The sequence below is a fragment of the Mesonia aquimarina genome, from assembly GCF_003667275.1.
Taxonomy (GTDB): Bacteria; Bacteroidota; Bacteroidia; order Flavobacteriales; family Flavobacteriaceae; genus Mesonia; species Mesonia aquimarina.
In genome coordinates this window covers 1-697,673 of the sequence record NZ_RCNV01000001.1, presented here as the reverse complement: position 1 = coordinate 697,673, position 697,673 = coordinate 1, and the positions used below count along the sequence as shown (strand labels likewise).

Annotated in this window: 678 protein-coding genes, 7 tRNA genes, 1 other RNA gene and 2 pseudogenes; 353 read left to right on the top strand and 335 right to left on the bottom strand. The window is 33.0% G+C overall.

Features of this window, described 5'->3' with window-relative positions; translation table 11 throughout:
• Positions 1–73: 73 nt before the first annotated feature.
• The 3 genes from D9R05_RS03410 to D9R05_RS03400 form a co-directional block, all read right to left on the bottom strand.
• Positions 74–343 (bottom strand): hypothetical protein, encoded by a 270-nt coding sequence (locus tag D9R05_RS03410; protein WP_121665798.1) that lies wholly within the window; start codon positions 341–343, stop codon positions 74–76.
• Positions 344–664: 321 nt separating this feature from the next.
• Complete coding sequence (locus D9R05_RS15720; protein ID WP_317124591.1) at positions 665–1,054, bottom strand: SAM-dependent methyltransferase; 390 nt, start codon at positions 1,052–1,054, stop codon at positions 665–667.
• A 30-nt stretch (positions 1,055–1,084) separates the two neighbouring features.
• Positions 1,085–2,155, bottom strand: a complete 1,071-nt coding sequence (locus D9R05_RS03400) for a DinB family protein (protein ID WP_121665797.1) — start codon at positions 2,153–2,155, stop codon at positions 1,085–1,087.
• Between the two features lie 74 nt (positions 2,156–2,229).
• Here D9R05_RS03400 and D9R05_RS03395 point away from each other — a divergent pair, with 74 nt between their 5' ends.
• A complete protein-coding gene (locus D9R05_RS03395; RefSeq protein WP_121665796.1) occupies positions 2,230–2,766 on the top strand; it encodes a DUF1697 domain-containing protein in 537 nt (178 codons plus the stop codon).
• Positions 2,767–2,768: 2 nt separating this feature from the next.
• Here the strand turns inward: D9R05_RS03395 and D9R05_RS03390 are convergent, their stop codons facing one another.
• Both D9R05_RS03390 and D9R05_RS03385 read right to left on the bottom strand, forming a co-directional pair.
• Positions 2,769–3,581: a sulfite exporter TauE/SafE family protein gene (locus D9R05_RS03390; RefSeq protein WP_121665795.1), complete on the bottom strand. Its 813-nt coding sequence runs from the start codon at positions 3,579–3,581 to the stop codon at positions 2,769–2,771.
• A 57-nt stretch (positions 3,582–3,638) separates the two neighbouring features.
• On the bottom strand, positions 3,639–4,271 hold the full coding sequence (locus D9R05_RS03385; protein ID WP_121665794.1) for a Crp/Fnr family transcriptional regulator: 633 nt from the start codon (positions 4,269–4,271) through the stop codon (positions 3,639–3,641).
• A 155-nt stretch (positions 4,272–4,426) separates the two neighbouring features.
• On the opposite strand from D9R05_RS03385, the gene D9R05_RS03380 reads away from it, so the two are divergent.
• From D9R05_RS03380 to D9R05_RS03335, 10 genes are all read left to right on the top strand, one after another.
• Positions 4,427–5,332, top strand: a complete 906-nt coding sequence (locus tag D9R05_RS03380) for a sterol desaturase family protein (protein WP_121665793.1) — start codon at positions 4,427–4,429, stop codon at positions 5,330–5,332.
• Positions 5,333–5,336: 4 nt separating this feature from the next.
• Positions 5,337–6,671 (top strand): MBL fold metallo-hydrolase, encoded by a 1,335-nt coding sequence (locus tag D9R05_RS03375; protein ID WP_121665792.1) that lies wholly within the window; start codon positions 5,337–5,339, stop codon positions 6,669–6,671.
• Between the two features lie 129 nt (positions 6,672–6,800).
• Positions 6,801–7,352, top strand: coding sequence for a YeeE/YedE family protein (locus D9R05_RS03370; protein ID WP_121665791.1), 552 nt, complete (start codon positions 6,801–6,803; stop codon positions 7,350–7,352).
• A gap of 10 nt (positions 7,353–7,362) precedes the next feature.
• A complete protein-coding gene (locus D9R05_RS03365) occupies positions 7,363–7,776 on the top strand; it encodes a DUF6691 family protein (RefSeq protein WP_121665790.1) in 414 nt (137 codons plus the stop codon).
• A gap of 94 nt (positions 7,777–7,870) precedes the next feature.
• On the top strand, positions 7,871–8,881 hold the full coding sequence (locus tag D9R05_RS03360) for an NADP-dependent oxidoreductase (RefSeq protein WP_121665789.1): 1,011 nt from the start codon (positions 7,871–7,873) through the stop codon (positions 8,879–8,881).
• A gap of 213 nt (positions 8,882–9,094) precedes the next feature.
• On the top strand, positions 9,095–9,580 hold the full coding sequence (locus D9R05_RS03355; RefSeq protein ID WP_121665788.1) for an acetyl-CoA carboxylase biotin carboxyl carrier protein subunit: 486 nt from the start codon (positions 9,095–9,097) through the stop codon (positions 9,578–9,580).
• Positions 9,581–9,614: 34 nt separating this feature from the next.
• The gene (gene accC / locus D9R05_RS03350; protein WP_121665787.1) at positions 9,615–11,060 is read left to right on the top strand and encodes an acetyl-CoA carboxylase biotin carboxylase subunit; all 1,446 of its coding nucleotides are present in this window, start codon (positions 9,615–9,617) and stop codon (positions 11,058–11,060) included.
• 14 nt (positions 11,061–11,074) lie between these two features.
• Positions 11,075–12,616: an acyl-CoA carboxylase subunit beta gene (locus tag D9R05_RS03345; RefSeq protein ID WP_121665786.1), complete on the top strand. Its 1,542-nt coding sequence runs from the start codon at positions 11,075–11,077 to the stop codon at positions 12,614–12,616.
• Positions 12,617–12,781: 165 nt separating this feature from the next.
• A complete protein-coding gene (locus D9R05_RS03340; RefSeq protein WP_121665785.1) occupies positions 12,782–13,675 on the top strand; it encodes an NAD(P)-dependent oxidoreductase in 894 nt (297 codons plus the stop codon).
• 154 nt (positions 13,676–13,829) lie between these two features.
• Entirely contained in the window at positions 13,830–14,324 is a 495-nt protein-coding gene (locus D9R05_RS03335; protein ID WP_121665784.1) for a DUF4168 domain-containing protein, read from the top strand.
• A 66-nt stretch (positions 14,325–14,390) separates the two neighbouring features.
• On the opposite strand, the gene D9R05_RS03330 is transcribed toward D9R05_RS03335, so the two are convergent.
• The 6 genes from D9R05_RS03330 to D9R05_RS03305 form a co-directional block, all read right to left on the bottom strand.
• Positions 14,391–14,606, bottom strand: a complete 216-nt coding sequence (locus D9R05_RS03330; protein WP_121665783.1) for a PLDc N-terminal domain-containing protein — start codon at positions 14,604–14,606, stop codon at positions 14,391–14,393.
• Between the two features lie 107 nt (positions 14,607–14,713).
• On the bottom strand, positions 14,714–15,340 hold the full coding sequence (locus tag D9R05_RS03325) for an N-acetylmuramoyl-L-alanine amidase family protein (protein WP_121665782.1): 627 nt from the start codon (positions 15,338–15,340) through the stop codon (positions 14,714–14,716).
• A 105-nt stretch (positions 15,341–15,445) separates the two neighbouring features.
• On the bottom strand, positions 15,446–15,694 hold the full coding sequence (locus D9R05_RS03320) for a hypothetical protein (protein WP_121665781.1): 249 nt from the start codon (positions 15,692–15,694) through the stop codon (positions 15,446–15,448).
• A gap of 67 nt (positions 15,695–15,761) precedes the next feature.
• Positions 15,762–16,493 (bottom strand): head GIN domain-containing protein, encoded by a 732-nt coding sequence (locus D9R05_RS03315; protein WP_121665780.1) that lies wholly within the window; start codon positions 16,491–16,493, stop codon positions 15,762–15,764.
• A gap of 23 nt (positions 16,494–16,516) precedes the next feature.
• Positions 16,517–18,250 carry a PspC domain-containing protein gene (locus D9R05_RS03310; protein ID WP_121665779.1) on the bottom strand — a complete coding sequence of 578 codons (1,734 nt, stop codon included), beginning with the start codon at positions 18,248–18,250 and terminating at the stop codon, positions 16,517–16,519.
• Positions 18,243–18,587: a PadR family transcriptional regulator gene (locus D9R05_RS03305; protein ID WP_121665778.1), complete on the bottom strand. Its 345-nt coding sequence runs from the start codon at positions 18,585–18,587 to the stop codon at positions 18,243–18,245. Before D9R05_RS03305 ends, D9R05_RS03310 begins: the two co-directional genes overlap by 8 nt.
• Positions 18,588–18,757: 170 nt before the next feature.
• On the opposite strand from D9R05_RS03305, the gene D9R05_RS03300 reads away from it, so the two are divergent.
• Complete coding sequence (locus D9R05_RS03300; protein ID WP_121665777.1) at positions 18,758–19,216, top strand: DUF4442 domain-containing protein; 459 nt, start codon at positions 18,758–18,760, stop codon at positions 19,214–19,216.
• A gap of 176 nt (positions 19,217–19,392) precedes the next feature.
• Entirely contained in the window at positions 19,393–19,590 is a 198-nt protein-coding gene (locus tag D9R05_RS03295; RefSeq protein WP_121665776.1) for a hypothetical protein, read from the top strand.
• A gap of 41 nt (positions 19,591–19,631) precedes the next feature.
• On the opposite strand, the gene D9R05_RS03290 is transcribed toward D9R05_RS03295, so the two are convergent.
• From D9R05_RS03290 to D9R05_RS03255, 8 genes are all read right to left on the bottom strand, one after another.
• A complete protein-coding gene (locus D9R05_RS03290) occupies positions 19,632–20,576 on the bottom strand; it encodes a hydrogen peroxide-inducible genes activator (RefSeq protein ID WP_121665775.1) in 945 nt (314 codons plus the stop codon).
• A gap of 87 nt (positions 20,577–20,663) precedes the next feature.
• Positions 20,664–21,074 (bottom strand): DUF2141 domain-containing protein, encoded by a 411-nt coding sequence (locus D9R05_RS03285; protein ID WP_121665774.1) that lies wholly within the window; start codon positions 21,072–21,074, stop codon positions 20,664–20,666.
• A gap of 112 nt (positions 21,075–21,186) precedes the next feature.
• The gene (locus tag D9R05_RS03280) at positions 21,187–22,518 is read right to left on the bottom strand and encodes a DUF58 domain-containing protein (RefSeq protein ID WP_121665773.1); all 1,332 of its coding nucleotides are present in this window, start codon (positions 22,516–22,518) and stop codon (positions 21,187–21,189) included.
• A 1-nt stretch (position 22,519) separates the two neighbouring features.
• Positions 22,520–23,530, bottom strand: a complete 1,011-nt coding sequence (locus D9R05_RS03275; protein ID WP_121665772.1) for an AAA family ATPase — start codon at positions 23,528–23,530, stop codon at positions 22,520–22,522.
• Positions 23,530–24,732, bottom strand: coding sequence for a DUF4350 domain-containing protein (locus tag D9R05_RS03270; RefSeq protein WP_121665771.1), 1,203 nt, complete (start codon positions 24,730–24,732; stop codon positions 23,530–23,532). The genes D9R05_RS03275 and D9R05_RS03270 overlap by 1 nt, the downstream gene beginning before the upstream one ends.
• A complete protein-coding gene (locus tag D9R05_RS03265; RefSeq protein WP_121665770.1) occupies positions 24,725–25,486 on the bottom strand; it encodes a DUF4129 domain-containing protein in 762 nt (253 codons plus the stop codon). Before D9R05_RS03265 ends, D9R05_RS03270 begins: the two co-directional genes overlap by 8 nt.
• Positions 25,487–26,383: a hypothetical protein gene (locus D9R05_RS03260; RefSeq protein ID WP_121665769.1), complete on the bottom strand. Its 897-nt coding sequence runs from the start codon at positions 26,381–26,383 to the stop codon at positions 25,487–25,489.
• Complete coding sequence (locus tag D9R05_RS03255; protein ID WP_121665838.1) at positions 26,376–27,344, bottom strand: stage II sporulation protein M; 969 nt, start codon at positions 27,342–27,344, stop codon at positions 26,376–26,378. The genes D9R05_RS03260 and D9R05_RS03255 overlap by 8 nt, the downstream gene beginning before the upstream one ends.
• Before the next feature lie 40 nt (positions 27,345–27,384).
• Here D9R05_RS03255 and D9R05_RS03250 point away from each other — a divergent pair, with 40 nt between their 5' ends.
• Complete coding sequence (locus D9R05_RS03250; protein ID WP_121665768.1) at positions 27,385–28,101, top strand: RDD family protein; 717 nt, start codon at positions 27,385–27,387, stop codon at positions 28,099–28,101.
• The gene (locus D9R05_RS03245) at positions 28,101–28,721 is read left to right on the top strand and encodes a trimeric intracellular cation channel family protein (RefSeq protein WP_121665767.1); all 621 of its coding nucleotides are present in this window, start codon (positions 28,101–28,103) and stop codon (positions 28,719–28,721) included. The genes D9R05_RS03250 and D9R05_RS03245 overlap by 1 nt, the downstream gene beginning before the upstream one ends.
• On the opposite strand, the gene D9R05_RS03240 is transcribed toward D9R05_RS03245, so the two are convergent.
• A complete protein-coding gene (locus tag D9R05_RS03240; RefSeq protein WP_121665766.1) occupies positions 28,711–29,457 on the bottom strand; it encodes a peptidylprolyl isomerase in 747 nt (248 codons plus the stop codon). The two genes, D9R05_RS03245 and D9R05_RS03240, sit on opposite strands and share 11 nt — an antisense overlap.
• Here D9R05_RS03240 and D9R05_RS03235 point away from each other — a divergent pair.
• Genes D9R05_RS03235 through D9R05_RS03225 form a run of 3 tightly spaced genes read left to right on the top strand, consistent with a single transcriptional unit; the run spans position 29,451 to position 31,999 of the window.
• A complete protein-coding gene (locus tag D9R05_RS03235; protein ID WP_121665765.1) occupies positions 29,451–30,092 on the top strand; it encodes an NUDIX hydrolase in 642 nt (213 codons plus the stop codon). The genes D9R05_RS03240 and D9R05_RS03235 overlap by 7 nt on opposite strands.
• Positions 30,093–30,139: 47 nt before the next feature.
• Complete coding sequence (locus D9R05_RS03230; RefSeq protein WP_121665764.1) at positions 30,140–30,949, top strand: lysophospholipid acyltransferase family protein; 810 nt, start codon at positions 30,140–30,142, stop codon at positions 30,947–30,949.
• Positions 30,950–31,006: 57 nt separating this feature from the next.
• Entirely contained in the window at positions 31,007–31,999 is a 993-nt protein-coding gene (locus D9R05_RS03225) for a hypothetical protein (RefSeq protein WP_121665763.1), read from the top strand.
• 55 nt (positions 32,000–32,054) lie between these two features.
• On the opposite strand, the gene D9R05_RS03220 is transcribed toward D9R05_RS03225, so the two are convergent.
• Together D9R05_RS03220 and D9R05_RS03215 are read right to left on the bottom strand one after the other, a co-directional pair.
• Positions 32,055–32,681, bottom strand: a complete 627-nt coding sequence (locus D9R05_RS03220; RefSeq protein ID WP_121665762.1) for a hypothetical protein — start codon at positions 32,679–32,681, stop codon at positions 32,055–32,057.
• A gap of 3 nt (positions 32,682–32,684) precedes the next feature.
• Positions 32,685–33,179 carry an RNA polymerase sigma factor gene (locus D9R05_RS03215; RefSeq protein ID WP_121665761.1) on the bottom strand — a complete coding sequence of 165 codons (495 nt, stop codon included), beginning with the start codon at positions 33,177–33,179 and terminating at the stop codon, positions 32,685–32,687.
• Between the two features lie 126 nt (positions 33,180–33,305).
• On the opposite strand from D9R05_RS03215, the gene D9R05_RS03210 reads away from it, so the two are divergent.
• Positions 33,306–34,610: an NAD(P)/FAD-dependent oxidoreductase gene (locus tag D9R05_RS03210; RefSeq protein WP_121665760.1), complete on the top strand. Its 1,305-nt coding sequence runs from the start codon at positions 33,306–33,308 to the stop codon at positions 34,608–34,610.
• Here D9R05_RS03210 and D9R05_RS03205 read toward each other — a convergent pair.
• From D9R05_RS03205 to D9R05_RS03195, 3 genes are all read right to left on the bottom strand, one after another.
• A complete protein-coding gene (locus tag D9R05_RS03205; protein ID WP_121665759.1) occupies positions 34,607–35,020 on the bottom strand; it encodes a hypothetical protein in 414 nt (137 codons plus the stop codon). The two genes, D9R05_RS03210 and D9R05_RS03205, sit on opposite strands and share 4 nt — an antisense overlap.
• On the bottom strand, positions 35,011–35,499 hold the full coding sequence (locus D9R05_RS03200; protein WP_121665758.1) for a hypothetical protein: 489 nt from the start codon (positions 35,497–35,499) through the stop codon (positions 35,011–35,013). The genes D9R05_RS03205 and D9R05_RS03200 overlap by 10 nt, the downstream gene beginning before the upstream one ends.
• Positions 35,500–35,730: 231 nt before the next feature.
• On the bottom strand, positions 35,731–37,956 hold the full coding sequence (locus D9R05_RS03195; RefSeq protein ID WP_121665757.1) for a choice-of-anchor I family protein: 2,226 nt from the start codon (positions 37,954–37,956) through the stop codon (positions 35,731–35,733).
• A gap of 286 nt (positions 37,957–38,242) precedes the next feature.
• Here D9R05_RS03195 and D9R05_RS03190 point away from each other — a divergent pair, with 286 nt between their 5' ends.
• The 3 genes and pseudogenes from D9R05_RS03190 to D9R05_RS03180 all read left to right on the top strand — a co-directional run bounded on the left by D9R05_RS03190 (position 38,243) and on the right by D9R05_RS03180 (position 40,664).
• Positions 38,243–39,592, top strand: coding sequence for a 2TM domain-containing protein (locus D9R05_RS03190; RefSeq protein WP_121665756.1), 1,350 nt, complete (start codon positions 38,243–38,245; stop codon positions 39,590–39,592).
• 2 nt (positions 39,593–39,594) lie between these two features.
• Positions 39,595–39,903, top strand: coding sequence for a 2TM domain-containing protein (locus D9R05_RS03185; RefSeq protein ID WP_121665755.1), 309 nt, complete (start codon positions 39,595–39,597; stop codon positions 39,901–39,903).
• A gap of 3 nt (positions 39,904–39,906) precedes the next feature.
• A pseudogene (locus tag D9R05_RS03180) lies at positions 39,907–40,664 on the top strand (LytR/AlgR family response regulator transcription factor).
• Here D9R05_RS03180 and D9R05_RS03175 read toward each other — a convergent pair.
• The 5 genes from D9R05_RS03175 to D9R05_RS03155 all read right to left on the bottom strand — a co-directional run bounded on the left by D9R05_RS03175 (position 40,661) and on the right by D9R05_RS03155 (position 45,294).
• Positions 40,661–41,857: an LETM1-related biofilm-associated protein gene (locus tag D9R05_RS03175; RefSeq protein WP_121665754.1), complete on the bottom strand. Its 1,197-nt coding sequence runs from the start codon at positions 41,855–41,857 to the stop codon at positions 40,661–40,663. The pseudogene D9R05_RS03180 and the gene D9R05_RS03175 overlap by 4 nt on opposite strands.
• A 213-nt stretch (positions 41,858–42,070) precedes the next feature.
• The gene (locus D9R05_RS03170; RefSeq protein WP_121665753.1) at positions 42,071–42,874 is read right to left on the bottom strand and encodes an anti-sigma factor; all 804 of its coding nucleotides are present in this window, start codon (positions 42,872–42,874) and stop codon (positions 42,071–42,073) included.
• Entirely contained in the window at positions 42,871–43,401 is a 531-nt protein-coding gene (locus tag D9R05_RS03165; RefSeq protein WP_121665752.1) for an RNA polymerase sigma factor, read from the bottom strand. Before D9R05_RS03165 ends, D9R05_RS03170 begins: the two co-directional genes overlap by 4 nt.
• 104 nt (positions 43,402–43,505) lie before the next feature.
• Positions 43,506–44,339 carry a hypothetical protein gene (locus D9R05_RS03160; protein WP_121665751.1) on the bottom strand — a complete coding sequence of 278 codons (834 nt, stop codon included), beginning with the start codon at positions 44,337–44,339 and terminating at the stop codon, positions 43,506–43,508.
• Between the two features lie 94 nt (positions 44,340–44,433).
• Positions 44,434–45,294: a diacylglycerol/lipid kinase family protein gene (locus D9R05_RS03155; RefSeq protein ID WP_121665750.1), complete on the bottom strand. Its 861-nt coding sequence runs from the start codon at positions 45,292–45,294 to the stop codon at positions 44,434–44,436.
• A gap of 78 nt (positions 45,295–45,372) precedes the next feature.
• On the opposite strand from D9R05_RS03155, the gene D9R05_RS03150 reads away from it, so the two are divergent.
• Positions 45,373–46,335, top strand: coding sequence for an App1 family protein (locus D9R05_RS03150; RefSeq protein ID WP_121665749.1), 963 nt, complete (start codon positions 45,373–45,375; stop codon positions 46,333–46,335).
• Positions 46,336–46,338: 3 nt separating this feature from the next.
• Here D9R05_RS03150 and D9R05_RS03145 read toward each other — a convergent pair whose 3' ends face one another.
• Together D9R05_RS03145 and D9R05_RS03140 are read right to left on the bottom strand one after the other, a co-directional pair.
• Positions 46,339–47,691 carry a M28 family peptidase gene (locus D9R05_RS03145; protein ID WP_121665748.1) on the bottom strand — a complete coding sequence of 451 codons (1,353 nt, stop codon included), beginning with the start codon at positions 47,689–47,691 and terminating at the stop codon, positions 46,339–46,341.
• 3 nt (positions 47,692–47,694) lie between these two features.
• Entirely contained in the window at positions 47,695–49,482 is a 1,788-nt protein-coding gene (locus tag D9R05_RS03140; RefSeq protein ID WP_121665747.1) for a mechanosensitive ion channel family protein, read from the bottom strand.
• Positions 49,483–49,624: 142 nt separating this feature from the next.
• On the opposite strand from D9R05_RS03140, the gene D9R05_RS03135 reads away from it, so the two are divergent.
• On the top strand, positions 49,625–50,140 hold the full coding sequence (locus D9R05_RS03135) for a hypothetical protein (protein ID WP_121665746.1): 516 nt from the start codon (positions 49,625–49,627) through the stop codon (positions 50,138–50,140).
• A 4-nt stretch (positions 50,141–50,144) separates the two neighbouring features.
• Positions 50,145–50,891, top strand: coding sequence for an LVIVD repeat-containing protein (locus D9R05_RS03130; protein ID WP_121665745.1), 747 nt, complete (start codon positions 50,145–50,147; stop codon positions 50,889–50,891).
• Positions 50,892–50,968: 77 nt separating this feature from the next.
• Here the strand turns inward: D9R05_RS03130 and D9R05_RS03125 are convergent, their stop codons facing one another.
• From D9R05_RS03125 to D9R05_RS03105, 5 genes are all read right to left on the bottom strand, one after another.
• Positions 50,969–52,774 (bottom strand): acyl-CoA dehydrogenase family protein, encoded by a 1,806-nt coding sequence (locus D9R05_RS03125; RefSeq protein ID WP_121665744.1) that lies wholly within the window; start codon positions 52,772–52,774, stop codon positions 50,969–50,971.
• 51 nt (positions 52,775–52,825) lie between these two features.
• A complete protein-coding gene (locus D9R05_RS03120; RefSeq protein WP_317124590.1) occupies positions 52,826–53,098 on the bottom strand; it encodes a four helix bundle protein in 273 nt (90 codons plus the stop codon).
• Positions 53,099–53,256: 158 nt separating this feature from the next.
• Positions 53,257–54,444, bottom strand: coding sequence for an acetyl-CoA C-acyltransferase (locus tag D9R05_RS03115; RefSeq protein WP_121665743.1), 1,188 nt, complete (start codon positions 54,442–54,444; stop codon positions 53,257–53,259).
• A 64-nt stretch (positions 54,445–54,508) separates the two neighbouring features.
• The gene (locus D9R05_RS03110) at positions 54,509–56,914 is read right to left on the bottom strand and encodes a 3-hydroxyacyl-CoA dehydrogenase/enoyl-CoA hydratase family protein (RefSeq protein WP_121665742.1); all 2,406 of its coding nucleotides are present in this window, start codon (positions 56,912–56,914) and stop codon (positions 54,509–54,511) included.
• A 1-nt stretch (position 56,915) separates the two neighbouring features.
• Positions 56,916–57,368 (bottom strand): MarR family winged helix-turn-helix transcriptional regulator, encoded by a 453-nt coding sequence (locus D9R05_RS03105; protein WP_121665741.1) that lies wholly within the window; start codon positions 57,366–57,368, stop codon positions 56,916–56,918.
• Between the two features lie 467 nt (positions 57,369–57,835).
• Between D9R05_RS03105 and D9R05_RS03100 the strand changes: the two genes are divergently transcribed.
• Both D9R05_RS03100 and D9R05_RS03095 read left to right on the top strand, forming a co-directional pair.
• The gene (locus D9R05_RS03100; RefSeq protein ID WP_121665740.1) at positions 57,836–59,740 is read left to right on the top strand and encodes a transglutaminase-like domain-containing protein; all 1,905 of its coding nucleotides are present in this window, start codon (positions 57,836–57,838) and stop codon (positions 59,738–59,740) included.
• A complete protein-coding gene (locus tag D9R05_RS03095; RefSeq protein WP_205589265.1) occupies positions 59,740–61,896 on the top strand; it encodes a hypothetical protein in 2,157 nt (718 codons plus the stop codon). Before D9R05_RS03100 ends, D9R05_RS03095 begins: the two co-directional genes overlap by 1 nt.
• Positions 61,897–62,024: 128 nt before the next feature.
• Here D9R05_RS03095 and D9R05_RS03090 read toward each other — a convergent pair whose 3' ends face one another.
• From D9R05_RS03090 to D9R05_RS03070, 5 genes are all read right to left on the bottom strand, one after another.
• The gene (locus D9R05_RS03090) at positions 62,025–63,809 is read right to left on the bottom strand and encodes an AMP-dependent synthetase/ligase (protein WP_121665738.1); all 1,785 of its coding nucleotides are present in this window, start codon (positions 63,807–63,809) and stop codon (positions 62,025–62,027) included.
• A gap of 137 nt (positions 63,810–63,946) precedes the next feature.
• Positions 63,947–65,353 carry a glycosyltransferase gene (locus tag D9R05_RS03085; protein WP_121665737.1) on the bottom strand — a complete coding sequence of 469 codons (1,407 nt, stop codon included), beginning with the start codon at positions 65,351–65,353 and terminating at the stop codon, positions 63,947–63,949.
• A gap of 173 nt (positions 65,354–65,526) precedes the next feature.
• On the bottom strand, positions 65,527–65,715 hold the full coding sequence (locus D9R05_RS03080) for a hypothetical protein (RefSeq protein ID WP_121665736.1): 189 nt from the start codon (positions 65,713–65,715) through the stop codon (positions 65,527–65,529).
• Between the two features lie 97 nt (positions 65,716–65,812).
• On the bottom strand, positions 65,813–69,472 hold the full coding sequence (purL, locus tag D9R05_RS03075; RefSeq protein ID WP_121665735.1) for a phosphoribosylformylglycinamidine synthase: 3,660 nt from the start codon (positions 69,470–69,472) through the stop codon (positions 65,813–65,815).
• A gap of 279 nt (positions 69,473–69,751) precedes the next feature.
• A complete protein-coding gene (locus D9R05_RS03070; RefSeq protein WP_121665734.1) occupies positions 69,752–70,966 on the bottom strand; it encodes an RsmB/NOP family class I SAM-dependent RNA methyltransferase in 1,215 nt (404 codons plus the stop codon).
• A gap of 118 nt (positions 70,967–71,084) precedes the next feature.
• Here D9R05_RS03070 and D9R05_RS03065 point away from each other — a divergent pair, with 118 nt between their 5' ends.
• A complete protein-coding gene (locus D9R05_RS03065; protein ID WP_240462905.1) occupies positions 71,085–72,113 on the top strand; it encodes a WD40/YVTN/BNR-like repeat-containing protein in 1,029 nt (342 codons plus the stop codon).
• 43 nt (positions 72,114–72,156) lie between these two features.
• Here the strand turns inward: D9R05_RS03065 and D9R05_RS03060 are convergent, their stop codons facing one another.
• From D9R05_RS03060 to D9R05_RS03030, 7 genes are read right to left on the bottom strand one after another with little or no spacing between them, the layout of a single operon-like run.
• Complete coding sequence (locus D9R05_RS03060; protein WP_121665732.1) at positions 72,157–72,585, bottom strand: hypothetical protein; 429 nt, start codon at positions 72,583–72,585, stop codon at positions 72,157–72,159.
• A 6-nt stretch (positions 72,586–72,591) separates the two neighbouring features.
• Complete coding sequence (locus tag D9R05_RS03055) at positions 72,592–73,098, bottom strand: hypothetical protein (protein ID WP_121665731.1); 507 nt, start codon at positions 73,096–73,098, stop codon at positions 72,592–72,594.
• A gap of 17 nt (positions 73,099–73,115) precedes the next feature.
• Positions 73,116–73,679 carry an RNA polymerase sigma factor gene (locus tag D9R05_RS03050; RefSeq protein WP_121665730.1) on the bottom strand — a complete coding sequence of 188 codons (564 nt, stop codon included), beginning with the start codon at positions 73,677–73,679 and terminating at the stop codon, positions 73,116–73,118.
• A gap of 24 nt (positions 73,680–73,703) precedes the next feature.
• The gene (locus tag D9R05_RS03045; RefSeq protein WP_121665729.1) at positions 73,704–75,533 is read right to left on the bottom strand and encodes an ABC transporter ATP-binding protein; all 1,830 of its coding nucleotides are present in this window, start codon (positions 75,531–75,533) and stop codon (positions 73,704–73,706) included.
• 9 nt (positions 75,534–75,542) lie between these two features.
• Positions 75,543–77,258 carry a phospho-sugar mutase gene (locus tag D9R05_RS03040; RefSeq protein WP_121665728.1) on the bottom strand — a complete coding sequence of 572 codons (1,716 nt, stop codon included), beginning with the start codon at positions 77,256–77,258 and terminating at the stop codon, positions 75,543–75,545.
• A gap of 53 nt (positions 77,259–77,311) precedes the next feature.
• The gene (locus D9R05_RS03035; RefSeq protein ID WP_121665727.1) at positions 77,312–78,268 is read right to left on the bottom strand and encodes a glycosyltransferase family 2 protein; all 957 of its coding nucleotides are present in this window, start codon (positions 78,266–78,268) and stop codon (positions 77,312–77,314) included.
• A 15-nt stretch (positions 78,269–78,283) separates the two neighbouring features.
• Positions 78,284–78,808: a DUF4199 domain-containing protein gene (locus D9R05_RS03030; RefSeq protein ID WP_121665726.1), complete on the bottom strand. Its 525-nt coding sequence runs from the start codon at positions 78,806–78,808 to the stop codon at positions 78,284–78,286.
• 235 nt (positions 78,809–79,043) lie between these two features.
• Here D9R05_RS03030 and D9R05_RS03025 point away from each other — a divergent pair, with 235 nt between their 5' ends.
• Positions 79,044–79,298 carry a type B 50S ribosomal protein L31 gene (locus tag D9R05_RS03025; protein ID WP_121665725.1) on the top strand — a complete coding sequence of 85 codons (255 nt, stop codon included), beginning with the start codon at positions 79,044–79,046 and terminating at the stop codon, positions 79,296–79,298.
• A 130-nt stretch (positions 79,299–79,428) separates the two neighbouring features.
• Here the strand turns inward: D9R05_RS03025 and D9R05_RS03020 are convergent, their stop codons facing one another.
• The 6 genes from D9R05_RS03020 to D9R05_RS02995 form a co-directional block, all read right to left on the bottom strand.
• Positions 79,429–81,651: an NADP-dependent isocitrate dehydrogenase gene (locus D9R05_RS03020; protein WP_121665724.1), complete on the bottom strand. Its 2,223-nt coding sequence runs from the start codon at positions 81,649–81,651 to the stop codon at positions 79,429–79,431.
• Positions 81,652–82,201: 550 nt separating this feature from the next.
• Positions 82,202–82,555 (bottom strand): 50S ribosomal protein L19, encoded by a 354-nt coding sequence (rplS, locus tag D9R05_RS03015; RefSeq protein WP_121665723.1) that lies wholly within the window; start codon positions 82,553–82,555, stop codon positions 82,202–82,204.
• Between the two features lie 111 nt (positions 82,556–82,666).
• Positions 82,667–83,344, bottom strand: a complete 678-nt coding sequence (trmD, locus tag D9R05_RS03010; RefSeq protein WP_121665722.1) for a tRNA (guanosine(37)-N1)-methyltransferase TrmD — start codon at positions 83,342–83,344, stop codon at positions 82,667–82,669.
• A gap of 3 nt (positions 83,345–83,347) precedes the next feature.
• A complete protein-coding gene (locus tag D9R05_RS03005) occupies positions 83,348–83,959 on the bottom strand; it encodes a coiled-coil domain-containing protein (RefSeq protein ID WP_121665721.1) in 612 nt (203 codons plus the stop codon).
• 131 nt (positions 83,960–84,090) lie between these two features.
• Entirely contained in the window at positions 84,091–85,539 is a 1,449-nt protein-coding gene (locus D9R05_RS03000; protein ID WP_121665720.1) for a glyceraldehyde-3-phosphate dehydrogenase, read from the bottom strand.
• 131 nt (positions 85,540–85,670) lie between these two features.
• A complete protein-coding gene (locus D9R05_RS02995; protein WP_121665719.1) occupies positions 85,671–87,071 on the bottom strand; it encodes a trypsin-like peptidase domain-containing protein in 1,401 nt (466 codons plus the stop codon).
• Between the two features lie 112 nt (positions 87,072–87,183).
• On the opposite strand from D9R05_RS02995, the gene dapF reads away from it, so the two are divergent.
• The 4 genes from dapF to D9R05_RS02975 are packed head-to-tail and all read left to right on the top strand — an operon-like array spanning position 87,184 to position 89,958.
• Positions 87,184–87,963 carry a diaminopimelate epimerase gene (dapF, locus tag D9R05_RS02990; RefSeq protein WP_121665718.1) on the top strand — a complete coding sequence of 260 codons (780 nt, stop codon included), beginning with the start codon at positions 87,184–87,186 and terminating at the stop codon, positions 87,961–87,963.
• Entirely contained in the window at positions 87,957–88,487 is a 531-nt protein-coding gene (locus tag D9R05_RS02985; RefSeq protein ID WP_121665717.1) for a GNAT family N-acetyltransferase, read from the top strand. The genes dapF and D9R05_RS02985 overlap by 7 nt, the downstream gene beginning before the upstream one ends.
• Positions 88,477–89,520 (top strand): endolytic transglycosylase MltG, encoded by a 1,044-nt coding sequence (gene mltG / locus D9R05_RS02980; protein WP_121665716.1) that lies wholly within the window; start codon positions 88,477–88,479, stop codon positions 89,518–89,520. Before D9R05_RS02985 ends, mltG begins: the two co-directional genes overlap by 11 nt.
• 9 nt (positions 89,521–89,529) lie before the next feature.
• On the top strand, positions 89,530–89,958 hold the full coding sequence (locus tag D9R05_RS02975; protein WP_162984880.1) for a DUF5991 domain-containing protein: 429 nt from the start codon (positions 89,530–89,532) through the stop codon (positions 89,956–89,958).
• Here D9R05_RS02975 and D9R05_RS02970 read toward each other — a convergent pair.
• Positions 89,955–91,571, bottom strand: coding sequence for an ABC transporter substrate-binding protein (locus D9R05_RS02970; RefSeq protein ID WP_394340552.1), 1,617 nt, complete (start codon positions 91,569–91,571; stop codon positions 89,955–89,957). The two genes, D9R05_RS02975 and D9R05_RS02970, sit on opposite strands and share 4 nt — an antisense overlap.
• A gap of 121 nt (positions 91,572–91,692) precedes the next feature.
• Between D9R05_RS02970 and mtaB the strand changes: the two genes are divergently transcribed.
• Positions 91,693–93,036 carry a tRNA (N(6)-L-threonylcarbamoyladenosine(37)-C(2))-methylthiotransferase MtaB gene (gene mtaB / locus D9R05_RS02965; RefSeq protein WP_121665714.1) on the top strand — a complete coding sequence of 448 codons (1,344 nt, stop codon included), beginning with the start codon at positions 91,693–91,695 and terminating at the stop codon, positions 93,034–93,036.
• Here the strand turns inward: mtaB and D9R05_RS02960 are convergent.
• Together D9R05_RS02960 and D9R05_RS02955 are read right to left on the bottom strand one after the other, a co-directional pair.
• A complete protein-coding gene (locus D9R05_RS02960; protein ID WP_121665713.1) occupies positions 93,033–93,338 on the bottom strand; it encodes an N-acetyltransferase in 306 nt (101 codons plus the stop codon). The two genes, mtaB and D9R05_RS02960, sit on opposite strands and share 4 nt — an antisense overlap.
• A gap of 10 nt (positions 93,339–93,348) precedes the next feature.
• The gene (locus tag D9R05_RS02955) at positions 93,349–94,065 is read right to left on the bottom strand and encodes a pirin family protein (RefSeq protein ID WP_121665712.1); all 717 of its coding nucleotides are present in this window, start codon (positions 94,063–94,065) and stop codon (positions 93,349–93,351) included.
• A gap of 101 nt (positions 94,066–94,166) precedes the next feature.
• On the opposite strand from D9R05_RS02955, the gene D9R05_RS02950 reads away from it, so the two are divergent.
• From D9R05_RS02950 to cls, 3 genes are read left to right on the top strand one after another with little or no spacing between them, the layout of a single operon-like run.
• Positions 94,167–94,850 (top strand): alpha/beta hydrolase, encoded by a 684-nt coding sequence (locus D9R05_RS02950; protein WP_121665711.1) that lies wholly within the window; start codon positions 94,167–94,169, stop codon positions 94,848–94,850.
• Positions 94,851–94,887: 37 nt separating this feature from the next.
• Positions 94,888–95,850 carry a lytic transglycosylase domain-containing protein gene (locus D9R05_RS02945; RefSeq protein WP_121665710.1) on the top strand — a complete coding sequence of 321 codons (963 nt, stop codon included), beginning with the start codon at positions 94,888–94,890 and terminating at the stop codon, positions 95,848–95,850.
• A complete protein-coding gene (gene cls / locus D9R05_RS02940) occupies positions 95,850–97,304 on the top strand; it encodes a cardiolipin synthase (RefSeq protein ID WP_121665709.1) in 1,455 nt (484 codons plus the stop codon). The genes D9R05_RS02945 and cls overlap by 1 nt, the downstream gene beginning before the upstream one ends.
• 2 nt (positions 97,305–97,306) lie before the next feature.
• Here the strand turns inward: cls and D9R05_RS02935 are convergent, their stop codons facing one another.
• The gene (locus tag D9R05_RS02935; protein WP_121665708.1) at positions 97,307–98,011 is read right to left on the bottom strand and encodes a TlpA family protein disulfide reductase; all 705 of its coding nucleotides are present in this window, start codon (positions 98,009–98,011) and stop codon (positions 97,307–97,309) included.
• A 64-nt stretch (positions 98,012–98,075) separates the two neighbouring features.
• Complete coding sequence (locus tag D9R05_RS02930) at positions 98,076–98,591, bottom strand: DUF2892 domain-containing protein (protein ID WP_121665707.1); 516 nt, start codon at positions 98,589–98,591, stop codon at positions 98,076–98,078.
• Between the two features lie 164 nt (positions 98,592–98,755).
• On the opposite strand from D9R05_RS02930, the gene rpmH reads away from it, so the two are divergent.
• Positions 98,756–98,914 carry a 50S ribosomal protein L34 gene (gene rpmH / locus D9R05_RS02925; protein WP_121665706.1) on the top strand — a complete coding sequence of 53 codons (159 nt, stop codon included), beginning with the start codon at positions 98,756–98,758 and terminating at the stop codon, positions 98,912–98,914.
• Between the two features lie 90 nt (positions 98,915–99,004).
• Positions 99,005–101,860 carry a carbamoyl-phosphate synthase large subunit gene (gene carB / locus D9R05_RS02920; protein ID WP_121665705.1) on the top strand — a complete coding sequence of 952 codons (2,856 nt, stop codon included), beginning with the start codon at positions 99,005–99,007 and terminating at the stop codon, positions 101,858–101,860.
• Positions 101,861–101,991: 131 nt separating this feature from the next.
• Here carB and dnaN read toward each other — a convergent pair whose 3' ends face one another.
• Positions 101,992–103,110: a DNA polymerase III subunit beta gene (gene dnaN / locus D9R05_RS02915; protein ID WP_121665704.1), complete on the bottom strand. Its 1,119-nt coding sequence runs from the start codon at positions 103,108–103,110 to the stop codon at positions 101,992–101,994.
• A gap of 180 nt (positions 103,111–103,290) precedes the next feature.
• Here dnaN and D9R05_RS02910 point away from each other — a divergent pair, with 180 nt between their 5' ends.
• On the top strand, positions 103,291–103,842 hold the full coding sequence (locus tag D9R05_RS02910; RefSeq protein WP_121665703.1) for a ferritin: 552 nt from the start codon (positions 103,291–103,293) through the stop codon (positions 103,840–103,842).
• Between the two features lie 43 nt (positions 103,843–103,885).
• Here D9R05_RS02910 and D9R05_RS02905 read toward each other — a convergent pair whose 3' ends face one another.
• Positions 103,886–105,916: a M3 family metallopeptidase gene (locus D9R05_RS02905; RefSeq protein ID WP_121665702.1), complete on the bottom strand. Its 2,031-nt coding sequence runs from the start codon at positions 105,914–105,916 to the stop codon at positions 103,886–103,888.
• 130 nt (positions 105,917–106,046) lie between these two features.
• Here D9R05_RS02905 and D9R05_RS02900 point away from each other — a divergent pair, with 130 nt between their 5' ends.
• A complete protein-coding gene (locus D9R05_RS02900) occupies positions 106,047–107,009 on the top strand; it encodes a lipid A deacylase LpxR family protein (protein ID WP_121665701.1) in 963 nt (320 codons plus the stop codon).
• 2 nt (positions 107,010–107,011) lie between these two features.
• Here the strand turns inward: D9R05_RS02900 and D9R05_RS02895 are convergent, their stop codons facing one another.
• The 4 genes from D9R05_RS02895 to D9R05_RS02880 form a co-directional block, all read right to left on the bottom strand.
• Positions 107,012–108,340 carry a carboxypeptidase-like regulatory domain-containing protein gene (locus D9R05_RS02895; RefSeq protein WP_121665700.1) on the bottom strand — a complete coding sequence of 443 codons (1,329 nt, stop codon included), beginning with the start codon at positions 108,338–108,340 and terminating at the stop codon, positions 107,012–107,014.
• Between the two features lie 65 nt (positions 108,341–108,405).
• Positions 108,406–109,482: a hypothetical protein gene (locus tag D9R05_RS02890; protein WP_121665699.1), complete on the bottom strand. Its 1,077-nt coding sequence runs from the start codon at positions 109,480–109,482 to the stop codon at positions 108,406–108,408.
• Between the two features lie 287 nt (positions 109,483–109,769).
• Complete coding sequence (gene purE, locus D9R05_RS02885) at positions 109,770–110,258, bottom strand: 5-(carboxyamino)imidazole ribonucleotide mutase (RefSeq protein WP_121665698.1); 489 nt, start codon at positions 110,256–110,258, stop codon at positions 109,770–109,772.
• A gap of 171 nt (positions 110,259–110,429) precedes the next feature.
• Positions 110,430–111,590 (bottom strand): 5-(carboxyamino)imidazole ribonucleotide synthase, encoded by a 1,161-nt coding sequence (locus D9R05_RS02880; protein ID WP_121665697.1) that lies wholly within the window; start codon positions 111,588–111,590, stop codon positions 110,430–110,432.
• A 513-nt stretch (positions 111,591–112,103) separates the two neighbouring features.
• Here D9R05_RS02880 and D9R05_RS15715 point away from each other — a divergent pair.
• The 4 genes from D9R05_RS15715 to D9R05_RS02860 all read left to right on the top strand — a co-directional run bounded on the left by D9R05_RS15715 (position 112,104) and on the right by D9R05_RS02860 (position 114,934).
• Positions 112,104–112,634: a phosphoribosyltransferase gene (locus D9R05_RS15715; protein WP_121665696.1), complete on the top strand. Its 531-nt coding sequence runs from the start codon at positions 112,104–112,106 to the stop codon at positions 112,632–112,634.
• Between the two features lie 5 nt (positions 112,635–112,639).
• Positions 112,640–113,212: an adenylate kinase gene (locus D9R05_RS15710; protein WP_121665695.1), complete on the top strand. Its 573-nt coding sequence runs from the start codon at positions 112,640–112,642 to the stop codon at positions 113,210–113,212.
• A gap of 101 nt (positions 113,213–113,313) precedes the next feature.
• Positions 113,314–114,333, top strand: a complete 1,020-nt coding sequence (gene obgE, locus D9R05_RS02865; protein ID WP_121665694.1) for a GTPase ObgE — start codon at positions 113,314–113,316, stop codon at positions 114,331–114,333.
• 73 nt (positions 114,334–114,406) lie between these two features.
• Positions 114,407–114,934, top strand: a complete 528-nt coding sequence (locus tag D9R05_RS02860; RefSeq protein WP_121665693.1) for a DUF4136 domain-containing protein — start codon at positions 114,407–114,409, stop codon at positions 114,932–114,934.
• A 2-nt stretch (positions 114,935–114,936) separates the two neighbouring features.
• On the opposite strand, the gene D9R05_RS02855 is transcribed toward D9R05_RS02860, so the two are convergent.
• Together D9R05_RS02855 and D9R05_RS02850 are read right to left on the bottom strand one after the other, a co-directional pair.
• Positions 114,937–115,536 carry a hypothetical protein gene (locus D9R05_RS02855; RefSeq protein WP_121665692.1) on the bottom strand — a complete coding sequence of 200 codons (600 nt, stop codon included), beginning with the start codon at positions 115,534–115,536 and terminating at the stop codon, positions 114,937–114,939.
• Positions 115,537–115,585: 49 nt separating this feature from the next.
• Positions 115,586–122,026 (bottom strand): alpha-2-macroglobulin family protein, encoded by a 6,441-nt coding sequence (locus D9R05_RS02850; RefSeq protein WP_121665691.1) that lies wholly within the window; start codon positions 122,024–122,026, stop codon positions 115,586–115,588.
• A gap of 101 nt (positions 122,027–122,127) precedes the next feature.
• Between D9R05_RS02850 and D9R05_RS02845 the strand changes: the two genes are divergently transcribed.
• The 6 genes from D9R05_RS02845 to D9R05_RS02820 are packed head-to-tail and all read left to right on the top strand — an operon-like array spanning position 122,128 to position 127,973.
• Positions 122,128–123,075 carry a tetratricopeptide repeat protein gene (locus D9R05_RS02845; RefSeq protein ID WP_121665690.1) on the top strand — a complete coding sequence of 316 codons (948 nt, stop codon included), beginning with the start codon at positions 122,128–122,130 and terminating at the stop codon, positions 123,073–123,075.
• 24 nt (positions 123,076–123,099) lie between these two features.
• Positions 123,100–124,455: a UDP-N-acetylmuramate--L-alanine ligase gene (locus D9R05_RS02840; RefSeq protein WP_121665689.1), complete on the top strand. Its 1,356-nt coding sequence runs from the start codon at positions 123,100–123,102 to the stop codon at positions 124,453–124,455.
• Positions 124,456–124,503: 48 nt separating this feature from the next.
• Positions 124,504–125,202, top strand: a complete 699-nt coding sequence (gene radC / locus D9R05_RS02835) for a RadC family protein (protein WP_121665688.1) — start codon at positions 124,504–124,506, stop codon at positions 125,200–125,202.
• Positions 125,203–125,213: 11 nt separating this feature from the next.
• Positions 125,214–126,503 (top strand): polysaccharide deacetylase family protein, encoded by a 1,290-nt coding sequence (locus D9R05_RS02830; RefSeq protein ID WP_121665687.1) that lies wholly within the window; start codon positions 125,214–125,216, stop codon positions 126,501–126,503.
• Positions 126,496–127,176, top strand: coding sequence for a YjjG family noncanonical pyrimidine nucleotidase (locus D9R05_RS02825; RefSeq protein ID WP_121665686.1), 681 nt, complete (start codon positions 126,496–126,498; stop codon positions 127,174–127,176). Before D9R05_RS02830 ends, D9R05_RS02825 begins: the two co-directional genes overlap by 8 nt.
• 14 nt (positions 127,177–127,190) lie before the next feature.
• On the top strand, positions 127,191–127,973 hold the full coding sequence (locus tag D9R05_RS02820) for a hypothetical protein (protein WP_121665685.1): 783 nt from the start codon (positions 127,191–127,193) through the stop codon (positions 127,971–127,973).
• A 2-nt stretch (positions 127,974–127,975) separates the two neighbouring features.
• Here the strand turns inward: D9R05_RS02820 and D9R05_RS02815 are convergent, their stop codons facing one another.
• Positions 127,976–129,043 carry a formylglycine-generating enzyme family protein gene (locus D9R05_RS02815; protein ID WP_121665684.1) on the bottom strand — a complete coding sequence of 356 codons (1,068 nt, stop codon included), beginning with the start codon at positions 129,041–129,043 and terminating at the stop codon, positions 127,976–127,978.
• 276 nt (positions 129,044–129,319) lie between these two features.
• On the opposite strand from D9R05_RS02815, the gene D9R05_RS02810 reads away from it, so the two are divergent.
• Entirely contained in the window at positions 129,320–132,772 is a 3,453-nt protein-coding gene (locus tag D9R05_RS02810) for a pyruvate carboxylase (RefSeq protein ID WP_121665683.1), read from the top strand.
• A 131-nt stretch (positions 132,773–132,903) separates the two neighbouring features.
• Positions 132,904–133,563 carry a uracil-DNA glycosylase family protein gene (locus tag D9R05_RS02805; protein ID WP_121665836.1) on the top strand — a complete coding sequence of 220 codons (660 nt, stop codon included), beginning with the start codon at positions 132,904–132,906 and terminating at the stop codon, positions 133,561–133,563.
• 55 nt (positions 133,564–133,618) lie between these two features.
• Here the strand turns inward: D9R05_RS02805 and D9R05_RS02800 are convergent, their stop codons facing one another.
• The 3 genes from D9R05_RS02800 to D9R05_RS02790 form a co-directional block, all read right to left on the bottom strand.
• Complete coding sequence (locus D9R05_RS02800; protein WP_121665682.1) at positions 133,619–134,488, bottom strand: OmpA/MotB family protein; 870 nt, start codon at positions 134,486–134,488, stop codon at positions 133,619–133,621.
• 95 nt (positions 134,489–134,583) lie between these two features.
• The gene (locus tag D9R05_RS02795; RefSeq protein ID WP_121665681.1) at positions 134,584–135,576 is read right to left on the bottom strand and encodes a glycosyltransferase family 2 protein; all 993 of its coding nucleotides are present in this window, start codon (positions 135,574–135,576) and stop codon (positions 134,584–134,586) included.
• A gap of 10 nt (positions 135,577–135,586) precedes the next feature.
• On the bottom strand, positions 135,587–136,033 hold the full coding sequence (locus D9R05_RS02790) for a type I restriction enzyme HsdR N-terminal domain-containing protein (RefSeq protein ID WP_121665680.1): 447 nt from the start codon (positions 136,031–136,033) through the stop codon (positions 135,587–135,589).
• Between the two features lie 31 nt (positions 136,034–136,064).
• On the opposite strand from D9R05_RS02790, the gene holA reads away from it, so the two are divergent.
• Entirely contained in the window at positions 136,065–137,069 is a 1,005-nt protein-coding gene (gene holA / locus D9R05_RS02785) for a DNA polymerase III subunit delta (protein ID WP_121665679.1), read from the top strand.
• Between the two features lie 3 nt (positions 137,070–137,072).
• The gene (gene menA, locus D9R05_RS02780; protein WP_121665678.1) at positions 137,073–137,975 is read left to right on the top strand and encodes a 1,4-dihydroxy-2-naphthoate octaprenyltransferase; all 903 of its coding nucleotides are present in this window, start codon (positions 137,073–137,075) and stop codon (positions 137,973–137,975) included.
• A gap of 7 nt (positions 137,976–137,982) precedes the next feature.
• Here menA and D9R05_RS02775 read toward each other — a convergent pair whose 3' ends face one another.
• The 3 genes from D9R05_RS02775 to D9R05_RS02765 form a co-directional block, all read right to left on the bottom strand.
• A complete protein-coding gene (locus D9R05_RS02775) occupies positions 137,983–139,299 on the bottom strand; it encodes an Omp28-related outer membrane protein (protein WP_121665677.1) in 1,317 nt (438 codons plus the stop codon).
• Positions 139,300–139,380: 81 nt separating this feature from the next.
• Positions 139,381–140,103, bottom strand: a complete 723-nt coding sequence (locus D9R05_RS02770; protein ID WP_121665676.1) for a T9SS type A sorting domain-containing protein — start codon at positions 140,101–140,103, stop codon at positions 139,381–139,383.
• 16 nt (positions 140,104–140,119) lie between these two features.
• Positions 140,120–140,953, bottom strand: a complete 834-nt coding sequence (locus D9R05_RS02765; RefSeq protein WP_121665675.1) for a T9SS type A sorting domain-containing protein — start codon at positions 140,951–140,953, stop codon at positions 140,120–140,122.
• Positions 140,954–141,079: 126 nt separating this feature from the next.
• On the opposite strand from D9R05_RS02765, the pseudogene D9R05_RS02760 reads away from it, so the two are divergent.
• Together D9R05_RS02760 and D9R05_RS02755 are read left to right on the top strand one after the other, a co-directional pair.
• Positions 141,080–141,388, top strand: a pseudogene (locus D9R05_RS02760) (TlpA family protein disulfide reductase); the annotation flags it as partial.
• Between the two features lie 15 nt (positions 141,389–141,403).
• A complete protein-coding gene (locus tag D9R05_RS02755; RefSeq protein WP_121665673.1) occupies positions 141,404–143,056 on the top strand; it encodes a DUF6029 family protein in 1,653 nt (550 codons plus the stop codon).
• Between the two features lie 42 nt (positions 143,057–143,098).
• On the opposite strand, the gene D9R05_RS02750 is transcribed toward D9R05_RS02755, so the two are convergent.
• The gene (locus D9R05_RS02750; protein ID WP_121665672.1) at positions 143,099–143,557 is read right to left on the bottom strand and encodes a hypothetical protein; all 459 of its coding nucleotides are present in this window, start codon (positions 143,555–143,557) and stop codon (positions 143,099–143,101) included.
• 202 nt (positions 143,558–143,759) lie between these two features.
• On the opposite strand from D9R05_RS02750, the gene D9R05_RS02745 reads away from it, so the two are divergent.
• Genes D9R05_RS02745 through D9R05_RS02730 form a run of 4 tightly spaced genes read left to right on the top strand, consistent with a single transcriptional unit; the run spans position 143,760 to position 147,594 of the window.
• Positions 143,760–144,440, top strand: coding sequence for a metal-dependent hydrolase (locus D9R05_RS02745; protein WP_121665671.1), 681 nt, complete (start codon positions 143,760–143,762; stop codon positions 144,438–144,440).
• Entirely contained in the window at positions 144,440–145,480 is a 1,041-nt protein-coding gene (locus D9R05_RS02740; protein ID WP_121665670.1) for an o-succinylbenzoate synthase, read from the top strand. The genes D9R05_RS02745 and D9R05_RS02740 overlap by 1 nt, the downstream gene beginning before the upstream one ends.
• A gap of 4 nt (positions 145,481–145,484) precedes the next feature.
• Entirely contained in the window at positions 145,485–146,432 is a 948-nt protein-coding gene (locus D9R05_RS02735) for a CPBP family intramembrane glutamic endopeptidase (RefSeq protein ID WP_121665669.1), read from the top strand.
• 55 nt (positions 146,433–146,487) lie between these two features.
• Entirely contained in the window at positions 146,488–147,594 is a 1,107-nt protein-coding gene (locus tag D9R05_RS02730) for an AMP-binding protein (protein ID WP_121665668.1), read from the top strand.
• 116 nt (positions 147,595–147,710) lie between these two features.
• Here D9R05_RS02730 and D9R05_RS02725 read toward each other — a convergent pair whose 3' ends face one another.
• Positions 147,711–148,175 (bottom strand): hypothetical protein, encoded by a 465-nt coding sequence (locus D9R05_RS02725; RefSeq protein WP_121665667.1) that lies wholly within the window; start codon positions 148,173–148,175, stop codon positions 147,711–147,713.
• Entirely contained in the window at positions 148,175–149,809 is a 1,635-nt protein-coding gene (locus D9R05_RS02720) for a M1 family metallopeptidase (protein WP_121665666.1), read from the bottom strand. Before D9R05_RS02720 ends, D9R05_RS02725 begins: the two co-directional genes overlap by 1 nt.
• A 186-nt stretch (positions 149,810–149,995) precedes the next feature.
• Here D9R05_RS02720 and D9R05_RS02715 point away from each other — a divergent pair, with 186 nt between their 5' ends.
• The 3 genes from D9R05_RS02715 to D9R05_RS02705 all read left to right on the top strand — a co-directional run bounded on the left by D9R05_RS02715 (position 149,996) and on the right by D9R05_RS02705 (position 152,543).
• Positions 149,996–150,841 carry a transketolase gene (locus D9R05_RS02715; protein WP_121665835.1) on the top strand — a complete coding sequence of 282 codons (846 nt, stop codon included), beginning with the start codon at positions 149,996–149,998 and terminating at the stop codon, positions 150,839–150,841.
• 30 nt (positions 150,842–150,871) lie between these two features.
• Positions 150,872–151,825: a transketolase family protein gene (locus D9R05_RS02710; RefSeq protein WP_121665665.1), complete on the top strand. Its 954-nt coding sequence runs from the start codon at positions 150,872–150,874 to the stop codon at positions 151,823–151,825.
• Between the two features lie 133 nt (positions 151,826–151,958).
• Complete coding sequence (locus D9R05_RS02705; protein ID WP_121665664.1) at positions 151,959–152,543, top strand: DUF502 domain-containing protein; 585 nt, start codon at positions 151,959–151,961, stop codon at positions 152,541–152,543.
• A 349-nt stretch (positions 152,544–152,892) separates the two neighbouring features.
• On the opposite strand, the gene D9R05_RS02700 is transcribed toward D9R05_RS02705, so the two are convergent.
• The 6 genes from D9R05_RS02700 to D9R05_RS02675 all read right to left on the bottom strand — a co-directional run bounded on the left by D9R05_RS02700 (position 152,893) and on the right by D9R05_RS02675 (position 159,058).
• Positions 152,893–153,615: a hypothetical protein gene (locus D9R05_RS02700; protein WP_205589264.1), complete on the bottom strand. Its 723-nt coding sequence runs from the start codon at positions 153,613–153,615 to the stop codon at positions 152,893–152,895.
• Positions 153,612–154,340, bottom strand: coding sequence for a porin family protein (locus tag D9R05_RS02695; RefSeq protein WP_121665663.1), 729 nt, complete (start codon positions 154,338–154,340; stop codon positions 153,612–153,614). The genes D9R05_RS02700 and D9R05_RS02695 overlap by 4 nt, the downstream gene beginning before the upstream one ends.
• 126 nt (positions 154,341–154,466) lie before the next feature.
• Positions 154,467–155,267, bottom strand: coding sequence for a TIGR00266 family protein (locus D9R05_RS02690; RefSeq protein ID WP_121665662.1), 801 nt, complete (start codon positions 155,265–155,267; stop codon positions 154,467–154,469).
• 20 nt (positions 155,268–155,287) lie between these two features.
• Complete coding sequence (locus tag D9R05_RS02685; protein WP_121665661.1) at positions 155,288–155,827, bottom strand: alpha-ketoglutarate decarboxylase; 540 nt, start codon at positions 155,825–155,827, stop codon at positions 155,288–155,290.
• A 102-nt stretch (positions 155,828–155,929) separates the two neighbouring features.
• Entirely contained in the window at positions 155,930–157,285 is a 1,356-nt protein-coding gene (locus tag D9R05_RS02680; RefSeq protein WP_121665660.1) for a T9SS type A sorting domain-containing protein, read from the bottom strand.
• Positions 157,286–157,414: 129 nt separating this feature from the next.
• Entirely contained in the window at positions 157,415–159,058 is a 1,644-nt protein-coding gene (locus tag D9R05_RS02675; RefSeq protein ID WP_121665659.1) for an acyl-CoA carboxylase subunit beta, read from the bottom strand.
• A gap of 258 nt (positions 159,059–159,316) precedes the next feature.
• On the opposite strand from D9R05_RS02675, the gene D9R05_RS02670 reads away from it, so the two are divergent.
• The 4 genes from D9R05_RS02670 (at position 159,317) to ettA (ending at position 162,427) form a co-directional block, all read left to right on the top strand.
• Positions 159,317–159,493: a CAL67264 family membrane protein gene (locus D9R05_RS02670; RefSeq protein WP_162984879.1), complete on the top strand. Its 177-nt coding sequence runs from the start codon at positions 159,317–159,319 to the stop codon at positions 159,491–159,493.
• The gene (locus tag D9R05_RS02665) at positions 159,493–159,957 is read left to right on the top strand and encodes a DinB family protein (RefSeq protein WP_121665657.1); all 465 of its coding nucleotides are present in this window, start codon (positions 159,493–159,495) and stop codon (positions 159,955–159,957) included. The genes D9R05_RS02670 and D9R05_RS02665 overlap by 1 nt, the downstream gene beginning before the upstream one ends.
• A 6-nt stretch (positions 159,958–159,963) precedes the next feature.
• Positions 159,964–160,641: a DUF4377 domain-containing protein gene (locus tag D9R05_RS02660; protein ID WP_121665656.1), complete on the top strand. Its 678-nt coding sequence runs from the start codon at positions 159,964–159,966 to the stop codon at positions 160,639–160,641.
• Between the two features lie 94 nt (positions 160,642–160,735).
• Positions 160,736–162,427 (top strand): energy-dependent translational throttle protein EttA, encoded by a 1,692-nt coding sequence (gene ettA / locus D9R05_RS02655; protein ID WP_121665655.1) that lies wholly within the window; start codon positions 160,736–160,738, stop codon positions 162,425–162,427.
• A 98-nt stretch (positions 162,428–162,525) separates the two neighbouring features.
• On the opposite strand, the gene rho is transcribed toward ettA, so the two are convergent.
• The gene (gene rho / locus D9R05_RS02650) at positions 162,526–164,175 is read right to left on the bottom strand and encodes a transcription termination factor Rho (protein ID WP_121665654.1); all 1,650 of its coding nucleotides are present in this window, start codon (positions 164,173–164,175) and stop codon (positions 162,526–162,528) included.
• A gap of 206 nt (positions 164,176–164,381) precedes the next feature.
• Here rho and D9R05_RS02645 point away from each other — a divergent pair, with 206 nt between their 5' ends.
• Together D9R05_RS02645 and D9R05_RS02640 are read left to right on the top strand one after the other, a co-directional pair.
• Complete coding sequence (locus D9R05_RS02645) at positions 164,382–164,792, top strand: DUF4293 domain-containing protein (RefSeq protein WP_121665653.1); 411 nt, start codon at positions 164,382–164,384, stop codon at positions 164,790–164,792.
• 133 nt (positions 164,793–164,925) lie between these two features.
• A complete protein-coding gene (locus D9R05_RS02640; RefSeq protein ID WP_121665652.1) occupies positions 164,926–165,993 on the top strand; it encodes a BamA/TamA family outer membrane protein in 1,068 nt (355 codons plus the stop codon).
• Between the two features lies 1 nt (position 165,994).
• Here D9R05_RS02640 and D9R05_RS02635 read toward each other — a convergent pair whose 3' ends face one another.
• On the bottom strand, positions 165,995–166,489 hold the full coding sequence (locus D9R05_RS02635; protein WP_121665651.1) for a metallophosphoesterase family protein: 495 nt from the start codon (positions 166,487–166,489) through the stop codon (positions 165,995–165,997).
• 77 nt (positions 166,490–166,566) lie between these two features.
• Between D9R05_RS02635 and truA the strand changes: the two genes are divergently transcribed.
• Both truA and D9R05_RS02625 read left to right on the top strand, forming a co-directional pair.
• Positions 166,567–167,316, top strand: a complete 750-nt coding sequence (truA, locus tag D9R05_RS02630) for a tRNA pseudouridine(38-40) synthase TruA (RefSeq protein ID WP_121665650.1) — start codon at positions 166,567–166,569, stop codon at positions 167,314–167,316.
• On the top strand, positions 167,317–169,089 hold the full coding sequence (locus tag D9R05_RS02625) for an ABC transporter ATP-binding protein (protein WP_121665649.1): 1,773 nt from the start codon (positions 167,317–167,319) through the stop codon (positions 169,087–169,089). It abuts the gene before it with no gap.
• On the opposite strand, the gene D9R05_RS02620 is transcribed toward D9R05_RS02625, so the two are convergent.
• Genes D9R05_RS02620 through folP form a run of 4 tightly spaced genes read right to left on the bottom strand, consistent with a single transcriptional unit; the run spans position 169,086 to position 171,523 of the window.
• The gene (locus D9R05_RS02620; RefSeq protein ID WP_162984878.1) at positions 169,086–169,487 is read right to left on the bottom strand and encodes a hypothetical protein; all 402 of its coding nucleotides are present in this window, start codon (positions 169,485–169,487) and stop codon (positions 169,086–169,088) included. The two genes, D9R05_RS02625 and D9R05_RS02620, sit on opposite strands and share 4 nt — an antisense overlap.
• 10 nt (positions 169,488–169,497) lie before the next feature.
• Entirely contained in the window at positions 169,498–169,869 is a 372-nt protein-coding gene (locus tag D9R05_RS02615) for a DUF3667 domain-containing protein (RefSeq protein ID WP_121665647.1), read from the bottom strand.
• Between the two features lie 15 nt (positions 169,870–169,884).
• Positions 169,885–170,670, bottom strand: a complete 786-nt coding sequence (gene cdaA, locus D9R05_RS02610; protein WP_121665834.1) for a diadenylate cyclase CdaA — start codon at positions 170,668–170,670, stop codon at positions 169,885–169,887.
• 28 nt (positions 170,671–170,698) lie between these two features.
• Positions 170,699–171,523 carry a dihydropteroate synthase gene (folP, locus tag D9R05_RS02605; protein ID WP_121665833.1) on the bottom strand — a complete coding sequence of 275 codons (825 nt, stop codon included), beginning with the start codon at positions 171,521–171,523 and terminating at the stop codon, positions 170,699–170,701.
• A 66-nt stretch (positions 171,524–171,589) separates the two neighbouring features.
• On the opposite strand from folP, the gene D9R05_RS02600 reads away from it, so the two are divergent.
• The 7 genes from D9R05_RS02600 to D9R05_RS02570 all read left to right on the top strand — a co-directional run bounded on the left by D9R05_RS02600 (position 171,590) and on the right by D9R05_RS02570 (position 176,566).
• Complete coding sequence (locus D9R05_RS02600; protein WP_121665646.1) at positions 171,590–172,132, top strand: DUF1599 domain-containing protein; 543 nt, start codon at positions 171,590–171,592, stop codon at positions 172,130–172,132.
• A gap of 15 nt (positions 172,133–172,147) precedes the next feature.
• A complete protein-coding gene (locus tag D9R05_RS02595) occupies positions 172,148–173,116 on the top strand; it encodes a BT_3928 family protein (protein ID WP_121665645.1) in 969 nt (322 codons plus the stop codon).
• Positions 173,117–173,181: 65 nt separating this feature from the next.
• Entirely contained in the window at positions 173,182–173,352 is a 171-nt protein-coding gene (locus tag D9R05_RS02590; RefSeq protein WP_162984877.1) for a hypothetical protein, read from the top strand.
• A 12-nt stretch (positions 173,353–173,364) separates the two neighbouring features.
• Positions 173,365–174,441 carry an ABC transporter permease gene (locus tag D9R05_RS02585; protein ID WP_121665643.1) on the top strand — a complete coding sequence of 359 codons (1,077 nt, stop codon included), beginning with the start codon at positions 173,365–173,367 and terminating at the stop codon, positions 174,439–174,441.
• A gap of 17 nt (positions 174,442–174,458) precedes the next feature.
• Entirely contained in the window at positions 174,459–175,214 is a 756-nt protein-coding gene (gene tpiA / locus D9R05_RS02580; protein WP_121665642.1) for a triose-phosphate isomerase, read from the top strand.
• A 192-nt stretch (positions 175,215–175,406) separates the two neighbouring features.
• The gene (gene prmA, locus D9R05_RS02575; protein ID WP_121665641.1) at positions 175,407–176,240 is read left to right on the top strand and encodes a 50S ribosomal protein L11 methyltransferase; all 834 of its coding nucleotides are present in this window, start codon (positions 175,407–175,409) and stop codon (positions 176,238–176,240) included.
• A 50-nt stretch (positions 176,241–176,290) separates the two neighbouring features.
• On the top strand, positions 176,291–176,566 hold the full coding sequence (locus tag D9R05_RS02570; RefSeq protein WP_121665640.1) for an ATP-dependent Clp protease adaptor ClpS: 276 nt from the start codon (positions 176,291–176,293) through the stop codon (positions 176,564–176,566).
• A 19-nt stretch (positions 176,567–176,585) separates the two neighbouring features.
• Here the strand turns inward: D9R05_RS02570 and D9R05_RS02565 are convergent, their stop codons facing one another.
• The 4 genes from D9R05_RS02565 to D9R05_RS02555 all read right to left on the bottom strand — a co-directional run bounded on the left by D9R05_RS02565 (position 176,586) and on the right by D9R05_RS02555 (position 179,809).
• Positions 176,586–177,323: a class I SAM-dependent methyltransferase gene (locus tag D9R05_RS02565; RefSeq protein WP_121665832.1), complete on the bottom strand. Its 738-nt coding sequence runs from the start codon at positions 177,321–177,323 to the stop codon at positions 176,586–176,588.
• Positions 177,324–177,393: 70 nt separating this feature from the next.
• A complete protein-coding gene (locus D9R05_RS15670; protein ID WP_262696553.1) occupies positions 177,394–177,528 on the bottom strand; it encodes a hypothetical protein in 135 nt (44 codons plus the stop codon).
• A gap of 124 nt (positions 177,529–177,652) precedes the next feature.
• A complete protein-coding gene (locus D9R05_RS02560) occupies positions 177,653–178,408 on the bottom strand; it encodes a TIGR03915 family putative DNA repair protein (RefSeq protein ID WP_121665639.1) in 756 nt (251 codons plus the stop codon).
• Between the two features lie 117 nt (positions 178,409–178,525).
• Positions 178,526–179,809, bottom strand: a complete 1,284-nt coding sequence (locus tag D9R05_RS02555; protein ID WP_121665638.1) for a putative DNA modification/repair radical SAM protein — start codon at positions 179,807–179,809, stop codon at positions 178,526–178,528.
• Positions 179,810–179,913: 104 nt separating this feature from the next.
• Here D9R05_RS02555 and D9R05_RS02550 point away from each other — a divergent pair, with 104 nt between their 5' ends.
• Positions 179,914–180,675, top strand: coding sequence for an XRE family transcriptional regulator (locus D9R05_RS02550; protein WP_121665637.1), 762 nt, complete (start codon positions 179,914–179,916; stop codon positions 180,673–180,675).
• 64 nt (positions 180,676–180,739) lie between these two features.
• Here the strand turns inward: D9R05_RS02550 and D9R05_RS02545 are convergent, their stop codons facing one another.
• Both D9R05_RS02545 and D9R05_RS02540 read right to left on the bottom strand, forming a co-directional pair.
• Positions 180,740–181,123, bottom strand: a complete 384-nt coding sequence (locus D9R05_RS02545) for a PUR family DNA/RNA-binding protein (protein WP_121665636.1) — start codon at positions 181,121–181,123, stop codon at positions 180,740–180,742.
• 71 nt (positions 181,124–181,194) lie between these two features.
• Complete coding sequence (locus D9R05_RS02540; RefSeq protein ID WP_121665635.1) at positions 181,195–182,952, bottom strand: ABC transporter ATP-binding protein; 1,758 nt, start codon at positions 182,950–182,952, stop codon at positions 181,195–181,197.
• Between the two features lie 127 nt (positions 182,953–183,079).
• On the opposite strand from D9R05_RS02540, the gene D9R05_RS02535 reads away from it, so the two are divergent.
• The 4 genes from D9R05_RS02535 to yajC all read left to right on the top strand — a co-directional run bounded on the left by D9R05_RS02535 (position 183,080) and on the right by yajC (position 186,062).
• Positions 183,080–184,180 (top strand): Glu/Leu/Phe/Val family dehydrogenase, encoded by a 1,101-nt coding sequence (locus D9R05_RS02535; protein WP_121665634.1) that lies wholly within the window; start codon positions 183,080–183,082, stop codon positions 184,178–184,180.
• Between the two features lie 92 nt (positions 184,181–184,272).
• Complete coding sequence (nusB, locus tag D9R05_RS02530) at positions 184,273–185,214, top strand: transcription antitermination factor NusB (protein WP_121665633.1); 942 nt, start codon at positions 184,273–184,275, stop codon at positions 185,212–185,214.
• Positions 185,215–185,276: 62 nt separating this feature from the next.
• Positions 185,277–185,756 carry a DUF1573 domain-containing protein gene (locus tag D9R05_RS02525; protein WP_121665632.1) on the top strand — a complete coding sequence of 160 codons (480 nt, stop codon included), beginning with the start codon at positions 185,277–185,279 and terminating at the stop codon, positions 185,754–185,756.
• A gap of 3 nt (positions 185,757–185,759) precedes the next feature.
• Positions 185,760–186,062, top strand: a complete 303-nt coding sequence (gene yajC / locus D9R05_RS02520) for a preprotein translocase subunit YajC (RefSeq protein WP_162984876.1) — start codon at positions 185,760–185,762, stop codon at positions 186,060–186,062.
• A 52-nt stretch (positions 186,063–186,114) separates the two neighbouring features.
• Here yajC and D9R05_RS02515 read toward each other — a convergent pair whose 3' ends face one another.
• Positions 186,115–186,708, bottom strand: coding sequence for a YdeI/OmpD-associated family protein (locus D9R05_RS02515; protein ID WP_121665631.1), 594 nt, complete (start codon positions 186,706–186,708; stop codon positions 186,115–186,117).
• A 94-nt stretch (positions 186,709–186,802) separates the two neighbouring features.
• Here D9R05_RS02515 and D9R05_RS02510 point away from each other — a divergent pair, with 94 nt between their 5' ends.
• From D9R05_RS02510 to D9R05_RS02490, 5 genes are all read left to right on the top strand, one after another.
• Positions 186,803–187,141 carry a PKD domain-containing protein gene (locus tag D9R05_RS02510; protein WP_162984875.1) on the top strand — a complete coding sequence of 113 codons (339 nt, stop codon included), beginning with the start codon at positions 186,803–186,805 and terminating at the stop codon, positions 187,139–187,141.
• A 21-nt stretch (positions 187,142–187,162) separates the two neighbouring features.
• Positions 187,163–187,747 (top strand): BspA family leucine-rich repeat surface protein, encoded by a 585-nt coding sequence (locus tag D9R05_RS02505; RefSeq protein WP_121665629.1) that lies wholly within the window; start codon positions 187,163–187,165, stop codon positions 187,745–187,747.
• 30 nt (positions 187,748–187,777) lie between these two features.
• Positions 187,778–189,178 (top strand): T9SS type A sorting domain-containing protein, encoded by a 1,401-nt coding sequence (locus tag D9R05_RS02500; RefSeq protein WP_121665628.1) that lies wholly within the window; start codon positions 187,778–187,780, stop codon positions 189,176–189,178.
• Positions 189,179–189,418: 240 nt separating this feature from the next.
• Complete coding sequence (locus D9R05_RS02495; RefSeq protein ID WP_121665627.1) at positions 189,419–190,513, top strand: hypothetical protein; 1,095 nt, start codon at positions 189,419–189,421, stop codon at positions 190,511–190,513.
• Positions 190,514–190,535: 22 nt separating this feature from the next.
• Complete coding sequence (locus tag D9R05_RS02490; RefSeq protein ID WP_121665626.1) at positions 190,536–192,539, top strand: FG-GAP-like repeat-containing protein; 2,004 nt, start codon at positions 190,536–190,538, stop codon at positions 192,537–192,539.
• Positions 192,540–192,594: 55 nt separating this feature from the next.
• Here D9R05_RS02490 and pepT read toward each other — a convergent pair whose 3' ends face one another.
• Complete coding sequence (gene pepT / locus D9R05_RS02485; RefSeq protein WP_121665625.1) at positions 192,595–193,839, bottom strand: peptidase T; 1,245 nt, start codon at positions 193,837–193,839, stop codon at positions 192,595–192,597.
• A gap of 110 nt (positions 193,840–193,949) precedes the next feature.
• Between pepT and D9R05_RS02480 the strand changes: the two genes are divergently transcribed.
• From D9R05_RS02480 to D9R05_RS02470, 3 genes are read left to right on the top strand one after another with little or no spacing between them, the layout of a single operon-like run.
• Entirely contained in the window at positions 193,950–194,969 is a 1,020-nt protein-coding gene (locus tag D9R05_RS02480) for a quinone-dependent dihydroorotate dehydrogenase (protein ID WP_121665624.1), read from the top strand.
• 2 nt (positions 194,970–194,971) lie between these two features.
• On the top strand, positions 194,972–195,589 hold the full coding sequence (locus tag D9R05_RS02475) for a LysE family translocator (protein ID WP_121665623.1): 618 nt from the start codon (positions 194,972–194,974) through the stop codon (positions 195,587–195,589).
• Positions 195,590–195,631: 42 nt separating this feature from the next.
• Positions 195,632–196,498, top strand: coding sequence for a hydroxymethylglutaryl-CoA lyase (locus tag D9R05_RS02470; RefSeq protein ID WP_121665830.1), 867 nt, complete (start codon positions 195,632–195,634; stop codon positions 196,496–196,498).
• Here D9R05_RS02470 and D9R05_RS02465 read toward each other — a convergent pair whose 3' ends face one another.
• From D9R05_RS02465 to D9R05_RS02450, 4 genes are all read right to left on the bottom strand, one after another.
• Complete coding sequence (locus tag D9R05_RS02465; RefSeq protein WP_121665622.1) at positions 196,499–196,741, bottom strand: hypothetical protein; 243 nt, start codon at positions 196,739–196,741, stop codon at positions 196,499–196,501.
• 130 nt (positions 196,742–196,871) lie between these two features.
• Positions 196,872–198,107: a T9SS type A sorting domain-containing protein gene (locus D9R05_RS02460; RefSeq protein WP_121665621.1), complete on the bottom strand. Its 1,236-nt coding sequence runs from the start codon at positions 198,105–198,107 to the stop codon at positions 196,872–196,874.
• A gap of 25 nt (positions 198,108–198,132) precedes the next feature.
• Positions 198,133–199,539 carry an HmuY family protein gene (locus D9R05_RS02455; protein ID WP_121665620.1) on the bottom strand — a complete coding sequence of 469 codons (1,407 nt, stop codon included), beginning with the start codon at positions 199,537–199,539 and terminating at the stop codon, positions 198,133–198,135.
• A gap of 4 nt (positions 199,540–199,543) precedes the next feature.
• Positions 199,544–201,700: a TonB-dependent receptor plug domain-containing protein gene (locus D9R05_RS02450; RefSeq protein ID WP_240462901.1), complete on the bottom strand. Its 2,157-nt coding sequence runs from the start codon at positions 201,698–201,700 to the stop codon at positions 199,544–199,546.
• 112 nt (positions 201,701–201,812) lie between these two features.
• On the opposite strand from D9R05_RS02450, the gene D9R05_RS02445 reads away from it, so the two are divergent.
• The 4 genes from D9R05_RS02445 (at position 201,813) to guaB (ending at position 205,269) form a co-directional block, all read left to right on the top strand.
• Entirely contained in the window at positions 201,813–202,709 is an 897-nt protein-coding gene (locus tag D9R05_RS02445; protein WP_121665619.1) for a DUF6607 family protein, read from the top strand.
• Positions 202,710–203,240: an FMN-binding protein gene (locus D9R05_RS02440; protein WP_121665618.1), complete on the top strand. Its 531-nt coding sequence runs from the start codon at positions 202,710–202,712 to the stop codon at positions 203,238–203,240.
• Position 203,241: 1 nt separating this feature from the next.
• Positions 203,242–203,727, top strand: coding sequence for a hypothetical protein (locus D9R05_RS02435; protein WP_121665617.1), 486 nt, complete (start codon positions 203,242–203,244; stop codon positions 203,725–203,727).
• A 69-nt stretch (positions 203,728–203,796) separates the two neighbouring features.
• Complete coding sequence (guaB, locus tag D9R05_RS02430) at positions 203,797–205,269, top strand: IMP dehydrogenase (RefSeq protein ID WP_121665828.1); 1,473 nt, start codon at positions 203,797–203,799, stop codon at positions 205,267–205,269.
• A gap of 61 nt (positions 205,270–205,330) precedes the next feature.
• On the opposite strand, the gene D9R05_RS02425 is transcribed toward guaB, so the two are convergent.
• Genes D9R05_RS02425 through D9R05_RS02415 form a run of 3 tightly spaced genes read right to left on the bottom strand, consistent with a single transcriptional unit; the run spans position 205,331 to position 207,163 of the window.
• On the bottom strand, positions 205,331–205,759 hold the full coding sequence (locus D9R05_RS02425) for a DUF4268 domain-containing protein (protein ID WP_121665616.1): 429 nt from the start codon (positions 205,757–205,759) through the stop codon (positions 205,331–205,333).
• A 3-nt stretch (positions 205,760–205,762) separates the two neighbouring features.
• On the bottom strand, positions 205,763–206,428 hold the full coding sequence (locus D9R05_RS02420; RefSeq protein WP_121665615.1) for a ZIP family metal transporter: 666 nt from the start codon (positions 206,426–206,428) through the stop codon (positions 205,763–205,765).
• A 3-nt stretch (positions 206,429–206,431) separates the two neighbouring features.
• Positions 206,432–207,163, bottom strand: a complete 732-nt coding sequence (locus D9R05_RS02415) for a class I SAM-dependent methyltransferase (RefSeq protein WP_121665614.1) — start codon at positions 207,161–207,163, stop codon at positions 206,432–206,434.
• Positions 207,164–207,208: 45 nt separating this feature from the next.
• Here D9R05_RS02415 and D9R05_RS02410 point away from each other — a divergent pair, with 45 nt between their 5' ends.
• Positions 207,209–208,369: a THUMP domain-containing class I SAM-dependent RNA methyltransferase gene (locus D9R05_RS02410; RefSeq protein WP_121665613.1), complete on the top strand. Its 1,161-nt coding sequence runs from the start codon at positions 207,209–207,211 to the stop codon at positions 208,367–208,369.
• Positions 208,370–208,374: 5 nt separating this feature from the next.
• On the opposite strand, the gene D9R05_RS02405 is transcribed toward D9R05_RS02410, so the two are convergent.
• From D9R05_RS02405 to rlmD, 4 genes are read right to left on the bottom strand one after another with little or no spacing between them, the layout of a single operon-like run.
• Positions 208,375–209,130, bottom strand: a complete 756-nt coding sequence (locus D9R05_RS02405) for a DUF6048 family protein (RefSeq protein ID WP_121665612.1) — start codon at positions 209,128–209,130, stop codon at positions 208,375–208,377.
• Positions 209,096–209,602 carry a DUF6452 family protein gene (locus tag D9R05_RS02400; protein ID WP_162984873.1) on the bottom strand — a complete coding sequence of 169 codons (507 nt, stop codon included), beginning with the start codon at positions 209,600–209,602 and terminating at the stop codon, positions 209,096–209,098. The genes D9R05_RS02405 and D9R05_RS02400 overlap by 35 nt, the downstream gene beginning before the upstream one ends.
• A gap of 29 nt (positions 209,603–209,631) precedes the next feature.
• Positions 209,632–210,084: a DUF4468 domain-containing protein gene (locus D9R05_RS02395; protein ID WP_121665610.1), complete on the bottom strand. Its 453-nt coding sequence runs from the start codon at positions 210,082–210,084 to the stop codon at positions 209,632–209,634.
• Positions 210,085–210,136: 52 nt separating this feature from the next.
• On the bottom strand, positions 210,137–211,552 hold the full coding sequence (rlmD, locus tag D9R05_RS02390; protein WP_121665827.1) for a 23S rRNA (uracil(1939)-C(5))-methyltransferase RlmD: 1,416 nt from the start codon (positions 211,550–211,552) through the stop codon (positions 210,137–210,139).
• A gap of 140 nt (positions 211,553–211,692) precedes the next feature.
• Between rlmD and rocD the strand changes: the two genes are divergently transcribed.
• On the top strand, positions 211,693–212,943 hold the full coding sequence (gene rocD, locus D9R05_RS02385; protein WP_121665609.1) for an ornithine--oxo-acid transaminase: 1,251 nt from the start codon (positions 211,693–211,695) through the stop codon (positions 212,941–212,943).
• A 144-nt stretch (positions 212,944–213,087) separates the two neighbouring features.
• Here the strand turns inward: rocD and D9R05_RS02380 are convergent, their stop codons facing one another.
• From D9R05_RS02380 to D9R05_RS02360, 5 genes are all read right to left on the bottom strand, one after another.
• Positions 213,088–213,384 (bottom strand): type II toxin-antitoxin system RelE/ParE family toxin, encoded by a 297-nt coding sequence (locus D9R05_RS02380; protein WP_121665608.1) that lies wholly within the window; start codon positions 213,382–213,384, stop codon positions 213,088–213,090.
• Positions 213,377–213,625, bottom strand: coding sequence for a hypothetical protein (locus D9R05_RS02375; RefSeq protein WP_121665607.1), 249 nt, complete (start codon positions 213,623–213,625; stop codon positions 213,377–213,379). The genes D9R05_RS02380 and D9R05_RS02375 overlap by 8 nt, the downstream gene beginning before the upstream one ends.
• Before the next feature lie 263 nt (positions 213,626–213,888).
• A complete protein-coding gene (locus D9R05_RS02370; RefSeq protein WP_121665606.1) occupies positions 213,889–214,440 on the bottom strand; it encodes a hypothetical protein in 552 nt (183 codons plus the stop codon).
• A gap of 123 nt (positions 214,441–214,563) precedes the next feature.
• Complete coding sequence (locus D9R05_RS02365; RefSeq protein ID WP_121665605.1) at positions 214,564–216,105, bottom strand: hypothetical protein; 1,542 nt, start codon at positions 216,103–216,105, stop codon at positions 214,564–214,566.
• A 10-nt stretch (positions 216,106–216,115) separates the two neighbouring features.
• On the bottom strand, positions 216,116–217,180 hold the full coding sequence (locus D9R05_RS02360) for a glutaminyl-peptide cyclotransferase (protein ID WP_121665604.1): 1,065 nt from the start codon (positions 217,178–217,180) through the stop codon (positions 216,116–216,118).
• A gap of 86 nt (positions 217,181–217,266) precedes the next feature.
• Between D9R05_RS02360 and ffs the strand changes: the two genes are divergently transcribed.
• The 3 genes from ffs (at position 217,267) to fsa (ending at position 218,936) form a co-directional block, all read left to right on the top strand.
• Positions 217,267–217,365: signal recognition particle sRNA small type (gene ffs / locus D9R05_RS02355), an RNA gene on the top strand.
• A 78-nt stretch (positions 217,366–217,443) separates the two neighbouring features.
• Positions 217,444–218,247, top strand: coding sequence for an SDR family oxidoreductase (locus D9R05_RS02350; RefSeq protein WP_121665603.1), 804 nt, complete (start codon positions 217,444–217,446; stop codon positions 218,245–218,247).
• A 32-nt stretch (positions 218,248–218,279) separates the two neighbouring features.
• A complete protein-coding gene (gene fsa / locus D9R05_RS02345; protein ID WP_121665602.1) occupies positions 218,280–218,936 on the top strand; it encodes a fructose-6-phosphate aldolase in 657 nt (218 codons plus the stop codon).
• Between the two features lie 54 nt (positions 218,937–218,990).
• On the opposite strand, the gene D9R05_RS02340 is transcribed toward fsa, so the two are convergent.
• A complete protein-coding gene (locus tag D9R05_RS02340) occupies positions 218,991–220,421 on the bottom strand; it encodes a TlpA family protein disulfide reductase (RefSeq protein ID WP_121665601.1) in 1,431 nt (476 codons plus the stop codon).
• 151 nt (positions 220,422–220,572) lie between these two features.
• Here D9R05_RS02340 and D9R05_RS02335 point away from each other — a divergent pair, with 151 nt between their 5' ends.
• The 3 genes from D9R05_RS02335 (at position 220,573) to D9R05_RS02325 (ending at position 224,938) form a co-directional block, all read left to right on the top strand.
• On the top strand, positions 220,573–222,198 hold the full coding sequence (locus tag D9R05_RS02335; protein WP_121665600.1) for an ABC-F family ATP-binding cassette domain-containing protein: 1,626 nt from the start codon (positions 220,573–220,575) through the stop codon (positions 222,196–222,198).
• 81 nt (positions 222,199–222,279) lie between these two features.
• Complete coding sequence (locus D9R05_RS02330) at positions 222,280–223,599, top strand: MFS transporter (RefSeq protein ID WP_121665599.1); 1,320 nt, start codon at positions 222,280–222,282, stop codon at positions 223,597–223,599.
• A gap of 46 nt (positions 223,600–223,645) precedes the next feature.
• The gene (locus D9R05_RS02325; protein WP_121665598.1) at positions 223,646–224,938 is read left to right on the top strand and encodes a DUF6252 family protein; all 1,293 of its coding nucleotides are present in this window, start codon (positions 223,646–223,648) and stop codon (positions 224,936–224,938) included.
• Positions 224,939–224,994: 56 nt separating this feature from the next.
• Here the strand turns inward: D9R05_RS02325 and D9R05_RS02320 are convergent, their stop codons facing one another.
• Genes D9R05_RS02320 through D9R05_RS02305 form a run of 4 tightly spaced genes read right to left on the bottom strand, consistent with a single transcriptional unit; the run spans position 224,995 to position 229,229 of the window.
• Positions 224,995–225,219, bottom strand: coding sequence for a DUF6095 family protein (locus tag D9R05_RS02320; RefSeq protein ID WP_121665597.1), 225 nt, complete (start codon positions 225,217–225,219; stop codon positions 224,995–224,997).
• A complete protein-coding gene (murQ, locus tag D9R05_RS02315; protein ID WP_121665596.1) occupies positions 225,206–226,033 on the bottom strand; it encodes an N-acetylmuramic acid 6-phosphate etherase in 828 nt (275 codons plus the stop codon). Before murQ ends, D9R05_RS02320 begins: the two co-directional genes overlap by 14 nt.
• Position 226,034: 1 nt before the next feature.
• Complete coding sequence (locus D9R05_RS02310) at positions 226,035–226,847, bottom strand: DUF4249 domain-containing protein (RefSeq protein ID WP_121665595.1); 813 nt, start codon at positions 226,845–226,847, stop codon at positions 226,035–226,037.
• A gap of 3 nt (positions 226,848–226,850) precedes the next feature.
• Complete coding sequence (locus D9R05_RS02305; RefSeq protein ID WP_121665594.1) at positions 226,851–229,229, bottom strand: TonB-dependent receptor; 2,379 nt, start codon at positions 229,227–229,229, stop codon at positions 226,851–226,853.
• A 281-nt stretch (positions 229,230–229,510) separates the two neighbouring features.
• On the opposite strand from D9R05_RS02305, the gene D9R05_RS02300 reads away from it, so the two are divergent.
• Complete coding sequence (locus tag D9R05_RS02300) at positions 229,511–230,182, top strand: peptidoglycan-binding protein LysM (RefSeq protein WP_121665826.1); 672 nt, start codon at positions 229,511–229,513, stop codon at positions 230,180–230,182.
• 4 nt (positions 230,183–230,186) lie between these two features.
• On the opposite strand, the gene D9R05_RS02295 is transcribed toward D9R05_RS02300, so the two are convergent.
• From D9R05_RS02295 to dnaA, 4 genes are read right to left on the bottom strand one after another with little or no spacing between them, the layout of a single operon-like run.
• Entirely contained in the window at positions 230,187–230,924 is a 738-nt protein-coding gene (locus D9R05_RS02295; RefSeq protein WP_121665593.1) for an SAM-dependent methyltransferase, read from the bottom strand.
• A gap of 6 nt (positions 230,925–230,930) precedes the next feature.
• The gene (locus tag D9R05_RS02290) at positions 230,931–232,301 is read right to left on the bottom strand and encodes a PQQ-dependent sugar dehydrogenase (RefSeq protein ID WP_121665592.1); all 1,371 of its coding nucleotides are present in this window, start codon (positions 232,299–232,301) and stop codon (positions 230,931–230,933) included.
• A gap of 49 nt (positions 232,302–232,350) precedes the next feature.
• Positions 232,351–232,806, bottom strand: a complete 456-nt coding sequence (locus D9R05_RS02285; RefSeq protein WP_121665591.1) for a low molecular weight protein-tyrosine-phosphatase — start codon at positions 232,804–232,806, stop codon at positions 232,351–232,353.
• A gap of 1 nt (position 232,807) precedes the next feature.
• Positions 232,808–234,235 (bottom strand): chromosomal replication initiator protein DnaA, encoded by a 1,428-nt coding sequence (dnaA, locus tag D9R05_RS02280; RefSeq protein ID WP_121665590.1) that lies wholly within the window; start codon positions 234,233–234,235, stop codon positions 232,808–232,810.
• Positions 234,236–234,448: 213 nt separating this feature from the next.
• Between dnaA and D9R05_RS02275 the strand changes: the two genes are divergently transcribed.
• On the top strand, positions 234,449–234,847 hold the full coding sequence (locus tag D9R05_RS02275; RefSeq protein WP_121665589.1) for an acyl-CoA thioesterase: 399 nt from the start codon (positions 234,449–234,451) through the stop codon (positions 234,845–234,847).
• 1 nt (position 234,848) lies between these two features.
• On the opposite strand, the gene D9R05_RS02270 is transcribed toward D9R05_RS02275, so the two are convergent.
• Genes D9R05_RS02270 through ribD form a run of 4 tightly spaced genes read right to left on the bottom strand, consistent with a single transcriptional unit; the run spans position 234,849 to position 237,967 of the window.
• Positions 234,849–235,457 carry an IMPACT family protein gene (locus D9R05_RS02270; protein ID WP_121665588.1) on the bottom strand — a complete coding sequence of 203 codons (609 nt, stop codon included), beginning with the start codon at positions 235,455–235,457 and terminating at the stop codon, positions 234,849–234,851.
• Between the two features lie 2 nt (positions 235,458–235,459).
• Positions 235,460–236,329 (bottom strand): EamA family transporter, encoded by an 870-nt coding sequence (locus D9R05_RS02265; RefSeq protein WP_121665587.1) that lies wholly within the window; start codon positions 236,327–236,329, stop codon positions 235,460–235,462.
• Positions 236,326–236,934: an HAD family hydrolase gene (locus D9R05_RS02260; RefSeq protein WP_121665586.1), complete on the bottom strand. Its 609-nt coding sequence runs from the start codon at positions 236,932–236,934 to the stop codon at positions 236,326–236,328. Before D9R05_RS02260 ends, D9R05_RS02265 begins: the two co-directional genes overlap by 4 nt.
• The gene (gene ribD / locus D9R05_RS02255) at positions 236,927–237,967 is read right to left on the bottom strand and encodes a bifunctional diaminohydroxyphosphoribosylaminopyrimidine deaminase/5-amino-6-(5-phosphoribosylamino)uracil reductase RibD (protein ID WP_121665825.1); all 1,041 of its coding nucleotides are present in this window, start codon (positions 237,965–237,967) and stop codon (positions 236,927–236,929) included. Before ribD ends, D9R05_RS02260 begins: the two co-directional genes overlap by 8 nt.
• 52 nt (positions 237,968–238,019) lie before the next feature.
• Between ribD and D9R05_RS02250 the strand changes: the two genes are divergently transcribed.
• From D9R05_RS02250 to D9R05_RS02155, 20 genes are all read left to right on the top strand, one after another.
• On the top strand, positions 238,020–238,505 hold the full coding sequence (locus D9R05_RS02250) for a GNAT family N-acetyltransferase (protein ID WP_121665585.1): 486 nt from the start codon (positions 238,020–238,022) through the stop codon (positions 238,503–238,505).
• A gap of 1 nt (position 238,506) precedes the next feature.
• Positions 238,507–239,364, top strand: a complete 858-nt coding sequence (gene prmC / locus D9R05_RS02245) for a peptide chain release factor N(5)-glutamine methyltransferase (protein WP_121665584.1) — start codon at positions 238,507–238,509, stop codon at positions 239,362–239,364.
• 25 nt (positions 239,365–239,389) lie between these two features.
• Complete coding sequence (locus tag D9R05_RS02240) at positions 239,390–239,998, top strand: LOG family protein (protein WP_121665583.1); 609 nt, start codon at positions 239,390–239,392, stop codon at positions 239,996–239,998.
• 173 nt (positions 239,999–240,171) lie between these two features.
• Positions 240,172–240,852, top strand: coding sequence for a VOC family protein (locus tag D9R05_RS02235; RefSeq protein WP_121665582.1), 681 nt, complete (start codon positions 240,172–240,174; stop codon positions 240,850–240,852).
• Between the two features lie 12 nt (positions 240,853–240,864).
• Positions 240,865–242,859, top strand: coding sequence for an NAD-dependent DNA ligase LigA (ligA, locus tag D9R05_RS02230; RefSeq protein WP_121665581.1), 1,995 nt, complete (start codon positions 240,865–240,867; stop codon positions 242,857–242,859).
• Positions 242,860–242,999: 140 nt separating this feature from the next.
• On the top strand, positions 243,000–244,871 hold the full coding sequence (locus D9R05_RS02225; protein WP_121665580.1) for a M61 family metallopeptidase: 1,872 nt from the start codon (positions 243,000–243,002) through the stop codon (positions 244,869–244,871).
• A gap of 234 nt (positions 244,872–245,105) precedes the next feature.
• On the top strand, positions 245,106–245,615 hold the full coding sequence (locus D9R05_RS02220) for a DUF6913 domain-containing protein (protein WP_121665579.1): 510 nt from the start codon (positions 245,106–245,108) through the stop codon (positions 245,613–245,615).
• A gap of 4 nt (positions 245,616–245,619) precedes the next feature.
• The gene (gene dapA, locus D9R05_RS02215) at positions 245,620–246,501 is read left to right on the top strand and encodes a 4-hydroxy-tetrahydrodipicolinate synthase (protein WP_121665578.1); all 882 of its coding nucleotides are present in this window, start codon (positions 245,620–245,622) and stop codon (positions 246,499–246,501) included.
• 111 nt (positions 246,502–246,612) lie between these two features.
• Positions 246,613–247,425 (top strand): outer membrane protein assembly factor BamD, encoded by an 813-nt coding sequence (locus D9R05_RS02210; RefSeq protein ID WP_240462899.1) that lies wholly within the window; start codon positions 246,613–246,615, stop codon positions 247,423–247,425.
• 12 nt (positions 247,426–247,437) lie between these two features.
• Complete coding sequence (locus tag D9R05_RS02205; RefSeq protein ID WP_121665576.1) at positions 247,438–247,764, top strand: DNA-directed RNA polymerase subunit omega; 327 nt, start codon at positions 247,438–247,440, stop codon at positions 247,762–247,764.
• Between the two features lie 2 nt (positions 247,765–247,766).
• Complete coding sequence (coaBC, locus tag D9R05_RS02200) at positions 247,767–248,963, top strand: bifunctional phosphopantothenoylcysteine decarboxylase/phosphopantothenate--cysteine ligase CoaBC (protein ID WP_121665575.1); 1,197 nt, start codon at positions 247,767–247,769, stop codon at positions 248,961–248,963.
• A gap of 24 nt (positions 248,964–248,987) precedes the next feature.
• On the top strand, positions 248,988–249,878 hold the full coding sequence (porD, locus tag D9R05_RS02195) for a type IX secretion system protein PorD (RefSeq protein ID WP_121665574.1): 891 nt from the start codon (positions 248,988–248,990) through the stop codon (positions 249,876–249,878).
• A 68-nt stretch (positions 249,879–249,946) separates the two neighbouring features.
• Positions 249,947–251,599, top strand: a complete 1,653-nt coding sequence (recN, locus tag D9R05_RS02190) for a DNA repair protein RecN (RefSeq protein WP_121665573.1) — start codon at positions 249,947–249,949, stop codon at positions 251,597–251,599.
• A 48-nt stretch (positions 251,600–251,647) separates the two neighbouring features.
• Entirely contained in the window at positions 251,648–252,466 is an 819-nt protein-coding gene (locus D9R05_RS02185; protein ID WP_121665572.1) for an enoyl-ACP reductase FabI, read from the top strand.
• Between the two features lie 154 nt (positions 252,467–252,620).
• Entirely contained in the window at positions 252,621–257,132 is a 4,512-nt protein-coding gene (locus tag D9R05_RS02180) for a T9SS-dependent choice-of-anchor J family protein (protein ID WP_121665571.1), read from the top strand.
• 74 nt (positions 257,133–257,206) lie between these two features.
• Complete coding sequence (locus tag D9R05_RS02175; RefSeq protein ID WP_121665570.1) at positions 257,207–258,208, top strand: glycosyltransferase; 1,002 nt, start codon at positions 257,207–257,209, stop codon at positions 258,206–258,208.
• Between the two features lie 23 nt (positions 258,209–258,231).
• Positions 258,232–259,170 carry a YbbR-like domain-containing protein gene (locus D9R05_RS02170; RefSeq protein ID WP_205589263.1) on the top strand — a complete coding sequence of 313 codons (939 nt, stop codon included), beginning with the start codon at positions 258,232–258,234 and terminating at the stop codon, positions 259,168–259,170.
• Complete coding sequence (gene coaE / locus D9R05_RS02165; protein ID WP_121665568.1) at positions 259,167–259,751, top strand: dephospho-CoA kinase; 585 nt, start codon at positions 259,167–259,169, stop codon at positions 259,749–259,751. Before D9R05_RS02170 ends, coaE begins: the two co-directional genes overlap by 4 nt.
• Before the next feature lie 58 nt (positions 259,752–259,809).
• On the top strand, positions 259,810–261,381 hold the full coding sequence (locus D9R05_RS02160; protein ID WP_121665567.1) for a sensor histidine kinase: 1,572 nt from the start codon (positions 259,810–259,812) through the stop codon (positions 261,379–261,381).
• Positions 261,382–261,385: 4 nt separating this feature from the next.
• The gene (locus D9R05_RS02155; RefSeq protein ID WP_121665566.1) at positions 261,386–262,105 is read left to right on the top strand and encodes a response regulator transcription factor; all 720 of its coding nucleotides are present in this window, start codon (positions 261,386–261,388) and stop codon (positions 262,103–262,105) included.
• 44 nt (positions 262,106–262,149) lie between these two features.
• Here D9R05_RS02155 and miaA read toward each other — a convergent pair whose 3' ends face one another.
• From miaA to D9R05_RS02120, 7 genes are read right to left on the bottom strand one after another with little or no spacing between them, the layout of a single operon-like run.
• Positions 262,150–263,064 (bottom strand): tRNA (adenosine(37)-N6)-dimethylallyltransferase MiaA, encoded by a 915-nt coding sequence (gene miaA, locus D9R05_RS02150; protein ID WP_121665565.1) that lies wholly within the window; start codon positions 263,062–263,064, stop codon positions 262,150–262,152.
• Complete coding sequence (locus tag D9R05_RS02145) at positions 263,064–263,897, bottom strand: ion transporter (protein WP_121665564.1); 834 nt, start codon at positions 263,895–263,897, stop codon at positions 263,064–263,066. The genes miaA and D9R05_RS02145 overlap by 1 nt, the downstream gene beginning before the upstream one ends.
• Before the next feature lie 39 nt (positions 263,898–263,936).
• Complete coding sequence (locus tag D9R05_RS02140) at positions 263,937–265,298, bottom strand: exonuclease domain-containing protein (RefSeq protein WP_121665563.1); 1,362 nt, start codon at positions 265,296–265,298, stop codon at positions 263,937–263,939.
• A gap of 9 nt (positions 265,299–265,307) precedes the next feature.
• Entirely contained in the window at positions 265,308–265,961 is a 654-nt protein-coding gene (locus D9R05_RS02135) for a YggS family pyridoxal phosphate-dependent enzyme (RefSeq protein WP_121665562.1), read from the bottom strand.
• Between the two features lie 10 nt (positions 265,962–265,971).
• Positions 265,972–267,210, bottom strand: coding sequence for a DUF1015 domain-containing protein (locus tag D9R05_RS02130; protein ID WP_121665561.1), 1,239 nt, complete (start codon positions 267,208–267,210; stop codon positions 265,972–265,974).
• Between the two features lie 9 nt (positions 267,211–267,219).
• Complete coding sequence (locus tag D9R05_RS02125) at positions 267,220–268,107, bottom strand: 3-hydroxyacyl-CoA dehydrogenase family protein (RefSeq protein ID WP_121665560.1); 888 nt, start codon at positions 268,105–268,107, stop codon at positions 267,220–267,222.
• A gap of 18 nt (positions 268,108–268,125) precedes the next feature.
• Positions 268,126–269,091, bottom strand: a complete 966-nt coding sequence (locus D9R05_RS02120; protein WP_121665559.1) for a Gfo/Idh/MocA family protein — start codon at positions 269,089–269,091, stop codon at positions 268,126–268,128.
• 242 nt (positions 269,092–269,333) lie between these two features.
• On the opposite strand from D9R05_RS02120, the gene D9R05_RS02115 reads away from it, so the two are divergent.
• Both D9R05_RS02115 and D9R05_RS02110 read left to right on the top strand, forming a co-directional pair.
• Positions 269,334–269,975, top strand: coding sequence for a protein-L-isoaspartate(D-aspartate) O-methyltransferase (locus D9R05_RS02115; protein WP_121665824.1), 642 nt, complete (start codon positions 269,334–269,336; stop codon positions 269,973–269,975).
• Between the two features lie 51 nt (positions 269,976–270,026).
• Positions 270,027–270,569 carry a porin family protein gene (locus D9R05_RS02110; RefSeq protein WP_121665558.1) on the top strand — a complete coding sequence of 181 codons (543 nt, stop codon included), beginning with the start codon at positions 270,027–270,029 and terminating at the stop codon, positions 270,567–270,569.
• On the opposite strand, the gene D9R05_RS02105 is transcribed toward D9R05_RS02110, so the two are convergent.
• Positions 270,564–273,023 (bottom strand): DUF5686 and carboxypeptidase regulatory-like domain-containing protein, encoded by a 2,460-nt coding sequence (locus tag D9R05_RS02105; protein WP_121665557.1) that lies wholly within the window; start codon positions 273,021–273,023, stop codon positions 270,564–270,566. The two genes, D9R05_RS02110 and D9R05_RS02105, sit on opposite strands and share 6 nt — an antisense overlap.
• Positions 273,024–273,029: 6 nt before the next feature.
• Positions 273,030–273,491 (bottom strand): SsrA-binding protein SmpB, encoded by a 462-nt coding sequence (smpB, locus tag D9R05_RS02100; RefSeq protein WP_121665556.1) that lies wholly within the window; start codon positions 273,489–273,491, stop codon positions 273,030–273,032.
• A 211-nt stretch (positions 273,492–273,702) separates the two neighbouring features.
• Between smpB and D9R05_RS02095 the strand changes: the two genes are divergently transcribed.
• Positions 273,703–274,482, top strand: coding sequence for a DUF6503 family protein (locus tag D9R05_RS02095; RefSeq protein WP_121665555.1), 780 nt, complete (start codon positions 273,703–273,705; stop codon positions 274,480–274,482).
• Here the strand turns inward: D9R05_RS02095 and D9R05_RS02090 are convergent.
• Together D9R05_RS02090 and D9R05_RS02085 are read right to left on the bottom strand one after the other, a co-directional pair.
• Positions 274,479–275,009 (bottom strand): SixA phosphatase family protein, encoded by a 531-nt coding sequence (locus D9R05_RS02090; protein ID WP_121665554.1) that lies wholly within the window; start codon positions 275,007–275,009, stop codon positions 274,479–274,481. The genes D9R05_RS02095 and D9R05_RS02090 overlap by 4 nt on opposite strands.
• A 22-nt stretch (positions 275,010–275,031) precedes the next feature.
• Entirely contained in the window at positions 275,032–276,147 is a 1,116-nt protein-coding gene (locus D9R05_RS02085) for an esterase-like activity of phytase family protein (protein WP_240462897.1), read from the bottom strand.
• Positions 276,148–276,237: 90 nt separating this feature from the next.
• Here D9R05_RS02085 and D9R05_RS02080 point away from each other — a divergent pair, with 90 nt between their 5' ends.
• The gene (locus tag D9R05_RS02080; protein ID WP_121665553.1) at positions 276,238–276,423 is read left to right on the top strand and encodes a CsbD family protein; all 186 of its coding nucleotides are present in this window, start codon (positions 276,238–276,240) and stop codon (positions 276,421–276,423) included.
• Positions 276,424–276,502: 79 nt separating this feature from the next.
• Here D9R05_RS02080 and D9R05_RS02075 read toward each other — a convergent pair whose 3' ends face one another.
• From D9R05_RS02075 to D9R05_RS02065, 3 genes are read right to left on the bottom strand one after another with little or no spacing between them, the layout of a single operon-like run.
• On the bottom strand, positions 276,503–277,549 hold the full coding sequence (locus tag D9R05_RS02075; protein ID WP_121665552.1) for a peptidylprolyl isomerase: 1,047 nt from the start codon (positions 277,547–277,549) through the stop codon (positions 276,503–276,505).
• Between the two features lie 4 nt (positions 277,550–277,553).
• Positions 277,554–278,120: a gliding motility-associated peptidyl-prolyl isomerase GldI gene (gene gldI, locus D9R05_RS02070; RefSeq protein ID WP_121665551.1), complete on the bottom strand. Its 567-nt coding sequence runs from the start codon at positions 278,118–278,120 to the stop codon at positions 277,554–277,556.
• Complete coding sequence (locus tag D9R05_RS02065) at positions 278,117–279,133, bottom strand: DHH family phosphoesterase (RefSeq protein ID WP_121665550.1); 1,017 nt, start codon at positions 279,131–279,133, stop codon at positions 278,117–278,119. Before D9R05_RS02065 ends, gldI begins: the two co-directional genes overlap by 4 nt.
• 128 nt (positions 279,134–279,261) lie before the next feature.
• Here D9R05_RS02065 and D9R05_RS02060 point away from each other — a divergent pair, with 128 nt between their 5' ends.
• Positions 279,262–279,681 (top strand): nucleoside-diphosphate kinase, encoded by a 420-nt coding sequence (locus D9R05_RS02060; protein WP_121665549.1) that lies wholly within the window; start codon positions 279,262–279,264, stop codon positions 279,679–279,681.
• A gap of 77 nt (positions 279,682–279,758) precedes the next feature.
• On the opposite strand, the gene D9R05_RS02055 is transcribed toward D9R05_RS02060, so the two are convergent.
• From D9R05_RS02055 to recF, 3 genes are read right to left on the bottom strand one after another with little or no spacing between them, the layout of a single operon-like run.
• Complete coding sequence (locus tag D9R05_RS02055; protein WP_121665548.1) at positions 279,759–280,052, bottom strand: DUF721 domain-containing protein; 294 nt, start codon at positions 280,050–280,052, stop codon at positions 279,759–279,761.
• On the bottom strand, positions 280,039–280,479 hold the full coding sequence (locus D9R05_RS02050; protein ID WP_121665547.1) for a hypothetical protein: 441 nt from the start codon (positions 280,477–280,479) through the stop codon (positions 280,039–280,041). Before D9R05_RS02050 ends, D9R05_RS02055 begins: the two co-directional genes overlap by 14 nt.
• 58 nt (positions 280,480–280,537) lie before the next feature.
• On the bottom strand, positions 280,538–281,617 hold the full coding sequence (gene recF / locus D9R05_RS02045) for a DNA replication/repair protein RecF (protein WP_121665546.1): 1,080 nt from the start codon (positions 281,615–281,617) through the stop codon (positions 280,538–280,540).
• A 148-nt stretch (positions 281,618–281,765) separates the two neighbouring features.
• Between recF and D9R05_RS02040 the strand changes: the two genes are divergently transcribed.
• The 7 genes from D9R05_RS02040 (at position 281,766) to D9R05_RS02010 (ending at position 288,043) form a co-directional block, all read left to right on the top strand.
• Positions 281,766–282,536 (top strand): tetratricopeptide repeat protein, encoded by a 771-nt coding sequence (locus D9R05_RS02040; RefSeq protein WP_121665545.1) that lies wholly within the window; start codon positions 281,766–281,768, stop codon positions 282,534–282,536.
• A gap of 6 nt (positions 282,537–282,542) precedes the next feature.
• Positions 282,543–283,049 (top strand): 6,7-dimethyl-8-ribityllumazine synthase, encoded by a 507-nt coding sequence (gene ribH, locus D9R05_RS02035; RefSeq protein WP_121665544.1) that lies wholly within the window; start codon positions 282,543–282,545, stop codon positions 283,047–283,049.
• Between the two features lie 117 nt (positions 283,050–283,166).
• The gene (locus tag D9R05_RS02030; RefSeq protein WP_121665543.1) at positions 283,167–283,454 is read left to right on the top strand and encodes a riboflavin synthase subunit beta; all 288 of its coding nucleotides are present in this window, start codon (positions 283,167–283,169) and stop codon (positions 283,452–283,454) included.
• On the top strand, positions 283,454–285,310 hold the full coding sequence (mutL, locus tag D9R05_RS02025; RefSeq protein ID WP_121665542.1) for a DNA mismatch repair endonuclease MutL: 1,857 nt from the start codon (positions 283,454–283,456) through the stop codon (positions 285,308–285,310). Before D9R05_RS02030 ends, mutL begins: the two co-directional genes overlap by 1 nt.
• On the top strand, positions 285,311–286,078 hold the full coding sequence (locus tag D9R05_RS02020; protein WP_121665541.1) for a rhomboid family intramembrane serine protease: 768 nt from the start codon (positions 285,311–285,313) through the stop codon (positions 286,076–286,078).
• Entirely contained in the window at positions 286,078–286,974 is an 897-nt protein-coding gene (locus D9R05_RS02015; protein ID WP_121665540.1) for a rhomboid family intramembrane serine protease, read from the top strand. Before D9R05_RS02020 ends, D9R05_RS02015 begins: the two co-directional genes overlap by 1 nt.
• A 7-nt stretch (positions 286,975–286,981) precedes the next feature.
• Positions 286,982–288,043 carry an endonuclease/exonuclease/phosphatase family protein gene (locus tag D9R05_RS02010; protein ID WP_121665539.1) on the top strand — a complete coding sequence of 354 codons (1,062 nt, stop codon included), beginning with the start codon at positions 286,982–286,984 and terminating at the stop codon, positions 288,041–288,043.
• Positions 288,044–288,055: 12 nt separating this feature from the next.
• Here D9R05_RS02010 and D9R05_RS02005 read toward each other — a convergent pair whose 3' ends face one another.
• The 7 genes from D9R05_RS02005 to D9R05_RS01975 all read right to left on the bottom strand — a co-directional run bounded on the left by D9R05_RS02005 (position 288,056) and on the right by D9R05_RS01975 (position 294,278).
• Positions 288,056–288,688 (bottom strand): WbqC family protein, encoded by a 633-nt coding sequence (locus D9R05_RS02005; protein WP_121665538.1) that lies wholly within the window; start codon positions 288,686–288,688, stop codon positions 288,056–288,058.
• Between the two features lie 16 nt (positions 288,689–288,704).
• Positions 288,705–290,279 carry a signal peptidase I gene (gene lepB, locus D9R05_RS02000; RefSeq protein ID WP_121665537.1) on the bottom strand — a complete coding sequence of 525 codons (1,575 nt, stop codon included), beginning with the start codon at positions 290,277–290,279 and terminating at the stop codon, positions 288,705–288,707.
• 50 nt (positions 290,280–290,329) lie between these two features.
• Positions 290,330–291,040, bottom strand: a complete 711-nt coding sequence (dapB, locus tag D9R05_RS01995) for a 4-hydroxy-tetrahydrodipicolinate reductase (RefSeq protein WP_121665536.1) — start codon at positions 291,038–291,040, stop codon at positions 290,330–290,332.
• Between the two features lie 12 nt (positions 291,041–291,052).
• Positions 291,053–291,637 carry a DUF5683 domain-containing protein gene (locus tag D9R05_RS01990; RefSeq protein WP_121665822.1) on the bottom strand — a complete coding sequence of 195 codons (585 nt, stop codon included), beginning with the start codon at positions 291,635–291,637 and terminating at the stop codon, positions 291,053–291,055.
• Positions 291,627–292,532, bottom strand: a complete 906-nt coding sequence (locus D9R05_RS01985) for a ParB/RepB/Spo0J family partition protein (protein WP_121665535.1) — start codon at positions 292,530–292,532, stop codon at positions 291,627–291,629. Before D9R05_RS01985 ends, D9R05_RS01990 begins: the two co-directional genes overlap by 11 nt.
• A gap of 6 nt (positions 292,533–292,538) precedes the next feature.
• Complete coding sequence (locus D9R05_RS01980; protein ID WP_121665534.1) at positions 292,539–293,303, bottom strand: ParA family protein; 765 nt, start codon at positions 293,301–293,303, stop codon at positions 292,539–292,541.
• Between the two features lie 87 nt (positions 293,304–293,390).
• Positions 293,391–294,278, bottom strand: a complete 888-nt coding sequence (locus tag D9R05_RS01975) for an SDR family oxidoreductase (protein WP_121665533.1) — start codon at positions 294,276–294,278, stop codon at positions 293,391–293,393.
• Between the two features lie 454 nt (positions 294,279–294,732).
• Between D9R05_RS01975 and D9R05_RS01970 the strand changes: the two genes are divergently transcribed.
• The 9 genes from D9R05_RS01970 (at position 294,733) to D9R05_RS01930 (ending at position 304,586) form a co-directional block, all read left to right on the top strand.
• Positions 294,733–296,142 carry an arylsulfatase gene (locus tag D9R05_RS01970; RefSeq protein ID WP_262696557.1) on the top strand — a complete coding sequence of 470 codons (1,410 nt, stop codon included), beginning with the start codon at positions 294,733–294,735 and terminating at the stop codon, positions 296,140–296,142.
• Between the two features lie 225 nt (positions 296,143–296,367).
• Complete coding sequence (locus D9R05_RS01965; RefSeq protein ID WP_121665532.1) at positions 296,368–297,069, top strand: hypothetical protein; 702 nt, start codon at positions 296,368–296,370, stop codon at positions 297,067–297,069.
• 10 nt (positions 297,070–297,079) lie between these two features.
• Positions 297,080–298,123, top strand: a complete 1,044-nt coding sequence (locus D9R05_RS01960) for an HAD family hydrolase (protein WP_121665531.1) — start codon at positions 297,080–297,082, stop codon at positions 298,121–298,123.
• Between the two features lie 24 nt (positions 298,124–298,147).
• Positions 298,148–299,113 (top strand): AAA family ATPase, encoded by a 966-nt coding sequence (locus tag D9R05_RS01955; protein ID WP_121665530.1) that lies wholly within the window; start codon positions 298,148–298,150, stop codon positions 299,111–299,113.
• Between the two features lie 35 nt (positions 299,114–299,148).
• A complete protein-coding gene (locus D9R05_RS01950) occupies positions 299,149–300,090 on the top strand; it encodes a DUF58 domain-containing protein (RefSeq protein ID WP_121665529.1) in 942 nt (313 codons plus the stop codon).
• Complete coding sequence (locus tag D9R05_RS01945; RefSeq protein WP_121665528.1) at positions 300,090–300,575, top strand: DUF4381 domain-containing protein; 486 nt, start codon at positions 300,090–300,092, stop codon at positions 300,573–300,575. The genes D9R05_RS01950 and D9R05_RS01945 overlap by 1 nt, the downstream gene beginning before the upstream one ends.
• Positions 300,565–301,572, top strand: coding sequence for a VWA domain-containing protein (locus D9R05_RS01940; protein ID WP_121665527.1), 1,008 nt, complete (start codon positions 300,565–300,567; stop codon positions 301,570–301,572). The genes D9R05_RS01945 and D9R05_RS01940 overlap by 11 nt, the downstream gene beginning before the upstream one ends.
• Positions 301,565–303,289, top strand: coding sequence for a vWA domain-containing protein (locus tag D9R05_RS01935; RefSeq protein WP_121665526.1), 1,725 nt, complete (start codon positions 301,565–301,567; stop codon positions 303,287–303,289). The genes D9R05_RS01940 and D9R05_RS01935 overlap by 8 nt, the downstream gene beginning before the upstream one ends.
• Positions 303,273–304,586 carry a BatD family protein gene (locus D9R05_RS01930; protein ID WP_121665525.1) on the top strand — a complete coding sequence of 438 codons (1,314 nt, stop codon included), beginning with the start codon at positions 303,273–303,275 and terminating at the stop codon, positions 304,584–304,586. The genes D9R05_RS01935 and D9R05_RS01930 overlap by 17 nt, the downstream gene beginning before the upstream one ends.
• Before the next feature lie 79 nt (positions 304,587–304,665).
• Here the strand turns inward: D9R05_RS01930 and D9R05_RS01925 are convergent, their stop codons facing one another.
• From D9R05_RS01925 to D9R05_RS01830, 20 genes are all read right to left on the bottom strand, one after another.
• Positions 304,666–305,565: a hypothetical protein gene (locus tag D9R05_RS01925; protein ID WP_121665524.1), complete on the bottom strand. Its 900-nt coding sequence runs from the start codon at positions 305,563–305,565 to the stop codon at positions 304,666–304,668.
• Positions 305,566–305,663: 98 nt separating this feature from the next.
• On the bottom strand, positions 305,664–306,350 hold the full coding sequence (locus tag D9R05_RS01920; RefSeq protein WP_162984872.1) for a hypothetical protein: 687 nt from the start codon (positions 306,348–306,350) through the stop codon (positions 305,664–305,666).
• Positions 306,351–306,355: 5 nt separating this feature from the next.
• Entirely contained in the window at positions 306,356–308,512 is a 2,157-nt protein-coding gene (gene scpA / locus D9R05_RS01915; RefSeq protein ID WP_262696556.1) for a methylmalonyl-CoA mutase, read from the bottom strand.
• Between the two features lie 164 nt (positions 308,513–308,676).
• Positions 308,677–308,955: a GIY-YIG nuclease family protein gene (locus D9R05_RS01910; RefSeq protein ID WP_121665521.1), complete on the bottom strand. Its 279-nt coding sequence runs from the start codon at positions 308,953–308,955 to the stop codon at positions 308,677–308,679.
• A 71-nt stretch (positions 308,956–309,026) separates the two neighbouring features.
• Positions 309,027–310,403 (bottom strand): methylmalonyl-CoA mutase subunit beta, encoded by a 1,377-nt coding sequence (locus D9R05_RS01905; protein ID WP_121665821.1) that lies wholly within the window; start codon positions 310,401–310,403, stop codon positions 309,027–309,029.
• A gap of 1 nt (position 310,404) precedes the next feature.
• Complete coding sequence (locus D9R05_RS01900) at positions 310,405–310,728, bottom strand: FtsB family cell division protein (RefSeq protein WP_121665520.1); 324 nt, start codon at positions 310,726–310,728, stop codon at positions 310,405–310,407.
• A gap of 18 nt (positions 310,729–310,746) precedes the next feature.
• Positions 310,747–311,415 (bottom strand): uridine kinase, encoded by a 669-nt coding sequence (udk, locus tag D9R05_RS01895; protein WP_262696555.1) that lies wholly within the window; start codon positions 311,413–311,415, stop codon positions 310,747–310,749.
• The gene (locus D9R05_RS01890) at positions 311,382–312,611 is read right to left on the bottom strand and encodes an efflux RND transporter periplasmic adaptor subunit (protein ID WP_121665518.1); all 1,230 of its coding nucleotides are present in this window, start codon (positions 312,609–312,611) and stop codon (positions 311,382–311,384) included. The genes udk and D9R05_RS01890 overlap by 34 nt, the downstream gene beginning before the upstream one ends.
• Positions 312,612–312,613: 2 nt before the next feature.
• Positions 312,614–316,936 (bottom strand): CusA/CzcA family heavy metal efflux RND transporter, encoded by a 4,323-nt coding sequence (locus tag D9R05_RS01885; RefSeq protein ID WP_121665517.1) that lies wholly within the window; start codon positions 316,934–316,936, stop codon positions 312,614–312,616.
• Positions 316,937–317,032: 96 nt separating this feature from the next.
• On the bottom strand, positions 317,033–317,350 hold the full coding sequence (locus tag D9R05_RS01880; RefSeq protein WP_121665516.1) for a DUF6660 family protein: 318 nt from the start codon (positions 317,348–317,350) through the stop codon (positions 317,033–317,035).
• A 42-nt stretch (positions 317,351–317,392) separates the two neighbouring features.
• Complete coding sequence (locus D9R05_RS01875; protein ID WP_121665515.1) at positions 317,393–319,069, bottom strand: efflux RND transporter periplasmic adaptor subunit; 1,677 nt, start codon at positions 319,067–319,069, stop codon at positions 317,393–317,395.
• Positions 319,070–319,086: 17 nt separating this feature from the next.
• Positions 319,087–321,807 carry a heavy metal translocating P-type ATPase gene (locus D9R05_RS01870; protein ID WP_121665514.1) on the bottom strand — a complete coding sequence of 907 codons (2,721 nt, stop codon included), beginning with the start codon at positions 321,805–321,807 and terminating at the stop codon, positions 319,087–319,089.
• Positions 321,808–321,876: 69 nt separating this feature from the next.
• The gene (locus D9R05_RS01865) at positions 321,877–322,437 is read right to left on the bottom strand and encodes a helix-turn-helix domain-containing protein (RefSeq protein ID WP_121665513.1); all 561 of its coding nucleotides are present in this window, start codon (positions 322,435–322,437) and stop codon (positions 321,877–321,879) included.
• A gap of 62 nt (positions 322,438–322,499) precedes the next feature.
• Positions 322,500–322,820, bottom strand: coding sequence for a four-helix bundle copper-binding protein (locus D9R05_RS01860; RefSeq protein ID WP_121665512.1), 321 nt, complete (start codon positions 322,818–322,820; stop codon positions 322,500–322,502).
• 94 nt (positions 322,821–322,914) lie between these two features.
• Positions 322,915–324,138, bottom strand: coding sequence for a permease (locus tag D9R05_RS01855; protein ID WP_121665511.1), 1,224 nt, complete (start codon positions 324,136–324,138; stop codon positions 322,915–322,917).
• An 8-nt stretch (positions 324,139–324,146) separates the two neighbouring features.
• A complete protein-coding gene (locus tag D9R05_RS01850; protein WP_121665510.1) occupies positions 324,147–324,689 on the bottom strand; it encodes a DUF3347 domain-containing protein in 543 nt (180 codons plus the stop codon).
• Positions 324,690–324,700: 11 nt separating this feature from the next.
• The gene (locus D9R05_RS01845; RefSeq protein WP_121665509.1) at positions 324,701–326,011 is read right to left on the bottom strand and encodes a TolC family protein; all 1,311 of its coding nucleotides are present in this window, start codon (positions 326,009–326,011) and stop codon (positions 324,701–324,703) included.
• A complete protein-coding gene (locus D9R05_RS01840) occupies positions 326,001–326,369 on the bottom strand; it encodes a four helix bundle protein (protein WP_121665508.1) in 369 nt (122 codons plus the stop codon). The genes D9R05_RS01845 and D9R05_RS01840 overlap by 11 nt, the downstream gene beginning before the upstream one ends.
• A 36-nt stretch (positions 326,370–326,405) precedes the next feature.
• Positions 326,406–330,143 carry an efflux RND transporter permease subunit gene (locus D9R05_RS01835; protein WP_121665507.1) on the bottom strand — a complete coding sequence of 1,246 codons (3,738 nt, stop codon included), beginning with the start codon at positions 330,141–330,143 and terminating at the stop codon, positions 326,406–326,408.
• 198 nt (positions 330,144–330,341) lie between these two features.
• A complete protein-coding gene (locus tag D9R05_RS01830; RefSeq protein WP_240462893.1) occupies positions 330,342–330,752 on the bottom strand; it encodes an HYC_CC_PP family protein in 411 nt (136 codons plus the stop codon).
• Positions 330,753–330,835: 83 nt separating this feature from the next.
• Between D9R05_RS01830 and D9R05_RS01825 the strand changes: the two genes are divergently transcribed.
• Positions 330,836–331,216: a S24 family peptidase gene (locus D9R05_RS01825; protein WP_121665506.1), complete on the top strand. Its 381-nt coding sequence runs from the start codon at positions 330,836–330,838 to the stop codon at positions 331,214–331,216.
• The gene (locus tag D9R05_RS01820) at positions 331,213–332,475 is read left to right on the top strand and encodes a Y-family DNA polymerase (RefSeq protein WP_121665505.1); all 1,263 of its coding nucleotides are present in this window, start codon (positions 331,213–331,215) and stop codon (positions 332,473–332,475) included. The genes D9R05_RS01825 and D9R05_RS01820 overlap by 4 nt, the downstream gene beginning before the upstream one ends.
• Position 332,476: 1 nt before the next feature.
• Here D9R05_RS01820 and D9R05_RS01815 read toward each other — a convergent pair whose 3' ends face one another.
• The 4 genes from D9R05_RS01815 to D9R05_RS01800 are packed head-to-tail and all read right to left on the bottom strand — an operon-like array spanning position 332,477 to position 339,501.
• A complete protein-coding gene (locus D9R05_RS01815) occupies positions 332,477–333,055 on the bottom strand; it encodes a biliverdin-producing heme oxygenase (protein ID WP_240462891.1) in 579 nt (192 codons plus the stop codon).
• Positions 333,055–333,609 (bottom strand): response regulator, encoded by a 555-nt coding sequence (locus D9R05_RS01810; RefSeq protein WP_121665504.1) that lies wholly within the window; start codon positions 333,607–333,609, stop codon positions 333,055–333,057. The genes D9R05_RS01815 and D9R05_RS01810 overlap by 1 nt, the downstream gene beginning before the upstream one ends.
• A 13-nt stretch (positions 333,610–333,622) precedes the next feature.
• Complete coding sequence (locus D9R05_RS01805; RefSeq protein ID WP_121665503.1) at positions 333,623–335,851, bottom strand: ATP-binding protein; 2,229 nt, start codon at positions 335,849–335,851, stop codon at positions 333,623–333,625.
• Between the two features lie 2 nt (positions 335,852–335,853).
• Positions 335,854–339,501 carry a CheR family methyltransferase gene (locus D9R05_RS01800; RefSeq protein ID WP_121665502.1) on the bottom strand — a complete coding sequence of 1,216 codons (3,648 nt, stop codon included), beginning with the start codon at positions 339,499–339,501 and terminating at the stop codon, positions 335,854–335,856.
• Positions 339,502–339,695: 194 nt separating this feature from the next.
• Between D9R05_RS01800 and D9R05_RS01795 the strand changes: the two genes are divergently transcribed.
• From D9R05_RS01795 to D9R05_RS01780, 3 genes are all read left to right on the top strand, one after another.
• Positions 339,696–339,878 (top strand): SDR family NAD(P)-dependent oxidoreductase, encoded by a 183-nt coding sequence (locus tag D9R05_RS01795; RefSeq protein WP_121665501.1) that lies wholly within the window; start codon positions 339,696–339,698, stop codon positions 339,876–339,878.
• 352 nt (positions 339,879–340,230) lie between these two features.
• The gene (locus tag D9R05_RS01785) at positions 340,231–340,980 is read left to right on the top strand and encodes a hypothetical protein (RefSeq protein WP_121665499.1); all 750 of its coding nucleotides are present in this window, start codon (positions 340,231–340,233) and stop codon (positions 340,978–340,980) included.
• A 383-nt stretch (positions 340,981–341,363) separates the two neighbouring features.
• Positions 341,364–342,449 (top strand): Fic family protein, encoded by a 1,086-nt coding sequence (locus D9R05_RS01780; RefSeq protein WP_121665498.1) that lies wholly within the window; start codon positions 341,364–341,366, stop codon positions 342,447–342,449.
• 372 nt (positions 342,450–342,821) lie between these two features.
• Here D9R05_RS01780 and D9R05_RS01775 read toward each other — a convergent pair.
• Positions 342,822–342,906: transfer RNA gene (locus D9R05_RS01775), tRNA-Ser, on the bottom strand.
• Positions 342,907–343,063: 157 nt separating this feature from the next.
• Here D9R05_RS01775 and D9R05_RS01770 point away from each other — a divergent pair.
• Positions 343,064–344,074, top strand: coding sequence for a M28 family metallopeptidase (locus tag D9R05_RS01770; RefSeq protein ID WP_121665497.1), 1,011 nt, complete (start codon positions 343,064–343,066; stop codon positions 344,072–344,074).
• A 196-nt stretch (positions 344,075–344,270) separates the two neighbouring features.
• Here the strand turns inward: D9R05_RS01770 and D9R05_RS01765 are convergent.
• The 4 genes from D9R05_RS01765 to D9R05_RS01750 all read right to left on the bottom strand — a co-directional run bounded on the left by D9R05_RS01765 (position 344,271) and on the right by D9R05_RS01750 (position 348,037).
• Positions 344,271–344,344, bottom strand: a tRNA-His gene (locus tag D9R05_RS01765).
• Positions 344,345–344,435: 91 nt separating this feature from the next.
• The gene (gene bshB1 / locus D9R05_RS01760) at positions 344,436–345,152 is read right to left on the bottom strand and encodes a bacillithiol biosynthesis deacetylase BshB1 (protein WP_121665496.1); all 717 of its coding nucleotides are present in this window, start codon (positions 345,150–345,152) and stop codon (positions 344,436–344,438) included.
• Positions 345,153–345,159: 7 nt separating this feature from the next.
• Positions 345,160–346,641: a Na+/H+ antiporter NhaC gene (gene nhaC, locus D9R05_RS01755; RefSeq protein ID WP_121665495.1), complete on the bottom strand. Its 1,482-nt coding sequence runs from the start codon at positions 346,639–346,641 to the stop codon at positions 345,160–345,162.
• A gap of 181 nt (positions 346,642–346,822) precedes the next feature.
• The gene (locus D9R05_RS01750; RefSeq protein WP_121665494.1) at positions 346,823–348,037 is read right to left on the bottom strand and encodes an aminotransferase class I/II-fold pyridoxal phosphate-dependent enzyme; all 1,215 of its coding nucleotides are present in this window, start codon (positions 348,035–348,037) and stop codon (positions 346,823–346,825) included.
• A gap of 167 nt (positions 348,038–348,204) precedes the next feature.
• Here D9R05_RS01750 and D9R05_RS01745 point away from each other — a divergent pair, with 167 nt between their 5' ends.
• The 17 genes from D9R05_RS01745 (at position 348,205) to D9R05_RS01665 (ending at position 369,276) form a co-directional block, all read left to right on the top strand.
• Positions 348,205–348,663 carry an Lrp/AsnC family transcriptional regulator gene (locus D9R05_RS01745; protein WP_121665493.1) on the top strand — a complete coding sequence of 153 codons (459 nt, stop codon included), beginning with the start codon at positions 348,205–348,207 and terminating at the stop codon, positions 348,661–348,663.
• 108 nt (positions 348,664–348,771) lie between these two features.
• Positions 348,772–350,178 (top strand): dihydrolipoyl dehydrogenase, encoded by a 1,407-nt coding sequence (lpdA, locus tag D9R05_RS01740; protein WP_121665492.1) that lies wholly within the window; start codon positions 348,772–348,774, stop codon positions 350,176–350,178.
• Between the two features lie 96 nt (positions 350,179–350,274).
• Complete coding sequence (locus D9R05_RS01735; protein WP_121665491.1) at positions 350,275–350,817, top strand: NADPH-dependent FMN reductase; 543 nt, start codon at positions 350,275–350,277, stop codon at positions 350,815–350,817.
• A 156-nt stretch (positions 350,818–350,973) separates the two neighbouring features.
• Positions 350,974–352,269 carry an anthranilate synthase component I family protein gene (locus D9R05_RS01730; RefSeq protein ID WP_121665490.1) on the top strand — a complete coding sequence of 432 codons (1,296 nt, stop codon included), beginning with the start codon at positions 350,974–350,976 and terminating at the stop codon, positions 352,267–352,269.
• Between the two features lie 58 nt (positions 352,270–352,327).
• Positions 352,328–353,638 carry a tRNA lysidine(34) synthetase TilS gene (gene tilS, locus D9R05_RS01725; RefSeq protein WP_121665489.1) on the top strand — a complete coding sequence of 437 codons (1,311 nt, stop codon included), beginning with the start codon at positions 352,328–352,330 and terminating at the stop codon, positions 353,636–353,638.
• Positions 353,635–355,677 (top strand): protein-disulfide reductase DsbD family protein, encoded by a 2,043-nt coding sequence (locus tag D9R05_RS01720; protein ID WP_121665488.1) that lies wholly within the window; start codon positions 353,635–353,637, stop codon positions 355,675–355,677. The genes tilS and D9R05_RS01720 overlap by 4 nt, the downstream gene beginning before the upstream one ends.
• Before the next feature lie 106 nt (positions 355,678–355,783).
• The gene (locus D9R05_RS01715) at positions 355,784–357,643 is read left to right on the top strand and encodes a CocE/NonD family hydrolase (RefSeq protein ID WP_121665487.1); all 1,860 of its coding nucleotides are present in this window, start codon (positions 355,784–355,786) and stop codon (positions 357,641–357,643) included.
• Between the two features lie 10 nt (positions 357,644–357,653).
• Positions 357,654–359,474: a DUF885 domain-containing protein gene (locus tag D9R05_RS01710; RefSeq protein ID WP_121665818.1), complete on the top strand. Its 1,821-nt coding sequence runs from the start codon at positions 357,654–357,656 to the stop codon at positions 359,472–359,474.
• Entirely contained in the window at positions 359,471–360,454 is a 984-nt protein-coding gene (pfkA, locus tag D9R05_RS01705) for a 6-phosphofructokinase (RefSeq protein WP_121665486.1), read from the top strand. The genes D9R05_RS01710 and pfkA overlap by 4 nt, the downstream gene beginning before the upstream one ends.
• 11 nt (positions 360,455–360,465) lie before the next feature.
• A complete protein-coding gene (gene gap / locus D9R05_RS01700; protein WP_121665485.1) occupies positions 360,466–361,467 on the top strand; it encodes a type I glyceraldehyde-3-phosphate dehydrogenase in 1,002 nt (333 codons plus the stop codon).
• Positions 361,468–361,741: 274 nt separating this feature from the next.
• The gene (locus tag D9R05_RS01695; protein WP_121665484.1) at positions 361,742–362,587 is read left to right on the top strand and encodes an N-acetylglucosamine kinase; all 846 of its coding nucleotides are present in this window, start codon (positions 361,742–361,744) and stop codon (positions 362,585–362,587) included.
• A 6-nt stretch (positions 362,588–362,593) separates the two neighbouring features.
• Complete coding sequence (gene pgi / locus D9R05_RS01690) at positions 362,594–364,195, top strand: glucose-6-phosphate isomerase (protein WP_121665483.1); 1,602 nt, start codon at positions 362,594–362,596, stop codon at positions 364,193–364,195.
• A gap of 68 nt (positions 364,196–364,263) precedes the next feature.
• On the top strand, positions 364,264–365,802 hold the full coding sequence (locus D9R05_RS01685) for a YifB family Mg chelatase-like AAA ATPase (RefSeq protein ID WP_121665482.1): 1,539 nt from the start codon (positions 364,264–364,266) through the stop codon (positions 365,800–365,802).
• 5 nt (positions 365,803–365,807) lie between these two features.
• Positions 365,808–366,962: a DUF2891 domain-containing protein gene (locus D9R05_RS01680; protein ID WP_121665481.1), complete on the top strand. Its 1,155-nt coding sequence runs from the start codon at positions 365,808–365,810 to the stop codon at positions 366,960–366,962.
• Positions 366,963–366,968: 6 nt separating this feature from the next.
• Entirely contained in the window at positions 366,969–367,697 is a 729-nt protein-coding gene (pxpA, locus tag D9R05_RS01675) for a 5-oxoprolinase subunit PxpA (RefSeq protein ID WP_121665480.1), read from the top strand.
• Positions 367,698–367,700: 3 nt separating this feature from the next.
• Positions 367,701–368,435, top strand: a complete 735-nt coding sequence (pxpB, locus tag D9R05_RS01670; protein WP_121665479.1) for a 5-oxoprolinase subunit PxpB — start codon at positions 367,701–367,703, stop codon at positions 368,433–368,435.
• Positions 368,425–369,276: a 5-oxoprolinase subunit C family protein gene (locus D9R05_RS01665; protein ID WP_121665478.1), complete on the top strand. Its 852-nt coding sequence runs from the start codon at positions 368,425–368,427 to the stop codon at positions 369,274–369,276. The genes pxpB and D9R05_RS01665 overlap by 11 nt, the downstream gene beginning before the upstream one ends.
• Here the strand turns inward: D9R05_RS01665 and D9R05_RS01660 are convergent.
• Genes D9R05_RS01660 through panB form a run of 3 tightly spaced genes read right to left on the bottom strand, consistent with a single transcriptional unit; the run spans position 369,266 to position 371,152 of the window.
• The gene (locus D9R05_RS01660; protein ID WP_121665477.1) at positions 369,266–369,970 is read right to left on the bottom strand and encodes an RluA family pseudouridine synthase; all 705 of its coding nucleotides are present in this window, start codon (positions 369,968–369,970) and stop codon (positions 369,266–369,268) included. The two genes, D9R05_RS01665 and D9R05_RS01660, sit on opposite strands and share 11 nt — an antisense overlap.
• A gap of 8 nt (positions 369,971–369,978) precedes the next feature.
• Positions 369,979–370,323, bottom strand: coding sequence for an SdpI family protein (locus D9R05_RS01655; RefSeq protein ID WP_121665476.1), 345 nt, complete (start codon positions 370,321–370,323; stop codon positions 369,979–369,981).
• Positions 370,324–370,333: 10 nt separating this feature from the next.
• On the bottom strand, positions 370,334–371,152 hold the full coding sequence (gene panB, locus D9R05_RS01650) for a 3-methyl-2-oxobutanoate hydroxymethyltransferase (protein WP_121665475.1): 819 nt from the start codon (positions 371,150–371,152) through the stop codon (positions 370,334–370,336).
• A 64-nt stretch (positions 371,153–371,216) separates the two neighbouring features.
• Between panB and D9R05_RS01645 the strand changes: the two genes are divergently transcribed.
• From D9R05_RS01645 to D9R05_RS01635, 3 genes are all read left to right on the top strand, one after another.
• The gene (locus D9R05_RS01645) at positions 371,217–371,672 is read left to right on the top strand and encodes a nuclear transport factor 2 family protein (protein WP_121665474.1); all 456 of its coding nucleotides are present in this window, start codon (positions 371,217–371,219) and stop codon (positions 371,670–371,672) included.
• A gap of 79 nt (positions 371,673–371,751) precedes the next feature.
• Entirely contained in the window at positions 371,752–372,924 is a 1,173-nt protein-coding gene (locus D9R05_RS01640) for a GlmU family protein (protein ID WP_121665473.1), read from the top strand.
• 208 nt (positions 372,925–373,132) lie between these two features.
• Positions 373,133–373,429 carry a hypothetical protein gene (locus D9R05_RS01635; protein WP_121665472.1) on the top strand — a complete coding sequence of 99 codons (297 nt, stop codon included), beginning with the start codon at positions 373,133–373,135 and terminating at the stop codon, positions 373,427–373,429.
• Positions 373,430–373,746: 317 nt separating this feature from the next.
• On the opposite strand, the gene purB is transcribed toward D9R05_RS01635, so the two are convergent.
• Positions 373,747–375,081, bottom strand: coding sequence for an adenylosuccinate lyase (gene purB, locus D9R05_RS01630; protein WP_121665471.1), 1,335 nt, complete (start codon positions 375,079–375,081; stop codon positions 373,747–373,749).
• 174 nt (positions 375,082–375,255) lie between these two features.
• On the opposite strand from purB, the gene D9R05_RS01625 reads away from it, so the two are divergent.
• Positions 375,256–375,441: a hypothetical protein gene (locus D9R05_RS01625; RefSeq protein WP_121665470.1), complete on the top strand. Its 186-nt coding sequence runs from the start codon at positions 375,256–375,258 to the stop codon at positions 375,439–375,441.
• On the opposite strand, the gene D9R05_RS01620 is transcribed toward D9R05_RS01625, so the two are convergent.
• Positions 375,431–375,988, bottom strand: a complete 558-nt coding sequence (locus D9R05_RS01620) for a hypothetical protein (RefSeq protein ID WP_121665469.1) — start codon at positions 375,986–375,988, stop codon at positions 375,431–375,433. The two genes, D9R05_RS01625 and D9R05_RS01620, sit on opposite strands and share 11 nt — an antisense overlap.
• Positions 375,985–376,668 carry an SIR2 family NAD-dependent protein deacylase gene (locus D9R05_RS01615; protein ID WP_121665468.1) on the bottom strand — a complete coding sequence of 228 codons (684 nt, stop codon included), beginning with the start codon at positions 376,666–376,668 and terminating at the stop codon, positions 375,985–375,987. Before D9R05_RS01615 ends, D9R05_RS01620 begins: the two co-directional genes overlap by 4 nt.
• 63 nt (positions 376,669–376,731) lie before the next feature.
• On the opposite strand from D9R05_RS01615, the gene D9R05_RS01610 reads away from it, so the two are divergent.
• Positions 376,732–377,397, top strand: a complete 666-nt coding sequence (locus D9R05_RS01610) for a TrmH family RNA methyltransferase (protein WP_121665467.1) — start codon at positions 376,732–376,734, stop codon at positions 377,395–377,397.
• Here the strand turns inward: D9R05_RS01610 and D9R05_RS01605 are convergent.
• The 5 genes from D9R05_RS01605 to rlmH form a co-directional block, all read right to left on the bottom strand.
• Positions 377,370–378,230, bottom strand: a complete 861-nt coding sequence (locus D9R05_RS01605) for a hypothetical protein (RefSeq protein ID WP_121665466.1) — start codon at positions 378,228–378,230, stop codon at positions 377,370–377,372. The genes D9R05_RS01610 and D9R05_RS01605 overlap by 28 nt on opposite strands.
• 40 nt (positions 378,231–378,270) lie before the next feature.
• Positions 378,271–379,068 carry a carboxypeptidase-like regulatory domain-containing protein gene (locus D9R05_RS01600; protein ID WP_121665465.1) on the bottom strand — a complete coding sequence of 266 codons (798 nt, stop codon included), beginning with the start codon at positions 379,066–379,068 and terminating at the stop codon, positions 378,271–378,273.
• Between the two features lie 85 nt (positions 379,069–379,153).
• Positions 379,154–380,947: a DEAD/DEAH box helicase gene (locus tag D9R05_RS01595; RefSeq protein ID WP_121665817.1), complete on the bottom strand. Its 1,794-nt coding sequence runs from the start codon at positions 380,945–380,947 to the stop codon at positions 379,154–379,156.
• A 71-nt stretch (positions 380,948–381,018) separates the two neighbouring features.
• Positions 381,019–381,591: a non-canonical purine NTP diphosphatase gene (locus tag D9R05_RS01590; RefSeq protein WP_121665816.1), complete on the bottom strand. Its 573-nt coding sequence runs from the start codon at positions 381,589–381,591 to the stop codon at positions 381,019–381,021.
• A 31-nt stretch (positions 381,592–381,622) separates the two neighbouring features.
• Positions 381,623–382,096, bottom strand: coding sequence for a 23S rRNA (pseudouridine(1915)-N(3))-methyltransferase RlmH (rlmH, locus tag D9R05_RS01585; RefSeq protein ID WP_121665464.1), 474 nt, complete (start codon positions 382,094–382,096; stop codon positions 381,623–381,625).
• A 50-nt stretch (positions 382,097–382,146) separates the two neighbouring features.
• Here rlmH and nadC point away from each other — a divergent pair, with 50 nt between their 5' ends.
• The 4 genes from nadC (at position 382,147) to priA (ending at position 387,081) form a co-directional block, all read left to right on the top strand.
• On the top strand, positions 382,147–383,004 hold the full coding sequence (nadC, locus tag D9R05_RS01580; protein ID WP_121665463.1) for a carboxylating nicotinate-nucleotide diphosphorylase: 858 nt from the start codon (positions 382,147–382,149) through the stop codon (positions 383,002–383,004).
• Positions 383,005–383,007: 3 nt separating this feature from the next.
• Positions 383,008–383,928, top strand: a complete 921-nt coding sequence (locus D9R05_RS01575) for a YihY/virulence factor BrkB family protein (RefSeq protein WP_121665462.1) — start codon at positions 383,008–383,010, stop codon at positions 383,926–383,928.
• Positions 383,929–383,954: 26 nt separating this feature from the next.
• A complete protein-coding gene (locus D9R05_RS01570) occupies positions 383,955–384,515 on the top strand; it encodes a chalcone isomerase family protein (protein ID WP_121665461.1) in 561 nt (186 codons plus the stop codon).
• A 112-nt stretch (positions 384,516–384,627) separates the two neighbouring features.
• Positions 384,628–387,081 carry a replication restart helicase PriA gene (priA, locus tag D9R05_RS01565; protein ID WP_394340547.1) on the top strand — a complete coding sequence of 818 codons (2,454 nt, stop codon included), beginning with the start codon at positions 384,628–384,630 and terminating at the stop codon, positions 387,079–387,081.
• Positions 387,082–387,083: 2 nt separating this feature from the next.
• Here the strand turns inward: priA and D9R05_RS01560 are convergent, their stop codons facing one another.
• Positions 387,084–387,806, bottom strand: coding sequence for a LytR/AlgR family response regulator transcription factor (locus tag D9R05_RS01560; protein WP_205589262.1), 723 nt, complete (start codon positions 387,804–387,806; stop codon positions 387,084–387,086).
• A 157-nt stretch (positions 387,807–387,963) separates the two neighbouring features.
• Between D9R05_RS01560 and rpsF the strand changes: the two genes are divergently transcribed.
• The 4 genes from rpsF (at position 387,964) to D9R05_RS01540 (ending at position 389,615) form a co-directional block, all read left to right on the top strand.
• Positions 387,964–388,302, top strand: coding sequence for a 30S ribosomal protein S6 (gene rpsF / locus D9R05_RS01555; protein WP_121665459.1), 339 nt, complete (start codon positions 387,964–387,966; stop codon positions 388,300–388,302).
• Between the two features lie 3 nt (positions 388,303–388,305).
• Positions 388,306–388,602 (top strand): 30S ribosomal protein S18, encoded by a 297-nt coding sequence (rpsR, locus tag D9R05_RS01550; RefSeq protein WP_121665458.1) that lies wholly within the window; start codon positions 388,306–388,308, stop codon positions 388,600–388,602.
• A gap of 13 nt (positions 388,603–388,615) precedes the next feature.
• Positions 388,616–389,065, top strand: a complete 450-nt coding sequence (gene rplI, locus D9R05_RS01545) for a 50S ribosomal protein L9 (protein ID WP_121665457.1) — start codon at positions 388,616–388,618, stop codon at positions 389,063–389,065.
• A 76-nt stretch (positions 389,066–389,141) separates the two neighbouring features.
• Positions 389,142–389,615, top strand: a complete 474-nt coding sequence (locus D9R05_RS01540) for a DUF6495 family protein (protein WP_121665456.1) — start codon at positions 389,142–389,144, stop codon at positions 389,613–389,615.
• Between the two features lie 7 nt (positions 389,616–389,622).
• Here the strand turns inward: D9R05_RS01540 and D9R05_RS01535 are convergent, their stop codons facing one another.
• The gene (locus D9R05_RS01535; protein WP_121665455.1) at positions 389,623–390,864 is read right to left on the bottom strand and encodes an ABC transporter permease; all 1,242 of its coding nucleotides are present in this window, start codon (positions 390,862–390,864) and stop codon (positions 389,623–389,625) included.
• 98 nt (positions 390,865–390,962) lie between these two features.
• Here D9R05_RS01535 and hisS point away from each other — a divergent pair, with 98 nt between their 5' ends.
• On the top strand, positions 390,963–392,333 hold the full coding sequence (gene hisS / locus D9R05_RS01530) for a histidine--tRNA ligase (RefSeq protein ID WP_121665454.1): 1,371 nt from the start codon (positions 390,963–390,965) through the stop codon (positions 392,331–392,333).
• 63 nt (positions 392,334–392,396) lie between these two features.
• Here the strand turns inward: hisS and D9R05_RS01525 are convergent, their stop codons facing one another.
• The 3 genes from D9R05_RS01525 to D9R05_RS01515 form a co-directional block, all read right to left on the bottom strand.
• The gene (locus D9R05_RS01525) at positions 392,397–392,819 is read right to left on the bottom strand and encodes a VOC family protein (RefSeq protein WP_121665453.1); all 423 of its coding nucleotides are present in this window, start codon (positions 392,817–392,819) and stop codon (positions 392,397–392,399) included.
• A 59-nt stretch (positions 392,820–392,878) separates the two neighbouring features.
• Positions 392,879–393,319: a hypothetical protein gene (locus tag D9R05_RS01520; RefSeq protein ID WP_121665452.1), complete on the bottom strand. Its 441-nt coding sequence runs from the start codon at positions 393,317–393,319 to the stop codon at positions 392,879–392,881.
• A gap of 99 nt (positions 393,320–393,418) precedes the next feature.
• Positions 393,419–393,492: transfer RNA gene (locus tag D9R05_RS01515), tRNA-Met, on the bottom strand.
• Between the two features lie 126 nt (positions 393,493–393,618).
• On the opposite strand from D9R05_RS01515, the gene D9R05_RS01510 reads away from it, so the two are divergent.
• Positions 393,619–394,008, top strand: a complete 390-nt coding sequence (locus tag D9R05_RS01510; protein WP_121665451.1) for an START-like domain-containing protein — start codon at positions 393,619–393,621, stop codon at positions 394,006–394,008.
• Between the two features lie 60 nt (positions 394,009–394,068).
• The gene (locus D9R05_RS01505) at positions 394,069–394,914 is read left to right on the top strand and encodes an aminotransferase class IV (RefSeq protein ID WP_121665450.1); all 846 of its coding nucleotides are present in this window, start codon (positions 394,069–394,071) and stop codon (positions 394,912–394,914) included.
• Here the strand turns inward: D9R05_RS01505 and D9R05_RS01500 are convergent.
• The 5 genes from D9R05_RS01500 to D9R05_RS01480 form a co-directional block, all read right to left on the bottom strand.
• The gene (locus D9R05_RS01500) at positions 394,911–395,471 is read right to left on the bottom strand and encodes a YqgE/AlgH family protein (protein ID WP_121665449.1); all 561 of its coding nucleotides are present in this window, start codon (positions 395,469–395,471) and stop codon (positions 394,911–394,913) included. The genes D9R05_RS01505 and D9R05_RS01500 overlap by 4 nt on opposite strands.
• Positions 395,472–395,605: 134 nt before the next feature.
• On the bottom strand, positions 395,606–395,878 hold the full coding sequence (locus tag D9R05_RS01495; RefSeq protein WP_027884093.1) for an HU family DNA-binding protein: 273 nt from the start codon (positions 395,876–395,878) through the stop codon (positions 395,606–395,608).
• A gap of 184 nt (positions 395,879–396,062) precedes the next feature.
• Entirely contained in the window at positions 396,063–397,010 is a 948-nt protein-coding gene (gene fmt, locus D9R05_RS01490) for a methionyl-tRNA formyltransferase (RefSeq protein WP_121665448.1), read from the bottom strand.
• Entirely contained in the window at positions 397,007–398,914 is a 1,908-nt protein-coding gene (locus tag D9R05_RS01485) for a RecQ family ATP-dependent DNA helicase (protein WP_121665447.1), read from the bottom strand. The genes fmt and D9R05_RS01485 overlap by 4 nt, the downstream gene beginning before the upstream one ends.
• Entirely contained in the window at positions 398,914–399,456 is a 543-nt protein-coding gene (locus tag D9R05_RS01480; protein WP_121665446.1) for an AAA family ATPase, read from the bottom strand. The genes D9R05_RS01485 and D9R05_RS01480 overlap by 1 nt, the downstream gene beginning before the upstream one ends.
• Positions 399,457–399,541: 85 nt before the next feature.
• Between D9R05_RS01480 and D9R05_RS01475 the strand changes: the two genes are divergently transcribed.
• The 5 genes from D9R05_RS01475 to murA all read left to right on the top strand — a co-directional run bounded on the left by D9R05_RS01475 (position 399,542) and on the right by murA (position 403,334).
• On the top strand, positions 399,542–399,835 hold the full coding sequence (locus tag D9R05_RS01475) for a YbeD family protein (RefSeq protein ID WP_121665814.1): 294 nt from the start codon (positions 399,542–399,544) through the stop codon (positions 399,833–399,835).
• Positions 399,836–399,847: 12 nt separating this feature from the next.
• Positions 399,848–400,741 carry an ExbD/TolR family protein gene (locus tag D9R05_RS01470; protein ID WP_162984870.1) on the top strand — a complete coding sequence of 298 codons (894 nt, stop codon included), beginning with the start codon at positions 399,848–399,850 and terminating at the stop codon, positions 400,739–400,741.
• Positions 400,742–400,750: 9 nt separating this feature from the next.
• Complete coding sequence (locus D9R05_RS01465) at positions 400,751–401,224, top strand: hypothetical protein (RefSeq protein WP_121665444.1); 474 nt, start codon at positions 400,751–400,753, stop codon at positions 401,222–401,224.
• A 142-nt stretch (positions 401,225–401,366) separates the two neighbouring features.
• Positions 401,367–402,011: a DUF4290 domain-containing protein gene (locus tag D9R05_RS01460; RefSeq protein WP_121665443.1), complete on the top strand. Its 645-nt coding sequence runs from the start codon at positions 401,367–401,369 to the stop codon at positions 402,009–402,011.
• 12 nt (positions 402,012–402,023) lie between these two features.
• Positions 402,024–403,334, top strand: coding sequence for a UDP-N-acetylglucosamine 1-carboxyvinyltransferase (murA, locus tag D9R05_RS01455; RefSeq protein WP_121665442.1), 1,311 nt, complete (start codon positions 402,024–402,026; stop codon positions 403,332–403,334).
• A gap of 5 nt (positions 403,335–403,339) precedes the next feature.
• On the opposite strand, the gene D9R05_RS01450 is transcribed toward murA, so the two are convergent.
• A complete protein-coding gene (locus tag D9R05_RS01450) occupies positions 403,340–403,894 on the bottom strand; it encodes a DUF1287 domain-containing protein (protein ID WP_121665441.1) in 555 nt (184 codons plus the stop codon).
• A 38-nt stretch (positions 403,895–403,932) separates the two neighbouring features.
• Positions 403,933–405,393, bottom strand: coding sequence for a TonB-dependent receptor (locus D9R05_RS01445; RefSeq protein ID WP_121665440.1), 1,461 nt, complete (start codon positions 405,391–405,393; stop codon positions 403,933–403,935).
• Positions 405,394–405,493: 100 nt separating this feature from the next.
• On the opposite strand from D9R05_RS01445, the gene D9R05_RS01440 reads away from it, so the two are divergent.
• Both D9R05_RS01440 and D9R05_RS01435 read left to right on the top strand, forming a co-directional pair.
• Positions 405,494–406,255 (top strand): MBL fold metallo-hydrolase, encoded by a 762-nt coding sequence (locus D9R05_RS01440; RefSeq protein WP_121665439.1) that lies wholly within the window; start codon positions 405,494–405,496, stop codon positions 406,253–406,255.
• Positions 406,255–406,758 (top strand): hypothetical protein, encoded by a 504-nt coding sequence (locus D9R05_RS01435; protein ID WP_121665438.1) that lies wholly within the window; start codon positions 406,255–406,257, stop codon positions 406,756–406,758. The genes D9R05_RS01440 and D9R05_RS01435 overlap by 1 nt, the downstream gene beginning before the upstream one ends.
• Here the strand turns inward: D9R05_RS01435 and D9R05_RS01430 are convergent.
• The 7 genes from D9R05_RS01430 to D9R05_RS01400 form a co-directional block, all read right to left on the bottom strand.
• A complete protein-coding gene (locus D9R05_RS01430; protein ID WP_121665437.1) occupies positions 406,748–407,401 on the bottom strand; it encodes an alpha/beta hydrolase in 654 nt (217 codons plus the stop codon). The two genes, D9R05_RS01435 and D9R05_RS01430, sit on opposite strands and share 11 nt — an antisense overlap.
• Complete coding sequence (locus D9R05_RS01425) at positions 407,401–407,739, bottom strand: hypothetical protein (protein ID WP_240462887.1); 339 nt, start codon at positions 407,737–407,739, stop codon at positions 407,401–407,403. The genes D9R05_RS01430 and D9R05_RS01425 overlap by 1 nt, the downstream gene beginning before the upstream one ends.
• Before the next feature lie 2 nt (positions 407,740–407,741).
• Positions 407,742–408,992: a dihydroorotase gene (locus D9R05_RS01420; RefSeq protein ID WP_121665436.1), complete on the bottom strand. Its 1,251-nt coding sequence runs from the start codon at positions 408,990–408,992 to the stop codon at positions 407,742–407,744.
• 8 nt (positions 408,993–409,000) lie between these two features.
• Positions 409,001–410,938, bottom strand: coding sequence for a BatA domain-containing protein (locus D9R05_RS01415; protein WP_121665435.1), 1,938 nt, complete (start codon positions 410,936–410,938; stop codon positions 409,001–409,003).
• 65 nt (positions 410,939–411,003) lie between these two features.
• A complete protein-coding gene (locus tag D9R05_RS01410) occupies positions 411,004–412,233 on the bottom strand; it encodes a sensor histidine kinase (RefSeq protein WP_121665434.1) in 1,230 nt (409 codons plus the stop codon).
• A gap of 92 nt (positions 412,234–412,325) precedes the next feature.
• Positions 412,326–413,090, bottom strand: coding sequence for a TIGR02757 family protein (locus D9R05_RS01405; RefSeq protein WP_121665433.1), 765 nt, complete (start codon positions 413,088–413,090; stop codon positions 412,326–412,328).
• 7 nt (positions 413,091–413,097) lie between these two features.
• Positions 413,098–413,757, bottom strand: coding sequence for an ABC transporter ATP-binding protein (locus D9R05_RS01400; protein ID WP_121665812.1), 660 nt, complete (start codon positions 413,755–413,757; stop codon positions 413,098–413,100).
• A 142-nt stretch (positions 413,758–413,899) separates the two neighbouring features.
• Between D9R05_RS01400 and msrA the strand changes: the two genes are divergently transcribed.
• The gene (gene msrA / locus D9R05_RS01395) at positions 413,900–414,448 is read left to right on the top strand and encodes a peptide-methionine (S)-S-oxide reductase MsrA (RefSeq protein ID WP_121665432.1); all 549 of its coding nucleotides are present in this window, start codon (positions 413,900–413,902) and stop codon (positions 414,446–414,448) included.
• A gap of 53 nt (positions 414,449–414,501) precedes the next feature.
• Positions 414,502–414,795: a hypothetical protein gene (locus D9R05_RS01390; protein ID WP_121665431.1), complete on the top strand. Its 294-nt coding sequence runs from the start codon at positions 414,502–414,504 to the stop codon at positions 414,793–414,795.
• Between the two features lie 14 nt (positions 414,796–414,809).
• Here the strand turns inward: D9R05_RS01390 and D9R05_RS01385 are convergent, their stop codons facing one another.
• The 6 genes from D9R05_RS01385 to porX all read right to left on the bottom strand — a co-directional run bounded on the left by D9R05_RS01385 (position 414,810) and on the right by porX (position 419,588).
• Positions 414,810–415,103 (bottom strand): hypothetical protein, encoded by a 294-nt coding sequence (locus D9R05_RS01385; RefSeq protein ID WP_121665430.1) that lies wholly within the window; start codon positions 415,101–415,103, stop codon positions 414,810–414,812.
• Positions 415,104–415,184: 81 nt separating this feature from the next.
• Positions 415,185–415,559: a hypothetical protein gene (locus D9R05_RS01380; protein ID WP_121665429.1), complete on the bottom strand. Its 375-nt coding sequence runs from the start codon at positions 415,557–415,559 to the stop codon at positions 415,185–415,187.
• Between the two features lie 2 nt (positions 415,560–415,561).
• The gene (locus D9R05_RS01375) at positions 415,562–416,758 is read right to left on the bottom strand and encodes an alanine dehydrogenase (RefSeq protein WP_121665428.1); all 1,197 of its coding nucleotides are present in this window, start codon (positions 416,756–416,758) and stop codon (positions 415,562–415,564) included.
• 62 nt (positions 416,759–416,820) lie between these two features.
• Positions 416,821–417,345 (bottom strand): hypothetical protein, encoded by a 525-nt coding sequence (locus D9R05_RS01370; RefSeq protein WP_121665427.1) that lies wholly within the window; start codon positions 417,343–417,345, stop codon positions 416,821–416,823.
• 273 nt (positions 417,346–417,618) lie between these two features.
• Positions 417,619–418,023, bottom strand: a complete 405-nt coding sequence (gene tsaE / locus D9R05_RS01365) for a tRNA (adenosine(37)-N6)-threonylcarbamoyltransferase complex ATPase subunit type 1 TsaE (protein ID WP_121665426.1) — start codon at positions 418,021–418,023, stop codon at positions 417,619–417,621.
• A gap of 14 nt (positions 418,024–418,037) precedes the next feature.
• A complete protein-coding gene (porX, locus tag D9R05_RS01360; RefSeq protein WP_121665425.1) occupies positions 418,038–419,588 on the bottom strand; it encodes a T9SS response regulator signal transducer PorX in 1,551 nt (516 codons plus the stop codon).
• A 35-nt stretch (positions 419,589–419,623) separates the two neighbouring features.
• Here porX and D9R05_RS01355 point away from each other — a divergent pair, with 35 nt between their 5' ends.
• The 17 genes from D9R05_RS01355 to D9R05_RS01280 all read left to right on the top strand — a co-directional run bounded on the left by D9R05_RS01355 (position 419,624) and on the right by D9R05_RS01280 (position 437,113).
• Positions 419,624–420,853, top strand: a complete 1,230-nt coding sequence (locus D9R05_RS01355; protein ID WP_121665424.1) for an HD domain-containing protein — start codon at positions 419,624–419,626, stop codon at positions 420,851–420,853.
• A gap of 23 nt (positions 420,854–420,876) precedes the next feature.
• Entirely contained in the window at positions 420,877–421,905 is a 1,029-nt protein-coding gene (lpxD, locus tag D9R05_RS01350; RefSeq protein WP_121665423.1) for a UDP-3-O-(3-hydroxymyristoyl)glucosamine N-acyltransferase, read from the top strand.
• The gene (locus D9R05_RS01345) at positions 421,898–423,304 is read left to right on the top strand and encodes a bifunctional UDP-3-O-[3-hydroxymyristoyl] N-acetylglucosamine deacetylase/3-hydroxyacyl-ACP dehydratase (RefSeq protein WP_121665422.1); all 1,407 of its coding nucleotides are present in this window, start codon (positions 421,898–421,900) and stop codon (positions 423,302–423,304) included. Before lpxD ends, D9R05_RS01345 begins: the two co-directional genes overlap by 8 nt.
• 5 nt (positions 423,305–423,309) lie before the next feature.
• On the top strand, positions 423,310–424,092 hold the full coding sequence (lpxA, locus tag D9R05_RS01340; RefSeq protein WP_121665421.1) for an acyl-ACP--UDP-N-acetylglucosamine O-acyltransferase: 783 nt from the start codon (positions 423,310–423,312) through the stop codon (positions 424,090–424,092).
• A gap of 14 nt (positions 424,093–424,106) precedes the next feature.
• Positions 424,107–424,673 (top strand): elongation factor P, encoded by a 567-nt coding sequence (gene efp, locus D9R05_RS01335; RefSeq protein WP_121665420.1) that lies wholly within the window; start codon positions 424,107–424,109, stop codon positions 424,671–424,673.
• Positions 424,674–424,680: 7 nt separating this feature from the next.
• Positions 424,681–425,283: a porin family protein gene (locus D9R05_RS01330; protein ID WP_121665419.1), complete on the top strand. Its 603-nt coding sequence runs from the start codon at positions 424,681–424,683 to the stop codon at positions 425,281–425,283.
• Positions 425,284–425,293: 10 nt separating this feature from the next.
• Complete coding sequence (locus D9R05_RS01325) at positions 425,294–426,220, top strand: UDP-3-O-(3-hydroxymyristoyl)glucosamine N-acyltransferase (protein ID WP_121665418.1); 927 nt, start codon at positions 425,294–425,296, stop codon at positions 426,218–426,220.
• Between the two features lie 7 nt (positions 426,221–426,227).
• Positions 426,228–426,635, top strand: a complete 408-nt coding sequence (locus D9R05_RS01320; protein ID WP_240462885.1) for a nuclear transport factor 2-like protein — start codon at positions 426,228–426,230, stop codon at positions 426,633–426,635.
• 60 nt (positions 426,636–426,695) lie between these two features.
• Positions 426,696–427,568, top strand: a complete 873-nt coding sequence (sucD, locus tag D9R05_RS01315; RefSeq protein ID WP_121665416.1) for a succinate--CoA ligase subunit alpha — start codon at positions 426,696–426,698, stop codon at positions 427,566–427,568.
• A 100-nt stretch (positions 427,569–427,668) separates the two neighbouring features.
• Complete coding sequence (locus D9R05_RS01310; protein WP_121665415.1) at positions 427,669–430,653, top strand: M16 family metallopeptidase; 2,985 nt, start codon at positions 427,669–427,671, stop codon at positions 430,651–430,653.
• A 110-nt stretch (positions 430,654–430,763) separates the two neighbouring features.
• Positions 430,764–431,510 (top strand): 3-oxoacyl-[acyl-carrier-protein] reductase, encoded by a 747-nt coding sequence (gene fabG, locus D9R05_RS01305; RefSeq protein ID WP_121665414.1) that lies wholly within the window; start codon positions 430,764–430,766, stop codon positions 431,508–431,510.
• 22 nt (positions 431,511–431,532) lie between these two features.
• Positions 431,533–433,557, top strand: coding sequence for a VWA domain-containing protein (locus tag D9R05_RS01300; RefSeq protein ID WP_121665413.1), 2,025 nt, complete (start codon positions 431,533–431,535; stop codon positions 433,555–433,557).
• Positions 433,558–433,574: 17 nt separating this feature from the next.
• Positions 433,575–434,390, top strand: a complete 816-nt coding sequence (locus D9R05_RS01295; RefSeq protein WP_121665412.1) for a prohibitin family protein — start codon at positions 433,575–433,577, stop codon at positions 434,388–434,390.
• A gap of 11 nt (positions 434,391–434,401) precedes the next feature.
• Positions 434,402–435,082: a DUF2461 domain-containing protein gene (locus D9R05_RS15550; protein WP_205589261.1), complete on the top strand. Its 681-nt coding sequence runs from the start codon at positions 434,402–434,404 to the stop codon at positions 435,080–435,082.
• Positions 435,083–435,088: 6 nt separating this feature from the next.
• Positions 435,089–435,877 carry a tRNA pseudouridine synthase A gene (locus tag D9R05_RS15545; protein ID WP_205589260.1) on the top strand — a complete coding sequence of 263 codons (789 nt, stop codon included), beginning with the start codon at positions 435,089–435,091 and terminating at the stop codon, positions 435,875–435,877.
• An 11-nt stretch (positions 435,878–435,888) separates the two neighbouring features.
• Complete coding sequence (locus D9R05_RS01285) at positions 435,889–436,581, top strand: TVP38/TMEM64 family protein (protein ID WP_121665411.1); 693 nt, start codon at positions 435,889–435,891, stop codon at positions 436,579–436,581.
• A 46-nt stretch (positions 436,582–436,627) separates the two neighbouring features.
• On the top strand, positions 436,628–437,113 hold the full coding sequence (locus D9R05_RS01280; RefSeq protein WP_162984869.1) for a hypothetical protein: 486 nt from the start codon (positions 436,628–436,630) through the stop codon (positions 437,111–437,113).
• 49 nt (positions 437,114–437,162) lie between these two features.
• Here the strand turns inward: D9R05_RS01280 and corA are convergent, their stop codons facing one another.
• Together corA and D9R05_RS01270 are read right to left on the bottom strand one after the other, a co-directional pair.
• A complete protein-coding gene (gene corA / locus D9R05_RS01275; protein WP_121665410.1) occupies positions 437,163–438,245 on the bottom strand; it encodes a magnesium/cobalt transporter CorA in 1,083 nt (360 codons plus the stop codon).
• Between the two features lie 15 nt (positions 438,246–438,260).
• Positions 438,261–438,668, bottom strand: coding sequence for a glyoxalase (locus tag D9R05_RS01270; protein ID WP_121665409.1), 408 nt, complete (start codon positions 438,666–438,668; stop codon positions 438,261–438,263).
• 162 nt (positions 438,669–438,830) lie between these two features.
• Between D9R05_RS01270 and D9R05_RS01265 the strand changes: the two genes are divergently transcribed.
• The 5 genes from D9R05_RS01265 to D9R05_RS01245 all read left to right on the top strand — a co-directional run bounded on the left by D9R05_RS01265 (position 438,831) and on the right by D9R05_RS01245 (position 442,490).
• Positions 438,831–440,189: an NAD-dependent succinate-semialdehyde dehydrogenase gene (locus D9R05_RS01265; RefSeq protein ID WP_121665810.1), complete on the top strand. Its 1,359-nt coding sequence runs from the start codon at positions 438,831–438,833 to the stop codon at positions 440,187–440,189.
• Between the two features lie 127 nt (positions 440,190–440,316).
• Positions 440,317–440,390 (top strand) — tRNA-Arg (locus tag D9R05_RS01260).
• Positions 440,391–440,684: 294 nt separating this feature from the next.
• Positions 440,685–441,260 carry a carboxymuconolactone decarboxylase family protein gene (locus D9R05_RS01255; protein WP_121665408.1) on the top strand — a complete coding sequence of 192 codons (576 nt, stop codon included), beginning with the start codon at positions 440,685–440,687 and terminating at the stop codon, positions 441,258–441,260.
• A 2-nt stretch (positions 441,261–441,262) separates the two neighbouring features.
• Positions 441,263–442,123 (top strand): phytochrome family protein, encoded by an 861-nt coding sequence (locus D9R05_RS01250; RefSeq protein WP_121665407.1) that lies wholly within the window; start codon positions 441,263–441,265, stop codon positions 442,121–442,123.
• On the top strand, positions 442,080–442,490 hold the full coding sequence (locus D9R05_RS01245) for a response regulator (RefSeq protein WP_121665406.1): 411 nt from the start codon (positions 442,080–442,082) through the stop codon (positions 442,488–442,490). The genes D9R05_RS01250 and D9R05_RS01245 overlap by 44 nt, the downstream gene beginning before the upstream one ends.
• Before the next feature lie 77 nt (positions 442,491–442,567).
• Here D9R05_RS01245 and D9R05_RS01240 read toward each other — a convergent pair whose 3' ends face one another.
• Positions 442,568–446,158, bottom strand: a complete 3,591-nt coding sequence (locus D9R05_RS01240) for a ShlB/FhaC/HecB family hemolysin secretion/activation protein (protein WP_121665405.1) — start codon at positions 446,156–446,158, stop codon at positions 442,568–442,570.
• Between the two features lie 426 nt (positions 446,159–446,584).
• On the opposite strand from D9R05_RS01240, the gene D9R05_RS01235 reads away from it, so the two are divergent.
• From D9R05_RS01235 to D9R05_RS01225, 3 genes are all read left to right on the top strand, one after another.
• The gene (locus D9R05_RS01235; protein WP_121665404.1) at positions 446,585–451,678 is read left to right on the top strand and encodes a translocation/assembly module TamB domain-containing protein; all 5,094 of its coding nucleotides are present in this window, start codon (positions 446,585–446,587) and stop codon (positions 451,676–451,678) included.
• A 4-nt stretch (positions 451,679–451,682) separates the two neighbouring features.
• Entirely contained in the window at positions 451,683–453,956 is a 2,274-nt protein-coding gene (tamL, locus tag D9R05_RS01230) for a translocation and assembly module lipoprotein TamL (RefSeq protein ID WP_121665403.1), read from the top strand.
• 89 nt (positions 453,957–454,045) lie between these two features.
• Positions 454,046–454,789, top strand: coding sequence for a DUF2490 domain-containing protein (locus tag D9R05_RS01225; protein ID WP_121665402.1), 744 nt, complete (start codon positions 454,046–454,048; stop codon positions 454,787–454,789).
• Position 454,790: 1 nt separating this feature from the next.
• Here D9R05_RS01225 and D9R05_RS01220 read toward each other — a convergent pair whose 3' ends face one another.
• The 5 genes from D9R05_RS01220 to D9R05_RS01200 all read right to left on the bottom strand — a co-directional run bounded on the left by D9R05_RS01220 (position 454,791) and on the right by D9R05_RS01200 (position 458,333).
• Complete coding sequence (locus tag D9R05_RS01220; protein ID WP_121665401.1) at positions 454,791–455,453, bottom strand: hypothetical protein; 663 nt, start codon at positions 455,451–455,453, stop codon at positions 454,791–454,793.
• 179 nt (positions 455,454–455,632) lie between these two features.
• Positions 455,633–456,079 (bottom strand): hypothetical protein, encoded by a 447-nt coding sequence (locus D9R05_RS01215; RefSeq protein WP_121665400.1) that lies wholly within the window; start codon positions 456,077–456,079, stop codon positions 455,633–455,635.
• Positions 456,080–456,095: 16 nt separating this feature from the next.
• Positions 456,096–456,605 (bottom strand): DUF4251 domain-containing protein, encoded by a 510-nt coding sequence (locus D9R05_RS01210; RefSeq protein ID WP_205589259.1) that lies wholly within the window; start codon positions 456,603–456,605, stop codon positions 456,096–456,098.
• A gap of 162 nt (positions 456,606–456,767) precedes the next feature.
• Entirely contained in the window at positions 456,768–457,661 is an 894-nt protein-coding gene (locus tag D9R05_RS01205) for a formate/nitrite transporter family protein (RefSeq protein WP_121665398.1), read from the bottom strand.
• A 6-nt stretch (positions 457,662–457,667) separates the two neighbouring features.
• Positions 457,668–458,333 (bottom strand): hypothetical protein, encoded by a 666-nt coding sequence (locus D9R05_RS01200; protein ID WP_121665397.1) that lies wholly within the window; start codon positions 458,331–458,333, stop codon positions 457,668–457,670.
• Positions 458,334–458,509: 176 nt separating this feature from the next.
• On the opposite strand from D9R05_RS01200, the gene D9R05_RS01195 reads away from it, so the two are divergent.
• Complete coding sequence (locus D9R05_RS01195; RefSeq protein WP_121665396.1) at positions 458,510–459,343, top strand: OmpA/MotB family protein; 834 nt, start codon at positions 458,510–458,512, stop codon at positions 459,341–459,343.
• A gap of 224 nt (positions 459,344–459,567) precedes the next feature.
• Here the strand turns inward: D9R05_RS01195 and D9R05_RS15440 are convergent, their stop codons facing one another.
• On the bottom strand, positions 459,568–459,720 hold the full coding sequence (locus D9R05_RS15440; protein WP_162984868.1) for a hypothetical protein: 153 nt from the start codon (positions 459,718–459,720) through the stop codon (positions 459,568–459,570).
• Between the two features lie 240 nt (positions 459,721–459,960).
• Between D9R05_RS15440 and D9R05_RS01190 the strand changes: the two genes are divergently transcribed.
• Together D9R05_RS01190 and D9R05_RS01185 are read left to right on the top strand one after the other, a co-directional pair.
• Complete coding sequence (locus D9R05_RS01190; protein WP_121665395.1) at positions 459,961–460,389, top strand: FKBP-type peptidyl-prolyl cis-trans isomerase; 429 nt, start codon at positions 459,961–459,963, stop codon at positions 460,387–460,389.
• 158 nt (positions 460,390–460,547) lie between these two features.
• Positions 460,548–461,414: a sigma-70 family RNA polymerase sigma factor gene (locus D9R05_RS01185; RefSeq protein ID WP_121665394.1), complete on the top strand. Its 867-nt coding sequence runs from the start codon at positions 460,548–460,550 to the stop codon at positions 461,412–461,414.
• Positions 461,415–461,444: 30 nt separating this feature from the next.
• Here D9R05_RS01185 and D9R05_RS01180 read toward each other — a convergent pair whose 3' ends face one another.
• Positions 461,445–462,398: an aldo/keto reductase gene (locus D9R05_RS01180; protein WP_121665393.1), complete on the bottom strand. Its 954-nt coding sequence runs from the start codon at positions 462,396–462,398 to the stop codon at positions 461,445–461,447.
• A gap of 2 nt (positions 462,399–462,400) precedes the next feature.
• Positions 462,401–463,129, bottom strand: a complete 729-nt coding sequence (locus D9R05_RS01175) for an SDR family oxidoreductase (RefSeq protein WP_121665392.1) — start codon at positions 463,127–463,129, stop codon at positions 462,401–462,403.
• 159 nt (positions 463,130–463,288) lie between these two features.
• Here D9R05_RS01175 and D9R05_RS01170 point away from each other — a divergent pair, with 159 nt between their 5' ends.
• Both D9R05_RS01170 and D9R05_RS01165 read left to right on the top strand, forming a co-directional pair.
• The gene (locus D9R05_RS01170; RefSeq protein ID WP_121665391.1) at positions 463,289–464,068 is read left to right on the top strand and encodes a DUF1206 domain-containing protein; all 780 of its coding nucleotides are present in this window, start codon (positions 463,289–463,291) and stop codon (positions 464,066–464,068) included.
• 58 nt (positions 464,069–464,126) lie between these two features.
• Positions 464,127–466,418 carry a transglycosylase domain-containing protein gene (locus D9R05_RS01165; RefSeq protein ID WP_121665390.1) on the top strand — a complete coding sequence of 764 codons (2,292 nt, stop codon included), beginning with the start codon at positions 464,127–464,129 and terminating at the stop codon, positions 466,416–466,418.
• Positions 466,419–466,856: 438 nt separating this feature from the next.
• On the opposite strand, the gene D9R05_RS01155 is transcribed toward D9R05_RS01165, so the two are convergent.
• Positions 466,857–467,744 carry an SdiA-regulated domain-containing protein gene (locus tag D9R05_RS01155; protein WP_121665388.1) on the bottom strand — a complete coding sequence of 296 codons (888 nt, stop codon included), beginning with the start codon at positions 467,742–467,744 and terminating at the stop codon, positions 466,857–466,859.
• 7 nt (positions 467,745–467,751) lie between these two features.
• Positions 467,752–469,974 carry an FUSC family protein gene (locus D9R05_RS01150; protein ID WP_121665387.1) on the bottom strand — a complete coding sequence of 741 codons (2,223 nt, stop codon included), beginning with the start codon at positions 469,972–469,974 and terminating at the stop codon, positions 467,752–467,754.
• A gap of 138 nt (positions 469,975–470,112) precedes the next feature.
• On the opposite strand from D9R05_RS01150, the gene D9R05_RS01145 reads away from it, so the two are divergent.
• From D9R05_RS01145 to D9R05_RS01130, 4 genes are all read left to right on the top strand, one after another.
• The gene (locus D9R05_RS01145) at positions 470,113–471,411 is read left to right on the top strand and encodes a mechanosensitive ion channel family protein (RefSeq protein WP_121665386.1); all 1,299 of its coding nucleotides are present in this window, start codon (positions 470,113–470,115) and stop codon (positions 471,409–471,411) included.
• Positions 471,412–471,493: 82 nt separating this feature from the next.
• On the top strand, positions 471,494–472,117 hold the full coding sequence (locus tag D9R05_RS01140; protein WP_121665385.1) for a YqaA family protein: 624 nt from the start codon (positions 471,494–471,496) through the stop codon (positions 472,115–472,117).
• A gap of 18 nt (positions 472,118–472,135) precedes the next feature.
• Positions 472,136–472,528, top strand: coding sequence for a hypothetical protein (locus D9R05_RS01135; protein WP_121665384.1), 393 nt, complete (start codon positions 472,136–472,138; stop codon positions 472,526–472,528).
• A gap of 46 nt (positions 472,529–472,574) precedes the next feature.
• Positions 472,575–473,390, top strand: a complete 816-nt coding sequence (locus D9R05_RS01130) for an HAEPLYID family protein (protein WP_121665383.1) — start codon at positions 472,575–472,577, stop codon at positions 473,388–473,390.
• Positions 473,391–473,536: 146 nt separating this feature from the next.
• On the opposite strand, the gene D9R05_RS01125 is transcribed toward D9R05_RS01130, so the two are convergent.
• The gene (locus D9R05_RS01125) at positions 473,537–475,036 is read right to left on the bottom strand and encodes a DEAD/DEAH box helicase (RefSeq protein ID WP_121665382.1); all 1,500 of its coding nucleotides are present in this window, start codon (positions 475,034–475,036) and stop codon (positions 473,537–473,539) included.
• A 267-nt stretch (positions 475,037–475,303) separates the two neighbouring features.
• Here D9R05_RS01125 and D9R05_RS01120 point away from each other — a divergent pair, with 267 nt between their 5' ends.
• Together D9R05_RS01120 and D9R05_RS01115 are read left to right on the top strand one after the other, a co-directional pair.
• Entirely contained in the window at positions 475,304–475,681 is a 378-nt protein-coding gene (locus tag D9R05_RS01120; RefSeq protein WP_121665381.1) for a hypothetical protein, read from the top strand.
• Positions 475,682–475,797: 116 nt separating this feature from the next.
• Positions 475,798–475,953: a YqaE/Pmp3 family membrane protein gene (locus D9R05_RS01115; RefSeq protein ID WP_121665380.1), complete on the top strand. Its 156-nt coding sequence runs from the start codon at positions 475,798–475,800 to the stop codon at positions 475,951–475,953.
• A gap of 3 nt (positions 475,954–475,956) precedes the next feature.
• Here D9R05_RS01115 and galE read toward each other — a convergent pair whose 3' ends face one another.
• A complete protein-coding gene (gene galE, locus D9R05_RS01110) occupies positions 475,957–476,970 on the bottom strand; it encodes a UDP-glucose 4-epimerase GalE (RefSeq protein WP_121665379.1) in 1,014 nt (337 codons plus the stop codon).
• 139 nt (positions 476,971–477,109) lie between these two features.
• On the opposite strand from galE, the gene D9R05_RS01105 reads away from it, so the two are divergent.
• A complete protein-coding gene (locus D9R05_RS01105) occupies positions 477,110–477,394 on the top strand; it encodes a DUF3817 domain-containing protein (protein WP_121665378.1) in 285 nt (94 codons plus the stop codon).
• Positions 477,391–478,443, top strand: a complete 1,053-nt coding sequence (locus tag D9R05_RS01100) for an endonuclease/exonuclease/phosphatase family protein (protein ID WP_121665377.1) — start codon at positions 477,391–477,393, stop codon at positions 478,441–478,443. The genes D9R05_RS01105 and D9R05_RS01100 overlap by 4 nt, the downstream gene beginning before the upstream one ends.
• On the opposite strand, the gene D9R05_RS01095 is transcribed toward D9R05_RS01100, so the two are convergent.
• The 4 genes from D9R05_RS01095 to D9R05_RS01080 are packed head-to-tail and all read right to left on the bottom strand — an operon-like array spanning position 478,444 to position 482,259.
• Positions 478,444–478,833 carry an acyl-CoA thioesterase gene (locus D9R05_RS01095; protein WP_121665376.1) on the bottom strand — a complete coding sequence of 130 codons (390 nt, stop codon included), beginning with the start codon at positions 478,831–478,833 and terminating at the stop codon, positions 478,444–478,446. It lies immediately after the preceding gene.
• 59 nt (positions 478,834–478,892) lie between these two features.
• Positions 478,893–479,321: an NUDIX domain-containing protein gene (locus D9R05_RS01090; protein WP_121665375.1), complete on the bottom strand. Its 429-nt coding sequence runs from the start codon at positions 479,319–479,321 to the stop codon at positions 478,893–478,895.
• Positions 479,318–480,193, bottom strand: a complete 876-nt coding sequence (locus tag D9R05_RS01085) for a DUF72 domain-containing protein (protein WP_121665374.1) — start codon at positions 480,191–480,193, stop codon at positions 479,318–479,320. The genes D9R05_RS01090 and D9R05_RS01085 overlap by 4 nt, the downstream gene beginning before the upstream one ends.
• Positions 480,194–480,201: 8 nt before the next feature.
• Complete coding sequence (locus D9R05_RS01080; RefSeq protein ID WP_121665373.1) at positions 480,202–482,259, bottom strand: HD family phosphohydrolase; 2,058 nt, start codon at positions 482,257–482,259, stop codon at positions 480,202–480,204.
• Positions 482,260–482,368: 109 nt separating this feature from the next.
• Between D9R05_RS01080 and D9R05_RS01075 the strand changes: the two genes are divergently transcribed.
• Both D9R05_RS01075 and D9R05_RS01070 read left to right on the top strand, forming a co-directional pair.
• The gene (locus tag D9R05_RS01075; RefSeq protein WP_121665372.1) at positions 482,369–483,547 is read left to right on the top strand and encodes an acetyl-CoA C-acyltransferase; all 1,179 of its coding nucleotides are present in this window, start codon (positions 482,369–482,371) and stop codon (positions 483,545–483,547) included.
• Positions 483,548–483,573: 26 nt separating this feature from the next.
• Positions 483,574–484,326, top strand: a complete 753-nt coding sequence (locus D9R05_RS01070) for a C40 family peptidase (RefSeq protein ID WP_121665371.1) — start codon at positions 483,574–483,576, stop codon at positions 484,324–484,326.
• A 72-nt stretch (positions 484,327–484,398) separates the two neighbouring features.
• Here the strand turns inward: D9R05_RS01070 and D9R05_RS01065 are convergent, their stop codons facing one another.
• Complete coding sequence (locus tag D9R05_RS01065; RefSeq protein WP_121665370.1) at positions 484,399–485,646, bottom strand: tetratricopeptide repeat protein; 1,248 nt, start codon at positions 485,644–485,646, stop codon at positions 484,399–484,401.
• A 20-nt stretch (positions 485,647–485,666) separates the two neighbouring features.
• Positions 485,667–488,177 (bottom strand): DNA gyrase subunit A, encoded by a 2,511-nt coding sequence (gene gyrA, locus D9R05_RS01060; protein ID WP_121665369.1) that lies wholly within the window; start codon positions 488,175–488,177, stop codon positions 485,667–485,669.
• 244 nt (positions 488,178–488,421) lie between these two features.
• On the opposite strand from gyrA, the gene D9R05_RS01055 reads away from it, so the two are divergent.
• Positions 488,422–490,983, top strand: coding sequence for an ATP-dependent Clp protease ATP-binding subunit (locus D9R05_RS01055; RefSeq protein WP_121665368.1), 2,562 nt, complete (start codon positions 488,422–488,424; stop codon positions 490,981–490,983).
• 82 nt (positions 490,984–491,065) lie between these two features.
• A complete protein-coding gene (locus tag D9R05_RS01050; RefSeq protein WP_121665367.1) occupies positions 491,066–491,398 on the top strand; it encodes a hypothetical protein in 333 nt (110 codons plus the stop codon).
• Positions 491,399–491,499: 101 nt separating this feature from the next.
• Here the strand turns inward: D9R05_RS01050 and hutH are convergent, their stop codons facing one another.
• Entirely contained in the window at positions 491,500–493,014 is a 1,515-nt protein-coding gene (hutH, locus tag D9R05_RS01045; protein WP_121665366.1) for a histidine ammonia-lyase, read from the bottom strand.
• Between the two features lie 69 nt (positions 493,015–493,083).
• The gene (locus D9R05_RS01040; protein ID WP_121665365.1) at positions 493,084–494,601 is read right to left on the bottom strand and encodes an NAD(P)H-hydrate dehydratase; all 1,518 of its coding nucleotides are present in this window, start codon (positions 494,599–494,601) and stop codon (positions 493,084–493,086) included.
• Positions 494,602–494,734: 133 nt separating this feature from the next.
• On the opposite strand from D9R05_RS01040, the gene gcvT reads away from it, so the two are divergent.
• From gcvT to D9R05_RS01010, 6 genes are all read left to right on the top strand, one after another.
• On the top strand, positions 494,735–495,817 hold the full coding sequence (gcvT, locus tag D9R05_RS01035; protein ID WP_121665364.1) for a glycine cleavage system aminomethyltransferase GcvT: 1,083 nt from the start codon (positions 494,735–494,737) through the stop codon (positions 495,815–495,817).
• 178 nt (positions 495,818–495,995) lie between these two features.
• Entirely contained in the window at positions 495,996–496,799 is an 804-nt protein-coding gene (locus D9R05_RS01030) for a sugar nucleotide-binding protein (RefSeq protein WP_240462883.1), read from the top strand.
• Between the two features lie 48 nt (positions 496,800–496,847).
• Complete coding sequence (locus tag D9R05_RS01025; protein WP_121665362.1) at positions 496,848–497,135, top strand: 4a-hydroxytetrahydrobiopterin dehydratase; 288 nt, start codon at positions 496,848–496,850, stop codon at positions 497,133–497,135.
• 212 nt (positions 497,136–497,347) lie between these two features.
• Positions 497,348–499,414 carry a S41 family peptidase gene (locus D9R05_RS01020; RefSeq protein ID WP_121665361.1) on the top strand — a complete coding sequence of 689 codons (2,067 nt, stop codon included), beginning with the start codon at positions 497,348–497,350 and terminating at the stop codon, positions 499,412–499,414.
• Position 499,415: 1 nt separating this feature from the next.
• Complete coding sequence (locus D9R05_RS01015) at positions 499,416–500,450, top strand: LIC11966 family surface protein (protein ID WP_121665360.1); 1,035 nt, start codon at positions 499,416–499,418, stop codon at positions 500,448–500,450.
• A gap of 41 nt (positions 500,451–500,491) precedes the next feature.
• Complete coding sequence (locus D9R05_RS01010) at positions 500,492–501,202, top strand: YebC/PmpR family DNA-binding transcriptional regulator (protein WP_121665359.1); 711 nt, start codon at positions 500,492–500,494, stop codon at positions 501,200–501,202.
• 76 nt (positions 501,203–501,278) lie between these two features.
• Here the strand turns inward: D9R05_RS01010 and D9R05_RS01005 are convergent, their stop codons facing one another.
• Both D9R05_RS01005 and D9R05_RS01000 read right to left on the bottom strand, forming a co-directional pair.
• Positions 501,279–501,758, bottom strand: a complete 480-nt coding sequence (locus D9R05_RS01005; protein ID WP_121665358.1) for an Lrp/AsnC family transcriptional regulator — start codon at positions 501,756–501,758, stop codon at positions 501,279–501,281.
• 81 nt (positions 501,759–501,839) lie between these two features.
• Entirely contained in the window at positions 501,840–503,003 is a 1,164-nt protein-coding gene (locus D9R05_RS01000; protein ID WP_121665357.1) for a DUF2817 domain-containing protein, read from the bottom strand.
• A 279-nt stretch (positions 503,004–503,282) separates the two neighbouring features.
• On the opposite strand from D9R05_RS01000, the gene D9R05_RS00995 reads away from it, so the two are divergent.
• From D9R05_RS00995 to D9R05_RS00985, 3 genes are all read left to right on the top strand, one after another.
• Positions 503,283–503,687: a helix-turn-helix domain-containing protein gene (locus D9R05_RS00995; protein WP_121665356.1), complete on the top strand. Its 405-nt coding sequence runs from the start codon at positions 503,283–503,285 to the stop codon at positions 503,685–503,687.
• Positions 503,688–503,698: 11 nt separating this feature from the next.
• On the top strand, positions 503,699–504,073 hold the full coding sequence (locus D9R05_RS00990) for a DNA topoisomerase IV (protein ID WP_121665355.1): 375 nt from the start codon (positions 503,699–503,701) through the stop codon (positions 504,071–504,073).
• Between the two features lie 240 nt (positions 504,074–504,313).
• The gene (locus D9R05_RS00985; protein ID WP_162984867.1) at positions 504,314–504,751 is read left to right on the top strand and encodes a hypothetical protein; all 438 of its coding nucleotides are present in this window, start codon (positions 504,314–504,316) and stop codon (positions 504,749–504,751) included.
• A 30-nt stretch (positions 504,752–504,781) separates the two neighbouring features.
• On the opposite strand, the gene mscL is transcribed toward D9R05_RS00985, so the two are convergent.
• From mscL to D9R05_RS00950, 7 genes are all read right to left on the bottom strand, one after another.
• Positions 504,782–505,228, bottom strand: a complete 447-nt coding sequence (gene mscL / locus D9R05_RS00980) for a large conductance mechanosensitive channel protein MscL (protein ID WP_121665353.1) — start codon at positions 505,226–505,228, stop codon at positions 504,782–504,784.
• 10 nt (positions 505,229–505,238) lie between these two features.
• The gene (locus tag D9R05_RS00975; RefSeq protein ID WP_121665352.1) at positions 505,239–507,851 is read right to left on the bottom strand and encodes a DNA gyrase/topoisomerase IV subunit A; all 2,613 of its coding nucleotides are present in this window, start codon (positions 507,849–507,851) and stop codon (positions 505,239–505,241) included.
• 37 nt (positions 507,852–507,888) lie between these two features.
• Complete coding sequence (locus D9R05_RS00970) at positions 507,889–509,751, bottom strand: DNA topoisomerase IV subunit B (RefSeq protein WP_121665351.1); 1,863 nt, start codon at positions 509,749–509,751, stop codon at positions 507,889–507,891.
• An 83-nt stretch (positions 509,752–509,834) separates the two neighbouring features.
• A complete protein-coding gene (locus D9R05_RS00965; RefSeq protein WP_121665350.1) occupies positions 509,835–512,015 on the bottom strand; it encodes a tetratricopeptide repeat-containing hybrid sensor histidine kinase/response regulator in 2,181 nt (726 codons plus the stop codon).
• Between the two features lie 156 nt (positions 512,016–512,171).
• On the bottom strand, positions 512,172–513,266 hold the full coding sequence (gene ychF, locus D9R05_RS00960; RefSeq protein ID WP_121665349.1) for a redox-regulated ATPase YchF: 1,095 nt from the start codon (positions 513,264–513,266) through the stop codon (positions 512,172–512,174).
• A gap of 88 nt (positions 513,267–513,354) precedes the next feature.
• On the bottom strand, positions 513,355–513,936 hold the full coding sequence (locus D9R05_RS00955) for a hypothetical protein (RefSeq protein WP_162984866.1): 582 nt from the start codon (positions 513,934–513,936) through the stop codon (positions 513,355–513,357).
• A gap of 12 nt (positions 513,937–513,948) precedes the next feature.
• Entirely contained in the window at positions 513,949–514,302 is a 354-nt protein-coding gene (locus D9R05_RS00950) for a 4Fe-4S dicluster domain-containing protein (RefSeq protein ID WP_121665347.1), read from the bottom strand.
• A gap of 66 nt (positions 514,303–514,368) precedes the next feature.
• Between D9R05_RS00950 and D9R05_RS00945 the strand changes: the two genes are divergently transcribed.
• The 6 genes from D9R05_RS00945 (at position 514,369) to D9R05_RS00920 (ending at position 519,025) form a co-directional block, all read left to right on the top strand.
• Positions 514,369–515,430 (top strand): acyl-CoA reductase, encoded by a 1,062-nt coding sequence (locus tag D9R05_RS00945; protein ID WP_121665346.1) that lies wholly within the window; start codon positions 514,369–514,371, stop codon positions 515,428–515,430.
• Positions 515,431–515,494: 64 nt separating this feature from the next.
• Positions 515,495–516,559, top strand: coding sequence for a 3-phosphoserine/phosphohydroxythreonine transaminase (gene serC / locus D9R05_RS00940; protein WP_121665345.1), 1,065 nt, complete (start codon positions 515,495–515,497; stop codon positions 516,557–516,559).
• Positions 516,560–516,566: 7 nt separating this feature from the next.
• A complete protein-coding gene (locus D9R05_RS00935; RefSeq protein ID WP_121665344.1) occupies positions 516,567–517,529 on the top strand; it encodes a D-2-hydroxyacid dehydrogenase in 963 nt (320 codons plus the stop codon).
• Between the two features lie 2 nt (positions 517,530–517,531).
• Complete coding sequence (locus tag D9R05_RS00930; RefSeq protein WP_121665343.1) at positions 517,532–518,296, top strand: septal ring lytic transglycosylase RlpA family protein; 765 nt, start codon at positions 517,532–517,534, stop codon at positions 518,294–518,296.
• Position 518,297: 1 nt separating this feature from the next.
• Positions 518,298–518,705, top strand: a complete 408-nt coding sequence (locus tag D9R05_RS00925; RefSeq protein WP_121665342.1) for a DUF6146 family protein — start codon at positions 518,298–518,300, stop codon at positions 518,703–518,705.
• Positions 518,702–519,025: a DUF6787 family protein gene (locus D9R05_RS00920; protein ID WP_121665341.1), complete on the top strand. Its 324-nt coding sequence runs from the start codon at positions 518,702–518,704 to the stop codon at positions 519,023–519,025. Before D9R05_RS00925 ends, D9R05_RS00920 begins: the two co-directional genes overlap by 4 nt.
• 60 nt (positions 519,026–519,085) lie before the next feature.
• Here D9R05_RS00920 and D9R05_RS00915 read toward each other — a convergent pair whose 3' ends face one another.
• The 5 genes from D9R05_RS00915 to D9R05_RS00895 form a co-directional block, all read right to left on the bottom strand.
• Positions 519,086–519,541 (bottom strand): cold-shock protein, encoded by a 456-nt coding sequence (locus tag D9R05_RS00915; protein WP_121665340.1) that lies wholly within the window; start codon positions 519,539–519,541, stop codon positions 519,086–519,088.
• A 269-nt stretch (positions 519,542–519,810) separates the two neighbouring features.
• Positions 519,811–520,920 (bottom strand): alkene reductase, encoded by a 1,110-nt coding sequence (locus D9R05_RS00910; protein ID WP_121665339.1) that lies wholly within the window; start codon positions 520,918–520,920, stop codon positions 519,811–519,813.
• A complete protein-coding gene (locus D9R05_RS00905; RefSeq protein ID WP_121665338.1) occupies positions 520,921–521,601 on the bottom strand; it encodes a type 1 glutamine amidotransferase domain-containing protein in 681 nt (226 codons plus the stop codon).
• Positions 521,602–521,685: 84 nt separating this feature from the next.
• Complete coding sequence (locus D9R05_RS00900; RefSeq protein ID WP_121665337.1) at positions 521,686–522,267, bottom strand: Crp/Fnr family transcriptional regulator; 582 nt, start codon at positions 522,265–522,267, stop codon at positions 521,686–521,688.
• A 2-nt stretch (positions 522,268–522,269) separates the two neighbouring features.
• Positions 522,270–523,541 (bottom strand): MFS transporter, encoded by a 1,272-nt coding sequence (locus D9R05_RS00895; protein ID WP_121665336.1) that lies wholly within the window; start codon positions 523,539–523,541, stop codon positions 522,270–522,272.
• 159 nt (positions 523,542–523,700) lie between these two features.
• On the opposite strand from D9R05_RS00895, the gene D9R05_RS00890 reads away from it, so the two are divergent.
• Positions 523,701–523,982, top strand: a complete 282-nt coding sequence (locus D9R05_RS00890) for a hypothetical protein (RefSeq protein WP_121665335.1) — start codon at positions 523,701–523,703, stop codon at positions 523,980–523,982.
• A 106-nt stretch (positions 523,983–524,088) separates the two neighbouring features.
• On the top strand, positions 524,089–526,197 hold the full coding sequence (gene recQ / locus D9R05_RS00885; protein ID WP_121665334.1) for a DNA helicase RecQ: 2,109 nt from the start codon (positions 524,089–524,091) through the stop codon (positions 526,195–526,197).
• Positions 526,198–526,409: 212 nt separating this feature from the next.
• Here the strand turns inward: recQ and D9R05_RS00880 are convergent, their stop codons facing one another.
• Positions 526,410–527,525, bottom strand: a complete 1,116-nt coding sequence (locus D9R05_RS00880) for a DEAD/DEAH box helicase (protein ID WP_121665333.1) — start codon at positions 527,523–527,525, stop codon at positions 526,410–526,412.
• A gap of 128 nt (positions 527,526–527,653) precedes the next feature.
• On the opposite strand from D9R05_RS00880, the gene pelF reads away from it, so the two are divergent.
• The 6 genes from pelF to D9R05_RS00850 all read left to right on the top strand — a co-directional run bounded on the left by pelF (position 527,654) and on the right by D9R05_RS00850 (position 538,097).
• Complete coding sequence (gene pelF / locus D9R05_RS00875; RefSeq protein ID WP_121665332.1) at positions 527,654–529,180, top strand: GT4 family glycosyltransferase PelF; 1,527 nt, start codon at positions 527,654–527,656, stop codon at positions 529,178–529,180.
• Entirely contained in the window at positions 529,173–530,783 is a 1,611-nt protein-coding gene (gene pelG, locus D9R05_RS00870) for an exopolysaccharide Pel transporter PelG (RefSeq protein ID WP_121665331.1), read from the top strand. Before pelF ends, pelG begins: the two co-directional genes overlap by 8 nt.
• A gap of 16 nt (positions 530,784–530,799) precedes the next feature.
• Positions 530,800–531,573: an endo alpha-1,4 polygalactosaminidase gene (locus tag D9R05_RS00865; protein ID WP_162984865.1), complete on the top strand. Its 774-nt coding sequence runs from the start codon at positions 530,800–530,802 to the stop codon at positions 531,571–531,573.
• Positions 531,574–531,577: 4 nt separating this feature from the next.
• Positions 531,578–533,578, top strand: a complete 2,001-nt coding sequence (locus tag D9R05_RS00860) for a hypothetical protein (protein WP_121665329.1) — start codon at positions 531,578–531,580, stop codon at positions 533,576–533,578.
• A gap of 58 nt (positions 533,579–533,636) precedes the next feature.
• On the top strand, positions 533,637–537,605 hold the full coding sequence (locus tag D9R05_RS00855; protein ID WP_162984864.1) for a DUF2194 domain-containing protein: 3,969 nt from the start codon (positions 533,637–533,639) through the stop codon (positions 537,603–537,605).
• An 87-nt stretch (positions 537,606–537,692) separates the two neighbouring features.
• Positions 537,693–538,097: an ArsC family transcriptional regulator gene (locus D9R05_RS00850; protein ID WP_121665327.1), complete on the top strand. Its 405-nt coding sequence runs from the start codon at positions 537,693–537,695 to the stop codon at positions 538,095–538,097.
• A 184-nt stretch (positions 538,098–538,281) separates the two neighbouring features.
• Here the strand turns inward: D9R05_RS00850 and D9R05_RS00845 are convergent, their stop codons facing one another.
• The gene (locus D9R05_RS00845) at positions 538,282–540,252 is read right to left on the bottom strand and encodes an aconitate hydratase (protein WP_121665326.1); all 1,971 of its coding nucleotides are present in this window, start codon (positions 540,250–540,252) and stop codon (positions 538,282–538,284) included.
• A 191-nt stretch (positions 540,253–540,443) separates the two neighbouring features.
• On the opposite strand from D9R05_RS00845, the gene hpf reads away from it, so the two are divergent.
• A complete protein-coding gene (hpf, locus tag D9R05_RS00840) occupies positions 540,444–540,749 on the top strand; it encodes a ribosome hibernation-promoting factor, HPF/YfiA family (RefSeq protein ID WP_121665325.1) in 306 nt (101 codons plus the stop codon).
• 77 nt (positions 540,750–540,826) lie between these two features.
• Here the strand turns inward: hpf and D9R05_RS00835 are convergent, their stop codons facing one another.
• From D9R05_RS00835 to D9R05_RS00825, 3 genes are all read right to left on the bottom strand, one after another.
• Complete coding sequence (locus D9R05_RS00835) at positions 540,827–541,525, bottom strand: OmpA family protein (protein WP_121665324.1); 699 nt, start codon at positions 541,523–541,525, stop codon at positions 540,827–540,829.
• Between the two features lie 9 nt (positions 541,526–541,534).
• A complete protein-coding gene (locus D9R05_RS00830; protein ID WP_240462882.1) occupies positions 541,535–542,026 on the bottom strand; it encodes a lipocalin family protein in 492 nt (163 codons plus the stop codon).
• 150 nt (positions 542,027–542,176) lie between these two features.
• On the bottom strand, positions 542,177–544,180 hold the full coding sequence (locus D9R05_RS00825; RefSeq protein ID WP_121665322.1) for an alpha-ketoacid dehydrogenase subunit alpha/beta: 2,004 nt from the start codon (positions 544,178–544,180) through the stop codon (positions 542,177–542,179).
• A 161-nt stretch (positions 544,181–544,341) separates the two neighbouring features.
• On the opposite strand from D9R05_RS00825, the gene D9R05_RS00820 reads away from it, so the two are divergent.
• From D9R05_RS00820 to ppk1, 5 genes are all read left to right on the top strand, one after another.
• A complete protein-coding gene (locus D9R05_RS00820) occupies positions 544,342–545,298 on the top strand; it encodes an isopenicillin N synthase family dioxygenase (RefSeq protein ID WP_121665321.1) in 957 nt (318 codons plus the stop codon).
• Positions 545,299–545,304: 6 nt separating this feature from the next.
• Positions 545,305–545,634 (top strand): translation initiation factor, encoded by a 330-nt coding sequence (locus D9R05_RS00815; protein ID WP_121665320.1) that lies wholly within the window; start codon positions 545,305–545,307, stop codon positions 545,632–545,634.
• Positions 545,635–545,641: 7 nt separating this feature from the next.
• Entirely contained in the window at positions 545,642–546,568 is a 927-nt protein-coding gene (locus D9R05_RS00810; RefSeq protein WP_121665809.1) for a DUF1835 domain-containing protein, read from the top strand.
• A gap of 1 nt (position 546,569) precedes the next feature.
• Positions 546,570–547,433: a nucleoside phosphorylase gene (locus tag D9R05_RS00805; RefSeq protein ID WP_121665319.1), complete on the top strand. Its 864-nt coding sequence runs from the start codon at positions 546,570–546,572 to the stop codon at positions 547,431–547,433.
• Between the two features lie 72 nt (positions 547,434–547,505).
• Positions 547,506–549,566: a polyphosphate kinase 1 gene (gene ppk1 / locus D9R05_RS00800; RefSeq protein WP_121665318.1), complete on the top strand. Its 2,061-nt coding sequence runs from the start codon at positions 547,506–547,508 to the stop codon at positions 549,564–549,566.
• 259 nt (positions 549,567–549,825) lie between these two features.
• Here the strand turns inward: ppk1 and D9R05_RS00795 are convergent, their stop codons facing one another.
• Positions 549,826–550,491 (bottom strand): uracil-DNA glycosylase, encoded by a 666-nt coding sequence (locus tag D9R05_RS00795; RefSeq protein WP_121665317.1) that lies wholly within the window; start codon positions 550,489–550,491, stop codon positions 549,826–549,828.
• Between the two features lie 46 nt (positions 550,492–550,537).
• Here D9R05_RS00795 and D9R05_RS00790 point away from each other — a divergent pair, with 46 nt between their 5' ends.
• Positions 550,538–552,721, top strand: coding sequence for an endonuclease MutS2 (locus D9R05_RS00790; RefSeq protein ID WP_121665316.1), 2,184 nt, complete (start codon positions 550,538–550,540; stop codon positions 552,719–552,721).
• Entirely contained in the window at positions 552,721–553,140 is a 420-nt protein-coding gene (locus tag D9R05_RS00785; RefSeq protein ID WP_121665808.1) for a thiol-disulfide oxidoreductase DCC family protein, read from the top strand. Before D9R05_RS00790 ends, D9R05_RS00785 begins: the two co-directional genes overlap by 1 nt.
• 9 nt (positions 553,141–553,149) lie before the next feature.
• Here the strand turns inward: D9R05_RS00785 and D9R05_RS00780 are convergent, their stop codons facing one another.
• Both D9R05_RS00780 and aroC read right to left on the bottom strand, forming a co-directional pair.
• Positions 553,150–554,454, bottom strand: a complete 1,305-nt coding sequence (locus D9R05_RS00780) for a dicarboxylate/amino acid:cation symporter (protein WP_121665315.1) — start codon at positions 554,452–554,454, stop codon at positions 553,150–553,152.
• A gap of 9 nt (positions 554,455–554,463) precedes the next feature.
• Positions 554,464–555,534 (bottom strand): chorismate synthase, encoded by a 1,071-nt coding sequence (aroC, locus tag D9R05_RS00775; RefSeq protein WP_121665314.1) that lies wholly within the window; start codon positions 555,532–555,534, stop codon positions 554,464–554,466.
• Positions 555,535–555,696: 162 nt separating this feature from the next.
• Between aroC and D9R05_RS00770 the strand changes: the two genes are divergently transcribed.
• Positions 555,697–556,530 carry a UDP-2,3-diacylglucosamine diphosphatase gene (locus D9R05_RS00770; protein WP_121665313.1) on the top strand — a complete coding sequence of 278 codons (834 nt, stop codon included), beginning with the start codon at positions 555,697–555,699 and terminating at the stop codon, positions 556,528–556,530.
• Between the two features lie 48 nt (positions 556,531–556,578).
• Entirely contained in the window at positions 556,579–557,412 is an 834-nt protein-coding gene (locus tag D9R05_RS00765; RefSeq protein WP_121665312.1) for a hypothetical protein, read from the top strand.
• A 36-nt stretch (positions 557,413–557,448) separates the two neighbouring features.
• Here the strand turns inward: D9R05_RS00765 and D9R05_RS00760 are convergent, their stop codons facing one another.
• Complete coding sequence (locus tag D9R05_RS00760) at positions 557,449–560,343, bottom strand: FAD-binding and (Fe-S)-binding domain-containing protein (protein ID WP_121665311.1); 2,895 nt, start codon at positions 560,341–560,343, stop codon at positions 557,449–557,451.
• 126 nt (positions 560,344–560,469) lie between these two features.
• Between D9R05_RS00760 and D9R05_RS00755 the strand changes: the two genes are divergently transcribed.
• Positions 560,470–560,970 carry a hypothetical protein gene (locus tag D9R05_RS00755; RefSeq protein WP_121665310.1) on the top strand — a complete coding sequence of 167 codons (501 nt, stop codon included), beginning with the start codon at positions 560,470–560,472 and terminating at the stop codon, positions 560,968–560,970.
• A 25-nt stretch (positions 560,971–560,995) separates the two neighbouring features.
• Here the strand turns inward: D9R05_RS00755 and bshA are convergent, their stop codons facing one another.
• The 8 genes from bshA to D9R05_RS00715 form a co-directional block, all read right to left on the bottom strand.
• Entirely contained in the window at positions 560,996–562,123 is a 1,128-nt protein-coding gene (gene bshA, locus D9R05_RS00750; RefSeq protein ID WP_121665309.1) for an N-acetyl-alpha-D-glucosaminyl L-malate synthase BshA, read from the bottom strand.
• A gap of 99 nt (positions 562,124–562,222) precedes the next feature.
• The gene (locus tag D9R05_RS00745) at positions 562,223–565,141 is read right to left on the bottom strand and encodes a glycoside hydrolase family 3 N-terminal domain-containing protein (RefSeq protein WP_121665308.1); all 2,919 of its coding nucleotides are present in this window, start codon (positions 565,139–565,141) and stop codon (positions 562,223–562,225) included.
• Between the two features lie 71 nt (positions 565,142–565,212).
• Entirely contained in the window at positions 565,213–565,695 is a 483-nt protein-coding gene (locus tag D9R05_RS00740; protein WP_121665307.1) for an ABC transporter ATPase, read from the bottom strand.
• Between the two features lie 28 nt (positions 565,696–565,723).
• The gene (locus D9R05_RS00735; RefSeq protein ID WP_121665306.1) at positions 565,724–566,515 is read right to left on the bottom strand and encodes a (Fe-S)-binding protein; all 792 of its coding nucleotides are present in this window, start codon (positions 566,513–566,515) and stop codon (positions 565,724–565,726) included.
• Between the two features lie 20 nt (positions 566,516–566,535).
• Positions 566,536–566,982: an LNS2 domain-containing protein gene (locus D9R05_RS00730; protein ID WP_205589258.1), complete on the bottom strand. Its 447-nt coding sequence runs from the start codon at positions 566,980–566,982 to the stop codon at positions 566,536–566,538.
• 3 nt (positions 566,983–566,985) lie between these two features.
• Positions 566,986–568,335, bottom strand: a complete 1,350-nt coding sequence (locus tag D9R05_RS00725; protein WP_121665305.1) for a (Fe-S)-binding protein — start codon at positions 568,333–568,335, stop codon at positions 566,986–566,988.
• A 6-nt stretch (positions 568,336–568,341) separates the two neighbouring features.
• On the bottom strand, positions 568,342–569,289 hold the full coding sequence (locus D9R05_RS00720; RefSeq protein ID WP_121665304.1) for an MlaD family protein: 948 nt from the start codon (positions 569,287–569,289) through the stop codon (positions 568,342–568,344).
• A gap of 54 nt (positions 569,290–569,343) precedes the next feature.
• Positions 569,344–570,432: an N-acetylmuramoyl-L-alanine amidase family protein gene (locus D9R05_RS00715; protein WP_121665303.1), complete on the bottom strand. Its 1,089-nt coding sequence runs from the start codon at positions 570,430–570,432 to the stop codon at positions 569,344–569,346.
• 134 nt (positions 570,433–570,566) lie between these two features.
• On the opposite strand from D9R05_RS00715, the gene D9R05_RS00710 reads away from it, so the two are divergent.
• The 4 genes from D9R05_RS00710 (at position 570,567) to D9R05_RS00695 (ending at position 576,085) form a co-directional block, all read left to right on the top strand.
• Entirely contained in the window at positions 570,567–573,269 is a 2,703-nt protein-coding gene (locus D9R05_RS00710) for a putative LPS assembly protein LptD (protein ID WP_121665302.1), read from the top strand.
• A 13-nt stretch (positions 573,270–573,282) separates the two neighbouring features.
• Complete coding sequence (locus tag D9R05_RS00705; RefSeq protein ID WP_121665301.1) at positions 573,283–573,663, top strand: Rid family detoxifying hydrolase; 381 nt, start codon at positions 573,283–573,285, stop codon at positions 573,661–573,663.
• Between the two features lie 114 nt (positions 573,664–573,777).
• Positions 573,778–575,505, top strand: a complete 1,728-nt coding sequence (locus D9R05_RS00700; RefSeq protein ID WP_121665300.1) for a sodium:solute symporter family protein — start codon at positions 573,778–573,780, stop codon at positions 575,503–575,505.
• Positions 575,506–575,539: 34 nt separating this feature from the next.
• Positions 575,540–576,085, top strand: a complete 546-nt coding sequence (locus tag D9R05_RS00695) for a GNAT family N-acetyltransferase (protein ID WP_121665299.1) — start codon at positions 575,540–575,542, stop codon at positions 576,083–576,085.
• Positions 576,086–576,146: 61 nt separating this feature from the next.
• Here the strand turns inward: D9R05_RS00695 and D9R05_RS00690 are convergent, their stop codons facing one another.
• The 3 genes from D9R05_RS00690 to D9R05_RS00680 form a co-directional block, all read right to left on the bottom strand.
• Positions 576,147–577,706, bottom strand: coding sequence for a carboxypeptidase-like regulatory domain-containing protein (locus D9R05_RS00690; protein ID WP_121665298.1), 1,560 nt, complete (start codon positions 577,704–577,706; stop codon positions 576,147–576,149).
• Between the two features lie 96 nt (positions 577,707–577,802).
• Positions 577,803–578,438, bottom strand: coding sequence for a hypothetical protein (locus D9R05_RS00685; protein WP_121665297.1), 636 nt, complete (start codon positions 578,436–578,438; stop codon positions 577,803–577,805).
• A 46-nt stretch (positions 578,439–578,484) separates the two neighbouring features.
• On the bottom strand, positions 578,485–582,900 hold the full coding sequence (locus D9R05_RS00680; protein ID WP_240462880.1) for a translocation/assembly module TamB domain-containing protein: 4,416 nt from the start codon (positions 582,898–582,900) through the stop codon (positions 578,485–578,487).
• Positions 582,901–583,079: 179 nt separating this feature from the next.
• On the opposite strand from D9R05_RS00680, the gene tsaD reads away from it, so the two are divergent.
• Both tsaD and D9R05_RS00670 read left to right on the top strand, forming a co-directional pair.
• Entirely contained in the window at positions 583,080–584,102 is a 1,023-nt protein-coding gene (gene tsaD, locus D9R05_RS00675; RefSeq protein ID WP_121665296.1) for a tRNA (adenosine(37)-N6)-threonylcarbamoyltransferase complex transferase subunit TsaD, read from the top strand.
• A gap of 9 nt (positions 584,103–584,111) precedes the next feature.
• Positions 584,112–584,819 carry a 16S rRNA (uracil(1498)-N(3))-methyltransferase gene (locus D9R05_RS00670; protein WP_121665295.1) on the top strand — a complete coding sequence of 236 codons (708 nt, stop codon included), beginning with the start codon at positions 584,112–584,114 and terminating at the stop codon, positions 584,817–584,819.
• A 122-nt stretch (positions 584,820–584,941) separates the two neighbouring features.
• On the opposite strand, the gene D9R05_RS00665 is transcribed toward D9R05_RS00670, so the two are convergent.
• Both D9R05_RS00665 and D9R05_RS00660 read right to left on the bottom strand, forming a co-directional pair.
• Positions 584,942–585,565, bottom strand: a complete 624-nt coding sequence (locus D9R05_RS00665; protein ID WP_121665294.1) for a T9SS type A sorting domain-containing protein — start codon at positions 585,563–585,565, stop codon at positions 584,942–584,944.
• A gap of 30 nt (positions 585,566–585,595) precedes the next feature.
• A complete protein-coding gene (locus D9R05_RS00660; RefSeq protein WP_121665293.1) occupies positions 585,596–585,823 on the bottom strand; it encodes a putative signal transducing protein in 228 nt (75 codons plus the stop codon).
• 150 nt (positions 585,824–585,973) lie between these two features.
• Here D9R05_RS00660 and D9R05_RS00655 point away from each other — a divergent pair, with 150 nt between their 5' ends.
• The 4 genes from D9R05_RS00655 to D9R05_RS00640 are packed head-to-tail and all read left to right on the top strand — an operon-like array spanning position 585,974 to position 589,440.
• Positions 585,974–586,618 carry a DUF4159 domain-containing protein gene (locus tag D9R05_RS00655; RefSeq protein WP_121665292.1) on the top strand — a complete coding sequence of 215 codons (645 nt, stop codon included), beginning with the start codon at positions 585,974–585,976 and terminating at the stop codon, positions 586,616–586,618.
• A gap of 3 nt (positions 586,619–586,621) precedes the next feature.
• On the top strand, positions 586,622–587,146 hold the full coding sequence (locus D9R05_RS00650) for a TrmH family RNA methyltransferase (RefSeq protein ID WP_240462878.1): 525 nt from the start codon (positions 586,622–586,624) through the stop codon (positions 587,144–587,146).
• A 13-nt stretch (positions 587,147–587,159) separates the two neighbouring features.
• Positions 587,160–588,251: an AI-2E family transporter gene (locus D9R05_RS00645; protein WP_121665804.1), complete on the top strand. Its 1,092-nt coding sequence runs from the start codon at positions 587,160–587,162 to the stop codon at positions 588,249–588,251.
• Between the two features lies 1 nt (position 588,252).
• Positions 588,253–589,440, top strand: coding sequence for a class I SAM-dependent methyltransferase (locus tag D9R05_RS00640; RefSeq protein ID WP_121665291.1), 1,188 nt, complete (start codon positions 588,253–588,255; stop codon positions 589,438–589,440).
• Here D9R05_RS00640 and D9R05_RS00635 read toward each other — a convergent pair.
• From D9R05_RS00635 to D9R05_RS00550, 18 genes are read right to left on the bottom strand one after another with little or no spacing between them, the layout of a single operon-like run.
• Positions 589,437–590,714, bottom strand: coding sequence for a phenylacetate--CoA ligase family protein (locus D9R05_RS00635; RefSeq protein ID WP_121665290.1), 1,278 nt, complete (start codon positions 590,712–590,714; stop codon positions 589,437–589,439). The two genes, D9R05_RS00640 and D9R05_RS00635, sit on opposite strands and share 4 nt — an antisense overlap.
• A complete protein-coding gene (locus D9R05_RS00630) occupies positions 590,715–592,385 on the bottom strand; it encodes a C45 family autoproteolytic acyltransferase/hydolase (RefSeq protein WP_121665289.1) in 1,671 nt (556 codons plus the stop codon).
• Positions 592,378–594,852: an MMPL family transporter gene (locus D9R05_RS00625; protein ID WP_121665288.1), complete on the bottom strand. Its 2,475-nt coding sequence runs from the start codon at positions 594,850–594,852 to the stop codon at positions 592,378–592,380. The genes D9R05_RS00630 and D9R05_RS00625 overlap by 8 nt, the downstream gene beginning before the upstream one ends.
• On the bottom strand, positions 594,853–596,037 hold the full coding sequence (locus tag D9R05_RS00620) for a DUF2062 domain-containing protein (protein ID WP_121665287.1): 1,185 nt from the start codon (positions 596,035–596,037) through the stop codon (positions 594,853–594,855). It lies immediately after the preceding gene.
• 24 nt (positions 596,038–596,061) lie between these two features.
• Entirely contained in the window at positions 596,062–596,424 is a 363-nt protein-coding gene (locus tag D9R05_RS00615; protein WP_121665286.1) for a hydroxymyristoyl-ACP dehydratase, read from the bottom strand.
• Positions 596,425–596,426: 2 nt separating this feature from the next.
• Positions 596,427–597,050 carry a LolA family protein gene (locus tag D9R05_RS00610; RefSeq protein WP_121665285.1) on the bottom strand — a complete coding sequence of 208 codons (624 nt, stop codon included), beginning with the start codon at positions 597,048–597,050 and terminating at the stop codon, positions 596,427–596,429.
• A complete protein-coding gene (locus tag D9R05_RS00605; RefSeq protein ID WP_121665284.1) occupies positions 597,043–597,816 on the bottom strand; it encodes a polysaccharide deacetylase family protein in 774 nt (257 codons plus the stop codon). The genes D9R05_RS00610 and D9R05_RS00605 overlap by 8 nt, the downstream gene beginning before the upstream one ends.
• Positions 597,810–598,892: a beta-ketoacyl-[acyl-carrier-protein] synthase family protein gene (locus D9R05_RS00600; RefSeq protein ID WP_121665283.1), complete on the bottom strand. Its 1,083-nt coding sequence runs from the start codon at positions 598,890–598,892 to the stop codon at positions 597,810–597,812. The genes D9R05_RS00605 and D9R05_RS00600 overlap by 7 nt, the downstream gene beginning before the upstream one ends.
• A complete protein-coding gene (locus D9R05_RS00595; RefSeq protein WP_121665282.1) occupies positions 598,889–600,082 on the bottom strand; it encodes a beta-ketoacyl-[acyl-carrier-protein] synthase family protein in 1,194 nt (397 codons plus the stop codon). The genes D9R05_RS00600 and D9R05_RS00595 overlap by 4 nt, the downstream gene beginning before the upstream one ends.
• 3 nt (positions 600,083–600,085) lie before the next feature.
• Complete coding sequence (locus D9R05_RS00590; protein WP_121665281.1) at positions 600,086–600,337, bottom strand: phosphopantetheine-binding protein; 252 nt, start codon at positions 600,335–600,337, stop codon at positions 600,086–600,088.
• Positions 600,338–600,919, bottom strand: a complete 582-nt coding sequence (locus tag D9R05_RS00585) for a hypothetical protein (protein ID WP_121665280.1) — start codon at positions 600,917–600,919, stop codon at positions 600,338–600,340.
• Complete coding sequence (locus D9R05_RS00580; protein ID WP_121665279.1) at positions 600,916–602,058, bottom strand: beta-ketoacyl synthase N-terminal-like domain-containing protein; 1,143 nt, start codon at positions 602,056–602,058, stop codon at positions 600,916–600,918. The genes D9R05_RS00585 and D9R05_RS00580 overlap by 4 nt, the downstream gene beginning before the upstream one ends.
• A 16-nt stretch (positions 602,059–602,074) precedes the next feature.
• Positions 602,075–602,374, bottom strand: coding sequence for a type II toxin-antitoxin system RelE/ParE family toxin (locus D9R05_RS00575; RefSeq protein WP_121665278.1), 300 nt, complete (start codon positions 602,372–602,374; stop codon positions 602,075–602,077).
• The gene (locus tag D9R05_RS00570) at positions 602,356–602,592 is read right to left on the bottom strand and encodes a hypothetical protein (protein ID WP_121665277.1); all 237 of its coding nucleotides are present in this window, start codon (positions 602,590–602,592) and stop codon (positions 602,356–602,358) included. The genes D9R05_RS00575 and D9R05_RS00570 overlap by 19 nt, the downstream gene beginning before the upstream one ends.
• Before the next feature lie 42 nt (positions 602,593–602,634).
• Entirely contained in the window at positions 602,635–603,078 is a 444-nt protein-coding gene (locus tag D9R05_RS00565; RefSeq protein WP_121665276.1) for a hypothetical protein, read from the bottom strand.
• Position 603,079: 1 nt separating this feature from the next.
• Complete coding sequence (locus tag D9R05_RS00560; RefSeq protein ID WP_121665275.1) at positions 603,080–603,973, bottom strand: LpxL/LpxP family acyltransferase; 894 nt, start codon at positions 603,971–603,973, stop codon at positions 603,080–603,082.
• 4 nt (positions 603,974–603,977) lie between these two features.
• Positions 603,978–604,709 carry a 3-oxoacyl-ACP reductase FabG gene (gene fabG / locus D9R05_RS00555; protein WP_121665274.1) on the bottom strand — a complete coding sequence of 244 codons (732 nt, stop codon included), beginning with the start codon at positions 604,707–604,709 and terminating at the stop codon, positions 603,978–603,980.
• A gap of 2 nt (positions 604,710–604,711) precedes the next feature.
• Complete coding sequence (locus D9R05_RS00550; protein ID WP_121665273.1) at positions 604,712–606,250, bottom strand: HAL/PAL/TAL family ammonia-lyase; 1,539 nt, start codon at positions 606,248–606,250, stop codon at positions 604,712–604,714.
• A 70-nt stretch (positions 606,251–606,320) separates the two neighbouring features.
• Here D9R05_RS00550 and D9R05_RS00545 point away from each other — a divergent pair, with 70 nt between their 5' ends.
• The 4 genes from D9R05_RS00545 (at position 606,321) to D9R05_RS00530 (ending at position 609,224) form a co-directional block, all read left to right on the top strand.
• Positions 606,321–607,565: an NAD(P)/FAD-dependent oxidoreductase gene (locus D9R05_RS00545; RefSeq protein WP_121665272.1), complete on the top strand. Its 1,245-nt coding sequence runs from the start codon at positions 606,321–606,323 to the stop codon at positions 607,563–607,565.
• Between the two features lie 117 nt (positions 607,566–607,682).
• Positions 607,683–607,767: transfer RNA gene (locus tag D9R05_RS00540), tRNA-Ser, on the top strand.
• 66 nt (positions 607,768–607,833) lie between these two features.
• A tRNA-Pro gene (locus D9R05_RS00535) sits at positions 607,834–607,908 on the top strand.
• Positions 607,909–608,033: 125 nt separating this feature from the next.
• The gene (locus D9R05_RS00530) at positions 608,034–609,224 is read left to right on the top strand and encodes a tyrosine-type recombinase/integrase (protein WP_121665271.1); all 1,191 of its coding nucleotides are present in this window, start codon (positions 608,034–608,036) and stop codon (positions 609,222–609,224) included.
• Here the strand turns inward: D9R05_RS00530 and D9R05_RS00525 are convergent.
• Both D9R05_RS00525 and D9R05_RS00520 read right to left on the bottom strand, forming a co-directional pair.
• Complete coding sequence (locus D9R05_RS00525; RefSeq protein WP_121665270.1) at positions 609,211–609,966, bottom strand: hypothetical protein; 756 nt, start codon at positions 609,964–609,966, stop codon at positions 609,211–609,213. The genes D9R05_RS00530 and D9R05_RS00525 overlap by 14 nt on opposite strands.
• 196 nt (positions 609,967–610,162) lie before the next feature.
• Positions 610,163–610,627, bottom strand: coding sequence for a hypothetical protein (locus D9R05_RS00520; RefSeq protein ID WP_121665269.1), 465 nt, complete (start codon positions 610,625–610,627; stop codon positions 610,163–610,165).
• Between the two features lie 152 nt (positions 610,628–610,779).
• Between D9R05_RS00520 and D9R05_RS00515 the strand changes: the two genes are divergently transcribed.
• The 49 genes from D9R05_RS00515 to D9R05_RS00290 all read left to right on the top strand — a co-directional run bounded on the left by D9R05_RS00515 (position 610,780) and on the right by D9R05_RS00290 (position 646,532).
• Entirely contained in the window at positions 610,780–611,037 is a 258-nt protein-coding gene (locus tag D9R05_RS00515) for a hypothetical protein (protein ID WP_121665268.1), read from the top strand.
• A 2-nt stretch (positions 611,038–611,039) separates the two neighbouring features.
• Entirely contained in the window at positions 611,040–611,201 is a 162-nt protein-coding gene (locus D9R05_RS15435; RefSeq protein ID WP_162984863.1) for a hypothetical protein, read from the top strand.
• Positions 611,202–611,537, top strand: a complete 336-nt coding sequence (locus D9R05_RS00510; protein ID WP_121665267.1) for a hypothetical protein — start codon at positions 611,202–611,204, stop codon at positions 611,535–611,537. It begins immediately after the preceding gene.
• Positions 611,525–611,707, top strand: coding sequence for a hypothetical protein (locus tag D9R05_RS00505; RefSeq protein ID WP_121665266.1), 183 nt, complete (start codon positions 611,525–611,527; stop codon positions 611,705–611,707). The genes D9R05_RS00510 and D9R05_RS00505 overlap by 13 nt, the downstream gene beginning before the upstream one ends.
• Positions 611,704–611,844: a hypothetical protein gene (locus D9R05_RS15430; RefSeq protein WP_162984862.1), complete on the top strand. Its 141-nt coding sequence runs from the start codon at positions 611,704–611,706 to the stop codon at positions 611,842–611,844. Before D9R05_RS00505 ends, D9R05_RS15430 begins: the two co-directional genes overlap by 4 nt.
• Before the next feature lie 82 nt (positions 611,845–611,926).
• On the top strand, positions 611,927–612,223 hold the full coding sequence (locus D9R05_RS00500) for a hypothetical protein (RefSeq protein WP_121665265.1): 297 nt from the start codon (positions 611,927–611,929) through the stop codon (positions 612,221–612,223).
• A gap of 25 nt (positions 612,224–612,248) precedes the next feature.
• A complete protein-coding gene (locus tag D9R05_RS00495) occupies positions 612,249–612,677 on the top strand; it encodes a hypothetical protein (RefSeq protein WP_121665264.1) in 429 nt (142 codons plus the stop codon).
• A gap of 10 nt (positions 612,678–612,687) precedes the next feature.
• A complete protein-coding gene (locus D9R05_RS00490; protein ID WP_162984861.1) occupies positions 612,688–613,428 on the top strand; it encodes a hypothetical protein in 741 nt (246 codons plus the stop codon).
• Positions 613,428–614,234 carry a hypothetical protein gene (locus D9R05_RS15540; protein WP_205589257.1) on the top strand — a complete coding sequence of 269 codons (807 nt, stop codon included), beginning with the start codon at positions 613,428–613,430 and terminating at the stop codon, positions 614,232–614,234. The genes D9R05_RS00490 and D9R05_RS15540 overlap by 1 nt, the downstream gene beginning before the upstream one ends.
• Positions 614,234–615,643 carry a replicative DNA helicase gene (locus D9R05_RS00480; RefSeq protein ID WP_121665262.1) on the top strand — a complete coding sequence of 470 codons (1,410 nt, stop codon included), beginning with the start codon at positions 614,234–614,236 and terminating at the stop codon, positions 615,641–615,643. Before D9R05_RS15540 ends, D9R05_RS00480 begins: the two co-directional genes overlap by 1 nt.
• 11 nt (positions 615,644–615,654) lie before the next feature.
• Entirely contained in the window at positions 615,655–615,993 is a 339-nt protein-coding gene (locus D9R05_RS00475; RefSeq protein WP_121665261.1) for an HNH endonuclease, read from the top strand.
• A gap of 82 nt (positions 615,994–616,075) precedes the next feature.
• On the top strand, positions 616,076–616,510 hold the full coding sequence (locus D9R05_RS00470; protein ID WP_121665260.1) for a P27 family phage terminase small subunit: 435 nt from the start codon (positions 616,076–616,078) through the stop codon (positions 616,508–616,510).
• Between the two features lie 3 nt (positions 616,511–616,513).
• A complete protein-coding gene (locus tag D9R05_RS00465) occupies positions 616,514–618,277 on the top strand; it encodes a terminase large subunit (RefSeq protein ID WP_121665259.1) in 1,764 nt (587 codons plus the stop codon).
• Between the two features lies 1 nt (position 618,278).
• Positions 618,279–618,605, top strand: coding sequence for a hypothetical protein (locus D9R05_RS00460; RefSeq protein WP_121665258.1), 327 nt, complete (start codon positions 618,279–618,281; stop codon positions 618,603–618,605).
• Positions 618,602–618,850 (top strand): hypothetical protein, encoded by a 249-nt coding sequence (locus D9R05_RS00455; protein WP_121665257.1) that lies wholly within the window; start codon positions 618,602–618,604, stop codon positions 618,848–618,850. Before D9R05_RS00460 ends, D9R05_RS00455 begins: the two co-directional genes overlap by 4 nt.
• On the top strand, positions 618,847–619,041 hold the full coding sequence (locus tag D9R05_RS00450) for a hypothetical protein (RefSeq protein WP_121665256.1): 195 nt from the start codon (positions 618,847–618,849) through the stop codon (positions 619,039–619,041). The genes D9R05_RS00455 and D9R05_RS00450 overlap by 4 nt, the downstream gene beginning before the upstream one ends.
• Positions 619,038–619,373 carry a hypothetical protein gene (locus tag D9R05_RS00445; RefSeq protein ID WP_162984860.1) on the top strand — a complete coding sequence of 112 codons (336 nt, stop codon included), beginning with the start codon at positions 619,038–619,040 and terminating at the stop codon, positions 619,371–619,373. Before D9R05_RS00450 ends, D9R05_RS00445 begins: the two co-directional genes overlap by 4 nt.
• Position 619,374: 1 nt before the next feature.
• A complete protein-coding gene (locus D9R05_RS00440; protein WP_121665254.1) occupies positions 619,375–620,169 on the top strand; it encodes an HNH endonuclease signature motif containing protein in 795 nt (264 codons plus the stop codon).
• Positions 620,169–620,570 carry a hypothetical protein gene (locus D9R05_RS00435; protein ID WP_121665253.1) on the top strand — a complete coding sequence of 134 codons (402 nt, stop codon included), beginning with the start codon at positions 620,169–620,171 and terminating at the stop codon, positions 620,568–620,570. The genes D9R05_RS00440 and D9R05_RS00435 overlap by 1 nt, the downstream gene beginning before the upstream one ends.
• 163 nt (positions 620,571–620,733) lie before the next feature.
• Positions 620,734–621,180, top strand: coding sequence for a YopX family protein (locus D9R05_RS00430; protein WP_121665252.1), 447 nt, complete (start codon positions 620,734–620,736; stop codon positions 621,178–621,180).
• 61 nt (positions 621,181–621,241) lie between these two features.
• Positions 621,242–621,571 carry a hypothetical protein gene (locus D9R05_RS00425; protein WP_162984858.1) on the top strand — a complete coding sequence of 110 codons (330 nt, stop codon included), beginning with the start codon at positions 621,242–621,244 and terminating at the stop codon, positions 621,569–621,571.
• Between the two features lie 100 nt (positions 621,572–621,671).
• Positions 621,672–621,914, top strand: a complete 243-nt coding sequence (locus D9R05_RS00420) for a hypothetical protein (RefSeq protein ID WP_121665250.1) — start codon at positions 621,672–621,674, stop codon at positions 621,912–621,914.
• Between the two features lie 190 nt (positions 621,915–622,104).
• On the top strand, positions 622,105–622,905 hold the full coding sequence (locus tag D9R05_RS00415; protein ID WP_121665249.1) for a tyrosine-type recombinase/integrase: 801 nt from the start codon (positions 622,105–622,107) through the stop codon (positions 622,903–622,905).
• A 110-nt stretch (positions 622,906–623,015) separates the two neighbouring features.
• Positions 623,016–624,224 carry a phage portal protein gene (locus tag D9R05_RS00410; protein ID WP_121665248.1) on the top strand — a complete coding sequence of 403 codons (1,209 nt, stop codon included), beginning with the start codon at positions 623,016–623,018 and terminating at the stop codon, positions 624,222–624,224.
• On the top strand, positions 624,208–624,888 hold the full coding sequence (locus tag D9R05_RS00405; protein ID WP_121665247.1) for an HK97 family phage prohead protease: 681 nt from the start codon (positions 624,208–624,210) through the stop codon (positions 624,886–624,888). The genes D9R05_RS00410 and D9R05_RS00405 overlap by 17 nt, the downstream gene beginning before the upstream one ends.
• Before the next feature lie 3 nt (positions 624,889–624,891).
• Positions 624,892–626,217 carry a phage major capsid protein gene (locus tag D9R05_RS00400; RefSeq protein WP_121665246.1) on the top strand — a complete coding sequence of 442 codons (1,326 nt, stop codon included), beginning with the start codon at positions 624,892–624,894 and terminating at the stop codon, positions 626,215–626,217.
• An 81-nt stretch (positions 626,218–626,298) separates the two neighbouring features.
• Positions 626,299–626,667, top strand: a complete 369-nt coding sequence (locus D9R05_RS00395) for a hypothetical protein (protein ID WP_121665245.1) — start codon at positions 626,299–626,301, stop codon at positions 626,665–626,667.
• Positions 626,668–626,676: 9 nt separating this feature from the next.
• Positions 626,677–627,219: a head-tail connector protein gene (locus tag D9R05_RS00390; protein WP_121665244.1), complete on the top strand. Its 543-nt coding sequence runs from the start codon at positions 626,677–626,679 to the stop codon at positions 627,217–627,219.
• A complete protein-coding gene (locus D9R05_RS00385; protein ID WP_121665243.1) occupies positions 627,219–627,569 on the top strand; it encodes a hypothetical protein in 351 nt (116 codons plus the stop codon). Before D9R05_RS00390 ends, D9R05_RS00385 begins: the two co-directional genes overlap by 1 nt.
• Positions 627,562–628,056 carry a hypothetical protein gene (locus D9R05_RS00380; protein ID WP_121665242.1) on the top strand — a complete coding sequence of 165 codons (495 nt, stop codon included), beginning with the start codon at positions 627,562–627,564 and terminating at the stop codon, positions 628,054–628,056. Before D9R05_RS00385 ends, D9R05_RS00380 begins: the two co-directional genes overlap by 8 nt.
• Entirely contained in the window at positions 628,053–628,415 is a 363-nt protein-coding gene (locus tag D9R05_RS00375) for a hypothetical protein (RefSeq protein WP_121665241.1), read from the top strand. Before D9R05_RS00380 ends, D9R05_RS00375 begins: the two co-directional genes overlap by 4 nt.
• Positions 628,416–628,435: 20 nt before the next feature.
• Positions 628,436–628,867 carry a phage tail tube protein gene (locus D9R05_RS00370; protein ID WP_121665240.1) on the top strand — a complete coding sequence of 144 codons (432 nt, stop codon included), beginning with the start codon at positions 628,436–628,438 and terminating at the stop codon, positions 628,865–628,867.
• A gap of 2 nt (positions 628,868–628,869) precedes the next feature.
• On the top strand, positions 628,870–629,256 hold the full coding sequence (locus D9R05_RS00365; protein WP_121665239.1) for a hypothetical protein: 387 nt from the start codon (positions 628,870–628,872) through the stop codon (positions 629,254–629,256).
• A gap of 152 nt (positions 629,257–629,408) precedes the next feature.
• Positions 629,409–629,591: a hypothetical protein gene (locus D9R05_RS00360; RefSeq protein ID WP_121665238.1), complete on the top strand. Its 183-nt coding sequence runs from the start codon at positions 629,409–629,411 to the stop codon at positions 629,589–629,591.
• A gap of 168 nt (positions 629,592–629,759) precedes the next feature.
• Entirely contained in the window at positions 629,760–631,907 is a 2,148-nt protein-coding gene (locus D9R05_RS00355; protein WP_121665237.1) for a phage tail tape measure protein, read from the top strand.
• Positions 631,907–634,717, top strand: coding sequence for a PKD domain-containing protein (locus D9R05_RS00350; protein ID WP_121665236.1), 2,811 nt, complete (start codon positions 631,907–631,909; stop codon positions 634,715–634,717). The genes D9R05_RS00355 and D9R05_RS00350 overlap by 1 nt, the downstream gene beginning before the upstream one ends.
• Position 634,718: 1 nt before the next feature.
• On the top strand, positions 634,719–634,865 hold the full coding sequence (locus D9R05_RS15425) for a hypothetical protein (RefSeq protein ID WP_162984857.1): 147 nt from the start codon (positions 634,719–634,721) through the stop codon (positions 634,863–634,865).
• Position 634,866: 1 nt separating this feature from the next.
• Entirely contained in the window at positions 634,867–636,084 is a 1,218-nt protein-coding gene (locus D9R05_RS00345) for a hypothetical protein (protein WP_121665235.1), read from the top strand.
• Between the two features lie 3 nt (positions 636,085–636,087).
• The gene (locus tag D9R05_RS00340) at positions 636,088–638,904 is read left to right on the top strand and encodes a sialidase family protein (protein WP_121665234.1); all 2,817 of its coding nucleotides are present in this window, start codon (positions 636,088–636,090) and stop codon (positions 638,902–638,904) included.
• A gap of 5 nt (positions 638,905–638,909) precedes the next feature.
• Entirely contained in the window at positions 638,910–639,140 is a 231-nt protein-coding gene (locus tag D9R05_RS00335; RefSeq protein ID WP_121665233.1) for a hypothetical protein, read from the top strand.
• Positions 639,137–639,421: a hypothetical protein gene (locus D9R05_RS00330; RefSeq protein WP_121665232.1), complete on the top strand. Its 285-nt coding sequence runs from the start codon at positions 639,137–639,139 to the stop codon at positions 639,419–639,421. The genes D9R05_RS00335 and D9R05_RS00330 overlap by 4 nt, the downstream gene beginning before the upstream one ends.
• A 23-nt stretch (positions 639,422–639,444) precedes the next feature.
• Complete coding sequence (locus D9R05_RS00325; protein WP_121665231.1) at positions 639,445–639,816, top strand: hypothetical protein; 372 nt, start codon at positions 639,445–639,447, stop codon at positions 639,814–639,816.
• Positions 639,806–640,351, top strand: coding sequence for a peptidoglycan recognition protein family protein (locus D9R05_RS00320; RefSeq protein ID WP_121665230.1), 546 nt, complete (start codon positions 639,806–639,808; stop codon positions 640,349–640,351). The genes D9R05_RS00325 and D9R05_RS00320 overlap by 11 nt, the downstream gene beginning before the upstream one ends.
• 2 nt (positions 640,352–640,353) lie before the next feature.
• Positions 640,354–641,082 (top strand): hypothetical protein, encoded by a 729-nt coding sequence (locus D9R05_RS00315; protein ID WP_121665229.1) that lies wholly within the window; start codon positions 640,354–640,356, stop codon positions 641,080–641,082.
• Positions 641,083–641,256: 174 nt separating this feature from the next.
• A complete protein-coding gene (locus tag D9R05_RS00310; protein WP_121665228.1) occupies positions 641,257–641,595 on the top strand; it encodes a hypothetical protein in 339 nt (112 codons plus the stop codon).
• Between the two features lie 70 nt (positions 641,596–641,665).
• Positions 641,666–641,932 carry a helix-turn-helix domain-containing protein gene (locus D9R05_RS00305; RefSeq protein ID WP_121665227.1) on the top strand — a complete coding sequence of 89 codons (267 nt, stop codon included), beginning with the start codon at positions 641,666–641,668 and terminating at the stop codon, positions 641,930–641,932.
• A gap of 559 nt (positions 641,933–642,491) precedes the next feature.
• On the top strand, positions 642,492–643,745 hold the full coding sequence (locus tag D9R05_RS00300) for a site-specific integrase (RefSeq protein WP_121665226.1): 1,254 nt from the start codon (positions 642,492–642,494) through the stop codon (positions 643,743–643,745).
• A gap of 338 nt (positions 643,746–644,083) precedes the next feature.
• Positions 644,084–645,112 carry a nucleoid-associated protein gene (locus D9R05_RS00295; protein WP_091266139.1) on the top strand — a complete coding sequence of 343 codons (1,029 nt, stop codon included), beginning with the start codon at positions 644,084–644,086 and terminating at the stop codon, positions 645,110–645,112.
• A complete protein-coding gene (locus D9R05_RS00290) occupies positions 645,105–646,532 on the top strand; it encodes a hypothetical protein (protein WP_162984856.1) in 1,428 nt (475 codons plus the stop codon). Before D9R05_RS00295 ends, D9R05_RS00290 begins: the two co-directional genes overlap by 8 nt.
• 165 nt (positions 646,533–646,697) lie before the next feature.
• Here the strand turns inward: D9R05_RS00290 and D9R05_RS00285 are convergent.
• Together D9R05_RS00285 and D9R05_RS00280 are read right to left on the bottom strand one after the other, a co-directional pair.
• Positions 646,698–646,782: transfer RNA gene (locus D9R05_RS00285), tRNA-Phe, on the bottom strand.
• Positions 646,783–646,793: 11 nt separating this feature from the next.
• Entirely contained in the window at positions 646,794–649,313 is a 2,520-nt protein-coding gene (locus D9R05_RS00280; protein WP_121665224.1) for a DEAD/DEAH box helicase, read from the bottom strand.
• 931 nt (positions 649,314–650,244) lie between these two features.
• On the opposite strand from D9R05_RS00280, the gene D9R05_RS00275 reads away from it, so the two are divergent.
• The 6 genes from D9R05_RS00275 (at position 650,245) to D9R05_RS00250 (ending at position 654,837) form a co-directional block, all read left to right on the top strand.
• Positions 650,245–650,592: a single-stranded DNA-binding protein gene (locus D9R05_RS00275; RefSeq protein ID WP_121665803.1), complete on the top strand. Its 348-nt coding sequence runs from the start codon at positions 650,245–650,247 to the stop codon at positions 650,590–650,592.
• Between the two features lie 85 nt (positions 650,593–650,677).
• On the top strand, positions 650,678–651,058 hold the full coding sequence (locus D9R05_RS00270; protein ID WP_121665223.1) for a DUF6876 family protein: 381 nt from the start codon (positions 650,678–650,680) through the stop codon (positions 651,056–651,058).
• Between the two features lie 20 nt (positions 651,059–651,078).
• Positions 651,079–651,276, top strand: a complete 198-nt coding sequence (locus tag D9R05_RS00265; RefSeq protein WP_121665222.1) for a hypothetical protein — start codon at positions 651,079–651,081, stop codon at positions 651,274–651,276.
• A gap of 544 nt (positions 651,277–651,820) precedes the next feature.
• Positions 651,821–652,201, top strand: coding sequence for a BfmA/BtgA family mobilization protein (locus tag D9R05_RS00260; protein ID WP_121665221.1), 381 nt, complete (start codon positions 651,821–651,823; stop codon positions 652,199–652,201).
• A gap of 11 nt (positions 652,202–652,212) precedes the next feature.
• The gene (gene mobB / locus D9R05_RS00255) at positions 652,213–653,244 is read left to right on the top strand and encodes a MobB family relaxase (RefSeq protein WP_121665220.1); all 1,032 of its coding nucleotides are present in this window, start codon (positions 652,213–652,215) and stop codon (positions 653,242–653,244) included.
• A 9-nt stretch (positions 653,245–653,253) separates the two neighbouring features.
• Positions 653,254–654,837 (top strand): type IV secretory system conjugative DNA transfer family protein, encoded by a 1,584-nt coding sequence (locus tag D9R05_RS00250; protein WP_121665219.1) that lies wholly within the window; start codon positions 653,254–653,256, stop codon positions 654,835–654,837.
• Positions 654,838–654,852: 15 nt separating this feature from the next.
• On the opposite strand, the gene D9R05_RS00245 is transcribed toward D9R05_RS00250, so the two are convergent.
• Positions 654,853–655,284, bottom strand: coding sequence for a DUF2147 domain-containing protein (locus tag D9R05_RS00245; RefSeq protein ID WP_121665218.1), 432 nt, complete (start codon positions 655,282–655,284; stop codon positions 654,853–654,855).
• 190 nt (positions 655,285–655,474) lie between these two features.
• On the opposite strand from D9R05_RS00245, the gene D9R05_RS00240 reads away from it, so the two are divergent.
• From D9R05_RS00240 to D9R05_RS15660, 7 genes are all read left to right on the top strand, one after another.
• Positions 655,475–655,792: a hypothetical protein gene (locus D9R05_RS00240; RefSeq protein WP_121665217.1), complete on the top strand. Its 318-nt coding sequence runs from the start codon at positions 655,475–655,477 to the stop codon at positions 655,790–655,792.
• A gap of 5 nt (positions 655,793–655,797) precedes the next feature.
• Positions 655,798–656,298: a DUF2231 domain-containing protein gene (locus D9R05_RS00235; protein ID WP_008612784.1), complete on the top strand. Its 501-nt coding sequence runs from the start codon at positions 655,798–655,800 to the stop codon at positions 656,296–656,298.
• Positions 656,299–656,310: 12 nt separating this feature from the next.
• Entirely contained in the window at positions 656,311–657,201 is an 891-nt protein-coding gene (locus D9R05_RS00230) for a cation diffusion facilitator family transporter (RefSeq protein ID WP_008612781.1), read from the top strand.
• Between the two features lie 55 nt (positions 657,202–657,256).
• On the top strand, positions 657,257–657,688 hold the full coding sequence (locus D9R05_RS00225; protein WP_040879652.1) for a hypothetical protein: 432 nt from the start codon (positions 657,257–657,259) through the stop codon (positions 657,686–657,688).
• Between the two features lie 145 nt (positions 657,689–657,833).
• Positions 657,834–658,622 (top strand): type IV toxin-antitoxin system AbiEi family antitoxin domain-containing protein, encoded by a 789-nt coding sequence (locus D9R05_RS00220; RefSeq protein WP_121665216.1) that lies wholly within the window; start codon positions 657,834–657,836, stop codon positions 658,620–658,622.
• On the top strand, positions 658,619–658,993 hold the full coding sequence (locus tag D9R05_RS15665) for a nucleotidyl transferase AbiEii/AbiGii toxin family protein (protein ID WP_262696552.1): 375 nt from the start codon (positions 658,619–658,621) through the stop codon (positions 658,991–658,993). The genes D9R05_RS00220 and D9R05_RS15665 overlap by 4 nt, the downstream gene beginning before the upstream one ends.
• Before the next feature lie 38 nt (positions 658,994–659,031).
• Positions 659,032–659,409 carry a nucleotidyl transferase AbiEii/AbiGii toxin family protein gene (locus D9R05_RS15660; RefSeq protein WP_262696551.1) on the top strand — a complete coding sequence of 126 codons (378 nt, stop codon included), beginning with the start codon at positions 659,032–659,034 and terminating at the stop codon, positions 659,407–659,409.
• A gap of 5 nt (positions 659,410–659,414) precedes the next feature.
• Here D9R05_RS15660 and D9R05_RS00210 read toward each other — a convergent pair whose 3' ends face one another.
• The 9 genes from D9R05_RS00210 to D9R05_RS00170 are packed head-to-tail and all read right to left on the bottom strand — an operon-like array spanning position 659,415 to position 666,686.
• Positions 659,415–659,780: a hypothetical protein gene (locus D9R05_RS00210; protein ID WP_008612778.1), complete on the bottom strand. Its 366-nt coding sequence runs from the start codon at positions 659,778–659,780 to the stop codon at positions 659,415–659,417.
• Between the two features lie 7 nt (positions 659,781–659,787).
• Positions 659,788–660,621 carry a DUF4138 domain-containing protein gene (locus D9R05_RS00205; RefSeq protein WP_121665215.1) on the bottom strand — a complete coding sequence of 278 codons (834 nt, stop codon included), beginning with the start codon at positions 660,619–660,621 and terminating at the stop codon, positions 659,788–659,790.
• 55 nt (positions 660,622–660,676) lie between these two features.
• The gene (gene traM, locus D9R05_RS00200) at positions 660,677–661,606 is read right to left on the bottom strand and encodes a conjugative transposon protein TraM (RefSeq protein WP_008615579.1); all 930 of its coding nucleotides are present in this window, start codon (positions 661,604–661,606) and stop codon (positions 660,677–660,679) included.
• 33 nt (positions 661,607–661,639) lie between these two features.
• Complete coding sequence (locus D9R05_RS00195; RefSeq protein ID WP_008615580.1) at positions 661,640–662,254, bottom strand: conjugal transfer protein TraK; 615 nt, start codon at positions 662,252–662,254, stop codon at positions 661,640–661,642.
• 11 nt (positions 662,255–662,265) lie between these two features.
• Positions 662,266–663,108: a hypothetical protein gene (locus tag D9R05_RS00190; RefSeq protein ID WP_121665214.1), complete on the bottom strand. Its 843-nt coding sequence runs from the start codon at positions 663,106–663,108 to the stop codon at positions 662,266–662,268.
• 2 nt (positions 663,109–663,110) lie between these two features.
• Entirely contained in the window at positions 663,111–663,680 is a 570-nt protein-coding gene (locus D9R05_RS00185) for a conjugal transfer protein (protein WP_121665213.1), read from the bottom strand.
• Between the two features lie 12 nt (positions 663,681–663,692).
• Entirely contained in the window at positions 663,693–666,089 is a 2,397-nt protein-coding gene (locus tag D9R05_RS00180; protein ID WP_121665212.1) for a TraG family conjugative transposon ATPase, read from the bottom strand.
• The gene (locus tag D9R05_RS00175; protein WP_121665211.1) at positions 666,082–666,360 is read right to left on the bottom strand and encodes a hypothetical protein; all 279 of its coding nucleotides are present in this window, start codon (positions 666,358–666,360) and stop codon (positions 666,082–666,084) included. Before D9R05_RS00175 ends, D9R05_RS00180 begins: the two co-directional genes overlap by 8 nt.
• Before the next feature lie 38 nt (positions 666,361–666,398).
• Positions 666,399–666,686 carry a hypothetical protein gene (locus D9R05_RS00170; protein WP_031428457.1) on the bottom strand — a complete coding sequence of 96 codons (288 nt, stop codon included), beginning with the start codon at positions 666,684–666,686 and terminating at the stop codon, positions 666,399–666,401.
• 189 nt (positions 666,687–666,875) lie between these two features.
• Between D9R05_RS00170 and D9R05_RS00165 the strand changes: the two genes are divergently transcribed.
• Positions 666,876–667,535, top strand: a complete 660-nt coding sequence (locus D9R05_RS00165) for an N-acetylmuramoyl-L-alanine amidase family protein (RefSeq protein ID WP_121665210.1) — start codon at positions 666,876–666,878, stop codon at positions 667,533–667,535.
• 129 nt (positions 667,536–667,664) lie between these two features.
• On the opposite strand, the gene D9R05_RS00160 is transcribed toward D9R05_RS00165, so the two are convergent.
• The gene (locus tag D9R05_RS00160; RefSeq protein ID WP_121665209.1) at positions 667,665–668,708 is read right to left on the bottom strand and encodes a PepSY-associated TM helix domain-containing protein; all 1,044 of its coding nucleotides are present in this window, start codon (positions 668,706–668,708) and stop codon (positions 667,665–667,667) included.
• A 12-nt stretch (positions 668,709–668,720) separates the two neighbouring features.
• On the bottom strand, positions 668,721–671,072 hold the full coding sequence (locus tag D9R05_RS00155; RefSeq protein WP_121665208.1) for a TonB-dependent receptor: 2,352 nt from the start codon (positions 671,070–671,072) through the stop codon (positions 668,721–668,723).
• Positions 671,073–671,257: 185 nt separating this feature from the next.
• Here D9R05_RS00155 and D9R05_RS00150 point away from each other — a divergent pair, with 185 nt between their 5' ends.
• Genes D9R05_RS00150 through D9R05_RS00130 form a run of 5 tightly spaced genes read left to right on the top strand, consistent with a single transcriptional unit; the run spans position 671,258 to position 674,126 of the window.
• The gene (locus tag D9R05_RS00150) at positions 671,258–671,632 is read left to right on the top strand and encodes an ArsR/SmtB family transcription factor (RefSeq protein WP_121665207.1); all 375 of its coding nucleotides are present in this window, start codon (positions 671,258–671,260) and stop codon (positions 671,630–671,632) included.
• Entirely contained in the window at positions 671,629–672,231 is a 603-nt protein-coding gene (gene merTP / locus D9R05_RS00145; protein ID WP_121665206.1) for a mercuric transport protein MerTP, read from the top strand. The genes D9R05_RS00150 and merTP overlap by 4 nt, the downstream gene beginning before the upstream one ends.
• A gap of 1 nt (position 672,232) precedes the next feature.
• Positions 672,233–673,579 carry a dihydrolipoyl dehydrogenase family protein gene (locus tag D9R05_RS00140; protein WP_121665205.1) on the top strand — a complete coding sequence of 449 codons (1,347 nt, stop codon included), beginning with the start codon at positions 672,233–672,235 and terminating at the stop codon, positions 673,577–673,579.
• A gap of 11 nt (positions 673,580–673,590) precedes the next feature.
• Positions 673,591–673,797 (top strand): GDCCVxC domain-containing (seleno)protein, encoded by a 207-nt coding sequence (locus tag D9R05_RS00135; protein WP_121665204.1) that lies wholly within the window; start codon positions 673,591–673,593, stop codon positions 673,795–673,797.
• Positions 673,797–674,126, top strand: coding sequence for a YnfA family protein (locus D9R05_RS00130; protein ID WP_121665203.1), 330 nt, complete (start codon positions 673,797–673,799; stop codon positions 674,124–674,126). Before D9R05_RS00135 ends, D9R05_RS00130 begins: the two co-directional genes overlap by 1 nt.
• Positions 674,127–674,177: 51 nt before the next feature.
• Here the strand turns inward: D9R05_RS00130 and D9R05_RS00125 are convergent, their stop codons facing one another.
• From D9R05_RS00125 to D9R05_RS00005, 26 genes are all read right to left on the bottom strand, one after another.
• Positions 674,178–674,840: a P-loop NTPase family protein gene (locus tag D9R05_RS00125; RefSeq protein ID WP_121665202.1), complete on the bottom strand. Its 663-nt coding sequence runs from the start codon at positions 674,838–674,840 to the stop codon at positions 674,178–674,180.
• Positions 674,824–675,576 carry a hypothetical protein gene (locus D9R05_RS00120; RefSeq protein WP_121665201.1) on the bottom strand — a complete coding sequence of 251 codons (753 nt, stop codon included), beginning with the start codon at positions 675,574–675,576 and terminating at the stop codon, positions 674,824–674,826. The genes D9R05_RS00125 and D9R05_RS00120 overlap by 17 nt, the downstream gene beginning before the upstream one ends.
• A gap of 3 nt (positions 675,577–675,579) precedes the next feature.
• Positions 675,580–675,864, bottom strand: a complete 285-nt coding sequence (locus D9R05_RS00115) for a helix-turn-helix domain-containing protein (RefSeq protein WP_008615594.1) — start codon at positions 675,862–675,864, stop codon at positions 675,580–675,582.
• A gap of 297 nt (positions 675,865–676,161) precedes the next feature.
• Positions 676,162–676,998 carry an RteC domain-containing protein gene (locus D9R05_RS00110; RefSeq protein WP_121665200.1) on the bottom strand — a complete coding sequence of 279 codons (837 nt, stop codon included), beginning with the start codon at positions 676,996–676,998 and terminating at the stop codon, positions 676,162–676,164.
• A gap of 177 nt (positions 676,999–677,175) precedes the next feature.
• The gene (locus tag D9R05_RS00105; protein ID WP_121665199.1) at positions 677,176–678,099 is read right to left on the bottom strand and encodes a helix-turn-helix domain-containing protein; all 924 of its coding nucleotides are present in this window, start codon (positions 678,097–678,099) and stop codon (positions 677,176–677,178) included.
• Positions 678,100–678,101: 2 nt separating this feature from the next.
• On the bottom strand, positions 678,102–678,596 hold the full coding sequence (locus D9R05_RS00100; RefSeq protein WP_121665198.1) for an asparaginase domain-containing protein: 495 nt from the start codon (positions 678,594–678,596) through the stop codon (positions 678,102–678,104).
• A 214-nt stretch (positions 678,597–678,810) separates the two neighbouring features.
• Positions 678,811–680,775 carry a heavy metal translocating P-type ATPase gene (locus tag D9R05_RS00095; RefSeq protein WP_121665802.1) on the bottom strand — a complete coding sequence of 655 codons (1,965 nt, stop codon included), beginning with the start codon at positions 680,773–680,775 and terminating at the stop codon, positions 678,811–678,813.
• A gap of 10 nt (positions 680,776–680,785) precedes the next feature.
• On the bottom strand, positions 680,786–681,682 hold the full coding sequence (locus D9R05_RS00090) for a cation diffusion facilitator family transporter (protein ID WP_121665197.1): 897 nt from the start codon (positions 681,680–681,682) through the stop codon (positions 680,786–680,788).
• An 11-nt stretch (positions 681,683–681,693) separates the two neighbouring features.
• The gene (locus tag D9R05_RS00085; protein ID WP_121665196.1) at positions 681,694–682,050 is read right to left on the bottom strand and encodes a SpoIIAA family protein; all 357 of its coding nucleotides are present in this window, start codon (positions 682,048–682,050) and stop codon (positions 681,694–681,696) included.
• 18 nt (positions 682,051–682,068) lie between these two features.
• Positions 682,069–682,245, bottom strand: a complete 177-nt coding sequence (locus D9R05_RS15420; RefSeq protein WP_162984854.1) for a hypothetical protein — start codon at positions 682,243–682,245, stop codon at positions 682,069–682,071.
• 157 nt (positions 682,246–682,402) lie between these two features.
• Positions 682,403–683,572 carry an APC family permease gene (locus tag D9R05_RS00080; protein WP_240462875.1) on the bottom strand — a complete coding sequence of 390 codons (1,170 nt, stop codon included), beginning with the start codon at positions 683,570–683,572 and terminating at the stop codon, positions 682,403–682,405.
• Positions 683,573–683,590: 18 nt separating this feature from the next.
• Positions 683,591–683,776 (bottom strand): hypothetical protein, encoded by a 186-nt coding sequence (locus tag D9R05_RS00075; protein ID WP_013073443.1) that lies wholly within the window; start codon positions 683,774–683,776, stop codon positions 683,591–683,593.
• 1 nt (position 683,777) lies between these two features.
• Positions 683,778–684,776: a sodium:calcium antiporter gene (locus D9R05_RS00070; RefSeq protein WP_121665195.1), complete on the bottom strand. Its 999-nt coding sequence runs from the start codon at positions 684,774–684,776 to the stop codon at positions 683,778–683,780.
• Between the two features lie 2 nt (positions 684,777–684,778).
• Complete coding sequence (locus D9R05_RS00065) at positions 684,779–685,459, bottom strand: lipoprotein signal peptidase (RefSeq protein WP_121665801.1); 681 nt, start codon at positions 685,457–685,459, stop codon at positions 684,779–684,781.
• Between the two features lie 45 nt (positions 685,460–685,504).
• Positions 685,505–686,305: a cation transporter gene (locus D9R05_RS00060; RefSeq protein ID WP_121665194.1), complete on the bottom strand. Its 801-nt coding sequence runs from the start codon at positions 686,303–686,305 to the stop codon at positions 685,505–685,507.
• 1 nt (position 686,306) lies between these two features.
• Positions 686,307–687,656, bottom strand: a complete 1,350-nt coding sequence (gene nhaA / locus D9R05_RS00055) for a Na+/H+ antiporter NhaA (RefSeq protein ID WP_121665193.1) — start codon at positions 687,654–687,656, stop codon at positions 686,307–686,309.
• Between the two features lie 97 nt (positions 687,657–687,753).
• Positions 687,754–689,157, bottom strand: a complete 1,404-nt coding sequence (gene lpdA, locus D9R05_RS00050; protein WP_121665192.1) for a dihydrolipoyl dehydrogenase — start codon at positions 689,155–689,157, stop codon at positions 687,754–687,756.
• A gap of 90 nt (positions 689,158–689,247) precedes the next feature.
• Entirely contained in the window at positions 689,248–689,676 is a 429-nt protein-coding gene (locus tag D9R05_RS00045) for a Fur family transcriptional regulator (RefSeq protein ID WP_009778862.1), read from the bottom strand.
• A 38-nt stretch (positions 689,677–689,714) separates the two neighbouring features.
• On the bottom strand, positions 689,715–692,264 hold the full coding sequence (locus D9R05_RS00040; protein WP_121665800.1) for a heavy metal translocating P-type ATPase: 2,550 nt from the start codon (positions 692,262–692,264) through the stop codon (positions 689,715–689,717).
• Positions 692,265–692,399: 135 nt separating this feature from the next.
• Positions 692,400–692,531 (bottom strand): hypothetical protein, encoded by a 132-nt coding sequence (locus tag D9R05_RS15655; protein WP_262696550.1) that lies wholly within the window; start codon positions 692,529–692,531, stop codon positions 692,400–692,402.
• A gap of 251 nt (positions 692,532–692,782) precedes the next feature.
• Complete coding sequence (locus D9R05_RS00030; RefSeq protein WP_240462873.1) at positions 692,783–693,316, bottom strand: AlbA family DNA-binding domain-containing protein; 534 nt, start codon at positions 693,314–693,316, stop codon at positions 692,783–692,785.
• A gap of 140 nt (positions 693,317–693,456) precedes the next feature.
• Entirely contained in the window at positions 693,457–693,816 is a 360-nt protein-coding gene (locus D9R05_RS00025; RefSeq protein WP_008615619.1) for a SpoIIAA family protein, read from the bottom strand.
• Positions 693,817–693,842: 26 nt separating this feature from the next.
• Positions 693,843–694,265: a Fur family transcriptional regulator gene (locus D9R05_RS00020; protein WP_008613756.1), complete on the bottom strand. Its 423-nt coding sequence runs from the start codon at positions 694,263–694,265 to the stop codon at positions 693,843–693,845.
• A 15-nt stretch (positions 694,266–694,280) separates the two neighbouring features.
• Entirely contained in the window at positions 694,281–694,619 is a 339-nt protein-coding gene (locus D9R05_RS00015; RefSeq protein ID WP_009778856.1) for a P-II family nitrogen regulator, read from the bottom strand.
• Positions 694,620–694,715: 96 nt separating this feature from the next.
• Positions 694,716–695,966 carry an efflux RND transporter periplasmic adaptor subunit gene (locus D9R05_RS00010; protein WP_240462871.1) on the bottom strand — a complete coding sequence of 417 codons (1,251 nt, stop codon included), beginning with the start codon at positions 695,964–695,966 and terminating at the stop codon, positions 694,716–694,718.
• A gap of 22 nt (positions 695,967–695,988) precedes the next feature.
• The coding region (locus D9R05_RS00005) for a TolC family protein (RefSeq protein WP_162984853.1) at positions 695,989–697,673 on the bottom strand (1,685 nt) is incomplete at its 5' end.

Below are 697,673 nucleotides of genomic sequence, written 5' to 3'. Positions count from 1 at the left end.
TAGCTCACTTTCAAGGAACTTAATTTTTCACCCAACGCTATGGAATTTAAAAATAAAAACCGCTAAAAGCGGCTTATATTGATGAAGTGTTTTTAAAATTTAGGGCTTGTGCAACGGCTACTAATGTTGGAAATAGCATAAATCTATTGTAAACTTTTGGCGAAATGTTACGATAAGCAGCTTGTGTATTTACTTGCATATCGTCATTAATTCTAGCCGAAAAATTATAATCTAACCACAATTGTCGATTGATTTTTACATCTTGATCGGTGATGCTATCTTGAGCTGAGCCAATATTTATCGTCATAAAAAACAGTAAAAGGAAAATAAATTCTGCTTTCATAAGGTGTATTTATGACGATTAAAAAACCTGAAAAAATCAATAAAGCTTCATAAAAGTAACTAATAAATTTGACAAAAATTGAATTTTTAATTTTTTGACTTTAATTTTTTTTAGCAAAAATTCTTACTACAGAACCTTTACCAATGTGCTTTTTACCTTCGTTAAGTTCTACAACTTCTTCTTGAATTTCTATAAAATCATATTCTTTGAAAGCCTTTTTTAATTCTTCTACAGAAAAAAGTAAATCGGCATTTTTAGGTCCTCCAATTTTCGGATAGATTTTTTGATATTCAGGATGATTTTCACCAAAACCTTCAAAAATTATATAGCCATTTTTTTTAAGAGTTTATCCAGTTGTTTAAAATATGCTTGTTTTTTATCCTTTTCAAAGTGAGCATAAATTAAGGCAACAGCATCAAAGCTTTGTTCTTGATATGGAATTTCAAGAAATTCTTGTAACTTATAATTAATCTCAACATTATTTTCTTGAGCAAATTTTAAGGCTTTGTTTTTTGCATTTTCGCTTAGATCAAACGCTTCAACTTGCCAGTTTTGTTTTGCTGCAAATACGGCATTTCTACCTTCGCCTTCTGCTGCAAAAAGAATTTTTCCGGGCTTGAGGTGTTTTAACTTTTCAATTAAATAATTGTTAGGTTTTTTTCCATAAATATATTCTTCGGTTTCAAACTTATCATTCCAAAAATCTTTCATTTTATAAATTAATTATAGTTTTTTATTGAATTATTTCGGAAAATTTTCATCAGCTTTTACTTCTTTAATTTGAGCAATGTGGCGCAGCGTATGACCGGAAATGAATAATGAAAATTGATAGGCATCTACATAACCAGAAGGCGATTGCAATACTTGATTTCGCAATTGCTCGCTAGTATAATTATTTATCACTTTATTGAAACTCTCTCTTTGCGCAGTAAAATCTTCAATAGCTTGTTGTGAGTTTTTATACTTGTTTTTTCCTTGGATGGCTTCAGGTGCCTTTGTTTTTTGTTGCCTGTTCGTAATAAATTTCATTAAATTTTCATCACTAACTTTAATAGAATCTCTACTAATCTTTTTGCCTTCGGTTAAACCTTTTTGTAGCATTTCGGCTAAAGCTTTTTCTGTTTTAATAATATGGTCTGCGCATTGACTTACCGACCAACTGCTGTCTGAAGGTTTAAAATTTAATTGCGTTTCACTTAAATTTTTAATAGATGATTTAAATTCTTCATTACTTTTTTCATATTGAGAAATTAAACTTTCTAATTCTTTGTCTTTTACATTTGTTTCTTGTGCTTCTAAAACTTCTTTAAGATTTTCTAGGCCTTCTTCAAAATCGTCTTCCATATCCATAAACAAAGTCATTGCATTAAAAGGATAAAGCATTTTTCCTTCATTTTGCCAAGTTACTTTGGTTTGATTTTCACCAACTGATTCTGTACTCATTTTTGCCGTCATCGGATCACCCCAATCATCTATCGTGATTTCTGTGGTTATACTTTTTCCTTCTTCAATTGCAATTATTTGTTGATTACCTTTACCAACTTTCCAGTTATCACTTTCCCAAAAAACAGTAAAACCAACAGTGCCGTCTTCCCCTTCAAATGTTTGTTTCATTTCGGGATCTATTTGATCCCAAGTGCCATATTCATTTTGATTTTTTAAGTGTTTTATATAATCAAACACTTGTTCTTGTGGCTGATTTATAACAATTTCTTCTTTGTAATTAAAGTCTTTAGGCATTACTAAACCGGCAATTAAAAAGAAACCGATAATGAGTAGAATTAGAATTCCGATAAATTTTAAAATTTTCATCGCTAGATTATTTTTTGGTTGATATTATCAAAGATCGTGATTTTCTTGGTAATTTCATCAGCTAAAATTTAGTTATGAAAACATATATTGCGTTTTTGAGAGGAATTAATGTTGGCGGAAAACACAAAGTTCCCATGAAGGATTTAAAAATTCTATTGAAGAATAATAATTACCAAAATATAATTACTTTATTAAATTCTGGTAATATAATTTTTGATTCAGTTGAAAATTCCGAAGAGAAAATTCAGGAAAATTTGAGTGAATTATTGGAAGAAAATTTTGGTTTCTCAATCCCTACGGTGGTTAAAACTAAAGGTGAAATACAAGAAATGCTAAGCGAAAATCCATTTCAATCTATAGAAATGAGTAAGGATATCCGCTTGTATGTAAGTTTTTTATATGAAGAATTTAATGAAAAAAATAGCTTAAAAAGTTTAGAAGATGAATCGTTTCATATTATTAGAATAACCAAAACCGAAATCGTTTCAGTTTTAGATCTTGCTAAAGGAAAATCTACTAAAGCAATGGAAAAAATGGATAAGTTTTTTCAAAAAAAATTGACCACAAGAAATTGGAACACCTTAGTAAAAATAGGAGCAAAGTTGACTTAAATTTACATAGTCATTTCTTTCCAAAAAATGTAGATTCCCATAATTAGGACAAACCAACCAAAGCCTTTTTTTAGTTTTTTACCGTCAATAAATTTGTTTAAATAAATTCCTAGAAAAATCCCGGCAACTGCAATTGCAGAAAAACTGAGCAAGAAAACCCAATCAATTTTAAACGTGGTAACATCGCCTAAAAAACCTAGAAGAGAATTAATAGCAATGATAAAAAGTGATGTTGCTGCTGCTTTTTTCATCGGGAGTTTTGCTAATAAAACAAGAATAGGCACAATTATAAATCCGCCACCGGCACCAACAGTACCGGTAATTAAACCGGTGAGAATTCCTAAAATAATTAAGAGTGGATAATTTATATCTTCAGCATTTTTACCGGTAGATTTTTCGGTTAAATTTTTCTTGTTATCTAAAATCATAGAAAAAGAGGCTACTAACATAAGTAACGCAAAAAAACTCATTATAGCTACTTCCCTAGTCAGGGTAAATGAAGTGGTTTCTATTAAAATTTCAGGAACAGCAGGGATAATAAATTTTCGAGTAGAAAAAACAGCAATTACTGCCGGAATGGCAAAAATTAGTGAAGATTTAAAATTCACCAACCCTTTTTGAATATTTTTAACGGCCCCAAATAATGAGGAAATACCCACAACAAAAAGTGAATATCCTGTAGCTATAACAGGATTAATTGCCAAAATATACACCAAAATAGGAACAGTAAGAATAGAACCACCACCACCGGTTAATCCTAAAACAATACCAATTAGTAAGGCGCCAAAATAACCTAAAATTTCTATCATGAGTATATACTGAAAATATGGTACAAACTTAGTTATTATGGTTTGTTTATTAAGTAATCTAGGTTACACAGCTAATAATTCTATACTGTTACGCTGTATTTTTAATTTATGTTGATTTTCTAATTTTTTTAATAATCTAGAAATCACTACACGAGAAGAATGCAAATCATTGGCAATTTCTTGATGTGTTAAATGCAGGGTTTTACTCTCTGTAATTTTTTCTTTTTCCTGAAGGTATTTTACTAATCGCTCATCTAAATTAGAAAAAGCAATGCTGTCTATAGATTGTAAGACTTCCATTAATCTATTATGGTAACTATCAAATACAAAATTTCGCCAACTCTTATATTTAGAAGACCATTCTTCCATTTTTTGTACCGGAATCATTAAAAGTTCGGTGTCCATTTCCGCTACAGCTTTTATTTCACTTTTATGATGAGCAACACAACAAGTAAGCGTCATTGCGCAGGTTTCTCCCTTCTCAAGAAAGTATAATAAAAGTTCATTTCCTTCTTCATTTCTTCTGGAAATCTTAATGACTCCGTTTAATAGAAGTGGCATGGATCTAACATAATCACCAATATTTATAAGCACATCTCCTGCTTTCACCTCTTTTTTTACAGCAATATTATCTATTTCTTCCAAAAGTTCTGGCTGAAAAACATTCCCGTACAGTCGCGTTAGTTCATTTTGCATAATGCAATTTTTTAAGACTTAAAATTAAACAAATTTATTTTTTACATTATGCTTTTTGTAATCAATTTCATCTGGCACTTTTTTTGAATCTCTGTAACAAAGGTTACCGGTCTAACAAATTCTAATGTGTATTTTTGTATTGAATTATTAGAGAAGTGGAGAAATATTTAAAAATAATACAAGATTCTTTTACCGGATATTTTAATTATTTGGTCAATGAAATTTCAAATCCGTCGTGGACAAACTATTTTTATTGGTTAATAGGTTTGTCATTATTAGTTTGGATTTTAGAAATTGTGATTCCGTGGCGAAAAAATCAGGCGATTTTCAGAAAAGGATTTTGGTTAGATAGTTTTTATATTCTTTTTAATTTTTTTTTATTCTCGTTGGTGGGATACAATGCAATTTCTAATGTAGGGGTAGAATTGTTTAATGATTTTTTAGGACTTTTTGGTATAGAAAATCTTGTGGCCATAGAAGTAAAAGACCTTCCTGCTTGGTCGCAATTATTGATTATGTTTGTAATCGCTGATTTTATTCAGTGGAACGTTCATAGACAATTACACAGAAGACCCTGGCTATGGAAATTTCATAAAATTCATCATAGCGTTAAAGAAATGGGTTTTGCCGCGCAATTTCGTTTTCATTTTATGGAAACTATTGTGTATAAAAGTGTACAATATATTCCGTTAGCGATGATTGGTTTTGGTATTCAAGAATTTTTTATCGTTCATATGTTTGCAGTATTTATAGGACATTTAAATCACGCTAATCTAGGTTGGAATTATGGAGTTTTCGGTTATTTGCTTAACAATCCAAAAATGCACATTTGGCATCACTCAAAAGCATTACCAAAGGATAGACCTTACGGAATGAATTACGGATTGAGCTTAAGCATTTGGGATTATCTATTCGGAACAGCCTATATTCCAAAAAACGGAAAAAATATAGAATTAGGTTTTGAAGGAGATGAAAATTTCCCGAAAGGTTTTACCGAACAATTAATGTATCCATTTCAACATAAACAAAATACAACACAAAAAAGCAACATTAAAAAATAGAGGAATGAAAATAAAACAATTTAATGATAAAGCCCTAGCGCATTATTCATATGCAATTGTAAGTGAAGGGAAAATGGCACTTGTAGATCCTTCTCGAAATCCAATGCCATATTATCAATTTGCTGAAGAAAACAATGCCGTAATTGTAGCTGTTTTTGAAACGCATCCGCACGCAGATTTTGTAAGCAGTCATTTACAAATTCATAAAGAAACCGGAGCAACAATTTACGCAAGTAAAGATTTAGGAGCAGATTATCCGCACCAAAGTTTTGATGATGGCGATAATTTTACGATGGGAAAAGTAAAGTTTTCAGCTATAAATACACCGGGACATTCACCAGATAGTATTTCAATTGTCGCTGAAGCAGAAAATGAAAAAGCAGTTTTTACCGGCGATACACTTTTTATCGGCAATGTAGGAAGACCAGATTTACGCGAAAAAGCTGGAAATATGCAAGCAAAACGTGAAGAGTTGGCAAAGCAGATGTACCATACTATGCAAAATAAATATAATAATTTGCCAGATGAAACCCTTGTTTATCCAGCGCACGGTGCAGGTTCTTTATGTGGAAAAAATATGAGCGATGCTTCTTCTTCAACTTTAGGTCAAGAAAGAATGAGTAACTGGGCGTTTCAAAAACAAACTGAAGAAGAGTTTATAAAAGAATTATTACAAGACCAGCCAATGATTCCTCATTATTTTGGTTTTGATGTAGATACCAATAAAAAAGGACCTGATAATTTTCTTAAAAGTATTGGCAAAGTTCCCGTTTTATTGAACGTCTCTCAAGTTGAAAAAGATACCACGATTGTTGATATTCGCTCTGCAGACGAATTTAAAGCCAATCATTTACCAGAAAGTTTCAATATCATAGGAATCCGCGAAGCGCAAAAATTAGAAACTTGGTTAGGTGCAATTGTAAAACCTGAAGAAGAATTTTATGTAGTAGTGCCTTCAGTAGAAATGATTGAAACTATCTTGAGCCGAATTGCAAAAATTGGTTACGAAAAACACATAAAAGCAATTGTTACCATTGCCGGTGATTTAGAAAAATTTGAAGAACTCAATTTAACTGATTTCAAAGAAAATCCTTCAAAATATACCATTGTAGATATTAGAAATGTTCCGGAAGTTGAAACTAAAAAACCATTTAAAGATTCTATAAACATTCCGTTACATGAATTAAGAGAACGTGCAAACGAGGTTCCAACCGAAAAACCAATTGTAGTACATTGCGCCGCAGGTTATAGAAGTGCAGCGGGAAGCAGTATTTTAGATAAGTATATTGATGAAACTTCTGTACTTGATTTAAGCGATACGATTAAAGAGTACATGTAGAAAATAATTATTTTGAAGAATAAAATCCGTTGAAAATTTCAACGGATTTTTTTTGTTTCATAGGCTTACGTAACCTTAGTTACTAAAGTCTTCTTTTAAAAAAATGATATTTGTTGAAAATTGTAGAAAATGAATTTAATTTATGAGTCTTGGCCTTGGTATATCGGCGGTCCAGCAATAGCATTTATTATGCTGTTTTTATTACTAATAGGAAAAAAATTCGGCATGTCTTCTAACTTAAGAAGTCTCTGTTCTATTGGTGGAGCCGGAAAACTTGCTGATTTTTTTCAATTTGATTGGAAATCCCAACGTTGGAATTTAACTATTATGTTAGGAGCAGCAATTGGCGGATATTTAGCAGCAAATTATTTATCTTCAAATACCGTAGAGATTAATGAAAGCTTGTTGCCGCAACTTCAGGCGTACGGAATTAACAGTGCAGGAAAAGCATATTTACCAACCGAAATTTTTTCAATGGAAAATTTAGGGTTAAAAAATATATTAATTCTTCTCGGCGGCGGACTTTTAGTTGGTTTTGGTGCTCGTTATGCCGGGGGTTGCACTTCCGGTCACGGAATTTCAGGTTTAAGTAATTTACAATTGCCCTCACTTATCGCAATTATCGGTTTTTTTATAGGTGGTTTAGTAATGGTTCATCTTTTTTATCCTTTTATTTTTTAAACGAATATTTATGAAGACAATAATCTATTTAATTACAGGAATACTTTTTGGAATTGTAATGTATAAATCTGAGGCCGCTTCTTGGTTTAGAATTTATGAAATGTTCAATTTTGCAAGTTTTCATATGTTTGGAATTATGGGTTCCGCTGTTGCCATTGGCTTTATCGGCGTACATTTTTTTAAACGGAAAAATATAAAAGCCATCGATGGTTCGGAACTTTCATTACAACCAAAAGAAAAAAGTATAGCTCGTTATTTACTCGGCGGAATAATTTTCGGTTTAGGTTGGGCGCTTGCAGGAGCTTGTCCCGGACCAATGTATACACTAGCCGGAGTGGGTTATATTTCAATTTTAATTGTCATACTTGGAGCTTTAATCGGAACTTTTCTCTACGGAATATTTAAAAATAAATTGCCGCATTAATTTTATATAATTTTTTCAAATCTTAATGTCATTTTTTATTTAGTAACTTCTTAACGGCTTTTGCAGTTACATTTTTTTACTTTTAAAATAAAAAATGAAAACGCAAAGTATTCTATTAAAAGAGCGTCCAAAAAAAACTCCTCAACCCTCTAATTTTGAATTTACAGAGGAAGAACTTAAATCACCAAAAGAAAACGAAGTGCTTTTAAAAACGATCTATGTTTCGGTAGATCCTTATTTAAGAGGAAGAATGCGCGATGAAGAATCATATATAGAACCCTTTCAAATAGGTAAGCCCATTACTTCGGCGGTTATCGCGAAAGTAGAAAAATCTAAAGACGAAAATCTTAAAGAGGGGGATTATGTTCTTGGTCACTTAGCTTGGAAAGAATATCAGATTTCAAAAGGAGAAAATCTTCATAAAGTTGATCCTAATCAGGCAAAACTTTCTGCTTATTTAGGAATTTTAGGAATGACCGGTTTAACGGCTTATTTCGGATTAACAGATATTGGTCAACCTAAAGAAGGCGAAACGGTTCTAGTTTCGGGAGCAGCAGGTTCTGTGGGAAGTGCCGTAGGACAAATTGCTAAAATTTATGGTTGTAAAACGGTAGGAATTGCCGGTTCTGATGAAAAAATTAAATTGATTAAAGATAAATTTAATTACGATGAAGGCATCAATTACAAAACTACCGACAATATGAAAGAAGCGATTTCAAAAGCAGCTTCAAATGGAGTTGATGTTTATTTTGATAATGTTGGCGGAGAAATTTTAGATGCAACTTTACAGAATATCAACAGAAATGGGAGAGTAATTAATTGCGGAGCGATCTCTCAATATAATAAAGAAGAAATTGCAACCGGACCTCGTGTTGAAGGAGTTCTCATCAAGAAAAGTGTAAAAATGCAAGGTTTTACCGTAAGAAACGATTACAAAGATAATTTTGCTGAAGGCACAAAGCAACTAGCAAAATGGCTTCAAGAAGGTAAATTGAAATATGAAGAAACGGTTCGTGAAGGTTTTGAGAATATTCCAAAAGCTTTTATCGATTTGTTTTCTGGAGAAAACAAAGGAAAAATGGTTGTAAAAGTAGCAGAAGAATAATTATAAGTAGAAGCTTTGATTTTTACAAAAGACACCTATCCCAAGATAATGATTTTATTTTGGGATTTTTTTTACTCCATTATCATTTACTAATATGCTAAGGTCAAATTTCTTTAGATTCCAAAGGTCAATAAAGTTTCAAATTATAAAAAAGCGCATAGATTTTTATATCTTTACCACACAACTAAATATTAGTTCACCTAAACAATCATTATGGATAAAAACTATCGTGTAAAGGTTAATGATGATATTGAGTTAGATTTCACTTTAGATGAAATTCAAAAACTTGATACACAAGAAATTTCCGAAAACAAATACCACGTTTTAAAAGAACATCGCTCTTTTAAATCTGAAATTATTAAAAACGATTTTTTAAATCGTCGCTATACCGTAAAAATTAACTCTAACAATTACGAAGTTGATATTGCTAACGAGCTCGATTTGCTCATAGATGAAATGGGACTTTCGTTAGGGAATGCGCAACAGGTAAATGAAATTCACGCGCCAATGCCAGGTTTAATTTTAGAAGTAAATGTAAAAGAAGGCGATGAAGTAAAAGAAGGCGACTATTTATTAGTGCTGGAAGCTATGAAAATGGAAAACGCTTTAACAGCGCCAAGAGATGCGATAATCAAATCAATTTCTATAGAAAAAGGTCAAACCGTAGAAAAAAATCAATTGCTAATCGAGATGGAATAAACTCCGGTTTATTTTAGTAAAGAATATTCCTTATATGAAAAAAATATTAGTTGCTAATCGTGGAGAAATTGCTTTACGTGTTATGAAAACCGCCCAAAAAATGGGTATTAAAACCGTAGCAGTTTATTCCACAGCAGATAGAAATGCGCCACACGTAAAATTTGCAGATGAAGCTGTTTGCGTGGGTGAAGCACCCTCAAATCAATCTTATTTATTAGGAGATAAAATTATAGAAGTAGCAAAAAAATTAAATGTAGATGGAATTCATCCTGGCTACGGATTTTTAAGTGAAAATGCAGAATTCGCTCAATCGGTTGAAAAAAATAACATTACGTGGATTGGTCCCGGTTCAAAAGCTATTGAAGTTATGGGAAGCAAATTAGCCGCGAAAGATGCGGTAAAAGCCTATGATATTCCCATGGTTCCTGGAATTGATGAAGCCATTACCGATACACAGAAAGCAAAAGAAATTGCAAAAGATATAGGCTATCCAATCTTAATAAAAGCGTCTGCAGGTGGTGGCGGAAAAGGAATGCGTGTTGTAGAAGAAGAGAAGAGTTTAGAAGATCAAATGAAACGCGCGATTAGTGAAGCAGAATCTGCCTTTGGTGATGGTTCCGTTTTCATTGAAAAATATGTTGCTTCTCCACGCCATATTGAAATTCAAATTTTAGCCGATACTCACGGAAATGTATTGCATCTTTTTGAACGTGAATGTAGTATTCAACGTCGTCATCAGAAAGTTGTAGAAGAAGCTCCTTCGGTAGTTTTAGATGAAAAACTTCGGAAAGAAATGGGCGAAGCCGCAGTTCGCGTTGCAAAATCTTGCGATTATGTTGGCGCCGGAACCGTAGAATTTTTATTCGATGAAAATAAAAATTTCTATTTTTTAGAAATGAATACGCGTTTACAAGTAGAACATCCCGTGACTGAACTGATCACAGGAATAGACTTGGTAGAACAGCAAATAAAAGTAGCTCGCGGAGAAAAATTAGCATTTACTCAAGACGATTTAACTATTAAAGGTCACGCGTTAGAATTAAGAGTTTATGCTGAAAATCCATTAGACGATTTTCTTCCGAGTGTTGGTAAATTAGAAAAATATCGTATGCCGAGTGGGGAAGGAATTCGTTTAGATAATGGTTTTGAAGAAGGAATGGACGTCCCGATTTATTACGATCCGATGTTGGCAAAATTGGTTACCTACGGAAAGAGTAGAGAAGAGGCTATTCAACTCATGATTAAAGCGATTAACGATTATGAAGTAGATGGTGTAATGACAACCTTACCTTTCGGAAAATTTGTTTGTGAACACGAAGCTTTCCGAAGTGGAAATTTTGATACACATTTTGTAAAGAAATATTACTCTGCAGAAAAGTTACATGCTGAAACAGAAGAAGAGGCTAAATTGGCGGCAATTATTGCATTACGTCAATATTTAAAAGATCAAAAAGCATTGCGTTTACCGATTACTGAATAAAAGCTGAAAAGAACATGAGTCAAAATATAGAAAAGTTAAACGAAAAAATAAAACAGGCCCATTTGGGTGGTGGTGAGAAAAGAATAGCTAAACAGCACGAAAAGAAAAAGTTAACCGCCAGAGAACGAGTTGATTATTTGTTAGATGAAGGTTCATTTGAAGAAATCGGGATTTTGGTAACTCATCGAACCACCGATTTTGGAATGGAAGATCAGCAATATTATGGCGATGGTGTGGTAACCGGTTACGGAACAATCAATGGAAGATTGGTTTACGTTTTTGCCCAAGATTTCACGGTTTTTGGTGGTGCTTTATCTGAAACACACGCTGAGAAAATCTGCAAAGTAATGGATCTGGCCGTAAAAGTAGGCGCGCCAATGATTGGTTTGAATGATTCTGGTGGAGCGCGAATTCAAGAAGGCGTAAAATCTTTAGGCGGTTATGCTGATATTTTTCATAGAAACGTAAAATCTTCAGGCGTAATTCCGCAGATTTCTGCAATTATGGGACCTTGTGCCGGTGGAGCAGTATATTCACCAGCGATGACAGATTTTACCTTAATGGTTCAAGATACCAGTTATATGTTTGTTACCGGACCAAACGTGGTAAAAACAGTAACCAATGAAGAAGTAACTTCAGAAGAATTAGGTGGTGCGAGTACGCATTCTACCAAATCAGGTGTAACGCACAGAACTGCTATTAACGATATTGCTTGTTTGGAAGATATCAAGAAACTGGTCGGTTACATGCCACAAAGTAACGAATTTACACCAGAAAAGCTTCCGTATGAATTGGGCGATGAATTACGTCCGAAGTTGGATGAATTGATTCCTGATAGTTCAAATAAACCTTATGATATGCACGAGGTGATTAATGGAATTATTGATGAAGAATCTTTTTTTGAAATTCATAAAGATTATGCCGACAATATTATTGTAGGTTTTGCGCGTTTAGGGGGAAGAAGTATTGGAATTGTAGCTAACCAACCAATGAGTTTAGCCGGTGTTTTGGATGTAGATTCTTCAAAAAAAGCAGCAAGATTTACTCGTTTTTGCGATTGTTTTAATATTCCGTTATTAGTGTTGGTTGATGTTCCAGGATTTTTACCGGGAACCGATCAAGAATGGAACGGAATTATTTTACACGGGGCTAAATTATTATATGCGCTTAGTGAAGCAACCGTACCAAAAGTTACGGTTATTACGAGAAAAGCTTACGGTGGCGCTTACGATGTAATGAATTCTAAACATATTGGTGCCGATTTGAATTTTGCGTGGCCGACGGCAGAAATTGCAGTAATGGGAGCAAAAGGAGCAAGTGAAATTATTTTCAGAAAAGAAATTCAAGCCGCAAAAGATTCGGCTGAAAAATTAGCAGAAAAAGAAGCAGAATATGCTGAATTATTTGCAAATCCTTTTGAGGCTGCAAAACGCGGTTTTATTGATGAGGTAATTATGCCACACGATACTCGACGAAAATTATTAAAAGGATTTAGCATGTTAGAACATAAAAAAGTTTTACGACCAAACAGAAAACACGGAAATATTCCGCTGTAAAACATTTATTACAAAATTTCAGAAAGCTATCTGAAGGAGAGAAAAGCGTCATTCTGAATTTATTTCAGAATCTCATTGAGTAATGATGACTATGAGAACCTGAATCAAGTTCAGGTTGACAAACATTTCTATTCAGATAGGTTTTTCTATTTTTAAGATATGCGGATGTTAAAAAAAATAGTAGTTGTAGATGAAACTAAAATGAATTTAGCTGCTTTAGAAAAACTAAAAAATTACGCTGAAGAAGTTGAGGTATCTCACGACTATCCAGATTCGGAAGAAGAAATAGTTGATCGAATAAAAGATGCAGAAGCTGTTATCGTTTCTTGGCGAACAGAAATTACTTCAGAAATTATAAATCAAGCACCAAACTTAAAATATATAGGAATGGCATGCAGTTTGTTTGATGAGGAATCTGCTAATGTTGCTGTAAAACATGCCAATGAGAAAGGAATAAAAGTCACCGGAATTTTTGATTATGGTGATCCCGGAGTAATTGAATATATAATTTCTTCACTCATTAATTTATTACACGGTTTTGGAAATCACCAATGGAAAAAAATGCCGGTAGAATTAAGTGGTAGAAAAGTCGGAATTATTGGTTTAGGCACTACTGGAAAATTATTAGCGAATGCATTATTGACTTTGGGCGCAGACGTTTATTATTTCAGTAAAACTAGAAAACCAGCTTGGGAAGAAAAAGGTGTGAAGTATTTAGCGCTACATGCATTATTGGAAAAATCTGAAATTATTTCATTGCATCTCCCTAAAAATACCACAGTACTAAAAGAAGATGAGTTTAAAAAATTAGGTTTTGGCAAGATCCTTGTAAACACTTCATTAGGATTGCCTTTTGAGGAGGATGCATTTAAAAATTGGATTCAGGAAAAAGAGAATTATGCACTTTTTGACGGAGATGCAAAGAATTCACTTTCTGAAGAAATTCAGCAACTAAAAAATATTGTTATTCAAGAAAAAAGTGCAGGCTGGTCGCAAGAAACACAAATGCGATTATCTAAAAAAGTACTTGATAATATTGAAAACTACCTTGAAAAATAGGGGGATTTTTAATTTTAACTTGTTTAATAAGTGATTGGGGTGCTCAATTTTGTTAATTAACTGTGAAATTAGCTCAATAAAAATGCAATTATTCTTTAAAACGGATATAAATCCTTAATATTGAATTTTAACTAAAATTAGAAAATACGTAATTATGATCAACGCAAGAAAAATCGCTACATTATTTGTTTTCCTATTTATAGGAACATCAACTACTATGTTAGCTCAAGTAAGTCCGCAAATGGGGCAAGAGAAGGCTGCGGAGACTGATGTTTCTGATAAAGACCTTAAAATGTTTGCTGATGCATACCAAAGTGTACAAATGGCAAATCAGCAAGCACAACAGAAAATGATGAAAATGATTCAGGACAAAGGAATGGATGTTCAACGTTTTCAAGAAATTCAGCAAGCTTCTGCAAATCCAAATCAAGAATCAGATGCAACTGCTGAGGAAATGAAAAAGCATCAGGAACTTGTTGGTGAATTTCAGAAAATGCAACCTCAATTACAGAAAGATATGGAAAAAGCTGTTGTAGCTACAGGTCTTTCAATGGAGCGTTACCAAGCAGTAGCTTCGGCTATCCAAAATAACCAAGCATTGCAACAAAAGCTTCAGAAAATTATGATGGAGCAAAATACTGAAGGATAATTTATATTTCTTAAATAATATTTATAAATAAAGCCCGAAAGTTTAAACTTTCGGGCTTTTTTATGCTTATGCTGAAGTGATTTTGTGCCTTCTTGCCATTGAAAAATTGAGAATCGCACCAATAACATTGAGAAATAATATAATTAACACCCAAATGAGTTTATTGTTTTTAGTGAAGTCATTTCTAAGAATATCTACTAATGCCCAAATAGGTATTATGATGGCAGGTAGTAAAACAACTAAAGCTATAATTAGTAATTGTAAGTTTCCGATAACTAACATAAAGTATTTTTAATATTCCTTCAAATATAAAAGAAAGGATAAGAAAAACTAACTCTTCAATATAATTTATTGTTACCGTCTAAGGTTCAATATCCCGAGATAGTTTACTACTTCATTTTTTTTAAGCTTTCTAAAATTGATTCGGCTAATTTTGTTTGTCCTTTTTTTGAAGTTATATAAGCTTTGTTTTCAAGATTAGAGATAAATCCTAATTCTAATAAAACCGCCGGAGCTTTGCTATCACGTAAAATTTTAAAATTTGCTTTTCTCATTTCTGTTTTTTGTAAAGGCGAATTATTAAATATCAACTCCGCAACTAGAGAAGAGACAAAACTTATCGTTCTTGAGTCAGAACTATTTGCTTTTGTATACGCTTCAATTCCGTTATCATTTTTATTATTGCTCGAATTAACGTGAAGAGAAATAATAAAATCTGCATTGTTTGTGTTGGCAATTTTTATGCGCTCTTCTAAAGATATAAACTCATCATTTTCTCTCGTAAATACTAACTCTAATTCTTTGGAAGTGTTTACCTCTTTTAGTTTTTGTACCAGTTGTAAGGTGATATCTTTTTCTTTTGCATCTTCATTGGTTGTACCTGAATCTTTTCCGCCGTGTCCTGCATCAATAACAACTTTTAAAGGTTTGTCTGAAGTGGTTTCAGAAGAAGTTGAAAACGCAAAAACAGCAAAAATAATAAGTGAGCTGAGCAATAAAAGACTAAATTTTTTCATCGGTTTTGTTTTTATGGTTTAAAAGATAACGTGTAAAGTGTATAGAAAATTGCAAAAAAAACGGCCTAAAAAAAATTTTAGACCGTTTTTTAAAGGAAGAAAAACTTATTCTTCGTCTTTCATATCTACTTTTTTCTTTTCGATATTTCCTTGTTCGTCTTTTTTAATTTTCACTTCTTTTTCGCTGTCTTCCATTTTTATCTTTTCACCTCCGTCTTTAACTTTAACTTCAGCATCATTTTCCATCTCAACACCTTCTACTTCTTTAGTTTCCGCTTTTTCTTCGTTTCTGCAAGAAGTAAATGTAATGGCAGCTATAAAAACAAAAGCTGCTAATTTTGTGAATTTTTTCATCGTAAATTATTTAATTGATTATTGCCGATAAAACTACAGTTTAGTTTTTAGAAAACCTATTGTTCATCTATTTATTAGTAATGTTTCCGCCCGAAGTACTTTCTTTAACATTTTCACTTGACGGGTTACCATAATAATCTATACTGCCACCTGAAGATGTTGAAGCTGTTATTTTATTTTCAACGCTCATTTCTATATCAGCCCCGGATGATGCGCTAAGATTTGCTGTTTTAGTGCGCAATTTTTTTGCTTCAATTTCAGAACCGCTACTAGCCGAACCCGAACAATTTATTACGGTTCCCGAAAGATTAATTTCTGCTCCGCTAGAGGTTTCAATTGTTGCTGAAGCAGTTTTTAATTCTAATAAAATTTCAGAACCACTGCTAGCGATTAATTCAACTTGTTCTTGTTCTATAATATTATTTGCAGTTAATTCTGTTCCGCTACTGGTTTTTATGCTTGATAAAGTTTCTGAATAATTAATGATAATTTGTTTTTTTTCAGCAGATCCAATATTCTTTTTTGATGAAACTGTTAGCGTATTATTTTCAATTTTGTAATCAAAAATATCAATCAAGTTTTGATGAGATTTTACAGTAATTTTTGGTGTAGATGATTTTTCTAAAACAACATCCCAGCCTTTTTTAGCTACAATTTTACTGAAAGGTTTTTCTATTAAAATTTCCTTAGTAGTTACTTGTCCTTCTCCTTTAACACCATTTGTAAAACTTACATTACAAGAAAATATAAGTAAACTAATGGCGGTTGTTACAACTATTTTTACGAGTGTGGTTAGCATAATATATTTATTTTAAGATTTATTTATTCGGTTTTTGTTGAATCTTGTTTTATTTTTTGAATAGTATCTCTTGGTTGAGCTTGATACCAATCGTCATCATTTTTGATTTCTTCTACGATTATTTCTTCTGATGTTTTAAGTTTTTCTTTTATGAAATTTTCATTTCTATTAGAAAAGTTTTTTTCTTCTTCATCAATACAATTAATACAGATCAAATCTTGATGAATAACTTTAAGATATTGCTCTTCCTGTCCGTTCTCTAAAATATCGTTATAATAGTCATAGCTTCTATGAAAACTATAGGTATTTTGATGAGCAAAAAATGTACTTCCTTCGGGAAGGAAAAGTGTAATTTTAACGTGTTGATCTCTAAAAGAATGATCGCTTTTAGTGGTTAAAAAGTCATTTAAATACAAGGTGTTTCCTCTAAAACTGGTTTCATAATTTATAGCGTCTGCATACTTTCTTGCATCTTGGTCACTTTTACCTTCTGCCATTTTAGTAATTTCAATTCGTGCATTTTCTTCTTTAGTAGACTTTATAATTAATCTAATGCTATTATTGTAAATTACTTTCTCACCCTCCTCGTTATGTCTTATTTGCATATCATAATCTCTACCGGTACTTTCGCCATAGAAATTACTTCCTTTCATTTTCACATATAGTGTATCTTGACTTGTTATCGGCAATGTTTCCGTCTGTATTACTTTTCCATCAAAAGCACGTTCTGTAGCTTGTCTAATTCCTAAAAAGGAAATAACAAAAATAGAGAGTAACCAAACCCCTAATAAAACTAGTTTTGCCGGAGTTCCGATGGATTTAAGTTGATTAATTAAAATCTTAAGCCCTAAAATGAATAAGAAAAATAATGGAATTCCTGCTGCCAAAAATAGCAGTAAGCAAGCCAACCAAAACGGAACACCAATATTTGCAAGCTCTACGTAATCTAACCACGGAGCATCAAAAACCCCAAAAGTACCGATGCTTAAAAAGCTAAAAAGTAAACCGATTAAACCTGCTCCAGAAAAAATAATGATAAAAACGCCAACTATTTTAGCTATAATTTTAAATACATTAAGAATAAAATTACCTAAAGATTTAAAAAATCCGCTAGCGCCGGCGTTCACTTTTTCACCGTATTTTTTATAGTCAACATCTTTAACTTTTTCAGATACATTATCAAATCCTTCACGAACCTTACGCTCTATATTACTAATATTAATAGGTTCGCCACGCATTTCTAACTTTTCAGCTGTGGTAGTGGCTTCTGGAACAAAAATCCAGAATAAAATGTAGGCTAAAATAAATCCGCCAGAACTTAAAACTGTTAGTAAAATAAATAGAATACGAACCCAAATGGCATCTATTTTAAAGAAATGACCTAATCCCGACGAAACTCCGGCTACATAAGAATGGTCTGTATCTCTATACAGTTTTTTTGATGTTTTTGAAGCATAAGAAGTTTGATCTGCTTCATCTTCAAAAATTTCATCATCAATTTTATAGTCTTCCGGTTGCCCCATGATTTCTATGACCGCTTCAACCTCTGTAACCGAAACAACATCTTGATTCTCTTTCATTTTTTCGGTAAACAATTCTGCTATTCTTGCTTCAATATCACGAATAATTTCTTCACGACCTTGAGCATCTGTAAGCGAATGTTTAATAGCGTCGAGATAACTCTTTAGTTTTAAAAAAGCATCTTCATCTATATGAAAAAATATACCTGCTAAATTTATATTAACTGTCTTATTCATTGGTTTCGTTTTTTGATTGTGTTACAACAGCTACTGCGTTTTGAAGTTCGTGCCAAGTTTGTGTGAGTTCGGTTAGAAAAACTTGTCCTGTTTCTGTTAATCCATAATATTTTCTTGGTGGTCCGCTGGTAGATTCTTCCCAGCGATAATTGAGTAATCCGGCATTTTTTAACCGTGTGAGTAAAGGATAAATTGTTCCTTCAACCACCAATAATTTTGCGTCTTTCAAGGTTTCTAGAATTTCAGCTACATATGCATCTTGATCTTTTAAAATAGATAAGATGCAATATTCTAAAACGCCTTTGCGCATCTGTGCTTTGGTGTTTTCAATCTTCATAAATGCTGGATTTTATTAAAGTTAACATGTTCATTTTTTGATGATTTAAATTGATGTTATACAAATATATATACTTTAAAAGGTATTATGCAATACAAAGTACTAAAACTTAACATAATTTTAAGAAAAAAAGCTTCAGATAAAATCTTATCTTTCAATAAAAATATCAAATGAAATTCTCTCCTTCTAAAATTAATACCTTCTTACTTTTCAAACTTCCCTCGGCTTGGCTGTGCGGTGTGAGACTTAAGAGGATAACAGATTATAAGACTCTAGTTACCGTTAAATACAGGTGGATAAATCAAAACCCTTTTAATTCTATGTACTTTGCGGTACAAGCTATGGCAGCAGAATTAAGCACAGGTGCTTTGGTTATGAAAACTATAAAAAACCAGCCGCAAAAAATTTCAATGTTAGTGGCATCAATGGAAGGAGAATTTTTAAAAAAAGCGGTTGGTAAAATTTATTTTACTTGTGAAGATGGAATTTTACTTGAAGAAACATTGAAAAATGTTTTAAAAAACTCTGAGGAAGGACAGGTTTGCAAGCTAACTTCCATCGGAAAAAATGAAGCCGGAGAAATAATAAGCAAGTTTACTTTTAATTGGACATTAAAAGTGAAAATATGATGCGTTTTTATTAACTTATTTTAACATTAGCTAAAATATTTAACCATAAAATTGTTAATTGTTAATAATTAATTGAAATTATAACTCATCAGTACCCTTTTTTTTGTTTAAATTAGTAAAGAATTTATAAAACAATTATATCGAAACAATACTACCTAACCTAAACTTATGAACCTATGGCTAGAGCTATGTTTGAGTACACTAAAATCGTACTTAAAAAAGTAAGCTTTGATGCTACACTTTTCTGTAGAGAAGTTGAAAAAGCAATATCACGTCTTCTTCCCTATGAAATTGAAGAATTGAAAGATTTTATTATGAAACTATCTAAACAAAATCCAGATTTAAACAAATCATTAATCTATTTAACCTCATAAATTAAACAATAAAAAAGGCATTAAAAATTTTAATGCCTTTTTTATTTATTGTGCATAGGACTAATAATATTTACATTCTGAAATGTTATAGCTCCTTTTATTACGCCAGAAATAACTTTATGTAAAGCGTCAATTATTTGTATTTTCAACTCGCTTTTATTGTAAATTAAGCTTACCTCTCTTGCAGGAACAGGATCTCGAAACATACGTAAATTCTCTTTTTCTGCAGATTGCTTCATATCCAAAGTTTGTAAATATGGTAAAAGCGTCATTCCTAAACCTTCATTAGAAAGTTTTATGAGTGTTTCAAAACTTCCACTTTCTAATTGAAAATTACTATCATCATAATTTTTACTAGTTTTACAAAGGTTTAAAATACCATCTTTAAAACAGTGCCCATCTTCTAACAGTAAGATATCATTAATATCAAGATCTTCTGAAACTAATTTTTCTTTACCGGCTAAACGATGTCCCGGTGGCGTATAAGCCACAAAAGGTTCGTAATATAGTGGTCTTTCTTTTAAGTTTTCTTGATCTAGCGGTGTTGCTGCAATTGCTGCATCTAAATGACCGTCTTGTAATTTTTCTATAATTGCCTCGGTATGTAATTCTTCTATTTTTAATTTTACTTTTGGAAATTTTCGCGTAAAATTAGTTAAGAACATGGGTAATAAAGTTGGCATAATTGTAGGAATAATACCAAGTTTAAATTCCCCGCCAATAAACCCTTTTTGCTGATCTACGATATCTTGAATACGATCACTTTCATTTACAATATTACGCGCCTGATGGACAATTTTCTTACCAACTTCAGTTAATTCAATTGGTTTTTTTGATCGGTCAAAAATTTGAACATCTAACTCTTCTTCCAATTTTTGAATTTGCATACTTAACGTAGGCTGAGTAACAAAAACTTTTTGTGCAGCTTTTGTGAAGTTTTGATGTTCTGCTACGGCTAACACATAGTGCAATTGAGTAATCGTCATAGATTATTTTTTTTACAAAGTTAGCTATACTATCAATATAATCTATTAAACTTTTGCTAAAACTTCATAAAAATCTATTGTTGAAGATTAAAAACGAATGCTTATTTCTTCGTTTTCTTCATCAATTTCAAATTTTGCATCATTCCATTGTGGTGGACCGTAAAGCATTGGATTGTTAGAAACCCCATATTCTTCTTTTGGCATTCCGTTAGCTTCAAAATCCATTCGCTGATTGCTGTTTTCATCATGAAAACATGAGATACCGTAAGTACCTTTAGGTATGTTTTCAAGAACAACAGTTGCGGTACGTCCTTCTATTTTTACAGACTTAGAATAGTCTGGTGCCGCTTTAAGAAAAGTTTCTTCGGTATACATACCTAAAAGAATTTCACCTTTTTCATTACTAATATTTTCAATAGTAACTGTTAATGTTGCTGTTTCTTGTGCAATAACTAATTTGGCACAAGCCATCATGAGAAGAAAAAATAAAGTTTTCATTGTGTTGATTTTTAAATTGTTATCTAAAATTACATTAAAAATCCTATATGAAACTAAATTACTTACTCAACTGTTGAATTATACGACTGAATGGGATTTTATAGAAAAATTCTTACAGTAATCCACGAGATTTTATCTCTAAATATTTATTGATGGTATTAACCGTTAAATCTTTTGGGGCGGTTAATATAGTTTGAATACCGTGTTTTTGTAACTCTTTTACCATATGCTCTTTTTCATTTTTAAATTGATGAGCAATGGTTTGTTCGTAAATTTCGGCAGTGGTTTCTGCTTTATTTTCTAGCAGTTTTTCTAACTCGGTATTTTCGAAAAATATTACAACTAACAAATGTTTTCTTGCAATTGCTTTTATATAAGGTAATTGTCTTCTTAAAGCAGAAATATGTTCAAAATTAGTGTACAACATCAGTAAACTTCGTTGTGTTATTTTTCGCTGAATATGAGCATAAAGTAAACTAAAATCGCTATCTAAAAATTTACTATCTATGTTATAAAGCGTTTCTAAAATTGAATTGAGATATGTCTTTTTTGAATTTGCTGGCAAGAAATTTTTAATCTCATGTGCGTAAGTTAGCATACCTACTTTATCATTCTTTTTAAGCGCAATATTTGAAAAAGCAAGTGTACTATTTATAGCATAATCTACAAGTTTTAAACCTTCAAATGGCATTTTCATAACGCGACTCGTATCGATAATGGAATAAATAGGTTGCGATTTTTCATCCTGATATTGGTTTACCATTAAATCGCCATGTTTTGCTGTAGCTTTCCAATTAATGGTTCGCAAATCATCGCCTTGTACATATTCTTTAATTTGCTCAAACTCCATGGTATGACCAATGCGTCTGATTTTTTTAAAGCCGTGTTGACTGATTTTATTATCGATTGCTAAAAAATCGTACTTTTTCATCTGAATAAAAGATGGATAGACTTTTACCAGTTGCTGATCTTTAAAAATATAACGCCTTTTGGCCAATTTTAATGAAGTTGAAAGATAACAATTCAGCTTTCCGAAAATATATTCGCCTCGTTTAACCGGACGCAGACCGTATTCTGAAACTTGTTTTTCAGCGGCATCTAATTCAATTTTTTTTAGAAAATCTCTTTTTTGAAATTGTACCGGAATTTCATCAATAATTTCTACATAAATTTTATTGGCATAATTATTTTCAAACTCTAATTTTACCGGATTTACATCGCTGTTAGAAAATTTATCGGGTAAAATTCTATCGGCTTTAAATGCTGTATTTTTAAAAAGAGCAATTACATCAGCTACAAAAAACAAGAAAAATATAAGCACGGCTAACCAGCAAAAACTATAGAATGGCTTATAAAAATATGACGTAAAAAAAAGTACAGCAATGCCAAAAAGCAGGTAAAAAAACCGCTGATGTAAATATAGAGATTTAAAAAACTGAATCACGTTACCTTGGAATTTCTATAGATTTGGTAATCATTTCTACAACATCTTTGGTTTTCAAGCCTTCCATTTCTCGCTCTGGCGACAAAATAATACGGTGACCTAGAACCGGATTTAATGATTTTTTTACGTCTTCTGGAATAACAAAATCTCGACCATTGATGGCAGCGTAAGCTTTTGCTGCATTCATAATGGCAATTGAAGCTCGCGGCGAACCTCCTAAAAATAAATGAGGATGATTTCTGGTTTTAGTTACAATTTGAGCAATGTAATTAATAATTTTTTCTTCAATTACAATTTCGTGAATTTGTGTTCTAAATTTATTTAATAATTCTGGCGATAAAACCGGCTCTATAATTTCTGTCGGATTTATTTCTTTACGTTCGTGGTGACTTTGTAAAATTTTTATTTCTTCATCTAAAGATGGATATTCTACATTTATTTTGAAAATAAAACGGTCTAATTGTGCTTCGGGCAAAGCGTATGTTCCTTCTTGTTCTACCGGGTTTTGGGTTGCTAAAACCATAAAAGGCGCTTCCATTTTATGCTTTGTGCCGTCAATGGTAATTTGGCGCTCTTCCATTACTTCAAAAAGAGCAGCTTGTGTTTTTGCCGGTGCACGGTTTATCTCATCAATTAAAACGATGTTAGAAAAAATTGGTCCGGGTTTAAATTCAAATTCAGAATTATTATTTAAAATAGAGGTTCCTAAAACATCACTGGGCATTAAATCTGGTGTAAACTGAATTCTGCTAAAATCTGTTTTTATAGATTTTGCAAAAAGTTTGGCTGTAATTGTTTTTGCAATTCCAGGAACACCTTCTATTAATACGTGCCCGTTTGCCAATAAGCCAACTATTAATAATTCAACAAAATCTTCTTGTCCAATAATTACTTTGGCGAGTTGAGCCTTTAATTTTTCAACCGAATTTTTTAATTCGTCTAACGGAATTCGATTATCAAAATTTAAATTTTCTGGTGTATGTTTTTCTGGATTAGATTGTTCTTGTTCCATTATGTGTTTTGTTTAAAAGTGCTGATTTTTTTATGTAGCGACAGTAATTCTTCCTTAGAAATTTTTGGTTTTTGCTGAATTTTTTCAATAAAATTAAAAAGTGCTTTAACCTCTTCTAATTTATTTTTGGTGCGTTCGGCTAAGGTTAGATAAAATTCATCATTAATTTTTCCGGTATCGGTACGTAAACCTGTTCTAATGAAATACAGTAAATATTCAATTTGTTTTTCGGCAATTGCTTTATGATCTTTTTTATCTAGATACATACCTGCAACTGTCCTAGTATAATCGTAGGTTTGATTTTTTAATGGCGGAATTATTTTAATACTTTTTTGCTTTCGTTTTCCTTCAAAAAATACAAACAAAATTGCACCAATTATCACAAAATAATATGCCCATTTTAAATAGCGATTGCTGAATAAAATATAAAGTGGCGAGGTGTGAATTACTTTTCCGGGTTTATAGTTTTTATCCCAAAAAATAGTGTTGTTTAAATTTATATACGCTAAAACATTTTCAACATATTGGTAATTATTTTTAGTAAGCATAAAATAGTTACTAAAAATTTCTGGAGAAGAGTGTAATAAAATTTCTCCTTTACCAAAAGGTGCTTTTATAAAATTTACTAAAGGTTTTTTTATAACATTGTTTTCTTCTTTAAGATTTGCAACACCTAAAACTGTCTGGTTTGCCGTATCTATTTCCCGAAAAAACATAAGGTCTTTATTATGCGTAAACTCGTATGCATCTTTACTTTTTAGTGCTGGATTTACCAAATTTACTTGCGGATGACTAGTAAGATCGTCGGTTTGTATGCGTGCGCGTTGTTCTATGTTTAGCGTATCTAAAAGATTACCTTGAAAATTATCTGCCGCTATAAAAACTTGATTTCCTTTTTCTACCCAAGCTAATAATTTATCAAGTTCGGCATCATCAATATAAATACTATTACTGATAAAAAAATAGGTTCCATTTTTTAAACTATCGCTTAAATGAATGTAAGGCGATTGAAACATTGGTTGAATATCTTGCGCCTTTTCTGAAAGATTTTCGTAAAAAATATAGGTTCCTAATGGAATTTTATCTGTTTCTGCATAAGACGGAAACCAATTTACAGGTTCTGGTTTACTAGCTTCTAAAAACACCAAAAAACCCAGCAATGCAATAAACAGCCCGATTACTATTTTATAGCTTTTATTCATTTGCCTGTTGTTTTATATTTTTTTGCATGCTCTCAAAAGCTTGCTTGGCTAGTGCATAATCTTCTTTACTGACTGAAAAATTTCCGTACCAAATAAAATCGTATAAACGTGTAATTTGATCAAAATTTTCACGTAGTTTTTCTGTACTTATTTCAACTATATATTCGTGATTGGTTTTTTGAAATTGGTAATCAATTATTTCTTTTTCCTTTAATTCTTTTAAAATCAGTAAGTAATAATACCGCACTGCCAATCGGTAATCATTGTTTTTTAAAGCCTCTTTTATAAGTGAGGGAATATTTTCTTGTGTTATTATTTTTTCTTCTTCAGATAAAATTACATCAGGAGTCTTTGCTTTTTTAGTAAGATTCATCGCCGGATTTAATTTAATAAATAACCAAACAATAAACCCTAAAATAGCGGTAATAATTACATAAGGTGCAACCTTAACCAAAAAAGCCACTAAGCCTCCCGGAGAATAATCGCCTACTAACCAAAAGATAAATCTTCGCCAAAGATTACTTAACCAATTTTTAAATCGTTGCCACCAACTAAGTTCTGTATTTTTTTCTATGTAATTAAAATCATCATCGTTTTTATAAGATGCTATTCTTTCTTCATCAAAAACAACCGGCTCTAATAAAGTTTGATCATCATATTTTACTTCTTGACCTACAATAATAGAATCTACTTCTTGTGCGTAAAAATTACTTGAAGTAAAAATAAATAAGAAAAAAAGCAGGTAAAAACGCATTTATTTGTTGTTTCCTAAAGATTCTATGGTTTCGTACGTTCCGGTTTGGTTCTTTTTTTCATTCAAATTAAAGAACATAAAAATAGTGCCAATAATAACAATTGGATACAATAGATACTTTGCTAAGCTACCAAGAATGTTAAGTGTGAGATAAATCCAATCAAACATAAAATCTGGGTCTGCTAAAGTACCAGAATCTCCTGCAACAAAGCCTTTGAATAGGCTATAAATTACAGCGGGGAGATCAAAAACAAACCCTATTAATCCGTAAATAAGTGAAATAACAAAGAAGGTAAAAAAAGTGGTCCACCAATTTCCTTTAATAAGCGAAAAACTATATGAAATAGATTCTGAAACGCCCAATTTATTAAAAACTAAAATAGAAAATAACATGCTAAACGGAACGGAGACATAAATACCGGGCAGAATACATATAAAAAATCCAATTAAAATAAGTAACCAAGATAAAAAACTAAGTCCTAAAAAACTTGCCCAATTTTGCTTTACCCCTTGTAAAACTTCATCAATATTTATAGTGCCTTCATTTTTAATATAAGATTCTATCGCGTGCTGATAAGCGCCATACATTAATGAATAATAAAACCAGCTTGCTAAAATTAACACCACAAAACCTACAAAAATACCCGAATAAAAATCAGAAAAACTCTCTAATATCATATTACTATTTGCCCCAACCATAATATTTTCACTTATATTTAGTGAAACATAAGTATAGTAAGTAATAGCTAATAACATCACTAAAAGAACTGGCCAAAGCACTTTTAAAAAGACTTCAAATAAAACTTTATAATTTTGTTTTATAAAAGCAAAGGTATCGCTAATAATTTCGCCTAGTTCTCGCTCTTTTTTAAAATTGATGTAAGTAGAATTATTCATGAGTCTGTAATGATTTTTTGTATAAATAATGAGGATAAAAAACGTAATAAAATAAAATAAACGCTAACGAAATACTGATAATAATAATTGCAAGCCAGTCTGGCATTTCGGTATGTCTAGTTACAAAACCTTCTAGAAATCCTGCAATAATAAATAAAGGAACAGTACTAATCACTATTTTTAATCCATTTTTTGTTCCTTGCACAAAAGATTGCAAACGTGTGTAAGTTCCCGGAAAAAGAATACTTTTACCAACCACTAAACCTGCGCAACCTGCTACAATAATAACCGAAATTTCTATAGTACCGTGAATCCAAATAGTTCTTGCAGATTCCCACAGCATCCCTTTTTCGTAGAAAAAATATTGGAAAGCACCTAACATGATTCCGTTTTGCATCATCATAAAAAGTGTGCCAATTCCCAACAAAACACCAAAGGTAAACGCCATTAAAGCTACTTTTACGTTGTTTATTGTTATTCCTAGAAACATGTTCATTTCTCCGGCCTCTTTATATACCGCCATCGGATCGTTATTCTCAATATTTTCTAAGGTCATATTTACATAAGCGTCGCCTAAAATAGAACGCACAAAATCTCCATCTTGAGAAGCAGAATACGCCCCAATAATGGCAAATAATAAAAACACAAAAAAAGAAAGCAATAATTGTTTTTGATATTGATAAAAACTAAGTGGAAATTCTTTTGTAAAAAAAGTAATAAAACGTTTTCTAGACTCCTTTTTGGTTTTATAAATCTTTTGGTGCGCTTTAGAAGATATGTTATTTAAATAGCGTGAAGTCTCGCTATTAGGGTAAAAAGTTTGTGCAAAACTTAAATGATCCGTCACTTCTATGTATAGCGAAGAGAGTTCGTCTGGAGAAATTTGAATTTTATTCGAAAGAACATTTTCAAATTTTAACCATTTATCCTTATTTTGCTTCACAAAAGCTGCTTCGCGCATTTTTTTACGTAAAAAATTAGTTTTCCAAAGAAACATATTAATGAATAAATTTCAAATAGAAACCGCCCAAAATATCAACATACAACAAAATGTGGCCGGTATTGGTGATCGTTTGCTCGCTTACTTTGTAGATTTTTTAGTAATAATTGCCTACGAGCTAATGATGTTATTTGTAGTAGCAACTCTTCTCACTACGATGGAAAATCAAATTTGGATGATGTTGTTAGTTTTTGGTTTACCACCTTTTTTATATCATTTATTATTTGAAATTTTTTGGAACGGTAGATCTCTAGGAAAAGCAGTAATGAGAATTCGAGTTGTAAAAATTGACGGTTCCAAACCAAGTTTTTCTGCATATCTAATCCGCTGGTTGTTAAGAATCATAGACATTAGTTTATGTAGCGGTGGTATTGCCGTAGTAACTATTTTATTAAACGGAAAAGGACAACGTATTGGCGATCTTGCGGCAAAAACTACGGTTATTTCAGAACGGGAACAAGTGTCGTTGAATCAAACTTTATTGGTAGAATTACCAGAAGATTATGAAGCTACTTATCCACAGGTAACCGTTTTTTCAGACTATGAAATGCAGCAAATAAAAACGATGTTTGTAAAAGCTAAAAGAAATTCAAATCACGGCGTTATTAATTCCTTAGCCAATCGTGTTGCAACTGTTATGGAAATTGAACCCAAAGAAAAGTCATTAGCATTTTTAAATCGCATTATTAAAGATTACAATTATTACACACAAAATTAATGGATTACGTTTTATTATTTGATATTTTAGGAGTTGTCGCCTTTTCTATTTCTGGTGTTTTAAGTTCGTTAAGAAAACGTATGGACGCTTTCGGAATATTAATTATAGCTTTTGTAACTTCAGTGGGTGGTGGTACTTTGCGCGATTTACTTATAGGAACTCCTGTAGCCTGGATGCGAAATATGACCTATGTTTACGTTATTATTGCAACCACAATTTTAGCTGTTATTTTCAGAAAAAAATTAAACTATTTTAGAAGATCTTTATTTTTGTTTGATACCATTGGGATTGGATTATACACCGTTCTTGGAGTGGAAAAAGGACTTGCTGCAGATTTATCTCCTATTGTTTGTGTTGCTCTCGGCACAACAACAGCTTGTTTTGGTGGTGTAATTCGTGATATTTTATGTAATGATATTCCGGTAATTTTTAGAAAAGAAATTTATGCAACAGCATGCATCTTAGGCGGGATAACTTATTTCATTCTATTACAATTCGGTTTTTTGGAAGGTGTAATCTTTATTGCTTCGGGAATTGTAGTGATTTTAGTACGCTTATTGGCTGTTTATTTTAAATTACAATTGCCATCAATTTATAGTAAAAAAGAGCTTAATGAATAATTTCTATGTTCATTTCAACATTTTCTTCCGGCCATTCTTTGTTATCCACTTTAACTTGAGCAATTTTATCTACTACCTCCATTCCGCTAATTACTTCTCCAAAAACTGTATGATCATCGTCTAAATGATGAGCTCCACGCTTGCTCTGAACAATAAAAAATTCAAAAGGTGAAGAAGCTTTACTTACATTTTGTTCGCTGTATTTTGCAGCAGAAAAAGCACCTCTAGTATGACGATATTTTTGATGAAATTCACTCGGAATTAAATAAGAACCCACTCGATTTCTTACTTTAGTAGTTGCCACACGATCACTATTTCCACCCTGAATAACAAAATCTTTTGCAACACGATGAAAAAAAGTAGTATCAAAATAACCCATCTTCACCAAACGAATAAAGTTAGCGCGATGTAAAGGTGTATCTTTATAGAGTTTCACTTTAATTTCTCCAAAAGAAGTAGAGATTAATACTAAATCTTCAGCATTCTTTTGACCATAATTTTTTAAAAACGGAATTAACTCTTCTTGTTCAAGATATTCTATAGAAGCAAGATCAACTTTCGTTTTTGTTCCGCCGGCAGGAATTTTAATGCTATTAATTAAACTATCGTGTTTTTTACTTTTCTCTTTATTTAGCTCCGTTTTTTTAGGATCTATTTTTTTTGTTTTAGTATCTTCACAACTGTAAAAAACAGCGGTACAAAATAACAAGCAAATAAGGTATTTAGCGAATGACATTTTCAGAGTTTAAAAAATCTGTTTCAAAAATAGAAAAAATTGATCGTATTGGAGAAAAAGCGCACCTAGAAATGGTGCCAGAATTTAGACATAAAGAATTAGAAAGAGCTCCATTGGAAAAGGCTAACCCAAAACAGGCCGCAGTCTTAGCACTTTTTTACCCTGATAAAACCGAAGAAACTCATCTTGTTTTAATTTTAAGAAAAACCTATAAAGGTGTTCATTCTGCACAAATTGGTTTTCCCGGAGGAAGAGTAGAAAAAACCGATAAGAATTTAGAAGAAACCGCCATACGCGAAACTTTTGAAGAAATTGGCGTAAGACCAGAGCAAATACAGATCTTAAAAGAATTAACTGAAATTTATATTCCGCCATCTAATTTTTGGGTACAACCCTTTTTAGGAATTTCAGAAAATACTCCAGATTTTATTCGTCAAGAAACAGAAGTAGAAGAAATTTTAGAAATAAAACTCACCGATTTTTTAGATCATTCAAACCTTATTACAAAAAAACTGTCTACATCATATGCACAAAATGTAAGTGTGCCGGCTTTTTTATTAAATAATCATGTAGTTTGGGGTGCTACAGCAATGATGCTCAGTGAAATAAAGCTTATGCTGAATAAAGTACTTTAAAAATTGAAATTTGTATATTTGACGGCTCTAAAAATCTAAAAAAACTTATGGGATTATTCAAAAAAAATCCTTTCGGACATATACTTTTTATAAAAAAATGGCTTATTAGAATTTTGGGTGCCATGACACATCGGCGCTACCGAGGTTTTAATGAACTTAAAATTGAAGGCTCAGAGATCATAAAAAGTCTACCTGATAAAAACGTTCTATTTGTTTCTAATCACCAAACTTATTTTGCCGATGTGGTAGCAATGTTTCATGTATTTAATGCTAGTTTAAGCGGAAGAGGAAATTCTATAAAGAATGTAAGTTACTTATGGAATCCTAAGTTAAATGTATATTATATAGCTGCAAAAGAAACAATGAAATCTGGTTTATTGGCTCGTATTTTGGCTTATGCTGGCTCAATTTCAGTTGAAAGAACTTGGCGAGAAAAAGGAAAAGAAGTCAATAGACAAGTAAAAATGAGTGACATTACCAGTATCGGTAAAGCCTTAGACGATGGTTGGGTGATAACTTTTCCACAAGGAACAACAAAACCTTGGAGACCACTTAGAAAAGGAACGGCACATATTATTAGGAAATATCAACCCGTTGTTGTACCTATTGTTATTGATGGTTTTAGACGCTCTTTCGATAAAAAAGGTATACGCATAAAGAAAAGAGGAATTTTACAATCTATGGTGATAAAAGAACCTCTAGAGTTTGATTATGATAATGAGTCTGTAGATAGTATCATCGAAAAATTAGAATATGCTATCGAGCAGCACCCTTCATTCTTGAAAGTTATCTCTGAGAAAGAACTAAAAATTCAAGAAGAGCTTAACGAAATGCGCCGTTGGAGTTATAAAGAGTAAAATGATGAGTAAACTGTAATTTACAAACACTACTGAAAAAAATACAGGAGAATAAAAATGAGCAATGCTGAAAAATTTCTTGAAACATATAAAGAATTAGCAGATGAAAGCTTCAAAAAATTTGGCTATTACTACCCGCCAAAAACTTGGAAAGAATTTGATGCTCACAACTATAATTTTTATAAAAATTTTTTAAAAGACAAAGAAGATGAAATAAAGAGGACAAAGGGATTTATTCGCTTAGCTAAAACAATAAATGACTTTGGATTTTATAATTTGTATCAAAACTTTGATTTTAAAAATCTTAATGATGTTCTGTTTCAAACGTCAAGACAAAAGTTATTAAACAGAAGTATTTTAGCAAGCGGAACTGATCATTGCAATGTTCTTTTCGATGCTTTTAGTTCATTTTCTTGTAACGATTTTTCTATTATAGATTATTTCTTTCCTAAAGATCTGCCTCAATCCAAAGGCAAATTTTACACAGAAGTTTCAGTAAACTTGCTAAAAGTACTTTATTACGAGCAGAAGCAATTTCAGGACGAAGCACTTGAAAAAGCAAACAAGTTCCTGTCGAAAAAAAATATAGGTTGGGAAAAATACACCATTCAATATTTTAAAGCTTTGATCAATAATGACGCCAAAGACGCTAGTAATTCCTTGCAAGGACTATGTACTTCATACCAAAAAATGGAACATTCTGTTAATAAGTTAAATAATAAGCTTGAAAAGTATTTTGCATATGAAATTAATGGAATGTATCGTTTCGCGATGATTGTGAATCAAGAGTTGTTTGAAGAAATAAAACAACCAAATCATCATTGCTTTTCAAACAAATTTGAACAATGGCAAAAAGAGAACAATTTTCCAAAAGGAAAAGTATTTTATAAATATCCAAAAGAAATGGAGTTTATAAACGCAATTTATGAAACAGAATTGCCTACAGTAGAACTTTATAACCCATATCCTGAAAGAAAAAAAATCAAACTTTTTAGAAATGTTGAGAAGTTTATCGAAGATTTAATTGAAAATGCAAATAAAAAAATATAAATAGCAATTGCTATAATTGATTCTAACAAAGAGCTAAAATAAATAAGACATTTTATCAACTTTGCATTTCCAGCTTTTTTATTTCACGGTAATTTTGTTTCAATTTTTTAAGTAAAATTCCATAGACAAGAGAATAAATACCCCAAAGAATTAACAAAAATATGGTTATCATAAAAACGCCAATGGCTATAATTTTGAACCAATTGATAGATTCAGGGTTTAATTCTATGCCTTCGGGTGGGTAAATGAAAGTAAAGATAAAAAATAATAAACCGGTAATTCCAGCAGAAATCAGAACATATAAAATGTAATGTTTTACAACTCTTCTTGTCTTTAAAATATTACGCATTAATCTAGAGGCGTTGTCTGTTGTAGAGATTGATTTAAAATTTTTATAAAACTTATAAATGAAAAAGCCTGTAATTAAATAGCTTAAACAGTATATGATAATTGTAACGGTTTTAAGATGCATATTTTCTAATTCTTTCCAGAAATTATCATCCATCATAAAGATGTTTAATATAATCCCTAAACCAAGTTCTATAATGCTAATAATAAAAATCCACTTTACGATTGAAGAAGATTTTTTCAATAACATAGGGTAAAGCTCCTTTGCTTTATAATGCGGAAGACTACTTTCTTGCTTCTTCCAATCTTTTTTTAATAATTCTAATTCATCCATTTTTTACGGATTTAAAATACTTCTCAGCTTTTTCTTAATTCTATTCATTTTCACTCTTGCGTTAACTTCGCTGACTCCTAACATTTCAGAAATTTCATTATAGTTTTTATCTTCTAGGTATAAAAAAACTAAAGCTTTATCAATATCATTTAATTCATGAAGTGCAGCATACATTACTTTAAGTTGTTGCTCTGTAGTATCGTCATATTCTTCAGCTTTTATTCTAAAAAGAACAGTGTCAAAATCTTGAGTTTTCACCCTTCTTTTTGATTTTCTATAAAGTGTAATTGCGGTATTTAGCGCAACACGATACATCCAAGTGCTAAATTTTGCCTCTCCTCTAAATTTTGGATAAGCTTTCCATAGCTGAATGGTTATTTCTTGAAACAGGTCATTGTGCGCATCTTGGCTATTTGTATAAATTCTACAGACCTTATGCACAATATTCTGGTGTTTTTCCAGCAGTTCTACAAAGCTATTTTCGAGTTCCTTTGTCACACAATTAAGTTAGTTATTAAGTAAGTAGATGTTTTATTGTATTTGTTACAATTTATATCAGAAATTATAGAAACCCTAACATAAAAATAGTCTTAAGCTCCTTAAATTTGAACTAAAATATTTCTTATGAATATTCCTAAATCAGATTTACCTCGCGTAGTAATTATTGGCGGTGGTTTTGCAGGAATAAATCTTGTGAAAAATCTAATGAAAACAAAGCGTTTTCAGGTAGTATTAATAGATAAACGGAATTACCATACTTTTCAGCCTTTACTGTATCAAGTTTCTACTTCAGGTTTAGAGCCAGATTCTATAGCTTATCCGTTACGGAAAATTATTACTAATAAAGCTAATGCTTTTTTTAGGCTAGCTGAAGTAGTTTCTGTCGATCCCGATCATAACACAATCCATACTAGTATTGGCGAGCTCACTTATGATTATTTAGTGATTGCTACAGGTTCTAAAACCAATTTCTTTGGGAATGAAAGTATTGAAAAAAACGGAATGTGGATGAAAACCATTCCGCAAGCATTAAATATTAGAAGCTTAATTTTAGAAAACCTCGAAGAAGCCACCATTACAAAAGATCAAGAAACGCGTAAAGCTTTATTAAATTTTGTAATTGCCGGAGCAGGACCAACTGGTGTAGAATTGAGTGGTGCAATTGCAGAGGTTAGGAATAATGTAGTGCCTAAAGACTATCCTGATATAGATATTAGTGAAATAAAAATTCATTTATTAGAAGGTTTAGATCGTGTTTTACCACCGATGAGTGAAAAATCATCAGCTAAAGCTTCAAATTTTTTAAAAGATTTAGGCGTAAAAATTCACCTAAATACCATGGTGGAAAATTACGATGGTACTACCGTAAAAACCAATCAAGATTTAGAATTTAAAACCAGCACCTTTATTTGGAGTGCTGGCGTAACGGGTGCGCCTGTAAATGGAATTAATGGAAGTTCATTAATTGAAAAAGCGAATCGTTATGAAGTAAATGTCTTTAATCAAATAAAAGATTACGAAACCGTATTTGCCATTGGAGATATTGCCTTGATGAAAAGTGAAGATTACCCTAAAGGTCATCCAATGGTCGCACAGCCGGCGATTCAACAAGGAGAACATTTGGCAAAAAATTTAAAGCGATTAGTTGAGAAGAAAAAACTAGAACCTTTTTCATATAGAGATAAAGGAACCATGGCTACCATTGGCAGAAACAAAGCAGTGGTCGATTTAAAACGTTCTAGTTTTGGTGGTTTTTTTGCTTGGTTTGTGTGGATGTTTGTTCATTTATGGTTCTTAGTGGGGTTTAGAAATAGAATCATTACATTTTTTAATTGGACATATAGCTATATAAATTTTGATCGTGCTGCTAGATTAATTATTAGACCATTTAAACGTGAGAAAGAAAAGGAAAAAGTTGCTGAGGATTAATTTTTTTGTTGAATTCTAAAAAAACGAGCTAAAGATTTTAATTTTTTTAGTCCAAAAACACATAATACCGAAATGCAAGCAGCTGTTCCTAATCCGCCGCCATATCCGTTAAAAAAATTGCTTGAGTTTTTATATAATAATGCAAATAGAACTCCTGCAATAGCAACATACATATATTTTTGAAGTACTTTTTTAGAAACCATACCAACAAAAGAAGCTCCAAAAAATAAGAGTGGAATATTTTTTTGAAAATGATCATCAACCAAATTAGGGAATAAATAAAAAATCATTCCTAAAATTAAAGAGGGTAATGCTGAAGCTTTTACTGCGTCTAAACTGGTATTTCTTGTTAAAAAATAGGGGAGTATAGCTCCAATAATACCCGTAATTATGTAAATTATTAATTCCATACACCTGTAAAAATAAAGGTTAAAAAAACAGCTAAAGCAACACCAACAAAGGCTAGTGTTCCTAATTTACCACCAAAACCATTTAGATTTTGCAGAGAAATACAAAACATGATCCCACTTAATATTGAAGCAAAACCAATAAAAACATAATGGTTTTCTGTTAGCGGTTGACACATTCCTATAAAAGAACCACAGTAAATAGCTGTTTGAAATTGATTTCCTTCATTTTTTTTAGGCCAATTTTTTGGTATAAAAGAACCCATAACGCCTACTGCTGCAGATCCAATTACTACTCCTAATCCTAGGTTGATGTTGAGGTAAGTGGTAAGCAAAGCCCCAATTAAAACAGCTAAAATTAATAGAGGATTGCCAAGTTTTATTTTTTTATTTTTCTGAAATAAGTATAAATACCCTATAGACATCAGTAAAGTAATAAACATTGTTAAAAGGCTGATGTAAACAGAATTCTTATCTTCCATAATTATGTGATAAGTAAACAGAAGATGTATTACATAGATCACAACTAATGGAAAAGCAGATCTTTTTTGATGTGTTTTAAAACCGATAATAGAATTGCTTTAAGTTTTTTTACAAAGATGAATTTTTTAGGAAAGAAAAACTACGGATGAATAAAAAAAACCACCGATAAAAAAATCGGTGGTTGGTTATAAAAAAGTTGGTTAAAAAGTTTTAGTTGATAATATTACGATTTATTCAACAAGTAATTTTTGAGTTTGTCCTTGTAGATTTCTTACAATATAAGTTCCAGAAGTTAAATTTGCAGTGCTTATGTAAGTTGCATTTTTTGCACTTAAAATTTTTCTTCCTTGGATATCAAAAAGGTCAAATGTTGTTGGTTGGTTAAAAAACACTTTTTCTCCTTTTACAGGATTTGGATAAAGAACAAAATTTTCAGCTTGTTTTGTAAAACGATCAGTAAAAAGTAATACATTGTCTAAAGTATAAACACTAATAGTAGCGCTAACTTCATTTGCAATTACAATTAAACCCTTATCTTCTGAATTATCTTCAGGAGCAACATAAACAATACTTTCTGGCGCTAAATCTCCTTGAATTTCATCACCTTCTTGTCCATCTACAGTACTTCTGTTGTTATAGTAACCTTCAAAAATTGGTGCATTTGGGTCAGTAATATTATAAACCATAAATCCGCCAACACGCTCTAAACCAATGAATGCATAAAATTTATTATTTATTTCTTTTACAATTACCGCTTCAGGTTCTGGTCCTTTATTATCACTACGGTTTTTCAATTCGTTTTCGTCATCTGTAGCGTTAAAAATTGCGCTATAGGTGGGGTCTTCTTCTAAGATACGTTCAAAATCAGAGCCGCTGTCAAAAACTTGTGTTCCGGTTGAAGCGTTATAAATACTGAAAGATCTTCCTCCAAAAACGTGAATTTCTTCATACTCACTATCATTGTCAGTATCACCATTTTCTGAGGTTAGGTTAATTTTTCCTAAATTTTCTTCAATTTCAAGAAAAGCTTGGTTAGGAAACATATTTGCATCTAACGTAATATCCTCTAAATTTACTTCTTCCTCAATAGCATCATATTCTCTAGCATCACCTTCGTTAGCTGTTACATAATAAGTAGTTCCATTTATCGTGTAATTGGCAATAGCATCTGGCATGTACATACCTTTGATTGGCCAAGTTGCCATAAATATAAAATCTTGCTCGTTAGAAGTATCTAAAGCATTTTCCGGTAAACTGTGATCTTTTAATCCCATTGGGAAAATATCGGTAATTTGCATAGCAGATAAATCTATTGCAGCAATTGCATTATTTTCTTGAAGGCTTACCCAAGCCATTTGAGAATCTGCAGATACCGTAATATATTCTGGCTCTAAATCTTGAGAAACACTGGCATTTGGTCCAAATAAACGGATATCTTGACTTTGCAATTGAGCCTTTTGCGAATCGAAAGCATTAAAATCTAAGGTAGTTACATTTGCTTGTGTAAGGTTAGCAATACCGCCAGTTAAATCGATTATAGATATTGTTCCTTCAGGATCTATGCTGTAGTCACTTTCTGGCTCTCCTTCATTCGCAACCAACAGTTTAGTTCCGTCTGGTGTAAAACTAATCATATCCGGCAGCGCACCCGCTTCAACTGTAGAAATCACGGTTCCATTAGTATCCATAAATACGATTGTTCCGTTTTGTCCAACAGCATCAGGTACAGCTGTTGCAGCTACAGTTCCGTTATAAAAATCTACACTTGTTCCGCTATCTCCGTAACTTGATAAATCTATTGTAGAAATGGTACTTATATTTAACGGATTACTAAAATCTAAAATTTCTATAGAAGCATTTCCGCTGTTCATCACGAATAAACGCTCTGTAGAAGGATCGTGAGCTACTATTTCTGAACCTGGATTTGCACCGGTGATAGCATAACTTGTTGCGAAATTAATTCCTAATTCATTGGTAGCTGTTGGAGCATGCATTTCATCATCTAATATGTAAACCACACTTAAATTAGTATCGCCCAAAGTAGCGTTTGTAGCATTGCTTAGTTCTAATGCCAATAAAGTATCTGGTTGCGCATCGCTGTTATTTGGAATAGAAATAGTAATACTTTTTGTTAAACTACCGCTTGTGGTAAAGCTAAGTGTTTCATTTGTGTAAGTGTAATGTTGCCCGTCTACTGCAGTACTTTCATTTAATAAAACAGAAACATCTACCGTAGCGTCATTTTGTGGTAATGCTGAAATTGAAATCGTTAAAGTAGCTGTTCCATCAGTTTCATTTACGCTGATGTAAGCATCATCAAAATTGATCTCTGGAGTGGTTTGAACGTAAGAAGTGATTTTTTTGTTAGCATCTAAAATTTCACTTGCATGAATGTTATTGGTAAATAGACCAATGCAGGTGAAAAACATAGCTAAACTAAGGTAAGTTTTTTTCATAATATTTTGCTTTAGTTTTTATGGCTTCAAAAGTAGTTTTAGGTTTTTAAAAAAGCTTCAACTGAAGATTATCTTAGTTTTATTTAATTATAAAACAGTGCCCTTTTTTGAAGTGTTTTAACCTTTAGAATATATCAAGTTATCCGAAAATTAACATAGCTGTGTTGGTGAGTACAGTTCAGCTATTAAATATAACAACTGAGTAATAATTTGTTTGTGTAATTGGCTACTTGCGCCATCTTTGTGGGAGAAACAGAACATTTTGTATCTTGTTAAGAAATAATTTATGAAACTAAAACCTATTAAAATATTAGCTCGAGTAGCCTTAATTGTCACGCTGATAATTGTATTGTTAAGTTTTGTTTTTTCAGGATTTAAAACATCTGTTTTGTTAGACTTTGAAGGGATGCTCATTAATTTTGTGTATGCTTTTGTGTTGACCGTAGTAAATTTTGTGTTCTTTTTTTGGCTCGAAAAAAAGTTAGATTGGAGCACACAAGGGAAGTTGCGTTTTATTGTTGGCGTTTTTGGTTCTGTTTTATTAACAACGTTTGCATTTGGGGTTTGTAGAGCATTTCATTTAGTTTTAATTAGAGATCGCTACAGTTTTACAGAGTTTTTAGCAGAAGAAAGTATTTCTAATTATTTTTTTCCGTTGCTTTTATCGGCAATTGTGAGTTTGTTTTTTCACGCTTTTTATTTCTACAAAAAAATTCAAGATAATAAAGTTACCGAGCAGAAAATAATTGCCGGAACCGCTTCAGCAAAATTTGATGCTTTAAAAAATCAGTTAGATCCACATTTTTTATTCAACAGCTTAAATGTTTTAAGTGCTTTAATTGATGAAAATCCGGCTGCGGCTCAAAAATTTACCGCTTCTTTATCTAAAGTTTATCGTTATGTTTTAGAGCAAAAAAATAAAGAATTGGTTAGTTTGGAGGAGGAGTTGCGATTTGCGGAAACCTATTTAAGTCTTTTAAAAACGCGTTTTGAAAATAGTATACAATGTGTTTTACCTGAGAATTTAAAGAATCCAGAAGCTAAAATAGTTCCGTTATCGCTTCAATTATTGCTTGAAAACGCGGTGAAGCATAATATTGTTTCAACCGAAAAACCTTTGGTGATAGAAATTGTTGAAGACGATGATGAATTAATTATTAAAAATAAGCTTCAAAAAAAATCAGTAATTCAAAAAGGAGCCGGCGTAGGACTGCAAAATATTCAGCAGCGTTATGAACTTTTAACAAGTAGAAAAGTTTCGATTAATTCAACCAAAAAAAGTTTCGAGATAAAATTACCGCTACTCACTAAAAAAGTAGGAGCAATTGATAAACGCTTAATAAATCAATCAAAATTAGATACTATGAATAAATATTCTATCGCTCAAAACCGTGTAAAAGAAGAAAAAGACTTCTATAGCAACTTAACGGCTTACGTCATTATTATTCCGTTTTTGTTTTTTGTGAATTATATGAGTAACGGACTCGATTTTTTATGGTTTCTTTTTCCTGCATTTGGTTGGGGATTTGGAGTGGCTTACCATTATGTAGATACGTTTGATAAGAACCCATTCTTTTCAAAAAAGTGGGAAGAGCGAAAAATAAAGGAATTTATGAATAACGATAAAAACAATTAATTATGGAACCGAACTACGAAAAACGTTATTACGAAGCGAAAGAACGCGTAAAAGAACTGAAAGATTTTTACATTCATTTAATTGTATATGTGCTGGTTATTGGTTTTTTAGCGATTGTAAATTTTGTGTTTAGCGATACAAGTTATCCTTGGTTTTTGTGGCCGGCAGCAGGTTGGGGAATTGGTATTGCTTTTCAGGCTGCAAACGTTTTTAGAATTAATCCTTTTTTTGATAAACGCTGGGAAGAGAAAAAAGTACAGCAATATTTAAAAGAAGAGGAAGAAAAAGAAATGCAACAACGTTGGGAATAAGTTATGAGAGTACTAATAATTGAAGATGAAAAGCCTTCGGCAAGACGCTTGCAACGAATGTTGTCTAAGCTTGATGTAGATGTTGAGGTTCTATTGCACTCTGTAAATCAGTCAATAGAGTGGTTTTTAGAAAATCCGGAACCCGATTTAATTTTTTAGATGTGCAATTAAGCGACGGACTTTCTTTTGAAATTTTTGATGAGGTTTCTGTAAACAGCGCAATAATTTTTACCACTGCTTACGATGAATATGCCATTAAAGCTTTTAAATTAAACAGCATTGATTATTTATTGAAACCGATAGATGAAGATGAATTAAAAAATGCAGTCGAAAAATTTAAGAAAAATAACAATTTAGATCAGCAGTTTACAGAGCAGATTTCAAACCTTCAGCAATTAATTTCTGAAAAAAATAATACACAAAATTTTAAAAAACGTTTTGTAACTAAAATAGGTTCGCACTTAAAAATGGTTCCTGTAGAAGAAATAGCCTGTTTTTTTAGCGAAAATAAAGGAACGTATTTACAAACCTTAGACAATAGAAATTATTTACTCGATACGAGTTTAGAAAGTCTGGAAAGCGAATTAAATCCTGATTTATTTTTTAGAGTAAGCCGTCAATTTTTTGTAAATATCAATTACATAGAAGACATTCTGGCTTACAGCAACAGTCGCTTAAAACTTCTATTAAAAAGCAATGAGCAAGAAATTATTGTAAGCCGAGAGCGCGTAAAAGAGTTTAAAAATTGGTTAGCAAATTAAGGCTTTTCAATTCTATTTTCATTAAAAGCAGAAGGTAATAACTGCGGAATAAATTTAATGAGAATGGGTAATAAAACGCTTCCGCCGGGTAAAATGAAAATAGCTAAAGAAGGCACCGATTTGCAAATGTCTAACAACTGATTTTTAACCTTCTGTTTTTCGGTTTCATTTAAATCGGTTTTGCTAGATTTATGTAAAAGAATAACCAACTCTCTACTTTCATTTAACTCTTGTAGTAAGCGTTTTTTGTTTCTAAGAATTAAAACACTCACCATTCGGTTGGTATTATTGTAAAAGTGTTTTACCGCGTTGCTATAACTAAAATAGGAAATTTCACCTTTATGTTTTTTCAAAAAAGCAACCATATATTTTATGCTAACTAGCAATTTGTCGTTAGGAAATAAAAGTTCTTTATTTAATTTTTTTAAAAAAAGGAACTCATTTTTTTCTAACTCTTCATCACTATAAACACTAATGCACGATAAATCTAGCAGGTAATTTTTTTCAAACTGATGTTGCAGTACCGAAAAATTTAACTCTTCAAAATCTAAATATTGTTGATCTATAGCTGTATAGCGTAAGGAATTTTGAAGCAGTTTTAAAATCAATTTTTCATATTTACTTTGAATTCCTTTTTCTTGAAAAGCTAAATAAATAGTATTGGTTAACAGCCCTTCTAATTCTTGACTGTATGAAAAAGGATTTTTTGAAGTTGATAAAAAATGCTGAAAAGCGAGTACATCTATAAATAATAGTGCATTGGTAATTATGTTACTAAAATTTTTTTGAAATACAGATTTATTAGTCTGAATTCTATGATGAAGAATTTTTTCTAATTTTTCTTCTGCTGAATTTTTAAAGAATGAAATTTTAAAAAAAGACTTATTTTGTTTCTCTAATTTTTTATAAAAATCAATTATCGTGTTTATACAATCTTCTTTAGAAGCATCAGTTTTTTCTTTCGTATATATATAGACTAAACTATCAAAAAGATTAATTTTTGTAAGCTCCTCTGTAGTCCAGTCTAGTTCAACTTGTCTATTTTTATAAGTGAATGTAGTTACACTGTTAGCATACAAAAATCCGGTTTCACGCAATTGTCCGTAAAAATTCTCCTCAGATATATGCTCTTTCGCAAAATCTATAGAAACAGGAAAATGCTTATTAATCCATCCGGAAGCTGAAGGGTTCATGAAAAAAAATTAAAAATTCTACGTGTAAAAGTACATACTTAAAACCAAATCTAGAATTGTTTCGTAAATCTTGTTGATTGGGAAGCGTTAAAAATTGCTATGAATTAGATTAACGCCGACAACAGTTTTTTAAAGTTTTTTGTTAGTTGTTAAAAAGCCTGTCCAAAGTATTTTGAACAGGCTTTTTTAATGTTTTACTTTCTTAAAGTTAATTTAAGAAACAGTACCAAGTGTATAGAGTTGTTCCATTGTTGGTGTTTTACTTCCGCCTTTAGGCTCTAATGTAATTCCAAATGCTTGAGAAGCATTGGCATTTTCTAAGATAAATATTTTATTATCATCTTCTTGAAAGTTAGATAACAATCCAATACTTGTTGGCGTAAGTGGTTTTAGGGTTAACGACCAAACTTGATATTCTTTTCCCGGTGGAGGCGTAGGTAAATCTTTGGCATCTATATAAACCTTATTAGATTTTTTATCCCAATGAACTTCGGCATAAGCTTCTGGAGCTACTTTTTGTCCTCCTAAGGGAATTTTCACGATATTTCTGTCGCGATAAACATTTAGTAGTTCTTTTGCTTTTTCGGCATCATCACGAGCATTTTCAATTTCTTGTTCAACTAATGCATTTTTAGTTTGAACTGAATTTAACGTGTCTCGAAGTTCGCGATTTTTATTTAAAACACTAAACAAACCAATTAACAATAAAATACTTGCTGCCCAACCAATGTAAAGTACAATTTTGGTTTTGCTGCTTCTTCTGTCGCGATCAATAGGAATTGTGTTTGTTGAACTGTTTATTTTCTCCTGAATTTTTTGAAGTAAAGCATCAGGATTGTATGGGGCAACAGCAGTAGATAAATGCTCTAGTGCAGTTTCTATTTCCTCAACCTCTTTCACTATTTCAGGATGTTTTTTCAGTTCAGCACTAACGGCTTTACTTTCTTCTTCAGAAAGAGCTCCGCAAATGTAAAGTTCTAAAACTCCAGAATCTATGTATTGCTGAATATTTGTCATGGTACTAAAATTTCCCTAAGCTTTTTTATACAATTTCTATTTCTTGTCTTTAAGGTTCCCAAAGGCATATCTAATTCTTTTGATGCGTCTGCCTGTGTAAATCCTTTAAAATACAGTAAATCAATAATTTTTTTACAAACCGGCTTTAAAACTTCAATATATTTTTTAATGCCGATAGCGTCGGTTTTTTTAGAAAAGTTACTTTTCTCTTCCAGAATATCTACGAAAAAATCTGCCGTTAAGTTTTTACGTTTGTTTTTATAGCTTTTAGATCGTGTTGCATCTATAGAGGCATTTCTAGCAATATTAAGAAGCCATGTGAAAAATCTTCCTTTTGATGAATCGTAGGCGTGGGCGTTGTCCCAAACTTTTATAAATACATCTTGAAGAATTTCTTCTGCAATTGTTCTTTCATTTACTATGCTGTAAATAATACCGAAAGTACTTTCTGAGTAACGCTCATAAATGCGCTCAAAAGCTTTAGGATTTTTCTGTTGCAATTCAGCAATTAGACCATCTGGTTGCATATAGATTTGTTAGTGTTAGCTTATAAATGTAGTAAAAATTATGAAGAAAAAGAAAAGATCGCTGAAGAGCGATCTTTTTTATATTATTCTAATAGAATAAAATATTACTTTTCTAGGGTAATATTTCTTTCAACTGGGTTAAATGGACTGTCAACTCTCTTTCCATCAGCATCCAATAACTCTAACATAATTTCGTTTTTACCCATTGGTAAACCTTCAATTACGTAAGGAGCCCATTCATCTATCATAAATTCTTCTCCATTAATATATACCCTTACCTTATGATTGGTTAAATCTGTATTCACCAAAAAGAAGTCTAACATAACTTTCTTGGTGTCTTCTCCTTTATAAGTTCCTTTTGGTCTACTGTAAAACATATGTGGAGCTGAAAAATCAACATCCATTTTTTGATTTTCAGTAGGATTACCTACAGACATTTTTTGAAGTACATAAGAATTTGGGTTTTTTACCGACTCGTGATAAGATCTAGATAAAAAAGCCAATACAATGTGATCCCCTTGTGTTAAATCTTTACTGAAGGAATCTTCGTAATGAGCAGAATAAGGAGCGTTATCTAATATAAAATGAACATGCTGTCCTTTGTCAGATTCAGCTAAACCTAAGTCCATATCGGTTTTAGTTTTAGCAGCTAAATCGTAATTCTCTACATCAAAAGCAAAAGTCACTTCTCCAGCAGGGACTTTCATCGTGTTAGGAAGTGTCATTTCTAGAGAAGCATCGTCAAACTTAGGAGAACCTTCTAATTTAGTAAGAGTAATAGAGGCTTTTTCCTCCATTTTTTTATCATCCATTTCTTTGCTTTCTTCCGATTTCATTTCGGTTTCAGCATCTTTGTTTTCGTCTTTTTTTGCATCATTCTTACATGATGTAACCATTATCATAGTTGATATGGCTAAAAAAAGTGTAATCTTTTTCATAGTTGATATATTTTGTTAGTGAATTGTAAAAGTACGGGCAAGTAAATAAAATGCAAATAAATTATAGAAAGCTTAACAAAATAACTGCGAACTTTTACCCAGTAACGATTGCCAATTTTTTGGGTAGAATATGAGCTTCTACTTTTTTAATTGCTTTACAATATTCACCATCAATTTGAAAATCTATCGGTTTTTTTGTTTTTACAATTACTTTTTTTACGGCAATAATTTCTACAAAATCTGATGAGAGTTTTGCGCCTTCATTTAAGGTTTTTAAAATTTCAATAACATCAAATTTTTTGAAGATTAAAATTTCAAAAATCCCGTCATCTATTTTTCCATTAGGGTTTACGGTTGCGCCGGTTCCAAACTTTTTGCTATTGGCAAAGGCAAGCATAATGGCTTTACGTTCTAGTGTTTCTTTTTCAGTTTCAATAGAAAAATCAAATGGGCCTTCATTTTGAAATAAGGTGGGAATGCTATTTAGTGCGTAGCCGAGTTTCCCTCTAAAATTGCTTCCTTCAAATTCTTTTATCAATTCGGCATTTAGTCCAAAATCACTAATATGTAAACTCAATTGCCCATTGATAGAAACCGCATCAATTTCACTAATTTTCTTGCCAAGTGCTACTTTTATAAAATCTTTCTGTTCTTCAGGTAAGTTTAAATCTTTTGCCAATCCGTTTGCAGAACCTGCCGGTAAAATACCGATACTAATTTTATGATCTTCCATAGCTTCTGCTGCTAACTTTACAGTTCCGTCACCGCCGGCAACTAAAATTCGCTCATAATTTTTATCGGCTAATTTTTTCTGAATTTTTTCAACGTCATCGTTACCACTGGTTTTATAGATTGTTAAATTATCATTTTTTTGAAGCTGTTTTTTAACGCCTCTCAATAATTCAGCTTTATTTTGATCTCCACTAACGGGATTTATAATCATAAAAATTTCCATACTCCAATAAAAATATTACTTTGCTAAAAGTATTTAATTTGCTTGAGGTAGAGCGTTATTATTTCCTTAATTTATTATATGAAATTAGCCATAAAAACGTATCGCGGTTACGCTAACGAACGAGAAATAGTAGTTATGGGGCATGTGTTTAGAAAACACGCGCCAGATGTTTTTGATCTTGATAAACGCTGGTATAAACACGCATGGGCAGTTATACGAATGTTTACTATTAAAACCTTAGGAAATAAAGAAGTGACCTTTAATTTTAACGGGAAAAAAGTAACTACAAAAACCTTAGACGATGGTCATTTTAGAATGACAATTCCTTATGAGGAAGAAATAAAAAGTGGTTGGCATAAATTTGAAGTTGAAGCAAGTGTAGATCATGAAAATGTAAAAGCTAAGGGAGAGTTCATAAAACCATTTGCCGGAGAATATGCAGTTATTTCTGATATAGATGATACTTTTTTAATATCGCATAGTGGAAATTTTTTCAAAAAAATGTATGTACTTCTAACTAAAAATATTGATAAGCGTCATGTTTTTGAAGAAGTTGTAGAACACTATCGGTTTTTAAACCAGTTAAACCGAAAAAAAGAACACGAAAGCAATGCCTTTTTTTATGTAAGTAGTAGTGAATGGAATTTGTACAATTTTATTATTCAATTTACCAAATTACATGATTTACCGAAAGCTGTTTTAAAATTGAAAGATATAAAAACAGGAGTGGCAGATTTTCTTTTTACAGGTGGAGGAGATCATAACCATAAATTCTATAAAATAAAGCATTTAGTTGAATTTTACCCTGAGCTTCGCTTCATTTTACTAGGAGACGATTCGCAAAAAGATGCGAAAATTTATGAAGAAATATGCAAGACATTTCCCGAGAATATTAGCACAGTATATATTAGACAAACAAAATCATCTAAAAAAGATCATATTATAAAAAGAATGGAAAATATTGAAAGTATGGATGTGAAAACCTGCTATTTTTCAAGTAGTAAAGAAGCTCAAGCGCACACAAAAAAATACTTGGTGTAAATTTTATCTAAAAACAGAGGATGGAAAAGTGACTACACTTTCATGACCATTTTTCCCGACAGCAGCGACACCAAAAAAGTAATTATCAATTACAATTCCTTCAAGCGTAAAATGATTAATATTCCCTACAAAACGGTAATTATCCCAAGTAGGTGAAGTGGTTTTTCGCCAATATATTTTATAGCCCGCAATATTTTTATTATCAACTTTCTCCCATTTTAATTTAGCTGAAGGCTCTACAATACCACCAATCCTTACATTTTTAGGAGCTGGTGGAGCCCAAGCAAGTGAAGCTAAATTTATAGCATTTACCGCAGTTAATTTTTTTGCATAGTCAAAATTTACGCCTTCAATTACATCGCCGTATTTTATTCCGTTTTCTTGTCGAATATCTTGATGCTGGCGATTATAATTTTCATGCGCTTCCATAATTCTAATTCCGGCAAAACCTAAATCATTAAAAGGTTTATGATGGCCGCCACGCCCAAAACGATCTAATCTGTAAATAAGCATGGGGTTCATTTCTGGCATATAGGTTTTTGTGGTTTTGTAAACATACCGCGCTAGTTGACGCGAAATTCCGTCAACTTCGCCGCCGTAATATCTTCGCATGGTCTGTTCTCTTTCACTTTCTGTGGGATCTACCGGTTCAGAAAATATTCTAAAACTTCTATTATCTATAACACCATCAACCCCCTCAATATTTCCAATCATATCATTATTAAAAACCCCGATGATATTCCAGTTGTTGTCTTTAGCATATTCGGCTAAAAACTTTCCGCCAAATAAACCTTGTTCTTCACCAGAAAGTCCCACATACACAATGCTGTTTTTAAATGAATAATTGCTTAAAACCCTAGCTGCTTCAATAGTTCCAGCCATTCCGCTAGCATTATCATTTGCTCCCGGAGCATCGGTAGTAAAATCCATTGTATTACTGGCACGAGAATCAATATCGCCACTCATCATAACGTAATTGTTAGGGTTTTCGCTTCCCCGTTGTATGGCTACTACATTTACTACATAGGCCTTTTTAGGAATTCTATCGCCATCTTCAGGTGTTACTAATTTTTTCTGATAAAAAACCTCTAGACAACCTCCACAATTTTTTGATATATTTTCAAATTCAGTTTTAATCCAACGCCTTGCAGCTCCAATTCCTCTTGTGTTTGAAAGGGTGTCGCTAAATGTATTTCTTGTTCCAAAATTGACTAAAGTTTGAATAGAGTTTTCTAGTTGATCTGCAGAAACTTCATCAATTATATCGTAAAGACGTTGATCTGTATTTTGTGCTGATAAGATTTGACAACATATTATCAGTGATAAAATAAGTAAAGCAGTATTGAGAATTCTCATAATTTATTGTTGATCTGTTGAATTTTTTTGAGGTGGAAATTCGTTATTTTGAATTTGAACACGTGATTTCGATAGATGATTTCCATCTTCTAAATCGGCAATAAAACTAACTAGTTCTTCCCGTAGTTCGCAATGTAAATCCCAAGTAGAAGAGGCATCTTTAGAGCTACATAAGCATCTTATTTTAATGGCTTTTTCTGTAGTATCTACTACTTGTACAACTGGAGGATGGTCTTCATCCCAATTATCTTTATCTTCTAAAAGTTCATTAAATTTTTCGCGTATCTTTTTTACATCAATTCTATAATCGGCATATAAAATGATAGGTCTGATTTGGTGCGCACTTGTCATTGACCAATTTTCGAAAGTATTAGAAATAATATATTTTAACGGAACAACTAATCGGCGCCAATCCCAAGTTCTTACCACCATATATGTAAACCTGATGTCTTCTACATAGCCCCAGTCTTCGTCAATTATTATGGTGTCACCAATTCTTGCGGGTTTTGTAATGGCTATTTGTATTCCGGCTATAATATTTCCTAAGGTGCTTTGCGCTGCAATACCTAAAATAACGGTTGCTACTCCGGCAGAAGCGATAAGAGAAATACCTAATTTTTCTAAAGATCTAAATTGCGAGAGAATAACTGAAGCTCCAATAATGATAACAACAAAAGTTAAAATTCTTCTTGCTACTGAAATATAGGTAAGCATTCTACGCGCTTCAGAATTCTCTTCGTCAGTAGTATCGCCAATTTTATTTTCGGCTACGTACATCATAAAATAATCGATCAATCTCATAAAAAACCAAGTGATCGATCCAATTACTACAATCAATAAAACTGCATAAAGTGCACTGGCAAAAGCGCCGGCAAAAGAAATAAGTTTGTTGAGTAAGATATAAAAACTGAGTACGCCAATTGCAATTCCGGCTGGTGCTGCCAAACGATTTGCGATATGATGCAACCACATTTTTTCTGATTTCAGGAAAAGTTTGCGTAAGATGAAAATGGTCAACTTACCAATAAAATAGCATAAAAGCATGAGAACAAAAGCACCTACAAATTTCCAAATGGGCATGCTCCAAAACTTAATTCTAGCCCAGTCAGGCATCATTCTGTCTAATTCTCGAGGACCATAGGTAGCATATAATGCATCAATATTTTCTACGGTATTAGAAGAAATCAGCCAAAAAGCACCAAATTCTTTATATTTTACACGTTGTAAACGCAAAATAACATCTCTTCCTTCTAGATCTACTGCGCCAAAAACAACACTTCTTCTAGGTTTCCCGGCTACAGCTTTGTTGGTTGTGGTGCTAATATCGATCTGTCCGTCGGGTCTATCAGATAAATCATCCCAATTAATGCGTACACGTTGATTGATAACAAAATAAAGCTTTTTAGCTAAAAGTGCCGCTTCTTTTTCTTGAATGCTATTTGGTAATAAATTCAGATTTAATGCGTAGCTAGCTTCTTTAAAATTATTATTTCGTGCGTTAATAATAAAATGTTCTAGTGTTGCTTGTGGCGATTGTAAATTAAATTCATTTGGCGGTAAACCAATAGATTTATTTAAGCGGTCTAAAACATAATAAGCTTCTTTATATTCTCGAATTGCATTTGCTCGATATTCCCCGCCTTGAATAACCGGATCTTTAGAAGGTAATTTTGTATTTGCTTTAGTATTACTAGAATCTTGCTGTTGTTGATAGGTTTCATAACCTAATACATTGTGTTGTAGGAACAAAAAGAATACTAAACTGAATATTTTATAGTAGTTTTTTTTCATAAAATTCAATTTACATTGATTTTTTTGTAGAATATATTAGTGTTTTGTTAAAAATATATTGCTGTAAAAAAATAAACTAAAAAAACATAGGATTACGCAACCTAAACCGTTAATTCTTATCTACTAAGTAAATCAACTATTTATGAAAAAATATTTCAGCTTACTTTTTCTCTGTTTATTATTTTTCAATTCTTGTTATTATGGTGGAAATGATGATGATTTCACTTCAGAACCAGCGACAAGTTCTTTTGAACCAGTAATTTCTTCTCGAGAAAATTTTGAATCAAGTATAAATTTAATTGACTCTAAACCGGTTTTATCGTCTGGAAAAATTTATGTTCAGGGAGATTATTTGTTTATCAATGAACCCAAAAGTGGTTTTCATGTTATAGATAATTCTAATCCTGAAAGTCCTAATCCCGTAGCATTTTTAAGTATTCCGCTAGCTACAGATTTAGCAATTAGAGGCAATGTAATTTACGTCCACCATGCCGTAGATTTAGTTGCACTTCAATACAATCCTGTAGCTAATGCTGTAGAGGTTTTACACCGTGAAAAAAATGTTTTTCCACAGTTAAAATCGCCAGATGGTTACAGCGCTTCTTATTTCGGAGTTCAAGAAAATGAAATAATTGTTGACTACAGCTTTAAAAACTAATCTTATGAAAAAACTGATATACTTTTTTTTAGCGATTATAATTATCGCTTGTAGCGCAGATAATTCTGATGGCGGTAACAGTCCCAATGAAATAGCGGTTGATGGACAGGGTGGAAGTCTTGCGCGTTTTACTTTAAATGGTGATTATTTGTACACGGTAGATGAAGAGTCGCTCAATATTTTTAATATTTCCGATACGCGAGAACCTGTTTATAAAGGTGACGTGCATATAGGTTTTGAAATAGAAACTTTATTTTCTTTGGAAGATAAATTATATGTAGGAAGCAGATTAGGAATGTATATTTATGATATTTCTTCAAGAGAAAATCCCTTACTTTTATCCGAAGTTCAACATTTAAGAAGTTGTGATCCTGTAGTTTCTTCCGGAGATTATACCTACGTAACTTTGCATACAAATGCTAGTTGTGAAGGAGATTTAAATCAATTAGAGATTTACAACACCGAAAATGAACTAGAACCTATTTTATTAACGACCATAGAAATGAATCGCCCTATAGGCTTGGGTTTATATGAAAATTATTTATTGGTGGCCGATGAAGGAGTTGTGCGAATTTTAGATGTTACAGAACCACAATTTCCTGATTTAATTGGTGGAATTCCTGTAGATGGATTTGATGTTATTATTCGTCAAAATCATTTATTTGTAATAGGCGAAAGCAGTATTTGGCAGTATCAGTTAAATCCTGAAGCTATTTTAGAATATACTGAATTAAGTCAATTGGAATTTTAGATATTTATTTATGAAATAATAAAAAAGCCGCATTTTATAACGCGGCTTTTTTTACTCAAAAAATAAATTAACCTAACTTAAAAACAATATTTATTTTCTGAAGTCAATTTTTCAGCAATCGTGTTTCTTAATTCAACAACGTTTGGCTGATTTTGATATTTTGTAAAACGTTTAAGTCCCATCAGCATCATGCGTTGCTCGTCGCCTGTTGCAAACGAAACAATGCCTTCTTTTGCTTTTTGGTTTACTTTATCTACCGCGTGATATAAATATAATTTTGCCATCGCGATTTGCTCTTTTTGTTGATCTTCACCAAAGCGTTTCGCATTTTTTTCAGCTCTTAAAATTCCTGATTCTGCCATATAAACTTCAATAAGAATATCGGCTGAAGCTAATAATAGCTGCTGATGTTCTTCTAAATCCGGTCCAAATTTCTGTACAGCACTTCCGGCAGTCATTAAGAATACTTTTTTCAACTTTGCCACCATTTCTTTTTCTTCAGCAAATAATTCAGAATAATCCGGTTTATCCATGGAAGGAATTCCGGTAAGTTCATCTGCTACAGCTTGCGCCGGACCTAACAAATCTACGTGCCCTTTCATGGCTTTTTTAACCAACATTCCTACCGCAAGCATTCGGTTAATTTCGTTAGTTCCTTCGTAAATTCTAGAAATACGCGCATCTCGCCAAGCCGATTCCATTGGTGTGTCAGCAGAGAATCCCATTCCACCGAAAACTTGAATTCCTTCATCGGTACAATTCTGAATATCTTCTGAACACGCTACTTTTAAGATAGAACATTCTATAGCATATTCTTCGACCCCTTTTAATTCTGCTTCTGCATGCGAACTTCCGTTATCTTGACGAATTTGAATTCGATCTTCAATATCTTTTGCCGCACGATAAGATGCTGCTTCGCCAACATACGCTGAAGTTGCCATTTCAGCTAATTTATATTTGATGGCACCAAATTTTGCAATCGGTGTATCAAATTGAACACGATCGTTCGCATATTTTACAGCACTATTAGTTACTCTACGTTGCGCATCCAGACAAGCGGCAGCTAATTTTATACGACCAACATTTAAAGCATTCATCGCAATTTTAAATCCGTTACCTCGTTCTGACAACATATTTTCTACCGGCACTTTTGTTTCATTGAAAAAAACCTGTCGAGTAGAGGAGGAGTGAATTCCTAGCTTTTTCTCTTCTTCACCAAAAGACATTCCATTCGGATTTTCTTTATCATATTCTACAATGAATCCGGTAATATTTTTATCATCCTCAATTCTTGCAAAAACGATGAAGATGTCAGCAAAACCAGCATTAGATATCCACATTTTTTGCCCACTGATGCTATAATGTTTTCCATCGTCAGAAAGTACAGCTTTTGTTTTTCCTGAATTAGCGTCACTTCCAGCTCCCGGTTCAGTTAAGCAATACGCGCCAAACCATTCGCCAGTTGCCAATTTTGGAACATATTTTTTCTTTTGTTCTTCGGTTCCGTAAAGTGTAATTGGCATTGTTCCAATTCCGGTATGCGCTCCAAACGCAGTCGCTATAGAGCCTGTAGCACCAGAAATATAATCGCAAACCAGCATTGTCGAGACAAACCCCATTCCGAGTCCGTCATATTCCTCTGGAACTGCAACACCAAGAAAGCCAAGCTCTCCGGCTTTTTCCATGATTTCTTCGGTTAATTTATAGTTCTTTTTTTCGAACTCTTCTTTATTCGGCCAAATCTCGCGATCTACAAATTCTTTAACCGAATCACGCATCATTTTTTGCTCCTCGTTAAAATCTTCTGGAGTAAATATATCTTCACACTTTGTTTGCTTCACCAAAAATTGGCCACCACGAAGTTTGTCTTTTGTATTGCTCATAATTGTTTCTTTTGCGAAAGAATAGAGAAGAAAGAATAAAGAAAATAGATTTTACAGATTATTCTGAAAACCCATTGTCATTTTTTGAAACTCCTCTATTTTAATTTCTACTTTTTTTAATGTTTTATCGTCAATATAATCTCTATGTTTTGCTACTAATAGTTGTGTGCCTAATTCGAATGAAGAACCTAGAGAAATATCTAAAAAATGTTTAAATGATTTATCAGTTCTAGCTGAACCTTCAGCAATATTACTTGGAATTGAAACTGAACATCTACTTATTTGAGAATTTAAATTATAAATTTCGTGTTTAGGAAAACTCAATAATACATCAGAAACATCATTAGCAATTTCTAATCCGAGTTTCCATATTTTAAGATTTTATAATTGTGTCTTTTTCTCATCTACATTCTCTTAAATTTTTTATCTTATCTCTAGTTTCTTGATTCTCTTCTCTATATTCTATTTTTAGCCTCTTGTTTCTAACTTAAAAACTCATAAACTCCTGCGGCACCTTGTCCGGTACCAACACACATGGTAACCATGCAGTATTTATCATTCAACTTTCTTTTACGCATTTCATCAAAAATTTGCACAGAAAGCTTTGCTCCGGTACAACCCAATGGATGTCCCATAGAAATTGCACCACCATTTACATTTACTTTTTCCTGATCTAAACCAAGTTCACGAATTACGGCAAGTGATTGTGAAGCAAAAGCTTCATTTAACTCGATCAATTCCATATCATTTTGTTTTAACCCGGCTTGTTTTAGAGCTTTAGGAATTGCATGAACAGGACCAATTCCCATGATTCTTGGTTCTACACCAACTGGCGCATAGCTAACCATTCTTGCAATTGGTTCAAGGTTTAGTTCTTTTACCATTTCTTCACTCATTACCATTGCAAATGCAGCGCCATCACTCGTTTGTGAAGAATTCCCTGCAGTTACACTTCCACCTTCAGCAAAAACAGGCTTTAATTTTCCTAATGCTTCAACAGAAGTATCGGCACGTGGCCCTTCATCTTTGGTTACGGTATATTTTTTGGTTTTCTTTTTTCCATCTTCAACAAAAGTTTGCTCAACATCAATAGGAACAATTTGCTCTTGAAAACGATCTTCGTGTTGTGCTTGTAAAGCTCTTTGATGCGACTGAAAAGCAAATTCATCTTGATCTTTTCGAGACACCTTGTATTTGTTTGCAACAGCTTCTGCAGTTAAGCCCATTCCCCAGTAATAATCCTCGTGTCCTTCTTTAGCCAATTTATAATCGGGAACCGGTTTATACCCCCCCATCGGGATGTAACTCATGCTTTCTGCACCACCGGCAATAATACAATCCGCCATCCCGCTTTGAATTTTTGCTGAAGCGATAGCAATGGTTTCCAATCCGGAAGCGCAATATCTGTTAACGGTCATTCCCGGAACATCTTCAATTTTAAGTCCCATTAAGGAAATAAGCCTTCCGACATTTAAACCTTGTTCGGCTTCCGGCATGGCGTTACCAACGATGACATCATCGATTCTTTTTTTATCGAATTCGGGCAATTTATCCATCATATATTCGATGGTTTCTGCCGCCAATTCATCCGGTCTTTTAAATCTAAAAACCCCGCGAGAAGCTTTTCCTACGGCTGTTCTGTATGCTTTTACTATATATGCTGTTTTCATTTTATTAAATTTTGAATTAGAAATTTTAAATGTTAGACTATTATAAATTCAACATTTATCATTTTTAATTACGAAGTGGTTTTCCTTTTTTCAACATATGTTGAAGTCGTTCTAGGGTTTTGCGTTCTCCGGTTAGCGATAAGAATGCTTCACGTTCTAAATCGAGTAAATATTGCTCACTTACATAAGAAGCTTCTGATAAATCGCCGCCTGCCATTACGTAGGCTAATTTGTTGGCGATTTTTTTATCGTGATCGCTAATATAATTTCCGGCATTCATTTGATCGGTTCCGACATAAAACGCTCCAAGCGCTTGTTTTCCTAAAACTTTTATATTGCTCCGCTGAATAGGTTTTGTATATCCATTTTCAGCCATTAACAAGGCATGTTTTTTAGCAATTGCTAATTGACGATCTTTATTTACAACAATAACGTCTTTCCCTTTTTGAAGAATATTGGTGTCAAACGCCTCGTAAGCAGAAGTTGAAACTTTCGCCATTCCGATCGTTAAGAAATGTTCACGAAGTCTGTTTAATTCCACATCATCTTTCTGAAAAGTTTCAGAAGCTCTAACAGTCATTTCTTTAGAACCACCGCCGCCAGGAATTACCCCAACGCCGAATTCAACTAAACCAATGTAGGTTTCAGCGTGCGCAACCACTTTATCAGCGTGAAGTGAAAGTTCACAACCACCGCCTAAAGCCATATTATGAGGTGCTGCAACGGTTGGGATGGAAGAATAACGCATGCGCATCATCGTGTCTTGAAAATACTTGATTGCCATATTTAATTCTTCATATTCTTGCTCGACAGCCATCATAAAAATCATCCCGATATTGGCGCCGACAGAAAAGTTTTTTCCGTCGTTTGCTACCACTAAACCTCGGTAGTCTTTTTCAGCAATATCAATAGCTTTATTAATTCCGTCGAGAACATCACCACCGATAGAATTCATCTTGCTTCGGAATTCTACATTTAAAATTCCGTCGCCAAGATCTTCTACAACCACACCGCTGTTTTTGAATACTTCTTTCGATTCGCGAATGTTATCAAGAATAATAAATGCATCTTGCCCCGGAACTTTTACTTGCTTTTTATCAGGAATGCTGTAATAATAAGTATTTCCTTCTTTAACGGTGTAGAAACTTTCGTTGCCACTTTCTAGCATTTCATTTACCCAAGCTGCCGGCTGGTAACCTTCAGCTTTCATCATTTCAATTCCTTTTTTTACTCCGATGGCATCCCAAATTTGAAATGGACCGTGTTCCCAGCCAAAACCGGCTTTCATACCATCGTCGATTTTATAAAGCTCGTCTGATATTTCAGGAATTCGGTTAGAAACGTAAGCAAAAAGTGCAGAGAAATTTTTTCGGTAAAAATCGCCTGCTTTATCTTTTCCTTTGATTAGCACTTCAAAACGATCTTCAACATTATCAATCGTTTTTGTTTGCTCTAAGGTGTCAAACTTTGCACTTTTTCTATCGCGATATTCTAAGGTTTCAAGGTCGAGTGATTTTATTTCGCTAGAACCGTCTTCTTTCTTAATTTTTTTATAGAACCCTTGGCCGCTTTTACTTCCTAACCATTCATTTTCCATCATGGTTTCAATAAAATCGGGAAGTTTAAAAAGCTCGTGTTGTTCATCGTCCGGGACATTTTCATATAAACCGTTCGCCACGTGAACTAAGGTGTCTAAACCAACAACATCTACCGTTCTGAATGTGGCAGATTTTTGACGCCCAATTACCGGACCGGTTAATTTATCGACTTCTTCAATAGTCATATCCATATCTTTTACGGTATGGAAAAGACTCATAATACTGAAAATTCCAATTCTATTTCCGATAAAAGCCGGCGTGTCTTTTGCGACTACAGGATTTTTACCAAGGAACTTTTCGCCATACATATGAAGAAAATCTAAGGTTTCTTCTGAAGTTTTTGGTCCCGGAATAATTTCAAATAAGCGTAAATAACGCGGTGGATTGAAAAAGTGCGTTCCGCAGAAATGTTTCTGGAAATCTTCACTTCTGCCTTCGCTCATATATTTTATAGGAATTCCAGAAGTATTGGAAGTAATTAGCGTTCCTTCTTTTCGATATTCTTCTAGATCATCAAAAACTTTTTTCTTGATATCTAGTTTTTCTACTACGACTTCAATAATCCAATCTACTTCTGAAACTTTTGAAATATCGTCTTCCAGGTTTCCAGTTTTAATTCGATTGGCGAAATCTTTATGATAGATAGGAGAGGGTTTAGACTTTAGGGAAGATTGAAGCGCATCGTTAACTAAGCGATTACGTACTTGTTTATCTTCTAAACTAAGTCCTTTTTTCTTTTCTTTTTCGTTAAGTTCTTTTGGAACAATGTCCAGCAGTAAAACCTCTACGCCAATATTGGCAAAATGACAAGCAATACCGCTTCCCATAATTCCAGAGCCGATTACCGCGACTTTATTTATTGTTCTTTTCATATTATTTTACCGTAGTTTCTGATTTATAAATTTTTTTATTATTGATCATTTCCATAATGGTATTTGCAACATCCATAAATGTTTTTAAATCTTTTTCGGGAACAGCTTCTTTAACGGCTTCATCAAAAGTTAAGACGACGCCTTTAGAAAATTCTCGCATTTCTCGTCCAAATTCTGTGAGTTGGATGAGTACGCTTCTACCATCTTCCGGGTTTTTTTTTCTAACAATTAAACCTTTATCTTCCATCGCTCTTAACGTTCGCGAAAGGCTGGTTGCTTCCATTCCCATTTTTGGCCCAAGTGAAGTAGAAGGCGTTCCTTCTTCTGGATCTATATTTAATAATGTAAATCCGGTTGCCATGGTACTTCCTTTTTTACCTGCTTCTTCATTGTACATTTTGGCAACGGCTATCCAGGTAGCTCTCAAAACATAATCTATTGTTTTTTCTCTCATAGGATTTTTTATTCACCCAAATATAGAAAAAATTATTATGCACGCATAATATATACTTATGAAATTCTACATAAATTTAATTTTTTTTGAGAATATTTATAGTGTTTTGCAGAAGATAAGATAAATCTTAATTAAGATTTAACATTCTAGGTTTATGAATATTGGAGCGGGGTATAAAAAAAACTGGTCCAAGGAACACGGGCTTTTAATTTTTTTAATTGAATAATCATACAGAATGATTATCGTAAATACGGCTGTATAGGTCTTTATATTTATTACTCTTCATTTTACTTTCATAGTAGTATTGAGGTGAACATTTTCAACTAATTCTTTTTGAGGATTCTCGATATCAATTTTTTGCGATTTAAAAATGTTAATATAATTTGCTTTATTTATAAATATTATAGTTATTGCAGTTTTATAATAAAAAAAATTCAAGATTTATATTTAATATTTACACGACTTGTATGGTATTTCATAAGCAACTACTAATATTATTATTTATTCCTATAATTTGTTTTTCTCAAAAACACCGGAAACCCGAACCAGAGATCATTGAAGAAGCACTCTCACTAAAAGAAAAATATCCGGATGATGAAATTGTGGTTAGTAAAAGCGTTGAAAGAATTTTATTTGATTATAAAAGAGATCAGGTTATTGTTGAAAATAATACACAAGAAGAACTTATAAATATAGATACTAAAGCTTATATTAGAAGGTATAGTTTTTATGATGGTTCTTCAGAAATAAAAGATTTTGATGTAGAATATATAAATGGTAGAAATGCAAATGTAGAAATTGAAGACATAGCTTATCAAGATGATGAATTATTTCACACAGACACAAGGTTACAATATGTTGTTTTAGACTTTCCGCTGCAAGGATTTGAGTATAAAATAGAGACTGAAAAGGTTTATAATGATTTAAAATACTTCACCTCAATTTATTTTAATGATGAACATCCTGTAAAAGAAAAAACAATTAAAATTGAAGTCCCAAACTGGTTAGATATTCAGTTTAAAGAAGTTAATTTCGAAAACGTTGAAATTGAAAAAGAGGTAAAAAAGAACGAAGATTTTACTGGATATACTTATAAAGCAACTAATCTACCAGCAAGATTTAAAGAAAAGCATAGTTTAGGACCAACTTATATTTATCCTCATTTGTTAGTCTTACCTAAGAGATATAAACTTGACGGAATAGAAAAGAATATATTTTCTTCTGTGCAAGATCAGTATAACTGGTACAAGAGTTTAGTAAATAATCTAGATTATGCTAAAAAACCTTATGCAAAAAAAGTAGCGGAACTTACAGAGGGAGTAACAAGTAAAGAAGAGAAAATTAAAAATATTTTTTACTGGATACAAGATAATATTAGGTATATAGCTTTTGAAGACGGTATTGCAGGTTTTCAACCAGAACAAGCCAGCGAGGTTTTTGATAAGCGATACGGAGATTGTAAAGGAATGGCAAATCTAACTAAAGCCATGCTTTCTGAAATAGGAGTAGATGCAAGACTTACTTGGATTGGAACAAACCATATTGCTTACGATTATTCAACTCCAAATTTAGCGGTAGATAATCATATGATTTGTTCTGTACTAGATAAAGAAAAAATAATTTTTTTAGATGCTACAGAAAAGTTTAGTCCTTATAAAGAATATGCAAACCGTATTCAAGGTAAACAAGCCTTAATTGAAAACGGTAAGCAATATATCATTAAAGAAGTTCCTGTTTTAGACTCGGAAAAAAGTGTTGAAAATAAAAATATCAATTTAAAAATTGTTGAAGATGATTTAGTTGGGAAGGCTAAACTAACTTACACAGGCGAGAGTAGAAAGCAGGTGTTAAATTATTTAAATACACTACAGAGTGATATAAAAGAAGATTTTTTAAAATATTTCTTAGAAGAAGGCAATTCTTCTGTAAAGGCCAATAATATAAAACCCTCTAACTTAAGAAATAGAGAAGGTGATATGGTTATAACCTACGATATTTTATTTAATGATAAAATTTACTCCTTCGGTAAAAAGACCTATTTAGATTTAAATCTAGTAAATATTTTTTCTGATTACTTTTTTGAAGACAGAAAATCGAGTTATGTTTTCTCCCATAAAAAGACAGTTCAATCAGAATTAAATATAGATATTACAGGATATAAAATTTTAGAAATGCCCACTTCATTATCATTTAAAGATGAAAATGTATCGGTTGAAATCATTCTGAATCAAGTTGATAATAATTTAGAATTTCAACAAAATATGAAAATTTTGAATGAAGTTATTTCAGCAGAGGAGCTAGAAAGCTGGAATAAAAAAATGGAACAAATTGCTAACTTTTTTAATCAACAAATTATTTTACAAAAATCATGATGAAAAATCTAATAATTCTATTCATTTGCTTTACTAGTTACATAAGCTTTTCTCAGAATGAAGAACTTGATTCAAAATACTGGAATGGATCTCAAAATGGCAATACAGAAATTCCAGAAAAGTGGAAAAACGAATCTGCTGTAATTCTATTTCAAGAATATTATTATGACTATCATAAATTTGGTAGAAACGTAAAGTATACAAAATCCATTCATAAAAGAATTAAGCTACAAGATCAAGCTTCTGTTAAAGAGTTTTCTGAATTTAATTTTGATAAAAGGTTTAAAGTAGATCGTGGTTATTTTGGTAAAAGAGGAACCAAAACGCTTGGTGTAAAAGTAATAAAACCTTCTGGAGAAGAAAGAATCATATCGGTAGATGAAGAAGCTGTAGAAAAGGAGGAGAATGAATATAAATTAGCAATATCTGGACTTGAAGTTGGCGATATTATAGATTATTACGTCCATATTGTGGAGCCTTTTAAGCAGAAAGAAGGCTATTTGTTTGAACTTAATACGGAAGTTTTAAATGATTATTATCCTTGTAAAGAGTATGTTTTAAAATTACAAACCGAGAATGATTTTTTCATAAATTTTAATTCTTATAACGGTGCTCCAAAACTTGAAGAAATTCAAACCGAAAAAAGAAATGACAGACTTTATGTGCTAAGAGCTAAAGAAATTGAAAAAAATGATTTTCCAATATGGTTTTATCCACGCTTAAAGTTACCATACTATAAATTTCAAACCACCTTTGCAAGAAGGTCTGCTCACGAGGAAGATGTGTTCAATTTTATATCAGAAGATGAAGAAATTATAAAAAATGAAGTGACTAAAGAAGAAGTACTAACTTTCTTCAAGGAAAAGTTTAGAAAACTTAGAAATTATTCAGGAACACTGCCAAGACGTTATTTTAAAGATAGAGATATATCACAAAAAGAGATGGTAGAAGAGGCTTATTATTATTTAAGATATCACCGTAAAGTTAAGTATATACAACCGTCTGTAATTAATGAATTAGATTTAAAAGATCTCTTTAATCCTTTTGCATACTACCCTGACCTTAGTTATTTTAATAATGAAAATCATTTTTTAAAAGCGTTTGGAGAAACCTTGAGCGATAATGATATTCCATTTTCGTTTATAATTGCCGTACCAAAATATAAAGGAAGTATAAATGATATTTTATCGACAGATGATATTAAAATTCTAATTAAAGTTAATTTAGATAAACCGATTTATCTCTCTTACTTTGATATGTTTTCAACATTAGAATTAAATTCACCTTATTTTGAAAATACTAAAGCATACGAATTACCTTATAATTTGGATAAAAAAAGAATTAAAGAAATTTATGAAATAACTATTCCTGGTACAGAAGCAAATCAAAATTATTCAAAAGATGAAATGGAAGTTTCCTTTGATAATGAATTTTCAAAAATAAATATCCAATCTAAAAATAAATACTCCGGTCATTTTAAAGAAGGTAAACAAGAAGATATTTTGTATTTCTTTGATTATGTTGACGAAGATCATAAGCGTTTTAACACGCAAGATTACTTTCAGCGATTACCGAAAAAGAAATCTGCCAGGCATAAAGAAAAGTACGATGCCTTAGTTGAAAAAATAACACAAGAACGAAACAAAAATTCTGTAAAATATCTAAATAGAAGTTTCGATTTTAAAGTAAAAGATAATACCATAGAAGTTTTAAATACAGGAAGAGAAAACGATCAAGATGAATTAATTTTCCAGAATACATTTATCGTTGAGAATGATTTAATTAAAAAAGCAGGCCCAAACTATATATTTGAAATAGGGAAATTAAATGGTAAGCAATTAGACTTGGACGATGAAGATAGAAAAAGGAAAGAGGACATTTATATGAACTTTCCTCGTACTTATGAAAGTAAAATACAAGTAGATATTCCTAAAGGGTTTAAAGTAATTGGTTTAGAAAATTTAAATATTAAAAGGGATAATAAATTCGCTTCATTTATAAGTTCTGCTAAAATTGAAAATAATAAATTAACATTGCAAGCAACAAAGACTTATAAGCAAACCGAAATCTCTAACGATAACTGGGGTGAAATATTAGAAGTACTAGATGCTTCATTAAAATTTAATAGCCAGAAAGTTATGTTTGAAAAAATATAAAAGTTGAATTATATTATGTTGATTTATTTTTATTCAAGCAACGCATAAATTTTATTCAAGCTAAAATTATTTTAAACAAAAAACTCCGAACTCATAAGTTCGGAGTTTTTTGTTTTGATCTACTAAAATCATACAGAATGATTATCATAAATACGACTGTATAAATCTTTATATTTTTCTTTAATTACTTTTCGTTTCATTTTCATGGTGGGTGTTAAAAGTTCATTATCAACTGACCAAACATCTGGAGTAAGTTCAAATTTCTTGACGCGCTCCCATTTTCCGAAACGCTCATTGTAAAAATCTACTTCTTCCTGAATTCTTTTGATGACAGCATCATTTTCAACTAATTCTTGTTGAGAATTTCCGACATCAATTTTTTTACGTTTTGCCCAATCTTCAACAAATTCAAAGTTAGGTTGAATTAAAGCTGCTGGCATTTTTTCACCTTCTCCAACTACCATAATTTGGTCGATAAATCGTGATTGTTTCATTGCATTCTCTATCAATTGAGGAGCAATATACTTTCCGCCCGAAGTTTTAAACATTTCTTTTTTACGATCGGTTATTTTTAAAAACCCTTCGTCATCAATTTCGCCAATATCTCCGGTATGAAAATAACCGTTTTCTAAAACTTCATCTGTTTTTTCTTTGTCTTTATAGTAACCTATCATTATTTGTGGACCCTTGGCTAAAATTTCACCGTCTTCAGCAATCTTAATTTCGGTTTCAGGGATCGGTTTTCCTACCGTTCCTATTTTAAAGCCATAATCACGCATATCATTTACTGCCAATACGGGTGATGTTTCACTAAGTCCGTAACCTTCTACCACACAAATATCTGCGGCATTAAATACACGGGCTAATCTAGGTTGTAAAGGTGCGCTGCCGGAAACAATAACTTCTAACCTTCCGCCTAATGCTTCTTGCCATTTGCTAAAAATAAGTTTTCTTGCAAGTTTTAGTTTCGTTTCGTACCACCAGCCATTTCTGCCATACGGTTCAAATTCTAGTCCTAACTCTACCGCCCAATAAAAAAGTTTCTTTTTAATTCCTGTAAGAGCAGTGCCCTTAGCAATAATTTTATCGTAGACTTTTTCTAGTAATCGAGGAACAGCAGACATTACCTGAGGTCTTACTTCCTTCAAATTATCACTTATTTTATCAATTGACTCAGCAAAATAAATGCTGATTCCATTGTACTGATAAAGATAAAGAAGCATGCGCTCATAAATATGACAAACTGGTAAAAAACTAAGGGCAATATTTTCTCCTTCGTCAATGGGAAGTCGTGTGGTACTATTAACAGCGTTACTTACAATGTTTTTGTGGGATAGCATAACCCCTTTTGGTTTTCCTGTGGTTCCTGAAGTATAAATAATTGTTGCTAAATCGTCTTCAGAAATACTATCTTTAATTTTTTCTACTTCTTGTTGGTTGCTGTCATCTTCCCCTAACTCTAGAAGTTCTTTCCAGTTTTTTGCATCTTTAATTTGATCAAAAGTATAAACTCCTTTTAAGCTAGGTACTTTATCTTTTATGGCTTCAACTTTTTCAAAAACTTCTTGGTCTGAAACAAAGCAATATTTGGATTCGCTATGATTTAAAACATATTCATACTCTTCTTTAGAAATATTGGGATAAATAGGCACGTCTTGAGCACCAATTTGTAATATACCAATATCCATAATATTCCACTCCGTACGATTTGAAGTAGAGATTAGTGCTATATTATCTTTAGATTTTACACCTAATCTTAATAAAGCTCGGCTAATTTTATTGGCTTTATCAATATATTCCTTTGTAGAGGTAATAACCCAATTGCCGTCGTATTTTGTTACTAATGCTTTTTCTAGGTTATACTTTTCTAACTGATAGTGCGGAAAATCAAATAGTCTTTTAACTTCGGTCATAAGAGCAGTATTTATTGCACTGCAAAATATAAAAATAACTGCTCATTTTGTATTAAATTTTTAAAAAAACATGTAAAAAAATAGCTAATTGACTATCATTCAGTTGAATTGTTGCTTAATTTATAAATCTAAATTTGTTAAGCTACTTGTTGTGGTTTTTTAATTTTGCTTACCGGCAATTCTCTTGTTAACCATCCACTTCTGCTAGCTGTTGCAATAGCGTAAGGTGTAATCCAGAAAAGACTGAATGTATAAAACAAGCTATAAGGATAAGCCCAAAATGATTCTGTGATACTATGTTTTTTAGCGAAAAATAAGGCTTGAAAACTAGAGAAAATTAAAATTCCTATAAGTGATGAACTTAAAAATAAAAGTGGATACATACAAATAAGAAATAGCATGGATAACATTAGTGGGTAAGCTAATAAAATTTTAAACCATTGATTTAAAAGTAAAATTCTTGTTCCTGTTTTTGAGCCTTTTCTAAAATTTGTAAATGCAAATTTTGTCATCGCAATATTTTCACGTATGTTGCTACGTTCCCAACGGATAAACATTTTGTATAAGTTTTTATAGCGTTCGGGAATGTTAGTGTAAACATAAGCGTTGCGTTGAAATAATACTTTATAACCTTGCTTTAAAATCATATTGGTCATTGCGCGATCTTCACCAATATCAGAGGGCTGACCGTTAAATGTTTGATTAATCCATTCTGGTAAGCAATTTAAAACAGCTTCTTTTTTGTATGCGGCTAGCGCACCAGGTGTACATAAAACAGACCCTAAAACACTTTGCGCAGAACGAACAAACTCAAAACTAAAAGCAAAACTCACATTAAGCATACGCGGGATTAGCGCTTTTTGATTGTTTAATACTTTTACATTTCCGGCCACAGCACCACATTCTGCATTCAGTACAAATGGGCTAACCATATTTCGTAAGGTGTTTTTCTTTACAATAGAATCGCTGTCTACTGTTATAAAAACATCACCGGTTGCCAAATGAAAACCACGATAAAGCGCGTGTCTTTTTCCTTTGTTTTTTGGCTGTTGATAAATTGCTACGCGATCTCCTAATTCGTTTTTCGCTTTTTGCATCCATTGCCAAGTATCGTCTTTACTTCCGTCGTCTATAGAAATTAGTTGAACTTTTTTATCAGGATAGTTACTTTCGGCTAAACTTATAAGGGTTTTATAAACTAATTTTCCTTCATTATAAGCAGGTACAATTACGGTGCAGCTTGGTAATTCTTCATCTGAAACAGACTTGGAAACTTTATATTTAAAATAAAGTATAAAAATATAGCCTAAGAAACTTAAATTGGCGGTTATTATAATTGTTCCGGCTATGGCAAGTAGATTTCCCCAAAAAGAATTGAGTCGTTCGATTTGAATTTCTTCAAAATAAGGATGAAAAAAATAGGTTAAAAAAACTGCTCCAAACAACAGTAAGAAAGTTGCTGCTAAAACTAAAGGCTTAGCGGTTGTAAACTTTTGTATAGTAGCTAAAAGAGACGATTTTTCTGAAATTTGTGATTTTTGCATAGCGATTTTTGGTTCTATTTTTTAGTATAGAAGCCAAGTTTAATGCCATTCGCTAAAGTGTTTAAAATCAGTGTTTCTTTAAGGGAGGTAAATTTTAAAGTGTAGAAAATTTCTACACTAGTGTGGAATTTAAGAGCTATTTTTATGAAAAGCAGAAGTGTTTTTTCTTAAAATTATCCTTTTGATTTTTTTCTGATATACCGAAAACTGATTCCGGAAAATAGCGTAAAAACAATTCCTTGAAAAAATAAATTTTCTAACGGAAAAAGTCCTTCTTCAGAATAAAAATTAATTACAAGAAGTAATAATGTATAAAAAACGCCAGCTCCTATTGCAAATAGAATGCGGAGTTTCCAATTCATTTTTATCATGTTTTTTTTCCTTTGCATTTTTATATAAAAGATAAAATCCCGAAAATAATTCGGGATTTTGAGATTTACAATATGTTAACTGAAAATATTAATGTTTTTCAATCCATTTTTTTGCATTAACAAAAGCATCCAACCAAGGTGAAACTTCATCATTTCTATCGCTAGGATAATTTGCCCAATTCCACGTAAATGTTGAACGCTCTAAGTGTGGCATCATTACTAAATGTCTACCAGAATCATCGGTAAGTATTGCTGTGTTAAAATCAGATCCATTCGGGTTAGCAGGATAATTTTGGTATCCATATTTTCCAACAATATTATATTTTTCTTCCGCATATGGAAAACTGAATTTTCCTTCGCCGTGCGCTGCCCAAATCCCTAATTTACTTCCGGCTAAATTAGAAAGCATTACGGAATTATTGTCTTGAATTTCAACTGAAGTAAAGTTACATTCAAATTTATGCGAATCGTTGTGCAACATTTTTGGCTTTTCAGTATGATCAGGATTTATGAGGCCTAATTCAATAAAAAGTTGACAACCATTGCAAACACCTAATGAAAGCGTGTCTTTTCGAGCAAAGAATTTCTTTAAAGCATTATTGGCTTTTTCATTGTATAAAAATGCACCAGCCCAACCTTTAGCACTTCCTAAAACATCTGAATTAGAGAAACCGCCAACGGCTGCAATAAACTGAATATCCTCTAAGGTTTCGCGACCGCTAATTAAATCGGTCATATGAACATCTTTTACGTCAAACCCGGCCAAATGCATAGCGCGCGCCATTTCACGTTCAGAATTAGAACCTTTTTCACGAATAATAGCCGCTTTTATTTTCGGTTGTTTTTTATCGATTTGTGGAAGTTTTCCGGTGAAATTTTTAGGGAAATCAAATTGAAGCGGCTGCTTTTTATAGTTTGTAAAACGCTCTTCAGCTTTTTCTTTTCCGCTTTGTTTTTGATCTAATAAATACGAAGTTTTATACCAAGCATCACGATACGTTGGAATATCAAATTCAAAAGTATCATCGTGATTTTTTAGTCTTAGTTTTTCGTCATTATTTACATTTCCGATTTGGAAAAATTCAATATTATTTTCAGCTAAGATTTTTTCAACTGACTCATTTTTTGCTTGAAAAACAATTCCGCTATTTTCATTGAATAAAACTTTTGCTGAATCTTTTTCTCCTAAACTCGTTAAATCTAACTCTGCTCCTAAATTTGTATCGGCAAAACACATTTCTAAAAGCGTCGTGATTAATCCGCCTGAAGCAACATCGTGTCCGGCTACAATTAAATCATCTTTAATTAATTGCTGAATTGTATTAAATGCTGAAGCAAATTTTTCATCATTTTTAATCGTCGGAACCTCAGTACCAATTTTATTTAAAATTTGCGCAAAGGAAGAACCTCCTAACTTAAACGAATCTTGCGATAAATTGATGTAATAAATAGTACCGCCATTTTTTTGTAAAACCGGCTCAACTACTTTTGTTATTTCGTTGCAATTTCCGGCAGCCGAAACAATTACAGTTCCCGGAGCGATCACTTCTTTATCAGGATATTTTTGCTTCATCGAAAGCGAATCTTTCCCGGTGGGAACATTTACGCCTAAGTTGACTGCAAAATCAGATAAGCCTTTTACCGCTTCATATAAACGTGCATCTTCGCCTTCATTATTACAAGGCCACATCCAATTTGCAGAAAGCGAAACCGACTTTAAACCTTTTTGTAAAGGCGCCCAAATTAGATTGGTTAAAGATTCTGCAACCGAATTTTTAGAACCGGCAACAGGATCAATTAAAGCTGAAATAGGCGAGTGGCCAATAGAAGTAGCAACGCCTTCTTTTCCTTTATAATCTAAGGCCATTACGCCAACATTATTTAAAGGAAGTTGAAGCGGACCAGCGGTTTGTTGTTTAGCAACTCTCCCCGAAACGCAACGGTCTACTTTGTTGGTTAACCAGTCTTTACAAGCAACAGCTTCTAATTGTAGCAATTGATTTACGTAGTCGTAAATTTTAGCGTTATCGTAATTTAATTCAACATAATTACGCTGAACGGTTTTATCATTCATAATGGTTTTTGGCGAACTTCCAAACATATCGGTAAGTGCCAAATCCATTGGTTTTTGTTTTGTTTTACTTCCTTCAAATGTAAATTGATGATCGCCTGTCACTGCACCAACTTCATACATTGGCGAGCGTTCCCTATCGGCAACCTTTTTTAAAGTATCTATATGATTTTGACCGATAACCAAGCCCATTCGCTCTTGCGATTCGTTTCCGATTATTTCTTTAGCAGAAAGTGTAGGATCACCAATTGGTAATTTATCAAGATCGATTTTTCCACCGGTTTCTTCAACCAGTTCGCTTAAGCAATTTAAATGTCCACCAGCTCCGTGATCGTGAATAGAAACAATCGGATTTTCATCAGCTTCTACCATTCCGCGAATAGCGTTAGCAGCTCTTTTTTGCATTTCCGGGTTAGAACGTTGAATAGCGTTTAATTCAATTCCGCTGCTAAATTCTCCTGTATCTGCTGAAGACACCGCGGCGCCGCCCATCCCAATTCTATAATTTTCTCCTCCTAAAATAACGACTTGGTCATCTTTTTTAGGTACATCCTTTAATGCTTGATCTTTTTTTCCGTAACCAATTCCGCCGGCAAGCATAATTACTTTATCATACCCTAAAGCTCGGTTTTCTTCTTCGTGTTCAAAAGTTAACACAGAACCTGAGATTAATGGCTGACCGAATTTGTTACCAAAATCTGAAGCTCCGTTTGAAGCTTTTATTAAAATATCCATTGGTGTTTGGTACAACCATTTGCGTTCGTTCATCGCTTTTTCCCATGGACGTTCTTCTAAACGGCTGTAAGAAGTCATATAAACGGCAGTTCCGGCAAGTGGTAAAGAACCTTTTCCACCTGCAAGTCTGTCGCGAATTTCTCCGCCACTTCCTGTTGCAGCACCGTTAAATGGTTCTACGGTTGTTGGAAAGTTGTGTGTTTCTGCTTTAAGCGAAATTACCGAATCAAAATTTTTATTTTGATAATATTCCGGAATATCGGCGCGTTTTGGAGCAAATTGCTCCACCGTTGGACCGTTTATAAAGGCAACATTATCTTTATAAGCGGAAACGATTTCATTAGGATTTTCTTCTGAAGTTTTTCTGATGAGTTTAAAAAGTGAACTCGGTTTTTCTTCGCCGTCGATTATAAAAGTTCCGTTGAAAATTTTATGACGGCAGTGTTCTGAGTTGACTTGCGAAAAGCCAAAAACTTCAGAATCGGTTAATTTTCTGCCTAATTTTTCAGCTAAACTTTTTAGATAGTTTACTTCTTCTTCGTTTAGGGCTAAACCTTCTTTTTGATTGTAAGCTGCGATATCATCAATTTCTTTAATGCTTTCCGGTTCAATATGAATATCAAAAATATCTTGATGAATTTCGTGATATTTTTGTGAAAGCATCGGGTCAAAATCTGAAAAATCAGCAGCTACGCCGTGAAATTCTTCAATTCTGATTATTCCTTCAATTCCCATATTTTGGGTAATTTCTACAGCATTGGTACTCCAAGGCGTAATCATAGCGGCACGAGGACCTACAAAATCTCCTTTTAATGTAGTTTCTTGAATTTGCGGACTATGCCCAAAAAGCCATTGCAGTTTTTCAATATTTTCTGCACTGATTTTTTGATGAGTTTGTACGGTGTAAACGGTTTGAGAAGGATTTCCGAAGAAGAGAATCATAATAGCGTTTTTGTCTAATGTTTTAAAAGTGCAAATTTACTTTTTTCAGCTTAAAAAACGACATAAAAAAAGCGACAAAATTTTGTCGCTTGAAATAATACCATCTCTACCATAAAATACCGTATATAATCACACAAATTTTCACAATTAAAGCGTTAAAAATACTCGCCATATTTTGGGTTATGCCTGTGTTTTTTGCCTTGTAATTGCAAAAATTTCTAGGCAAATCCAATACGTGATTTTATAATAGAAATGTTATAATTATATTTTTTGAAAAGTTTAAACGTTTTTTTCTAACAATGCCATATAAAATCCATCGTATCCGGAAAGGTGTGAGAATATACTTTTCTCTTCAATTAATTCAAAATCTTTTCCATTTTCTGACTCTAAAAAGGTTTTAACCTGCGCTTGATTTTCTGAAGGCAAAATAGAGCAAGTGGCATAAACCATTTTCCCACCATTTTTTACCATTCTAGAATAATTTTGTAAAATTTCTGCCTGTGTATTTTTGATGTTTTCTATAAACTCTGGTTGTAATTTCCATTTGGCATCAGGATTTCTACTGAGTACTCCTAAACCACTACAGGGTGCATCAATCAAAACTCTGTCGGCAGAATTATATAGCTTTTTAATAACTTTAGTAGAGTCTATATGTCTTGTTTCAATATTATGAGCGCCGGCACGTTTAGCTCTTCTTTTTAGCTCTCTTAATTTATTTTCATAAATATCTAAAGCAATAATTTGTCCTTTATTTTCCATCTGTGCGGCTAAATGCAAGCTTTTACCACCGGCACCAGCACAGGTGTCTACTACTCGCATTCCTGGTTTTACATCTAACAAATCGGCTACCAGTTGAGAAGAAGCGTCTTGTACTTCAAACATTCCGTTTTTAAAAGCTTTGGTGCTAAAAACGTTTGCACGTTCTACCAGTTCTAACGCATCTTTATAGCCTTTAACTGAAGTTGCTTCAATATTTTCTTCAGCTAAGGTTCTACGAAGTGTTTGTTTATCGGTTTGTAAGGTGTTTGTACGTAAAACTACCGGTGCTTGTTGATTTAAGGCTGAAATTTCTTTCGTCCAAATTTCTTCTCCTAATTCTTTAACCCCTAATTCGTCTAACCAATCGGGAATAGATTCTCTAAATTTTCTAATTTGTGAAAGTTCATCGAATCTTCCTTTTATTCTTCGTGTTGGGGTATCTTCAATCTGTTTCCAGTCAGGAAGTTGAATTCCGCGAAGAGTTGCCCAAACCGCAAAAAGACGAAATGTGTTTGGTCTTGAAAACGGTTCTTTAACTTCAGCAATTTCAGCATATAATCGTTTCCAACGTACAATATCGTAGGTAGTTTCAGCTATAAAACTACGATCTCTAGAACCCCAACGTTTATCTCTTTTTAATGCTTTTGCAATTTCTTTATCGGCATACTTATTGTCATTAAATATTGACATTAACGTATCTATTGTTGCAAAAACTAAATTTCTATGCAAGCGCATCTTTTAAAAATTTTAGCTTGCGAAGTTAAGCAATTTAGTGTCGGAATAATACTATATTTGGAGTAAATTCTAATTCATGAATAAAGTCTACTTTCTTCTTATTTTTTATTTTTTAACAATGTCGTGTGTGAACGTTGCAAAAAATGAAACGATAAATCACGAATTTGTTGGAGTAAAAATCGAGCCTGTTTTTAAAAATGAAGCAAGTATTCGAGCTCTAAAAGTTACGCCAGATCATATTTTTTTTGCAGCAGATTCGGGAAAATTCGGCTATTTAAATACTGCAGATCATTCGTTAGCTTATTTAGGGAAGATTCAGAAAGGAGAACTTTATCCGGAGTTTAGATCGTTAGCAAGTACAGAAGAGGCTGATTTTATATTAAGTGTTGCTAATCCGGCCTTACTCTATAAAGTGAATTATTTTGGAAAGCGAAAATTGGTATATGAAGAAAAATGTGAAAAAGTATTTTACGATTCGATGGCTTTTTGGAATAAAGATGAAGGGATTGCCATTGGCGATCCTACAAATGGTTGTTTATCGATTTTAATTACACGTGATGGTGGTGAAAATTGGAAAAAGATTTCTTGTGATCTTTTACCTAAAGCGATAGAAGGAGAAGCTGCGTTTGCGGCGAGTAATTCGAATATAGCGATTGTAGGGAATAAAGTTTGGATAATTTCTGGCGGAAGCGTTTCTAGAGTCTATTTTTCTAAAGATAAAGGCAAAACTTGGGAGGTTCAAGAAAGTCCGTTAGTTGCCGGGAAACCTTCTACAGGTGGTTATTCAATTGATTTTTATAACGAGAAAACGGGAATCATTTACGGTGGAGATTATACTGAACCTGAAAATAATTCAAAAAATAAAGCGCTTACTTTAGATGGCGGAAAAACCTGGGAATTGCTCGCAAAAAATGAATATCCGGGTTATAAAAGTTGTGTAAAATTTGTACCGAATAGTGGTGGAGAAGAAATTGTAGCCGTGGGATTTACCGGAATTTCTTATTCTAACGATCAAGGGAAAAGCTGGCAAAAATTAAGTGACGCTTCTTTTTATACCATTCATTTTATAAATGAATTCACGGCTTACGCGGCGGGAAAAGGCGGAATTTCTAAATTGATATTTATAGAAAATGGCCTACAAAATTAATTTCATAGAACATTTTTTTTATAAGTGTTATAAAATTTCACTCTTATTTTTTTTCACCATATTTTTCTAAAAGAATTTTATGGAAATCATGTTCAGCTTTTTTAAGCTTTAAAATTTTAGTTGAAGGAATTACAGTTTTTAAACGCTTTACAAAGTCTTTTTTAAAAGTAACGCTTTGCTCTTTCATACTCAAGTATTCGGTCAATAAAGCGTCTGCAGTTTCTTCATCTAAAGAATCTATGGTTTCTAATCCGTTTTTTACGCTACACCATTTTTTATCGTATAAAGAATCTGTTTTGCGTTCAAATTCATTATAGATAGGCCAAAATTTTTCAGCTTCTTTAGAAGTGAGTTCTAGCGTTTCTGTAATATATGCTGTTTTTAAACTCTTAATTTTTTCGTCACTTTTTTCTTGTGCAAAAACAGCGGAAAAAAAACAGCAAAAAATTAATGTGATAATGAGGTTTTTCATTTTAAATTATTCGTTTAATAGCGAAGTTATTTCCGTATTCTCAGTTAAATATTCTAAAAGTTCTTCTCGATTTATATCTTCTAGTTCTTTCTCTATAATTTGATTGTTATTCTTAAATGTAAAATATAAATCTTGACTGTTATAATCTATTTCATTATTGTCTATGTAATCTTCGATAGCTGCTTGATTTAAATCATCATTTGTAATGAAATTATCTGAAGACTTATTTAAAATACTAATTACAAAAATTAAAACCGCTGCAACTGAAGCAATCTTAAATATATTTTTAGTTGAAAATAATGAAATTACTTTGGTTTCTTTTTCTTCAACAGGCAAGTTGACTTCAAAATTATTGAAGTAATTTTTTGGTACGGTAAAACCGGCATTTTTTTCTTTTGTAAAATCTAATTCAGTATTTGTTGCAGGAAGTTCTACCTTGAAATTTTCAAAGTAATTTTTTGGTGTTTTAAAACCAGATTCTTGTTTTTTATCTGCTAAGTTTTTGTTGTTCATTTGTTTATTAGACCATGTTAGTCATGAAAGGTTTGATGTTCTTTCACAAATTTTTCAACTTTTTTTACCGCGTGATGATAATTAGATTTTAAAGCACCTTCACTAACTTCTAGAATTTCAGCAATTTCTTTATATTTTAATTGCTGAAAATATTTCATATTAAAAACTTGCTGTTGTTTTTCAGGAAGCGTTGCAATAGCTTTTTGTAATAATAACTGGATTTTATCGCCTTCAAAATGAGCATCACTTTCTAAATTATTGACTAAGAAATCTTGTAATTCTTGGCTGCTTAATTTTAAGCGTTTGGCTTTTTTATTTAAAAATGTAATGGTTTCGTTTGTGGCAATCCTGTACATCCAGCTGTAGAGTTTACTTTCTCCTTTAAAGTTATGAATGTATCTGAATATTTTGATGAACGTATTTTGTAACAAATCATTAGCATCTTCGTGGTTTTTTACCATGTTTCTGATATGCCAATAGAGCCGTTCTTTGTAAAGATCAACCAACTCATTAAAGGCTTTATCAGGATTTTTTTTCTCCTGAAGGTTTTTTACAATTCGCGCCTCATCTTTTGTTAACATGGTTGATTTTATAAGTCTTTTGTACTATGCTAAGGATTGCATTTCAACTAAATTTTTATAAGTTCCGTTTAAAGCTAATAGTTCGTGATGTTTACCTTGTTCAACAATTTCTCCGCGTTGCATTACAATAATATTATCGGCATTTTGTATGGTAGAAAGTCGGTGCGCAATTACGATAGAGGTTCTGTTTTTCATCATATTTTCTAAAGCATTTTGCACTAACTTTTCACTTTCGGTATCGAGGGCAGAAGTGGCTTCATCTAAAATCATAATTGGCGGGTTTTTAAGCACTGCACGTGCAATAGATAAACGCTGTTTTTGCCCACCACTTAATTTATTACCGCTATCGCCAACATTGGTATCTAAACCTTGCGGCAGATCTGAAACAAACTCCCAGGCATTAGCTATTTTTAAGGCTTCAATAATTTCTTCTTCGGTGGCGTTATCTTTTCCTAAAGCAATATTATTTCTAACAGAATCATTAAATAAAATGGAATCTTGCGTAACCAAGCCCATTAAATCTCGGAGTGATTTTTTAGACACGTCTCTAATGTCATTGTTATCAATCTTTATACTTCCTTCATTTACGTCATAAAAACGGGTAACCAAATTAGCGATGGTAGATTTTCCGCTTCCGGACTGACCAACTAAAGCAACGGTTTGCCCTTTTTTCACTTTCATAGAAAAATTCTTCAGTACATTTTCTTTTTCATACCTAAAGTTGATGTGTTCTACACTTAATTCTTCTGAAAAATCTTCTTGTTGAATTGCATCCGGTTTATCCTTAATGTGGGTTTCTGTTTCGAGAATTTCTAGAATCCGTTCAGCACTTGCATTTCCTTTTTGAATGCTATAGGTTGCTTTAGAAATGGCTTTTGCAGGTGTTAAAATATTGTATGCTAGGACTAAAAAACCGATAAATGTTGAAGCATCTAAAGTGTTTTCAATTAAAACCATTCTGCCACCAAACCACAAAATAATGGTGATTACAACAACACCTAAAAATTCGCTCATGGGAGAGGCTAAATTTTGACGGTGTAAAAGTGAGTTTAAAACTTGGTTTAGTCTACCGGTACTTTGATAGAATTTGTCTTTAAATTTTTCTTCAGCATTAAAGCCTTTTATGATTTTTAGGCTCGAAAGAGATTCTTCTACAATGGTTAGAAAATGCGCACTTTCTTCTTGAGCTTTTCTAGATTTCGATTTTAATTTTTTACCGATTGAGGAAATTATTAAGCCTGAAATTGGTAAGAAAACCAACACGAAAATAGTCAGTTTTACACTAAGCGCTAACATAGCTCCTAAGGTGAAAATAAGTGTAAGCGGTTCTTTCACAAAAAGCTCAAGCATGCTTAAAAAAGAACTTTGTATTACTTGAACATCGCTTGTAATTCTAGAAATAAAATCGCCCTTTTTTTTCTCTGAAAAAAAAGAAACCGGTAATTCTACAATTTTATCATAAATACGATTTCTAATGTCTTTAAGCATTCCGTTACGCAAGCTGGCAATGAAATAAAGTGCTGCATAATTGAATAAATTTTTTAATAAAAAAAGTATAACTACTGTAATGCAAATGGTAATCAGAGCAGAAATTTGTCCGTATTCTTCAACTTTTTGATTCAAGAAAAAATTGGCATAATCATTCCCAAAATCCTTAAGATCAGAAAAATTTCCGCTCCAAGTAGGTTCTTTTATAACCGGCTTTTTTTCTTGAAAAAGCACCTGCAACATCGGAATAAAAGAAATAAATGCCAAGGTGCTAAAAAGTGCATAAAAAATATTGCTGATGATATTTAAAACAGCATAACGTTTATACGGTTTAGCAAATTGAAGTATTTTTTTTAGGTAATTCATTGTAAAAAATTAAGCGTTAAAAGAAGTGCTTAAAGCTTCTATTTTTTGATTCAATTCCTTTCTTACTTCTGCTAGTTGACTCAAGTCTTTTACAGCTGCATTTGCACTGATGTAAAATTTAATTTTAGGCTCAGTTCCGCTTGGTCTTGCCGCTATTTTTGTGCCGTCTTCTAAGTAGAAAATAAGAACATTAGATTGTGGAATTTCTATGCTGTTTTTTTGCTTTGTTTTATAATCTACCGCAATAGAAGTTTGGTAATCTTCAATTTTCTCAATTTTTACACCGTTAAAATTCTTCGGTGGATTTTCACGAAGATTTAGCATCATTTTATTGATTTCTTCTGCACCGGTTATTCCTTTTTTTACGAGTGAAATTAATTTTTCCTGATAAAAACCGTGTTGTTTATAAAGTTGGTGTAATTCTTCTATAAGTGTTTTGTTATTTTCTTTAGCTTGTGCTGCAATCTCACAGGCTAATAAGGTAGAAGTAACAGCATCTTTATCGCGCACAAAATCGCCTACCATAAAGCCAAAACTTTCTTCACCACCACCAATAAAATGTTGCTCTGGGAAGTCTTTAATCATTTTGGCAATCCATTTAAAACCTGTTAATCCTAATTTGCATTCTACTTGATAGTGATCTGCTAATCTTTGCATCATCGGTGTAGAAACTATGGTAGAAGCTATAAATTCATTGCCTTTAAAACCTTGATTTTTCTGATGATTTTTCAGTAAAAAATCGGTCATTAAAATCATAGTTTGGTTTCCGTTAAGCAAGGTCATTTGTCCATTAGCATTACGCACGGCAATTCCTAGTCGGTCGCAATCAGGATCGGTTCCAATAACAATATCAGCATTTTTTTCTTCCGCTAAATCTAATGCCATTTTTAAGGCTTCCGGCTCTTCAGGATTTGGCGATTTTACCGTAGGGAAATCTCCATTTGGTTCTGCTTGTTCTTCAACAACAAAAACATTTTTATACCCTGCTTTTTTTAAAACCTGCGGAACTAAAGTGATAGAAGTTCCGTGAAGCGATGTGAATACAATTTTTAAGTTTTCTTTCGCTTTCGCTGAAGTTTGAAAGCTTCCATTTTTGACGGAAGCTTCCATAAATTTTTGATCGATTTCTTGATCTATAAATTCAATTAGCTTTGTATTTGCTTCAAAATTTATTTGATGATACTCTAAAGAATTTATGTTATTTATAATTTCGGAATCTTGTGGTGGAACTAATTGTCCGCCGTCTTTCCAATAAACCTTGTAGCCGTTGTATTCTGGCGGATTATGACTTGCAGTAAGTACAATTCCGCAGTGGCAATTCAATTCTTTAACCGCAAACGATAATTCTGGAGTAGGCCGCAAATCACTAAATAAAAATACTTGAATACCGTTAGCCGAAAAAACGTTGGCTACAATTTGTGCTAATTCTTTACTATTATGGCGGCAATCGTAAGCAATAGCTACCTTTGGTTGTTCATTTGGAAAAGTATTATTCAGGTAATTAGAAATTCCCTGCGTGTTTTTTCCTAATGTGTATTTGTTAATTCTGTTAGTGCCAACACCCATAACGCCTCGCATTCCGCCAGTTCCGAAAGCTAAATTTTTATAAAAACTATCTTGAAGTTCATTAAGATCGTTTTCAATTAGATGCTGAACATTTTGTTGTGTGTTATTATCAAATACATCAGAAAGCCAATGTTTTGCTTTTACTAAAATATCTTCCATAGTAAGGTGATCAAAAATAAGTTACAAAAATACAGATAAAAAGAGAGCTCTCGTTAAGAATTTAGCATTTTACTGATTTTGTAGCGCTCTGGGTTTTTCTGTGTACGTAAAATTAGTTCGCCTAAAAATCCAGCTAAAAAAAGTAAAGTTCCTAAAATCATAACGGTTAATGCAATAAAAAACCAAGGATTATCGGTTACTAAAATATCGGGAATATGATTCCAAAGTTTATAAAGTTTAGAAATACCAATCCAAGCAGCAGAAACAAAACCTACTAAAAACATCAACACACCAAGCGAACCAAATAAATGCATTGGGCGTTTTCCAAAACGAGAGAAAAACCAAATGGTGATAAGGTCTAGAAAGCCAAAAATAAAACGCTCTGCACCAAATTTTGTGTTTCCATATTTTCTAGCTTGATGTTGTACTACTTTTTCGTTTATATTATGGTAACCGGCGTTTTTAGCGAGCACAGGAATGTAGCGATGCATTTCTCCATACACATCGATATCTTTTACAACGGCATTTTTGTAAGCTTTTAAACCACAATTAAAATCGTGTAATTTTAAGCCGGAGGTTTTTCTAGCAGCAGCATTAAATAATTTTGAAGGAAGGTTTTTCATCAATACAGAATCGTATCTTTTTTTCTTCCAACCAGAAATTAAGTCGTAGTTTTTATCTTTTATTAAATGAAAAAGTTCGGGTATTTCTTCGGGACTATCTTGTAAATCGGCGTCCATTGTAATTACAACATCGCCTTCAGCAATTTTAAAGCCTGCGTGTAAAGCTTGAGATTTCCCGTAATTTTTTCTGAAGTGAATTCCTTTTACCGCCTGATTTTCTTTAGCTAATTGTTCAATAATTTGCCAAGAATTATCGCTGCTGCCATCATCGATAAAGATGATTTCATAAAAAAAAGAATTGGATTGCATAACTTTTACAATCCAATTGTATAATTCTGGTAATGATTTTTCTTCGTTAAGAAGAGGAATTACGATAGATAATTGCATTTATCATTTCAATTTTTAATTTAAAGCAGGATCATTTTTCTTCATAATTAATCCAGCAACTAAAGAAATAAGAAATCCGAAAAATAATGTTCCGATTAATGCAAAAGTAGATAATACAAATGGATTGGTGAATTTTCGAGACATAGTTAATGCTTGATTTATTTGTTCCTCAGTCATACTGGGTTGATTTTCACGCATTGCTTTTTCTGCATTTTCAATTTGAATATCTATAAATTCCGGATAAATATAATTGTAATGTATAAAGCTGTATAGAGCACCAATAACTCCTCCTATTGCAGCGATTGCGAGACCTAACTTTAAAGCTTGGGTTAAGGACAAATACCCATTATTTTTAGCTTTAAAATCTTTAATACCAAAAACGTAAATAATAATTGAGATTATAAAAAGGATAGCTCCAAACAAATAGTTATCTTGCTGAAGGTTTAATACGTACATTAAAACAAGCTGTAGAATTCCTAATAAGCCTATTCCTATTCCATAGGTAAAAGCTATATTTTTAATTGAAGGTGTATTTTCCATAAAATTTAATAATAAATTGGTTGTTTAGTAAGTATACAAATATAGGAAAAGGTTACATAGCACAGTCAAAAAATTTTAGTCGCTTTTGTTTAGTAAATACTAGTTTGAAAAGTCTAATCGAGAAGAAATTATTTTTCAAATAATTTATAAAAAAACCTGACAAAAAATTTGTGATATTATAGGAATTATTTAAATTTGCAACTCGAAAAAATCATAAGATTTAAAGTTTAAGAAGATGAAACAAGGAATCCATCCAGAGAATTATAGAGTAGTAGCTTTTAAAGATATGTCTAATGATGAAATATTTTTAACAAAGTCTACTGTAAATACAAAAGAATCGATTGAAGTTGAAGGAAAAGAATATCCTTTGGTAAAATTAGAAATTTCAAGATCTTCTCACCCGTTTTATACTGGAAAAACGAAATTGGTGGATTCTGCAGGACGTATTGATAAGTTTAAAAACAAATATGCAAAATTCAAGAAAAAGTAATTTTGTATTATTTACAATATATAAAAAGCCTCTAATTTTATTTAGAGGTTTTTTTATATCAAAATTTGAAATTTTTAGCATAAAAAAAACCCGAATGTTTTATTCGGGTTTTTTATTATAACTTTTATCACTATTTATTAATAATAGCATTTAAAGTTTTACTAGCTCTCATTTCTTCATAAACAATTGCTTCATCTGGTTTATAATATCCATTAATATCAACAGGATTTCCTTGAGCATCATTTAGTTCTTGAACAATTTTATTTTCGTTTTCTTCCATCGCTTTTACAATTTCAGAAAATTCAACTTTTAAGTCAGTATCTTTATCTTGATTGGCTAAAGCTTGTGCCCAATATAAAGCTAAGTAAAAATGACTTCCACGATTGTCTAATTCATTAACTTTTCTGGAAGGTGATTTTTTATTGTCTAAAAATTTATCGGTAGCATCATCTAATGCTTCAGATAATATCAAAGCACGTTTATTATCATATTTTTTTCCTAAGTGTTCTAAAGAAACTGAAAGTGCTAAGAATTCACCTAAGGAATCCCAACGTAAATGTCCTTCTTTTAAAAATTGTTGAACGTGTTTAGGAGCAGAACCTCCAGCACCAGTTTCAAAGAGTCCACCGCCATTCATTAACGGGACAATAGATAACATTTTAGCACTTGTTCCTAATTCTAGAATAGGGAAGAGGTCGGTTAAATAATCACGCAATACGTTTCCGGTTACAGAAATAGTATTTTTGCCTTCTTTAACTCTTTCAAGTGTATAAGTTGTGGCTTTTTCGGTTGACATAATTTGTATGTCTAAACCATTTGTATCGTGATTTTTCAGATATTTGGTTACTTTTTTGATTAACTCAGCATCGTGAGCTCTATTTTCATCTAACCAAAATACGGTTGACCAACCTGTATCTTTCGCTCTATTTACGGCTAATTTCACCCAATCTTGAATTGGCGCATCTTTAACTTGACACATTCTCCAGATGTCACCTTCTTCAACTTTATGTTCCATTAAAACATCTCCGCTTTCAGTTACAACTTGAACTGTCCCGGCGTTAGAAATTTCAAAAGTTTTATCGTGAGAACCGTATTCTTCTGCCTTTTGAGCCATTAAACCAACATTAGGCACTGTTCCCATTGTAGTAGGATCAAAAGCGCCATGTTTTTTACAAAACTCAATCGTGGCTTGGTATAAACCAGCATAACTACTATCTGGGATTACAGCTTTTGCGTCTTGTGTTTCATTATTTTTATTCCACATTTGCCCAGAAGTTCTAATCATCGCCGGCATTGAGGCATCAATAATAACATCGCTAGGTACGTGTAGATTGGTAATTCCTTTATCAGAATTTACCATGGCAATATCAGGACCATTTTCTAAATCCTTTTGAATATCACTTTCAATTGCTTTTCTTTTTTCTTCCGGAAGATTTCCTATAGCAGTTAATACATCTCCAAGTCCACTATTTGGGTCGGCTCCTGCTTCTTTTAATTCTGCTCCATATTTTTCAAACACATCGTTAAAAAATACTTTTACAGCGTGACCAAAAATAATAGGGTCGGAAACTTTCATCATTGTCGCTTTCATATGAAGCGAAAATAAAATGCCTTGTTTTTTTGCATCGGCAATTTGTTCTTGCAAAAATTTAAGTAGTGCTTTTTTGCTTAAAAAAGTTCCGTCGATTACCTCGCCTTCTAAAAGTGAAATGCTTTTCTTTAAAGTAGAAGTATTTCCGTTAGCTTCTTTAAGCTGAATATTTACTTTACAATCTTTATTTATGGTAAGTGATTTCTCATTAGATCTAAAGTCGCCACTCTCCATAGTAGAAACGTGCGATTTAGACTCACTGCTCCATTCACCCATGCGGTGTGGATTTTTCTTCGCGAAATTTTTAACGGCTTTTGGTGCACGACGATCAGAGTTACCTTCACGTAAAACAGGGTTTACTGCACTTCCTTTTACTTTATCATATGTAGCCTTAATTTCTTTTTCTTCCGCAGTCTTGGCTTCGTCTGGATAATCTGGTAACTTATATCCTTTTGATTGCAATTCTGCAATAGCAGCTTTCAATTGTGGAATTGAAGCACTAATATTTGGAAGTTTAATAATATTGGCTTCTGGTGTTTTTGCCAATTCACCTAGTTGTGCCAAGGCATCTTCTTCGCGTTGGTCTTCAGTAAGCACGTGAGGAAAAACTGCTAAAATTCTTCCTGCTAATGAAATATCTTTTGTTTCTATGTTGATTCCGGAAGAAGCTGTAAACGATTCAATTATTGGTAATAATGAATGTGTTGCTAAAAATGGAGCTTCATCGGTTTTGGTGTAAATAATTCTTTCTTTATTGGCCATTTTTTTTAAAATAATTTAAAAGTTATTATGTTGCGTTAGTTTATTTGTAGCTTATTTAAAATCATTTGTATACTTGATATTAAATAAGTTATCGCTTTTATTCGATTAGCCACAAATATACTAAAACAGAAGGGTTTTTTGTGTACAAGAAATATTAGAAATGTGTTAAGGTCTGAAAAAATAAAAGCCATTTTGTTACAAAGCATAACAAAATGGCTTTCTCAGAAATGATTTTTTATTGATTTACTTAACAGTTTCAATACTTTCTTGATTATTACAGAAAGCAAAATCATTTCTAAAGGGCTTATTCAAAATTACAAGAAGTTCGTAATTTTTTACAAGCTATAAAAATGAATGTGGGGGCAAATCCTTGTGTCATTACTCATCCACATTTTGATTGTTATATAAAGATAAATTAATTCAGTTTAAAAAACTATTTTTTTAACTATTTATTTATCAACCCATTATGAACAGCGTTTATTAACTTTTGTTCATAAAAAAAAGCCTCCAAAATTAATTGGAAGCTTTTCTTTGTTTAACCAACGTAAGCTTATTTTAAGCGACGTTCTTTAATTCTTGCTTTTTTACCAGTAAGTTCTCTAAAGTAGTAAATTCTAGATCTACGAACTTTACCTCTTTTGTTCACTTCGATTTTTTGAAGTGCTGGAAGATTGATAGGGAAAATACGCTCTACACCAACGGTACCGCTCATTTTACGGATAGTAAATGTTTGAGCTGTTCCAGCTCCTTTCTTTTGAATAACAACACCTCTGTAAAACTGTGTACGAGTTTTGCTACCCTCTTTAATTTCGTAATAAACTGTGATAGTATCTCCAGCATCGAATTTTGGAAATTCTTTAGTTGTTACGAATTCGTCTTGAACAAATTTAATTAAGGATTCCATGTTTTATATTTTAAAGTAAATCTAAAGTAACATTCGCGATTTTCGCCAGAGGTTAATTTAGAAGCGGCTGCAAAATTACTATGTAATATTTTTATTTACAAGTATTTTGCACTAATCTTTTAAAAGATCAGGTCTTTTTTCTTCAGTTCTCTTATAGGCTTCTTGTTCTCGCCAGGCTTCAATTTTTGGAAAATTACCACTGGTTAAAATTTCTGGGACTTTCCAACCTTTATAATCTGCAGGTCTTGTGTAAATAGGTGGGGCTAATAAATTATCTTGAAAAGAATCGGTTAGGGCAGAGGTTTCATTTCCTAAAACTCCGGGTATTAACCTAATAATAGCGTCGCAAAGTACAGCTGCGCCTAGCTCTCCTCCTGAAAGAACAAAATCTCCAATAGAAATTTCACGCGTAATAAAATGATCACGAACACGCTGATCTACACCTTTATAATGTCCGCAGAGAATAATAATGTTTTTATGAAGCGATAATTGGTTAGATATTTTTTGATCTAGGGTTTCTCCATCTGGAGTCATATAAATGACTTCATCATAATCTCGTTGAGATTTTAAATTACTTATGCATTTATCAATCGGTTCTATCATCATTACCATTCCTGCCCCTCCACCAAATTGATAATCATCTATTTGTTTGTAATTATCGGTTACATAATCACGTAAATTATGCAGGTGAATTTCTACTAAGTTTTTTTCTATAGCCCTTTTTAAAATAGAAGCTTCAAAAGGACTTTTTAAAATATCGGGAACAACGGTAATGATATCAATTCTCATGGTTTATGGCTGATTTCCGTTTTTTGACTGCTTGTTTTTTTCATCTTGCAACATTCTACCAAGGCGTTGTTGTTTTTCTAAAGATTTTTTTCTGAAATCGTCATAATCTTCTTCTGCATCTTGTAATCGCTTTTTAGCTTCTTTAGTTTGCGCATTACTGCTTTTATATTTATAGATGAAGAATATCAAAATTAATACTAAACCTAAAACAATGAGCCACATGATACTCTGGTAAGTTGTCTTATCTGTAGCAATACCTAAAAAGTTAATTTCTTCTTTTTGCTGATTAGCTTCGGTTAGTTTATTTTTTGTATTACTTAGCTCCTGACTTAATTTTTCAACTTGTTTTTTTTGTTGCTGAATGGTATTGTTTGCTTCTTCTATTTCGTCATTTAAGCTATTAATTTCTGAAATAGTATTTTTTTGTAAACGTTCTAAGCGAACTTGTTTTACAACTTTATAATCTTGATAATTATTAGCTTCTTCAATTAATTCAGTAAACTGTCCGTTAATAGAAGAATCTTCAGTTTGTATTTGCTCTTCTTGATTTTGAGCGTATAAATTAATTAAGCTAAAAAAGAGCGTACAAAAAAGAGTAATATTTTTTTTAAGCATATTTAATGATTGTTTTTTATTTGAAGAGCAGAACGTTCTAACTCGTTAGCTTATTGTAAAAAGAAGCATTTTTGTGAAATAAAAAAACCTACCTGTATTTTCAGGTAGGTTTTGTAACTTATTATAAACTACTAATAATAGGTATATCTTCTAACTTTAGCAATGTATTTAGCAAGACGAATAACTTGGTGACTGTAACCATATTCGTTATCATACCAAATATAAAGGATTGCATTTTTACCATCTTCAGTAACAATAGTTGCGTTACTATCGTAAATTGAAGGAGCTGATGATCCTACAATATCAGAAGATACCAATTCATTGTCAATAGAATATTTAATTTGCTCTACTAAATTACCTTCTAAAGCGTACTTTTTTAATACTTCGTTCATTTCTTCTAAGGAAGTTTCTTTTTGAAGGCTTAAATTTAAGATTGCTAAAGAACCGTTAGGTACCGGTACACGAATTGCGTTTGATGTTAACTTACCTTCTAAAACTGGTAATGCTTTTGCAACAGCTTTACCGGCTCCAGTTTCTGTAATTACCATGTTCAAAGCAGCAGCACGTCCACGACGATATTTCTTATGCATATTATCAACCAAATTTTGGTCGTTAGTATACGCGTGAATTGTTTCTAAATGTCCGTGTTCTACTCCAAAAGAATCTTCTACCGCTTTTAATACTGGCGTAATTGCATTTGTTGTACAAGAAGCAGCAGAGAAAACATTTACTTTATCAGGATCGTGCTCTTTATGGTTTACACCGTGTACAATATTTGGAACTCCTTTTCCTGGAGCAGTAAGTAGAACTTTAGCTGCACCTTTTGCTTTTAAATGGCGATTTAATGCTTCTTCATCTCTAAAAGCTCCGGTGTTGTCAATAATTAAAGCATCATCAATTCCGTAACTGGTGTAATCTATTTCTTCAGGCCCGTTTGCTGAAATAATATGAACCGTAGTTCCATTAATAATCAACGCACTTTTTTCTTCATTTATGCTTACTGTACCATGAAAATCTCCGTGAACTGAATCACTTTTTAATAGTGAAGCTCTTTTTTCTAAAACAGTTTTATCTACATTACCACGAACTACAATAGCACGAAGGCGTAATTGACTACCTTTTCCGGTTCTGGTCATTAATTCTCTAGCAAGTAATCTACCAATTCTACCAAAACCATATAAAACCACATCTTTTGGTTCTATATCTTTATAAGATTTTGCATTGGCTAATTTTGCGGCAACAAAAGCAGTTGGATTGTCGTATTTATCATCTTCTAGGTGATATTCATAGGTAAGTTTTCCTATATCTAATTTTGCAGGTGGAAGATCTAGCGTTTGGATAGCTTGAGCAATTTCTACAGAATCAAATATTGAAATTGGTTTCTGTACAAATTCTCCGGCATATTCATGCAGGTTTAAAATTTCACTTACATTTCTATCGATTAGTTGGTTTTTGAATAATACCAATTCGATTGATTTGTCGTACCAGAGGTCGCTTACAATTTTAATAAATTCTACGGTAGCTCTTCTACGATCAGCCTGAAAAGAGAGTTCTTTTTCGTAAACTTCGTTTTGACTCATTTTTGATTTTGTTGTGTTAAGATTTAAGCTCGGTGCAAAAATAAAGATTTAAAACGTTTTAATAACATAAAAATTAAAAATCCTCTTACAGATTTTTTGTAAGAGGATTTTAAGTCTGAAATTATAAACACTTATTCTCTAAAGGAATAGCTTTCTTCATTTCCGTTTAGGCTTCTAAAAGTAACATTAGTTGTACTTCCTTTAGATTTATTATCCATTATTTCTCTAACTTCAGCCACACTATTAACTTCTTCACCATCAATTTTGGTGATGATAAACTTGTTTATCGGAATATTGAAATTTTGCGAGAGTGTTCTACTAATTCTTACGCCGTGATCTGTATCAAAATGTGATAAATATTCTTTATCAGCATTAATAATTTCAACTCCGGCAATGCTTAACGCATAACTTTCAAATTTTGTAAGCTGAATAGTTTTTATTTTTTCTTCGCCATTTCTAAAAAAGTTGACTTGCACTTCGTCGTTTGGTCTTTTTGTGCCAATGTAAGCGGTAAGGTCTGATAGTTTTCTAACTTTTACATCATCAATTTTGGTAATCAAATCGCCTTCTTTTAACCCTGCTTCTTTAGCTCCATCGCTCACTGAAGCAATATAAACTCCTTGCGATATCGCTAATTCACTTTCTTGAGCGGCTTTTGGATTTAAGGTAGAACCTGTAATACCTAAAATGGCTTGTTGTACGTTTCCGTATTCTAGTAAATCTTCAACAATTTTTCTTGCATTGTTACTGGGTACGGCAAATCCATAGCCGATGTAACTTCCCGTTCTAGAAGTTATGGCTGTATTTATTCCGATTAATTCTCCTTTTGTATTTACCAAAGCGCCACCGCTATTTCCTGGGTTAATTGCTGCATCAGTTTGTATAAATGATGGCATTCTAGTTTCTCCTTCAGTTAAGTCTCTTCCTTTGGCACTTATAATTCCGGCGGTAACGGTAGATGTTAAATTAAACGGATTTCCTACGGCTAAAACCCAATCACCAAGTTTTGCACTTTCACTATCGCCAAACGGAATATAATCTAACTCCTTTGCGTCAATTTTTAGGAGTGCAATATCTGCCTGTGGGTCTGTACCAATAACCTCTGCTTTGTAGGTTAAATTATTATTTAAGGTTACTTGAATTTCACTGGCATCTTTTATAACGTGATTATTCGTAACAATATAGCCGTCTGGCGTGATAATTACGCCAGAACCGGCACCTTGTAATGCCTTTTCTCCTTTTTGTCTTCCGTTGTAATATTCCCAAATATTTCTGGGACCTTCATAAATAGCAACGTTTTTAACGTGTACAACAGCGTGTACGGTTTTATTTGCTGCTTCTCTAAAATCTGGCGCTTCTGCCAAATTGTTCACATTATTAGTGTACGATACAAAATTAGGCTTAGTAGTTTCTGGTAAAATAGACGTTGACTCTTTTTCCAATGTTTCTTCTTCTAGCAAAAGTTTATAGCTTCCTAATGTTAAAATTCCACCTAAAATAGAAACGAGTAAAAGACTTGAAAACTTTTTCATATTTCCTTTATTTTATACTAAATTAAACTTTTTTATATTGAAATAAACCACTTTTATAACGGCTTTAACTTCTCTCTTATTATTGTATATTTGCCTGCGTTAAAAATAAAAAATGGAGCTTACTTTTTACAAATATCAAGGTACAGGCAATGATTTTGTTTTGATTGATAATCGAAATAAAATTTTCAAAAATGATACCAAACTTGTTAAACAATTATGTGACAGAAAATTTGGCATAGGAGCTGACGGACTCATTTTATTGGAAAACTCTTCGATTGCAGGAGATGATTTTAAAATGGTCTATTTTAATGCTGATGGAAATGAAAGCACAATGTGCGGAAATGGTGGAAGATGCCTTGTACGCTTTGCTGAATTTTTAGGAATTGTAAAAAATAGCGCCACTTTTACGGCGATAGATGGAAAACATGAAGCAAAAATTTTATCTGATTCTATCAGTTTACAAATGCAAAATGTAACTGAAATAAAACAAATTGCCGATGCTTATTTTTTAGATACCGGTTCTCCGCATCATATTGTTTTTACTGATAATTTAAAGGATTTAGATGTCAAAAAGGAAGGGGCAAAAATTCGTCACAACGAGCTTTATAAAAAAGAAGGTGTTAATGTAAATTTTGTAGAACAAGCTCAAGATTTTTTAAATGTTAGAACATTTGAGCGTGGCGTAGAAGATGAAACACTATCTTGCGGAACAGGCGTTACTGCAGTCGCAATTGCTGCTCATTTTTCAGAAAAAGTAAGCACAAAAAATGTTGCTATAAAAACACCTGGCGGAAATTTATCTATCCAATTTGAAGAAGAAAATGCTAAATACCATAACGTCTGGTTAACAGGTCCTGCGCAACAAGTTTTTGAAGGCAAAATTTTATGCTAACACTTCAAGGAAGAAATATAAAACTAAGAGCTTTAGAACCCGAAGATCTTGAATTTATTTACGAAATAGAAAATAATGAAGATTTATGGGAGCTCAGTTCTACGCAAACGCCTTATTCTAAATTTTTAATCAAACAATATTTAGAAAACGCACATTTAGATATTTTTGAAGTTAAACAATTGCGTTTAGTGATTGAAGATTTTCAGCAAAATAGTTTAGGCTTAATCGATATTTTTGATTTTGAACCGCAACATCATCGGGCAGCAATTGGCATTTTAATTGCAGAAACTGAAAATAGACAAAAAGGAATCGGTTCAGAAGCTTTACAATTGTTGTGTAACTACGCTTTTTCCCATTTAAAAATGCATCAACTTTACGCTGGTGTTTCAGAAGAAAATGTTGTTAGTCAAAAACTTTTTCAGCAACAGGGTTTTGTGAAAACTGGCAAAAAAAAAGATTGGAATTTAGTCAACGGAATATATAAAACAGAATATTTATACCAATTAATAAATAATGTATATTAAAAAAATAATACTTGCTATTGCCTTGCTAGGCGTTATCGGATTAGGAATTTTTAGTTATTACGTTTACAACAGTATTTTTGTATCAAACACAAAATTTGAGCAAAACACAACGGAAGTTTTTATAAAAACTGATGCCAATTATAAAGATGTTATTCAGCAATTGCGCAATAAGGTTGATGATATTTCTTCTTTTGATGCTGTTGCTCGCCGAAAAGGTTATGCCAGTAATATTTTACCGGGCAGATTTATTCTGAAAAAAGGAATGAATAATAACGAAATGATAAATACACTTCGTAGTCAAAATAAACCGATAAAATTGGTTTTTAATAACCAAGAACGTGTTGAAAATTTAGCCGGAAGAATTGCTGAACAAATCGAAGCCGACAGTTTATCATTGTTAAAAACCATGCGCAATTCTACTTTTTTAGCTGAACATGATTTTACGCAAGAAAATGCACTGGCAATGTATATTCCAAATCAATACGAATTTTATTGGAATACTTCAGCAGAAGAATTTCAAGAGCGAATGCTAAAAGAATACAAGCGTTTTTGGAATGAAAACCGAATTCAAAAAGCTGAAAAACTGAATTTGAATCCAAAATCTGTCAACGTAATCGCATCGATCGTTCAAAAAGAAACTGCAAAAATAGATGAACGTAAACGTGTTGCCGGTGTTTATATGAATCGCTATAAACGCGGAATAAAATTAGATGCCGACCCAACTGTGATTTACGCAGTTAAAAAACAAAATAAAGATTTTGATACCGTTATAAAACGCGTTTTATACAAAGACTTAAAAGTTGATTCTCCTTATAATACGTATATGTATAAAGAATTGCCACCGGGGCCAATAACGATGCCCGATATTTCTTCTATAGAAGCGGTGCTAAATTATGAAAATCACGACTATTTATATTTTGTTGCCGATCCTGAAAATCCTGGCTATCATAAATTTGCAAAATCATTGCGTCAGCATAATGTAAACCGTCAAGCTTATGTGCGTTGGATTAATAAAATGGGAATTAATCGATAAATTATTAAGGTGAAATTTAGGAACTTTCTTGTTATAGCTCTTTTGTTAGCCTTGACTTCTTGTCAAAAAACTAATCCAAAAAAATGGAAAGGGAATTATCTATATTTCGAAAAACCTGTAAAAGCAATTGCAGATTATTATCAAGTAATGAATTGGGAATTGAGCTTAGATTCTCTGGCTAATGATAAAATTTATGGTAGCTTGAAAATTAACGGTCAACAAACTTTTGAAGATATAGCTATTTACGGGAAAATGGATGGTGAAAAACTGACTATTAAATCTCTTTCTACTGAAGAAAGCTTAGATAGAAACGAGACTTTATTTCAGTTTTCGTATAAAAAAGATTCAGTTTTAGAAACTACTTGGCAAAAACTTCAACCGAAACTAAAACAATCAACACAAAAAAGCTGCTCAAATTGCTTTTCAAAAGTGAATTAGTTTTTCACTTTTTTTACCAGTTTTAAATCCAATAAATTAATCGGGTTTATTCCTAAACCATTTACATTTTTCTGAGAAAAACGGACTACTTCATCATAATATAAAGGAACAACCGGTGCGTTTTTCATCACAACGGAATCCATTTTTTTATAAAGTAAAACACGCTTTTCAGTGGATGAAGTATTTATAGCTTTTTCATATAATTTATCAAAAGTTTTATTTTTAAAATGCGTATAATTTGGTCCGTTTGGTGAAAAATTTTCACTGTAAAAAAGAGATAAATAATTTTCAGCATCGGGATAATCAGCAATCCAACTTGCTCTAAAAACATCCAGTTTTCCGGTAGAACGCTGTTGACGCAGTGTAGAAGGCGGCATTACGTCAATATTTACGGTTAAGCCGATTTTTTGCAGTTCGCGCTGAATATATTCGCATAAATCTAAATATTGTGCGTTGGTACTTATACTAATTTCAGGATTCGCATTTCCGGAACTTTTTTTATAATCATTAATTAGTTTTTTCGCTTTTTCAGGATTGTAATCGTAGTAGGTTTCAGAAGAAAAACCCGGTAAACCTTTTGGAATAAAACCATGATTTGCAGGAGTTCCAATTCCGTTGCGTAAATAGGTAATCATCGTTTCCCGATTAAATCCATAATTTATGGCTTGTCTAATTTTTTGAGAATTTACTTCTTCGGTTTTGCTGTCGAGATAAATACCTAAATATTCGGTGTTTAAATAAGGTGCGGTTAACATATTTACACGTGAGGCATATTTCTCACGTAATTTCCCGCGAACGCTTAACAATTCATCTTTATAAGAAGGATCTAATCCACTTAAAAAGTCAATATTTCCCTGTGCAAATTGTAAAAATTCACTTTGTTTATCGGGTAAAAAAGTAATAGCGACCGCTTCTAAATAGGGGAGTTGTTCACCATTTTTGTCTTTTTCAAAATAAAGGTTGTTTTTTCTGAACACTAATTTTTCGTTAGCTTCCCAGCGTTTAAATTTAAAAGGTCCGGTTCCAATCGGATTTTCTCTAAAATCTAATTCTTCCATTTCTGTAGGAATTACCGAACAATATTTCATGGAAAGCAAACCTAAAAAAGCAGGAAAAGCATGCGACAATTCAATTTTTACAATCGAATCATTTTCAGCTGAAATATTAGCAACATTTTGCATCACCCAACTTCCGGGCGAAGCGATTTTAGAATCGGTTAATCTTTTTAAACTGAAAACAACATCTTCCGCAACAACTTTTCGGGTTTTATTTTTTCCGAAGATTTTATGTTTATGGAAATAAACATCATCACGAAGAAAAAAAGTATAGGTTTTTGCATCTTCAGAAATGATCCATTTTTTAGCTAAATCTGGTTGAATATTCAAGCTGTCGTCAAGTTGCACTAAGCCGTTATACAATTGATTACAAGGCCAAATATTGCGCTGGTCTTTTGCAAAAGCCGGATCTAGCGAAGTAATATTTGCGTGTTCATTATATCTGAAAACTAGGTGATCACGATTTTTTTCAGCCTCATTTTTACAACTTATAATTGCAAAAATTAATACGAAAAGTACTAAATGGTTGATTTCTATTTTGTTAATGAATTTTATCAATTTTCTTATGCCGATTTTAGGTAGTATATTTGCACCCGTTTTTGAAGATTTTCTTTCTTAGAAAATTTCATTAGAAACACTACAATAATAGTAAAAGATTACGAAAGGAGCCGGTTGCTTTATGAATAGAAATGAAAATAAAAACGTTGCATTTTACACCTTGGGCTGTAAATTAAATTTTTCTGAAACATCAACTATCGCTCGTTCTTTTGAGAGTGAAGGTTTTAAACGCGTCGATTTTTCAGAAAAGGCAGATATTTATGTGATAAACACGTGTAGCGTTACCGAAAATGCTGACAAACGTTTTAAAACTATTGTAAAACAAGCACAAAAGAAAAACGAAGAAGCTTTTATTATTGCAATTGGTTGTTATGCTCAACTAAAACCGGAAGAATTAGCCGATGTAAATGGTGTAGATTTGGTTTTAGGAGCGACTGAAAAATTTAAAATAACCGATTATTTAAATGATCTTACCAAAAATGATTTTGGCGAAGTACATTCGTGCGAAATTGAAGAAGCCGATTTCTACGTAGGATCATATTCTATTGGTGATAGAACACGTGCTTTTTTAAAAGTGCAAGATGGTTGCGATTATAAATGTACGTATTGTACAATTCCGTTAGCTAGAGGAATTTCCCGAAGCGATAAATTAGAAAATGTTTTACAGAACGCACAAGAAATTTCTGAACAAGGAATTAAAGAAATTGTATTAACCGGCGTAAATATTGGTGACTACGGAAAAGGTGAGTTTGGTAACAAAAAGCACGAACATACGTTTTTAGATTTAGTAAAAGCCTTAGATGATGTCGACGGAATTGAGCGTCTGCGAATTTCTTCTATAGAACCAAATCTTTTAAAAAATGAAACGATAAATTTTGTTTCTGATAGCAATACTTTTGTACCACATTTTCATATTCCTCTGCAAAGTGGAAGCAATGATTTGTTGAAATTAATGCGTCGTCGATACATGCGAGAATTGTACGTAGATCGAGTTGCAGAAATTAAAAAGACAATGCCAAACGCTTGTATTGGTGTTGATGTAATTGTAGGTTTTCCGGGAGAAACTGATGAGCATTTTCTTGAAACCTATAATTTTTTAAATGAATTAGATATTTCTTATTTACACGTTTTTACATATTCGGAAAGAGCAAATACACCGGCGACAGAAATGGATGGCGTTGTACCTACAAAAGTAAGAAAAAAGCGCAGTAAAATGTTACGCGGTTTATCAGCAAAAAAACGTCGCGCATTTTATGAAAGTCAGTTAGGGAACACTTTAGAAGTGCTTTTTGAAGGTGAAAATAAAGAAGGTTACATTCATGGATTTACCGAAAATTATGTAAAAGTAAAAATGCCTTGGAATCCTGAATTTGTGAATACTTTACATCAAGTAAAATTAACCGAAATAGACGAAGACGGTTTGGTGCGTTTTGAGTTTGTAAATAAGCAAGTTGAGGTGGCTTAAAAACTAATTCCGATTGGTAATAATTCGCTGTATTTTATTTTATTGGCCTTAAAAAAACTTTTTACTTCTTTACTTGTAGGTACAATTTTTATGCGCCCTTTTTCTGCGATATAATCAAAAATTTCGGTCAGAAATTTTTCTTGGTACCCTTTTTCTTGTAGGCTTTCGCTCATTTCAAGTTTAGAAAGAAATATTTTTCGTTCTTGATCAGAATATTCTAACTTTACAAATTCACCTTCAATTGTTGCTTCAAATTGACGTAAAAATTCGTTGTTTTTTATTTCAAATGTTTCATTTTTCATGGATTATTTTTTAGTTCATCGGAACTTCAATTAGTAAAATTTTAGCATCTTTCAGAATGCTGATATCAATTTTTTCTATCTCCCAAAGTCCAATTGCATCTCTTTCTTTAAGCATTTCATCTGCAACTTCAATTTCCCCTGAAATCAGAAAAACATAGATGCCGTGTGCTTTGTTGTGAAGTTTATAATCAATTTTTTTTCCGGCTTCAATTTCTCCTAAGTTAAAGTAAGTTTGCTGGTGAACCCAAACCGCATCACCATCGTTATCATCTTTTGGTGAAACCACGGTTACCAATTCATTTTTATGTTTTTCAGGGTTAAATTTTCGTTGATCGTAACGCGGTTGTACACCATCTTTTTCAGCAAAAACCCAAATTTGTAAGGTATTTGCTTTTTCAGACTTGCTAGCGTTAAACTCGCTGTGTTCAACTCCGGTTCCGGCACTCATCACTTGTATTTCTCCGGCATGAATTACGCCTTCGTTTCCCATAGAATCTTTGTGCTGAAGCGCACCTTCTAACGGAATGGTAATAATTTCCATATTCTCGTGTGGATGTTTTCCAAATCCCATTCCACCGGCGATAATATCATCATTTAAAACGCGTAACATTCCAAACTGAAGACGCTCGGGATTAAAGAAATTTGCAAAACTGAATGAATATTTAGCGTCTAGCCAACCAAAGTTTGCAGAACCACGTGTGTCTGCAGGGTGAATTATTTTTCGCATTTATTTAACCTTTATTGTCTTTAAAATTAGTTGTAAACCAATAATTTTGTGTTGTAAATTTAGTGCTTCTTTCGCTAAATTACTGTTATATAGCTGTTAAAATGAATAACAAAGACCAACTAACCCACGTTTATTTTATGCCCGGTATGGCGGCAAAGCCTAGTATTTTTGAGTTTATTAAATTGCCTGAAGATAAGTACAAAGTGCATTGGCTTGCTTGGAAAATGCCCAAAAAAAATGAATCATTACAAGCCTATGCAAAACGAATGTTGATAGATATAACTCATAAAAACCCTGTATTAATTGGTGTTTCTTTTGGAGGAGTTATTGTACAAGAAATAAGTAAAATTATTCCGGTTAAACGTCTCATTTTAATTTCTACGGTAAAATCTAAAGAAGAATTACCGCAACGCATGAAATTTGCGAAACAAACAAAGCTTTATAAAATTTTCCCGACTAGCTTAGCAGGTTATGTAGGAATGTTAGAGAAATTTCCGGTAGGCAGATTTGCAAGAAAGCGGGTTCAATTATATAAAAAGTATATGTCTGTACACGAAAAACAATATTTAGATTGGGCTATTGAGCAAATGCTGTGTTGGGATCAGCAAAAACCTTTACCGGATACTGTTCATATTCACGGAGATCAAGATGTAGTTTTTCCTATAAAAAATATTACTGAATGTATTGTAGTTCCTGGAGGAACGCACGTTATGATAATAAATCGTTTTCGTTGGTTTAATGAGCATTTACCTGAATTAATTTCTTCAGGAAAACTTGCAGAATAAGCTGATTATTTAATACCTTTCCTAAAAAAGTACGATTATGAAAAGTTTGAAAAATATTGCTAGTTTGGTAGGTGCTTTTGTAATTGTTGGAGTTGGAATTCAAGCTACTCGAACCGATTTTAAAAGTGAAACAAATACTACTGCCGTAAAAAAAGATTCCATAAAAAATGTCAATAAAGTAGTACACGATTATAATGTGTATGCGTTGCCATTGCCAGATAAAATGAATTTTGCAGGAGAAGCTGTTCCATTAGAAAATCCAGATATTAGAGAACGCATGGACCGTGAATTGTTGGTTAACACGTATTGGCAATCTAATGGATTGTTGTTGATGAAACGCGCCCATAAATACTTTCCTATTATAGAGCCAATTTTAAAAGCAAACGGTGTTCCAGATGATTTTAAATATTTAGCTGTTGCAGAAAGTGGACTTACACAAATTGTTTCCCCTGCAGGAGCTACAGGATTTTGGCAGATGCTTGAAGCTGCCGCCAAAGAAAATGGGTTAGAAGTAAATGATAATGTAGATGAGCGTTATCATATAGAAAAAGCTACTGAAGCCGCCTGTAATTATTTAAAACAAGCTAAAGCTCGATTTGGATCTTGGACATTAGCTGCAGCTGCATATAATGCCGGTAATTATGGAATTGCTCGTCAACAAGAGCGTCAAGATGTAAAAGATTATTATGATCTGTTGCTAGGCGCAGAAACTGAACGGTATGTTTTTAGAATCCTAGCCTTAAAAGAAATTATTGGTCACCCTGAAAAATATGGCTTTAATTTTTCTGAAAAACACATGTACGATTTAGTTGAAACTAAAAATGTTGCTGTGGATACAGCTGTAACTGACTTCGCAAGATTCGCAAAAGATTTTGGTATCAATTATAAAATATTAAAACTTTATAATCCTTGGCTTAGAGAAGCACATCTTAATAACGGATATAGAAAATTATATCAGATAAAAATTCCTGAAAAAGGAGCTTATACGTACAAACCTTAATGATCGATTTTATTCAAAACAATTGGCTGTTCTCGCTTTTAATACTTAATTATATTATAGCTTTAGGAACAGCAATTTTTATCATTTTAAATAATAGAAATCCGGTTACTACGGTTTCCTATATTTTAGCCTTAATAGTTTTACCATTTATAGGTTTATTAGTTTATTATTTTTTTGGTCAAGAATACCGGAAAGATAAAATGTTTAAGCGCAAAAAAGTTTTTGATGATAAAACCGTAAAACGTTGGGAAAATAAATTGCTTTTAGATGAATATAAACTCGAAAATTATGAGCATAAATTTTTAGGGAATAAAGTAAATATTGTAAAACTACTTCAAAACAATCAAAAAAAGCCTCTAATATTTCATAATGATGTTCAGATTTTAATTAATGGCGAAAAGAAATTTGAAGCACTTTTTGAAGATTTACGAAATGCCAAAAAGCACATTCATCTAGAATATTACATTTTAAATTACGATAAAATTGGAGCTCAATTAATAGACATTCTTTGTGATAAAGCAAAGGAAGGAGTAGAAATTCGTGTAAACTATGATTATGTAGGGAGCCAATTAAGTGGAGAAGGTGTAAAAAAAATGAAAGCATGTGGTATAGAATCTTATCCTTTTATGCCGGTTTGGTTTCCAAATTTAACACGAAAATTAAACTATCGTGATCATAGAAAAATTGTTATTATAGACGGAAAAATCGGGTATGTTGGCGGAGTAAATGTTTGTGATGAATATGTAAATCCTAATAATACAGGATATTGGCGCGATACACATTTACGTATTGAAGGAAATGCGGTGAAATCCTTACAAAGTCATTTTTTATTGAATTGGAATTTTGTTTCAGATCAGGAAATAAAAATTACTGATGATTTTTTCCCTTCCATAGAAAAATGTGGGGAGATTCCTGTTCAAATTTCTGCCAGTGGGCCAGACTCAGATTATCCACATATTATGGAGGCTATTTTCACTGCAATTAATGGCGCCGAAAAATATATCAAAATTACTACGCCTTATTTTATTCCAAATGAGCAAATTCTAACTGCTTTAAAAACAGCGAGTAGGAGAGGAGTAAAGGTGAGTATTTTGGTTCCGAAAGAAGGAGATAGTTGGGCAGCAAAATATGCAACTAATTCTTATATAGTAGAGTTGTTAGAATCAGGTATAGAGGTTTACCATTATTGTAAAGGTATGGTTCACGCTAAGACAATTGTTATTGATGATATTTTTACTACCGTAGGAACTTCAAATATGGATTATCGTAGTTTTGAAATCAACTTTGAAATTAATGCATTGGTTTATAATGAATCTTTTGCACAAGAAATGACAAAAATTTTTAATGATGATATTGCTCACTGTGATCAGGTAGATTATCAAGAATGGATAAACCGACCAATTACAAACCGCTTAAAAGAATCGTTTAGCAGGCTTTGGGCTCCATTACTTTAAATTTAATTAGGAGAAATTTTAAAAGGAGTATCTGCAAGCAATTCTTCTTCGTAAGCTAAAATAGCTGAAATTCCTTGTGATACATTTTTATAATTTAAGTTGTAAGAATTTTCAAAAGCTTCAGTGTATGGTAACATTTCTATTCTTGTAATATCTATAATTTTTTTGTTAGATCCAATATAAAATGTGGTAGGAAAACCTAAGGAATGCTTCATGTTTTTTACAATATAAGCATCCTTATTTTTCAATTCATCAACATACACAATATGAATTGACCGATTGTATTCTTTAGCAACTTTTCTTACTTCTTGTTCATTATCCCAATACAGTACAACAAAATCAATTTTGTCCTTATATTTTTGAGCTAACTCGTTTAATGCAGGAATTTCTCCTTTTCCAGGGACGCACCAAGAAGCGTATGTAAGAAGGAAAATAGGTTTTTTGTAATCGTTTATACAGTCGTTGTTTTTTCGTAAACAAGTTATATTGAAATTGTCAATATATGTGCCCTTAAAACAGTTATTTACTAAAGAATCAAATAAAAAGCGAGCACGTTCAGAGTTTCTGTAGCGATATGCTTTTTTTATTTTTTTATTATGTTTAGGAAGGTATAATGAAACCGCTTCTGAAAAGTAGAGTTTATCATGTTGAGCACTAATCAGAAATGGAAAAAGTAAGCAAGCTAAAAAAGCTAAAAATGTTTTCATTTCCTATTCTTTCTTTCCTAAAGATACTGAATTTTTAGGACAAAAGAAAGCGAAAAAAATGTGCTTATATTTTTTTCATTTGCTGTTTCATCATTCTAATTTGCTCGCTTAGCATATTATGACTGTCCAGTTGTTTAGCCTCTTTTAATAGCATTTGTGCTTCACGTTTTCTACGCTTTGTCATTGCTATTCCTGCAAGATTAAGTTTAGCCATTGCTAAGTCTTGTTTCATAGAAAGTCCAAGTCTAATGGCTTTTTTAAAATATTTTTCAGCTTGTGTAATATTTGTTTGTGAAACCATTAAGCCGTGCAAGTAAAAAAAGTAACCTTGCTGTTTTTTGGTAAGCGCGCTTTCAGGACTTTTAATTTTATCGAGCCATTTTTTTGCACCGGGAAAATCTTGCTTTCTTAGACGAAGAAAAGCTAGAAGAATCATTTCATTTTTAAAATAAAGAAAGATAAATATTCCTGCAAGAAGCAATAAAAGTATTCCATTACCAATATAACTTTCTGTCATTTGGTATATTGCAAACGCAATAGCTGCTCCCGCTAATATTAATTTTATATTTTTGTTGTACATCGCTTAATTTTTTCGAAATGCAAAGGTATAAAAAACAATTAAAAAATAATTTAAAAATACATTTGGAAGAGCAAAAAGATGTTGTATATTTGCACGCAGTTTAAAAAGCGAGAGCTTTATTAATTAGTTAGCAAGACATTCAAGAAGTTTAAAGATATTTTACAATGAAAAGAACGTTTCAACCCTCAAAGAGAAAAAGAAGAAATAAGCACGGATTTAGAGAGCGCATGGCTAGTGTAAATGGAAGAAAAGTCCTTGCTAAAAGAAGAGCAAAAGGAAGAAAAAAACTTTCTGTTTCTTCAGAAAACAGACACAAAAAATAATGATTCGTTATTAAAAAATATAAAGGTGTTACTTAATGGTAACGCCTTTTTTTATATCTTGTCCCTAACCTTTTTATCTAATTATTTCAGATGCCTAAAAATAAAGACCTTAAAAGTATTTTAATTATCGGTTCTGGCCCTATTATTATCGGTCAGGCCTGTGAGTTTGATTATTCAGGAACGCAAGCTTTACGTTCACTACGTGAAGATGGAATTGAAACCATTTTAATAAATTCCAATCCGGCAACAATTATGACCGATCCCTCAATGGCAGATCATGTGTACTTGAAGCCATTGACTACAAAATCAATTATTGAAATTCTAAAAGATCATCCGCAAATTGATGCTGTACTACCAACAATGGGAGGTCAAACAGCTTTGAATCTTTGTATAGAAGCTGATGAAAAAGGAATTTGGGAAGATTTTGGAATAAAGCTTATCGGTGTAGATATCGATGCGATTAATATAACTGAAGATCGCGAAGAGTTTAAACAATTAATGTCTAGAATAGATATTCCTGTAGCTCCGGCAAAAACTGCAAAATCTATTTTACAAGGAAAGGAAATTGCTCAAGAATTTGGGCTTCCATTACTTATTCGTGCTTCGTTTACTTTAGGAGGAGCAGGAGCAGCTTTTGTTGAAACCGAAGAAGAGTTTGAAGAAGCTTTATCTCACGGTCTTGAAGTGTCTCCAATTCATGAGGTTTTAATAGACAAAGCATTACAAGGCTGGAAAGAGTATGAATTAGAATTATTAAGAGATAAAAATAATAATGTTGTTATTATTTGTACCGTTGAAAATATGGATCCAATGGGTATTCATACAGGAGACTCAATTACAGTTGCCCCGGCAATGACCTTGAGTGATTCTGCTTTTCAGCGTATGCGAGATATGGCTATTAAAATGATGCGTAATATTGGTGATTTTGCTGGAGGATGTAACGTTCAGTTTTCGGTAAGTCCAGATGAAAAAGAGGATATTATTGCCATCGAAATTAATCCACGTGTTTCTCGTTCATCAGCACTAGCTTCAAAAGCAACTGGATATCCAATTGCTAAAATTGCTGCAAAATTAGCCTTAGGTTATACGTTAGATGAACTTGATAATCAAATTACAAAAACTACTTCAGCTTTATTTGAACCAACATTAGATTATGTTATCGTAAAAATTCCTCGTTGGAATTTTGATAAATTTGAAGGATCTAATCGTACCTTAGGTCCACAAATGAAATCGGTTGGAGAAGTTATGGGTATCGGGCGTTCTTTTCAAGAAGCGTTGCATAAAGCTACACAATCTTTAGAAATTAAACGTAATGGATTAGGAGCTGATGGAAAAAGCTATACAGATTACGATATAATTATAGAAAAACTCACCAACCCAAGTTGGGATCGTGTGTTTGTAATTTACGATGCTATTCAACTAGGAATTCCATTGAGTAGAATTCATGAAATTACAAAAATAGATATGTGGTTCTTAAAACAATATGAAGAACTATATATGCTAGAAAAAGAAATATCTACGAATTATACTATCGATAATATTTCAAAAGAAATTTTATTGGAAGCAAAGCAGAAAGGCTATGGCGATAGACAAATCGCACATATGCTAAAATGCTTGGAAAGCGAAGTGTATAAAAAACGGGAAGAGCTAAAAATTAACCGCGTTTATAAATTGGTTGATACCTGTGCAGCTGAATTTGAGGCACAAACACCTTATTATTATTCTACTTTTGAAAGTGAAGTAGAAACGGCTGACGGTAATTGTTATGTAGATAATGAAAGTGAAGTTTCTGACCGTAAAAAAATTATAGTACTAGGTTCTGGACCAAACCGAATTGGACAAGGAATTGAATTTGATTATTGCTGTGTTCACGGAATTCTAGCAGCTTCTGAAGCAGGGTATGAAACTATAATGATCAACTGTAATCCAGAAACGGTTTCAACAGATTTTGATGTTGCCGATAAGCTTTATTTTGAGCCTGTTTTTTGGGAGCACATTTACGATATCATTCGCCACGAAAAACCGGAAGGTGTAATTGTTCAGCTTGGAGGACAAACTGCTTTAAAATTAGCTGAGAAATTAGATCGTTACGGAATTAAAATTATGGGAACCAGCTATCGAGCTTTAGATTTAGCTGAAGATCGTGGAAGTTTCTCAAAATTATTACAAGATAATGATATTCCTTATCCAGAATTTGGAACTGCTGAAAATGCAGATGAAGCTTTAGCTTTAGCAGATGAATTAGACTTTCCAATTTTAGTAAGACCATCTTATGTTCTTGGTGGACAGGGAATGAAAATTGTTATCAATAAAAAAGAATTAGAAGCACACGTTGTTGATTTATTGCACAAAATACCAAACAATAAACTATTGCTAGATCACTATTTAGATGGAGCAATTGAAGCTGAAGCAGATGCAATTTGTGACGGTGAAAATGTTTATATTATTGGTATAATGGAACATATAGAACCTTGCGGAATTCACTCTGGAGATTCTAATGCTTTGTTACCGGCTTTTAATTTAGGAGATTTAATTATTCAGCAAATTAAAGATCATACCCGTAAAATTGCTTTGGCATTAGATACTGTTGGTTTAATTAATATTCAGTTTGCCATTAAAGATGATAAAGTTTATATTATTGAAGCAAATCCAAGAGCATCTAGAACAGTTCCTTTTATAGCAAAAGCTTATGGAGAGCCTTATGTAAATTATGCGACTAAAATTATGCTTGGAGATAAGAAGTTATCAGACTTTACTTTTAACCCACAATTAGAAGGTTATGCAATTAAGCAACCGGTATTTTCTTTCAATAAATTTCCAAAAGTTAATAAGCAGTTAGGACCGGAAATGAAAAGTACCGGCGAAAGCATTTTATTCATTAAAGACTTAAAAGATGATGATTTTTATGATCTTTATGCACGAAGAAAAATGTATCTAACCAGATAAATTATATAAAGGAAAATTAATTAGAAAAGGAATTCAATTTATATTGGATTCCTTTTTTTAATTGTTATAAAAAAACTTCGAGAATAATTTCTCGAGGTTTTTAAATTATAAAATACTTTATCTGTTTTTATCTATCCGTTTAGCATAACCGGCATTACGAGCATGGTAACTTTTTCGCCTTCATCAAGTCCATCTTTTGGAGTTAAAATTCCCGCACGGTTTGGTAAACTCATTTCTAATTGAACATTTGTTGCGTTTAAATTATTCAACATTTCAGTTAAAAAACGAGAGTTAAAACCAATTTGTAAATCATCTCCTTGATAATCACAAGTTAAACGTTCTTCGGCTTTATTACTGTAATCTACATCTTCGGCAGAAATATTTAATTCGGCTCCGGCAATTTTCAACTTAACTTGATGAGTTGTTTTATTAGAAAATATAGAAACCCTTTTTACAGAATTTAAAAATTGTGTTCTGTCAATTGTAAGAACATTAGGGTTTTCTTTTGGAATTACTGCTTCGTAGTTAGGATATTTCCCATCGATTAAGCGGCAAACCAATTGTGTGTCATCAAATGTAAATTTCGCATTAGATTCGTTATATTCTATAAGCACATCACTATCGCTACCAGACAAAATACCCTTTAAAAGATTAAGTGGTTTTTTAGGCATAATAAATTCTGAAGTATTGGCGGTGCTAATATCTTCTCTAGAATATTTTACCAGTTTATGAGCATCAGTAGCTACAAAGGTTAATCCTTCAGAAGAAAATTGAAAGAATACGCCACTCATAACAGGTCTTAAATCGTCATTTCCTGAAGCGAAAATAGTTTTGCTAATGGCCGTTGCTAAAACATCTGCACTTACTGTTGTGCTATTAGGTTCGTCTAAAGAAACCGCGTTGGGGAATTCTTCACCATCGGCATATGCTAAAGCATATTTACCGTAACTAGAACTTAATTCTATCGTGTTGTTTTCTTCAACAACAAAAGTTAAGGGTTGTTCAGGAAAAGTTTTTAAGGTGTCTAACAATAATTTTGCAGGAACTGCAATACTTCCTTCAGAATCAGATTCTACATCTAATTCTGCACTCATAGTGGTTTCTAAATCAGACGCTGAAACTTTTAACTTATCTTGCTTCAATTCAAATAAAAAGTTATCTAAAATTGGCAGCGTATTGTTATTATTAATAACTCCTCCTAAAATTTGAAGTTGCTTAAGAAGGTATGAACTCGATACTATAAATTTCATGGTATATACGTTGGTAAATTCAATTGGATTACAAATATATCTTATTCAAATTAGTTTCCTTAAAATCTTTACAGAATGTTATTAACAGGGAATTTAACAATTTAAAGATTTTAATCTGTTAAATATATTTGAAGGCATAATGTTTTCGTCTATTCTTTCTTTACCTTAGTGAAAAAAGAAATGGAAACTAACAGATTATCATCAAAAATAGAAAAAATATTAAATCAGCAAATCACAAAAGAGGCTGATGCTGCTCAAATTTATTTGTCTTACGGTGCTTGGGCAGACGACCAAGGTTTTGCAGGAGTCGCCAATTTTTTATTCCGTCATTCTCAAGAAGAGCGTGATCATATGAATAAAGTAATGTCTTACATTATGGAGCGAGGTGGCAGAGTTAAAATTTCAGCAATTGAAGCCCCGTCTTCAGATCCAAAAAATTTACAGGATTGTTTTGAGAGAATTTTTCAACACGAAGTAGATAATACAAATGCCATTTATGAAATTGTTTCTTTAGCACAGGAGGAAAAAGATTGGGCAACTTGGAATTTTGGGCAATGGTTTGTAAAAGAGCAAATAGAAGAGGAAACGCTAGTTTTAGATTTAATAGATAAACTAAAAATTGCCGGAGGTCCAAAAGCTACATCAGAATCCTTATACTTTTTTGACTCGCAATTGGCACAAAAAGAGGATGAAGCAGACTTAGCAAGAGATGCCTCTGCCGAAAGACCATAAATATTAAAAAAAGAAACCCCGAAAATTTTTTCGGGGTTATTATTTATTCTGTCATAAGACCTGCTCGTTTTAATAGAGCTTCAGGATTGGGTTCTTTTCCGCGAAAGCGCTTATACAAAATCATTGGATCTTCTGTTCCTCCTTTACTAAGTACATTGTCTTTAAATTTTGTAGCAACTTCCTCATTAAAAATTCCCTTTTCTTTAAAATAAGCAAAAGCGTCGGCGTCTAAAACTTCTGCCCATTTATAAGAATAATACCCGGCAGAATATCCTCCTTGAAAAATGTGTCCAAATGAAGTACTCATACAGTTTTCTGGTACATCGGGAAAAAGCCTAGTCGCTTCAAAAGCTTTTGATTCGTGTTCTTTAACATTTTTAATTGAAGAAGGATCTGTTGCGTGCCAAGCCATATCTAGCATACCAAAACTTAGTTGACGCACAGTTTGCAGACCTTCTTGAAAATTTGCCGATTTTTTTATTTTTTCTATTAACTCCATCGGGATCACTTCATCGGTTTCGTAATGACGAGCAAAAAGTTCTAAGGCTTCTTTCTCGTAACACCAATTTTCTAATAGCTGGCTAGGTAATTCTACAAAATCCCAGTAAACTGAAGGTCCAGATAAACTTGAATAGGTAGAATTTGCTAAAATTCCATGTAATGCGTGACCAAATTCGTGAAATAAAGTGGTTACTTCGTTAAACGTTAAAAGCGATGGTTTTTTTGAAGTTGGACGTGTAAAATTGCAAACGTTAGAAATATGTGGTCGTTCGTTTTTACCATCTTTTACTTCTTGCTCTTTGTAAATGGTCATCCAAGCGCCATTTCGTTTCCCTTCTCTTGGGTGAAAATCTGCGTAAAATAAGGCTAAATATTCACCATTTTCATCAAATATTTCATAGGTTCTTACTTCTTCATGATATTTATCTACTGTAGCAACTTCTTTAAAATGAATTCCATAAAGTTTTTTGGCTATTAAAAAGACGCCGTGAATTACATTTTCTAATTTAAAATAAGGTTTCAATTGCTCATCGTCTAATTGAAATAGTTTTTGTTTCAATTTTTCTGAATAATAAGCACTGTCCCATTTTTCAAGTCGGTCAATACCATCTAATTCTTTAGCAAAATTTTCGAGTTCCTGAAATTCCTTATCGGCAGCCGGTTTTGCTTTTTCCAGCATTTCTTCTAAAAATTCATTTACTTTTTCAGGACTTTTTGCCATTCGTTCTTCTAGAACAAAATGTGCGTGGGTTTTAAAACCTAGTAAATTTGAACGTTGATGACGCAACTTTGTTATTTTTAGAACATTTTCTTGATTGTCATATTTATCATCTTGAAAAGCTTTTGCACCAAAAGCTATAGCAAGTTTTTTTCGCAGTTCACGATTTTTTACATATTTCATAAACGGAATATAGCTCGGGAAATGAAGCGTAAAAATATAACCTTCTTTTCCTTTCTTTTTTGCTAGTTCTTCGGCGTTTTCAAGTTCACTTTCCGGGAGTCCGTCGAGTTCATTTTTATCTGTGACATGCAATTCGTAACGGTTGGTTTCAGCCAAGACATTTTCACCAAAAGTCAACGAAAGTTTCGAAAGTTCTAAATCTATTTTCCGAAGCTCTTTCTTTTTATCTTCCGATAAATTAGCACCGTTTCTACTAAATGCTTTGTAATGCTTATTGAGTAAAGTTTTTTGTTCTTCGGTTAGATCAAGATTTTCTCGTTCATCAAAAACATGTTTTACACGTTTAAAAAGTGCTTCATTCAGCAATAAATCGTTATTAAATTCGCTTAGCCAAGGCGATACTTCTTGTGCAATTTTTTGAATTTCATCATTGGTTTCGGCGGAATTTATATTGAAAAAAATTCCGGCAACACGCCCTAATTTTTCTCCCGAATATTCTAACGCTTCAATCGTATTGCTAAAGCTGGGTTTTTCTTCTGTAGAGGTGATTTCTTCAATCTCTTTGCGTGCAATTTTTATAGCTTCTTCAATTGCAGGTTTATAATGCTCTGTTTTTATTTTGGAAAAAGGAGCAGTATTAAATTCTTGCAATAAAGGATTTTCTTGACTCATAAGTTTGTTTTAAGATTTGCAAATTTACAAAGCTTGTGTTGGCTAATGGAATTTACCAAGCTAAAAATAACTTAAAAACAAAAAATTGTTTTCTAAAAAACTTTACTCCTGTTTATTGCGTAAATTTAGTATGAAGACTTTTGTTTTTATATGTATACTGATATTGTGTTCAACCGTTTTTTATGCGCAAAAAATAGATAACATCGCATCTTATAGAAGCTTACAAAGCGATGCTTATTTTCGACTTCATTATGATAATGATTATTTTACGGCTCAAGATCAAAATTATACGCAAGGCTACGCCTTTGAATTAGTATTGCCGGTTTTAGCAAAAAATCCTGTCAATTACTTATTTTTTGATTTAGCTGAAGATAGTAAAAAACAATATGGACTTGCTTTAGAACATATTGGTTTTACACCAGAAGATTATGGAAGTCCGGAAATTCAATTTGGCGATCGTCCCTTTGCAGCAGCTATTTATTTGAAAAGTTTCACAATTGAAACTAATACAGAAAAAAGTTTTCGATTTTCTTCTTCTATTAGTTTAGGAGTTATCGGTCCCGCCGCTTTTGGTGAAGAAATGCAAACCAATATTCATGAAGCTACCGGAAATACAATTCCGATTGGTTGGCGCAATCAAATAGAAAATGATTTGGTACTGAATTATGAAGTTTCTTTTGAAAAGAAATTATATAGTTTAAAAAATAACTTTTTGATAAATAGTTCAAGTTCAGTACAAATAGGAAGCTTGTTTACCAATGCTAATTTAGGATTACAGACGCAAATTGGTTTATTTGATTCGCCTTTTACTTCAGTTAAAAAAAAGAATAAATTTCAAATTTATTTTTATACTCAAGCTTTGGTAAATGCTATTGTTTACGACGCCACTTTACAAGGTGGTTTGTTTACTTCAGACAGTCCTTACGTAATAGAAAGCTCTGCAGTTTCTCGTTTAGTAGGTGAAGTAAATTATGGAATTGTAATGAAAACAGGTCGTTTTTATTTAGAATACACCCGAACTCACCTTACCAAAGAATTTAAAACCGGATCAGAGGCAAAGTGGGGTGGTTTGCGGGTTGGTTTTCGTTTTTAAGCTTATTGATTAATTGAATCTTGGTTCTCTAAAGGTGAAAAATAGTATTGATTATCTAGTGTTTTCTGTCCATCAATTAATAATGTAGTTGTAACTTTTTTACTTGGTGTTAACCAGTTACCATCTTTATATTTTATACGATAGTCTCTTTTTAAGTAATTGTATTCTCCTGTTTTAGTAGAATAAAATTCTGGGGTGTATTTACCTGAAGCTTTTTTAGTGTAAATAAAATTACCTGAAAATATGTTTTCTTGCATTTTTGCACCCAGCGGAAATTTTAAGTTTACCGAACTTATTTTCTTTCCTTCAGCTAACTGATATTCTCCTTTTAATATTCCATAATCCGAAGCCGAAATGTATAATTGGCCTGTTAATTTAGCTTTTGATTTTCTAGGGACAAATTTAATTTTATAGCACCAATCTCCTTTATATTCGACATTACTTTCAATAGTAAACGTGTAGTTATCACTATTGGTTAAGAAATCATGCTTTTCGGGGTTTAAAACTTTTTTACGAGGCCAAGAAAGTGGAAAATAAACATTAGTACTGTCTATCTGTAACTCATAATCTCTATCAAATGGAATAACACCAGATTTTGTTTGGTATTCCTTATTTATATCAATATAATCTTTAATAACATTATCTAAAGCATAATACCAAGAAGCAACATCGCTAGGGTTATGTTTAGTGACATGATAGTCTTTGTCAATATTTTTAAACTTAGGTTTAGAATTAGGTAACTGCTTATAATAAAAACTGTTTTCTTTTTCTAAAACATGCTCATTATCATTAATTTCTTGAACAATACTTTTTATAGCCGCCCTAAACTGTTCTCTTTTGTCTTTCTCGATTAAATTAATTTTTTTAAGCTTAAGGTCAAATTCATTGAAATTGTAATTTTTAGTTGATTTTTTTGTGATTTTCATGTTTAATGAATCCAACATGTAATTTTTGTTGATATTTTCTTTTACTCTTTTTATTATTTCCTCTGGTGAAAGTTTATGATCAACTAAAAATGCTTCATCTAACTTATTTACTTTGTTCTTTAAATAAATAACGGTGTCCTGCTGAAAATCTTTCACAGCAATTCTTTTAGTTTGATAGCCTAAAGATGAAAACTGTAAAGAATCTTTGGAAGAAAATTGATTTACATTTATTTGAAACTTTCCGTTGTTATCTGTTGTAACCCCATAGTTTTTTCCAATTTCTATAGAAGCATAAGAAATACTTTTTTTGTTTTCTTTTGAAAAAATAGTTCCTGACAAGTCTTGTGCTGAAATCTGAAAAAACGAGAAAATTAGAAATATTAGAAGTGTATAATTTTTTAGCATAACAATAAATTCAGAAATGACTTATTAAATATGCAACTTTTTCTGTATATAAAAAAGTTATCGACTTAATTTTCGGTTATCAAAAGTGTAGCGGTCTTATTTTCCGTGATGTCTAATGTTAAATCAATTTTTACCTTCATTCCATCAGAAGGCTTACATTCAACAAGTTTAAATTTCCGGTTGGTATGCATAGATTGTATAATGTTACGTTTTATGCTACTCGGGAAGTATTTATCGTCTTTATTTTTCTGGTAAATCACAGTAGTTGACTTCTGCGTAATAGCACCTTTTATCCCAAATAAAAACCTCATATTCATATTTTCATCTAGTTTTCTTTCGTGAACTAATCGGTAGTTTACCTTGATAATAGCAAAAGATTTGGAAGATACATACAAATCTCCTGAATATTTGGCGTGTTTACTTTTCGGTTTAAAACGGAGATGATAAACCTGCTTTCCTTTTAATTCTTGAGTTGTTATAAAATCATATTTATAGTCGTTTTGAAATTCTATAAACTCAAAATTATTTTCTTTATTAATCAGGTTTTCTTTAATTATAGGGAGGGTATTTTCATCGCTATCTTTCATTTTACCGTTTACTGAAACGGAATCACAAACGTTAAAAAGCCCAGATTTAATATTAAATCCACATGAAGAATTTAAATGAGTAATGACTCCTTTCTTTATAGTTTCAAAAGGAGAAAGAGTTTCCAGATCTAAAGCTGTAAGTTTATCTTCAATAAAGCAATGGGTTTGCTTAATATGTAATTCTTCATTTTTGTAGCTCCCATTTGCTTCATATATAGTTTTTAGTATATCACTTCCATCTAACTTTTCTATTTCTGTTTCCGTATTTTTAAGTATGGTATTTATTTTATCTAGATCTATTTGATTGTTATTTTTCACCTTGATAAGTTCCATATTAAACGTATTAGTTTGAGGATGAGATTCTACTTCATGTTTTACAGTAAAATTAATTTCAGAAATATTATGATTAGCGTTTAAGTTTTTATTAACCATCTTTATTACTTTTAAAGCTTTTTTTTCGGAATTCGATAAATTCTCTTTGGGATTATTTTGAGCTTTTATTGAAAATGAAATCAGTAAAAAGAGTAAAAAAGATTGAATTTTAAAAAAATGCATAGGTGTATTTTTAGTGTGAAAATTTTTTTCAAAAAAAACCTCATAAAATAGTATTTTTTATATACTATAAATATGAGGAAAATTCAATACAATCTATAAAATAAAATTATTTTTTCAGTATATAATTTGAATAATGTTCGAGTGAATTTTTATGTGTTTAATAGACTTTTAAATGAAAAAAACTTGCTTTTGATAAATTATAAATATTTAAAACGATTTTGCAAGAATGCTAACTATTAAGTGATTAGCATCAAGTCTTGGTTCTTTTTTCTAAAAGCGAAACGATCTTATTTCTTTTTTATTTCTTCAGCACCTTTAATTACTTTTTGTTTTAATCCTTCTTTATAAACCAAAATTTTATCAAGTACACATTTATCAGAAGCACCAATAATTTGTGCCGCTAAAATCCCGGCATTTTTTGCGCCATCTAAGGCAACAGTTGCAACAGGAACGCCACCTGGCATTTGTAAAATAGACAAAACAGAATCCCAACCGTCAATTGAGTTTCTCGACTTTACAGGAACACCAATTACCGGAAGTGGTGAAAGCGAAGCAATCATTCCTGGTAAGTGAGCCGCTCCACCGGCACCGGCAATAATCACTTTCAAGCCGCGCTCGTGAGCGTTTTTTCCGTAATCAAATAATTTTTCAGGAGTTCTATGAGCCGAAACAATATCTACTTCAACTTCTATATCAAAATCTTTTAAAATATCAATGGCTTCTTGCATAACAGGAAGATCGCTCGTGCTTCCCATAATAATACCTACTTTACTCATGTTTTTTAGCTTTTAGCTTTTGGCAATTTAGCCTTTAGCATTTATAAAATTTATTTTTTAACCCTTCCGCCTTCGTCATATTCTTTCAGAAAGAAAGAGTTTTTTTAGCAACGTTAAAAATAAATTCAGTTTACAAGATTATTTAATTTAGATTTTTCAACTTTCTAACTTCTAACCTCTACTGATTACTTTAATTTCTTTTTTAACTTCTTCAGCAATTTTTCGAGCTTCATTTAAATCTTTATTTACAATGGTTACGTGTCCCATTTTTCTAAATGGACGCGTTTGCTTTTTTCCGTAAATATGTGGTGTAACGCCACCCATCTGCATAATTTTTTCTATGTTTTGGTAATGCACTTTCCCTTCGTGATTTTCATCGCCAACTAAATTAACCATTACGCCGCCAACTTTACTTTCTGTGTTGCCAAGCGGAAGGTCTAAAATTGCTCTTAGGTGTTGCTCAAACTGATTAGTAAAACTAGCTTCAATACTGTAATGACCGCTATTATGCGGACGCGGAGCCACCTCATTAACTAAAATTTCATCATCTTTGGTCTGAAACATTTCTACCGCTAATAAACCAACATGTTCAAAACTTTCTGATACTTTTTTAGCTACCGCTCGCGCTTTTTCGGCTACTTCCGGAGAAATTCTAGCAGGACATAAAACATATTCTACTTGATTTGCTTCCGGATGAAATTCCATTTCTACCACTGGATAAGTTTTTACTTCGCCAGAAACACTACGCGCTACAATTACCGCCAATTCATTTTTAAACGGAATCATTTTCTCGGCTAAACAAGCTCCTTCTGAAACCGGAATTAAATCTTCTTCTTCTCGAATTACACTCACGCCTTTTCCATCGTAACCTCCCGTACAACTTTTCCAAACAAACGGATAACCCAATTCTTTTCTTACCAAAGCTTCGGTTAATTCATACTTTTCATCATAAACTTTAAAATCAGCGGTAGGAATTCCCTTTTCAGCATAAAACTTTTTCTGCACGCCTTTATCTTGAATTTTTCGTAAAGTAGCTGCCGAAGGGTAAACTTTTTTGCCTTCGCTTTCTAATTGTTCTAAAGCCTCTACATTTACCAATTCAATTTCAAAGGTGAGTACATCTACTTTTCGACCAAAATTTACAACCGCATCAAAATCCATTAAATCACCTTGTTCAAAAACATCACAAGCAATTTTGCACGGCGCTTCCGGGTTAGCATCTAACACGTAAGTCTGTATGTCATATTTTCTTGTGTCGTACAACATCATTTTACCTAATTGTCCGCCGCCAAGAATACCGAGTTTAAAATCTGAAGAAAAATAATTATGCATAAAATTTTTATTTCTATAGTTTGGGCGTTTCCCTTCGCTTAAAGGCCCGGGTCGGGCTTTCGGTACTCGCTTTTTTGTTGTTACTTTTTATTATTAAAAAGCAAAAACAAAAAGAGCTTAAACAGATACCTCAATCCCTAACGCAAATATTTCAACAAAAATAAATCTTTCTAAGAGATTAACCGAAATTCTAGTCTGTAAATCATTATGTACGAGTAAAATTTCTTGAATTACTCTAAAGAACTATTACAATTGAGTAATAAACGCTTTCAAACTATAGAATAGTCAACTTGCTTTTTAGTAGAATATAAAGCTAGTAATGCTACTTAATTTTATTGCTGTTTATAGATTAGTTACAATCAAATCTTATTTCTTGATTCTAATAGCGAAGCGGTTTTGATTCTTTACCAGATAACAATATCTTATAGAAATAACAGATTTTCCGCAATAGTAGAATGTTTGATTGGTAATTATTATCCTTATCTTTGCCGCTTATAAAAATTGCTTGATAAAATGCTACAACTTCAAGATTTACAATTTGTGCCTTTTCTATCTTCAACAGAAATAAAAGAAGCCATAGAAAAAGTTTCGGTGCAAGTAAATAGAGATTTAGCAGGAAAGAAACCGGTTTTTTTAGGCGTTTTAAACGGTGCTTATTTGTTTACAGCTGAATTAACCAAGCGTTTTCAAGGCGATTGCGAAGTAGAATTTATTAAATTAAAATCCTACAGCGGAACAAAAACTACCGGCAATGTTCAAGAATTAATTGGCGTTGAAAATTTAGAAGGAAAAACTGTTGTGGTTGTTGAAGATATTGTAGATACCGGAAATACCATTTCAGAAATTATAAAGATTTTACAAGCAGAAAAAGTAACAAGCTATAAAATTGCAAGTTTGTTTTATAAACCTGAAGCTTACCAAAAAAAGCATACAATAGATTATATTGGCATAGAAATCTCCGATAAATTTATTGTTGGTTTTGGTTTAGATTACAATGGATTAGGAAGAAATTTACCCGAAATATATCAATTAAAAGAAGCATAATAATTATGATAAATATAGTTTTATTTGGCCCTCCGGGAGCCGGAAAAGGAACACAAGCAGATATTTTAAAGAAAAAATATTCCTTGGTGCATATTTCTACAGGCGATGTTTTTCGCTATAATATTAAGAATGAAACCGAATTAGGGAAAACCGCAAAATCGTATATCGATAAAGGACAATTAGTACCCGATGCGGTTACTATTGACATGTTGAATGCTGAGGTAGAAAAAAATCCTAATGCTAAAGGAATTATTTTTGATGGTTTTCCTAGAACCGAAGCGCAAGCCAAAGCCTTAGATAATTTGCTTGAAAGTAAAAACGATTCAGTAAATGCAATGATTGCTTTAGAAGTAGAGGATGAAGTGTTAGGAGAGCGTTTGTTAGAACGTGGAAAAACTTCAGGTCGTGCAGACGATGCCGATGAAAGTGTCATTAGAAATCGTATTAAAGTATATTACGATGAAACCGCTATTCTAAAAAATTATTACAAAAAACAGGATAAATATTTTGGGATAGATGGTGTAGGCAGTATCGATGAAATTACGGAACGTTTAAGTGCCGTAATCGATAAACTATAACAAATTTTATCCTTCAAGATTTTTTAAATCTTGAAGGATTTTTATATTCAGTCAGAAAACGCTTAAAAAATCAACCGGTTTTTTAGGGAAGAACAAAAATTATGAAAGAAGGTAATTTTATAGATTACGTAAAGCTACACGTGACTTCAGGAAAGGGCGGAAAAGGCTCTATGCATTTGCATCGCGAAAAATTTATTGAAAAAGGTGGTCCTGATGGTGGCGATGGTGGTCGTGGCGGACACGTAATTGTACGTGGCAATGAAAACCTTTGGACATTATTTGAGTTCAATTTTAAGCGCCATATAAAAGCCGAACATGGTAAAGATGGCGGTAAACAACGCAGTACCGGTGCCGATGGAGAAGATGTGTATATAGATGTGCCATTGGGCACTGTAATTCGAGATACCGACACCGAAAATATTATAGATGAAATTACCGAACACGATCAAGAAATAATCATCGCTAAAGGTGGTATGGGCGGTCGTGGAAATTGGCATTTTAAATCTTCTACCAATCAAACTCCGCGTTATTCTCAACCGGGAATTGAGAGTGAAGAACGTGATATTACCTTAGAATTAAAAGTGCTTGCTGATGTAGGTTTAGTTGGTTTCCCTAATGCCGGAAAATCTACCTTACTTTCTGTAATTACAGCAGCAAAACCAAAAATCGCTAATTATGAATTTACAACCTTAAAGCCAAATTTAGGAATTGTAAAATACCGCGATTATCGAAGTTTTGTGATGGCAGATATCCCGGGAATTATTGAAGGCGCCGCAGAAGGTAAAGGTCTAGGTTATCGTTTTTTACGTCATATAGAGCGAAATTCAACCTTACTTTTTTTAATTCCTTGTGATGCAGATGATATCAAAAAGCAATACGATATTTTAGTAGATGAATTGCGTCGCTACAATCCTGAGTTGTTAGATAAAGAACGATTTATAGCGATTACTAAAAGTGATATGTTAGATGAAGAATTAAAGCAAGAACTTGATGAGCAGCTTCAAAAAGATTTTAACGGACTTCCTTATCAATTTATTTCGTCGGTAGCACAACAAGGTATTCAAGAATTGAAAGATAGACTTTGGGAGATTTTAAATAAAGATCCGGAAGATAAATCTTAAATGTTAAGAATTGGTTATAATAGCTTGAGCTACTTTTGTTTTTAGTAATTTTAAAAGAAAAATTGCAACAAAAATGAAAACATTTATAGGTATATTTTTAGGGATTTTACTGATTTCTTGTGGTGGTCCAAAAGCTTATTTTGATTATGATCAGCAAGTTGATTTTTCTAATTTTAAGAGTTACGCATTTTACACCGATATGGAAACCGGTTTAAATGAATTAGATGAAGAACGATTAAAAACAGCTTTAGATTCTAGTTTACACGCACGCAAATTTACCAAAAGCAACACACCAGATTTTAAGATCAATATTTTTGCTGAAGCTTTTAGTAAAGCGAACAATAGTTCTATTGGCATTGGTATTGGCGGCGGAAGCGGAGCAGTTGGTGGCGGTGTTTCCGGCGGAATCCCTGTTGGTGGCGACAAATTATATTTAAGCATAACCATAGATTTTGCCAAGGCTAAGGATAATGAGCTTTTTTGGCAAGCCGTAGTAGAACATCGTTTTTATAATAATTGGACACCAGAAGAGCGGACTAACTTTTTTAGAGAAGTTGCTGAAGAAGCTTTAGAGAATTATCCTCCGGAATCTGAAGAATAATTTTAGCTTTTTTCTGAAATTATATTAATACTTAAATCGATAATTTTTAGGCTACTGATGTTTTCTAGATTTTTGATAGGAAGCGTTCGTTTTCTTAATTTTTTCCCTAAAAAAGTACCTGATAAAATTATAACATCCCAAGTTTTCTCTTTGGTTGGTTGTATTGGTAAATTATGATAAACTACTTCAGTAGAATTACTGGATAAACTATCTATTTTATAGAAATATTCTGTTTCTTCCTGCTTTTCTTCCACATAAGAATAATCTTGTTGATTAATTTCTTCTATATTCTCTTCAAGATCTTCATAACAATCTAGACGATAAATCTTTTGTGTTTCTAGGTTTTTAATAAAAAGGTTAGGATAACCTGATGCATTAGCTATATTAAATCCTTTTTGTAAATCTTCCCAGTTAGCAAAAGCTGTAATTTTTGTTTCGTAATTTTCGGCTATAAGAGGCTGGTAATATTCCATTCGTTCTACTTGAGTCATTTCAAATTTCGGGTTTCTTATTCCGGTCACTGCTTTTAATATAGGCTGACAGGAAGTAACACCTAAAATGAGGGTGGCTAAAATTAGAATGACTAGTACATTTTTTCTCATTTGATTAAAAAATAAGTTGTAATTAGTATTACAATAATAACGTTTTTTCTTATTCGTTTTTAATCTCTAAACGACCACTTTTAGAACGGGCAGAAAATTCAGGCGCGTACATGTTTTCAAGTTCCGCAAATCCTTTGGTGAAATTCCCGGAATTATTGACACGTAAATCATAACTAAACACATAAGTTCCTTTTGGGAGTTCATCAAAGAAAAAATGTGTCGCCATATCTTTTGTGCTTTGGTAATAGCCTAAACCTTCTTGCCATTTGTAGGTAGAAATTACATCAACAGGTTCTAAAGCGGCAGCGCGTAAATCTTTTAAATGCATAAAACTGAAACTTTCTTTCGCTTCAATTGTTAACTGCACGCGAACTAAATCGCCTACATTTAAGCTTGTTTTTTCAATAGGTTTTCCTTTTTCGCCACTGTTGGTTTTTTCTATTTTTAAGAGTTTTTTTGTGATGTGTAGTGAAGCTTGACTGCTTGATTTTATTTTGTCGGTATCTTCAAAATATTGCCAATGATAAGCGCCGTATTGTGGAGAATCACTTTTATTCTCAATTTCCAAATTAGCTTTTTGTTGGGTAATTTCTTCCGGTTGATAGCTCACTTGTAAATAACCGGCATTTCCCGTTGTTTTATCTAAATCGAATTGTTCTTCGCCAAGCTTAATGCTTGTTTTTGAACTAGTATCTGCAAGCCAATTTTTTCCGCGAGTAAGTAACGCATAAATAGCTTGTGTTGTCGCTTTAGTAGATTTCCAGGCTTGCGTTTTCTTTTGGCGTAAAAGCCAAATTTTTAATTTTTCTACTTTTTCTTCGTCATTGTTTATTTCAGCAAAAGCTTCAATCGCTAAAGCTTGCGTGGCAATAGGAGAGGAGCTCCAAGATTTTTTGTTAGCTTTCCAATACATGCCAAATTCTGAATTAATCACAGCGTTTTCTTCTAAACTGATTAGAATTTTATCGGCTAGTTTTTTCTCTTGAAAACGTGAGGCAATTAAAGCGAATTGTAATTTCTGTTCTAACGACCAAGTAACCCATTTTTTATTAAATTTATCTAACAAGCCAGCCGCTAAATTTTTAATCTGGGTTGGTTTATTCTCATCAAAACTTCTTGTGTATAAATAATGAAGAAAACGTGTATCAAGATCGTTTCGTTCTTTGGCATTTACATTGTAAATTTCATAATGATTATCGACAAATTCAATTAGTTTATTTTTTATCGATTGAAATTCCTCAAGATTTTTTAGTGAGGAATCCATTTTTTGTAAATGTTCCATAGTCGCTAAAATATAAACCGAAATAAATACATTTTCTCTTCCACCTTTAAACCAAGGAAAAGCGCCTGAACTTAATTGCATTCCCTTTAATTTTTGTAAGCTTTCTTCTTTTTTCTGCTTGGAGTTTTCCTCGCTTACTAGCGTTGCTAAATTATGTAATTGTTCTTCTTGGGTTTGTGCAGTTTTTAGCCACGGTGTTTCACTTAAATCAACCGATTTTAAAGCTTGATTTTTGGCTAAATCGCTGTCTAAAATTTTATTATTTTTCCAAGTGTTGAGTTGCTTTTTTATCGACGGGTTTTTTTCAGCGATAACTTGTGCTAAATGGTTTGCATAAAAACGCGCCATGGTTTGTTCGGCACATTCATGCGGAAATTCAATTAAATACGGAAGCGATTTTATAACTGTCCACGCTGGGTTTGATGTGTATTCAAATACCAAGCGATGATGCGATAAGCTAGACGAAGTGTTATTTTTTAAAGCGTCAAAAGTAATCGATTTTTCTTCCTTCGGATTTACCCAAACTGGTAAACTTTCGGTGATGAAGGATCGATTGGTAAGTACCGGCAAAACATTTTCTTCGCCATCAGAGAAATTTCCGGCTTTGGCGACAATGCGGTATCGAACCGCGTTTAATCGTTCAGGAATAAAAAGCTTCCAGGTAATTTGCTTGTTTCCTTTTGCATCGATGCTGAAATTTTTAAGTGATTCATCTAAACCGAGTTTTACTTTCTCTTGACTAAGTTCATCAGTGAATTCAAGCTGAATAATTCCGTCTAATTTTTTTTCTGCTAAATTATTGACTTTCGCTGAAATATAAACCGTGTCTTTTGAACGAAAAAAACGTGGAAAATTCGGAATAATATTTAAGGTTTTTTGCGTCACCGTGTTGAGGTTTATAGAAGCGCTTTGCAGTTTTTTGTTGTGCGCAAACGCTTGAAATTTCCAACGGGTTAAAGCTTCCGGACTGGTAAATGTAAAACTGACTCCCCCTTTTTTATCAGTACGTAATTGCGGAAGAAAAAATGCAGTTTCGTTTAAATTGGTTCTTGTTTCAATTTGTGCTAATTCTTCTTTTGCTGCTTTTTTGGTGGTGATGACAATCACACCGTTTGCGCCTTTATTTCCATACAGCGCAGTAGCTTCAGCATCTTTTAAAACTTGAACTTCTGCTAAATCATTTTGGTTTAAGGCTCTAAAATTTTCTTCTGAAACAGGAACCCCATCCACTATAAAAAGCGGTTCTGCATTTCCGTTGATTGAACCAACACCTCGAAGAACTATTTTTTCTGTTTCAAGACTAGTTGCTGCTTGAGTTGTTTTTCTAAAGTCAATTTCTTCACCGGCATTTAATTGCATGTAACCGTATGATAAAGTTTCTCTTCTCTTTACAGTAGAACCGTAAGAAGTTATAACGTTTTCTGCGCTACTATACAGATTCTCTCTCATTTTAATTTTTAAATAATCTTGGTTTTTTATTAGTATAGAATGATTATAAAAACCTGGATAGCTAAAAGTCAGACTATCTCCTTTTTCAACTTTGGTAGAAAAATATCCATCAAAATTAGCTTGAGTAGTTACAGCTTTATTTTTTAATACATAAACTCCTGGGAGCGGTAAACCAGAATCATCTTTTACGATTCCCGAAATATAACCTTTAGTGTTTTTTGATTTAATTAAAAGTTCAACATGTTCATTTTGAGCATCTGTATAATTTTCAAAATCATATCCAAATTGTTTGAATGAAGTAAAACTTGATGATAAATTGACATTAAAATTATTATTATAAAAATTATATGTTTTTTGAAAAGTGTTTCGGTTATAGTCACTATAATGTATCGGTCTAAGTAAACTTTCAGAAAAATTATATCTATAAAAATCTTGTGTTATTTTCTCGGGCCAAGAATGTGAGGTAAATTGATCTAAGGAAGCATCGTACATACTGGCTAAAAGTTCGGCATCTACAGGATTTTCGTCTTGATCTTTAATTTTTAATTGCCAAGTTTCTTCTTTGCCCGGTGAAAGCTTATCCCGAAAAGTAATGACTTCAAATTCAATTTTCGATTCTTTTGTATCGGTTTGCGGTAAATTAATGCTTTTTTGGTCTGAATAAAACCGATTGTTTTTTCCATAACTTACGCGGTAACTAACCGATTTTTTATGAAGTGGAACTAAAAATTCTTTCGTGATTTTTTCTCCTTTTTTTAATTTAAGTTGATGATTACTAATTTTTTCTTTATCATTAAATTCTAAGAAAATGTGCAGTTGTGGTAATTCCGTAGAAAAAGTAAGCCTGATTTTTCCTGTTTTTTCTTTTGTTACAACACTGTCACTAATTTGCAAAATGCGCTGTTCTGGCAAGAGCAACTTTTCGCCAGATTGATGAAAATTTGTTAAGGTAGCTTCTTCAATCAAGGCTGATTGGTCTTGATAAGTGAATTGATATTTACCGGATTTTTCTACTAAAGAATCTATCGAAAATTCAGCTTGTTTTTTAGTGTCTATTTGTAAGCTGTCGATTAGTTTTTTAGGCCAATTTTTTTCTATATCTAAAGAATCGTAAGCCGTATACGGAAAGTGCGTTAAGAATTTTTCCTTATCGATTTGTTGAATTTCAGGAACATCCCAAGCGCGTTTTAAAAAAGCTTGTTCGGGCATTTGATAATGATAGATTTTTAAAATTCCTTGGCTTTCTTTTTTCCGCAAGTTAAGATCGGTTGCTTTTATACGTAATAATTTTTTATTTTCCGGCGAAGGTTTAATTTCGAGATTGACAACTTTTGTATGATAACCTACCCGAATTTGCATTTCAGCAGATCGCGTTTCACCATTAACATCGGTAACATCAGCTTCAATAGTATAGGTGAAAATGGGTTTGAATTTTTCAGCTATTTTAAGGTCGGGAATCGCTTTAAAATTCACTTTAAAATTTCCTGAAGCGTCGGTTTTGGTACTATCGCTTAAGATAATTTTTTCTTCAACAGGTTGATAAAATGTGCTTCGTTGAAAAGGTCGGTTATATTTTAACGATCGTGTAACGGTGTAAACAACTTCGGCATCGGTTAAATTCCCGCCAAAATAAGCTTCTGCATTTCCGGTAAGTTGAATAGAATCTTGTAAAACATACGTAGAGTCTATTTTTTTGAAAGTAACTTCAAAACGCGGACGCTTGTATTCTTCCACTTGAAAATAGCGATATTCGTTATCAAAGTCAATATTTTTATATGGTGAATTTTTTTGGAAATTTTCATCAATTTCTATTCGGAAACGACCCGTTAATCCATTTTTTGGTAAGGTGAATTCTCCGTGAACAGAGCCAAATTCATTTGTTTTTAGTTGTAAACTATCAATTGCATTTCTATTAATATCGTATAATTTTATAGTCACATTTTCATTAGCTACAACCTTCTTTTCCTCATCGTGTTGAAAAGCTAAAATTCCTTTTACGTAAACTTTTTGTCCGGGTCTATAAATACTTCTATCGGTAAATAAATAAGAATTAATTTCAGCTTCGGGTTTACTCCGTGTTCTTTTTTCGCGAAACCGAATTTGCTTTTCTAGCGTGTCGTTTTCAGAAATTAAAATAATGTCTTCGTAGTAATAATCATTCTTTCCATTTATCCAAGCCATTCCATTTTTGTCGGTATAATTTTGATATGAAAACCCTTTTTTTACTATTACATTTTCTAAAGATTTTCCTGTTTTTCGGTGCGTAACATAGATTTTTTGCCGATCATTAAAATCAAATCGCGCCATTTGTAAGTTGGTAGATTGTACAAAACCGTAGTCAAAATTTTTGGTTTCAGAAAGCTTCTTTTGGTTTGTTACGCAAAAAATGTAATTCCCAACGGGAAGCCCTTCAATAAAAAATTCGGTAGTATAGCTATAATGATTTGTGATTTTTGGCAAGGATTTTTTTTGTGTTTTTACTGACTTTTGTTGAAGTAAATACTTTCGTAAAATTGAATCTTTTTCAGTTTGTGTATATTCCTTATTCCAGCCTAAATCTTCTTTTATTTCTCTGGGAACCCGAAAAATTTGCAGTTGTAATGTATCTGTATTTCTAAAGGAAATTAGCATGCGGGAAGCTTCATTTGGAATAATTTCACGTTCAGAAATCAGTTTATATTCGGGCATTAAAATCACTTTTTTTAGCTGTAGCGCATTTTCCCAAACAAACGGACTTTTGCTATTTTTCGAAATTTTGTTTAGATGAGCCAAGCTTTTTTGAAAATAATCGGGATGCTTTTCTTTATCACTTTCAGAAAAATAAAAATGCGCGATGTGATATTGAATTAAATTCTGACTTTCGGCTGTGGTAAACTTCTTTAAATGTTCTTTCAAAGCCTGTAGATAAAGTTGCTTTTTCTCTTCAAAAGCACCATTGTTTTTTACAAATTTTAGCCGTTCTAAACTTAACATTACCGCTGAATATTCATCATTATTTTGTAGGTGATTTCTAATTAATTTCTGGTAAAGCTGTAGAAGTTTAGCTTCCGGCGATTTTAATTCTTCTTCGGCAAAAGAATAGCTTATAAATTTTTTCGGTAATAAAAAATGCGCTTCATTTTTTATAAAATAATGATTTTTTGTGTGGTGTTGCGAATAATTTAAAAACGCTAAATATCGCTTCCCAAGTAGATCTAATAAGGTGCTTTGGTAGCGATTATAATTTTCTCCATATTGTAAAATATCGGTAAAATCACTTAACGGAAGTGCGAACAATTTTTCTTCATGTTGAAACGATAATTCGTAATAATGATGAATTTCAGATAGAAATTTTGCTTGATCCCAGGTTTTAAAATCCTTAATGTTGTTGCTGGTTTCAGTTCTTCTTCTGATTTTGTAGTAATTCCGCTGGTAGTATTTCCAAAGACTTTCTGCGAAATAAGAAGCTAAGATCTGCTTTGTAGGAAATGCTTTTTCTTTAATGGTCTGCTCAAAATTATTGAAAACCAGCTGTTGACTATCGCTTTTCAATATGAGATTAAATTTTTGCTGGTATAAAAAAGCCTTTATAAATTGAAGTTCATTTTCCTTTCGTTCAGCTTTTTCGAGTATTTTTTCAGCCTTTTCATAAGCGCTAAAAGATTTTCCATTAACTTCTAATTGTTCTACTTCATTCCACCATTGGTTAAATTTTTGTTGTGAAAAGATAAGTTGTGTGGTTAGCAAGCAACAGATGCAAGCCAAAATGCGAATTTTCATGCCGAATGATTTTGTTTAAAGATAAAAATTTTATTAAATCTTTCTTAATCATTCTTTTCGGCTTGTTATTTTTGTTTCATTAGAATATTAATTCAGTACCTATGAAATTTTTATTTGTATTTTTCTTGATTCCCATGTTTGTTTTAGGACAAACCAATTTTGAAGAGGGTAAAAAATCTTTTGAAAAAAGAGATTTAGATCAAGCAAAAGAATATTTCCTAGCGGTTGAAGAATCTTCAGAAAATAAAGAAAAAGCAAAAGAGTATATTGCAGATATCGCTGTTTTGGAAAAAGATTGGGATACAGCCCTGTCTATTTATGAAAACTTACTTGAGAAAAAGCCTGAAAATGCAAACCTTAATTTTAAATATGGTGGAACGTTAGGGCTTAAAGCTAAGGTGATTAGTAAATTTGAGGCGGCTTTTTATATTTCAGATATAAAAAAACACATTAAAAAAGCAGCAAAATTAGATGAAAGTCATTTAGAATCTCGTTGGGCCTTAGTACAATTATACATTCAATTACCGGGATTTTTAGGCGGAAGCTTTGATACTGCAGATAATTATGCAGATCAGATTTTAGCAATAGATTCTTTAAATGGAAACTTTGCAAAAGCCTTTGTAGCCGAAGCTGAAGAAAATACCGCACTAGCAAAGCAATATTACTTAAAAGCTATTCAGTTTACCAATCCAGAAAATTGCAAAGAAAAACTAGAAAAATTTCCGATGCATAAAATTGTAGAATTAGCGGGAAAAGAAATTAGCGGTTGTGTGAATTTTAATAGAAATCAGCTAAATTACCTTACCGCAAAAGCCTCTGCAGAATATAATGTACAAAACGAGCGCGGACTTTTATATTTGCAGCGTTATATTGATGACTTTTCCTCTATAGACGGTGTGCCGCTGCACGTGGCATATTTCAGAAAAGCACAATTATACAGAAATTTAAACAATAAAAATCAAGCAAAAAATTGGATAGAAAAATCGCTAGCAATTGAAGATGATTTTAAAAAAGCACAAGAAGAAAAAGCTTTAATTTTAGCGATGTAATCTATTTCTTATAAAAAAACACCTATGAAAATTCATTTTATAGCCATTGGCGGAAGCGCGATGCATAACCTAGCTTTGGCATTAAATAAAAAAGGAGATCAAGTAAGCGGAAGCGACGATAGTATTTTTGAACCTTCAAAAACTAGATTAGAGAAAGCCGATTTATTACCTGAAGAAGAAGGCTGGTTTCCGGAAAAAATAACCAAAGATTTAGATGCTATAATTTTGGGAATGCACGCAAAAGAAGATAATCCCGAATTAAAAAAAGCCAAAGAGTTAGGAATAAAAATTTATTCTTATCCAGAATTTTTATACGAACATAGCAAAGAAAAAACCCGGGTTGTAATTAGTGGTTCGCACGGAAAAACTACTATTACAGCAATGATTTTGCACGTGCTTCATTATTTTGATAAGCCTACAGATTTTATGGTTGGCGCACAGTTAGAAGGTTTTGATACCATGGTTCATTTAACAGATGAGAACGATTTTATGCTACTTGAAGGGGATGAATATTTATCTTCAGCAATAGACCGCAGACCAAAATTTCATTTATATAAACCAAACATTGCTTTAATAAGTGGAATTGCCTGGGATCATATTAACGTTTTTCCAAATTTTAAGAACTATGTAGATCAGTTTAAAATTTTTACCGAAGAAATGGTTAACGGAAGTATTTTGGTATATAACGAAGAAGATCCGTTAGTAAAGGAAATTGCCGAAAGTGCCACAAAACCGACAAGAAAACATGCTTATAAAACTCCAAACTATACTATAAAAGATGGCGATACTTATATTGAAACACCGGAAGGAGAAATGCCGGTAGAGATTTTTGGAGAACATAATTTAAATAATCTAGCCGGAGCAAAATGGGTTTGTCAGCATATGGGAGTAGATGAAGCCGATTTTTATGAAGCTATTGCTACTTTTAAAGGAGCTGCAAAACGATTAGAAAAAATAGCCGAAAAACGTGGCACGGTAGTTTTTAAAGATTATGCCCATAGCCCGTCTAAGGTAAAAGCAACAACAACTGCTGTAAAAAATCAGTTTACAGATAAAGAGCGAATTGTAGCATGTTTAGAATTGCATACTTACAGTAGTTTAACGAAAGAATTCTTGGCGCAATATAAAAACACCTTAGATGCAGCAGATGAAGCTATTGTGTTTTATTCACCAGAAGCGGTTCAATTAAAGCAATTGGAAACACTTTCTCCAGAAGAAATTCAAGAAGCCTTTCAGCATAAAAATTTAAAAGTATATGTAAATTCAGAATTATTTCAAGCATATTTAAAAGAAGATACTTTTAGAAATGCTGTAGTTCTTTTTATGAGTAGTGGTAATTATGGAGGTTTAGATTTTGATAAGGTAAAAGATTGGCTCTAGTAAAATTAGGTTCGCCTAAAAATTATTACCTTTAAAAAAATCACTTTCATGAAAGAACAGGAAAGTTCTTTTTCTATAAAAAAATGGGCGGAAGGCGACCGCCCAAGAGAAAAATTATTGCATAAAGGCGAGATTTCTTTAAGCGATGCAGAATTAATTGCAATTTTAATTGGTTCGGGTAATAAAGAAGAAAGTGCGGTGCAATTAGCACAAAAAATTCTTCAACAATCCAATAATAAATTAAACGATTTAGGAAAATGTTCGGTTAAGCAACTGCTAAAGTTTAAAGGTATTGGTGAAGCAAAAGCAATTTCTATTGTTGCTGCTATGGAGTTAGGAAGGAGAAGAAGGGGAGAAGAAGCCGCTATAAAAAAGAAGATTACTTCTAGCGCATCAGTTTACGAAGTTATGCAGCCTATTTTAGGTGATTTACCACACGAGGAATTTTGGATTTTATACCTAAATAATTCTAACAAAATTTTACAAAAATCACAATTAAGTAAAGGCGGAATAACCGGTACACTGGTTGATGTACGTTTGGCTTTTAAGAATGCCCTAGAAATTGGTGCCACTTCTCTAATTTTAGCTCACAATCATCCTTCAGGAACACTAAAGCCAAGTGCGGCTGATAAACAGCTTACTTATAAACTAAAACAAGCCGGAGAAAGTTTAGATATTAAAGTGCTTGATCATTTAATTGTTACGCAAAAATCCTATTTTAGCTTTGCCGATGAGGCTATTTTATAAGTGCTATAACCATGCTGTTAATTTATACCAAGACCTTAACTCCAAGAATTAATTATACATTTAAGCATGTGTGTACCCATATTTTAGGAATCGATATAAAATTCACATCAAAGATCGAAGAGTTTGTTGCACACGAAGGCATGAAGCTTTCTTACGGAAAGCAAAAATTAGGAAATGAATTATTTGTACAACAAACAGAATTATTATTAGAGCAAGGTTTTTCAGATACAGAATTAAAATTATTTCCTTGGGAAAATACAGTTGGTTTTTTTAAAGTTTCAGATCAAAGTGATTTACCTTTTGATATTTTTTCGGCATCATTTTATTTATTAAGTCGATACGAAGAATATTTACCACACGTAAAAGATGAAAAAGGAAGATATCCTTCTTCAGAAAGTTTTTTGGTGAAAGAGGAAATAATAGATCAGCCGTTAGTTGACTTATGGGCATTTAAATTTTTAGAGATTTTAAAAGAACGTTTTCCTAATTTAGAGCACAAAATAAAACCATTTCAAAACAAAAATATTTTAGCGGTAGCTGAAGTTTTTAAGTATAAGAAAAAGGGGATTGTGAGAAGTGTAGGAGCGAGCTTAAGAGATTTTTTTCGGTTAAATTTTTCTGATTTTATAGAACGTTTAAAAGTTTTGACTTTTTTAAAAAGAGATCCTTATGACGTGTATGATGATATTATTGCTTTTTCTAAGCAAGAAAATTTGCGTTGGAGTTTTATGTTTCAGCTTAGTAATTATTCTATTTATAATAAAAACATCAGCTATCATAAAGTGAAATATCATGCATTAATAAAATCTATGGCAGATTATGGTCCCATTGGTTTACTTCCTGGATATGAAGCGATAAGTAGCTTAAAGGTTTTAAAAAGAGAAAAGAAACGTTGGGAAGCTATCGTGAATAGACCATTGAAAAATACTTTAGTAAACGATTACGATATAAATTTACCTAATTTGTATAATAACTTTGATAAGCTAGAAATTGCTAGAGATTTTTCTATGAGTTATGCCGATGTTATTGGTTTTAGAGCCGGTACATGTACGCCATTTTTATTTTACGATATTAATTTTGAACGTATTTCTCCTTTGGTTATAGAGCCGATAGCTTTTAATAGTCAAGTGTTGGAGAAATTATCTTATTTTGAGGTTAAAAAAACCTTAGAAACTATTCAGGAAAAGGTAAAAAAGGTTGGCGGCGATTTGGTGCTCATATTTAAAAATTCGGATTTTGAAGATGAGCAAGACAAAGAAAAATTTTTAGAACTTGTATACAAATTGCACGAACATGAATAATGTTACCGATATTTTTTTTGATTTAGATCATACCCTTTGGGATTTTGAGCGAAACTCTGCTTTAGCTTTTCAAGAAGTTTTCAATAAAAATAAGCTTACTATTAATTTAGATGATTTTTTAGAAGTATATATTCCTAAAAATCATGCGTATTGGAAACTTTTTAGAGAAGATAAAATAACGAAAGAAGAATTGCGTTACCGAAGATTAATGGAGGTTTTTGAAGATATAGGGTTTAAAATAACAAAAGAAAAAGTAAATCAACTATCAGAAGATTATATTGTATTTTTACCAAAAAATAATTATTTATTTGATTATGCGATTCCTACCTTGGATTATCTATTTAAAAAATATAGGTTGCATATCATCACAAATGGTTTTGAAGAGGTACAGCACATTAAATTAAAAAATGCTGCTATAGATAACTATTTTACCACGATAACAACTTCAGAAGATGCTGGTGTTAAAAAACCACATCCACTTATTTTTGAAAGAGCGGTAAAGAAAGCAGAAACCTGTCATACAAAAAGTTTAATGATTGGTGATAATTTAGAGGCAGATGTTTTAGGAGCAGAAAAATTTGGAATGAAAGCAATTCATTTTGCAAGTATATCGCAACCAACCACAGAAAGATTAAGTGTTAATTCATTAAAACAACTATCAGAAATATTATAACCCGATTTAGTGATATGAAAAAAATTATCGTATTATTTTTAATTCTATTTGTTAGTTTTCAAAGCAATGCCCAACGAACAGAAGTTTTAGATAATTATAAATATGTAGTTGTTCCTTTGGATTACGATTTTTTAGGAAACGAAGAGAATAAATTTCTATTAAATTCTCTAACCAAGCATTTATTAAATCAAATAAACTTTAAAACATACATAGAGAGTGATCCTGTACTTTCAAATTTAAGTGTAGATCGCTGTTTGGGTCTTTACGCAGATGTAACGGGAACTCCGACGGGCTTATTTCAAATGAATACAAAAGCAAAGTTGCTTTTAAAAGATTGCGAAGGTAATGTTGTGTTTCAATCAGAAGAGGGTTCTAGTAAGTTAAAAGATTATGAAGCGGCTTATAAAGATGCGCTTCGAAGTGCATTTGAGTCTTTTGGCGCATATTATCATCACTATAATGGGAAACAGGGTTTTTATGAAGAATATAATGATTCTATTAATAAAAATTTAGAAGAAAAAAATGAGCTGGATAAAGCTACTTATTTTACATTTTTAAGAGGAAATACTTCTTATGCTCTAAAAAAAATTGAAGCGGGTTATTTGCTCACTGAAAAGGAAAGCGGTACACGTGTAGGTCATTTGCACTACACAAAATCGGAAAATATTTTATATAACTCAGATAAAATAAACGGGACAGTTTCTTTTAATGAATCCGGAAATTTAATCGTAGAATATTTTGATAAAGAGACCGAGCAATTAAAACAAATCACCTTTAAAAGAAAAATGGAGGATTAAATTCACTCAATATCTTTTACACATCTAAAGCCTAAATGTTCCTGACCACTATCTATCGCAGTAGAAAACCTAGCATTTGGTCTGTAATTTGAGCAATAATCTAGACTACATAAAAAAGAACCTCCTTTAATGACTTTTTTTACAGTATAAGGTTCATTGGGGTCAAAACTGGATTTTGGTCCTGTTGGATTTTGACAAATAGCAAAATTTTTATTCTGATACATTTTAAACGTATCGGGTCTGTACCAATCACTTGTCCATTCCCAAACATTCCCAATTAAATCATATACGCCAAAGTAATTGGCAGGAAAACTTGCTACAGGTGCAGATTTTTCAAATTCATCTTCTTGAGTATTTTGATAAGGAAAATTTCCTTGAAAAAAATTGGCTAAATATTTTCCTGAAGGAGTTAATTCATCTCCCCAAGCAAAAGCACTGTTGTTATTTCCTCCTTGGGCAACATATTCCCATTCGGCTTCAGTAGGAAGGCGCTTTCCAGCCCAATCTGCATAAGCTTTAGCGTCTTCATAGGCAATGTGAACTACCGGTAAATTTTCTTTATCTTCAATAGTAGAGCCTGGTCCCTGTGGATGTTTCCAATTAGCACCAATTACCCACGACCACCATTGCGAAATATCTTCTAACGGCACTTCTTTTTCTGGAGGTGTAAAAACTAACGATCCCGGTTTAAAAACAGAATCGTGTGGCTTTGGTGTTCCGGGTGGAAGTTGTGTTTTTAGTTCATTCCAATCTATTTCTCGTTCTGCAATAGTTTTATAACCAGTAGCTTCAACAAATTCCTGATACTGCTTATTGGTAACTTCAGTTTTATCTATATAAAAATCATTGACTTCGGTCAATATTGCAGGCGATTCGTAATTAGGCGCGGCAGGATCATTAGTGCCTAGATGAAATCTTCCTCCATTTATTTTAACCATTCCTTTAGGTGCAGGACTTAATTTTTTTTGTGCTGTTTTTTTTGAATAATTTTCTGTTATTTTCTTCTTTTCATTATCACATTGGGTGAAGATTAGAAGTAAAAAAGGGAGGAGAAGTATGATTCTTTTCATTTCAAGGTGGTTTCTGAGAATATAGTGATTGAAAAATTCAACTTTATCAGTAATTAAAAATAATAATTTAAATGTTAAGACAAGAATTATTTTTTATAACGTTTTAAATTTTTTAGAACAAGAAAATCCAAAGAGATACTTTCTTTCAAATTTTTTAGGCGATATTTTTCTGTAAACTTTATTTAACAAGCTTTTTAGAAAATAAACTTTTACCACATTGTTTTTTTAACGATATTAAAACCGAGACCAAATATCCATTTTTTAAACATTACTTTTATGAATATTCAGAAAGTCCTTGTAGCCAATCGAGGAGAGATCGCCATTAGAATTTTTAGAGCTTGTACCGAAATAGGTTTGCGAACTGTCGGGATTTATACGTTTGAAGATCGCTATTCTCTACACCGTTATAAAGCAGATGAAGCTTATCAAATAGGCGAAGACAACGACCCTTTGAAACCTTATTTAGATATTGATAAGATTATTAATGTGGCTAAAGAAAATGGTATAGATGCTATTCATCCCGGTTACGGATTTTTATCTGAAAACGCCAAATTTGCGCAAGCTTGTGCTGATAACGGAATCACTTTTATTGGTCCAAAAGTTTCTGTATTAAAATCATTAGGAGATAAAGTTACCGCTAAAGAAGTAGCTATTCAAAATAATGTTCCTGTAATTCAGAGTAATAAAGAGGAGTTAACTTCTGTTGAAATTGCTGTAGAAGAAGCTAAAATAATTGGTTATCCAATTATGCTGAAGGCAGCTTCTGGAGGAGGAGGCCGTGGAATGCGTGTTTTAAGAAATGAGCAGGAGTTAAAAAAAGCATTTCCAGAGTCCAAAAGGGAAGCCGCAAATGCATTTGGTGACGATACGTTATTCATCGAGAAATTTGTTGAAAACCCAAAGCATATAGAAGTTCAAATATTAGCCGATAATCATGGAAATATGGTTCATCTTTTTGAACGTGATTGTTCGGTGCAACGGCGGTATCAAAAGGTGATAGAAATCGCGCCTTCTATTGGTTTAGATGAAGAAGTAAAAAATAAACTTTACGATTACGCTACATCAATCTGTCAAGCAGTAGATTATAATAATGCAGGAACAGTAGAATTTTTGGTTGATGAAGACGGAAGTATTTATTTTATTGAAGTAAATCCGCGCGTTCAAGTAGAACACACCGTAACAGAGGTAGTTACAGGAATCGACATCGTGAAAGCACAAATTTTTATAGCCGGCGGTTATAAACTTTCTGATGAACAAATAAAAATTGCAAGTCAAGAAAAACTTTCAACTAATGGGTATGCGGTGCAATGTAGAATTACTACAGAAGATCCTAAAAATGATTTTAAACCGGATTATGGAACCATAACGACTTACCGAAGTGCAAGTGGTTTCGGAATTCGTTTAGATGCAGGCAGCGTTTATCAAGGCGTAACTATTTCGCCATTTTTTGATTCTATGCTTACCAAATTAACTGCAAATAGCCGGACGTTAGATGGCGCTTGTAGAAAAATGCGTCGTGCCTTGGCAGAATTTAGAGTGCGTGGGGTGAAAACAAATATGGCCTTTCTAGATAATATTTTAAAAGATCAAACTTTTAGAAATGGAGAGGTTACCGTAAACTACATAAAAAACACGCCAGAATTATTTAAAATTACCGAACCTAGAAATAGAGCCACCAAAATGGTTAATTTTTTAGGTGATATTATTGTAAATGGAAATCAAGATGTAAAATTTACCGATCCCTCAAAAAAGTTGATTACTCCAACTGTACCTAGCTTTAATAAAGACGGGAATTATACAAAAGGAACAAAAGATAGATTGACTGAACTAGGACCAGAAGGTTTTGCAAAATGGTTAAGTAGTGAACAGAAAATTCATTTTACTGATACCACCATGCGCGATGGACACCAAAGTTTACTGGCAACCAGAATGCGAACAAGCGATATGCTTAAAGTAGCAGAAGGTTATGCGAAAAATCATCCGGAAATTTTTAGCATGGAAGTTTGGGGCGGTGCAACTTTTGATGTTTGTATGCGATTTTTAAAAGAAAATCCGTGGGAGCGTTTGCAATTGTTGAGAAAAGCAATGCCAAATATTTTATTACAAATGCTTATTAGAGGTTCTAACGGAGTTGGTTATACAGCATACCCGGATAATTTAATTGAAAAATTTGTACAGGAATCTTGGGAAAACGGAGTTGATATTTTTAGAATTTTTGATTCGCAAAACTGGATGAAATCAATCGCACCTTGTATTGAGCACGTTCGTACAAAAACCGATGGTTTAGCAGAGGGAGCTATGTGTTATACAGGTGATATTTTAGATCCTAAGCGAACAAAATATTCGCTCGATTATTATTTACAATTAGCAAAAGATATTGAAAATGCCGGAGCGCATATTTTAGCGATAAAAGATATGGCTGGTTTACTAAAACCTTATGCTGCTTCAGAATTAGTTTCAGCTCTTAAAAGCGAAATAAATATTCCTATCCATTTGCATACACATGATACTTCTTCAATTCAATCAGCAACATATATAAAAGCAATTGAAGCCGGTGTAGATGTGGTAGATGTTGCTTTAGCAGGTCTATCTGGTTTAACTTCTCAGCCAAATTTTAATTCGTTGGCAGAATCTATGCGATATCACGAACGTGAAAATAAAATGGATATTAAAAAATTAAATGAATATTCTACTTATTGGAGTGATGTTCGTGAATATTACTATCCATTTGAATCGGGCTTAAAAGCTGGTACAGGAGAAGTTTACCGTCACGAAATTCCAGGAGGTCAATATTCTAATTTAGTGCCGCAAGCCGAAGCTTTAGGCTTAAAAGATCGATTTACTGAAATTACAGATATGTATGCGCAAGTAAATGAGTTGTTTGGCGATGTCATTAAAGTTACGCCAAGTAGTAAAGTGGTGGGCGATATGGCGCAATATTTAGTCAGCAATAATTTATCGATTGAAGATTTTCTGGAAAAAGGAGCATCGCTTTCTTTTCCAGAATCGGTTAAGAGCTTCTTCAAAGGAGATTTAGGTCAGCCGGTTGGAGGTTTTCCTAAAGAAATACAGAAAATTATTTTGCGAGATGAAAAGCCGTATACTGATCGACCAAATGCGCATTTAGAACCGGTAGATTTTGATAAAGAATTTAAACAATTTAAAGATAAATTTGGTGACGGAATGGATCGGGAATTGTATGAAAGTGATTTTCTTTCTTATAAATTATATCCAAGAGTTTTTGAAGATTTATATGACCACTACGTGAAGTACGGAAAGGTAATGAATATTCCTACCAAAAATTTCTTTTATGGAATGGAGCCGGAAGAAGAAATTATTGTAGAGTTAGACCGCGGAAAAACATTACTAATTACTTTAGTTTCTGTAAGTGAAGCTAACGAAGAGGGAAAAGTAACCGTATTTTTTAAAGTAAACGGACAAACAAGAAATGTAGAAATACAAGATAATTCTATAAAAGTTGAAAAAGTAGTTCATCAAAAAGTAGATAAAAATAATTCGAAACACGTTGGCGCGCCACTGCAAGGTTCCCTTTCTTCAATTTTAGTAAAAGAAGGCGATCCTGTGAAAAACAATCAGCCGCTTTTTGTTATTGAAGCGATGAAAATGGGAACCACAATTACCGCTAACGAAAACGGAACTGTGAAAAAAGTTTACCTTACTGAAGGAACTATGGTGAAAAGTGATGACTTGGTTGTAGAGTTAAAGTAGTTTTTATATCAAAATTTTCTAAAAAGTTAATTTTCCTCATTCTAAATTTAGTTTAGAATAAGGTCTCTTTTCTTGGTTCTAAAAGCGAAGCGGTCTTGATTCTTTACTGGATAACAATGATTTTTAATTATATGTTTAAACACAAACATCCATATCCGCCGTTCATTCCAAAAAATGCTAATAAATTAATTGTAGGGACGCTTCCGCCACCACGTTTTACTATTGGGGAGTTTAAAGAAGATGATGTTGATTTTTGCTATGGAAGCAGAGATGGACAATTATGGAAAATATTAGATCAAATTTTCAAACTTAATCTGCATTTTGAAAATACAACAGAAGCAGTAGAGGAACGTAAAAATTTTCTTATAAATCACCATATAGGAATTTGTTATATGGTAGAATACGCTTGGCGTGAAAAAATTGATGCTTCAGATTTGGGGATGAAAGATGTCAAATTAAGAAATATGCTTCAAATTTTAAAAGAAAATCCTAGCATTGAAACCTTACTTTTTACAGGGGGAAATAGTAAAAATGGACCTGAGTATTTTTTCAGAAAACATATTAAACATTCAGATGTTAAGTTAAAAAGAATTAGTAATGATGTACCTCGAGAGCATCAATTTGTTTTAAATGGAAGAGCAATAACCACTATTTCTTTAACAGCACCTTCAGGAGCAGCTAATAGAGCGGTAGGAAGTATGGAACTTTATAAAAAACTAAAGCAAAAAAGACCTAATATGAATACGTTAGATTTTAGAGTTTTACAATATCAGGAGTTTTTCAAAAAATAAAAGCCTCGATAATTTTATCGAAGCTTTTATAGGTTGAAACTTTATATTCAAGTTTTTATTTTTTACTCATTTCAGAAGCTTCTTTCATTCCTTCTTCAATCATACTATAAAATTGATCTAATTTTGGTAAAACTACAATTCTTGTTCTTCTATTAGCAGCTTTTCCTTCACTTGTGTTGTTAGAGTCAACAGGAATGTACTCGCTACGTCCGGCAGCTGTCATTCTTGCAGGATCTACATTAAAATCATTTTGTAAAATACGTACAATTGCAGTGGCACGTTTAACACTTAAATCCCAGTTGTCTTGTATACAAGAATTACTGATTGGGTCTGTATCGGTGTGCCCTTCAACCATAAATTCAAAATCTTTCTTGTCTTTTACAACTTTAGCAACTTTTCCTAGCACTTCTTTTGCACGATTAGAAACTTGATAGCTTCCGCTTCTAAATAAAAGTTTATCAGAAATTGATACAAAAACAACTCCTTTTTCAACATTTATTTGAATATCTTCATCATTAATATTTCCGAGTGCACCTTTTAGGCTCGTTACCAATGCAAGCGTTACCGAATCTTTTTTATTGATAGCATCACGCATTGTTTTTATTTGTAGATCTTTCTCCTTAATGCTTTCTAAAGAGCGTTCTAAATTTTCTGCACCTTTTTTAGATAAAGTTGCTAAATCACCTTGACTGTTTAATAAAGCAGCATTGGTGTTTTTCAAAGTGCTTACTTGATCTTGTAAACTTTCGTATTTTGTTGTGGCAACTTTTTTCTCATCTAAACAAGTATTTAACTTGACAGTTGCAGTATTTAAGCGGTCTTGTGTCTCTTTTTGTTTTTCTTCAAGTTCTGCGTATTTCTTTTGAGAAACGCAAGATGATAATAAAATCATTGCGCTAGCAGTAAATAAAAAGACTCTTTTCATGATCAGTTTAATTTAATTATAATTAAGATTCAAAGCTATTAAAATTGGAGCTTAGTAAGCTATTATTAACAATTATTTAGCTAAACTTAGTTGTTCTATAAATCACTATATTTTTTGTTTTTGAAAATATAATATCGAACTACAATAGAAGTCAACGAAGCATAATGGCGCATCGTATAAATTGTTTTTCTTTTTTTTAAAGTTTTAGAAAAATTACGGTAAAAACTGGCATGAGCTCTTAAAATTGCCCAAAAGTGTTTTGGTTTTCCTTCTAGTAAAAACTTTAACCCGGCTAAACCATCTAAAATCATTCGGAAAATAATAATGTAAAAAAGTTGAGGTTTGGGGACATTTTTTAAAAGATTATAAAGTGAATTCCTAAAGTTAAAAAAAGTCTTTTGTGGATTCATAACAGCTAATGTTGCGCCGCCTAGGTGAAACACTTTACTTTTAGAAAGAAATATTGCGCGATAGCCAGCGTGATGTGCTCGCCAACAAAGATCTATTTCTTCTTGATGAGCAAAATAATCTTCATCGAGTTGACCAATTTCAAAAAACACAGATTTTCTAATGGCTAAACAAGCTCCACTTGCCCAGAATATTGGGTGATCATCATTATATTGTCCTTGGTCTTTTTCTAGTGTTTCAAAAATTCTTCCACGACAAAAAGGATAACCAAACTTATCTATAAATCCGCCTGCTGCTCCCGCATATTCAAAAAAATTAGGATTTTTATAGTCTAAAATTTTAGGCTGAATAATAGCAGTATTTTTATTTTTTTTAAAGTGCTCTTCAATTGGGTTTAACCAGTTTTTGGTAACTTCTACATCGCTGTTTAATAATATAAAAATATCTTCTTCAACTTTTTGTAAAGCATCATTATATCCTTTCGCGTACCCGCCGTTAACTTTATTTTGAATAATCTTTACGGAAGGAAAGTTTTTTTGTACAAAAGAAACAGAATTATCTGTAGAGGCATTATCGGCAACGTACACGCTAGCATTTTCTGAATAGAAAACAACCGATGGTAGAAACTTTTCGAGTAAAGCTTTACCATTCCAATTTAAAATGACTACTGCAATTTTCACAATCTACAAATTAAATAGAATATGATGGAATATCTGCTAAAAACTGATATTTTTCTTCCCTATAATTCATTTTACAATAATAATGTTGTAATCCATTAGAAACCATTAAAAAATCAGCTTTTAAGCTTAGATTATATCGTGCAATTTGATCAAAAGTATCTTGCGTAATTTTTACTGATGGCGCTTTGCATTCTACAACGAGATGAATTTTTCCGTCAGGTTTGTAGGCTAAAATATCATATCGTTTATTCATTCCGTTTACCTTTACCTGTTTTTCAGCATTTAAAAGTTGTTTTGGTATTTTTTTTTGATCTAATAAATAATGAATTAAATGTTGACGCACCCATTCTTCTGGCGTGAGGTAAATGAATTTTTTACGTAAAACATCAAAAATAGCGGTTTTATTTTCGCTATTTTTGAACCGAAATGAATACGAAGGAAGATTGAGTTTTACCATTGCATTTTAAATACTCAAAGTTAGATTTTTTATGGATGAAGTAAAAAAAATTATTGGTGATATTAAAAAAAAGGAATTCAAACCCATTTATTTTTTAATGGGAGAAGAGCCTTATTATATAGATAATATTGCCGATTATATTGAACAGCATGTGCTTACTGAAGAAGAGAAAGGCTTCAATCAAAGCGTATTATATGGTCGAGATGTAAGTGTTGAAGATATAAAAGCCAATGCAAAGCGTTTTCCTATGATGGCAGATTATCAAGTTTTAATTGTAAAAGAAGCACAAGACCTTTCTAGAACAATTGAAAAGCTTGTAGATTATGTTAAAAATCCACAGACAACAACCATATTAGTATTTTGCTACAAGTATAAAAAGTTAGATAAAAGAAAGACTTTATATAAAGAGCTAAAAAAAACGGGTGTTATTTTTGAAAGTAAAAAGCTTTATGATAATCAAGTGCCAGATTGGATTAAGCGAAATTTACAAAGCAAAGGTTATACAATATCACCTAAAGCTGCACATTTGTTGGTTGAGTTTTTAGGAGCAGATTTAGGAAAAATTAATAATGAATTAGAAAAACTACAATTAATTTTACCAAAGGAAACACAAATTACCCCTGCAATTATTGAAGAAAATATAGGTATCAGTAAAGACTTTAATAATTTTGAATTGCAAAAAGCCTTAGGCGCAAAAGAATTTCAGAAGGCATACCGAATTATTAATTATTTTGCTCAAAATCCAAAGGACAATAGTATTTTGGCAACACTTCCGATTTTATTTCGTTATTTTTCGTTGGTATTGCAATACCATGGACTACGCGATAAAAGTCCAAAAGCTGTTGCGAGTGCATTAAAAGTAAACCCTTATTTTGTAAATGATTATACTACAGCCGCAAAAAATTATCCGATGAAAAAAGTTAGCTCCATTATAGAAGTGCTACGTGATATAGATTCAAAAGCAAAAGGAATAGGTGCTAACGCGCTACCACAAGCCGATTTATTAAAAGAATTATTAGTTAAAGTTTCTGCATAACAAATGAATTTAAAATTAAAAACCTGGATAGAAGCCGCTAGGTTAAGAACATTACCGCTGTCAATCTCTGGTATTTTAGTGGGTACAGCATTAGCTGTAGAATATAATTTTTTTGATTGGAGTATTTTCATTTTAGCACTTTGTACAACCTTAGGTTTGCAAGTCCTTTCTAATTTTGCAAATGATTATGGAGATGGCGTAAAAGGAACCGATAACGAAGAAAGAGTAGGGCCAATGCGAGCTTTACAGAGCGGAATCATTTCTGACAAGGAAATGAAAAAAGCAATGATTATAACGGCAAGTATTACTCTTGTCCTTGCACTATTGTTGATTTATCAAGCTTTTGGAATTGATAATTTTGCTTATAGTTTATTTTTTTTATTAGCTGGTATCGCTTCTATCGTGGCTGCAATAAAATATACCGTCGGAAAATCTGCTTATGGTTATAGAGGGTTGGGAGATGTTTTTGTATTTATTTTTTTTGGCTTATTAAGTGTTTGTGGAACTTTTTTCTTATTTACAAACTATCTTGAAATAATTGTTTTCCTACCGGCAATATGTGTCGGTTTATTAAGTTCTGCTGTTCTTAATCTAAACAATATGCGCGATCGGAAAAGTGATGAACGTGCAGGAAAAATCACTTTAGTTGTTAAATTAGGAGGTAAAAAAGCCAAGATCTATCATTTAGCTTTAGTTGTTATTCCATTATTTTGTATGCTGTTTTTTATTCTTTTAAAAAAAGACTATAGGCTATTTTTAAGTTTAATAGCATTTATTCCTTTGTTTATTCATTTACGTAAAGTATTAAAAATAAAAATTCCGGACCAATTAGATCCGGAATTAAAAAAGGTTGCTTTAAGCACATTTTTGTTTTCTGTTTTGCTTTTAATTAGTGTTTTTATATAGTAAGAAATTACTCATTAAAACTAACATTTTTTCCAGCTTTAACAGATTGTGCATTAATTGCGTTGTTATTTTCATCAACTAAAAATACAGCAACACCGAATCTACTTGGGTCAAAGGTGTTCCCATTATCTGTATGAGAATAACGTGACAAATTAAATGTGCCAATATTTCTATTAAGAGTTTCGAAAGCAGAAATATTTTCAATGTTATCGCCTAAAAGGTTTTCAGTTAAGCTAGCTTCTAAAACATGGTTATGGACAAAATCCGGTATAGGGTTTCCTTGCTGATACCATTTGCTACCTTCTGAGTTATTGTAATAATTGGTTTGTTCGTAAGCTAAACCATCTTGATAAAGATAAACAGCTAATTTATATGAACTCGGCAAAGATTCTTCTGAAATTAATTCAACATTAACTTTTAACTGGTCATTATATAACTTCGTATTAATAGCAATAGCATTATTTATCTCAGCACCTGCCATTGAAGCAATATAATCTACTGCATTAGGAATTTGACTATCTTGAATAACGTTAATATTATCTGTTCTATTAGCACGAAGTTTAGGTAAACTGCTTCCTACATCAAAAGAATTTCTAAGGACTTCTTCTTGTTCAAACTCCATTTCATCATTATTATGAACAGCTAGAGTCACAACATCTTCTGTTACTTTTTCAACTTCTTCAATAACTAATAAAACACGAGGACACCAACCACACCAACCTCCAGTGTAATCTTCTAGGGCAACTTTTCTTTTTGCCGTATAAATTTCAAAAGTTGTTATTGCTGTTGTGGTTCCCTGATGTTGAGCAACTACAGAGTAAGTTCCTGATTGTTCGCTAGAAAATTCATTTCCGTTAATAGGATTATCATTAACTATAAATGCACTTTCATCTGTAATTTCTGTTCCATCAGTATCAAAAGCTTTGAATAAAACTGTTTGCCCTTTCATCGCTACTTTTAGATTAACAGAAACATATTTGCCATCAACAACATCAAGCTGTATAGTGTTACTGGTTATGTCTTCTATAGTAGCATAAATTTCATAAGTTCCAGCTTCTTGAAGCTCATAACTATTTCCTGAAATGGCTTCTTCATTAATAAAGAATGTAGCGGCTTCACTTATATTTTCTCCGGTTACATCATTGGTTAAGTTAAAGCTTACTAGTTCTTCTAAGCCTACAGTACTTTTTTCAGTAAGATTTGTGTTTAGTGTAACAAAACTTAGGTTTTCTGTATCTACATTTACACTATAGTCATATTCTGAACTACAAGCAAACATAACTAATATAAAAAGTGATAAGCTATATTTTAATATTTTCGACATAAAGTTAAGTTTTATAAACCACTAAAAGCGGATCAAATTTGATACCGCTTTTAATGAATTCAAATAAAAAGTTATAATAGTTTACTTTTTTATGATTTTTGCTGTAGCTGTATTTCCTGATTGATTATTGAATCGAACAAGGTAAACACCTGCATTAAGCATAGAAATATTTATTGATTGATTTCCGTTCTGTAATGATTTTTCGAAAACTTTTTTTCCGTTTAAATCATAAATAGAAGCAAAAATATTTTCACTTGTTTGAAGTCTAATTTCTTCTGAAGCAATAGTATTTTCAATATCAACTCCCATTTGAGCTAATTCTTCTGTTGAAGTACTTAGATTAGCGTCGTATACATAATTAATAGTAATAGCATTACCAACTTGATTTCCAGAATTGTCTATTTGATAAATTTTAAATTTGTACTCAATATAATTGTTAGAGTTATCTAAATTCAAGAAATAAGTACCAATACCGTCGGTTGTTTCATTAGGTTCTATATTATAACCTCCCATTTCAGGAACCACCGTACCTACATTAATAAATGTAGGACATTCTCCTAAGCAAAATTTGACATTTTTTCCATCAGTACCCGAAAAAGAAATAACTTCTCCTTTAACTCTTATAATTTGAGAAGAATTGTTTTGAATGTGCAAACTTAACTTGGCAGTACCAATATCCGTTGTGCCGAAAGTAAAAGTTTGATTATCTTGAATAACATTATCATCTTTATCTAATATCACTAATTGTGCACTCATGCTAATAGTAATAAATAAACAGATAATACTCGATATAATCTTTTTCATATAACTTTTTTTGTTATTAATTAATAATTAATTTTTGACTTGAAGTTTTATTATTAGAATTAATTTTAGTGATATAAACACCATTCGATAATTCATTAATATTTAATTTATTATCACCGACTTTTAAATCAATGGATTTAACAACTAATCTTCCGGTTAAATCATAAACTTCAATAGTTCCTGCTTGTTGCATTGTTATATTTACAAATCCATTATTAGCAGGGTTAGGATAGATTTTAAATGTACTATCAGATATAAAATCTTCTGTTCCTAATGTAGTGTCAGCATTTGCCGCTTGCATAATTGTTTTAGAAGGCATATGTTGTATAAATACAACTACATTTAAATCAGTATAATCTTCAATAAAAGTATTGGATAAATCGGCTGTCAAAGTCGTTTGATAAGAAGTTCCTGATGTGAAATCTATCGTGGTGCCTTCTGCGTTAGGAATCATTTTCATCATAACATCTACAAATTCATTTTCTCCATTTCCTCCTACATTAGGAGGTAAAACATTTCCGACAGTTTCATTCTCTTTTACTGCTGCAAAAATGGTAAATTCACCATTTAAGTATGGAAGTATATCTAAATCTAAAGAAACCTCATTGTTTTCGATTGTAGCATTTGCAGAAGTAATTTCAAAATAAGCATTTCTATTTAAAGCTGCATCTACAGTATTGCCAAGATTTGTGCTTGTGTTTCCAGGAGCAAAAATATCAAAAATATTACCTCCTTCTACTAAACTAGGAACTCCGCTTAAACCATAATAGCTAAATCTTGTTCCAGCAGCTTCAATGTAATAGGGATCTCCAGCTGCTCCACCTTGACTTGAATAATCTGGGAAATCCATATGATAAGCGATATAAACATAATCTCCATTTCGTTGCTGATGAAAATTATTAAAAACCTGATTGTTAAATGATGCACAGGGTCCGCAAGTTGCGCTTGTAAAACGTTCTAATATTGGTGTGTTCCTTGTTTAAAGGAGTTAGACGCTATTAATGATGTTTATGTGGATTGGCAAGAAGAGACAGGTATAGAGTTATATGCAGTTTCTGTAGATGATGCTAGAACCGTTAAAAGAGTTAGACCATTAATTAGTGGGAAAGGCTGGGAATACACTATTTTATTAGATACAAATAATGATTTTAAGCGTGCATTAGGTGCCTCATCAGTTCCACTAACATTGTTAGTGAAAAATAATAAAATTGTCTACAGGCATTCTGGTTATTCTCCCGGAGCTGAAGATGAATTGTATGAGAAAATAAAAGAATACGCTAACTAAGAGAATATCAAGTAGATGAAATTTTATAAAATTTTATATGTGCTGATTTTCATCAGCGTAACAAGTAATGCACAAGAATTAGGAAACTTTTCAGGTGGCTTTGAATCTAATTCGCAATGGTTGCAAGACGATTCAGAATTAGGAGTTTTAGCCCCCGATGATCAATTCCGTTCTAATAATTATTTTCTTTTAAATTACGAAGTCGGTAAATTTACTGCCGGAATTCAATATGAAGCTTATTTACCAACTCCACTTTTAGGTTACGATCCGGTTTTAGAAGGAAATGGAGTTGCTAATTACTACTTGAATTTTGAACACGAATCTTTAGATATTACTGCAGGATATTTTTATGAGCAATTCGGTAATGGTCTTATTTTAAGATCTTGGGAAGATCGGCAATTAGGAGTTAATACAGCACTAAAAGGGGCTCGAGTAAAGTTTTCTCCAACAGATTTTTGGGATTTAACTGCTGTTTATGGAGAACAACGTGTAGGTTTTGAAACTTCAGATGGAGTAGTGCAAGGATTAGATACTAATATTGATGTAGGACAATTATTAGATGTAGATAATTTATTTTTAGATTTAGGCGGGAGTTATGTAGGACGTTATCAAGACAATATGGGAAATGCAAAAGTTCCTACTACTGTAAATGCTTATTCGGGTAGAGTAGATTTATTTTATAAAACCTTCTATGCTAATTTTGAAGCTGTTCATAAAGAACCTGATGTATTAGTAAATGAAGGGCAAATCACCAATAATGCCAATGTCTATAAAGGAAATGCTTTATTGCTTACTTTGGGGTATGCACAAAGTGGCTTAGGTATCAATGGTACGGTAAGAAGAATGGAAAACTTTAGTTTTTATTCAGATCGTTTAGCTGAAGGAAATCAGTTTAACCAGCAACGTATAAACTTTGTTCCTGCATTAACAAAACAACACGATTATTTACTTTCAAATATTTATGTATATAATCCACAATCAAGGTTATTAATTTTAGACTTTCAGCAACAAGCCGGTGAAATGGGCGGACAGTTTGATATTTACTATACCTTGGAAAAAGGTACGGCTCTAGGCGGAAAATATGGAACAAAATTATCAGGAAATTTTGCATACTGGGGTGGTTTAGATGCTGAGTTTGATGTTGAAACCGATAGTTACTCTTCAGAATTTATAGGTTCTGGAGGAGACCGCTATTTTAGAGAGGCAACATTGGAAATTAAAAAGAGATGGACAAAAGAATTGAGTGCAATTTATTATTATACTAATTCAATTATAGATAAAGGAATTACCGATGGTAGTCCGCTTGGATTTACAGATATTAAGTCAAACGTTGCGGTAGCTGAGCATACTTATCGTTTAGGTGGCGGAAAATCTGCTCGTTTAGAATTACAGCATTTATGGACAAAACAAGATCGAAAAAACTGGGCAGCAGCTGTTGCCGAATATAATTTTTCTTCAAGTTTTGGTCTTTACGTTGCCGACTCTTGGAATTATGGCGGTGAGGGAAAAATACATTATTATAATGTAGGCGGAAGTTATACCGAAGGCAGAACACGTGTAGCTTTAAATTATGGAAGACAGCGTGGTGGTTTAATCTGTGTTGGAGGTGTTTGCCGTTTTGTTCCTGAAAATACTGGGCTTACATTAAATATTACCACAACTTTTTAAAGTAAAATTGTTTTTTTAGCGAAGCCTTAATGCCAGTCGGTTTTAAGGCTTTTTTTGTGTATGTACAAATTTTTCGCTAATTCCTTTTCTTATTTTTCCATTTTGTAAACTTAATAGTTTTCCGTTTTGTGTTACTCTTAAGGTGAAATCTGTTGGTTTATGGATATTACCACAACTGTCATAATATTCAACCCAATACTCATATTTACCGGTAGGTGCTGTGCCTTCTTTCCAGTAAATATTTTCATTAGGACCATCGGGGCAATCTCCACAAAGGCAATCTACATCTACTTTTCCGCCTTCATAACTTGGGTTTGCAAAATACATCATTACACCATTAGGTGTTTTTACATACAAATCTAAATCGGCTCCATCACTTCTATCAAATTCTAAGTTAAAGCGAGGGTTTCCTTCGTTTCCAATTAGATCAACTTCAGTTTCATCGCTTTGGTCGCAAGAAAATAAACTCATCATTACATTTATGCAGATGATAATTTTCATAAAATGATTGTAATTTTTCATGATCTAAATACGGTTTGTTTTGTTTACCAAAGATCACATTTAGAAGCGTTCAAGTAAATACCTGATTCTGGGTATATTTTATTTTTAACAATTGATCAAAATGTTATTTTATTGTGAATTTATAGTGTTACAGTAATACTTTTTATAATTTCAGGGAGTAAAAAATAAAAAGCTATTACTTATGAAAATATCATTCTACGGTCAAAATTCTTTAGGGATAGAAGTATCCGGAAAGCATATTATTGTTGATCCATTTATTACAGGAAATGATTTAGCAAAAGATAAAATTGATATCAATAAATTAAAGGCAGATTACATCTTGCTTACTCATGCGCATCAAGACCATATTTTAGATGCAGAAACCATAGCAAAAAATACAGATGCTACGATTGTTAGTAATTATGAAATAGCAAATCATTACGCAGACAAAGGGTTTGAAGTTCACCCGATGAATCATGGAGGAAAATGGCAATTTGATTTTGGTAAAGTAAAATATGTAAATGCAATTCATACCAGTTCTTTTCCTGATGGAAGTTATGGAGGACAACCTGGAGGATTTGTGATTGAGGCTGCCGAAAAAAATATATACATTGCGGGAGATACAGCCTTAACGATGGATATGAAGCTAATCCCAATGCGAACAAAACTAGATTTAGCTGTTTTACCGATTGGAGATAATTTTACGATGGGAGTAGACGATGCCATTGTAGCCAGCGATTATATTGAATGTAATAAAATTTTAGGATGCCATTATGATACTTTTGGTTATATAAAAATTGATCATAAAGTGGCTAAAGAAAAGTTTAGGATGAAAAATAAAGAGTTAATTTTGCTGCCAATCGGAGAAAGTATAGAAATATAATGAAAGCAAAATATAAAAGGCATATTTTAAATTTTAAACGCCCCAGTGGAACTTCGCGGGGCGTTCTTCATACTAAAGAAACTTGGTTTTTAATAATAGAAGATCAAAGTAAAATTGGAGTAGGCGAATGCGGTATTTTAAGAGGCTTAAGTATAGATGATCGTCCAGATTTTGAAGAAAAATTAAAATGGTTGTGTAAAAATATTAATAAAGACTATTCTTTTTTACGAGATCAATTAGAAGAATTTCCAGCCATTTTATTTGGATTAGAAATGGCAATTCAATCCTTATCAGTAAAAAATCCGTTTGAATTATTTCCCTCTGATTTTACCTTAGGTTCGGGCAAAATTCCTATCAATGGATTGATTTGGATGGGAGAGAAATCTTTTATGAAAAAGCAAATTGAAGAAAAAATTGAACAAGGGTTTTCTTGTATCAAATTAAAAATAGGAGCTATAGACTTTCAACAAGAACTGGACTTGTTGAGCTATATCAGAAAAGAGTTTTCTTCAGAAACCATAGAACTTCGCGTAGATGCCAATGGTGCTTTTCATCCGGATGAAGCTTTGTTGAAATTAGAAAAATTGAGTAAGTTAGATTTACATAGCATAGAACAACCAATAAAGCAAGGGCAATTTGAAGCTATGAAAACTTTATGTAAAAAAACTCCTTTGCCCATTGCTTTAGATGAAGAATTAATAGGTGTTTTCTCCGTAACAAAAAAAGAAGAATTACTACAAACCATACAGCCACAATACATCATTTTAAAACCTAGTTTACTTGGTGGTTTTCAAGCAAGCCAAGATTGGATTAGCGCAGCAGAACAAAATGAAATAGACTGGTGGATTACCAGTGCATTAGAAAGTAATTTGGGCCTAAATGCAATTGCACAATGGACATATACACATAAAACAAAATTACCGCAAGGCTTAGGCACAGGTAGTTTATATACCAATAATATTGATAGTCCTTTAACCGTAAAAAAAGAATTTTTAACCTACAACCCCAAAAAAAGTTGGGATACAATAATCTTAAAATAAGTTTATGTTTATAGCACAAGCAGTTAAATATCCACATGATTTTTGGAGATATTTAATAGGATCAGTTTTAGTTATAATAGCCTCAGTTATTGGTCAAATCCCTTTAGTTATTGCTATGGTTTTTGAAGGAGGTATTGAAAAATTAGCAAAGGGGGAAACAAGCATGCAAGAGGCCATGAATTTATTAAACACTAACTGGCTTACATTTTTAATGTTGTTTTCTTTTGCAGTTGGTTTTGTTGGTTTATATGGTGCTTTAAAAGGATTACATCAGCAACCTTTTAAATTGCTTACCACGACTCGTAGAAAAATAGATTGGAAACGCATATTTTTTGGATTTTCACTAGTAGCAGTTTTTACAATTGTAGTAACAATTATTGATTTTAAAACGAATCCCGGTGATTATATATTTAATTTTCAGCCTATTCCTTTTCTTATACTCTTTTGTATTGCTATAGTTATGGTACCCATTCAAACTAGTTTAGAAGAATATGTTTTTAGAGGCTATTTAATGCAAGGCTTTGGTTTATTTGCCAAAAATAGATGGTTTCCACTACTTATGACTTCGTTAATTTTTGGCGGTTTACATTTTTTTAATCCAGAAGTCGGTCAAATGGGGAATATTATTATGGTTTATTACATTGGTACCGGTTTATTTCTGGGTATTATCACGTTAATGGACGAAGGGATGGAACTTTCCTTAGGTTTTCACGCAGGCAATAACCTAATTGGGGTTTTGCTGGTAACGGCAGATTGGACCGCTTTTCAATCAGAATCTATTTTGAAAGATATTTCAAAACCGAGTGAGGGCTTAGATGTTTTATTTCCGGTATTAATTATTTACCCGATTTTTTTACTGATTATGGCAAAAGTATATCGTTGGAATAATTGGAAAGAAAAGCTTTTCGGGAAAATTGAAGTGTCAGAAATATCTTCAAATGCTGAGAATTAAAAATATCTTGTTATTTTAGTAACAATTAACTACAAGTTGTTGCTGATATTTGTTTATGATTCAAAATTTTGATCAATATATACAAGGGATTCATCCTTCTTTTAAGTTGAATAAATTTCAAGCTGATGAATTTTCTTTGGTTAAAATTGCGCATAAATATCAACAAGAAGGAGAAGTATTTGAGCAAGAAATAGGCGATTTTTTACAAGAATGGCTAAACCAAAAGGATTATGTAATTGTAAAAACTTCAGGATCTACAGGTACTCCAAAAGAAATTAAGGTTTTAAAAAAGCATATGGTAAATAGCGCATTAGCTACCGGAAGATTTTTTAAACTTCCTGAAGAAACCACGGCGCTTTTATGTTTACCGGTAAGTTATATTGCCGGAAAAATGATGTTGGTTAGAGCCATGGTCTTAGGCTGGCATATCGATTGCGTGCAGCCAAAATCTAATCCGTTAGATTTATTGTATAAACGTTATGATTTTTGTGCAATGACGCCGTTTCAACTTGATAATTCGTTGGGTCGATTACATTTAATTAAAAAATTAATAGTTGGCGGTGGAGCGGTTTCTGTCTATCTTAAAAAATTAGTACAAGGAATTAATACCAAAATTTACGAAACTTATGGAATGACCGAAACCGTTACGCATATTGCGGCTAGAAAAGTAAACGGTAAAAAAAATAAAAAGAAAACTTTTGTTCCTTTTAAAACTTTACCTGATGTTCAAATTTCTGTTGATGATAGAAATTGCTTGGTTATAAATGCTCCAAAAGTTGCCTCAAATACAATTACAACCAATGATGTAGTTGAATTAATCACCTATAAAAAATTTATTTTAAAAGGTAGATTTGATAATGTGATAAATTCTGGTGGAATAAAAATTCATCCAGAACAGGTTGAACGAAAGTTGCAGACTACTATTTTACAACGTTTTTTTATAACCGCTCTGCAAGATGATTCTTTGGGAGAAAAAGTAGTTCTATTTATAGAAAGAGATTTTTCTGAAGAAGCCTTAGCAGAAATAAAAAAGCAATTAAAAAAACTCGATAGTTTAGATAAGTACGAAATTCCGAAGAAAATTTATTTTGTTGAAAAATTTGAAGAAACGCACACCGGGAAAATCAATCGAGTAAACACGTTGAAGGCTCGTTTGGCTTAAAATAAATTTATCCTATAGGATTCTTTAATTAGAAAACGTTTGCTGAACTTGATTCAGCATTACACTCACAAAAAGATGAGACCCTGAAGCAAGTTCAGGGTGACGTAAATCAGATATTATAACTGCTTTAAACTCAAAATTAGAGTTTTTAATTCCTCTGCTTTTTCAGTCCCTACAAAAAAAGTCTTTCCATTAATTGACTTTAGCCAAATTGCTTTTCCGGGTTTCGTGTTATAAAGTGTTCCTTTTGGGGTTAATCGTAAACCAATTCCGTATAGAATTGGAGCATTTTCTACTTTCACCGTTGAGAAATCAATTTCAGAAACGTTTACTTTTTGTGTTAACCATTTTATACCAAAACTTGCTTTTAGCTCTGTTGCTGTTAATTGAATTCGAAGCGTACTAAACACAAAAGAGGTGACTAATAAAAGGGCGCCAATTCCTAAGAATACCGCTAAGGATATGGGATTTTCTCCCCATTGAAAATAATAAGAACAGCCTAGCGCAATAATAATTACCCAAAACAAAAGACGAATCCACCAGCTATGCTGTACTTCTTCAAAAATAACATTGTCTTTCATTACCGAAGCTTTTTTGTATTGACATAAAAATTTCTGTCATCAATATTAATATTGCTTAATTCTATTTTCCCCTTTAGTTTTTTCCATTCAGAAGTAGGGTAGAGGCGTTGTTTTTCTTCGACTATAAAAACATCTATGGGCATTTCAAAATTTTTAGCATCAACATTCCAGCGGTAAAAAATGCTTTTCCCTTCTGCTTTAAATTCAATTGCAGGTAATTTTGCGTACCGCAAATATTGATTAAATATTGGCGTTAAATTTTCTTCAGTCCTTGTATCAAAAAAGCTCACAACTTCTGCTGTATTGGTGATTTTATGTTTGAAACTTAAACTAAAGTCTTTCAGTAAACTCCACCATTTTTTATCATCATTAATAACACTTCTAATGGTGTTCAGCATATTAGCGCCTTTATAATACATATCTCCAGAACCTTCTTTATTAACGCCGTAATCTCCAATAATTGGCGCATCATTACTGACTGTTCTTTGTAAACCTTTTAAATACGTTAATGCCTCTTTTTTACCCCATTCGCATTCTACAAAAACCGATTCTGCGTACGAAGTAAAAGATTCGTGAATCCACATATCGGCAATGTCAGAAGCAGTAATGCTATTACCAAACCATTCATGTGCCGACTCGTGTATAATAATAAAATCCCATTTTAAACCTACACCTGTTCCTGAAAGATCGTTGCCTAAGTAGCCATTTTTGTAATAATTACCATAAGCAACTGCACTTTGGTGTTCCATTCCTAAAAATGGAGTTTCAACTAATTTATAAGAGTCTTCGGCAAAGGGATAAGCGCCAAATTTTTCATAAAAACAGTCCATCATCGGTTGTACTTGTTCAAACTGTTTTTTAGCTTTTTCTTTGTTATAAGAAAGAACGTAATAGTTGAGGTCTAGATCATTATAAGTTTCAGAAAAATGAATGTAATCACCAATATTTAAAATGATATTATAATTGTTAATGGGGTTTTTGACTTTCCAATTCCATTGGGTAAATTTTTCGTCAATAATTTTTTTGTCGATCAATCGCCCATTAGAAACTGCCATTAAATTTGATGGAGCACTAATATGTATTTCGGTTTCTTCGGGTTCATCACTTTGGTGATCCTTATTAGGATACCATAAACTAGCGCCGGTACCTTGTACGGCAACACTTACCCAATCTTTTCCGTTTTTATCTTTAGTAAAAATAAAGCCGCCATCCCACGGAGGGTTTTTTGCAATAACAGGTTTTCCTGAATAATAAAAATCAAGTTTTTTCTGTTGTTTTTTTTGTAGCGGATTTTCAAAATTGATGAAAACAGCATTAAACTCGCGTCTATAAGTCAGTTTTTTACCTTGAAAAATAATCGAATCAATTTTCATGTTTTCAAAAAGATCCAATTGCATTACCGGTAGTTTGTCTAAAACTTTAAAAGTGATGCTGTTAACCCCTTCAATATATTTTTTGTCAGGAATTACTTTTACAGAAAGATTATATTTTAAAACATCAAAATTAGAACGCTCCGGTCTTAGCGAACCTCTTAAAGTATCAGCTTTGGTATAATTTTTATGCTGATGTAAAATTTGTGCTTGAAGCGTTGTACTAAATAAAAAAAGACAAAAAAGAAGCGTGATTTTTTTCATATTGAAAACGAAAGTTTATATCAAAAATACAAAGTTTATAGCTAACCGAAGCGTTTCTACATTTTAAAAAATATATTACGGTTAGTTAAATTGACTTCAAAAAATAAAATTGCTGGCATATTTCCTTTAAAACCTTATAATTAAAAATTACTTTTGCACCAAACTGAATTTAACGCTATTTACATCATGCCAAACACAACACAATTAGAAGATTTTGTCACGCAAGTGCGAAGAGATATTCTTAGGCAAGTACACAAAGTAAACTCAGGGCATCCGGGAGGTTCTCTAGGTTGTGCAGAGTTTTTTACTGCACTTTACCAAGAAGTTATGGATTACTCTACTGATTTTACAATGGACGGAAAAAATGAAGATCTTTTTTTCTTGTCCAACGGTCATATTTCACCGGTTTTTTACAGCGTATTAGCACGGAGCGGATTTTTTCCTGTAGAAGAATTACAAACTTTTAGACATATAAATTCTAGATTGCAAGGTCATCCAACAACCCACGAAGGTTTACCGGGAATTAGAGTAGCATCGGGATCTTTGGGTCAAGGAATGTCTGTTGCTATTGGTGCTGCTGAAGCTAAAAAGCTAAATGGCGATTCTCATCTAGTTTATTCTCTTCACGGAGATGGTGAATTACAAGAAGGCCAAAATTGGGAAGCAATTATGTACGCCGCAAGTAATAAAGTAGATAATCTTATAGCAAGTGTAGATTTAAACGGTCAACAAATTGATGGTTCTACCGATGATGTTCTACCGCTTGGAAATGTAAAAGATAAATTTTTAGCCTTTGGATGGGAAGTTTTAACCATAGAAAAAGGAAACGATATTTCTGCTGTAATTGAAGGTTTAAAGCAAGCAAAAACCAAAACAGGAAAAGGAAAACCAGTTTGTGTTATTTTAAATACTGTTATGGGTAATGGTGTTGATTTTATGATGCATACACACGCTTGGCACGGAAAAGCACCAAACGATGAACAACTAGAAATTGGTTTGAAGCAAAATCCGGAAACCTTAGGTGATTACTAAAGAAAAGTTTAAAATTTAGAAATTAAAGCGATGAAAAAATATATAGATACAGGAAAAAAAGATACACGATCTGGATTTGGAGCCGGTTTAGAAGAATTAGGTAAAAAGAATGAAAATGTAGTGGCACTTTGTGCAGATCTTACCGGTTCTTTAAAAATGGATGCTTTCAAAAAAAATCATCCGGAACGATTTTTTCAAGTAGGAATTGCCGAAGCTAATATGATTGGTATGGCTGCAGGAATGACAATTGGCGGAAAAATTCCTTTCACTGGAACTTTTGCTAATTTTTCTACAGGTAGAGTTTACGATCAAATTAGACAAAGTGTAGCTTACTCTGGTAAAAATGTAAAAATTTGTGCTTCTCATGCTGGTTTAACCCTAGGCGAAGACGGCGCAACACATCAAATTTTAGAAGATTTAGGTTTGATGAAAATGTTACCGGGAATGACTGTAATTAATACGTGCGACTATAACCAAACTAAAGCTGCTACACTAGCAGTTGCTGAATACGATGGTCCGGTTTATTTACGTTTTGGAAGACCAAAAGTAGCTAATTTCACACCAGAAGATCAGACATTTGAAATAGGAAAAGCTGTTCAATTAACTGAAGGAAATGATGTTACAATAGTAGCAACCGGACATTTAGTTTGGGAAGCTTTACAAGCCGCAGAACAATTAGAAGAAAAAGGAATTACAGCAGAAGTGATTAACATTCACACTATAAAACCTTTAGACGCCGAAGCAATTTTAGCATCTGTTAAAAAAACAGGTTGTGTAGTGACTGCAGAAGAACATAATTTCTTAGGAGGTTTAGGCGAAAGTGTTTCGCGAGTGTTGGCTGAAAATAATCCAACTCCACAAGAATTTGTTGCCACAAAAGATACTTTTGGAGAAAGCGGTACACCAGCTCAATTAATGGAGAAATACGGTTTAAATGCAGCTTCAATTGTAAAAGCTTCAGAAAAAGTGATGAGTAGAAAATAGAATAAGTATTCTTATAAATTTTTAAAAGCTTGATTTTTTATAAAAATCAAGCTTTTTTTGTTATTAAATGGCATTCTAAAAATAGTTATATTTAGTAATTACTAACTAGCTTGATTATTTTAAAACTGCATTTATGAAAATTATTAGTAATTCATCTCGTACAGTAATTTTAGGAGGAATATTTTTTTTAATTCCTTTATTGATAATTATTTTTCTATTAACTCATGCCATAAAAATTTTACTTCCACTGGGAAGAGAGCTAGTTGATATATTAGAAATTCATTCTGTTTTTGGAGCCACCACTGTAACAATAGTTACTCTATTTTTACTTTTGGTTTTTTGTTATTTAAGTGGTTATTTAGTACAAAAAGGTTTGATAAATGATTGGGGACAGCAAATGGAAGATCATCTTTTTTTGATGTTTCCTAGTTTACAAATGCTTAAATATCGATTGTTAGGTGATAAGCCCAGTACAGTAGAAGACGATAATTGGAAAGCAATTTTACTGAAAGAAGATAATCATTATAACATTGCTTTTATAACAGGTTTAAAAGAGAACTACAATAGTATTTACATACCGGATGCTCCAAAAATAGACGCCGGAGAATTACGTTATATTGCAAAAGATGACTGCGATTTTATTTTTATCTCTATGAAAGAAGCAATGAAATCGTTAAGCAGTTTTGGAAGAGATGGAAATTTTTTTATGAATAAATAAAGCGATTTTTTTCTAAAACCCTTGAAATCTATAATTTAAGTTCAGTAAAAACTGACTTCTTTTTCCAAATACTCCAAATTCAGTTCGTAACATCCAGCGTTTATTAAATTGATATTGTGCACCTAAGATCATATTAAAAGGAGCAGCAACTTCTTTATCTAATTTATAGTCAATAGTGCTATCTGAAATATCACCTCCGTTATTAGCTTCTTCTAATTTCGAAATTATTTGGTTAACGACAATACGTTGAGCAGGAGGTAAATTTTCAGCCCAGTTTTTTAAACTATTTATGGCATTACCATTTCCTATATCGGGAAATATATCTTGTAGGGGAATACTGCCTTCTGTATCATTTTGGATAGCTTGATAAAAGGCGCCTACCCAATACTGAAAGCGAATTTGTGGGTTTAGATGGATTCATAATTGCGTGACCAAAGCGAATGCTACTGTTAAATGCAGGAACGGGTTCAACGATTACTTCTATGTCTGCAAAGTTGTAATTGTTATCCCAGGCAATCCAAATAGGTCCAACGGCTCCGGTTAATGTAGCTCCCAAACCAAAGGAAGAAACTGCAAAACGTTGCGAGGTCTGCAAACCAATTGGAGCTAGTAAATTCACTTCGGTTTCGGTTGTACCGCCTCCAATAACACCATAGATATTTAAAAAAGGAAATACCCATAAATCGGGTCTAAATGTATATGCATTGGTAGTGGCTATTGTAGGTCCGAAATTTATAAAATTACTAATGTCTACTTTACTACTGCCATTAAATCCAATTAAGGTTCTGTTGATTGTAATTTCTTGTCGTTGTGTGAAATATACTCCGCTAGCTCCCCAAGCAAAAGGTAAATCGTATCCTTTTTTGTAGGCTTTTTTTCCCAAAATTGGAAAAATATATGGATAATCCATTTTTTTTAAACTATCGTAGTACTTTTTATATACAGGAAGATCTGATTTTCCGAAGCCTTGAGCTTGTATTTTCTCTGAAGATATGAAAGTAAAAAAACTAAGTATAATTATAACTAAAAGACTTTTACTTTTTGACGAGGGTAGTGCACGAAAATTTTTCATAGTTCAGATTTTTTTTTCGTATTATTTTTTTGAGCTTTTTTTACACCAATAGGAATACCGGCGTAAAAATAAAAGGCATTGTTTTGCTGCATTCCGTTTATATTTTTTTGAATGTCAACAAGGCCACCGTAATACCTAACACCAATTGTAATTCCATTTCCTTTAATTAGCCGATAACCCAAGCCAGCCACCAGTCCAAAATCTAAGGTTGTTATTTCATCTTTAATATCATTTTTAAAAACTAAATCATCTTCTTTTTGAACTGAAGCAGAAAATTCATCAAAAGCTTTTACTAATAATCCAGTTTGCACACCTCCTTCAATAAAAAATTGTTTGTGAAGTTTGTACTTAAAAAGTGCGGGAACATTAAAATAGCGTAGTTTACGTTTAATCGAAGCTTCTTGTAATAGGATGTCTAAATTTTCATTACCTAAAGAATATGGACTAATATTTTTGGTTCCGAGTGGTGATTTAACAATCACCCCTGTATGAATATAACTTTTTTCGGTTAATTTAAAATCAAAATAAAAGCCCAGGTTAAAACCATTAGATCTTTTAGCGTTATCTATCTCACCTATATTAGAGTTTACTAAACCACCCTCTAAGCCAAATTCAATTTTATCTGAATTTAATTTATCGCCAAAAATTAATGAAATAAGAACCTGTCCATTTGCATAGTGACAAAAGCAACAAAATAAAAAAATACTAAGAACTGTTTTTTTCATAAAAAGTTGATTTTATCAGTTGTTATAAAATAGAAGAGTTAAGAAGTACGTTATTTATAAAGATAAGTATTTTTTTGATTAGATTTTTTCAGTTACAAAGAATTCAATTCTTATATCATAAAACTGTTAAAACCGATTGTCACCATCGAGTAGATTTCCTAAGCCTCCGAGAATACTTCTTTCCCCTTTATCTTTACCTCCTCCGCTAGGTGCTGCTGCAAATACACGACTTGCTAAACGACTAAATGGAAGCGATTGTATATAAACGGTTCCCGGTCCGGTTAAGGTTGCGAAAACCATTCCTTCTCCACCAAAAAGTGTATTTTTTATACCGCCAACAAATTGTATGTTGTAATCTACGCTTGCATCAAAACCAATAATACAGCCGGTATCTACGCGCAATTGCTCTCCAGGGGCAAGTTCTTTTACTGCTGTTGTTCCGCCGGCATGAACAAAGGCCATTCCATCTCCTTCTAATTTTTGCATTATAAAACCTTCACCGCCAAAAAAGCCTCTACCTATTCGTTTAGAAAATTCAATTCCTATAGAAACTCCTTTTGCAGCACATAAAAAGGCATCTTTTTGACATATAAATTTACCATTAAATTTTTCTAAATCTATCGGGATTATTTTTCCGGGATATGGAGACGCAAAACTAACGTGTTTTTTACCTTGCTGTTGATTGTAAAAGGCAGTCATAAATAAACTTTCTCCTGTAAGTAAGCGTTTTCCTGCGCCTAAAATTTTATTAAAAAAACCGCTGTCAGTTGCGGAGCCGTCGCCAAAGATGGTTTCCATTTTTATTCCTTGGTCCATCATCATAAACGAACCAGCTTCAGCAATAACACCTTCGTTTGGGTCGAGCTCTATTTCGACATATTGCATTTCTTCTCCAAAAATTTTGTAATCTATTTCGTGTGCATTCATAATTTTTTTTTAATAAGTTTTTAAAAATAAACTCGGACAAATGGCATAAACGGACTAGCATAAATACTATCCTCATCATCATATAAAACATCATATCGAACTCCAATGGTAACCGGGCCGGTATTATAGCCTGCACCTAAAAATAAGGCGGGATACCAATAATCGTCTTCTAAAGAATTCCCATTAAATCTATACGTTCGGTTTACTCTTAATTGCTCAAATTCTGCTGAAAGTTGTATTTCTCTTAACGGGCTAACAATACCGATAATACTTCCACCATAAACAAAGGCTTCATCATTATCAAAACTAGAGTAGGTAAAGTTTAAACCAACACCAGTTGCAAAATATTGATTGACTTGATAAAGGGCACTTGGTGTTATGGAACCACTAAAAAAGTCGTTGCCAAAACTCAGTCCGAGTCCGCCACCAAACCGTACATTATCCATAAAGGAATTGTTGTTAGCAGTGTTTTGAAATTGTGCAGAAGCAGAAAAGCTTGCTGATGAAAATAATAAAACAATAATAAAATGATGTAAATGGCTTTTCGTAAAGAGTTTCATGAAAACGAGTTTTAAGTAGATGTTTATAAAAATAGCAATAAAACTTATTTCGTGAAAGCTTTCTAAACGGTTTTAAATTTTAAAGGTTCTAATTTCAAAAATTTATTTTTTAATAAATTTTTGAAAGTTACTTTTTCCGTTTTCGGTAGTTGTTTGCAATAAATAAATTCCGGGAGATAGAAAACTCACATCAATTTTGGTGTTCGATTTCAGCTTAAATTCTGGTACTAGTTTTTTTCCTAGAAGTGAATAAATGTTTGCGCTAAAAAGTTGATTTTTTTCCTGTTGAATTTGAATGAAATTTTTCGTCGGATTTGGAAATATTTTCAATTTTGACTGACCGAATTTTTCCGTGGATAAATTACCAAATGTTTGAAAAGCCAGCGTGTTTCCTGCAGCAGACCAGAAAAACTCTTTGTTAGCATCGTTGTTTAAATCTGACACAAAAACTTCATCAACAAAAATATTCTGGTTATCATCTAGAATTATTTCATTAGAAAAATCTAGATTTCCATCGTTTACAAAAACACGTGGTTTTCCATCAAAAGCAGTATAGAGATCCATATTTCCATCATCATTAACATCAGTATACTCTATTAATTTAATGGAAGAGGAATTGACTTGCATAAGATCTGAATGAAAATTGAAATTCATTGAATTATTACCTTGATTTATATATAGGCTAATGTCTCCAGTTGCTCTATGAATTACAGCATCTAAAAAAGTATCGTTATTAACATCAAAAATGGCTAAGGATGTAATTGTAGAATGACTACTGTCTGTAAAGGTTTGAGGGGTGAAATTTGCATTGCCATCGTTTACATAAATTACACCGCCAATGGTTTCGCCGGTTATAACATCCATATTCCCATCGTTATTTACATCTGCTTTGGTGAGTGTCCAGCACTCTAAAATATTTGGTGAAGTTGAAGTCGTTAAAATTTCGTTTTTGGTAAAATTGCCATTTCCATCATTTTCATAAAAGTTGATTGCGTGCTGCCAAATAACCACTAAATCTGTATGAGAATCATTATTGAAGTCTGCAGAAACAATACTTTTACCGAAAGAGACTTCACTATCAATAGGGATTGCCGAGCCTATATTTCCGTTGTTGTTTGGATACCAAAGTAGATTTCCGCCGCTTTCTGATAGCGCAATTAGGTCTTGAAAACCATTTTCGTTAAGATCTGCTGAGGTTACGTATTCTGCTTCTGCCAAGTTATCGATTAAATTTTCTGAAAAGTTTCCGTTGCCGTTATTTTGATAAACTGTGATATTATCAAAATTATAACCTCTGGCTACAACCACTTCTTTAAGACCGTCGTTGTTGAGATCTTCAGCATAAATATGTTTAATTCCACCAGAAGTTGCATCATCATCAATTACTTGGGCAGGATTAAATTGAGCCAAGCAAACTGAGCTAAATAAACTTGTTAAAAAAAGTAATTGTAATTTCATAAATAATTGAATTTTAACCGAATATAAAAAATATCATATAGATTTTACAAGATTTTTATTTAGAATTGATTATAAAAAAAGCGGCTATCTTTTAAAACAACCGCTTTGTAAATATAAATTATTTTTCGATTAGGTTTGAATAACACCTAAATTAAAATCTTTTTCAATAGGAGCGTGGTCAGCTGCTTCAATACCTGTAGAGATCCATTTTCTGGTATCTAACGGGTTGATAACTGCATCGGTCCAAATTCTAGAAGCTGCATAATACGGACTTACTTGTCTATCGTAGTCTGCTTTAATTTTATCGTAAAGTTCTTTTTCTTTCTCTTCGGTAATTTCTTCACCTTTTTTCTTTAATGCGGCAGTTTCAATTTGTAATAAAACTTTTGCAGCAGAATTTCCGCTCATTACTGCTAATTCTGCACTAGGCCAAGCAACAATTAATCTAGGGTCGTAAGCTTTTCCGCACATAGCGTAATTTCCAGCTCCATAAGAATTTCCTATTACGACTGTAAATTTTGGCACAACTGAATTACTTACAGCATTTACCATTTTAGCACCATCTTTTATAATTCCGCCGTGTTCGCTTTTACTTCCAACCATAAAGCCGGTCACGTCTTGTAAAAATACCAACGGAATTTTTTTCTGATTACAATTGGCAATAAAACGAGTTGCTTTATCTGCAGAATCTGAATAAATAACGCCACCAAATTGCATTTCGGTAGGTTTGGTTTTAGAAGCCGTTGTTTTTACAATTTTACGTTGATTGGCTACAATTCCTACAGCCCAACCATCTATTCTGGCATAACCGGTAATAATAGTTTGTCCATAACCGGCTTTGTATTCTTCAAATTCAGAATTATCAACCAAGCGGTTAATGATTTCCATCATATCGTATTGGTCGCTTCGTTTTGCCGGTAAGTGACCAAAAATTTCTTCAGGATCTAATTTTGGAGCAGCAGGTTTTTTACGGTTAAACCCAGCAGAATCTACATCACCAATTTTATCCATAATATTCTGGATTTTGGTTAATGCATCTTTATCATCTTTTGCTTTATAGTCGGTTACGCCACTAATTTCAGAATGTGTAGTTGCTCCACCAAGCGATTCGTTGTCAATACTTTCTCCGATAGCAGCTTTTACTAAATAGCTTCCCGCTAAGAAAATGCTTCCTGTTTTTTCAACGATAATTGCCTCGTCACTCATAATTGGTAAATAGGCACCACCGGCAACACAACTCCCCATTACAGCGGCAATTTGGGTTATTCCCATACTGCTCATTACGGCATTATTTCTAAATATACGTCCGAAATGTTCTTTATCAGGAAAAATTTCATCTTGCATGGGTAAGTAAACACCGGCGCTGTCTACCAAATAAATAATTGGTAATTTATTTTCAATAGAAATTTCTTGCGCTCTCAAATTCTTTTTTCCGGTAATAGGGAACCAAGCTCCTGCTTTTACAGTTGCATCATTGGCTACAACAATTACTTGCTTTCCAGAGACCTTTCCGATTTTAACCACAACACCACCACTTGGGCAACCGCCGTGTTCTTCGTACATACCATCGCCGGCAAAAGCACCAATTTCAACAGCATTTTTTGGCTCGTCTAATAAAAAATCTATGCGTTCGCGTGCGGTCATTTTTCCTTTGGCATGGTGTTTTTCAATTCTTTTTTCACCACCACCTAAATGTACTTTTTTAAGTTTACTGTTTAAATCAGCAACCAAAAGCTTGTTATGGTCTTCGTTTTTATTAAATTTTATATCCATTTTGTAAATTTATTTTGGCGTGTCCCTTTCAGGTTCAGGCTTTCACTACTCGCTTTTTTATTTCTTTCAGTCATAAAAAGAGCTTAAACAAGCCGTTCAATCCTTCACGCTTCATTATTTTTGCAACGAAAATACAAAAACCTTATAATTTTAATAACTAAAAAGCTGGTAGAAAAGCTAGATATTTGTAATTATGCAGCTTTTAAAGAATTTTAAAGTTAACGTAAATCCACAGAAAAAAGAAATTTAAACATGGGAATGAATAAAAATACAGTGTTGGCTTGGGCCACATTTATTATGATTTTAGTTGGCGTTGGTTTAATTGCTTTAGGTGCATTTAAATATAGAGAAATTGCCGGGTATGGTTTTGCTGCTGTGGGGATTGGTTTTTTTGCTATTGCTTGGGTTTTTAATGCTTTAAAAGGTAGAGTTTAATGCGCAACCAATTAGCTAGACATCTTTTAAGTGGAGAGGCATTTGTTCCTTTAGAAAAATTATTGCCGAAAATTCCATTCAAAAAATTAGGAGAGCGTCCTCAAAAGATACCTTATTCTTTTTACGAAGTTTTTTATCATATTACCTACGCTCAAAAAGATATTGTCGCTTATTGTTTAAACAATACTTATAAAGCACCAAATTGGCCTGAAGATTATTGGCCAGAACACAGATCTCCAGAATCTGAAAGTGAATGGGAAAATATTCAACAAGAATATCAACAAAGTTTAGAAAACATAATCCATTTTTTGGAAGATGAAAAAAATGAACTGAATAAACCCGTAAAAAATAGTGACACACATAGCTTGTTAAGAGAAATACTATTACTGATAGAACATAAAGCTTATCATACCGGACAATTAGTTCTTATTTTACGAGAATTAAATTTATACGACAAAAAATAAAATACCATGAAAAAAATACTCTTATTATTTTCAGTTATTGCTGTTAGTTTTTCTTGCGCTAAGAAAAATAATGACCTAAAAACTCTTTGGGTAAATAGTTACAAAAAACAATGTGATGCCGGTGCAGGAAAAAAAATGTGTTTGCTAACTTCAGATGAAAAAAAACTAAGTAGTGAAATAGAATGGGAATTCTTCTATAATTCAATTAAAGGGTTTGAATATAAGCCGGGCTATTTTCAGCAAATAAAGGTGAAAGAAACCAAATTAGATGCAAAAAAAGTACCAGCAGATGCTTCTTCAATTTCATATGAATTGGTTGAAGTTATGGAAGAAAAACGTGATGAGCGTTTTAGTTTAAATGATATTTGGGCAGTAGAAAAGATAGGCGATAAAGTAATTGGAGAAGAAACTAAAAGACCGCGTTTAGAGGTTAATCTTTCAAAAATGCAAATTTTTGGATTTGACGGCTGTAATAATTACGCCGGCAAAATTGAAAAATTTTCAGCTGATGAAATTACATTTGTAAGAATTGGTTCCACAAAAAAAATGTGTAGCAATATAAAGTTAGCACAAGCTTATACGCAAGCATTACAAGAAACTAAATATTATAAAAAAGATAAATTAAGCCTTTATTTTTTCGATAAAAATGATGAAAAAGTACTTCAGTTTAAAAAAATAGACTAGGTAAATTTCATTCAGCATATTATAAATAATAAACCATAACTTTTCCGTATTTTTGAAGACGACAAGAATACAAATTCAATAAAAAAATAGACGAATGGCAGACGATAAGAAAGTGATTTTTTCCATGTCAGGGGTTACAAAAACGTATAAAAATGCGAATACTCCTGTTTTAAAGAATATTTATTTAAGCTTTTTTTATGGAGCAAAAATTGGAATTTTAGGACTTAATGGTTCGGGTAAATCTACCTTGATGAAAATTATCGCTGGGAAAGAAAAGAACTACCAAGGTGATGTAGTTTTCTCACCCGGATATTCTGTAGGAATGTTAGAACAAGAGCCAGAATTAGATGAAGAAAAAACAGTATTAGAGGTGGTGAAGGAAGGTGTTTCTGAAACTATGGCTGTTTTAGATGAATATAATTCTATAAACGATCAGTTTGCCTTACCGGAAGTGTATGAAGATGCCGATAAAATGCAAAAATTGATGGATCGTCAAGCAAAATTACAAGACGAGATTGACGCTTCTAACGCATGGGAAATAGACACGAAATTAGAAATCGCTATGGATGCTTTGCGTACGCCAGATCCTGATAAAAAAATAAGTGTACTTTCAGGAGGTGAGCGTCGTCGTGTAGCTTTATGTCGTTTACTGTTACAAGAACCGGATATTCTGTTGCTCGATGAGCCTACCAACCACTTAGATGCAGAATCTGTACATTGGTTAGAACATCATTTGCAGCAGTATAAAGGTACGGTAATTGCTGTAACGCACGACCGTTATTTCTTAGACAACGTTGCCGGATGGATTTTAGAACTTGATAGAGGAGAAGGTATTCCATGGAAAGGGAATTACTCTTCTTGGTTAGATCAAAAATCTAAACGAATGGCACAAGAACAAAAGGCAGCTTCCAAACGTCAAAAAACCTTAGAGCGAGAATTAGAATGGGTTAAAATGGCACCTAAAGGAAGACAAGCTAAGCAAAAAGCACGTTTAAATAATTACGATAAATTATTAAGTCAAGATCAAAAGCAAATGGACGAGAAATTGGAAATCTACATTCCCAATGGTCCGCGCTTAGGAACAAATGTTATTGAAGCAGATGGCGTTAGCAAAGCTTTTGATGATAAATTATTATATGAAGACCTTAACTTTAAACTTCCACAAGCAGGAATTGTAGGAATTATTGGTCCAAACGGAGCCGGTAAAACCACCATTTTTAAAATGATTATGGGAGAAGAGAATCCGGACAAAGGAGAATTTAAAGTAGGAGAAACAGCAAAAATCGCTTACGTTGATCAAAGTCATAGCAATATTGATCCTGAAAAAACCATCTGGCAAAACTTTAGCGACGAACAAGATCTAGTGATGATGGGTGGCCGTGAAGTGAATTCTAGAGCTTACTTAAGCCGATTTAACTTCAGCGGAAGCGAACAAAATAAAAAAGTGAATATGCTTTCTGGGGGAGAGCGTAACCGACTTCATTTAGCAATGACGCTAAAAGAAGAAGGCAACGTACTTTTACTGGATGAGCCAACTAACGATTTAGATGTAAATACACTTCGTGCGTTAGAAGAAGGTTTAGAGAACTTTGCCGGATGTGCCGTTGTTATTTCTCACGACCGTTGGTTTTTAGATAGAATTTGTACGCATATTCTTGCTTTTGAAGGAGATTCTCAAGTCTATTTCTTTGAAGGCAGCTTTTCTGATTACGAAGAGAATAAGAAAAAACGTCTTGGTGGGGATACCATGCCTAAACGAATAAAATATAAGAAATTAACAAGATAAATTTTTAGTAAAAAAATATTATTGTAATAACAATCACCGATAAAAAAACCTCGAGAAATTATTCTCGAGGTTTTTTGATATATAAAGGCGAATGATTTTTATCCATTCATTGAAATAAGAAATTCTTCGTTATTTCTAGTTTGTTTTACTTTGTCGTTTATGAACTCCATGGCTTCAACCGGATTCATATCGGCTAAGTATTTACGCATAATCCACATACGTTGTACGGTGGTTTCATCTAATAGTAAGTCATCTCTTCGGGTACTTGAAGAAGTTAGATCTATTGCAGGGAAAATTCTTCTATTTGATATTTTTCTATCCAGTTGAAGTTCCATGTTTCCTGTTCCTTTAAATTCTTCAAAAATCACTTCATCCATTTTGGATCCAGTATCCGTTAGGGCAGTTGCAATGATAGAAAGTGAACCTCCACCTTCTATATTTCTGGCTGCACCAAAGAAACGTTTTGGTTTGTGTAAAGCGTTGGCATCAACACCACCACTTAATACTTTACCACTGGCCGGTTGTACAGTATTGTAGGCTCTGGCAAGACGTGTAATTGAGTCTAGTAGAATTACTACATCGTGTCCGCATTCTACTAAGCGTTTTGCTTTATCTAACACAATATTGGCTACACGAACGTGTTCATGTGCTTCTTTGTCAAAAGTGGAAGCTACAACCTCTCCTTGAACATTACGTTGCATATCTGTAACTTCCTCCGGGCGTTCATCAATTAATAAAACAATTTGATAAACCTCCGGGTGATTAGCAGCGATTGCATTAGCAATGTCTTTTAGTAACATTGTTTTCCCGGTTTTTGGTTGTGATACAATCATACCACGTTGACCTTTTCCGATAGGACTAAATAAATCCATAATTCGGGTAGAAACCGTACTTTGTCTTTCAGCAATATTGAACTTTTCTTGCGGAAAAAGCGGAGTTAAATGCTCGAATGAAACACGATCTCTAACTACTTGCGGGTCTAAACCGTTTATCTTATTAATTTTTATAAGCGGGAAATATTTTTCTCCTTCTTTTGGTGGACGAACTTGGCCAAGAACTGTATCTCCAGTTTTTAAGCCAAATAAACGTATTTGAGATTGTGATACGTAAATATCATCTGGTGATGATAAATAATTGTAATCTGATGATCTTAAAAATCCATAACCATCTTGAATAATATCTAAAACGCCTTCGCTTTCAATAATCGCATCAAACTCATAATCAGGTTCGCGGTATCGATTTCGATTATCGCGGTTCCCGTTGTTTTTATGGTTCTTATTATTATTGCGAGAATCGTTTTTTGTATTTTCTTTTTTCGGGCTGTTTTTTGAAGAAGAAGCGTTATTCTTTTTGTGGGTAGTATTCTTGTTAGAATGTTGTTTTTCTTCTTGTGGTTTATTGCTGACCGCTTCTTTCTTTTTATGAGAGCTCGGTTGTTTTTTTTGTGGTTTTTCGTTAACAGATTCAGAAGAAGTTTTTTTATCTTTTTGCTCTGGTGAATTTGTTTTTGGTTTTGGAGCTCTCGTTCGTTTAGGCTTCTCTGGTGGTTGTGAGGAAGTTTTTTTTGAAGTAGAAGAGTCGTCACTTAAAACTTCTTTTACTTTATGAGGATTTGCAGCTTGGTAATCTAAAATCTGATAAACCAAATCTAGTTTTTTAAGTGTTCTAAATTTTGGAACGTTTAATGATTTTGCAATTTCCTGTAATTCAGGAAGCTTTTTGGCTTTTAATTCTGAAATTTCTAACATTTAATTCAAAAATATATAATAATTGGTTTTCTTAATGAAATTTAGGTTTCAATCAAAGAAGAAGGAAACTGAAAAAAAATTGAAGTTATAAGTAACCTTTATTGAAGTGGTTACGAATTGTTATTGCAATTATACGACTTTATTTTAAATTTTGAGATGCATTTTAAAAAATAATCCCTTATTTTTGTGACCACTTAAGCAAAATTATGTTACAAAGAATACAAAGCATTTATTTACTAATTGTTGCTCTTCTTGCTGCTATATTGCCTTTTTTTGTGTCTATTTGGACTACAGAAAATGGAGAAGAAATTTTTGCAAACGATAAAATATTAGTATCAGGTGGTTTTTTGTTATCTGCAATTTTAGCTTTAGTAACTATATTTTTGTTTAAAAACAGAAAGCTTCAATTTGTAATGGGGCGACTTAATATAATATTAAACTTTATTTTACTAGGATTTTTTGTGTATTGGTCACTAATCGTACCTGGAGAGATGCAAATCTCAGAGAAAGGTATTGGGATGCTAATTCCGATTATTTCTATCGTTTTTCTAGTTTTAGCCAATAAGGCTATCAAAAAGGATGAAGCACTCGTAAAATCTGTAGATCGATTGCGATAAACCTAACATCTTAGTAGTATTAGTGCGTGAAAAGCCCGGAAGTTTTACTTTCGGGTTTTTTTATTGAATTTTTGTACAGTCAGTTTTTCAAAAGGAAACCAAAAAAATACTATTTTTAAGTAAAATAGAATTTATGAAAAAAATTCTGCTCATTTTATTATGTATATTAACAGAAAACAGTTTTGCGCAGCAAGAGGTGGATGTTTCGGTTAAAAAAGATAGTGTTTCTGAGAATTCAGTTGAGTTTACGGTAATGCCTTATGTTAGTTATAATAGAAATCTAAAAGCAATGTTTGGTGTTATTCCGATGTTGATGTACGATGTAGATAAAACCGATACCATTTCTCCTCCCTCAATTTCCGGTGTAGCCGGTGTTTATACAACCAATAAGTCGTATTTTTTTACAGGATTCACAAAAATTTATTTGCAAGAAGATCATTGGCGCTTGAGTGCTTTTGTGGTATTAGGAGATTATAATTCTCAATTTTATGTAACTGATGCTGAAGTTCCGGGTTTTTATGATTATGCCACTAAGGCTAAAATAATTAGTGTAGATGCACAGCGAAAAATTGTGAATGATTTATTTGCAGGAATTTCGCTAACACACGCTTATTATGAAACGGATTATTTTAATGGAAAGCTTCCTTCAACAACCGAATTGAATAGTTTAGAGGGAAGTCTATTATTAGATAAGCGAAATGATATTTACTATCCAACCCAAGGCTATAGAGCAAAATTAAAACTAGAAACATCCCCGGAATGGTTAGGTAATGAATTAGCTTCTGACAGAATAATTGCTAGTTTAGATCATTATTTAAGTATGCGTGAAAATAAGGATGTACTTGCCGCTCGACTTAGCGGTAAAATTGGTTTAGGTGAAGTTCCGTTTGAACGTCAAATTTCTATCGGCGGAAAAGATATAAGAGGTTATTCTGAAGGAAAATTTAGAGGTAATGGTCTTTTAGCTTTACAAGGAGAATACCGTTGGAATTTTTCTTCAAAAATGGGACTAGTAGGTTTTGGTGGGTTATCTACACTTTATGGTTCAGAAAACGAATCTTTTGATTGGGATCTTTATCCTGGAGCAGGAGTAGGCTATCGTTATAAGGCTTTTAAAAAGGTGAAATTTAATATAGGCTTAGATGTTGCTGTCGGGAAAGATGACTTTGGTGTTTATTTTAGAATTGGTGAATCTTTTTAAACTAGCGCTTTCCAAGTTCAATAACTTCTAAATTTTTAATCTCTTTTTTATCAATTTCAAACCGAAGCATAGTTCTTACTTGATGAAATCCGTGTTTGCCGCATGCTCCCGGATTCATATGCAGTAAATCAAATTGCTTATCGTGCATGACTTTTAAAATATGTGAGTGCCCACAGATATATAATTTGGGGGGATTTCTTTTCAATTCTTCCCTAATCCTCGCGTTGTATTTTTTAGGATAACCGCCAATATGTGTAATTAAAACATCCACTTCTTCACAAAAAAAACGATTGTTAAGTGGAAATTCTTTTCTAATTTTTTCATCATCAATATTCCCGTAAACTGCTCTTACTCGAGCAACCTCAGCTAATTTATCGGTAATCTTTAAATTTCCAATATCGCCTGCATGCCATACTTCATCGGCTTTGGTTGCATAAGTTAAAATTCGATCATCAATATAACTGTGCGTGTCGCTTAAAAGAAGAATTTTTTTCAAAATAAGATGATTTTAAATTAGGGTTTTGAACTGATAGTTTCTTGTATCTTTGCAGTTCCAAATGTAAAAAAAATAAGTTGCGTTTTTTTCTTGATTTATCTTACAATGGAAAAGCCTACCACGGTTGGCAAATCCAGCCGAATGCAATTTCTGTTCAAGAAATGGTAGAAAAAAGTCTTGCTGTAGCTTTTCAACAAAAAGTAGCTGTAGTAGGAGCGGGGAGAACAGATACGGGCGTTCATGCAAAGCAATTATTAGCGCATGCAGATGTTGATCAATCTGAAATTGATTTTCAGCAACTTCTATTTAAGCTGAATACAATTTTACCAAATGATATTTCTATAAATGCTATTTATGAGGTTAAGGCTGATGCTCATGCGCGTTTTGATGCAATTGGAAGAACATATAATTATTATATCACTACCCGAAAAGATCCATTTTTAGAAGATTTTTCATGTTATGTAAAAAAAAGTTTAGATGTAGATTTAATGAATGAAGCATCAAAAATCTTATTAGACTATAGAGATTTTAAATGTTTTTCTAAATCTAAAACCGATGTAAAAACGTATAATTGCAAGATTGAAAAAGCTTTTTGGGAACAAAAAGAGCATCAATTAATTTTTACAATTAAAGCCGATCGCTTTTTACGAAATATGGTACGGGCAATTGTAGGAACGCTTATAGAAATTGGCTTAAAAAAAATAAGTCTTGATGATTTTCGTTTAATTTTGGAGAGCAGAGATCGGGGAAAAGCCGGGAAATCTGTAGATGCAAAAGGCTTATTTTTAACAGAGGTAGAATATCCAAATACAATAATTAAAAACTAAATGGCAAGCAATACCGGGAACGCATTTAATTTTGGTCTTTTTAAACGACTGATACGTTATACCAATCCATATAAATGGACGTTTTATTTTGTGGGTATTGCAGCAGTTCTGCTTTCTGTTTTTGGTGTTGTAAGACCTTATCTTACCAAAGTTACTGTTGATGAAAGTATAGTGCCAAAAGATAATGATAATTTGGTCCTTTATATTTGCTTAATGCTTGCTGCATTAGTCTTAGAAGTGGTTTTTCAGTTTTTATTTATCTACTTTGCCAACTGGCTTGGACAAGAAGTAATTCGTGATTTACGGGTGAATTTGTTTGAACACATGCTTAATTTTAAAAAGCAATATTATGATCAATCTGCTGTAGGTCGATTGGTGACTCGTGCCGTAAGTGATATAGAAACTATTGCCAGTATTTTTAGTCAAGGGCTTTTTATGATTATTAGTGATTTGCTAAAAATGCTTGTTGTACTTGGGTTTATGTTTGTACAGAGTTGGAGAATGACATTGTTGGTTTTACTTGTTCTCCCATTTGTGTTATATGCAACACGAGTTTTTCAGAAAAAAATGAAAATTGCTTTTGAGGAAGTTCGAACGCAAGTTTCTAATTTAAATTCCTTTGTTCAGGAACGCTTAACGGGAATGAAAATTGTTCAGATTTTTGGGCGTGAGCAAACAGAATATGATCATTTTAAATCGATTAATGAAAAGCATAAAAAGGCGTGGGTAAAAACTGTTTGGTACAATTCTATATTCTTCCCCATAGCCGAAATGTCCAGTTCAATTACTATTGGTTTAGTAGTTTGGTTTGGTGGTTTACGCGTTGTAGAAACTAATGGCGAAGCACTTTCGCTTGGAGTTATTATTATGTTTATTCAGTTAATACAAATGTTGTTTAGACCTTTGCGCCAAATAGCTGATAAATTTAATACGCTGCAAATGGGAATGGTGGCTGCTAATCGCGTATTCGGAATTTTAGATACCAAATCTACCATAAAAAATACCGGAAAAATAAAAGCCGAAAATTTAGTTGGAGAAATTCAATTTAAAGATGTTCGCTTTAGTTATATAGAAAATGAAGAAGTCTTAAAAGGGATTTCGTTTGAAGTAAAAGCCGGAGAAACCGTTGCTATTGTTGGAGCTACTGGAGCCGGAAAAAGTACTATTATTAATTTATTGAGCCGTTTTTATGAAATAGATAGCGGTAAAATTTCAATTGATACTATTGATGTAAAAGATTTTACTTTAAAGTCACTACGAAATGAAATTGCTGTGGTTTTACAAGATGTATTTTTGTTTGCGGATACAATTATGAATAACATAACACTTAATCACCCAGAGATTAAGGAGGAAGAAGTTATAGAGGCTGCCAAGCGAATCGGGGTACACGAGTTTATTAGCAGTTTACCTAATCAATATTATTACAATGTTAAAGAGCGTGGCGTGATGCTTTCCTCTGGTCAGCGACAATTAATTGCATTTTTGCGGGCTTATGTTAGCAATCCTAGTATTCTGGTTTTAGATGAGGCAACCTCTTCAGTAGATAGTTACAGCGAACAACTCATGCAAGATGCTACCGAGAAAATTACCAAGGGAAGAACTTCTATTGTTATTGCCCACCGTTTAGCGACTATAAAAAAGGCCGATAAAATTATAGTCATGGATCAAGGAAATATTGTTGAAATTGGTACACATCAGCAATTATTGCAACAAGAAGGCGGTTATTACAAAAGCCTGTATGAAGTGCAATTTATGCAGGAAGAGGAAATTTAGAGTCCTTGTGAGGCTTTACTAGCTTCAATTAATTCCTGCAAATCACCGGTTAAAAATAAATATGCTACAAATATTATTTCCAGAATTATAAAAATAACAGCGGCAAACACAAAAAATAAAAAAACGGAAAACAGTAATTGTTTAACTGAAAGCGGATACATTTTTTTATAAGTATAACAAGTCATAAAAAAGAGAAGTAGATTTAAAAACATTCCCACTTCCATATAATTTCCTCCTAAAATCGCTACCGGTAATATTATTAATACACTAATAATGGTATAATGAGCCATTAGATAAGTCATCGTGACTAAATGTTCGGTATAATTAAATTTTTTGTACTTAATAAAAGTTAATTTTGCGATTAACGCATAAATAGGTAAGCATAAAAGGATAAGCATAGAGTAATAGTCAAAATAGCCAGTTTAGGTCCATAACAACAGTTGCACTTTGATAAAACTCTGGCATTGCTAAAGCTTCAGGATAAAATTTTCTAAGAATAAAGAGCTGTAATCCTGCTAAAGTTAATGCGATGGTAAAGTAACTTATTACATTTAAGTACTTTTTTCTTATTCCCGAAATATAATCTAGGATCACCAAATGTGGATTGATTAACATTTGTAAAAAAGTCTTTAGAAATGTATTGTCTACATTTAAAAAAATATTAACAAATTCTTCTCCTACATTTCTTAATGTTAAACGCTGTCGGATTACTTTAGCTCCACATTGATTACAGTAACTGTCTGCTCCCAGCAATTGTTTTTCACAATTTTTACAATTCATTTTATCTGATGCTATTTACTCCAAATCTTCTTTTAATTTATTGATTAAATCTTCCGGGGAATCATAAATTTCAAATCCACCATTTTTAATATAAGAAGTTTGTCCGGTTTCTTCGCTAACAACGAGGGCAAGCGCATCGGTTTTTTCTGTAATTCCAACAGCAGCACGGTGTCTAAGTCCAAATCGTAATGGAATGTTTCTATCATTAGAAACCGGTAAAATTACTCGCGTAGCAGTAACTCTGTTATCTTCAATAACAATTGCGCCATCGTGAAGCGTACTGTTTTTATAAAAAATAGATTCAATAATAGGTTGGTTAACTTCAATATCCATCGTGTCGCCAGAATTTTTAACAAAATCTAAGCGTGTATTTCGTTTTATAACGATAAGTGCTCCGGTATTTGTTTCTCCCATTTTATTACAAGCGCGAACAATGGCAGCAATATCATTACTGGTTTCTTCTGTATCGTCACGCATAAATTTAATCTGACGTAAAAAACTTCGTTTATTGGTGAAATTTGTAGAACCCACCATTAATAAAAACTTTCTTATTTCTTGTTGAAAAACGACAATCAGCGCAAACATCCCTACTCCAATAAATTCACCTAAAACGCTGGAGAGCATTTCCATTTTCAATAATTGGGTAAGTTTCCAAACCAAATAAATAATCACAATTCCTATGAAAATATTGATGGCGGCACTTCCTTTTACTAATTTATAGATGTAGTAAAGTAGAACGGCGACTAAAACAATATCGACAATATCGAGAATGCGTAAATCTAGAAAGTCAAATGAATCCAAAATTGGTCTTTTTTGTAAATGTATAAATTTAGTTGTTAAGTTGTTCAAATAGACTTATACATTCTTTTGCGGGTTTTACGTCATGAACACGCAAAATAGAAGCACCGTTTAGCAGTGCTATCGTGTTTAAAACACTGGTGCCGTTTAAAGCTTGATCAGGGCTGGTGTTTAAGGTTTTGTAAATCATGGATTTTCTAGAAAGCCCAGCTAATGTGGGGCAATTTATATGCTCAAAAAATTTCATTTCACGGAGCAAAGAAAAATTTTGCTGATTTGTTTTAGAAAACCCAAAGCCTGGATCTATAATAATATCGTTTATTCCAAATGCTCTAGCTTCTTTAATTTTTTGACTGAAATAATAGGTGATTTCTTGTAGCATATTTTTGTAATCCGTTTGTTTTTGCATGGTTTGCGGATTCCCTTTCATATGCATCATAATGTATGGTACTTGTAAATGTGCTATTTTTTCAAACATTGTATCATCTAAATTTCCAGCAGAAATATCATTGATTATTGCGGCGCCGGCTTCTATAGTTTGTTGCGCAATTTTACTTCTGAAGGTATCGATAGAAAGAATGATTTCAGGAAATTCTTTGATTAACAATTCGACGACAGGAATAATCCGTTGTAATTCTTCTTCTTCTGAAATATTTTTAGCACCCGGTCGAGAACTGTATGCGCCAAGATCTATAAAAGTAGCTCCTTCACTGAGCATTTTTTCTGTTTGTTGTAAAAAATCTTGTTCATTTTTGTATCTTCCGCCATCGTAAAATGAATCAGGAGTAAGATTTAAAATGCCCATAATTTTGGGTGAATCAAGATTAATGAGCTTTCCGTGGCAATTGATTGTCATAAAGAATAAAATTACTTTGAATATTTTAAAATTTTCTCCGAAATTTACGCAAAATACAGCGTTTTCATGCAAAATACCTCTACCCAATATGATGCGGTTATAAAAAAGTGCCGCGATTTATTTTCAAAAAAAATGAGCGATTACGGAAGTGCTTGGCGTATTTTACGGCTTCCTTCCTTAACCGATCAAATTTTTATTAAAGCACAACGTATTCGTGGGTTACAGGAAAATGAGGTGCAGAAAATAGACGAAAATGAAATACCAGAATTTATAGGGATCATAAATTATTCGTTAATGGCTTTAATACAGCTAAAAAAAGGAGTGGTAGATCAACCTGATTTAGCCTTAGAGGAAGCCTTAACTTTATATGATGAATTGGTGAGCGAAACCAAGACATTAATGGAGAATAAAAATCATGATTACAGTGAAGCTTGGCGAGAAATGCGTATCAGTTCGCTTACCGATTTAATATTACAGAAGTTATTACGCGTTAAGCAAATAGAAAATAATAAAGGAAAAACTTTAGTTAGCGAAGGAATAGATGCAAATTATCAAGATATGATAAATTATGCCGTCTTTGCATTAATTTTATTAAAAGAAGATCAATAAAAATAAATTTTATTTATGAAATATATTGTTGGAGTTGCTAGAATTTTTGTCGGGATATTATTTATCATCAGTGGTTTTATCAAGCTGAACGATCCTTTAGGATTTTCGTATAAGCTAAAAGAATATTTTAGTGAAGGTGTTTTAGGCTTAGAATTTTTACAACCTTTTGCTTTAGGTTTAGCCGTTTTTTTAGTGATTTTTGAATTGCTTTTAGGCGTTATGTTAATCTTGGGTTATGCTAAACGATTCACCTTGTGGAGCTTACTCTTAATGATTATTTTCTTTACCTTTCTTACCTTTTACTCAGCTTATTTTAATAAAGTAACCGATTGTGGTTGTTTTGGTGATGCTTTACCACTAACTCCTTGGGAGTCTTTTAGTAAAGACGTAGTTTTACTCGTTTTAATTCTTTTGTTATTTTTTCAGAAGAAATATTATACCCCTTTATTTCAACCGGCCTCTTCACATAAATGGATTGTTTTTATAACATTTACAGCTTGTTTAGGTTTTGGTTATTATGTATTAATGCATTTACCGTTAATAGATTTTAGAGCTTATAAAGAAGGCGTGAAAATTGAAGAAGGAATGCAAGTTCCGGACGGAAAAATAATTCCGCCTATTCATGACTTTGGCTTTTTTAACCAAGAAGGCGATGCTACTGATGAGATTTTAAATGAAGAAAAAGTTTTGGTTGTCGTTGCTTATAATTTATCAAAATCTGAAAAACAAGGTTGGTCAGCTATAAAAAATGCCGTAAAACAAGCTCAAGAAAAAGGTTATCGAGTGGTTGGGCTTTCAGCTTCAGGACCACAAGAAATCAAAGAAATAAAGGATACTTATGGATATGATTTCAATTTTTATTTTACTGATGAAACCGCTATCAAAACAATTGTGCGGTCTAACCCAGGTTTAATGACGCTTGAAAATGGAACCATTATCCAAAAAGAACATTGGAATGATGCTAAAGATTTAACGCTTAATTAGAAATGATGAAGAAAGTCTTACCATATATATATCATGTAGCTTGCTCGTTGCTATTAATAGCTCTGATGCTTTTTTTAACAGAGTTTGTTTTTAATATAGAATTTACACATTGGATAACTATTGTTTTAGCATTGTTATTAGGAGTGTTGAGTCCGAAGTTTAATTCCGTAGAAACTCAAAGTGGAACAAAAATTCAAGTAAAATGGTTTTTATTTTCAAAACCTAAATTCATTTAAAAACTAACTTTTTTGGTCAGGTATATTCTTCAAAAATTAGGTTATTCATTACTAACTATTTTAGGAGTAATTACGGTCATTTTTTTGTTGTTTAATATTCTTCCGGGCGATCCTGCGCAAATGATGTTAGGGCAAAACGAAAGTGAAGAACAATTAAAAGCAGTCGGCGCTAAATATGGCTTTGATAAATCATTAACCACGCAATATTTTTATTACGTAAATGATTTGTCGCCTGTTTCTTTTCATTCAACAAAACCAGCCGATTATACCTATTTAGAAGAAAACAAATATACTGCAACTTCACTTTTTCAAATAGCGGAAATTAAAGTCGCATTAAAATTCCCGTATTTACGAGAATCATTTCAGCAAAATGGGAAAAAAGTGTCTAGTATTATTGCCGAGACCTTACCAAATACTGCGGTTTTAGCAATTTCAGCAATAACAATAGCTTTAATAATCGGGATTTTTTTGGGCGTTATTTCTGCTTTGCAAAAAGATAAACCAGTCGATAAAGCTATTCAGGTTTTCAGCACATTTGGGATGAGCGTTCCCTCGTTTTTTAGTGCCATTTTATTCGCATGGTTATTTGGTTATGTTTTACACGAATACACAAATTTAAATATGACCGGAAGTTTATATGAATTAGATGATTTTGGAGAAGAAAACCAATTGAAACTTAAAAATTTAATTTTACCAGCAATCGTTTTAGGAATCCGTCCATTAGCGGTGGTTATTCAATTAATGCGAAATTCTCTCTTAGAAGTTTTACAACAAGATTATATTAGAACTGCACGTGCAAAAGGACTTTCTACACAGCAAATAATTTTGCGTCATGCATTGAAAAATTCATTAAACCCTGTAATTACTGCAATTTCAGGTTGGTTTGCCTCGATGTTGGCCGGAGCTGTTTTTGTTGAATATATTTTTGGTTGGAACGGACTCGGAAAGGAAATTGTAGATGCTTTAAATACCTTAGATTTGCCCATTATTATGGGTGCAGTCTTAATAATTGCCCTTTTATTTATCATTATTAATATTTTAGTCGATATTATTTACGGATGGTTAGATCCCAAAATAGCCCATTCTTAACTTTAAATTTTTAACAAATGAGAACAAAAATAGTAGCCGGAAATTGGAAAATGAATTGTGACCTTGCAGAAATGGAAGATTTATTAGGAGAAATAAAAAATCAATTAGATAGTGTTAGTAATGATGTACACTTAATGGTAGCGCCATCATTTACTAATTTGTATCCGGCTTTTCAATCATTGCGTGAAACTAATATTCATGTTGCAGCACAGAACATGCATCAAGAACAGAATGGGGCTTTTACCGGAGAAGTTTCTGTTGAGATGTTAAAAGGAGTAGGTGTTAAAAATGTAATTTTAGGTCACAGTGAGCGTCGTAGCATATTTCATGAAACCAACGCTTTATTAGCCGAAAAAGTAAATACTGCCTTAGCAAAAAAAATGAATATTATTTTTTGCGTAGGTGAAGAGTTGAAAAGTAGAAAAGAAGCTAAGCATATAGAGGTTGTCAAGGAGCAATTAGAAAAAGGACTTTTTCATATTAAGGCTGAGAATTTTAAAAATGTGGTTATTGCTTACGAACCGGTTTGGGCAATAGGTACAGGTGAAACTGCAACGCCAGAGCAAGCGCAAGAAATGCATGCTGAAATCAGAAAAATGATTGCAGATCAATATAATTCCGCTATAGCAGATGAAGTTTCTATTCTGTACGGCGGAAGTGTAAAACCTGCAAACGCAAAAGAAATTTTCTCAAAGAAGGATGTTGATGGCGGTCTAATTGGCGGTGCTTCTTTAAAAGCAGATGATTTTTTAGCGATTGCTAACTCTTTCTAAAAAAATGGGCGCAACCCCACAAAAAAGTGTGGTCGGGCTTTCATTACTCGCTTTTTAAAATTTCAGCTGTCGCAGAAATTTAAAAAGAGCTCAAACACACCATTAAATCCCTTGCGCGAGAAATAAATAAAAATATCTTTTAAACATCCTGTTCTCTAGCAGGATGTTTTATTTTTGCAAAAAAAATAAGAAATGAGTCAAGCCTATAAAGGATTTTATTTTAAAGTAAGTCCGCTTCAACCTGGAACTGAAATCTTAATTGCCCAATTGGGTGAAATTGGTTTTGAAAGTTTTGTTGAAACGGAGAATGGACTTGAAGCATTTATTCTTTCGTCAGAATTTCAACTTGACCAATTAGAAGATATCCAGATTTTAAATTCAGAAGATTTTAAAATAGAATTTACTTCAGAAGATATCGAGCAAGTCAATTGGAATTCAGAATGGGAAAAGAATTTTTCACCAATTCTAGTAGCAGAAAAATGTCAAGTTAGAGCACCGTTTCATCCAAAATTAGATACAGAGTTTGATATTGTTATCGAACCAAAAATGAGTTTTGGTACCGGTCATCACGCCACTACACATATGATGATTCAACATATTTTAAATGAAAATTGGAATCAAAAATCGGTTTTGGATATGGGTTGCGGAACCGGCGTTTTAGCAATTCTCACTGCAATGAAAGGAGCCAAACCGGTAGAAGCAATCGATATAGATAATTGGTGTTATTTAAATACACTTGAAAATATCGAGCGCAATAATTGTACAGAAATTTCAGTTCATGAGGGAGATGTTGGTTTATTAAAAGACAAAAATTTCGATGTTATTATTGCCAATATCAATCGAAATATCTTGCTTAATGATATGGGAGATTATTGTGAAGCTTTAAATAAAAATGGAGCGTTATTTTTAAGCGGATTTTATAAAGATGATTTACCTGTTATTTTGGAAGCGTGTAAAAAATTAGCGTTGAAATATGAAAGTCATTTAGAACGAGAAGATTGGGTAGCTGTTAAATTTGTTAAATAGTTGATTGAAAGTATCTTATTTATTAATTTTATCTTTTAAATAAAAATATCATGAGTGTTCAAGAAGAAGTTTTAGAAGAAGTTCTTACCGAAACCAAAGAAGAAAAGCAAAACGAAATCGTGGTTTTTAACGACGATGTAAACACGTTTGATCATGTTATAGAAATGCTTATGGATGCTTGTGAACACGATATGTTACAAGCCGAGCAATGCACATTATTAATTCACTATAAAGGAAAATGCGGGGTGAAAACCGGTGACTTTGAAGATTTACAGCCGCGATGTACAAAATTGCTGGAAGCTGGAATTAGCGCTGAAATTCAGTAGTAATTATTACATAAATCTATTAAGAGAAATTTTTTCCTATTCGCAAGAGGATAGGAAATTTTACTTCTCTTTTTTTATTTCCCCAAGTTTCTTGTATTTCATTTATTATTAATTGTATGGGATTTTCATTATTTTTTTCTTGATAATGTTTAACAGCCGACCAGGTATTGAGGTAATTTAAAAGATCTTCGGCGTTCCACTTATAGTTTATTTCAAAAGATGGCGTTTCTAATTCTTTAAACGGAAATGGAATAGTTTGGTAATTTTCTTCAATATATTTTCGTTCTTTATCCCAATATTCACTGATAATATTTTCATAAAAATGATGAATAATTTTATCGATTTCGGGATTGATAGTTAACAAACCGTAACCAATAACGGCTAAAATCCCATTAGGTTGAAGCGTGCGTTTTACTTCTTTATAAAAATCGTTGAATTCAAACCAATGGATTGCTTGCGCTACGGTAATTAAATTAAATTGATGATCTGGAAAATTGGTTTTTTCTGCTTGTTGAATAGAATAATTAATATTAGCTAACTCAGGTGCTTGTTTTAATTGATTTTCACTAATATCAGTCGCTTCAACTTGCTTAAATTTTTCAGCGAGAGTTTTAGCAATTTGTCCATTTCCGGTGCCACAATCCCAAGCTTTTTCAAAATTATTACAAAGTGAAAATAAATATTCGTAAAGATCGGTGGGATATTGCGGTCGGTATTTCGCGTAGTTATCTGAATCTTTTGAGAAATTATCTTTCATTTTTAAAAATACAAAAAAGACTGGCAAATTTGCCAGTCTTTTACGCCTTTTGATTGATGAATGAGAACAACTAACTAATTAAATATCGGCGTTTACTATTCCAGAATTTTTTTCGGCTATTCACGGTAGAATAGTGGTTATCGTCAGTTTGCGTTTCTAGCGTTTTTACGCTCATTTCGTTTAAAACAGTTTTTGTAGTTTTCATAATGTATCGTTTTTTTGATTTGATGTCTTACTTAAAAGACGCTCAACTTTTAGTTTTGTTACAGTACTAGGTATAACAAAGTAGTAATTTAAGATATATTTAACACTTTTCGACTGTTACAGGCTTATAAATACTTCTCACTTAAATATTTCCAATAACGTTTCGGAACGTGTTGTTGGTGAAGTTTAGTGTTTTTTCGAGATTTAATATTCGTGCTGTCAAAATAATTTTTCCAAAGTTGTTGAAATTGCATTTCTTCAGCAGTAAAAAAATCGGTTGAGGTATTTAAAATAGAATTCGGAAGTTCTAACTGAATTATTTCAACTGAATCTAAATCATAATAAATTCCATAATTTCGTTTTAGATCGTAAATACACCAATGTTGGTCGGCGTAACGATTTTTAAAATGTTTGGCATTTAGCGGCAAGACATTAAAATCGGGTTCAATAGTAGCAAAATAAATATTGTCTTTCGTTTTTCTGAAACGAACAAAGGCATCCATTCTATGTTTTTCTCGACCCACTTTTTTAACGATTTGTGAAACTTCTAAAACCGCTTGATTAGAATAATCGGTAGTGATATTTTTAGTTGAATTAATCGCGTGTTGAATATATTGAAACAATGTATTTTCTACGCCGGATAATTCACTTAAAAAAGCCCAATAAATTTGTCGGCTTCCTTTTGAGCCGGTTTTTTGCTGAATTTTTTTCCAAACACGATTTGCTTTTTCTTCCGAAGTTATGACCACTTCTGTTTCTTCAAATAAACTTTCAACGTGTTGAGTTTCCTTAATAATCGTGACATTTTCACATTTAAACTCATAAACAGAAAATACTGCGGTTAAAAAACCTTCAAAAGAGCCATCGTATTTAAAAATCATAGTTAAATAAATCTTTTAGTATCGTCATGCTGAACTTGTTTCAGCATCTCATTATTACGGTGAGATTAAAAATAAATATCAATCAGAGTTTGTTAAACCCAGCTTATCGAAGTTTTACTATTTAATTAACGCATCAGCTTTATCAAATAAATTCAACTGATTAGAATAGGTGTTTCTAAATTTACTCGCCGAATTTTGAAGAATTAAACTTTTAATTGAAGCCGCCGATAAATCTCTTTTTTCATAATCGCTAGAATTACAAACCATAAAATAGCGCGCTCTGTTTAAAGCGACGCCAATTTTTTTAAGGTGTTCCCAATTAAGATTTCTATATTTTCTGGCGCCTAAAATTTTATAAACCGATTTCATACCTAATCCAGGAATTCTCGCTAACATCTCTTTTTCTGCTTTATTTACATCCACAGGAAATAAATGTAAATTTCGTAGCGCCCAACTCAATTTCGGATCAATATCGCTATCTAAATTCGGGTGCTCTTTATTCAGTAATTCTTCAATAGAAAATCCGTAAAAACGCATTAGCCAATCGGTTTGGTACAGTCTGTTTTCGCGTAACATTGGTACTTCTGTTTCGATAGAAGGCAAACGCGGATCGTAACTTATAGGAATATAACCTGAATAATAAACGCGCTTCATTTGGTATTTTTTATAAAAATATGCCGCGGTGTACATAATTTGCGCATCGGTTTCTTGTGTGGCGCCGACAATCATTTGCGTGCTTTGTCCCGCCGGAGCAAATTTTGGCGTGCTTTTTATCAATTTTTTTTCAGCCTTATATTTTATAATTTCATTTTTTACTTTTTTCATCGGTTGTAAAAAATCCTTTCGCTCTTTATCGGGTGCTAATAATTTGAGTCCTTCTTTTGTGGGAATTTCTATATTTACCGAAAGCCGATCGGCATATAAACCTGCTTCGTGCATTAACTCATCACTCGCTCCGGGAATAGATTTTAAATGAATATAACCGTTAAAATTTTCTTCTAGGCGTAATTTTTTAGCTACTTCCACCAAGCGTTCCATTGTAGCATCGGGACTTTTAAAAATTCCTGAACTTAAAAAAAGCCCTTCAATATAATTTCTTCGGTAAAAATTAATCGTTAAATCAACTACTTCTTGCACTTTAAATGCCGCGCGTTTTATGTCATTACTTTTTCGGGTTACGCAATACGCACAATCGAAAATGCAATGGTTGGTCAATAAAATTTTTAGTAACGAAATACAGCGCCCATCTTCGGTATAACTATGGCAAATTCCCATTCCGCTGGAATCTCCCAAACCTTTTGTGGTATTTTGACGTTTGCTTCCGCTGCTAGAGCAAGAAACATCATATTTAGCAGCATCGGCAAGAATAGTAAGTTTTTCTTTTATTCGATCAAAATTCATATCTTCATTTTGGAATTTATACGAAATTACGGATTAATTCCTTTTAAATGGATTTATTCCTAAAATTATTTCGGAAATATTCCGTTAAAATGTATATTTGGGATATGGAAACAGCTATTGAAATAAAACGATTTAAAGAAGTTCGGGAGGAAAATCAGTTTACACAAGCTGAATTTGCTGAAAAATTAGGTATAAAAAGTTCAACTGCAGATATTGAACGCGGCAGAACAAAACTTGCCGGAACAGTCGTCATGGAACTTTTGAAACAATTTAGCATTAACCCAATGTGGTTGTTTGGGCAAAGTCATCAAAAACATTTAAATATTCATCAAGTAGATACGATGCCAAAAGTGATTACGGTAAATTCTGAAGAAGATGAAAATATTATGATGGTAAATCAACGTGCAGCAGCAGGATACCCGCATAATATTCAAGATGTAGAGTGGTATAAACAATTGCCTGCTTTCGACTTTCCGTTACCCCAATACAGAAATGCAACCTATCGTGGTTTTCAAGTAGAAGGTGATAGTATGTTGCCTAATTTACGTCCGGACGATTGGGTTTTGGCAAAAGCGATCCCGAGTTTAGCGGAAGCTACCGATCATAAAATTTATGTAATAGTAATGTACGATACGGTTGTGGTAAAAAAGCTACATAAATTAATTGAGCCTTCAAAAATTAGATTAGTTTCTTTAAATGAAGAATATGCGCCATTTGAAGTTAAAGTTTCAAATATTCAGGAAATTTGGCAAGTTACTAGTAAGCTAACATTTAGTTTAGACGCCAATTCTGAAAATAGTATGCTAAAACAATTGCAACAATCTATGGATGAATTGAAAGCGCAACTGAGCTCTATTAAAAGGTAGAAACTCGTTTTGTATTGTATAAAACGAGTTTTTTAAAGCTAAACAAGTAGGTTTTAATGTATTTCTATATATCATCAAAACTTACATCGGTAAAATCTCCTGTAGAATCAGAATTACTTTCACCGTTTTCTGAAACAGTTTCGTATTCTTTTTTGAAATTTTTCTGATGACGTTCACTAATTACTTCTTCGCCTTTTTCTTCGACAATGTAATCTGTCATTTCTTTTAAGATTTCTTCAAAACCAGCAAAATCTTCTTTATAAAGGTAAATTTTGTGTTTTTTGTAGTAGAAAGAACCATCTTCGTTGGTAAATTTTTTACTTTCCGTAATGGTTAGGTAGTAGTCATCTGCTTTTGTGGCTCTTACATCAAAGAAATATGTACGCCTTCCGGCTCTTAATACTTTAGAAAATATTTCTTCTCGCTGCATCGTTCCTTTATCGCTCATAGTCGAAAGTTATTAATGTTTTGTTTTACTTCTTCAAAAATCTTAAAAAAATTAACATCTGCCAAAAAAAATCAACTTTCTTTTTCGCTTAATTGTTTTAAATAGAGTTCTTGATAGTATCCTGCTGAATTTGTAAGTTGATTATGAGTGCCTTGTTGAATTATTTTTCCGTCTTCTAATACAATAATTTTATCAGCATTTTTGGCCGAAGAAACTCGGTGACTTACAATAATGGTTGTTTTATCCTTAGAAATTTTATGGAGGTTATTTAAAATTTCTTCTTCTGTTTCAGTGTCAACCGCAGAAAGACAATCATCAAAAAGCAAAATATTAGGATCTTGAATTATTGCACGAGCAATAGAAACCCGTTGTTTTTGTCCGCCGGAAAGCGTGATGCCACGTTCGCCTAAAACAGTATCATAGCCTTTGCTAAATGCAGCTATATTTTTATGAACGGCTGCATTTTTAGCAGCTTCCATTACTTCTTTATCGCTAGCATCGGCCTTACCGAATTTAATATTGTTTTTTATAGAATCGCTAAACAAGAAGGCATCTTGCGGAACATAACCAATATTTTTTCTAAGCTGTTTGAGGTTGAACTCAGTTATAGGTTGCTCATCAATAAATAAGGTTCCTTGAGAAACATCGTATAAACGACCAATGAGTTCTAATATTGATGATTTACCGGAACCTGTTTTTCCTACTATAGCCAGTGTTTCTCCCGGATTCACTTCAAATGAAATATTTTTTAAAGCAGTAATATTTGTATCATCATAAGTGAAACTGACATTTTTAAAACTAATTTTGCCTTTTACAGGAGTATTATTATGGGTATTATTTTTAATCTCTGGTTCTTCCTTTAAAAATTCGTTGATTCTTTTTTGGGAAGCTTCCGCACGCTGAACCATATCTGCAACCCAACCTACGGTAGCCACTGGCCAAGTAAGCATATTTACATAGAGCAGAAATTCTACAATGGTTCCTACATTTTCTATTTCACCATCAATAAAGCGTTTTCCGCCAATATAAATCACCAAAATATTACTCAATCCGATTAATAAAACCATTAATGGAAAAAAGAAAGCTTGCACTTTTACCAAGTCGATGTTTTTTTCTTTGCTGGTATTAGAAAGCTGGACAAAATCTTTATTGATTTGTTGCTCTAAGCCATAACTTTTAATTACAGAAATTCCGCTGAAACTTTCTTGTGTAAAGGTGCTTAGTTTAGAAAGATATTGCTGAACAATAGTACTTCGCTGATTTATAGCTCTGCTGAGTTTGTATATAGCAAAAGATAAAAATGGTAATGGAGCAACCGTGTATAGCGTAAGTAATGGAGCTTTACTAATCATATAAGCTAAAACCACAACAAAAAGGGTAACGGTTTGTACGCTATACATTAAAGCCGGACCGGCATACATTCTTACTTTAGAAACGTCCTCGCTGATTCGGTTCATTAAATCTCCGGTTCTATTTTTTTTATAGAAGTTTAAAGATAGGTTTTGGTATTGCTCAAATACTTCATTTTTAAGATCAAATTCTATGTAGCGTGACACTACAATAAAAGTTTGTCGCATTAAAAAAGTTAAGAAACCCGATAAAAATGCAGCTCCTAAAATGAGAAGAATATTCTTTATTAATTCGGATTTCACCACCGATATGCTGGTGACTTCTTCATTGATATATTCTTCAATTACATTGGTAGAGTCACCGATAAACTGCGGAACATACAGCGCAAAAATTCGGGCGGCAACCGTAATAATGAGTCCGATAAAAAGTCGGCCTTTGTATTTTAAAAAATATTTATTGAGGTGTTTTAATTCTTTCATAATGGGCGTTGACCTAATAATAATTGATAAATTCTCATTTTAACATCAATAAATAGAAGAATATTTGAAATATTCATTAATTTTGTGCTTAATTTTGAGAAAAACTTAATCACTAAATAAACAGCTTATGACTGCTGAAATTTTAAAAGCAAATGAACTAAAAAAAGCTGCTCCGGTTTTCGGGCAACTTTCATTTGACGACCACGAACAAGTGGTTTTTTGCAACGACAAAGATACAGGTTTAAAAGCAATTATCGGGATACATAATACAGTTTTAGGTCCGGCTTTAGGCGGAACACGTATGTGGAATTACCAGAGTGAATGGGAAGCACTGAACGATGTATTGCGTTTATCACGCGGGATGACCTTTAAAAGTGCCGTTACAGGACTTAATTTAGGAGGTGGAAAAGCAGTGATTATAGGTGATGCAAAAACACAAAAAACACCCGAATTAATGAGAAGATTTGGGAAATTTGTAGATTCACTTAGCGGAAAATACATTACAGCAGAAGATGTTGGTATGGAGACATCAGATATGGATACCGTTCGTGAAGTAACAAAACACGTAAGCGGTATTTCAGAAAGTAAAGGAGGTTCAGGAAATCCATCACCCGTAACAGCATATGGTGTTTATATGGGAATGAAAGCAGCTTCTAAATTTAAATTCGGATCAGATAACCTAGCCGGAAAAAAAGTAATCGTTCAAGGAATTGGTCACGTTGGTGAAACCTTAGTAAAGTATATTACTGAAGAAGGTGGAAATGTAATCATTAGTGATATAAATCAAGAACGTTTAGAAGAAGTAAGTAAAACTTACGGTGCTACTATTTATGAGGGGAGCGATCTTTATTCAGAAGATGTAGATATTTATGCACCTTGTGCATTAGGGGCAACTGTAAACGACGAAACAATTGGTCGTCTTAGAGCAAAAGTTATTGCCGGTGCAGCAAATAACCAATTAGCGCAAGAGGTAACTCACGGTGAATTATTGAAACAAAAAGGAATTGTTTACGCGCCTGATTTCTTAATTAATGCAGGAGGTATTATAAACGTATACGCAGAAATTGAAGGTTACGATAAAGCTGAAACAATGCGTAAAACAGAAAATATTTACAATACCACGCTAGAAATTTTAACCGAAGCCGAGCAAGCAGAAATTACAACACACCAAGCTGCGTTAAAAATTGCCCAAGATAGAATTGATGCTCGTAAAAAAGAAAATCAATAAGCGGTTAATATTCCGTAAATAAAATTATATTTTTGCAGGGCGAAAGAAATTTCGCCCTTTATTTTTTTAAAAACGTTCTTTTAAAATAAGCTATGTTAACAAGAAGACATATTCGGGTAAAAGTAATGCAGAGCCTTTATGCATTTGAGCAATCTAAAAATGAAAACCTGCAAGCAGAAGAAAAATTTCTACAAAAAAGTATGGAAGAGATGTATAATCTTTTTCTATTGAACTTATCTTTATTTGTAGAAGTAAAAAACAAAGCACAAGATTTTATAGAAAAATCTCAGCAAAAAATTCTAGCCACAGAAGAGGATAAAAATCCGAATTTAAAATTTGTAGAAAATAAAGTCTTTGCACTCATCGAGCAAAACGATCAATTAAATGAATTGCTTGAAGATCGAAAGTTAAATCATTGGAGAAGAGACGACGAATATGTTCAAATTATTTGGAGAGAAATTCAAGAAAGTACTAGTTATAAAAATTACCTAGAAACACGAACTTCTACTTTTAAAGAAGATAAAGATTTTATTATCGATATTTTTAAAAATATCATAGCTCCAAATGAAAAGTTATACGATTATTTAGAAGATAAAAAACTTACCTGGTTAGACGATTTACCCATCGTAAATACGACACTTTTAAAATTATTTAAAAAAATAAAAGCTACAGACGAAAAATTAAAATTACCACGTTTATACAAAAATATAGAAGATAAAGAGTTTGCTTTTGATTTGTTGAAGAAAACCTTGCTAAATCAGGAACAATACGAGCAGGATATTACGGGGAAAACTCCTAATTGGGATAAGGACAGAATAGCCGAAATTGACGCTGTTTTATTAAGAATGGCTGTTGCAGAGTTTCTTTATTTCTCTTCTATTCCTGTAAAAGTTACCATCAATGAATACTTGGAAGTTGCAAAAGAATACAGTACACCAAAAAGTAGTATTTTTATTAATGGAATTCTTGATAAACTTTCCAAAGAGTATAAAGAGCAAGAAAAATTGAATAAAATTGGACGAGGATTAATGTAATAACGCAAAATTTCTTATTTTTAGCGTTTGAAAATTAATTACAAACAATTAAAACCGTAAAAATGAAAAAAGGATTATTAATGTTAGCTGCTGTTGCGGCAATGGTATTTACTTCTTGTAAAGAAAACGCTTCAGAAAAAGTGAAAGAAGAAAATGCAAAAGAAGTAGCAGAGCGTGATGCAAAATCAGAAGAATTTGCAGCAATGACGTTTAACGAAGAAATGCATGATTTCGGTACTATTCAAGAAGGAGATGTAGTAGAGCATGTTTTCTCATTTACAAACACAGGAGATGCTCCATTAGTTATTACAAATGCAAAAGGTAGCTGTGGATGTACAGTTCCGTCTTGGCCAAGAGGAGAAGAAATTGCTCCAGGTGAAAAAGGAGAAATGACTGTAAAGTTTAACTCTAAAGGAAAACCTAATAACCAAATGAAGACTGTAAGAATTACAGCTAACACTGAGTCTGGACAAGAGATGATTAAAATTAAAGCATTTGTTCAGCCTAAAGGTCAAGCTGCTTCAGGAAATCCAGTAAAGTAATTTATGAGTACAGATGGAATAATGAGTTTGTTGCCTTTTCTGGGCTTATTCATCGTGTTTTATTTTTTTATGATAAGACCACAAATGAAAAAGCAAAAAGATGAAAAGAAATTTGCGGCAGACTTAAAAAAAGGAGATAAGGTTATTACCAAAAGTGGAATGCACGGTAAAATTATTGATTTTAGTGAAAAATTAAATTCAGTAATTATAGAAACCGGAGCAGGGAAAATTACTTTTGATAAATCTTCCATATCAATGGAGATGAGTAAACAACTGAACGCTCCCAAAAAAGAAGAGAAAAAATAGTAACTTATTTTTTCAATTATATAAAAAAGGATCTCAATGTTGAGGTCCTTTTTTATTTCCGGTATTTATCATGCAATCCTTTTCCAGCTTCTATTAAAGGAATAATTTTCTCTAATCTTTTTTGCTTGGTTTTTTCTTGTTTAGCTTCCTTTATATAAGTAGCAAACTCACGTTGTTTTCCTTTGGTGAATTTTTTGAAAGCAAGTTCAGTCTCTTTATTTTTCTTTAATACTGTGACTAATTCCTCAGGAAGTTGGAGTGGTTTATTACTTGTTTTTTTTATTTCCTTTCCTGCTAATTGTAACTGAATGGCTTCTTCAATGTATTTTTTTAGAACAGTTAGATCAGGTTTTTCTTCTTTATGAAATTTAATCTGCCTAAGCGCTTTTGTTTTTCCTTCTTGAGCGTTTATTAATAAATCGGTATTTTCTTTTAAAAGCGCTCCGTTAAAAAACCATATTGCATAATGATTTTTGAAGGTACCTAAACCAATTACATTTTTCTTATTGACTGTATAAGTAGGTATTCCCCATTTTATAGTTTCTTCAAGCTGTTTAAATGAAGTTAATAATGTTCTTAATTGAGAAAGTTCATTTTTGAAATGGGAATGTTTCTCTATAAAATCTTCAACTTTTTTTGTAGCCATAATTTTTTGTGAAAATATATAAAATTATGATATAATTCATACTGTTAAAAATTTAACTATTAAGTTTATAGGTTGTTTATATATAATAGTTATATTGCTGAAAATCTATATACCAATGAAAAAATTTTACTTAGCTCTTTTCTTTATTTTAGGAACTATTGTTTCTTACGCACAAGGCGCTCCATTTATTACTACTTGGGAGAATACACCAAGTCAACTTAATGGTTTTACAGTTGAATTCATAACTTCTCCAGGTTATGATTATGATTTTTCTATTGATTTTGGTGATGGAACAATTGTTAACAATGTTACAGATAACATTTTTCATACATATGCCACATCAGGCACTTACACGGTAAGTATATCTGGGGATTTTCCAGTATTTAATATACCCTTATCTGATGATCTTGAATTAAAAAGTATTGAACAGTGAGGAGATATTCAATGGGAATCAATGGAAAGAGTATTCTGGGGTTGTTCCAATATGGTTCTTAATGCGACAGATACTCCTGATTTAAGTCAAGTAAGTAGTATGAAGCTCATGTTTTATCAGTGTAGTAATTTTAATGGTACTATTAATAGTTGGGATGTTTCCAATGTAACTAATATGAGTTCGATGTTTCATAACGCAATTTCCTTTGATCAACCCCTTAATAATTGGGATGTATCAAATGTTATAAATATGCAAGCTATGTTTTGGCTTGCAGAGTCCTTTGATCAACCCCTTAATGATTGGGATGTTTCCAATGTAGATAGTATGATTTATATGTTTAATGAAGCAGATTCATTTAATCAACCTCTTGATACTTGGGATATATCTAATGTTACAGATATGCATGGTATGTTTTATAAGGCAACGAGTTTTAATCAAGATTTATCGAGTTGGAGTTTTAACGCTGAAGTAAATTTTTATGATGATAGTTTTTATCAAACAGGTTTTATAGAAGACAGTGGATTGGATATTTATAACTACGACAACTTATTGGAACGATTTGAAGAAATAGGTTTGGTAAATAAAACATTGGTAGCCGATAATTAGGAATATTGTAACGAAGGTGTTAGAAATGAATTGATAAATAATCGAGGCTGGTCTATAACTGGAGATAACATTTCTGAAGATTGCGCGTTTAATTATATTTATGGAAATGTTCATTACGATGAAAATAATGATGGTTGTAGCGATGATGATATGTCTGCTGAAGGATTCCTTATAAATGCCAATGATGAAACTTATGACATTGGATCATTTAGTCTATCCGATGGACATTACAACTTAAACTTATTGGAGGGTAATTATACCATTGAATTAATCAACTTACCAGAATACTTTACAGTAACTCCAGAAACTACGACATTTAACTTCACAGGTTCAGGCAGTCAAGAACAAGTAGATTTCTGCATCACCGCTAACCAAGCTATTGAAGATTTAAATATTACATTACTACCTATCAGCGAAGCCCGACCTGGTTTTGAAGCAAATTATCAACTGGTGGTCAATAATTTAGGGACACAAACAGTGACTGATGCCGAAGTGAATTTGACTTTTGATGATGAAATGCAATCATTTATAAGTGCAAGCCAAAATTTATCATCATCAACTGATAGTGAATTGAATTTTGAGTTAACAGATTTGCCACCGTTTGGAACACAAACCATCGATTTAACAATGCAAACCTTTGAACCGCCCACGGTAAATGGAGGAGATGAGTTGAATTTTATTACTACTGTAACACCTGAGGAAAATGAATACACTCCAGAGGATAATGCATTTAATTTTGAACAAGAAGTTGTAAATGCTTTTGATCCGAATGATAAGCAAGTATTACAGGGTGAAGAGATATTTTTAGAGGAAGTTGATGAATATTTAGTTTATATTATCCGTTTTCAAAATACAGGCTCTGCAAGTGCTATAAATGTACGATTAGAAGATGATCTTGATGCAAAATTAGATTGGAGTACAATACAAATGCTAAGCTCAAGTGATGGTTATCGTGTGGAGATAACCGACGGAAATCACGTTGAGTTCTTTTTTGATGATATCAATCTTCCTTATGAAGGTGAAGATGAGCCAGGAAGTCATGGTTTTGTAGCTTATAAAATAAAACCAAAAGCTAATGTGGAAGTAGGAGATGTTATAAGTGGCAATGCAAGTATTTACTTTGATTATAACGAACCAATTATTACCAACACTGTTTCTACTGAAATTATAGAACCATTAGAGGTTAAAAAGTATGATTTAAAAGATAGTGTTTCTTTATATCCAAACCCTGCACAAAGTGTACTGAATATTAAAACAGTTTCATCTGTAGAAGTTGAGCAAGTGGATATTTTTAATATTCAAGGACAAGAAATATTATCTATAAAAAAGAATTTAAAATCCATTAACCTTGAAAACTTAAGTGAAGGAATGTATATTCTTCAAGTTAAAACTAATCAAGGAAATTTAAATCAACAATTGATTAAAGAGTAATTGTGGTTTTACCTGGATAGTGCTTCACGAGATAATATAGAAATTGTATGTATGATGACTGTTTTTTGCTTAAAGTTGAGGATCTATAATATATTCATATGGTTTGTTTTGTTGAGCTTATGTCTTATAATAAACTTGACGAATAAATGAATAGTTGTTTTGTTTAAAATTTAATGTTTAGGTTATATTTTTAATATATAATTAAAAATTATATTAAATTTGAGGTAAATTCAATTATTTATGTTGAAAAAAATCGTATTTTTTTTAATTATTTTTATTATTTTCTCTTGTTCTTCTGACGATGATGGAAGTTATGAACCGATAGAAAATCCACCAGATAATAATGGAGAAGAAGTTTCTTTTGAAATAGATAAGGTTCCTTATACAACATTATCTGAATATAATTTTTACGAAGAAAACATAGCAAATCTTAAACCTATAGATAGAGTTGTACCTTATGAGTTAATTTCTCCGCTTTTTACAGATTATGCAAAAAAGAAGAGATTTGTTTGGATGCCAGAAGATGTTTCAGCTACTTATAATTCAAGTGATAAAGTTTTAGATTTTCCAAATAGTACTATTTTAATTAAAAATTTTTATTACAACAATGTACAACCAAACCATCAAAAAAGGATTGTAGAAACACGCCTCATGTTTAAAAAAGATAATGTTTGGGAGTTTGCAAATTACATATGGAATAATCAACAAACAGAGGCATATTTAGATTTAAGCGGTAGTACAACTTTAGTAGAATGGACAGATGAAAATAACAATAATCGTTCTGTTAATTACAGGATTCCTTCTGCTACAGAGTGTATGGTTTGTCATAAATCTAATGAAAAACCAATTCCAATAGGTCTCAAGCCGCATAACTTAAATAAAACATTTACTTATCCTACAGGAGAGAAAAATCAATTACAACAATTAGTAGATGTTGGATACTTAAATAGTTATCCAGGGCAAATAGAAACCGTTGTAGATTGGGAAAATGAATCAGGAAGCTTAAAGAATCGAGTTAGATCTTATTTAGATATAAATTGCGCACATTGTCATTCAGAAGGAGCACATTGTGATTATCGTCCGCTTAAATTAGCATATAGTGAAACTATAGATGATATTAATTTAGGTGTTTGTGTTGAGCCAGATCAATATGTTGCAAGTGGCCTGCCTTATATTGTAGCAGCTGGAAAACATGAAAGATCCATGATGTTTTATAGAATGAATGCAACAGATGAAGCTGTGAAAATGCCATTGTTAGGCAGAACAGTAGTTCATCAAGAAAGCGTTGATTTACTTTCGGAATGGATAGATAATATCAATCAAAACTGTCCTTAATATATTACTTAAAACTTTAGTTATGAAAAAAACTACTATATTATTTTTTTTTCTTTTGCTGTTTTCATCTGTTTTTTCTCAAGATAATTGTGAAAATGCTGAAATAGTAAATGCAGGAATTTATTCTTTTAACGAAATTAACGGTAGCCAATCAGCACCATCAAATTGTATTGGAGAATATGAAAATGGAGATGCAGCCGAATGGTTTAAGTATGAAGCTTCTCAAGATTATACGTTAACAATTACCACAGATTTGCCTGAAAACTCTGAAGGAGATACCCGTTTTCATGTATATACAGGTACTTGCTCTGATTTGACTTGTTATGGAGGAGATGATGATTCTGGGTCGGGATATTTGTCTGTAGAGACAATAAATGTTTTTCAAGGAGAAACATATTATATTGTTTTTGATAATAACTGGAATGACGACGGATTTTTATTTGAGATTATTGAAAACGAATATATAGAACCTCTTCTAAGCTTTACAACACAACCTGTAACTCCAGAGCCTAATGGTAATACATTGGGAGCAGTAGATATGAATAATGATTATTTGGACGATATTATATCTATTGAGCTTAATAATTTAAATGTTCTTTATCAGCAAGCTGATGGTAGTTTTGTAGAGAATAATATTCCTACAGGAAATGCCACTAATAACCCTACGTGGAGTATGGCTATTGCAGATTATGACGCAAATGGATATAATGATTTAGTCTACGGTGGCTCCAATGGGGTTACTTTTATGAAGGCAAATTCAGACGGAACCAGTTATCAGGAAATTGCAGGAGATGAATACGTTTTCTCACAGAGAACTAATTTTATAGATATTAATAATGATGGCTATTTGGATGCTTTTGTATGCCATGATATAGCTCCTAATGTCTATTATTTGAATGATGGAAATGGAAATTTCACATTTAATCAAGGAGGTATAGGAGACTCTCCTACAGGAGGTAATTACGGATCTATTTGGACAGATTATGATAATGACGGAGATGTAGATGTGTTTATTGCAAAATGTAGAGGAGGAGATGCAGATATAAAAATAAATCAACTTCATCGTAATAATGGAGATGGTACTTTTACGGAAGTAGGAACAGAAAGTGGTCTCGCAGATCCTGTTCAAACTTGGTCTTCTGCCTGGGCAGACTTTAATAATGATGGTTTTATGGATGTTTTTGTAGGAGCAAGTTCCTTTGCAGATGGAGAACATAAGCTTATGCAAAATAATGGTGACGGAACCTTTACGGATATTACGGCAGGATCTGGGTTTGAAAATATAGTATCTACAGGGATTGAAAATGTAGCATATGATTTTAATAATGATGGTTATGTAGATGTCTTAGGAATGGGAGGAGAAATAATGATTAATAATGGAGACTTAACATTTACTTCTTCGGGTAATTTTATTTTAAATGGCCCTGTGGGAGATTTCAATAATGATGGATTTTTAGATATAATTAACAATGACCAAATACATTACAATGCAGGTAATGATAATAATTGGGTTAAAATAGGCTTGACAGGGGTAGAGAGTAATATTAATGGGATTGGAGCTAGAATTGAAATTTCGAGTGATTTAGGAACTCAAATAAGAGACGTTAAAAGTGGAGTAGGATTTAAGTATATGAATACCTTAAATGAATATTTTGGTTTAGGTGAAGATACATCAATTAATGAAGTTGTGGTATATTGGCCATCAGGAATAATAGATGAAATTAATAATTCTGATATTAATTCTACTCTAATTATAGAAGAAGGAGAAAGTTTAGCTGTGGCAAATTTTTCTTATAAAAATATATCTATATACCCCAATCCTACAGAAGATTACATCAATATAGAAAGTAAATTTGAAATTTTCAATGAAAAATTTGAAGTTTTTTCAATACAAGGTAAAATTGTAATCAGTGGAGAAATTTCTTCATCAAAAAAAATAGATGTAAATCATTTGTCTAGCGGAACGTACTTTTTTAAGTTATATTCTAAAGGCAAAACTTTTCAAAGAAAGTTTATTAAGAAATAAAAAAGAGGCCGTTTTTCTAGACGGCCTCTTTCTTGCTTTACTATAATTTTAAAAATTAATCTTGATATTTTTTAGCCGTAAGCTCTGCAATTTTTACAATTACTTCAGTAGCTTTTATCATACTTTCTACCGGAACATATTCATAACGCCCGTGAAAATTATGACCGCCCGCAAAAATGTTTGGGCAAGGTAAACCCATATACGAAAGTTGCGAGCCATCGGTGCCACCACGAATTGGTTTAATATATGGTTTTACATCTACCGCTTTCATAGCTTCTTCGGCAATGTCTACAATATGTATTACGGGTTCAACTTTTTCGCGCATATTAAAGTATTGGTCTTTTATTTCAATTTCAATTACTTCTTTATCGTGCTGACCATTAATTTCTGCTGCTAAATCAAGCATTACTTTTTTGCGTGCTTCAAAATGTTCTTTGTCGTGATCGCGAATAATGTAATGCATATTGGTTTCTTCAACTTTTCCTTCAATTTGGGTAAGGTGGAAAAAACCTTGTCGGTCTTCGGTATGTTCTGGCGTTTCTAAACGCGGTAACGAATTGATAAAATCTTGCGCGATATACATGCTGTTTACCATTTTTCCTTTGGCGTAACCGGGATGTACAATTTTTCCGTGTACTTTAATATCGGCAGATGCGGCATTAAAATTTTCGTATTCTAGTTCGCCAATTTGACTTCCATCCATCGTATATGCCCATTCTGCTCCAAATTTTTCTACGTCAAACTTGTGAGCACCGCGTCCAATTTCTTCATCGGGTGTAAAGCAAATTTTTATAGGACCGTGTTTAATTTCGGGATGTTGCATTAAATATTCTGCTGCGGAAACAATTTCGGTAATTCCGGCTTTGTCATCTGCTCCTAACAAGGTTGTTCCGTCTGTAGTAATTAGGGTTTGCCCTTTGTATTGCAATAAATCTTCAAAATAATCTGGAGAAAGCACAATGTTTTTTTCTTTATTTAAAACAATATCTTTTCCATCATATTTTTCAACGATTTGCGGATTAATATTTTTCCCGGTGAAATCTGGAGAAGTGTCAAAATGCGAAACAAAACCAATTGCAGGAACATCGTGATCTACGTTTGAAGGAATAGTAGCCATAACATAAGCGTGCTTGTCTATGCTAACATCAGCCAAGCCTAATTGTTTTAATTCTTCGGCTAGTTTGTTGGCTAAATCCCACTGTTTTTCGGTACTTGGTGTACTTTCACTTTTCGGATCACTTTCGGTATCAATAGTAACATAACTTGTAAACCTATTGATGATATGTTTTTTATCGATCATTTTTTTTAATTTTTTTCAAAAATACGGATAAGAAAAGCAGTTGCAAAGTCTTTCTGATTATAGTAGTAGGTTTTTTTATTTTAAAGTATTTTTGCCAAAACTAAATTGGCATGTACAAATCTCTTATCCGTAAGGTTCTTTTTAAATTTGATCCGGAAAAAGTTCATTATTTTACGTTTTCATTTCTTCAAAAAGCGATAAAAACTCCCGGAGTTTTAACTGTTTTGAAACAAAAATATCAGGTAGAAGACAAAAAGTTGGAGAGAGAAGTATTCGGATTAAAATTTAAAAACCCCGTTGGTTTGGCAGCCGGTTTTGATAAAGATGCAAAACTCTACAAAGAACTTTCTGCGTTAGGTTTTGGCTTTGTTGAAATAGGAACCTTAACACCAAAAGCGCAACCCGGAAATCCTAAAAAGAGATTATTCCGCTTAAAAGAAGATGAAGCGATTATTAACCGGATGGGATTTAATAATGGTGGAGTAGAAGCGGCTGTTGAGCGCTTAAAGAAAAATAACGAAGAGGTTTTAATCGGTGGAAATATTGGTAAAAATAAAGTTACGCCAAACGAAAAAGCTGTAGAAGATTACAAAATTTGTTTTGAAGCTTTATTTCCCTACGTTGATTATTTTGTGGTAAATGTGAGTTCACCAAACACACCAAATTTACGTGCACTCCAAGATAAAAAACCACTGACTGAATTATTGCAAACTTTGCAAGATTTAAACACGGAAAAGAAAAAAGCAAAACCAATTCTTCTAAAAATCGCTCCCGATTTAACCGATGAACAATTATTAGATATTATCGAGATTGTAAATGAAACCAACATTGCCGGGGTTATTGCAACCAATACAACAATTTCTCGTGAAGGTTTACAGTCTGAAAATAAAGAAGAAACCGGAGGGTTAAGCGGAAAACCTTTAACCAAACGTTCTACAGAAGTGATTCGTTTTTTAGCTGAAAATAGTAACCATGCATTTCCGATTATTGGTGTTGGCGGAATTCATTCAGCCGAAGATGCATTAGAAAAATTAGAAGCTGGCGCTAGTTTAGTGCAATTGTATACAGGTTTTATTTATGAAGGTCCAAAATTGATTAAAGAAATTAATCAGGCTATTTTGGATCAATAATTTTGAATATAGAAATTTTAATATCATTTAGTTTTGCGGTTTTTGCTTTGGCAATTTCTCCGGGACCCGACAATATTTTTGTGTTGGTACAAAGTATTCGTTTTGGTAAAAAACCGGCCTTAGCAGTAGTTGCCGGTTTAATGACAGGTTGTTTAATTCATACTTCTTTAATTGCATTCGGGGTTTCGTTATTGATTGTAAAAAATGAAATACTTTTTACCGTCTTAAAAATTTTTGGAGCGGGTTACTTATTATTCTTAGCTTATAAAGTTTTTAAATCTTCTGGTTCAATTGAATTTGAAGCTAAAAATTTACGAGCAAGACCTATTGCAAAATTATTTCGGCAAGGTTTTATCATGAATGTGTTAAACCCGAAGGTGTCCTTATTTTTTTTAGCACTTTTTCCAGGGTTTTTATTTGCTGAAAATTTATCTGAAACGATTCAGTTTTTCATTTTAGGCGGACTTTTTATTTTAGTTTCCTTTATAGTTTTTGGAAGCATCGCATTATTAGCAGGATCTTTAAAAAGCTATATTGAAAAACATCCAAAATCAGGATTGTTTTTAAAATGGTTACAAATTGTCGTTTTTATTGGGATTGCAGTTTTTATATTGGTTTAAAAAGCTTTTACCGCACCATATTCTTTTTTATCTTTGAAATCTATGAGTGAGCCAATAAAACTTATCGAGTGTCCGCGTGATGCCATGCAGGGAATCAAAGATTTTATTCCGACAGAAAAAAAAGTACAATACATCCAGTCCTTACTTCGCTGTGGTTTTGATACCATAGATTTCGGGAGTTTTGTTTCGCCTAAAGCCATTCCGCAAATGGCAGATACAAAAGAAGTTTTAGCGCAATTAGATCTAAGCAAAACTTCCAGTAAATTATTGGCAATCGTAGCAAATTTACGAGGAGCTCAAGATGCTGTACAGCATCCCGAAATTGATTATTTAGGCTATCCATTTTCTATTTCGGAAAACTTTCAGATGCGAAACACGCATAAAACAATAGCACAGTCGGTTGACTTATTGAAAGACATTTTAGAAATTGCCGAAAAATACAACAAAAAAGTTGTTGCTTATTTATCGATGGGATTTGGAAATCCTTATGGCGATCCTTGGAATGTAGAAATTGTAGGCGAGTGGACCGAGAAACTTTCGGCAATGGGCGTGAAAATTTTATCACTTTCAGACACTGTAGGAACTTCAGACCCTGAGACGATTACGTATTTATTTTCTAATTTAATTCCCGCATATCCCGAAATTGAATTCGGCGCACATTTGCATACTACACCGTCGAGTTGGCATGAAAAAATTGATGCTGCTTACAAAGCCGGTTGTACACGTTATGATGGTGCTATACAAGGTTTTGGTGGTTGCCCAATGGCAAAAGATGAACTAACCGGTAATATGCCGACAGAAAAAATGGTTTCTTACTTTAATTCAGCAAAAGTCAGCTCACCTATTAAAATGGGCAGTTTTGAATCTTCTTATAATGAAGCTTCAAAAATATTTAATCAATATCATTAATTACGCAACTTCTTGTGGAGCCCAGTGAGAGCATAACATTCCCGGTGCGGCTTTTTTTGGATTTGCACAAGTTGGGTTCATAAAACGAGAACAGGTTACACAATTGGGATCATCTTTTAATTTTGCACGCATTGAAAAACTGTCGCAAGTATGTTGCATGCCCACTGTGGTATCGTGTAATGTACAAAAGTGATCTTTATATTTTTTACAATTTACACAGCTGTTTCCTAATCGAATACTCATAGCTTTAAATTTTTAAGATTACACTTAAAGATAAGAAGGAACAAACTACGATTCAATTTAAATTATAATTGTAAAAAAAAACGGCTGACAAAATTTGTCAAACGTTTATCACAATCAGGTTACCTAAATCTTAATTCAAAATTAACTTTTTGGTGGTTGTAAAATTTCCTGTGGCATACTTTAAAATATAAGCTCCTGATTCTAATGAGGCTAAATTTATTTCTTTATTATAGAATCCGTTTGGTGCTAATTTTTGTTGAAATACTTTCTTACCGCTCATATCATAAATTGCTACTTGCGTATTTTCAGCTGAATTATTTTCGTATAAAAGTGTAATCTTTTTGTCAGTTGAAGGATTTGGATAAATACTGAACGAATTTTCAGCATCAAAAACAGTGGTTGATAATGCGTTGGTTACATCTTCGGTCGTAAAACTTAGGTTTCCTGTAGAACCACCTTCAAAATCTGTAAAATGCAAGCGATAGATTGTTCCGTCGGCATATTTTACATAGTAGAATAATTCAGGATCAAGATCGTAAGCACTTCCGTTAAAACTTTTCCAATCGTAGCCAATTGTATTAATGTCTGTTGAATACGATAGGTTGCTGGTATCTCCATTTCCGTTGGGTTCAATATTTTCAGCAACAGTTAAGTTTGGATGATGAAGTACGCCAGTAACCGTGTACATCATTCCGCCGCCAACATCGGTGCTATATTTTTTAAAAACGAGATCCCAATCTTCTGTTGCGGGAGAAGCAATCACTTCGCTATCGGTTTCTAAATTGTAATAATTGAAAATTTGGTTTGGATTAGATGAGTTGGATACGGTAGTTGTAGTTTCATTTTCCCAGCTAGAATTTGTCTCATTCCAGCTTGCATATTTAAATGTATAAGCGCCAAAATATTCTTCGATAAATAATTTTTTGAATGAACCGTCGGCATATTTTAAGACAAAAATAATAGTACCGGTAACTTTATGATTACCATTAATATTATATTCTCCCCAGCCCCATGTTGCAGAACCATTATCTAATGCTCCGATTCCCCAATCGGTATCACTATTATGCAATTGCGTAAAATTTGCAATATTGTTTACGTCTATGCTTGCCCAATCTGAAGCAGTATTGGAAGCTTCGTAAACTTCAATTCCTTTGCCTTCGTTCACACGAATTGCTTTGTTAATGTTGTCAATTCTTAAAAATGCCAAATCCCAGTTTGTAGCAGTATAAGCTTCGCTTTGGTCAGTTGAAATTTTATAATAAACCTCGTCTGAATAATTGGATTGAAGGCTCAGGTTTACGGTAGTTTCTTGTGCGTTTGCTATAAAAATTCCGCATAGAATAAATAAAATACTTATTTTTTTCATGATTAAAATATTTATGGTTGTTTAATTAATTTAAAAGTTCATATTCAAAAGAAGGATAACCGCGTACCCCATTTTCGTTGAGGAAAGCGGTAAATCTTAGTTTATAAAAATTCCCTTCAGTATCTTTTATAATGTAAAACCGATCGGTATACATACCGGAAAAAACATCACGCCAATTTGCGCCAATAACACGCTGGTCTAATTCAAATTTTTCTTCTAGTATGGTTGAAGTTGAAAAATCTTGATAAGAAATTTCTGAAGTGTTTACTTGATAAGCTTCAACATTTGCTAAGGTATTTGTGCTTACATAATCTGAAAACCCGTATGCGCCAAAACCACCCTCGGGGAGATCTAAAACTTCGGTAAAAACGGTGAAGTTTAAATCCCAATTTTGTTTTTGTGGTTCAACTGTTACTATATTTTCTGTATTAAAACTGAAAAACGTAAAATTATGGCTTGGTGTTTTGGGGATTGTTATTTCTTGATACGAGTTAGAATTTAAATCGGCATAACGTAGAACGTATTCGTTGTTATCTCGTAAAATCTGAATTTTCTTCCAGCCACGAGCTTCTCCAGCTACGGCAATACTTCCGATTTCGGGAGTTTCGGTTCCTACTTTATTACCGAGTTTTAAAAGGTAAACGTTATTTTCATCTTCAGTAATTGAAATTTCATCAATAGCGGTTTCGTTAATATTTCCGCTAGGAGCATCTACATATTCATCAGATCCCGGAACGAGAAAAGCCATTTGCCCTTGCAAGCTTTCAACATTTGTTTCATTCACTTCATCAAATTCTACATTTCCTAACGATGCAGCCATCATAAAAAGCGAAGCGTTTAACTTTACACGAAATTCTTCACCAGAAAAAAAACCTAAATCCCATTTTTCACGGAATACTTCAGTAGTAGTTTTTCCACTTAAATCTACATAAACTTGGTTTCCTTCGTTAGGACCGCCGATTTCAGGAGAAATGCTTCCACCTAGTGAAGCAGCTTCTGCAAAATTGACCTTGGTTGAAATATTTCCCTGAGGAAATGAATTTTCAAGACTTACTTCTGAGATTGAAAATTCAATAAATGGATCTTCAGCTGAAATATTTGCATTTTCTTTAGTGATGCTGAAAGAAGTTTGTTCACTATTTGCTGAAAAGGGAACTACAATAGTTCCTTCGGTAATTGTTGGATTTGTAGAAAACTGATTTTCTTCTACATTGTTTAAATTATAAGTGACGGTAATTTTCCCATTTTCTGGTGCCGCACTTGCAAATACAATAGTTATATTGATTTCGTTTACTTCTGCCGAAAAGTTTTCTGAAGGATTTTCAAAAGCTACGATAAAATCTTCTCGACTTACCGAATCATCTTCAGTGCAAGAAATTAATACAAGCGATAAAAAGATGAATATACTTAAGTTTTTAAGTTGTTTTTTCATAGTATTAAAAATTAAGGTTGTACAATAGTTTTAGAAAATATGATCTACCGTAACCCAATAATTGGTTACCGGTTGAAGTTTCATGCGCGCCGCCACCAATTACAGAAGTGTTTACTCGTGTAATATCTAGCATGTTTCTTGCACCTAAAGTGACTTCAAAATTATCTTTAAAAAATGTTTTTCTTACCGAAGCATTTAACCAGCCATAGCCTGCAACTTTGCCACGTTTTATAATAGTTTCATTTTCTTCATTTATCTCGTTAAAAAATTGTTGTTGCGGACCGTTATATTTGAAAAAGGTAGAGAAAGTTGTATTCCATTTAGGAATATCATAAGAGATGTTTGTATTTACTTGAACAGCGTATAAATAATCATCATTATAAATCCCCGCACTTTCTAAAACCTTTGATTCACCACTAAGCGCAATTCCTGCAGTTGCTCTAAATTGTTTGTAGCTTATAGAGTTTCGTAAAGAAACCCCCATTGTTCTGTGTAAATCTATATTGCTATATTGATAAACTAGCGGATTGTTTTGTACAATTACTAAGTCAATTTTATCTTGAACGTCAAGAAACCATGCCGATAATTTTGGAGTAAATTTTAACTCATAATCTTTTCCCCAGAAATTCTTTTTAAAGTGAAGAAAAATAGACCTACCATATTCTGGATTTAAATTTTCATCTCCTTGAATATTATGATTAGAATCTACCATGTAGAAGTAAAGTTGCTCGAAATTTGGAATTTTAGGAGCTGAGCCGCCAATTAATCGAAGCTGATAATTATTTTTAAACCTATATTTTGCACTTACCGAAAACGCATAAGCCGGATTAAAATGTGAAGTAGCGATTACACGAGTTCCAGGCCTAATGGAAAGCCTATCTGAAGCTTCTATTTCTGAAGAGACAAAAAAGCTATAGGAATTTAATTGTCTATTTTTTGTGCGTTGCTCTATGTTTTGAGGTGACAAATCGCTTGCAGTTCCTGCATCGATAGTAGTTTCGTAACCTAACTCTACATTTACTTTTTTTGAAGTAAAAAAGTTATTGAAGGTTCCCCGCGAGAAAAAGCCTTTTCTTGTATTAAAATCGTAATCTTCTAACTTGGTTTTTTCTTCTGTTTTTAGTCGGTAACTATAGCCTTTATAATTTTTTATCTGTTCTTGATAAGCCGCAGAAATATTAAAATTTACTTGCTGCTTAATTTTACCGGAAGTATTTAAATGATGATAAAAACGTTCTGAGGTAAAAACTTCATCATTTGCAGTAGGATTTACAGTTTCTGTAGAAGGATTGTAATTAAAATTTACATTATTAGCGTATTTATTGGTTACTTCATTAAAATATTCAAATTTATAAAAGGCTTTAAAATTTTTGTTATCGTTATAATTTAAAAGCGCTTTTACGTTGTTTTGCTCTTTAGGCAACCATTCATAACCTCTTAAGCTATCGTTTTCCATTTCGGGACTAGGATTATAATAACTTATTCCTTTTTTTTCATTTAGAAAACCTTGGAAATCATTGCGAGTGAAAAGTATATTACCATAAATTTTATCAGAAAAATTATGACCGATTTTTATAGATTGAATATGGCGACCTTCATCAAACCAACTGTATTCATCACCAATAGTTTCTTCTTGAATAAAAGGTGTGATTTGCCAATCATGTTTTCCACTTTTTTTGGTGATAATATTAATTACACCGGTAACGGCATTAGCTCCATATTGAACACCCATAGAACCTTCAATAATTTCAATTTGCTCGATATCATCGAGATTTATTTGGCTGATGTCTATAGCGTTTCCGTAACCTTCATCGCCTACAATAGGAACGTTGTCAACTAAAATTTTTACATATTCTGAATTAAAACCAAATTGCCGAATTCCTGATCTTCCTTCTCCGGCTTGCGGAATAATATTCATATTCAAGGTTTGATTTAGAACATCAGAAAGGTTGTTAGCCGCCAACATTTGTATGTCTTTTTGCGAAAGCACTTCAACCTCAAATACAGATTTATCTACAGATTGCCGATTGTATTGTCCTGTTAAAACTACTTTTTGAAGGGAGTTATATTGCAACGAATCTTGACGTAACGAATCTATTTCTTGCGCTTTTATCTGAAAAAAAACTAAAACTGCAGTAAGAAAAAAATAACGTTTAATCATTATTTAGAATTGGTCTTAATTAAAATATTATTGCAAATATATATTTAATTTTTAATCAGTCTAAATAAATTTGATATTTTTGTGCCAAGAAATTTTAACCAAATCAGATATAATGAAATCTAGAAATTTTATTCCGTTAGTTTTAGTTATGCTTATTTTTTGGGCAACAAATGCTCAAGAATCTTTAAAAGAAGATAGAAAAGCAATTAAAGAAATGTGCGGTTGTTTTGAAGTAACATTCAAATACACCGAAACTTTTGCTCCAGAAATTGATTATGAAAAAGCTTATGATTATACAGCCACCGCTTTAGAATGGGCAGAAATGATTGAAGAGGATGATGAAAAAATTTCAATTCAGCATTTATTGGTTATAAACGATTCTACCATTATAAAACATTGGCGCCAAGATTGGACTTACGAAGATAGAACACGTTATGAATACGATAAAGATAATAAGTGGAAATTCGTAAAGTCTCCTAAAAAAGCGGTAAAAGGGCAATGGACACAAAGTGTATATCAGGTAGATGACAGTCCGCGTTATTCAGGTTCGGCAACTTGGATTCACGCAGATGGAAGACACTACTGGGATGATGAAGCAGACTCACCTTTACCTCGAAGAGAATATTCTAAACGAAGCGATTACAACGTAATGAATAGAGGAAATCATGTAGAAATTACAGATTATGGTTGGTTACACGAGCAAGACAATAAAAAAATAATTAGAGAAGATGGAGAAGAAGATGTGCTATTAGTGCAAGAAAAAGGATATAATGTGTATAAAAAAGTGCCGGATTCTAAATGTTTAGCCGCTAAAAATTGGTGGAAAGAAAACAAAGAATTTTGGGTAAAAGCTAGAAAAAACTGGGCCACTATTTTTGATAATAATGAAGATTTAACCTTAAAAAAATCGGTTGACGGTAAACCGCTTTTTATGCACCTTTTCCCCATGGATGTAAATACTTCAGAAGATAAAATTGAAGCAACTATAGAAGAATTTATTGAAGAATAAATGATGAAAAAATTAGCCATACTTCTCATTTTACTAATTTCTTATGCTTTTGCTGTAATGCCACAAAATGAATTACAGCAAAAGTTTGAAAAAGCAATTCGAGGAACATATAATGTAGAAAATTTTAATTTAGATGAAATTAAAGTTTCTAGCGAAATTGTAGAGCAGTTAAGTGTAGAAATGAATGAAGGAAACCTGTTTAAAATTAGCCAAGAAAAGAATTTGATTGGCTATGCTTATTTAGGAACAGCTCCAAGCAAGAAAAAGGAATTTGAATATGTTGTGCTTTTTGATGAAAATTTTATCATCAAAAAATCTAAAGTCTTAATTTATAGAGAAAATTATGGTTTGCAAATTGGTACACAACGTTGGTTGAAACAATTTATAGGGATGACGCCTAAAGATAACATCGTTTATGGAGAAAACATTGCAGCTATAAGTGGAGCAACCATCTCGGCTTCCTCAATGGCAAGAGCTGTAAATGATGTATTACAAAGCGTAAATTTGCTTCAGCAGAACAATATTTTATAAGATGAAGTTGGAAGGGAAATTACAAGTTTTACCTAATCCTGTAAAAATTTTAATCGGCACTTTTCTAGTTGTTTTAAGTGTCGGTTATTTTACGGGATTAACTTTTGTGGGTGAAACTACTTCAAATTCACCACAAGGAATTCAGGAAAATTATTTGGGCAACGAAGAAGATGAAAATGCGAGCTTTATGAAGTTTAAAAAATCAGAACGCGAAATGTTAACTATTGTTCATACGCATATCTTGTCAATGTCTGTAATCTTCTTTTTAGTGGGTGGTTTAGTGTCATTAACCAAAACGAACTCCGCTTTTAAAAAGTTTTTAATGATAGAACCTTTACTTTCTGTTTTGCTCACTTTTGGTGGTATTTATTTTATGTGGCAAGGAATTATATGGATGCGATACATAGTTATGATTTCCGGGATTCTAATGACATTTTCTTTTACGGCATCGGTGCTGTTGATTTTCAGTCAATTATTCAGGAAATAAATCCTCTTAAATTAGCTTTTATCTAATTTAAAAAGCCTAAATTTGCATGCAATTAAATATTTAATTGCTATGACTGCACACGAAAATAAAATAGTAGGTGAAGGACTAACTTATGATGATGTTCTCTTAGTTCCTGCCTTTTCTGAAGTACTTCCTCGCGAAGTAAATATTCAAACAAAATTCACAAAAAATATTACCATTAATGTACCTATTGTTTCTGCAGCAATGGATACAGTAACCGAATCGAGAATGGCTATTGCTATTGCTCGTGAAGGAGGTATTGGTGTTCTACATAAAAACATGACTATTGAGCAACAAGCCCTTAAAGTTAGAAAAGTGAAGCGTGCAGAAAGCGGAATGATTATAGATCCTGTTACATTGCCTATTTCGGCAAGTGTTCAAGATGCAAAAGCTCATATGCGAGAGCATAGCATTGGCGGAATTCCAATTGTAGATGATGAAGGAAAGCTATTAGGAATCGTGACTAATCGTGATTTACGGTTCGAAAAAAATAATGAACGTCCAATATCTGAAGTAATGACTTCAGAAAATCTAGTTACTGTTGCCGAAGGAACTTCATTAAGTGAAGCTGAAGATATTTTACAAGCTAATAAAATTGAAAAACTACCTGTTGTAAATAAATCAAATAAGCTTGTCGGTTTAATCACTTTCAGAGATATAACCAAATTAACTCAAAAACCAACAGCGAATAAAGATCAGTACGGGAGATTACGTGTTGCTGCGGCTTTAGGAGTAACAGGTGATGCAGTAAATAGAGCAGAGGCTTTAGTAAATGCCGGAGTTGATGCGGTAGTTATTGATACAGCACACGGGCATACAAGGGGTGTTGTCCATGTGTTGAAAGAAGTGAAAAAGAAATTTCCAGATTTAGACGTAGTTGTCGGAAATATAGCCACGGCAGAAGCAGCAAAATATTTGGTTGAAGCTGGAGCAGATGCTGTAAAGGTTGGTATTGGTCCAGGTTCTATTTGTACAACTAGAGTAGTAGCGGGAGTTGGTTTTCCTCAGTTTTCTGCAGTTTTAGAAGTGGCAGAAGCTATAAAAGAAACGGGAGTTCCGGTGATTGCAGATGGCGGAATTCGTTACACAGGAGATATTCCTAAAGCAATAGCAGCTGGCGCAGATTGTGTAATGCTCGGTTCTTTATTAGCAGGAACAAAAGAATCACCTGGTGAAACTATAATTTATGAAGGTCGTAAATTTAAGTCTTACCGTGGAATGGGTTCTGTTGAAGCCATGGAAAAAGGATCTAAAGATCGTTATTTTCAAGATGTAGAAGATGATATTAAGAAATTAGTTCCTGAAGGAATTGTAGGAAGAGTACCTTATAAAGGAGAGTTAGTAGAAAGCATGACTCAATTTATTGGTGGTTTAAGAGCCGGTATGGGGTATTGTGGAGCAAAAGACGTTGCCAGTTTAAAACGTGATGCTAAATTTGTAAAAATTACTTCTTCAGGTATTTTTGAAAGTCATCCACACGATGTTACTATTACTAGGGAAGCACCAAATTATTCAAGATAATAGATCAGTTAAAAACACTAATTAAAACAATAAAAAAAGCCATAAAAATTCATGGCTTTTTTTATTGTTTTATAATATGATAATATTCTATAAAAAATTGTTCTAAGGATAACATTTTTGTATTGAAAAATTCAAAAACTTCCGGCCAAGTTTTTTTATTATGAATACTGACATTCTCTTTAGGCAGGTAAATATTACCGATTATTTTTCCAGATTCAGTTTCAAAATTTGGATCGAGAATAAAATCTTTGTCAACTTCAGAAAGGAGTAAATTTTTTAGACTCTCAAATTTTTCAAAATAATATTCCTTAATCAATTCATCTTCGGTATCAATTATAATTCCGACGCTTGCTTTTTTGGTGTCAAAATGAAATTTTAAATTAATCTCTTTAATTTTTGTATCGTATAAAATCCATTTTTTTGGACTTTGTTTTCCGAAACTTGTCCAAAATTCTTTCCTAATTTTTTTAGATTCTTCTCTGCTGAACATGGTTTATAAAAAATAAGCAATCAAAATTCCTAAGATAATAGAAACGGTTTTAGAAAAACTAAATTGATGATTTTTAGAAGATTCAAATAAAATGGTAGTGGACACGTGTAGAAAAATACCGATAACAAGCGCATGAACGTAATGTTCTATAGAAGCTAAAAATTCAAAATGTTGATGGAGTAAACTTCCTAAAGGGGTCATTAAAGCAAATAAAAGTAAGAAACTTAAAATTTTTGGTTTACTAAGATTAGAACTTAGCAAAAATGACGAAATAATAACAGCCACCGGAATTTTATGAACTACCACACCATATAAAAGATGATGATTAGTATGAATTGGATAGCCTTCAATTAGCGCATGAATGCATAAACTGATAAATAAAACGTAAGGAAACGTAGTTTTGTTTTTATCGTGATGCAAATGTCCGTGTTCTGCACCTTTGGATAGAAACTCTAAAAAAACTTGTAGTAAAATTCCAGTCATAATCAATAAGCCAGTCATTTTAGAATAATCGGCATAAACTTCTGGTAAAAATTCAAATACGGTTATTGAAAGTAAAAAAGCTCCGCTAAACGATAATAAAAGTTGAATGGAAGCTTTTCCGGCTTTGGTAAATAAAGCAATAGCAAAGCCTACAATAACAGCAAAAATGGGGAGTGAAATATTCATGTATTATTGAAAAATTAAAATTAACCGATCAGATTTTTTTTCATCAAATTCATGAAGATCGTAATCTCCCAATGTGTGTTTTAAGTTGATTCCGGCTTTTTTAAAATAGTCCTTAAAGTCTTCTAAGCGTAAAGCTTTTACACGTTCTATATAATCGTGTTGATCTCCTTCGGCTTCAAACTGAATGCGTTTAAAAATAAAACCATTTTCTACCCATCGCGAAATGTTAAAGTCGATTCCTTTTACGCTTTTAGTTTCTTCAGGAACTAAATTGGTAATCACTTTTTCAACATTCATAAAATCTATAACCCCAAAGCCATTAGGTTTTAATTCTTGCTTTATGGCTTTTATGGTGTTTAAATTACTTTCTTCTTTTTCAAAATATCCAAAACTTGTAAAAAGATTAAAAACAGCATCAAATTTTTCAGGTAGGGGTTTGCACATATCATGCACTTGAAAATCTAAACCCTGTTTTTCATGCGTTTTTGCTTCAGCAATACTATTTTTAGAAAGATCTACACCGGTAACATTGTAGCCAAGTTTATGTAAATAAATAGAATGCCGACCTTTACCACAGGCTAAATCTAACAGTTTAGCCTTTTTTTCTAGTTGAAGAAAATCAACTAAATTTTGCATAAAATCTTGCGCCTCTTGGTAACCTCTATCTCTATAAAGTATATGATAAAAATCTGTATCAAACCAAGATGCGTACCAATTTGTTTCAAGCTTTGTCATAGGCGGCAAAATTAATGTATTTTTGCCGGAAGAGAACTTTTTGCTATGGGAAATAATTTTAAAATGATTGCCAAAACCTTATATGGTTTTGAACCTCTGTTGGCCAACGAATTGAAAAATCTTGGTGCAATGGACGTAAAAGAAGGAATTAGAAACGTTAGTTTTTTGGGCGATAAGGGGTTTATGTATAAGGCTAATTTGTCTTTGCGTACAGCTATTAAAATTTTAAAACCCATTAGAAGTTTTAAAATTACTTCTGAAGAAGATTTGTATAAGAAAATTTACGCCATAGATTGGTCAGAATTTTTAGACGCTAAAGGCTCGCTTGCAATAGATGCTACAGTACATTCTAAACAATTTACCCATAGTAAATACATTGCTTTAAAAAGTAAAGATGCTATTGTAGATAAGTTTAGAAATACAGAAGGTTTTAGACCAAGTATAGATTTAGATTATCCAGATTTACGCTTAAATATTCATATAGAAAATAATTTTTGTACCGTTTCTTTAGATAGCTCTGGTCAATCTTTACACAAACGTGGTTATAAAAGTGCTACCAATATTGCACCGATAAATGAAGTTTTGGCAGCCGGAATGTTGTTGATGTCAGGTTGGGATGGAAGAAGTGATTTTATGGATCCGATGTGCGGTAGTGGAACGATTTTAATTGAAGCGGCGATGATTGCTTGTAATATCCCACCAAACTTAAATAAAAAAGAATTCGGTTTTGAAAAATGGAAAGATTGGGATGTTGATTTGTTTGAAAAAATTGAAGAGTCTTGTTTAAATAAAATTCGAGGCTTTGAACATAAAATTATCGGTTACGATAAAGCTTCTTCAGCAGTTTATAAAGCCAATGATAATATTGAAAATGCCAATTTATCTGAATTTATATCCATAGAGCAACAAGACTTTTTTAGGACAAAAAAAGATATTGACGGAAAATTACACATGCTTTTTAATCCACCTTACGGGGAACGTTTAGAATTACTTGATTTACCCAAGTTTTATAAAAGTATTGGTGATACCTTAAAACAAGATTACCCAAATACACAAGCTTGGTTTATTGTGTCTAACTTAGACGCTATTAAAAATGTAGGCTTACGTCCTTCCCGAAAAATTAAATTGTACAACGGAAGTTTAGATTCACGCTTATTAAAATATGAAATTTACGAAGGCACTAAAAAAGTTCATAAACGTAAATAAGAATATTACTCCATTTTTTCAGGAGTTTTTACTTTTTGTTCTTTCTTAAAAATAGGAATTAAATACGAAATAGAATAGCCCCAACCGACACCAAAATCACTTCCTTCATAAGTTCGGTGAAAACCGGGAACGTATAAATTTGCAAAGTTGGAAGGAGAAGAACCGCCAAAAGAACGTTTTATTTGTGCGTGAATTCCTAAAAATAAATTATTTAGTACTTCGGTTTTTAGCCCTATTTGTAGTTCTACCCAATGTTGTGTGAGTCCGCTAAACTCTGTTTGCGGACTTCTAATTTCTTGTTCAAAATACCCATCGGTTGTGTACACTTTATACCGATTAAGCGTTTGTGTAAAACTGGAAAAGCCATACCGAATTCCTGCATAGATTTCGTTTTGCATATCCAACCAGTTATGGTATGTATTATAATTAGCACCAATTTTTACATAGCTTCCTTTTGTATTAGCATCAATATAAGGTTCGGTGTAAGAATAATCTTCGTTACCAATTTCTGCAGCAACGTAAATTCTTTTGTAAAGTCTGTAATCTCCAACGAGTTCAAAACCGGTATAATCTTTATCTAATAAACTGCGTACAGGCTTTGCTATGTCTACCCCAAAACGAATGCCATACTTGTCCTTAAAAGTAACCGAATCTTTTTGCGGACTTGTTTTTTTTATTTGATTATTTTCTTGAGCGAAAGCAAAATTGCCAAAACCCAGTAAAAAACTAATGGTAAATAAATAGGTGAACAGTGTTTTCATCAACAATATTGTTTTCAGCAATAGTTATAGACTCAATCCAATTTGCAGTTTCATCATCAGAAATTAAGCTGCCTTGCAATTCGTAAAATTCAGTTTTGTAACTACACGCTCGACTAACAAAAATTTCATCGGTAGCATAAGAAAATTGAATTTGATCTTTATTACGATCCGGATTTCCAGAACCGTTTACAATTTCACTATTTAAGGTGAAATAATAATTGGTAAAATTCTGATTATTGCGAAGCGGAATTATAGCAATGGTATCAGAAATTGGTTCATCATAAAAATAATCAGTTTTATTTTCTTCTCGTATATTCAAATTAGTAACCGCTTTCGGAATTGAAGGATTTTCTATATCACGAAAACTAATGACTAAATTTGGAGTAGTTTGTGTAGTTTCCGGGCAAATGTCGTCTCGTTGACAACTTCCACCCAAAAAAATACAAAGCAGGATTATTAAATATTTTTTCATTATTATAATCTTATATGATTATCATAAAATTACCAATCATTTGAGTTATCATTTTTCATATAATCTTCATAAGATTTAGAAAGATTATTCATTTCATCATTCACTAATTTAATTTTATTTGTCCCATAATTTTCATAGTACCTAAATTCATCAGGTATTATTGTTATTTTAGAAGCTCCATCTTTAACTTTTATTTTTATTATAGCAAAAACATTATTATAAATTGTTTTCATATTTTCACCATAAGTAGTTTCTAAAAGAAAATATTTACCAGTTATATTTCCGGTTTCTTTGTCTGAAAACTGTATCACAGACTCAGCATCATTAAAGTTTTCTACCATCCAATTATTGGCTTTTACATATAGCTCATTTTTACTTCCTTTAACTTCAAATGATTTCTCTAATGAATCAATATTTGATGTTTTTTGAGTATAACACGAAAACAATAATAAAATAGGTAATATTAATAAAAGCTTTTTCATAAAAAATGTTTTAAAAATTAATTCTTGTAATTTGAATTAAATGAAAATTTATTTAACCTCTTCTTAAATCAAGCCTAACCACATTTTCTACGTGATGAGTTTGCGGGAACATATCTACCGGTTGTACTTTGGTAACTTTATAATGTTCATCTAACAAAGCTAAATCGCGTGCTTGTGTGGCAGAATTACAACTTACGTAAACAATTCTTTCCGGCAAAATACGAATTATTTGTGCAACTACATCTTTGTGCATACCATCACGTGGCGGGTCGGTAATAATTACATCTGGATGCCCGTGCTGATTAATAAAATCTTGCGTAAAAACCTTTTTCATATCACCGGCAAAAAACTCAGTATTTTGAATATTGTTATGTTCAGCGTTTTTCTTGGCATCTTCAATCGCTTCAGGAACGGCCTCTACACCAATTACTTTTTTGGCTTTTTTAGCAACAAATTGAGCAATAGTTCCGGTTCCGGTGTATAAATCGTAAACTAATTCTTCGCCGGTTAATTCAGCGAAATTTCTGGTGATTTTATATAATTCGTATGCTTGTTCAGAATTGGTTTGGTAAAAAGATTTGGCGTTTATTTTAAATTTTAAGCCTTCCATTTCTTCAAAAATATGATCGCGTCCTTTGTAGCAAATCACTTCTTGATCGTAAATCGTGTCGTTTCCTTTTTCATTAACCACATATTGTAACGAAGTAATTTCAGGAAAACTTTCGGCAACAAAATCTAATAATAATTCACGTTTGGCTTTATCTTCATAGAAAAACTGAATCAACACCATAATTTCTCCCGTAGAAGAGGTGCGAATCATTAGCGTTCTTAATAAACCTTCTTGATTTCGAGCGTTAAAAAACGGAATATCATTATTGGTAGCAAAATCGCGCACTTCATTTCTAATCGCGTTACTCGGATCTTCCTGTAAATGGCATTTTTTGATGTTCAAAATTTTATCCCACATTCCCGGAATATGAAAACCTAGCGCGTTTTTGTCTTCAATTTCTTCACCGCTATTAATCTCATTTAAGGTCAGCCAGCGACTATCGCTAAAGGAAAATTCCATTTTATTTCTGTAAAAATAAATGTCTTTACTTCCTAAAATAGGAGTAGTTTCGGGTAATTCTATTTTTCCTAAACGCTTCAAGTTGTTTTCAATTTCATCTTGTTTATACTGAAGTTGATATTTATAATCCATATTCTGCCATTTGCAACCTCCACAAGTTCCAAAATGCTCGCAAACCGGTTCTGTACGTTTGTCTGAATAGCTTACAAAATTTACGGCAGAACCTTTGTAATAGGATTTTCTTTTCTGAAAAGTTTGGATATCTGCTACATCACCAGGAACGGCGTTATCTACAAAAATTACACGTCCGTCTGGTGCGGTTGCAATTGCTTTTCCTTTTGCACCTGCACCGGTTATTTCTATCGCTTCAAAGCGTTTCTTTTTATTTTTTCTTGCCATAGCGCAAAAGTAACAAGATTTATGAATCTGAAGTTTAGAATCTATCAAACATTTCTTATTTTGCAGGCTAAATGTTTTGCGGGTGATTTCTCTCCCTTAAGAAGGAATCGATCAAGTTAAATTGAAAAGAAAACAAAAAAATGTCAGTACCAACAATTAAATCTTCAGCAGAAGCAATTAAAATTGAAGAACAATTTGGAGCCCATAACTATCATCCACTACCAGCAGTATTAAGTAGAGGAGAAGGTGTATTTATGTGGGATGTAGAAGGAAAAAAATATTATGATTTTTTAGCGGCGTATTCTGCGGTAAATCAGGGACATTCGCATCCTAAAATTGTTGATGCCATGATTGATCAAGCAAAAACATTAAGCTTGACTTCTCGTGCTTTTTACAATGATATTTTAGGGAAATACGAAAAATTTGCAACCGAATATTTTGGTTTCGATAAGTTATTGCCAATGAATACAGGTGCAGAAGCTGTAGAAACGGCTATTAAAATCTGTAGAAAGTGGGCTTATGAAAAGAAAGGAGTTAAAGAAAGAGATGCGCAAATAATTGTTGCTGAAAATAATTTTCACGGAAGAACAACTACTATTATTTCGTTTAGTAATGATGAGGAAGCGCGTAAAGACTTTGGACCTTATACGCCAGGATTTATAAAAATTCCTTACGATGATACCGATGCTTTAGAAAAAGCCTTAAATGAAAATGATAATATTGCTGGATTTTTAGTAGAACCAATTCAAGGAGAAGCCGGAGTTTATGTTCCTACTGAAGGGTATTTACGCAAAGCAAAAGAATTGTGTAAAAAGCATAATGTTCTTTTTATTGCAGATGAAATTCAGTCAGGAATTGCAAGAACAGGAAAATTATTAGCTGTAGATCACGAAGATGTAAAACCAGATATGATTACCTTAGGAAAAGCTTTATCTGGCGGTGTTTATCCAGTTTCTGCCGTACTGGCAAATGATGAGGTGATGAATGTGATAAAACCAGGACAACACGGTTCTACTTTTGGAGGAAATCCTGTAGCTTGTGCAGTGGCCATTGCAGCTTTAGAAGTAATTCGTGATGAAAAGCTTGCTGAAAATTCTTTAAAACTGGGAGAATTGTTTAGAAGTGAAATGAATAAATACATTGAGACTTCTTCTGTGGTGAGTAAAGTACGCGGTAAAGGCTTAATGAATGCAATTATCATTAACGATTCTGAAGACAGTTCTACTGCTTGGGATATCTGTATGGCGCTAAAAGAAAATGGTTTGTTAGCAAAACCAACACACGGAAATATCATCCGTTTTACGCCTCCTCTGGTAATTACTGAAGAACAGATAATGGATTGTGTTTCTATTATTACCAAAACATTAGATCAGTTTAAAGATAAAATCTAAGCTTGAAAAATAGATGTAAAAAAAGCCGATGAATTTTTTCATCGGTTTTTTTATTTGCATATCCCTGCATAAAATTATATAGTTCAAATTTTATGAGGAGAAAGGTTGTTTTCTAGTTTAGTTTTTTGCTGTGCTTAGTACTTTTTAAAATTTCAATTTATTAGGATCTTGTCGTGAATCAAAAAGCCTTACTATTTCGAGTTTTCCTGTTTTTTCTCTATAATAAAGTGTGCTCTGTTTTGAAATTACACTTTTTCTTATTTGAAGATCTTCATTAATTACTGGGAATATCTTTGAGTCTTTAATTATCAAATTAATATTATCATCGACTTTGTTAATGAATCTATTGACTATTCTGTCATCCCAATTTAGTTGTAAGTAATTTAATATTGATTCAAAATCATTCTCAGCAGAAGGAGACCAAATTACTTCTTTAAGCATCTGTATATCGTTTTCTAATATCAGACATTACTTTTTTATGTTCTCTGCCTTCTCCTTTATCAAGTTGTTCAATACCAAGTTTAATAGCATTTTGTTGCTCTTGAGTCAGATTTTTCCAATCATCAAGTTCATTCTTTCCGTTAATATAATTCAACACTATACCATAAGCTTCTTCTAATCGATTTCCTTTTAAAGAATCTAATTTTCTAAATAGGTCTATTTTTATTTCTGCTGAATTCATAATTAAATATTTATAGTAAAGATAATCATAAAAGATTCACTTTTACAGTTACCTCGTTGTATTTTTTGCATTAAGTACAGCGTGTTTCTTTAAGTTTGTAAAGAATATTTCACTATAGAAAAAGAGAAGAATTATAACGTGTTTTAGAGTTATAAGCCCTAATACCTAAAATCTAAAGGTTGCATTTATTTGTTGAAATTAAGTTTAATGAAGAGAAAAGTTATTTTCTAGTTTAGTTTTTTGTTACTCAATGTATTTAATATTCAATTTAGATCAAATCCTAAATTTAATTGTAGCATAATTGGCCATATATTTCCATTTCCATTCGTATCAATATAATATTGAGGTCCAACATCAAAAAGTAAATGAAAATTTTTTCCGTATTTTCTCTGAATTCCCCAAGTTGGTCCAAATGCAAAATCAAAGTCAGAAGTTCGATTAACATTTTCGGCTATTGAATTTCCACGAGTGATTAACCTAAAAGACACATAATTTCCAGAATTATTTTCTGTATTTAATGTTTTTACATTTCTCTTATTTAGGTTATAAAACCATTTTTGTTGTAAATCAAGAAATGGACTGATAATATAAATAAATCCATTTCCGGCAGAAGTCAAATCAGGATATCCACCACCATAACCAATTCCGAGAGCTGAAGAAAACGTAGAGTATTGTCCAGTCGGAATTTCCAATTCAATTGCTGGATTTAAGAAATTTATACGCCAAATTTTTTCTGTTTTAATTTCGTTATTTTCTTGCGCGTAATTTACTGAAGTTAAAAGTCCAAAAACTAAAATCAATAGGCTTTTCTTCATTTGCTTTTTGTTATGCGTAATGTTTGTTAAAAATATTGGATAATTATTTATGTCAAAACGTTAATAAGTGTGACAAGACAAATTCATGTTTTGTATGCAGGTTATGAATTGATATTAAATCAATTATTCCTCAGGAAAAACAATGCTTTCATAAGCGCCGGCATCGGGATTATTTCCGCGAGGATTGCCAAGAATATCTACTTGCGTTGCAGTTGAAGGATTTCCTAAACCATTAGCAGGAGATTCTTCGCTGATAAAAAGTTCGTTTTCTTCTGTATTTAAGAAAAGTGGTTCTTCGTTTAAAACTACATTTTCAAAAAGTGAAGCATCTTCAAAATCATATAATGGATTATCATCAAATTGATTTTGGAAATCATTGAAACGAATTAAGCAATTTTCAAATTTGTAATTAAAACTAGCGTCTTCAACTTTATTAAAAAGAAGTTCTAAATTTTCATTTCCGTAGATAATGCAATTGTAGAAATTGGCTTCAATTAAATCAGCTACAAAAAGTGTTTCGGCAGTTTCTAAATTATTTTCAATTAGAACAGAAGGGAAGTTTCTAAATCCGTTTCGCCAATAATTCGCAAACGTACAATTGGTGAAATTATATTTTCCGCCAAGCGAAAGGTTTAACGAAGCTTGTCCGCTATTGTTAATGGCTAAATTTTCACCAACTACATTTCCTGTTCTTGCTAATAAACCAACATTAGAGCTATTATAAATTTGCGTGTTTGTTACGGTTAAAGTAGGATTAGCAGTACCGTCGTTAGAATCCATTAAAATTCCGACAGTTGCATTTTTAATTGTTGCGTGATTAATAATGTTATTAGTGCTTCCTTCGGTTAACCAAATGGCAAACCATTGGCCGGGAACATCACTAAAACCGGGTTCTAAGCGGTCGCCTTCAAAAATAACTTCGTTTTCCTGGTTTTCTGTTGCGCTTACTTCACCATTTACGTGAAGCGAAGCATCTTCAGCAACTATAATTCCGCTTTCTTCGTGGAAATGAACTCTTGCACCGGCCTCTATGTTTAAGGTTTTGCCGGAAGGAACTGCCGCTAAACCATAAATTACATAAGGTTTTTGATTAGTGAAATTTAATTCAGAATCGTCTAAGAAAAATCCTTTTTCGGTTATGGCGTTTCCATCTTCATCGTAACCGAAAATTAATTCTTCGGTTGTGCCGTCATCAAATAATTCAGGGTAAAGAAATATAGCATCTTGAATTAAAGTGACTAACTCTACTTTTTGTTGATTGCTTCCGCTGTCAAATTCAATAGCATCAGTGTATAAAAACTCAGTTTCGGTTGAAGTTAAATCTTCAATATTATTAGTGGTTTCTACAAAAATATAAATGCTGTCTTTGGCTAGGATATCTACATTTTCAAAACTTTTTCCGGGAACGCCATCTACATTTAATCGGTAATTTGAAGATTCGCCTCGGCCTAATTTAATAGTAGGGATGGTAATATCTTCGTCACTATTATTATGAACGGTTAAATTGTAGGTGCTCGAACCAATATTACTAAAAACAGTGTCTAGATAAACAGTGTCTTTAGAAAATTCTAGTTTACCGGAACTGGGTTCGGTTTCAAAATCTTTTCGGCAAGAACCTAATAAAAGTACAAAACCAACAATTAAAAATCCGTATAAATATTTCATTTTACTTCAATTATTTTTCTATAATTTTCACTTCAAAAAGCTTATCCCAATGTTTTCCGGTAACGTATAATTTTTTTGTGGTTGAATTATAGGCAACTCCATTTAATACATCGTTTCCAGGATTCAGTTTTTCTTTATTGCCTAAATTATCTCGTAATCCTCTAAAATCAATTAATCCATCTATTGCACCCGTTTTTGGATTTATAATTGCAATACCATCTTTTTGCCAAGTGTTTGCATATATTTTACCTTCAACCCATTCTAACTCATTCAATTTTGTAGGTAAAGATTTGTGGGTAACCGGCTGGATAAAACTTTTCTCCTCAAGTGTTTCGGCATCTAAAATCCAAATTTTTTCGGTGCCGTCACTTTTATATAACTTTTCTCCGTCGTTACATAATCCCCAACCTTCTTTACTCTCATTGTAAGCAAAAGAAGTTAGTTTTTCTAAGGTATTAACGTCATAAACAAAGCCTTTATTATTTTGCCAGGTAAGTTGATATAGTTTTTGATTTAAAATAGTAATGCCTTCCCCAAAATATTGATAGTCTAGGTTAGTTTTTTCTAAAACTTCACCAGTTTTAAAATCAACTTTTCTAATGCTAGATTCACCTCTTGTTCCTGTACCTTCATAAAGTGTATCCTTATAAAATTCTAAACCTTGTGTAAATGCAGCAGGATCGTGCGGATAGGTATTTACAATTTCGTAGGTATAAACTTTTGGTGCATTTTCGGCATGTAAAATCACCTCTTTTTGTAGTGTTTCTTCTTCGCCATCGGTATAGATTGTTGCGCTAAACTGATTTCTTCCCAAAGGTTTTTCTAATTGAATTTTTTTGGCCTTATTATTTTTTGAAGTTGTAATTTTTTGATTGGCATAAAAATAGGCTACAGAATCTATCGTTTGATTTTCTGTGTTGGTAATTTGCACTTCAAAAGCTTTTTTAGCCTGAATATTTTCTTGTTTTGAAGTGATTTTCAATGAAAATGAAGAATTTTCTGAAGCATTTTCATCATTACAAGCTAGTACTGTTAAGCTCAAAATAAAGAGCATCAATAAGTTATAAAATCTCATTTTTTATTCGGTTTTATAAATGGCTAATTTAGGTAATTCCATTTAAAAAAAGCTTGTAAAAAAAGAATAACATTGTATATTTGCAGCGGCAAGTCCCACACAACCAGCTCCTGTTGAATCCCCCAGGGCGGGAACGCAGCAAGGGTAAACGGTCGTAGCGGTGTGATGTGGGTAGCTTGCCTTTTTTTATTTCCTTTAGTTTCATAATCCATTTTCAGCTTTCTTATAAATAATCGATATTTGCCGCTTAACTCAGCAAATTTATGTCGAAAGTAGTTTTAATAACAGGCGCATCTTCCGGAATTGGAAAATCTATTGCAGAATTTTTAGTTGATAAAGGCTATGTGGTTTACGGAACCAGTAGAAATCCCAAAAAACCTCTGGTTAATGGAGTGAATTTTGTGGCTTTAGATGTTACCAAAACCGAAACAATTGAAAAAGCAGTAGCTGAAATTATTACCAAGGAAAACAAAATTGACTACTTGATAAATAATGCCGGAATGGGAATTACCGGTCCTATTGAAGAAACTCCAGACGAAGAAATTAAGCGCGTTTTTGAAACTAATTATTTTGGAGTGATAAAAGTTATAAAAGCGGTGTTGCCGGTTATGCGAAAAAACAACGGTGGTTTTATCATCAATATCACGTCTATTGCTGGTTATATGGGTTTACCATACCGCGGAATTTATTCAGCTACAAAAGGAGCTTTAGAGTTAACAACCGAAGCTTTTAGAATGGAAGTGAAGGGCTTTAATATAAAAATGACCAATATAGCGCCGGGTGATTTTGCAACCAATATTGCTGCTGGGCGTTACCATTCGCCAATTATAGAGAATTCTCCCTACGAAAAAAAATACCGCAATACATTAGAATTAATGGATAAGCATGTTGATAAAGGGAAAGATCCTATTATTATGGCAGAAAAAGTTTATGCGGTAATGCAGGAGAAAAATCCGACTATTCATTATAAAGTAGGAGAGTTTATTCAGAAATTTTCTATTGCATTAAAACATATTTTACCTGATAAAGTTTATGAAAAAATGTTGATGAAACATTATAAACTGTAATTTTGTACTACAACAAATTTAAAAGAGATCTCATGAAATTTTTTATTGATACTGCAAATTTAGATCAGATTAAAGAAGCGCAAGATTTAGGCGTTTTAGATGGTGTAACTACCAATCCTTCTCTTATGGCAAAAGAAGGAATTACCGGTAAAGAGAACATCATTAATCACTACAAAAAAATATGCGACATTGTAGATGGCGATGTTAGTGCAGAAGTAATCGCAACTACTTTTGACGATATGGTTAAAGAAGGTGAAGAACTTGCTAAATTACACGATCAAATTATTGTAAAAGTTCCGATGATTAAAGATGGTATAAAGGCAATAAAATATTTTAGCGATAAAGGAATTAAAACTAATTGCACCTTGGTTTTTTCTGCTGGGCAAGCACTTTTGGCAGCAAAAGCTGGTGCTACTTATGTTTCTCCTTTTATAGGTAGATTAGATGATATCTCTACTGATGGCTTAAATTTAATTGCAGAAATAAGACAAATTTATAATAACTATGGTTTTACAACCGAAATTTTAGCAGCTTCTGTAAGACACACCATGCACGTGATTGATTGCGCAAAAATTGGTGCCGATGTTATGACAGGACCTTTAAGTTCTATAGAAGGATTGCTGAAACACCCCTTAACTGATATTGGTTTAGAGAAATTCTTAGCAGATTATAAAAAAGGAAATCAGTAAAAACCTGGTTGAATAGTAATAAAAAACCTTTTTGATTTTGTCAAAAAGGTTTTTTTATTGATTAAGAAATTCTAGAATTTGTTGTTCTAAATTTGCATCATTAAACTCTACTTGACCTTGAGTAAGAACTCCGTTTTCATCAACAAAAAATAATTTGCTTAGGTAATTTCTGTAATAAGAAGTTTCTATATCTCGGTCTCTTATTTGATACTCAAAACGCTGATCGTAATCAAAATTATCGATTGTTTTTTTCCAAAGCACAGTTTCTCCTTGGTCAATATTAACACCTATAAAATCAATATCTGGATAGCGGTTTCTTAACTCGTTTATTTTTTCGTGTTGAACTTTATGATGATCTTTAGAATACATGGACCAAGTAAATAAAATACTAGGTTTATTGATTACTTGTTGAAAAGTGATTTTTTCTAAAGCACTATTTACAATTTTTTTATCGGTAATACTGGTACCTACAAAATATGATTGTTGAATTTCAGCAAGCATCTGCAATTCTCTGTAACGATCTTTTGGTAAATCAAAAGTATTTATCAATTCCAGACTAGCAGTTATTTGGGCTTCATTTTCTGAAAAAATAATTTCCTTACGAGCAAACCGACTTATAAATCTATATTTTAATCGGTCTAAAGTAAAAATAGAATCAGCTATTTTTAAGCGTCTTTCTAAGTTTTTTAAATTGTTTAGGCTGTAACAATCTCTCTCTAATTCTTTTTCTATACAATATTCTATACTTCTGTTTTTTAGGTAATTATCTAAAAAACGTTGGTAAGTGTAATTATTTTGTAATTCTTGATCGTTAAAATCAACATTTTTTCTGTAGTCAAAAAAATCTTCAGGAAATTCATTTTGATAATCTCGCAAATATTTATTGACTAAAAAAGAATAGCGCTCACGTAAATCGTAATATTCATATTGAATAATTTTATCGGCGAGGTTTTTAAAATCATTAGAAAAAGAATTTTTACTCTCTAAATTTTCGAGGCGCTCTGTTCTAATTTTTTTGATGGAATCTGTTTTTTTAGCAAAATCTTTTGGATCGATTTTATAGTATGAAAAAATTAAGTCATTATTTTTTTCATTCAATAAATACATCTCCATCAAAAAATTATTTTTATCCGCTCCTTCTGCACTGTACATTAAAGATTCATCAAATTCAACTGTATTTACGCGAAGCATTAAACTATCGCCTTCTTCAAGATAAAAAAGTTGACTCTCCGGAGAGTGTCTAAAAGTAAAAAGTCCATTACTACCTTCAGGAAAGTTGTAAGAAAAAGTGCCATCTTCAGCTAAAAAAATAGTATCTAATAATTGATCGCCTTGATAAATGGTTATAAAGTCTTCTACAGGATTAACAACCTGACCGCCAATAAAAGTCTGTTGCTTTTCTTCTTCATTTTTACAAGCGGTTGCAAAAATTAACAAAAAAAGTAAGCCAAAAATTTTATAGTTATATACCTGCTTTAGTATCAATTATTTACTTTTTTTAGCAATTTATTTCAAACAAATATAGATGAAGGCTACTGTCGCCGCTGTTAATTGGACGTTAAAACAAAAAGATGAAAAGTTAATGTTTCTTTGAATCACTTAAAATCCCTACTTTTGCAGAAATTTAAGACAAACTATGTTATCAGTATCTAATCTATCTGTTCAGTTCGGTAAACGTGTACTTTTTGATGAAGTAAATACCACATTTACACAAGGAAATTGTTACGGAATTATTGGCGCCAATGGAGCCGGAAAATCTACTTTTTTAAAAATTTTATCTAGAAAAATAGAGCCAACTTCCGGAAATGTACATTTAGAACCCGGCAAACGTATGTCGGTTTTAGAGCAAAACCACAATCTTTATGACGAATACCCGGTGCTAGAAACTGTGTTACGCGGTAATAAACCATTTTTTGAGGTTAAATCTGAAATGGATGCACTTTATGCAGATTATTCCGATGAAAATGCTGATAGAATAGGGGAGTTGCAAGTTATTTTTGAAGAAATGAACGGTTGGAATGCCGAGAGCGATGCCGCTTCTTTACTTTCTAATTTAGGAATAAAAGAAGATTTGCACTACTCATTAATGAAAGATCTTGATGGTAAGCAAAAGGTACGTATACTTTTAGCACAAGCCTTGTTCGGTAATCCTGATGTGTTAATTATGGATGAGCCTACCAACGATTTGGATTATGAAACCATTTCTTGGTTAGAATATTTCTTGGCAAATTACGATAATACAGTAATTGTAGTTTCGCACGACCGTCACTTTTTAGATGCTGTTTGTACCCATATTTCTGATATTGATTTTGGGAAAATTAACCATTTTAGCGGTAATTACTCATTTTGGTATGAATCTTCTCAGCTAGCAGCAAGACAACGTGCACAGCAGAACAAAAAAGCCGAAGAAAAGAAAAAAGAATTACAAGAATTTATTCAGCGTTTTAGTGCAAACGTGGCAAAATCTAAGCAAGCCACCTCGCGTAAAAAAATGATTGATAAATTAAACATTGAAGAAATAAAACCTTCAAGTAGAAGATATCCTGCAATTATTTTTGAGCGTGAACGCGAAGCGGGCGATCAAATTTTAAACATAGAAAATTTAGCAGCATCCTTAGATGGAGAAGTGCTTTTTAGCAATATTAACCTCAATTTAGCTAAAGGAGATAAAGTGGTTGTTTTCTCTAGAGATTCTAGAGCAACTACTGCTTTTTATGAAATTATCAATGGAAAAGAAAAGGCAAAAGCTGGAGAATATCAGTGGGGGATTACCACTAATCAATCATATTTACCTTTAGATAACGCTTCTTATTTCAGCAGAGATTTAAGTTTAGTAGATTGGTTACGCCAATACGCAAAAACTGAAGAAGAACGCGAAGAAGTTTACATCAGAGGTTTCTTAGGGAAAATGCTATTTAGTGGAGAAGAAGCTTTAAAAACTGCAGATGTGCTTTCTGGAGGAGAAAAAGTACGTTGTATGTTAAGTAGAATGATGATGCAACGCGCTAACGTTTTAATGTTAGATGAACCTACGAATCACTTAGACTTAGAATCTATTACAGCTTTCAATAATTCATTAAAAAACTTTAAAGGAACGGTTTTATTTACTACACACGATCACGAGTTTTCACAAACCGTAGCTAATCGCGTGGTAGAATTAACCCCAAATGGTGTTATTGATCGTTATTTGAGTTTCGATGAATATATGAGCGATAAAAAAGTAAAAGAACAACGCGAAAAAATGTATGCGGTAAACGCTTAATTTTTTTATTGTATTAAATTTCAAAAACCTTTCTATGTATGTAGAAAGGTTTTTCTATTTTTAGACTCAAAATTTTTCAAAATGAGTCACCTAAAAAAAGGAAGTAAAAAATTATTGAATGCTTGGGCGTTTTACGATTGGGCAAATTCAGTATATAGCTTAGTAATTTCTTCAGCAATTTTTCCTATTTTTTATGGTGCGTTAACCATTGTAAAGAAAGATGGAAAAATAGTAGATGACACGGTAACTTTTTTAGGAGTAGATTTTAATAATGACACCCTAATTAGTTACGTTACCGGAATTGCTTTTTTAGTAGTTTCATTTTTGAGCCTATTTTTAAGCGGAATTTCAGATTATATCGGCAATAAAAAAGGCTTTATGAAATTTTTCTGCTATATGGGTGCTGTTTCTTGTATAGGTCTTTTTTGGTTTAATCTAGATTATCTCTGGTTGGGGTTACTATGTTATTTTTTAGCCTTAATAGGTTTTTGGGGGAGCATTGTTTTTTATAATTCTTATTTACCAGATATTGCTTATAAAGATCAACAAGACCGTATTAGCGCAAAAGGTTATTCGTTAGGTTACATTGGTAGTGTTCTTTTATTGCTTATTTGCTTGGCGATGATTTTAATGCACAAAACTTTTGGATTTGAAAATGAAGATTTTCCAACCCGATTATCTTTTATTTTAACCGGAGTTTGGTGGATTGGTTTTAGTCAATATACCTATTATTATCTGCCACGAGGAAATAACAGAAAGCAAAAACTCACTCGAAATATTCTTTTCAATGGATTTAAAGAATTAAAAAAAATAAGCTTAAAAATTAGAGAAAATAAAAGTTTGCGTCGGTATTTATATGCTTTTTTTCTTTACAGCATGGCAGTACAAACTATTATGTTAATCGCCACTTATTTTGGAATTGAAGAGCTCGATTGGGGAGAGCAAGACGCTACTACAGGTTTAATCGTTAGTATTTTATTAATTCAACTTGTGGCAGTTTTAGGAGCATTTTTAACATCAAGAATTTCAGAACGTATTGGGAATATAAAAACCTTAATAGGGATAAATTTTATTTGGATTGCAATTTGTATTTATGCTTATTTTATAACAACACCATTTCAATTTTATGGCGCTGCAGCAAGTGTAGGTTTAGTAATGGGTGGTATTCAGTCATTATCACGTTCTACTTACGCAAAATTTATTCCAGATGAAGCAATTGATACGGCTTCTTACTTCAGTTTTTATGATGTTGCTGAAAAAATAGGAATTGTAATAGGTATGTTTTCATATGGCTTAGTAGCACAACTAACCGGTAGTATCCGCTATTCTATTTTATTTCTTGTGCTATTTTTCTTTCTAGGAGTTTTGTTACTTTTTCGGGTACCCAAATCAAAGTTTTGATTTAGAATATTTTGTTTAAGTTTGTGAAAGTTATAAAAATGATATTATGAGAAAAAACCTGCTTTTAAATTTAGTAATCGTATGCCTAAGTGTTTTGGGTTTACAAAGTTGTGATAATGAACCTTATGAAGGGGCAATAGGAGGCGAGATACCTGGTTTAGAGTCAAATTTTCAAGTAGATATTGATGGTGAAACCTTTGTAGCAGATCAAGCAAATGCAACTACTACAAACGGAATTACTACAATTGTTGGTATAAAAAACAATGGAGAAACTGTTTCATTAACCCTTCAAGGAAGCGGCACCGGAAGTTATGACTTAGAGCAAGGAAGTTTAGGTTCTTATATAGTTTCTCCTACCGAAGCAGCCTATTTAAGTTCAGAAGGAGAAGAAAGCGGAAGCGTAAACATAGAGACTTATAATCTTGAGCAAATGTTTACTACAGGAACTTTTTCATTTTCAGCAACAAGAATTTTAGAGCCTGCTGAAGGGGAAGAGCCCGTAGTAGAAACTGTAGAGTTGACCAACGGGATTTTCACAAACATTCCGTTAACTTCAGATGTCGATCCTACACCAACAAATGCAATATTTGAAGTTGAATTAGATGGAGAGCTTTTTACTTCAGATAATGCTCAGGCAAATATCACTGATGACGGACTAGAAATAGCCGGTACAAATGGAAACGCGCAATTTGCTATTCAAATTTTTGATCCAGCTGTTGGATCATTTGATATAGGCGGAAGTAATTCTGAAGGTGTAATTATATATAATCCTGATTCTACAGATGAAAACGGATCTATTTACAGCTCAATTGAAGGAACACTTACGATCTCTGAAATTGACATGCAAAATAATACGGTATCGGGTGTTTTTGAAGGAGTTTTAGAAGAGGCAACAGGACAAACGGCGGATATAGAAATGACTTTAGGAGTTTTTGAAAACATTCCGCTAAGTACAATGCAAGATACAGATTTTGCGAATGCTAAAATAGATGGCGAAGATTTTACTGCAAATATTTTCCCGGTTGTTTTTCAAGGGAGTAATGTAATTGTAACTTTCGATAATAATTTAAACGAGAGTATTGGTTTGCAATTCCCTGATGATGTTTCTACAGGAACATATCCAATTACAGATTCTCCTTCCAATTATTCTGCTACATATATAGTAAATGACAACGGAACAGATGTAGTTTACGGTTCGTTAGCAGGAACTGGAGAGATAGAAATTACTTCGGTACAAAATGATATAGTAGAAGGAACGTTTAGCTTTGATGCTGAAAATGATTCTGGCGATACAGTAACTGTTACTGAAGGCCAATTTAGCATTGATATTAGTTTTTAACTTTCAACTTATTGAATATATAAAAAGCGCCTTCTAAATTTAGAAGGCGCTTTTTTTTATTCATCAAAAACAGCTTTTATCAGCGTTTTTATACCTTTGAACATACATAGAATGGCGCCAATACAAGCTAATATTCCTAAAATTAATACCGCAATATACAGTGGATGTTCTTTGTTATTAAAAGCACTGAATAAAACGGAAGGACCGATTAGAATAAGTGGTAAAGCTCCAGCTAAATATTGAATTCCTTTATATAATAAAGCTTTATTAGTTCTTTTCATTCTGAATTGCTTTTATGGCAGCACGAACACTTTTGTGTTTTTCTAAATTTTCTTGCGCTTCATTTTTACTTACAAAGGTAGCTTGGCAGATCATATTAATACCGCGTTCAACCAATTTTTTATTACTAAGTTGCATATCTACCATTCGGTTTCCTTGCACTCTTCCTAATTGTATCATAGCGGTAGTAGTGAGCATATTTAATACCATCTTTTGAGCTGTTCCGGCTTTCATTCTAGAACTCCCGGTAACAAATTCTGGTCCTACCTTAACTTCAATAGGGAAATCCGCTGTTATTGCTAAGGGGCTGTTGGGATTGCAGGTTATACAGCCGGTTAAAATATCATGTTGTTTACAAGCTTCTAAGCCACCGATAACATAAGGAGTTGTACCTGAAGCAGCAATACCTACCACGATATCTTCTTTATTAATTTGATGAGTTGATAAATCTTCCCAAGCTTGGGTTTTACTATCTTCTGCAAATTCGACGGCATCACGGATAGCTTTATCTCCTCCTGCAATAATACCAATAACTAAATCTTTAGAAACACCAAAAGTGGGCGGGCATTCACTGGCGTCTAAAATACCTAAGCGTCCGCTGGTTCCTGCACCGATATAAAATAATCTTCCGCCGTTTTTTAATTTTTCTGATACTTTTTCGGTGAGATTTTTTATTTGGGGAATACTTTTTTCTACTGCTTTAGGTACTGTTTGGTCTTCTTTATTTATTGATTTTAAAATGGTATGGATAGACATTTTATCCAATTCATCGTAATTAGATTCTTTTTCTGTTACTTTAATGAAATCTTTTTTCATATTATTCTGGTTGAATCGTATATGTAGTTGTGTATTCTTGTGAAATTCTAAAATAACCTAAAGGAAAATTATCTGGATTACTTACATTTTTTATATTTCCACGAATTGTTGCAGGTGGAGTTCCAAATGGATTTCCGCCACCATCTGTTTGATCTAACAAAATAGAAATATAATTATTGAATCGTTCACTAATTCCTTGAATGCTTATAGTGACTTGATCGCCAACTTCAAATTCATCGGCGTAAAATGTAGAAACTTGATTTCCGTTGATTAATTCATCATCAGAATTATCTAACACACGTCCGTTTCTTTCTGAATTAAATTCAAAATAATAGAAATTTTCTTCATCTTCAGGATCTGTAAAATAGGCTTTTATGCTTGTTAAATCCGGATCAAAGCTTTCTCCAGTTGCTTGCTCTACATAATCAAAAGGAACGGTAGGTTCTAATTGCGTTGTTGCTTCGTATTGTTCTCCTTCAACTTCAATGAAAAGGATATAATCTTGATTATAAATCATGGGTAAAGAAGTCGAGTAATATCCTGAATTGTCATCAATTTCTTCTAAAAGAAAAGTTTGATCGTTTACCTCTACCGTTATTTCGGCTCCGCTAACGTTTGGAGGTAACTCATTATTGAAATAAGGAAAAGTTTTGGTCAACTTTACTTCTATAAAAGCTTCTTCTTGATCCTCTAATTGTATAGCTGTTGCTTCTATAACTAGTTTTGGTTCACCTTCTTCTAAGTCAATAGAAATAACATCTTCACAAGACCAGAGAGCACATAGACTAAATAAAAGAATAACTATTTTTTTCATGTTTTAAAACTTAAAGTTATACGTTATTGCTGGAATTATCCCGAAAATAGATAATCTAGTCGCTTCATTTATTCCAGTATCATCATTTGCTGCAAAATTAATTGAAGCAGCATTTTTACGATTATAAACATTATAAATACTAAAAATCCATTCACCTTTCCAAGATCGGTTTTTATTTTTCTTAGGAGTTAAAGTTGCCGAGAGATCTAAGTGATGAAAACTTGGTAAGCGATTGCTGTTTCGAGCTCCGTAATTGGGAACAGAAATAGCGTTGTAAATATATTGACTATTAGGGAAAGTAGAAGGTCTCCCGGTTTGGTAAACAAAATTACCACTAAAGCGCCATTTATCAGAAAACTCGTAATTAGCGGTTATTGAAATATCATGACGTTTATCCCAGCCGGTATTGTACCAATTTCCGTTATTTATACCGGTTTCAACAGGTGTTCTTCCCGGTGTTTTTTGTTCACTTTTCGATAAGGTATAAGCAATCCATCCGGTAAATTTTCCTAAATTTTTACGGAATAAAATTTCTAATCCGTATGCGCGTGATTCACCAGCAAGTATGACCTGCTCAATTGCATCGTTGGCAATTAAATCGGCTCCATTTACGTAATCTAATCTATTTTGAATGGTTTTATAAAATACCTCTGTTTCTAGATTAAAAGCATTTTTTTTGAACTTTTTGAAATATCCTAAGGCAAATTGATCGGCTTTTTGCGGATCTATATATTTTCCGCTTGGCGCCCAAACATCAAGTGGAGTAGGGGCGTCTGTGTTTGAAATTAAATGTAAATATTGGTTAATGCGTTGATAACTTGCTTTTATGGCTGTGTTTTCTGATAATTGATATGAGGCGGATAAACGTGGCTCGAGGTTAACGAATGATTCAGTAATTTTTGAATGTGAATTTTTTTCGGTTCCTATTACTGGTGCTTTTTCATAGATCTGAAGCTCTTCGTTAAATAAAAGCGGATTATCATCTTCGTAAATGTTTTGTTCTTCTTGTCCTAATCTGTAAAAACTATTTAAGCGTAAACCATAAGAAACGCTAAACTGATCTGTTAAGCTCTGTTCTGCGCTGAGGTAAAAAGAATTTTCCCAAGCATATTTTTTAATGAGTTGTTTAGAGACAATTCCAGAATTTTCCCTCGATGGACTTATTTCGCCGGGATTAAAGGTGTAATAAGCAGCATCTAACCCATAATTAAGTTTAATGTCTTCGTTTAAATAATGATCAAAATCATATCGTAAAGAATAATCTCTGAGTCCGCTATTCCAATTAAAACCAATAAAATCAATTGTTAAGCCAAAATAATAATCAGAAAATGAAGCATATAAATCAGCATTAATATCTTGAGAAAATTGATGATTCCAATTTATACTCGCCATCCCATTTCCGTAATTATTTTTAAAGCTTTCATTGATGTTAAAAATATCACGTCCAAAATATCCTGAAAAAGAAAGTGTGTTATTTTCATTCAGAATAAAATTGAATTTAGTATTTAAATCATAAAAATAAGCTGAGTTAGGGTTATCAGTTAATTTTAAAAATAAATGAGCATAAGAAGTTCTTCCGGCAACTAAAAAAGAGCTTTTATTTTTTTGAATTGGTCCTTCTAATAAAAGCCGACTGCTCACTACACCAATGCCTCCATTTGCATGAAATTTATTTAAGTCTCCAGTTTTTTGTTGAATAGTTAAAACAGAGGAAGCACGACCACCATATTTTGAAGGAATTCCACCTTTATAGAGATCTAACGAGCGAACAGCATCTGGATTAAATACAGAGAAAAAACCAAATAAATGAGAATCGTTAAAAAGAGTAGCTTCATCTAATAAAACCAAATTTTGATCTCCTGCGCCACCTCTAACATTAAAACCGGAAGCGCCTTCACCACTATTGCTGACTCCGGGCAGAAGCAAAATTGACTTAATAACATCACTTTCACCTAAGACCGTAGGTATTCTCTTTATATCAGCACTTGTTAAACTATTTACACTCATTTGAGGCGTTTTTAGATCAATAGTATTTTTAGACTGAGTAATGACCACTTGATCTAAACTTTCTGAAGATTGTTCTAAAACAATCTGAATATTTTTATCGGTAGTTAATATAATTTCTTCTTGATAACTTTGATAGCCTAGAAGTGAAATAGAAATTGTGTACGTGTCGGGTGGAAGTTTAATTTCAAAAAAACCTTTATCGTTGGTAAAAGTTCCTTTATTGGTATTTAGGAGTAAAATATTGGCACCAAATATGGGTTCGTTAGTTTCTTTATCTAAAATGGTTCCGCTTAAGCTTAGCGTGTTTTGTGAAAAACAAGGTATTATCGATAAAAGAAAAAAACTCCAAAATGAAATAGCTTTTAGCTTTTGCATTTTTTGAGATAAAGATACCTTTTTAATGTGTAACCAAAAACCTGGTTGCTATCATAAAATTTTTATAATTTTTTAATTACTTTTTCTGTTATTTATACTTAATGTTACTAATAAAGACAGCTTTTGCAGCTATTTTAGCTTGTATTTACCTGAATAATAGTGTTTTAATAATTTTAACTTATTGTTGTGTTGTTAAAAATAAGTGCGTATATTTGCGCCGCAAAATTAAAGGCTGTTATCGTATTAAATAGCGTATAGAAGTCCTTTAGAAATTGACAGATTTGAAGAAAAAAATTGCAAAGATTTCAATGTTACCTGCTATTGGTGCATTAATTTTTTTAAGTTTTTCTAGCAAAAAAGAGGCAATAGAAGCTAGCGTCTCTTCAGAAAATAAGGCTAGTCTTATCACTGTAGCTTTAGATGAGGAGGGCGATCTTAATGTTGTTTACCCAGTTCTTAAAAAAAGTTATTTAGGCTTTAAAGAGGCAGTCGGATTCAAAGAATCTCGTGGCGATTATAAAGTTATTAATCAATTTGGGTATTTAGGTAAATATCAGTTTGGGAAAGGAACTTTGGCATTAATCGGTATTTATGATTCTCAAGAATTCTTGAATAATCCTGAGTTACAAGAGGCGGCTTTTTACGCTAATGCTTCTCGAAATAAGTGGATTTTACGAAGAGAGATAAAAAAGTACTCCGGAAAAAAATTAAATGATATTCTTATTACTGAATCTGGAATTCTTGCCGCAGCGCATTTAGCAGGACCAGGAAGTGTTAAGAAATACTTGCGTAGTGGTGGAGTGCAAGGTTTTTCTGATGCTTTTGGAACCAGTATAAAATATTACTTGAATAAATTTAAGGGATACGATACTTCTTTTGTATCACCAAACAGAAAGGCAAAAGCGAAAACTGCTAATAATTTTGATGATTTGTTAGCTTTAGGAAAGGCTTAATTATTTATGCCTCTTTTTGAATTATAAAAATTGCGGGTCTTTTATGAAGGTCTAATTTTGTTTTTTTCCACTCGCTTACCGTTTTGGTTTTAATATATTCTGTGGCAAGTGTTACTTCACAACCGATACAAATTTTTGTGGTTGGGTGTAAATGTTGTAATAAATCTTGAAGAAATTTTTCGTTACGATAAGGCGTTTCAATAAAAATTTGTGCTTGATTCAATTCTAACGAGAGTCGTTCTAACTTTTTGATATGTTGTTTCTTTTCAGATTTATCAATGGGTAAATAACCGTGAAAAGCAAAGTTCTGGCCATTAAAACCGCTGCTCATCATCGTTAATAAAATAGAAGAAGGCCCTACTAATGGCACCACTTTAATGTTTTTTTCGTGAGCTAACTTTACAACAGCAGCACCAGGATCTGCAATTCCTGGACAACCGGCTTCACTGAGTACACCAACGTTTTTCCCTTCTAGACAAGGGTTCAAGAAGCTTGGCAAATCAATTTCATCAGTGAATTTATTTAAAAGCTGAAAATGAAGCGATGGTTGCGATTTATTTGGCACGATTTTTTTAATAAACCTGCGGGCAGTCTTTTCATTTTCAGCGATATAATAATCTATCTCTTCAATTTTTTTTCTAACCGAAAGCGGTAAGGTTTCTAAGGGAGGTTGTTCTCCTAAAGTTGTTGGTATTAAATATAATTTTCCGGGTTGAAATTTCTGTTGAAGATTTTCTGCCATAAGTTTTTAATTGATTATAAATTGCTTGGTGAATTGTTGTTTGTTTTCTCCAGTTATTTTAATAAAATAATTTCCGTTAGCTAAGTTTTGTAAAGAAATTTGGATCTCTTTTTTTATGGGAGATAATTCTTCGATTTTTTTACCCGTAATCGAGAAGATCTCTACTTTACTTATCGTTGATTTACTGCTTAAATTTAATTGATTTTGCGCAGGGTTTGGATAAATTTTCAAGTTAATTCTAGCTGAATTACTTATAGACAAATTATTATCAATTATTTTATAAATATCTCCACTTCCAAGGCCGGCCACATATATATTTCCATTAATATCTTCTCCAAAAGAAGAAAAACCATTGCTAGAAAATGGACCAAAATAGGTTATATTTCCATTGCTGTCTACTGTTCCTATTTCATTCGTGCAAAAATCAGCAAATAAATACTTCCCAATCAAATTAGTAAACTCTGTTCCTCTGTAAACATAACCTCCAGTAATCGAACATCTACTAACTCCGGTTGCTGTATGTGAATATTCTGCAAACGGAAACGTAAGGCTACTTTGCTGTGGGCAATTTCCTGAAGTGTCAAAAACCGTTGAAGCTTCATAGCAACGCCAACCAAAATTTGCACCAGCAGCATTACTAACTTTATTGATTTCTTCAAATTGATTTTGCCCTACATCGGCAATCCATAAATCGCCATTTTCGGAGTCAAAAGAGAATTTCCAAGGATTTCTTACGCCATAAGCGTAGATTTCATCTAAAGCATTATTGTCATTTACAAATGGATTGTCTGTCGGTATATAAGGGGCTGCTGCGTTTACGTCTAAACGTAAAATTTTACCTAGTAATGAATTTAAATTTTGAGCATTATCATTTGGATCTCCACCACTTCCGCCATCTCCAACAGCAACATAAAGCATATTGTCAGGTCCAAAAGCAATACACCCTCCATTATGGTTGCCAAAAGGTTGACTAATGGTTAAAAGTATATTTTCTGATGTACCGTCGGCGAGATCTTGATTTGCTAAATTAACTGAAAATTCTGATAACACAGAATCGCCTGAAGTATCTGTATAATACACGTAAAATAAACCGTTGGTTTGGTAATCTGGATGAAAAGCAAGACCTAATAAACCTCGTTCTCCACCGGTAGAAATTTGTGAAGAGATGTCTAAGAAAGGAGTAGCGTTAACCGAGCCATTTGCAGTAAGGATTTGAATAGTTCCTCCTTGTTCCACAATAAAAAGTCTAGAATCACCAGCATTTTGAATGTTTAACGGACTTGTGAATCCGGAAGCAACTAAGCTGATGTCAACATCTTCTTGCGCTTGGCTTACACCAATGCAAAAAACAAATAAACAAAGCAATAATCTTTTCATGGTTGTTTAGGGTTAAGGTTTGTTTAAAGATACAAAAAAATAAATCTAACTATTTGATTTCCTGCGCTATAATATCTGTAGCTTGATCTAACATTTGATAAACATTTTCAAATCCATGCTCGCCACCATAATAAGGGTCGGGTACGTCTTTTTGCTCGTTCGGGTAGATTTTATTTAAAATTAAATCAACTTTTTTACCTTCTTCTTCTGTACGTGCAAGGCTTAAAATATCAGCGTGATTAGATTTATCCATTACAAAAATATAGTCAAAGCTGTCAAAATCTTCTACAGAAAATTGTCTTCCTCTTTGGTCAGTTATATCTAAACCATGTTTCTTGGCAGTAACAATAGAACGCTCATCTGGGAGATCTCCAATATGATAATTTGATGTTCCGGCAGAATCTACTTCTACTTTTTCTGGATCAACTTTAGATTTTAATAATCCTTCGGCTAGGGGAGATCTGCAAATATTTCCTAAGCAAACCATTAGCACTTTCGTCTTCATATTAAAGCGTCAGTTTTTTATTTAAATCTTCTACAAACTTTTTAAATTGTTTATCTGTTGTAGATAAGTTAGTTACAGTTTTGCAAGCGTGTAAAACAGTAGCGTGATCACGTTTACCTATTTGGGTACCAATACTGGCTAACGAAGCTTTAGTTAATTTTTTTGCAAAAAACATAGCTAATTGTCTAGCTTGAACAATATGACGTTTTCTGGTTTTAGATTGAAGCGTATCTACATCCATCTGGAAGTAATCACTCACTACTTTTTGAATATATTCTATAGAAACTTCTTTCTTAGTATTTTTTACGTAGTTCTCTACAATTTTTTTAGCCAGTTCTAGTGTAATATCTTTTTTGTTGAAAGAAGAATGAGCAATTAAAGAAATAATAGCACCTTCTAATTCTCTGATGTTTGTTTTAATATTATTGGCCAAATATTCCACGATTTCTTCAGGCATTTCTACGCCATCACGATAAAGCTTATTTTTAATAATAGAAATGCGAGTTTCAAAATCAGGTTGTTGTAATTCCGCTGAAAGGCCCCATTTAAATCGAGATAACAGGCGCTGTTCAATATCTTGCATATCTACCGGCGCTTTGTCACTCGTTAAAATAACTTGCTTGCCGTTTTGGTGAAGGTGATTAAAAATATGAAAAAAAACATCTTGTGTGCCCGCCTTACCAGAAAGTAACTGAATATCATCTACAATTAAAACATCTATAATTTGGTAAAAATGAATAAAATCATTTCTATTATTCTTTTTTACCGACTCAATATATTGTTGCGTAAATTTTTCAGCGGAAATGTAAAGAACTGTTTTTTCTGGATATTTATCTTTTATTTCAACTCCAATCGCATGGGCTAAATGTGTTTTTCCCAAACCAACACCACCAAAAATCAGTAGTGGATTAAAAGAAGTTCCACCCGGTTTGTTAGAAACTGCTTGTCCGGCAGAACGCGCTAAACGGTTAGAATCTCCTTCTAAGAAATTGTCAAAACTATAATTTGGATTAAGTTGTGAATCAATTTTTACATTTCTAATTCCTGGAATTATAAATGGATTTTTAAGCTCAGGACTTTTATTTTTTAAAGGTACATCTACTTCTTGCGAAGAAACATTGCTCCGTTGAGCACTTGGTATTTTTTCAGTGAAAGGTTGTTTGTTACCATAAGTGTTTTCCATTTTGATAACATAAACCAATTTAGCTTTTTCACCTAATTCTCGCGTAAGCGAAACCTTTAGTAATTTAACATAGTGTTCTTCTAACCATTCGTAAAAAAACTTAGAAGGCACTTGTATACTCAATGCACTATCGGTGAGTTTTACTGCTTTAATAGGTTCAAACCATGTTTTGTAGGCTTGTGGAGTGATGTTGTCTTCAATAAAAGAAAGACAATTTACCCAAACTGATTCAGCAGTTTTACCCATAATGAATTGATAATTTACTTTGTTGATTATTAAAAAAATATTGAAAATGAACTGCTTAAAAAATTAAACCACTTTCATTTTTGGAGAAACAAATATGTGAACAAAAAAGGTAATAAAAAAACAGATTAGGTATTGAATTTATCCTTTTTTTTTCTCATACTTAAAATCTGAATAAACTTACAAAATCTAATTCAAAAAAACTTTAAAAATCTCATGAAAAGCTATTCTTCAACTTTACGCGTCCGTTATGCGGAAACCGATCAAATGGGCGTTGTACACCACGGCAATTACGCACAATACTTGGAGTTAGCAAGAATTGAGTGGATGGAACAGTTTGGTGTTTCTTATAAAGGAATGGAAGAAAAAGGCGTGATGCTTCCGGTTTATAAAATGTCCTTCAAGTTTAAGCGCCCAGCGCATTTTGATGATATTTTGACCATAGAAACTACCCTAAAAAATATACCTAATGTTAAAATTGAATTTAGCTATAAAATTTACAATCAACATCAAAAATTATTGACGACTGCATCTACGGTTTTGGTGTTTGCTGATATGAAAACAAAAAAGCCAACAAAATGTCCTAAATATATTTTAGAAGCTTTAGGAATGTAGTTTACTCTACTTCTTCAATTTTTACGCCGTAAATAGAATCAAAAATATCGTAGATCGATTCTGCTTCATTTTCGCGAACGGAAATAAAAATTTTACAATCAATTAGGAATTCTTGTTTTAGCACGTTTAGATTTTTTTCTTTCAAAACCCGCATCACTTTATTCATATTTGGATAATCGAAGGTGATTTTATATTCGTTATCAATAGTTTTGGTTACAATTTTTGAATTTTCCAACGCCAATTGTGCACCGGTTCGGTAAGCATTTATTAAACCGCCAACGCCTAATTTTGTTCCACCGAAATAACGAACTACAACCACTAAAATATTGGTAACTTCAAACGATTGCAACTGACCGTAAATTGGCATTCCTGCAGAATTTGAAGGTTCGCCGTCATCATTTGCGCGGTAATGTTGATAGCGCTTTCCTAATTGCCAAGCGTAACACCAGTGGCGTGCTTTATGATGTTTTGTTTTTAATTCTTCTATAAATTGATTTATTTCTTCTTCATTTTTTACCGGAAAGGCATAACCGAAAAACTTACTTCCACGGTCTTTAAAAAGTCCTTCTTCACCGGGTTTTAAAATGGTTTTGTAAACGTCTTTCTCCAAACTTAATATGTTGTATAAGCCACTAAAATAATACTTACAACTGCCAGCGCAATGCCAATCCAATTTTTTCTGAGTATTTTTTCTTTAAAAAATATAATCCCTAAAAATGTAGAAAGCATAACAATGGCCACATTATTAATGATAAATACACTAGAACTGTCTAGCGAGCTACGTAGTGCGTAAATAAAAAAGTAAATGGAATAATAATTTGGTATTCCTAAGGCAATTCCGCCCAGTAATTCTTTATAGGTGAATTTCACTTTATTTTTAAAAAACTGAATAATACCTGCTATAATTCCTACAAAAGCAGCACACATAAATAAACCAATAGAAAATAAAGCTACATCGGTCTCGGCCACATGATTTTCTTCTAAGAATTTAATTAGCGTTTCTATAATTCCACTACCTACAAAAACCAATAATGGAAAAATAAGATCTTTCTTTTCAATTTTAATTCCTCTTTTAGTTTTAACCGAAGCTAAATAAACAGCAACTAGGGCTAAAATTATTCCTACAATTTTTAAAATTCCTGTGGGTTCATCATAATAAAAAATGACAAAAACTATTGGGATGGCAACGCTCATTTTACTAGCAACAGAAACTACTGAAAGTCCACTTTTTTGAGTTGTTTTTGCCATTAAATTGAAAACCGTAATAAATAATACACCCAAAATCAGTGCCCCAATAAACCAAGAATGATTTGTTATTTCCTGAATACTAGGTTGTTTTTTGTACATTATAACTCCGGCAACACAAGCAGTTAGGTAGTTTATAATAATCGCGTAAAGCGTGTTGATTTTAAAATTGTCGAGCAATTTAAAAACCACATAAATCATGCTCGAAGACAAAATGCTGAGTAAAAGATAAATCAAAATAAATGTGCTTTTTTAGTGAATAAATCAACAACGTCTTCGGTTTGCGGATTGATATTCCACGTACGAAATCCTAATGTTTTTGCCGCTTCAGTGTTTTCTTTAGTATCGTCAATAAATAAAATTTCTTGTGGTTTTAAATCGTGTTTTTCTAAAATAAATTCATAAATATCGGCATTCGGTTTTCTGAAATTTATTTCATGTGAAAGGTAAAAAGCCTCAAAGCATTTTTTGAAATTTTCAAATTCTCCCACATTTTCTTTCACCCAATTTATATGAAGTTCGTTCGTGTTGCTCAATAAAATTAATTGGTACTTTTTTTCTGATGCAAGTTGTTGTAAAAATCGCAAACGTTTTTCGGGTAATTCCACTAAAATCGCATTCCAAGCTTTTTCTAATTTTTCTGAAGCCGTTTCCGGAAGTTTTTCTTTATAAAATGAAATAAATTCTTCGGAAGAAATTTTACCAATTTCGTACAACTGATTTTGCTTCAGCATTTCTTCAGAAAAAGAAGTCAATCCTAATTCTTGAAGTTTTCGCACTGTTGCCGATTTGTCTAGCGTTAAAAAAACATCGCCAAAATCAAAAAGTAAGGTTTTAATCATTTTTATAAATACTTAAATTATTATCGCCAATTTCTTCCGAAGAAATTTTATTTCCGACAAAAGTTGGCGCTTTAATTCCTTCTTCTAAAAAAGTTGACCCCGTAAAAACGCGTGCTTCATCCCATAAATTTTTATCGATAAAACTTTGCAAAGTTTGTTGACCACCTTCAATAATTAGCGATTGCAATTCTTGCTGATATAAGTGATCACAAATTTGCTGCGGAATATTTTCTTTAAAATCAATTGAGATAAAAGTCAGGTTTTCTTGATTTTTAGCCGAACTATTTTCAGTAATTATTATTGTTGGAATTGAACCATCAAATAAATACGAATTTTTAGGGATTTTCAGACTCCGATCGATTGCAATTCTCGTCGGATTTTTACCTTCCACTAATCGCGTATTCAATTTCGGATTGTCTTTTATCGCCGTATTTGTTCCCACTAAAATTGCTTGTTCTTCTGAACGCCATTTGTGGACTAACTGCTTACTTTTTTCATTAGAAATCCATACCGGTTTTCGCTCATTTTGCTGAAGCGGAGCAATAAAACCGTCTTTGGTTTGCGCCCATTTTAAAATAATATAAGGGCGCTTTTTTTGATGAAACGTAAAAAAACGTTTGTTTAATTCTTGGCATTCTTTTTCTAAAACGCCCAAAACAACTTCGCAACCCGCATTCATTAATTTTTGAATTCCGCGTCCGGCAACTTTTGCAAACGGATCCATCGTTCCGATTACTACTTTTTTAATTCCTTTTTCAATAATTAAATCGCTACACGGCGGCGTTTTTCCAAAATGGCTACACGGTTCTAAACTCACATAAATAGTCGCTTTTTTGAGGAGTTTTTTATTTTCAACCGAATTAATCGCATTAACTTCTGCGTGCGGTTTTCCGGCTTGTTGATGCCAACCTTCACCAATAATTTCATTTTTATAAACTAGTACACTCCCCACCAACGGATTCGGGTAGGTTTTTCCTACAGCGTTTTTCGCCAGCTGAATGCACCTATTTATATATTTTTCGTGTATTTTCACGCTCAAAGTTTAAAAGCCTGTTTGAGGTCAAAAATAGCATGAATATTCTACAATGAACAACCCAATTATACGACCGATAAAAAAAGAAGATAATCCGTTTGTAGCCAAGATGATTCGTGAAGTTTTGGTAGAAAATGGCGCTCCAAAAGTAGGTACGGCTTATGAAGATAAAACGCTCGATATAATGTTTGAAACCTATCAAGCAGCGCGAATGGAATATTTTGTAGTAGAAGAAAGTGAGAAAATAATTGGTGCTGCCGGAATTGCTCCGCTAGCCGGAGAAGAAAAATCGGTTTGCGAATTGCAAAAAATGTATTTTTCTGCCGAAGCACGCGGTCGCGGAATTGGCGCAAAAATGATGGACGTTTGTTTACATTTTGCTAGAGAAAATTCTTATGAAAAATGCTATTTAGAAACTTTACCGACGATGAAAGCAGCGCAAAAATTATATCTTAAAAGTGGATTTAAAGAAATTGATTATAGAATGGGAACGACCGGGCATTTTTCGTGTACGGTTTGGATGCTAAAAGACTTATAAAATGCAGTTGAATCAATTAAAAATGGAGTTTATAAATGCGTTACAAAAAACGTATCCTTCCACGGAAATTGAATCGTTTTTTTATTTGCTGAGCGAAGCTTATTTAAAAATGAATCGCTTAGAAGTGGCTTTAAATCCCAATGAAAAAATTACTAAAAAAAATAAGGAACTTTTTTTTGAAGCGATAGAACGATTAAAAAATCACGAGCCGATTCAATATATAATAGGGAATACCGAATTTTACGGACTTCCGTTTAAAGTGAATCGAAATGTGTTAATTCCAAGACCCGAAACCGAAGAGTTAATCGAGTGGATCATTCAAGATGTAAAAAAAATAACCAAAAAAAATTCAACATTCAAGATTTTAGATATTGGTACCGGAAGTGGTTGCATCCCGATTAGTTTGGCAAAAGAACTTCCGAAGACAAAAGTGAGTTCGATAGATATTTCTGCGAAAGCGATAGAAACGGCAAAATTGAATGCGAAAATCAATAAAGTTTCTGTAGTATTTTTTCAGCAAGATATTTTGGCAACAGAAAAATTAGCTGAAAAATATGAAGTAATTGTTTCCAATCCGCCATATGTTAGAAATCTGGAAAAAGAGCAAATGCAGAAAAATGTGCTCGATTATGAACCGGAAATCGCCTTATATGTAGATAATGAAGATCCGTTACTATTTTATAGGAAAATTGCGCAGTTGACTAAAAAATCATTGACAAAAAACGGCACTTTATATTTTGAAATCAATCAATATTTAGCTGAAGAATTAAAAGAATTATTGCAAAAAGAAGGTTTTCAGCAAATTGAACTGAAAAAAGATATTTACAAAAATTATAGAATGTGTAAAGCAAGTTTGTAATTTTATAGAGATAAAATTTTAAAATATGAGTGCATCTTCTTCAGAAAAATATATTAAAAGTATTGCGGTTTTTTGTGCCAGTAGCGAAGGCAATGATGAATTTATTTATCAGCAATCCTATAAGTTAGGAAAATCTTTAGCTAAAAAAAATATTGATCTTGTTTACGGCGGAAGCAAACTTGGTTTAATGGGACAGGTAGCTAAAGGCGCGTTAGAAAACGACGGAATTGTATTTGGAGTAATTCCCGATTTTTTGAAGCGAAAAGAAATTGTGCATAATGGTTTAACCGAACTAATCACCACAAAAGATATGCACGAACGGAAGCTGAAAATGCACGAAATTAGCGATGGATTTATTATGCTTCCCGGCGGTTTTGGAACGTTTGAAGAATTTTTTGAAATTTTAACTTGGGCGCAATTAGGGTTGCACCAAAAGCCAATCGGTTTATTGAACTGCGAAGGTTATTATAACGACTTGTTATCGATGATGAATACCATGATGACCAAAGGTTTGCTGAATCCTGAAAATATGGAATTGCTTGTAGTTTCAGATGAAATTGAAGATTTAATTAAAAAAATGCACGAATTTGAGCCGCTTGAAAAACCAAAATGGATGACTGAAGAACAGACCTAATTTGTGTGCATATTAAAAAAAATGTCATTCTGAATTTATTTCGATAGCTATCGGAACAGAATCTCATTAACTGAATAACGAAGTCCTTATGAGAACCTGAAACAAGTTCAGGTTGTAGAAAACCGAATTTCTAGAGGCGTCTTTAAGATGAGAAATTCAAGGTTAAAACATTTATGAGAATTAAAAAACTACATATAAAAAGTAAAAATTTTTCAGAACAACTTCGGTTTTTTAGAGAAGTGCTCGAACTTCCAATTCAAAAAATAAGTGAAACGGAAGTTGAAATTACCGTAGGTTATTCAAAATTAATTTTAGAAAAATCATCAGAATTTACGCCTTATCATATTGCGTTTCACATTCCGCCGCAAAAAATTGAAGAATCGGTAAATTGGTTAAAAAAGCGCGTGGAAATTCAATCTTTTAAAGATGATGAAATTATCGATTTCAGCAGTTGGAATGCCAAATCGACTTACTTTTATGACAAAGATTTTAATATTTTAGAATTCATTTCGAGAGAAAAGCTTTTTGATGAGATACGGAATCAAGTTCAGCATGATAAATTCGATTCTAATCAAATTTTAGGCATCGCAGAAATCGGTTTGGCTACCGATGAAGTTCAATCTTCTTTTAACTTTTTAGCTGATAATTTTCAACTAAAAAAATACAGCGGCGATTTCGAAAAATTTTGTGCTATTGGCGACGATGAAGGTTTAATTATTACGATCAACAAAAATAAAAAAGATTGGTTTCCAACGAATGATAAAGCTTTTACTTCTCCATTTCAACTTCAATTTGAACAAGCAAAAAATACACATCAATTTTCCTTTAAAAATAACAACTTAACTATTTGCTAGCTATTTACTTTTATGAATATCGAACAAAAAATAATTTCCCTTCGCGAAGAATTACAAGAGCATAATTATAACTATTATGTGTTAGATCAGCCTGAAATTTCTGATTACGATTTCGATATGAAGTTGAAAGAATTACAGGAACTTGAAGACAAACATCCCGAATTTTATGATGCAAATTCTCCAACATTACGGGTTGGCGGAGCAGTAACAAAAAACTTTGAAACCGTAGTTCACGATTATCGAATGTATTCGCTTTCTAATTCATATTCAAAAGAAGAGCTGGAAGATTGGGAAATTAGAATTAAAAAATTAGTCGATGGCGAAGTAAATTATACCTGCGAATTAAAATATGATGGCGCTTCCATTAGTTTAACCTATGAAAATGGCGAATTGGTAAAAGCAGTAACTCGTGGCGATGGAATTCAAGGTGATGATGTGACCAATAATGTAAAAACCATTCGTTCGGTTCCGTTAAAATTGAAAGGAGATTTTCCGCAACGTTTCGATATTCGCGGGGAAATTGTATTGCCTTACGAAGGTTTTGCAAAAATGAATGCAGAACGCGTAGAGCAAGGCGAAGAACCTTACGCAAATCCTAGAAATACAGCTTCAGGAAGTTTAAAATTACAAGATAGTGCTGAAGCTGCCAAGCGTCCGCTCGATTGTTTATTGTATAGTTTAGCGGGGGAAAATTTACCATTTTCTACGCAATATGAAGGATTGCAAAAAGCCAGAGAATGGGGGTTTAAAGTGCCGCCAGAAGCAGAATTGGCAAAAACAACCGATGAAGTTATGGCATATGTAAATTATTGGGACGAGCATCGGCACGATTTACCTTACGAAACTGATGGCGTAGTGGTAAAAGTGAATAATTTACAGCAACAAGAAGAATTAGGATTCACCGCAAAATCGCCACGTTGGGCGATGGCGTATAAATTTAAAGCCGAACAAGTTTCCACTATTTTAGAGAAAATCACGTATCAAGTCGGTAGAACAGGAGCAATTACGCCAGTGGCAAATTTAAAACCGGTACAATTAGCCGGAACGGTTGTAAAACGGGCTTCTTTGCATAATGCCGACCAGATTGAAAAACTGGACGTTCGAGAAGGCGATACCGTTTTTGTTGAAAAAGGCGGCGAAATTATTCCGAAGATTATCGGTGTAGATTTTAAAGAACGCGATCCAAATTCTGAACCCACAAACTATATTGAAACTTGTCCTGAATGCGATACAGAATTGGTTAGAAATGATGGCGAAGCTCAACATTATTGTTTAAATGCTACGGGTTGTCCGCCACAAATTATTGGTAGAATTCAGCATTTTATTTCGCGGAAAGCAATGGATATTGAAGGTTTAGGTGGTGGAACGGTTGCCTTATTAGTCAATGTAAAATTGATCGAAAATTATGCTGATTTATATGAATTAAAAAAAGAGCAAATTCTTCCATTAGAGCGAATGGCAGAAAAATCAGCTGAAAATTTAATTAACGGAATTCAGCAATCAAAAGAAATTCCATTTGAGCGTGTTTTATTCGCTTTAGGAATTCGCTATGTCGGCGAAACCGTTGCTAAAAAGCTTGCCAAACATTACAAAACCATTGAAACGATTGAAAACGCGAATCAAGAAGATTTAGAAAATGTAGATGAAATCGGAGAAAAAATTGCCGAAAGTGTAGTCGATTTTTTCAGCATCGAGAAAAATAGAAAATTAATTGAGCGGTTGAAAAATTACGGATTGCAACTGCAAATTTCTGAAGAAGACTTAGCCGGACAAACAGATAAACTGGCAGGAAATACATTTGTAATTTCCGGTGTTTTTGAGCGAGTTTCCAGAAAAGAACTCAAGAAATTAATTGAAGATAACGGCGGAAAAGTTACGGGATCAATTTCAGCAAAAACAACTTATTTAGTCGCCGGTGAGAATATGGGACCGAGTAAATTAGCAAAAGCCGAGAAAGTAGGAACAACAATTATTTCTGAAGCAGATTTTTTGTGGATGATAGGTTAAGTTTTAATGGATTGTTTTTAGTCAAAATAACGTTAATTCCTGCTAAAAATAAATTCAAGCTTTAAGTTTTCTTAACTTTGGTGCAGCAAAAATTGTAACAAATTTTAAGTTTTTAGACCAATCTTATTAAAATCAATTTCATGAAGAAAATTATGTATGGTGCTGTGTTAGCACTTTCCTTAATCGGATGTAAATCTACGCAACAAACTGGCGATAGCGACTTGATAATCGCTAATTTAGATTTAGTGAATGTAGAAGATGACAAAGTCATGGTGAGTGTAGATCCGGGTAAATTTACTAGCTCAGAAACTACATTTTATATTCCGAAAACAGTTCCGGGAACCTATTCCACAGATAATTACGGAGCTTTTATTGATGATTTAAAAGCGATAGATTACGACGGAAATGAGCTTAACGTTACTCAAGTTGACGAAAATTCTTGGAAAATTACCAATGCAACAGCATTAGATAAAGTTACCTATTGGGTAAATGATTCTTACGATATGGAAGGTGAAAAAGGAGTTTTTTCTCCGGCGGGAACCAATATCGCAAAAGGAGAAAACTTTATGCTAAACTTGCATGGTTTTGTAGGTTATTTTGATGGAATGTCAGAAAAACCTTATAAATTATTAATCAAGCATCCAAAAGACTTAATAGCAGGAACTTCTTTAAACAGTGTAAATGTTCCAGCGGAAGATGCTTCGGCAGATTATACTACAGATGAATTTTCTGTTAATCGGTATTTTCAAGTAACCGATCATCCAATAATGTATGCAAAGCCAGATACTACAAGCTTTCAATTAGAAGGAATGCGTGTAGAATTAAGTGTTTATTCTCCTAATAAAGCTTATTCGGTAGAAGATATTAGATCTAATTTGCAAGAAATGTTGCAAGCGCAAAAGCAATTTTTAGGAGAGATTGACAATACAAATGTTTATGCAATTTTATTGTATTTATCTGATGTTCAAAATCCGGATGCCAGAGGTTTCGGAGCTTTAGAACACCACACGTCAACTACCGTAGTTCTACCGGAAAGTATGCAATTGGCACAGTTAAATGAAACGATGAAAGATGTAGTTTCACATGAGTTTTTTCATATTATAACGCCACTAAGTGTTCACTCTAAAGAAGTGCATTATTTTGATTATAACAATCCGGAAATGTCGCAACACCTTTGGATGTATGAAGGCGTAACTGAATATTTTGCGAATTTATTTCAGGTAAATCAAGGCTTGATTGATAACCAGATGTTTTACGATAGAATTTCTGATAAAATAACCTCGTCTAAACAGTTTGATGACACCATGCCATTTACTGTAATGAGCGAAAATATTTTAGATGAAAAATATGAAGATAGTTACTATAATGTTTATCTAAAAGGTGCTCTAATCGGGATGACTTTAGATATTCGTTTACGAGAATTAAGCGACGGAAAAATGGGAATTTTAGACTTAATGAAAAAATTGAGTCAAAAATATGGAAAAGACAAACCTTTTGATGACGAAAAATTAATTCCGGCAATTGTAGATTTAACCTATCCTGAAATTCAAACATTTTTTGACACCTATGTTAGCGGAACAACACCAATTCCTTACGAAAAGTTTTTTGCTAAAGTGGGAATTGAGAAAAAAGAAATAGAAATTAATACCGGTTATTTTTTAAATGGACAAGATCCATATATAGATGGAAAACCGGAAACTAATCAATTGTATTTTAGAGAAGGAATTACCTACAATTCATTTTTAAAAGATTTAGGAGTACAAGCAGGCGATGTTATCAAGTCGATTAACGGAACAAAGTATACTTTAGATAACGCTTATGCGCTTATAATGACTTCGCAAGCTTGGAAAGATGGTGATGAAGTGAAAATGACTATTGAGCGTGATGGAGAAGAAATGGAAGTTTCTGCAACTGCTAAGAAGCCAACAACAATGCAAGATAGCTTGCAAGAAATGGATTTACCAGAAACAGATAAAAGAGTACAATTAAGAAAAGCTTGGTTAAAAAGTTAAGCTGAAATTTTAATAATGAATATTCTAAGAGCCGGTGAAATTTTCGCCGGCTTTTTTTATTGCCACAGAAAAAGGGTCTAAAATTCCGAGGCTTGCATTTAAATTAAAAATTTATTTTCAACGATTGCTTCGTGAGCTTGCCTTGGGGTAGTTTTCTAAAAAAGCACAAGCTTGAAAATTGATTATTAAAATCGATGTATAAAATGTACATTTGCGCTTTTGTAAGAAAAAATAATGCAAAACCCTTTAAAAAAATATTATTCAAGAAAAATAGTGCAACAAAGTCTTGCAAATCATCGTCCTTCTAGTGTGAAGGAATTGAAAAAAGTTGGCGTGATTTTATCACAAACGGAATTTGATTTTTTAGATCATTCAGCTTTCGCAAAGACTTTAAATATAAAAAAGGAGCAATTATTTTTTATGATATTTTCAGCTTCAAAAGAAGTTACAAAAAATCCGCAGATTTCTTTTTTTAGCAAAAAAGAGTTAACGTTAAATGGTACTTTTAAAAAGGAAAGTGAAGTCCGTTTATTTCAACAAAAAAAATATGATTTATTAATCAATTATTTTTCTGAAATAAATTTAGAATTGTTGCTTTTAAGTGCTTCAATACAAGCAAATTTAAAAATAGGTTTTCCTATAGAAGAAAATCGGTTAAACGATTTAGATATTAAAGAAAATCCAAAAAATTGGCAGCAGTTTTTAAACGAATTAAAAAAATATTTATCAGTAATAAACCCCTAAAAAAATGAAAACATTAATAGGAACCGGAGTTGCATTAATAACCCCATTTAAAGAAGATTTTTCAGTAGATATTTCAGCTTTAAAAAAGTTGGTTAATTTTCAAATTGATAATGGCGTAGATTACATTGTAGTGTTAGGAACTACAGGAGAATATGCAACCTTAACTACTGATGAAAGGAGTATTGTTAAGCGTACAATTGTAGAGGAAACTAATGGAAGAGTTCCTCTAGTTTTAGGAATTGGCGGTAATAATACAGCAGCTGTAGAACAGCAAGTGCAAGAAGAAGATACTGATGGTTTTGAAGCAATTCTTTCGGTTTCGCCATATTACAGCAAACCAAGCCAAGAAGGAATTTATCAGCATTTTAAAAAAGTGTCACATGCTTCTCCGCTACCCGTCATTTTGTATAACGTACCCGGTAGAACAGGATCTAATATGTTACCGGAAACCGTAGCAAGATTAGCTAAAGATTGCAGCAATATTGTCGGAATAAAAGAAGCTGCAGGAGATATAGATCAAGCCATGAAAATGATTGCACAAACCCCAGAAGACTTTTTAGTGATTTCTGGTGATGATATGATTACGTTGCCGATGGTTTTAGCCGGTGGAGCAGGAGTGATTTCTGTGATTGCTGAAGGATTTCCAAAGGAATTTTCAAGCATGGTGAAATTAGGATTAGAAAGAAAAGTAGATGAAGCTTATAAAATTCATTATAAAATTGCTCCGGCAATAGATTTAATTTTTGCAGAAGGAAATCCTGCCGGCATAAAAACTGTTTTTAAACATTTAGGTTTAGCGGAAGATCAAGTTAGATTACCTTTAGTAAAAGCCAGTAATAATTTAAGTGAAGAGTTAAAAAGTTTTATAGCTTCGTTAGAAAAGTAAATCAAAATTAATTTTATATACGAATTTAAACTGTAGAACGTTTTAAAAGCAAATAAGGTTTTGTTTTTATAATACAATAGAATACAGTATTTTTGCCAGATGTTTTTTACTATGAAGAGAAAGTTTAGTGTTTTAGTTTTATTGATGCTTTTGATAACAAGCTGTGGCGAATATCAAAAAGTTTTAAAAAATGAAGACGTAAAACCAAAATATGATATGGCGGTAAAGCTTTATGAAGAAGGAATGGAAACCGGTAAGAATAACCGATTCACAAAATCTCTTCGTTTATTAGAGCAAATTTTACCACAGTATCGCGGAACGCCTCAAGGAGAAAAAATCTCATATATTTATGCAGATAATTATTTTCAATTAGGCGATTATTTTAGTTCACAATATCAATTTGAGCGTTTTACAAAAGCCTATCCAACTAGTGAAAAAGTAAGTGAAGCAGCATTCAAATCGGCTAAGAGTTATTACAATGTTTCTCCACGGTATTCACTAGATCAAACAGAAACCTATAAAGCAATAGATAGGTTTCAAAATTATATTGCCACTTATCCTGATGGAGAATATGTTGCTGAAGCAAATACTTTAGTTGCCGAATTGCGAGAAAAGCTAGAAAAGAAAGCCTACAAGATCGCTAAGCAGTTTCATCATATTGAAGATTATAAGGCAAGTATTTCTGCAATGGAGAATTTTATTGAGGCAAATCCCGGATCAAAATATATGGAGCCGGCATATTTTTATAAGCTGGATTCAGCTTATTTATTAGCGATTAACAGCTATCGTTATTTGGTGAAAGAGCGTTTGCAAGAAGCCAAAGAATATTATGAAGATTATCAAAAATACTATGCTGAAGGCGAGCACGCAGAAAAAGCCAATGAAATTTCAGCAGATATCAATCAACGTTTAAAGAACTTTTAAGTTATATAGGTTATGGATTTAAAGAATACAGAAGCACCGGTAAGCACAACAACAATCGACAAAAATTTGGTTGATGCACCAACCGATAATATTTACGAAGCAATCTCTATCGTATCTAAAAGAGCAAGCCAAATTAATACAGAAATTAAAAAGGAATTGCTAGAGAAATTAGATGAGTTTGCTACCTATAACGATAGTTTAGACGAAATCTTCGAAAATAAGGAGCAAATAGAAGTTTCTAAATTTTACGAGCGTTTACCTAAACCGCAAGCATTAGCCGTGCAAGAATGGTTAGAGAATAAAATCTATTACAGAGATACCAAAACCTCTGAAGAGTAAACATGATATTAAGCGGCAAGAAAATACTGTTGGGTATCACCGCGGGTATTGCCGCTTACAAAACTACTTATCTTGTGCGCTTGTTTATAAAAGCAGGCGCAGAAGTTAAAGTAATTATGACGCCAGAGGCAAAACAATTTGTAACGCCTCTAAGTCTTTCTACACTTTCAAAAAACGAAGTAATTTCCTCTTTCACTGAAGAAGAAAATGAACTTTGGAATAATCACGTAGAATTAGGTCTTTGGGCAGACTATATGCTAATTGCCCCGGCTACCGCCAATACACTTTCTAAAATGGCGAGTGGCCATAGCGATAATTTTCTTTTGGCTACATATTTATCGGCAAAATGTCCGGTTTATTTTGCTCCCGCTATGGATTTGGATATGTATAAACATCCTTCCACAAAATCTAGTATTAAAAAATTAGAGTCTTTTGGAAACACTGTAATTCCTGTGGGTTCAGGAGAATTAGCAAGCGGTTTACATGGCGAAGGAAGAATGGCAGAGCCAGAAGAGATTGTAACTTTTATTGAAAACCATCTTCAACAAAACGCACCGCTTTTTAATAAGAAAGTTTTAATTACAGCAGGCCCCACATACGAAGCGATAGATCCTGTACGTTTTATAGGAAATCATTCTAGCGGAAAAATGGGTTTTGCTTTAGCAGAAGAAGCAGCTAATCAAGGTGCTGAAGTAATTTTAATTAGCGGACCAACATCTTTAGGTATTTCTAATAAAGCTGTTAAATTGATTCGAGTAAATTCTGCTGAAGAAATGTTTACTGAGGCTGATCAATATTTTTCATCAATAGATGTCCTAATCGCAGCTGCTGCAGTTTCAGATTATAAACCAAAAAAAGTGGCAGATCAGAAAATGAAAAAATCTGATGCTACCTTAACTTTAGCGCTTGAAAAAACAACCGATATTTTAAAAACACTCGGTGCAAAAAAAACGAATCAGTTTTTAGTAGGTTTTGCTTTAGAAACCGAAAATGAACTAGAACATGCTAAAGGAAAATTAGAAAAAAAGAATTTAGATTTTATCGTTTTAAACTCTTTAAATGATAAAGGCGCTGGATTTAAAACCGATACCAATAAAGTAAAACTTATTAGTAAAAATACGATTAAAGATATTCCGTTACAATCAAAAAAAGAAGTAGCCGTAGAAATTATAAATGAGATTGTGGCCCGAGTTTTGTAAATTAGTTTTTTAAATAGAAATATAATGAAGAGATTTTTAGTTTTAGTAATTGCTTTTATCAGTTTTTTTTCAGTTCAGGCGCAAGAAATAAATTGCCAAGTAACCGTAGAAGCACAACAAACTGGAAATACAAAACTTTCTATTTTTAAAACCTTAGAAACTTCTCTGCAGGAATTTATAAATGATGCCAATTGGACGCAGTTAAATTTAGATGATCATGAAAAAATTAACTGTAATATATTTATTAATGTAACCGATTTTGATTCGAATAATTTTACAGCAACTATACAAATTCAATCTTCGCGACCAATTTTTGGTTCATCAGCAAGTACGCCTGTTTTTAATTTTAAGGATAACCAGTTTAATTTTAACTATACAGAATTTCAACCGCTAGATTACAACCCGAATACATATTCATCAAACTTAGTTTCAGGAATCAGTTTTTACATGTATACTATTTTGGGCCTAGATGCAGATACGTTTGCTTTACAAGGCGGACAAAAATATCACGAAGAAGCACGACAAATTGTAAACACTGCGCAACAAAGTAATAAAAAAGGATGGCGCGCAAGCGACGGAAATAATTCTCGTTTCAGGATAAATTCTGATTTATTATCAAATAGCTTTTCAAAATATAGGGAAGCTCTGTATATCTATCATCGTGAAGGTTTAGATGTATTTCATAAAGATCCAGAATTAGCAAAGAATAAAATTGTAGAAAGTATTCAATTACTGAGAGAAGTAAATAATTCTAGACCAAACTCAATTTTATTGCGTACTTTTTTTGATGCTAAATCCAATGAGGTTAAACAAATTTTTAGCGGAGGACCTTCAGTTTCTATAAAAGAAGTGGTAAACAACTTAAATAGTATAGCACCACTTTATAGCAAACAATGGGCAGAAATTAGTTATTAATTTTTCTGTTTAAGTTTTGTGGAAAGCAAAAAATTACCCCGTATATTTACCCTAAAAATTAAGGGAAATTGCTAACTTCATTAACCATAAAAAACTTTGCACTAATTGAAGATGTTCACATTCAATTAGAAAATAACTTCACAACTATTACAGGAGAAACCGGTGCAGGAAAATCTATTCTTTTAGGTGCTCTATCCTTACTATTAGGAAAGCGAGCAGATTTAAGTAGTATAAGAAATACCGATAGGAAATGCGTTGTTGAAGGAGTTTTTGATATTAAAAATTATGCACTTCGAGAACTCTTTAATGTTCAAGATTTAGATTATGAAGAGCAAAGTATAATTAGAAGAGAAATTCTTCCTTCTGGAAAATCACGTGCTTTTGTAAATGATACACCAGTTACCTTACAAAAATTAGCAACCTTAGGAAATCAATTGGTAGATATTCATAGCCAACACGAAACCTTATTTATTGGAGATTCTTCTTATCAATATAAGGTAATAGATGCTTTGGGAAATAATCAAGAAAATTTAAAGGCTTATACAGTAGCTTATCATAATTATCAAGACCTACAAAAAAAGCTAGAAGCTTTAAAGATTGAACAAAAAGAAGCGCAAGCAAACTATGATTACAATCTTTTTCTACTGAAGGAATTAGAAGAAGCTGAACTTGAGGTAGGAATGCAAGAAGACTTAGAAGCAGAATTTCAAGCCTTAAATAATGTAGAATTATTGAAAGAAAATCTTTCCGGTTCACTTTATCAATTTCAACAAGAGGAAATCGGCGTTTTGGAAAGTTTGCAGACCATAACAAATAGACTTCAACACATAGAAAGTTTCGGTAAAGATTATGAGATGCTTTATGAACGTGTGCAAAGTAGTTTGGTAGAATTAGAAGATGTTTCGGTAGAAGTAGAGCGTTTGCAGGATCAAGTAGAAGACGATCCGCAGCGTTTAGAAATTATAAACGAAAAATTGCAAAAACTGTATCAGCTTCAACAAAAACATCAAACCGACAATGTAGCAGATTTAATACGTCTTCAGCAAGAATTAACCGAAAAAGTAGAAACTTCAGCAAATGCAGAAGCAAGTTTAGAAAAACTACACCAAGAAATTGATAGAGCACAAAAAGTTGCTTTAGCAAAAGCAGAAAAAGTATTTCAACACCGTAAAAAAGCAATTCCAACTTTTGTAAAAAAAGTAGAGCAATTATTAGAGCAAGTTGGTATGCCAGAAGCACGTTTGCAAATAGAGATTTCATTTACTAAAGAATTCAGCCTTCTAGGTGCCGATAGTATGGAATGGAAATTGGCTGCCAATAAGGGAGGAAATTTTAATAGCTTAAAAAAGGCAGCTAGTGGAGGAGAGCTTTCTAGGATTACACTGGCTATAAAAAGTATTTTAGCAACCTATAAAAAACTACCAAGCATTATTTTTGATGAAATTGATACCGGAGTCTCTGGAGATATTGCTCAAAAAATGGGAACCATAATGTATAAAATGGGACAAGAAATGCAAGTTATTGCAATTACACATTTACCGCAAATTGCCGCAAAAGGGAATCAGCATTTAAAAGTATTTAAGCAAGCAGATAAAAAAAGTACGACCACAAATATTAGCATTTTAAAAGAAAACGATCGAGTAGAAGAATTAGCAGAAATGTTAGGAGGAAAGCAAAAATCTAATTCAGCAATTGCCCATGCAAAAGCATTGTTAAACTAAGATTTGTTTTCTTATCTTTACCCATCAAAATTCACTAAACAAACAACTATGGCTTACAACCTATTAAAAGGAAAAAGAGGAATAATTTTTGGAGCATTAGATGAAAATTCTATTGCCTGGAAAACAGCAGAACGCGTTTTTGAAGAAGGCGGAAAATTTGTATTAACCAACGCGCCAATAGCAATGCGTATGGGTTCTATAAAAAAACTGGCAGAAAAAACCGGAGCAGAGATTATTCCAGCAGATGCAACTAAAGTTGAAGATTTAGAAAATTTAGTAGAAAAAGCAACAGAAATTTTAGGAGGTAAGCTTGATTTTGTTTTGCATTCTATAGGAATGTCTGTTAATGTAAGAAAAGGAAATCATTACACGGATATGAATTACGCTTACACCGAAAAGGGATGGGATGTATCTGCAGTTTCTTTTCATAAAACAATGCAAGTATTATATAAAAAAGATGCCATGAACGAATGGGGAAGTATTGTAGCTTTAACTTACATGGCTGCGCAACGTGTATTCCCAGATTATAATGACATGGCAGACAATAAAGCGTATTTGGAATCGATTGCCAGAAGTTTTGGTTATTTTTTCGGAAGCGAGAAAAAAGTACGTGTAAATACGATTTCTCAATCACCAACTCCAACAACCGCAGGGCAAGGCGTAAAAGGTTTTGATGGTTTTATAGCCTATGCAGATGAAATGTCACCGCTAGGAAATGCAACCGCTCAAGAATGCGCAGATTATACCTTAACACTATTTTCAGATTTAACAAGAAAAGTTACTTTACAAAACTTATATAATGATGGTGGATTCTCAAATATGGGTGTCAGTCAAAAAGTAATGGAAAGTTTCGTTAAAGAAAAGTAAAAATTTTAAAATAATTTATGTTTTATATAAAAAAAACCGCTTAAGAGCGGTTTTTTTTGCTTTTAATCTTTGTTATGTGAAATAGGTTAGTTTAATGTTAATTAGTTGAAATTTTTTTAATATTTTTAATCAGTGTTTAACTAAAATATATTTTATGAGAAAAATTACATTATTAACAATCTTTTCCCTGCTTTTTGCCTGGTGTAGTTTTGCCCAAGTGCAAATAGGTGAAGGAACAAATGAAACTCAACGAGTTCCCTTCGAGCCTTACTATGGGTATTCTTATACGCAAAGTATTTATTTAAGTTCGGAGATTAATGCAACTGGAGAAATTATAAGTTTGCAATGGTTTTATAGCGGTACATCTGCTTTGCCAGACAGCCAAGATCTTACCATTTATTTAGGAGAAACTACTAAAAATACTTTTGAATCTAGTTCAGATTGGGAAGATATTTCCAATCTTACTCAAGTATATAATGGCGGAATAACCGTTTCTGCGGGTTCTGACGGTTGGGTTACCTTAACCTTTGATACTCCGTTTAATTATACTGGTGTAGGTAATTTGATTGTTGCTGTAGATGAAAACACGGCTAGTTATGATGAATCTGGTGATGATTTTCATAATACAGATGTTGGAAGCCAAAGAAGTATAGGATTTTACAGTGATGGTACAAATCCAGATCCTGCTTCACCACCAACAACAGGTTTTTCCTTTTTTACTTCTAACTATGTGCCTAATATTATTTTTGATGGAATAACTCAAACATGTCCAACTCTTTCAGATTTATCAGCAGATAATGTTACTACAACTTCTGCCGATTTAACTTGGACCGCAGGAGGAACAGAAACCGAGTGGGAAATACTCTATGGCGAAGCTGGTTTCGACCTAGAAACAGAAGGCACTACTATTTCAGATAATGATGGTACTTTAGGAGAAAGTTTATCAGGGTTATCTTCAGATACAGATTATGAAGTATATGTTAAATCTATTTGTTCTGCAAGTGACGAGAGTGCATACGTTGGACCTTCAGGTTTTACTACATTAGTATCATGTCCAGATCCTTCTGAGATATACACAACAAATGTAACATCTATTTCAGCAGAAGTTTACTGGTTAGCTGGATTAAGTGAGACTGAATGGGAAATTCTTTATGGAGAAACTGGTTTCGATCCAGAAACAGAAGGTACTACTATTTCAGATAATGATGGAACCTTAGGTGTGGAGTTAACAGGCTTAATGCCTCAAACACAATATGATGTTTATGTGAAAGGAGTTTGTGATATAGATGATGAGAGTAACTGGGTTGGACCATATACATTTGGAGATTATGCTGCTTTAGAAGTAACAGGAGGTTTTAATGAAGATGTGATTGCAAATGGTGTTGGAGATCCTTCTACAACTACTACCAGTCTTGTTGATGATGACAGTTATGCATATTTATCTGAAGATTATCAATTTTCCGCTTCTGATGAACCAGCTGGATTCGGTCTTCCTATTGATGGAAATTTATCGGAAGGTCCAACTGAAGGATTAAATTTCCAAATGGCAGATTACAGCAGCAATAACTCTTTAAGAATTCCTACAGCCGGAGAAGAAAATGGTGGTACGTTAATATTCGATAACTCTCAAACAGCTAATAATTTATATATTATGGCTACTTCCGGTAGTGGCTCTTCCGTAATGGCGGGAACCATTACATTTGATGACGATACTACTCAGGAAATTCCTAATACCGATATACCAGATTGGTATGGAGGTCCTGCAAATATGACAATTATTTCTGGATTGGGAAGAGTAAATGTAACCGATGGTAATGCTGCAAGTAATTCTTCGAATCCTAGAATTTATCAATTAGAAGTGAGTGTAGACCCTTCTAACTATGATAAGGTAATTTCTAGTGTAAATTTATATAAGGAATCGGGTGATGGAATAATTAATGTTTTTGGGGCTAGTATTCAATTTGCTCCAGATTGTGCAGAGCCTACAGATCTTACAGTAGATAATATTACTTCAGATTCAGCAGATATTACTTGGACTGCAGGGAATACAGAAACTGAATGGGAAGTATTATACGGTGATGCTGGATTTGATGCAGAAACGGAAGGAACTTCAATTGCTGATGATGATGGAGAATTAGGGGTAACAATTGCTGATTTATCAGCCATAACAGAATACGATGTGTATGTTAAGGCTATTTGCGGTACAGATGATGAGAGCATATGGATAGGACCAATTTCTTTTCAAACAGAATGTGCTACTTATATACCAGAATATGTAGAAGATTTTGCTAGTTTTATTCCTACTTGTTGGGAAGAAGCTGGTAGTGGATTGCCAAGTGAAGGGCCTTCCGATTTAGGAACAGGATCTTGGTTTGAAGAGGAGTTTTTAAACACAGGTTCTAATAATGCGGCTGCAATTAATTTGTATACTACAGGAAGAGAAGAATGGTTAATTTCTCCATCTTTTGATTTATCAGCAGATTCTTATGAATTGGTTTATACAACAGCTGTTACAAATTATCTTAATTCAAATCCTTCAGATATGGGATCTGATGATGAAGTCCAATTATTAATTTCAGAAGATAACGGAGCAACGTGGAGTAATTTATTAACTTATGATGCATCTAATACTCCATCTGCTACGGGTCAAGAAGAAATTATAGATTTAAGTACATATTCTGGAACAGTTAAGTTTGCTTTTTGGGCTACTGATGGAACAGAAGATGACTCTGAAGATTATGATTTCTTCGTAGATGATTTTGAAGTAAGAATTCCTCCAACTTGCCCAGCACCTGTTGACTTGTTAGTTGAAAATATAACAACATCTTCAGCTGATATTAGTTGGACAGCAGGAGAGGATGAAACTGAATGGGAAATTCTTTATGAAGAAGAAGGTTTTGATCCTGAAACAGAAGGAAACTCTTTAATGGATGACGATGGAGAAATAGGAGAAGAATTAACTGATTTGACGTCTGGAGGAGTGGGCTATGATGTTTATGTTAGAGCTATTTGTGGAGATGATAATGAAAGCGTTTGGATAGGACCAATTACTTTTTATACAAACTGTGAAGCAATTGATACGGCTTATGCAGAAGATTTTGAAACAAATCTATCTATTCCTACTTGCTGGTCAAGTATTAATCAAGGTACAGCAAATCAATGGAATATTTCTTCAACTATAACAGGAGGAGCATATAGTGGAAGTAATGCTGCAAAAATTGTTTATGAATCTGCCACTGCTCATGATGATTACTTAATTACTCCATTAATGGAGATAGTAGAAGAAACTAACGATAAATTTTCATTTTGGATAAAATCTAGGAGTACTACATTTTTAGAGCCTTACGAAGTTGTTTTATCTACAACTGGTAGTGATTCTGATAGTTCTTTTAATGTTACTTTACAAGAAGAAGAGACTGCACCTGCAATATGGACAAAAGTTGAATTTGATTTATCAGAATATGTAGGAGAAACTATTAATATTGCTGTTCGAGCAACGGGAACTAATGAATGGGAATTATACGCAGATGATTTTGTTTTTGAACCATTATTAATTTGTGAAGCTCCAACAAATGTAATAGTAGAAAATGTAACAGATTCTTCAGCAGATATTAGTTGGACAGCAGGAGATGATGAAACAGAATGGGAAATTCTTTACGGAGAAGCTGATTTTGATCCAATGACCCAGGGTACTTCTGTAATGGATACCGATGGAACAATAGGAGAAACTATTTCACCATTAATGGCTAATACACCTTATGATGTATATGTTCGTGCAGTTTGTGGTGAAGACGATCAAAGTGATTGGACAGCAGTAGAGACATTTACAACAGAACAATTGCCTTGTGAAGTTCCAACAAATGTAATAGTAGAAAATGTAACAGATTCTTCAGCAGATATCAATTGGACAGCAGGTGGAACTGAAACAGAATGGGAAATTCTTTACGGAGAAGCTGATTTTGATCCAATGACCCAGGGTACTTCTGTAATGGATACCGATGGAACAATAGGAGAAACTATTTCACCATTGATGGCTAATACACCTTATGATGTATATGTTCGCGCTATTTGCGGAGAAGACAATCAAAGTGATTGGACAGCAGTAGAGACATTTACAACAGAGCAATTACCTTGTGAAGCTCCAACAGACGTAGTAATTTCTAATGTACTTCAAACTTCAGCAGATATCAGTTGGACAGCAAGTGGAGATGAAACAGAATGGGAGATTCTTTATGGAGAAGCTGAATTTGATCCACTAACCGACGGAATCTCTGTAATGGATACTGACGGAATTATTGGAGAAACTCTAGTTGAACTAACGCCTGAAACAGATTATGATGTATATGTTCGTGCTATTTGTTCTGACGATAACTTTAGTGATTGGACTGCGGTTCAGTCTTTCACAACAGAAGATTTGAGTATAGCAGCTGAGCAGTTTGAAGGCTTTGAGTATTACCCTAACCCGGTAAAATCTACACTTAGCTTATCGGCTACTTTCCAAATTGAAAAAGTAGTGGTTTATAATCTTTTAGGACAAAAAGTAAATCAACTTACTCCTAACACATTAACTACCGAAGTTAATATGGATAGATTGTCAGCTGCAACTTATTTAGTAAGTGTAACTATTGATGGACAAGTGAAAACATTCCGTGTAATTAAGGAATAACTTTCTTAAAATAGTTTAAAGTAAAATCCCAAAGTTTATAGCTTTGGGATTTTTTCTTTGCTTATTTTTGTAGTGTGAAAATATCATATAGTTTTATAATACCGGTTTATAATCGTCCCAATGAAATTGAGGAATTGTTGATGAGTTTTAAAAACTTACAGACCAATATTCCTTTTGAAGTGGTTATTGTAGAAGACGGTTCAACGGAAACCTCAGAACACATTGTTAGAAATTATGATACTTTTTTAAGTATCTTATATCTTAAAAAAAACAATTCCGGTCCCGGTGATTCTAGAAATTATGGGATGCAAAAGGCATCAGGAAATTATTTTATTGTTTTAGATAGTGATGTTGTTCTTCCTAGTGATTATTTAAATAATGTAGATGATTTTTTAAAAGCAAATTATGTAGATTGCTTTGGTGGTCCTGATGAAGCTGATAAAAGTTTTACTAATATCCAAAAAGCCATAAATTTTGTAATGACTTCTTTTTTGACTACCGGAGGAATTAGAGGTAGAAAAAAAGCAGTCAAAAAATTTGAGCCACGTAGTTTTAATATGGGAATTTCAAAAAAAGCTTTTGAAGCTACTAAGGGATTTGGTAAAATTCATCCAGGAGAAGATCCTGATTTAGCTATTAGAATTAAAAATGCGGGCTTTAAAACTTGCTTAATTCCCAATGCCTATGTTTATCATAAACGAAGAATAAGTTGGTCTAAATTTTATCAACAAGTTCATAAATTTGGAATGGTGCGTGTAATATTAAATAATTGGCATCCCGAAACCTCAAGTCCGGTTTTTTGGTTTCCTTCATTTTTTACCTTCAGTTTTTTTGTAGCTCTGTTGTTGCTATTATTTCAAGTTTATTTTCCTGTTCTACTATTTGTATTTTACTTTTTATTAATAGGTTTTTTGGCAACATTAAAAACCAAAAGTATTTATATAGGATTTTTATCTATTAGGGCAGCTATAATTCAATTTTTTGGTTATGGTCTTGGGTTTCTAAAATCTACCTACTATCTTAGGCTACTCAGAAAAGAACCTAAAGAAGCTTTTCCTAAACTGTTTTTTAAGTAAACATGCCACGTAAAATAAAACGTTTGTCCAAAATTCCATTTAAAAGAAAAAACTTGAAAGCTTTTTCTTTTTTTCTTGTTTTTGCAGTTTTTATATGGCTGATTGTTCAGTTTTCTAAAGATTATGAACAAACCATTAGTGTACCGCTTATTTTAGAAAATAGTCCTAAAGATAAATTAGTTGAAAAAAAACAAGAAGTCCTAAGATTTAGTGTTCAAGAAAACGGGTTTAGTTTAGCCTGGTTAAAGCTTTTTAATTCTTCAATTAAGGTAGATTTAGAAAACTTACCGGCTTCAAAAAGTAATTTATTGTATATAATTCCGCAACAAAAAGATAGTATTAAACAAATATTAAATATAAAAACCAATAATATTAGGTTTTTAGAAGACACTATTGCTATTCCTTTTCTTCAAAAATCAACAAAAAAAATTGCAGTAAAATCTTCTATAAAAGTTTCTTATGCTCCGGGTTATTCTTCTCAAAAACCCTTAGCTATTTTGCCTGATTCAATTAAAATCAGCGGATCAATAAAAAATATTGATACTATTTCAGAAATATTTACGGAAGAATTAAACTTAAAAAATATTAAGGCTGATCAAAAAGGAAGTGTAGCTTTAGATACCACTACTATTTCGCAAGTAAGTTTTTATAGGACTAAGGTAGATTATACATTAGATGTAGAAAAATTTACTGAAGGTAGAGTAGAGGTGCCTATTGAAGTAATTAATAACCCTGAGAATACGGATATAAGTATTTTTCCGAAAAAAGTAGTGGTTATTTTTAGTGTAAGTCTGAAGGATTTTGAATTGATTTCTAAAAATGACTTTAGTGTAATTTGCGATTTTTCTGAGATAGAGAAGGAGCAAAATTTTATTATTCCTAAACTTATTAAACAGCCTAAGTTTATAAGCGATGCTCGACTTAATATTAATAAAGTTCAATTTATAATTAAGCGGAAATGATTATTGGTTTAACCGGTGGTATAGGAAGTGGTAAAACAACTGTAGCAAAGATGTTCGAATCTTACGGAATACCGATTTATATTGCCGATGAGGAAGCTAAAAAAATGCTGAATTTTATTTCAGTAAAAAAAGAAGTTATTCAACTTTTAGGAGAAAATGCCTATAAGAATAATCAACCAGATCGGGAGTATATTGCTTCAAAAGTATTTGCAGATGCAGAGTTGCTAGCAGAATTAAATGGAATAATTCACCCAAGGGTACAGGAGCATTTTCAAGAATGGTACGATCAACAACAATCTGCTTATGTAATTTACGAAGCAGCTATCTTATTTGAAAAAGGAGGATATAAAAAATGTGATTTTAGTATTTTAGTGACTGCACCTAAAGATGAAAAAATAAAGCGGCTTCAAGAAAGAGATAATTCTAGTAAAGAACAAATAGAAGCACGCATGAAAAATCAGTGGTCTGACGAGAAAAAGAAAGATTTTGCAGATTTTATTATTGAAAACATAGAATTAGAGACTACAAAACTTCAAGTAAAGAAACTGCACGAAAGGCTTTTAAACAAAGGGAAGAGTTAATGTTAACATTTGGTTAAACCATTTAAAATCTAAATGTTAAAATCTTACTTTTGGGCACATGAATAAAAAGCTATTTTTACTTCTTATACTATTAATGAGTCTTTCGTTGATAGGTATTATTTTTGTACAAGGATATTGGATCAAAAATACCGTAGAAAGTAACGAAGAGCAATTTTCTTTTAATGCCAAGCAAATACTTATTAATGTAGCCGATCAAATAGAGAAGCAAGAAATAGATAAGTATTATGTGCAGTATGCCACCTTAGCAGATTCTTCTAAACCTACCAGTGCTAGACTTAGTGAATTATTTCAGATAAAACAAGATCAGTTAACCAATGAAACTTTTTTCTATTCAAATAGTATTTTACAAGAAGATTATAAGCTAAACTCTTCATTTTTAAGTGGTAATAAAGATTCGATTGACTTCAAAAAAATAACTAATAAAGAAGTAAAAGTTACTAGAATTTTACGCAATGATCAACCTGATGCGCCGAATAACTTAAGTGCAGAAGAAAAGTTTCAGCGAATTTCTAGACTAGAAGAAGAAGAAAAATACTTACTATTAGATGCTATAAAAGAAAAAGCCGCTGATTTACCTATTTATAAAAGAATAGACACCACAAGTATTAAAACTTTAATTGATGCACAATTAAGCGCTAGAGATATAAAATCTGATTATGAATACGGTATTTATAGCGATTTTTTAGCAACAAAAGTAAAATCTGAAGATTTTGAATTAAAAAACACGGCGACAACTTATGGTATTCCAATTTTTGAATCGCCAACAACCAATTATAAATTATATATCAACTTTAAGGATAAAAAGAAAGAAGTACTTTCTTCCATTGCATTAATGGCTTTGTTAAGTATAGTTTTTACGCTAATTATTGTAGTGGCTTATTCTAGTGCTCTGTCTCAATTAATTAAGCAAAGACAAATTTCTCAGATTAAAACAGATTTTATAAACAATATGACGCACGAATTCAAAACGCCAATTGCAACCATAAATTTGGCTTTAGATTCTGTGAAAAACCCTAAAATAGCCAATGATACTGAAAAGGTTCAGCGTTATATGAAAATGATTAGGGATGAAAATAGACGAATGCACGCACAAGTAGAAAATGTGTTGCGGATGTCCAAATTAGAAAAGAATGAGCTTGATATAAAAAAAGAACGCCTAAAATTACACGAAATAATTGAAGATTCTATAACACATATTCAATTAATTGTGGATGAAAGAGAAGGCTATGTTCAAACACATTTTGGAGCTTTAAAAAGTTCAATTTTAGCAAATGAAACGCACTTTACTAATGTATTGGTCAATATTTTAGACAATGCTATAAAATATTCTCCAGAGCAGCCAAAAATTGATATTTATACAGAAAATGTAAAGAATTTTATTGTATTAAAAATTAGAGATCAAGGAAAAGGAATGAGCCGTTCTGTGCAAAAAAAGATTTTTGAAAAATTTTATAGAGAACACACGGGCGATATTCATGATGTAAAAGGCCACGGTTTAGGTTTGGCTTATGTAAAACAAATTGTTATTGACCATCACGGACTGATAACAGTAGAAAGTGAAAAAGGAAAAGGAACAACATTTATAATTAAATTACCACTAATATCATAAATATATGGAAACTGAAAGCAAGAAAATTTTATTAGTTGAAGACGATCCAAACTTCGGAATTGTCTTAAAAGATTATTTAGCAATGAATGACTACGAAGTTACTCACGCTAAAAATGGAATGGAAGGATTTGAGAAGTTCAAAAAAGATGATTTTGATCTTTGTATTCTAGACGTAATGATGCCTTACAAGGATGGGTTTACCTTAGCAAAGGAAATCAGAGAAAAGAATGAAGAAATTCCTATTATCTTCTTAACGGCAAAAGCTATGAAAGAAGATGTATTAAAAGGTTATAAAGTAGGTGCAGACGATTACCTAAACAAACCTTTTGATAGCGAAGTTTTATTGATGAAAATAAAAGCTATTATGCAGCGTAAAGCTACTGATAGCATTGCAGATAGCAAACAATTTGAGTTTACAATTGGTGCTTTTCATTTAAATTCAAAACTTCGTTTTTTAACTTTTAAAGACGAGGAGCCTTCAAAACTATCTCCAAAAGAAAACGAATTATTACGTCTTTTGGCTTTGCACGAAAATGATTTAATGCCTCGTGAATTAGCACTTACTAAAATTTGGAGAGATGATAATTATTTCACCTCAAGAAGTATGGATGTGTACATTGCTAAATTACGTAAGTATTTAAAGAAAGACGAAAATGTAGAAATTTTAAATATTCACGGAGAAGGATTTAGGTTAGTGATTAGAAATAAAGAAGAAAGTGCATAAAAAATAGAAAGCAATTTCAGTTTCAAAAACTGCTTCACGATATATTATCGTGAAGTTGTTTTTTGTTTTATGTAATTGATAATTTCTTCAGTTGAACAATCATATTCAAACCATTTGATATCGGAATCTTTTCTATACCAAGTTAATTGCCTTTTAGCAAATCTTCGTGTATTTTTTTTAATTTCCTCAATGGCAAAATCTAGAGAAAACTCCCCATCTAAATACGCGAAAATTTCTTTGTAACCAACAGTATTTAGAGCATTTAAGTTTTTAAATGAATATAATTTTTGGGCTTCCTCAAGTAAGCCTTCTTGAATCATTATATCTACACGCTGTTCAATGCGTTTATATATAATCTCTCGAGGAGCAGTCAAGCCAATTTTTAGACTTGAAAAATTTCTTTTCTTAGAAGGTTTGTTTAAATAATAAGAATAGTTATGATTGCTTCCTAAACAAATTTCTAAAGCTCTAATTACACGTTGTGGATTTTCTAAGTCCACTTTTTTAGCATATTCCGGATCTAATTCTGCTAATTTTTTTTGAAGGGGAATTAAGCCCTCTACATCAACTTGTAGATTTAATTTTTCCCTAATTGCAGGATCAACTTTTGGAAATTCATTTAAACCTTTATTTATAGCTTTTGTATACAATCCGCTACCACCTACAAGGAACAAAAAATCATTTTCCTCAAATAATTGGTTTATTTTTTTAATTACGTCACGTTCAAAAACACCTACTGAATAATTTTTTTCAATAGAAATATGCTGAATAAAATGATGCTTTACTGCCGCTAATTCTTCAGTTGAAGGAACCGCGGTACCAATTTTCATTTCTTTAAAAAACTGTCTAGAATCTGCCGAAATTATTTCAGAAGAAAAGTACTTTGCTAACGCTATACTTTTAGAAGTTTTGCCGATAGCTGTAGGCCCTACAATAGAAATTAAATACTTATTTTGCATTAGAGTTTATATCCGCAATGATGACAATAATCAGCCTTATTAAAATGTTGTTTTTCATTGCAATTATAGCAAGATTGTGTATTGTTAACGATTTCTTTTCGGCTTGCTTTAGAATATTCTGCACTTACAATTCCTGTAGGAACGGCGATGATCCCGTATCCCATGATCATAATTAGTGATGCTATAAATTGGCCTAGAGGTGTTATGGGATGTATATCACCAAAGCCAACAGTAGTTAAGGTTACAATACACCAATAAACACTTGCTGGAATACTCGTAAAACCGCTTTCTGCGCCTTCAACCATATACATTACTGTCCCAAAAATTAGGGAAAGTACAACTACCGCAAAAAGAAATACTAAAATTTTTGGTCGGCTGTCACGCAATGCAACCATTAGTTTATTTCCTTCGCCTATGTAACGATTAATTTTTAAAATTCTAAAAACTCTAAGTAAACGTAAAGCTCTTATAGTGAATAGAGCTGAGCTTCCGGTAATGATCAATGATAAATAAAGCGGAAGGGTAGAAAGTAAGTCTATAATTCCGTAGAAGCTAAAAATATAACGAAATGGTCTTTTTATAACTACAATTCTTGCAATATACTCTAAGGTAAAAAGTATAGTTACAATCCATTCTGCATAAGTTAGAAAATCATAAACCCAGGGATCTAGGCCTTTTACACTCTCTATTACGACAAAAATAATACTTAACAAGATGACAATTAACAGGACAACATCGAAAATTTTTCCTGTAGGAGTATCTGCCTCATAAATTACTTCGTGAAGTCGTTCTCTCCAATTGTCTTTTTTATTTGCGGCTTGTTTTTTAGTCACTGTAAATTTTATTGAATGATAAAAATAAAAAAATGAGCATTAAAATTCTATAATTTTAAAAGGCTTTCTTTTTCTAAGGTAATTTTGAATGATATGTTGCGTATCCCGATTGTTCTGCATCGGGGTAATAATATTTTTAACAATATCTATATTAGTCACTTGAAAATTTAAATTAAAATATCCCATGCCTTTAAACATACCATCTTCTATAAGTAAAACACTTTTTTCATCTGCTTCGCGACCACGATCTAAAATAAGCATGTTCTTATTTCGGTAAGTATATTTTTCAATTACTTTTTTTACTTTTTTATTATAATTTTCAGCTGATTCTAATCCAATACAAGCTCCATCGCATTCTTTTATGCTAAATCGAAAACAACCTCCTTTAGTTTTATGAATACCGGTTAACTTTTCACATAAATTAAATTCTTCTACAATTTTTTCTAAACTGCTTTTGGCTTGATTAAGATTGGTAAAAGTTATGATACTTTTTTTGTCTTTAGAGGCTTTTCCTATTTTTAGTTCAAGGTAACCATCCTTGTTTTTTTCTTTGTATAAAGCGTGACTGAAAATATCCTTTTTTAACGCACGATTGTATTTGGGTTTATTTTTTTTAATTTCCTCATTTTCTTTTAATAAAGCTAAAAGCTCATTTCCGCAGGCTTCGTAAGTTACCACAGAAACTTCGTGCTGTATTTTTTTAGATTTATGATTGGTGTTTGTAAAATGCTGATTGATTCGTTTTTTTATATTTTTACTTTTACCAATATAAATTACATCTCCTTGCGTATTGTGTATATAATAGACCCCAGTGATTGATGGCAGTTCATCAATTATTCTAATTAATTTAGTATCGATTTGAATTTTGGGGTTACTTCTAACCGATCTCGAAACAATTTCTTTATGAGAATCTTTATTAATTAAAAGTTTAAAAAGTTTTACTGTTGCTAATGCATCGCCGTTAGCACGATGTCTATCGGTTAACGGAATTCCTAAATTTTTAACCAACTTTCCTAAACTATAAGAAGGCATATTAGGAATTAATTTTTTGGAAAGCTCTACCGTACAAAGTGATTTTCGTTGAAAATCGTAACCCAACCTTCGGTATTCGGTGCGTAAAATTCTATAATCAAACTTGGCATTGTGCGCCACAATTACGCAATCTTCGGTAATTTCTATAATACGCTTGGCAACTTCGTAAAATTTTGGAGCATTACGCAACATTTCGTTGTTTATCCCGGTAAGACCTACTACAAAAGGCTGAATGGGACGTTCCGGATTTACTAAGCTGATAAATTGATCTACAACTTCTTGTCCGTCAAATTTATAAATAGCGATTTCGGTAATGCCTTCTTCATTAAATTTTCCGCCGGTGGTTTCTATATCGAGTATCGCGTACAACAATAGTTTTTAGTAATTACGTTCTCCAAAAATTGAACTTCCAATTCTAATCATATTACTTCCGTGTTTTAGGGCAATTTTATAATCGCCACTCATTCCCATAGATAAATATTTAAACTGACTTTTTTCAGCTAATTTATCGTATTGTTTTTTTAGAAATTCAAATTCTTTCTCTACCTGTTTTTCATCATCTGTAAAAGTTGCCATTCCCATAAGTCCGACAATTTTTACATTTTCCATGACAGCATAAGCTTCGGAAGTTAAAATTTTTTCAGCATCACTTGCTTCCATTCCGTATTTAGAATCTTCTTCTGCAATTTTTAGTTGAAGTAAACATTCTATGATACGGTTTTCTTGTTTTGCTCTTTTATTTATTTCTTTCAGCAGTTTAAGTTTATGAACCGCATGAACTAAACTAACATAAGGTGCCATATATTTCACCTTATTGGTTTGCACGTGCCCAATCATGTGCCATTCAATATCTTTTGGTAGCGCTTCATATTTATCGGTCATTTCTTGAATTTTATTTTCGCCAAAAACACGTTGTCCGGCTTCGTAAGCTTCAAGAATAGCTTGATTAGGTTTAGTTTTAGAAACAGCTACTAGAATAGCTTGAGGAGAAATTTCCTCTGTGTATTTTTTTATGTTTTCAGCAATATTCATATCGCTTCGGTTAAAATTCGTAAATAGTAACGCCGCTTCTTAACTTAGGCTGAATATAAGTAGATTTTGGCGGCATGGTTAAGCCTTCTTCAGCAATTTGTTTCATTTCTTCAACACTAACCGGTAACATTCCAAAACCGACTTTAAAATCGCCGCTGTCTACAGCGCCTTTTACATAAGTCATTCCGTTTTTACCGTGTGAATAATCTATGCGACTATCATTTCTTAAATCAGTTATGCCTAAAATTGGTTCTAAAACGGTTTCATAAAGTACTTGGGCATCTAATTTAGAAAGAGCATTGGTAAATTTGTATGCACTATTTCTTAAATGAAGTGCGTAAAATTCGCCGTCTAAATACATGCTGAAATGATGCTTTTGTTTTGGTTTATAATATTCTAGTCCCCAGTTTTCAATTCTAAAAATAGCATCTAATTTTATAAGAAATTCTTCTTTTGAAAGTTTGTTTAAATCTTTAATCAAGCGATTAAATTCATGTATTCTTAAATCGCTTTCCGGAATTATAAAACTCATAAAATAATTATAAGCGTCATTTCCGTCAGATTTTTTTGAATTTTCCTGAATATCTTTTGCCAATAAATAGGAGGAAGCAGAACGGTGATGCCCGTCTGCAATATACATTTTTGGAATATTCTGATATTCTTTTTTTATGATTTCTACTTGTTCATCATCATTTACCAACCATAAATAATGGGTATCTCTAAAAGTGGTGGTAAATTCATATTCGGCTCTTGTTGTGGTTACAGATTTTATGATTTCGCTTAAAACCGAGTTATCGGGATGTGTTAATAAAACCGGTTCTGCATTAAAACCAACAATTTTTAAATAATCTTTAAACGTATTTTCACGATATGCAATGGTATCTTCATGCCGTTTTATCGTGTTTTTTTCATAATCTTCTATACTAGCTGCGGCAATAATTCCACTAAAGCTTTCGCCTTCCCGATTTATGATTTTGTAAACATAATAAGTGGGTTTTTGATCTTGAATAAAAATACCGTCTTCTCGAAATTCTTGGTAGCGGTTTTTTACCAACGTAAAACGTTCTTGCCCCGAAATTTCTTTGTGATATTTATAACCGGGATTTACAATATGAAGAAAAGAAAAGGGATTATTATCTAAGCGTGCTTCCCTTTCGGCTTGGGTATAGCTCTGATAGGAGCGAGCTGCAATTAAGCTTACTTTGTCTCTAGTTGGCCGTACGGCTCGAAAGGGAAGAATCTTAGGCATATATTAATTTTATACAAATTGTGCAGAAACTTTTTCAGCTTTTTTGCTTTCGCTGTAATCGTAAAACCCTTCTCCAGATTTTACGCCTGTTTTTCCGGCTTGTACCATATTTACTAATAATGGGCACGGAGCGTATTTTGGGTTTTTAAATCCGTCGTACATTACTTCTAAAATAGAAAGGCAAACATCTAATCCAATAAAATCTGCTAATTGTAATGGTCCCATTGGGTGCGCCATTCCTAATTTCATTACCGTATCAATTTCTTGAACACCGGCAACATTATTGTAAAGCGTTTCTATTGCTTCATTAATCATCGGCATTAAAATTCTATTAGCAACAAAACCAGGATAATCGTTTACTTCTGTAGGAACTTTTTTCAAGTTTTTAGAAAGTTCCATTATAGTTTCTGTAACCTCATTAGAAGTATTATAACCTCTAATAATTTCTACCAATTTCATAATAGGTACCGGATTCATAAAATGCATTCCGATAACTTTTTCGGGTCTATTGGTTACTGAAGCTATTTTAGTAATAGAAATTGAACTTGTATTTGAAGCTAAAATGGCATCTTTTGGACAGATTTCGTCTAATTGACGGAAAATATTCAGCTTAATTTTTTTGTTCTCTGTAGCAGCTTCAACTACTAAATCTATTGCTTCTACGCCTTCTTCAATCGAAGTAAATACACTAATATTTTCTAGTGTTTTCTTTTTCTCATCTTCAGAAATTTTTTCTTTTGCCACCATTCTGTCCAAATTTTTGGTGATGGTTGCAATTCCTTTAGAAAGATTTTCTTCAGAAATATCAATTAAATTTACGTTGTAACCGAACTGAGCAAAAGTATGTGCAATACCATTTCCCATTGTTCCGGCGCCAATAACAGCAATGTTTTTCATAAGTAATTGTTTTTGTTTTTATTCATCAAAACTTTTGATAACCGCTTTAGCTACTTTTAGTGCTTCGGTGGCTTCTTCAAAAGTTACTCTAGTTTTGGTGTTATTATTGATTGCATCTGCAAAGGTTTCTAACTCGTCTAAAATGGCATTATTAGGAGAAACCTCTGGATTATCAAAATAAATTTGTTTTTTCTCGCCTTCGGCATTTTGTAGAATCATGGCAAATTCATCGGGTTCTTGCGGTGCATTTTTCATTTTTACCACCTCGCATTTTTTCTCTAAATAGTCAACTGAAATATAAGCGTCGCGTTGAAAAAAGCGAGATTTACGCATTTGTTTTAGTGAAATTCTACTGGCGGTTAAATTTGCTACGCAACCATTTTCAAATTCAATTCTTGCGTTGGCAATATCTGGCGTATCACTAATGACTGAAACTCCGCTAGCATTTACTTTTTTTACTTTAGATTTTACCACGCTTAATACCGCATCTATATCGTGAATCATTAAATCGAGTACAACAGGAACGTCGGTTCCGCGTGGATTAAATTCTGCTAAGCGATGCGCTTCAATAAACATAGGATTCTCAATTTTTGGAACCACTGCTTGAAATGCGGGGTTGAAACGTTCTACGTGCCCAACTTGTCCTTTTACACCTTTTTCATTAGCTAAGCGTGTTAATTCTTCCGCCTCTTCAACCGTATTGGTAATAGGTTTTTCTATAAATAAATGTTTGCCGGCTTGAATGGCTTTTACCGCAACATTGTAGTGCGAAAGCGTAGGAGTAACCACATCTACCACATCTACCGCTTTTATTAATTCTTCTACACTTTTAAAACGATGATAATTGAATTCGGTAGCTACATCTTCAGCATATTGCTCGTTCGCATCATAAAAGCCAACCAATTCGTATTTTTTGGATTCATTTAATAAGCGCAAATGAATTTTGCCTAAATGGCCAGCGCCTAAAACTCCTACTTTTAGCATATTTTTTATGGTTTGTCACAAAAATACTATTTCTTTTAGGAAAGTAATATTTATTTTTTAGGAAATAAGTATTCGATGGCTTTTTGATTATAATGACGTATTTCGATTTGATATTATTATAGAGCAAATAAATTAACTCATAGTAATTTAGCGGAAAGGCTTTTAAATTGTTGACTTTTTTCAAGTAAAAGCAAAGATAGTTTTCTTCAATTTTGGCTACTTTTGTAGTAAAATTCAACGGGGTGAAAGATTCATTTAGGCAACAAGGTAAACGTAAACAATTGGTAGAAACGGTAAAAGAAAAGGGAATTACTGATAAAAAAGTATTGGATGCAATTGGTAAAATACCACGTCATCTTTTTATGGATAGTAGTTTTGAAGATCATGCATACCAAGATAAAGCTTTTCCTATTGCTGCAGATCAAACCATTTCTCAACCCTTTACGGTTGCTTTTCAGAGTCAGTTATTAGAAGTTAAACCTGGTGAAAAAGTCTTAGAGATTGGTACTGGAAGCGGTTATCAAACTGCGGTTTTATGTGAATTAGGAGCAAAAGTTTATAGCATAGAACGCCAGCAAGAATTGTATTTAAAAACAAAACGCTTTTTAAATCAGTTAGGTTATCGACCGAAATATTTAAGTTTTGGAGATGGTTATAAAGGTTTGCCGGCTTATAAAGATTATGATAAAATTATTGTTACCGCCGGTGCTCCGTATGTTCCAAAACCATTATTGAGTCAATTAAAAATAGGAGGAAAGCTGGTTATTCCTGTAGGTTTAGAAAACCAGACGATGTATCTTTATAAACGCAAATCCGGAACTGAATTTGAGAAAAAAGCCTATGGTGATTTTAGATTTGTACCCTTATTAGAAGATAAAAACTAGCAATTATTTTTATTTACTCTCGTTATTATTTTAACCATAAAAACTATTCTTATGAAAAAGTTACTTTTTTTACTTACTGTTATTTTTTGTTCATCTACGCTTAGCGCACAAGGTTTAGATCTTGGTGTAAAAGCCGGAGCTAATTTTGCTACTTTAAGTGATGCAACTAACGCTGAACAGAAAACGGGTTTTCAAGCAGGATTTTTTGCCGGTGTAAAATTTAGTGATAAGCTAGGCATTCAAGCAGATTTGCTGTATTCGCAACAAGGGGCAGAATTTGATTCGGAAGAATTTAACTTAGATTATATTAATGTTCCTGTGGTTTTAAAATATTATTTAATTAGTGGATTAAATTTGCAAGCGGGACCACAATTTGGTTTTGTGATAAACGATGACTTTCCTGATACTGATGGAATTGGAGATCAAATTGAAGCAAACGAATTTGATTTTTCTGCAGCCGTAGGAGCAGGTTTCGATTTTCCATTTGGTTTGAGAGTAGATGCTCGTTATAATTTTGGTTTTAATGATGTGGCGGATAATACAAAAGGAAAGAATGCCTTTTATTCTATTGCATTGGGCTATTCTTTTTTATAAACCAATGCTAATACCAAACATTACGCCGTCGTCTTGCCAACTTCCGTTATAGGCGCGAACGTAATCAACTCGTAGAAATCTAAATTTCCCTATTCCGATATTACTCATTCCAACAGAATATTCTGAATAGGGTTTATTTCCGGTTGTCCAAAGTGCATTTATGCCGGCAACCATATTAAAATTCAGCTTATTAATAAACGGAATCTTCCCTAAAATCCACCCCTGAAAATTATGTTCTAGGTGAAACTCTCCATATTCTTCATTTGTACTTAATCCGTAATACGGCAACAAATTAAATTGTGTAATAGATTCACTTAATTTTACGTGGGTTAAATTTCCGTTGAAATGTTTAAAATCTACATAAGAAATATCTTCCGCATTAAAAAAAGCGCCACCTTTTATTGAATAAGATAAATCGCCTTTATTTTGTAAGTCAAATGATTGTAAAGCGGTGAGCATAAAATGATCAAAATTATAGGCCTCTATGCTTGACGCAAATCCTTTTTCGTAGGTTGCGTATAATGTTGGGTAATCTGAATTGGAAACGTTGTATTTGCCATCAGGATAATTGTAATACTTTTGATCAAAATTTATTCTACCGGTTACGCGAAGTTTAGCAATATTGTGCTCTTCAAAAGGAGTAGAATTAAAATTATTGGGTTGCAACGGATTGTTAGCTGTATATTCTTCTTCATCCTCAATAATATCAACATCATCAAAAAGCGGATTTCTCCGTTCAAAACTTGCTGTGGCGTAAAGTCTAAATCCGTTGAAAAGTTCTTCAGAATAGGAAGCTTCAATAAATGAACGATCGTAAAGTTTTAAGTAGTTTTTATCAAATAATACACTGGCGATTGTACTTACAATTGGTCTAATAGGTTCTGTATCGTTAATTTGCCTAGCTTCAACCCCGCCTTTAATCGTTAAATACGGACGTGATTTATTATTAAATTTCTTTCGAAAACCGCCGGTCATTCGGTAGCGTTGGTCGGCAAAACCGTAATTCATACTACTAAAAAGTTCCCAATATTTTTGATTGTCTTTTTGCTCTTTTCTAAAGTATGTATCTAAGCTTAGATTCCAGCCTTGTACGGTATTAAACTGAATTCCCGATATGGGAGCGCTAATATCAAAAGAAAGTCCGTTGTATGAATCTGCCCAATGATAGCCAAAAAGAATGTCGCCTACATTAAATCTATTGCGTTCTGTATCTACAGAATCTTTGTATTTTTTTGAAGAACGAATTTCTTGAATGCTATCTTTTTTGACGTAATCGTTTGCTTCTTCTTCTGTTAATGGAATTGGACGAATTTCTTGCCAATACAATGAGTCTTTTTTGTTTGCATTTTCAGTAAAGCTTAAAATTTCTTTACTGAAGGTATTTTCAGAAAAATCGGGGTTAAAATTGTAATTGCTGTAGGCGGCGTTAAAACGACCATTTCCTTTTATGCCGAAAATTTTCCAGCTAAAATCTACTTTTTGCGATAATTTTACCCATAAATTGTCTTTTGTTGAATAGGTGAAATTTTGTTTAAAGGTAATTTCTTCAATCGGTTCTACTTGAATGGCGCTTCCGGTTGTTGTTAAATTTACACCGTAAATTTGCCATTCGTCTTCCACAATATAAATGTAGCCAGAAAATACGCGGTCTTTTTTTCGTTTGGGAATTACTTTTATTTTATTGATGAGTTTTTGGTTTTCATCGTAAAAAATTCCGTCTAGCTCATATTTGTAGTAGTTGAATGCGTATTCTGCGATTGGTGAAACTACTTTTGCGTTAATTTCTATAGTATTGTCATAAAAAGAAAAATTGGCATCGCGCGCGCTGTTTATGCTAAAACCATTATCGTCTCCGCTAACTTTTGAAGCGCTTATTTTTTCGTGAAAATTATCTGGTGCTTGATATTTTATTTTTGAAATGGTTTCTGACAAATAAATAATTCCGCTACGGGTAGAATCTAAACTTCCGCCGAGATCGCCAACTTCTGCACCTAAAATTTTTTCTGGTGCATCTTCAATTTTCCAGAGTCCACGGGAATAAAAATCGGCGGTATAGTGCTGAATTTTGAGTTTGTTTTGTTTTCTAAATTCAATTGCTTTTCTAATTACGCGATTAGCAGGATTCTCATTAGATTTGAGAACGACTTCATCTAAACTGGTAGATTCTTCAGCTAAGCTAGCGTTAAGCGTGTGCGGAAATTTATTGATAGTAATTTTTTTCTTCAGTGTTTTGTAACCCAAAAACTGAAAAACCACGGTCATTTCTCCCTTTTTTTCAATTTCTAAAGCGTAATTTCCGTCTTGATTACTGGTTGTTCCTGTAAAGGTATTTTCAATATAAATATTTACGTAGGGTAATTTTTCTCCGTTTGTATTGGTGACTTGTCCGGTAATTTGACTAAAACTGAGCCAAGAACTGAAACAAAAAAAACTGACTAGTAAATATTTAAACATATAATTTTAGTTGTTAAATTCTTTTTTAACCCGATCTAGCTTTCGCTTACTTTCACGATCTTTGATGGTTTCACGCTTATCGTGTAATTTTTTACCCTTACAAAGTGCGATGCTCAACTTAGCTAAACCTCTGTTGTTTATAAAAAGTCGTAACGGAATAATAGTAAGACCAGAATGGGTGACTTGCTTTTCTAATTTTCGTAATTCATTTTTATTTAAAAGTAATTTTCGTTCACTTTTGGGGCTGTGATTAAAATGTGTTGCATGAGAATATTCTTCAACGTGCATATTTATTACATATAACTCACCTTTATGAAATTCGCAAAAACTCTCTGCAATCCCGGCTTTTCCTTGTCGAATTGATTTTATTTCTGTACCCGCTAATTTTATTCCGGCAGTATATTTATCAATAATTTCGTATTGAAATCTTGCTTTTCTATTTTTTATATTGATGTTGTTCTTTTCCATAAATGCTAAAATAGGAAGCTTTTTCTATTTAAAAGCAAAGTATTGCTAAATAAACAGAATTTTAAGCATTCCTAATTTCAAAATAATGAGTTACTACTTAAATGACTTTTTAAAAGTAAATTTGTTACAAAAAATGGCTTTAAATTTCTTTGAAAAATAAAAGCTTAGCTCTAAAATCTTTCCTTATTTTTGTGACTCAAAATTACAATTCATGAAACAGTTTTCTATATTTTTTATCGGCTTACTATTTTTTTATTCTTGTAAACAAGACCAAAAGCAACCTAAAGATGATGGTGGTAAAGGAGCTGAAATATTAACTCAGGTTGTAGAAAAATCAGGTAGTAAAAAATTAGAAGCTTCCAATTTATCGTTCAATTTTAGAGATAAAACTTATAAAAGTACACGCGACTGTGGTTTTTTTAAATTGCAGCGTATACAAATATCAGAAAATGGCGATACACTAACCGATATTTTAAACAATGAAGGTTTTACTCGTTTAAAAAACAATCAGGAAGTTACCTTGGTAGATTCTATGAAAACCAATTACCGTAATTCTGTAAATTCTGTACATTATTTTGCGCAAATTCCTTTTAGTCTGAATGACCCTTCTGTAAATAAATTTTTATTAGGCGAAACCACAATAAATAAAAAGCCTTATTATGAAGTTGAAGTTACTTTTGATGAAGTAGGAGGAGGGACAGACTACGAAGATGTTTATGTATATTGGGTGAATAAAGATAGCTTAACGATAGATTATATGGCTTATTCTTACGAAGTGAATGATGGAGGAGTGCGTTTTAGAGAGGCCTATAATGTTAGAAATATTGAAGGAGTACGTTTTGCAGATTATAAAAATTATGCGCCTAAAAAAGAAAACGCTCCAGCTGTAGATGAGTTAGAGCGCTTATTTGAAGAAGGTAAACTAAAGCAAATTTCTACCATAGAAACCAGTGATATAAAATTAAGTGTACGCGATAAAAAATGTAATTAAAGATTATAGCGCGTAAGATTGTGTTCAATTTTACCATCAGGAAAAATTGTTACCGTATAAAAATCTGTATTATTATCATCGGCAATCATCGGGTATTTATTTTCACCAATAATTTTATTGACAAATTTTGGCGTAGTATCTTGATGCCCTACAATTAGTACATTTTTACCTTTGGTAGTTTCTTGAAATTCTTCAGAGTAAAGATTCCCGGCATCATATATTTTAATTTTTAAACCTAATTTTTTTGCCGTTGGTTCTGCTGTTTGTTTGGTTCTTTTATAATCTGTGCTGTAAATCATATCTATATTTTTATCAACCAATAAATCTGCCCAATAATTGGCGCGAACTTTACCCATTGGTAGCAAAATAGGATCGTTAGTTTTTTGACTTTTATTTTTTTCGGCGTGACGAATAAGGTAATATGTTGTTTTTTCTGAAGCCATGTCAGTATCTTTTTTTGAATTTTCTTTACAAGAAAAAATAAATAGTACAGTTAAAAATAAAAAGAGTATTTTTTTTAGTTTCATTTTTTTTTGGTTTAATATTTTGTTAATCAATAACTTCCATTAAAATTAATTGGTTGAGTTGTGGCTGGAAGCTATTGAAATTATTATCGGCGATTAAAAGTAGCGTTTTATTGCCATTGGGCAAAATTGGGCCAAAGCAAATTCCTTCAATATTATCAATACTTTTATGTGCGAGTTTTTTTCTGACGTTATCAAAATCAAAAATCAATTGTTTTTTTGCGGGAGTAATTTTTCGCTTTTTTAACTTGTCTGTTTTTAAGGTAGAACTTGCAGTATTTGCGTTGACATCAAATAGTAAAATTTTATATGATTTTTTTCCTCTTCCGGCGGCAAAAGTGCGTTCCACTGTAATAAATCTATTTTCATCATAATTTAAAATAGCCGTGAGTCCGTTTAACGAAAAAGGCAAATATGGTAAGCGTTTTATTTTAGAAAGTTGATAAGCAAATTGTTTGTCGGGTTTTAGAGAGGCATTAAAATGTGTAAACCGAACGTAGGATTTTGTGCCAAAAATTTTTGCTTTAGGTCCGTCAGTTGTTAGTGGCATTTCTGTACTTACCCAAATTCCATCGTTTAAAAAATCTGCTGTTAAGCCTTCAAACATAGAATTATGTCGCGGATTTTTATTTTCATCAATTAAAAAATTATCGGGCAAATTATAATTTTTTAAAATATTTCCTTTAATATCAACTTGAAAAATTGAAGCATTTACACCGTTATTTATAGAACCTTCACTACTTAGTGTAAAACTTTTGGTTGATGGTTTAAATCTAATTCCCTCTAAATCGAGTACATTTTTTGGAGCTGATTTTTTATTTAATTTTATTACTTCAGAAAAAATTAACGTATCAATTTTTTTCTCTTTTATGCTAATTTTGGCTTTATAAAAACGCGGATTTGATGGTTGATCACAAGCTATATAAAAATTTTCTCCATCAAAATCTATTTCAGATAAACCACCTATTGTCGTGTTTTTAAATTGAAGATCTTTCTCTATGATATATTCATCTAAAAACTGAATCTTATAGCCAGTTTCCGTAGAAATTTTTTGAGAAGAACAACTTATAATTGTTCCAAAGAAAAGGAAGCATACTAAAAATTTGTAAAATGATTTAAGATTTGATTTTAAATATAACATCTTCTTAAGATAAGTATGTGAATTATTTAGGATAAAATGGTGTTATAAAATTTACCTTTAATTATTATTAACCCTTAAAAAACTAATGCTATGAACCAGACAGAATTAGAAGGAAAATGGAACCAAGTAAAAGGTAAATTTAAACAACAATACGGAGATGTAACAGATGATGATGTTACTTTTTCTGAAGGAAAGTTTGACGAAATGTTAGGAAGGCTTCAAGAAAAAACCGGAAAAACAAAAGAAGAGTTAAAAAATGAAATTGAGCGTTTATAATAAACGTAAATTGCTATGAAAAAGAAAAGCTTCCTGAATTTTATCAGGAAGCTTTTTTTATGCTTTTTTTTGATGCTTATTAGTTAATACCAACTAATTCTACATCAAAAATTAAAATTGCATTTGGAGGTATAACGCCACCGGCACCGCGCTCTCCATAACCTAAGTAAGGAGGAATTATTAAGCGTGCTTTTTCTCCTGTTTTTAATAATCGAATTCCTTCATCCCAACCCGGAATTACTTTACCAACACCAACAGGAAATTCTAATGGTTTTCCTCTGTCGTATGAAGAATCAAATTTCTCTCCGTTTGCTAACATTCCTGTGTAGTGCACTTTAACTTGATCGCCACCATTTGGCTTTTCACCTTCTTCGTTGGTTTCAGTTATTTTATAACGTAAACCACTGTCAGTTTTTTCGTAACCTTCAGCTAAAGTTTTAATTTCGTTTTCTAAGGCTTGCTGTTTCTTTTCTTTTTCAGCTTCAATATCGGCTAATTTTTCTTCAAAAACTTTTGAAGCATTAAAATCTTTAGCTTCTTTTCCTTTTCTAATAATGTTTAGCTTTTTAATAACTACCTCTTTAACAGGCTTATCTTGAGCGGCGGTTTCTACTTTCCCTAAAGAATCTATCACTTGTTGTCCTTCAACTATTTTACCAAAAATGCTGTGTCTTCCGTTTAAATGCGGTGTTTCTTTTAAGGTAATAAAGAACTGGCTTCCGTTGGTGTTTGGACCAGAGTTAGCCATAGATAAAATTCCTTTAGTATCGTGTTGTAACGTATCATTAAATTCATCAGGGAAGCTATAACCTGGTCCGCCAGAGCCGTTTCCTTTTGGATCTCCGCCTTGAATCATAAAATTGTCTATAATTCTATGGAAGGTTAAGCCATCATAAAACTTTTTTCCGGCGTAGCTAGAATCCACTTTTTTGTTGGTTCCTTCAGCAAGGCTTACGAAATTTGCTACTGTTATTGGAGTAGCTTTGTAATAAAGTTCTGCCACAAAAGTACCTTTGTTGGTTACAAATTCTGCATACATACCATCATCTAAATCTGGGTATTTACTGTTGCAAGAAAGTGCTGTAAATGCAAATGCTAAAAGTAAAAGTAAATGTTGTTTTTTCATGTGTTTAAGGATTATTCTGGTTTTGATTTTCAATTTGTTCTATTGTTGTAAGTGTTATAGTAGAGCGAATAGGAACATTTCTTCCAATTTTATCGCTATCTCCATAATAACCGAAAGCCTTATGCGAAGGAAATAAAAATGTTGCAGTTTCTCCTTCTTTTAAAATTTTTAAGGCTTGGCGGAGTCCTGTAAATAAATCTTCTTTATCAATTACATATTCACGTAGTCCAATTTCTTGAGCTGAATAAATTGCGTTTCCTTCTAAAGTAGAAATATCATATTTAAAGGTTACTAACTCTCCGTATTGCGGTGTTTGTAAAGAATCAGCATTTATTTGTGTGTTGTAATAATACCAAAATCCATTACTAGAACTAATGTAATTGTTAGCAGAATCTTGATGAATAATATTTAAAATTTTATTTTCTTCCTTTTTTATAAGTTTCTTGTTTCGGTCTACGGATTCTTTAATAAATGAACCTGAATTATTTGCGACCGGCCTGCGAGCTTCTGGTGTTTTACAAGCAATTGCAGTAAAACAAAGTAACAATATTATGCTTATTTTCTGTTTCATGAATTTAATTTTTTCTGATGTTTTTTTACAATATCTTCAAAATAAGCAATGGTTTCTTGTAAATTTTTATCGCTTTTTCCTCCCGCAGCATTTATATGTCCGCCGCCTTCAAAATATTCTCTGGCAAATTCATTTACATTGAAATCACCTTTAGAACGTAATGAGATTTTTATAATATTTTCTGCTTTATGTTCAATAAATATAGCGGCAAAAATTATTCCTTTTACCGAAAGCCCATAATTTACAAAACCTTCTGTATCTCCTTTTTTAAATTGATGATCGTCTAATTCTTTTTGCGAAAGGCAGATATAAGCGGTATTGCAGCCTTCAATTATCGTTAAATTATTTAAGGCAACACCTAAGAGTTGCAAACGCTCGTATGAGTTGGTATCAAAAGTTTGTTGATGTATTAATGCGTTTTCTGCTCCTTTATCAATTAAATCTGCTATAACACGGTGCGTTGTGCTGGAGGTAGAAGGAAAACGAAAACTTCCGGTATCTGTCATTATACCAATATAAAGGCAAGTAGCAATTACTGAGCTAATTTTATTTGTTTCTTCTAATTTCTCTATAAAGTGATACACCATTTGGCAAGTAGAAGAGCAAGAAACATCACTGTAGGTAAATTCTGCATAATCATCGGGTTGTTGGTGATGATCTATCATAGCAAAAGTTGCCGAAGCATTTTGTAATGTTTCCTCCATTGTTCCGGTACGTGAAAAATGATTGAAATCTAAGGTGAAAATTAATTGAGCTTTATCAATAATTTTTTTGGATTTATCAATTTCTTGATCAAATTTTATAACCTCTTTTTCTCCCGGTAACCACTTTAAAAAATCAGGATAATCGTTAGGAGCAATTACATAACTTGTATGCCCTTTTTCTTTTAAAAAATGATGTAAGGCTAAACATGAACCAATAGCATCTCCATCAGGATTTTTATGTGGAACAATTACAATATCTGTAGGGGTGTCCAACAATTTTTTTAAATCAGCAATTTCTTGTGTAGTCATAAGCCACGAAGATACAATTTATAATTTTTTTTGCCTTATTTTATTTTAATCAACTAGATTTAGTTTTTAAGTATAAGAAAAATCAGTATAAATGATTACTTTTGCACAAAATTTAAAAGAATAACGTAATGGCAGATAATAGAACATTTACGATGATTAAACCTGATGCGGTTGAAAATGGGCACATTGGGGCAATCTTAGAACAAATTACAACTTCTGGTTTTAGAATTGTAGCAATGAAGCTTACGCAAATGACTAAAGCTGATGCGGAGCAGTTTTATGCAATTCACAGTGAGCGTCCATTTTTTGGCGAGTTGGTTGAGTTTATGACTCGTGGACCAATTGTAGCTGCAATTCTTGAAAAAGATAATGCGGTTGAAGATTTTAGAACCTTAATTGGTGCTACTAATCCAGAAGAAGCTGCTGAAGGAACAATTAGAAAAAAATACGCAAAATCTATTGGAGAAAATGCTGTTCACGGAAGTGATAGCGACGAAAATGCAGCTATAGAAGGTGCATTTCATTTTGCTGGACGCGAAATGTTTTAAGTCTATTTTGTAGATTAATTGTTATAAAAAAACCTCACAATTTTGTGAGGTTTTTTTGTGTTTAAAATTTTATAATATTACCGAAGCACTAATTTTTTTATCAGATCTTTTCCTAAATTCTCGTTGAGCATATTAATTATTTTTTCTTTTCCATAACTCAACTCCTCTCGTAAAACAGAAGAACTTAATTGTACATAAAGTGTGGTGCCTTCTAATTTTAAAGCGGTAGTATAATTTTTTATTGCCGGTCCCATCTGCGAATCCCAAGCCTCACGAACGTGAACTTTATTCAATCCTTTTTGAAGTTTATTTTCGTCAACAAAACTCTTTAAAACTTCACTAATACTTTTATGTTCATCACTTCTTGCCATCGTCTAAATATCCGTTAAATCGTTGATAAGTATATTGTATTCCACGTTTATTTTTTACACTGAATTTATCTTTCTCTATTAAAATGACTTCTTCTTTCCAATTAGCCAAATCAGTAGTGTAATATAAATAAAGACTATCGTTTTTCATTTTTGCTTCAAGCTGTTCACGATCTGCAAATGTTTTGTAGGTTCCGTCTAATTGTGGCATTACTTTTTTTCTGAAGCCTTTTCCGGTACTGTCCAATGAAATAAAATCTACGGTTTCATTAAATTTATAGCCTCTTTTTGTACCGTCTTTTTGTGTTACTTCCTTAATTTCCCAATAACCATTTAGGAGTTGAATATCTTCTTTTTCAGGTTTTTGTTGACAAGAAAACGCAAGCCAAAAAAAGCTAATGGATAAAAAAAATTGAATGGTTTTTTTCATAAGAACAAAGCTATTATTTTTTAAAAAGAGAGGCTAATTTTTGAAGTTAAAACCTAATTTAAAGTTCAATCATTTTGTAATCGCGAGCACTAGATTTCACCACTTTTTCGGTTCTGTCTGCGTGCGTGTCACTTATAAATAATTGCCCTAAATCATCTTCAGTTACCAATTGAATGATATGAGAAACGCGTTGTTCATCAAGCTTATCAAAAATATCATCCAGCAGTAAAATTGGTTTTGTATTGGTTTGCTGTTTTATAAAATCGTATTGTGCTAATTTTAAAGCAATTAAAAAAGATTTTTGTTGACCTTGCGATCCAAATTTTTTCACCGAATGATTTTTAATTTTCAAGGTTAAATCATCTTTGTGGGTTCCTACGCTAGTATATTGTAATGCACGATCCTTAGGTAGATTTTCAGTTAAAAGTTGGCTCAATTCACTTTTAAACAACTGACTTTTATACTGCAATTGCACATCTTCTTTTGCATTACTAATACTTTGATAACGCTTATTAAAAATAGGAGTGAAAGCTTCTAAAAATTTAATGCGTTCTTCATGAATTTTTTTGCCAAATTGTTTTAATTGCTCATCATAAACAGCTAAAGTTGTTGCATCAAAAGTGTGGTTTGCTGCAAAATATTTTAATAATGAGTTTCGTTGCGAAAGTGTTTTATTGTATTTCAGTAAAATATCTAAATAGTTAGGGTGGTGCTGAGAAATAATACCGTCCATAAATTTTCGACGGGTTTCACTTCCTTCAATAATTAAATCGCGATCTGCCGGAGAAATGATAACTACCGGAATTAAGCCAATGTGTTCTCTAAATTTTTCATAGGCTTTATTATTTCTTTTAATGACTTTTTTTTGCCCGCGTTTGGCACTAACCACAATTTTTTCTTCTCTATCTTCTTTTTCAAACGCACCATCAATTACAAAAAAATCAGCTTCATGATTAATATTTTGACTTGTAATTGGGTTAAAATAACTTTTGCCGTATGCTAAATGATAAATACTATCTAAAACATTAGTTTTGCCAACTCCATTATAACCAACAAGGCAGTTGATTTTTGAATTAAACTGAAAAGATTTCGATTCAAAATTTTTATAATTTAGTAAGGCGAGTTTTTTTAAAATCATAAAAAACTGATATTCAGTACTTTTTTGTTTTTTAGTAAAATATTTGTGAACAGAATTTACTTTTTGCCAAAGTATTAAAAAATAACAAATGTTTTCTCTTTTAAATATGGATAAAAATTTTATTTTTGCCCTTCAATAAGCAAATTTTATGGCAGCATATAGAAAACGAGGTTACAAACCTAAAAATAAAAAAGAAGAAGAGGTTCAAGTTGAAGAACAATCTACAACAGCAGAGGTTTTTAATAACCTAGATGAAGGTGCTAATAAAACAGAAGAGTGGGCTGCAAGAAATCAGCAACCTATTATTATTGTTATTAGTGTAATCGTTATTGCTGTTTTAGGCTACCTTGGTTATAATAAGTTTATTGCGCAACCGCAAGAACTTGAAGCTGCAGATGAATTATCGCAAGCACAAGTTTATTTTGAGAGCGCTTTACAAGCAGATATTGCTCAACAAGATTCGCTTTATACTTTAGCTTTAAATGGTGGTGCCGGAAAATTTGGTTTTGTAGATATTACAAACGAATACTCAGGAACCGATGCTGCTAATTTGGCACATTACTATGCGGGGATTGCTTTTTTAAATACAGGCGATTATCAAAAAGCTATAGATCATTTAGAGAAGTTTTCTAGTGATGATCAAATCATAGCTCCTTTAGCAAAAGGTGCAATTGGTGATGCGTTCATGCAATTAAACCAACCTGAAGAAGCTTTAGGATTTTATGAAAAAGCTGCTTCTATGAAAACAAACAAATTCACCACACCACGCTTTTTATTAAAAGCTGGAACTACTGCCTTAAAAGTTGGTGATGCAGCAGCAGCAGAGAAACATCTTTCTAGAATTGAAGAAGAATTTTCTGATGCTCCTGAAGCAGAGCAAGTGCCTGTATATTTAGGTCAAGCAAAAGCAATGCAATAAAATTTTATGGCAACAGCAGGAAAAAATTTATCAGCTTACAATAAAGATACAATCCCAAACGCGAAAGACTTTCGGTTTGGGATTATTGTTTCTGAATGGAATGATAACATTACCGAAAACCTTTTTCAAGGTGCTTTTGATGTTTGGATTGAAAACAATGTTTTTAAGGAAAACATTGTTCGTTGGAATGTGCCGGGAAGTTTTGAGCTGATCTATGCTTGTAAAAAAATGCAAGAAACTTTTGAAATGCTAGATGCTATTGTCGTAGTAGGGAGTGTTATCAAAGGCGAAACCAAACATTTTGATTTTGTTTGTGAAGGGGTAACTCAGGGTATAAAAGACCTAAATATTCAACACGATATTCCTGTTATATTTTGCGTGTTAACTGATGATACTATGCAACAATCCATAGATCGTTCTGGTGGCGAACACGGTAACAAAGGTGCTGAAGCTGCCGTTGCTGCGATTAAAATGGCGCAGCTAAGAAAAGACGCTAATTTTTATAAGGGCTAATTCTTCAATTTATTCAAATCAATAACTTTACTTTTTAAGCTTCATTCTTAACAAATTTTCACAAAAGCAACTCGGCATTGTATTTGATTTTAAGTAACTTTGAAATCACTTATAATTATGGGACTTTTAAAATCAAAAAAGAATAAGAAGTTTAGCTATTCGCCACGTTATTATGACGATAAAGGCAAAGGAAACCCTTTTGAAATTAAAACTAAATTTGATGAATTTAGAACAACAACGGGCGAAAACCATGGTTTAATAAATAAATTTAAATTAGCTTGGGCCGATGTAAAAGATAAAGCAGATCGGCAAACAAATATTCGCATTGCCATTATTATAACAATTTTATTGGCGATATTCTTATTCATCATTGATTTTGACTTGTCAATATTCTATTCAAACTAATGACAGATATTATTCAGGTACTTCCCGATCATGTAGCCAATCAGATTGCAGCAGGAGAAGTGGTTCAGCGTCCGGCTTCTGTAGTAAAAGAACTTATAGAAAATGCAGTTGATGCTAGCAGTACACGCATAGACTTATTAATAAAAGATGCCGGCAAAACTTTAATTCAAGTTGCTGATAACGGTAAAGGCATGAGCGAAACCGATGCACGTTTAAGTTTTGAACGGCACGCTACTTCTAAAATTAAATTAGCTGAAGATTTGTTTGATCTAAAAACAAAAGGTTTTCGTGGCGAAGCTTTGGCCTCTATTGCTGCTATTGCACATGTGGAGTTAAAAACTAAACAAGCTGAAAGTGATATTGGTACGCAACTTAAAATTAAAGGAAGCAAAGTAAAAAGTCAAGAACCTTGCGTGACTCCAACCGGCACGGTAGTTAGCGTAAAAAATTTATTTTATAATATTCCCGCAAGAAGAAATTTCTTAAAATCTAATGCAGTAGAAACGCGTCATATTATAGACGAATTTCAGCGTGTTGCGATGGCGCATCCACAGATTTCTTTTTCACTCCATCATAACGGCAATGAACTTTTTCAGTTACCTGAAACTAATCAACGGCAGCGAATTGTAAATATTTTTGGTGCTAAAACCAATGAAAAATTAGTTCCGGTAGAAGAAGAAACCGATATTATTAAAATTGAAGGATTTGTAGGGAAACCGGAGTTTTCTAAACGAACTCGCGGCGAGCAATTTTTCTTTGTAAATAATCGCTATATCAAGAGTCCGTATTTAAATCACGCTGTAAATGCTGCCTTCGAAGGTTTGTTGAAAGACAAAAAACATCCGGCTTATTTTTTATATTTAACGGTAGATCCTAAAAGTATTGATATAAATATTCACCCAACAAAAACTGAAATTAAGTTTGATGATGAGCATGCCTTGTATGCAATTTTAAGAAGCGCCATTAAGCACAGTTTAGGGCAATTTAATGTAGCACCAATTTTAGATTTTGATCGTGATGCCAATTTAGATACACCTTATAATTACAAAGAAAAAGCAATTTCTAATCCTACGATAGAAGTTGATCGTGATTTTAATCCGTTTGAAAATTCATCAAATATATCGGTAAAGAATCAACCAATGCGCAGTAGTTTTCCAAAACAAAAAGCATCAAAAGAAAATTGGGAGGCCTTATATACGGGCTTGAATAATGAGGACTCAGAAAATTTTACTAATATAGAATTTGAAAGCGAGGAAGTTAGCGGTCGTTTATTTGATGAAGATCCGGAAGAAACACCTAACAGAACATTTCAAGTTCAAAAAAAATATATAATTAGTTCTTTAAAAACCGGGATGATTGTTATTGATCAACATCGTGCACATTCCAGAATTTTATACGAGGAATTATTGAAGAATATTACCGTGAAAGCGGCAGTGAGTCAACAACTATTATTTCCCTTACAATTACAGTTTAATGCGCACGAAATTGCGATGTTACACGAATTAAAAAGTTCATTAGAGCAAACTGGTTTTGTGTTTTCAAAATTGGAAGAAGATGATGTTGAAATTACCGGTATTCCTAATTTAATAGCAGAAAGTGAAGTTTCTATTTTGTTGGAACAATTGCTTTCAGATTTTGAACATGATGTGCCTGACAGTGGTTTTCAACAAACCGATTTGTTAGCAAAATCACTTTCTAAAAGTATGGCTATAAAAACCGGAAATGTATTGAATACACAAGAACAACTAGCCATTGTAAATGGTTTGTTTGCTTGTAAAGAACCAAATTTAACACCAGCTAATAAAAAAATATTTGTCCGTTTAACGGCTGAAGATTTAGAAAAAAAATTCATATAAATGGCTAGAATAACAGAGACCGTTAAGGTATTACTCATCATAAATATAATTGTTTTTATTGGGAGCCAATTTTTGGGTGATTATGCTTATCAATTATTTGCGATGTGGTTTCCTGAAAACGAAAATTTTAGAATATGGCAAATTTTGACGCATATGTTTATGCACGGTAGCTTTAGTCATATTCTGTTTAATATGTTTGCCTTGTTTATGTTTGGTAGCATGCTCGAGCAAACTTTAGGAAAAAACAAGTTTATTTTCTTGTATTTTTCGGCTGGTTTTGGTGCGGTTTTGCTGCATACCTTAGTGAATTATTTCAATTTTCAGTCGGGTTATAATATGTTGTTGGATGCCGGAATGAATGGTGAGCAAATTCAAAATTTACTGGATGAGGCATTTAGAAGTTTAATGAGTTCGGGTAGTTATAATGTAAATATTCCTGATGCGGTTGAGGGTTCTAATGTAAAAGCTATGATTAGTGCCTATTCGTCTTCTGCAGTTGGAGCTTCAGGTGCAATTTATGGTATATTAGTAGCGTTTGGAATGTTGTTCCCTAATATGAAATTATTTTTAATGTTTATACCCGTTCCTATTAAAGCAAAATATTTTATTCCGGGATTAATTTTATTAGACTTATTTTCAGGGATTACTGGTTATTCGTTAATGGGAGCAGGAATAGCACATTTTGCTCATATTGGTGGAGCATTATTTGGTTTTATTACGATGTGGTTCTGGAAGAAAAATCAGTTTAATAATAATAGGTGGAACTAATGAATTGGCGCGATAAGTTACAATATCAGTACAATATGGCGGGAATAACTGAAAAGTTAATCGCGATAAACGTGGTAGCTTTCATCGCTTTATTCCTTTTTAAAACCTTAGCTTTTTTATTAAATATTTCTGACGAATTTTTATTAAAATGGTTAGTTTTTCCTAAAGAGTTAGGTGAGTTTATTTACAAACCTTGGAGCATTTTAACCTATGCTTTTTTACACGGAGGAATTTGGCATATTTTATCTAATATGATAATTCTGTATTTTTCTGGCCGTATTTTTTTGACTTTTTTCTCTGCAAAACGCCTACTGAATTATTACTTTTTAGGAGCTATTTCCGGTGCATTATTATATATGTTAAGCTATAATTTATTTCCGGTTTTTCAAGGTACAGGACGCTCTTATCTTATTGGGGCTTCAGCAGCAGTAATGGCTATTCTGGTTGGAGTTGCCACACAAGCACCTAATATGAAAGTGCGGTTAATGCTACTAGGAAATATAAAACTTTGGTGGATAGCTGCTTTTTTTGTGGTTTTAGATGTTGTACAAATTCCAATGAATAATCCTGGTGGACATTTGGCACATCTGGGGGGAGCTTTATTAGGTTATATGTACACTTCTCAGCTATCAAAAGGTAATGATATTGGTGCTTGGTTTGAGAGGATAACAGATAGCGTTGTCAATTTATTTTCTTCGAAAAAAAAAGCACCATTTAAAACTGTTTATAGAAATAAAAAATCTACCACGAAAAAAAGGGCTACAGCTAATTATTCGATGAATAAAGATGATAAGCAGAAAAAGGTAGATGCTATTCTCGATAAAATAAGCAAAAGCGGATATGAAAGTTTGAGTAAAGAAGAAAAGGATTTTCTATTTAACGCCGGTAAAGAATAAATTAATAATGAAGAAATTATCTATATTCGATAAATTTATTTTCTTCTTAAACAGCTTATTTGCTACAGCTTTACTCTTGGCATATATTTTACCATATATTCCTCCAAGGACCTTTCCTTTTCTTTCTATTTTAAGTTTAGGAATACCAATTTTACTCATCAGCAATATTATTTTTCTAATTTTTTGGGCAGTAAAATTTAAAAAGCAATTCATACTTTCTTTGTTGGTACTTGTTTTAGGGTTCAATCATATTTTATCGCTATATAGAGTTTCAGAAAAAGTTCAAACTTCTGATGATGAAATTAGTGTGATGAGTTATAATGTCCGGCAGTTTAATCGGTTTGATTGGATTAAAAATGATTCTGTTACAGAACAAATTATTTCTTTTGTTCATGAAAAATCTCCCGATGTTTTAAGTATTCAGGACTATTATGATAAAGAAAATGTTGCTTTTGAAGGCTTTAAAAATAAGTATATAGAATTGAGGGAAAACTCCTCTTTTGGTCAAGCTATTTTTTCTAACTACCCAATTATTAATAAAGGTTCGTTAGATTTTCCTGACACCTACAATAATGCCATTTTTGTCGATATCAAAATAAAACAAGATACGGTTCGCGTTTTTAATGTTCATTTAGAAAGTTTGAAATTAATTCCTGAAGTAAAAAAATTGCAAGAAGAAGATAGTGATAAGCTCATTAGTAGGGTAGGGAATTCCTTTAGAAAGCAACAATACCAAACTGAATTACTATTAGAAGCATTAGAAAAAACACCTTACAAAACGATTATTTGTGGCGATTTTAATAACAGTGCTTTTTCGTATGTGTACCGAAAAATATCTTCCGGTTTTAAAGATACTTTTACCGAGGCCGGAAATGGTTTTGGAGAAACCTATGTATTTGACTTTATTCCGCTTCGAATTGACGTAATTTTAACTGATCCTGATTTTCAAGTGAACGAATTTAAAAATTACGATGTTCAACTTTCTGATCATTATCCTATTATGACGCGCTTAAGTTTTAAAAAACAACAAGAGAAAAAGACTAAAATTAAGAAAGAAAAAAGTAAATAATCTTTTCAGTTTTTAAAGCGATTGCTGTTCTAAATAATTTAGAGAATTTGGCCCTTCATTAAACAACAAATCTAGCACCGAAAGATTTTTTATAAAGCCAAATTTTTCTTCAAAAACCTGTGTGTATTTTTCTTGTTGAAATTCGACCTCTTTTTTTGCATCGATTAAATTTCGGTAATCTGTAACCTGTTGGTCAACTTCTTCCGGTGTTTGATATTCTTCAGTTTTACTGAAATCTTTATCAAGCTGCAAACAAGCTGAAATTGTTTCAAAACAAGTCAGGTTAAAATCTAATAAAAAACTAAATCGCTTTTCATAAAGCGGTTTTATTTCATCTTCATAAAACTCAAAAAAAGGAGAAGTTCGGTAAGCAGCTTCTAAAGAACGCCAATGGTTTAATTGCCATAAAAAACTATTCTCTATGCGAACGTCTCTATATTTTTGATGCGTTTTTTTTTGCTTGTTATGTTTTATAGGGATATTTAATAGCAATTTTCCATTTGCACCATAAATATATTGACGCGTTCTATAGGTTTGTTTTTGGTAATTATCTTCGTTTTCAAAGATTAATTTTTGCGTTTGACTTATCGCTGAAAACTGATGAATAGAACCAAAATATGCGGGATGTACCAAAAGTTTTTCCATAAAAAGTGCTAATTTTCTAAGCCGATTTTTTCTTCTTTTTTCTAAAGAAATTAATTCCGATTAGGATAACTAAGGCAATTAAAAAATAACTAAAATAAGAAACCGGTTTACCATCGCCGCCAACGGTTGTAAAGAGACGTTCCCAACGAATTTTATCAAAACCTGAAGCGTTGCTGTCTAAACTCATCCAGATAAAAATTGGTTTACCAACTATGTGATTTTCCGGTACAAATCCCCAAAATCTACTATCTTCACTATTATGGCGGTTATCACCCATCATAAAATAATAGTTTTGTTTAAAAGTGTACTCTTTAATTGGGTTACCATTTAGAAGAATTGTAGTTCCGTTTTGAGTTATTTTACGATCAATTCCCATTTCTTCACCTTCATAAACTTCTATAATCCGTTTATAAAAAGGAAGCGATTCAACTGAAATAGCTACTGTTTCTCCTTGTTCTGGAATATAAATAGAACCTAGTTGATCGCGATTCCATTTGTAATCATCACTTTGAGGAAAAATAGATCCACTACTTTTTCCTTGCGCCGAAATAACTCGCTCAATTGAAGCTACATTAGGGTGATTTTTAAATTTTTCTACTGTTTCTTCCGTAAGAGAAACAAAGTGATATAAGCGTTTCTCCTGATTAATCATTTGTACCGGATCGGTAATATCATAGGTTCGGTATAGCGAACGTAAATCAAAACCTCTGCCTTTTCCTTGCACTACGTAAGAATATTGTGGTTTTGCTCTTTTAGGGAGTTGAAGCGGTTTGTTATCAATAAAAACTTTACCGTCTACGATTTTTAATGAATCTCCAGGAATACCTACAGCACGTTTTACGTAATTAGATTTTTTATCAATCGGTTTTTTAAAGCTTTGGTTACCACGATAACCAAAAAAAGGAACGGTATCTACCGGCCAATTAAAAACGACAATGTCGTTACGTTCAACTTTTTCAAAACCGGGAAATCTAAAATAGGGGAGTTGTGGCCAGTTAGTATAAGATTTTATACCGAGTCCGGGAATAGTATCGTGTACCATTGGGAACGAAACCGTAGTTTTTGGAGCACGGGCACCGTAATTAAATTTACTAACAAATAAAAAATCGCCTACTAATAAAGTTTTTTCTAACGAAGAAGTAGGGATCGTAAAGGGTTGAATAAAATACGTATGTACAATAGTTGCGGCAACCACAGCAAACAAAATTGAACTCACCCATTCTCCAGCCGTCGTTCTTGGTTTTAAACTACGCTCTTCAATATAGTTTACGTCTAATCCATAATTTACGTAAAAAATATAAAAGCCTAAGGTTAAAATTGTAAGCCAAGTATCTGCCGTAGAATGTCTTCCAAAGCTTCTTATGGTTTCTACCCAAACAACGGGAATCATAATTAAGTTAACAATCGGTATAAACAGTAAGATTGTCCACCACCACGGACGGTTAATAATTTTCATTAAAACCACCGCATTGTACACCGGGATAATTGCTTCCCAGGCTTTTCTTCCGGCTTTTTTATAAAGTTTCCAGGTGGCTAGAAAGTGAATTATTTGAATTGCTATAAAAACGATTAACCATTGCGTAATTGTCATGCTGTAAAATCTATGTGTTCAATAAATAAGTAGTTAGAAAGCTGTTAAAGTTACATATTTAAGACATCTTTCATACTAAAAATTCCTGTTTTGTCTTGTATAAATTCTGCTGCTACCAATGCGCCAAGGGCAAAGCCTTCTCGAGAATGTGCCGTATGCTTTATTTCGATATCATCAATTTCGGAAGCATACTTGATAAGGTGTGTACCGGGAACATCTTCTATTCGTTTGGCTTCAACAGGAATTATATTTTCAGATACTTGTTTGTTTTCTTCAATTAATTTCCAATCTGTATAAGTGGAGTTTTCAATTATTTGATCAGTTAAGGTAATTGCTGTACCACTAGGTTTATCTAGTTTTTTTGTATGATGAATTTCTTCTACATCAACTTTATATTCATCAAAGTTTTTCATCAACTTGGCAAGTTGTGTATTTAATTCAAAAAATAAATTTACACCTAAACTAAAATTTGAAGCGTATAGAAATGCAGCTTTATTTTCATTACAAATTTTTATGGCTTCATCATATTTATCTAACCAACCGGTCGTTCCACAAATAACAGGAATTTGATGTTTAAAACAAGTTGTAATATTTGTGAAAGCAGCATCCGGAATGCTAAAATCTATAGCAACATCTGCTTGTTTAAGTTGATCTTCCTCTAAAGCCGAAGAGGTTTTGTAAATAATAGTATGATTTCTTTTTAATGCTATTTTTTCAATGGTCTTTCCCATTCTTCCATAGCCTAAAAGTGCAATTTTCATAGGTGTATTCTTCTAAAAATTAAAATTAACCGAAAGATTATAATTTGCTTTTCCTGAAAATTCATCAATTCCTAAATTAGGTCTTAATGACAAATCTTCACTTACATTAAATTGCTGTAAATGCGCTTCTACATTGGCATCAATTATATTTAAAGCATAAGCGGCAATAGTTACTAAAATAGAGATTTCTTTATTTCTGCGGAATCTTTTCTGCGCATCGATTAAGGCATCATCAGAAAGTACATTTATAAACTCATCATCTGTTTCTCCTGCCAATCGACTTTTATAGGCATCTCTATATTTATTATATTGGTTGTTATTGTAAATAAATGCATAAACTCCACCGCCAATAGCAGCGTAAACTAAGGGGATTTTCCAGTAGCTACCGTTATATGCTTGTCCTAAACCTGGTAAAACAGCAGAATAAAAGGCTGCTTTGGCAGGTGCTAGCGGATTATATTCTTTGAAGTTTTTTGTAGTTTCAGGATTAACTCTAGCAATATTTTCTGTACGTGTTGCTAAGCTATCATTTTGCCCAAAAGAAAATAGGCTAAAGGTTAAACTAAAAAAAAGTAATAAGAAAAAATTACGATTCACCTTCAATTAATTTTTTTAATCGGTTAAAATCTTCTTCTGATGAAAATGGAATGATAACTTTTCCTTTTCCTTTATTATTTAATTTAACATCCACTTTTGCTCCAAAATATTCAGAGAAATTTTTTACAGCGCTTTTTACTTCCTTAGGCATTTTTGGTGCCGATTTTTTTTGAGAAGAGGTTGTTTTTCCGTTTTGTAATTCTCTAACTAATTTTTCAGTTTCTCTAACCGATAAAGAGTTTTGTATTACTTTTTCGTAAATCTTTAATTGTTCTTCTAGATCTTCTAAGTTGATTAATGCACGCCCATGACCCATCGATAAAAAACCGTCACGCATTCCTGTTTGAATAATCGGATCTAATTTTAAAAGGCGTAAATAATTTGCGATTGTAGAACGATTTTTACCAATTCTGTCGCTTAGTTGTTCTTGCGTTAAATCAATTTCATCTAACAAGCGTTGGTAAGAAAGTGCAATTTCTATAGGATCTAAATCTTGACGCTGAATATTTTCAACAAGCGCCATTTCTAAAGATTCTTGATCGTTTGCTATTCTTATGTAAGCAGGAATGGTTTTTAATCCGACTAATTTTGAAGCTCTATAACGACGCTCACCAGAAACCAATTGGTATTTATTGAAATCAATTTTTCTTACCGTAATAGGTTGAATTACCCCAAGTTCTTTAATAGAAGAAGCTAACTCTTGCAAAGCATCTTCGTTAAAACTTGTTCTCGGTTGAAAAGGATTTACTTCAATGGCTTCAATATCCAGTTCAACAATACTGCCAACTACTTTATCGGCATTTTTATCTTTAGCTGATTTTATATCATTTTCGGGGTCTTTCAATAATGCAGAAAGTCCGCGTCCTAATGCTTGCTTTTTCGTTGCCTTCGCCATAAATCCTTAAGAATTTTTCTTTATAATTTCTTCGGCCAAGCTTAAATAATTGCTGGCACCTCTACTTCCTGCGTCATAATTTATGATACTTTCTCCATAACTGGGAGCCTCACTTAAGCGCACGTTTCGTTGAATAATGGTATCAAAAACCATTTCGTCAAAATGCTTTTTAACTTCATCTACAACTTGATTAGATAAACGAAGACGCGAATCGTACATTGTTAATAAAAGACCTTCGATATCTAATTTTGTATTATGAACTTTTTGAACGCTTTTTATCGTATTTAATAATTTCCCTAAACCTTCAAGAGCAAAATATTCACATTGAATTGGAATAATAACAGAATCTGCCGCAGTAAGTGCATTTAAAGTTAGAAGACCAAGTGACGGTGCACAATCTATAAGAATATAATCGTACTGATCGCGCAAATGTTCTACAGCATTTCTAAGCATAGATTCACGTTGGTCTTGATCTACCAGCTCTATCTCTATGGCAACCAGATCTATATGTGCGGGAATAAGATCTAAGTTTGGAGAGTCAGTTTTAAGAATCGCCTCTTCAGCTTTTTGTGTATGCTCTAACAGCTGGTAAGTACCTAGCTCCACAGATTCAACATCTATTCCTAAACCGGAAGTAGCGTTTGCCTGCGGATCGGCATCGATCAATAATACTTTTTTCTCTAAAACTCCTAATGAAGCAGCCAAGTTGACTGATGTAGTGGTTTTTCCTACGCCACCTTTTTGATTCGCAATTGCAATGATTTTACCCATTAACTCCTCTTAAATTTAGAGAGTAAAAATACAATTTATTCTTCCAATTGAAAATGGAAGTTGTTAACACTTTTTTTATGATTAAAATTATGAGCCTTTATTTTTTTTCTGTTTAATCATTTCTTCAAGTTGATCCCACATTTTTTCTGGAATTTGCTCTAGTAAATTAAACTGTCCTGCGCCTTTAAGCCATTCGCCACCATCTATTGTAATGACTTCGCCATTTAAATAGGCAGAAAAATCTGAAACTAAATAAGCTGCTAAATTGGCTAATTCTTGATGTTCGCCCACTCGTTTTAAAGGAACTTTTTTAGCCAAATCAAATTTATCTTTTAAATCGCCCGGTAGTAGTCTATCCCAAGCTCCTTTGGTAGGGAATGGTCCAGGCGCAATAGCGTTAAATCGGATTCCGTATTTTGCCCATTCTACCGCAAGAGAACGCGTCATCGCTAACACACCGGCTTTAGCTGTTGCTGATGGAACTACATAGGCAGAGCCGGTCCACGCATAAGTAGTCACAATATTTAAAACCGTTTTTTCAGTTTCTTTTTTATCGATCCAATGTTTACCAAAAGCAAGTGTACAGTTTTTACTTCCTTTCAGAACAATATCAATAATAGTATCAAAAGCGTTTGCAGAAAGACGCTCGGTAGGAGAAATAAAATTTCCGGCAGCATTATTCAGTAAAACATCGATGCTTCCCATTTTTTCAATAGCTTCATCGCGCATTTTTTCAACTTGATCATAATGACGAACATCACATTGAATAGCAAAACATTTTCCGTTCGTTTCCTGTTCCAGTTCTTTAGCTGTTGTCTTTAACTTTTCTAGATTTCTAGAAGTAATTGCGACTTGCGCACCTAATTCTAAAAAATATTTGGTCATAGCTTTTCCGAGACCGCTTCCGCCACCGGTAACAATAATATTTTTTCCATTTAACGCATCATCGCGTAACATTTTTTTTGTGAAGTTCATCGGTAGAGTTTTAAACTAAAATTTATAAAATCAAATTTAAGCAATTGAAAACTATAATTCTAACCTAAGCTTTTTTAAAGTTATTTTTTTTAAACAATGAATAAATGGTTAAGTCAGTATTATTTTTATATCAATAAAATTTACTTTATATTGGTTATATGTTAATATTTTTACACTTTAATTAATTATTTTTTTATTGTAACTTAAAAAAGTTAACGCAATAGTATTTAGGAGTATCGTTTTTTTGCTAATTTAGTGGATATATGGATGAGTGGTTTCTTACAAATAAGATACTGATTCATTTAAACCGTTTATATAAATATTACATCTTTTAACCATTTAATTATTTTTTATTATGAAAAAACCAACTTTACTATTAATTACACTTATGCTTGCTTGCGTTACAGCAGTAGCACAAGACAAGCCCAACATCCTGGTTATTTGAGGAGATGATATTGGATGGTCCAATCCAAGTGTGTACAATAACGGAATGATGGGATATGAAACTCCTAATATTGACCGAATAGCTAAAGAAGGAGCTATGTTTACCGATTGGTATGGACAACAATCTTGTACAGCGGGTAGAGCTGCTTTCATTTTAGGACAACATCCTTTTAGGACAGGGTTATTAACTATTGGCATGCCAGGTGCTAAACAGGGAATTAAAGATAATCAGCCAACTATTGCAGAAGTTTTAAAACCCCACGGCTATACTTCAGGTCAATTTGGAAAGAATCACTTAGGCGATAGAGATGAACATTTACCTACAAATCATGGTTTTGATGAGTTCTTTGGTAACCTATATCACTTAAATGCTGAAGAAGAGCCAGAAAGCTATTATTATCCAGAAAGCCAAGAGTTTCGGAAAAAATATGGACCAAGAGGAGTTATTCATTCTTATTCTGATGGACGTATAGAAGATACCGGTCCTTTAACAAAAAAACGTATGGAAACTGTAGATGAGGAGTTTACAGCAGCGGCTATAGATTTCATAGAAAAAGCCCACGCTGATGGAAAACCCTTTTTTGTATGGTTAAATTCAACACGTATGCACGTTTGGACTCACTTAAAGGATGAAAGTGATGGAGTAACAGGAATAGGTTTATATCCGGACGGTATGGTAGAACACGATAAAGCAATTGGAGTTGTGCTCGATAAACTAGAAGAATTAGGTATCATAGATAATACAATTATTATGTATTCTACTGATAATGGTGCTGAGAAATTTACTTGGCCCGATGGTGGAACCACGCCGTTTGCAGGAGAAAAAGGAACTACATGGGAAGGTGGATTTCGTGTTCCTTGTGCTATTCGTTGGCCTGGTGTAATTGAGCCTGGTACTGTATATAATGATATTTTTTCTCACGAAGACATGATGCCAACACTAGCAGCAGCAGCAGGTGAGCCAGATTTAGTGAAAAAAATGTTGAATGGTTATAAAGCTAATGGTAAAACCTTTAATGCGCATTTAGATGGATATAATATGATGCCCTTTTTCCAAGGGAAAGAAAAGGAAAGCCCTAGAGAAGAAATATTTTATTTTGATGCGGGAGGTAATCTAAACGCAATTCGATATAACAACTTTAAATTGCATTTTACAATAATGGAAGGATCGATTGCTGAAGCCTATCGTAAATCACCCAGTTGGCCTATAGTGATAAATTTAAGAGCTGATCCTTATGAAGTATCTTGGAAATCTGCACTGTATGTTCGCTGGTATGCAGATAATATGTGGATGTTTGTTCCTGCACAAGAATTGGCTTCTAAATTTTTAGCTTCATTTAAAGAATATCCTCCTGTTAAAGGATCTTCATTATCTGTGGATGAAGTTGTTCAAGAAATGAAAACACCATCTCGCAATTAATTAAGTGATTTTCTGATAATAAAAATTCGGAGTCTTAGATATAAAATAATAAAGACTCCGAATTTTAAATATCTTTTTGTTTATAAAACTTTGACTAATGCTTAATCAAGTATTTGAGCCTTAATACTTGTTATAAAAGAACTTATTATCTTTTTGAAAATTTTATTGAAGAACCTGCCTGGAAAGTAGGAATGCTAGAACTGTGTTTCTTTAAATATCATACTTATGAAAAAGTTTTTACTTGTATTAGTTATTTTTTCAGCTTTTCATATAGAAAAAATTAATGCACAAGACGCTAATAACCCTATAGATCCGAGTCCTACAGTTGGTCTTTGGAATCGTTTCTATAGTAATGATCAATCCAGATTACAGCTATTAGCTAATATGAGTTCCGGTAAATGGTTTTATCGTTTTTCAGCTGAATATGAGTTTAATTATGGAGATGATTATCCTGAGCAGTATAATTATGATGAATCAAATCGATTAAATGAAAACCAATTTAACAGTGCTAATTTTTTAGTTGCTAGATTATTTCAGACAGAAGATGGAAAACATAATTTTGGTTTCGGTGCTGTAATTAGCTATTTCCATGAAACCAAATTTGCAGGAGGAGTTAATTTTGTTTCTGTAAGTAAACTAGGTAAATGGAAATTTATATCTCTAGCTACACTACAAACAGGAAAGAATGTATTTTCTATGGAATTTCAACCGGGAATTTATCATGATTTTGAGCGTGGTTGGTATTTTAGAAGTCATCCAAGAATGCTTTTTAACTTTAGAACCGGACAACACGAAGTACCATTGGGCGCTGGTTTCGGTAAAATATTTAATGAAACAGATACAGTTTATAATTTATTTTTTGAACCACAATATGATGTGATAAATACCAAGCCTATGCTTTACACAGGAATTAAAGTACTCTTTTAAAATTATAATTATGAAAAAAATTAAACTTTTAGCTTCAGCATTATTATTGATTTTTGGAATTAGCTGTAATCAACAAACTAATTCTGATAAAGAACCTAGAGTAGAAAAAGAAGTAAAAAAATCAACTAAAAATACTACAGATGCATTAACTGTTTGGCACGATGAGCCAAAAAATAGAATTCTAAGTTGGGTAAATACCGTCACTGATTCTACTTCTTCAGATTTTATTCCAGTAAACGATAGGATTGCCGTTTTTGATAATGATGGAACCTTATGGCCAGAGCAGCCTGTGCCTAATCAGGCGCAATTTATGTTAGACTATTTGAAAAAAAATTACCCTAATAAACCAGAGTGGAAAAATGATTCCATTGTAAGTGCTGCCGTAGAAGGAAATTTTGAACCTTTAAAAAAAGCCGGAATGAAGGGGTTAATAGATTTAGTTAATAAAACACATTCAGAGCGAACAGAGGAAGATTTTACTCAATCAGTAAAACAATGGATTGATACTACTAAAAGTAAAAAATATAATAAACTTTATAAAGAGGTTTTATATCTTCCTATGCTACAATTGTTAGACTATCTAAGAGCACATGAATTTAAAACCTTTATTGTAAGCGGTGGTGGTGCAGACTTTATGCGTGTTTTTACGGAAGAAGCTTACGGAATTCCTCCTTATCAAGTGATAGGAAGTTATGGAGAAGTAAAATATGAAGTAATTGATGGAACACCAAAATTATCAAAAGTATCAGGAGATATTTTTGTAGATGATAAAACAGGGAAACCAGAATCTATTCATAGATTCATTGGAAAAAAACCAGTGTTTTGTGGAGGTAATAGCGATGGAGATCAAGCCATGATGCAATACACAAGTAGCTCTAATTATAAGACAATGTGTGTTATCTTACATCATACAGATAGTGAACGCGAATATGCTTATGATACAAAAACATTAAGTGGACATTTAGAAACAGCCCTAGAAGAAGCTAAAGAAAAAGACTGGTTAGTTGTTGATATGAAAAATGACTTTAAACAAATATTTAGCTTTCAAAAATAAAAAATTTACGTAAACATTTAAATTATGACACCACACGATTCTGTACTTGAGCTTAAATCTAGAATGGGAAATGCCATTATAGGACAAGATAATTTAATAGAGCGTATAATTTTAGTGCTTTTAGCAAATGGTAACATGCTTTTAGAAGGCTTACCGGGTTTAGCAAAAACTAGAGCAATTAAAACACTCGCTAAAGAGTTGAATTGTGGGTTGAGTCGTATACAATTTACACCAGATTTATTGCCCTCAGATATTACAGGAACCGAAATATACCAACCGGAATTAAAAGATAAGTTTGTTTTTCAGCAAGGTCCCATTTTTAGTAACTTAATTTTAGCAGATGAAATTAATAGATCTCCTGCTAAGGTGCAAGCAGCATTATTAGAAGCAATGGAAGAACGTCAGGTATCTGTAGCAGGAAAAACCTACGCCATGGAACCTCTTTTTATGGTTATGGCAACTCAAAACCCGATAGAACAAGAAGGAACTTATCCATTACCGGAAGCTCAAATGGATCGGTTTTTAATGCACGTAACTATAGATTATCCCGATGATGATGCTGAATTAGCCATACTTAGACTTAATAGAGAAGAACAAAAAAAAGAACAAGAAAAAAAACATGAACTTTTAGAACCTCAAGTAATTTTTGATGCTAGAAAAGAAATAGCAAAAATTACTATTTCAGAAGTTATGGAAAAATATATAGTTGATATTATATCAGCTAGTCGTTATCCTTCAAAATATAACGAACAACTTGACTCGTGGTTAGATTTTGGTGCAAGTCCTAGAGGTTCTATTGCAATAGATAGAGCGTGTAGAGTCCATGCTTGGTTAAACGGAAAAGATTTTGTTGCACCAGATAATATTCGTGCAGTTGTACACGACTGTTTGCGGCACCGAATTATTTTAAGTTATGAAGCTAATGCTGAAGGAATTTCTGCAGATAATGTTATAGATGAAATATTAAAACAAGTAGCTGTTGTTGCTTAGTTTTTGACTATTTCAGTAGTAAGAAATTTACTTATATGACCGAATCAAAAAAATACCCGAAAGACGTTTTTATTTCTTTACCCGAATTGCTCAAGAAAGAACATTCGGCAAGAAGTCTTAGTTTTTTATCCCGAAAGCATAAAGTAAATAGTGTGCTGTCAGGGAAACATGCTTCAAAACTTCGTGGAAGAGGATTAGAATTTGAAGAGGTTAGAAATTATGTAAAAGGAGATGACATTCGCAATATAGATTGGAAAGTCACCGCTAGAACACAAAAAACGCATACAAGAGTTTACACTGAAGAAAAAGAAAAACCGGTCCTTATTGTAGTAGATCAATCTAAATCTATGTTTTTTGGCTCACAAAAGAGGACAAAATCAGTTGTTGCAGCAGAGTTAGCAGCTATTGCGGCTTTTAGAACTCTCAAAGAAGGAGATCGAGTAGGCGGAATTGTTTTTGCTGATAATGATTTTGATGTGATTTCGCCAAAGCGAAGTAGGAAAAATACAGTACATTTTTTTGAGAAAATTGTTCAACGTAATCAAGAATTAATAAACTCTAGACCCATTGAATTTGAACCTGCTTTAAAAAAAGTGATTCAACGTATTAATAATCTAGTAACCCATGATTTTACCGTAATCATTATTAGCGATTTTATACGTTATTCTCCAAAACTTATAAAAGCAATTGCATCTATTTCTCGTCATAATGATTTGATTTTAGCAAAAATTGCAGATCCTTTAGAGTATGCTATTCCAAACGAAAAATTTGTAGCCGGAAACCTTACTAATCAAATTGTTATAAATGGAAAAAGTCAGACAATAAACAAAGCATTTCAACAAGGATTTACTAAGGATTATAATAGCTTCAAAAATGAAATGAGAAAATACCATGTTCCGGTATTTATGGTAGATACGGTTCAAAAATTAGATGATCAATTAAAAGAGGTTTTTGGTAAATTACAGATAGCGAGATAATGATGATTTACTTAATTCAAATACAAGACTCTATTGCTCAAACTAAAGAATTAAAATCTTTACAATTACAAAAACTTTACGAACCCGAACCAGTTGCATTTACTTTTGAAACAATAGGCTGGAAGGTATTGGCTGTTGTTTTATGTATTATACTTGTATGTACTTCTTTTATTCTTATAAAAAAATATATTAAAAACGCTTATCGTAGGCGTGCGCTTAAAAAATTAGAAGAAATAACTTCTATAGTAGACGCGTTAATTATTTTGAAAAAAGTAGCAATTCAGACGTTTGATCGAAATAAAGTAGGCAATTTATATGGCGCTCAATGGCTGGAATTTTTAGATCAAACAGGAAAAAAAGTTAATTTTTCTAGCTTAAAAAAAGACATTGAAACGGCTATTTACACAAATGATGAGGTAGACTCAAATGTAAGAGCGGCTATTATATTAAATTCAAAAAAATGGATAAAAACGCATGCCAGATAACTTTGAAATAGCAAATCTTTGGGTCTTTTTTCTTATTCCGTTACCATTTTTGGTATATCTGATTTTTCCGGCTGTAAGATTAAAAAGTGCTGCCTTATTTTATCCTGTATTTAATAATGCGGTAAATTATACAAAGCAAAAACCCAAAAAAGCAGCATTCATTAAGAAAAGAAATTTCTTTATTTGGTTGTGTTTATTTCTATGTTGGGTTTTAACTTTATGTTCATTGGCTTCTCCTCAAATTGTTGGAGAGCCGGAAATGAAAGTGAAAACTTCACGAAACTTTTTGATAGCAGCTGATATTTCTTTTAGTATGGCCCAAAAAGATTGGCTTATAAATGGTGAAAAAGTAAGAAGATGGGATGCTGTTAAAAATGTAATGCATGAGTTTATTCATAAAAGAGAAGGAGATCGGATGGGATTAATTTTTTTCGGTTCGAGTTCTTATATACAAGCACCATTTACTCCAGATTTACAAGTTGTAGATCAAATGTTAGAAGAAGCAGATGTTGGTATGGCTGGTCAAATGACGCATATTGGGAAAGCAATTACCAAAGGGGTAACAATGTTTGATAAGGATACGATTAAAACAAAAGTAATGCTATTGCTTACTGATGGAGTAGATGCCGGAACCGACATTCTACCTTTAGACGCTGCTGGCTTAGCAAAAAAAGATAGTATTAAAATTTATACTATTGGTATAGGAAATCCGGGAGGAGCGGGTAATGATCTAGATGAAAATACACTAAAAGATATAGCGAGTCTTACTAAGGGTCAATATTTTAGAGCTAAAGATAAAAAACGTTTAGAGCAAATTTATACGGAGCTTGATAAATTAGAACCTATCGAGTATGAAGAGGAACAAAATAAACCGATAACGCTGTTATATTATTATCCTTTAGGAATTGCTATTGTCATAATATTAATATTAATGTTGTTTTTAAATTTAATTAAGCTAATTAAACTAGTAAAGCAAAAACAGGAAACACATGTATGATGATTTATTTCCTATAAATTGGAGTGATTTTCACTTTTTAAGACCGCAATTTTTATGGTTGTTGGTTGTGGTTTTTGTATTGGTAATTATAAGTTTATTATCGATGCGACAGGAAATGAAATGGAAAAAAATTATAGCACCTCATCTACGTAAATATACTATTTCTAAAGGTAGCAATATAGCTAAGTTTTGGATGCATTTGGTTTTGCTATTTACTATGGTTTTTGGAATTCTAGCACTTGCAGGTCCTACCTGGAAAAAAGTAAAAATACCAGGTCAAAAACTAGAAACCCCCGTGGTGGTCTTATTAGATTTATCGCAAAGTATGATGGCTGAAGATATACAGCCTAATCGATTAGAACGAGCTAAATTTAAAATTCAAGATCTTATAAAATATAATCCTAGAGCCAGGATGGCTTTAGTTGCATTTGCAGGAACAGCACACACTGTTGTACCATTAACAAAAGATTATGAAATTATAAAAAGTCACGTAGAAGGATTAAGACCTTCAACCATGCCTTTTTCTGGTTCAAATCTTCAAGCGGCACTTCAATTAGGCGATTCGTTAACACAAGTAACAAAAGCGCCTGGTACATTAGTGGTTATTTCAGATGATTTTGGAAATGAAGAAATTTCAATTCTGACAAGTTTTGTGAGTAATTCAAAAAACAAGATTATCATTTTACCAATGAATACACCAAGCGGAGGAGAAATACCAGCACCTAACGGAAAATATAATCTTAAAGATAAAAATGGAAAAATAGTACGGTCCTCTATAGATCCTAATATAATTTCAATTTTACAAGAAGTAGAAAAAGTAGATGTTCAGCACTTAACACTTGATGATAGTGATGTAGAATTTATAGCCAAAAAAATCAGTGAAAATTTAGTATTCACCTCAAAGGCAGAAGAAAAAGAAGACGTGTGGCGCGATGTCGGCTTATTATTAGTTATACCAATGGCAATTTGCCTGCTGTTTTGGTATAGAAAAGGCTGGGTGTTATACACACTAGGTTTTTTGCTCTTGTGCTCCTGTAATAGTGAAAATAGTTTTTCAGATATATGGTTTACCAAAGATTATCAAGGTCAACGACTTAGCGATGCTGAAAATTATAAAAATGCGGCAGAAACCTATTCAGATCCTTTAAGAAAAGGAATTGCTTATTTTAAAGCAAATAATTATGAAAGTGCTATTTCTGCTTTTGCTAAAGATACTACTGCTGAAGGAGCCTATAATTTAGGTTTGGCTTATTTTAAAAATGGAGATTATGCAGCAGCGCAATTTGCTTTTGGTTTAGCAGTAGAGAAAGATCCTAATTTAACCGCTGCTAGGCAGAATAGTAATGCCTTAGAAAAGTTATTGCCAGCTACAGATAAAATGACTCCTAAAAATGCTGAAGAATCTCAAGAGGGAGAGCAGGCAAAAAATATGCAGAATAAAGATATGGAGGATCTCAGTGGCGGTGGACAAGAAGCTACTAAAGAAGATATGAAGAAAGAACGAAAAGAAGAAACGGTAAATACCAGTATACGGAAAGGAAAAGAACTAGATGAAGTGCCAGAAAATATTGAAGCAAGTGTACAAAAACCGAGTAAAGAAAAAGTATTAATGCGAAAGGTTAACGATGATCCTGCCTTGTTTTTACAACGAAAATTTAAATATCAAGCAAAAAAATATAATATGAAACCTCAGCAAACCGATGGAGAAAAATGGTAACATAATTTATGGTTTTTTAATTGTATTTCTATTTGTATTAGGAACTTCAAAATTGAATTCTCAAACTGTATGGGCAAACGTAGACCTAAATAAGTCTAGTGTATATGTAGGAGAACCTTTACAAGTTAGTATAACTGTTTATACATCTACCTGGTTCACAAAAGGAATAGATCTAGATAATTTGAAAGTAAATGGCGCTTTCTCAGTATATTTTAGACCTGTAAGCAGATCTTTTGTAAGTAAGGGGCAAAATTATGCGGGAGTGGAGTTAATTTATAATGTATTTCCCTTTAGCGAAGATGACGTTATTTTTCCTGCTTTAGAAATTGAAGTAGAAACCCCAGCTCCCGGAGATTATAAAGGAGCTAAACGAATTGTAAAAACAAAGGAAAAAACCATTAAGGTAAAACCTGTTCCACCAAATTTTGAAAATGACCAATGGTTAGTCGCTTCAAGTTTAAGTGTTCGTGAAAATTGGTCGGGTAACAAAAACAAAGTAAAAGTTGGAGATGTATTAACAAGGACTATAACTCGAAAAGCAGCAGGAACAGTTCCTGAGCTTATTCCACCAACGGTATGGGATAGTTTTCCTCACGTCAGTTTATATGAAGGTAAACAATTTATAGATAATTTTAAATCTAAAACTTCAATTAGCGCTCAACGCACAGAAACCGTCCGATATTTATTTGAAAAAGAAGGAGAAATTACAATTCCTGAAAAGATATATACTTGGTATAATCCTTATCAGAAAAAGCTTTTTAAACGAACATTAAAATCGTTTACTATAAATGTAGCTAGAAATCCAGACTTGGGAATGCTAACAAGCGTAAGAGATTCTTTAAAACTTGAAGAAGCGAAAATAGCAGAAAGCGTTGAAAAGAAAACTAAGACAAAAATTTTAGGACTTAGTGTAAAACAATTCACGCTAGTATTACTATTAAGTGTACTAATTTTACTAGCATTAATTTATAGTTTTAAAAAAATTGTTAGACAGGTTATTAAGGCAAGAGAAGCTTATAGAAATTCAGAGAAGTATTATTTTAATAAATTTCTGAAAACATTAAAGCAAAAAAATAAAGAAAAAACCGTAAATACATTTTATAGATGGCTAGATGAACTTAATCTAAACGAACCTACACTTACCTATTTAGTAAAAAATTTTTACAGTAAAGAAGAAAAAATTGAAGATGAATATGAGTTTCTACTTCATAAAAACCGATTAAAAAAAATTAGAAAAAACTATTTAAAAAATCAATTTGGTAAACCAACTGATAGAGTAAATTGGATTAATCCTTAAAATTAAAACAGGGAACTTTTTCGTTCCCTGTTTTATCGAAAGCTTTTTAAAATTAATTAGAACTTCTAAATAAAAATTTTTATTCAAAAAAGAACTCTATAGTATAAGTTGAGTTTTCATAGTGCTCTTTTTGATATTTTGTGTAAAAACCAGTTTCATTTGTTTCTAATGATAAAGCAGAACTCACTTGATCTGTTCTTAAATTGGTAGAATGTTCCAATCCAATTATAGATTCAAAATCTACTGAATTAGCATAAACTTGACTACAAAATAACCTTCGCACTCTTTTGCCATAAGAATTGTCTAACACAAAAGACTTTGTATTTTTAATAGTAGAGTAGCTTGGACTAATAGTTTTACCATTATGCATTTCTAACTGAACAATATTGTTGTTTTCATCATAGGTAAATTTATTTTCAAAATCCATTATATCATCTAAATCTCGATCAATTCCAGCTCTTACAACATTATCATTCTCATCAAATTTTAAAATAAATCGTATAGAAACCTCTGTGTTAGAATCATCAAAAGGGCCTGATAACCACTCAAAATAATCAATATTATCATCTTTGTGTATAATTCTATAATAACGGTCTGTTTTTTCCCAATAAATACCTGTTAGACTTTGATTCTCGTCATAAAACAATTGTTGTTTGGTTTCTAGGTCAGCTTCAGATTGAGGGTAAAAGTTTATAAGTTGGTTATTTTTGTACTCATAATGTTTATGATTATTACTATCCATTAATTCATCATTAATATAACTTTCAATTGTATAGTTAGTAAATTTATTTTGAAGAATATCACCGACAGTTAATTCTTTAAAACTTTCATTTTCATTAACAGCAGGTCTATTAATAGTTTCTTTATATGAACTAACTATTAAAGATGATTCAGAAGGATTTTCTGGTGAGTTTATATCATCATCAGAATTACAAGAAAATAAAATAAATGCGGAGAAAATAATTAGAGCGTATTTCATAATAAATAGGTTTGTTTATATATGAAACGTTGTGTTTTTGTATTTCGTATTTTTTAAATTAAAAAAAGAGAACCATTTTTTCATTCTCTATTGTTATTTTATTTATCGTAATTATTCAAAAACTTTAAAATTTGGTTTTCAACCATTGAATAATGTTTTGAGTAGGTTAAATCCCCGTTTATTTTTGGTGATTTGTAAAAATGTATAATTTGCTTTTTACTATTGTCAAAAATAAATATATATGTTGTTATATTTCTTATTTCTAAAGTGTTATTATGATTTAAATGATGTTCTAAGGAATGCTTTTCTGAATAAGTCATCATGTTTAAATTAATAAAAGTTAAAAAAGAAAATTTAGTAGAGCTTTTATCTAAAATAGTTTTCAAATCTAGAGGCAGTTCTTTTTTTTCAATAGAATTTTCTAAGTCAATCAACTTTATTATTTGAATTAAGTTTTTTTCAATAGAATTCTCGGCATCTGAATTTTTTCTTAGAATAACTTTATCACTTATGTTAATTTTATTACTTCTTAAGTTTATTATTGAGTCAATATTATCTTTATAATAACCTCTAAAAGCTTCAGATCCATTTCTTGAATTAGAACCACCAGGTGAGCTATAAACAATAGATGGAATATATGTAAATTCTATTTTTTCATTTTCAGAAATATTTTCATCAGTAAAACTGACTTCCTCTTCGTTTGAATATAAAGACACGTACGGACTTTTACAGGAGACAGAAGATAGAAATAATACGATAAGAAATAGCTTTAATAACTTGTACATAGAAATTACTCAACAGAATCAATTAGAATTTGTAAAATCTGAATAGCAGCATCGCTAATTTTTGTACCCGGACCAAAAACAGCAACTGCGCCGGCATCAAATAAATAATCATAATCTGCTGAAGGAATTACACCACCAACAATGACCATAATATCTTCGCGACCTAATTTTTTTAACTCTTCAATTACCTGCGGAACCAAGGTTTTATGTCCTGCAGCTAACGAAGAAACGCCTAAGACATGCACATCATTTTCAACAGCTTGCTTGGCAGCTTCTTGAGGTGTTTGGAAAAGCGGACCAATATCAACATCAAAACCAACATCGGCGTAACCTGTAGCAACTACTTTTGCTCCGCGATCATGACCATCTTGTCCCATTTTAGCAATCATAATTCGAGGACGTCTACCATCTAATTCCGCGAATTCATTTGCTAATTCTTTTGCTTTATTGAATGAAGCATCGTCTTTTATTTCTTTGCTATACACGCCACTAAACGATTTAATTTGTGCTTTATGTCTTCCGTAAACTTTTTCTAAAGCCATACTAATTTCTCCGATGCTGGCTCGTTCTCTTGCTGCATCTACGGCTAAAGCTAATAAATTTCCTTCTTCTTTTTCTGCAGCTTCCGTTAATTTCGCTAAAGCAGCTTCTGTTTTTGAAGTATTTCGTTCGGCTTTTATTTTTTCTAAACGTTCAATTTGTTGTTTTCGAACGGTTTTATTGTCAACTTCTAGCGTAACAATTGGGTCTTCCTTTTCTCTACGGTAACGATTTGTTCCTACAATAATATCTTGCCCGCTATCAATTCGTGCTTGCTTTTTAGCCGCGGCTTCTTCGATACGCATTTTCGGAATTCCCTTTTCAATCGCTTTTGTCATTCCGCCTAACTCTTCAACTTCTTCAATCAGTTTCCAAGCTTTTTGCGCAATATCATCAGTCAGTTTTTCGACATAATAACTTCCAGCCCAAGGGTCTACTGTTTTAGTAATTTGGGTTTCATCTTGTAAATAAAGCTGTGTATTTCTGGCAATTCGTGCAGAAAAATCTGTTGGTAAGGCGATTGCTTCATCCAAAGCGTTGGTATGTAAACTTTGCGTCCCGCCGAAAGCAGCAGCAGCAGCTTCAATACAGGTTCTGGCAACGTTATTAAACGGGTCTTGCTCTGTTAAACTCCATCCGCTTGTTTGGCAATGTGTTCGTAATGATAAGGACTTTGAATTTTTTGGGTTGAACTGTTTGACCAATTTTGCCCAAAGCATTCTTCCGGCGCGCATTTTGGCGATTTCCATAAAATGATTCATCCCGATTGCCCAGAAAAACGATAGGCGAGGAGCGAAGCTGTCAATATCCATTCCTGCTTCAAGTCCTTTTCTGATATATTCTAAACCGTCGGCTAAAGTGTAAGCCAATTCAATATCACAAGTTGCGCCCGCTTCTTGCATATGGTATCCTGAAATACTAATGCTGTTGAAACGAGGCATGTTTTTAGACGTATATTCAAAAATATCTGAAATGATTTTCATGGAAGGCGTCGGTGGATAAATGTAGGTGTTTCGAACCATAAATTCCTTTAAAATGTCATTCTGAATAGTTCCTGAAAGTTGTTCGGGTTTTACGCCTTGTTCTTCAGCAGCGACAATATAAAAAGCCATTATTGGCAAAACCGCACCATTCATAGTCATCGAAACGGACATTTTATCGAGCGGAATCTGATCAAAAAGTACTTTCATATCTTCAACAGAATCTATCGCTACGCCTGCCATACCAACATCTCCAGCTACACGTTCATGATCACTATCGTAACCGCGATGTGTTGCTAAATCAAACGCTACAGAAAGTCCTTTTTGTCCTGCGGCAAGATTTCTTCTATAAAAAGCATTACTTTCTTCCGCTGTAGAAAAACCCGCATATTGACGAATGGTCCACGGGCGTTTTACGTACATAGTAGAATAAGGTCCGCGTAAATATGGCGGAATTCCCGCTGCATAATTTAGATGCTGTAAATTTTCAAGATCGTCTGCTGAATATACTTTTTTAATGTTAATATTTTCCGCAGTTTTATAGCTGGAAGCATCTTGTTTTTTTGCAGGTGCTTTTTTTAGTTCTATATGTTGAAGGTCTTTTCTGCTCATCGTCTTTACTGATTCTTGGTTATGATTTATCTCCTGAAAAGTTTTAAAAGCTTGCAGGAAATAAACTTAAACATCTTTCTAACTTTTACACTGAATTTTATTTTTTAATAATTTAATGCGATGCTGAAATGAGTTCAGCATGACGTTGTTAGCGTCAACCTGAACTTGATTCAGGTTCTCATTTTGCTTAATATTTATAAGACTAATGTTTCAAGTTTAGGATTATTATCTTTTATTAAATTTATTTTCCAGTCCTTTTTCCAATTCTTTAATTGTTTTTCTCTTAAAATAGCTTGATTTATTTCAGTAAACTTTTCAAAATACAATAAATCTTTTATATTATATTTTGAAGTAAACTTAGAACCGGTTTCTTCACTATGTTCATAAAGCCTTTGTTTTAAATCGTTTGTAACTCCAATATAAAATGTTGTTCTATATTTATTAGAAAGTATATAAACATAAGATAATTTCATATTTAAGAATTATGCGATGCTGAAACAAGTTCAGCATGACGGTTCTTTTTACATTAAAATTTCAGCAATAATTATTCGGTTGCTAATCGTTCTTGTTCACTTTTTTCAGCGAGCCGTTTTTGAATAATGGGTCCGATTAAAGTTTTACGTTTTTCATGTTTTAAAAACGGGTCAACTTCAATGTCTTGCTTCATTTTATCTTCTTCATTTACATATTTATTGGTACCGACTAAGGTGATTTCACCATTTTCAAATTGTGTTTTTTCTTTATCGGCACTTTCTTTTATTTTTCGCTGAATGGTTCCTTCCTTTAATTCAGTAAGAAAACCGCCGCCTTTTTCAATGGTTTTAAAAACTGCTAAAGCTTTTTCTGATAACTGCTCCGTAATGGTTTCAATGTAATAACTCCCATCACTAATATTTGCTACTTTATTAAAATAGCTTTCATTTTTTAGAACTAAAAGCTGATTTCTGGCGATTCTTCTTCCAAATTCGTTATCGTGATGATAAATTTCATCGTAAGCGAAATTGCAAACCAAATCGGCTCCGCCTAAAATTCCGCTCATGCATTCGGTAGTGGTGCGTAACATATTTACATTATAATCGTAAAGTGTTTTGTTGCGTTTTGTAGGAAATGCGAGAATGTTAATTTCTTCCGGCATTTCATAAGCCGAAGCAATGGTGGCGTATAAATTACGCAAAGTTTTTAGTTTCGCGATTTCAAAGAAATAATTAGAACCTAAAGCTACCTTAAAAGTCGGTTTAAATTTTTTAGCTTCCGTAGAGAAATTCGTTGAAATATGATTTAAATATTCATTAACGTGTGCCATAGCATAAGCTAATTGTTGCGTACAATTGGCACCACCGTTTTGATAAACTTCTGTATTTATAGAAATTACGCTTTCTATAGAATTTTGTAATTCAATAAAAGAAGCGAGTTTTTCGTGATCTGTATTTAAGTTTTTAAACCAATTTCCGCTTTCTGCGAGATTTCCAATAATATCAATTCCGACAGAAATTTGATGCTTTTTATCTTGAAGAAAAGCTTTTAATTCCTCGGCTGTATTTTTATTTAAAAACTGAAATTCTAAAAATATAGGAAGTTCAGTTAAATCTAATTCTTTTAGAATTTTAATGATGTCGACTTCTACTGAAGCAATTTGAAGCCACAAACTTTCAGCACCTTTATCTATGCTTTCCTTTAGCTTTATATGAATATTTTCTTCATCATGAATTACAAAACGCTCTGTAATTTTCCAATCGGTTGGTGTTGCTGAAATCTTTTTTTCGGTTACATCTTCTTGATGATAAAATGGTTTTACATCAATTCCTTCGTTGCTACGAAAAATAAGACTTTTGTAATCGGCTCCTTTTAAATCTACTTGAATTTTTTGTTTCCATTCTTTAGCAGAAACCTCCTGAAAATCTTCAAATAATTTTTTACTCATATTAATCTTTTTTGAGGCTATCTTTATATTCAATAATAAAGACATCTTCGTTTTCGCGTTTCATAAAATATTTTTCGCGGGCAAATTTTTCAAGTTCAAAAGAATCGTCTAAACTTTTAATAATAGCTTTATCTTTATTAATTTCTGTTTTATAATATTTTTTGTTGTTGTTGAGTTCGTTAATTTCTTGATTTAATTCTTGGTGTACAAGCCAAGAATTGCTGTCTAAAAAAAACATCCAAACACCAAAAAATAGGATTATAAGCACGTATTTGTTGCTTACAATCTTAAACCATTTTTTATTACGTAACTCTTGAAAACTCATCGCTACGAAGATACAAATTTAGTCTAAACCATTTTTTATAATTGCTTGAACAATATTAACAGCTGTGCTATTGTAATGATTGTTTGGAATTATAATATCTGCAAATGCTTTGCTGGGTTCTATGAATTGCTGATGCATAGGTTTTAAGGTGTTTTGATATCGCGTTAACACTTCTTCTAAGTTTCTACCGCGCTCTTTTATATCTCTTTTTAGTCTTCTTATTAATCGCTCGTCTGTATCTGCATCTACAAAAATTTTCACGTCAAATAAATCGCGTAATTCTTGATGATTGAAAATGAGAATTCCTTCTACCAAAATTATTTTTTTAGGCTCAATTTTTTGCGTTGCTGCCATTCGGTTGTGCTCAATAAAAGAATAGGTGGGTTGCGCTATAGTTTTTCCTGTTTTTAGTTCTTTTAAATGTGTTGTCAACAATTCAAAATCTATGGCATCAGGATGATCAAAATTTATTTGAGCGCGTTCTTTTTGGCTAAGTTTATTGTTTTCTTTGTAATAAGAATCTTGAGAAATTAAGTTAATTTCATTTGAATTAAGTGAATCTAAAATTTTTTTAACAAGACTTGTTTTTCCGCTTCCGGTTCCACCGGCAATTCCAATAATGAGCATCTTATTTTTTGTTAAAAGTAGTGATTTTAATGATGATGTCCGCCTTCTTCTTTTTGAGATTCTGCTAACAAATAATAAGCATTATTAAAAGCATAGGTAGCTTTTTCATCTTTTTTGTTTAAAAAAGCAATAGCTGTCCAACCAGATTGACTTTGGAGTGTTTTTATTTCTACCGGTTCAAAAAACCATTCTTCATTTTTTTCTTCAGCTTTAAAAATATAATAACGATCACCTTCTCGTACTATCGCATCTTCAGGTAGCGCGTAGTTTTGCTGATTGTCAGTTTCTATACGACCTTGAATATACATTCCCGGCAATAAATTTTCTTTATTTCCTTTTATTTCGGCGTGTACGTGTACTGCTTTTGGTTGTTCTTCAAATGTTTTTCCGATGGAATAAATTTCGGCTGATAATTCTTTATTCGGTAAGGATTGAACGTTAAATTTGATATGTTGACCTTTTTCAATTTTAGAAATATCATTTTCATAAACCATTAAATCTGCATGAATATGATGCGTGTTTATAATATCAAACAAATGTGTTTGCGCTTCTACAAACTGCCCGGTTTTTATATTCACTTTTTGAATATAACCATCAATCGGACTTTTAACTTGAACACGTTCTTGAATTTCTCCTTGCTCAATTTTTTGTATCGAAATATTTAGCAAACGCAATTTTGCTTTTAAGCCACTTAAAATTGCATCATTTTTTTGAAAATCACTTTGTGCTTTTTGGTAATTTTTACCCGATCCAACTCCGGCATCATATAATTTTTTTTGGCGTTCTTTTTCTTGTAACAAATAGCTTTTATGATTGTATGCTTCTAAATAATTGCTTTGCATTTCAATTAAATTTGGGTGGGTTAAATAAGCAAGTGTTTGTCCTTTTTTTACCTCATCGCCTTCAATTACATTAATTGAATGTATTGTTGCGCCTACTACAGAACTTAAACTCGCTTCGTTTTGTGGCGGAACTTCTAAGCGCCCATTGGCTTCTACAAAACCGCTAATATTTCTTTTTTTTACGACACCGATTTTTAGATTAAGCGCTTCAGCCTTCTTTTTTGATATATGGATTTCTTCTTTATCTGAAGAATTTACATTTTGTTTTACCGGTTTGTTTTCGACTTGATTTTCTTTGCAAGCCATAAAAAACACACAAAAAAACAAGAGTAAAAAACCTGTTTGAAATTGATGTTTTTTTATAGAATTCAAATTCAATAGAAATAAATTTGATTGTTTATATAAGGTTTTCATAATTATTGTTGATAATAGATTAATTGAAATAAGGCTTCCCAATATGATTTTTCAGCTTCAATTGCTGCCATTTCTGTAGAAACGGCTTCAGCCACCCACTGTGTAAATTCTGTATAGGTAATAGCACCTTCTTTGTAAGCCAATAATGCTCCTTTTTTTTGTTCTTCGGCCAAGGGCAAAGCTTCCGTTTGGTAAAATTGATAGTTTTTTTGCCAAGTAAAAAAACTTTCTAAGGCATTTTCATAGTCAATTTGAATTTTTTGTTCCGTAAAACTCAAATTATTTGAGGCAATTTCTTGTTCAATTTCACTACTTTTTTGTTGTCTTTTTTCTGCTCCAGAAAATAACGGAATAGAAACTCCGGCTTGATAAGAATAAAAACCGCCATTGCCATTTATTTCTTGAAATCCATACTGAACATTAAATTTAGGTAGAAGTTGATTTTTTGCTAGACGATGTGTAGCTTCAGCGTTAGCTAATTTCTTTTCAGCGAGTTGAATTTCAGGATGATTTTCTATACGATCACTTTTTCTTATGGGAATTTCAATAATCGGTTTTTCATCTGTTATTGAAAATAAAGTATCGCTAGCTAACCATAAATTGAATTTTTTTAAACTGTTTTTATAAGCTTTTTTATATTGACTTTGTTGAAGTGAAATTTGTCTTGCTTTTATAATTGCCGATTTATATTCTAATTGAGAAATAGCTTCAACTTCAAAATTTAATTGCGCCGCTTTTGTGAACTTTTTATAAATAGAATCTAAAGATTTATAGAGCTTAAATTTTTGTTTATCCGTATAGACTTGCGTCCAAGATTTTCTAACGGCGAGTTCTAATTCAATTTCCGAAAAATTGGCTACTTTTTCAGCTAAAGCAATACGAGTTTCTAAGAGATTTTGTTTGGTACCAATTCCTAATAAATCAATATCTTGCTGATTAATTCCCACCAGTGTATAAACTCCGCTGCCGTTGTTAATTTCTTCTCCTGCGGTAAAAATTTTAGTTGTTCCTAAATCAACTACTTCACTTTTATAGGTTTTTTCCTGTTCAATAGACAAATTTTTATTTTGCAGTAAATAATATTGTTTTTTAGCTTTTTCTACGGCCTCTTCTAAATTTATTGTTGGTGTTTTTCCTTGACCAAAAGAAAAACTTGAAGAACATAAAGCCAATAGAACTATGGCAAAACCAGGTTTGATTTTTAGCGCTCCTTTCTTTTCTTTTCGTTGTTCAATCCATTTGTATAAAACCGGAAGAATAAAAAGGGTAAGCAGGGTAGCGGTTAACAAACCACCAATAACTACAGTAGCTAGTGGTTGTTGCACTTCTGCACCTGACGATGTAGAAATTGCCATAGGTAAAAAACCGAAAATATCGGTTAAAGCGGTAAGCATAATTGGCCGTACCCGTCTTTTTGTTCCTAATAAAATTCTATCGGTTAAATTTGTTTTTCCTTCTGCTTTTAATTCATTTAAACCATTAATCATCACTAATCCGTTTAAAACAGCAACACCAAAAAGCACAATAAAACCAACTCCGGCAGAAATGCTAAACGGCATATCGCGTAACCAAAGGGCAAAAACTCCACCAATACAAGCCATAGGAATGGCTAAGTAAATCATAAGTGTTTGCGAAAAAGATTTTAAGGCAAAATAAATTAAGATAAAAATTAATAATAACGCGATGGGAACTACAATTTTTAATCGATTGCTGGCACGTTCTAAATTCTCAAAAGCGCCGCCGTAGCGAATATAATAACCAGTTGGTAAATCAAATTCTTGATCGAGTTTAGTTTGAATATCTTCTACAACAGATTTTACATCGCGATCTCTAATATTAATACCAACATAAGTTCTGCGATTGGTATTATCTCGGCTAATTTGCATCGGTCCGGATTGATAGCTGATATGAGCTAATTCGCGAAGCGGAATAGAATTTCCGTTCGGTAAATTGACATAAATATTTTGAATATTTTCAATTTCCTTTCGTTGATTTTCTATTAATCTAACAACCAGGTCGTAACGTTTTTCTCCTTCAAAAATAACACCTGCTTTTCCACCGGCAAAAGCAGTTTCAATTAAGGTATTTAACTGATTTACTTTTACACCATATTGTGCCAGTTTATTTCTATTGTAATGTACTGTTATCTGTGGTAAACCGCTAGTAGCTTCCACTTTCATATCGGCAACACCATCTATTTCAGCAATAATTTCTCCCATTTCTTTAGCTTTATCAGCCAAAACCTGTAAATTTTCACCAAATAATTTTACCGCAACATCTTCACGAACACCGGTTAAGAGTTCATTAAACCGCATTTCTATTGGTTGAGTAAATTCATAAGAAACTCCGGGAATAATATTGATTTGTTCCTTAATCTTTTTAATGAGCTCGGCTTTACTTTCAGCAGAAACCCAATCTGATTTTGGTTTTAAAATCACAAAAATATCAGCAATATCCATAGGCATAGGATCGGTAGGAACATCTGCAACGCCAATTCTACTTACAACAGATTTTACTTCTGGAAATTCAGCTTTTATAAGTTGCTCTATTTTTGTAGTAGCTTTAATCGATTCGCTTAACGAACTTCCGGGCTTTAAGATAGCGTGAAAAGCTATGTCGCCTTCATCTAATTGTGGGATAAATTCGCCTCCCATTGATGAAAAAGTTACTGCAGCGAATGCTAATAAGCCTAATGCTGCAAATAAAACTAATCTTCCTTTTTTTAAGACTTTATTCAGGCTTTTTTGATAGATGTTTTCTACTCGAAGTACAATTTTATCTCCCCAACTTTTTTTCAGCTTTTTTGGTGCACGTAAAAATAGTGAAGAAGCCATAGGAACATAAGTCAAGCAAAGAATCATAGCACCTAGCATGGCAAAGATAAAAGTGAGTGCCATGGGTTCAAACATTTTTCCTTCAACGCCTTCTAAAGCTAAAATGGGTAAAAAGACAATCATAATGATAAGCTGCCCGAAGAAAGCAGAATTCATCATTTTTTTAGATGAATTTTTAGCGATATTATCTCTCTTTTTATCACTTATTTCTTTCCCTTTTTTTACAGCAGCATACAAGAAAAACACGGTGCTTTCCACAATTATAACGGCACCATCTACAATAATTCCGAAATCTATAGCGCCTAAACTCATCAAGTTTGCCCACACATCAAAAATGTTCATTAAAATAAAAGCAAACAATAGCGAAAGTGGAATAGTGGAAGCTACAATTAAACCGCCACGCCAATTACCAAGTAATAAAACCAAGACAAAAATTACAATTAAACCACCTTCTACCAGATTATTGGTAACCGTTGAAGTTGTTTTTTTTATAAGATTGCTCCGATCTAAAAAAGGTTTTACGTGAACACCTTCTGGAAGTGATTTTTCTATTTGATTCATGCGTGTTTTTACACGCTGAATAACTTCATTGGAGTTTGCACCTTTCAACATCAAAATCATTCCACCAACAGTTTCTCCTTGTCCGTCTTTGGTTAAAGCGCCGTAGCGAACAGCGTTTCCGATTTTTACGTTAGCAACATCTTTTATTTTTATAGGAATACCTTGCTGATTGGTAATAACGATTTGTTCTAAATCTTGAATACTTCTCGCTAAACCTTCGCCACGAATAAAATTTGCTCGATGGTTTTTTTCAATATAAGCGCCTCCGGTGTTTTGATTATTTTGCTTTAATGCTTCAAAAATCTGATTAATGCTAATTCCGATAGCTTTTAATTCGTCAGGATGTACAGCAATTTCGTATTGCTTTATTTTTCCGCCAAAGGCGTTTACTTCAACTACACCGGCAACCAGTGCCATTTGTCTCCGAATAATCCAGTCTTGAATGCTGCGTAATTCTGTAAGCGAATACTTGTCTTTATATTCTTGGTCAACCTCTAAAGTATATTGATAAATTTCGCCTAAACCTGTTGAAATTGGTCCCATAAAGGGTTTCCCGAATTCTTTAGGAATATCTTCTTTTATTTGATCCAATTTTTCGCCCACCAACTGGCGTGGTAAATAATTGCCAGCATCATCTTCAAAAACAATGGTGACCACGGAGAGTCCAAAACGCGAAACAGAGCGTATTTCTTTAACTTTTGGCAGATTGCTCATGGCAACTTCTACCGGGTAAGTCACAAATTGCTCAATATCTTCGGTTCCTAAATTTGGAGCTTGGGTAATTACTTGAACTTGATTGTTGGTTATATCTGGCGTGGCATCAATAGGAACTTGCTTTACACTCCAAATTCCGGTGCCAATCCAAGCTAATATCATCAACCCGATTATAAATTTATTTCGGATTGAAAAATCTATAATTTTATTAATCATGAATGTTAATAATTCAGTTAAACTTAAGGTGATTTTTTCCGCGAATGCGAAAAGAGGTGTCTGATTTATAGACACATGTATCCTAGAAAAACTAAATTATACCCGAGGCGGTTGGAGAAGTTGCTTGCTTATTTCTTTTCCAAAACTATTAAAATGAATGAATTCTACCGTGGAAATTTCGGGAGTAATAGGTTGAAAATTTGCAATGTTAAATTGTGTAACGTGAACGTGACAGCAGTGACATTGGCAAAAAGGAGAGCAAGAATCTCCAGTAGTATTATGTTGATGATCGTTTGCGTTTTGATCCAGTTCAATCAAAACTTGAGAATCTTCTGTAGCAGTGCTATTATCATTGCAAGGAACAAAATTTAGTCCCAAAAAAAATATAGATAATATGATTGTGAAAATTCGCATCTGTTACAAATGTAATTAAAAATAGCTTATTTCGAGTGAAAACTATTGAATAGAATCTATTACACTACCACAGGTTAGCATAGCTTTTCCAAAATAAGGATTTTTAATCTTTTTTTCTGAACTAATCCATCGCGCTCCTTGATTATTGTTTGCCATCGGACATTTCTGAATGTATAGATTGGTAGGAAAATTAGTCAGCATTGAAGCAATTTTTACGGTGCTTTCTGAAAGCGCAATAAAAAATTTTCGCTGTTCTTCAATAGAATTGCTTTGCTGAATTTCTTGCAAACTCTTTTGTATGGTGGAAAAATATTGTTGAAAATCTTCATTTTCAGCAGAAAAATCTTCTTCATTTAATTGCTGAATTATTTTTGTAGAAAGCGATTGAATTTCTTCCTCATTAGAAGCTACAAAAGCATCTTTCAATGTTAAATAAGATTGCAAAAATGAAATAATTACTTGTTGTTTCGCTGGCGTTAAAACTATTTTTTCTGCACTATTTTGATTCATCATCGACTTTTTACCTTGTAATTGTGCGGCGGCATCTACGGTGAAAGTCCCGTTAGTTACAATTTCATCACCAATTTCCAATCCGTTTACAATTTCATAATTTTCACCTAAATCGCCACCAAGTTGTACTTCTCGCAATTCAAAAACAGGCTGTTTTGCATTTGTTTTAATGTAAACAATTGAACGTTCGCCGGTCCATAAAACTGCACTTTTCGGAATTATTATAGTTTCTTTTTCAGCTGAATTTTGATTTGCAGTTTCAACTTGAGCCATTACAAACATTCCGGGTTTTAATAATTGATTTTTATTCGCTAATTCTGCTCTTACCGTTACAGTTCGCGTAGATGAATTTAAAACTGGATCGATAAAACTAATTTCCGCCTCAAAATTCTGATTAGGATAAGCGTTGGTTTTTATAGCAATTTGTTGTCCTTTTTTTAAAGTTTCAATTTGATTTTCATACGCATCAAAAACTGCCCAAACATTATCGAGATTAGCTACTTTTACAATGGGTTGCCCTTTTTTTACATAATCGCCTTCTTCAACCATTTTTTCGGTTACCGTTCCATTTACAGAACTATAAATAGGAAAATTTTCTTTTACTTTTCCTGAAGTTTCAATAGCATTTATTTGATTTTCAGAAAGCTTCCAGGATTTTAATTTGTTACGAACCGCTTGATATAGTTTAGGCTGACTTTCTTTAGATTTTGCAGCGGTTAATAATTCTTGCTGCGCGGAAACTAATTCTGGCGCGTAAATAGTAGCGATTAACTGACCGCGATTTATTTTTTCACCTTTAAAATTTACGGCCAAATTTTCAATTCTCCCGTCGAAATAAGCCGATTGAATTGCATTCGCTTCTTCATTTTCTTCAATTTTACCGGAAAGTTGAAGCGCTGAACTGGTAGTTTCAGAATTTCCGATGATTGTAGTTTGAATATTTGCTAAGGCTTGCGCATTTTCTGTCATTCTAAATTGATCTTTTGTCAATCCGTTTTCTGAAGAAGAAGCAGGAATCAGTTCCATTCCGCAAATAGGGCAATCGCCGGGTTCTTGACGTTCAACTTGCGGATGCATCGAACACGTCCAAATTTGGTTTTCTTCGGTTTGGGTGTGCTGCTGTTTTTCTTCAGAAGAAGAATAAAAAAACAGATAGCCTAGAAAAATTCCGCCTATCAATAAAAGCAAGTAAATCAGGTATTTTTTCATTTTATATGGTTAAAATGTTAATCAATTTTGGTCGCTCGTAAGCGCAGCGCGTTTGTAATTACAGAAACTGAACTAAAACTCATCGCTAAAGCGGCGATCATTGGCGAAAGTAAAATCCCAAAAAACGGAAATAAAATTCCCGCCGCGATCGGTACGCCAACACTGTTATAAATAAGCGCGAAAAATAGGTTTTGTTTAATATTTTTCATCACTTTGTCGCTTAGGTTGAGCGCTTTTACAATGCCGTGTAAATCGCCTTTTACTAAGGTAACTTCTGCACTTTCGATCGCAACATCGGTTCCCGTTCCCATAGCGATTCCTATATTACTTTGGGCGAGGGCAGGAGCATCGTTAATTCCGTCGCCCGCCATGGCAACTTTTTTTCCTTCATTTTGCAAACGTTCTACTTCCTGTTGTTTGCCGTCGGGAAGCATATTGGCTTTAAAATTATCTAATCCTATTTCTTTCGCAACAGCTTCAGCGGTTTGTTCGTTATCGCCGGTAAGCATCATTACTTCAATCCCTTTTTCATGAAGTTTGGCAATTGCTTTTTTGGCACTTTTTTTAATAGGATCACCAATGACCACATAACCTAAAGCTTCATTTTGATTGGCGAGGTAAGAAACAGTTTTTCCTTTTTCTTGCTGTTGAAGGATTTCTTGCTGAAGATCTTTTTCAATACGAATCGAATTTTCTTCCATCAAGCGTTTATTTCCTAAGAAATAAGTTTCATTTTCTAATTTTCCCTGAACGCCTTTTCCGGTGATCGATTTAAAATCTTGCGTAGGCTGAAGTTGAATATCTTTCTCTTTCGCAAAGTTAAGTGTGGCTTTTGCTAACGGATGTTCACTATATTGATTTAATGAAGCGATAAGTTGAAGCACTTTTTCTTCGGAAGTAGTTTTAGAAAAACCTATTTTTTCAACTTTTGGTTTTCCTTCGGTGAGCGTTCCGGTTTTATCTACGATAAGCGTATCGATTTTATTGAGTTTTTCGAGCGCTTCCGCATTTTTAATAAGCACTCCATTTTGCGCGCCTTTTCCTACGCCGACCATTACCGACATTGGCGTGGCTAAACCTAACGCACATGGGCAGGCGATAATTAAAACGGCGACGGCATTTACAAAAGCATATACATAAGCCGGACTCGGACCTACTAATGCCCAAATGATAAAAGTAATGATCGAAACGCCTACTACGATCGGCACAAAATAAGCTGAAATTTTATCGGCTAATTTCTGAATTGGTGCTTGGCTTCGGCTAGCTTTATTCACCATTTCAATAATTTGCGAAAGCAAGGTTTCGTCACCAACTTTTTCTGCTTTCATCAAAAAGCTTTGTTGCCCATTAATGGTTCCAGAACTTACTTTGTCGTCTTTATTTTTTTCTACAGGAATGGGTTCCCCGGTGATCATCGATTCGTCAATAGAACTTGAACCTTCGGTAATCATTCCATCTACCGGGATTTTCTCTCCGGGTTTTACGCGTAAAACATCACCGACTTCAATTTGATCGACCGCAATTTTTTCTTCTTTACCGTCAACAACTTTTGTAGCTTCATTCGGACTTAATTTAATCAACTCTTTTACGGCAGAATTGGTTTTACTATGGGCTCGCGCTTCCATTACTTGGCCCAATAATACCAAAGTGAGAATAACCGTTGCGGCTTCAAAATAAACGTGTACCGTTCCGCTTTCGGTTTTAAATTGTGGCGGAAAAAGATTAGGGAACAACAAAGCGACGACACTAAAAATCCACGCGACTCCGGCGCCAATCCCAATTAGTGTGAACATATTGAGGTTCCAGGTTTTGATAGATTTATAGGCGCGTTCAAAAAACATCCAAGCGGCATAAAAAACTACCGGAATCGATAAACCTAACTGAATCCAGTTCCAATACTTCAACGCTAAAATGTCATAAAGCGGATTATCGTTGAGCATTTCTGACATCGAAATGATAAAAACCGGCAAGGTGAACGCAAAAGCCAACCAGAATTTTTTACGTAGTTGGCGGTAATTTTTTTCTTCTGCAGAAAGATCGGGTTCTTTGGGTACGAGATCCATTCCGCATTTAGGGCAATCACCGGGCGAGTCTTCAACCACTTCAGGATGCATTGGGCAAGTATATTGTGTTCCTGTTGGTTTTGTAGAAACTTCTTCTACCAAATCCATTCCGCAGACCGGGCAATCACCGGGTTGATCGTATGTTTTTTCGCCTTCGCAATGCATCGGGCAGTAATAAACTCCCGTACCATTTTTAGGCGATTTTTTTTGTTTTTTATGTGGTTGAACTTCATCTTCAAGAAGATGAATAGAATAACTTCCGCCGTCATTTTTTAAAGCTTCTTGAAATGTTTCAAGCGGAATGTGTTTTTCCATTTCAACTTCAGCTTTCGAATTTGCCAGATCGACTTCAACATTTTTAACTCCGCTAACTTTGGCTAAGGTTTGTTGCACGTGGTTTTGGCAACCTGAGCAAGACATCCCGTGAATATGATACGTATGTTTCATGGTATTGGAATGTTCTTCAGGAAGATGAATTGAGTAATTTCCACCATCTTTTTTTAAAGCTTCTTGAAATGTTCGAAGCGAAATGTGCTGTTCCATTTCAATTTCAGCTTTCGAATTTGCCAGATCGACTTCAACATTTTTAACTCCGCTAACTTTGGTCAAGGTTTGTTGCACGTGGTTTTGGCAACCCGAGCAAGACATCCCGTTTATATGATAAGTGTGTTTCATTTTTTTAAACTTTATCTACCAAAATTAAAGTGTTTTTTGCGTTTCGATTTACAGAATTACCGATAGAATTTACACAATTTTATCGAGTGGAATCCGGTTCCAATCTTGACTGTTTTTGTATTCGCTCATCGTCATTCCTGTTAGGTTTTTAAACTGATTAGAAAGATGATTAATAGAATTATAATTGAGTTGATAAGCGATTTCTGAAAAAGAAAGTTTATTCATCTGTATGAATTCTTTTACTTTTTCAATTTTGAGTTTAATGAAGAATTTTTCAATGGTTTGCCCTTCAATTTTTTTGAAAGTCTTGCTTAACAAGCTGTAATCTTTATGAAGTCGATTGGCTAAATAGCTCGAACTATTTTCTTCAGAATTGTTGTTTTCTATAAGATGAATTAATTCAACCTTAATCGCCTCGGTAAGTTGAATTTCGGGATGTTGCATTAACTCGAAACCATCTTTTTTCAGGGCTGTTCCAAATTCAATTTGATTAAAATCTGGACTGATATTCAGTATGACTTTTCCTAACTGAATTTCTTCAGCTTCCACATGAAAGCGTTCTGCAATTTGTTGGACCACCATTTTGCAACGGTCGCAAACCATATTTTTGATGTAGAATTCTTTTTTCATAATTAATAAATAAACCCGGAAAATTAATTCCGGGTTTGTAAAGCTTTATTTCAACTGTGATATTATGCTAAATAACTTTCACATTCTTTAGCACAGTTATTACAGGCTTCTGCACATTTTTTACAGTGGTCTGCTTCGTGCTTTCCACATTCTTCAGCGCAGGCCTTACAAACTTTTAAACAATATTTTATAAGAGCGTCAACGTCATCATAAGACGTTAATAAAACATTTTTTAATGCTTCACATACTTCAGCGCAAACACTATCGGTTTGGATACATTTGGCCATTTTTTGTACGTTATCTTCACTTAAGCAAGCATCGGCACAATAATTACAGTGGTTTACACAATTGGTTAGCGCGTTAATTAGTTTTTCATTTTTCATAGGTATAGTTTTTTATTAGTTTAATCCGAAATTAAACATAATAAGAACCACTATCCCTTAATAACCCGCTAAACGTTTGTTAACATATTTATAATTAGTGAATTAAATATTTTACTACAATTCCGCCGGCCAACCAAACATAGCAAACCAAAGCAGCGTATTTTAAGACGCTTTCTAAGAGTTTACTTTTAGGCGCCATTTCTTTCATATACATTAAATCTTTCTTTTTGAAAAAGCCTAGATAAATTAGGTAACCCGAAACAGCGATAAATGCTAAATTGAGAAAAAAGGTATAATCGATTTTAAAAAACTCTTGATCCTGAATATTTACTTGAGATGAATCTGGTAAAATACTAAGGAAATCAAATCCGTAATGTAAAATTAAGGAAGTGCCTATTAAAGCTGTAAATAAGAGTGCTAAAATGAAAAGAGACATTTTCCAGCCATAATATTTAGCATTAATTCTTAAGACCGGAAAAACTACCAAATCGCTAAAAATAAATGCCATAACGCCGGCAAAACTGACGCCTTTACCAAAAAGCAAAGCCGCTAAAGGAATATTTCCCATTGAACCGATAAAAGTTAAAAATGCGGCAACCGGACCTACAATAATATGTTCTAAAATGGTGAAAAAGCTAAAATCAGAATTTCCGTTACCGGTATTTATAAATAAGGTTTCAAAGAAAGAATCGGGAACAAAAGCGGCAACAATTCCGGCGATGGTAAAACCGACGGTAACATCTTTCCAGACCATTTTCCATTCCATTCCATATTGTTTAGAAACTTTTGCCCAGCTTTCTTCAGACTTTATTTTCTTTTTCCACGATTTATCGTTTTCATCTTCATCTTCCTCTTGTTTGTCGAGGTTTTGGCGTGCTTTTTTGATTAATTTTTTAGGATTAATCAATCGAATAAGCAACCAACAAATAAGAATGAGTAAAATTCCGCCAACATATTCGCCCACCACAAATTGCCAACCTAAAAAGATGGAAATGATGATCCCAAGCTCGATCACCAAATTGGTCGATGCCAGTAAAAAAGCGATCGAAGCCACAAAACTAGCACCTTTTTTAAAGAGCGATTTTGTAGAAGCTAATGCGGCAAAACTGCACGAACTGCTAATGAAACCAAAAAACGTACCTAATAAAACGCTTTTGCTTTCATTTTTTCCCATCGTTTGTTGCATCTTTTTTTCAGTTACAAAAACCTGAATCATGCTGCTGATTAAATAACCTAATCCAAATGCCCAAAGTGCCATCCAGAAAAAGCCTAAACTCGTATGCGCGGCTTCTGCCCATTGTTTAAAAAAAGAATTCATAAATTACTTTATTTTATGGTCTCTTTTATAGAACCGCAATGCAGCATTTTATCACCAAAATAGGGGTTCATAATTTCTTTATTTTCAGACAGCCAAAAACCACCTTTTCCATCAAAAGCCATTGGGCAATATTGCTTATACAATTTTCCGCCGGTAATATTTTCAGTAACAAGTTTTTCCATATGTTCACTCAAACTAAAAAAGGCTTCGCGTTGCGCTTCTATATTATTTTCATTTTCAACAATTTGTTTTGCAAATGTTGCGGCTTCAGAATTTTCATTTTTTAAGATGATAATTTCTGCTATTTTTTTAGCAGAATAACTATCACTTTTTACCAACGCGTCTTTTAAATCGAGGTATAAACGAATTGTTTCATATTGATTTTCAGTTTTAAAAGCGAGCGGTTTATCTTCTGTGTTTTCCTTTTCTTCCTTTCTTTCTTTTTCAGTTTGTTCTACATTAGAATTTTCATTTTTTTTCTCTTCGTTTTTGCAAGAAGTAAAACTTAAAACTGCTAAAAGGCATCCTGTGATTAATAATTGTCGTTTCATAAGTGTAAAATTTAGTTACTGATATAGTTTATAATTGCGGTTTGTAAATAATAATTTTTAATAGCTTCAATTAGCTGAAGTTGAAACTTGAGCTGTAATTCTTGAATGTCAAGCACATCTTTAAAATCTAAACTGGCAGTTTCATATTGTTTCAACAAAATTTCTTCGGCTTGTTTTGTCTGTTCAATATTTTTTAGTTGGGTTTGGTAACTTATTCTAGCTGAAATTCGTTGTTGAATAGCTTCTTTTAAAGTGGTTTCCAAATTATTTTTCACCTCATTTTTTTGTGCTTCTATTTCTTGTTGCTGAATTTCATGTTGTCGCGAAACCGATTTATTTTTCTCGTTAAAAATAGGAATTGAAACCGAAACCATTGGCATAACAATATCTTTTCCGTTATCGGTAAAATTCATATCGGGACGTTTTTCTACAGCAATATAATCGAGTCCAAAACCAATCGCAGGAGAATTCTGAGTTTGATTTAATTCTTCTGCTTCTTTTACCGAAGCGTAGAGTTTATCGTATTTTTCTAATTCAGGATGGACTTTTAAATCTTCTATCGCTAAAATGGGTTCTTCTTGGGGAATGTTAAGTGAGTCTTCTACTAGAATACTGTTTTCAACTTCATTATTTAGTAAATTATTAAATCTGCTTTCCATCGCAAGTTCGTCGCCCATTAATAAGTCTCTTTTTTCTACCAATTCATTTTGCCGAATTTGCAAGCGCAAGACATCTACTGAAGAAGCTTTATTTACTTCTACCGCGTTTAGCGCTAATTCTTCATACGTATTTAATAAATCGATATTTTCTTGTAAGATTTGTTGTTTCGCTTTCAGTGCATAAAGTTGGTAATAGGTTTGCGTAACTGAAAGTGCTAATTTGCGTTTCGCGATGGCAATATCAACATAAGCGGCATCGGCTAGGGAAGTGCTGTAATTTTCGCGTGCAGTTATGGTTCCAAACCAAGGCATCATTTGTTTAACCGATAATTTTGCTTTTTGCGCTCCGGTTCGTGTTTCGGGTTCACTTACAAAATAGCCGGCGCCAACTTCAGTATTCGGTAACGTATTGGCTTCATTTACTTTTTCTGAAGCAATTTCGTGCTTTAATTCCAACGCTTCAATTTGTGGATTGTTAGTTTGCGCTTTTTCAACATAATTCTCTAAAACTTGCGCGTTTGTCTTGAATCCGAAAATTAAGATTATTATCAAACTTAATGTCAAATTTCCATTTAGGCAGGTTTGAGTTTTATTCTGAAATTGGAAGCTTGAAACTTGAAGTTTGAAGCCATTTGGTAATAAATTTGAAGAATTATTTTTCATAGCTTTTCCAGTTTTGATGAAGTTTAGTAAGTTTCTTTCCTATAATTGAATTTCTTTTCATCAATTCATCATAACTCTCTTTTTCAATATAATTACAATCTAACGCAATATTCAACCAATTTTCTGTTTCTCCATTTGAACCAAGTGAATGAATAAGATGTTGTTTAAAAATAGACTCATAATTTCGCTTAGACCAACCTTCCGCTATGTTTGCAGAAACAGATCTTGAAGCTCTAACTAATTGAGAAGTTAATGAGTAAATTTCTTCTTTTGGAAAATTTTTAGTGACCCAAAAAATATCCATTGCCAAATTATAGCACTCTTGATAGACTTCTAAATTTTTATAAGATTTAATCATATTTACAATATTTTAAACAAATTAAGTTTCCAGTTTCTAACTTCCAACTTTCATTTCTTTCCACCAGGAAAATAATACCGGAACGACAAAAAGTGTAACCAAAGCCACTAACATTCCGCCAAAACTAGGAATCGCCATCGGAATCATAATATCACTTCCTCTACCAGAAGAGGTTAAAATAGGCAATAATGCTAAAAGCGTAGTTGCTGTGGTCATTAAACAAGGTCGTATTCTTTTTTCGCCAGCTTCAATAACCGATTTTCTAATTTCTTTTTTTGTTTGCGGACTGTTTTTTTTAAAGGCTTGCGTTAGATAGGTTGCCATTACTACGCCATCATCGGTAGCAATTCCAAAAAGTGCAATAAAACCGACCCAAACTGCAACACTTAAATTAATAGTTTTTATGTTGAATAAATCTCGAAAATTTTCACCGAATAAATTAAAATTTAGAAACCAATCTTGCCCGTATAACCAGATCATCATAAATCCGCCGGCAAAAGCAACGGCAATTCCACTGAAAACCATAAAAGAAGTTGCAACCGATTTAAACTGAAAATATAAAATCATAAAAATAATGAACAGCGAAAGCGGAACAACAACCGATAAGGTTTTTTCAGCTCGAAGTTGATTTTCGTAATTCCCGGTAAATTGAAAATTAATTCCACTAGGAACTTTTAAACTTCCTTGCTCAATTTTTTGCTGAATAAGTTGTTGTGCATTTTCAACTACATTTACTTCAGCAAAACCATCTTGTTTATCAAAAAGTACATAACCCACTAAAAAAGTATCTTCACTTTTAATAACCTGCGGACCTTTTTCATATTTAATTTCGGCGACTTCACTTAACGGAATCGGTTTTCCATCGGCTACCGGAATATAAATTTGGTTTAAATCTTCAGGACTATCGCGTAATTCTCGTGGATATCGTACTCTAATTCCATAACGTTCGCGACCTTCAACGGTTTGTGAAAGTTGCATTCCGCCAACGGCGACTTCTAAAACTTGCTGAACATCGTCAATTGTAATGCCGTAGCGTACTAATTTCTCACGTTTTATATCGATTAATAAATACGGTTTTCCTACAATTCTATCAGCAAAAACAGCTTCGTCTTTAACACCTTCAGCCTTTTTTAAAATTTCTTCTAATTGCATCCCGAAACTTTCGATTTGCTTTAAATTTTGACCTTGAATTTTTATCCCCATTGGTGCGCGCATTCCGGTTTGCAGCATAATTAAGCGCGTTTCGATGGGTTGTAATTTTGGCGCTGAGGTAATTCCCGGTAATTTGGTTGCTTTGGAAATTTCATTCCAAATATCATCTGGAGATTGAATTTTCGGACGCCAATTTCGATAATATTCGCCATCTTCATCAGGGATTAGCTGAGATGTTGTCACATCGAACGAAGTCGAGATGTTTTTGGAAGATTGGGAAGAGTTCTCGACTCCGCTCGAACTGACATTATTAGGATTCTTAACGAGATTGCCATTTTTCAGCACAAAATATCCTTCATCATTGATTTTATAGCGCTGTTTTTTGCCGTTTTTATTTAGTGCAAATTCCGGCTTATATTGAATAATATTTTCATACATCGAAAGCGGAGCAGGATCTAAAGCAGATTCGGTTCTTCCGGCTTTCCCAACTACGGTTTTAATCTCCGGAATATTAGCTACCGCCATATCGAGTTGCTGAAGAATACGCTTGTTTTCTTCAACACCGGCGTGCGGAAGCGACGTTGGCATAAGTAAAAAAGATCCTTCATTTAAAGAAGGCATAAACTCTTTTCCGGTGTTTCGCATAATTAAAATTCCGCAGATAACTAAAGTAGTGGGAATGGAAAGAAACAAGAGTTTATGATCGAGCGTCCATCGTAAAATTTTCGTGTATTTTTTTCTGAAGAGCGTGAAAATTCCTAATATTCCGAAGACCAAAATAGCGACAAAAATAAGGTTCCAAAAAATATTTTGCGAAATGCCAAGCGGTCGCCAATATTCAGCTAAAAAGTAAATAATAACTACTACAGAAAGTAAAATCTGAAGTTTATTGCTATTTTTCTTTGAGAGATAATTTTGCTGTTGAAGGATATTAATTATTGTAAAAACGAGTATAAAAATTCCGATATAAAAACCGTAGATAGTTGATGAAATGCCAACAATGATTAATAAAATATTGAGTAGAAATATCGTCCTTTTTTGTTTTTTACCTTTTTTGAATAATAAAGCTGCGAACGGCGGAATGAAAAATAAAGCAACAATTAGGGAAGCTAAAAGTGCCATTGTTTTGGTAAATGCCAGCGGATGAAAAAGTTTTCCTTCAGCTCCTGTCATTGTAAAAACAGGAATAAAACTAATGATCGTGGTTAAAACAGCGGTTACAATTGCTCCCGAAACTTCTGAAGTCGCTTGATAAACAATTTTATTCCGATCTGTGTCGGTTCTCGATTCTTCAAGATGCCTGATTATATTTTCCGTGAGAATAATTCCCATATCGACCATTGTTCCGATAGCGATGGCAATTCCTGAAAGTGCGACAATGTTTGCGGTAACATCAAAAAACTTCATCGCAATAAAAACCATTAAAACCGCTACCGGCAATAAACCTGAAATAAGCAATGAAGCACGTAAATTATAAACCATAATTACAATGACGAGAATGGTAATTAAAATTTCCAGCGTTAAGGCTTCATTTAAAGTGCCGAGCGTTTCTTGAATAAGTTCGGTTCTATCATAAAACGGAACAATGGTCAGTTGTGAAGTACGACCGTCTTTTAAAGTTTTTAAAGGTAAACCGCCGCTGATTTTATCAATTTTAGCTTTTACGTTAGTAATAACTTCCATTGGATTTGCTCCATAGCGAGCGGTCACCACGCCACCTACAACTTCAGCTCCTTCTTTATCGAGAATTCCACGACGTGTTTCCGGTCCCAAATGAACTTTGGCGATATCTTTAATTCGTAGTGAAGTATAATTTTCTGAAGCAATCACGGCATTTTCAATATCTTCAATCGATTTTATGTAGCCTAAACCACGTACCAAATATTCAGCTTTATTAATTTCCAAGGTTTGTGCGCCAATATCTCGATTACTTTGTTTTACGGCTTTTACGATTTGCTGTAAGCCAATATTATATTGCCGCATTTTTTCAGGCTGAACGTCAATTTGATATTCTTGAACATAACCGCCAATAGAAGCAACTTCTGAAACACCGCTTGCACCAGATAAACCGTATTTTACGTAATAATCTTGAATGCTTCGCAGTTCTTGTAAATCCCAACCACCGGTTACATTTCCGTTTTTATCTCTTCCTTCGAGCGTGTACCAAAATATTTGACCGAGTCCGGTCGCGTCGGGACCTAAACTTGGGTTTACGTTCTGCGGAAGTAAATTTGCAGGTAACGAATTGAGTTTTTCTAAAATCCGACTCCGGCTCCAATAAAACTCTACATCTTCTTCAAAAATGATGTAAATGCTGGAAAAACCAAACATAGAAGAACTCCGAATGGTTTTTACTCCGGGAATTCCTAATAACGAAGTTGTTAATGGATAAGTGATTTGATCTTCAATATCTTGCGGAGATCTTCCTTGCCATTTTGTAAAAACGATTTGTTGATTTTCACCAATATTTGGGATCGCATCTACTGCTACGGGATTATTGGGTAAAAATCCTAAATCCCAATTGAATGGGGAATTGGTAAATCCCCAACCGACTAGCAATACCAGCAGTAAAAACGCAACTAGTTTATTGTAAATTAAAAATTTAATGCTCTTATTCAGCATAGCTTTTCACTATGAAATTAGACGTTATTTTTTGAAAAATGCAATGTGATTTTGCGCAAGGGATAGAAGCCCTTCGACTATCGCTCAGGGTAAACTTATTCTTTTATATTTTATTTTTAACGAAGTCGAAAAATGAGAAATATAAAAGATATAGCGGATAGCCCGACCCGATAGGGTTGCGCTCTAACAAGGATTATACTAAATCAAAAAAGTTTCGTCTAACAACTGAATATCGCTGACGAGTAAAGGAGGGGAATAATACTTAAACGGAATAATTTGTTGATCTATTCCTTCAAATAAATTAATATACGTGTAGAAAAAGCTAGCCACAAATAATTGTTGAGGAACGTGGAGTTCTGGCGAGGCTTTTATTTCATCTTGATTTTTCACGATTTTTTTATCGCTACAGCAATTTTTCTTTGCAATATTACACGTAGAAGGAGTTTTTTGCTCATCCATTTTTTCCATTCCACAGGTTTTCGCTTTAGCGGCAAAAGAATAATTTACCAAGGTGTTACCACAATAATGCATGCTTACTGCAAAAGCAGAAGTTGAGAACAGCACCAAAAATGCCATTGTAAGTGCAATTATTTTGTGAAACGGTTTCATTAACTGCAAAGTTAAGAAATAAAATCTAAATACTATTAATGGAAATATTACAATAATTAGGAAATATTCCTTAATTTTGAACTATGGATGTAATAGATTTTGGACCTATAAAGCGAGCAAAACCCAAACATCGTGCTGAAGTTTCCATGCAAACCGGATTTCCGAGTCCGGCGACGCATTATTTAGAACGCAGCATCGATTTATCGGAAGTCTTGGTGAAAAACAAAGAAGCTACATTTTTTGTTCGTATTGGCGGAAGCGCTTGGGAAAATTTAGGAATTTTTAAAAATGATGTTCTCATTATCGATCGTTCGCTGAATTTTAAGCAAGGAAAAATTGCGTTGGTTATAAAAGAAGGTGATTTTGATGTGATTAAATATCCTTTCGCGGAAGAAAATAAAAAAGAGAAGAAGGAAACTTTCGAGTTGTGGGGAGTTGTCACGTATGTAATTCATTCGCTATGATTGCTTTAGTTGATTGTAATAGTTTTTACGCTTCTTGCGAGCAGGTTTTCCGACCAGATTTAATAGGAAAACCTGTTGTTGTATTGAGTAATAACGATGGTTGTGTAATTGCTGCAAACAAAGAAGCGAAAGCTTTGGCGCATATTCCGATGTTCGAACCGGTATTTAAAATTAAAAAGCAATTAATTGAAAACGGGGTGACTTTTTTTTCTTCCAATTATACACTTTACGGCGAAATGTCTGATCGTGTAATGCGTATTTTAGAAGAATTTTCGCCTTTAGTAGAAATTTATAGCATCGACGAATCTTTTATTGATCTTTCAGGAATGCAACATCAAGATTTACGAGCATATGGAATGGCAATTCGAGATCGAATTAAACGCTATACCGGACTTCCTGTAGGTGTAGGAATTGCACCCACTAAAGTATTAGCAAAACTTGCCAACCGAAGAGCGAAAAAAGAAGCAGAAAATGAAGATGTTTTTGTAATTGATTCTGAAGAAAAAAGAATTGATACCTTGAAATGGGCAAAAATAAAAGATGTTTGGGGCATCGGGCGAAAACATGCAAAACGCATTCAAGATACCGGACACTATTCTGCATTTGATTTTACACAGATACCACTGAGTTGGGTGCGAAAACAGATGACTGTCGTAGGTGAACGAACTTGGCGCGAACTTCAAGGAGAAAATTGTCTAACGATCGAACGTTTACCAAAACCTAAAAAAGCAATAGGAACTGCAAAATCGTTCGGGAAAAAACTGGAGAAATTAGCATTTATCGAAGAAGCTTGTTCATATTATATAAATGAAGTAAGTGAAGTTTTGAGAAGCCAAAATTGTTGCGCAAAATATTTAAACGTTTTTCTGCAAACCAATTATCATAGCGAGCGCGATAAACAATACCAAAATAGCATTACGGTAACTTTAGAGGTTCCTACCGATAATACGTTTATTTTGAATGCTGAAGGAAAAAAAGCTTTACACCGAATTTTTAAACCGGGTTATCGCTATAAAAAAGTAGGCGTTTGTTTAAGCGGAATTATTCCGAAAGAATATGTGCAAACCAATTTATTTCAGCAGACAGATGAAAAAGCCGGTCTTATGGAAGCCTTTGATCGTATAAATCAAAAATTCGGAAAAACCGCCTTAGCTCCTGCGCTTATGGATTCGCGAAGAATTGGAGAATGGGAATTAATTAAAGAAGAACGGAGTCCGCGTTATACCACGCAATGGAAAGAATTATTAGAAATTTCTTAATTTAATTTTGCTGTGTTTGTAACGAAGAAACTTTTGTTTTGTTGAATACTTCCCCGAAAAATACAAAGGTTTCTTTTGCTTTTTCAATCGCTTCTTTCGTTTCTTTTTCAGAAAAATCTTTCTTTTTTAAAGCTTTGCAAAAATCTTTCCAGCCCGCGATATTTTTATGATTGCCATCGAAGAAATGATGAACTTCAATTTCAGATAAATTTTTACATTCTGAAAGATTTTTAGCGATAAGCATTCCGCCTAAGGCAGAACCTTCAACTACGTAAAGCGCGCCCCAAGCTTCGGCTTCAGTTTGGCAGGAAAAAACGTTTTTAAAATCTTTTACAAGTTCTCTAGAAATATGTAATTGGGCTAAATCTTTTTCTAATCGTTTAGCTTTTGAAGGCGCAAAACTTGAAAGTTGCTTTGCAATTTCTGTTTCGGTAACGTGATAAGCAATATAATTTTGAAGCAATAATAATTTATAATCTGCTAAGCTTATTTTATGCGAAATAATATGTTCAGCAAGATTATCTTGTTCAATTTCTTCGTGCAATTGTTTGGTTGCTTCTCTTAACTTATCAAGTATCATTAGTCTTCTTGCTTGTATTCTATTTGTTCAATATTTTTTCTAATCTGATCTATATTGCTGCGTTGCTCTTCGTTATCAGCATTCATATTATCTAAATATTGATAAATTTGATTCACGGCGATTTTATTTTTTCTGATTTTTTCGCGCAATTCTTCTTTTTCAATCATATTAAAAACAACTTTCTTCAGCAATGGGCGAAGTTTTTCGTCAAGATGTTTCATATGTTTTTTCAGAATAAATCCGCTAGCGCCAGCAAGAATAGTATTAGCGGCTAATTCGTCATCATCAATAGTTCCGGTTAAAAAAATAAACGGAATAGTTTCATCAATACTTTTAGATAATTGTAAGACATCCAATCCGTTACAAGTAGGAAGGTTGTAATCTGAAATAATTACATCGGGAACAAAATTTTGTAATTTTTGTTTACAATCTGCTAAATTATCAACCACTTCTACTTCAGGCTTCTCTACAATTTTTGCAATTTGCCTTTTGGTAAGATCGGCATCAACTTTAAAATCTTCTACCAATAAAATTCGTAAAGGTATTGTAATCATACATTCTCAGCTATTAGCGCTCTTCTTCAAGAAGCGTAAAATAAAAGGTAGATCCTTTATCAGGCTTGGTTTCTACCCAAATCTCTCCATCGTGCTTGTCAACTACTTTTTTTGCAATAGCCAGCCCAATTCCTGAACCGGCATAGTCATCGCCGGCTAAACGCGAAAATACATCAAAAATTTTATCTTTTAAACTTGGGTCAAATCCAATTCCGTTATCTTTTACAAAAAAGATATTTTTTTCGTTTTCTGTTTTATAACCAATTTCAACTTTAGGATTTTTTACTTGCGTAGAATATTTTAGCGCATTTCCCAATAAATTATTGATTAACTGCGAAATCATTCGGCGATCGCCTTCAATTTTCGGTAAATTTTCGTTTATAATTATTTCAGTTGAAGGGTACGATTTTTTTACGTTGTGTTTTACTAAAATATTTTCGACTAGCCTTTTTAATGAGAAAGTTTCAAGTTGAAGCTTTCCTTTTCCTGCTTTGGCGTAGGTAAGAATATCTTCAATTAAAATATCCATTTCTTCAGCAGATTCAATAATCGTTTGAATAGCTTCTTGACCATATTCTTCTAATTGGTCGCTGTATTCTTCTTTTAAAATATGAGCATAGCCGTCAATTCCACGAAGTGGCGCACGTAAATCGTGCGAAACACTGTAGCTAAAGGTTTCTAATTCTTGATTAGCTTCTACCAATTGCTCGTTTAGCGTGCTAATTTTATCTTTTTGTTGCTGAACAATTACATAGGTAATACTGTCTTGAAGTGAATTTGCAGCTTCAAAATCATAAGCTTGCCACGAACTGGAAACACCCGAAACTTTTTCTGACCAACGCTCGAAAGATTTTCGAGGACTTAAATATTCTACACCATCTTTTACAACGCCGTTTTTTTCAGGATTTCCACCCCAATCTACTACTTGTGATTCTTCTGGTCGAAACCAAATTAGGTAATTTTCTTTTTCTTCGCTTCCTACTCGAACGCTTAAAATTCCAGATGCTTTGTGTTTATATTTTTCTGCGGAAGGGAAGTTTTTCATTAAACTTTGCGTATGAAAAAGCTGATTTTTTTCTTTATTTAGTATTTCTTCAATGAGTTCTAAAACTTCATTTTTATCGGGTGTTTTTCCGCATAAAGACAGTTTACCATCAAGGTAAACCGCTCCGCCGCCGCATTCAATTAAATCTGTAAATTTGGGTTTAAATTTGCATAACGCTCTTGAAATTTGATCCATCGAGCGCATTTGAATCATTAATTTTTTTCTGATATTTTCAGAATAAGCAATTTTTTCTAAAAAAGTATTGGTTGTTTTTAATGCTAATTTATTAGAAAAAACTTGCGTTAAAAATTTACAGGATTGGCGTTGGTGATAACTTACAAATTTTGGCGTGTTGTGATGACACGCTAATAATCCCCAAAGTTTTCCGTTTAAAACAACTGCAGCTGTTAAAGATGCGCTAACCTTCATATTTTTTAAATATTCAATATGAATAGGAGAGACCCCACGAATTTCAGATTTCGATAAATTTAGCGGCGCATTATTTATGGGCGAATTTACGGGTGAAATTGCTGCGGATTCGTAATATACATCACTAATCATTCTTACGCCTTGTTTTAAGAAAATATCACGAGCCGGTTTTGGAATATCTGTTGCAGGATAATGCAAGCCTAACCACGATTGCATTTCGTCTTCTTTTTCTTCAGCAATTACTTTTCCGTTCCATTCTTCATCGAATTTGTAAAGCATTACACGATCGTAATCGAATAAATATTTTACTAAAGATGCTGCTTGTTGACACATTTCTGAAATAGAATTGGCAGCATCTAACTCATTTAAAATTTTAGTGAGTTGCTCTTGAAAAAATAGCGGATCTAAAATTTTTCCGGTGGGTTCGAAATCGAGAATAAGATGGTTGTTTTCCAAATGCGGAATCATCAACCATTCTTTTTCTGCTAATGTAATTTGCTTCGGAAGAAAAGTTTTTTCATTGCTTATAATTTCTTGTAATTCTTTTACTAACGTTGAAGGTAAAAGCTTTTCTATCGGTTGATTTAAAAGTTTTTTCAGTTCAACATTTATATGCGTAATAGTGTTATCGCTTCCCTGCGTAATTTTTAACGAAGAAGGATCGCAAACCAATAAAAAACCATGCGTTTGAATTTGCGGAATAATATGAATAGGTTCTTTGTCGCAATTTATAATTGTTACATTTTCCGCATAATTTTCTTGACTCATTATTATTTCGCTTTAATTTTGAAATAAAATGTGCTTCCTACGCCTAATTGTGAATCTACCCAAATGGTGCCTTCATGTAATAATACAATTTTTTCTACGTGTGCCAAACCAACGCCGGTTCCTTCATATTTATCTTCCGTAGGAACGCGATTAAAAATGGTGAAAATATTTTTTTGATCTTCTTCTGAAATTCCGATACCATTATCCATTATAGAAAAAACCCAATATTCACCTTCTTGAAACGCTGAAATTCTAATTTCAGGTTTGCGTTCTTTTGAAATATACTTTAATGCGTTGCTCAATAAATTTTGAAATAAAAGACGAAGTTCTACTTCATAGGCTTTTATTTTTGGTAATGAACCGGAGTGAACTTTTGCATTTGTATCTCTAATTCTTTTTCCTAAATCGTATTTTACAACCTCTACCAATTCTTTGGTATTGACTAGTTTTTTTTCTGTATTTCTACCAATTCTAGAGTGATCTAGTAAAGCTTTAATCTGATTTGATAATCGATCAGAAGCTTCATCTATATAAGAAATGTAATTTTGACCTTTTTCATCTAGTTTATCGGCATACATTTTACCGAGCACATCGCTACCAAATTTAATTGTAGAAAGCGGTTCTTGTAAATCGTGCGAACAAATGGAAACAAATTGCTCTAGATCGCGATTAATACGTTCTAGATCTGCTTTTTGTTTTCTTAGTTCGTCTTGTGTATTTTTTAATTCTGATATATCGACGCAAGTAAATCTGTTAGTAACAATATTACCAAGTTCATCAAATTCTGCCGTAGAATGCATAATTACCGGAATGATGGCTCCGTCTTTGGTAAGCATTTCTTGCTCAATATTTTTGAGTTCACCTTCTTTTTGAAAGATTTTATTTAGTCTTAAAGCTCGCAATTGTGACTCATCTTCATAAAGATCGTAGATAGGTTTTCCTATAATTTCATCTTTCGATTTGTAGCCTAATTTCTCTACAGATTCTTCATTGCATTGAACGATAAGCGAATTATTTGGATCTACACTAAAATGCATTACCGGATCTTCTTCATAAAACGATTTAAAACGTTTTTCACTCGCAACAAGTTTGTTTTTTGCTTTTTGAAGTGACTCAATATCTACAAATGTTATTACTACGCCTTCACGCTCGTCGTTAGAGTTAACAAACGGAGAAATACGCTGTAAATAATTTTTTCCTTCTTTAGAAAGAATATTCCTTTCTAGGATTTTTCCGGTTTTCAAAACTTTTTTACATCGGGAAACTAAATCTTTACCCGGACTTACACCAAAACTAGTGGTAAAATTATCAATTGGTCGACCAACATCAGAATTTATTAAACTAAAATGACGTCTAATCGCAGGCGTAAATTTTCTAATTCTAAGCGAACTGTCTAAGAAAATGGTACCAATATCGGTACTTTCTAATAAGTTGTTCATATCGGCATTTAGCTGCGCGAGATCGTCCATTTTTTGAACGTTTTCAGCATTTACCGTATTAATTTCTTCATTTACACTTTGTAATTCTTCATTGGTACTTTGCAATTCTTCATTAGAAGCTAATAATTCTTCATTTGCCGCCTGTAATTCTTCATTACTAGTTTCAATTTCTTCTAAGGATTGCTGAAGTTCTTCTTTTGTTTTCTTTAGTTCATCTTCAAGTTCGTCAATATATTCTTCGGTTTGCGTATTTAAGCTTACTTTTTCAACCGGTTTTATATCAGCTAAATTAATTTCTTTTTCGATGAATGTTAAGACAAAATTTGTCTCATTCTCTAAATTGCTCTGCCTGAAAGGTTTTGCAATTAAGTCTAAAGCTTTTTCTTTACCATTATGCTTGTAAATAGCATTTTCGTATCGGGTTTTTTTATTTTTTTTAAGCGCTTTTTTTACGGTAGATTGAACGACGTGTTTTAAATCGGCACCCATCATATCTAATAAGTTAGTAGAAAAGCCACTAACAGGAAGGCTTGCATACTTTCTAAATTCACCTATAGCTTCCAAAATATGATAATCTGAATCTATAAAAACACACGCGCCTCCAAATTGTTCTAAAATAGCTTCATTGAGCTCATTAACAAATTTCTGGGTGTTAGTAGAACGACTTGTAGAACGTGTTCTTTTAAAATTGTCTGTTGTTTTATTTTCTGAAATTTGCTGATGTGCAGAAGAACGTAAAGTTTCTGCTTTAAGACGTTTACGAGGAAAAGTATTTCTAAATATTTTCCATTTTCGGCTAACATCTTCAAAATGTTCTCTGTGTGTATGCACGCTTTCGCTGGTTCCCAGAACTAAAATTCCGTTTTCTTTTAAGCCGTAATGCAATACATTTAAAGCTTTCTTTTGAATAGAAGATTGGAAATAGATTAATAAATTTCGGCAAAAGACCATGTCCATTCTACTGAAAGGTGGATTTTTTATGATATTGTGTTTTGAGAAAATCACCATTCGCCGAATTTTTTCAATCACTTGATAACCGCTTCCTTTTGGGATAAAATATTTATGTAATAAATCGGTTTCAATATCAGCAACAATGCTTTCCGCATATAAACCTTGACTACCAATATCTAAATGTTTTTGTGCGATATCGGTAGCAAAAATTTTAATTTCGAGCTTTTTATTTTGCCGCTCCATTTCTTCCATAAAGCACATAGCTAAAGAGTACGCTTCTTCTCCTGTGCTACAAGCTACATCCCAGACTTTTAAGGTTTCTCCTTCTTTGTGTTCTTCTATCATATCAGGAATAACCTCTTTTCGTAAAATATCCCATACTTGAGAATCTCTGAAAAATTTGGTTACACCAATTAAAAATTCCCGATAGAGAATAGGAATTTCTTTTGGGGTAGAAAGTAGAACGTTATAATATTCTTCTAAAGAATTGCATTTACAAACATTAATTCTACGAGCAATCCTGCGTGCTAGGGTAGAATATTTATATTCTTTGAAATCTAAACCTGTTTTTTCATCAACTAGGTGTAGAATTTTAGTAAGGGTTTTTTCGTCGTATTCAATATTTTTTTCATCTAATTGAAGAACAAGTGGAGCATTTATAAATTCTTGTAGTTCTGATCCCATTTCTTCAACAGACAACGTATAATCTACTAAACCTGTATGTAAAGCACTTTGAGGCATTCCATCAAATTTTGCTTGCTCAGGATCTTGAACCATGACCATACCGCCATGCTCTTTTATGGCTCTAATTCCGCGTGTGCCATCGCTTCCAGTTCCGCTCAAAATAATAGCAATAGCTTTCTCTTTTTTGAAGTTAGCCAATGATTCTAAAAATAAATCAATAGGTAGGTTTAATTTTTGATTTTTTGGCTTATCTATCAAATGAAGCATTTCATTTTCAATGACCAAATTACTAACCGGCGGAATAAGATAAATTCTACCCGGTAAAATTTCTGTCTTGTCTTTAATTTGCTCAATAGGCAAATGCGTAGATTTCGCCAATAATTCACCCATCATACTTTTATAATCAGGTGAAAGGTGCTGAATTACAATATAAGAATTACGGTCAGACTCAGGAATATTATCAAAAAAAGCCTTTAAAGCTTCTAGACCACCAGCACTTGCGCCAACAGCAATTATTCTAGAAGTTTCGGTTTTAATTTTAGGCTTATGTATTTCTTTTTGGTTTATTTTGGTCATATTATTTTCAAGAAAAAACGTAAAAATACTAAAAATTAGTTTGCATTAATTATCACAAATGCTAGTAATAATAACACATTTTATCTAGTTTTTCAAATTTAGAGTTATACTATTGAATGTATGAGTTTTAATTAATAGAATAAAATTAAATTTCTTTGATGAAAGAGGATTAAAAATTTTTGATAAAATAAATTATGAATAATGTAGCTTTAATAACTGGTGCAAGTAGCGGAATAGGAAAAGCCTTGGCAAAGATTCACGCCGCAAGTGGAGATTTAGTCATTATTGCGAGAAGCGAAGATAAATTGAATGCTTTAAAAACCATTATAAATATACGATTTTTATTTGATAAACTCAGCAACCTCCTGAGATTTTAACCCCATAAAGTCACAAAATTCATCAATCGTTATTAATTGATGCTTCTCTTTGTTAAGCTCTTCCTTAATGGTTTTAATGATATGTCTTCCGTATCGTTCACTTTTACCAGTGATTTGCATAATGTCTTTCGGATAAATACAAAGTCTACTCATAATGGCTTAAAATCACTTTTCTTATACTGTTACTATACTTGATAGTTAAGCAATTAACTCTTACAATTTACGAATTTTACCGCTGGAATTATCTATAATTAATGGAAAAATCGGCAGTTCTTAAAGCTATTGAAAGTACTTTTTATTAATCGCTTTTAATCTTCTATATGTTTGATTATCAATTTAAAAATGAATAGTTATGGCACGTTTAAAAGGAATAATTAAGTTGGAAGGTACTTTAGATAACCTCACCTTTTACAAAGGTGAAGATGGATATTTGGTAAGAACAAAAGGTGGGGTTTCTAAAGACCGTATTATGAACGATCCTGCTTTTGTAAGAACGCGAGAAAATGGTTTTGAATTTGGACATTCGGCTACTGCCGGAAAGCTTTTACGTAAATCGGTAAGAAATTTAATGATCCAAGCCAAAGACAATAGAGTTACCAGTAGGTTAACGCAAACAATGACAAAAATTAAAAATGCAGATACGACCTCTGCGAGAGGTGAACGTAAAGTTGCTGTAGGTTTAGCTACACCCGAAGGTAAAGCTGCTTTAAAAGGCTTTAATTTTAATAAACGATCACTTTTAAGTGCCGTTTTATATAGTAATTATAGTGTTGATGAAACTACGGGAGAGATCGAGATTGCAAATCTAATTCCTACCAATGATATTGCTTATCCAAGTGGAGCAACTCATATTAGTTTATCGTCTGCTTTTTTAAATCTAGATTTTGATACGGAAGAATATGCTGTAGAAACTAGTCCGAAGGTAAATTTACCCATCGATACTACCTCAGCAACTCAAACATTAACTCCGGCAGCTGTACCATCAGGTTCTGGAAATAATATTTTTTTATTGCTTATTGAGTTTTTCCAAGAAATTAATGGGGAGCAATACCCTTTAAAAAATGGCGCTTACAATGTTTTAAATATTGTTGAAGTGAGTTAAGGTTTTCATTCTGACCTTTATTAACCAGAAAGTCCTGAAGTCTATAATTTCAGGGCTTTTTTTATCTATATTTTTTTGGCAAATAAATAAAAAAGATAGCCTACTAATTGAAGCTGTGGCAAGCTGTCAAGTTTTTTTCAAAAATAAGACTTCATAATTCAAATGTTATTTTATAGTAGCTTACTTATTTTTTAAAAACCGTAAGGCTTGAACTTTACAGCGATAGGGCAATGGCTGTAGGAAAGCTTCTAACTTTGTTATCTTTTGTTCTTTATTGTTTTTTCTACGAGTGTAAGCTTTACCCTTATATTTTTAACGGAGGTATTTTTTGTGTATATTTACACTCGTTTGTGAAACGTGAGTAAACTTTACCCTTATTGATTATGGCAGAATTTAGCAGGAATAACCCTTATAACGAATTACCACTACTACCACCAAATAAGGTGTTAGAAACGACTAAAGTGCTTCGTAAAACCATTGAAGCAAGTAGGGCGTTGGCACAATTAAATGGGATGCTTACTAATTTACCCAATCCTACTTTATTTTTAGATAGCATACATTTACAAGAAGCCAAAGCAAGTTCTGAAATTGAGAATATAATAACTACTAATGATGATTTGTATAAATCTTTAGTAGCCGATAAAAAATTTGATAACCCTGCTACAAAGGAGGTGATAAGTTATAAAGAAGCACTTTGGAACGGCTTACAAGAAATAGAAAAACGACCATTTATAAGCACTAATTTATGTGTTGAAATAGTACAAAGTATAAAAAAGAATACCGCAGGTATTAGAACTACTCCGGGAACAGCCTTAAAAAGTACTACCGGAGAAACTATTTATACACCACCCACCGGAGAAGACGTTATAAGAGAAAAATTGGCTAACCTAGAAAAGTTTATTAATGCAGAAGATGATATGGATCCCTTAGTTAAAATGGCTGTTATGCATTATCAATTTGAAGCGATACACCCTTTTAGTGATGGTAATGGTAGAACAGGACGTATTTTATTATTACTATATTTAAAATTAACTCATCTTTTAGATACCCCTGCCATTTATTTAAGTGAATATATTATCAAAAACAAAACAGATTACTATACTAAATTACGTGAAGTAACAGAAAATAGCGATTGGGAAGTTTGGATACGCTATATGCTCGAAATGGTTGAATATACGGCAACAAAAGCTTTGCAGCGGTTAAAAGACGTTACTAACTTAATGGAACAAATGTCACAGGAAATTAAAGAAAAACTGCCAAGAGTCTACACGAAAGAATTGGTTGAAATACTCTTTAGATTACCTTATACCAAACGACAATTTTTAGTTGATGCCAAATTAGGAACACCAAAAACCGTTGGTAATTATTTAATGGAATTAGAAGAAACTGGTTTTTTAATTTCTGAAAAGGTTGGTAAAGAAAAGCTATACCTCAACCATAGATTAATGGCTGTGTTAGAAGCATCCTAATTTACTTGGTTAACGAAATGAAACATCAGCTAACTAAACTCAATCGCATAACAAAATGATGCTATTAATGTTCAATGTGAACTTTTAAAAACAATAAGCATTTACACATTAAACATTAAACAAACAAAGACTTGAGGTAATAAACACTTGGATATTTCGACTTTGCTCAATACAGGCTTTAACGATGGTTTTGTGCAGGGGAATGAGATAACTTCATTTTGTCTGAAGTACTAAGTAAGCGTTGGCAGAGCGGCTATTTAGCTCGAATCATTTCTGTTTTAAATTAATAGCAATTTTGCTATTTTGTATAAACTAAAAAGTCCCGTAAACGTAGTGTTTACAGGACTTTGGGTGAAATTGAATAAATTTCAGCGGAGAAAGAGGGATTCGAACCCCCGGAGGTGTGACCCTCGCCGGTTTTCAAGACCGGTGCATTCGACCACTCTGCCATTTCTCCTTGAGTGTCTCATCAGGTATTCCCTGAATGCGGATGCAAATATAGAAGCTTTTTTGGTTTATGAAAAATATTTTTTAAGAAATTTTTATCCCTTTTCATTAAGGAGGCTTCAAACATTTTTTGATATATTGGCTTCCAAATAATTAACACCTTTATAATGATTAAAAAAATTTTATTTATTTCTGCTTTCAGTGTAGTATTTGCTTGTAAAGTACAAAAAAACAAACCTATTTCTGATGCAGATGTTGTTCAGTACGGAGAAACAATTACTTCTCAAGAATTAAAAGATCATCTTTACACTTTTGCTTCAGATGAATTTCAAGGAAGAGATACAGGAGAACCCGGCCAAAAAAAAGCAGCAAATTATTTAAAAAACGAATATCAAAATTTAGATATTGCTTCACCATTGGGAGGCGATGATTATTTTCAAGATATACCTTCAAGTTTCTTTGATGATAAATATAATGCTTCAGAAAATGTGGTAGCCTATATTAAAGGTAGTGAATTTCCAGATGAAATTGTAGTGATTTCTGCTCACTATGATCACGTTGGAGTAGATGCTCAAGGAAATATTTATAATGGAGCCGATGATGATGGGTCTGGAACCGTATCTATGTTAGAAATAGCAGAGGCATTTAAAGAAGCACAAAACGACGGTTTTTCACCTAGAAGGTCAATTTTATTTCTTCATGTTACCGGAGAAGAGAAGGGACTTTTAGGGTCAGATTATTACACAAAAAATCCAATTTTTCCACTAGAAAATACGGTAACCGGTTTAAATACAGATATGATAGGGAGAATAGATCCTAAACACAAAGATGACCCCAATTATATTTACCTTATCGGAAGCGATAAACTCAGTACAGAGCTTCATAATCTATCGGAAAGCGTAAATGAAGAATATACCCAACTCGATTTAGATTACACATATAACGATGAGAATGACCCAAATCGTTTCTATTATAGAAGCGATCATTATAATTTTGCAAAACATAATATACCCGTTATTTTTTATTTTAATGGTACACATGCAGACTATCACAAACCGACTGATACGGCAGATAAAATTGAATATGATTTAATGACGCGTAGAGCGCGATTAATTTTCTACACAGCTTGGGAGGTTGCCAACAGAGATAACCGACTAACGGTAGATAAAGCTAAATAGAAGTAGTATTTGGCGTTCTTTTACAAAAAAGAGCAGCTTTTCTTCAAGCTGCTCTTTTTTGTAAAACCGGGCTATCCGTTACAATTCCTCATTTCGCTAACGCTACATTGCGGGATTTTCACTACTATCCCTGGCCGAAAAAAAATGCTTACAAATAAAAAAAGTCCTAACCAATAAAGGAAAGGACTTTTAAAAGGGTGGATGATGGGATTCGAACCCACGACCCTCGGTACCACAAACCGATGCTCTAACCAACTGAGCTACAACCACCATTTAAATTAAGAACTTTTGAAAGGCAGATGCCTAACAAATGCGGTTGCAAATTTAATGATTTACCGCGTTCTACAAAACTTTTTTTCAATTAAATTAAATCAAATATAGAATTAACTGCAGGACAGCGTTCTACAGTAAAGCCTTCCGCATAGTCAACATTCATTAAACGGCCTAAATTTCTTGCACGGTAACTTACACTATCTAAAAAGTTACTGCTAGAGATAGGGGTAGAAGGTTCATTGTTGTTTTCATCATAAAATTGAGAGCGGTAAGCTTTTACAGAAGCAATTTTTTGATCCATAAAACCGGAAATATCAACTAAAATATCAGGCTGTAACTCTTTCCATTGTATATAATGATATACCTGTTTAGGTCGCCAAGCTTTTTGTTTGTTACCTTCAAAAGTAGTTTCAATTTTTCGTAAACCGCTTAAAAAACAAGCATCACTGGCTAATTTGCTTCCTTTTCCGTGGTCTATGTGACGATCATCTACAGCGTTGCAAAAAACAATTTCTGGTCGGTATTTTCGTAAAATTTTAATAATCTCTAATTGATGCGCTGTATTATTAATAAAAAATCCGTCACTAAATTCAAGATTTTTCCGAACACTTACTCCAAGAATTTCAGCGGCATCCTTGGCCTCCTGATCACGAATTTCAGCAGAACCTCGTGTTCCTAATTCTCCTCGAGTTAAATCTAAAATTCCTACTTTTTTACCATTGGCAATTTCTTTAGCAAGTGTCCCTGAACAACTTAACTCAACATCATCGGGGTGAGCTCCTATGGCAAGAATATCTAATTTCATACTAAAATTATGCAGTTTTTTTTGTTGTCAGTTGTTTTATCTTAATTCCCAAGGCGGCAAATAATAATGTTGTAAACGGACTTAAGTAATTAAAAAAGGCATATCCAAAATAGCTAGCTACGGGAACACCTAAAACACCACTATGGTATGCGCCACACGTATTCCAAGGGACTAAAACAGAAGTTACTGTTGCAGAATCTTCTAGCGTTCTACTTAAGTTTTCTGGTGCTAAACCTTTCTCTCTGTAAGCTTTTGCAAACATTTTCCCGGGAACTACAATAGATAAATATTGGTCAGATGCGGTTGCATTTAATGCTAAACAGCTTACTACCGTACTGGCAAATAAACCAAATGTTGTGTGAAATAAATTTAACAAAGCTTTACTAATTCTTGATAATGCGCCAATGGCATCCATAATTCCGCCAAAGACCATCGCACAAATAATTAACCAAATTGTTTTGAGCATTCCTGCCATTCCTCCAGAAGAAAATAAATCATTTAAAGATTCATTAGACGTAGCGATTGAAGTATCTATGGTAATAGCATTCATAATTCCTTTATAAGCAGAATAAAAAGTAAGGTTTTCGCTTCCTCCAATTGAGGCTATAATTCCCGGTTGAAAAAAAAGCGCCGCCGCAGCTGCTAAAAGAGTTCCTAGTAAAAGCGCAATTAATGGAGGAGTTTTTCTAATGATTAAATAAATCACCAGAATTGGAACTACAAATAACCAAGGTGAAATGGTAAACGATTCTTCAATAGAAGATAAAATTGCTTTTGTATTGGTAGATCCAGAAGGTTCTATGTTAAGCCCAATGATGATAAAAATAATGAGTGTGAGGATGATAGTTGGTACTGTTGTAATCATCATATAGCGAATGTGTGTAAATAAGTCGGTTCCTGCCATAGCAGGAGCAAGGTTGGTGGTATCACTCAAGGGTGACATTTTATCACCAAAATAAGCACCCGATAAAATTGCACCGGCAGTCATTCCTACTGAAATACCCAACGCATTGGCAATACCTATTAACGCAATTCCTACTGTTGCCGAGGTTGTCCAACTACTTCCCGTGGCTACCGAAATTACCGCACAAATAACTACACAGGCTGCTAAGAATATAGTTGGATTTAAAATTTGTAAGCCATAATAAATCATAGTGGGGATAATACCACTAACTAACCAAGTTCCGGCTAATGCTCCCACCATTAATAAGATTAAAATAGCGCCGGTAGTAGATTTTATATTTTGCGCTACTTCATCTACCATCGAGTCAAAAGAGACTTTATTGAAAATACCAACTATTGCCGCAACTGCACCACCCATTAAAAGAATAAATTGATTGGAACCGTCTAAGGCATCGCCTTCATATACATATACATTGTAAGCTAGCATCCCAACTAATGCAAAAACTGGAATTAAAGCTTCCCAAATGCTTAACTCTTTATTTTCTTCAATATTCTGATTTTCAGGCTGGGTAGATTGACTTTCCATAGGCTAAGAAAAGGTTAAATTTTATGAAGGGTAATGTTACAATTTTTTAGCTTTTATGGCAAGGAATCTCTATATAAGTTTTTAAATGATGCAAATGGTTAAATTATTAGCAAAAAATAAATAAAATAAAAAAAGCAGCTGTTTTTTTTGTCTTTACAATTTTAAACAGCTGCTTTTAATTTTATAAGGTTACTTTTTCTAGCACGCCAATCTGTTCCATACATTTTTTCATCTGCTTAAACGTCCGATCTATATGATTGTCTAAGCCAATTGAAAATCGAATTAATCCATCGCTTAATCCCATTTCTAATTGCTCTTCCTCCGGAATTTCAGAAGAAGTTGAAGTTCCCGGCGCACTAAATAAGGTTTTGTAAAATCCTAAACTAACCGCTAGATAACCTAAATTTTCTTCTTGCATTAACTCCATTAGCGAGTTTGCTTTTTCTAAAGAACCGACATCTATCGTTAACATTCCACCAAAACCATATTCATCATTCATCATTGAAGTGAATAGTTCATTACCGTGATGAGAATTTAATCCTGGATAAACTGTTTTTAAGCCAAGTGCTTGAAATTTTTCAGCTAGATACATCGCATTTCCACTGTGTTTTTGCATTCTGATGTGAAGCGTGCGTAAATTTTTAAGAATAGAAGCAGAGCGGAAACTATCCATAGTTGAACCTAATAACATACATGCGCCATCATTTACATTTCGCAATTCATTTATAAAATCTGAAGGACCACAAATAACGCCGCCAACCGTATCGCTACTTCCATTGATAAATTTTGTGAGGGAATGAATAACAATATCTGCTCCTAAAATGGAAGGCGTTATCGATAAAGGTGAAAAGGTATTATCAACTACTAATTTTAAATTATATTTTTTTACGAGTTCAGCTAAGGCAGGAATATTGGCAATTTCTAATAACGGATTGCTAACCGACTCGCAATACAGAATTTTTGTGTTAGAAGTGATAGCCGATTCAACTTCTTCAAGCTTTGTAATATTCACAAAAGAAGTATTAATGTTTAATTTTGGCAGAAAATTTTTCATAAAAGCGTAAGTTCCGCCGTAAATAGTTCGGCTGGAAACAATATGATCTCCCGCATCACATAATTGAAGAATTACCGGTGTAATAGCACCCATTCCGCTAGCGGTAACGGTTGCGGCTTCGGTAGCTTCCATTGCAGCTAAGGCTTCACCTAAATATAAATTACTCGGACTCGAATGTCTTGAATACAAATAACAACCTTCTGCATTTCCTTCAAATGTATCGAACATAGTTTTTGCAGACAGAAATGTATATGTAGAAGAATCGGAAATAGAAGGGTTTACACCTCCAAACTCCCTAAAATATTGAAGATCTTGAATCTTATCAGCAGGATTATATTTCATCGTAATATATTTTTTTTAATTAATTATACTACTAAATTCTACTTAAAAAGAATAATTGTCAATCTATAATAGATATAATTGAAAATTAATCTAATAAAAATTACTTATATAAATTATTTATCGGTAAATTTAATTATTAGTTCAACTATAAGTGAAAAATTTTCGGAATGAACTTAGACGAAATTGATAAAAACATTTTGCAACTCTTGCAACGTGATTCTAAAATAACTACCAAAGAAATTTCTTATCGGTTAAAATTATCGATGACAGCAATTCATGAGCGCATAAAAAAGCTAGAGCGTCAGAAAATTATAAATAGGTATGTAGCAATTTTAGACAAGGAAAAAATAGATAAGAATTTTTTGGTTTTTTGCCACATCAAATTAATTCAACATACAAAAGATAATGTTTCAAAATTTGAACGTGAAATTCTAAAATTAGAAGAAGTGTCTGAATGCTTTCACGTGAGTGGTGATTACGATTATATTTTAAAAGTTTGTGTGAAAAATATGAAAGCTTACCGAAATTTTTTAGTAAATAAACTCACTACTTTACAAGGAATTTCGAGTACGCAAAGCACGTTTATGATTAGTGAAGTAAAGAACAGTACCGAAATTAACGTCTAAAAAATTCTAATGAATAATTTTTTAACAATCCTTTTCTTTCTCAATCTTGCGCATTGAATTACTTATCGTATTTTTGTAAGCGTTTATAAAAATCAACAAAACTAAATTATGAGCACTTACGACGTTGCAGTCATTGGTTCAGGTCCCGGAGGTTACGTAGCCGCTATTCGTTGCGCCCAATTGGGAATGAAAACCGCAATTATAGAGAAATATTCAACCAAAGGAGGAACTTGCTTAAACGTAGGTTGTATTCCATCTAAAGCTTTATTAGATTCTTCACATCACTACGAAGACGCTGTAAAACATTTTGAGGAACATGGTATTGAACTTCCAGGAGAAGTTAAATTGAACCTTGAAAAAATGATGGAGCGCAAAGCTTCAGTGGTTGAACAAACTACCAAAGGAATCGATTTTTTAATGGATAAAAATAAAATCGACACCTTTGAAGGTGTAGGTTCTTTTGAAGATAAAACGCATATAAAAATTGACTTAACCGATGGGGATTCAAAAACCATAGAGGCTAAGCATACTATTATCGCAACTGGAAGTAAACCGGCTTCACTTCCTTTTATTGATATCGATAAAGAAAGAATTATCACGTCTACCGAAGCATTAAAATTAAAAAAAGTACCAAAACATATGCTAATTATTGGTGGCGGTGTAATTGGTTTAGAGCTTGGGCAAGTATACAAAAGACTTGGTGCAGATGTTACGGTAATTGAATATATGGATCGTATTATTCCTACAATGGATAAGGCGCAAAGTAAAGAGTTAACTAAAGTGATGAAAAAGCAAAAAACAAAATTTGCTGTTTCTCATAAAGTGACTTCAGTAGAAAATACCGGAGATGAAGTTGTGGTAAAAGCGACCGATAAAAAAGATAAAGAAGTTGAGTTTAAAGGTGATTACTGTTTGGTTTCTGTAGGAAGAAGACCTTATACCGATGGACTAAATGCTGATAAAGCCGGAATAAAAGTTAACGATAAAGGGCAGGTTGAAGTAAATGAGCATTTACAAACAGCAGCCGATAATATCTATGCTATTGGCGATGTTGTAAAAGGAGCAATGTTAGCGCATAAAGCCGAAGAAGAAGGTGTTTTTGTAGCTGAAACAATTGCAGGACAAAAACCGCATATCGATTATAATTTAATTCCGGGTGTAGTTTATACTTGGCCAGAAGTTGCTTCTGTTGGTAAAACTGAAGAAGAATTAAAAGAGGCTAAAGTTGAATACAAAAGTGGTCAATTCCCAATGAGAGCTTTAGGTCGTTCTCGTGCAAGTGGCGATACCGACGGATTTGTAAAAATCTTATCAGATAAGAAAACCGATGAGGTTCTCGGCGTTCATATGGTTGGAGCTCGTGTAGCCGATTTAATTGCTGAAGCTGTTGTTGCGATGGAATACAGAGCAAGCGCAGAAGATATTGCAAGAATGAGTCACGCACACCCAACTTATGCTGAAGCTGTAAAAGAAGCAGCTTTAGCTGCAACAGACAACAGACCTTTACATACATAAACTAAAAAGAAGTCTATTTAAGAAAAATAAATAATTTTTAGCTGATTTTTTTCGGTTAAAAATTCTTAAATAGACTTTTTTCTATTCTATAATTATATGAAAAAGATTTTAGCCTTTGCCGGATCTAACAGCAAGAATTCTATTAATCATCGATTCGTAAATTCGGTTGTTTCGCGAATTGAGCAACACGATGTGAAATTAATCAAGTTAACCGATTATGAGATTCCTTTATTTGGTATTGATTTAGAAGAGGAACGCGGCTATCCGGTTGATATAAAAGTGCTAAAAAATATAATTGAAGAACACGAAGCTTTAATTATTTCTGTGAATGAGCATAACGGCGGACCTTCAGTATTTTTCAAGAATATAACCGATTGGTTATCAAGATTAGATTATAAATTTTTAGAAGGTAAAAAAGTATTATTAATGAGTACTTCTCCTGGGAAACGTGGAGCAGCATCTTCTTTAACGTATTTTAAAGATGTGTTACCTCGTTTTGGAGCAGAAATAGTTGATAGCTTTAGTTTCCCATCTTTCGAAGAGAATTTTGACCAAGAGAAAAATGTAATTTCCGATGAGGTTTTATTGCTTGGTTTAATAGATGTACTTTCTAATTTTGAACAAGCTTTAGAAGAATAGTTTTGTTGATTTAAAAAGGTAAAGAGAGAAAAAGTTAATAAGTTTTTTGAGTTATCTGTTTTCTTTCATTGCAATTTTTCATTTTGCTAACTGCTAACTGCTAACTGCTAACTGCTAACTGCTAACTGCTAACTGCTAACTGCTAACTGCTAACTGATGCGTACTACAAAAAAATATACGTTAACTGCTTCAAAAAAGTTCAAAGAAAAACTTCTCTCTTGGGCAAATCAGTTTGAAGAAGTGGTTTGGTTAGATTCTAATGAGTATCAATTTTCTTCAGCCAAATATGATGCTATTTTAGCAGTTGAAGCATTTACTTCTATTAAAACGGATACTTTAGATGCGTTTGATCAACTAAAAGAATATCAAGAAACTACAAAAGATTGGATTTTTGGATATTTAACGTACGATCTAAAAAATGATGTTGAAAATCTCACCTCAAAAAATATAGACGGACTTCATTTTCCTGCACTTTATTTCATTCAGCCAAAAAAAATTTTTCTCATCAAAGATGATGAAATTCAATTGCACTATTTGGCCATGGTTGATGATGAACTAGAAACCGATTGGGAAGAAATTTGTGCTTATAAAATTACTGATGAGGTTGAAGAAAATATAGTTCAATCACCGGTAAAATCTCGTTTATCTGAGGATGAATATGTAGAGAAAGTGGAAAAAATGTTAGCACATATTTTTCGTGGTGATATTTATGAAGCCAATTTTTGCCAAGAATTTTATTTAGAAAATGCGCTTTTAAATCCTTTAGAAACTTATTTTCAACTCAATCAACTTTCTACGCCACCTTTTGCTGCTTACTGCAAATTAGAGGATTATTATTTGCTTTCTGCAAGTCCTGAGCGGTACATAAAAAAAACAGGCAACAAAATTATTTCGCAACCTATAAAAGGTACTGCGCGTCGTTTAGAAAACAAAGAAGAGGATGATTTGCTGAAAAATCAACTTCAAAATGATCCTAAAGAGCGAGCAGAAAATATCATGATTGTAGATTTAGTGCGCAATGATTTATCTAAAACGGCCACCAAAGCTAGTGTTGAAGTAGAGGAGCTGTGTGGTTTGTACACTTTTCAGCAAGTTCACCAATTAATTTCTACCATTTCATCTAAAGTCGATTTAAATTTATCGCCGATAGAAATTTTACGCACTACTTTCCCAATGGGAAGTATGACCGGCGCTCCTAAAGTTTCAGCAATGCAAATTATTGAAGATCTGGAAGTTTCTAAACGCGGTTTATATAGCGGAAGTCTTGGTTATTTTACTCCCGAAGGCGACTTTGATTTTAGTGTAATTATTCGCAGTATTTTATACAATCAAGAAAAAAAGTATGCCTCTTTTTCTGTAGGAAGCGCTATTACGGCAAAATCCGATCCCAAAAAAGAATACGAAGAGTGTTTAATAAAAGCGGCTGCCATGAAAAAAGCCTTGAATCTGTAACTTGAGTTACCTTCTAATTTTTAGAGAAAGCTTATATTTGGGTGCAAAAATGCCCTAAATGTTCAATCGATTTCAAGATTATTTTCAACAAAATTTTTCTGAATTACAACATGAAAAATTCCTTATTGCTATTAGCGGTGGAGTTGACAGTGTTGTATTGGCGCATTTATGCAAAAAAATGAACTTAAATTTTTCATTGGCACATTGCAATTTTATGTTGCGCGATGATGAAAGTAATGAAGATGAAAAATTTGTAAAAAGCTTGGCAGAAAAATTAGAGGTTAATTTTTTTGTTCAACATTTTAATACCAGCGCTTACGCTCAAGATCACCAACTTTCTACCCAAATTGCTGCAAGAAATTTGCGCTATCACTGGTTTTATGAATTGGTTAAAATACACAATTTTAAAGCTATTTTTACGGCGCATCACGCTAACGACAGTTTAGAAACTTACTTTATAAATACCATTCGCGGTACCGGAATTAATGGTCTAACGGGAATTCCTGAGATCAATCATAAAATTGTGCGTCCGTTGTTAAATTTTTCAAGAGCTGAAATCGAACTGTATGCTAAAAAAAATAATATCACTTGGCGAGAAGATAGTAGTAATGCTTCAGATAAATATGTGCGTAACAAGATTAGAAATCAACTAATTCCTGTTTTAGAAGAGATAACTCCGCAGTACCTTCAAAATTTTCAGCAAACCCAAACGCATTTGCAGCAAAGTGCTGCTTTATTAGAAGATTATACTACTTTTTTATTCTCTAAACTGGTTGAAAAAATTAAGGGCGATTATTATCTAAATATTCAGCAGCTACAAGAGACACCTAACACAAAAGCTGTTTTATATCAATTGTTACATCCGTTTGGTTTTACAGAATGGGATGATGTTTATCATTTGTTATCAGCAGAATCTGGTAAACAAGTATTTTCAAAAACACATCGATTAGTGAGAGATAGAGCTGTTTTAATTTTAGCTGAAAAGCAAGAAATAGCAAATGAAGAATTTTTGTTGCCGAAAAATTCAACAGAAATTTCGTTTCCGTTAGGGAAAATAGAAGTAGAAGAAGTTGATAAAATTCAAAAAAAAGAAAAACAAATAGCTTATCTTGCTGCCGAAAAATTAAAATTTCCCTTAAAAGTAAGGAGATGGAAGACAGGAGATGTTTTTAAACCTTTTGGAATGAAAGGTAAAAAAAAGATCAGCGATTTTTTAAAAGATGAAAAATGTTCGTTAGTAGAAAAGGAAAATACTTGGGTTTTATGTTCAGCAGAAGATATTATCTGGGTTATCGGTCACCGAATTCATAACGATTATAAAATAACACCAACAACAACCCAAACTTTAAAAATTACCCTAAAAAAATGAAATATTACTTTTCACTACTACTTGTTTTAGTATGTTTTGTAAACACAAATGCACAATTTAGAACACAGCAAGAAGGCGAAATTAAAAATCCAGTAAAATGGAATGGAAGCATAGAAAAACAGTCTGAAAATAAGTATCAATTCATTTTAGAAGCTGATATTAAAGATGAGTGGCACATCTATTCTCAAAAAACTCCAGAAGGTGGTCCGCTACCATTATGGTTTAATTATTTAGATATAGGGAGTGGATATGAATTAAAAGGAGAAACTACAGAGAGTGAATCAAAGAGACAGTACAGCGAAATATTTGGTGTAGATGAAGTTTACTTTGCTAAAGAGGCTACTTTCAAGCAAAATGTAGATATTACTGATAAAAACCTATCGGTAATTAAAATGGAACTCAAATATCAAGTTTGTAAAGAAGTCTGTATTGGAGAAGAGTTTTATGTAATTTTTGACATAAAAAAAGATCTTGTGAAAATCATTCAAAATTACGATGAATTTACAGCTTATGGAGCTTCTGCAAACGAAGAAGAAAAACCAAAAACCGAAACTAAAAAACCTGAAGAAAAAAATAACCTTGCCGATAATATTGAAAAGAACGAAGAAGAAAAAGGCTTATTTACTATTTTCTTTTTAGCATTTTTAGCTGGTTTTGCGGCTTTGTTAACACCTTGTGTTTTCCCAATGATACCCATGACGGTTGGTTTTTTCACCAAGCAAAGTAAAAACCGCAGTAAGGGAATTAAAAATGCATTGTTATACGGTTTTTTTATTGTAGTAATTTATGTGTTATTAGGGACCATTGTAACGGCTATTTTTGGTGCCGATGCGCTTAATGCATTATCTACCAATGTTACTTTTAATATTGTGTTTTTTATTTTATTGGTTGTTTTTGCAGCTTCATTTTTAGGAGCTTTTGAAATTATGTTACCAAATTCTTGGGCAAATAAAGTAGATCAACAAGCTAACAGAGGTGGGATTATTGGTATCTTTTTTATGGCTTTAGCATTGGCAATAGTTTCGTTTTCTTGTACAGGGCCTATTGTTGGGACTTTATTAGTTGAAGCTGCTTCAAAAGGAGGTTTGGCGCCAATTATCGGGATGCTAGGTTTCTCACTTGCTATTGCAATTCCTTTCGCTTTATTCGCAATGTTCCCGGGTTGGATGAATACCTTACCAAAATCTGGCGGATGGTTAAATACCGTAAAAGTTGTGTTAGGATTTTTAGAATTAGCCTTAGCTTTCAAATTCTTATCTAATGCCGATTTAGTATTGCAAGCTCATATTTTAGAACGCGAAGTTTTCTTAGCCATTTGGATTGCAATTTTTGGTGTATTGGCTTTATATCTTCTCGGAAAAATATCTTTGCCACACGATTCACCATTAAATCATATCTCTGTAGGAAGATTAGGTTTAGGTTTGTTAATTTTAGCTTTTACAATTTATTTGATTCCTGGACTTTGGGGAGCACCATTAAAAATGATCAGTGGTTTTACACCGCCATTAAATTACAGTGAAGCACCTTATGGAGTTGGAAACAGAAAAACAGGAACAGCAACAGCTTCATCTAAAAGTGATTTCCCGGAGCACGCAAAATTAGGTCCGCATGACATTGTAACTTTTACAGATTATGAAAAAGGGATGGCTTATGCTGAAGAAAAAAATCTACCTATTTTATTAGATTTTACAGGTTATGCGTGTATTAATTGTCGTAAAATGGAAGAACGCGTATGGAGCGAACCGCAAATTTTAGGAAAGCTTAAAAAAGAACTAGTATTGATTTCACTTTATGTAGATGCAAAAGAAAAACTACCGGAAGACGAACAATACACGAGTAAAACTACCGGAAAACGAATTAGAACGATAGGAAATAAGTGGAGTGATTTTCAAATAAAACACTATGGAGCAAACGCCCAGCCGTATTATATTTTATTGAACAATGAAGAAGAGATGTTGAATAAACCAGTTGGTTATACCCCAGACGTAGATGAATATGAAGATTGGTTAACCGAAGGTTTATCAAATTTCGAAAAATAAAAATCTATCCATAAAAATTCTAAAACCCGGCAGTTCTTCTGTCGGGTTTTTTTAACTTGTTTTAAAAATATACTAGTATCTTTAAAGCTGATAAAATAATATTTATATGAAGTTCAAAAACCTGCTTTTTCTCTTAAGTTTTCTTATTTTTTCTACCAATTCTGGTTTTTCACAAACAGAAAAAGATTATGATGTTTCCCAACATTATACCAAACAAGAAGTTGATATAGAAATGCGCGATGGGGTAAAATTACATACCACCATTTATTCGCCAAAAGATACCTCACAAGCTTATCCTATTTTAATGCAACGCACGCCGTACAGCTCTAAACCTTACGGAAAGGATCAGTTTAGATCTAAAATAGGTCCCAATGAATTTTTAATGAAACAAGGAAATATTATTGTTTACCAAGATGTCCGCGGTCGCTGGATGAGTGAAGGAAACTATGATAATATGCGTCCGTATATTCCGAATAAAAAAGGAGATGAAATAGATGAAGCAAGCGATACATATGATACTATAGACTGGTTGGTAAATAACGTAGAAAACAACAACGGAAGGGTAGGAACGTGGGGAATTTCGTACCCCGGTTTTTATGCTACTTATTCATTGTTATCAGAACACCCGGCGCTTAAAGCTGCTTCGCCTCAAGCTTGTATAAGCGATTTCTTTTTTGATGATTTTCACCATAATGGCGCTTATTTATTAAGTTATTTTATGGCAACTGCTCTTTTTGGCGAGCAACACAACGGCCCCACATCAGAAAGCTGGTATAGTTTTCCTCAGGTTCCAACAAAAGATCAATTTCAATTTTATTTAGATCATACGCCTTTAACTAAATTAGATCATTTTTATGAAGATAATTTTTTCTGGCAGCAATTACAGAATCATCCAAATTATGATGAATTCTGGCAAAAACGTGGGGTTATTCAGCATTTAGAAAATGTAAAGATAAAACCTGCCGTTATGACGGTAGGCGGTCTTTTTGATGCCGAAGATTTATACGGTCCGTTTAATACGTATAAAACCATAGAAAAAAATAATGATAATTATAACACCTTAGTTTTTGGTCCGTGGAGCCATGGCGATTGGGCAAGGACTAAAAAAAGACAAGCCATTGGTAATATTTATTTTGGTGATGATCTTTCTAAAAATTTTCAAGAGCAAGTTGAAGCAAAATTTTTCAATCACTTTTTAAAAGAAAGCGGTGATAAAAATTCAGGTTTACCGGAAGCGATGTTTTTTGATACCGGCTTGCATCAATGGGAATCGTATCAAAACTGGCCGCCAAAAAAATCCAAAAAGAAAACCTATTATTTAGGCGAAAATCAAAAGTTGACCTCAATTTCTAATCCAAATGAAAAAGCAACATTTGTAAGCGATCCTAAAAAACCGGTGCCTTATTCAGAAGATATAAAACTGGTTTTTACGCCAAGAAAATATATGACAGACGATCAGCGTTTTGCGGCAAGACGTCCGGATGTATTGGTTTTTGAAACTGATGTGTTAGAAAAAGATATCACAATGACCGGAGAAATTCTCGCAAATTTGCAAGTTTCTACAACCGGAACCGCAGCAGATTGGGTGGTAAAAGTGATTGATGTTTATCCGCCGGATGCTAAAGATTATGAAGAAACACAAGACTATTTAAAAATGTCTAATTATCATATGATGGTGAGAAGTGAAGTAATGCGTGGCCGATTTAGAAATAGTTTTGAAAAACCGGAAGCTTTTATTCCTAATAAAAAAACGAGTGTAAAAATTCAGTTGCAAGATATTCATCACACCTTTCAGAAAGGACATAAAATTCAAATTCAGGTGCAAAGTACGTGGTTTCCCTTAATAGATTTAAATCCCCAAACTTTTGTACCTAATATTTTTGAAGCCGAGAAAGAAGATTTTAAAGCGCAAACACATAGCGTGTATGGCGATTCTTCTATTGAGTTTTCAGTTTTAAAAAATTAAATTAATGGGTATGAAAAAATTTTTAATCGTCATTTTTTGTAGTTTTTCGCTTGTCGCTTGTAAAAACAATCAAGCTAAAAAAACTGATTTAAACGAAAGCGATATCAAACAAGAATCAAAAAAGTTACAAGCTTTTTTTGAACGTACATTTCAAGAAGACCTTAACGATTCGCCGATGTTTCAAACGCGTTTAGGCAAGAAAAACGATTATGGCAAATGGGATGATTTTTCGCATCAAAAATATGCAGAAGATCTCAATAAAAATAAAGAGCGTTTAAGCTATTTAACCGATAGCATCAATAAAAATGCTTTGTCAGATCAGAAGTTGTTAAGCTATCGGTTGATGAAGCAAAGCTTAGAAAATAAAATTGCAGATTACGAATACCGTTTTTATACTTATCCGGTAAATCAGATGCACGGTTACCAATCTGGTTTGCCTGCATTTTTAATAAATCAGCATCAAATCGATTCGGTTGAAGATGCAGAAGCCTACATTCAACGCTTAATCGGGTTAGAAAAGGCATTTGAGCAGATTACAAAAAACATGCAGATTAGAGAGAAAAATGGGATTTTACCTCCAAAATTTGTATTCAGTAAAGTGTTAGACGATTCAAAAAATGTGATAAGCGGTAAACCTTTTGATGATTCTAAAAGGGAAAGTATTTTATTAGAAGATTTTTCTTCAAAAATTGATCAGCTTTCTATTTCGGCGAAGCAAAAAAAAGAATTAAAAGTTAAAGCAAAACAAGCGCTAGTAACTTACGTAAAGCCAGCTTACCAGCATTTAATAAGTGTTTTAAAAGACGAAGATCAACGCGCTACATTAGACCATGGGGTTTGGAAATTTCCAAAAGGAGATGCGTTCTATAAAAATAGATTACAACGTATTACGACTTTAGGTTTATCACCTGAAGAAATTCATCAAATGGGCTTGAAAGACATTGAGCGCATTCATGGAGAAATGAAAAGGATAATGAAAAAAGTAGGCTTTAAAGGAAGTTTACAAGATTTTTTCAATTTCATGAAAAATGATGAACAATTTTATTATGAAAATACAGAAGCCGGAAAGCAGCGTTATTTAGCAGAAAGTAAATCTTTTATCAATGAGATGAAAAATCACTTAGATGAACTTTTCTTAACGCTACCTAAAGCTGATATCAAAGTTAAGGCGGTAGAAGCTTTTCGGGAAAAAAGTGCCGGAAAAGCCTTTTATCAAAGTCCGGCGATAGACGGTTCGCGTCCCGGAATTTTTTATGCTAATTTATATGATATGAAAGCCATGCCTACCTATCAAATGGAAGCTTTAGCTTATCACGAAGGTATTCCCGGTCATCATATGCAATTAGCTATTGCTCAAGAATTAGATAGTATACCAGAATTTAGAAAGCACATTTTTTTCACAGCTTATGTGGAAGGTTGGGGATTATACAGCGAAAAAATTCCAAAAGAAATCGGATTTTATAAAGATCCTTATTCAGATTTTGGTCGGCTCGCAATGGAACTTTGGAGAGCTTGTAGATTGGTTGTAGATACGGGAATTCACGCTAAAAAATGGACACGCGAAAAAGGAATAGAATTTTATAAAAACAATACACCCAATGCAGAAAGTGATTGTGTAAAAATGGTTGAACGACACATTGTAATGCCGGGCCAAGCAACTGCTTATAAAGTTGGTATGAATAAAATTTTATCTCTGCGTAAAAAAGCTAAAAACGAACTTGGAGAAAAATTTGATATCAAGAAATTTCATGATGTGGTGCTTTCTAACGGAGCAGTACCATTACCAATTTTAGAAGAAATGGTAGAAAATTATATAAATTCAGCAGAATGAAAGCGCTCAAAAACATAGGTGTTTTAACTTCCGGGGGAGATTCTCCGGGAATGAATGCTGCCATTAGAGCAGTGGTACGCGCTTGCAAATTTAATAATGTAGATTGTATAGGAATTTACAGAGGATATCAAGGTTTAATTGAAGGAGATTGTATTGCGTTAGATGCACGTTCAGTTAAAAATGTTATTAATCGTGGCGGAACTTTTTTAAAATCGGCACGCTCTAAAGATTTCTTTTCTGAAGAAGGAAGAAAAAAAGCCTTTAATAAGTTACAAGAGCATCATATTGATGCATTGGTAGCTATCGGTGGTGACGGTACATTTGCAGGAGCTTCTGTTTTTTATGAGGAACACGATTTTCCGATTATTGGCGTTCCCGGAACAATAGATAATGATATTCGTGGAACAGATTTCACCATCGGTTATGATACCGCTTTAAATACCGTTATTGAAGCGATCGATAAAATTAGAGATACAGCAAATTCTCATAATCGTTTATTTTTGGTTGAAGTAATGGGGAGAAATGCGGGCGACATTGCTTTAAATGCAGGAATTGGAGCAGGAGCGGAAGAAATATTAATCCCAGAACAAGATATGGGCGTAAATCGCTTGGTAGAATCTTTAAAGCGAAGCCGAAAATCTGGAAAAACTTCCAGTATTGTCGTAGTTGCTGAAGGCGATAAAATAGGAAAAAATATTTTTGAACTTGCCGAATATATTGAAGGTAATTTTGAAAATTATGAAGTCCGGGTTACGGTCTTAGGACATATTCAGCGTGGCGGTGCTCCTAGTTGTTACGATCGTGTTTTGGCAAGTCGATTAGGAATTGGTGCAGTTGATATGCTTTTAGCGGGAGAAAAAAATGTAATGATTGGTATTCAGCACAAAAAATTAGTCAGTGTTCCTTTTGCTGAAGCAATTGCAGGAACTAATGAAATTGACTTAGATTTATTGCGCGTGGCAGATATTACTTCAATTTAAAAAAATGAGCTATGAAAAAAATAAATATTGCGATAAACGGATTAGGTAGAATTGGAAGAATTGTTTTTCGAATTGCCAGTAAAAATGATAATGTAAATATTGTTGCAGTAAATGATTTGATGCCGGTAGAACAGTTAGCCTATTTATTAAAATATGATTCTGTTCATGGAAAATTTGATCAATCTATAGCTGTAAAAAATGATAATCTTTTAATTGACGGAAAAGAAATAAAAGTGACTTCAGAAAAGGAGCCCGAAAACCTTCCTTGGAAAAAATTAAATGTAGCTATTGTTTTAGAATGCACGGGTATTTTTAAAACCAAAGAAAAAGCATCAAAACATTTAGAAGCCGGCGCCAAAAAAGTAGTTATTTCTGCACCATCAGAAGATATTCCTATGGTTGTTATGGGCGTAAATCATCAAAGCATTTCGGCTGACGACCAGTTGGTTTCTAATGCCTCTTGTACTACCAATTGTTTAGCACCTTTAGCAAAAGTTTTACACGATAATTTTGAAATAATTGAAGGTTTAATGACTACTGTTCATGCCACAACATCTTCACAATTTACGGTAGATTCTGCTTCTAAAAAAAATTACCGATTAGGAAGAAATGCTAATGTAAATATTATCCCGACAAGCACCGGAGCTGCAAAAGCAGTTGGAAAAGTTATTCCGGATTTAGAAGGAAAATTAAGCGGAATGGCTTTTCGTGTACCTACACCAGATGTTTCTGTGGTAGATTTAACCGTACGACTAAAAAAAGAAGTCAGTTTAGAAGAACTTAAAAAAACTATAAAAAGTGCCGCTGAAAACGATTTAAAAGGAATTCTAGGCTATACTGAAGAAGGAGTTGTCTCGCAAGATTTTGTATCAGAATCCAGAACCAGCGTTTTTGATGCTGATGCAAGTATGGCATTGAATAACAACTTTTTTAAGCTAGTTGCCTGGTATGATAATGAGTTTGGATACGCGAGTAAATTAGTAGATTTATCATTATACGTGGCATCACTTTAGTTTTTATAAAAGCTTTTTTTGGGCCTATCGAAAGTTTATCGTAATATTTGAAGTGAAGTTCTCGTGAAATTTTAGACTGTTTGAGTTGAACGAATTTTCTAGTTTTATTAAATTTCAATAACGAGTTTCTAAATCTTAGAGAAGGAGCAAAAAAAATTAGATAAAGTTTCGTAAGTCTATATTTTTTTGATTCGTTTTTTCATCAATGGAAAAAATGAATACATTAACTATTTAAGATAGAATTGATTTTAAATTAAAAATAATCAAACAAACTATGCTTTTACTCGCCGACGGTGGTTCTACAAAGTGCGATTGGATTCTTTTAAATGAAGCAAAAGAAGAGGTTTTTCGTACACAAACTAAAGGATTAAATCCGAGTGTTTTTTCTGAAAAAATTATTCGTGAACGTGTTGAAGCGAATACAGCTTTACAAGAATTTTCAAGTCAAATTCAACAAGTAGATTTTTACGGAGCAGGTTGCGGAACGCCTTTACCTCAAAAAAAATTAAAGTCAATTTTCGAGGTTTTTTTTAAAAAAGCACAAGTTAATATTTTTGAAGATACCTATGCGGCAGTTTATGCAGCAACATCAATGCCCGGTATTGTTTGTATTTTGGGTACGGGTTCTAATAGTTGTTATTTTGATGGTAAAAAAATACATACACCAATAGCTTCTTTAGGTTTTGTTGTGATGGACGAAGCGAGCGGAAATTATTTCGGAAAAAAATTGATTCAAGATTATTTTTATAAAAAAATGCCTTCAAAAATTGCTAAAGAATTTGAAGCTGCATTTAATTTAGATCCGGATGAAATCAAATTCAATTTATATCAACAAGAAAACCCAAATGCTTACTTGGCTTCTTTTGCGGCTTTTATCTTCAGTAAAAATGAAATAAATCCTTATTTTGAAAAAATAATTACCGAAGGAATTCAGGTTTTTATAGAAAATAGAATTTTACCAATTCAAGAATCTGCTGAAGTTCCTATTCATTTTGTAGGCTCAATTGCTCATTTTTCAGAAAAAATCATTAAAAATAGCTTAAAAACTTATAATTTAGCTGCTGGAAATATAATTCGTCATCCCATAGATCAATTAACCCAATATTACCAAAAAAAATAAATTTTAATGCCCTTAAAATCAATTAATCCTACCGCTACTAAAGCTTGGCGAGAATTGGCTGTTCACTTTCATGAAATCAAAGATGAACAAATGCTAAATTGGTTTGAGCAAGATCAACAACGGGCAGAAAATTTTTTGATAGAATGGGAAGATTTTATAGTAGATTTTTCTAAAAATCGGATCACACAAAAAACTCTTGATCTATTACTTTCTTTAGCTGAAGAAATAGACCTTAAAAATGCAATAGAAAAACAATTTAAGGGAGATTATATCAATCAAACCGAAAATCGAGCTGTTTTACATACTGCTTTGCGAGCCAAAGAGAAACCGAAAGAAGTAGCACAAGCTTTAGCTAAAATAAAGCAATTTTCTGAGGAAATAATTGAAGGAAAATGGAAAGGTTACACCGGAAAACAAATTAAAACTATTGTTAATATTGGTGTTGGCGGAAGTGATCTTGGACCAAAAATGGTCACAAATTCTTTAGCTTTTTATCAAAATCATTTAGAAAGTTATTTTGTTTCTAATATGGATGGTGATTTAGTTCATGAGGTTCTTCAAAAGATAGATATGGAAACAACTTTAGTTATTGTTGTTTCTAAAAGTTTTGGAACAAAAGAAACGATTACCAATGCTAAAACGGTTAAAAAATATTTTGAAGAAAACGGCTGTACAGATTTAGAAAAACATTTTGTAGCGGTATCTGCCAATACAGAAAAAGCAATTGAATTCGGAATTAAATCGACTCAAATTTTCCCGATGTGGGATTGGGTTGGCGGTCGATTTTCTTTGTGGAGCCCGGTTGGGTTGGCTATTGCGTGCTGCATTGGTTATAAAAATTTTGAGCAACTTTTAGAAGGCGCTCAACAAATGGATGAACATTTCAGAAATGAAGATTTTGATAAAAATATTCCTGTAATTTTAGCATTGCTAAGTATTTGGTATAATAATTTTTTTGAAACAGAAACCGAAGCCGTCGTTCCATATTCGCATTATTTACAAAATTTTGTTCCTTATTTACAGCAGGGGATTATGGAGAGTAACGGAAAAAGTGTTTCAAGAAGTGGAGAAAAAATCAGTTACCAAACCGGAACCATTATTTGGGGAGAACCGGGAAGTAATTCGCAACACGCATTTTTTCAATTATTTCATCAGGGAACAAAAATAATTCCGACAGATTTTATCGGTTTTAAAAAATCGCTTCATCAAGATAAGTTCCACCACAATCAATTAATGGCCAATTTTTTTGCTCAAACTGAAGCTTTATTAAAGGGGAAAAGTAAAGCAGAAGTAGAAGAGGAGTTACAAACATTATCTAAGGAGGAGCAAGAAAAAATATTACCTTATAAATTAGTTTCCGGTAATAAACCGACCAATACTATTTTAATAGAAAAACTTAATCCAAAAACTTTAGGAAGTTTAATTGCGATGTACGAACACAAGTTATTTGTACAAGGTATAATTTGGAATATTTTCAGTTATGATCAGTGGGGAGTAGAGCTTGGTAAACAGTTAGCATCAGGTATTTTAGATCAGATTGAATCCAGAAAAATTGGTGAAAATCAAGATTCTTCTACAAGAAACCTTTTAAAGAAATACCTTTCTTAATTTATTGTTTTATAGACCAAAGCTTTATTCTATAAAATTATCCTTACATTTAAGAAAAGGATAACTACATGCTAGTAAAAGTTTATGGAAGTGCTGTATTTGGGGTAGAGGCAACCACAATTACGGTAGAAGTGAATATTAATAAAGGAATTGGCTACCACTTGGTAGGGTTGCCCGATAACGCTATTCGAGAAAGTAGTTATCGCATAGCAGCAGCTTTACAAAATAACGGTTACAAATTACCGGGTAAAAAAATCACCTTAAATATGGCACCTGCAGATTTACGTAAAGAAGGTTCTGCATATGATTTAACTTTAGCATTAGGTATTCTTACCGCTTCTTCACAAATTAAAGCTAAAAAAATAGAAGATTATTTAATTATGGGAGAACTTTCATTAGACGGAAGTTTACAGCCCATAAAAGGCGCGCTCCCAATTGCCATAAAAGCTAAAGAAGAAGGTTTTAAAGGCTTTATTCTTCCTAAACAAAATGCTGCAGAAGCAGCCATTGTTAGTGGCTTAGATGTGTATGGAGTCGAAAATATTACAGAAGTTATTAATTTTTTTGATAAAAATGAAATATTAGAACCCACCATTATTGATACGCGAAAACAGTTTTATGAAAGTTTACAGCATCCTGAACACGATTTTTCTGATGTAAAAGGACAAGAATCTATTAAGCGTTGTATGGAAATTGCCGCTGCAGGTGGTCATAATATTATTTTAATCGGTCCTCCAGGCTCTGGAAAAACAATGTTAGCAAAACGCTTGCCGAGTATTTTACCACCGATGAGTTTACACGAAGCACTAGAAACCACAAAAATTCACAGTGTTGTAGGAAGAACAAATGAAGTTAACGGTCTTTTAGCACAACGCCCATTTAGAAGTCCTCACCACACAATTTCTGATGTTGCTTTGGTTGGTGGCGGTTCATATCCGCAGCCCGGTGAAATTTCTTTGTCGCATAATGGCGTATTATTTTTAGATGAATTGCCAGAATTTAAACGAACCGTGTTAGAGGTTATGCGGCAACCGCTAGAAGATCGTGAAGTAACTATTTCGAGAGCGCGTTTTACAGTAACTTATCCATCTAGTTTTATGTTAGTAGCTAGCATGAATCCTAGTCCGGGAGGTTATTTTAACGATCCTGATGCTCCGGTTTCTTCTTCACCCGCCGAAATGCAACGTTATTTAAGCAAAATTAGCGGTCCCTTATTAGACAGGATCGATATTCACATTGAAGTAACACCAGTGCCTTTTGATAAATTAAGTGAAGAACGAAAGGGAGAAACGAGTGCAGAAATCAGAAAACGTGTCACCGAAGCTAGAGAGCAGCAACATAGTAGATTTAAAAATTATGAAAATATTCATTATAATGCACAAATGGATGTTAAACAAATCAGAGAATTTTGTAAGTTAGATGAAAATTCTAAAAATTTGTTGAAAACTGCAATGGAGCGTTTAAATTTATCGGCGAGAGCTTATGATCGGATTTTGAAAGTTTCAAGAACAATTGCAGATTTAGAAGGTGTAGAACAAATTTCTGGAACACATATTAGTGAAGCAATTCAATATAGAAGTTTAGACCGTGATGGTTGGTTAGGATAGAAATTATGAGAAAAATAGTAGTTGCATTATCGATTATCAGTTTGTTTAGTTGTAAAAATAAGGATGCTGATCTTGAGAAAAATAATCCTCAAAAAGTTGAGGAAGATACTAGCTTGGTGGAAGAGGTATCAAATAAAATAAAAAATGTTGATCCGGTTATTTTAACCAAAGAACAAGCCGATAAATTAGCGGAATTGCCTTTAGCGTGCATCAATAATCAATACCCTTATAAACTCGGGCAAACATTAACCTCTGAAGCCGACTTAAAAACTCCAAAAGAACTTCATCCTGCGTTTTATGGCTGCTTTGATTGGCATTCTTCAGTTCATGGACATTGGTCTTTAGTAAGTTTACTAAAACAATTTCCTAATTTAAATAAAGCTGAAGCTATAAAAAAGGCGTTAAAAGAAAGCTTGTCACCAGAAAACATTCAGCAAGAAGTTGCTTATTTTCAGCAGGAGCAAAATAAAAGTTTTGAACGTACTTATGGATGGGCTTGGGTGTTAAAATTAGCAGAAGAAATTCATACTTGGGACACTCCTCTAGCAAAAGAATTGGAGAAAAACCTACAACCATTAACCGATAAAATAGTAGAAAATTATATGACTTTTCTACCAAAATTAAATTATCCTATTAGAGTAGGAGAGCACGAAAATACTGCTTTTGGATTAGCTTTTGCCTATGATTATGCACAGACTACAGCAAATGAAAAATTCATAAATTTAATTGCCAAGCGTGCAAAAGACTTTTATTTAGAAGACGATAATTGTCCGATTTCTTGGGAGCCTGGCGGTTTTGATTTTTTATCGCCTTGTTTAGAGGAAGTTGCCATTATGCAACGCGTTTTATCTGAAACTACTTTTAAAATTTGGTTAAAAGATTTTATGCCTCAATTAATGGATAAGAATTTTGATATTGAAGTTGCTGAAGTTTCTGATCGTGAGGATGGAAAACTCGTTCATTTAGATGGCTTAAATTATAGCAGAGCTTGGGTTTTCTACAATTTGGCAAATAAATATCAAGAAGATTTTAAACATCTCCAGTTCGTTGCCGATAAACACGTAGCGCATTCTTTTCCTAGTTTAATGGGCGATTCTTACGAAGGCGGACATTGGTTAGGAACCTTTGCTATTTATAGTCTTCAGCAGCGACAAAACTAATGTGTTATGACTATCGATTTAAATTGTGATTTAGCAGAAGGAGGAAAATTCGATAATCAATTAATGCCACTTATTTCGTCTTGTAATATTGCTTGTGGAGGACATTTTGGTAATGATAAAACTGTAAAAGAAGCAATAAAGCTAGCGATAACACATCAAACGAATATTGGTGCGCATCCTTCTTATCCTGATCAAGAAAACTTTGGTAGAGTTTCATTAGATATAAATACTGATGAATTAAAAAGTACGCTTAGAACGCAAATTTTACGTGTAAAAAGTACTGCAGAGGAATTTGGCGTTAAGTTACATCATATAAAACCTCATGGAGCTTTATACAATGATATTATAAAAGATGAGGAAAAAGCACAATTGGTAATTGATGTTGTGCACGAAATAGATGAAAATTTAATTCTTTTTGTCCCTCCAAAATCAGCTGTAAAAAAAATAGCAAAAGGAAAATTAAAAACTTGGACAGAGGGTTTTGCAGACCGAAATTATGAAGCTGATTTTAGTCTGGTTTCGAGAAAAAAAGAAGATGCTGTTTTGCACGAAAAAGGAGTTATTTTTAAGCACGTTTTTTTCATGATTTCTGAAGGAAAAATTCAGTTAAAAAATGATAAAATTTTAATGGCAAACTTCGATACGATTTGTGTTCATAGTGACACGAAAAATTCAGTTGAAATATTGACTTTTTTACGTGAAAAATTAGAAGAAAATAACGTTCATATTCAATAGGGGATGAGTTATAAAAATCCAACATTTAGCGCTTTTGGAAAACAAGCTATTTTAATAACTTGGGAAGAAATTATTGACGAAAAACTACTCAAATTTATCCTTCAATACAAAAATATAATCCAACAAAATACAATTAAAGAATCAGTTGAAGTAATAAATACATATAATTCATTATTAGTTAATTATAAATTTGTAATAGATAATATCTATAATGAAATTTCAGATATTAAAAAGCTATCAGAGGGTGTTCAATTTTCCGACACTGTAGAAGTAAATCAATTTTCAATTCCTGTATGTTATGATGAAAAATTTGGAATCGATTTAGAAGAAATTAGCGTCAAAAATAAACTTGAAGTTTCAGAAATAATTTCTCTTCATACGCAACCGAATTATACGGTATTTTTCACTGGATTTTTACCCGGGTTTTTATACCTTGGCGGACTTAAAAAAGAGCTTTATATTTCACGTAAAAAGTCACCGCGTTTAAACGTTAAAAAAGGTGCTGTAGGAATTGGTGAAAAACAGACCGGAATTTACCCGCAAAATTCTGCCGGTGGATGGCAACTAATCGGGAATTCTCCCTTGACTTTTTTTGATACTTCTGCTAAAAATCCGAGCCCTTTTCAGGCAGGTGATAAATTAAAATTCGAAGCCATTTCTTTAAAAGAATATGACGAAATAAAAAAGCAGGTAACAAATAATTCTTTTCAATTTCAAAAAGAAGTTTATGAGTATTAAAATTCTTCAACCAGGATTATTTAGTACAATTCAAGATCGAGGTAGAGTAGGTTTTGCTAAATTCGGCATTCCTAAAAGTGGCGCGATGGATTTATATTCCGCTAAAATTGCCAATCTTTTACTGGGAAATTCAGAAAATGAAGCCTTGATGGAAATCACCTTAATCGGTCCGAAATTAGAATTTACAGAAGCTACGCAAATTTCTATTACAGGTTTATCGGCTTCAGCAAAGTTAAATAATGATGAAATAGGTTTAAACAAAGTATTTGAAATAAAAAAAGGGGATCAACTTCATATTAAACAAATAAGTCAAGGAGCGCGAATTTATTTGGCAGTAAAAGGCGGTTTTGAAATAGAAGAAAAGTTAGGTAGTAAAAGTATGTACGCGCCAATTACAAATTCATCTAAAATTGAAAAGGGAGACGAAATCTCCTATCATCCTTTTAATTTTTCAGAAGAAAAAAAACACGCTCATATAAAATTCAATAATGATTATTTTAATGATGAATTAGAAGTTTTTGCGGGACCTGAGTTTGAACAACTTTCTGAAACTATGAAAGCAAATCTATTACGCAAGGAATTTTCGATTTCAAAAAATAATAGTCGAATGGCGTATCAATTAGAAGAAAAACTTGAAAATAATTTACAAGCCATTCTAACGCAACCGGTTTTACCGGGAACGGTTCAATTTACACCATCAGGAAATATAATCATTTTAATGCGCGATTGCCAAACTACGGGTGGTTACCCAAGAATTTTTCAATTAACAGAAGAGAGCATCAATAAATTAGCGCAAAAAAAACAAGGAGATAAATTAACCTTTAGATTGATTAATTTGTAGCGCAAGCATTCCAAAGCGGATCATTTGGTAAATCGGAGACAAATGAAATTTCTTCTTTTTTAACCGGATGAATTAAGCTTAGTTTTCTTGCGTGTAAATGTATGCTTGCATCTTTGTTGCTACGATCAAACCCATACTTTAAATCGCCTTTAATTGGACAACCAATAGCTGATAATTGACTTCTAATTTGATGATGTCTACCTGTTTCCAGCTGAATTTCTAACAAAAAATAATTCTCAAGTTGCTTAATAATCTTGTAGTGAAGAATTCCCTTTTTACTGTCAGGAACTTCATTTTTATGGGAATACGATTTATTTTGCTTTTGATTTCGCTTTAAATAATGAATTAAAGTGTCTTGCTTTTTTGGAGGTTCATTTTTTACCAGCGCCCAATAGGTTTTTTCGGTTTTCTTTTCGGCAAATAATTTATTTAATCGCGCTAAAGCTTTTGAGGTTTTGGCAAATAAAACAATTCCGCTAGTTGGACGATCTAATCGATGAACTACGCCAAGATAAACATTCCCGGGTTTATTATACTTTTCTTTTAAATAACTTTTTACAACTTCACTTAAGGGTTTGTCACCGGTTTTATCGCCTTGTACAATATCACCGGCACGTTTATTTACCACAATTAAGTGATTGTCTTCATAAATTACTTGCAGATTATTTTTATGTGAGATTTTTTTTTCTGACACGAACTTAATTATTTCTCAAATTTATTTTTAATCGCTCTTTCTGTTATAATAATTAAGAGAACTGCACCAATTAAAATAACCAAGGTTTCCGCTATAATTAAAACTTCATTTGATACATTAATAAAAAATATTAGTAATGATATAAGGCAAAAAATAATTCCTGTTTTAATCAATAAAACTGCAGAATGGCGTTGGGAAAAATCCCATTTCTCTTGAGACTCCATCGATTTGCTAGTGCGATAACCATATAAAGAATTAATTTCTTTAGGAGGAAATTTATACATAATAAATCCTAAAAGGACAAAAACAAAACCAGACAAAAATAATGGACTAAGAAAAAAATCAATCCCCATTTTCTATAGTTTAATACTGCTCATCTTCATTAGGAAAATCTCCTGATTTTACATCATCATTATACCGCTGAAAAGCACCGGTCATTTCCTTATGCAAATCAAGATATCTACGTAAAAAACGTGGGTTAAATTCGTGTGTCATTCCAATCATATCGTGAACAACTAGTACTTGTCCGTCAACTCCGTTTCCAGCACCAATCCCAATTACGGGAATTGAAATACTCTCGGCAACTTCTTTTGCTAAAGTCGCCGGTACTTTTTCTAAAACAACGGCAAAACACCCAATTCGTTCTAGCATTTTGGCGTCTTCTTTTAATTTGATTGCCTCTTCTTCTTCGCGAGCACGAACGGTGTACGTTCCAAATTTATAAATAGATTGCGGGGTTAAACCTAAATGTCCCATTACAGGAATTCCGGCTTTTAAAATTCGTTTAATCGATTCTTTTATTTCTTTTCCGCCTTCTAGTTTTACGGCATGTCCGCCGCTTTCTTTCATAATTCTAATAGAAGATCTAAGTGCTTCTTTCGGGTCACTTTGGTAACTTCCAAATGGTAAATCTACCACTACTAACGATCTGTTAATTGCTCTAACAACCGACGATGCGTGATAAATCATTTGGTCTAAAGTAATTGGCAAAGTAGTTTCGTGTCCCGCCATTACGTTAGAGGCAGAATCTCCTACTAAAATCACATCAATTCCAGCGCCATCTACAATTTGTGCCATCGTGTAATCGTAGGCCGTTAGCATCGATATTTTTTCGCCATTGGCTTTCATATCAACAAGTGATTTTACGGTAACGCGCTTATATTGTTTTTTTGCAACAGACATTTTTTTCAAATTTAATTGCTGTAAAAGTACTAAATTAGTAGACCAACATCAAAAGATTAACGCGATGAAGAAAATACTTTTCCTTTTGCTATTTATAAATTTTTCATTCCTTTCAGCACAAGAAGATTATGCAAATCCTCGAGAGACTGTAAAGGTTTTTTTTGAAGCTTTTCATGAGCAAGATACAAATACACTTAGATCGTTGGCTTTTGAAGAATTTCAGTTAAAATCTATTTCTAGAGATGAAAATGGAGCGTTGAAAATTACCGTAAAAAATTATTCAGAATTTTTAAAATCTATTAAAGAAATTCCGTCAAATGTGGTTTTTGAAGAACGCTTATTAAATTTCGAATTTAATAACGATGGTAAATTAGCCAATGTCTGGACCCCTTATGAATTTTATATCAACGGAGAATTGAGTCATTGTGGCGTTAATAATTTTCAATTGGTAAAAATCGAAAGTGACTGGAAGATAATTTCAATTGTAGATACTAGAAGCAAAGAGAATTGTCAAGAATAATTTTTGTAATTCTATTGTTAAGCACATTTTATACTACACAAAAGAGTAAAATTTTAATACATTAGCTAAAAAAATAAAAATGAATTATATACTTTTTGATGGTTCTGTTCGTAATCAATTATTGCCTTTCACTTACACACGTCCAGTTGCCGATATTCGTGTCGGTATTTTAACTATTCGCGAGAAGTGGGAAAAATTCTTAGAATCAACAACTACCACTATTACAGAAGATTATTTAGCAGATAAATGGCCAATGGTAGAGCTGGAAGAAAATGTAATGATAAACGCTTCATTTTTTCCTTCGAAAAGTTTAGTAGATCAAGTTCACCAGTTAAAATCGAATCAAGTTTTAGTATTTCAAGATAAATTTGTAGCGTTTAAAACTGCTGAAGATCAAGAAATTGATTTAGATCATTTTGAAGAAATAGATTTAAAAGAAACGCCACTTTTCATAGAAAATACCTGGGATATTTTCGCTAAAAACGGAGAAGCTATCGCGGCAGATTTTGAAATTTTAACTGAAGGAAAAACTTCAGCTGAAATTCCCGAATCCGTTTTTTGCGTCAATAAAGAGCAAATTTTTGTAGAAGAAGGCGCAAAATTAACCATTGCTTCATTAAATGCCAGCAACGGACCAATTTACATTGGGAAAGATGCAGAAATTATGGAAGCTTGCAGCGTTCGCGGTCCTTTTGCACTTTGTGACCATGCGACGTTAAAAATGGGTGCTAAAATCTACGGACCAACCACAGTTGGACCACACAGTAAAGTTGGTGGCGAAGTGAATAACTCGGTTATTTTTGGCTATTCCAATAAAGGTCACGATGGGTTTTTAGGAAACTCTGTTTTAGGTGAATGGTGCAATATTGGCGCCGATAGTAATAATTCTAATCTTAAAAATAATTATGCCGAAGTCCGTTTGTGGGATTATGAAACTGAAGGTTTTGCTCGAACCGGATTGCAATTTTGTGGTTTATTAATGGGGGATCATTCCAAATGCGGCATTAATACGATGTTTAATACCGGAACCGTAGTCGGCGTAAGCGCAAATATTTTTGGGGCAGGTTTTCCAAGAAATTTTATACCAAGTTTTAGTTGGGGCGGAAGCAGCGGAACCACAACCTACAAAACCAATAAAGCTTTTGAAGTTGCCGAAAAAGTTATGCAGCGTCGTTCCATTGAATTTTCAGAAGAAGATAAAACAATTCTAGAACACGTTTTTGAGCAAACCAGTAAGTTTAGGAGAAGTTAATTTTTAGGCAAATCCCTTCGGGTCGAGCTATCTGCTATATCTTTTAAATTTTTTCAAATTTTAAAGGATGCCGCGACTATCCCTTTTGCAAAAGCATTTTAAGACTCTTATAAACATGATTTGAAGTAATATTTTTAACAGTTGTATATTGTTGTTGTCAATTATTATTGTTATTATTAAATACTATTAATCATAATATCAGTATATTATGAAAAATTATCTTTTAGTATTTCTTTTTATTTTTACTTTATTTTCCTGTAATGAGGACAATAATAATGAAGGAATAAACAGCTTAGAAATACCTAATCATGAAATAAATAATATTGTAAATACCAATAATAAGGAAATCAACTCGACCAATAGTACTTTTGTTCCTAATGAACAAGTGATTGCTACATTTCAAGCAGAACTTTTAAATCATTTAAAACTTGCTGATAGTATTAATTTTACAGAAGCTCGTGTTATAGATTATACTTTAGTAAGTAATGATCAAGGTTTTTCTTAAAAACATTTTATTCTAATGATTATACTTCTACAACATCTCTATCAAGAACAGAGCAATATCTAAGTCTTCAAAATACAACTTGTACTAGTAAAGCTTGTTCAGATAGTGAAACAGAATGTCAACCTAAAGGAAATAAATGTACAAAATGTACTTATGGACCAGGAGACTGTACAAGAACTACTACTAGCGGAGAATGTCATAGTTGTGCTACTAATTTAGTTTACAAACTTCGCGCCGATTAAGAAGTAACATATTTAGATAAAAAAGAGGTCTTATTTAAGACCTCTTTTTTTATATTTAAAGAATTAGAATATAACTTAAATCCCCGTATAATTTTGTGGGGTAATTGCTTTTAATTCGTTTTTGATTTCTTCAGAAACATCTAGCGTTTCAATAAATTCAGCAATACTTTTTGCGTTTATTTTTTCGTTAGTTCGGGTTAGACCTTTCAACGCCTCATAAGGATTTGGATACGCTTCTCTACGTAGAATAGTTTGAATTGCTTCAGCAACAACCGCCCAATTATTTTCTAGATCTTGATTTAGTTTTTCTTCGTTCAATAAGAGTTTATTCAATCCTTTTAAGGTAGATTTTAAAGCAATTATTGTATGTCCTAATGGCATACCGATAATTCGTAAAACCGTACTATCTGTTAAATCACGTTGTAAACGACTCACCGGAAGTTTAGCCGATAAATGCTCGAAAAGTGCGTTGGCGATTCCTAAGTTTCCTTCACTATTCTCAAAATCAATCGGATTTACTTTATGCGGCATAGCAGAAGAACCAACTTCACCTTTTTTAATTTTTTGCTTAAAATAATCCATTGAAACGTAGGTCCAAATATCACGATCTAAATCAATTAAAATCGTATTGATTCTTTTAAGTGCATCAAATGTTGCTGCCATATAATCGTAATGTTCAATTTGGGTAGTAGGGAAGGAGTGTTTCATCCCTAGACTTTCTACAAAACGAGTTCCAAAGGCTTTCCAGTCAATTCCCGGATAAGCAACCTTATGTGCGTTAAAGTTACCGGTAGCACCACCAAATTTTGCTGCCGTTGGGGTTTCCTTTAATATAGTTAATTGCTCTTGAATTCGGACAACAAATACTTCAATTTCTTTTCCTAATCGAGTAGGAGAGGCGGGTTGACCGTGCGTTCTGGCAAGTAATGGAATTTCTTTCCAATCGTTTGCCAAACTTTTTAATTTTTCGATAACGGTATCAAGTTCAGAAAAATATACTTCTTCAATCGCATCTTTTAAACTTAAAGGAACAGAAGTATTATTGATATCTTGAGAAGTTAAACCAAAATGAATAAATTCTTTAGATTCACTCAAACCAAGCTCATCCATCCGTTTTTTAATAAAATATTCAACCGCTTTTACATCATGATTAGTTACCGCTTCAATATCTTTAACCGCCTGTGCATCTTCTACATTAAAGTCTTTATAAATTTTTCGCAACTTAGGAAAAATAGAAGATTCTACTTTGGTGAGTTGCGGTAAAGGAAGTTCGCAAAGCGCTATAAAATATTCTATTTCAACTTTTACGCGGTATTTAATAAGGGCTTCTTCACTAAAAAATTGAATAAGCTCGTTAGTTTTAGAAGCATACCTGCCATCTATGGGTGAAATTGCTTGAAGCGGATTCATGTGTTTTCGGTTAAAATTTTAAAGCGCAAAGATAAGGCTTCAAAAAGATTCTTTAAAAAAACTATGCACTTTATTTTTAAGGAATAGTTAACTGGTGTTCAGTATTTTTGTTGTTGTTATTTTATAGAAAATTAAAATAATAGTTGTATTTTTCTTCTCTAATTATTTGAAACAATGATTACTAAAGAAACACTGGTTAACGAGCTTAAGGATTTCCCTGAGTATTTTACAATTAATGAGTTATTAGAACGGCTTATTTTGATTGAGAAAATGAAAAGAAAAAGTATGAAATTGAATAAGAAAAGTAAAATTCCGATAGCCGAAGTTGATCAGGAAGTTGAGCGTTGGTTTAAGTACTAGCAATTTTTTGTAATATTTTTCTACTTCTAGCTTTGTATCCGGCAGAACCGGATGTATAATTTTGCTCTAAAATTAGCGCTAATTCTGCGTGTACCCAATCTTGTTCTTTCCCTAAAATATAAAGAGTTTGCATACTATAGGCTTGTGGCGCTACTTTTTGTGGTGTTATCATCCAATCGAAACAAATTGCGATTATTTTTTCTATTTCATTTTGCGTTAATCGAAAAGTGTTTTTTATAGATTCATGTTCTATCGCTGAGCGTTCTAATATTTTTGCCATAGGTCTAACAATTGCATCTTCTTTTGCATTTTCTGCTAAAATTAAAATATGATTTAAATGCCTAAAAATTTTAGAACTATCTTTTATGCAAACTAATTCTAATGCTCGAGCTGCTTTTGACCCTAAAGTATTTTTATTTTCTGAAATAATTGAAAAAATAGCCGATAAAAAATTTTCATGATTTAATAATTTTTCGGTAAATTTTTTCCGGTTTTCAGGATTTCTATTCAGTTCAGATAACTGATTTATGAATAGCTCTTCATTCATGATTTTGCTAATAATTTTTCGACTAACTCAGCAACACCTGTAGAAGCTTTTTTTGCAATTATCTCTAATCGCTCAGAAGAATTAACGGTAGGTTTTGGGTCAATAAAATAAATAGGAGAATTTTCGGGTGCATAATGCATTAAACTTGCAGCAGGATAAACTTGCATCGACGTGCCAATAATAATCACCAAATCTGCTTTTTCAACCAATTCCACCGCTACTTCTAACATCGGGACTTGCTCGCCAAACCAAACCACGTGAGGTCGTAATTGATGATTATGTTCGCAAAAATCTCCCTTATTAATATCATCTTTCCAATCCATAACCAAATCTGGATCAAATGTACTTTGTGCCTTAAATAATTCGCCGTGAAGATGCGTTACGTTAGAACTTCCGGCGCGTTCGTGTAAATCGTCTACATTTTGGGTAATTATTTCTACATGAAATTTTTCTTCCAGTTCCACTAAGGCGTTATGCGCTAAATTTGGTTCAACTTCTTTCAGTTGTCGGCGGCGTTTATTGTAAAAGTCGAGTACCAATTCTTGATTATTTTCCCAGCCTTGTGGCGACGCAACTTCCATAACATCGTGACCTTCCCATAGACCATTATCATCTCTAAAAGTTTTTATCCCACTTTCTGCGCTTACACCAGCGCCGGTTAACACTACAATATTTTTCATTAGTAAATTTTAAACTATAAATTTAATAGGAATTTTTTAATTGAAAAATTCTACTTTCGCAATATGAAAAATGAAGCTTTATTAGAACATCTAGGGTCTTATTTGACGCCGCGCAGAAAGGAATTATTTGATAAAAATATAGCCGAGCGCACTAATCATTTTACCGTAGCTATTGAAGATGTTTACCAATTGCATAATACGAGCGCTGTTATTAGAAGTTGCGATGTTTTTGGTATCCAAAACTTACACGTTACAGAAGAGCGTAACCGAAAAAGAATTGATAGAGAAATTGCAATGGGGGCACAAAAATGGGTGAATATTAATCGTTACCATACTGTTGATGAAAGCGTAGAAGCTTTAAAAAATAAAGGGTATAGAATTATCGCAACCACGCCACATAATGATGCGTGTTTGTTAGACGATTTTGATATATCAGAACCCGCCGCTTTATTTTTTGGAACCGAAAAAGAAGGTTTAAGTGATGAGTTACTAAAAAAAGCCGATGGATTTTTAAAAATACCAATGTTTGGTTTTACTGAAAGTTTAAATATTTCAGTTTCTGCTGCAATTATTCTTCAATGCTTAACTTCTAAATTAAAAGCAAGTGATATTCAATGGAAATTAAATGAGGAAGATTTATTTGATACTCGATTTAGATGGACTAAAAATTCAATAAAAAGCAGTGAAAAAATTATAGAACGTTATTTGTCTGAAAATGTAAATTCATAAAGATTTCGGCCTTCATCTCCATTCTCTTCATCTGCTAAATAAGCAGCATTTTTATTCTTAAAACAAATACTCTCTTTTTGTGTTTGATCACCCTCTAATGTGTAGGATTCGATTTTTCCTTGAAAAAAATGATCTTCTTTAAAATCTTTTATTCGCCAAATTTTTTCTTCACTTAAAAGTAAAATTTGATTGTTTTCTTGATTGATAGTTGCAGCAGTAATCCAACAACCGTGTCTATTGTTATTGCAAGTTTTATAAGTGTCAATTTTTTTAGCTTTATAATTTCCTGCTTTTGCAGGGAGTTTGTATAAATTTACGGTACCATCAGAATGTTTTGTTCTATTTTTTGTAAAAATATATAAATAACCATCTTTATAAATAAAAGCTTCTGAGCCAAAATTTCGGTTGCCTTTTTTTGCAGGAAATTCAGTTTGATCTTCAAAGGTAAATTCTATTTTTTCTGCTTTTGCCGTATCGCCTTGTTGAAGAAAACCATTAACAATATAAATGCTCAAATTCTTTCTGTCGTTAGCGTTATTACCAAAATCCCCAATGAAAAGAGTTCCATTATGATCTGTAGCTAAATCTTCCCAGTCAATGTTTTTAGCATTTTCAATCTCTACTTCCTTTTCAATTTCTCCATTTTCAGAAAAACCATATACAATGGGTTGGTTTCCAGAATCATTAATTCCCCAGATAAGGTTAGAATTATGTAATCTTTCAATTCCGCTTATTTCCTCTAAGTCCTTCGGGAGTTTAGCAAGACTTGAGAGTGACTGAGAGAAAGTGTGGATTGAAAATATTAAAAATAATAAGGGAATTAAACGGGACATAAAATTTTTAAGTTGAATGAATCAAAATTTATGCCTAGATCTAGTCTTTTTGTTTTAAAACGCGATATTCTTCGTAACAGCCACTAATGGCATCTAATATTTGTAGATCGTTTGCGTTTTTAATAAAGCTTTCTGAATAATTACATTTCCGTAAAATTTCATCAATATCTACTGTTGTAACTTGTAAAAGTGCAGCTAAAGTTTCTCTATTAAATTTTTCTTGAAGTAAACTTCTAATTTCATCGTCCTCTTTCATTTGCCGCAATTTGCGCATTTGTTTGGGTTTGTTTCCAAAGAGGTTGTAGAGTAAATCTGCGGGATTGAAAATAGATTCCATTGTTTTTGAAAAAGCTCCAGGTTGATCCTGGCCAGCTTCATAACCGGAATCTAAACCGGAAATACTATAACGATGATTTTCGTAAATGGGGATATTTTTGGCGTCAATTTCTAAATAACCAGTTAATTTTAAAGGCTTAATGGTTACCTCTTGAAGAGCGATCCCCATTTCTGTCATTTTGATTTTAACCTCACCGTATTTTGTCCAGTCGTTTGTAACGCGAACTTCAATTGACTTGTAGCCTAGATATGAAAAGTAAATTGTATCGTTAACTGAAGCTTTAATTTTAAACTCACCAACTTTATTGGTAACAGTCCCTTTAACCTGATTTAGGTTAATAATATTTACATTTTCTAGTGGTAAATCGTTAGCGGCATCTAAAACCTTACCTTTTATAAACTCCAATTCTTCAACTTCCTTTTGATTATTTTCTTTCTCCTTTTGCGAAAAAGAAGTAATACTTAACAAGCTAAAAAAAATAAGTATAAGGTAATTTTTCATAAATCTAAATCTCGAAATAAAGCCGTAAAATAAAAAATTAAACTGGATTTTTATCTTTAGTTGACAAAAATCCAGTTTTTACTGCTTATTTTCTTTTCTTTCTACGACTGATAGAGCTTTTTATGTTGCTTTTTCTTCCGCCACCATCAGAAGATTTACTTCTTCTAGGGGAACGATCTGATTTTTTTCGGCCACTACCGCCAAAGTTTTTATCTTTTTTTCTTCCACCACCGAAGCTTTTATTTCCGCCTCTGCGTTTTTTTCCTCCGCCACCGCCTCCGCGGTTTTTGGTGATTTCAACATTTATATTACGTCCCTGTAATTGGAAGTCTTGAAATTTAGCTAAAACTTTTTCTGTTTCTGAAGCATCAGTATTAAAGAAAGAGAAACTATCTTTTACATCTACGCGTGAAACGCCATCGCGACCTAAATCTAATTCTTCTTTAAGGAAATCTTTTAGCGACATCCAATCAAAATCATCTTTAGCACCAACGTTTATAAAGTAACGAACGCTGTCTCCGGTATCTTCACCTTCACGATAATCTCGGCTTGAAGCTTTCTGATTAAGGTCTGAAGCGTTTTGATAGTAATTATAAAATCGTGTAAATTCTACAGAGAAGAATTTTTTAATTAATTCTTCTTTATCAAAATCTTGTAAAATTTCTCCTAATTGTGGAAGAAATTGATCGATTTCATGATTAATCTTAGTGTCTTTAATATCGTTTGCTAAATGAAATAATTGCACTTGACAAATTTCATCTCCACTAGGAATATCTTTATGCTCAAAAGACTGATTGATAATGCGTTCTATACTTTTAATCTTACGCACTTCGCTTTTAGTAACAATAACCATAGAAACTCCACTTTTTCCTGCACGTCCGGTTCTTCCGCTACGGTGAGTATACGTTTCAATTTCGTCTGGTAATTGGTAATTAATTACGTGTGTAATATCATCAACGTCAATTCCACGAGCAGCAACATCGGTAGCGACAAGCATTTGAATTTGACGATTTCTAAAACTTTTCATCACTAGATCACGCTGATTTTGGCTTAAATCTCCGTGAATAGCGCCTGCGTTGTAACCATCTTCAATCAGTTTTTCAGCTACTTTTTGAGTATCACGTTTTGTTCTACAGAAAATAACTGAAAAAATATCAGGATTAGCATCAGCTAAGCGTTTTAATGCTTGGTAACGATCTCTTCCTGAGGTTATATAATATTCGTGTGATACGTTTTTTGACCCTTCATTTTTTGATCCTACAGTAATTTCTTGTGGATCTTTCATGAATTTTTTAGCGATTCTAGCCACTTCTTTTGGCATTGTTGCGCTAAATAACCAGGTTTTTTTCTCTTTTGGGGTGTGCGATAATATTTCAGTTATATCCTCGTAAAAGCCCATATTCAGCATTTCATCAGCCTCATCTAATACACAATATCCAATTGCTGAAATATCAATCATTCCACGGCCAACCATATCTTTCATACGACCTGGAGTAGCAACAATAATTTGCGCTCCACGTTTTACTTGGCGTTCTTGATCTGAAATACTTGCACCACCGTATACAGCAACGGTAGAAAGTTGCGGTATATATTTGGCGTAATTTTTTAGTTCGTTTGTAATTTGTAAACAAAGTTCACGCGTAGGTGAAAGGATAAGTCCTTGTGTTTGTTTACTTTTTGGATTAATTTTTTGGATTAATGGAAAACCAAAGGCAGCGGTTTTTCCGGTTCCGGTTTGTGCCAATGCGACCAAATCGGTTTCTTGTTCCAGTAAAACAGGTATTGCTTTTTCCTGTACTTCACTTGGGGCTTCAAAGCCCATATCCCTAACGGCGTTAACAATTTCGGCATTAAGCCCTAATTCTTCAAATTTGTTCATATAAATAAAATAAGCTGCAAAGGTACGCATTCCTTTACAGCTTCTACTACAAATGATTAAGTATTAATTTTTTATTTAGAAAGGTAATCTAACAATTGTTTCATTGCTTTGCCACGATGACTTATTTTGTTTTTTTCTGCTTGCGTCATTTCTGCAAAAGTTTTATTGAAATCATCGGGTTGAAAAATAGGATCGTAACCAAAACCTTTTTTGCCTTTTTTTTGTGTAGTTATTTTTCCTGAACAAATCCCTGTAAATAGAGTTTCTTGATCATTTATAATTAAAGCGATTACAGTTTTAAAACGTGCATTTCGGTTTGTTTTGCCCTCTAAATTTTTTAATGCTTTTTGAATATTTGCCTCGTCATTTTTTTCTTGTCCCGCATACCGAGCAGAGTAAACACCGGGCTCATTACCAAGTTCATCTATTTCTAAACCGGTATCGTCTGCAAAACAATTGTAATTATAATTGTCATTCACGTGTTGTACTTTTAGCACAGCATTTTGGTCAATTGTCTCGCCGGTTTCTTCAATTTCATTTTTACAGCCAATATCATCTAATGAAAGCAACTCAATATAATCTGGCATCAAGGCTTTAATTTCTTTAAATTTATGTTGATTGTGTGTAGCGAAAACTAATTTCATAGCGTTTTTTTTAATTTTGTTTGCAATCTTTCTATTTATGATGATATGGTTCATTTTTTAAAATGGTAAATCCGCGATATAATTGTTCAACAAAAAATAAGCGTACCATTTGATGCGAAAATGTCATTTTAGAAAGTGCAATTTTTTGGTTTGCACGTTTGTAAACTTCTTCAGAAAAACCGTAGGGACCGCCAATTACAAAAATTAATTGTTTCATTCCGGTATTTAATTTTTTCTGAATCCATTCCGAAAATCCTTCAGAATCAAAATTCTTTCCGTTTTCATCTAACAAAACTAAAATATCTGCGGGTGTAATTTTTTTTAAAATTAACTCACCTTCTTTTACTTTTTGCTGATTCTCATCTAGATTTTTACTTTTTTTTAGGTCAGGAATTATTTCAACTTTAAATTTACAGTAGTGCTTTAAACGCTCGATGTATTGATCAATAAGTGTTTGTAGCTGTTTATTGTCTGTTTTTCCTACGCAGAGTAATTTTATAGTCATCTTTAATGTTAGCAATTACTTTGTTACATTAGCAAAAATAACCTGATAAAATGATTAGCCAAGCACAATTTAAAAAAGAAATAAAACTAATTATAGAAAATGCTATTCGTGAAGATGTTGGCGATGGCGACCATAGTTCTTTAGCATGCATTCCTAAAGATGCAGAAGGGAAGGCAAAACTATTGGTAAAGGATAACGGTATTTTGGCCGGAGTAGCCTTTGCTGAACAAGTGTTTAAGTATGTTGATGCTGATTTACGTTTAGATATAAAACTGAAAGATGGCGAGCGTGTTAAAAAAGGTGATGTCGCTTTTTATGTTAGTGGAAAAAGTCAATCTATTCTAAAAGCTGAGCGCCTAGTTTTAAATGCGATGCAGCGTATGAGTGCGATTGCAACTAAAACAAAATCTTTTTCTGATTTATTAAACGGAACTTCAACCAAAATTTTAGACACCAGAAAGACAACACCCGGCATTAGAGCTCTAGAAAAATGGGCGGTAAAAATTGGCGGAGGAGAAAATCATCGTTTCGCCCTGTATGATATGATTATGTTAAAAGACAATCATATAGATTTTGCAGGTGGAATTTCTAAGGCAATTCAGAAAACACAGGAGTATTTAAATGAAAATCAACTTGATCTAAAAATTATTGTGGAAGCTAGAAATTTAGCTGAAATCAAAGAAATTTTAGAAAATAATGGTGTGCATCGAATTTTAATTGATAACTTTAATTACGAAGATACACGTAAAGCAGTGGAGTTAATCGGTAAAAAATGCCAGACAGAATCTAGCGGAGGAATAACCTTAGAAACGGCTAGAAAATATGCTGATTGTGGCGTAGATTATATTTCTAGTGGTGCATTAACCCATTCTGTTTACAACTTAGACTTGAGCTTAAAAGCGGTTTAATTTATGTCTGAAGAGGTAGAAAAAGAACTAAGAAAAATACCTATTATTAGTTGGCTTGTACGCAAGTGCAAAAAAATAATTCTACCCGGACTTGAAGGATTATCACTATACGATTTATGGGAAATTTATTCCGTTGGTATCATTAAAGGAACCTTTACCACAAGAGCAGGATCTATTGCTTTTAGCTTTTTTATGGCGTTATTTCCTTTTTTACTATTTATTTTGAATTTAATTCCCTTTGTGTGGTTTATAGACGATTTTCAATTAAAGCTTTTAACCTTTATTGATACACTTTTACCACCGCAAACAATCACTTTTTTTAGTGAAGTTTTTTTAGATATTGCTCAAACCCCGCGTGGAGGTTTACTTTCTTTTGCATTTATATTATCTGTATTTTTAAGTGCAAACGGTATCAACTCTATATTTACAGGCTTTGAATATTCATATCACACTACTATAAATAGAACGATTTTAAGGCAATATATGGTAGCCGTTATCGTGGCTACTATCATTGCTTTTTTATTGTTAGTTACCGTAATAGTGCTTGTTTATCTCACTTATATAATAGAAGATTTAGAAGCTTTAGGTGTTTTTTCAGATAGCATAATTTGGGCGCAGATTGGGCGGTTTGTTGTTTTTATTTTAATGATTTATAACGCCATTGCTATCTTGTATTATTTTGGAACAAAAGAAGGAAAACATTCCCGTTATTTTTCTGTTGGGGCTTTATTTACAACACTTTTAATTTTTTTAACTTCATTTTTATTCTCTATTTATATTGAAAATTTCAGTTCGTATAACGAGTTGTATGGCTCTATTGGAGCACTATTAATTTTGATGCTTTACATTTGGTTGAATTCAAATATTTTGCTTTTAGGCTTCGAATTAAATGCATCAATTAATCGATTAAAGAAAAATTTTTAATAACTTATACCACAAAACTTAACAGTATGAAAACATTTTTACTAGTCTTAACTACGTTTTGTGCAGTTCATTTATCTACCGCACAAACCGAAATTAGTGGAATAACCATTCCTAATTCAGAAACTTTTGGTAAACACACACTTCAATTAAATGGGGCAGGAGTGCGAGAAAAATTATGGATCGACTTATATGTTGGCGGTTTGTATTTAGCCGAAAAATCTAGCGATGCCTCTGCCATTGTTAATTCAGAAAACGCAATGGCTGTAAAATTACATATTGTTTCTTCATTAATCAGCAGTAAAAAAATGATTAGTGCTGTTGAAGAAGGTTTTGAAAATTCTACCGATGATAATACAGCGCCAATTCAAACAGAAATAGATCAGTTTATTGGCTTCTTTAAAGAAGAAATTACAAAAGGAGATATTTTTGATATCACCTATCAGCCAGAACGTGGAGTGGTAGCTTATAAAAATGGTAAAGAAAAAGGAACCATTAAAGGAATGAAATTTAAAAAAGCATTATTTGGAATTTGGCTTTCTAATAGACCTGCCGATGACGATTTAAAAGAAGCGATGCTAGGAGAGTAACTATTTTTATTTCAATAATAGTATAATCAACCAAATTTTCTTGAAAACCTGAAACTATTTGTTTCGGGTTTTCTATTTTTATCCATTAAAATTTTGCTTTAATTTTTTGTTGATGATAAACACTTTTGTAAACGTAATTTTACCGCTTCCATTACCAAAACATTTTACTTATTTCCTAACGGAAGCTGAAAAGGAGAGTGTAGAAATCGGTATGCGCGTGGCCGTTCCTTTTGGGAAAACAAAGGTTTATACAGGAATTGTTTCAGCAATTCATCAAGAAAAACCACAATTATATGAAGCAAAACCTATAGAACAAATTTTAGACGATGAGCCAATTGTAACTCAAAAACAATTAGATTTCTGGAAATGGATTTCAGATTATTATATGTGTGCAGAAGGCGAAGTTTTGCGCGCCGCTTTGCCAAGTGCTTTTTTGTTGGAAAGTGAAACGGTTATAGAACTCGATAAAAATAGTACGATAAATGAAGATGACTTAACCGACGATGAATTTTTAATATTTGAAGCCTTACAAAATCAGTCACTTTTAAAGATACAAGAAGTGATGCAGCTTTTATCTAAGAAAACGGTTTTACCGGTAATCAATAAATTGGTTTCAAAAAAAGTAATTATTGTAAATCAAGAAATTTATAAACAATATAAGCCTAAATTAATTCGGTACATAAAACTTTCATCAGCTTATCAGGGAGATGAAAAATTATCCGCTTTATTAGATGAATTGGACAATGCACCAAAGCAGCGAGAAATTTTAATGACATTTTTTTCACTTCAATCTAAACAGCAAAAACCAATTGAAGCAAAGCAGTTAGCAAAAGAGAGTAATGCTTCAGCTTCGGTTATAAAGGCATTGGTGAAAAAAGGAATTTTAGAAGAATATCATTTAAAAAAAGACCGTATAAATTTTGATGCTCAAGCAGCAGAAAGTGAAATTAGTTTAAATGAATACCAAGAGAAAGCACTGGCTGAAATAAATCAATCTTTTGAAAAGGAAGATGTTTGTTTATTACACGGGGTAACTTCTTCAGGAAAAACAGAGTTATATATTAAGTTGATAGAAAAGGTAATTCAAGAAGGGAAACAGGTGCTTTATTTGCTTCCAGAAATTGCATTAACAACACAACTTATTAAACGTTTACAGCATTATTTTGGTGATGAAGTTTTAGTTTTTCATAGTAAATATTCAGTTAATGAACGTGTAGAAGTTTATCAGCATGTTTTGCAACAAAGCAAAGGGAAAATTATAATTGGGGCACGTTCTTCTGTTTTTTTACCGTTTCAAAATTTGGGCTTAGTTGTAATAGATGAAGCGCATGAGAGTAGTTTTAAACAGTATAATCCCGCGCCACGTTATAATGCTCGTGATAGTGGAATTGTATTGGCTTCTTTTTTTAAAGCAAAAACCTTATTGGGTTCAGCAACGCCAAGTTTAGAAAGTGTTTTTAATGCAAGACACCAAAAATACGGATTTGTAGAATTATCTCGTAGATTTGGAAATGTGCTTCCGCCAAAAATTGAACTTGTCAATTTAAAGGAAAAGTATAAAAAGAAAAAAATGACCGGTCATTTTTCTGATCGGTTGTTAAAAGCTATTGAAGAAACTTTAGAAGAAAGAAAACAAGTTATTCTTTTTCAAAACAGACGCGGTTTTTCACCCTTTTTAGAATGTTTTACTTGCGGTCATTCGCCTCAATGCCCTAATTGCGATGTTAGTTTAACCTACCATAAACACAACAATAGCTTGCGCTGTCATTATTGCGGTTATCATATGGCTATGCAATTACAATGTATGGCGTGCGGAAGCGCAGAGATTTCAACAAAAGGATTTGGAACAGAGCAAATAGAAACCGAATTAAAAGCTTTATTTCCGGAAAAAAATATCGGCCGGATGGATTTAGATACCACCCGTGGAAAATATGGTTACGAAAAAATCATCAATAAATTTGAACAGCACGCAATAGATATTTTGGTTGGAACACAAATGTTGACTAAGGGTTTAGACTTTAGAAATGTGGACTTAGTAGGTGTTTTAAATGCCGATAGCTTATTGAATTTTCCAGATTTTAGAGCGCATGAACGTAGTTTTCAGTTGCTTTTACAAGTAGCGGGTAGGGCAGGAAGGACAAAAGAACAAGGTACAGTCTTAATTCAAACTTACAATCCATATCATCAAATTCTTCAGCAGATTTCCACTAATAATTATGAAGACATGTTTAAAGAACAATTAGAAGATCGCTATAATTTTAAATACCCGCCAATTTATAGATTGATAAAATTAACTTTAAGAGGAAAAGATTATAATTTAGTAAACGAATCTTCTGCTTGGTTTGCCAAAGCAATGCGTCAAGCTTTTAAAGAACATGTTTTAGGACCAGAATTTCCTCCTGTTGCTCGAATAAGAAACGAGTATTATAAAAATATAATGCTCAAAATTCCAGCGAAACAATCTCTACCAAAAACCAAAAAATATCTTCAGAAAGTTTTAAAAAGCTTTGAATCAATCGGAGCTTACCGAAAAATTAGAGTAGTAATTGACGTAGATCCGTATTAAAATTACTCTTTCTTTAAGGTAGAAATTTCTTCTAAGGCTTTTTCTAAATTGCGTTTTCTGTTTCTACTTAATGGAATTTCCTGCTGTTCTAATTGTACAATTTTACTGTTATAATGTTCAACACGATTCAAATTAACAATATAAGATTTATGAACTCGTAAAAATTGTTCTTTTGGTAAGCGCTCCTCAAAAGCCTTCATCGTAGATAAAACAGTGTAGTTTTTACTATCGGTAATTACCTTCATATAATCACCTAAAGCTTCAACATATTTTACAGTATCTAAATATAGCTTATGTTTTTTTAGGTTACTTTTTATGAAAATATAGTTTTCATCATTTCCATTATGATCATTTTTTAGACCATATAATTCTAAGGCTTTATCTACCGCAATATTAAAACGATCTTTACTAACAGGTTTCTGTAAATAATCTACAGCTTTATAATTAAAGGCTTCAAACGCATATTGCGTTTTTCCCGTTACAAAAATAATTTCGGGTTTGTAATCTAAATTATCTAATAAATCAAATCCTGATAAAATAGGCATCTCTATATCTAAAAATAGTAGATCTACTTTTATGGTCTGAAGCGCAGTTTTAGTTTTTAAGGCGTTATTATGTTCTGCTATTAATTCTAACGATGGATGATCTTTAACCAATTTAGTGATCGAAAGTCTTTGTAAACTCGAATCATCTACGACAATACATTTTAATTTTGTTTCTTTCAAAATATAATTGGGTATAAGTTGGAATATAGTTGTAATTCAAAAATAATAAAACTATTCTAAAGATACCATATAAGTTGAAAAAAATAATAAAAATCTATATTGCTCAATAAGAAAAAAAGACTTACTTTTGCAGTCAATTTATTAAAAATAAGTATTTATGAATCATTATGAAACTGTTTTCATCTTGAATCCCGTTTTATCTGATGACCAGGTAAAGGAGACAGTTAAGAAATACGAAGATTTTCTTGTTTCTAAAGGGGCGAAGATGGTAAACAAAGAGAATTGGGGCTTAAAAAAATTAGCTTACCCAATTCAACAAAAGAAAAGTGGATTTTACCACTTATTTGAGTACCAAGTAGACGGTGAGGTTATAGAACCTTTAGAATTAATGTTTAGACGTGATGAGCGTATGATGCGTTTTTTAACCGTGAAACTAGACAAGCACGCTGTGGCTTGGGCAGAAAAAAGAGTTAAACGTAACAAAGAAAAAGCCTAAGGTATGTCATCTATTGAACAACAAGCAAAAGGAAAGAAAGACGGAGAAATTAGATATCTAACTCCGCTTAACATAGAAACTACAAAGACAAAAAGATACTGTCGTTTTAAAAGATCAGGAATCAAGTATATCGATTACAAAGATCCAGATTTCTTAATGTCATTTGTAAACGAGCAAGGTAAAATTTTACCAAGAAGATTAACTGGAACTTCGTTAAAATACCAACGTAAAGTTTCTGTTGCCGTAAAAAGAGCTCGTCATTTAGCCTTAATGCCATACGTTGGTGATTTATTAAAATAAAAGAAACGACATTATGGAATTGATATTAAAAAAAGACGTCGAAAATTTAGGATTTATAGATGATGTTGTAACAGTTAAAAATGGTTACGGAAGAAACTATTTAATTCCTCACGGTTTTGCAGAACTTGCAACACCCTCGGCTAAAAGAATGCTTGAAGAAACTTTAAAGCAACGCGCTTATAAAGAGAAAAAGCATATAGAAGAAGCAGAAAAGCAAGCAGAAAAAATAAATAACTTAGATCTTAAACTTACTGCAAAAGCAGGAGCTGGAGATAAATTATTTGGTAGTATAACTGCTGCGAATTTAAGTGAAGCTTTAGGAAAAGAAGGTGTAGATATTGATAAGAAATACATTTCTATTCTTGGAGGTAACATTAAACGTTTAGGGCAATACGAAGCTAAATTACGTTTCCACAGAGAGGTGATTTCTACCCTTACTTTTGATGTAATTAACGAAGCTTAATTTATCTAAAATAAAAAATAAGCCTACCCAATTTGGGTGGGCTTTTTTATACCCATTAATTTTAAATTTTTTTCTGATGAAATATGCACGCTTAACAAAAGAACAGTTTGATGAATTGCATCAAGAATTTATAAACTTTTTAGCCTCTCAATCTATCACCGCAGAAGAGTGGCAAGATATTAAAACAAATAAACCCGATGTTGCCGAAGATGAACTTGACGTTTTTAGTGATTTGGTTTGGGAAGGTGTTTTAAATCAGGCAAAATATATTGAGCATATATCAAAAAATCAGCTGTTTTTATTTAAAATAGGGGAAACCAATATGACTTTAATCGGAATTAAAGTCGAAAATGATGCAATTGATATCAGAACAAAGGAAGGTTACCAGTGGTTGCAAAACAATTTAATGAATAATGATGTTACTATTTATACATCAACCAAAGCCATTACAGAAGATAGAAACAAAGATGTTTTTGTTTTAATTCAGCAAGGCGGTAATATTACTCAAGGCGAATTATATAATTATTTTGAAAAAATAATAGAAAAGTAGATTAACTCTACTCGTAACGTAAAGATTCAATCGGGTTTTGTTTAGCAGCTTTAGACGCCGGATAACTTCCTGAAATTATAGCAATAATTAGCGAAATTAATGTTGCCCAAATTATAGCAATCCAAGGAATTCCATAGGTTAAATTAGCGATTGAAGCTACTATTAAGCCAAAAATCATTCCGATTAAAATCCCTAGAATCCCTCCTAATTGTCCAATAATTATGGTTTCAATAAAAAACTGAAAAGCAATTGTGTTCTTTTTGGCACCAAGGGCTTTTCTAATACCAATTTCTCTGGTACGTTCGGTTACTGAAACCAGCATAATATTCATTAAGGCAATAGAGGAACCTAGAATAGTAATAATAGAAATAATCCAAGCCGCAGCATCTAAATAGCCCATTAAACTTGCAATCTGACTTAGTAAACTGTCGCTACGTCTAATCCCGAAATTATTATCTTCTTTTGGCTCAAGTTTTCTAATATTTCTAAATGTAATAATAGCTTCGTCTTGTGCGCTTTCCATATAATTTTTATCACCAACTTTAACACTAATATTATAATTGGTGTAAGCTTGTGTAAAAAGTGAACGCGCTTTTTGAATAGGAATTAAAACACGTAAATCTTCATTATTTTGAAATGTAGAACCTTGACTTTCTAAAACGCCAATTACCTTAAATTTAGCTCCACGAATACTTATTATTTTATTGATAGGATTTAAGCCCTGAAAAAGTGCCTTCTTAAAATCGGCACCAATAACACAAACACTAGAATTATTTTCAATATCAAAAACAGAAAAATTTCTACCCTGTTCAACCTCTAAACCTGAATTAGATAGATAATTTTCATTAACGCCTATAACGCTAGCTTCCGGATCTGTTTTTTCTGTTTTATACTTTATTTCGGCCGCATTAGTTCCGGTAAAAGAAACAGCCGTCTTTGTATCTGGAAAGTTGTAGCGTTCTGTAAAAGATTTTACATCTCGGTAACCAATAATAGGATTTATCTGTTTTTTTTCTCCTCTTCCGCGTGTTTGTATCGTAAAATCGTAACGTTGAATACTAAATGTATTAGCTCCCATAGAAGCAAAATTGCTAGAAATAGTATTTTCTAACGCATTTACCGCACTTAAAATTCCTACTAGGGCAGAAATTCCAATAGCGATAATTAAAACGGTTAAAATTGTTCTAAGTAATTGACTTTTAATACTATTAAGAGCAATCCTAATATTTTCTTTGACCAGTGAGAACATAAAACTTTTCCGGGTTTACAGATAAGACGATTTTCTTGCCTTAAAGTTACTTAAAAAATGTATTTTGTTTATTTATCTTTGCACTTTCAAACAAAATTATGGCACAAAAACCAACAATACCAAAAGGAACAAGAGATTTTTCTCCTGCAGAAGTTAGTAAACGAAATTACATTATAGATACCATTAAAAAGCAATTTCAACATTTTGGATTTCAACCAATTGAAACGCCAAGTTTTGAAAATTCTAATACGTTGATGGGAAAATATGGAGAAGAAGGCGATCGGTTGATCTTTAAAATATTGAATAGTGGCGATTTTTTGAAAAAGGTGAAAGATGAGTTGTATGAAGAAAAAGATAGTAAGAAAATTACGCCAAAAATTTCAGAAAAAGCGCTTCGTTATGATTTAACGGTTCCCTTTGCGCGTTATGTGGTTCAACATCAAAATGAAATAGAATTTCCTTTTAAACGCTATCAAATTCAGCCGGTTTGGCGAGCAGATAGACCGCAGAAAGGACGTTTTAGAGAGTTCTATCAATGCGATGCAGATGTTGTTGGGAGCAAAAGTTTATGGCAAGAAGTTGAATTTGTACAGCTATATGATGCAGTTTTTTCAGCTTTAAGCTTAAAAGGAGTTACGATAAAAATCAATAACCGAAAAATTTTATCGGGATTTGCCGAAGTAATTGGAGAAAGCGATAAATTAATAGATTTTACAGTAGCTTTAGATAAGTTAGATAAAATAGGAGAGGAAGGCGTTAAAAAAGAAATGCTGGAAAAAGGAATTTCTACGGAAGCGCTTCAAAAAATAGAACCAATTTTTTCATTAAGAGGAGACTTTGCTGAAAAAATCAGCGGATTAAAAGAGATTTTATCAAATTCTGATGAGGGAAAAAAAGGAATAGAAGAATTAGAGTTTATTCAACGAGCCATTAAAGAAATGCCTTTACAAACTGCCAATTTAGATTTAGATGTTACTTTGGCACGTGGGCTAAATTACTACACCGGAGCCATTTTTGAAGTTGCTGCGCCCAGTACCGTTAAACTAGGTTCTATTGGAGGTGGCGGTAGATATGATGATCTTACCGGAATATTCGGATTAAAAAATATGAGTGGTATCGGTATCTCTTTTGGTTTAGATCGAATCTATTTGGTATTAGAAGAATTAGGTTTATTCCCAGATTCTGCTGCGGTAAATACGCAAGTTATTTTTATTAATTTTGGAGAGAAAGAAGCTTTATATGCGATGAAAGCGATAAGAAAATTGCGAGAGAAAAACATTAACGCAGAACTTTATCCTGATGAAGCTAAAATGAAAAAACAAATGAACCACGCAAATAAGCGCGAAATTCCATTTGTAATTTTAGCGGGTAGTAAAGAAATAGAAAGCGAAAAATTCACTTTAAAAAACATGAAGTCTGGAGAACAAAATTCAGTTGATTTTGAAGAGTTAGTTTCCCAAATTTTATAATAATCAACACCTGTTTGAAAAATTCAACTAATTAAATTTTTCAAACAGGTTTTTTTACGAAGTTTATTTGTCGTCATTATAGCTGATCATCCATTGAATACCAAATTTATCAATTAGCATTCCGAAAAGTGGCGCCCAAAATGTTTTTTCTAGGGGCACGGTAACTGTTCCGTCTTGCGCTAATTTAGAAAAAGTAGTTTTAGCTTCTTCAGCGTTATCAACATTAATAGAAATAGAAAAATTATTTCCTTGTTTTAATTTTACACCAAAGGCTTCACTGGTGTCGCTACCCATTAACGTAGTTTCTTTACTGATAGGTAAAGAAATATGCATTATTTTTTCCTTTGCAGAAGCTGGAATTTCGTGTTCAGAAGGCATATCTTTAAATTTACCGACGTAAGGAAATTCTCCTCCAAAAACGGATTTATAAAAATTAAAGGCCTCTTCACAATTTCCTTCAAAAGTTAAATAAGGATTTATAGTCATTTTTTTTAGGTTTAGGTTAATTTATGCCTATTTAAAATTATTTTTTAGTAATAGTTTTTTTATTTTAAAACAACTTTCACTCTAAAGTTTACTTTATCATCTGATCCTACTTCGTTATGATTGATATTTGCCATATATTCTAAGGTTTTGTCATTTAAATATACATAAGTTAATGTATCAATTTTGGCTCCTTCCTCGAAAACAATGATGTTTTTTTCAACATCATAGACGTATTCGTAGGCGTAAAAATTTGGATCTTTCGGTAAACTAACGAATACGGTGCCGTGATCATTAAAACTTAAGCTTAAGCCTTCTAGTTTTAAATTAGCAATATTCTCTAGTTCTTTATTAGTCTTAGGTGGTTCAGTATTTTCTAATACTTGCACAACATATAAATTTCCGTAAGACCAGATTTCATTTTCCACTAATAGTTTTCTTTGTTCTTCTACAAAGGAATAATCATCACTAGAACTGCAAGCTAATGCACTTAAAATAATCAAGCCAAGTAATAATAATTTTTTTCATAAAAAATAGCTAAAATTATTTTTATAAATATAATGAAATAAAAAAAACCACCCTTAAAAAAGAGTGGTTTTGAGTAGCGAGACCGAGATTTGAACTCGGGACCTCCGGGTTATGAATCCGACGCTCTAACCAACTGAGCTACCTCGCCATTTGCGGGTGCAAATATAAAACTATTTTGCAGTTGCGCAAATAAGTTTGTAAAAATAAAATAAGATATTTTTCTTTCTATCTTAGTAAAGAATCTATATATTGCCTTTAACAAATAGCAGTATATATGAGTACGAAAGTTAAATACGAAATGGAGTTCCCTATACAGGCTTCACCATCATTATTATATCAATACATATCTACACCTTCGGGTCTAAGTGAATGGTTTGCAGACAATGTAAACTCTAGAGGAGAAGTCTTTACATTTATTTGGGAAGGCAGCGAAGAACAAGCAAAATTATTAAGTAAAAAAAGTGGAGAACGTATTAAATTACGTTGGTTAGATGATGAAGATGAGCCTTACTTTTTTGAACTTAGAATTCAGGTAGATGAAATTACAAAAGACGTTTCTTTAATGATTACAGATTTTGCTGAAGATGAAGATGAAATTAAAGAAGGCAAAATGCTTTGGGAAAATATGGTAACCGATTTAAAACATGTTTTGGGATCGGCTTAAAAACAAGGAATAATAAGTATATTTGCCCCGATTTTATAATAGTATAATCGGGGTTTTTTTATGATCAATTATAACGGAAAATTACTTTCAGGAAAAGAAGCTTTTTTAACACCAGAAAATAGAGCCTATAATTATGGCGATGGTCTTTTTGAAACCATTCGCGTAATTAACGGAAAGATTATGTTTTGGGAAGATCATTATTTCCGATTAATGGCCTCTATGCGTATTTTGCGTATGGAAATTCCGATGAGTTTTAGTCCAGAATTTTTAGAACAAGAAATTTTAGATCTCATAAATGAAAACAATTTGCAAGATCAGCCGGTACGTGTAAAAATTAATGTTCACAGAAATCCCGGTGGACTTTATTTACCAGAATCTAGAGAGATTAGTTATCTTATTAGGACTACACATTTGGAGAGTCCGTTTTACACTTTAAGTGAGGAAAAGAGTATAGTTGAACTATTTAAAGACCATTATATCATGAGTGGTTTGCTTTCTACAATAAAATCGACTAATAAAATTGTAAACGTTTTAGGTAGTATTTTTGCTGAAGAAAATGATTACGATAATTGTTTATTGCTTAATGAAAAAAAATCGGTAATTGAAGCTTTAAACGGGAACTTATTTTTGGTAAAAGGCAATACCATAAAAACGCCACCACTAGAAGATGGTTGTTTAAACGGAATTATTAGAAAAAAGCTTATTGAAATCTTAAAAAATACAGAGGAATTTACACTAGAAGAAGTATCGATCTCTCCGTTTGTATTACAAAAAGCAGACGAACTTTTTATTACCAATAGTATTGTGGGAATTAAGCCTATTACCAAATACAGAAAAAAAGAATATAGCGCAAATGTAGCAAAAGCGCTTATTGGAAAATTAAATACAAAAGCTCGTTTAGATTAATTGTAACTAGGATTTTCTGGGGCATTAGACCATAATAAATATTCGCCGCCTAATTCTTCCATTTTATCTTTCCAAAGGGTTTGGTAATTACGTTCAATAATTTCTTTTTGATCGTTATTTTCACTAATAATCCAAGCATTGGCAACAAGTTCTTCTTCTAATTGAAGCGCATCCCAACCAGAATAACCAAGAAAAAACTTAATTTCCTTTTCAGAAATTTTATCTTGGTCAATAAGTGTTTTTACGGCTTCAAAATTTCCACCCCAAAAAATTCCGTTGGCAATTTCAATACTATCGGGAATAAGATCTGGTATTTTGTGAATAAAATATAGGTTATCCTGTTCTACCGGGCCACCATTATAAACAGCAAAGTCCTTTTTTATTTCAGGAATAACATCTAAAAGGGTAAAGTCTAAGGCTTTATTCATAATAAAACCAATAGAACCTTCGGCTGTATGGTCTGCTAAGAGTACCACAGATCTATTAAAAGACAAATCGCCAACAATAGACGGTTCGGCAATTAACAACATTCCTTTTTTTGGTTTTAAAGAAATCAAATTGGTTATAGTTTAGATTAAATCTAAAATTTTTTTTAGCAAAAAGCAATTTTTTTAAATAAAATCTATAAAAAACGCCTTTCTATAGAAGAAAGGCGTTTAAATTTAACTAATTAACTTTTAAGAAAAGTTGATTAGTTTACTGCTTTTTGCAAATCAGATCCTGCTTTAAACTTTACTACGTTTTTAGCAGCAATCTTAATTGTTTTTCCGGTTTGTGGGTTTCTACCTTCGCGAGCAGCTCTTTTAGAAACAGACCAAGAACCAAATCCTACTAAAGAAACACGGTCTCCTTTTTTAAGAGAACCTTCAATGTTTTCTAGAAAAGATTCTAATGCTTTTTTAGCAGCTGCTTTAGAGATTCCAGCATCTTCTGCCATTGCGTCGATTAAATTCGTTTTGTTCATAATTTTTGATTTAAACTAATTGTTGGTTAAACATTTATTGAATTGCTCTACAAATTTATACGGATTTCTCTTTCGTGCAAGTGTTAATGGGGTAAATACGGTTAATTGTTAATAACTTAGCTTTATTGTTAATAAAGATTGCTTGTTTTTTTTATTTTTTGTCTATTTCAGCATTTATAAGGGTTTAGCTCATAATTGCATCATCATCAAAAGAAAATCCGTTTAAAAGTGATTTTACATCCATTTTTCTTTTTCCTTGAAGTTGTATTTCTTCAATTGAAATATACCCGTTTTTGACAGCTATTTTTAAGTTTTTATTATCAACTACAATTTTTCCATTTGTTAGGTTATGATTTTCTTCAACAAAGCTTGCTTTGTGAATTTTACAATTGAATGCTGTGTTATTGTTGTTTAAAATTGTCCAAGCAACTGGATACGGACTCAAACCGCGAATATGATTATAAATCACTTTTCCATCAGCTTGCCAATTGATTCGTGTGTTTTCTTTTGTGAGTTTATACGCAGTTTTTAGTTCTTCATTTTCTTCTTGTGTTTTTGTATTGAAGTTATTTTTGGCAATACCACTTAAAGTTTTGCAAACTAATTTAGCGCCAATTTTCATTAATTTATCATGTAATGCACCTGCATTATCTTTTTCATCTATGTCAACTTTTTCTTGATGAATCATTTTTCCGGTATCAATTTTTTCATCAATAAAAAATGTGGATACGCCTGTAGTTTTTTCTCCGTTAATTATTGCCCAATTAATTGGTGCAGCTCCTCGATATTGAGGTAATAGTGATGCGTGTAAATTAAATGTTCCCAATTCTGGAAATTGCCATACTTTTTTGGGTAACATTCTAAATGCCACAACTACTTGTAAATTGGGTGCTAGACGTTTTAAGTCTTCTTGAAATTCATCAGATTTTAAATTAGTGGGTTGTAAAACTTCCAAATTATTTTCTAAGGCATATTTTTTTACAGCAGATTGATTTAATTTTCTACCTCTTCCGGCAGGTTTATCTGGTGCAGTGACCACACCAACAACCTGAAATTTTTCTTCTAAAATTTTATCTAATATATGAACGGCAAATTCTGGTGTCCCCATAAAGAGGATTCGTAATTTTCTCATGATGATAAGGAGTATGTATTATTTGGGCTAACTTTTATTTTTTCTTGATCTAACATTTTACGTAAAACATGAACAATTATTTCATCTGGATAATTCAGTTGATCAATCAAGTTTTTTGTAGTTGCATCATTCTTTTCTAGTATAGCTTTGATTTCTTGGTAAATGTTGTTTAATTCTTTTTTAGAAAATTTCTGTTTCATTTTTTCAGCTAAACAAACAGAACATTTTCCACACTTCTCAGCAATAGTTTCTCCAAAGTAAGCTAGTAATTGCTTGTTTTTGCAAACTTCGTTATTTTCTAAATACTGTAAAACAGCTTTTATTTTTTCCTGTTTGTTTTTAAATTGTTGCTTTATATAAGGTATTAATGGATTGATGGTTATATGGTCTTCTCGCGGAACCAAAAACTGAATACTGGTATCTTGATCTCTTAACTCTAGCGAAATAACTTCTTTTTGATGAAGCTCTTTTAAGAGATGAATAATTTTATCGGTGTTAAGTTGTGTTTTTTTGCTTAACAGAACTAAATTCACTTGAATTTTATGATCAAAAAAACCGCCGTACATTCTTAATAATGTTCTTACCGGAAGCGCATAATGCGGATTTTGATCTAAAAAATAATGTAAATGTTTATCTGAAACTAAGAATTGAACTTCGGTTTGTTTATGGTATTCTTGTGTAAGGTTTAAAATTCCAGCTCGATCTAACAGTTGTAAAACTTGATAGGTTGTAGACGTTGGTAAATTATAGGTGTTGCAAAATGCTAAAAAATTAAAATTGAAACGTTCTTCTTGTCCTTCGCCATAAGCAATTGTAAAATAACTATTGAGTTTTTTATATACATATTTTACATTTTCTGGCGTGGGTAGAATTTTTAAAAATTGATTTTCCAATCTAATTATATCAGCATCATTATACAATAAAAATGCTTTGGCAGCGAGTCCGTCACGTCCGGCTCTTCCTGCTTCTTGAAAATAGCTTTCTAAACTTTCCGGAATTTGATAATGTACAATTGTGCGCACATTTGCTTTGTCAATTCCCATTCCAAAAGCTGTGGTGGCAACCATTATTGGATAGCTGTTATTTAACCAATTTTGTAAATGCTTTTTTTTCTCTTTACTTGTTAATCCACCGTGATAAGCTTCTGCTTCTATTTGATTTTGTTGTAATACACGTTTTAAATCTGTAGTGGCTTTTCGACTGCGGACGTAAATAATTCCGCTACCTTTATTTTTCTTTAAAAATCGTATTAACGCATATTGCTTATCTTCTTTTTTATAAGTAAAAAACTGGAGGTTCTTTCGCTGAAAACTATGCTTGATTATCTCTGCATTTTCTAAGCTTAATTTGTCTTGAATATCTGCAACCACTTTTTTTGTTGCCGTAGCGGTTAAGGCAATAGTTTTAGCTTCCGGTGCTAATTCTTTTAAAAGTTTAATGTTATGGTAAGCCGGTCTAAAATCGTGACCCCATTCAGAAATACAATGCGCTTCATCTATGGCAATATGGCTTACATTCATCTGTAAAATACGCTGTTGTACAATTTCTTGTTGAAGTCGCTCTGGCGATAGATATAAAAATTTATAATTTCCGTAAATGCAGTTATCTAAAAGTTGGTCAAGTTCTTGAAAGTTAATTTTTCCGCCTAACATTAAAGCTTTAATTCCCTTTTTTTGAAGCGCTTCTACTTGATCTTGCATTAAAGCGATTAATGGAGAAATAACGATACAAATTCCGGGTTTTAAAAGCGTAGGAAGTTGAAAACAAATAGATTTACCGCCACCGGTTGGTAAAAGTGCAATTACATCTTTGTTGTTTTCTAAAGTATTTATAACCGCCTCTTGAGCAGGTTTAAATGATGAAAACCCCCAATATTTTTCTAGTATTTTTTTATGGCTTTCCATCAGTTCATGTTTAAAAAATTTAAAATAAATTCAACTCTTTTTTCAACGCTAGCTTTTGGAACTTCAACTAGAATATAACCCAAATTTTTATAGGTTGTTATAAGTTGTTGCTGAATTAATTTTGCTTCAGCTAAGGATTCGTAACGTTCTTGATCTTTAGTATAAATTTCTTCCCACAACGGAAATATAAAAACAATATCATAGCTGTAATTTTTATTTGCCTCAATAAAAGTAGTAGGGTAGGGCGTATTTGTAAAATCTAAATATGCGCTAATATCAGGAATTCCCCGATCTAAGAACACAATTTTTTCTGCTGCATTCTCTGCCTCTTTATGTTGATTAATTCTTCCTGCTAATAATTTTTTACTGAATAAAAGTGGTTGTTCTAAAAATAGCTGATCTATTCCTTCTTTTCTCGCCTGAAGTGTAACTTCTCTAGAAATTTCATGAAAACAAACAAAACCTATTTGTTCTAGTTTTGCCATAACTGAACTTTTACCCGTGCCGGGTCCGCCAATTAAAAGTACTTTTTGTGTTTTCACAAGTCTTTTTAGATTACGAATGTACGGCAATTTAAAAAAATGATTGAATAACAGTATATTTGCGTTTAAAAAAGAAGATATTTTTATGAGTCAGAAAAAAAATCCGGAAGAATTTTATAAAAAATTAAAAGAACAGTTAGCTGATACTTCCTTGTGGCCAAGCGAATATTTATACAAATTTATTATTCCTACAGATAAGGATAAAATTGTAAAACTAGAAGGACTTTTTGATAATATGGGAGCGGTTATAAAAACTAAAGCTTCTTCTAAAGGTAATTATACCAGTGTTTCGGTAAATGTAAAAATGAAAAATCCAGATGCGGTAGTTCAAAAATACATTGAAGTAGGCGAAAAAATTGATGGTGTAATTTCGTTATAATTGTTACTTTATATGAAATTAAAAGTTATAATTATATTCCTTTTAATTGTTTCGATATTATCCTGTAAATCGCAAGATAGAGGAGAAGTTAAATTGATGGAGTGCTTTTATGAGCATCTGGACGATAATGGTGTTAGAATGAGGCAAAACATGCTAGACTTTCAGCAGTTACTTATTAATGAAGGAATTCTTCGTGATGCTTCAGGTAAAAGTTATCGATCTATTTTTGAGAGTTTAGCAACTAAGAATAACTCAAGTTTTCAAAGTCCTTCAGAATTTTTTATTTCTTATGGTAAAGAAAAAAACACACCACTTATTTTTACTATGAAGACCTGTAATATGGCTGTACTTGAAAATAAGAATAATGATCTCAAAAAAATTGTAGAGTTAAATAATCAAGTAGCGACTTTACAAAAGGGAGGTGATTTAAACACTTCACAGCTTTCAAATGCTATCTTAGAAGTTTTAAATGAAGAAGATTTTGAATTAGATTATTATAAATTTAAAACCTTTTTATTATTAGATTTATTAAAATCTGAACAAAGTTTTAATAAAGAGTTACCCAAGTCTAAATTAAATTCATCAAATACATTTCAACTTTCAATTAAAAAAGATAACACTATTTTAGTTGATGAAGTACCAACTGAATTAGGTAATTTGAAAACTCTATTAATAAGTTATTTTAAAAGTCAAAAATCAAATTCAGTTGTTGTACTAAAAACATCAAAAGAATCTAAGTATAAAAATTATATTGAGGTTTATAATGAGATTAATAGTTCTTTAAATGCTGTGAGAGATATTTTTTCAAAAAAGAAATTTAATAGAGTTTATCAAAGTTTAGCTGATGAAGAAAAAGAATTTGTTGATAAAGAATATGCAATAAAAATAGTAAATGAGAATATTTAATTTTCTAAAATGGAACTAAAAAACCTACAGCTAAACCCGGAAAATTTTACTAACAAAAAGTTGGTAAATAGTTCCGTTCAATTTAAAAAAATTATTGTTGAGTTGAATAAAAAAGATTTAACTGAGGAAACTAATCTTATTATAAATGATTCTATTGATAAGTTAAATGCAACGTTGACTTCAATTTCAGAAAAAAAAGCATTAACTCAATTAAAAAAAGAGCAGAGAAAAATTCTTCATTTTGTAGAGAAAAAGCATAAAATTGTGGCGAAAAAGCATTATAAAGAGAAGTATCTATTTCTATGTATGGCTGCTCTTAGTGTTCCGTTGGCATTTGTTTTTTGGGAATTTTTACATGATATGGTTCTTTTAGCCGTATTTTTAACAATCACTCTACCTATTTGTACAGGGATTTTAATTGGCACAAAAATGGATCAAAAAGCAGCAGAAGATGAAAGGCAACTTGATGTAGAATTAAGCTAGATTAAAAACTGTAAATTTTAATCTAAAATTAACGCGACTTTTTTAGCTGATTTAAATAAAATTAAAAATTATTTAGTACTTTGCGCAAAGCGAATGCTACTACTTCAAGTTAAGTAAAATATTACCTTATTAAATTTCAATTTTGATATACGATTTAGAATACAATTCAGAGCGGAGTAAATTAATTATTCCTGAATACGGCAGACATATCCAAAAAATGGTAGAACATGCGGTAAGCATAGAAGATGAAAAAGAACGCAATAAAGTTGCAAAATCTATCATCGCCGTTATGGGCAATCTAAATCCACATTTAAGAGATGTCCCAGATTTTCAACATAAATTATGGGATCAACTTTTCATTATTAGTGATTTTAAACTTGATGTAGAATCACCTTTTCCAAAACCCTCTAAAGAAAAATTGCAGGAGCCACCTGCATCCTTAGAATATCCGCAAAACCATCCTAAATATCGTTTTTACGGTAACAATATAAAACGGATGATAGATGAAGCGATTAGTTGGGAAGATGGTGATTTAAAGGAAGCTTTAGTTTTTACTATAGCTAACCATATGAAAAAATGCTATTTAAATTGGAATAGAGATTCTGTAGATGATAAAGTGATTTTTGATCATTTATTTGAATTAAGTGATGGAAAAATAAATCTGAAAAGAAAAGATGAAGATTTAACAGAAGCTTCAGATTTAGTAAAAAATAATACCCCTAAAAGACATCACAAGTCTAACAAACCGAAAAAAGGAAACCGCAATCGCGGTAGAAAACGCTATTAAAAAAGCTACCCCATGGCTACATTTCAAATTGAAGGCGGACAACAACTAAAAGGGGAAATACAACCTCAAGGCGCCAAAAATGAAGCATTGCAAATTTTATGTGCAGTGCTACTTACTTCAGAAAAAGTACAAATAGATAACATTCCTGATATTAGAGATGTCAATAAACTTATTGAAATCTTGAAAAATTTAGGAGTAAAAATTGATAAACTTAGCCACGGGAGTTACACATTTCAGAGTGACGATCTAAATTTAGAATATTTAGAAAGTCAATTATTCAAAGAAGAGGGAAGTAGCTTACGCGGGTCTATTATGATCGTAGGTCCGTTATTAGGAAGATTTGGTAAAGGTTATATTCCACGTCCTGGAGGAGATAAGATTGGAAGACGCCGTTTAGATACACACTTTGAAGGTTTTATAAAACTTGGAGCAAAATTTAGATATAATAAGGAAGAGCGTTTTTATGGCGTAGAAGCACCAAACGGGCTTAAAGGAACTTATATGCTTTTAGAAGAAGCATCTGTTACCGGAACTGCCAATATTATTATGGCTGCTGTTCAAGCCGAAGGAAAAACAACAATTTACAATGCTGCTTGTGAACCTTACATCCAGCAATTATGTAAAATGTTGGTTTCTATGGGAGCAAAAATAGATGGAATCGGTTCTAATCTCTTACATATTGAAGGAGTAAAAGAGTTTCATGGTTGTACACATCGTATTTTACCGGACATGATAGAAATCGGTTCTTGGATAGGACTTGCAGCAATGACTAAAAGTGAGATTACAATTAAAAATGTCAGTTGGAATCATTTAGGAATCATTCCATTAACTTTTAGAAAACTCGGAATTACTGTAGAACAAAAGGGAGATGATATTTATATACCTGCTCATAAAAATGGTTATGAAGTGCAAAGCTTTATAGACGGTTCTATTATGAATATTAGTGATGCTCCTTGGCCAGGTTTTACACCAGATTTATTAAGTATAATGCTCGTTGTTGGTACACAAGCCAGAGGTAGTGTTTTAATTCATCAAAAAATGTTTGAAAGCCGATTATTTTTCGTCGATAAATTAATTGATATGGGCGCAAAAATTATTTTATGCGATCCGCACCGCGCTACAATCATTGGTCATGATTTTAAATCTACTCTAAAAGCTACTACAATGACAAGTCCTGACATTCGTGCGGGAATATCTTTATTAATTGCGGCATTATCGGCTAAGGGAACTTCTACCATTCATAATATAGAGCAAATAGACAGAGGGTACGAAAATATTGACGGTCGCTTACGGGCTATTGGGGCTAAAATTACGCGAGTCTAATTTTTTTACTCTTTTGGATAGCGATAATGTCCTATAATTTTATAAGCAAAAAGAACATCGGCAAGTACTTGTCCGCTACCAATATTGTGGACAATTAAGTTTCTTTTTTGATCAGTAGATTTTTTATGGACTACCATGCCTATGTGTGTTAAGCCATTTCCTAAACTCCAAGCAACAACATCCCCTGGCAAGTAATCTTTTGCATTTTTTGTAATGGGAAGCTCAGCTTGTTGACGTTTAAAGAATGTCATTAAATTTGGTACTCTGCGATGATCTATATTTTTATCGGTAGAGTGAAGTCCCCAATTATTTGGATAAGCAGAAAAATTAGCCTTCATATCCTCATGAACTTCTTTTTGAAGATCAATCCCTATTTTTCGGTAAGCTCTAATAATTACATCGGTACAAACACCTTTGTCCGATGGGACATCACCATTTGGATAAGCAATAGAAAAATAACTAGGATCGTAAGTTACATTTTGAGAGGTTAATTCAATAGCCGCTTTAGAAAGCTTTTTATGCTGAACTGATTGTGAAAATGTACACAACCAACTCAGCATAAATATTATAAAAACTATTTTTTTCAAGATAAAATATATTAACTCTCGGCTTTTTCTTTCTCCTTTTTGTCTTTATACCCAAATAAATTCTGCTCTTTAATCATTTTTGCAGTATCTTCAGGTAACGCCTCTTCCCAGCCAGACTTCCCTTCAGAAATCATTTGTAAAATTTCTCTAGAGAAAAAGTTTAAAATAGATTTATCGTAATCTTTTATATCTACAACTTTCCCATTATATTTAAAGAATTTGTACAATTCTTTCATTCTTGGGTGAACCTTTAAATTATCGCTATCAGTAATTTCTCCGGTTTTTCGGTCTTTAAAAGGGTAGAGGTAAACTTTTAAATCTTTAAAGAAAAGCTTGCCAAAAGCTTCTAAGATTCCACCACTTAAATGGCGGTAATATTTTTCATCAAAAATATCAATCAAATTATTGACCCCCATGGCTAATCCCATGCGTTGTTTGGTATAGTTTGAAAAATATTCTACAACCTTATAATATTCCTGAAAGTTAGAAATCATAACAGTTTGACCTTGGGCACACAATAATTTAGCGCGATCCATAAAGTCTTTTTCATTGATTTCTCCTTCAGAACGAAGATTAGAGAGTGTAATTTCAAAAATGCAAATGGTATTTTTTTCTTCAACTCTATTTTCGTTCAAAAATAGTTTCATTGAATTTTTATAAATATCCATATTTACCTTGGTTACGGGTCTAAAACTACCACGCAAGGCTAGTACATTTTTTTTGTATAAAACTTTTGCCGGTAAAACATTGTTACCATCTGGTGCAAACATTACGGCTTCAGTCATCCCGTTTTTTACCAATTGAAGGCTCATCAACCGGTTGTCTACTTCTTCAAACTGTGGACCGGAAAAGTTTATGGTATCAATCTCTATTTGATCTTTATCGATATGATCATATAGATAACGAAGTAAATTTTTTGGGTTATCAAATTTGTAATAAGCTCCGTAAATTAAGTTAACCCCCAAAATACCTAAGGTATTTTGCTGTAGTCGGGCGTCATTTTCGTGAAAACGAACGTGCAGAATAATGTCATTGTATTCTTCACCGGGTTTAACTTGATAACGAATACCAACCCAACCGTGGCCTTTATATTTTTTCGTAAAATCTATGGTAGCTACTGTATTGGCGTAACTGAAAAATAATTTATTAGGGTGTTTTTTTCGATCAATACGCTCTTCAATTAAACGCATCTCGTGCGATAGCATTTTTTTTAATCGAGCTTCGGTAACATATCTTTTGTCAGATTCTACCCCATAAATTGCATCACTAAAGTCTTTATCGTAAGCACTCATTGTTTTAGCAATCGTACCTGAAGCGCCTCCGGCTCTAAAAAAATTTCTTACCGTTTCTTGCCCAGCACCAATTTCTGAAAAAGTACCGTAAATATTTTCATTCAAATTAATGCGAAGGGCTTTACTTTTTATAGAAGGAACATTTTCAAATTCCTTGTCACCCATAATGGTTATTGGCATAATTTTATCGAAATTTATTCGTCAAACTTGTTTCTATCAAAGGTAATGATTTAGCTAGCTATACAAAAAAATATAACTACTTTTGTGACAAATTTAAAAGGTGAAAGTTACATTTTTAGGAACAGGAACATCACAAGGAATTCCAATTATTGGAAGTACACATCCCGTTTGTTTAAGTAAAAATCCTAAGGATAAACGTTTACGGGTTTCTGTACTTTTAGAGTGGGATAATTATAAAGTTGTAATAGATTGTGGACCAGACTTCAGGCAGCAAATGTTGGCTAATGAAGTAGATAGGTTAGACGGAATTTTATTTACGCATGAACATAACGATCATATTATTGGTTTAGATGATGTAAGACCGTTCTATTTTAGACAAGGAGATATTTCAATTTACGCCCATCCTCGGGTTATTAAAGCGCTAAAAAAGCGTTTTGATTACGTTTTTGAAATTGAAAATAAATATCCGGGAGCTCCAAATTTATCGGTAAATGAAATTTCAGATGAGCCTTTTTATCTTCACGGAAAAACAGTTACGCCAATAAACGTAATGCATAACGCGTTACAAGTATTTGGTTTTAGAATAGATAATTTTGCTTACATCACCGATGCGAAAACTGTTCCTGCTGAAGAAGTTGAAAAATTGAAAGGAGTACAAACTTTAGTTGTAAATGCTTTACGAATTAAGCCGCACCATTCACATTTTAACTTAGAAGAAGCCTTAGAATTTATAGAAAAAATCAAGCCTAAGAAAGCCTATTTAACTCATATTAGCCATTTGTTAGGTTTTCATGACGAAGTAGAAGAGCAACTTCCTGAGAATGTTCATTTAGCTTACGATAATTTAAAATTGAATTTATAATGAAGAGTAAAATTTTTATGTACCTTTTTTTATTTGCGGTGCTTTATATCATTTTTCAATACGCAAATGTTCAAAAAACTTTTGAAGTTCAGCAGGAAGAAATCACCTCACTACAAGCTGAAGTAGATACAATAACTTTTCAACGCGATTCCTTACAAACAGCATTAGATTTATCTACAAATGATGGTTTTTCGCTAGTTGATAATGATAAAGCTAGAGCATATTTTGAAGATCTAGGTTACGAAATTTCATATATAGAGAAAAAAGTAGAGAGCGATATTATTTCAAAAAATAAAATAGATACTGATAATGAGCTAATTCCTTATAGTGGAATGTCAGGGAAATTTCGTGTAAACCGCATTAAAATTTTAAATCATAAATGGGTTTTGGCAGAATTTACCGATAGCGAATATTGGGGAGAAGCACTAATCAGTTATTTTATTGATGAGGAGGGTAAAATTTTCTTTGAAACTAAAGATGCTTTCATTTACCCTAATTATTAAGCAACCAATTTTTAAATTCCATAAAATTTTGAGGATTTACTCCGTGGCCTATAGGAAATTCGCTATAGGTGTTTTTAATGTTTAATTCATCTAAAAAAGGTTTATTTTTTCTCGCCCATTCTACAGGAATTACCTGATCTTGAGAACCGTGAGAAGCATAAATTTTTAAATCATCAAAATTATTATTTTGGTAGCCTTCTTTATAAATAGACTTTTGAATGTATCCGCTTAGTGCAATTACGCGTTTTATTTTTTCTGGATAAGAAAGGGCAACAGCATAACTTAAAATTGCACCTTGACTAAAGCCTAGTAAAGTTACATCATTTTCATCAGCATAATAACTTTCAATTACTTCATCTATAAATTTTACAATTAACTCTCGAGAGGCAACGGCTTGCTCATCATTTGTAAATTTATCTCCGCTGGCATTAAAATTAATTTCGTACCATGCATTGCCGTAAGGCATCATTTGCATTGGAGCTTTAGCTGAAACAACTAAGTATTTATCTGGCAGTTCTGAGGCAAAGGAAAATAAATCGTTTTCATCACTTCCGTAACCGTGTAATAAAATTATGACCGGTGCTTTTTCTGAAGAATTAGCAGGTTTGAGTTTATGTGTTAATGAAAGTTCTTTTATAACCATTATGCGAGTTTATTAAACCAAGTTTGAAAATATTTACCAATTACAGGTACTAAATTTTTCTTGCCTTGCATGGCGCCTAAAAAGCCGTAAAGCCAAAGCGTGAAAAAGAAAATCCAAAAAGATACCGATATAATTAAACTATTAAAACCGGTAACAATTGGTGCTAGAAGAAAAAATAATAAATGAATACCAATAGCTTGACGAGTATGAAAACTTGCAAAACTATTTTTAGTATCCATATTCATAAAAACAGCAACAATTGCTCCAACAGCAGTGATATAAGCAACTGTAGCGACAGATTTTCCTTCTTTTGTATAATTTGTTTCTTGATTCATCATTATCAAGCAAGTGTTAATTTGTTATTTGCAAAACTACCTAAAACTTTTCCTTTTAGTGAATGTTCTAAAAAGATACTATTTTTTGAGGTCGAAAAAATATCGGCTTTAGAGAATGTATATTTTTCTTCCGGAATGAAGAAACTAAGATTAGCTTTTTTTCCTTCTTCAAAAGCAGGTTCGTCTAAACCAAATCTAGTTCTTCCTTTGCTTAGTAGTTCTACAGATTTTTCTAAACCGAGTATTTTTTGTAAAGATCCAAAAGCAGATTCTAATCCTATTGTTCCAAACTCAGCGTGTTCAAATTCTACTTTTTTCTGTTCAATATCTATGGGCATATGATCTGTGGTAACAAAATCTATATCGCCATTTTTTACAGCTTTTACCAAAGCTTTTTTGTCTTTGTTAGTACGTAGCGGTGGTAAAACTTTATATTTTGTATCAAAATCTTTCAATACTTCTTCAGAAAAGAATAACTGGTGTATTGCAACGCTGCAAGTAACATCAAGTCCTTTTTTCTTTGCATCCTTTATTAATTGAATTGATTTTTCTGAGGAGATTTGCGGAATATGTAATTTTCCGCCGGTATATTCTAATAAAAATAAATCTCGTGCAATTTGTAATTCTTCAGCAAGCGCGGGAATCCCATTTAATCCTAATAAGGTACTTTGTTCCCCTTCGTTTACTAAACCATTTCTGGCAATAGCGTTTTCTTGAGGAAATGATTGTATTAAGCCATTAAATCCTTGTGCGTATTGCAATGCGATTTTTAACAAATTAGGATTCTGAATTGGCTTCTTATAATCGCCAAAACTTATGGCACCGGCTTGTTGCATATCATAAAGTTCGGCAAGATCTTTTCCTTTGCTTCCTTTTGTTAATGCACCAATTGGATGAATATTTACTCCAAATTTTTTATCGAAATTTTTAATGAAAGAAATTGAAGCATTGGTATCTATAACCGGGGCCGTATTGGGGTTTAAACCAATTGCTGTAAAACCACTTTTTGCAGCAGTTTGTAAGCCGTTGGCTAAAGTTTCGCGCTCTTCAAAACCAGGCTCACCAAAACTTACGCAACTGTCAAACCAGCCCAGCGAAAGATGTAAATTTTTGTGCTCAATTATTTTATCTGCATCAGAAGAAATTTTTGAATCAATTTTTACAACCTTCCCATTTTCTATAAGTACATCAACCACTTTATTGTGATATTGATGATTTGGAATAATAACTGTAGCCGATTTTATACAAATTTTCATGCCGAAATTTATTTAAGAAATTTTAATAGCAAAACTTCAATTGCTAAAAAGAGTAGTGCAAAAATAACAAACCATTTCCAAAGTTGGTTAATTTCATTGGCACTTCTGCTTTCAGAAAAATAGGTGCTAATGGTATTACTAAGCTCAATATTTTTTATGGTCGATAAATCAGCAAAATTAAGATCGCTTTCATTTCTGTTATAATTAAAACTGATTTGCTGAATAGAATCTGTTTTATTTACAATCGTAAATTGTCCGGCTTTATCTGGTAGTTCGTTTGTAGTTATTTGAACCTTGCTATTAAATTTTTGCTGACGCGGAATAAAATCTTGTGTTTTATTTGAAATGTGTAAAACTTGATCATTACCCAATTCTACCGGAACATCAAAAGTATTGGTTTGCCCCATCGAAAAATAAAGTTGCGGCAATTGCAAACTCTGTTGCGCAATGTTATAAAATGTTGGTGCAATTAAAGGCGAGTTTTTGAAATTAGAGTTTTCTGAATTTAAAGAAGCAGAAAAAACATATACGTGATTTTTTTCGGCTAAAAATGCTTGAGAATTACTATAATTTAAAACAGAATTTCCGGTAGTTTGTAATTGAAACGATTTTTTTACACTTGGATATTCAAAATTATTTACCCGTTTATTGAAAACGTTTTTATACAAGGGATGCGAAAAATTTATACCTGTAATTTTTAAATCACTAGAAATTTCTGAAGAAAAACTTCCGAAACCAATGCTTTTTAGTACATTATTATAGCTTGATATATTTGCATTTTCTGAAGGAACAATAGCAATTACGCTCCCGTTTTGTTGTGTTTTAGAAAGAATATTCCCTAATCCGTTTGGTATTTTTTCTAAGCCGCTGAGTAAAATAAAATCAGCATTTTCTACTTTACTGAAATCTATATTTTTTTCTGAAAAAAGTTGAAGATTAAATTTAAGTTGATCTTTAAAAATTTTACTAATAAAGTTATTATCACCTTCGGCAATAGCGGCAACCGTTATCTTCTTTGGCTTCTCTAAGCTAAAGAAAAATGTATTATCATAATATAGATTATCATCTTCAACCGTGATTTTTGCATCAACAAATTCTTCTTGAGGTAGACTAAAAATTACTTCTGTTTCTTTATTTTCAGAAAATGCAACGCTACTTTTTGCAAGTAATTTTTTTGTAGCTGTGTTAATTAACGAAACCGGAAAAGTTTGCTCATTTTTTTTATTTGCCTTTAGAACCACGCTTAATTCTATTTTATCTAAATTTTGTTCAATAATATAAACGCTGTCAATACTAATGTTAAGGTTCTCCTCAGCCTGAGTAGGAATTAAATTTACTTGGTAATCTGAATCAATTTCAGGAAAATCAGTTATGTTTTTTTGCTGAAAATCAGATACTGCAATTAGATTTTTTTGCGTGTTACTTTTTTTAGAAAAATGTTGTTGTGCTTTTAAATATACTTCAGAAAAACTCAACTCTTCTTTGCTGTATTCTATTTGTAAAAGCTGATTTTTAATAGCAGTTAAAGTAGTATTTTTATATGTTTTATTATTCGTAAAAAGTGTAAACTCTTTGTTTTTAGGAAGGTTTTTTAATAATTCTTGCACGTTTTGCTTTAACAATTCTCCTTGCGTATTTTTTTGTTGCATGCTAAAAGAATTGTCAAGATAAATTAAATTCTCTTTTTCTTGCAACGCACTTGTGGTACTTGGTAAAAAAGGTTGAGCAAAAGCTAAAATTATGGCTGCCAATGCACATAAACGCGATAAAAGAATTAACCATTTTTTTAGTTGAGAACTTTTTCTGGTTTGCAATTTTACGCGCTTTAAAAACTTGACGTTGGTAAAGGCTTGTTCTTTAAATTTTCTAAGCTGAAATAAATGAACAAGAATGGGAATGATAAGTAATAATAAGGCGTAAAGTAATTCGGGGTGTTTAAATTGCATTCCTTTTGTTCTAGGTTTTTCAAATATAGAAAATGAAAAGGAAAGTTGTTGAAAAACCTACTAAATTAAGCAGTTTTTTTATTCAGATTTTTTTTAACCGAAAAAGTAAAGCGTGTATTTTTTCCTAATTCTGAGTTTACTGAAATTTCTCCGCCAAGATTAGTCACCAGTTTTTTCACAGTAGAAAGACCAATTCCATTTCCTTTATTGCCGTGACGATCTGTTGTAGCTACGGTAGAAAATAGCGAAAAAATATCTTCAATTTTATGCTCTTCAATTCCTATTCCGTTATCACAAATAGTAAAATAATAGAATTCTTCATTTTCTGAACAGCTAAAATTAATGATCATTTTTTCTTTGTCATTATATTTTAAACTATTGCCAATAAGGTTAAGCAGAATTTGTTCTAAGGCAATTTTATTACAGGTTATTTTTTGGTCTTCTTCAGGAAAATTGATTTCGCAATCTTCTTCTATATTGAATAAATCTATTATTTCTTCTAAAAAATGATGAATGTAAAATGTCTCTTCTTTGTGATCGCTGGTAAGTTTATCGGTTTCGTAATGTGTTAAAATACTAGAAATATAATCACTTAATTTAAAAGAGCTTTCTTTTAAATAGCTTAAATATTTTGCGCCTTCTTCACCTAATTCACTGGCGTAACGTTTGCGTAAAACATCTGTAGTTATAATCATATTTGCCAATGGCATTTTCATATCGTGAGAAACTACACCGGCAAAATCTTTTAATAATTCATTTTGATCTTTTAAGCTTTGCTGAATTTTTTTTAGATATAAATTTTGCTCTCTAATTTCAAAAAGCTTTTCAATTTGTTCAGCGAGTGTTTTTAACGCATTTTTTTGGTCATCAGAAAGTTTATTTTCTTTGTGATCTATAACGCAAAGTGTACCCATTGCGTGACCAAATTTATCTGTTAATGGTACGCCACAATAATAGATTACCGGTGTTTCAGGATGTTTTAATAATGGGTTGTCTATAAAACGCTCGTCTAAATTGGCATTGGGAATTTCGGTTATTTCTGAAGGTTTATTTATGGCATGAGCACAAAAAGAAATCTCGCGATCAGATTCACAAAGATCAGTACCAAATTTGGCTTTAAACCACTGCTTTTCTTTATCAACCAAAGTAATTAATGCAATTGGTGTTTTGCAAATGTAAGCCGCTAATTGTGTTAAACTATTATATTCTTTTTCTGGTGGAGTGTTTAAAATATCTAGCTTATACAGGGCTTCTATGCGCTTTTCTTCATTAAGCGGTATTTGTGGTTTTTGCATTCTATACCCGTTAATTCTCTATTGAGAAAGTTTATACATCAAATATAATTAATTTAAGATAATTTTAACTTATGTTAGTTAAAAATTCTGAATTAAAATTTCTCAAAAACCCCTAAGCCAAATAAAGCAAAATCATATTTCACCGGATCGGTTTTATCTAATTTTCGTAGATTTTTGTCTAATTCTGCAACTGCTTTTGCATCATTTTGTTTTCGTTGGAGCAAGTTTAGTTTTCGAGCTACATTTCCGCTATGTACATCTAATGGGCAAGATAGGGCAGAAGGGGAGATTTTTTTCCATAAACCAAAATCTATATTTTGAGAATCATTTCTAACCATCCAACGCAAGAACATATTAATGCGTTTTGCTGCAGAATTTTTCAAAGGATCGCTTACATGCTTTGTTGATCTTTGTAAGTGTGGAAGTTCAAAAAAGATCTTTTTAAACTGATGAATTGCTTCTTGCGTATTTTTATCGGAAGAATAATCGGTAAAAATTTTTTCTAAGCCTTGATAATTTATGTAAACATTTTTTAATGCTGCTATAAAATATGCTAAATCAGTTGCATTAAAAGTACGATGTACAAAACCTTCAAAACGCGTTAAATCCTTTTCTTGATGGTTAATGATAAAATCGTGAGGAGAATTATCCATCAATTCCATCATTCTCTTAGCATTTCTTAAGATACTTTTTCTATTTCCCCATGCAATTGTAGCAGTTAAAAAACCTGATATTTCTACATCTTCTTTTTGTTGAAATAAATGCGGAATCTGAATTGGGTCAGTTTCTATAAATTTTGGTTGATTATATTCAGCAACTTTATGATCTAAAAACTCCTTTAATTCCGCTTTATTCATATAATTTTTAATCTACAATTGCACCATCAACCATTGTTAACTTTCTATCAGCCATATCTGCCAATTCTTTGTTATGAGTAACAATTATAAAGGTTTGACCAAATTCTTCGCGTAGCCTAAAAAATAGTTGATGTAAATTTTCGGCAGATTCAGAGTCTAAATTTCCAGAAGGTTCGTCGGCTAAAATAACTTCCGGGTTATTTATTAAAGATCTAGCTACAGCCACACGTTGTTGTTCACCACCACTTAATTCTGATGGTTTATGATTTTTTCGATCCTTTAGCCCTAAAAAATCTAGCAATTCTAAGGCTCTTTTTTCAGCTTCAGCTTTAGAGGTTTTATTTATATACGCCGGTATGCAAATATTTTCTAAGGCTGTAAATTCTGGTAAAAGTTGATGAAATTGAAATATAAAACCAATATGATTATTTCTAAATTTAGCTAATTCTTTTTTAGATAAATTGTAAATATCAACTTCATTAATAATTAGTTTTCCGTTCTTTTGTGAAGGAAAATCTAAGGTTCCTAATATTTGTAAAAGTGTTGTTTTTCCTGCACCAGAGGCACCAACTATAGAAACAATTTCACTTTTTTTAATGTTTAGAGAAACATCATTTAAAACGTGTAAATCGTCGTAATATTTATGAATATGTTTTGCGTGAATCATAGCTAAAAGTTCAAATATACTAGAAATTTTATCGATTCTATCTAAAAAACGAAAAAGCATTTTAATCTACTCAAGACCTAAGTAAACGTTAAACTTTGGTAAAGCAACTTATAACTTTTTAAATTAGTTAAAAATTGAATTTATGATTGAAGAAAATTGGAAAACAGCCACATTTGCTAATGGATGTTTTTGGTGTACAGAAGCAGTTTTTCAGCGCTTAGAAGGTGTAAAGAATGTTATTTCGGGTTTTACGGGTGGAAAAATAAAAAACCCACCATACCGAGAAGTAGTACAAGGCAGAACGGGTCATGCAGAAGGTATACAGCTTCAATATAATGAAAAGGTAATTAGTTATCATGAGTTACTTTTGGTATTTTTTACAACACACGATCCTACTACGCTAAATCGACAGCAAAATGATGTGGGTACGCAATATAGAAGTGCTATTTTTTATCATTCTGAAGTACAAAAAAAGACAGCTCGAATTGTCGTAGACCAATTAAATGAAGAAATATTTGAAGGAAAAATTGTAACCGAAATCACCGAAGCCTCGCCCTTTTATGAAGCAGAAGAGGCACATCAAAACTTTTATAACAATCATACAGAACAACCGTATTGCCAGATAATTATAGATCCTAAATTAAAAAAAATACAATCGCTTTTTGCTGATAAGTTGAAAAAAAGTGCTTAATAAAACTTTAAAAATTAGGCATCTTTTTTGTTTAAACAATATAAAGTAATTTGATGAAAAACCACAAAACAAAGCATTTTTTAAAAGGACTCTTATTTGATGGTATTGGAATGTTAAGCATGGTAATTCCTGTAGTTGGTCCTTTTTTAGATATTATTTGGGCACCATTTGCAGCGCATCAAATGCAAAAAATGTATCCGGATAAAAGTGGTAAAATTGCCTCTATAATTTTATTTATAGAAGAAATTTTACCAGTAACTGATGTGGTGCCAAGTTTTACGTTAATGTGGTTGTACACATATATTTTGAGAGGTGATAAATTATCTGAAAAGGAAATTAATGTCTGATAAAACTTTAAGCCTTATTCTTCGTCATCATTTTCGGTTCTTTCCGGGAGGTCTACAATAGGTTCAGATAATTCACTCTCTTCATAATCATCTTCATCAAAGCGCAACATAGTATTTTCTAGACGTGTACTAACTTTTACAAGATAAATGCATTCTTCGGTTTTAACTTCAACCGCTTCAATGGTTTCATTTTTTGCATTTTTAAAAGTAATGATATGGTCGTCATCATATCCGTCGGGATATTTATTGACGAGTAAACTTAAAATTTCCGGAGTTAATTTTTTATAATCTACAATTACTCTTTTCATAACTAATTTTGCTAAAATTTAAATCTCTTTTAATAGCAATAATAATAAAGAATGATAAAAAACTCTTGAAAAAATATATTTTTATTCAGTTAAGAATTTTGCATGTGTAATTGTTGCAACACTATCACAATTTTTTATGTGGACTTGATATTTGGGTTCATTTTGAGAATTAATTAGATAAACATTACAACTATCTTTATCGGTAATACTTTCTCCAAAATCAATTTCACCTTCTTGTAAAAGTTCTTTGAGTTGTGTAGAATCAATTTTATGTTGATTAAAAAATAAACTTACGGAAGTATTTTTTTCAATTTTTTTAGTTCTAATATCCTTTAATACACGGGCATTAGGAAGGTAATCAAAAGTGGTGTTTTTTTCTTGCAAAAAGAAAATGACAATCACAATGCCAATGGCTAAGCCAATGCCATAGTAAAATAATCGGTTTGCTAATTTCATGTTTAGAAAATTAATAGATTGATATCTCTATATGATAAATTAAACCAATCTGCGACAGATTTATTGGTTAAAACTCCGTGGTAAAAATACAATCCATTTCGTAAACCACGATCAAATCTCAATGTATTTTCTAAACCTCCTTCTTCACCAATATGTAAAATATAGGGCGTAAAAATATTACTTATTGATAGCGAGGAAGTTCTGGGATATCTAGAAGGAATATTAGGAACTCCATAGTGAACAATTCCATGTTTTGTTATAGTGGGTTTGTCATGACTTGTAATTTCTGTAGTTTCTATACACCCGCCCATATCTATACTTACATCAATAATTACCGCACCTTTTTTCATAACTTCAACCATGTTTTCTGTTACAATAATGGGCGATCTGTCTTTTCCTCTTACAGCGCCAATAACAACATCTGCTCTTTTAAGAGATTTCAGTAAAGTCTTAGGCTGTAGAGTAGAAGTATAGAGAGCTCTTCCTAAGTTTTTTTGAATATTCCGAAGTTTAGTAAGCGAATTGTCAAAAAACTTAATATTTGCGCCAAGACCTAAAGCAGATCTACCAGCAAATTCTCCAACAGTTCCTGCACCAATAACCACAACCTCTAAGGGTGGAACCCCACTAATGTTGCCAAACATGAGTCCACTACCTTGTGGACTTGCTAATAATTCTGATGCGATTAAAACAGATGCTGTACCTGCGATTTCACTCAGTGCTCGAACAGCAGGGTAGGTGCCATCATCATCTTTAATAAACTCAAAAGCTAAGGCTGTGATTCTTTTTTTTGCTAGAGTTTGAAAATAACTTTTACATTGAGTTTTTAATTGAAGAGCTGAAATGAGAATTGTTTGCGGATTCATCATTTCTAATTCCTTTTCAGAAGGAGGCTCAACTTTTAAAATTATCGGACAAGCAAAAACTTTATTAGTATTATTTGTTATTTCAGCACCCGCTTCACTATAGTCATTATCTGAAAAACTAGCATCTTTACCCGCATTACTTTCAATGAGAACACGATGGCCGTGAGCCGTAATGGCTGCAACAGCATCGGGAGTTAAGCAAACCCTTTTTTCTTGATACGAAGTTTCTTTAGGAAGTCCAATGAATAATTCTCCCTTTCTTTTTTCTATTTCAAGTTTTTCTTCTTGCGGAAGTAATTCTGCATGACTAAATGGTGTAATTGGATTGCTCATGAATCAAATAAATTGAAGAATTACACTACAAGTACGATAAAATTAAAATGAGATACAAAAAATTACCTAAATAAATCTTTTATTTGAGTAAATAATGATTTTTTGGCTTGAAGTTCTTCTTCAAATTGATCCAGGCTATTATCGTGCATTTGAGAAAATAGCTTAGCTCTTACTAAATATACAAGTGGAATTATGATTGCCATTACAGGAATTAAATACCAAATTTCTAAAACATCAAAATATCTTAGATCATCATTAATTGTACTGATAAATTGAAAAAGATACATTCCTATCGGAATCAAAATCACGTGATACCACCAATGTTTACAAGTGAAAAACCATATCGATAAAAGGAGTAAAGGAATAACTTTACCTAATATCGTCCAAGCCATTATGTATATTTTAGAATAATAGCCTGTTTTATAGGTAAATAAAAAAGTTTCCCAGGTATCTGTTTCTGGGAAACTTTTATAAGAATAAAATATGTAAGGTGTTGCAGCAATTAATACCGCAATAAGACTACCCGTTAGTAGGGACGATGATTTCCCCTTTGTCGATGAAAGTCGTTGTGTTCGTCGTTTCTCCATCTTGGATGTTGTCTTCCGTTGTGTGTTCATCTATACTTTGTGGGCTACAAGAAGTTAATAAAAGTCCAGCAATTGCAATAACGAATGTAAAATTTTTTAAGTTCATAACTAACAGTTTTTGTGATTAATTGTTGATACAAACCTAATAAGAAATTTGTTAACTCCGTTAACTTTCTTTGCCGTATATTTGCAATGTTTTTTAAGTTTAAGTTACTGTATGTCAGTTATTTGCAATTTTTAAAAATCCTTTTTTTTGTCGTTTAACATTTCTTTTTATTGGATAAAAACCTTTCTTGTTGTTAAATTTACTTTTTTTAATTCTAATTTAGTGAATTTTTCTGGTATTAAATTTGGTATTTTTTCTGGCCATTCGATAAAAAGCCAATTTTTATCGATGAAATACTCTTCAATTCCAATATCTAATGCTTCACTTTCTTCTTCTATCCTATAAAAGTCAAAATGATAAATTTTTTCATTAGTTGATGTATATTCATTAACTAAACTAAATGTAGGACTAGTTACATTATCTTTTGACCCTAATTGTTTTACTATTTCTTTAATTAATGTTGTTTTACCAGCACCCATTTCACCATAAAATAAAAGTGTCTTATGAGAAGACACCTTTATTACTTTGCGTGCTATGCTTGAAATTTCATTCAGCTTATAGCTTATTTCCATAATTTGTTATCCATTTATCTTGGCGCTAATACAGAAAAAGGAATAATCATCTCTTCTAAAGAAACGCCTCCGTGTTGATAAGTGTTTCTATAATAACTTACATAATGATTGTAGTTATTTGGATATGCAAAAAATAAATCTCCTTTTGCAAATATAAACGAACTGCTCATATTTATACTAGGCAGGTAGAAATCTTTTGGATTTTTTGCAGCAACTACATCTTTTTCTTCATAGGTTAAACTTTTACCTGTTTTGTAACGCAAGTTTAAACTAGTGTTTTTGTCGCCAATTACTTTTGAAGGATTTTTAGCATTTATGGTGCCATGGTCTGTTGTTATTATTAATTTAAAACCAAGTTGTTGTGCTTGCTGAATTATTTCAATTAAAGGAGAGTTTTTAAACCAGCTTTCTGTTAACGATCGGTAAGATTTATCTGTAGAAGCTAACTCTTTAATAACTTCCATTTCTGTTTTTGAGTGCGATAACATATCTACAAAATTGTATACAACAACTGTTAAATCGTTTTCTTTTTGTGTTTTAAAATTATCGACCAATTTTTTTCCGCCTCTTAAACTAGTTATTTTATGATAAGAAGTCTTTAAATCTAAGCCTAAGCGTTTCATTTGTGCCTGCAAAAATTCTTCTTCGTGCATGTTTTTTCCACCTTCATCAGTGTCATTTAACCATAAATTTGGATGCAATTTTTCCATATCTGCAGGCATCAAACCAGAAAAGATTGCATTTCTTGCATATTGTGTTGCTGTAGGTAAAATACTAGAAAATGAGGTTTCTTTTTCTTTTTTATAGTAATTATTAACTATTGGCTCAAAAGCACGCCATTGGTCATATCTTAAGTTATCTATAACTACTAGAAGAGTAGGTTGTTCTTTGCTTAATTCTGGAACAATCTGCTCTCTAAAAAGGGTATGAGACATGCTTGGTCTTTCTGCATCTTTTTCAAACCAGCTTGTGTAATTTTTTTCAATAAATTTACAAAACTCATTGTTAGCTTCTTGTTTCTGCGATTCTAAAATGCTAAACATTCCGGTGTCTTCAATATTTTCTAATTGAAGTTCCCAATAAATTAATTTTTGATACAATTCTGCCCAACCTTCCCAAGAATTAATTGAGCCCATATCCATAGCTATTTTCCTAAACTCTTGCTGATAATTTGAGGTGGTTTTTTCTGAAACTAATCTTGAATGATCTAGATTCTTTTTTAAGCTCAATAAAATTTGATTTGGATTTACAGGCTTAATTAAATAATCGGCAATTTTAGACCCAATAGCTTCTTCCATAATATACTCTTCCTCACTTTTTGTAATCATTACTACGGGAAGCGTATTGCGTTTTTCTTTAATCTCTGCCAAAGTTTCTAAACCGGTAAGTCCCGGCATATTTTCATCTAAAAAAACAATATCAAAATTTTGTTTTTCAACCTCTTCAATGGCTTCTACACCACTTTGGCAAGTTGTTACTTGGTAATTTTTGTTTTCTAAAAAAAGTATATGTGGTTTAAGTAAATCAATTTCATCATCTACCCAAAGTACTTTGATATTATTCATATATGTATATTTGCGTTTATTATTAAATTAAAGATTTGAATCAACGAAACAAACTTAAAATATTAAACGATCCAATTTACGGATTTATTACCATTCCGAACGAAAGGATTTTTGATATTATTGAACATAAATATTTTCAACGATTGCGCAGAATCTCTCAAATGGGCATGTCCTATTTGGTTTATCCTGGTGCACAACACACCCGTTTTCATCACGCTTTAGGTTGTATGCATTTAATGCGAAAAGCCTTGGAAGTACTTAAATTTAAAGGTGTTGTAATTTCTGAGGAGGAAGAAAAAGCACTTTTAATAGCTATACTTTTGCATGATATAGGGCATGGTCCTTTTTCTCATGCAATGGAACATAGTATTGTTAATGGGGTGAATCATGAATGGATTTCACTCCAATTTATGGAGAAAATGAATGCAGACTTTAACCAAAGTTTAACGCTAGCTATTCAGATTTTTAAGGGTGAATACCCTAGAAAATTTTTTAAACAACTTATTGCAAGTCAACTTGACGTCGATCGCTTAGATTATTTAAAACGTGATAGTTTTTATACAGGAGTGGCCGAAGGAAACATAAATAGTGAACGCTTAATTACCATGCTTAATGTAAAAAATGACAAATTGGTAGTTGAGCAAAAAGGAATTTATTCAGTAGAAAAATTCTTAGTTGCTAGACGATTAATGTATTGGCAGGTTTATTTACATAAAACAAGTTTAGGAGCAGAACAACTAGTAATTCGGGTTTTAAAACGTGCAAAATATTTAGTAGATCAAGATATTTCACTTCCTGCCAGTAAAGCATTAGGCTATTTTTTAAAAAATAAAATTGATATAAAAAGCTTTAATACAGATGTGTTAGAAACATTTAGCAAATTAGATGATTATGATATTGTGTCTGCAATGAAGGAATGGATTAGTAGTGATGACTTTGTTTTACGAAATTTATGTAAAATGATCATTAATCGGGATTTGTTAAAAGTGAAGCTACGAAAGAAAAAAATTGAGCCAAAAAAGTTAGAAACTCATATTCTTAAACTTCAAGAAAAGTATTCAATTTCTAAAGAAGAAGCAGAATATTTTGTTTTTAAAGGAGATGTCTCTAACCTTGCTTACCGTAGTGATGTAGAGAATATAAGTATTTTACATAAAAACGGAAAAGTAGTAGATGTTATAAAAGCTTCAGACCAATTAAACCTAGAAGCACTTTCAGAACCGGTAATAAAATATTATATCTGCTATCCAAAACCAAAAGATTAACAATTTTTTCTATTTTTGTCAGAATGAAATTTACAGTAGCACAAATTGCCGAAATACTCGATGGAGAAATTGTAGGGAATCCTGATGTAGAAGTTTCTCAATTAGCCAAAATTGAAGAAGGTTTTCCAGAGGCGCTTACTTTTTTATCCAATCCAAAGTATACTTCTTATATATACGATACTAAAGCAGGAGCTTGTATTGTAAATAAAGACTTTAATCCAGACCAAGATATTTCTACAACTTTAATTAAAGTTGAAGATTCTTATAAAGCTTTTACAGAACTTTTAGAATATTATAATCAAGTAAAACTAAATAAAAACGGAATAGAGCAACCACATTATATATCAGATTCTGCAAAATATGGAGAAGATGTTTATTTGGGTGCTTTTTCTTATTTAGGAGATAATGTAAAATTAGGAAATAATGTAAAAATTTACCCTAATGTTTATATAGGTGATAATGTTAATATAGGCGATAATGTAATTGTTTTTGCAGGAGCTAAAATTTATTCCGAATCAATAATTGGTAATTATTGTGTGATTCATGGTGGAGCAATTGTGGGAGCAGATGGATTTGGTTTTACGCCAGATGAAAACGGAGAATATAAAAAAGTCCCTCAAATAGGAAATGTAATCATAGAAGACTTTGTTGATGTTGGTGCAGGTACAACTATAGATAGAGCTACTTTAGGCTCAACCATAATTCGAAAAGGAGTAAAACTTGATAATCAAATTCAAATTGCTCATAATGTTGAAATAGGAAAGCACACAGCAATTGCCGCTCAAACAGGAATTGCAGGATCAACAAAAATTGGAGAAAACTGTATTATTGGCGGCCAAGTAGGAATTGTCGGTCACATTTCTATAGGAAACCGAGTACGAATCCAAGCTCAATCCGGTATAGGAAGAAATGTAAAAGATGATGAAGCTTTGCAAGGTTCACCAGCATTAGGTTATAATGATTTCAATAAATCCTATGTACATTTTAAAAATTTACCAAAATCAATAAAAAAGCTCAATAACTTAGATAAAAAGTTGAATACGAATGGCTGATAATACAAATAAACAGCGTACAATTAAAAATGAAGTTTCTTTAACAGGAGTTGGACTTCATACAGGAAAAGATGTAACCTTAACTTTTAAACCTGCTGAAGAAAATCATGGCTACGCTTTTAAGAGAATTGATTTAGAGGGAACACCCGTTATTTCTGCAGAAGCAGGATATGTTACTAATACACAACGTGGAACCCGATTAGAAAAAAATGGCGTTGCAATTCAAACCTCAGAACATGTTTTAGCAGCTTGTGTAGGTTTACAAATTGATAATTTATTAATTGAAATGAACGCCAGTGAACCACCAATTATGGATGGTTCTTCTAAATTTTTTGTAGAAGCGTTAGAAGAAGCGGGCATTCAAGAACAAGAAGCAGATCGTGAAGAATACGAGGTAAAAGAAATAATCTCGTATGTAGATGAAGAAACTGGAAGCGAAATAATGGTAGTTCCGGCCTGTAATTACGAGGTCACGACAATGGTAGATTTTGGAACCAAAGTTTTAGGAACACAGAATGCATCTATCAAAGATTTGTCTGAATTTAAAGATGAAATTGCAGATTCAAGAACCTTTAGTTTTTTACACGAGTTAGAAACATTATTAGAGCATGGCTTAATTAGAGGTGGCGATCTAAATAATGCTATTGTTTATGTTGATAAGGAATTATCAAAAGAGACGATGGAAAAACTTCGTGTAGCTTTTGATAAAGATGAAATTTCTGTAAAACCAAACGGAATTTTAGATAACCTAACACTTCATTATCCAAATGAAGCTGCTAGACATAAATTATTAGATGTAATTGGAGATCTTGCTTTAATTGGTACACGTATAAAAGGAAGAATAATTGCTAATAAACCGGGGCATTTTGTGAATACAGAATTTGCAAAAAAACTGGCTAAACATATCAAAGCAGAAAAACGTAATAAAGTACCACAAGTTGATCTGAATCAAACTCCTTTAATGGATGTGAATCAGATTATGAAAATGCTTCCGCATAGGCAACCTATGTTGCTTATCGATAAAATTTTTGAACTTTCAGAGAGTCACGTTATAGGAAGTAAAAATGTGACCATGAATGAAGAATTTTTTAGAGGTCATTTTCCTGGAGCTCCTGTTATGCCGGGAGTTTTAATTGTTGAAGCAATGGCACAAACAGGAGGTATTTTAATTTTAAGTACTGTTCCAGATCCAGAAAACTATCTCACTTATTTTATGAAGATTGATAATGTGAAATTTAAACAAAAAGTGGTTCCTGGAGACACACTTGTATTTAAATGTGATTTAATCTCTCCTATACGAAGAGGAATTTGCCATATGCAAGGCTATGCTTTTGCTAATGGAAAATTGTGCGCCGAGGCAGAATTAATGGCACAAATTGTAAAATCTAAAGAATCCTAAATAGTATGAATCAACCTTTAGCCTATGTTCATCCAGGTGCAAAAATTGCTAAAAATGTAGTAATAGAACCTTTTACAACTATACATAATAATGTAGTAATTGGAGAAGGATCTTGGATTGGTTCTAACGTAACCATAATGGAAGGAGCACGGATAGGAAAAAATGTAAATATCTTTCCTGGAGCTGTAATTTCAGCAATTCCGCAGGATAAAAAATTCAACGACGAAGAAACCATAACAGAAATAGGAGATAATACTACTATTCGAGAATGTGTGACAATTAACAGAGGAACCACAGACCGAATGAAAACTGTTATTGGCAAAAACTGTTGGATTATGGCTTATTGCCATATTGCTCACGACTGTATTGTAGGTGATAATTGTATTTTCTCTAATAACAGTACCTTAGCAGGACATATTACGTTAGGAGACTATGTTATTCTTGCAGGAATGGTAGCTATTCAGCAGTTTTGCAGCATAGGTAATCACGCCTTCATTACTGGCGGTTCTATGGTTAGAAAAGATGTACCTCCATTTGTTAAAGCAGCAAGAGAACCACTTTCCTACGTAGGTATTAATTCTATTGGCTTGCGCCGAAGAGGATTCAGTACTGAGAAAATTAGAGAGATTCAAGATATTTATAGAATATTATATCAAAAAAATTATAATAATTCTCAAGCAGTTACTATCATTGAAGCCGAAATGGAAGCTACACCCGAGCGAGATGATATTTTAGAATTTATAAAAAATTCTCAACGAGGTGTGATGAAGGGTTATTTTTCAAATTAAATTAGTTAAAAGTTATGGCAAATACAAGTGACATTAGAAACGGATTATGCATACGTTACAATCATGATATTTTTAAAATTATTGAATTCTTACACGTTAAACCAGGTAAAGGACCGGCTTTTGTAAGAACTAAATTAAAGAGTGTAACTACGGGAAAAGTCATAGAAAATACTTTTTCTGCAGGGCATAAAATTGATGATGTACGTGTAGAAACACACAAATTTCAGTTTTTATATCAAGATGGAGAGTTTTATCATTTTATGAATACTGAGGATTATACACAAATTAGATTGTTAGAATCTGCTTTAGACGCTCCCGGATTATTAAAAGAAGGAGAAGTGGTTACAGTAATTATTAATTCTGAAGATAATATGCCGCTTTCTGTTGAAATGCCACCAAGTGTTATTTTAGAAATAGCACATACAGAACCTGGTGTAAAAGGAAATACCGCTACAAATGCTACAAAACCTGCAACTGTAGAAACCGGTGCAGAAGTAATGGTTCCTCTTTTTATAAATGAAGGTGATAAAATAAAAATAGAAACCGAAAAAGGAACATATAAAGAACGTATAAAAGAATAATTAATTTATGATTAAAAAGTTTATTTTTTTTGCCTTCATTTTAACTAGCAATACGGTTATTTCTCAAAATTTTGAAGTTGGGGTTCAAGGTGGTTATGGTTTATCAAATATTCATTTTGAAGGCACAAGTTCTCATTCAATAGGAGTAGGTAATGTAGGAATTATCGGTCAATATAATTTTGATGATCGTTGGTCTATTTTAGCGAAGGCTCTTTATGATAGAAAAGGTTTTAAATATAGTTCAATTCGAGAATCAGAAATAAAAGAAACGTTACAATATATAGATTTTCCTTTAATGGCTAAGTTTCACTTAAGTCATCCAAAGGAAGATGTAAGGTTTTATATTCAGGCAGGTGGTTTTTTTGGTTTGTTTCAATCTGCTGAGAACACAACAAGTATTAAACAAACAGATGTTTCTGATTCTTATGAAACGGTTGATTATGGTGCTGCGTTTGGTTTGGGACTAGAAATTTGGGTTACCGAGAAATTGTCAATTTTAGTTGATACAGAAGTAAATATTGGTGTTGCTGATATTTCTGCAGATCCAAATCAAAATCTAACAAGTTCAGCAACAAAGTTTAGTGCGGGTTTATTATATTCAATAAATTAATGAAACTAACATGAAATTTCCTCAGCAACATACGCTTCAACAAATAGCAACTATTATAGATGCTGAATTTGTTGGTGATTCAGCTTTTCCTGTTTTAGGGATGAATGAGATTCATGTTGTAAATGCTGGAGATATTGTTTTTGTAGATCATCCAAAATATTATGATAAGGCATTAAAATCTGCTGCAACAATTATTTTGATCAATAAAAAAGTCGATTGTCCTAAAGGAAAAGCACTTTTAATTTCAGATGATCCTTTCCGTGATTTTAATAAATTGACCGATTATTTTAAACCTTTTCAGAAGGCCACACAATCAATTTCAGATTCTTCTTCAATTGGAGAAAATACAACTATACAACCTACCGCTTTCGTAGGGAATAATGTAACGATTGGAAATAACTGTGTGATTCATGCAAATGTTTCTATTTATGATCATTCTGTAATAGGCGATAATGTAATTATTCACTCAAATACAGTTATTGGTGCTCCTGCGTTTTATTACAAAAATAGATCAACAGGTTTTGATCAATTAAAATCGGGTGGGCGAGTGGTAATAGAAAAAAATGTAGATATTGGTGCTTCTTGTACTATTGATAGAGGAGTTAGCGGAGATACTTTTATAGGTGAAGGCTCTAAATTAGATAATCAAGTGCATATTGGTCACGATACTGTTTTAGGAAAAAAATGTTTAATTGCATCTCAAGCAGGAATCGCAGGTTGTGTAATTATAGAAGATGAAGTAACTATTTGGGGACAGGTCGGAATTAGAAGTGATGTTAGAATAAGAAAAAATGTAGAAATTTTTGCTCAATCTGGAGTTAGTAAATCTTTAAAAGAAGGAGAGAAGTATTTTGGGACTCCAGCTACTGAAGCAAAAAAATGGTTTAGAGAAGCGGCTTCTATTAGGCAAATTCCACGATTATTAAAAAATAAATAATATGAGTATGGACAAAAAAAATCTGGTTAAAAATTTTTATGAATCTGATTTTTATTCCAATTCAGACGAACTAAAAAAATACTTTCATCCTGAGGTGGAAATTTTTTGGAATAGTAGCTCTGGTTTTTACAAATTAGACTTTCAAAGTTTCGAGAAAATTTCATCGGAAATGGGAAAATCTTTCGAGTCGTTAAATTGTGATATTACACATTTATTACAAGAGGGAGATTCAGTAACGATTCGGTTTTCTTATAATGTTAATACTATCGAAAGTCCTGATGAAGATATTTCTATAGCACATTTTATTGCTATTTGGGAAATTAAAGATGAAAAGCTTTATAAGGGCTATATGATAAGTCAACCAGAAGATGATAATCCAGAAAATATTTTCTCCTTCATCCCAAAAAAAGATTAAAAACTTTTAGAGTTCATTTATAACATTTACATTTGCAAGGCATAAAACAAGAAAAAAATTATGAGCGTTTTAGTAAATAAAAATTCAAAAATAATTGTACAAGGTTTTACCGGTAGTGAAGGTACTTTTCACGCGGAACAAATGATTGAGTATGGTACTAATATTGTTGGTGGAGTTACTCCAGGAAAAGGAGGTCAGACCCACTTAAACAAGCCTGTTTTTAATACTGTAGCAGATGCAGTTAAAGAAGCAAATGCAGATACTACCATTATTTTTGTTCCTCCAGCTTTTGCTGCAGATGCAATTATGGAAGCTGCTGATGCAGGAATTAAAGTTATTATTACCATTACAGAAGGTATTCCTGTAGCTGATATGATTAAAGCTTCAGAATACATTAAAGATAAAGATTGCAGATTAATTGGTCCTAACTGTCCAGGTGTAATTACACCGGGGGAAGCAAAAGTTGGAATTATGCCAGGTTTTGTTTTCAAAAAAGGAAAAGTAGGAATTGTATCTAAATCAGGTACATTAACTTATGAAGCTGCAGACCAAGTTGTAAAACAAGGTTTAGGAATTACTACCGCTATTGGAATTGGAGGAGATCCTATTATAGGAACTACTACAAAAGAAGCAGTTGAGTTATTAATTAATGATGAAGAAACTGAATGCGTAGTAATGATCGGTGAAATAGGTGGTCAATTAGAAGCTGACGCCGCAAAATGGTATAAAGAAAGCGGTTCTAAAAAACCAGTTGTTGGTTTTATTGCTGGAGAAACTGCACCAGCCGGAAGAACAATGGGTCACGCCGGGGCAATTGTTGGTGGAAGTGAAGATACCGCTCAAGCCAAGAAAAAAATTATGAAAGAAAGTGGAATTCACGTAGTGGATTCTCCTGCTGAAATAGGAATGAAAGTAGCAGAAGTTTTAGGATAAACTATTTCTGTTAAAATAATTCAATTTTTGTAACGTTTAAAGTTCGTTAGAGTCTTATCTCTAACGAACTTTTTTATTTTTAACTAACTAATTTTAATTTATGAAAAAATTTTATGCACCTTTTTTTCTTCTATTCGCAACAATAGCTTTTGTTAGTTGCGGAGATAAAGAAGAAAAACAAACCGAAGAAAAAGATCAATTTCAGCATACCGATGATGCCGGTTTTTCTTACGAAACTTTTAAAGAAGATCCTACCGGATTACGCCTTTACACTTTAGACAACGGCTTAAAGGTTTATCTTGGTAAAAATGAAGAGGAACCTAAAATACAAACGCTTGTTGCGGTTAGAGCAGGTTCTACTTATGACCCTGCAGATAATACTGGTTTAGCACACTATTTAGAGCACATGGTTTTTAAAGGGACCAGTGAAATAGGAACACAGGACTGGGAAAAAGAGCAGGTTTTACTCGATAGCATTTCAGAATTATATGAAATGCATAAAGCAGCCACAGATACCGCTGAAAAAGAAGATCTCTATCGTCAAATTGACTCCGTTTCTCAAAAGGCTTCAGAATATTCTATTGCAAATGAATATGATAAGATGGTAGCTTCATTAGGCGCCGAAGGAACGAATGCATTTACTTCTAATGAGCAAACTGTTTATGTAAACAAAATTCCTTCAAATGAATTAGATAAGTGGTTAGATGTAGAAAGCGAGCGTTTTAGCAACTTGGTTCTACGTTTATTTCATACAGAATTAGAAGCAGTTTATGAAGAATTTAATCGTGGACAAGACAGCGACGGCCGTAAACAATATCAAGCAACTTTAGAAGGTTTGTTTCCAACGCATCCTTATGGAACGCAAAGCACGATTGGGAAATCTGAGCATTTAAAAAACCCTTCTATGGAAGCGATTCATAATTATTTCGATAAATATTATGTACCCAATAATATGGCGGTGGTTTTAGTTGGAGATATCGATTTTGATTCAACTATTAAAAAAGTAAATGATGCTTTTGGTGATTATGAAAAGAAGGAAATTACACACCCTACTTTTCCTGAAGAGCAGCCAATTACCGCTCCAGTAAAAAAAGAAGTTTTTGGTCCGACCTCAGAATCTATTTATGTAGCGTACAGAACTGATGGAATTGGAAGTAAAGATGAAAAAATAGTTACTTTAATTGACTATATTTTAGCGAATTCTCAGGCAGGATTAATTGATTTAGATTTAAATCAGCAACAAAAAGTTCAGCGTGCTTCTTCATTTACAAACTTCAACAACGATTATGGTTTTCATATTTTGTACGGAATGCCAAAAGCCAATCAGAGTTTAGATGAAGTTAAAAAGCTATTGTTAGCTGAAATCGATAAAATTAAAGCTGGTGATTTTGAAGATTGGTTAGTCGATGCTGTAATTAATGATTTAAAACTTTCAGAAATTCGTCAGTATGAAAATGCTTCTTCTACAGCTTATGCGTATATGGATGCTTTTGTACATTTTCAAGATTGGCAATCACGAATCGATTTTATTGAATCTTTAAAAAGTATTACAAAAGAAGATTTAGTAAATTATGCTAATGAGCATTATAACAATAATTACGTAGCGGTTTACAAAAGAAAAGGAGAAGACCCTAATATTGCAAAAGTTGAAAATCCGGGGATTACTCCAGTCAAATTAAACCGTGATAAACAGTCAGATTTCTTAAAGAAATTTAACGAAACAGAATCTCCAGCTTTAGAGCCTCAATATGTAGATTACGAAAAAGCTATTGAAAATACAGAAACAGAAAATGGCTTACCGGTAGCTTACATTGAAAATAAGAATAACGATTTATTCAACTTGTATATCATTTTTGATATGGGTCAGGATAATGATAAAGAGCTTTCTCTGGCAGCAGGATATTTAGATTATTTGGGAACAAAAAATCTTTCTCCAGAAGAAGTAAAACAAGAGTTTTATAAGCTAGGAATCAATTATTTTGTGAGCTCTGGTAACGATAAAACTTATGTTGGTTTATCAGGCTTAAAAGAAAATTTAGGTGAGGGATTAGCTTTGTTAGAAGATCTATGGCAAAATGCTGAAGCAGACCAAGAAACTTATGATAAATATGTTGACCAAATTTTAAAAAGTCGTCAAGATAATAAAACCCAAAAAGGAAATATTCTTTTTAACGGTTTAATGAATTATGGTAAATACGGTGAAGATTCTAGACTTAGAAATATTTATACTGTAGCAGAATTAAAGCAAAAGAAACCTGAAGAATTAGTTCAGAAAATAAAAGATATGCGAAATTATAAACAACGTATTTTTTATTACGGAAAAGATCTGGAAAATGCAGTTTCAGCAATTGAAACGAATCATAAATTGCCAGAAAATCTAAAGGATTATCCTGAAGCCAAAAAATACGAAGAGCAAAAAACCGGCGGAAAAGTTTTCTTTGTAGATTATGATATGGTTCAAGCAGAAATGGTCTTCTTAGCAAAAGGTGAAAATTTTGATGCCGAAAAAATGGCGGCAACAGAATTATTCAACACTTATTTTGGTAGCGGACTTTCTTCTATTGTTTTTCAGGAAATTAGAGAATCTAAGTCTTTAGCTTATTCGGCTTATTCAGCTTACCAAATGGCGCGTGAAAAAGATAAGCCAAATTATGTAATGGCTTACATTGGTACACAAGCCAATAAAATGCCACAGGCGGTAGATGCGATGATGGAATTAATGACTGATATGCCAGAAGCAGAAGAACAATTTCAATCGGCTAAAGAAGCAACTTTAAAACAAATTGCTGCTGATAGGATTACAAAAACTTCTATTTTCTGGAATTTTGAAAGTTTAAAAGAAAGAGGTCTAGATCACGATTATCGCCAAGAAATGTATAATACTATTGAAAAAATGACTTTAGCTGATTTAAAAGAATTTTTCAATAATAATATAAAAGGAGAAGAATATAATATTCTAGTAATTGGAAATAAGAAAGACGTGAACATGAATGCACTTTCTAAATTAGGAAAAGTGAAAGAATTAGATGTAGATTATTTATTCAATTATGAAAAATCTGCCCCAGAAAGTGAATTAAAAATGTAAATTCATTTTTATAAAAATTAAAACCTCCTGATATTTCGGGAGGTTTTTTTATGCCCTAATTCGTGCTTATTGTTATATTTGGCTAAGCATACTTAATTTTAAATAAACTTATGAAATTACTTGAAGGAAAAAATGCAATTATTACCGGAGCAAGTAGAGGTATAGGCAAGGGTATAGCAACTGTTTTTGCACAACAAGGTGCCAATGTTGCGTTTACATACAGCTCTTCTGTTGAAGCTGCAAATGAACTTGAAAAAGAACTTTCTGCTTTAGGAATAAAAGCAAAAGGATACAAAAGCAACGCTGCCAATTTTGAAGAAGCACAACAACTTATTACAGATGTTGCTAAAGATTTTGATAGCATAGATATTTTAGTAAATAATGCCGGCATTACAAAAGATAATTTGTTGATGCGTATGAGCGAAGAAGATTTTGATAAAGTAATAGATATCAACTTAAAATCTATTTTTAATATGACTAAAGCTGTACAGCGTACTATGCTAAAACAGCGCAAAGGAAGCATTATTAATATGAGTTCTGTGGTTGGTGTAAAAGGAAATGCCGGACAAGCAAATTATGCAGCTTCTAAAGCGGGAATGATTGGTTTCTCTAAATCTATTGCATTAGAATTAGGTTCTAGAAATATTAGAACCAACGTAATTGCACCAGGTTTTATAGAAACTGAAATGACGGCAAAATTAGATGAAAAAACCGTAGATGGTTGGCGACAAGCAATTCCTTTAAAAAGAGGAGGAACTCCAGAAGACATTGCTAACGCTTGTGTGTTTTTAGGAAGTGATTTAAGCAATTACATTACCGGTCAAGTGTTAAACGTAGACGGCGGAATGCTTACCTAAAATAATAAATTCAAATTAGTTAATGTCAGTACAAACCATTCTCTTTATTGGTGTAGCCATAATTCTAGCCTTAGGATTATCATTGGTTCAGTACTACAAAAGACAAAAAAATAAACGCGTAAAACACTGGCTATTGTTCAGTGTTTTACGTTTTATAACCTATTTTGCTGTTTTTTTATTACTGATAAATCCTGAAATAACACAAACTAATTTTACGGTAGAAAAACCCACTTTAGTTATTGCAGCAGACAATTCTAGCTCTATTGCAGAATTAGCAGAAACTAATGACATAAAAAAGTTTGTAACTGATTTAAAAAGCAATCAAGAAATAAGCGAAAATTTTTCGGTGCAACTTTTTTCATTTGGTCAACAAGTGAAATCTACGGATAGTCTCCAGTTCAATGAAAATCAAAGTAATTTAGATCAAGCATTTAAAACTTTTCAGAATTTATATTCACAAAAAAATGCGGCCACAATTTTTATAAGCGACGGTAACCAAACCTTTGGGCAAGACTTCGTTTATTCTGCAAAAGAATACCAACAATCGGTAATTCCTGTAATTGCAGGAGATACGACAACTTATACAGATATTAAAATTAGTCAGGTAAACGTAAACCGGTTTGCATTTTTAAATAATAAATTTCCGGTTGAAATTTTTGTAAATTATGAAGGAAGTGCTTCTGTAGCGAAAGAAGTAAAAATTCAACAAAATAATACAACTGTTTTTTCTGAAACACTCAAATTTTCTGCGAATAAAAAATCACATCGACTTAATGCGATTTTACCTGCTAAAAGTACAGGCGTAAAAACCTATCAAATTCTTATTGAAGAGCTGACTTCAGAAAAAAACACGGCAAATAATTCTAAAAATTTTGCCATAGAAGTAATTGACCAAAAGACCAATGTACTTTTACTTTCAGCTATTTCGCATCCGGATTTAGGGATGTTTAAAAAAGCGATAGAGCATAACCAGCAGCGCGATGCAACTATAAAGTTTTTGGAAGATGAAATAGATTTTGGTAAATATCAATTAGTTGTCATATATCAACCAAACTCACAATTTTCATCAGTTTATCAGCAAATAAAAAAACTGGGTTTAAATACGCTTACGGTAACGGGAACTAAAACCGACTATGCATTTTTAAATCAAGAACAAGAATTTTTTACTAAAGAAATAAATGGTCAGGAAGAAAATTACTTAGCTGAATATAATACTAATTATAGTTCTTTTCAATTCAGTAATATTGGTTTTGAAGATTTTCCGCCATTGAGTGATCAATTTGGGAACATTCAATTTAAAACAGAAAATCAAGCCTTATTATTTCAGTCGGTAGATGGTTTTATAACAGAAACGCCTTTGTGGACTACACTTCAAAAGAATAATCAACGGCACGGTTTTATTTTTGGAGAAAACACTTGGCAATGGCGTGCAAAATCTTTTAGAAACGAAGGAGATTTTAATCGTTTTGATGAGTTTTTTGGAAAGTTAATACAGTATTTAGCCTCAAATAAGCGCAGAGAACGATTAAGTTTAAGTTTTGACTCCTTTTATAAATCGGGAGAACCAATTCGTTTTCAGGCGCAATATGTCGATGCAAATTATGAATTTGATCCGCGTGCAAAAATTAGTATTCATGTAGAAAATAAAGAAACATCTGCAAAACAAATATTTCCATTTTTGTTGAAAGATAATTTATATGAAGTAGATTTAAGCAATTTAAATTCCGGTGATTATAAATTTACTGTGAATGTTGCTGAAGAAAATATTCAAAAAAGTGGAACTTTTACTATTATAGATTTTGATGTAGAAAAACAGTTTTTAAATGCAGATATAGAAAAGTTAACTAAAATTGCTACTGATCAAGTTTTTTACCTAGATCAAAAAGACGAGCTGATCAATTATTTACTCAGTAATAAAAATTATAAACCTGTTCAAAAAAGTACTTTACAAAAATCACCTTTAATAGATTGGTATTATTTATTGGTAATTATTGTAGCAAGTTTAACAATAGAATGGTTTTTAAGAAAATACAACGGATTAATTTAATTAAATAAGAAATAGATATGGAAAAATTACCAAAGATTGCACTACCACTAGTTTTTGTAGCTATTGTAGTGATTGTTATTATTTTTAAATCAACAATTACAATAGGTTCTGGTGAAGCAGGCGTTTTATATAGAACTTTTGATGATGGTGTAGTAACCGACAAACCGCCATTGGGAGAAGGATTTCATTTTGTAGCGCCTTGGAATGAAGTTTTTGTTTACGAAGTAAGACAGCAAGAATTGTTTGAAAAAATGAAAGTACTTTCTTCTAACGGTTTGGAAATTAAAATTGATGCTTCGGCATGGTTTCAGCCAGATTTTAATGATTTAGGAAAATTACACCAAGAAAAAGGTGAAGATTACATCAACAGAGTTTTGCTTCCCGCAATTCGTTCTGCAGCAAGAAGCGTTGTAGGTAGATATACCCCAGAACAATTGTACAGCAGTAAGCGAGATGCAATTCAGCAGGAAATTTTTACCGAAACTCAAAAAATTGTTGGCGACCAATATATTCAATTAAACGAAATTTTGGTGAGAGATGTTACGCTTCCTCCAACAATTAAAGAAGCAATTGAACGAAAATTACGCCAAGAACAGGAATCTTTAGAATATGAATTTAGGCTAACAAAAGCAACTAAAGAGGCACAACGTCAAAAAATTGACGCCGAAGGTAAAGCGGTTGCAAATAAAATTTTAAGTGAATCATTAACCGATAAAGTTTTAAAAGAAAAAGGAATTCAAGCCACGATAGAATTATCAAAATCTAACAATTCTAAAGTAATCGTGATTGGAAGTGGAGATGAAGGAATGCCTATAATTTTAGGGAATAATTAATTCTAAAAATCATGCAACAACAAGTTTCTCCAGAAGTTTTAGAATTTCTAAAAGAGCTTAAACAAAATAATAATCGTGATTGGTTTGAAGAGCATAAATCAGAATTTAAAGCCTTAGAAAAAAAACTAAAAGGATTTTATGAGGAAGTAGGAAATCGGTTAAAACAACACGATGACATAGAAAAAATAAAAGCATTTAGAATTTATCGTGATGTTCGCTTTTCGAAGAATAAAACGCCTTATAAAAGTCATATGGCTGCAAGTTTTACACGAAGAAAGCCGGCTTTGCGTGGTGGTTATTATTTGCATATTGCACCGGAAAATGAAAGTTTTTTAGCCGTTGGGTTTTGGAAACCAGAAAAAGAAGATTTATTCCGAATTCGAAAAGAAATTGAACTTGATGGAGAAGAATTTCGAGAAATCATCCAAGAAAAAGAATTGCATAAATTTTGGGGTAGGCTAGAAGGGGAGCAGTTAAAAAAAGCACCTAAAGGATTTGATAAGGATCATCCGCATATAGATTTGCTTAATTTTAAACAATACACGTTTACTAAAAAATTCAGTGATAAAGAAGTTTTATCTGTTAACTTTATTGATAAAATTGATGCTCATTTTAAAGCGATTAAACCTTTTTTTGACTATATGAGTAGTGTATTAACTACTGATTTAAATGGCGTTTCAACATTAGAATAAGTTTACATGCAGCGCAAACGTTTTTTTTACTTAGTTAAATTACAATTTTTAGGTTTTCGTTTTCATGGTTGGCAAAAACAGCCCGACGTAATTACGGTAGAGCGGATGGTAGAACGAACGTTAGCGTACGTTTTACAACGAAAAAATTTTAAGCTTATAGCTGCAGGAAGAACCGATGCAAAAGTTTCGGTTAATCAAACTTATGTGGAGTTATTTGTAGATGAAGTTCCGTTAAATTTAGATGAATTTTTACCCGAATTTAATAATAATCTACCACCAGATATCCGTGCCTTAGAAGTTTCGGAAACCGATAAAAGTTTCAATATTATTCAGCATCCAAAAACCAAAGAATATTTATATTTTTTTGCCTTTGGAGAAAAATTTCATCCATTTTGTGCGCCATTTATGGTTTTTCATAAAAGTCAATTGGATATAGAATTAATGAAAAAAGGCGCTAAATTATTTGAAGGATCACATGATTTTTGGTCATATACTTTTAAACCTTCAGAAAATACAATAACAGAAGCTACAATTGCACATTGCGAATTAAAAGAAAACTCTATTTATACGGCTAATTTCTTCCCAGAAAAGAGCTATGTTTTGGTTGTAAAAGGAGCAGGGTTTAAGCGCCACCAGATTAGATTAATGATGGGCGCTTTATTTGATTTAGGAAATGGAAAAATAGATTTAGAGTTTATTAAAAAAACCTTAGATGCAAATAATAAAATAAAATTAGAACATATTGCTCAATCGTCTGGTTTATTGTTAAATAGTGTTAGTTTAGAAAATTTATAAATTCATATTCATTGCAAAAAAATAAGCTTATAAAATATAGTTCATTTTTATTAACCGGTTTATTGGTAATTGGTTTTGTTGCTGCGTATTTTATTTCAGATAGTTTTCAAACTTCAGTACAAGATTTTTGGCAAGTAATGTGGAGTGGCGATCAAGAAAAGATTTCTAATCAAGTAGAACGTTTTGGCATTTGGGGTGCAGTAATTATTATTTTATTAATTATTCTGCAAATGTTTTTAGTTGTTTTTCCATCTTGGTTGCCTATGATTGTTGCGGCTTTGGTTTACGGAACTATTCCTTCAATCTTAATTTCTTCCACCGGCGTTTTTTTAGCTTCCAGTATTGGTTTTGTTATTGGCCGGCAAATTGGCGATAACACAATTCATAACTATATGAAACAAAAAACCTTAGATAAATTAGAATATTGGATTGGTAATTACGGTTTTTGGAGTATTGTTATTTTTAGGATTTCGCCTTTTTTATCTAACGATGCAATTAGCGTAATTGCCGGCGGCTTAAAAATGAAATACCTTCGGTTTATTAGCGCAACAATGCTGGGTATTATTCCTTTAGCTACAGCAATTGCACTATTTGCTGAAAATATTTCAACTTTAAAAAATGGTTTATATTGGATTGGTGGTGGCGGAATTCTTATTTATGCAATTTTTATATACATTGATAATAGAAAAAGAAAAAAGAGTTAATCAAAAATTTGTATATTTAACTAAAGAAATTTTAAAAACTTAATCTATGAAAATTAATGTAAAACCACTTTTAGGCATACTATTTTTAGCCAGTATTTTTGTTGCTTGTTCTGATGATGATGATTCATCTAATAATGATAATAATGCAGCGTTAGTTGCCGAAATAACCAACAATGTTCAGGACGGAAATTGGCTGATTACAAGTTTTATTGATTCTAACCAAGATGAAACAAACGATTTTAATGGTTACACATTTACCTTTGCTGACAATGGTGAATTAATAGCTACAAATAACTCAACTACATTAACAGGAACTTGGAGTGTTACAGATGACGATGATAGTAATGATGATAGTTCAAGCGATGACGATGATATAGATTTTAATATATTTTTCCCTGTTGATGATGACAATGATTTTGAAGATCTTAACGACGATTGGGATATTGTAAATCAATCTTCTACTAAAATTGAACTAATTGATGTTAGTGGAGGTAATGGGGGAACGGATTATTTAACCTTTGAAAAAATATAAAAAACAAGCAAAAAAAATCCTGAAATAATCCAGGATTTTTTTAAAAATTCTATAACCATTTTTTTCGTTTAAAATACCAAAGCATTCCTAGAAAAACTAGAATCAAAATAACCCAAAAATAAAGGTAACCGTGCTCAAATTGTAACTCGGGCATGTGTTCAAAATTCATCCCGTAAATACCCGCCATAAAAGTTAGCGGTATAAAAATACTTGCCATAATGGTAAGCACTTTCATGACTTCGTTCATTTTATTGCTTATGGTTGTCATGTACATATCCATTAGTCCCCAAGTCATTTCACGGTAAATTTCAATATTTTCAGAAATTTGAACAATGTGATCGTATAAATCACGTAAAAAATTATTAGTTTTTTCTTCGATTAAGGGATGATCACTTTTTTCTAATCTACTAATTACCTCTCGTAAGGGATAAATTGAGCGTCTAATTTTTAAGATTTCTCGCTTTAAATCTTGAATCTCTTGTGTAATTCCTTCTTCCGGACTTTCTAAGAAAAGATTATCTTCCAGGAGTTCAATCTTTTCTCCCATAGTTTCAAGAATCACAAAATAATTATCAATTACCGCATCAATTAGCGCATACATTAAATAGTCTGAACCGGAATTTCTAATTCTTCCTTTTGCATTCTCTATGCGTTCTCGAAGTCCGTCAAATACATCGCCGTCAGCTTCTTGAAATGTTAGAATATAATTTTTACCAACAGCAATACTTAAATGTTCATTTACAAACTCTTTTTGTTCATCATAATAAAGCATTTTTAATACCACAAAAAGGTAATCATCATAATCATCTATTTTTGGGCGTTGTTGGGTATTTACAATATCTTCTAAAATTAAAGGGTGTAAATTATAATGTTTCCCAAGTTTTTCAATTTCTTTTGTGTGGTTTAAGCCATTAATATTTATCCACGTAATGCTATTTTCATTTTTATAATTAAAAGCATCTTCAATAGTTTGGCTTTGCGACTTCTCTACCTGATCTTTAGTATAATTTATAATTTCTATCGATGGAGCTTCTGAAGTTTTATTACCAACATAAGTAACCTGCCCTGGTACTTGATGTAGAGAGCTGTATTTTACGCGCTCTTTTTTGCGGTTTCGTTTTTTCTTCCCCATAATTTTTAGAAACCTTTAGCAAGCAATTGCCTTTTCTAAAAGTTGAACATTATCTTGTAAACGTTGCGTTACTAAATTCATCATCCGTTTATTTAAAGCAGAAGAATTCTGGATATATTTTTCATATTCCTCAATAGTAAATTGCCCAATTACCATCCCCTTTAAACTATTTCTGAATTTAGTATCTTTATGAATAGCATTATCTATATAAGCTAGTCTTCGCTCTAAAGATAATTCATAAAAAACATTTTTATGTTTTTGAATATAATTTTTAAAGCCAGCCAATAGCAGTTCATCTTGCAATTTTATTACAGGTCTAAGGGTAGCATTCTGAAATTGCTCATCAGAACTCATGTTCTCAGTTACTTTAGCTGAAGGGATTTCAGGTCTTAGTGCTAACAAATAAGAATCTCGCTTGTTCATAATTATACGATTTTCATTAAAATTAGTAAATATTTAATCGGTTTTTTTAGTTAGAAAAAAGACTTGTAAACTATTTTGTTAACAGCTATAGGCGTTAAAATTACCTTAATCATAAATTCACAATTTTATAATTTATTATCTTTAAAAGTTAAAATAACAATTATGCTAACCTCTATAAACCCATATACAGGAGAGAAACTTGAAAAATTTAAAGAGCTCTCTAAATCTAAAATCAATAAAAAGCTGAAAACTGCCGATAAAACTTTTCAAACTTGGAAAGAAACTTCTTTTACAAGAAGAGCAGAACTAATGCAAAATTTAGCTGATGAATTAAAAGAGAACAAAGAAGTATACGCAAAATCTATTAGTTTAGAAATGGGAAAACCCATTACCCAATCTATCGCTGAAATAGAAAAATGTGCTTGGGTTTGCACGTATTATGCAGAAAATGCAGAAAAGCAACTAGAAAAAGATATCATTGAAACTGATGCAGAAGAATCTTTTGTTAGTTACGAACCTCTAGGAGTTGTTTTTGCAGTAATGCCTTGGAACTATCCGTATTGGCAAGTATTTCGCTTCTTGGCACCCGCTTTAATGGCTGGTAATGTAGGTGTTTTAAAACACGCAAGTAATGTAATGCGTTGTGCAGAAAATATAGAGAAAGCAGTCCTAAATGCTGGTTTTCCCGAAGGTTGCTTTCAAAACTTAACAATTAGCAGTAAAAAAGTAGAGTTTGTTTTAAGAGACGAACGCGTAAAAGCGGTTACGTTAACCGGAAGTAAACCAGCTGGTGGAGCAGTGGCTTCGGTAGCTGGAGAAATTATAAAGAAATCTGTTTTAGAACTTGGCGGAAGCAATGCATTAGTTGTTTTTGAAGATGCTAATATTGAAGAAACTGTAAAAACTTGCGTACAAGCAAGATTTCAAAATACAGGACAAAGTTGTATTGCAGGAAAGCGTTTGCTTGTTAAAGAGGGAATCTATAATCAATTTATTGAAGAATTTATTACTCAAGTTAGAGAACTTAAAAGTGGAGACCCGCTTGATGAGGAAACCTATATTGGTGTGATGGCTAGAGAAGATTTAGCCAAAGAATTAGAAGAGCAATTATTAGATTCTAAAGAAAAAGGAGCAAAAGTTGTTTTAGGCGGTAAACGTAGAAAGGCTTATTTTGAGCCTACTGTGGTAATAAACGTCAATAAAAAAATGCGCATTTTTAAGGAAGAAACTTTCGGGCCATTAATTTCAGTTACCTCTTTTGAAACTGATATGGAAGCAATAGATTTGGTAAATAAATCTAAATTCGGATTAGGAGTTTCTGTATTTACAGAAGATTTTGAACGTGCAAAAGCGATGATTCCACAATTTGAAGATGGTGCAGTTTTTATTAACGAATTGGTAAAAAGCGATCCAAGATTACCTTTTGGCGGAACAAAAGAATCAGGTTATGGTCGAGAACTTTCAGACCATGGTATAAAAGAGTTTGTAAATCGAAAGACAGTTTATATCAATAAATATTAATTTTTCTAAAAATAAAGGATTGTTTTTAGTTGGTTTTTAATGAGTTAAAATTAACTGTAAATTTTTACTGTTTTTAGGCTTGTAATATTAAGAAGTATTAATATATTTGCACCGCTTTTAAGCTTTAGGTCGCATAGCTCAGCTGGATAGAGCACCTGCCTTCTAAGCAGGCGGTCCCAGGTTCGAATCCTGGTGCGATCACTTTTAAAGTGTAAACCCTTTGAATTTTTCAAAGGGTTTTTTTATGTCTTGGTTTCTAACTTTTAAACTTTTTAGAAAACCAACTGCCCATAATTTCCGTACTAATTAAAATTATAGTTCAACAAATAAATAATCAATTTATAGATAAAAGTTATTTAAAAAAGACAAGCAACGTTTTTTTTTAACGTTTCAAAAATCTATAAATAATTTACTGTTAAAGTACTATTAATTACGTTAATTAGTGGGATTGTAGTTATATTTTTACTGAATATTATATTAAAATTTACCTCATTTATGAATAATACCCCAACACGATTTCAAGTAATTTCTTATGAAGATGCAAGTAAAGAAGTTAAAGAAATTTATGATGATACAATGCAAACTATGCAAATTCCTTTTGTTTTAAATTGGTTTAAATGCCAAGGCAGCAACCCTATTTTGTTAAGAGGAAATTGGGCTAAGCTGAAATCAACTTTATTACTAGGAGATGTGCCCAATGTATTAAAACAGCTTATCATCTTTAATGTTTCTAAAGAACGTAATTGTAATTATTGCACACAAGCCCATGGAATATTCGCGAATAGTATGACCGAAATGATTGATGAAAACATTAATTTTAAATTGACAGAAAATTTAGATTCGCCACTAATTCCAGAGAGTTACAAAACCGCAATTAATGTTATTACGAAAGCTGCTTTAAAACATGCAGAAATTACAGATCAAGACTTTGATAAATTAAAAAGTGTTGGTTTTTCTACATCAGAAATTCAAGAACTTATGGCTCAAGCAGATTTGGTAAATATGTTAAATACTATTGCAGATATTTCAGGTATAAAAATAGACAATGAGCTTATGGAAGCTCAAGCATAAATGTGAATTTTAATCAATCAAAATATAGAATAACTTACGAAGCTTTTTCAAAGTTTTCAAGTAAACTAAGCAAGGCAGAAACCTTAGAAGAAGTCAGTAAGCTTACGCTTACTAACCTCAAATATTTTTTTAATTACCATTCCATCAGCATAAAAAGTATTACTAGAAATCATCAGCTTTGTTTTTCGTTTAGTATCAATAAAGCTGATTTTTATTATGAAAAGCTAGGATTAAATATTTTTGAAAAACGACTTTTTGAACGAAAAGTTCCTATTTATGAAGAACTTAGAGAAAATGATATTAGTACTTTAACAAATTTTGATTTACCAGTTTTAGAAGAGGCAAAAATTTATGCCTCTTATTTTGATTATGGTTCAACTAAGGCTTGTGTTAGTATTATTTCTGATGAAAATCGGAAATTCGGAATGGATGATGTAGAGATTCTTCGGCTTTTAACAGATGCCTTTGTAAGTAAAACAAGACAAATTAGACTGAAAAGTGAATTAGAAGAAAAGAATGAAGAGTTTAAAAATGCTATTCAAGAGATTGATGTTAAGAATAAACAAATTGAATCTATTGTAGATACACAAAAAGCAATTATAAAAATAAGAACTAAAAATATTCTTGATAAGAATAAACAACTTGTTAGTATTCTACAATCTATTTCTCATAACTTACAAGAACCTTTAAGTAGAATTTTGGGTTTATTAGACCTTTCTGAAGGAGTTAGTAAAGATGAGTTTATAGTAGATATTTTGCCATATTTAAAAGAAAGTGCCACAGATCTTGATATAATATTTAAAGACTTGGTTAAAAAAAATGCAGAAGATATTAAGCTTCTCTCAAAAGAAAATGACGAATAGTTTAAAAAAAATACCGACTATTTTTTTAGTTGATGACCAAAAGATTACCAATTTTATTAATAAAAAGCTGATAGAAAATAGTAAAATTAAAGGTGAAATTTTTGATTTTATAAATCCTTTAAAGGCCCTAAGAAAAATTAGTCAGCTGCAACCAAGCCATATTTTATTAGATTTAAATATGCCTCAAATTAATGGTTGGGAGTTTTTAGAGGAAATGAAAAAAAATAATTTAAAGTCAAAAGTTATAATTGTAACTTCTAGTGATAGTCCTTTAGATAGAGAACGAGCAAAAGATTTTGAACAAGTTGTTGGGTATAAAACAAAACCTTTATCTGAAGAAAAAATAAAGAAAATTTTTAATCAATAATTTTTTTGATTTTATTTTCAAAAAAAAGCCATTATTTCTAAATTAAAATAATGGCTTTTTTAGTTTTTATTTATAGCCTAGAAGAGGAATCCAACACTAAACATCAAACGATATCCTTCATCACTGTGGTAGAGTCCAAGATTCCCTGTTAAAGCTTGAAAACCGTTAACCCAAATAGATCCACCATAGTTGTTATGCCATTTATTTGAATTATCATTTTCGGTCCATACACGTCCATAATCAAAACCGGCAGTTACCCCTAATCTTATCGGAACGTAATTTGTTCTAAACTGAGTAATTCCAACACGTAAATCAGTACTTTGATAGAAGGAAGATTTCCCGTTAAAACGTTCATTTCTAAAACCTCTCAAACTATTATTTCCACCTAGCATTGCGCCATGATAAAACTCATAATTATCTCCTATAATAGTCTTTCCTGAAACTTTAGTAGCTAAAACCACTATACCACTTTCATGAAGCGGATAGTCTAATGAAATTGTAGGCTCTAGATAGATAAATTCATTATTATTATCATCAATATTTGTCTTATATCCGGTAGTTAAACCAAACATCATACCTCGTCTTATGTAGGCAAGTTTGTTAGATTTATTTGAATAATTAAAGCCGACTTCTCCACCTGCATAATATTGATTAGTAAATAAATCATCGTCTTCAGAAAAAAACTGGTCGGTTGTCTCGCCTTCAGTAAATTCCGCTTCAAATGATTCTACCATTGGTTTTACATAAAAATTATAGCCCTGTTCGTGACGCCAAATTAAAGAAGGCGCTAATCTTATTTGTTTTAAACCTACACGGTTATAATCTTTGTCAACAGCATCTTCATCATAAGTAGTTTCATTTCCACTACCAAAATAGTTTATGGCATAAGTTGGTGTTTTGAACATTGCTTCAACTCCAAAATTCCAATTATAAAAAACGTTTGCAAATTCTCCATTATAGCTAAAAGAAACACCATTAGTAGCAGAGTGATATTTTGCTTCTACGGTATGTTGCGTTGTAAATGGGTTTCTGCTTAATCCATAAGTTGTAAAGATATCTTTTACACCAAGTTGTAAGCCTGCATCAGGATCAAACGCAATACTTGGTAACAACAAGTTATAATTGTATTTTTTCTTTGCAGGATCATATTTATTAATGCTATAAGAATCAGTTAACCACTTTTTAATATTATCTTGTTCAAACGTGTTGTTTTTACTTTTATACTCGTAAACTTTTGCTTTTTTTGTATTTTGAAAATCATAAACATCATTATTTTCGCCTCCTAAAATTTTTAATTTGATGTAATTATCGCCTTCACCGGTAATGGTAAATTTGTCATCATCATCTAAGCCGTAAATCCAAATTTCTTTGGTTTCATCTTTATTGTAGGTATTATCAAATACGAGCGTTCCATCTTCATCTTTAATTTGAATAGTGGTTATACCATTTTTTTTACGCTCAATTATAAATTCATCTTCATTTTCAGTACCAATTACGGTTTCAAATTTTTTAAAGTATTTGTAATAGCGTTCGGCAATATCAACTAAATTATCGCGTCTAGCTTTTAAATCTTTTTTAATTTGTTCTATACTTTCATCTTGAACATCATCTAAAAGTGTAGCAAAAGCTTCATCGATATTTTCATCGGTAAGTTGTTGTTGAATAAATTCTGCTTGATTTCTCCAAACTGATAAATCTGCTTCCTGAATAAAAATTTTGTCTAATTCGTATCCATCTTTATTAAGCCATTTTACATTTTTTACATCAGGTCCATAGTCTTCCATATTTCTAAAGAGGGGAGAGGCAACTTTTAAAAGTTTTATGGCAATGCCGTCGTACTTAGGGAAAGCTTGGTCACGATCCCTTGGTATGGCTTTATATAGTTTAGTTCCATCTTCTTGTTCGAATTCTGCCCAACGCCATTGATCTGAATGTCTATCCCAGTCACCAATTAGCATATCCATTAATCTGGCGCGAATAAAAACTTCTTCATCGATTTTCACTTCTTTTTTTGATTCTCTGACTTCCAACTTCATATCAGAAGTACTTAAAATGTCATCTGGAGACCCAAAAATTTCAAATTCTTTATTTTCATCACCTATATGTTTTTCAACCATATAAAGTTTATCGCCATAATCTTCATTATAAATATGAAGATTTTTTTGCTTCGGAACGTAATAGATATCGGTTTTGGTGTGGTAAATATCCACATCATCTAGCAATTCTTGAACTGCAAATTGTGCGTAAGGGTGAGCGGTAGTATAAAAATCTTGCACAACGCTTTCTGCAACCGTGTTTTCCATATAATCTTGAACGTAATGCGTGTTTATAGAAGATTGAATAAAACGCAAAGCACTTTTTCTAAGTTCACGTAAAGTATAAGCGTGCTCTTCATCGTCTACAATTCTTAGTGAACGCGATTGGTTTCCGCCACCTTCACGCGTGGCTTTTGGATTGCCTGGTAGTTCATCTGCCCAAAATACGGGTGCTTCAATTTTTCTGCTGTAAATCTGTCTGTAATGATCTCCCCAAAACCATTTATGTAATCCGCTTTTATCGGTTTCTTCTTCAGTATAAATAGAAGCTTTGTAAGTTTCGCCAAATTCATCTTTGGTATGATATTTTACTTCATCTTTATCAATTCGGTCTCGTTTAATATCTTCTGTACCTATTAAAGCAGCTTTTCCATTATTAACTTCATAAAATTCAACTGTAGAAGTCTGATCTTTATAGACTATTAATTTAGCAAAACCCTGTGTTGCTTTCGCGAAACGGGTTTCGTCTTGTTTTTTAAACTTATTGGTTTTTTTGGTAGAAGAACCGCTAATAATTTGCGGCAAGGCATCATCTACCATTAACTGAAGGTTATGATCACTTGCAGAAACAAAAATTACATCTTCAAAAGAACGTGCTATGGTTTCCATTCTTCCCCGCAATTGTTTGCGTTTTGCACCGTAATAAGAATCTGAAGTAAAACCACCAAGGTTTTCAAAAAAACCAAGTTTAGTAGAAGTCATAATTGGGTGATGAACGGCTACTATTACTAGCTTCCCTTGTACATCTTTGATATCATCTTTAAATTGAAGAAAAAATTGTTTTCGGGTTTTTTCTTCACATTTATTATTGATGTATGGATGTTCGTCCCAATCTTCAAAAAACCATTGAGAATCTACCATAAGAAGTTCTATCTCATCATAGCTTTCATTTTTTAAAGAGCAACCATCATTTGGCCAGAATTCTGCATTGCTGTTATCTTGTAAAAAAGACTCTAAATCGTCTATATTTTCGTGACCCAATTTATTCCATTCATTTGGTCCAGGGTTAAATATTATTTCGCCGTTAAAGTCTTTAACCGGATCTAATAAGTTATTTTTTAAATAGCTTTTAGTTTCCTTTCTATTTTGTTCTTCATCTTTATGTGGAAATCCTCCAGGTTTTAAAATGTTTCCCATTAGTAGGAGTGTAGCGTTTTTATCTTGTTTAGATAATTCGTTCACAGCCTTGAACAACTCTTTAGATTCTTTGGGATTTTCACTGGTATTACCGGATAAATAAAATGTTTTGGATATTTCTTTAGAAGAATTTTCCTGTTGTGCATTTATCGTCGTACAAAAAGAGAAAATAGTAAGTAACAAACTAAGTCTTAAAAAAGTAGAATGCTTTTGCATAAATGATTTGAATTGGTTTTTAATGAGTAAAGGTCAAAAAAATATTAAGCCGAACATTTTTTTTAACGCATTATAACGTTTGTGCTTTTATTTTATAAATAAAAAGTTAATTAAACGCTATGAGATAATTTATTAAATCATAAAGTAGTTTATTTATTCTCTATGAAATTAACTGAATAAAGTTAATTTTTAATAGAAGAGAATGGCTGCAAATCATTAAAACTGATATTCACGTAAAGTATAAATGATTTTTAAAGTATATTTATTGGGGTACTTTACTTTATTTAGTAGCCATTCTTTTCATACTTTACTTTTCTCCAACGCATTTCTAATAGGTTTTAAAACTTTAACTTAAATTAAACAGTCCTTATACTTTATAAACCAAAGCGGATACTATAAATTTGGAGTTTATTGTAATTTTATAAGGTGAACAAAAACAAAAAGCAACAGGAAAATTCTAAAAAGAAAAAGGTTTTAAAAATCTTAGGGAGAACTTTTCTCTTTTTTCTATTGTTTTTACTTCTTCTCGTACTTTTTATTCGTAGTCCGTGGGGACAAGATATTATTGTTTCAAAAATTACAAATTACGTCTCAGGTAAAACCAATACCAAGGTTGAAATTGAAAAATTATTCATCACTTTTTCTGGAGATATTAGCTTAGAAGGCTTGTATCTTGAAGATAAAAAAGGCGATACGTTAGTATACTCTAAAAGCTTAGAGGCAGATATTCCGCTGTGGCCAATTATAAAAGGTAATGCTATAGGAATTGATGGAGTAGAGTGGAAGGGTTTAAAAGCAAATATTTACAGAAAAGATTCTTTAAGCGGATTTAATTATCAATTTTTGGTTGATGCTTTTGCTTCAGACACTACTACAACAAGTAAAAAAACTCAAACCAAGCCAATGGAAATTTCTGTTGGTGATATAGAGTTTTCAGAGTTTAAAATAAATTATTCTGATCAGGTTAGTGGAATGAAAGCAAATCTTGCTTTAGGAAATTTATTTGTTGAAGGGAAAAGTATAGATCTTCAAAAGATGGATTTCCACTTAAGGGAAATCAGTTTAAAAAACACATCAATTTTTTATGTACAATCTAAGACTATTGCTTCTGATTCTTCAGAAACCGCAGCGTTGCCATCCATAAAAGTAGATCAGTTATCATTGAATAAAGTTGAAGCAAATTATCAAGATTTGCCTAATCAGCAGTTTTTTGGAGTAAATTTACAAGAATTAGGAATTAATAAAGCTTCATTAGCTCTAGAAGAACAGAAAGTTAATTTAGAAGAATTCATATTAAATAATTCTGAAATTAATATTCAGCTAAGTGTTAATGAAAAAGAAGTAGAAAAAGATGCAGCAAAAAAATCCACTCCTTTTTCTTGGCCGGATTGGGCTGTCCAGTTAGACAATATTCATTTAGAAAATAATCAAATTTGCTATCAAGTAAATGAAGAAAATACCACAGATGGAAAATTAAATCCGCAAGCATTAGCGTTTAGCGATTTTACCTTTAAAGGCAGTAAAATTTCTTTAGAAAAAAATAGAACCGCCAACTTAAAAATTGAAGAATTTTCGTTTGTAGAAGCCAGTGGATTTCACTTAAAAGAATTAAATTTTGATGCTAATTTAACAAACCAAAAATTCGATTTAAATAACTTAAACCTAAAAACGAATAAAAGTAGTTTAAAAACTTCTATTTCAGCTAATTACAAATCTATCGAAACTTTAATTGAGAATCCTGAGAAAACGGATTTTTCAGCTCGTATAAATCAGTTTACTATAGCGCCAAAAGAAGCTTATGTTTTTGCTCCTAAACTAAAAAATAATGAGCAATTTAAAGCTTTAGCAACACATTCATTTAGAGGTAAATTAGCAATAAAAGGTAATTTGAAATCTGCTACTATTAATGAGCTTTCTATCAATTGGGGAGAGCAAACTCAATTGGTTACAAAAGGTGAATTAAAAAATATTACCGATCCGGAAAAACTTCAGTTACAGTTAAAAAATTATCAGTTAAAAACAATCAAAGAAGATTTAACAAGCTTTGTTTCTGAAAAAGAATTAGGAATTTCTGTTCCTGAAAAAATTAACCTGAAAGGAACGCTGTCTGGAAGTCTACAAAATTTTCAAACAAACTCAACACTTGTCACTTCTGATGGGAATATAAACATAAACGGATATTTTTCTAATCAAGAAAAAATAGCATTCAATTCGTCTGTGGAAGTGGTTGAATTAGATTTGGGTAAAATTCTTCAAAATCCGGATATTGGGAAGCTATCGGTGAGTTTAGAAACTTCAGGAAAAGGAAACACTATAAACAGTTTAGACGCAAAATTAAATTCTCAATTTTCGAAATTAGAATATAAAGGCTATGATTTTTCCGCATTAAAATTAGATGGAGATATTAAGAACGGCAAAGGAAATGTAAAGTTAGCTTTTAAAGATGAAAACTTAAATTTTAAGCTAGATTCTAAGGTTCAATTAGATTCCATTTCGCCGGAAGCTAAAGTTGATTTAAATTTAATAGGTGCAAATTTATATGCCTTAGGAATTACTAAAAAAGACATAAGAACTAAAGTAAATCTAACGGCAAATTTTAAAGGAAATGCAGAAAAATTTAATTTAGAAAGTTCACTAACAGATGGCGTTGCGGTTTATGATGATAAACCATATTATTTAGGAGATTTAGACATAAAAAGTTTTGTAAATAAAGATAGTACGGCATTAAAAGTTACCAGTAGTTTTTTTAATACAAACCTAAATTCTAATGCAAACCCGCAAGAAATTAGTAGAGCTTTACGAAAACATGCACAAGGTTATTTTAAAAATCTAAAACTTATAGATTCTACTCAAATTATCGATAGCATAGCTAAACCTGTAAATTTAAAAATGGATGTTTACTTTCACGAAACACCTATTATATCAGATGTTTTTGCTGAAGGTTTACAGGAAATGGATACACTAAAAGCAACTATAGATTTTAGTGAACAAAAAAATGAATTAACCGCAAATGTAAATTTACCTTACCTAAATTATCAACAAAATACGGTAGATAGTTTGCAATTAGATATCAATTCTAATGGAACCTTAGCAGATTTTAAGCTTGGGTTTGCTTCTATAAATGCCGGTCCCGTTAATTTACCAACTACGAGTTTAGAGGGTAAGTTTGAAAATGAAAAACTTCAAGTTGCTTTTAAAGCCTATGATAAAAAAGAAGAGCTATTTTTTGTAAAATCTGAATTGGTAAACAAAAATGAAGCCGTTGTTTTTCATTTAGATTCAGAAAAATTAATCATCAACAAAAATGGGTGGTCAATTCCTGCTTCAAATAAAATTAGGTTTGTAGAAAATCAGCCTAATTTTGAAGATTTTGTATTCAGTAGAAATTCACAAGAAGTTAATTTTAGTAATAATTTAAAACAAGAGGCAGCGCATTGGGGAGTCCAGTTTTCAAACTTTCAATTAGGAAGTTTTATGAGTTATTTTAGTACTGATGAAAAATTAGCTTCCGGTGAAGTTAATGGTAATTTTATTATTGTTAACCCAACTGCTGCCTGGGGAATGTTAGCAGATTTGAGTATCGATAATTTTAAAGTAACAGAAGTACCGCTTGGACAATTAAAACTGGAAGCAAAATCTTCCGGACTAGAAAAATACGACGTTAATTTAGCTTTAAAAGGAGAAGGAGTAGATGCTGATTTCACCGGAAATTATAAGATTTCTACCGAAGGACCGCAATTAGATTTAGACTTAGTAATTAATGAAATAAAATTGGCAACCGTAGAAAAATTTCTAAAAGAAGAATTAAATAATTCAGAAGGAAGTATTGCAGCAAAAATCAACGTTTCCGGCACCCCAACAGAACCAAATTATAAAGGATATTTTAGTTTTAATAATGCCACTTTTAAAGTAAAACGTCTTAATTCAAAATTTTCTATTGCAGACGAGCGCATTAATATAGATAATAAAGGCGTTTATTTTAATTCATTTGCAGTAGCAGATTCTACCGGAAATAAATTTACTGTAAATGGCGATGTTTTAACTGAAGATTTAACCAATCCAAAATTTAAGCTTGATGTAAAAGCAACTGACTTTTTAGCGCTAAACTCAAGTAAAGAAGACAATGATTTATATTTTGGGAAAGCAATTTTTGATGTTGATGCTAAAATAAGAGGAGACCTTAGTTTTCCGGAAGTAAATGTAGATTTAACTGTTGACGAAAAAACAGATGTAACTTATGTAATACCCGAAACACAGCTGAGTATCGAAGAACGTGACGGGATTGTAACTTTTGTAAATAAAGAAAACCCCGATAATATTCTTACCAAAAATTCATCTGAAGATGGTACAGCAATTATTACCGGAATAGAATTAAAAACTAAATTAAAAATAGAACCGAAAGCTACTTTTCGAGTACTAATAAATGAACGTACTGGAGATAATTTAAAATTAACCGGTGGCGGCGAACTACGTTTTAATATCAATAGAAATGGAAGAACAAATCTAACCGGTCGTTATAATATAGACAATGGTCATTATGAAATGAATCTTTACGGATTAGTAAAAAGAAAATTTGATTTGGCTCCTTCTAGTAATGTAAAATGGCAAGGTGACCCTATGAACGCCGAATTAGATATTAAGGCTATTTATAAGGTTGAAACTTCAGCTTCAGCATTAATGAGTTCTAGTGCTTCCGGAGCTAGCGAACTGGTTAAAAATCAGTACCGCCAAAAATTACCTTTTTTAGTTTACTTAAATGTCGATGGGCAATTAATGCAACCGCGTTTAAATTTCAGTTTAGATATGCCCGAAAGTGAACAAGGAGCGGTTAGCGGAACGGTTTACGGAAAAATAAATCAAATAAATCAACAAGTAGACCAGCTCAATAAACAAGTTTTTTCTTTACTGGTTTTAAATAGATTTTACCCCGAAGCAGGAAGTGATGGTAGCCAAGGAGGCGTTGCAACAATGGCAAGAAATAACCTAAATCAAGCTTTAACAGATCAGTTAAATATGTTTTCTGATAAATTAACAGGAAATACAGGAATTGAACTAAATTTTGGTGTAAATAGTTACACCGATTATCAAGGTACTTCTGCACAAGAACGAACAGATGTTGCCGTAAATGCTCAAAAAAAATTACTCAACGACCGATTAATTGTAAAAGCAGGTAGCGAAGTAAATGTACAGGGAGATAATAGGCCCGGAGAAACAAATCCGGTAATCGGTAATTTTAGTATAGAGTATTTATTAACAGAAAATGGACGCTGGCGTATAAATGGTTTTAGGCAGAGCGAATATGAAAATGTTATTGATGGACAAGTTTTTATAAGCGGAATAGCACTCATATTTACAAGAGAATTCAACAAATTTAAAGAGCTTTGGAACGGAGAGATGGAAGCAGAAAAACAAACTGAAAATAATGAACAGGAAGAAAATCCCTCTAAAGAAAAAGATGGGCACACCGAAGTAAACAAAAAAGCTGACAACCGAGAAAAAGAAGAAGAAGACACCGAATAGTTTTATGCAATCAAAAAAAATAACATATAGCCTTTTTTTATTTTGTTTCGTACTTTTTTATTCTTGTAGCGTTAAAAAATTCATTCCAGAAGATGAGCTTCTATATACCGGTGCAGATGTAAAACTAATAGACACCTTAAAAATTAAAAACAAAACGGGTTTAACCACAGAGCTTAATAATTTACTAGTACCTAAACCTAATAGTAAAGTATTAGGAATGCGTCTTGGTTTGTATTTTCATTATAAAGCTCAACGCGAAAAGCCGGGTTTTATCAATAAATTTTTGAATAAAAAAATAGGAGAGGAGCCAGTTTATTTTTCTGAAATAGAAATTCCACAAACAGAAGACTTAATTCAAAATAGATTAGGAAATAACGGTTTTTTTAATAGCCAAATTTCTTCAGCTGTTAAAAAAGATAGCGCTGCAAAACAAGCCAAAGTGAATTACGAAGTAGCTTTGGCAAAACCCTATACATTAGAAAAATTTCAGTTAGAAAAAGATACTTTAGATAGTCTTGCAATTTATAAAGCGATTGAGGCTTCTTTTTCAAAATCTATTATAAAAAAAGGAATGCGTTTTAATTTAGACGCCATGAAAGCCGAGCGTAACCGTATAGATGATTATTTAAAAAGCAAAGGTTATTATAATTTTAATGGGGATTTTTTAATTTTTGAAGCCGATACGAATCGCTATTCCAATAGACGTTTTGATTTATTTTTAAAACTCAAAAAAAATGTACCGGAAAAATCGCTAGTTCCTTACCTAATAGACGAAGTAAACGTTTTTCCTAATGCATCAGTTGCGCAAAAAAATGCACCTAGAGATACTACAATAATTGATAGTATAAAATTTATTCAAGAAGGAATATTTTTTAAACCTAAACATTTAGAGCCTTATCTTCTCATTAAACCTGGAGATCGGTATAGCCCAAAATTATCAAAATATACAAGTAGAAGGTTATCTTCAATTAGCACTTACAAATTTGTAAATATACAATATGAAGAAGTAGACAGTGTCACAGATGAAAACGGATTTAGACATTTAAAATCAACTATAGATTTATCGCCATTAAATAAACGATCTATCCGTTTAAGATTAGAAGGCGTTACAAAATCTAACAACTTTACCGGTCCCGGAATTGGAGTTACCTATGCTAATAGAAATCTTTTTAAAGGAGGAGAATTACTGCGCTTAAGTTCAGATTTTGGTTTTGAGAAACAATTTTTTGGAAGCAGTAATGTAGGAAATACAAGTATTCAATTAGGTTTTAATAGCTCACTTATTTTTCCGCGTTTATTATTTCCTATAAATGCAGATGATCGTTTTAAATATTCAATTCCTAAAACAAAAATCGATTTGGGAGTAGATTACTTAGACCGAACAGATTTGTATAAACTAAATTCTATTTCAACTTCTTTTGGCTATATCTGGGCGGCCAATAAATTTGTTACGCACGAGTTGAATCTTATTAATATTGACTTTGTGAATCTTGGCGATACCAGCGAAGAATTTGAAATGATTTTAGATGAAAATCCATTTCTACGCAAAAGTTTTGAACAAGAATTTATTGCCGGATTAACCTATTCTTTTACTTATAATGAATTAGGAGTAACGCAAAAAAGAGGGAGTCTTTATTTTAACTTTAATTTTGATATTGCCGGAAATACAATAGATCTTTTTTCTAAAGAAAATAGCGAAGGAACCAATACATTTTTAGGCTTAGCATACGCACAATATGCCAAAACAGATATAGATTTTCGTTATCATTATAAATTAGGAAAGCCCGGTAATGTTTTAGTTGGTAGACTTTTTGGTGGAGTAGGACTTCCCTATGGAAATTCTGAGGCCTTACCATTTGTTAAACAGTATTTTTCCGGGGGTCCTTATAGTGTTCGGGCCTTTAGAATTAGATCCTTAGGTCCCGGAACATACAAACCCGAAGATCCAGATAATTCTTATTTTGATCAAGCCGGAGATATTCGACTTGAAGGAAATGTGGAGTATCGTTTTCCTATTTTTGAATACTTAAACGGAGCTATTTTTGCTGATGCGGGTAACGTTTGGTTAATGAAAGAAAATGAGGCTTTACCAGGTGGAAAATTTTCTTCCAACTTTATTAACGAATTAGGTGTAGGTACAGGTATTGGTTTGCGTATTGATATTCAGGGTTTTGTTATTCGTTTTGATTTGGCTTCACCATTAAAAAGACCTGCAGAAAAATGGGAGTTTGAATATGACAAACCGGTTTTTAATTTTGCAATTGGTTACCCATTTTAGAATACTATATTTTCATTTAAAAAATAGTTATGCCTTTTTCCTATAGATAATTTTGAGTATGTTATTTTTGCTAAAAATTTAATCTTACCATGAAAATTAACCAAAAAGGATTACTTATTTTTTTAATATGTTTTTATTGTTTAAAAGGAAAAGCACAAGAAACCGAAACATATAACGACGCTTGGTTTTTTTTATTAAATAATTTCCAGATAAATGAGAAATGGTCTGCGGGAAGTGAAATTCATTGGCGAAACACAAATTTTTTAGCCGATAAACAACAATTAATTTTGCGTCCGTTTTTAACATTTACGCAAAATGAGAATTTTAATTATACCATGGGTTATTCTTATTTGCGCTCTTATCCATATACAGAAACTGCAATTCCAGCACCGAAACCAGAACATAATATTTGGGAACAGGTTGTCATAAATCAGAATCATAAAAAACTTTCATTTTCACATAGATTTCGTTTAGAACATCGCTTTCAAGGAGATCTTCTACAAACTTCAGCCGGAGATTACGAAGTAGACGGATTTAGTTTTTCTAATAGATTTCGGTATCGATTTACCATCCAACGGCCCATAACTGAAAAATTATTTATTCATGTTTTTGATGAATTATGGATAAATATGGCTGATGATTTTCAAAATCCAGATTATGATAGAAATTGGTTTTATGCAGGTTTAGGTTATAAAATTTTTGATAACGGAAATGTACAATTGGGATATATACATCAAAATATCAAAAAATCTGAACAATTATTTGAAAGTCACCCAACATTGGTGACAACTTTTATCTACAATTTCGATTTTACAAGAGGAGAAGATATGTAGTTTATTTAGCTTCAATAAATAATTCTTGTTTTTTTAGTTTTTCTATAAATTCTATAGAAAATAATCGAACTCCTTCTTCAACAGTATGCTCTGCGTCAAAAGCTTGTTTTATTTCAATTGTATTTTTCCAAATTAAGTCTTCTTCTAATTCTTGTTCACATAAACAATATAGGCTAGAGGCAACTTGGTGGATATAAAAGTCTTTAAGTCCTTCTTCTTCTGAATATAGGTTTTTGTTTTTCATTACATCTTCTTCAAAACTTGCAAAAAAGTTGTTGTAATGACGTACAATTCCAGACTTAGAATCTTTTCCTTCAACCGCAATTACTTTAGTAACTAGAACCGCGTCAATTCCATTAGACTTTAATTGTTTTATAAGGGGTTGCCAAGCTTCTAGACTTGTTGGGATATTCAATAATTCATCTCCAAAAAAATCTAAACTGCTTTTAGCGTTAATTCCTTTTTTATTTAACGATTTAGAAAGGTGATGCTCAAAAGTTGTTCTAACATCAACATCATTACTCATACCAATTACTAAAACTTTATTGAATTTAATTTTTTCAGAATCAGGTTTGCGCCAAGTATTTGTTTCCTTAGTAGCTTTACATGAAGAAATTAAAACGAATATTAGTATTGTACAAATCGAGAATAAAGTTGATTTCATATTCTTATAATTTTATGAATATTAAAATTAATGATTTAGATATAAATGTATTATAAAGAAATGGTAATTGTTTTAGATTTGATTGAATAATTTTTATAAATAATAATGTATTATAATTTATATTATGTAAAATAGAAATTAATGGAAAAGAGATTATCTTTTCCTAAATAATTAAATGTTTATTCTTGTTCATCTAAATCTATTATTTTCTTGGTGTTACCGTCTACTCGGTTATGAAATGCTTTTTGAATTCGTTGTAAGGATTTTTGATGTTTATTATATTGTTCTTTGGTTAAAATAGATTCAACCTCTTTATTGATTTTCATTACTTGTTCATCAAATTTAGATTTTAATTCTTCATCAGAGTATTTTTTATCTTTATCAGTAATATGATACATTGTATTTAAATTCTGAACAAGAACATTTTCATAAGCTCTTCTTTTTTCTGCATTTAACCCTAAATTATCTGTCTGTTCCTTAAACCATACTTGAATGTTATCGCGTTCATCTGCAGTAAACACTTCTTCTCGTTCTTGCTTTACGTTGGTATTATAAACTTGTGAGAAACCAGACATTGTTGTAAAAAGTACAAATAATGAAAATGCTAAGAGTTTTGTTTTTTTCATAATTAATAGTGTTTTATTATTGGTTATTAATAATATCGCCTCTATATGAAATACTTTCTAATTTAGAAGAATTTATATTTGTATTGGCTTTTAAAGATCCGTCTAAATTTATATAAAGTTGATATGTTTCTGTTTTATTTCTGCATTCAAAAGTAAGTTCTATTCTGTTTTTAGTAGGGATTTCTTTAATTTGTAATTTTTGGGGTTTACCGGTAAAATTTATAGCTCCGTCCCCTGTTCCACCATAATTTCCGCCAATTTGTCTAACTCCAAAATAGGGTAAATACATAAAAACACTATCGTTTTTAAATTCAATATAATTAGGGTTTCCTACTAAATTTATATTATTTCCGCGTTGTGTATAGGCCCATTCATTTTCAATTTTAAATGAACCACTTCTTACTATCTTTTGAAGCTCTTTATAGTTTTCTGATTTGTTAGTTTCATTTTGTTGAACGCCACATGATAAAAACATTAATGTTACCAGAAAGTAGCTAAATCTAAATTCTCTCAATGTATTAATCAAAATTTTGTGATTCATTATGATTTAAGTGAAAATATGAATTTATCATAATAAAAATAGTTAATATTTATTTATTTAACTATTTAATTACTAAAAAATAACATCAATGTGTTAAGATATCAAATGTAGATTAGAAGATCATAATTTAGGATTTTATTCTTACTTCTAATAGAGATTATTTTTCTCATCAACATTTAATACAAATGCTCCATATTTTATTAAGGCAACAAAAACAACTCCTCCAATAGCATTACCTATTAAAGCAATAAAAAGAAAAGAAAAATAATCGACTAAACTGATTTCAGGAGAGAGTAATAAACCTGCAAAAACTTCGATATTACCAACAATACTGTGGTGTAAACCCGTTAAAGCCAACACACCGGTTACCATATAAATTATAGTAATATAGCTTAGCGTTCTTTTGGCCGAAGTAATCATATAAGACAATAGCCCCATAAGCCAACCTGCTAAAATTGCACTTACTAAAATAACCAGCCAATCATAATGAGCTACGTGTTTTGCGATACTAATTATTGATTTTTCATCAAAAATTTTTAAAGCTGGACCTAACCAAATAAAAACTGTTGCTATAAAACATCCGCCGACTAAGTTTCCGAAAATAATTAAGCCCCAGGTTTTTAATAAGCTCCATAAGGAACGTTTTCTATTTAAAACTGGCAAACTTTGTAAGGTAGTTTGTTCGGTAAATAAAAGTGAATGGTTTAAAATTGTAAGGATAAACCCAAATGGATAAACAAAAGCAATTAATTTATATAATGCTTTTTCTGAAACGTAATCTTTAAAAAAATAAAATACTGTACAAACAAGTAAATAACTAAAACCGATCTCTAATCCTGCAGTAAGTGAGCATAAAAAAGTGCTTCTTGGGTTTCTATCGTGAGATTCTTGACCGTCTTTTATTTGATCTCCTAAAACTTTTCCGCTGGAGTCTGAGGTTTCTTGTTTAGGTTTTTTTGAGTCTTTTTCTTTGTTTTTAGAACTGGCGTTTTCAAGTTCCTTATCAATTTCTTGTTGGTGATTATCGTTTTTTTTACTCATTAAAAACTAATCTTTATTTTTTACGACCATAAGTGAAGCTTTATAACCAGTAGCTAAATTCCATTCATTCATTGAAATAACCCGTTGTTGATCGTCATAAACTTTAAATGCAGCCGTATTTGGACCAGAACTTCCTTGATTTAATGCTTCTATTTCTATTTTATTAAACCCCTTTTCAAGTTGAATATATACTTCTTTAAAACGAGATTCTAAATAAATTTTATCGGCTTGAATTTTACCATTCACGTAAATTCTAACTAAGTCGCCATCTACAGCTTGATGATCTCGACAAACTATTTTTACATATTTTCCGTTGCTAATTACTTCGCCTAAACTTTCATCACGCATAAATTTTTCACTCATTTTACGCTCATTTCCTAAATTTTGTAAATAACGTGCTTCAAATTTTTGTTCAGGATCTATAAAACCTTCATCTTTAGTAATATCTAATTTTTCATCTTTGGGTTCTAGACTGGTTTTATCGCTGTAACTGCGCATAAGTCCACTATTCTTTTTTGACAAGCTAGGTGTTGAAGTAGATAATTCAGAAGATGTATTCAGCGACGAACTACTAAACATACTCCCTGAAGAGGTTCTTGTAGATTTATCTAGTTGAGAAAAACCTGAAAAACCAATCAGAAAAAAAAGTGATAAGCAAATTAATTTTTTCATCATTAAAATTTATTCTAAGTAAATGTAATCATTTTCTATTGATTTACATGAAGCAAAAATTCAGCCAAATATTAAAAGCATAATTTACTTTTAACAAAACAATAAGAGTACTGAAATACGAAAGGATATTTTTTATCGATTATCTCCTATAGAAAATTACAAACTAAAAAATGACTATGAAAAAACAAATCATGTTAGGCGCAATTGCTTCAGCTATTGTATTGAGTTCTTGCGTTTCGAAAAAGAAATTTACTGAAGTACAATCAGAACTAGATCAAACTAAAAGTGAATTGGTAAAAACTCGCGTTGAAAAAGAAGAGTGCCAAGAGAAATATGCTCAAATTGAAGAAAAAGTCGACAGTTATTATTCAAAAATAAGTTCACTTCAAGAAGAAAATGACAAAAAATTAGAAATGGTAGAAAATATGACTGCTGTGTCAGAAAATTCTAAAAAAGCCATGCGCGAAACTTTAAAGAAAGTTGACCCAAAAAAATTAGCTGAAGCTAAAACTTTAAGCGATTCTATTGATTTAGCAGTAAGCTATAATTTAACAAAATCGTTTAATGAGAATGATACCGATGGTATTGATATTAGCGTAGATAAAACAATAGTACAAATTACCGTTTCAGATAAATTGCTGTTTAAAAGCGGTAGTTCTTGGGTACATCCTAAGGCAAATACTCTCTTAGAAAAAATTGCCAAAGTGGTTAATTCAGAACCAGCAATGGAAGTTTTAGTTGAAGGTCACACTGATAATAGAACAATTGTTGAAGATTCTTATTTAGAAGATAATTGGGATTTAAGCGTTCGTCGTGCCACTTCCATTGTACGAATTCTTCAAAATAAATATGATGTAGATGGAAAGCAACTCATCGCGGCCGGAAGAAGCAGCTTCTCACCTATTGCAGATAATGCTTCAGCAAATGGAAGAGAAAAAAACAGGCGTACAAAAATTATTATTCTACCAAACCTAGATAAATTTTTAGCAATGTTAGAAGAAACTTCTTAAGCTTAAATAATCCGCCACGTAACAACTCAAGCGATAAGACGAAAGTTTTATCGCTTTTTTATTGGCGTCGCTAAAGGGTTTAATAGCCCGAGGCTTGCCTCGATTTTAAAAATTTGTTTCCAACTAATGCCTAGTGGGCTTGCCCCGAGGTAGTTTACTAAAAAAACAAGCTTCATAAATTTAACTTATGAAGCTTGTCGATGAAGTTTGGTTAATTAGTCTATTTACCACCACTGCATATAAAAACCTGATATTACAACCGCGGTTATGAGTAAAATGAGTACAACAATAATAAAACCTGTACCAATTCTTGTTTTTTTGTTGTCCTGTAAAATGTAATCTTCTTCTGTATTATCGTGTCCTTTTTTTACGCTCATATAGATTTTTGATTTAAAATTAGCTATTAAAACTAAGAATTTAATTAATTAAATCTTAAAATTGATAGAATTTTGTAATTATAAAATATGATTGTAGCAGTGTTAATCTTTCTTAAAAGCCCAATAAAAACAGCTTAAGTCCTTGGTTTTCAATTAAATTCTCATAGCTTTGCACTTCTAAAATGAAATTGGAGTAAAATACTTCATTTTCAATATTTTATAAACAGAAAAAAATATTTTATGAGCCAAGTTAAGCAAAATGACACTGTAAAAATTCATTACACCGGAAAATTGAACAACGGACAAGTTTTTGATAGTTCTTTAGAAAGAGAGCCTATCGAATTTACTGTTGGAGGTGGACAGATTATTCCGGGGCTTGAAAACGGTCTTATCGATATGGAAGTTAACCAGAAAAAAACCATTGAGATTTCTAAAGACGAAGCTTACGGTGACGCTAAAGATGAGCTTTTTATGGAAGTTCCAAAAAGTCAACTTCCTCAAGAAATAGAGCCAGAAGTAGGAATGGGCTTAGTGTCTAAAAATCCTGACGGAACAGAGCGTCAATTAAGAGTTGCTGAAGTAAAAGACGAAGCAATTGTAGTTGATGCAAACCACCCACTTGCTGGACAAGATTTAACTTTTGAAGTTGAATTAATCGAGATTAAGTAATTTTATTTTCAAGATATTTAAAATCACAGAGCAAAATATTGTTCTGTGATTTTTTTTATGCTTATAGCACTATAGATTTTTTATATAGAATAATTTGGTTATATCAATCGTTTTTAGTATAATAAAACTTGATAACATACAAAAACAAATCCTAATATATGAGACAGCTTAAAATTACCAAGCAGGTTACCAATCGTGAATCCAAATCACTAGATAAGTACCTTCAAGACATTAGTAAGGTAGAGTTAATTACCGCTGAAGAAGAAGTGGAATTAGCTCAAAAGATTAGAGAAGGTGACCAAAGAGCCTTGGAAAAGTTGACCAATGCAAACTTAAGGTTTGTTGTTTCTGTAGCAAAACAATATCAAAATCAAGGTTTAAAACTACCTGATTTAATTAATGAAGGAAATGTTGGTTTGGTAAAAGCTGCTAAACGATTTGATGAAACTAGAGGATTTAAGTTTATTTCTTACGCTGTTTGGTGGATTAGACAATCTATTCTTCAAGCACTTGCAGAACAATCTCGTGTGGTTAGACTTCCATTAAATAAAATTGGAGTCATTAATAAAATCAACAAAACTTATTCTCATTTAGAACAAGCCTTGCAGCGTCCGCCTTCTGCTGAAGAAGTTGCAAAAGAATTAGATATGGCAATTTCTCAGGTAAAAGCCGCTATGAAAAATTCTGGTCGTCATTTATCTATGGATGCGCCTTTTAAAGAAGGTGAAAATGATTCTAACTTATATGATGTATTAAGTTCTGGGGAGTCTCCAACACCAGACGATAATTTAATGCTAGACTCTTTAAGTATTGAAATTAATAGAGCCTTAGATACTTTATCTACAAGAGAAGCAGACGTAATTCGTTTAAATTACGGAATTGGAAATCAACCCGCAATGACTTTACAAGAAATTGGTGATACGTTTGATTTAAGTAGAGAGCGTGTTCGCCAAATCAGAGAAAAAGGAATTAGACGATTAAAACATCAGTCTAAAAATAAAATATTAAAAAAATATTTAGGATAAATTTTAAGCCCCAAAATTTGGGGCTTTTTTTTATTTTTTACTTACTTCATTTAATCTTCCTATTTCTTCCTTAGAAAGATTTAACTCTATTGCTTTTATAAAAGCATTTATATGAGAAGATTTTGTGGCACTTGCAATTGGTGCTGTAATACTCGGTTGTTGCATTAGCCAAGCTAAAGCTACAGATGCATTGGTTGTTTTATGTGCTTCTGCAATTTCATCTAAAGTGTTTAAGGTTTCTAAACCTCTTCTATTTAAATATTTTTCAACGAAATCTTTACGAGCTTTTCCTTCAAAATCAGATTCTTTTCGATATTTACCGGTTAAAAATCCGCTGGCTAAAGAAAAATAATTAGTAACCGATAAATTATAATTATCACAAACAGGTTTAATATTTTTCTCAAAATGTTCGCGTTCTAATAAATTATATTCCGGTTGAAAAACTTCATATTTTGGCAAACTATTTTCTTTAGCTGCTTTTAATGAATCTTCTAATCGATCTGCCGATAAATTTGAGGCACCAATATATCTAACTTTACCTTCTTTTATAAGCTGTTCATAGGCAGATAATGTTTCTGTTACTGGTGTCTTTTCATCATCCCAATGTGTGAAATACAAATCTATATGATCAGTTTGTAGTCGTTTTAAGGAGTCTGTTGCAGCATTTAAAATATGCTTTTTAGAAATATCTTTACTTCCCCCCTGCTCCATACTCGAACCAACTTTTGTAGCTAGCGTGATTTGGTTTCTGCAGTTACGATCTTTCATCCATTTCCCGATAATTCGTTCAGATTCTCCACCTTCGTTACCGCTGGCCCAACGCGAATAAACATCTGCAGTATCTATGCATCTAAAGCCTTTGTCAAAAAGTTCATCAAGAATTCTAAAAGACTCTTTTTCGTTTAAGGTCCAACCAAAAACGTTTCCCCCAAAGACAATTGGCGGTGTTTCAAGTTTTGTATTTCCTAATTTTTTAAGTTCCATTTTTATTTTTTTGGCGGTTGTGATGGTCTAATTTCAATTTTACTTGGCAAGCTGCGTTTGTTCATTTTAAATAGATCAACAACCAATTCACCTAAATCTTCTTTCTGAATTTTCCAAGCTTCATTTTCTTGTTTTTCTTCAGGATTATTTCCATTAAAATAGGTTGAAACTGAACCCGGCATAATAGTAGAAACGCTTACACCATCTTGACGTAAATCTAACATTAAGGCTTGTGTAAAACCGGTTAACCCAAATTTACTAGCATTGTATGCGGTTCCGCCAGGGAAAAAATTGGTACCTGCTAAACTTGAAATACTAATAAAATATCCTTTTGATTTTTTAAGCTCTTCAACAGTAGATTTAGCGGTATAAAAAACTCCGGTTAAATTGGTATCGATTGTTTCACGCCATTGTTTATCTGTTATTTCAGTAATATTTCCAAAATGTCCTAAGCCGGCATTGGCAATTACAAAATCCAACTGACCAAATTCCTGAATAATTTTTCTAACAGCTTCTTCTTGATCAATCAAATTTCTCACATCAGCCTTTACTCCTATGGCTTTTGCTGAATTATTTTTATTTAATTTATCTGCCGCATCTTCTGCAGATTGCAAAGACCTGCTGGTTACTGCTACGTTTATCCCTTCGGCTAAAAGTGCTTCGGCAACGCCATAACCAATTCCTTTACTACCTCCGGTAACTAATGCTACTTTATTTTGTAATTTATTCATATTGTTTTGTTTTTTTATAAAGATAAAAACTGAACATTGAAATCGGTGTGAAATATTTTGGTTTAGGAAGTTTTTAACGTGTAATAAATACTTGTTAAATTTTATAGTGGTACTTTTTCTTCAAAAAACTATAGTATCTTTCTGAAATATCTAAATTTTATGAATAATTCTACAAAAATAATTGCAAGAACTGGATTTATTTCCATGGGATTTATTTACGCAATTGTTGGCTTTTTAACTTTACTGGCAGCTTTAAATTTAGGAGGTGATACTTCTGGCAAAAGTCAGGCATTAGATTTTATAAAAAAACAACCGTTCGGAAAAGTATTATTAATTGCGCTTGCAGCAGGTTTATTATCTTATGCTATTTGGCGATTTATACAAGTATTTCAAGATCCTGAGAACATTGGTAATTCTACCAAAGGTATTTTTGAAAAAATAGGACTTTTTATTAGTGCTTTTGCTTACATTGCTATTGCTGGTTTAGCATTAAAGCACGTTTTTTCTTCTGGCGGATCTAATTCTAGTTCATTTTTATTAGATAAATTTGATCAGCAATTGGTTAGTATTCTTTTTATAATTATAGGATTAAGTTTAGCTGGAAAAGCAATTTTTCACTTAATTAAAGCACTGCAGGGTAAGGTGTTAGAAAATTTTCATATTAAAGATTTAAAAGCTTATAAAATTATAAAATATCTAGGCTATTTAGGTTTTTATGCACGTGCTGTGGTAGTAGGAATTATAGCTTATTTTTTTTTACGCGCAGGATTTGTTACAGGAAATGAAAACATTAAAGGAACAAAAGAGGCTTTCTCTTTTTTAAGAGATTCTGAATACGGCGGACTTTTAATGGCAATTACAGCCGCAGGTTTACTAAGTTATGGTATTTTCATTATAAGCCTTTCTCGTTATCATTCTTTTGAAAAAAACAAAGCTTAATGTTAAACTCTTTACAAAAGAAAAGTTTAACAAAAAATATATATTTTCTTTGTAAATTATGATGAAAAAGCTTTTTAAAAACCGTTGGGTAAAATGGGGTTCACGAATTATTTTGGGACTACTAATTTTATTTTTTGGCTTTTACGCCAGTATATATTTTGGTTTATGGGGAAAAATTCCTTCCGTAAAAGAATTGGCACAACTTAACCAAAGCCAAGCAACACAAGTATTAGATAAAGACGAAGTTTTAATTGGTAAATTTTACACCTACGATCGTGAGTCTATTGCTTATAATGATTTTCCGCAACATTTAATAGATGCCTTAATTGCAACAGAAGATGTTCGCTTTTATGAACATGACGGCGTAGACAATAAAAGTTTACTTCGAGTATTTTTTAAAACCATTTTATTATCTGACGAATCTTCCGGTGGCGGAAGTACAATTACACTTCAATTAGCTAAAAACTTATACGGAAGAAATGATTACGGCTATTTAAGTATTGTTGTAAATAAAGTACGTGAAAGTATTGTAGCTAAGCGAATTGAAGAAATTTATTCTAAAAAAGAAATTTTAACTCTATACTTAAATACAGTTCCTTTTAGCGACAATACTTACGGAATAGAAAGTGCTGCTAATAAGTTCTTTAATAGCCCAACTTCTGAGTTAAATCTACCTGAAGCAGCAACTTTAATTGGCAGTTTAAAAGCAAATCATAGTTATAATCCACGATTATTTCCTGAACGAAGTCAGTTACGCAGAGATGTAGTTCTGCAACAAATGACCAAATACGGTTACATTTCTGAAGCTAGCAGTAGACAAGCTATGCAAAGTAAAATAGAATTAGATTATCAAGACTATGCTACTTCAGACGGATCTGCAGCTTATTTTAAACAACAAATCAAACGACAACTAGAAAAAGTTTTAGAAGAAAAATCAATAAAAAAAGCTGATGGATCTTCTTATAACATCAACACCGATGGATTAAAAGTTTACACCACTTTAGATCATCAATTGCAGCAGTATGCAGAGGAGGCCATGAAAGAACATATGCAAAAACTACAAGCTGCATTTGAAAATGCTTACGGAAAAAATGCACCTTGGCTAGATGAAAAACTTCAAATAAGTTTGGCTAAAAAATTAAAAAAGCAAGGTTTAAAGGAAGAGCAAATTATTGATTCTTTAAAAATTGCGAAAAAAACTGAAGTATTTAATTGGGAAGGAAATCGAGTAGAAAATATTTCAACCTTAGATAGTTTAGCACATTACTTAAAATTTTTAAACTCAGGACTTTTAGCATTAGAACCACAATCCGGTGCAGTTAGAGCTTATATTGGCGGTATAGATTACCGCTATTTTAATTATGATCACGTCTTGCAAAGCAAACGACAAGTTGGCTCCACTTTTAAGCCAATTGTATATACAGCCGCTTTAGAAAATGGAATGGATCCTTGCGAACATTTTTCTATAAAAGCTGTTACTTATACCGATGAAAAAAATTGGACGCCTACAAATGCTTCAGATAAATATGATGAAGATTTAAACTATTCTATTGAATTTGCATTGAGTAGATCTATAAATACCATAGCCGTAAAAGTTTTACAAGAAACAGGAATTAACAATGTAATTTCTCAAGCTCAAAAAATGGGTATTGAAAGTGAGATTAAAGAAGTTCCTTCTATTGCGTTAGGATCTGCTGAACTGCATTTAGCTGAGTTAGCAAAAGCTTATACTTCCTTTGTAAATAACAGCTCCCCTTCTACTCCATTTTTCATCACAAAAATTGAAGATAAAAATGGAAAGACTTTAGCTGAATTTTCTCCTGAAAAATCTACCGAAAAAGCTTTTAGTAATGAAACGAGAGATTTGATGGTAGAAATAATGCAAAGCACGGTAAATGAAGGAACTGCCAAACGATTGCGCTCAACTTATAATTTACGTAACGATATTGCCGGAAAAACAGGAACTACACAAGACAATAAAGACGGCTGGTTTGTAGGTGTAACACCAAAATTAGTGACCGTGGTTTGGGTAGGAAATGATGATCATAGAATAGGATTTTCTTCTACCGGATTAGGACAAGGTGCAAATTCTGCCTTACCGATTTTCGCAAAAATGATGCAAAAAATGAATGCTAATAAAAATTTTAACTCCATAACGCAAGCTAAATTTGATGAACCTTCTGATGATATTTTAAAAATGTTAGACTGTGATACTGCCAAAAAAGATGGTTTCTTTAAACGTCTTTTTGGAGGCAAAGAGAAGAAAGAAAAGAAATTTGAAGAAGAAGAAAAAGATGGCGGTTTTTTCTCATTTCTTAAGGGAAAAAAAGATGATAAGGAAAAAGATTGATTTAGTTTTTAATTCATTTCTTTCTAAATAACAACATTATTAACGTTAAAGGGAATAACAATAAGCATAAGTAAGATGCCATTCCTGAAATAAATCTTTCACTATCAGTAAAAATGGCGACAAATATCAAATAAAACCAACAAAGCGTTATTAATAGGAGTAATATCAATATAATTTGTCTAATTGTTTTATGTTGGATTATTTGAAATAATAAAGTTAAGAATACTACGCCCCCATACAAAATTGGTAAATCTACGCCATCAATAACATAATTTACATTCCAACCTAATTTATCTGAATTTTCAATTCTGCAATACCTATAAGAATACGGAACTATTAAAATTATGAGTAAAAGAAAATTTAAAGCAGTAATTAGCTTATTATTTTTATAATAACTCCAAAACTTATTTAGCATACTTCATTACATTTATAGCCAGACTATTTCTTTTCTAAACTTGTATCTTCTAAAGAAACTTCTAAAATGTTTGCAGGATTCCAGCCGCCTTCATTGGCAATAAACATTTTTCCTTCTTTAGAAAAAGTTAATCCTTCAGGTTGTGTAAAAATACCCGGATCAAAAACATAGAGTGCTTTTTCTTTCCAGTTTTTATCTAAAATTAGCATTTTTGGATTTACACCATCAAGAATATAAATATCGCCGGTTTTAGGGTGAATACCAATTTCTGAGGGGTTAAATACTTTATCAGTATCAAAATGTTGCAATTCTTTAAACATTTTATTGTTGTACTGTATCTTGTAAACCGGTTCGCGTTTTAAGCGTTTATCTTCTAAACCAAACTCAAAAATACTCTTGTATTTTTTTTCCTTCTCCGGATTCTCTTCCTTAAAAGCTAATAACAGCCTATTATTTTTTTTATCATAACAAATTCCTTCAAAATCATATTCATCATTCAAAGGGGTTTCATGATCTATGGTGGTTGGGTTTTCGCTGGTTATATCTGAAACTTCAAAAATTCTTGCATCGCTACGCAAGACATAAGCTGTATTTCCTACTAAGGTGATTCCTTCGTAATCGCCAGCGGGACCGAATTTAAATTTTCGTTCAATTTTTTTACTGGTCAAATTATATATAAAAATATAACCATCTTCATCTTGTATGCAAGCCAAGTGGTTTTTATCTATATATGCAATCCCGGAAACTTCAATTAACAACTCGGGCATTTCCCATCGATTAATCACATTAACATCGGTAGGATTTTCAAAGTTTATTTCATATTTAGCTTTAAAGGCAAAATACATAGCGCTTACAAAAATTAAAATTCCTAGGGTTATAAAAAATGGTGGACTTTTAAAATAGCGATTCATAAATGATTTATTTTATATTTTTTAAATTCTGCGAAACTTCATAGAGCCATTTTAGCTGTTCAGAAATTAACTGAATTTCTTGCATATTTGTTCTTAAAGTTAGGCTAATTTTTTGTTTTCCTATCTTAATTTCTTCTCCACGTAAGCGCTCTAATTCTTTTTCTTGCCGACGAATAAATAATTCTGCTTCATCAAAATTTTTAGTTTCAATTTTTTCTGCCGATTTTTCTCGTGTTAATTTTTCTATTGTTTTGGACAAGTTAACCATAATGTTAGAAACATAAGTTTCAAAATAAACCGAAGCTTCTGTTGTTTTATGATTCCGGATAAATGTACCTAAACTTGCCAAAGAAGATAAAAATGTGTGATTTAAAGTGGTGTAGCGATAAACTGTTTTGTACGCCTTTTGCTTAGATTTTGGTTCTTGCGTCATCCGTTGAAAAGCTGCACTTAAATTTCCCATAGCTAAAAAAGCTTGCTTTCGTTTTAGCTTATAACTTGCGGGTAATTCTCCTTTTTTATGATAATAAGCATCAATTTCTTTTAAGTAATCAATATTTGCTTCAATTGCTTTACTAATGGTTTTATTGATTTCTTTATACTCCCAAGTTGGCCATAAAAATAAATTACCAATTACGGCTAATCCTGCACCAATAAAAGTATCAATAATTCTATACTGAATTACAGCAATAGCATTTGGTTGCAATAAAGCATAAATAAAAACAACATTTAAGGTAATAAAAGCTGCAGCGCTAGCATAGTTTTTCTGAATCATAGAAAAAGCTAAAATCAATGCTATAATGGCAAGGATGGCGTAAACAAATGGATTGTGAATTAGGTAAATAAGTAAAACTGCTACAAGTCCGCCTAAAAATGTACCTATAATCCTCTTTTTAGAACGCTCTTTTGTTAATCCATAACTTGGGCGCATTATCACTACAATAGTGAGTAAAATCCAGTATGAATTTTGTAGTTGAAGAAAATCACCAATTAAAATACCTATAAGCATTAAAAACGCTAAACGTAATGCATGACGAAACATAGGCGAATTGAAACTGAAATTTTCTCGTAAAATTCTAAAACTGTAATCTGTTGGCGTAATAAATTGTTTGGCTTCAGAGGCTTTTAAACTAAGCTGATTTCGCTTTTCTATATTTCCTAAAACCCGTTGTATAGATTGAATTTTTTGAAGTTGTTTTTTTTCAAAATCAAGAATATTTCGTAATAAAAGTAAACTCGGACGGGCTTTTATTTCATCGTTTTTCTCGTAAAAAGTTTGAATATTTTTTTCTATAGAAGTAATAATTTTTGAGGCGTTTGCTGAAAAATTTACTTTTTGGTTGTCTAAAAATACTGCAGAAATATGTTGTAGTTTATTGCTTAACTCATCAGTTAAAGCTTTGTATTTTAAAATTATAGCTGGGTCTTCTTCAAATAATTCATCAACTAATTTAAAATTTACCGGATGCGCTAAACTCAATTCTAAAATATCTACAAGATCTATAAAAATAAGTAATTTTCTACGAGAAGAATTTGAAGCTCCAGAACGTTGACGGTTGCTTAGTAATGCTTCGCGAATGCTTTCGTGCAAATCATTTATATTGGTTTGCAGTGTAAACTGTTCTTTTTTTAGCGTTTCCCTTTGGTTTTTATCAGTCAGTAATTTTCCGCTTAAGCGTAACAATTCTGCTGTTTTTTCTGCCGTTTCACCTAATTGAACTTCAAGATGTTTTTTGGGTCTTAACTTTAAAAAAATAGTACTTATAAAAATATACCATAAACTTCCGCAACCAATTAATACAGCATGAAACCATACGCTGTTTTCTCCCAAATTAGCATAACCCAAAACCATAGCCAGTAAGCCTGCTAAAGAAATTAAGGAAGCTCGAAAGCCATAGACAGAAAAGTAGGATATAAAAAAAGTGAGTATAAAAAACAAGGGCAAGTTTAACCACAAAATAGGCTTGGAATAACCGATGCATAAACTAGCAAAAACACCAAAAAATGCGGCAAAAAGCATCCCGAAAAATCGATGCCTTAAATTTCCTGGAACATCGCTTGGTGCACACAATAACACACCAATTGTCATCCCAATTCCTATAGAAATATTACCAAAATAGTTAGCTAAACTTATTGGAATTATAGCTGCAATAGCCAATAAAAAAGCTTTTGCTAAATCTGTGCCTTTTAGATAGCGTAAAAATGATACTTTTGCAGCTTGAAATTGCATTAAAAATTGGTTAGTTTTTTTAGCAAAGGTATTTTAATGCCTTGGTTTTTACTTTAAATTTAAGAATAGTTTAAAGGTTATGCTAAACTTATTGATAAAACCATTTAAGCAAAGTATTTTTACAATAGAATTATTTTTATGGAGTTAAAAAATATAGCACATTATTTTTATTCGGTTTTTAAAGAATTAGGTTGGTCTGAGCAAAGTGCTATTTGGGCTAATTTATTTTTAAACTTACTAATTCTTTTTATAGTACTTTACATCGTTAATGCTTTATTACGAAAGATTTTTACTAGCTTTCTTATAAAATTAGCAAAAAAAACGCGTACAAAATTTGATGATTATTTATACGACAATAAAGTAATTAGCCATTTTACACATCTAATCACCTTATTAATTTTTAGACGTTTACTACCGGAAGTTTTAGCAGATTTTGGTCATTTTAGTGATGAAGCTTCATCTGTAATTTCCGTCATAACGGTGGTCATCATTATCTGGTTTATACGTAGTTTAATGCTGACTTTTAAAGACTTTTTAAAATCTCTAAACAGTTTTAAAGATAAACCTATAGAAAGCTATATTCAAGTAATTATGATTTTTACTTGGTTTATAGGGATTTTATTCATCTTTTCTATTCTTACCGGAAAATCTATGATTGAATTTTTAACCGCTTTGGGTGCTATTTCTGCGGTTATCTTACTAATTTTTAAAGATTCAATTTTAGGATTTGTAGCTAGTATTCAAGTTTCTGTAAATGATACCGTAAGAATTGGCGATTGGATTTCTATGGAAAAATATGGTGCCGATGGTGACGTTATAGAAATTAATTTATCTTCCGTAAAAGTTAGAAATTTTGATAATACGATAACCACAATTCCAACCTACTACCTAATTTCAGATTCGTTTAAAAACTGGCGTGGAATGAGTGTTTCCGGAGGAAGACGAATTAAACGTTCCTTACTTATCAAATCAAATAGCATTCATTTTTTAACAGAAGAAAAAGTTGAAAAATTAAAAGAAATTCAACTAATCTCTGCTTATTTAAACGATAGACAAAAAGATATTCAAGATTTTAATCAAGAAAAAAATGCCAATAAAAAACTTTTATTAAACGGCCGGAATATGACAAATTTTGGTGTTTTTAGAAAATATGTAGACGAGTATATTAATCAGCATTCTGCAATTAATAAAGAAATGATGATTATGGCTCGTCAATTAGAACCAACGCCAAAAGGTATTCCCTTAGAAATTTATGCATTTAGCAAAGACAAGGTTTGGAAAAATTACGAACATATTATCGGCGATATTTTTGATCATTTACTGGCTGCCGTAACTTATTTTGAACTTGAACTTTTTGAATATCCAACCGGTAAAGATTTTTCAGATTTTTCTAATCAAAATAATACAGAGAAATCATCGGTAACAGACCCTAAATAGTCGGTTTTACTAACAAATTATTAACGGGATAAAACTTGTATAAGCTAGAATAAGACACTAATTTTGCAGCTTTGAAAACACTATGACAAAAAAAAGAAAAAAGCCAAATAGAAAACCCAGATGGAAATTACTACACCAGTATTATTCGTATACCGGTTTTTATTCATTTGTAGGTAAAAGCTTACTAAAAGCGGCTATTCCTATCGTGATTTTTATTATTGCGTTAATATGTATTCACTTTTTTGTTATTGATATTGAAGACGTTTTAGTTTATATAACCGATAACTTCCCTCCTATTGGCGTATTAGCTGTCTTTTTTGCATCAGAATCTATTTTAGGATTAATTCCGCCCGAAATATTTATTGCGTGGTCAGGAAAATCAGATTATCCAAATCTATTTCTCGGATTATTAGCTACACTTTCATATTTAGGAGGCATAGTTTCTTATTTTATAGGAAGAGGAATTGCAAGCATTCCTTCTGTATTTGTTTACTTAGAAGTAAAAATGGAAAAGCATATAAAAAATATGCGTAAATGGGGAGGTTTTTTAATTGTAGTTGGTGCGCTTTTACCGGTTCCCTTTGCAGTTTCAAGCATTGCCGCAGGAATTATTAAATTTCCTTTCGGAAGTTACTTGCTTTTTGGCTTACTTCGTTTTTTACGATTCTTCTTATACGGAATTGCAATTTTCGGAGCTCTACAATAAATCTTAATAATTTTAAATTTGATTAATAACAGACTTAAGAATATAAAAATACTCAACTATTGTTGGGTATTTCTAGCATTCTATTTTCTTAATATCTGTGTAGATGCTCCAGATCCTACAATTAATTTTTCAAAAGATTTAAATGAATATAACGATCAAGAAAGTATTGTTGAAATAGTACTTGAAAAAATCTTTAAACTGGATAATATTATAGAAGAAAATGAAAATACGGATACGGAAGAACATACTTCCCAAAAAGTAAAAACTATTGATTTATTCTTATCAGAAACAAATCAACCTAAATTTTCTTTTAATTTACCTGATGCAAAAAAAATAAAGTTTCCTATTTACACCCCAAAAGTTCTAAAGAAACATTTTAAAGTAGAACTCCCTCCACCTAATTATTGTTAAAAATTAAGTATAAAACAATTATTAATTTTTAAACAATATTTTTTCAATGAAAATTTCATTTATTCTCATAATAGGTATGCTATGTTCAATTTTGCCTATGCGAGCACAATCAGATAATAATAAAAAATCAAAACCTGAAAAGGTTTTACACGCAGAACCTCTTTATATAGACTTAATCAGAGATCTTGGAGCCCGTAAGGGTGAAAAGGAATGGAATGTTGGTTTAGGTTTAACTGACAATTTAAAATTTGATTCTTATCAAGCATTAATTGAATACGAATGGGCGCCGATTGATCGGTTAGGATTAGAAGTAGAATTACCATTTACATTTTATTCACCATTAAACGGCTCCTCTTCAAAAAGTGTTCCTTCAAATGAATTAGAAAGTTTGAAAATTGCAGCCCAATGGTCTTTTTTAGTAGACAAAAAAAACACGCTTTCCATGGCATTGGGATACATTAATGAATTTGAATTTTCCAATTTTAAAAACTTCGGAAAACCTATAATAAATGGAAATGTTTACAATCCATTTTTAGTTGTTGCTAAACGATTAGGGAGTAATTTTCATTCTTTAATTTATACAGGACCAATGTTTAAGCAACATTTCAGTGATAATTCTTTAGAAACCACTTTTGATGTTAACACTAGTTTTCATTATATGGTAACCGGAACCCGTAATTTTATAGGTGTAGAAATGAACAAAACCTTTGCGGAAAATGATTTTGATATGACATTACGACCACAAATGCGTTTAGGAATAGCTGAAGATTTAATGATAGGAATAGTAGTTGGTATCCCTATTGAACGAGAGAATGAACGATTTAGTTCTTTTCTACGGTTAATTTGGGAACCCAAAAATTAAAAGAAAAAAGAAGCTGTCTAAAAAGTCTATTTTTGTCAACCTGAACTAGATTCAGGTTCTCATACTGGTTTATATTTCATCAATATGAAATTCTAAAATAAATTCTGAATGACGCTTTTTTCACCTTTTTAGACAGCTTGTTTTTATTAATCTTGAAAAATCTCGTTGATTTTAGATCGTAATTTTCGGTTATAGTCTTCAAATAACCAATCGCGGTAATTTTTGGTGTTATTAATAATGCAGTAAGAATAACGCTTCACACGATCGCGAATATCATCTTTTAATTCTCTTGCTAAAATACGCGCATCAAAAACATCTTCACTATTTTCTACACACATTTTTGCATGTTGATTGATAGATTCTTCTAAAACAGCTTTAGATTTTTGTCCGTTATCCATCGCTTTTTCATAAGCCTCTTTAATATCAAATTCTATAGATTCAGAATTTTTAAAGAGCTCACGAGTTTCCTCTGGCATTTGGTATTTAAACTCACGCTCAATAGCTTCATCACTGGTAATATTTTCTAAGAAATAATCTGGATTTTTAAATATTAATTGCCAATCTACCGGCGCATCCCAAAGTCCAAATCTAGCTGCGTTATTTCCTAAATCTATAACGCTAAATACATCTTTACCGGGAAGCTTCCTAGAACCACGTCCAATCATTTGGTAATACAATGTAAGTGATTTTGTGGCACGATTTAGTATAATATTTTCAACCGTAGGTTCATCAAAACCTGTTGTTAAAATACTTACCGAAGTTAATATAGCATCCGGTTTTTCTCTAAACCATTTTAAAATAGCTTTACGTTCTTTTTTACTGTGCGTGTTATCTAAATGTTTAATTTCATATCCCGCATCTCTAAAAGTCTGGTAAACATACCACGAGGTGTTTATACCGTTATTAAAAATTAAGGTCTTTTTGCCTTTACAGCGCTCTTCATAAGCTTGCACTAATTTTTCTTGCATACTAAAATTTGTATACAAGTCTTCAGAAGATTTAACGGTATAATCTCCGTTAATTCCTATTTGAAGTGAACCTAAACCAACATCATAACTATACGTATTTGCTTTTGCTAGAAAGCCTTTTTGAATAAGAGACGGAATAGAATTTCCTACAATAAGCTCTTTGTAGTTATCCTTCATCGGTAATTTGATGTTAGAGCTTAATGGCGTTGCAGTTACCCCAAGAATAAAAGATTCTTCAAAATATTTAAACAATTTTGTAAACGAGTTGTAGTGAGCCTCATCAATAATGACTAAACCAACATTAGAAACCTCAAGTTTATCATCACTCAACCTATTATTTAAGGTTTCTACCATTGCAACAAAACACTGAAATTCATCTTGATCTGGTAAATCTTTAACCTTACTGTTAATAATTTTGTTGCGTACCCCAAAGCCATTCAGCATTTTAGAAGTCTGCTTACATAATTCTATTCGGTGAGTTAAAATAACCACCTTTTTGTTAGTTTGCTCAATATACCGACGCACAATTTCAGAAAATACTACAGTTTTCCCTCCACCTGTGGGCAATTGGTACAATAAATTATAATTATCTGGAGCGTCCTCTAGATAATTAAAAATCTTGTTTAAATCTCTTTCTTGATAATCGTATAATTCCTTTTCAACAACTTTTTCAGCCATAAAATCTTTCCTGCTTAAGGTGTATTTTTAAAATTAAAATCCTGCAAAATTAAGGAGTTTTAAAGGTTTATCGAAATAATTTTTACTGAATTATAAAAACATCCTCTTTATAGCTTGCTAATCAAACGCTTAACAAGCTTGTTTTATTCAATAAAATTGAACTAAAACCCCAACTAAAAAAACTTCTATTTTTCTAGTTTAATTTCCTTCTATTTAGTTTGATTTCTGCTATTTTTGCAATTACATAAATGCAAAAAACAGACCATTTTGAATAATCAGAAAGCACAAAAACTTATAAAAAAAATTCTAGATGATTTAGATCATGCCGGAATTATCACTAATACTTTGGTAAGCGATCTAAAAGAATTGCGTCCTTATGCCATTGAAGAAAAACGTCCGGTTATTGCTAAAGCATTACGTTTAACTTATGAACATCTAGAAGAATACTATACATTTGATATTCCAATTCCTGAAGATGAACCGATAGAGAGCGAAGATGAAGATGAAGCTCCTGTAGAAATTCAACCGGCAAAACCAGAAGAAAGTTTAATGTATTTAATGTCGCTTATAAAAGACGCAGACAACAAACTAAACATAGAAGAAATTAGGGAATACAACAAAGCTTTACAAGATTATGATTATTAAAAAATCGGGTTTATCCCGATTTTTTCTTTTTAAGAAGAAGCCTAATTTTTTGTTATAATTATCTTTAAAAAAATTATAGAATGAATAAGAGATTGTACTTTTAAAAAAAACAATCAATGTCTATACTTACAATCATTCTTAGCGTTCTTATTCCGCCTCTTGCTGTTTTTTTAAACAAAGGTTTAGGAAAAGACTTTTTAATCAATTTAATTTTAACCTTGATATTTTGGCTTCCTGGCGCCGTTCACGCTTTATATGTAAACAGTAAATAAGTTTTATTCTTGTTTTTGTTGCCATTTCCATGCACTTTTTAATGCATCAGCTAAATTATATTTAGATTTCCAACCTAAAACAGAGTTTGCTTTTTGAGTATCTGCATAAGCAGAAATAATATCTCCTTCTCTTCTAGCTGTTATTTTATAGGGTAACTTTTGTTGCGTAACTTTTTCAAATGTTTTAATAACTTCTAAAACAGAATTTCCTTTTCCTGTACCTAAATTAAATACTTCATAATTTTGGCCATTATTTTTATTTAATAATCGTTTCAAAGCTACTACGTGAGCTTCAGCTAGATCCATTACATGTATATAATCTCGAATGCAGGTTCCATCTTCAGTAGGATAATCATCTCCAAAAACAGATAACATATCACGTTTTCCTGCCGCGGTTTGTGTAATAAAAGGAATTAAATTTTGAGGAACACCAATAGGTAACTCTCCTATTTCTGCTGAAGGGTGAGCCCCAACGGGATTAAAATATCGAAGTGCTATTGCTTTAAAATATTTATGATCTTTTGCATAATCACTAATAATACGCTCGCCTATTTGCTTCGTGTTTCCATAGGGAGATTCAGCTTTTTTTATAGGAGCTTCCTCTGTAATTGGTAAATTGTCAGCCTGACCATATACAGTACAAGATGAACTAAAAATAAAATTACTCAATTGTTTTCTACGCATTTCTTGAAGCACATAAACCAACGTATTAATATTGTTTTCGTAATACAACAATGGCTTTTCTACACTTTCACCAACTGCTTTTGATGCAGCAAAATGAATAACACCGTCTATATCTTGATTAACTTCAAAAAAATCAGCTACTTTTTGCTTATCTCTTAAATCTATTCTAGAAAATGTAGGAGATTCTTGCGTAATTCTTGTTATACCTTCTAAAACCGAAATAGACGAGTTAGACAAGTTATCTATTATAGTAACTTCAAAACCTTGGTTTAATAAACATACAACGGTATGTGAACCTATAAAACCCAATCCTCCGGTAACTAAAATTTTCATAAATCAGCAGTATTTCTAACAAACATAACAAACTTTTTTAAAACTTACTGCAAGGTTAAGAAGCAAAAAATTAACAATTAACCATAATTTATCTTAAGTGAAAAACACGCATAAAGTATATCTTTGCAAAAAACTTGTAATGGATAAACAACTGAAAATTTTTAAAGTAATTAGCACCTTGGAAGCAATTTCATTTTTAGTTTTATTACTAATTGCAATGCCGTTAAAATATTTTTTTGATCAACCAGAAATGGTGAGAATCGTTGGTATGGCACATGGTATATTGTTTGTACTTTATGTAATTGGTGCTTATTGGATGTATGAAAAGTTAAACTGGTCTTTAAAAATACTTGGTATCACAATTTTTTGCTCTATATTGCCCTTAGGTCCTTTTTTTGTAGAGCGAAAATATTTACCTAAATGAAGTTAAAAAATGTATTAGTATCCTTTGGAGTTTTAGCCATCATTCTAACTATTATTCCTTTATTTACTGCTAATTTTTGGTGGATACGTATTTTTGATTTTCCCCACGGGCAACTTACCGCATTAACTCTTTTTGCTATACTTTTTTACTTTTTTAAATTCGATATCAAGTTAAAAAAAGATTATGGCTTTATATTAATTTTATCGGCCTGTTTTATTTTTCAAATGACCAAAATAGTGCCGTATACGCCGTTTTCCAGTCATGAAATAAAAAATGCTTCCTCAGAAAAAAATTCTATTAGCATTTTGGCTTCAAATGTTTTACAGAAAAATAATCAGTATCAAAAATTAAAAAATATAATTGCTGAGCAAAAACCAGATTTGGTTTTATTAATGGAAGCTAATGAAACTTGGAGAGATAGTATGAAAAATGCTTTAACTACCTATCCTTATCGAGTGGAATGCCCTTTAGAAAACACTTACGGAATGCTTTTATATTCTAAGAAGGAACTTATAAATCCGGAAGTAAATTTTTTAATTTCGGATACTATTCCGTCTATTAATTCAAAATTAAAAATGGATTCGGGTAAGATTATACAACTTTACGCTACACATCCTACTCCACCCTCTCCACAACATAATCCGAGATCTACAGATCGTGATGGAGAAATGATGCTAATTGCCAAAAAAGCAAGAAAAAGCAATTTACCAATTCTTGTAATTGGTGATTTTAATGATGTAGCTTGGTCAAAAACCACGCAAGAGTTTCAAGAAATTAGTGGTTTGTTAGACCCTCGAGTAGGTCGTGGTTTTTATTCAACATATAATGCCAATAACTTCTTGTTGCGTTGGCCGTTAGACCATATATTTTCCTCAAACCATTTTACGCTTAGTAAAATGAAACGTTTAAAAGATATTGATTCTGATCATTTTCCTATTTATGCGAAACTCAATTTAGAAAAATTTTCAACCACCAATTCAAAAAAGAAAAAGTTGAATGAAAAGGAGCTCGAAAAAATTAATAAAGAAATAAAGAAAGCAAAGCACTAATTATTCTGCTAAGCGATCTTTTACATATTCTATTTTTGTCTTACCGTGGGGTTTTGGTTTTCCGTTTTCGTCTAAACTAACCATAATAATTTTATCTACAGCAATTATACTCTCGTGAGTCATTTTGTTTCTTACTTCGCAGGTTAATGTTAAAGAAGAGGTGCCAAATTTTAAAACCTCAATTCCGATTTCTATAATATCACCTTTTTTTGCAGAGCTTCTAAAGCTTATTTCACTCATATAAGCAGTTACCGTTTTAGGATTTTCAAGCTGAATAATTGCGTAAAGTGCAGCTTCTTCATCAATCCACTCTAATAATCTTCCACCAAATAAAGTTCCATTTGGATTTAAATCTTCAGGTTTTATCCATTTTCTTGTGTGAAATCTCATATTTTTTATTTCAAATATATAGAAGTTTTATCTATACAAAATTGTATAACTATAGTTTTTTATGATGATGAAATTTTTAATTTCTTTAAAGAATCTTGAATAATTTTAAAATGATCAAAAGCTAAGTTAACTTCATCTAATTCATTTACTTTAAACCATTTGGCTTCATTAGCATCATCTGCAGCTTTAACTTTAGGTTGAATTGGTATAATAGTGCTATAAGCTGCGGTAATAGTTCGACCTCTAGGATCTCGATCAATTTCATCATAAAACGAAACAAATTCTAAAGTTTTAACGCGTAAACTTGTTTCCTCTTCCAATTCCCTTTTGCAAGCATCATGTAATTTCTCATCAGACTCTACAAAGCCTCCTGGCAAGGCCCAATGATCTTTATAGGGATTATTTTTTCTTTTTATCAGCAAAACGGCATAATTTTCTGCCGATGAAATTACAACCGCATCTACTGTTAAGGCAATGTTTTGTTTCATAGAGCTAAGCCATTAGGTGTTTTAATTTCCAAATTAAATTTATCATTCATTTTTCTGATAAAATATGCAGAAAGTAATGGTGAAGCTTCTTCTAAATTTTGGTGAATAAAAAAATATAGGTTTTTAAGCCCTTGTTTATGCCAAATCTCAATACGATCTATCCAATCATCCAAACGTGTATAATCGGTTTTGTGATTGGCTCCATTATAGCGAATAAACGCTGTATCGTTAGTTAAACGCATATGTAATAAGTCTCTTCTTCCGGCACTATCTGTAATTATGTTGCTAATATTATACTCTTGTAGAATTTTATTCAATTCCCTGGAAACTTCTTCGTCTTGATGCCAAGATTGGTGTCTAACCTCAAAAGCTAACGGAATTTCGTTTGGCCATTTTTCAAAAAAAGGAGCTAAACGATCTATATTTTTTGGTAGAAAATTTTCTGGCATTTGTAAAAAAACCATTCCTAATTTTTGCCTTAGTGGAAGCAAATTAGCTGTAAAATCTGTTACTAAATCATCTGCATTGGCAAGTCGTTTTGTGTGACTTATTAAGCGAGGAACTTTGGGAAAAAATTTAAACTCTTCACCTACTTTATCGTGCCATTTCATAAACTGTTCTGAAGGATACATTCTATAGAAAGTAGCATTTAATTCGATGCTATTAAACTGACTTGCATAATAAGCTAACTCATCTTTAGTTCCTCTAGGATAAAAGTTTTTTAAATCTTTACGATTCCATTTTGCGCAACCTACAGCAATATGATTAAATTTTTCAGGTTCATTTTTACCTAAAATTTGTTTTGTTTGTATATGATCTTCCGGTAAGGTAAAATCTACATTTTCGGGATGGTTTACTTTTCCAAATTTCATAAGCTGTTTTATTCTGGGTATTCAATTCGTAAATGATAAATGTTTTTTAGCTTGCGCTTTAATACTTTTTTTATCACTTGGATTTCTTTAAAGGTAATATCGGCATTTAAAAATTGATCTTCTTCCATTTGCTTATTGATTATTTTTTCAACAAACTTATCTATCATCACAGAATTTGGTTCTTTTAAACTTTTACTAGCCGCTTCTACGCTATCACTCATCATTAAAATTGCGGTTTCCTTACTAAATGGTTCTGGTCCTGGATATTTATAGTCTTCATCTTTTACTTCTACTCCGGTTTCTTTGGCATTTTCTTTTGCTTTTTTATAGAAATAAAAGACAACGCTTGTTCCGTGATGAGTTCTAATAAAATCTATAATTCTATCGGGTAAATTATTTTTCTTGGCAATTTCAATTCCGTGAATAACATGATTAATAATAATTTCAGCACTTTCTTTTGGCTCTAATTCATCATGCGGGTTTACAGAAGTAGTCTGATTTTCAGTAAAATATGTTGGATTAGACATTTTACCAATATCGTGATATAATGCGCCAACACGAACTAACATAGAGTTTGCGCCAATCTCGTTTGCGGCGGCTTCAGCTAAATTGGCTACGTTTAAACTGTGATGAAATGTTCCGGGAGCTTTATTAGATAACTCTTTTAATAATTTAGAATTAGTGTCTGAAAGTTCTAAAAGCGACATATCAGAAACTAAGCCGAAAAGCTTTTCGTAAGCATAAATTAATGGCTGGACAAATAAAGTAGCAAAACCTCCCAGTACAAACATAATAAAGGTTTCGTAGTTTATTTTTGAAATATCACCTTCTTGAATAATTGTAAATGAAAAATAAGTAAAAATATAAACCGCCGTAATTTGCCCTACAGATATAAATAGGTTTGCTCTCTTATATAGTTCAGAAATGGTTAAAATAGTTACAATACCTGCAATTATTTGTAAGAACATATACTCGTAACTATTAGGAACTATAAACCCTAAAATTAAAACGGTAACTACGTGTGTAAAAAGTCCTAAACGCGCGTCAAAAAAGGCTTTTAACGTTAATGGAAGTACACAAATGGGAACTACATAAACGTAGTTTACATTTAGTTTCATCACAATTGTCGTCAAAAAAACGGTCAATAAAATATTGAAGAATATAAACGTTACTTTGGTATTGTTTTCAAAAATATTCAGTCGATATTTTCTAATAAATAAAAATAACATTAATAACGCCAAGGAAACTAATAAAACGTAACCGGCTACAACAATATAATAACTAGAAGCAGACCAAACTTTAGATTCATATTCTGCTTTTAAAGAACGTAAAATACTATACTTATTTCCCTCGACAATTTCTCCCTTAGAAATTATACGCGCTCCTTGGTTTACAATTCCTCTAGTATAAGAAATAGAGCTTAATTTTCCTTCTAAATCTTGTTGTGTTAAGGATTCATTTATTTTAACATTTGGTTTTACTAAGTTAAAAAACAACTCCTTAAACTGAGATCTATAATTTATTAAGCTTGCTTCTTCAATTTTTTCATCTAAATAATCACTTAATTCTTCTTGCTTCAAGATTGATTTATAGATCTTTTCTTCCGCTTCATTTCCCCTTTTTAAATAAACAATTTTATTATCATTATAATTTTCTATTTCTTGTAAAACACCTTTATCATAAATCTTATTTAAAGTTTGCTTAGCAAAACGAACCAATTTTACACCGGAAGCGTTTAGGGTGCTATCGGTAAAGGTTTCTTCAATTAAAAGATCTAACTTCTTTTTTGCTTCATCTGCAATTTTGGCATCAACATTAAAATAAGGCGAATGGTTTTTTCTAATTTCCTGCTTTTCATCTTCAATTTCTTCGTCAGACTTTAATATGGCAAAGTCAAACGGGGCATATAAATTTTCATACTGCCAAGGTTTTCCTTTGGATATATCATATTTAAATTTACTTCCTTTCGGAAATAAATAAACTATTAAAAAAACCGTTAAGAGGTATAAGAATATCTTATAAATTAAAGCTTGATTCTTATATATACTATTAATAAACTTTTTCATACAGTATAGTTGACATCCAAATGTACTAAAAATACAGGTATCCTTCTCTCCGTTCGGAAGTTCTTTATAAAATCACTAAATTCGCAAAAACGTACAAAAAATAAACAAAATGAATAAAGAAGTTGTAATTGTAAGTGCTGCCAGAACACCAATTGGTAGTTTTTTAGGAAGTCTTTCTACTGTTGCTGCTACCAAATTAGGTTCAACAGCCATAAAAGGCGCACTAGATAAAATAAATTTAAAGCCAGAATTAGTACAAGAAGTTCTTATGGGGAATGTTGTACAAGCTGGTGTTGGTCAAGCTCCCGCAAGACAAGCGGCTTTAGGTGCTGGAATTCCAGAATCTGTGCCGGCTACTACAATTAATAAGGTTTGTGCTAGCGGTATGAAAGCCGTAATTCAAGGTGCCCAATCTATTGCGTTAGGTGATGCTGATATTATTGTTGCAGGTGGAATGGAAAATATGAGTTTGATTCCTCATTACGTACATATGAGAAAAGGCCAAAAATTTGGTCCCATGAAAATGGAAGATGGTATGCAAAAAGATGGATTGGTTGATGCATATGATCAAAATGCCATGGGAGTTTGTGCTGACTTATGTGCAAAAGAACATGATTTTTCTAGAGAAGATCAAGATAATTTTGCTTTAGAATCTTATAAAAGATCTAAAGAAGCTTGGGAAGCTGGTAAATTTAAAGATGAAGTTGTACCTGTAGAAGTTCCTCAACGAAAAGGAGACCCTAAAATTTTTGCTGAAGATGAAGAGTTTAAAAATATCCGTATGGAAAAAGTTACTTCTCTTCGTCCTGCCTTTAGTAAAGATGGTACGGTAACTGCCGCAAATGCTTCTACTATTAATGATGGAGCTGGAGCAGTAATTTTAATGAGTAAAGAAAAAGCCGAAGAATTAGGTTTAACGCCATTAGCTACTATTAAAAGTTATGCAGATGCCGCTCAAGAGCCAAAATGGTTTACTACAGCGCCTGCAAAAGCTTTACCAAAAGCTATTGACAAAGCAGGAATTAAATTGGATGATGTAGATTATTTTGAATTTAATGAAGCGTTTTCTGTTGTTGGTCTGGCAAATATGAAAATTTTAGGATTAAATGATTCTAATGTAAATGTAAATGGAGGAGCCGTATCTTTAGGTCACCCATTAGGTTGTAGCGGTGTAAGAATTCTTATTACATTAATGAGCGTTCTTGAGCAAAATAACGGAAAAATTGGAGCTGCAGCTATTTGTAATGGTGGCGGAGGAGCTTCGGCAATGGTAATTGAAAGAAACTAAGTAAGCAATTTTTAGTTAATAAATAAATGCAATACGGACTTTGCACTCTTAATATTGTACCGGTTAGGTTAGAACCGGCCGATGCAAGCGAAATGGTAACGCAATTATTATATGGCGATCATTTTAAAATTTTAGAAGAACGAAAAAAATGGAGCAAAATTCGTATTGCATTTGATCAATATGAAGGCTGGGTAGATAATAAACAGTTCATAAAGATTGATGAGCATATCTATACTGATTATCAAGCTAAACCTGAAATATTAACTTCAGACTTAATTGAATTTGTTGTTGATAACAAAACAAATGACCTCACACCTATTTCAATAGGAGCAAACTTAAACGCACTTCCTATTTTAGATCATTCTTTTGATGGACAACACGTTTCCGGAAAAAATGAGAAAGAGCATATTTTAGAAACTGCCTATTTATATTTAAATGCTCCATATTTATGGGGAGGAAAAACTCCTTTCGGAATTGATTGCAGTGGTTTTACCCAAATGGTTTATAAAATGAATGGTTATTCGCTTTTACGCGATGCTTCTCAGCAAGCAACGCAAGGTGAAGCATTAAGTTTTATTGAAGAAAGCGAAATAGGTGATTTAGCTTTTTTTGATAATACCGAAGGAAATATTATTCACGTTGGTATTATTATGCCAGACAACTATATAATTCATGCACATGGAAAAGTTCGCATTGATAGAATTGACCATAGCGGAATTTTTAATGTAGATACTAGACAATATTCTCACAATCTTCGAGTGATCAAAAAAATAATTTAACATTAAAATTTCATAAAAAAAAGCCTGGTAAAAAAATTACCAGGCTTTTTTATGTAAAGAATAGAACTAAAATTAGTTTGAAATTTTAGCTTTTATAGCTTTAGCTTTTTCATTCTCGCCCAATTGATAATAAATATTCATCAAAGTACGGTTAAGTTCCACATCAGTAGGCTCTAACTCTACAGCTTTTTCTAAGTATGGTAAAGCCTCTTTGTAAAGATTATTTTTCTTTTCTGTAAGCTCATCATAACGCTTAGTGTCAGCTTTAGACATTCCTAAACCATTCATTTCATCGACAATTTCTCTTTCTTCACTTAAAATCAAGGTTGATAAATTGATATAAGCATTGATCATTGAAGGATCATACTTAATTGCTTTTTTATAATACTTTATAGCTTCATCCTTTTTACCCATTTTAGCAGTTGTAACTCCTAAGTTATAATACAAGTTAGCATTTGTAGGATCTTTTGCAACAACTTTTTCCATCAATGCAGAATACTTTTCATCATCACCCATCTTCCCGTATAAATCTGCTTCTACCAACATCAATGAAGTATCATCAGGTGAATTTTGACGAGCTTCTTTAATGGCATCTAAAGCTTTATCTTCCTGATCTTTTTGAACGTAAATTAATGCAATATTCTTAATAATCTCGCCACGTTTAGAATCTGTTTTACGCTTTTCTGGTTTAATATAATCACCGGATTGAACATAAAGATCTCTGTCATTTTCGTTTTTAAACGTTTCAACTTCACCCGACTCTTTATTAACAGCCGTATATTCATAACCTTGACCAACATACCCCATTTTTCTTAATTGGTTATAATATGTCAATGCCGTATCATAATCTTTATCATTAACAGCACTAGATGCAGCATAATAAAGGTATAAAGTATCTTTTTTGTTTAATTGATATGCTTCATGAAGCTTTTTGGTTGCTAAAGTGAAATTAGCACTTTCTTGATCCTTAATTGCAGTATTAATCAATTTGTTTCTAACTTCAACTAAGCCTTTTTCTCCTTCCTTTTCTTCACCTAAATCAATAGCTTTTTTATAAGATTGAGCTGCTTTAGTTAAATCATCAAAAGAAGTATTCCCTTCTAATGGTCCAAAATAGGCGTTACCTTTAACTAAATAATATTCAGCTTGTCTACTCTCTTTCTCAGAAGCTATTTGTCCCTCAATTGAGGATAACAATGTTTTTGCTTCTTGAAAATTCCCGTCTTCGACAGCATCTTCTGCTTTTCTAATTTCTTTTTTCTGAGCAAAAGCCATTACACTAACCAAGGATAATGATATGGCAATAATTGTCTTTTTCATTTTTGTTTAGTTTTTATAGTCTATTCTTCTTCGTTTGATGGTTCAATAGTTGTGCCATTTTCACCTTCTGCTAATTCTTCAGATTCATCATCATCTTCATTAGCAATTTTGGCTACAGCAGCAATAGCATCATTTCCTTTTAAATTAATTAAACGCACACCTTGTGTAGCACGTCCCATAACTCGGAGGTCTTCTATTGCAATACGAATGGCTATTCCTGATTTGTTAATGATCATTAAATCATCGTTATCAGTAACATTATTTATAGATACCAATTCTCCGGTTTTTTCGGTAACAGATATTGTTTTAACACCTTTACCACCTCTATTGGTAATTCTATAATCTTCAACACTAGAGCGTTTTCCATAACCATTTTCAGAAACTACTAAAATATGGGTTTCCGGATCATTTACAGAAACCATTCCGATTACTTCATCATTATCATGTGCTAATCTAATTCCTCTTACTCCTGAAGCATTTCTACCCATTGGGCGTGTTTTACTTTCCTCAAAGTGAATACATTTTCCACTTTTAAGTGCAAGCATAACTTGACTGTCTCCTGTTGTTAGTTTAGCTGAAAGTAATTCATCTCCCTCTTTAATAGTAATAGCATTAATTCCATTAGTTCTAGGTCTAGAATACTGCTCTAAAGATGTTTTTTTGACCTGACCTTTTTTAGTAGCCATTATTACAAAATGATTATTGATGTAATCTTCATCTTTTAAGTCTTGTGTACAAATAAATGCTTTTACTTTATCTTCAGGATCTATGTTAATTAAATTCTGAATAGCTCTTCCTTTAGAAGATTTGCTTCCTTCAGGAATTTCGTACACACGCATCCAATAACATTTTCCGTACTGGGTAAAGAAAATCATGTATTGGTGGTTTGTCCCTACAAATAAATATTCTAGGAAATCTTCATTACGTGTGGTTGAAGCTTTAGAACCTACTCCTCCTCTATTTTGTTTTTTATATTCAGAAAGTGATGTTCTTTTAATGTAACCTGCGTGCGAAATAGAAATAACTACTTGCTCGTCAGGAATCATATCTTCAACACTTAAATCACCTCCTGCAAAATTGATTTCAGATCTACGTTCATCACCGTATTTCTCTTTAATCTCTAACAATTCATCTTTAATGATTTGCATTCTACGCTCTTTGCTAGCCAAGATGTCTTTTAAATCTTCAATTGTTTTCATCAATTCTTCGTACTCTGCACGAAGTTTATCTTGTTCTAGTCCTGTTAATTGACGCAAGCGCATTTCAACAATGGCTTTGGCTTGAACTTCTGTTAATTCAAAACGTTCAATTAATTTTCCTCGAGCTTCTTCTGCATTGTTAGATGATCTTATTAAAGCAATAACTTCATCTATGTTATCTGAAGCAATTATTAATCCTTCTAAAATGTGCGCTCGATCTTCAGCTTTTTTAAGTTCAAATTCTGTTCTTCGAACTACAACCTCATGACGATGCTCTACAAAATATTGAATCATATCTCTTAGATTCAACATTTCTGGGCGTCCTTTTACTAAGGCAATATTATTTACACTAAAAGAAGATTGTAAAGCGGTGTGCTTATAAAGGGTGTTTAAAACAATATTCGGTATTGCATCTCTTTTTAAGATATACACAATACGCATCCCGTTTCGGTCAGATTCATCACGAATATTAGAAATTCCTTCTATTTTCTTATCATTAATCATGTCTGCCGTTTTCTTAATCATATCGGCTTTATTGACTTGATAAGGAATTTCAGTCACCACAATACATTCCTTTCCTCTAACTTCTTCCATGCTAGCTTTAGCTCGCATGACAACACGACCTCTACCTGTCTTAAAGGCTTCTCTTACACCGTCATAACCATAAATGGTCCCTCCGGTAGGAAAATCAGGAGCTTTTATATGCTCCATCAAGCCTTCTACTTCAATATCATTATCGTCTATATAAGCTACAGTACCGTTAATAACTTCAGTTAAGTTATGTGGTGGCATATTTGTAGCCATACCAACAGCAATACCACTTGCGCCATTGACTAATAAATTAGGTACACGTGTGGGTAAAACCGTAGGTTCTTTTAAGGTGTCATCAAAATTTAATTGATGATCTACGGTATCTTTATCTATATCGGCAAGCATATCTTCACTTATCTTGCGCATTCTAGCTTCCGTATAACGCATTGCTGCTGGACTATCTCCATCTACAGAACCAAAGTTTCCTTGACCATCTACCAACATGTAACGCAAACTCCATTCTTGCGCCATACGAACCATAGTATCATAAACAGAGGTATCTCCGTGAGGATGGTATTTACCTAAAACCTCACCTACGATTCTTGCTGATTTTTTATAAGAGCGATTAGAAAGAACTCCTAATTCGTACATCCCGAACAATACTCTACGATGAACGGGTTTTAACCCATCACGAACATCTGGCAGCGCTCGTGACACAATGACTGACATCGAATAATCGATGTAAGCCGACTTCATTTCGTCTTCTATATTTATGGGAATTAACTTTTCTCCTTCCGACATAAAATTTGATTTAGTTAATTTTATTTTCTAACGTGGCAATTTACGGAATTTCTTCTTTATTTATAAGCCGTAGCTTTAGTTTTGAATATATTTTATTAACAAATTTTTATTAGTGATTCGTTGATAAGTTCATAACTTTCTATTTTGAATTTAGCTAATATTTTTGTCAATTAGCTAAGTATACTAAGAAAGGTATAGTTTTTGAAACTTTACTTTACGAATTTAATAAATTGAGGAGATTAAGATGGACGATAATTTTTCACCAAGAGTAAAAGATGTAATTACCTTCAGTAAAGAAGAAGCCTTACGTTTAGGCCATGATTTTATTGGCACAGAACATTTAGTGCTTGGTCTAATTAGAGATGGTAATGGTAAAGCGATAGATATTTTGGATACGCTAAACGTAGATTTAGATCATCTACGAAGAAAAGTAGAAATTTTAAGTCCGGCGAACCCCAATCCTATTAACTTATCAAATGATAAAAAGAATTTACACCTTACTCGTCAAGCAGAACGTGCACTAAAAACAACTTTTTTAGAAGCAAAATTATTTCAAAGTTCTCACATTAATACGGCTCATTTATTACTTTGTATTTTAAGAAATGAAAATGATCCGACCACTAAATTGTTAAACAAATTAAAAGTCGATTACGATAACGTGAAAGACGAATTTAAATCGATGATAACGCAAGATAACGATTATTTAAACACGCCTACATCAGAATCATTTTCTGATGATGATGCTAACACAGGCGATGCTACAAAGAAAAATCCATTTGGAGGAAGCGGCGGAAGCAATACCGGAAAAACCAGTAAAAAATCTAAGACGCCTGTTTTAGATAATTTTGGTAGAGATTTAACTTCTTTGGCTGACGATGGCAAACTTGACCCAGTTGTGGGGCGTGAAAAAGAAATTGAACGCGTTTCACAAATACTTAGCCGAAGAAAAAAGAATAATCCATTACTTATCGGAGAACCAGGTGTTGGTAAAAGTGCCATTGCAGAAGGTTTAGCTTTAAGAATTGTACAACGAAAAGTTTCCCGAATTCTTTTTGATAAGCGTGTGGTGACTCTAGACCTTGCTAGTTTAGTAGCCGGTACAAAATATCGTGGTCAGTTTGAAGAACGCATGAAGGCTGTTATGAATGAGCTAGAAAAAAATGATAATATCATTCTTTTCATTGATGAAATTCATACTATAGTCGGTGCCGGTGGTGCCACAGGAAGTTTAGATGCCAGTAATATGTTTAAACCTGCTTTAGCAAGAGGAGAACTGCAATGCATTGGAGCAACTACCTTAGACGAATATAGACAGCATATAGAAAAAGATGGTGCTTTAGAAAGAAGATTTCAAAAAGTTATCATAGAGCCAACTACTGTAGATGAAACCGTAGAAATCCTTAATAATATTAAAGAAAAATATGAAAATCATCACAATGTAAATTATACTCCTGAAGCGATAAAAGCTTGTGTGAAATTAACAAATCGTTATATGACAGAGCGTTTTTTACCGGACAAAGCAATAGATGCTTTAGATGAAGCTGGTTCTCGCGTTCATATTACAAATATTGAAGTTCCTAAAAAGATTATTGATTTAGAACGTAAGTTAGAAGAAGTTAGAAAAACGAAAAATTCTGTTGTAAAAAAGCAGAAATACGAGGAAGCAGCAAAACTTCGTGATGATGAAAAAAACATTGAGAAAGAACTTGAATTAGCTCAAGAACGCTGGGAAGAAGACTCTAAACAACATAAAGAAACAGTAAATGAAGATAACGTTGCTGACGTAGTTTCTATGATGACAGGAATTCCTGTGAATAGAATTGCACAAACGGAAAGCAACAAGTTGGCTGAACTTCCTACAAAAATTAAAGGAAAAGTTATCGGTCAAGATGACGCTGTAGGAAAAGTTGTAAAAGCAATTCAACGAAATCGTGCAGGCTTGAAAGATCCTAATAAACCAATTGGTTCTTTTATTTTCTTAGGACAAACAGGAGTTGGTAAAACGCAGTTAGCTAAAGTTCTAGCTAGAGAAATGTTTGATAATGAAGATACACTCATAAGAATTGATATGAGTGAATATATGGAAAAATTTGCAGTATCTCGATTAATTGGAGCACCTCCAGGCTACGTTGGTTACGAAGAAGGTGGGCAATTAACTGAAAAAGTCCGTCGTAAACCTTATGCTGTAATTCTTCTTGACGAAGTGGAAAAAGCGCATCCAGATGTGTTTAATATGCTTTTACAAGTTTTAGATGATGGTTATTTAACTGATAGTTTAGGTAGAAAAATTGACTTCAGAAACACTATTATTATAATGACGTCTAATATTGGTGCACGAAAATTAAAAGATTTTGGTCAAGGTGTCGGTTTTGGAACTAAAGCCCGTGAAGACCAGCTTGATGCGCACAATAAAGGTGTAATTGAAAATGCATTGAAGAAGACATTTGCCCCAGAATTCTTAAATAGAATTGATGATGTAGTGATTTTTAATAAATTAGAACGAAAAGATATTCATAAAATTATTGATATTGAATTAGCAAAACTTTTTGCTCGAATTGAAGATTTAGGTTATGAATTAGAACTAACTGATAAAGCAAAAGATTTTATATCAGATAAAGGATTTGATCAGCAATATGGGGCGAGACCATTAAAAAGAGCAATTCAAAAATATATTGAAGATGCCCTTGCTGAAAAAATTATAACAGCCAAATTAAATGAAGGCGATAAAGTTTTAATGGATTTTGATGAAAAAGAAAAACAGTTAAAAATTGATATTCAGCATCATAAAGAGGAAACAGAATCGTAATTGTTTATTAAATCATAAAAAACCGCTAATTAAAAACAATTAGCGGTTTTTTTTATTAAATTATGATATCGAAGTTAATTTTATGTTTAAAACTACAATAAACTTTTATTTTGGTAATGTCTCATATTATGAGAATCACTTATGTTTAGAAGCTTCAGAATTTGTCAATTTTGATGTCTATGCATTTGATGAAATACTTCAGAAAAAAATAGAACTATATGGCGATCGGAAAATTGGATATATGAGCCATAGAGTACATACGTTTTCTTTTGATCCGATAATTTTTGTTGAACGTAAAATCGTTATACTTCAGCATTTTAAATGGTTAATTATTAAATCTATGAGAGAGGTAGATAAATTAGAAAGTTCTTACATTAAAAAAATATGTCCTATTCCTTGTCGGTATATTTCCTGAATAATTTTCTAGATTAGTAAAATTATGATATGCTATAAAAAATAGCTACTATAACATAGATTTTCATTAGCTATTCATAGTAGCTATTTCTTTCTTTTGATTTAATTACAAAAAACCAATTCTTTATCTACCGTGAATTGGTCTAAAAATAAAGAAGCTTTTGCAATTTCTTCTGCCATTACTTTATCTTGTTTTACCAATGGAACTTCTGTTCTAAAACTATTGACCAATTGCATTACAAATGGTGACGATTTTAGCGGCTCACGATAGTATAAAGCTTGCGAAGCATTAAATAATTCAATAGCTAAAACGGTTTGTAAATTCTTAACTACCTTAATTAATTTGGTAGCAGAATTTGCTCCCATACTAACGTGATCTTCTTGCCCGTTTGAAGAAACAATAGAATCTATACTTGCCGGCGTACACAATTGTTTGTTTTGGCTTACAATACTTGCTGCAGTATATTGCGGAATCATAAATCCATTATTCAGCCCTGGGTCATCAACTAAAAACATTGGTAATCCACGTAAGCCTGAAACAAGTTGATAAATACGACGTTCGGAAATATTAGCTAATTCGGCTAAAGCCATCGCTAAATAATCCATTGCCAAGGCTAAGGGTTGACCATGAAAATTTCCACCTGAAATTATTTTATCATCTTCAGCAAAAATATTCGGATTATCGGTTACACTGTTAATTTCAGTTTTTACAGTTTGATGCACAAATCTTAAAGTATCTTTAGTTGCACCGTGAACCTGTGGAATACAACGGAAAGAATACGGGTCTTGTACGCTTTCTTTCACTTTTTCTGCTATTTCACTTCCATCAAGTAAATCTAGAATTCGTTCTGCAGTTTTTATTTGTCCGCGATGTGGTCTAACTTCGTGCACTAAGGGATCAAATGGAGATAAATTACAATCAAATCCCTCTATAGAAACACAGCTAATTGCATCTGCTAAATATGATAATTTAAAAGCTTCTATTAAAGAATAGACCGCATGAGCGCTCATAAATTGCGTACCATTTAGCAAGGCTAAGCCTTCTTTAGAACGAAGATTTAAGGGTTTCCAATTAAATTTCTTTAAAATTTCTTCTCCACTTAAAACTTCATCTTTATAATAAACTTCTCCTCTACCTAAAAGCGGCAATGAAAGATGCGCTAACGGTGATAAATCTCCAGAAGCACCAAGCGATCCTTGTTCGTAAACAACAGGATAAATTCCTTCATTGTAAAAGTCTATTAAACGCTGAACAACTTCTTGTGTAATTCCTGAATGCCCGTAACTTAAAGACTGAATTTTAAGCAATAACATTAGTCGAATAATTTTCTGATCCACCTTATCGCCTGTTCCGCAAGCATGAGAAATCACTAAATTTTCTTGAAGCTGAACTAAATTTTCCTTAGAAATTTTTACATTACATAAGGAACCAAAACCGGTATTTATACCGTAAAAAGGCTCTTCTGAAGCTTCCATTTTTTCATCGAGATAATTTCTAGCTTTATCTATATTAACTTTAGCCTCATCGCTTAAAGCTAGTTTTTTATTGCTTTCTAAAATTTCTTGAATAATAGAAATATCTAAAATATCTCGACTTATATAATGGAATTCTTGCATGATTTCTAAGTGTTTTTTTCAGGTTTCAAAAGTCTACATATCCGTTAAAATTTCCAAATGAATTGCAGCTTAGTTTTCGTTAGATTTTAACAAGTGTTTAAACGTTTTTCCTAAATTCAATATTATATCACCGGCCAACAAAGATTCTTCACTCTCATTTGCTAAAGCTAAATCTCCAGCTTTTCCGTGAAGATAAACTCCAAAAACTGCAGCTACCGCAGGATCATATTGTTGAGCTAACAATCCGCTGATAACTCCTGAAAGTACATCTCCACTACCGGCAGTAGCCATACCGGAGTTTCCGGAAGTATTCACATATATCATTTCTTCAGCAATTGTAATACTATATGCGCCTTTTATTACCAGTATTATTTTATATTTTTTAGAAAATTCTTTTGCCAATTTAAGTTTTTCAAAATCGTTTTTCCATTTTCCTATTAAACGTTCTAACTCCTTAGGATGTGGTGTTAAGATACTTTTTTCAGGTAGTAATTCTAATAATTTTTTATTCTTAGATAAAATATTTAATCCGTCTGCATCAATTAATAAGGCCTTTTCTTGTCTTTTTAAAATAGCTTCTAAAAAATTGGCCGTTTCTTTTTCGGTCCCTAAACCAGGGCCAATACAAATACTTTCTGCAGAGATTAAAATTTCAGGGTTTTGTAAATAGTTTTCATTTTCATCAGTAATTACCATTGCTTCAGGAACGGCAGTTTGAAAGATAGAATAACCACAACGCGGTATAATTCCGGTAAGTTTTCCGGCACCTATTTTTAAAGCAGCTTTTGTAGCTAATATAATACTACCAATTTTTCCATAACTACCGCCAATTATTAAGCAATGGCCATATATTCCTTTATGAGAAAATTTTGAGCGTGGCCTGTATAAACTTCTTGCTTCTTCTAAACTGATTAAAATTTTATCGGTTTTTGTCTCTGCTAAAACACCATCATCTAAACCTATATTTAATACTTGAAAATTACCAATAAATGGAGCAGTTTCGGGTAAAAAGAAAATAAGCTTATGCACTTGAAAAGTAAGCGTGTAATTGGCTTTTATAATAGCGTTTTTATCTTTAGGGACATCGTCTAAATATAAGCCCGAAGGAATATCAACCGAAATAATATAAGCTTTAGATCGGTTTATATGAACAATTAAATCTTTTAGCCAATTTTCTGCAGGACGATTTAAACCAATCCCAAAAATAGCATCAATAATTATTTCATCAGCTTTAATTTCAGGAAAATTATCATCTTCATCTATTACATCGGGCCATAATTTTTGTTGTTTTATACGGTCTAAATTGGTTAAAAAATCTTTAGATCTATTTTTGTTAAAATCAACTATATAGACTGCAACATTATAATCGGTTTCATGAAGCATTCTTGCTAAGGCAAGTCCGTCTCCCCCATTATTTCCTATTCCACAAAAAATATGAAGTTTTGCCTTTCTGTTTTTTAAATTAGTATTTATCCAATTAAAGAGCTGTTCTGCAGCCCGTTCCATTAATTGGTCGCTGTTTATTTCTTGATTTTGTATAGTTTCTTTATCAGCTTTATAAATCTGTTCTTTATCAAATATTTTCATAAATAGTTTTTCCTTAAAGATACTGAACTATTATAAATCAAAAGAATCTACAAATCAATTCAGCTAAAATCTCAATAATCCTTTATTACTCTTTAAATTTTGAATAATTTTGCGGCATTCTAAAAATCAAACTATGAAAAATACAGCGCTTACACATATTCACGAAGAATTAGGAGCAAAAATGGTCCCGTTTGCCGGCTATAATATGCCGGTTTCTTACGAAGGCGTTAATGCAGAACACGAAAATGTTAGAAAAAATTTAGGTGTTTTTGATGTTTCGCATATGGGAGAGTTTTTGGTTTCAGGTCCTAATGCTTTAGCACTTATCCAAAAAATCACTACTAATGACGCCTCAAAATTAGTAGATGGTAAAGCGCAATATACTTGCATGCCCAATGATAAAGGCGGAATTGTAGACGATTTGATTATCTACTGCTTAAATGAAGAAAAATTTTTATTGGTGGTAAATGCTTCTAACATCGACAAAGATTGGAACTGGATTGCAGAACAAAACACGATGGAAGCTGATGTGAAAGATTTATCTGAAAATTATGCTCTCCTTGCCATTCAAGGACCAAAAGCGGTTGAAGCAATGCAAAGTTTAACCGAAGAAGATTTATCGGCAATGAAAATGTTTAACTTTAAAATAGGAACTTTTGCCGGTTCTGAAAAAGTAATTATTTCTGCTACAGGATATACAGGAAGCGGCGGATTTGAAATTTATTGCAAAAGTGAAGATGCTGAAAAGGTATGGAATAATGTTTTAGAAGCCGGAAAAGAATATGGTATAAAGCCAATTGGTTTGGCAGCTAGAGACACTTTGCGTTTAGAAATGGGCTTTTGTCTTTATGGAAATGATATAGATGAAACCACCTCTCCTATTGAAGCTGGTTTAGGCTGGATTACAAAATTTACGAAAGATTTTGTAAATGCAGAAAACTTGAAAAAAGAAAAAGAAGAAGGACCAAAACGTAAATTGGTAGCGTTTGAATTGACTGAAAAAGGAATTCCGAGAAAGGATTATAAAATTGTAGACGAAAACCAAAACGAAATTGGTTATGTAACTTCAGGAACTATGTCTCCTTCTACCGGAAAAGCAATTGGTTTAGGTTACGTAAAAACTGAATTCAGTAAAAAAGATAATACGATTTACGTACAAATTAGAAAGAAAACCGTTCCTGCCACTATTGTAAAACTACCATTTTACAAGGCTTAAGGAATTGATTATTTTTCGACTAAGAAACTAGTGCCGATAAGAAATTTAACTTTTTTTGACGCACTGGTTTTTATTTTTATAGCGTTTTATTGACAACGCCAAAAGGTTTAATTCCTTAAGGCTTATCCGAGTAAGTTTACTTAAAAAGCAAAGTTTTATTCAGAAGACAAAAAAAATATTGATTTTAGGCGGAAGCGGTTTTATAGGTCAAGCACTTTATAAAGAGCTTCTACCCTATTTTAACGTTCATGCTACTTATAGAACTGAACGTTCTTTTTTTGAAAAAAATCAACATTTTCATTGTTGGGATTCTGACACAGAAAGTATTTCTATTTTATTACAAAGTTTTCGTCCAGACATTATTATTTCAGCCGTTAGAGGAAATTTTGAGGCGCAATTAATCGCTCATTTTGAATGTATGGAATATGCGATCAAAAAAAATGCAAAGCTAATTTTCCTTTCGTCCAGCAACGTTTTTGATGCTTTTACTAATTTTCCTTCTTATGAATACGATAAAACCTTATCCATAAGTGTTTATGGACGATTTAAAATAAAAATTGAAAACGCACTTTTACGTTTACCCAACCATAATTATTCAATTGTCCGTTTACCAATGATTTTTGGTGCAAACTCCCCTCGTGTAGAAGAAATAAAAAAACTTCACGAAGTTAATGAACCGATTGAAGTTTTCCCTAATGTTGTAATAAACGCAACCAGCATAAATTATGTAACGCAGCAAATACACTTCATTATCAACAGAAGTTTAGAAGGCGTTTTTCATTTAGGTAGTAAAGATTTAATACATCATAGCGATCTTATTTTTGAAATTTGCGAAATACTAGAAATAGACAATCCGTTATTTAAAAATGTTTTCAACTCTAATAACGATCGGTTTTTAGCTGTTCTTCCCAAAGATAATTTATTACCGAAAAATTTACGGTTTAGTATTCAAGATGTCATCAATCAAACTATTTTGAATTAAAACAAGCTGGGATTTTATTTAAAATTACGTACCTTTCATAAAAAAGAGATGAGTAAATTAACCGAAACACAGATCAACGAAAAATTAAAAAATTTAGAGGGTTGGCAGTTTGAAGAAAACGCAATTCATACTAAATTAGAGTTTGAAAACTTTAAAGAAACCTTTAGTATAATGACTCGAATTGCGTTTGAAGCTGAAGCGCAACAACATCATCCAGAATGGACGAATGTTTACAATACTTTAAGTATTTCTTTATCTACTCACGATGCCGGCGGCGTAACTGAAAAAGATTTTAAAATGGCAACCGCTATTGAAAAAATTATTGATACAGAATAAATAGTTTAGATTATTAGAAAAGTGGTTCTTTCAAAAAAAGGAACCACTTTTTTTCAAAATATTAATTTAATAACAGTTTTTTGTTCTAATTAAAACATATTTTAATCCGTTAAAAAAGTGATTGGTTTTTATTAAAAATTAAACGCTTTTTTTATATTTAACATCTATTTAAGAATTTAAGCTTCACCGTAAAATTCACAAACCTTATCTAGATGAAAAAAAATTACTTCTTATTTTTCTTACTCTTATTTTTCTATTCAAATTTTCAGCTATTTGCACAAGAAAATAAGGTTTTTTGCCAACGAATTGAAGCCACTAGAGCATTAATAAACACTTCTCATTACGAGCCTAAACCTGTAAATAAAGAGCTGTCTAAAGCGGTCTTTAAGCTTTTTTGTAAAAACTTAGATCCTGATGGTTCATTTTTTACGCAAGAAGACTTTTTGAAATTTCAAGAAGATCAAACCAAATTAAACGATTATATTCTTAGCGGGGATTGTAGTTTTATTGAAAAATATAGTGCAACACTAAAAAAAAGAATTGAACAAGTTGAAGGAATTCTAAAAGATTTTAAAACAGAAGATCTTCAATACAATAAAAATCAAAAGTTTCTTCTGTTAGCAGAACGCACTCCTTTTAGCCTGAAAAACGACGAGGATTTAGCTGATTATTGGAATAAAAAAATTCGCTTAGAAATTTTAACCGAAATTGTTGAACAAGATTCTATTTTAAGTTCTGTACAAGAAAATTTCACCAATTTAGAAAAAAAGCTAAAGCCAAAAATTATTGAAAAAGAATTATGCCAGCTTAACGAATTTCTTGCAAAAGAAGGCGGAATTAGTAAATTTACTACACACGCTTTTTTAAATGCATTTGTAAAATACCAAGACCCTAATTCAACTTTTTTTAATGATGCAGAACGCGTAGGTTTTGAAAGTGCAATTGCAAGCAACCAAGAATCTTTTGGTTTTTCTACTGATAAAAATGATGAGGGCGAAATAGTTGTTCGTTACATTACGCCTGGAAGTCCCGCCTTTAAACATGCCGATTTTGAAGTTGATGATATCATTAAAAAACTAGAATCTAACGGAGATGTCCTAAAAACATTCTGCGTTTCTAACGACGATATTCAAAATTTTACCCGTGGAAAAAATCATAAAACAATTACTTTTACCTTAAAAAAGAAAAGTGGCAGAATTCAAAAAGTAAAATTAACTCGAACTCTACAAAAGGTACAAGAAAATTCTATTACCGGTTTTTTACTAGAAAAAGATCAAAAAATCGGCTATGTAAAATTACCTAGCTTTTATACTGACTTAGAATCCCCAAACGGTTTGGGAGTTGCCAATGATGTTGCTAAGCAACTTTACAAATTGCAACAAGAAAATATAGAAGGTTTAATTATAGATTTACGCTTTAATGGCGGCGGCGCTATGAAAGAAGCCTCAGATCTTTCGGGAATGTTTATTAATAAAGGTCCGCTTTCTATTTTAAAATATAACACCGGCGAAACTTTTACTATAAAAGATGCTAATCGCGGAAGCCTTTTCAATAAACCAATTTTAATTTTAATCAATCATTTTTCTGCTTCAGCATCAGAGTTTTTTGCAGGCGCTATGCAAGATTACAATAGAGCCATTTTAGTAGGAACAACAACACATGGAAAAGCTAGTGCTCAAGTAATTTTACCTTTAAATGAAGTAAATCAGAAGTTAGGTTTCGTAAAATTAACCGTAGAAAAATTTTATCGTCCAACCGGTAAAAGTCATCAAGGAATGGGTGTAACGCCAGATATTATTTTGCCTTCATTATATGATAATTTAAAAACGGCAGAAAAATATCAAGATTATGCATTAATAGCAGACGAAGTTGAGGTCAGTTTAGCCCCACGCCCATTAAAAAAACTTCCGCTTGCTGCATTAAATACAAAAAGTAAACAACGATTAACAAATAACTACGGATTTACAATTATAAAAGCAACCAATAAAAAATTGGTTAAAAGTTATTTTGAATCAACAGAAGAAACCTTAACGCCAACAAGCAGTTTCAACGGTTTTGAATCTTATAAGACAATGTGGAAGCCTTATGGAGATTTCATAAAGAACTATAAGAATTCTGTAAAAGTTAAAAATACAACTTCAACAAAAGAAGTATTAGCCTACAATCCTGATGCTAAAGAAATTAACGAACAAAGTCTAGAAGAAATAAATAAAGACCTTTATATTGAAGAAGCTTATAGCATTTTAACCGACTATATTAACCTGAAAAAATCGTATTAACATGAAAAAAATTACCCTTACTGCATTTATTTGTGGCTTTCTTTTTTGCCAATCTATTTTTAGCCAAGAATTTAGTTCTGCTTCTGCTTATCTTGATTTTGTAAGTGGTGAGCAACAAGAAATCACCCAAAACATGTGGAAATACAATAAAGCTATGGCCCATGATAAGAGTGATAGAAATGTAGAACGGAAAAGGAAAAACTTAATAAAAAGTGTAGAAAAATCAATTGAAAAAATTGAAGATGCCGGTACTTTTGAAGGTGAAGAATACAAAAAAGAAGTACTTCATAATTTAATTCTGTATAAAAATTTATTGCGGCAAGATTATGAAAAAATTATTGACATGAAGGCAGTGGCTGAAAAGTCTTATGATATGATGGAAGCCTACATCAATACCCAAGAAATGACAAGTCAAAAAATGACAGAAGCCCAGCAATTATATGAACAAAACTTTAAAGCTTACGCTAAAAAACACAATATAAATATTGTAGATAATGAAACAGATTTAGGCCGGAAAATGAAAATATCCGGTGAAGTTTTTGATTATTATAATGAAGTCTACCTTATCTTTTTTAAAGTGAATTTTAATGAATCATATTTAATGGATGCCATTGAGCAAAATAATGTTTCAGCAATCCAGCAAAGTGCAAATGCCCTAAAGCAAAGTGCAGAAAATGGTCTACTTGAACTTGAAAAAATAGAAGCTTATAAAAAAGACCGTTCCTTAATAAAAAGCACCAGAAAAGCATTTGAATTTTATATTGATGAAGTTGAAAATAAAATACCAGAAATCACTAGTTTTTTAATTCTTAATGAAGATTTTGCTAAAATAAAAAAAGCTATAGATGATACGCCACAACGCAAACGAACAAAAGAACAAGTAGATGCCTACAACAAAAAAGTAAAAGAAGTAAATGCTGCGGTAAACAACTATAATAAACTAAATAATGATTTATATGAAGATCGCCAAGTTGTTATTAATCATGTAAATCAAGCTAATGAAGAATTTTTAGCTCGACATATTCCAAACGACTAACAGTTTTCTTATTTTTGTAATCAAATTTTTATAAACATCTCATGGGAAGAGCTTTTGAATTTCGTAAAGCAAGAAAAATGAAACGTTGGTCTGCAATGTCCAAAGCATTTACAAGAATCGGCAAAGATATTGTAATGGCCGTCAAAGAAGGTGGTCCAGATCCAGATACCAATTCAAAATTACGTGCGGTAATCCAAAATGCCAAAAGCGTAAATATGCCAAAGGACAATGTAGAACGTGCTATAAAAAGAGCGTCCGATAAAAGTCTTGGAGAATATAAAGTAGTTTTATTTGAAGGCTATGCGCCACATGGAATTGCCGTTTTAATTGAAACTGCTACCGATAACAACACCAGAACAGTTGCTAATATTCGTTCTTATTTTAATAAATGCAACGGAAGCTTAGGAACCTCCGGTTCGGTAGAATTTATGTTTGATCATACGTGTAATTTTAGAATTAATGCAGAAGGAGTTGATATTGAAGAACTAGAACTTGAATTCATAGATTTTGGTGTAGAAGAAATCTTTGAGGATGAAGATGGAATTTTGCTCTACGCTCCATTTGAAAGTTTTGGTGCTATTCAAAAAGAATTAGAAGATCGAGAAATTGAAATTCTTTCTTCTGGTTTTGATAGAATACCAACAATAACAAAAAAATTAAACGAAGAAGAACAAGCAGACGTAGAAAAATTACTTGAAAAAATTGAAGAGGATGACGATGTTCAAAACGTCTATCACACGATGGAAGATTAATTTTTCCCTCATATAGCGAAATAAAAAAAGGAGTTGAAAAAAATCAACTCCTTTTTTTGTTCCTATATTTTTATAATTATAATTCCTTAAAAATAGAATGCATTAAACGTTTTTTATCGTTTAAACTTTCTTCTAGAGAAATCATAGTTTCGGTTCTATAAACGCCTTCAATATCATCTAAAAGAAAAATAATTTGTTTAGCGTGCTCAGTATCTTTAGCTCTAACTTTACAGAAAATATTAAATTTCCCTGTAGTTACGTGAGCAACAGTTACAAAAGGAATTTGGTTAATACGCTCTAAAACAAACTTAGTTTGTGAAGTCTTTTTTAAGAAAACTCCAACATAAGCGATAAATGCATAACCTAGTTTTTTATAATCTAAGGTTAAAGAAGAACCAATAATAATACCTGCTTCCTCCATTTTTTTAACTCGAACGTGAACCGTACCTGCAGAAATATTGAGCTTTTTAGCAATATCTGTAAAAGCAGTTCTGGTATTGTCTATTAAAATATCTAAAATTTGATGATCTGTCTCGTCTAATCTAAATCTTGCCATTTGATAAAAATTATTATTCGTCCTTTATTTTAAGAAAAAAGCAAAAATAATACAATTTTACTCAATAATGATCAATTGAAACTAAGAAATTGTTAAATTCGTAAAAATATCTTCATTTCCTAAGTTGATATGCTGAATATCAATTCCTAACTTATCAATTTGAGTAACATTATTAATTGCTAATTCCTTATTCTTTCCTTTAAACTCCTTATGTCCAAAAAAATTATGCAAATCACCTACTTTTTCTAATTTAGGAATAAACCTTATGGCTTTATTTTCTAAACGTTCTTCATATTGAATGGCTACATCAGTAATCTGACCATTAAATTTGACATTACGGATAATACAATCATAAAATAACTTTTCATTTTCAGGAATTAACTCATAATCTTCAACAGAAAAATTTGAATAGCTTTTTTCTATAATGCTTTCAATGGCATTAATCATAGAAACAAAAATTAGTTTTCTTGTTTCCTCTCTTTGATAGTCTCCATTAACGTGACCGGCTTCAAAAAGAATAGTTGTACTATTTTTTGATTGAAAAAAGTCCCCTACACAGTTTAAATTAAAAGAATCGTCATAACGTCCCATTTTATTAGGAATAAACTCCTGCAAAGCCTTACTCATAACTGCAATTAATTGCATTGCTCTTTCTCTTGTTTTGTTCACCGAGCGTTCTTCATTAAAAGCTGGTGCCAAAAATGAAACACAAGCACTTTTTGCTGTATTTCCTGCACTAAAAATGGTACGCTGATCATGTAGATTAAAACAAAAATCCGGATGAAATGAATTAAACACCCTCTGTAAAATTTTGCTTTCCGGTTGTGATAAATTTATAGCATCACGATTTAAATCCACATTATTTGCATTAACTCGTGTATAAGACGTTAATCCGTCAGGATTTAAAACAGGAATAATTAATAAGGTACAGTTTTCTAAAAATTCTTGTATAGGGCTATACTTTTTGTGCTGAAAAGTTAGTAGTAAATCTAAAACAGCTTTTGTAGTGGTCGATTCATTTCCATGCATTTGCGACCACATAAAAATTTTAGTTTTTCCTCTACCTAATTTAATAGAAAAAATAGATTCCTTATTTACTGAAAGTCCAATTTCGTCGACTTCAAATTCTGCTAAATCTTTTAATTGATTTATATAGTTTTTAATGCTAGAATAATCTAGATAACGCTTTTCAAAACCCACATTTTTATAATGTGAATAATCGTCTAATAATTCTTTTACTTTCATAGTTTACAAAAGTAAACAATCTAAAATTCACTTTTGTAAACAGATGAATTTACTTGATATTTTACTTTTGTAAACAGCGTGTTCTGGCTTGATTCACTTAAAGAAGGATTATTTCCTAATCAACTTAAAATATAATCTATATAATTTATTTTTAGATAGTTAAATTACTTTAGTTAAATATAAAGTTTAATATAAATAGCAGGTTTTTTACATTTGATTTGGTAGTTGAATTAATTGTATTACATTTGTAAACTACAAATTAATTTAAATTTGTTTACAATGGTAAACAGTCAAGAATTTGCAAAGCGAATAGAAAAGGTGATTGATTATTATGAATTTTCTGCGGCTTCATTTGCCGATAAAGTTCAAGTTGGTCGCTCTTCTATATCTCATATTCTCTCCGGAAGAAATAAACCGAGTTTAGATTTTGTTCTTAAAGTTGTTTCGGCTTTTCCAGAAGTAGAATTGTATTGGTTGTTAAATGGAAAAGGTAGTTTTCCTAAAAATGAAACTCCTACTCCAACTTCTAAAAAACAGCCTGAAGACGTAGTAGATTTTCAAGAAAAAAAAGAAGCAAGTAAAACCGATTTATTAAATTTGAATCATCAAAATTCGGCTTCTAAGAAAATAAAAAAAGTCATCTTATTTTATGAAGATGGTTCTTTTGAAGCTTTTGAAAATTAATACACTTTCTTATGATCAAGTTTTTATGCTTTTTTGCTTTAATTTTTTTACTTATTTCTTGTTATTCACCCAATAGAAATTGCCAGCAATTTAAAACAGGTACATTCGAATTTGAATCTTATTTAAATGGAGAACTAGTAAAAACTACCTTTGTTAGAAACGATTCTATAGAAATAGATTATTTTAAAAGTAAAGCCGACACTTCATCTATTCGGTGGATTAATAATTGTGAATATATTTTGACCAATTTAAATCCAAAAAATATGGCTGAAGAAAAACCACTGCATATGAAGATTTTAACCACAGAAGAAAACACTTATACTTTTGAATATTCTGTTGTAGGAGAAGATAAAAAGCAAAAAGGAACGGTTAAAAAAATTGAGTGATGTTGGAAATTTTCACTGGAAAACTTGACTTTATCAACAACATAAAACTAATCATATGAAATCCTGAATTAGCCTTGTTTTTTATTGCAAATCTAGATGAGGAAAATTGTGAACATAATAAAAAGAAACGGAAAAAATTAAAATATTGGACAATAATAGCTATAAGTATAAGGAAAAAGTAAAGGTACTATTCGTAGCCATATCGTTGTAATAAATACGAACATGTTTATTTATAAGCTTATGATTAATAAAAAGGAAATAGTATTAGATCAACTAAAAGAATCTCTCGAGCAGGCTTTTATTTTGGGGTTATCTTATTTATTAATAAATGAATATGATTTTTACGGTTCGTTTATTTTCGGCTTAATTGTTTTAGTTTTTTTAGTTGGTTTTTCCTTAATAATGTCAGAAAACTATTTGGTTGAATTTGAAATAAAAAACGGAAAGATTTTTTTTGACTATAAAATCACTTTATCAGAACCCTTACATAAACAAGAAATTGATATAGATTCTATTAGAACCCTGAAATTTCATTCAAAATCAACAGTTTTAAAAGATTTTCATTCACTTTCTATAAAGTATAGCAAAGGGAATAATCTTGAAAAATTCAATATAAAAGTTAAAGATGATAAAACTTGGATTACGGTTTTAAACGAGCTGAATAATTGCCACAAATAAAACTAACTTAGTTCAAAAAATCATATTAATTTACTTCTTCTCTCGTAAAAGTTCATTTTGCTCGCGCATAATTTCTTTTAAATCATTGAGCAACTCGATATCTTTAGGCGTAGAAACTTTTTTGTTTTTAGGGTCTTGTGAATTATTGCGTAATTTATTGGCTAGTTTTACTACTAAAAAAACCACCCAAGCCATAATGAGGAAATTAATTAAAACGGTTATTAATTCGCCATATTCTATAGCAACTTCTGGTTTTATAATTTTATCGGCTTCTAAAATTGCATCTCGTAAAACAATTTTCTTATTCTGAAAGTTAATTCCGTTGGTAAGCAAAGATAAAGGCGGAAGCATTACTTTTTTCACCAAAACATCAATAACATTGTTAAAAGCTGCACCAATAATAACACCGACGGCAATATCCATCATATTACCTTTTATGGCAAATTCTTTAAATTCTTTTAGAATTCCCTTTGTCATTTTTTCTTATTTAAAACAATAATGATGTTTGAGATTCGTCATCATCATCTTTCTTTTTTTGAATATTTAATTCACTTATATCGTTATCTTTTGGTTCTTCATCTTCAACTTCTGGCACAATTGGAGCTAATAAGTTTAACTGTTTTACTTTTTCTGTAGTTAACTGATTTCCTTGTGCTTTAATACCTTTTACTGAAATAAAATCTTCAACGTTTATTTCTTCATTTGGCTTCTGTTCTTTACCGCGTGCTTTCTTATAAACAATCTCCAAAACCGGAATTAAATCTGTAGAAACTAATTCTAATTGAGATTTTGGATGATCCGTTATGATCTTCTCTTCTTTATCTTCATTTTCAATTAAAAAGCGTTTTACATAATAACGTTCTTTTTCACCTTCCCAATAAACCGCAGAAATTGGCCTTTTTGGATTCCATTTTTCAAGAACAACATAATTTTCGTCAAATCGTGTAGTAAGTTCCGGAATGATTGTTTTTACAATTCCATCTTGTGTGATAAGTAATATACGATCTTCGCCTTTAAATTCTCCTAACAATTCTCCTCTCTCTTCTGTGTTTAATCGTTTTACAACTTCATCAAACCAAATTTTTCTTGGTTTTAAAGTAGAAACCCCTTCTTCTTTTAATTCAATTTTCTTTACAGAATGTTTGGTTACTAGATTTCCTTTTACGCCGCGACCTTTAATTTTCATTTCAGCAAAATCGACTTCAAATTTTAGCTTTTTAATGCTTCCTACTTGGCGTAAATAAACGGTTACTACTTCAGCTTCTCCATTGGGGTTTGCTGAAAAATATAAAACTTGTGTTCCCGGTTTCCCTTTTCCTACACTATATTCCCGATCTCGTGTTATTGAGGTTACGGCAAATCGTTTGATGTAGGTATTTCCGCCTTTTCCGTCGCGATAAATTAAATTATAAATAGTTCGTTTATCTTTTTTCTTGAAAATAGCAACGTGAATAATATTTTTACCCACGAAAGTTTTGGTATCGACTTTGGTAACTTTCATAGTTCCATCGGCCATAAAACAAATTACATCGTCAATATCGCTACAATCGGTTACGTATTCATCTTTTTTAAGCGACGTTCCGATAAAACCTTCTTTTCTATTCACGTAAAGTTTCGTGTTTCGAATTACTACTTTTGTAGCTTCAATATCTTCAAATAAACGTAATTCTGTTTTACGTTCTCTTCCTTCACCGTAATCTTTCTTTAAGCGTTTAAAATAATCAATTGCGTATTCAATTAAATTCTCGAGATGATGTTTTACTTTCGCTATTTCATCTTCTAATGCTTCAATTTTTTGTTGCGCTTTATCTAAATCGAATTTTGAGATTCGTTTAATTCTAATTTCGGTTAAACGTGTAATGTCTTCTTCTGTTACAGCACGTTTTAAATGTTTAATGTGTGGTTTTAAACCTTCATCTATCGCTTTAATTACACCTTCCCAAGTTTCCTCTTCTTCAATATCTCGGTAAATTCGTTTTTCAATAAAAATTCGCTCTAAAGATGCAAAATGCCAATGCTCTTGAAATTCATCTAATTTAATTTCAAGTTCACTTTTAAGCAGTTTTACCGTATTTTCTGTACTGCGTTTTAAAATTTCGTCAACACTTATAAAGTGAGGCTTATGATCAATAATAACACAACTTAATGGTGAAATGGAAACTTCACAATTGGTAAAGGCATAAAGTGCATCAATAGTCTTGTCTGGTGATATACTTGCTGGTAAATGAATTAAGATTTCTACATGCTCTGCTGTATTATCTTCAATATGTTTAATCTTAATTTTCCCTTTTTCATTCGCTTTTATAACCGAATCGATTAAAGTAGAGGTTGTAGTTCCGTAAGGTATTTGGGTTATAACCAAGGTGTTTTTATCGCGCTGATTAATTTTAGAACGCACTCTAACTTTACCACCACGTAAACCATCGTTATAATTGGTAATATCCATAATTCCTGCAGTTGGAAAATCCGGATATAATTTAAAGCGTTTACCTTTTAGATGTTTTATAGAAGCGTCTATTAATTCAATAAAATTATGTGGCAAAATTCGTGTACTTAAACCAACCGCAATACCTTCTGCACCTTGAGCTAAAAGCAATGGAAACATAACCGGTAAATTTATTGGTTCTTTTCTACGACCGTCATAAGAAGCTTGCCATTCTGTAATTTTAGGATTATAAACTACATCTAACGCAAATTTAGAAAGTCGAGCTTCAATATAACGAGGTGCTGCAGAACGATCTCCTGTAAGAATATTTCCCCAGTTTCCTTGGGTATCAATCAATAAATCTTTTTGACCAATTTGAACCATCGCATCAGCGATACTGGCATCTCCGTGCGGATGATACTGCATGGTGTGACCAACAATATTGGCTACTTTATTATAGCGACCATCATCTAAATCTTTCATAGAATGCATAATTCTTCTATGAACAGGTTTAAAACCATCTTCAATTGCAGGAACGGCTCGCTCTAAAATCACATAAGAGGCATAATCTAAAAACCAATCTTTGTACATACCGGTAACTTTGGTAAGTACTTCTTGGTTTTCTTCTTGATTGAATTGATTTTCTTCTTCGGGGTTTAAATCGTTATGCTCCATGAATTATGTCAAGGCTAATTTTATTGATTGTAATGTTTTATGCTTCGGCGGTTACAATTTCGTCTAATTCTACACGAAGATTTTCGATGATAAATTCTTGTCTATCACTTGTGTTTTTCCCCATATAAAAGGTAAGTAATTCTTCTATTCCCGTGCTTTTATCTAGCATTACCGGATCTAAACGAATATCTTCACCTATAAAATGCTTAAACTCATCTGGAGAAATTTCACCTAAACCTTTAAATCGAGTAATTTCAGGTTTTCCTTTTAATTTCTGAATTGCGTTTCGTCTTTCTTCTTCAGAATAGCAATAAATGGTTTCTTTTTTATTTCTTACTCTAAAAAGAGGCGTTTGTAGAATATACAAATGGTTTTCTTTTATTAATTCAGGAAAAAATTGAAGGAAAAAAGTAATCAATAACAAGCGAATATGCATTCCGTCAACATCGGCATCGGTTGCGATTACAATATTATTGTACCGCAAATCTTCCATAGAATCTTCAATATTTAATGCGGCTTGCAGTAAATTGAATTCTTCATTTTCATAAACTATTTTTTTACTCAATCCGAAACTATTCAAAGGTTTTCCTTTTAAACTGAAAACCGCTTGGGTATTTACATCTCTAGATTTTGTAATGCTACCGCTGGCAGAATCCCCCTCAGTTATGAATAAGGTTGTTTCTAAGTTTCGTTCTTTTTTTACGTCTCCTAAATGAATACGGCAATCGCGTAATTTTTTATTGTGTAGACTTGCCTTTTTTGCACGCTCTTTCGCTAATTTTCGAATTCCTGAAAGATCTTTTCGTTCGCGTTCTGCTTGTAAAATTTTCCGGTGTAATTTTTCAGCAGTTTCCGTATTTCTGTGTAAATAATTATCAAGTTGACGCTTTACGAAGTCTAATATATAAGTTCGAACGGTAGGAAACTTCCCTCCCATATCTGTTGAACCCAGTTTGGTTTTTGTCTGACTTTCAAAAACCGGTTCCATTACTTTTATGCTCACCGCAGAAACAATGGATTTTCTGATATCGCTGGCGTCGTAATTCTTCCCAAAAAACTCGCGAACTGTTTTTACAATTGCCTCTCGAAAAGCAGATTGGTGCGTACCTCCCTGTGTAGTGTGTTGCCCGTTTACAAACGAATGATATTCTTCGCTATATTGTGTTTTATTATAGGTGATGGCGACTTCAATGTCATCTCCTCGTAAGTGAATTATTGGAAACATCATATCGTCTTTATGAATGTTATCAGCCAATAAATCTTTTAAACCGTCTTCAGAATAAAATTTTTCACCGTTAAAAACAATTGTCAAGCCTGGATTTAGGTAAACATAATTTTTGAGCATTCGCTCTATATATTCATTTCTGAATTTATACTTTTTAAAAATCGTATCATCAGGAACAAATGTCACTTTGGTTCCTCTTCTTCTAGAGGTTTCTTCTAAAAATTCTTGATCGGTTAAATTTCCTTGTTCAAATTCAGCGGAAGCAGATTTTCCGTCCCTACTCGACTCCACTCTAAAATAAGTAGAAAGTGCATTAACGGCTTTTGTTCCAACACCGTTTAATCCTACAGATTTTTTAAAGGCTTGTGTATCATATTTTCCTCCGGTATTCATTTTAGAAACAACATCTACTACTTTTCCTAGCGGAATACCACGTCCGTAATCTCGTACAATAACACGTTGACCTTGAATGGATACTTCTATAGTTTTTCCGGAACCCATGACAAATTCATCGATAGAATTATCAAGTACTTCTTTTAGCAGAATATAAATTCCATCGTCTGCGCTAGAACCATCGCCCAATTTACCGATGTACATTCCGGGACGCATTCTAATATGTTCTTTCCAGTCAAGCGAACGTATATTTTCTTCTGTGTACTTGGTTTCTTCTGCCATAAAATTAAAGATGATGTACCGCTAATATAGCACGTTTTAACAAAAAATGAAACCCGAATTACAGAAAGTAATTAACAAGTATATTAAGGTGAAGAAAGGTAAGTTTGAATAAGCTGAACCAGTTTTTCTTTGCTGAATGGTTTTATTAAAGCATCATTCATTCCTGAATCTTCTACTTGATTTTTTACTTCATTGTACTCTGAAGCAGTTACGGCAATTATAGGAGTTTTTACCCCAATTTTTCTAGCGTTATCAGCGATATCAAAACCATTCATGGAAGGAATATTTATGTCTAATAAAATAAGGTCATAATTATTTTCTTTAATTGCTGAAAAACCTTCTAACCCATCTGAAACTATCTCTAATTCAAACTCATAAGCAGTAAGGTATTTTCTAATAACCATTTTATTAATTTCGTTATCCTCTACCAATAGTATTTTTTTGCCGTTATATTTATTTTCTTCTCCATTGGTTGAAATGGTACGTTTAGAATCTTTTACTTGCTTACATTTTAAATCAAAATAAAAAGTTGAGCCTTTGCCTTCTTCTGTTTCTAGATGAATGTCTGATTCTAACAAAAGTAATAAGCTTTTTACAATAGAAAGCCCAATACCGGTTCCTTCCATAATACTTTTATCCAGTGACACTTGCGAGAATTTTTCGAAAACTATTTCTTTTTTATCATCTGGAATCCCCACGCCGTTATCAATAATAGAAAAACGCAGCATCAAATCTTCTTCATCTTTTGCAAGAGCATCTATCTTTAACTTAACTTGACCATTTTTGCAGAATTTTATTCCATTCTCAATTAAGTTGATAATTATTTCATATAAAATACTATCGTCAGCAATAATTTGATATGGAACATCTTTGGCTATATCAAAAACAACATTTGTATTATTTTTTTCGGCTTGAAATTTTACCGAGTATAAAATATTGGTCGTTAAGTTTTCTATATTAATTGTTTTAGGCTGAACTTTAATTTTATCATTGTCAATTTTACTCATTAATAATACATTATTAATAAGGCTAAGTAAATAATCACCAGAAAACTTAAGCGATGTTAATAATTGCTTGTTGTCTTCAGAAATTTCAGATTGAGATAATAAAAGTGAAGTTATTCCCACAACACCATGTAAGGGAGTTCTAATTTCGTGACTAATATTTGCAATGAATTGTTTTTTAGTTTCTGCCGCTATCTCGGCTTCTTTTTTTGCTTTTTTTAGTTCCTCATTTTTAAAGTTAAGTGTTGTGATCAATCTCTTTTTTGCTTGATTTTCTTTAAAAATAAGCCCGAAAAAAAGTAGCAAACTAATAAGTGCTACACCGTATACCCACAATAATTTATTTTTTGTTTCTGCCACTGAAGCCATTAATGTTTTTTCACGTTCTGCAGTTTTTAAAGCACGCTGGTATTCTTGAACATCTAAACGAGCTTCTTCTTTTTTTAGTTGTTCTAGGCTACTTTCATTTAAATATTTTTCTTTATAAAATGAATATTTTCTTAAATCTGCTATGGCTTTTTTATACTTTCCTTGATCTTCATAGGACTGACTTCGGTATTCATAAGCGTTTTTGAGTTCAGTCCACATTTCATTTTTCTCACTAATTATAATGGCATCATTAAAATATTTTTCTGATAACTCGTATTTTTTCAATTGACTGTAATAACGACCAAGAATATGATTTATATTGGCTATAAAATGTCTTGTATTGGCATCTTGTGTTGGTTTCTTAAGAAATTCATTAAAATCGTCTATATAGGGAGATACTTTATTTGTTTTATTTAAATCTAGATAATTCCAACATAAATTTGCTAATAATGCAATTCTAGAAGGATCGTTAATTGCTTTACTGATTCGTAAGCCTTTTTGGTAATAAATTTCTGAATCTTTAAAATTCCCATCATTTATAGCGGCAACGTTTCCTAGCCCATTATAAAGTAATACTAAAAATGTAGAGTCTTGAATTTTTTCTACCCGAGAAAGTGCTTTTTTATATTTAGCTTCGGCTTGTTTGTAACTTCGGGTGGTTTCGTCATTTAATGCTAATAAATAATATGCTTCAGCGATGTAAAGATCATTATTTACTCGATGAGCCATATCAAGTAAAAGCATTCCTTTTTTTACAGATTCTTTTAGGTCATTTTTATTATAATCTGTATAAGCTTTATCTAGTGTTTTCCGCAAAGAATCAGTAGATATTTCTTGTCCTAAAGAAATTCCGGATATGAGTAAAAAGATGAAATACAGTAGACCTTTCAAAATAATTACTTTTTTCAACACGTAAAATACTTAATTTATTGTTAACATCAGTCAATAATTTATAAAAATACGAAATAAAAAAACTGCTGTTATTACTTCTAACAGCAGTTTAGACTATTTAACCGATAATTTCGGTAAACCTATTAAATATGTTAACTATACGTTAAATCTAAAATGCATTACATCTCCATCTTGCACAATATATTCTTTACCTTCTACTCCCAACTTCCCAGCATCACGAACTTTTGCTTCACTACCATAGCTTACATAATCATCATATTTAATGACTTCAGCTCTAATAAAACCTTTTTCAAAATCTGTATGAATTACACCTGCAGCTTGCGGTGCAGTTGCGCCCACGTGAACCGTCCAAGCTCTTACTTCTTTTTCTCCAGCTGTAAAATACGTTTGTTGATTTAACAACTTATAAGCAGAACGAATTAGTTTTGCCGAACCTGGTTCTGTTAAACCAATATCTTCTAAAAACACTTGACGTTCTTCAAAATCTTCTAATTCAGCTATATCAGCTTCAATTCCTACTGCTAAAACTAGAACTTCTGCGTTTTCATCTTTTACAGCTTCTTTAACCTGATCTACATATTCATTTCCGCTAGTAGCTGATTTTTCGTCAACATTACAAACATAAAGCACCGGTTTGTCTGTAATAAATTGTAAAGGTTTTACATATTCCATACGGTCTTCAGTAGAAATTTCTATAGCCCTAACCGATTTCCCTTGTTCTAAACCTTCTTTTAATTTTAACAGAATTCCTTCTTCTCGTTGCGCTTCTTTATTTCCTGTTTTAGCTGCACGTTTTACCTTATCTAATTTTTTTTCGACAGTTTCAAGATCTTTCAGTTGCAGTTCCATATCTATCGTGTCTTTATCTCTAATAGGATCTACGCTTCCGTCTACGTGAACTACATTATCATTATCAAAACAACGTAAAACATGCAGAATAGCATCGGTTTCACGAATATTTCCTAAAAATTGATTACCCAACCCTTCACCTTTACTTGCTCCTTTTACTAATCCGGCAATATCTACAATATCTACTGTAGCCGGTAAAACGCGTTCTGGGTTTACCAACTCTTCTAATTTTTGAAGTCTGGTATCGGGTACGTTTACTACACCTACATTAGGTTCTATTGTACAAAAAGGAAAGTTAGCACTTTGTGCTTTTGCATTTGATAAACAATTAAATAAAGTTGACTTTCCAACATTAGGTAATCCTACAATCCCTGCTTTCATGCTCTTGATTTTTTGAAGTTGCAAAGATACGGAATGAAATGATTACTTTACAAAATCCTTGAAAGAGATTTTTAAAGAATAAAAAAAGTTAATCCCAATAATAACTTACTAAATGATAAATCATTCCGCTTTTTCTATTAATAGCTAAATAATTGGCTCGAGGATATTTATTACAGCGATAAAATTCAAAATTAGGATTGTCTTTCACTTCATAAAAAAAACTTATTCTATCGTTATATTTCGGAAAAATTTCTTCTATAAAAGAAAGACTTTTAAATATTTCATCCCCGTCTGTTTTCAAATAGTTTTCATCAGAAATATTAGGAAGCCTTGTATCTACAATAGATAAATATTCTAAAACCTCTTTTTTATCTGCCTTATACTTAAAAAAACAAGAATTAAACCCTAACGGAGAATTGAACCGAACACCGTTATTTTGGTGAATTTTCAAACTATCTTTAAGTGGAGCATATATTTCTCCTAAATTTACATTTTCTACCGAAGAAAGTGATCTAAAGGTAAATTCTACAGAATTTTTCCAGGTTTTTTTAGAAAAATCAGCAAGTTCAGTTTTTGAATGATCTATAAATTCATTGCTCTTTTTTTTTACTTTCTGACAAGAACTTACCAAAAATAAAATCACAAAAAAATAACATCCGAATTTTTTCATCAAAAAATAAAATTACTCATCCTGATGCATAAACGATTGTTTTGCTAGTAAAGTTTCATCACTTTCTACATTATCCTCATCGGGTACACAACAATCTACTGGACAAACCGCAGCACATTGTGGTTCATCATGAAAACCTTTACATTCTGTACATTTATCAGGAACTATATAGTAAAATTCGTCACTAACAGGTTCTTGTGCTTCTTCTGCACTTACTTTTTTTCCATCAGGCAATACAACATTTCCCTCTAAATCTGTTCCGTCTGCATAACGCCAATCATCTGCACCTTCGTAAATAGCAGTATTTGGACATTCTGGTTCGCAAGCACCACAATTTATGCATTCATCTGTTATAATAATAGCCATTTTATTCGTTTTAGTTTGTGTAACTTTGCACAAAAATAAAGCCATTCGGGTTCATAACCAAATTATATGATGATAGAAACACGTAAAGCTTCCTTTGCCAAATTAGGCGATTTTTTAGCCCGTTTTATTACTAAAGAATCTAATAATGATATTTGGGAAGCTCATGAAGAAAAACATGTCCGGCAATTAGATAAAGCTATTGCAGACTCCATTCATTATAATGGTTGGTTTACAAAAGAAAATATTTATTTTTCTTTAGCGCAATGGGCGAAAGCCTTACAACTAGAAAACTTAGAAAGTTGGTTAGAACCTTATGATTTTGCTAACAATAAGCAGTCAAAAAAAATAGCTATTATTATGGCGGGAAATATTCCGCTAGTTGGATTTCACGATTTTTTATCAGTTTTAATTTCCGGCCACCAAGCTTTACTGAAATTATCTTCAAATGATAAACTTTTACTTCCGGCACTTATTGATTACTTAAAAAGTATTGAGCCTGAATTTGAAAATGCTATTGAAATTGCTGATGAAAAATTACCAAATTTTGATGCGGTTATTGCAACAGGAAGTAATAATACCGCCCGATATTTTGAATATTACTTCAGTAAAAAACCACATATCATTAGAAAAAACAGAAACTCTGTAGCAATTTTAACCGGAGAAGAATCTAATGAAGATTTAAAAAATTTAGGCGAAGATATTTTTAGATATTATGGATTAGGATGCAGAAATGTTTCTAAATTATTTGTGCCCGAAAATTATGATTTTAAAACTTTTTTTGAAGCTATTTATGAATGGAATCCGATTATAAATCAACATAAATACGCTAATAATTACGATTATAATAAAGCGGTTTATTTAATGAGTGAACAAAAATTATTCGATAATAATTTTCTTATTTTAAAAGAAGATGATGGGTTTTCATCACCTATTGGCTGCCTTTTTTATGAGCGATATTCCGACAAAAATCAATTAGAAAAAATACTAAAAGAAAAAGAAGAAAATTTACAATGTATTGTTTCTAAAAATTTAGAAGATGATCATATAAATTTTGGTAGTACGCAACAACCACAATTATATGATTATGCAGATAATGTAGACACTTTAGCCTTCTTATCAAATTTGTGAGCTTAAACTTTTTATCTTAATGCATACTTTGTAATTTTAGACATTACACACAACAACAAAAGCTATGAAAAAACATAATTTTAGTGCCGGTCCTTGTATTTTACCACAATCGGTTTTTAAAGAAGCTTCAGAAGCTATTCTAGATTTTAATAATTCTGGCTTATCAATATTAGAAATTTCACACCGAAGCAAAGACTTTGTGTCGGTTATGGAAGAAGCACAACAACTATCTTTAGAATTATTAGGTTTAGAAAATAAAGGTTATAAAGCCTTATTTTTACAAGGTGGTGCCAGTACACAATTTTTAATGACGGCGTATAATTTATTAGAAAAAAAAGCAGCCTACTTAAATACTGGTACCTGGTCTACAAAAGCTATAAAAGAAGCAAAATTATTTGGCGAAATAGAAGAAGTTGCTTCCTCAAAAGATAAAAATTTCAATTACATCCCGAAAGGATATTCTATACCTACTAATGCTGATTATTTTCATTGCACTAGCAATAATACAATTTTTGGCACACAGATAAAAGAATTTCCTAACTCCCCTATTCCGTTGGTTTGTGATATGAGTAGCGATATTTTTTCGAGAAATTTAGATTTTTCACAATTTGATTTAATTTACGCTGGAGCTCAAAAAAATATGGGTCCTGCCGGTACTACTTTAGTTATTGTAAAAGAATCTATTTTAGGAAAAGTAACTCGCCAAATTCCTTCTATGTTAGATTACCAAATTCATATTGGTAAAGAAAGCATGTTCAATACACCTTCGGTTTATGCCGTTTACGTTTCTATGTTAACGTTGAGATGGTTAAAAGATTTAGGCGGAATTAATGAAATTGAAAAAATAAATAATAAAAAAGCATCTGCTATTTATCAAGAAGTTGACAGAAACCCTCTATTTAAAGGTTACGCTGAAAAAGCAGACCGCTCTATAATGAATGCAACTTTTACCTTAACCGAACCAAAATTAGAAGAGCTCTTTAATGATTTATGGAAAGCTGCAGGAATCAACGGGTTAAACGGTCATAGAAGTGTAGGCGGTTATCGCGCTTCAATGTACAATGCGCTTCCTTTAGAAAGTGTAGAAATTTTGGTACAAGTAATGAAAGAATTAGAAACACAAGCATAAAAAATCTATGAAAATATTAGCAAACGACGGAATTTCAGCAAAAGGAGTTCAGCAATTAGAAAACGCCGGATTTGAAGTAATTTTAACTAAAGTTGCTCAAGATCAATTGGCAAATTATTTAAATGAAAATTCAATTGAAATAATTTTAGTAAGAAGTGCTACAAAGGTTAGAAAAGATTTAATAGATGCTTGTCCTCAATTAAAAATGATTGGTCGTGGTGGAGTTGGCTTAGACAATATTGATGTAAATTACGCCAAAGAAAAAGGGATAAAAGTAATCAATACTCCCGCTGCTTCTTCTAGTAGTGTAGCCGAATTAGTTTTCGCACATTTACTTAGCAGTGTTCGTTTTCTTAAAAATTCTAACAGAGATATGCCGCTAGAGGGCGATTCTAAGTTTAAAGAATTAAAAAAGAGTTACGCCAAAGGAATCGAACTTCGCGGAAAAACCTTAGGAGTAATTGGTTTTGGAAGAATTGGTAACGAGGTTTCAAAAATTGCACTTGGTTTAGGAATGAACGTTATTGCTAGTGATAATAACCAAAGTGAAAAGAAAGTAACGTTAGAATTTTTTGACGGACAAAAAATAAGCCTAACCGTAAAAACAGAACCTAAAGAAGAAGTCTTAAGAAAAGCTGATTTTATTACATTACATGTTCCGGCTCAAAAAAATTATATCATAGGAAAAAGTGAAATTGAATTAATGAAAGAAGGCGCAGGAATCATTAATACTGCACGTGGTGGAGTTGTTGATGAAAAAGCATTATTAGAAGCCTTAGAAGAAAAAAAGCTTGCATTTGCAGCTTTAGATGTTTTTGAAAGTGAACCTACGCCGGAAATAAAAATTTTAATGAACCCAAAATTATCGCTTAGTCCACATATTGGAGGTGCTACAAAAGAAGCACAAGATAGAATTGGAACAGAGCTTGCTGAACAGATTATTACGGCATTTGCGTCGGTAAAAAATTAACTATGTATAAATTTTCACTGCTATTTTTTTTAAGTTTAATCTGTTTTTCTAGTCTTTTTGCACAAGTCCAAACTGGAAAAGCGTCTTTTTATTCAAATAAATTTGAAGGAAGGCTTACCGCTAATGGAGAAAGATTTAGTCAAGAAGCTTTTACTGCAGCACATCGGCATTTACCTTTTAATACTAAGGTTCAAGTCACAAATTTGGCTAACGATACTTCAATAATAGTTAGAATTAATGATCGTGGACCTTTTGTTAGTAATCGCATTATAGATTTATCCAGGTCAGCTGCCGAAAAACTTGATTTTATTGATACCGGCGTAACCGATGTTGTACTTGAGGTTGTTGATATCAACGATGATACAGCCATTGTTGAGCCAGAAAAAAAACAGGAAAAAATTGCTTTAAAGAAGAAAAAATCAATCAAAAATATAGTTGAAAAAACTGACACTATTAAAGTTGAAAATGATCCTAAAGAGTTTTATGAACTTTCTATAGATCGTATTCAACCAGATTGGTTTGGTATACAAATTGGTAGTTTTCAGGAGGTAGCTAATTTAATGCGGTTAGCTGATAACTTAAAAGTTAGCTTTCAAAAAGAAATCACTATTCAAGTAAAAACGGTACAAGAAGTAAAGGTATATAGCTTAATTATCGGAAAATTTAACGATCGTGAAGATGCTGAAGAATTCAATAAAAAAAGTGTTAGTAAAAAATATCCTGATAGTTTTATAATTGATTTTTCAGCTTTAAGAAATTCAAAATAATATGCGATATATTCTGAGTATTTTAGCGGTTTGTTTTTTGTTATGCAATTGCGCTTCATCAAAAAAGACGCCTAATAATTTTTCAAAAAAAACTAATAATAAAGAAGATACCTTAAGAATAGCTAATGATAGCTTAGAATATGAAGTTATCATTATTGAAAATGGTTTTAATGCTTGGTTGGCTACACAACCGCCACGCAGGCATTACAGTCAGACCTATTTAGAATTAAAAAACAGGCGCTATGTACAGGAATATAATGTGCGAGTAAATAGCCCAAGTTACGATAAATCTTTATATCCTTTAATAATAGATTATTCACCGCAAATAGATTACGGTTACGAAGTAAACTATTTACTATATAATTATTTTGTATTCTTCGAGGAAAAATATAATCAAAAATTAAGATGAAAAAATTAAAAGAGCGCTGGGGAATTTCCTCAAATTTTCAGCTGATTATTATTTTTATAGTTTTTGGAATAACCGGTTCTTCATCGGTTTATGTAGCCAAACCTTTTTTAGAGCTTATTCATTTAAATAGAGCTCATTTTGGTGAAAATTTCTTGTGGGGTGGTTTGTTATATTATAGCCTAAGAATTATTTTAATTTTTCCGTTTTATCAGGTATTATTAATTTCTTATGGATGGATTTTTGGACAATTTAAGTTTTTCTGGAGTTTTGAAAAGAAAATGCTAAAACGGATGGGGTTTAAACGTTTTTTAAAAGATTAACGCATAAAAAAAGCCTGTAGTTTTACAGGCTTTTTTTATATAAGTTTGTATGTAAAAAAACTAAACTACTTTTTTTACCTGTACGGCATTCATACCTTTTAAGCCTTTTTCAAGCTCATAAACTACCGTATCATTTTCTTCGCATTCGTCAATCAAGCCGCTAATATGTACAAAAAACTTTTCTCCGGTATCATTATCTAAAATAAAACCATATCCTTTTGAGTGATCAAAATAAGAGATTTTTCCGGTACGTTGCGTATCGACTTCTTCTCTATCTTCTTTTTTAGGAACACCAATCTCAATTTCGTCGGCTTCCACTTCTACTTTTTTATCTGGATCTGGCGGTGTCTCCGTAAGGTTTCCATTTTCATCTACATAAACCAGCATATCTTCAAAAGAAGCTCCTTTATTTGAGTTTTCTTTACGTTGCTGCTTTTTTAATTCTTTTTCCTTACGCTTTTTAAGCTTTTTCTTTTCTTTTTCGCGTTTGTTTTGTGTTTGTCCAGATCTTGACATTCAGTAGTTTTAAATTAAAATTCCTTTATAAAAATTAGGAAAGAGAAAATCGCGAAACAAAATCAAAGGAAGAGCGTAATTAAAAATAGATTTTTTCTAAGAAGTAATCCTGCGAACGTAAAGCGATAAGCCTCATCAAAATTTTTGTAAAGATAAGGATAGGTTTTTGATAATAAAAATACTAAATGCTTATTTTAAATTTTTTAAAATAATATATAAAAAAAGGCCTACTTTTTTGTAAACCTTTTTATTTTTAATTAACTTATTTTTTATACTTTTTCTTTTCTAGCTTTGGCTTCATAATCTAAATAACCTTTTTTACCGGGAACGTAAAAAGTTTCCTCATCCCAATCACTTAAAGGAATATCTTTTTCAAATCGTTCAACCAAATCAGGATTTGAAATGTATGGTTTTCCGTAAGCAACTAAATCGGCATCATCATTTTCAATAACTTTATTTCCCTTTTCTTGATCAAAAGCAGTATTAATCATTAAGGTTCCGTTGTAAATCGGGCGATAATGTTTTGCAATTTCTTTTACTGCGTAGGGAACGTCAGATACATCATTAAAAGGTTCAGATAAATGTAAATACGCTAAATCATAATCATTTAATTTATTTACAATATAATCAAAAGTGGGAATGGTTTCTTCATCCATTTTCATTCCGAAAATGCCATCAAGCGAAGGATTTAGTCGTAAACCTATTTTTTTCTCCGGCATTATTTCTTTTACCGCATCTAAAACTTCAAATAAAAATCGTGCTCTGTTTTCTATGCTTCCGCCGTATTCATCGGTTCGGTGATTAGAAGTTCCATTAAAAAATTGATGAAATAAATATCCGTTAGAAGAATGAATTTCAACGCCATCAAAATCGGCTTCCATTGCATTTTTCGCTGCATTTGCAAAATCTTGAACGGTTCGCTTAATGTCTTCAATCGTCATTTCTTTTGGGGTTACCGTATCTTTAAAACCATCTGGTGTAAAAGATTTTGCTTCAGGATTTATGGCTGAAGGAGCCACAGGTTTTTCTCCGTTATGAAAATCGGGATGCGACATTCTACCCACGTGCCAAAGCTGAATAAAAATCCTACCATTGGCCTCGTGCACCATTTTGGTAACCTTTTTCCATCCTTCGGTTTGTTTTTCTGAATATATTCCGGGTGTATTTACATAACCTACTGCTTCTTTAGAAACTTGCGATCCTTCAGAAATTATTAACCCGGCTGAAGCGCGTTGCTTGTAATATTCACCGTGTAATTCTTCGGTTGGTACATTATCGGGATTATCGGCTCTACTTCTAGTCATAGGAGCCATGACAACTCTATTTGGTAATTTTAATCCGTTTAAATTATAGTCTTGTAATAAGGCTTGTTTTTTCATTTAGCTTAATTTTTGGATGAGTAATTTTGCAACTTTTTCTGAGGAAGCAGGATTTTGACCCGTAATGAGTAATCCATCTTCAACAGCATAAGGCTGCCAATCTTCTATTTTACTGTAAATACCTCCGTTTTCGATTAACATATCCTCTAATAAAAAAGGAACAACTTCAGATAATTGAACAGCTTCTTCTTCTTGATTTGTAAATCCAGTCACTTTTTTTCCTTTTACTAACGGATTTCCATCAGCATCCTTGGTATTTTTTAAAACTGCAGGGGCGTGACATACAAAAGAGACGGGTTTCTTATGTTGATAAAAACTTTCAATAAGCTTTTTAGATTCGCTACTATCAACCAAGTCCCATAAAACGCCGTGACCACCCGGATAAAAAACCGCATCATAACCTTCTTGATTTACCGAAGAAAGTTGTTGCGTATTCGCCAAAACTTCTTGTGTTTCTTTATCATTATAAAAGCGCTTGGTACTTTCTGTTTGTGCATCTTCTGATTCACTATTAGGATCAACAGGGGGTTGTCCGCCTTTAGGAGAAGCTAAATCTATACTAAAGCCTGCATCTTTAAGTAAATAATATGGAGAAGAAAACTCTTCGATCCAAAAACCGGTTTTATTTCCTGTATCTCCTAATTTATCGTTACTGGTAAGTACAAATAAAATCTTTTTCATAGCAATATTTTTTTGATAAAATTACGGAGATCCCTTTATTATTCCATTGATATAAGTTAGGTAAACGCGTTAAAAAATGTTAATCTATGCCAACTCTTTTCGAATTCTACTTAACGTTTCTGGCTTAATACCTAAGTAATTTGCGATTTGATAATTCGGAATTCGCTTTTCCATAGTAGGATAGTCTCGGCAAAATTCTATATAACGCTCTTTACTATTTTTTTGAAGTGATGATAAAATTCGTTTTCGCAAACTCACAAACGCATTGGTGGTTTTTATTCTAAAAAAGCGTTCAAATTTTGGAATACGTTTATACAAGGTTTCCAAAGAAGATTTATTTAGTGCTAATAAAACGGAATCTTCAATCGCTTCTACAAATAACCTTGCGGGTTTATCAATAAAAAAAGCCTCAAAATCACTAATCCACCAATCTTCTATTGCAAATTGAATAATATGACTGTCGCCATTTATATCTACGTAATAAGCTTTCAAACAGCCTTTTACTACATAATATTCTGAAGAAACCTCTTGATCAGGTTGAATAAGTTGTTGTTTTTTTCGAAGCTTCACCTCACTTAAAATGCTTAAAAACTCAGTCGCTTCTTTATCTGAAAGCAGAATATTTCTTTGAACGTGTGCTAAAATTTTTTGTTGAGAATTATTCATTATCAAGCAGTGGCTTTTTCATGTTCTTCTAAATCTTTCTGAAGGTCTAATTTACGTAATTTAGGAAAAAATGTTCCCGTTGCAATTACGGTCGCTACGGTCATACTTCCACCAAAAATCACCGCGGTTACTGTTCCCATTAATTTTGCGGTTAATCCGCTTTCAAAAGCGCCCAATTCGTTAGAAGAACCCACAAACATTGAGTTTACAGAAGCTACTCGACCGCGCATTTCATCCGGCGTTTTTAACTGAAGAATCGTTTGTCTAATAATCATAGAAATTCCGTCGGTTATGCCACTAAAAAACAAGGCCAATACTGAAATCCAAAACCAAGAAGAAAGTCCAAAAATGATGATGCAAACTCCAAATAAGAAAACGGCGCTTAATAATTTTAAACCTGCATTTTTATTCAACGGAAAATAAGCTGAAGTAAACATAGTAAGTAGCGCACCAACTGCTGGCGCAGCACGTAAAACCCCAAAACCTTCTGGACCAACTTTTAAAATATCCTGAGCAAAAACCGGTAGTAGTGCCACCGCCCCACCAAATAGAACGGCAATCATATCTAAAGTAAGTGCTCCTAAAATTACTTTCTTACTAAACACAAATTGCACGCCTTCTCGTAGACTCTTGAAAACATTTTCTCCTATTTTCGGATTTAAAATTGGCTTTGTTTGTATTTGAGTTAAACCGATTAAAGCGGTTAAGGAAAAAAAGAAAATTAAACACATTGACCAATGAACGCCAATCCAATGAATTGAAAAACCAGCCAAGGCCGGACCTAAAACGGCTCCCATTTGCCAAACCGAACTGCTCCAGGTAGCTGCATTTGGATAAACTTTTTTCGGTACAATTAAAGAGAACAATGAAAAAATGGTCGGTCCCATAAAAGCGCGAACAATTCCGCCGAGAAAAACCAAGAAATATATAGCATATAATATTTTTTGCTGATTAAAATCGGCTACAATTCTGGGCCAAGTCAGTAAAAATAAACCAATACTAATGACTGAAAAACCTAGCAAACATTTTAATAACAAGCTTTTTTTCTCTTTTTGATCTACAACATGTCCGGCAAATAAAGCCAAAGAAACTGCCGGAATAACTTCCATAAGACCAATTATCCCTAACGAAAGTGGATTTTTAGTTAAGCTATAAACCTGCCATTCTATAACGATAAATTGCATAGACCATGCAAAAACTATTGCAAAACGAACAAGTAAAAATATATTGAATTCTTTATAGCGAAGTGCCGCGTAAGGATCATTTTTTGCCATAAAAACAGCTCAGAAATTGAAGTGCAAAATTACAGGTTTTTGCGGACTAAAATATTATTTATTCTTAAAAAGAAGTATCAATTTTAATACTCGCGTGTTAAATCAAGTTAAAACATTTTATAAAATAATTTTTTGTTGGTATCTTAAAAAGAAAAAATTATGAGTACTAAGAAGAAAGATGAAAAATATAATTCAGAAATCACACCACAAGAAAAAGAACGTCTAGAAAATGAAAATGTTCATACCGACGGTGGCGATGACGATTTTCTTAGAAATCGTAAACGTAAACCTGATTTTGAAGGAAAAGATTTAGATATCCCGGGAAGCGATAAAGCAAAGAAAAATAAAGGAGAACGCGGCTTAAAAGATGAAGAAAACGATATTTACAGTCAGGGCGGAACTCACAACAATTTAGAAGAAGATCACAGCACTAAAAATTAAGCTGCTGCTTTTTATAAAATGATACCAAAAGCGATCTTTTAAGGTCGCTTTTTTAGTGCGCTTCCCTCCTTTTCCTTACTTTTGAATTCTTCAAAAAAAAGATTTTATGGCTGTTAGTGAATTACAAGAACAACTTTATCCTACTCTTAAAAAATATTTTGGATATGAGAATTTCCGGCCACAGCAAGAAAAAATAATCACTACCGTTTCAAACAAAGAAGACGCATTGGTTATTATGCCAACCGGCGGCGGAAAATCTATATGTTTTCAACTTCCGGCTTTACTCTTTGAAGGCGTTACCATTGTAATTTCCCCATTAATCGCGCTGATGAAAGATCAAGTGGATGGTTTGCGGGCAAATGGAATTGAAGCTGCTTTTTTTAATAGCAGTCAAGAAGCAGCCGAACAACAAGAAATTTTTGAAAAAGTAAGTCAGCAAAAATTAAAATTACTCTACGTCGCTCCAGAAAGTCTTTCCGCTTTAAACGATATTTTAAAACCAACTTATGTCAGCTGCATTGCTATAGATGAAGCGCATTGTATTTCCTCTTGGGGTCACGATTTTAGACCTTCCTATCAACAACTTGGTTTTTTAAAAAAATCATTGCCAGAAATACCTATAATTGCCTTAACCGCAACAGCAGATAAAGCTACTCGTAAAGATATTTTACAGCAGTTAAATATTCCACATGCTTCAGAATTTATAAGTTCTTTTGATCGAAAAAATATTGAATTAGATGTTCGTCCGGCAACAGATCGTGTTTCTCAAATTATTCGATTTATAGAAAAACGTCCCGATGAATCAGGAATTATTTACTGTTTAAGCCGAAAAGGAACTGAAAATTTAGCTGAAAAACTTCAGAAAAAAGGAATTGAAGCAACCGCTTATCATGCCGGTTTAAGTTTTGACGATCGAACCCGAGTTCAGGAAGATTTTATTTTCGATAAAACCAAAATCGTTTGCGCTACAGTGGCTTTTGGAATGGGAATCGATAAGTCGAATGTTCGTTTTGTAATTCATTATAACATGCCCAAAAATATTGAAGGCTATTATCAAGAAATTGGTCGTGCTGGTCGTGACGGACTTCCCTCCTACGCGTTACTTTTTCATACCTATGCAGATGTAATTCAGTTGAGAAGATTTACAGAAGGTGCTGCAAATGAAGAATTACAAAACGCGAAATTAGAACGGATGAAGCAATTTGCGGAAGCAACCGATTGCAGAAGAAAAATTTTATTGGGTTATTTTGGGGAACTTTTAGCCGAAAATTGCGGTAATTGCGATGTTTGTAAAAATCCGCCGGAGTTTTTTGAGGGAACTATTCTGGCTCAAAAAATACTTTCTTGTATTGCACGTGCTAAAGAAAGTGAATCCGCGGGAATGATTATCGATATTTTACGAGGCGCTCAAAATCAAGCGGTTTTAGAAAATGGTTACACAGAACTGAAAACCTATGGAATTGGAAGTGACACTTCTTGGCGCGATTGGCAACATTATTTAACGCAGTTGATAAATCAGGGATATTGTGAAATTGCTTTTCACCGGAAAAACGCTTTGCAATTAACTGAATTTTCTAAAAAAGTCTTGTTTGAAAATCAACAGGTATTTTTAACCAAACCACAAGCCGTTAAAGAACAACAAAAGGAACAAACTCCAACAAAATCAGCGCGTAAAAAAGATTCGTTATTCGAGCGTTTACGACAATTGCGTTATAAAATTTCCAAAGAAGAAGATATTCCTGCCTACTTAGTTTTTAATGATGCTACGCTAAAAGAAATTGAAAGAGAACGACCATTGAGTGATGATGCTTTTATGAAAATAAACGGCGTTGGTCAGCGAAAACTTGAAGTTTATGGTGATGAATTTATAGCTGAAATTCGAGAATTTTTGAAATCGAAAAAGAAAACTAAGAAAAAGAAGGGAACCACCTATTTAAAAACACTGGAAATGCTTCAACAAGAAAAACCTATTGAAGCAATTGCAGCAGAGCGCGATTTAAGCGAAACAACCATTTATTCTCATCTCGCTAAACTATATGCTGAAGGTAAAAAAATTAACATCTATAATTATGTTTCTAAAGCTGAAGTAGAACAAGTAAAAAAGGCAAAAACTGAATTAAATTCACCTGATGGTTTAAAACCTTATTTTGAATATTTTGAAGAAAAAATGCCTTATCATACCATTAGATTAAGTTTAGAAATCATCAATAAATAATTATTGAATGTAAGCGATGAATTCCATTTTAACGTCAACTTGAACTTGATTCAAGTTCTCATCCTGAAGGTTTTGTTTTTTCAATATAATATGGGATTCCGGATCAAGTTCAGAATGACGAAAAAAAATTTACAAATTTCGGAATTAAATAATTACCATAACAAATTGATTTTAATTGAATTAAACTGATTTATTTCAACAAAATAATCAACCTATTTTTTCTCTTTAAACTGAATGTTTAATTTTTTGCTGATGCTTTTCATCAATTCCATTTCGTGTGGTAAAACCAAGGCAATTGAAAATCCGGTATTTCCTGCGCGCGCAGTTCTTCCACTTCGGTGTGTGTAATATTCTAATTGATCTGGTAATTGGTAATGAATAACAAAACCTAAATCTTGTACATCAATTCCTCTGGCTGAAACATCAGTAGAAACAAGATATTGCAAATTTTCTTTTTTAAAGGCACGCATAGCTTTTTCACGTTCTTTTTGTTGCATATTTCCTTCTAAAGCGTCCACTGAAAAACCTTCTTCTTTCAGCATTTTGGTAACTTGTTGTGCGTGAGCTTTTGTACGCGTAAAAATAATTCCCCTCTCCTTTTTTTGATTATCAAGGATACCAATTAAATTATCGTCTTTATTTTCTCGCGTTACACGCACAAATTGATGCGTAATATTATCGTTAATAATCGATTTTTTATTTGTTGCAACTTGTGGCGCTTTTGGCGACATATATTTTTTTACAATCCGTTGAATTTCTTCCGGCATTGTAGCAGAAAATAGCCAGGTATTTTTTTGTCTTGCTGTTTGGGCTAGAATTTTGGTTAAATCGTCTTTAAAACCCATGCTGAGCATTTCATCAGCTTCATCTAAAATTAGGGTTTTCACATTCGTCAATTTAATATCACCACGATCCATTAAATCTACTAACCTTCCCGGAGTAGCAATAACAATATGAGTTGGTCGCTTTAAGGCTTTTATTTGCTTGTCAATTTTTTCACCTCCATACACACCTTCCGCAAAAATTTTATGATCACAATACTTTGTAAACTTGAAAAGTTGCTTTTTTATCTGAAGCACTAATTCTCGTGTTGGTGATAAAATTAAAGCTTGAATTTCAGGCTTTTCCGGATTAATTTTTTGCAAAATAGGTAAACCATAAGCGGCAGTTTTTCCGGTTCCGGTTTGTGCTAAACCAATAAAATCTGTGTTTTCACTTAATAAAAGCGGAATTGCTTGTTCTTGGATTTCGGTAGGCTGTTTGATATTTAATTCGTTTAGGCCTTTTACAAGATTTTTATCTACACCTAATTCTAAAAATGTACTCATCGCTTTTATTTTTCTGCAAATTTAAGCGAAATGTATTCAGTTGAAGCATTAAAAAAAACTATTCAACATCTTTTTTACGTAAAGTATTTTATATTTATCAACTAATTAGAACGGTTACATTTCTATTTATGAAAAAAATTGAAGTGATGCTTATCACAGAAGGAACTTATCCATTTAATGGTGGCGGAGTTTCTACGTGGTCGCATATATTATGTAATCAAGTAAGTAACGCAAATTACACCCTCTATTCTATAAATGCTGGTTTTGAATTAGAACCGCGTTACGAACTGGGAGAAAATATAAAAAAAGTACTACAGGTACCGTTATGGACGCCAGATGAACCTCATGATTATACGAGTTATGGCGATGAATATTACAAAACGGTAGGTAGAAAAGAGTTTACCACATCTAAGATTATTGCTGAAAAATTTATTCCGATTTTTGAGCGATTACTTCATTTAGTTTATAATGATGAAAAAAATGTAGAAGCTTTAGATGATGTTTTCTATAGACTTTGGCTTTATTTTGAAGACTTTGATTATAAAGAAACCATGCGCGAAAAAATTGTGTGGGATACCTATGTAAAAATTGTTTCAGATTATATTGAAAGAAAACACAATCCAACTGCCAGTATTTTAGATTTAACTGTCGGTTTGCGTTGGTTGTATCGCTTTTTAATTCCTTTAGCTATTGTAGATGTGCCAAAAGTAGATATAGCACACTTAACGCTTAGTGGTTTTCCCTTAATCCCAGCATTAATTGCGCATTACAAACACGGTACTGCTATTATGCTAACCGAACATGGCGTTTTTATTAGAGAACGTTTATTAGCTATAAACAATTCAGAATACCCCTTCTTTTTAAAAGATTTATTGATTCGTTTTTCTGAAGCCGTGGCAAGATTGACTTATTACAAAGCCGCTTCAATTATTTCTGTAAATGAATTCAATAAAAAATGGGAGAAATCTTACGGAGCTTCGCCTGATAAATTACAAATAATTTATAATGGGATAGATCATAAATTATTTAAACCCAGAGAAAAACCCGAGCATTTAAAAAATATTCCTACAGTAGTTGCAGCTGCAAGAATTTTTGAATTGAAAGACGTACTAACCATGATTAAATCTTGCGCAGTGGTAAAAAAAGAAATACCAAATGTTCAATATTTAATTTATGGTGATGACAAAGCTGTACCCGAATATACCGCCGAATGCTTAGACCTAATTAAAGAATTAAGCTTAGAAGAGAATTTTAAATTGATGGGGCCACGGCCTAATCCGCATTTAATTTTTCCCGAAGGTGATATTTCTATATTAACCTCTATTTCTGAAGGCTTTCCATACACTGTTTTAGAGTCGATGGGTTGCGGTGTTCCTGTAGTTGCTACAGATGTTGGTGGCGTAAAAGAAGCCTTAGATGAATTTTCAGGAATTTCTTGTAAACCAAAAGATGCAGAACAAATTGGAAAAGCTGTCATAAAACTTTTGAAGGATGATGACTTACGAAAAAAAATGGGTGAACACGCCAGAAAACGTGTTGTAGAAAATTTCACATTAGCAAATTTTATTGGTGATTATGAAGATGCCTATGAACGGGTAAATTCACAAAAAAACAAATTGAAAGCAATGCAGCAAACTAAAGTTAGTTATGAATAATCATCAAGAAGCTTTAGTTGAATTAATAAGGATGATAAAAGAACGTAACGGAAAACCCGTTAATGTTCAAGTGGTTATGGCCACCATAGAATCTTTAGGAATTCGAGATATCGATGTTCCTGAAGATTACGGATTTGAATCTATAGAAACTATAGCTCATCACATTTTTGATGAAATTGGCCATGCTAAACTTCCTGAATTAAAAAATAAAAAGCAATTAGAAGCCGAACAAAAAGAATTTCAAAAAATATCGGTTAATAATTATACTATTGCTAGAAAAGTTTTATTTGTAAAAGAATACAGTACAGGAATTTTTCACACATTTCCGGTATTTATTCAAATCGCTTGTATTGTCTTTTTTGGTTTTTCGTTATGGACCTTTTCTGGCTTTAACGGTTTGCAATCTACTGCGGTAGTTTTAGGGGTGATCATTGGTTTGGTAACCACCGGTGGTTTTGTACAAGTAATGGGAAAACAAGTTTCTTATTATTGGTATAATCAAGACTACGAGATGACGCGAAAATCTGTTATCAATATTTTAAAAACCGGTATTAAACTTATTTTTGGGATTTTTCTCGTCATTACCGGCATCAATTTTTTCTTACACCTCTATCCATTTTTATTTTTAGGAATTGTATTTAGTTATGCTTTGTTAATCAGTATTTTATTACTCTCGTTATCCTCTTTATATACTATAAAAGAACGTTGGGCAATATCATTGGTTATTTTTATAGCAACCTCAAGTGCCTTAGCCGTACATTTATTTACCAATATTAAAGTCTATTATATTCACTGGGGCGGAATTGTTTTGGCAAGCATCTTGGCATTGGCTTATCTACATTTTTTCTTTAAACGTACCATTAAAAAAGATAAAGGAAGAAATAATGTAACTCCAAAAATGATGCTTTCGGTTTACAGAAATTTCGACTATTTTTTCTATGGAACATTAATTTTTTTATTTGTGTTTACCGATAGAATTTTGGCCTGGTCTTCTACTTTAGATAGAAATTTACCCTATATTGTTTATTATGAAAAAGATTATGAGATTGGTATGGATTTAGCAATTCTTGTATTTTTCTTACTCGCAGGGGTTTTAGAATACAGCATTGCTTCGTTTTGTAGGAAAATGGATTATTATCAACGAACTATAGCTTACCACAAATTAGAAAACTTCAATAAAAAAATGCTTCAAATGTATTATAAACATTTAGGTTTATTTACGGGAAGTGCCATTTTAATAGGAATTTTATTGTATGCAGTAATTACAAAACCTTGGGGCTATAAAGCCGGATTTGATGAATCTCTTTCAGCCTTAAGTATAGAGGTTTCTGTAATTGGCGGTTTTGGATATTTGTTTTTAACTTTAGGAATGCTGAATGTTTTATATATGTACACCTTAAATCAGCATAAAAAACCATTAACAGCACTTATTTTAGCTTGCTTTGTAAATGTGGGAATCGGCGTACTTTGTAGCCGTATAATTTCTTATGAATATAGTGCTATTGGGCTGTTAGTTGGTGCATTTTTCTTTATGGCTTATACCACACGTTTAACCATTCGTTTTTTTAAACGATTAGATTATTTTTATTATGCGGCTTATTAAACTACTTTTTATTGCTATGCTTTTTTTTAGTTTCAAGCTTTTTGCGCAACAACCTAAACAACCCGTATTATTTTGTTATGGTGACTTTTATCCGGAACAGGTAAAAGGCTATACTTACGTTATTATTGAAGGAACTCATTTTTCTAAAGCAGATGTAAAAACCTTAAAAGAAAATAATAAATACGTTTTAGGCTATATAAGTTTGGGTGAAGTTAATGAAGCTGCCATTCATTATGAAAAGCTAGAAGGTAAAACTTTGGGTGAAAATAAATTGTGGAACAGTCACATTCTAAATTTAAGAGATGAAATAACACAAGAAACTTTATTGGATTTATTTTGGTTGAATAAGCAAGAAAAAGGATTAGACGGAATGTTTTTAGATAATATTGATAATTATACTAAATACGGACCAACTCCTGAAAATAAATTTGAATTAGTAATTTTTTTACAAAAAGTAAAGCAAAAATTTCCTGATATATTTTTAATGCAAAATGCCGGTTTGTTAATAGCGGAAGATACGCATAATTATATTGATGCTATTGCGATAGAATCTGTTGCCAGTAATTATAACTTCGATAAAAACAAATATAGATTACGCGCAAAAAAAGAGTTTAAAGAACAACTCGATGAATTGGAAACAATTCACACAAATTATCAACTTCCAATTATTTTTATTGAATATGCCGGAACAAAAAAAATGAAAAAGAGTATTTTAAAAAGAATTAAACAAAAAAATTGGCCTTATTTTATCGGTCAGATAGATTTGCAAAATTTACCAACATTCAAATAGAATTATGGACTATATTTCTTCGATGTTTATTGGGCCGTTACGCATAGTTTTATTTGTCTTTTTTATCTACGTTATAAAACAATTAATCTCATTTAAAGACTCAAATCAACGGGGATTAGATTATTTTATAGCACGTTTTGTTATGTTTATTTCGGTTATTATGCTGGTAAGCATGCTACTTACACAGCTTAATGCCTTCGATTTATTGGTGTGTCTAAGTGTTCTAGCCGGGTTTATGATTTTAGTTTTTCTGAACTTAAATTCTAAGAAAAATTTTACCCACCAATTTCTTAAAATGCGTAAAAGACTAATTATTTATACGGTTAGAAATTTTGAGAAAGAAAAAAAATTAGTCAGTAAATACAATTTAAAAAAGCGGATAGACTCTACAAAAACAGAACAAGAAAGACTCACCGCTATCGATTTAAAATGGCAAATTGGCTTAGCTGTTTTTATAGCTTTGTTATGCTTTGCATCTCGTTACTATTTTTTCAATTTTGATACTTTTACCCTTTCTGATATTTGGTACAGCGATCTTCATAAGATAAAAGACTTAACCAACCAACATTGGTTTTTTCATGAAGGAAGCATGATGGGCGAATATTTAATTATGAATGTTTACGGAGAGTTAACCGGTATTACAGATACCATTGCTTTAGCATCTTTTGGCTTACTTGAATCTTCATTACTCGCCGTTATTTTATTTTGGTTTACCTATAAATTAACCTCAAAAAAATTAGTACCAGCCTTAATTGCAGCCTTATCTTTTACCTTATTATATCCTCTTTTACCTTTAAATATTAATTTAATTACACAACACAAATCTATATTTTTTGCGCTTATTTTAGGGCTTCCAGCAATAATGTACAACATAAAACCAACCAGCCTTAGAAAGAATACTTCAACCTATTTACGTTGGATGTCATACTTATATGCTGCTATTATTTTTACCGATTTGTTTGTAGCCCTTTTTATTGTTTTTCCTTTTGTGTTATTGATTTCAATTTTAAATCTCAAACGAAATAAACGCTATTTATACCGATCTTTATTAGCTTATTTAATTGCGTTAAGTTTTACTTTTTTAATTCACTTGATTGCTGCTTGGGTACTGAATTATGATTTAATTCAGTTTATTAATTCCAACCTATATAATTATACGTCTTACACCTATTTACCACAATTAATTTTACCGTTTGATCAATTACTGAATTATTACCAATGGGCAAGTTTAGCTTGTGTTGTAGTTGCAATTCCATTATACCTTAAATATCCCAAAAAATATAATGGTGCCTTAGCAATTGCCATTTTTCTAAGTATATTTTTACAGGCTTATAAGATCGAATATTTAATTGTAGATGAAGATCTTTTAAATATTACCGCAGCTGTTTTTATACCTTTACTTTTTGGAATTTCACTCTTTTTATTCGTTGGAATATTAGAACTTTTTTCATTAAACTTTAAATGGAATTTTTCATTTGAAGCAATACTGAGTACTATAGTTATTTGTAGCCTTTTTATTTGGATAGGAAAAGCGGAAACTGAAAAAATTCCGTTTAAAAAGAACGAAACCAAAGAACCAATAATGGAGGCTTACGATAAATTAAATTCTAAGCACCTGCCCTATTCTTACGCAGTTGTCAATACGCAAAATAATAGTGTTATTAGCGAAGACAGTCATTACTTTATCAATTACAATTATTTCAATAAAAACTATATTAAAAAAGACTCTATTTATAATTCGTTTAGAAACGTACAGGATTATTTCAAAAGAAATCCTGATGCAGTTTTACCTAAAAGCACTTTTGTATTTTTGTATGAGAATGAAGCTAGTTTAGGAAAAAAAACAAAACTGAATCCAAATATTCAAGATCGAGCTAAGAAAAATATAGATATTTTAAAATCCAAAGGACGCCGAGTAAACGTATTTTATCAAGGTAGTTTGGTTAAAGTTTATGAAATAGTAAACGTTCCGAAGCAAAGTAAAATTAAAGAATTATTATTCTAGTTAAATGAAACATTTTACAGCTATTTTATTTAAAATACTAAGTTGTTTTTTTATAGTGATGTGCTCAATTTCTTGTCAAGAAGACGATGGCAAAATATTAGAGCCCGAAAGTATAGATCGTGTTGTTTTTGATCCTGTTAGCGAAAATCCGCTAGTTACCTATTTGGTAAATAATCAAAATCCGCAAAGCATTACGTGTAATAAACAAATTCGGAAAGCATTAGATTACGCCAAAATACCTTTCGGAAAAATTAGCCTCGAAAACTTTAATCAAGATGCTAAAATACCTAAAACTTCCCGAGTTGTAGTAATCTACGATTTAAAACCCTTAAGTAACAAAGCCATGGAGAGTGTGGTGCAATTTGTAGCTTCGGGTGGGACCTTGTTTTTACCCAATACTACTGAAAATAAACGTTTTGGGTTTTTAAGTGGAATTAAACAAAATGCGGACTATGCAGTAACGCAAGAGCCGCAAGGTTATTTTTTTAATATTCCTTACTTACCCAATTTTAAAGAAAGACCTTATCAAAATAAAGTTCCTCATTATGGTCTTACTGAGAATAACTTTTCAAACCGAGTAGATATTTGGGCTACAAGTTTTACAGACAAGAGCTTTCCCCTCATCATAAAAAATAATCTTGGTAAGGGAAAAGTTATTGCCTTTAACACCACACAATATGCAGAAAAGGAAGACCGCGGTTTATTTTTTTCAGCCATTTTAGCCGGTTTAGAAGGTGTCCCTTATCCGGTAGCCAATGTAAGTACAATATTTTTAGATGATTTTCCCGCACCGATGTATAACATCAAAAAGGAAAATATTAAATCTGAAATGAACATCACTCAAAGTGAATATTACAGAGAAGTCTGGTGGCCAGATATGCTTCAATTGGCTGAAGATGAAAACTTAATCTACTCTACGTATTTATGCTTTGATTATAGAAATTTAACCGATCCGCCATTTTTATTTAAAGAATGGGAAAGCAATACGTTTATAAAAGAGGAAAAGGAACAAGCTCAATCGGGTTGGTTAGCACGAGAAGTTAGAAAAAGTAAACACGATTTAGATTTACACGGCTACAATCACGTTTCCTTAACCAAAGAAGAATGGCCTAATAAAGCTTTTATGGTGAGTGCTTTAAAATCAGCAAGAAAAAAGTGGAAAGCCGGACGCTATGGTAAATTACCCATAACCTATGTTCCGCCAAGCAATATTATAGATAGCTTAGGTCTGGCTGCTTTAGAAGAAGGAATGCCTAGTCTTAGATACAACTGCAGCATTTATATGGGTGATTTTGAAGAAGGTGGCGCCAGAGAATTTGATCCGGAACCTTTTAACGATCATTTCTTTAATTTTCCCAGAATTACAAGTGGTTACGTTTTTGATGATGCCGAAGAATTCAATCAGCAATCACTCTATTTATACACCGGTATTTGGACCCATTTTTTACATCCCGATGATGTTTATCAAGTTGCTGATGAAAGCAATAAATTAAGTGCCGGAAATTATGAATTTAGAAATAAATTAGATTTAGGTTGGCGTATTTCTAAAGATGGTTCTCCAGGATTATTACCTCGCTTTCAAACCTATTTGCAAGAAACCAAAGCTAGATTTCCTTTAATGAATTTTTATTCGGTTAAAGAAGGAGCAGAAATAACAGAAAAATGGAGAAATACGTCGTATAAACACCAACAAAAAGAAAAATTTTATCAGGTTACAGGCAATCAAAAAATTGATGAACAACAATCTTGGTTTACTTATATTGCTAAAGAACACCAAAAAGAGTTGGAAACATATTTAGAAAAAAAACAATGGAAATTTTCTAAAACTGAATTGCTTCAAGGCTATCTTTTTACTGTCAACACCTCAGAGAATAAAATTGAAATTCCACTTTTTTTAGAAGATAAAGAAAATACAGCGGTGCAAAGTGTTCTTGAAGACTACAAAAATTACACAAAAGATAGCTTAGTTTTTGAAAACAATCGAGAAAAAATTAATCATTATATCGCTGAAGAAAAAGTAGATAAAGCAATTGCAGTTCTAAAACAAGAAATAAATCAGGAAAAAAATACAGATCAAAAGCAAATAAGAGAGCTCAATAAATATTTAGGTTGGGAAAGTAGAAACGATGAAATTTGGCCCATACTTGAAAAAAAGTATACGCAAAATCCATCAACAGAAATTGTAGCACTTTCTAAAGTTATTGCACAAGAAAGTTTTTATCCAACTGAAGCCATAGAAAAAAAATGGCTTGAACGGGAAATAAAATTTAATCCCGATAATATTGAACTTAAACAACAATACGATCAACATTTTCAGCCAATTGATAATTCAAAACTAAGCACAACACAGCAATTACAATTACTTCAGAATACTGAAAATAAAGACGATAAAGCGACTTATTTTGCAACTATTTTATATTCAAATCAAGAAAAAGCACTGCAAATTGTAGATACGCTTCAACCTTGCTCTAATTTTTTAACCGAAGAGTTAATTACTGATATTATATGGATTTACGCCGATAAAGAAAATTATAAAGAAGCCGTAAAGTGGTCAAACTGCGTTAATACAATTCCCAAAGAAACAAAAGAAGAATGGCGCATTCAATTAGGAGAATATAAGTTTTTAAAAGAGGAAAATTACTCGCGTTATATCAGTTATTTATTAGAACATAAGCCTCTAATAGTTACGCAAGAATTAATTAATGAAACGCCTTGTAAAAATAAAGATTTAGTAAAACAAGCTTATTCTATTGCTTATGCCTTTGGCGATCAAGGAACTTACCGAAAAGCGCTTGCTTGGTCTAATTGTGCAGAAAACTTTCCGGTAAAAGATAAAATACTTTGGTATTATGAATTGCAAGATCTTGAAAATGTACAAAAAGTTTATGATGAAAATATAGCGACTGCCAAAAATCCTGAAGAATTAAAAGCAACTTTAGCCGAGATATATTTGTATTCTGACAACCTATACAATTCAGCTGAACTTACTACATCCCTTCCCAAGGGAAAGGAAAAAAATGATTTGAAAGAAAAAATCAATAAAGAAATTATCTACACGGAAATTGATATACAAGAAAAAATAGTACAAGATTTCCCCGAATTAATTGATGAAAAAATTTCGGAAGACATTCAAAAAAAATCACGTGTCAATACCAATGATTTTATTGAAACTAAAAGTTCGATGATTGCAGATCGCTTACAACCGACTTCACTCGGCAATAAAGTGGGCTACGGTATTCGCGACAATGCTGCCAATACACATACATTCGGTCTTACACAATATAAAGCTTATGCGCTTCAGATCGATCAAAACTACACCAATAATATAGATCAAAATTTATATGGAGTTGAATATACATTTAACCGGAAAGAACGCAACGAAAAGCTGAATTATGGAGGTCTTGCAAGAGTAGAATTTAATGAAGCTTCTAAAGCCTTCTTTCATCTACAAACCAATGTTTCTTTTGCAAAAGACAGTCTATTTAATTCTGTTCAACTACTTATAAGACCTGCAATCACAGGTCCGGCATATACCTTAGATATTTATCAAACGCAGCTTAATATCTATGAAGAAATGCAGTTCGATAAACACTGGCGCGGAATTTTAAATTTAGAAACCAATTATTATAGCGATGATGTTATTGATGGAATGCTGCTTGCTAATATAGGCTATGGTTTCAAAATTCAGCAGCAATCAACACTTCTTCCATACACAGAAATTTCAGGAATGTTAGGAAGCGATAATCGTGAAGATGGTTATCCGTATTGGACAATCAAAGAGCGTTTATATGGCGGTATCGGTTTAGATTATATGTATATAGATCCTAAATCTGAACTAAAATTCAGCTTAGGTGCAGCAACTTTTTTAGATACTTTTTCTGAAAGTTTTCAACGTTTTAGAGGTGAAATAAATTACCCAGTACTCCCCTATTTTTATCTCACTGGAAATGCCGAATTTTATACGTTAAAGAATTTTTATTCTAATAATTTTCAACTCGGACTACGTTATTACTTAAAATCCAAATAGAATCTTAAACCTTCCCTAACAAAGCCCTAATTTTCTTGTGTTATTAAATATTTAACCTTTACTTTAAAAATCAATTAAAAAAAAACTATGACCGTGATAGCAAAAAATGACCGCCAATTAATCGTTTATTATGATTCTAAAAGTGAATTGGGCAAAAAAGTAAGAGCTCACGCAGAATCTTCAAACTTAAAAGTTTTACCGGTAGATTTATTACAATCTAACCTAACCGGAACAGAATGGGCAGAAATTGCAGATATGCTGGACGTTACTGTGGATAAATTAATAGATCAAGATCATCCTATTTTTAAGGAAAAATATGGAAATGATCATGTAGAACTTGATGAAACTGATGCTATGAAAGTTTTAGCGAATAATCCTGAAACCTTAGTTTTTCCTATAGGTGTTAGAGGAAATCGCGCGGTACAAGTAAAACAATCTAATGATTTAAAAACTTTATTTGATACGGACACAGGAGAAATTCCACAACCTTAATAATTTATTATAACTGTAAAAAAAAAGAGCTTGTCTAAAAAGATTAAAAAAATGTCATTCTGAATTTATTTCAGAATCTCATCTTACTGAAATACAAATCAGTGTGAGAACCTGAATATAGTTCAGGCTGGCAAAAATTGACTTTTTAGACAAGCTCTTTTTTTTATCGATAACTTTCTTAAGATTAATCAGTAAGCTTTTCTTTGAAGTCGTTAATAATTCCTCCTTTAAGAAGAACTCTAATTTGCCGATCACTCATAGAATGTTTTGTTTTTATTGCAACTTCTTCTCCATTCTTTTTCTTAAATACAACTTCAATAGGATTTCGTTGTTTTACATCGTCTCGTAAATTCTTGAATTTAACCATATCTGCCTGATCAATTTTTTCGTAATCTGCATTATTTTCAAATTCTAACGGAAGGATACCAAAATTCACTAAATTCTGCCAAGCAATTCTCGCGTAACTTTTAGCCAATACAGCAATTTGCCCCAGGTACTTCGGTGCAATAGCTGCGTGTTCTCTACTTGATCCCTGAGCATAATTATCGGCTGCTACTACAATATGCCCGCCATATTGATCTTTGCTCTCCATTGCTCTGTCGTAATACGTTTCATCTACTACGGTAAATGCATATTTACTTATTTCTGGTAAATTACTTCTAAACGGTAGAACTTCTGCTCCTGCTTTTAGAATTTCATCTGTAGAAATATTATCACCCATTTTCAGCAATACCGGTACTTCAGCAGTATCTTTTAATTCTTCAATATGAGGTAGAGATTTAATATTCGGTCCTTTTTTTAATTCCACTTTACTACCATCTTCGGGCGGAGCCAATAACATATCGGTTTTAATAATATGCATTTCCGGACTTTTATATTTTGGATATTTCATATTCATTTTCTTCTCCAAATCACGTGGATCGGTAATTTCTCCGGTAATTGCTGAAGCTGCTGCAGTTTCTGGACTACATAAATGAACTTGATCATCTTTAGTACCACTTCTATCCGGGAAGTTTCTAGGCATGGTACGTAAACTAATCGTTCCGCTGGCAGGTGCTTGTCCCATTCCTATACAACCCATACAACCACTTTGGTGAAAACGCGCTCCGGCAGTAATCAAATTAGCGAAAGTTTTATTTTCAATCATATTCTGAATAATCTGACGTGAAGTCGGATTGATATCTAAACTCACTTCAGGATGTACAGCTTGACCTTTTAAAATAGCACCGGCTATCCAAAAATCACGCAATCCGGGATTTGCAGATGAGCCAATTACACACTGACTAATTTTTTTTCCGGCTACTTCACTCACCGGAACGACATTACCCGGACTTGTAGGTAAAGCAATTAACGGCACCAAATCATCTAATACAATTTCTTCGTGTAAATCGTATTCACAACCTTCATCTGCAATCATTTCACGCCAGTCTTCTTCACGTGTTTGTGATTTTAAAAAGCGTTTCGTTTCCTCATCACTAGGAAAAACGGTGGTTGTAGCGCCTAGCTCTGCGCCCATATTAGCAATAACATGACGATCCATCGCACTTAGATGTTTTAAACCATCACCATAGTATTCAATTATTTTTCCAACTCCGCCTTTTACATCGTAACGACGTAACATTTCTAGAATAATATCTTTAGCACTAACCCAATCGGGTAATTTTCCGGTGAGTTTTACACCCATCACTTTTGGCATTTTTACATAATAAGGCTGACCTGCTATGGCGGAAGCCACATCTAAACCTCCCGTTCCAATTGCTAACATTCCTAAAGATCCTGCAGCACAGGAGTGACTATCAGAACCTACCAAAGTTTTACCGGGTTTCCCAAAACGTTCCATATGAACCGGGTGACTAACACCATTTCCGGGGCGACTATACCAAAGTCCGAAGCGTTGTGCAGCTGTTTTTAGAAATAAATGATCATCTGCATTTTTAAAATCTGTCTGCAATAAATTATGATCTACATATTGTACAGCAACTTCAGTTTTGGCTTTATCCAAGCCCATAGCTTCTAATTCTAATTGAACGAGTGTTCCTGTTGCGTCTTGTAAAAGTGCTTGATCTATTTTTAATCCTATTTCTTTTCCAGGGACTAACTCTCCCTCTAATAGGTGTTCGTTTATCAATTTTTGAGTTACGTTTAACGCAGCCATAAATAAAGTTTTTATTTGATTAATTTTCCCTTAATTTACGGATTACAAAAGTTACTAAGTACTAGTTTAACAACATTTTAGTCCTTTATAAAAGAATTTTATCACTTCATAAAAACTATCCTAAAACTGTATTAAATTTTTAGGAAACTTAATCTTAGAACAGTATCTTTAAACTAACTAAAAAATATACTATGGATACCAATTTTAATTATGTACATGTAAAAGCTAGTGAACGCTTAGAAAACCTAACAAATGAAAAATTAGATAAACTGAAAGAACGTTATGAATTTTTAGTAAGCGCTGAAGTTTATTTTAAAACTGAAAAATCCTCAACTAATGAAAAAGGTCGTGTGTGTGAAATACAATTGAGTTTACCGGGTCCAAGAATTTTTGCCTCGGCAAACGAAGAAAATTTTGATATCGCTTTAAGTAAAACTGTAAATGAATTAAAAACGCAATTACAGAAAAAGAAAGAAAAGATGACTACTCATCATTAAAAGATCTAGATACTAAATAAAAAAAACCGGCTAAAAATTCAGCCGGTTTTTTTGTTGCTTAAAATTAATTAGCAGTATTAATTATCTGCGTTTTCTTTAGCTTCTTCCTTCAATTCTTCGTTCGCTACAATAGCCAATTCTACTCGTCTATTCTTTGCTCTTCCATCAGCTGTAGAATTATCATACTTGGGCTGTGTTTCTCCATACCATTTAGTAGTAAATCTTGAACTGGATAAACCATGTGAAGAAAAGAAATCTGTAACTTCTTGTGCTCTATTTTTTGAAAGCGTCATATTATAGGTTTCACTTCCAGTATTGTCTGTATGTCCTTCTACCAAAACATTGGTATCTGGGTACTCTTTAAAAATTGCAGCAAGTTTATTTAATGAATTTCGAGATTGCTCGTTGAGATCATATTTTTCAGTAGCAAAATAAACCCCGCTATTTTCGTCAAAAGTTACATTAATACCTTCTCCAACACGTGTTACTTCCGCACCGGGAATTTCATTTTCAATTTCTTTTGCTTGTTTATCCATGCGGTTTCCAATGTATGCGCCGGCAGCACCACCAACAACACCACCAATAATGGCTCCAAGCGCTGTATTATCTCCATCGCCTACATTATTCCCAATAACACCACCAATTACAGCTCCGCCGGTCGCTCCTACAGCTCCGCCTTTTTGAGTGTTATTTGCGTTTTTAATGGCATCGCAACCGGTAAATAGAAAAGCAACGGCTATTGTTCCTGCTAGGGTCTTCTTTATAAAATTATTCATAGTTTAGATTTATAGGTTAGCACTTTTTGAAAAACTCATTCTTATAATAAAAGGTTTACCTTCAAAAGAAACAGTTTGTTCCCAAACCATATTATTTTCCGATAAACTCTTTAAACTTAAACGATAGCCTTGTTTTATTTTTCTGGCATTTTCGTCTTCACTTACGCGTTTTAGTGTAAAGTCATATAATCCACTTTCAGGATCTACTTCTTGTACCGCCCAAGTAAAATCTTGTGTTCCTGAAGGACAATCGGCACCATTCAAACTGTAATTCCCTTGATTATTGTTTGAAATAAAAGCCCAACTAGAATTTCTAAAGCAATTTGCTTTGGCGTGATCAAATAGCATTACATCAACAAAACCGCTGCTATTAGGATAGGTAATGGTGTTTAACGTCCAATTCCCCTTAAAAGTTCGTTCGGCTTGTCGTTCAATTTTAGTTGTTCCGCAAGAGATTAAAAACACTACGGTACAACATAACATCATAATTTTTTTCATCATTTGATTGGTTTAGATTGTTGCTAAGACAGCTTCAATAAAAGTTATACTTAACTTGTTTCAATCAAATTTACTGAGCAATTTTTTTCAATAAAATAAAATTAAGAATGTTTAACGATAAAATGTTAATACTACGCTAATTTTAACCTTAGTTTAATAAGCCAATAATTCTGATAAAGCTTCTTCTAAGCGTGCTGTAGAAAGGTAATCTCTTTCTAAATTTGTGGCAAAAGGGATAGGCGTTTCCATACTGGTTACCCGTTTAATCGGTGCGTCTAAGTATTCAAAACAATGTTCTGAAATGAGAGATGATATTTCTGCAGCAACTCCTCCGTAAGCTGAATCTTCTTGTAAAATTATTACTTTACCTGTTTTTTGTACGGCTTTAAAAATTGCCGCTTTGTCTAAGGGTTGTAATGTGCGTAAATCTATCAATTCAGCTGAAACTTCCGGATGCGTATTTAAATATTCTAAACTCCAGTGAATCCCGGCACCATAGCTTATAATGCAAACTTCGGTTCCTTCTTGCAGTGAAACAGCCTTCCCAAGAGGTAAACTATAATAATTAGTAGGCACTTCTTGTTTTACACTTCTATACAATGCTTTATGTTCAAAAAACAGAACGGGATTGGGATCATTTATGGCACTAATCAGCAATCCTTTTACATCATAAGGAAATGCGGGGTAAACTACTTTTAATCCCGGGGTTTTAGTAAACCAGGCTTCGTTTGTCTGACTGTGAAAAGGGCCGGCACCTACTCCTGCTCCACAAGGCATTCTAACCACAACATCTGCATTCTGGTTCCATCGGTAATGAACTTTTGCTAAATAATTGACAATCGGATTAAATCCTGATGATACAAAATCGCCAAATTGCATTTCTACTATCGATTTTATTCCTTTTATAGAAAGTCCCATAGCTGCAGATACAATTCCTGATTCACAGATCGGGGTATTGCGTACGCGCTCTTTCCCGAATTTTTCTGAAAAACCCTCGGTAATTTTAAAAACACCACCATAATCAGCAATGTCTTGCCCCATAATCACTAAGTCTTCGTGTTGGTCCATAGATTGATCTAAAGCTGCTGTAATGGCATCAATAAATCTAATTTCTTCTTTTTCCTGCTTTGGAGCAAATACAGCTTCTTCAAATTGTTGATATACATCGGTCAACTCTTTTTCGGGAGTTGAGCTTATTTCTTCTTCCTTATTTGCTTCTTGTAAAGCTTGGTTTATTTCTGCTAAAATTTTTTCTTTAAAAGTGGTGTTTTCTTCTTCACTTAGAATATTTTCTTCGTGTAAAAATTGCAAAAAGTTATCTATAGGATCTTTAGTCGACCAAAAATTCATTAATTCTTCGGGTACATATTTTGTTCCGCTTGCTTCTTCATGCCCGCGCATTCTAAAGGTTTTAAACTCTACAAGTACCGGACGAGGGTTTTCGCGCATACTTCTGGTAATATTTTCAAGTTTGGTATAGACTTCAAGAATGTTATTTCCTTCAATAATATGTGCTTCCATCCCATAAGCGTTGCCTCGATCGGCTAAGTGCTCACAATGATATTGTTCTGATACTGGCGTTGATAAACCATATCCATTATTTTCTATACAAAATAAGACAGGCAAACTCCAAACCGAAGCAATATTTAATGCCTCATGAAAATCGCCTTCGCTTGTTCCTCCTTCACCGGTAAAAACCGCGGTTATTTTTGCTTCTTGCTTTAATTTATGGGCTAAGGCTATCCCGTTAGCGACATTTAACTGCGGTCCTAAATGGGAAATCATGCCTACCGTTTTAAATTCTTGCGAACCAAAATGAAAACTCCTGTCACGTCCTTTTGTAAAACCATTTGCCTTGCCTTGCCATTGTGAAAAAAGACGGTTTAGTGGAATACCTCTTGTGGTAAAAACTCCTAAATTACGATGCATCGGTAATACATATTCGTCATCGTCTAACACACTGGTAACACCTACTGAAATAGCCTCTTGCCCAATCCCGCTAAACCATTTTGAAATTTTACCTTGCCGAAGAAGAATGAGCATTTTCTCTTCTATCATTCGAGGTTTTAGCATGTTAAAATATAGTTTCTTTACTAACTCTGGAGATAATGTTGTTTCTGAAATCGGCTTATATTCAGTAAAATTGAGTTGACTCATTAGATTTGCATGGTTTTATACTCTCAAATCTAAAAATTTTAAGTTAGTATTTTGAATGAATATTGAATTTTAATTTCTAGTTCAGTCATTCTCTATAAGAATAATTAAATTGGCTAACTTTGTAGTAAAATTAATATTGCTGTAAATCCATTTTTTTTCATATGTCCTTAAAAAATATCCCGAGTGTTAATCTTGATGACTTTCTTTCTGAAGATCAAAAGCGTAAGCAGAAGTTTGTTGATGAATTAGGAAAAGCCTACGAAGAGATAGGTTTTGTTTCCTTAAAAAATCACTTTCTAAGTGAAGACTTAGAAAAAGAACTTTATAAAGAAGTAAAAACTTTTTTTTCGCTTCCACTAGAAGTGAAAAAAAAATATGAAATTGAAGAACTCAACGGACAACGTGGGTATATTTCTTTTGGAAAAGAACACGCCAAGGGCAAAAAAGAAGGCGATTTAAAAGAATTTTGGCATTTTGGACAAGAATCTGATGAAAATGCAAACTTAAGTGAGGAATACCCTGAAAATATTCACGTTGAAGAATTAAAAGATTTCAACCATACAGGAATGGAAGCTTACAGAATGCTTGAAAAAACAGGTATTTATGTATTAAGAGCTTTAGCTTTGTATATAGGTTTAGAGGAAGATTATTTTGATCATTGGGCAAGTAATGGAAATAGTATTCTACGTCCAATTCATTATCCACCCATAGAGATAGAACCAAAAGGCGCCGTTAGAGCTGGAGCGCACGGTGATATTAATTTAATTACCTTGTTGATGGGAGCTTCTTCAGGAGGTCTACAAGTTATGCGCAAAGATGGGGAATGGATAGATGCAATTCCCAATAAAGATGAATTGGTAATAAATGTTGGCGATATGTTAGAACGTCATACTAATAACAAGTTGCGTTCAACTATTCATCGCGTAATAAATCCGCCAAAAGAAAAATGGCACGAACCACGTTATTCTATTCCGTTTTTTATGCATCCACGGAGCGATATGAAATTAGATTGTTTAGATTTATGTATAGATAAAGAACATCCAAAACAATATGAGGATATTACTGCTGGAGAATTTCTTCGCCAACGTTTAATAGAAATAGGTCTTATAAAAGAATAAAATAATATGGATTTAAAAGATCAGTTGCAAAATTTATTTCCGGATCACGAACCGGATGAAAATACAGAAAATTCATCTGAAGAAAATAAACTTTGGATGCAAGACGATCCACTTATTTGTAAATACGAAAAAAGAAAAGGAAAGGCAACCACGATAATTGAAGGTTATACAGGTGCCGATGAAGATTTTAAAAAGTTGGCTAAAGAGTTGAAAACAACACTTGGCGTTGGTGGTACCACAAAAAATGACCAAATAATTATACAAGGAGATTACCGCCCGCAAATTATGAAAATATTAAAAGAAAAAGGTTTTTCAGTAAAACGTGTTGGCGGATAAAATTGATATGAAAAAAACTTTACACATAACAAATGGCGATTCTTGTTCAGAAAAATTAAAAAATTTTGGACTTGCAAAACACATACTCACCTGGAGAGAAATGATGTGTGAAGGAGCAATATCTTACGAAGTGGCAACAACAGATTTTATAAAGCTTCGGAAAGAATTTCTAAAAAGAACATATCAAATTTCATATAAAAACTATGAAGAAAATTTTTTATCACAGCTCGAAAAAATTAAACATTTTAATAAAAATGATGAAATTATAATTTGGTTAGATTTTGATTTATTCAGCTATATAAATATGTTAGCTGCGCTGCAATTTATTAGACAACAGCAAAACAATTTTAAGATTTATATTACCACCATTTCGCAGTTAGAAAATAGTAATTTACGCGCTATCTCCAGTTTAGACGAAAATGAATTACAATTACTTTTTGATAAAAAAATAGAATTGAATGATGACGATTTAGATTTTGCAGATTCTATTTGGCAATATTACTGTGGAAATAACCCATTGAAATTGAAACCCGAACTTAATAAAAGTTCTAATTTCACCTTTGTATCTAGCTGCATAAGAGCTCATTTAGAGCGTTTCCCGAATATTAAAAGTGGTTTAAATGTTATTGAATTAAATATTTTAAAACTGATTAAAAACAATCAAATTATTTCGCAAAAGCAATTATTAGGTTATGCCTTACAGTATCAAGGATATTACGGTTATAATGCTTTACAATACGTGAAAATCATAAAAAAACTAAAGCCTTTTTTTAATGAAAACTCTAAGTTTTTTAAACTAACAGAAAATGGCATTTTAGCGCTAGAGGAGAAACAAAATTTTTACAGAGATTTACAAGACGATACTATTTATGGAGGTGTTTCTAAATACAATTTTTTATATAATCCCGAAGAACAATCTCTTTTAAAATTATAAGATGAGTTTAAAGGCTTCAGAATTAATTTTAAATCCTGATGGAAGTGTTTATCATCTTCATTTAAAATCAGAGGATATTGCTGAAACTATAATTACAGTAGGCGATCCGGATCGCGTTTCAGAAGTGAGCAAATTTTTTGATAAGATTGATTTAAAAATTCAAAAAAGGGAATTTCATACGCAAACCGGTTGGTTTAAAAATAAACGCATTACAGTTATTTCTACAGGGATTGGCACCGATAATATAGATATTGTATTAAATGAGCTTGACGCGCTAGTTAATATAGATTTAAAAAAAAGGACCGTAAAAAAAAGTTTAACGCGTTTGCAAATTATTAGAATTGGAACCTCGGGAGCTTTACAAGAAAATATTCCGTTAGATTCTTTTTTAGTTTCAGAAAAAGCTATCGGTTTTGATTCACTTCTCCATTATTATAAAGGTTTTGAAAATGATCTTGAATTTTGTTCAGCAGTTCATAATCACCTAAAATTAGAAAATTTAGCAAAGCCCTATATAATTTCTTCTGATAAAAAATTAACTGATTTATTTTTAGAAGATCCAACATTTATAAAAGGAATAACTGCAACAAATGTTGGTTTTTATGCTCCACAAGGTAGAGCGTTACGTGCTAAATTATACGATCAAAATTTTATTAAAAAACTACAGTCGTTTTTTTATAAAAATCAGAAAATCACTAACCTAGAAATGGAAACCAGTGGTATTTATGGTTTGTCTAAACTACTAGGGCATCAAGCAATATCTCTAAATGCGATTATGGCCAATAGGGCAACGGGAGAATTCAGTAAAAAGCCGCAAAAAACTATGGATAAATTAATTTTATCTACTCTAAACAAGTTGATTTAAAAATTTTATTTAACAGAAATTTAAATTGTCGCTGCCGGGCTTCTTTGTAGTTTTGAGAAAAGCTCAAAATTTATGACAACACCCATAGAAGAAAAATTTAAACACCGCGATCTTAATTGGTTAAGCTTCAATAAGCGAGTTTTACAAGAAGCTGAAGATAAAAGGAATCCGGTGTATGAGCGATTAAAATTTTTAGCCATTTTTTCTTCCAATTTAGACGAATATTATCGCGTTCGGGTTTCTCAACTACGTCAAATAAAAAAAATAAAAAAGAGCCTGAGAAAAAAGTTAGCTCTAAAACCTTCAAAAAAAGTAAAACAAATTATAGCAGAGGTTAAAGAGCATCAACAATTATTTGGGCATATTTTTCACAATCAAATTTTACCGGAACTTCAAGAAAATTCTATTAATTTAATTGAAGAAACACACTATTCAACTTCCCAGAAAATTGAAGCCGAAAAGTATTTTAATTTACAAATCGCTAAAAATATAGAACCGCAATTAATTGATTTTGAAAGTGATAAAAAGGCTTTTTTAGAAAACAATACCATTTATCTTTTTGTAAGTTTTAGAGATTCTAATTTAGCAGGATTGGTAAATATTCCTGTTGATAAAAATGGTCGATTTTTCAATTTTTCAAATGAAGATGATGAGTATTATATTACATTTATAGATGACATTTTAAGGCTGCAAATGCATCAAATTTTTCCTGACAAAAAAATAGCCGGAATCTATCAAGTTAAAATGTCGCGAGATGCAGAACTTTATATAGACGATCAATTTGAAGGTGTTCTAGCCGAAAAAATTTATGAGTCATTACAGCAAAGAACAGACGGCCAACCCACACGTTTATTGTACGATGCTGAAATGCCAAAATCTCTTCAGAAAAAATTGCGCAAGCATTTAGGACTTGGAAAAATTGATATGATGCCTGGTGGTAAATATCATAATTTCAGCGATTTTTTTAGTTTTCCAGACCCTACAAATAACAAAGATTTATTTTACGAAGAGTTGCCGCCAATTGCGCATGCGCATTTAGAAAAATCTACCGATTTTTTTTCAACCATTAAAGAAAAAGATCAGTTAGTGCATTACCCTTACATGTCTTTTTCTTATGTAGAAAAATTTGTTGAACAAGCCGCAACAGATAAGCAGGTTACAGAAATTAAAATTTCCTTATATCGGGTTGCAGATGAGTCTAAGTTGACTTCATCTATTTTAAAAGCCTTAAAAAATAATAAAAAAGTTACCGTTTTTGTTGAAGCAAAAGCTCGTTTTGATGAAGAAAATAATATTCATTGGGGGAAAAAATTTGAAGAAAAAGGAGCCGAAGTAATTTACAGCTTTCCTAAAATTAAAGTGCATTCCAAAATTTTGCTAATTACACGTCAAGAAGAGGATGAAATTTCACATTACGCCTATATTGGTACAGGTAATTTTAACAGTGAAACGAGTAAAATTTATTGTGATCACGCACTTTTTACGGCACATAAAAAATTGACCAAAGAATTAAATCGCGTTTTTAAAGTTTTGCAAGGAGAATTAATAGTACCGCGAACAAAAAATCTCTTAGTTTCTCCTTTTAATACACGACAAGCGTTTACAAATATGATTCTAAGAGAAATTGATCACGCAGAAGCTGGAAGAGAAGCCAAAATCACTGCAAAAATGAATAGCTTAGAAGATAAAGAAATTATCGACTTATTGTATAGAGCAAGTTCAAAAGGGGTTCAGATCAGGTTGCTTGTTCGTGGTTTCACTTGTTTAATTCCCGGGGTAAAAAATTTAAGCGAAAATATTTATATGACCAGTATAATTGATCGTTATTTAGAACACGGACGCATTTATATTTTTCATAATGATGGAGAAGAAGAACTCTTTTTTGGAAGTGCAGATTGGATGAATAGAAATCTAGACCGTAGAATAGAAGTACTTGCACCGGTCTATGATCCTGAAATTGCACAAGAATTTAAAGACATTTTAAATATTCAATTGCAAGATAATGTAAAAGCAAGAGTTCAAGATCATAAGGAAAAAAACAAGTATGTAAAACAAAAAAAGAACCAAGAAAAAATCAGGTCGCAATACGAGATTTATTCTTATCTTAAATCTAAAAATGAAGCTGAAGTTTAAGTTTTTAGCTTAAAAATATTCCTTTAAAAATCAGTTACTTGAGGATTTATTTAATTTTTTATAAATAATTTCATAACATTCACGCAACCTTTTTGAACTAGTTACATCTACTAAATGCAACTTAACAAAAACAACTGTAGCGATGTTATACTTTTTTGGATCTTTAGCACTTTTATTGTTAATCAATACTTTGCTTTTTCTTTTTAGTAGAAATGCAGAAGATAACAGCGATCCGCGCGTTTCTTCAGCTAAAAAGTAATTACCACTTTATAGTTTCTTTTCCTATTGAGGCTAAAATCTTGTTGGTTTTACTAAAATGTTTATTACCAAACCAATACCCTCTATTTGCGCTCAATGGTGAGGGATGTCCGGAAGTTAGAATATGATGTTTATCCGCATCAATAAATTTCACTTTTTTCTTTGCAAATCCGCCCCAAAGTAAAAATACAACATCTTTTTTTTCGTTTGAAATAGTAGAAATTACCGTATCCGTAAATTTTTCCCAACCTTTATTTTGATGACTTCCAGCTTGATGAGCGCGTACAGTTAATGTGGCATTTAATAATAATACGCCTTGCTTTGCCCAGCGCTCTAAATTTCCCGTTTTAGGAAATGGCTGATCAACATCTTTTTCAATTTCTTTAAAAATATTGATTAATGAAGGCGGCATAGCAATTTCATCTTGCACAGAAAAACATAAACCATTTGCTTGATTTACTCCGTGGTATGGATCTTGACCTAAAATAACCACTTTTACATCTTCAAAAGAACAATAGTCAAAAGCAGCAAAAATATCTTTGCCCTTAGGGAAACACGTATATTTAGTATATTCCTCTTTTATAAAATCAGTTAAGTCCTTAAAATAATCTTTTTCAAATTCTGAATCAAGTTGTTTTTTCCAGCTTTTATCTATGTTTACCTTCATAATTATTGATTAAATTTGCCCAGCTACGAAAGTAGGAAAAATTACTATGATAAAAATAACAGATAAAACCCTTAGCGATTTAGAATTTCCTAGTGTTTGCAAGCAAATTGAAGAGCTTTGCATTACAGATTTAGGAAAGGAAAAATCCCTTAACATAAAGCCATTTAAATCTCATGATGAAGCACTTTTCGGCTTACATCAAACCAATGAGTATAAGTCTTCTGCGCTTCAGGAAACTAGGATTCCCAATCATGGATTTGATCCTATTCAGCAAGAGATCAGATTTTTAGCAATAGAAGATAGTATTTTAGAAGTTATTGGTTTTCGCCGAATTGCCAATATTTCACAAACGGTAAATACACATATTTTATATTTTAAAAAATACCGTGAAGTTTATCCTTCTTTGTTTAAAACTTCTCAGGAAATAGATTTTACAACAGATTTAATTGAAGCGATAAATAAAGTAATTGATAGATTTGGTGAGTTAAAAGATGATGCTTCGCCTTTATTACAAAATATTAGACGTTCAATTAATCAAGTCCGTGGAAAAATAAATTCGAGTTTTTCTAGCGATCTTTCTCGTTATCATAGTTATGGTTATTTAGATGAAATTAAAGAATCTGTTGTAGATAATGTGCGTGTTTTAGCTGTTTCGGCAATGCATAGACGAAAAGTAAAAGGTGCAATTTTAGGTAATTCTAAAACTGGTAGTATTGTATATATTCAACCAGAAGCAACTTTACGGCATTCGCGAGAGCTGAATAATTTAGAATACGAAGAGCGCGAAGAAATTAAACGGATTTTAAAAGCGCTTACCAATCAAATAAGGCCTTATCGTGAATTATTAATTGAATATCAAAACTATTTAAGTGATATAGATGTTATAGCGGCAAAAACAAAATATGCAGAAAAATTAGATGCCGTTTTACCTAAAATAACTAAAACCAGAGAGCTTCAATTAAAAGAAGCTTATCATCCAATACTATTTTTAAATAATAAAAAATCAGATAAAAAAACTTATCCGCAGGATATTAATTTACATCCTGATAATAGAATTATTGTTATTTCGGGTCCTAATGCCGGCGGAAAAAGTATCACCTTAAAAACTGTTGGATTACTGCAAATTATGTTGCAAAGCGGCATGCTGATTCCGGTTCACGAATACAGCAGAATGTGTTTATTCAATAAAATTTTAACCGATATTGGCGATCACCAAAGTATTGAAAATCATCTAAGTACTTATTCTTATCGGTTAAAAAATATGAAGTATTTTCTTAGGAAGTGTGATGATAAAACGCTGTTTTTGATTGATGAATTTGGGACAGGAAGCGACCCTGAACTCGGTGGCGCTTTAGCTGAAACTTTTTTAGAAGTTTTTTATGAGAAAAATTCATACGGAATTATAACAACTCACTATGCTAACTTAAAAAAGATGGCTAGTGAAACCGAAGCTATTAGTAACGCTAACATGTTATTTGATTCAAAGAGCCTTCAGCCAAAATTCAAATTGCATTTAGGGGAAGCCGGCAGTTCATTCACGTTTGAAGTAGCACAAAAAAATGGTATTCCGTATAGCTTAATTAATCGTTCTAAAAAGAAAGTAGAACGCGGAAAAATCAGGTTTGATAAAAGTATAGCTAAACTTCAGCAAGAGCGTTCTAAGCTTCAAAAAACCACATCTAGCTTAAAAGAAAAAGAATTAAAAGCTGCTGAAAAAAAAGAACGTCTAGAGGAAATAAATTCCCGCGTTCAGCAAAAGTTAGAAGGTTTTCAAGAGTTATATGATAGTAATCAACGGTATATTCATTTAGGTCAGAAAATAGATTCGTTGAGTAAGAGTTTTTTCAATAACAATAATAAAAAAGAGTTAATAGGAGAGTTTTTAAAGTTAGTTGCTATTGAAAATTCTAAGCGAAAAAAAGAAACTAAAAAACAGCAAAAACAGAAAAAAGCAAAAGAAGAAAAAATAAAGAAAGAAGCTGAAAAGAAAATTACTGTAATTCGCGAAAAGAAAAAAGAAGAAAAAAAGCTGGAAGAAGAAAAAGCAAAAAAAGCAGCAGAGAAAAAAATAGTTTCTTTTAAAGTTGACGATCGCGTTAGGTTGGAAGATAGTAGATCTGTAGGTTCTATTGATAAAATTGAAAAAGGAAAAGCTATTGTTAATTACGGAATGTTTACTACCGAAGTAGGTTTAGATAAATTAGAGCTTGTACAACGCGCAAAAAAATGATGAAAAAAGCAACCGAAAAAAAACAACTAATTTTATTTGACGGCGTTTGTAATCTTTGTAATAACGCAATTCAATTTATTATTAAAAAAGACAAAAAAGATGTTTTTAGGTTTGCATCATTACAAAGTGAAATTGGTCAAAAGCTTACCAAAGAACGCGGAATTGATACTTCAGAAATTGATTCTATGATTTTAATAATTCCGGGAGAAGCATACTATATAAAATCTAGCGCAGCCTTAGAAATAGGAAAAAAGTTACCCGGTATTTATGCTGTCTTGGCAAGTTTATTATTGAACTTCCCTGAAGGCTTTAGAAACCTTGTTTATGATTTTATAGCTAAAAATCGTTATAAATGGTTTGGTAAAAAAAATGCCTGTATGATTCCTACACCGGAAATACAGGCAAAATTTTTAGATTAAAAAATTCAGTTATTTTTTATAATTATCATCCCAATTTTTTACAAGTGGTTTATCACGTAATTTATTCACCGATTTTGCTACTAACATAGAAACCGAAGCATCACCCGTAACATTTACTGTAGTTCTACACATATCTAATGGGCGATCTATCGCAAAAATTAGTGCCAAACCAGCTTCAGGAATTCCTGCTTGTGCCAACACAATAACTAGCATTACCATTCCTGCTCCTGGAACAGCAGCAGAGCCTATTGAGGCCAATGTTGCTGTGGCTATAATTCCTAATTGCGTGGCAATAGACAATTCCATACCAAAAGCTTGGGCAATAAAAACTGCAGCTACTGCTTGGTACAGACTAGTTCCGTCCATATTTATTGTAGCCCCGATAGGCAAAACAAAACTGGTTACTTCTTTTTCTACACCAAGATGCTCTTCTACACGTTCCATAGTAACCGGTAATGTTGCCGCGCTAGAACTAGTTGAAAATGCTAAAAGCTGTGCCGGAGAAATACCATTTATAAAAAAGCTAGGCGATTTTTTTGTGAAAATCCAAACTATTAATGTATAAATAATGATCATTATAAAAAGTCCGCCAACAACACAAAGTGCATACATTCCTAAAGCCGCAAACAAATCGGCACTTGGGGCTTCTACCACTAATGCCGCGAGCAACGCAAACACACCATAAGGTGCAGCTAACATAATGATATCAATCATTTTGAGAATAACTTCATTAAAACCATCAAAAAAGTCTTTTACAGGTTGTGCTGTTTTTTCGGGAATAAGTATAAGGCAAACACCAAAAAAGATAGCAAAGAAAATAACCTGTAACATATTAGAATTTTTTCCGGCAGCCCCAATAATATTATCGGGAACCAAATCAATTAAAGCTTGTAGCGGACCGGCATCTTTTTGTTTTTGAGCGTTTTGCCTTGTAAGATCAGCATCACCGCCATAACTTTCTACCAATTCTGTTCGAGTATCTTCAGAAATTGTATTTCCTGGTTTAACAATATTTACTGTTAATAAACCAATACTAACAGCAATAATTGTCGTCATTATGTAAATTGAAATGGTCCGAAAACCCATTTTTGAAAGTTGCGAAATGTCTTTTAAATCGGAAATTCCTTTAATAAGTGAAGCTAAAATTAAGGGAACTGCGATAAGTTTTAAGGCATTTATAAAAATAGTTCCAAATGGTTTAATCCAATCTGAAATAAAATCGCTTCCCCAAGCAAAATTACTTAAGAGTAGGGCAAAAACAACGCCCAATGCCATTCCTAATAATATTTGCCAGTGTAGTGCTAATTTTTTCATATAGGTTATTTAATTTTTATCTGAATTAATTTTCTGTAATAAATAAAAGTCGGCTAAAACCAACGCAGTCATAGCTTCAACAATAGGAACAGCTCTAGGAACAACGCAAGGATCGTGTCTTCCTTTTCCTTGCATTTCAACTTTTTTAGAATCTGTATTGATGGTTTCTTGTTTTTGCATTAAGGTTGCTACAGGCTTAAAAGCAACTTTAAAATAAATGTCCATTCCGTTAGAAATTCCACCTTGAATTCCGCCACTAAAATTCGTGTTGGTTTTTTCTGTTTCCAAAAAACGATCGTTGTGCTCGCTTCCTTTCATTTGTGTTCCTGCAAAACCGCTGCCATATTCAAAGCCTTTTACTGCATTTATAGACAACATTGCTTTACCCAATTGTGCGTGTAATTTATCAAAAACCGGTTCGCCTAAACCAATAGGTACATTATTTATAATGCAACTAATTGTTCCGCCAACAGTATCACCTTCTTTTCGAATAGCTTTGATATATTTTTCCATTTCACCGGCTTTTTTTGCATCCGGACAACGAACGGGATTTTTTTCTATTTCAGAGAAATCAAGGTTTCTAAATTCTTTTTGAAGTTCTATTTTACCAACAGAAGAAACAAAGGCAGTAATTTTGATTTGATTTAATAACTGTTTTGCAATAGCACCTGCCACAACACGACAAGCTGTTTCACGAGCACTAGATCTTCCGCCACCACGATAATCGCGATGTCCGTATTTTTTATCATAAGTAAAATCTGCATGACTAGGACGGTAAACATCTTTTATATGGCTGTAATCTTTAGATTTTTGATCTTTATTTTTAATTTGAAATCCAATGGGAGTTCCGGTAGTTTTTCCTTCAAAAATTCCAGAGAGTATTTCTACGGTGTCACTTTCTTTACGCTGTGTTACAATAGCAGATTGTCCCGGTTTTCTGCGATCTAACTCATATTGAATAGCATCTAAATCTATAGTTACATTTGGCGGGCAACCTTCCAGAATGCCACCAATAGAATTTCCGTGCGATTCTCCATAGGTGGTTAATTTAAAAATTTTGCCAAAGGAATTTCCTGCCATAAAGCTGTTTTCAACAAATGTAATTTTTTAAGACAATATTTGAAAATAGAATTTGAGCTTTCCTTTAAATTAGGTAACAAAAAATTTAACTAAGGTTAAAATGGGGATAATCTACATCTAAAAAACATAGCCTTTATTTGTGGCTGTAATTACTTGAATTAATTGAAAAAAAGAAAAGTTGAAATAGCGGTAATTTCTGATGTTCACTTAGGAACATTTGGATGTCATGCAAAAGAATTACTAGCTTATTTAAACAGCATAAAACCCGAAAAATTAATTCTAAATGGCGATATAGTAGATATATGGCAATTTAGAAAACGCTACTTTCCAAAATCTCATTTAGAGGTTATCAAAAAAATTATAGATTTATCAGCTAAAGGTACAGAGGTTATTTACATCACTGGAAATCACGATGAAATGCTACGAAAATTCAGTGATATTTCTATGGGGAAAATTTCTGTGGTAGATAAATTGGTTTTAGAATTAGACGGGAAAAAGGCTTGGTTTTTTCATGGCGATGTTTTTGATGCTTCTATACAAAATGCCAAATGGATAGCTAAACTTGGCGGCTGGGGCTACGATTTACTTATTTTATTCAACAGATTTTTAAATTGGTGGTTATTATTATTGAAAAAGGAAAAGTTTTCACTTTCAAAAAAAATAAAAAACAGTGTAAAAAAAGCCGTAAAGCATATTCAAGATTTTGAGCAAGTTGCCTCTGATTTGGCCATAGAAAATGGTTACAAATATGTTATTTGCGGTCATATACATCAACCACAAATCGTTAGAAAAGTCAATAGAACTGGGACGTGCTTATATTTAAATTCAGGTGATTGGGTAGAAAATTTAACTGCTTTAGAATATCATAAAAAAAAGTGGAAACTAGTAACTTTTGATCAGAGTGAATATCCTAAAATAAAGCACGAAAATGAAGATACAAACCAAATGCAAAATTTACTAGCTGCCATTACGATTACTTCAAAAAAAAGCTCGTAATAATTTTTTTTGCCGTATTTTTTCTAAATTAGTAAAAAATATTTAATCATGAAAAAATTAAAATTAGGCCTTTTGGCTTTTATAGTAACTGGTTTTGTGGCTTGTTCTAGTGATGATGATGGAACTTCCAATCCAGATCCTCAGCCCTCAACAAGTAATTATTTTCCACTAAAAACAGGAAATTCTTGGACGTATAATAATTTTAGAGATTTACAGGATAATTCAACTATTGAAAATGAAGAAACTTTAAGTGTTGAAAATTCTTCTGAAGAAAATGATACCAAAATTTTCGATTTATCTACTACACAACCAGATGCCGGTGGTTATATAGGCTTCGCTACAGAAGTGTTTTCAAAAGCGAATATTTCTAAAAACCAGGAAAATCTAATTGCAGACGGAAATATATCTTTTGAAGTACAAGGTTTACCTAGTTTTGAAATCCCTATCGAAAATGCTGTTGTTTATAGTAAATATGAAAATAGCGGAACAGAGCTTTATACTTCAACAGGAAGTTTTACTGAAACTCTACAAGGAATTAATACAGATATAAATTATACGATAACAACACAACAGGAAGATTCTTTTGATGAATTCGAAGCTGGCGATACAACTTACAATGATGTGATTTCATCTAGTGTAAGTTTAGTTGCAGAAGTTATAATTCAAAATCCATTTGGTGGTCCTTTTACCATTCTAGAAAGTCAAGAAGTTTTAAAATCTACTAACTATTATGCCAAAGATGTAGGACTTATTTATAGCAATACTAACTTTAGCTATCAGTTAGATTTATCAGGCATTCCTTTACCTATAGAAATTCCTGAAAGCAATACCATTATAGAAACTCAAACTTTACTTTCTTACAATGTAGATCTAGAAGAGTGATTTTTAAAAAAGAGTACAGTTATTTGTACTCTTTTTTTACTTTAAAGCTTCAAACAATATACTCACAGGGTGCATTGCAATTTTTTTAGTCCCATCTTTTATTTGATGTCTGCAGCTTGTTCCATTTGCTGCGATTATAGTTTTTGTAGCTGCTTTTTTTATAGCTGGAAATAATGTTTGATTCCCAATTTTCATGCTAATGGTATAATGTTCTTTTTCGTAACCAAAAGAGCCTGCCATACCGCAACAACCAGACGGAATAATACTTATTTCATAATTTTGAACGATATTAAGCATATCAAAAGTAAATTTTACATTAGAAAGTGCTTTTTGATGGCAATGCCCATGTATTTTTACCTTTCTTTTAGCTGATGAAAATTGATCAGAAGTTATGTTTCCATTACCTATTTCTGAAGCTATAAACTCTTCAATTAAAAAAGTATTTTCTGCAATTTTTTGGGCTGCTTTTTTTTGATCTGTTGAGCGTAAATATTCATCTCTAAAAGATAAGATTGCTGATGGCTCTATACCGATTAATGGTGTATCTGAATGGATTACTTCAGAAAAAATTGCAACATTTTTTTGGGCTACTTTTTTTGCTTCTTCTAAAAATCCTTTTGAAATAAAACTTCTTCCACTTTCTAAATGGTCCAAAAACTTAATTTCATAGCCAAGTTTCACCAGAAGATTTATAGCATCCTCTCCTACTTTCACATCTAAATGATTGGTAAATTCATCTATAAATAAATAAACGCTTTTTGTCTTTTTAATAGGTTTTAAATCAACTTTTTTGTTCTTAATTTTTTTAATCAATGATTTTTCTGCAACCAATGGTAAACTTCTTTCCGGAGCTATTTTTAAGAAAGACTTCATCATTCCTGAAGTGAATTTTTGTTGCATAAAAAAGTTTGCTACCTTAGGAATTTTGCTATTCAATTGATTTATTTTATCATTATATGCAAACACTTTTGTACGTAATGAACTTCCGTTTTCTTTTTGGTATTGATATTCAAATTCAGCTTTATAACTAGCCATATCTACCGTAGAAGGACATTCACTTTTACAAGCTTTACAACTTATACATAAATCTAAAACTTCTTTTAATTCTTTATGAGCAAAACGATTTTTTTGGTCACTTTTAGTTAGAAATTCTCTTAAAGCATTTGCCCGTGCCCGCGTAGTGTCTTTTTCGTTTTTAGTAGCTCGATAACTGGGACACATTGTTCCGCCGGCTGCTACTGGTTTTCTACAATCGCCGCTTCCATTACAACGTTCTACCGCTTGTAAAAACCCATTATCTTCAGAAAAGTCCATAAAAGTTGAAATCTGTGGTTCATTTCTGTCGGGTTGATATCGTAAACTTTGTTCTATGGGTAATGGATCAACAATTTTTCCGGGATTAAAAATTTTAGTTGGATCAAAAATTGATTTTACTTGCTGAAATGTTTTGTACAACTCCTCTCCTACTATTTCCTTAATAAAGGTGCTTCTCACAATACCATCGCCGTGTTCTCCACTAAAAGCTCCTTGATATTTTTTCACTAAAAGAGCTACATCTCTAGTTATTTTTTTGAATAAAACGACATCTTCTGATTTCTTCAAATTCAAAATCGGGCGCAAATGCAACTCACCAGCACCGGCATGAGCATAATAAACAGCTTTTTGATTATAATTCTTCATCAACTGCGTAAATTCAGCTATATAATCAGCTAAATCATCAAGTGCAACTGCGGTGTCTTCTATACAAGCAACCGCTTTTTTATCACCCTGTAAATTTGCTAAAAGTCCCAAACCTGCCTTTCTTAATTCTACAGCATATTCAATTTCTTCAGCATATAAAACGGGTTGTGCATAAGCATTGGTTTCCTTTTTTATAGAGGCTAATAAATTTTCAATTTTAATAGTTAAATCAGCTTGAACATCAGCGCAAACTTCTAACATTAAAATAGCTTCAGGATCTTGATTTATAAAAAATCGATTTTCTTTATATTTTAAACTGGCTTTTGTACAATCTAAAATAGTTTTATCCATCATTTCACACGTAAAAAGCTCGTGCTTCATTAAAGGTTTTACTGCATTTAAACAATCTGAAATGCTACTAAAATGAGCCGCTATCATAGCGGAATACTTTGGAGGAAGCTCGTCTAATTTTAACGTAATTGCCGTGCTAAAAGCTAAGGTTCCTTCGCTTCCGGCTAATAATTTGGGAATATTTAATTCATTATTTTTCCAAACTTCATCTAGTGCATAACCGGTATTTCTTCTATGAATTTCAGGTTTCGGAAAATTTTCCTTAATCGCTTTTTGAACTTTTTCGGGACTAACTAACTGATGAATTTTATCGGATATTTCAGCAGCTTTAGGAGAGTTCTTTGTTTTTGATTTTTCAACTTGAAAAGAATCAGCATAAAAAGTTGCTTCACTAGCATTTGCCAATAAACAATCTATAGCAAGAACCTTATCGCGTGTAACTCCATATTTAATAGAAGTTGTACCAGAAGAATTATTGCCTACCATTCCCCCAATGGTACAGCGATTAGAAGTTGATGTATTAGGACCAAAAAAAAGTCCATATGATTTTAAAAACCGATTTAAATCATCACGAATAATTCCGGGTTGAACTCGAATTGTTTTTTTTGATTCATTAAAATCAAGAATTTTGGTATAGTATTTAGAAATATCAACAACAATTCCTTTTCCTACGCATTGTCCAGCTAAAGAAGTTCCAGCCGCACGCGGAATTATAGAGCAATTATGTTCATTACAAAATTTTATAATATACTTAATATCTTCATCAACTTTCGGATAAGCTACCGCTAAAGGAATTTCCCTGTATACCGAAGCGTCTGTAGCATAAATGGCTTTCAATAACTCATCTGTAAAGAGTTCTCCTTTTAATGATTTAGCCAATTGGTGAAGCTTGTCTTTCATATGTTATTTAATGTAGTTGATAGAAATTTAATTTAACACTTTTTAAATAAGATTAACAAAAAATTATTTAGAGCAAAAATTTAGAATCGATTTTTAAAAATACCTTTGAAATTAAACAAAACAAATATGAAAAAAATACTTTTAGTAGCAGCATTAGTAATGGGAGGTTTTATGACTTCTCAAGCACAGGAAATCTCTAAAAACGCGTTAGGGCTTCGATTAGGTGGTGCTAATGGTTTTGGAGCTGAAGTTTCTTACCAGAGGGCGGTTGGTTCTAACAATAATAGGTTAGAATTTGACCTTGGTTGGAGAAATGACAACGATTTTGATGCTTTTAAATTGGTAGGTCTTTACCATTGGGTATGGAATATTGAAGGTGGCTTTAACTGGTATGCTGGTCTTGGTGCCGGTTTAGGAAGTGTTAGCGATAATCGCGATTTTCTAAATGATAATGATCCAGATGATGGCGCTTTTGCTTTTGTGGCAGGAAATATAGGGATTGAATATAATTTTGATATTCCTTTATTACTTTCGTTAGATTTTAGACCAGAAATCGGTTTTAGCGATTATGATGTAATTGATAATTTTGCTCCAGATTTAGCAATCGGTGTCCGTTATCAGTTCTAAAAAATAAGTTTTAAAAAGTTTGGCTTCAAGATTTTTGTAATGCTTCTTCGTAAACCTTTTCATACAGTGGAACGATCGCATCAATATCAAATTTTGAAGCCATTTTTTTTGCGTTCGTCTTAAACCTAGTTAAATTTTCAGCATCACTTAAAATTTCTAAAGCATACTCTCCCATCGTTTTTACATCGCCTACATCTGCTAAATAACCCGAAAAACCATGTTTGTTTACTTCCGGTAATCCTCCTGTATTTGTAGAAATTACAGGAACGCCATTAACCATGGCTTCTAAAGCTGCCAAGCCGAAACTTTCGTTTTCTGATGGAAGTAAAAACAAATCAGAAAAGCAAAGTATCTTATTTATTTCATTGCTTTCTCCCATAAAAATAACTTTTTCTAACACCCCTAATTCATTTGCTAATTGCTTGGCATTTTCTATTTCGGGTCCTTCGCCAACCATAATTAATTTGGCTTTTATTTTTTTCGTGATTAAATGAAAAATACGTATAACATCATCAACACGCTTTACTTTTCTAAAGTTACTAATATGAGTAACAATTTTTTCATCTTCATTTGCCATTATCGCACGTTGACAATCTTCAAATGAAGATTTTCGCTTAGATGAATCAATAAAATTATGAACTACTTTTATATCCGTTTTTACATCAAAATATTTTAGCGTATCATCTTTTAAACTTTGTGAAACCGAAGTAACCACATCACTTTTATTGATACTAAAAGTTACGGCAGGTTTATAAAAAGGGTGGTTTCCTACCAAGGTAATATCAGTTCCGTGAAGTGTTGTGACCATAGGAATATGGATGCCTTCTTCACGTAACATTTTCTTTGCCATGTAACCTGCATAAGCGTGTGGTATAGCATAATGTACATGTAAAACTTCAATTTTATGAAGCTTTACCATATCAACCAATTTACTTGATAAAGCAAGCTCATAAGGTTGATAATGAAAAAGTGGATATTCGGGTACGTTAACCTGATGATAATGAATATGATTTGAAAGATGCTCTAATCTCACAGGCTGTTTGTATGTAATAAAATGAATTTCGTGCCCTCTTTTAGAAAGTGCCATTCCTAATTCTGTAGCAACTACTCCACTCCCACCAAAAGTAGGATAACAAACAATACCTATTTTCATATTGTATCTAAAAATTTAATACGATTTACCGCTGATTGAAGCTCAAAAATAAGGCTTTCTGAAGGAGTAAGGACGAAAATAGAATAAGTTTAACGTAATTTAATAAACGATTGCTTCATAAATTAAACGCTGAATTTTTGTACGAATATCCTCATAAATTAATTTCCGATTGGTAGCATCGGGAAATGTTCTGTTAGAGAGGAAAATATACACAATTTCTTCTTCAGGATCTGCCCAAGCATAAGTTCCCGTAAATCCAGTGTGCCCAAAACTTGTCATAGATACACAACCACAAGTAGGACCAACTTCGTCTAATTGAGGTTTATCAAAACCTACACCTCTTCTAACATCATCTTCACAATAATAACAGGTATTAAAAGCATCTATAGTTTCTTGTTTTAGAAATCGTTGTCCACCATAATAACCACCATTTAAATACATTTGCATAATTTTGGCAACATCGTTTGCATTGCTAAACAGACCTGCGTGTCCTCCTACTCCTCCAAACATTGCTGCTCCTTGATCATGAACGTAACCTTGTATACGCTGATCTCTCCAATAATCATCATTTTCGGTAGGAATAATATTATTTAAGTTGAAGCGTTGAATAGGTAAATAGCCGGTTTTATTGGCACCTAAATTTTCATAAAAATTTTCTTGAGTTATATCTGCCAATGAAGAAGTATAGTAACTTTCTAAATATTTTTTTAGTAAATAATATGGTAAATCGCTGTATTTATATTCTTTTTTTCTTAAAAGATCACTTTTAATGATTTCCGTGTAAACTGAATCCTGAATGTCATTACGCATATAAAAATCTTTTGCAACCTCAGTATGAAAAGTTACATTATCTTGATTTCTAAAATAGGTAGATGAAGCTTTATTTGTTTTCTTATCTAAAGTGCCAATATAAAAAGGAATCCACGGTTTAAAACGAGCATAATGACTCAACATTTCTTTGAGTGTAATATCTGCTTTGTTAGAATTCTTAGTTTCAGGTAAGATTTCTTTTAACTTGGTGTTCATATTAATTTCACCCTTCTCGTGTAACTCCATCATTAAAGGTAACGTGGCTAAAATTTTTGTTAGCGAGGCTAAATCATAAACATCATTATCAGTTACCGGTAGTTTATTCTCATAGGTGTGGTAACCAAAATTTTTACGGTAGATTATTTTTCCTTTGCGCGCAATTACCATTTGTAACCCTGGAGTCATTTTTTTATCTACTGCCAATTGCGCAATAGAATCTATTTGATGAAGTTTAGCAGAGTTTAAGCCCACACTTTCCGGAATTCCGTAAGCTAATCGTTTAATAGAATTGGTTTTAAATTGCGTTCCTACCGGGAAACTTTTACCAATGCTAACCGGTAATTTTCCTTTAGCGTCAATAGCGCCAAAAATTGCTTGCGCTGTTTTTTGTTGGGCAATTTCACTATTTTGATATCCAATAATAATTCCGTCTAAATTGGTAAAAGACTTTATATTCAATAAAGCATAAGGTCTAGTGAAAATGCTTAAAATTGTATTGTTTTCTCTTGCAATTTCGTGAAGCCATACCAATTCTTTTTCAGTAAATTGATAAGATTTCCAAGGACTTTCGTTCGATTTATGCAAGCCAGTAATTACTAAATCATAATCTTTTAACTGAAGAAGTAAATCATTTAAGTGAGTGGCTTCAATTTTATCAATTCTTGTATAATCTCTTAATTGCTTTAAAAATGCATCACCGTTTTCATCTCCAAAATTTACATAAGCAATTTTCTTATTCTTTAATTCTTTTATGGGTAAAACTCCACGGTTATTTTTGATAACAGTGACAGCTTTTTCCATTACTTCGCTGTAAATTAAATCGTTTCTTATTGAATTTAAATCTTTTATTAAATACGTAGTATCTATTGGTTTGTAATTATTTAAACCGACTTTGTATTTTGCTGATAGAATTTTTTTAACAGAGTGCTTTAAACGTTTTTCAGTTATAAGGCTATCTTGATAGGCATTCAATAAAATTTTTGAAGCTTTAGGTACGTCTTCAGGAATTAACAATATATCGTTTCCAGCCAAAAAAGCTTCCAAATCTACTCTCCCCGGTTCATCATAATCTGCAATACCACGCATATTTAGCGCATCGGTAAAAATTAGCCCCTTATACTGATATTTTTCTTTAAGTAAATCGGTTATTATAGGTCTTGAAATTGAAGAGGGAGATCCACTTCTGTTATCTAAAGCAGGTACATTTAAATGACCAACCATGATACTAGAAACTCCTTCTTGAATCATTTTTCTAAAAGGATAAAGTTCTATACTATCTAGTCTTTTTTTACTGAAATCTAAACTTGGTAGAGCTTTATGCGAATCGGTATCGGTATCGCCGTGTCCCGGGAAATGTTTAGCACTTGATAAAACTCCTTCACTGTGCATTCCTTTCATAAAGGCAACAGCTTTTTCAGTAACATTTTCTCTTGATTCGCCAAAAGAGCGATTTCCAATGATAGGATTTGCGGGATTAACATTGATGTCTGCTACCGGAGCAAAATTTATATGAATCCCTAATCGCTTACAATGTTTTGCCACTTGTGCTCCAACTTGTTCTACCAATAAATTATCATCTACCGCACCTAAAGTCATATTCCAAGGAAAAGCATAAGTAGAATCTAAACGCATTGCTAATCCCCATTCTGCATCCATCCCTATAAGCAAAGGAATTTTAGAAAGCGCTTGGTATTCATTGGTTAATTTAGCTTCTTGAAGTGGGCCACCTTTAGAAAAAATAACTCCACCAATATGATGTTCTTCAATGAGCTCTTTTATTTTATCGGTTTCTGCTTTGCTTTTATTTGAAAAAATATCGACCATAAAAAGTTGACCGATTTTTTCTTCTGTTGAAAGTGAAGTGTAAACGCTATCTACCCAAGCTTCTTGAACTAAATAATCTTCAGTAGCCAAAGGATTTTTTTGTTGTGCCAATAATTGAAATGCACAACAAAACAAAATAAAAAAGAAACAGAATTTTTTAGTCATGAATAAGAGCACTTTTTACGAAAAGACAACGTGCAATAATGAAACCAAGTATTATTTTTTAACTGAATTTTTTATAAAAAGCGATTATGCCAGCTTTCTTGTAAAGGAATTTCCCAATCAAATTGATATTCTTCTTTCGTATTCACCAAATTATTAAAAACAATAGTTTTTGGTGAGACAGATTTATTCTTCACTAATTTTTTGAAATCTGCTAAGGGCTTATAAGCTATAAATTCTCCTTGCTTAAAAGTGACATTCATTTTATCTAATAAATCTACTTGATATTCTTTTTCTAATGATTGTACAAAATGAACTGAAGCATCTATAGAACAACCACTAGCGGCGTTTATATCTTGATCTAATCCTAAGATAATAAAACGGTTGTAAGGCATTACATAACCTGATTTTAAATTAGCACCATGTGCAGTCCAATTTTCAATAAACTGATCTAATTGGGGCTTAATTTTTTTTAATTCATCTTCAGTAAAAGGTCTATTAGATTGGTATATCCAAATTCTAGCATCATTTGGTAAACTATCAAAAGGAACAAGCATAGGTTTTAAAATTTAGGGAGCGTTTTAATTACAATTCTTCAGCTTCAGCAATCATTTCGGCAACATCTTTTACTTCAATATTACCTTCTTTATCTTTTCCTTTTACACCATCGGTCATCATTGTATTACAGAATGGACAACCGGCAGCAATGACTTCAGGATTAGTTTCTATGGCTTGTTCGGTACGTTCTATATTAACGTCTTTATTTCCTTTTTCAGGCTCTTTGAACATTTGTCCGCCTCCTGCGCCACAACATAAGCCATTTTTCTTGCATTTACGCATTTCAATAAGCTCAACTTCTAGCTTTCTCAGCAAATCACGTGGAGCTTCATATTCGTTGTTTGCTCTTCCTAAATAGCAGGGATCGTGAAAAGTAATTCGTTTACCTTTAAATTTACCGCCTTCAACTTTTAAGCGTCCTTCTTCTAATAAGGATTTCAAGAATTGTGTGTGGTGAACTACGTCGTAATTTCCACCCAATTCTGGATATTCGTTTTTTATGGTATTAAAACAGTGTGGACAAGCCGTTACTATTTTTTTGATTTCATAACCGTTTAATACTTCAATATTAGTGACCGCTTGCATTTGAAATAAAAACTCATTTCCTGAACGTTTTGCAGGATCTCCAGTACAACTTTCTTCGGTTCCTAAAACAGCAAATTCTACACCGGCTTTAGAAAGAATTTTTACAAAAGCTTTGGTTATTTTTTTGGCTCTATCATCAAAGCTTCCGGCACAACCAACCCAAAAAAGCACTTCGGGTTTTTTTCCTTCTGCCATATACTCTGCCATTGTCGGTACTTTTATTGCTTCTGCCATAATCAATTTTTTTATGCTATTTATTCGTGGTCTTTAAAGACTTGAATAGTATGTTTTTTTTCAATTAAATCTGTAAATTTTCCTTTATAACGTGTAGCTTGAACCATATGATTATCAATCCAATGATAATTACCGCCTCTTGGTTTACCCATTAATAATGTATGGTATTTAAAATTATGTGTTTTCAACCAAGCTTCTGTTACTTCACGATGTGCTTCTGTTCGAGAAGTAAAAAAGCAAATTCTGTGTCCTTGATCATACCATTTGTTTACGGTTTCTAGCGCATCTAAATAAGGTTCGCAAGTTTCCATGCGCTCAGGTTCTTCATTAGGAACATCTTCAGTAATTGTTCCATCAATATCAACTAAAAAATTCTTAATTTTTGAAGGCAAGATAGGACTAACGTGAGAACCATCTTCTGATTTCTCTTGTAACAATTTTTCGATATTCTTTTTTTCACCCTCCATAAATTAAGCTTCTTCTTTAGCCCAATTTAAGCGATCCATTTGGTTATAAGGCCAAGGAGCTCCATTATTTTCAATGTTACTCATAGCAACATTCAATTCATTTGGAGCTGCACTTTCTTCCATTACCAAATAACGACGCATGTCCATAATAATTGATAAAGGATCTATGCCAATTGGACAAGCTTCTACACAAGCATTACATGTGGTACAGGCCCACAATTCTTCTTTTGTAATATAGTCGTTTAATAATTGCTTATTATCTTCTTCTGCTTTGTATTCCCCATTTTTATTGATGTTCTCCCCTATTTCTTCTAGACGATCTCGGGTATCCATCATAATTTTTCTTGGTGATAATTTTTTACCGGTTTGGTTGGCCGGACATTCTGAAGTACAGCGTCCACACTCTGTACAGGTGTAAGCGTTTAATAGCTGAACCCAATTTAAATCGGTAGCATCACTAGCTCCAAATTTTTCGGGAACTTGCTCATCTTCATCTGGATCTGGAGCAGCAAATGGATCTGCGGAAGGATCCATCATTAATTTCACTTCGTTTGTTACTGACTCTAGGTTATTAAATTCTCCTTTAGGCTTTAGGTTAGCATAATAGGTATTAGGAAAAGCTAATAATATATGAAGGTGTTTTGAGTAGTAAAGATAATTTAAGAAGAATAAAATTCCTAAAATATGAAGCCACCACGCAGCGCGTTCTACAATTATAAGTGTTGCATTGCTAAGCCCATCAAAAAGTGGAAGTAAATATTGACTTACGGGAAAGCTTCCCATAATTCCGGCTTCATTTGCATAATGATCTGCTCCATTTAATTGTAATTGGTAATCGGTAGCATTCATAATAAGGAACAAGGCCATAAGGACCATCTCAAAATATAAAATATAATTGGCATCATTTTTTGGCCAGCCTTTCATTTCATTAGCCCAAAAACGTTTTATTTTCTGAATATTTCTACGTAACCAAAATACAATAACACCTATTAAAACTAATAAAGCTAAGATTTCAAAAGAAGCAATTAAGAAGTCATAAAACCCACCTAAAAAAGAAAAAATTCTGTGTGTTCCAAAAATACCATCAATGATTATTTCTAATACTTCTATATTGATAATAACAAAACCAACATAAACAAAAATATGCATAATCCCCGCGATAGGACGACGTACCATTTTAGATTGCCCCAAAGCTACTCTTGCCATATTAGCAAAACGTTCTTTAGGATTGTCAGTGCGGTCAATATCTTTTCCTAATTTGATGTTTCGCGTAAGTTTACGAATATTTCTTATAAAAAATCCAACTCCAAAAACAAAGGCGATTATAAAAAGGATTTGAGCGATTAGTTGCATAGGTTTTTACTTTAATGAATCTTCTGGTTTTTCATATTGCTTGTTGTTTTTTCCGAAAACAGAAAAATGAACATAGCGTTTAGGATTTAGTTTGATGTCTTGAAGTAATTCTTCTAATTGACGCGTGGCGTTATCTAAATTATTATAAACACTTTCATCATTTAATAACTTACCAGCGGTTCCTTTTCCGTTATTTAAATCGTTAGAAATTTGTTGAAAATCATTAATAACATTTTCAAAATCACCTACTAATTTATTCATATTTACCTGTGCTAAAGTGTCAGAAAACTTATTGAAATTAGCAGAAGTTTCATCTAGATTTGTAAATGTACGGTTTAATTTACCACTATTTTCTGATAAAAGTCCGTCTAAAGAAGCTGTAATGCCTTGAAAAGATTCCATGCTATTATTAAACTTCTTTATAGATTCTTTTAGGTTTTTTTGTGTTTCTGGATCAAGAATTTTTGTAACTCCTGTTAAGACAGAATCTGCACTGGTAACTGCATTTTCTACCTTTTTTTGTAAAGGTGTTAACCTGTCGTTTACTAATTCTAGTAAACCTTCATCAATTTCCCCTATTAATGTATCGCCGCTTTTTGCTTGCGAACCTTCATATTTTGGAAGAATTGCCATGGACTTACCTCCAATAATTCCACCTCCATAAATCTGAGCTACACTATTATCAGAAAACTGAAAATCACTTTGTACAGTCATACTTACCAATAGTTTTCCTTTTTCGTTTAAAAAAGTAATATCGGTAACGCTACCTACTTGTAACCCATTTATAGTGACTTTTGAGGACTTTGCTAAACCTTCTACATTGTCGTAAACAGCATAAAAAGTTCTGTTAGATTCTAAAAGATTATTTCCTTTAAGAAAACTGTACCCAAATACCAATAATATTATGGCAACGATAACGAGTAAGGCAGTTTTAACTTCTTTGGTTAGTTTCAAATGAATAAAATTTAGTGAATGACAAATTTAAGGATTAAATATAGAAAAGTTGAACTATTTAGCTTTAGTTTTTAACGCCTCATTAACGCTAATTTTCTTTCCTTTTCTAAAAGCTACAATATAACAGCTGGAATATCCTTTTTCCTTTGCAAGTCTTTGTTTAGCTTGTATGGCTAGATAGTCTGAAGTTTCCCCAACATAATACTTGTATAATTTGCCTTCTTTTTCTCGAGTTACTCCTGTTAAACCTTTAAAGTTATAAGGAGCCGTTTCTAAGGGCGTAGAACCTGCAGCTAATTGAACTTTAAAAGTAACGTCTTCATAGATTTCAGATTTTTTAGGAGCAGTATTTGCTTCATTATTATAAAGGTTAATACTATTGATATAGTCTTTTATACCATTGACAATAGACTTTGAAACTTCTCCTTTTCCTTTACTAGAATTTAAATATGAACCTTCGGGTTTATAACTAAGAAATCCAACTTCGGTAAGTACACTTGGCATATAAGTCTCACGAAGAACTAAAAAACCTGCTTGTTTAACTCCTCTATCAACTCTTTTTAAATTGCCCGTATATTCTTTTTGAATAAAATCAGCTAATAAGACACTTTGATCTAAGTATTCTTCTTGCATTAAAGTCATTCCCATATAAGATGCAGGGTCGTTTGGATCAAAACCATCATATTTTACTTCATAATTTTCTTCTAAATAAATTACAGAGTTTTCTTTCATGGCTATTTCTAAATTATCCTTACTTCTATGGAGTCCTAAAACAAAAGTTTCAGTACCATGTGCATTAGAATCATGACCATTACAATGTACAGAAACAAATAAATCTGCATTTGCACTATTGGCAATTTCTGCCCGTTTGTGTAATGGAATAAAAACATCAGTTTTTCTGGTATAAATTACTTTTATGTTTTCTTTTGCTTCTAAAGCCTTACCAACTTTTAAAGCTATATCCAACGCTATATGTTTTTCTTTAAATCCGTGCCAACTATTCCCCGAATCTTTACCTCCATGGCCAGCATCAATTACTACTATAAATTTTTTATTAGCTGGATTTTGAGAGGCTTCTACTGAAAAACTAATGCTTACCAAAAAAACGAGAAGTAAGAAAAAATGAACTAAATTCTTTTTCATAAAGAATAACTGATTAAGTTTGTTTATCACGATTGACTTTATTTTATAAATTTCTCAGGCGAGCTTTCAAAAATATATGTAATTTTGGGCATTCAAAAAGCAAGCCAAACTTTACAAAAATAGCACTATAAGCATTGCAGACAAACTTAACGTACATACTTTTTATTTTTGCAATACTATTTTTAAGCAAAAGTATTCATGCTCAAGAAATTGACACGATTACTCGTCCCAGAATACCTGCGGTAGAAAAAGAAAATACGCCAGAAATTGATACGCTTGTTCCTACTGAAAAAATAAATTTACAAGAACGCGATTCGGTTAAAATTGACTCGGTAAAACCGCAACAACAAAGTTTTCTTGAATCTGATGTAACCTATTCTGCTGAAGATTATATCCGATTTGACAGAAAAAATGATCGTGTTTATCTCTATAATCAAGCCGAAATTGTTTATGGGGATATGACTATAAAAGCCGGATTGATTATTCTTGATAACAAGAAAAATGAAGTATATGCTTTTGGAATTCAAGACTCTGCTGATGTATATACTCAAAAGCCGGTATTTACACAAATGCAAAATACGGTTGAACCCGACAGTATTCGTTTTAATTTTGATACCGAAAAAGCGCTAGTTTATAATTCAAGAACGGAACAAGGTGAGTTTAAATTAAAAGCAGAAACTACCAAAAGAGAAAATGATTCGGTTTACTACATGAAAAACATGAAGTTTACTACTGCACAAGACGTTGATAATCCCGACTATTATTTTTATGCCAGAAGAATTAAAATGGTACCTGATAAAAAAGTAGTTACAGGATTTGTTAATATGTACATTGCCGATGTTCCAACACCTATAGGTTTACCTTTTGGTTATTTTCCATTAACAGATGAACGTGCTTCAGGCTTTATAATTCCATCGTTTGGTGATAACCAAAACAGAGGTTATTTCTTACAAAACGGTGGTTATTATTTTGCGATAAGTGATTATGCAGATCTTGCCGTTTTAGGAGATTATTATACCAACGGAAGTTACGGGATTCGGTTAGAATCTAATTACGCTAATCGGTATCAATATAGAGGGAATGTAAGTTTTCGTTATGAAAAATTACTAAATGAAGAGCGCGGTTTTCCTGACTTTTCTGAGCAATCTATTTACAACTTGCGTTGGACGCATCAACAAGATCAAAAAGCAAATCCTTCATCACGTTTTCAGGCTTCGGTTAACTTAGGTAGTAGTAGGTATTATCAACAAACTATTAATCAAACAAACACAGGGAATTTCCTGAATAATAACTTGAGCTCTTCGGTTAGTTATTCTAAAACTTTTGAAGGCGATCCACAAGTTAATTTAAGCTTAAGTGCCACGCACAATCAAAACACACAAACACAAGAAATTAATATGACCTTGCCAACATTGCAAGCTAATGTTGCCAGAATTTATCCGTTTGCTCCTAAAGTCGGAACAAAAAAAGGTATTATAGAAAATATCAATTTACAGTATAACATTCGTGGTGAAAATCGTTACCAAACAACAGATTCTCTATTTTTTAAACCGGAAATGTTTAAAAATGCTAATACTGGAATTAAACATTCTATTCCAATTAATACCAACTTTAAACTATTTAGATATTTTAGTGTTAGTGCGGGAACTCAATTTGAAGAAAATTGGTTGTTTAAAACTTACAGACAGTCGTATGACGAGCAACAACAAGAAACCGTAATTGATACTGTTGGTGGATTTGATTCTTACAGGACCTATAATTTTAATACGAGTATAGGAACAACTGTTTACGGTCTTTTTAAATTTAATAAGGATAGTAAGTTTAAAGCCATTCGTCATGTGATGCGACCCTCGATTAGTTATAATATTAATCCGAAATTTGATCAATTTTACGATAGCTATCTTATTCCAGAAACTTCCGGTTTAGAAGAAGAAGTTGTTGAATATTCACGCTTTCAGAACACTTTATTTGGAGCACCTAACAATCGCTATTCTAGTTCGGTTGGACTTTCGGTAACAAATGACTTTGAAGCTAAGGTAGAAGCCAAAGATTCACTTAGTGAGGAACCTAGGAAAATTAGCTTACTGAAAAACTTACAATTTTCGACCTCTTATGATCTTGCTGCAGATTCATTAAAATTAACTCCGGTAACCATAAGAGGAACACTTCCTATTGTACAGGATAAATTTGATATCAATTTTAATGGTGCTTTAGATCCGTATGCGTTGAATAATAAAAATCAACGAATAGATCAATTAAATATTGATAATGGAGGAAGCCTCTTTAGGTTAACACGTGCAAACGTAAGTTTTGGATATTCTTTTTCAAGTTCAGATTTTACAGGTGGCAAAGAAAATACAGATGAATTAGAAAATGAAACCTTCAGAAATGGTGGCCGACCGGATGATTTGTTCGGTAAATCTACTGATTTAAATGGGGAGTTCTATGATGAAAAAGAAGAGGAAGAAAAAGTAGTTAATAATGACACGGAAAGATATAACTATAAAATTCCTTGGGATTTACGAGTTTCCTACACAATGACTTATGATAATGCTACACGAAATAGTGAAATTTCTTCCCATTCAATTATGTTTTCAGGGAATGTAGAATTATCACCGCGTTGGTCTGTGGGAGCATCTTCAGGTTACGATCTTAAAAATCAAGGATTTACTTATACACAATTACGTTTTGCTCGAGATTTAGAGAGTTGGCGAATGACTTTTAACTGGACACCTTTCGGAAATAGAGCTTCTTGGTATTTCTTTATCGGAATTAAAGCCAGCGTCTTGAGCGATATTAAATACGATAAAAACAGAGAACGGGATAGAAGTTTATAAAATAATACAGCACATGAAAAAAATTATCACTACAAAAAATGCCCCTGCTCCTATTGGTCCTTATAATCAAGCAGTTTTAATTAAAGATACATTATACGTTTCAGGACAAATTGCTTTAGATCCAGACACAAACGAATTAGTAACCGACTCTTTAGAAAATGAAACGCGGTTGGTGATGGAAAATTTAAAAGCAATTCTAGACGAAGCTGAAATGACCTTAGAAAATGTGGTAAAAACCTCCATTTTTATTAGCGATATGAATAATTTTGCTGAAATTAATAACGTATATGCCACTTATTTTGATGAAGAAACCGCACCTGCTCGAGAAACTGTTGAAGTAGCCAATCTACCAAAATTTGTGAATGTAGAAATTAGTGCCATTGCTGTAAAATAGCAAATCACCCCTTGGAAAGTCCATGAAAATAAATTGTGAAAATTAAATTTAGAGGCAAGCCTCGAAAGATTATACCTTTTGCGGAGCCAATAAAATAAAAAACTCCTTACTAAGATGGAATTAGCGCTTATTGACTGGATATTTATTGGAGCATTCTTTTTTATCAGTTTATTGATAGGCGTTCTCATTGCACGAAAAAGTGGTAAAGATGTAAACAGTTTTTTCTTATCCAGTAGAAATATGCCGTGGTGGTTATTAGGCGTTTCTATGGTTGCAACCACTTTTGCAGCTGATACACCGGGTTTAGTCGCCGGAATTGTAAGAAAAAATGGTGTTTTTGGAAATTGGATCTGGTGGAGTTTTCTGTTAACCGGAATGTTAACCGTCTTTTTTTATGCCAAACTTTGGCGAAAAAGTAATATAACAACCGACCTAGAATTTTATGAGTTACGTTACAGCGGAAAAAGTGCTGCAATTCTTCGTGGATTCAGGGCAATTTATTTAGGCGTTTTTTTCAATATTGTTATTATGGCAGGTGTTTGCTTAGCTGCTATAAAAATAGGTCACGTTATGTTTGGCTTTTCAGAAATTCAAACCTTAGTGGTTGCTTCATTAGTTACTGTAATTTATTCGATGCTTGGCGGTTTACGTGGAGTTTTAATTACTGATTTCATTCAGTTTATAATTGCTATGATCGGGAGTATTTGGGCTTCAATCCATATTTTAAATCTACCTAAAATTGGAGGCTTAGAAAATTTATTATCGCATCCCGAAATCAGTGAAAAAACGCAATTTTTTCCTGATTTTAGTCAACCGGAATTATTTATCCCTATTTTAATTATTCCACTAGCTGTACAATGGTGGAGTGTTTGGTATCCCGGAGCTGAACCTGGCGGTGGAGGTTATATAGCACAACGTATGCTAGCAGCTAAAAATGAAAAACATGCAATTTTAGCTACTTTATTTTTTAACATCGCACATTATGCCTTGCGTCCTTGGCCTTGGATTTTAATTGGTTTGGCTTCAATTGTAATGTATCCTGATTTAGCAAGTTTACAAGAAGCTTTTCCCGATTTAAGCAAAAACTTTATTAAAGATGATCTCTCTTATCCTGCAATGTTGGCTTTTTTACCGGCCGGTTTATTAGGAATTGTTATTACTTCCCTAATTGCCGCTTTTATGAGCACCATTTCTACACATTTAAACTGGGGAAGCAGTTATGTCGTAAACGATTTTTATGCGCGTTTTGTTAAACCAAAAGCTTCTGAGAAAGAAAAAGTTTTAGTGGGTAGAATTTCAACTTTTGCGATGATGATTTTAGCAGGTTTACTTTCATTGTTTTTAGAAGAAGCCCAAGAAGCTTTTAATTTATTATTGCAAATTGGTGCCGGAACCGGCTTGCTTTTTATTTTGCGTTGGTTTTGGTATCGTATTAATCCGTATAGTGAAATAACAGCAATGGCAGTTTCTTTTTTAGTTGCTATTTTCTTTTTTGCAAACAATAAAATGGAAACACCATTATTAACTTGGGAATCTCATTGGCAATTAGTTGCGGGTGTTATTATAACTACAATTGCTTGGGTTGCGGTTAGTTTATTGACGAAACCTTCTAAACAAGAAACCTTAGCTTCGTTTGAAAAATTGGTATTTGATGAGCACGGAAGATTTCATCATATCAATTATAAGATTTTAGCTTTCTTGCTCGGTATATCTGGAGTTTACAGTGTTTTATTTGGTACCGGATACTTTATTTACGGCGATCTCTTATTAAGCGGAATTGCTTTTACAGTTAGTTTAGTTAGCTGGGGGATTCTTATTAAAATTTGGAAAAAGGTGATTTAAATCGATTTTAAAAAGATAATTTAATCTCTTAATATTGAAAAAAGAATATATTTTTAAATCTGAACGACTTGGATTCCGTAACTGGACAGAAAATGATTTAGATGAATTCGCAAAAATAAATGCTGATTTGGATGTGATGAAGCATTTCCCTAGACCTTTATCCAAAACAGAAACAGCAGAATTTATTGATCGACTTAAAATACATTATAATAAATATGGTTATAATTATTTTGCTACCGAAATTTTAAAAACGGGAGAATTGATTGGATTTATAGGATTAGCTTATCAAAATTATAAAACTGACTTTACTCCAGCAACGGATATTGGCTGGCGGTTAAAAAGAAGTGCCTGGGGAAATGGTTTTGCAACAGAAGGAGCAAAAAAATGCCTTGAATTTGCCTTCAATCACTTAAATTTAAAGAATATAATTTCAACCTGTAGCAAGCAAAATAAGCAATCAGAAAATGTTATGATAAAAATCGGAATGGAAAAAGTTGGAGAGTTTAACCATCCCAATTTAAAAGAATATCCTGCTTATGAAAAATGCATTCTTTACAAAATCAACAAAAATCTGTGGTAAAAGCATAAAAACTAAGTAAGCAATCTTTGTTAAAAAATTAATACTAGATAGCTAAATGAAATTAATATTCATATTCTTCAATATCTTCAGTTGGGGCTATGATGTTATAATCCTTCCATGTTTCTGGATTGTATTTTGCTGTTTTTTCTACAGGTACCCCAAGATTTTCTTGAAAAGCATCAAACTCTTCAGATGAAATTGATGTAGGATCAACAAATAAATATTCGTTTGTATATGCATTATCAAATTCCATGGTGAATTTAAACTTCAACTTAATTCTGTCATCCTTATTCTCATCGTTTTCTTTAAATACAAAAGATCGATCTGCAAAGGCATACATTTTTCCCGAAGTTCGCATATATTTAGGAACGTATTTATCTTTTTCATCTCTCTGAAAAATTACTGTACCGCTTTTTTCATTTTCAACAAATTTAATACCCAATAAAAACTTCATATTAAACTTTTTACCATGTTCGCCTTCATCTAGTTCATAATCTGTTTTTACGACAGCAAATGTTTCAGTTGATACATAAATTTTACCAATGTATTTTCCGCCACCGCCAAAAAATCCGCTATCGGGTTTAAAGGAAATCACATAAATAAATTCGCCATTAAAAGTTGAAATATCTTCAATTTTGTACTCATAATCATCTACTTCAGTTATATGATTAAAAATAACTCCACTCCCACTTCCTGTACCGCCAATAGCAATTTCAAAACCGCCTTCCGGTCTATGAAAAGGATCGTCTTTTAATAAGTTGGAATATTTATAGCGTAAAGATTGGGTTGAAACAGAATCAATACTATCTTTTTTTTCATTCATAAAACTACTGGAAAGATCTACAGAGTCTCCAATAGGAATAATGCCGGTTCGTACTTTAAACGTATTTGAACTTTTTATTTTTTTGCCAATTTGCTCTATAACATCTCCCAATAAGACGCTCATAGAGTTGTCTTTTTTCTCATTAATAAGTTCGGTAGCTTTTTTAACCGAAAGTTTTAAAGAATCTTCATCTCTTACGGCAACTTCAACTAAATCGGCATTAAAAAAACTTGTAGTTGTTCCTTTAGCTTTAGCGGCTAATTGCTCCATATTATCATTAAATTCTCGCAATGTTTCCTTCGGGATAAAATCTGCTTTCTTAATATCAAATTTCAATTTTCCGGGAGTAGTACTATTTTTTACACGATGAAAAATGCTAAATTTCATTAAAGGGTTTCCATAATTTTTACTGATATTTTCGTTAACACGCTGCATAACTTCTTCAGCAGTTAATTTTCTATCCATCAATAAAACATCATCAAGCTCATTTACGTTTTCTTGTAAATAAACTTTATCTCCCTGAAAATCTTTGATAGCTATACTTTTTTTCTCGTATCCTAAGCTTGAAAATGTTAGCGAATCATTTTCTGAAAAATCCCGAATATTTATATTGAATTTTCCTTCCTGATTGGTAATTACACCATAATTTTTGCCAATCTGGACATTAGCAAATGGGATGGTTGTTTTTGTTTTTTCATCAATCAAAGTTCCGGTAACCGATTGTGCAAAGCCTTTTATTGATACAATGCAAACGATAAAAGCAAATAGCAATATGGAGTGGGAAGTAGTTTTTTTCATTGCTTAAAATAATTTATATATCAGCTAAAGATAGAAAAATATCTTTTGCATCTAATATACGATACATTTATTTTAAATTGAAAAATCGATTTTATCTCAAGATCGCTTCTGAATGCGTTTTCCTAAAATTTTTTTCGTCCAAAAACCAAATGCAAGTCCGCCAATAATCCAAATAGGAATTGCTATTAATACACTTAACCAAGTGATTTCTGAACCATTAATAAGAGGAAAGATAAAAGTCATAAAAACAAACATAAATGCACCCCACATTAAGCCCTGTTTAATCCAGCCTTTACCCTGAAAAGGATTTTTGTAAGGCTTGATTTCTGAGTTTTTAAATCGATCGGGTTGTTTTTTTAACCAAGATTGTTTTAAATATTCTTTAAACCAGCCCCAAATAGGAAAGGTGATTGTTAAAACTAATAACGAAAAGAAATTCATTAAACACGGAATGGTATTTTTACATTTTGGGCAAAATAAACCAAACCAGTTTTTAAAACCTGTACCATTTTGCGGAGACCAAGTTCTGCTGTCGTGTATTGTATGGCAATGCGGACAAGGAATATACATCCGCTCAAATTTAGGTAAATTTGAATCTTGATCTTCTAAAGTGATTTTTGGAACGCGTTGACCCAGAATAAGCTCATTAATAAGCAAACCGGGATTGAGAATCCAATGAAGATACATCCAGTTTTTCCACGTATATACTTTATATTTTTTATCGAAGTTCATAGAATAAAATTACAACGGCTAAAAATAAAAAATCACACATAGAAAATCAACTTCCCGGGAAATTAATATAATCTGGTGCTAAGGATTGCTGGTCATTATCTTCTACTTTTTCAGGGAGTTCTTCAACTTTAATTTCTTTATTTAAAATTTTTCTGATCAGTTCTCGAAACGTGTCAAAATCTACCGAATACGATAAACCAACCCCTTGTGTGTAGCCTAATTCTTCGCCGATATATTGTATGTTATTTTCTCTGTTAAATACTTTTGCACGCAGTGTTCCTTCTTTATTTAAGAGTAATTCAACTTCCACATTACCAACCACAACAGATTCGGTAACTCCGCCGATAGGAACCCCTACTCGACCATTGATTAAAATCCGTTTGCTAATCTGTGTAGAAAGCGTGACCCCAAATCTATCGGCAGTGTCTTGATCTGGTGTTCTATCGCCTTGTACATAATTTATGCCGACTTTAAATTTACCGTCTTCATCTGAAAAAATATCATCAAAAAGTCCGGAGGCTCTTTCAAACAGTAAACTTCCGGCATTTTGCCCAACAGTATATTGACTATAAAAACTGCTTTGTGTAATTAAGGATAAAGCTTGTAATTCTGTATTTTGACGATCTGAAATTCTATACTGTAATTCTGATTTTACTACTGAACTTAAATTAGGATATTCAATATTAAACTCTAAATCTGTTGATGTTAACTCCCCGGTTAAATCGATATAAACTTCTACCGGTATGTTTCGATTAATAGTTGGGTTTTCTAATAAAATTGCAGGGTTAGCTTCCGTTTTATACAGTGCACTTACATTTAAATTAGCTCGAGTCGGGCTACCGTCCCACGTAATATTTCCGCCAGAAATTACTTCAAATTTTTTCTCGACCAAACCTGCATACTTGAAATTATAAACTCCTTCATAAACTACGAAATCCCCCCACATATTAAATTTTCCGTTGGTGTTTATTTCGATTAATAAAGTTCCTGCACCAGAGCCGCGTAAAGTACTTCCGCTGTTTTGATCTACCACAACTTCAACTTCTGCATCGCTGGTTACGTCTAATTCAAAAAATAATTCAAGTCCTTTTACTTCTTTAATTTTAATTTCTTTCCCTTCTTGTAATGCCTTTTTTTCTTCGGGTGTTAAAAAATAAATAAAAGAATTATCGCCGATAGTTTCTGTATCACTCAGTGGAATTTTAAAAATAGTTCCTTCTTCGGTTTTGGCATTCACATCTATTACCAACTCGTCTGTAGGTCCTTTTATCGTTGCGCCACCACTAATAAAAGCAGTTCCGTAATAGAGTGAGTTTTCTTCTTGGTCAGTATCAAGAACCAATAATCTATCGGGAGCATTTAGTGTTAAATCCAATTCCCATTTAGAAAAGTTATTATGGGAAATAGTTCCGTTTAGCGTTCCTTCAGTTTTATATTTAGTATCAACAATAGGAATCTCATCAAAATTGAATTGCTGTTCAGTTAAATTTACAATGGCTTTATCTTGAAAGTCTAAATCTACATTGAGATAAGGTATTTTTAATCCAGCATTTTCTAGGCTTAATTTCCCTGTAATATCCGGGTTTTTATAACTTCCGTTGATTTTTGCATTCCCTGAAGCTGTTCCTCTAATATTGGTAATGACATCGGCTCCTAAAGCGCTAAGTGCATCTAATTTGAACTTATCTAAAGCAACATCTAAATCAATAGTAGAACCTGAACTTTTAATATCTATGGCTCCGTTTGCTTTTAAGAAATCATAGGTTTTATTACCGAGTAAGGCTTTTACATTATAGGTTGTTAAGGATTTATTTCCTTTAATATCAAGATTTAAATTTCCGTAAGAAATATCATTTAACGCGATATCATTTATTTTTAACGAAGAGGTGGGTTTGTAAATTCCGTCTTCCTGTAAAAAATTAAGTTTACCATTAACCGTACCGCTAAGATCTATACTATCTAACGAAGGCGTAATTTTTGCTAAATCAACATTTAAAAAATCAAGCTTAAAATTTTTATACGTGCTATCGCGCATAACTCCGCTTAAGCGAATAGCTTCATTTTTATGACTTAAGGTTAATGTATCTAAATTGAAATTTCTAAAGTCGTTATCAAAAACAATCGTATTGTTAGGTCTATTTTCTTTATTAAGGTACCAACGTTTGTCTTTAAATTTAATATCAGATTTACGAATACCGACTACAGATTTATTATTTTTATTTAAGGTATGGTAAAAACTCAGGTTATATTCATCATCATTATCTGCCCCACCAAGCATTTCAGTTCGCATAAATAAAGTGTCGTTTAATTTTACATTAATCAAATTAAACTTTGAAAAATTATAAACACCTGTATTTACACTGTCTATCTCTAAATACGTGTTATAAAGCGGATTATTATTATCAACCTGAAGTGTTACATCATCTAAAACATTATCAAAAGCATTAATTTTAGGAGAGCGAAAAGTCAGTTTAAATTCAGATTCTTCTGAAACAATACTTCCTTTAACAAAGGTATTTGGAGCAAGCTCAATGTCAGGAAAAATAACATCAACAATCTTATTATAAATGTTAAAATTAAAATCTAAGTATTGATATGATTCAATGGGAATGGGTTTGTAATTAGTGTACAAACTACCCAAAGCATTTTGAAAAAGTTCGGGAATTTCTGTTAGTTTAAAATCACCTTCCATTTCTCCATCAATAATATCGGGTGAGTTAACAGTGATTTTTCTTACATTTTCATTAAAACTTGATGAAACGGTCAATTCATCAAACTGATAAGTGTTTTTTGGGTTTTGGTAGCTGGCATTTTCTAAATAAATTTTTCCTTCAGCATCATTTACAGAAGTTCCCTGCATATTCATAACCAAGTTACCTTTAAAAACAGACGTTGTATCGCGCTCAATAAAGTTCAGTTTATGCAAATCGGCATAAGCTATATCTGCGCTAAAATTATAGGTATTTACTTTTTGTGAAGCATCTACAACACCATTAAAATTGAGTTTTAAATTAGGGTCATTTATGTCTAATTTACCATTGAAAAGTAGGTTGTCAAAAACACCAAGAACATCAATATTTTTATAAGTATAATTATTGAAATTTAATTTATTAATTTTTCCTTCTACACTAGAATTAAGCGTTTTTTCAGTAAAACCAACGCCATCAACTTTTAAATTAAACGTAGCTTTTCCTAAAGAAGGAACACCAACCAAGCGACCAATATTAAAATTTTTAAATATTACATTACCTTGGTAGGTAGCAAAATCAGGATCGTTTAAATCGCCTAGTGTAACATCAAGTTCGGCATTTCCTAATTGTGTGTTGGTAGTAGATTTTACAGTAAGCTTTTTGGGACTAGCTTCAATAAAACCGCTTAAATTTACATTGCCAATTTCTTGTAATTTATCAGGAAGTTGATCTCCTAAAACACGAGGTAATAAATTAGTTAGGTCGTAATAATTAGTGGCTAATTCATCAAAGTTTCCACTTACTAAAATATCATCTTTATTTTCACTAAAAAGCTGTTCTAAGCTTAGTGAACCTTTAATACGTGTTCGGTCCATTCCGTTTAAATCGAGTTCGTTTAAACGTAAATTGTTTAGAGTTCCTTCTAATTTGGTATTGAAAGTAATTTGTTCATCTTTACCAAATTCATTATAATAATAATTTAGTTCTTTTGAAGCTATGGATACTTCGCTGAAATTAGCTTTTAGTGCTACTTTATTTTCAAAATCGGCTAACTGCTGCGGATTTTCATAGGAGAATTGTAAATCTCCTTTAACTTTAGATTCTGGCGTTATTAGTGATAACTCCTGAAACTTCATATGTTTAGTAGTGTACGAAAATTTTGTACTCAAATTTTTAATTTCTAAGCCTTGTTTTTCCGTGGCATTTAAAGTACGTACATCAATGGCAAAATCTTTGCCTTCCACCAATAAATTAGACGCATCGATATCTAAATTATTTAACGTTATTATGTCAGAAAAATCTTGATTTTCATCTATGTAACGAAATCGACTATTTGTGGCGATAATATGATCAATAGTTAGAATAAAATTTTGTTGCGTGGCTGTGCTGTCATTAAATTTATCACTAAACAAAGAAAGGTTATCTTGATCTTCCCCTTTGTACATTTTAATGTTCAGCTTAAGATTATCTACCGTCACATTGGTAAAATCTAAACGTTTGCCCGACAGCATTCCCGGAATATTAACCAAAGAAGTACTTAAATCTTGAGCACTAATCAAGGTATCTTGATGATGATCTGCGATGTAAACATTTTCTAAAACAATTTTCCCATTGTACGATATACTTACACGTTCAACATTGATATCAACATCATAATCTTGATTAATTTGTGAAGTGATTTTTTCAGCAACAGAAGTTTGCACCGATGGGATTGAGAACACCAAAATCAAAATAAGGAAAAGCAGCAAAATTGCTACCAATACTCTTCCCAATATTTTTAATATTTTTTTGATGTACTTAACTTTAAATTATCTTAGACAAAGCATTTCTAATTGCAAAGAATAATACTAATTTTGCTTTAGAAATGCTAGTTTTAATCGGCTTTCTATTAAATTGCAAATTTAAGCAGGATAAAATCAATATTAACAATTTCTATGCCCAAAAAATCTTAATGACTTCACAAAATATTTACATACTCGGTATTGAATCTTCTTGCGATGATACTGCGGCAGCTGTACTTTGTAACGGAAAAATTTTGAGCAATGTTGTAGCCACGCAAAAAATACACGAAGAATATGGTGGTGTAGTACCAGAACTAGCTTCTAGAGCGCATCAACAAAATATTGTTCCGGTTATACATCAAGCTATTGAAAAAGCGGGAATTACCAAAGAAGATTTAAGTGGAGTTGCCTTTACGCGCGGACCCGGATTGATGGGTTCCTTACTTGTAGGCATTTCTTTTGCAAAATCTATGGCTATGGCTTTACAGATTCCGTTGATTGAAGTAAACCATATGCAAGCGCATTTATTAGCTCATTTTATTGAAGAAGATGGCTTTGAAAAACCTAGCTTTCCTTTTTTAGGAATGACCATTAGCGGCGGTCATACACAAATTGTAAAAGTGGATGATTATTTTGATATGGAAGTAATAGGTGAAACCTTAGATGATGCGGTAGGAGAAGCTTTTGATAAATGCGGTAAAATGCTAGAACTCCCCTATCCTGCTGGCCCGCTGATAGATAAATACGCTAAGCAAGGAAACCCGAAGGCTTTTCAATTTCCACAACCAAATGTAAAAGATCTCGATTTTAGTTTTAGCGGTTTAAAAACTTCTATGTTATATTTTTTACAGCGCGAAATGGAAAAAAATCCAAAATTTATTGAAGAAAACCTTGTTGACATTTGCGCTTCATTTCAACATACCATTGTAAAAATCATTTTAAATAAATTAAAAAAAGCCGTAAAACAAACCGGAATAAATCAGATTGCGATTGGTGGTGGTGTTTCTGCTAATTCAGGTATTCGAGAAGCTTTAAAAATAACCGAAAAACAATGGGGATGGAAAACCTATGTCCCAAAATTTGAATATACCACAGATAATGCTGCAATGATTGCCATTGTAGGCCATTATAAGTTTTTAAAGAAGGATTTTACAGATGCTTCTATTAGTGCAAAATCACGGTATCGTTTTTAAATAAAATTTATGCAACTTTTTTTTAATCCCTCACTTCAGCAAGACGATAAACAAGTGCAATTCCCTAAAGATGAAAGCAAGCACATTGTAAAAGTACTCCGTAAACAAATTGGCGATCAATTGCTTGTTACCAATGGTAAAGGAATTTTATTTAATACGCGCTTACTAAACAACAACCATAATAAATGTTTAGCTGAAATTGAGTCGATTGAAATTGAAGAAAAAAGATCTTATAAAATTCATATAGCTATTGCGCCTACTAAAAAAAATGATCGGTTTGAATGGTTTTTAGAAAAAGCCACTGAAATTGGTATCGATAAAATCACACCGATAATTTGTGATCACAGTGAACGTAAAGTAGTGAAGTTAGATCGTTTTGAACGAATTTTACAAAGCGCGCTTAAACAGTCTTTGCAATATAATATACCTGAATTAGCAGAACCTATTTCTTTTCAAGACTTCATCAATCAAGAAAATACAGACGATTGTTTTATCGCGCATTGTGAAGAAGATGAAGAAAAAAATCCGTTGAAAAATAATATTGAACTCCAGCAAAATTACACGATTTTAATTGGTCCGGAAGGCGATTTTTCTTCCGAAGAAATAAAAACTGCATTACAAAAAAATTACAAACCGGTAAGTTTAGGAAAAAACCGTTTACGTACCGAAACTGCTGCCATTGTTGCTTGTCATACAATAAATTTGGTGCATGAATAGGTTTGATAAATTATAGCTTGAAAGCAATATTCTTTTAGGTAAATACATTTATTTCAAATAAAGATAAATAGTTAATGTAAATTATCAATTATTTTATTGATTCAAATAATATAGGAAAATCGTTATTTTAGAATGAGCTTTTCTAAGGATACGTTTTTTTCTGAAAATAATTTTATAAGGTAAACTCCTTTTGAAATTTCTGATAAATCAATTTCATTATCTGGTTTACATTCTTTAATCAATTTACCATTTAAATTGAAAATTTGAATTTTTATTAAACTACTATTTTGAATGTTTACCAACCCCTCGGATGGATTAGGATAAATTTTAACTTTTTTATGTTCATTTTTATCAGTACTTAAAAGCGGACCGCTAATTTCTATTGATTTAGGATCCGACTCAATTTCGTCTGAATACACCACTGTTACATAAGCTGTAAATCCATTTAAATTACTATAAAGAATAAAATCTTCTCCGCCACAATTCGATACATTTGGAGGGGTAACGGAACTTTTAACATTATAAATTGAAGTTTCATTAATGAAAATAAATAAGTTATTTTCTCTATATATGTTATATCCAATAATTTGATTATGAGGTTTTTTTGGTTCCTCCCATTCTAATTTAAAATAATTATTGCCATAATCATACCAATGGGTCCAACTCAAGTTTTCTACCGGTTTTACTTGCCCAAATAGCGAAATTGTAAATGTCAAGAAAAAAAATAATAAGCATAACTTTTTCATAATAATTACATTTTATAAATAAAGGCCTTCCTACAATTCTTGTTCTTCCCTAAAACCTTCAATAAGTTGTTGAGCATTATTATAGTCCGCTTTATGAACATACAGTTCTACATCGTTTTGCTGAACTCCAAAACCAGCTAATCGTCCTGACTCAACATTATCTCGAATACGTATAGAAATGTTTTTTTGCTCTAATAAAGCAACGATCCTATTTACAATGATTGAAGTATCCGTTAAAATTTTTATATAATCTTTCATAATTTTTAAGTTTAAATCAACACTATTAAATTAAATAACATTTAAATATATAGAAAAAAATTAAAAAATCATCATTAAAATTTCACATACAGAATAGTTCTCAGGGTTTAAAACACGATTAATTCCGTATATTTCCAGAAATTTTTGTTTATGAAACGTGTTTTCGTTCTTTTACTCTGCTGTTTTTTTACGTTTTTTGCTCAAGCACAAGAAATTGGCGTTTTAAAATATGGCGGTGGTGGCGATTGGTACAGTAACCCTACTGCTCTACCTAATTTAATAAAGTTTTGTAATGAGCATATTAAAACGCGTATTAATCCCGAACCGGTAACTGTAGAAGCAAGTGACGTTGATTTATTTTCATATCCGCTTATTCATATGACGGGTCATGGAAATGTGTTTTTTAGCGAAGAAGACGCCAGTCAATTACGGAAATATTTACTTGGTGGCGGGTTTTTACATATTGATGACAATTACGGAATGAATGAATATATACAAAAGGAAATAAAAAAAATATTTCCAAATCAAGAATTAAAAGAACTTGGCGCGAATCATTCCATTTTTTCCAGTGCTTATGAATTTCCAAAAGGTTTGCCTAAAATTCACGAACACGACGGAAAAAAACCGCAAGCTTTTGGAATTTTTGATGAAAACAGATTAGTACTCTTATTTACCCTAGAAAGTGATTTAGGAGATGGATGGGAAAATAAAGAAGTGCATAATGATCCTGAAGATGTCCGTTTAAAAGCTTTAAAAATGGGAGCTAATATTGTAAAATATGCTTTTGAAAATTAAACTATGGCAATGCAGTTAGATCATACAAACGCTAAGTTTTCTGAAAAAAAATTCCCAATAATTTTAATAGCTGATAACTTACAAAGTCCGGCAAATATGGGAAGTTTGTTTCGATTAGCTGATGCTTTTCAGGTTGAAAAATTAATTCTTTCAGGAAAAAATATTAATTTAAACAGTAACAGATTAAGAAGAACAGCACGTTCTACCGTAAATTATGTTCCTCATGAAATTACTGAAAATATTCAACAAACCCTAACAGATTATCAAGGAAAAGGCTATCAATTATTTTGCTTAGAAATAACTGATAATAGTGAATCTATAGCTTCCATTCAACTAAAAGCAAACGAAAAAATAATACTTATTTTAGGGGAAGAAAATTTTGGAGTAAATCAAGAAATCCTGCAAAAAGCACATAAAGTTGTTCATATACAAATGTTTGGTAAAAACAGCAGTATGAACGTAGCTCAAGCCGGAGGAATTGCTCTTTACGAAATCACAAAAAAATTACTCGCTTTACAAAAGAAATAATACCTTTAGCACTGTGAATTCAAAAACCTTAGCCACCGGAATATTAAAAGCACTCGGTATTATCGCCGGGATTATTCTTCTATTATATTTTATTTGGGAAGTTCAATCTGTTATCGTTTACATTGCTATTGCAGCAGTAATCGCTTTAATAGGAAGACCTGTTGTTATTTTCTTGAAAGAAAAACTTAAGTTCCCTAATCAATTAGCGGTTATAACTGTTTTAGTACTTGTTTTAGCTGTCGTTGTGGGACTTATTGGTTTGTTTATTCCTATTGTGGTAGAACAAAGCAAAAACTTAAGTCAAATTGATATTGAAGCTTTTAAAAACGACCTTAATATTTTAAATGTTCAAGTGCGTGAATATCTTGGGTTACAGGAACAAATTAATATTGTTGAAGGGTTACAGCGTACAAGTTTTATTAAAAATTTTGATTTAAAACTGATTCCCAATTTTCTAAATATGGTTTTTGGCGGATTGGGAGCCACTTTTATTGCCTTATTTTCTGTTTTATTTATTTCTTTTTTCTTGCTGAAAGACAGTAAATTAATGCTGAATAGTGTGCTTGTTTTTTCAAATGTAGGTGAAGAAGAACGTTTTAAACGCGTTTTTCATAAAATCAAAGTTTTGCTATCCCGCTACTTTGTAGGCTTAACTTTACAAATTTTTGTATTGTTTGTTTTGTACACAATTTTACTGACAGCCTTTAAAGTGGATAACCCGATTGCTATTGCATTTATATGTGCATTTTTAAATATAGTCCCTTATTTAGGGCCACTATTCGCAGGAATCTTAATGATGCTTTTTGTAATCTCCAGTAATCTTGGAGCCGAATTTTCTACGGTAATTTTACCTCGAATGCTTTATGTGTTAGCCGGATATTCTATCGCCCAATTGATTGACAATTTTATCAATCAGCCGCTTATTTTCGGGAAAAGTGTAAAATCTCATCCGCTAGAAATTTTCTTGATCATATTAATCTCAGGTTTAATGTTTAATGTGATCGGGATGATTGTTGCAATCCCGGTGTACACCGCCATTAAAGTAATTGCGAAAGAAGCATTTAGCGAATATAAAATCGTCAAAAAACTGACAAAAGATTTATAGAATGCTTCCGTTGAAATTATTAAAACCAGAAGTTCAGAAATTTATAAAAAGGAATGAGAACGAAGATATTTCACGTTTAATTCTCAAAGGAAGTCCTTTTCCGGATATTACAATTCAGACTTTAGCACAACAAGTAGAAGCGCGAAAAAAAGCAAAGTCAAAATTACCAAGTTGGTATAACTGCGAGTCCGTTTTATATCCGAAAACTTTAAATTTAGAGCAGACCTCTTCCGAAAAAACTGCAGCATATAAAAGTACCTTAGTTAAAGGTGAAAACTTAATTGATCTTACCGGTGGTTTTGGAATAGATTCTCTTTATTTTTCTAAAAAAGTAGATCAAATAACTCATTGTGAACTAAATACCGACCTTTCTACATTAGCCGAACATAACTTTAAACACTTATCGAGTAAAAAAAATTGTGAATTTTATGCCGGCAACGGAATTGAATATTTAGAACAAAGCGATAAAGAATTCGATTGGATTTTTATCGATCCATCGCGCCGTTCTTCTGTCAAAGGAAAGGTTTTTCGCTTAGAAGACTGCGAACCGGATGTGTTGAATTCGCTGTCTTTATTTTTAAAAAAATCAAAGCAAATACTAATAAAGACCTCTCCTCTACTCGATTTACAACTGGGGATAGAGCAACTAAACTATGTAAAAGAAATTCATATTGTCGCCCTAGAAAATGAAGTAAAAGAATTATTATGGGTGTTAACGGATCAAAATAATTTGAATGAGATTCCGCTGATAACAATTAATATTTCTAAAAAAAAGGATCAATTTTTTGAAGGTGATTTTTTTGAAGAAAAGCAGCTTGAAGGTACTTATAAAAAACCACTTCAATTTTTATATGAACCAAATTCCGCTATTTTAAAAAGTGGTTTATTTTTAAGTATTTCTAATAAACTTCCTGTCTTTAAACTTTCAAAACACAGTCATTTATATACTTCTGAAGAGAAAATAAATTTTCCCGGAAGAAGTTTTAAAATTGTGGAAACTATTCCTTTCAACAAAAAAAATATAAAATCACTTCAGTTAAAAAAAGCAAATATTACCACTAGAAATTTCCCACTCACCGTTGCGCAGATCAGAAAAAAGTTTTCAATAAAAGACGGGGGTCATGTTTATCTATTTTTTACAAGCTTAGAAAATCAAGAAAAAGTAGTTTTGTTTTGTAGAAAAAACTAGTTTCGCTTATCTAAAAAACGAATTGGTTTCCTGGATTTTGGATTAAAAATTGCTTGTTGCAAAGTCTCTTTTTTCCACAGTACTAATTCTGGAATTACTCGGATAGTTGCTTGTAGATGTTCTCTTAAGTTCTGTTGAATTTTAAAAGTTGTATCGTATTCAATTACAACACTTAACACATCTTCATTTAAACTATTAGAAGAAGCGATTATAAGGTAGTTTTTTAGGTCAGGAAAACTAGCTAAGGCATTTAAAATTTGTAAGGGATAAATGCTAGTTCCTTTATATTTTATCAGTTGTTTTTTTCTACCTAAAACGGCTGAAATTCTTTCGCCATTTTTTCCGCAAGAACATGTTGAACTAATTTTCTTTACCATATCGCCGGTCTGATATCGCAATAATGGCATCGTTTGTACACCTAAGGTAGTAATCGTTAATTCGCCTATTTCGCCATCTTTTACAGGATTTCCATTGTCGTCTAAAACTTCTGTAAAAATTAAATCTTCTTGGATATGGTTTCCTTCATGGGCTTTACATTCGGTAAATGCGGTACACATTTCTGTTGAGGCATAGGTTGAAAATAATTCAATACCCCAATGCGCTGTGATTTTTTGGCCTAAGGGATTCAATTCAAAATTTTCATTTCTAATCGGTTCGCCAATGCAAATAGCTCCTTTTATAGAAGTTTTATTGCAATCAATTCCGTTTTTTTCAGCATAATCAATCAGTTTCAGTAAAAAAGAAGGAACGCTAATGAGGTAAGTAGGCTGAAAACGGAGAATAGATTTCCACTGCAATTCTGGTATTCCGGCGCCTAAACGAATAATGCCCGCACCGAGTTTTCGTAAGCCTAAAAAGTATGCTAAACCAGCTACAAACTGACGATCTAAGGTGGTGGTTATTTGTACAACATCGTTTTTTGTAATACCAATTTGCTGAAAAGATTGCTCCTCATTGGTTGCCAAGCGTTGTAAATCATCCTCATTTAACGCAAAGCTAACCGGCTCTCCCAAGGTTCCTGAGGTAGTAACAATATCTATAATTTCTGACTGTGGAACGGCTACAAATTCATCATTATAACGCGCTAAGTCTTCTTTTGTCGTTATGGGAAGTTTTGAAAAATCTACTAAAGAAAAATCACTAATATCAAGCTTATTCTCCTTAAAAATACGTTGATAATATGGGGAATGTTCTGCAATATATAGTATTTGCTGTTGCAATAATTCTTGCTGATTTTCTTGCCAATTTTTAATATGATTAGATCCTATTTTCATTTATAATTTCCGATAACTTTTTTTTAGGTACTTTTTCAACATTTCTTCATCAGCTAAGCTTGTTACTTCTCTGCGCAAGGCTTGTTTAAAATTTATAATGGCTTTTTTATAGTCCTTTTGTTCGTAATAATATTTACCAACTAAAAAGTGTGTTTCCCAAAAGTCCGTATTTAAACTGATAAACGCTGTTAATTTTTTTGAGGAAATTTGTTCTTTTTGCTGAATAGATTTTTCTATAATCTTTTTTTGAGCTCTAAATTTTTCATAATCTTTAAATTCTTCAGTAAACAAAAAAGGATCTGCTTCAATTTTTAAGGAATCTATTGATTTTAATTTTGACTCTTCAGCAAAGACTTCATCTAAATCATACGCAACATAAGCCCCTAATTGATAAGGATTTGTAGACACCCAGACTTGTTTTTCTTCAGGTTTAAAAATAATACTGTGGTGGGCAAGCAATTGATTGATAGCCAACTCATTTCCAAAGCCTAGAATAGCATCTGCTACTCCTTTTTTATTTCGTAAGATTTCTGCCGCTTTTTTGGGGTTTAATGTATTCTTTTCTTGAATTAATTCTTCCATTCTATCAAAACGTGCTTGCGTATGGCTGTTTTCAATACTTGCTAAATTCCGTTTATCATTAGCATATGCTTCACTTTGAAAATGATTTGAACAACTCAAATGATTAGAATTTTCAACTTCATAAACCCCAAAATTTTTAGGGGAAACCTCTATCAATACCGCTTTTTTATCGATAGCGCTAGAAACCATAATGGATTCTGATACAAAAACTTCTTTCTTTCTCGCAATCTCAATGGCTTCTGTAGTGGTTTTTGCATATTGTAAAATTTCACGCGCCACTAAAGAAATAGGTGTTTTTGCAATCAACGGAATTTTAGATTTTCCGGCGTTTATGGTTACGGTTAAGCCTTCTTTGTTCATTCCGCTAACTGCGCCAATAAACCCGGGCCAGGTGTACATCATAAACGGATGACCTTGTGTTGGTTTGATAAAAGCAATAATTTTTTCTTCCGAAAATTGATCACCTGCATAAAAGTCAAAGTTTCGGCCTACTAATAATTGTCCGTCGCTTGTTTTTTCGCCCCAAGCAGCAAATGAAGTACAACCTACTAACATTAGATCTTGCAAGGCGTGACCAATATCGTGTGCGCCATGCAAATATAAAGACCGCACATAAGGTTTGGCAAAATTATCATATTCACCGGTGTTGAAACGGGATATTCCGTAAATTTCTTGCTTAAATTCTTCGTTTACGTGCTGGTAAAGTTTTCGGTTATACCAAGCGATTATCTTACTCAAAAATTTCTGGTAAGACTCCGAATCTACTTGTTCTAAAACCGCTTCCATGAAAACGCGTTCCTGTTTTTGGATTAGCTCTTTAGATAAGGAGCCAATTGCGTAGCCGCGTTCTAATGGATCGCCTTCTACATAAAGTTCCCAAAGACCTTCTTTGTTTTTTTGTAGTCGGTTGTTTTTGAGTTGAAAAGTAGTTTGATTCAGCTGAATTCTTTCCGGTAAAGCTTGATCTAGTCTTGTTTTTTCAGGTCGGTCTTCTAAGGATTTCTGAACCCCACAAGCCTGAAAAATTAAGCATAAAAATCCCCAACTAATGACTTTATATATTGATATGAAACTACTTTTATTAGTCATTATTTTTAGGGAAATTCATCAAAAGTTTAAAGATAAAAGGTTGAATGCAGAACGAAACCAAGACTGCCGTTAAAATTCCGATGATGGAAATAATAGCAACTGATTTTAAAGCCGGATGAACCGCAAAAATTAAAGCTCCCATTCCTAATAATGTTGTGAAAACTGAAAGTATAATGGAAGTTTTATGGGTTTGCAACTTATAATTTTCATCTTTTTGTTTATGACGCAAAGCATTGGTTACAAAAATACTGTAATCGACGCCAAGTCCAAAAATGAAAGTAGAAATAATGACATTAAAAATATTGAATTGTATGTTAAAAAGGTACATCATTCCCATTGCTATAATCCAAGTAATACCGATAGGTAGAAGCGTAATTAAGCTTAAACGAATGTTCTTGTAAAACACTAGTAAAAGTAAGAAAATTGCTCCAAAAGAATATAAAATCAAACTATTGAAATGCATTTTTAATCCGCCAAATAAATTTTGATTCAAAGCTTGTCGATCAATTATAGTCAAGTTTTTCTGATTGTTAAAATGCGTTTTAAAGGCTTCAATTTTATTTTCTGATAGTTTTACCGAACTTAGTACGGTATGAAAATTATTTCCATTTTCACTAATAAATTCATTTACAGGAAAATTAGGATTCACTTTATAAGCGGCTAAAGAAATAGGTTGATAATTTTGGTTGATTTTTTCAAAAAAATCTGAAAAGGTTGAAGCTTTAAATCCTAGTTTTTTTCCTTCTTCAATTAAATTCTGCTGAAGTGTTTTTTTACGATCAGTTGACCAAAAATTATCCCATTTTTTTAGTTTTTGGAGTTGTTGTTCTCGGCTTAAAACTAAACCGCCAACACTGCTAAAGGAAAGAATTTCATCTTTTTCTTGAAGATCGTTTATTTTTTTTGTTACTAAAGCATTTGTTGCTAAAGCTTCACTTAAACTATTTCCGTGAGAAATTAAATACAGGGTTTTTTGATCTTGATACGTAATCGTTGAAAGCTCTTCTTTGGCTTGTTGTAAAGATTTTGGTTCATAATTTAAACTGGATAAATTTTCTTCAAAACCAACCTTATAAAAATTAACTGCGCCAAAAATTAAAGCAATTCCTAAAACAATTAAAAGTATATTCGATTTCTCAAAAGGAAAACTTGCTAAGCGATCTATAAATGTATTTTTTTGCGCTATCTGTTTTTTAGGTTGATAAAATTGCGGAATCAAAAGCAACGAAAATACCGCAGCTATAATTACACTAATTCCTGCAAAAACCCCTAAATCATTTAAGGCTTCACTTTCTACAAATAGCAAACAAAAAAAAGCAGTTGCGGTAGTTAAACTGCTCATTAAAATTGCACTGCTTACTTCTTGGTAAAGTTTTTTGATATCAGTATAATTTCTGTAATGCGTAAGAACGTGCAACCCATAATCTAACGAAATTCCCAACAAAACAGCGCCAATTCCTAAAGCAATCAAAGATATTTCTTGCTGAAAAACAAACAACATGGCAAGTGCGCTAATAGCACCAAAAATACTGGGTAAAAATAAAATTAGTGGAATATATATTTTCCTGTAAAAGTAAATTAACAAGACCAGTAAAATGGATAATGCGATCCCTAAAGTCCATTGAATATCGGCTTTTATACGTTTTGCATTGGCTACGCTATAAAATACAGAACCAAACGAATGTATTTTTATAGAATTATTTTTCGGACTTACTTTTATGGATAGTTCGGTTAATTTTTCAACAAATTCTTCTGCTTTTTCGGCATCGTTTTTTTGGAATGAGGGACTAATAAAGAGCAGTAAATTTCTACCGCTATTGGCCAATAAAAAATTCTGATAAAGTTGGTACTCCTCTCCTACTCGTAATTGCTTCAATTTCTCTAAGCCTAGCGGCGTAATTTGCAAGGGATCTTTTAATAAATATTTTTTTGTGAAAGAGCCTGCCGGAGAAAGTAAACTTTTATAAACACCTTTTAATTTAGCTGCTAAACTATCTTTCGTTATGCGACGTTCTAAAGTTTTATAATCTTCTTCCGCTAAAAATAACGGTAAATTTTGCTGAACAAAAGCATAGGTTTTATCCATTTCATCAGAAGAAACTTTTCCTTGGATTTTCTCAATATAAGCGGGTTGTAATTTTACGATAGAATCTAAAAACTGTTGGGCAACTTTTACTAATTCATCTTTCTGATTTTTATTGGCACTGCCAAAAGAGTTAAGAGCCTGAGGCTTACTTTCTGCTGAAAAATTCACAATGATTTTATCAGAAAAATCTACCGTATTCAAGATTTTTTGCAACTCCTCTGCTTTTTCATTTTTAGGAATAAGTGCAGCAATATCTTCTTTAAAGTTTAATTGAAAAGCACCAAAACTTGCAACTAACAAAAAAATAAGTAACAGCAGAAAACCAATAATTTTATACTGTTGAAATTTCTGAAATGTATTTATAAAGAATCGTGCAATCACTTACAAAGGCTTTTTTGCTTTAGCTAACACTAAAAATACAATGTAAAAAATGAATCCGACAAAAGCTGCTGCCAAAATAGCCAAACTAAAGCTGCCAATAAGGTATTGTTTCATTTCCAATAAAATAGCAAGTGAACTCTCAATACTGTCAAATGAAAAATGAAACTCATTTGTATTGCCTAAAATAACCCCACCAACACGGTAACTCGCATAAACAATAAAGGGAATAAATGGTGGAATACTAATGTTAGAAAATAGAAAAGCAACTACTTTATTTAGCTTAAAAAGTTGCGCCAAAAAGAAAACCAATAAGGTTTGTAAACCCCAAAAAGGTGAAATACCAATAAAGATTCCTAATGCAATCGCAAAAGCTTTTTTATGTGGCGGTTCGTCTATTTTTAAAATATCGTCACGCCAAATTTCTTTCCGTTTTTTTCGTTTAAACTCTTTGAATCTCTTTTGTGGAATAATAAACAAAAACGCAACAAATACAAACCAAATATTTAAAAGCGTAATGCGAACAATATCTATAAATGGCCTAAAATGGCTAACACGTTCATCGGGATCGTAAAGTACTTTTATAGGTATATTTTTCACCGGAATTTTTCGCCAAGAAGCTTTTACAATAACTTCAATTTCAAACTCAAATTTTGGGGTAAATAATTTCATCGCATTCACCACTCGAAGTGGGTACAAGCGATAACCGCATTGCGAGTCTTCTAAATTTACGCCGGTTTCTATGTAAACCCACCAACTTGAGAATTTATTTCCAAAACTATTTTGTTTCGGCACATTTGGGCCGTCCATTTTACGAGATCCAATTAGCAACATTTCTTGGCCGTCGTGCTTTTCTAGTTCGTTTAAAAAAACCTTAAAGTCGTCTGCAAAATGCTGACCGTCGGAATCTATGGTAATTGCAAAGTCGTATCCTAACGTTCCGGCAGCTTTAAAACCTGCTTTTAACGCACGCCCTTTTCCTTTATTTTGTTGAAAATGAAGTTGTTCAATTTCAGGGAAATCAGCTAAAATTTTTGAAGTATCATCGGTAGAACCATCATTTACAAGAATAATATTTGAGGTAAAACGCTGCACATCTTTTATCACGCGCGCAAGCGTTTTTTGGTTATTATAAGTGGGAATAATAACACAGCATTTCCACCGATCAAATTTTTCTTGATAAATCATAGATTGTCGCTACTAGCGGCAAAACTACACTTTTTTAAGGATAAGAGTTAACTTTGTACAAAGCTCTTTTTGAAAAAAAGCCTTCCCGATAATTTTTATAAATTCACCTTCTTCAGAAAAAGATGATGATAAAGAAAGTAGGCTATTTTTTTGAGGGGAAATAGGTTTGATGAATTTCACATTTTTTAATTCAATCAGTTGCAATTTTTGCTGAAAAAAAAATTCAGCTTCTTTTTTAAAAAGATCGATCAATACCACACCGGGCGTGACAGGCTTATCAGGAAAATGACCCGAAAAAACTTCATGTTGTTCGTCGATTTTAAAAATTGTTTCTTGTTGATTTTCAGTAGATTTACGTTCGTTTACTTCAACAAAATTTTCTAACATTTTTATGGCGTTTTAAATGTGTTTTGTTCTAATGAAGTGTTAAGTTTCACGTTGTTTAATTCTATAATCGTAGTGTCTTCATTAGGATCTATCAATTCTATTTTATTGATTAAATAGCGTTCTTCAAAATGTAAAATAATACGACTGAAAACTTCTTTTAACTCCTTTTCATTAGGATTTAATTGTGCTGAATAAGTTCCATTATGTTTAAAATATGTAATAGTAAAGGCATCACTTTCTAATATCTTTCCGGTAATACTTTCTGATAAAAATTCACTCAATTGTTTTAATAAGGCATTAGAATTTGCATCTACTTCTTGCGTGTTGCCTTGCTGACTCAGTAAAATCTTATCTTCTAAAAAGCGAATGCTGTACGCTAGTGGTTGTTCATATTTCCACTTGATTTGTTTGGGTTCTTGGTAGAAAAATTTGCCTGAACTTTCCACATCGTCTTCCATAAATTCTACCGATTTAATTTGAGTGAAATCACCTGTTAATGAGTTTATAGAATTCACAACTTGCCTTAATTCAGTTTTAAGTTTTTCTGTTTCAGCAGTCGATAATTGTTGTTGTGAAAAACCTGAAAAGCCACATAATAAAATTAAAAAAAGTGTTTTTTTAAGCATAAGCTGAAATATTAAAAAGTTTATTAATGCTAACCGATTTTAAGGATTTTTCCTGCAATAAAATCAATAATCGCTCCAAAATTTCGGGTGTATGTTTTTGTGTATCGTGCAATAAAATTACATCGCCCGGCTTTATTTTTTTCGCTATATTCTTAAAGATTAAATCGGGTGAAGAAAACAACGCATCAAACGAACGAATACTCCAACCAATGGGCTGATGTCCGGTTTTTTGTAATGCTTTTTTTATCTTGGGATTACTGATTCCAAATGGGGTCCTAAATAATTTCATCTCTACCCCACCAACACTTTTAGCGGCTAGATTACAAGTTTCTAATTCCCGCTGAATTGATTTTGAACTAAAAAAACCGATGTTTTTTGCATGCGAATAAGTATGATTTGCTACCGTATGACCTTCAGAAATTATCTGTTTAAAAATTTCGGGTTGTTCATCTATTTTATGACCGATACAGAAAAAAGTAGCTTTGGCATTGTATTTTTTTAAAAGTGCCAAAATAGCTTTGGTTTGCGAAGCGGGTCCATCGTCAAAGGTGAGCGCGACTTCCTTCTTAGCAGTATTTTTTTGTTGATGTAAAGCAGTAAAAAAATAATTCAACCGAACGTTTGTTGCACCATAAAAAGTAATGCTTAACCAAGAAAACAATACAATTAACAGCAAATATAAAGGCCAGCTTAATTGAAAAATCCCATAAACTGAGATTGCTAGAATCAGCAAAAAAAACGCATTAATATTTTTAAATCTTAGCATTTTTCTAAAATTATAAAACTATGATCTCTTCCTTGATATTGATTATAAAGTAAAATTCGATTAATGCTTTTTGGGTTTTTATAAGTCGAATTTAAAACACATTTTTTGGGAATTTGTTGCTCTTTTAAAATATGTGCTCCAAGTGCATTTGCAAAACCTGAAGCGGTATAAAATTCTCCGATTAGGTGTTTATAATACAACTGCGGAGTTTCTTCAGGAAAATTTCGCTGCAAATCATCATAATAAAAATCAAAATTTACGTCTCCATTTTTTCCTAAAATCAATAAATCAATCTCTTGCTCCGCTAAATTATTGACCTTCAAAAAGTCTTTTAATTTCTTAGCTAATTTTTCTTCAGCAAGTGAATTAAAAATTTTTATCGCCTTTATTTTACAATAAGTCTGTTCATTTTTTTGGTTAGAAATCACAAAAAACGAAGCCCCTTCACCGGCAATACTTCCCGAAGTTTTATAGGCTAATAAGTTTTCGTTTAAAACCTCAGCTTCTTTTTTTATTTGTCCGTTTAACCGATGTAAATCAATCGTGGTTTTTGAAATTTCATCAATACCGCCAACTAAAAAATTTTGTTCATCATTTTCAGAAAACAAGCTCAAATCGGCATCTAAGATAGCAGATTCAAAAGATGCGGCACCTTGCACAAAAGTACTGTTATAAACCTTTGTTTGCAGTTGCAGCGCAATTTGCCCACCGACTGTATTGTGTGTAGATTGAATAAATTTTGTGGGAGTCAAAAGTTCTTCTTTTTGTGCCAATAGATTAGCTAAAAAGATATCAGAATCTTCCTTACATCCCATTCCGGTTCCGGTTATTATGGCATCCGGCAATTCTATTTTAGCATCAGATAAGGCTTTTTTTGCGGCTACACTTCCCATTTTCACAGAAGAAGACATGCGCCGCATCGCTCCTTTTTGAATATATTTTTGATATTCAGAAAACTGACAATCAAGAATTGGAGTAGAAAAAGTATTAAAGCTTGAGCAAATTGTCTTTTCACGAGGAAAAATAGCTTGCGCGCCGACAAATCCTATTCCGTTGATGTAAATTTCTTGACTCATATATTTTTTGAAAATACTAAACTTGAACAATTTCCGCCAAACCCAAATGAATTGGATAACACGTGTTCTATTTTTCGCTGTTGAAATTTTTGTTCCGGTAAAAACTGTAATTCCTTCATTTTATGCTGAAAATTCAAGTTAGTAAAAACTACTTGATGCTGAAGCGATAAAATAGAGAAAACTGCCTCTAAAGCTCCGGCAGCAGCCAACGTATGGCCCGTAAAAGCTTTGGTTGAACTCACTGGGGGAATTTCATTAAAAACACGTTCTATCGCAATACCTTCGCTTAAATCATTATTTAGTGTTGCTGTGCCGTGTGCGTTGATATAATCAATTTTTTTTGGTGATAATTCAGCAGAATTTATAGCTTTTTTCATAGCTAAAAAAGACCCTTCCCCGGTTTCTGATGAAGCCGTTTGGTGATGCGCGTCATTGGCGTTTCCAAATCCACTTAAATATGCCAGAATTTTTTTACCTGATTTTTTTGCTTGTGTTTCTGACTCCAACACTAAATATGCGGCGGCTTCACCTAAATTTAATCCACTTCTATTCTCATCAAAAGCTTGGCATTTTCTTTCTGATAAAATCTTTAAACTGTTGAAGCCGTTTAAGGTAAATTTTGACAGGCAATCGGTGCCGCCTACTAAGGCATAATCGGCTTTGTTAGCTTGTATTAATTTTGCACCGGTTAAAATTGCGTTTGCTCCCGAAGAACAAGCGGTACTAACCGTACTAACCAAATCATTAATTTGCAAAAAATCTGCAATGGTATTTGTAGTAAATCCCGGATGTTGCGCTTCAATAAATTTTATTGAAGCTGCCTTTTCTTGAAAGTCTTGAAAATGCTGTTCGGTAAAATCCATTCCGCCAACACTGGTACCGTTAATAAAAGCTAAGTTTGCGTTTGGCAAATTTATATCCGCCTGGGTCAAAGCTTCTTTTGCAGCGTGAAAGCCTAATAATGCAGCTCTTGTGAATAGTTTATCACGCGGAATCGCTGATTTTTCAGCTAAAAATTTATTGCTTAACTTTATTTCTCCTGAGGGAAATTTATCGCTGTGAACGCTTTCTAAATAGCAAATCTTACCAATCCCGGATGTACTTTTCTGCAAAGCTTCAAAATTTTCGGCAACCGAATTTCCGATAGCAGAAATTGTACCAATCCCGGTAACAGCAATACGTTCACTCATATTTTATCGATTATTTTCAATAAAAGTTGCCAAAGTTTCTACACTATAAAAAACTTCTTTTCCTTTTTTAGGGTCGCTTAATTTTATACCGTAATCTTTTTCTAGCAAGACAATTAATTCTAGTGCATCTATAGAATCTAAACCAATTTCATCGCCAAATAATTCGTCATTATTTTCAATTTCATCAACCGAAATATCTTCTAAATTAAGTTGTTCTATAATTTTATACTTTAGCTCTTCCCGTAAATCGCTCATTTATGCTGTAAATTTATGTTGTAAATTTTCTGTGGTAAAAGGTAATGTTCCTTTTTCAGAAATAAAGGCCAAAAATACATTATATCCTTCGGTATTCAAATCAATCCAGCCAGAAATAGAAGCGGAAGCTTTTTTGGTATCTAGTAAAGATTGCGTGTAGTTTTTAATTAAATCTGCTTGAAAATTTTCGCTGATAAAAAATGTATTTTCACTTTGTAATTGATGCCGAATAGCAATTTCGCCCATGACAATATTGGGTAAAGTGTACACAAAAATAGAAGGCGAAGGAAAATAAGCATCTTTTTCTTGTATACTTTTTTGATGCTGAATATCAGTAACTAAACTGGAAGCATTATTTTGAAAAATTAACGCCGTATCTGACGGGAAATTCACTTTCTTCTGCAATAACTCTGTAGCGATAAAGCCTAATTTTGACAGTAAATCCATTTTATGAAATTTAGGGTATTGCACTGCCAAGGCTTTATATTCTTCTTTCAGTTCAGTTTGAATAGCGTCTACATCTGCTGTTTTCAACTGCTTAGAAAATTTTACAAAATCAGTAATAAAGTACTTATTTTTCAAACGGATTTTTTTTCAAAAATAATAGCATAATTACAACCGCCAAAACCGGAAGCCGTTTTTAAAGCAATTTGCAAGTCTTGTTTTTTCGGGTTTTCAATAATATTTAAAGCTTTACTGACCCCGTTTTCGCTAAAACCTAAACTTTTATACAGTTCATTTTGCGTTAAACTGTGTTTGGTAATAATGGTTTCTAAAAGCGCTGAAGCTCCTAGCGTATGTCCGTAATAAGCTTTTAAACTGTGTAATGGTTTTCGCGATAGACCTAAACGATGAAAGGCAATGGCTTCCATTTCATCATTAAATAAAGTAGCGGTTCCGTGAGCTGAAATGAAATCTATTTTTTCGGAAGAAATTTTAGCTTCCAACAACGCTTTTTCTACACTTTTCACCAAACCTTCGCCGGTTCTTGAAGGACCGGAAATATGGTTGGCATCATTAACAGAAGCTTCGCCTAAAATTTTTATAGCATTTTTTTTAGTGGATTGTTTTTTTATTAAAACTGCTGCTGCAGCTTCTCCTAAATTAATTCCGTTACGATTTTTTGAATAGGGTTTACAAATTTTATCATCTAAAGCTTGAAAAGAATTAAAACCGGATAACACAAATTCTGATAACAGATCGCCGGCAACGACAATAGCATTTTTATATTTTTTTTGCTGAAGCATTTTTTTCGCTACCCCAACCGCTAATGCACCAGAAACACAAGCATTTGAAACTACCAGTGGTTCATTTTTAAATTGAAAAAAATGTTGGATAGCTCGTGCTAATTCGTATAATTTAACTCTTTTTTCAGGAAAATCTCCTAGACTTTTAAGCAAATCAATATTTCCTTTGGTGGTAGAAACAACGAGTAAGGTATTGGAGAAATCGGTTTCGGTATTTTTTTTCAAGAGCTTATCAATTGCTAAAATCATAAGCTGTTCTAAATAGGTGTATTTAGATAAAGGACCGATTGCATTGAATTCTTCCGCTACATTTTCACGATTTATTTTTGCTCCAAAAAATGAAAAAGGGGCTAAATCGGGATCAGAAATTTCTTGAATTCCGGAAACTTCATTTCGTAAATTTTTTACATTTTCCTCAGAAGAAAAACCAAGCGGACTTATAATCTGGTCGTCTGTGATAAAAACTTCATCCATTAATAAACAATTGTATTTATTTAATATTTAGCTTTTTATCATCTTGTCTGTTATCCCAAAATGAAACTATTTCAATATGCTCTTTTTTTATTTCATAGAAAATCAAATAGTTATTCATTGGTATTACACGTGTTTTTTTATTTGAAGTTAACCTTCCGATAAATTCACTTTTAGATAGCGTTTTTAATAAGTCTTCTGTTTTTTCTAGAAGTTGTATACTGTATGTAGTAGAATTATTTCTTTTGATATAATATTCAAGAATATTTTGGAACTCCAATTTGGCAAAATCTGACCAAATTATTTTTTTGCTAGCCATTCTTTCATTTCAGAAATTACAGATTCATTACTCGAATACTGACCATTTTTTAGTTGTTCTCTACCCATTGAAATAGAATTTTCTTGTTCAGGAGATAATTGATATAAAGCTTGTTCGGAGGTGTCAAAAATTGTCTGAAGAGCTTTTAAAAAATTCAAATCTTTAGAATTTTTAATCCTTGAGATCAAGTCCTTTTTTATTTGAGCCGTCATATCCATTTGAATACAGTTTTGATAATTATCAAAAATAACGATTTTTGCTCAATTCCCTGTTTTTTGCTCGTAAGTTTTTATTTCTGCTTCCGCTAGTAGTTGTTCTTGCTCATTTTTAACCATAACAAGAGAATTTGTCATTCCGGCTATTTCATGGATTTTACGGACGTTGGATTTTATAGTTGAATTAATTTCTGGGAGCTGATAAATTTTAGCTGATTTGATAGAAATTATATAACCGATTTTTGGTCTTTTTTCTACATTTTGCTTTGCTAAAAAACCGCCCTGTAACGCAATGCTTTGTGCCATATGTTCTAACAAACCGGCTTCTGAAAACTGATTTTCTTCAATTAAAATATTATCTGCTTCAATTTTTAAAGCGGTAATCCCTTCTTCTGAAGAACAGGACAATAAAGAACTCACCATAATAAAAGGTTCTTTCTGCGGAATTAACTTTTTAATTTCTTCTAGCGTATGAATGGGAAGTTTCATCTTAATTCTTCAGTTTTTCTTTTTTAAAATCCGCCCAATAATCATAAAAATTAAACCACTGATTGGGATATTTTTTGACCATTTCAGCTAAATTACCGGTATATAACTTTAAAATTTCGTGTTCGGAATTTATTTCCGTTTCGCAAGGTCGCGCATATAAATGATAATGAAATCCTTTTTCCCGCATAATATGCACAAATAAAACCGGACGCTTTTTTTTAGCCACCAATTTAAACGGACCGCTAAAAAACGCTGCTTCTTTTCCTAAAAATTCCTGTGTTAAAGATTTTCCTTCTCCGCTTCTATCGGCAGCAAAAACCAGCAATTCATTATTTTGTAAAGCTTCATTTATTTTAAAAATATGCGATAAACTTTCTTCAACTACAATTAAATTTAAATTGGTTTTTCCAGTAACCGATTCTAAGTATTCCTTGATATTTTCATGCTCTAAATCGGTGATCACCATATTTATTTTTGCCGGATTTTCAAGCGTTTCAAAAAAGGTTCTGGAGATATTAAAATTTCCGATATGAGCGGTAAATAAAATTCCGCCTTCCCCCTTTTTTAATAAATTTTCGATGTGATGAACGCCGTCAAATTCATAAGTAAACTTATCGCGATGTCCTACCGTAACGGCTATTCTATCGATTAAGGTTTGCCCAAAGAAGTAATAACTTTTAAAAATTTGGAAGAAAGCATGGAATTTAGAATACCCCAAGCGTTTATGGAAAAAAGTAAAAATACTCTTGGAAGCTTTGGGAGCCGAAAACACAAAATAAGGAACCGGTAAACACAATAAAATATATGCCGCACGCAAACCGAAATGTTTAATAAAAAACACAAAAACTTTAAGTCCAGAAACGCTTCCTCTAGATTTTCCTTTCCACTCTGCCATATTTTTATGTAGGAATTCCGCCGTTAATATTTATGACTTCTCCGGTAATATATGCCGCTTTTTTAGAAGCTAAAAAACACACCAAATCGGCTACCTCCTCAGGTTTCCCAAAACGATTTATCGGGATTTGCTTTTGTAGTTCTTTTTCATCTAAATCTTTAGTCATATCAGAACTTATAAACCCCGGTGCAACCGCATTTACGGTAATTTTTCGTTTGGCTACTTCTTGCGCCAAGGCTTTTGTCGCACCGATTAAACCGGCTTTTGCTGCCGAATAATTGGTTTGTCCCGCGGTACCAATTACGCCGGAAACCGAAGAAATATTAATAATTCTTCCGTAGCGGTTTTTCAGCAGTTGTTGAATAAAATGATGCGTTATATTATAAAAACCGTTTAGCGTAGTTTGCAAAACCTTGTTCCAATCTTCGGTAGAATTCCACATAAATAAACCATCGGCAGTGATTCCGGCATTATTGACGATGACTTCTATGGTGGCTTCCGGATTTTTTTCTTCCCAATTTTTTAATGTTTCTGTAGTTTCTTCCGCGTTAGCGACATCAAATTTTAATAGATCACATGTTACGTTAAAGCTTTGGATTTCTTGCTGTGTAATTTCTGCAGCTTCGGTATTGTTTTTATAGGTTAGAATAATATTATAATATAATTCTGAAGCTAATGAAATGGCAATTGCTTTTCCAATTCCTCTTGAACCGCCGGTAATTAAAGCATATTTCATATTTATTTTTTTTCAGAATAGATTTCATTTTGAAGTAAATAAGACTTCATTTGCTGAACAAAAGGATACATGGCTTGATCTTCTGAAAACTTCGGAATAAATTCTTGTATTTTTTGAAGCTCTTGTTGAGAAGTAGACGATAATTCAGCTACAATATCTAATTGATATACCGCCTGAACTAAGGTGATTAATTCTATGGCAACGACTTCAAAAGAATTTTCAATAACATTTTTGGTCATATTCGCCGCGTTGGTTCCCATACTTACAATATCCTGATTATCATTATTGTTAGGAATACTGTGAATGTACATCGAATTAGAAAGCGCCTGGTTTTCTGCTGTGGTAGAAACCGCGGTAAATTGTGTGCCTTGCATCCCGAAATTAAGTCCTAATTTTCCTGAATTCACAAATGGCGTTAAAAAATTATTGAGGTTCGAATTCAATAAATAATTGAGCTGACGCTCGACTAACATTGATAATTTAGTGATGACTAATTTTAATTTATCCATTTCTAGCGCTACATAATCTCCATGGAAATTTCCGCCGTGATAAACGTTTTTGGAAGCTACATCAATTATCGGATTATCGTTAGCAGAATTTACTTCTTCTACTAAAATTTTTTTCACTTGCTTGAGCGTATCTTGCACCGGTCCTAGAATTTGCGGCACACAACGCAAGCTATAATATTCTTGAACCTTTTCTTTAAAAACTTTTTCTTCGGTCGGTTTAAAAAGGTGCTGATCACGTTTTTTTATTCGTTTGCTGTCGGCTAAATGATCACGCATTTTTTTAGCGATGTTTTTCTGCCCTTCATGCAATTTTGCTTCATTTAACTGAGCTGAAAAATGATCATCATAAGCTTTTACCACCTCATTAATTAATGAACTGCAAAACACCGACCAATTCAACAGCCGTTCAGCGTAAATGGTATTTACAATTCCAATTCCTGTCATCACCGACGTACCGTTCATTAATGCCAAACCTTCTCTGCCTTTTATTTGAATTGGTTTAATTTTTTCAGCTTCAAAAGCACTTGTTGTAGAAACACGTTCTCCCTTGTAAAAAACTTCACCTTCACCAATCAACACCAAGGCCAAATGCGCTAACTGCACTAAATCGCCGCTCGCTCCTACTCCGCCATGTTCAAAAATGAGAGGCGTAATATTTTTATTGATTAGTTGGGTCATGACTTCAATTACACTTTTATGCACACCAGATTTCCCTAAACTCAACGTGTTTAAACGTGCCAGCATTAAAGCTTTTACATAAATAGGTACTAAAATTTTTCCGGTTCCGGAAGCGTGACTTCGTATTAAGTTATACTGAAGCGAATGCTGATCCTTTTCATCTATTTTATACTGCGCCATGGGACCAAAGCCGGTATTTACCCCGTAAATAACTTTGTCTTTAGAGAAATCTTGAAGAAATTGATAACTTTTCTCTACTCGTTTTAATATTTCTGAAGATAATTCAATTTGACTTTCTTCAAATAAAACGGCATAAAAATCATCTAATTCTATGGCTTGTGTTCCTTTTAGCATAATTCTGAAAAATTCTAACAATAGCAGCTTGCGCAAATGTAGTATATTTACCCCATAAAGAAAATCTAGTATGATAAAAGAGCATGTAGATGTGCTTATTATTGGTGCGGGACCTTCCGGAACAGTTGCGGCTTCCTATCTAAAGAAGCATGGTTTTTCCGTAAAAATTATTGAAAAAGAAAACTTCCCAAGGTACACTGTGGGCGAAAGTTTAATTCCCCGTTGTATGGATAATTTTGAGGAAGCCGGTCTATTAACTTGTCTTAAAAAGCAAAATTATCAAGTAAAAATAGGCGCTCGATTTATTAGAAATGGAGTGGAAGGAAATTTTGACTTTTCAGAAAAATTTGGTGAAGGATGGGATTGGACGTGGCAAGTTCCGCGAGATCATTTTGATAATGTCTTAGCTGAAGAATGTCAAAAAAATGGGGTTTCTATTGAATTTGCAACAAAGGTTGAAAATATTGAGTTTTCAGCTTCTGAAAAAGTGGTTGTCACTACATTAAAGAATAACATTAAGGAAAAGTATCAAGGAAGATTTATTATTGATGCGAGCGGTCCCGGAAGAGTGTTGGCAAAGCAGCTAAACTTAGAAGCAGCACCTAAAACCGCGATACATTCTTCGATATTCACCCAAGTAAAAGATAGTAATCGTCCAACAGGAAAAGAAGGAGAACTCATCACGTTTGACATTATTGAAAATGAAGTCTGGTTTTGGTACATCCCGTTTTCTAATGGAAATACCAGTATCGGTTTTGTGGGAAAAAAAGAATGGTTTCAAAAATTTTCCCCTAATACCTCTGAAGCATTCACGCAAATGCTTCCTGATACTAAAAAATATTATCCTCAATTTAAAGACCTCGATTTTAATTTCGAACCGATTAAAGTAAATAATATCGCTAAAAATGTGACTAAATTTTACGGAGATGATTTTGTGTTAACCGGAAACAGCGCCGAATTCTTAGATCCTGTTTTTTCTTCCGGAGTTTCTTTTGCAACAGAATCTGGTCTGTTAGCTGCAAAATTATGCGCCAAACAATTGAATGGTGAAAAGGTTGATTGGCAAAAAGGCTATGTAGATTATATGCAAGAAGGCGTTGAAGTTTTTTCGACCTACGTAAAAGAATGGTACACCGGAAACTTGCAAGAAATTATTCTACACCAAAAACCCACCCCCGAAATTAAGCAACAAATTTGTGCTGTTTTAGCCGGATACGTTTGGAATAAGAACAATCCTTTTGTAAGAAATCATAAAAAAATGATTCCCTTATTGGCCAAACTAATTAAATCGGAAAAATCTACTTTTGCTAACTAACTGCTAATTAGAAACCTAAAATTTTATCGAAAAAAAGCATAAAATTCCTTTGGTTAGAAGCTAAGTATGTATTAAGTTTGCAACCGCAAAATGATTTGCACACGTTCATAATTTAACGGAGAGGTGGCAGAGTGGTAATGCAGCAGCCTGCTAAGCTGTCATCCTTCGGGATGCCCGGGTTCGAATCCCGGTCTCTCCGCCAGAAAAAAAGAGTTTGCAAAAGTAAAAATTAATTTTATATTTGCACTCGCAAACAGATAACCATTATCGGGGTGTAGCGTAGCCCGGTTATCGCGCCTGCTTTGGGAGCAGGAGGTCGCAGGTTCGAATCCTGCCACCCCGACTACTTGAAACCTCGTCTATTGGCGGGGTTTCTTAGTTTTTAACACTTCTGTAAAATTCTTTATTCCTTCCTAAATTGGTTAAAAAGGGTAATTTTTACGTAATTTGTTTACGAAAAGTTTACGAATGAAAGCTACAGTAAAATTATATAAAACCGACGGCCAAGGCGAATATGGTTTTCCGGTGAAACTGATTATTTCGCATAATAGAAAAACGAGAAGAAAAACAATTGGGTATTCTTTTGAAGAAGATTGGGATTTAACTTCTAACCTTCCGTTGCCTTCGCACGATGATTTTGAAGATCTATACACTACTATTTTAGACATTCGTAAAAAAGCGGTGCTTTCTGATTTTAGGAAACTTGATGATTTTCCGGCGGCATTTGATTTTTTTTCAGATAAAAAACCTACTGTTAGTTTAAATTTTTATTCCTGGATGGATAAAAGAATTAAACTAATGGAAAGCCAAAACCGAAATGGGAACGCTTCTATCTATCGAGATGCAAAAAAGGCTTTTGAAACATTTTCGCCGCAACTGAATTTTAAAGATATTACCCCGCAATTTATAGAGCGCTTTAAAAATTACCAGAAAGAACTTGGTAATAAAAATACAAGCATTCGGGTTTACATTGCAACCATACGCGCAAATTACAATGCCGCGGTAAAAGCTGGTGTTATTGAAGATAAAAAACCATTTATTGGGGCGTTAGATGGTGTAAAAATAAAAAAGCGGCGGGCAAAAAACCGCTATCTTTCAGAAGAAACTTTGCGCGAATTTGAAAATTTGAGTTTAGAACATCCTAGTTACCAGCGGGCAATTGATTTTTGTTTGCTTCAGTTTTATTTTTGTGGCGCCGATCTAATTGATATTTATTACTTAAAAAAGAATGATCTTAGTAATAACCGGGTTTTTCTAACGCGTAGAAAGTTGGGCGACCGGCAGTATGAATTTGATATTCTGCTGACTGAAAAAGCCCAGCATATTATTGATAAATATAAATGTGATAACCCGAAAAAAGAATATTTATTCTCGTGGCCAAAAGCGTGGACTTCTTACAAAACATTTAGAGATAATCATAACCGGAACCTAAAGATTTTACAAAAACGCCTGGCAATAGAATTGCTGCCTAAAAATGATAATTTAACCAGTAAAGTAATGCGCCACACCTTTGCGACTATGGGTAAATTTGCCCGTATAGAAGAAGATCTATTGCGCGAACTTATGGGCCACGAACGTAATGATATAGATACGGTTTACAAAGACAAATACCCCGAAGCTGAACGCGATGCCGCGCAATTGAAAATTATTGGTCAATAACTTCTATTACATTTCCATTTAAATCAACTTTTGCGGTGATTGAATTTTTTATGGTGGCGTTAAAAGCGTTTTTTCCTCTAAAAGAAGTGATAACAATTAAATGATCGCCCTTATCAAAATAGACAGTTTTAATATGTTCGTAACTATCTGGGTCATTCATATTTTTTTGAATAAGGTTTTCTAAATTTCTATGCGCTCCATTCCAAGAACTAAATTGCTTTTGAATGATTTCATCACGTTCTGCAATTGCTTTTTCTTCAGCTTTTGTAATTTTATTAAGGCTATCATTAATTTTTTTATTACGATTTTCTTCTAATAAGCTATCTCTTTTATGGGAGTTTTCTTTTAAAAGTGATAAAAAGTTTTTATTCAAATCTTCTTTTTGAAAATATTTAATTTCAAGTGAATCACGCTTTAATTTATTATAAACAGAATCATTCATTTCTGTTAAAACTTCTAAAGCATATTCTGTGGAATTTGATTTTTTTTTGCGTTTTTTATGTGCTTGTTCTTCTCCTAAATCTGCAATAGTATATCCTAACGCTGCAAATGCTGAAATAGAAAGCACAATAGCTACTACATACTTTAAAAAACTTTTTATTTTGATTTGAGAAGAGATAATTGGTAGTATAAATAAACCCGCTAAAAGAAAAAGTGAACCGGCAATGGGTGCAAAAAACACCCAAACAAATCCTATGAGTAAAAATATTGTACTAAAAATATATTGTAAAGTTTTTTTCATAATTACTTATATCTTATTTATTTATGATTTTAGTTAACTAATTTAAAATTATTCTTAAAAATAAATAACTTTTATTGCGGTTTTATTTATAAATCGGTCAATTATGAAAAACAACAAAAACTTAAAACGTGCAATTAATTATTCTACCTTTAAAAAAAATTATTCGAGAAAAGAACGCTTGCGTATTATTGAAGAACTACGAGTTTCTTCGCAAACTTTTCTCGACAACGGACTCAAGGCTGTTGAGTGAATCTATATTATTTTTAATATGATCTTCTATAGTTTCTGTATGGACCAAAATTTCTTCTGTATTTAGTAATGTTGCTTCTAGAGCCTTTGAGAAAACTCTATTATTTTTAGTTACTAATTCTGTTAATCGTTCAATAGAATTGTAAACATCTTCTACAGATTTGCCCTTTGCTTTATATATTTCGGGCTTTTCCTCTACCCCAACTTTGGTCCCTACTATTTTATTTTCTATATAAAACAGCATTTCATTTACTGTTTTTCTGCTAGGGTTTCCTGTTTTACCGCTTAATAGTCTATCTGCTGCAAAAGTGCTTATTTCGGTATTATTACCGAATTCATAAGCTGTAATATCGTGTTTTTCAGCTAATTCTATGATTAGCTTCATTTTTTCTTCTTTACTTAATGCATTCATAATTAGTTAGTTATAGTTTTTATAATACATTTTAACATACATATATCTATATATATGTATATTTATGTATATATTTGCCTTGTCAACTAATTATTACAAACGAGATTACAAACCCCGTGCCACAAATTAGCTGATACAAATTTTACAAAGTTATGAAAAAAACAATTTGCATTTCTTCTGAAGATGAAGCCGTAGATAAAATGGCAACATCATTAAAAATTTTAAGCGAGTTTAAAAATCGGGGTTTCACCTCTCGTGCTTCATTTGTAAATGTTGTGGCAGAGATGAATGAGAAGTATAAAGATTACAGAAAAGCGCGCCAACTTGAATTTTTTTGGATTATGCGCGTACACAACGATAATCTTAATAATGATTTGACAGATATTCTAGAACAACTAAAAGCTGAATAAAAATGTACAAAGCTGTAATAGCATCTTACCCCTATTTTTTTGGAAGCCTTGGCGCTTTTTTACTCTACTCCGGTTATACTGGCGGTGGTTGGTTTTTAATAGCATTTTCTATTCTGTGGGCTTGTATTGGCTTAGGTTTAGATAAAAATAAAGACAGCGAGTAAATGGAAGGCGTGGTAAACATAGAACGTTTAATGCAGCATTTACAAGCTAACGATTTGGTAATTGCGCCCCGTGCTTTGGTAGAAAATGAACTAAAGCATAGAGAATTTACAAATTTACGTTCGCGCCTGTTGGCAAAAAAAGCCTTAACGATGAAAGAGATTTCAGAAGCGCAACTATGGGGTAGCATAAGTGTTAAGGCTGTAAAGAGTTATGCAAAAACCCACGCAAAAAAACATACCCTATTCCCTACTTCTAAGGGAAAACTTACACAATATAAATTACTAACCGCCGAGGCTATTCGCTTGGCAAAAAAACGCGGACAATGGCAAAATTAAACTCAAAAGTAGGAAAGCAATACCCTAAACCTTTTTACAAAAGGCCTTTACAAATTGGCTTTAAAAAACAATGCAATTTTAAGAAAACCGGCAATTTATGCAATCCTGTTGGCGGTGCTTTTGGTTGTGTAGAACAATGTGCAAACTGCAATAAAAATACAACGGTATGATGGTTTTATTATTCGGTATATTAATAGGCGTAATACTAACCCTAGTTGCTTTATGGCTTTGGGTTTTAGAAAACGATGTAGAAGAACAACCTAGTCGAAAAAGTACCGGCGAAGTTTATAACGGAACTAAACAATAGTCTTTTTTCGTGAGTAGTTACCGCAAAGCCTTTACGGTAAAACGTGCGGTTGAAAAAATAAGGCTTTTTAAAATTTTTATGTATGGAAGATTTAAAAACAATTACGGCAATTGTAACCTACGCCAACGGTGTAGATGTTTATGATGTTAAAGGAATTAAAGATACTTCGGTTAAAATTATGGCCTGTTACCTGGCTCAAAAATTAACCAAAATTAGTGAACGCTGTATTGCTAAGTTTTTTCAGATAAATAAAGATTTTATGCTTCAAAAAATAGAGGATTTTTCTATTGAATTGCTCTTAAATTTTGAAGCAAAACAAGAAGTAACCGATCTGGAACGCTTGTTTAAAATGCTACAAAATGCTAAAGTGAAAAATTAATGTTAAACCAAATAAATTGATAGTTATGGATAAAAAGATCCTGCAATCTGAAAGCCCAGCAGAACGGTTGCAAATTTTAAAAAACAATGCAGAAACAAGTGAGCAGTTCACTTACCCAAAAGCATTAGATGCAAATGAGTTATCGAAATTAAAAGATGACTTAACCAGTGAATCTATTAAGCTGGCAAAGCTTGATGAAGAACGTAAAGAGTTTTTAACCGGTTTAAAATCTAAAGTAAAACCTTTAAAAGCAAGTGTATCTGCCAACCTTCAAAAAATACGTAGTCGTGTTGAAGAAGTTGAAGAAGAAGTTTTTTTAATGGCAGATCAAGAAGAAGGAATGATGGGTTACTACAATGCTAAAGGCGAATTAGTTTATCAGCGAGTTCTATTAGCTGAAGAACGCCAGTTTAGAATTGTAGATGAATCGAGTAAAAATACAGGAACCAATTAAATTTTTAATAATGAAAGATCAAAAGATTAATGTTTCCGTAGAAAACGGAGTAAAAGAATTAATAATTCGGCACGGTGAAGCTGAAAAATTACCAGCAATAAGAAAACCTGCGGTAATTGAAGGTACAATTTCAGTACCTAGAATACATTTAGAAAATCCTTCTAATTGGTTAACTGATAAAGTTGAAAACGGTGATAACGTTTTAGCTTTTTCTAGAATTGAGATAAATAGAGAAAAAAAGAGTATTGAATTTATTGAAGATGAAGGTAGAGAGTGGGAAAGCCATTTTTTAGGTGTTTTAGAGTTTACAGAAATATTTGAAAAGTTTGGTATTAATTCAGATAAATCTTACACCTCCTTAGAATTGGGAGAGTTTATTAAAATGAACCGTTCGCATTTTGAAACTAGAGATAAGGCAATGAAGCTGGTTAACGAGTTGCGAAAGTTTAAAGCTAAAGTAGATAAAGATATTGAAAACGCAGACGACGGTCGCGGAAACCGTAAAATACTTTTAGCACAAGCGGTAGATTCTAACATACCTGAAAGCTTTAAAATTACGATTCCAATTTTTAAAGGTCAGCCTAAACAGACCTTAGATGTAGAAATTTCTATTGATGCCGGAGATCTATCTTGTAGGCTTATTTCGCCAGAAGCAAATGATTATGTAGAGCAAATGCGTGATAAGCTTATTGATGCAGAAATTGAGCAAATAAGAGAATTACACCCAACGCTTAGAATTTTTGAAGTTTAATGCGCTACAACGTAATCATAAATCAAGAAAAATGTAAAAAGCACGGCTTAACAGCTGCTGAAGGTGCTATGATGGATTTGTTTAACCAGCTTTCTAGTTGGGCAAATGATGAAGTTATTTCAGGTAAAACCTATTACTTTATATCTCGTACAAAAGTAATAGAAGAACTGCCTTTTTTCTTCAGCAAAACAGATACCGTTTACCGTGCTTTTAAATCACTTTCTGAAAAAAGATTAATTGAATTTAAGAAGCAAAATCGTAAAGATTTTATAAGACTTTCTGCCCTTGGAAAAGGCTGGAATAAACTCGGAAAAATTTCCGACTTCACCCCAAACTCGGAAAAAAATCCGACTAAACTCGGAAAAATTTCCGAAAATGAAAATAGTACTTCAGCTACTGTCAATCCTCAAAAACCGACTTCAAACTCGGAAAAAAATCCGACATATAATATATATAATAATACTAATGATAACTCTCTCAAAGAGATTTTGAAAAAAATTGAAGAAGAAAATGCTGTAGTATTTGAAAATATTTTAACCGGAAAAACTTGGCACGAACGTTTACAAATTTCATTAAAAGCTGAAGGTTTAAAAATCAATTTTGAAAAAGAAGTTATTCCGGTGCTTTTGCATTGGTTAAAAAACAAGTGGACTTCTAACGCTTTAGATAAACCACTTACGCAATTACGAAGCGAAGCTTCAAGTTACACGCTCAAAGTTTTGCAAAACGGTGGCTTAAAAACCGGAAAGCAAAAACAGGAAGATAATATAATTAAGCTTCAACCTCAATTTAAAAAATTAGGATAATGCAAAAAGGAAAAATAATACCACAAGCTGTAGACTTAGAAGAAGTTATTTTAGGTGCAATGCTTATTGATGAAAAAGGCTTAGATGCAGCGTTTGCGGTAATTTCTAACCCCGAAGTATTTTATAAAAACGAACATCAATCAATTTTCAAGGCAATAAAACTGCTTTATGAATCTAATAGCAAAGTAGATTTATTAACCGTTAGTCAAAAATTAAAAGATATAAAACTACTTGAAAGCGTTGGCGGCGATTATTATATGATTCAGCTAACTCAAAAAGTTTCTTCTTCTGCGCATTTAGAATATCATTGCCGTATAATTCTGCAAAAGTTTATGGCTCGTGAAGTTATAAGCCTTTGTAATTACGGTATTAATCTGGCTTATGATTCTAAACTTGATGTTTTTGATTTGATAGATAGCGTAAGCGCAAAATTAGACAAAGTTTCAGATATAACAGCAAAAGGCCATACTTCTAAAACTTGGTACGATGCTATTTCTGAAGTACCAAAACGTGTAGAATTTCTAACGAATAATGACGGTAAAATTACAGGCGTTCCAACCGGCATAAATACAACCGATAAACATTTTTCTGGATGGCAGCCAACAGATTTAATTGTTATTGGTGGTGACAGCGGAATGGGTAAAACAGCTTACGTAATGAACACAATGTTAGCTGCTTCTAAACAGGACATTTCTTGTGGAATGTTCTCTATGGAAATGAGTGTAATACAGTTGGCTATTCGTGGTATTGCTAATGAAAGCAATTATCATATGAATCAGTTAATGCGCAATGGTTTTGAGAAACCGGAATACTTTCACGGCTTATTGAAAACCGTAGAAGAAATGAAGAATTTACCAATTCATATTGACGATCAACCGGCGTTAACTGTTATCGAAATGAAGCGGAAAGCACGAATGATGAAAAGAAAATATAATATAGAAATTCTAGTAATAGATTTTATACAAATGTTTTCTGGCGATAAAGATACTCGAATAAACATTGCTGAAGCGGCGCGTGAAGCTAAGAATATTGCAAAAGAATTAGAAATTCCTGTTATCGCTCTATCGCAATTAAGTCGAGAAGTTAAGCGAGATACTTACAAGATTCCGCAAAAGCATCACCTTAGGGAATCTTCAGCAATAGAAGATGCGGCAGATGTTATTGGCTTAATCTATAGACCAAGTGTTTACGGTTTCAGTCCTGAATCTCACCCGACCCTTTATGAAGATTTAGGATTAGATGCAAATGCAAACGCTTGTTTAATCGTGGTTAAGAATAGAAATGGCTCGCTTGGTAACGTGCCTATGAAGTATATTGAAAACAAAACCAAGTACGTAAACCCTTACGATGAAAGCGAACAATGGAATGATAGTGATATTCCACAAGGTGAACCTGGAGTTGCATTTTAAAAAATAAACTTATGCCTTACAAACCAAAGAAAATAAAAAGAAGTTGGGTTAATGAGCGTAAACCTTATGGCAGACGTTTAGCAGAGAATGAGAAGTTTTACAACTCGTGGTCTTGGCGCAAGGTTCGTAAAGCATTCTTACAAAAGAATCCTACGTGTATAAAATGCGAAGCTGAAAACAAAGTAACAACCGCAAAGTATGTAGATCACATTCAGCGAATAGAAGATGGCGGCGCTAAGTTAAGTGAAGAAAACTTGCAAAGTTTATGCAAATTTCATCACGATAGTAAATCAGGAAAAGAAGCACACGGTTATAAAGAAAAAAAGGGCATACCCGGTAAAAACACCTAGAAACAAAACCTTCCTACATCGCCATTTAATCAAAATTTTACTCGGTGTAGTTTTTTAAGGGGGGGGTATAAAATAGTTAGATATGGAAATAGCACACAAAGGGACTGGAACTGAATTGGTTAAAGAGATACCGAAGCCAGGAACTTATTTAGATAGCAAAGCTAAATCTCATTTTAAAAGAATTGCTAAGATTTTAATTTCAGCAAATTCTTTAAAGCGCGTTCACGTACCGGCGTTGGAAGTTATGGCCGAAAACTTTTCGCAATGGGAATGGGCGGTTCGTGAAATTAGAAAAAAGAACAAAGAAGAAATGGGTACCGGTTACAAGCAGCTTTATAAATCTGGTGCTGAAAATATTTCTGTAGAACTGACTATAAAGCGTGATGCAGAAAAAGCAATTATGCAATGCTTCAAGCAATTTGGTTTAGATCCTAAATCTGAAAAAGAACTGAAACAAGAAATTGACCCAGGGCAAGGTGATTTATTTGAAGGATTTAAAAACAGAAAAAACGGTTAAAAATTGAAACTCACCAAAGAAATAAAAAATAGCATTCCGTTTCAGTACGCTTATAATGTGCGTGATGGTAAAATAATTACCGGCAAACGCATAAAGCAAGCGGTAAACCGTTTTTTCTCGTGGATAGAAACCGCAGAAGAAGATGGTTATTACTTAGATCATAATGCGGGGCTGCATATTATAGATTTCTTTGAGTTATTTCTAACACATACCAAAGGCGAAAAAGCAATAAATCGGGAGGCTTTTATTCTATCGCCTTACCAACAATTTACGTTATACAACATAATGGCCTGGAAAGGAAAAAATAATAAACGTAGAATTAGAACTGTTTATGAAAAAGTGGCTCGTAAAAATGGAAAAACAGCAGTTATGGCTGGGCTTCAATTATACTTTTTATGTTTTGATGATGAAGCTTCACCAGAAGTTTATTCTGCGGCTACAAAAGAACAACAAGCAAAAATTGTTTGGGAGCAAGCGTATGACTTTGTTTTAAAATCACTTCCGCTAAGAAAAATAGGTGTAAAGCTAACGCAAAGAGAAATACGCTTCCCTAGAGAAATGGGTAAAATAAGATTTCTTGGTGGTGATAGTAAAACACAAGATGGTCTGAATATTTCGCTTGGTTGTTTAGATGAATATCACGCTTTTAAAGACGATAGCGTACGTGAAGTAATAGAATCTGCAATGGGAGCGCGTAAAAATCCGCTGCTTTATATCATTACTACCGCCGGGTTTAATATGCAATCCGTTTGCAAAGCCGCCGAAGATGTTTACATAGATATTTTAGAAGGCCACAAAAAAGACGATCATATATTTATTATGATTCACGACCTGGACGAGGGCGACGATTGGGAAAATACTGAAAATTGGGAGAAAGCCAATCCTAATTTAAACGTTTCAGTTTATAAAGATCAATTAGAATCTGAATATACCAAAGCAGTAAACCAGCCTAGTAAAATACCTAACTTTAAAACCAAACACTTAAATATGTGGGTAGATGCGGCAGAAGTTCGCATACCTTCAGAAACTTGGGCTAAGTCCAGCAGTAAAATTCAGCTGAAAAATTTTATAGAATTAGGTTGCGCCGCTGCTTTCGATTTAAGTAGCACAACAGATTTAACTTCAATAGTATTTGTAAGTAATGCAGATGAAAACGGTTATCGCGATTTGCTTCCGTTTAATTTTTGCCCTAAAGATACAATTGATAAACGTAGTAAGGAAGATCGCGTGCCTTACCGTTTTTGGAAAGATCTAAAACTTGCCGACTATATAGATTTTACCGATACACCTTTTGAATATGAAGATTTTTGGAAAAAGCAACCCGTATTAACCGCAACCGAAGGCAACCAAATAGATTACGCCGTTGTACGCCAATATTTATCTTATTTATGGGATGTTTTACAGCCAAAATGGTATGAATATGACCCGTGGAAAGCAACAGAATTGGTGCAAAATTTACAGAAAAATGCAATAGAAGTGCATCCTTTTCCGCAGACTATTACGCATTTTTCATTTCCTACAACAGAATTTGAAACCCTGGCATTCAGTAATAAATTTCGGCACGGCGGCCACCCAATTTTAGCGTGGACTTTAAGCGGTTGCGTAGCTTATGAGGACCCAAACGAAAATATTCGCTATGTAAAAAACAAAAGTACCAAACGTATTGACCCGATTATAGCAACAATTATGGCACTTGCCGGAACCATAACCGAAGATAACGGCAACCAAAGTAAATACAATAACGATAACGAAGAAATATTTATTTAAGATGAAAAAGCAATTCAATATTCAATTAGAAGATAAATCGGTTATAAAAAAAGTTAATCAATTAGCAGCGGATAATAATTGTACACCTGAAGAAATGATTGAAAGAATGGTAAAAGCTTCAACAATTATTATGAAAACTTCAGAACAAATTAAAAGATTAGATGAAATTTTTCCTGCGCCAAGTTTTGTACCTGGCGGTATTGTACCGGGTGAATATTCAATAGAGACAAATTGTGCTGAAGATTTTATGCCTATCAAAAAGTGGGAAACTTTTACTAAAGAAGAACTCAAGATAAAATTACCTAACAGAAATCCTAACCAGCTATGAAACAACCCGAATGGAAAACCGAACTCAACGAGCTTCAGAATGAAAATCGCCTTTTGAAGCAATTAGGAACCCGGCAAGGCTTTTTTCAATATTATTTTGAGCAATTGCCAAAGCATAAAACTAATGTAGAATGCTTTAACTACGTAAACGATAAACATTTAGAACTATTTGGCGAACATCGTTACGAAAGCCACTATAGTTTTAAAAGAAGCCTAACCTACTTTCATAAATCTAATAAGAAATGAAAAACACCCTGTATCTATTAAGTTTAATTATCGCCGCTTTTTTATTGCCAATGCTAACAAGCTGGTTATACGAGTGGCAATTTATTGCTTCCTGGTGGCCGCGTTGGGTTTTAATAATCTTTTTAATGCTAACTGAATTAATAATCATCGGCTATATGTTTATAGAAGCCGCAAAAAAATTGAAAAAGTGATGGAGTTAACCGGTAAATGTAAAAAAGCTTTTGAAAAGTGGTTGCTAATATGGCTAAAAGAAAATATAGCTTGGGACTGCGAAAACCCAACGAAAGAAGATGTAAATCATTTTTACAAATTTCCATTTTCTATGCAATTTGGTGTTTTAGTAGATTATTTTATAAGTGTTGATCTGCTTATAAATATTTATGGATTAGACGTGTTTAGATATAAGTTATGGGATGGTGAAAAATTAATGGTTTACGGAAAAGACAAAAGGTTTAACAAAATACAAGAAGCCAGAACCGAAGCAATAAAAAAAGCCAACGAAATATTTAATTCAAATTTTTAAAATGCCTAAACTCGGAATACATACAGAAAAGCAAAAGCAATTTATTCGGGAAAACCGATTAGAGGGATCTCGTTTTATTTCAGAAAAATTAGGCGTTTCAAGAACTACGGTTCAAAAATACTTGCGAGAAAATAATTTATCACTAACCAAAAAAGAAGTAAACGCTTTACGTTCTAGAAAACGTATTGGCAAAACAAGCTTTACCCCGCAAATGGATAAATTCATTCAAGAAAACTACCTAACAATGCCAATTAAAGCAATGGCAAAAAAAATTGGTAAAAGTTACTGCGGTATTAATCTTAGAATGAAAAAACTAAACCTAGTTATACCGGCAGAAATTATTGAAAAAAACAAGCGTAAAAATCAATTTAAAAAAGGACAAGCCCCAAAAAATAAAGGTAAAAAACTAGAAGAATACTTAACGCCCGAGCAAATTAAAATAATTGAAAAAAATCAATTTAAAAAAGGAAACATTCCGCATAACAATAAACCAGTAGGCACTATTACAGAACATATTGATACCTGCGGAAAAGCCTATTTAATAAAAAAAGTAGCCAAGCCAGATAAGTGGGAATTTATACATCGGTTGGTTTACAAAAAGCATTTCGGAAAAATTAAAAAAGGCTATCTAATCGCTTTTAAAGATGGCAACACAAAAAACATTGCTCCCGAAAATTTAGAAATGATAAGCAAAGCAGAAAACGCCCGTAGAAATATTGAAGGATTTAGAGAATTACCCGAAGAATTACAAACAACAATAAAACTGAAAAACAAACTCTTAAAAAATTTAAAGTAATGGAAAATTTAAGCGATTTAAACAACGGACTTTTTAAACTAGTCCAAGAAGTTATAGAAGATAAGGTAGAGCCGCAAAAGGTAAAATCTGTAGTAGATATTTCTAACACAATTATCAGTAATCACAAACTGCAATTAGACGCCTTAAAATTTAGCGCAAAACTAGGCAAAGAAAAACAACCTGATGAAAGTTTTGGTGTAGAAACTGCTAAAGATCAATTAAAAATTGAAGAAACCACCCAAAAGCAAATAGCAGATATGGATGGCCACGAAAAATCTTTGCTCTTTGCAAAATCTTTAGGATGCAAAAATGCATCTGAAGCCATCAGCCAAATAGGATCTACTATGGAATTTAAAAAGCAACGTGATGCCTGGTTAGAAAATCAACAAAAAGCTAGTTAGCAAAATGTTTTAATTTTTGGTAACGGAAAGTATAACCGTCCGTTGCAAAATAAAGAAATTATGAATATTAATAAGCCAAAACACAGACAATTGCGAGGATTTTCCGAAAGGAAAATCAGATGCAATGGCGGTTATACGGTGTTGTGCATAGTACTTTTTAATTATGAATTTTAGAAGTTATAGCAAATCAAGAAAAAAAATGTTACCAAACAATAGTTTAAAGGCAATTCTAATTAATTCCGCTCGATTAACAAATGAAGAATTTGACGACTTAATTGTTATGCGTGGAACTGGATTGAACGATATTAATCAAGTTGAAATTTTTGAAGGCGACTTATTAAGGTGTACCGACAAGGATAGTTTGTTCTACTCGAATGAAGCAACTCATTATTATTACGAAATAAAATGGGATAAATATAGATGGAACTCTTTTCCAATTACTAATCAAAATGAAGATGATTTTAGATCTGAATTAAATGCTTTTGGAAGTCAAATTATGTGGCCAGATTCAAATGTTTTAAATAATCATTGGCATTATGAGATTGTTGGAAATATTTATGAAACCCCAGAAATGTTAAACAAGTCCGTTTATGATGCTACGTGCTTTTAGTTGTATTATGCACAACACGTGTTATATGCTGTGCGGATTATTAACTATAAATTTAATTAAAATGAGTAGAGAAACAAGTACAAAACAACTTACAGAAATCTTAGTACAAGCTATAAGGGAAGAACCTTACTTTAGTAAAGAAGTCTTGATACCTAAAGTTAGAGCAATAATATCAGGATTTAGACTAAGATTAGCAACCATTAATTACAATGCAATAAAAAACCCAAGCGAAACAGCTAAGCTTATTCGCTCTAACGAACTGCATAATCTTGAAAAAGATTTCTGGAAGCAGGAACTAAAAAAGGTTGTAGGTAGTGAAAAAATGAATGAATACTATTCTAAATTAGACGAACAAAGGTTGGTTTGGAACGGAACAGAGCATTGCATATAACGGATATGAATATGGCAAGTGCGCCTTTAAGCACAAAATTAAATACAATTACTAACCGTCGAGCGTTTTATTTTTTAGCGCAAAGGCAAAAATATAAATTATGGATGATAAAAATTTAATAGAAATGTTTAATGTTGTTTTTGGAACGTGGCACAGCGACGGTTTTAAGGTAGCAGAAATGAAAGATTTTCTATATGATGTTGAATATAGACCTATTGAGAAATTAAACGAAAACTGGTACTATGGTCTTTTAAAATATTGCGAACATAATAATATAGATAAATCTAAATTTGAAGTAAATCCTAATCTATTAGCGTTGGCAAAAAATAAAACGCAGCCATAATTTCGATTAAAATATAAAACCCAAGCATTTGTTATATTCTTAGTTATGTGCCGTAAAAACGTCTATGCGGCTGGTAGAGCGTTGATAAACGTCATATTGCTTTCTTTTTTTAGCTTCGGCAGTTTTTATTGCACTATAACTACTATATATAAAAACCAACTGTTAAACCACTAAAATCAACTAATATATTATGAATATTCGAAAATGGAGTTTAAAGTTTTCGAATGATTTAAGATTGAAATACAATTCTGAAAGCACAATTAAATGTTACGAAATTAATGTGCTTAAGTTTCTAAATCATTTTGAAAACGAAACCGAACCAAAAGCAATACCTAATGAGAAAATTAAAGAATATCTACTTAGTTTTAAAACACTAAACACCCGAAAACAAAATCTTTGTGCGGTAAAGTTATTCTATAAATTAACAATTGGGATGAAAAATAAAGTTTCTAAAATACCTTACCCTAAAAAGGAAAACAAACTTCCGCGGGTAATCGAGAAAAATTATTTAATTAAAACCATTTCAGAAATAGATAATTTAAAACACAAAGCCATTTTAAGTGTAGCTTATAGTGTTGGGCTTCGGGTGAGTGAAGTTATTAATCTTAAAATAAAAGATATAGATTCCAAGCGAAATTTAATAGCAATTAGAAATGCTAAAGGAGGTAATGATCGTTACGTTCCGTTAAGTGAAAAATTATTATTCCTTCTAAGAAAATATTTTCAGCAATATAAACCTGTAGAATATTTATTTAACGGTCAAAATAAATTAAAATACACCACTTCCAGTTGCAATCAATTAGTAAAAAAATATTTAGGAGCAAGCTATCATTTTCACTTGTTACGCCATAGCTGTTTTACTACAATGCTAGAAACCGGAACCGATATTAGAATCATTCAAAAAATAGCGGGCCACAAAAGCAGTAAAACCACAGAAATATATACACATATTTCTAATAGTTTTTTATCACAAACCAATACGCCAATTTAATTAAAAGCAAAAATATTTAAAAAGAAACAAATTGTTCCTTTAATAACTTCTTAGCCCCTATACATTTACCAATGTAATCTTTATTCATAATAAAGTTTAGTTGGTTTAATATGGGAAGCAATTTATTTGAAAATGCAATTTCGCAGTTAGTCTCAAAAAGGTCAAACCCAATTTCGGGAATGGCCTCTTTGTTTCCTATACGCTTAACCGAAGCTTCTAAAAGCGTAAACACCCAAACATCACTTACCATTTCGGCTTTTTATGCAGCGGTAAACACCGTAGCAAACTCGTTGGCACTTTTGCCGATGTCGGTTTATCTAAAAAAAGATAACACCAACAAACATCAGCCGGACCACTCTATAGACTATTTATTATACCGAAAGCCCAACAATTATATGACGGCTTTTGTTTTTAAATTTATAATGGCGGTTGCTGTTATGATGCGCGGTAACGCTTATGCCTTAATTGTGCGTAATGGCGCCGGTCAAGTAGCATCCTTACAGTTTATAGATCCCGACCAGGTAAGCGTAATAGATTACGAAGGCAAATTATGGTACAGAATTAAAGGAAATCTTTTTTCTTCAGATGAAATATTGCATATCCCCGGCTTTTCTTTTGATGGCGTATGCGGTAGATCAGTATTAGAATATGCAGCAGATAATTTAGGCGTTTCGCTTTATGCGCAAAAATTTGGTAGCGATTCCTTACAAGATCGCGGAATATCACAAGGAGTTTTAGAAAGTGAACTATCTGTAAAATTAGATAAGAAAAAAGAAATAAGCAAAGCCTTTTCAGATGCAATGAGTTCCGGGCAAAAGCACCGCGCTCCCCTACTCGATGAAGGGATGAAATACAAACCGATAACATTAAAACCAGCCGAAGCACAATTTATAGAAACCTACGCAAGTGGCGTTTCAGATGTTGCAAGATGGTTTCAGATGCCGGCACATAAATTGGCAATTCCGGGTGAAGGCGGTTACAATTTCTTAACGCAAATGGAAATTGATTATTTACACCGTGCCGTAATGCCTTTTGCTGAAAAGTTTAAGCAAGAATTTGAAGTGAAGCTTTTTACTTCAACTGAAATAAAGCAAGGTTTTCATATACATCAAAACTTTAAAAAATTATTGCAAGTCGACCCTAAAGCACGCGGGCAATTCTATAAAGACTTAACATTTGTGAAGGCTATAAATCCAAATGAAATAAGACAATTAGAAGATATGAACCCTTACGATGGCGGCGATGAATTTTTGCAAATGTCTAATCTTCTAAACGAACAACAACTTAAAAAACAGATAGAAAATGAGCAAGGAGCGTGATTATATCGATAAAATAGAAGGCGCTGAAAGACGCTATTTTGTAACACCTGTTACGGTTGAAAAGCGAGCTGAAGAAGGCGAAGAAGAAAAACCTGCTGAAATTGAAGGTTATGCTGCTGTTTTTAATAAACGTGCAGATTTATTTTGGTTTGAAGAAGAAATTTTACCTGGTGCTTTCGACGATGTTTTAAATGATGACGTTAGATGTCTTTTTAATCATAATCCAAATAAAATTTTGGCTCGTTCTAAAGACGGTAAGGGAACATTAACACTTTCTGTAGATGAAAAAGGCTTAAAATATTCTTACATAACACCAGATATTAGTTACGCGAGAGATTTACAGACTTCTATAGAATTAGGTGATGTTTCTCAATCTTCATTTGCTTTTCAAGCTAGTGAAGTTATTTGGCACGATGCTACAGATGAAAATGATAAGGAACTACGCCAAATCAAAAAAATATCTAAAATATACGATGTTTCTCCCGTAACATTTCCTGCTTATGAAGATGCAGAAGTAGGGAAAAGAAGTTTCGAGCAACACAAAGAACAACGTAAAAACGACAATAAATCTTCCGAAGAAAAACAGGAAGAAGAAAATAAAAGAGCGTCAAGAAGCCTTGATGTTTTTCGCGCTCAATTAATTGTTAATCAAAATCGCTATTAAAAAATGAACAAGTTAGCAGAATTACAACAACAGCGAGCCGAAAAAGTAAAGGCTCAACAGGCAATCGTAGATGAAGCACAAAATTCTGAAAGTCGAGATATGAACGACGATCAGGAAAAAAGATTTGATGCTTTAGATACCGAGATTAAGGAGTTCGATAAGAAAATTGAGCGCCAAAAGAAAATGGATGAATCGGCTAAACGTGCTGCCGATTTAAACGGAACGCCTAAAAACGATCCGCAAAAAAGAACCGGTGGTAAAGCTGAAAAAGGCGAAGCTGCGGAAAAGCGTAAAATTATGTCTCAATTCTCTATGAAAAGAGCAATGGAGCTTCAGCTTGAAAACCGTTCTATTGATGGTGTGGAGTCTGAAGTAAACGAAATTGCTAAAGATGAATTGAGAGATCAAGGTTTAAAAGTTCCTGCACGCGGAATGAATATTCCTAGCGAAATGATGTTTCGTGCAGATAGCCACACCGTTACGCAAGATAGCGGAAACTATGGTGGTAAATTAGTTCGCGAAGAAATGGGCGAAATGTTACCAACTTTTGTAGATCGCTTGAAGATTGAAGATTTAGGTGTTACTATTAAAAGAGGTTTAAACGGTGATTACCCGTTAAATCGTGGTGGTGAATTTACTTTTGAGAACTTAGCAGAAACTGCAAGTACTACATCTCAAAAAGTAACGTATGACAAGCGCGTGCTAAGTCCTAAAAGAACGGCTTTAGAAACCGCTATTTCTTATCAGTTAATTGCGCAATCGGCTTTTAATATTGAGCAAGATGTACGTCAAAGAATTACAACTGCATTAAACAAGCGTTTAATGTTAGATATGTTAAATGGTGATGGTAATGCGCCTAATACCTTAGGTTTATTAAACGATCCAGATTTAGCTTTTGTTTTTGGTGGCGCTGAAGGTCCGCTAACATTGGCTAAAATTCTAGAATTAGAAGGTGAAGTTGATGATGAAAATGTAATGGGAGATCCTATTTTCTTAATTCATAAAAAATTAGCTGCCTTGGCAAAAGGAATTACAATTGATTCTGGTAGCGGTCAATTTTTAATGGATAAGCAAAATACGCTTTATGGTACCGATACCGTAAAAACTTCTTTGCTTCCGGTTCTTTCAGGTACTGATGATAATTACCCATTAATTTACGGTGATTTTTCAAATGTATATGCTGGCTTCTGGGGTGGAATTAACTTTACGTTAGATCCTTACACAAAAGCTTCTAGTAATGAAATTAGAATGATCGTTAACGTTCATCGTGATATTATGGCGGCAAACCCTGAAGGTTTTGCGGTTAATAAGAAAATTACTTTGTCGTAATCTTTTTGAATCTGTCAATTCAATAACTGTAACAAAGCCTTTGCTGGACGGGTAAAGGCTTTGTTTTAAAAACTTAATGTGATGACTAAAAAAACGAAAACTTCAGATGAAGTAAAAAATGCAGAAGTTACCGATGCGCAAGAAGTAAAAGCGCCGGAAACTAAAAAAGAAACTGCTTCAGATACCGAAGGTAAAGCCGAAACAGCAGAAAAGAAACCGGAAGATATTAAAGATGCTGAAAATGCTGAAAACAACCCGACAAAAGCACCGAAAAAACCTACTAAAAAGAAAAAGAAATCTTCTACCAAAAAAGGAATGAAGAAAGTAAAAGCTTTGGTGGGCAATTTGGCGGGTAAATACTTGCTTTCTTATAGCAAAGGGCAAACTTTCGAGATTGAAGAAAAACAAGCGGCAGAAATGATTGAAGCCGGTGATGTACAAGAAGTTTAAAAACCTATTATGATGGCTTACGAAGTTATAGAAGTTGGCAACAAAGCCGCAGATGTAAAAATTGTTTCGTTAGAAATGGCGAAAATGAATAGCAAAATTGAGTTTGAAGATGAAGATCCGTTACTTCAAATCTTTGTTGATTCTGCTTCTGCTGAAATTGAAAACTATGTTGGTTATCCTGTTTTATTGCGTGAAGATTGCGTAATACAAATAGATAAATGGTTTAAAAGTTTTGTGCCTTCAGAGCGATTAGCAGAAATAACTTCGGTTACCTATCAAGATAAAGACGATAACACGCAAACTATAGATGCGGCAGATTATACCTTAATAACAGGCAATAATATGCTTCGTTTAGATATTGCAGAACCCGAAAACTTTGGTGGTTCGGTTACGGTAAATTGTAAAATTGGCTATTCAGAAACCGATATGCCAGCCGATATTAAAGCGGCGGCCTTATTAATTTTTGCACAACAAGATACCTACCGCGAAAACGGACCCATAAAAATGGAAACTGCTGCCAAAGCAAAATTAAGACCGTATAAAAAATACTAATGGCTACAACCATACATAAAGGCGAATTGAGTACGCGCGGAAAATTATTTAAGCGTGTATATACTAATACGCCAACGCAAGAACGTGTATATGTTGATGAGTTTATTAAAAAAATATGGTTAAAGCAAATGCCGGTTTCCGGTGAAGAAGATGATGATGACGGCAAAATAAGATCGCTGGAAGTTTTAAAGTTTATTACTCATTATAGTAAAGATTTGAATAAAAACGGAACAAAGTATTTTATTCGATTAGAAGATGATGGCGATTTTGAAATACACAGTGCATTACCTATTGGGCAAGGAAAAATGAAGCGTTTTTTAGAGTTAAAAACCAGCCGAAAAGATGGCTAAAGATGTAGTTGAAATAAAAGGATTTAACGAGCTAAACCGAAAGTTAAAAAAACTTGACGATCGGGTAACCCGTAAAGAAATCTTAAAAATTCAACGCAAGTTAGCCAAGCCATTAGAGCAAGCCTACGCAAGGAATCTTCCTGTAGGTACGCGAGATAAAAGAAGGTTTGGTACAGAATACCCGGCGGGAACGCTTTCTAAATCTGTTTCAACAAAAACAGTTCCGGCTAGTAAAGTCGGTGGCAATCCTTCGGTAGTTATTCGCCCAGGTAAAAAGGGAAAACACGATGCTTATTACCGATTTATGGTCGTTAAAAAAGGTACGCGTGTAGGAAGTAATAAACGCGGTAGCCGTAAAGGCAAAAATACCGTAGTAGAAAAAGCGAGAGATGCAGCGTTTTCTTCAGTAGAACAAAGCGCGGTTTCAAAATACGAGCAACAAGCAGAACGCGTAATACAACGTGAAATTGATAAGTTAAGCAAATGATAGTTACAATAGCAGAAAATATAGGTGCAGTTTTAACTGATAGTGATATTACTTCTGAAATTGGGAGTAATAAAATATTTTGGGAGTTAGCTGAAGAAAACACGGAATACCCTTTTTCAACCTATGTATTTGAAGCTGAAGGCTACGGAACTAAGGAAAGAATGATTCCTGTAAAAATATCAGTTTTTGTTTATGCAGAAACTTTAAATGAAGTTTCTAGAATTGCTTCTGTTATTCGTGATACGGTAACAGAAAAACACCGCTGGCACGATAGAGGCGCAAAGCCAGGTTATACCGATACCGAAGCAAAAAGCGCTTACGTACACTTAAAATTTGAAACTAAAATTAATAACGCCTAACGGCATAAAACCTAAAAGCAATGGCTGGAGAAAAAGTAATTAATGGCGAGTTGCGGTTAACTTTAGATGATGGTACTGTTTACCACGCTACAAGTTGCTCGCTTTCGCTAACGCGAGAAATTAGAGATAGAATAACAAAAGATACCGATGGTATTGAACGTGCGAAAGGAAAAAAATCCTGGACTGCCACAATGGATGCGTTGGCAACCTACAACGGCGATGGAACCGATACTAACGATTTCTTTTTAGTGTTTGATATGTACGATGATGATAGTACCGATTCAATTGCAATTGAATTTGTACCTGATGAAGATGATGCAACTTACAAGCTTACCGGAACGGCTTTTATTTCTCAACTAGATTTAACTGCGCCAGTAAATGAAGATGCAACTACTTCTATCTCGTTAAGTGGTACAAACAAACTTAATAAAGTAGAAATAAACCCTGCGTAATTATGGCAACTGAAAAAATAGAAATACAAGGAAAAGCCTACCCGATTAAATTCGGGTACGGTGCTTTCCGTTTACTTGGTGAAAAATGGAATTGCCCGGGAATGCAATCTGTTATTAATGAAATACAGGCGGCTTTTCCGCAAGCAAAAAAAGATGAAGAAGTTGAGATAACTTTTGAATCTGGAGATAAAGTTGCTGATCTTGTTTTTTCGGCAATTACAAATGCAGATCCTAATTTAGATTTACCAAATAAAGATGAATTACTAAACATTTTGTTTTTAGGTGGTAAACTCTCTATTGTAATGGATGCTTTTCAAAAAAGTATGCCTAGCCAGGGAAACCCGAAGCCCGGGAAGAAGCCGGGAAAGAAAGCAACCAAAAAGAAGTAACCTGGGACGAGCTGGAAGAACTTGCTTTAGGGATTCTCGGTTTTTCTGAAGTAGCATTTTACAGCACCACGCCGCGTACTTTTGCTAATATTGTAAAAGGCAAAACAAAACTTATAGATAAGGAAAAGGCGCAAAACCGTGAGCATTGGGAAATGCACCGCGAATTGGTGGTAAGTATGCTGCGGCCACATTTAAAAAAACAAGATGCGCAAAAAAGTTTAGAACAACTTTACGCGTTGCCGTGGGATAAGAAAAGTGCAAAAAAGAAGAACAAAACACCCGAAGAAATTAAAGCGTTTTGGAAAGATATTGATAAACGAACACCAAAAAAATAACCTGCGGTTTTATTTTTTTCAGCACGTAAACGGGGAGCGTGTCTTTTTATAATTCCGCAGGAAATATAAGCAGCTTTCGGGCTGCTTTTTTTCGTTTAAAAAGAAACAAATTGTTCCTTATAGAAACATAGGCTTCGGGTACTTTTAGTACTTATAAAAAGCCTTTTTATGTCCTCATTTGCGAAAATTTCCATCAGATTTAATGCTGATTTAAAGCAGTTTAGCTCGCAATTGCAAAATGCGCAAAAGCAGTTGAATAAAGCCGGAAAGCAAATGCAAAATGTAGGGCGTAATTTAACACTTGGTGTTACGTTGCCTGTTGCCGGTTTGGGGGTTGCTTTTGTAAAAGCGGCAAGCGATGCAGAAGAAACTTCAGCAAAATTTGATACCGTATTTTCTAGTATTTCTGAATCTGCAAAAGAATCGGCAGATATTTTAAGAAACTCTTACGGCTTAAGTTCTAAAGCTTCTAAACAATTACTTTCTGATACGGGAGATTTATTAACCGGTTTTGGTTTTTCGCAAGCATCTGCCTTAGACTTATCTACTGAAGTAAACAAGCTTGCAGTAGATTTAGCATCGTTTACCAATTATTCCGGTGGCGCAGAAGGTGCGTCACAAGCCTTAACCAAAGCGCTATTAGGGGAACGAGAAAGCGTTAAATCTTTAGGGATTTCTATTTTAGAAGCCGATGTTAAAGCGCGTGTATTACAAAATACGCAACAGGGCTTAACGTTTGAAACCGAACGCCAGGCAAAAGCTTTTGCTACTTTGCAACTTGCGCAAGAACAAAGCAAAAATGCAATTGGCGATTATGCAAGAACTAGCGATGGTTTTGCAAACCAAATGCGATTGATTAAAGCTAGGTTAAATGATTTAGCGGTTCAGTTTGGCGAAATTATTTTACCCTACGTACAGAAGCTGGCAACTTTTGTAACTTCTTTAATAGAAAAATTTAGTTCGTTAGATAAAAATACTAAAAAAATAATTGTGGTGGTTGCCGGTTTAGCGGCGGCTTTAGGTCCTGTTTTGTTAGCATTGGGAACTTTAGCTACAACCATACTTCCTGCCCTAGCTTCGGGCTTTGCAATTTTAACCGGTCCTGTTGGATTGGTAATTGCCGCGCTTACTGCTGTAGGTGTAATTATTTATAAGTATTGGGAGCCTATAAAAGCCACTTTAATAGATTTGGCAAATTACTTTATAGATCTGTATAATGAAAGTATTGCCTTTCGGGTAATTGTTGAAAGCATCATTTTAACTTTTAAAACCTTGTTTGAAGTTGGTAAACTTATTTTTAATGGCTTGCTAACTTTATTAGAACACGTAGGTGAAAATATAAAATCTATTTTCGGTACAATTGGCGAAGTTTTTAAAGCTGTTCTTACCGGAAATATATCTGAAATACCAAAGATTTTAAATAAGGGATTGCTAGAAACCGGTAAAAACTTTGGCGGCTTTTTAGATGGTATTCAAAAAGACTACGAGAAATTCAGTAAAAATTTAGATAACAATTTAAAAGATTCTTTAGATCGCGTTCAACAAAAAGAAAAAATTGAGCTAGTTGCCAAAGCTACGGTAGATGAAGTAGATGTTTCTAAGGTAAACCCTATAGATCAAGATACGCCAGTATCTACAGGTGGTGGTAAAGCTAGGGAGCAAGTAAGTACGGTTAGTTCTTTAAGTATGCGTGGTTTGCCTTCACCTTTAGAAGAATTAGCTGATAGTGTACCGGAGCAAGCAGATTATGTAAAGAATGGTTTAGAAGAAGTTATTATAAAAATGCAGCGCCTTTCTGAAGTAGGTAGAATTGTTGGTGATGAAGTTGCCGGTTCTTTTGAAAATTTTACGGGCAGATTTTTAGATGCTTTAGATTTAGCGAATACCGGAATGCAAGGTTTTTTAAAAAATATGGCAAAAACGGTAACAGAATTAATTTCTATGTTGCTTTCTCAGGCTGTTGCTAACGCAATTGCTTCGGGAACACAATCTGCTTTGTTTACCGGTCCCGGTGCTGTAATTGCACAACCCGCTTTTATTGCTACTGCTGTTGGTGGTGTTTTATCTGCTTTTGCATCTATACCAAAGTTTGCAGATGGTGGTATTGTTAACGGTCCTACGGTTGGATTAATGGGAGAATATTCCGGTGCAAAAACAAATCCTGAAGTAATTGCGCCATTAGATAAACTACGCGGAATGATTGCCGATGTTAATGGTGATTCCGGTAGCGGGTATATAGCAGAAACTTCTATACGTGGTGAAGATATAAGAGTTGCCTTATTAAGAACTGAAAAATCTAGATCTAGAAGAACTTAATGGATTATCAAATTCACATACAAAAAATAACCGACTTGCAAGATGAACTCATCTTGCATTACGCATCTAGAGATAGCATTGCGTTGCGTTGGTTGGGTGGTGATGTTATTGAGCCTGGAATTGTGGGATCTGAATTAGATTTTGATTTAGAAGTTGATGATGGTGCCGACGGAAAATACGACCAATATTTTACACCCGATGAACAACTTTGGCGGGTAACTAAAAAAAGATATGATAACGGCGATGTTATTTGGCAAGGCTTTTTATTGCCCGAAAGTTATAACGAGCCGTGGGATGACCCGCTTTTTTATGTAAAGTTTTCTGCCGTAGATGGTTTGGCTTTGTTGAAAGGAAAATATTTACCTGAAGATTTTTACCGTAAGGAAAAAAATGTAATCGAATTTATTTCGGCGGCTTTGCAATTAACCGGTTTAGAATTTAATATTTTTTTAGATCCTGCTATTAGAAATCATTTAAAAAAGAAGTGGCATCAAATAATTCACGATGGCTTGCATTATGCAGATGAAGATGGTAATGTAGATGCGTATAAAATTTTAGATAGTATTTTAAAATCTATGCAATGCCAGTTGTACCAAGCAAATGGTAATTGGTATGTAGAAGGCATTAATAAACGCCAGCTTATTACTAATGAATATGATGTATATTCTATAAGTGGCGTGTATTTATACACCGGAAACCAAACCAAAAATATAAAGCAACTTACGTATTTGCCTACGCCAAGCATTAATGTAGAAGCGCCATTTAAAGAAGTTAAGGTAATACACGAAGCGTCTGAATTAAAGTTTCCTGAAGGTGTGGCGCAAGAACCGGAAGTAACTTGGGATGTTAGCCCTAACGCCCAATATAATTTTTATTATTCGCGCTTTTGGAGTTATAACGATTACCGCCCAGAAGTTTTAGTGGCTGATGATTATTTGTTATTGGCAAACTATGCTCAAAACAGCAGCTTTAACCCGAACCGAAAAATAGAATTAAAAGATAAGCCTTACATTTTAAAAGGCTGGCGCGTAAATATTACCGTTGAAGTAGAGTTATTTTTTTCAGAAGAAATTGCTTCGCCTGCTGATAGTTTACTTGAAAAATGGATAGACCTTGCTAAATATAGAATTAGTTTAGGTAACGAAGTTTTGTTTTTCAATAAAAATTCTACAGAATTATCGCCGGAGCGTTTAATTTTTGATACTTCAGGAAAAGCTGAAGCTGAACTAACTTTTGTAGCAAAACAAAACGGTTTGCTGAACGTAGAGTTTTTTGAGCCTACAAATGATGTTATAGATACAAAGGTAGCTGCTTATAAGTTAACTAACTTAGAAGTAGAAAACAGCAACCAGCGCCAAAACGATGTGTATAATGTTAGCATTGATGAAAACGCATCTACTACCAAAACAATAGACTTAGAAATTAGTGACGATGTTTCTGCACTTTCTAAGTGTTTTTACCTAGAGAAAATTAGAGAAACAACGCCTGTAAATCAGGAAGTTTTTGAGTTAGATTACTTAGACTTTTTTACAGAAAACAATTATAATGTTTTTGTGCTTTCTATACGTGATGCGCGTTTATTAGACACTAATAAAGATCAAGCTTTTTATAATACTAACGACGGTAATATTTCGCCCGGCTTAGATTTTCCGCTTTATAATTATGAGATAATCTATAATTATTTAGGGAGCGAATTAATGGTGCTTAAAGTTTTACAGTCTGAAACTACCTACTTCCCTAGCCGATTTGTAGTAAAAGTGCAACGTATAAAACCGACTACTATAGATCGTGCCGAATGGTTAAAATGGACTGATGATATTTATAAGCTTCAGCAAAAACCGTACGGACAAATAGTTGCTGAAATTCAGCAGAAATTATACCGATCTAAATTTTTACGTATAGAAGCTACAGTAGATAAGCCGGTAAAATTTAATGATATTATTCGGTTTAAATACCAGGGCGAGTTTAAATATTTTAGCATAAGCAATTGCGAGTGGCGCCCGGATGATAACACTTCTACCATAACAATGATAGAAAATGTTTACGATGGCGCTTCTTTTGGAAACTTAAAACCTTATGCCGATGCAGGTGATGATAAACTACTTTCTTCTACCGGGCAAAGTGTAACGGTAAGTAACGCCGCCGCTTTTGATCCTGATGGAACAATAGATAATATTGTATGGCAAAAAATTGCAGGTCCGTCGGGCGATGTTATTAGTAACGGAAACAGCCTTGCTCCTACTTTTAGCAACCTAACCGGAGATCATTACGAATATGAATTAACCGTAACCGACAATGCGGGTAATACCGCTAGTAATGTTCTGTCTATAGATAGATTGACAGAAACGTCAATTAGTTTTCAGGTAATACCGGCAGATAGCAGTATAACAAGTTCTTCGGGATATTATAAAGAAACCGTAAAATACAAGCTAATTATAAGTCCGGATTTAAATTTAAATGAAGCTATTAATCTGTTTTATAACATTCATTTAGATACCGAAGTTTCCGGAACTACAACTGCATCTTTATTAATTGAGCGTAACGGTCAAGCATTTATTTGGAAAATAGATGTAGAAAGTAATAACACTAATCCTGCAATAGCCGGTGAAAAAAATGAAACAGGCATAATTTCTTACCGAAAAGGGGATGAAATATTTATTACGCTTTTTATTGAGATAGATGAAGATCCGCAATTTAGTTTTTCTTCTTACGCGCAATCTAGAATAACCTTTACCAATTATGAAACCGCTTTAGGAAATGTAAGCCTTACCGGATTGCAAGCATTTGTAGAAGCATATAAGCAATTATAATATGAGTGAAAACAAAAAAATATGGTACGGCGACGATGAAGATAATGCAATTAACGAAAGTAATTTACCGGTGCCGGGAGTGAAAATAACTTGGGATAGCACGCAAATAACTTGGGATAGTACAATAGTAACACTAGACAATCAATAATATGGCAATTGAAGAAATAGATTTAGGTATTTCTCCCGATGATGGGAATGGTGATGAATTAAGAGTTGGTGGCGCCGTTATTAATTCAAATTTCGCATATCTTGAATCATTAGCAGACAACGTTAATATTTATAAATATGCATTTGTTGATTTTGATGATCCTTTAGATACGGCTTATACTACGCAAATAGCTGATTACATTAATAATAATGCGAATGGCGGTTTTACAAAATTAGGCAATCAGAATGTTTTTATTCATTCTACAAAATATGTTAGTGGCAACCCAACAGATCCTAACAATGTATTATCTGCTGTCACTTATGTTTGGCGTTTTGATTTAGGAAAAGGTGTTTGGGGTAATGGTGGCAACGCTGTTAGTTTTGCTAGTTTTTCTTTTGTTGGTTCTTACCAAGAAGGTGCAGGGAGTACTATAAATTATGATTTACTAACCCAAACATCTACAACCGTAGAAGATGTGGTTAACGCTTCCGGTCCTTATGTTATACCCGCTGAAAGTGTAGTTAAGTTTGAAATTAATTTAGATGGAGAAGATCAAGTTTACTATTATGTTGGTGAAACTCAAATATTAATAGGAAACGGAGAAACACAAGTAGATAGCAGTAATTTTATTTTGACAGGGGACATAACGCCTTCACCTCCTAGCCCTACTGATTATATAACACAACAGCAATTAAGCGATAGTTTTTATGATAATCACGCTTTCTCTAAACAAAATAATTTATCTGATTTTGATTATTTAACGGATAAGTTTTACATACTAGCCACGGCAGAACCTAACTTTTATTTTGCTTCAAAAAAAACGAATGATGAAGATTTTATAGGCTCGAGGATACATATAGGATTAAGTAATGCAAAATTTGATTTAGAACAGCCTGACACAAGCAGCGTTAGCGGTTATAAAGTATGGGAATTAGGGGTCATAAGTGGAGCTTTTGAAGAAGGGGAGCTATATGGGTTTCAGGCTTGGTTTTGCAGAAAAAATATTAGTGAAAAATTTGATTCTAAAACATTCACATATAACGGAACGGATAACACATTTGCTCTTCCTGACGTAGCGGTTAAGGTGTTGAACGTTTTTATAGGTCAAGGTGTATATCCTGATCAAGTTCCAAATGGTGAAGTAACACAAGTAACAGTAGATTCAAGCCTTCTTTTTGGAAGCGGTGTAAAAGTAACAATTCAATACATAAAAAGATAAAAAATGAAAAGATTAATTACAGCAGTAGTATTATTAATTAGTTTAACAAGTTTTGCGCAAACGCCTTTTCCTAATGGGGCTTGGTTTCCGAATGCAACAGAGCAAAACGATTCAGATAGTTTGGCGGTTTTAGATCATCGCGGTCTTTTGAATGGGTATATCTCTAAGACTGGTTTAGACGTTCGACCAGAGCGAGAATGGTACGAGCAGATTTCTATGGATATAGCATTGCCTTCTTTTGAAAAATCACACGCATCGGAAAGTCAAATGACTAAGATGAATGACACTTTGTTTCGTGTATTTCGTTTAGACACAACAAATCAACACGCTGGCAACAATGGTAATCCGTATTTACAAAAAAGCTATGATTACGGAAAAACATGGACTGACGCCACGCCCGTATATGTAGATTCAAATTACGATGTACGAAATTATATATTTGACAAAATAGGGGATAAATTAATTCTATTTTTCAGAAAGTTTGAAGTGCCGACATACATAACGCAAGATGTAGGATATATAACATCAAATGACGGGGGTGAAAGTTGGAGTAATTATACAACTATTGATTCCAAATTTCAAAACGGAAAATTAATACCTTACGGTAAGATTATACAGATCAACGGAAAACATTATGCTTCATTTTATAAAAATTCTACATGTGAGTGGCTTCTTTCAGAAGATGAAGGCGATACCTGGAACTATAGCAGAACTGTTTATGACGGTGTAACAGATTATAATGAGCCGTGGTTCACAAAGATTACCAACGACACAATATTAGGAATGATAAGAGGCGGTATAGATTCGGACAGTCCGTGGGTTCAAATAGAAAGTCACGACGCTGGTGTCACTTGGACTCAGCCCGACACAACAAACATCAACAATGGTAGATTTATGGGGACAGCTGCATTTTTGTACTACGACGAATCAAAAGATAATATATATACCATCGCTGCTGAAAGAAATGATTCATTTTTCAGCGAAATAAACTTATATGCAAATAAGTCTTCTGAAATATTAGGCAATGCTGATAACTGGCGAAAAATATCAACTCAAAGAGCTAGATGGCAAAGAGAGACAACTTATGGATACCCACAATTAGTGAAGACTTCCGACGATAAATACTTGGTAAATTATACGGAAAGAGATGGGGATGACACAAGTAATCAAGAAATAGCAAATATATTTCAGTTTGAGATTAATACAAATTTAGGGAAAAATATATACCCGCCAACAATTAAGGAATTTCCAAGAGAGATAAGCCCGAATGGACTGTTTGAATCTAGGTATTTCAATAAAAATCAATGGTTAGAAAATTACATTAAGGATGTATACGATGATATAAAAAATATTAATACTGATAATTATTTAAAAAACACAACAGGTACCCTAACAGGAAATTTAACTATTACAAACAATCTTAACGCTACACGTTATTATGTAAATGGAAATCCATTAGTAAATAATACTAGAGAAATATTTGGTAGAGACATTGATTTATCGCAAAATCAAGGTAATAATCAGGTTAAACTTGGTAGAGTTAGAGGTTTACAGTATGCAGATTCTAATACTTTTATGGGGATGTATCTTGTAGGAAATAATGGTGTTAATGCTGTAAATATAGGAGGTGGTACAGCTGATGAAAATGGTGCTACAATAGTGCAAATAAGACCTGTACAGAATGTTGGTGATACAGAAGGGGCTACTGTATTTGAAAGTGTGTGGAATAAAAATACTTCTTATGTTGATTTAGACGTAGAGGGAGTAATTACAGCAACAGGAGGCAATTCAGACCAATGGAATCAAGCTTTACAACCAAACGACAATATAAGTGAATTAACTAATGATGCTGGTTATATAACAGATTCAGACCAAGACCTGCAAGATGTTGTAGACAATGGTTCTAGCGTAACATTCACAGAAAGCAATGTTCCTATTTCAGATGAAAGCAATTTTTTAACTATTGGTGATAGCAACTTTTTTAACCCTACAGGAGGCGCTTATTTACGTGTAGATGATAACGATAAGTATGTTGAAATGCAAGCGGAAGGCGGGAGCTTAAGATTTAACGAGAATGGGTCTACAATGCTAGTTGACGGGAATAGTTTAGGTAATTCAGGTGAAGTTTTAATGACAACGGGAAGTAGTCCTAATAATTTATATTGGGGTTCTTTAGGTGATTATGCTCAAATAGACGGAAACAACACCTTTACTGGGGTAAATGAATTTGAGCAACCTGTTTTTATAGGGACTACAAACACCACATTTGTTAAAGATGGTTTTATAGAGTTTGGACACGAATTTTTAGACGGAAAAAACTCAATTCAAGGATTAATCGGTTATGGATTAGTATTTAGCACAAAACAAGGAACTGGATTCACAAGCAAACTTAAGCTATACGAAGGGAATAACGGAGTACCTTCAACATTTTTAGCGGGTACATTTTACGGAAAAGTTGAAGCAGAAGACGCAACCGAAGACAATGAACTAGCTACGTTAGGGCAAGTTCAAGGCGATAGCGGGTGGCAGAGCGTTACTTTGAACGCAACAAATACAACGTCTGGAACAATAGAATGCAAAACAATAGGCAATAGACTAATTGTAAAAGGTTTCTATACAGGATCAGCAACAGGAGACGGTATAATTTGCAATCTACCTACGGGATATATACCAGATGGAAATAGAAGTGTGGTATCTCATATAGATGATTTTCAATCAGGAGTTTTTCAGATAGAATCCTCTACGGGAGATATTTATGGAGAGTTTGAAAGCGGGGTTCAGTATCAAATATATTTTGAAATAACAAAAATTATAAATTAATAGATATGGAAAATTTTAAGAAAAACCCATTTACAACAATTATAGGAATAGCAATAGCGGTTATAGGTGTTGTCTTAATGACAGGAAGATATTTTTTTGATCTAAAGCAAGATGTTGAGTTATGGCAATCAGGCGTAATTATAGCAGTAGGCTTACTGATTATGCGCGCGCAAGATGATTTGATTGATATTTTGACTTTAGGATTAAAATCGCTAATTCAAAAACACACAAAATGAAACAAGACAAAAATAAACACATCGCAGCAGGGCTAGTAATTTACGCAATAGCAATAGTATTATTCTTAATTGTTTGCGAGATCACAACGGGCGAACATTGGTATAACGCTTGGAGAGAATTTCCAGTTGTTTTAGTTCCTGTTTTTCTAGCAGGATGGGGAAAGGAAACAATTTTTGATGGATTAATGCAAAAAGGCACGCCAGACCCTAAAGATTACTTTGCAACAATTGCATTGCCGGTATTGATTACATTGGTTTTGGTTTTCGTATTTGGAGTTTAATTGGGGTAATGATTTTTTAAAAAATGACAAAAATAATACTAGATAACTGGCAGTTAATCAGCGGTGCAATAGCATCGGTATTTGCTTTTTTTGGTGGTAGAAAACTAAAAAAAATAAACGAAAAGAAAGAAGAAGCTAACGCATTGCAAACTTTTAAAGAAGTTTATGATGGAATGGCCAGCGGTATTAAAAAAGAGATTGAAGATATAAAGCTAGAGAATAGAGAGCAACGAAAAACAATGCGACTGTTACAAGAAGATAACGGTAAACTGCATCGAGATATATCACAATTAATGACTGAAAACAATCAGCTTAAACAAATGGTTGCTGAACTGAAGAATGAAAATAGAATACTTCGGGAAAAATTAAAATCTAAAAAAGATTATGGAAGCTAGCCAAATAAAATACATCGTAATTCATTGCACCGCTGGATGGACAAATGCAGCCGGTGTTCAAAACTATTTCACACGTCCAAAAAGTAAAGGCGGTCGTGGCTGGCGTACCGGTGGTTATCATAGAATTATTGAACCGGATGGAACCATTAAAGAAATGTACCCGTTTTCTCGCGTTACTAATGGCGTGGCTGGTTATAATACCGAATGTATTCATATAAGCTACGTCGGAGGTGTAAATTACGAGCAATACAAAAAAGGCAAATACATCGCTGAAGATACGCGAACTTCTGCGCAAAAGGTAGCAATTGAAAGCTGCATTATTGAAGCAATTAACTGGCTTCAGGAAAACGGAAAAGATATTTATCAGGATTTAATGGTCTTGGGGCATCGTGATTTTTCAGATGACAAAGATGGTTCCGGAGTAATTGAAAGTTGGGAGCGCATAAAAGAATGCCCGTGCTTTGATGCTATTCCTGAATACGAATTCTACAATTCTAACAACGGCAAAAAAGAAGTTTTGCCTTCAAATAGATAATTATGAAAAAAGCTATAGATTATATCAAAAAAAACCGATCATTTATTTTAATGATTGCAGTTGCATTTTTTGTATTTCTATGGCTTGAAGAATGCGGAAGTCGTAAAACCGCAGAAAACGAAAAGGAAAGCATTCAGACTTTCCTCAATGATTCAATCGATTATTACAAAAATAAAAACGGTCAATTAGTTGCTGAAAAATCCGCTTTGAAAGGCTCGAATAATAAACTATCTAAAAATAACGATGTTCTTCAGGTGTTGCTTTCTAAACAAGTAGATAGCACGCAACAATTAAAGAAGCTCGTGAGCGAATTTAAAACGATAGATGCAGCCGGAAACATCACAACCGAAACCAAGCTAGAAGATATTCAGATAGATTTTGATGAGCCTATTGAATTTGATTTTATTCGAGAATGGTCAAAAAATGACAAGTTTTACTCTATATACGGTAAAGCTTCACAAGTAGGAATTAAAATCGATAGCCTTTACATACCAACTCTAATAAGTTTCGGTATTGGCGAAAAACGAAAAAACTTCTTTTCAACAGAATACAAATTTGAAGCGACAAGTTCAAACCCGCACGTTTCAATTACAGGTTTAGACGGCGGAACGTTTACCGAAAGAAGAAAACGTTTAGGGATTTCCGCGTATGTTGGTTATGGTTTAGGTAGCAATTTCAGTTTTCAGCCTTCCGCTGGCTTAGCGCTTACTTATACAATTTTTTGGTTTTGAGTTATTAAGTAATGCTTAACAACTGAGACCACTCTATAAGGGTGGTTTTTTTATGCTTAAATGTTAAAGTTTGAGTTTTAAAATGTTAAAGTTTATATTTTTACTTTCATATATGAAAGTAAATTATATCTTTGAAGTGTTGAATAATTAGTATAACAATTAAAATTAAACATTATGAAGACTTTTAGAGCAACTTACAACACTGAAATTTTAAACAACGTAAACTACGACTTCAATGCTGAAAGCTTAGAATCAGCGGAGAAATTTGCTAACAATTATATAAAAAGCACAAGCAATATTAAAGTTGTAGAAATTGACCCGGAAACGCTTTTGCCTATCGATAAAAAAGAAATAGTTGAACTTGCAGAACGTCAAATGCAAGATGTTCAAAATAAAGTAGTAAAAAAAGAAAAATTAAACGATTATGAAGAAGTTCTTTTTAAATATGATACTGCTTATGATAGAAATACTGGAGCAAAAAAATTAGTAAAAAGAAGATTAGTTAAATTTTAAAATGATAAAAGCCCTCAATTAAGAGGGCTTTTAAATGTTGAATAATTAATATTAAAAATAACATTAATCGATGGCAAATTACGACAATTCCGCAAATGTAGCAATGGACATATTAATAAAACATATTAAAAACGCAATGGAAGAACGCGGGGTTTCTTTTTACCGCCTTTCAAAACTTACAGGTATTCCTGAAGGAACCCTAAGCCAAAACTTCAACCGAAAAACAGAAATAAGCTTGATTAATTTCTTAAAAATATGCGGTGCTTTAGAATTGCGACCTTATCTAATCCCAGCAGAAATCGATGACAACGATTTTAAAAGGATGTTTTTTAATTAAGCAACAAATTCAGCGAGCAAAATTACCGTGATCTAGTTAATTGGCTTAAGGTTGAAGTTGGTAAAATATGATTTGTTATGGTATTATTTTTGATTCTATAATAATCTAACCAACTTAAAATTATTATGAAATTAAAAAATTTATTCGTTTTCTTTTTGCTACTTTTTGGATTTATGTTCATTTTTTATTTAACATCGCTTAGTATTTTTGCTTTATAATGTTTACGATAAGTTTACGAAATATTAAATAAAACCCTTTAAGGTATTGTTTTTATTATAAAAAATATTTGCTTTGGGAGCAGGAGGTCGCAGGTTCGAATCCTGCCACCCCGACAATTACGGTGTCAATAGACACCAAAATATAGCTAATCTTATGAAAATCAAGGATTTTCATTTTTCTTGAAATCATAAGATTGGCTATAATATCAATTCAAAGGTTACCTATTCGGTTACCTAAATTGTTACCAGAATTTTCACTACATTGGTAATTCAATAGATTTGACTTTCGCAGCGATTTGACTTTCGTAAACAAATCGATTATTCACTTAAAGCGAGAGTTTATGCAGACTTCAAAGACTTTTAGTATTCATTTTTGGCTGAGTATGGCCAAGAAAAAAGATGATTTGGCACCCATTTATGGCCGTATTACGGTAGATGGGAAACGTGCCGAGATCAGTTTAAAACGATCCACATCGGTTACCTATTGGGATACCCGTTCCAAGAGGGCAAATTCGAGAACTTCTGAGGGGAAAGCCCTCAATGTCTATTTAGACCAGGTCTATTCCGATTTACTGGAATGCCACAAACAGCTTCTGGGCGAATCCAAATACGTTACCGCCCAAGCTATCAAAGCCCGTTATCTCGGGGAAGATGAACAGCACAAAACGCTGCTTCAACTGGTTACCTACCATAATGAGAATATGGTTTCAGTACTCAAGCCCGGCACGTTGAAAAATTATTTCACAACGGAACGCTATATTAAACGGTATTTGAAGCGCAAACTAAAGACCAATGACGTTTTTCTGAAACAGCTGTCGTACAAATTCATCATTGACTTTGAACAGTTCCTACGCACCGGAAAATCCATAAACCGTTCCCAGCCCTTAAAGAACAACGGGGTTATGAAACATTTGGAACGTTTGAAAAAGATGATGAACCTTGCCCTTCGGTTGGAATGGGTCGAGAAAGACCCTTTTGTCAGGTTCTCACTTAAGTTCACAAAACACCAACGGGCATTTTTATCACAATCGGAACTTGAAGTCTTGGAATCCGGTCAGCTTTCAAAAGGGATGCACCGAAAAACGAGGGACGTTTTTGTTTTTGCCTGTTACACGGGATTATCTTATATCGACGTGAAATTGCTCTGCGACGACCATATCGTAAGAGGCATCGATGGGGATTACTGGATATTTACAAAAAGGGAAAAGAACGATGAAGCGGTTAAAATCCCGCTTTTGGATAAAGCCCTTGATATATTAAAAAGGTATGACCAAGATACCGAAAACAAACAGGAACAACTGCTGCCGGTATTTTCCAATCAAAAGATCAATAAATATTTGAAGGAAATAGCGACAATCCTAAAAATCAATAAAAAGCTTACGTTCCACGCGGCCAGACATACGTTTGCCACTACCGTTACCCTTTCCAATGGCGTGCCCATTGAGACCGTATCAAAACTGTTGGGGCATACCAAGCTTTCTACAACACAGATATATGCTAGGGTCATCGAACAAAAAGTGTCATCGGATATGCGTTCGTTACGGAGTAAATTAAACACCACGGACAAGGCCGAAACAAGGGTACTTTATCAATAATCCGGTTTGGAAAACACCTTTTAGGTTCTAATCCAGTCGGCGCTCTTATTTTTTCTGGTCTAATCCTTTGCTGATTTTGGTTTTTTATTGAGCCATAATTTTCTGTGTTAAGTCATTTTATATCCTTAAAATAGGAAAGCTTACTACGCAAATGTAAATTTTCGTTTATGGTTTTAAATCTAAATAAAAATATAAGTGGTAAAGTTTGCTTATAATCAATGGTAAACTCGTAAAATACCATTGATAAAAGTGAATGACTATTTGTAATTATCAAGATAATTTTGAAGAAAAGAATTGATTTTCCGTAATATTAATATCTTTAACAAAATTTTTTATTTATGACTATAAAATATGCTTCCCTTAACCATATAAATCATAGAGACTCTTCAATAAGAGATATTAACATTACACATAGCGACTCCTTAAAGGAATATACAGACAAACTATTTAAGGAAATAACGGATAGCCCCAGAAAAAGACAGTATATATTTTCTAGTTCAAAATCAGAGGTAAGAAATGTTTTAGATGATATCGTTACAGATAACAACCGGAAAAAATCAATTAATTTGGCTGCCCAGCGCCTCTTAAATAAAGAAAAAGATGCCCAACAACAGCTTGACAATAAGAAATTAAAAGTAGATATTTTAAAGGGCAGTTTGTTCCAAGCATATATTGAAATAGATGGAAAGGAAAATATTATTATTTGTAAGGCCGATCATAATGAATTTCTTGATGAAAATTCTCTTACGATTCGTAGTGGATTGCCTTGGGATAAAAAGATTTTTAAAGCAGCGTTGATACATTTGAAAGATGGAATTGTTGCAGATGAAGTCGATGTCTTGGATGCTAACTTATCTAAATATTGGTGGAGAGAATTTTTAGAGCTTGAAGCTAAACATACAGATGCTTTTAATACAGAAAAATCTATGGATTTTTTTGACACCCGTGTTTTTAGCGGAATTAAGAAGAAACATCCAGCTGATTATCGTATTCTCAGAAACAGCTTCGTTGGCTACTATCGCAGGAAGGATATATTTGAAATAGAAGATTTTATAGAAACTCTTTTCTCAAATTATGAACCTGAGGATGAAAATTTAAAAATTGATCCCTTGGTTGCTAAAATTAGATCTTTACCATCCAGTTTAGGTTTTGATAAAGCATTTGATATTTCAAAAAAACACATTAAAAAAAGAATGTCCACTAGGGTCAAAGTATCTGATGCAATTGATCTGTACTTAAAAACAGACGTGCCTCATTTCAGAAAAACATTACGCTCGGGTAAAACTAGCAGTGGACAAATGTATTTACAGATTTTAACAGAAAATGAAGATGTTTATAAAGAGTTTTTGAGAAATGAAGATGAATAACATTTCAGAAATAGTAGGTTTTATTTTTTCCAATGGAGACAATCTTGTTTGTGATGATCGCTATGAAAAGACTATCATTTCAGGAATTGTCAAGAAAAAAACATCATTAAGAAATGAAGGAAAATTAAATAACTTTTTTAATGATATTTCTGATGAATGGAGCTTGACAATTACTCTAAATGAGGATGAAAATTTATTGACCTGTTCGAATTCTATAGATCATAGTTTTGTTAGTGAGTATAATGGGCTTCAACTTCTTCCAGATGATAAATTATCAATAAAATTAGAAATTTACAAAAATACAAGGAAGGCTAATAGAAATGTATATTGCGAAAAAGCTTTTAACGAGTGGGTTCAATCTAGATCGGCCATTGAACTGTTAAAGACAACTTCTAGTGATATAAAAAGGAATGGTTTTGTCAATTTCAATATAATTGAAAACAAACAAGCTTATTTGTATTCAAAGCGTATTAGAGTAAATGATTCAACCTCTGTAAACAAAAATTTAAAAGCATATCCTGAATATTCGAACTTTGATCAAAATAACGAATATCCATACATAGGGAGTGATTTTAGAGTTTCAGAGAAAAAAGTGAGTTGTCCTTTTTTACAGTCCCGTCTTACGAATTTAAGTAATCTATTTTCAATTACGAGCCTATTTGATGTTACCTATTTGCAGGGGGAGAATTTATTCTACCAGTTAAAAGGTTATAAATTTTTTCAAGGAAAGATACCTGCGAAGGATCTAACAGAGAAATACGACATATATTCAAAAATTAACAATTGGATTTTTGATGATAGTGCCAATATTGCAGATAAACTAGGCATATCGAAAAACATTATTTCCCTACATATTACCGCAAACAACATAATTTTAAATGATTCAGTATTTAGCTCTATTCTCTCAGGACACAAAATTTACCTCAAAGAAAATGTTTCACAATATCTCAAAGTTAGATCAAAAATCAATGATGAATTAGCTGATATTTTAAAAGAAATAAGGAGTAGCCTTCAAGAATTAAGAACAAACTATCAAAAAAGTAATTTTCTCTACATATCCTTTTTTATGTCTGTTTACGTAATTAGAACCCTAATTAAAAAAGATTTTGAACAGATTTTCACCAAAGATACTACTGTGCTTTTCTTCGCTTTTATAGGAATATCCGTAATATATCTTATTTACACAATTTGGTCGGTTATCACGATGAGGGATAGAATAAAAAAACACTATCAAAATGTTAAGTCAAAAAACCTAGATATAATGGAAAAATCGGACATTGAGCGAATTTTGAAAAATGACTCTGAATTTGATGATGAAATATCATATTTTAATACAAGAATAAGCGTCTATGTAATCCTATGGATTTTAACTATGGTTGTTCTTACGTTTGCTGTACTTTATTTATCTGAAGCTATTTAATTTTTAAATATCAGGTTGTGTCTACTCATTGGTACACAAATTACACTTAATTCCTCTCTTACGTTGTTGGAAAAGCTGTATTCAAAAAAAGTGTTTCATTTCAAGGTCTTGATTTAACCAACAAGCCCGCAACAGAAGCTGCGGGCTATAATACTTACGTATTTGCGGATAGAGGAAGATTCGAACTCCCGGTACAGTTTCCCGTACGCCTGATCTTCAATCAGGTGCCTTAGACCACTCGACCACCTATATTTTAAAAGATTATCCTTTTTTAGAAATTACAGGTTTTAAGAAACTTTTCAAAAAACCGTTTGTCGTTAAATTGTGTATGCCCAATAAGTTAGCTATTTCTTTAGTACTAGTTGCCGTGAAACCTGAATTATTGATTCCATCAACAAATCTTCTAAGATTATCTTTTAATAAATTTAATGATTCTTCATCAATCACTCGTGTATTTTCACTTGTATTTACATTCCATCCTTTTATATTTGGAGGTTGAATGGTAACCAAATTAAAATTTGCAGCACCCCCATAGAGTTTTTTGAACCATTCACCTGAACCTAACAATTGATTAATATTATCTCTGGTGATTTCATCGTGTATGGCTCTAGACTTGGCTTCTAAAACGAGGTAATGATTTCCAGTCATCACCCATAGTACATCAGGGCCATTTCCAAATTCCGCTTCAGGTTCCTGAGTGTAAAAACCTATAAGCCTACCTATTTCAGCAAAAGCATTCTCAAATTTCGTATGAGGTATATCTTGACTAAATTGAAGATTTTCCAATAAGGTTTCAAAATACATTTTAAAGTCTTGGGAAGTCTCAAATTGCTTGATAAAATTTAAAACTTGAGATGCCTGCTCTTCACTAGCCATAATTTTCGTATAACTATGTCCATTTTTTGATTGCAGCATATGGGAAGTTGTTTGTGCTGCTTTAATTTGAAGGTCATTTGATTTTGGTGCATTATCTAAGTGAAGATAATTAGCTGCTTTTTCAAAATACCAGCCCTTCTGCTTGTCGGTCAATTCAACCGTATCAACTATTTTATCTAATATTAGCTTCGATGCACCTTCAAAATCCCTTCTTCTGTAATTTTCGATTGCTTGTGATTCAGAATCTGCAACCTCTAGATTTTTTATGATTCGTTCGTCAGTTTTTTCAACATCCACTTTTGACAGTATTTCTGAATGATATTCCCTCCAGCTCATATCTTGAACTAAGCATAAGTTTGCGGTATCCCTAATAGTCTGAAGAGAGTTATCAGTAGATTCATCATCTAGAAGTGATAGTCCAAGTTTCAGTTGTTTTCGGGTTACTGGTGTGAAATATTGCAAGTTTGATTTGTTACCCACAAATTGCAGTAAATCTTTACCCATTAAATAAACCGTACAATAATCGCTGCCTGATCTTACAGCTCTACCAAGTCCTTGTTCTATTATCTGCGCTTTCAAAGAAGCCTTGACAGATTCCAAGCGTAATTCCGCATAAAGTTGTTCATAAGAACTGAATGATGGGTAACCATCTAATATTAAAACTCGGCACATATCTCCATTCAAGTCAACCCCATCGTAGCGATTAACTAAAACATAGAATAATCCTTTCTCAGTTCTTAATTTGGCGATGTCTTCATTTATATTATCATTATTAATTATTTCTGCACCAAAATCTTCCCATTTAGTCGCCCTATTAGAGGAAGGTGTTAGTACCATTACATTTATACCAGATTCAGAATATTCTTTGGCCAATGTCATAATCTGCTTATCTGTTATTCTTGAATCAAATCTTTGAGGAGCAAGGATCAATCTTTGCCCAACGTCTTTACGATCTTTAGGGATCAAGGCATTCTTTATACTATTAATATTAATACCTAAATCTTTAATTAAATCAATCTGATCTTCAAATGTAGCAGATAAAATATATCTATGTTTGGCCTCATTAAAAGCTCTAATATTATGAAATGGCACATAGGATGGTGCTATCTCAATTCCTTTGGGCCCGACATAACAATCGTAAGATTTCAAGTCGTCAGCTATTAAACCCCATTTGAACATAAGTTCTCTGTCTTCACTAAAACTGCCTATTAGTTTTATTAACTCGTTAATACGAGTTAACCAAGCCCAATAAGGGACTTTGAGTATTTTCGCATACGGATCACCTTGAATTAGTCTGTGATAAGTTCCTGGGGCTTGGTATTTCAGTTCTTCTTCGAATAACTTCAGTAACCTATCTGCCAAGTCGTGTTTGAAGGGTATATTTAATGTAGTTGCTTCTCTAGCTTTGTCAAGACAGACGTGGGCATCATCAAGGACGATTGAACCAACGTCAATATTATCCCTTTCAAAAATGGAACGTGAATTGAACAATTTTTGGAATGTGCATAATAAGATGGCTTTTGAGTTTAAAAAATCATCCGGAAAAACACTTCTTTGCCCGTGATATTCAATTTCACAGACAGATATCCCATATAAATCCGCTTGCAACTTTGCCTGTTCTAATAATTGTTTGTCTGGACATAGATACAAACTTGGACCAACTCCTTCAATCATTTTTGAGTACAGCATCAATAGGCTTACCAGAGTTTTTCCAGACCCTGTATTCATTTTGCACAAAACATCTCGTTGACCCCTTATGCTATGCCAAGAATTTAATACCTCTTCCTGTATTCCTCTTAAATACGCGTATCCCTCCTTATGAAACAAATCTTGAAATAATTCTATCGGTTCAAAATTTAATTCCTTTGGAGATGTGTCTTCTAATTTTTTCTTAAATATATTCATATATAGTTTTGATTTTTATTATATTTTGATTAACAAATATCTTAAAAATCTATTAACTGATAGACCTTAAATCTTCATTAGTTAATGAATTGGAATGAATGCTATGTTTCTTACCTTATTCAGCCATTCCCCTGCATTCCGCAGAAAAAGCTTCATTTCGGGAAAAGCGCTTCATTAAAAAGGTCTTGGACACAACTCCAAAGCTTTCGATTTCCATTCCACTTGCCCGCCCATTCCCGAGAAAGGTCGGGAAGCGGCCAAACTCCATTCCCATCTACATCTTTGAAGTCAAGTCCGCTTTAAATCCTACTTCAAAGGATAAACTGTTTTCATAAGCCGGTCAGCACATTGCCGCTCCATTCCGCGAAAAGCTACATTCCGGGCAAAGCGCTTCCCTACAAAGGTCTTGGACACCGTCCCCGATTGCTACTTTCCGTTCCGTTTGCCCTTCCCGCGCTGCCGGGAAGCGCACTCCATTCCAATACGAAACCGTGAACGGAGTCCGCTTTTCATCGGAATTCCATTTATAATTTAGTCCCGCCTCCTATGTTTTTGTACTTCACAAAAGGCATTTAGACCTACTCCCGCACCGCCGCTGTCCCAACCGTTTTTTTGTAAGCAAAATACCAACATTTGGAAGTTAAACGGACTGCATAACCGGTCGTACCTCCCTTTTATAAGTCCTTATTAATTCCAAATATTGAAAATGTATCAGCAACAAAAAAAGGTAACAGCGGACGGCTCTATGGGAAGTAAATCTAAACTGAATAGTATGAAATCTTACAAAAACATCAAAAAGGAAGCGGGACTAAAAAAACAAAAAAAGGAAAACGCTCTGGATATAATAAGTAAATCACTTCAAAAAAACATAAACGTAAACTATCCGAATGGGTCTCGGGTAGCATTTCAATTAATCTTTAAATCTTTTATTATGAGTACTTTAAAAAATCACGTACAGTTGATCGGAAACGTTGGACAGGAGCCAACCATTACGAACCTTGAAAGCGGTAAAAAGGTAGCCCGTCTTTCACTCGCCACAAATGAGTATTACAAAAACAGCGAGGGCGAAAAAATCCAAAATACCGAATGGCACACGATAGTAGCCTGGGGCAAAACTGCCGAAATCATCGAGAAATATGCCGGAAAGGGCAAAGAAATCGGGGTAACGGGAAAACTGAAATCCCGAAGCTACGAGGACAAGGACGGTATCAAAAGATATGTTACCGAAGTGGAAGCCAATGAAATTCTTTTGTTAGGTACTAAGGACGGCAATAGTTAAGCCGATTAATTTAAAAATAAAGAGGGCGTTTCCGTCTAAAGTTTCGCCCTCTTTTTCATTATCCATTAATTAAAATTAGATAACAATGAAAGCACAAGTTAACGAAATCAAAGAGGGATTACAACATTTTCACGGTTCAGAAACCGTGTTTCAAATCCCATTATTAAGAACCCGATACACCAACGGACTGAAATATTTGGCGGAAGCTGCGGAATGCTTTTGGCTGATAACCGATACCTCCGCATTTGCCAAAACCTTGATGGGCAAAAGCTATTTTGTAACCATCGACTTTAAAAGGTTGCCCAAGGAAAAACAGGATTATTCAGGCTATGAAGCCGAGATAATTTATAGTGATGGCAATGGAAATATTTTTGAAACCCACCGATACAATGTAACGGATTTTCCACTTGATGAATTAAGGTTATTTTTTGTGGATAATACGTTGATGTTACCGAGCGAATACTAACCCTTCAAAACCTAAAAATTATGATCTATCTAAATTTTTCAGACCTGAACGGGGAAGCCCAAGAGCGCCTTTTAAAAAGTTCAAAAAAGGACGTTGAGCATAAATTTGGAGATGATATCCGAAAATATGCCAAAGAACATTGCACCAATTTTGATGTGATGATCGAAGAGGAAGCACTACGGAATCTGTACAGTTATACCTATGTGTTTAATATTTGAAATTGTCTAAATAGGAATGGAAAAACCTTTGAAATTTCAGGGGTACATATAATAACTAAAAAGGGAAAATTCGCTGTTACCTGAATTTTCCCTTTGTTCTTTAGACCTTGAAAGGTCTACTGTTTAAATTTAATACTTTTTCTAAAAAAAGAAGCTATTTTTTAAGAAAATTATATCCCATAAGTTGAAAAATACCTATCTTTATTTCGCTGAAATTCAGCATTCAATTTTACGCAGGGGTATCCATTTTTTGACTTTCGCCGATAACCCTGCCCATCGAAAAATCACATAACGGGAAATTTTTTCCCTGAAATTGGCAATTGGCTTTTAGCCAGATTGTACGAAATTTTTGTTCGCCCGTGGCGAACGAAAAGGAGTAGCAAGAGGGTAACACGCGATGCGATGTTAAGTACTCCTTTTCCTTGTTAATAATCTGATTTTTAAATACTTAAAAATTATTCGATTATTTAGATTTCTACAATTTGCGACAAACGCCCTGTGAGCGCCCATTTTTAGGGAAGGATTTGCGACAAATCGGCGAATTATGGACTCATTTATAGGCATTAGATTCAAAAAGGAAACCGCCAAGCGTTTCCAGCAATTTTCAAGAGCACACTTCAAATCACACACCGAGGCAATGGCTGTGATGCTCGATTTTTTCTTCTACAACGAAATATCCCCACGGGAAAAACTGGGCCCGACCGGAAGGACGATCGAGGCAAATTTAAAGAAACGGATCAATGCGGTAATCGCCATAATGAGGGATATGGAAAAGACCCAAACCAAACCCACCGTGGCGATGATCGAATCCCTTTTTCAGACCGAAGTACCCAAAAAGAAACCCTTGATCTTAGAGAAGAAATTTGTGGAAGAAAAGAAGGAAGTACGTTTCCGAGAAAAGCAAAACCAAAGTAAAGAACTATAAATTTTTGAGCTATGTATATCACGATCACACCCCAAAAATTAGGAGGAAATTATTCACAAAGTTCAGGCGATTTTGTGGGCTATTTGGAAAAGGAAAATCAAGGTCTGGAACAGGAAGAGATGGAACACTTTTTCAATCAATATGGCGATGAGTTTTCAGCGGAAGAAGTGGTAAAAGATATTGATGGAAACGGTGCAAAATTAAAAAAGAAAGAACCTAAATTTTATTCAATTACGGTCAGTCCGTCGAAGTATGAATTAAACAGATTGCAGAACAGCAGCGAAGATTTAAAAAAGTACACCCGTGAGCTGATGAAAGATTATGTAGCATCATTCAACCGGAAAATCAATGGGCGGCCAGTCAATATCGATGATATAAAATATTATGCAAAAATTGAACACCAACGAACCTTTAAGGGAACCGACAAACAGATCAAGGAAAACCAACCCTTTGCCACCAAAATACTTCAGCTGAAAAACGAGATCCGAAGTATTGAAAGCGGCTCGATGGAAGGAAGTGTTAGGAAACGAGAAAAAGAAATCGCAAAACTGGAACGCCAAGCGCCACACCAACAGGATGGCAAACGGATCGTCCAGGGAATGCCCAAGGCCGGAAACCAAAGTCATATCCACATCGTCGTGAGCCGGAAAGACGCTTCCAATTCGTTCAGTCTTTCGCCCGGGAGCAAATACAAAGCCTCCGATGTCGAGATGAACGGTAAGAAAGTCAAACGGGGTTTCGACCGGGACAAGTTTTTTGAAAATGCCGAAAAGACCTTTGACAGGACGTTTGGCTACCAAAGAAACTTCGCAGAAACCTACAAGGCGAGGAAGGATTTTATTAAAAACCCAAAAATCTATTTTGCCTCGTTGATGAAACTGCCCACCAATGAAAAAGCGATTGCTTTTAAGTTGATGCGGGAAACGGGTATCCCGATAATGCCAAGTATCCCGACCAATCAAGCACAGCTTGCCCTAAAGGTTTTCAATAAGCTGCGCAAGGGTTTGGATGTGGCCATCAAATCAAGTTCCATCGGAATCTAAATCTTAGTTATGCAACTGGACAACCTTACAACGGTACTCGCAATCATTGGTTTAACAAGTACGCTATTTTATATGCTGTACAGGTTGACGCGTTATGCCTTTATTTTAAACGTGATTTTACTTGGGGTTCTGGTGTTTTACCAATCGAGCAACAATGAACTGATTTTGATTTCATTGATTCTGGTTTGCCCGCTGATGCTAATTAATACGGGACTGTACGTTTTTTTGCACAAAACGGACGAGCCAAAAAGTGCCGAGAGCAAGTATCGTGTAAGCTTTGCAACGAGCAAGGAAAGTTTTACATTGGAAAATGTAAAACGTGGAGCATCCATCATAGGATCTGCCGGAAGTGGCAAGACCGAGAGCGTAGTTTATGGTTTCCTGAAACATTTCCAAAAAGAGGGCTTTTGCGGGATCATTCACGACTACAAAGATTTTGAGTTGACGGAAATGGCTTATCCGCTTTTCAAGGATAGTGACATCCCTTTTAAAGTGATTTCCTTTGATAAAATTATACATAGGGTCAATCCTATTGCCCCACGGTATTTAGAGAACGAGGAAAGCGTAAACGAGGTTTCCCGGGTGCTGATCGAGAACTTGTTGGAGCAAAGGGAGTCCGGAACTTCGGGAACGACCAAATTTTTCAATGATGCTGCGGAAGGATTGATTGGTGGACTGATCTGGAAGCTAAAAACCTCTTATCCAAAATTCTGTACCCTGCCGCATCTGATCGCCATTTATCAGTATCTGGACACGGACAGTCTCATCCAGTTTTTGGAAACCAACACAACAGTACGGGCAATGGCGGACGCTTTTATAAGCGGAAAGGATTCCGAACGGCAGACCGCCGGTGTAAAAAGCACCTTGGCCAATGCACTAAAACGGATAAGCACCCAACGTATCTTTATGGCATTATCCGCAGACGAAGTGCCGCTCAACATCAATAATGAAGATAACCCTGCGGTAATTTCGATTGTGAACAATCCAAAATTTGAAACCTCCTATTCGCCCGTCATTGCAACAATAATCCATACGATCACCAAACAAATGAGTGTGCGCAATTCCAAACCATCGTTTCTGTTGATGGAAGAAGCCCCGACCATACGGCTATTGAATATGCACCGGATTCCGGCAACTTTGCGGAGTTATGACATTGCCACCATCTACGTGATGCAGGACAAGATACAGAACGATATGATGTACGGCGATAAGGCAAGCAAGGCGATCTTGAGCAACCTTTCCTACCAGTTTTTCGGTAAGGTAAATGACCCGGACACCGCCAAATATTACGAACGCTTTTTTGAGATTATAAAGGATCCTACCAAAAGCGTGAGCCGTGGGCATAACCTTGATTTTGATACCCGCATAACCACAGGGGAAAAGGAAATCCCTAAAATCCGGGCAGATGTATTCTTTCGCTTGAAACAGGGCGAGTTTATAACCTATGCCGATGGGAAGGATAAAAAAGTGCAGTTTAAATTGCAGCAGATTCAGCGAGAGCTTCCCGAGGAATCAAAGCAATTTACCCAAGTTGATTTAGAAACTAATTTTGAGCGGGTTTATGAGGAGGCGAGGTCGATATTTGAAAAATGAAGTTATGCATCATTTCTACTCCGTCATCCGTTCCCATTCCATTGTTTTATAGAAAAAGCCAATGTAGCCCCGAACGTTCAAAATATTGGGGTCATTTTCATCGAGCCATATTTTTGACCGGTAAACTTTTCCGTCATTCGGATTGGTAATTGTCCCATCAACATATTCTTCTCCGTCCTTCTCATAATTTTTCATTAAAACAAGGCCTTCTATTTTCTTGTTTTTGTCGTCTCCTTCACATTCGGTGCAAAGGTTATCGCGGTCTTCTTTATCCATAATCCGTAAAACCTTGCCATATACTTTTCCGTTTTTTTGAAAGACCTCTACTATAGAGCGAACTTCGCCGGTGTGACGATTGTATGTTTCCCACTTTCCAAAAATATCCTGGGCATTTGAGTAAAAACAAGAAAGCAAACCAAAACTTATACTTAATAACCAATTTTTCATACGTAAGATAACCGAGTTTTTTATAAATTATTTTGAAGATTCTAAAAAAACCTTAAATGTAATATATTTCTTACACTTGTCTTCTGTGATTATTATTTGATGGTTCTATAAATTCATCAATCAATTATCAATATTGATAAGCATTTGAACGATATTTTAGTAACTTTGAAAAACTAAAAATTCAAAAAAGATGAAAAAATTAATTTTAACCGCACTATTCGGCTGCCTATTTTTATTGAATTCCTGCGGAGAAAACAAGAAAACCGACATAGTGGATTCAGGTACTTATCAAGGTGTTGCCGAAACAGTAGAGCCGGGAGAGAAAGAAATTTATGTTAGGACTTCAGATGATAAATTGTTGGAACTCTATTTTACCGATGAAACGACCCTAACCAAAGATGGTAGCACCACTACCTTCGACAGTTTAAAAGAAGATGGCAAAGTAGAGGTTACCGTTGAAAAAAAGGGTAATAAGCTCGTGCCTATTTCTGTTAAAGTCTTAAACTGATTTTAATGGCAGAAATTCCTTCAATATGGAGGGAAGAATTATGGCATTCTTTTCTCGTCCATTTGCCTATTGTTACCCTATTATTGGCTTCAATAGCAGCACTATTGAAGCCTTTTTTCTCAAATGATGGTCATAAACTTTTTTTAGGTCAAACGACCATTGTAATGTTGTTTATTGGAGTGTTGAGTGGCTGGATTACCATTTATACCGGGGAATTGGCGTACGACATTGAAGTAAGGAAAATATGTGATCCCGAGGTGCTTCAAGAACACCAATGGTGGGGTTATGCTAGCCTTATCACGTATTCCGTTGCATTGGCATTGATAATAGGCTTTCGATTTATGCCCAAGAGATTTTTATCCTTGGCAAGGCCTTTTTCCCTTCTTTTATTGGCTGCCGGACTTTTCGGACTTTGCTACACTGGGCATTTAGGTGCCTCCCTCGTTTATCAGCAAGGCGCAGGAACCTATCAGCCTTCCCCCGATTGTTCTGAATTTGTTAAATAAAACGGGCGGTCAATGGGTGTTACAAACGAGGAAACGGCAATAAAATCAAGCTACTTTAGCATAGTGGGCAATATTTTATTGGCCTTGATCAAGGGAAGTGCCGGTATTTTAGGAAATTCTTACGCTTTAATAGCTGATGCCATTGAATCTACCGCTGATATTTTTTCTTCAACATTTGTTCTTTTAGGTTTAAAATACGCACAGAGGCCACCAGATAAAAACCATCCCTATGGTCATACCCGAATAGAACCTTTGATTACCTTTTTGGTGGTTGCCTTTTTGGTGACCTCTGCTACCATTATCGCTTATGAAAGTATCATCAATATACAAACTCCGCATAAAGTCCCTAAAGCTTGGACACTCATTGTTCTTGGTGTAATCATCATTTGGAAAGAAGGGTCTTATCGCTATGTTTCCAAAAAAGCGGCGGTAACGAACAGTTCGTCGCTCAAAGCCGATGCGTGGCACCACCGAAGCGATGCCATTACATCAGTTACCGCTTTTATTGGTATCAGTATTGCATTGATCTTTGGAAAGGGTTATGAAACTGCCGATGATTGGGCGGCACTTTTTGCATCTGCTTTTATTTTGTACAATTCCTACCTTATTTTCAGGCCGGCACTTGGCGAAATAATGGACGAACACGTTTATGATGATCTGGTAGAGAAAATCTGTGACGTATCACTAAAAGTAGATGGAATATTGGGAACGGAGAAATGCTTTGTCCGTAAAGCAGGGATGAAGTACCATTTGGATCTACACGCCACCGTCAATGGAAAAATAAGTGTTGAAGAAGGCCACGACCTTGCGCATAAACTGAAAGATAGATTGCATAATGAACTCCCCCAATTAATGAATATTTTGATTCATATTGAGCCAGATACCCTTTCTGATGATGCCTAGTTGTGATGCGTTTTACCAAACCTGATCGAAAAATGGAATTTTTAAGTATATAAATATGACTGTTAAGATAATCAAGCTCTTTTTGCGATTGGCAATTTCATTCGGATTTTTATCGGCAGTGGCCGACAGGTTCGGAATATGGAGCAAAAATGTTTCTGTTTGGGGCAATTGGGATAATTTTCTGGGCTATACCCAACTGATAAATCCTTGGATCCCGAATTCACTCGTCCCCACCATCGGAATTTTGGCCACAGGAGCTGAAATTATTTTTGCGGTTTTTTTGATAATCGGATTTAAGACGGAACTGTTTGCAAAATTGAGCGGATTGCTACTTTTACTGTTTGCTTTGTCAATGACCTTTTCAACCGGAATAAAAGGAGCTTTTGATTTTTCTGTTTTTACTGCTTCTGCCGGAGCTTTTGCTTTAAGTCTTATGAAACGGAAATATTTGGAAGTGGACAATTTGATCTTTAAATCGAAAACCTGAACGAAAGATAAAAGCGTCAGCACAACTTTTGCTATAAGCAACTGTGTGGGTTAGTGCACAACTACGCATTATCTTGAGCTTTTAATAGTATTTATTTTAGTTTTATGTCTAAAAACTATATATTGCTCTAATAATTACTAAAGTTATGGTAACGGAATATATTGATAAATTGCTGTCTGTGGAAGAATATTCTTTTTCCCTTGATGAACTATTGGAAAAGACCACGAAGAGCAAAAATGCAATTTGGCTGGAATTGGCTCATTTAATTGAAAAGAACAAAGTCATTAATTTAAGAAAAGGTTTTTACCTAATACTCACTCCCAGATATTCCAATTTCGGAAAACTACCCATAAGTCTCTATATCGATAAACTTTTTGATTATTTAGACCGTAGTTATTATTTGGGTTTTTATAGTGCCGCAAAAGCTTATGGTGCAAGCCATCAACAAGCCCAGCACGATTATGTAATGACAGTAACTCCCAAACTATTGAATATTCAAAAGTCGGCCATTAATATCCGGTTTTTGACCACTTCCGCTTGGCCGGAAAAAAATATACTTTCCAAAAAATCAGATGCCGGTATTTATCATATTTCCAGTCCGGCGTTGACCTTGGCAGACTTGGTGCATTATCAAAATAAATTGGGGGGGCTGAACCGGATGCTATCCACCATCGAAGAATTGTTGGAAGAAGTTACCCATAATGATCTTGATGATTTATTGAGTTGGTATGGCAATAAGGCAACACTCCAACGACTGGGTTTTTTATTGGATGAAATAGATCAAGAGAATAGTTTGTCCAATTTAATTTTTCAACATTTGGAAAATCAAAAAATACATCCGGTTTTATTGAAGCCGACCAACCAACAACGACCTGGTTCGGTGGATAATAAATGGAAGGTAGATACCAACCTACAGTTAGAAAGCGACTTATGATTTCAAAACCTTATATAGCCCAATGGCGGGAAAACGCACCTTGGAAAGAATTTGCACAGGTTGAACAGGATTTAGTCATTAGCCGAGCATTGGTGGCAATTTTTGACGATGATTTTTTGAGGGAGAACCTCGCTTTCCGTGGTGGTACAGCCTTACATAAACTTTATCTCAACCCCGCTCCAAGGTATTCCGAGGATATTGACCTTGTACAGGTTAAGGAAGGCCCTATCAAACCCATTATGAAGCGCATAGGCGAGGTCATTACTTTTTTTGAGGAAGATAGGCGTACACAGGTAAAAGGGGGCACGGAGCAAAAGCGCTGTACCGTTTTACATCGGAATATGAAAATGAGCGTCGCCGGCTCAAGATAGAGATCAACTGCAAAGAACATTTTAAGGTACTGAAGTGAATGGAATTCTCGTTTGATATAGATAACCCCTGGTTTTCGGGAAGAGCGGATATTAAAACATATAAAATCAATGAACTTTTGGGCACGAAGTTAAGGGCACTCTATCAACGAAGTAAAGGAAGGGATTTGTTTGATCTGGATTATTCCAGACAAAATGTAGATATCGACATTGATGAAATTATCAAGTGCTTTAAGGCTTATATGGAATTTTCCGTTGGCAAAGTCCCTTCACAAAAAGAGTTCCTCCTAAATATGGAAGCCAAAGAAAACGATGCAGCTTTTGAAGGTGATATGGAAGGCTTGTTACGGCCGGAAATCCAATACGATCAAAAAGCTGCGTTCCATTGGTTGAAGGAAACGGTAATTCCACAAATGTAACTATTTCAAAACGGCCCTTTCTCCCTTGGCCCTTGCTGCGTAACCTTCCATTGACCATCTACCTTAAGCAGTTTGAATAATTCAGGATTTTCTTCATAAGAGGTTGTAAACCTTACCCAAGCGGTCTTATCATCGGAAGTTTCTTCCAAAACTTTAAAATTGGAATCCCCTGATTTGCCTGCGGTCATCAAATCCTGTATCATTTTTAGACCTTCAAAACCTTCGGGGGTGGTATGTTTCTTTAGGGTTGTATTATCTTTATTGTAGAAACTTTCCACCACGATTTTTGAAGTTTCGCTCGGCGAAAGATCTTGTTTCCCAGCACAGGACAGAAAAAGTGCTACTAACGAAAAAATGGCTATTCTTTTCATATCTAAGTTAATTTGGGTTATTGATAAATCTATGCGATATTTTTAATTTTAAGTGCCTTTCCCCGTTCTTTTCGTTGATCTCTAAAACCGCCCTGCGGTCATTGCTTATCGAAAATTTTGGCAGCACGTAAACCAGTCTAACGGTTTCATTTTCAACTACTTTGGTAGGCAGATTATATTTAAAAATAGGCTCTTGATAAAGACTTTGCAATGATTTCTTTTTACCCTTTTGTCTCGTCTCTACCGATAATTTTAAGAAATTCAGATCGTAATCCAAGGTAGATTTATTTTCAATCTGGATTACGAAGTAAAGCTCTTCCTTATCAAAAACAATGTTTTCAATACTTAAAACGATGCCCTCATTTCGCTTTTTTATACGACCAATCCGTTGCTTTCGATCAATTAAATAGGAACAAAATTTTTGGTAATAATAGACCTCATTTCCCAACTCCTTCTTAAACACAACTACTTTTGTCGAATCAGCAACAATAGGCTTTTCATTGCCGATGCTTTTAGACTTCGGTATAAAATAATTCAGTCTATCAAGCTGTTTCTTATACCTTACAATATACGAAAAAACTGAACCATTTCTATTGACCACCAACAGATTACTTTCCATTCCCGGCTTTGCTTGGAGCAATCCAAAATACTGTTCTTTCTCGCGATTGTAGGTGAATACAAAATTGTCTGATCCCGTAATTCCCTGACGTATGGGTTCTGGGAAGAACAAGGCCACGTTCTTTTGGTCATTGGCATAAATGGTATCGAGTGTGATAGGTGTTTGCGCTTTTGCGAAGGCTGTACCGCACAGAAATATTGAGATAAAAATATAATTTTTCATAAGAGTGAGTTTTTAAATGCCCTACTTGTCCCGAATTCAGTTCGGGATTATGGGGTCATAATTTAGGCTTTAGGATTAGTCTGTAATTGTTGAGTACGGTAACCTTTACGTTCCGGTGGTTGCGCTGAAATATCTTTTTGAAACCGCTTACTTGTGGTACACCCGTAATGTTTATGTCATCCACCATATCGCCTACAACTTCGCTGGTTACCTCTGCACGAAAGTTGTTTTCCACATAAATGCCATCGCTACCATCCTGTAGATCGAATGCTTTCAGTTTTGTGGGTTGATGTTGAATGTTCTCGATCTCAATCAAAACCCGATTGGGCTGAAAACTGATAAAACCGTAAATTGGAGTGTTTTTTGGAATCCGTTTGCTATTGATGGTGGCGGTTTTGGTCAGGCGCATCCGCAAACGCGAATTTGCCTTGACTACTTGGTCACCATCTACAACGGCATAGATTACAGCATCCGTTGAACCGGACACGGAAACAGTGCTTTCCTTGGGATCGGAAGCAAAAAACAACTGGTGTTCCAGCCCCATTTCCTTTGCAGCAATTTTTTCTTCCGCTTTTATTGCAGCGGAGTCAACCACTTTTGCGACCTTGACAACAGTTTTCTTAACCCCAATATTCCGATAATTTTTTTCGGAATACTTGATTTTCCCTGCGGAGTAGATACTATCCACAATGCGTTCCTTTTCCTGTTCGGGCAAATCTGGATCGTAAAAGCCGAGGGAATCGATCAGCTTTTCATCGTAGATGCTTGGTGCGTTGGTTTCCCGCACTTCCTTAAGATCATTGATGGCATCCAGTTTGGAATCGTACTCCTTTTGATCTTCTTCCAATGCGGGAACCGACGTCTCTTTAAGGTTTTCGTTTTCACTTTCATCATTGCCCATAACCATAATGGAATAGGAAATCAGGAAAATGAATACTACGGCAAGCACCGCTGCAAAGACTATTTTGTTCTTTTCTATCTTCATAATCATTGGTTTTTAAATGCCCATTATGGGCTTTCAATTTTCATTGTTCAGTTTTTTAAGGGATTTTTCAAAATAGTTCGTAATCAACAATCCGTGTGGATTGTTGGGGAAGTTTCGGTCGACCGTAATCAGGTTTCCGGTGGAAACCAGTTCATAAGTATCGATAATCGAACCCCGATTGATTTCAAATACGGTAACCGTCTTGAAGGTGTAAACTCCATTTTTTTCCTCGACTTGGGAATCGATACTGACCACCTTTTGGACTAATGAATATTGCAGTAACCGATTATAGACACCATCGGCCTTCTTTTGGCGATAGAGATTGTCCACGGAACTGTTACCCAACCAAAGTGCCTTTTCCAAGTTCTTTTCATAATTGCTTGCATCAATGTTGTAGAAGTAATTGTGGAACAGTTCCAAATGGGCCAAGGCTTCCACCTTAAAGTTTTCCTTTTGGGTAACGAGTTTTAGGGGAATAATACTTCCATCGGTATTGATCGCAAAGGCATTGTTCAGGACTTTTTTATTGATGTTGAATACCATCCAAACGGCAAAGAAACTGGACAAAACGGAGCAAATGACAACGGCCAAGACGATGAACCGATTAATTCTAAGGACTGCGTAAATATTTTTATAAGGTGTTTTCATTTGTATGGGTTTTAGGCAGTAAATAATTTTAGGGTAAATGAGGTCGCGCGCCGGTAAAGTTTGAATTTTAGAAAGACGATAAATCCTACCGAACCAAGCTGTACGACCGGGGCAAAAAAGCCGCTACCAACGTCAGTTCCAAATAAGTTCGTCCAGAAATTGGTATTTATCTCGGTATAAAGCGCATTGACGAATACATTGACCAGAAAGAACGCAGGTACCAGCATATAAACAGCAGCGTACAATTTGAAAAAGTTATAGGCGAGCGAACGGAACTTTTCAAAAACGGCAAGGCTTATGACCAATGGGAAGAATGCCTGCATTATTCCCAACAAGAAGAAACGTTCCGCAAGGAATAATGGGTAAATGAACAAATCGAGAATCCATAATATTGTACTCACGACGAAGGCAAATATCTTAAAACCGAAAAGTGGTGTTACCAAAGCTTCATAAAGCAAAGACATTGCGGCCTGGGCTGCTTTTATAATATTTACCTCTTCCTCAATGGGAATATCCTGCATCTGCAAGGGCAACAAAGCCGGAGCAGTTCCCCGATATTGTACTTCGATGGCCACCAGAATACCGTCAAAAAAGCCCAATACCTGTGTTGAAAATATGACCAGAAGAACGACCGCGAAATTTTTGATCAGTTCCGCTGGACTTAATCCCCAAGTATAACTACCCTGATCTGTAACGCCCTCATTATATTTTTTGAGGATGTTGATCAGAAAGAACAGTACGGCAAGCGTTTTCATTCCCGCAATGGTATATTGTGAGAAGCTGCTGTTCTGTATGGTCTGGAAAACGGTATCAACGTATTCCAAGCCTATCCCTAAAATGATTGCCGCGGTCATAATTAATATCCTGTTTCCCTATTATTGATTTTATCCTGCATCTTGCGGAAAGAAATTATATCTCGGTATCGTTTAGTTTTCAATGTGATTTCCGAAACCATTTCTTTCGATTCCAGTTCTTTTTCTTTCAAGATTTCTGCACGTTCGGCATCGCTCATTTTTAGATAATCACTTGATAAAACTTGATCAATAAAGTCAACCGTTTCCAAGGAGTTTTGAACTATGGCATCGAACGATTCCACAACTCTGCTAACTTCATCTGGTTTGATGTAAGGCGAGTTCAGGATATCCTGTAGGTCATTTTGCATTACATTGATAAGGCGCTGATTATTCTGACCAATTTCTTGAACAGCTCTTAACTGTTGTACCACGTTTGATACTTTCTCAATGCTTTCCTTCGCATCTTTTAGGAACTTTACAGACTTTATCATTTGAGCCGTCTGTTTCCCAGATTCTATAAGTTGCTTTACCAAGCTGATAAAATTGGTATTGTCATAAGTAGGCATTCCTTGCGCTTTCATATTGAAGCTGAACAGTAATGCCATTGCGAGAATTAAGAGTTTTGTTTTCATTGTTTATATATTTTAAGATGAATATTCCGTGATTGCTTTTTCCATATCCTGATGTTTTTCGAAAAGCTTCATTATTTCTTCATTTTCCTTTCCATCCGTGAGATAAGCGGCATATACTTCCTTGGGAACTTCAAGCCTAAAAATGTTACTCTCCTTACCAATCTTGATGAACATTTCAGTGTACTTTCGTTTTCCGGAAAGATTGTTCTTGATGGATTTTAATTGGTTTAAATCGTGGCTTGATAGGTTAAGCCGCTTGACAAGTTCCGCATAGCCTTTCTCGTTGTTCAGGCTGTAGATAACCTGTGTATTTTCTAGGATGCTTGCCGAAGTTGAATTATTTGGAAGTTGATTGATGGATTGCAGAATAATCCCAATCGCTCCGTTCTGTTTACGGATGGCCTGATAGTAGAATTCAACACTTTCCAGTACGTTTTCAAACTTCAACTGCTTGGCAAACTCATCGAAAAGGATGATCCCCTTTTCCGCACGGTTCTTCCAAATGGTTCGTTGGATGGCGGACTTAATGAGCTTCAACATTACGGACAGGATTTCCTTATTGTCCTTTACTTCGTCCAGCTCAAAAACGATCAAACGTTTATCCTCGATTTTATAGGTCTGGTCTTCTCTGACTTCAAAGAGGAAGCTATATAGCCCATCGCCAACATACTCCGACATCACGTGCAAGAAGCCCGTAACATTGAAGTAGTCCCGATGGATTTTAAGTTTACCCAAAAGGTCTTTTTGGTTGCGCTCGATAAAATGATAAAAACCATCCAAGGAGTGGTTTTCTAAAGTGCTATCATAATAATGGCGCAATATTTTCTTGACGGAAACAGATTGTGCCTTGGTTACTTTTAAATCGGAAGCGAACAGCTCAAATAGGAACACCGATAAATCTTCCAAGCGTTCCGGTGTTAGGTCATTGATATCGCTGATGTAAAATGGGTTGATTCCCAGGTTCTTTCCACTTTCATAGCGCAAGACGGTGTACTGTTCTGGATAGAGTTTGGCGAATTTGGTATAAGAACCACCCAGGTCGATGATGACCAGGCGAACACCACTTTCAAAATATTGTCGAAGGATATTGTTTGCTAAAAAGGATTTGCCTTCACCGGTGGGCGCGAAAATGGCAAAATTCCGTGCCTTGATTCGCTTTTTTTGTTCGTCCCAGACATCTTTGAGAACAGGAATATTATGTTCCCGGTCGTTAAAGATGATTCCGGTAGCATCCGATTTGTAGTTGGTGTTATTGATGAACAGGCAAAGCGCGTGTTTCAGATCGGTTACGTACAGATCATTATTCGAGAAATTGGAAGAAAAACAGCAGTAGCTGTTCAGAATGTAATTCTTACGTTCCTCGCCCCGTGGATAATAGGGAATAATATCCAATTCCTTAAACTCGGTTTTTATTTTAGAAGAAATTCTATCAAGGCTCCGGGCCTCCCGGTCCCAATAGACAATATTCAAATGACCACGAATAATCCGGGCATTATCATCGGCATTGATCTGGTCAAGAATGTGCTGGATTTTTCCAAGTACCACTTTGTTTTGCGAACCAAAGTTGGAACTTTTGTTCAGTTCCTCGACTTTCTTATCGAGCAGCTTGCGCCACTTTTGTTTATCGTCCAGATAAAGAATTTGGTTGACGATGTGGTTTTCGTTTAGCGTAAGCCCTAAACCATCAATAAACCCTTGATGAAATACAAAATCGTCAGAAGTGAATTTCTCATTGGGCTTGCTGCTCTGTACACTTTCGCCAAAGCACAGTTCGCTGTTGATGGCCAGGGCATCAAAATAATTTTCGCCTATATTGACGTTTTTCTTTTCAAGTAAAATATCCGTATCAAAACCTTCATTGAAGCCATTGAAATACCCATTGGTCAGTTGCTCAATCCCTTTCGCTTCAAGCGGAAGAAATTCCATTTTACGGCTATTGTTGATAAAGGAAACCGAATCACTTACCGAGCCGATAAAACGTTGCACGGTATCATCGAGTTCCCTAATAATACTCTTTGAAACCTTTCGGAAAGGGTTGACATATTTTGGATTGTTGAGCGCTTTATTCTTGGTCAGGATAAAGAACAGGAAGCAGCGGTGCTCCATATACTCACGCCCTTTAAAATGGTCGTGAGTCGCCTTTTCCAGAAAGGTTTTACTGGGCAGTTGTTCCGAAGAGTAGGATTTTTTCAAATAAATGTCCTGTTTATGGATTACCGTACCCACGGGTAATGACTTCAAAGCCTGAAACCAAGCCCCGTGCATATCCTCAAAATCTTTTTCGGACAAGGAATAAATCTCGGGCAAATTGCCTTCGTAACATAAGACTACGTTGCCATTGTTGGCAAAAATGATATTGTCCTGAATATCTGCGATGGGTCGGTATGCCGAAAGGTTAATCTTATTCATAATCGATGTCGGAGTTTCTTTTGTTACTGATGATTTTAGGGAATGCTTTCGCTATCTGGAAAAGCTGTGGATTGCCGGTTATCCGGGTCAAAGCGATATACAAAGCTGAATTGAAAAGCAATACGCCAATGATAATCCCGAAGCTGAACGAGAAGATGATGACCAATAGTGAAGCGAGGATGGAAACCATCATTAGGGCAAACAGGGATATGGGCAGTCCGAAAATGACCGCCCGTTTCCTGATGTTTTTATAGACCTCGAACTTTTTCATAAGTACAGTTGATTACTTTAAAAATGCCTCTTAGAGGCTTAGACTACGATGCCGATTAGGTAAGTAAAGATGCCCACGACCGCGCCGGCAATCAGAACAAATACAAGTACACGGGTAATCCCTTTTTTAAGGTCAGCGTTTTCCCCGAAGAAGTGCCCTGCATTGAAAAGGAAACCGATAAGGAAGATGACCCCAAGGATGATCGGGAAAATGGTTCTGATGGTATTGGAAACATCATCGACCGAATCTTCGATGCCTCCAATTTGGGCAAAAAGCGATGTTGAGAGCAAAGACAAAAAAGTTGCCAGATAGATTGATTTTTTCATAACGGAACAGTTTAAATTTTTGATTCATTTTCGTTAAGGGAAAAATACATATATTTGCTTACAAATAACTGATAATCAAATATTTGTGAATAAAATATTATTTGTATTGAATTGAATTTGGATGGTGTTATTTGATATCAAATTCTATGGATTTCGGATGGTAGGGTGTTGATAACTCGAAAAGTGAAAATGAAAAAAGTGCTCAAAAACGTCAGTTTTGTCTTTTTGCTCCTAAAAATGTGCTTCGTTTTGGGACAAGAACCGGTAACCCAAAAACGAATTGTTATTGATGTTGGGCACGGTGGAAAAGATTCCGGTGCGATAGGGTTAAATGGAATTAAAGAAAACGATGTGGTTCTTGGGATTGCAAAAGAAATATGCATACTGAATAAAATGATTTTCAAAGGCAGGTACGATATTTATTTAACGCGATACGATGACAGATTTATACCGCTTTCAGACAGGAGCCGATTGGCGAAGTCTTTAAACGCCTGTATGTTCGTTTCCCTGCATTGCAATGCTTCCACAAACAATTCCAGAGGAATGGAGGTTTATACCCTGAATTCCTTTTCTGAAGATTCAGAGCCGAACATTAAAAAATCGATTGCCCTGGGGACGGAAATTTTGGGCGAAGCCAAGCTTCATCTTAAAATTGAGGACAGGGGGATGAAATTTGCCAACTTTCAAGTGCTAAGGGAAACAATTGGGCATTGCCCAGCTATTTTGGTTGAATTGGGGTTTCTTACCAATAGCGATGAAAGTGCCTATTTTTTAGAAACCTCAAATGTCAAGGCAACGGCCTTGGCTATTTTGTTGGGAATGGATAACTACTTAAAAATACAACTATGAAAGAATTGTTTCTAAAAGTGATAAGAATTATTCGGGAATTGATATTGACCTATATAATAGTGATTTTGAAATGCCGAAATTAAAATGAGGGATTAATCAGGTACTGCATAAAGTTCATCATTCAATTTCTTAAATGCGACGTAATTTTTTTCGTTTTAACCAGATGAAATAACCAGATATGGATAAAAAAGGACCGGACAGCCCGACGATACAGTACATAACTTTACTGACCCAACCTCCGTATTGACCGAAGTGGAGCGGCAGGATACTACTATTGAACTTAGTAATGAAGTCTGCTTCATTAATCTTATAAATACTTACAACAGCTCCGGTTTTATAATCGACGGAGACCTTATTGTAATATTTACTTAAATAAAACGGATCATTTTTGAAAGTGCCATTAAAAATAATATTCCCTTTTTCTGAAGAGGGCAACCTAATGTAGCTTGCTCTGAAATTAGGATATTCTTTTTCAAGTTTAATTAAAGATGCTTCCAATGATGTTTTTACTATGGGGGGCGAAGGTTCTACACTTTCACTCAATCCTGAATTGACAACTTTATACGCCAAAAAGATCCCCGTGATTGCAATGACGAGATTCAATAACACGGCCCAGACCCCCACATATCGATGAAGGGCAGAATAAAAAGTCCTTTTATTGCTCTTTTTTATTTTAGTTCTAAATAAAAGCGTTTTAACAATCATTTTACGGTAAAGGATGATCCCGGTAAGCAAAGAAAGAAAAAAAGCAATTCCTGCAAAAAGCACCAGAAACCTACCGATAATCCCGGAATACAGGGAATAATGCAGTTTTAAAATCCATTTCGTAAAATGAGTGTTCGCATTTATAACTTTGATAATATTACCTGTACCGGGATTGACAAAAACATATTTTCTAGCTTCCGGTCTCCTTAAATTAAATAGAATAGTTTTGCCCTTCCCGAACTTAATTATCCTGGTGTCCCAATCAGGAAATTTTTCTTGAACTACTGCTGTGGCTTTATCTAACTGTAAATCGGTAGTGTTGTTTTCCACATCGTATTTACTAAAAAGCAGATGGTCTATATCTTCTGTAAAAACCAATACAGAGCCCGTAATGCCCATAACAAATAAAAATGTGCCTGCAATAATTCCGAAATAGGAATGGTATTTTAATAGGACCCTGTTTTTCATATAATCACACTGCTATAAATGTACGGTAAGCGACACATTAAATTGCGTCCCATTGGCCTTTATGTAATTGGAGTCCCTTGCATTCCATTGGGAAATTGGCGGGTAGTAATCTTCATTCAATAAATTTCTGACACCAACGCCTATTTCTGTAGTAGGGGTAAGTTGATAGTTTGTGGTAAGGTTAAATATATTAAAGCTGTTTACCGGGCCTTTACCATACGTATACCCCCCGTTTTCATTTGGTTCAAAGCGATTTCTATCGCCGCTGTAAATATGGGTTAGACGTGCATCAAACTTATTGTTCCATTTGTAGGAAACATAGGAAACAAGCTTTAGTGGTGGGATTCTATCCCCTCCTATAAAAGTGTCATAATCCCCATTATCTTGGGTATCTATTTTACCTTCTGTATAAGAAGCCGAAGTTCCAAAATTGACGTTCCTCAAAAGTTCGGTATCCAAAGAAAGCTCAAATCCGTACACTTTTTCAGGTTGCCTTAATATTTCAAAGGCACCGCTTGGGGTTTCCCTATAAGTAGAACCCAAATCTGAGGTACTGATAAAATATGCACCGCTCAAACTTGTGCTTCCTAAATGGGTATTAAAACCAGCTTCATAATTATTTGCTATCACGGCTTCAGAGTTTATTTGGTTGATAGTATTTTCTGTTGCAGAGCGTAATGTCCTTCCTAAATCTGCAACCGAAAAACTTTGGGAGAAACTAACAAAAGGTTTAAACGCCTGCCATTTGTTATAACGTATCCCCGCATTGAATACCGTGGCATTGTAATTTAATTCTCCCCCTTTAATATCTATCCCGCCACTATTGGGAGTTGTTTCGCCTACATTATACCTGGTAAGTGTGGTATAATCCGGAACCTGAATATTGATATTTTCTAATCTGATCCCTGCCTTTAGGACAAAATTTGTATAAAGTGTTTTTAATTGTGCATAAGGCGCAAAATTTTTCATATCCATTTGCGGCACCCATTTCCTGCCATCAACTAATTCCTGAGAAGTTTTATCATTTAAAATATCAACTCCATAAAGAATATTCCCCGTTACATTACCGAAAGAATACGGGGTTTTAAAGTTTAATCTTGCCCCTTTTTTTGTAGATAATATTGATGATTGTCCGCCATCGAAACCTAAATTGGGATCGTAAAAACTGTCTGTATAACCATAGACCGTTTTAAAATCCTGCAAATAGAGATTTAACCTGAAATCGGAACTCCCAAAAATATCATCGTAATCATAGGTTAATTGTGCATTATGATTGTACCTATTGCCCTGATCTTCCCCCAGGTCTTCCCCAAGGATACCAATGGTTGGGGTTTGGCCATAAATGCCAACCTCGGGAATATAATCGGAATCCTGGTTACTGCTGAAGTAATTGTACATTAACTCAACCCGTTGTTTTTCGGTAATTTGATAATTTAATTTGCCAAATAGGCTGTACTGACTTGTCTCTCCCAAACCATAAAATGGCGACAAAACCGCACCGTTCGCATCTTTATAAACACCTGTTTGCCTAAACCTTCCGCTTGTCACGTATCCCAACTTGCCAAGCTGCCCAGAAAATGTTTGGGTCACGTTGGCCCCTACGGTTTTATCAATATCCGCCAAAGCGCCTTCAGCCCCAATGGAAGTAGTACTTTCCAATTTTTTGGTGGTGTTGGGTTTTTTGGTGATGTAGTTTACAATGCCACCGTCTGCACCATTCCCATATATTGCGGTGGCACCTTTTATCACTTCAATTCTTTCCAAGGTGCTCGGGTCAATGGTATTTACATCCCTTCCTCCTTTACGAAGAGGTGTGGACTGTGGGATTCCGTCAATCAATATAAGCATATTCCTTCCTCTTAGAGTCTGTCCGGTACTGCTTGTTCGGTTAGAACTTAAGGCCAGGCCGGGTACTTCAGTCAGTACATCTGCGACAGAATTACTCGTTTGAGCTAGATTTTCGATTTGGCGAGCGTTCAATACCGAGACGGAAGAAGGCACTTCGTCCAAAGTTTCACGGGTCCTGTTGGAAGTGATTATGACTTCCCCCAACTCTTGGTTTGAGTCCATAAGGGTAAAGTTAAGTGTGATAGCTTTTTGGCTGTTTATCTCTATAAGTTTGTTCTTCGATTTATATCCCAAAAAACTAACCCTGACAGTATAATTGCCATTCTCAATATTTTTAATGGAATATTTTCCCTCAAAATCGGTAATGGTTCCCTTGGATGGGGTTAACATTATATTGGCTCCCATAAGGGGTTCGCCATTTTTATCTTTGACGGTACCCTTTAATGTTGTTTGTGCATATGCAATAGAACTAAATAAACTAAACGTGGCAAATAGTAATTTTAAGTTGAATTTCATTGGTCGATAATTTAATTTTTGCCAAATATAAAAATTATATTTATTTAGACTTATTATAAATTAAGGAATTTTATTTTTATTTTCTCTTATCCCCAGACATCTTATAAAAGGCAATTAAATTGAAAGAATTATAATTTTATTATTTAAGAATTTGCTTAAATAAGAAATAATCGTAATTTTGTTTTATGGAAAATAATTCTTGCATAAGACAACAAGCGGATATTGAACAAATAAACCGTTGCAAAGACACAGTTTCGAAATTAAGTGAATCGTTCGACTATTTAGCGAATGGACTTTCATTGGTCGGAAATAGCGTTCGGCTGAAAATACTTTACCTACTCTTTGAGGAAAAAAGACTTTGTGTTTGTGATTTAAGTGATATTCTCGGAATGAACATTTCTGCTATTTCTCAACATTTAAGGAAAATGAAAGACCGAAATCTATTGGAAACCGATAGAGAAGCCCAAACGATTTTTTACTCACTCACAACTGAATACGAAAAAATGCTAAATCCGTTTTTTGAGATACTTGATAAAAACAAAATTTTAGAAACGATATGAAAAGTGACAACAAATTAATAGGTGCAGGTGTGTTAACTGCAATTACAGCATCATTATGTTGTATTACACCAGTTTTGGCTCTAATCGCAGGAACAAGCGGAATTGCTTCAACATTTTCTTGGATAGAACCTTTTAGACCTTATTTAATCGGACTGACAATTTTAGTTCTGGGTTTTGCTTGGTATCAAAAGCTAAAACCTAAAAAAGAAATTGACTGCGAATGTGAGACGGACGAAAAACCAAAATTTATTCAATCAAAAAAGTTTTTAGGAATTGTAACCGTATTTGCAATTGTGATGTTGGCTTTCCCATACTATTCAGGAATTTTTTACCCAAACACAGAAAAGCAAATAATCGTAGTTGACAAATCGGACATTAAAACAACTGAATTTAAAATCAGCGGAATGACTTGTGCGAGCTGTCAAGAACACGTAAATCACGAAGTAAATAAACTAAATGGAATTGTAAACTCAAAAGCGTCCTACGAAAATGGAAATGCAATCATTGAATTTGACCAAACCAAAACGAACGAAACGGAAATTGAGAAAGCAATTAACTCAACAGGTTATAAAGTAACCGACAAAAAAGAAATCAATTAGTATGAAAGAATATGATGTATTTATAATTGGTTCAGGAATGGCGGGAATGACCATCGCCAACAAATGCGCTTCAAAAGGCCTGAAAGTCGGAATCACAGATGAATTACCGTATGGTGGCACTTGCGCATTGAGAGGTTGTGACCCAAAAAAAGTAATTATTGGCGCTACGGAAGTACGAGACTTTGCTAAAAGGCTTAAAGGTAATGGCATAGATACCATACCTAAAGTCAATTGGAAGGACATAATGGCATTTAAACAATCCTTTGTGGATGAAATGCCACCGAAAATTGAAAAAGGATATAAAAAAAACGGAATAGACACTTATCATAGTTCAGCAAAATTCCTGTCAGAAAACACATTAGAAGTCGGAAATGAGAAGGTAAAAGCCAACAAAATTGTAATCGCATCGGGTTCCAAGCCAAGAGTTTTAGAATTTGAAGGAGGGCACTTTGCCAAATCCAGTACCGATTTCTTGAATTTAGAAAAATTACCAAAATCGGTATTATTTATCGGTGGTGGATATATTGCTTTTGAGTTTGCGCATATAGCAGCTCGATGTGGAGCAGAAGTTACTATTGTTCATCGTGGAGAAAATCCGTTGGGAAATTTTGACCAGGATATTGTAAAACATCTTGTTTCTGCCACAAAAGAGTTAGGCATAAAACTCATTCTTAATACAGAGGTTACCGCTATTGAAAAAGTCGGTAACAAGTATAGAGTGAAAGGTAAATCCGTTGAAAAAACAGAAAATTTTGAAGCAGAAACTGTTTTTAATTCTGCCGGCAGACCACCAGCAATTTTTGATTTGAATTTAGAGAAAGCAAAGATAGCCTTTACAAAAAAAGGTATTACGATGGACAAATACCTTCAAAGTACTTCAAATCCATACATTTATACAGCGGGCGATGCCGCATATTCAGAAGGTTTGCCCTTAACGCCAGTTGCAGTTTTGGAAGGTCATACTGTTGCTTCAAATATAATTAAAGGCAATTCTAAAGAAATAAGTTATCCACCAATGCCAACGGTAGTTTTTACTTTGCCTACTATGGCTTCTGTTGGCTTTACTGAATTGAAAGCGAAAGAGCTGAATTACAACATTAGGATAAACTATAAAGGGGTTGGCAATTGGTTCAATGCTAAACGCTTGAATGTAGAAGAATATGCGTTCAAAACTATAATTGACAATGAAACCCAAACAATTTTGGGAGCGCATTTAATCGGACCCAATTCAGAAGAAACAATAAATATCTTCGCAATGGCCATAAAAACAAAGATGAAGGTTAATGATATTAGAACAATGATTTTCTCATATCCAACATTGGCTTCGGACATAACACATATGCTTTAACAAAAAATCGAATGGAAACTATATTAAAATCAGAAATTACCTGTCCAACCTGCGGACATAAAAAAGTAGAGGAAATGCCAACAAACGCTTGTCAATTCTTTTATGAGTGTGAGAATTGTAAAACGGTTCTAAAACCAAACGAAGGAGATTGTTGTGTTTATTGCTCTTATGGAACTGTACCTTGTCCACCAATTCAAGAAAATAAAAATTGTTGCTAATGCAGATTATTAAATCAATTCCCATATTCATTTTAGCAGGACTTTGCGAAATCGGTGGAGGTTATCTTATTTGGCTATGGTTGAAGGAAGATAAGCCTATTTGGTATGGTTTAATAGGAGGCCTACTTCTTGCATTTTACGGTGTGGTTGCAACTTTGCAAACCGCAAGCTTTGCGAGAGTTTATGCAACTTATGGCGGAGTTTTTATTGTAATGTCACTACTATGGTCGATGAAGTTTGACAATTATTCGCCCGACAAATACGATATAATAGGAGCATTGATTGCATTATTGGGTGTTTGCATTATTTATTACGCACCGAGAAATTGAAAAAAAAAACAGAAGCAAGTATACTTTGAATAGTGTCAGTTTTTTTCAAATCTATTTCCGCTTGTCCCCAGCCCCTTTATCAAAGGCAATTAAATTAAACAATTCCCGCATCCGGCTGCGAACACGGTTTCCGTAACGTTCCTCCAATTCTTCTGCATTCAGGTTCGTTGTCGCGTGAGTCTTGATTTTGTGTTTGGTCTGTAGGAACAGCTCGTATCTGGATAGTAGAACTTCACCCATCACATTGAGATCCTTGCCATAAAACCTTCCGGCCGGTTCAACGCCCAGATCGTCAAAACAGAAAAACTTCGTATTTCCATAGTCTTCAATGGTTTTAAAACCAAGATGGTTAAAACTGAATGCTACATTCCGGCAAGGGATCATTTCATAAGGGCGTTGCAACGGTACTAAATGCCGTAAAAGTTTCAATAAACTGGTTTTACCGCACCCAACGGGCCCAGAAAGCAAAATGCCTTTTTCAACATCGATATCAAATTTTTGGCAGTTTTCCTTGTCCTTGATGAAGTAGGAACAGAGCTTTAGCAAAATATCCTTGTCCTCTTCATAAATTTTAAATTTCTTTCCAAAAAGCAGCTTTCCCTTGGCATTCAAGTAAATTAGGATTTTCGGGAAATCGTAAAGCACGCATTTCCCGTCAAATTTGCCCAGCGAATATTCCACGCCGCCTTCGGTTATTTTAGAGGGGTTGTCCATAATCCTTGGTTTTAGTGGTTTTGAGGTTGTCCCGATTTAGGGAGGCTCCCTTTTTGTTTGGTTTGTTTTCTTCGGCAAACAATTCGGTTCTATCCATCCAATTTGTGGCCAATGCACGCCAATCCCTGATTGTTTTCCCATCGCTTGTTTTCCAATCATTGGCTTCATAATGCGCAAAGAATTTTTTTCCTTCATCAGCATTAAAATCTTTTTCAATAAAAAAATCTAAAACGGCCTGCCTGCCCTTTGGCTGTTTATTAATGTTTACCTGTTTGGTATTGTTTATATTAGATACCAATGCTTGTCCACTCACGGGACGGTGCTGGTACACAGCTTGTCCGTTGCTGGGACGGTGCTGGTACACTACCGGTTCACGTATGGGACGGTACCGTTCCGCAAGCTGTTCCAATTCGGGATTGTACCGTCCCATATCCGGTTCATCACTTGTCCCGATAATGGCCATCTTGATCTTACTCCCTTTGTATGGATTATTGGATGGGAAATAGGATAGGTATTCCCACAAGTTTAGGTCGGTAACGCAGCGATGATAGGTAGATTTAGAGCCTATTTTGGCCACGCGCATCAGTTCCCTGCGGTTCACAAAAAACTCATCAGCAAATCGGCTGCTGTTCCATTCTTGGAACAGAGCCATATAAAGGCTGATATGCGTTGGGTTCAAGCGGTCATCGAAGAAGAATTTTTCAAAAGCCGCATTGAGTAGCTTTATATAGTTCATCGCCTAAGAATTTAATCCGTGCTGCACACGGTTGGCCGTCATCACGTTCTGGATTTCCTCGGCATCGTAGTAGATGATGCCACCCACTTTGGTGTAGGGCAACGTGCCATTAATGCGTAGGTTTTGTAAAGTTCCTGGGCTTACTTGTAGTAAATCCATTACTTCAGAGGATTTTAGGTACTTTTTTAGCTTTCCTTTAGACTGATTGGTAAGCAGTTTTTTAATATCATCGAGTAATTCCATTTTGAATTCACGAAGATCGTCTGTGGTAATAATACTTGTAGGCATAATAGAACGGTTTTAAAAGAAAGGGACTACCAAAAGGTTAAACATTTTAATTGATAGCCCCTCGCAGGATTTGACTTTCGTTCTACAAATTTGGCCTGGTTTAGTGGATTTTATTCCCCATAACGACCGTAGTACGGACAAAATTTAACATTTTGAAATTCGACTGATTATGATAGGTTTTGGGTCTTTTCTTACGGAAACTATGAGATTAAAAGAATCAGATTAAATGGAGAATCTTAAAAAGCAGGATTTCGATAGGTCAACCGTAGTACGGACTTTTTTTAACAGTTTTTAGAATTATTCTTCACTCTTGTTCATCTCAGAAATTAGGGAGGTACTTAGTGAATCCAGAAACAATGTTCTGCTGTGTTTTCTATTTTTTATGTCTTGGTAGGTATTGTAAATTTTTGCGGTAGGTTTAAAATCAAAAATCTCTTGAAGCTTATTGGAGAGTTTGATGATACTTAAATCATTTTGATTTGTTATTCCGGCAAAACTTAAAGCATAAACTAGCTCCACCCAATCGGTATTGGTAAATGGCCAGGGGATTTTTTCTGTATTCGATTTAACACTTTTCTCATTTAGATTATTTTTGAGCTTAAATAATCGCTCATCCAAATAGACAACCAATAAATTGTATGCTTTAAATTTACCTAAGAGCATATCCCTTGGGGTGCAAAACTCGGGATCCTGAAAGTAGAATTTTGAAGTGGTTATATGATAAGTGTCCAAATAATCACGTGTATAATATTCCTTATCAAAATGGGTAGCTTTGGAATTGACATACTGCCCGAAATCAATATTATAGAGAAAGAAACGGTTAAGCTTGCCAATTTTCTTTTTTAGGAATTTAAGTTGGGCTTTTTTGTCAACTTTTGGAAATTGAATTTCTAAAGAATGGATTTCTGAGAAATAAATGAGCTGTACCAGCGGGATTTGTTTAATGTTCTTAAAAAAGTCTATCTCTTGTTCTAGGGAACCAAATTCATTTGCAATAATTTCCTTTTTGAACAAACTAAGAAGATTACGGCATACTTCAATAGAACGAAAAGCCCTATTCAAAATATCATTGTTTTTAAGCTTAATTTCGTTCAGTCCTTCCAGTAGTATTTCTGCTTGTAACTGTAAATCCATCACCCATCATTTTACAGATCATTTTTAAAGAGTTTAAGTGAATTCATTTAAAGATAAATTTAAAACAATAAAATACAAGTGAATTACAGCGTATTTGGCTACGTAAAAACCGTATTTTCCTACGGAAATCTATTAAACCTGAGTATTTATAGGTAAATAATAGAATACTATCCTAACTTATTTTTTGAACTTTTTACGAAAGCCTAATAAGAATTGTCGCCTATTTTTCACCCCTGTTTTCTTGTAGATGTTAGATGCGTGCTTAGATACTGTACTTTCGGCAATATATAAATCTTTGGAAATTTCTTTATAAGACTGATTACTTAAAATTGATAAAGCGACTTCAATTTCCCGTTTGGTTAAGTTTTCATAAACTATTCTGTCCTTTGCAGGATATTCATTTTGTTTTTTGTTCCAATCAAAAATTTTATGCATTTTACTCTTATTCTCAAGTAGGTAAAGATACCTTTCTATTTCAATGGCGGTAATAGCGTAAAAAGCCAAGTTCATTACAGTAAAAGTTAACCATTGGTAATCACCAATTACTGTTAAAATAGGTAGTAATGCGATACAACTTACGCTTAGGATTGAAAATTTATTTCGCCTTAGAAAAAAGCAATTGGGATTTTCGAGGTTTGATATTCTTTTATAAAAGAACCAAAGAAATACAAAAGCCACTATTGATATGGGAACTGTAAAAAGTACTCTAGCCCAATAAAGGGAACTGGTAAGAAAGTAAGGAATAAGAAATAATAAGATAAAACTACTAATTGCCAGAATTATCAAATTTTTAATTGAAAAATGTATTCTAACAACAAGAATATCATATTCTTTATATAAGTAGTATATTAAGTAAATGCAGAGGGTTATAGCTACACCGTAAGTAATAATATATTGAAGGATGAATGGGCCTGGAAAGTTTTCAAAGGGTAAAAACCCCCCTGTGCCATTATATGCTATAAAAAGTAAACCAAGCTTTAAAAACCTAAAATGGTTACTCCTAATTTTTTTAAATGAATGGTGGTAAAACGTAAACGATACGATGAGAGTATCTATTAAAAGATAGAAGAAAGTTGTCCAATGTATCGGTGTGCCAAACATTTTTAATTTTTATTTTTGGACATAAATTTGTTGGTATCTGTATTCTTGGTAACATCCTTCCAATGAAAAATTTTACCATTCATAGCAATATATACATCGGGCTTTAGAAATTGTAAAGAGCTAATGGCAAACCCTAAATTGAAAGAGGCATCCGTATCTTTAGAGTTTCCTATTATAAATGAGCCTACGAGAACAATAGTTTTTTCAAGGCCCTTATTGCCAAGGTAAAATGCGGTATCTTCCATCGTAAAAGTGCCGTGGGTTATTAAGATTTTTTCCGCATTGGAAGCTTTTATTTTTTTTAGTAAAAACATCCTGTCTTCATCGGTAATTGATCGGCTATCTTTGGCGAATGCTTTTTCGATAATGTAGGGAAAGGAAACATTGGCAGAATCAAGAAACTCCCGAATAGTGATTTTACTTTGCTCTAAATTATTTTCTGGGTTTTCATAATCCAGGCCTTCAATAGTTCCCCCTGTGGTGATAATATGAATCATTTTATAAACTTTATTAGTTTGTAAATCCCTTGGTTACTCAATGCTTATGAATATTCCCTTTTAGCACAAAAAAGTAAAGCAGAAATGAGGCAATAACCAAGAGGACAAGTACAATAACTCCCTTGACTTTATCTTTTTTTGTGATTTTGTTTTTAGCTGGTTTTTGAGCTTTTTTCTTTCTTCTATTTCTTCTACTTTGAGACATCTTGTTAAACTATTTCCAATTCATTTTCTGTAATCTTACGGCGTTGAGTATTGCTAAAAACGCCACTCCAACATCGGCAAATACGGCCTCCCACATTGTCGCCATTCCAAAGGCACCTAATGCCATAACGGCAATTTTAACCCCGAATGCCAAGCCTATATTCTGCCAAACGATTCGTCTGGTGGAACGCCCAATTTTAATGGCTTGGGCAATTTTAGAAGGCTGGTCGGTCTGGATGATGACATCTGCGGTCTCAATGGCGACATCGCTGCCCAGACCTCCCATAGCCATACCTACATCGCTGGTCGCAAGTACAGGAGCATCGTTGATGCCATCACCAATAAAAGCCACGGTAGTGCCGGTGACTTTTTGAAGCCGTTCCACTTCGTTGAGTTTATCTTCCGGTAATAATCCTCCCATTGCACTATCCACACCCATTTCCCTACCAACTTCTTTGGTAATGGAATCCTTGTCACCAGAAAGCATTATGATTCTTGATATTCCCGCTTTACGGATTTGTTTGATTGCTTCGTGGGCATCTTCCTTCAGTTCGTCGGCAATGGTCACGTAGCCTGCAAATTTCCCATCAATTGATACCATTACAATAGATTCTACAATGGTTTCAGTTTCCGCAGGGACTTCTATATTGTTTGAGGTCATTAAAGCCTTATTGCCCACTAAAACCGTTTTACCGTTTACTGTGCCTTTCAAGCCTTTTCCTGCCACCTCAGATACTTCGGAAGCTTCAAAATCCGCACCTTTGGTCTTATATTCCAATATCGCCTTGGCAATGGGATGGGTGGACTGTTCTTCCATCGCCATCAGGTATTTCATAAATTCCGCTTCCGCGAAAGTGTCATTATTAACAACATCCTTGATTTTAAAGACCCCTTTGGTAACCGTTCCCGTTTTGTCCATTACCACGGTATTCACTTTGGTCATTGTATCCAAGAAGGAAGCTCCCTTAAAAAGAATACCGTTGTGCGAGGCTGCTCCCAAACCACCAAAATAGCCCAATGGAATCGAAACAACCAATGCGCAGGGACAAGAAATAACAAGGAAGATCAAGGCACGGTACAACCAATCTTCAAAGATGTAATTCTCGACAAATAGATAGGGTACAAAGGTCAGTCCAATGGCAAGGAATACCACGATGGGGGTGTACACCCTCGCGAATTTTCTAATGAACAGTTCCGTTTTTGATTTACGGGCGGTGGCATTCTGTACCAAATCCAGGATACGGGCAATTGAACTGTCCTTGAATTCCTTAGTGGTCTCGATTTCAATAACTCCATCGAGGTTGATACTTCCGGCAAAAACCTTGTCGTCTTTTGCAACGGTATCGGGTTTGCTTTCGCCGGTAATGGCAGCAGTATTCAACGAAGCTTTTTCGGATAACAGTTTACCGTCCAAAGGGATTTTCTCGCCCACCCGTACCTGAATCTTATCACCAACCTCGACCGTTTCGGGGTTGACGGAAACAAAATCGCCATCACGATATACCAAAGCTTCATTGGGACGCACATCCAAAAGGGCTTTTATATTACCCTTCGCTTTTTTGACCGCAGCACTTTGAAAGAGCTCGCCGACCGCGTAAAAAAGCATTACTGCCACGCCCTCGGGATATTCGCCTATGGCAAATGCCCCCAATGTTGCGAGTGACATTAAAAGGAATTCGGTAAAGAAATCCCCATTTTTTATACTTTTCCAACCTTCAATAATAACGGGAAACCCAACAGGAATATAGGCTACAACGTACCAGATTATTCGAACCCAACCCTCGAAAAACGGGAAGGCATCAAAATAATCGATGACAATACCCGCAATCAGCATTACAAAACTGAAAATAGCGGGTAGGTAGGTTCTAAATTTTGATGCTTTTTCCGGACTACTGTGGTTATGGCCATCATCGTGGCTGTGTTCGCCAGAATGTTTCCGGGTATCGATATCCCTTAGATTTTGTTTTTTCTTCATCGTGATTTTATTATTCCAGACCTTGATAGGGTTTATATTCTTTGTCCCCAAATTCTTTTTCGATTTGCAGGGTGGTATGGGTTATTTCAAATTTATCGTGCAATTGTTCCCGGATATCGTAGATGAACTGATCCTCGTGCCCATCAGGAACGACCAGATGGGTAGAAAGTGCCGTTTCCGTGGTACTCATTGCCCAGATATGTAAATCGTGTACTTCTTCGACCCCTTCGATATCCATTAAGAATTTTTCCACTTCATCGATGTCGATGTTTTTGGGAACGGCATCAATGGCTATTTTTACGGAATCCCTCAAAAGTCCCCAGGCACTATATAAAATGACCAGTACAATGACCAAACTAAGCGCAGGGTCTATCCACGTCAATCCTGTGTATTTAATGGCAAGTCCACCAAGAAGCACTCCTAAAGTTACCCCGGCATCGGCGGCCATATGTAAAAATGCGCCACGTATGTTCAAATCGCCTTTTGAACCTTTCCAAAAAAGGAAAGCCGTACCGGTGTTTACCACCAAACCAATAGCCGCTACAATCATTACGATGTTACCGGAAATTTCTGCCGGATTTTGGAATTTTTGAATGGCGTCCCAAGCGATCAGTCCCGCAGCCGCAATGATGATAAGCCCATTGATCATCGAAGCCAAAATGGTCGTTTTTCGTAAACCATACGTATAGCGTTTTGAGGGTCTTTTAGTCGCTATTTTAATTGCCGCCCAGGCCAGGATCAGACTAAAGACATCGCTTGCATTGTGGGCTGCATCTGCAACGAGGGCTGAAGAATTGACCATAAAACCATAATACAACTCGACGACAACATAAATAGTGTTCAAGGCTATGCCTATGCCAAAAGCCTTTCCGTAGTTCTGTGAACCGTGTGAATGATCGTGTGCCATAATTATCTAATTTATTTTTTTATCCATTGTTTAGCTGTTTTTCTATCTTCTAAACTAAAATAGTTGATCTCGGCGTTTGTAAATGGTTTCATAAATTGGGCAATCCAATCCTGCCATTTTTTTTCACCCACCATCGCTATTTTTTCATAATCTTTTGCGTGGGCAGTATCCATTTTTAGATCTTCCCACAGGCCTGGAAAATCCCAGCCGGTAAAATTCTCCATTTCAAAATACCAGCGTACGTTTAATCCTTTGTCCAAAATAGCATGAATAATGGGATGTACCTTCTCAATATCCATTTCGGATAAATCTCCCGATGCTCTGGTTGCAATAATATTATCTCCTGAAATCTCTATAATTTGTAACATATCTATTTTTATTAATTATTAACCGCCTAAATCGTAAAACCATTCTTCAGCTTTCATAATTCCTTCTTTTATGGCATTTCCCTTAGTATAATTCTTTTCTATAACCAGACTTTTAGCAATTTCCAGGGCTTTTTCCTTCACTGCAGGATGGAGGCCATCCAAACTGGCTTTAAATTCTTCAAAGGTCCATTCCATAGCTTCATTTTAATGGTTGAACAGTTCTTTTTCTTTTTCGGGATCCATCTCATTCCTTGACTTTTTGTCCAAAAAATAATCCAGTACGATGCCCAATATAATTGCGCCCACAAAAGCAATATACACCTGCCAGTTAAACTGAACTACCAAAGACAAGCTAATGATTATGGCCAAAATGGGTAGGATAGGTACTTTTCCTATGGAAAGGGGGAACTTTAAAGGGCCTTTCTTTGTCAGGTGCTTTATAACGCAAAACGATGAGTGCAATATTCACAGCTACAAAAACGAGTAACGCCCCTAAAGAGGACATTCCTGCGACAATTTTAATATCTCCCAATAACAAAAATGCCGCTACCGCAGCCATAACCACCAGTGTAGTTACCCAGGGTACTTTCTGTGCATTGGTCTTGGTCATAAATTTTGGAAGCTCGCCCACGCTTGCCATACCGAAAAGCAACCTGCTAATGGAAATAATGCCACTAAAAGCCGCATTAGCCGTAGCAAAAAGTGCCGCAACTGCCAGGGCTACGGGCAACCAGGAATTTAAATTTGAAGCGGCCAGCGACAATGGGGAATTTACCTTTGCTATTTCTGCGGGGTCACTTATATTGAGTACCGTAAAAGATATTAGTAGGTATATAATTGTGGTAAACACCATTGTCAATAAAAATGCCCTCGGAATCGTCTTGCCCGGATTTTTTACCTCGGAACCCAATGCTGCCATATGCTCAAAGCCGGTATAAACAAAAAATAAGGTAGCAGTCGCTGCCAGGGTGCCGGAAAAGGACTCCACTTTAAAAAATTCTGATTTTGGTGGTCCTGTTTCCAAAAGTCCGACCGCAATAAGAATAAACAATCCCAATAGCTGAATACTGACCATAATGATATTGGCGGTAGATGATTTTTTGATGCCCGTAATGCTTATCAATGCAAGAATCAGTAGCACAGCATAGCTAACCAGTAAGGAAGGGATGTTAAAAAACGTATTGAAATACCCTGAAAAAGCAAGTAGCACCGCGGCGATGGTGGCCGAACTGTGAAATGCAATCGTCCAACCTGTTAGAAAAGATGGAATGTCGATTTTTGGAAACGCTTTCCGTACAAAAATGAATTCTGCACCGGCATTAGGATAGGTAGAGGACAGCTCTGCATACGACATTGCCGAGACACTGGCCGCAATGGCGGCAAAAATAAAACTCAACCAAAGGTCTGTTCCCGCCTGTCCAGCGGCTGCACCAATTACAGTATATATTCCAGCACCAACAATGGTACCTACACCATAAAAAGTAAGGCGAAGAGTACCCAGAGATTTTTTTAATTCTGCCATAATACTATTAGTAATATATTATCCATTTCTATCTAAATTCCTTTTTTCCATCTCTGCCTTTACGATGCCACGCTCAATAGCCTCTTCTTTTGAACAATTTTTGTTCAAATAGAAATCCCTTGCATATTTTAATGCTACTGCTCTAATATTTTCATCCAGCACATTAAGCCTCTCCTGGTAATCCTTAAATAAATCCTCCTTCATTTTAAAATAGTTTTAGAACAAAAAACACCATAGTTAAAAGATATACAATATACGCTGCATCGAAAACGAATATCTGCCATCTGCTGAACCCGTGAAGTTCCTTGCTTTGATGGACAAATACTGAATATAAAAGCGGCATCAGTCCTACAAAAGCCAGGTTGACCCAAAACAACTGGAAATCTTCGATTGGGGTCGTTACCAGTGCCAGGGGGAAAAATGCCACTGTCATGGTAACGGCATTATCTGCAATCACACTGGTGGTACCCGCAGTCACTTCACCTCCCTTTACCACACTCCATGTTTTAAATATTTCAGGGGCGGTAGTCATAATTCCGGTGATAAACAACCCTCCAACAATTTCGGAAATATTCAGTGCCGAAACAATATTTTCGGTAGCTTTTACAATAAAAAAAGCCCCCACGGCTATGGCCAGGGCCCCTGCAACCGAAAGCCATATTTTCTTTTTATCCCATTCTACCTTCTGACCCTTTTCCCTGCCTTTTATAATGGCATGCGTTAAAAAAGCCGCATAGGCAGCCAGCATGATCCACCCATCAATGGGTTGTAATCCACGCCAGGCTTTTGGAAGGGTTAGTATAGCTACCAAAGCAATGATTGCCAGATAGGGGATGGACAATACCGAGACAGAACGTTTGTTCAGGGCCAGCAGGTTGGCATCCAAATGTTTTTGATGTTCCTTATTGTTTTTAAACTTTCTTCTGGAAGCAAAGTATGCAATGGTTACCATGAGCGGAATGGAAATTATATTGGAACCAAGCAAATTCCCCAACCCGATATCAGATACCCCACGGGCGGCGCTCGTAATATTTATCGCCACTTCAGGGCTCGCTGTTACAATAGCCAGGAAAGCTGCCCCTGCAGAAGCAGTAAGCCCCCATTGCTTACGCAGCATTTTTAAAGGGGTAAGGAGTTGGTCCGCGCCCCAATGGGCAGCCCAAGCTGCCAATCCCAATACTACTACCCAAAGCCAAGCGTTCATAACTAATCGATTTTTATAATTGTCCTGTTACTTTCAGTATATTTCAACTTTTTCTTATCCGATATTTTCTGGTCTTTTTTTTGTTGGCTTTGAAAGATCAGGAGTAAAATCACTCCCGTGCTAATCCAAACATCTGCGGTATTGAATACAGGGTCGAAAAAAGTAAATTCATTGCCTCCCCATAATAGCATCCATTCCGGAAGCCTTGTTTCAATAATTGGAAAGAACCACATATCCACCACATTGCCATTTAAAAATCCCGCATAACCACCGCCTGAGGAGAATATTTCTGCAATATTGCGAAGTGCGGGATCACTTTTTTCAAAAATCAGTCCGTAAAATGCACCGTCAATCAAATTGCCCAATGCACCTGCGTATATAAATGCGGCACAGATTATAAAGACTTTTGCATATCCTTTACGTATCATTTTTTTGATATAAAAGGTCCCCCAAATAACGGCTACGAAGCGAAATAGTATTAAAACAAATTTGGCCAGATATCCCTCGCCAAATTTAAAGCCCCAGGCCATGCCGGGATTCTCCAAAAAATGTAAGCGAAACCAATCCAGGCCAAACACAAAATATTCCTCGCCATAATAAAAATGGGTCTTCACATAAATCTTTATGGCCTGGTCTATTACCAACAACAGTAAAATCAATAATGCTACACTACTTTTATTCATAATTTCCTTATTGTTGCCCAACGTCTTGTGCAACATATATTTGCATTATTTAGATAATTTTAAAATTCTTATGGCACCCCGCATTACAAACGTAAAAACGATGCCGCCAATTACCAAATCAGGCCATTTGCTATCCAGAAAATAGACCAGCACCCCGGCCAGTATCACCCCGCCGTTTACGATGATATCATTGGAGGTAAAAATAGCACTGGCCTGCATATGCGCCTCCTTACTTTTGGCCTTATTTATCAACCAAAGCGAAATAAGGTTACCCAAAAGGGCGAAAATGGAAACAATGATCATCAATTGGAAAATTGGTGTTTCACTACTGGTAAAAAACCTTCTTAATACCTCTGCAAAACCAAGTGTTGCCAAGGCCATCTGAAAATACCCGCTGAATTTTGCCACCTTCTTTTTTCTGGAAATGGCACCACCTACTGCAAATAAACTTAGCGCATATACTATCGAATCTGCCAGCATATCCAACGAATCTGCAATAAGGCCCATAGAAGAAGAGATCCACCCCATGGTCATTTCGATAATGAAAAAGCCGAAATTTATCCCAAAGACCCACCAAAGGATTGTTTTCTGTTTGGATTGGTCTTCTATTACGGGAGGATCGGCTTCTTCGGTCCCTTGGAAGGAATCCCCAAGGTTTAAACTGGCTATTGATGTTTGTATATCTTCGATTCCATTCACATGATATACTTCCAATTTCCTGTTGGGAATATCAAAATCCAAATATTTCACTTGTGTATAAGCCTCCAACTTCATCCGGATCATCTGTTCTTCTGAAGGACAGTCCATTTGACTTACTATAAAAGTACTTTTGTTCATTTCTCCCATATCACTTAACTATATTTTTCTTTCCTTTATTGGAAGTTAATAAGAGAATTACCGCACCGCCAATAGCTGCAAGTAATGAAGCTATCAAAATGCTTATTTTCGAAATTTTAATCAATTCCTGATCATTAAATGCGAGATTGGTAATAAAAAGGGACATGGTAAAGCCAATTCCCGCAATCATACCAATTCCAATTATATGTTTCCAGTTTAGTGTAATATGTAATTCGGAAACTCCAAGTTTTTGCCCAATCAATGTAAAAATACCAATCCCTGTTACTTTGCCAATTGCTAATCCCAAAAGGATCCCCAGCCCTAAAGAACCGGAAACAACCTCAATTAAATTTACATCGAGCTTTACTCCCGCATTCGCGACTGCAAAAATTGGAATGATAAAGAAAGCATTGAAATCAACAAGGGAATTTTCCAGTTTGAGCAAAGGAGGCCTTGAATTCTCAGTATCTGTTTTAATGGCTTTTAAAATTATTTGTTGTTTTTTATCCTGAAGAGGATTTAATTTTTCCAGCTCTGTTTTCTCAAGATTAGTAACGTTTGTGGCGGTCCTTTCTTTTAATATTTTACTGTCTAATTTGGGCACTATTGGAATGGTAATGGCAAAAAGTACTCCCGCAATAGTTGGATGGATCCCCGAATTAAGGAAGCAATACCATAAGATGATCCCAATAATAATATACCAAATCAAATTTTTGACCCCAGTCCAATTCATTAATAATAATAACCCAAATGCCCCCATGCCCGATCCAAGGTATATCCAGCTCAACTCGTTGCTATAAAACAATGCTATCACCAATATGGCACCTATATCGTCAGCAATAGCGAGGGCTATTAAAAATATTTTTAACTGCCTGGGGACATTTTTCCCCAGTAGGCCAATAATCCCTAGTGAATATGCGATATCGGTAGCCATAGGGATGCCCCAACCCTTTATATTTTCAGTGCCTAAATTTAGGCTAATAAAAATGAGGGCCGGAACTGCCATACCACCTAAAGCTGCCAACAAGGGGGCTGAGGCTTTTTTAATTGAAGATAATTCCCCCACCATAACCTCCCTCTTCAATTCAAGGCCGGCAACCAAAAAGAAAATTGCCATTAGGCCATCATTGATCCATTCTTCAATTGTTAGCCCAAAACTAAGATGCTCGGAAAATTCAAAAAGCAATTCATCGCCAAGAAAATGATGATAGGCACTTGCCCACTGTGAATTAGCTAAAAGAAGGGCAACTATAGTAGCAATTATTAAAAAAATCCCCCCAGCTGTTTCCCTGTCGAGGAACTTTGTTGCCGTTTCCCTGATATACCCAATAGTGGATTGATTTCGAACTGATTGCCCCATTTTATCTTATCTGTTTTTTGAGTTAATTACTTAAACCTTAATATTTCAAAAAGCTCAGTAGCGTCTTAATTTTTAAGAACTTACTGTTAGGTCAACTTTAAATATGCAACGCCCTGTCTTCGGTGGCTGCCAAACAGGCTTCTTTAAAGGTTTCTGAAAAGGTGGGGTGCCCGTGTGACATTCTTGCTATGTCTTCGGCAGCTGCCCTAAATTCCATCGCTACCACCGCTTCGGTGTAGCTGTCTGCTATGCGAGGGCCTATCATATGCACGCCCAGTATCTCATCGGTTTCCTTATCTGCAATTACTTTTATAAAACCGTCGGTGTCCATACTTATCTTTGCCCGTGCATTTGCCTTAAAAGGGAAAGAGCCTGTTTTTATACTTTTATTGGCCTTTTTCAGTTCTTCTTCCGTCAAGCCTACACCGGCGACCTCAGGCTGGGTGTACACGATATTTGGGATAAGCGAATAATTGATATGGGGCTTTTGGCCAACAATCCGTTCGGCTACAAAAACGCCTTCTTCACTGGCTTTATGGGCAAGCATTGCCCCCCGGATTACATCCCCAATGGCATACACACCCTTGACGTTGGTTTCAAGGTTTTTATCTACCGTTATCTGTCCTTTCTCATTGGTTTCCACTCCTATATTTTCAAGCCCTAAACTGGCGGTGTATGGTTTTCGGCCAATGGCCATAAGACAGTAATCGCCATCTAAACTCATTTCTTCTTTATCGGAAAGATTTTCCGCTTTCAATTCTACTTTATCCTCAGTTGCCGTTGCGTTTGTCACCTTATGTTCCAAATAAAAATCAATTCCCTGTTTTCTAAGGGAACGGTGCAATTGATGTCCCAGTGCGCCGTCCATAGTGGCGATAAGGCTATCAAAATATTCTACTATGGAAACCTTTGAACCCAGGCGGGCGAATACGGAACCTATCTCAACACCGATAACGCCACCCCCAACGACCATTAAGTGCTTGGGGATTTCCTGTAGGGCAAGGGCTTCGGTAGAAGAGATGATACGCTTTTTGTCTATTTTAATATTGGGCAATGAAGCGGGTTTGGACCCTGTGGCAATGATGATTTTATCGGTTGCTATGGTTTCCGTTTTATCTTCTCCCTTAATTTCAATCGTGTTTTTGTCCTTGATGGTGCCATGACCTTCATAAACGGTAACCTTGTTCTTTTTCATCAGATAATCAACGCCATTGATGATTTCCTGTACCACATCCTGAACCCTTTGGCTCATTTTCAGGATATCGACATTGGCCTCTTTAACATCAATCCCAAATTTTTCGAATTGATGCTTGAGTTTGTAATAATGCTCAGAGGCTTCCAACCAGGCTTTTGACGGGATACAGCCCACGTTTAGACAGGTGCCGCCCAGGGTGCTGTATCTTTCTACAATGGCTATTTTTAATCCTAATTGGGCGCAACGGATCGCACTTACATACCCGCCCGGGCCAGATCCTATTATAGTTACATCAAATTTTTCCATATTCATATTTTTTTTAAGTTCGTTACGGTGGAAAAAACCTTAAGCTTGACCATTGGGGGCTGGGATTCAGGCTTAAGGCACTCCCACCTATTATTTTTTACTACAATTTTTACATATCCCTTTTAATACCAGGTTCACATCGTTCACCTCATACTGGTCTGGCAAACTCTCTTCCGATATTTTATTTGGTAAACAGATTGTTTTCTTACAATCGGTACAATGAAAGTGCATATGTAAACCTGTACTGAGTTTAACATTGGTGTTTTCATCAGAAAGCGCATATTTTGCAAAAGCAGTTCCATCGTCAATTTGGTGCACCATGCTTTTTTTCTCAAAGAGCTTTATCGTCCTATAGAAAGTGGTCTTATTGGCTGTTTTGATATTTTTATGGATAAAGACTTTTTGCATTTCATTTAAACTTACCGCATAAGTTTTCCTTTTGAGGTATTTGTAAATTTTCAACCTCATTTCAGTGGAACGTATCCCTTTGGACGATAATTTTTTTTCCGTTTTTGTCATTTTATATTCTTTCGAAAAACAGTCTAAGTCCGGATTTTCTATTCTTTTTTATAAGCCAAAAGCCTTAACGCATTAAAAACCACCAGTAGTGTGGAACCTTCATGGATTACAACCGCCATTCCAATATTTGCCAAGCCGAATATGGTTGAAGGTATAAGTAGGGCAACAATACCAAGGCTTACCCAAAGGTTCTGTCTGATAATCGCCTTTGCCTTCCTGCTTAAGCCTATGGCAAAGGGCAGGGTTTCCAACTTGTCGGCCATTAGCGCAATATCCGCCGTTTCTAGGGCCACATCACTTCCAGCAGCACCCATAGCTATTCCTACAGTGCTGTTTGCCATGGCAGGGGCATCATTAACGCCATCGCCCACCATTGCCACCTTGGATTCCTTTTCTTTTAATTCTTTTATAGCATCCACTTTTTCTTCCGGCAATAGGCTCCCCCAGGCATCGGTCAATCCTATTTCTTCTGCTACAGCGTCTGCTACCTTCTGGTTATCACCGGTAAGCATGATCATTCGTTTAATGCCGATTTCTTTTAATTTTTTAAGGGTTCCCTTGGCGGCTTCACGAGGGGTATCCATTAATGCAATGATGCCTATATATTCTTCATTTTTTCGTATAAGCATTGTTGTATTTCCACCACCTTCAAGACCACGCACTTTCGTAGCTATTTTTTCGGAAGGTGTACTCTCATCAAGCCCTTCGTACAGGTCGAGGTTACCTATATAGATTTTATCATTGCCAAATGATGCTTTAATCCCTTTACCCAGAACTGCCTCCAAATTAGAGGCATTTGGGATTTCCTCGCCTTCCAGACGCTCTTTTCCATCACGAACTACAGCTTTGGCCAGGGGGTGATCACTAAGACCTTCCACGGCTACTGCTATTTTGAGAAGTTCGTTTTCAGATATATTTCCAAGTGGCACCACTTGGGTAAGTTTTGGCTTTCCTTCCGTTAGAGTTCCGGTTTTATCGAAGGCGAGGGCAGTCAATTCTCCCAGATCCTCTAGTGGTCGGCCTCCTTTAATTAATACCCCGCCACGGGCGGCCCTGGCCACTCCACTCAATACAGCACTTGGGGTCGAGATTGCCAACGCACAGGGACTTGCAGCTACCAGTACCGCCATAGCCCGGTAAAAGCTGGCGCTAAAGGGTTCGTCTATTACAAGAAAAGCGAATAAAAGAATACCAACCAAAATAAGGACGGATGGCACAAAATATTTTTCGAATTTATCGGTGAGCAACTGGGTAGGCGATTTTTGAGTCTGAGCTTCGTTAACCAGTTTCACCAATCGGGAAAGCGTTGAATCTTTGGCTGCTTTGATCACTTTAATTTCCAAAGTATTATTCCCATTGATCGTTCCAGCAAAAACGCGGTTTTCATCCTTGATATCATCTACCTCTGAGTAATCCTTTTCGATGTCTTTCAGAGGAACTTTATCTACCGGTACACTCTCCCCGGTTATTGGAGCCTGGTTAACGCTACTCTGCCCATCTACCACTACGCCATCTGCAGATATTTTACTATTTGGTTTCACCACAATGATATCACCAATATTGAGTTTTTCGATACCAACTTCTTCCGTCTTACCATCTTTTTTGAGCAAGGCTGTTTTTGGCGCCAGTTCTGCCAATGCGGCTATAGATTTTCGTGCTTTGTTCATTGCATAATGCTCCAGGGCATGTCCCAGGCTAAAAAGAAATAATAACAAGGCACCTTCAGCCCATTCCCCTAAAATAGCCGCTCCAATCGCTGCGACCAACATGAGAAAATCAATTTCAAACCCGCCTTTGGCTACGGTTTCCACAGCTTCTTTAGCAGTATAAAACCCTCCAAAGAAATAGGCTCCAATATAAAGGGAAAGACTAACCCATTGCGGAACTGATTCTACAAAGGATAGTCCAAAACCTATCCCCAACAAAACCCCACAAATAATGGCAAAAATAAGCTCTGTATTTTTCCCAAAAATACCTCCGTGTGCGTGGGAATGATCTTCGCCGGCGCCGTGGCTATCCGCTTCTTTAAGATTCTGTACTCCCTCATCTTCATGCTGGTGTCGCTGGCCCATCTTATTTTTTTTATTTAATTTATCAGAGGTTTTTTCCGAAGATTTAAAGCCGTTCTCATGGCCAGAGGCACTTTTCTTGACTTGTAGGTTTTCTTTTTCGAGCTTTGTAGTTATCTCATCAAAACTTGTTTCCCGTTTATCATATTCTAAACGGATCATTCCTCCGGCATTGGCGGAAGCTTCCAAAACGCCTTTGATATTCAGCAGACTCTTTTCTAAAGTCCTTGCATGCCGGGTATGCCTAATCCCCTCAACCTCTATAAGCAAATGTCCATATTTCGCGGTAATTTCAGCCCCGGTTCTTTCTGCCAATGATTGAATGCTGTCAATAGAAATTATATCCGGATCGTAATGAAAGTACAATTGTGGCACCGTATCTTCCTGATCGTCTTTTATATGCACTTTATCAAGACCTTCTTTGGCTTCTAATTCTTCAATGAGCCTTTGCACACAAGTGTCTTTTTCATTTGGCACCTGTGGAAGGATTACGGGAATTTTGATTTTTAGTTTTTTCATATCCTTAGTTATTTGTATCCAGTTTTTTGCTTGTTCCTTATCCTGAAGGTCAAAATATTTGACTTCTGAACCAGTAAAGAAATCAGTAGCTTTAGCGACCCATTCCTGCTATTTTTTTCGCCTACAAATGCCATTTTACACCTTATGATCTTTACCGATGATGTTGTGGATGAGCGGATGGATTTTTTCTATATCCTTCTTTGTGATTTTACCATTGACTTTAGCGGCAATCAAGTTTTCTTTTTCTATGTCCAATACCTGTATCATTTTTTCAATTTTATAGGGTCTATATTAATTTAAGTCTATCTCCAAATACTCCAGAGCCTCAGGCATATCCAACTCACGGGTACCATTCCCGGTTCTGATAAAGAAATGCGAACGGTCACTCAAATTCAAATACACAGGTTTTTGTGATTTATGAACCCTTACATAACAGATATCCTTTTCTTCAAATTGGTGAAAGGACACTTTAACCAAAGTGCAAAAATGGGTACCCAACTTGAGGGACACCAATTGCATTATATATTGATCAAACCCGTCCTTGCTAGGTTTTTTAAAGTACCATAATCCTGTTCCAGCCCCAGAATACTACCTTCATCATCAACTCCGATAATTAAATGCCCTCCTTGGGTGTTCATAAACCCGGCAATTGTTTTTGCTATTACGTCTTCCAAAGTCTTATTCGGTTTAAACTGCCTCAAATCCCATCTCAAGGTAGATTTAAATTTTACTTGCTGGTTTTCTCCTGCCGCAATCAGCTCTCTAATCTCCTCCAGCTTATCTCTTCTTCCGGTCAATTGAAATATTCTTTGCCTGACCATAAACATAAGCGACAAGGCAATGCCCAGCAGTCCAAATAGCAATTTGATTATGGCTTGATCCAAATCCCATGAACTAAATTCCTGCTGATATGAAGCAAGCAGAGATTTCCACCATTCGCCATTACCTCCCTGCATGTCATACATGTGGAGTGAAATAACCAGGGGCTGTATTATAAATAAGCCAAGGGCTAATCCAATGAATATAAAAACAAATACTTTGCGTTTTTTCATTTTTACCTTCTTTTATAAGCCATAGGTGCCATCGCTTTCGATGCCTGTGCCTTATAACTACTTCTTCTTATCCTGAAGGACTTTCTTCTTTTGTTCAAATTCCTCATCGCTTATCTTCTGTTTAAATTTATTTAACTTTTTTAATGATTTTCTTTCTCCATCCATTCCTTGGCCAAATCTTTTTCTTCAGGGCTAAAGAATTTAATATGTGCCCTTGTAAAGGGAATCAAAACTTCCGTAAACTGTTCCTTCCATTTTGTATTTCCCACCAATGCAACCTTTTTAACGCGTTCTTCATTCGGAAGTTTCAGTTCAATGCCCTTCCAATACGCACTTGCGGTCCACCCCTCAAAATTTTCCATTTCAATATACCAGTACACTTTATGGTTTGCCTGTATATGGTTTTTTAATTGAGATATCAAATTGTCATAATCGGTAGCATCCAATCTATTTTGAGCTACCATATATACCTTGCTTTCTTTCTTATAAATTTTCATCATTGTTCCAATTTTTTAAATCAAAAAACTTAATCCAAGTCATTGCTACATTTCTCACAGACTCCCTTGGCCACCAGATTGATATCCTCTGCCACATAGCCTTCGGGCAGGTTTATCTGAGGGATTTTGTGCTCTGTAAGGCACACGGTTTCCCCGCAACTATTGCAATGAAAATGTAAGTGAAGGTCGTTGCCAACCTCGCATTCACAATTGTCTTCGCACAGGGCATATTTAATGATGCCGGTGCCATCCTCAATTTGATGCACGATTCCTTTTTCTTCAAATGTCTTCATAGTACGGAAAAGCGTACTCCTTTCCGAGCTTTCGAAATCCTTTCCAAGGTCGCCTAAGCTAACGGCCACATTCAGTTGTGCCAGCCGTCTATAGGTCATCAGGCGCATTGCCGTAGGGCGGATGCCTTTGCTTTCCAACTTTTTTACTATTTTTTCCATTTGCTATAAAAGTATTTAGGGATCGTAACGCTTTATGGATTCCCCGGTTTTTATCTGGAAGGCATCTTCAATATCGGAAAGATAAATTATTCCGTCACCGGGTTCAGTTGTTTTTGCATTCTCAAGGATAATATCTATTGCTGATTGTGCTTCTTCGTTTTGACATACCAGTTCTAACTTTACCACCGGACTGTCTGTTACACGGAAATCTAAAGAAGGTGATGCGCCTTTTGCTTTAAAAGCCCCCGTTCCTTCTCCCTGGGAAAGGGTCATACTTTTAAATCCGCTTTCACTAAGAGCTTCAATTACATTTTGAACTCGTTTCGGTTTTATAAATGCTTTTATTTCTTTCATTGCTGTAATATTAATTTTAGTATTAAGGATGAACCCTCTGGAATTTTAATTAAGACAAACATTTAACAGAGAGTCCATCCATCTAATTTTTTTAATTTAATGACCATGGGAAGTCTGGCTTTTCTGCATTTCAGAAACCAGATAATAGGCATTATTATAGGCAACCAACGTACCTTCAGGCAGAGGCTCCAGCAGTTTAATTTCAACCCAACCATCTTCATTTATTCCCGTTCTAACCTGCACTGGTTTCAATTCCCATTCGGTTTCACCATCTTCCTGGTGTTTTTGGGCCGTAAAGATGTAGGGATTTCCTTCTTCTTCAATTATTGCTTCTTCCGGTAAGGCAGGAACAGCTTCTTCACCGGTCCTGATTTTTCCGTTTATATACATCCCCGGAATTAGAAAATCTTCTTTATTATCGATTTCTGCATGCACATGTACCGCTTTGGGGTTTTGTTCAAATTGTTTCCCCACTGAATAAATTTCCCCGGTTAAATTACTGCCTGGAACCGATTCCAGTGTAAACGCAATCTTTTGGCCTTCTTTCACCTTATAAATATCTTTTTCAAAAACCATTAGATCGGCATGAACATGTTCATTATCAACTACCATAAACATGCTGGTTTGCGGCTCCACATACTGTCCTATCTGCACCAGTACTTTTTCTATATAACCTCCAATTGGGCTTACTACCGGAATATATTCATATAATTCACCGTCTCTAACCTGGGAAGCATTTAGGTTTAACTGGCGCAATTGCGATTCGTACCCCCGCACTTCACCTTGTACAGACTGGTAATCTGCCTGGGTTTGTTGAAAAGATTTTCCAGATCCTACCTCTGCTTCATATAAACGTTTCTGTCTTTCAAATTCCTTTTCCAAAAATTGCATCCTGCTATATGCATTAATATAATCAGACTGCATTCTGGTTAAATTTGGGTGAGAAAGATAAGCCAGTACCTGACCTTTATTTACCTTATCCCCCTCAATAACCTTTATAGAAGTTATATTACCGCCTAAAACTGCCGTCACGGTAGCCTCATATTGTGGCGGCACTTCTAACTGGCCATTGGCTTCCACAATACCGGACAAAGCTTTTTTAGGTAAGGTATCTACTTTAATCCCCAGACTATTGAATTTCATTTCTGAAAGATGTACCGAACGCATCCCACCTTCTTCTTCACCGTGTTCTTCATCTCCTTCCTCACCGTGATTTTCACCTTCTTCGGTATTAGTAGTTGCAGTTTCACTGGAAGCGTCATCCCCTTCCTCAGGATTTTCTTTACATCCAAAGAATATGCTGAGCGTTAAGGCAAGCATTAAAATATTTATTGATCTTGTATTCATATCGATTTTCTTATTTTAATTTTTAATTTGAATTCTTAAGGTAATATTCCAGTTGGTAACGGCTGTCGAGATAATCATTAAAAGCACTCCAGGCATTTACCTCAATTCTAATGGCATCCCTTATATTTTGAAGGAAAGTTATATAATCTATAGCTCCCTCTTTAAATGCTAATACTGACCCTTCCTGTTGTTCCTGTGCTAAAGGAAGTGCTTCATCCCTATAATAATTCCATGAGTTTCTCCATTTGATATAGTCTTCACGCATATTTTTATAGGCGGTTTCCAGTTCGATTTTATCCTGATAAAAGTTTTGCTCTGCAATCTGTCTATTTACTTGTGCTTCCTGTGTACGGCCTAATTCCGGCCCAAAAAACAGCGGAATTTGAATTCCTATTTGATATTGGAAGAAACCCGATTGCCCGGCTATTTCCTGCCTACCGTACTGACCCTGAAATTTGGGCAAAAATTCAGATTTTCGTTCTCTGGTAACCGCTTTGGCAACATCTATCCTTTGTTCCGAAACCTGTAGCAACGGATGATTTTCAAGCGACTCTACCAGAAAGTTTAAAGGTTCGTCTAAAGTTTCAACAGGCAAATCTGGTACATCATAGATTGTGTCACTAACGAACCATAGGTTTAAACGCTGTATTGATTTCAGGTAATCTCGGTACGATTGTTCCAGCTGTATTTTAACCTCGTTCGCCTGGTTGGAGGTAGCAAGATATTCCAATTTGGAGGTGGCCTCTGTTTCATACCTGATTCTTGCAGCCCTTTCAATATCTTCAAAAATTGAATCCATTTTTCTATAAACCTGGAATGTCCTTTTAGTTGTATAAACCGAGGCCCAGGCCCTGCTTACTTCACGTTCAATTTCAATAGTAGATAACTCTAAGGCACTTTCAGCAAGGGCAACCCTTTCTTTCTGCAATTTTAACCGGGGGGCAATTCCAAAAATATCAATGCCTTGCTGTTGGACGCCAATTTGAGTATAGACCCCATCAGAGCCATTTCCTACTTCTTCTTTTCCTGTAAAGATTTGGGTATTTCCAAAATCATAGGCGGTTTTACGCAATACTTCCTCACTTTCAATTTCAAGTTGAGCAGCTTTTAATTGCGGAAAGTTTTGGATTGCCATTTCTTTAGCCTCTTGCAAACTAATAGTTTGTAAAGAATCCTGTTGTGAATATTCAGATGACATTGCATCAGATTGTGCATTTACAGAAAAGGTTCCGCCTAAAACAAAGCCAATTATCAAAATCGTAGCTAAAGATCGTGAATTGGAAGAACCAAGCTTGTTCTGTTCCTTTTTCTCCCGTCTCTTCTCTACAAATGTATAAAGGACAGGAAGAACCACCAGCGTAAGCAAGGTAGCCGTAAGCATACCACCTATAACAACTGTAGCAAGTGGTTGTTGAACTTCTGCACCGGCAGATGTGGAAAATGCCATTGGTAAAAAACCGAAAATATCTGTTGTTGCTGTTAACATAATAGGTCGTATTCGTTCTTTGGTTCCTGTAAAAATTCTATCTCTTATACTGGTTACTCCTTCTTCTTTTAAAGAATTGAATCTATTTATTAGTACCAGTCCGTTTAAAACTGCAACACCAAACAGAACAATGAAGCCTACACCTGCGGAAATGCTAAATGGCATACCTCTTAACCAAAGGGCAAAAACACCTCCGATAGCAGCCAATGGTATCGCCATAT

Bases quoted from the DNA above. Each gene is read 5' to 3' on its own strand.
- D9R05_RS03410 (WP_121665798.1), bottom strand. From the start codon at position 343: ATGAAAGCAGAATTTATTTTCCTTTTACTGTTTTTTATGACGATAAAT.
- D9R05_RS15720 (WP_317124591.1), bottom strand. From the start codon at position 1,054: ATGAAAGATTTTTGGAATGATAAGTTTGAAACCGAAGAATATATTTAT.
- D9R05_RS03400 (WP_121665797.1), bottom strand. From the start codon at position 2,155: ATGAAAATTTTAAAATTTATCGGAATTCTAATTCTACTCATTATCGGT.
- D9R05_RS03395 (WP_121665796.1), top strand. From the start codon at position 2,230: ATGAAAACATATATTGCGTTTTTGAGAGGAATTAATGTTGGCGGAAAA.
- D9R05_RS03385 (WP_121665794.1), bottom strand. From the start codon at position 4,271: ATGCAAAATGAACTAACGCGACTGTACGGGAATGTTTTTCAGCCAGAA.
- D9R05_RS03375 (WP_121665792.1), top strand. From the start codon at position 5,337: ATGAAAATAAAACAATTTAATGATAAAGCCCTAGCGCATTATTCATAT.
- D9R05_RS03370 (WP_121665791.1), top strand. From the start codon at position 6,801: ATGAATTTAATTTATGAGTCTTGGCCTTGGTATATCGGCGGTCCAGCA.
- D9R05_RS03365 (WP_121665790.1), top strand. From the start codon at position 7,363: ATGAAGACAATAATCTATTTAATTACAGGAATACTTTTTGGAATTGTA.
- D9R05_RS03360 (WP_121665789.1), top strand. From the start codon at position 7,871: ATGAAAACGCAAAGTATTCTATTAAAAGAGCGTCCAAAAAAAACTCCT.
- D9R05_RS03355 (WP_121665788.1), top strand. From the start codon at position 9,095: ATGGATAAAAACTATCGTGTAAAGGTTAATGATGATATTGAGTTAGAT.
- accC (WP_121665787.1), top strand. From the start codon at position 9,615: ATGAAAAAAATATTAGTTGCTAATCGTGGAGAAATTGCTTTACGTGTT.
- D9R05_RS03345 (WP_121665786.1), top strand. From the start codon at position 11,075: ATGAGTCAAAATATAGAAAAGTTAAACGAAAAAATAAAACAGGCCCAT.
- D9R05_RS03340 (WP_121665785.1), top strand. From the start codon at position 12,782: ATGTTAAAAAAAATAGTAGTTGTAGATGAAACTAAAATGAATTTAGCT.
- D9R05_RS03335 (WP_121665784.1), top strand. From the start codon at position 13,830: ATGATCAACGCAAGAAAAATCGCTACATTATTTGTTTTCCTATTTATA.
- D9R05_RS03330 (WP_121665783.1), bottom strand. From the start codon at position 14,606: ATGTTAGTTATCGGAAACTTACAATTACTAATTATAGCTTTAGTTGTT.
- D9R05_RS03325 (WP_121665782.1), bottom strand. From the start codon at position 15,340: ATGAAAAAATTTAGTCTTTTATTGCTCAGCTCACTTATTATTTTTGCT.
- D9R05_RS03320 (WP_121665781.1), bottom strand. From the start codon at position 15,694: ATGAAAAAATTCACAAAATTAGCAGCTTTTGTTTTTATAGCTGCCATT.
- D9R05_RS03315 (WP_121665780.1), bottom strand. From the start codon at position 16,493: ATGCTAACCACACTCGTAAAAATAGTTGTAACAACCGCCATTAGTTTA.
- D9R05_RS03310 (WP_121665779.1), bottom strand. From the start codon at position 18,250: ATGAATAAGACAGTTAATATAAATTTAGCAGGTATATTTTTTCATATA.
- D9R05_RS03305 (WP_121665778.1), bottom strand. From the start codon at position 18,587: ATGAAGATTGAAAACACCAAAGCACAGATGCGCAAAGGCGTTTTAGAA.
- D9R05_RS03300 (WP_121665777.1), top strand. From the start codon at position 18,758: ATGAAATTCTCTCCTTCTAAAATTAATACCTTCTTACTTTTCAAACTT.
- D9R05_RS03295 (WP_121665776.1), top strand. From the start codon at position 19,393: ATGGCTAGAGCTATGTTTGAGTACACTAAAATCGTACTTAAAAAAGTA.
- D9R05_RS03290 (WP_121665775.1), bottom strand. From the start codon at position 20,576: ATGACGATTACTCAATTGCACTATGTGTTAGCCGTAGCAGAACATCAA.
- D9R05_RS03285 (WP_121665774.1), bottom strand. From the start codon at position 21,074: ATGAAAACTTTATTTTTTCTTCTCATGATGGCTTGTGCCAAATTAGTT.
- D9R05_RS03275 (WP_121665772.1), bottom strand. From the start codon at position 23,530: ATGGAACAAGAACAATCTAATCCAGAAAAACATACACCAGAAAATTTA.
- D9R05_RS03270 (WP_121665771.1), bottom strand. From the start codon at position 24,732: ATGAATAAAAGCTATAAAATAGTAATCGGGCTGTTTATTGCATTGCTG.
- D9R05_RS03265 (WP_121665770.1), bottom strand. From the start codon at position 25,486: ATGCGTTTTTACCTGCTTTTTTTCTTATTTATTTTTACTTCAAGTAAT.
- D9R05_RS03260 (WP_121665769.1), bottom strand. From the start codon at position 26,383: ATGAATAATTCTACTTACATCAATTTTAAAAAAGAGCGAGAACTAGGC.
- D9R05_RS03255 (WP_121665838.1), bottom strand. From the start codon at position 27,344: ATGCGCGAAGCAGCTTTTGTGAAGCAAAATAAGGATAAATGGTTAAAA.
- D9R05_RS03250 (WP_121665768.1), top strand. From the start codon at position 27,385: ATGAATAAATTTCAAATAGAAACCGCCCAAAATATCAACATACAACAA.
- D9R05_RS03245 (WP_121665767.1), top strand. From the start codon at position 28,101: ATGGATTACGTTTTATTATTTGATATTTTAGGAGTTGTCGCCTTTTCT.
- D9R05_RS03235 (WP_121665765.1), top strand. From the start codon at position 29,451: ATGACATTTTCAGAGTTTAAAAAATCTGTTTCAAAAATAGAAAAAATT.
- D9R05_RS03240 (WP_121665766.1), bottom strand. From the start codon at position 29,457: ATGTCATTCGCTAAATACCTTATTTGCTTGTTATTTTGTACCGCTGTT.
- D9R05_RS03230 (WP_121665764.1), top strand. From the start codon at position 30,140: ATGGGATTATTCAAAAAAAATCCTTTCGGACATATACTTTTTATAAAA.
- D9R05_RS03225 (WP_121665763.1), top strand. From the start codon at position 31,007: ATGAGCAATGCTGAAAAATTTCTTGAAACATATAAAGAATTAGCAGAT.
- D9R05_RS03220 (WP_121665762.1), bottom strand. From the start codon at position 32,681: ATGGATGAATTAGAATTATTAAAAAAAGATTGGAAGAAGCAAGAAAGT.
- D9R05_RS03210 (WP_121665760.1), top strand. From the start codon at position 33,306: ATGAATATTCCTAAATCAGATTTACCTCGCGTAGTAATTATTGGCGGT.
- D9R05_RS03205 (WP_121665759.1), bottom strand. From the start codon at position 35,020: ATGGAATTAATAATTTACATAATTACGGGTATTATTGGAGCTATACTC.
- D9R05_RS03200 (WP_121665758.1), bottom strand. From the start codon at position 35,499: ATGGAAGATAAGAATTCTGTTTACATCAGCCTTTTAACAATGTTTATT.
- D9R05_RS03195 (WP_121665757.1), bottom strand. From the start codon at position 37,956: ATGAAAAAAACTTACCTTAGTTTAGCTATGTTTTTCACCTGCATTGGT.
- D9R05_RS03190 (WP_121665756.1), top strand. From the start codon at position 38,243: ATGAAACTAAAACCTATTAAAATATTAGCTCGAGTAGCCTTAATTGTC.
- D9R05_RS03185 (WP_121665755.1), top strand. From the start codon at position 39,595: ATGGAACCGAACTACGAAAAACGTTATTACGAAGCGAAAGAACGCGTA.
- D9R05_RS03175 (WP_121665754.1), bottom strand. From the start codon at position 41,857: ATGAACCCTTCAGCTTCCGGATGGATTAATAAGCATTTTCCTGTTTCT.
- D9R05_RS03170 (WP_121665753.1), bottom strand. From the start codon at position 42,874: ATGACAAATATTCAGCAATACATAGATTCTGGAGTTTTAGAACTTTAC.
- D9R05_RS03165 (WP_121665752.1), bottom strand. From the start codon at position 43,401: ATGCAACCAGATGGTCTAATTGCTGAATTGCAACAGAAAAATCCTAAA.
- D9R05_RS03160 (WP_121665751.1), bottom strand. From the start codon at position 44,339: ATGAAAAAGATTACACTTTTTTTAGCCATATCAACTATGATAATGGTT.
- D9R05_RS03155 (WP_121665750.1), bottom strand. From the start codon at position 45,294: ATGGAAATTTTTATGATTATAAATCCCGTTAGTGGAGATCAAAATAAA.
- D9R05_RS03150 (WP_121665749.1), top strand. From the start codon at position 45,373: ATGAAATTAGCCATAAAAACGTATCGCGGTTACGCTAACGAACGAGAA.
- D9R05_RS03145 (WP_121665748.1), bottom strand. From the start codon at position 47,691: ATGAGAATTCTCAATACTGCTTTACTTATTTTATCACTGATAATATGT.
- D9R05_RS03140 (WP_121665747.1), bottom strand. From the start codon at position 49,482: ATGAAAAAAAACTACTATAAAATATTCAGTTTAGTATTCTTTTTGTTC.
- D9R05_RS03135 (WP_121665746.1), top strand. From the start codon at position 49,625: ATGAAAAAATATTTCAGCTTACTTTTTCTCTGTTTATTATTTTTCAAT.
- D9R05_RS03130 (WP_121665745.1), top strand. From the start codon at position 50,145: ATGAAAAAACTGATATACTTTTTTTTAGCGATTATAATTATCGCTTGT.
- D9R05_RS03125 (WP_121665744.1), bottom strand. From the start codon at position 52,774: ATGAGCAATACAAAAGACAAACTTCGTGGTGGCCAATTTTTGGTGAAG.
- D9R05_RS03115 (WP_121665743.1), bottom strand. From the start codon at position 54,444: ATGAAAACAGCATATATAGTAAAAGCATACAGAACAGCCGTAGGAAAA.
- D9R05_RS03110 (WP_121665742.1), bottom strand. From the start codon at position 56,914: ATGAAAAGAACAATAAATAAAGTCGCGGTAATCGGCTCTGGAATTATG.
- D9R05_RS03105 (WP_121665741.1), bottom strand. From the start codon at position 57,368: ATGAGAGAAAAAACAATAGATTATGTTTTGAGAGCTACCTGGATAGCC.
- D9R05_RS03100 (WP_121665740.1), top strand. From the start codon at position 57,836: ATGGTATTTCATAAGCAACTACTAATATTATTATTTATTCCTATAATT.
- D9R05_RS03095 (WP_205589265.1), top strand. From the start codon at position 59,740: ATGAAAAATCTAATAATTCTATTCATTTGCTTTACTAGTTACATAAGC.
- D9R05_RS03090 (WP_121665738.1), bottom strand. From the start codon at position 63,809: ATGACCGAAGTTAAAAGACTATTTGATTTTCCGCACTATCAGTTAGAA.
- D9R05_RS03085 (WP_121665737.1), bottom strand. From the start codon at position 65,353: ATGCAAAAATCACAAATTTCAGAAAAATCGTCTCTTTTAGCTACTATA.
- D9R05_RS03080 (WP_121665736.1), bottom strand. From the start codon at position 65,715: ATGAATTGGAAACTCCGCATTCTATTTGCAATAGGAGCTGGCGTTTTT.
- purL (WP_121665735.1), bottom strand. From the start codon at position 69,472: ATGATTCTCTTCTTCGGAAATCCTTCTCAAACCGTTTACACCGTACAA.
- D9R05_RS03070 (WP_121665734.1), bottom strand. From the start codon at position 70,966: ATGCGCTTGCATAGAAATTTAGTTTTTGCAACAATAGATACGTTAATG.
- D9R05_RS03065 (WP_240462905.1), top strand. From the start codon at position 71,085: ATGTCGTGTGTGAACGTTGCAAAAAATGAAACGATAAATCACGAATTT.
- D9R05_RS03060 (WP_121665732.1), bottom strand. From the start codon at position 72,585: ATGAAAAACCTCATTATCACATTAATTTTTTGCTGTTTTTTTTCCGCT.
- D9R05_RS03055 (WP_121665731.1), bottom strand. From the start codon at position 73,098: ATGAACAACAAAAACTTAGCAGATAAAAAACAAGAATCTGGTTTTAAA.
- D9R05_RS03050 (WP_121665730.1), bottom strand. From the start codon at position 73,679: ATGTTAACAAAAGATGAGGCGCGAATTGTAAAAAACCTTCAGGAGAAA.
- D9R05_RS03045 (WP_121665729.1), bottom strand. From the start codon at position 75,533: ATGAATTACCTAAAAAAAATACTTCAATTTGCTAAACCGTATAAACGT.
- D9R05_RS03040 (WP_121665728.1), bottom strand. From the start codon at position 77,258: ATGGAAGATATTTTAGTAAAAGCAAAACATTGGCTTTCTGATGTATTT.
- D9R05_RS03035 (WP_121665727.1), bottom strand. From the start codon at position 78,268: ATGCAATTATCTATCGTAATTCCTCTTCTTAACGAAGAAAAATCATTA.
- D9R05_RS03030 (WP_121665726.1), bottom strand. From the start codon at position 78,808: ATGGAAAATACACCTTCAATTAAAAATATAGCTTTTACCTATGGAATA.
- D9R05_RS03025 (WP_121665725.1), top strand. From the start codon at position 79,044: ATGAAACAAGGAATCCATCCAGAGAATTATAGAGTAGTAGCTTTTAAA.
- D9R05_RS03020 (WP_121665724.1), bottom strand. From the start codon at position 81,651: ATGGCCAATAAAGAAAGAATTATTTACACCAAAACCGATGAAGCTCCA.
- rplS (WP_121665723.1), bottom strand. From the start codon at position 82,555: ATGGAATCCTTAATTAAATTTGTTCAAGACGAATTCGTAACAACTAAA.
- trmD (WP_121665722.1), bottom strand. From the start codon at position 83,344: ATGAGAATTGATATCATTACCGTTGTTCCCGATATTTTAAAAAGTCCT.
- D9R05_RS03005 (WP_121665721.1), bottom strand. From the start codon at position 83,959: ATGCTTAAAAAAAATATTACTCTTTTTTGTACGCTCTTTTTTAGCTTA.
- D9R05_RS03000 (WP_121665720.1), bottom strand. From the start codon at position 85,539: ATGAGTCAAAACGAAGTTTACGAAAAAGAACTCTCTTTTCAGGCTGAT.
- D9R05_RS02995 (WP_121665719.1), bottom strand. From the start codon at position 87,071: ATGAAAAAGTTTTCAAGTCTTTTACTCGTTTCTATTTTAGGTGGAATT.
- dapF (WP_121665718.1), top strand. From the start codon at position 87,184: ATGGAGCTTACTTTTTACAAATATCAAGGTACAGGCAATGATTTTGTT.
- D9R05_RS02985 (WP_121665717.1), top strand. From the start codon at position 87,957: ATGCTAACACTTCAAGGAAGAAATATAAAACTAAGAGCTTTAGAACCC.
- mltG (WP_121665716.1), top strand. From the start codon at position 88,477: ATGTATATTAAAAAAATAATACTTGCTATTGCCTTGCTAGGCGTTATC.
- mtaB (WP_121665714.1), top strand. From the start codon at position 91,693: ATGAATAGAAATGAAAATAAAAACGTTGCATTTTACACCTTGGGCTGT.
- D9R05_RS02960 (WP_121665713.1), bottom strand. From the start codon at position 93,338: ATGAAAAATGAAACATTTGAAATAAAAAACAACGAATTTTTACGTCAA.
- D9R05_RS02955 (WP_121665712.1), bottom strand. From the start codon at position 94,065: ATGCGAAAAATAATTCACCCTGCAGACACACGTGGTTCTGCAAACTTT.
- D9R05_RS02950 (WP_121665711.1), top strand. From the start codon at position 94,167: ATGAATAACAAAGACCAACTAACCCACGTTTATTTTATGCCCGGTATG.
- D9R05_RS02945 (WP_121665710.1), top strand. From the start codon at position 94,888: ATGAAAAGTTTGAAAAATATTGCTAGTTTGGTAGGTGCTTTTGTAATT.
- cls (WP_121665709.1), top strand. From the start codon at position 95,850: ATGATCGATTTTATTCAAAACAATTGGCTGTTCTCGCTTTTAATACTT.
- D9R05_RS02935 (WP_121665708.1), bottom strand. From the start codon at position 98,011: ATGAAAACATTTTTAGCTTTTTTAGCTTGCTTACTTTTTCCATTTCTG.
- D9R05_RS02930 (WP_121665707.1), bottom strand. From the start codon at position 98,591: ATGTACAACAAAAATATAAAATTAATATTAGCGGGAGCAGCTATTGCG.
- rpmH (WP_121665706.1), top strand. From the start codon at position 98,756: ATGAAAAGAACGTTTCAACCCTCAAAGAGAAAAAGAAGAAATAAGCAC.
- carB (WP_121665705.1), top strand. From the start codon at position 99,005: ATGCCTAAAAATAAAGACCTTAAAAGTATTTTAATTATCGGTTCTGGC.
- dnaN (WP_121665704.1), bottom strand. From the start codon at position 103,110: ATGAAATTTATAGTATCGAGTTCATACCTTCTTAAGCAACTTCAAATT.
- D9R05_RS02910 (WP_121665703.1), top strand. From the start codon at position 103,291: ATGGAAACTAACAGATTATCATCAAAAATAGAAAAAATATTAAATCAG.
- D9R05_RS02905 (WP_121665702.1), bottom strand. From the start codon at position 105,916: ATGAGTCAAGAAAATCCTTTATTGCAAGAATTTAATACTGCTCCTTTT.
- D9R05_RS02900 (WP_121665701.1), top strand. From the start codon at position 106,047: ATGAAGACTTTTGTTTTTATATGTATACTGATATTGTGTTCAACCGTT.
- D9R05_RS02895 (WP_121665700.1), bottom strand. From the start codon at position 108,340: ATGCTAAAAAATTATACACTTCTAATATTTCTAATTTTCTCGTTTTTT.
- D9R05_RS02890 (WP_121665699.1), bottom strand. From the start codon at position 109,482: ATGCATTTTTTTAAAATTCAATCTTTTTTACTCTTTTTACTGATTTCA.
- purE (WP_121665698.1), bottom strand. From the start codon at position 110,258: ATGAGTAAAGTAGGTATTATTATGGGAAGCACGAGCGATCTTCCTGTT.
- D9R05_RS02880 (WP_121665697.1), bottom strand. From the start codon at position 111,590: ATGCATAATTATTTTTCTTCAGATTTTAAACTCGGTATTCTTGGCGGC.
- D9R05_RS15715 (WP_121665696.1), top strand. From the start codon at position 112,104: ATGCTACAACTTCAAGATTTACAATTTGTGCCTTTTCTATCTTCAACA.
- D9R05_RS15710 (WP_121665695.1), top strand. From the start codon at position 112,640: ATGATAAATATAGTTTTATTTGGCCCTCCGGGAGCCGGAAAAGGAACA.
- obgE (WP_121665694.1), top strand. From the start codon at position 113,314: ATGAAAGAAGGTAATTTTATAGATTACGTAAAGCTACACGTGACTTCA.
- D9R05_RS02860 (WP_121665693.1), top strand. From the start codon at position 114,407: ATGAAAACATTTATAGGTATATTTTTAGGGATTTTACTGATTTCTTGT.
- D9R05_RS02855 (WP_121665692.1), bottom strand. From the start codon at position 115,536: ATGAGAAAAAATGTACTAGTCATTCTAATTTTAGCCACCCTCATTTTA.
- D9R05_RS02850 (WP_121665691.1), bottom strand. From the start codon at position 122,026: ATGAAAATTCGCATTTTGGCTTGCATCTGTTGCTTGCTAACCACACAA.
- D9R05_RS02845 (WP_121665690.1), top strand. From the start codon at position 122,128: ATGAAATTTTTATTTGTATTTTTCTTGATTCCCATGTTTGTTTTAGGA.
- D9R05_RS02840 (WP_121665689.1), top strand. From the start codon at position 123,100: ATGAAAATTCATTTTATAGCCATTGGCGGAAGCGCGATGCATAACCTA.
- radC (WP_121665688.1), top strand. From the start codon at position 124,504: ATGAAAGAACAGGAAAGTTCTTTTTCTATAAAAAAATGGGCGGAAGGC.
- D9R05_RS02830 (WP_121665687.1), top strand. From the start codon at position 125,214: ATGCTGTTAATTTATACCAAGACCTTAACTCCAAGAATTAATTATACA.
- D9R05_RS02825 (WP_121665686.1), top strand. From the start codon at position 126,496: ATGAATAATGTTACCGATATTTTTTTTGATTTAGATCATACCCTTTGG.
- D9R05_RS02820 (WP_121665685.1), top strand. From the start codon at position 127,191: ATGAAAAAAATTATCGTATTATTTTTAATTCTATTTGTTAGTTTTCAA.
- D9R05_RS02815 (WP_121665684.1), bottom strand. From the start codon at position 129,043: ATGAAAAGAATCATACTTCTCCTCCCTTTTTTACTTCTAATCTTCACC.
- D9R05_RS02810 (WP_121665683.1), top strand. From the start codon at position 129,320: ATGAATATTCAGAAAGTCCTTGTAGCCAATCGAGGAGAGATCGCCATT.
- D9R05_RS02805 (WP_121665836.1), top strand. From the start codon at position 132,904: ATGTTTAAACACAAACATCCATATCCGCCGTTCATTCCAAAAAATGCT.
- D9R05_RS02800 (WP_121665682.1), bottom strand. From the start codon at position 134,488: ATGAAAAGAGTCTTTTTATTTACTGCTAGCGCAATGATTTTATTATCA.
- D9R05_RS02790 (WP_121665680.1), bottom strand. From the start codon at position 136,033: ATGGTAAAACTCAATCTTCCTTCGTATTCATTTCGGTTCAAAAATAGC.
- holA (WP_121665679.1), top strand. From the start codon at position 136,065: ATGGATGAAGTAAAAAAAATTATTGGTGATATTAAAAAAAAGGAATTC.
- menA (WP_121665678.1), top strand. From the start codon at position 137,073: ATGAATTTAAAATTAAAAACCTGGATAGAAGCCGCTAGGTTAAGAACA.
- D9R05_RS02775 (WP_121665677.1), bottom strand. From the start codon at position 139,299: ATGTCGAAAATATTAAAATATAGCTTATCACTTTTTATATTAGTTATG.
- D9R05_RS02770 (WP_121665676.1), bottom strand. From the start codon at position 140,103: ATGAAAAAGATTATATCGAGTATTATCTGTTTATTTATTACTATTAGC.
- D9R05_RS02765 (WP_121665675.1), bottom strand. From the start codon at position 140,953: ATGGATTTCCCAGATTATTCAAGTCAAGGTGGAGCAGCTGGAGATCCC.
- D9R05_RS02755 (WP_121665673.1), top strand. From the start codon at position 141,404: ATGAAATTTTATAAAATTTTATATGTGCTGATTTTCATCAGCGTAACA.
- D9R05_RS02750 (WP_121665672.1), bottom strand. From the start codon at position 143,557: ATGAAAATTATCATCTGCATAAATGTAATGATGAGTTTATTTTCTTGC.
- D9R05_RS02745 (WP_121665671.1), top strand. From the start codon at position 143,760: ATGAAAATATCATTCTACGGTCAAAATTCTTTAGGGATAGAAGTATCC.
- D9R05_RS02740 (WP_121665670.1), top strand. From the start codon at position 144,440: ATGAAAGCAAAATATAAAAGGCATATTTTAAATTTTAAACGCCCCAGT.
- D9R05_RS02735 (WP_121665669.1), top strand. From the start codon at position 145,485: ATGTTTATAGCACAAGCAGTTAAATATCCACATGATTTTTGGAGATAT.
- D9R05_RS02730 (WP_121665668.1), top strand. From the start codon at position 146,488: ATGATTCAAAATTTTGATCAATATATACAAGGGATTCATCCTTCTTTT.
- D9R05_RS02725 (WP_121665667.1), bottom strand. From the start codon at position 148,175: ATGAAAGACAATGTTATTTTTGAAGAAGTACAGCATAGCTGGTGGATT.
- D9R05_RS02720 (WP_121665666.1), bottom strand. From the start codon at position 149,809: ATGAAAAAAATCACGCTTCTTTTTTGTCTTTTTTTATTTAGTACAACG.
- D9R05_RS02715 (WP_121665835.1), top strand. From the start codon at position 149,996: ATGCCAAACACAACACAATTAGAAGATTTTGTCACGCAAGTGCGAAGA.
- D9R05_RS02710 (WP_121665665.1), top strand. From the start codon at position 150,872: ATGAAAAAATATATAGATACAGGAAAAAAAGATACACGATCTGGATTT.
- D9R05_RS02705 (WP_121665664.1), top strand. From the start codon at position 151,959: ATGAAAATTATTAGTAATTCATCTCGTACAGTAATTTTAGGAGGAATA.
- D9R05_RS02700 (WP_205589264.1), bottom strand. From the start codon at position 153,615: ATGAAAAATTTTCGTGCACTACCCTCGTCAAAAAGTAAAAGTCTTTTA.
- D9R05_RS02695 (WP_121665663.1), bottom strand. From the start codon at position 154,340: ATGAAAAAAACAGTTCTTAGTATTTTTTTATTTTGTTGCTTTTGTCAC.
- D9R05_RS02690 (WP_121665662.1), bottom strand. From the start codon at position 155,267: ATGAATGCACACGAAATAGATTACAAAATTTTTGGAGAAGAAATGCAA.
- D9R05_RS02685 (WP_121665661.1), bottom strand. From the start codon at position 155,827: ATGAAACTCTTTACGAAAAGCCATTTACATCATTTTATTATTGTTTTA.
- D9R05_RS02680 (WP_121665660.1), bottom strand. From the start codon at position 157,285: ATGAAATTACAATTACTTTTTTTAACAAGTTTATTTAGCTCAGTTTGC.
- D9R05_RS02675 (WP_121665659.1), bottom strand. From the start codon at position 159,058: ATGGATATAAAATTTAATAAAAACGAAGACCATAACAAGCTTTTGGTT.
- D9R05_RS02670 (WP_162984879.1), top strand. From the start codon at position 159,317: ATGAATAAAAATACAGTGTTGGCTTGGGCCACATTTATTATGATTTTA.
- D9R05_RS02665 (WP_121665657.1), top strand. From the start codon at position 159,493: ATGCGCAACCAATTAGCTAGACATCTTTTAAGTGGAGAGGCATTTGTT.
- D9R05_RS02660 (WP_121665656.1), top strand. From the start codon at position 159,964: ATGAAAAAAATACTCTTATTATTTTCAGTTATTGCTGTTAGTTTTTCT.
- ettA (WP_121665655.1), top strand. From the start codon at position 160,736: ATGGCAGACGATAAGAAAGTGATTTTTTCCATGTCAGGGGTTACAAAA.
- rho (WP_121665654.1), bottom strand. From the start codon at position 164,175: ATGTTAGAAATTTCAGAATTAAAAGCCAAAAAGCTTCCTGAATTACAG.
- D9R05_RS02645 (WP_121665653.1), top strand. From the start codon at position 164,382: ATGTTACAAAGAATACAAAGCATTTATTTACTAATTGTTGCTCTTCTT.
- D9R05_RS02640 (WP_121665652.1), top strand. From the start codon at position 164,926: ATGAAAAAAATTCTGCTCATTTTATTATGTATATTAACAGAAAACAGT.
- D9R05_RS02625 (WP_121665649.1), top strand. From the start codon at position 167,317: ATGGCAAGCAATACCGGGAACGCATTTAATTTTGGTCTTTTTAAACGA.
- D9R05_RS02620 (WP_162984878.1), bottom strand. From the start codon at position 169,487: ATGCTTATCCTTTTATGCTTACCTATTTATGCGTTAATCGCAAAATTA.
- D9R05_RS02615 (WP_121665647.1), bottom strand. From the start codon at position 169,869: ATGAATTGTAAAAATTGTGAAAAACAATTGCTGGGAGCAGACAGTTAC.
- folP (WP_121665833.1), bottom strand. From the start codon at position 171,523: ATGACAATCAATTGCCACGGAAAGCTCATTAATCTTGATTCACCCAAA.
- D9R05_RS02600 (WP_121665646.1), top strand. From the start codon at position 171,590: ATGCAAAATACCTCTACCCAATATGATGCGGTTATAAAAAAGTGCCGC.
- D9R05_RS02595 (WP_121665645.1), top strand. From the start codon at position 172,148: ATGAAATATATTGTTGGAGTTGCTAGAATTTTTGTCGGGATATTATTT.
- D9R05_RS02590 (WP_162984877.1), top strand. From the start codon at position 173,182: ATGCTTTTTTTAACAGAGTTTGTTTTTAATATAGAATTTACACATTGG.
- tpiA (WP_121665642.1), top strand. From the start codon at position 174,459: ATGAGAACAAAAATAGTAGCCGGAAATTGGAAAATGAATTGTGACCTT.
- prmA (WP_121665641.1), top strand. From the start codon at position 175,407: ATGAGTCAAGCCTATAAAGGATTTTATTTTAAAGTAAGTCCGCTTCAA.
- D9R05_RS02570 (WP_121665640.1), top strand. From the start codon at position 176,291: ATGAGTGTTCAAGAAGAAGTTTTAGAAGAAGTTCTTACCGAAACCAAA.
- D9R05_RS02565 (WP_121665832.1), bottom strand. From the start codon at position 177,323: ATGAAAGATAATTTCTCAAAAGATTCAGATAACTACGCGAAATACCGA.
- D9R05_RS15670 (WP_262696553.1), bottom strand. From the start codon at position 177,528: ATGAAAACTACAAAAACTGTTTTAAACGAAATGAGCGTAAAAACGCTA.
- D9R05_RS02560 (WP_121665639.1), bottom strand. From the start codon at position 178,408: ATGATTTTTAAATACGATGGCTCTTTTGAAGGTTTTTTAACCGCAGTA.
- D9R05_RS02555 (WP_121665638.1), bottom strand. From the start codon at position 179,809: ATGAATTTTGATCGAATAAAAGAAAAACTTACTATTCTTGCCGATGCT.
- D9R05_RS02550 (WP_121665637.1), top strand. From the start codon at position 179,914: ATGGAAACAGCTATTGAAATAAAACGATTTAAAGAAGTTCGGGAGGAA.
- D9R05_RS02545 (WP_121665636.1), bottom strand. From the start codon at position 181,123: ATGAGCGATAAAGGAACGATGCAGCGAGAAGAAATATTTTCTAAAGTA.
- D9R05_RS02540 (WP_121665635.1), bottom strand. From the start codon at position 182,952: ATGAAAGAATTAAAACACCTCAATAAATATTTTTTAAAATACAAAGGC.
- D9R05_RS02535 (WP_121665634.1), top strand. From the start codon at position 183,080: ATGACTGCTGAAATTTTAAAAGCAAATGAACTAAAAAAAGCTGCTCCG.
- nusB (WP_121665633.1), top strand. From the start codon at position 184,273: ATGTTAACAAGAAGACATATTCGGGTAAAAGTAATGCAGAGCCTTTAT.
- D9R05_RS02525 (WP_121665632.1), top strand. From the start codon at position 185,277: ATGAAAAAAGGATTATTAATGTTAGCTGCTGTTGCGGCAATGGTATTT.
- yajC (WP_162984876.1), top strand. From the start codon at position 185,760: ATGAGTACAGATGGAATAATGAGTTTGTTGCCTTTTCTGGGCTTATTC.
- D9R05_RS02515 (WP_121665631.1), bottom strand. From the start codon at position 186,708: ATGGCTACAAAAAAAGTTGAAGATTTTATAGAGAAACATTCCCATTTC.
- D9R05_RS02505 (WP_121665629.1), top strand. From the start codon at position 187,163: ATGGAAAGAGTATTCTGGGGTTGTTCCAATATGGTTCTTAATGCGACA.
- D9R05_RS02495 (WP_121665627.1), top strand. From the start codon at position 189,419: ATGTTGAAAAAAATCGTATTTTTTTTAATTATTTTTATTATTTTCTCT.
- D9R05_RS02490 (WP_121665626.1), top strand. From the start codon at position 190,536: ATGAAAAAAACTACTATATTATTTTTTTTTCTTTTGCTGTTTTCATCT.
- pepT (WP_121665625.1), bottom strand. From the start codon at position 193,839: ATGATCGATAAAAAACATATCATCAATAGGTTTACAAGTTATGTTACT.
- D9R05_RS02480 (WP_121665624.1), top strand. From the start codon at position 193,950: ATGTACAAATCTCTTATCCGTAAGGTTCTTTTTAAATTTGATCCGGAA.
- D9R05_RS02470 (WP_121665830.1), top strand. From the start codon at position 195,632: ATGAGTGAGCCAATAAAACTTATCGAGTGTCCGCGTGATGCCATGCAG.
- D9R05_RS02465 (WP_121665622.1), bottom strand. From the start codon at position 196,741: ATGAGTATTCGATTAGGAAACAGCTGTGTAAATTGTAAAAAATATAAA.
- D9R05_RS02460 (WP_121665621.1), bottom strand. From the start codon at position 198,107: ATGAAAAAAATAAGTATTTTATTTATTCTATGCGGAATTTTTATAGCA.
- D9R05_RS02455 (WP_121665620.1), bottom strand. From the start codon at position 199,539: ATGAAAAAACAACTTAAAAACTTAAGTATATTCATCTTTTTATCGCTT.
- D9R05_RS02450 (WP_240462901.1), bottom strand. From the start codon at position 201,700: ATGATTAAACGTTATTTTTTTCTTACTGCAGTTTTAGTTTTTTTTCAG.
- D9R05_RS02445 (WP_121665619.1), top strand. From the start codon at position 201,813: ATGAAATCTAGAAATTTTATTCCGTTAGTTTTAGTTATGCTTATTTTT.
- D9R05_RS02440 (WP_121665618.1), top strand. From the start codon at position 202,710: ATGATGAAAAAATTAGCCATACTTCTCATTTTACTAATTTCTTATGCT.
- D9R05_RS02435 (WP_121665617.1), top strand. From the start codon at position 203,242: ATGAAGTTGGAAGGGAAATTACAAGTTTTACCTAATCCTGTAAAAATT.
- guaB (WP_121665828.1), top strand. From the start codon at position 203,797: ATGACTGCACACGAAAATAAAATAGTAGGTGAAGGACTAACTTATGAT.
- D9R05_RS02425 (WP_121665616.1), bottom strand. From the start codon at position 205,759: ATGTTCAGCAGAGAAGAATCTAAAAAAATTAGGAAAGAATTTTGGACA.
- D9R05_RS02420 (WP_121665615.1), bottom strand. From the start codon at position 206,428: ATGAATATTTCACTCCCCATTTTTGCTGTTATTGTAGGCTTTGCTATT.
- D9R05_RS02415 (WP_121665614.1), bottom strand. From the start codon at position 207,163: ATGACAAAGCTTGAAACAAATTGGTACGCATCTTGGTTTGATACAGAT.
- D9R05_RS02410 (WP_121665613.1), top strand. From the start codon at position 207,209: ATGGGAAATAATTTTAAAATGATTGCCAAAACCTTATATGGTTTTGAA.
- D9R05_RS02405 (WP_121665612.1), bottom strand. From the start codon at position 209,130: ATGAAAACACTGTTCACCTATTTATTTACCATTAGTTTTTTACTGGGT.
- D9R05_RS02400 (WP_162984873.1), bottom strand. From the start codon at position 209,602: ATGAAAAAATATTTAATAATCCTGCTTTGTATTTTTTTGGGTGGAAGT.
- D9R05_RS02395 (WP_121665610.1), bottom strand. From the start codon at position 210,084: ATGAAAAAGCTTTTATTAATATTACCTATTTTATTATTGTTTTCGTGT.
- rlmD (WP_121665827.1), bottom strand. From the start codon at position 211,552: ATGGCAAGAAAAAATAAAAAGAAACGCTTTGAAGCGATAGAAATAACC.
- rocD (WP_121665609.1), top strand. From the start codon at position 211,693: ATGTCAGTACCAACAATTAAATCTTCAGCAGAAGCAATTAAAATTGAA.
- D9R05_RS02380 (WP_121665608.1), bottom strand. From the start codon at position 213,384: ATGCTTAAAGAAGTAATTTGGTCTCCTTCTGCTGAGAATGATTTTGAA.
- D9R05_RS02375 (WP_121665607.1), bottom strand. From the start codon at position 213,625: ATGAATTCAGCAGAAATAAAAATAGACCTATTTAGAAAATTAGATTCT.
- D9R05_RS02370 (WP_121665606.1), bottom strand. From the start codon at position 214,440: ATGAAGAAAAGCCTATTGATTTTAGTTTTTGGACTTTTAACTTCAGTA.
- D9R05_RS02365 (WP_121665605.1), bottom strand. From the start codon at position 216,105: ATGAAATATTTATACGGATTTTTAATTGTTGGTTTTGTACTTTTATTA.
- D9R05_RS02360 (WP_121665604.1), bottom strand. From the start codon at position 217,180: ATGAGATTTTATAACTTATTGATGCTCTTTATTTTGAGCTTAACAGTA.
- D9R05_RS02350 (WP_121665603.1), top strand. From the start codon at position 217,444: ATGTCGAAAGTAGTTTTAATAACAGGCGCATCTTCCGGAATTGGAAAA.
- fsa (WP_121665602.1), top strand. From the start codon at position 218,280: ATGAAATTTTTTATTGATACTGCAAATTTAGATCAGATTAAAGAAGCG.
- D9R05_RS02335 (WP_121665600.1), top strand. From the start codon at position 220,573: ATGTTATCAGTATCTAATCTATCTGTTCAGTTCGGTAAACGTGTACTT.
- D9R05_RS02330 (WP_121665599.1), top strand. From the start codon at position 222,280: ATGAGTCACCTAAAAAAAGGAAGTAAAAAATTATTGAATGCTTGGGCG.
- D9R05_RS02325 (WP_121665598.1), top strand. From the start codon at position 223,646: ATGAGAAAAAACCTGCTTTTAAATTTAGTAATCGTATGCCTAAGTGTT.
- D9R05_RS02320 (WP_121665597.1), bottom strand. From the start codon at position 225,219: ATGAAAAGAACTAATAAAGCTTTATTATATAAAGGAATTCAATATTTA.
- murQ (WP_121665596.1), bottom strand. From the start codon at position 226,033: ATGAAAAAAGATTTCATTAAAGTAACAGAAAAAGAATCTAATTACGAT.
- D9R05_RS02310 (WP_121665595.1), bottom strand. From the start codon at position 226,847: ATGAAAAAAATAGTTATTCTTTTATTTAGTCTATGTGCTCTCTGGTCT.
- D9R05_RS02305 (WP_121665594.1), bottom strand. From the start codon at position 229,229: ATGCAAAAGCTAAAAGCTATTTCATTTTGGAGTTTTTTTCTTTTATCG.
- D9R05_RS02295 (WP_121665593.1), bottom strand. From the start codon at position 230,924: ATGGCAGAAAATCTTCAACAGAAATTTCAACCCGGAAAATTATATTTA.
- D9R05_RS02290 (WP_121665592.1), bottom strand. From the start codon at position 232,301: ATGAAAAGATTATTGCTTTGTTTATTTGTTTTTTGCATTGGTGTAAGC.
- D9R05_RS02285 (WP_121665591.1), bottom strand. From the start codon at position 232,806: ATGAAGACGAAAGTGCTAATGGTTTGCTTAGGAAATATTTGCAGATCT.
- dnaA (WP_121665590.1), bottom strand. From the start codon at position 234,235: ATGGGTAAAACTGCTGAATCAGTTTGGGTAAATTGTCTTTCTTTTATT.
- D9R05_RS02275 (WP_121665589.1), top strand. From the start codon at position 234,449: ATGAAAAGCTATTCTTCAACTTTACGCGTCCGTTATGCGGAAACCGAT.
- D9R05_RS02260 (WP_121665586.1), bottom strand. From the start codon at position 236,934: ATGATTAAAACCTTACTTTTTGATTTTGGCGATGTTTTTTTAACGCTA.
- D9R05_RS02250 (WP_121665585.1), top strand. From the start codon at position 238,020: ATGAACAACCCAATTATACGACCGATAAAAAAAGAAGATAATCCGTTT.
- prmC (WP_121665584.1), top strand. From the start codon at position 238,507: ATGCAGTTGAATCAATTAAAAATGGAGTTTATAAATGCGTTACAAAAA.
- D9R05_RS02240 (WP_121665583.1), top strand. From the start codon at position 239,390: ATGAGTGCATCTTCTTCAGAAAAATATATTAAAAGTATTGCGGTTTTT.
- D9R05_RS02235 (WP_121665582.1), top strand. From the start codon at position 240,172: ATGAGAATTAAAAAACTACATATAAAAAGTAAAAATTTTTCAGAACAA.
- ligA (WP_121665581.1), top strand. From the start codon at position 240,865: ATGAATATCGAACAAAAAATAATTTCCCTTCGCGAAGAATTACAAGAG.
- D9R05_RS02225 (WP_121665580.1), top strand. From the start codon at position 243,000: ATGAAGAAAATTATGTATGGTGCTGTGTTAGCACTTTCCTTAATCGGA.
- D9R05_RS02220 (WP_121665579.1), top strand. From the start codon at position 245,106: ATGCAAAACCCTTTAAAAAAATATTATTCAAGAAAAATAGTGCAACAA.
- dapA (WP_121665578.1), top strand. From the start codon at position 245,620: ATGAAAACATTAATAGGAACCGGAGTTGCATTAATAACCCCATTTAAA.
- D9R05_RS02210 (WP_240462899.1), top strand. From the start codon at position 246,613: ATGAAGAGAAAGTTTAGTGTTTTAGTTTTATTGATGCTTTTGATAACA.
- D9R05_RS02205 (WP_121665576.1), top strand. From the start codon at position 247,438: ATGGATTTAAAGAATACAGAAGCACCGGTAAGCACAACAACAATCGAC.
- coaBC (WP_121665575.1), top strand. From the start codon at position 247,767: ATGATATTAAGCGGCAAGAAAATACTGTTGGGTATCACCGCGGGTATT.
- porD (WP_121665574.1), top strand. From the start codon at position 248,988: ATGAAGAGATTTTTAGTTTTAGTAATTGCTTTTATCAGTTTTTTTTCA.
- D9R05_RS02185 (WP_121665572.1), top strand. From the start codon at position 251,648: ATGGCTTACAACCTATTAAAAGGAAAAAGAGGAATAATTTTTGGAGCA.
- D9R05_RS02180 (WP_121665571.1), top strand. From the start codon at position 252,621: ATGAGAAAAATTACATTATTAACAATCTTTTCCCTGCTTTTTGCCTGG.
- coaE (WP_121665568.1), top strand. From the start codon at position 259,167: ATGATTATTGGTTTAACCGGTGGTATAGGAAGTGGTAAAACAACTGTA.
- D9R05_RS02160 (WP_121665567.1), top strand. From the start codon at position 259,810: ATGAATAAAAAGCTATTTTTACTTCTTATACTATTAATGAGTCTTTCG.
- D9R05_RS02155 (WP_121665566.1), top strand. From the start codon at position 261,386: ATGGAAACTGAAAGCAAGAAAATTTTATTAGTTGAAGACGATCCAAAC.
- miaA (WP_121665565.1), bottom strand. From the start codon at position 263,064: ATGCAAAATAAGTATTTAATTTCTATTGTAGGGCCTACAGCTATCGGC.
- D9R05_RS02135 (WP_121665562.1), bottom strand. From the start codon at position 265,961: ATGAATATTGCTGAAAACATAAAAAAATACACAGAGGAAATTTCTCCT.
- D9R05_RS02130 (WP_121665561.1), bottom strand. From the start codon at position 267,210: ATGCCTAAGATTCTTCCCTTTCGAGCCGTACGGCCAACTAGAGACAAA.
- D9R05_RS02125 (WP_121665560.1), bottom strand. From the start codon at position 268,107: ATGAAAAACATTGCTGTTATTGGCGCCGGAACAATGGGAAATGGTATT.
- D9R05_RS02120 (WP_121665559.1), bottom strand. From the start codon at position 269,091: ATGCTAAAAGTAGGAGTTTTAGGCGCTGGCCATTTAGGCAAAATTCAT.
- D9R05_RS02110 (WP_121665558.1), top strand. From the start codon at position 270,027: ATGAAAAAGTTACTTTTTTTACTTACTGTTATTTTTTGTTCATCTACG.
- D9R05_RS02105 (WP_121665557.1), bottom strand. From the start codon at position 273,023: ATGTTTAAATATTTACTAGTCAGTTTTTTTTGTTTCAGTTCTTGGCTC.
- smpB (WP_121665556.1), bottom strand. From the start codon at position 273,491: ATGGAAAAGAACAACATCAATATAAAAAATAGAAAAGCAAGATTTCAA.
- D9R05_RS02095 (WP_121665555.1), top strand. From the start codon at position 273,703: ATGAAACAGTTTTCTATATTTTTTATCGGCTTACTATTTTTTTATTCT.
- D9R05_RS02090 (WP_121665554.1), bottom strand. From the start codon at position 275,009: ATGAAACTAAAAAAAATACTCTTTTTATTTTTAACTGTACTATTTATT.
- D9R05_RS02085 (WP_240462897.1), bottom strand. From the start codon at position 276,147: ATGTTATATTTAAAATCAAATCTTAAATCATTTTACAAATTTTTAGTA.
- D9R05_RS02080 (WP_121665553.1), top strand. From the start codon at position 276,238: ATGAACCAGACAGAATTAGAAGGAAAATGGAACCAAGTAAAAGGTAAA.
- D9R05_RS02075 (WP_121665552.1), bottom strand. From the start codon at position 277,549: ATGAAAAAACAACATTTACTTTTACTTTTAGCATTTGCATTTACAGCA.
- gldI (WP_121665551.1), bottom strand. From the start codon at position 278,120: ATGAAACAGAAAATAAGCATAATATTGTTACTTTGTTTTACTGCAATT.
- D9R05_RS02065 (WP_121665550.1), bottom strand. From the start codon at position 279,133: ATGACTACACAAGAAATTGCTGATTTAAAAAAATTGTTGGACACCCCT.
- D9R05_RS02060 (WP_121665549.1), top strand. From the start codon at position 279,262: ATGGCAGATAATAGAACATTTACGATGATTAAACCTGATGCGGTTGAA.
- D9R05_RS02055 (WP_121665548.1), bottom strand. From the start codon at position 280,052: ATGGCAAGAAGTGATGAACATAAAAGTATTAGTGAAGTTTTAAAGAGT.
- D9R05_RS02050 (WP_121665547.1), bottom strand. From the start codon at position 280,479: ATGAAAAAAACCATTCAATTTTTTTTATCCATTAGCTTTTTTTGGCTT.
- recF (WP_121665546.1), bottom strand. From the start codon at position 281,617: ATGATTTTAAAAAAACTCGCCTTACTAAATTATAAAAATTTTGAATCG.
- D9R05_RS02040 (WP_121665545.1), top strand. From the start codon at position 281,766: ATGGCAGCATATAGAAAACGAGGTTACAAACCTAAAAATAAAAAAGAA.
- ribH (WP_121665544.1), top strand. From the start codon at position 282,543: ATGGCAACAGCAGGAAAAAATTTATCAGCTTACAATAAAGATACAATC.
- D9R05_RS02030 (WP_121665543.1), top strand. From the start codon at position 283,167: ATGGGACTTTTAAAATCAAAAAAGAATAAGAAGTTTAGCTATTCGCCA.
- mutL (WP_121665542.1), top strand. From the start codon at position 283,454: ATGACAGATATTATTCAGGTACTTCCCGATCATGTAGCCAATCAGATT.
- D9R05_RS02020 (WP_121665541.1), top strand. From the start codon at position 285,311: ATGGCTAGAATAACAGAGACCGTTAAGGTATTACTCATCATAAATATA.
- D9R05_RS02015 (WP_121665540.1), top strand. From the start codon at position 286,078: ATGAATTGGCGCGATAAGTTACAATATCAGTACAATATGGCGGGAATA.
- D9R05_RS02010 (WP_121665539.1), top strand. From the start codon at position 286,982: ATGAAGAAATTATCTATATTCGATAAATTTATTTTCTTCTTAAACAGC.
- D9R05_RS02005 (WP_121665538.1), bottom strand. From the start codon at position 288,688: ATGGAAAAACTTTTGGTACATCCCGCATATTTTGGTTCTATTCATCAG.
- lepB (WP_121665537.1), bottom strand. From the start codon at position 290,279: ATGACAATTACGCAATGGTTAATCGTTTTTATAGCAATTCAAATAATT.
- dapB (WP_121665536.1), bottom strand. From the start codon at position 291,040: ATGAAAATTGCACTTTTAGGCTATGGAAGAATGGGAAAGACCATTGAA.
- D9R05_RS01985 (WP_121665535.1), bottom strand. From the start codon at position 292,532: ATGGCGAAGGCAACGAAAAAGCAAGCATTAGGACGCGGACTTTCTGCA.
- D9R05_RS01980 (WP_121665534.1), bottom strand. From the start codon at position 293,303: ATGGGTAAAATCATTGCAATTGCGAATCAAAAAGGTGGCGTAGGAAAA.
- D9R05_RS01975 (WP_121665533.1), bottom strand. From the start codon at position 294,278: ATGAACTTCACAAAAAAAATGTTACGCGATGATGCGTTAAATGGAAAA.
- D9R05_RS01965 (WP_121665532.1), top strand. From the start codon at position 296,368: ATGAAAAAGTTTTTACTTGTATTAGTTATTTTTTCAGCTTTTCATATA.
- D9R05_RS01960 (WP_121665531.1), top strand. From the start codon at position 297,080: ATGAAAAAAATTAAACTTTTAGCTTCAGCATTATTATTGATTTTTGGA.
- D9R05_RS01955 (WP_121665530.1), top strand. From the start codon at position 298,148: ATGACACCACACGATTCTGTACTTGAGCTTAAATCTAGAATGGGAAAT.
- D9R05_RS01950 (WP_121665529.1), top strand. From the start codon at position 299,149: ATGACCGAATCAAAAAAATACCCGAAAGACGTTTTTATTTCTTTACCC.
- D9R05_RS01945 (WP_121665528.1), top strand. From the start codon at position 300,090: ATGATGATTTACTTAATTCAAATACAAGACTCTATTGCTCAAACTAAA.
- D9R05_RS01940 (WP_121665527.1), top strand. From the start codon at position 300,565: ATGCCAGATAACTTTGAAATAGCAAATCTTTGGGTCTTTTTTCTTATT.
- D9R05_RS01935 (WP_121665526.1), top strand. From the start codon at position 301,565: ATGTATGATGATTTATTTCCTATAAATTGGAGTGATTTTCACTTTTTA.
- D9R05_RS01930 (WP_121665525.1), top strand. From the start codon at position 303,273: ATGGAGAAAAATGGTAACATAATTTATGGTTTTTTAATTGTATTTCTA.
- D9R05_RS01925 (WP_121665524.1), bottom strand. From the start codon at position 305,565: ATGAAATACGCTCTAATTATTTTCTCCGCATTTATTTTATTTTCTTGT.
- D9R05_RS01920 (WP_162984872.1), bottom strand. From the start codon at position 306,350: ATGTACAAGTTATTAAAGCTATTTCTTATCGTATTATTTCTATCTTCT.
- D9R05_RS01910 (WP_121665521.1), bottom strand. From the start codon at position 308,955: ATGAAATTATCTTATGTTTATATACTTTCTAATAAATATAGAACAACA.
- D9R05_RS01905 (WP_121665821.1), bottom strand. From the start codon at position 310,403: ATGAGTAAAAAATTATTTGAAGATTTTCAGGAGGTTTCTGCTAAAGAA.
- D9R05_RS01900 (WP_121665520.1), bottom strand. From the start codon at position 310,728: ATGAGTTTTCAAGAGTTACGTAATAAAAAATGGTTTAAGATTGTAAGC.
- D9R05_RS01890 (WP_121665518.1), bottom strand. From the start codon at position 312,611: ATGAAAACCTTATATAAACAATCAAATTTATTTCTATTGAATTTGAAT.
- D9R05_RS01885 (WP_121665517.1), bottom strand. From the start codon at position 316,936: ATGATTAATAAAATTATAGATTTTTCAATCCGAAATAAATTTATAATC.
- D9R05_RS01880 (WP_121665516.1), bottom strand. From the start codon at position 317,350: ATGCGAATTTTCACAATCATATTATCTATATTTTTTTTGGGACTAAAT.
- D9R05_RS01875 (WP_121665515.1), bottom strand. From the start codon at position 319,069: ATGAAAAAATACCTGATTTACTTGCTTTTATTGATAGGCGGAATTTTT.
- D9R05_RS01870 (WP_121665514.1), bottom strand. From the start codon at position 321,807: ATGAAACACACTTATCATATAAACGGGATGTCTTGCTCGGGTTGCCAA.
- D9R05_RS01865 (WP_121665513.1), bottom strand. From the start codon at position 322,437: ATGAAAAAAGAATTCTACATCAAAAATATGGTTTGCGACCGTTGCAAA.
- D9R05_RS01860 (WP_121665512.1), bottom strand. From the start codon at position 322,820: ATGAAAAATGAAAAACTAATTAACGCGCTAACCAATTGTGTAAACCAC.
- D9R05_RS01855 (WP_121665511.1), bottom strand. From the start codon at position 324,138: ATGAATTCTTTTTTTAAACAATGGGCAGAAGCCGCGCATACGAGTTTA.
- D9R05_RS01850 (WP_121665510.1), bottom strand. From the start codon at position 324,689: ATGAAACGACAATTATTAATCACAGGATGCCTTTTAGCAGTTTTAAGT.
- D9R05_RS01845 (WP_121665509.1), bottom strand. From the start codon at position 326,011: ATGAAAAATAATTCTTCAAATTTATTACCAAATGGCTTCAAACTTCAA.
- D9R05_RS01840 (WP_121665508.1), bottom strand. From the start codon at position 326,369: ATGATTAAATCTTATAAAAATTTAGAAGTCTATCAAGAGTGCTATAAT.
- D9R05_RS01835 (WP_121665507.1), bottom strand. From the start codon at position 330,143: ATGCTGAATAAGAGCATTAAATTTTTAATTTACAATAAACTAGTTGCG.
- D9R05_RS01830 (WP_240462893.1), bottom strand. From the start codon at position 330,752: ATGAAACCGTTTCACAAAATAATTGCACTTACAATGGCATTTTTGGTG.
- D9R05_RS01825 (WP_121665506.1), top strand. From the start codon at position 330,836: ATGGATGTAATAGATTTTGGACCTATAAAGCGAGCAAAACCCAAACAT.
- D9R05_RS01820 (WP_121665505.1), top strand. From the start codon at position 331,213: ATGATTGCTTTAGTTGATTGTAATAGTTTTTACGCTTCTTGCGAGCAG.
- D9R05_RS01815 (WP_240462891.1), bottom strand. From the start codon at position 333,055: ATGATACTTGATAAGTTAAGAGAAGCAACCAAACAATTGCACGAAGAA.
- D9R05_RS01810 (WP_121665504.1), bottom strand. From the start codon at position 333,609: ATGATTACAATACCTTTACGAATTTTATTGGTAGAAGATTTTAAAGTT.
- D9R05_RS01805 (WP_121665503.1), bottom strand. From the start codon at position 335,851: ATGAGTCAAGAAAATTATGCGGAAAATGTAACAATTATAAATTGCGAC.
- D9R05_RS01800 (WP_121665502.1), bottom strand. From the start codon at position 339,501: ATGACCAAAATAAACCAAAAAGAAATACATAAGCCTAAAATTAAAACC.
- D9R05_RS01795 (WP_121665501.1), top strand. From the start codon at position 339,696: ATGAATAATGTAGCTTTAATAACTGGTGCAAGTAGCGGAATAGGAAAA.
- D9R05_RS01785 (WP_121665499.1), top strand. From the start codon at position 340,231: ATGGCACGTTTAAAAGGAATAATTAAGTTGGAAGGTACTTTAGATAAC.
- D9R05_RS01780 (WP_121665498.1), top strand. From the start codon at position 341,364: ATGGCAGAATTTAGCAGGAATAACCCTTATAACGAATTACCACTACTA.
- D9R05_RS01770 (WP_121665497.1), top strand. From the start codon at position 343,064: ATGATTAAAAAAATTTTATTTATTTCTGCTTTCAGTGTAGTATTTGCT.
- bshB1 (WP_121665496.1), bottom strand. From the start codon at position 345,152: ATGAAATTAGATATTCTTGCCATAGGAGCTCACCCCGATGATGTTGAG.
- nhaC (WP_121665495.1), bottom strand. From the start codon at position 346,641: ATGGAAAGTCAATCTACCCAGCCTGAAAATCAGAATATTGAAGAAAAT.
- D9R05_RS01750 (WP_121665494.1), bottom strand. From the start codon at position 348,037: ATGAAATATAATCCTGCTGATAAGATTCAAGATCTTCAATATTTTAGG.
- D9R05_RS01745 (WP_121665493.1), top strand. From the start codon at position 348,205: ATGAACTTAGACGAAATTGATAAAAACATTTTGCAACTCTTGCAACGT.
- lpdA (WP_121665492.1), top strand. From the start codon at position 348,772: ATGAGCACTTACGACGTTGCAGTCATTGGTTCAGGTCCCGGAGGTTAC.
- D9R05_RS01735 (WP_121665491.1), top strand. From the start codon at position 350,275: ATGAAAAAGATTTTAGCCTTTGCCGGATCTAACAGCAAGAATTCTATT.
- D9R05_RS01730 (WP_121665490.1), top strand. From the start codon at position 350,974: ATGCGTACTACAAAAAAATATACGTTAACTGCTTCAAAAAAGTTCAAA.
- tilS (WP_121665489.1), top strand. From the start codon at position 352,328: ATGTTCAATCGATTTCAAGATTATTTTCAACAAAATTTTTCTGAATTA.
- D9R05_RS01720 (WP_121665488.1), top strand. From the start codon at position 353,635: ATGAAATATTACTTTTCACTACTACTTGTTTTAGTATGTTTTGTAAAC.
- D9R05_RS01715 (WP_121665487.1), top strand. From the start codon at position 355,784: ATGAAGTTCAAAAACCTGCTTTTTCTCTTAAGTTTTCTTATTTTTTCT.
- D9R05_RS01710 (WP_121665818.1), top strand. From the start codon at position 357,654: ATGAAAAAATTTTTAATCGTCATTTTTTGTAGTTTTTCGCTTGTCGCT.
- pfkA (WP_121665486.1), top strand. From the start codon at position 359,471: ATGAAAGCGCTCAAAAACATAGGTGTTTTAACTTCCGGGGGAGATTCT.
- gap (WP_121665485.1), top strand. From the start codon at position 360,466: ATGAAAAAAATAAATATTGCGATAAACGGATTAGGTAGAATTGGAAGA.
- D9R05_RS01695 (WP_121665484.1), top strand. From the start codon at position 361,742: ATGCTTTTACTCGCCGACGGTGGTTCTACAAAGTGCGATTGGATTCTT.
- pgi (WP_121665483.1), top strand. From the start codon at position 362,594: ATGCCCTTAAAATCAATTAATCCTACCGCTACTAAAGCTTGGCGAGAA.
- D9R05_RS01685 (WP_121665482.1), top strand. From the start codon at position 364,264: ATGCTAGTAAAAGTTTATGGAAGTGCTGTATTTGGGGTAGAGGCAACC.
- D9R05_RS01680 (WP_121665481.1), top strand. From the start codon at position 365,808: ATGAGAAAAATAGTAGTTGCATTATCGATTATCAGTTTGTTTAGTTGT.
- pxpA (WP_121665480.1), top strand. From the start codon at position 366,969: ATGACTATCGATTTAAATTGTGATTTAGCAGAAGGAGGAAAATTCGAT.
- pxpB (WP_121665479.1), top strand. From the start codon at position 367,701: ATGAGTTATAAAAATCCAACATTTAGCGCTTTTGGAAAACAAGCTATT.
- D9R05_RS01665 (WP_121665478.1), top strand. From the start codon at position 368,425: ATGAGTATTAAAATTCTTCAACCAGGATTATTTAGTACAATTCAAGAT.
- D9R05_RS01655 (WP_121665476.1), bottom strand. From the start codon at position 370,323: ATGGGGATTGATTTTTTTCTTAGTCCATTATTTTTGTCTGGTTTTGTT.
- panB (WP_121665475.1), bottom strand. From the start codon at position 371,152: ATGTCTGTTGCAAAAAAACAATATAAGCGCGTTACCGTAAAATCACTT.
- D9R05_RS01645 (WP_121665474.1), top strand. From the start codon at position 371,217: ATGAAGAAAATACTTTTCCTTTTGCTATTTATAAATTTTTCATTCCTT.
- D9R05_RS01640 (WP_121665473.1), top strand. From the start codon at position 371,752: ATGAATTATATACTTTTTGATGGTTCTGTTCGTAATCAATTATTGCCT.
- D9R05_RS01635 (WP_121665472.1), top strand. From the start codon at position 373,133: ATGAAAAATTATCTTTTAGTATTTCTTTTTATTTTTACTTTATTTTCC.
- purB (WP_121665471.1), bottom strand. From the start codon at position 375,081: ATGAATCCGCTTCAAGCAATTTCACCCATAGATGGCAGGTATGCTTCT.
- D9R05_RS01625 (WP_121665470.1), top strand. From the start codon at position 375,256: ATGATTACTAAAGAAACACTGGTTAACGAGCTTAAGGATTTCCCTGAG.
- D9R05_RS01620 (WP_121665469.1), bottom strand. From the start codon at position 375,988: ATGAATGAAGAGCTATTCATAAATCAGTTATCTGAACTGAATAGAAAT.
- D9R05_RS01615 (WP_121665468.1), bottom strand. From the start codon at position 376,668: ATGAAAAATATTGTAGTGTTAACCGGCGCTGGTGTAAGCGCAGAAAGT.
- D9R05_RS01610 (WP_121665467.1), top strand. From the start codon at position 376,732: ATGAAAAATGAAGCTTTATTAGAACATCTAGGGTCTTATTTGACGCCG.
- D9R05_RS01605 (WP_121665466.1), bottom strand. From the start codon at position 378,230: ATGTCCCGTTTAATTCCCTTATTATTTTTAATATTTTCAATCCACACT.
- D9R05_RS01600 (WP_121665465.1), bottom strand. From the start codon at position 379,068: ATGAAAAATTACCTTATACTTATTTTTTTTAGCTTGTTAAGTATTACT.
- D9R05_RS01595 (WP_121665817.1), bottom strand. From the start codon at position 380,947: ATGAACAAATTTGAAGAATTAGGGCTTAATGCCGAAATTGTTAACGCC.
- D9R05_RS01590 (WP_121665816.1), bottom strand. From the start codon at position 381,591: ATGAAATTAGTTTTCGCTACACACAATCAACATAAATTTAAAGAAATT.
- rlmH (WP_121665464.1), bottom strand. From the start codon at position 382,096: ATGACTATAAAATTACTCTGCGTAGGAAAAACAGACAATAAACAGCTA.
- nadC (WP_121665463.1), top strand. From the start codon at position 382,147: ATGATTAGCCAAGCACAATTTAAAAAAGAAATAAAACTAATTATAGAA.
- D9R05_RS01575 (WP_121665462.1), top strand. From the start codon at position 383,008: ATGTCTGAAGAGGTAGAAAAAGAACTAAGAAAAATACCTATTATTAGT.
- D9R05_RS01570 (WP_121665461.1), top strand. From the start codon at position 383,955: ATGAAAACATTTTTACTAGTCTTAACTACGTTTTGTGCAGTTCATTTA.
- priA (WP_394340547.1), top strand. From the start codon at position 384,628: ATGATAAACACTTTTGTAAACGTAATTTTACCGCTTCCATTACCAAAA.
- rpsF (WP_121665459.1), top strand. From the start codon at position 387,964: ATGAATCATTATGAAACTGTTTTCATCTTGAATCCCGTTTTATCTGAT.
- rpsR (WP_121665458.1), top strand. From the start codon at position 388,306: ATGTCATCTATTGAACAACAAGCAAAAGGAAAGAAAGACGGAGAAATT.
- rplI (WP_121665457.1), top strand. From the start codon at position 388,616: ATGGAATTGATATTAAAAAAAGACGTCGAAAATTTAGGATTTATAGAT.
- D9R05_RS01540 (WP_121665456.1), top strand. From the start codon at position 389,142: ATGAAATATGCACGCTTAACAAAAGAACAGTTTGATGAATTGCATCAA.
- D9R05_RS01535 (WP_121665455.1), bottom strand. From the start codon at position 390,864: ATGTTCTCACTGGTCAAAGAAAATATTAGGATTGCTCTTAATAGTATT.
- hisS (WP_121665454.1), top strand. From the start codon at position 390,963: ATGGCACAAAAACCAACAATACCAAAAGGAACAAGAGATTTTTCTCCT.
- D9R05_RS01525 (WP_121665453.1), bottom strand. From the start codon at position 392,819: ATGACTATAAATCCTTATTTAACTTTTGAAGGAAATTGTGAAGAGGCC.
- D9R05_RS01510 (WP_121665451.1), top strand. From the start codon at position 393,619: ATGAGTACGAAAGTTAAATACGAAATGGAGTTCCCTATACAGGCTTCA.
- D9R05_RS01505 (WP_121665450.1), top strand. From the start codon at position 394,069: ATGATCAATTATAACGGAAAATTACTTTCAGGAAAAGAAGCTTTTTTA.
- D9R05_RS01495 (WP_027884093.1), bottom strand. From the start codon at position 395,878: ATGAACAAAACGAATTTAATCGACGCAATGGCAGAAGATGCTGGAATC.
- fmt (WP_121665448.1), bottom strand. From the start codon at position 397,010: ATGAGAAAATTACGAATCCTCTTTATGGGGACACCAGAATTTGCCGTT.
- D9R05_RS01485 (WP_121665447.1), bottom strand. From the start codon at position 398,914: ATGGAAAGCCATAAAAAAATACTAGAAAAATATTGGGGGTTTTCATCA.
- D9R05_RS01475 (WP_121665814.1), top strand. From the start codon at position 399,542: ATGAGTCAGAAAAAAAATCCGGAAGAATTTTATAAAAAATTAAAAGAA.
- D9R05_RS01470 (WP_162984870.1), top strand. From the start codon at position 399,848: ATGAAATTAAAAGTTATAATTATATTCCTTTTAATTGTTTCGATATTA.
- D9R05_RS01465 (WP_121665444.1), top strand. From the start codon at position 400,751: ATGGAACTAAAAAACCTACAGCTAAACCCGGAAAATTTTACTAACAAA.
- murA (WP_121665442.1), top strand. From the start codon at position 402,024: ATGGCTACATTTCAAATTGAAGGCGGACAACAACTAAAAGGGGAAATA.
- D9R05_RS01450 (WP_121665441.1), bottom strand. From the start codon at position 403,894: ATGCTGAGTTGGTTGTGTACATTTTCACAATCAGTTCAGCATAAAAAG.
- D9R05_RS01445 (WP_121665440.1), bottom strand. From the start codon at position 405,393: ATGCCAATAACCATTATGGGTGACAAGGAATTTGAAAATGTTCCTTCT.
- D9R05_RS01435 (WP_121665438.1), top strand. From the start codon at position 406,255: ATGAAGAGTAAAATTTTTATGTACCTTTTTTTATTTGCGGTGCTTTAT.
- D9R05_RS01430 (WP_121665437.1), bottom strand. From the start codon at position 407,401: ATGGTTATAAAAGAACTTTCATTAACACATAAACTCAAACCTGCTAAT.
- D9R05_RS01425 (WP_240462887.1), bottom strand. From the start codon at position 407,739: ATGATGAATCAAGAAACAAATTATACAAAAGAAGGAAAATCTGTCGCT.
- D9R05_RS01420 (WP_121665436.1), bottom strand. From the start codon at position 408,992: ATGAAAATTTGTATAAAATCGGCTACAGTTATTATTCCAAATCATCAA.
- D9R05_RS01415 (WP_121665435.1), bottom strand. From the start codon at position 410,938: ATGCAATTTAAACACCCCGAATTACTTTACGCCTTATTATTACTTATC.
- D9R05_RS01410 (WP_121665434.1), bottom strand. From the start codon at position 412,233: ATGCAAAAACCACAAATACCGCTTAATGAAGAAAAGCGCATAGAAGCC.
- D9R05_RS01405 (WP_121665433.1), bottom strand. From the start codon at position 413,090: ATGAATAAAGCGGAATTAAAGGAGTTTTTAGATCATAAAGTTGCTGAA.
- D9R05_RS01400 (WP_121665812.1), bottom strand. From the start codon at position 413,757: ATGATTCACGCAAAACATATTCATAAATATTACGACGATTTACACGTT.
- msrA (WP_121665432.1), top strand. From the start codon at position 413,900: ATGATTGAAGAAAATTGGAAAACAGCCACATTTGCTAATGGATGTTTT.
- D9R05_RS01390 (WP_121665431.1), top strand. From the start codon at position 414,502: ATGAAAAACCACAAAACAAAGCATTTTTTAAAAGGACTCTTATTTGAT.
- D9R05_RS01385 (WP_121665430.1), bottom strand. From the start codon at position 415,103: ATGAAAAGAGTAATTGTAGATTATAAAAAATTAACTCCGGAAATTTTA.
- D9R05_RS01380 (WP_121665429.1), bottom strand. From the start codon at position 415,559: ATGAAATTAGCAAACCGATTATTTTACTATGGCATTGGCTTAGCCATT.
- D9R05_RS01375 (WP_121665428.1), bottom strand. From the start codon at position 416,758: ATGAGCAATCCAATTACACCATTTAGTCATGCAGAATTACTTCCGCAA.
- D9R05_RS01370 (WP_121665427.1), bottom strand. From the start codon at position 417,345: ATGGAGAAACGACGAACACAACGACTTTCATCGACAAAGGGGAAATCA.
- tsaE (WP_121665426.1), bottom strand. From the start codon at position 418,023: ATGGAAATAAGCTATAAGCTGAATGAAATTTCAAGCATAGCACGCAAA.
- porX (WP_121665425.1), bottom strand. From the start codon at position 419,588: ATGAATAATATCAAAGTACTTTGGGTAGATGATGAAATTGATTTACTT.
- lpxD (WP_121665423.1), top strand. From the start codon at position 420,877: ATGAAATTTACAGTAGCACAAATTGCCGAAATACTCGATGGAGAAATT.
- D9R05_RS01345 (WP_121665422.1), top strand. From the start codon at position 421,898: ATGGCTGATAATACAAATAAACAGCGTACAATTAAAAATGAAGTTTCT.
- lpxA (WP_121665421.1), top strand. From the start codon at position 423,310: ATGAATCAACCTTTAGCCTATGTTCATCCAGGTGCAAAAATTGCTAAA.
- efp (WP_121665420.1), top strand. From the start codon at position 424,107: ATGGCAAATACAAGTGACATTAGAAACGGATTATGCATACGTTACAAT.
- D9R05_RS01330 (WP_121665419.1), top strand. From the start codon at position 424,681: ATGATTAAAAAGTTTATTTTTTTTGCCTTCATTTTAACTAGCAATACG.
- D9R05_RS01325 (WP_121665418.1), top strand. From the start codon at position 425,294: ATGAAATTTCCTCAGCAACATACGCTTCAACAAATAGCAACTATTATA.
- D9R05_RS01320 (WP_240462885.1), top strand. From the start codon at position 426,228: ATGGACAAAAAAAATCTGGTTAAAAATTTTTATGAATCTGATTTTTAT.
- sucD (WP_121665416.1), top strand. From the start codon at position 426,696: ATGAGCGTTTTAGTAAATAAAAATTCAAAAATAATTGTACAAGGTTTT.
- D9R05_RS01310 (WP_121665415.1), top strand. From the start codon at position 427,669: ATGAAAAAATTTTATGCACCTTTTTTTCTTCTATTCGCAACAATAGCT.
- fabG (WP_121665414.1), top strand. From the start codon at position 430,764: ATGAAATTACTTGAAGGAAAAAATGCAATTATTACCGGAGCAAGTAGA.
- D9R05_RS01300 (WP_121665413.1), top strand. From the start codon at position 431,533: ATGTCAGTACAAACCATTCTCTTTATTGGTGTAGCCATAATTCTAGCC.
- D9R05_RS01295 (WP_121665412.1), top strand. From the start codon at position 433,575: ATGGAAAAATTACCAAAGATTGCACTACCACTAGTTTTTGTAGCTATT.
- D9R05_RS15550 (WP_205589261.1), top strand. From the start codon at position 434,402: ATGCAACAACAAGTTTCTCCAGAAGTTTTAGAATTTCTAAAAGAGCTT.
- D9R05_RS15545 (WP_205589260.1), top strand. From the start codon at position 435,089: ATGCAGCGCAAACGTTTTTTTTACTTAGTTAAATTACAATTTTTAGGT.
- D9R05_RS01280 (WP_162984869.1), top strand. From the start codon at position 436,628: ATGAAAATTAATGTAAAACCACTTTTAGGCATACTATTTTTAGCCAGT.
- corA (WP_121665410.1), bottom strand. From the start codon at position 438,245: ATGGGGAAGAAAAAACGAAACCGCAAAAAAGAGCGCGTAAAATACAGC.
- D9R05_RS01270 (WP_121665409.1), bottom strand. From the start codon at position 438,668: ATGAACAAGCGAGATTCTTATTTGTTAGCACTAAGACCTGAAATCCCT.
- D9R05_RS01265 (WP_121665810.1), top strand. From the start codon at position 438,831: ATGCTAACCTCTATAAACCCATATACAGGAGAGAAACTTGAAAAATTT.
- D9R05_RS01255 (WP_121665408.1), top strand. From the start codon at position 440,685: ATGAATAATACCCCAACACGATTTCAAGTAATTTCTTATGAAGATGCA.
- D9R05_RS01245 (WP_121665406.1), top strand. From the start codon at position 442,080: ATGCAGAAGATATTAAGCTTCTCTCAAAAGAAAATGACGAATAGTTTA.
- D9R05_RS01240 (WP_121665405.1), bottom strand. From the start codon at position 446,158: ATGCAAAAGCATTCTACTTTTTTAAGACTTAGTTTGTTACTTACTATT.
- tamL (WP_121665403.1), top strand. From the start codon at position 451,683: ATGCAATCAAAAAAAATAACATATAGCCTTTTTTTATTTTGTTTCGTA.
- D9R05_RS01225 (WP_121665402.1), top strand. From the start codon at position 454,046: ATGAAAATTAACCAAAAAGGATTACTTATTTTTTTAATATGTTTTTAT.
- D9R05_RS01220 (WP_121665401.1), bottom strand. From the start codon at position 455,453: ATGAAATCAACTTTATTCTCGATTTGTACAATACTAATATTCGTTTTA.
- D9R05_RS01215 (WP_121665400.1), bottom strand. From the start codon at position 456,079: ATGAAAAAAACAAAACTCTTAGCATTTTCATTATTTGTACTTTTTACA.
- D9R05_RS01205 (WP_121665398.1), bottom strand. From the start codon at position 457,661: ATGAGTAAAAAAAACGATAATCACCAACAAGAAATTGATAAGGAACTT.
- D9R05_RS01200 (WP_121665397.1), bottom strand. From the start codon at position 458,333: ATGAAAAAATTAATTTGCTTATCACTTTTTTTTCTGATTGGTTTTTCA.
- D9R05_RS01195 (WP_121665396.1), top strand. From the start codon at position 458,510: ATGAAAAAACAAATCATGTTAGGCGCAATTGCTTCAGCTATTGTATTG.
- D9R05_RS15440 (WP_162984868.1), bottom strand. From the start codon at position 459,720: ATGAGCGTAAAAAAAGGACACGATAATACAGAAGAAGATTACATTTTA.
- D9R05_RS01190 (WP_121665395.1), top strand. From the start codon at position 459,961: ATGAGCCAAGTTAAGCAAAATGACACTGTAAAAATTCATTACACCGGA.
- D9R05_RS01185 (WP_121665394.1), top strand. From the start codon at position 460,548: ATGAGACAGCTTAAAATTACCAAGCAGGTTACCAATCGTGAATCCAAA.
- D9R05_RS01180 (WP_121665393.1), bottom strand. From the start codon at position 462,398: ATGGAACTTAAAAAATTAGGAAATACAAAACTTGAAACACCGCCAATT.
- D9R05_RS01175 (WP_121665392.1), bottom strand. From the start codon at position 463,129: ATGAATAAATTACAAAATAAAGTAGCATTAGTTACCGGAGGTAGTAAA.
- D9R05_RS01170 (WP_121665391.1), top strand. From the start codon at position 463,289: ATGAATAATTCTACAAAAATAATTGCAAGAACTGGATTTATTTCCATG.
- D9R05_RS01165 (WP_121665390.1), top strand. From the start codon at position 464,127: ATGATGAAAAAGCTTTTTAAAAACCGTTGGGTAAAATGGGGTTCACGA.
- D9R05_RS01155 (WP_121665388.1), bottom strand. From the start codon at position 467,744: ATGAATCGCTATTTTAAAAGTCCACCATTTTTTATAACCCTAGGAATT.
- D9R05_RS01150 (WP_121665387.1), bottom strand. From the start codon at position 469,974: ATGCAATTTCAAGCTGCAAAAGTATCATTTTTACGCTATCTAAAAGGC.
- D9R05_RS01145 (WP_121665386.1), top strand. From the start codon at position 470,113: ATGGAGTTAAAAAATATAGCACATTATTTTTATTCGGTTTTTAAAGAA.
- D9R05_RS01140 (WP_121665385.1), top strand. From the start codon at position 471,494: ATGACAAAAAAAAGAAAAAAGCCAAATAGAAAACCCAGATGGAAATTA.
- D9R05_RS01130 (WP_121665383.1), top strand. From the start codon at position 472,575: ATGAAAATTTCATTTATTCTCATAATAGGTATGCTATGTTCAATTTTG.
- D9R05_RS01125 (WP_121665382.1), bottom strand. From the start codon at position 475,036: ATGGCTGAAAAAGTTGTTGAAAAGGAATTATACGATTATCAAGAAAGA.
- D9R05_RS01115 (WP_121665380.1), top strand. From the start codon at position 475,798: ATGTCTATACTTACAATCATTCTTAGCGTTCTTATTCCGCCTCTTGCT.
- galE (WP_121665379.1), bottom strand. From the start codon at position 476,970: ATGAAAATTTTAGTTACCGGAGGATTGGGTTTTATAGGTTCACATACC.
- D9R05_RS01105 (WP_121665378.1), top strand. From the start codon at position 477,110: ATGGATAAACAACTGAAAATTTTTAAAGTAATTAGCACCTTGGAAGCA.
- D9R05_RS01100 (WP_121665377.1), top strand. From the start codon at position 477,391: ATGAAGTTAAAAAATGTATTAGTATCCTTTGGAGTTTTAGCCATCATT.
- D9R05_RS01095 (WP_121665376.1), bottom strand. From the start codon at position 478,833: ATGAGATTTCACACAAGAAAATGGATAAAACCTGAAGATTTAAATCCA.
- D9R05_RS01090 (WP_121665375.1), bottom strand. From the start codon at position 479,321: ATGAAACAAAACATTGCCTTAACAGTAGATGCGGTTGTAATTTCATCG.
- D9R05_RS01085 (WP_121665374.1), bottom strand. From the start codon at position 480,193: ATGAAATTTGGAAAAGTAAACCATCCCGAAAATGTAGATTTTACCTTA.
- D9R05_RS01080 (WP_121665373.1), bottom strand. From the start codon at position 482,259: ATGAAAAAGTTTATTAATAGTATATATAAGAATCAAGCTTTAATTTAT.
- D9R05_RS01075 (WP_121665372.1), top strand. From the start codon at position 482,369: ATGAATAAAGAAGTTGTAATTGTAAGTGCTGCCAGAACACCAATTGGT.
- D9R05_RS01070 (WP_121665371.1), top strand. From the start codon at position 483,574: ATGCAATACGGACTTTGCACTCTTAATATTGTACCGGTTAGGTTAGAA.
- D9R05_RS01065 (WP_121665370.1), bottom strand. From the start codon at position 485,646: ATGAAAAAGACAATTATTGCCATATCATTATCCTTGGTTAGTGTAATG.
- gyrA (WP_121665369.1), bottom strand. From the start codon at position 488,177: ATGTCGGAAGGAGAAAAGTTAATTCCCATAAATATAGAAGACGAAATG.
- D9R05_RS01055 (WP_121665368.1), top strand. From the start codon at position 488,422: ATGGACGATAATTTTTCACCAAGAGTAAAAGATGTAATTACCTTCAGT.
- D9R05_RS01050 (WP_121665367.1), top strand. From the start codon at position 491,066: ATGTTTAAAACTACAATAAACTTTTATTTTGGTAATGTCTCATATTAT.
- hutH (WP_121665366.1), bottom strand. From the start codon at position 493,014: ATGCAAGAATTCCATTATATAAGTCGAGATATTTTAGATATTTCTATT.
- D9R05_RS01040 (WP_121665365.1), bottom strand. From the start codon at position 494,601: ATGAAAATATTTGATAAAGAACAGATTTATAAAGCTGATAAAGAAACT.
- gcvT (WP_121665364.1), top strand. From the start codon at position 494,735: ATGAAAAATACAGCGCTTACACATATTCACGAAGAATTAGGAGCAAAA.
- D9R05_RS01025 (WP_121665362.1), top strand. From the start codon at position 496,848: ATGAGTAAATTAACCGAAACACAGATCAACGAAAAATTAAAAAATTTA.
- D9R05_RS01020 (WP_121665361.1), top strand. From the start codon at position 497,348: ATGAAAAAAAATTACTTCTTATTTTTCTTACTCTTATTTTTCTATTCA.
- D9R05_RS01015 (WP_121665360.1), top strand. From the start codon at position 499,416: ATGAAAAAAATTACCCTTACTGCATTTATTTGTGGCTTTCTTTTTTGC.
- D9R05_RS01010 (WP_121665359.1), top strand. From the start codon at position 500,492: ATGGGAAGAGCTTTTGAATTTCGTAAAGCAAGAAAAATGAAACGTTGG.
- D9R05_RS01005 (WP_121665358.1), bottom strand. From the start codon at position 501,758: ATGGCAAGATTTAGATTAGACGAGACAGATCATCAAATTTTAGATATT.
- D9R05_RS01000 (WP_121665357.1), bottom strand. From the start codon at position 503,003: ATGAAAGTAAAAGAATTATTAGACGATTATTCACATTATAAAAATGTG.
- D9R05_RS00995 (WP_121665356.1), top strand. From the start codon at position 503,283: ATGGTAAACAGTCAAGAATTTGCAAAGCGAATAGAAAAGGTGATTGAT.
- D9R05_RS00990 (WP_121665355.1), top strand. From the start codon at position 503,699: ATGATCAAGTTTTTATGCTTTTTTGCTTTAATTTTTTTACTTATTTCT.
- D9R05_RS00985 (WP_162984867.1), top strand. From the start codon at position 504,314: ATGATTAATAAAAAGGAAATAGTATTAGATCAACTAAAAGAATCTCTC.
- mscL (WP_121665353.1), bottom strand. From the start codon at position 505,228: ATGACAAAGGGAATTCTAAAAGAATTTAAAGAATTTGCCATAAAAGGT.
- D9R05_RS00975 (WP_121665352.1), bottom strand. From the start codon at position 507,851: ATGGAGCATAACGATTTAAACCCCGAAGAAGAAAATCAATTCAATCAA.
- D9R05_RS00970 (WP_121665351.1), bottom strand. From the start codon at position 509,751: ATGGCAGAAGAAACCAAGTACACAGAAGAAAATATACGTTCGCTTGAC.
- ychF (WP_121665349.1), bottom strand. From the start codon at position 513,266: ATGAAAGCAGGGATTGTAGGATTACCTAATGTTGGAAAGTCAACTTTA.
- D9R05_RS00955 (WP_162984866.1), bottom strand. From the start codon at position 513,936: ATGAAAAAATTCGGATGTTATTTTTTTGTGATTTTATTTTTGGTAAGT.
- D9R05_RS00950 (WP_121665347.1), bottom strand. From the start codon at position 514,302: ATGGCTATTATTATAACAGATGAATGCATAAATTGTGGTGCTTGCGAA.
- D9R05_RS00945 (WP_121665346.1), top strand. From the start codon at position 514,369: ATGATGATAGAAACACGTAAAGCTTCCTTTGCCAAATTAGGCGATTTT.
- serC (WP_121665345.1), top strand. From the start codon at position 515,495: ATGAAAAAACATAATTTTAGTGCCGGTCCTTGTATTTTACCACAATCG.
- D9R05_RS00935 (WP_121665344.1), top strand. From the start codon at position 516,567: ATGAAAATATTAGCAAACGACGGAATTTCAGCAAAAGGAGTTCAGCAA.
- D9R05_RS00930 (WP_121665343.1), top strand. From the start codon at position 517,532: ATGTATAAATTTTCACTGCTATTTTTTTTAAGTTTAATCTGTTTTTCT.
- D9R05_RS00925 (WP_121665342.1), top strand. From the start codon at position 518,298: ATGCGATATATTCTGAGTATTTTAGCGGTTTGTTTTTTGTTATGCAAT.
- D9R05_RS00920 (WP_121665341.1), top strand. From the start codon at position 518,702: ATGAAAAAATTAAAAGAGCGCTGGGGAATTTCCTCAAATTTTCAGCTG.
- D9R05_RS00915 (WP_121665340.1), bottom strand. From the start codon at position 519,541: ATGTCAAGATCTGGACAAACACAAAACAAACGCGAAAAAGAAAAGAAA.
- D9R05_RS00910 (WP_121665339.1), bottom strand. From the start codon at position 520,920: ATGAAAAAACAAGCCTTATTACAAGACTATAATTTAAACGGATTAAAA.
- D9R05_RS00905 (WP_121665338.1), bottom strand. From the start codon at position 521,601: ATGAAAAAGATTTTATTTGTACTTACCAGTAACGATAAATTAGGAGAT.
- D9R05_RS00900 (WP_121665337.1), bottom strand. From the start codon at position 522,267: ATGAATAATTCTCAACAAAAAATTTTAGCACACGTTCAAAGAAATATT.
- D9R05_RS00895 (WP_121665336.1), bottom strand. From the start codon at position 523,541: ATGGCAAAAAATGATCCTTACGCGGCACTTCGCTATAAAGAATTCAAT.
- D9R05_RS00890 (WP_121665335.1), top strand. From the start codon at position 523,701: ATGAGTACTAAGAAGAAAGATGAAAAATATAATTCAGAAATCACACCA.
- recQ (WP_121665334.1), top strand. From the start codon at position 524,089: ATGGCTGTTAGTGAATTACAAGAACAACTTTATCCTACTCTTAAAAAA.
- D9R05_RS00880 (WP_121665333.1), bottom strand. From the start codon at position 527,525: ATGAGTACATTTTTAGAATTAGGTGTAGATAAAAATCTTGTAAAAGGC.
- pelF (WP_121665332.1), top strand. From the start codon at position 527,654: ATGAAAAAAATTGAAGTGATGCTTATCACAGAAGGAACTTATCCATTT.
- pelG (WP_121665331.1), top strand. From the start codon at position 529,173: ATGAATAATCATCAAGAAGCTTTAGTTGAATTAATAAGGATGATAAAA.
- D9R05_RS00865 (WP_162984865.1), top strand. From the start codon at position 530,800: ATGCTTTTTTTTAGTTTCAAGCTTTTTGCGCAACAACCTAAACAACCC.
- D9R05_RS00860 (WP_121665329.1), top strand. From the start codon at position 531,578: ATGGACTATATTTCTTCGATGTTTATTGGGCCGTTACGCATAGTTTTA.
- D9R05_RS00855 (WP_162984864.1), top strand. From the start codon at position 533,637: ATGTGCTCAATTTCTTGTCAAGAAGACGATGGCAAAATATTAGAGCCC.
- D9R05_RS00850 (WP_121665327.1), top strand. From the start codon at position 537,693: ATGACCGTGATAGCAAAAAATGACCGCCAATTAATCGTTTATTATGAT.
- D9R05_RS00845 (WP_121665326.1), bottom strand. From the start codon at position 540,252: ATGGCTGCGTTAAACGTAACTCAAAAATTGATAAACGAACACCTATTA.
- hpf (WP_121665325.1), top strand. From the start codon at position 540,444: ATGGATACCAATTTTAATTATGTACATGTAAAAGCTAGTGAACGCTTA.
- D9R05_RS00835 (WP_121665324.1), bottom strand. From the start codon at position 541,525: ATGAATAATTTTATAAAGAAGACCCTAGCAGGAACAATAGCCGTTGCT.
- D9R05_RS00830 (WP_240462882.1), bottom strand. From the start codon at position 542,026: ATGATGAAAAAAATTATGATGTTATGTTGTACCGTAGTGTTTTTAATC.
- D9R05_RS00825 (WP_121665322.1), bottom strand. From the start codon at position 544,180: ATGAGTCAACTCAATTTTACTGAATATAAGCCGATTTCAGAAACAACA.
- D9R05_RS00820 (WP_121665321.1), top strand. From the start codon at position 544,342: ATGTCCTTAAAAAATATCCCGAGTGTTAATCTTGATGACTTTCTTTCT.
- D9R05_RS00815 (WP_121665320.1), top strand. From the start codon at position 545,305: ATGGATTTAAAAGATCAGTTGCAAAATTTATTTCCGGATCACGAACCG.
- D9R05_RS00810 (WP_121665809.1), top strand. From the start codon at position 545,642: ATGAAAAAAACTTTACACATAACAAATGGCGATTCTTGTTCAGAAAAA.
- D9R05_RS00805 (WP_121665319.1), top strand. From the start codon at position 546,570: ATGAGTTTAAAGGCTTCAGAATTAATTTTAAATCCTGATGGAAGTGTT.
- ppk1 (WP_121665318.1), top strand. From the start codon at position 547,506: ATGACAACACCCATAGAAGAAAAATTTAAACACCGCGATCTTAATTGG.
- D9R05_RS00795 (WP_121665317.1), bottom strand. From the start codon at position 550,491: ATGAAGGTAAACATAGATAAAAGCTGGAAAAAACAACTTGATTCAGAA.
- D9R05_RS00790 (WP_121665316.1), top strand. From the start codon at position 550,538: ATGATAAAAATAACAGATAAAACCCTTAGCGATTTAGAATTTCCTAGT.
- D9R05_RS00785 (WP_121665808.1), top strand. From the start codon at position 552,721: ATGAAAAAAGCAACCGAAAAAAAACAACTAATTTTATTTGACGGCGTT.
- D9R05_RS00780 (WP_121665315.1), bottom strand. From the start codon at position 554,454: ATGAAAAAATTAGCACTACACTGGCAAATATTATTAGGAATGGCATTG.
- aroC (WP_121665314.1), bottom strand. From the start codon at position 555,534: ATGGCAGGAAATTCCTTTGGCAAAATTTTTAAATTAACCACCTATGGA.
- D9R05_RS00765 (WP_121665312.1), top strand. From the start codon at position 556,579: ATGAAAAAATTAAAATTAGGCCTTTTGGCTTTTATAGTAACTGGTTTT.
- D9R05_RS00760 (WP_121665311.1), bottom strand. From the start codon at position 560,343: ATGAAAGACAAGCTTCACCAATTGGCTAAATCATTAAAAGGAGAACTC.
- D9R05_RS00755 (WP_121665310.1), top strand. From the start codon at position 560,470: ATGAAAAAAATACTTTTAGTAGCAGCATTAGTAATGGGAGGTTTTATG.
- bshA (WP_121665309.1), bottom strand. From the start codon at position 562,123: ATGAAAATAGGTATTGTTTGTTATCCTACTTTTGGTGGGAGTGGAGTA.
- D9R05_RS00745 (WP_121665308.1), bottom strand. From the start codon at position 565,141: ATGACTAAAAAATTCTGTTTCTTTTTTATTTTGTTTTGTTGTGCATTT.
- D9R05_RS00740 (WP_121665307.1), bottom strand. From the start codon at position 565,695: ATGCTTGTTCCTTTTGATAGTTTACCAAATGATGCTAGAATTTGGATA.
- D9R05_RS00735 (WP_121665306.1), bottom strand. From the start codon at position 566,515: ATGGCAGAAGCAATAAAAGTACCGACAATGGCAGAGTATATGGCAGAA.
- D9R05_RS00730 (WP_205589258.1), bottom strand. From the start codon at position 566,982: ATGGAGGGTGAAAAAAAGAATATCGAAAAATTGTTACAAGAGAAATCA.
- D9R05_RS00725 (WP_121665305.1), bottom strand. From the start codon at position 568,335: ATGCAACTAATCGCTCAAATCCTTTTTATAATCGCCTTTGTTTTTGGA.
- D9R05_RS00715 (WP_121665303.1), bottom strand. From the start codon at position 570,432: ATGAAAAAGAATTTAGTTCATTTTTTCTTACTTCTCGTTTTTTTGGTA.
- D9R05_RS00705 (WP_121665301.1), top strand. From the start codon at position 573,283: ATGAAAAAAATTATCACTACAAAAAATGCCCCTGCTCCTATTGGTCCT.
- D9R05_RS00700 (WP_121665300.1), top strand. From the start codon at position 573,778: ATGGAATTAGCGCTTATTGACTGGATATTTATTGGAGCATTCTTTTTT.
- D9R05_RS00690 (WP_121665298.1), bottom strand. From the start codon at position 577,706: ATGAAAAAAACTACTTCCCACTCCATATTGCTATTTGCTTTTATCGTT.
- D9R05_RS00685 (WP_121665297.1), bottom strand. From the start codon at position 578,438: ATGAACTTCGATAAAAAATATAAAGTATATACGTGGAAAAACTGGATG.
- tsaD (WP_121665296.1), top strand. From the start codon at position 583,080: ATGACTTCACAAAATATTTACATACTCGGTATTGAATCTTCTTGCGAT.
- D9R05_RS00670 (WP_121665295.1), top strand. From the start codon at position 584,112: ATGCAACTTTTTTTTAATCCCTCACTTCAGCAAGACGATAAACAAGTG.
- D9R05_RS00665 (WP_121665294.1), bottom strand. From the start codon at position 585,565: ATGAAAAAGTTATGCTTATTATTTTTTTTCTTGACATTTACAATTTCG.
- D9R05_RS00660 (WP_121665293.1), bottom strand. From the start codon at position 585,823: ATGAAAGATTATATAAAAATTTTAACGGATACTTCAATCATTGTAAAT.
- D9R05_RS00655 (WP_121665292.1), top strand. From the start codon at position 585,974: ATGAAACGTGTTTTCGTTCTTTTACTCTGCTGTTTTTTTACGTTTTTT.
- D9R05_RS00650 (WP_240462878.1), top strand. From the start codon at position 586,622: ATGGCAATGCAGTTAGATCATACAAACGCTAAGTTTTCTGAAAAAAAA.
- D9R05_RS00640 (WP_121665291.1), top strand. From the start codon at position 588,253: ATGCTTCCGTTGAAATTATTAAAACCAGAAGTTCAGAAATTTATAAAA.
- D9R05_RS00635 (WP_121665290.1), bottom strand. From the start codon at position 590,714: ATGAAAATAGGATCTAATCATATTAAAAATTGGCAAGAAAATCAGCAA.
- D9R05_RS00630 (WP_121665289.1), bottom strand. From the start codon at position 592,385: ATGACTAATAAAAGTAGTTTCATATCAATATATAAAGTCATTAGTTGG.
- D9R05_RS00620 (WP_121665287.1), bottom strand. From the start codon at position 596,037: ATGATTTATCAAGAAAAATTTGATCGGTGGAAATGCTGTGTTATTATT.
- D9R05_RS00615 (WP_121665286.1), bottom strand. From the start codon at position 596,424: ATGTTAGAAAATTTTGTTGAAGTAAACGAACGTAAATCTACTGAAAAT.
- D9R05_RS00610 (WP_121665285.1), bottom strand. From the start codon at position 597,050: ATGCTTAAAAAAACACTTTTTTTAATTTTATTATGTGGCTTTTCAGGT.
- D9R05_RS00605 (WP_121665284.1), bottom strand. From the start codon at position 597,816: ATGCTAAGATTTAAAAATATTAATGCGTTTTTTTTGCTGATTCTAGCA.
- D9R05_RS00600 (WP_121665283.1), bottom strand. From the start codon at position 598,892: ATGAGTCAAGAAATTTACATCAACGGAATAGGATTTGTCGGCGCGCAA.
- D9R05_RS00595 (WP_121665282.1), bottom strand. From the start codon at position 600,082: ATGAGTGAACGTATTGCTGTTACCGGGATTGGTACAATTTCTGCTATC.
- D9R05_RS00590 (WP_121665281.1), bottom strand. From the start codon at position 600,337: ATGAGCGATTTACGGGAAGAGCTAAAGTATAAAATTATAGAACAACTT.
- D9R05_RS00580 (WP_121665279.1), bottom strand. From the start codon at position 602,058: ATGGATGAAGTTTTTATCACAGACGACCAGATTATAAGTCCGCTTGGT.
- D9R05_RS00575 (WP_121665278.1), bottom strand. From the start codon at position 602,374: ATGGCTAGCAAAAAAATAATTTGGTCAGATTTTGCCAAATTGGAGTTC.
- D9R05_RS00570 (WP_121665277.1), bottom strand. From the start codon at position 602,592: ATGGATATGACGGCTCAAATAAAAAAGGACTTGATCTCAAGGATTAAA.
- D9R05_RS00565 (WP_121665276.1), bottom strand. From the start codon at position 603,078: ATGAAACTTCCCATTCATACGCTAGAAGAAATTAAAAAGTTAATTCCG.
- D9R05_RS00560 (WP_121665275.1), bottom strand. From the start codon at position 603,973: ATGGCAGAGTGGAAAGGAAAATCTAGAGGAAGCGTTTCTGGACTTAAA.
- fabG (WP_121665274.1), bottom strand. From the start codon at position 604,709: ATGAAATATGCTTTAATTACCGGCGGTTCAAGAGGAATTGGAAAAGCA.
- D9R05_RS00550 (WP_121665273.1), bottom strand. From the start codon at position 606,250: ATGCTAAAAGGAACACAAGCCATAGAATTAGATGATTTTTATGCCGTT.
- D9R05_RS00545 (WP_121665272.1), top strand. From the start codon at position 606,321: ATGATAAAAGAGCATGTAGATGTGCTTATTATTGGTGCGGGACCTTCC.
- D9R05_RS00530 (WP_121665271.1), top strand. From the start codon at position 608,034: ATGAAAGCTACAGTAAAATTATATAAAACCGACGGCCAAGGCGAATAT.
- D9R05_RS00525 (WP_121665270.1), bottom strand. From the start codon at position 609,966: ATGAAAAAAACTTTACAATATATTTTTAGTACAATATTTTTACTCATA.
- D9R05_RS00520 (WP_121665269.1), bottom strand. From the start codon at position 610,627: ATGAATGCATTAAGTAAAGAAGAAAAAATGAAGCTAATCATAGAATTA.
- D9R05_RS00515 (WP_121665268.1), top strand. From the start codon at position 610,780: ATGAAAAAAACAATTTGCATTTCTTCTGAAGATGAAGCCGTAGATAAA.
- D9R05_RS15435 (WP_162984863.1), top strand. From the start codon at position 611,040: ATGTACAAAGCTGTAATAGCATCTTACCCCTATTTTTTTGGAAGCCTT.
- D9R05_RS00510 (WP_121665267.1), top strand. From the start codon at position 611,202: ATGGAAGGCGTGGTAAACATAGAACGTTTAATGCAGCATTTACAAGCT.
- D9R05_RS00505 (WP_121665266.1), top strand. From the start codon at position 611,525: ATGGCAAAATTAAACTCAAAAGTAGGAAAGCAATACCCTAAACCTTTT.
- D9R05_RS15430 (WP_162984862.1), top strand. From the start codon at position 611,704: ATGATGGTTTTATTATTCGGTATATTAATAGGCGTAATACTAACCCTA.
- D9R05_RS00500 (WP_121665265.1), top strand. From the start codon at position 611,927: ATGGAAGATTTAAAAACAATTACGGCAATTGTAACCTACGCCAACGGT.
- D9R05_RS00495 (WP_121665264.1), top strand. From the start codon at position 612,249: ATGGATAAAAAGATCCTGCAATCTGAAAGCCCAGCAGAACGGTTGCAA.
- D9R05_RS00490 (WP_162984861.1), top strand. From the start codon at position 612,688: ATGAAAGATCAAAAGATTAATGTTTCCGTAGAAAACGGAGTAAAAGAA.
- D9R05_RS15540 (WP_205589257.1), top strand. From the start codon at position 613,428: ATGCGCTACAACGTAATCATAAATCAAGAAAAATGTAAAAAGCACGGC.
- D9R05_RS00480 (WP_121665262.1), top strand. From the start codon at position 614,234: ATGCAAAAAGGAAAAATAATACCACAAGCTGTAGACTTAGAAGAAGTT.
- D9R05_RS00475 (WP_121665261.1), top strand. From the start codon at position 615,655: ATGCCTTACAAACCAAAGAAAATAAAAAGAAGTTGGGTTAATGAGCGT.
- D9R05_RS00470 (WP_121665260.1), top strand. From the start codon at position 616,076: ATGGAAATAGCACACAAAGGGACTGGAACTGAATTGGTTAAAGAGATA.
- D9R05_RS00460 (WP_121665258.1), top strand. From the start codon at position 618,279: ATGAAAAAGCAATTCAATATTCAATTAGAAGATAAATCGGTTATAAAA.
- D9R05_RS00455 (WP_121665257.1), top strand. From the start codon at position 618,602: ATGAAACAACCCGAATGGAAAACCGAACTCAACGAGCTTCAGAATGAA.
- D9R05_RS00450 (WP_121665256.1), top strand. From the start codon at position 618,847: ATGAAAAACACCCTGTATCTATTAAGTTTAATTATCGCCGCTTTTTTA.
- D9R05_RS00440 (WP_121665254.1), top strand. From the start codon at position 619,375: ATGCCTAAACTCGGAATACATACAGAAAAGCAAAAGCAATTTATTCGG.
- D9R05_RS00435 (WP_121665253.1), top strand. From the start codon at position 620,169: ATGGAAAATTTAAGCGATTTAAACAACGGACTTTTTAAACTAGTCCAA.
- D9R05_RS00430 (WP_121665252.1), top strand. From the start codon at position 620,734: ATGAATTTTAGAAGTTATAGCAAATCAAGAAAAAAAATGTTACCAAAC.
- D9R05_RS00425 (WP_162984858.1), top strand. From the start codon at position 621,242: ATGAGTAGAGAAACAAGTACAAAACAACTTACAGAAATCTTAGTACAA.
- D9R05_RS00420 (WP_121665250.1), top strand. From the start codon at position 621,672: ATGGATGATAAAAATTTAATAGAAATGTTTAATGTTGTTTTTGGAACG.
- D9R05_RS00415 (WP_121665249.1), top strand. From the start codon at position 622,105: ATGAATATTCGAAAATGGAGTTTAAAGTTTTCGAATGATTTAAGATTG.
- D9R05_RS00410 (WP_121665248.1), top strand. From the start codon at position 623,016: ATGGGAAGCAATTTATTTGAAAATGCAATTTCGCAGTTAGTCTCAAAA.
- D9R05_RS00405 (WP_121665247.1), top strand. From the start codon at position 624,208: ATGAGCAAGGAGCGTGATTATATCGATAAAATAGAAGGCGCTGAAAGA.
- D9R05_RS00400 (WP_121665246.1), top strand. From the start codon at position 624,892: ATGAACAAGTTAGCAGAATTACAACAACAGCGAGCCGAAAAAGTAAAG.
- D9R05_RS00395 (WP_121665245.1), top strand. From the start codon at position 626,299: ATGACTAAAAAAACGAAAACTTCAGATGAAGTAAAAAATGCAGAAGTT.
- D9R05_RS00390 (WP_121665244.1), top strand. From the start codon at position 626,677: ATGATGGCTTACGAAGTTATAGAAGTTGGCAACAAAGCCGCAGATGTA.
- D9R05_RS00385 (WP_121665243.1), top strand. From the start codon at position 627,219: ATGGCTACAACCATACATAAAGGCGAATTGAGTACGCGCGGAAAATTA.
- D9R05_RS00380 (WP_121665242.1), top strand. From the start codon at position 627,562: ATGGCTAAAGATGTAGTTGAAATAAAAGGATTTAACGAGCTAAACCGA.
- D9R05_RS00375 (WP_121665241.1), top strand. From the start codon at position 628,053: ATGATAGTTACAATAGCAGAAAATATAGGTGCAGTTTTAACTGATAGT.
- D9R05_RS00370 (WP_121665240.1), top strand. From the start codon at position 628,436: ATGGCTGGAGAAAAAGTAATTAATGGCGAGTTGCGGTTAACTTTAGAT.
- D9R05_RS00365 (WP_121665239.1), top strand. From the start codon at position 628,870: ATGGCAACTGAAAAAATAGAAATACAAGGAAAAGCCTACCCGATTAAA.
- D9R05_RS00360 (WP_121665238.1), top strand. From the start codon at position 629,409: ATGCACCGCGAATTGGTGGTAAGTATGCTGCGGCCACATTTAAAAAAA.
- D9R05_RS00355 (WP_121665237.1), top strand. From the start codon at position 629,760: ATGTCCTCATTTGCGAAAATTTCCATCAGATTTAATGCTGATTTAAAG.
- D9R05_RS00350 (WP_121665236.1), top strand. From the start codon at position 631,907: ATGGATTATCAAATTCACATACAAAAAATAACCGACTTGCAAGATGAA.
- D9R05_RS15425 (WP_162984857.1), top strand. From the start codon at position 634,719: ATGAGTGAAAACAAAAAAATATGGTACGGCGACGATGAAGATAATGCA.
- D9R05_RS00345 (WP_121665235.1), top strand. From the start codon at position 634,867: ATGGCAATTGAAGAAATAGATTTAGGTATTTCTCCCGATGATGGGAAT.
- D9R05_RS00340 (WP_121665234.1), top strand. From the start codon at position 636,088: ATGAAAAGATTAATTACAGCAGTAGTATTATTAATTAGTTTAACAAGT.
- D9R05_RS00335 (WP_121665233.1), top strand. From the start codon at position 638,910: ATGGAAAATTTTAAGAAAAACCCATTTACAACAATTATAGGAATAGCA.
- D9R05_RS00330 (WP_121665232.1), top strand. From the start codon at position 639,137: ATGAAACAAGACAAAAATAAACACATCGCAGCAGGGCTAGTAATTTAC.
- D9R05_RS00325 (WP_121665231.1), top strand. From the start codon at position 639,445: ATGACAAAAATAATACTAGATAACTGGCAGTTAATCAGCGGTGCAATA.
- D9R05_RS00320 (WP_121665230.1), top strand. From the start codon at position 639,806: ATGGAAGCTAGCCAAATAAAATACATCGTAATTCATTGCACCGCTGGA.
- D9R05_RS00315 (WP_121665229.1), top strand. From the start codon at position 640,354: ATGAAAAAAGCTATAGATTATATCAAAAAAAACCGATCATTTATTTTA.
- D9R05_RS00310 (WP_121665228.1), top strand. From the start codon at position 641,257: ATGAAGACTTTTAGAGCAACTTACAACACTGAAATTTTAAACAACGTA.
- D9R05_RS00305 (WP_121665227.1), top strand. From the start codon at position 641,666: ATGGCAAATTACGACAATTCCGCAAATGTAGCAATGGACATATTAATA.
- D9R05_RS00300 (WP_121665226.1), top strand. From the start codon at position 642,492: ATGCAGACTTCAAAGACTTTTAGTATTCATTTTTGGCTGAGTATGGCC.
- D9R05_RS00295 (WP_091266139.1), top strand. From the start codon at position 644,084: ATGACTATAAAATATGCTTCCCTTAACCATATAAATCATAGAGACTCT.
- D9R05_RS00290 (WP_162984856.1), top strand. From the start codon at position 645,105: ATGAATAACATTTCAGAAATAGTAGGTTTTATTTTTTCCAATGGAGAC.
- D9R05_RS00280 (WP_121665224.1), bottom strand. From the start codon at position 649,313: ATGAATATATTTAAGAAAAAATTAGAAGACACATCTCCAAAGGAATTA.
- D9R05_RS00275 (WP_121665803.1), top strand. From the start codon at position 650,245: ATGAGTACTTTAAAAAATCACGTACAGTTGATCGGAAACGTTGGACAG.
- D9R05_RS00270 (WP_121665223.1), top strand. From the start codon at position 650,678: ATGAAAGCACAAGTTAACGAAATCAAAGAGGGATTACAACATTTTCAC.
- D9R05_RS00265 (WP_121665222.1), top strand. From the start codon at position 651,079: ATGATCTATCTAAATTTTTCAGACCTGAACGGGGAAGCCCAAGAGCGC.
- D9R05_RS00260 (WP_121665221.1), top strand. From the start codon at position 651,821: ATGGACTCATTTATAGGCATTAGATTCAAAAAGGAAACCGCCAAGCGT.
- mobB (WP_121665220.1), top strand. From the start codon at position 652,213: ATGTATATCACGATCACACCCCAAAAATTAGGAGGAAATTATTCACAA.
- D9R05_RS00250 (WP_121665219.1), top strand. From the start codon at position 653,254: ATGCAACTGGACAACCTTACAACGGTACTCGCAATCATTGGTTTAACA.
- D9R05_RS00245 (WP_121665218.1), bottom strand. From the start codon at position 655,284: ATGAAAAATTGGTTATTAAGTATAAGTTTTGGTTTGCTTTCTTGTTTT.
- D9R05_RS00240 (WP_121665217.1), top strand. From the start codon at position 655,475: ATGAAAAAATTAATTTTAACCGCACTATTCGGCTGCCTATTTTTATTG.
- D9R05_RS00235 (WP_008612784.1), top strand. From the start codon at position 655,798: ATGGCAGAAATTCCTTCAATATGGAGGGAAGAATTATGGCATTCTTTT.
- D9R05_RS00230 (WP_008612781.1), top strand. From the start codon at position 656,311: ATGGGTGTTACAAACGAGGAAACGGCAATAAAATCAAGCTACTTTAGC.
- D9R05_RS00225 (WP_040879652.1), top strand. From the start codon at position 657,257: ATGACTGTTAAGATAATCAAGCTCTTTTTGCGATTGGCAATTTCATTC.
- D9R05_RS00220 (WP_121665216.1), top strand. From the start codon at position 657,834: ATGGTAACGGAATATATTGATAAATTGCTGTCTGTGGAAGAATATTCT.
- D9R05_RS15665 (WP_262696552.1), top strand. From the start codon at position 658,619: ATGATTTCAAAACCTTATATAGCCCAATGGCGGGAAAACGCACCTTGG.
- D9R05_RS15660 (WP_262696551.1), top strand. From the start codon at position 659,032: ATGGAATTCTCGTTTGATATAGATAACCCCTGGTTTTCGGGAAGAGCG.
- D9R05_RS00210 (WP_008612778.1), bottom strand. From the start codon at position 659,780: ATGAAAAGAATAGCCATTTTTTCGTTAGTAGCACTTTTTCTGTCCTGT.
- D9R05_RS00205 (WP_121665215.1), bottom strand. From the start codon at position 660,621: ATGAAAAATTATATTTTTATCTCAATATTTCTGTGCGGTACAGCCTTC.
- traM (WP_008615579.1), bottom strand. From the start codon at position 661,606: ATGAAGATAGAAAAGAACAAAATAGTCTTTGCAGCGGTGCTTGCCGTA.
- D9R05_RS00195 (WP_008615580.1), bottom strand. From the start codon at position 662,254: ATGAAAACACCTTATAAAAATATTTACGCAGTCCTTAGAATTAATCGG.
- D9R05_RS00190 (WP_121665214.1), bottom strand. From the start codon at position 663,108: ATGACCGCGGCAATCATTTTAGGGATAGGCTTGGAATACGTTGATACC.
- D9R05_RS00185 (WP_121665213.1), bottom strand. From the start codon at position 663,680: ATGAAAACAAAACTCTTAATTCTCGCAATGGCATTACTGTTCAGCTTC.
- D9R05_RS00180 (WP_121665212.1), bottom strand. From the start codon at position 666,089: ATGAATAAGATTAACCTTTCGGCATACCGACCCATCGCAGATATTCAG.
- D9R05_RS00175 (WP_121665211.1), bottom strand. From the start codon at position 666,360: ATGAAAAAGTTCGAGGTCTATAAAAACATCAGGAAACGGGCGGTCATT.
- D9R05_RS00170 (WP_031428457.1), bottom strand. From the start codon at position 666,686: ATGAAAAAATCAATCTATCTGGCAACTTTTTTGTCTTTGCTCTCAACA.
- D9R05_RS00165 (WP_121665210.1), top strand. From the start codon at position 666,876: ATGAAAAAAGTGCTCAAAAACGTCAGTTTTGTCTTTTTGCTCCTAAAA.
- D9R05_RS00160 (WP_121665209.1), bottom strand. From the start codon at position 668,708: ATGAAAAACAGGGTCCTATTAAAATACCATTCCTATTTCGGAATTATT.
- D9R05_RS00155 (WP_121665208.1), bottom strand. From the start codon at position 671,072: ATGAAATTCAACTTAAAATTACTATTTGCCACGTTTAGTTTATTTAGT.
- D9R05_RS00150 (WP_121665207.1), top strand. From the start codon at position 671,258: ATGGAAAATAATTCTTGCATAAGACAACAAGCGGATATTGAACAAATA.
- merTP (WP_121665206.1), top strand. From the start codon at position 671,629: ATGAAAAGTGACAACAAATTAATAGGTGCAGGTGTGTTAACTGCAATT.
- D9R05_RS00140 (WP_121665205.1), top strand. From the start codon at position 672,233: ATGAAAGAATATGATGTATTTATAATTGGTTCAGGAATGGCGGGAATG.
- D9R05_RS00135 (WP_121665204.1), top strand. From the start codon at position 673,591: ATGGAAACTATATTAAAATCAGAAATTACCTGTCCAACCTGCGGACAT.
- D9R05_RS00130 (WP_121665203.1), top strand. From the start codon at position 673,797: ATGCAGATTATTAAATCAATTCCCATATTCATTTTAGCAGGACTTTGC.
- D9R05_RS00125 (WP_121665202.1), bottom strand. From the start codon at position 674,840: ATGGACAACCCCTCTAAAATAACCGAAGGCGGCGTGGAATATTCGCTG.
- D9R05_RS00120 (WP_121665201.1), bottom strand. From the start codon at position 675,576: ATGAACTATATAAAGCTACTCAATGCGGCTTTTGAAAAATTCTTCTTC.
- D9R05_RS00115 (WP_008615594.1), bottom strand. From the start codon at position 675,864: ATGCCTACAAGTATTATTACCACAGACGATCTTCGTGAATTCAAAATG.
- D9R05_RS00110 (WP_121665200.1), bottom strand. From the start codon at position 676,998: ATGGATTTACAGTTACAAGCAGAAATACTACTGGAAGGACTGAACGAA.
- D9R05_RS00105 (WP_121665199.1), bottom strand. From the start codon at position 678,099: ATGTTTGGCACACCGATACATTGGACAACTTTCTTCTATCTTTTAATA.
- D9R05_RS00100 (WP_121665198.1), bottom strand. From the start codon at position 678,596: ATGATTCATATTATCACCACAGGGGGAACTATTGAAGGCCTGGATTAT.
- D9R05_RS00095 (WP_121665802.1), bottom strand. From the start codon at position 680,775: ATGAAGAAAAAACAAAATCTAAGGGATATCGATACCCGGAAACATTCT.
- D9R05_RS00090 (WP_121665197.1), bottom strand. From the start codon at position 681,682: ATGGCACACGATCATTCACACGGTTCACAGAACTACGGAAAGGCTTTT.
- D9R05_RS00085 (WP_121665196.1), bottom strand. From the start codon at position 682,050: ATGTTACAAATTATAGAGATTTCAGGAGATAATATTATTGCAACCAGA.
- D9R05_RS15420 (WP_162984854.1), bottom strand. From the start codon at position 682,245: ATGGAATGGACCTTTGAAGAATTTAAAGCCAGTTTGGATGGCCTCCAT.
- D9R05_RS00080 (WP_240462875.1), bottom strand. From the start codon at position 683,572: ATGGCAGAATTAAAAAAATCTCTGGGTACTCTTCGCCTTACTTTTTAT.
- D9R05_RS00075 (WP_013073443.1), bottom strand. From the start codon at position 683,776: ATGAAGGAGGATTTATTTAAGGATTACCAGGAGAGGCTTAATGTGCTG.
- D9R05_RS00070 (WP_121665195.1), bottom strand. From the start codon at position 684,776: ATGAACGCTTGGCTTTGGGTAGTAGTATTGGGATTGGCAGCTTGGGCT.
- D9R05_RS00065 (WP_121665801.1), bottom strand. From the start codon at position 685,459: ATGAATAAAAGTAGTGTAGCATTATTGATTTTACTGTTGTTGGTAATA.
- D9R05_RS00060 (WP_121665194.1), bottom strand. From the start codon at position 686,305: ATGGGAGAAATGAACAAAAGTACTTTTATAGTAAGTCAAATGGACTGT.
- nhaA (WP_121665193.1), bottom strand. From the start codon at position 687,656: ATGGGGCAATCAGTTCGAAATCAATCCACTATTGGGTATATCAGGGAA.
- lpdA (WP_121665192.1), bottom strand. From the start codon at position 689,157: ATGGAAAAATTTGATGTAACTATAATAGGATCTGGCCCGGGCGGGTAT.
- D9R05_RS00045 (WP_009778862.1), bottom strand. From the start codon at position 689,676: ATGACAAAAACGGAAAAAAAATTATCGTCCAAAGGGATACGTTCCACT.
- D9R05_RS00040 (WP_121665800.1), bottom strand. From the start codon at position 692,264: ATGAAAAAACTAAAAATCAAAATTCCCGTAATCCTTCCACAGGTGCCA.
- D9R05_RS15655 (WP_262696550.1), bottom strand. From the start codon at position 692,531: ATGATACAGGTATTGGACATAGAAAAAGAAAACTTGATTGCCGCTAAA.
- D9R05_RS00030 (WP_240462873.1), bottom strand. From the start codon at position 693,316: ATGAAAAAACGCAAAGTATTTGTTTTTATATTCATTGGATTAGCCCTT.
- D9R05_RS00025 (WP_008615619.1), bottom strand. From the start codon at position 693,816: ATGATGAAAATTTATAAGAAAGAAAGCAAGGTATATATGGTAGCTCAA.
- D9R05_RS00020 (WP_008613756.1), bottom strand. From the start codon at position 694,265: ATGGAAAAAATAGTAAAAAAGTTGGAAAGCAAAGGCATCCGCCCTACG.
- D9R05_RS00015 (WP_009778856.1), bottom strand. From the start codon at position 694,619: ATGAAAGAAATAAAAGCATTTATAAAACCGAAACGAGTTCAAAATGTA.
- D9R05_RS00010 (WP_240462871.1), bottom strand. From the start codon at position 695,966: ATGAATACAAGATCAATAAATATTTTAATGCTTGCCTTAACGCTCAGC.